Origin of the sequence: Clavibacter californiensis (assembly GCF_021952865.1) — a bacterium.
GTDB classification, from domain to species: domain Bacteria; phylum Actinomycetota; class Actinomycetes; order Actinomycetales; family Microbacteriaceae; genus Clavibacter; species Clavibacter californiensis.
In genome coordinates, this window is sequence record NZ_CP040792.1 from 387475 (window position 1) to 1284798 (window position 897324).

At 73.4% G+C, this 897324-nt stretch carries 851 protein-coding genes, 9 tRNA genes and 8 pseudogenes (2 of these 868 cut by a window edge); 440 read left to right on the plus strand and 428 right to left on the minus strand.

Annotated elements, in window-relative coordinates; all coding sequences use genetic code 11:
- The 6 genes and pseudogenes from dnaB to FGD68_RS02115 all read right to left on the minus strand — a co-directional run.
- Window positions 1–980, minus strand: the 5' portion of a protein-coding gene (gene dnaB / locus FGD68_RS02090) for a replicative DNA helicase (protein ID WP_012039646.1). It extends 400 nt beyond the left edge of the window; 980 of the gene's 1380 nt are visible here — the first part of the coding sequence; the start codon lies at window positions 978–980; the stop codon falls past the left edge of the window.
- A 455-nt stretch (window positions 981–1435) separates the two neighbouring features.
- Complete coding sequence (gene rplI, locus FGD68_RS02095) at window positions 1436–1888, minus strand: 50S ribosomal protein L9 (RefSeq protein WP_012039647.1); 453 nt, start codon at window positions 1886–1888, stop codon at window positions 1436–1438.
- Between the two features lie 11 nt (window positions 1889–1899).
- Window positions 1900–2163: a 30S ribosomal protein S18 gene (gene rpsR / locus FGD68_RS02100; protein WP_012039648.1), complete on the minus strand. Its 264-nt coding sequence runs from the start codon at window positions 2161–2163 to the stop codon at window positions 1900–1902.
- A 36-nt stretch (window positions 2164–2199) separates the two neighbouring features.
- Window positions 2200–2754: a single-stranded DNA-binding protein gene (locus FGD68_RS02105; protein WP_043583663.1), complete on the minus strand. Its 555-nt coding sequence runs from the start codon at window positions 2752–2754 to the stop codon at window positions 2200–2202.
- Window positions 2755–2856: 102 nt separating this feature from the next.
- Window positions 2857–3201 (minus strand): annotated as a pseudogene (rpsF, locus tag FGD68_RS02110) (30S ribosomal protein S6); the annotation flags it as partial.
- 184 nt (window positions 3202–3385) lie between these two features.
- Entirely contained in the window at window positions 3386–4816 is a 1431-nt protein-coding gene (locus FGD68_RS02115) for a CCA tRNA nucleotidyltransferase (protein WP_119372860.1), read from the minus strand.
- A 93-nt stretch (window positions 4817–4909) separates the two neighbouring features.
- On the opposite strand from FGD68_RS02115, the gene FGD68_RS02120 reads away from it, so the two are divergent.
- The 6 genes from FGD68_RS02120 (at window position 4910) to FGD68_RS02145 (ending at window position 12958) form a co-directional block, all read left to right on the plus strand.
- The gene (locus FGD68_RS02120; RefSeq protein ID WP_237609714.1) at window positions 4910–7207 is read left to right on the plus strand and encodes a DUF6049 family protein; all 2298 of its coding nucleotides are present in this window, start codon (window positions 4910–4912) and stop codon (window positions 7205–7207) included.
- A 36-nt stretch (window positions 7208–7243) separates the two neighbouring features.
- The gene (gene murJ / locus FGD68_RS02125) at window positions 7244–8872 is read left to right on the plus strand and encodes a murein biosynthesis integral membrane protein MurJ (RefSeq protein WP_119372198.1); all 1629 of its coding nucleotides are present in this window, start codon (window positions 7244–7246) and stop codon (window positions 8870–8872) included.
- Window positions 8873–9028: 156 nt separating this feature from the next.
- A complete protein-coding gene (gene trxB / locus FGD68_RS02130) occupies window positions 9029–10066 on the plus strand; it encodes a thioredoxin-disulfide reductase (RefSeq protein ID WP_119372197.1) in 1038 nt (345 codons plus the stop codon).
- Between the two features lie 68 nt (window positions 10067–10134).
- Window positions 10135–10458 carry a thioredoxin gene (gene trxA / locus FGD68_RS02135; RefSeq protein WP_012039655.1) on the plus strand — a complete coding sequence of 108 codons (324 nt, stop codon included), beginning with the start codon at window positions 10135–10137 and terminating at the stop codon, window positions 10456–10458.
- A 168-nt stretch (window positions 10459–10626) separates the two neighbouring features.
- Window positions 10627–11949 carry an aminotransferase-like domain-containing protein gene (locus tag FGD68_RS02140; protein WP_104235768.1) on the plus strand — a complete coding sequence of 441 codons (1323 nt, stop codon included), beginning with the start codon at window positions 10627–10629 and terminating at the stop codon, window positions 11947–11949.
- 43 nt (window positions 11950–11992) lie between these two features.
- Window positions 11993–12958, plus strand: a complete 966-nt coding sequence (locus FGD68_RS02145) for a D-alanine--D-alanine ligase family protein (RefSeq protein WP_119372196.1) — start codon at window positions 11993–11995, stop codon at window positions 12956–12958.
- 52 nt (window positions 12959–13010) lie between these two features.
- On the opposite strand, the gene FGD68_RS02150 is transcribed toward FGD68_RS02145, so the two are convergent.
- From FGD68_RS02150 to rpmH, 9 genes are all read right to left on the minus strand, one after another.
- The gene (locus FGD68_RS02150) at window positions 13011–14000 is read right to left on the minus strand and encodes a ParB/RepB/Spo0J family partition protein (RefSeq protein WP_104235766.1); all 990 of its coding nucleotides are present in this window, start codon (window positions 13998–14000) and stop codon (window positions 13011–13013) included.
- Window positions 14000–14881: a ParA family protein gene (locus FGD68_RS02155; protein ID WP_119372195.1), complete on the minus strand. Its 882-nt coding sequence runs from the start codon at window positions 14879–14881 to the stop codon at window positions 14000–14002. The genes FGD68_RS02150 and FGD68_RS02155 overlap by 1 nt, the downstream gene beginning before the upstream one ends.
- Complete coding sequence (locus tag FGD68_RS02160; RefSeq protein ID WP_182480862.1) at window positions 14874–15035, minus strand: hypothetical protein; 162 nt, start codon at window positions 15033–15035, stop codon at window positions 14874–14876. Before FGD68_RS02160 ends, FGD68_RS02155 begins: the two co-directional genes overlap by 8 nt.
- Entirely contained in the window at window positions 15032–15667 is a 636-nt protein-coding gene (gene rsmG / locus FGD68_RS02165; RefSeq protein ID WP_119372194.1) for a 16S rRNA (guanine(527)-N(7))-methyltransferase RsmG, read from the minus strand. Before rsmG ends, FGD68_RS02160 begins: the two co-directional genes overlap by 4 nt.
- A gap of 539 nt (window positions 15668–16206) precedes the next feature.
- On the minus strand, window positions 16207–16764 hold the full coding sequence (locus FGD68_RS02170; RefSeq protein ID WP_119372193.1) for a Jag family protein: 558 nt from the start codon (window positions 16762–16764) through the stop codon (window positions 16207–16209).
- Window positions 16761–17723, minus strand: a complete 963-nt coding sequence (gene yidC, locus FGD68_RS02175) for a membrane protein insertase YidC (protein ID WP_104235762.1) — start codon at window positions 17721–17723, stop codon at window positions 16761–16763. Before yidC ends, FGD68_RS02170 begins: the two co-directional genes overlap by 4 nt.
- 10 nt (window positions 17724–17733) lie before the next feature.
- Window positions 17734–18045 (minus strand): membrane protein insertion efficiency factor YidD, encoded by a 312-nt coding sequence (gene yidD, locus FGD68_RS02180; RefSeq protein ID WP_119372192.1) that lies wholly within the window; start codon window positions 18043–18045, stop codon window positions 17734–17736.
- Window positions 18042–18383, minus strand: coding sequence for a ribonuclease P protein component (rnpA, locus tag FGD68_RS02185; RefSeq protein WP_119372191.1), 342 nt, complete (start codon window positions 18381–18383; stop codon window positions 18042–18044). The genes yidD and rnpA overlap by 4 nt, the downstream gene beginning before the upstream one ends.
- Window positions 18384–18386: 3 nt before the next feature.
- Window positions 18387–18524 carry a 50S ribosomal protein L34 gene (gene rpmH, locus FGD68_RS02190; RefSeq protein WP_012039665.1) on the minus strand — a complete coding sequence of 46 codons (138 nt, stop codon included), beginning with the start codon at window positions 18522–18524 and terminating at the stop codon, window positions 18387–18389.
- Window positions 18525–19002: 478 nt separating this feature from the next.
- Between rpmH and dnaA the strand changes: the two genes are divergently transcribed.
- From dnaA to FGD68_RS02240, 10 genes are all read left to right on the plus strand, one after another.
- Window positions 19003–20436 (plus strand): chromosomal replication initiator protein DnaA, encoded by a 1434-nt coding sequence (gene dnaA, locus FGD68_RS02195; RefSeq protein ID WP_011931220.1) that lies wholly within the window; start codon window positions 19003–19005, stop codon window positions 20434–20436.
- Between the two features lie 545 nt (window positions 20437–20981).
- Entirely contained in the window at window positions 20982–22133 is a 1152-nt protein-coding gene (gene dnaN, locus FGD68_RS02200; protein WP_119372190.1) for a DNA polymerase III subunit beta, read from the plus strand.
- Window positions 22134–22153: 20 nt separating this feature from the next.
- Window positions 22154–23041 (plus strand): phosphogluconate dehydrogenase (NAD(+)-dependent, decarboxylating), encoded by an 888-nt coding sequence (gene gnd / locus FGD68_RS02205; RefSeq protein ID WP_011931222.1) that lies wholly within the window; start codon window positions 22154–22156, stop codon window positions 23039–23041.
- Between the two features lie 7 nt (window positions 23042–23048).
- The gene (recF, locus tag FGD68_RS02210; protein ID WP_119372189.1) at window positions 23049–24263 is read left to right on the plus strand and encodes a DNA replication/repair protein RecF; all 1215 of its coding nucleotides are present in this window, start codon (window positions 23049–23051) and stop codon (window positions 24261–24263) included.
- Window positions 24260–24772: a DUF721 domain-containing protein gene (locus FGD68_RS02215; RefSeq protein WP_079533820.1), complete on the plus strand. Its 513-nt coding sequence runs from the start codon at window positions 24260–24262 to the stop codon at window positions 24770–24772. Before recF ends, FGD68_RS02215 begins: the two co-directional genes overlap by 4 nt.
- A 189-nt stretch (window positions 24773–24961) precedes the next feature.
- Complete coding sequence (gene gyrB / locus FGD68_RS02220; RefSeq protein WP_119372188.1) at window positions 24962–27007, plus strand: DNA topoisomerase (ATP-hydrolyzing) subunit B; 2046 nt, start codon at window positions 24962–24964, stop codon at window positions 27005–27007.
- An 82-nt stretch (window positions 27008–27089) separates the two neighbouring features.
- Complete coding sequence (gene gyrA, locus FGD68_RS02225) at window positions 27090–29777, plus strand: DNA gyrase subunit A (RefSeq protein ID WP_119372187.1); 2688 nt, start codon at window positions 27090–27092, stop codon at window positions 29775–29777.
- Window positions 29770–30177, plus strand: a complete 408-nt coding sequence (locus tag FGD68_RS02230) for a DUF3566 domain-containing protein (RefSeq protein ID WP_119372186.1) — start codon at window positions 29770–29772, stop codon at window positions 30175–30177. The genes gyrA and FGD68_RS02230 overlap by 8 nt, the downstream gene beginning before the upstream one ends.
- Window positions 30178–30225: 48 nt before the next feature.
- Window positions 30226–30302: transfer RNA gene (locus FGD68_RS02235), tRNA-Ile, on the plus strand.
- A gap of 80 nt (window positions 30303–30382) precedes the next feature.
- Window positions 30383–30455 (plus strand) — tRNA-Ala (locus FGD68_RS02240).
- A 128-nt stretch (window positions 30456–30583) separates the two neighbouring features.
- Here the strand turns inward: FGD68_RS02240 and FGD68_RS02245 are convergent.
- Window positions 30584–31210, minus strand: a complete 627-nt coding sequence (locus FGD68_RS02245) for a hypothetical protein (protein WP_237609715.1) — start codon at window positions 31208–31210, stop codon at window positions 30584–30586.
- Window positions 31211–31331: 121 nt separating this feature from the next.
- On the opposite strand from FGD68_RS02245, the gene FGD68_RS02250 reads away from it, so the two are divergent.
- Together FGD68_RS02250 and FGD68_RS02255 are read left to right on the plus strand one after the other, a co-directional pair.
- Window positions 31332–31871 (plus strand): peptidylprolyl isomerase, encoded by a 540-nt coding sequence (locus FGD68_RS02250; RefSeq protein ID WP_119372184.1) that lies wholly within the window; start codon window positions 31332–31334, stop codon window positions 31869–31871.
- A complete protein-coding gene (locus FGD68_RS02255) occupies window positions 31871–32734 on the plus strand; it encodes a rhomboid family intramembrane serine protease (RefSeq protein ID WP_119372183.1) in 864 nt (287 codons plus the stop codon). The genes FGD68_RS02250 and FGD68_RS02255 overlap by 1 nt, the downstream gene beginning before the upstream one ends.
- A gap of 392 nt (window positions 32735–33126) precedes the next feature.
- Here FGD68_RS02255 and FGD68_RS02260 read toward each other — a convergent pair whose 3' ends face one another.
- Window positions 33127–33366, minus strand: coding sequence for a cell division protein CrgA (locus FGD68_RS02260; protein WP_015488825.1), 240 nt, complete (start codon window positions 33364–33366; stop codon window positions 33127–33129).
- 105 nt (window positions 33367–33471) lie between these two features.
- Here FGD68_RS02260 and FGD68_RS02265 point away from each other — a divergent pair, with 105 nt between their 5' ends.
- Genes FGD68_RS02265 through FGD68_RS02275 form a run of 3 tightly spaced genes read left to right on the plus strand, consistent with a single transcriptional unit; the run spans window position 33472 to window position 35068 of the window.
- Entirely contained in the window at window positions 33472–34272 is an 801-nt protein-coding gene (locus tag FGD68_RS02265) for a class E sortase (RefSeq protein WP_119373413.1), read from the plus strand.
- Between the two features lie 2 nt (window positions 34273–34274).
- Window positions 34275–34433 carry a hypothetical protein gene (locus tag FGD68_RS02270; protein WP_182480944.1) on the plus strand — a complete coding sequence of 53 codons (159 nt, stop codon included), beginning with the start codon at window positions 34275–34277 and terminating at the stop codon, window positions 34431–34433.
- Window positions 34430–35068, plus strand: a complete 639-nt coding sequence (locus FGD68_RS02275) for an anthranilate synthase component II (protein ID WP_119373414.1) — start codon at window positions 34430–34432, stop codon at window positions 35066–35068. The genes FGD68_RS02270 and FGD68_RS02275 overlap by 4 nt, the downstream gene beginning before the upstream one ends.
- Window positions 35069–35226: 158 nt before the next feature.
- Here FGD68_RS02275 and pknB read toward each other — a convergent pair whose 3' ends face one another.
- From pknB to FGD68_RS02310, 7 genes are all read right to left on the minus strand, one after another.
- Window positions 35227–36975, minus strand: coding sequence for a Stk1 family PASTA domain-containing Ser/Thr kinase (gene pknB, locus FGD68_RS02280; RefSeq protein ID WP_119373415.1), 1749 nt, complete (start codon window positions 36973–36975; stop codon window positions 35227–35229).
- A gap of 134 nt (window positions 36976–37109) precedes the next feature.
- The gene (locus FGD68_RS02285; protein ID WP_237609716.1) at window positions 37110–39023 is read right to left on the minus strand and encodes a serine/threonine protein kinase; all 1914 of its coding nucleotides are present in this window, start codon (window positions 39021–39023) and stop codon (window positions 37110–37112) included.
- Complete coding sequence (locus FGD68_RS02290; protein WP_119373213.1) at window positions 39020–40471, minus strand: peptidoglycan D,D-transpeptidase FtsI family protein; 1452 nt, start codon at window positions 40469–40471, stop codon at window positions 39020–39022. The genes FGD68_RS02285 and FGD68_RS02290 overlap by 4 nt, the downstream gene beginning before the upstream one ends.
- Complete coding sequence (locus tag FGD68_RS02295; RefSeq protein WP_119373212.1) at window positions 40468–41865, minus strand: FtsW/RodA/SpoVE family cell cycle protein; 1398 nt, start codon at window positions 41863–41865, stop codon at window positions 40468–40470. The genes FGD68_RS02290 and FGD68_RS02295 overlap by 4 nt, the downstream gene beginning before the upstream one ends.
- Complete coding sequence (locus FGD68_RS02300) at window positions 41858–43120, minus strand: PP2C family protein-serine/threonine phosphatase (RefSeq protein WP_104235744.1); 1263 nt, start codon at window positions 43118–43120, stop codon at window positions 41858–41860. Before FGD68_RS02300 ends, FGD68_RS02295 begins: the two co-directional genes overlap by 8 nt.
- Before the next feature lie 4 nt (window positions 43121–43124).
- The gene (locus FGD68_RS02305) at window positions 43125–43712 is read right to left on the minus strand and encodes an FHA domain-containing protein FhaB/FipA (RefSeq protein WP_104235743.1); all 588 of its coding nucleotides are present in this window, start codon (window positions 43710–43712) and stop codon (window positions 43125–43127) included.
- A complete protein-coding gene (locus tag FGD68_RS02310) occupies window positions 43712–44440 on the minus strand; it encodes an FhaA domain-containing protein (protein WP_237609717.1) in 729 nt (242 codons plus the stop codon). The genes FGD68_RS02305 and FGD68_RS02310 overlap by 1 nt, the downstream gene beginning before the upstream one ends.
- A 199-nt stretch (window positions 44441–44639) precedes the next feature.
- On the opposite strand from FGD68_RS02310, the gene FGD68_RS02315 reads away from it, so the two are divergent.
- Window positions 44640–44726, plus strand: a tRNA-Leu gene (locus FGD68_RS02315).
- 53 nt (window positions 44727–44779) lie between these two features.
- On the opposite strand, the gene FGD68_RS02320 is transcribed toward FGD68_RS02315, so the two are convergent.
- Both FGD68_RS02320 and ykgO read right to left on the minus strand, forming a co-directional pair.
- On the minus strand, window positions 44780–45031 hold the full coding sequence (locus FGD68_RS02320) for a hypothetical protein (RefSeq protein ID WP_182480942.1): 252 nt from the start codon (window positions 45029–45031) through the stop codon (window positions 44780–44782).
- A 26-nt stretch (window positions 45032–45057) separates the two neighbouring features.
- Window positions 45058–45180, minus strand: coding sequence for a type B 50S ribosomal protein L36 (gene ykgO / locus FGD68_RS02325; RefSeq protein WP_011931244.1), 123 nt, complete (start codon window positions 45178–45180; stop codon window positions 45058–45060).
- Between the two features lie 44 nt (window positions 45181–45224).
- Here ykgO and FGD68_RS02330 point away from each other — a divergent pair, with 44 nt between their 5' ends.
- Window positions 45225–46298: a GTP-binding protein gene (locus FGD68_RS02330; RefSeq protein WP_119373373.1), complete on the plus strand. Its 1074-nt coding sequence runs from the start codon at window positions 45225–45227 to the stop codon at window positions 46296–46298.
- Between the two features lie 140 nt (window positions 46299–46438).
- Window positions 46439–48268: a RecQ family ATP-dependent DNA helicase gene (locus tag FGD68_RS02335; protein ID WP_119373374.1), complete on the plus strand. Its 1830-nt coding sequence runs from the start codon at window positions 46439–46441 to the stop codon at window positions 48266–48268.
- A 46-nt stretch (window positions 48269–48314) separates the two neighbouring features.
- On the opposite strand, the gene FGD68_RS02340 is transcribed toward FGD68_RS02335, so the two are convergent.
- Together FGD68_RS02340 and FGD68_RS02345 are read right to left on the minus strand one after the other, a co-directional pair.
- Window positions 48315–49394: a Gfo/Idh/MocA family protein gene (locus FGD68_RS02340; protein WP_237609718.1), complete on the minus strand. Its 1080-nt coding sequence runs from the start codon at window positions 49392–49394 to the stop codon at window positions 48315–48317.
- Window positions 49391–50251: a sugar phosphate isomerase/epimerase family protein gene (locus FGD68_RS02345; RefSeq protein WP_182480985.1), complete on the minus strand. Its 861-nt coding sequence runs from the start codon at window positions 50249–50251 to the stop codon at window positions 49391–49393. Before FGD68_RS02345 ends, FGD68_RS02340 begins: the two co-directional genes overlap by 4 nt.
- Window positions 50252–50450: 199 nt before the next feature.
- On the opposite strand from FGD68_RS02345, the gene FGD68_RS02350 reads away from it, so the two are divergent.
- Complete coding sequence (locus FGD68_RS02350; RefSeq protein WP_237609719.1) at window positions 50451–51947, plus strand: M81 family metallopeptidase; 1497 nt, start codon at window positions 50451–50453, stop codon at window positions 51945–51947.
- A 27-nt stretch (window positions 51948–51974) separates the two neighbouring features.
- Here FGD68_RS02350 and FGD68_RS02355 read toward each other — a convergent pair whose 3' ends face one another.
- From FGD68_RS02355 to FGD68_RS02375, 5 genes are read right to left on the minus strand one after another with little or no spacing between them, the layout of a single operon-like run.
- Window positions 51975–53264, minus strand: coding sequence for an ROK family transcriptional regulator (locus FGD68_RS02355; protein WP_237609720.1), 1290 nt, complete (start codon window positions 53262–53264; stop codon window positions 51975–51977).
- The gene (locus tag FGD68_RS02360; protein ID WP_219818154.1) at window positions 53261–54265 is read right to left on the minus strand and encodes an ROK family protein; all 1005 of its coding nucleotides are present in this window, start codon (window positions 54263–54265) and stop codon (window positions 53261–53263) included. Before FGD68_RS02360 ends, FGD68_RS02355 begins: the two co-directional genes overlap by 4 nt.
- Window positions 54262–55194 carry a carbohydrate ABC transporter permease gene (locus FGD68_RS02365; RefSeq protein ID WP_104235733.1) on the minus strand — a complete coding sequence of 311 codons (933 nt, stop codon included), beginning with the start codon at window positions 55192–55194 and terminating at the stop codon, window positions 54262–54264. Before FGD68_RS02365 ends, FGD68_RS02360 begins: the two co-directional genes overlap by 4 nt.
- Window positions 55191–56153, minus strand: coding sequence for a carbohydrate ABC transporter permease (locus FGD68_RS02370; protein WP_104235732.1), 963 nt, complete (start codon window positions 56151–56153; stop codon window positions 55191–55193). Before FGD68_RS02370 ends, FGD68_RS02365 begins: the two co-directional genes overlap by 4 nt.
- Window positions 56154–56160: 7 nt before the next feature.
- Window positions 56161–57447, minus strand: coding sequence for an extracellular solute-binding protein (locus FGD68_RS02375; RefSeq protein ID WP_119373793.1), 1287 nt, complete (start codon window positions 57445–57447; stop codon window positions 56161–56163).
- A gap of 155 nt (window positions 57448–57602) precedes the next feature.
- Between FGD68_RS02375 and FGD68_RS02380 the strand changes: the two genes are divergently transcribed.
- The gene (locus tag FGD68_RS02380) at window positions 57603–58352 is read left to right on the plus strand and encodes a copper homeostasis protein CutC (protein WP_237609721.1); all 750 of its coding nucleotides are present in this window, start codon (window positions 57603–57605) and stop codon (window positions 58350–58352) included.
- A 32-nt stretch (window positions 58353–58384) separates the two neighbouring features.
- Here the strand turns inward: FGD68_RS02380 and FGD68_RS02385 are convergent, their stop codons facing one another.
- From FGD68_RS02385 to FGD68_RS02395, 3 genes are all read right to left on the minus strand, one after another.
- A complete protein-coding gene (locus FGD68_RS02385; protein ID WP_219818153.1) occupies window positions 58385–58615 on the minus strand; it encodes a CPBP family intramembrane glutamic endopeptidase in 231 nt (76 codons plus the stop codon).
- A gap of 28 nt (window positions 58616–58643) precedes the next feature.
- On the minus strand, window positions 58644–59681 hold the full coding sequence (locus FGD68_RS02390; protein ID WP_237609722.1) for an alpha/beta fold hydrolase: 1038 nt from the start codon (window positions 59679–59681) through the stop codon (window positions 58644–58646).
- Window positions 59682–59776: 95 nt separating this feature from the next.
- Window positions 59777–60166 (minus strand): VOC family protein, encoded by a 390-nt coding sequence (locus tag FGD68_RS02395; protein ID WP_119373504.1) that lies wholly within the window; start codon window positions 60164–60166, stop codon window positions 59777–59779.
- A 236-nt stretch (window positions 60167–60402) separates the two neighbouring features.
- Between FGD68_RS02395 and FGD68_RS02400 the strand changes: the two genes are divergently transcribed.
- From FGD68_RS02400 to FGD68_RS02425, 6 genes are all read left to right on the plus strand, one after another.
- Window positions 60403–61209, plus strand: a complete 807-nt coding sequence (locus tag FGD68_RS02400) for a sugar phosphate isomerase/epimerase family protein (protein ID WP_119373505.1) — start codon at window positions 60403–60405, stop codon at window positions 61207–61209.
- Window positions 61206–62315, plus strand: coding sequence for a Gfo/Idh/MocA family protein (locus tag FGD68_RS02405; RefSeq protein ID WP_119373506.1), 1110 nt, complete (start codon window positions 61206–61208; stop codon window positions 62313–62315). The genes FGD68_RS02400 and FGD68_RS02405 overlap by 4 nt, the downstream gene beginning before the upstream one ends.
- Window positions 62316–62410: 95 nt before the next feature.
- Window positions 62411–63142: an alpha/beta fold hydrolase gene (locus FGD68_RS02410; protein ID WP_237609723.1), complete on the plus strand. Its 732-nt coding sequence runs from the start codon at window positions 62411–62413 to the stop codon at window positions 63140–63142.
- Complete coding sequence (locus FGD68_RS02415) at window positions 63139–63864, plus strand: HEAT repeat domain-containing protein (protein WP_237609724.1); 726 nt, start codon at window positions 63139–63141, stop codon at window positions 63862–63864. The genes FGD68_RS02410 and FGD68_RS02415 overlap by 4 nt, the downstream gene beginning before the upstream one ends.
- Before the next feature lie 22 nt (window positions 63865–63886).
- The gene (locus FGD68_RS02420) at window positions 63887–64879 is read left to right on the plus strand and encodes a MerR family transcriptional regulator (protein ID WP_237609725.1); all 993 of its coding nucleotides are present in this window, start codon (window positions 63887–63889) and stop codon (window positions 64877–64879) included.
- 97 nt (window positions 64880–64976) lie between these two features.
- Window positions 64977–65603, plus strand: a complete 627-nt coding sequence (locus FGD68_RS02425; RefSeq protein WP_259336137.1) for a dienelactone hydrolase family protein — start codon at window positions 64977–64979, stop codon at window positions 65601–65603.
- A 22-nt stretch (window positions 65604–65625) separates the two neighbouring features.
- Here FGD68_RS02425 and FGD68_RS02430 read toward each other — a convergent pair whose 3' ends face one another.
- On the minus strand, window positions 65626–67113 hold the full coding sequence (locus FGD68_RS02430; protein ID WP_237609726.1) for an MFS transporter: 1488 nt from the start codon (window positions 67111–67113) through the stop codon (window positions 65626–65628).
- Window positions 67114–67195: 82 nt separating this feature from the next.
- On the opposite strand from FGD68_RS02430, the gene FGD68_RS02435 reads away from it, so the two are divergent.
- Window positions 67196–67939, plus strand: coding sequence for a TetR/AcrR family transcriptional regulator (locus FGD68_RS02435; RefSeq protein WP_119373830.1), 744 nt, complete (start codon window positions 67196–67198; stop codon window positions 67937–67939).
- A 34-nt stretch (window positions 67940–67973) separates the two neighbouring features.
- Here the strand turns inward: FGD68_RS02435 and FGD68_RS02440 are convergent, their stop codons facing one another.
- From FGD68_RS02440 to FGD68_RS02470, 7 genes are all read right to left on the minus strand, one after another.
- Window positions 67974–68669 (minus strand): TetR/AcrR family transcriptional regulator, encoded by a 696-nt coding sequence (locus FGD68_RS02440; RefSeq protein WP_237609727.1) that lies wholly within the window; start codon window positions 68667–68669, stop codon window positions 67974–67976.
- Between the two features lie 76 nt (window positions 68670–68745).
- The gene (uca, locus tag FGD68_RS02445; protein WP_182480917.1) at window positions 68746–72417 is read right to left on the minus strand and encodes an urea carboxylase; all 3672 of its coding nucleotides are present in this window, start codon (window positions 72415–72417) and stop codon (window positions 68746–68748) included.
- On the minus strand, window positions 72414–73106 hold the full coding sequence (locus FGD68_RS02450; RefSeq protein WP_119373068.1) for an urea amidolyase associated protein UAAP2: 693 nt from the start codon (window positions 73104–73106) through the stop codon (window positions 72414–72416). Before FGD68_RS02450 ends, uca begins: the two co-directional genes overlap by 4 nt.
- Window positions 73103–73945: an urea amidolyase associated protein UAAP1 gene (locus FGD68_RS02455; protein WP_104235712.1), complete on the minus strand. Its 843-nt coding sequence runs from the start codon at window positions 73943–73945 to the stop codon at window positions 73103–73105. Before FGD68_RS02455 ends, FGD68_RS02450 begins: the two co-directional genes overlap by 4 nt.
- The gene (locus FGD68_RS02460) at window positions 73942–75537 is read right to left on the minus strand and encodes an APC family permease (protein WP_119373069.1); all 1596 of its coding nucleotides are present in this window, start codon (window positions 75535–75537) and stop codon (window positions 73942–73944) included. The genes FGD68_RS02455 and FGD68_RS02460 overlap by 4 nt, the downstream gene beginning before the upstream one ends.
- Before the next feature lie 277 nt (window positions 75538–75814).
- Entirely contained in the window at window positions 75815–76603 is a 789-nt protein-coding gene (locus FGD68_RS02465) for a hypothetical protein (RefSeq protein ID WP_237609728.1), read from the minus strand.
- A complete protein-coding gene (locus FGD68_RS02470) occupies window positions 76600–77103 on the minus strand; it encodes an RNA polymerase sigma factor (RefSeq protein ID WP_237609729.1) in 504 nt (167 codons plus the stop codon). The genes FGD68_RS02465 and FGD68_RS02470 overlap by 4 nt, the downstream gene beginning before the upstream one ends.
- A gap of 267 nt (window positions 77104–77370) precedes the next feature.
- On the opposite strand from FGD68_RS02470, the gene FGD68_RS02475 reads away from it, so the two are divergent.
- Window positions 77371–78081, plus strand: coding sequence for a CHRD domain-containing protein (locus FGD68_RS02475; RefSeq protein ID WP_237609730.1), 711 nt, complete (start codon window positions 77371–77373; stop codon window positions 78079–78081).
- Window positions 78082–78086: 5 nt separating this feature from the next.
- Window positions 78087–78755, plus strand: coding sequence for a class F sortase (locus FGD68_RS02480; RefSeq protein WP_119373931.1), 669 nt, complete (start codon window positions 78087–78089; stop codon window positions 78753–78755).
- A gap of 26 nt (window positions 78756–78781) precedes the next feature.
- On the opposite strand, the gene FGD68_RS02485 is transcribed toward FGD68_RS02480, so the two are convergent.
- From FGD68_RS02485 to FGD68_RS02500, 4 genes are all read right to left on the minus strand, one after another.
- Complete coding sequence (locus FGD68_RS02485) at window positions 78782–79048, minus strand: hypothetical protein (protein WP_119372762.1); 267 nt, start codon at window positions 79046–79048, stop codon at window positions 78782–78784.
- Window positions 79049–79050: 2 nt separating this feature from the next.
- Entirely contained in the window at window positions 79051–79314 is a 264-nt protein-coding gene (locus FGD68_RS02490; protein ID WP_181036664.1) for a hypothetical protein, read from the minus strand.
- A gap of 114 nt (window positions 79315–79428) precedes the next feature.
- Window positions 79429–80700: a hypothetical protein gene (locus FGD68_RS02495; protein ID WP_119372761.1), complete on the minus strand. Its 1272-nt coding sequence runs from the start codon at window positions 80698–80700 to the stop codon at window positions 79429–79431.
- 108 nt (window positions 80701–80808) lie between these two features.
- A complete protein-coding gene (locus FGD68_RS02500; RefSeq protein ID WP_147361631.1) occupies window positions 80809–82080 on the minus strand; it encodes a hypothetical protein in 1272 nt (423 codons plus the stop codon).
- A gap of 180 nt (window positions 82081–82260) precedes the next feature.
- Between FGD68_RS02500 and pcp the strand changes: the two genes are divergently transcribed.
- Window positions 82261–82902 (plus strand): pyroglutamyl-peptidase I, encoded by a 642-nt coding sequence (pcp, locus tag FGD68_RS02505; protein WP_104235702.1) that lies wholly within the window; start codon window positions 82261–82263, stop codon window positions 82900–82902.
- A 12-nt stretch (window positions 82903–82914) separates the two neighbouring features.
- Here the strand turns inward: pcp and FGD68_RS02510 are convergent, their stop codons facing one another.
- Window positions 82915–84309: an MFS transporter gene (locus tag FGD68_RS02510; RefSeq protein ID WP_119372759.1), complete on the minus strand. Its 1395-nt coding sequence runs from the start codon at window positions 84307–84309 to the stop codon at window positions 82915–82917.
- A gap of 72 nt (window positions 84310–84381) precedes the next feature.
- On the opposite strand from FGD68_RS02510, the gene FGD68_RS02515 reads away from it, so the two are divergent.
- Window positions 84382–85128, plus strand: a complete 747-nt coding sequence (locus FGD68_RS02515) for a phosphotransferase (protein WP_119372758.1) — start codon at window positions 84382–84384, stop codon at window positions 85126–85128.
- Between the two features lie 4 nt (window positions 85129–85132).
- Here FGD68_RS02515 and FGD68_RS02520 read toward each other — a convergent pair whose 3' ends face one another.
- Together FGD68_RS02520 and FGD68_RS02525 are read right to left on the minus strand one after the other, a co-directional pair.
- Window positions 85133–85534, minus strand: a complete 402-nt coding sequence (locus tag FGD68_RS02520; RefSeq protein ID WP_119372757.1) for an NUDIX hydrolase — start codon at window positions 85532–85534, stop codon at window positions 85133–85135.
- Window positions 85531–86025, minus strand: coding sequence for a MarR family winged helix-turn-helix transcriptional regulator (locus FGD68_RS02525; RefSeq protein WP_104235698.1), 495 nt, complete (start codon window positions 86023–86025; stop codon window positions 85531–85533). The genes FGD68_RS02520 and FGD68_RS02525 overlap by 4 nt, the downstream gene beginning before the upstream one ends.
- 231 nt (window positions 86026–86256) lie before the next feature.
- Between FGD68_RS02525 and FGD68_RS02530 the strand changes: the two genes are divergently transcribed.
- The 3 genes from FGD68_RS02530 (at window position 86257) to FGD68_RS02540 (ending at window position 88916) form a co-directional block, all read left to right on the plus strand.
- A complete protein-coding gene (locus FGD68_RS02530; protein ID WP_119372756.1) occupies window positions 86257–86925 on the plus strand; it encodes a hypothetical protein in 669 nt (222 codons plus the stop codon).
- Between the two features lie 111 nt (window positions 86926–87036).
- Window positions 87037–88068 (plus strand): S26 family signal peptidase, encoded by a 1032-nt coding sequence (locus tag FGD68_RS02535; protein WP_119372755.1) that lies wholly within the window; start codon window positions 87037–87039, stop codon window positions 88066–88068.
- Window positions 88065–88916 (plus strand): LamG domain-containing protein, encoded by an 852-nt coding sequence (locus tag FGD68_RS02540; RefSeq protein ID WP_119372754.1) that lies wholly within the window; start codon window positions 88065–88067, stop codon window positions 88914–88916. The genes FGD68_RS02535 and FGD68_RS02540 overlap by 4 nt, the downstream gene beginning before the upstream one ends.
- A 52-nt stretch (window positions 88917–88968) precedes the next feature.
- On the opposite strand, the gene FGD68_RS02545 is transcribed toward FGD68_RS02540, so the two are convergent.
- From FGD68_RS02545 to FGD68_RS02575, 7 genes are all read right to left on the minus strand, one after another.
- A complete protein-coding gene (locus FGD68_RS02545; protein ID WP_119372753.1) occupies window positions 88969–89952 on the minus strand; it encodes a nuclear transport factor 2 family protein in 984 nt (327 codons plus the stop codon).
- 370 nt (window positions 89953–90322) lie between these two features.
- Window positions 90323–91015 carry a hypothetical protein gene (locus tag FGD68_RS02550; protein ID WP_104234986.1) on the minus strand — a complete coding sequence of 231 codons (693 nt, stop codon included), beginning with the start codon at window positions 91013–91015 and terminating at the stop codon, window positions 90323–90325.
- 166 nt (window positions 91016–91181) lie between these two features.
- Entirely contained in the window at window positions 91182–91763 is a 582-nt protein-coding gene (locus tag FGD68_RS02555) for a CalY family protein (RefSeq protein ID WP_237609731.1), read from the minus strand.
- Window positions 91764–91801: 38 nt separating this feature from the next.
- Complete coding sequence (locus tag FGD68_RS02560) at window positions 91802–92392, minus strand: signal peptidase I (RefSeq protein WP_237609732.1); 591 nt, start codon at window positions 92390–92392, stop codon at window positions 91802–91804.
- Window positions 92389–93186 carry a sortase gene (locus FGD68_RS02565; protein ID WP_119373806.1) on the minus strand — a complete coding sequence of 266 codons (798 nt, stop codon included), beginning with the start codon at window positions 93184–93186 and terminating at the stop codon, window positions 92389–92391. The genes FGD68_RS02560 and FGD68_RS02565 overlap by 4 nt, the downstream gene beginning before the upstream one ends.
- Window positions 93187–93306: 120 nt before the next feature.
- Complete coding sequence (locus FGD68_RS02570; protein WP_119373805.1) at window positions 93307–94014, minus strand: TasA family protein; 708 nt, start codon at window positions 94012–94014, stop codon at window positions 93307–93309.
- Between the two features lie 137 nt (window positions 94015–94151).
- Entirely contained in the window at window positions 94152–97559 is a 3408-nt protein-coding gene (locus FGD68_RS02575; RefSeq protein WP_237609733.1) for a DUF7507 domain-containing protein, read from the minus strand.
- A 405-nt stretch (window positions 97560–97964) separates the two neighbouring features.
- On the opposite strand from FGD68_RS02575, the gene dnaK reads away from it, so the two are divergent.
- The 6 genes from dnaK to FGD68_RS02605 all read left to right on the plus strand — a co-directional run bounded on the left by dnaK (window position 97965) and on the right by FGD68_RS02605 (window position 103801).
- Window positions 97965–99836 (plus strand): molecular chaperone DnaK, encoded by a 1872-nt coding sequence (dnaK, locus tag FGD68_RS02580; protein WP_119373422.1) that lies wholly within the window; start codon window positions 97965–97967, stop codon window positions 99834–99836.
- Window positions 99833–100486 carry a nucleotide exchange factor GrpE gene (locus FGD68_RS02585; protein ID WP_104237370.1) on the plus strand — a complete coding sequence of 218 codons (654 nt, stop codon included), beginning with the start codon at window positions 99833–99835 and terminating at the stop codon, window positions 100484–100486. The genes dnaK and FGD68_RS02585 overlap by 4 nt, the downstream gene beginning before the upstream one ends.
- A gap of 120 nt (window positions 100487–100606) precedes the next feature.
- Window positions 100607–101623 (plus strand): DnaJ C-terminal domain-containing protein, encoded by a 1017-nt coding sequence (locus tag FGD68_RS02590; protein WP_119373421.1) that lies wholly within the window; start codon window positions 100607–100609, stop codon window positions 101621–101623.
- A 19-nt stretch (window positions 101624–101642) separates the two neighbouring features.
- Window positions 101643–102098 carry a heat shock protein transcriptional repressor HspR gene (locus FGD68_RS02595; protein WP_182480946.1) on the plus strand — a complete coding sequence of 152 codons (456 nt, stop codon included), beginning with the start codon at window positions 101643–101645 and terminating at the stop codon, window positions 102096–102098.
- Entirely contained in the window at window positions 102095–103309 is a 1215-nt protein-coding gene (locus tag FGD68_RS02600) for a class I SAM-dependent methyltransferase (RefSeq protein WP_237609734.1), read from the plus strand. The genes FGD68_RS02595 and FGD68_RS02600 overlap by 4 nt, the downstream gene beginning before the upstream one ends.
- A 51-nt stretch (window positions 103310–103360) precedes the next feature.
- Window positions 103361–103801 (plus strand): DUF1905 domain-containing protein, encoded by a 441-nt coding sequence (locus tag FGD68_RS02605; protein ID WP_119373360.1) that lies wholly within the window; start codon window positions 103361–103363, stop codon window positions 103799–103801.
- Between the two features lie 27 nt (window positions 103802–103828).
- On the opposite strand, the gene FGD68_RS02610 is transcribed toward FGD68_RS02605, so the two are convergent.
- The 7 genes from FGD68_RS02610 to FGD68_RS02635 all read right to left on the minus strand — a co-directional run bounded on the left by FGD68_RS02610 (window position 103829) and on the right by FGD68_RS02635 (window position 108034).
- On the minus strand, window positions 103829–104065 hold the full coding sequence (locus FGD68_RS02610; protein WP_182480940.1) for a helix-turn-helix domain-containing protein: 237 nt from the start codon (window positions 104063–104065) through the stop codon (window positions 103829–103831).
- Window positions 104065–104703 carry a hypothetical protein gene (locus FGD68_RS02615; protein ID WP_119373358.1) on the minus strand — a complete coding sequence of 213 codons (639 nt, stop codon included), beginning with the start codon at window positions 104701–104703 and terminating at the stop codon, window positions 104065–104067. Before FGD68_RS02615 ends, FGD68_RS02610 begins: the two co-directional genes overlap by 1 nt.
- Before the next feature lie 79 nt (window positions 104704–104782).
- Window positions 104783–105202 carry a BLUF domain-containing protein gene (locus FGD68_RS02620; RefSeq protein WP_119373357.1) on the minus strand — a complete coding sequence of 140 codons (420 nt, stop codon included), beginning with the start codon at window positions 105200–105202 and terminating at the stop codon, window positions 104783–104785.
- 415 nt (window positions 105203–105617) lie between these two features.
- On the minus strand, window positions 105618–106346 hold the full coding sequence (locus FGD68_RS02625) for a 2'-5' RNA ligase family protein (protein ID WP_119373356.1): 729 nt from the start codon (window positions 106344–106346) through the stop codon (window positions 105618–105620).
- A 179-nt stretch (window positions 106347–106525) separates the two neighbouring features.
- A complete protein-coding gene (locus FGD68_RS02630) occupies window positions 106526–107554 on the minus strand; it encodes a LacI family DNA-binding transcriptional regulator (protein ID WP_237609735.1) in 1029 nt (342 codons plus the stop codon).
- Entirely contained in the window at window positions 107551–107673 is a 123-nt protein-coding gene (locus FGD68_RS15485; protein WP_262914783.1) for a hypothetical protein, read from the minus strand. The genes FGD68_RS02630 and FGD68_RS15485 overlap by 4 nt, the downstream gene beginning before the upstream one ends.
- A gap of 40 nt (window positions 107674–107713) precedes the next feature.
- Complete coding sequence (locus tag FGD68_RS02635) at window positions 107714–108034, minus strand: hypothetical protein (RefSeq protein WP_237609736.1); 321 nt, start codon at window positions 108032–108034, stop codon at window positions 107714–107716.
- A gap of 207 nt (window positions 108035–108241) precedes the next feature.
- On the opposite strand from FGD68_RS02635, the gene FGD68_RS02640 reads away from it, so the two are divergent.
- From FGD68_RS02640 to FGD68_RS02685, 10 genes are all read left to right on the plus strand, one after another.
- Window positions 108242–109279 carry an amidohydrolase family protein gene (locus FGD68_RS02640; RefSeq protein ID WP_237609737.1) on the plus strand — a complete coding sequence of 346 codons (1038 nt, stop codon included), beginning with the start codon at window positions 108242–108244 and terminating at the stop codon, window positions 109277–109279.
- A gap of 69 nt (window positions 109280–109348) precedes the next feature.
- On the plus strand, window positions 109349–110251 hold the full coding sequence (locus FGD68_RS02645; RefSeq protein ID WP_104236682.1) for an ABC transporter ATP-binding protein: 903 nt from the start codon (window positions 109349–109351) through the stop codon (window positions 110249–110251).
- Window positions 110248–111237: an iron-siderophore ABC transporter substrate-binding protein gene (locus tag FGD68_RS02650; protein WP_119373683.1), complete on the plus strand. Its 990-nt coding sequence runs from the start codon at window positions 110248–110250 to the stop codon at window positions 111235–111237. The genes FGD68_RS02645 and FGD68_RS02650 overlap by 4 nt, the downstream gene beginning before the upstream one ends.
- 14 nt (window positions 111238–111251) lie before the next feature.
- The gene (locus FGD68_RS02655; RefSeq protein ID WP_237609738.1) at window positions 111252–113408 is read left to right on the plus strand and encodes an iron ABC transporter permease; all 2157 of its coding nucleotides are present in this window, start codon (window positions 111252–111254) and stop codon (window positions 113406–113408) included.
- 90 nt (window positions 113409–113498) lie between these two features.
- Window positions 113499–115052, plus strand: a complete 1554-nt coding sequence (locus tag FGD68_RS02660; protein ID WP_119373399.1) for a sensor histidine kinase — start codon at window positions 113499–113501, stop codon at window positions 115050–115052.
- 14 nt (window positions 115053–115066) lie between these two features.
- On the plus strand, window positions 115067–115729 hold the full coding sequence (locus tag FGD68_RS02665) for a response regulator transcription factor (protein WP_119373397.1): 663 nt from the start codon (window positions 115067–115069) through the stop codon (window positions 115727–115729).
- Window positions 115726–115923, plus strand: a complete 198-nt coding sequence (locus FGD68_RS02670; RefSeq protein ID WP_146079913.1) for a hypothetical protein — start codon at window positions 115726–115728, stop codon at window positions 115921–115923. Before FGD68_RS02665 ends, FGD68_RS02670 begins: the two co-directional genes overlap by 4 nt.
- Window positions 115924–116067: 144 nt before the next feature.
- Entirely contained in the window at window positions 116068–116604 is a 537-nt protein-coding gene (locus FGD68_RS02675) for a DUF2231 domain-containing protein (protein ID WP_237609739.1), read from the plus strand.
- Window positions 116601–117332 (plus strand): VIT1/CCC1 transporter family protein, encoded by a 732-nt coding sequence (locus FGD68_RS02680; RefSeq protein ID WP_119373850.1) that lies wholly within the window; start codon window positions 116601–116603, stop codon window positions 117330–117332. Before FGD68_RS02675 ends, FGD68_RS02680 begins: the two co-directional genes overlap by 4 nt.
- 41 nt (window positions 117333–117373) lie before the next feature.
- A complete protein-coding gene (locus FGD68_RS02685; RefSeq protein WP_119373851.1) occupies window positions 117374–117778 on the plus strand; it encodes a tautomerase family protein in 405 nt (134 codons plus the stop codon).
- Window positions 117779–117790: 12 nt separating this feature from the next.
- On the opposite strand, the gene FGD68_RS02690 is transcribed toward FGD68_RS02685, so the two are convergent.
- From FGD68_RS02690 to FGD68_RS02700, 3 genes are read right to left on the minus strand one after another with little or no spacing between them, the layout of a single operon-like run.
- The gene (locus FGD68_RS02690) at window positions 117791–118495 is read right to left on the minus strand and encodes an FAD:protein FMN transferase (RefSeq protein ID WP_237609740.1); all 705 of its coding nucleotides are present in this window, start codon (window positions 118493–118495) and stop codon (window positions 117791–117793) included.
- A 41-nt stretch (window positions 118496–118536) separates the two neighbouring features.
- On the minus strand, window positions 118537–119013 hold the full coding sequence (locus tag FGD68_RS02695) for an FMN-binding protein (protein ID WP_119373894.1): 477 nt from the start codon (window positions 119011–119013) through the stop codon (window positions 118537–118539).
- Window positions 119010–120431 carry a ferredoxin reductase family protein gene (locus FGD68_RS02700; RefSeq protein WP_237609741.1) on the minus strand — a complete coding sequence of 474 codons (1422 nt, stop codon included), beginning with the start codon at window positions 120429–120431 and terminating at the stop codon, window positions 119010–119012. The genes FGD68_RS02695 and FGD68_RS02700 overlap by 4 nt, the downstream gene beginning before the upstream one ends.
- A gap of 232 nt (window positions 120432–120663) precedes the next feature.
- On the opposite strand from FGD68_RS02700, the gene FGD68_RS02705 reads away from it, so the two are divergent.
- Complete coding sequence (locus FGD68_RS02705) at window positions 120664–121449, plus strand: COG4705 family protein (protein WP_119372398.1); 786 nt, start codon at window positions 120664–120666, stop codon at window positions 121447–121449.
- On the opposite strand, the gene FGD68_RS02710 is transcribed toward FGD68_RS02705, so the two are convergent.
- The 12 genes and pseudogenes from FGD68_RS02710 to FGD68_RS02760 all read right to left on the minus strand — a co-directional run bounded on the left by FGD68_RS02710 (window position 121406) and on the right by FGD68_RS02760 (window position 130161).
- On the minus strand, window positions 121406–122032 hold the full coding sequence (locus FGD68_RS02710) for a DedA family protein (RefSeq protein WP_119372397.1): 627 nt from the start codon (window positions 122030–122032) through the stop codon (window positions 121406–121408). The two genes, FGD68_RS02705 and FGD68_RS02710, sit on opposite strands and share 44 nt — an antisense overlap.
- On the minus strand, window positions 122029–123186 hold the full coding sequence (locus tag FGD68_RS02715; RefSeq protein WP_119372396.1) for a sensor histidine kinase: 1158 nt from the start codon (window positions 123184–123186) through the stop codon (window positions 122029–122031). The genes FGD68_RS02710 and FGD68_RS02715 overlap by 4 nt, the downstream gene beginning before the upstream one ends.
- A complete protein-coding gene (locus FGD68_RS02720; protein ID WP_119372395.1) occupies window positions 123183–123863 on the minus strand; it encodes a response regulator transcription factor in 681 nt (226 codons plus the stop codon). Before FGD68_RS02720 ends, FGD68_RS02715 begins: the two co-directional genes overlap by 4 nt.
- Before the next feature lie 344 nt (window positions 123864–124207).
- The gene (locus FGD68_RS02725) at window positions 124208–124474 is read right to left on the minus strand and encodes an ANTAR domain-containing protein (RefSeq protein ID WP_182480877.1); all 267 of its coding nucleotides are present in this window, start codon (window positions 124472–124474) and stop codon (window positions 124208–124210) included.
- A 14-nt stretch (window positions 124475–124488) separates the two neighbouring features.
- Window positions 124489–124956, minus strand: a pseudogene (locus FGD68_RS15575) (GAF domain-containing protein); the annotation flags it as partial.
- 40 nt (window positions 124957–124996) lie between these two features.
- Window positions 124997–125767: a GAF and ANTAR domain-containing protein gene (locus FGD68_RS02730; protein ID WP_119372393.1), complete on the minus strand. Its 771-nt coding sequence runs from the start codon at window positions 125765–125767 to the stop codon at window positions 124997–124999.
- Window positions 125764–126183, minus strand: coding sequence for an ANTAR domain-containing protein (locus FGD68_RS15490; RefSeq protein WP_119372392.1), 420 nt, complete (start codon window positions 126181–126183; stop codon window positions 125764–125766). The genes FGD68_RS02730 and FGD68_RS15490 overlap by 4 nt, the downstream gene beginning before the upstream one ends.
- A complete protein-coding gene (locus FGD68_RS02740) occupies window positions 126072–126338 on the minus strand; it encodes a hypothetical protein (protein ID WP_119372400.1) in 267 nt (88 codons plus the stop codon). Before FGD68_RS02740 ends, FGD68_RS15490 begins: the two co-directional genes overlap by 112 nt.
- Window positions 126339–126535: 197 nt before the next feature.
- Window positions 126536–126778, minus strand: a complete 243-nt coding sequence (locus FGD68_RS02745) for a DUF7882 family protein (RefSeq protein WP_315850984.1) — start codon at window positions 126776–126778, stop codon at window positions 126536–126538.
- A gap of 436 nt (window positions 126779–127214) precedes the next feature.
- A complete protein-coding gene (locus tag FGD68_RS02750; RefSeq protein WP_119372391.1) occupies window positions 127215–127559 on the minus strand; it encodes a hypothetical protein in 345 nt (114 codons plus the stop codon).
- 316 nt (window positions 127560–127875) lie between these two features.
- Complete coding sequence (locus FGD68_RS02755; protein ID WP_119372389.1) at window positions 127876–128394, minus strand: GNAT family N-acetyltransferase; 519 nt, start codon at window positions 128392–128394, stop codon at window positions 127876–127878.
- A gap of 72 nt (window positions 128395–128466) precedes the next feature.
- The gene (locus FGD68_RS02760) at window positions 128467–130161 is read right to left on the minus strand and encodes a ribonuclease J (RefSeq protein ID WP_051629155.1); all 1695 of its coding nucleotides are present in this window, start codon (window positions 130159–130161) and stop codon (window positions 128467–128469) included.
- 496 nt (window positions 130162–130657) lie between these two features.
- Between FGD68_RS02760 and FGD68_RS02765 the strand changes: the two genes are divergently transcribed.
- The 7 genes from FGD68_RS02765 (at window position 130658) to FGD68_RS02795 (ending at window position 140242) form a co-directional block, all read left to right on the plus strand.
- Window positions 130658–132190 (plus strand): SulP family inorganic anion transporter, encoded by a 1533-nt coding sequence (locus FGD68_RS02765; protein WP_119372388.1) that lies wholly within the window; start codon window positions 130658–130660, stop codon window positions 132188–132190.
- Window positions 132191–132267: 77 nt separating this feature from the next.
- On the plus strand, window positions 132268–133647 hold the full coding sequence (locus FGD68_RS02770; RefSeq protein WP_119372387.1) for an NAD-dependent succinate-semialdehyde dehydrogenase: 1380 nt from the start codon (window positions 132268–132270) through the stop codon (window positions 133645–133647).
- 121 nt (window positions 133648–133768) lie between these two features.
- Entirely contained in the window at window positions 133769–134998 is a 1230-nt protein-coding gene (locus FGD68_RS02775; protein ID WP_237609743.1) for a MalY/PatB family protein, read from the plus strand.
- Window positions 134995–136182 (plus strand): cobalamin-independent methionine synthase II family protein, encoded by a 1188-nt coding sequence (locus FGD68_RS02780; protein WP_104236700.1) that lies wholly within the window; start codon window positions 134995–134997, stop codon window positions 136180–136182. Before FGD68_RS02775 ends, FGD68_RS02780 begins: the two co-directional genes overlap by 4 nt.
- A 2-nt stretch (window positions 136183–136184) precedes the next feature.
- Window positions 136185–137555 (plus strand): O-acetylhomoserine aminocarboxypropyltransferase/cysteine synthase family protein, encoded by a 1371-nt coding sequence (locus FGD68_RS02785; protein ID WP_119372386.1) that lies wholly within the window; start codon window positions 136185–136187, stop codon window positions 137553–137555.
- 2 nt (window positions 137556–137557) lie between these two features.
- Entirely contained in the window at window positions 137558–138865 is a 1308-nt protein-coding gene (locus FGD68_RS02790; protein WP_119372385.1) for an LLM class flavin-dependent oxidoreductase, read from the plus strand.
- Between the two features lie 54 nt (window positions 138866–138919).
- Window positions 138920–140242, plus strand: coding sequence for a Fic family protein (locus FGD68_RS02795; RefSeq protein WP_237609744.1), 1323 nt, complete (start codon window positions 138920–138922; stop codon window positions 140240–140242).
- A gap of 28 nt (window positions 140243–140270) precedes the next feature.
- On the opposite strand, the gene FGD68_RS02800 is transcribed toward FGD68_RS02795, so the two are convergent.
- Window positions 140271–140936: a TetR/AcrR family transcriptional regulator gene (locus FGD68_RS02800; RefSeq protein ID WP_237609745.1), complete on the minus strand. Its 666-nt coding sequence runs from the start codon at window positions 140934–140936 to the stop codon at window positions 140271–140273.
- Window positions 140937–141094: 158 nt separating this feature from the next.
- On the opposite strand from FGD68_RS02800, the gene FGD68_RS02805 reads away from it, so the two are divergent.
- From FGD68_RS02805 to FGD68_RS02820, 4 genes are all read left to right on the plus strand, one after another.
- Complete coding sequence (locus FGD68_RS02805; protein ID WP_182480964.1) at window positions 141095–142633, plus strand: DHA2 family efflux MFS transporter permease subunit; 1539 nt, start codon at window positions 141095–141097, stop codon at window positions 142631–142633.
- 84 nt (window positions 142634–142717) lie between these two features.
- Window positions 142718–143572, plus strand: a complete 855-nt coding sequence (locus FGD68_RS02810) for an alpha/beta fold hydrolase (protein WP_119373570.1) — start codon at window positions 142718–142720, stop codon at window positions 143570–143572.
- Window positions 143565–144149, plus strand: coding sequence for a TetR/AcrR family transcriptional regulator (locus FGD68_RS02815; protein WP_237609746.1), 585 nt, complete (start codon window positions 143565–143567; stop codon window positions 144147–144149). Before FGD68_RS02810 ends, FGD68_RS02815 begins: the two co-directional genes overlap by 8 nt.
- Window positions 144146–144553 (plus strand): hypothetical protein, encoded by a 408-nt coding sequence (locus FGD68_RS02820; RefSeq protein ID WP_237609747.1) that lies wholly within the window; start codon window positions 144146–144148, stop codon window positions 144551–144553. The genes FGD68_RS02815 and FGD68_RS02820 overlap by 4 nt, the downstream gene beginning before the upstream one ends.
- On the opposite strand, the gene FGD68_RS02825 is transcribed toward FGD68_RS02820, so the two are convergent.
- Complete coding sequence (locus tag FGD68_RS02825; protein WP_119373696.1) at window positions 144550–144954, minus strand: hypothetical protein; 405 nt, start codon at window positions 144952–144954, stop codon at window positions 144550–144552. The genes FGD68_RS02820 and FGD68_RS02825 overlap by 4 nt on opposite strands.
- 1 nt (window position 144955) lies before the next feature.
- Complete coding sequence (locus FGD68_RS02830; protein WP_237609748.1) at window positions 144956–145588, minus strand: TetR/AcrR family transcriptional regulator; 633 nt, start codon at window positions 145586–145588, stop codon at window positions 144956–144958.
- 226 nt (window positions 145589–145814) lie between these two features.
- On the opposite strand from FGD68_RS02830, the gene FGD68_RS02835 reads away from it, so the two are divergent.
- The 8 genes from FGD68_RS02835 (at window position 145815) to FGD68_RS02870 (ending at window position 155756) form a co-directional block, all read left to right on the plus strand.
- Complete coding sequence (locus tag FGD68_RS02835) at window positions 145815–146903, plus strand: Gfo/Idh/MocA family protein (RefSeq protein ID WP_119373698.1); 1089 nt, start codon at window positions 145815–145817, stop codon at window positions 146901–146903.
- Window positions 146900–147712: a hypothetical protein gene (locus FGD68_RS02840; RefSeq protein ID WP_104236709.1), complete on the plus strand. Its 813-nt coding sequence runs from the start codon at window positions 146900–146902 to the stop codon at window positions 147710–147712. The genes FGD68_RS02835 and FGD68_RS02840 overlap by 4 nt, the downstream gene beginning before the upstream one ends.
- A gap of 54 nt (window positions 147713–147766) precedes the next feature.
- Window positions 147767–149089 carry an ABC transporter substrate-binding protein gene (locus tag FGD68_RS02845; protein ID WP_104236710.1) on the plus strand — a complete coding sequence of 441 codons (1323 nt, stop codon included), beginning with the start codon at window positions 147767–147769 and terminating at the stop codon, window positions 149087–149089.
- Between the two features lie 42 nt (window positions 149090–149131).
- A complete protein-coding gene (locus tag FGD68_RS02850; protein ID WP_104236711.1) occupies window positions 149132–150127 on the plus strand; it encodes a carbohydrate ABC transporter permease in 996 nt (331 codons plus the stop codon).
- Complete coding sequence (locus tag FGD68_RS02855; protein ID WP_119372593.1) at window positions 150124–151005, plus strand: carbohydrate ABC transporter permease; 882 nt, start codon at window positions 150124–150126, stop codon at window positions 151003–151005. Before FGD68_RS02850 ends, FGD68_RS02855 begins: the two co-directional genes overlap by 4 nt.
- Before the next feature lie 270 nt (window positions 151006–151275).
- Complete coding sequence (locus FGD68_RS02860; protein WP_119372598.1) at window positions 151276–152286, plus strand: putative oxygenase MesX; 1011 nt, start codon at window positions 151276–151278, stop codon at window positions 152284–152286.
- Window positions 152283–153335, plus strand: a complete 1053-nt coding sequence (locus FGD68_RS02865; RefSeq protein ID WP_119372599.1) for a methionine synthase — start codon at window positions 152283–152285, stop codon at window positions 153333–153335. Before FGD68_RS02860 ends, FGD68_RS02865 begins: the two co-directional genes overlap by 4 nt.
- A gap of 54 nt (window positions 153336–153389) precedes the next feature.
- A complete protein-coding gene (locus FGD68_RS02870; RefSeq protein ID WP_119372594.1) occupies window positions 153390–155756 on the plus strand; it encodes an ATP-binding cassette domain-containing protein in 2367 nt (788 codons plus the stop codon).
- Between the two features lie 30 nt (window positions 155757–155786).
- Here FGD68_RS02870 and FGD68_RS02875 read toward each other — a convergent pair whose 3' ends face one another.
- The 4 genes from FGD68_RS02875 to FGD68_RS02890 all read right to left on the minus strand — a co-directional run bounded on the left by FGD68_RS02875 (window position 155787) and on the right by FGD68_RS02890 (window position 162677).
- The gene (locus FGD68_RS02875) at window positions 155787–157631 is read right to left on the minus strand and encodes a glycoside hydrolase family 2 protein (protein ID WP_119372595.1); all 1845 of its coding nucleotides are present in this window, start codon (window positions 157629–157631) and stop codon (window positions 155787–155789) included.
- Window positions 157632–157729: 98 nt separating this feature from the next.
- The gene (locus FGD68_RS02880) at window positions 157730–158917 is read right to left on the minus strand and encodes a Gfo/Idh/MocA family protein (protein WP_119372596.1); all 1188 of its coding nucleotides are present in this window, start codon (window positions 158915–158917) and stop codon (window positions 157730–157732) included.
- Between the two features lie 160 nt (window positions 158918–159077).
- Window positions 159078–159893, minus strand: coding sequence for a DUF2510 domain-containing protein (locus FGD68_RS02885; RefSeq protein WP_119372597.1), 816 nt, complete (start codon window positions 159891–159893; stop codon window positions 159078–159080).
- Between the two features lie 156 nt (window positions 159894–160049).
- A complete protein-coding gene (locus FGD68_RS02890; protein ID WP_237609749.1) occupies window positions 160050–162677 on the minus strand; it encodes an MMPL family transporter in 2628 nt (875 codons plus the stop codon).
- A 67-nt stretch (window positions 162678–162744) separates the two neighbouring features.
- Here FGD68_RS02890 and FGD68_RS02895 point away from each other — a divergent pair, with 67 nt between their 5' ends.
- Window positions 162745–163329 (plus strand): TetR/AcrR family transcriptional regulator, encoded by a 585-nt coding sequence (locus FGD68_RS02895; protein ID WP_237609750.1) that lies wholly within the window; start codon window positions 162745–162747, stop codon window positions 163327–163329.
- 12 nt (window positions 163330–163341) lie between these two features.
- Here FGD68_RS02895 and FGD68_RS02900 read toward each other — a convergent pair whose 3' ends face one another.
- A complete protein-coding gene (locus tag FGD68_RS02900; RefSeq protein WP_119372892.1) occupies window positions 163342–164199 on the minus strand; it encodes a 3-hydroxyacyl-CoA dehydrogenase in 858 nt (285 codons plus the stop codon).
- A 190-nt stretch (window positions 164200–164389) separates the two neighbouring features.
- On the opposite strand from FGD68_RS02900, the gene FGD68_RS02905 reads away from it, so the two are divergent.
- From FGD68_RS02905 to arfB, 3 genes are read left to right on the plus strand one after another with little or no spacing between them, the layout of a single operon-like run.
- The gene (locus FGD68_RS02905; protein ID WP_119372891.1) at window positions 164390–165247 is read left to right on the plus strand and encodes a phosphatase PAP2 family protein; all 858 of its coding nucleotides are present in this window, start codon (window positions 164390–164392) and stop codon (window positions 165245–165247) included.
- A 28-nt stretch (window positions 165248–165275) separates the two neighbouring features.
- A complete protein-coding gene (locus FGD68_RS02910) occupies window positions 165276–165515 on the plus strand; it encodes a hypothetical protein (RefSeq protein WP_119372890.1) in 240 nt (79 codons plus the stop codon).
- A gap of 37 nt (window positions 165516–165552) precedes the next feature.
- Window positions 165553–165975, plus strand: coding sequence for an alternative ribosome rescue aminoacyl-tRNA hydrolase ArfB (arfB, locus tag FGD68_RS02915; RefSeq protein ID WP_119372889.1), 423 nt, complete (start codon window positions 165553–165555; stop codon window positions 165973–165975).
- Window positions 165976–166002: 27 nt separating this feature from the next.
- On the opposite strand, the gene FGD68_RS02920 is transcribed toward arfB, so the two are convergent.
- Complete coding sequence (locus tag FGD68_RS02920; RefSeq protein ID WP_119372888.1) at window positions 166003–167052, minus strand: LLM class flavin-dependent oxidoreductase; 1050 nt, start codon at window positions 167050–167052, stop codon at window positions 166003–166005.
- Between the two features lie 126 nt (window positions 167053–167178).
- On the opposite strand from FGD68_RS02920, the gene FGD68_RS02925 reads away from it, so the two are divergent.
- Window positions 167179–167520: a DUF2200 domain-containing protein gene (locus FGD68_RS02925; RefSeq protein WP_119372887.1), complete on the plus strand. Its 342-nt coding sequence runs from the start codon at window positions 167179–167181 to the stop codon at window positions 167518–167520.
- A 13-nt stretch (window positions 167521–167533) separates the two neighbouring features.
- Here the strand turns inward: FGD68_RS02925 and FGD68_RS02930 are convergent, their stop codons facing one another.
- The 4 genes from FGD68_RS02930 to FGD68_RS02945 are packed head-to-tail and all read right to left on the minus strand — an operon-like array spanning window position 167534 to window position 168918.
- Window positions 167534–167794 carry a Txe/YoeB family addiction module toxin gene (locus FGD68_RS02930; RefSeq protein ID WP_119372886.1) on the minus strand — a complete coding sequence of 87 codons (261 nt, stop codon included), beginning with the start codon at window positions 167792–167794 and terminating at the stop codon, window positions 167534–167536.
- Window positions 167791–168042, minus strand: coding sequence for a type II toxin-antitoxin system Phd/YefM family antitoxin (locus FGD68_RS02935; RefSeq protein ID WP_086527408.1), 252 nt, complete (start codon window positions 168040–168042; stop codon window positions 167791–167793). The genes FGD68_RS02930 and FGD68_RS02935 overlap by 4 nt, the downstream gene beginning before the upstream one ends.
- A gap of 49 nt (window positions 168043–168091) precedes the next feature.
- A complete protein-coding gene (locus FGD68_RS02940; RefSeq protein WP_119372894.1) occupies window positions 168092–168343 on the minus strand; it encodes a DUF2283 domain-containing protein in 252 nt (83 codons plus the stop codon).
- Window positions 168343–168918, minus strand: a complete 576-nt coding sequence (locus FGD68_RS02945) for a TetR/AcrR family transcriptional regulator (RefSeq protein ID WP_119372885.1) — start codon at window positions 168916–168918, stop codon at window positions 168343–168345. The genes FGD68_RS02940 and FGD68_RS02945 overlap by 1 nt, the downstream gene beginning before the upstream one ends.
- A gap of 97 nt (window positions 168919–169015) precedes the next feature.
- Here FGD68_RS02945 and FGD68_RS02950 point away from each other — a divergent pair, with 97 nt between their 5' ends.
- Genes FGD68_RS02950 through FGD68_RS02960 form a run of 3 tightly spaced genes read left to right on the plus strand, consistent with a single transcriptional unit; the run spans window position 169016 to window position 171112 of the window.
- Complete coding sequence (locus FGD68_RS02950; protein ID WP_119372884.1) at window positions 169016–170155, plus strand: zinc-binding alcohol dehydrogenase family protein; 1140 nt, start codon at window positions 169016–169018, stop codon at window positions 170153–170155.
- 33 nt (window positions 170156–170188) lie between these two features.
- On the plus strand, window positions 170189–170488 hold the full coding sequence (locus FGD68_RS02955) for a rhodanese-like domain-containing protein (RefSeq protein ID WP_119372883.1): 300 nt from the start codon (window positions 170189–170191) through the stop codon (window positions 170486–170488).
- A 39-nt stretch (window positions 170489–170527) separates the two neighbouring features.
- Window positions 170528–171112 carry a YdeI/OmpD-associated family protein gene (locus FGD68_RS02960; RefSeq protein ID WP_119372882.1) on the plus strand — a complete coding sequence of 195 codons (585 nt, stop codon included), beginning with the start codon at window positions 170528–170530 and terminating at the stop codon, window positions 171110–171112.
- A 12-nt stretch (window positions 171113–171124) separates the two neighbouring features.
- Here the strand turns inward: FGD68_RS02960 and FGD68_RS02965 are convergent, their stop codons facing one another.
- From FGD68_RS02965 to FGD68_RS02975, 3 genes are all read right to left on the minus strand, one after another.
- Window positions 171125–171709: a GNAT family N-acetyltransferase gene (locus tag FGD68_RS02965; protein WP_119372881.1), complete on the minus strand. Its 585-nt coding sequence runs from the start codon at window positions 171707–171709 to the stop codon at window positions 171125–171127.
- A 195-nt stretch (window positions 171710–171904) separates the two neighbouring features.
- Entirely contained in the window at window positions 171905–172624 is a 720-nt protein-coding gene (locus FGD68_RS02970) for a hypothetical protein (RefSeq protein ID WP_119373904.1), read from the minus strand.
- Between the two features lie 132 nt (window positions 172625–172756).
- Window positions 172757–173419 carry an HAD-IA family hydrolase gene (locus tag FGD68_RS02975; protein WP_237609751.1) on the minus strand — a complete coding sequence of 221 codons (663 nt, stop codon included), beginning with the start codon at window positions 173417–173419 and terminating at the stop codon, window positions 172757–172759.
- A gap of 95 nt (window positions 173420–173514) precedes the next feature.
- Between FGD68_RS02975 and FGD68_RS02980 the strand changes: the two genes are divergently transcribed.
- The 3 genes from FGD68_RS02980 (at window position 173515) to FGD68_RS02990 (ending at window position 175194) form a co-directional block, all read left to right on the plus strand.
- Window positions 173515–173760, plus strand: coding sequence for a hypothetical protein (locus tag FGD68_RS02980; protein WP_119373791.1), 246 nt, complete (start codon window positions 173515–173517; stop codon window positions 173758–173760).
- Window positions 173753–173947 carry a hypothetical protein gene (locus FGD68_RS02985; protein ID WP_119373790.1) on the plus strand — a complete coding sequence of 65 codons (195 nt, stop codon included), beginning with the start codon at window positions 173753–173755 and terminating at the stop codon, window positions 173945–173947. Before FGD68_RS02980 ends, FGD68_RS02985 begins: the two co-directional genes overlap by 8 nt.
- 101 nt (window positions 173948–174048) lie before the next feature.
- On the plus strand, window positions 174049–175194 hold the full coding sequence (locus FGD68_RS02990; protein ID WP_237609752.1) for an FAD-dependent oxidoreductase: 1146 nt from the start codon (window positions 174049–174051) through the stop codon (window positions 175192–175194).
- A gap of 42 nt (window positions 175195–175236) precedes the next feature.
- On the opposite strand, the gene FGD68_RS02995 is transcribed toward FGD68_RS02990, so the two are convergent.
- The 3 genes from FGD68_RS02995 to FGD68_RS03005 all read right to left on the minus strand — a co-directional run bounded on the left by FGD68_RS02995 (window position 175237) and on the right by FGD68_RS03005 (window position 177316).
- On the minus strand, window positions 175237–175923 hold the full coding sequence (locus FGD68_RS02995; protein WP_237609753.1) for a coiled-coil domain-containing protein: 687 nt from the start codon (window positions 175921–175923) through the stop codon (window positions 175237–175239).
- A 133-nt stretch (window positions 175924–176056) separates the two neighbouring features.
- Window positions 176057–177016 (minus strand): acetylxylan esterase, encoded by a 960-nt coding sequence (locus tag FGD68_RS03000; RefSeq protein WP_119372537.1) that lies wholly within the window; start codon window positions 177014–177016, stop codon window positions 176057–176059.
- 108 nt (window positions 177017–177124) lie between these two features.
- Complete coding sequence (locus FGD68_RS03005) at window positions 177125–177316, minus strand: hypothetical protein (protein ID WP_237609754.1); 192 nt, start codon at window positions 177314–177316, stop codon at window positions 177125–177127.
- On the opposite strand from FGD68_RS03005, the gene FGD68_RS03010 reads away from it, so the two are divergent.
- The gene (locus tag FGD68_RS03010) at window positions 177256–177693 is read left to right on the plus strand and encodes a helix-turn-helix transcriptional regulator (RefSeq protein ID WP_237610025.1); all 438 of its coding nucleotides are present in this window, start codon (window positions 177256–177258) and stop codon (window positions 177691–177693) included. The genes FGD68_RS03005 and FGD68_RS03010 overlap by 61 nt on opposite strands.
- A 19-nt stretch (window positions 177694–177712) precedes the next feature.
- Here the strand turns inward: FGD68_RS03010 and FGD68_RS03015 are convergent, their stop codons facing one another.
- The 4 genes from FGD68_RS03015 to FGD68_RS03030 form a co-directional block, all read right to left on the minus strand.
- Complete coding sequence (locus FGD68_RS03015; protein WP_119372536.1) at window positions 177713–179701, minus strand: APC family permease; 1989 nt, start codon at window positions 179699–179701, stop codon at window positions 177713–177715.
- A 222-nt stretch (window positions 179702–179923) separates the two neighbouring features.
- Window positions 179924–180151, minus strand: coding sequence for a hypothetical protein (locus FGD68_RS03020; RefSeq protein ID WP_119372535.1), 228 nt, complete (start codon window positions 180149–180151; stop codon window positions 179924–179926).
- Window positions 180152–180367: 216 nt separating this feature from the next.
- On the minus strand, window positions 180368–180838 hold the full coding sequence (locus FGD68_RS03025) for a GNAT family N-acetyltransferase (RefSeq protein WP_119372534.1): 471 nt from the start codon (window positions 180836–180838) through the stop codon (window positions 180368–180370).
- Window positions 180839–180873: 35 nt separating this feature from the next.
- Complete coding sequence (locus FGD68_RS03030; protein ID WP_119372533.1) at window positions 180874–181533, minus strand: HAD family hydrolase; 660 nt, start codon at window positions 181531–181533, stop codon at window positions 180874–180876.
- 203 nt (window positions 181534–181736) lie between these two features.
- Between FGD68_RS03030 and FGD68_RS03035 the strand changes: the two genes are divergently transcribed.
- Window positions 181737–182567, plus strand: a complete 831-nt coding sequence (locus tag FGD68_RS03035; protein WP_119372532.1) for an oxidoreductase — start codon at window positions 181737–181739, stop codon at window positions 182565–182567.
- Here the strand turns inward: FGD68_RS03035 and FGD68_RS03040 are convergent.
- The 8 genes from FGD68_RS03040 to FGD68_RS03075 form a co-directional block, all read right to left on the minus strand.
- Window positions 182564–182995, minus strand: a complete 432-nt coding sequence (locus FGD68_RS03040) for a VOC family protein (protein ID WP_119372531.1) — start codon at window positions 182993–182995, stop codon at window positions 182564–182566. The two genes, FGD68_RS03035 and FGD68_RS03040, sit on opposite strands and share 4 nt — an antisense overlap.
- 410 nt (window positions 182996–183405) lie before the next feature.
- The gene (locus FGD68_RS03045) at window positions 183406–184083 is read right to left on the minus strand and encodes a GntR family transcriptional regulator (protein ID WP_104236741.1); all 678 of its coding nucleotides are present in this window, start codon (window positions 184081–184083) and stop codon (window positions 183406–183408) included.
- Between the two features lie 39 nt (window positions 184084–184122).
- Window positions 184123–184836 (minus strand): aspartate/glutamate racemase family protein, encoded by a 714-nt coding sequence (locus tag FGD68_RS03050; protein ID WP_119372530.1) that lies wholly within the window; start codon window positions 184834–184836, stop codon window positions 184123–184125.
- Window positions 184836–185834 (minus strand): ornithine cyclodeaminase family protein, encoded by a 999-nt coding sequence (locus tag FGD68_RS03055; RefSeq protein ID WP_104236743.1) that lies wholly within the window; start codon window positions 185832–185834, stop codon window positions 184836–184838. Before FGD68_RS03055 ends, FGD68_RS03050 begins: the two co-directional genes overlap by 1 nt.
- A complete protein-coding gene (locus tag FGD68_RS03060) occupies window positions 185834–186733 on the minus strand; it encodes an ABC transporter substrate-binding protein (protein WP_119372529.1) in 900 nt (299 codons plus the stop codon). Before FGD68_RS03060 ends, FGD68_RS03055 begins: the two co-directional genes overlap by 1 nt.
- Before the next feature lie 61 nt (window positions 186734–186794).
- A complete protein-coding gene (locus FGD68_RS03065) occupies window positions 186795–188222 on the minus strand; it encodes an MFS transporter (RefSeq protein WP_237609755.1) in 1428 nt (475 codons plus the stop codon).
- A 223-nt stretch (window positions 188223–188445) separates the two neighbouring features.
- Window positions 188446–189084, minus strand: a complete 639-nt coding sequence (locus tag FGD68_RS03070; RefSeq protein WP_119372528.1) for a methylated-DNA--[protein]-cysteine S-methyltransferase — start codon at window positions 189082–189084, stop codon at window positions 188446–188448.
- The gene (locus FGD68_RS03075) at window positions 189081–189641 is read right to left on the minus strand and encodes an RNA polymerase sigma factor (RefSeq protein ID WP_219818175.1); all 561 of its coding nucleotides are present in this window, start codon (window positions 189639–189641) and stop codon (window positions 189081–189083) included. Before FGD68_RS03075 ends, FGD68_RS03070 begins: the two co-directional genes overlap by 4 nt.
- Window positions 189642–189966: 325 nt before the next feature.
- Between FGD68_RS03075 and FGD68_RS03080 the strand changes: the two genes are divergently transcribed.
- From FGD68_RS03080 to FGD68_RS03115, 8 genes are all read left to right on the plus strand, one after another.
- Window positions 189967–190704 (plus strand): response regulator transcription factor, encoded by a 738-nt coding sequence (locus FGD68_RS03080; RefSeq protein WP_119372527.1) that lies wholly within the window; start codon window positions 189967–189969, stop codon window positions 190702–190704.
- Window positions 190705–190972: 268 nt separating this feature from the next.
- Window positions 190973–192262, plus strand: coding sequence for an LPXTG cell wall anchor domain-containing protein (locus FGD68_RS03085; protein WP_104236747.1), 1290 nt, complete (start codon window positions 190973–190975; stop codon window positions 192260–192262).
- A gap of 173 nt (window positions 192263–192435) precedes the next feature.
- A complete protein-coding gene (locus tag FGD68_RS03090) occupies window positions 192436–193650 on the plus strand; it encodes a Gfo/Idh/MocA family protein (RefSeq protein WP_182480976.1) in 1215 nt (404 codons plus the stop codon).
- Window positions 193651–193801: 151 nt separating this feature from the next.
- Window positions 193802–194371 (plus strand): matrixin family metalloprotease, encoded by a 570-nt coding sequence (locus tag FGD68_RS03095; RefSeq protein WP_119373664.1) that lies wholly within the window; start codon window positions 193802–193804, stop codon window positions 194369–194371.
- 11 nt (window positions 194372–194382) lie between these two features.
- Complete coding sequence (locus tag FGD68_RS03100) at window positions 194383–195063, plus strand: hypothetical protein (protein WP_147361741.1); 681 nt, start codon at window positions 194383–194385, stop codon at window positions 195061–195063.
- 87 nt (window positions 195064–195150) lie between these two features.
- Entirely contained in the window at window positions 195151–195831 is a 681-nt protein-coding gene (locus FGD68_RS03105; RefSeq protein WP_237609756.1) for a hypothetical protein, read from the plus strand.
- Between the two features lie 161 nt (window positions 195832–195992).
- Window positions 195993–196730, plus strand: a complete 738-nt coding sequence (locus FGD68_RS03110) for a YcnI family protein (protein ID WP_119373740.1) — start codon at window positions 195993–195995, stop codon at window positions 196728–196730.
- Window positions 196727–198178, plus strand: a complete 1452-nt coding sequence (locus FGD68_RS03115; protein ID WP_119373739.1) for a PepSY-associated TM helix domain-containing protein — start codon at window positions 196727–196729, stop codon at window positions 198176–198178. The genes FGD68_RS03110 and FGD68_RS03115 overlap by 4 nt, the downstream gene beginning before the upstream one ends.
- Window positions 198179–198217: 39 nt before the next feature.
- Here FGD68_RS03115 and FGD68_RS03120 read toward each other — a convergent pair whose 3' ends face one another.
- From FGD68_RS03120 to FGD68_RS03135, 4 genes are all read right to left on the minus strand, one after another.
- On the minus strand, window positions 198218–199231 hold the full coding sequence (locus FGD68_RS03120; protein WP_237609757.1) for a LacI family DNA-binding transcriptional regulator: 1014 nt from the start codon (window positions 199229–199231) through the stop codon (window positions 198218–198220).
- Between the two features lie 62 nt (window positions 199232–199293).
- Window positions 199294–200016 (minus strand): Pr6Pr family membrane protein, encoded by a 723-nt coding sequence (locus FGD68_RS03125; RefSeq protein WP_119373854.1) that lies wholly within the window; start codon window positions 200014–200016, stop codon window positions 199294–199296.
- A 47-nt stretch (window positions 200017–200063) separates the two neighbouring features.
- Complete coding sequence (locus FGD68_RS03130; protein ID WP_237609758.1) at window positions 200064–201263, minus strand: glycosyltransferase family 4 protein; 1200 nt, start codon at window positions 201261–201263, stop codon at window positions 200064–200066.
- A 114-nt stretch (window positions 201264–201377) separates the two neighbouring features.
- The gene (locus tag FGD68_RS03135) at window positions 201378–201629 is read right to left on the minus strand and encodes a DUF4287 domain-containing protein (RefSeq protein ID WP_104236754.1); all 252 of its coding nucleotides are present in this window, start codon (window positions 201627–201629) and stop codon (window positions 201378–201380) included.
- Between the two features lie 98 nt (window positions 201630–201727).
- Here FGD68_RS03135 and FGD68_RS03140 point away from each other — a divergent pair.
- Window positions 201728–202990 (plus strand): annotated as a pseudogene (locus FGD68_RS03140) (BCCT family transporter); the annotation flags it as partial.
- Window positions 202991–203011: 21 nt separating this feature from the next.
- Here FGD68_RS03140 and FGD68_RS03145 read toward each other — a convergent pair.
- Entirely contained in the window at window positions 203012–203260 is a 249-nt protein-coding gene (locus FGD68_RS03145) for an MFS transporter (protein ID WP_317207888.1), read from the minus strand.
- Window positions 203261–203321: 61 nt separating this feature from the next.
- Window positions 203322–203915 (minus strand): YdcF family protein, encoded by a 594-nt coding sequence (locus FGD68_RS03150; RefSeq protein WP_182480948.1) that lies wholly within the window; start codon window positions 203913–203915, stop codon window positions 203322–203324.
- A gap of 180 nt (window positions 203916–204095) precedes the next feature.
- On the opposite strand from FGD68_RS03150, the gene FGD68_RS03155 reads away from it, so the two are divergent.
- The 5 genes from FGD68_RS03155 to FGD68_RS03175 are packed head-to-tail and all read left to right on the plus strand — an operon-like array spanning window position 204096 to window position 206696.
- Complete coding sequence (locus tag FGD68_RS03155; protein ID WP_119373424.1) at window positions 204096–204635, plus strand: fluoride efflux transporter FluC; 540 nt, start codon at window positions 204096–204098, stop codon at window positions 204633–204635.
- The gene (locus tag FGD68_RS03160; RefSeq protein WP_119373423.1) at window positions 204632–205012 is read left to right on the plus strand and encodes a fluoride efflux transporter FluC; all 381 of its coding nucleotides are present in this window, start codon (window positions 204632–204634) and stop codon (window positions 205010–205012) included. Before FGD68_RS03155 ends, FGD68_RS03160 begins: the two co-directional genes overlap by 4 nt.
- The gene (locus FGD68_RS03165; protein WP_104236507.1) at window positions 205009–205491 is read left to right on the plus strand and encodes a GNAT family N-acetyltransferase; all 483 of its coding nucleotides are present in this window, start codon (window positions 205009–205011) and stop codon (window positions 205489–205491) included. Before FGD68_RS03160 ends, FGD68_RS03165 begins: the two co-directional genes overlap by 4 nt.
- Entirely contained in the window at window positions 205488–206099 is a 612-nt protein-coding gene (locus FGD68_RS03170) for a class I SAM-dependent methyltransferase (protein WP_237609759.1), read from the plus strand. The genes FGD68_RS03165 and FGD68_RS03170 overlap by 4 nt, the downstream gene beginning before the upstream one ends.
- Before the next feature lie 9 nt (window positions 206100–206108).
- The gene (locus FGD68_RS03175; protein WP_237609760.1) at window positions 206109–206696 is read left to right on the plus strand and encodes an NUDIX hydrolase; all 588 of its coding nucleotides are present in this window, start codon (window positions 206109–206111) and stop codon (window positions 206694–206696) included.
- 9 nt (window positions 206697–206705) lie between these two features.
- Here FGD68_RS03175 and FGD68_RS03180 read toward each other — a convergent pair whose 3' ends face one another.
- Complete coding sequence (locus FGD68_RS03180; RefSeq protein WP_237609761.1) at window positions 206706–207713, minus strand: D-alanine--D-alanine ligase family protein; 1008 nt, start codon at window positions 207711–207713, stop codon at window positions 206706–206708.
- Between the two features lie 223 nt (window positions 207714–207936).
- Between FGD68_RS03180 and FGD68_RS03185 the strand changes: the two genes are divergently transcribed.
- Window positions 207937–208470: a hypothetical protein gene (locus tag FGD68_RS03185; RefSeq protein WP_119373772.1), complete on the plus strand. Its 534-nt coding sequence runs from the start codon at window positions 207937–207939 to the stop codon at window positions 208468–208470.
- An 83-nt stretch (window positions 208471–208553) separates the two neighbouring features.
- Here the strand turns inward: FGD68_RS03185 and FGD68_RS03190 are convergent, their stop codons facing one another.
- Window positions 208554–209105, minus strand: coding sequence for a dihydrofolate reductase family protein (locus FGD68_RS03190; protein WP_119373771.1), 552 nt, complete (start codon window positions 209103–209105; stop codon window positions 208554–208556).
- A gap of 395 nt (window positions 209106–209500) precedes the next feature.
- Here FGD68_RS03190 and FGD68_RS03195 point away from each other — a divergent pair, with 395 nt between their 5' ends.
- The 6 genes from FGD68_RS03195 to FGD68_RS03220 all read left to right on the plus strand — a co-directional run bounded on the left by FGD68_RS03195 (window position 209501) and on the right by FGD68_RS03220 (window position 214559).
- On the plus strand, window positions 209501–210016 hold the full coding sequence (locus FGD68_RS03195) for a hypothetical protein (protein ID WP_237609762.1): 516 nt from the start codon (window positions 209501–209503) through the stop codon (window positions 210014–210016).
- Window positions 210017–210271: 255 nt separating this feature from the next.
- Complete coding sequence (locus tag FGD68_RS03200) at window positions 210272–211042, plus strand: ThuA domain-containing protein (RefSeq protein ID WP_104236514.1); 771 nt, start codon at window positions 210272–210274, stop codon at window positions 211040–211042.
- A complete protein-coding gene (locus tag FGD68_RS03205) occupies window positions 211039–212268 on the plus strand; it encodes a Gfo/Idh/MocA family protein (protein ID WP_237609763.1) in 1230 nt (409 codons plus the stop codon). Before FGD68_RS03200 ends, FGD68_RS03205 begins: the two co-directional genes overlap by 4 nt.
- 20 nt (window positions 212269–212288) lie before the next feature.
- Window positions 212289–213578 (plus strand): ROK family transcriptional regulator, encoded by a 1290-nt coding sequence (locus tag FGD68_RS03210; protein WP_237609764.1) that lies wholly within the window; start codon window positions 212289–212291, stop codon window positions 213576–213578.
- On the plus strand, window positions 213575–214231 hold the full coding sequence (locus FGD68_RS03215) for an HAD family hydrolase (protein ID WP_119373722.1): 657 nt from the start codon (window positions 213575–213577) through the stop codon (window positions 214229–214231). Before FGD68_RS03210 ends, FGD68_RS03215 begins: the two co-directional genes overlap by 4 nt.
- A gap of 67 nt (window positions 214232–214298) precedes the next feature.
- On the plus strand, window positions 214299–214559 hold the full coding sequence (locus FGD68_RS03220) for a hypothetical protein (protein WP_147361755.1): 261 nt from the start codon (window positions 214299–214301) through the stop codon (window positions 214557–214559).
- On the opposite strand, the gene FGD68_RS03225 is transcribed toward FGD68_RS03220, so the two are convergent.
- Window positions 214546–215556, minus strand: a complete 1011-nt coding sequence (locus FGD68_RS03225; RefSeq protein ID WP_237609765.1) for a hypothetical protein — start codon at window positions 215554–215556, stop codon at window positions 214546–214548. The genes FGD68_RS03220 and FGD68_RS03225 overlap by 14 nt on opposite strands.
- A gap of 183 nt (window positions 215557–215739) precedes the next feature.
- Between FGD68_RS03225 and aroQ the strand changes: the two genes are divergently transcribed.
- Window positions 215740–216330: a gamma subclass chorismate mutase AroQ gene (gene aroQ / locus FGD68_RS03230; protein ID WP_119373233.1), complete on the plus strand. Its 591-nt coding sequence runs from the start codon at window positions 215740–215742 to the stop codon at window positions 216328–216330.
- A gap of 110 nt (window positions 216331–216440) precedes the next feature.
- Here the strand turns inward: aroQ and FGD68_RS03235 are convergent, their stop codons facing one another.
- The 3 genes from FGD68_RS03235 to FGD68_RS03245 form a co-directional block, all read right to left on the minus strand.
- Window positions 216441–216779: a YnfA family protein gene (locus tag FGD68_RS03235; protein WP_119373229.1), complete on the minus strand. Its 339-nt coding sequence runs from the start codon at window positions 216777–216779 to the stop codon at window positions 216441–216443.
- Window positions 216780–216837: 58 nt separating this feature from the next.
- Entirely contained in the window at window positions 216838–217329 is a 492-nt protein-coding gene (locus FGD68_RS03240; RefSeq protein WP_119373230.1) for an FBP domain-containing protein, read from the minus strand.
- A 258-nt stretch (window positions 217330–217587) separates the two neighbouring features.
- Window positions 217588–218388, minus strand: coding sequence for a GNAT family N-acetyltransferase (locus FGD68_RS03245; RefSeq protein ID WP_119373234.1), 801 nt, complete (start codon window positions 218386–218388; stop codon window positions 217588–217590).
- A 113-nt stretch (window positions 218389–218501) separates the two neighbouring features.
- On the opposite strand from FGD68_RS03245, the gene FGD68_RS03250 reads away from it, so the two are divergent.
- Complete coding sequence (locus FGD68_RS03250) at window positions 218502–219110, plus strand: P-loop NTPase family protein (protein WP_119373231.1); 609 nt, start codon at window positions 218502–218504, stop codon at window positions 219108–219110.
- Here the strand turns inward: FGD68_RS03250 and FGD68_RS03255 are convergent.
- The 3 genes from FGD68_RS03255 to FGD68_RS03265 form a co-directional block, all read right to left on the minus strand.
- On the minus strand, window positions 219077–219646 hold the full coding sequence (locus tag FGD68_RS03255) for a hypothetical protein (RefSeq protein WP_119373232.1): 570 nt from the start codon (window positions 219644–219646) through the stop codon (window positions 219077–219079). The two genes, FGD68_RS03250 and FGD68_RS03255, sit on opposite strands and share 34 nt — an antisense overlap.
- A gap of 17 nt (window positions 219647–219663) precedes the next feature.
- Complete coding sequence (locus FGD68_RS03260; protein ID WP_237609766.1) at window positions 219664–219954, minus strand: hypothetical protein; 291 nt, start codon at window positions 219952–219954, stop codon at window positions 219664–219666.
- Between the two features lie 75 nt (window positions 219955–220029).
- Complete coding sequence (locus FGD68_RS03265) at window positions 220030–220722, minus strand: YceI family protein (RefSeq protein ID WP_104236522.1); 693 nt, start codon at window positions 220720–220722, stop codon at window positions 220030–220032.
- 192 nt (window positions 220723–220914) lie between these two features.
- Between FGD68_RS03265 and FGD68_RS03270 the strand changes: the two genes are divergently transcribed.
- From FGD68_RS03270 to FGD68_RS03290, 5 genes are all read left to right on the plus strand, one after another.
- Entirely contained in the window at window positions 220915–221421 is a 507-nt protein-coding gene (locus tag FGD68_RS03270) for a sigma-70 family RNA polymerase sigma factor (RefSeq protein ID WP_104236523.1), read from the plus strand.
- Window positions 221418–222218: an anti-sigma factor family protein gene (locus FGD68_RS03275; protein ID WP_237609767.1), complete on the plus strand. Its 801-nt coding sequence runs from the start codon at window positions 221418–221420 to the stop codon at window positions 222216–222218. The genes FGD68_RS03270 and FGD68_RS03275 overlap by 4 nt, the downstream gene beginning before the upstream one ends.
- Before the next feature lie 53 nt (window positions 222219–222271).
- The gene (locus tag FGD68_RS03280) at window positions 222272–222847 is read left to right on the plus strand and encodes a helix-turn-helix domain-containing protein (RefSeq protein WP_104236525.1); all 576 of its coding nucleotides are present in this window, start codon (window positions 222272–222274) and stop codon (window positions 222845–222847) included.
- A gap of 6 nt (window positions 222848–222853) precedes the next feature.
- Window positions 222854–223414: a DUF6036 family nucleotidyltransferase gene (locus tag FGD68_RS03285; protein ID WP_237610026.1), complete on the plus strand. Its 561-nt coding sequence runs from the start codon at window positions 222854–222856 to the stop codon at window positions 223412–223414.
- A 103-nt stretch (window positions 223415–223517) separates the two neighbouring features.
- Window positions 223518–224906, plus strand: coding sequence for an MFS transporter (locus tag FGD68_RS03290; protein ID WP_119373634.1), 1389 nt, complete (start codon window positions 223518–223520; stop codon window positions 224904–224906).
- On the opposite strand, the gene FGD68_RS03295 is transcribed toward FGD68_RS03290, so the two are convergent.
- Genes FGD68_RS03295 through FGD68_RS03310 form a run of 4 tightly spaced genes read right to left on the minus strand, consistent with a single transcriptional unit; the run spans window position 224903 to window position 227086 of the window.
- On the minus strand, window positions 224903–225139 hold the full coding sequence (locus FGD68_RS03295; RefSeq protein ID WP_094114773.1) for a hypothetical protein: 237 nt from the start codon (window positions 225137–225139) through the stop codon (window positions 224903–224905). The two genes, FGD68_RS03290 and FGD68_RS03295, sit on opposite strands and share 4 nt — an antisense overlap.
- Window positions 225140–225143: 4 nt before the next feature.
- The gene (locus FGD68_RS03300; RefSeq protein WP_119373019.1) at window positions 225144–225671 is read right to left on the minus strand and encodes a tetratricopeptide repeat protein; all 528 of its coding nucleotides are present in this window, start codon (window positions 225669–225671) and stop codon (window positions 225144–225146) included.
- Window positions 225672–225695: 24 nt separating this feature from the next.
- On the minus strand, window positions 225696–226043 hold the full coding sequence (locus tag FGD68_RS03305; RefSeq protein WP_119373018.1) for a hypothetical protein: 348 nt from the start codon (window positions 226041–226043) through the stop codon (window positions 225696–225698).
- 32 nt (window positions 226044–226075) lie between these two features.
- On the minus strand, window positions 226076–227086 hold the full coding sequence (locus FGD68_RS03310) for a LacI family DNA-binding transcriptional regulator (RefSeq protein WP_119373017.1): 1011 nt from the start codon (window positions 227084–227086) through the stop codon (window positions 226076–226078).
- Between the two features lie 225 nt (window positions 227087–227311).
- Between FGD68_RS03310 and FGD68_RS03315 the strand changes: the two genes are divergently transcribed.
- The 4 genes from FGD68_RS03315 to FGD68_RS03330 all read left to right on the plus strand — a co-directional run bounded on the left by FGD68_RS03315 (window position 227312) and on the right by FGD68_RS03330 (window position 232920).
- Window positions 227312–228604 carry an extracellular solute-binding protein gene (locus FGD68_RS03315; protein ID WP_104236531.1) on the plus strand — a complete coding sequence of 431 codons (1293 nt, stop codon included), beginning with the start codon at window positions 227312–227314 and terminating at the stop codon, window positions 228602–228604.
- A 10-nt stretch (window positions 228605–228614) separates the two neighbouring features.
- Window positions 228615–229640, plus strand: coding sequence for a carbohydrate ABC transporter permease (locus FGD68_RS03320; protein ID WP_104236532.1), 1026 nt, complete (start codon window positions 228615–228617; stop codon window positions 229638–229640).
- Complete coding sequence (locus FGD68_RS03325) at window positions 229637–230542, plus strand: carbohydrate ABC transporter permease (RefSeq protein WP_119373016.1); 906 nt, start codon at window positions 229637–229639, stop codon at window positions 230540–230542. The genes FGD68_RS03320 and FGD68_RS03325 overlap by 4 nt, the downstream gene beginning before the upstream one ends.
- 77 nt (window positions 230543–230619) lie before the next feature.
- On the plus strand, window positions 230620–232920 hold the full coding sequence (locus FGD68_RS03330; RefSeq protein ID WP_390610976.1) for a beta-xylosidase/alpha-l-arabinosidase: 2301 nt from the start codon (window positions 230620–230622) through the stop codon (window positions 232918–232920).
- 82 nt (window positions 232921–233002) lie between these two features.
- On the opposite strand, the gene FGD68_RS03335 is transcribed toward FGD68_RS03330, so the two are convergent.
- The gene (locus FGD68_RS03335) at window positions 233003–233860 is read right to left on the minus strand and encodes a helix-turn-helix transcriptional regulator (RefSeq protein WP_119373864.1); all 858 of its coding nucleotides are present in this window, start codon (window positions 233858–233860) and stop codon (window positions 233003–233005) included.
- 101 nt (window positions 233861–233961) lie between these two features.
- Here FGD68_RS03335 and FGD68_RS03340 point away from each other — a divergent pair, with 101 nt between their 5' ends.
- The gene (locus FGD68_RS03340) at window positions 233962–234642 is read left to right on the plus strand and encodes an SDR family NAD(P)-dependent oxidoreductase (protein ID WP_317207890.1); all 681 of its coding nucleotides are present in this window, start codon (window positions 233962–233964) and stop codon (window positions 234640–234642) included.
- A gap of 37 nt (window positions 234643–234679) precedes the next feature.
- On the opposite strand, the gene FGD68_RS03345 is transcribed toward FGD68_RS03340, so the two are convergent.
- Genes FGD68_RS03345 through FGD68_RS03355 form a run of 3 tightly spaced genes read right to left on the minus strand, consistent with a single transcriptional unit; the run spans window position 234680 to window position 237771 of the window.
- Complete coding sequence (locus tag FGD68_RS03345) at window positions 234680–236098, minus strand: MSMEG_0567/sll0787 family protein (RefSeq protein ID WP_237609768.1); 1419 nt, start codon at window positions 236096–236098, stop codon at window positions 234680–234682.
- Window positions 236099–236101: 3 nt separating this feature from the next.
- Window positions 236102–237229: an MSMEG_0568 family radical SAM protein gene (locus FGD68_RS03350; RefSeq protein WP_119373574.1), complete on the minus strand. Its 1128-nt coding sequence runs from the start codon at window positions 237227–237229 to the stop codon at window positions 236102–236104.
- Window positions 237230–237240: 11 nt separating this feature from the next.
- Window positions 237241–237771 carry an MSMEG_0572/Sll0783 family nitrogen starvation response protein gene (locus tag FGD68_RS03355; RefSeq protein ID WP_104236538.1) on the minus strand — a complete coding sequence of 177 codons (531 nt, stop codon included), beginning with the start codon at window positions 237769–237771 and terminating at the stop codon, window positions 237241–237243.
- A gap of 279 nt (window positions 237772–238050) precedes the next feature.
- Here FGD68_RS03355 and FGD68_RS03360 point away from each other — a divergent pair, with 279 nt between their 5' ends.
- The 8 genes from FGD68_RS03360 (at window position 238051) to FGD68_RS03395 (ending at window position 244932) form a co-directional block, all read left to right on the plus strand.
- Entirely contained in the window at window positions 238051–238968 is a 918-nt protein-coding gene (locus tag FGD68_RS03360; RefSeq protein ID WP_119373573.1) for a carbon-nitrogen hydrolase family protein, read from the plus strand.
- A gap of 1 nt (window position 238969) precedes the next feature.
- The gene (locus tag FGD68_RS03365; protein ID WP_237610027.1) at window positions 238970–239311 is read left to right on the plus strand and encodes an MSMEG_0570 family nitrogen starvation response protein; all 342 of its coding nucleotides are present in this window, start codon (window positions 238970–238972) and stop codon (window positions 239309–239311) included.
- On the plus strand, window positions 239308–240660 hold the full coding sequence (locus tag FGD68_RS03370; protein WP_237609769.1) for an MSMEG_0569 family flavin-dependent oxidoreductase: 1353 nt from the start codon (window positions 239308–239310) through the stop codon (window positions 240658–240660). The genes FGD68_RS03365 and FGD68_RS03370 overlap by 4 nt, the downstream gene beginning before the upstream one ends.
- Before the next feature lie 9 nt (window positions 240661–240669).
- Window positions 240670–241530: a carbon-nitrogen hydrolase family protein gene (locus FGD68_RS03375; protein ID WP_104236541.1), complete on the plus strand. Its 861-nt coding sequence runs from the start codon at window positions 240670–240672 to the stop codon at window positions 241528–241530.
- 49 nt (window positions 241531–241579) lie between these two features.
- Complete coding sequence (locus FGD68_RS03380; protein WP_237609770.1) at window positions 241580–242746, plus strand: MSMEG_0565 family glycosyltransferase; 1167 nt, start codon at window positions 241580–241582, stop codon at window positions 242744–242746.
- Window positions 242703–244175 carry an AMP-binding protein gene (locus FGD68_RS03385; RefSeq protein ID WP_237609771.1) on the plus strand — a complete coding sequence of 491 codons (1473 nt, stop codon included), beginning with the start codon at window positions 242703–242705 and terminating at the stop codon, window positions 244173–244175. The genes FGD68_RS03380 and FGD68_RS03385 overlap by 44 nt, the downstream gene beginning before the upstream one ends.
- 68 nt (window positions 244176–244243) lie before the next feature.
- Entirely contained in the window at window positions 244244–244531 is a 288-nt protein-coding gene (locus FGD68_RS03390; RefSeq protein ID WP_182480879.1) for a GNAT family N-acetyltransferase, read from the plus strand.
- 2 nt (window positions 244532–244533) lie between these two features.
- Window positions 244534–244932 (plus strand): SRPBCC family protein, encoded by a 399-nt coding sequence (locus tag FGD68_RS03395; RefSeq protein ID WP_119372473.1) that lies wholly within the window; start codon window positions 244534–244536, stop codon window positions 244930–244932.
- 40 nt (window positions 244933–244972) lie between these two features.
- On the opposite strand, the gene uraD is transcribed toward FGD68_RS03395, so the two are convergent.
- The 9 genes from uraD to FGD68_RS03440 form a co-directional block, all read right to left on the minus strand.
- A complete protein-coding gene (gene uraD / locus FGD68_RS03400) occupies window positions 244973–245518 on the minus strand; it encodes a 2-oxo-4-hydroxy-4-carboxy-5-ureidoimidazoline decarboxylase (RefSeq protein ID WP_259336072.1) in 546 nt (181 codons plus the stop codon).
- Entirely contained in the window at window positions 245491–246408 is a 918-nt protein-coding gene (pucL, locus tag FGD68_RS03405) for a factor-independent urate hydroxylase (RefSeq protein ID WP_119372474.1), read from the minus strand. Before pucL ends, uraD begins: the two co-directional genes overlap by 28 nt.
- Before the next feature lie 2 nt (window positions 246409–246410).
- Window positions 246411–246752 carry a hydroxyisourate hydrolase gene (uraH, locus tag FGD68_RS03410; protein ID WP_237609772.1) on the minus strand — a complete coding sequence of 114 codons (342 nt, stop codon included), beginning with the start codon at window positions 246750–246752 and terminating at the stop codon, window positions 246411–246413.
- A gap of 372 nt (window positions 246753–247124) precedes the next feature.
- Window positions 247125–247958, minus strand: a complete 834-nt coding sequence (locus FGD68_RS03415; protein WP_119372475.1) for a MurR/RpiR family transcriptional regulator — start codon at window positions 247956–247958, stop codon at window positions 247125–247127.
- Window positions 247955–249205 carry an allantoate amidohydrolase gene (locus FGD68_RS03420; protein ID WP_119372476.1) on the minus strand — a complete coding sequence of 417 codons (1251 nt, stop codon included), beginning with the start codon at window positions 249203–249205 and terminating at the stop codon, window positions 247955–247957. Before FGD68_RS03420 ends, FGD68_RS03415 begins: the two co-directional genes overlap by 4 nt.
- Window positions 249202–250452 carry a pyridoxal-phosphate-dependent aminotransferase family protein gene (locus FGD68_RS03425; protein ID WP_182480880.1) on the minus strand — a complete coding sequence of 417 codons (1251 nt, stop codon included), beginning with the start codon at window positions 250450–250452 and terminating at the stop codon, window positions 249202–249204. Before FGD68_RS03425 ends, FGD68_RS03420 begins: the two co-directional genes overlap by 4 nt.
- Before the next feature lie 40 nt (window positions 250453–250492).
- Window positions 250493–252013 (minus strand): AtzH-like domain-containing protein, encoded by a 1521-nt coding sequence (locus FGD68_RS03430; RefSeq protein ID WP_119372478.1) that lies wholly within the window; start codon window positions 252011–252013, stop codon window positions 250493–250495.
- Between the two features lie 27 nt (window positions 252014–252040).
- Window positions 252041–253351 carry an allantoinase AllB gene (gene allB / locus FGD68_RS03435; RefSeq protein WP_119372479.1) on the minus strand — a complete coding sequence of 437 codons (1311 nt, stop codon included), beginning with the start codon at window positions 253349–253351 and terminating at the stop codon, window positions 252041–252043.
- A gap of 17 nt (window positions 253352–253368) precedes the next feature.
- The gene (locus tag FGD68_RS03440; RefSeq protein WP_119372480.1) at window positions 253369–254742 is read right to left on the minus strand and encodes a nucleobase:cation symporter-2 family protein; all 1374 of its coding nucleotides are present in this window, start codon (window positions 254740–254742) and stop codon (window positions 253369–253371) included.
- 117 nt (window positions 254743–254859) lie between these two features.
- Here FGD68_RS03440 and FGD68_RS03445 point away from each other — a divergent pair, with 117 nt between their 5' ends.
- Window positions 254860–255342 carry a GNAT family N-acetyltransferase gene (locus FGD68_RS03445; RefSeq protein ID WP_237609773.1) on the plus strand — a complete coding sequence of 161 codons (483 nt, stop codon included), beginning with the start codon at window positions 254860–254862 and terminating at the stop codon, window positions 255340–255342.
- On the opposite strand, the gene FGD68_RS03450 is transcribed toward FGD68_RS03445, so the two are convergent.
- Window positions 255308–255604, minus strand: coding sequence for a hypothetical protein (locus FGD68_RS03450; protein ID WP_119372481.1), 297 nt, complete (start codon window positions 255602–255604; stop codon window positions 255308–255310). The two genes, FGD68_RS03445 and FGD68_RS03450, sit on opposite strands and share 35 nt — an antisense overlap.
- 94 nt (window positions 255605–255698) lie before the next feature.
- Between FGD68_RS03450 and FGD68_RS03455 the strand changes: the two genes are divergently transcribed.
- Window positions 255699–256598, plus strand: coding sequence for a serine hydrolase domain-containing protein (locus tag FGD68_RS03455; protein ID WP_119372482.1), 900 nt, complete (start codon window positions 255699–255701; stop codon window positions 256596–256598).
- 22 nt (window positions 256599–256620) lie between these two features.
- On the opposite strand, the gene FGD68_RS03460 is transcribed toward FGD68_RS03455, so the two are convergent.
- The gene (locus FGD68_RS03460; protein ID WP_119372483.1) at window positions 256621–257040 is read right to left on the minus strand and encodes a rhodanese-like domain-containing protein; all 420 of its coding nucleotides are present in this window, start codon (window positions 257038–257040) and stop codon (window positions 256621–256623) included.
- Between the two features lie 94 nt (window positions 257041–257134).
- On the opposite strand from FGD68_RS03460, the gene FGD68_RS03465 reads away from it, so the two are divergent.
- Both FGD68_RS03465 and FGD68_RS03470 read left to right on the plus strand, forming a co-directional pair.
- On the plus strand, window positions 257135–257593 hold the full coding sequence (locus FGD68_RS03465; protein WP_104236555.1) for an Lrp/AsnC family transcriptional regulator: 459 nt from the start codon (window positions 257135–257137) through the stop codon (window positions 257591–257593).
- Between the two features lie 68 nt (window positions 257594–257661).
- Complete coding sequence (locus tag FGD68_RS03470; RefSeq protein WP_119372484.1) at window positions 257662–258900, plus strand: ATP-binding protein; 1239 nt, start codon at window positions 257662–257664, stop codon at window positions 258898–258900.
- A 209-nt stretch (window positions 258901–259109) separates the two neighbouring features.
- Here the strand turns inward: FGD68_RS03470 and FGD68_RS03475 are convergent, their stop codons facing one another.
- A complete protein-coding gene (locus FGD68_RS03475; protein ID WP_219818163.1) occupies window positions 259110–260135 on the minus strand; it encodes a LacI family DNA-binding transcriptional regulator in 1026 nt (341 codons plus the stop codon).
- Window positions 260136–260295: 160 nt separating this feature from the next.
- On the opposite strand from FGD68_RS03475, the gene FGD68_RS03480 reads away from it, so the two are divergent.
- The 5 genes from FGD68_RS03480 to arfA (FGD68_RS03500) all read left to right on the plus strand — a co-directional run bounded on the left by FGD68_RS03480 (window position 260296) and on the right by arfA (FGD68_RS03500) (window position 267244).
- Window positions 260296–261552: a sugar ABC transporter substrate-binding protein gene (locus FGD68_RS03480; protein WP_237609774.1), complete on the plus strand. Its 1257-nt coding sequence runs from the start codon at window positions 260296–260298 to the stop codon at window positions 261550–261552.
- Window positions 261553–261557: 5 nt separating this feature from the next.
- A complete protein-coding gene (locus tag FGD68_RS03485) occupies window positions 261558–262556 on the plus strand; it encodes a carbohydrate ABC transporter permease (RefSeq protein WP_237609775.1) in 999 nt (332 codons plus the stop codon).
- A 161-nt stretch (window positions 262557–262717) separates the two neighbouring features.
- Complete coding sequence (locus FGD68_RS03490; protein WP_104236589.1) at window positions 262718–263479, plus strand: carbohydrate ABC transporter permease; 762 nt, start codon at window positions 262718–262720, stop codon at window positions 263477–263479.
- Between the two features lie 62 nt (window positions 263480–263541).
- Window positions 263542–265533 (plus strand): glycoside hydrolase family 127 protein, encoded by a 1992-nt coding sequence (locus tag FGD68_RS03495; RefSeq protein ID WP_119373264.1) that lies wholly within the window; start codon window positions 263542–263544, stop codon window positions 265531–265533.
- A 187-nt stretch (window positions 265534–265720) separates the two neighbouring features.
- Window positions 265721–267244, plus strand: a complete 1524-nt coding sequence (arfA, locus tag FGD68_RS03500; RefSeq protein ID WP_119373265.1) for an arabinosylfuranosidase ArfA — start codon at window positions 265721–265723, stop codon at window positions 267242–267244.
- 302 nt (window positions 267245–267546) lie between these two features.
- Here the strand turns inward: arfA (FGD68_RS03500) and FGD68_RS03505 are convergent, their stop codons facing one another.
- A complete protein-coding gene (locus FGD68_RS03505) occupies window positions 267547–267924 on the minus strand; it encodes an Lsr2 dimerization domain-containing protein (protein ID WP_237609776.1) in 378 nt (125 codons plus the stop codon).
- Between the two features lie 99 nt (window positions 267925–268023).
- Between FGD68_RS03505 and FGD68_RS03510 the strand changes: the two genes are divergently transcribed.
- The 4 genes from FGD68_RS03510 (at window position 268024) to FGD68_RS03525 (ending at window position 273774) form a co-directional block, all read left to right on the plus strand.
- A complete protein-coding gene (locus FGD68_RS03510; RefSeq protein WP_237609777.1) occupies window positions 268024–269097 on the plus strand; it encodes a GTP-binding protein in 1074 nt (357 codons plus the stop codon).
- A 150-nt stretch (window positions 269098–269247) separates the two neighbouring features.
- On the plus strand, window positions 269248–270432 hold the full coding sequence (locus tag FGD68_RS03515) for a glycosyltransferase (protein WP_119373684.1): 1185 nt from the start codon (window positions 269248–269250) through the stop codon (window positions 270430–270432).
- Window positions 270433–270512: 80 nt separating this feature from the next.
- Window positions 270513–271517: an NAD(P)/FAD-dependent oxidoreductase gene (locus FGD68_RS03520; RefSeq protein ID WP_237609778.1), complete on the plus strand. Its 1005-nt coding sequence runs from the start codon at window positions 270513–270515 to the stop codon at window positions 271515–271517.
- A 64-nt stretch (window positions 271518–271581) separates the two neighbouring features.
- Complete coding sequence (locus tag FGD68_RS03525; protein WP_119373635.1) at window positions 271582–273774, plus strand: ATP-dependent Clp protease ATP-binding subunit; 2193 nt, start codon at window positions 271582–271584, stop codon at window positions 273772–273774.
- A 70-nt stretch (window positions 273775–273844) separates the two neighbouring features.
- Here the strand turns inward: FGD68_RS03525 and FGD68_RS03530 are convergent, their stop codons facing one another.
- Window positions 273845–276028, minus strand: coding sequence for an alpha-galactosidase (locus FGD68_RS03530; protein WP_237609779.1), 2184 nt, complete (start codon window positions 276026–276028; stop codon window positions 273845–273847).
- Window positions 276029–276112: 84 nt separating this feature from the next.
- Window positions 276113–276463, minus strand: coding sequence for a hypothetical protein (locus tag FGD68_RS03535; RefSeq protein WP_104236568.1), 351 nt, complete (start codon window positions 276461–276463; stop codon window positions 276113–276115).
- 116 nt (window positions 276464–276579) lie between these two features.
- Here FGD68_RS03535 and FGD68_RS03540 point away from each other — a divergent pair, with 116 nt between their 5' ends.
- From FGD68_RS03540 to FGD68_RS03550, 3 genes are read left to right on the plus strand one after another with little or no spacing between them, the layout of a single operon-like run.
- A complete protein-coding gene (locus FGD68_RS03540; protein ID WP_119373549.1) occupies window positions 276580–277584 on the plus strand; it encodes an aldo/keto reductase in 1005 nt (334 codons plus the stop codon).
- Window positions 277585–277591: 7 nt separating this feature from the next.
- Window positions 277592–278806 carry a dipeptidase gene (locus FGD68_RS03545; protein ID WP_237609780.1) on the plus strand — a complete coding sequence of 405 codons (1215 nt, stop codon included), beginning with the start codon at window positions 277592–277594 and terminating at the stop codon, window positions 278804–278806.
- Window positions 278803–279684 (plus strand): GNAT family N-acetyltransferase, encoded by an 882-nt coding sequence (locus tag FGD68_RS03550; RefSeq protein ID WP_237609781.1) that lies wholly within the window; start codon window positions 278803–278805, stop codon window positions 279682–279684. The genes FGD68_RS03545 and FGD68_RS03550 overlap by 4 nt, the downstream gene beginning before the upstream one ends.
- Here the strand turns inward: FGD68_RS03550 and FGD68_RS03555 are convergent.
- From FGD68_RS03555 to FGD68_RS03590, 8 genes are all read right to left on the minus strand, one after another.
- Entirely contained in the window at window positions 279618–281360 is a 1743-nt protein-coding gene (locus tag FGD68_RS03555) for an ATP-binding cassette domain-containing protein (RefSeq protein ID WP_237609782.1), read from the minus strand. The genes FGD68_RS03550 and FGD68_RS03555 overlap by 67 nt on opposite strands.
- Window positions 281360–283180 (minus strand): ABC transporter ATP-binding protein, encoded by a 1821-nt coding sequence (locus tag FGD68_RS03560; protein WP_237609783.1) that lies wholly within the window; start codon window positions 283178–283180, stop codon window positions 281360–281362. Before FGD68_RS03560 ends, FGD68_RS03555 begins: the two co-directional genes overlap by 1 nt.
- On the minus strand, window positions 283177–283920 hold the full coding sequence (locus tag FGD68_RS03565; protein WP_237609784.1) for a class I SAM-dependent methyltransferase: 744 nt from the start codon (window positions 283918–283920) through the stop codon (window positions 283177–283179). Before FGD68_RS03565 ends, FGD68_RS03560 begins: the two co-directional genes overlap by 4 nt.
- Window positions 283917–284735, minus strand: a complete 819-nt coding sequence (locus tag FGD68_RS03570; RefSeq protein ID WP_237609785.1) for a thioesterase II family protein — start codon at window positions 284733–284735, stop codon at window positions 283917–283919. Before FGD68_RS03570 ends, FGD68_RS03565 begins: the two co-directional genes overlap by 4 nt.
- 97 nt (window positions 284736–284832) lie before the next feature.
- Window positions 284833–286752 carry a Gfo/Idh/MocA family oxidoreductase gene (locus FGD68_RS03575; protein WP_237609786.1) on the minus strand — a complete coding sequence of 640 codons (1920 nt, stop codon included), beginning with the start codon at window positions 286750–286752 and terminating at the stop codon, window positions 284833–284835.
- Window positions 286749–287894: a saccharopine dehydrogenase NADP-binding domain-containing protein gene (locus FGD68_RS03580; RefSeq protein WP_237609787.1), complete on the minus strand. Its 1146-nt coding sequence runs from the start codon at window positions 287892–287894 to the stop codon at window positions 286749–286751. Before FGD68_RS03580 ends, FGD68_RS03575 begins: the two co-directional genes overlap by 4 nt.
- On the minus strand, window positions 287891–293452 hold the full coding sequence (locus FGD68_RS03585; RefSeq protein ID WP_237609788.1) for a non-ribosomal peptide synthetase: 5562 nt from the start codon (window positions 293450–293452) through the stop codon (window positions 287891–287893). Before FGD68_RS03585 ends, FGD68_RS03580 begins: the two co-directional genes overlap by 4 nt.
- Entirely contained in the window at window positions 293449–300243 is a 6795-nt protein-coding gene (locus FGD68_RS03590) for a non-ribosomal peptide synthetase (protein ID WP_237609789.1), read from the minus strand. The genes FGD68_RS03585 and FGD68_RS03590 overlap by 4 nt, the downstream gene beginning before the upstream one ends.
- A gap of 100 nt (window positions 300244–300343) precedes the next feature.
- On the opposite strand from FGD68_RS03590, the gene FGD68_RS03595 reads away from it, so the two are divergent.
- Genes FGD68_RS03595 through FGD68_RS03605 form a run of 3 tightly spaced genes read left to right on the plus strand, consistent with a single transcriptional unit; the run spans window position 300344 to window position 304218 of the window.
- Complete coding sequence (locus FGD68_RS03595; RefSeq protein ID WP_237609790.1) at window positions 300344–302077, plus strand: (2,3-dihydroxybenzoyl)adenylate synthase; 1734 nt, start codon at window positions 300344–300346, stop codon at window positions 302075–302077.
- Entirely contained in the window at window positions 302070–302771 is a 702-nt protein-coding gene (locus FGD68_RS03600) for a 4'-phosphopantetheinyl transferase family protein (protein ID WP_237609791.1), read from the plus strand. The genes FGD68_RS03595 and FGD68_RS03600 overlap by 8 nt, the downstream gene beginning before the upstream one ends.
- A gap of 10 nt (window positions 302772–302781) precedes the next feature.
- Window positions 302782–304218, plus strand: a complete 1437-nt coding sequence (locus FGD68_RS03605; protein WP_237609792.1) for a salicylate synthase — start codon at window positions 302782–302784, stop codon at window positions 304216–304218.
- Window positions 304219–304227: 9 nt separating this feature from the next.
- Here FGD68_RS03605 and FGD68_RS03610 read toward each other — a convergent pair whose 3' ends face one another.
- From FGD68_RS03610 to FGD68_RS03670, 13 genes are all read right to left on the minus strand, one after another.
- The gene (locus FGD68_RS03610) at window positions 304228–306039 is read right to left on the minus strand and encodes a DUF2207 domain-containing protein (RefSeq protein ID WP_119373341.1); all 1812 of its coding nucleotides are present in this window, start codon (window positions 306037–306039) and stop codon (window positions 304228–304230) included.
- Complete coding sequence (locus FGD68_RS03615) at window positions 306032–306421, minus strand: hypothetical protein (RefSeq protein ID WP_119373342.1); 390 nt, start codon at window positions 306419–306421, stop codon at window positions 306032–306034. The genes FGD68_RS03610 and FGD68_RS03615 overlap by 8 nt, the downstream gene beginning before the upstream one ends.
- A gap of 36 nt (window positions 306422–306457) precedes the next feature.
- Complete coding sequence (locus FGD68_RS03620; protein ID WP_237609793.1) at window positions 306458–307867, minus strand: serine hydrolase; 1410 nt, start codon at window positions 307865–307867, stop codon at window positions 306458–306460.
- Window positions 307868–307960: 93 nt separating this feature from the next.
- Complete coding sequence (locus FGD68_RS03625) at window positions 307961–309241, minus strand: glycoside hydrolase domain-containing protein (protein WP_119373343.1); 1281 nt, start codon at window positions 309239–309241, stop codon at window positions 307961–307963.
- Window positions 309242–309479: 238 nt separating this feature from the next.
- On the minus strand, window positions 309480–309941 hold the full coding sequence (locus tag FGD68_RS03630) for a phage holin family protein (protein WP_237609794.1): 462 nt from the start codon (window positions 309939–309941) through the stop codon (window positions 309480–309482).
- 88 nt (window positions 309942–310029) lie between these two features.
- Window positions 310030–310635 carry a hypothetical protein gene (locus tag FGD68_RS03635; protein ID WP_104236945.1) on the minus strand — a complete coding sequence of 202 codons (606 nt, stop codon included), beginning with the start codon at window positions 310633–310635 and terminating at the stop codon, window positions 310030–310032.
- On the minus strand, window positions 310632–311210 hold the full coding sequence (locus tag FGD68_RS03640) for a hypothetical protein (protein ID WP_104236944.1): 579 nt from the start codon (window positions 311208–311210) through the stop codon (window positions 310632–310634). The genes FGD68_RS03635 and FGD68_RS03640 overlap by 4 nt, the downstream gene beginning before the upstream one ends.
- The gene (locus tag FGD68_RS03645) at window positions 311207–311581 is read right to left on the minus strand and encodes a hypothetical protein (RefSeq protein WP_104236943.1); all 375 of its coding nucleotides are present in this window, start codon (window positions 311579–311581) and stop codon (window positions 311207–311209) included. The genes FGD68_RS03640 and FGD68_RS03645 overlap by 4 nt, the downstream gene beginning before the upstream one ends.
- The gene (locus FGD68_RS03650; RefSeq protein WP_063070479.1) at window positions 311578–311766 is read right to left on the minus strand and encodes a DUF2273 domain-containing protein; all 189 of its coding nucleotides are present in this window, start codon (window positions 311764–311766) and stop codon (window positions 311578–311580) included. The genes FGD68_RS03645 and FGD68_RS03650 overlap by 4 nt, the downstream gene beginning before the upstream one ends.
- Window positions 311763–312200: an Asp23/Gls24 family envelope stress response protein gene (locus FGD68_RS03655; protein WP_104236942.1), complete on the minus strand. Its 438-nt coding sequence runs from the start codon at window positions 312198–312200 to the stop codon at window positions 311763–311765. The genes FGD68_RS03650 and FGD68_RS03655 overlap by 4 nt, the downstream gene beginning before the upstream one ends.
- A gap of 209 nt (window positions 312201–312409) precedes the next feature.
- Entirely contained in the window at window positions 312410–313603 is a 1194-nt protein-coding gene (locus tag FGD68_RS03660) for a helix-turn-helix transcriptional regulator (RefSeq protein WP_119372684.1), read from the minus strand.
- A 161-nt stretch (window positions 313604–313764) separates the two neighbouring features.
- Window positions 313765–314706 carry a ferritin-like domain-containing protein gene (locus FGD68_RS03665; RefSeq protein ID WP_104236940.1) on the minus strand — a complete coding sequence of 314 codons (942 nt, stop codon included), beginning with the start codon at window positions 314704–314706 and terminating at the stop codon, window positions 313765–313767.
- 227 nt (window positions 314707–314933) lie between these two features.
- Complete coding sequence (locus FGD68_RS03670; RefSeq protein ID WP_119372683.1) at window positions 314934–315476, minus strand: hypothetical protein; 543 nt, start codon at window positions 315474–315476, stop codon at window positions 314934–314936.
- Window positions 315477–315730: 254 nt separating this feature from the next.
- On the opposite strand from FGD68_RS03670, the gene FGD68_RS03675 reads away from it, so the two are divergent.
- Window positions 315731–316123: a hypothetical protein gene (locus FGD68_RS03675; protein ID WP_119372682.1), complete on the plus strand. Its 393-nt coding sequence runs from the start codon at window positions 315731–315733 to the stop codon at window positions 316121–316123.
- Between the two features lie 98 nt (window positions 316124–316221).
- On the opposite strand, the gene FGD68_RS03680 is transcribed toward FGD68_RS03675, so the two are convergent.
- The 3 genes from FGD68_RS03680 to FGD68_RS03690 all read right to left on the minus strand — a co-directional run bounded on the left by FGD68_RS03680 (window position 316222) and on the right by FGD68_RS03690 (window position 321561).
- A complete protein-coding gene (locus FGD68_RS03680) occupies window positions 316222–319407 on the minus strand; it encodes an alpha-mannosidase (protein ID WP_119372681.1) in 3186 nt (1061 codons plus the stop codon).
- 67 nt (window positions 319408–319474) lie between these two features.
- Window positions 319475–320818: a 6-phospho-beta-glucosidase gene (locus tag FGD68_RS03685; protein ID WP_119372680.1), complete on the minus strand. Its 1344-nt coding sequence runs from the start codon at window positions 320816–320818 to the stop codon at window positions 319475–319477.
- Window positions 320815–321561, minus strand: a complete 747-nt coding sequence (locus tag FGD68_RS03690) for a DeoR/GlpR family DNA-binding transcription regulator (RefSeq protein WP_237609795.1) — start codon at window positions 321559–321561, stop codon at window positions 320815–320817. Before FGD68_RS03690 ends, FGD68_RS03685 begins: the two co-directional genes overlap by 4 nt.
- 206 nt (window positions 321562–321767) lie before the next feature.
- Between FGD68_RS03690 and FGD68_RS03695 the strand changes: the two genes are divergently transcribed.
- The 16 genes from FGD68_RS03695 to FGD68_RS03770 all read left to right on the plus strand — a co-directional run bounded on the left by FGD68_RS03695 (window position 321768) and on the right by FGD68_RS03770 (window position 340598).
- Complete coding sequence (locus FGD68_RS03695; protein WP_237609796.1) at window positions 321768–322805, plus strand: carbohydrate kinase family protein; 1038 nt, start codon at window positions 321768–321770, stop codon at window positions 322803–322805.
- Between the two features lie 76 nt (window positions 322806–322881).
- Entirely contained in the window at window positions 322882–324168 is a 1287-nt protein-coding gene (locus FGD68_RS03700; RefSeq protein WP_119373836.1) for an ABC transporter substrate-binding protein, read from the plus strand.
- Window positions 324165–325199 (plus strand): carbohydrate ABC transporter permease, encoded by a 1035-nt coding sequence (locus FGD68_RS03705; RefSeq protein ID WP_394803976.1) that lies wholly within the window; start codon window positions 324165–324167, stop codon window positions 325197–325199. The genes FGD68_RS03700 and FGD68_RS03705 overlap by 4 nt, the downstream gene beginning before the upstream one ends.
- On the plus strand, window positions 325196–326119 hold the full coding sequence (locus FGD68_RS03710; RefSeq protein ID WP_043585709.1) for a carbohydrate ABC transporter permease: 924 nt from the start codon (window positions 325196–325198) through the stop codon (window positions 326117–326119). The genes FGD68_RS03705 and FGD68_RS03710 overlap by 4 nt, the downstream gene beginning before the upstream one ends.
- Complete coding sequence (locus tag FGD68_RS03715) at window positions 326116–326880, plus strand: glucosamine-6-phosphate deaminase (RefSeq protein WP_104236930.1); 765 nt, start codon at window positions 326116–326118, stop codon at window positions 326878–326880. The genes FGD68_RS03710 and FGD68_RS03715 overlap by 4 nt, the downstream gene beginning before the upstream one ends.
- 177 nt (window positions 326881–327057) lie before the next feature.
- Window positions 327058–330048: a glycoside hydrolase family 2 TIM barrel-domain containing protein gene (locus FGD68_RS03720; RefSeq protein WP_237609798.1), complete on the plus strand. Its 2991-nt coding sequence runs from the start codon at window positions 327058–327060 to the stop codon at window positions 330046–330048.
- 121 nt (window positions 330049–330169) lie between these two features.
- Window positions 330170–330742, plus strand: a complete 573-nt coding sequence (locus FGD68_RS03725; RefSeq protein ID WP_104236928.1) for an NADPH-dependent FMN reductase — start codon at window positions 330170–330172, stop codon at window positions 330740–330742.
- 162 nt (window positions 330743–330904) lie between these two features.
- The gene (locus FGD68_RS03730; protein WP_237609799.1) at window positions 330905–331954 is read left to right on the plus strand and encodes a LacI family DNA-binding transcriptional regulator; all 1050 of its coding nucleotides are present in this window, start codon (window positions 330905–330907) and stop codon (window positions 331952–331954) included.
- Window positions 331955–332164: 210 nt separating this feature from the next.
- Entirely contained in the window at window positions 332165–333379 is a 1215-nt protein-coding gene (locus tag FGD68_RS03735; RefSeq protein WP_182480907.1) for a sugar ABC transporter substrate-binding protein, read from the plus strand.
- Window positions 333376–334335 carry a carbohydrate ABC transporter permease gene (locus FGD68_RS03740; protein ID WP_181036734.1) on the plus strand — a complete coding sequence of 320 codons (960 nt, stop codon included), beginning with the start codon at window positions 333376–333378 and terminating at the stop codon, window positions 334333–334335. Before FGD68_RS03735 ends, FGD68_RS03740 begins: the two co-directional genes overlap by 4 nt.
- The gene (locus tag FGD68_RS03745) at window positions 334332–335162 is read left to right on the plus strand and encodes a carbohydrate ABC transporter permease (protein WP_043585697.1); all 831 of its coding nucleotides are present in this window, start codon (window positions 334332–334334) and stop codon (window positions 335160–335162) included. Before FGD68_RS03740 ends, FGD68_RS03745 begins: the two co-directional genes overlap by 4 nt.
- 74 nt (window positions 335163–335236) lie before the next feature.
- Entirely contained in the window at window positions 335237–337285 is a 2049-nt protein-coding gene (locus FGD68_RS03750) for a glycoside hydrolase family 31 protein (protein WP_119372907.1), read from the plus strand.
- 147 nt (window positions 337286–337432) lie between these two features.
- Entirely contained in the window at window positions 337433–337600 is a 168-nt protein-coding gene (locus FGD68_RS03755) for a hypothetical protein (protein ID WP_182480908.1), read from the plus strand.
- Window positions 337601–337708: 108 nt separating this feature from the next.
- A complete protein-coding gene (locus FGD68_RS03760) occupies window positions 337709–338758 on the plus strand; it encodes an ABC transporter substrate-binding protein (RefSeq protein WP_119372908.1) in 1050 nt (349 codons plus the stop codon).
- Window positions 338731–339831, plus strand: a complete 1101-nt coding sequence (locus FGD68_RS03765) for a FecCD family ABC transporter permease (protein WP_390610933.1) — start codon at window positions 338731–338733, stop codon at window positions 339829–339831. The genes FGD68_RS03760 and FGD68_RS03765 overlap by 28 nt, the downstream gene beginning before the upstream one ends.
- Window positions 339828–340598, plus strand: a complete 771-nt coding sequence (locus tag FGD68_RS03770; RefSeq protein ID WP_119372909.1) for an ABC transporter ATP-binding protein — start codon at window positions 339828–339830, stop codon at window positions 340596–340598. Before FGD68_RS03765 ends, FGD68_RS03770 begins: the two co-directional genes overlap by 4 nt.
- On the opposite strand, the gene FGD68_RS03775 is transcribed toward FGD68_RS03770, so the two are convergent.
- Both FGD68_RS03775 and FGD68_RS03780 read right to left on the minus strand, forming a co-directional pair.
- Window positions 340595–341680, minus strand: a complete 1086-nt coding sequence (locus tag FGD68_RS03775; protein WP_237609800.1) for a LacI family DNA-binding transcriptional regulator — start codon at window positions 341678–341680, stop codon at window positions 340595–340597. The genes FGD68_RS03770 and FGD68_RS03775 overlap by 4 nt on opposite strands.
- Before the next feature lie 53 nt (window positions 341681–341733).
- A complete protein-coding gene (locus tag FGD68_RS03780; protein WP_104236921.1) occupies window positions 341734–342996 on the minus strand; it encodes a Gfo/Idh/MocA family protein in 1263 nt (420 codons plus the stop codon).
- A 284-nt stretch (window positions 342997–343280) separates the two neighbouring features.
- On the opposite strand from FGD68_RS03780, the gene FGD68_RS03785 reads away from it, so the two are divergent.
- The 8 genes from FGD68_RS03785 (at window position 343281) to FGD68_RS03820 (ending at window position 351950) form a co-directional block, all read left to right on the plus strand.
- Window positions 343281–344537 carry an ABC transporter substrate-binding protein gene (locus FGD68_RS03785; RefSeq protein WP_119372838.1) on the plus strand — a complete coding sequence of 419 codons (1257 nt, stop codon included), beginning with the start codon at window positions 343281–343283 and terminating at the stop codon, window positions 344535–344537.
- Between the two features lie 6 nt (window positions 344538–344543).
- The gene (locus tag FGD68_RS03790) at window positions 344544–345488 is read left to right on the plus strand and encodes a carbohydrate ABC transporter permease (RefSeq protein ID WP_220452710.1); all 945 of its coding nucleotides are present in this window, start codon (window positions 344544–344546) and stop codon (window positions 345486–345488) included.
- 1 nt (window position 345489) lies between these two features.
- On the plus strand, window positions 345490–346425 hold the full coding sequence (locus FGD68_RS03795; protein WP_220452709.1) for a carbohydrate ABC transporter permease: 936 nt from the start codon (window positions 345490–345492) through the stop codon (window positions 346423–346425).
- A gap of 85 nt (window positions 346426–346510) precedes the next feature.
- A complete protein-coding gene (locus FGD68_RS03800; RefSeq protein ID WP_119372837.1) occupies window positions 346511–347311 on the plus strand; it encodes an NAD-dependent epimerase/dehydratase family protein in 801 nt (266 codons plus the stop codon).
- A 156-nt stretch (window positions 347312–347467) separates the two neighbouring features.
- Window positions 347468–348439, plus strand: coding sequence for a phosphate/phosphite/phosphonate ABC transporter substrate-binding protein (locus FGD68_RS03805; RefSeq protein WP_119372836.1), 972 nt, complete (start codon window positions 347468–347470; stop codon window positions 348437–348439).
- A 21-nt stretch (window positions 348440–348460) separates the two neighbouring features.
- Complete coding sequence (gene phnC, locus FGD68_RS03810) at window positions 348461–349315, plus strand: phosphonate ABC transporter ATP-binding protein (RefSeq protein WP_119372835.1); 855 nt, start codon at window positions 348461–348463, stop codon at window positions 349313–349315.
- Entirely contained in the window at window positions 349312–351060 is a 1749-nt protein-coding gene (locus tag FGD68_RS03815) for a PhnE/PtxC family ABC transporter permease (protein ID WP_119372834.1), read from the plus strand. Before phnC ends, FGD68_RS03815 begins: the two co-directional genes overlap by 4 nt.
- Window positions 351057–351950: an oxidoreductase gene (locus FGD68_RS03820; RefSeq protein ID WP_237609801.1), complete on the plus strand. Its 894-nt coding sequence runs from the start codon at window positions 351057–351059 to the stop codon at window positions 351948–351950. The genes FGD68_RS03815 and FGD68_RS03820 overlap by 4 nt, the downstream gene beginning before the upstream one ends.
- Before the next feature lie 15 nt (window positions 351951–351965).
- On the opposite strand, the gene FGD68_RS03825 is transcribed toward FGD68_RS03820, so the two are convergent.
- From FGD68_RS03825 to phnG, 10 genes are read right to left on the minus strand one after another with little or no spacing between them, the layout of a single operon-like run.
- A complete protein-coding gene (locus FGD68_RS03825) occupies window positions 351966–352583 on the minus strand; it encodes a DapH/DapD/GlmU-related protein (RefSeq protein WP_119373827.1) in 618 nt (205 codons plus the stop codon).
- Window positions 352580–353335 (minus strand): phosphonate metabolism protein/1,5-bisphosphokinase (PRPP-forming) PhnN, encoded by a 756-nt coding sequence (gene phnN, locus FGD68_RS03830; protein WP_237609802.1) that lies wholly within the window; start codon window positions 353333–353335, stop codon window positions 352580–352582. Before phnN ends, FGD68_RS03825 begins: the two co-directional genes overlap by 4 nt.
- Window positions 353332–354513: an alpha-D-ribose 1-methylphosphonate 5-triphosphate diphosphatase gene (locus FGD68_RS03835; protein WP_237609803.1), complete on the minus strand. Its 1182-nt coding sequence runs from the start codon at window positions 354511–354513 to the stop codon at window positions 353332–353334. The genes phnN and FGD68_RS03835 overlap by 4 nt, the downstream gene beginning before the upstream one ends.
- The gene (locus FGD68_RS03840) at window positions 354510–355319 is read right to left on the minus strand and encodes a DUF1045 domain-containing protein (RefSeq protein WP_119373727.1); all 810 of its coding nucleotides are present in this window, start codon (window positions 355317–355319) and stop codon (window positions 354510–354512) included. Before FGD68_RS03840 ends, FGD68_RS03835 begins: the two co-directional genes overlap by 4 nt.
- Window positions 355316–356062, minus strand: coding sequence for a phosphonate C-P lyase system protein PhnL (gene phnL / locus FGD68_RS03845; RefSeq protein WP_237609804.1), 747 nt, complete (start codon window positions 356060–356062; stop codon window positions 355316–355318). The genes FGD68_RS03840 and phnL overlap by 4 nt, the downstream gene beginning before the upstream one ends.
- Window positions 356063–356070: 8 nt before the next feature.
- Window positions 356071–356853, minus strand: coding sequence for a phosphonate C-P lyase system protein PhnK (gene phnK, locus FGD68_RS03850; protein WP_119373597.1), 783 nt, complete (start codon window positions 356851–356853; stop codon window positions 356071–356073).
- Window positions 356850–357719 (minus strand): alpha-D-ribose 1-methylphosphonate 5-phosphate C-P-lyase PhnJ, encoded by an 870-nt coding sequence (locus tag FGD68_RS03855; protein ID WP_104236908.1) that lies wholly within the window; start codon window positions 357717–357719, stop codon window positions 356850–356852. Before FGD68_RS03855 ends, phnK begins: the two co-directional genes overlap by 4 nt.
- A complete protein-coding gene (locus tag FGD68_RS03860) occupies window positions 357716–358855 on the minus strand; it encodes a carbon-phosphorus lyase complex subunit PhnI (RefSeq protein ID WP_119373596.1) in 1140 nt (379 codons plus the stop codon). The genes FGD68_RS03855 and FGD68_RS03860 overlap by 4 nt, the downstream gene beginning before the upstream one ends.
- Complete coding sequence (gene phnH, locus FGD68_RS03865; protein ID WP_237609805.1) at window positions 358855–359487, minus strand: phosphonate C-P lyase system protein PhnH; 633 nt, start codon at window positions 359485–359487, stop codon at window positions 358855–358857. The genes FGD68_RS03860 and phnH overlap by 1 nt, the downstream gene beginning before the upstream one ends.
- Complete coding sequence (gene phnG / locus FGD68_RS03870) at window positions 359484–359975, minus strand: phosphonate C-P lyase system protein PhnG (RefSeq protein WP_119372157.1); 492 nt, start codon at window positions 359973–359975, stop codon at window positions 359484–359486. The genes phnH and phnG overlap by 4 nt, the downstream gene beginning before the upstream one ends.
- Before the next feature lie 206 nt (window positions 359976–360181).
- On the opposite strand from phnG, the gene phnF reads away from it, so the two are divergent.
- From phnF to FGD68_RS03890, 4 genes are all read left to right on the plus strand, one after another.
- Window positions 360182–360919 carry a phosphonate metabolism transcriptional regulator PhnF gene (gene phnF, locus FGD68_RS03875; protein ID WP_104236904.1) on the plus strand — a complete coding sequence of 246 codons (738 nt, stop codon included), beginning with the start codon at window positions 360182–360184 and terminating at the stop codon, window positions 360917–360919.
- A gap of 41 nt (window positions 360920–360960) precedes the next feature.
- Complete coding sequence (locus FGD68_RS03880; RefSeq protein WP_237609806.1) at window positions 360961–362235, plus strand: MFS transporter; 1275 nt, start codon at window positions 360961–360963, stop codon at window positions 362233–362235.
- Between the two features lie 104 nt (window positions 362236–362339).
- Window positions 362340–365072, plus strand: a complete 2733-nt coding sequence (locus tag FGD68_RS03885) for a phosphoenolpyruvate carboxylase (RefSeq protein WP_119372155.1) — start codon at window positions 362340–362342, stop codon at window positions 365070–365072.
- A gap of 483 nt (window positions 365073–365555) precedes the next feature.
- Complete coding sequence (locus tag FGD68_RS03890) at window positions 365556–365879, plus strand: LysR substrate-binding domain-containing protein (protein ID WP_237610030.1); 324 nt, start codon at window positions 365556–365558, stop codon at window positions 365877–365879.
- Here FGD68_RS03890 and FGD68_RS15495 read toward each other — a convergent pair.
- The 6 genes from FGD68_RS15495 to FGD68_RS03920 form a co-directional block, all read right to left on the minus strand.
- A complete protein-coding gene (locus FGD68_RS15495) occupies window positions 365864–366178 on the minus strand; it encodes a hypothetical protein (RefSeq protein WP_119372153.1) in 315 nt (104 codons plus the stop codon). The genes FGD68_RS03890 and FGD68_RS15495 overlap by 16 nt on opposite strands.
- Before the next feature lie 268 nt (window positions 366179–366446).
- Window positions 366447–369140: a LamG-like jellyroll fold domain-containing protein gene (locus tag FGD68_RS03900; RefSeq protein WP_119372151.1), complete on the minus strand. Its 2694-nt coding sequence runs from the start codon at window positions 369138–369140 to the stop codon at window positions 366447–366449.
- A 146-nt stretch (window positions 369141–369286) separates the two neighbouring features.
- Window positions 369287–372565: a family 43 glycosylhydrolase gene (locus tag FGD68_RS03905; RefSeq protein ID WP_182480860.1), complete on the minus strand. Its 3279-nt coding sequence runs from the start codon at window positions 372563–372565 to the stop codon at window positions 369287–369289.
- A 313-nt stretch (window positions 372566–372878) separates the two neighbouring features.
- Entirely contained in the window at window positions 372879–374108 is a 1230-nt protein-coding gene (locus FGD68_RS03910) for an MFS transporter (RefSeq protein WP_119372149.1), read from the minus strand.
- A 168-nt stretch (window positions 374109–374276) separates the two neighbouring features.
- Entirely contained in the window at window positions 374277–374831 is a 555-nt protein-coding gene (locus FGD68_RS03915) for a MarR family winged helix-turn-helix transcriptional regulator (RefSeq protein WP_147361589.1), read from the minus strand.
- Window positions 374832–374960: 129 nt separating this feature from the next.
- Entirely contained in the window at window positions 374961–375512 is a 552-nt protein-coding gene (locus FGD68_RS03920) for a hypothetical protein (protein ID WP_237609807.1), read from the minus strand.
- 815 nt (window positions 375513–376327) lie between these two features.
- Here FGD68_RS03920 and FGD68_RS03925 point away from each other — a divergent pair.
- The 3 genes from FGD68_RS03925 (at window position 376328) to FGD68_RS03935 (ending at window position 383282) form a co-directional block, all read left to right on the plus strand.
- Entirely contained in the window at window positions 376328–379273 is a 2946-nt protein-coding gene (locus FGD68_RS03925; protein ID WP_119372146.1) for an immunoglobulin-like domain-containing protein, read from the plus strand.
- Between the two features lie 224 nt (window positions 379274–379497).
- Window positions 379498–382986, plus strand: a complete 3489-nt coding sequence (locus FGD68_RS03930) for a family 43 glycosylhydrolase (protein WP_237609808.1) — start codon at window positions 379498–379500, stop codon at window positions 382984–382986.
- 104 nt (window positions 382987–383090) lie between these two features.
- The gene (locus FGD68_RS03935) at window positions 383091–383282 is read left to right on the plus strand and encodes a hypothetical protein (protein ID WP_119372144.1); all 192 of its coding nucleotides are present in this window, start codon (window positions 383091–383093) and stop codon (window positions 383280–383282) included.
- Window positions 383283–383791: 509 nt separating this feature from the next.
- Here the strand turns inward: FGD68_RS03935 and FGD68_RS03940 are convergent.
- From FGD68_RS03940 to FGD68_RS04000, 13 genes and pseudogenes are all read right to left on the minus strand, one after another.
- Window positions 383792–384847 (minus strand): WxL protein peptidoglycan domain-containing protein, encoded by a 1056-nt coding sequence (locus FGD68_RS03940; protein ID WP_182480859.1) that lies wholly within the window; start codon window positions 384845–384847, stop codon window positions 383792–383794.
- A gap of 134 nt (window positions 384848–384981) precedes the next feature.
- Complete coding sequence (locus tag FGD68_RS03945) at window positions 384982–385608, minus strand: hypothetical protein (protein ID WP_104235825.1); 627 nt, start codon at window positions 385606–385608, stop codon at window positions 384982–384984.
- Window positions 385609–385678: 70 nt separating this feature from the next.
- On the minus strand, window positions 385679–388129 hold the full coding sequence (locus tag FGD68_RS03950) for a family 43 glycosylhydrolase (RefSeq protein WP_220452690.1): 2451 nt from the start codon (window positions 388127–388129) through the stop codon (window positions 385679–385681).
- 202 nt (window positions 388130–388331) lie between these two features.
- Window positions 388332–389369, minus strand: coding sequence for an ABC transporter permease subunit (locus FGD68_RS03955; RefSeq protein WP_104235826.1), 1038 nt, complete (start codon window positions 389367–389369; stop codon window positions 388332–388334).
- Window positions 389366–390442: an ABC transporter permease gene (locus tag FGD68_RS03960; RefSeq protein ID WP_119372141.1), complete on the minus strand. Its 1077-nt coding sequence runs from the start codon at window positions 390440–390442 to the stop codon at window positions 389366–389368. Before FGD68_RS03960 ends, FGD68_RS03955 begins: the two co-directional genes overlap by 4 nt.
- Window positions 390439–392013 carry a sugar ABC transporter ATP-binding protein gene (locus FGD68_RS03965; RefSeq protein ID WP_119372140.1) on the minus strand — a complete coding sequence of 525 codons (1575 nt, stop codon included), beginning with the start codon at window positions 392011–392013 and terminating at the stop codon, window positions 390439–390441. The genes FGD68_RS03960 and FGD68_RS03965 overlap by 4 nt, the downstream gene beginning before the upstream one ends.
- 136 nt (window positions 392014–392149) lie before the next feature.
- Complete coding sequence (locus FGD68_RS03970) at window positions 392150–393148, minus strand: ABC transporter substrate-binding protein (protein WP_181036671.1); 999 nt, start codon at window positions 393146–393148, stop codon at window positions 392150–392152.
- A 180-nt stretch (window positions 393149–393328) separates the two neighbouring features.
- Window positions 393329–394843, minus strand: coding sequence for a sugar ABC transporter ATP-binding protein (locus FGD68_RS03975; RefSeq protein ID WP_317207891.1), 1515 nt, complete (start codon window positions 394841–394843; stop codon window positions 393329–393331).
- A gap of 150 nt (window positions 394844–394993) precedes the next feature.
- Window positions 394994–396004 (minus strand): LacI family DNA-binding transcriptional regulator, encoded by a 1011-nt coding sequence (locus tag FGD68_RS03980; RefSeq protein WP_237609809.1) that lies wholly within the window; start codon window positions 396002–396004, stop codon window positions 394994–394996.
- 240 nt (window positions 396005–396244) lie between these two features.
- Window positions 396245–397114 carry a hypothetical protein gene (locus tag FGD68_RS03985; protein ID WP_147361588.1) on the minus strand — a complete coding sequence of 290 codons (870 nt, stop codon included), beginning with the start codon at window positions 397112–397114 and terminating at the stop codon, window positions 396245–396247.
- A gap of 244 nt (window positions 397115–397358) precedes the next feature.
- The gene (locus FGD68_RS03990; protein ID WP_119372136.1) at window positions 397359–401309 is read right to left on the minus strand and encodes a LamG-like jellyroll fold domain-containing protein; all 3951 of its coding nucleotides are present in this window, start codon (window positions 401307–401309) and stop codon (window positions 397359–397361) included.
- Window positions 401310–401515: 206 nt separating this feature from the next.
- The gene (locus tag FGD68_RS03995; RefSeq protein ID WP_119372135.1) at window positions 401516–402526 is read right to left on the minus strand and encodes a LacI family DNA-binding transcriptional regulator; all 1011 of its coding nucleotides are present in this window, start codon (window positions 402524–402526) and stop codon (window positions 401516–401518) included.
- A gap of 1251 nt (window positions 402527–403777) precedes the next feature.
- Window positions 403778–405913, minus strand: a pseudogene (locus FGD68_RS04000) (heavy metal translocating P-type ATPase); the annotation flags it as partial.
- 202 nt (window positions 405914–406115) lie between these two features.
- Between FGD68_RS04000 and FGD68_RS04005 the strand changes: the two are divergent.
- The 3 genes from FGD68_RS04005 to FGD68_RS04015 all read left to right on the plus strand — a co-directional run bounded on the left by FGD68_RS04005 (window position 406116) and on the right by FGD68_RS04015 (window position 408307).
- Window positions 406116–406595 carry a hypothetical protein gene (locus FGD68_RS04005; RefSeq protein WP_119372133.1) on the plus strand — a complete coding sequence of 160 codons (480 nt, stop codon included), beginning with the start codon at window positions 406116–406118 and terminating at the stop codon, window positions 406593–406595.
- Between the two features lie 97 nt (window positions 406596–406692).
- The gene (locus FGD68_RS04010; RefSeq protein ID WP_119372132.1) at window positions 406693–407280 is read left to right on the plus strand and encodes a DUF305 domain-containing protein; all 588 of its coding nucleotides are present in this window, start codon (window positions 406693–406695) and stop codon (window positions 407278–407280) included.
- A gap of 259 nt (window positions 407281–407539) precedes the next feature.
- Window positions 407540–408307 (plus strand): M23 family metallopeptidase, encoded by a 768-nt coding sequence (locus tag FGD68_RS04015; protein WP_119372131.1) that lies wholly within the window; start codon window positions 407540–407542, stop codon window positions 408305–408307.
- A 180-nt stretch (window positions 408308–408487) separates the two neighbouring features.
- Here the strand turns inward: FGD68_RS04015 and FGD68_RS04020 are convergent, their stop codons facing one another.
- The 3 genes from FGD68_RS04020 to FGD68_RS04030 form a co-directional block, all read right to left on the minus strand.
- Window positions 408488–409579, minus strand: a complete 1092-nt coding sequence (locus tag FGD68_RS04020) for a threonine aldolase family protein (protein ID WP_119372130.1) — start codon at window positions 409577–409579, stop codon at window positions 408488–408490.
- Between the two features lie 55 nt (window positions 409580–409634).
- Complete coding sequence (locus FGD68_RS04025) at window positions 409635–410291, minus strand: NUDIX domain-containing protein (RefSeq protein ID WP_119372129.1); 657 nt, start codon at window positions 410289–410291, stop codon at window positions 409635–409637.
- A 70-nt stretch (window positions 410292–410361) separates the two neighbouring features.
- Window positions 410362–411633 carry an NAD(P)/FAD-dependent oxidoreductase gene (locus FGD68_RS04030; protein WP_119372128.1) on the minus strand — a complete coding sequence of 424 codons (1272 nt, stop codon included), beginning with the start codon at window positions 411631–411633 and terminating at the stop codon, window positions 410362–410364.
- Window positions 411634–411914: 281 nt separating this feature from the next.
- On the opposite strand from FGD68_RS04030, the gene FGD68_RS04035 reads away from it, so the two are divergent.
- The 3 genes from FGD68_RS04035 to FGD68_RS04045 all read left to right on the plus strand — a co-directional run bounded on the left by FGD68_RS04035 (window position 411915) and on the right by FGD68_RS04045 (window position 414507).
- On the plus strand, window positions 411915–412361 hold the full coding sequence (locus tag FGD68_RS04035; protein WP_104235839.1) for an Asp23/Gls24 family envelope stress response protein: 447 nt from the start codon (window positions 411915–411917) through the stop codon (window positions 412359–412361).
- A gap of 222 nt (window positions 412362–412583) precedes the next feature.
- On the plus strand, window positions 412584–413402 hold the full coding sequence (aqpZ, locus tag FGD68_RS04040) for an aquaporin Z (protein ID WP_119372127.1): 819 nt from the start codon (window positions 412584–412586) through the stop codon (window positions 413400–413402).
- 91 nt (window positions 413403–413493) lie between these two features.
- Entirely contained in the window at window positions 413494–414507 is a 1014-nt protein-coding gene (locus tag FGD68_RS04045) for an Asp23/Gls24 family envelope stress response protein (protein ID WP_119372126.1), read from the plus strand.
- Window positions 414508–414531: 24 nt separating this feature from the next.
- Here FGD68_RS04045 and FGD68_RS04050 read toward each other — a convergent pair whose 3' ends face one another.
- The 5 genes from FGD68_RS04050 to FGD68_RS04070 all read right to left on the minus strand — a co-directional run bounded on the left by FGD68_RS04050 (window position 414532) and on the right by FGD68_RS04070 (window position 418206).
- Entirely contained in the window at window positions 414532–415104 is a 573-nt protein-coding gene (locus tag FGD68_RS04050; RefSeq protein ID WP_119372125.1) for a septum formation family protein, read from the minus strand.
- 91 nt (window positions 415105–415195) lie between these two features.
- Complete coding sequence (locus tag FGD68_RS04055; protein ID WP_119372124.1) at window positions 415196–415648, minus strand: DUF805 domain-containing protein; 453 nt, start codon at window positions 415646–415648, stop codon at window positions 415196–415198.
- 82 nt (window positions 415649–415730) lie between these two features.
- On the minus strand, window positions 415731–416198 hold the full coding sequence (locus FGD68_RS04060) for a hypothetical protein (protein ID WP_119372123.1): 468 nt from the start codon (window positions 416196–416198) through the stop codon (window positions 415731–415733).
- A complete protein-coding gene (locus FGD68_RS04065; protein ID WP_119372122.1) occupies window positions 416195–417328 on the minus strand; it encodes an ABC transporter permease in 1134 nt (377 codons plus the stop codon). The genes FGD68_RS04060 and FGD68_RS04065 overlap by 4 nt, the downstream gene beginning before the upstream one ends.
- Window positions 417325–418206 (minus strand): ABC transporter ATP-binding protein, encoded by an 882-nt coding sequence (locus tag FGD68_RS04070; RefSeq protein ID WP_104235846.1) that lies wholly within the window; start codon window positions 418204–418206, stop codon window positions 417325–417327. Before FGD68_RS04070 ends, FGD68_RS04065 begins: the two co-directional genes overlap by 4 nt.
- A 213-nt stretch (window positions 418207–418419) precedes the next feature.
- On the opposite strand from FGD68_RS04070, the gene FGD68_RS04075 reads away from it, so the two are divergent.
- Window positions 418420–418860: a hypothetical protein gene (locus tag FGD68_RS04075; protein WP_237609810.1), complete on the plus strand. Its 441-nt coding sequence runs from the start codon at window positions 418420–418422 to the stop codon at window positions 418858–418860.
- Here the strand turns inward: FGD68_RS04075 and FGD68_RS04080 are convergent.
- Together FGD68_RS04080 and FGD68_RS04085 are read right to left on the minus strand one after the other, a co-directional pair.
- Window positions 418851–419741 (minus strand): SMP-30/gluconolactonase/LRE family protein, encoded by an 891-nt coding sequence (locus FGD68_RS04080; protein ID WP_237609811.1) that lies wholly within the window; start codon window positions 419739–419741, stop codon window positions 418851–418853. The two genes, FGD68_RS04075 and FGD68_RS04080, sit on opposite strands and share 10 nt — an antisense overlap.
- Entirely contained in the window at window positions 419738–420532 is a 795-nt protein-coding gene (locus tag FGD68_RS04085; protein WP_119373604.1) for an SDR family NAD(P)-dependent oxidoreductase, read from the minus strand. Before FGD68_RS04085 ends, FGD68_RS04080 begins: the two co-directional genes overlap by 4 nt.
- Before the next feature lie 52 nt (window positions 420533–420584).
- On the opposite strand from FGD68_RS04085, the gene FGD68_RS04090 reads away from it, so the two are divergent.
- Complete coding sequence (locus FGD68_RS04090) at window positions 420585–421367, plus strand: SDR family oxidoreductase (RefSeq protein ID WP_119373603.1); 783 nt, start codon at window positions 420585–420587, stop codon at window positions 421365–421367.
- Window positions 421368–421397: 30 nt separating this feature from the next.
- Here the strand turns inward: FGD68_RS04090 and FGD68_RS04095 are convergent, their stop codons facing one another.
- The 3 genes from FGD68_RS04095 to FGD68_RS04105 form a co-directional block, all read right to left on the minus strand.
- Complete coding sequence (locus tag FGD68_RS04095; protein WP_119373602.1) at window positions 421398–421709, minus strand: hypothetical protein; 312 nt, start codon at window positions 421707–421709, stop codon at window positions 421398–421400.
- Window positions 421710–421774: 65 nt separating this feature from the next.
- Window positions 421775–422506, minus strand: coding sequence for a response regulator (locus FGD68_RS04100; protein WP_119373601.1), 732 nt, complete (start codon window positions 422504–422506; stop codon window positions 421775–421777).
- Window positions 422503–423930, minus strand: a complete 1428-nt coding sequence (locus FGD68_RS04105) for a sensor histidine kinase (protein WP_237609812.1) — start codon at window positions 423928–423930, stop codon at window positions 422503–422505. Before FGD68_RS04105 ends, FGD68_RS04100 begins: the two co-directional genes overlap by 4 nt.
- A gap of 306 nt (window positions 423931–424236) precedes the next feature.
- Between FGD68_RS04105 and FGD68_RS04110 the strand changes: the two genes are divergently transcribed.
- Together FGD68_RS04110 and FGD68_RS04115 are read left to right on the plus strand one after the other, a co-directional pair.
- Window positions 424237–425841: an MFS transporter gene (locus FGD68_RS04110; RefSeq protein ID WP_237609813.1), complete on the plus strand. Its 1605-nt coding sequence runs from the start codon at window positions 424237–424239 to the stop codon at window positions 425839–425841.
- A 134-nt stretch (window positions 425842–425975) separates the two neighbouring features.
- Window positions 425976–426380, plus strand: coding sequence for a VOC family protein (locus FGD68_RS04115; protein WP_119373753.1), 405 nt, complete (start codon window positions 425976–425978; stop codon window positions 426378–426380).
- Here the strand turns inward: FGD68_RS04115 and FGD68_RS04120 are convergent.
- Window positions 426377–427228 (minus strand): alpha/beta fold hydrolase, encoded by an 852-nt coding sequence (locus FGD68_RS04120; protein ID WP_237609814.1) that lies wholly within the window; start codon window positions 427226–427228, stop codon window positions 426377–426379. The genes FGD68_RS04115 and FGD68_RS04120 overlap by 4 nt on opposite strands.
- Before the next feature lie 86 nt (window positions 427229–427314).
- On the opposite strand from FGD68_RS04120, the gene FGD68_RS04125 reads away from it, so the two are divergent.
- Window positions 427315–428016 carry a hypothetical protein gene (locus FGD68_RS04125; protein ID WP_119372290.1) on the plus strand — a complete coding sequence of 234 codons (702 nt, stop codon included), beginning with the start codon at window positions 427315–427317 and terminating at the stop codon, window positions 428014–428016.
- A 25-nt stretch (window positions 428017–428041) separates the two neighbouring features.
- Here FGD68_RS04125 and FGD68_RS04130 read toward each other — a convergent pair whose 3' ends face one another.
- Window positions 428042–428755 (minus strand): SDR family oxidoreductase, encoded by a 714-nt coding sequence (locus tag FGD68_RS04130; RefSeq protein ID WP_119372289.1) that lies wholly within the window; start codon window positions 428753–428755, stop codon window positions 428042–428044.
- 72 nt (window positions 428756–428827) lie between these two features.
- On the opposite strand from FGD68_RS04130, the gene FGD68_RS04135 reads away from it, so the two are divergent.
- The 3 genes from FGD68_RS04135 (at window position 428828) to FGD68_RS04145 (ending at window position 430867) form a co-directional block, all read left to right on the plus strand.
- On the plus strand, window positions 428828–429316 hold the full coding sequence (locus tag FGD68_RS04135; RefSeq protein WP_390610622.1) for a MerR family transcriptional regulator: 489 nt from the start codon (window positions 428828–428830) through the stop codon (window positions 429314–429316).
- A gap of 319 nt (window positions 429317–429635) precedes the next feature.
- A complete protein-coding gene (locus FGD68_RS04140; RefSeq protein ID WP_146079880.1) occupies window positions 429636–430589 on the plus strand; it encodes a hypothetical protein in 954 nt (317 codons plus the stop codon).
- The gene (locus FGD68_RS04145) at window positions 430586–430867 is read left to right on the plus strand and encodes a hypothetical protein (RefSeq protein WP_104235860.1); all 282 of its coding nucleotides are present in this window, start codon (window positions 430586–430588) and stop codon (window positions 430865–430867) included. The genes FGD68_RS04140 and FGD68_RS04145 overlap by 4 nt, the downstream gene beginning before the upstream one ends.
- Before the next feature lie 52 nt (window positions 430868–430919).
- Here the strand turns inward: FGD68_RS04145 and FGD68_RS04150 are convergent, their stop codons facing one another.
- Window positions 430920–431282 carry a hypothetical protein gene (locus FGD68_RS04150; protein ID WP_104235861.1) on the minus strand — a complete coding sequence of 121 codons (363 nt, stop codon included), beginning with the start codon at window positions 431280–431282 and terminating at the stop codon, window positions 430920–430922.
- Between the two features lie 89 nt (window positions 431283–431371).
- Here FGD68_RS04150 and FGD68_RS04155 point away from each other — a divergent pair, with 89 nt between their 5' ends.
- The 4 genes from FGD68_RS04155 to FGD68_RS04170 all read left to right on the plus strand — a co-directional run bounded on the left by FGD68_RS04155 (window position 431372) and on the right by FGD68_RS04170 (window position 433364).
- Window positions 431372–431902 carry a MarR family winged helix-turn-helix transcriptional regulator gene (locus FGD68_RS04155; protein ID WP_119372288.1) on the plus strand — a complete coding sequence of 177 codons (531 nt, stop codon included), beginning with the start codon at window positions 431372–431374 and terminating at the stop codon, window positions 431900–431902.
- A 63-nt stretch (window positions 431903–431965) separates the two neighbouring features.
- A complete protein-coding gene (locus tag FGD68_RS04160) occupies window positions 431966–432388 on the plus strand; it encodes an organic hydroperoxide resistance protein (RefSeq protein WP_119372287.1) in 423 nt (140 codons plus the stop codon).
- Complete coding sequence (locus FGD68_RS04165) at window positions 432388–432795, plus strand: DoxX family protein (RefSeq protein WP_119372286.1); 408 nt, start codon at window positions 432388–432390, stop codon at window positions 432793–432795. Before FGD68_RS04160 ends, FGD68_RS04165 begins: the two co-directional genes overlap by 1 nt.
- A 137-nt stretch (window positions 432796–432932) precedes the next feature.
- Complete coding sequence (locus tag FGD68_RS04170) at window positions 432933–433364, plus strand: VOC family protein (RefSeq protein ID WP_119372285.1); 432 nt, start codon at window positions 432933–432935, stop codon at window positions 433362–433364.
- Window positions 433365–433374: 10 nt separating this feature from the next.
- Here the strand turns inward: FGD68_RS04170 and FGD68_RS04175 are convergent, their stop codons facing one another.
- The 7 genes from FGD68_RS04175 to FGD68_RS04205 form a co-directional block, all read right to left on the minus strand.
- Complete coding sequence (locus FGD68_RS04175) at window positions 433375–434526, minus strand: epoxide hydrolase family protein (RefSeq protein ID WP_119372284.1); 1152 nt, start codon at window positions 434524–434526, stop codon at window positions 433375–433377.
- Between the two features lie 63 nt (window positions 434527–434589).
- On the minus strand, window positions 434590–435648 hold the full coding sequence (locus tag FGD68_RS04180) for an ABC transporter permease (protein WP_104235867.1): 1059 nt from the start codon (window positions 435646–435648) through the stop codon (window positions 434590–434592).
- Window positions 435645–436721, minus strand: a complete 1077-nt coding sequence (locus tag FGD68_RS04185) for an ABC transporter permease (RefSeq protein ID WP_104235868.1) — start codon at window positions 436719–436721, stop codon at window positions 435645–435647. The genes FGD68_RS04180 and FGD68_RS04185 overlap by 4 nt, the downstream gene beginning before the upstream one ends.
- A complete protein-coding gene (locus FGD68_RS04190) occupies window positions 436718–438325 on the minus strand; it encodes a sugar ABC transporter ATP-binding protein (protein ID WP_104235869.1) in 1608 nt (535 codons plus the stop codon). The genes FGD68_RS04185 and FGD68_RS04190 overlap by 4 nt, the downstream gene beginning before the upstream one ends.
- Window positions 438326–438439: 114 nt before the next feature.
- A complete protein-coding gene (locus FGD68_RS04195; protein ID WP_104235870.1) occupies window positions 438440–439444 on the minus strand; it encodes an ABC transporter substrate-binding protein in 1005 nt (334 codons plus the stop codon).
- Window positions 439445–439593: 149 nt separating this feature from the next.
- The gene (locus FGD68_RS04200; protein WP_119372283.1) at window positions 439594–441252 is read right to left on the minus strand and encodes a sugar ABC transporter ATP-binding protein; all 1659 of its coding nucleotides are present in this window, start codon (window positions 441250–441252) and stop codon (window positions 439594–439596) included.
- A 123-nt stretch (window positions 441253–441375) separates the two neighbouring features.
- Window positions 441376–442398 (minus strand): LacI family DNA-binding transcriptional regulator, encoded by a 1023-nt coding sequence (locus FGD68_RS04205; RefSeq protein WP_104235872.1) that lies wholly within the window; start codon window positions 442396–442398, stop codon window positions 441376–441378.
- Between the two features lie 232 nt (window positions 442399–442630).
- Between FGD68_RS04205 and FGD68_RS04210 the strand changes: the two genes are divergently transcribed.
- On the plus strand, window positions 442631–445069 hold the full coding sequence (locus FGD68_RS04210; RefSeq protein ID WP_119372282.1) for a phosphoketolase family protein: 2439 nt from the start codon (window positions 442631–442633) through the stop codon (window positions 445067–445069).
- Window positions 445070–445119: 50 nt separating this feature from the next.
- Here the strand turns inward: FGD68_RS04210 and FGD68_RS04215 are convergent, their stop codons facing one another.
- Window positions 445120–445509 carry a VOC family protein gene (locus FGD68_RS04215; protein ID WP_119372281.1) on the minus strand — a complete coding sequence of 130 codons (390 nt, stop codon included), beginning with the start codon at window positions 445507–445509 and terminating at the stop codon, window positions 445120–445122.
- A gap of 137 nt (window positions 445510–445646) precedes the next feature.
- Window positions 445647–448760, minus strand: coding sequence for a carboxypeptidase regulatory-like domain-containing protein (locus FGD68_RS04220; protein ID WP_119372280.1), 3114 nt, complete (start codon window positions 448758–448760; stop codon window positions 445647–445649).
- Between the two features lie 257 nt (window positions 448761–449017).
- On the opposite strand from FGD68_RS04220, the gene FGD68_RS04225 reads away from it, so the two are divergent.
- Window positions 449018–450967: a sialate O-acetylesterase gene (locus FGD68_RS04225; protein ID WP_104235876.1), complete on the plus strand. Its 1950-nt coding sequence runs from the start codon at window positions 449018–449020 to the stop codon at window positions 450965–450967.
- Between the two features lie 191 nt (window positions 450968–451158).
- Window positions 451159–451821, plus strand: a complete 663-nt coding sequence (locus FGD68_RS04230; protein WP_119373885.1) for a pentapeptide repeat-containing protein — start codon at window positions 451159–451161, stop codon at window positions 451819–451821.
- 4 nt (window positions 451822–451825) lie between these two features.
- Here FGD68_RS04230 and FGD68_RS04235 read toward each other — a convergent pair whose 3' ends face one another.
- From FGD68_RS04235 to FGD68_RS04245, 3 genes are read right to left on the minus strand one after another with little or no spacing between them, the layout of a single operon-like run.
- Window positions 451826–452347, minus strand: a complete 522-nt coding sequence (locus FGD68_RS04235; RefSeq protein WP_237609815.1) for a GNAT family N-acetyltransferase — start codon at window positions 452345–452347, stop codon at window positions 451826–451828.
- 32 nt (window positions 452348–452379) lie between these two features.
- Complete coding sequence (locus tag FGD68_RS04240; protein ID WP_237609816.1) at window positions 452380–453177, minus strand: alpha/beta hydrolase; 798 nt, start codon at window positions 453175–453177, stop codon at window positions 452380–452382.
- Window positions 453177–453707 carry a phenolic acid decarboxylase gene (locus FGD68_RS04245; RefSeq protein WP_104293511.1) on the minus strand — a complete coding sequence of 177 codons (531 nt, stop codon included), beginning with the start codon at window positions 453705–453707 and terminating at the stop codon, window positions 453177–453179. Before FGD68_RS04245 ends, FGD68_RS04240 begins: the two co-directional genes overlap by 1 nt.
- Window positions 453708–453769: 62 nt before the next feature.
- On the opposite strand from FGD68_RS04245, the gene FGD68_RS04250 reads away from it, so the two are divergent.
- From FGD68_RS04250 to FGD68_RS04260, 3 genes are all read left to right on the plus strand, one after another.
- The gene (locus FGD68_RS04250; RefSeq protein ID WP_104235881.1) at window positions 453770–454270 is read left to right on the plus strand and encodes a MarR family winged helix-turn-helix transcriptional regulator; all 501 of its coding nucleotides are present in this window, start codon (window positions 453770–453772) and stop codon (window positions 454268–454270) included.
- A gap of 130 nt (window positions 454271–454400) precedes the next feature.
- Window positions 454401–454979 carry a hypothetical protein gene (locus FGD68_RS04255; RefSeq protein ID WP_104235882.1) on the plus strand — a complete coding sequence of 193 codons (579 nt, stop codon included), beginning with the start codon at window positions 454401–454403 and terminating at the stop codon, window positions 454977–454979.
- Between the two features lie 64 nt (window positions 454980–455043).
- Window positions 455044–455649, plus strand: coding sequence for a hypothetical protein (locus tag FGD68_RS04260; protein ID WP_147361626.1), 606 nt, complete (start codon window positions 455044–455046; stop codon window positions 455647–455649).
- A 104-nt stretch (window positions 455650–455753) separates the two neighbouring features.
- On the opposite strand, the gene FGD68_RS04265 is transcribed toward FGD68_RS04260, so the two are convergent.
- Window positions 455754–456350 carry a MarR family winged helix-turn-helix transcriptional regulator gene (locus FGD68_RS04265; protein WP_119372715.1) on the minus strand — a complete coding sequence of 199 codons (597 nt, stop codon included), beginning with the start codon at window positions 456348–456350 and terminating at the stop codon, window positions 455754–455756.
- Window positions 456347–458032 (minus strand): DHA2 family efflux MFS transporter permease subunit, encoded by a 1686-nt coding sequence (locus tag FGD68_RS04270; protein ID WP_119372716.1) that lies wholly within the window; start codon window positions 458030–458032, stop codon window positions 456347–456349. The genes FGD68_RS04265 and FGD68_RS04270 overlap by 4 nt, the downstream gene beginning before the upstream one ends.
- A gap of 249 nt (window positions 458033–458281) precedes the next feature.
- Between FGD68_RS04270 and FGD68_RS04275 the strand changes: the two genes are divergently transcribed.
- The gene (locus tag FGD68_RS04275; RefSeq protein ID WP_119372717.1) at window positions 458282–458641 is read left to right on the plus strand and encodes a VOC family protein; all 360 of its coding nucleotides are present in this window, start codon (window positions 458282–458284) and stop codon (window positions 458639–458641) included.
- Window positions 458642–458654: 13 nt separating this feature from the next.
- Here FGD68_RS04275 and FGD68_RS04280 read toward each other — a convergent pair whose 3' ends face one another.
- The 6 genes from FGD68_RS04280 to FGD68_RS04305 all read right to left on the minus strand — a co-directional run bounded on the left by FGD68_RS04280 (window position 458655) and on the right by FGD68_RS04305 (window position 463250).
- Window positions 458655–458960: a DUF1905 domain-containing protein gene (locus FGD68_RS04280; protein ID WP_119372718.1), complete on the minus strand. Its 306-nt coding sequence runs from the start codon at window positions 458958–458960 to the stop codon at window positions 458655–458657.
- 20 nt (window positions 458961–458980) lie between these two features.
- Window positions 458981–459499, minus strand: coding sequence for a zeta toxin family protein (locus FGD68_RS04285; RefSeq protein WP_119372719.1), 519 nt, complete (start codon window positions 459497–459499; stop codon window positions 458981–458983).
- A 6-nt stretch (window positions 459500–459505) separates the two neighbouring features.
- Window positions 459506–460408: a hypothetical protein gene (locus FGD68_RS04290; protein ID WP_104235927.1), complete on the minus strand. Its 903-nt coding sequence runs from the start codon at window positions 460406–460408 to the stop codon at window positions 459506–459508.
- A gap of 90 nt (window positions 460409–460498) precedes the next feature.
- Window positions 460499–461128 (minus strand): SDR family oxidoreductase, encoded by a 630-nt coding sequence (locus FGD68_RS04295; RefSeq protein WP_119372720.1) that lies wholly within the window; start codon window positions 461126–461128, stop codon window positions 460499–460501.
- Complete coding sequence (locus FGD68_RS04300) at window positions 461125–462546, minus strand: DUF6421 family protein (protein WP_119372723.1); 1422 nt, start codon at window positions 462544–462546, stop codon at window positions 461125–461127. Before FGD68_RS04300 ends, FGD68_RS04295 begins: the two co-directional genes overlap by 4 nt.
- Before the next feature lie 137 nt (window positions 462547–462683).
- Window positions 462684–463250, minus strand: coding sequence for a GNAT family N-acetyltransferase (locus FGD68_RS04305; protein ID WP_119372721.1), 567 nt, complete (start codon window positions 463248–463250; stop codon window positions 462684–462686).
- 128 nt (window positions 463251–463378) lie between these two features.
- Between FGD68_RS04305 and FGD68_RS04310 the strand changes: the two genes are divergently transcribed.
- The 3 genes from FGD68_RS04310 to FGD68_RS04320 are packed head-to-tail and all read left to right on the plus strand — an operon-like array spanning window position 463379 to window position 465632.
- A complete protein-coding gene (locus FGD68_RS04310) occupies window positions 463379–464596 on the plus strand; it encodes an inorganic phosphate transporter (protein WP_119372722.1) in 1218 nt (405 codons plus the stop codon).
- 11 nt (window positions 464597–464607) lie between these two features.
- The gene (locus tag FGD68_RS04315) at window positions 464608–464919 is read left to right on the plus strand and encodes a hypothetical protein (protein WP_104235890.1); all 312 of its coding nucleotides are present in this window, start codon (window positions 464608–464610) and stop codon (window positions 464917–464919) included.
- 2 nt (window positions 464920–464921) lie between these two features.
- A complete protein-coding gene (locus FGD68_RS04320; RefSeq protein WP_237609817.1) occupies window positions 464922–465632 on the plus strand; it encodes a DUF3349 domain-containing protein in 711 nt (236 codons plus the stop codon).
- Window positions 465633–466007: 375 nt separating this feature from the next.
- On the opposite strand, the gene FGD68_RS04325 is transcribed toward FGD68_RS04320, so the two are convergent.
- Window positions 466008–467495 carry a carboxylesterase/lipase family protein gene (locus FGD68_RS04325; RefSeq protein WP_119373442.1) on the minus strand — a complete coding sequence of 496 codons (1488 nt, stop codon included), beginning with the start codon at window positions 467493–467495 and terminating at the stop codon, window positions 466008–466010.
- A 222-nt stretch (window positions 467496–467717) separates the two neighbouring features.
- Here FGD68_RS04325 and FGD68_RS04330 point away from each other — a divergent pair, with 222 nt between their 5' ends.
- The 3 genes from FGD68_RS04330 to FGD68_RS04340 all read left to right on the plus strand — a co-directional run bounded on the left by FGD68_RS04330 (window position 467718) and on the right by FGD68_RS04340 (window position 470631).
- On the plus strand, window positions 467718–468335 hold the full coding sequence (locus FGD68_RS04330) for a TetR/AcrR family transcriptional regulator (protein WP_237609818.1): 618 nt from the start codon (window positions 467718–467720) through the stop codon (window positions 468333–468335).
- The gene (locus FGD68_RS04335; RefSeq protein ID WP_237609819.1) at window positions 468332–470032 is read left to right on the plus strand and encodes an MDR family MFS transporter; all 1701 of its coding nucleotides are present in this window, start codon (window positions 468332–468334) and stop codon (window positions 470030–470032) included. The genes FGD68_RS04330 and FGD68_RS04335 overlap by 4 nt, the downstream gene beginning before the upstream one ends.
- Before the next feature lie 155 nt (window positions 470033–470187).
- Window positions 470188–470631 carry an SRPBCC family protein gene (locus tag FGD68_RS04340; protein ID WP_237609820.1) on the plus strand — a complete coding sequence of 148 codons (444 nt, stop codon included), beginning with the start codon at window positions 470188–470190 and terminating at the stop codon, window positions 470629–470631.
- Here FGD68_RS04340 and FGD68_RS04345 read toward each other — a convergent pair.
- Window positions 470628–472295 carry a histidine-type phosphatase gene (locus tag FGD68_RS04345; RefSeq protein ID WP_237609821.1) on the minus strand — a complete coding sequence of 556 codons (1668 nt, stop codon included), beginning with the start codon at window positions 472293–472295 and terminating at the stop codon, window positions 470628–470630. The two genes, FGD68_RS04340 and FGD68_RS04345, sit on opposite strands and share 4 nt — an antisense overlap.
- Window positions 472296–472490: 195 nt before the next feature.
- Here FGD68_RS04345 and FGD68_RS04350 point away from each other — a divergent pair, with 195 nt between their 5' ends.
- Window positions 472491–473420, plus strand: a complete 930-nt coding sequence (locus FGD68_RS04350; protein WP_119372270.1) for an AEC family transporter — start codon at window positions 472491–472493, stop codon at window positions 473418–473420.
- Window positions 473421–473447: 27 nt separating this feature from the next.
- On the opposite strand, the gene FGD68_RS04355 is transcribed toward FGD68_RS04350, so the two are convergent.
- Complete coding sequence (locus tag FGD68_RS04355; RefSeq protein ID WP_167332595.1) at window positions 473448–473606, minus strand: hypothetical protein; 159 nt, start codon at window positions 473604–473606, stop codon at window positions 473448–473450.
- A 129-nt stretch (window positions 473607–473735) separates the two neighbouring features.
- Window positions 473736–474428: a DJ-1/PfpI family protein gene (locus FGD68_RS04360; protein WP_119372271.1), complete on the minus strand. Its 693-nt coding sequence runs from the start codon at window positions 474426–474428 to the stop codon at window positions 473736–473738.
- A 259-nt stretch (window positions 474429–474687) separates the two neighbouring features.
- Here FGD68_RS04360 and FGD68_RS04365 point away from each other — a divergent pair, with 259 nt between their 5' ends.
- Complete coding sequence (locus FGD68_RS04365; protein WP_119372273.1) at window positions 474688–476148, plus strand: MFS transporter; 1461 nt, start codon at window positions 474688–474690, stop codon at window positions 476146–476148.
- Between the two features lie 92 nt (window positions 476149–476240).
- On the opposite strand, the gene FGD68_RS04370 is transcribed toward FGD68_RS04365, so the two are convergent.
- On the minus strand, window positions 476241–476861 hold the full coding sequence (locus FGD68_RS04370; protein ID WP_119372274.1) for a cysteine hydrolase family protein: 621 nt from the start codon (window positions 476859–476861) through the stop codon (window positions 476241–476243).
- Window positions 476862–477182: 321 nt separating this feature from the next.
- Between FGD68_RS04370 and FGD68_RS15615 the strand changes: the two genes are divergently transcribed.
- The 3 genes from FGD68_RS15615 to FGD68_RS04385 all read left to right on the plus strand — a co-directional run bounded on the left by FGD68_RS15615 (window position 477183) and on the right by FGD68_RS04385 (window position 482573).
- A complete protein-coding gene (locus FGD68_RS15615) occupies window positions 477183–477458 on the plus strand; it encodes a hypothetical protein (RefSeq protein ID WP_237609822.1) in 276 nt (91 codons plus the stop codon).
- Window positions 477437–478342 (plus strand): MFS transporter, encoded by a 906-nt coding sequence (locus FGD68_RS15620; protein WP_237609823.1) that lies wholly within the window; start codon window positions 477437–477439, stop codon window positions 478340–478342. The genes FGD68_RS15615 and FGD68_RS15620 overlap by 22 nt, the downstream gene beginning before the upstream one ends.
- A gap of 82 nt (window positions 478343–478424) precedes the next feature.
- A complete protein-coding gene (locus FGD68_RS04385; protein WP_119372275.1) occupies window positions 478425–482573 on the plus strand; it encodes a beta-L-arabinofuranosidase domain-containing protein in 4149 nt (1382 codons plus the stop codon).
- Between the two features lie 453 nt (window positions 482574–483026).
- Here the strand turns inward: FGD68_RS04385 and FGD68_RS04390 are convergent, their stop codons facing one another.
- Complete coding sequence (locus tag FGD68_RS04390) at window positions 483027–484067, minus strand: LacI family DNA-binding transcriptional regulator (protein ID WP_315850982.1); 1041 nt, start codon at window positions 484065–484067, stop codon at window positions 483027–483029.
- A gap of 13 nt (window positions 484068–484080) precedes the next feature.
- Window positions 484081–485607, minus strand: a complete 1527-nt coding sequence (gene arfA / locus FGD68_RS04395; RefSeq protein ID WP_119372279.1) for an arabinosylfuranosidase ArfA — start codon at window positions 485605–485607, stop codon at window positions 484081–484083.
- A gap of 198 nt (window positions 485608–485805) precedes the next feature.
- Between arfA (FGD68_RS04395) and FGD68_RS04400 the strand changes: the two genes are divergently transcribed.
- From FGD68_RS04400 to FGD68_RS04420, 5 genes are all read left to right on the plus strand, one after another.
- Complete coding sequence (locus FGD68_RS04400) at window positions 485806–487068, plus strand: sugar ABC transporter substrate-binding protein (protein ID WP_182480871.1); 1263 nt, start codon at window positions 485806–485808, stop codon at window positions 487066–487068.
- A gap of 28 nt (window positions 487069–487096) precedes the next feature.
- The gene (locus tag FGD68_RS04405; RefSeq protein ID WP_147361594.1) at window positions 487097–487996 is read left to right on the plus strand and encodes a carbohydrate ABC transporter permease; all 900 of its coding nucleotides are present in this window, start codon (window positions 487097–487099) and stop codon (window positions 487994–487996) included.
- On the plus strand, window positions 487996–488871 hold the full coding sequence (locus FGD68_RS04410) for a carbohydrate ABC transporter permease (RefSeq protein ID WP_104235906.1): 876 nt from the start codon (window positions 487996–487998) through the stop codon (window positions 488869–488871). Before FGD68_RS04405 ends, FGD68_RS04410 begins: the two co-directional genes overlap by 1 nt.
- A gap of 46 nt (window positions 488872–488917) precedes the next feature.
- Window positions 488918–490837, plus strand: coding sequence for a glycoside hydrolase family 127 protein (locus tag FGD68_RS04415; protein ID WP_119372277.1), 1920 nt, complete (start codon window positions 488918–488920; stop codon window positions 490835–490837).
- A 92-nt stretch (window positions 490838–490929) separates the two neighbouring features.
- Window positions 490930–494817, plus strand: a complete 3888-nt coding sequence (locus tag FGD68_RS04420; RefSeq protein ID WP_147361595.1) for a DUF5695 domain-containing protein — start codon at window positions 490930–490932, stop codon at window positions 494815–494817.
- Window positions 494818–495079: 262 nt separating this feature from the next.
- Here FGD68_RS04420 and FGD68_RS04425 read toward each other — a convergent pair whose 3' ends face one another.
- Window positions 495080–495346, minus strand: coding sequence for a hypothetical protein (locus FGD68_RS04425; protein ID WP_237609825.1), 267 nt, complete (start codon window positions 495344–495346; stop codon window positions 495080–495082).
- A gap of 90 nt (window positions 495347–495436) precedes the next feature.
- Complete coding sequence (locus FGD68_RS04430; RefSeq protein WP_237609826.1) at window positions 495437–496396, minus strand: NAD-dependent epimerase/dehydratase family protein; 960 nt, start codon at window positions 496394–496396, stop codon at window positions 495437–495439.
- Between the two features lie 106 nt (window positions 496397–496502).
- Here FGD68_RS04430 and FGD68_RS15500 point away from each other — a divergent pair, with 106 nt between their 5' ends.
- Window positions 496503–496634: a cytidine/deoxycytidylate deaminase family protein gene (locus FGD68_RS15500; RefSeq protein WP_259336165.1), complete on the plus strand. Its 132-nt coding sequence runs from the start codon at window positions 496503–496505 to the stop codon at window positions 496632–496634.
- A gap of 175 nt (window positions 496635–496809) precedes the next feature.
- On the opposite strand, the gene FGD68_RS04435 is transcribed toward FGD68_RS15500, so the two are convergent.
- The 3 genes and pseudogenes from FGD68_RS04435 to FGD68_RS15545 all read right to left on the minus strand — a co-directional run.
- Window positions 496810–497535 carry a hypothetical protein gene (locus FGD68_RS04435; RefSeq protein ID WP_237609827.1) on the minus strand — a complete coding sequence of 242 codons (726 nt, stop codon included), beginning with the start codon at window positions 497533–497535 and terminating at the stop codon, window positions 496810–496812.
- Window positions 497536–497567: 32 nt separating this feature from the next.
- Entirely contained in the window at window positions 497568–498452 is an 885-nt protein-coding gene (locus FGD68_RS04440; protein WP_119373238.1) for an endo alpha-1,4 polygalactosaminidase, read from the minus strand.
- 193 nt (window positions 498453–498645) lie between these two features.
- Window positions 498646–498891 (minus strand): annotated as a pseudogene (locus FGD68_RS15545) (ASCH domain-containing protein); the annotation flags it as partial.
- Window positions 498892–499001: 110 nt separating this feature from the next.
- Here FGD68_RS15545 and FGD68_RS04450 point away from each other — a divergent pair.
- Complete coding sequence (locus FGD68_RS04450) at window positions 499002–499910, plus strand: SDR family oxidoreductase (RefSeq protein ID WP_119373239.1); 909 nt, start codon at window positions 499002–499004, stop codon at window positions 499908–499910.
- A gap of 39 nt (window positions 499911–499949) precedes the next feature.
- Here FGD68_RS04450 and FGD68_RS04455 read toward each other — a convergent pair whose 3' ends face one another.
- Entirely contained in the window at window positions 499950–500525 is a 576-nt protein-coding gene (locus tag FGD68_RS04455; protein WP_104235914.1) for an MOSC domain-containing protein, read from the minus strand.
- Window positions 500526–500702: 177 nt separating this feature from the next.
- On the opposite strand from FGD68_RS04455, the gene FGD68_RS04460 reads away from it, so the two are divergent.
- Both FGD68_RS04460 and FGD68_RS04465 read left to right on the plus strand, forming a co-directional pair.
- Window positions 500703–502334 (plus strand): sensor histidine kinase, encoded by a 1632-nt coding sequence (locus FGD68_RS04460; RefSeq protein ID WP_237609828.1) that lies wholly within the window; start codon window positions 500703–500705, stop codon window positions 502332–502334.
- Window positions 502335–502567: 233 nt separating this feature from the next.
- The gene (locus tag FGD68_RS04465) at window positions 502568–503251 is read left to right on the plus strand and encodes an Hpt domain-containing protein (RefSeq protein WP_237609829.1); all 684 of its coding nucleotides are present in this window, start codon (window positions 502568–502570) and stop codon (window positions 503249–503251) included.
- Between the two features lie 190 nt (window positions 503252–503441).
- Here the strand turns inward: FGD68_RS04465 and FGD68_RS04470 are convergent, their stop codons facing one another.
- From FGD68_RS04470 to FGD68_RS04495, 6 genes are all read right to left on the minus strand, one after another.
- Entirely contained in the window at window positions 503442–504299 is an 858-nt protein-coding gene (locus FGD68_RS04470; RefSeq protein ID WP_104235917.1) for a response regulator transcription factor, read from the minus strand.
- Between the two features lie 128 nt (window positions 504300–504427).
- Window positions 504428–505039: a hypothetical protein gene (locus FGD68_RS04475; RefSeq protein ID WP_237609830.1), complete on the minus strand. Its 612-nt coding sequence runs from the start codon at window positions 505037–505039 to the stop codon at window positions 504428–504430.
- 88 nt (window positions 505040–505127) lie between these two features.
- Window positions 505128–505964: an exodeoxyribonuclease III gene (locus FGD68_RS04480; RefSeq protein WP_104235919.1), complete on the minus strand. Its 837-nt coding sequence runs from the start codon at window positions 505962–505964 to the stop codon at window positions 505128–505130.
- A gap of 68 nt (window positions 505965–506032) precedes the next feature.
- Window positions 506033–506431 (minus strand): hypothetical protein, encoded by a 399-nt coding sequence (locus FGD68_RS04485; protein ID WP_237609831.1) that lies wholly within the window; start codon window positions 506429–506431, stop codon window positions 506033–506035.
- The gene (locus FGD68_RS04490) at window positions 506415–507065 is read right to left on the minus strand and encodes an Asp23/Gls24 family envelope stress response protein (protein WP_119373537.1); all 651 of its coding nucleotides are present in this window, start codon (window positions 507063–507065) and stop codon (window positions 506415–506417) included. The genes FGD68_RS04485 and FGD68_RS04490 overlap by 17 nt, the downstream gene beginning before the upstream one ends.
- Window positions 507062–507616, minus strand: coding sequence for an RNA polymerase sigma factor (locus FGD68_RS04495; RefSeq protein WP_104235921.1), 555 nt, complete (start codon window positions 507614–507616; stop codon window positions 507062–507064). Before FGD68_RS04495 ends, FGD68_RS04490 begins: the two co-directional genes overlap by 4 nt.
- Before the next feature lie 131 nt (window positions 507617–507747).
- On the opposite strand from FGD68_RS04495, the gene FGD68_RS04500 reads away from it, so the two are divergent.
- The 4 genes from FGD68_RS04500 (at window position 507748) to FGD68_RS15505 (ending at window position 512061) form a co-directional block, all read left to right on the plus strand.
- Window positions 507748–508221, plus strand: coding sequence for an Asp23/Gls24 family envelope stress response protein (locus tag FGD68_RS04500; RefSeq protein ID WP_119373534.1), 474 nt, complete (start codon window positions 507748–507750; stop codon window positions 508219–508221).
- 112 nt (window positions 508222–508333) lie between these two features.
- Window positions 508334–509269 (plus strand): NAD(P)-dependent oxidoreductase, encoded by a 936-nt coding sequence (locus tag FGD68_RS04505; RefSeq protein WP_237609832.1) that lies wholly within the window; start codon window positions 508334–508336, stop codon window positions 509267–509269.
- Window positions 509270–509335: 66 nt separating this feature from the next.
- Window positions 509336–509890 carry an orotate phosphoribosyltransferase gene (gene pyrE, locus FGD68_RS04510; RefSeq protein ID WP_086505898.1) on the plus strand — a complete coding sequence of 185 codons (555 nt, stop codon included), beginning with the start codon at window positions 509336–509338 and terminating at the stop codon, window positions 509888–509890.
- Window positions 509890–512061: a septum formation family protein gene (locus tag FGD68_RS15505; RefSeq protein ID WP_262914784.1), complete on the plus strand. Its 2172-nt coding sequence runs from the start codon at window positions 509890–509892 to the stop codon at window positions 512059–512061. Before pyrE ends, FGD68_RS15505 begins: the two co-directional genes overlap by 1 nt.
- Window positions 512062–512076: 15 nt before the next feature.
- Here FGD68_RS15505 and FGD68_RS04520 read toward each other — a convergent pair whose 3' ends face one another.
- Entirely contained in the window at window positions 512077–512874 is a 798-nt protein-coding gene (locus FGD68_RS04520) for an HAD-IIA family hydrolase (protein ID WP_119373362.1), read from the minus strand.
- 127 nt (window positions 512875–513001) lie between these two features.
- Between FGD68_RS04520 and FGD68_RS04525 the strand changes: the two genes are divergently transcribed.
- Window positions 513002–513907, plus strand: a complete 906-nt coding sequence (locus tag FGD68_RS04525) for a metallophosphoesterase (RefSeq protein WP_119373363.1) — start codon at window positions 513002–513004, stop codon at window positions 513905–513907.
- A 73-nt stretch (window positions 513908–513980) separates the two neighbouring features.
- Here the strand turns inward: FGD68_RS04525 and FGD68_RS04530 are convergent, their stop codons facing one another.
- A complete protein-coding gene (locus FGD68_RS04530) occupies window positions 513981–514151 on the minus strand; it encodes a CsbD family protein (protein WP_104237414.1) in 171 nt (56 codons plus the stop codon).
- Window positions 514152–514335: 184 nt separating this feature from the next.
- Here FGD68_RS04530 and FGD68_RS04535 point away from each other — a divergent pair, with 184 nt between their 5' ends.
- The gene (locus FGD68_RS04535; RefSeq protein WP_119373364.1) at window positions 514336–514755 is read left to right on the plus strand and encodes a PLD nuclease N-terminal domain-containing protein; all 420 of its coding nucleotides are present in this window, start codon (window positions 514336–514338) and stop codon (window positions 514753–514755) included.
- Between the two features lie 88 nt (window positions 514756–514843).
- Window positions 514844–517033, plus strand: coding sequence for a RecQ family ATP-dependent DNA helicase (locus FGD68_RS04540; protein ID WP_237609833.1), 2190 nt, complete (start codon window positions 514844–514846; stop codon window positions 517031–517033).
- A gap of 19 nt (window positions 517034–517052) precedes the next feature.
- Here the strand turns inward: FGD68_RS04540 and FGD68_RS04545 are convergent, their stop codons facing one another.
- Window positions 517053–518189, minus strand: a complete 1137-nt coding sequence (locus FGD68_RS04545; protein ID WP_237609834.1) for a DNA-methyltransferase — start codon at window positions 518187–518189, stop codon at window positions 517053–517055.
- A gap of 146 nt (window positions 518190–518335) precedes the next feature.
- Here FGD68_RS04545 and FGD68_RS04550 point away from each other — a divergent pair, with 146 nt between their 5' ends.
- Entirely contained in the window at window positions 518336–519688 is a 1353-nt protein-coding gene (locus FGD68_RS04550; RefSeq protein ID WP_237610038.1) for a DUF4190 domain-containing protein, read from the plus strand.
- A gap of 98 nt (window positions 519689–519786) precedes the next feature.
- Entirely contained in the window at window positions 519787–521031 is a 1245-nt protein-coding gene (locus FGD68_RS04555) for a kynureninase (RefSeq protein ID WP_119373544.1), read from the plus strand.
- A 33-nt stretch (window positions 521032–521064) separates the two neighbouring features.
- On the opposite strand, the gene FGD68_RS04560 is transcribed toward FGD68_RS04555, so the two are convergent.
- Window positions 521065–522159 (minus strand): Gfo/Idh/MocA family oxidoreductase, encoded by a 1095-nt coding sequence (locus tag FGD68_RS04560; RefSeq protein ID WP_119373545.1) that lies wholly within the window; start codon window positions 522157–522159, stop codon window positions 521065–521067.
- A gap of 210 nt (window positions 522160–522369) precedes the next feature.
- Between FGD68_RS04560 and FGD68_RS04565 the strand changes: the two genes are divergently transcribed.
- The 7 genes from FGD68_RS04565 to FGD68_RS04595 all read left to right on the plus strand — a co-directional run bounded on the left by FGD68_RS04565 (window position 522370) and on the right by FGD68_RS04595 (window position 530735).
- On the plus strand, window positions 522370–524604 hold the full coding sequence (locus FGD68_RS04565) for a glycosyltransferase (protein WP_237609835.1): 2235 nt from the start codon (window positions 522370–522372) through the stop codon (window positions 524602–524604).
- Window positions 524601–525926, plus strand: coding sequence for a nucleotide disphospho-sugar-binding domain-containing protein (locus FGD68_RS04570; protein ID WP_104237313.1), 1326 nt, complete (start codon window positions 524601–524603; stop codon window positions 525924–525926). The genes FGD68_RS04565 and FGD68_RS04570 overlap by 4 nt, the downstream gene beginning before the upstream one ends.
- Before the next feature lie 128 nt (window positions 525927–526054).
- The gene (locus FGD68_RS04575; RefSeq protein WP_012297729.1) at window positions 526055–526228 is read left to right on the plus strand and encodes a hypothetical protein; all 174 of its coding nucleotides are present in this window, start codon (window positions 526055–526057) and stop codon (window positions 526226–526228) included.
- 66 nt (window positions 526229–526294) lie between these two features.
- Window positions 526295–527983, plus strand: coding sequence for a circularly permuted type 2 ATP-grasp protein (locus tag FGD68_RS04580; protein WP_104237314.1), 1689 nt, complete (start codon window positions 526295–526297; stop codon window positions 527981–527983).
- A gap of 5 nt (window positions 527984–527988) precedes the next feature.
- Entirely contained in the window at window positions 527989–528918 is a 930-nt protein-coding gene (locus FGD68_RS04585) for an alpha-E domain-containing protein (protein ID WP_119373039.1), read from the plus strand.
- Entirely contained in the window at window positions 528915–529760 is an 846-nt protein-coding gene (locus FGD68_RS04590; RefSeq protein ID WP_104237315.1) for a transglutaminase family protein, read from the plus strand. Before FGD68_RS04585 ends, FGD68_RS04590 begins: the two co-directional genes overlap by 4 nt.
- Before the next feature lie 72 nt (window positions 529761–529832).
- Entirely contained in the window at window positions 529833–530735 is a 903-nt protein-coding gene (locus FGD68_RS04595; protein WP_119373037.1) for an alpha/beta fold hydrolase, read from the plus strand.
- 53 nt (window positions 530736–530788) lie between these two features.
- Here the strand turns inward: FGD68_RS04595 and FGD68_RS04600 are convergent, their stop codons facing one another.
- Complete coding sequence (locus FGD68_RS04600) at window positions 530789–531478, minus strand: hypothetical protein (RefSeq protein WP_119373038.1); 690 nt, start codon at window positions 531476–531478, stop codon at window positions 530789–530791.
- A 654-nt stretch (window positions 531479–532132) separates the two neighbouring features.
- Here FGD68_RS04600 and FGD68_RS04605 point away from each other — a divergent pair.
- Window positions 532133–532633 (plus strand): GNAT family N-acetyltransferase, encoded by a 501-nt coding sequence (locus FGD68_RS04605; RefSeq protein ID WP_119373953.1) that lies wholly within the window; start codon window positions 532133–532135, stop codon window positions 532631–532633.
- Window positions 532634–532696: 63 nt separating this feature from the next.
- On the opposite strand, the gene FGD68_RS04610 is transcribed toward FGD68_RS04605, so the two are convergent.
- From FGD68_RS04610 to FGD68_RS04620, 3 genes are all read right to left on the minus strand, one after another.
- The gene (locus tag FGD68_RS04610) at window positions 532697–535591 is read right to left on the minus strand and encodes an LPXTG cell wall anchor domain-containing protein (RefSeq protein WP_237609836.1); all 2895 of its coding nucleotides are present in this window, start codon (window positions 535589–535591) and stop codon (window positions 532697–532699) included.
- An 8-nt stretch (window positions 535592–535599) separates the two neighbouring features.
- Window positions 535600–537624 (minus strand): S53 family peptidase, encoded by a 2025-nt coding sequence (locus FGD68_RS04615; RefSeq protein WP_237609837.1) that lies wholly within the window; start codon window positions 537622–537624, stop codon window positions 535600–535602.
- Window positions 537625–537800: 176 nt separating this feature from the next.
- Window positions 537801–538505 carry a polysaccharide deacetylase family protein gene (locus FGD68_RS04620; RefSeq protein WP_119373804.1) on the minus strand — a complete coding sequence of 235 codons (705 nt, stop codon included), beginning with the start codon at window positions 538503–538505 and terminating at the stop codon, window positions 537801–537803.
- A 238-nt stretch (window positions 538506–538743) separates the two neighbouring features.
- Between FGD68_RS04620 and FGD68_RS04625 the strand changes: the two genes are divergently transcribed.
- Complete coding sequence (locus tag FGD68_RS04625; RefSeq protein ID WP_119373803.1) at window positions 538744–539475, plus strand: helix-turn-helix domain-containing protein; 732 nt, start codon at window positions 538744–538746, stop codon at window positions 539473–539475.
- Window positions 539476–539546: 71 nt separating this feature from the next.
- Here FGD68_RS04625 and FGD68_RS04630 read toward each other — a convergent pair whose 3' ends face one another.
- From FGD68_RS04630 to FGD68_RS04640, 3 genes are all read right to left on the minus strand, one after another.
- Window positions 539547–541724 (minus strand): phosphocholine-specific phospholipase C, encoded by a 2178-nt coding sequence (locus FGD68_RS04630; protein WP_119372298.1) that lies wholly within the window; start codon window positions 541722–541724, stop codon window positions 539547–539549.
- A 757-nt stretch (window positions 541725–542481) separates the two neighbouring features.
- Window positions 542482–543114: an alpha-ketoglutarate-dependent dioxygenase AlkB gene (locus tag FGD68_RS04635; protein ID WP_119372299.1), complete on the minus strand. Its 633-nt coding sequence runs from the start codon at window positions 543112–543114 to the stop codon at window positions 542482–542484.
- Between the two features lie 64 nt (window positions 543115–543178).
- Window positions 543179–543859, minus strand: coding sequence for a Pr6Pr family membrane protein (locus FGD68_RS04640; RefSeq protein ID WP_119372300.1), 681 nt, complete (start codon window positions 543857–543859; stop codon window positions 543179–543181).
- 79 nt (window positions 543860–543938) lie between these two features.
- On the opposite strand from FGD68_RS04640, the gene FGD68_RS04645 reads away from it, so the two are divergent.
- Window positions 543939–544988, plus strand: coding sequence for a lipoate--protein ligase family protein (locus FGD68_RS04645; RefSeq protein ID WP_104235684.1), 1050 nt, complete (start codon window positions 543939–543941; stop codon window positions 544986–544988).
- Between the two features lie 260 nt (window positions 544989–545248).
- On the opposite strand, the gene FGD68_RS04650 is transcribed toward FGD68_RS04645, so the two are convergent.
- Window positions 545249–545533, minus strand: a complete 285-nt coding sequence (locus tag FGD68_RS04650; protein ID WP_104235683.1) for a GNAT family N-acetyltransferase — start codon at window positions 545531–545533, stop codon at window positions 545249–545251.
- 105 nt (window positions 545534–545638) lie between these two features.
- On the opposite strand from FGD68_RS04650, the gene FGD68_RS04655 reads away from it, so the two are divergent.
- Window positions 545639–546535 carry an amidase domain-containing protein gene (locus FGD68_RS04655; RefSeq protein ID WP_104235682.1) on the plus strand — a complete coding sequence of 299 codons (897 nt, stop codon included), beginning with the start codon at window positions 545639–545641 and terminating at the stop codon, window positions 546533–546535.
- Here FGD68_RS04655 and FGD68_RS04660 read toward each other — a convergent pair.
- Together FGD68_RS04660 and pgm are read right to left on the minus strand one after the other, a co-directional pair.
- On the minus strand, window positions 546532–547029 hold the full coding sequence (locus tag FGD68_RS04660) for a ribosomal maturation YjgA family protein (protein ID WP_182480872.1): 498 nt from the start codon (window positions 547027–547029) through the stop codon (window positions 546532–546534). The two genes, FGD68_RS04655 and FGD68_RS04660, sit on opposite strands and share 4 nt — an antisense overlap.
- Window positions 547030–547093: 64 nt before the next feature.
- Window positions 547094–548734, minus strand: a complete 1641-nt coding sequence (gene pgm / locus FGD68_RS04665; protein WP_119372301.1) for a phosphoglucomutase (alpha-D-glucose-1,6-bisphosphate-dependent) — start codon at window positions 548732–548734, stop codon at window positions 547094–547096.
- A 49-nt stretch (window positions 548735–548783) separates the two neighbouring features.
- Here pgm and pheA point away from each other — a divergent pair, with 49 nt between their 5' ends.
- The 10 genes from pheA to FGD68_RS04715 all read left to right on the plus strand — a co-directional run bounded on the left by pheA (window position 548784) and on the right by FGD68_RS04715 (window position 557903).
- Window positions 548784–549740, plus strand: a complete 957-nt coding sequence (pheA, locus tag FGD68_RS04670; RefSeq protein WP_119372302.1) for a prephenate dehydratase — start codon at window positions 548784–548786, stop codon at window positions 549738–549740.
- Between the two features lie 76 nt (window positions 549741–549816).
- Window positions 549817–551097 carry a serine--tRNA ligase gene (gene serS / locus FGD68_RS04675; RefSeq protein WP_119372303.1) on the plus strand — a complete coding sequence of 427 codons (1281 nt, stop codon included), beginning with the start codon at window positions 549817–549819 and terminating at the stop codon, window positions 551095–551097.
- On the plus strand, window positions 551094–551915 hold the full coding sequence (locus FGD68_RS04680) for an HAD family hydrolase (protein WP_104235678.1): 822 nt from the start codon (window positions 551094–551096) through the stop codon (window positions 551913–551915). Before serS ends, FGD68_RS04680 begins: the two co-directional genes overlap by 4 nt.
- Window positions 551916–552085: 170 nt before the next feature.
- Window positions 552086–552170 (plus strand) — tRNA-Ser (locus FGD68_RS04685).
- Between the two features lie 16 nt (window positions 552171–552186).
- On the plus strand, window positions 552187–553446 hold the full coding sequence (locus FGD68_RS04690; protein WP_104235677.1) for an LCP family protein: 1260 nt from the start codon (window positions 552187–552189) through the stop codon (window positions 553444–553446).
- 420 nt (window positions 553447–553866) lie between these two features.
- Window positions 553867–553958 (plus strand) — tRNA-Ser (locus FGD68_RS04695).
- 454 nt (window positions 553959–554412) lie between these two features.
- Window positions 554413–555483: a LacI family DNA-binding transcriptional regulator gene (locus tag FGD68_RS04700; RefSeq protein ID WP_104235676.1), complete on the plus strand. Its 1071-nt coding sequence runs from the start codon at window positions 554413–554415 to the stop codon at window positions 555481–555483.
- A gap of 170 nt (window positions 555484–555653) precedes the next feature.
- Complete coding sequence (locus FGD68_RS04705) at window positions 555654–556352, plus strand: ThuA domain-containing protein (RefSeq protein ID WP_119372304.1); 699 nt, start codon at window positions 555654–555656, stop codon at window positions 556350–556352.
- Between the two features lie 17 nt (window positions 556353–556369).
- On the plus strand, window positions 556370–557446 hold the full coding sequence (locus FGD68_RS04710; protein ID WP_119372305.1) for a Gfo/Idh/MocA family protein: 1077 nt from the start codon (window positions 556370–556372) through the stop codon (window positions 557444–557446).
- 91 nt (window positions 557447–557537) lie between these two features.
- Entirely contained in the window at window positions 557538–557903 is a 366-nt protein-coding gene (locus FGD68_RS04715) for a hypothetical protein (RefSeq protein ID WP_119372306.1), read from the plus strand.
- A gap of 33 nt (window positions 557904–557936) precedes the next feature.
- Here FGD68_RS04715 and FGD68_RS04720 read toward each other — a convergent pair whose 3' ends face one another.
- Entirely contained in the window at window positions 557937–559298 is a 1362-nt protein-coding gene (locus tag FGD68_RS04720) for an alpha-amylase family protein (protein WP_119372307.1), read from the minus strand.
- A gap of 190 nt (window positions 559299–559488) precedes the next feature.
- On the opposite strand from FGD68_RS04720, the gene FGD68_RS04725 reads away from it, so the two are divergent.
- Window positions 559489–559561, plus strand: a tRNA-Arg gene (locus tag FGD68_RS04725).
- A gap of 100 nt (window positions 559562–559661) precedes the next feature.
- Here the strand turns inward: FGD68_RS04725 and FGD68_RS04730 are convergent.
- From FGD68_RS04730 to FGD68_RS04740, 3 genes are read right to left on the minus strand one after another with little or no spacing between them, the layout of a single operon-like run.
- Window positions 559662–559928 carry a helix-turn-helix domain-containing protein gene (locus tag FGD68_RS04730; protein WP_390610639.1) on the minus strand — a complete coding sequence of 89 codons (267 nt, stop codon included), beginning with the start codon at window positions 559926–559928 and terminating at the stop codon, window positions 559662–559664.
- Window positions 559925–561004, minus strand: coding sequence for a hypothetical protein (locus FGD68_RS04735; RefSeq protein ID WP_119372308.1), 1080 nt, complete (start codon window positions 561002–561004; stop codon window positions 559925–559927). The genes FGD68_RS04730 and FGD68_RS04735 overlap by 4 nt, the downstream gene beginning before the upstream one ends.
- The gene (locus FGD68_RS04740) at window positions 561001–561417 is read right to left on the minus strand and encodes a PadR family transcriptional regulator (protein ID WP_104235671.1); all 417 of its coding nucleotides are present in this window, start codon (window positions 561415–561417) and stop codon (window positions 561001–561003) included. Before FGD68_RS04740 ends, FGD68_RS04735 begins: the two co-directional genes overlap by 4 nt.
- Window positions 561418–561556: 139 nt before the next feature.
- Between FGD68_RS04740 and FGD68_RS04745 the strand changes: the two genes are divergently transcribed.
- From FGD68_RS04745 to FGD68_RS04770, 6 genes are all read left to right on the plus strand, one after another.
- A complete protein-coding gene (locus FGD68_RS04745) occupies window positions 561557–561877 on the plus strand; it encodes a DUF6412 domain-containing protein (protein ID WP_237609838.1) in 321 nt (106 codons plus the stop codon).
- A 103-nt stretch (window positions 561878–561980) separates the two neighbouring features.
- On the plus strand, window positions 561981–562748 hold the full coding sequence (locus tag FGD68_RS04750) for a YidC/Oxa1 family membrane protein insertase (RefSeq protein ID WP_237609839.1): 768 nt from the start codon (window positions 561981–561983) through the stop codon (window positions 562746–562748).
- Window positions 562749–562812: 64 nt separating this feature from the next.
- The gene (locus FGD68_RS04755) at window positions 562813–563721 is read left to right on the plus strand and encodes an alanyl-tRNA editing protein (protein ID WP_119373821.1); all 909 of its coding nucleotides are present in this window, start codon (window positions 562813–562815) and stop codon (window positions 563719–563721) included.
- A gap of 124 nt (window positions 563722–563845) precedes the next feature.
- Complete coding sequence (locus tag FGD68_RS04760; protein ID WP_237609840.1) at window positions 563846–564376, plus strand: hydophilic protein; 531 nt, start codon at window positions 563846–563848, stop codon at window positions 564374–564376.
- Window positions 564377–564393: 17 nt separating this feature from the next.
- Entirely contained in the window at window positions 564394–565428 is a 1035-nt protein-coding gene (locus FGD68_RS04765) for an aldo/keto reductase (RefSeq protein ID WP_119373145.1), read from the plus strand.
- 88 nt (window positions 565429–565516) lie between these two features.
- Window positions 565517–566284: a lysophospholipid acyltransferase family protein gene (locus tag FGD68_RS04770; protein ID WP_119373144.1), complete on the plus strand. Its 768-nt coding sequence runs from the start codon at window positions 565517–565519 to the stop codon at window positions 566282–566284.
- Window positions 566285–566573: 289 nt separating this feature from the next.
- Here FGD68_RS04770 and panD read toward each other — a convergent pair whose 3' ends face one another.
- Window positions 566574–566990 (minus strand): aspartate 1-decarboxylase, encoded by a 417-nt coding sequence (gene panD, locus FGD68_RS04775; protein ID WP_079533642.1) that lies wholly within the window; start codon window positions 566988–566990, stop codon window positions 566574–566576.
- Window positions 566991–567222: 232 nt separating this feature from the next.
- Between panD and FGD68_RS04780 the strand changes: the two genes are divergently transcribed.
- The gene (locus tag FGD68_RS04780) at window positions 567223–568314 is read left to right on the plus strand and encodes a YihY/virulence factor BrkB family protein (protein WP_119373143.1); all 1092 of its coding nucleotides are present in this window, start codon (window positions 567223–567225) and stop codon (window positions 568312–568314) included.
- 40 nt (window positions 568315–568354) lie between these two features.
- On the opposite strand, the gene FGD68_RS04785 is transcribed toward FGD68_RS04780, so the two are convergent.
- On the minus strand, window positions 568355–569881 hold the full coding sequence (locus FGD68_RS04785; RefSeq protein WP_119373142.1) for a cryptochrome/photolyase family protein: 1527 nt from the start codon (window positions 569879–569881) through the stop codon (window positions 568355–568357).
- Window positions 569882–570027: 146 nt separating this feature from the next.
- Here FGD68_RS04785 and FGD68_RS04790 point away from each other — a divergent pair, with 146 nt between their 5' ends.
- Window positions 570028–571410 carry a glycosyltransferase family 2 protein gene (locus FGD68_RS04790; protein WP_237609841.1) on the plus strand — a complete coding sequence of 461 codons (1383 nt, stop codon included), beginning with the start codon at window positions 570028–570030 and terminating at the stop codon, window positions 571408–571410.
- On the opposite strand, the gene FGD68_RS04795 is transcribed toward FGD68_RS04790, so the two are convergent.
- The 3 genes from FGD68_RS04795 to upp all read right to left on the minus strand — a co-directional run bounded on the left by FGD68_RS04795 (window position 571407) and on the right by upp (window position 573999).
- The gene (locus tag FGD68_RS04795; protein ID WP_237609842.1) at window positions 571407–571850 is read right to left on the minus strand and encodes a MarR family winged helix-turn-helix transcriptional regulator; all 444 of its coding nucleotides are present in this window, start codon (window positions 571848–571850) and stop codon (window positions 571407–571409) included. The genes FGD68_RS04790 and FGD68_RS04795 overlap by 4 nt on opposite strands.
- 321 nt (window positions 571851–572171) lie before the next feature.
- Window positions 572172–572966 carry a winged helix-turn-helix domain-containing protein gene (locus tag FGD68_RS04800; RefSeq protein ID WP_104235662.1) on the minus strand — a complete coding sequence of 265 codons (795 nt, stop codon included), beginning with the start codon at window positions 572964–572966 and terminating at the stop codon, window positions 572172–572174.
- Window positions 572967–573360: 394 nt separating this feature from the next.
- On the minus strand, window positions 573361–573999 hold the full coding sequence (gene upp / locus FGD68_RS04805; protein WP_011931758.1) for a uracil phosphoribosyltransferase: 639 nt from the start codon (window positions 573997–573999) through the stop codon (window positions 573361–573363).
- 68 nt (window positions 574000–574067) lie between these two features.
- On the opposite strand from upp, the gene FGD68_RS04810 reads away from it, so the two are divergent.
- The gene (locus FGD68_RS04810) at window positions 574068–574508 is read left to right on the plus strand and encodes a nucleoside deaminase (protein ID WP_182480911.1); all 441 of its coding nucleotides are present in this window, start codon (window positions 574068–574070) and stop codon (window positions 574506–574508) included.
- 104 nt (window positions 574509–574612) lie between these two features.
- Here the strand turns inward: FGD68_RS04810 and FGD68_RS04815 are convergent, their stop codons facing one another.
- Window positions 574613–574867, minus strand: a complete 255-nt coding sequence (locus FGD68_RS04815) for a hypothetical protein (protein ID WP_119372935.1) — start codon at window positions 574865–574867, stop codon at window positions 574613–574615.
- A 168-nt stretch (window positions 574868–575035) separates the two neighbouring features.
- Window positions 575036–575953, minus strand: a complete 918-nt coding sequence (locus FGD68_RS04820) for a cation diffusion facilitator family transporter (protein ID WP_119372936.1) — start codon at window positions 575951–575953, stop codon at window positions 575036–575038.
- Between the two features lie 131 nt (window positions 575954–576084).
- Here FGD68_RS04820 and proC point away from each other — a divergent pair, with 131 nt between their 5' ends.
- On the plus strand, window positions 576085–576960 hold the full coding sequence (gene proC, locus FGD68_RS04825; RefSeq protein ID WP_104235658.1) for a pyrroline-5-carboxylate reductase: 876 nt from the start codon (window positions 576085–576087) through the stop codon (window positions 576958–576960).
- Between the two features lie 28 nt (window positions 576961–576988).
- Here proC and FGD68_RS04830 read toward each other — a convergent pair whose 3' ends face one another.
- Both FGD68_RS04830 and FGD68_RS04835 read right to left on the minus strand, forming a co-directional pair.
- A complete protein-coding gene (locus FGD68_RS04830; protein ID WP_104235657.1) occupies window positions 576989–577657 on the minus strand; it encodes a potassium channel family protein in 669 nt (222 codons plus the stop codon).
- Between the two features lie 62 nt (window positions 577658–577719).
- On the minus strand, window positions 577720–579144 hold the full coding sequence (locus FGD68_RS04835; protein WP_104235656.1) for a TrkH family potassium uptake protein: 1425 nt from the start codon (window positions 579142–579144) through the stop codon (window positions 577720–577722).
- Window positions 579145–579223: 79 nt separating this feature from the next.
- Between FGD68_RS04835 and FGD68_RS04840 the strand changes: the two genes are divergently transcribed.
- The 3 genes from FGD68_RS04840 to FGD68_RS04850 all read left to right on the plus strand — a co-directional run bounded on the left by FGD68_RS04840 (window position 579224) and on the right by FGD68_RS04850 (window position 580302).
- Window positions 579224–579769 (plus strand): ArsR/SmtB family transcription factor, encoded by a 546-nt coding sequence (locus FGD68_RS04840; RefSeq protein WP_104235655.1) that lies wholly within the window; start codon window positions 579224–579226, stop codon window positions 579767–579769.
- A gap of 122 nt (window positions 579770–579891) precedes the next feature.
- Complete coding sequence (locus FGD68_RS04845; protein WP_011931768.1) at window positions 579892–580131, plus strand: helix-turn-helix domain-containing protein; 240 nt, start codon at window positions 579892–579894, stop codon at window positions 580129–580131.
- A gap of 72 nt (window positions 580132–580203) precedes the next feature.
- Entirely contained in the window at window positions 580204–580302 is a 99-nt protein-coding gene (locus tag FGD68_RS04850; protein ID WP_003792170.1) for a 30S ribosomal protein bS22, read from the plus strand.
- 127 nt (window positions 580303–580429) lie between these two features.
- Here the strand turns inward: FGD68_RS04850 and FGD68_RS04855 are convergent, their stop codons facing one another.
- The gene (locus tag FGD68_RS04855; RefSeq protein ID WP_237609843.1) at window positions 580430–581182 is read right to left on the minus strand and encodes an HAD family hydrolase; all 753 of its coding nucleotides are present in this window, start codon (window positions 581180–581182) and stop codon (window positions 580430–580432) included.
- A 77-nt stretch (window positions 581183–581259) separates the two neighbouring features.
- On the opposite strand from FGD68_RS04855, the gene FGD68_RS04860 reads away from it, so the two are divergent.
- The 6 genes from FGD68_RS04860 to FGD68_RS04885 all read left to right on the plus strand — a co-directional run bounded on the left by FGD68_RS04860 (window position 581260) and on the right by FGD68_RS04885 (window position 586467).
- Complete coding sequence (locus FGD68_RS04860; RefSeq protein ID WP_104235653.1) at window positions 581260–581523, plus strand: glutaredoxin family protein; 264 nt, start codon at window positions 581260–581262, stop codon at window positions 581521–581523.
- Between the two features lie 37 nt (window positions 581524–581560).
- Window positions 581561–581863, plus strand: coding sequence for a Dabb family protein (locus FGD68_RS04865; protein WP_104235652.1), 303 nt, complete (start codon window positions 581561–581563; stop codon window positions 581861–581863).
- Between the two features lie 76 nt (window positions 581864–581939).
- Entirely contained in the window at window positions 581940–582956 is a 1017-nt protein-coding gene (locus FGD68_RS04870; protein ID WP_237609844.1) for a LacI family DNA-binding transcriptional regulator, read from the plus strand.
- Between the two features lie 111 nt (window positions 582957–583067).
- Window positions 583068–584381, plus strand: a complete 1314-nt coding sequence (locus tag FGD68_RS04875; RefSeq protein ID WP_119373406.1) for an MFS transporter — start codon at window positions 583068–583070, stop codon at window positions 584379–584381.
- Window positions 584378–585229 carry an alpha/beta hydrolase family protein gene (locus tag FGD68_RS04880; RefSeq protein WP_237609845.1) on the plus strand — a complete coding sequence of 284 codons (852 nt, stop codon included), beginning with the start codon at window positions 584378–584380 and terminating at the stop codon, window positions 585227–585229. Before FGD68_RS04875 ends, FGD68_RS04880 begins: the two co-directional genes overlap by 4 nt.
- The gene (locus FGD68_RS04885; protein WP_119373407.1) at window positions 585226–586467 is read left to right on the plus strand and encodes a GDSL-type esterase/lipase family protein; all 1242 of its coding nucleotides are present in this window, start codon (window positions 585226–585228) and stop codon (window positions 586465–586467) included. Before FGD68_RS04880 ends, FGD68_RS04885 begins: the two co-directional genes overlap by 4 nt.
- Here the strand turns inward: FGD68_RS04885 and FGD68_RS04890 are convergent.
- The 6 genes from FGD68_RS04890 to aspS form a co-directional block, all read right to left on the minus strand.
- Window positions 586464–587105, minus strand: a complete 642-nt coding sequence (locus FGD68_RS04890) for a DUF6518 family protein (protein ID WP_119373409.1) — start codon at window positions 587103–587105, stop codon at window positions 586464–586466. The two genes, FGD68_RS04885 and FGD68_RS04890, sit on opposite strands and share 4 nt — an antisense overlap.
- A 79-nt stretch (window positions 587106–587184) precedes the next feature.
- Window positions 587185–587400 (minus strand): hypothetical protein, encoded by a 216-nt coding sequence (locus FGD68_RS04895; protein ID WP_104235648.1) that lies wholly within the window; start codon window positions 587398–587400, stop codon window positions 587185–587187.
- A 77-nt stretch (window positions 587401–587477) separates the two neighbouring features.
- On the minus strand, window positions 587478–587810 hold the full coding sequence (locus FGD68_RS04900; protein ID WP_104235647.1) for a DUF7882 family protein: 333 nt from the start codon (window positions 587808–587810) through the stop codon (window positions 587478–587480).
- A gap of 185 nt (window positions 587811–587995) precedes the next feature.
- Window positions 587996–588526 (minus strand): AAA family ATPase, encoded by a 531-nt coding sequence (locus FGD68_RS04905; protein ID WP_119373332.1) that lies wholly within the window; start codon window positions 588524–588526, stop codon window positions 587996–587998.
- Window positions 588519–589754 carry an LCP family protein gene (locus tag FGD68_RS04910; protein WP_119373333.1) on the minus strand — a complete coding sequence of 412 codons (1236 nt, stop codon included), beginning with the start codon at window positions 589752–589754 and terminating at the stop codon, window positions 588519–588521. Before FGD68_RS04910 ends, FGD68_RS04905 begins: the two co-directional genes overlap by 8 nt.
- A gap of 186 nt (window positions 589755–589940) precedes the next feature.
- The gene (gene aspS, locus FGD68_RS04915; RefSeq protein ID WP_119373334.1) at window positions 589941–591251 is read right to left on the minus strand and encodes an aspartate--tRNA(Asn) ligase; all 1311 of its coding nucleotides are present in this window, start codon (window positions 591249–591251) and stop codon (window positions 589941–589943) included.
- A gap of 112 nt (window positions 591252–591363) precedes the next feature.
- Here aspS and FGD68_RS04920 point away from each other — a divergent pair, with 112 nt between their 5' ends.
- The 3 genes from FGD68_RS04920 to FGD68_RS04930 are packed head-to-tail and all read left to right on the plus strand — an operon-like array spanning window position 591364 to window position 593707.
- On the plus strand, window positions 591364–592176 hold the full coding sequence (locus FGD68_RS04920) for a LamB/YcsF family protein (RefSeq protein WP_119373335.1): 813 nt from the start codon (window positions 591364–591366) through the stop codon (window positions 592174–592176).
- Window positions 592173–592793, plus strand: coding sequence for a 5-oxoprolinase subunit B family protein (locus FGD68_RS04925; protein ID WP_119373336.1), 621 nt, complete (start codon window positions 592173–592175; stop codon window positions 592791–592793). The genes FGD68_RS04920 and FGD68_RS04925 overlap by 4 nt, the downstream gene beginning before the upstream one ends.
- Entirely contained in the window at window positions 592790–593707 is a 918-nt protein-coding gene (locus tag FGD68_RS04930) for a 5-oxoprolinase subunit C family protein (RefSeq protein WP_237609846.1), read from the plus strand. Before FGD68_RS04925 ends, FGD68_RS04930 begins: the two co-directional genes overlap by 4 nt.
- A gap of 52 nt (window positions 593708–593759) precedes the next feature.
- Here the strand turns inward: FGD68_RS04930 and FGD68_RS04935 are convergent, their stop codons facing one another.
- From FGD68_RS04935 to FGD68_RS04950, 4 genes are all read right to left on the minus strand, one after another.
- Window positions 593760–594599 carry a DUF2510 domain-containing protein gene (locus tag FGD68_RS04935; RefSeq protein ID WP_119372875.1) on the minus strand — a complete coding sequence of 280 codons (840 nt, stop codon included), beginning with the start codon at window positions 594597–594599 and terminating at the stop codon, window positions 593760–593762.
- Between the two features lie 118 nt (window positions 594600–594717).
- Entirely contained in the window at window positions 594718–597207 is a 2490-nt protein-coding gene (locus FGD68_RS04940; RefSeq protein WP_119372876.1) for an excinuclease ABC subunit UvrA, read from the minus strand.
- A gap of 109 nt (window positions 597208–597316) precedes the next feature.
- A complete protein-coding gene (locus FGD68_RS04945; RefSeq protein ID WP_119372877.1) occupies window positions 597317–597529 on the minus strand; it encodes a hypothetical protein in 213 nt (70 codons plus the stop codon).
- Window positions 597530–597760: 231 nt separating this feature from the next.
- Entirely contained in the window at window positions 597761–598804 is a 1044-nt protein-coding gene (locus tag FGD68_RS04950; RefSeq protein ID WP_043585288.1) for a sigma-70 family RNA polymerase sigma factor, read from the minus strand.
- Window positions 598805–599119: 315 nt separating this feature from the next.
- On the opposite strand from FGD68_RS04950, the gene FGD68_RS04955 reads away from it, so the two are divergent.
- The 5 genes from FGD68_RS04955 to ccsB are packed head-to-tail and all read left to right on the plus strand — an operon-like array spanning window position 599120 to window position 603765.
- The gene (locus FGD68_RS04955) at window positions 599120–599764 is read left to right on the plus strand and encodes a histidine phosphatase family protein (RefSeq protein ID WP_119372878.1); all 645 of its coding nucleotides are present in this window, start codon (window positions 599120–599122) and stop codon (window positions 599762–599764) included.
- The gene (locus FGD68_RS04960; protein WP_119372880.1) at window positions 599764–600372 is read left to right on the plus strand and encodes a TlpA family protein disulfide reductase; all 609 of its coding nucleotides are present in this window, start codon (window positions 599764–599766) and stop codon (window positions 600370–600372) included. Before FGD68_RS04955 ends, FGD68_RS04960 begins: the two co-directional genes overlap by 1 nt.
- Window positions 600373–601113: a cytochrome c biogenesis CcdA family protein gene (locus FGD68_RS04965; protein ID WP_119372879.1), complete on the plus strand. Its 741-nt coding sequence runs from the start codon at window positions 600373–600375 to the stop codon at window positions 601111–601113. It begins immediately after the preceding gene.
- The gene (gene resB, locus FGD68_RS04970; RefSeq protein ID WP_237609847.1) at window positions 601097–602743 is read left to right on the plus strand and encodes a cytochrome c biogenesis protein ResB; all 1647 of its coding nucleotides are present in this window, start codon (window positions 601097–601099) and stop codon (window positions 602741–602743) included. The genes FGD68_RS04965 and resB overlap by 17 nt, the downstream gene beginning before the upstream one ends.
- Entirely contained in the window at window positions 602740–603765 is a 1026-nt protein-coding gene (gene ccsB, locus FGD68_RS04975) for a c-type cytochrome biogenesis protein CcsB (protein ID WP_394803988.1), read from the plus strand. Before resB ends, ccsB begins: the two co-directional genes overlap by 4 nt.
- A gap of 30 nt (window positions 603766–603795) precedes the next feature.
- On the opposite strand, the gene FGD68_RS04980 is transcribed toward ccsB, so the two are convergent.
- Window positions 603796–604779, minus strand: a complete 984-nt coding sequence (locus FGD68_RS04980; RefSeq protein WP_119373648.1) for an o-succinylbenzoate synthase — start codon at window positions 604777–604779, stop codon at window positions 603796–603798.
- A 54-nt stretch (window positions 604780–604833) separates the two neighbouring features.
- Between FGD68_RS04980 and FGD68_RS04985 the strand changes: the two genes are divergently transcribed.
- Both FGD68_RS04985 and FGD68_RS04990 read left to right on the plus strand, forming a co-directional pair.
- Window positions 604834–605745: a 1,4-dihydroxy-2-naphthoyl-CoA synthase gene (locus tag FGD68_RS04985; protein ID WP_104235631.1), complete on the plus strand. Its 912-nt coding sequence runs from the start codon at window positions 604834–604836 to the stop codon at window positions 605743–605745.
- Window positions 605746–605764: 19 nt separating this feature from the next.
- Window positions 605765–606949: an AMP-binding protein gene (locus FGD68_RS04990; RefSeq protein WP_237609848.1), complete on the plus strand. Its 1185-nt coding sequence runs from the start codon at window positions 605765–605767 to the stop codon at window positions 606947–606949.
- A gap of 93 nt (window positions 606950–607042) precedes the next feature.
- Here FGD68_RS04990 and FGD68_RS04995 read toward each other — a convergent pair whose 3' ends face one another.
- Window positions 607043–607216: a CsbD family protein gene (locus FGD68_RS04995; RefSeq protein ID WP_015489305.1), complete on the minus strand. Its 174-nt coding sequence runs from the start codon at window positions 607214–607216 to the stop codon at window positions 607043–607045.
- 132 nt (window positions 607217–607348) lie between these two features.
- Here FGD68_RS04995 and FGD68_RS05000 point away from each other — a divergent pair, with 132 nt between their 5' ends.
- A complete protein-coding gene (locus FGD68_RS05000; RefSeq protein WP_237609849.1) occupies window positions 607349–607669 on the plus strand; it encodes a hypothetical protein in 321 nt (106 codons plus the stop codon).
- Here the strand turns inward: FGD68_RS05000 and FGD68_RS05005 are convergent.
- From FGD68_RS05005 to FGD68_RS05020, 4 genes are read right to left on the minus strand one after another with little or no spacing between them, the layout of a single operon-like run.
- The gene (locus tag FGD68_RS05005) at window positions 607659–608204 is read right to left on the minus strand and encodes an NUDIX hydrolase (protein ID WP_220452741.1); all 546 of its coding nucleotides are present in this window, start codon (window positions 608202–608204) and stop codon (window positions 607659–607661) included. The two genes, FGD68_RS05000 and FGD68_RS05005, sit on opposite strands and share 11 nt — an antisense overlap.
- A gap of 9 nt (window positions 608205–608213) precedes the next feature.
- Window positions 608214–608819: a GNAT family N-acetyltransferase gene (locus FGD68_RS05010; protein ID WP_237609850.1), complete on the minus strand. Its 606-nt coding sequence runs from the start codon at window positions 608817–608819 to the stop codon at window positions 608214–608216.
- 13 nt (window positions 608820–608832) lie between these two features.
- Window positions 608833–609468, minus strand: coding sequence for a GNAT family N-acetyltransferase (locus FGD68_RS05015; RefSeq protein WP_237609851.1), 636 nt, complete (start codon window positions 609466–609468; stop codon window positions 608833–608835).
- The gene (locus FGD68_RS05020; protein WP_119373490.1) at window positions 609465–610784 is read right to left on the minus strand and encodes a glutamyl-tRNA reductase; all 1320 of its coding nucleotides are present in this window, start codon (window positions 610782–610784) and stop codon (window positions 609465–609467) included. Before FGD68_RS05020 ends, FGD68_RS05015 begins: the two co-directional genes overlap by 4 nt.
- A gap of 104 nt (window positions 610785–610888) precedes the next feature.
- Between FGD68_RS05020 and hemE the strand changes: the two genes are divergently transcribed.
- From hemE to hemL, 13 genes are all read left to right on the plus strand, one after another.
- Window positions 610889–612016: a uroporphyrinogen decarboxylase gene (gene hemE, locus FGD68_RS05025; RefSeq protein ID WP_104235625.1), complete on the plus strand. Its 1128-nt coding sequence runs from the start codon at window positions 610889–610891 to the stop codon at window positions 612014–612016.
- Entirely contained in the window at window positions 612009–613448 is a 1440-nt protein-coding gene (hemG, locus tag FGD68_RS05030) for a protoporphyrinogen oxidase (RefSeq protein ID WP_237609852.1), read from the plus strand. The genes hemE and hemG overlap by 8 nt, the downstream gene beginning before the upstream one ends.
- 127 nt (window positions 613449–613575) lie before the next feature.
- Window positions 613576–613917 (plus strand): hypothetical protein, encoded by a 342-nt coding sequence (locus FGD68_RS05035; protein ID WP_012300075.1) that lies wholly within the window; start codon window positions 613576–613578, stop codon window positions 613915–613917.
- Between the two features lie 32 nt (window positions 613918–613949).
- A complete protein-coding gene (locus FGD68_RS05040) occupies window positions 613950–614366 on the plus strand; it encodes a phage holin family protein (RefSeq protein WP_043585261.1) in 417 nt (138 codons plus the stop codon).
- Complete coding sequence (locus tag FGD68_RS05045) at window positions 614356–614631, plus strand: DUF3618 domain-containing protein (RefSeq protein WP_086521062.1); 276 nt, start codon at window positions 614356–614358, stop codon at window positions 614629–614631. Before FGD68_RS05040 ends, FGD68_RS05045 begins: the two co-directional genes overlap by 11 nt.
- 39 nt (window positions 614632–614670) lie before the next feature.
- Window positions 614671–616290, plus strand: a complete 1620-nt coding sequence (mptB, locus tag FGD68_RS05050; protein WP_237609853.1) for a polyprenol phosphomannose-dependent alpha 1,6 mannosyltransferase MptB — start codon at window positions 614671–614673, stop codon at window positions 616288–616290.
- Window positions 616291–616458: 168 nt separating this feature from the next.
- The gene (locus tag FGD68_RS05055; protein ID WP_104235621.1) at window positions 616459–617022 is read left to right on the plus strand and encodes a TIGR03086 family metal-binding protein; all 564 of its coding nucleotides are present in this window, start codon (window positions 616459–616461) and stop codon (window positions 617020–617022) included.
- A gap of 70 nt (window positions 617023–617092) precedes the next feature.
- Window positions 617093–617863: a hydrogen peroxide-dependent heme synthase gene (gene hemQ, locus FGD68_RS05060; protein WP_237609854.1), complete on the plus strand. Its 771-nt coding sequence runs from the start codon at window positions 617093–617095 to the stop codon at window positions 617861–617863.
- Complete coding sequence (locus tag FGD68_RS05065; protein WP_104235620.1) at window positions 617863–619119, plus strand: ferrochelatase; 1257 nt, start codon at window positions 617863–617865, stop codon at window positions 619117–619119. Before hemQ ends, FGD68_RS05065 begins: the two co-directional genes overlap by 1 nt.
- A complete protein-coding gene (hemC, locus tag FGD68_RS05070) occupies window positions 619116–620102 on the plus strand; it encodes a hydroxymethylbilane synthase (protein ID WP_104235619.1) in 987 nt (328 codons plus the stop codon). Before FGD68_RS05065 ends, hemC begins: the two co-directional genes overlap by 4 nt.
- Window positions 620099–620938, plus strand: coding sequence for a uroporphyrinogen-III synthase (locus tag FGD68_RS05075; protein WP_104235618.1), 840 nt, complete (start codon window positions 620099–620101; stop codon window positions 620936–620938). Before hemC ends, FGD68_RS05075 begins: the two co-directional genes overlap by 4 nt.
- On the plus strand, window positions 620935–621915 hold the full coding sequence (gene hemB, locus FGD68_RS05080) for a porphobilinogen synthase (protein WP_119373035.1): 981 nt from the start codon (window positions 620935–620937) through the stop codon (window positions 621913–621915). The genes FGD68_RS05075 and hemB overlap by 4 nt, the downstream gene beginning before the upstream one ends.
- A gap of 83 nt (window positions 621916–621998) precedes the next feature.
- Entirely contained in the window at window positions 621999–623366 is a 1368-nt protein-coding gene (gene hemL, locus FGD68_RS05085) for a glutamate-1-semialdehyde 2,1-aminomutase (RefSeq protein WP_119373034.1), read from the plus strand.
- A 74-nt stretch (window positions 623367–623440) separates the two neighbouring features.
- Here hemL and FGD68_RS05090 read toward each other — a convergent pair whose 3' ends face one another.
- The 5 genes from FGD68_RS05090 to FGD68_RS05110 form a co-directional block, all read right to left on the minus strand.
- Window positions 623441–624262, minus strand: coding sequence for a DNA/RNA non-specific endonuclease (locus FGD68_RS05090; RefSeq protein ID WP_237609855.1), 822 nt, complete (start codon window positions 624260–624262; stop codon window positions 623441–623443).
- An 82-nt stretch (window positions 624263–624344) separates the two neighbouring features.
- Window positions 624345–625004 (minus strand): biliverdin-producing heme oxygenase, encoded by a 660-nt coding sequence (locus tag FGD68_RS05095; protein ID WP_119373773.1) that lies wholly within the window; start codon window positions 625002–625004, stop codon window positions 624345–624347.
- Between the two features lie 99 nt (window positions 625005–625103).
- Window positions 625104–625496, minus strand: coding sequence for a DUF1304 domain-containing protein (locus FGD68_RS05100; protein ID WP_104235613.1), 393 nt, complete (start codon window positions 625494–625496; stop codon window positions 625104–625106).
- Between the two features lie 84 nt (window positions 625497–625580).
- Window positions 625581–626606 (minus strand): acrylyl-CoA reductase family protein, encoded by a 1026-nt coding sequence (locus tag FGD68_RS05105; RefSeq protein ID WP_237609856.1) that lies wholly within the window; start codon window positions 626604–626606, stop codon window positions 625581–625583.
- A gap of 32 nt (window positions 626607–626638) precedes the next feature.
- Window positions 626639–627664 (minus strand): 6-phosphofructokinase, encoded by a 1026-nt coding sequence (locus tag FGD68_RS05110; protein ID WP_104235611.1) that lies wholly within the window; start codon window positions 627662–627664, stop codon window positions 626639–626641.
- 38 nt (window positions 627665–627702) lie between these two features.
- Here FGD68_RS05110 and FGD68_RS05115 point away from each other — a divergent pair, with 38 nt between their 5' ends.
- Window positions 627703–628410, plus strand: coding sequence for a nucleoside/nucleotide kinase family protein (locus FGD68_RS05115; RefSeq protein WP_119373104.1), 708 nt, complete (start codon window positions 627703–627705; stop codon window positions 628408–628410).
- 10 nt (window positions 628411–628420) lie between these two features.
- On the opposite strand, the gene FGD68_RS05120 is transcribed toward FGD68_RS05115, so the two are convergent.
- The gene (locus FGD68_RS05120) at window positions 628421–628921 is read right to left on the minus strand and encodes a pyridoxamine 5'-phosphate oxidase family protein (RefSeq protein ID WP_119373103.1); all 501 of its coding nucleotides are present in this window, start codon (window positions 628919–628921) and stop codon (window positions 628421–628423) included.
- Window positions 628922–628986: 65 nt separating this feature from the next.
- Between FGD68_RS05120 and FGD68_RS05125 the strand changes: the two genes are divergently transcribed.
- Complete coding sequence (locus FGD68_RS05125; protein WP_119373102.1) at window positions 628987–629952, plus strand: DNA-3-methyladenine glycosylase family protein; 966 nt, start codon at window positions 628987–628989, stop codon at window positions 629950–629952.
- Window positions 629953–629979: 27 nt separating this feature from the next.
- Here FGD68_RS05125 and FGD68_RS05130 read toward each other — a convergent pair whose 3' ends face one another.
- On the minus strand, window positions 629980–630780 hold the full coding sequence (locus tag FGD68_RS05130; RefSeq protein ID WP_119373101.1) for a DsbA family protein: 801 nt from the start codon (window positions 630778–630780) through the stop codon (window positions 629980–629982).
- Between the two features lie 75 nt (window positions 630781–630855).
- Between FGD68_RS05130 and FGD68_RS05135 the strand changes: the two genes are divergently transcribed.
- From FGD68_RS05135 to FGD68_RS05145, 3 genes are all read left to right on the plus strand, one after another.
- Window positions 630856–631809: an aldose 1-epimerase family protein gene (locus FGD68_RS05135; protein ID WP_104235606.1), complete on the plus strand. Its 954-nt coding sequence runs from the start codon at window positions 630856–630858 to the stop codon at window positions 631807–631809.
- 97 nt (window positions 631810–631906) lie between these two features.
- The gene (locus FGD68_RS05140; protein WP_119373100.1) at window positions 631907–632356 is read left to right on the plus strand and encodes a VOC family protein; all 450 of its coding nucleotides are present in this window, start codon (window positions 631907–631909) and stop codon (window positions 632354–632356) included.
- Window positions 632357–632459: 103 nt separating this feature from the next.
- The gene (locus tag FGD68_RS05145) at window positions 632460–632921 is read left to right on the plus strand and encodes a MarR family winged helix-turn-helix transcriptional regulator (RefSeq protein ID WP_104235604.1); all 462 of its coding nucleotides are present in this window, start codon (window positions 632460–632462) and stop codon (window positions 632919–632921) included.
- 21 nt (window positions 632922–632942) lie between these two features.
- Here the strand turns inward: FGD68_RS05145 and FGD68_RS05150 are convergent, their stop codons facing one another.
- Window positions 632943–633689 (minus strand): hypothetical protein, encoded by a 747-nt coding sequence (locus tag FGD68_RS05150; protein WP_237609857.1) that lies wholly within the window; start codon window positions 633687–633689, stop codon window positions 632943–632945.
- Between the two features lie 92 nt (window positions 633690–633781).
- Window positions 633782–634891, minus strand: a complete 1110-nt coding sequence (locus tag FGD68_RS05155) for a glycoside hydrolase family 32 protein (RefSeq protein WP_237609858.1) — start codon at window positions 634889–634891, stop codon at window positions 633782–633784.
- Here FGD68_RS05155 and FGD68_RS05160 point away from each other — a divergent pair.
- From FGD68_RS05160 to FGD68_RS05175, 4 genes are all read left to right on the plus strand, one after another.
- Window positions 634887–635864, plus strand: coding sequence for a glycoside hydrolase family 68 protein (locus FGD68_RS05160; RefSeq protein WP_237610033.1), 978 nt, complete (start codon window positions 634887–634889; stop codon window positions 635862–635864). The genes FGD68_RS05155 and FGD68_RS05160 overlap by 5 nt on opposite strands.
- An 83-nt stretch (window positions 635865–635947) precedes the next feature.
- Entirely contained in the window at window positions 635948–636601 is a 654-nt protein-coding gene (locus FGD68_RS05165) for a hypothetical protein (protein ID WP_237609859.1), read from the plus strand.
- A 168-nt stretch (window positions 636602–636769) separates the two neighbouring features.
- Window positions 636770–637534, plus strand: a complete 765-nt coding sequence (locus FGD68_RS05170; RefSeq protein ID WP_237609860.1) for a YcnI family copper-binding membrane protein — start codon at window positions 636770–636772, stop codon at window positions 637532–637534.
- A complete protein-coding gene (locus FGD68_RS05175; protein WP_237609861.1) occupies window positions 637531–638355 on the plus strand; it encodes a copper resistance CopC family protein in 825 nt (274 codons plus the stop codon). Before FGD68_RS05170 ends, FGD68_RS05175 begins: the two co-directional genes overlap by 4 nt.
- 77 nt (window positions 638356–638432) lie before the next feature.
- Here the strand turns inward: FGD68_RS05175 and FGD68_RS05180 are convergent, their stop codons facing one another.
- Entirely contained in the window at window positions 638433–639335 is a 903-nt protein-coding gene (locus tag FGD68_RS05180) for a LysR family transcriptional regulator (protein ID WP_043585217.1), read from the minus strand.
- A gap of 172 nt (window positions 639336–639507) precedes the next feature.
- Here FGD68_RS05180 and FGD68_RS05185 point away from each other — a divergent pair, with 172 nt between their 5' ends.
- From FGD68_RS05185 to FGD68_RS05200, 4 genes are all read left to right on the plus strand, one after another.
- Window positions 639508–643158, plus strand: a complete 3651-nt coding sequence (locus FGD68_RS05185; protein ID WP_119373237.1) for a proline dehydrogenase family protein — start codon at window positions 639508–639510, stop codon at window positions 643156–643158.
- Complete coding sequence (locus FGD68_RS05190; RefSeq protein WP_119373236.1) at window positions 643159–643617, plus strand: GNAT family N-acetyltransferase; 459 nt, start codon at window positions 643159–643161, stop codon at window positions 643615–643617.
- Between the two features lie 62 nt (window positions 643618–643679).
- Window positions 643680–644357, plus strand: coding sequence for a DUF6584 family protein (locus FGD68_RS05195; RefSeq protein WP_119373235.1), 678 nt, complete (start codon window positions 643680–643682; stop codon window positions 644355–644357).
- Window positions 644354–644926 (plus strand): 4'-phosphopantetheinyl transferase family protein, encoded by a 573-nt coding sequence (locus FGD68_RS05200; RefSeq protein WP_237609862.1) that lies wholly within the window; start codon window positions 644354–644356, stop codon window positions 644924–644926. Before FGD68_RS05195 ends, FGD68_RS05200 begins: the two co-directional genes overlap by 4 nt.
- A 27-nt stretch (window positions 644927–644953) precedes the next feature.
- Here the strand turns inward: FGD68_RS05200 and FGD68_RS05205 are convergent, their stop codons facing one another.
- The 3 genes from FGD68_RS05205 to FGD68_RS05215 form a co-directional block, all read right to left on the minus strand.
- Window positions 644954–646267: a M1 family metallopeptidase gene (locus tag FGD68_RS05205; protein WP_119373632.1), complete on the minus strand. Its 1314-nt coding sequence runs from the start codon at window positions 646265–646267 to the stop codon at window positions 644954–644956.
- Window positions 646264–650403 carry a Pls/PosA family non-ribosomal peptide synthetase gene (locus tag FGD68_RS05210; RefSeq protein WP_237609863.1) on the minus strand — a complete coding sequence of 1380 codons (4140 nt, stop codon included), beginning with the start codon at window positions 650401–650403 and terminating at the stop codon, window positions 646264–646266. Before FGD68_RS05210 ends, FGD68_RS05205 begins: the two co-directional genes overlap by 4 nt.
- 104 nt (window positions 650404–650507) lie before the next feature.
- Window positions 650508–650876 (minus strand): GntR family transcriptional regulator, encoded by a 369-nt coding sequence (locus tag FGD68_RS05215; protein ID WP_237609864.1) that lies wholly within the window; start codon window positions 650874–650876, stop codon window positions 650508–650510.
- 124 nt (window positions 650877–651000) lie between these two features.
- On the opposite strand from FGD68_RS05215, the gene FGD68_RS05220 reads away from it, so the two are divergent.
- The gene (locus FGD68_RS05220; protein ID WP_104235593.1) at window positions 651001–651372 is read left to right on the plus strand and encodes a hypothetical protein; all 372 of its coding nucleotides are present in this window, start codon (window positions 651001–651003) and stop codon (window positions 651370–651372) included.
- 18 nt (window positions 651373–651390) lie between these two features.
- On the opposite strand, the gene FGD68_RS05225 is transcribed toward FGD68_RS05220, so the two are convergent.
- Window positions 651391–651828 carry an Lrp/AsnC family transcriptional regulator gene (locus FGD68_RS05225; RefSeq protein ID WP_011931848.1) on the minus strand — a complete coding sequence of 146 codons (438 nt, stop codon included), beginning with the start codon at window positions 651826–651828 and terminating at the stop codon, window positions 651391–651393.
- Between the two features lie 183 nt (window positions 651829–652011).
- Between FGD68_RS05225 and ddaH the strand changes: the two genes are divergently transcribed.
- Both ddaH and rocD read left to right on the plus strand, forming a co-directional pair.
- Complete coding sequence (gene ddaH / locus FGD68_RS05230; protein ID WP_119373565.1) at window positions 652012–652854, plus strand: dimethylargininase; 843 nt, start codon at window positions 652012–652014, stop codon at window positions 652852–652854.
- A 20-nt stretch (window positions 652855–652874) separates the two neighbouring features.
- A complete protein-coding gene (gene rocD, locus FGD68_RS05235; RefSeq protein ID WP_104235591.1) occupies window positions 652875–654119 on the plus strand; it encodes an ornithine--oxo-acid transaminase in 1245 nt (414 codons plus the stop codon).
- A gap of 38 nt (window positions 654120–654157) precedes the next feature.
- Here the strand turns inward: rocD and FGD68_RS05240 are convergent, their stop codons facing one another.
- Genes FGD68_RS05240 through FGD68_RS05255 form a run of 4 tightly spaced genes read right to left on the minus strand, consistent with a single transcriptional unit; the run spans window position 654158 to window position 657697 of the window.
- Complete coding sequence (locus FGD68_RS05240; RefSeq protein ID WP_237609865.1) at window positions 654158–655171, minus strand: EamA family transporter; 1014 nt, start codon at window positions 655169–655171, stop codon at window positions 654158–654160.
- Entirely contained in the window at window positions 655168–656052 is an 885-nt protein-coding gene (locus FGD68_RS05245; protein WP_119373840.1) for an NAD-dependent epimerase/dehydratase family protein, read from the minus strand. The genes FGD68_RS05240 and FGD68_RS05245 overlap by 4 nt, the downstream gene beginning before the upstream one ends.
- Window positions 656049–656465: a hypothetical protein gene (locus FGD68_RS05250; protein WP_182480994.1), complete on the minus strand. Its 417-nt coding sequence runs from the start codon at window positions 656463–656465 to the stop codon at window positions 656049–656051. The genes FGD68_RS05245 and FGD68_RS05250 overlap by 4 nt, the downstream gene beginning before the upstream one ends.
- Complete coding sequence (locus FGD68_RS05255) at window positions 656462–657697, minus strand: benzoate/H(+) symporter BenE family transporter (RefSeq protein WP_237609866.1); 1236 nt, start codon at window positions 657695–657697, stop codon at window positions 656462–656464. Before FGD68_RS05255 ends, FGD68_RS05250 begins: the two co-directional genes overlap by 4 nt.
- 251 nt (window positions 657698–657948) lie before the next feature.
- Here FGD68_RS05255 and FGD68_RS05260 point away from each other — a divergent pair, with 251 nt between their 5' ends.
- The 5 genes from FGD68_RS05260 (at window position 657949) to FGD68_RS05280 (ending at window position 662414) form a co-directional block, all read left to right on the plus strand.
- Complete coding sequence (locus FGD68_RS05260; protein ID WP_104235586.1) at window positions 657949–659217, plus strand: M23 family metallopeptidase; 1269 nt, start codon at window positions 657949–657951, stop codon at window positions 659215–659217.
- A 315-nt stretch (window positions 659218–659532) separates the two neighbouring features.
- On the plus strand, window positions 659533–659988 hold the full coding sequence (locus FGD68_RS05265; protein ID WP_104235584.1) for an SRPBCC family protein: 456 nt from the start codon (window positions 659533–659535) through the stop codon (window positions 659986–659988).
- A gap of 2 nt (window positions 659989–659990) precedes the next feature.
- On the plus strand, window positions 659991–660227 hold the full coding sequence (locus tag FGD68_RS05270) for a hypothetical protein (RefSeq protein ID WP_011931861.1): 237 nt from the start codon (window positions 659991–659993) through the stop codon (window positions 660225–660227).
- Between the two features lie 133 nt (window positions 660228–660360).
- A complete protein-coding gene (locus tag FGD68_RS05275) occupies window positions 660361–661140 on the plus strand; it encodes an RDD family protein (RefSeq protein WP_119373198.1) in 780 nt (259 codons plus the stop codon).
- 200 nt (window positions 661141–661340) lie between these two features.
- Complete coding sequence (locus FGD68_RS05280) at window positions 661341–662414, plus strand: alkene reductase (RefSeq protein WP_119373197.1); 1074 nt, start codon at window positions 661341–661343, stop codon at window positions 662412–662414.
- 64 nt (window positions 662415–662478) lie between these two features.
- Here the strand turns inward: FGD68_RS05280 and FGD68_RS05285 are convergent, their stop codons facing one another.
- Window positions 662479–662844, minus strand: a complete 366-nt coding sequence (locus tag FGD68_RS05285; RefSeq protein WP_104235580.1) for a TIGR02611 family protein — start codon at window positions 662842–662844, stop codon at window positions 662479–662481.
- Between the two features lie 104 nt (window positions 662845–662948).
- Window positions 662949–663548, minus strand: a complete 600-nt coding sequence (locus FGD68_RS05290) for a TetR family transcriptional regulator (protein WP_104235579.1) — start codon at window positions 663546–663548, stop codon at window positions 662949–662951.
- A 60-nt stretch (window positions 663549–663608) separates the two neighbouring features.
- Between FGD68_RS05290 and FGD68_RS05295 the strand changes: the two genes are divergently transcribed.
- Entirely contained in the window at window positions 663609–665192 is a 1584-nt protein-coding gene (locus FGD68_RS05295) for an MFS transporter (protein WP_119373591.1), read from the plus strand.
- A gap of 69 nt (window positions 665193–665261) precedes the next feature.
- Here the strand turns inward: FGD68_RS05295 and FGD68_RS05300 are convergent, their stop codons facing one another.
- The 5 genes from FGD68_RS05300 to FGD68_RS05320 all read right to left on the minus strand — a co-directional run bounded on the left by FGD68_RS05300 (window position 665262) and on the right by FGD68_RS05320 (window position 669252).
- Window positions 665262–666281 carry an LLM class flavin-dependent oxidoreductase gene (locus FGD68_RS05300; protein WP_119373590.1) on the minus strand — a complete coding sequence of 340 codons (1020 nt, stop codon included), beginning with the start codon at window positions 666279–666281 and terminating at the stop codon, window positions 665262–665264.
- Window positions 666282–666365: 84 nt separating this feature from the next.
- Window positions 666366–667421 carry an LLM class flavin-dependent oxidoreductase gene (locus FGD68_RS05305; RefSeq protein WP_237609867.1) on the minus strand — a complete coding sequence of 352 codons (1056 nt, stop codon included), beginning with the start codon at window positions 667419–667421 and terminating at the stop codon, window positions 666366–666368.
- Between the two features lie 46 nt (window positions 667422–667467).
- Window positions 667468–667779 carry a transcriptional regulator gene (locus tag FGD68_RS05310; protein WP_104235575.1) on the minus strand — a complete coding sequence of 104 codons (312 nt, stop codon included), beginning with the start codon at window positions 667777–667779 and terminating at the stop codon, window positions 667468–667470.
- Window positions 667772–668230 carry a hypothetical protein gene (locus FGD68_RS05315; protein WP_119372988.1) on the minus strand — a complete coding sequence of 153 codons (459 nt, stop codon included), beginning with the start codon at window positions 668228–668230 and terminating at the stop codon, window positions 667772–667774. The genes FGD68_RS05310 and FGD68_RS05315 overlap by 8 nt, the downstream gene beginning before the upstream one ends.
- A 56-nt stretch (window positions 668231–668286) precedes the next feature.
- Window positions 668287–669252, minus strand: coding sequence for a quinone oxidoreductase family protein (locus tag FGD68_RS05320; protein ID WP_119372987.1), 966 nt, complete (start codon window positions 669250–669252; stop codon window positions 668287–668289).
- A 120-nt stretch (window positions 669253–669372) separates the two neighbouring features.
- On the opposite strand from FGD68_RS05320, the gene cysK reads away from it, so the two are divergent.
- From cysK to FGD68_RS05340, 4 genes are read left to right on the plus strand one after another with little or no spacing between them, the layout of a single operon-like run.
- Entirely contained in the window at window positions 669373–670311 is a 939-nt protein-coding gene (gene cysK, locus FGD68_RS05325) for a cysteine synthase A (RefSeq protein ID WP_119372986.1), read from the plus strand.
- Between the two features lie 2 nt (window positions 670312–670313).
- Window positions 670314–670898: a serine O-acetyltransferase EpsC gene (epsC, locus tag FGD68_RS05330; protein WP_119372985.1), complete on the plus strand. Its 585-nt coding sequence runs from the start codon at window positions 670314–670316 to the stop codon at window positions 670896–670898.
- Window positions 670898–671557 carry a TrmH family RNA methyltransferase gene (locus FGD68_RS05335; protein ID WP_119372984.1) on the plus strand — a complete coding sequence of 220 codons (660 nt, stop codon included), beginning with the start codon at window positions 670898–670900 and terminating at the stop codon, window positions 671555–671557. The genes epsC and FGD68_RS05335 overlap by 1 nt, the downstream gene beginning before the upstream one ends.
- 35 nt (window positions 671558–671592) lie before the next feature.
- Window positions 671593–672153, plus strand: a complete 561-nt coding sequence (locus FGD68_RS05340) for a GrpB family protein (protein ID WP_119372983.1) — start codon at window positions 671593–671595, stop codon at window positions 672151–672153.
- Here the strand turns inward: FGD68_RS05340 and FGD68_RS05345 are convergent.
- The 3 genes from FGD68_RS05345 to FGD68_RS05355 form a co-directional block, all read right to left on the minus strand.
- Window positions 672150–672551, minus strand: a complete 402-nt coding sequence (locus tag FGD68_RS05345; protein ID WP_119372989.1) for a hypothetical protein — start codon at window positions 672549–672551, stop codon at window positions 672150–672152. The genes FGD68_RS05340 and FGD68_RS05345 overlap by 4 nt on opposite strands.
- Window positions 672552–673075: 524 nt before the next feature.
- A complete protein-coding gene (locus tag FGD68_RS05350) occupies window positions 673076–673375 on the minus strand; it encodes a YrhK family protein (RefSeq protein ID WP_119372982.1) in 300 nt (99 codons plus the stop codon).
- Window positions 673376–673457: 82 nt separating this feature from the next.
- Window positions 673458–674459, minus strand: a complete 1002-nt coding sequence (locus FGD68_RS05355) for an adenosine deaminase (protein ID WP_119372981.1) — start codon at window positions 674457–674459, stop codon at window positions 673458–673460.
- A 66-nt stretch (window positions 674460–674525) separates the two neighbouring features.
- On the opposite strand from FGD68_RS05355, the gene FGD68_RS05360 reads away from it, so the two are divergent.
- Window positions 674526–674789 carry a hypothetical protein gene (locus tag FGD68_RS05360; protein WP_119372980.1) on the plus strand — a complete coding sequence of 88 codons (264 nt, stop codon included), beginning with the start codon at window positions 674526–674528 and terminating at the stop codon, window positions 674787–674789.
- 49 nt (window positions 674790–674838) lie between these two features.
- Entirely contained in the window at window positions 674839–675282 is a 444-nt protein-coding gene (locus FGD68_RS05365) for a bleomycin resistance protein (RefSeq protein WP_119372979.1), read from the plus strand.
- Here FGD68_RS05365 and FGD68_RS05370 read toward each other — a convergent pair.
- Genes FGD68_RS05370 through FGD68_RS05380 form a run of 3 tightly spaced genes read right to left on the minus strand, consistent with a single transcriptional unit; the run spans window position 675279 to window position 676425 of the window.
- Window positions 675279–675929: a histidine phosphatase family protein gene (locus FGD68_RS05370; RefSeq protein WP_119373546.1), complete on the minus strand. Its 651-nt coding sequence runs from the start codon at window positions 675927–675929 to the stop codon at window positions 675279–675281. The two genes, FGD68_RS05365 and FGD68_RS05370, sit on opposite strands and share 4 nt — an antisense overlap.
- Window positions 675920–676288 carry a hypothetical protein gene (locus FGD68_RS05375; RefSeq protein WP_119373547.1) on the minus strand — a complete coding sequence of 123 codons (369 nt, stop codon included), beginning with the start codon at window positions 676286–676288 and terminating at the stop codon, window positions 675920–675922. The genes FGD68_RS05370 and FGD68_RS05375 overlap by 10 nt, the downstream gene beginning before the upstream one ends.
- A complete protein-coding gene (locus tag FGD68_RS05380; RefSeq protein ID WP_182480961.1) occupies window positions 676285–676425 on the minus strand; it encodes a hypothetical protein in 141 nt (46 codons plus the stop codon). The genes FGD68_RS05375 and FGD68_RS05380 overlap by 4 nt, the downstream gene beginning before the upstream one ends.
- Window positions 676426–676572: 147 nt before the next feature.
- Between FGD68_RS05380 and FGD68_RS05385 the strand changes: the two genes are divergently transcribed.
- A complete protein-coding gene (locus FGD68_RS05385) occupies window positions 676573–677028 on the plus strand; it encodes a hypothetical protein (RefSeq protein ID WP_182480962.1) in 456 nt (151 codons plus the stop codon).
- Between the two features lie 30 nt (window positions 677029–677058).
- On the opposite strand, the gene FGD68_RS05390 is transcribed toward FGD68_RS05385, so the two are convergent.
- Entirely contained in the window at window positions 677059–678105 is a 1047-nt protein-coding gene (locus FGD68_RS05390) for an NAD(P)-dependent alcohol dehydrogenase (protein ID WP_119373548.1), read from the minus strand.
- 153 nt (window positions 678106–678258) lie between these two features.
- Here FGD68_RS05390 and FGD68_RS05395 point away from each other — a divergent pair, with 153 nt between their 5' ends.
- A complete protein-coding gene (locus tag FGD68_RS05395; RefSeq protein WP_237609868.1) occupies window positions 678259–679644 on the plus strand; it encodes a carboxylesterase family protein in 1386 nt (461 codons plus the stop codon).
- A 38-nt stretch (window positions 679645–679682) separates the two neighbouring features.
- On the opposite strand, the gene soxR is transcribed toward FGD68_RS05395, so the two are convergent.
- Window positions 679683–680153, minus strand: coding sequence for a redox-sensitive transcriptional activator SoxR (gene soxR, locus FGD68_RS05400; protein WP_119373575.1), 471 nt, complete (start codon window positions 680151–680153; stop codon window positions 679683–679685).
- 106 nt (window positions 680154–680259) lie between these two features.
- Here soxR and fdxA point away from each other — a divergent pair, with 106 nt between their 5' ends.
- Together fdxA and FGD68_RS05410 are read left to right on the plus strand one after the other, a co-directional pair.
- Window positions 680260–680586, plus strand: a complete 327-nt coding sequence (fdxA, locus tag FGD68_RS05405; RefSeq protein WP_011931885.1) for a ferredoxin — start codon at window positions 680260–680262, stop codon at window positions 680584–680586.
- Window positions 680583–681077 (plus strand): flavin reductase family protein, encoded by a 495-nt coding sequence (locus FGD68_RS05410; RefSeq protein WP_119373576.1) that lies wholly within the window; start codon window positions 680583–680585, stop codon window positions 681075–681077. Before fdxA ends, FGD68_RS05410 begins: the two co-directional genes overlap by 4 nt.
- A 22-nt stretch (window positions 681078–681099) precedes the next feature.
- Here the strand turns inward: FGD68_RS05410 and FGD68_RS05415 are convergent, their stop codons facing one another.
- The 3 genes from FGD68_RS05415 to FGD68_RS05425 all read right to left on the minus strand — a co-directional run bounded on the left by FGD68_RS05415 (window position 681100) and on the right by FGD68_RS05425 (window position 683842).
- A complete protein-coding gene (locus FGD68_RS05415) occupies window positions 681100–683028 on the minus strand; it encodes a LamG-like jellyroll fold domain-containing protein (protein WP_237609869.1) in 1929 nt (642 codons plus the stop codon).
- A gap of 98 nt (window positions 683029–683126) precedes the next feature.
- Complete coding sequence (locus FGD68_RS05420) at window positions 683127–683465, minus strand: hypothetical protein (protein ID WP_119373769.1); 339 nt, start codon at window positions 683463–683465, stop codon at window positions 683127–683129.
- Window positions 683462–683842 (minus strand): VOC family protein, encoded by a 381-nt coding sequence (locus FGD68_RS05425; RefSeq protein WP_119373768.1) that lies wholly within the window; start codon window positions 683840–683842, stop codon window positions 683462–683464. Before FGD68_RS05425 ends, FGD68_RS05420 begins: the two co-directional genes overlap by 4 nt.
- 35 nt (window positions 683843–683877) lie before the next feature.
- Between FGD68_RS05425 and FGD68_RS05430 the strand changes: the two genes are divergently transcribed.
- Genes FGD68_RS05430 through FGD68_RS05440 form a run of 3 tightly spaced genes read left to right on the plus strand, consistent with a single transcriptional unit; the run spans window position 683878 to window position 685060 of the window.
- The gene (locus tag FGD68_RS05430) at window positions 683878–684141 is read left to right on the plus strand and encodes a hypothetical protein (protein ID WP_119373767.1); all 264 of its coding nucleotides are present in this window, start codon (window positions 683878–683880) and stop codon (window positions 684139–684141) included.
- Between the two features lie 14 nt (window positions 684142–684155).
- The gene (locus FGD68_RS05435) at window positions 684156–684776 is read left to right on the plus strand and encodes an HD domain-containing protein (RefSeq protein WP_220452731.1); all 621 of its coding nucleotides are present in this window, start codon (window positions 684156–684158) and stop codon (window positions 684774–684776) included.
- Window positions 684773–685060 (plus strand): hypothetical protein, encoded by a 288-nt coding sequence (locus tag FGD68_RS05440; protein ID WP_104235550.1) that lies wholly within the window; start codon window positions 684773–684775, stop codon window positions 685058–685060. The genes FGD68_RS05435 and FGD68_RS05440 overlap by 4 nt, the downstream gene beginning before the upstream one ends.
- Before the next feature lie 20 nt (window positions 685061–685080).
- Here FGD68_RS05440 and FGD68_RS05445 read toward each other — a convergent pair whose 3' ends face one another.
- From FGD68_RS05445 to FGD68_RS05460, 4 genes are all read right to left on the minus strand, one after another.
- Window positions 685081–687186: a YhgE/Pip family protein gene (locus FGD68_RS05445; protein WP_237609870.1), complete on the minus strand. Its 2106-nt coding sequence runs from the start codon at window positions 687184–687186 to the stop codon at window positions 685081–685083.
- Window positions 687183–687851, minus strand: a complete 669-nt coding sequence (locus FGD68_RS05450; protein ID WP_119373764.1) for a hypothetical protein — start codon at window positions 687849–687851, stop codon at window positions 687183–687185. The genes FGD68_RS05445 and FGD68_RS05450 overlap by 4 nt, the downstream gene beginning before the upstream one ends.
- Window positions 687848–688528 (minus strand): TetR/AcrR family transcriptional regulator, encoded by a 681-nt coding sequence (locus FGD68_RS05455; RefSeq protein WP_237609871.1) that lies wholly within the window; start codon window positions 688526–688528, stop codon window positions 687848–687850. Before FGD68_RS05455 ends, FGD68_RS05450 begins: the two co-directional genes overlap by 4 nt.
- Before the next feature lie 81 nt (window positions 688529–688609).
- Complete coding sequence (locus tag FGD68_RS05460; RefSeq protein ID WP_237609872.1) at window positions 688610–689893, minus strand: AraC family transcriptional regulator; 1284 nt, start codon at window positions 689891–689893, stop codon at window positions 688610–688612.
- 341 nt (window positions 689894–690234) lie between these two features.
- Between FGD68_RS05460 and FGD68_RS05465 the strand changes: the two genes are divergently transcribed.
- Window positions 690235–690438, plus strand: a complete 204-nt coding sequence (locus tag FGD68_RS05465; protein WP_011931895.1) for a hypothetical protein — start codon at window positions 690235–690237, stop codon at window positions 690436–690438.
- Between the two features lie 42 nt (window positions 690439–690480).
- Here the strand turns inward: FGD68_RS05465 and FGD68_RS05470 are convergent, their stop codons facing one another.
- The 4 genes from FGD68_RS05470 to FGD68_RS05485 all read right to left on the minus strand — a co-directional run bounded on the left by FGD68_RS05470 (window position 690481) and on the right by FGD68_RS05485 (window position 696282).
- Entirely contained in the window at window positions 690481–693519 is a 3039-nt protein-coding gene (locus FGD68_RS05470) for an AAA family ATPase (protein WP_237609873.1), read from the minus strand.
- Window positions 693519–694685 (minus strand): exonuclease SbcCD subunit D, encoded by a 1167-nt coding sequence (locus FGD68_RS05475; protein ID WP_119373709.1) that lies wholly within the window; start codon window positions 694683–694685, stop codon window positions 693519–693521. The genes FGD68_RS05470 and FGD68_RS05475 overlap by 1 nt, the downstream gene beginning before the upstream one ends.
- A gap of 68 nt (window positions 694686–694753) precedes the next feature.
- Complete coding sequence (locus FGD68_RS05480; RefSeq protein ID WP_237609874.1) at window positions 694754–695359, minus strand: hypothetical protein; 606 nt, start codon at window positions 695357–695359, stop codon at window positions 694754–694756.
- A 107-nt stretch (window positions 695360–695466) separates the two neighbouring features.
- Window positions 695467–696282 (minus strand): SDR family oxidoreductase, encoded by an 816-nt coding sequence (locus tag FGD68_RS05485; RefSeq protein WP_182480916.1) that lies wholly within the window; start codon window positions 696280–696282, stop codon window positions 695467–695469.
- A 155-nt stretch (window positions 696283–696437) separates the two neighbouring features.
- Between FGD68_RS05485 and FGD68_RS05490 the strand changes: the two genes are divergently transcribed.
- From FGD68_RS05490 to FGD68_RS15510, 3 genes are all read left to right on the plus strand, one after another.
- On the plus strand, window positions 696438–696914 hold the full coding sequence (locus FGD68_RS05490; RefSeq protein WP_045526788.1) for a DUF3151 domain-containing protein: 477 nt from the start codon (window positions 696438–696440) through the stop codon (window positions 696912–696914).
- Between the two features lie 73 nt (window positions 696915–696987).
- Window positions 696988–698277, plus strand: coding sequence for an adenylosuccinate synthase (locus tag FGD68_RS05495; protein WP_119373040.1), 1290 nt, complete (start codon window positions 696988–696990; stop codon window positions 698275–698277).
- Between the two features lie 92 nt (window positions 698278–698369).
- A complete protein-coding gene (locus FGD68_RS15510; protein WP_258061419.1) occupies window positions 698370–698498 on the plus strand; it encodes a hypothetical protein in 129 nt (42 codons plus the stop codon).
- A 22-nt stretch (window positions 698499–698520) separates the two neighbouring features.
- Here the strand turns inward: FGD68_RS15510 and FGD68_RS05500 are convergent, their stop codons facing one another.
- The gene (locus FGD68_RS05500; protein WP_104235540.1) at window positions 698521–698883 is read right to left on the minus strand and encodes a hypothetical protein; all 363 of its coding nucleotides are present in this window, start codon (window positions 698881–698883) and stop codon (window positions 698521–698523) included.
- Window positions 698884–698969: 86 nt separating this feature from the next.
- On the minus strand, window positions 698970–699416 hold the full coding sequence (locus FGD68_RS05505; protein WP_119373041.1) for a MarR family winged helix-turn-helix transcriptional regulator: 447 nt from the start codon (window positions 699414–699416) through the stop codon (window positions 698970–698972).
- Between the two features lie 61 nt (window positions 699417–699477).
- On the opposite strand from FGD68_RS05505, the gene FGD68_RS05510 reads away from it, so the two are divergent.
- Window positions 699478–699846 carry a VOC family protein gene (locus FGD68_RS05510; RefSeq protein ID WP_104235538.1) on the plus strand — a complete coding sequence of 123 codons (369 nt, stop codon included), beginning with the start codon at window positions 699478–699480 and terminating at the stop codon, window positions 699844–699846.
- Between the two features lie 6 nt (window positions 699847–699852).
- Here FGD68_RS05510 and FGD68_RS05515 read toward each other — a convergent pair whose 3' ends face one another.
- Entirely contained in the window at window positions 699853–700386 is a 534-nt protein-coding gene (locus tag FGD68_RS05515) for an AAA family ATPase (RefSeq protein WP_119373042.1), read from the minus strand.
- Between FGD68_RS05515 and FGD68_RS05520 the strand changes: the two genes are divergently transcribed.
- On the plus strand, window positions 700385–700969 hold the full coding sequence (locus FGD68_RS05520) for a BLUF domain-containing protein (RefSeq protein ID WP_237609875.1): 585 nt from the start codon (window positions 700385–700387) through the stop codon (window positions 700967–700969). The two genes, FGD68_RS05515 and FGD68_RS05520, sit on opposite strands and share 2 nt — an antisense overlap.
- 36 nt (window positions 700970–701005) lie before the next feature.
- On the opposite strand, the gene FGD68_RS05525 is transcribed toward FGD68_RS05520, so the two are convergent.
- The 5 genes from FGD68_RS05525 to FGD68_RS05545 form a co-directional block, all read right to left on the minus strand.
- Window positions 701006–701392 carry a nuclear transport factor 2 family protein gene (locus FGD68_RS05525; RefSeq protein ID WP_119373044.1) on the minus strand — a complete coding sequence of 129 codons (387 nt, stop codon included), beginning with the start codon at window positions 701390–701392 and terminating at the stop codon, window positions 701006–701008.
- A gap of 43 nt (window positions 701393–701435) precedes the next feature.
- Complete coding sequence (locus FGD68_RS05530) at window positions 701436–702374, minus strand: alpha/beta fold hydrolase (RefSeq protein WP_119373045.1); 939 nt, start codon at window positions 702372–702374, stop codon at window positions 701436–701438.
- Between the two features lie 41 nt (window positions 702375–702415).
- Entirely contained in the window at window positions 702416–703891 is a 1476-nt protein-coding gene (locus FGD68_RS05535; RefSeq protein ID WP_237609876.1) for a sensor histidine kinase, read from the minus strand.
- The gene (locus tag FGD68_RS05540) at window positions 703888–704556 is read right to left on the minus strand and encodes a response regulator transcription factor (RefSeq protein ID WP_119373824.1); all 669 of its coding nucleotides are present in this window, start codon (window positions 704554–704556) and stop codon (window positions 703888–703890) included. The genes FGD68_RS05535 and FGD68_RS05540 overlap by 4 nt, the downstream gene beginning before the upstream one ends.
- 74 nt (window positions 704557–704630) lie before the next feature.
- Window positions 704631–705482: a hypothetical protein gene (locus FGD68_RS05545; protein WP_237609877.1), complete on the minus strand. Its 852-nt coding sequence runs from the start codon at window positions 705480–705482 to the stop codon at window positions 704631–704633.
- Between the two features lie 84 nt (window positions 705483–705566).
- On the opposite strand from FGD68_RS05545, the gene FGD68_RS05550 reads away from it, so the two are divergent.
- A complete protein-coding gene (locus tag FGD68_RS05550) occupies window positions 705567–706208 on the plus strand; it encodes a GNAT family N-acetyltransferase (protein ID WP_237609878.1) in 642 nt (213 codons plus the stop codon).
- 24 nt (window positions 706209–706232) lie between these two features.
- Here FGD68_RS05550 and FGD68_RS05555 read toward each other — a convergent pair whose 3' ends face one another.
- Both FGD68_RS05555 and FGD68_RS05560 read right to left on the minus strand, forming a co-directional pair.
- The gene (locus tag FGD68_RS05555; protein ID WP_119373762.1) at window positions 706233–706598 is read right to left on the minus strand and encodes a hypothetical protein; all 366 of its coding nucleotides are present in this window, start codon (window positions 706596–706598) and stop codon (window positions 706233–706235) included.
- Window positions 706599–706967: 369 nt separating this feature from the next.
- Window positions 706968–707468, minus strand: coding sequence for a hypothetical protein (locus tag FGD68_RS05560; RefSeq protein WP_119373761.1), 501 nt, complete (start codon window positions 707466–707468; stop codon window positions 706968–706970).
- Between the two features lie 293 nt (window positions 707469–707761).
- On the opposite strand from FGD68_RS05560, the gene FGD68_RS05565 reads away from it, so the two are divergent.
- The 4 genes from FGD68_RS05565 to FGD68_RS05580 all read left to right on the plus strand — a co-directional run bounded on the left by FGD68_RS05565 (window position 707762) and on the right by FGD68_RS05580 (window position 709553).
- Window positions 707762–708067, plus strand: a complete 306-nt coding sequence (locus tag FGD68_RS05565; protein ID WP_237609879.1) for a hypothetical protein — start codon at window positions 707762–707764, stop codon at window positions 708065–708067.
- Window positions 708064–708456 carry a VOC family protein gene (locus FGD68_RS05570; RefSeq protein WP_119373964.1) on the plus strand — a complete coding sequence of 131 codons (393 nt, stop codon included), beginning with the start codon at window positions 708064–708066 and terminating at the stop codon, window positions 708454–708456. Before FGD68_RS05565 ends, FGD68_RS05570 begins: the two co-directional genes overlap by 4 nt.
- A 211-nt stretch (window positions 708457–708667) precedes the next feature.
- On the plus strand, window positions 708668–709087 hold the full coding sequence (locus FGD68_RS05575; RefSeq protein ID WP_011931929.1) for an organic hydroperoxide resistance protein: 420 nt from the start codon (window positions 708668–708670) through the stop codon (window positions 709085–709087).
- A gap of 82 nt (window positions 709088–709169) precedes the next feature.
- Entirely contained in the window at window positions 709170–709553 is a 384-nt protein-coding gene (locus FGD68_RS05580; protein WP_045526811.1) for a chorismate mutase, read from the plus strand.
- A gap of 64 nt (window positions 709554–709617) precedes the next feature.
- On the opposite strand, the gene FGD68_RS05585 is transcribed toward FGD68_RS05580, so the two are convergent.
- From FGD68_RS05585 to FGD68_RS05640, 12 genes are all read right to left on the minus strand, one after another.
- Window positions 709618–710601, minus strand: a complete 984-nt coding sequence (locus FGD68_RS05585) for an ATP-grasp domain-containing protein (protein ID WP_119373030.1) — start codon at window positions 710599–710601, stop codon at window positions 709618–709620.
- Between the two features lie 52 nt (window positions 710602–710653).
- Window positions 710654–711475: an endonuclease/exonuclease/phosphatase family protein gene (locus FGD68_RS05590; protein ID WP_237609880.1), complete on the minus strand. Its 822-nt coding sequence runs from the start codon at window positions 711473–711475 to the stop codon at window positions 710654–710656.
- Window positions 711476–711542: 67 nt separating this feature from the next.
- Complete coding sequence (locus FGD68_RS05595) at window positions 711543–712133, minus strand: YdcF family protein (RefSeq protein ID WP_119373032.1); 591 nt, start codon at window positions 712131–712133, stop codon at window positions 711543–711545.
- A gap of 161 nt (window positions 712134–712294) precedes the next feature.
- Window positions 712295–714172 (minus strand): DUF4012 domain-containing protein, encoded by a 1878-nt coding sequence (locus tag FGD68_RS05600; protein ID WP_237609881.1) that lies wholly within the window; start codon window positions 714170–714172, stop codon window positions 712295–712297.
- Window positions 714169–715881: an O-antigen polymerase gene (locus FGD68_RS05605; protein WP_104237019.1), complete on the minus strand. Its 1713-nt coding sequence runs from the start codon at window positions 715879–715881 to the stop codon at window positions 714169–714171. Before FGD68_RS05605 ends, FGD68_RS05600 begins: the two co-directional genes overlap by 4 nt.
- Window positions 715860–716909: a polysaccharide pyruvyl transferase family protein gene (locus FGD68_RS05610; protein WP_237609882.1), complete on the minus strand. Its 1050-nt coding sequence runs from the start codon at window positions 716907–716909 to the stop codon at window positions 715860–715862. Before FGD68_RS05610 ends, FGD68_RS05605 begins: the two co-directional genes overlap by 22 nt.
- Entirely contained in the window at window positions 716906–718096 is a 1191-nt protein-coding gene (locus FGD68_RS05615) for a polysaccharide transporter (protein ID WP_119372326.1), read from the minus strand. The genes FGD68_RS05610 and FGD68_RS05615 overlap by 4 nt, the downstream gene beginning before the upstream one ends.
- Window positions 718093–719142: a glycosyltransferase family 4 protein gene (locus FGD68_RS05620; protein WP_119372325.1), complete on the minus strand. Its 1050-nt coding sequence runs from the start codon at window positions 719140–719142 to the stop codon at window positions 718093–718095. The genes FGD68_RS05615 and FGD68_RS05620 overlap by 4 nt, the downstream gene beginning before the upstream one ends.
- Window positions 719139–720269: a glycosyltransferase gene (locus FGD68_RS05625; protein WP_119372324.1), complete on the minus strand. Its 1131-nt coding sequence runs from the start codon at window positions 720267–720269 to the stop codon at window positions 719139–719141. Before FGD68_RS05625 ends, FGD68_RS05620 begins: the two co-directional genes overlap by 4 nt.
- Entirely contained in the window at window positions 720269–721744 is a 1476-nt protein-coding gene (locus FGD68_RS05630; RefSeq protein ID WP_104237024.1) for a sugar transferase, read from the minus strand. The genes FGD68_RS05625 and FGD68_RS05630 overlap by 1 nt, the downstream gene beginning before the upstream one ends.
- Before the next feature lie 90 nt (window positions 721745–721834).
- Entirely contained in the window at window positions 721835–722554 is a 720-nt protein-coding gene (locus FGD68_RS05635) for an arsenate reductase/protein-tyrosine-phosphatase family protein (RefSeq protein WP_119372323.1), read from the minus strand.
- A 9-nt stretch (window positions 722555–722563) separates the two neighbouring features.
- On the minus strand, window positions 722564–724024 hold the full coding sequence (locus tag FGD68_RS05640; RefSeq protein WP_394803993.1) for a polysaccharide biosynthesis tyrosine autokinase: 1461 nt from the start codon (window positions 724022–724024) through the stop codon (window positions 722564–722566).
- Between the two features lie 167 nt (window positions 724025–724191).
- Between FGD68_RS05640 and FGD68_RS15585 the strand changes: the two are divergent.
- Together FGD68_RS15585 and FGD68_RS15590 are read left to right on the plus strand one after the other, a co-directional pair.
- Window positions 724192–724716 (plus strand): annotated as a pseudogene (locus tag FGD68_RS15585) (acyltransferase family protein); the annotation flags it as partial.
- A complete protein-coding gene (locus FGD68_RS15590; protein ID WP_390610649.1) occupies window positions 724605–726476 on the plus strand; it encodes an acyltransferase family protein in 1872 nt (623 codons plus the stop codon). The pseudogene FGD68_RS15585 and the gene FGD68_RS15590, both read left to right, overlap by 112 nt.
- Window positions 726477–726779: 303 nt before the next feature.
- On the opposite strand, the gene FGD68_RS05655 is transcribed toward FGD68_RS15590, so the two are convergent.
- The 8 genes and pseudogenes from FGD68_RS05655 to FGD68_RS05690 all read right to left on the minus strand — a co-directional run bounded on the left by FGD68_RS05655 (window position 726780) and on the right by FGD68_RS05690 (window position 735173).
- Window positions 726780–727817, minus strand: a complete 1038-nt coding sequence (locus FGD68_RS05655) for an acyltransferase family protein (protein ID WP_119372321.1) — start codon at window positions 727815–727817, stop codon at window positions 726780–726782.
- Between the two features lie 91 nt (window positions 727818–727908).
- Complete coding sequence (locus FGD68_RS05660) at window positions 727909–728619, minus strand: SGNH/GDSL hydrolase family protein (RefSeq protein ID WP_104237029.1); 711 nt, start codon at window positions 728617–728619, stop codon at window positions 727909–727911.
- A gap of 200 nt (window positions 728620–728819) precedes the next feature.
- Window positions 728820–729872, minus strand: a complete 1053-nt coding sequence (locus FGD68_RS05665; RefSeq protein WP_119372320.1) for an endonuclease/exonuclease/phosphatase family protein — start codon at window positions 729870–729872, stop codon at window positions 728820–728822.
- A gap of 249 nt (window positions 729873–730121) precedes the next feature.
- Window positions 730122–730919: a dienelactone hydrolase family protein gene (locus FGD68_RS05670; RefSeq protein ID WP_237609885.1), complete on the minus strand. Its 798-nt coding sequence runs from the start codon at window positions 730917–730919 to the stop codon at window positions 730122–730124.
- A 2-nt stretch (window positions 730920–730921) separates the two neighbouring features.
- On the minus strand, window positions 730922–733285 hold the full coding sequence (purL, locus tag FGD68_RS05675) for a phosphoribosylformylglycinamidine synthase subunit PurL (RefSeq protein ID WP_119372318.1): 2364 nt from the start codon (window positions 733283–733285) through the stop codon (window positions 730922–730924).
- Entirely contained in the window at window positions 733282–733977 is a 696-nt protein-coding gene (gene purQ, locus FGD68_RS05680; RefSeq protein ID WP_119372317.1) for a phosphoribosylformylglycinamidine synthase subunit PurQ, read from the minus strand. The genes purL and purQ overlap by 4 nt, the downstream gene beginning before the upstream one ends.
- A gap of 152 nt (window positions 733978–734129) precedes the next feature.
- Window positions 734130–734369 (minus strand): annotated as a pseudogene (gene purS / locus FGD68_RS15550) (phosphoribosylformylglycinamidine synthase subunit PurS); the annotation flags it as partial.
- Between the two features lie 120 nt (window positions 734370–734489).
- Window positions 734490–735173, minus strand: coding sequence for a DUF2848 domain-containing protein (locus FGD68_RS05690; protein ID WP_119372316.1), 684 nt, complete (start codon window positions 735171–735173; stop codon window positions 734490–734492).
- 163 nt (window positions 735174–735336) lie between these two features.
- Here FGD68_RS05690 and FGD68_RS05695 point away from each other — a divergent pair, with 163 nt between their 5' ends.
- Window positions 735337–736734: an MFS transporter gene (locus tag FGD68_RS05695; RefSeq protein ID WP_104237035.1), complete on the plus strand. Its 1398-nt coding sequence runs from the start codon at window positions 735337–735339 to the stop codon at window positions 736732–736734.
- 148 nt (window positions 736735–736882) lie between these two features.
- On the opposite strand, the gene FGD68_RS05700 is transcribed toward FGD68_RS05695, so the two are convergent.
- Window positions 736883–737092 (minus strand): three-helix bundle dimerization domain-containing protein, encoded by a 210-nt coding sequence (locus FGD68_RS05700; RefSeq protein WP_119372315.1) that lies wholly within the window; start codon window positions 737090–737092, stop codon window positions 736883–736885.
- Between the two features lie 116 nt (window positions 737093–737208).
- Entirely contained in the window at window positions 737209–737883 is a 675-nt protein-coding gene (locus FGD68_RS05705; RefSeq protein WP_119372314.1) for a GntR family transcriptional regulator, read from the minus strand.
- Between the two features lie 28 nt (window positions 737884–737911).
- Between FGD68_RS05705 and FGD68_RS05710 the strand changes: the two genes are divergently transcribed.
- Entirely contained in the window at window positions 737912–738751 is an 840-nt protein-coding gene (locus FGD68_RS05710; protein WP_237609886.1) for a carbon-nitrogen hydrolase family protein, read from the plus strand.
- Between the two features lie 71 nt (window positions 738752–738822).
- Here FGD68_RS05710 and FGD68_RS05715 read toward each other — a convergent pair whose 3' ends face one another.
- Window positions 738823–739812 carry an aldo/keto reductase gene (locus FGD68_RS05715; protein ID WP_119373154.1) on the minus strand — a complete coding sequence of 330 codons (990 nt, stop codon included), beginning with the start codon at window positions 739810–739812 and terminating at the stop codon, window positions 738823–738825.
- Between the two features lie 125 nt (window positions 739813–739937).
- Between FGD68_RS05715 and FGD68_RS05720 the strand changes: the two genes are divergently transcribed.
- Window positions 739938–740423 (plus strand): Fur family transcriptional regulator, encoded by a 486-nt coding sequence (locus tag FGD68_RS05720; protein ID WP_119373153.1) that lies wholly within the window; start codon window positions 739938–739940, stop codon window positions 740421–740423.
- A gap of 77 nt (window positions 740424–740500) precedes the next feature.
- Window positions 740501–742030, plus strand: a complete 1530-nt coding sequence (locus FGD68_RS05725; protein WP_119373152.1) for a catalase — start codon at window positions 740501–740503, stop codon at window positions 742028–742030.
- Window positions 742031–742098: 68 nt separating this feature from the next.
- Here the strand turns inward: FGD68_RS05725 and FGD68_RS05730 are convergent, their stop codons facing one another.
- From FGD68_RS05730 to FGD68_RS05740, 3 genes are all read right to left on the minus strand, one after another.
- A complete protein-coding gene (locus FGD68_RS05730) occupies window positions 742099–742860 on the minus strand; it encodes a hypothetical protein (protein WP_119373151.1) in 762 nt (253 codons plus the stop codon).
- Between the two features lie 67 nt (window positions 742861–742927).
- The gene (locus FGD68_RS05735) at window positions 742928–743440 is read right to left on the minus strand and encodes a GNAT family N-acetyltransferase (RefSeq protein ID WP_390611045.1); all 513 of its coding nucleotides are present in this window, start codon (window positions 743438–743440) and stop codon (window positions 742928–742930) included.
- A 5-nt stretch (window positions 743441–743445) separates the two neighbouring features.
- On the minus strand, window positions 743446–744021 hold the full coding sequence (locus tag FGD68_RS05740) for a GNAT family N-acetyltransferase (protein WP_237609887.1): 576 nt from the start codon (window positions 744019–744021) through the stop codon (window positions 743446–743448).
- 87 nt (window positions 744022–744108) lie between these two features.
- Here FGD68_RS05740 and FGD68_RS05745 point away from each other — a divergent pair, with 87 nt between their 5' ends.
- The 3 genes from FGD68_RS05745 to FGD68_RS05755 are packed head-to-tail and all read left to right on the plus strand — an operon-like array spanning window position 744109 to window position 746794.
- Window positions 744109–745266 carry an AI-2E family transporter gene (locus FGD68_RS05745; RefSeq protein WP_119373149.1) on the plus strand — a complete coding sequence of 386 codons (1158 nt, stop codon included), beginning with the start codon at window positions 744109–744111 and terminating at the stop codon, window positions 745264–745266.
- Window positions 745263–746063 (plus strand): DUF1206 domain-containing protein, encoded by an 801-nt coding sequence (locus tag FGD68_RS05750; RefSeq protein ID WP_104237049.1) that lies wholly within the window; start codon window positions 745263–745265, stop codon window positions 746061–746063. The genes FGD68_RS05745 and FGD68_RS05750 overlap by 4 nt, the downstream gene beginning before the upstream one ends.
- On the plus strand, window positions 746060–746794 hold the full coding sequence (locus tag FGD68_RS05755; RefSeq protein ID WP_119373618.1) for a PhzF family phenazine biosynthesis protein: 735 nt from the start codon (window positions 746060–746062) through the stop codon (window positions 746792–746794). The genes FGD68_RS05750 and FGD68_RS05755 overlap by 4 nt, the downstream gene beginning before the upstream one ends.
- 26 nt (window positions 746795–746820) lie before the next feature.
- Here FGD68_RS05755 and FGD68_RS05760 read toward each other — a convergent pair whose 3' ends face one another.
- Both FGD68_RS05760 and FGD68_RS05765 read right to left on the minus strand, forming a co-directional pair.
- On the minus strand, window positions 746821–748134 hold the full coding sequence (locus tag FGD68_RS05760; protein ID WP_104237051.1) for a hemolysin family protein: 1314 nt from the start codon (window positions 748132–748134) through the stop codon (window positions 746821–746823).
- The gene (locus tag FGD68_RS05765; RefSeq protein ID WP_237609888.1) at window positions 748131–748289 is read right to left on the minus strand and encodes a hypothetical protein; all 159 of its coding nucleotides are present in this window, start codon (window positions 748287–748289) and stop codon (window positions 748131–748133) included. The genes FGD68_RS05760 and FGD68_RS05765 overlap by 4 nt, the downstream gene beginning before the upstream one ends.
- 76 nt (window positions 748290–748365) lie before the next feature.
- Between FGD68_RS05765 and FGD68_RS05770 the strand changes: the two genes are divergently transcribed.
- On the plus strand, window positions 748366–748788 hold the full coding sequence (locus FGD68_RS05770; RefSeq protein ID WP_237609889.1) for a hypothetical protein: 423 nt from the start codon (window positions 748366–748368) through the stop codon (window positions 748786–748788).
- Between the two features lie 25 nt (window positions 748789–748813).
- Here the strand turns inward: FGD68_RS05770 and FGD68_RS05775 are convergent, their stop codons facing one another.
- From FGD68_RS05775 to FGD68_RS05790, 4 genes are all read right to left on the minus strand, one after another.
- The gene (locus FGD68_RS05775; RefSeq protein ID WP_119373646.1) at window positions 748814–749620 is read right to left on the minus strand and encodes a DsbA family protein; all 807 of its coding nucleotides are present in this window, start codon (window positions 749618–749620) and stop codon (window positions 748814–748816) included.
- Between the two features lie 118 nt (window positions 749621–749738).
- A complete protein-coding gene (locus FGD68_RS05780; RefSeq protein WP_237609890.1) occupies window positions 749739–751847 on the minus strand; it encodes a cytochrome c oxidase assembly protein in 2109 nt (702 codons plus the stop codon).
- A 159-nt stretch (window positions 751848–752006) separates the two neighbouring features.
- Complete coding sequence (locus FGD68_RS05785) at window positions 752007–752645, minus strand: hypothetical protein (protein ID WP_119373917.1); 639 nt, start codon at window positions 752643–752645, stop codon at window positions 752007–752009.
- Between the two features lie 160 nt (window positions 752646–752805).
- Window positions 752806–752943 carry a hypothetical protein gene (locus FGD68_RS05790; RefSeq protein ID WP_237609891.1) on the minus strand — a complete coding sequence of 46 codons (138 nt, stop codon included), beginning with the start codon at window positions 752941–752943 and terminating at the stop codon, window positions 752806–752808.
- Window positions 752944–752980: 37 nt separating this feature from the next.
- Here FGD68_RS05790 and FGD68_RS05795 point away from each other — a divergent pair, with 37 nt between their 5' ends.
- Complete coding sequence (locus FGD68_RS05795) at window positions 752981–753436, plus strand: MarR family winged helix-turn-helix transcriptional regulator (RefSeq protein WP_237609892.1); 456 nt, start codon at window positions 752981–752983, stop codon at window positions 753434–753436.
- An 18-nt stretch (window positions 753437–753454) separates the two neighbouring features.
- Here FGD68_RS05795 and FGD68_RS05800 read toward each other — a convergent pair whose 3' ends face one another.
- Window positions 753455–754252 (minus strand): glycosyltransferase, encoded by a 798-nt coding sequence (locus FGD68_RS05800; RefSeq protein ID WP_237609893.1) that lies wholly within the window; start codon window positions 754250–754252, stop codon window positions 753455–753457.
- Entirely contained in the window at window positions 754249–756879 is a 2631-nt protein-coding gene (locus FGD68_RS05805; RefSeq protein WP_237609894.1) for a PIG-L family deacetylase, read from the minus strand. The genes FGD68_RS05800 and FGD68_RS05805 overlap by 4 nt, the downstream gene beginning before the upstream one ends.
- Before the next feature lie 216 nt (window positions 756880–757095).
- On the opposite strand from FGD68_RS05805, the gene FGD68_RS05810 reads away from it, so the two are divergent.
- Complete coding sequence (locus tag FGD68_RS05810; protein ID WP_119373674.1) at window positions 757096–757314, plus strand: hypothetical protein; 219 nt, start codon at window positions 757096–757098, stop codon at window positions 757312–757314.
- 95 nt (window positions 757315–757409) lie between these two features.
- Here FGD68_RS05810 and FGD68_RS05815 read toward each other — a convergent pair whose 3' ends face one another.
- Window positions 757410–758330, minus strand: a complete 921-nt coding sequence (locus FGD68_RS05815; protein ID WP_119373673.1) for a phosphoribosylaminoimidazolesuccinocarboxamide synthase — start codon at window positions 758328–758330, stop codon at window positions 757410–757412.
- Entirely contained in the window at window positions 758327–759577 is a 1251-nt protein-coding gene (purD, locus tag FGD68_RS05820) for a phosphoribosylamine--glycine ligase (protein ID WP_104236837.1), read from the minus strand. Before purD ends, FGD68_RS05815 begins: the two co-directional genes overlap by 4 nt.
- A gap of 375 nt (window positions 759578–759952) precedes the next feature.
- Between purD and FGD68_RS05825 the strand changes: the two genes are divergently transcribed.
- The gene (locus tag FGD68_RS05825) at window positions 759953–760333 is read left to right on the plus strand and encodes a sterol carrier family protein (RefSeq protein WP_104236838.1); all 381 of its coding nucleotides are present in this window, start codon (window positions 759953–759955) and stop codon (window positions 760331–760333) included.
- Between the two features lie 59 nt (window positions 760334–760392).
- Window positions 760393–760701, plus strand: coding sequence for a hypothetical protein (locus FGD68_RS05830; RefSeq protein WP_119373274.1), 309 nt, complete (start codon window positions 760393–760395; stop codon window positions 760699–760701).
- A 24-nt stretch (window positions 760702–760725) separates the two neighbouring features.
- On the opposite strand, the gene purF is transcribed toward FGD68_RS05830, so the two are convergent.
- A complete protein-coding gene (gene purF, locus FGD68_RS05835) occupies window positions 760726–762186 on the minus strand; it encodes an amidophosphoribosyltransferase (protein ID WP_104236839.1) in 1461 nt (486 codons plus the stop codon).
- 89 nt (window positions 762187–762275) lie between these two features.
- On the opposite strand from purF, the gene purM reads away from it, so the two are divergent.
- On the plus strand, window positions 762276–763385 hold the full coding sequence (gene purM, locus FGD68_RS05840) for a phosphoribosylformylglycinamidine cyclo-ligase (RefSeq protein ID WP_119373275.1): 1110 nt from the start codon (window positions 762276–762278) through the stop codon (window positions 763383–763385).
- A gap of 142 nt (window positions 763386–763527) precedes the next feature.
- Here purM and FGD68_RS05845 read toward each other — a convergent pair whose 3' ends face one another.
- Window positions 763528–763737 (minus strand): DUF3073 domain-containing protein, encoded by a 210-nt coding sequence (locus FGD68_RS05845; protein WP_012037444.1) that lies wholly within the window; start codon window positions 763735–763737, stop codon window positions 763528–763530.
- A gap of 209 nt (window positions 763738–763946) precedes the next feature.
- On the opposite strand from FGD68_RS05845, the gene FGD68_RS05850 reads away from it, so the two are divergent.
- Window positions 763947–765077 carry an FAD-dependent oxidoreductase gene (locus FGD68_RS05850; protein ID WP_119373276.1) on the plus strand — a complete coding sequence of 377 codons (1131 nt, stop codon included), beginning with the start codon at window positions 763947–763949 and terminating at the stop codon, window positions 765075–765077.
- 321 nt (window positions 765078–765398) lie between these two features.
- Here FGD68_RS05850 and FGD68_RS05855 read toward each other — a convergent pair whose 3' ends face one another.
- Entirely contained in the window at window positions 765399–767459 is a 2061-nt protein-coding gene (locus FGD68_RS05855) for an APC family permease (protein ID WP_104236842.1), read from the minus strand.
- Window positions 767460–767547: 88 nt separating this feature from the next.
- Complete coding sequence (yczE, locus tag FGD68_RS05860) at window positions 767548–768213, minus strand: membrane protein YczE (RefSeq protein ID WP_237609895.1); 666 nt, start codon at window positions 768211–768213, stop codon at window positions 767548–767550.
- Window positions 768214–768276: 63 nt separating this feature from the next.
- Between yczE and yczR the strand changes: the two genes are divergently transcribed.
- The 3 genes from yczR to FGD68_RS05875 all read left to right on the plus strand — a co-directional run bounded on the left by yczR (window position 768277) and on the right by FGD68_RS05875 (window position 773131).
- Window positions 768277–769740 carry a MocR-like transcription factor YczR gene (yczR, locus tag FGD68_RS05865; protein ID WP_237609896.1) on the plus strand — a complete coding sequence of 488 codons (1464 nt, stop codon included), beginning with the start codon at window positions 768277–768279 and terminating at the stop codon, window positions 769738–769740.
- Window positions 769741–769854: 114 nt separating this feature from the next.
- Complete coding sequence (gene glgX, locus FGD68_RS05870; RefSeq protein ID WP_119373617.1) at window positions 769855–771936, plus strand: glycogen debranching protein GlgX; 2082 nt, start codon at window positions 769855–769857, stop codon at window positions 771934–771936.
- Window positions 771937–772063: 127 nt separating this feature from the next.
- A complete protein-coding gene (locus FGD68_RS05875) occupies window positions 772064–773131 on the plus strand; it encodes an FUSC family protein (protein WP_119373243.1) in 1068 nt (355 codons plus the stop codon).
- On the opposite strand, the gene FGD68_RS05880 is transcribed toward FGD68_RS05875, so the two are convergent.
- Together FGD68_RS05880 and FGD68_RS05885 are read right to left on the minus strand one after the other, a co-directional pair.
- Window positions 773128–773526, minus strand: coding sequence for a hypothetical protein (locus FGD68_RS05880; protein ID WP_104236847.1), 399 nt, complete (start codon window positions 773524–773526; stop codon window positions 773128–773130). The two genes, FGD68_RS05875 and FGD68_RS05880, sit on opposite strands and share 4 nt — an antisense overlap.
- A 17-nt stretch (window positions 773527–773543) precedes the next feature.
- A complete protein-coding gene (locus FGD68_RS05885; RefSeq protein WP_119373242.1) occupies window positions 773544–773942 on the minus strand; it encodes a DUF2256 and DUF3253 domain-containing protein in 399 nt (132 codons plus the stop codon).
- Window positions 773943–774130: 188 nt separating this feature from the next.
- On the opposite strand from FGD68_RS05885, the gene FGD68_RS05890 reads away from it, so the two are divergent.
- The 11 genes from FGD68_RS05890 (at window position 774131) to FGD68_RS05940 (ending at window position 789659) form a co-directional block, all read left to right on the plus strand.
- Window positions 774131–777397 carry an efflux RND transporter permease subunit gene (locus tag FGD68_RS05890; RefSeq protein ID WP_119373244.1) on the plus strand — a complete coding sequence of 1089 codons (3267 nt, stop codon included), beginning with the start codon at window positions 774131–774133 and terminating at the stop codon, window positions 777395–777397.
- Between the two features lie 320 nt (window positions 777398–777717).
- Entirely contained in the window at window positions 777718–779946 is a 2229-nt protein-coding gene (locus tag FGD68_RS05895; protein ID WP_237609897.1) for a DEAD/DEAH box helicase, read from the plus strand.
- A 97-nt stretch (window positions 779947–780043) separates the two neighbouring features.
- On the plus strand, window positions 780044–780574 hold the full coding sequence (locus tag FGD68_RS05900) for a GNAT family N-acetyltransferase (RefSeq protein ID WP_237609898.1): 531 nt from the start codon (window positions 780044–780046) through the stop codon (window positions 780572–780574).
- A 37-nt stretch (window positions 780575–780611) separates the two neighbouring features.
- Window positions 780612–781103, plus strand: a complete 492-nt coding sequence (locus tag FGD68_RS05905) for a GNAT family N-acetyltransferase (protein ID WP_119373484.1) — start codon at window positions 780612–780614, stop codon at window positions 781101–781103.
- A gap of 101 nt (window positions 781104–781204) precedes the next feature.
- A complete protein-coding gene (gene iolC / locus FGD68_RS05910; protein ID WP_119373485.1) occupies window positions 781205–782182 on the plus strand; it encodes a 5-dehydro-2-deoxygluconokinase in 978 nt (325 codons plus the stop codon).
- Complete coding sequence (locus FGD68_RS05915) at window positions 782179–783120, plus strand: Cgl0159 family (beta/alpha)8-fold protein (protein WP_237609899.1); 942 nt, start codon at window positions 782179–782181, stop codon at window positions 783118–783120. Before iolC ends, FGD68_RS05915 begins: the two co-directional genes overlap by 4 nt.
- Window positions 783121–783184: 64 nt before the next feature.
- Window positions 783185–784690, plus strand: a complete 1506-nt coding sequence (locus tag FGD68_RS05920) for a CoA-acylating methylmalonate-semialdehyde dehydrogenase (protein WP_119373445.1) — start codon at window positions 783185–783187, stop codon at window positions 784688–784690.
- A gap of 60 nt (window positions 784691–784750) precedes the next feature.
- Window positions 784751–785707, plus strand: coding sequence for a 5-deoxy-glucuronate isomerase (gene iolB, locus FGD68_RS05925; protein WP_119373446.1), 957 nt, complete (start codon window positions 784751–784753; stop codon window positions 785705–785707).
- Window positions 785704–787620: a 3D-(3,5/4)-trihydroxycyclohexane-1,2-dione acylhydrolase (decyclizing) gene (iolD, locus tag FGD68_RS05930; protein WP_237609900.1), complete on the plus strand. Its 1917-nt coding sequence runs from the start codon at window positions 785704–785706 to the stop codon at window positions 787618–787620. Before iolB ends, iolD begins: the two co-directional genes overlap by 4 nt.
- A gap of 98 nt (window positions 787621–787718) precedes the next feature.
- A complete protein-coding gene (locus FGD68_RS05935; protein WP_119373431.1) occupies window positions 787719–788681 on the plus strand; it encodes a sugar phosphate isomerase/epimerase family protein in 963 nt (320 codons plus the stop codon).
- 12 nt (window positions 788682–788693) lie between these two features.
- Complete coding sequence (locus FGD68_RS05940) at window positions 788694–789659, plus strand: 3-hydroxyacyl-CoA dehydrogenase family protein (RefSeq protein WP_119373430.1); 966 nt, start codon at window positions 788694–788696, stop codon at window positions 789657–789659.
- Between the two features lie 34 nt (window positions 789660–789693).
- Here FGD68_RS05940 and FGD68_RS05945 read toward each other — a convergent pair whose 3' ends face one another.
- From FGD68_RS05945 to FGD68_RS06015, 15 genes are all read right to left on the minus strand, one after another.
- Window positions 789694–790377, minus strand: coding sequence for a DUF4166 domain-containing protein (locus tag FGD68_RS05945; protein WP_119373429.1), 684 nt, complete (start codon window positions 790375–790377; stop codon window positions 789694–789696).
- Window positions 790374–791006: an SRPBCC family protein gene (locus FGD68_RS05950; protein ID WP_182480950.1), complete on the minus strand. Its 633-nt coding sequence runs from the start codon at window positions 791004–791006 to the stop codon at window positions 790374–790376. The genes FGD68_RS05945 and FGD68_RS05950 overlap by 4 nt, the downstream gene beginning before the upstream one ends.
- A 74-nt stretch (window positions 791007–791080) precedes the next feature.
- Window positions 791081–791440, minus strand: coding sequence for a hypothetical protein (locus FGD68_RS05955; protein WP_119373428.1), 360 nt, complete (start codon window positions 791438–791440; stop codon window positions 791081–791083).
- A gap of 45 nt (window positions 791441–791485) precedes the next feature.
- Window positions 791486–791854, minus strand: coding sequence for a hypothetical protein (locus FGD68_RS05960; protein ID WP_237609901.1), 369 nt, complete (start codon window positions 791852–791854; stop codon window positions 791486–791488).
- A gap of 86 nt (window positions 791855–791940) precedes the next feature.
- Window positions 791941–792666 (minus strand): GntR family transcriptional regulator, encoded by a 726-nt coding sequence (locus FGD68_RS05965; RefSeq protein ID WP_237609902.1) that lies wholly within the window; start codon window positions 792664–792666, stop codon window positions 791941–791943.
- 15 nt (window positions 792667–792681) lie between these two features.
- Complete coding sequence (locus FGD68_RS05970; RefSeq protein ID WP_390611166.1) at window positions 792682–793488, minus strand: triose-phosphate isomerase family protein; 807 nt, start codon at window positions 793486–793488, stop codon at window positions 792682–792684.
- 4 nt (window positions 793489–793492) lie between these two features.
- The gene (locus tag FGD68_RS05975) at window positions 793493–793954 is read right to left on the minus strand and encodes a ribose-5-phosphate isomerase (RefSeq protein ID WP_104236861.1); all 462 of its coding nucleotides are present in this window, start codon (window positions 793952–793954) and stop codon (window positions 793493–793495) included.
- A 40-nt stretch (window positions 793955–793994) separates the two neighbouring features.
- Window positions 793995–795731 carry a dihydroxyacetone kinase family protein gene (locus FGD68_RS05980; RefSeq protein WP_237609903.1) on the minus strand — a complete coding sequence of 579 codons (1737 nt, stop codon included), beginning with the start codon at window positions 795729–795731 and terminating at the stop codon, window positions 793995–793997.
- Window positions 795732–795812: 81 nt separating this feature from the next.
- Window positions 795813–796406 carry a GNAT family N-acetyltransferase gene (locus tag FGD68_RS05985; protein WP_119372815.1) on the minus strand — a complete coding sequence of 198 codons (594 nt, stop codon included), beginning with the start codon at window positions 796404–796406 and terminating at the stop codon, window positions 795813–795815.
- A gap of 55 nt (window positions 796407–796461) precedes the next feature.
- Window positions 796462–797223 carry a GntR family transcriptional regulator gene (locus tag FGD68_RS05990; RefSeq protein WP_104236863.1) on the minus strand — a complete coding sequence of 254 codons (762 nt, stop codon included), beginning with the start codon at window positions 797221–797223 and terminating at the stop codon, window positions 796462–796464.
- A 53-nt stretch (window positions 797224–797276) separates the two neighbouring features.
- Window positions 797277–798206, minus strand: a complete 930-nt coding sequence (locus FGD68_RS05995) for an ATP-binding cassette domain-containing protein (protein WP_119372816.1) — start codon at window positions 798204–798206, stop codon at window positions 797277–797279.
- Entirely contained in the window at window positions 798203–799246 is a 1044-nt protein-coding gene (locus tag FGD68_RS06000; RefSeq protein ID WP_119372817.1) for an ABC transporter permease, read from the minus strand. The genes FGD68_RS05995 and FGD68_RS06000 overlap by 4 nt, the downstream gene beginning before the upstream one ends.
- Window positions 799247–799356: 110 nt before the next feature.
- Window positions 799357–800334, minus strand: a complete 978-nt coding sequence (locus FGD68_RS06005) for a sugar ABC transporter substrate-binding protein (RefSeq protein ID WP_119372818.1) — start codon at window positions 800332–800334, stop codon at window positions 799357–799359.
- A 262-nt stretch (window positions 800335–800596) separates the two neighbouring features.
- Complete coding sequence (gene iolG / locus FGD68_RS06010) at window positions 800597–801604, minus strand: inositol 2-dehydrogenase (RefSeq protein WP_119372819.1); 1008 nt, start codon at window positions 801602–801604, stop codon at window positions 800597–800599.
- A gap of 59 nt (window positions 801605–801663) precedes the next feature.
- Complete coding sequence (locus FGD68_RS06015; protein ID WP_119372820.1) at window positions 801664–802581, minus strand: sugar phosphate isomerase/epimerase family protein; 918 nt, start codon at window positions 802579–802581, stop codon at window positions 801664–801666.
- A gap of 306 nt (window positions 802582–802887) precedes the next feature.
- Here FGD68_RS06015 and FGD68_RS06020 point away from each other — a divergent pair, with 306 nt between their 5' ends.
- The 20 genes and pseudogenes from FGD68_RS06020 to FGD68_RS06110 all read left to right on the plus strand — a co-directional run bounded on the left by FGD68_RS06020 (window position 802888) and on the right by FGD68_RS06110 (window position 828281).
- Window positions 802888–805029 carry an ExeM/NucH family extracellular endonuclease gene (locus FGD68_RS06020; RefSeq protein WP_119372821.1) on the plus strand — a complete coding sequence of 714 codons (2142 nt, stop codon included), beginning with the start codon at window positions 802888–802890 and terminating at the stop codon, window positions 805027–805029.
- Between the two features lie 85 nt (window positions 805030–805114).
- Entirely contained in the window at window positions 805115–805516 is a 402-nt protein-coding gene (gene trxA, locus FGD68_RS06025; protein WP_012037481.1) for a thioredoxin, read from the plus strand.
- Between the two features lie 111 nt (window positions 805517–805627).
- The gene (recQ, locus tag FGD68_RS06030) at window positions 805628–807511 is read left to right on the plus strand and encodes a DNA helicase RecQ (protein ID WP_119372734.1); all 1884 of its coding nucleotides are present in this window, start codon (window positions 805628–805630) and stop codon (window positions 807509–807511) included.
- Between the two features lie 401 nt (window positions 807512–807912).
- Window positions 807913–809919, plus strand: coding sequence for a glycoside hydrolase family 127 protein (locus FGD68_RS06035; protein WP_119372735.1), 2007 nt, complete (start codon window positions 807913–807915; stop codon window positions 809917–809919).
- A gap of 149 nt (window positions 809920–810068) precedes the next feature.
- Window positions 810069–811751, plus strand: coding sequence for an ABC transporter substrate-binding protein (locus FGD68_RS06040; protein WP_104236872.1), 1683 nt, complete (start codon window positions 810069–810071; stop codon window positions 811749–811751).
- A gap of 3 nt (window positions 811752–811754) precedes the next feature.
- The gene (locus tag FGD68_RS06045) at window positions 811755–812717 is read left to right on the plus strand and encodes an ABC transporter permease (protein ID WP_104236873.1); all 963 of its coding nucleotides are present in this window, start codon (window positions 811755–811757) and stop codon (window positions 812715–812717) included.
- Window positions 812714–813706: an ABC transporter permease gene (locus FGD68_RS06050; protein WP_119372736.1), complete on the plus strand. Its 993-nt coding sequence runs from the start codon at window positions 812714–812716 to the stop codon at window positions 813704–813706. Before FGD68_RS06045 ends, FGD68_RS06050 begins: the two co-directional genes overlap by 4 nt.
- A 110-nt stretch (window positions 813707–813816) precedes the next feature.
- Window positions 813817–814302: pseudogene (locus FGD68_RS15625) on the plus strand (ATP-binding cassette domain-containing protein); the annotation flags it as partial.
- 123 nt (window positions 814303–814425) lie between these two features.
- Window positions 814426–814569: an ABC transporter ATP-binding protein gene (locus FGD68_RS15630; RefSeq protein ID WP_449508591.1), complete on the plus strand. Its 144-nt coding sequence runs from the start codon at window positions 814426–814428 to the stop codon at window positions 814567–814569.
- Window positions 814566–815504: an ATP-binding cassette domain-containing protein gene (locus FGD68_RS06060; protein WP_104236876.1), complete on the plus strand. Its 939-nt coding sequence runs from the start codon at window positions 814566–814568 to the stop codon at window positions 815502–815504. The genes FGD68_RS15630 and FGD68_RS06060 overlap by 4 nt, the downstream gene beginning before the upstream one ends.
- Window positions 815501–816808 carry an alpha/beta fold hydrolase gene (locus FGD68_RS06065; protein WP_119372738.1) on the plus strand — a complete coding sequence of 436 codons (1308 nt, stop codon included), beginning with the start codon at window positions 815501–815503 and terminating at the stop codon, window positions 816806–816808. The genes FGD68_RS06060 and FGD68_RS06065 overlap by 4 nt, the downstream gene beginning before the upstream one ends.
- Entirely contained in the window at window positions 816805–818301 is a 1497-nt protein-coding gene (locus tag FGD68_RS06070) for an aminopeptidase P family protein (protein WP_237609904.1), read from the plus strand. Before FGD68_RS06065 ends, FGD68_RS06070 begins: the two co-directional genes overlap by 4 nt.
- 17 nt (window positions 818302–818318) lie before the next feature.
- Window positions 818319–819032: a GntR family transcriptional regulator gene (locus tag FGD68_RS06075; protein ID WP_104236879.1), complete on the plus strand. Its 714-nt coding sequence runs from the start codon at window positions 818319–818321 to the stop codon at window positions 819030–819032.
- Window positions 819033–819144: 112 nt separating this feature from the next.
- Entirely contained in the window at window positions 819145–820374 is a 1230-nt protein-coding gene (locus FGD68_RS06080; RefSeq protein ID WP_237609905.1) for an NAD(P)/FAD-dependent oxidoreductase, read from the plus strand.
- Entirely contained in the window at window positions 820371–820709 is a 339-nt protein-coding gene (locus FGD68_RS06085; protein WP_012037493.1) for a (2Fe-2S)-binding protein, read from the plus strand. Before FGD68_RS06080 ends, FGD68_RS06085 begins: the two co-directional genes overlap by 4 nt.
- Complete coding sequence (locus FGD68_RS06090; RefSeq protein ID WP_237609906.1) at window positions 820706–822397, plus strand: NAD(P)/FAD-dependent oxidoreductase; 1692 nt, start codon at window positions 820706–820708, stop codon at window positions 822395–822397. Before FGD68_RS06085 ends, FGD68_RS06090 begins: the two co-directional genes overlap by 4 nt.
- Window positions 822394–823311, plus strand: coding sequence for a dihydrodipicolinate synthase family protein (locus FGD68_RS06095; RefSeq protein WP_104236882.1), 918 nt, complete (start codon window positions 822394–822396; stop codon window positions 823309–823311). Before FGD68_RS06090 ends, FGD68_RS06095 begins: the two co-directional genes overlap by 4 nt.
- Window positions 823312–823318: 7 nt before the next feature.
- The gene (locus tag FGD68_RS06100; RefSeq protein WP_104236883.1) at window positions 823319–824320 is read left to right on the plus strand and encodes a proline racemase family protein; all 1002 of its coding nucleotides are present in this window, start codon (window positions 823319–823321) and stop codon (window positions 824318–824320) included.
- Between the two features lie 26 nt (window positions 824321–824346).
- Window positions 824347–825858 (plus strand): aldehyde dehydrogenase family protein, encoded by a 1512-nt coding sequence (locus tag FGD68_RS06105; RefSeq protein ID WP_237609907.1) that lies wholly within the window; start codon window positions 824347–824349, stop codon window positions 825856–825858.
- 191 nt (window positions 825859–826049) lie between these two features.
- The gene (locus tag FGD68_RS06110; protein WP_119373350.1) at window positions 826050–828281 is read left to right on the plus strand and encodes an acyl-CoA dehydrogenase family protein; all 2232 of its coding nucleotides are present in this window, start codon (window positions 826050–826052) and stop codon (window positions 828279–828281) included.
- Window positions 828282–828293: 12 nt separating this feature from the next.
- On the opposite strand, the gene FGD68_RS06115 is transcribed toward FGD68_RS06110, so the two are convergent.
- Both FGD68_RS06115 and FGD68_RS06120 read right to left on the minus strand, forming a co-directional pair.
- Window positions 828294–828905: a DUF1349 domain-containing protein gene (locus tag FGD68_RS06115; protein ID WP_104236886.1), complete on the minus strand. Its 612-nt coding sequence runs from the start codon at window positions 828903–828905 to the stop codon at window positions 828294–828296.
- 168 nt (window positions 828906–829073) lie between these two features.
- Complete coding sequence (locus FGD68_RS06120; RefSeq protein ID WP_237609908.1) at window positions 829074–829769, minus strand: SGNH/GDSL hydrolase family protein; 696 nt, start codon at window positions 829767–829769, stop codon at window positions 829074–829076.
- 273 nt (window positions 829770–830042) lie between these two features.
- On the opposite strand from FGD68_RS06120, the gene pip reads away from it, so the two are divergent.
- A complete protein-coding gene (gene pip, locus FGD68_RS06125) occupies window positions 830043–831011 on the plus strand; it encodes a prolyl aminopeptidase (protein WP_119373352.1) in 969 nt (322 codons plus the stop codon).
- Window positions 831012–831075: 64 nt separating this feature from the next.
- Here pip and FGD68_RS06130 read toward each other — a convergent pair whose 3' ends face one another.
- Window positions 831076–831573, minus strand: coding sequence for an adenylyltransferase/cytidyltransferase family protein (locus tag FGD68_RS06130; protein ID WP_237609909.1), 498 nt, complete (start codon window positions 831571–831573; stop codon window positions 831076–831078).
- 373 nt (window positions 831574–831946) lie between these two features.
- Between FGD68_RS06130 and FGD68_RS06135 the strand changes: the two genes are divergently transcribed.
- The 9 genes from FGD68_RS06135 to FGD68_RS06185 all read left to right on the plus strand — a co-directional run bounded on the left by FGD68_RS06135 (window position 831947) and on the right by FGD68_RS06185 (window position 851702).
- Window positions 831947–834583, plus strand: coding sequence for a right-handed parallel beta-helix repeat-containing protein (locus FGD68_RS06135; RefSeq protein WP_119373605.1), 2637 nt, complete (start codon window positions 831947–831949; stop codon window positions 834581–834583).
- Window positions 834584–834892: 309 nt separating this feature from the next.
- Window positions 834893–837481, plus strand: coding sequence for a right-handed parallel beta-helix repeat-containing protein (locus tag FGD68_RS06140; protein WP_237609910.1), 2589 nt, complete (start codon window positions 834893–834895; stop codon window positions 837479–837481).
- Window positions 837482–837819: 338 nt separating this feature from the next.
- A complete protein-coding gene (locus tag FGD68_RS06145) occupies window positions 837820–839364 on the plus strand; it encodes a sugar transferase (RefSeq protein WP_119373252.1) in 1545 nt (514 codons plus the stop codon).
- A gap of 2 nt (window positions 839365–839366) precedes the next feature.
- Entirely contained in the window at window positions 839367–840599 is a 1233-nt protein-coding gene (locus FGD68_RS06150; RefSeq protein ID WP_119373253.1) for a DUF1972 domain-containing protein, read from the plus strand.
- The gene (locus tag FGD68_RS06155) at window positions 840596–841417 is read left to right on the plus strand and encodes a CDP-alcohol phosphatidyltransferase family protein (protein ID WP_119373254.1); all 822 of its coding nucleotides are present in this window, start codon (window positions 840596–840598) and stop codon (window positions 841415–841417) included. The genes FGD68_RS06150 and FGD68_RS06155 overlap by 4 nt, the downstream gene beginning before the upstream one ends.
- Window positions 841414–842655, plus strand: a complete 1242-nt coding sequence (locus FGD68_RS06160) for a glycosyltransferase (protein ID WP_237609911.1) — start codon at window positions 841414–841416, stop codon at window positions 842653–842655. The genes FGD68_RS06155 and FGD68_RS06160 overlap by 4 nt, the downstream gene beginning before the upstream one ends.
- Before the next feature lie 50 nt (window positions 842656–842705).
- Entirely contained in the window at window positions 842706–848594 is a 5889-nt protein-coding gene (locus tag FGD68_RS15555) for a PKD domain-containing protein (protein ID WP_119372858.1), read from the plus strand.
- Window positions 848595–848757: 163 nt separating this feature from the next.
- The gene (locus FGD68_RS06180) at window positions 848758–850116 is read left to right on the plus strand and encodes a hypothetical protein (RefSeq protein WP_104237382.1); all 1359 of its coding nucleotides are present in this window, start codon (window positions 848758–848760) and stop codon (window positions 850114–850116) included.
- On the plus strand, window positions 850113–851702 hold the full coding sequence (locus FGD68_RS06185) for a polysaccharide biosynthesis tyrosine autokinase (protein WP_237609912.1): 1590 nt from the start codon (window positions 850113–850115) through the stop codon (window positions 851700–851702). The genes FGD68_RS06180 and FGD68_RS06185 overlap by 4 nt, the downstream gene beginning before the upstream one ends.
- Before the next feature lie 67 nt (window positions 851703–851769).
- Here FGD68_RS06185 and FGD68_RS06190 read toward each other — a convergent pair whose 3' ends face one another.
- Both FGD68_RS06190 and FGD68_RS06195 read right to left on the minus strand, forming a co-directional pair.
- Window positions 851770–852417, minus strand: coding sequence for a hypothetical protein (locus FGD68_RS06190; RefSeq protein WP_104237381.1), 648 nt, complete (start codon window positions 852415–852417; stop codon window positions 851770–851772).
- A gap of 190 nt (window positions 852418–852607) precedes the next feature.
- Entirely contained in the window at window positions 852608–854539 is a 1932-nt protein-coding gene (locus tag FGD68_RS06195) for a glycosyltransferase family 2 protein (RefSeq protein ID WP_237609913.1), read from the minus strand.
- 146 nt (window positions 854540–854685) lie between these two features.
- Between FGD68_RS06195 and FGD68_RS06200 the strand changes: the two genes are divergently transcribed.
- From FGD68_RS06200 to FGD68_RS06210, 3 genes are all read left to right on the plus strand, one after another.
- Window positions 854686–855735 (plus strand): glycosyltransferase family protein, encoded by a 1050-nt coding sequence (locus FGD68_RS06200; RefSeq protein ID WP_237609914.1) that lies wholly within the window; start codon window positions 854686–854688, stop codon window positions 855733–855735.
- Window positions 855736–855900: 165 nt separating this feature from the next.
- Window positions 855901–857520, plus strand: coding sequence for a lipopolysaccharide biosynthesis protein (locus FGD68_RS06205; RefSeq protein ID WP_237609915.1), 1620 nt, complete (start codon window positions 855901–855903; stop codon window positions 857518–857520).
- A gap of 139 nt (window positions 857521–857659) precedes the next feature.
- Window positions 857660–858703 carry an NAD-dependent epimerase/dehydratase family protein gene (locus FGD68_RS06210; RefSeq protein WP_237609916.1) on the plus strand — a complete coding sequence of 348 codons (1044 nt, stop codon included), beginning with the start codon at window positions 857660–857662 and terminating at the stop codon, window positions 858701–858703.
- A gap of 27 nt (window positions 858704–858730) precedes the next feature.
- Here FGD68_RS06210 and FGD68_RS06215 read toward each other — a convergent pair whose 3' ends face one another.
- Entirely contained in the window at window positions 858731–859549 is an 819-nt protein-coding gene (locus FGD68_RS06215) for a TspO/MBR family protein (RefSeq protein ID WP_237609917.1), read from the minus strand.
- An 81-nt stretch (window positions 859550–859630) separates the two neighbouring features.
- On the opposite strand from FGD68_RS06215, the gene FGD68_RS06220 reads away from it, so the two are divergent.
- Together FGD68_RS06220 and FGD68_RS06225 are read left to right on the plus strand one after the other, a co-directional pair.
- Window positions 859631–860089 (plus strand): MarR family winged helix-turn-helix transcriptional regulator, encoded by a 459-nt coding sequence (locus FGD68_RS06220; protein ID WP_119373020.1) that lies wholly within the window; start codon window positions 859631–859633, stop codon window positions 860087–860089.
- Window positions 860086–860826: a YqjF family protein gene (locus tag FGD68_RS06225; protein ID WP_119373021.1), complete on the plus strand. Its 741-nt coding sequence runs from the start codon at window positions 860086–860088 to the stop codon at window positions 860824–860826. Before FGD68_RS06220 ends, FGD68_RS06225 begins: the two co-directional genes overlap by 4 nt.
- A gap of 9 nt (window positions 860827–860835) precedes the next feature.
- On the opposite strand, the gene FGD68_RS06230 is transcribed toward FGD68_RS06225, so the two are convergent.
- Together FGD68_RS06230 and FGD68_RS06235 are read right to left on the minus strand one after the other, a co-directional pair.
- On the minus strand, window positions 860836–861129 hold the full coding sequence (locus tag FGD68_RS06230; RefSeq protein ID WP_119373022.1) for a hypothetical protein: 294 nt from the start codon (window positions 861127–861129) through the stop codon (window positions 860836–860838).
- 77 nt (window positions 861130–861206) lie between these two features.
- A complete protein-coding gene (locus tag FGD68_RS06235) occupies window positions 861207–863042 on the minus strand; it encodes a glycoside hydrolase family 15 protein (RefSeq protein ID WP_119373023.1) in 1836 nt (611 codons plus the stop codon).
- 269 nt (window positions 863043–863311) lie between these two features.
- Here FGD68_RS06235 and FGD68_RS06240 point away from each other — a divergent pair, with 269 nt between their 5' ends.
- Window positions 863312–863845: an O-acetyl-ADP-ribose deacetylase gene (locus FGD68_RS06240; RefSeq protein WP_119373024.1), complete on the plus strand. Its 534-nt coding sequence runs from the start codon at window positions 863312–863314 to the stop codon at window positions 863843–863845.
- Window positions 863846–863923: 78 nt separating this feature from the next.
- Here FGD68_RS06240 and FGD68_RS06245 read toward each other — a convergent pair.
- The 3 genes from FGD68_RS06245 to FGD68_RS06255 all read right to left on the minus strand — a co-directional run bounded on the left by FGD68_RS06245 (window position 863924) and on the right by FGD68_RS06255 (window position 864255).
- Window positions 863924–863996 (minus strand) — tRNA-Phe (locus tag FGD68_RS06245).
- Window positions 863997–864065: 69 nt separating this feature from the next.
- Window positions 864066–864142: transfer RNA gene (locus FGD68_RS06250), tRNA-Asp, on the minus strand.
- Between the two features lie 37 nt (window positions 864143–864179).
- Window positions 864180–864255, minus strand: a tRNA-Glu gene (locus FGD68_RS06255).
- A gap of 425 nt (window positions 864256–864680) precedes the next feature.
- Between FGD68_RS06255 and FGD68_RS06260 the strand changes: the two genes are divergently transcribed.
- Window positions 864681–865976: a peptidoglycan DD-metalloendopeptidase family protein gene (locus FGD68_RS06260; protein WP_119373026.1), complete on the plus strand. Its 1296-nt coding sequence runs from the start codon at window positions 864681–864683 to the stop codon at window positions 865974–865976.
- A 13-nt stretch (window positions 865977–865989) separates the two neighbouring features.
- The gene (locus FGD68_RS06265; protein ID WP_237609918.1) at window positions 865990–867366 is read left to right on the plus strand and encodes a C40 family peptidase; all 1377 of its coding nucleotides are present in this window, start codon (window positions 865990–865992) and stop codon (window positions 867364–867366) included.
- Between the two features lie 109 nt (window positions 867367–867475).
- Here FGD68_RS06265 and FGD68_RS06270 read toward each other — a convergent pair whose 3' ends face one another.
- Complete coding sequence (locus FGD68_RS06270) at window positions 867476–868003, minus strand: inorganic diphosphatase (protein WP_012037526.1); 528 nt, start codon at window positions 868001–868003, stop codon at window positions 867476–867478.
- 54 nt (window positions 868004–868057) lie between these two features.
- Here FGD68_RS06270 and tilS point away from each other — a divergent pair, with 54 nt between their 5' ends.
- From tilS to rplL, 21 genes are all read left to right on the plus strand, one after another.
- On the plus strand, window positions 868058–869083 hold the full coding sequence (gene tilS / locus FGD68_RS06275; protein ID WP_119373155.1) for a tRNA lysidine(34) synthetase TilS: 1026 nt from the start codon (window positions 868058–868060) through the stop codon (window positions 869081–869083).
- Window position 869084: 1 nt separating this feature from the next.
- A complete protein-coding gene (hpt, locus tag FGD68_RS06280) occupies window positions 869085–869636 on the plus strand; it encodes a hypoxanthine phosphoribosyltransferase (RefSeq protein WP_119373156.1) in 552 nt (183 codons plus the stop codon).
- A 157-nt stretch (window positions 869637–869793) separates the two neighbouring features.
- Window positions 869794–871794 (plus strand): ATP-dependent zinc metalloprotease FtsH, encoded by a 2001-nt coding sequence (gene ftsH / locus FGD68_RS06285; protein ID WP_012037529.1) that lies wholly within the window; start codon window positions 869794–869796, stop codon window positions 871792–871794.
- Between the two features lie 4 nt (window positions 871795–871798).
- Window positions 871799–872383, plus strand: coding sequence for a GTP cyclohydrolase I (gene folE / locus FGD68_RS06290; protein ID WP_119373157.1), 585 nt, complete (start codon window positions 871799–871801; stop codon window positions 872381–872383).
- Entirely contained in the window at window positions 872380–873249 is an 870-nt protein-coding gene (gene folP / locus FGD68_RS06295; protein ID WP_220452714.1) for a dihydropteroate synthase, read from the plus strand. The genes folE and folP overlap by 4 nt, the downstream gene beginning before the upstream one ends.
- Before the next feature lie 4 nt (window positions 873250–873253).
- Entirely contained in the window at window positions 873254–873964 is a 711-nt protein-coding gene (locus tag FGD68_RS06300) for a DUF3592 domain-containing protein (RefSeq protein ID WP_237609919.1), read from the plus strand.
- Complete coding sequence (folK, locus tag FGD68_RS06305; RefSeq protein WP_237609920.1) at window positions 873958–874932, plus strand: 2-amino-4-hydroxy-6-hydroxymethyldihydropteridine diphosphokinase; 975 nt, start codon at window positions 873958–873960, stop codon at window positions 874930–874932. Before FGD68_RS06300 ends, folK begins: the two co-directional genes overlap by 7 nt.
- The gene (locus FGD68_RS06310) at window positions 874929–875411 is read left to right on the plus strand and encodes a DUF3180 domain-containing protein (RefSeq protein WP_119373677.1); all 483 of its coding nucleotides are present in this window, start codon (window positions 874929–874931) and stop codon (window positions 875409–875411) included. Before folK ends, FGD68_RS06310 begins: the two co-directional genes overlap by 4 nt.
- 26 nt (window positions 875412–875437) lie before the next feature.
- Window positions 875438–875926 carry a PH domain-containing protein gene (locus tag FGD68_RS06315; protein WP_119373676.1) on the plus strand — a complete coding sequence of 163 codons (489 nt, stop codon included), beginning with the start codon at window positions 875438–875440 and terminating at the stop codon, window positions 875924–875926.
- Window positions 875923–877746, plus strand: coding sequence for a PH domain-containing protein (locus FGD68_RS06320; protein WP_237609921.1), 1824 nt, complete (start codon window positions 875923–875925; stop codon window positions 877744–877746). Before FGD68_RS06315 ends, FGD68_RS06320 begins: the two co-directional genes overlap by 4 nt.
- A complete protein-coding gene (locus tag FGD68_RS06325; RefSeq protein ID WP_237609922.1) occupies window positions 877743–878504 on the plus strand; it encodes a Rossmann-like and DUF2520 domain-containing protein in 762 nt (253 codons plus the stop codon). The genes FGD68_RS06320 and FGD68_RS06325 overlap by 4 nt, the downstream gene beginning before the upstream one ends.
- A 42-nt stretch (window positions 878505–878546) precedes the next feature.
- Window positions 878547–879425, plus strand: a complete 879-nt coding sequence (gene panC / locus FGD68_RS06330) for a pantoate--beta-alanine ligase (protein WP_119373560.1) — start codon at window positions 878547–878549, stop codon at window positions 879423–879425.
- A gap of 112 nt (window positions 879426–879537) precedes the next feature.
- The gene (gene lysS / locus FGD68_RS06335) at window positions 879538–881079 is read left to right on the plus strand and encodes a lysine--tRNA ligase (protein WP_119373561.1); all 1542 of its coding nucleotides are present in this window, start codon (window positions 879538–879540) and stop codon (window positions 881077–881079) included.
- A 6-nt stretch (window positions 881080–881085) separates the two neighbouring features.
- Window positions 881086–881211 carry a hypothetical protein gene (locus tag FGD68_RS15515; RefSeq protein ID WP_012037540.1) on the plus strand — a complete coding sequence of 42 codons (126 nt, stop codon included), beginning with the start codon at window positions 881086–881088 and terminating at the stop codon, window positions 881209–881211.
- A gap of 21 nt (window positions 881212–881232) precedes the next feature.
- Window positions 881233–881415: a hypothetical protein gene (locus FGD68_RS06340; RefSeq protein WP_012037541.1), complete on the plus strand. Its 183-nt coding sequence runs from the start codon at window positions 881233–881235 to the stop codon at window positions 881413–881415.
- 174 nt (window positions 881416–881589) lie between these two features.
- Complete coding sequence (locus FGD68_RS06345; protein WP_104236135.1) at window positions 881590–884100, plus strand: ATP-dependent Clp protease ATP-binding subunit; 2511 nt, start codon at window positions 881590–881592, stop codon at window positions 884098–884100.
- Between the two features lie 167 nt (window positions 884101–884267).
- Complete coding sequence (locus FGD68_RS06350) at window positions 884268–885155, plus strand: NAD-dependent epimerase/dehydratase family protein (protein ID WP_119372791.1); 888 nt, start codon at window positions 884268–884270, stop codon at window positions 885153–885155.
- The gene (locus FGD68_RS06355) at window positions 885152–886129 is read left to right on the plus strand and encodes an aldo/keto reductase (RefSeq protein ID WP_119372792.1); all 978 of its coding nucleotides are present in this window, start codon (window positions 885152–885154) and stop codon (window positions 886127–886129) included. The genes FGD68_RS06350 and FGD68_RS06355 overlap by 4 nt, the downstream gene beginning before the upstream one ends.
- Window positions 886130–886242: 113 nt before the next feature.
- Window positions 886243–887742, plus strand: coding sequence for an MFS transporter (locus tag FGD68_RS06360; RefSeq protein ID WP_237609923.1), 1500 nt, complete (start codon window positions 886243–886245; stop codon window positions 887740–887742).
- A gap of 304 nt (window positions 887743–888046) precedes the next feature.
- A complete protein-coding gene (rplJ, locus tag FGD68_RS06365) occupies window positions 888047–888562 on the plus strand; it encodes a 50S ribosomal protein L10 (protein WP_012037545.1) in 516 nt (171 codons plus the stop codon).
- 74 nt (window positions 888563–888636) lie between these two features.
- Window positions 888637–889020 (plus strand): 50S ribosomal protein L7/L12, encoded by a 384-nt coding sequence (gene rplL, locus FGD68_RS06370; protein WP_104236138.1) that lies wholly within the window; start codon window positions 888637–888639, stop codon window positions 889018–889020.
- A 20-nt stretch (window positions 889021–889040) separates the two neighbouring features.
- On the opposite strand, the gene FGD68_RS06375 is transcribed toward rplL, so the two are convergent.
- Window positions 889041–890750 (minus strand): LuxR family transcriptional regulator, encoded by a 1710-nt coding sequence (locus tag FGD68_RS06375; protein ID WP_119372793.1) that lies wholly within the window; start codon window positions 890748–890750, stop codon window positions 889041–889043.
- Between the two features lie 170 nt (window positions 890751–890920).
- On the opposite strand from FGD68_RS06375, the gene FGD68_RS06380 reads away from it, so the two are divergent.
- Entirely contained in the window at window positions 890921–891370 is a 450-nt protein-coding gene (locus tag FGD68_RS06380) for a MarR family winged helix-turn-helix transcriptional regulator (RefSeq protein WP_104236140.1), read from the plus strand.
- 68 nt (window positions 891371–891438) lie between these two features.
- Window positions 891439–892671, plus strand: coding sequence for an MFS transporter (locus FGD68_RS06385; RefSeq protein WP_119372794.1), 1233 nt, complete (start codon window positions 891439–891441; stop codon window positions 892669–892671).
- Between the two features lie 42 nt (window positions 892672–892713).
- Here the strand turns inward: FGD68_RS06385 and FGD68_RS06390 are convergent, their stop codons facing one another.
- Window positions 892714–893733: a LacI family DNA-binding transcriptional regulator gene (locus FGD68_RS06390; protein WP_104236142.1), complete on the minus strand. Its 1020-nt coding sequence runs from the start codon at window positions 893731–893733 to the stop codon at window positions 892714–892716.
- A gap of 312 nt (window positions 893734–894045) precedes the next feature.
- Between FGD68_RS06390 and FGD68_RS06395 the strand changes: the two genes are divergently transcribed.
- The 3 genes from FGD68_RS06395 to FGD68_RS06405 form a co-directional block, all read left to right on the plus strand.
- Window positions 894046–895410 carry an ABC transporter substrate-binding protein gene (locus FGD68_RS06395; RefSeq protein WP_119372763.1) on the plus strand — a complete coding sequence of 455 codons (1365 nt, stop codon included), beginning with the start codon at window positions 894046–894048 and terminating at the stop codon, window positions 895408–895410.
- Between the two features lie 150 nt (window positions 895411–895560).
- Window positions 895561–896532 (plus strand): carbohydrate ABC transporter permease, encoded by a 972-nt coding sequence (locus FGD68_RS06400; RefSeq protein ID WP_104236144.1) that lies wholly within the window; start codon window positions 895561–895563, stop codon window positions 896530–896532.
- Window positions 896529–897324, plus strand: partial view of a carbohydrate ABC transporter permease gene (locus FGD68_RS06405; protein WP_104236145.1) — the 5' portion only. 194 nt of this gene lie beyond the right edge of the window; 796 of the gene's 990 nt are visible here — the first part of the coding sequence; its start codon is at window positions 896529–896531; its stop codon lies beyond the right edge, outside the window. Before FGD68_RS06400 ends, FGD68_RS06405 begins: the two co-directional genes overlap by 4 nt.

Here is an 897324-nt window from a genome sequence, read left to right on the forward strand (position 1 = left end):
ACCTTCTGCTTGAGCCGACGGCACTTCGCGCGGATCTCGACGAGCGTCATGTTGGGGCTGTCGTCGATGTAGAGGGGCGCGTCGTTGATGCGGCCTCGGGTCTGCGCGATGGTCGTCCAGTCCCGCGCGTCCACGGTGCCCTTGCGCATGCTCTGGAGCGGCACGGACGCCTCGGCGGACAGCAGGCGCATCGCGATCTCGCTGCGCCCCATCTCGAGGCTGAAGAAGATCGACGGCATGTCGTACTTGATGCTCGCCGCGCGCGCGAAGTCGAGCGCCAACGTCGACTTGCCGAGCGCGGGGCGCGCGGCGACGATGATGAGCTGGCCGGGGTGCAGGCCGTTGGTGAGCGCGTCGAGGTCGGCGAAGCCCGTGGGCACGCCGGTCATCTGGCCGTCCTTGCCCTTGGCCGCCTCGATCTCGTCGATGGCGACCGTGACCGCGTCCGTGAGCGGCACGTAGTCCTCCGCCTCGACACCGCCCGTGACGCCGTAGATCTCCGCCTGCGCGTTGTTCACGAGGTCGACGACCTCGCCCTCGCTGGCGTAGCCCATCTGCACGATGCGGGTGCCAGCCTCGACCAGGCGCCGCAGCACCGCCTTCTCGGCGACGATGGACGCGTAGAAGCCGGCATTGGCTGCCGTGGGGACGACGCTCGTGAGCGTGTGGAGGTAGTCGGCGCCGCCCGCACGGCTCAGCTCGCCGAGCTTGGTGAGCTCGTCGGTGACCGCGATGACGTCCGTGGGCTCACCGTGCGAGTACAGCGACAGGATCGCGTCGAAGATGATCTCGTGCTTGGGGATGTAGAAGTCGATCGCCCGCACCTGCTCGACCGCGTCGGCCACGGCGTCCTTGCTGAGGAGCATGCCGCCGATGGCGCTCTGCTCGGCGAGGAGGTCGTGCGGCGGCGTGCGCTCGTGGCCGGCGCGCTTGTCGCGCTCGTCCCGTTCGCCGGCGAGACCCAGATGGGCGATGGACACGTGCGGCTCCCCTCGGTCGGCTGGGCGGATGCGCCCGCACGACCGTTCTAGCTCGGACCTCCGACACCGCTCAGACGACGTCGGCCGGACCGCTGACGGGTCCTCCGCGACCCGTTCGACGGGCGCTGCCCCACGATATGGATGCGGTCCCACCAGGACCAAATGCCCCTGTGGACGAGACTGTGGAGAAAGTGGGCGAAACGCCGGGGATCGTGTGGACTACCTGGGGACAAGCCTGTGCACTAATGAGTTTTTTCCGGCCTGAATCCTGGTCTGACCAGGACCGCAGTTCTCCCCCACCAGTGTGGGAAAACTAGTCTGCACCAGGGCTTGAGAGTTCGTCTGCTGCGGCCTGGCCTGTGGATGGGAGTGGGGATCCAGAGGCCTCTGACCGGCTGGTTAACCGCCGATGGCGGTGGGCTCCATGAGCCCACCGCCATCGATCTCGTGCTGCGTCACTTCGCGGCGACGACCTGCAGGCTGATCGTGGCGACGATGTCGTCACGGAGCCGGATCGTGGCCTCGTGGTTCCCCGTGGCCTTGATGGCGTTGGGGATCTCGATCTTGCGCTTGTCGACCTGGCCGATGCCCGACTCCTCGACCGCCTTGGCGATGTCGGACGTCTTGACGGAGCCGAAGAGGCGCCCGCCCTGGCCGGCCTTGACGGTGAGCTTGACGATCTTGGCCTCGAGGCGGCTCTTGAGGTCCTGCGCCTCCTCGATGGTCGCGTGCTCGCGAGCGGCACGCGCTGCCTTGATCTGCTCGATCTGCTTCTCGCCGCCGCGGCTCCAGATGACCGCGAAGCCCTGGGGCACGAGGTAGTTGCGGGAGAACCCGTTCTTGACCTCGACGACGTCTCCGGGGGAACCGAGGCCGGAGACCTCGGTCGTGAGGATCACTTTCGACATTCCATTACCCCTTAACGGCCAGAGCCGGCGTAGGGGAGAAGTGCCATCTCGCGCGCGTTCTTGACTGCGCGCGCGATGAGGCGCTGCTCCTGCACCGAGACACCGGTGATGCGACGAGCGCGGATCTTTCCCCGCTCGGAGATGAACTTGCGGAGGGTGGCGACATCCTTGTAGTCGATGACGCCGACGCGGATGGACTTCGCCGGGGCGGCGTTCTTGCCGCCCTTGGCTCCGCGGAGAGGCTTGCGGCGGTCGCCGCTGCTCTTTCCAGCCATGATTCTTCCTGTCTTTCGTACGTAGTGCGACGAGCCCTAGAAGGGCGTCTCGTCGTTGAAGTTGCCGGGGTTGGACCAGCCGCCGTCGCCGCCACCGGAGTTGCCGCCCGAGCTCGCGGGGGTGCCCCACGGCTCCTCGGCCACCTGCTGCTGCTGGGGCTGTCCGCCGCCGAACTGGCCACGGCCACCGCCGCCGGAGTTGCCCCCGCCGCCGTTGCCGCCGCCGCCGGCCGCGCGCGTGACCTGAGCGGTCGCGTAGCGGAGCGAGGGGCCGATCTCGTCGACCTCGAGCTCGATGGAGGTGCGCTTCTCGCCCTCCTTCGTCTCGTACGACCGCTGCTTGAGGCGGCCGGTCGCGACGACACGCGAGCCCTTGGTGAGCGAGGACGCCACGTGCTCGGCGAACTCGCGCCACACGCTCGCACGGAGGAAGAGGGCGTCGCCGTCCTTCCAGTCGTTGCTCGCGCGGTCGAAGGACCTCGGCGTGGAGGCGATGGTGAAGTTGGCTACCGCCAGCCCGTTCTGCGTGTACCGCAGCTCCGGATCACTGGTGAGGTTGCCCACGACCGTGATGATGGTTTCGCCGGCCATCGACTACTCCCCGGTCTTCTCGCTGGAAGCAGCCTGGGCTGCCGGCTTGCCGGGCGTCGCCGGAGCGGCGTCCGTGGCGGGCGCCTGGGGCGCGGCGTCTGCGGCCTTGGACGTGGCGGCTGCCTTGCGGGCGGCCTTCTCGTCGGCGAGCTTGCGAGCGGACGCGACCATGGCCATGGCCTCCTCGGCACGCAGCACCTTGGTGCGCATGACGGCCTCGGACAGACCCAGCTGGCGGTCGAGCTCCTGCGTGGCCTCGCTCGTGGCGGTGAGCTGGACGACGGCGTAGATGCCCTCGTTCTTCTTGTTGATCTCGTACGCCAGTCGACGACGGCCCCAGACGTCGACGTTGTCGACGGTGCCACCGCTGGTGCGGATGACGTTGAGGAACTTGTCGAGACTGGGAGCGACGGTGCGCTCATCGATCTCGGGATCCAGGATCACCATGAGTTCGTACTGATGCGTCACTAACCCACCTCCTTCGGACTTGAACGGTCGCAGACGATCTGCGACAGGAGGGTATGTGCATCTGTCCGCGCGGGGCAGGGGAATCCCGTTGCCGGGCGGACAACCTCGCAAGACTACCGGATGGGGAGGAGTCGCACCAGGCCGCGGGAGGCGGCGGCGCGGATCAGCCCTGCTCGGCCGCCCACCACGCGACGAGGCGGCGCTCGGCCTCCTCCTCGGGGAGCGGGCCCTCGTCGAGCCGCAGCTCGAGCAGGAAGCGGTAGGCCCGGCCCACGACCGGGCCCGGCGGCACGTCGAGTATCCGCATGATCGCCTCGCCGTCGAGGTCCGGACGGACGGCCGCCATCTCCTCCTGCTCGGCGAGCTCGGCGATGCGGGCCTCGAGGTCGTCGTAGGCGAAGCCGAGGCGGTCGGCCTTGCGACGGTTCTGCGTGGTGACGTCCGCGCGCGTGAGCATGTGCAGGCGCTCGAGCTCGGGGCCGGCGTCGCGCACGTAGCGGCGGACGGCAGAGTCGGTCCAGCCGCCCTCCGTGTAGCCGAAGAAGCGGAGGTGCAGCTCGATGAGGCGCGCGACCGACGCGATCGTGTCGTTGTCGAAGCGGAGCGCGCGGAGCCGGCGCTTGGCCATCTTGGATCCGACGACGTCGTGGTGGTGGAAGGTGACGACGCCGCCGGGCTCGAGCCGGCGCGTGGACGGCTTGCCGATGTCGTGGAGGAGCGCGGCGAGACGGAGGACGAGATCCGGAGCCTCGCCCGGGTGGCGGGAGCGCTCGTGGTCGATGGCCTGGTCGAGCACCTGGAGGGAGTGCTGGTAGACGTCCTTGTGACGGTGGTGCTCGTCGGCCTCGAGCTTCATCGCGGGGAGCTCGGGGAGCACGTGGTCCGCGAGGCCGCCCTCGACGAGCAGGTCGAGCCCGGCGCGCGGCTCGGGGGTGCGCAGCAGCTTGGAGAGCTCATCGCTCACGCGCTCGACGGAGATGTCGAGGATCCGCGGGGCCATGTCGCGGATGGCGGCGAGCGCGGCGTCGTCGAGGCGGAAGCCGAGCTGCGAGGCGAAGCGGACGGCGCGCATCATGCGGAGCGGGTCGTCGCCGAACGAGACCTCGGGGGCCACGGGGGTGCGGAGCACCTGGGCGAGGAGGTCGTCGATGCCGCCGGACGGATCCACCAGCACCACCTGCGGCAGGCGCACGGCGAGCGCGTTCACCGTGAAGTCGCGGCGCACGAGGTCCTCCTCGAGCGAGGAGCCGAACTCGACCTCGGGCTTCCGGGAGACGCCGTCGTACTGGTCGGTGCGGTAGGTCGTGATCTCGACCTGCTCCCCCTTCACGCGCGCGCCGATGGTGCCGAAGGCACGGCCGATGTCCCAGTGGGCGTCGGCGACGGGCTTCACGATCTCGAGGATGCGATCCGGTCGCGCGTCGGTCGTGAGGTCGAGGTCGGTCGCGGCGCGGCCGAGGAAGGCGTCGCGCACGGGGCCGCCGACGAGGGCGAGCTCGTGGCCCGCCTCGTGGAAGGCGCGCGCGAGCACGGCGACCGGGGGCGATGCGGCCAGCTCGCGGAGACGCTCGAGGGCCTGTGCGACGCTGTGCATGGTCGGACAGTCTACGGCGGGGCGACGACGGGCTTCCGGCGTCCACGGCGAGCGCACATGGGCCGCGCGGGGCCAGCCATTTAGAATCGGCAGATGCACGCCGCGCCTCGACACGACGCCGGCCCCACCCGCACGGACAGAGCCCTCCGGCTGATCCGGCGATCCGCTCGACGCACGATCTCCACCCTCGTGTGCGTCGCGGTCGCCGCCGGGACGCTCGCCGCCGGGACGGTCGCGGGTCCGTCGACCCCGGCGCGCGCGGCCACCGACGGCGTGACCCTCACCGTCACGCCCGCGGCCGAGGGGATCCTGACCCCCGGCCAGGACCTCGCCGTCACCGTGTCAGTCGTCAACGCGACGGAGGCCGCGGTGCCGGCCGGGCGCATCGACCTCGACCTCAACCGCACCGTCCTCGACACCCGCACCAAGATCGACGGCTGGCTCGACACGGCGTCCACCGACCAGAACTCGCGCACCGGCCCGCGCATCGGCCGCGCCGACACCCCGGAGGTGCCCGCGGGCGGCACGGTCGACGTGGCCATCACGGTGCCCTCGGCGACCGTGGCGCTTCAGGGCAGCCGTGGCGGGTTCGGGCCGCGCGGGCTCACGGCGGAGCTCGACGCCGGCGGCGCGGACGTCGCGACGGGCCGCGGTGCGGTCGTCTGGAGCCCCGGCGCGGATCCGGCGCCCACGCCGGTCGCGGCCGTCATGCCGCTCACCGTCCCGCCGAGCGCGTCGGACTTCGTCGACGCCGAGGCCCTCGCGACCTACACGGCGGCGGGCGGCACGCTCACGCGTCAGCTCGACGCGGTCTACGGCCGCCCCGTCGCGGTGGGCATCGACCCGCGGATCATCGCGTCCATCCGCATCCTCGGCGCCGACGCCCCCGCATCCGCCGTCGAGTGGCTGCAGCGCCTCCGCGAGATCCCGAACGAGACCTTCGCGCTGGCCTGGGCGGACGCCGACGTCGCCGTGCAGGCGCAGGCCGGAGCCGCGACGCTCCTCGCGCCCACCGACGCCTCCTACGCCGTGCGCACGAGCCGGTTCGCGGCGCCGGGCTCGACCCCCGCACCCTCCCCGAGCTCGACGCCCAGCGAGACCCCCACGGCCACGGAATCCCCCGCAGCCAGCGGCACGCGCGGCGGATCCGCCATCGCCGGAGCCGCGACCGCCGCTCCTGCCGAGACGCCCTCCCCCTCCTCCAGTCCCGAGCCGAGCCCCACGCCGTCGGCGCCTGCGCTGGCCCCCGCCCCGACCCTCGCCGACCTGACGGCCTGGGACTACACGATCTCCGGCGTCTCCTGGCCGGCCGCGGGCACCGTGACCTCGGGCGACCTCGGGGTGCTCACCGCCAGCGGCACGACCACGGCGATCCTCGATAGCGGTGACGTGCAGTCCACCGGTTCCGCATCCGTCGCCGCGACCGGGACGATCGGCGACACGACCGTGCTCGTGACCGACGCCCGCGTCTCCGCCCTCGTCGACCGTGCGCTCTCCGCCGAGACCGACGAGGCCTTCGGGATCGCGCTGGCACAGCTCTCCGCGACCCTCGCGGCCGACGCGCGCGCGGCCGACGGCCACGTGGTCGTCGCCGGCCTCGAGCGCGGCTGGGCAGCCTCAGGCGGGCGGCTGGGTCAGCTGCTCGACGCGATCCAGGGGCTCCCCTTCAGCGATACCGCGCAGCTGGGCGCCGCCTTCGCCACCGCGCCCGTGCCTCTCCAGGTCGTGGATCACCCGGAGGACGCCACGCGGGTCCAGCGCGTCGCCGACGCGATGTCGCTCGAGGCGCAGGTCGCCGCGTTCGCCAAGGCGGTCGAGCGCCCGGAGCTCATCACCGGGCAGCAGCGGATGCTGCTCCTCGCCACGCTCGCGAACCGCTGGCGCGACGACCCGGATGGACTGGTGACCGTCCAGGACGGTTACACCGCGCAGGCCGACGCGCTGCTGGGCTCCGTCGCCATCACCACCCGCCAGAACACCGTCATCAGCGACACGACGAGCCTCCTCATCAACGTGAGCAACGAGCTCGACCAGCCCGTCACGGTGCGGCTGTCGATCATCGCCGGCAGCGGCCGGATCCGCGTCGACGACTCCGCGCTGGTCACGGTCCCCGCCCACGGCAGCGCGTCGGCCCGCCCGCCCATCACCTCGATCTCCAACGGCGACGTCGTGGTCACGGCGCGGCTCACCACCGAGGACGGCTCCGTGCAGATCGGCGAGAGCGCGCCTGTCGAGCTGTTCATCCGGGCCGGGTTCGAGGCCATCGTCACGGCGCTGTTCGTCGCCGCCGTCGCGCTCCTGTTCGGCTTCGGCCTGTTCCGCAGCATCCGCAAGCGCCGCCGCGCCCGCGCCCGGCAGCTCGCCGGCCTGCCCGAGGAGATCGATGACTGACCGGATCGCGCCGCCCGCCCTCGGATCGGACGCGGCATGACCGCCGCCCCCGCCCCGCGTGGAGGCATCGGCCGCGCGTCCGCCCTGCTCGCCTCGGGCACGTTCGTCTCTCGGATCCTCGGCTTCGTCAAGGCGATCGTGCTGCTGCAGACCATCGGCGCGACCCTCGGCAGCTCCAACGCGTTCTCCAACGCGAACCAGCTGCCGAACAACATCTACGTGATCATCGCGGGCGGCGTCCTCAACGCCGTCCTCGTGCCGCAGGTCGTGCGCGCCGCCAAGCACGCCGACGGCGGCGCCGGCTACATCAACAAGCTCGTCACCATCGCGATCGTCGTGCTCGGCGGGGTCACGATCCTCGCGACAGTGGGCGCTCCCGTCGTCTCGCGCCTCTACGCCGCCACCCTGCCGCCGGACGTCTTCGCGCTCGTCGTCGCGTTCGCATACTGGTGCCTGCCGCAGATCCTCTTCTATGGGCTCTACGCCGTGCTCGGCGAGGTGCTGAACGCGCGGGGATCCTTCGGGCCCTTCACGTGGGCGCCCGTCCTCAACAACGTGGTCGCCATCGCCGGCCTCCTCGTCTTCCAGGCCATGTTCGGCTCCGGCAGCCGCCCTGTCGACGACTGGAGCCTCGACAAGATCGTCGTCCTCGCCGGATCCGCGACCCTCGGCGTCGTCGCGCAGGCGCTCATCCTCTTCGTGTTCTGGCGCCGCGTGGGCCTGCGCTTCCGGTTCGACTTCGCGTGGCGGGGCGTGGGCCTCGGCACCGCCGGCCGCCTCGCCGGCTGGACGTTCGGCATGCTCGTCGTGACGCAGCTCGCCGGCATCGCGCAGTCGAACGTGGCGAACATCGCGGCCACCTCGGACAGCCCGTCGAGCACGATCCTGCTCAATGCGTGGCTGTTCTTCATGCTGCCGCACTCGATCTTCGCGGTCTCCATCGCCACCGCCTACTTCACGCGCATGAGCACGCACGCGGGCGAGGGCGACCACGACAGCATGCGCGCGGACCTCTCCTCGGCCGTGCGGCTCGTCGCGCTCATGACGGTGCTCTCCACCGCGCTCATCGCCGTGCTCGCCGGACCGGTGGCGCGCGTGATGGTGTCGGGCGACATCGGCGAGGTCCGCGGCTACGGCATCGTCCTCATCGCCTTCATCCTCGGCCTGCCGGCGTTCAGCACCCTCTTCGTCCTGCAGCGCGCCTTCTACGCCCTCTCGGACACGCGCACGCCGTTCCTCATCCAGTGCGCCCAGGTCGTGCTGTTCATCGCGGGAGCCCTCGTCATCTCCCAGCAGCCGGTCGAGCTGATCGGCGTGGGGCTCGCCGTGCTGCAGACCGTCACGGTCAGCGGGCAGGCAGTGATCGCCGCCGTGCTCCTGCGCCGACGCATCGGCAGGATCGACGGACGCCGAATCCTCCGCAGCGCCGTCCGCTTCGTCGTCGCCGCGGTGCCGACAACGCTCGTCGGCATCGCGCTCCTCGCCCTCGTCTCGGGCGGCGCCTTCGAGGGTGTGGGCGTCGCGTCGAAGGGGCAGGCGCTCCTCGTCGGGATCCCCCTGGCCGCCGTCATGACGGCCGTCTACCTCGCCGCGCTGGCCGCCATGCGCTCCTCCGAGCTGCAGCAGCTCGCGGGCCCCGGGATGCGCCGCATCCGCCGCCGCTGACCCCGCGCGCCGCCACCGGCTCGACCGGCCCCGAGGCCTGTCCGCGCACGCGCCCCCGCCCGGTGGAGCCGCAGGAATAGCCGCTACCGTGGGTCTGTTGCAGAGGTGAGCGGGCGCCGGCGAGGCGCCCCGCCGAGCAGTGGAGGAGAAGCCGTCGTGCGTCAGATCATCATCATCGGTTCGGGTCCGGCCGGGTACACGGCCGCCATCTACGCCGCGCGCGCCAACCTCACGCCCCTCCTCATCGCGAGCTCGGTCGAGGCCGGCGGCGAGCTCATGAACACCACCGAGGTGGAGAACTACCCCGGCTTCACCGATGGCATCCAGGGCCCCGATCTGATGATGGCGATGCAGGCGCAGGCCGAGCGCTTCGGCACCGAGGTCGTGCTCGACGACGTCACGTCGGTCGAGCTGCAGGGCGACGTCAAGCGCGTCACCCTCGGCAACGGCGACGTGCACGAGGCCCTCGCGGTCATCGCCGCCACCGGATCCGCGTACCGCAAGCTGGGGCTCCCCGCGGAGGACCGCTTCAGCGGCCACGGCGTCTCCTGGTGCGCGACGTGCGACGGCTTCTTCTTCCGCCAGAAGACCATCGCGGTCGTCGGCGGCGGCGACAGCGCGATGGAGGAGGCCACCTTCCTCACGCGCTTCGCGGAGAAGGTCTACGTGATCCACCGCAAGGACACCCTGCGCGCCTCGAAGATCATGCAGGACCGCGCGTTCGAGAACCCGAAGATCGAGTTCGTCTGGAACGCGCAGGTGGTCGACATCACGGGCGGCGAGAAGGTCGACGGCGTGTTGCTCGAGGACACCGTGACCGGCGAGCGGCGCCCGCTCGCGCTCGACGGCCTCTTCATCGCCATCGGCAACGACCCGCGCACGCACCTCTTCCACCAGCAGCTCGAGCTCACCACCGAGGGCACCATCGCCGTCGACGGCCGCTCCTCGCGCACGAACCTGCCGGGCGTGTTCGCGGCTGGCGACGTGATCGACCCGACGTACCGCCAGGCCGTCACGGCCGCCGCCTCCGGCACGGTCGCGGCCCTCGACGCGGAGCACTTCCTCGCATCGCTGCCTGACACCCTGCTCGACACCGCATCCGACGGACCGGACGGCCCCGCGGGCCACGGCGCGCCGGCAGCCGGCAGCGCGGTGGATCCCGACGGCGAGCTCGTCGGCGCCGACCACCAGTAGCCGAACCCCTCATCACTACCCGATCCGGCAGCCGCTCGGATCCACGCGAACCACACGAAGGAGAACCCATGTCCCACTCCCGCGACGTCACCGACGCCAGCTTCCAGGCCGACGTCCTCGACGCCGAGAAGACCGTCATCGTCGACTTCTGGGCGCCCTGGTGCGGCCCGTGCAAGGCCGTCTCCCCCGTCCTCGACCAGATCGCCGCCGAGAACCCCGGCATCGAGCTCGTCAAGATCGACGTGGACGACAACCCCGAGATCGCGATGAAGTACAAGATCACGTCGATCCCGGCCATGAAGGTCTTCCAGAAGGGCGAGGTCGTCAAGACCGTCATCGGCGCCAAGCCGAAGCCGGCCCTCGAGCAGGAGTTCGCCGACTTCCTCAAGTAACCGTCGCTCGCGCCGGACAGGCGGCGAGGACAACCGGAGGGTCCGGCACCGCGAGGTGCCGGACCCTCCGTCGTCCCGCCGACACCGTCGCCGGCCAGGGCGCTGCCCGGAGGATCGCGGGCCGCCGCCCGTTAGGCTGGACGGCAATCGGACAGTGAGAGACGTGACGTGACACCTGCAGGCAGCCCCCGCGAATCCGCGGGCACCAACCTCGACCCCTGGTTCCCCCACTACGCGGAGAGGACCTCCGGCCTCAGCGCCTCCGAGGTCCGCGCCCTCTTCGCCGTGGCCAGCCGACCCGAGGTCGTCTCGCTCGCCGGCGGCATGCCGTTCGTCTCCGCCCTCCCCCAGGAGCTCATCGTCACGGCGATGGAGAAGGTCATGCGCGAGCGCGGCCCCGTTGCGCTCCAGTATGGCGGCGGCCAAGGGACACCGGAGCTCCGCGAGGACATCCTCGAGATCATGGCCCTCGAGGGCATCCGCGGCAGCGTCGACGACATCGTCACCACCACGGGCTCGCAGCAAGCCCTCGACCTCGTCACGAAGCTCTTCATCGACCCGGGCGACGTGATCCTCGCCGAGGCCCCCAGCTACGTGGGCGCGATCGGCGTCTTCCGCAGCTACCAGGCGGTCGTCGAGCACGTGGTCATGGACGACGACGGCCTCGTCCCCGAGGCGCTGCGCGAGGCCATCGCCAGGATCCGCGGCGAGGGACGCACCATCAAGTTCCTCTACACCGTCCCCAACTTCCACAACCCGGCCGGGGTCACCATGTCGGCGGCCCGCCGTCCGGAGATCCTCGAGATCTGCCGTTCGAACGACATCCTCGTGCTGGAGGACAACCCCTACGGTCTCCTCTGGTTCGACCGACCGGCGCCGGACGCCATGCGCAGCCTCGACGACGAGGGGGTCATCTACCTGGGCTCCTTCTCCAAGACCCTCGCCCCCGGTTTCCGCGTCGGCTGGGCGCTCGCGCCGCACGCCATCCGCGAGAAGCTCATCCTCGCCCAGGAGTCGGCGGTCCTCTCCCCCAGCTCCTTCAGCCAGCTGATCATCTCGGAGTACCTCCACGCCTCCGACTGGAAGGGACAGATCGACACCTTCCGCGGCGTGTACCGGGAGCGGCGCGACGCCACGCTGTCCGCCCTCCACGAGCACCTGCCGAGCCTGACCTGGACGGTCCCGAACGGCGGCTTCTACGTCTGGCTGAAGCTCCCCGAGCAGCTCGACTCCAAGCAGATGCTCCCCCGAGCCGTCACGGCCCTCGTCGCCTACACGCCCGGCACCGCGTTCTACGCCGACGGCCGCGGACGCGACGCCATCCGCCTGTCGTTCTGCTACCCGACGCCCGAGCGCATCCGCGAGGGCATCCGCCGCATGGCGGGGGTCATCGACGACGAGCTGGATCTGCTCACCACGTTCTCCGGCACGGGTGCGCTGACGTCACGCCCCACGACGTCCGTCGTCACGCCGCCGCCGGACCTCGACTGACAACCCGCGTCCACGAACACCGACCGCAACCGGATCGAGCATCATGACCGCACACGAGCCTCTCTCCGTCCTCGTCCTCGCGGGCGGGATCTCCCATGAGCGTGACGTGTCGCTCCGCAGCGGTCGCCGCGTGGCCGATGCCCTGCGCGCGGCCGGTGTCCAGGCGTCCCTCCGCGATCCCGACGCCACCCTCCTCGACTTCCTCCGGGAAACCCCTCCCGCCGTCGTCTGGCCGGTCCTCCACGGGGCCAGCGGCGAGGACGGCGCGCTCCTCGGGCTGCTCGAGCTCGCGGGCGTCCCCTACGTCGGATCCTCAGCACGATCCGCACGGCTCGCATGGGACAAGCCGACCGCGAAGGCGATCGCCGAGTCAGCGGGCATCCGCACGCCGCGATCCGTGACCCTGCCCAAGGACACGTTCCGCGAGCTCGGCGCGGCTGCCGTCCTGCGCCTCGTCACCGAGGCCGTGCCCGCCCCGTACGCCGTCAAGCCGGCCCGCGGCGGCTCGGCACAGGGGGTCACGATCGTCACCGATCCGGGCTCCCTGCCGCGGGCGATGGTGGACGCCTACACATACGGGGACGTCGCCCTCATCGAGCAGCTCGTCGAGGGCACCGAGGTCGCGATCGGCGTCCTCGACACCGGCGCCGGCCCCGAGGCGCTGCCCGCGACCGAGATCGTGCCCACATCCGGCGTGTACGGCTACGAGGCGCGCTACAACGCGGGTCTGACGCGCTTCTTCACTCCCGCGCGCATCTCCTCCGAGGCGAACGCGGCAGCATCGGCGGCCGCCATCGGGATCCACCGCGCTCTCGGCATCGGGCAGATGTCACGAGTGGACATCATCATCGACGCCGCGGGCGAGCCCTGGTTCATCGAGGTCAACGTCATCCCCGGTCTCACCGAGACGTCGTTGCTCCCGCAGGGGCTCGCCGCTGCCGGGGTCGAAGTGGGCGATCTCTACCGCCGCCTCGCCGAGGCTGCGCGGGCAGCCTCTTCCGCCCCCTGACGCCTCCAACGCGTGGAAGGGAGGCGGCCCTTCCCGGTCGCCTCCCTTCCCGTCAGTTGGCGTCCGCGTCCGGGACGCCCATCTCCTGGGCGATGCGCGTCAGATCCCCCACCGTCGCGAAGTCGATGACGATCTGGCCCTTCTGGGCTGACATGGTCACGCGCACGCTCGTGTTGAGGTGGTCCCCTATGCGCTGGGCCGTGTCGTCCAGATGCGCGTTGCGCGCCGAGCTGGCGGACTTGCGCGGCTTGCTGATCCGTTGTCCCCGTTGGGCGGCAGCCTCAGCCGCCCTCACGGAGAGATCCTCGTTGACGATCTTCTCGGCGAGGTGCCGCATGGCGTCCTCGTCTCCGGACGACAGGATCGCGCGCGCATGCCCCGCAGACAGGACGCCGGCCGCGACGCGATGCTGCACGTCCTCGGGTAGACGGAGCAGGCGGATCGTGTTGGTGATCTGCGGCCGCGACCGTCCGAGGCGCTGCGCGAGCTCGTCCTGGGTGATGGCGAAGTCGGCCAACAGCTGCTGGTAGGCGCTGGCCTCCTCGAGGGGATTCAGCTCCGACCGGTGCAGGTTCTCCAGCAGTGCGTCCCGCAGCATGGACTCGTCGGCGGTGTCCTTGATGACGGCCGGGATGGTGTCCAGTCCGAGCTCCTTGGTGGCCCGGAGACGACGCTCCCCCATCACGAGCTCATAGCGGGCGCGGCCGTCCGCGTCGGCGCCGAGCGGGCGCACCACGATCGGCTGGAGCACCCCGTACTCCCGGATCGAGACCATGAGCTCCTGGAGCTCGTCCTGGCGGAAGTCAGTGCGCGGCTGCTGCGCGTTCGGGGTGATGTCCGCGGGATCGAGGTTGGCCAGGCGCGCCCCGGGGACAGCGACGAGCTCCGGCTCGCCCCGTCCCTGCGATTCACCTTGCACACCGCTCGGCGCACCCGCACCGATGCTGTCCGGGAAGAAGACGTCGACGGGCCTGCTGCGCTCATCGGATGTGGGGATGAGCGCGCCGATGCCGCGACCCAGGCCGGTTCTCTTGGTTGCCATTATGTCCGGGCTCCTCGGTGTGCGATCTCGGCTGCTGCCTCCAAGTAGGAGAGAGCGCCAGGTGAGTTGGGGTCGTAGCTGATGACGCTCTGGCCGTAGCTGGGTGCCTCGCTGATGCGGACGGACCGTGGGATGAGCGTCGTGAGGGTCTGCTGAGGGAAGTGCTCACGCACTTCAGCCGCGACCTGTTGAGCGAGGTTCGTACGCCCGTCGTACATGGTCAGCAGGATGGTGGACATCGCCAGCTCGGGGTTCAGGTGCTGCGCGATCAGCTCGATGTTCGAGAGCAGCTGGCTGAGGCCCTCGAGTGCGTAGTACTCGCACTGGATGGGGATCAGCACCTCTCTGGCGGCGCTGAACGCGTTGATCGTGAGCAGCCCGAGTGACGGCGGGCAGTCGATCAGGACGTAGTCGAAGTCGCGCCCGCTGTCCGATGCCAAGAAGGCGTCGAGGGCATTCCGAAGCCGACGTTCACGGTGAGGGAGGTTCACGAGCTCGATCTCAGCTCCTGCGAGATGGATCGTCGCCGGCACGCAGAAGAGAGTGTCGAATTCTGGGCTGGGCTGTACGACCTTCTCTATGGCGACATCATTGACGAGCACGTCATACACGCTCATGAGGTCGCTTGATCGGTCTGCACCGAGCGCTGTCGATGCGTTCCCCTGCGGATCCAGGTCGATGACCAGCGTGCGCGAGCCAGCCTTCGCGAGTGCAGCGGCGAGGTTCACGGTTGACGTGGTCTTCCCGACCCCGCCCTTCTGGTTGGCGATCGTGAAGACCCGAGTGCGTGTCGGGCGTGGGAGAACGAGACCCGCGAGGGCTTTCCGTCGTCGACTCGTCTCGGAGAGTTCGCGAGCGATAGGACTCAGGTCTTCATCCATGGATTGCTCCCGATCGGTCGAAGTTGGCGATGGGTGCACCGTGCGTCTTGTCATGTTTCACGTGGAACATCTGGCCCTCATCATCGCGGCTCGGGCCGTATAATCCGGCATTGATCAGGTCTTCTTCCTTGGAGTGACAGGTATCGTCACTCATGCGACTCGCGCTCGGATCACTCGCGTGACCTCATCGACTTGTCCCGAGCCGAGCGTCAGCACCTCGACATCCTCCAGGTGGTACTTGCGAATGGCCTTGTGGGCAGCCTCGACCTCGCGCTCCGCGTTGGACCCCTTCATCAGCACGAGCTCTCCCCCGGTCTTCACGAGAGGCACAGTGAGGGGGATCAGCTTCGCGAACGCACTCACGGCCCGTGCTGTCACCTGATCGAGACTGAACTCCTGAGCCACTTCCTCCGCGCGAGCTCGTCGAACACGTACATTGTCGAGGGCCAGATGTGCCACCTGCTCTTCGAGCCAGACGACGCGGCGCTCCATGGGCTCGATGAGGACGAACTCCACGTCTGGTCGTGCGATAGCGAGCACCAGCCCAGGCAGCCCCGCGCCGGTTCCGACATCACCGACGAGTCCAGGGCGTAGAAGCGGCGCGACCAGCACGGAGTTGATGACGTGTCGAGACCAGAGTCGCGGGGGCTCGAGGGGCCCGATGAGCCCGAGCTCCTCTCCGCGCCGACCGAGCTGAGCGACGAATTCGCGCGCCACGTCCAGGCGGTCTCCGAACATCGATTTCGCCACCGTCGGCTCCGACTCGATGATGATCTGATCAGGCATCGCGTATCCATCCTGTGTTCGGTGGCTGTGTCAGCTCGACCATGTCGGCGGCCGCGTCGGCATCGAGCGGTCGCATCGAGTGTGTAGGCGTGTCCTGCGAGTTTAGCGTTCGCGCATGTCGCGCGACGACCGGATCAGTCCGGTCCCCGAGCTGGCATCCGAGACGCGGACTTCCCAGGCATGTTTCACGTGAAACCGCACCGCTCTGCAGATGGTGGTCTCACTCCCCGTGGGTACGCGCGCAGATCGGGACTCGTCCTACCCAGAGGCGGCCTACGTTTCACGTGAAACACGCATCGACATCCAGGGGGCAAGTCGATGAGCCGGGTTCACATCCCACGCCTGGCAATCGAAGCGACGATCATCTGACCGGACCAACCTGCAGCCTCGCCTCGCGACGATCACATCGTCACGTCCCCCGTGTCCCGATGGCCGATTGATGACACGACTGTGCTAATTAAACACCGATGCATGGATAGCGTGGGACAGCGAAGAGGCCCGATCCGTCGGACCGGGCCTCTTCATTCACGCCGCGGTTTTCACGACTTCGTGATCACCGTATGACGGTCGCGCCCCTCACCCTCGGACTCCGAGGTGTAACCCCGCTCGGCCACGATGTCGTGCACGAGCTTCCGCTCATACGACGACATGGGCGGCAGGGAGGCAGTCGCCGATCCGGCGGCGATCCGCTCGATGGCACGGTCGACGAGCTGGGCGAGCTCGACCTGACGCGCGTCTCGAGAGCCGCCGACGTCGAGGATCAGACGGCTGAACACGCCCGTCTTGTTCTGGACCGCGAGTCGGGTCAGCTCCTGGAGCGCCGTCACGGTCTCCGGATTCGACAGCAGGCGCAGGTCCTGGGAATCCGCCGCGTCGACGGAGACGTATGCACGCCCACCGCGCTGATCGATGTCGATGTCACCGTCCAGGTCGCAGATGTCGAGGAGCTCCTCGATGTAATCAGCCGCTATGTCGCCCTCGTCGACGGCATCAGCGCCGCCATCGACCGCGATTTTCTCGGGCTCGGATGCCTCCGACACACCGTCGACGCCACCTGCATCGGGCACGACCACAGCCTCGCTCTCCACGTCGGTCATCGGCTCTTGGATCCCGCCTGCTTCTTGGCACGGTTCTTGCTCACCGGCTGCTGACGCTGTGCCGGCTTGCGCTCCTCCACGACGATGGTCGACGACTCCGACGTCGGCTCAGGGGCGACCAGCTTGCCCTTGCGCGCCAGTCGGGCCTCACGGGCACGCGCCGCCTCACTACCGGGAGTCGGCATGTTGCGGATGACGAGGAACTGCTGTCCCATCGTCCAGAAGTTCGAGACCAGCCAGTAGAACATCACGCCGAGGGGGAACGCTATGCCGGACACGGCGAACACCAGCGGCAGGATGTAGAGCAGGATGCGCTGCTGCTTGAACATCGGGCTGGCCTTCGTCTCCTCGGACATGTTCTTCGCCATGATCTGCAGCTGCGTGATGAACTGCGAAGCGCTCATGAGGATGACCATCGTGGTCGCGATGACGATCACGGTGACGTTGCCGTTGGCCGTGGAGATGGCCGACTGGAGGGGAGCGCCGAGGAACGACGACTCACCGAAAGAACGCGAGAGCTGCTCGTTCAGGAGACCGATGCCCGGGAGCTCCTCCACCGCCGCACGATGGAGCACGGAGTAGAGCGAGAAGAAGATCGGCATCTGCAGGAGCAGGGGGAGGCAGCTGCTCAGCGGGTTGGTGCCGGTGTCCTTGTACAGGGCCATGGTCTCGCGGGACATGGCCTCGCGGGAGAACTGGTCGCGCTTGCCCTTGTACTTGTCCTGGATCTTCTTCAGCTGCGGCGCGACCTCCATCATGCGGCGCTGGTTCTTGATCTGCCGGACGAAGATCGGGATGAGCGCAGCACGGACCACGAGCACGAGACCCACGATCGAGAGCACCCAGGTGGCGCCGTTGTCGGGGTCCAGCCCGAGGGTGGTCCACAGCGTGTGGAAGCCGACCAGGATGAGTTCGATGACCCACTTGATCGGCCACAGGATCGTTCCGAGGAAGTCCATGAGGTGGTCGTTAGCCCTTTCCGTGGCTGGGTGCGACGACGAATCCGAGCCTCGTACGCCGGTAATGCTGGACCCGACGAGCGGGGACGTCGTCGATGCCGCCTTCCGCCCAGGGGTGGCACCGGCACACCCGCCACGCGGCGAGGGCGCCTCCGTGGACGAGCCCGTGCTCCTGCACAGCCTCGAGGCCGTAGGCCGAGCACGACGGGTAGTACCTGCACACGTCCCCGTACAGAGGGGATACGACGCGCCGATAGAGGCCGATCACGGCGATGGCCGCGTTCCGGGGCACCAGGACGACGGAGGTCAGTACCCTCTTCATATCGTCCTCACGACCCGCGTCACGGCTGACGCGATCTCCTCCTGCAGGGTATCCCACGGGGTCTGCTCCATGCCTGGCAGTACGCGGATCACGATGGAGGTGCCCGTGGGGACCGTGCGGAGCACATCGGCCGACACGGCCTTGAGGCGCCTGCGGACGAGGTTGCGGGTGACGGCGTTGCCGACCTTCTTCGAGACGATGAACCCGAAGCGGGTGGGCGAGTCCTGGGGGCCGGCCAGCGCGGACACGACCGCGGTCCCCGTGGTCGTCCGGCGTCCTCGCCTGACGATGGTGCGGTAGTCCGCACCGCTCGTCACGCGATTCCGCCGAGCGAGCACGTGCTACGCGGAGAGCTCGGTGCGTCCCTTGCCACGACGGGCGGCGAGGATGGCACGGCCGGCACGGGTGCGCATGCGGAGGCGGAAGCCGTGCTTCTTGGCCTTCTTGCGGTTGTTCGGCTGGAAGGTGCGCTTGCTCACGGTGAGTCTCCACTCAGGTTGGTCCACGGGGCCGACGAGTGCGGCTGGGAAGATGGGGCAGCCTCGAGGGGCTGGGTCAACTGCCTAAATCTACGGGCCGGGCGGGCTGCGGTCAAACCCGGGAGCCGGATCGTGATTATCCACACAGATCGGCCATCGGCCGGTATCGACATGCCGCCGTCGATAGGGTCGATTTGTCCTGATCTCCGACAGTGGCTACCGTGTGGCGTGGCCGCGACGCGTCGGGGATCGCCCGCGCGGTGCTGACGGCCCGTTCGCACACAGGGTGGATAACCCTGTGAGTAACTATGCTGTCCGCGGTCGCGGTACCCGGACGGTCCGCACCCTCGGAGCCTCCGGGGACGGACGCCGCACGCACGACCGCGACGCCCTTCCAGCGTCGACAGCAGTCCGTGCACCGCGTGGCGGCCCCGGCATCAGCCGCGGGACCGAGCCTGGTGACGGCAGATGGGGAAACATGTCCGACCGCTCCGACCCGACGCACGCGATCTGGCAGAAGGTGCTCGCCGCCCTCACCGCGGACGATCGGATCACCCCGCAGCTGCACGGCTTCATCAGCCTCGTGGAGCCCAAGGGCGTCATGACCGGCACCCTGTACCTCGAGGTCCCCAACGACCTCACCCGCGGGATGCTCGAGCAGCGCATCCGCGTCCCGCTCCTGAACGCCATCGGCTCGCTCGACGAGGCCGCGGGCGTCAGCAACTTCGCCATCGTGGTCAACCCCGAGATCGCGCAGGACGCCTTCGCCCAGCATCCCGAGCCGGCCGCTGAGCAGCCCTACATCGAGACGCCGACCATCACGGCGCCCACGGACAACCCGGGGCTGCCTGCCTCGCCGTCTCGCGGCGACTCGCGTCTCAACCCGAAGTACGGCTTCGACACCTTCGTCATCGGCGGGTCCAACCGGTTCGCCCACGCCGCGGCAGTCGCCGTCGCGGAGGCGCCGGCCAAGGCCTACAACCCTCTCTTCATCTACGGAGACTCCGGGCTCGGCAAGACCCACCTGCTGCACGCGATCGGCCACTACGCCATCAGCCTCTACCCCGGCATCCGCGTGCGGTACGTGAGCTCCGAGGAGTTCACCAACGACTTCATCAACTCGATCGCGAACAACCGGTCCTCGCTGTTCCAGTCGCGCTACCGGGACAACGACATCCTGCTGATCGACGACATCCAGTTCCTCCAGGGCAAGGACTCCACGCAGGAGGCCTTCTTCCACACCTTCAACACGCTGCACGACCACAACAAGCAGGTGGTGATCACGAGCGACCTGCCGCCGAAGCACCTCACGGGCTTCGAGGACCGCATGCGCTCCCGCTTCGAGTGGGGCCTCATCACCGACGTGCAGGCGCCCGACCTCGAGACGCGCATCGCGATCCTCAGGAAGAAGGCGCAGAGCGAGAAGCTGCAGGTGCCGGACGACATCCTCGAGTACATGGCCACCAAGGTCACGTCGAACATCCGCGAGCTCGAGGGCACGCTGATCCGCGTGACGGCGTTCGCGAGCCTCAACAAGACGCCCGTCGACCTCGCGCTCGTGCAGACGGTCCTGAAGGACCTGATCACGCTGGACGAGGACAACGTCATCGCTCCGGTCGACATCATCAACCACACCGCTGCCTACTTCAAGCTCACCGTCGATGACCTCTACGGCTCGTCCCGGTCCCAGGCCGTGGCCACGGCACGCCAGATCGCCATGTACCTGTGCCGCGAGCTGACCAACCTCTCGCTGCCCAAGATCGGTCAGCTGTTCGGCAACCGGGACCACACGACGGTCATGTACGCCAACAAGAAGATCACCGAGCTCATGAAGGAGCGCCGCTCCATCTACAACCAGGTGACGGAGCTCACGAGCCGGATCAAGCAGAACCACCGCTACGGCAAGATGTGACGCCGTCTGCACGCGCCTCAGCGGCGCGGGCAGTGGACGAGGCAGGAGAAGGGGTCGGACCACGAGGTCCGGCCCCTTCTGCGCGTCCGGGCGACAGCAGCAGCCCGACGCCGACCGGCCCGGCGACGACGGCTGGCACGCTCTGGAGGACTGCTCCGTGGGAGGGGCAGAGCCTCACAAGGGCTGGATCCGCCGTTCCCCACAGTGTGCACAGAGTGTGGATAACTGTGGAGAACCGCCGGAGCCGATGTGGGTTCACGGACGCCGCCTGTGGAACCGACATCGTCGCGCCGGTGGCATCCCGCCGAGTCCCCAGGCCGCTCCACACCCGTCCCACAACTTCCAGACGTGTAGTTCCCGCTCGATGACGGGGACTCCGGGAGTTGTCCACAGATTCCACAGCGGTTAAGACTATTGATCCTTAAACCCTTCATTGGATGTCGCCCAAGAACCTCAGGGTGTGGAGGGATCGACGGTCGTGGGGTCCCCCGTCGGCACGGCTAGCATTGACCGACAAATCTTCCGCTCATCGAGGGGTCCACAACGTGAAGTTCCAAGTCAACAGGGACGTCTTCAGCGAGGCGGTGTCCTTCGCCGTCAAGCTCCTCCCGCAGCGCACGACCCTCCCGATCCTGAGCGGGGTGCTCATCGAGGCGACCGAGGACGGACTGACGCTGTCGTCGTTCGACTACGAGGTCTCCGCACGCACGCAGATCCAGGCGGACATCGATGAGCCCGGCCGCGTGCTGGTCTCCGGCCGTCTGCTCGCCGACATCGCGAACCGCCTCCCGAACGCCCCGGTGCGGTTCACCACCGAGGACTCCAAGATCACGGTCTCGTGCGGATCAGCGCACTTCACGCTGCTGAGCATGCCCGTCGAGGAGTACCCGACCCTGCCGCAGATCTCAGAGCAGTCCGGCCTCCTGCCGGCCGAGCAGTTCGCCGCCGCGGTCTCGCAGGTCGCCGTCGCGGCGTCACGCGACGACGTGACGCCCGTGATCACCGGCGTCCAGCTCGAGGTGGGGGAGATGAGCCTCGGCTTGATCGCCACGGACCGCTACCGCGTGGCCGTGCGCGAGATCGACTGGGACGGCGGCGACTCCACGACCGACGCCACCACCCGCACCGCCCTGGTGCCCGCCCGCACCCTGCAGGAGATCGGCAAGACCTTCGGTCACAGCGGCACCATCTCGGTCGCCATCACCGACACCGACGACCGCCAGCTCATCGCGTTCAGCGCAGACAGGAAGACCGTCACGTCGCTGCTGATCCGCGGCAACTTCCCGCCGGTCAAGCGCCTCTTCCCCGAGACGGTCGACAACTACGCGGTCATCAACACGGCCGACCTCATCGAGGCGACGCGGCGCGTCCAGCTCGTGCTGGAGCGAGAGGCGGCCCTCCGGTTCACCTTCACGATCGACGGCCTCACCCTCGAGGCCATCGGATCCGAGCACGCGCAGGCATCGGAGAGCATCGACGCCCTCCTGACGGGCGTCGACACCGTGGTGTCGCTGAAGCCCCAGTTCCTGCTGGACGGCCTCGGCGCCGTCCACTCCGAGTTCGTCCGGCTCTCGTTCACGAAGACGGACAACCCCAACAAGCCCGGCCCCGTGCTCATCACGAGCCAGTCCTCCAAGGACCAGGCCGGCGCTGACAACTACCGGTACCTGCTGCAGCCGAACCTGCTGCTCCGCTAGACCGCGATCAAGGAGAGAACATGCACATCGGACTCGTTGGACTCGGCAAGATGGGTGCCCGCATGCGCGCGCGCCTCGAGGCGAACGGCATCGAGGTGACCGGCTACGACACGAACCCCGACGTCTCTGACGTGGCCACGCTCGACGACCTCGCCGCCGCGCTGCCCACCCCGCGCCTCGTCTGGGTCATGGTCCCGGCCGGCAAGGTCACCCAGAACGTCGTGGGCGACCTCGCCCGCATCCTGGAGCCGGGCGACCTCGTGATCGACGGCGGCAACTCCAAGTTCACCGACGACTTCGCGCATGCGGGACTGCTCGCGGAGAAGGGGATCGACTTCGTCGACGCCGGCGTCTCGGGCGGCGTGTGGGGCCTCGAGAACGGATACGGCCTCATGGTCGGCGGTCCGGTCGAGCAGGTCCAGCGGGCGATGCCCGTGTTCGACGCGCTGCGTCCCGAGGGACCCCGCGAGGAGGGCTTCGTCCACGTCGGCGACTCCGGCGCGGGGCACTACGCGAAGATGGTCCACAACGGCATCGAGTACGCGATGATGCAGTCGTTCGCCGAGGGCTACGAGCTCCTCGCGGCGCGCAAGGACATCATCAAGGACGTCACCGGCACGTTCGAGGCGTGGCAGCGGGGCACGGTCGTCCGCTCCTGGCTGCTCGAGCTCCTGGTCAAGGCGCTCAAGGAGGACCCGGGCTTCGAGGACATCGAGGGCTTCGTGCAGGACTCGGGCGAGGGCCGGTGGACCATCGAGGAGGCGCTCGACAACGCCGTCCCGATGCCCGCCATCAGCGCGTCGATCTTCGCGCGTTTCTCCTCCCGCCAGGAGGACTCCCCGGCCATGAAGGCCGTCGCGGCGCTGCGCAACCAGTTCGGCGGCCACTCGGTGCAGAAGAAGTCCTGACCACCGGATGATCGTCCGTCACCTCTTCCTGGGTGACTTCCGCAACTACACTCGCGCGGACGTCGCGCTCCTGCCCGGTGCCACCCTCTTCGTGGGGAGCAACGGGCAGGGCAAGACGAACCTGGTGGAGGCGCTGGGCTTCCTGAGCACGCTCGGGTCGCACCGCGTCTCCACCGACCAGGCCCTCATCCGGCAGGGTGCCGAATCCGCGGTGATCCGGGCGCTGCTGCAGCATGCGGGCCGAGAGCTCCGGGTCGAGGTGCAGATCAACCGGTCCTCGGCCAATCGCGCGCAGGTCAACAGCACGCCGACCAAGCCGCGCGAGCTGCCGCGGTACTTCTCGAGCGTGCTGTTCGCGCCCGAGGACCTGGCCCTCGTGCGCGGGGATCCGTCGGGGCGTCGCCGGCTGCTCGACCAGCTGCTCGTGCTGCGCACGCCGCGGCTCGCTGGCGTGCTGTCGGACTACGACCGGGCGTTGAAGCAGCGCAACACGCTGCTGAAGTCGGCGCGGGCGCGCGGGATGAAGGCCGACCAGCTGGGGACGCTCGACATCTGGGACGAGCGGCTCGTCGCGATCGGATCGCAGATCATCGCAGCGCGCGGCGCCCTGGTCGAGGCGCTGCAGCCGGAGCTGGCGCGCGCGTACCTTGCCGTGGCGGGATCCGACCACGGGCCCTCCGCGAGTCCGGAGCTGAGCATCCTCGCGGATGACCCGGGTGAGGATGACGTCGCGGACGAGACGGGCGGGCGCGATGGCGGCCGCTTCACGCGGACCGAGAACGTCGTGCCGGTCTTCGCCGCGGCCATCGCGCGGATGCGACCACGCGAGCTCGAGCGGGGCCTGACCCTGGTCGGCCCGCATCGGGACGACGTGCTGTTCCGGCTCAACGGGTTACCCGCGAAGGGCTATGCCAGCCACGGGGAGTCGTGGTCGTTCGCCCTCGCGTTGAAGCTCGCCTCGGCGGAGCTGCTGCGACGCGACTCGCAGACGGGGGATCCCGTGCTGATCCTCGACGACGTGTTCGCCGAGCTCGACCAGGCCAGACGCGGGCGGCTGGCGGAGGCCGTCACCGGCTTCGAGCAGGTGCTGATCACCGCGGCCGTGTTCGAGGACGTGCCCGCGCACCTGGCGGCGAACGCCGTGCACATCCGGGCCGGGGAGATCGTGGACGCTCCGGCGCCTGCATCGGCATCCGACGCCGAGGATGGGGGAGCGGCATGATCCCCCGCGCACCTGACGGCGGTCCGATGCCCGAGTCGGAGGCGGTGGCGGTCTACCGCCGGTTCCGCAAGGTGTTCGGCGACGCGTCCGTCCGCTCGCCGTCGGCGCGGAAGCGCCGCGAGCAGAAGGCCGGCAGCTCGCCGTTCCAACCCGGACGGGATCCCGACTCGCTCGGGAACGTGATGGACTCGCTCACCTCGCGGATGGGCTGGACGTCATCGCTGTCGCAGGCCGAGCTCATGGCCGCGTGGACGACCATCGCCGGCGAGGAGACGGCCGTGCACTCGTCCCCCGTCGGGATCGAGGACGGCCTCCTCACCGTCGAGTGCGAGTCGACGGCGTGGGCCACTCAGCTGCGGTTGATGCGCGTGGAGATCACGACGCGCATCGCCGAGCGCTTCCCCGACGCGGGCATCCGGTCGATCCGCTTCCAGGGGCCGAACGCCCCGTCCTGGAAAAAGGGTCCCAGGTCGATCCCAGGGCGGGGCCCGCGCGATACCTACGGCTAGGGAGGCGAATCAGGTCACCCCCGTCGCGAAAGCGCCTCAGCGGGCCGGATAGAGAGGTGCGGAGCCTACTACTGCGATAGAATGAGGGGTCGCCCGCAGTCCAGGGACGACGGTCCCCGGATCATCCCGTGATCCGCGCGCGTCCGCCGTCGGGCAGGGGCGCGTCGACGCGGCAGGAGCCACCACTTCATGACATCGGATGCCACACAGGACCTCCCCGACGACTCCACCCCCGACGAGGTGGAGGTCGAGGAGACGCACAACGACTCCGACCACATCACCCGCCAGCAGGTCAGCAACGACTACGGCGCCAACGAGATCCAGGTGCTCGAGGGCCTCGAGGCCGTGCGGAAGCGCCCCGGCATGTACATCGGATCCACCGGCCCGCGCGGTCTGCACCACCTGGTGAGCGAGATCGTCGACAACTCCGTCGACGAGGCCCTCGCCGGGTTCGCCAGCGACATCCAGATCACCATGCGCAAGGACGGCGGCATCCGCGTCGTCGACGACGGTCGCGGTATCCCGGTCGACATCCACCCGATCGAGGGCATCTCGACGGTCGAGCTCGTCCTCACCAAGCTGCACGCTGGCGGCAAGTTCGGCGGCGGCGGATACGCGGTGTCCGGCGGCCTGCACGGTGTCGGCAGCTCCGTGGTGAACGCGCTGTCCGAGCGCCTCGACGTCGAGGTGCGCCGCCAGGGCGCCGTATGGCGCCAGAGCTTCACCATCGGCGTGCCGGACGCACCGCTCCAGAAGGGCGAGGGATCCACCGAGACCGGCACCACGATCACCTTCTGGCCGAGCCGCGAGATCTTCGAGACCGTCGAGTTCGACTACGACACCCTCCGCGCGCGCTTCCAGCAGATGGCGTTCCTCAACAAGGGCCTCGCCCTCACGCTGCACGACGAGCGCGAGGTGGACGGCGCCGAGCACCGCACCGAGAAGTTCCTCTACGAGCGGGGCCTCGTCGACTACGTGGAGCACCTCGTGAAGGCGAAGAAGACCGAGGTCGTCAACGCCGACGTCATCGCCTTCGAGTCCGAGGACACGGTCAAGAAGATCAGCCTCGAGGTCGCGATGCAGTGGACCACCTCCTACACGGAGAGCGTCCACACCTACGCGAACACCATCAACACGCACGAGGGCGGCACGCACGAGGAGGGGTTCCGCGCGGCGCTCACCACGCTCGTCAACCGCTACGCGCGCGAGAACAAGCTGCTCCGCGAGAAGGACGAGAACCTCACGGGCGACGACGTCCGCGAGGGCCTCACCGCCGTCATCTCGGTGAAGCTCGGCGAACCGCAGTTCGAGGGCCAGACCAAGACCAAGCTCGGCAACACCGAGGCCAAGGCCTACGTCCAGCGCATCGTCGGACAGCAGCTGGGGGACTGGCTGGAGAAGAACCCCGCGCAGGCGAAGGACATCATCCGCAAGGGGATGCAGGCCTCGCAGGCCCGTCTCGCCGCCCGCAAGGCGCGCGAGCAGACCCGGCGCAAGGGCCTGCTCGAGTCGGGCGGCATGCCCGGCAAGCTCAAGGACTGCCAGAGCAAGGACCCGGCGCTCAGCGAGGTGTTCCTCGTCGAGGGCGACTCGGCCGGCGGATCCGCGGTGCAGGGGCGCAACCCCACCACGCAGGCGATCCTGCCGCTGCGGGGCAAGATCCTCAACGTCGAGAAGGCCCGGCTCGACCGCGCGCTGCAGAACAACGAGGTGCAGTCGATGATCACCGCGTTCGGCGCGGGCATCGGCGAGGACTTCAACGCCGAGAAGGTCAGGTACCACAAGATCGTGCTCATGGCCGACGCGGACGTCGACGGCCAGCACATCACGACCCTGCTGCTCACCCTGCTGTTCCGCTACATGCGGCCCCTCATCGAGCTCGGCTACGTCTACCTGGCGCAGCCGCCGCTGTACCGGCTCAAGTGGTCGAACGCGGAGCACCAGTACGTCTACACGGATGCCGAGCGCGATGCCCTGCTGGTGCACGGGCAGGCCAACGGCAAGAAGATGCCGAAGGACAACGGCATCCAGCGCTACAAGGGCCTCGGCGAGATGGACTACAAGGAGCTGTGGGAGACCACCATGGATCCGGCGACCCGCACGCTCATGCAGGTCACGCTCGACGACGCCGCGGGTGCCGACGAGGTGTTCTCGACGCTGATGGGCGAGGACGTCGAGTCCCGCCGGAGCTTCATCCAGCGCAACGCCAAGGACGTCAGGTTCCTCGACATCTGATCGACCGGGCGGCGGCATGGCCAGATGCCGACCGCCGCCCCATGCCGACCCCACGATCCACCGACCTCTGAACGGGACCTCCATGGCCGACGACAACACTCCGGACGACGAGCAGGGCACGGGGGCGACCCCGGACGACGAGCAGGCCTCGTCGACCGGCGACGCCCTGCCCCAGGAGGGCGTGACGCCGGCGTCATCGGCCGCCGCCTCGTCCGACTCGCTGCCCGGAGCGATCGTCGACCCCGACGCCACCGTGGTCGTCACGCACGACCGCATCGAGCAGGTCGACCTCCAGCTCGAGATGCAGCGCTCGTTCCTCGACTACGCGATGAGCGTCATCGTGCAGCGCGCGCTCCCCGAGGTGCGCGACGGCCTCAAGCCCGTGCACCGTCGCGTGATCTACGCCATGTACGACGGCGGCTACCGCCCCGACCGCTCCTTCTTCAAGTCGGCCCGCGTGGTCGGCGAGGTCATGGGGCAGTTCCACCCGCACGGCGACTCGTCCATCTACGACGCGCTGGTGCGCCTCGTCCAGCCGTGGAGCCTGCGCTACCCGCTCGCGCTCGGTCAGGGCAACTTCGGCTCCGCCGGCAACGACGGCGCCGCCGCCCCGCGGTACACCGAGACCAAGATGGCGCCGCTCGCCATGGAGATGGTCCGGGACATCACCGAGGACACGGTCGACTTCCAGGACAACTACGACGGGCGCACGCTCGAGCCGAAGATCCTCCCGTCGCGCTTCCCGAACCTGCTGGTCAACGGATCCGTCGGCATCGCGGTCGGCATGGCCACCAACATCCCGCCGCACAACCTCCGCGAGGTCGCGTCCGGCGCGCAGTGGCTGCTCGCCCACCCCGACGCGAACCGGGAGGAGCTCCTCGAGGCGCTCCTCGAGCGGATCAAGGGACCCGACTTCCCGACGGGCGCCCAGGTGCTCGGCACCAAGGGCATCCTCGAGGCGTACCGCACGGGCCGCGGATCCATCACGATGCGCGCGGTCGTCGCGGTCGAGGAGATCCAGGGCCGCGTGTGCCTCGTCGTCACCGAGCTGCCCTACCAGGTGAACCCCGACAACCTCGCGATCAAGATCGCCGAGCTCGTGAAGGACGGCAAGCTCGGCGGCGTCGCCGACATCCGCGACGAGACCTCGGGTCGCACCGGCCAGCGCCTCGTCATCGTGCTGAAGCGCGACGCGGTCGCGAAGGTCGTGCTGAACAACCTCTACAAGCACACGCAGCTGCAGGAGAACTTCGGCGCGAACATGCTGGCGATCGTCGACGGGATCCCCCGCACGCTCGCGCTCGACGGCTTCATCTCCGCGTGGGTCGACCACCAGATCGACGTCATCGTCCGCCGCACGCAGTACCGGCTCAACGAGGCCGAGGCCCGTGCCCACATCCTGCGCGGCTACCTCAAGGCGCTCGACGCGCTCGACGAGGTCATCGCGCTCATCCGCCGCTCGGAGACGGTCGAGGTCGCGCGCAGCGGGCTGATGAGGCTGCTCGACATCGACGAGCTGCAGGCCAACGCCATCCTCGAGATGCAGCTCCGACGCCTCGCCGCGCTCGAGCGCCAGAAGATCCAGGACCAGGCGGCCGAGCTCGAGCAGCGCATCGCCGAGTACAAGCACATCCTGGCGACGCCCACCGTGCAGCGCGAGATCATCAGCACCGAGCTGCAGGAGATCACCGACAAGTACGGCGACGACCGGCGCACGGAGATCATGCTCGGCTTCGACGGCGACATGAGCATGGAGGACCTCATCCCCGAGGAGGAGATGGTGGTCACGGTCACGCGCGGCGGGTACATCAAGCGCACGCGCATCGACAACTACCGCAGCCAGCACCGTGGCGGCAAGGGCGTCCGCGGCGCGCAGCTCCGGGCGGACGACGTGGTCGAGCACTTCTTCGTCACGACCACGCACCACTGGCTCCTCTTCCTCACGGACAAGGGCCGCGTCTACCGCGCCAAGGCGTACGAGCTGCAGGAGGCCGGCCGCGACGCCAAGGGCCAGCACGTGGCGAACCTGCTCGCCATGCAGCCGGACGAGGAGATCCAGCAGGTCCTCGACATCCGCGACTACCAGGTGGCGCAGTACCTCGTGCTCGCCACCCGCGACGGCCTGATGAAGAAGACGGCCCTCACGGAGTACGACACGAACCGCACCGGCGGCATCATCGCGATCAACCTCCGCGACGGCGACGCCCTCGTCTCGGCGCTCCTCGTGGACGAGGACGACGACCTGCTCCTCGTGTCCCGCAAGGGCATGTCGCTGCGATTCTCCGCCGACAACCAGGCGCTCCGTCCGATGGGTCGATCCACGTCCGGCGTGAAGGGCATGACGTTCCGCGGGGACGACACGCTGCTCAGCGCATCCGTGGTCGGCGAGCAGGGATACGTGTTCGTCGTCACCGAGGGCGGCTTCGCGAAGCGCACCGCCGCGGACCAGTACCGCGTGCAGAACCGCGGCGGCATGGGCATCAAGGTGGCCAAGCTGCAGGACGCGCGAGGCGACCTGGCCGGCGCGCTCATCGTGGGCGAGGAGGACGAGATCCTCGTCGTGCTCGCCAGCGGCAAGGTGGTACGGTCTGTCGTGGCCGAGGTCCCGGCTAAGGGCCGCGACACCATGGGTGTCGTGTTCGCCCGGTTCGCGGACGACGACAGGATCATCTCACTGGCCAAGAACTCCGAACGCAACCTGGTGGTCCCCGAAGGTGCGCCCGACGCGTCCGACGGTACCGCTGCTGGAAAGGGAACACCTGATGAGTAGTGTCGCCGAGAAGCTCGCGAAGAAGTCGTCGCGGGCCACCACCACCAAGCAGGTTCGTCTCAAGCTCGTCTACGTCGACTTCTGGTCGGCGCTGAAGCTCGCGTTCCTCTTCTCCGTGGTGCTCGGCATCGTCACCGTCGTCGCGACGTTCCTCATCTACGTCGTGCTGCAGACCACGAACGTGTTCGGCACGGTCGACCAGCTGTTCCAGGAGGTGTCCGGATCCGCGGACTTCTCCCTCCAGGATGTCTTCGGCCTGGGCCAGGTGCTCGGCTTCGCGATCGTCGTCGCCGTGCTCAACATCGTCGTCGGCACCGTGCTCGGCGCCGTGGCCGCGCTGCTCTACAACCTGAGCGTGCGCATCACGGGCGGCGTCCTCGTCGGCTTCACCAACGCGTAGCCGATTGGGAGAAACGGGCAGGCGTACGGTAACGTGTACCTGCCCGATGGGGATATAGCTCAGTTGGTTAGAGCGCTTCACTGATAATGAAGAGGTCCCAGGTTCAAATCCTGGTATCCCCACCAACACCCCCGGATGCGCATGATCCGGGGGCATGGCGGGAAGCGAGTCGGTAGATCGCACGGCGATCCGAGGCTCGCCGATCGGGGTCATAGCTCAATTGGTAGAGCGCCTGCTTTGCAAGCAGGAGGTCCGGGGTTCGATTCCCCGTGACTCCACATCTCGCCCGTCACCGGGCGCCTTCCACTCCTCGCGCTCCGCTCGCGCCCGGTCGAACGACGAAGGCCCGGGCACCTCTCGGTGTCCGGGCCTTCTGCGGATCGCACCTGCGACCGAGGAGCCGTGATCAGCTCGCGGGCTGGTCCTTCGCGATCGCGTCGACGGCCTCGGGCTCGTCGTCGGCGATCCACAGGTCGTCGTCCGCGCGGAACGTCTGGTACAGCGCGTAGCCGACGCCGCCGACCACGACGACGCCGAGCGCGATGAGGGCGACACCGCCGAAGCCGAGGCCCTTCTTCGCGGGAGCGACCTGCGGGACGTATCGACCCACGTAGGAGCGGCCGTTGTCGACGTAGTGCTTGCCGAACTCCTGCGCCTTGGAGGAGACCTTGCCGGCCTTCTTGACCGCGTCCTTCACCTGCTTGCTGTTGCGGATGCCCTCGGTGGCGGCGACCGCGGATCCGGCTGCACCGGCGACGGCAGGGAGGACCGTGTGGGTGAAGCCCTTGTAGGCGGAGTCGGCCGCGGTGCGCACTCGCTCGGCGCCAGCCTCGTAGCCGGGACGGATGTGGTCGTCGACGCCGCGCTTGACGGCGGGGACGACGTGCTGGTCGGACAGCTTGCGGGCGGTGTGCGCGGCCTCGGCCACGACGACGTTGGCCCGGTCGAGGACCTCGCGCTGCTCCTTGAGGACGGCGGCCGCGTGGGTGCGGAGCTTCGCCAACTCCTTCTTGTTCTTGCGTGACAGACCCAAGGGGACCTCCATCGGTGTGATTTCGCCAGGATCTTCAGTCTGGCACGGGTGCCTCTGCGGGCAAACACGACGGACCCTGTGCGTCCCCCGAGTCCCAGCTCCGCCATGAGACCATTGCTCCATGTCTGCGCACACTCACGTCGCCACCATGACGACCAACCACGGCACCATCGTCCTCAACCTCTTCGGGTCCCACGCGCCCCAGACCGTCGAGAACTTCGTCGGCCTCGCCACGGGCGAGAAGGAGTGGACCCACCCCCAGACCGGCAAGAAGTCGACCGACCCGCTCTACGACGGCGTCGTCTTCCACCGCATCATCAAGGACTTCATGCTCCAGGGCGGCGACCCGCTCGGCCAGGGCACCGGCGGACCGGGCTACCAGTTCGACGACGAGATCAGCCGCGACCTCGACTTCTCCATGCCCTACATCCTCGCCATGGCCAACGCCGGCACGCAGGGCGGTCGCGGCACGAACGGCTCGCAGTTCTTCATCACCACGGCGCCCACCACCTGGCTCCAGGGCAAGCACACGATCTTCGGCGAGGTCGCCGACGAGGCGTCCAAGAAGGTCGTCGACGCGCTCAACGCGGTCCCGACCGACGGCCGCGACCGTCCCCGCGAGGACGTCGTGATCGAGAGCGTCACCGTCGAGAAGGTCTGATGACCGACTCACCCCGTACGGCGGCCGACCGCTGCTACCGGCACCCCGACCGGCAGAGCTTCGTGCTGTGCCAGCGATGCGGGCGGACCATCTGCCCCGAGTGCCAGACGCCGGCCGCCGTCGGGGTGATCTGCCCCGAGGACATGAAGGAGCAGCGTCGCACCGCTCCCCGTTCCCGGGCGTCCTTCGTCACGCGGATGACGCGGAGCTCCGCGCCCGTCGTGACGTACGGGATCATGGCGGTCTGCGCCGTCGTCTGGATCCTGCAGGTGCTGCCCGTCGTCGGCGCATACGTGACCACGTCGCTGTGGTTCGCCCCCGTCTACGGCAGCGTCGCCTCCGGCGCCTACGAACCGTGGCGCATGCTCACGAGCGCCTTCACGCACTCGCCCGACAGCATCCTCCACATCGTCTTCAACATGCTGTCGGTATTCGTCTTCGGCCGCGTCCTCGAGCCCATGCTCGGCCGCGCCCGCTTCCTCGGCCTCTTCCTGATCTCGGCGCTCGGCGGATCCCTGGCCGTCGAGGTCATCGGTTCCGCCATGGGCGAGCCGCTGCAAGCCGTCGTCGGCGCCTCCGGCGCGATCTTCGGGCTGATGGGCGGCTACTTCGTGCTCGCCCGCAAGCTGGGCGGCAACGTGGGTCCTCTCCTCGGCATCATCGTGATCAACCTGCTGCTCGGCTTCGTCGTGCAGGGTGTCTCCTGGCAGGCCCACGTCGGCGGCCTGGTGACGGGAGCGCTCGTGGCGCTCGTCCTCCTGCGGACGCGGGACGCCCGCCAGCGGGGTGCTCAGATCGGCACCCTGGCGGGCCTCGCGGTGGCCATCGTCGTCGCGGCCGCCGTGTTCCCCGTCGCCGTCTGATCGATCCCGTCGTGCGCGCCGTCCTGGATGGGGCGGCGCGTTCGTCGTTCCCGCCGTCAGCGGATCCTCATGCCCGCGGGCAGCAGCCGGGTTATCCACAGGCCAGTCCACAGTGGGGATAGTTACACGCGTGTGATTAGCGGCCGAGGGGGGCCGGACTCCGACAATACGGTGCGATGTCGAATCCGAGCGGATCGCGACGCTCGTGGGCTTCCACGGGTAACCCGTCGTGCTGGCGGGATCCGATTGTGCGCCCGGCGCGGTTCTCCACATGTGTGGACGGTTGTGCACAGGACCTCTGTGGACAACGTGGGGCCCCGGGGCACCCGGCGCCGGATGCAGAAGAGCCCGTCACCAGCGGATGGTGACGGGCTCTCGTGATCGCGCTGGGGTCAGCGCCACCTGGTGGTCATGAGGAAGCCGACCAGGATGAGGCCGAATCCGATGAGGATGTTGCCGACGCCGAGGTCGGGGATGGGGAATGCGTTGAGGCTGACGTAGTACACGATGAGCCACGCGAGCCCGACGAGCATGAACCCGAACATGATGGGCTTGAACCACACGGGGTTCGGGGCGTCCTCATCGCGCACGCGTTCCTGGCGGGAGGGTCTCGTCGTCTTGTCGCGGGCCATGCGGTGATTCTAGCTGTACCCTCCTCCACCGGGCCGGGAGGATGCCCGGCTCCACGGGGCGCCGGTGGCGGCGTCCCGCACATCCCGGCCACCTACAATCGGCACATGAGCGCTCAGGAACCCGCCCCCTCTCGCCGCGCGGCGCGGCGACGCGGCCGGCGGGGCGATGCGCTCCTCGGCACGGTCGGCGTCCTCGGCGAGCTCCTCCTCACGGCCGGCGTCCTCATCATGCTGTTCCTGGGGTGGCAGCTGTGGTTCAACGACATCGTCGTCAGCAGCGGCCAGCGCGACCAGGCGCTGGAGAACAGCCGGAGCTGGGCCACGGCCGCGCCGGACGCGGCGGCCTCTCCCGACCCGGCCGCCACGCCCGCGGCACCGGGGGATCCCGTCATCACCACCGCGCCCACATCGGACGCCACCGACTTCGGCAACATCTACATCCCGCGCTTCGGAGCCGACTACGTGGTGCCGGTCGCGACGGGCGTCGGGCTCGGCAACGTGCTGAACCTCGGCAAGATCGGGCACTACCGCGAGACGCAGATGCCCGGCCAGGTGGGCAACTTCGCCGTCGCCGCCCACCGCACCACCTACGGCAAGCCCTTCAACCAGATCACGGATCTGCGGGTGGGGGATGCCATCGTCGTGGAGACGCAGGACGGCTGGTACACCTACCGCTTCCGTACACTCGAGTACGTGAAGCCCACCGGAGTCGACGTGCTCGACGAGGTGCCCCAGGCGCCGGACGCGCAGCCAGGGGACCGCATCCTCACGATGACGAGCTGCAACCCGCTCTTCTCGGCCGCGGAGCGCGTGGTCGCGTACAGCGTCTTCGAGTCCTGGCAGCCGCGCTCGGATGCGACCACGCCCGCGGCGCTGGCCGGCACGTCGTTCGCGAAGGCGGGCTGAGCGTGTACGCGGCCTTCTGGCGTGTGCTGCCCGGCCCGGTGTGGCTCCGACTGCTCATCGTCGTCGTGCTGCTCGCGGCCGTCCTCTTCTCCCTCGTCACCTGGGTCTTCCCCTGGGTCGACTCCATCGTCAACACCCAGGAAGTCACGGTGCATCAGTGACACGCGTCCTCGTCATCGACAACTACGACAGCTTCGTCTACACGCTCAACGGGTACCTGCAGCAGCTGGGTGCCGAGACCGTGGTGATGCGCAACGACGACCACGCCGATGCCGACATGGCCGGGGTCATCTCCGAGTACGACGCGGTGCTCGTGTCGCCGGGGCCGGGGAAGCCCTCCGAAGCCGGCGTCTCCATCCACACGGTGACTGCGGCGCTCGCGTCCGGGACTCCGCTGCTCGGGGTCTGCCTCGGGCACCAGGCGATCGCGGAGGCGTTCGGCGCCACCGTGACCAACGCTGAGGAGCTCATGCACGGCAAGACCTCGCTCGTGACGCATGACGACGGGGAGTTCTACCTCGGCGTGCCGCAGCCGTTCACGGCCACGCGCTACCACTCGCTCGCGGTGGTCGACGGCACGGTCCCGTCCGACCTGGTGGTCACATCGCGGACCGAGGGCGGGGTGATCATGGGCCTGCGTCACGAGGCTGCGCCCATCGTCGGCGTGCAGTTCCACCCGGAGTCGGTCCTGACCGAGGGCGGCTACCGCATGCTCGGCAACTGGCTGGAGGGCGCCGGGCTCATCGGGGCTCGCGACACCGCATCGCGGCTGTCGCCGCTTGTCCGCGTGGCCTGAGCCGTCCGGCGGGTACGCCGCTCAGCCGCTGACGCCGGGTGCCCGCGCTCCTGGCTGGCGCTCTCGTCGACCGAGCTGGCGAGTGCCGAGCGGTGGGCGACGCCGCGGCGCCCGACCGGGGTCGGGCTGCGTGATGCGCGGTGTGTCGGGTGCGCGGGTCAGCCGCGCGCGGGATCCGGGCTCGGTGTGCCCGTGGTGGGCGCCGGCGTGCTGCGGACCGCGCCCGTGCAGTACGTGAGGGCCACCGTCGAGCGCTGGGCGACGTCACCGGGAGCGACCGACTGCTGGCTCACCGGGGATCCGTCTGCTCGGCCGCAGGACGGGTCGCGACGGGTGGTGACGACGAGATCCGACGCCTCGAGCAGCTTCTGCGCGTCCACGAGCGGCTGGCCGAGCACGTCCGGCAGGGTGACCTTGCCGTTGGACAGGATGAGCTTGACCGCGGAGCCCTGGTCGACCTGCTGGGAGGATGCCGGCTCCGTCTGCATGACCACGCCGTCCGGGACCGTCGGCGACGACTGGCGGACCACCTCGCCCACCTTGAGCCCCGCCGCCTCGAGGGTGGCGGTGGCGGTGCCCTCGTCCATGTTCATGACGTTCGGGACCTGGACCTCCGGCGGGCCGGAGGAGACGAACACGTCGATCTCGGTCTTGGCGGCGACGTTCTCGCCCGGGTCCGGGTTGGTGCGCAGCACGATGCCCTCCGCCACCGATGTGCTGGCCTCCTCGCGTTCGAGGGGGACGAGGTCGGCCTCCTCGAGGGCCGCGGCCGCGCTCGCGTAGGTCGAGCCCGTGACGTCGGGGACGGTGGGGCTGATGTCGGGCGGCGCGATGTTGCTGAGGCTGGTGACCCAGATGACGACGGCGATGAGGATCACGACGACCACGGTGACGCCCGCCCAGATCCACGGGACCGGCGGGCGGCTCTGGGTTCGGACGGTGCGGTCGTCGTCGACGCCGAGCTGACGGAGCGCCTGCTGGGAGGAGGAGGGGCCGGCGGGGGCTCCGAAGAGCGTGGCACCCACGTCGTTGGTCGGCGCCTCGCGGGGAGCGAGCGTGCCCGCCGCGGCGCGATCGAGATCGGTGCGGAAGTCGCCCGCAGTCTGGAACCGCGCGTAGCGGTCCTTCGCCATGGCGTGCAGGACGACCTGGTCGAGCTGGGGGGAGACGGTGTCCTGCACGGTGCTCGGCGCGACGGGCGTCTCGCTGACGTGCTGGTACGCGACGGCGACAGCCGTGTCGGCGCGGAACGGCGCCTGGCCGGTGAGCATCTCGAAGAGGACGACGCCGGCGGAGTAGAGGTCGGTGCGCGCATCCACCGACTCGCCCTTGGCCTGCTCGGGGGAGAAGTAGCGGGCGGTGCCGAGGATGGCGGTGGTCTGCGCGATGGTGGCCGAGGTGTCGGACACCGCTCGCGCGATGCCGAAGTCCATGACCTTCACCTGGCCCGTGGGCGTGACCATGATGTTGCCGGGCTTGATGTCGCGGTGGACGACGCCCGCGCGGTGCGAGTACTCGAGGGCGGTGAGCACCTGGCCCATGACGCGGACGGCCTCGTCCGGGTCGAGCGGGCCGTCGGTGATGACGTCCTTGAGGAGGCGTCCCTCGACCCGCTCCATGACGATGAATGGGACCGTGTGCGACGCGCCGTCCTGGTCGGTGATGACGTCCTCGCCTGCGTCGAAGACCCGCACGATGGTGGGGTGCGACATGCGCGCGGCCGCCTGGGCCTCTTGGCGGAAGCGGCTGCGGAAGGCGGGATCCTCGGCGAGGCCGCGGCGGAGCACCTTCACGGCGACCCGGCGACCGAGACGGGAGTCGACGCCCTCGAAGACGTCGGCCATGCCCCCGCGACCCAGCAGCGCCCCGACCTCGTAGCGGCCGCCCAGCACACGCGTGTCGGTCACGGACTGCCTCTCGTCGGGATCGGGAATCGAACGGGGATGAGCTTACCGGGGGTCCGCTGGGGATCCGGGCGGCACCGCGACGCACGGACGGGGGCGGGCGGCGTGCCGCCGCCCGCCCCCTCGGTCGGGCCCGGTCAGGGGTTCCTGTGGGAGCTGGACACGAGCGAGCGCTCGTCCGAGCGACCCGGTGCGGGCGTCGGCGCCATGCCGGTGGTGCCGCCGTTGCCGCCGCCCGTGCCGCCCGTCCCACCCGTCCCACCGCCTGTGCCGCCGCCGCCCGTGCCGGTGCCGCCGGGGGCGGCCTCGACGGTGACGGTCACGGTGCTGCTGTACGGCGACTCGTTGGTGCCGCAGATGGCGAGGTACTTGACGGTGAACGTGCCCGGGTTGGTGCCCACCTTGATCTCGCCCGACGTGGTCTGCGCGTTCGTCGGGTTCGTGCTGCCGCCCCAGGTGCCGGTGGCGCCCTGCGAGACGGAGTCCGCCTGGACCTGGTACCCGTTGAGCGTCTGGCCGGCGGGGCAGGAGTAGGCGGGCCAGGAGATGTCCACCGTCTGACCGGCGCGCACGTCCGTCGGGGTGACCGTGGGCGTGCCGGGCGCTGCGGTGGGCAGCGTGGGCGGGCCGTAGGCCGTGATCTGGATCGTGGCGCCCTTCGCGACGGTGCCGGTGGGGGTGATCGCGGTGACGCGACCCTCCTCCTCGCCGGACGGCGCGGCGCTGCCCGTGACGACGGTGACCTTGAGGCCGAGGGCGGTGAGCTCCGCCGTGACCGTCTTCTGGTCGCGGCCGACGTAGTCGTCCCGGTTCACATCCACCGTGCTCGCCGTGGGGGACGGCGTGGGCGACGGCGTGGGCGACGGGCTCGGCGACGGGGATGCGCTCGTCTCGGTGGCCGCCGGGGTCGGAGCGCCGGAGTCCCGGCTGCCGAAGTAGGCGAGGAGGCCGGCGATGATGGCGCCGACCACGAGCAGGGCGACGACCACGAAGATCCAGATGGCGCGCTTGCGGGCGCGCGGCTCCTCGGGCTCCTCGTCGTCCGCGTCGTCGAGGAGGAAGGGGTCGGCTGCGCCGGCGCGCGGCGCGGACGAGGCCAGGACCGTTGTCGCGCCCGTGTCGGCGGCGCGGCGGCCGGACGGCATGAGCTGCGTGGCCTGCGTGGGCGTGCCCGGATCCGCCAGTGCGGCGGCACCCGCGACGGCCGCGACCGCGATCGTCGCGGTGGCGACGTCGCCCCGGCGGAGCGCCTGCGCGGCGCGAGCGAGGTGCGCGGCGCTCTGCGGTCGGTCGGCCGGCTTCTTCGCGATGCACGACATCACGAGGTTGCGCACGGGCTCGGCGACGGTGACCGGCAGCTCGGGCGGCAGCTCGTTGATCTGGGCCATGGCGATGGCGACCTGCGACTCGCCCGTGAAGGGGCGGCGGCCGGCCAGGCACTCGTACGCGACGATGCCCATCGAGTAGACGTCGGTCGACGGGGACGCCGGGTGCCCGCTCGCCTGCTCGGGGGAGAGGTACTGGACGGTGCCCATGACCTGGCCCGTGGCGGTGAGCGGCACCTGGTCGGCGATGCGCGCGATGCCGAAGTCGGTGATCTTCACGCGGCCGTCGGGGGTGATGAGCAGGTTGCCCGGCTTGATGTCGCGGTGGACGAGCCCGGCCTGGTGCGCGGCGTGGAGTGCCAGCGCGGTCTGGGCGATGATGTCGAGCACCTTGTCGGTGGACAGCACGCGCTCGCGCTCGAGGATGGTGGAGAGCGCCTCGCCGGGCACCAGCTCCATCACGAGGAAGGCGCTGCCGTCCTCCTCGCCGTAGTCGAAGACGTTGGCGATGCCCTCGTGGTTGACGAGCGCGGCGTGGCGCGCCTCGGCGCGGAAGCGCTCGAGGAACCCGGGGTCGCCGAGGTACTCGTCCTTGAGGATCTTGATCGCGACCTTGCGCCCGATGACGAGGTCGGTGGCCTCCCAGACCTCGCCCATGCCGCCGATGGCGATGCGATCGCCCAGCTGGTAACGCCCTCCGAAGGTCAGTCCGCTCGTGGGTCTCATCTGTCCAGCACCGCCTCAATCACTTTCTTCGCCACGGGGGCGGCGAGGGTGTTCCCCGAGCCCGATCGTCCTCGTCCGCCGCCGTCCTCGACCAGGACCGCGACCGCCACCTGCGGGTCCGCCGCCGGCGCGAAGCCGGTGAACCACAGCGTGTACGGGTCGTCGCTGCCGTTCTGGGCGGTGCCCGTCTTGCCGGCCACGTCGACGCCACTGATTCTCGCATTCGACGCGACGCCGCTCTGGACGTCGTCGATCATCATCCGGGTCATGGTGTCGGCGGTCTCCTTCGAGATCGGGTCGGCGAAGCGGCTGGGGGAGAAGCCGGAGAGCTCGCTCAGGTCGGGGTTGAGGACGCTGTCGACGACGGACGGCTTCATGACCTCGCCGCCGTTCGCGATCCCGGCGGTGACCATGGCGGTCTGCAGCGGGGTGGCGCGCACGTCGAGCTGCCCGAACGCGGACTGCGCGGTCTGGGCATCGTCGAGGTCGGGGGAGAAGACGCTCTTCGCGCTCGCCATGGGCACGTCGATCGACTTGCCGTAGCCGAACGCCTCGGCCATCTTCGCGATCCGCTCGGAGCCGAGCGCGATGCCGAGCTGCGCGAACGGGATGTTGCAGCTGAGGCGCAGCGCGGTCGCGATGCTGACCTCGGCCTCGGGGCCGCACGCGCCCTCGCCGGCGTTGGTGATGACCGTGCCGGTGCCGGGGAGCGTGAACGTCGGCGGGTTGGGGAGCAGCGAGTCGGGGGTGTACTGGCCGGACTCGATGGCGGCGGCTGCGGTGATGAGCTTGAACGTGGATCCGGGCGGGTTGAGGCTGTTCACCGCGCGGTTGATGAGCGGGTTGGACTCGTCCGCGAGGAGCGACGAGTAGCTCTGCTGCACGGCCTCGCGATCGTGCGAGGCCAGGGTGTTCGGGTCGTAGCCGGGCTTCGACACCATCGCGAGGATGCGGCCGGTCTTCGGCTCGATCGCGACCACGGAGCCCTGCAGCGGCCCGAGCGCGTCGTACGCCGCCTGCTGCACCTTCGGGTCGATGGTGAGCTCGACCGACGCGCCCTTCGGGTCCTGCCCGGTGAAGGTGCGCGTGAGGCTGTCGAAGAACTGCGTGCCGCTCGTGCCGCTGAGGACGTCGTTCATGGAGTCCTCCAGGCCGGTGGATCCCTGGCCGAGCGTGTAGTAGCCGGTGACCGCGCTGTAGAGGTCGGGCTGCGCATAGGTGCGGAGGAACTTGTAGCGGTCGTCGACCGGGACCGAGGAGGCGATGGGGGTGCCGTCGACGAGGATCGAGCCGCGCTCGGCCGAGTAGCTGGCGATGATGGTGCGGCTGTTGCGCGGATCCGCCTGCAGCGTGGGCGCGGAGATGACCTGGATGACCGACGCCGCGACGAACAGGGCCACGAACATGGCCAGGACGAACACGGAGACCCGCTTGAGCTCGCGGTTCACGACTCGACCACCAATCGGGGCTGGTTGCGGACGGTGTCGGAGAGGCGGAGGAGCAGGGCCGCGATGATCCAGTTGGCCAGCAGCGAGGATCCGCCCGCCGCCATGAACGGCGTCGTCAGGCCCGTGAGCGGGATGACGCGGGTGACGCCGCCGATGACGATGAAGACCTGCAGCGCGATGACGAACGACAGGCCGATGCCGAGCAGCTTGCCGAAGTCGTCCTGGCCCGCGAACCCGATGCGGAAGCCCCGGGAGACGAGCAGCAGGTAGAGCGCGAGGATCGCGAAGACGCCCGTGAGGCCGAGCTCCTCGCCGAGGCTCGCGAGGATGAAGTCGCTGTTGGCGAGCGGCGTGAGGTTGGGCATCCCCTCGCCGAGCCCGCGCCCGAACAGGCCCCCGTCCGCCATGCCGAACAGGCCCGTGACCAGCTGGTAGCTGCCGCCGTTCGCGCCGTACACCGCGGGGTCGAACGGGTTCAGCCACGCGTCGACGCGGCCGCCGACGTAGCCGAGGGTGCTCGCGCCGTACGCGCCGCCGAGGAACAGGACGAGGCCGAGCACGACCCAGCCGATGCGGCCGGTGCTCACATAGGTCATGACGATGAAGAGGCCGAAGTAGAGCAGCGACGTGCCGAGGTCGCGCTGGAAGACGAGCACGCTCATCGACACGGCCCAGACCAGGAGGATCGGGCCGAGGTCGCGGATGCGCGGGAAGCGCATCCCGAGGACCTTGACGCCCACCATCGACAGGCTGTCGCGGGCGGTGACGAGGTAGCCGGCGAAGAAGATCGCCAGGCAGATCTTCGCGATCTCGCCGGGCTGGAACGAGAAGCCGCCGATGTGGATCCAGACGCGGGCGCCGTTGATGTTCTGGCCGAGGACAGGGAGCATCGGCAGGAGCAGCAGGATCAGGCCGACGAACATGGCGATGTAGCGGTAGCGCTGCAGCACGCGGTGGTTCTTCAGCAGCACGATGACCGCGAGGCCGCAGACGATGGCGAGGCCCGACCAGACGATCTGCCGCACGGCCACGCTGTCCCAGCCGGACAGCCCCGCGGCGAGGTCGAGCCGGTAGATCGCGGCGATCCCGAGGCCGTTGAGCACGGTCGCGATGGGGAGGATGAACGGATCCGCGTCGGGTGCGAGCCAGCGCAGCGCCACGTGCATGCCGAGCACGAGGACCGCGAGGCCGGTGGCGGGGATGAAGAAGCTCTGGTCGAACGCGCCGAGCACGCCGAGCTGCACGAGGTACAGGGCGCCGCCGTTGATGACGGAGGCGAGCACGACCAGCGCGAGCTCGAGGTTCCTGAGGCGTCGGGGCACGTGGAGCCGCGGCACCTTGGGCGCGCGCTCGCGGGGGCGCGCCGGCGCGTCCGCCACGCCCGCGCTAGCCACCCGCGGCCTCCTGCAGCCGGTTGACGATCTCCTCGGCGCCCGCGAGCGAGTCGGCGTTGATGGTCTGCTCCACCTGCTGGCGGTAGAAGGGCTGGAGGTCGTCGACCTGCACCTCGGTGCGCGCGTAGACGTGCGAGAGCTCGATCGGGCCGATGGTCTGCTGCACGCCGTTGTAGACCGCGACGACGCCGTCGGACTCGCCCACGTAGTAGCGGGACTGCGTCCAGCGGTAGCCGAGGACGCACGCGAGGACGAGGCCCGCGAGGATCAGCGCGACGCCCACCAGCCACGTGACGCGGCGGCGGAGGGCGCGGCGCTTGTCCTCCGCGATGAGGGCCTCGAGGTACTGGTCCGACTCCGGCTCGAACTGCGCGTCGCGCGCGGCCGTGGTGGCGCGCAGCGGGTGCAGCAGCAGCGACGGGATGCGGACGGCGCGCTTCGCGGGCTCGTCGCCGAACGCGAGGGGCTGCGACGCGGATCCCACGACGACCGGCTCCGGCGCGGGGCGGGATGCGGCGGTCTCGTCGTCCTCGTCGAGCACGTCGACGACCACGACGGTGACGTTGTCGGGGGCGCCGTGGTCGAGCGACTCCTTCACGAGCGCGTCGGCGACGGTGTCGGGCGTGCCTGCGGTCGCGAGGATCTCGGTGATCCGCTCCTCGGAGACGTAGCTGCTGAGGCCGTCCGAGCAGAGCAGCCAGCGGTCGCCCGTGTGCGTGTCGAGCACCTGGGTGTCGACCTCGGGCGCCGCGTCGACGTCGCCGAGCACGCGCATCAGGACGGAGCGGCGGGGGTGGACGAGCGCCTCCTCCGGCGTGATGCGACCGCTGTCGACGAGGCGCTGCACGAAGGTGTGGTCGGCGGAGATCTGGCTGAGCTCGCCGCGGCGGAAGAGGTAGATGCGCGAGTCGCCGATGTGGGCGATGGCGACGTGGCGGCCGACGCGGGCGAGCGCGCTGACGGTGGTGCCCATCCCGGTGAGCTCGGAGTGCTCGAACACGGTCTCGGCGAGGAGCTGGTTGGCTGCGACGAGGCCCGCCTGCAGCGCGAACTCGGCGTCGTGTGCGGAGGCGTACGGCTTGTCGGCCTCGATGATCCGCGTGAGGGCGACCGCGGAGGCGACATCGCCGCCCGCGTGCCCGCCCATGCCGTCGGCGACGACGAAGAGGTCCCGCCCCGCGTAGCCCGAGTCCTGGTTGTTCGACCGGACCTTGCCCACGTGGGAGACGGCAGCGGCCTGCGTCACTGTCGCCACTCCGCTACCGCCTGAGCTCGAAGCTGGTCGCGCCGATGCGGATCGGCGTGTCGAGCGGCACCTGCGTCGGCACGCTCACGCGCTTGCCGTCGAGGAAGGTGCCGTTGGTCGAGTCGAGGTCCTGGATCATCCACTCGTCGTTCCAGAGCAGCAGGCGCGCGTGGTGGGTGGACGTGTAGTCGTCGCGGATCACGAGGCCCGACTCGCTCGAGCGGCCGATGGTGAGCGGCTCTGTGCCGAGCGGGATCTCGGTGCCGGCCTTGGCGCCCGACGTGATCACGAGGTGGCGGGCGGTGGAGGTGGTGGCCTTGGCGCGGGACGGGACGGCGCCGGAGTTGGCGCCGGACGGCATCGACGAGATGGGCGGCGGCTGCAGCCCGGGCTGCGGGGACCTCGGCGGCGCGGCGGCGGCCGCCGAGGCGTACGGGGACTGCGGGAACGGGGATCCGCCCGCCGAGCCCGTCTCCTCGCGGAGCTTCCGCACGCGCTGGCCGAACAGGTCGGAGCGCAGCGCGTAGACGATGCCGAAGATGAACAGCCACAGCACCGCGAGGAACGCGAGGCGGAGGACGAGGAGGGTCAGCTCGGTCATTACGCTCCCCAGAACCCGTCGTCGTGGCGCTGTCCCCGGGTGCCGCGTCCGCCGCGCTCCTCGGTGGCCTGCGGCACGACGCGGAAGGTGATGGCGGTGCGGCCGATGCGGATGACGGACTCGGGCGGGAGCGGCGCCTTGGTGACGGGCGCGCCGTTCAGCTCGGAGCCGTTCGTGGAGCCGAGGTCGCGGACCTGGGCGCGGGATCCGTCCCACGCGATCTCGACGTGGCGGCGCGAGGTGCCGGGATCGTCGACCGTGATGTCGGCGTCGCTGCCGCGGCCGATGACCGTGCGGCCCACGGGGAGCGGGTGGCGGGTGCCGGCGACGTCGACCACGGGCATCCACGTGACGCTGCCCTCGGCGGTGCGGCTGTCGATCTCGAGCACGCCCTCGGAGATGGCGTCGTCCTCCCGGAAGCCGACCTGCACCACGCCGGCGAACTGGTAGCCCTGCGATGCGGCGTGCTTCTCGACCGCCTGGCGCAGCTGGTCGGTGAGGGTGGTGCCGATGCCCGCCATGCGCTCGGCGTCGGGCCGCGAGACGCGGAGCGTGAAGGAGTTGGGCACGAGGATGAGGTCGCGGTCGACGACGGCGGCGTGGGTGTCGAGCTCGCGACGCAGCTGCGCGGCGATCTCCACGGGCTGCAGTCCGGACTTGAAGGTCTTCACGAAGGCGCCGTTGACGGCGCGCTCGAGGCCCTTCTCGAAGTTGTCCAGGATTCCCACGTGTGATCCGTCCTCGCGCGGTCCTTCCGCGGATGAATAGGGAGATCGTAGCCAACTCGCGAGGCGCCGCCCTGGATACCGGCCACGTGGCGGGTGCGCGACGGCCGCTCGCGGGGCCGTCCGGCGGGCCGGGGAGGCGCCCGTCCGGCCTGGCCGCGGCGCGGGATCGGCCTCGGGGCGTGATAATGTCGTCCAGTTGGCGCGAGTGGCGGAATTGGTAGACGCGCACGGTTCAGGTCCGTGTGTCCGTGAGGACGTGGGGGTTCAAGTCCCCCCTCGCGCACCAGCAGAGCAGAAGGCCCCGGAGGGATCCGGGGCCTTCTCGCATGTCGGGGCGGGTCAGCGGCCGGCAGTCGAGGAGGCGGCCGTGGCCGGCTCGGCCTCGCTCGCGGGCTCCGGGCCCGGCCAGATGGTCCACGCGATCGCCCAGAGCGTGCAGATGCCGAGGAGCACCGTGAGGTGGGCGATCCAGTCCTCGAGCGCCCGGGTGCGCGCGGCGTCGCCGACGAACGCGATGGCGGCGAGCAGCAGGGCGCAGGCGATCGCGTAGGCGACGACCGTGAGGATCCAGAGCCGCCACTCGTGGCGCACCCTGGCGCGGCCGGCCGAGCGGCGGATCAGCCCTGCCGCGCCTTGTTCCGCGGGTTCTGCTTGTTGATGACGAAGACGCGGCCGCGGCGGCGCACGACCTGCGCGCCGGGGAGCTTCTTCAGGGCTTTGATCGAGTTGCGCACCTTCATGGGGATGGTCCTTTCACGAGAACGGTTCTCAATAGACTAGCGCCATGCCCGCTCGCGACCACCTCCCGCTTCCCGTGTACCCGCAGCCGCCGTCGGGTGTCGTCCTCGTGGTGGGCGAGGGATCCGGCCTGCGCTCCGTGCTGCGGGACACCGTCGACGACGTCGCCGGGACGCTGCTCGTGCTGCCGCCCGAGGAGGCGGATCCGGTCGAGCCCATCGCGCGGTTCCTCGACGACCTCGCGGAGCGCAGGCCGGGCGTCGAGGCCGTGGTGGGGATCCCCGCGACCGCCGACGCGCGCGCGACCGGCATGCAGCTCGACCTGCTGCTGCGCCGCGAGCACGAGCTGCAGCGGGCGTTCGGCGGGGCGGGATCCGGCTTCGGGCTCCGCCACGTCGTCTCGGTCGTGCCCGCCGACCGGCTCCAGGCGATCGCCTTCGGCCGGATCGAGGACGCGTTCGACGAGGCGGAGACGCTCGCCGACCTCGTCGAGTACGCGACCGTCGTGGTGCTGACCGGCATGGCGCGCGTGCCGCTGGAGTCGCGCGGCACGCTGCTCGCTCTGGTGCGTCGGCTCGCGCCGCGGGCCGCCGTGCTCGACGCGCGCCGGCCCCTCGCGCTCGACCGGCTGCCGCGCTGGGGCGACGTGGCGGGGCTCGCGGCGTCGGCGGGGTGGATGCGCGAGCTCACGGCGGCGGGCGTCGCGTCCCGTCCCGCCGACATCGACCGGCTGGACGGGCCCGTGGGATCCGTCGTCGTGAGCGAACCGCGACCGCTGCACCCCGAGCGGCTCGCGCTCGCCGTGGAGGAGGAGCTGCGGCCCGACCGCGCGGGCCTCGTGCTGCGGTCCAAGGGCTTCGTGTCGCTCGCGTCGCGGCCGGGCGAGGTGGGCGGGTGGTCGAGCGTGGGATCCATGCTGACGCTCCAGCCGACCGGGATCGACCCGTGGCAGGAAGGCGCGCCGCACGGCACGGAGATCGTGTTCTTCGGCGTGGGGCTGCGGCCGGCCGTGCTGCGGCGGGCGATCGGCCGGGCCGTGCTGACGGGGGAGGAGCTCGCGGCGGGGCCGGCTGCCTGGGTCGGGTACGCGGATCCGTTCCCCCGGGTGGATGCGGGCTGACGGCGCCGCGCGGCCGGCGTCTGCTCCCGGGGCGGCGGCGGTGTCTGTGCGGCGCGCCCGGAGATCCGCGACCGTGACGGCCAGCCGAGAGCGGATCCGCGCGCCTGGTCACTGCTCGACGCCCGGCGTTCAGTGGGGAGGTGAAGCAGAACCGCACCGCGGCGGGCACGACCCGCACCACCCGCATGACCCGCACGACGAACCGCACAGCGCAGGACCGCACGGCCGACGATCGCGCCCCTGACGACCGGCCCGCCGCCGAGGATCCGGCCATCGTCCCGGAGCCCGCGCCGGGCCCCGAGCCCGAGGACGCGCTCCGCGTCGCCCGCGAGTCCTTCGGCTGGGACGAGCTGCACGACGGCCAGGTGCGCACGATCGGCCCGCTCGTCCGCGGCCGCGACGCGCTCGTCGTGATGCCCACGGGCTACGGCAAGTCGGCGATCTACCAGGTCGCCACCGTGCTGATGGACGGCCTCACCGTCGTCGTCTCGCCGCTCATCGCGCTGCAGGCCGACCAGGTGCAGAACCTCGAGGACGCGCCCGCCGCGCCGCCCGCGCGCGTGATCAACAGCACGATCCGCGGGGCGGCGCTCGAGGAGGCCTGGGCGACCGTGGAGGAGCCGGGCGCGCGGATCGTGTTCCTCACGCCCGAGCAGCTGGCCCGCGACGCGGTCGTCGACCGGCTCGTGGCGCGCGGGGTGTCGCTCGTGGTGATCGACGAGGCGCACTGCGTCGCGTCGTGGGGCCACGACTTCCGGCCCGACTACCTGGGGCTCGGCGGCGTGATCGACGCGCTCGGGCACCCGCCCACCGTCGCGATGACGGCGACCGGATCCACCCCCATCCGCACCGAGATCGAGGAGCGGCTGGGCCTCCGCGACCCGTTCGTGCTGTCATCCGGCTTCGATCGGCCGAACATCCGCCTCGAGGTGCGGCGGCACACCGAGGAGGCCGAGAAGCGGCGCGCGATCGTCGCGCACGTGATGGGGCAGACCCAGCCGGGCCTCGTCTACGTCGCGACGCGCAAGGACGCCGAGGACTACGCCGACGAGATCCGCGCGGCCGGCCTCCGGGTCGACGCCTACCACGCGGGCCTGCCGGCCGCCGAGCGCGAGCGCGTGCAGACCGCGTTTCACGAGGACGACGTGGACGTGGTGGTCGCGACGAGCGCGTTCGGCATGGGCATCGACAAGCCGACCGTGCGGTACGTGATCCACGCGGCGCCGCCCGAGTCGGTGGACGCGTACTACCAGGAGGTCGGGCGCGCGGGCCGCGACGGGGAGCCGGCGGTCGGGATCCTGCACTACCGCGCCGAGGACCTCGGCCTCCGCCGCTTCTTCGCGGCGCGCACGCCCCGGCCGGCGAGCCTCCGCGAAGTGTACGCGGCGGTCGCGGTGGCGGGCGTCGACGGACCCGTGCGGCCCGCGGCGGTCGCCGAGCGCGCGGGCATGTCGGCGCGCACGGTCGGCGGCGTGCTCAACCTGCTCGTCGACGCGGGCGTGCTCGGATCCGACCGCGACGGCGCCTTCGTGCGTGAGGAGCTGGATCCGCGCGAGGCAGCCGCCCGGGGCAAGCACGTCGCTCAGGAGCGCGAGCGCATCGAGGTCTCGCGGCTGGACATGATGCGCGGCTACGCCGAGACGCCGCAGTGCCGCCGCCAGTACCTGCTCGGCTACTTCGGCGAGGAGTCGCCGGAGAGATGCGGCAACTGCGACGCGTGCGACCGGCTAGACGCGGAGGACGCGCACGAGGAGGCGATGGGGACCGGGGCCGACGCGCCCGCGGACGCGCCCGCGGCCGTCGCCGACGACCCGTTCTCGCCGCAGTCCGCCGTCACCCACGCGGAGTGGGGCCCCGGCACCGTGATGAGCGCGGAGGACGACCGCATCACCGTCTTCTTCGAGAGCGAGGGGTACCGCGTGCTGTCGCGGAGGCTCGTGGCGGAGGGGCGGCTGCTGCAGCCGGCGTGAGGAGCGGGGTCCGGACGCCGGACGCCGGGCCCCGCCGCCTGGCGCCTCAGTCCAGCCGCACCTCGCGCCCGCTGGCGGCCGACGCGTAGACGGCCTCGAGGATCCGCGCCAGGTGCAGCCCGTGCGCGGCCGGCGCGACCGACGGGATCTCGCCGCGCACCGTGCGCACGAACGTGTCGATCTCCACCTGGAAGCCCTCGTCGAGGTCGAAGCTGAGCGCGTCGATGTTCGGCGCGATCTCCACCACGGTGTCGTGGAGCTCGGTCGTGATCCGCAGCTCCGGTTCCAGCGTCGCCCCGCCGCGCTCGCCGAACACCTCGAACGACTGGCTGTCGCGGCCGTGCAGCGAGTACGAGGTCTCGATGGAGAGCACGGCGCCGTCGGCGAAGCGCACGAGCGCGCCCGCGAGGTCCTCCACGGGGTCGTCGGACGGCGTCTGGTCGGCGCTGAGGTAGCGCGTGAGCCCGCGGATGTTGCCGCGGCTGCCCAGCCGGTGGAACGTGAACCCGGTCACGGCGACGGGCTCCGGGAAGCCCATGAGCCAGAGCGCCATGTCGAGGAAGTGCACGCCGAGGTCGATGAGCGGGCCGCCGCCCGAGACGGAGCGGTTCGAGAACCAGCCGCCCGGATCCCCGGCCTGCCGGAGGAACACCGCCCGCGCGTAGTAGATGGGTCCGAGGTCGCCCGCGTCGGCGAAGCGCTTGAGGGTGACCGCGTTCGAGGAGTGACGGCGCACGTAGCCGACCTGCACGGATCCGGCGCTCGCCGCCTCCGCCCGCACGATGGCCTCGGCCTCGGCGACCGTCACGGCCATGGGCTTCTCGAGGAGGACGCTCTTGCCGGCCCCGAGCGCCGCTATCGCGACCTCAGCGTGGGTGTCGTTGCGCGTGCAGACGCTGACGGCGTCGATGGACGGATCCGCGACGAACGCGCGGAAGTCGGTGGACACGAGCGCGGCCCCGTGCAGGGCGGCGCGGGCGGCCGCGCGCTCGCCGTCGATGTCGCAGATCCCCGCGACCACCACGCCGGGGTTCCGGGCGTAGGCGGCGAGGTGCAGGCCCGCGATGGTGCCGGCGCCGACGACGCCGACGCGGACGGGAGCGGGGGAGGCGGCGGGCGCGCTCATCGGATCGCCGCCGCCGCGAGGCGCTGCGCGGCGGCGAGGCCCTGGGTGAAGCCCGTCATCGGGTCCTCGAGCCCCTCGAACTCGATCGACACCGGCCCGTCGAAGCCGGACGCGGCGACGAGCGCGAGCAGCTCGCCGAGCGGCAGGTCGCCCGCGCCGACGACGGCGCCGCGGATCCCGCGCCCGCCGAGGGTCGTCATCCACGTGTCGTCCGGCGGCACGTCGCGCACGTCGAAGTCCTTGAGGTGCACGACCGCGGCGTGCGGGAGGAGGCGAGGCACGGCGGCGAGCGGGTCCTCGTCGACGCAGAGGGAGTTGCCCACGTCGAGCGTGACGCGGAAGGCCGGCCGATCGACGGCCTCGACGAGGCGCAGGATCCGGTCGCTCGCGTTCATGCTCATGCCGTGGTTCTCGATGGTGGTGGCGATGCCGAGCGTCGCGGCGTGGTCGGCGAGGTCGCGGCACACGGGCACGATCGTGGTCATCGCGCGCTCGAACGCGTCGTCGTCGGCCTCGCGCCAGGGCCAGGCGAACACGTCGTGGCGGAGCAGCGGGATCCCGAGCTCGTGCGCCACGCCCAGGTGCGCGTGCAGCCGGGCGACCTGCGCGTCGAGGTCCGGGTCGAGGAGGTCGGCGCCGACCGCGTAGTTGGCGAGCTCGACGCCGCGCGCGTCGGCGCGGGCGCGGATCGCGGCCACCAGCCCCGGGTCGTCGACGAGCTCGCTGCCGAGCCCGGCGATCGAGATCTCCAGGTGGCTGGCGTCGGAGTCGGCGACCAGGTCGACGACGTCGGGCACGGTCAGGGCGCCCGATTCGAGGGCCGGGGCGAACGTGTACGAGCTGACGCCTAAGCGCATGGGCGGCCTTCCTTCCGCGGCCGCCGGGCGGTCGGCCGTGCCCCCACGGTAGGCACGGGCGCGGGCGGCGGCGTTCCTGCACGACCGGTTTAACGGAGACGTAACGACGGGCCGGCCGGCGGCGTCTCGAGGGTCCATATGGTGAGGGGGACCCGGCAGGAGGGCGGCGACCGCGGCCCGCGCCGGAGGATGAGGACCCATGCCGCACCGTCCCCGGATCGTCTCGCTCGGCATGTCGCTCGAGGCCAGCGTGTACTCGCCGGCCGTGACGCGCATCGACCAGTTCGTGCGCACCGAGGGCGACGCCTACCTCGCCGGGCGCCCGTTCCTCGCGGCCGGCCAGCCGCTGCGCGAGCGCGCGGACTGGACGGCGCTGCCGCACTTCCGCGCCATCCCGGGCGGCCCCGTGCCGGCGGACGACCACCGCGCGATCCTCGACGACATGCTGGGCGCCCTGGAGCGCACGCTCGCGGAGGGCGGGAGAGTCGACGGCGTGCTCCTCGACGTGCACGGCGCCATGAGCGTGATCGGCACGGACGACCCCGAGGGCGCGCTCGCCGCGAGGATCCGCGAGCTCGTCGGCCCCGACGCGCTCATCTCGGCGACCATGGACCTGCACGGCAACGTGACGCCGCTGCTCGCGCGCGCGGTCGACCTGATCACCTGCTACCGCCTGGCGCCGCACGAGGACGCCCTCGAGACGGTCGAACGGGCCGTGCGGAACCTCGTCGACCGGCTCACGGGGCCGCGCCGCGACGAGCCGGTCGCGACCGCGTGGGTGCCCGTCCCGATCCTGCTGCCGGGGGAGAAGACGAGCACGCGCGACGAGCCGGCCAAGGGGCTGTACGGGCGGATCCCTGGGATCACGGCGCGCGACGGCGTGATCGACGCCGGGATCTGGATCGGCTACGCGTGGGCGGACGAGCCGCGCAACCACGCGGCCGTGGTCGTGACCGGCGACGATCCCGCGGTCGTGGCGGCGTCCGCCGAGGAGCTCGCCGCGGAGCTCTGGCGCGTGCGGGACGACTTCGCGTTCGTCGCGCCGGTCGGCACGCTCGACGCGTGCCTCGATGCCGCGATCGCGAGCGACGCGCGGCCCTTCCTCATCAGCGACTCGGGTGACAACCCCACGGCGGGCGGCGCGGGCGACGCCACGGGCACGCTGCGGGCGCTCGTCGCGCGGCCGGAGATCGCGTCGGGTGCCGTGCAGGCGGTGTACGCGTCGATCCCGGATCCGGGGGCGATCGCGGCGTGCGTGGCGGCCGGGGTCGGCGGCGCGGTCGAGATCCGTGCGGGCGCGCTCGTCGACGACACGGTCGCGCCGCCGGCGGAGCTGCGCGGGACGGTGGAGCACATCGCGCACGGGGATCCGGCCGCGGACGTCGAGGCGGTCGTGCGCGTGGGCGGGCTCCGCGTGATCCTCACCGCCCGCCGGAAGCCGTACCACCTGGAGGGCGACTTCACCCGGAACGGCATCGACGCACGCGCGGCCGACGTCGTCGTGGTGAAGATCGGCTACCTCGAGCCCGAGCTGCACGCGATGGCGGCCGACTGGATGATGGCGCTCACGCCCGGCGGGGTCGACCAGGACCTCGCGCGGCTGCCGCACCACCGCATCATCCGGCCGATGGTGCCGTTCGACGAGGTGACGCAGACCCCCGATCTCTCCGCGCGGATGCTGACGCGCGCGCGCTGAGGGGCGGGCGGCCCGGCGCGCGGCCGCTCAGTACAGCCGCGCGAGCGCCTTCCGCAGGCAGAGCTGGCCGATGCCGAGCACGCCCGCGTCCACCCCGGCCTCGCTCTGCTGGATGCGGATCGACGTGGTCGCGAGCGGGTGGCAGCTCTCGTAGAGCTGCGAGCGGACCGCCGCGACGAACGGCTCGACCGTGGAGAGCATCCCGCCGATCACCACCACCTCGGGGTTGAAGAAGTTGACGACGGCCGCGAGGGTGTCGCCCACCGTGCGGCCGACCTGGCGCAGCCGCGTGGTGGCGCGCGGATCCCCGTCGTGCGCGAGCCGCACCACCTCCGGCAGGTCGCGCACGGGAGCGCCCGCGGCCCGGAGCCCCGCGACGATGCCGGTGGCGCCCACGATCGTCTCGAGGCAGCCGGTGTTGCCGCAGTTGCACGGCATCCCGACCGCGGCGGCGACCCGCACGTGCGCGATGTCGCCCGCCAGCGCGGTCGCGCCGCGGTACACGTGCCCGTTGATGACGATCCCGCAGCCGACCGACGCGCCCGCCTTGAGGAACAGCAGGCTGCCGACGCGCACGCGTGCTCCCGCCGCCCGGCGGTCGAGGGTGGCGTGCTCGCCGAGGCCCATCATGTTGGCGTCGTTGTCGACCACGGCGACGGCGTCGAACTCCGCCTCCAGCCACCCGACGACGTCGAACCGGTGCCAGCCCGGCATCGACGCGGGCGACTCGACCATGCCGCGGGCGGTGTCCACCGGCCCGGGCAGGCACATGCCGACGCCGCGGACCACCGGATCCCCGGAGGCGGCGACGAGCGCGTGCAGGGCCTCGGCGACCAGCGCGAGCACGCCGTCCGGGCCCGTGCCGATGTCGATCGGGATGGTGCGCGCGTCGACGATGGTGCCGGACATGCCGAGCAGCGCCAGCCGCGCGTGGCTGCGGCCGAGGTCGGCGGCGAGCATCACGCCGGCGTCGTCGCGGAGGTGCAGCACGCGGGGGCGGCGGCCGCCCGTGGGGTCGCCGGACCCGCGCTCCTCGACGAGGCCGGCGCGCAGCAGCTGCGTGATCTTCCCGGTGATGGTCGAGGGCGGCAGGCCGAGCGTGCGGGCGAGGTCGGCGCGGTTCGTGGCCGAGCCGGTGGCGATCATGTAGAGCAGCGCCGACGCGGTCTCGCCGGCGATCTCGCTGTCGGGGGTCGCGCGCCGGATCCGCGGGGGCGGCGGCAGGCGGGATCCGCCGAGGAGGCGCTCGGGGACGCGTCCGGCGGGCGGGCCGAGCGCACCCGGCGCGCCCAGCGGGCCCTTCGGCGGCGCGGTCACGCGGGTGCGTCCCGGCCGACCGCGGTGCCCGCGAGGTCCGCGGCGCCCGCGTCCGCCGGCAGCTGCCCCGCGATGAGCGCCGACGCGATGACGCCGGCCTGCCCGCCGAAGCGCGCCGCGACCACGAGCGGGCGCCGCTGGAAGGTGAGGAGCCCGTCGAGCCGCTCGCGCAGCGGCCCGAGCAGCTGCTCGCCGGCGCGCGACAGGCCGCCAGCCACGACCACGACCTCGGGGGAGAGGATCGCCGTCAGCTGCGCGAAGGCGAGCGCGAGCGCGTCGATGCACGCGTCCACCACCTGCTGCGCGGCCGGATCCCCGTCGGCCGCCGCGGCGAACACGCGGGCCGCGCCGCCCTCGGTCGTCGTGCCGCCGGTGGCGCGCGCATACGCGTCGGCGACGCCCTTCGCGGAGGCCACGGTCTCCAGGCACCCGGATCCGCCGCACGCGCAGCGGACGCCCGCCGTGGATCCGACGGGCGTGGTGCGCATGTGCCCGATCTCGGCGCCCCGGCCGCCCGCGGTGTAGAGCCGGCCGTCGACGAAGACGGCCGCGCCGATCCCCGTGCCGATGCTCACCACGACCGCGTCGCGGGCCCCGCGCGCGGCGCCCATCCCGAACTCGGCCACCCCCGCGCCGCGCGCGTCGTTGCCGAACGCGACCGGCAGCCCGGTGGCGTCCGCCAGCAGGTCGCGCATGGGCACGTCGCGGAGGCCCACGTGCTCGGCGAGCACGACCACGCCGCGGTCATCGTCGACCACGCCGGCCACGTGCACGCCCACCGCGGCGGGGGCGGCGGCCGGGTGGTCGCGGGCGGCGTCCGAGACGGCGGAGGCGAGCGCGGCGACGAGCGCCGCGGCGTCGTGCCGGGGCGTGGGCACGGAGCGCGCCTCGACGACCTCGCCCCGGGCGTCCACCACGGCGATCTTGATGTCGGTGCCGCCGATGTCGAACGCGATGACGGGCCGCGGCACCCGCAGCTCCAGCCGCGGGTGGGCCGTCACTTGACCGCGCCCGCGGTGAGGCCCGTCGCCATGCGCTTCTGCACGATGAGGAAGAGGACCACCACGGGGAGCGCCATGAGCGTCGATCCTGCCATGATGCCGCCCCAGTCGGTCTCCTGCATCTGGCCCCGGAAGCCCTGCAGCCAGAGCGGCAGCGTGCGGCTGTCGTCGGCGGAGAGCGTCACGAGCGCGAGCGTGAACTCGTTCCACGCGGCCAGGAAGCTGAAGATGCTGGAGGCGACGAGCCCGGATCCGAGCAGCGGCAGCGTCACCCGGCGGAACGCGCCGACGCGGCTGCAGCCGTCGAGCATGGCGGCCTCCTCGAGCTCCACGGGGATCCCGTCGACGAAGCCCTTCAGCACCCAGATCGTGAACGGCACGTTGGCCGCGAGGTACAGGATGCTCAGGCCGAGCACCGAGTTGAGCAGGCCCCAGCCGTCGAGCATGCGGTACTGCGAGATGAAGAGCGCCTCGGCGGGGATCATCTGGATCACGAGCACGGCCACGATCATCGACGTGCGCCCGCGGAAGCGGAACCGGCTGAGCGCGAACGCCGCGACGACGCCGAACGCGAGCGACCCCGCCACCACGACCAGCGCGATGAGCGTGCTCATCCGGAGCGCCGACCAGAAGCGGGCGTCGCCCAGCACGCGCGCGAAGTGCTCCGTCGTGCCGCCGACGGGGAACCACGTGGGCGTGCGCGACGACAGCTGCTCGGGCGTGAGGAATGCCGCGTCGACCATCCAGTAGACCGGGAAGAGCCAGACGAGGCCGAACGCGACGGCGACGACGTCGAGCGCGATCCGGCCGGGCGAGCGGCGGCGGCGGGCGCGGGGCGCGCGTCCGGTCGGGGCGGTGGGCGGTGCGGCGGTCGACGACCCGGCGGGCGCGGCGGTCCCGATCGGCGTGCGGGCGATGGTGGCGGTCATCGGGCGTCCCCCTCGGTCAGCAGCGCGCGGATGTAGCGCCAGGTGAGCAGCAGGCTGACCGCGAGCATGATCATGGCGGCCGCCGAGGCGACGCCGTAGTTCCCGCCGGAGAGCCCGATCTGGTAGACGAAGGTGCCGAGCACGTTGGTCTGGTCGGTGATGCCGCTGCTCTGCTGGAGGATGTGGATCTGCGTGAACACCCGCAGGTCCCAGATCACCTGCAGCAGGCTCACGAGCAGGAGCACGGGGGCGACGGACGGCGCCACGATGTGCAGGAAGCGCTGCCGGGCGTCGGCGCCGTCGAGCTGGGCCGCCTCCATCATCGACTCGTCGAGCTGCGTCACGGAGGCGTAGACCATGAAGACCACGAGCGGCACGCTCATCCACGTGATGAGGAGGCCCGCGACCACGAAGAACGTCACCGGGTCCGAGAGCCAGTTGTAGCCGACCATGCCGTCGGCGCCGAGCAGCCCGAGGGTCCAGCCGACGACGCCGCTGCGCGGGTCGAACAGCAGCTGGAACACCTGCAGCGAGCTGAGCACGGGCATCGCCCACGCCACGAGCATCACGATCTGCACGCCCACCGCGATGGACCGGCGCACCTGCGTGAGCAGCATCGCGCCGGCCGTGCCGATGACCACGGTCGCCGCGGCGCACGCGAGGCAGAAGCCCACAGACCGTCCGAGCGACGCCCAGAACGCCGGGTCGCCGAGCACCTGCGCGTAGTTGGCGATCCCCACCATCTCCGGCGCCTGCCCGAACTGCTGGGCCAGACCGAACCGCTGGAACGACATGATCACCTGGCGCGCCAGCGGGTAGCCGAGGCCGACCGCGACGATCGCGATGGCCGGCAGGACGAGCGCCCACGCGAGCCGGCGCTCGGCCCGCGGGCTCCGCGGCGCCTCGAGGGCCGGCGCGGGCGACGGCGTCGAGGTGGACGTGCTGAGGACGGCGCTCACGGGCGGATCACGCCTGGCCGAGCAGGCTCGTGAGCTTGGCGTCGGCGGCGGACGCGAGGGCGACGGGATCGCCGCCGGCCGCGATCGCGACGTAGAAGTCGTCGATGACCCGCGCGCCCTCGACGAGCGCCCAGTTCTGCGCGGCGGGCGTGCCGACCGAGTTGCGCACGGCCTCCGTGGTGAGGGTCGCGAGCTCGTCGGTGCCGAGCGCGCCGGCGTAGTCGAGGTTGCCGGGGACCCAGCCGCCCTGGGTGGCGAAGTACTCCTGGAAGGGCTGGGAGAAGATCAGCTTCATGACCTCCTTGGCGAGGTCCTGGTTCTTGGAGCGGGCGGAGATCGCGACGTTGGATCCGCCTGCGAACGGGTGCCCGACGTCGCCGCCCGCGGCGGCCGGGAAGCCGAAGTAGCCGACGTCGCCGGCGTCCACCAGGGCCTTGTCGATGTTGTCGAGCTGCCAGTTGAACCCGAAGAACATCGCGGTCTCGCCGGAGTTGAACGGCACCCACGGCATGTCGGAGACCTCGCTGTCGGTCACGGTGCCCGCGGTGGATCCCGTCTTCCAGAGCTCCTGCAGCGTCTGGAACGCCTTCTGGCTCTCGGGGCTGGAGAGCGAGCCCTTCCAGGTGTCGCCGTCCTGCTCGGCGAGGCGTCCGCCCTCGGTGAACTGCCACGCGAGGGCGGACTGCCACGAGATGCCGGGGAGGTAGAGGCCCGAGAACCCGGGGTCGCCCGCGTGCGCGGCCTGCAGCTTCGCGGCCGCGGCCGTGAGCTCCTCGACGGTCGTGGGGACGGCGACGCCCGCCTGGGCGAACATGTCCTTGCGGTAGAAGAACAGGCGGCTGCCGGCGTAGAACGGGGCTGCGTACATCTGCCCGTCGTGGGAGCCGAGCTCCACGAGCGACTGCGTGAGGCTGGATCCGCCCAGCTCCTCCTTCATGTCCTCGAGGCTCGTGAGCGCCCCGACCGCGCAGAACGTGGGGGCCTGCGTGTTGCCGAGCTCGACGATGTCGGGGGTGGAGTCGGCGCTCGCGAGCGAGGTCTGGAGCTTCGACACGATGCCGTCCCACACCTGCAGCTCGATCGTGAGCGTGGATCCGGGGTGCTGCTCCTCGAACGTCTTCTTCAGCCAGTCGCGCGCCTCCTGGGAGACCGAGTCGGTCACCATCCAGACGCGGAGGTCGGCGGTGGCGGGGCCGCCCCCGCCGCTGGATCCGGAGGCGCAGGCGGCGAGGAGGGCGCTGAGCCCGAAGGCCCCTCCGAGGCCGATGGCGGTGCGGCGGGTGATGTCGGCCATGACGTGTCTCCTGGGGTCGCGGTGCGGGAGCGGGTGGACCCATCGTGCGAGCGCCAGGGCCCGCGCAGGCACGCGCCGTGTTAAATCGCGCCTGCATAAACATGTTCTTCATCTGCGGCGCCGCCGGATCCGGGCGCCCGTGCTTCCATGGGCCCATGACGCGACCGGCCGACCCGTCCCGTGCCCGCCGCGTGGCGGTCGAGATCGCCGTGCAGGACGCGGCCTCCGCGCGCACCGCTCGCGACGCCGGCGCCGACCGCGTCGAGCTGTGCTCCGCGCTCGCCGCGACGGGCGGCGTGACCTCGAGCATCGGGCTCGTGGAGGCCGTGGTCGCCGTCGGGCTGCCCGTGCACGTGCTGATCCGGCCGCGGCCCGGCGGGTTCGTGCACGACGCCGGGGAGCGCGCCGTCATGCTGCGCGACGTGCGGGCGGCGCTCGGCGCGGGGGCCGCGGGCATCGTCTCCGGGGGGCTCACCGAGGACGGCCGCGTGGACGCGGACCTCCTCGCCCGGCTCGTCGACGCGGCGGGCGATGCCGTGTTCACCTTCCACCGCGCGATCGACGCGGTCGACGACCGGCCGGCCGGGCTCGACGCGCTCCTCGCCGCGGGCGCCGGCCGCGTGCTCACGTCCGGCGGCGCGGACCGGGCGGGCGACGGGGTGCCGGCGCTCGCGGAGCTGGTGGCGCGCGCCGACGGGCGGATCGAGATCCAGGCCGGAGGGGGAGTGACGGTCGACGCGATCCCGGCGCTCGTCCGCGCGGGCGTCGACGCGATCCACCTCTCGGCCCGGCGGCGCGTGGCTGCCGCGCGCGTGGGGCCGGGCGGCGGCGAGGCGGCGCACGACGTGACCGACTGCGGGATCGTCGCGGCGGCGGTGGCCGCGGTGCGGGCTGCAGCCGGGTGACGCGTGTCGGACCGGCCGGGCGGGCGGCTGGCTCAGCCCGCGAGCAGCCCGGCGCCGAGGTTCGCCGCCGCGTGCGTGAGAGCGCCCGGCACCACGTTCCTCGAGCGGTCGCGGAGCCATCCGAGCATCAGCGCGGCCAGGGACTGCACCGGCGGGATCGGCCAGATCGCCGCGTCCACGAGGAGCAGCGGCAGGTGCGGGATCAGGAAGACGAGCGCCTGCACGAGGTTCCCGCGAGCGAACCCGAGCCGTCGGACGAGCACGCCGCCGTTGAGGCCGCGGGACGGCCTGTCAGCCGCGCCCGGTCGTCCGACGGCGCGCGCCCCGGCGCCGGGCCCGCTCGGCCGCATCCGCCATCGCCTCCGCGTGCGCGGTCTTGGCGCGGCCGATCGCGTCGTCGTCGTCGCGGCGGATCGCGATGCCCTCGGCCACCTGCGCGCGCAGTGCCCGGATCGAGTCCCGGAACGTGGGGGCGAAGTGCGCCTGCTCCCCGTCCCGCTCCTCCTCGCCCACCGGGAACCGCCGCAGCTCCGCCGACGCGTCCTCGGTCGACGAGCCCTCGGCCGGCGGCCGCTCGAGGTGGGCCAGGCAGAGGCGGGCGACCTCGTCGGCGTGGTCGTGCATCACCGAGTGCGCGGCGCCCGGGATCTCCCACAGCCGCGCGCGCGGCAGCAGCCGCCCCATCTCCTCCACCCACGCGCGCGGGACGACGGCGTCGTGCTCGCCGCGGATCACGAGGGCGCTGGCACGGATGTCGGGCAGGCGCGCCTCGATCCGGAACGACATCATCCGCGGGAGCACCCGGAGGAACCAGCGCACGCCGCAGACGAGGTAGGCGCGGATGGCGAGCACCTGGATCCGGCGGGGTTCGTGCAGCGACGACCGCAGGAACCGCACGGCGGCCACCGGCACGGAGCGCGCGGCCGGATCCACCACCGGGCTGATCATGACGAGCGTGCTGATCCCGGGGCGCCTCGCCGCGAGATCCGCCACCATCTGCGTGCCCATGGAGTGGCCGACGAGCACCGGGTCGTCGAGGCCTAGCTCGTCGATCGCGGCGCCCACGAGGTCGGCGTACTCGCGGATCGCGAGCGCCCGCCCGGGGTGGCGCACGCCCGCGAACCCCGGCAGGTCGAGGGCGTGCACGGTGCCGTGCCCGTCGAGGCGCGGCGCGAGGCGCTCGAAGTAGTCGGAGCTCACGCCGATGCCGGGCACGAGCACGAACGCGCGGCCGTCGGGGCTGCCGAGGGTGCTGATCCGCACGGTGAGGCCGCGGTGCACGAGGCGCGTGACGCGGACGGTCGTGGCGGGGCGGCCGTGCTCGGTCATGCGGTGCCTCCTGCGGCGGACGGGTCGTCGGGTGCGATCCGCGAGGCGTCCACGCTAGGGCACGGCGCCTGCGGCCCAGCCGATCCCGCACGCGGCTACGTCCCCGCGTCCCCGCCCGACACGCACAGGCAGAACGGGTGCCCCGCCGGATCCGCGTACACGTCGAAGCGGTCGGCCGCCGTCGGGTCCGCCGCGGGCTGGAGCAGGCGGCCGCCGAGGGCGAGCACGCGCTCGCGGCCCTCGGCGAGGTCGTCGACATAGAAGTCGAGGTGGATCTGCTGCTGCTGGCGCGGGCCATCGCCCGGCCACACGGGCGGCACGAAGTCGGGCGCGAGCTGGATCCCGATCCTCCACTCGCCGTCGACGCGGACGCTGTGCCAGTCGTCCTCCGCGTGCACCTCGCCGTCGAGGAGCCCGGCCCAGAAGGCGCTCTCCGCGGCCAGGTCAGGTGCGTCGAGCACCACGATCGCCTGCCGGATCCTCATGCGCTGTCCTTCTCTCGTCGTCGAGCGGGTGCTGTCAGCCTGGCACCGGCGTCCGACACCGACCAGGATCCGCGGCCCGCGCCCCTGGGATCCGGACCCCGACCACCGGTAGGTTTGACACCACGGCGCGTCTCGCGCCGGAACACCCTGCGGGCATCGTGGCTCAGCCGTCGTACGCGACGGCGGGAGCGTGCGGTGGCCGTCGGGCCACCAGTCACCTCCTGAAAGGAGCGACCATGACCGCCCCCTCCGTCCAGCTCTACACGGTCCGCGACGCTGTCTCCGCGGACCTGCAGGGCGCCGTCGCCCGCGTCGCCGAGATCGGCTACGCGCAGGTCGAGCCGTACGCGTTCGTCGAGCGCGCCGACGAGTTCGCCGCCGCGTTCGCCGCGTCCGGCGTGACCGCGCCCTCCGGTCACGCGCCCGTCATCGACGGCGACGACGACCAGGCCGCCCGCACCTTCGACGCCGCCGCGAAGCTCGGGATCCAGACGGTCATCGACCCCTTCATCCCCTCCGAGCGCTGGCAGACCGCCGACGACGCGCACAGGATCGCCGACCGCGTCAACGAGCTGCAGGTGCAGGCCGCCGCGCGCGGCCTCGCCTTCGGGTACCACAACCACCAGTGGGAGTTCGCGAACAAGGTCGACGGCCGGCCGATCTACGAGCTCTTCGTCGAGCGCCTCGACGCCGACGTCGTGCTCGAGCTCGACGCGTTCTGGTCGACCGTCGGCGGCATGGACACCCCCGCGCTCCTCCGCCAGCTCGGCGACCGCGTGCAGTTCCTGCACGTGAAGGACGGCAAGATCTCCGACGCGATCGCCAAGGTGCTGCCGAGCGCCGAGTCCGCGCTGGTCGTGCCGCCGGAGCTCGCGCAGGCCTTCAAGATGCAGGAGCCCGCGGGCCAGGGCGACGTCGACGTCGCCGCCGTGCTCGCGGCAGCTCCCCACGCGCTGCGCGTCGTCGAGTTCGACGACTACGCGGGCGACGTCTTCGACGGCATCGCGGCGTCCCTCGCCTGGCTGCAGGAGAACGACAAGTGACCGGCGGCACCGGCCGCGTCGGCGTCGGCGTGATCGGCGCGGGCGTCATCTCGGGCACGTATCTCGAGAACATGACGGCGATGCCGGACCTCGAGGTCCTGTTCGTCGCCGACATCGACCTCGACCGCGCCCGCTCGCGCGCCGAGGAGCACGGCGTGCCGAACCACGGCACCGTCGAGGAGCTCCTCGCCATGGACGAGATCGAGATCGTCGTGAACCTCACGCTGCCCGCCACGCACGCGGAGGTGGGCCGGCGGATCGTCGCGGCCGGCAAGCACGTGTGGAGCGAGAAGCCGCTGGCGCTGGATCACGAGTCCGGCCAGGACCTGCTCGAGGCGGCACGCGCGGCCGGCGTGCAGGTCGCGTGCGCGCCCGACACCGTGCTCGGCGCGGGGATCCAGTCGGCCATGCGCGCCATCGCCCGCGGCGACATCGGCGAGCCGCTCACGGCGACGACGCTCTTCCACGTGCCCGGCCCCGACGCCTGGCACCCGAACCCCGAGTTCCTGTTCGCGCACGGCGCCGGACCCCTGTTCGACATGGGCCCGTACTACGTCACCACGCTCGTGCACGCGTTCGGCGCGGCGGAGACGGTGAGCGCGGTCTCCTCGACCTCGCGCACCACGCGCACCATCGGCAGCGGACCCCGCGCGGGCACCGACTTCCCGGTGGAGGTGCCGACGCACCACGCGGCGCTCATCTCGTTCGCGGGCGGGCAGTCGGCGCAGTCGACGTTCAGCTTCCAGAACGCGCTGCCGCGCATGGGCTTCGTCGAGATCTCGGGCAGCGAGGGCACCATCGTGCTCCCCGACCCGAACACCTTCGAGGGCGACAGCCAGCTGTGGCGCTTCGGGCAGCAGGAGCCGGAGACGCTGACGGCGGCTGGATCCACGTACGGCCGCGGCTCCGGCGTGCTGGACCTCGCGCGCAGCATCCGCGGCGGCGACCCGGTGCGCGCATCCGGCGAGGTCGCGGCGCACGTGCTCGACGTGCTGCTCGCGATCCGCGACGCGGCCGACAGCCGCGAGGTCGTGAAGGTCGCGTCGAGCGTCGCGAAGCCGACGCCGCTCGCCGAGGACTGGGACCCGGCGGCGGCGACGCTGTAGCGCGGCACCCGCTCGGACCGACGGCCCCGCATCCGGTGACGGATGCGGGCCGTCCCGCGCTCGGCACCCGACGGCACGCGGGGGAGACTGGACCCATGCAGCTGCACCGCGTCACCACCGGATCCGGCGCGCGCCACGTCGGCCTCGTGCACGGCCTCGGCGCGGACGGCGCGACGTGGGCGCCCGTCGTGGAGAGGCTCGTCGCGACCGGCCGGTTCACCGTCACGACAGTCGACCTCCGCGGGCACGGGGAGAGCGACCGTGTTGGCTCCTACGGCATCGAGGAGATGGCCGACGACGTGGTGGCGTCGGTGCCGCGCGGGCTCGACGCGGTCGTCGGGCACTCCCTCGGCGGATCCGTGCTGGTGCGCGCCGTCGCCCGCCTCGAGCCCGCGCGCGCCATCTACCTCGACCCCGGGTTCCGGCTCGCGCTGCCGACCACGGGGATCCGCGGCCGCCTGTTCTGGGCGGCGCCGCTCGTGGGGCTCGCCGCCGCGCAGATCCCGCGGGCCCGCGCCGCCGCTCGTGTGCGCGCCGCCTACCCGGCCGCCGTCCGCGCATCGCTCGACGCCGCGCAGGCGCGCTTCGACCGCGGCATGGCGGTCGGCGTCTTCCGCGACGTGGCCTTCCACCCGCTCGCGGTGAGCGCGCCCGCCGTGCCGTCCACGATCGTGCTGTCCGACGACGCGCCCTCGGTGCTGCCCGCTGCGTGCGCGGCGGATCTCGAACGGCACGGGTGGGACGTCCGCCGGCTGCCGGGGATCCACCACGACATGCAGCTCGAGGACCCCGACCGGGTGCTCGCCGCGATCGAGGACGTGCTGTGACGGACGCGCCGCGCGAACCCCAGCCCTCCGACCGCCCCGCCGACGCCGAGATCGCCGCCCGGCTGGCCGCCGCCCTCCGCGCGCCCGGCGCGTCCTCCCGGCTGCAGGCCGCGCTCACCGCGGGCACCCGGCCGGATCCCGCGCTCGTCGAGGGCCTCATCCACCGCTGCCGCGTCGAGCCCGACCTGAACGTGCGGGAGATGCTCACGTGGGCGCTGATCCGCCACGACCCCGAGCAGACGATCCCGGCGCTCATCGCCGAGCTGGCGTCGCCCATCCCGCAGGCGCGCAGCCAGGCGCTGCACACGCTCTCCAAGATCGGCGACCGGCGCGCGCTGCCCGCGATCACGCCCGCGCTGCTGCGGGATCCGGACGACCACGTCGCGCGCACCGCATGGCGCACGGCGTCGGGCCTCGTCGACGGCGACCGGGATCCGTCCGGCGCGCGCTGGCTGTCGCAGCAGCTCGCGTCGCAGCTCGGCCGCGGCGACCGCGACACCCAGGCGAGCCTCGCGCGGGCCTTCGCGAGCGTCGGCCGGGCGGCGCTGCCGGTGCTCGAGCGGTCGCGGCGCGCGGCGGACGCCCGGGTGCGGATCCACGCGCTCGCCGTGATCGCGCAGCTCGCCGACCCGGAGCTCCGCTTCGACGACGCGATGGACGAGGCCCGCCGCACCTCCTTCGGCGCGCACCTCGCCCGGCGGCCGGGCTTGCACCTCCCGTAGCGTCATGTGATCGGGTGGTCCCATGACCCACCCCGCCGAGACCCACCCGACCGAGGGCGACCCCGTCGTGACCGACTCCCCGATCCCCATGCCGACCCCGCCCCGCCGGGTCCGGATCGGCGACGCCGCCGCGTTCGTCGGCGTCACGCCGCGGACCATCCGCCACTACCACCAGATCGGCCTGATCCCCGAGCCCGAGCGCGGCACCGACGACCGCCGTCGGTACGGGTACGCCGACATGGTGCGGCTGATGTGGATCCGGCGCATGGCCGACGCCGGGATCGCCCTCGAGGACATCCGCGCCGCCTTCGCCGACCCGGAGTCGGGGGAGGGTGCCGCTGCCGCCACGGCTCCCGCTGCCGCTCCCGCCGAGGACGACGACGTCGCCGACGTCCTCGGTCGGCTCGAGGCGACCCTCGCGGCCCAGGAGGCGGAGCTGCGGCGACAGCGGGACGCCGTGCGTCGGCTGCGCGCCCGGGGCAGCCGGCTGGGCCTCCTCTCCGACCTCGTCGCCCGCCGCCTCGAGGGCCTGCCCGAGGGATCCCTCCGCCAGCCCGACCTCGACGCCCTGCTGGTCATGGAGCGCAGCCTCGGCACGCTCGTCGCGGCGCTCAACGCCACCCGGTACATCGCCATCGCCACCCTGCCGGGACTGCGCGAGGCGTCCGACCGGGTCGACGCCGCCGAGGAGGCGCTCGACGACACGGTCGCCGTCGACGACCCCCGCGTGGCGGAGGTCGCGGCCGGGCGGCGCGCGTTAGAGGAGGCGCTGCAGGCGGCGATCGACGCGTCCGACCTCCCGCGGCAGGACGAGGAGCTCGTCGCCGCCTGGGACGAGCTGCACCCCGACGGCGATGAGGACGAGGAGGGGACCCGGGGCGGCTCCGGCCGGCCCGCATGGTCCCTGAGCGCGATGGACGCCTTCGCGAGGATGCCCTACGACTTCTCCCCGGCCCGCCTCCGCTCCATGGAGCTGGCCATGGACTTCGTGGTGTGGGGGCCGCCCGCGCGGTGAGCGGCATCGGCGTCGCGGATCCCGGCGTCCGGGCCGATCGAACAGCGGAGCCGCGGAGTAGGTTCGCGGCACGGCGCCCCGCGACGGGAGCGCCCGGATCCGCGCCCGTGCGCGGCCGACGAGAGGCGCGCCCATGGCCGAGATCGTGCTGTTCCACCACGTGCAGGGCGCGACCCCCGGGGTCCACGCCTTCGCCGACGCGCTCCGGGACGGCGGGCACACCGTGCACGTCCCCGACCTGTTCGACGGCGCGCTGCCCGAGTCCATCGAGGCGGGCCTCGCGCTGATGGCGGGCCTCGCCGACCACGTCGTCGCCGAGCGCACCGCGCGCGCCCTCGACGGGCTGCCCGCCGAGCTGGTGTACGCCGGCTTCTCGTGGGGCGGGTCCATCGCCCAGCGCCTCGCGCAGACCCGGCGAGGTGCCCGCGGCGCGCTCCTCTACGAGTCGTTCGTGTCGCTCAGCGCGGAGTGGTCCTTCGGGCCATGGCCGGCGGGGCTCCCGGTGCAGGTGCACGGCATGGCGCGGGATCCGTTCTTCGCGGGCGAGGGCGACCTCGACGCGGCCCGCGAGCTGGTCGCCGAGGTCGGCCCGGAGCTCGCCGAGGTCTTCGTCTACGACGGCGACGCGCACCTGTTCACGGACGCGTCGCTGCCGTCGTCGGATCCGGTCGCCACGGCCCTCGTGCTCGAGCGGTCGCTCGAGCTGCTGGCGCGCCTCGGCTGATCCGCCCGGGCCCCGCGACCGCTCACGCGGCGAAGCGCGCGGCCTCGTCGGACGGGGTCGGCTCCTCCGTCGCGCGCGAATCCGTGAGCGACAGCGCGCCGACCGTCGTGATCACGCCCGTGAGCACGGCGACGACGAGGTAGGCGGTCCGCTCGCCCGCGAAGAAGGAGTGGATCAGGTCGGCGCTCCACGCGCCCGCGGGGAGCGCGGTGGTGACGAGCGCCGCGATGAGCGTCCCGACGACCGCCGTGCCGAGGCTGGTGCCGAGCTCCTGCGCGGTGTCGTTGAGGGCGGCGCCGATCGAGGTGCGGTTCGCGGGCATCGACTCGACCAGGGCGACCGCGCAGATGGTCATGATCGTCCGCAGCCCGACGGTGAACACGATCATCGTCGCCATGATGGCGAGGTAGCCGTGCTCGACCGCCCAGGCCAGGCCGAGCAGCCCGCCCACCAGGAAGCCGGTTCCGACGAGGCAGGCCATGCGGTGGCCGAGGCGCGTGGCGAACCGCTCGGCGATCGGGCTCGCGGCGATCATCGTGACGATGATGGGCAGGTTCGCGAGGCCGGCCCGCATCGGGCTCCAGCCGTACGCGTACTGGAAGTGCAGGATCAGCCCGAACAGGATGCTCGCGAACGCGACCGACGCCCCGAGCTGCGTGAGCGCCGCGCCGCGGACGGGTCCCGCGCGGAAGATCGCGAGGTCGATCATCGGCGCGGCCGCGCGGCGCTCGCGGAGGACGAAGCCCGCGACCGCCGCGACGGCGCCGAGCGCGCAGGCGAGGGTGACGGGCGCGAGCCAGCCGCGCTCCACGCCGCTCGTGAGCGTGTAGCAGCCGAGCCCGATCGCGGCGACGGTGAGCACGGTGCCGGGGAGGTCGAGGCGCTCGGAGGTGAGGTCCTCACGGCGGTCGGCGGGGACGCCGGCGCGCACGCCGATCCACACCAGCAGCGCCAGGGGCGCGTTGACGGCGAGCAGCCACTGCCAGCTGACGGCGCCGAGGATCGAGCCGCCGAGGAGCGGGCCGAGGACGAAGCCGGACATGCCGACGACCATGACGATGGTGATCGAGCGCATGCGCAGCTTGTCGTCGTCGAACAGGCGGAAGATCAGCGACATCGTGACGGGCGCCATGGCCGCCGCCGCCGCTCCGAGCGCCGCGCGAAGGGCGATGAGCTGGCCGATGTCGGTGACGAGGACGACGGCGACGCTGATGAGGCCGAAGGCCGCGAGGCCGATCAGCAGGACGCGGCGGCGGCCGAACCGGTCGGCGGCGGATCCCGCGGTCAGCAGCAGGCCACCGAAGGTGAGCGAGTAGGCGCCCGTCACCCACTGGAGACCCGTCGTGCCGCTGTCCAGCGCTCGTCCGATCGTGGGCAGCGCGATCGACAGCAGCGTGTTGTCGACCATCTCGACGAAGAAGGCCAGGCAGAGCGCGGCGAGCGGGAGGGCTGCGGCTCGGAGGGAGGCGTAGCCGCGGGGTGGCGCGGAGGTGATCGTGGGGGTGCTCATCGGGGTCCTCTTCCTATCGAACGCCGCACGAGTATCGGACGACGTTCGATATTATGGAACGGCGTTCGGTAAGGTGCAAGGCATGGCCTCGAATGGATCCCCGAAGAAGGAGAGCACCCCCACGCCGCCCGCCCGCGCCCGAGGCCGTCAGCGGGCGTCGCACTCGCTCGACACCGTGCTGGCGGAGGCCATCGCGATCCTCGACGAGTCGGGGGAGAGGGCATTGACCTTCCGGGCTCTCGCAGCACGGCTCGGCGGCGGCGTGGCGAGCATCTACTGGTACGTCGCGAGCCGCGACGAGCTGCTCGAGAAGGTGACCGAGGAGGTGATGGGCCGGGTCCTCGCGGAGACCGAGCCGCTGACCCGCGGATCCGACCCGGTCGACAACGTGCGCGCCGTCGCGCTCGCGCTCTTCGACGAGCTCGTGCGCCGGCCCTGGTTCGGGCAGTACATGCTCCGGAACAACGGGCTGCAGCCCAACTCGATGATGATGTACGAGCGCATCGGCCAGCAGCTGCTCCGGCTCGACCTCACGTCCCGGCAGCGGTTCCACGCGGTGTCGTCCATCGTCAGCTACGTCGTCGGGGTCGCGGCCGACCTCGCGGAGCCGCCGCCGCAGGAGTTCCTGGAGAGCGGGCTGGACCGGGAGGGGTTCCTGGGGACGCTCGCCGACCGCTGGCGGGAGCTCGATCCCGAGGAGTACCCGTTCGCGCACGACGCCGCGGGCGAGATGGCGACGCACGACGACCTCGACGTCTTCCGCTCCGGGCTCGACCTGCTGCTGGCCGGGGTGCGCCAGCAGGCGGGGCTGCCGCCGGCGGCGTGACCCGGGTCGTGATCGGCGTCGCCGAGGGCGCGGGCTAGAGCGCGGGCGCCGCCGCCAGCAGCTCCTCGGCGTCGCGACGCGCCACCGCGATCTCCGCCGTCGCCAGCCCGCACGCCCGCAGGCACGTGGCCGCGATGGCGTCGCGGTCGGCGTCACCCGGCTCGCCGCGGCGGCGCAGCTGGATCACGAGCTCGGCCAGCTGGATCAGCACGGCCCCCAGCGCATCCGGCCCGATGGCCGCCCGGACGTCGGCGCTCGCCGCCGCCGTGCCGATTCGCCCGTACGCGTCCTGCAGCTCCCGGCGCTGCTGGCGGAAGCCGTCGTAGCGCTCGCCCTGCACCTCCGGCAGCAGGTAGAGCGTGCCGATGTTGTGCGGGGTGTCGGCGAGCGTGCGGAAGTCGACCATCACGAGCGCGTGCAGGGCGGCGGCCGCGGTGGCGCGGTCGGGCACGAGGTCCTCGATGCCGCGCACCACGTCGAGGCTGGGGCGCACGGAGCGCGTGAGCAGCTCGACGAGCAGGTCGTCCTTGCCGGCGAAGTGGTAGTAGAGGGACGCCTGCCTGATCCCGACCCGTTCGGCGATCGCCCGCGTGGACGTGCCGCTCAGCCCGTGCTCCGCGAAGAGCGCTGCGGCGGCGTCGAGGATCTGCTCGCGCGGGCTCAGGGGGGATCCGGCGTCGGGCACCGCGCGGGGGCGACCGACGCGGGCCGGCTTGTCGTCCTTGGCCATCCGGCCATCCTCGCAGGTGAGGATCACGGGGCGACCCGCGTGGCCAGCCGGCGCGCGACGCGGAGCGCGGCGCGGATCACGACGCGGCGCCGATCACCGCGAGCACCTGCCCGGGCGCGACCTGCTCCCCGGGCCGGATGTGCACGTCGAGCACCCGCCCCGCGACCGGGGCGCCGACGACGGACTCCATCTTCATGGCCTCCACCGCGAGCACGGCGTCGCCGACGCCGACGAGGTCCCCCGGGCGCACGTCCACGCGCCAGACGGTCGAGGTGAACGGCGCCGTGACCGCCGTCGCGCCCGGCGGGATCGGCACGGTCGCGGCCTCGACGACGGGCGGCTCGTCGCGCACGTCGAACTCGCCCGACAGACGCCAGCGCGCCTTCTCCTCCTCGAACGCGCGGGTCTGCGTGTCGCGGAAGTCGCGGATCGACGCGTCGTTCGCGGCGAGGAACGCGTGGTGGTCGGCGATGGAGAACTCGCCGTCCTCCGTCTCGTAGTGCCCGCGTCCGGCGTCCGTCTCGGCGCGCAGCTCCAGCAGCTCCTCGGCGCCGACCGGGTACCACTCGATGCGGTCGAAGAAGCGCAGCGCCCACGGGTCCTCCTGGAAGAGGCCGCCGCGGCGGAAGCGGTTCCAGATCTGCACCGTGCGGCCGACGAACTGGTAGCCGCCCGGCCCCTCCATCCCGTAGATGCAGAGGTACGCGCCGCCGATGCCGACCGAGTTCTCCGCGGTCCAGGTGCGCGCCGGGTTGTACTTCGTGGTCACCAGGCGGTGGCGCGGATCCAGCGGCGTGGCCACGGGCGCGCCGAGGTACACGTCGCCGAGGCCGAGCACGAGGTAGCTGGCGTCGAAGACCGTGCGGAAGACGTCGTCGACCGAGTCGAGGCCGTTGATCCGGCGGATGAACTCGATGTTCCACGGCGTCCACGGCGCGTCGTCGCGGACGCCGGCCATGTAGCGCTCGATCGCGAGGCGCGTCGCCGGATCGTCCCAGGACAGCGGGAGCCGCACCTTCCGCGACGGCACGACGAGCTGCCCGGTGGGCGGGATCTCGTCCTCCAGCTCCTGCATCAGGCGCGTGACGGCCGTGGCCTTCAGCATGCGCGCGTCGGTGCGGACCTGGAGCGAGCGGATCCCCGGCGTCACCTCGAGCACGCCGGCTGGCATGTGCTCCTGCAGCCGGGTCATGAGCGCGTGCACGCGCATGCGCAGCGCGATGTCGAGGGTCATGTCGCCGTACTCGACGAGCACGTTGTCGTCGCCGTCGCGGCGGTAGGCGACACCCGGGCGCGCGTCGGTCGGCTCGAGCCGGCCGATCACGCCGTCGTCGCCATCGCCGCCCGCGCGGATCACCTGGAGCGAGGCGCGCGCGTCCACGAGCGACGCCGCCGCGGCCTCCGTCACGGGCACGAACCGCACCGTGTCGCCGGGCCGCAGCTGGCCGAGCTTCCACAGCTCGCCGCTCGCCACGACCGCCGGGCACACGAAGCCGCCGAGGGACGGTCCGTCGGGCCCGAGGATGATCGGGGTGTCGCCCGTGAAGTCGATCGCGCCGACCGCGTACGGGGTGTCGTGGATGTTCGACGGGTGCAGCCCCGCCTCGCCGCCGTCCTCGCGCGCCCAGGCGGGTCGCGGGCCGATGAGCCGGATCCCCGTGCGTGCCGAGTTGTGGTGCACGCCGTAGTCGGTGGCGTAGAGCACGTCGATGTCGGCGCGCGTGAAGAAGTCGGGCGCCGCGTGCGGGCCCTCGGTGACGCCGATCTCCCACGTGGAGGTGAGCGCGGGCCGGCGGTGCGCGGGGGTCGGGCCGCCGATGATCCCGAGGCGCGCGCCCGCGGGGAACGCGGGGTGCGCGGCATCGGAGTCGGGGGATCCGGGCCGCAGCACGTCGCCCGCGAGCAGCGCGCGGCCAGCGTGGCCGCCGAAGCGGCCGAGCGTGAAGGTGGACGCGGATCCCAGGTACGCGGGCACGTCGATCCCGCCGCGGACGGCCAGGAACAGGCGGAGCCCGGGCCCGTCGGCGCGGCCGATCGCGAGCGTCTGCCCGGCGGCGACCTCGAGCGGCTCCCACATCGGGGCTGCGTCGCCGTCGATCGTGACCGGCGCGGGCGCTCCCGTCACAGCGACCACGGACGCGGTCGAGAAGCGCAGCACGGGTCCGTCGACCGTGATCTCGAGCCCCGGCGCGCCCTCCGGGTTGCCGACGGCGAGGTTCGCCTCCGCGAGCGAGACGGGATCGAAGGGGCCGCTCGGTGGCACGCCCACCTGCCAGTACCCGAGCCGGCCGGGGAGGTCCTGCACGGTGGTCATGGTGCCGGGGGAGACCACGTCGATGCGCGGCGCCGGGTCGTCCGTCTCGTCGAGCGTGGACGTGGAGTGCGTGGCGGTGCGCAGCTCGATGTCGTCGGTGAGCGCCCGGAGCAGGCCGATGTTCGTCACGATCCCGTCGATCCGGGAGCCGTCGAGCGCCTCGCCCAGGAGGTCGAGCGCGTCGTCGCGGGTCTCGCCCGTCGCGATGACCTTCGCGAGCAGCGGGTCGTAGGATGCGGAGACCTCGAGGCCGGTCTCGATCCAGCCGTCGACGCGGATCCCGGGCCCGGCCGGCAGCACGGCCTGCGTCACGAGGCCGCTCGACGGCAGCGATCCCTTGGCCGGGTCCTCCGCGTAGACGCGGGCCTCGACGGCGTGGCCCTCCGGGATCCACTCCCGCGTGAAGAGGTCGTCGGGGAGCCCGGCGGCGCCGTCGCGGGCGAGACGCAGCATGAGCTCCACGAGGTCGACGCCGTGCACCTCCTCGGTGACGGGATGCTCGACCTGCAGGCGCGTGTTCACCTCGAGGAACGCCGCCTCCTCGCGCACCGGGTCGTAGACGAACTCGACCGTGCCGGCGCTGCGGTAGGAGACCGACTCCGCGAGCGCGCGGGCCGAGTCGTGCAGCTGCGCGCGCACGCGGTCGGGCAGCGCGGGGGCGGGCGCCTCCTCGATCACCTTCTGGTTGCGGCGCTGGAGGGAGCAGTCGCGGTCGCCGATCACGGCCACGCGCCCCTCGCCGTCGCCCACGAGCTGCACCTCCACGTGCCGCGCCGGGCGCACGAGCCGCTCGAGGAAGATGCCGGTGGATCCGAACGCCGACTCCGCGAGCCGCGTCACCCGCCCGAACGCCTCCCGCACCTCGTCGGCCGTCGCGCACGCCTGCATGCCGATGCCGCCCCCGCCGCCCGTGGCCTTGAGCATCACGGGCAGGCCGATGCGCTCGGCCTCCGCGACGGCCTCGTCGGCGTCCGCGAGGAGCCCGGTCCCGGCGAGCAGGGGCACGCCCGCCGCCTCGGCCAGCTCGCGCGCGGTGTGCTTGGCGCCGAACGCGAGGATCTGGTCGGCGGTCGGCCCGACGAAGCGGATCCCCGCCTCCTCGCAGACGTGCGCGAACTCGAGGTTCTCGCTGAGGAACCCGTAGCCGGGGTGGATGAGGCCGGCGCCGGTCGCGCGCGCCGCCTCGATGATCGCGTCGATGCGCAGGTACGACTCGCGCGGCGCCGCCGGGCCCAGCCGCACGGCCTCGTCGGCCTCGCGCACGTGGGGCGCTGCCCGGTCGGCGTCGGAGAAGACCGCGACCGTGCGCATCCCCATGGCCTTCGCGGTGCGGATCACGCGGCAGGCGATCTCGCCGCGGTTGGCGACGAGGACGGTGTCGAGGTCGAGCGCGCGGCGCTCGCCGGCGGCGGCGGCGCTCACGAGCGCGCTCACGGCTGCACCACGATCATCCGCAGCGGAGTGCAGCTGAAGTCGTTGCACGGGTTGTTCATCTGCGGGCAGTTGGACACGATCACCAGCACGTCACGCTCGGCGCGCAACGCGACCCGCTTCCCGGGCGCGCTGAGGCCGTCGACGATCCCGAGGGATCCGTCCTCCTCCACGGGCACGTTCATGAACCAGTTGATGTTCGACACGATGTCGCGCGCGCCCAGCCCGTGCCGCGACGCCTCGGTCAGGAAGTTCTCGCGGCAGCCGTGCTGGTACGCGGTGTGGTGCCCGTAGCGGAGCGTGTTCGACTCCTTCGAGCACGCGCCGCCGAGGGTGTCCTGGCGGTCGATCTCGTTGCCGACCACGGTCATCAGCGGCCGCCCCTCGCTCGACATGAGCACGGTGCCGGTGCGGATGTAGGCGTTGCCCTGCGCCACGAGGGTGTCGGGGACGCTGTAGCACTCGTCCGGATCCACGGCGTCGTAGACCAGGCAGTCGGCGGACTGGTTGCCGCCCACGTCCACGATCGTGAGCACCTCGCCGGCGCGCACGACGGCGGACCAGGGCGCGAGCGGCGCGACGCGGTCGTCGCGCACGACGGTGCCCACCACGAGCGACGAGCCCCAGTCGAGCACCGCATCGGGCGCGTGCACGGCGCCGGTCGGGACGGGGGATGCCACGGTCCGGGTCATCGGGTTCCTCTCGCTTCGCAGTGGTCGATCGAGTTCAGGTAGGCGCGCGTCAGCTCGGGTGTCGCGTGGAAGCGCGCGTCGGCGGGGCCGGTGGGGGAGCCGCGCCAGGCGTGGATCCGCAGCGGGCCGACGACGTGGTCGGGCCGCGGATCCAGCGGATGCGGCACGTTCGCGAGCAGCACGAGGAGCGGCATCTCGGCCACGAGCGTCACGTGCGTGCCGGGCCCAGCGGATCCTGTGGGCCGCAGCGCGCCGTCCTCCTCCACCCGCACGCCCTGGAAGAGGGAGACGCCGGGCGGCAGGTCGCGCCGGGTGAGGCCGTGCTTCGCGGCGGCCTTCACGAGCAGCGACCGGCCGCTCGGCGTGGGGCCCTCTGGCGCGGATCCGCCGTAGCGCCGGTCGTTGAGCGCGTCGGTCGAGGTGCCGCAGAGGGCGTCGTGGTGGCCCGAGGTGTCCTCGACGATGCTCGCGAGGATCCGGCCGTCCCCGCTCAGCAGCGGGGAGCCCTCGCCGAGGTACGCCTGCCACGGGATCTTGACGGTGTCGGCGACGTTCAGCCGCTCCCACGGGGCCTCCGCGTCGTAGAGCACGAGGTGCGCGCACGCGTCGCCCGTGGGGTCGTCGAGGCGGAGGCGGGATCCGCGCGCCAGCACCCGGTGCGCGTACCCGCCGGGCGCCACGGTCTCGGCCCAGGTGAGCTCCTCCGCCGCGACGCCCTCGGGCCGGAACGGGGACGAGGACGCAGGCACGTACGGCATCCACTCGCTCCGGCGGTCGGCCTGCGCGCGGGCGTCCGCGCGGGAGGCGGTGACGCTGTCGGTCGTGCGCAGGTCCCTCATCGGATGGACGCCCCCGCGGGCTCGACCACCGGGATCGTCGCCGTGGTCGGCACCTCCGTGAGCTGGATGGGCCCGTCGGAGCGGTGCCGCCACGCGTGGTAGCCCCATCCGACCAGCAGCGTCGCGCCGATGAAGAGGAGCGCGCTGTACTGCAGCCACCAGGACTCGCCCGTGAGGTCGTAGATCTCGGGGCGCGGCCAGATCAGGTTCACGGCCATGCCCGCCTGGAAGAGCACGGCGACGGCGTTGATCGGGATCCCCCAGCGGCCGAGCGTGAACAGCGGCTTGCCGTCCTCGTCGACGCCGCCGGCCGGGAAGCGGCCGCGGATCCGGGCGACCAGCAGCGGGCCGGTGACGCCGAGGTAGGCGAGGTACAGCATCGCGATACAGAGGCTCGAGAGCGCCGTGAAGATCGCCGACTGCCCGGCGTTGACCGCGAGCGCGAGCACCGCGCCGACCCCGACCACGACGGAGGTGAGCACCGGCGTGCCCGTGCGCGGCGACACGCGCGCGAGCTGGCGGTGGAACGGCAGCGCCTTCTCGCGTGCCATCGAGTAGATCATCCGGGTGCCCGAGGTCTGCACGGCGAGCGTGCACGCGAACACCGCCACGGCGACCGCGCAGAGCAGCAGTCGGCCGCCGACCTCGCCGGCGACCGAGGTGATCACCCAGGCGAGGCCCTGCGTGGCGAGCTGCCCGTCGGTGAGGCTCGGTGCCGCGACGAGCGCGCCCACGATGAGCAGCGCCCCGCCGAGTCCGGAGACCGTGAGCGCCCGGATGATCGTCTTGGGCGTCGTCTTCCGGGGGCTGTGGGTCTCCTCGGCGAGCTCGCCCGCGGAGTCGAAGCCGACCATCACGTAGGCGGCCATGAGGGACGAGGCGAGGAAGGCCCACACATAGGGCTCCTCGCTCGCGGATCCCGCGGTCGTGAACACCACCTCGGGTCCGCGCTTCGGCAGCAGGAACAGCACGGCGACGAGCGCGACGACGCCCACCATCTCGATGGCGACGCCCGCGGTCGTGACCCGCGCCATGAGCCGCACGCTGAGGATGTTCACGACCGTCGTGATGGCCAGCATGATGATCCCGAGCAGCACCGCGTTCGCGGAGCCCGTGGGGGAGGCGACGGACGGATCCGCGTCCGGCCCGCCCACGATCTGGAACCCGGCCCAGATGGACGGCAGCACGGCCTGCACGGCGATGGCCGCGACGGCGACCGTGAGGATCTGGCCGACGATCATCGTCCAGCCGGTGAACCAGCCGAACGTGGTGCCCGCCAACCTGCTCGACCACTGGAAGATCGCGCCCGAGATGGGCCACGACGCGGCGAGCTGCGCGAAGTTCAGCGCCACGAGCAGCTGGCCCACGAACACGATCGGCCAGGCCCAGAAGAAGGCGGCGCCCCCCAGCCCGAAGCCGAGGCCGAAGAGCTGGAACACGGTCGTGAGGATCGAGACGAAGGAGAACCCGGCCGCGAAGGAGGAGAACGGACCCACACCGCGATGCAGCTCCTGGGCGTAGCCGGGCGGGACGACGGGGGCGGGGGCCGTGGTGGGTGCCGCGGCCGATGAGGGGAGGTTCGGGGTGCTCAATGTTCTGGCCTCTCACGAGGGCGCGGTGGAGCAGGTGCGCCGGAGATCCGGTTGCCCGGTCGGAGTATCTATCGAGCGATAGGTATTTCCGTCCAGTGTGGTTCTGCCCGGTATCGCCGCCGTTTCCCTCGTGTTACCGGCGTGTATCTTCTCCGGCGCGACGGATCCCGTGCCCGGCGGGGCCCGCCCGGGTGCCCGTCCGCCGGCCCGGTGCTCCTCCGGATCGGCTCCCGGGGGTGGGCGGCGGCGTCGCGGGTCGCCGGGAGGTGCGGTCGCGTCAGGCGCTGACCGGCGGCAGCTCCGCCACGGCGACGCGGTCGCCCGCGGCGTCGCGGATCTCGACGGACGCGGCATCCTGGCGCAGCACGTCGGCGTTGAGGCGGCAGTCGATGCGCACGGCGGATCCGAGCATCGTGCCGGAGGGGTGCTCGCCCCCCGCGGCGTCGACGACGACCACGGAGTAGCTGTCGCCGACCGTCAGGCCGTCGACCGTGAGCAGCGTCTCCGTGCCCCAGGTGTGCGCGACGACCTCGCCCTCCACATCGACGCCCGCGGGCGCGCCCGCGAAGGACACGCCCTCGACGGCACCGAGCGTGCCGGCCGGTCCGGTCGCGACGTCGGCGCGCGGGGTCGCGAGGAACGCCCCGCCTGCCGCGCCGATGGCGAGGCAGGCTGCGGCGCCCGCGATCAGGAGCGCGACGCGGCGGGGGCGGGATCCACGGCGCGCGCGGTGCGCGTCGAGGTCTGCGGGCCGGTCCTCCGGCGTCGTCGTCGGGGTCGCCGCCGTGGGCTCGGCCTCGCCGCGCCCGTCCGCGATCAGGCCGACCCGGCGAGCCAGCTCGTCGCTGGGCTCCGCCTCCTGCCAGGCGCCGACGCCGCGGATCGCTGACGGCAGCCCGCCGAGGAGCGCGAGCTCCTCGTCGATCGTCGGGTCGGCCGCGCGCATCGCATCCAGCTCCGCCGTCTCGGCGGGGGAGAGGTCGTCGGCGAGGGCAGCGGCGATGAGCTCGCCGCGGCGGTCCTCGGGCTCGAGCCCGTGCGGATCGGGTGTGCGGTCGTCGGTCATGCGGGATCCACTTCGTCGAGATGCGTGCGGAGGGCGCGGAGCGCGTGGAAGACGCGCGTGCGCAGGGTGGCGACGGGCACACCCGTGGCCGTGGAGAGCTCCTGGTAGCTGAGCCCGGTGAGATGCACCGCGACGACGGCCTCGCGGTGCGCGTCGCTCAGGCGCGCGAGGCCCTCGACGAGACGCAGCCGGTCGAGCGGATCCGCATCCCGCGTCGCCTGCTCGGGCGCCTCGTCCTCGGCCACGATGCGCGGCGTGCGGGCCCGGGCGCGGTGCACGTCGAGGATCACCCGGCGCTCGATCGCGAACAGCCAGGTGCGCGCGCTGCCGCGCTCGCCGTCGAAGGAGTCCCGGGCGCGCCAGGCGCGGAGGAACGTCTCCTGCACGCAGTCCTCGGCGAGGCCGCGATCCTGCAGGGCGTTGACCGCGAAGCCGAGCAGCGCACCGCCGTGCTCCGCGAACGCCTCGTGCACGTCGAAGCCGGGCGGGGACGCGCTCATCGTGCTCCGCTCGGGTGCAGGGGTCGGACGCGTCAGGACGAGCGCCATCGTGATCCCCTCAGCCTAGGCGGCGGGTGCGCGCCCTCACCGGGGGATACGTCGGCGGGGGGCCCGGCGTTCATCCGTCGGGTGGGGAGGGACCGCGGATCGCCGCGACACGTGTCCCCGATCGATCTCGGTGACCGATGAACGCCCGCCGCCTCCCGTGCGTATGCCCTGTCAGAAGCGGTGCCCACTCGGGTGCCCCACCACGAGAGGCTGCACGCGATGACGCACACGAGACTCGTCCGGAACATGACCATCGGGGGCGCCGCCGCGGCCGCCCTCACCCTCCTCGCCGCGACGCCCGCGTCCGCCGAGACCACCGTCCCCGAGCCCGACCGCTTCACGAGCGCGTTCACCGTGATGGCCACGCCCGACCAGGTGCTCAACGCCGACGGCGTCGCGACCCCCGGCGAGCCCGGCGCCACCGGCCGCTTCGACCTCCGCCTCGACTCCGCGTCGAACACCATCTGCTACGACATCACCCTCACGGGCGTCACCGGCGACTACCAGAGCCCGGCGAAGACGGCCACGCACATCCACCAGGCCGCCGTCGGCAAGGCCGGCCCGCCCCGCATCGCCTTCCCCAACCCGGTGGACGCCGGCAACGGCACCCGCACCAGCTCCGGCTGCATGCAGGGCCCCTTCACCACCGGGATCATGAACGCGCAGAACGAGGACACGGGCACGGGCTTCACGGTCGCGCAGATCGAGGCCGACCCGGCCTCGTTCGCGGCCGACACCCACACCGCGCCGTTCACGGCCGGTGCCGTGCGCGGCCAGCTGACCCAGGTGCCGGTCGGCGGCGTCGACACGGGCGCCGGCGGATCCGCGACCACGACCTCGGCCCTCCCGCTCGTCGCGGGCGGCGGTGCCGTCGCGCTCGCCGCGGCCGGCGTCGTCCTGATGCGCCGCCGCCTGGCGCAGGAGTCCTGATCCCCGTGCACCGCAGCCCGGCTGGCGCGTCGCCCGCGCGGCACGCCCGCCGGGCCGTGGTGCTCGCGGCCGCGCTGATCCCGCTGGTCGCGCTCGCGGGCTGCGCTCCCGCGGAGCTCGAGGCGGCTCCTGCCGTCCCACCCGCGGCGGTCTCCGCCGAGCCGTCCGCGCCACCGACCGCCGCGCCGAGCGTCCGTCCCACGACCTCCCCCACGGTCGTGCAGGGTCTCGGCGCGGTCCCCACGAGCGTCGCCATCCCCGCCATCGACCTCGACCAGCCGCTCATCGACCTCGGGATCGCATCCGACGGCCGCATGGAGGTGCCCGTCGACTTCGACGACGTCGGCTGGTTCACGGGCGGCGGGCGTCCCGGCGGGCGCGGACCCACCGTGATCGCCGCGCACGTCGACTCGCGCGTGGGACCCGCCGCGTTCAGCCGGCTCGCCGAGCTCGGCGTGGGCGACGAGGTCACCGTGCAGCACGTCGACGGCGGATCCACGCGCTACGCCGTGACCGAGGTCGCCGACTTCGCCAAGGCCGACTTCCCGACCGCGCGCGTGTTCGGCGCGCAGCCCACCGACCAGCTGCGCCTCATCACCTGCGGCGGGATCTTCGACCGGAGCGTCGGCCACTACGAGGACAACCGCGTCGTGTTCGCGGAGCCCGTGGCCTGATCGGCGCGGCGCGGCGCGTGCGCGCGTCAGGCGGCCGGATCCTCGGGATCCACGCCGCCGGTGTCCGGCAGCCCCGCGCGCAGCCGCGCCGTGCGCTCGCGCACCAGCTCGAGCCGGGCCTCGTCGAGCGCGGCGGATGCGGCGAGCGTGCGGCGACCGCCGAACGCGACCCGCACCAGCACGACGAGCAGGACCGCGCCGAGCGCCACCAGCGCGACGGCGACGACCAGGACGATCGACCACCCGATGTCGTATGCGGTGGGCAGCAGGATGCTGTCGGTGGTGTCGCCCACGCTCAGGCCGCCGGTCCTACGGGACCGGCGCCCGGGGCGTAGGGCCCGCTCGCCGCGTCCCCGTCGTCGGCCTGGAGCCGGGCGGTCTGCTCGCGGATGAGCTCGAGGCGCGCCTCCTGCAGCTCGGTCGTGACGAGCAGCGTGCGCCGCGCGACGATCGCGAGCCGGATGAGCACCACGGTCGCGACGACCGAGAGGGCCACGAGCGCGAGGATCACGAGGATGTAGAGGGCGATGCCGATGCTGGCGCCGGAGGAGGAGATCATCCCCCGAAGCTATAGGCCGGGAGCGCTCCCCGGCGAGGGCCCTCCCGCACGGGGTCGGACGCCGACGGGCCCGGCCCCGTGGAGGAGCCGGGCCCGTCGCGGGTCGGATGCGGGTCAGCGCACCGTGACGCCTGCGCTCGCGCGCGCCTGGTTGTCGTACAGGTAGATGACGCCGCTGACCACGACGGTCACGGTGTGCCCGCGGTCCGCCTCCGTCAGCGTGTAGGTCTTCGCGGTCGCTCCGGTGATGGCCTTCCCGTCGCGCTTCCACTGGTAGCCGAGCTCGAGCGACGACGGCTTCCAGATGCCGGGCTGGGCGCTCAGCGTGCGGCCGACGACCGGGTTGCCGGTGATGCGCGGCGTGCCCGCGGTGATGACGGGCGCGGCGACCTTCTTCGTCTGCCCCGACGTGCGGGTCACGGGGACGTAGCCGTCGCGGGATCCGCGCACGGACACCGTGAGGCGGTGCCCGGCGTCGTATGCGTCGACCGTGCGGGTGGCGCCGGTCGCGCCGGGGATCCGCTCGCCGTCGCGGAACCACTGGTACTCGAGCGTCACGGGCGCGGGCTGCCAGAGGCCGGTGCGCACGGTGAGGGTGGATCCGTACTCGACCGTCCCCAGGATCTGGGGCTGCGGAGCGGACGTGAGGGCCTGCGCGCCCGGCGCGCTCGCCGTGTCGCCCTCGATGTGCACGTAGCGCCAGGCGTCCGGGATCGGGCCGAAGGTCAGGTCGAAGGCCACGCGCTTGCCGTAGCCCGGGGTGACGGTGACGGATCCGGTGCCGCCCGCGTCCACGAGCGCGCCGCCGTCGATCTGGTAGAAGATGTCGCTCTCCTCGGGCGTGAAGCCGTTGAGGGCCGCGCGCACGTCCCAGCGGAACGTGACGGACGGGCCGTCCACGACCACCTCGGGCGTGTACTCGTCGGGGCCGCCGACCGACCGGACCTTCGTGGGCGCGGATGCCGTGCCGGTGACGGCGACGCCGTCCACGGTCCCGGCGACGCGCACGCTGATGAGGTGCTCGCCGGGGGAGGCCGGGATGAAGACCTCGTCCTCGTCGCCGGAGACGCTGCCGGTCCCGTCCGAGAGCCAGGGGCCCACGCCGTCGAGCTGGTACTCGTAGCGCAGCCCGGTGTTGTCGTCGATGCCGCCGAGGTCCACCGAGATCACGCCGTGGAAGTTCGCGTCGGCGCCGTAGTCGAAGCCGTAGCCGCGCACGGTGGGCGCGGCGATGACGATCGCGGCTGCCTCGGTCGTCGAGTCGGCGGCGGGTGCGGGGGCGTCGGCCGCCTGCGCGGGCCCGACGCCCGCGAACGCGGTGCCCGCGGCGACCACGAGGCCGAGCGCGGTGAGGGGGAGCCGTCGTCCCCGTGTGGTGCGGATCATGTGCGTTCCTTCTCTCCGGGGCTCCGGCGCCCCCGTCGATCCTCCCGACGGGTGCCCGCGAGCGCATGACCCCAGTCCGGGCCCCCACGGCGTGATGGAGGCGACCGTCTACGCGACCCGGTGGCCGGCGCTCACCGCGTCCCGGCCGACGCCGCCGAGGGGCGTGTACGCGCCCGTCACGCGCACGCTCAGCAGTCGCCCGCGGTCTGCCTCGGTGATCGCGTAGGTGCTCGCGGTCGCGCCGGGGATGGGGCGGCCGTCGCGGAGCCAGGCGTACGTGAACGCCACGGGTCCGGGGCGCCAGGATCCCGTCCGCGCGGTCACGGTGCGCCCGACGGCGGCCACGCCGGTCACGAACGGGGAGCCGACCGTGATGACCGGCTGCGGCACGCGCGGCGTCGGCGCGGAGGTGCGCGTCGTGGACAGGTAGCCGTCGCGGGCTCCGCGCACCGACACGGTGATCCGCGCGCCGATCTGGTCGGAGGAGAGGGCGAACGTACCGCCGGTCGCGCCGAAGATCGGCCGTCCGTCGGCGTACCACTGGTACGTGAGGCGCACCGGGGCCGGCTGCCACAGCCCGGTCCGCACCGCGAGCGTGGCGCCCACCGACGAGCGCCCGATGATCGCGGGCGGCGGCGTGGAGGTGAGGGGCGCCGATCCGGGCGCGCTCCCCGTGGTGCCGATCGCCCGTGCGTTCGCCCACAGGTCGGGCACGACGCCGTACGTGAGCTCGAGCGCGACCGACGCGTCGTACCCGGCGTCGACGGTCACGGATCCCACTGCGTCCGCGAAGACGAAGTCGCCGCTCCGGTCGAGCTCGTAGAAGATCTGGCTGTCCTCGGGCAGGTTGCCGTTGAGGGCCTCGCGCACGTCCCAGCTGAAGGTGACGCGGGTGCCGTCCACGAGCACCTGCGGCGTGTACGGCCGGGAGAAGCCGCTCGACCGCACCGGCTCGCGGGTGGTCGCCGCGCCGACGACCGGCACGCCGCCGATCGTGCCGGCGATCCGGATGCTGAAGAGGTGCGCTCCCGCGGTCGCGGGCACGACGAGCGGACCCCCGGTGGTCCGGACGGACGGGGTTCCCTCGGTGAGCCAGGGACCCGCGCCATCGAGCTGGTACTCGTACCGGAGGCCCGAGGCGTCGGCGATGCCACTGAGGTCCGGTGTGACGAAGCCGTCGATGGTGGGCTCGATCTCCGTGCCGTAGCCGGAGAACTCCGTCGTGGGCGCCGGGATCGTCACGGCGGCCTGCGTCGACGCATCACCCGCCGGCTTCCCCTGGGCGCCCGCGGGCGCGACGCCGGTGAGCGAGAGACCGGCCACGAGCGCGAGGCTGGTGGCGACGGCCGCGAGAGGGCGTCTGCTGGCAGTGCGGATCATCGTCGAACCGTCCATCCTCGGGCTCCATCGCCCGATGGTGCGCATCCTCGTCCTGTCGGGCGCCTGGCGCATCCCCCCGTTCGGGCCCACGGCGCCGCGAGGCGTAGCGTGGATCCCGCCCACCCGACTCGTCAGCCCGTCGGACGCACGCCCACCACGATCCGCACCAGGAGCCCCGCCATGCCCACCGTCCTCCTCACCGGTTTCGAGCCCTTCGACGGCGACACCAGCAACCCGTCGTGGACCGCCGTCCAGGAGGTCCGCGACCGCTGGGACGGCGACGCCGAGATCCAGGTGCGGCAGCTGCCCGTCGACTTCGCGAAGGTCGATGACGCGCTGCGGGCCGCGCTCGCCGAGGTGGACCCCGACGTCGTGATCTCCGTCGGCCTCGCCGGCGGCATCGAGACGCTCGAGGTGGAGCGCGTCGCGATCAACGTCGACGACGCCCGCATCCCGGACAACACGGGGTTCCAGCCCATCGACGAGCCGGTCGTCGACGGCGGCCCCGCGGCCTACTTCAGCACCCTGCCGATCAAGGCGGCGGTCCAGGCCGTGCGCACGAAGGGGATCCCCGCGGTCGTCTCGCAGACCGCCGGCACCTACACCTGCAACCACGTCTTCTACCTGCTGATGCACGAGCTGCGCGACCGTCCGGGGACCCGCGGCGGCTTCGTCCACATCCCGTACTCCACGGAGGAGGCGATCGGCACCGACCGCCCCTACATGCGCATGGAGCAGCTCGCGACGGCGCTCACGGCCGTGGTGCGCGCGACGCTCGCGAACGCGACGGACGTGAAGGTGGGCGGCGGGTCGCTCGACTGATCCGCCGCGGCGTCACGCCGCCCGCGCGTCCGTCCCGCGCACCCGCGTCATGAGCAGCAGCCCCGCGAGCAGCACGATCACGATGCCGATGATCCCGAAGCGCGTGTCGCCCGTGATGGCCACCGCGATGCCGAACAGGCCGGGCGCCAGGAACGAGACCGCGCGGCCCGTGGTCGTGTAGAGCCCGAACATCTCGCCCTCGTGGCCGGCCGGGGAGATGCGCGCGAGGAACGTCCGGCTCGACGACTGCACGGGTCCCACGAACAGGCAGAGGAACAGGCCCGTCGCCCAGAAGCCCGCCTTGGCGTCGCCGACCGCGAGCACCGTGGATCCGCCGAGGATGAGGCAGACGAGCGAGACGAGGATGACGGGCTTCGCGCCGAACCGGTCGTCGAACCAGCCGGCCGCGAACGTGCCGATGCCGGCGACCACGTTCGCCGCGACGCCGAAGAGCAGCACCTCGGTGGTCGTGAACCCGAAGACCTGCGCCGCGATGATGGCCCCGAACGTGAACACGGCCGCGAGCCCGTCGCGGAACACGGCGCTCGCGACGAGGAACACGATGACGCGCGGCGACTCCCGGTAGAGCTCCGCGATCCGGCGGAACAGCGCGCCGTAGGACGCGAGGATGCCCTCCCGCTTCCGCCCCGGCGCGGCGGGGATCTCGGGCACGCCCACCAGCACGGGGATCGAGAACACGGCGCACCAGATGGCGGCCACGAGGATCGCGACGCGCACGTCGAGCGCGCCGCCCGCCGCCCCCGAGGGCAGGCCGAGGAGCCCGGATGCGCCGGGCGTCCCGAAGTCGAAGAGGAAGAGGCCGAGCAGCAGCGCGAGCAGCACGATCCCGCCGACGTAGCCCATGCCCCAGCCGAGGCCGGACACACGGCCGACCGTGCGCGGCGTGCTCACCTGCACGAGCATCGCGTTGTAGTTCACGCTCGCGAACTCGAAGAACACGTTGCCGGTCGCGAGCAGCACGGCGCCCAGCCACAGGTAGGAGGGCACGGGCTCGACGAACACCATGCCGAGCATCGCGAGCACGACGATGCCCGTGTTGATCCCGAGCCAGAGGCGGCGCCGCCCTGACCCGTCCGAGCGCTGCCCGAGCACGGGCGCGAGCACCGCGATGAGGAGGCCCGCGAGGGTGAGCGCGAGCGAGATGACGCCGGAGGTGTCGGCCTTCGCGGCCACGAGCGCCGGGTTCCGCGCGTCGTCGCCGGCGGCCGCGACGATCGCGGGATCCACGAACAGGCTGCTCGCGAGGTACGTGCTGAAGACGAAGGTGGTGACCACCGCGTTGAAGGCCGCGGACCCCCAGTCCCACAGCGCCCACGCGGCGACCCGTCGGCGGGGCGGTGCGGCGGGATCGGGCTCGGCGACGGCGGCGGGCGCGGTGGTGCTCATGGTCGCAACCTAGTCGGTGGACGTGTCGCGGCAGGGTCGCCGGGCGCGCGACCCCGCCCCTACGCTGGCCCGATGGACGGACCCCTCGAAGGCGGCAACATGAACCGCGTCGAGCGTGAGGGCGACACCGTCACCCGCGACGCCGGCCCGTGGACCCCGACCGTGCACCGCTGGCTCCGGCACCTCGCGCTCGCGGGCGTCGACGGCATCCCCGAGCCGCTCGGCATCGAGGGCGGCCGCGAGCGGCTGGCGTTCATGCACGGCGACGTGCCCGTCTACCCGCTGCCGCGCTGGATCTGGGCTGACGACGTGCTCGTGCAGGCCGGCCGCCGCCTGCGCGAGCTGCACGACGCGAGCATCGGCTTCGCGCTCGACGGCGCGGTCTGGCAGTCGGTCGCCAAGGTGCCGAGCGAGGTGATCTGCCACAACGACTTCGCGCCGCACAACCTCGTCTTCGAAGACGGTCGGCTCACGGGCGTGATCGACATGGACATGGCCTCGCCCGGACCGCGCATCTGGGACATCGCGTACCTCGCGACGCGCGCGGTGCCGCTGTCCGGCTCCGCGCAGGACGGCGCGCCCGGCATGGACCACGCCCGCCGCCGCGTCGCGCTGCTCCTCGACGCGTACGGATCCGACGCCACCTGGGCCGACGTCCTCCGCATCGCGATCCTGCGCCTGCACGACCTCGCCGGCATCTCGATCGAGAAGGCCGACGAGCTGGGCAAGCCGCATCTCCGCGACGAGGCCGCCCACTACTCGGCCGACGTCGCGTTCCTCCGCGGGATCCTCGACGCCGAGCGCGCGCACCCGGCGTGACGGCTCAGCCCCGCGCGATCCGCCCCGCGACCTCCCGCAGCACGTCCGCGTCCTCGTAGGCCAGCTCCATCCCGACCGCGTCGCCCACCGGGAACCACGCGACGCGCTGCCCCTCCGTGAGCCGGATGTCCTCCGCCGCCACGTCGAGCCGCGCCGTGAACGTGTGCTCGATCCCGTAGGAGCGCGTGCGCGTCATGAGGTGCGCGACCTCGGCCGGCGGGATCCGCGCCCCCAGCTCCTCCTCGACCTCCCGCACGATGCACGCGAGCGGCGTCTCGCCCGGCTCGAGCATGCCGCCGGGGATCGCCCACATGCCGGGGAAGGGGATGGTCGGGATGTCGTCGCGCAGCTGAAGCAGGATCCGCCCGGCCGCGTCGACGAGCACGACCTGGCAGCCCTCGCTCACGCGGGCGCGCCCGCATCCGGCCCGTCGATGGTGTGCGCGGTCATGGCGATCGCGGCGCGCGCGATGTCCTCGGCCGTCTCCTCGGTGCCGAGCGCGGGGGAGGCCCGGAGCGCCACGGCGGCCGCCTCCCGGTAGTCGGCCTCCATGCGGGCGAGCGTCTTCCGTCCGGCGTCGGTGAGCTCGAGGAAGACGCTGCGGCGGTCCTTCGGGTTGGGCACGCGGTCGAGGTGCCCGGCGCCGACCAGCCGGTCGATCACGGCGGTCACCGCGCCCGTGCCCATCGAGATCTCGACGGCCAGGTGCTTGGGCGTCATGCGGTGCAGGTCGCCGACCACGCTGATCACGGTCAGGTCGGTCACGTTCACGCCGATGTCCTGCGCGATGCGCGTGCGCAGGTGGCGCTGCGCGGTCTCGATCATGTGCAGCGCGTTCGCGAGGGACTCCACGGCCGCGGCGTCGTCGCGGCGAAGGGCGGTTCTCTGCGGGCTCATCTCGGGTGTCCCTGTGTCGGCGGATCCGGGCGGGATCCGTGGGCGGTCCAGCGACTGTAACGCGCCGTCGCGGCCGCGATCCCCTCGACGAACGACTGCCCCCCGCAGTGGGGGGATTGCGCGGAATCCAAGTAGCTGTATCTTCGAGTTACTTGCAAAGCGAGTCACCGAGCTTCTTCTCCTGAGGGGCTCACCCAGCCCCTTCCTCTCCTACAGACCCGGAGTCAGACCATGTCGCACCACATCGCCCCCGCCGTCAAGACCAAGCGCGTCCGCTTCGCCCCCCTCGCCATCGCGACCGGCGTCGCCGCCGCCGTCCTCCTCTCCGTCTCGATGTCCGGCACGCTGTCGGGCTTCGTCGCCTCGATCACCAACGACACCAACACGGCGGCCTCCGGCTCGCTCGTCATGCAGGAGTCGCAGGCCGGCGCCAACGGCGCCCCGACCGTCACCTGCCTCAGCACGAGCGCCACGTCCGGCGTCGACTCCAACGCCGCCACCTGCTCCACCATCAACAAGTTCGGCGGCTCGACCACGATGATCCCCGGCCAGACGGTCACGAGCGTCGTGAACATCAAGAACGTCGGCACCTCCAAGGCCTCGACCTTCACGCTGACCCCCGGCGCGGCCTGCACGCAGACCAAGAACGGCACCGTCAACGGCTCGGCCACCGACTTCTGCGCCAAGCTCAACGTCGTCATCACCGCGGCCGGCAGCGCGACCCCGGTCTACTCGGGCACCGCGGCGGCCCTCGCCGGATCCTCCGCCAAGACGCTGACCGCCCTCGCCGCCAACGGCAGCACCGACTTCACCTTCGCCGTCACGCTCGACGCCTCCGCCGGCAACACGTACCAGGGCCTCGGCGCCTCGCTGCCCCTCACCTGGACCTTCGCCGCCTAGCCCCCGCCAGCCCACCCAGCTGGATCCCCCCCCGCCAGCCCACCCAGCTGGATCCCCCCCCGCGGGGCCGCCGAGAGGCGGCCCCGCACCCCTTGACCCGGGAGGTGCCCCATGACCGACATCCAGGACCGCTCGCCCGCCCCCACGGCCGGCACCGCTCCGATCGACGCCCTCGAGCTGGAGGCGGCGCTCGCCCTGGACCTGGACCTCGAGCTCGACCTCCTCGCCGAGGAGCTCCTCCTCGACCCGGCCGCCCCGGTGCTCCCCGCACCCGGCCTCCCCGTGCGCGGCGCGACCCGACGCGCCGCGCGCACCTCCCGCACGATCCGCCGCCGCACCGTCCTGATGTGGGCCGCCACCGTCCTCCTCACGGCCCTCGTCGCGGTGACGCTCCTCTTCCAGGCGTCCGGCGGCCGCTGGTTCGTCGTGCAGACCCCGTCGATGGGCACCACTGCCCCCGTCGGCACGCTGCTGCTCACGACCCCCGTCCTCCTCGAGGACCTTCACGTCGGCGACGTCGTCAGCTTCCACCCCTCCACCACGCCGGACGAGACCTACACGCACCGCGTCATCGCGGTCGACGCCGACGGGATCACCACCCGGGGCGACATCAACGGCGCCGTGGATCCGTGGAAGACCGACCAGGCCCACCTCGTCGGCGAGGCCACGACGATCCTCCCCGGCTTCGGCTGGCTCGCGAAGGGAGTGCCGCTGCTGCTCGCCGGCCTCGTCATCGTGATGGTCCTCACCCGCCCCATCGGCTCGCCGACGCACCGCGCCTCCATGCGCATGCTCGGCGGCGCGCTCGTCGCCGCGCTCACGGTCTTCCTGCTCAAGCCCTTCGTCGGCCTCGTCGTGCTCGACGCGGCGACCCGCGGCAGCGACGTGGAGGCGACGGTCGTCTCGACCGGCATGCTCCCCATCCGCATCGCGGCCGAGGGCGGCACCCACACGACGCTCGCGGCCGGCCAGGTCGGCACGATCACCGCGCCCGCGGCCGAGGCGGGCCGCTTCCACGACGTGACGTCCACGCTCGACCTGCCGCTCTGGGGCTGGATCCTCTTCTTCGGCCTCTGCGCGCTCCCCCTCCTCTGGACCCTCGCGGTCGGACTCCCCGCCGAGCGCGAGGAGCGCCGCGCATGACCGTCGCCTCCCGCCTCGCCGCGATCGCCGCGTCCGTCTCCGCGGTCGCCCTCGGCGCCGTCCTCCTCCTCGCGCCCGGGACGAACGGCGCGTACACCGCCGCCATCACGAACACGAACAACACGGCCGCGTCGTCCGCCGCGTACTTCACCTGCACGAGCGCGCTCGCAGCCGACCGGGCCGACGCGCTCTTCGCCTACGCGTTCACGGAGGCCGCCGGTTCCACGCGCGCCACGGACAGCGACTCGGGTGCGTACCCCGGCACCTACCGCGGCACCATGCGCACCACGACCACCTCCCCGCAGGCGTGCCCGCGCGACTCGGGCTCGTCATACCTCCTCGACGGCTTCTCGAGCCAGGTGACCAACGCCCTGCAGCAGAACTCGCCGGGCGAGTTCTCGACCGAGCTGTGGTTCAAGACCACTGTCAGGGGCGGGAAGCTCATCGGCTTCGGCGACAGCCAGGCCGGCCTGTCGAGCTCGTACGACCGCCACACGTACATCAACACCGCGGGCCAGCTCGTGTTCGGCACCTACACGCCGGCTACCGGGATCATGACCGTCACGAGCCCCGGCACCGTGACGGACGGTGCCTGGCACCACGTCGTCTCGACGATGTCGCCCACCGCGGGCATGACCCTGTGGCTCGACGGGGTGGCCGTCGCGGCGAACCCGTCCTACCGCACCGCGGAGGGCACGAGGGGCTGGTGGCGCATCGGCTACGACAACCTCGACACGTGGCCGGGCGCCGGCAACCGCTTCTTCGCGGGCAGCATGCGCTTCGCGGCCGTGTACTCCGTGGCCCTCACCGGCCAGCAGGTGCGGAACCACTACAACGCCGGCCGCTGACGCGACGACGGGACGGTCGCGTGACCGTCCCGTCGTCCGTGCGTGCTCCGGATCAGCTCGCGGGCACCACGTCCCAGTGCTCGCGGATGAGGTCGCCGTCGACCCGGAAGATGTCGGCGGCGAGGAACGGGTCGTCCGCCTTCGCGCCGACCGGCTGCGAGAAGGTCCAGACGAGGTCGTCGTCGGCGATCGAGATCACCGACTGCTGCGCCGGGAACTGCGCGCCCCCGGAGAAGAAGGCCTTGAGCGCCGCCGTGCCGTTCGCGGCGACCGTGTTGTGCTGCAGGTACGCCGGGTCGAACGAGCGGTCGAGCACGCTCGCGTCGTGATCCCGGAAGAGCGTGTCGTAGGCGCCCACGGCCAGCTGCCGGTTCGCCTCCTCCTGCTGCTCGGTCAGCTCGGGCGCGTCGGCCTCGCCCTGGTAGAGGTCGCTGAACATCGTGTTCGTGTTGCCGCTCGCGGGCGTGCCCTGCGGGATCGGCTGGTCGAACGTCCAACGCGCGGTGACCTTGCCGTCCGCGAGGCGGAAGAGGTCGACCGCGGCCTCGCCGGTGCGCTCGTCGTCGGGGTTCGACGCGACCTGCCAGTGCACGGCCACGAGGTCTCCGTCGGCGGCGATGTGCTTGATCACGGCGTGCGCGCCGGGCACCCGCTGGTGCGCCGTGGCGAACTCGTCGAGCACGCCGCTCGGGCCGGCCTTCGCCCCGACGCCGTTCGCGGTCGAGTCGGGGGCGACGGCTGCCAGCACGGCGGCCTGCGCGCCGGCGGAGGCGGGATCCGGGAACGCGTCCGTGAACAGCGTCGAGATGATGGTCGCGTTCCGGTCCTCCGTGTCCGAGTCGGCGCGGTCTGCCGTGGTGCCGCCGTCGCCCGCCGAGCCGGGGGCGGCGGTGGCGACGGCGGTGGTCGCGTCGGGGGTGGTGTCTGAGGCGGCCGAGGCCGCGCCGGGAGCGGAGCATCCGGCCAGGACGACCACTCCGGCGAGGGCGGCGGTGCCGCGGGCGAGCAGGGAGACGGGGATTCGTTGAACGCTCATGCACGTACGATGCGACCCGCGGCTGTGAGCCTCCGATGTGCATGGATGCGGCGCTCGCGCGCGTCTCCTGCTATGTCACGCGCGGGTGCGTCATCCGGTGACGACCATGCGGGGCGGCCCGCCCGCCCTATCGTCCCTCCGTTCCGAAGCCCATGCGCCGGGTCCGAGTCGCCTGGCAGGGGCCTCCTCGTTGCGCATGCGAGGGGGCTTCCCTGCGTCCGGGGCCGGGATGCTCCCGCGTGCGCGCCGCCCCGGCCGCCGTCGCCGTCGCCGTCGCCGTCGCCGGCTCCCGGGCGCACGACGAACGGCCCGGCGTCGTGGGCCGGGCCGTTCGTGGTGGTGCTGTGCCGGGGTCGAGCCCGGGTGGGTGCTACTTGGTGTTGACGGTGATCTTGGCGATGCCGACGACGAGCTGGTCGGTGACCGCGGTCGTGCCGAACGTGCTGTTCAGGAGGCTGGCGGCGTCGGGGCTGACCTTGACCGTGGTGCCCTCGAGGACGGCGTTGTCGCCCTCCATGGCGAGGGGCTTCAGGGTCGTGCCGTCGAGGTTGAAGATGTAGACGTCCTTCATGACCTCGCCGTCGCCGACCTGGACCGAGCCCGTGAGGCGGCTGGTGCCGGGGTCGATGACGAAGTCGGTGAGCTTCACGACGGTGGAGCCGGCGGTGAGGCTGATGCCGGAGCCGGAGTGGTCGATCTCGCCCTGGACGTAGGGGCGGTAGGACTGCTCGGGGTCGAAGTACTTCACGTTGCCGCCGGTGATGGGGAACGCGAGGGTGCCGGTGGCGCCGTCGAGGGTCGCGGTGCCGATGACGCCGGGGGTCAGGCCCAGGGTCGTGAGGGCGCCGGTGAAGCCGGAGTCGAGGGTGACCTGGGTGTCGACGCCGGTCAGGGTCGGGATCGTCGCGAGCGGCGTGGGGTTGGCCTCGGTCGTCGCGGTCGCGGCGGGTGTGGAGGAGGTCGAGGACGAGGGGGTCTCGGCGGGGGTCGAGCAGGCCGCGAGGCCGACGACGAGGAAGCCCGCGGTGGCGAGGCCGAAGACGGACTTGGTGAGGTTGCGCATGATGGATCCTTCTCATTTCAGGGCGGCCGACGTGGTCGCCGGTTGGAGTCGGATGGTGCTTCGGTGCCCGTCGCCGGGCCGATGGGTCCCGTGATGCTTTCGTGACCCTGGGCGTCTGATCCGCGGCCGTCGCGGCCGTCGCGGCGCCGAGCGCGAGCCGCGAGGGTCAGCGCTGGATGCCCGGGCGCTGGTTGCCGTCGACCCGGAGGGTCACGGATCCGGTGGCGCCCTGCCCGGTGGTCGGCGCGGAGGCGGCCAGCCGCACCGTGAGGCGCAGGTGATCCCGGCCGCCGGCCGCGAGGGCAGGGGATCCGGGCAGCGCGACGCGTCCGATGGCGGGCCGGTCGGCCACCACCGAGGTGATCGTGCCCGAGCAGGTGGCGGTGCCGGGCGCGCCGGTCCACGCGACCGTGCAGCGGTCGAACGCCACCTGGAGGCCGTCGGACGTGCTCGCGACGGCCGTGCCGCTGAGCGTGACCATGAGCTCGGACACCGTGACGGTGCCGGTGTTCGCCAGGTCCACGAGCCGCACCTGGGATTCGCCCGGCCGGAGCCCCACGACCGGGACGGTCAGCTGGTCCGCGCCGCCCCCGCCCCAGTCGAGCTCCACGGCGCCGGCCGTGACCGACGCGGTCGTGGCGGCCCGATCGCTGAAGACGGCGTACGCGGCGCCGGCGCCCGAGAGCGCGAGGGCGACGGCCATCGCCGGGACGAGCAGCGGGCGCAGGCGCGCGCCCGGTTCGCGCACGTGGCGTCCCCGGCCTCCGCGATGGCGGGCACCGCCGCTCATGCGCCCCCGCCGTCCACGGGGATGGCGGGTGCCGGTCGGCGCCAGACGATGCTGAGCGCCCAGGCCGTGACGCCCGTGCCGGCCACGGCGAAGGCGATGAGCCGGAGGGTGGGGTCGCCCATCCACACGAACGGCCAGCCCAGCACGGGCACGACGGCGCTGCGGCGCCACACGGCGTCGTCGCCGATGGTGACGATCCAGGGGTCGCCCGCCGGGTTGTTGTCGCCCTTGGTCTGGATGGCGAGGCGGTCCGCTGACCAGTCCTGGAGCTGATCCGCGTCGTCGGGGCCGAACACGCGCGTCACGCGGTGGATCACCCGGACGCGCGGGCCGAGCGGGGCCGTGAAGACGACCACGTCGCCGACCGCGACGTCCGCCCGCGGCGCCGGCTCCGTGATCGCCAGCGAGCCGACGGGCATGCCGGGCGCCATCGAGTTCGAGAGCACGGGCACGAAGCGCGTGATGCCGAGCGCGGAGAGGGCGACCACGCCGACGACGGCGAGCACCAGGCCGACGGTCGCGATCCCGCCCAGGACGCCGAGCGCGCGCCGGAGGGGGCCGCGACGGGCGCCCCACCGGCGGGTCACGAGGCGGCCTCGCCGTCGGAGCGGTCCCGGCGCGCAGCCAGGAAGAGGATCCCGCCGCCGAGGAGGGCGAGCAGGGCCCCCGCGAGCGCGGCGAAGACATCGCGTCCCGTGACGGGGAGGAGGTCGCGGGGGACGTGGCCGGACGCGGTCGTGGATCCGCCGCACGGCGCGACGGGGGAGCCGGCCCCCGACCCGGGGACGGGGACCGCGCCGGCGTCGTCGGCGAGCGCGAAGCTCACCCGCAGCATGCCGGATGCGCGCTCCATGGCGTTGTCCGCCTCGGCGGGGAAGCGGATGCGCACGAGGATCCCGACGGTCTCGCCGGGCGCGAGGGGAGCTGTGGTGTCGACGTGGCCGAGCGTCGCGGCGGGGCCGGAGCCGAGGCGGTCGAGGGAGCCGGGGCAGCTCATCCAGGCGGGCGCGGGGTCGAAGCCGCCGTCGCAGAGGCGCACGTCGAGCTGGACGCCGCTCCGCGGATCGCCCGTCAGGACCATCGACCGCATGGCGTCGAGGCGCACGGTGAGCGGGCTCCCGTCGCCGGAGACGTTGGTGACGTCGGCGGCCCAGTCGATGGTGTCGCCGGGGGCGAGCCCGGAGAGCGGGATGTCGGGGTCCGTCCGCTCGACCACCTCGAGGGTGCCGTCGGCCGGGGCGAGAGGGGGCGTGACGTCCCACGGGGACGCCGGGGCGGCGGGCGGCGCGGCGGCGGCGGGGGATCCGGATGCCGGCGACGCGGTGGCGAGGGCGAGGCAGAGCGCGACGGTGCCGGTGCCGGTGCCGGTGCGTGCGCGCATGGTCGGGTCCTCGGGTGATGCGGTGCTGGGTGATGCTGGGCGGGTGATGCGGTGCTGGGTGGTGCGGGGACGTGCGGGCCGATCGGGCCCCGGCGCGTGCCGGGGCCCGATCGGACCCGGTCAGCGCTGCAGGCCGCCGCGCTGGATCGCGGCCGCCGTGAAGGTGAGCTGCGCGGACGCGTTCTCGTAGTCGCTGTCGGCGCCGGTCGGCAGCTGCAGCACCATCAGCGTGTTGAGCGTCACGTCGGCCGTGTCGCTCGGGAACGTGCCGTCGGCCGTGGGCGTGAGGCCGAAGGCCGCCGGCGTGAGCGTGGTGGAGTTGCCCGCGCCCGTGATGGAGGCGAGCGTGCCGCTGCCCGTCGTCTGCGTCGTCCCGCCGCACGTGTACGGACCCGCCGGCGTGGTCGTCGGGCCGGCCGTCCAGGTGCCGCCGACGCAGGTCAGCAGGCTGTAGGTGAGCCCGTCCGTGCCCGTGACGATCGACTCGCCCGCGCCGGGGACGTTCGGGTCGTCCGTCCCGACCGTCTGGCCGGTCACGGCGTACGACAGCTGGATCGACTGCACCAGGTTGCCGTCGTTCGTGGCGTTCGGCAGCTCGATCAGGATCGGGCGCTGCACGGTGTCGCCCGGCGCGATGTCCGCGACGGTGTAGCTGCCGGTCGCGGCGATGTCGAGCTGGCCCGCGTCGACGCCGAGCGTCGTCGAGGCCGAGTCGGTGAAGATGGCGAACGCCCCGCCGGCGAGGGCCCCGCCTCCCGCGATGATCGCGACGGTGGCGACGATCTTCTTCCAGGGGCGGCGCGTCTCGGCTGCTGTGGTGGTGCTCATGGTGGTGCTTCCTCTCGATGGGTCGTGCGATGCGATGCGTGCGGTGGTGCGGTGGGTGGTGCGGTGCTGTCGGCGGATCTGGTCGGATGGCCCGGTGCCGGGCGGCGGATGCGGCCTGGGGGGTCGTGGCGCGGGCATCAGCAGCCCACCGCGGAGACGGTCGCCGGCTGGGCGACGGCGAGGGAGGGCGCGCTCGGGATGCCGACCCAGCGCTGCAGGTCGGGCCGGACGCGCCACTGGTAGGAGCGGGACTCGCCGAGACGGTCGTCCGAGAACGACGTCACGGTGCCGTCGAGGCGGGCGACGGTGATCCAGGCGCCGGGCGTCGTTCCCGCGACGCGCCGCTCGACGAGCTGGTCGGTGGCGCCCGGGACCGCGGTCCAGGCGAGCGCCGTGACCGGGCGGCCGGCGACGCAGCCGGCGATCGCGCCGGTGACGGTCGTCGAGCTCGTCCAGGTGCCGGTGGAGGCGCCGAGGCTGGCGTCGTCCCGGTGCGTGAAGCCGCGGGGCACGAGCGGGGCGGGATCCAGGAACACCGTGATGGTGGAGGACGCGGCGATCCCGGTGCCGGGCGCCGCCGGACGGTCGGTGATCGCGTAGGCGACGACGGAGGATCCCGGCGTCCCCGTGGCCGGCGGCTGGTAGGTGCACAGAACGGCCGTGCAGCCGAAGGACCCGGGCAGCGCGGCGGGCGGGGTGGCGCCGGTGATGGCGAGGGAGTCGCCGTCGACGTCGGTGTCGTTCGCGCGCGGGTCGATGGTCACGGCCGGCCCGCCGATCGTCGCCACCAGCCGGTCGGCCCGGGCGACGGCGGGGCGGTTGACGGCCGTGACCGTGATCGTGACCCGCACGTTCCACGTGCCCACGCCGCTCTGCAGCGCGTAGTCGAAGACGTCGACGCCCGTGAAGCCCTCGGCGGACCGGTAGGTGCACTTGCCGCGATCCGTGCCGCTCGCGACGCACGTGGCGCTGCCGGCCGTCGGCGACGCCGGCACGGGACCCGCGGCGCCGCCGACGAGGGCGGGCGTCGCCGAGAGCTGCGCTCGGCTGAGGGTCGCGCCCGTCGCGGCGCGTCCGTCGTTGGCGAGCACGTCGATCACCACGGGCACACCCTGCGGCGTCGTCGCGGCGTCGGGCAGCGGGTCGGCGACGGCGAGGACGGTCGCCGTCGCGGTGCCGCTGACCTGCCCGGTCGGCGCGGTCGCGGTCGCCGTCGCGGTGTTGACGATGGATCCGGCCGCCACGTCCGCGGTCGTGGCCGTGTACGTGGCGGTCGCCGTGACGACCTGGCCGGGCGCGAGCGTGCCCGCGGTCCCGGGCCACGTGTAGGCGAGCGCGGAGACGCCGGTGCGCGGATCCGCGATGGAGACGCTCGTGAGCGTCGTCGACCCGGTGTTCTGCAGCCGGAACGCGTACGTGACGACGCCGCCCGCCGCCGGCACGTTGCCGGGCGTCGCGGTCTTCGTGAAGGCGAGGGTCGCCGTGCGGTCGAGGGTCAGCGTGCGGGTTGCTGTGGCCTGCGCCTGGGTGCCGCCCGAGCTCGCGCCGCGCACGGTCGCGGTGTTCGCGATCTGCCCCGCGTCGACGTCGGCCTGCCGCACCGTGTAGCTCGCCGTCGCCGTGGCGGTGGCGCCTGCGGCGAGGGTCCCGGCCGTGCCCGGCCACGTGTACGTCACGGCCGACAGCCCGGGCAGCGGGTCCGTGAGCGCCACCCCGGTCAGCGGCACCGTGCCGGTGTTCGTGATGGAGAAGGCGTACGCGACCGTCGAGCCGGCCTTCGATCCGCCCGTGAGCGTCGCGCCCTTGGTGAGCGTGAGGGCCGCGGATGCGTTGACGGGCGTGCTCGTCGACGAGCTCGCGGTCGGGGCGGGCACGTTGGCGAAGGTCTGGCCGGAGACGGTGGCGGTGTTCACGATCGGCGTCGCGGCGTTCACGTCGGCCTGCGTCACGGTGTACGCCGTGGAGGTGAAGGTCTGCGAGGCGCCGGGCGCGAGGGTCACGGAGGCGGGGCTGATCCCGGTGACGCGCGGATCCGCGACCGCCACCTGCCGCAGCGACACGTTCCCGGCGTTGCGCGCGACGAACGAGTAGGCGATCCGCTCGCCGACGTCCGCCTTGCCGTTGCCGTTGGAGTCGGTGAGCGCGCCCGTCTTCGTGAGCGCGAGCGCGGGGGCGGGGGCCGCGATCGGCACCGTGACGGAGCTCGTGTTGCTCGTCACGCCCGCGAGCAGCGTGTTGACGCCGGTCGCGGTCGCGGTGTTCGTGAGCGTGGCGTTCACGGCCTCCGCGGGCGTCACGACGTGGATCCCCGTGCAGGTGATGGATCTGCCGCCGATGAACAGGCCAAGCCCGAGCAGGCCGCCCGGGCAGGAGACCGACGAGACCAGGGGATCGTTCACGGCGAGGTTCGAGAGCGTGAGCCCGCCGGTGTTGGTCAACACGAACTGGTAGCGGATCTCCTGCCCCTCGCCGTAGGCCGCCAGCTGCGCGGTCGACCGGTCGATCTGCTTCACGAGGGTGAGGGTCGTGAGGTTGTCGAGGCTCGAGACGCTCACCTCGCGGATCAGGTGCGTGTCCCTGAACGTGCCCGTGGAGGCGAGGTAGCCGAACTTGTAGGAGGAGGGGGCGGGGGTCGTCATCGTGTACTGCAGGACCTGCGTGAGGGAGGCGGTGGATGCGCCGGCCGCCGCGCCCATGTAGACGGTGACGACGGGGAGCCGCGCCGACGAGACCGTGATGCGGATGGTCCGGCCGAGGTCCGTGGTGGGGGTGCTCAGGGTGGTGGTCGCGCGCAGGCTCGTCGCGGGCGAGACGCCCGTCAGGTAGCAGTAGCCCGCGAGGCCCGTGCCGGGTCCGCGCAGCGCGATCGCGTTCGGACGCTGGCCGACGCCGGCGCTCGGGGTGGTGCAGCCCGTGCCGCGGCCCTCGGTGGGGCTCGAGAAGTTGCCGAACGCGTCGAGGCCGACGCCGAGGTAGCCGCCCGCGACGCCGGCCGCGGTCGTGGTCTGGGCGTAGCCGAGGCCTCCGCCGGACGGGCCCGCTGCGGTGAGCGGCACGGATCCGTCGGTGAGGAAGAACCCGATGCCGTCGGCGCCGCCGGAGGAGGTGCCGTACTGGTACTGGTCGAACTTGACGTCGAGGCCGCCCGTGGCGGGGATCGCGTTGTCGTAGACCACGCCGCCGACCGCGTCGGCGCGGTTGTCGGTGAGCTGGAGGGCCCCCGGGTTCGCGCTCGCGGGCAGCGACTGGTCCCTGCTCGAGCACACGCCGATGGTCGACCCGCTCGTCGGGGCGGAGGTGGCGCGGGTGAGGCACGCGCTGCCGAGCGGCTTCCACGCGGCGTCCGCCACGGTCGTCCCGCTGAACGACTCGGCGACCAGCTGCGACGCGGCGGTCGCGGTCTGCGTGGGCAGGGTCACGAGGAGGGCGGCGGCGGCGACGGCGGCGGCGGCGAGCGCGGCCAGGCGGCGGATCCCGGGGCGGGAGCGCGCGCCGGACGCGACCGGACCCGGTGCGGCGGCATGGCGCGCACGCGTACCCACCACTTCGACCACTCCCTGGAGACCACGTCCTCGTCAAGGGCGTCCCGAGGCCCCCCGGCCTCGCGTCGGCAACGCTAAATCAGCAGGTCGACCCGGGAAAAGAGACCCAGTAGCGATCTAGGTGAACCAGTAGCCCCCGTCTCGGTCCTCCGGCCCCCCGGCCGGGGCACACCGCCTCCGCGGGAGCGGTCCGCCACCCGCGGATCCTGTGAGTTGAGCCGACATCGCTCAACTCCTGCGGCCGCGACTTGACGCTCGCCGACGTCCGGGTAGAGTTGAGTCATCGCGGCTCAAGTAGCACGCCGCTGACGAAGCGGCACCGCGAGACAGACTCCGCGGGACACCCGCGTCACCACACGAAGCGACCCCCGTGATCCGGGCGCCGCGGCAACAGAAGGAGAACACCCCATGGCTCGTGCAGTAGGAATCGACCTGGGTACCACCAACTCGGTGGTCTCGGTCCTGGAGGGCGGAGAGCCCACCGTCATCGCCAACGCCGAGGGCGCGCGGACCACGCCGTCCGTCGTCGCGTTCACCAAGGACGGCGAGGTGCTGGTCGGCGAGACCGCCAAGCGCCAGAACGTCACCAACGTCGACCGCACTATCTCGTCGGTCAAGCGCCACATGGGCACCGACTGGACCGTCGGCATCGACGACAGGAAGTACACGTCGCAGGAGCTGTCGGCCCGCATCCTCGGCAAGCTCAAGCGCGACGCCGAGCAGTACCTGGGCGACTCGGTCACCGACGCGGTCATCACCGTCCCCGCGTACTTCAACGACGCCGAGCGCCAGGCCACGAAGGAGGCCGGCGAGATCGCGGGCCTCAACGTGCTCCGCATCATCAACGAGCCCACCGCGGCCGCCCTCGCCTACGGCCTCGACCGGGGCAAGGAGGACGAGCTCATCCTCGTCTTCGACCTCGGTGGCGGCACGTTCGACGTCTCCCTCCTCGAGGTGGGCAAGGACGACGACTTCAGCACCATCCAGGTCCGCTCCACCGCGGGCGACAACCGCCTCGGCGGCGACGACTGGGACCAGCGCATCGTCGACCACCTCGTCAAGCGCTTCAAGGAGTCGACGGGCGTCGACGTCTCGAACGACAAGATCGCCAAGCAGCGCCTCAAGGAGGCCGCTGAGCAGGCGAAGAAGGAGCTCAGCTCCTCCACCAGCACCTCGATCCAGCTCCCGTACCTCTCCCTCACGGAGAACGGCCCGGCCAACCTCGACGAGACGCTGACCCGCGCCAAGTTCGAGGAGCTCACGAACGACCTGCTCGAGCGCACCCGCAAGCCCTTCGAGGACGTCATCCGCGAGGCCGGCGTCTCGGTCGGCGACGTGGCCCACGTGGTCCTCGTCGGCGGATCCACCCGCATGCCCGCCGTGGTCGACCTCGTGAAGAAGCTCACGGGCGGCAAGGAGCCCAACAAGGGCGTCAACCCGGACGAGGTCGTCGCCGTCGGCGCCGCGCTCCAGGCCGGCGTGCTGAAGGGCGAGCGCAAGGACGTCCTCCTCATCGACGTCACCCCCCTGAGCCTCGGCATCGAGACCAAGGGCGGCATCATGACCAAGCTCATCGAGCGCAACACGGCCATCCCGACCAAGCGCAGCGAGACCTTCACCACGGCGGACGACAACCAGCCGTCCGTCGCGATCCAGGTCTTCCAGGGCGAGCGCGAGTTCACCCGCGACAACAAGAACCTCGGCACCTTCGAGCTCACCGGCATCGCGCCGGCGCCCCGCGGGATCCCGCAGGTCGAGGTCACCTTCGACATCGACGCCAACGGCATCGTGCACGTGTCCGCCAAGGACAAGGGCACCGGCAAGGAGCAGTCGATGACCATCACGGGCGGATCCTCGCTCGCGAAGGAGGACATCGAGCGCATGGTGCGCGAGGCCGAGGAGCACGCGGCGGAGGACAAGACGCGCCGCGAGCAGGCCGAGGTCCGCAACAACGCGGAGCAGCTCGCCTACTCGATCGACAAGCTCATCAAGGAGAACGACGACAAGCTGCCCGAGGACGTCAAGTCCGAGGTCCAGGGCGACGTCGACGGCCTGAAGAGCGCCCTCGCCGGCGACGACGAGGCCGCGGTCAAGACCGCGTTCGACAAGCTGTCCGCGAGCCAGACCAAGCTCGGCGAGGCCATCTACGCGCAGGGCCAGCAGGAGCAGGCCGCGGGCGAGACCCCCGAGGGCGCGCCCGAGGCGAAGAAGGACGACGAGGACATCGTCGACGCCGAGGTCGTGGACGAGGACGACGAGGACAAGAAGACCGACCGATGACCGAGGACACCGCGAACGGCGAGGGCCGCGTGCCCGAGGACGAGGGAGCCGAGCAGTCGGTCCCCGCGTCCTCGGACGGACCTGACGCCACGGCGGACGAGGCGGCCGACCAGGCCTCCGTCCCCGGCGAGGACGGCGCGTTCGTCGAGGCCGAGGGCCCCGACGTCGAGACGACCGACGCCATGGACGAGGAGCTGCAGGACCTCATCGAGCAGACCCGGGCGGAGCCCGTCGAGGGCGACTCGGAGCACCTCGCGGACCTGAAGCGCGTCACCGCCGAGTACGCCAACTACCGCAAGCGCACCGAGGCCAACCGCGAGATCGAGCGCCAGCGCGCGGTCGGCGACGTGGTCAAGGGCATCCTCCCGGTGCTCGACGACCTCGACCGCGCCGAGAAGCACGGCGACCTCGCGGAGGGCGGACCGCTCACCGCGATCGTCGCCAAGCTGCGGACGAACGTGGAGCGCATCGGGCTGGTCAAGGTGGGCGCCGTCGGCGACGCCTTCGACCCGCAGGTGCACGAGGCGATCTTCCAGAAGCCGAACCCCGAGGTCCAGGTGGACACCGTGGCGGACGTCGTCGAGAGTGGCTACTACATCGGCGAGACGCTGCTGCGGGCCGCGAAGGTCGTCGTCGACAAGCCGGAGTAGCGCCATCAACCGCAGCATCGATCCGGCTGCACCCACCCCGGTCCGGGCGTCCGCACGCGCGGGCGCCCGGACCGGGGTGTGCGGCCCCCACCACGAGACGAAGAAGAAGGGAGGCGTCTGATGGCCAGCCAGGACTGGTTCGACAAGGACTTCTACAAGGTCCTCGGAGTGTCCAAGGACGTCTCGGAGGCCGACCTCAAGAAGGCCTACCGCAAGCTCGCGCGGCAGTACCACCCGGACAGCAACCCGGATCCGTCGGCCGAGGCGCGCTTCAAGGAGATCAGCGAGGCGCACGCCGTGCTGGCCGACAAGGAGCAGCGCCGCGAGTACGACCAGATGCGGGCCATGGGATCCGGCGCGCGCTTCACCGCACCGGGTGCCGGCGGCGGACAGGCGGGTGGGTTCGAGGACGTGTTCGGCGGCATGTTCGGCCAGCAGGCCGGCGGCCGCGGGCGGCGCACGGCCGGGTTCGGTTCCGGCCAGCCGCAGTACAGCCAGGGCGGGTTCGAGGACATCCTCGGCGGCATGTTCGGCAACGGCGGCTTCGGCCAGTCGACCGGCGGCTACCGGGGCTATGGCGCGCCCACCAAGGGCCGCGACGTCACCGCGACCACCACGATCGACTTCCTCACCGCGGTGCAGGGCGACGTCGTGCGCCTGCAGGACTCCGACGGCCGGCCCCTCACGGTGCGCGTGCCGGCCGGGGTCTCCGACGGGCAGAAGATCCGCCTCGCCGGGAAGGGCGAGCCGTCGGGCGACGGCGGCGCGTCGGGGGACATCATCCTCACGGTCCACGTGCGATCGCACCCTGTGTTCGAGCGCGACGGGCTGAACCTCCGGGTCAACGTCCCCGTCACCTTCCCCGAGGCCGCGCTCGGCGCGACCATCGAGGTGCCCACGCTCGGCGGCGACCCGGTGCGGCTGAAGGTCGCGCCCGGCACGTCCAGCGGGAAGGTGCTGCGCGTCAAGGGCCGCGGCGTCACGACCCCGAAGGGCACGGGCGACCTGCTCGCGCGCATCGAGGTCGCGGTGCCGTCGCGCCTCACCGACGCCCAGCGCGTGGCGCTCGACGCGTTCGCCAGCTCGGGCCCGGGCGAGGACCCGCGCCGCGAGCTCATCGAGCGGGCCAGGAGCTGACGTGGATCCCCGCGACACGATGGACGAGGACGCCCCCGTCTTCGTGATCTCCGTGGCGGCCGAGCTGTCGGGCATGCACCCGCAGACGCTCCGGCAGTACGACCGCCTCGGACTCGTGTCGCCCACCCGCACCGCCGGGCGGAGCCGCCGCTACTCGATGCGCGACATCGTGCAGCTGCGGGAGGTCGCCCGGCTGGGCGGGGAGGGCGTGAGCCTGGAGGGCATCGCGCGGATCCTCGAGCTCGAGAACCAGGTGACGGAGCTCCGCGGCCGCGTGCGCCAGCTGGAGTCGGCGCTCGCCGACGAGCTGCTGTCGCGGCCCGGCCGCCGCGTGTTCGCGGCACGCGGCGACGGCGACGTGGTGTCGCTGCGCGCGGGCGTGCGTCCGTCCCGGCCCACCGAGGTCGTGCTGTACCGGGCGGCGCTCGCCATGCCCGGCGACGACCGCGACGGCTCCGGGCGCGACGCGCGGTGAGCGACGCTCGCGACTCCGCATCCGCCGCCGACGACCTGCTCGACCTCGGCGCGCTCCGCCGCCGCCCGGACGTCGAGGCCGAGAACCTCTTCGCCGTGGACGCCGCCGACCGGTTGCTCCTCGACGAGCTGGTCGCGCTGCTCGCCGCCGCGGCCGACGCGGGCCGCCCGGTGCGGCCCGAGGAGCTCGTCGTGATCGGCGACCAGTACGGCGCCCTCGCGCTGGGCGCTGCCGCCGCGCTGCGTCGAGCGGGGGCGCCGGATCCCGTGCGCATCCGCGTGCACCAGGACGCCCTCGCCTCCGAGACCGCGCTCCGCCTCAACGCGGAGCTGATCGGCGAGACCGCCGAGATCGCCCACCACGGGCTGGACGACGCGCTCGCCGCGGACGCCCGCGTTGTCATCGCGCGCCTGCCCCGCAGCCTCGACGCCCTCGACGAGTGGGCCGGTGTGGTCGCGCGCGCCGCCGCCGACGACGTGACCGTGCTCGCCGGCGGCCGCGTCAAGCACATGACCCCCGCGATGACCGACGTGCTCCGCCGCCGCTTCGGCGAGGTGCACGCCACACTCGCGCGGCAGAAGTCGCGGATCCTCGTCGCGCGCGAGCCGCTCTCCGCGACCGACGCCGCCGACGCCTACCCCCGCCACGAGTCGCACCCCGACCTCGGCCTCGAGGTGCGCGCGCACGGCGCCGCGTTCGCGGGCGCCCGCATCGACATCGGAACGCGCTTCCTCCTCTCCTTCCTGCCCGACCTGCCCGCTGGCGCGACGACCGCCGTCGACCTCGGCTGCGGCACGGGCGTCATCGCGTCGGCCGTCGCGCTCGCCCGGCCGGACCTCCGCGTGATCGCGACCGACCAGTCGTGGGCGGCCGTCGACTCGGCGCGCGCGACCGTCGCCGCCAACGGGCTCGCGGACCGGGTGACCGTGGTGCGCGACGACGCCGGATCCACCGTCCCCGACGGATCCGCCGACCTCGTGCTCCTGAACCCGCCGTTCCACACGGGCGCCACCGTGCACGCGGGCCTCGCGCCGCGCCTGTTCGCCGCCGCGGCCCGCATGCTCCGCCCCGGCGGCGAGCTCTGGACGGTCTACAACAGCCCGCTCGGCTACCGGCCGCAGCTCACGCGCATCGTCGGCCCCACGCGCGAGGCGGGTCGGAACGCGAAGTTCACGGTCGCCGTCTCGACGAAGCCCGAGTCGCGGGCCTAGCCTCGGATCCACCGTGGCCGCCCGAGTCGCGCCGCTCGCCGAGGAGCCCGCATGCCCACCTTCCGCACCCGCGTCATGCAGGCCCGCGTCAACGCGACCGGGCTGCCCGTGCCGCCGGAGGCGCTCGACGAGCTGGGTGCCGGGAAGCGGCCCGCGGTCGTCGTCACCGTCGCGGGCTACACGTACCGCACGAGCGTCGGCGCGATGGGCGGACAGCACCTCATCCCGCTGAGCGCCGCGCATCGCGCCGCGTCGGGGGTCGCCGCCGACGACGAGGTCGAGGTGACCATCGAGCTCGACGCGCAGCCCCGCGAGGCCGTGATCCCGGACGAGGTCGCCGCCGCCTTCGCCGCGGAGCCCGCCCTGGCTGACGCGTTCGGCGTGCTCTCGTCGAGCAGGCAGCGCGCCCTCGTGGATCCGATCGCCGAGGCGAAGACCGCCGAGACCCGCGCGCGTCGCGTCGAGAAGGCGCTCGACGCGTTGCGCGCCTGACCCCACCGCACGCGCGGGTCGCGCGCGTCAGGCCGCCGGCGGATCCAGCACCAGCAGGTCGCCGATCTCGCACTCCAGCGCGCGGCAGACCGCGACGAGGGTCGAGTAGCGGATCGCGCGGGCGCGGTCGTTCTTCAGGATCGACAGGTTGACCTGGCTCACGCCGACGATCGCGCTCAGCCGCGTGAGCGTCATGCCGCGCGCCGCGAGCAGCTCGTCGAGGCGGCAGTGGACGCCGGTGGGGCCCTCGTCGTCCGCGCCCATCAGACCAGGCCGCGGGTGTCGCGCTGCAGGGTCTCGCCGTGCTCGACCACGAGGCCGACGATCATCAGCGCGAAGCCGAGCGCGATGGTCGACGCGTCGACCTCCGCGACGACGGGCCAGAAGCCGTCGAGCCCGTCAGCGGGGTCGTTGAGCGCGTCCCCGACCATCCAGGCCACGCCCGTGCGCGCGGCGAGCGCGAGCAGCGCCGCGATCATCACGGTGCCGCCCGCGAGCGTGACCACGAGGCTGAGGCGGCGGGCGAGCGGATCCGGCCGGAGCAGCCGGCGGGCGAGGATCGCGACCGTGCCTGCGAGCGCGATGCCCACGGCGGCGTCCAGCGCGATGCGGACGACGTGCAGCGCGACGATGCCGCCCGGCAGCTCGCCCACCGCGACCTCGGCGGTGCGGTACGCGCCCGAGCGGAGGTCGGCGGGACCGGCGTCGGCCTCGGCGGGAAGGGATCCGCGCATCTCGAGCGACGTGCTCACCACGCCGGTCCGCACGGTCTCGACCGCGCTCACGACGGCCGCCGCGGTCACCGCCAGCAGCACGAGCACGGCGATCGCGAGGGCCGCCCAGAGAATGCCGCGCGTGACGCGCGCGGACGACCCGGTGCCGGCGAGGGGTGTGCGTGCCATGGGCGTCCTATCGATCATCGTTACAACGAATGTCGATATGGTGGCACGCGGTCGGGCCCGGTGTCCAGGCCCGCGGGGATCACGCCGGGTGCGTTCGAAACCACTCCAGCAGCCAGCGGGCGCGGGACGGCGCGTCCGGACGCGCCGCGGCGGACGCCGGGCGGTCGAGGAAGTCGTCGTAGCCGCGGAGCTGGCGGAGGGTCGCGTCGTCGACCGTGCGGAAGCCCATCGACCAGGCGGGGAACTGCCGGGCGGGGATCTCCTCGTCGAGCAGCAGCCGCACGTCGGTGTGCCGCTCATCGGCCTCGATGGCGGCGAACACCGACTCGACGGCGTCGTGCGGGCCCTCGAGCACCTGCATGAACGTGCCGTCACGGTGCAGCAGCAGGCCCGTGAGGCCGGCCTGCTCGTTGTTGCGGATGCACTGGCCGAGGAGCTCGCCCAGCTCGTCGTCGGTCATCTGCCGTGTGGCCGTGCTCGTGTAGACGGTCGTCCGCATGGTGCCCCCTGGTGCTGTCCCCCCATCCTCGCGCGTCGCGGGCGTGCACCGTGCACCGGATGCGCGCGCGGCGCGGGGCGGACATCACGGCGGCCGGGGATCCGCCGGGGTTCTGTCGTCCGGACGGACGACAAGAGCCCGGCGCGTCCACGGGGACGGCGCGCGCCGGGCTCCTGCTGCTGCCGCGTCCGTTCGGGTCGGGTCGCGGAGGGATCTGATGAGCTGCCCCGCTCGGCGGGGGGACGCGTCGGGGCGCTCCTCGGGTATCCATTCGCACGGCGGCATCGGGGGAATCCGCTGTACGAAGAGGACTCTATGTCCCCTGTCCTCGCTTTGGGGGACAAGTCGTGCACGAATCGCGGGTGATCCGAGGGTGAGGGGAGGGTGAGAGTTCCCGTCCACCGCGGATCCGGGGTCAGTGCGAGCCGCCGCCGAGCGTCCAGGTGCGCACGTGCTCCCAGGTGAGGGTGTTCCACCAGCGGCCGGACCAGTCCGGGCTCGCGGTGCGGTACATGACGACCGTGTCGCCGACGAAGCCGGTCGGCACGGGCTCGTCGAGCTCGCGGATGAAGGCGCCGACCTCGTCGTGCAGGTCGGGGCGGACGAGGAGGTCGTGCGAGGCGAGCGAGAGGTGCGCCCGGAAGCGCGCGGGGTCGAACGAGTGGTGCTCGGGGGAGTCCATGGGACGCCGGAACGGGGCCGCGACGCGGTCGATGTCCGCCGCGAGCGCGAGCAGCTCGGCGTTCTGGCTGCCGTCCGGCAGGCCGTCCACGTCGTAGACGAAGCCGAAGCCGTGCTCGCGGACGCCTGCGTTGTGCACGGGGAACGCGGGGCGGTCGGCGAGGAGCTCGGTGACCGCCTCGATCACCCGCGCCTCGTCGTGCCCGAACGGCTGGCTCCCGATGAGCGTCGCGTGCGGGGGGAAGGCGCCGGCGGACACGAGGCCGTACTGCGCGCGGATCTGGTCGGTGACGACGGTCACGGCCCGGCAGGTGCGCGCGTCGGGGCGGAGGAAGATCCCGTAGCGGTAGGGGTCGCTGTCGTCGCGGGGGAGCAGCGACGGGCGCACCTCGACCCGGCTGGCCGACGCGGGCGCGGTGTCGGGGGCGGCGAGCGCGTGTGCGGTGTGGTCGTCGTGGTCCATGGGGATCCTCCAGGCGTCGAGCGAGCGCAGGGAACGTTCCCTACGTGGCGACGTCGATGGTCCCACAGCGCGGATCGGCGAGGGCGGCCGCGGGGTGAACGGCGGGTGGACGCACGGTGCGCGGTGCGCGGGGGCGGTGCCTGAACGGCGCTCGCGCGACGAGCGTCGCACGACGTGCGTCAGGCGCGGAGGAGCGCGGCCGTGCGGCCCGGGATCAGCTCGCCGTCGACCGCGGTGTGGCGGGTGCCCGTGACGGTGCCGTCGATGCGGTCGACCACGGCGTCGACGGCGAGGGCGCCGATGACGGGGATGGGCTGGCGCCACGTGGTGAAGTCGAGGAGCGCGCTCGTGAAGGGCGGCAGGCCGTCGTAGCCGGTGATGGAGACGCTGTCGGGGGCGGTGATGCCGCGGCGGCCGAGGCCGTCGAGGATCGCGAGGGCCCACCCGTCGCTCGGGGTCATGATCGCGGTGACGCCGCCCGCGTCGACGATCGCCTGCGCGATGCCGTCCGCCCCCTCGATGTGCCCGCCCCGGTGCTCCTCCCCGCGCACGTGCACGGCGTCGAGGCCGAGCTCGCGGAGGCGGTCGAGCATCGCGAGGGTGCGTGCGGACATCGTGAGGGAGATGGCGGGCGGGAGCGTGAGGACGGCGACGCGGCGGTGGCCGAGCGACGCCACGTGGTCGGCGAGACCGCGGCCGCCCGCCGTCTCGTCGCAGTAGACGCTGCTGAGCGACGCGTCCACCTCGGGGCGGCCGGCGACGACCGTGGGGATCCGGAGTGCGGACGGCAGGATGTCCGCGACCGGGAGCGCGCCGCTGCACACGATGAGCCCCTCGACCTGCAGCGAGACGAGCGTCTCGAGGGCCTTGCGCTCCTCCATCACGTCGAACGCGCCGAAGCCCGTCGCCGTGACGACCCGGTACCCGCGCTCCGACGCCCGCTGCTGCAGCGCCGTGAGCAGGTGCCCGTAGAAGGGCGTGGACGCGTCGCGGACCAGGACGCCGAGCGTGTGGGTGCGGTGCGCCGACATCCCGCGCGCGTGGGCGTTGGCGACGTAGCCGAGCGCGGCCGCGGCGTCGCGGACCGTCTGCTGGGTGGCGGGGGCGACGCCGGGCGCGCCGGAGAGGGCGCGCGAGACGACGGACTTGGAGACCCCCGCGCGCGCGGCGACGTCGTGGATGGTGGGGGCTGCGCCGGGGCGGCTCATGCGCGGATCCGCGGGGCGAGCTGCGCGGGGAGCGCGGCGGCGGGGACGGGGATCGGCGCGGGGAGCGCGGCGGCGGGGACGGGGATCGGCGCGGGGTGCGCGGCGGCGGCGGGGGGCACGGGTCCACGGTAGCGATGCGGGGGCGCCGCGGGTGGCAGGTCAGGGGCGGTGCGGCGATGGACCGATGGCGGGCGGCGGATCCGCGACGGGCGCGGGATGCGCTCCTGCCGCGGGCTCCTGGACGGGCGGCAGGGGGAGGCCGGCCGCGCTGGCGCCGAGGCGGTGGAGGATCGCGCGGTACGCCTGGCGGAGCGGGCCGGCCGATCGCGGCGCGTGGGTCCCGCCGACGTCCCCGGCGGACGTCGCGCGTCGGATCGCGCGGAGCGGGTCGTCGTCGGCCGGATCCCCGGGCCACACGTCGTGCAGCGCGCGGAGCCGCTCCTGCAGGAGGTCGTCGTCGCGGTCGGGGCTGCTCAGCACGCGCGGGCTCCCGAGGGCGTGCGGCGCCGACGGCCGGGGTGCGCCGGGCGGACGCCGGGCGGCGTGCGCGGGTGCGGGGCGTGCGGCATGGGACCTCGTGCTGCGGCTCGGACGGGAGGGGCACGAGGCTACGGGCCGCGCGGATCCGGCGGGGCGGCTCCTGCACACGCCGCGTCGCGCTAGGTTCGGCGGGACCCGGGGAGGCGCATGGACCACGACGCCGTCGATGCCGCGCGCGACGCCCGCGGGGGCGTGTGGCGCGTGCGGGAGCTGCGGCTCGAGCGGATCCACCGGGACGTGGCCGTGCGGATCGCCGGCGGTCGCGTGACGCTCGCCGACCCCGCAGAGGAGGTGCTCGGGCGGCTCGACCTGGCGATCAGCGACGGCGTGGTCGACCGGCACGTGCACCTCGGGCTCGTGGATCGCGCGGCGCTCGCCGCATCGCCCGTCACGGCCGTGGTCGACCTCGGGTGGGATCCAGCGGAGATCGCCCGCATCGCGGCCCGTCCGCCGGAGGGCGTGGCCGTCCGCTACGCGGGTCCGTTCCACACCGCCCTGGGCGGTTACCCGTCGGATCGGGCGTGGGCGCCGGCAGCCGCGGTGCGCGAGGTGGCGCGCGCGGAGGACGCGGCGGCGGCCGTCGCGGAGGCGAGGGCTGGCGGATCCGGCGCGGTGAAGGTCGTGCTGCACGACGGCGGACCGCTCCTCGCCGACGACGTGCTGGCCGCGCTCGTCGACGCCGCGCATGCCGCCGGCCTTCCCGCGGCCGTGCACGCGGAGGGCCAGGGGCAGGCGGCGCGCGCGCTCCGGGCGGGCGCCGACGTGCTCGTGCACGTGCCGTGGACCGAGCGGCTCGACGACGCCACGCTGCGGGAGTCCGTGGCGCGCGACGTGCTCTGGATCTCGACCCTGGCGATCCACGACGGCGCCGACCTCGCGACGGCCCTCGAGAACGCCCGGCGCCACGTCGCGGTCGGCGGCCGGATCGCGTACGGCACCGACCTCGGCAACGGCGACCTCCCCGTGGGCCTGAACGCGCGGGAGGTCGAGCTGCTCGGCGAGGTCGGGCTGCGGGGCCCGGCGCTGCTCGAGGCCGTGCTGGGCAGCGCGCCCGGCGTCATCGCGCACGCGCTGGCGAGCGCGGAGCCGCTGCCGTCGTCCGCCGACGCCACCGCAGGGGAGCTGGTCTCGTGGCTGCGCGGGGCGCACCGGCTGGGCGCGGCCGACCTGCCACGGCGGGGTTGAGCGGCCGACCGCACCCTCCCGCGACGCCGGGTTGTCGGCCCACATGAGGTTAGGCTAACCTCACCTACCGTGACCTCCCCCGCCTCGACCTCCCCGATCGCGCGCGCCGCGGACCCGGATCCGGCGCCGGCGTCACCCGCCGCATCCGCCCTCGAGGCCCGCGACATCACGGTCGCGTACGGCGACACGGAGGTCGTGCACGGTGCAGGGCTCGAGATCCGACCGGGCTGCGTCACCGCGCTCGTCGGGCCGAACGGCAGCGGGAAGTCGACGCTGCTGCGCACGATGGCCAGGCTCCAGGCGGCGCGCTCCGGGTCGCTCGTGCTGCGCGAGGAAGGCGCGGAGGCGGGCGAGTCCGACGCCCTCGACCTCTCCCTCCGCCGCTTCGCCCGCCGCGTCGCCCTCCTCACGCAGGGCCGGCCGACGCCCGGCGGCCTGAGCGTCCGCGACGTCGTCGAGTTCGGCCGCTACCCGCACCGCGGCCGCTTCGGCGGGGCGGATCCCGAGGGCAGGGCGGCGGTGGACCGCGCGCTCGACCTCACGGGCCTCGTCGCCCTCGCCGACCGGGGCGTCGACCAGCTCTCCGGCGGCCAGCTCCAGCGCGTGTGGCTCGCGAGCTGCCTCGCGCAGGAGACGGGCGTGCTGCTCCTCGACGAGCCGACCACGTACCTCGACCTCCGCTACCAGGTCGAGCTCCTCGACCTGGTGCGCGACCTCGCCGACGACGCATCGATCGCCGTCGGCGTCGTCCTCCACGACCTCGATCAGGCCGCCGCGCTCGCCGACACCGTCGCGCTGCTCTCCGACGGCCGGATCGTCAAGACCGGCACCCCATCCGAGGTGCTGACCCCCGACCTCCTCACCGAGGTCTACGGCATCCCCGTCGAGGTCCACGCGGACCCGACGACGGGCAGCCTGCGCACCCGCGCGGTCGCCCGCCACCACCACAGGAACGAGAGGCTCCACCCGTGATCACGAGACGACGAACCCTGGCGATGACCGCCCTCGCCGCCGCGACAGCGCTCACGCTGACCGCGTGCGGCACCACCGAGGAGGCGTCCACCGGCGCCGGGGCGACGCCGGCCGGCGAGCAGATCACGCTGACCGACGGCACCGGCGCGGAGGTCACGCTGGACGGGCCCGCGACCAAGGTCGTCGGCACCGAGTGGAACGTCGTGGAGAACCTCGTGTCGCTGGGCGTGGATCCCGTGGGCGTCGCGGACGTGGCCGGCTACAGCGCCTGGTCGTCCGCCGTCCCGCTCGTGAACGAGCCCGCCGACATCGGCACGCGCGGCGAGCCGAGCGTGGAGACCATCGCGTCGCTCGCGCCCGACCTCATCGTCGCGACCACCGACCTGCCGGCCGACGCGATCACGCAGCTGAAGGCCATCGCGCCCGTGCTTCAGGTGAACTCGGCCGACGGCAGCAAGCAGATCCAGCAGAGCGAGGACAACCTCGAGCTCATCGCGAAGGCGACGGGCACCGCGGACAAGGCGACCGAGGTCATCGGCGCATACGACCAGGCCGTCGCGGATGCCAAGGCGAAGCTCGACGCCGCCGGGCTCGCGGGCTCGAGGTTCCTGTTCGCGGACGCGTACGTGGACGCCGGCGCCGTCACCATCCGCCCGTTCGGGACGGGCTCGCTGATCGGCGACGTCACGACCGAGCTCGGCCTCGAGAACGCGTGGACGGGCGAGGTCGACCCCGCTTACGGCCTCGGATCCACCGACGTCGAGGGCCTCACGACCGTCGGCGACGTGCAGTTCCTCTACAACTCGAACTCCACGCAGGGCGACGACCCGTTCGCCTCCACGCTCGCGGGCAACGCCGTGTGGCAGTCGCTCCCGTTCGTGACCGCGGGCGACGTGCACCGCATGCCCGACGGCATCTGGGCGTTCGGCGGCCCGGCGTCGATGACGGCGTACGCGAAGGCCGTGTCCGACCTGCTGGCCGGCTGACCCGCACCCTCCCGATGACCGCTCCCGTCCGCACCGCGCCCCCGTCGGCCGACGCGCCTCCCGTGTCCCCCGCGGCGGCGGCGATCCCGGATCCCGCCCCGTCGTTGGCCGCGGTCACGCGCGCCGACGGGGCCGGTCGGATCCCGGTGCGGGCGGTCGCGGTCGTCGCCCTCCTCGCGCTGGTCGTGGCGGTGCTCGCGGTGATCGACGTCACCCAGGGCACCGCCGCCGTCGGCCCGCGCGAGGTGTGGCAGGCGCTCACCGGGCGGGCGACGCCGGGCGACGCGTCCGTCGTGGTCGCGTCGCGGCTGCCGCGCATGGCCGCGGGGATCCTCGTGGGCCTCGCCCTCGGCGCGGCCGGCGCCGCCCTGCAGACCGTGAGCCGCAACGTGCTCGCCTCGCCCGACACCCTCGCCGTGAACGCGGGCGCGCACGCGGCGCTGGCGGTCGCGGCGGTCACCGGGCTCACGCTGCCGGCGCTCGCGGGCGCGGGCGTCGCCTTCGTGGGCGGGCTGGTCGCGGCGGCGGTCGTGCTCGCGGTCTCGGGCCTCGGATCCGGCACCGTGCGCCTCGTGCTCGCGGGCAGCGCGCTCGCGCTCGGCCTCGGATCCGTCACCAGCGCGCTCCTCCTCCTCTTCCCGCAGCAGACCAGCGGCCTCTACCGCTGGGGCCAGGGCGGCATCGGCCAGAACGGCTTCGACGCCGTCGCGCAGATGGCGCCCGTGGTGGTGCTCGCGCTCGGGATCCTGCTGCTCATCACGCGCCGACTCGACGCGCTCGGGCTCGGCGACGACGCCGCCCGGAGCCTCGGCGTCCACGTACGGGCGACCCGCGTGATCGCCGTGATCGCCTCGGTGCTGCTCGCCGCGGCGGCCGTGACGGTCGCCGGGCCCATCGGCTTCGTCGGCCTGTACGCGCCCGCGTTCGTGCGGCCGCTGCGGCGGCTCGTGCCGGGCGTCCGGCGCTCGTGGGTCTTCATCCCCGTCGCCGGGCTCATGGGCGCGGCCGTCGTGCTGCTCGCCGACGTGCTGCTGCGCGCGGTCGTCGGCGCCGAGGCGTCGGTCGCCGTGCCGACCGGGCTCGTCACCTCCCTCATCGGCGCGGTCGTGCTCGTGGTCCTCGCCGTGCGCACCCGCGACAGCGCCACGCCCGCGCCCACCGAGCGCCACGGCGTGATCACCCGCCGTCGTGCCGCGCTCGTGGTCGGCGCACTGGTCGCCGTGCTCGTCGGGCTGCTGATCGCCTCCGTGCTCCTCGGCGACGCGAAGCTGCTCCTCGGCGACGTCGTCAACGGGATCCGCGGCACCGCCGGCCCCGTCGTCAGCTACGTGCTCGACACCCGCGTGCCGCGCGTGCTCGCCGCCGTGCTGGCGGGTGCGGCGCTCGCGCTCGCGGGCGTGCTCGTGCAGGCCGTGACCCGGAATCCGCTGGCGGATCCCGCGATCCTCGGCGTCTCGGGCGGCGCGGGGCTCGGCGCCGTGCTGTTCGTGACGACCGCGCCGCTCGCGTCCGGATGGGGCATCGCGGGCGCGGCCGGGCTCGGCGCGCTCGCGGCCGCGGCCGTCGTCTTCGGGCTCGCGGCGCGCGGCGGCTTCCCGCAGAACCGCCTCGTGCTCATCGGCGTCGGCGTCTCGGCGGGCACGGCGGCGGCCATCAGCATGATCATCGTGCTCACCGACCCGTTCAACGGCGCGAAGGCGCTCACGTGGCTGTCCGGATCCACCTACGGGCGCGGGTTCGACGACGCCCTGCCCGTGCTCGTCGCCCTCGTGCTCGCGGTGGCGGTCGCGGCGCCGCGGCACCGGATGCTGGATCTCGTCACCCTCGACGACGACACCCCGCGCCTCCTCGGCGTCTCGCTCGTCCGCTCGCGCCTGCTCGCGCTCTCGGTCGCGGTCGTCCTCACGGCGACCGCGGTCGCGGCGGTGGGCGTGATCGGCTTCGTCGGCCTGGTCGCGCCGCACGCGGCCCGCGCGCTCGTCGGATCCCGCCACGCGCGCGTCGTGCCCGTCGCGATCCTGCTGGGCGCCGCCCTCGTGACCCTCGCCGACCTGCTCGGCCGCACCGTGATCGCCCCGGGCCAGCTCGGCGCCGGCCTCGTGACCGCGCTGGTCGGCACGCCGTACTTCGTGTGGCTGCTGTGGCGCGGGCGGGCGTCCCGCGGGCGGTAGGGGCACGTGCCGCGGGGGTGGGGCTGACCCCACCTCGATCCGGGAGCGAGCAGGATGGGCGACGTGCCCATCGCTCGCGAGGCTGGGAACATGAACACCACACCATCCGCGACCGAGGCCGAATCGACGCCCGTGCCACCCGAAGAGCTCTTCCCGGAAGCCGCCGACGCGTCCGACGCCGGCGGCCCTCCGTCCGATGCCGCGGGCGGGAGCGAGGACGTGGATCCGGACGACGCCCCCGCTCCCCGCGATCGCCGCCGCTCCTTCTACTCCTCCGCCTGGCGGCGCTTCCCCCGCGACATCGGATACCTGCTCCTGACCGCGGCGCTGTGCGCCACGGTCTACCTCGCGCTCCCCAACATCGTCTTCGGCCTGATCGACCAGCTCCTCTGGTCGGCGACCGGCCTGTTCGCGGCGCTCGCGCTCTCCGTCGTGCTCTTCGGGGCGCTGTTCGCGGCGCGGGGGCTCGGCGCCGTCGAGCGCGTGCGGATCGGGTGGGCCGAGCCCCGGCCGATCCGCCCGGTCGACTGGACGCCCCGGTGGCAGCAGAACCGGGCCACGCGGATCCTCTCGGCCGTCGCGAATCCGCACTACTGGCTGCACCTGCTGCACGCGGTCGTCGTCTACCCGCTCGTGGCCCTCGTCACGCTCGGCGCGGGCGCCGTCCTGCTCGCCGGGTTCCTCGGGCCCATCGCGGGCGTCTTCGCCCTGATGGCGCTCGACTGGCGCATCGACCCCTACCTCACGGAGCGGGGCTTCGACGCGGGGCGTACCGAGGCCCTCGCGGTCGCGATCGGCGTGGTGGCGATGATCCTGTCCGTCGTGCTGCTCCCGCTCTGGGCGCGTGGCGCCGTGCTCGCCCACTACTGGACCGACCACGCGCTCCTCGGCGGCTTCCGGTCCGACGCCCTCGAGCGCCGCGTCCAGGGTCTCGAGCAGTCCCGCGCCGGCGCGGTGACGGCCGAGGGGCAGACGCTGCGCCAGATCGAGCGCGACCTGCATGACGGTCCGCAGCAGCGCCTCGTGCGGCTCCGCATGGACCTCGCGGCCGCCGAGCGCGCGCTGGAGACGGATCCGGAGCGCGCTCGGACGCTCATCGCCGAGGCCTCCGAGCACGCGCACGACACCCTCGAGGAGCTGCGCGCGCTGTCCCGCGGGTTCGCCCCGCCGATCCTCCTCGACCGCGGGCTGGTCGCCGCCCTCGAGGCCCTCGCGTCCCGGGCGACCGTCCCCGTCGCGCTCGATGTGCACCTGCCCGAGAAGCTGGTGCTCCCGACCGAGGTCGAGCGCAACGTCTACTTCACGGTCAGCGAGCTCCTCACCAACGTCGCGAAGCACTCCGAGGCGACCCGGGCGGACGTGACGCTCGTGCTGATGCGCGACTTCGACGAGACCCGGGTGCTCGTGGCCCGCGTCAACGACGACGGCCGGGGCGGCGCGTCCGTGCAGGAGGGCCACGGCCTCCAGGGGCTCGTCGGACGGATCGGCGCGCTCGACGGCGACGTGAGCATCTCCAGCCCGCAGGGCGGACCCACGCGCATCACCGCGCGCGTGCCGCTCCTCACGCTCAACGGCGTGCCGACCGACGGGTCGGGCACCGGCGCGGGCGGATCGCCGGCCGCCTCGCCCGACCCCACCGCGTGACTACGCTCGGGGCCATGGACGACGGCCCGGTTGCAGCGCGCATCCGGGCCGTCGTGGTCGATGACGCCGTGCTCCTCCGCGAGGGGCTCGCGCGGGTGCTGGTCGAGGCCGGGATCGACGTCGTCGCCCAGCACGCGGACGCCGCCGGCTTCCTCGCGGCGCTGGCCGACGACGCCCCCGACGTCGTGGTGATGGACGTCCGCATGCCGCCGACGTACACCGACGAGGGGATCCGCGCCACGGTGGAGGCCAGGCGGCGCGTGCCGGGTATCGGCGTGCTGCTCCTCTCCCAGTACGTCGAGGCCGCCTACGCCGAGGAGGTCTTCCGCAGCGGCACGGCCGGCATCGGCTACCTGCTCAAGGACCGGGTGACCCGGCTCGAGGAGATCGACGACGCCGTGCGCCGCATCGCGTCCGGCGGCACCGTGCTCGACCCGGAGGTGGTGACGCAGCTCATGGCCCGACGACGCGATCCGCTCAGCGCACTGACCCCGCGCGAGCGCGAGGTGCTCGGCCTCATGGCCGAGGGCCGGACCAACGCGGCGATCGCGCGGGCCCTGGTGATCGGCACGGGCGCGATCGAGAAGCACGTGACGAGCATCTTCGTGAAGCTCGGCCTGGAGGACACGGGCGAGGACCACCGGCGGGTCCTCGCCGTGCTCGCCTACCTGGGGTGACGCCCGGGGCGATCCGCCCTGCTCGTCGTCCCCGCCCGTGGAGCGAAGTCGAGGCCGGGCGTCGTGCCCCGGTGGTCGAGGAGGCGCGGCGTGACGTCGGCGGACGTCAGCGGGCGTCGATCGGCTGCGGCCTCGGGATCCTCGTCGTGCTCAGCCTCTGGACCTCCGGGCTCTCCTGGATGCTGCCGGGCTGATCCGGCGCCGGGCCGGGCGCGAGCTGGGGAACCCGCCGCGCACGCTGTGATCGCTCTCAGCGACCGTGCGATCGAGCGCGCCCCGGCCACCATGGGGGTGGTGCGCATCGCGCCGACCCGAGACCCACCTGAGGAGAGCACCGCATGTCCTGGCAGATCGGCGGCTTGCCGCTGCACCCCCTCATCGTCCACTTCGTGGTCGTGGCGTTCCCCACGGCCGCGCTGCTCATCCTCGTGTCGGCGGTGTGGCCGGCCTTCGCGCGGCGGCTCGGGATCATCACCCCGCTGGTCGCCCTCGCCTCGCTCGTCGCGGTGCCGCTCGCGACCTCGTCCGGCGAGCGGCTCGAGGGGCAGGTCGGCGGGGGCGCGGTCCTCGAGGCCCACACGCAGCTGGGCGACACGCTCCTCCCGTGGGCGGTGGCCGTGTTCGTCGTCGCGACGGCGCAGTGGCTGTGGATCCACCGGCTCGCCGCCCACGGGTCCGGCCGCGCCGGACGCCGCATCGCCCGCTCGCGCCGCATCGCCGTCACGGCCGTGCTGGCGGTCGCCGTGGCCGTCTCCTCGGTCGGCGCGATGGTCACGACCGTGCGCGTCGGCGAGTCGGGCGCGCGCGCCGTGTGGTCGGACTCGGGCGCGGGCGGCGGGGACGGCGCGGGCGGCGGGGACGGCGACGACGGATGAGCGCCGACGCGACCCCGCTCCCCACCCACCCCGACGAGCCCCACACCGGCAGCATCGCCGGGCGCCTGAACTGGCTGCGCGCCGGCGTGCTCGGCGCGAACGACGGCATCGTCTCCGTCGCGGCCATCGTCGTCGGCGTCGCCGGCGCGACCACCTCGACGGGCGCGATCGCCACGGCGGGCATCGCGGGACTCGTCGGCGGCGCGATCTCGATGGCCCTCGGCGAGTACGTGTCCGTCAGCAGCCAGAGCGACAGCCAGCGCGCGCTCATCGCGAAGGAGCGCGCCGAGCTGGCCGCGGATCCCGAGGCCGAGCTCGAGGAGCTCACCGCCCTGTGGCGCGCCCAGGGCCTCTCCGACGAGACCGCGGCCCGCGTGGCGGAGGAGCTGACCGCGCGCGACCCGCTCGCCGCGCACCTCTCCGCCGAGCTGCACATCGACGAGGACGAGGTCGCGAGCCCGTGGCAGGCGGCGCTGTCCTCCGCGGTCGCGTTCCTCGCCGGCGCGATCCTCCCGCTGCTCGCGATCCTGCTGCCGCCCGCCGGGATCCGCGTGCCCGTCACCTTCGCGGTCGTGCTCGTCGCGCTGGCCGGGACCGGCGCCCTCGGCGCCCGGCTCGGCGGCGGCCCGGTCGGTCGTGCGACACTCCGGGTGGTCGTCGGCGGCGCCGTCGCGCTCGCCGCCACCTTCGCCATCGGCAGCCTCCTCGGCACCGGCGGCGTGGCCTGACCCACCACCGACACCACCCCCATCCACGGAACGGATCCGACATGCCCCTCATCCGCATCGACCTGGTCGCCGGCCGACCCGAGCACCAGATCACCGCCATCGGCGACACCCTCATGCGCACGCTCGTGGACGTCTACGGCCTGCCGGAGCGCGACCGCTTCCAGATCGTCACCGAGCACGCTCCGGGCAGGCTCACCGCCCTCGACGTCGGGCTCGGCATCGAGCGCTCCGAGCAGGTCGTGATCATCCAGATCTTCACGCAGGCCGGACGCAGCACCGAGGAGAAGCAGGAGTTCTTCCGGACCCTGGCGGCCGCCCTCGCCGAGGTCGGCGTGGCGGGCGAGGACCTCGTCGTCGGCTTCGTCGAGAACACCGCCGCCGACTGGTCCTTCGGCTTCGGCCGCGCGCAGTACGTGACGGGGGAGCTGCAGAAGCCCGGCAGCTGATCCGCGGAGCCGTCAACCGATCAGCAGCCGGATCCGGTCGGTGACGAGCAGCGCGCCATCGACGTCCACCGTGAGGGCGTCCACGTCGAAGCGCGCGATGGCCGCGTCGAGGCCGACGCGGCCTCCCGCGAGGATCGCCGTCGCGAGCACGTCGGCCGTGACGATGTCGTCGGCCAGCACGCTCACCTGCGCGAAGGCGGCCTCGCCCGGAACCGGCGGCCGGCGCCACACGTGCTCGCCGCGCTCCGCCGTGCCCGAGGTGGCGACGGCGCGGCGCCCGCCCGCGAGGGGCAGCGCGCAGAGCAGCGCGCGGCGGTCCGCCGGGTCGACGACGCCGATCCGCCACGCGCCGCCGGAGTCGTCGGTCCCGGATCCGAGGACGTCGCCGCCGACCGTGAGCAGCCAGTCGCCGTCGCCGAGGAGATCCGCCGCCTCGGCCATGGCGCGCGCCTTGACCGTGCCGGACAGGTCGACGACGCCGTCCGGGCGGTGGGGCGTGAAGGCGCCGTCGGTGGCCGCGCGCCAGCCCAGCGCGTCGGCGTACGCGTCGCGCATCCGCGGGCTGGACGCGGGGAGGGCCAGCTCGCCGCGGGCGATGCGCGACGCCTCCGAGTCGGGGCGGTAGAGGCTGAACCGGGCGTCCGCGTCGGCGAACACCGCCTGCGCGGCGGCGATCGGCGCGTCGGGCGCGGCGCGGAGGCTCACGGTCGTGCCCATCACGTCGAAGGTGCGGACGACGGTCCGCCCGGCCCGGCCCTTCACAGCCCGGCCTGGTCGACCGCGGACTGCAGCGAGGTCAGGTACCCCTCGCTCGTGTAGGTCGCTCCGCTGACGGACTGGACGTCGGCGGACTGCGCGGCCAGGACCTCCTGCCGGAGGATCGGCGCGGCCCGGTTCGAGATCGCGACCGAGCGGCCGTCGTGGTCGGTGAGGCGCAGGGCGGTGACGTCGGTGATCCGACCGTCGGCGACGGTGATCCGCACCTGCACCTGGCCGTACCGGGTGCTCGCCGATGCGCCGGTGAACGTGCCGCCGGCCGCGGTCGTCGCGGGGACGGTCGTGGACGGGGTCGCGCCGGTCGACGGGGTCGCCGTCGAGGACGTGCCGGCGGAGGACGCGGCGGCGGCGTCGGATGCGGGAGGCGTCGTGGTGACCCCCACCGTGCCGATCTGCCAGCCGGCGACCAGCACGGCGGTGGAGGCGAGGACGCTCGCGGCGGCGGCTCGTGCCCTCACCGGTCGAACCTCTCCACGTGGATCCGCTCCTCCGGCAGGCCCGCGGCCCGGGCGTCGCGGACGACGAGCTCGGCCCACGCCGTCGGACCGCAGACGAACAGGTCGGACTCGAGCAGGTGGGGCAGCGCGGTGGTGATCGTCACGCCGCGGGCGGCGGACTCCGCCGACAGCCACGTGGCCGCTCCCGCGGGACGCGGCCCGACCATGCCGGCGAGCGTCCCGCCGCCGCGGCGCACCAGCGCGTCCGTCTCGGCCCACAGGTAGGTCTGCGTCTGGTCCGTCGCGCGCAGGAGGACGGTCGCCTCGCCGGGCCGCAGCCCGCCGTGCTCCAGCAGCGCCCGCGCGGGGGTCACGCCGATGCCGGCCGCGACGATCGCGAGACGGGGAGCGATGCGGACGACGTCCGTGAAGATCCCGTACGGGCCCTCGAGCGACACCGCCGTCCCGGGCCGGAGGCGCGCGAGCCCCGCGGTCCCGGACCCCAGCGCGCGGACGGTGATCCGCGCCGCCGTGTCGGTGGGCACCGCTGAGAAGGAGATCGGGTGCGCGTGCCACCAGGTGCCGCGGCTCCAGAACCGCCAGATCGCGTACTGCCCGCCGACGACGCCGAGGCGGGTGAGGTCGCGGCCGCGGAGGTGGAGGGAGGAGACCCCGGGTGCGATGACCTCGACGGCGTCGACGCGCATGCGGTGGCGCAGCGTCGCGACGACGGGGACGAGGATCCGGAACCAGGCGACGGCGCCGAAGGCCAGCACGTAGAGGGCGATCCAGTAGACGCGCTGCGGGGTGCTCTCGGCCAGCACCTGCCCGGCGGACAGCTGATGCGGCACGGCCACGAGCACGGCCGCGTAGCTGAGCAGGTGGATGAGGTGCCACGCCTCGTAGGGGAAGCGGCGCCGCACGGCGACCAGCGACGTGACCACCACGAGCACGAGCAGCGCGCTGCCGAGGAGCGCGAGCAGCAGGTCGCCGCCGGAGTACAGCGAGAGCGCCTCCTGCCATATGGTGACGCCGTCGGCGAGGGCGTAGCCGACCGTCAGCAGGGCACCGTGGGCGAGGATCAGGTAGAGCGCGGGCTTGCCGAGGCGCCGGTGCAGGGCCATCGCGGTGTCGAGTCCGACGGTGCGGTCGATCCACGGGATGCGGGCGGCCAGCACGATCATCAGCAGGATCAGGTCCGTGCCGACGAGGCCCGCGAGGATGCCCGCCGCGGTGACCGCTGAGCCGACGTCGGTGACGGCGGCCGCTCCGCCCGCGGAGAGGTACAGCGCGACGGCGGCGGCGACCGACACCCCGCACGCGGTGACGAGCAGGTCGGCGGCCCGGAGCCTGCGCCGGTGCGCGCGTGCGCGGTCGACGGGCGTCGGCGCGGGCGCGCTCGTCGTCGGCGGGGCGGGGGGCCGGTGCGTGGCGGTCACGGTCGTGTCTCTCGATGGGGTCCTCTGCGTCGAGGGGATCCCCTCGGTGCGGGAACACGATCGCGGTCGTGCCTATGAGCCGGCGATGGACGGCCCTCCCCCCGCCCGTGATCCGCCGTGCGCGGGATGAGAAGAGGCACAGGTACGCGTCCGCGGCGGCGGATGTGCGGACCCTCAACGATCCCCACGCCCGCCCCAGCCGTCGCCGTCCCCGGCCGTCCACGATCGGAGGATGACGCACCTCGCGACCCGGACGCCCGCCCGCTACGCCGCCTCGACCGTCCCCGCGGCCACCGGCCTGTTCTGGATCCTCAAGGTGCTCACCACCGGGATGGGCGAGACCGCGTCCGACTTCCTCGCGACCGCGTTCGACCCGGTGATCGTGGTCGGGGCGACCGGCCTCGCGTTCCTCGGGGCGCTGGCCCTGCAGTTCCGCGTGGGCCGATACGTGCCCGTCGTCTACTGGCTGTCGGTGCTGCTCGTCAGCGTGTTCGGGACCATGGTCGCCGACGTGCTGCACGTGGTCGTCGGGGTGCCGTACGCGGTGGCGACGGCGGCGTTCGCGCTGGCCCTCGCCGCGGTGTTCGTCGCCTGGTGGCGGGTGGAGGGCACGTTGTCGATCCACGCGATCACGACTCCCCGCCGGGCCCTCCTCTACTGGCTGGCCGTCTCGGGGACGTTCGCGCTCGGCACGGCGGCGGGCGACCTCACGGCGTCGACGCTCGGTCTCGGGTACCTGCCGTCGGCGATCCTCTTCGCGATCGTCATCGCGGTGCCCGCGGCCGCGTACCGCCTCGGCCGGCTCGGGCCGGTGTCGGCGTTCTGGTGCGCGTACGTGGTCACGCGTCCGCTCGGGGCGTCGATCTGCGACTGGCTCGCCGACCCGGCCGCGAAGCGCGGTCTCGGCCTCGGCACGGGCCCGGTGACGCTCGCGGCCCTTGCGCTGTTCCTGGTGCTCGTGGCGGTCGCGGCGCTCAGGCGTCGGGGTGGGCGCGCCGCCGCTGTCGCCAGTACGTGAGGGCGATGCCGCCCACGCTGATCACCACGATCCCGATGAGCACGACGTCGATGTACTCCCCCACGAAGTCGGCGACGCCGGGGATCCGGCCGAGGAGGAAGCCGAGCAGGATGATCGCCGTCGACCACACGGCCGCGCCGAGCGCGTTGAACCCGACGAAGTGCGCGTACCGCATCCTCCCGACGCCGGCCGCGACGGGCGCGAACGTCCGGACCACGGGCACGAACCGGGCGACGGTGACGGCCCAGCCGCCGAAGCGGTCGAAGAACCCTTGCGTGCGGGCCACGCTCGCGCGGCTGAAGAGTCCGCTGTCCTTGCGTTCGAAGATCCGCGGCCCGGTGCTGCGACCGATGACGAAGCCCAGCTGGTCGCCGAGGAACGCGGCGACGGCGACGAGGAGGATCACCACCGGCACGGGCAGCCCGATGACGCCGGTCGAGACGAACACGCCCGTGAAGAACAGGAGCGTGTCCCCGGGCAGGAAGAACCCGATCAGCAGGCCCGTCTCCACGAACGCGATGAGGCAGACGAGCGCGACGGCCCAGGGACCGGCGCCGTCGAGCAGGGCTTGGGGGTCGATCATGGGCGGTCCTCACGGGTTCGGGTCGGGGGCAGGTGCATCTCCGCGGCGAGGCCGTGCGGGGACAGGTCGCGGAGGCGCAGGGTGCCGCCGGCGGCGCGGGTGAGGCCGTCGACGATGGCGAGGCCGAGTCCGGCGCCGCCCGACCCGCTGCGCGCCGCGTCCGGGCGGGTGAACCGCTGGGTGGCCACCTGGTGGAACCCCTCCGGCATGCCCGGGCCGTCGTCGACGACCGAGACGTGCAGGCCGTCGGCGTCCTCGGCGAGCGTCGCGACGATCGCGCCGCCGTCCGGGGTGGCCCGCACGGCGTTGCCGAGGAGGTTGTCGAGGATCCTGCCGAGGTCGGCCGAGGCGATCCCGTAGCGCGCCGGGGTCGCGCCGGGGATCCGGTCGGCGGTCGGCGGGAGATGGAACTCGATGGCGAGGTCGCGCGACCGGGCGACCATGCGCGCCCGGTCGACGGCGTCGGCGAGCTCCTCCCGCAGGGCGTCGGCGTCGGCGCTGCCCGCCGACGCGCCCGCGTCGATCCGGGAGAGGAGCAGCAGGCCGTCGGTGAGCTCCTGGAGCCGGTCGACGGACCGGCGGGCGTCCACGATGTCGGCGTGCAGCGCATCCGGGTCGCCGCGCACCCGGTCGCTGAGCTCGAGCCGCGTGCGGAGCGCCGCCAGCGGGGTGCGGAGCTCGTGGCTGGCGTCCGCGACGAGCTGGCGCTCGCGCTCGGCGGACTCGCGCAGATCCGCGATGAGCGCGTTGAGGGTGGAGGCGAGGCCGGACAGCTCGTCGTCCGCGGGGCTCACGGGGAGCAGCTCCGACGATCGCCCGCGTCGCAGCCGGTCGGCCGTGGCGCGCATCCGCCCGACCGGTCGCAGCGCCAGGCCCACGAGCACCCACGAGGTCGCGGCGAAGCCGACCACGAGCACGACCATCGCGACCAGGAGCGTCGCGCTGATGCCGTGGACGACCTGCTCCTCCGTGGCCCGGCTCTCCTCGATCGCCGTCGCCGACGCCCGGCGGCGGACGAGCTCCAGGGTGGAGGCATCGAGGACGTGGTCGAGCTGCGTGCGCACCACGACCGCGACGACGCCGAAGAACGCCACCGCGATGGCGAGGCTCCCGAGGGTGATGCGGACGCGGACGCCGAGCCGGCGCCACCTCACGTCGTCGGCCCCAGCCGGTACCCCACGCCGCGGCGCGTGACGATCTCCGCCGTCGCCCCGCTCGCGAGCAGCTTGCGGCGCACGTAGCTCACGTACTGCTCGGCGATGTTGTGCGCGACGAAGTCCGTCGATCCCCACACCTCGCGGAGGATCGCGTCCCGCGACACGAACCCGCCCGCGCGCGCCGCGAGCACCCGCAGCACCGCGAACTCCTTCGGGCTGAGCGGGAGGGCGGTCGGGCCGACGGTGGCCGCGCGCGCCAGGAGATCCACCCGCAGGTCGCCCACGAGGATCGGCGCGCGCTGGCTCGTGCGCTCGCGTCGGAGCATCGCCCGCAGCCGCGCCGACAGCTCCTCGAAGTGGAAGGGCTTGGCGAGGTAGTCGTCCGCACCGGCGTCCAGGCCGAACACGCGGTCCTCGAGGGCGTCGCGGGCCGTGAGCATGATCACCGGGAGTGCGCGTCCCGCGGAGCGGAGATGGCGGCAGAGCTCGAAGCCGCTCATGCCGGGGAGCATGACGTCGAGGATCGCGGCGGAGTGCTCGCGCTCGCGGGAGGCGGTCAGGGCGTCGAGGCCGTTCGTGAAGAGGTCGACGTCGTAGCCGTCGCCCGTGAGGCCGCGCACGAGGAGGGCGCCCATCTCGACGTCGTCCTCGACGACCATCACCGACTCCCGCATCCCGGACCTCCACCGCCATGCTGGCACCCGCGTGCGCGGCGACGGCGGTCCCGGGACGTCGATGTGCGCGATCTCAGCGTCGCCGCGCGGATCCGGAGCCGCCGGTCAGCGTCCCGTACGACGCCTCCACGACGCCTCCACGCGGCCGGGCGGACCTCCGACCCGGGCGCGGCCCCACCCGGTCCCTACCGCCCGGGGAAGGGGACGAGACGATCGGGGCGCGTGCTGCATCAGCGTCGATGCAGGGCGTGCCGACCACCGCGCCACCGGCGCCCGAGGAGGAGGACCCGCATGACCGCCGTCGAGGACGGGAACACCGACCAGGTCACGCGCCGGTCGGTCGATCATCCTGCCCGGCCATCCCCATCCGGGTCCACGACCTCCGCTGCCACGTCGCGGAGCGGCGTGCTGGTGCTGCGTGCTCGGTGCCGGAGGACGGCGAAGGCCCGGTCCATCGAGATCCCCATGCGCTGTGAGAGGGCGCCCTTGGCCTGCTCGATGACGATGCGGCTGTCGAGCGCGCGCTCGAGCTGATCGGCGAGGGTGTGGCTGAGGTCGAGGGCGTGCTGCTGCAGGATGCTGAGGGTCGCCGCGTCGGCGAGCGTCTGCACGAGCGCCGCTCGCGGTCCGAGAGGGCGCCGGGTTCCGGCGTGAACAGGCACAGCGACCCGATGGTGCGGCCGCGGAGGCGCATGGGGGTCGCGTGCACGGCACGGAAGCCGCGGTCCTTCGCGATGGGCGTGAAGCCGGGCCAGACGTCGAGCTTCTGATCCAGGTCGGCGACCTCGACGGGCTCGCCGCTGTGCACGCAGTCCAGGCACGGTCCCTCGGAGGTGCCGAGCTGCGCCTCCTCGACGTCCTCGGCGCGCTCGCTCGTGGAGGCCGCGACGTGCAGGAGGCCGGTGCTGTCTGCGAGCACGATGCCGCCCTCGGTCGCGGAGGTGTGGGTGACGCACGCCTCGACGACGTCGTTGAGGGTCTGCAGGATGTCCGCGGTACCGAGGCTGGCCGCCAAGGCGATGAAGACGTCGCGGAGATCGGGCTCGTGCATGCTCACTCCTCGACGGCAGTCGCCTGGAGCGACGGCGGTCATGCGCGAGGTGAGGGAGATGCCGGCCGCGGCCGCCGCCTGCTCAGGAGCGCGGGCCGTGCTCGTCGTCCGCGGCGACCCGGGGCTCCTCGCGGGAGGGGCCGAGGTCCAGGGAGCGGTCGATGACCTGCCGCGCGACGTCGCTGATGCGCAGCGAGTTGCTGCGGGCGTGGTGGCGGAGGAGCGCGAAGGCGTCGTCGACGCTGATGGTGTTGGTGAACGAGAGGAAGCCCTTGGGCTGTTCGATGACGACGCGGGATTCGAGGGCGTTCTCGAGTTGGGCCTGCACGATGTCGTGCTCCTGGAACAGACGGTGGTGGAGGATGCCGAGCGTGGTCATGTCGCAGAGGGCACGTGCGGCGAGGAGGTCGGCGGCGTCCAGGGCCCCTGCGGTGGAACCGAAGAGGTTCAGCGTCCCGAGGACCACGTCGTGGTTGCGCAGCGGTATGGCGTGCACGGAGGCGTAGCCGAGGCGAGCGGCGGCGTCGCTGAACGGCCGCCATCGCGTGACGGCGGTGGAGATGTCGGGCACGACGACGAGCTGGCCGGTGTGGAAGCAGTCGAAGCACGGGCCCGCGTGCGCGTCGATCTGCAGCATCTCCATGAGCCGCGCGTCCTCGTCCGTCGACGCCAGGAGCTCCAGTTCGCCGTGCTTGTCGCTGAGCAGGAGGCCGGCTGCGGTGACGTCGAAGAGGTCCTGACTGGCGTCGACCAGCAGCTGCGCGACGTCGATGACGTCGTAGTCCTCGACGAGGGTGTCGGCCATCGTGCCGATCGCGGCCAGGAGACGCGTCTCGCGGGGCTGGTCCGTCATGTCCGCTCCCGAGCCGTGATGCCGTCGCTCTCCCGCGTGAAGTGGAGCCGTCCGGTGAGGAGGTCGTCGGCGATCTCCAGCATGGAGCGGTGCGTCGCGAAGGCGTGGCCCTGGATGAGCAGGTACGCGTCCTTCGCGGGGAGCCCGAGCTGGGCGATCACGATGCCCGTGGCCTGGTGGATGGTGCGGCGGGAGAACGGTCGTGTCGTCGCGCTCTCGTCGCTCTGGGTGGCGCTGCGGATGAGGTGGCGCCCGATGATGTCGCTGAAGGCCTGCGCCTGCCCCGAGGTCCGCTCCTCGAGCGTCAGAGGTCGGATAGCTCCGCGTCGGAGGCGTCGACGGGGACCTCCCGTGCGACTCCCGTGGGGATCGCGGCGGCGAGGATCCGGACGGCATCGGCCGCGGACACCGTCCACGTGGTCGTGACGGAGATGCGGGCGACGTCCTCGGAGGACGTGCCGGTCCCGGCGAAGTCGACGTGCACGTCGCGCGTCTCCTCGCTGATGGCGGTGGTGGCGCGTACGCCCTCGAGGATGAGGTCGTCGTCGTAGGGCAGGTTGGTGATGGCCACGGTGGTGTTCCTGTCGAGGAGGGGGGCAGCGGAGGCCGCCGCGTCGACGGATCCGGCGCGGAAGTCGGGAGGCGCGTCGCACCGCGGAGCGGGTGACGGCCGGGACCAGGACACGAGGGACGCGCCAAGGCGTCAGTGCACGCCGGGCTCCGTCTCTGCGATCAGGTGCAGTCCGGCGGACGTGTTGGCGACCTGCATCAGAGCCTCCACCCATGCCGCGTTGATCGCCGGGGGCCGGCCCCGCTGAACGCGAACAGGATAGGGATCTCCGGGGAGATCCATGCGGTCCGGCGCCCGGCGCCCTCGGACGCGGGATTCTTCCAGGAGAAGGCGAAGCCCTCGCGGCGCCGGAGCTTGTCGATCATCACGATCTGCAGATGGGCCAGGGCCCGGTCGTCGATCTCGGTGCGGACCGAGGTGTTGTAGGTGAACTGCCCCATGACTGGCTCCTTCGTGACGTCACCCGCGGAAGGGGGTTCCCGTGGGGCGGCCCTCGGAGCACCAGCGGAGCCGCCGACTTCGCAGTCCGATCCGCGTGCGCGATGAGGACGTGATCCGCGACCGGTGTCCAGAGGGCATTCCGCCGGGTTCCCGGTGACGCTGGGCGCGGACGAGGAGACGCCCAGGACGACGCGGGGGAGGCGCCGTCCCGGGCGAGATCCCGCACCGTCTTCGGGTCCGGTGCATGGTGACGCAGCTCGACGGCCTCGACGGGGTGTCGGCCACGGGCGAGCGTCCTGGGATCGAATGGTCCGGGAAGACCGTTCTGCGTGCCACTGTAGGGAGCTTCGGGAATCCGCACGAAGAGCGACGGGGGCCTTGACATCCGCCGCGAGCAGTCGGCGAGTGACCTCCCCGTCGACATGCGTCGCGGGTTCAGATGTCGGCGAGACCCCCGAGGTCATGGGGGGCGTCGTCCTCCCCGGCGTAGGGGCTCACCGACTCCGGGTGCTGCATGCGCTGGAGGTCCGCCCGGATGGCGTCGACCGTCGCGTCGTTGTCGGGTTCGGTGATGGTGCTCGTCGTGGTCTCGGCCATGAACGGGGCGCCGGCGCCGAGGAGGAACGTCGCGTCCACCTCGTCCCCGTCCGAGCTGATGGCGTGGACCGTCACGGACTCCCCGCGCCCTCGTGAGGACAGGGCGGCGGCGTACTCGAGGAGGGCATCGGCAGTGGCGTCGCCCACGAGGAGGGACTTCTCGGCATAGGTGATGTGCTTCATGCCTCCACGCTAGGAACGTCCCCCGCAGCCGCCGAGGGCCTTGACAGGTCGGGCCGCTCCCGCTGCCGATGCCGATGCCGATGCGCAGCGACGCCCGCGGTCGTGGCTCACGGGATGAGGTGTGGGAGGAGGTCGGCGACATGCTGCAGATCCGCGGAGCGCATGCCGGGATCCGCGTCCGCCGGGGCGCGGTGCACCCTGGCGGCTCTCGCGGTCTCGATGGAGGCGAGCAGGTCCACGCCCCCGGGCCCCGGCACGCAGGCCGCACGGGATGTCCGGCACTCCTCCATCAGCGCGGTCCACGGCGGGGATCCCCTCAGCTCAGCTCGCGCCCCATCTGGATCCGCCGTCCGAGCCGGTCGAGGCCGAGCCGAGCCTCCGTCGCCACGAGCGCCCGATGGAACGGCGTCGCGGGCTGCTCTTCCGCGAACCCCATGCGCGCGTAGGAGGGCGCGTTCCACGGCACGTCCGCGAAGGTGCGCAGCGTGATCCGGCGATGTCCGCGCCGCCGGGCCTCGCCGGCGGCCGCCTCGACGAGGGCGCGCCCGTGGCCGCGGCGGCCGTGCTCCGATGGCACCGAGACCTGTTCGAGGTGCGCGAGGCCGTCGACCTCGAGGACGTGCGCGAAGCCGACGAGCCCGGCGCTGCCGTCGTCTGCGTCGGGATCCTCGGCCACCAGCAGGAACCCCGGCTCCGCGGCGCGCGACGCCCCGGTCGGCGCGGGCGGCCAGTCCTCAGGGCCCAGCAGGTCGACGAGCAGGCGGTCGGCGTCGTCCTCGATCCGCTGCAGCGCCTCGAGGTCGCGGGCGGCGGCGAGGCGGATCCGGGTGGGCACCCTGCATCGTACGAGGGGCGCGGGCCGGGCCTCAGCCCCGCACGCGCCCCCGTCGCGTCTCCGCGGTTCGAGCTAGTCCGCGTCCACCACGATCACCGTGACCACCGGCGTGCGGCGGTGGCGGCGCTGGAGCCAGCGCTGCAGGCCGTCGCTCATGGCGCGCTCGGCGGCGACGCCGTCGAGGTGGCGCTTGGCGGCCGCGTTTTTCAGGGCGGTGCTGATGGCGGCCTCGGCCTCGGGGATCCAGCCGTCGTGCTCCACGAAGCCGCGCGTGATGAGCTCGGCCGGGTGGATGAGCTTCTGCTCCTTCTCGTCGAAGATGCCGAGCACGGTGATCTGCCCCTCGGCGGCGAGCGTGCGGCGCTCCTCGAGCGCCTCCTCGGTCGCGACGCCGATGGTCATTCCGTCGACGAAGACGTAGGGCGCGGGCACGCGGCCGGAGATCGACGCGCGGCCGTTGACCAGGTCGACGCTCACGCCGTCCTCGATGACGAGCGCGTTCTTCACGCCCGTGCTCTCGGCCAGGGCGGCGTTGGCGACGAGGTGGCGCCACTCGCCGTGCACGGGCAGCACGTTGCGGGGCTTGACGAGGTTGTAGCAGTAGACGAGCTCGCCGGCGCTGGCGTGGCCGGAGACGTGCACCTTCGCGTTGCCCTTGTGCACGACGTCGGCACCCCAGCGGATCAGGCCGTTGATCACGCCGTAGATGGCGTTCTCGTTGCCGGGGATGAGCGAGCTGGCCAGGAGGATCGTGTCGCCCTCGCCCACCTCGATGATGTGCTCGCGACGCGCCATGCGGCTGAGCGCCGCCATCGGCTCGCCCTGCGAACCCGTGCAGATGAGCGTGACCTTGTCGTCCGGCAGCTTGTTCAGCGCCTTGAGGTCGATGACGAGGCCCTTGGGGATGCGCAGGTAGCCGAGGTCGGAGGCGATCTTCATGTTCCGCACCATCGAGCGGCCCACGAACGAGACCTTGCGGCCGTACTGCTCGGCCGAGTCGAGCACCTGCTGGATGCGGTGCACGTGGCTCGCGAAGCTGGAGACGACGATGCGCTTGGGCGCCGTGCGGAACACCTTCTCGATGGCGGGCGTGAGGTCCTTCTCGGCGGTCGTGAAGCCGGGCACCTCCGCGTTGGTCGAGTCGGTGAGGAACAGGTCCACGCCCTCCTCGCCGAGGCGTGCGAACGCGCCGAGGTCGGTGAGGCGGCGGTCCATCGGGAACTGGTCCATCTTGAAGTCGCCCGTGTGCAGGACCATGCCGGCGCCGGTGCGGATCGCGACGGCGAGGCCGTCGGGGATGGAGTGGTTCACGGCGACGAACTCGAGGTCGAACTTGCCCGCGGTGATGCGGTCGCCCTCCTTCACCTGGCGGGTGACGGGCTTGATCTTGTGCTCCTCGAGCTTCGCGCTGATGAACGCGAGCGTGAGGCGGGATCCGATGACGGGGATGTCGGGCCGCTCCTGCAGGAGGTACGGGACGCCGCCGATGTGGTCCTCGTGGCCGTGCGTGAGGACGATGCCCGTGATCTTGTCGAGGCGCCCACGCAGGGTGCTGAAGTCGGGGAGGATCACGTTGATGCCGGGCTGGCTCTCCTCGGGGAAGAGGACGCCGCAGTCGACGATGAGCAGCTCGCCCTCGTACTCGAACAGCGTCATGTTGCGGCCGACGTCGCCCAGACCGCCGAGGGGCGTGACCCGCAGGCCGCCGCGGGGCAGGCGCCCGGGCTTGGCGATGTCGAGGGCGTGGGCGTGGGACGTGGGAGGCATGGTGCCTTTCTGGTCAGGTCGTGCGGGTGATGCCGAGGTGCGCGGATCGTGCTCGCGCGGTTCGTGCGTGGAGACGGTGCCTCCGGTGATGTCAGGGGCCGTCCGGGAGGACGGGTGGTGCGGCGCCGGGTCGCGGACGACGGGGGCGATGCGCGTCGTGCGGATGCCGTATCGCGCCCGGTCGGATCAGGGACCAGCCGGTGTGGGCTGAGGTCCGTGTCGCGATGGCGAGCGGCGGCGCGCGATGCGCGGTCAGGGTCGAGTCTCCCATGCCCGGGACGCGGAGTCCGCCCGGGCGCTCCGCGAGCCCGCTCCGGGCCCGCTCCGGGAGCCGAGGTGACGCCAACCCTCCCTTCACGTTAGGGTTGGTCGCAGGAGCCCGCTCCGATCCCCTTCCCCTCCCGGCCGCCCGAACGGCGGCCCATCACCCGCGCGACGACGCGCCATCGACCTCATCAGAGCGGGCCCGGAGCCCGCGACAGAACGGAGCCCCTCCATGGCCTCAGGAACAGCCACCCCGACCGCCGTCGCGCCGACCGCGCGACACCCCAGCCCCACCGTCCTCCAGGCGCTGCGGAGCCCGCGCCTCCTCAGCCGCGAGGTGCTCGCGGGCCTCGTGGTCGCGCTCGCGCTCATCCCCGAGGCGATCTCGTTCTCGATCATCGCGGGCGTGGATCCGCGCGTCGGCCTCTTCTCCTCGTTCGTGATGGCCGTCGCCATCGCGTTCCTCGGCGGCCGGCCCGCCATGATCACCGCGGCCACGGGCGCCGTCGCGCTCGTCGTGGCGCCGGTCGTCCGCGACCACGGCCTCGACTACCTCATCGCCACCGTCATCCTCGGCGGGATCCTGCAGATCGTCCTCGGCCTGCTCGGGGTCGCGAAGCTCATGCGCTTCATCCCGCGCTCGGTGATGGTCGGGTTCGTCAACGCGCTCGCGATCCTCATCTTCTCCGCGCAGATCCCGAACCTCGTGGGCGTGCCGTGGCTCGTCTACCCGCTGGTCGCGGTGGGGATCGCGATCATCGTGGTGATGCCGCGGATCACCAAGGTCGTCCCGGCGCCGCTCGTCGCCATCGTCGTGGTCACGGCCGCGGTGGTCGTCACGGCGCTCGCCGTGCCGACCGTGGGCGACGAGGGCGCGCTGCCGGACAGCCTGCCGACCCTCTTCATCCCGGACGTGCCGCTCACGTTCGACACGCTGCGGATCATCGCGCCGTACGCGCTGGCGCTCGCGCTCGTCGGGATCCTCGAGTCGCTCATGACCGCGAAGCTCGTCGACGACATCACCGACACCCCCTCGCGCAAGACCCGCGAGACGCTCGGCCAGGGCGGCGCGAACATCCTCTCGGGCCTCTTCGGCGGCATGGGCGGCTGCGCGATGATCGGCCAGACGATGATCAACGTGAAGGCATCCGGTGCCCGCACCCGCATCTCCACGTTCCTCGCGGGCGTCTTCCTGCTGATCCTCGTGGTGGGCCTCGGCGACGTCGTCGCGATCATCCCGATGGCCGCGCTCGTGGCAGTGATGATCATGGTCTCGGTCGGCACGTTCGACTGGCACAGCATCCGGCCGTCGACGCTGCGCCGCATGCCCGTGGGGGAGACGCTCGTCATGGTGCTCACCGTGATCGTCGTCGTGCTCACCGACAACCTCGCCATCGGCGTCATCGTCGGCGTCATCGCCGCGATGATCGTGTTCGCCCGCCGGGTCGCGCACTTCGCCACCGTCGAGCGCACCGTGCGGGTGGACGCCGACGGCGTCGAGACCGCGCACTACGCCGTGATCGGCGAGCTGTTCTTCGCCTCCAGCAACGACCTCACGACGCAGTTCGACTACGCGGGCGACCCGGAGCGCGTCGTCATCGACATGAGCGGATCCCACGTGTGGGACGCCTCGACCGTCGCGGCCCTCGACGCCATCACGTACAAGTACGAGCGCCACGGCACGCGGGCCGTCATCAGCGGGATGAACGCCTCGTCCGCCGCGATGCACGGACGCCTCGCGGGGGAGCTCGGCGCAGGTCACTGACCGGGGTCGTCCGCCGGGGCCGCTCGATATCGTGGGCCCACCCGCGTGACCCGCGCGGCGTTCGAGGAGGAGCCCCCATGAGCAGCTACGCCGTCACCGATCCGACCACCGGCGAGACCGTCGCCGAGCATCCCGAGATCACCGACCAGGAGCTGCAGGAGGCGATCGCCGCCGCCGAGGGCGCGTACCGCGGCTGGTCGCGCCGCACCACGATCGCCGAGCGCGCCGCCCTCGTCGCGCGCGTCGCCGAGCTGCACGTGGAGCGCCGCGACGAGCTCGCCCGGATCATCGTGCGCGAGATGGGCAAGCCGCTCGACCAGGCGCTCGGCGAGGTCGACTTCGCCGCCGACATCCTCGGCTACTACGCGCGGAACGCCGAGGAGTTCCTCGCCGACGAGGCCATCGAGCTCGCCGACGGCACCGGATCCGCGTTCGTGCGCCGCTCGGGCCTCGGCGTGCTGCTGGGGATCATGCCGTGGAACTTCCCCTACTACCAGGTGGCCCGGTTCGCGGCGCCGGCCATCGTCACGGGCAACACGATCCTGCTCAAGCACGCGCCGCAGTGCCCGGAGTCGGCCGAGGCGATCCAGCGCATGTACCGCGAGGCGGCCGCCGAGCTCGGCGCCGACGCGGGCGTGTACGTGAGCGTGCTCGCCACGAACGCGCAGATCGAGGGCGTCATCGCCGACCCGCGCGTGCAGGGCGTCTCCGTCACGGGATCCGAGCGGGCGGGCGCCGCCGTCGCGGAGATCGCCGGCCGGCACCTGAAGAAGGTCGTGCTGGAGCTCGGCGGATCCGACCCCTTCATCCTGCTGTCGACCGACGACCTCGACGCGGCCGTCATCGACGCCGTCAACGCGCGTCTCGACAACAACGGCCAGTCCTGCAACGGCGCCAAGCGCTTCCTCGTGATCGACCACCTCTACGACGACTTCGCCGCGCGCTTCACGGCGCAGCTCACGGCGGCCCAGCCCGCGGATCCGATGGCCGACGGCACCCTGCTCGGCCCGCTCTCCTCGCGCGCCGCGACCGAGCGGCTCACCGAGCAGCTGTCCCGCGCGGTGGACCAGGGCGCGACCGTGCTCGCGAGCGGCGAGCCTGTCGGCAACCTCTTCCCGCCTGCCGTGCTCGCCGGCGTGACCCCCGACATGGACGCCTACCGCGAGGAGTTCTTCGGCCCCGTCGCCGCGCTCTACCGCGTCTCCTCCGAGGAGGAGGCGGTCGCGCTCGCCAACGACACCCCCTTCGGCCTCGGCTCGTACGTCTACACGACGGACCCGGAGCAGGCGCTGCGGGTCGCCGACGGCATCGACGCGGGCATGGTCTGGGTCAACCTCGTGCTCGGCGACGCCGCCGAGCTGCCCTTCGGCGGCGTGAAGCGCTCGGGCTCGGGCAGGGAGCTCGGCCGCCACGCGGTCGACGAGTTCGCGAACCGGAAGCTCATCCGCATCGCATGAGCGGCGGGGGCGGCATCGCGCTCGGCGTCGTCGGGATCCTCGCCCCCGGCGCCGTCCCACGTCGGGGCCCGTGTCCTCGTGTGACGCGGGCGCTCGCCACGGCGGGGGGAAGCCCGGCACCATGGCCGCCATGGTGGAGGTCACGACGGCGCCGATCGACGAGATCCGCGGCCAGCGCACGAGCATCAAGTGGACGCGGTTCCCCGCGGACGTGCTGCCCCTGTTCGTGGCCGAGATGGACTACGCGATCGCCGAGCCCGTCGTCGAGGAGCTGGTGCGCCGGGTGCGCGCGTCCGACGTCGGCTACCTCGACGGGCCCGGCCCGCTGGCGCCCGCCTTCGCGCGGTTCGCCCGCGAGCGCTGGGGCTGGACCGTCGACGAGTCCCGGGTGCGCATCGCCACCGACGTGAGCGTCGGCATCGTCGAGACGCTGCGGCTCGCGGTGCCGCGGGGCGGACGCGTGGTCGTTACGCCGCCCGTGTACCCGCCGTTCTTCGAGCTGGTGGAGGAGGCGGGCGCGCGCGTCGAGGAGGTGCCGCTGCTCGTCGCGGACGGCCGCGCGTCCCTCGACCTCGCGGGGCTCGAGCGCGCGTTCGCGTCCGGGGTCGACGCGTTCCTGCTCTGCAACCCGCACAACCCGTTGGGGCTCGTGCACGACGCGGTGACCCTCGCGGCCGTCGCGCGGCTCGCCGCCCGCCACGACGTGCTCGTCATCAGCGATGAGGTGCACGCGCCGCTCACGCTGCCGGGGGCGACCTTCACGCCGTTCGCGCCGCTGGCCGAGGCGCTCGGCGCCAGCTCCGTGTGCGTCACGTCGGCGAGCAAGGGCTGGAACCTCGCGGGCGCCAAGTGCTCGCTCGTCATCGCGGGGGATCCGCGCACCCACGCCCTGCTCGACGGCCTCGTCGAGGAGGTGGCCTGTCGCACGAGCATCCTCGGGCTGCACGCGAACGTCGTCGCGTTCTCCTGTACCGACTGGCTCGACGATGCCATCGCCCGAATCGTCGCGAACGACCGCCTCCTCGCCTCCCTCCTCGCCGAGCACCTGCCCGGCGTCGTCCACCACCGCCCCTCCGCCGGCTACCTCGCCTGGCTCGACCTCCGCCCGCTCGGCCTCGGCGCCGATCCCGCCGCGGTGCTGCTCGAGCGGGCTCGAGTCGCCCTCAACGCCGGCCACTGCTACGGCACCGGAGGCGCCGGCCACGCCCGCCTCAACCTCGCCTGCGATCCCGACGTGCTGCGGGAGGCCGTGCGGCGGATCGCGGCCGCCGTCGGATCCAGGCGAACCCCCGCCCGCGTCCCCGCCTGCGTCCCCACCCACGTCGCCATCCACCGAGGAGCACCCGCATGACCGACCGCATCCTGACCACGCACGCCGGCAGCCTCCCGCGTACGCCCGAGCTGACCCGGCTGCTCGTCGCCCGCGACCAGCGGCGCGCGTTCGACCAGGACGAGCTGGCGGAGGTCACCGCGTCCGCCGTCGCCGACACCGTGCGCCGGCAGCTCGAGACCGGGCTCGACATCGTGAACGACGGCGAGGTGCCGCGCGTCGGCTTCTCGACCTACGTGCTCGAGCGCATCGACGGGTTCGGCGGCGCCGGTCACCGGAAGCCCACGCTCGACTCGATCAAGTTCCCCGAGTACGCCGCGTTCCAGGCGAAGCAGATCGTCGAGGGGGCGGATGTGGCGCGGGTCTGGGATCCGCCGGTCGCCCAGGGCCTGCTCGAGTACGACCCCGCGCTCGCCGGGATCACGGAGGACCTCGACGGGTTCGACCGCGAGCTCGCCGTGCAGGCCGGCCGCGGCCTCGCGCCCGCCGGCACGTTCTTCTCCGCGGCGACTCCGGGGATCGTGTCGACGACGCTGCTGCTCGACGCCGCGAACCCGCACTACGGCGACGACCGCGCCTACGTCTTCGCGCTCGCCGACCAGCTGAAGCTCGAGTACGACGCCATCGTCGCGCGCGGCCACACGCTGCAGCTCGACGCGCCCGACCTCGCGATGGAGCGGGTGATCCAGTTCGGCGACGCCACCCTCGAGGAGTTCCTCGCCGCGGTCGACCTGCACGTGGACGCGCTCAACCACGCGATCCGCGACATCCCGCGCGAGAGGGTGCGCCTGCACGTGTGCTGGGGCAACTGGCAGGGCCCGCACCAGGACGACGTGCCCGTCGACGTGCTGCTCCCGCACCTGTACCGGGCGAACGTGGGCGCGTTCAGCATCCCGCTCGGCAACCCCGCGCATCAGCACGAGGCGCCGTCGTTCCGCGCGCACCCGCTGCCGGAGGGCGCGGTGCTCATCCCGGGCGTGGTGGATGTGACCACCAACTACCTGGAGCACCCGCAGGTGATCGCCAACCGGATCCTTGAGGTCGTCGACGCCGTGGGCGACCCGACCCGCGTGATCGCCGGCACCGACTGCGGCCTCTCGACCTTCGCGAGCTACGAGTTCGTCGCCACCGACGTGGCGTGGGCGAAGCTCGGCGCGCTCGTCGAGGGCGCGGCCATCGCCTCGCGTCGGGCGTTCGGCGCGTGAGCGTGCTCGACGGGATCCGCGCCGCCGCGACGCGCGAGGACGCCGCCGCCCCGGACGCCGCGGCCCGGGCGACCGCCGGCTTCACCACGCGCCAGGTGCACGCCGGATCCGCGATCGACGGCGACCACGGCGCCCGCGTCTCGCCCGTGCACCTCAGCGCCGGCTTCGTCTTCGACAGCTTCGCCGAGGCCCGCGACCGGTTCGCCGGCGTCGATGAGGGCTACCTCTACACGCGCAACGGCAACCCGACCACCGACGAGGTCGAGAAGCGGCTCGCCGAGCTCGAGGGCGGCACCGAGGCGATCCTCCTCGCGAGCGGCCAGGCGGCGACCACCACCGCGCTGCTCGCGATCCTGCAGGCCGGCGACCGGATCCTCTCCTCGAGCAGCATCTACGAGGGCAACCGCGGCCTGTTCCGCCAGAACCTCGGCCGGCTCGGCATCGGCGTCGACTTCGTGGACGACCACCGCGACCTCGACGAGTGGGCCAGCCGGATCACGCCGGAGACGCGCGTGCTGTTCGGCGAGCCCATCCCGAACCCCAAGAACGACCTGCTCGACCTCGCGGGGATCGCCGATGTCGCGCACCGCCACGGCCTGCCGTTCGTGGTCGACGACACGCTCGCCACGCCCTACCTGCTGCGGCCGATCGAGCACGGCGCCGACGTCGTCGTGCACTCCACGAGCAAGTTCCTCGCGGGCCACGGCTCGGTGCTCGGCGGCGTGGTGGTCGACGGCGGATCCTTCGACTGGGCCGCCCGTCCCGACCTCTTCCCGCACCTGAACCAGCCCGAGCGGTCCTTCGGCGGCGCGAGCTGGGCCGACCGCTTCGGCCGCGGCGCGTTCGTCGCGTACGCCCGCGAGATCGTCGCGTCCCGCTTCGGCCCGACGCCCGCGCCGTTCAGCTCGTTCCTGCTGCGGCAGGGGATCGAGACGCTGTCCCTGCGCGTCGAGCGCCACTCGGCCAACGCGCTCGCGGTGGCGCGCTTCCTGGAGGCGCGGCCCGAGGTGTCGTCGGTCGACTACTCGGGGCTGGAGTCGAGTCCGTCCCACGAGCTGGCGCTGAGGTACCTGCCCGACGGCCAGGGCTCCGTGTTCTCGTTCACGCTCGCGGGCGGCGAGCCGGCGGCCGAGGCGTTCACCGACGCGGTGCGGCTGTTCAGCCGGATGACCCACCTCGGCGACGTGCGCTCGCTCGTGCTGCACCCGGCGTCCACCACGCACGCCGGCCGTACGCCCGAGGAGCGCGACGCCGCGGGGATCTGGCCGGGGCTCCTCCGCGTGTCCATCGGCATCGAGGACATCGCCGACATCCTGCGCGACCTCGAGCGCGGCCTCGATGCCGTGCGCGCCCTGCCGGCGATCGGATCCTGACGGTGGCCCGCCGCCAGCACCTCGGCTGGTTCCTGTCCCGCGGCTTCGGCCCGCAGGGCTGGGGCCACCCGTACCGGGAGTGGAACCACGACTGGACCCGGCCCGACCTCTACCAGCAGTCCGCGCGCGAGCTGGAGCAGGCCGGGTTCGAGCTCATCGTGATGGAGGACGCCGTCTCCCTCGGCTCGCCCGAGACGCTCGACCTCCGCGTGCGCGGCGCGTACGGCGGCCCCAAGCACGACCCGCTGCTGCTCGCGCCGTGGCTCTTCGCGGCGACCTCGCGCATCGGTCTGGTGCCCACGATCAACGCCGGGATCACGCCGCCGTACCTCGCGGCCCGGCAGGCGCAGACGCTGCAGCACCTGAGCGCGGGCCGGTTCGGGATCAACCTCGTCACCGACGTCGGCAGCGCCCGGCACGTGGGCCTCGCACCGCTCCCGCACGACGGCGCGTACGACCGAGCCGACGAGTGGATGGAGGTGGTCCGCCGCCTCTGGCACAGCTGGGACGGCGGCGCGCTCGTCGAGGATCCGGCCACCGACCGCTTCGCCGACGGATCCCGGCTCGACGCCTTCCAGCACCGCGGCGCGCACTTCTCGGTCGACGGGCCGCTCAACGCCGTGCCCTCCGCGTTCGGCGACCCCGTGATCGTCTCGCCCGGAGGATCCCCGCGCGGCCTCTCCTTCGCCGGCACCCAGTCCGACGTGCAGCTCGGCCTCGCGCCCCTCGAGCCCGCGAAGCTCCTCGCCTACCGCGCGAAGGTGCTCGACGCGGCGGCCGCGCACGGGCGCGGGCCGGGCGACATCCGCATCCTCTTCGTCGTGAAGCCCGAGATCGTGCCGAGCGAGGAGGAGGCCCGTCGGGTCGTGGATGCGTCCCGCCACCCGGCCGACGAGCAGCTGCGGGCGATCGCGCTCGGCTGGTCGAGCGACCTCGAGACCGACCTCACCCGCCTCGACCTCGACCGCCCGGTGGACCGCGGCGTCTTCGGCGAGCATGTCTCGCACGGCACCATCGCGGGCCTCTACGGCGGCACCGAGGATGCGCCGCTCCGCGAGCTGCTCACCCGCAAGGCGCGCAAGGGGCTGGTGTCCGAGCGTGCCGGCTTCGTCGGCACGGCCGAGGCGTTCGCCGACTTCGTCGAGGAGCTGGGCGACGACGCGGACAACGACGGCCTGCTCCTCTCGGGCGACCTGCACCCGGTCACGCTGCACCGCATGCTCGACGACCTCGTGCCGGTGCTCCGCCGCCGCGGGATCCTCCGCGACGAGCTGGCGCCGGGCGGCCTGCGGGCGAACCTCTTCGGGTGAGGCGGTAGGCGCACATCGCGTCGGCCATCAATACCTTTATTAGTACTAAAGTTAATGATCAAGCTGAGGGGTGCCGGAGAGGAGCTGCACATGTCGTACGTGGAGCTCGTCTGGGATCCGCAGGACTCGGCTCACCTCAGCCGCCGTGATCGCGCGCGGGGCGTCTATCGGGCGTTCGTGCCCGAGGAGCTCCCCACTTCCCTCCCGCAGCTCGGGCGCGAAGCGGAGGATGCCGCGACCGACGCCCTCGCGGTGCTGGCGAGAGCCGACGAACGGATCCGACGCCGAGCCGGCTACCTCAATCACCTGCTCATCCGGTCCGAGAGCATCTCCTCGTCCTGGATCGAGGGCAACCGCGTGACTCCGAAGCGACTCGCGATCGCCGAGCTCCTGCAGCAGGGGACGCGGGTCGCCCTCGACGTCATCGCGAACGTGCGGGCCACCGAGGACGCGATCGACACCTTGGCGGATCGTGAGCGCCGAATCACCGTCCTGGACTTCGAGGCGCTCCAGCACGTCATCGAGCCCTCGCTCGCCGAGGGGATCCGGACGGAGCAGAACTGGGTCGGGGGATCCGGCTGGTCCCCGCTCCGGGCGGACTTCGTGCCGCCGCCGGAGGGCGAGGTCCGTCGGCTCCTCGAGGATCTCGCCCGCTTCTGCACGGACACGGAGGGCAACCCGGTCGTGCGGGCTGCCATCGCGCACGCCCAGTTCGAGACGATCCACCCCTTCATCGACGGGAACGGGCGCACGGGTCGCGCGCTCATCCACACGGTCCTGCGGCGGGGTGACGCGGTGCGCGACATCCTGATCCCCATCTCGACGGTCCTGTCTGCGGACGCGGACGCCTACATCGCGGGGCTCACGGCCTTCCGGGCGGGCCGTGTCGACGAATGGGTGCGCGCCTTCGCGGAGGCTGCCGAGCTGGCCGCTGGCACGGCCGTGCGCCTGGCGAAGGACGTCGCCCGGCTCGACCAGGAGAGCGTGGAGCGTCTCGTGGAGCATCGGCGTCAACAGGGGCTGGCGCCCGCGCGGCCTCGGGCGGACGCGGTCGTCCTGCGCATCCTCGATCGGCTGGCTACCGATCCGGTCCTCACGGAGGAGAGCGCCGCGCGCACCCACGGGGTGTCGCGGGTGGCCGCGCACCGGGCGCTGACCCAGCTGGCCGACGCGGGTGTCCTCGCGCGCAACAAGGATCAGAAGGGGCGCCTCGTCTGCTGGACGGCGGATCGCCATCTCGCGCTCGTGGCCCTCAGCGAGCGGAGCAACAGGGTCGGCGGCGGGGACACGACCGCGAGGCGACCCCGCCAGGGTCCGCCGGCTCCCGAGGCGTCCGCGGTCGGGCACCTCCGGGGAACGGACCGCTCGGAGGGCTGAAGGGCGCCGCGAGGGAGGGGACCGCGCCTCAGGCCGCGCCCGTGCCCGCGATGTCGCGCAGCCGGCGGCGCACCGCCGCGTAGGAGGCGACCAGGGTCGCGTCGAGGCCGGCCGTGCGCGCATCCGCCCACTCGTCGAAGGCCGCGCGCACGGCGACGCCCGCGAGCTCCGTCACGAGCCGCGCCTCCTGCGCCGTGATGCGGCCGCCGAACGCCGTCGTGATCCGCTCGGCCAGCTCCCACGAGCGCGTCGCGTCGAGCGAGACCGCGGTGGACCGCAGCTGCGGCTCGTCGGCCATGAGCCGTCGCACGCGCAGCTGCTGGTGGGCGATGGCGGAGCGGTCGCCGTCGAGGCTCGCGAGCACGCGCTCGTACACGGCCTCGAGCTGGGGGAGCGGCGCGGATCCACGGTCGACGTCGGCGAGCCAGGCGTCGAGCGGCGCGTCGAACACGGGGTGCAGCGTGAGGACCGACTCCTCCTTGCTCGGGAAGTAGCGGAAGCACGTGCGGTCGGAGACGCCCGCGGCCTGCGCGATGTCGTGGATGGTGGTGGCCGCCATGCCGCGCTGCTCGAAGAGCGCGAGCGCCGCCTCGCTGATCTCGGTGGTCGTCGCCATGCGCCGCCGCTCGCGGAGGCCGGCGCCCGCTGGCGCCAGGGCCTCGCCGGGGTCCGTGCTCGTGCCCACCGCGCTCATCCCGTCACCTCCGTCCCTCCGCGTGCGCCGTCCGGCCGCACCTGTCGTCGACGCCAATTGTGTCATAGACTGCCACTCGGTCCGAGTCTGACATCCGGACCTCCCCGGCCTCGCACCGTCGCGCGCGCCCCGCCATCCACTCCCGGAGAACGCATCCCATGAGCACGCCGCCCATCGCCGAGACCGCACGCGACGAGACCCCGCCCTCCGCCGGGCACGCGGAGGCCGACCGCGCCGCGAGCGCGGGCGCCGCGACCGGCGATGATGAGCGCCTGCCCGCCGGCGCCCCGCTCGTCATCGGCCTGCTGGTCGTCGCGGCCTTCGTCGTGATCCTCAACGAGACGATCATGAGCGTCGCCCTGCCGAGCCTCATGGCCGACCTCGACATCACCACCGCCACCGCGCAGTGGCTCACCACCGGCTTCATGCTCACGATGGCCGTCGTGATCCCCGCGACCGGCTTCATCCTGCAGCGCTTCACCACGCGCCAGGTGTTCGGCGCGGCCATGACGCTGTTCTCGCTCGGCACGCTGGTCGCGGCGACCGCGCCCGGGTTCGGCGTGCTGCTCATCGGCCGCATCGTGCAGGCCAGCGGCACGGCGATCATGATGCCGCTGCTGTTCACGACCGTCCTCAACCTGGTGCCCGCCGCGCGCCGCGGCCGCCTCATGGGCATCATCTCCATCGTCATCGCGGTCGCCCCGGCGATCGGCCCGACGGTCTCCGGCCTCATCCTCAGCTCGCTGTCGTGGCGCTGGATGTTCTGGATCGTGCTGCCCATCGCGCTCGTGGCGCTCACGCTCGGCCTCTGGAAGATCACGAACCTCACCACCCCGCGGAAGCTGCCGTTCGACATCCTCTCCGTCGTGCTCTCCACGCTCGCGTTCGGCGGCCTGATCTTCGGCCTCTCGAGCCTGGGCGAGTCGGCCGAGGGCGACGCGCCCCTGCCGCTGTGGATCCCCATCACCGTCGGCGTGCTCGCGCTCGCCGCGTTCATCACCCGCCAGATCTCGCTGCAGCGCCAGGATCGCGCGCTCATGGACCTGCGCACCTTCCGCAGCCGCCCGTTCGTGGTCGCGATCATCATGGTGAGCGTCAGCATGATGGCGCTGTTCGGCAGCCTCATCGTCCTGCCGCTCTACCTGCAGAACGTGCTGCAGCTCGGCACGCTCGAGACCGGCCTGCTGCTGCTCCCCGGCGGCGCGCTGATGGCGATCCTGTCGCCCATCGTCGGCCGCCTGTTCGACCGCGTCGGGCCGCGCCCGCTCGTGATCCCCGGCGCCGTCGTCGTCAGCATCGCCCTCTGGGGCATGACCACGATGCTGCACGAGGGCACGTCCATCGGCTGGGTCATCGCGGTGCACCTGGTGCTCAACGCCGGGCTGGCGTTCATGTTCACGCCGCTGCTCACGTCTGCCCTCGGATCCCTGCCGCCGCGCCTCTACTCGCACGGCAGCGCGACCGTCTCCACGATGCAGCAGCTCGCGGGCGCCGCCGGCACCGCGCTCTTCGTCACGGTGCTCACGACCACGACGGTCGCGGGCCTCGCCGACGGCCAGTCGGAGGTCACGGCCACCGCGGCCGGCGTGCAGGCGGCCTTCATGATCGGCGGCTTCATCTCGCTCGCCGCGATCGTCGCGTCGTTCTTCGTGCGTCGCCCGGCGGAGCCGCTGCCGGAGGGCGTGGCGGCGCACTAGGCCGCTCCCAGCCCGACGCGCTTCCCCTCGACAGCTAATGGTGTTAGCTTGTAGCTACACCAATTAGCTGCCCGGGAGGACACGATGAGCGACACCCTCTCCATCGGCGCGGAGACCCTCGCCTACGACCTGGTCGGCGACGGCCCGCTCGTCGTGCTCGCCCACGGCATGGGCGACAGCCGCCGCTCCTACCGCTTCCTCGTGCCGGGGCTCGTGGCCGCCGGGTACCGGGTGGCGAACGTGGACATCCGCGGCTGCGGCGAGTCCAGCACCGGCTGGACCGGCTACAGCCGCACCGACATCGCGGGTGACCTCGTCGCCCTGGTGCGGCACCTCGGCGGCCCGGCCGTCGTCGTCGGCCAGTCCATCAGCGGCGGCGCGGCCACCATCGCGGCGGCCGACGCCCCCGACGTCATCTCCGGCGTCGTCGAGCTGGCGCCCTTCACCCGCGCCCAGTCCGCGGACCTCGGCGGCCTGGTCCGCGCGAAGGCCCACCGGGCGGCGACCGTGCAGCTCGCCCGCGTCCTCCTCGCCGGCAGCCTCGCCGGGTGGATGAAGTACCTCGACCTCGCGTTCCCCACCACGCCCGCCGACTGGGCTGCCGAGAGCGCCCGCATCCGCACGACCCTCGAGCGACCGGAGCGCATGGCCGTGCTGCGGGCGATGGCGAAGACGAGCCCGGCGGACGCGGGCGCACGGCTCGCCGACGTGCGGTGCCCCGTGCTCGTGGTCGAGGGCGGCGCGGATCCCGACTGGGCCGACCCGCGCGCCGAGGGCGAGCGGATCCTCGCCGATCTCCCCGACGGCCTCGGCGAGCTCGCGGTGATCGACGGCGCCGGGCACTACCCGCACACCGAGACGCCGGATCGGGTGCTGGCCCTCGTGCTGCCGTTCCTCGGCCGCACGCTCGCCGCGACGACGCCGGGCGCCCGTGCCTAGGGCCGGGCTCGATCCCGCGACGGTCACCGAGGCGGGCGCCGCGCTCGCGGACGAGATCGGCCTCGCGGGCCTCAGCATGGGCGCCGTCGCCGAGCGGCTGGGCGTCAAGACCCCGTCGCTCTACAAGCACGTCGCCTCCCTCGCCGACCTCCAGCACCGGATCGCCGTGCTCGCCACCGTCGAGGCGGGCGACGCGATGCGCGACGCGACGCAGGGCAGATCCGGCGAGGAGGCGCTGACCGGCGCGGCGCACGCGCTGCGCGACTACGTGACCGCGCACCCGGGGCGCTACGCGGCGACGGTCGGCGCGCGGTCGACGGGCGACGGCGATCCGCTGGATCCGGCGCGCGCCCGAGCCCTCGACGCCCTCTCCGCCGTGCTGCACGGCTACCGGCTCGGCGAGGCCGACCGGATCCACGCGCTCCGGATGCTGCGGAGCGTGCTGCACGGCTTCGCGACCCTGGAGGTCGCCGACGACTTCCAGATGGCGACCGACATCGACGTGAGCTTCGGCTGGATCGTCGCGTTCCTCGACGGCGGCCTGCGGGCGACGGCCGGCGGCGGGCGCGCGTCGTGAGCGGCGTGCGCTCGCGGGCGGTCCCGGCGGCGCGGCCCGGCACGCGGCCGCCCGGGCACGACACGCTCGCCGGCGGCCTGCGCTTCCTCGCCGAGCTCATCGCGTGGGTCGCGACCCCGTGGGCGCTCTGGCCGCACTCGATCCCGCTGGCCGTCGGTGCCGTCGTCCTGCTGATCGCCCTGCCGGCCGTCGTCAGCACCCCCGGCGACCGGCCCGGCGGCGACGGCCCGGTCGCGGCGCCCGGCATCGTGACGATCCTGCTCGTGCTGCTGCAGCTGGTCGCGGGGTCGCTGGCGGCGTGGGCGATCTGGCCGACGTGGATCGCCGTGGCCGTCACGGCGCTGTGCGTCGCGGTGGTGGTCGCCGAGCAGCCGCGCTGGCGGGCGCTGACGCGGCGGGGCTAGCGCGCCACGTCCTCCGGGCGACGCCACCGCTGGAGGAGCGTCGGCGCCGTGGCCAGCACCAGGATCGCGAACAGGGTCTGGTCCACCACGCCCCACGGGGCGATCCCGCCGACCGTCGCGAGGATGGTCCAGTTGACCGCGATGTCCACGAGGATCACCGCTATGCCGAGCGCCACCCCGGCGCGACGCCGGAGGGCCAGCAGCGCGATGACGAGCGGATCCAGCACCGTGAGCGAGACCCAGAAGGCGCGGAGCGCGGCGGGGAACCCCGCGTAGACGTCCATCCCGCCGACCGCCAGGTCGACGACGTGGGTCGCGGTGCCGATGCCGAAGCCCGCGATCCAGAGGGCGCGGATCACCCGCGAGGCGCGCTCGGGATCCCGGCGGCGCGCGTCGCCCACGTCAGTCCCAGCTCGCCGAGCCGGGTGCGACCGCCGCCCGCGCCCCGCCGCGCCAGCGCGCGATCGACTGCTCCACGTACTCGCCCACGAGGGCGGGCAGGTCCATGCGGGGATTGTGGATCCACTGGATCTCGAGCCCGTCGAGGATCGCGAGGAAGCACGCGGCCTCGTAGTCGAGCGTCGCGTCGTCCATCGGCGGCACCTGCTCCAGGGCGACGGCCTCGGCGATGCGGCCGCGGATCTGCGCGATGGTCCGCGCGTACCGGGAGCGCATGTACTCGTGCGCGGGGTGGGTCGCGTCGCTCGTCTCGGTGGCGAACGTCAGGTACAGCTCGAGGAAGCCGCGGTGCTCCACGTGGTAGCGCATCAGGTCGACGAAGGCGCGCAGCGCGGGCAGGCCCGGGGCGGCCTCGGAGACGAACGGCTGCTGCCGGTCCCACTGCCGCAGCACCTCCGTCAGCAGCTCCTCCTTCCGGAAGTAGCGGAGCACGGCCGCGGGGGACACGCCGACCTCGTCGGCGATCTCCTTGATCGTGGCGGCGCCGTAGCCGCGGACGCCGAACACGCGGACGGCTGCCGCGACGATCTCCGCGCGCCGTCGGACGCCCGTCGAGTAGAGCCCGCGGGACGCCATCCCAGCGCCCGCGACCGTTTCCGTGGCCGCGCTCTCATCCGCATCAGCGCGCGGAAAGTTTTCCATCGGGCCGTCGGATCCCCGGCGTCCCGGGGCGGCGCTCGTCGACTTGGTCACGATGTAGATCCTTCCCCTTGTGCCTCCGTGAAGCCGGACGTACAGTGACGCAACCGTAAACGACGAGTCAGTTTTCGTCGTGCGGATCATTGCTAGGGACGAGGGCGTCGTGGGCGAAGAGGTGTTCGGTGTGGGCCTTGTCGGGGCCGGGCCGGTCGGGCAGGCCATCCACCTGCCGACCCTGGCGCGCATGGCGGACCGGTTCCGGGTCGTCCACGTGATGGACGTCGACGCGGACGTCGCCGAGCGGGTCGCCGCCCGGGCCGGTGCCCGGCACTCGACCGACGCGGACGCGCTCATCCAGGACCCGGCCGTCGACGTCGTCGTCATCGGCAGCCCGAACCGCTTCCACGCCGAGCAGGTCGTCGCCGCGTGCCGCGCCGGGAAGCGCGCCGTGCTGTGCGAGAAGCCGCTCGCCGTCTCCGCCGAGGAGGGGCGCGCCATCGCCCGCGCGTCCGCCGAGCACGGCGTGCCGGTCATCGTCGGGACCATGCACGCGTTCGACCCGGCGTGGATCGCCGCGGTCGCCGCCTGGGACGCCTCCGGCCGCGCGCCGCACACCGTCCGCATCTCAGCCGTGATCCCGCCGAACCCCGACTCCGAGGACTCCGCCACCGAGATCGTCGGCCGCCCCGCACCCCGTGTCGCGGGCGAGCCGGACCTCGAGGCGCAGGCGCTGGCGGTCACCGGCGGCGTGCTCGGCCTCGCGATCCACGACCTCCCGCTCGCGCGCCGCCTCCTGCCAGACGCCCGCCCGCGCGTCCTCAGCGCGCGCGCCCTCCGGCCGTGGGGCTACGAGATCGTCGCGATGGTGGGCGAGAGCGTGCTGGAGATCCACGGCATCGGCGGTGCATCGTGGGATCCCGAGTGGACGCTCGACGCCGTCGCGCGCGACCGCTCCCTCCACCTCGACTTCTCGCTCTCCTACGTGCACGCCGGATCCAGCACCGCCACCCTCACGGACACCCACGGCACCACCGGCTGGGGCCCCTACCCGGACAACGGCTACGTCGGCGAGTGGGAGCACGTGCACGACGTGATCACGGGCCGGGCCGCGCCGGTGCCGATGGAGGCGCAGCTCGCCGACCTCGACCTCGCGACCGACATCGCGGAGCAGAGCGCCGCGATCATCCGCTCGGGCGGCGCCGTCCCCGCGGCGACGACCGTCGACGCACCCCGGACGGAGGTCGCGGCATGACCGCCCTGACACTCCGCATCGACGCCGGCGGCTCGGCGACCCACGCGCACGCGGCCGTCGCCACCCTCGCCTCCCTGCCCGAGTCCTTCCGCCGCACCGACGACGCGGGCGACGTGGTCGTGGTCGCCGGCGGCGCGGGCTGGGCCGGCCGCGCGACGGCAGCCGCCCGATCCGGCGCACGCGCCCTCCTCGTGCTCGACCCCGGTCCCGCAGCCGACGCCGAGCTCGCGGATCTGGCCGAGGCCGGCGTCCCCGTGGTGCTCGACGTGCCGTGGCGGCACGACGAGGCCGTGCGCCGGGTCGCGCCGCGGATCCACCGCCTCGCCGCCCCGGGCGCGCTGTTCGAGGCGCGCGCCACCGTGGCGTCGACCGACGACCTCGCGGGCTCCGGCCGCGCGCTCGCCCTCACCGCGCAGGTGCTCGTCGGATCCCCGCTGACGGAGCTCGCGCCCCTCGCGGAGACGCCCGACCACCTCATGCTCTCCGGCAGCACCGCGTCCGGGGTGCACGTGATCGTCAGCGCGGTCGTCACGGCCCACGCCCACGGGTGCGCGACCTTCCGGCTCGTCGTCGGCGACCGCGCCGCGCACGTCACCCTCCCCGCGCCCGGCACGGCAGCACCCGGACGCGCGAGCGTCACGGACGCCGCCGGCCGCGAGGACCTCCCCGTCGTCTTCGAGTCCGGCCACCGCACCGCGATGCGCCTGGCCCGCGACGCCGCCCACGGCCGATGCGCGCCCGACGACGTCGCCGACCTCCGCGCCCTCCTCGCCGCCGCGCCCGCGCTCGCCGCCGACGCGCGCCCCTAGACCCAGCCCCTTCCCTTCCACCACACACAGCACCAACGGACAACGGAGTCAGAAATGCCACAGCAGTCATCCAGCGCCTTCGGCAACGGCCTCACCCGACGATCCCTCCTGAGCGCGGGCGTCGGCGCCGCGGCGGTCGGCCTCCTCGCCGCATGCAGCGGCGGCGGCGGAGGCGCGAGCGGCGCCGCCGGCGACCTCAAGTTCTGGAACATGCCCTGGGGGGCGCCCGCCTTCCTCACGGAGGACAAGGCGATCTCCGCCGCGTACAAGCCCGCGAGCGGGTTCGGCAAGGTCAGCTACCAGCAGGTCCAGTGGGCCAACTTCACGCAGACCTTCTCGACCGCGGTCGCCGCCAACAACGGCCCCGCCGTGAGCTCGGGCGGTGGCACGACGGCGTTCCTCTTCGAGTCGCAGGGCAAGATCGCCTACGCCGACGACCTCATCGAGACGTGGAAGGGCAACGGGATCTACGACGACTTCCTCCCCGGCCTCGTCGACACCCTGAAGACGGCCAACGGCTACGCGGCCGTCCCGTACAACCTCGACATGCGCATGTACTGGTACCGCAAGGACCTGCTCGAGAAGGCTGGCGCCGACGTGCCGACCGACTGGGACTCCTACGAGGCCGCGTGCGCCGCCCTCAAGAAGATCGGCGTCTACGGCTACGGCACCCGCTCGGGCGCCGGCGCCTTCACCGGCTTCCACCAGATCGTCGCCCACATGATCAACAACGGCGGCGGCCTGTTCGACCCCGACCAGAACCCCGACGTCGTGACGGACAAGAACATCGAGGCCGTCGAGTGGGTGCTCGGCATGGTGAAGAACGGCTACGTGGATCCCCGCAGCGCCACCTACACCTCCGACAACGCGTACCAGCAGATGGACGCCGGCACCTTCGGCATGTTCTGGGACGGCGCGGGAGCCACGGCGAACGTGACGCCCGAGACGGCGGCGCAGATGGTGGTGGGCGACCCGCTCGTGGGCCCCGGCGGCGAGAAGGGCGCGCTCTACTTCCCGAACAACATCATGATGTACAAGTCGACGCCCAGCCAGGAGAACAGCGAGGCGTTCCTCACGTACTACTACCAGAACATGAAGTCGCTCTGGACGAAGCAGACGGGCATCGGCCTGCCGCCGCTGAAGTCCATCGCCGACGAGGCGTACGCGGACGACCCGAACACCACGAAGATCCTCAACGACTGGCAGCCCATCTCGAAGACCTGGGGTGCTCCGGGCTCGAACACGGTGTTCCAGAACGTGACCAAGGTCGACGGCACGCAGCCGACGATCTCGTTCGCGCAGGCCGTCCTCGGCGGCACGGTCACGGCGAAGGCCTCCCTCGAGACCCTGCAGAAGGAGCTGGAGGCGGGCGCGTGACCCGCGTCGTCCCTGCGGCCCTGACGTGGACGGGGTGATCTGATGGCCGTCGACACCCGCGACACCCGCGTCGCGGACAAGATCGGGCTGGCCCGCCGCGGTGTCGGAGTGGCCGGCCCCGGCCGGCCGCCGAGCGCGCCGCGGAAGGGCCGCGGGAAGACGCCGCTCGGCCGGGCGGGGAAGACGCTGGCGCTGTTCGCGCTGCCGTCCCTCCTCCTGCTCGTGCTGCTCAACGTCTACCCGGTCGTCTACTCGTTCCTGCAGTCCCTGCAGAAGGGCACGCCGTCGACGCTGCCGTGGGAGACGCCGTTCGTCGGGTTCGAGAACTACGCGAACGTGCTCACCTCGGAGTCGTTCCGCAACGCGACCACGTTCACGATCGTGTTCACGGTCGTGGGCGTGTTCGGGTCGTGGATCGTGGGGCTCGCGCTCGCGCTGCTGCTGCGCACCCGGATCCCCGGCAACGGGTTCTTCAAGGTGCTGCTGCTCCTGCCGTGGATCGTCCCGGTGGTCGTCTCGGCGACCTCGTGGAACTGGCTCGTGGCGACGCCGCAGAGCCCGGTGCCGATCATCCTGGAGAGGCTCGGGTTCCCCGACGCGAACTTCCTCGGCGACCCCGTGCTGGCGCAGGTCGTGGTCTGCGTCTTCAAGGTGTGGATCAGCTTCCCGTTCATGCTGATGATGATGTCCTCGGCGCTCGCGTCGGTGGACACCAACGTCTACGAGGCGGCGAAGATGGACGGCGCGAACGCCTGGCAGGCGTTCCGCGGCGTGACCCTCCCGATCATCTCCCGCACCACGTACATCAGCTGGGTGCTGATGACGATCTTCTGCGTCAACGACTTCCCGACGATCTTCCTGCTCACGCAGGGCGGTCCCGTGAACGCGACGACGTCGCTGATCGTGCTGGCATATCAGCAGGCCTTCCAGAACCTGCAGACCGGCCCGGCGACCGCGGTGGCCTTCATGATGACGGCCGTGCTCGTCATCGTGTCGACGCTGCTGTACCGGCAGATCAAGAAGGCGGACATCGAATGAGCCAGGCACTCGCCGTCGGCGGAGCCACCTCGGCGACCGTCGGCGACGTCAAGCGCACGTCGGCGAAGGAGCGGGAGCAGAAGGGCCAGTGGTGGCGCTTCCTGCTCATCGCGGTCATCACGCTCGTGGTGATCACGCCCATCCTCGCGGTGCTGTTCCTCTCCACGCAGCCGGGGCAGAACTCGACGGCCACGGGATTCACGCTGGAGAACTTCCAGCGCGTGCTCGGCGGCACCGACGTGATGATCTGGCTCGGCAACAGCCTGATCGTCGCGCTCGTGACCGTGCTCGTCTCGGTCGTGATCGCCGCGCCGGCCGGGTACGTGCTCAGCCGCTCGCGGTCGAAGCTCGTCTCCGGGTACTCGCTCGTGCTGTTCGTGGTGCAGGCCCTGCCGGTGGTGACCGCGGCGATCCCGCTGTTCATCACGTTCTCGGCCATGGGCCTCATCAACACGCTCCAGGGCGTGGCGATCATCTACATCGGGTCGACCATGTCGGTCGCGATCTGGATGATGGCGGCGTACATCGACTCCATCCCGATCACCCTGGAGGAGGCGGCCTGGATGGACGGCGCGAGCGTGTTCAGCGGCTTCGTCCACGTGGTGCTGCGGAACTCCCTGCCGGGGATCCTCTCGACCGCGATCTTCTCGTTCCTGCTGGCCTGGAACGACTACCTGATCGCGCTCCTGTTCCTGCAGGACTTCACGAAGTACACCCTCCCCATCGGCCTCAACACGTTCTTCCAGCAGAACGCGGCCGACTGGGGCTCGGTGATGGCGGTCGCGGTCATCATGATGCTGCCGCCCGTGCTGATCTTCGCCCTGCTGAACAAGTACTTCAGCGTCGGCGGGATCGGCGGGTCGCTCGCCGGGAGGTGAGGCGGCCGGCCGCTGTGCGGCCGGCGCGCGGGTGGGACCGCGCCCACGACGAGAGCCCGCCCTCGCGGATCCGATCCGGATCCCGGGGGCGGGCTCTCGTCATGCGCGGTGGCCGCCGCGGTCACACTCCGTCACGTCCCGACGTGCACGCCTCCCGAGATGGCAGGCTCCCGAGCACCCGGACAGGAGCACCACGTGACGATCACCGCACCCACGACCGCCGCCGCCGCGCGCCCGCTCCGTCCCGTCCCTCCCACGGAATGGCCGCTCATGACGGACGACCTCACGTTCACCACGACCACCACCCCCTTCGACGAGGACTACACGCCGGCCGAGAGCTCGCGGGTCACCACGAACTTCGCGAACCTGGCCCGGGGGGAGCGTCGCCGGGAGAACCTCCGCGACGCCCTGGCGATGATCGACGCCCGGTTCAACGGGCTCGCGCGCGCCGCCGACGCCGCCGCCGGGGACCGGGACCGAGACCGGGACCGCTACACCGTGGGCCTCGACATCGTCTCCGTGGGGCTGCGCTTCGCCGACGGGGGCGACGAGGACTTCCCGCTGCTGGAGATGCTGAAGACCCGCATCATCGACCGCCGGACCGGGCGATGTCACCCGGGGATCCTGGGGAACAACCTCTCGTCCTACATCCGCGACCACGACTTCAGCGTGCTGCTGCCCTCGCTCGCCGGGTCGCAGGCCGGATCCGCCCTCCCCGACGACTTCGGCGCCCTGCACGGGGCGCTCTTCCGGCACTTTCGCGAGTCCGCCGCGTACGCGGAGCACTCGGCGACGCCGCCCGTCGTCTGCATCAGCGTGTCGACGAGCAGGACGTACCGCCGGACGGGGCTGCACCACCCGGTCCTCGGCGTCGAGTACGCGCAGGACGAGCCCTCGCTGACCGACCGCTACTTCGCGAGGATGGGCCTGCGGGCCCGCTTCTTCATGCCGGCCGGCAGCGCCGCGCCCCTCGCCTTCTACTCCTGCGGCGATCTGCTGCGGGACCACACGGACCTGCAGCTCATCGGCACCATCAGCACGATGGAGACGTTCCAGCGGATCTACCGGCCCGAGATCTACGGCGCGCGGACGGCCGCCGCCGACGTCTACCGCCCGGACCTGACGGCCGAGGACCACGTGCGTCCCCCCATCGCCTACGACCGCGAGGAGCGGGGGCGGCTCGCGGTCGAGCAGGGCAGGTACGCGGAGGAGCACCTCATGGCGCCGCACGGGGACCGCCTGCGGCGATGGGCCGCCGCGCGGGTCGGGGCGAGCCGATGACCGCCCGCGCATCCCGGGGGACGACCCGGCTCCTGCCCACCTCGCCCGTCGGCAGCCTGCCCAAGCCGTCGTGGCTCGCGCAGCCCGAGACCCTGTGGTCCCCGTGGCGGCTGGAGGGCGATGCCCTGGCCGAGGGCAAGCAGGACGCCCTGCGCGCCGCCGTCCACGAGCAGCACCAGCGGGGCATCGACGTCGTCAGCGACGGCGAGCAGACCCGCCAGCACTTCGTCACGACGTTCATCGAGGGCCTCTCCGGCGTCGACTTCGAGCGGCGGGAGACCGTGCGGATCCGCGACCGGTACGACGCGAGCGTGCCGACCGTCGTCGGCGCCGTCGGCCTCGAGGAGCCGGTGTTCGCCGCCGACGCCCGGTTCCTGCGCCAGCAGACCGACCAGCCGATCAAGTGGGCTCTGCCGGGGCCGATGACCATGATCGACACCCTCGCCGACCGTCACTACGGGAGCCGGGAGGAGCTGGCGTGGGAGTTCGCCGCCATCCTCAACGAGGAGGCGAGGGCCCTCGAGGCGGCGGGTGTCGACGTGGTCCAGTTCGACGAGCCCGCCTTCAACGTGTTCTTCGACGACGTGCGGGACTGGGGCGTCGCCGCCCTGGAGCGGGCGGTCGAGGGGCTGCGCGTGGAGACCGCGGTGCACATCTGCTACGGCTACGGGATCACGGCGAACACCGACTGGAAGGCGACGCTCGGATCGGAGTGGCGGCAGTACGAGGAGTCGTTCCCGCTCCTCGCCCGGTCCACGCTCGACATCGTCTCGCTGGAGTGCCGGAACTCGCACGTGCCGCTGGAGCTGCTCGAGCTCGTCCGCGGGAAGAAGGTCATGCTCGGCGCCATCGACGTGGCGAGCGCGGCGATCGAGACCCCGGAGGAGGTCGCCGGCACTCTCCGCCGGGCCCTGCGGCACGTCGACGCTGAGCTGCTCATCCCGAGCACCAACTGCGGGATGGCCCCATTGGCCCGGCCCGTCGCGCTGGGCAAGCTGAGCGCGCTGAGCGCGGGAGCGGCCCTCGTCCGCGAGGAGCTGGGGTCCTAGGCTGAGCCGCGCGTCCCGCACGCTGGAGTGCGCGGCGTCGACCCGAGGAGCACCATGAGCGCCGCACAGCACCCCGCCGACCGGCACGACCTCATCCGCGTGCGGGGTGCCCGCGAGAACAACCTCAAGGACGTCTCCCTCGACATCCCTAAGCGGCGCCTCACGGTGTTCACGGGCGTCTCGGGATCGGGCAAGTCGTCGCTCGTGTTCGGCACGATCGCGGCGGAGTCCAAGCGCATGATCGACGAGACGTATCCGGCCTTCGTGCAGGGCTTCATGCCCTCCCTCGTGCGGCCGGAGGTGGACCGCCTCGAGGGCCTCACGACGGCGATCATCGTCGACCAGGAGCGCCTGGGCGCGAACCCCCGCTCGACGGTCGGCACAGCGACCGACGTGAACGCCATGCTGCGCATCCTCTTCTCGCGCCTGGGCGACCCGCACATCGGCTCGGCCAACGCGTTCTCCTTCAACGTGCCCAGCGTGCGCGTGCAGGGGTCGATGACGGTCGAGAGGGGCGCCGCGACCCAGGCGGTCGCGCAGGACCACACGATGCTCGGCGGCATGTGCCCGCGCTGCGAGGGGCTCGGCCGCGTCAACGACATCGACCTGACGCAGATCCTCGACGACTCGCGGTCGCTGCTCGAGGGCGCGATCACCGTCCCGGGCTACACGGCCGACGGCTGGATGGTGAAGATCTTCGCCGCCTCCGGGTTCGTGCCCGGCGACGTGCCCATCCGCGACCTCACCGACGAGCAACGGCGCGACTTCCTCTACAAGGAGCCGACCAAGGTCAAGGTCGACTCGATGAACATGACCTACGAGGGTCTCGTGCCGCGGATCCAGAAGTCGATCCTGTCGAAGGACCGGGAGTCGATGCAGCCGCACATCCGCGCGTTCGTCGACCGGGCGGTGACGTTCCAGCGCTGCCCCGACTGCGACGGCACGCGCCTGGCGGCGCCCGCGCGGTCATCGGTGGTGGCGGGGATGTCGATCGCGGACGCCTGCAGCGTGCAGATCTCCGACCTCGCCGCCTGGGTGCGCGGGATCGACGAGCCGACGGTCGCGCCCCTCGTGCAGTCGCTCGCGCAGACGCTCGACTCGTTCGTGTCCATCGGCCTCGGGTACCTGTCGCTCGACCGGTCCTCGGGCTCGCTCAGCGGGGGCGAGGCGCAGCGCACCAAGCTCATCCGGCATCTCGGCTCGGCGCTCACCGACGTCACGTACGTCTTCGACGAGCCGACCATCGGCCTGCACCCGCACGACATCCAGCGCATGAACGACCTGCTGCTGCAGCTGCGCGACAAGGGCAACACGGTGCTGGTGGTCGAGCACAAGCCGGAGACGATCGCGATCGCCGACCACGTCGTCGACCTGGGGCCGCGCGCGGGCTCGCACGGCGGGGAGATCCGGTTCGAGGGCACGGTCGAGGCGCTGCGCGCCAGCGGCACCCTCACGGGTCGGCACCTCGACGACCGGGCGGCGCTGAAGGACGCGGTGCGCGAGCGGACGGGCGTGCTCGAGGTGCGCGGCGCGTCGACCCACAACCTCCAGGACGTGGACGTCGACATCCCGCTGGGCGTGCTCACGGTGGTGACGGGCGTCGCCGGCTCCGGCAAGTCGTCGCTCATCCACGGCTCGGTCGCCGGGCGCGACGGCGTCGTGTCCATCGACCAGACGGCGATCCGAGGCTCCCGGCGCTCCAACCCCGCCACGTACACCGGGCTGCTCGAGCCCGTCCGGAAGGCCTTCGCGAAGGCCAACGGGGTGAAGCCCGCGCTGTTCAGCGCGAACTCCGCCGGCGCGTGCCCCACGTGCAACGGCGCGGGCGTGATCTTCACCGACCTCGGGCCCATGTCGACCGTGTCGACGACCTGCGAGGACTGCGGCGGCAAGCGCTTCATGGCCTCCGTGCTCGAGTACACGCTCGGAGGCAAGGACATCAGCGAGGTGCTCGCGCTGCCCATCGCCGAGGCGCACGCGTACTTCGCGGACGGCGAGGCGAGGACCCCGGCGGCGGTGGCGATCCTCGCGCGCCTGGAGGACGTGGGACTCGGGTACGTGACGCTCGGGCAGCCGCTCACGACCCTGTCGGGCGGTGAGCGGCAGCGTCTGAAGCTGGCCGTGCAGATGGCCGAGAAGCAGGGCGGCGTGTACGTGCTGGACGAGCCGACGACCGGTCTGCACCTCGCCGACGTCGCGCAGCTGCTGGGCCTCCTGGACCGCCTCGTCGGTTCGGGCAAGACGGTCATCGTCATCGAGCACCACCAGGCCGTGATGGCGCATGCCGACTGGATCATCGACGTGGGACCCGGCGCCGGCCACGACGGCGGCACGATCGTGTTCGAGGGCACGCCCGCCGAGCTCGTCGCGGCGCGCTCGACGATCACGGGGGAGCACCTGGCGGCCTACGTCGGCGGGTGACCGGGCGCGCAGAGGCGTCCCGCGAGCAGGTCAGGCGTCGTCGCGCTCCTCGTACGCCGCCCGCTGCTCCTGCACCTCGCGGATGCGCGCGATGTCGAACTTCGGGCGGCGGTGGAAGTCGTAGATGCCGTTCTGCTCCTGGAACGTGTCGGTCAGCTGCGTGAAGCAGTAGCCGAACATGAGCGGATCCTCGAGCAGCACCTCGGTGAGGCCGCGGAACCGGGCGTGCCACTCCTCGACGCTCGCGACGCGCTCGCCGTAGCCCCACGAGACGGCGCGCGCAGGGTCGCTCGCGTCGGCCTGCGGGCGGTCGATCTCGTCGGGGTTCCACCAGATGCCGCCGTACTCGGAGACGAAGAAGGGCTGGCCCGCGTAGGGCACGGAGATCGCGCGGCCGTCGAGGTCGTTGACGAACGGGCGGCCCTCGGCGAGGCCCGCCTGCTCGCGGCGGAAGGCGTCCGGGTCCTGCTCGTAGGAGTGGGAGTCGTAGACGTCGGAGGCGCGCACGCGGTGCGAGTAGCCGGAGGCGTCGAGGACGGGGCGGCTCGGATCCGCCGCCTTCGTGGCGAGGTACATGCCGGCGGTCACGTCGTCGAGCTGGGTGATGCGGTCGTGGATCGCCTGGTACGTCTCGTTCAGCGGGCACCAGCCGACGATCGACGGGTGCGAGCGGTCGCGCGTGACCGCCTCGATCCACTGGGTGATGAACGACGCCGTGGGCTGCTGCGCGTCCTTGCCGAGGCCGCCGCCCGCGCCCCAGTCGCCGAACTCGCCCCAGACGAGGTAGCCGAGCCGGTCGGCGTGGAAGAGGAAGCGCTCCTCGAACACCTTCTGGTGCAGGCGCGCGCCGTTGAACCCTGCGGCCATCGACAGCTCGATGTCGCGGATGAGCGCCGCGTCGTCGGGCGAGGTCATGAGCGTGTCGGGCCAGTAGCCCTGGTCGAGCACGAGCCGCTGGAAGACGCGGCGGCCGTTGAGGAGCACGTCGCGGCCGTCGATCGCGATGGAGCGGAGGCCGCCGTAGGAGGCGACCTCGTCGACCACGCGGTCGTCGGCGCCCGACTCGTCGACGAGCCGCAGCGTGATGTCGTAGAGGTGCGGGTCCTCGGGCGACCAGAGGCGCACGCGATCCTCGGGGATGCGGAGCGTGACGCGCGCGCCCATGTCTCCCGCGGGGATCCGCGCCCGCGTGATCTCGCCGGCCGCGTCGGCGAGCACGGCCTCTAACGCGAGGCCGGCCGTGCGGTGCGAGAGCTCGGGGGTGACGGTGAAGGAGGAGTCGGCGCGCTGCGGCTCGATGTGCGCCGAGCGGATGTGGGCCTCGGGCACGGGCTCCAGCCACACCGTCTGCCAGATCCCGGTGGTGCGCGTGTAGAAGCAGGACGTGTTCTCGAACCAGGTCGCCTGCTTGCCGCGGGCCTGCGGCTCGTCGCGCGTGTCGCGGGCGCGGACCACGATGGTCAGCTCCTCCTCGTCGGCCCGCACGCCGAGGTCGGCCGTGAACGACGTGAAGCCGCCGCGGTGCCGGGCGACCTCCTCGCCGTTCGCCCACACGGTGGCGTCGTGGTCGACGGCGCCGAAGTGGAGGAGGACGCGGCGGCCGCTCCAGCCCGCGGGGATCCGCACGGTGCGGCGGTACCAGGCCGCCGTGAGGAAGTCGACGTCGCCGATGCCCGACGCGGTGGACTCCGGCGCGAACGGTACGAGGATCTCCTCCGCCAGATCCTGCTCGAGCAGCCCGCGCTCGAGGCCGCTGTCGCCGCGGTCGCGCTCGAACTGCCACGGGCCGTTGAGGTTCAGCCAGTCGGGGCGCGTGGACTGCGGGCGCGGGTGCTCGGGCTTGGGGATGGAGGGGGTCGCGGTGCTGTCGCTCATGATCGGGCTTCCTTCTGTCGAGACGGAGGGGAGGTGCGGTCGATGCCAGCCTGCCGCGGCGGGATGGGACGGCGCCGGACGGGAGGCGGGCGCGTCGGTCAGCGGGCGTCGCGCGGGGTGGTCGGAGCGGGCAGGGCGGCGGGTGCGGATCCCCACGCCGGGGTGCGGATGCCGTCCGCCGCGCTCGTCCAGGAGCGCAGCAGGTCGGCGACGTCGGGGCTCCGCTCGTCGGCGATGGCCTGGGCCAGGGCGTCCTCCAGCAGGTCGGCGATGACGACGCGCTCGCCGCCCCGCTCGCTGCTGCGGATCGCACCCTCCACCATGGCGAGGCTGAGCACGTTGTGCCGCACCTCCGTCGGCGGGGTGGTGCCGGCGCGGAGCGATCCGACGAACTCCTCGAGCGACGCGGCGATGCCCTCGGGGTGCTCGGGCACGTCGAACCGGCCGCCCGGCACGTCGAGCCCGACGACGTCGTCGCCGTCCCAGCGCGCGGCGCCGCGCTCGCCGTACGCACGCCAGTCGGCGTTCCACGAGGTGGGCATGCCGGGCGTGCAGCGGCTGCCGACGTACGCGAAGCGCGCGCCGGACGCGAGCTCGAAGTCGGCGGTCGCGGCGGCGTCGCCCGCGAACCAGCTCCACGGCGGGTTCCACGAGCTGCAGCGCACCGCCACGGGCTCCTCGCCCGTCGCGTACCGGAGCTGGTCGAAGTGGTGGATGGACATGTCGACGAGCAGCGGGTGCGCCATCTGCTCGCGGAAGCCGGGCTCGTGGTCCTCGTGCAGGAACTGCGCGTGCACGACCGCGACCTGCCCGACCTGCCCGACCGCCTCGCGGAACGCCGTGAGGCGGGTGAAGTAGCGGCGCGACTGGCTGACCATGAGGAGGCCGCCGGTGATGTCCGCGAGCGCGACCTGGCGCAGCGCCTCCGCGACGGTCGGCGCGAGCGGCTTCTCGCACAGCACGGGGAGGCCCGCGCGGAGCGCCTGCTCGTTCACGACGCGATGCGCCTGCGGGACGGTGACGTTCACCACGGCCCGTGCGCCGGAGCGCGCGGCGACCTCGGCGACGGACGCGCCCACGGCGATCCCTTCCAGCCCGGCCTCGCGCACGGCGGACTCCGCGAGCTGCACGTCGAGGTCGACGACCCCCACGAGCGCGGCGTGCGGGGAGTCGGCGAGCATGCGGATCCACAGCGCGCCCATGACGCCGGCGCCCACCACGACGACGGGCAGGCGGTCGGATGCGGGTGCGTCAGCGGCTCCCGGTCGGCGATCGGACGTGGTCATGGTGCTCGCCTCCCGGGCGCGACGTCGAGCCCGCTCCGACGATACCGGGAGGCGGATCAGTCGCGCGGGGCCGCCGCCGTCTCCGCCTGGATGGTGGACGCCGTGGGCGGGGCCGCGTGCGCGCCGTGCCCGCCGTCCGCCGGGAGGCCGGCCTCCGACGTCAGAGTCCCAGGAGCTTCCGCTTCGCCGCCGCGAACTCCTCGTCGTCGAGGACGCCCTCCGCGCGCAGATCGGCGAGCTTGCGGATCTCCGCCACGAGGTCGGGAGCAGCCGTGGTCGCGGCCGGTTCTGGTGCCGTGATCGCGACCGGGGTCGCCGCGGGCGCGACGGCGGGCGCGCTCGCTGCCGCGGCGAACCCGCTGATCACGGGCGTGTTGCCCGAGTAGTGCATCTCCGTCTGCACCCGCTGGGTCTTGCTCATCACGTCGTACTCGGCCCGGGCGCGCTTCGCGTCGCGCACGACCCTGTTGATGGTCTCGGCGCCGTTGCGGAAGTCGGCGATGTCGGAGAGGACCACCCGTTCGCTCCCGGTGATGCGGTGCGCGGTCAGGACGATGTCGCCGAGCCCGCGTGCCTTCTGCGTCATCGTCTGCGACACGTCGACGTCGACGATCTCGTGGGTCGCGATCTGCTGGCCCTTCAGTGACAGCGCGCCGCTCTCGAAGTAGAGGATCTCGCTCGTCAGGCGGTACCGCCCGCCGCTCAACCCGGACAGCCTCTGCCCGCGGGCCGCCCAGAGCGTGCCCTCTGGCAGCACCTCGGCCGCGGCCGCATCGGCGGCGCGGGCGTCGGCTGCGGTCCGGAGGACTCCGGAGGCACGCGTGGTCGTCGACACGTTCGTCGTGACCGGGGTCGCCTGAGCGGCGACGACGACCGTGGGGTTGGCGGCGGGGTCATGGAAGTGGTCGGTCCACTGCCCGCCGTCCCACCACCGCAGCCGGCCCGAGCCGTCGTCGTACCAACCTGGGTCTGCCATGTTCGGCTCCTCGATGACGGGGTGGACCGGATCGTCGCCTCGGGGTGAGCGCGTGTCCGGCCGCCATCGACGATCCTAGGTTTCCTGACGGGACCGCCCATGACCCCAGTTCGTGGCGATGCCCGTCGTCGTCCAGCACGTCCGGGCCGTGCCTGGTCAGTCGCGCGGGGCCGCCGCCGTCTCCGCCTGGATGGTGGATGCCGTGGGTGGGGCCGCGTGCGCGCCGTGCCCGCCGTCCGCCGGGAGGCCGGCCGGGAGATCCGGCGCCGGCGCCGACGCCGACGCGTGCGGGTGCGTGCGCTCGAGCGCCGCGCCCTCGATGTCGACGTCCGGCAGGATCCGGTCGAGCCAGCGCGGCAGCCACCAGGCCGAGCGGCCGAGCAGGTGCATGAGCGCGGGCATCAGCAGCATCCGCACCACGAAGGCGTCGAGCAGCACGCCGAACGCGAGGCCGAAGCCGATCGACCGGATGATCGTCGACTCGGAGAAGACGAACCCGCCGAACACCGAGACCATGATCAGCGCCGCCGCGGTGACGACCGCGCGGCCGGCCCGGAACCCCTGCACCACCGCGAGCCGCGCCTCGGCGCCGTGCACGTACGCCTCCCGCATGCCGCTGGCGAGGAACAGCTGGTAGTCCATGGCGAGGCCGAACAGGATCCCGACGAGGATCACCGGCAGGAAGCTCAGGATCGGTCCGCTGCTCTCCAGTCCGATGAGGCTCGCGCCCCAGCCGAACTGGAACACGGCGACGATGAGGCCGTAGGTCGCGAACAGCGACAGCACGAACCCGCCCGTCGCGATCAGCGGCAGGAGGATCGAGCGGAACACCACGATCAGGATCAGCAGCGACAGCCCGACGACCACGAGCAGGTAGAGCGGCAGCACCGCGGCCAGCGCCTCGGAGATGTCGATGTTCGTGGCGGCCTGCCCGGCGACGCCGAGCGTGATCCCGCCGTCGAGCTCGGGCAGCGCGCGGATGTCCTGCACGAGCTCCTCGGTGGATGCGCTGTTCGGGCCCTCCTGCGGGAGCACCTGGAACGCGAGCACCGTCCCGTCGTCGGTGTTGGCGACGGGGGCGACGGCGACCACGTCGTCGAGGTCGTGCAGGGCCTGCGCGACCTCGACCTGCGTCGCGAGGAGATCGCCCTCGCCGACGCCCGCGGGTACGTCGGCGACCACGAGCAGCGGGCCGTTGGCGCCCTCGCCGAACTCGTCGGCGACCGTCGTGAACGCGCGCTGGCTGGTGGATCCGGCCGGCTCGCTGGATCCGTCGGGCAGGCCGAGCCGCATCGACAGGCTCGGGATCGCGATCACGAGCAGGGCGACGACCGTGCCGAGCACCGTGAGCACGGCGCGCGCGTTCGACATGGGCTTCAAGGCCGTCGCGGCCTCCTGCGGGCGGGCGGGGTCGGCGGCCGCTGCGCGCGCACGGTCCCGCTTCCGCAGCACGCGCGTCCCGGCGAGGCCGAGCACCGCGGGCGTGAGCGTGATGGCGACGAGCACCGCGACGAGCACGCAGACCGCGCCGACCGTGCCCATCAGGGCGAGGAACGGCACGCCCGTGATGTTGAGGGCGAGGAGCGCGACGATCACCGTGGATCCCGCGAACACGACCGCCGTGCCCGACGTGCCGTTCGCGAGCCCGATCGACTCACGCACGCCGGTGCCCGCGAGCATCTGCTTCCGATGCCGGTTGACGATGAAGAGGGAGTAGTCGATGCCGACCGCGAGGCCGAGCATCACGCCCAGCACCGGGGTCACCGACGCCATGTCGACGACGCCGGAGAAGGCGAGCGACGCGGTGACGCCGACGCCCACGCCGACCACCGCCGTGACGATGGGGAGCGACGCGGCGATGACCGTGCCGAGCATCACGATGAGCACGATGGCCGCGAACACGAGGCCGACCACCTCGCCGATGCCGAAGATCTCCGGCACGCCCTGCGCCAGGTCGGTCGCGAAGTCGACGCTCGTGCCGTCGACGGGGGAGTCCTGGAAGTGCGCGATCGCGGCCTCCTTGGTCTCCTCGGAGAGCTCGAGGCGCGGATCCGTGAAGGAGACGTTGACGATGGCCGTCGAGCCGTCCGCGGAGACGACGCCGATTCCGTCCGTGAGGCCGAGGAGCGTGCGGCCGAGCTCGGCCTGCTCGGCGCCCGACTCGAGCTGCGTGCGATTGGTGTCGACGGTGGCCTGCTGCTGCTGGAGGGCCTGGGTCTGCGCATCGAGCTGGGCCTGCTGCGCGTCGAGCGCGGCGATCTGCGCGGCGGGCGCGCCCGCGGCCTCGGCCTGCTGGCGCGCGGCGGTGAGCTGCTGCTGGCCCGCGTCGAGCTGCGCCTTCCCAGCGTCGAGCTGCTGCTGCGCGGCGTCGAGCTGCGTGCGGCCCGCGGTGACCTGCTCCTCGCCGCTCGTGAGCTGCGCGGCCTGGTCGGCGCGCTGCTGGGTGACCGCGAAGGGATCCACAACGCGCGCGACGCCCGGGAGGTCGCCCGCGCTCGTGGCCAGGGCCGAGATTTCGGCCTTCTGCTCGTCGGTGAAGGCGGAGCCGTCGGTGGTGCGGTAGACGACCGTGCCGGTGCCGCCCGCGGTGTCGGGGAGCGTCTGCGCGAGCTCGTCGGTGACCGCGCCGGACGCCGTGCCGGGGATGTCGAAGCTGTTGCCGAGGGCGCCGGCGAACGCGAGGAACGAGCCCACGCCGATGCCGAGGATCACCACCCACGAGACGATCACGAGCCACGCGCGACGCGCGGCCATCGAACCGAGCCGGTACAGCACTGACGCCATGTCATCTCCCTCAGACGCTTCGACGATACGCTACGTCTCGTCTAGTTTCTGCGGCTAGCCTGTGCAGGTGAACGAGCACCGAACCGGACGGGTCCGCAGCGAAGCGGCCCGCGAGGCCATCCTCGGCGCGACCGTGCGCCTCATCCACGCCGTCGGCTACGACCACCTCACGATCGAGGGCGTCGCCAAGGAGGCTGGCGTCGGCAAGCAGACGATCTACCGGTGGTGGCCGTCCCGCGGCGCGCTCATCGCCGAGTGCATGACCGAGGGCCGCCTGATGCCGGTGGAGTTCGCCGTCCCCGACACGGGCGACCTCCTCGCCGACATCGAGCGCTGGCTCACCGGCGTGCTCGCCGTGCTCGACGCGCCCACCGGCGGCCCGCTCGTGCGCTCGCTCGTCGCGGCCGCCGCCGAGGATGCGGCCGTGGGCGACACCCTGAGCGCGAGCCTCGGCGTCGACCGCGACCTCTCCGAGCGCCTGGCCTCGGGGATCCGCGCGGGCCAGCTCCCCGCCGACGCGCCCGTCGACGAGCTCGGCCAGGCGATCCTCGGCGTCATCGTGCTGCGCGTGCTCGGCCGCAAGGGCGACCACGCGGAGAGCGTGACGCGGCTGGTGCGGTTCGTGCTGGGGGGTGGCGGGGCGGCGGGCTGACCAGAGCCCGCATCACCCGTACGCGTAGAACCCCTCGCCGGACTCCACGCCGAGCTTGCCCTTGTCGAGGTACTCGCTCTTGAGGTGCGCCGCCCACGCCTGGGCGCCCGGCTCGTCGCTCGCGGCGGAGACCGCGTAGGCGGTGCGGAGGCCGACGACGTCGTAGATCTGGAACGGACCGAGCGGCGCACCGGTCGCGATGCGCCAGGTGGTGTCGACCGTCTTCGGATCCGCGACGCCCGTCAGCACCAGGCCCGCGGCCGCCTCGAGCAGCGGCACGAGGAGGGAGTTGAGCACGTAGCCGGGCTGCTCCTTCTTCAGCGGGATCGGGACCATGCCGATCTCCTCCGCGAACGCGACCACCCGGTCGAACACCTCGGGCGACGTGCGCCCGGTGCCCATGATCTCGGCCGTGTTCTGCACCCACACGTGGTTCGCGAAGTGCAGCGCGAGGAAGCGGTCGGGGCGGCCGGTGGATTCGGCGATGTCGCTCGGGAGGAGCGTCGACGAGTTGGTGGCGAAGACCGTGCGCTCGGGGGCGGCGTCGGCGATGCGGCGGTAGACGTCCTGCTTGAGGTCGAGGGACTCGGGGACGGCCTCGATCACGAGGTCGGCGTCGGCGACGGAGGCGGCGAGGTCGTTCGTCAGCTGGATGCCGGCCGCCGCGGCGGTCGCGGACTCCCGGGTCTCCTCGCCGGACTCGGAGACGTACTGCGCGACGATCGCATCGAGCCGCCCGCGCGCGGCCTCGAGCGCGGCATCGTCCACGTCGTAGCTGATGACGGTCTTGCCGTGGTTCGCGGCCTGGAACGCGATCTGCGCGCCGAGCACCCCGGCTCCGAGGACGGTGACGTTCGCGAATGCGGGCATGGGGGACTCCTTCTGTGGACGCGGCGGCGGGCGGTTCCCGCGGCTGGCGTCCTCGCCACCGAACCACCGGGCGGAGCGGGCGGAGGATCCCGTGCGGCGAGCGGACATCCGGCGACCGTCAGCCCGGCTCATCCCCGGCCGGCACTCGGTAGCGTCGAGGAGCGGATCCCTCCGCCGAGCAGGAGGACCCATGAGCGAGACCCCGAGGCGCAGGCCCCTCGAACCCCTCGACCCCGCCGACCAGGGCGTCGCGGGCGAGCTGCGCCGCGACCGCTTCCTCGGCGACCGCGACCTCACGCGCTGGGTGACGCCGGTCGGCCGGATCCTCGCCCGCGTCGTGGAGCGGATCATGCGGGCGCTCGGCCCGTACGCGGCGCTCGTGATCACGCTGCTGGTCGGTCTCGTGCTCGCGTTCGGCCTCGCCGCGATCGCCGCGCAGGTCTACGACAACGTGACCGACGCCGACGGGGTCGCCGGCCTCGACAAGCCGCTCCTCGCCTTCATGATCGGCATCCGCACGCCGTGGCTCAACGACGCCGCGACCGCGTACACGGACGTCGCGGGCGTCGTGGTCATGCCGATCATCGCGGTGGTGACGATGCTGTTCCTCGCCATCCGGCGGCGCTCGTGGACCCCGGTCATCCTCGTGCTCGCGGCCGGCGGCGGATCCCTCCTGCTCACCGTCGCCGGCAAGGACATCATCGACCGCGCCCGCCCCGACCTCGCCGACGCGGTGCCGCCGTACGAGACCTCGCCGTCGTTCCCGAGCGGCCACACGCAAAACGCGGTCGCGATCGCCGGGATCCTCGCCTACCTGCTCCTCCTGCGCCAGCACCGCCGCGCGACCCGCGTGCTCTCGATCACGGTGGCCGTGGTCTTCGCCGTCACCATCGGCGCCACCCGCGTGTATCTCGGCCACCACTGGTTCACGGATGTGCTGGCCGCCTTCTTCCTCGGCGGCGCGTGGCTGGCGCTGGTGATCACGGCGCATCGGCTGTACCTGACGGCCCGCCGGCCGGAGCCTGTGGAGGCGGGGCCCGTCGGCTGATCCGTCCGGGGTGTGTCACGGTGGAGACATGGACGACAGGCGCGACTTCGAGCACGACTCCGCGGCACACCAGCGTCTGACGGGTGAGCCGTCGGCTCGTCAGATCCTCGTGCTGATCGCGGTGACCGCGTTCATGTCCGCGTCCGCCCTGGCCTTCGTCGAGCTCGAGTTCGTGATGCGGATCGTCGTGATGGTGGTCGTGATGCTGGTGCTCATGCTGATCGGCCGGGTCGTCATCCGCCGCAGCAACCTCCGCCGGCACCGCTAGCGCGCGCGCCAGGGTCGCTCCGTGCAACCCTTGCCGCATGGATCTCGAGGTCGGCCCCGCGCTGACCATCCCCGCGGCTGAGCTGCGGTGGCGGTTCTCGCGGTCGTCCGGGCCCGGCGGGCAGCACGTCAACACGTCGGACAGCCGGGTGCAGCTCACGTGGAGCCCGGCCGAGTCCCTGGTGCTGACCGATCAGCAGCGGGAGAGGATCCTCGACCGGCTCGGCCGACGCCTGGTCGCCGGGACCATCACGGTGGCGGTCTCCGAGCAGCGGTCGCAGCTGCGGAATCGGGTGGCCGCGCTCGACGCTCTCCGCGAGATCGTGGAGGATGCGCTCGCGCCCGACGCCGCCCCGCGACGACCGACCCGGCCCACGAAGGGCTCGCAGCGTCGCCGCCTCGCGGCCAAGACGCAGCGCTCCGCCACGAAGCAGCAGCGCAAGCGGCCGACCGGCGACTGAGCGCGCTGGTGGACGGGCGTCAGCGGATCAGGCGGACGCCCCCACGGACACATCGGCCCGGTCCCACCCCAGCGCCTCGCCGATCTGCTTGATCGCCGCGAGCGAGCGCAGGTTGAAGTCGACGCCGAGCTGGTTGGGGATCGTGACGAGGAGGGTGTCCGCCGCGGCGATCGCCTGGTCGGCACCGAGCTCCTCGATGAGGCGCTCGGGGGTGCCGATGTAGGAGCGGCCGAAGCGCCACTTCTCGCCGCCGACCTGGCCGACCTGGTCCTTGCCCTCGATCTGCGAGCGGACGCCGAAGTAAGCTTCCGACTCGTCGTCGATGATCGGGATGATGCTGCGGCTGACGCTCACGCGCGGCTCCCACGCGTGCCCGGCGGCGGCCCAGCCGTCGCGGAACAGCTGGATCTGCTCGGCCTGGAGCACGTCGAGCGGCACGCCGGTGTCCTCCGAGAGGAGCGTCGACGACATGAGGTTCATGCCCTGCTCGGCCGCCCATTGGCCGGTCGCGCGCGTGCCGGCGCCCCACCAGATCCGCTCGCGCAGGCCAGGCGACTGCGGCGTGATCGCGACGCCGCCCGCGATGATGCCGCGCTGCGGGGCCGCGGTCGCGAGCTCCTCGCCCTCGAGCGCGCGGAGGAAGAGGTCGGTGTGGCGGCGGGCCATGTCGGCGTCGGTCTCGCCGTCGCGGGGCACGTAGCCGAACGACTCGTAGCCGGCCTCGACCTGCTCGGGCGATCCGCGGCTGATGCCGAGCTGCACCCGGCGGTTGGAGATGAGGTCGGTCATGGCCGCCTCCTCCGCCATGTAGAGGGGGTTCTCGTAGCGCATGTCGACGACGCCGGTGCCGATCTCGATCCGGCTGGTGCGGCTCGCGATGGCGGCCAGCAGCGGGAACGGCGACGCCTGCTGCGGCGCGAAGTGGTGCACGCGGAAGTACGCGCCGTCGATGCCGATCTCCTCCGCCGCGACGGCGAGGTCGATCGACTGGAGGAGCGAGTCCTGAGCGGTGCGCACGCGGGATCCGCGCACGTCCTGCCAGTGGTTGAACGACAGGAAGCCGATCTTCGTGGCCATGGGGCGCTCCTCGGTGCTCGACGGCGACGGATCCGGGTGGATGCGTCTGCATGGAGTCGAACCGCCGCGGGGCGCTGGCCTATTCCCGGCCTCGACCCCGCGGCCTCATCGGCCTACGCTCCGACCATGCACCGCATCTTCACGACGCCGTTCGCCGTGGTCTACCCGCTCTACGTGAAGAAGGTCGAGCGCAAGGGGCACACGCAGGCGGAGGTCGACCAGGTGATCACCTGGCTCACCGGCTTCGACGCCGTGGAGCTCCAGCACCACCTCGAGGCGGAGACCACCTTCGAGGACTTCTTCGCGGCCGCCCGCCTCACCCCGCTCGCCGACGAGGTGCGCGGCGTGATCTGCGGCGTCCGCATCGAGGAGATCGACGATCCGCTGATGAAGCAGGTGCGGATCCTCGACAAGCTCGTCGACGAGATCGCCCGCGGCCGCCCGATGGCGAAGGTGCTGCGCGGATGAGGGTCGCTCGTGGTCAGTAGTGGTCGCGCGCTTGCAGGATCACGATGTGCTCGTCGGTGACCAGATAGACCAGGCGATTCGCCTCGTCGATGCGCCGTGACCACGCGCCCGAGAGGATGTGCTTGAGGGGCTCGGGCTTGCCCGGTCCCGCGAACGGGTCGCGCATCACGTCCCGGATCAGCGCGTTGATCCGCTTGAGCGTCTTGCGATCCTGGCTCTGCCAGTAGGTGCAGTCCTTCCAGCCGTCGGCGTCGAAGGCGAGCTGTCGGCTCACTCCTCGATCAGCTCGTGCGTCTCGAACTCGCCTCGGCGTGCCCGCTCGAGCGCGCCCAGCAGCCGCTGCGCACCCTTGGCGTTCCGGAGCAGGTAGGCCGTCTCCGTGATCGCGTCGAAGTCGTCCTTCGAGATCAAGACGGCGTTGCCGTGCTTCGAGACGACCTCCACGGGAGAGTGGTCGTCGTTGACCTGCTGGATGAGTCCGAACAGGTTCCGACGAGCGTCGGATGCGGTGATGGCGGACATGACGGGACCCCTTGATCTGGTACCGGAAAGCGTACCACTTGCGAGTCGATCAGGAGGAGGCGACTTCGGCTTCTGAGGCGATGCGCACGGCATCCGCCAGCACCGAGGACGGCAGCACGGCGCTCGCGTGCAGCACCTCGATCCCGAGCAGGCGACCGTCGGCGTCGAAGTCGAGGGCGACCTCGCCGCGCTCGCCGGGCGTCGCGATCGAGTGGATCGTCGTGGCCGCGTGACCGTCGCCGAGGGGGTCGGCCAGCGCGATGTACGCGGCGTCCGCGACCGCGTCGTAGGTCACGCGCATCACGCGCCCTCTCCCATCACCCGACGGAACGCGTCGAGCGTCTCGCGCAGCACCTCGGCGAGGTCGCTCGTGCCGTCGCCGTCGGAGAGCCAGCGGCCGATGGAGACGCCGAAGACCGTCGCGGTGGCGTGCGCGACGAGCACGGCGGTGAGCGGATCCGCCCCGCGCTCCACGAAGCCCGCGCGCACGGCCTCCTGCATCGCCGCCACCTTTCGCATCTCGCGCTCCTGCAGCCCGGCGTCGTCGCCGATGATGCGCTTGCGGGCGAGCAGGGTGTCGCGCCCCTCCGCGAACTGCGAGGCGACGACCTCCGGGAAGCCGTCCTCGACGACCTGGAGCGGGGATCGGTCGGCGGGCGCGGCGCGGATGATGCGCGTGACGAGCGCCGGCAGCTCGTCCTCCTCGGCGAAGAGCACCTCGCGCTTGTCGGCGAAGTGACGGAAGAAGGTGCGGGTGGTGAGGCCGGCGCGGGCGGTGATCTGGGGCACGGTCGTCTCCGCGAAGCCCTGGGTGCGGAACAGCTCGAGGGCGGCGCCGGCCAGGCGCTCGCGCGTGTCGGGCTGCCATCTGCTCATGCATCGATCCTAGGTGATGACACGGCGTGCCATGGCTGTGTATGGTGATGACACGCGATGTCATCGGGCAGCGCGATCCTCAGATCGGAGATCCGCCGTGCCCACCGAAACCGCCGCCTGGCTCGCCTCGTCCGCCGCCGACCTCACCGTCGGATCCGCGCCGCGCACCGCACCCCGCGAGGGCGAGGTCGCCATCCGCGTGCGCGCCGTCGCCATCAACCCGCTCGACACCATGAAGCAGCACATGGGCGACCTCATGTACCGCTGGCTCCCGCACCCCGCGGTGCTCGGCGAGGACGTCGCGGGCGTCGTCGAGGTGGTCGGCCCCGGTGTCACGCGCTTCGCCGTCGGCGACCGGGTCGTCGCGTACGCGGTCGGCATGGAGAAGGGGCGGCGGCACCAGGCGGAGGGCGGGTTCCAGACGCGCGCCATCGTCCGCACCGTCCTCGCGTCGCCGATCCCGGACGCGATGCGCTTCGAGGACGCCGCCGTCCTCCCGCTCGGCATCTCGACCGCCGCGTCGGCGCTGTTCGGCGCCGGCCAGCTCGGCCTGCGCATGCCCCACGCCACCACGCCGCCGACGGGGGAGACGGTGGTGGTGTGGGGCGGATCCACCAGCGTCGGCCTGAACGCGATCCAGCTCGCGGTCGCGGCCGGGTACGACGTCGTCACGACCGCCTCGCCGCGCAACCACGAGCTCGTGCGCTCGCTCGGTGCGAGCCGCGCCTTCGACTACCGGAGCCCGACGGCCGTGCGGGACATCACGCGGCACCTGGCCGGCCGACCCGTGGCGGGCGTGCTCGCGATCGGCACCGGATCCGGCGGCCCGGCCGTCGACATCGCCATCGCGATGGGCGCCACCCGGGTCAGCATGGCGAGCCCGCCGGTGTCGTTCGAGACGCTGCCGCGCGGTGGCCGGGTGGGTCTGCCGCTGGTGCGCCTCGGGATCCGCATGGGCACCGCCACCCCGGCCCTGATCCTGCGGGCGCGCGTCCGCGGCATCCGAGCGACCTTCATCTGGGGCAGCGCCCTCATGCACGACGAGGTCGGCCCGATGCTCTGGGAGCGCTTCCTGCCGGCCGCGCTGGCCGAGCGCCGCTACGTCGCGGCGCCGGCGGCCGAGGTGGTCGGCACCGGGCTCGAGGCGATCCAGCCCGCGATGGACCGCCTCCGCCAGGGCGTCTCGGCGCGGAAGCTGGTGGTCACGCTGGGCGACCGGCATGACCTGCGCGGCTAGCGTGGAGAGCATCACCTACCGAGGAGCACCCGCATGAGCCGCATCACCGTCGACCAGCTCGCCGCCCTGCATTCGCCCGTCCTCATCGACGTGCGCGAGCCCGACGAGTACGCCGCGGGCCACGCGCCCGGCGCCGTCAACCTGCCCATGTCGCAGCTCGAGGCGCGCGTCGACGAGGTGCCGACCGACGCGCCCGTGCACGTGATCTGCCAGTCCGGCGGTCGCAGCGCTCGGGTGACCGAGGCGCTCGCGGCCCGGGGCGTCGACGCGGTCGACGTCGAGGGCGGCACGAGCGCCTGGATCTCCGCCGGGCACCCCGTCGACCGCGCCTGAGCCTGGCGGCGTCCGCCGTCGCGTCCGTACGATCGGGGCATGCCCGCCGCCGCGCACGAGGTCCTGACCGTCCCCGACCGGGCCGCGTGGCGCGACTGGCTCGACGCGCACGAGGAGGCGTCCGACGGCGTGTGGCTGGTGCTCGCGAAGAAGGGCACGACGGATCCGACGTCGCTCACCTACGCCGAGGCCCTCGACGAGGCGCTGTGCAGCGGGTGGATCGACGGGCAGACCGCGAGCATCGACGAGCGGATCTTCCGCCGCCGATTCACCCCGCGGCGGAAGGCGTCGCTGTGGTCGGAGCGGAACATCGGGCTGGTCGCGACGCTCACCGCGGAGGGCCGGATGCGTCCGGCCGGGATCCGCGAGGTGGAGCGCGCGCAGGCCGACGGCCGGTGGGAGCGCGCCTACGCGGGCCAGGCGTCAGCCGCCGAGCCCGAGGATCTGACGGCCGCGCTCGCCGCATCGCCCGCCGCGGCCGCGACCTTCGCGACGCTGTCCAAGGTCAACCGCTACGCCGTGATCCACCGGGTGTCGACGGCGCCGAACGCGACCGTCCGTGCGAACCGGCTCGCGAAGCTCGTCGCGATGCTCGAGCGCGGGGAGACGCCGCACCCGCAGTGACGAGGCGGCGGATCAGGTCGCGGCGGCGGACCAGTCGCGCGCCAGCACCGACATGACGACCTCGTCGTGGAACGCGCCGTCGTGGAAGACGTTCTCGCGCAGCACGCCCTCCTCGACGAAGCCGACCTTGCGGTAGGTCGCCCGGGCCCGGGCGTTGTACGCGAAGACGTGCAGCTCGATCCGGTTCAGACCCATCTCGCGGAAGCCGTAGTCGACGAGCGTGCGCACGGCGTCGGTGCCGTAGCCGGAGCCCGTGTGCTCGGAGCCGATCATCACCGTGAGCGTGGCCGCGCGGTTCAGGAGTCCCGCGCCGTAGAGCGTGACGTGGCCGACGAGGCGGCCGGAGATCCGGTCGGTGACGCAGAAGGCGACATCGCCCGCCGCATCCTTCGCGCTCCACTTCCGGAACATCTCGGCGACGTCGCCCTCGGGCCGCGGCCGCACCGTGAGCTGCTGCAGGACCGCCCACTCCGGATCGCGCCACCACCGCACGAGGTCGGGCAGGTCGGCGTCCTCGAGCGCGCGCAGCCGGATCCGCTCGCCCTGCAGGATCCCCGCGCCGTACCGCTGCGGGTCGCCCGCGTCCGTCCATGCCATGCGGACATCGTGCCACCCGGGCCGCCGACCGCGCGCCGTGCTCGCACGCGCCGCGGCCGCCGCGGGCCCTGGCACGCGGGAGGCCCGGGCGGGGAGATCGACCCGCCCGGGCCTTCGTGGTGCTGTCCGCTGTCGTCGGGAACGGCGTCGTCGCCGCGCCGTGGCCTGTGGATCAGCGCGTCGACCGAGTGAGCGCTACTGCTCGCAGTGCGAGTTCCAGGTGTCGGGGAGCTTGATGTAGATGCCCTTGCTGCACGGGGCGTGGCCCGTGCTGACCGCGACGATCGTGGCGGCCATGAACCCACCGACGGTTGCGCAGGCCACGGGGATGAGCGCGAAGAAGGAGCAGACGGCAGCGGCGGCCACGGCGGCGCCGGCCCCGATGAGACCACGGAGCCAGTCGTGGTTGATGTACAGCGTGTACCAGTGGACGAGGTGGTTGTACCAGTGCTTGGACTCCGTGATCGAGCCGCCGCTGGTGGCTGAGGCCGAGATGTCGTCCGAGGTCGGCGAGGCGTGGAGCTCGGCCTTCATGCTCTCCAGGGAGGCGGCCATCTTGGGGTCCGACGCGGCAGCGGCGCGGAGGCTCGCGGTCTGCGCGTCGGCTGCGGCGGTCTGCTCGGGCGACAGGCCCATCCAGTTGTCGATGTGCTGACCGTTCACCTCGATGCCGGTCTTCGCCGCGTGGACGACGTCGGCCTCGGTGATCCTGCCCGACGTGACGTCGTCGAGCAGGTGCCCGCTCTCGATCGAGTGGCCGACTCGGGCCTCGGGGGAGTGGGGATCGCCGGTCGCGAACGCTCCGCTGCCGGGAGCGGCGACGACGAGTCCGACGGCGGCGACGGCGCCGATGGCGACCGCGGTGAAGATGGAGCGGGTGGAGCGGGTGGTGCGGGTCCGGCGCATGCTGGACATGCGGTTCCTCTCTCTCGGGGAGCGGCGTACATCGCCACCCTCGGAACCTAGGGCGCACCGGGGCCCCCGTATGGGGGCCATGGTGTCCAGCTGGCCAACGTCAGACGAACGACTGACGAGAACGCTCGATCCTCAGTCGGCGGTGCCGAGCGTCAGCGTCAGGACCCCGTCGCGCACCTCGACCGTCGTGCCGCGGTGGTCGCGCACGCGGGGGAGGCCGACGGTGGTCTCGCTCTCGTGGTCGCCGACCACGACTACGCGCATGCCCGCGGCGAGGCCCGCGCGGATGCCGGCCTCGGCGTCCTCGTAGACGATCGCGTCCGCGGGATCCACGCCCAGGCGCGACGCCGCCAGCAGGTAGCCGTCCGGGTGCGGCTTGCCGTTCTCCACGTCCTCGGCGGTGACGAGCAGGTCGGGCACGCGGACGCCGGCGCCGATGAGGCGGGCGCGCGCCAGCTCGCGGCCCGCGCTCGTGACCAGGGCGTGGGATCCGGCGGGCAGCGCGGCCACGAGGTCGCGGGCGCCGGGGATCTCGACCGTCGCGGGGCTGCCGTCGAGCTCGAGCCGATCGAGCTCGGCGAGGAGGGCGGGCACGTCGCTGCCGGCGGGCGCGAACCGGGCGATGCTGTCGGCGGCGCGCACGCCGTGGATCCGGCGCAGGAGGTCGGCCGGGTCGTGGCCGAAGCGCACGGCGAGCATCGTCCAGATCTCCTCCACGAGCGCGGTCGAGTCGACGAGCGTCCCGTCCATGTCGAGGAGGAGCGCGCGGGCGGTGAGCGTGACGGGTGCGGTCATGCATCCATCCTCCCGGACGGGTGGCAGCTGGACACGCCCCGGTCGGCCACGATGGAGGGGACGCCGCGATCCCACGCTGCGCGGGCGGAGTCGGCATGGGCGCGGGTGACACGGACGAGGTCGAGGCCGGGAAGATCCGGACGCTCACGGGCATCGCGGCCTTCACCCTGATGCTGGGGATGCTGATCGTGGGGCTCGTGCCGGATCTGTCGACCGAGGGCGGCCGGGCCGGGGGCACCCCCGCGTGGTTCGGCGGGGGCCTCTTCGCGGTGCCCGGCCTCGCGGGCCTCGGCTGGGCCGCTGTCCGAGCGATCCGACTGCGGAGGCGATCCCGTGGCTGACGTGCTGGCGGTGGTGCTCAAGATCGTGATCATCGTGTGCCTGATCGGCAGCGGGGTCTCCTCGTTCCGCACCGTGAACCACACCTCGCGGACGAACGAGCCCGCACCCCTGTCGATGTCCCGGACCGGAGCCGTGTGCGGCGCGATCGGGATCGTCGCGGTGATCGCGCAGTTCGTCACCGACTGACCCGACGGCTCGGAGTCCTGCCACGGTCCTCCACAAGCCGCACCGCTTACGGCTGCCGCCGGGCCCGGCCGCCCGCCGCGGTCCGCCCGTAGCCTGGGCGCATGGCGAGGACCACCGGGCGCGGGCGCGCAGCGCACCACGTGGTCATCGGCGCCGGGCTCGCCGGGGCGGCCACCGCGTGGCAGCTGGCCAGCCGCGGGCACGAGGTCACGGTGCTGGAGCGCGACCGGCCGGCGAGCATGCTCGGCAGCTCGCACGGATCCGCGCGCATCCTCCGCTACGCCTACGACGACCCCTTCTACGTGCGGCTGATGCGCGACGCCCGCGTGCTCTGGGATCGGCTCGAGCGCACCACGGGCGCGCACCTCGTGACCCCGACCGGATCCGTCGACTCCGGGCTGGTGCGCCGCCCCGCCGAGCTCGCGCGCGTGCTCGAGCGCGTCGGCATCGAGCACGAGCTGATGACCGCGCGCGAGGCCGAGGAGCGCTGGCCCGAGATGTCCTTCGACTCCGACGTGCTGTTCCACCCCGCCGCGGGCGTCGTCGACGCCGAGACCGCGGTGCGCACGATGCTCGACCTCGCCGTCGGGCATGGGGCCGTCGTGCACGAGGGCTGGGAGGTCGCGTCCGTCGAGCGGGTCGGCGCGGGCTTCGCCGTGGTCTCGGATGACGGTCGCCGCGTCGAGGGCGACAGCGTCATCGTGGGCGCAGGGGCGTGGCTTCCCGAGCTGCTCGGTGGCGCGCTGCCGCTGCCGCGTGCCGCGCTCGACCGCATCCCGCCGCTGCGCGTGCGGCAGGAGCAGGTGTTCCACTTCGCGTACATGGACGGGCCGCCCGCCCGTGCTGTGCCGACCTCCATCCACATGGACGAGCGCATGCAGGTCTACGCGCTGCCCGGCGGCCGCGACGTGGACGGCCGCGGCCACAAGGTCGCCGAGTTCGACGGCGGGCGCGTGATCCCGTCGGCCGCGCACCAGGACGGCGTCGTGGATCCGGCCAACCGCGCCCGCGTCGTCGACTGGGTGCGCCGGAACCTGCCGGGCGTCGAGCCCGTGCCGTACGCGGAGGCGACCTGCCTGTTCACGAGCACGCCCACCGAGGACTTCGTGATCGACCGGGTCGACGGGATCACGATCGTCTCGCCCTGCTCCGGCCACGGCGCCAAGTTCGCGCCGCTGATCGGCAGCCTCGCGGCGGATGCGGCGACCGGCGAGCGCGTCGAGCCGCGGTTCGCGCTCGCGCCCTGAGCGGGGATCCGTCGGGCCGCTGACGCGGGGAGCCGCCGGGCGTCAGACCGTCTGCGCGCGCCCGCGGCCGCCGGTGCGCACGCGGGTACGGCCCGGCTCCCGCGGTGCCGCGCGCTCGGCCGCCCGCTCCCGATCCGCCGCCAGCCGCGCCAGCTCGGCGCGCAGCTCGTCGACGCGGTCGTCGCGCCCCTCCTCGGGGAACGCGCCCGGCAGCAGCTGCGGGGCGAGGCGCGCGCGCACGATCTGCTCGAGCGCCGAGTCGCGCGCGATGACCAGCACCTCGCGGAGCGCCTCAGGGTCGCGCGACAGGGCGCCGAGCCGTGCGACGATCTCCTCCGCGATCTCGGCGCGCAGCCGGAGCCCCGGCACGTCGCCCTCGCGGTAGTCGTCGGGCCGGCGTCCCTTGCCGTCGCGCAGCGCCGCGCGGTCGCGGGCCATGCGCAGCCGCTCGGCCTCGCCTCGCTTCTCGCCGATGAGCTCGGCCAGCTCGCCGCGGAGCGCCTCGATGAGCGACTCCTCGTCGTACGGGCGGCGCTCCCGGAGCGTGCGCAGGATGATCCGGTTGACCATCTGGATCCGCAGCGCGACGCCCACGAGCAGCAGCGCCTCCTCGACGAGCACCTCCTTCTGCGCCGGATCCGCGGCGACGCGGGCGGCCACGGACGGCGGAGGAGCGCCCGGCTTGGAGGGCTTGGAGGGCTTCGCGGGGCGGATGCGGGGCCGGGGCATGACGTCCTCCCGGTCCGCTCGCTCCACCGGCGAGGTGATCCCAGATTACGCGGAACGGCCGACGTCGGGGCGGGCCGCGCCCCCATCCCCGTGCCCATCCGCGGGCGTCACCGGTGGTCGGTGCCGGCCGCCGTCAGCCCATCGTGCGCCGCAGGAACGCGAGCGTGCCGAGCTCGTCGTCGATGCCGCCGCCGTCGTGGCCGTTGTACTCCCACTCGACGATCTCCTTCTCGCCGGCGTAGGAGTTGAAGGCGCCGTAGACGGTGGAGGGCGGGCAGGTCGCGTCCATGAGGCCGACCGAGAAGCGGGCGGGTGCGGTCGCGCGGCTCGAGAACGCGACGCCGTCGAAGTACCGCAGCACGGCGTGCACGTCCTCGCCGCGGCCCCGGTGCGTCTTCAGGTAGTCGACGACCTCGTGGTACGGGTACGCGTCGGTGATGTGCGTGGCGCGCTCGATGTCGCAGAGGAACGGCACGTACGCGGAGACCGCGGCGACGTCGTCGCGCAGGCCGGCGACCGCGATGGCCATGCCGCCGCCCTGGCTGCCGCCCTGCACGGCGATGCGCGACGGATCCACGACGTCGAGCGACCGCGCCACGTCGACCGCGCGCACCGCGTCGGTGAAGAGGCGGCGGTAGTAGTAGGTCTCCCGGGAGGCGATGCCGCGGGTCATGAAGCCGGGGATCGCGGGTCCGGCCTCGCCGTGGTCGGCGGTGTCGCCCGCGCTCCAGTACGAGCCCTGGCCGCGGGTGTCCATCTGCAGGTGGGCGAAGCCGGCGGCCGCGTAGATCAGCGTCTCCTCGGCGCGACCACGGCCGCCGCCGTAGCCGACGTACGAGACGACGGTGGGCAGCGGGCCGGTCGCGCCCGCGGGGGTGCGGAGCCAGGCGCGCACGTCGGTGCCGCCGGATCCCGCGAAGGTCACGTCCTGCACGTCGACGAGCGCGAGGTCGGTGTCGACCGGCGCGAGCCGGACGTCGAGGTCGTGCTGCGCGGCCTCGGCGAGGGTGTCGGCCCAGAACGCGTCGAAGTCCTCGGGGTCGACGTGGCTGCTGACGTGCGCGCGGGCGGCGTCGACGGGTTCGATGAGCATGGATCCTCCGGGCGTTCGGCGTTCGGCGTTCGGCGTTCGGCGTTCGGCGTTGGGCGGGTCGGCGTCCGCGTGCCGTCGGGCCGCGTCGCCTCGATCATCATGCCCCGGTCAGCGGAAGAGCGGCTCCCCGGCGGCGGGATCGGCGAGCTCGTGGTCGAGGAAGGTCCAGATCCACTCGAGCGCCCGCGCGCGGTCGAGGCCGGGCGCCTTCTGCGAGAGCTGCGTCGGTCCGCGACCGGCTGACCCTCCGCTTCGGCCGCGTCGGCGAGGAGGAGGGGCCGCCCCGGCGCGTCGAGCCACACGCGATCGTCGCCCGGCGCGCGCGGTGGTACCTCGTGGCGTGGGACCTCGACCGCGACGACTGGCGCACCTTCCGGCTCGACCGGATGCTGCCGCGCACGCCCACCGGCCCGAGGTTCGCGCCGCGGGAGCTGCCCGCGGCGGACGCGCGGACGTTCCTCGCGGCCCGTGCGAAGGGATCCGCCGCGGAGGACCGCTGGCCCTGCACGGGCGAGGTTGTCGTCGAGCTGCTCGCCCGCGAGGTCGCCCCGTGGATCGGCGACGGCGCGATGGAGGGGGTGTCGGCGACGTCGACGCGGATCACCGTCGCCTCGTGGTCGCGGACCGGGGTCCTGGCCGCGCGGCTCCGCTCCGCGCAGGAGCCGCCGCGCGCCTGACGGCACCGCCGCGCGTCCCTCAGCTCACATGCACATCCGGCCGCCGCGACCGCACAGGCTCCGCCCGCCGCAGCACCTCGCGCGTGACCGGGGCGACCTCGCCGGTGCCCGTCACGAGGAAGCGGAGGAGGTTGCCGACCGGCGACCCCTCCGTCCACTCGAAGTAGACGCCGGGCTTCACGCCCGTGAGGTCGCGCACGGCGAGGAGCACCGCGGCGATCGTGTTGGGGACGTTGCCGCTCGTCACCTGGAGCACGCGGAAGCCGCAGCGCACGATGCCGCGCACCACGAGGTCCTCCTCGAACTCCGAGGAGTCGCCCGGGGTCACCTCGAGGAAGATCACGGGGGCCCGGGCCGGGATCCCGCTGTCGCGCCGCTCGTCGCTCGCCTTGCGGCGGTACTCCGCGATCTGCTCCTCCTCGGTCAGCGCCTCGTCGGGCTCGTCCGGCTCGTGGGCGATGATGCTCACCGCGCCGTAGTCCTCGGCGTCCTCGGTGACGAAGGCGCGCGCCCGCTCGTCCATCGTGAGCGAGGTCGCGCGGAGCTGGAACGAGCGCTGCACGCGGCTGACGATCGAGACCACGAGGATCCCGAGGATGAACAGCGCGGCGATCCGCACGCCGTCCGGCCGCTCGATCACGTTGACGACCGTCGTGTACGCGAACACCGTCGCGATCACCGCGAAGCCGATGGTGCGCTTGCGCTGCCCGGCCTTCCTCGCCGACAGCGTCACCGCGACCGACGCCGAGGTGATGAGCACGAGCACGCCCGTCGCGTAGGCGCCGGCCTGCGCATCGACGTCGGCCTGGAACACGAGCGTCACGATCACGGCGATGGCCGTGAAGACGAGCACGAGCGGGCGCACGGCCGCGGCCCAGTGCGGCGCCATGCCGTAGCGCGGCAGGTAGCGCGGCACGATGTTGAGCAGCCCGGCCATCGCGGAGGCGCCCGCGAACCAGAGGATGCAGATCGTGCTGATGTCGTAGAGCGTGCCGAAGCCGTCGCCGAGGAACTGGTGCGCGAGGTACGCGAGCGCGCGGCCGCTGGCCTTGCCGCCGTCCTGGAACTCGGCCTGCGGGATCAGCAGGGTCGTCACGAAGCTCGACGTGATGAGGAACGCGCTCATGATGAGCGCGGCCACCGTGAGCAGGCGCTTCGTGCCGTGGATCCGCGCCCGCGGCACCCCGTCGGCGTCGTCCTCGCCGCGCACCTGCGGCATCACGGCGACGCCCGTCTCGAACCCGGAGAGGCCGAGCGCGAGCTTCGGGAACACGATGAGCGCGATGCCCACCATCACGAGCGGGTTGCCGTGCTGCGCCGTGAGCGCCGCCCACCAGTCGTCGATGACGACGAGGTCGCCGGCCACGTGGAAGAGGGAGACGACGATCACGATGGCGTTGAGCGTGAGGAAGACGCCCACCAGCACGACCGCGATGGAGATCGCCTCCCTGAACCCGCGCAGGAACACGAACGCGAGCGCGGCCAGCAGCACGAGCGTCAGCAGCACCTCGTTGCCCTGGAACCAGTCCGGCGCGAACGGGTTCTCGACGGCGTGCGCGGTCGCATCCGCCGCCGACAGCGTGATGGTGATGAGGAAGTCGGTCGCCGCGAACCCGAGCAGCACGAGCACGAAGAGCTTGCCGCCCCACCAGGGGAGGAGGCGTTCGAGCATGGCGATGGATCCCTCGCCGCGGGGGCTCTCGCGCGCCACCCGCCGGTAGACGGGGAGCGCGCCGAGCAGCGTCAGGAGGATGAGGACGAGCGTCGCGAGCGGCGACAGCAGCCCCGCCGCGACGGCCGCGATGGCCGGCTGGTAGCCGAGGGTGGAGAAGTAGTCGACGCCCGTGAGGCACATGACGCGCCACCACGAGTGCGTCTTCTCGACGGTCTCGGCATGCGGGCCGGGGTGGGAGCCGGACGCGCCGGGCAGTCCGTCGAGGAGCCACGCGGTGATCCCGGCGCGGGCGCGGCGCTGCTCGGGCGCGCGCAGCAGCTTCGGCGCGCTCACGACCGGGCCGCCGAGGTGGCGGAGCGGAGCGGGGACGTCATCTGACCGTGATCCGGGCAGTGCACGGGGGATCCTCCTGAGGCGGCGCCGGGACCCCGTCTCGCGGATGCGACGGTCGGGCCCGGCATCATCGTCGGCCCATCGTGCCACTTCCGGGCGGGAGTCGGGTGGGCGCGCAGGGTGCGGTCATGCGGGGGGCGGTTCGCGGATGACGCGGAGAGGTCAGGAGCGCGGCGGCACGGGATCGAACTGGCCGTCGACGAGCACGAAGCGGCGCTCCTGGTCGGCGCCGGGATCCGTGTCGGGCACGCTGATCCACTCCTCCATGTGGATGGAGAGCAGGCGGAAGGCCGTGGTCCGCGGGCTGGCGTGCCGCCAGGGGCCGTGGCCGTTCCGACCGAGGACGGTGATCGCGCGGCTGACGGATCCGCGCGGGAGGTCCCAGCGCACGGCGGGCTGGCCGTCGGCGCGGCCTTCCAGGATGACCGACGCGATGGTGAAGCGGGCAATCGCCGAACGGCAGGTCCTCCTGTCGCAGGTGCTCGAGGAACAGGCGGCGGTCGTCGTCGGTGTCCATGGGTCGATCCTCGCGGGTACGCGCCCGCGCCGCGTCCGCCGCCGTCGAACGGCCTACTGCCGGCAGCCGCTGCGGCATGGCGCCGTCGTTCAGGGGAGCTGGATGAGGGGGCGGACGAGGATGAGGGTCGGCCCTGCCCAGTCCAGCCCCGTGTGCTCCTCGAGCGGCAGGAATCCCATTCGGCGGTAGAACTCGCGCGTCTGCGCGTACGGCTCGTGCTCGAACGACGGGCCGACCGTGTGCACCGAGAGGAGCGCGCATCCGCTCGTCGCGAGAGAGCCGGCCGCGTGCTCCACGAGGAGCCGGCCGACGCCTCGCCCCCGTGCGTCCGGCGCGACCGCGATGAGGTGCAGCTCCGCGGCCTCGGGGAAGTGCCGGCGGACGAGGGCGACGCCGATGACGCTCGTGCCATCGGTCGCCAGGAGGCTGTCGTAGTCGTCGCTCTCGGAGGCTGCCACGTAGCCCTCGATCGCTTCGGGGTCGCCGAACCAGTCCGGCAGGTCCTGCAGGATGCGGCGGACGTCGGTGCCGCTTCGCCCGCGTGCGACTTCGAGGCTCATGCGGCCATCGTCGCAGCAGGGCGGGTCCGGGGTGCTCAGCGGGGGACGCCTCGCCGGAGCACACGGTCCCGCACTTTGCTCAACACGTCGTCCGGCCTGCTCGCCGCGAGGTCGGGCGTCCACATCTCCGGCCACGGCCTGTCGTGACTCACCCAGGCGGTCGAGAGACCCGCGGCGCGAGCGCCAGCCATGTCGGCCGTGACATGGTCGCCGACCATCCACGCGAAGCCGTCGTCGGGTACAGCGGCCCGGGCGGCGTCGAAGATCCGCGCGTCGGGTTTCCTGGCACCCAGCTCTCCGGAGATGACGCTTGCGGCCACCACGCGGTCGAGCCCGGTGCGTCGCAGTTTCATGCGCTGCTGCTCGGACTCGCCGTTCGTCACCACGACGAGCGAGACGCCGGCGCGGGCCATGCGCTCCAGCTCGTCGACCACCCCCGGGTAGCACTCGATGACGTCCACGGGCTCGTAGAGCAGCCGTTCCACGATGGCGTCCGTCGAACAGGGCGGGGTGAGCCTCTCCTGGATCACCTGCGCCAGTTCCCGTCGCGGCGTGTACCCGCTCCTGTCGGCGTCGACGAGCCATCGCACGTCGCTCTCATCGCCGCCCCACTCGACGACCGCCGTGGCAGCCCACGAGGAGAAGGCTGCGTCCCTGTCGACGAGGGTGTTGTCGAGGTCCAGGAAGACGGGCATGGATGCAGGGTACGAGGGGAGCGCATGAGCGGTGGTTCATGAACCGCGGGATCCAGTTGGAGCGCCAGGCCGATGTCCGACCACCGGTCGGGATGCGCGCGCGTCTGGACACGGCCGCGCCGCACCGATGCGCCTAGCCTCGACAGGAGCCGCGCCGCACCGCCGCCGCCGCCCACCCGTATCCACGAGGAAGAGGAACGCGCATGACGACCTGGCTGATCACGGGATGCTCCACCGGACTCGGGCGCGCCTTCGCCGTCGAGGCTCTGGAGCGCGGGCACGACGTCGTCGTCACGGCGCGCGACGCCGCGGACGTGCAGGACCTCGCCGAGCGCTTCCCCGAGCACGCCCTCGCGCTCGACCTCGACGTCACCGACCCGGCGCAGGTGTCGCTCGCGGTCGACGAGGCCACGGCGCGATTCGGCGGCGTCGACGTGCTCGTCAACAACTCGGGCTACGGCTACCGCGCCGCCGTCGAGGAGGGCGACGACGCGGACGTCGCGCGCCTGTTCGACACCCAGTTCCACGGCAGCGTCCGCATGATCAAGGCGGTGCTGCCCGGCATGCGCGAGCGCCGCAGCGGCACCATCGTGAACCTCTCGTCCATCGGCGCCGCGCGCACGGGTGCCGGATCCGGCTACTACGGCGCAGTCAAGGCCGCCATCGAGCAGATGACCATGGCCCTGCGCACCGAGCTGGAGCCGCTCGGGATCGTCGCGACCGTGGTGGCGCCCGGGTCCTTCCGCACCGACTTCTCCGGCCGCTCGCTCACGCAGTCGGCCACCGTCATCGACGACTACGCCGAGACCGCCGGCAAGCGCCGCAAGGAGAACGACACCACCGACGGCACGCAGCCCAACGATCCCGCGCTCGGCGCGAAGGTGCTCGTGGACGCGGTCGAGCAGGGCGCTCCCTTCTACCTGCTGCTCGGCGGCGATGCCGTCGAGATCGTCACGGGGGCCCTCGACGACCTGCGCGCCGACGTCGACGCGTGGGCGGACCGCAGCCGGTCGACGGCGTACGACGCGAGCTAGACGGAGCCCGGCGGGGCGACGAACACGCAGAACGGGTGCCCGGCCGGATCCCGCAGCACGTAGAGGGGCTCATCGGGATCCGTCGACCGGTCCTGCAGCACGGTCGCGCCGAGCTCCTCGGCGTGTCCGCGGTGCCGCTCGAGCTGCGCGGTGGAGCTGACGGTGAGGTCCAGGTGCAGCATCTGCGGCGGCGAGCCGGTGGGCCAGCTCGGCGCCGGCATGCCGGGCGCCTCCTGGAAGGCCAGCCGACGCGTGCCGTGGTCGTCGACCAGCACCAGCCAGTCCGCGTCCGGCCCGGACGCCTCGGGCTCGTCGCCCGGCCGGTAGCGGAGCCCCAGGGGCTCCCGGTAGAACTCGGCCAGGAGCCGGGGATCGGGCGCGTCGAGGACGGTCTGCAGCAGGTGCGGGTGGTCGGCGGGATCGGTCATGGTCCCGTCCTACTCCTCGGGTGTCACCTCGTCCCGGCGCGTCGACGCCCGGAGCACCCGCACGAGGACGGGGGCCGGGCATCGCGGACGTGACGCCGAGCGACGCGTTCGTGCACGAGGAGCATTCGTCCCCCGTGAGCGGGAGCGGCCGTCAGCACAGCGGGCCTCGGCGACGCGACCGGACGGCAGGCTCCGCCAGGAGCACGACGGCGTCCATGACCATCCGCAGCGGGCCGAGGAGTCGCACGTCTCCGCGCATGAGCATGATCACGACGGCGATCCCGAAGGGCACGGCGAGCCCGGCGTTGGCCCGCGCTCTGCGTCTCCGCCGGAGGCGAGCCCGGCCGGATCCGCCCTCGAGCTCCCGAGGCGTCGTCTCCGCCGGGAGCCCGCCGATGTCGCCGCGGGCCCTACGGGGCAGACGGGGCGGACGGGGGTGCGGATCGGATCATGGCGAGCGACGGCGCCCGGCCCTTCTCGATGTGCGTGAAGGCGATGGACTCGGCGAGGCGGTCGTTGCCGGCCCGGATGGCGTCGAGGAGGCCGTGGTGCTCCTCGGACTGCTGTCGCTGGTCCCGCTCGCTCGTCAGGTAGAAGAGCCAGGTCATGCGCCCCGTGACGGCACGCATGAGCGCGGAGAGCAGATCGCTGTCCGCGACCGCCACGATCGCCTCGTGCACGACGGTGGAGGTCTCGGCGATCTCGAGCCAGTCCTCGCTGTCGAGGGCGCGGTGCTCGGCGTCGATCGCGGCGAGGAGCGGTCGCAGGGAGGCACCGTCCGCCACGCGCTGCGCGGCGAGCCGTGCGGCGAGCGTCTCGAGGCTGAGGCGCACGTCGAACAGCTCCACGACGTCGGCGACGCTCCATTCGGCGACCCGGGTGGAGCGACGGGGGAGCATCCGGACGAAGCCCTCGTTCGCCAGCCGGGGCACCGCCTCCCGTACGGGGAGGCGCGAGACGTGCAGCTCGGCGGCGAGGCTGGCCTCGACGAGTCGGGACCCCTGCGGGTAGCGGCCGAGGATGATCTGCCGACGCAGGGTGCGGTACGTCTGGCTCGCCAGCGACTCCTCGGGGGTGTCGAGGGTCATGGGGCCTCCCTTTCGATGCGGCCCGACCATTCAACACGCTCAGCCCGCGGGCCAGCTCCGTCGCTTGGGCAGCGGACGTGCGTAGCTGTCGGCCCGGCTCGTGCTGAGCCCCTGTCGCACGAGCAGCTCCACGAGGGAGGCCGCGGCGGCCACGCCGTCGACGACCGGCACCGGGAGGCGCGCGCCGACGTGCTCCTCCAGCCCGGCCATCCCCGCGCAGCCGAGGCAGATGACCTCCGCTCCGCGCGCGATGGCGCGTTCCCCGGCGGCCACGAACGCGTCCACCGTGGCGACCGGGTCGTCCTCGAGCTGGAGGACCCCCAGGCCGGTGTCCTCGATGGCGGCGCAGTGGGCGAGCAGCCCGGCCGTCAGGAGGCTGTCCTCGATCTGGCCCGCGGCCCGGCGGACCGTGGTCACGACGCCGAAGCGGCGGCCGAGCATCATCGCCACGTGCGCCGACGCCTCCGTGATGTCGACCACGGGCACGTCGAGGAGCTCGCGGGCGCCCTCCCGGCCGTGCTCGCCGAAGCCGGCCATCACCACGCCGTCGATGCCTGGCGGCAGGCGCTCGAGCGCGTGCAGCACAGCGGCCGCGCTGAGGAAGCTGTCGTACCAGCCCTCGGCAGAGGCGACGCCCCAGGTCGGCGTCACGGGGACGATCTCCGTCCCCGGACCCACGGCGAGATGGGCCCGGGATGCGGCGGTCTCGGTCATGGACTCCGTGGTGTTGCAGTTCACGACGGCGATGCGCATCAGGCACCCACCGCGGCGACGGCGCCGGCCGCGAGACGGAGGTCGTCCCCGACGCCGCGCGCGCGGGCGAGGTCGATCACGGCCGCCGCGACGGCGAGGTCCTGCGCGCCGAGGCCCACGGAGTCGAACACCGTGATCTCGTCGCGCCGGATCCGGCCCGGCGCCGCACCGACGACGACGGCACCGAGCTCGCGGAGGTCGGCGGACGCGTCGAGGGCGCCCTCCGCGATGGCGCGCAGCAGATCGCCCGACTTGGCACGCGCGGTCTCCGCGCCGTCGACCACCAGCGTGCCCCTCGTCATCGCCGCCGCGTCGAGCTCGCGGTGGGTGGGGCGCGGGCGGGCGCCGACCGCGTTGACGTGCATGCCGGGTCGCAGCCATGCGCCGCGGACGAGGGGATTCACCGACGGCGTGAGCGTGCACAGCACGTCGCAGGCCTCGACGACGGCGCGGGGATCGGGGGCCACGGCGACGGGCACGTCGACCCCCTCCCGGAAGCGGGCCACGGTCGCGGCCGACCGGGACCAGACGACCACCTCCTCCAGGCCGGTCGCGGCGCACACGGCGCGCACGTGCTCCTCGGCGAGCGGGCCGGCGCCGATCAGCCCGAGGACGCGGCTCTCCGGCCGCGCGAGGAGGCGGGTCGCGAGAGCGGAGGAGGCGGCGGTGCGCAGCCGGGTGATGAGCGCGCCGTCCAGCACGGCGACGCACTCGCCCGTCGCGAGGGATGACACGAGGATCGTCGACCGCTGCGTCGGCAACCCGAGGGCGGCGTTGCCGGGCAAGTCGGCCATGAGCTTGACCGCCGCCAGGCCGAGCCGGTCCGAGCGCGCGGCCATCGGCAGGATGAGCCCGTCGTCCGTCCCGGAGAGCGCGACGGGAGCCGGCTGCTCCATCGCGCCGGAGCCGAGGTCCGCGAAGATCCGCTCGACGACGCCGAGCACGTCGACGTCCTCGAGCAGTGGGCCGATCGCGTCGTAGGACAGCGCCAGCGGCATCAGCGCGCGCCCACCGCGGCGGCGCCGGTCATCTCGGCGAGCGCCGGGGCGCGCGACACGAGCCCGGCGTCGGCGAGGATGCGCATCCACCGGTCGGATGCGGCCTCGTCGATGACGGTGGTGTCCCACACGCCGCCCGCGGCCATCTCGGCGACGGCCTCCCGGAGGAGGGCGGGGTCGCGATCCGGCCAGCGGGCAGCCAGCACGGCGTCGATCTCCGCCGACGCCTCGCCCGCGGTGATGCGCTGCATCGCCGCCTCGATGCCGTCGATGAAGCGGGCTGCGCGGTCCGCGAGCTCGTCGACGCGATCGGCGCGGGCATAGTAGACGCTGTTCGGCATGACGCCGCCCGCCTCGAGGTGCTGGAACACCACCTGGCCGCCGCCGGAGGCGACGAGCTCCTTGGCCGAGAGCAGGTCGAGCACGATGGCGTCGCCGAGGCCGGAGCGGTAGAGCTCGAGCATCATCGCGGTGGAGAGGTCGCGGACCCAGCGGGTCGCGGCGACGTCGAGCCCGGCTTCGCGGATCAGCCCGGCCGTGAATTCGAACGGGGCGCTGCCGCCCGCCCCGGGTGCCAGCACCACCTTGTCGGCGAGCTGGTCGAGCTCGATCGGACCCGCCGCGTCGCGGGACACGATCGTCATCGGGAAGCGGTGGTTGAGCTGCCCGAGGACGGTGAGGCGACGGTCGGATCCGGCGTACATGCCCGGCACCCAGAGACCGCCGAGCGCGAGGTCCGCCACGCCCGAGTCGAGGTCGTCCAGCACGCCCGTCCAGGGGTCCCTCGCCGTGGCGGTAACCGAGAGCCCACGGTCGGCGAAGAGCCCTCCGACGTCGGCGACGTACTCCGGGAGGTAGTTCAGGCCGTTGGCCGTTGCGGTGATGTTCAGGGTGTCCATGCGGTACTCCTCGTGGTGATGGGTGGATGGAGAGGGGAGGGAGGCGTCAGCCGAACGGCGGTCAGCGAGCGGCGGCGGCGAGGGCCTTCTCGTTGACGTCCTCGAGGGTGCGTCCCCGGGTCTCGGGGGCGAACCGGGAGGCGACGACCAGCACGGCGTACATCACCGCAGCCAGCCCGAACACGCCGGCGAAGGCGAACGAGCCGTAGAGGGCGACGGCGAGGAACGGCATGACCGCGCCGGCGATGTTCCCGATGCCGTTGACGATGGAGGCACCGGAGGCGCGGATGGCCGTGGGGAACACCTCGGCGGTCCAGGTGGCGAGCGTGGTGTTCGTGACCATCGTGAAGTACTGGAACATCGCGCCGAGCAGGAGGATCGCGGTGGTGCCGTCGCCGAACGCCGCGAAGGCGAGGGCCGTCAGGCAGCCCAGCACGCCCGCGGTGCCCACCGCGGTGCGTCGGCCGATCCGGCCGGCGACGAGGGCGGCGGTCGTGGCGCCGAGCAGCGATCCGACGTTCATGATCATCGTGTACAGCAGGCTCTCCGACACCGTGTACCCCCGCTCGACCAGCAGCGTGGGCATCAGGAAGTTGAGCGTCACCTGGGATCCGAACGCCATCCAGGAGGCGACGCCGAGGGCGGCCGTCCGGCGGATCACGGCACGGCTGAATACCTGGGCGGGGGAGGCGGAGACGAGCACGGGCGAAAGGTCCTCCGGGCGCAGCTCGACGGGCGGACGTGCGTCCGTCGGGCGGAGCGTGTCGGACGCCAGCACGGCGAGGGAGCGGTTGGCCTCGTCGACGCGGCCGCGGGAGAGGAGCCAGCGCGGCGTCTCCGGCAGGCGGCGACGGTAGAAGACGACGAGCAGGGCGGGGACGGCGAGGATCACGAACGACCAGCGCCACACCGCGTCGGGTCCGCCCAGCGGGGTCTCGAGGGGTCCGAGCAGGAGGAGGAAGAGGCCGTAGGAGAGGAAGTTGCCGAGTCCGCCCGCGCCGACGTTGATGGCGCCGATGGCCGTGCCGCGGAAGCGCGTGGAGACCATCTCCGACAGCATCACGATGCCGATCATGAACTCGCCGCCGATGCCGATGCCGACGATGAGCCGGCTCACCAGAAGGATCTCGTAGTTGACGGCGACGGCGCTGATCAGGCCGCCGAGCGTGTAGATGAGCAGGTTCAGGCTGAGCGAGAAGCGGCGGCCGTAGCGGTCCGCGAGGTAGCCGGCGAGCAGACGCCCGATGAGGCCGCCGATGACGGTGGCGGTGTTGATCGTCGTGAGCTGGATGTCGCCGATCTGCAGCGTCTGCTTGATGTGGGTCGCCATGGCACCCACCGAGTTCTGCTCGAGGGTGTTGAAGAACTCCCCGGCGAGGATGAGCAGGAACACCCAGAACTGGGCGCGGGTGAAGCCGATCGAGTCGAGGACGGAGGCCACGGAGCGGTCGGGGACGGGTGGGGCGGTGGTGCGGGATGCAGTGGTCACGAAGGGCTCCCAGCGGAAGGTGGAGGCGGCGGCTCGTCGAGGGGCCGCCGGGTGGTCACCTACTTTGTATCCCGGATGCCATTTCGATCAGGTTTCCGTCGTGCTAAGAGTAGCAGCATCGCCTTTCGTTCCGGGCCCTACTCTCCTCCGCCCGAGTCGTCGCGGCAAACTTTGTATACGAATTGTCATCTTCGGGCTTCTCTCCGCGTCGGCGTCCAGCGGCTCAGCGGCGCCCCTCCAGCTCCAGCAGCGTCGTCTTCGCCGCGAGCCCGCCGATGTAGCCGCCGAGGGTGCCGTCGGAGCGGAGTACGCGGTGGCAGGGGATCACGACGGGCAGCGGGTTCGTCGAGCACGCCGTGCCGACCGCACGGGTGGCGGCCGGGCTGCCCGCGGTCTCGGCGACCTCGCGGTAGGTGCGGGTGGATCCGTAGGGGATCTCCGGGAGCAGCCGCTGCACCCGGTCGCGGAAGCCGGTCGACAGGCGGCGGTCGAGCGGCAGGTCGAAGGTGCGGCGGCGGCCGGCGAAGTACTCGTCGAGCTCGCGGGCGGCCTGATCGAGGCGCTTCGGGGCGCGGAGGATCCGCGGGCCGAGCCGCCGGGCGAGGTCGCCGAGCACGGTGTCGTGGTCCTCGCGGGAGTAGGCGACGCGGATCAGGCCGTGCTCGGTGGCGGCGAGCAGCAGCGGGCCGACGGGGGAGTCGATCGTGGTGAAGCCCACGTCGAGCGCGCCGTCGGCCTCGGCTCGGTCGGCGAGGCGGAGGCGGAGGGCGTCGAGGGCGGGGCCGGTCGGGTCGGCGCGGTCGAGCGCGTCGGCGTCGAGGAAGGCGGCGTCGAGGTCCGCGGCGGCGTCGGGATCGGTCACGGTCGTCCTCCTCGTGCGGATGCGGATGCGGATGCGCGTGCGGGTGCGGTGGCGGGTGCGGGTGATGGCTCGCGCGGGGCGGAGGGCGGATCCGCCCCCATCGTCCGCCGCAGGCTCGCGACCCCGTCCGCCGCCGCGCGCCGCACGGCCTCCGGCGTCCCGCCGACGATCGCCGCGACCTCCGCGTGCGGCAGCCCGCCGAGGTACCGGTACGCGACCGCGAGCCGCTGCCGCTCGGGCAGGGCCGTGACGGCGCGCCAGAGGTCGGGGTCGCGGGATCCGGGCACGCCCAGATCGGAGACCCGCTCGGGCACCTCGTCGACGGGGATGGCACGGCGGCCGCGGGCACGGATCGCGTCCAGGGCCTTGCGGTGCGCGATGGTGACGAGCCAGGCGCGCACGTCGGCGCGCGGTCCGAGCCGCGGGTACGCCACGAGCGCCGACAGGAACGTCTCCGACCACGCGTCCTCGGCGTCCTCGTGCCCGCCGAGCACCGCCCGGCACACGCGGAGCACCACGGCGCCGTGCTCGGTCACGACCCTGTCGAACGGCTGCATCATCTCCACACCGGGTAGACGCCGGGGCGGGGTGATCCGTGAGGCCGGCGTGCGGATCAGTCTCGCGGATCCCGTGGCCGGCGCGACAGCCCACCGCGTCGCACCGTCCGCCTGCGGACGCGCCGTGCGCCTCCTCCCTGTCTCCGATGCTCCGCCCGTGCGCGCCGTAGGGACTACCAGTGACGGTCCCCGGGGATGACGACCTCGGGGCCGCCGGTCGCGAGGATGGATGCGCGGCCAACCCCCGGCCGCGCGCTCCGCGAGGAGCATCCGCCGCCGGCCCGTCCCCCCGGGCCGGCGGCGCACACGACGGAAGAGGATCCGCATGGGCAGCACGCTGAGCTCCGCCGCACGCGACGACGAGCAGGCGGTGCCCGGTGACGCACCCCGCGTGCTCCGCGTCTTCGTGGTCGACGAGGAGGCGCCCATCACGCAGCTGCTGTCGCTCGCGCTGCGGATGGAGGGCTGGGACGTGCGCGTCTTCGCCACCGGCCGCGCCGCGATCGACGCCGCCGTCGAGGCCGCGCCCGACGCGATCCTGCTCGACATGACGCTGCCCGACGTCTCCGGCGTGGAGGTCGTCGGCGAGCTGCGCCGCGCGGGTGTCGCCAGCCCCGTCCTGTTCCTCACCGGCCGCGACTCGCTCGAGGACCGGCTCGCGGCCTTCGGCGCGGGCGCAGACGACTACGTCACCAAGCCGTTCGGCCTCGAGGAGGTCGTCGAGACCCTGCGCGTGCTCTTCCGCCGTCGCGGCCTCGCACCGGCGACGATCACCGCGGGCGACCTCGTGCTCGACCCGGCCACGGGCGAGGCGTGGCTCGCGGGCGTGCCGCTGGAACTGGATCCGATGGACCTCGTCGTCGTGCGGGCGCTCGCCGAGGAGCCGACGCGCCGCCTGTCCCGCCGGGAGCTCGTGCACCGGCTGACGGACGCGGGCTGGGACCTCGTCGCCCCGCACGCGCTCCTCGACCTGCCGTCCGTGACCGGCCGCCGCGCGGGTCGCGACCAGGTCGCGCTGCTCGCCGTCGCGGGCGACGACCTCGTGCTCGCGCCCGCCGTCTGACGTCGGGAGCCCCTGCGCCAGGCCGCCGCGTCCACCCCAGTCCGAGGGCCGATGCGGCGAGTCACCCCCGCAACTCCGGGGATCACGAGTCACACGCGTCACACTGCGCAAACGAATTCCCCAGGTGGGTAGCGGATATCCCTACAGTCGGGAGCGGGGAGCCGAACCTCCCCGACGCGTCCTCGAGACACCCGAGCGCGTCCCCTCCACCGCACGATCGCGGCACAGCAATGGCGCGCACGAGCGGTCCTGCACCACTGGAGCTGTCATGACCCGTCCCACCCCCGCCGCCGGTCGCGGCAGGTCGTTCCGCCGCGCGGCCGCCGGCGCCTGCCTCTCGGCCTCCCTCGTGATCCTGCCCCTCGCGATGGCGCCCGCCGCCCATGCCGAGACCGCCCCCGTCGGATCCGCGCCCGTCGCCGTCGAGACGCCGGCCGTCGAGGCCCCCGCGGTCGAGACCCCGGCCGCGACGCCGACGCCCGCCGTCGAGGCGCCCGCCGCCGACGCGACGCCGACCCCTGCGCCCACCGAGACCGCCGACGAGACGGCCCCCGTCGCCGACGCCCCGGTCGAGACCACGCCGACCCCGGCCGTCCCGACCACCCCCGGCGCGCCGACGACCGGCCTCCCGACGCTCGAGCCGACCGTGCCCGTCGTCGAGCTGCCCTTCACCTGGACCACGCCCGACCGCGGCGTCGCCCTCCCGATCAACGAGGCCGTGCCCTTCGCCGGCACCGGCACCGCGGGCAGCATCGTCACCGCGAGCTACTTCAACGCCGTGGGCGTCAAGTCGATCGCCGGCATCGGCATCGTCGGCGAGGACGGCACGTACGCGTTCCCCGCGAGCTTCACCGAGCTGCTGCAGGACTCGAAGACCGCGAGCGTCACGCTGACGCAGGTCGGCCTCGACCTCACCGTCAAGGGCGAGATCCGCGGCCTGGTGCGCTTCGCCGAGGCGCCCGTCGGCCCGTTCGTCCGCGCCGAGGCGTCGTTCTCGACCATCTCGCCGATCTCCGTCGCCCAGGCCACGAGCCTCCTCGGCGGCCTCAAGGTCAACGCCACCGGGTACCTCCGTTACGAGGCCGTCGAGGTCACGGTCACCGCGCCCGACGGCCGCGTGATCCAGCTCAGCGACGCCAACAGCGGCGTGGGCGTCAGCACCCGCTCGCTCAAGGACCTCGTGCGCGCCGACGTCGACGGCACCTTCGCGCAGCCGATCATCCTGTTCGGCGACATCCAGCCGGGCACCTACCGGGTGTCCGTCGCGGGCCTCGAGTCGGGCCTCACGCAGGGCGGCACGGTCGAGCTGACCGGCGAGGACGCGGGCGGACCGGTCGTCCCGGGCGTCCCGACCCCGACGCCGACCGCGCCGTCGATCGACCCCGCGGGCACCGCACCGAAGCCGATCACCAAGCCGGCCGCGCACCACGACGACACCCTGCCCGTCACGGGCACGGACGGCGCCGCGGCCCTCGGCCTCGGCGGCCTCGGCGCGCTGATGGCCCTGGCCGGCGCGGGCACGCTCGTCGCCCGCCGCCGCATGCGCTCCGCGGAGTAGCGGCGCGGCACGACCCGCACCACGCACGACCGGCGGCCGGATCCCCAGGGTCCGGCCGTCGTCGCGTCCGCGCCCCGCCTTGTCCCGCCCCGCGGCCTGCACGTAGATTTGACGTGACCCGCAACGAATCACCCGCACGCGGATCCGCACCCCGTATGAGACGAAGGAGTCCCATGTCCGACACGCAGTCCGCAGCGACGCCCACGGAGACCGGAGGCGCCCTCGGCGTCGCGATGATCGGGCACGGGTTCATGGGCGCCGCGCACTCCCAGGCCTGGCGCGTCGCGCCCGCGTTCTTCGACCTGCCGCTCGCGCCGCGCATGGTGTCCGTCGTCGGCCGCGACCGGGCGCGCACGCAGGAGTCCGCGGACCGCTGGGGCTGGGATCGCGCCGAGACCGACTGGCGCGCCGCCATCGAGCGCGACGACATCGACGTGGTCGACATCTGCTCGCCCGGCAGCACGCATGTCGAGATCGCCGTCGCGGCGCTCGAGGCGGGCAAGCACGTGCTGTGCGAGAAGCCGCTCGCCAACACCGTGGAGGAGGCCGAGATCATGGCGGCGGCCGCGGAGAAGGCCGCCGCGAAGGGGATCCGCGCGATGGTCGGCTTCAGCTACCGCCGCGTGCCCTCGATCACGTTCGCGCGCGACCTCGTCGCACAGGGCGCGATCGGGGAGCTCCGCCAGGTGCGCGCGCTCTACCTGCAGGACTGGCTGACCGACGCCGAGGGCCCCATGACCTGGCGCCTCGACAAGGAGGCGGCGGGATCCGGCGCGCTCGGCGACATCGGCGCGCACATCGTCGACGCGGTGCAGTTCATCACCGGCGAGCGGCTCGATGCGGTGAGCGGCCTGCTGCGGACGTTCGTCGAGGAGCGCCCGCTCCTCGCGGAGACGCGCGGCCTCGGCGGCGTCGCGTCGAGCGAGCGCGGCCGGGTCACCGTCGACGACGCGGCCTACTTCACCGGGAAGCTCGCGGGCGGCGCGCTCGCCAGCTTCGAGGCGACCCGCATGGCCACCGGCCGCAAGAACGCGCTGCGACTGGAGTTCAGCGGATCCGACGGCGCCATCTCCTTCGACCTCGAGCGCCTCAACGAGATCGAGCTGTACGACGCGACCGCGCCCGCCGACCGGCTGGGCTTCCGGCGGATCCTCGTCACCGAGCCCGAGCACCCCTACGCGGCCGCGTGGTGGCCCACCGGCCACGGCCTCGGCTACGAGCACGCGTTCACCCACCAGGTGCGCGACCTCGTGCACGACATCGCCGCGGGACGCGATCCGCAGCCATCGTTCGCCGACGGCCTCCGGGTGCAGCGCGTGCTCGACGCCGTGGAGCGCAGCTCGGCCGACGGCAGCGCGTGGGTGCAGGTGGATCCCGCCGGAGCCTGAGCCCGGCGGCGGCGGCCACCGCTGACGGGGACGCGGGGATCGCCTGGGAGGAACGCGAGCGGCGAGGAGCGGGAGCCCCCTACCTTCAGCGCGCGGGGACGCACGGGCGGGACCGCCGGGATGCACCCGCTCCACCACTCCCGGAGGTCCCATGAGATCACCCGTCCGCGCCCGCCGACGCTCCCGCATCCCCCTGGCCGCCACGGCCGGCCTCGCTGCGGCGGCCGCGCTCGCCGTCGCCGTCGCCGCGCCGGCCGAGGCGTTCAACCACGAGGGGCCGCACTGGCCCACCGCGCGGCTCACGGTCGACACGTCCGAGGTACCGGGCGGGCGCTTCCACGACGCGCTCACCGACGCGGCCGCCGAGTACACCGCGCTCACGCACGTGTCGATGTCCACCGAGGACGCGGTCGGCTCGCCGTGGAGCGCGCAGGTCATCGACGCCGGGGACGACGGCTACGAGGGCTACTCCCACTGGCGCTACGACGGCGATCACCTCACCACGTCGGCCGACATGCACCTCAACACCGCGTACCTCGACGACTCGCTGCCGGAGGACGAGCTCAAGGTGGTGTGGGAGCACGAGTCGGGGCACGTGCTGGGGATCGCGCACGTCACCGGCATCGACCACGTCATGTACCCCTTCGCCTCCCAGGCCTACGACGACGGGGTCACCGGCCTCACCGACGACGAGGTCGCCGGGATCGACTCCCTCTACTGATGGGCACGCAGATGCACGCACGTACGAGCACCATCCACCTCGCCGCCGTCGCCCTCGGGGTCAGCGCGCTCCTGCTGACCGGCTGCAGCGCCGGCACGGCGGAGGCCCCCGTGACCGCGTCGACGACCGACGGGACCCCGATGGCCGACGGCATGCCCATGGCCGACGGCATGTCGATGCCGCCGGGGCCGGGATCGCACACCCACGGGTCGCGCCACACGCACTACGACTCGCTCGCCGCGCTCGCGGCGGACAGCGTCGAGATCGTCACGGGCACCGTCGTCGCGCAGCGCGAGGTGACGGACCTCGGGCCGACCGCGCCGGCCACCGTCTCGACGGTGCGGGTGACGGCCGTCCCGAAGGCCGCCGGTGGCGTCGCGGTCGGCGGCACGGTCGACGTGCGGCAGATCGGCACGGCCGCTCGGCCGGGTCCCGCCGTCATGATGCAGGCGGGATCCACGTACCTCCTCTACCTGCGGCCGTCGCGCCTGCCGGGCGAGGCGGCGTCCCAGTCCTTCGTGACGGGCGGATCCGCCGGGCTCTTCGCGGCTCCTGACCCGACGCGACCGGAGGCGCAGACCGACTCGGACGCCGCGGCCGGGCCGTCGCAGCCGGGGACGTTCCTCCGGCTCGACGACGAGGCGGGCGACACCCTGCCCGAGCGGGTCGCGGCCGACGGCGCCCTCGGCTGACCCGCGGTGCCGTGCCGCCGGCGCCCGGCGGCGCGGCCGCGTCGTGACGCTCGCGTACCCTGGCCAGGACGACCGGGAGGCGGACGGGTGCACGCACGGCAGGAGCGGATGCGGCGCGCCGCGTTGTCCGCGCTGGTCTGCACGCTCGTCACGGCGACCGCGCACGCGGCGGCCGGCGGCGGCATCCCGCATCCGCTCGTGCTCGGCCTCGCGCTCGTCGCGGGCGTCGCCCTCTGCTTCGCGCTCGGCGGCCGCCGCGTCACGATCGCCCACCTCGTGCCCGCCATCGGCGCCACGCAGGGCGTGCTGCACACGGCGTTCACGTTCGGCGGATCCGGCATGACGGCGGGCGGGGGCATGGCGGCGGGATCCGGTCCCGCCGGCCACAGCCACGCGCACGCTGCCGCGGAGGCCGCCCGCGCGCTCGCCGACCCGGGCGCCATGGCCATGCCGGCGCACCACGACGGCGCCATGCTCCTCGCCCACGTCATCGCCGGCCTGATCAGCGTCTGCTCGCTGCGCGCCGGGGCCGACGCCGTCCGCCGCGTCGTCCGGGCGCTCGCCGTGCGCGTGGGCGGCGCGATCGCCGGAGCCGTCGGCGCGCTGGTCGCGGCCGCCGTCGCCGTGGCCGCCGCGCTCGCCGAGCCCGCGGTCGCGCCCCGGCCCGGGCGCCTCGCCGCCGACGTGCGACCGGCGCGCGCCGTCTCCTTGCTCGCCGCGCGGATCCGGGGTCGTCGCGGCCCGCCGCTGGGCGTGCTCGCCGCCTGATCCGCGCCCGCCGCGTCCCTCGAGGATCCGGGCGCGCTCCGCGCCGCGCACCCGACGTCGACCATCCGAGCCCCGTGCGCCGGTGATCGTCGCCGCGATGCCGCGCGCTCCCGCACACCCGGATCCGCACGGCCCCGCCCGTGCCCCACCGAAGGACCACCATGCCCCGCACCACCCGCCTGACCGCCTCCGTCCGACCGCCGGGGCGCCGCCGCGCACTCGCCGCGACCGGCGCCGCGCTCGGCCTCGGCCTCGGCCTCGCCCTGTCCGCGCCGCTCGCCGCCTCCGCGCACGTCGAGGTCGACGCATCCTCCACCGCCCCCGCCACCCTCAGCGTCCTGACCTTCGCGGTCGGTCACGGCTGCGAGGGATCCGCCACCACCGCCCTCGCGATCCGCTTCCCCGCCGACGTGCAGGCCGTGAAGCCGACCCTCGCGCCCGGCTGGTCGGTCGCCGAGCAGGAGGCGGCGGACGGCACGACCGTCACCTACACGGCCGACACCCCGCTGCCCGACTCCCTGCGCGCGACCGTGCAGGTCGAGGCGCTGCTGCCCGTCGACGGCGCGGCCGGGGATGTCGTGACGTTCCCGACGCTGCAGACCTGCGTCGCCGGATCCACCGACTGGGCCGAGACGCCCGCCGCGGGCACCGAGCCCGACCACCCGGCACCGGCGATCACGCTGACCGACGCCGCGAGCGGCAGCGGCAGCGGCAGCGGCATGGCCGGCATGGGCTCGACCTCGGCGACTGGCACAGAGGCCGCCGCGGGCTCCACCGCCGTCGCGGCGGTCGACCAGGTCGCCCGCCTCCTCGGCCTCGGCGCCCTCGTGGTGGGCGTCGTCGCCGTGATGCTCCTCACCATCGGCATGCGCCGCCCGCAGCAGGGCGGCCGACGATGACCGCCGTGGACGACCGCGCGGCCGAGGCGACGACGCCGGTCGCGCCCGCCCCCGCGATCACCCGCCCGCAGCGCGGCTGGTTCCTCCCGCTTCTGCTGCGCCTGCACTTCCTGGCGGGGATCCTCGTGGGCCCGTTCATCCTCACCGCGGCCCTGAGCGGCGCGGCCTACGCGCTCGCGCCGACCGCCGAGCAGGTCGTCTACGCCCACGAGCTGCACGCGCCCGCGACCGCGACGACCGTGCCGCTCGCGCAGCAGGTCGAGGCCGCGGAGGCCGTGGTCGGCGGATCCGGCACGCTCGTCGCCGTCCGCCCCGCCCCCGCGCCGGGCGACACGACGCGCGTCATGTTCACGGGCGACGGCCTCATCCCGAGCCAGACCCGGGCGATCTTCGTGGATCCGGCGGACGCGTCCATCCGCGGCGACCTCCCCGTGTACGGCACGAGCGGCGCCCTGCCGCTGCGCACGGCGATCAGCCACTTCCACCGGACGCTCGGCCTCGGCGACCCCGGCCGCCTCTACAGCGAGCTCGCCGCGAGCTGGCTCGGCATCGTGACGCTCGCGGGCCTCGGCCTGTGGGTCGCGCGCTGGCGTCGGTCGCCACGGAAGCGCGACCTCGTGCGGCCGGACGGGAAGGCCACGGGCTACCGGCGGATCCTGTCCTGGCACGCGTCGACGGGCGTGTGGCTGGTCGCGGGCGCGCTGTTCCTGTCAGCCACGGGCATCACGTGGTCGCAGTTCGGCGGGCAGAACGTGACCGACCTGCGGGCCGCGCTCAGCTGGCAGACGCCGACCCTCACGACCGCGCTCCCGGGCGCGGGTACGGGCGCGGTCTCCGCGGCGGATCCGCATGCCGGCCACCACGCGTCCGCGGCGCCCACAACGACGCCCGCCGTGGATCCCGCGACCTTCGACCAGGTCCTCCGCGTCGCGCAGGGCGTCAACGTGGACACGGGCCTGGTGGAGATCAAGCCCCCCTCGGATGCCGGCCAGGCGTGGACCGTGAGCGAGATCCAGCGCAGCTTCCCGACCGAGGTCGACCAGGTGGCCGTCGACGGCAGCACCCTCCAGGTGGTGGGTCGCACCGACTTCGCCGACTACCCGTTCCCCGCGAAGCTCGCGCGCTGGGGGATCGACACGCACCAGGGATCCATGTTCGGGCTCCCGAACCAGCTGCTCCTCGCGGTGACCGCGCTCGGCATCGCCGCGATGGTGGTGTCCGGCTACCTGATGTGGTGGAAGCGACGGCCGGGCGTCGCGCGCCCGGGCCGGCCCGCTCCGTCGGGCGCGCTCGTGCGGGCGCCATGGTGGGGGATCGCGGCGGTCGTCGCCGTCGGGCTCGTGGTGGGCCTGTTCCTGCCGCTGGTCGGGATCCCGGTGGTCGGCTTCGTGCTGCTCGACGCGCTCATGACCGCGGCGCGCGTGCACCGGGCGGGCGCCCCCGCCTGACCCGGCACGCCGACCGGCGTCGGTCCGGTCGCCCGCGACTCAGCGGGCGGCCGGCGCCGGGCCGGTCGACGCCGCCACGTGCAGCCGGCACGGCAGGAGCGCGTGCGGCAGATCCGTGGCCGTGCCGTCGAGCCGCGCGAGCAGCATCTCGACGGCGAGCCGGCCGAGCTCCGGGCCTGGCGCGTCCATGGTGCTGAGTGCGGGCTCGACGAGCGCGCCCACCTCGGTGGACGACGCGAGCGACAGGATCGACACGTCGTCCGGCACGCGACGTCCGGCCGCGTCGAGCCCCGAGATGAGGCCGCGCGCCGCCTGGTCGTTGAGCAGCATGATCGCTGTGATCCCCGGATCCGCCGCCAGCAGCTCGCCCGCCGCCGCATGCCCGCCCACCGGGGTCGGCGCGCACCGGGCCACCGCGCCGCCGAGCCCGCGCGCCGCCGTCTCCTGCAGGAACGCCCGCTCGGTGCGCGTCGTCGGCCCGTACCCCCGCAGCGGCCCGCCCTCGAGGTCCTCCACCACGAGCCCGAAGCGGCGGTGGCCGAGGGCCTGCAGATGGTCGATCCCGTCGGCGACGGTGTGCTCGAAGTCCATGTCGACGAACGGCAGGTCGTGCATGTCCGCGGTGCGCCCGATGGAGACGAACGGCACGTCGAGCGCGGCCAGCTCGCTGATGCGCGAGTCGTCCATGCGCACCTCCATCACGATGACGCCGTCGACGAGACGGCCGCTCACCAGGTCGGACACGTCGTCGGGCGACGTGCCCGTGGGCCAGAGCACGAGGTGGTACCCGAGCTCGGACGCGCGCGTGGCGGCGCTCATGAAGATCTCGAGGGCGATGCGGCTGAGGCGCTGCACGTCGGCGGGGAACAGCAGCGCGACGATCCGGGTGCGCTTGCTCGCGAGCGCGCGCGCCACGACGTTGTTGCGGTAGCCGAGCTCCTGCATCGCCTGGGTGACGGCGCGGCGCGTGGGCTCGGAGACGGGCTTGGTGCCGTTGACGACGAAGGAGACCGTGGCGATCGAGACCCCCGCGCGCGCGGCGACCTCTCGCATGGTCGGGATGGCGGCTCCTCGGGTTCGGGCGGCGCCGGGCGGGCGATCGGCCGGGCGAGTGCTCAGCGTATAGCGGGCGTCGCGCGGCGGTGCGGGTCGGTCGGGGCGCGGAACCGCGAGACGAGGATGAGCGCGCCGGCGATCGCGCAGACGGCGAGCGTGAGGCCGACCACGTACGCGGCGACGGTGCCGTAGCCGCCGGGCGACGAGTCCGGGTTCAGGAACCCGTACGGGTAGTAGGTGGCGGTGCGGAAGACCTCGTCGCCGGTGAACGGGCCGCGGGCGAGCGTGACGAGGATCCACGCGAGCGGGAACGCGATGACGCGGCCGATGGCGCCCGCGCGGAGCGGCCGACGGTCGGGCGCGAGGATCCAGTCGAGCAGCACGATCAGGGGCACGGCGACGTGCACGATCTGGTCGGCCCAGTCGAGCTTCAGCGGCTCCGGCTGGGGCTGCCCGCGCAGCAGCAGGTTCCAGACGATGCCCGTGATGACGAGGTAGACGGTGGACGCGAGGCGCAGCGTGACCCAGCCGACCCCCGGATCCGCCACCCGGCCCAGCGCCAAGCGCACGCCGCCGACGACCAGCACGACCGCGCCGAGCAGGTTCGCGTCGACGGTGAAGAACAGGGCGAAGTCGAGCGACTTCCCGGCTATGCCGGTGATGCCGAGGTCCTGCCAGTAGGCGTGGTTCACGTGGTACTGGGCGATGACGCCGACGACGGCGGCGATCGCGGTGGCTATGCGGACGACGGAGAGGAGGATGCGCACGGATGAGGTTCCCACGACCTCACCGCCGCCGCCGACGGCCCCCGGTCGCGCGGTCGTGCGGCTCACGCCGGGGCGGATCCGCGTCGGGCGCCGGTCACGCGACGGCAGGCCTCCTCGACGCCGCGGGCGTGCGCGGCGGGGGCGACCTCGGCCGCGAGGTGCCTGGCCTCGCGGGCGGGGCCGTCGAGCGGGCGCCGATCGGCGGCCAGCCGGAGGATCGACGCGGCCAGCCCCTCCGCGTCCGTGTCATCGGCGAGCAGGGCCGCCCCGCCGAACTCCGCGGCGAGGACGGGGTCGCTGACGAGCGCCGGGCGCCCCTCCGCGAAGGCCTCCAAGGCGACCATCGGCTGGTTGTCGTAGCCGAGCGAGGTGATCACGGCCGCGTGCGCCCCGCGGAGGAGCGCGGTCACCGTGGCGGTCGACACGCGGCCGTGCACGGTGACGCCGGGCGGGACGGCACCGCGCGGTCGGCCTCCGGCGAGGTCGAGGTGCACGGCGTCCGGCCCGGACAGCTCGGCGATCAGCGCCATCGCCTCGAGCATCACGTCGAGGCGCTTCTCGGGCGCGAACCGCGCCGCCCAGACGAGCCGCAGCGCGCCGCTCGCGGGGAGCTCGGCGGACGCCCCGCGCGCGGTGCATCTCGTGTTCGAGAGCACCTCGACGGCGGGCAGGCCCGCGCGGCGCAGCGCGACGGCCTGGTGCGCGGAGGGCGAGAGCACGAGGTCGGCCTCGCGGCTGACGGCGAGGGTCATGCCGCGGAGGGCGCTGTCGAGGCGGCGCGGGGCCAGCTGCACCCGCGGATCCGGCAGCCCGGTCATCGCGCGGTGGACGGCCGTGACGGCGGGCGCGAGGAACCCGCCCCACGCCGGGCCGCGCAGGAAGAAGGTGTGGACGGTGTGCAGCGTCGGGATCCCCCGCTCGCGCCCGAGCCGCAGGGCGGTGGCCGCCAGCCCGTGCTCGGAGTGCGTGAGGACGAGGTCGGTGCCCGACCGGTCCATCAGCGCGCCGAGGTCCCGGCGGGTGGCGGCGTCGGCGCGGATCACCGGCAGGCCGAGGAGGGGCACGGGCAGGGTGGGCGCGACGTCGTGCAGGGCGACGCCCGTTCCGTGCAGCTCGCGTACGGCGGTCGCGTCGGGTGCCGCGACGGTGACCGCGTGGCCCGCGCGCGCGAGCGCGAGCGCCTGCTGGACGACGGCCGTCTGGGCCCCACCGAGGTAGGAGAAGGCGTAGTCCATCACGAGGAGGGGGCGGAGGGTGTCCATCGCGGCTGACGCTAACCGTCCGGGCGCGTCGCGCGCTGGGGGCTGGGGAGACGAGGCCGGCTCGGGATGATCCGCGCGCGCCGACGCTCGATGGGGTAGGTCAGGCGCCGCGCATCAGGCGGAGCGCGCCGCCCTCACGAACGCGACGACCGCGTTCGCATGGCCGTGCCCGAGGCCGTGCTCGGCCTTCAGCCAGGCGACCACCTGCATGTGCGGCTCGGCGTCGAGGCGCGCGTCGGCGAGGTCGATCCAGTGCTGGACAGGCTGGCCGTAGGTCGTCTCGATGCTCGGGAAGTAGGAGGCGGGCCCCTTCGCCTTCTGCCCGTCGGGCGGCGGGGGCGGGGCGGCGATGCCGTGCGGGCTCATGCTGCGACCGTACCCGCGGCTCCTGGCGCGGACCAGGGGCGCGGACCCGGGGTGCGCGGCGTCTTCCGCGGAGCGCACGGGCGCTCCCGTTGGTGCCCGGTCCGGCCAGCGGGGCGATCTACGTCGTGCTCGGCCTCGCGCTCGCGTACGCGATCCACCGCCGCGGGCGTCCGGTCTCCATCCGCTGGGCGCTCGAGCCGCTCCTCGGCAAGCGCGTGCGCGGCGGATGGGGCAACGTCATCGACATCATCGCGCTCGTCGGCACGCTGTTCGGCGTCGCGACCTCCCTCGGACTCGGCGTGATCCAGATCGGCGCCGGCCTCGAGAGCGCGGGCCTCGCCGAGAGCAGCACCGTGAGCCAGATCGCGATCATCGGCGTGATCACCGCGGTCACGATCGTCTCGCTCGTCACGGGCGTGACCAAGGGCATGAAGATCCTCTCGAACTTCAACCTCGCGCTCGCGGCGGCGCTGCTCCTCTTCGTGCTGATCGTCGGCCCGACCCAGCTCCTGCTGCGCGACTTCGTGCAGTCCATCGGCGCGTACCTGCAGAACGTCGTCGGCCTCTCCTTCAACGTCACCGCCCAGCAGGGCGCGGCCGGCGAGGCCTGGCAGGGCTCCTGGACCACCTTCTACTGGGGCTGGTGGATGTCGTGGGCTCCCTTCGTGAGCATCTTCATCGCCCGCATCTCGAAGGGCCGCACCGTGCGGCAGTTCGTCTCCGGGGTCCTGCTCGTGCCGACGGCGCTGACCTTCCTGTGGTTCGCGGTGCTCGGCGGCGCGGCCATCCACCAGCAGACGGACGGCGCGGGCGGGCTCGTCGGCGCGGACGGCTCGGTCGACATCGAGGGCTCCCTGTTCGCCCTGCTCGGCGGCTTGCCGGCGGGGACCGTGCTCACGTTCGGCGCGATCCTCCTCATCGGGGTCTTCTTCGTCACGTCGTCGGACTCCGGCTCGCTCGTCATGGCGATGATCGCGTCCGGCGGCGACATCGAGCCGAGGAACTGGCTCCGGGTGTTCTTCGCGGTCCTCGCGGCCCTCCTGGCGATCGCGCTGTTGCTCACCGGCGGCCTGGACGCGCTGAAGACCGCGGCGATCACGACGGCGCTGCCGTTCAGCGTCGTGCTGCTCCTCTCCCGCTGGTCGACGATGATCGCCTTCACCCGGGAGCGCCGCGCCTACGACAAGGCCGAGCGCGATCTGCTGCTCGACCGGATCGGCGTGCACTACGGGCTCGAGGTGGAGGCGCCGTCCGAGCGCGGACTCGTCGTGCCGTGGCGGGCGCTGAAGCGGAAGGTGCGCGGGGCGGACTCTCCGAGCGCCCCGCCGGCGACGGACATGGAGCCGCCCACGACGGCCTGACCACCCTGCTCTCCGCCCTCGTCAGGGGGAGGCCGTCCCCGTCCGCGGGTGGCCTCGGGGCGTCGAGCCCGCTCGCCCGGACCCGGTGGCGGCGATGAGCGCGCAGACGAGCATCGTCCACGGCTGCGCCACGGAGAACGGGAACAGGGACGCGGTCGCGACGAGGGACGCGGAGGCGATCACGAGCGGCTTCCGACGGCCGAGCCGGTCGGACAGGGGTCCGGAGACGGCCCCGAAGAACAGCGAGGTGACGAGCGGGATCGTCGCCATGAGCCGGAGCATCGCGCGCAGGACCATGCGGAGGAACGGCCGACGCGCGATCCGCCGGGCGCTACGCGAGGCCGAGGCGCTTCAGCAGGAGCACGACGAGCACGGTCGGCTTCATCCACGGCACCTCGCCCACGCGGTACTCCTCGGCCCGCGCGAGGCGTCCGGCGAGGTCGGGACGCAGCTCCCGGAGGTAGGGGCGGGCCTTCGCGGCGTGCACCGAGTCGGAGACGATGCGGATGGTGTCGGCGTCCTCGAGGAACGGGATCGCGTTGGCGATGTTCTCGCGCGTGCTGGTGCTCCTGTCCTCGAGGACGAGCGGGCCCCGGTAGCCGAGCTCGTCGCGGGCGTACCTGGCGAGGATCCGCGCCTCGGGCTCGGTGCCCATCACCGATCCGCCGCACAGGATGAGGGTGCTCGAGGTGGCACGTGGATCCATCGAGCGCAGGCCCGCCCGGACCCGGTACCGGTTGATGGCGTTGGCGCGCGGACCGCGGTTGCCGTAGCCCAGCACCACGATCGCCTCGCGGCCGACCTCGGTGCCCGGTCGGCGGGGGTCGAGCCCGCGCGTGCTGGCCAGGCGGTGCGCGACCTCGCTGGCGACGAAGGCGACCGCGGCGGAGGCCCCGATCGCGACGAGCAGGGGGCGGGTCCGCATCCGCCCAGGCTACGCGCCGGGCCACGCCCGACCCTCGTGGTTCAATGGTCCCGCCTCCCACGGGAGGTGCCTCCCACGGGAGGCACGGCGGTGGGGCTCGCCGTACCCGAACCTCGACACCCTCGTCGACGACAGTCCCTGTCTCACGGCACCGCCATGCCATCCGAGATGGGAGACCGCATGACCGACCACCCGCAGCCCGACCACGGCGCACCCCGCGACAGCGCGCCCCTCTACGACGAGCCGCTCGACAGCGACATCGAGGTGGACGACGACCCGGGCCGCCCGGTCCACCTCCGCTGGTCGTCCCTCGGCCTCGTGGCGCTCGGCGGTGCCGTCGGCACGGGCATCCGCGAGGCGCTCGCGCTCACGTGGCCCGCGCCCGCCGGGGGCATCCCCGTGACCATCCTCCTGATCAACGTGGTCGGCGCCTTCGTGCTCGGCGCCCTGCTGGAGTCGCTCGCCCGCCGCGGGCCGGACGAGGGCCGACGCCGCGCGATCCGCCTGCTGGTGGGCACGGGCGTGCTCGGCGGCTTCACCACCTACAGCTCGCTCGCCACCGACGCGGCGTCGCTCGCCGGATCCGCGCTCGGCCTCGCGTTCGCGTACGCGGGGCTCTCGCTCGTGGTCGGAGCCGCGGCGTCCGTCGCCGGGGTCGCCGCGGGTGCCGCGATCCACCGCCGCGCCGCGGCCGGCCGCGCGACGGGGGCGGCGTCGTGACCGGCCCGCTCGTGTTCGCGCTCATCTGCGTGGCCGGCGGCGTCGGAGCCGCCCTCCGTCTGCTCCTCGACGGCGCCATCCGCGGCCGCCTCGGCGCCGCGTACCCGTGGGGCACCACGGTCATCAACGTCACCGGATCCCTCGGGCTCGGCCTCCTCACGGGCGCCGCCGCGCAGTCGGGCCTCCCGCACGACCTCCTCCTCATCCTCGGCGGCGGCCTGATGGGCGGATACACGACCTTCAGCACCGCGAGCCTCGAGACGGTGCGGCTCGCCCAAGCGGGCCGGGTCGGCGCGGCGCTCGCGAACGGCGTCGGGATGCTCGTCGTCTGCATCGTGGCGGCAGGCCTCGGGATCGTGGTGGGCGGGGCGCTGTGACGGCCCTCGCGCCCGTGGGCCCCGCGGACGTCGAGGCGCTGCACGCGTTCCTCGCGGCGGCGGACCTCACGGTCACCGGGCTCGACGACCCGGGTGTGCGGCTCTGGTCCCAGCGCGACGCCGACGGGCGGATCACCGGCAGCACCGGGTTCGAGCTGAGCGCGGACGGGCGGCACGCGCTGATCCGCAGCGTCGCGGTGGATCCCGCCCTCCGGTCCGCGGGCCTCGGCTCGACGCTCGCCCGGCACGCGCTCGCCGAGGCTGCGGCCGCCGGTGCCGGGCGCGCATGGCTGTTCTCGCGGAGGTCCGGTCCGTTCTGGCGGGGCCTCGGCTTCCAGGAGGCCGATCGCGACGCGCTCGCCGCCGCGCTCCCCGACGCCCGCCAGGTCGTCGCGTTCGGCGCGAGCGGGCAGCTGGCGCGCGAGGTCGCGTGGTCGCGGCCGCTCGGGGCGGCGGAGGATCAGGAGCGCCACGCATGACGGGCCCGGTCGGCGACGCCTACGCCGCGCGCGCCGCCGAGTACGCGGAGCGCCTCGGCACCCTCGATGCGGTGCACCCCGCTGATCTCGCGCTCGTCACGACGTGGGCCGACGGGATCGCGGGCCCGGTGCTCGACGCCGGCTGCGGGCCCGGGCACTGGACCGCCCACCTCGCCTGCCGCGGCCTCGACGCGCGCGGCGTGGACCTCGTGCCCGCCTTCGTCGCGCATGCCGGCGCCGCGCATCCGGGCCTCCCGTTCGAGGTCGGCGACCTGGATGCGCTCGACGCCCCTGACGCCGCGTTCGGCGGTGTGCTGGCCTGGTACTCGCTCATCCACCACGCGCCCGACCGCGTCGCCGTGCCGCTCGCCGAGCTCGCACGCGTCGTCCGGCCGGGCGGCGGCCTGCTCCTCGGCGCGTTCGCCGGCACGGCCACCGAGCCGTTCGACCACGCCGTGACGCGCGCGTGGCGCTGGGAGCCGGATGAGCTGGCCGCGCGGATCAGCGCCGCGGGCTTCGAGGTGGATGAGCTGCACACGCGCACGTCGTCGGCGCAGCGACCGCACCTCGCGGTCGTCGCGCGCCGCCCCGCGGACTCCCCGGCCTAGGCTCGCCGGATGAGCAGCGCGGAACCGCATCCCGACCCCGAGCTCGTCTGGGCCACGACCGGCCGCCGCGACCTGCACCGCGGCCGCGTCGTCCTCGTCGAGCACGACGTCCTGCTGCCCGACGGGTCCGCGTCGCGCTACGAGGTCGACGAGAGCGTGCCGTTCGCGGTCGCGACGCTCGTCGTCGACGGTGACTCCGTGATCCTCTCGCGCCAGTACCGGCACCCGCTCGGCCGGTGGATCCTCGACCTCCCCGGCGGCGCGGGCGACACCTCCGAGCAGCCCGCCGAGGCCGCCCGCCGCGAGCTCGAGGAGGAGCTCGGCCTGGTCGCGCCCGACCTCCACCACTTGCGGACCTATGCCGTGAACCCCGGCCGCGCGTCCTGGCTCGTGCACGTCTTCGCCTGCACGACCCCGACCACGGCGGGCACGGCCGACCGCTCCGACCCGTCCGAGCAGGTGCGCCTCGTCCGCATGCCCGTCGCGGAGCTCGACGCGCTCATCGCGGCGGGCGGCATCGAGGACCCGACCCTGCTGATCGCCCGCGCGGCCGCCGCCGAGCAGGGGCTGCTGCCGCCCGTGGCGCCGGCGCGGTAGCCCGACCGGTCAGCCCGCGCGCCCACCCAGGGCGATCCGCGCGATCCGCTCGCACAGCTCCCCGTACCCGACGCCGACGGCCGCCGCCGACTGCGGCAGGAGGCTCGTCGCGGTGAGGCCGGGCAGGCTGTTGGCCTCGATGATCCAGAGGGCGCCCGCGTCGTCGAGGCGGAAGTCGGAGCGGCTGTACCCGGCGAGCCGGAGGATCCGGTGGGCGGCCGACGCCGCCGCGCGCGCCTCCTCCGCGACCGCGTCGGGCAGCTCGGCGGGGAACGTCTCCGCGATCGCGCCCGCCTGGTACTTCGCGGCGTAGGTGAACGCCTCGTCCACGGGCACGCCGATCTCACCGACCGCGAGCGCCTCGCCGTCGAGCACGCCGACCGTCAGCTCGCGACCGCGCACGAACCGCTCGACCATCACGGTCCCGTGCCGGCGCGCCAGTTCGAGCGCGGCGGGCAGCTCCGCGGCCGCGCGCACGACGGAGAGGCCGACGGTGGATCCCTGCCCGGTCGGCTTCACGACCACCGGGAATCCGAGGGCCGGCTCGACCGCATCCGGCTCCGGGTCGATCAGCCAGTCGGGCGTCCGCACGCCGCCGGCGCGCAGCAGCGTCTTGGCGACGTCCTTGTCCATCGCGAGCGCGCTGCCGAGGGAGCCGGAGCCCGTGAACGGGATGCCCGCGAGCTCGAGGAGCGCCTGCAGGCGGCCGTCCTCGCCGGATCCGCCGTGCAGCGCGAGGAACACCAGGTCGCTGTCGCGGAGGTCGGCCGGCAGGCGCAGCACGGCGCCGGACCCGCCCGCGCTCGCGGTGGCCAGCTCCGCGGACGTCGGCGGGCGGAGGCCGACGTCGGAGGTGAGGATCCGCGACTCGGCGGCGGCGTCCAGCGCCCCGTGCGCGGTGTCGACCGCGACCACCTCGTGCCCGAGCGCCCGGAGCGCCGGGACGACCTGCGCGGCGCTCGCGATGGAGACGTCGCGCTCCTCGCTCTCGCCGCCGAAGAGCACAGAGATCCGCATCCCGCGACCCTATCGGCGGCCGGGCCGTCCTCGTCGAAGCCCGGGCCCGGGCTCGGTGGTGCGCCCCGCAGCGCTGCCGCGTCGGCGACGTGTCCGACCTCCGATGCGCCACCTATCCCCTCTTCACCAGACGTTCGTCTGGCAGACCGATGCGGGCGCGGTCGCGGCCCTACCGTCGTCCCGCGGGTCGCCGCCCGCATCCCCCACCCGATCGGAGAACCCCGTGCACGCTCGCACCACCGCTCCTCGTCCGCGCCGCACCCGCGTCGCCCTGGCCGCCCTCGTCATCGCGGGCTCCGCGCTCGTCGGCGTCGGCACCGCCCCCGCCGCGCAGGCGTCCGCCGTCGCCGTCGCCGCACCGGCTTCCGCGACCACGGTCGACTACGGGACCGCATCCGCCGCGCCCGCCGGTGATCCGTCTGCATCCGCCTGGCAGCCCGACCGCGTCACCCTGCACCTGGAGACGCAGATGTTCCGTCGCGGGTTCGTGGTCACCTCCGTCCTCCTCCAGGGGCCGAGCCCGGAGAACGGACGACCGGGCTGGTCGCGCTGCGTCGACCTGCCGCAGTCGGGCCTGGACCGGTGGGTCGGGCTCGACGTGCGCGTGTACCGCGGCGACTACCGGGCGACGGCGTACAACGACTTCGCCTGCTCGCGCGAGTCCGCGTACGTCGGCTCGATCGGCTACATCGACACCCGTGTCTTCCACAACTGGGCCGTGTACACGTCGCGCACCCCGAAGCCGACGCTGCACTAGCCGCACGCCGTGCTCGCGCGACGCCCCCGATGCCGCATCGGGGGCGTCGCGCGCGTCCGACCGGTGCCCGCGAGGCGAGCTGATCAGCCGGCGGCGCGCAGCCCGTAGGTCAGCAGCGCGTTGCCCGCGCTCGTGATCTCGGAGCGCCTCAGCTCCAGCCGCGTCACCGGATCGCTCGGCTCGAACAGGCGGCGGCCGGCGCCCGCGACGACGGGGTGGATCATCAGGGTCAGCTCGTCGAGCACCCCCGCGAACAGCAGCTGGCGCACGAGGGAGATGCTCGCGAAGACGCCGATGTCGCCGCCGTCCGTGCGCTTCAGGTCCGCGAGCGCCTGCACGACGTCGCCCTCGATGAGGGTCGCGTTCCAGTCGAGCGCACCGGTGAGGGTCCGCGACGCGACGAGCTTCTCGATCGGGTTGATGAAGGAGCCGAACGGGTCGTCCGCGGGCGCCGCCGGCCAGTACGAGGACCACTCCTCGTAGCCGTGCCGCCCCAGCACGGCGGTGGTCACCGTCTCCATCAGGCGGGTCATGCCGGCTCCGAGCTCGGCGTCGAAGCTGTCGAACTGGAACAGGTTCGGCGCCTGCACGACGCCGTCGACGGACGTGAACAGGCCTGCGGTGAGTCGTCGCACGGGCTCCTCCTCGAGCTCTCGGGTGTGATCGCCATGATCCGCGCTGTCGTGCGCGCCGTCTACGGGTGCGTCGAGCGCATCTTCGGATACGGGCGCAGCGCAGGTCCGCTGCCGGCGATCGGCCGGCACCCGGTATCCCGCCTGAGCACCACGGCGCCGCCGAGGGTGAGGTGCGCGAGGGCCACCGCGGGATCGCCCACGGCATGCCCTGCGCCATCGACGCCCCCGGCATCCGTCGGGGCCGTCGATGGTGCGGACCGCGGACCGCGGGCTTCCCTCGTGCGCGGCTCCTCGCGCCCGCCTCCGGTGCGGGGAGCGACGCGCTCGCGACCCGCGCGCCGTGCCCTAGCCTCTGGCGATCCACCTCGTCTCTCCCTGGGAAAGGACCGCGCCCGATGCACCTCCTCCACCCGCGAACACCCCGCCGACGCGCTCGACATCTCCTCGTCCCCCTCGCCCTCGGCCTGGCCCTCGTGGCCGGCACGGTGGTCGCGCCCGCCCCGCACGCGACCGCGGCGACGCCCGCGCACGTGACGATGCCCGCGCCGGCGATGACGGACGCGCAGGCGATGACGCCCGCGCAGGTGACGACGCCCGCGGATGCCGTCCGGAGCGACGGGCGGGCCGATCCCGACGACGCGCAGTTCCTCGATCTCATCTGGACCAAGAAGGGCCCGGGCATCGGATCCGTCCTGCTCACGGCGGGAAAGCACTTCGCGAAGTGCGTCGAGGTCACCGGCTCCGCGCTCTTCACCGTGACGACGGGGACGTACCGCATCACGTCCTACTTCGGCAGCGGCTGCCGGCCCGGGCGGGCCTACCCCCGGAGCGCGGGCCTCCTGCCGGCCACCGGGACGTACACCGTGTTCTACGTGAGCGCCACCGCACCGCCTGCGCCCATCGCGGTCTAGCCGGCCCCTGAGTCGTCCGCGCGGGAACCCCGACGCCCCCGATGCCGCATCGGGGGCGTCGTCCGCGTCCGGGTCCGGGCGCCCGCGTCCGCGCCGTACGGCACGCGGGTCCGGCCGCGGACGCACCTCCGGTTAACCGCTTTACACGAGAGCGGATCCGGTGTTAGCGTCGCCGCCGACGCCTCCCGCCGACGCCTCCCGCCGACGCCTCCCGCCGCCTCCGACACCCGCACCACCCCCATCAGAAGGACGACCATGACCGACACCGCATCCCCGCTCCGCGTCACCGTCTGGGGCGAGAACCGCCACGAGCAGATCGAGCAGCACGTCCGCGACCGCTACCCGACCGGGATGCACGGCGCCGTCGCCGAGGGCGTGCAGGAGAACCTGCCCGACGCGCACATCGAGATCGCAACCATGGACCAGCCGGAGCACGGCCTCACCGAGGAGCTCCTCGCCCGCACCGACGTCCTCACCTGGTGGGGCCACGCGGCCCACGCCGAGGTGGACGACGAGATCGTCGCGCGCGTGCACCGCCATGTGCTCGACGGGATGGGCCTCATCGTGCTGCACTCCGGGCACTGGTCGAAGATCTTCACGAAGCTGATGGGCACCACGTGCACCCTCCGCTGGCGCAGCGAGCACGACCGCGAGCTGGTGTGGACCGTGAACCCGCAGCACCCCATCACGCGCGGCGTGCCGAACCCGATCGTCATCGACGAGCAGGAGATGTACGGCGAGTACTTCGACGTGCCCACGCCCGACGAGCTCGTCTTCATCTCGGGCTTCACGGGCGGCGAGGTGTTCCGCAGCGGCATGACCTACCGCCGCGGCTTCGGCCGGATCTTCTTCTTCTCGCCCGGCGACCAGGACTTCCCCGTGTACCACCACGAGGACGTCCGCCGCGTGATCGCGAACGCGTGCGAGTGGGCGCGGCCCGACCGCCGCGAGACGCCCACGCTCCTGCGCTACGAGCTCGGCGAGTACTTCGACGGCAACGACTACGCCGGGGCGCTCGAGCGATGACGTCCGGGGACGAGAGCACGAGCCCGGCGCACCGGATCGTCGCGCCCGCCGACGGCGCGCGCCTGCGGGTCGTGCAGGTCGGCGCGGGCGGCATGGGACGGCAGTGGCTGCAGACCGTCGCGGAGGATCCCGACGTCGAGCTCGTGGGCGTCGTCGACCTCGACGCGGAGGCGGCGCGGGCGGGCGCATCCGCGCACGGGGCCACGGCCGATGCGTCCACCGACCTCGGCGAGCTCATCGCGCGCGTGCGGCCGGATGCGGTGATCGACGTCACCATCCCGCGCGCGCACCACCCCGTCACCACGCAGGCGCTGTTCGCGGGGATCCCCGTGCTCGGCGAGAAGCCCGTCGCGCTCACGGTCGCCGAGGGGCTGTCGCTCGCGGCGGCCGCGGAGATCACGGGCGAGCTGTTCATGGTCAGCCAGTCGCGCCGGTACAACGACCACCTCGTCGCCCTCAAGCGGCGGGCGGCCGACCTCGGCGGCGTCGGCATCGTCACGACCGAGTTCTTCAAGGCCCCGCGCTTCGGCGGGTTCCGCGAGGAGATGGACGACGTGCTGCTGCTCGACATGGCCGTGCACCAGTTCGACGCCGTGCGGTACCTGCTCGACGCGGATCCCGTGAGCGTCTACTGCGAGTCGTACAACCCCGCGTGGAGCTGGTACCGCGGCGACGCCGGTGCCACCGCGGTATTCGCGTTCGAGGGCGGCGTGCGGTACGTCTACACGGGCAGCTGGTGCAGCCCGGGGGCGGAGACGTCGTGGAACGGATCCTGGCGGGTGAGCGGCGCGCACGGCACCGCGCTCTGGGACGGCGACCACGACCCGACGAGCGAGATCCCGGAGGCACCCGGCGGCCCGCCCGCGGAGCCCGCGGCTGCCGAGTCGGTGGGCGTGGAGATCGCCGGATCCCTGCGCGCCTTCGTGCGCGCGCTCCGCACGGGCGAGCGCCCGCACGGCGAGGTGCACGGCAACGTGATGAGCCTCGCGATGGTCGAGGCCGCCATCGAGTCCAAGGGCACGGGTCGGCGGCTCGCGATCGACGACGTGCTCGAGCGGGCGCACGCGACCGCGCTCGCCGACGAGCGGCGCGACGACGTGCGCGCCCGGCTCGAGGCGTGGCGCGAGCGGGGCGTGCGGGAGGCGCTCCAGGGGCCGCCGGCGACCGCTGGCCGCGCGGGCCCCGAGGGCGTCGCGGCCGTCGCCCGCCCGGCCGCCGCCGGGTAGCCTCGTCGGGTGGGGATCCAGTGACCGGGCACGAGGCGGGCGACGCCGCGCGCGCGCCCGAGCCGTCCGCCCCGGTCGGGGATCCCGCCCGGCCCGCGCGCGCCGTGCCGCTCGCGCCGGATCCGCGGTCCCGCGATTTCCCGCCCGCCGGTGACGCCCGCTCCCGCGGCACCACGCCCGACCACGTCCGCCGCTCCAACCTCGCGACCGTGCTGCAGATCGTGCACGAGACCGGCCCTGCGTCCCGTTCCGAGCTGACGCGCGCGACCGGTCTCAACCGCTCCACCATCGCCGCGCTCGTGGGCGAGCTGCAGGAGCTCGGCCTCGTCGTGGAGTCGGAGCCGCCCGGCACCAACCGCGTCGGCCGGCCGAGCCCCATCGTCTCGGCGGATCCGCGCGTGGTCGTCTTCGCGGTCAACCCCGAGATCGACGCCGTCACGGTCGGCCTGGTCGGCCTCGACGGCGTGGTGCAGGAGCGGATCCGCCGCGACACCGACGGCGTGCCCACGGCCGCGCAGGCCGCCGAGCTCGCGAGCACGATCATCGCGGAGCTGCGGGCCGACCTCCGCGCGACCCGACCGGACGCGCGCGTCCTCGGCATCGGCGTCGCCGTCCCGGGCCTCGTCCGCTTCGACGGCGGACTCGTGCGCCTCGCGCCGCACCTCGGCTGGGTCGACGAGCCGTTCGCGGCCCTCCTCGCCGAGGCCACCGGCCTGCCGGCGCTCGCCGCCAACGACGCGAGCCTCGCGGCCGTCGCCGAGGGGCGCTTCGGATCCGGCCGCGACGTCGACGACCTCGTCTACCTCAACGGCGGCGCGTCGGGCGTCGGCGGCGGCGTGCTCATCGGCCGGCGACCGTTCGGCGGCGCGGAGGGCTACGGCGGCGAGCTCGGCCACACGCTCGTCGACTCCGGCGGCGAGCTCTGCCACTGCGGCGCGGTCGGCTGCCTCGAGACCACGGTCGGCCAGGACGCGCTGCTCGAGGTCACTGGCCTCCCGCGCGCCCGCGCCGACGAGCTGGGCGAGGTGCTCGCGGCTGCGCTCGAGGCGGGGGATCCGGCGGTCACCCGCGAGGTCGAGCGGCAGATCGACAACCTGGCCGTCGCGCTCCGCAACGTGGTCAACATCTTCAACCCGTCGCTCGTCGTGCTCGGCGGGTTCCTCGGGTCGCTGCACGCGGCGGATCCCGACCGGATCCTCGCCCGCGCCACCGCCCAGGCGCTCCCCGGAGCGCGCGAGGCCCTGCGGATCCGCCGCGCGGCCCTCGGCCCCGACCGGCTGATGATCGGCGCGGAGCGCACGACGGCGTGAGCGCGCCGATCGACCTCGTGATCCTCGACTGCGACGGCGTGCTCGTCGACAGCGAGGTGCTCGCCGTCGAGGTCGACAAGCGCGTGCTCGCCGAGCTCGGCTGGGACGTCACGACGGAGGAGATCGTCGAGCGCTTCGTCGGGAAGTCGCACGCGACGTTCACGGCGGAGGTCGCCGCGCACCTCGGCTGCGACCTCGCCGACGACTGGGACGCGCCCTACGAGCACTGGTACGCGGATGCCTTCGCGTCGCACCTGCGCCCGGTCGACGGGATCACGGAGGCGCTCGACGCCATCGCCCCGCCGACGTGCGTGGCGTCCAGCGGCGGCCACCCGAAGATCCGCGCCAACCTCGCGCGCACGGGTCTGCTCCCGCGCTTCGACGGGCGGATCTCGAGCGCCACGGAGGTCGCGCACGGCAAGCCGGCGCCCGACCTCTTCCTCCTCGCGGCGTCGCGGATGGGCGTGGATCCCGCGCGCTGCGTCGTCGTCGAGGACAGCCCGTACGGCGTGCAGGGCGCGCTCGCCGCGGGCATGCGCGCGCTGGGCTACGCGGGCGGGCTGACGCCGGCCGGCCGACTGCGCGATGCCGGCGCCACCGTCTTCGACGACATGCGGGACCTCCCGCGGCTGCTGCGCGGGCTCGCGGCCTGACCCGGCAACCGCCCGCACCGCGATCGGGGGTGCGACAGGAGCCCGCGCGGGCCGTAGCGTCGTCCGCATGAGGGCATCCCGGCGAGCGATGTGGACCGCGGCAGCGGTGGCCCTGCTCGTCGTCGGCGCGCTCGCGATCGGCGTCTGGTCGGGCAGCTGCGTCGACTGCGCGGCCTTCCCCGGGGAGTGCACGTCCGAGCCGGCCCTCGGCTGGCCCGGCGCGATCCTCGTGGCCGTCGTCTGCGCGGCCTGCGCGGCCATGTGCGTCCGCCGCGCGGCGCGTCGAGGCGTCGCCTGCGACGGCGACGAGCCCGTCATCCCGCGCTGACCGCCCGGCGGCGCCGCACGCCGCGCACGACGGGCGCGCCGATGATCCCGACGACCACCGCCACCGCGAGCTGCCCGAGCACGCCGCCCTCGCCGCGGAGCACCGCGCCGCCGACCATGCCGCCGGCGTCGAGGAGCTCGAGCGGGTAGCGGAGCAGGACGCGGTTGCCGAGGGCGTAGGTGACGCCGACCACGACGGCCGTCCCGACCCAGAGGAGCAGCACGGCAACGATGGATCCGACGATCCGGCCGACCGAGCGCAGCCCGGTGAGCGCGATGGCGACTCCGAGCACGACGGGCGGCACCCACGAGATCACCGGCAGGATCGCGTACGCCGTGTCGCTCAGCATCCCGGTGGCCCCGCGCGCGACGAGCCCGCCGAGCCAGCCGCCGAGCAGCACGATCGGGACGGCCGACGCGGCGACGGCGAGACCGGCGGGCGCGTGGGCGATGAGCGCCGCGACGATGCCCGCGAGCAGCACCATCGCCGCGGTGCCCGCGACGAACGCCACGAGGTAGACCTGCGCCTCGCTGATGGAGGCGCCCGTGCGGTCGACCGCGCCGGAGACGTCGTCCATGCCGAGCCCGTCGGCCGTCACCGTCGCGGTCTGCACGAGCGCGACGACCTGCACGAGGAGCAGCCCGGCGACCACCAGCCAGGATCCGCGCCGCGGGAGCCGCGAGCGGAGCGCGCGTGCGGCGGCGCCCGCGATGCCGCCGCCCACGAGGATCACCCCGGCCAGCAGCCCCGCCGTGTACTGGTTGAACGGCAGCAGCGCGATGGGCATGTCGGCCGCGGACGTCACGTCCTCCGCCCACAGGTTCTGCAGCGGCAGGCGCAGGCCGGAGAGGATCCACGGGAGCAGCCCGAGCACGGCGGCCGCGACGCCCACGGCCAGGCCGAGGAGCGCGCCGCGGATCCCGGGGATCGCGCGGGAGGCCCGCGGGTCGGGGCCGGCGGCGGGCGCGGGCGCGGGCGCGGTGTCGGGCGTGGTCATCCGCCCACGCTATCGACGGGCTCGCAGAGGCCGCGCGCCCCCGATCGGGCCGGCCTGTGCACTCCGGCGCCCGCCCGGGCGCGTCGTCTGCCTATGCTCGCGGCGCCCGACCGACCGACCCGATCGCCCGACCCGATCGCCGCGCCCGACCCCCTCCGCCCGCTCCTGAAGAACGGATCCGCCATGCCCCGCCGCGCCCTGCTCACCACGTCCGCGTTCGCCGTCACCCTCGCCGCGCTCCTCGGCGCCGCCGCGCCCGCCCAGGCGTGCCCGCGCGACCCGGCGGAGCAGCAGGCGGTCACCGCGGTCGCGTCCGCCGCGCTCGACCGCCTCGAGATCGCCGACGACGTGGCCGCGTCGAAGTACCTGTCGGGCAAGGCCGTGGCGGATCCCGCGCGCGAGCAGGCCGTCGTCGACGCCACCATCGCCGCCGCGAAGGCCGATGGGGTCGACCCGGTCGCCGCCGAGCGCATCATGCGGGCACAGATCACGGCGAGCAAGCAGGTGCAGTACGCGCTCATCGCCTTCTGGCACGCGAACCCCGCGCAGGCGCCGACGACCGCGCCCGACCTCACCACGAGCGTCCGCCCGCGCATCAACGCGGTGGATGCACGCCTCGTCCCGGCCGTCGGCGCCGCGTCCGCCGCCCTCGCCGACCCGGCGTGCGGCCACCTCGTGAAGGACGCCCGCGGCCAGCTCGGCCAGGGCCTCGACGACGCGCACCGCAAGGCCTTCCGCACGGCCCTCGCGACCGTCTGCACGCCGGAGTCCTGAGCCGGCCCACCGACCCGGTCGGGCCAGCTGCCCCGACGCGCTGACCCGGCCGACCCACACGCGCGCGTCCGCCCTCCGGGGTGGACGCGCGCATCTGCGCGTCTTCCGCGTCAGGCGCCCTGCCCGCGCGGGGCGAACATGATCACGGCGACGCCGAGCAGGCAGACGACGGCGCCGATCACGTCCCACCGGTCGGGCCGGTAGCCGTCCACGACGGCGCCCCAGACGAGCGAGCCCGCGACGAACACGCCGCCGTAGGCCGCGAGGATCCGCCCGAACGACGCGTCCGCCTGCAGCGTCGCGATGAAGCCGTACGCACCGAGCGCCATGACGCCGAGCCCGGCCCACCACCACGGCCTCCCCTCGCGCACCGCCTGCCAGACGAGCCAGGCGCCGCCGATCTCGGCGACCGCGGCGAGGGCGAACAGGATCACGGTGCGCAGCAGCATGCTCCGAGCATGGCGGACGCGGGCGCGCGGGTCAGCGGGTCAGCCCCTCACGCGGTCATCACGCGGTCGACGCGATGTCCGCCGCGAACGCCGCCACCCGGTTCCGCAGGTCGTCGATGAGCTGGGCCGTCGCCGCCGCGGGGTCGAAGCCGAGGTACGGGATCGGCCGGGGCTTCCGCACGTTGGCGCTGCACTCGAAGTCGGTGCAGACGAGCGTGCCGACGGTGTTGCCGTTGCGGCCGGCGGCGCCCGCCCGGCGCGCGCCGTAGAAGACGACGGGGTTCGGCAGGCGCACGTCCTGGCACCACGTGCACTGGGCGCGGGATCGCGGCGCGGTGGCGGACTGCTGCAGCAGCACGCCGATCAGCTCGTCGCCCACGGGGGCGACGACGATGCCGCGCTGCGGCGCCTTGGGGTCGCGCCAGCCGAGGAAGTCGAGGCGGTCCCACGCCAGGTCGGCGAAGCCCTCGGGGAGGTGGATGTCGCGCCGCTCGCGCTGCGAGGCGTTGACGAGCGAGGCGCGGATGTCGGATTCGGTCAGGGGGAGCATGTGGTGCCCTTCGTGCGGGGTCGCGGGCGTGCCGCGGGAACGGGTGTCGAGAATGGCGGCCGGATCCTCGTGGATCGACGGCGCACCGGGTGCGGCCGGCCCTCGCGGGGCGCGGCGGCGGATCCGGTGGCTACCTGGTGCCGACGGACGTGCCGCCGACGACCTCCCCACGCCCCGAGGGCGCCGCGCTGCTCGTGTTGCTCACGCGGCAACGGTACCTCGCGTGAGGGAATCGCTCACGTGCCGGCTCGCCGAGCGTCAGCGCGACCAGGCGTACGGCGTGGTCGTCGAGCAGGCGATGAGGCCGGAGCGCTCGAGGATCGGGCGGGAGAAGTCGGTCGAGTCGCTGTGCATCAGGGTGCGGCCGGCCGCGAGCGCCGAGCGCGCGCGGGCCGCGGTGAGCGCGCGGTAGATGCCGCGGCCGCGCCACTCCGGCAGGGTCGCGCCGCCCCAGAGGCCGGCGAAGTCGGATCCCGCGACGGGCTCGAGCCGGCCCGCCGAGACGATCCGCCCGTCGGCCTCGGCGACCCAGAGCTCCATGCCGTCGTCGAGCCGGAGGCGGCGGAGGATCGCGTCGGCATGATCCGCGGACACCGCGTCGCCGAAGACCTCGTCCTGCATGGCGCTCATCGCCCGCACCTCGGCCTCCGCGGTGACGCGCCGGAGCGTCACGCCCGCGGGCAGCGGCACGTCGACCGCGAGCGCGCGGGTCTCGCCCAGCATGATCGACTCGCGCTCCTCCGGCACGAACCCGTTCGCGCGGAGGATCCCGTCGAGCCCGGGCGCGCGGTCGTGTCCGCGGGTCTTCCACTCCACGGTCGTGATCGCGGGGTCGTCGCGGTAGCGCGCGAGCGCGGCGGGGACGAGCTCGCGCAGGCCGGCCTCGTCGAGGCCGCCGAGGTCGGCGTACGTGACGAAGCCGCGCCGGCCGGGGAAGACGACGAGCCGCAGCGGGCCGAGCAGCCGCACGTCGAGCGCGCTCGGCGTCTCGGCGTCGGCGCGGAGCTGGGCGTCGTAGGCGGCGAGGAGGGCGGCGGCGGATCCGGCGGCGGGGGTCACGCAGTTCACCGTATGGGCTCCACGCCGCGGGGAGCGCCCGTACGGGCTCCGCTCGGGGAAGGAGCGGGGGCGGATCCCCGCGCTGCGGCGGCCGTCCGCCCTAGGATCGCGGGATGCTCGGACCCGTCGACCGCCTCGATCCACCCGCCCGGCGCGTCCTCATCGGCGCGGCGTCCGGGGCAGGGAAGACCACGCTGGCCCGGCGCATCCAGGCCCGCACCGGCCTGCCGCACACCGAGATCGACGCCCTCTTCCACGGGCCCGACTGGAGCGAGCTGCCCACCTTCCGCGACGACGTCGAGGCGTTCTCATCGCGCGACGCGTGGGTCACCGAGTGGCAGTACACGACGCAGCTCGGGGATCTCCTGCCGTCGCGCGCCGACACCCTCGTGTGGCTCGACCTGTCCGTCGCGGTGCAGATGGGGCGGCTGATCCGCCGCACCGTGGTCCGCCGCCGGAGCCGCGAGCCGCTCTGGCACGGCAACGTCGAGCCGCCGCTGTGGACCGTCCTCACCGACCCCGACCACATCGTCCGGTGGGGATGGAAGGGGCGCGCAAAGGCGCGGAAGCGCGTGGTGCTGGCCGCCGTCAAGCACCCCCACCTGCGGATCGTGCGGCTGCGTTCGCCCCGCGAGGTCGACATGTGGCTGCGCGGGCTGCCGGGCGCGGGTCAGCCGCCGCAGCGGGATCAGCCGCCGGTGCCGCCGTCCGCCTCCGGGTAGAGGTCGCTGCACCAGAGCCCCGCCGGGTCGAGGTCGTCCATGGTCAGTGGTCGGAACGATTCGAGACGCGGGGCGTCGGAGACCATGTCGGACCCGTTCACGGCCGACCAGATCGTGCCCGCGAAGTCCGGCCGGGTCGGATCCTGGTCCGTCGCCCAGAGCGCCACGAACTGCTCCGGCTGCACGCCGTCCTCGACCGGCGGAACCACCATCCCCGCCAGCGTCCAGACCTCCTCGTCGGGGTCCCAGACGGTCTCGAGGCCGTCGAGCTGCAGGTCCGGGTAGGGCCCCGGATCCGCCGCGATGCTCGCGTTGACGGCCGCGAGCGCGGCGGGCGAGGCGTCGCCGCATTCCGTGACGAGGCTCTCGGGGGTGCGTGTCGGCGTCGGCGTCGCCGTGGAGGTCGGCAGGATGATCGGCGGCTCCTCCTGCGCGAGCCCGCCGCCCGCCCCGCCGGGCGCCGCGCACCCGCTCATCGTGAGGACGGCGGCGGCGCAGAGGCCGGCCCAGGGGACGGTGGTGCGAGGTGCGCGCATGCCCCGACGATAGGGGGTCATGCGGCTCGGCTGGCGGGCTCGCGGCGATGCGCGCCCGGACTGGGGTGATCCACGGCGGCAGCGCCGTCCCGTGCCGGGCGCCGCCCCTCCGTCACCAGCACCGCCGCCATGCCCGCACCGCGGAGCACGAACCCCGCGAGCGTGACCGGCGTGATCCGCTCGCCCATCAGGAGCGCGCCCGCCGCCGTGGTCGTCGGCGCGACGAGGAACAGCAGTGCGTCGAGAGCGGTGATCCAGGACGCCGGATCCGCGGGCGGCGCCCCCGCCCGCGACCGCGCCCCGAGCACGACGAAGGGGTGGGGGAGCGACCCGGATGCGCTCCCCCTCCCCTCGGCCGTGCGGCCCGATGGCCGCGCAGACGCCTACTTGGTCGGCGTGGCCTTCACCAGGAACTCCACCGTGCCCTGGTCCTCGACGCTCACGAAGCCGAGGCTCGGGGCCTGGACGCCGTAGTCCGAGAAGGTGACGGGGATGGATCCGCTCACCTGCACGCCGTCGCCCGAGAGCGCGGCCTGCAGCGGCACGGTGACAGTCTGCGTCACGCCGTGCATGGTCAGCTCGCCGGTCGCCTGGACGGTGGCGACCTGGCCGTCGGCGGGCACGGCCGCGTCGACCGGCTGGGTCAGGGTGAAGGTCGCGTCGGGGTACTTGGAGACCTCCATCGCGGTGCCGCGGAAGTACTCGTCGCGGGGGGCCGCGTCGGTGGCGATGCTCGCGACGTCGACCTTCACGGTGGCGGCCGACAGGGTGGATCCGTCGACCGTGATGCTGCCGGTCACGTCCTCGGTCTTGCCGACGACCGTCACGTCGGTGCCGTTGAGCACCTCGGCGACGCGGTATCCGGCGGTGCTGCCGGTGCCGATCTGCCACTCGCCGGACAGGTCGCTCGTGTCGAGCGAGGAGTCGGCGGGGGCGGCCGAGACGGACGGGGCGGCCGCGGGGGCGCCGACGATCACGTCGCGGTAGAAGGCGGGGCCGAACGCGGCGGCGCTGACACCGAGCACGACCACCACGGCCGCGCTCGTGCCGAGGATGATCTTGGTCTTCTTCTGCATGGGGGTCTCCTGATCCGGATGGTGCTCATCTGATCGCCGCGAGAGGCTGCGTCGACATCAGGGACGACGGACCAGCCGCGGAGAACGTTCACGGGCTCAGGGTCCTGCCAGGTTCGCGGATCCCCCTGAGATGATTCCCGCGAGCGGTGAACCATCCGGCCGTCCATCTCGTCGTGGAGGGAGGAGGCACGGATGACCACGGAGAGCACGGCCCGGATGCGGGCGCTGCACGATGCGCACGCGCCTGCGCTGCAGCGGTACGCGCTGCGGCTCACGGGGGATCCGGCGCTCGCCGAGGACGTCGTGCAGGAGGCGCTGCTGCGGGCCTGGCGCTCGCCGGCGATCCTCGCGGAGGACGACGAGTCGGCTCGCCGCTGGCTCTTCACCGTCGTGCGCAACCTGGTGATCGACGACCGGCGCAGCGCCTGGCGCGGCCGCGAGACGCCGACCGACGTGCTGCCGGAGGATCCCGTCGCGGACGCCTCCGACGCCATCATCGACCGCCTGCTCGTGGCCGAGGCGCTCGTCTCGCTCTCCGCCGAGCACCGCCGCGCGGTCGTCAGCTGCTACCACCTCGGCCGGTCCGTCGCGGAGACCGCGGAGCGCGAGGGCGTCCCGCCCGGCACCATCAAGTCCCGCCTCCACTACGCGCTCAAGGCGCTCCGGCTCGCCCTGCAGGAACGAGGAGTCACCCGATGAACGACCGCGCCGACGACATCCACGAGTGGGATGCCGCGTACGTGCTCGGCGGCCTGAGCGCCACCGATCGCGCGCTCTTCGAGGCCCACCTCGAGGGGTGCGACGCGTGCATGCGCTCCCTCGCCGAGCTCTCCGGCCTGCCCGGCGTGCTGCGGATGCTGCCCGTCGAGGAGGCGATCGTGCTGATGGACGAGCCCGAGGGTCCCGCCGTTCCGCAGCCGGTCGCGCCAGCGCAGGTCGCGCCAGCGCAGGACGCGCCTGGCCACCGGGTGCCGCGCCGGGGCCGTCGCCCCCTCTCGGGTGCCGCGCGCCCGCGGCTGTCCCGTCGCACCGGCAGGTGGCTGCTCGCCGCCGCCGCCGTCGTGCTCCTCGTCGGCGGCGCGGGCCTCGGCTCCGCGCTCCGCGCCGGCGTGAGCGTGCCCGTCGCGGATCCGACCCCCGCCGTCTCGTCGCCCGCCCAGGATCCGACCTCCGACACCGGCCTGCCCGCCGACGCCGTCAGCATGCGCTCCGAGCTCGACGACAGCGTCACGGCGCAGCTCGCCGTGACGGCCAAGCCGTGGGGCACGCGCTTCGACTGGAGCTGCGCGTACGCGGGCGGCAGCGCGGGCAAGGGCGCCTACGACCTCGTCGCGATCGCCGACGACGGCACCCGCACGATCGTCGCCACGTGGGGCGCCGGCCAGGCCGAGGCGACCCAGCTCACGGCGACGTCGGCCCTCCCGATCGACCGCATCCGCGAGGTGCAGATCACCCCATCCGACTCCGACGTGGTGCTGGCGAGTAGGGATCTCTAGAGAGTGGGCCGCCGGTCCTTGATAGCATCGGCGCTATCACTAAGGAGGCGGTCATGACCATCGGGCAGGTGATCCACGGAGCGCGGCGCGCGAGCGGCCTCTCGCAACGCGAGCTGAGCAGCATCTCGGGCGTCGCGCAGTCGACCGTCTCGGAGGTGGAGTCCGGACACCGAGTTCCGAGCGTCACGACCGTCGAGCGGCTCCTGCGTTCCACCGGCCACCAGCTCGTCGCCATCCCCACGCGTCGGTCGGATGCCGCCGCCGCCGCCGAGGGCATCGCCCGCAGCCTCTCCTCGCGGCGGGGCGACCACGCCGTGCGTCACTTCATCCAGCTCGCCGACGATCTCGCGGCAGAGCACGGGAGCGTGCGATTCGTCCTCGCGATCGCGGAGCCGGCGCCCACGGGTGCGCAGCACTGGGACGCGGCCATCGCCGCCCTGGTCGAGCACCGGCTCGAGGAGGAGGGGCTTCCCGTGCCCGCGTGGGTCGCTTCCGATGAGCGACGCCTCGCAGACGAGTGGACCTTCGGCTCCGGACGCTACGCCATCCCCGTGGATCGCGACCGTGTTCCGGAGGCCTTCCTCCGCCACGGTGTTCTCCTGGACGCCGACACCCTGGTGAGCGTCTAGATGGCCATGTTCGATAGGGACGACCTCGAGTCGGCGCTGGGCGAGCTCGCTGCGCTCCTCGTCGAGCGCGGGACGACCGGGAACATGCAGATCTTCGGGGGCGCGGCGTTGACGCTCGGGCTCTTCGACCGTGGCACCACTGCCGACATCGACGCGCGAGTGCGCTTCGACGCGGACATCACGGATCTGATGCAGCTCATCGCGGACAGACGCGGCTGGCAGCGCGATTGGCTCAACGACGCAGGTAGGGGGTTCCTCCCGCTGTACGGCCGCGAAGTCGACTGGGAGACGATCTTCGACCGGGACGGCGTGGCGATCCAGCTGGCGTCGGCCGAGGCCCTCCTGGCGATGAAGCTCAATGCGAACCGCCCTGGACGTGACGACGAGGACATCGCGCAGCTGATGGCCATCTGCGGCGTCTCGTCGTCGGGTGGCGCTGAGGAGGTGTTCGAGGCGTACTACCCGGGCGAGTGCCTGACCGGGAGGGCGGTGCGCATGGTGGAGGGCATCCTCGAGGGCGGGTTGCCGGAACGCGCTGCGCGCCCGCCCGCACCTCGCCTGGATTGATGAGTCGGCGGTCCCAGCCGACCGCATCAGCCCTGGCGCGCCGCACGCGCCGCGCCGTAACCTGGCGTCCCACACCTGAGGAAAAGCGAGCGGCGAGGATCCGATGAGCGACCCGGCAGCGCAGGCAGACGTGCCCGACGTGCCCGACGTGCCCGCGATGAGCGACGCCGACGCGGCCGTCGTCGCCGCCCGCTGGAAGCGCAACGCGACCCTCTTCCTCAGCGGCCAGACGGTCTCGCTGTTCGGCTCGATGCTCGTCCAGTACGCGGTCATGTGGTACGTCACGTTCGAGACCCGCTCGGGCCTCGCGGTCGCGCTCTACGCGGTCTGCGCGTTCCTGCCGCAGGGCATCGTCTCGATCTTCGGCGGCACCCTCGCCGACCGCATGAACCGCCGCGTGCTCGTCATCGCGTCCGACAGCACCATCGCCATCGTCACGCTCGCCCTCGCGCTGCTCATGATGAACGGGGTCACCGACCTCTGGATCATCCTGCTCGCGGTCGCCGTGCGCTCCGTCGGCGCCGGGTTCCAGACACCCGCGGTGCAGGCGATGATCCCGCAGATCGTGCCGCCCGAGCAGCTGCTGCGGATCAACGGCATCTTCGGCACCATCCAGTCGGCGATGGCCCTGCTCGCGCCGGCCGCCGCGGGCGCGATCTTCGCGGCCTACGGGCTCGTGCCGCTGTTCTTCGTCGACGCGATCACGGCCGCGATCGGCATCGCGTTCCTGCTCTCGGTCGCGGTGCCGACGCTCGCGTCCATCGCCGACAAGACGTCGACGTACCGCGAGGACCTCGTCGAGGGGATCCGCTACATCGGCGGCAACCCGGTCGTGCGCTGGCTGCTGGTGGTCTTCGCGATCATCTTCCTGCTCACGGTGGCGCCGTCGTTCATCACGCCGCTGCTCGTGGCCCGCACCTACGGCACCGAGGTCTGGATGGTGACCGTGCTCGAGATCGCCTTCAGCGTCGGCATGCTCGGCGGCGGCGCGCTCGTGTCGACGCTGTTCGCGAAGTCCGACCGCATGACGCTGATCCTCGTGAGCTGCTTCGGCTTCGCGATCTTCACCGCGGGCCTCGGCCTCAGCCCCAACCTCTGGGTCTTCTACGGCTTCATGTTCGCGATCGGCCTGTTCGTACCGCTGTTCTCGGCGCCGTTCATGACGCTCGTGCAGGAGACCGTCGCGCCCGAGATGCACGGCCGCGTCTTCAGCTACGTCGGCATCGTGATGGCGCTCGCGACCCCGATCGGCGCGGTCGCGTTCGGGCCGCTCGCCGACGTCTTCAGCGTCCAGACGCTGCTCGTCGCGGCCGGGATCATCACGGTCGTCGTCATCTCGGTGGCGATCTCCCTCCCGTCCGGCCGGGCCGCGATCCGGATCGCCCGGGAGAAGAAGGCGGAGGCGGACGCGGCGGACGCCGATCCCGACGGCGCCCCCGCGGCGTCCGGCGCGACCCCGGTCGACCCGGCGCGCGCGACGCCCGGCTCCTAGCCGGCCGCGGGGTCGCGGGGCGGGGCGTCGGGGCCGGCGGCCTCCGCGTCGTCCGCGTGCGCGGCCGCGTCCCGCGCCATGTCCGCCCTCTGGGTGCGGCGCGCGAGGACGATCACCACGGCCAGGAGCACGAGCGCCACCACGCCCAGCACGATGTGTCCGGTGCGCAGCAGCGCGAGCCCGCCGAGCAGCAGCACGGGCAGGGCGAGGAGGTAGGGGAGTCGGGCGTCCACGCGTTCAGCCTGGCAGGTCGGATCGTGCGTCGCTGCCGTCGTCGCTGTCGCTGGCGCGCTCCGCGAGCTCGTCCGCGTAGGCCGCGACCGCCCGGCCGTACGCCGGCAGCGTGGGCGCGAGCCGTCGGAGCGCGACGGCCAGCGCCTCCGTCGGGCGTCCCGCGTCGTGCAGCGCGAGCGCGAGGAACGCGTCGCGTCCCGTCGCGTGCTCGTCGTCGGGCAGCGCCTCCAGGAGGTCGACCGCTTCCGTGGCCTCGCCGACGTTCCGCAGGGAGCTCGCGAGCTGGATCACCGCGAGCGGCCGGTGCTCCGGATCCAGCCCGCCGTCGAGCGCCCGCCGGTACAGCGGCACGGCCTCCGCCTCGCGGCCCACGAGGTCATGCGCGCACGCCAGCTCGAAGAGCGCCCGCGGTTCCCCGGCCGGGCGTTCCGAGACCAGCTCCCGCATCGCGGCGACGGTCTCGTCCGCGCGTTCGTCGTCGGCGGCCGCCCAGAAGGCGGCGACCCGTACGTCCCAGTCGTCGTGGTCCATGGACCCAGCCTGTCAGGCGGGGAGTCAGTCTCCGAGCGCGGCGCTCGAGGGTCGATCCTCGCCGCTCGCCGATGGCGCGGCCCGTCCCGCCTTGTCCGCCGTGGGCTTCCGCGACGACCGCATCACGTTCCTCACGCCCCAGACCACGTACCCCACGATCACCAGGGCGATCCAGATGCCGCGGATCGGACCGGCAGGGAGGAAGACCGCCACCACCATGAGCGGGATCACCGCGTAGAACTTCACGATCGCGTTCTGGTTCTGGAAGTCCTCCTGGTCCCGTATCTCCGTCGGCGTGAGCCGCCGCATCCACGCCGGCCTCGTGCCCTTCTGATCGTCGCGCGGCGCGGCCCGGTCGTCGTCGTCTCCCATCTCTCGAGCGTGCCAGGTCGGCGGCCCGTCGGTCAGCGGCCGCGCGGCGGCGGCGGCCCCGTCGTCGCCCGGCGCACGAGGCGCGTCGGCAGCTGCACGTGCATCGCCTCGGGCCCGGTGCCGGACATCAGCGACATGAGGAGATCGACCGCGGTCGTGCCGAGGCGCTGCATGGGCTGGCGGATCGTGGTCAGCGGCGGCGTCATCTGCGACGCCTCCGGGATGTCGTCGAAGCCGATGACGGAGAGGTCCTCGGGCACGCGCATTCCGAGCTCGGCGGCCACCTGCAGGATCGCGATGCCCGAGAGGTCGTTGGCGGCGAAGATCGCGGTCGGCGGGTCCGGCATCGCCAGCAGGGCGCGCGCCGGCTCCCGCGCGGCCGCGGTGAGGAAGAGGCCCGACCGCACGAGCGCCGGGTCGAACGCGATGCCGGCGTCCTGCAGGGCGCGGCGGTAGCCGGCCTCACGCAGGCTCGCCGAGCGGAGGTCGGGGCGGCCGGCCAGGAACCCGATCCGCCGGTGGCCGAGCTCGAGGAGGTGCCGCGTCGCCTGGAGCGCGCCGCCGAGGCTGTCGGACTCGACGCTCGGCAGGTCGGCGGGCCCGGTGTGCGGGTCGATGGAGACGACGGGGATCTCCGTCTGGGCGGTCACGACCGTGGGCGTCACCATGATCGCGCCGTCGATGAGGGTGCCGCTCAGCCGGCTCAGCGACCGGCGCTCCCACCCCGTGTTGTCGACGGGACGGGAGCCGCTGTATGCCAGGAGGTCGTACTGCGAATTCCGCAGGGCCGCGCCCACGCCCTTCAGGATCTCCGCGCTGAACGGCTCGAAGCCCGCCACCAGCACGCCGATCACGCCCGTGCGGTGGGAGCGCATGCTGCTCGCCACGAGGCTCGACTCGTAGCCGAGGCGCTCGACGACCTCCATCACGCGGCGCGACGTCTCGGCCGAGATCCCGTAGCGCCCGTTCACCGCCTTGGACACGGTGGACACCGAGACGCCGGCGGCAGCGGCGACGTCGTGGATGGTGGCGCGGCGGGGCATGGATTGGACCCTACGCCCGGAGAAAAGGATTTCGAAAACGTTTGACGAAGATCGGAGCGCGACCGAGACTGGCCCGACCGGCCCCCGTCACGACGAAGCGACGAAGCGACGACGCGACAGAGGGCCCGGACCGAGTCGCACCCCACAGCACCAGGCACGCGGCTCGCGCACGTCCACCCCCGACACCCACCAGGGTGCGCTCAAAGAAGAGACAGGTAGAACGACATGAAGGCACGGAAGATCCTCACGGGATCCGCGGCCCTGCTCGTGGGGGCCCTCGCCCTCGCCGGCTGCAGCGGCAGCGGTTCCGGCAACGGCGACGACGGCGGCCCCGTCGAGATGACGCTGTGGCACAACTCCACCACCGGCCCGGGCAAGGCGTTCTGGGACAAGACGACCGCGGACTTCAACGCCGCGAACCCCGGCGTCACCGTCACGCCCACGTCGATCCAGAACGAGGACCTCGACGGCAAGCTCCAGACCGCGCTCAACTCGGGCGACGCGCCGGACATCTTCCTGCAGCGCGGCGGCGGCAAGCTCGCCGCGACGGTCGCCGCGGGACAGGTCATGGACATCACGGACGGCATCTCCGCCGACGCGAAGGCCGGGATCGCGCAGAGCGCGTTCGACGCGAACTCGATCGACGGCAAGGCGTACGCCATGCCCGTCGCCGTGCTCCCCAGCGGCATCTTCTACAGCCAGGACCTCTTCACGGCGGCCGGCATCACGGAGACGCCGAAGACCATGGACGAGCTGGACGCGGCCGTCGACAAGCTCAAGGCCACGGGCGTCGCCCCCATCGCGCTCGGCGCGAAGGACGCGTGGCCCGCCGCGCACTGGTACTTCAACTTCGCGCTCCGCGAGTGCAGCTCCGCCACGCTCGAGAAGGCCGCCACGGACAAGGACTTCAGCGACGACTGCTGGATCAAGGCGGGCCAGGACGTCGAGGACCTCGTGGGCACGAACCCCTTCAACGACGGCTTCCTCACCACCGCGGCGCAGCAGGGCGCCGGCTCCTCGGCCGGCCTCATCGCCAACAAGAAGGCGGCCATGGAGCTCATGGGCGCCTGGGACCCGGGAGTCATCGCGGGCCTGACGCCGGACACGAAGCCGCTGGCCGACCTGTCCTGGTTCCCCTTCCCGGAGATCTCCGGCGGCGCGGGTGAGCCCGGCTCCATCATGGGCGGCATCGACGGGTACTCCTGCTCCGCGCAGGCCCCGAAGGCGTGCGTCGACTTCCTCAACTACATCGGCACCGCCGACGTGCAGAAGGAGTACTACGCGGCCTTCAACGCCCCGCCCGTGAACACCGAGGCGCAGACCGCGGTCACCGAGCCGTACCTGAAGGAGATCATCGCGGCGTACAACGACGCCCCCTACGTCTCCCAGTGGCTCGACACCGTCTACGGCCTGAACGTCGGCAACGCGATGAACGTCGGCGTGGTCGACCTCATGGCGGGCGACGGCAGCCCGGAGAAGCTCATCCAGACCGTCGGCGACGCGGCCAAGAAGGCCTAGGCGATCCGACATGGCTATCCGCGAGAGCTCGCTCGACGAGCAGCGTCCCGCGGCTGATCCTGCACACCCCGAGGGCGGCGTCGTGACGACGCCGCCCTCGGCGGTGCGTGCGCGACGCCGCGGCCTCGGCTGGTCCGGTCGCCTCGAGGTCCTGATCCTCGTCGGCCCGGCCCTCCTCTTCTTCCTGGGCTTCGTCATCTACCCCGTGGTGATGGCGGCCTACTACGGCTTCTTCAGCTGGCAGGGCTTCGGCCCGCCCACGGTGTTCGTGGGCTTCCGGAACTACATCACGATCCTCCAGGACCCCACGTTCCACGAGGCGCTGATGCACAACGCCGTCATCGTGATCCTGTCGCTCGTGCTCCAGGGCCCGGTCGCGATCCTCGTGGCGCTCCTGCTCAACCGGAAGCTGCGCGGCCAGTCGATCATCCGCGTGCTGATCTTCGTGCCGTACGTGATCTCCGAGGTCGTCGTCGGCACCGGCTGGAGCCTCATGCTCCAGGGCTCCGGCGCGCTCAACGGCTTCCTCGCGAACATCGGCCTGGCCGACCTCCAGCAGGACTGGCTCGCCAACCCCGACATCGCGATCTGGTCGCTCATGACGATCATCACCTGGAAGTACATCGGCTTCGCGGTGATCCTCTTCCTCGCCGGCCTCCAGGGGATCCCCGAGGAGCTGTCCGAGGCGGCCGCCATCGACGGCGCGTCGTACTGGCAGATCCAGCGGCGCATCACGCTGCCGCTGCTCGCGCCGACGCTGCGCATCTGGGCGTTCCTGTCGATCATCGGCTCGCTGCAGCTGTTCGACCTCGTCTACATCATCTGGGGCCAGTACATCTCGGCCACCGCGGGGACCTCGACCATGGCCACGTACCTCGTGGCGAACGGACGCGGATCCGGCAACTACGGGTACGGCAATGCCGTCGCCGTGGTGCTCTTCCTCATCTCCCTGGTCGTCGCGCTCGTCTACCAGCGCTTCATCCTCAACCGCGACACCGCCGGCGCCCTCACGGGTGCGGGAAGGAAGAAGAAGTGACCGCCGTCACCGCGGCTCCGCGCAACGCGGACCTGGATCCCACCTACTCGGCGAAGACGCCGAAGCCCAAGCGGGCGAAGACGCCCGGACAGGGCAAAAACCCCATCCCGTACCTCGTCGCGGTCGTGCTGATCGCCCTGATGCTGACGCCGGTGGCGTACATCATCCTGGGCGGGTTCCGCACGAACGCGCAGATCACGACCGACCCGGCGGGCTTCCCGTCGCCGTTCCAGATCCAGAACTACGTCGACGTGCTCGGGGGCTCGATGTTCTGGCGGCAGGTGGGCAACTCGCTCATCGCGGCCATCGGCACCACGGTCGGCGCGGTCGTCCTCGGCCTCATGGCGAGCTACGTGCTGGCCAGGTACACGTTCTTCGGCCGGGGAGCGCTCTACGCGCTCTTCGCGTCCGGGCTCATGTTCCCCATCACGGTGGCGATCACGCCGCTCTACATCGTGATCCGCTCGCTCGGCCTCACGAACTCGCTGCCGGGGATCATCCTCCCGCAGATCGCGTTCGCGCTCCCGACGACGATCATCATCCTGGTGCCGTTCCTGCGGGCCATCCCGGACGAGATCCAGGAGGCCGCGTTCATCGACGGGTGCAGCCGCATCGGGTTCTTCTTCCGCATGGTCGTGCGGCTGTCGATGCCGGGCGTCATCACGGTGGGCATCCTCGCGTTCATCGGCAGCTGGAACAGCTACCTGCTGCCGCTGTTCCTCCTGAGCGACGCGTCGATCTACACGCTGCCCCTCGGCGTGCAGTCGTTCTCGTCGCAGTACTCGGTGGACACGGCCAAGGTGCTCGCGTTCACGTCGCTGTCGATGATCCCGGCGCTGATCTTCTTCTCGATCTTCGAGCGCCGCATCGTCGGCGGCCTCACCGGCGCGGTGAAGGGGTGACCGGGGCGGAGGCCCCCGTGCCCGGCGCCGTGGAGCTCCCCGAGGTGTCGGAGCGCGTGCGCGAGCTGCACGCGCGCATGACCCTCGAGGAGAAGCTGGCGCAGATCGTCGGCTACTGGGTCGACCAGGGCGGCGAGGTCGTCGCTCCCATGCAGGGCGAGATGGCCACGACCGGCAAGTACGAGGAGGCGACCGAGCACGGCCTCGGGCACCTCACCCGCGTGTACGGCACGCGACCGGTGGATCCGGTCGAGCGCGCCTCCTGGCTGTGGGCCGAGCAGCGGCGGCTGCGGACGGAGACGCGGCTCGGGATCCCGGCGCTCGTGCACGAGGAGTGCCTCACCGGGCTCGCCGCGTGGCAGGCCGCGACCTTCCCCACGCCGCTCGCGTGGGGCGCGTCCTTCGACCCGGGTCTCGTGGAGGAGATGGCCGCGCTCATCGGCAGATCCATGCGCGAGCTCGGCGTGCACCAGGGCCTTGCGCCCGTGCTCGACGTGATCCGCGACGCCCGCTGGGGCCGCGTCGACGAGTGCATCGCGGAGGACCCGTACGTGGTCGGCACCATCGGCACCGCGTACGTCCGCGGGCTGCAGTCCGCCGGGATCCACGCGACGCTCAAGCACTTCGTCGGCTACTCGGTCTCGCAGTCCGGACGCAACCACGCGCCCGCGCACGTGGGCCCGCGCTTCGTGGAGGACGTGCTGCTGCCGCCCTTCGAGATGGCGGTGCTCGACGGCGGGGTGCGGTCGGTCATGAACTCGTACGCGGAGATCGACGGCGCGCCCGTCGGCGCCACCCCCGAGTACCTGACCGACGTGCTCCGCGGCCGCTGGGGCTTCGACGGCGTCGTGGTCTCCGACTACTTCTCGGTCGCGTTCCTCCAGGTGATGCACGCCGTCGCGGGCGACCGTGGCGAGGCGGCCGAGTCGGCGCTCGCCGCGGGCATCGACGTGGAGCTGCCCACCGGCGACGCGTACCTCGCGCCGCTGGCCGAGCGGATCCGCGCCGGGCTCGCCGACGAGTCGCTCGTCGACCGCGCGGTGCTCCGCGTGCTCGCCGAGAAGGAGGAGCTGGGGCTGCTCGACGCGACGTTCGAGGATCCGCCCACGTCGATCGATCTCGACACCCCCGCCCACCGGGACGTCGCGCGCCGGCTCGCGGAGGAGTCGATCGTGCTGCTCGCCAACGACGGCACCTTGCCGCTCGCCGACGACGGCACCCTGCCGCTCGCCGGCGCCGGCAGGACCGCTCCCGGCCGCATCGCGCTCATCGGCCCCAACGCCGACAGCGCCGAGGCGCTCATGGGCTGCTACTCGTTCGCGAACCACGTGCTCGCGCACCACCCGGGCACGCCGCTCGGGTTCGCGATCCCGACCGTCGCGGAGGCGCTCCGGGCGGAGCTGCCGGACAGCGAGCTCGTGGTCGTCGCGGGCGCCGAGGTCGGGGGCGACGACCGCTCCGGCTTCGACGCAGCGGTCGAGGCGGCACGCGGATCCGACCTCGCGGTCGTGGTCGTCGGCGACCGGGCGGGCCTGTTCGGCCGCGGCACGGTCGGCGAGGGCAACGACGTCGAGAGCCTCGAGCTGCCCGGAGTGCAGCGCGAGCTGGTCGAGGCCGTGCGCGCCACCGGGACGCCCGTGGTCGTGGTGCTGCTCACCGGTCGGCCGTACGCGGTGGCATGGGCTCTCGAAGGCGATGCGGCTCCGGCGGCCGTGCTCCAGGCGTTCTTCCCGGGCGAGGAGGGCGGATCCGCGATCGCGGGCGTCCTCTCCGGCCGGGTGTCGCCGTCGGGCCGCCTGCCCGTCTCGCTCCCGCGGTCCGCGGGCGCGCAGCCGTTCTCGTACCTGCACCCGATCCTGGGCGGCCCGAGCGAGGTGACGAGCGCGGATCCCACGCCCGTCCTCCCGTTCGGGTACGGCCTGTCGTACACGACGTTCGCGCGGAGCGACCTCCGGGTCGAGACGGCCGAGGTGGCGGCGGGGGAGGCGTTCACCGCGACCGTCGAGGTCCGCAACACGGGCGACCGCGACGGCACCGACGTCGTCCAGCTCTACGCGCGCGACGTGCAGGGCAGCGTCACGCGGCCCGTGGCGCAGCTGCTCGGCTACCTGCGGCTGGATCTGGCGGCCGGCGAGTCCGTGCGCGTCACGTTCCGGGTGCCCACCACGCGCCTCGCCCTCACCGACCTGCGGTACCGCCGCGTGGTCGAGCCGGGCGCGGTGGAGCTGTGGGTCGGTCCGTCGAGCGCCGTGAAGGAGACGGAGGCCGCGATCGCGATCATCGGATCCGCGTGCCACGTCACCATCGCGGACGAGCGGTACGTGGGCACGTCGGTCGAGCGCGTCGGCGTCGCCGAGCGGGTGCTCGCGCCGAGCTGATCCCCATCACGACGGAGCCCCGGCGCCGCGTCCTCGCGACGCCGCGGCCGGGGCTCCGGCGCGGGGGCAGTCGACGCGTGGCTCAGGCCCCCGCGACCTCCACCGGCGCCGTCGTCAGCGCCTGCAGGCCCGTGACGCGGAGGAGATCCAGCCGCGCCTCGTCCGTGCTGCCGGGCTCCGCCGTGTAGACGACGATGCGGAGGTCGCTGCCCGGCACCGAGAGGGTGTCGCAGTCGATCGTGATGGGGCCGACCGGCGTGCTCGTGACGGTCTTCCGACTCGACCGGTGCTCGGCGACGCGCCCCTCGCTCCAGCGGCGTTCGAACTCGGGCACCTCCGCACGCAGTCGGGCGACGAGGCGGGCGAGCGCGCGATCCGCGGGGTAGCGGCCGACCGCGGTGCGCAGATCCGCCGCGAGGTCGCGCGCGAACTCCTCCTCGTGCACGGCGTCGAAGTCGGTGCCCGCGTGGCCTCGCGTGAAGTAGGTCCAGACGAGATTGCGGTCCCAGCCGGTGCGCGTCGACGGATCGCCGTTGAGCGCGGCCCACAGCGGGTTCCAGAGCAGCATGTCGTGCGTCGCCGTGAACACCGCGATGGGCACGTCGCCGAGCCGGTCGACGATCCGGTGCACGCCCGGGGTGATGTGCCGCGGCACCTCTCCGCGTCCGGGTGGGGCGACGCCCGCGACCCGGTGCAGGTGGTCGCGCTCGTCCTCGGTGAGGCGGAGCGCGCGGGCGAGCGCGCCGAGCATCTGCGGCGACGGGTTCACCGACCGGCCCTGCTCGAGCCGCACGACGTAGTCGACGCTCACGCCCGCGAGCGCGGCGAGCTCCTCGCGGCGGAGGCCCGCGGTGCGGCGGTGGGAGCCCGCGGGCAGGCCCACGTCGGCCGGCTGCACGCGCTCGCGCCAGGAGCGGAGGACGCTCGCGAATTCGGTCATGCCCCCATCCTCCGCGTCGGCGGGCGGATCAGCCTGGTACCGCCGGTCCTCCCGTCGACCGGTGCCTGGGCGATGCGGCTGCCGGGGCGCACGCTCGACCCATGACCACGACACTGATCACCGGATCCAACCGGGGCCTCGGCCTCGAGACCGCCCGCCGCCTCGTCGAGGCCGGCCACACCGTGCACGCCGGCATGCGCGACACCGCCGACGGCGACGCCGCCCGCGCCGTGGGCGCCCACCCCGTGCAGCTCGACGTCGACGACCAGGCGAGCGTCGACCGCGCCATCGCCTCGCTGCCCGAGCTCGACGTGCTCGTCAACAACGCCGGGATCCTCGGCGGCGCACAGGGCGTCGACGACCTCACGCCCGAGGCGATGACGGCCGTGCTGCAGACGAACGTCGTCGCCGTGGTGCGCGTGACGCAGGCGGCCCTCCCGCTGCTGCGCGCATCCGCGGCTCCCGTGATCGTCAACGTGGCGTCGGGCGTCGGCTGGCCGCGCGCCCTCCGCGGCGAGGACACCGACGAGCGCCACGTGATGACCGTGCCGTACGCGACCTCGAAGGCCGCCCTCATCACCGCGACCGTGCAGTACGCCAAGAACCTGCCGGGCTTCCGCATCAACGCCACCGACCCCGGGTACACCGCGACCGACTTCAACGGCAACAGCGGACACCAGACGGTGACCGAGGGCACGGACGCGACCGTCGCGATGGCGCTCGTCGGACCCGACGGGCCGACCGGCGAGTTCCACAGCCGGCACGGGCGCATCGAGTACTGAGGCCCGGGCAGGGGCGCTGGCGCGCGCCGCGCCCGGCTCAGGCCGCGCCGAGGCCCGTGACGCCCGCCGCGACCGCGGGCGTCACGACGCCGTCGGGCCAGCGCAGGCCCACCCCGGGCTCGGCGGTCAGTCGTCCGATCGCCGCGGTCGTCGCGTGCGGCGACGCCATGCGCGAGGCGCCCGGGGCGTCCGCGGTCAGCATCCCGAAGCCGGGGAAGCAGGTGAGCCAGTCGCCCATCGCGACGTCGGCGGATCCGGGGACGGGCACGTCCGCCACGTCGACCACGGCGCCCGTGCCGCTCGCCTCCGCGAGCATGCCGGCGGTGCCGACGATCCCGGCCATGCTCACGTCCTTCGCGGCGGCCGGGCGGGCGCGCGCGACGGTCGCGGCGAGGTCGCGGAGCTCCGCGGGGGAGCGCCCCTCGGTCGAGTTCCACTGCGCTCCGCGGTGGCCGGATCGCCAGGATCCGGACAGGTCGACCGTGAGGCTCAGGGCTTGGCCGGCGGACGCACCGCCCCCGGGGACCGGATGGGCGGTCCTGCCGAGGGCGGTGACGCTGAGGGCGGCGGGCACGCCGAGCTGCGTGTGCCCGCCGAGGATCGGGATGCCCCAGGCCGCGGCGCCCCGGCGGACGCCGGCCATCACGCGGCGGACGGACGCGGCGTCGCGGCCCGCCACGGAGTCGAGCAGGCCGACGGGGGTCGCGCCCATCGCGCTGAGGTCGTTGACGTTGACGAGCACGCCGCACCAGCCGGCCCACTCGGGATCCCGCTCCACCATGGAGGGGAGGATCGCGTCGCACGCGGCGATCACGTCGGTGCCGGGCACGGGGGCGCCGTCGTCGCCCACCCAGCCGGGGCCGCCGAGCGCGGCGCCGAGCGCGGCGGATCCGTCCGGCGCCCCGGGCTCGAGCACCGCGGCGAGGTGCGCCTTGGTCGCGTCGACGAGCCGCTGGATCCGGCCGACGGGCCAGCGCATGGTGACGTGGTCGACGCCGCCGACGACCGCGGTGCCAGTGGGGATCCAGCCCAGCCGCCGGAAGAGCACGGCGCTCCGCGACTGCACGGTCGCGTCGAAGCGCAGCACGCCGGCCTGCTCCGCGTGCACCGCCGCGGCCCGCACGAGCGCCGAGCCGACGCCCCGGATCCCGCGCGCGCCCGGCGCGACGACCAGCCGCGACCCCGTCCACCAGCCGATGTCCCGCGCGCCGACGGGCGCGAGCCGCACGCCGCCGACGACCCCGCCCGCGGCGCGCGCCACCAGCACGACCGTGCGCGGATCCTCGTCGAGCGCGTCGAGGTCGGTGTCCGCGAAGATCCCCTGCTCCTCGACGAACGCGTCGTGCCGTAGGCGCCGGTACGCGTCGAGGTCGCGCCCATCGGCCTCGGACACGAGGAACGCCGGCGCCGACCGGACGACCGGCGGGCCCATGAGGGCGGGGACGTCGAGGAGCACGGATCAGCCCCCGGCGGTCTGCAGGGCGGAGCAGGCGCCGCAGGCCGCGCAGCCCGCCTTCTGATCGGCGCCGCGCATCCCGGCGGCCTGCAGCGCGCGCGAGACGCGGAACGTGACGTCGCGGAGCACGGATCCCTCGGGCGCGGGCACGTGGTCGACGTCCGTCGCGAGCGTCCCGCGCAGCGGCCGGAACGGCACGATGAACGGGTAGACGCCCATCCCGATGAGCTCCTGGGCGCCGGCGACCATCTCGTCCGGATCCTCGCCGAGCCCCACCAGCAGGTAGGTGGACACCTGATTGCGGCCGAAGACCCGCACTGCCTCCCGCCACGCTGCGCGGTACTCGTCCATCGAGACGCGGGACTTGCCCGGCATCCAGCGGCGGCGCACGTCGTCGTCCATCGACTCCACGTGGATCCCGATGGAGCGCGCCCCGGCCTCGTACAGGTCGGTGATGGTCGACAGCTGCGCGGGCGGCTCGCACTGCACCTGGATCATGAGGCCGGGGACGGCCGCCTTGACCGCCCGGACGCAGCGCGCGAGGTGGGTGGCCCCGCGGTCGCGTCCGTTGCTCGTGCCCGTGGTCATGACCATCTGCTCGACGCCGTCGAGCCGCCAGGCCGCCTCGGCGACCTCCGCGAGCATGGCCGGGGTCTTGACCGCGATGGTGCTGCCCGAGGCGAGGCTCTCCTCGATCGAGCAGAATCGGCAGCGCTCCGACTCGTCGTACCGCACGCACGTCTGGACCACCGTGGTGGCCAGCACCTTGGCGCCGTGCAGCCGCGCGATCTTCTCGTAGGAGACGCCGTCGGCGGTCTCGAGGTCGTAGAACCGGGGCCGGTCGACCGCGTCCACCTCGTAGCCGGTGTCCTCGCCGTCGAGCAGCAGCTTGCCGTCGTCGACGAGGTACGGGCTCTCCGGGTCGGCCGGCACCGCGGACTGGAGCCCGCGGAACATCACGTGCCCGTCGTCGCTCGGCCCGGCGCCGCCCTCGCGGTGCACGGGCGCGGCGACGCGGATCCCGCGGATGGCGATGTCGACCCGCGTGGTGAGCGCGGCGGCGTCCGCATCCTCACCCGCGTCCGCCTGCCGGGCGCGGGTCGGCGTCGTCGTCCTTCTGGTGACGGTCATGCCGGCACCGGTCAGACCATGTACGTGCTGTTGATGATGGCGCCCTTGCGGGCGTAGTGGATCACCGCGTCCTGCACGTCGAGCGGGTGCGCGGGGATCACGCCCGCGATGAGGTCCTCCTCGCGTGCGCCGTGCAGCGCCAGGCCGAAGCGGCAGCAGAAGACGGTGCCGCCCTCGGCGATGAAGGTCTCGAGCGCGTTGTTGATGTTGTTCTCGCCGGGGAACCCGTCGGCGCCCGTCGTGGGGAAGCCGCGGTTGGCGATGGCGTTCAGGGATCCGGGCCCGTAGAAGTACAGGACGCTCGTGAACCCCTTGCGGAGCGCGCGCGTGGCCTGCAGCACGGCGACGAAGCTCACCGACGACTCGTGCGCGATGCCGTGCACGAGCTGGAAGTAGTACTCGTCCTTCGAGGCGGTGTAGTCGGGGAAGATCTTCGTAGACCCGTAGAGGCTGCTGCCCTTCGGGAGCGAGGGGTGCGCGATCTCCTCGCGCGACCTCTCGATGTTGTCGAGGATCTGCTGGTCGATGTCGGCGTCGGTCATGGTGCTCTCCTTGGGCGATCGGATGCGGCGGGTTCGGGGTCTGGCACGAGTCTTCGGCCGTGCTGTTGCGAGTGGATTACGGCGATGATTCCGTTTGTTTCCCCGCCTCGGCTTGCGGAGCCGGATATGCCGGTGAAGAACGCATTCGGGCCATTCGACCGGCGCGCGCGAAACGAGAAGTTGTTCCGTCCGAAACCAAGCCGAAACAGGGCGTGGCCTTGACTGGGCCCCACGCGCAGGATCCTGCGCCCACCGCACCGACCCCCTTCAGGAGGCACGATGTCGACGACCGTCGCCGCCGTCTCGGCGAACTTCACCCGGGACCTCGACCAGAACTACGCCCTCATCGCGAGCCTGATCGCCGAGGCCCGCGAGAACGGCGTGGAGCTCATCGCGTTCCCGGAGGCCGCGATCGGCGGGTACCTCTCCTCGCTCGGCAACCACGGCGACACCCTCAGGACCACGACCCGTTCGCTCCCGCCCGCCATCCGCCTCGACGGGCCGGAGATCCGGCGCGTGCAGGAGATCGCCGGCGACATGATCGTCTGCATCGGCTTCTGCGAGCTCGATGACGACGGCGAGACCCGGTACAACGCGGCCGCGTGCCTCGACGGATCCCGCGTGTACGGCTCGTACCGCAAGGTGCACCAGCCGCTCGGCGAGGCCATGTCGTACTCGGCGGGCGACGTCTACGAGGCGTTCGACACCCCCGTCGGCCGCGTGGGACTCCAGATCTGCTACGACAAGGCGTTCCCCGAGGCGGCGCGCTCGCTCGCGATGGACGGCGCCGAGATCATCGTGAGCATGTCGGCCTGGCCGGTCGCGCGCACGGCGACCGCCGAGGACCTCCAGCAGGATCGCTGGACCTACCGGTTCAACCTCTTCGACTCCGCGCGGGCGCTCGACAACCAGGTGTTCTGGATCGCCTCGAACCAGGCTGGGTCGTTCGGCTCGCTGCGCTACGTCGGCAACGCCAAGGTCGTGGATCCCGGCGGCAACGTGCTCGCGACGACGCTGCTCGACGCGGGGCTGGCCATCGCGGAGATCGACGTGGAGGGCACGTTCCGGGCGATGCGCGGCGGCATGTTCCACCTGCGCGACCGGCGGCCCGACGCGTACCGGACCGGCGAGGGCGTCCCCGCCGATGGCCTCTCCGCCGCCGGCCTGCCCGCCGAGGAGGCGCTGGCCCGTGCCTGAGATGACCTTCCGGGTGCGCTGGCCCGACGGATCCGAGGCCGACTGCTACTCGCCGAGCCTCGTGATGCACGACCACCTCGCCGCCGGATCCGCGTACCCGCTCGACGACTTCGTGCGCCGGTCCACCGAGGCGCTGCGCGTCGCGAGCGAGCGGGTGCGGGCGCGGCACGGGTTCGCGTGCACGTCCGCGATGCAGCAGGAGGAGGAGATCCTCCGGGCGGCCGCGGGCTTCGACGGCGGGACCGTGGCGGTGCTGCGCATGGAGCCGCCGCTGCCGGATCCGGCGACGACGGCGACGACCGCGACCGCGACGACCGTGACCGCGACGGGGGCCCACGCGTGACCCGGGCGACCCGCGTCGTCGACGGGGCGCGCGTGCCCGTCGCCGTGGTGGGCGGCGGCCAGGCCGGGCTCTCGATCAGCTGGCACCTCACGCGGCGCGGCGTCGAGCACGTGGTGCTCGAGCGCGACCGCGTCGGGCACGACTGGGCCGACCGCCGCTGGGACGCCTTCACCCTCGTCACGCCCAACTGGCAGTGCCGGCTCCCCGGGTACGCGTACGCGGGCGACGACCCCGACGGCTTCATGACGCGCGACGAGGTGCTCGCGTGGATCCGCGGCTACGCCGACTCCTTCGACGCGCCCGTGGTCGAGGGAGTGCTGGTCACCCGGCTGCGGGACGCCGCCGCGGGCGGCTTCGAGGTCGTCACCGACCAGGGCACGATCGTCGCGGAGCAGGTCGTCATCGCGACGGGCGGCTACCACCGGCCCGTGCTCCCGGCCGCTGCCGCGCGGATCCCCGACGGCATCCGGCAGGTGCACTCCGCCGACTACCGCTCGCCCGACGCGCTCCCCGACGGGGCCGTGCTCGTGGTGGGATCCGGCCAGTCCGGCGCGCAGATCGCGGAGGACCTCCACCTCGCGGGCCGCCAGGTGCACCTCGCCCTCGGATCCGCGCCCCGCTGCGCCCGCCGGTACCGCGGCCGCGACTGCATCGCCTGGCTCGAGGACATGGGCGTGTACGACATCCCCGTGACCGCGCACGTCGGCGGGCTCACCAAGCGCGAGTCGACCAACCACTACATGACCGGGCGCGGCGGCGGGCGCGACATCGACCTGCGCGCCTTCGCCCGCGAGGGGATGCGCCTGCACGGGCGGCTCGCCGGCGCGGAGGGCACGCGGCTCGCCTTCACGCCCACCGTCGGGGCGTCGCTCGACCACGCCGACTCGGTGATGGAGTCGATCAAGGACGACATCGACCGGCACATCGCGCGCGCCGGCGTCGACGCGCCGACCGAGCCGCGGTACGTGCCCGTCTGGCGGCCCGAGCGCGAGGAGACCGGGCTCGACCTGGCCGAGGCCGGGATCACGAGCATCGTGTGGGCCGCCGGCTACCGGTCCGACTACTCGTGGGTGCAGGTGGGCGCGTTCGACGGATCCGGGCACCCGATGCACCAGCGCGGATCCAGCGCCGTCGCCGGCCTGCACTTCCTTGGCCTGCCGTGGCTGCACACGTGGGGCTCGGGGCGCTTCGCCGCCATCGCGCGCGACGCCGAGCACCTCGCGGACCGCATCGAGGAGCGTTCGGGGGACCGCGCGGCGGACCGGACGCCCGCCGGGGCCATGGACAGCACGGCGGAGCGGGCGACGCAGCACGCCGGCGCCGGGGTGGGGGCGGCCTGGTCCGGCTAGCCTGTCGCCATGGCCGAGATCACGATGGGGGCGGTCGCGGCGCACTTCGGGCGCGACGTCGAGCGGACGCTCGCCAAGCTCCCCGGCATGATCGACCAGGCCCGCGAGCGCGGCGTCGACCTGCTGGTGCTCCCGGACGCGACCATCGGCGGCTACCTGCTCGACATGGAGCACCCGGGGCCGGACGCGCTGCCGCCCGCCGTGGAGCTGGACGGCCCGGAGGTGCGGGCCGTGACCGAGATGGCCGGCGACATGACGGTGTGCTTCGGGGTGGCGGAGCGCGCGCTCGAGGGAGGCGAGGAGATCCGGTACAACAGCGCCGTCTGCGTGCAGGGCGGCCGGGTGCTCGGCACGCACCGCAAGGTGCACCTGCCGCTCGGCGAGTCGGAGGCGTACCGGGCCGGATCCGCGTTCGCCGCGTTCGACACCCCAGTGGGACGCGTCGGCATGATGATCGACTTCGACAAGACCTTCCCGGAGTCGGCGCGCACGCTCGCGCTCGACGGCGCCGAGATCCTCGCGTGCCTGAGCGCGTGGCCGGCCAGTGTCACGGACCGCTCCGACCGGCTCCGCAACGACCGGCAGGCGCACCTCTTCGACCTCTACGACTGCTCGCGCGCGGCCGAGAACCAGCTCTACCTCGTGTCGTCGAACCAGACCGGGGTGCTCGGCGGCCTGCGGTTCCTGGGGCAGGCGAAGGTCGTGGATCCCGCCGGCGAGATCGTCGCGAAGACGTGGGCGAAGGGCGGCCTGGCCGTCACGACCGCGGATGCGTCGTCGGACATCGCGCGCGCCCGACGCACGATGCACCACCTGCGCGACCGGGTGCCGGCGGCCTACGCGCCGACGTTCGCGCCCGCCGTCGGCTGACCCGCCGACCCCCGACCCGCCGCCCGCCGACCCACCCGAGGAGCGCCCCGTGCGGATCGCCCTGCTGACCTACTCCACCAAGCCGCGCGGCGGGGTGGTGCACACGCTCGCCCTCGCGGAGGCGCTCGCCCGGCGCGGGCACGACGTCGACGTCTGGACCTTGGGGCGCGGCGGCGACCGCGCGTTCTTCCGCGAGGTCGACCCGGCCGTGCGGATCCGCGTGGTGCCGTTCGCCGCGCGTGACGACGAGACGGTGGGCGAGCGCATCGTCCGCTCGATCGTGACCATGCGCGAGGCCTTCGCCGCCGCGCGCCAGGCCGAGGCGTACGGCGTCGTGCACGCGCAGGACTGCATCTCGGCGAACGCGGCCGGGCCCTGCATCCGCACGATCCACCACCTCGACGAGTTCACGACGCCGGAGCTCGTGCGCTGCCACGACGCCGCCGTGCGCGAGCCGATCGCTCGGCTGTGCGTGTCCGCCGCCGTCGCCGCGGAGGTCGAGGAGGGCTGGGGCCTCGTGCCCACGGTGATCTCGAACGGCGTCGACGGCGCGCGCTTCCGGGCGGCCGCGGGGCCCGCGGGCGCCGCGGGCCGCGACCGGATCCGCGCCGCGCTGCGCGAGCACAGCGTGGACGGCGATTACGTGCTCGCGCTGGGCGGCATCGAGCCGCGGAAGGGCAGCGTCGACCTGCTCGAGGCGTTCGCGCTGCTGCGCGCGTCGCGGCCCGGGCTCCGCCTCGTGTTCGGCGGCGGCGAGACGCTGTTCGACTACCGGGCGTACCGCGAGGCGTTCGACGCGCGCGCGGCCGAGCTGGGGATCCGGCCGGTGATCCTCGGCGTCATCGACGACCCCGACGTCCCGCCGCTCGTCGCCGCGGCCGGCGCGCTCGCGTTCCTCTCCACGAAGGAGGGCTTCGGCCTCGCCGCGATGGAGGCGCTCGCCGCGGGCGTGCCCGTGGTCGCGCGCGACCTGCCCGTGCTGCGCGAGGTGTTCGGGTCGTCCGTGCTGTTCGCGACGGATCCCGCGGGCGCGGCCGACGCCATCGCCGCGGCACTCGACGGGCGCGCGCCCGACCCGGCCGAGGGCCGCGCGCTCGCCGGGTCCCACGACTGGGACGACGTCGCCCGTCGGCACGAGGCGTTCTACCGGGCGACGGGGACGGAGGGGGATCGTGGCCAGGCAGTCCATCTCGCGGATCATCTCGGGTCTCGCTGACGCGGATCCCGACCGCGTCGTCGTGCGCGACGACGCCGGGGCGCTCAGCGCGCGCGAGCTCGACCGGGCGTCGAACCGGCTGGCGCGCGCCTACCTGGCGCTCGGCGTCGAGCAGGACGACCGGGTCGCGATCGCGCTGCCGAACACCCGCGAGATGGTCGTGGTCTGCGCCGCCGTGTGGAAGGCCGGCGCGACGCCGCAGCCGATGTCGACCGGCCTCTCCGCCGAGGAGCGCGCGCACGTCGAGGACCTCGCCCGGCCCGCGCTCGTGGTCGGCGCCGAGTCCACCCGGAACGGCGTCCCGTCCGTGCCCGTCGGCTGGTCGTCGTCCGCCTGCCCCGACGACGGATCGCCGCCCGACGACGGACCGCTGCCCGACGCCTGGGCGCGCAGCTGGAAGGCGCCGACCTCGTCGGGATCCACCGGCCGCCCCAAGGTCGTGGCGACGACGGCTCCCGCGCTGCTGGATCCCACGCTCCCCGTGGCACCGTACCTCCCGCTCGACCAGGTGCAGCTGGTCTCGGCGCCGCTCACCCACTCGGCCGCGTTCACCTACGCGTTCCGGGGCCTCATGACGGGCCATGCGCTCGTGCTCCTGCCGCGCTTCGACGAGCGGCGGGTGCTGGCCGCGATCGCCGAGCACCGGATCACGTGGGCGCTGCTGGTGCCGACGATGCTGCACCGCCTGCTCCGCCTCCCCGACGACGAGCGGCGGGCGGCCGACCTGTCGAGCCTCCGCACGGTGCTGCACCTGGGCGCGCCGTGCCCGCCCGGCGTGAAGCGCGCGACCATGGACTGGATCGGGCCCGAGCGGCTCGTGGAGGTGTACGCGGGGAGCGAGTCGAACGGGATCCTCACCATCCGCGGCGACGAGTGGCTGCGGCACCCGGGCAGCGTCGGCCGGCCCGCGGCGGGCACCGCGGTGTCGATCCGCTCGGCGGAGGGACGGGAGCTGCCCGCGGGCGAGGTCGGCCGGATCTGGATGCGCCGCGACGGCGGGCCGGCGTACGCGTACGTGGGCGCCGGATCCGCCCGCACGCCAGACGGCTGGGACACGCTCGGCGACCTCGGGCGCGTCGACGCGGACGGGTACGTGTTCGTGCTCGACCGCGCCGACGACGTGATCCTGCGCGGCGGCGTGAACGTGCACCCCGCCGAGGTCGAGCGCGTGCTGGAGCAGCACCCGGACGTGCGCGGCGCGGTCGCGTTCGGCGTGCCCGACGACGACCTCGGCCAGCGCGTCGAGGCCGTGGTCGACGTGGCGGACGCGGAGGTCGACCCCGCCGACCTGCTCGCGTGGGCCCGCGCCCGGCTCGACGCGGAGCGCCGTCCGGCCGCCGTGCGCCTCACCCGGACGCCCGTGCGGGACGACGCCGGCAAGACGCGGCGGCGGGCGTACGCGCGGGCGGCGGTCGACGCGAGGGGCTGAGGAGCGCGGCCCGGTGCCTGCACCCGGGATCCGGCGTCCACCCGCGACGGCCGCCGGCACGACACCGCGTGGCTGCACCACTGGCTGGCGGGATCCAGCCGGGGACGCGGCCTGGCCACCCGGGCGCTGGCGGGCGCCGCCGCGGGGCCTTCGCCGACGGCCACTTCCGCCTCGAGCTCGGGTACCGCGTGGACAACCCGGCGTCCTGCCGGGTCGCGACGCGCGCCGACTTCATCGCCGAGGGGACCGAGGGGGCCGAGCTCCGCTACGGCGACGCGCGCTTCGCCGTGGAGACGCACGCGCGGTTGGCGACGGATCCGGCTCCCGACGTCGTGCCGCTCCCGGGTAGCGTCTAACCGTGACCTGGCCCGCGCTGCACATCACCCGTTCCGTCGACGCCGACGTGGCATCCGTGGTGGCCGTCGCGGGGGATCCAGCACGGCTGCCCGAGTGGGCGGCGGGCGTCAGCTCGGGGATCCGGCTCGAGGGCGGCCGCTGGCTGTCGGAGTCGCCGATGGGCCCGATCGAGTTCGCGTTCGCGGGCCCGCGCGAGCTCGGGATCCTCGACCACGACGTGACGCTCCCCGACGGCACCGTCGTCCGCAACCCGCTGCGGGTCCTCCCCAACGACGACGGCAGCGAGGTCGTCTTCACGCTCTTCCGTCGGCCGGGCGTCTCCGACGTCGCCTTCGCGGAGGACGTCGCGCTCGTCTCGGACGACCTCGACCGCCTCGCGGCGCTGGTCGCCCGCGGCTGATCCGCGCACGCTCGTCCGCCCGCCCTGGGGGTCGGCGGCGTCAGCGCCCGAACGTGCGCTCGATGCGCAGGAGGGCGATGTCGCGGAGGGCTGCCCGCACCTCGACCTGCTCATCAGCGACGCCGTTCTCCGATCGTCGCTGCAGCTCGAGGAGGATCTCGGGGGCGGAGCGTCCTGCGGCGCGGATGAGGAACACCCACCCGAACCGCTCCTCGTACGCGACGTTGCCTGCCCGGATCGCAGCCGTGGTGTCGGCATCCGAGCGCGCGGACGCGGCCTGCTCGAACGCCGATGACGACGCAGCGCGGCTCGTCTCCGCCGCTCGCTGCCCGATGCGGGGGTGCTCCGACAGAGCCGCCATCACCTCGGGCCACGTCCACGCATCCGCTGCGGCGCTCGCCGCCCCGCTCAGCTCCGCCACGGAGCCGTAGGGGCGCCCCGCGGCGAGGGTGGACGCCCAGGAGGGGATCGCCGCCCACTCCAGCGCGAGCTCCTGCGCGGCGAGAGGGGGCATGGCGAGGAACTCGTGCCATCGTGCGCCGTCGACGACCACGGCGTTCACAGGAACCCGGGGACGGACACCCATGCACCAGGTGCTGCCGGCTCGCCGTCCCGCACGACCGAGCCGTTGATCAGGCCGTAGGGGCGGTCCGCGGCGAAGAGGACCTCGTTGTCGTTCGTGAGGCCGAAGGGCGCGAGATCGACCGGGAAGTGGTGGTTGTTCGGCATCGCGAGCCTCACCTCCGCGAGCTCCGGGCAGGCTTCGAGGACGGCTCGCCCCATCGCGAAGAGCGTCTGCTGCAATGCGAGGGAATGCACGGTGGCGAAGGCCTCGAGCAGGGCCGCGACGGCTCGGCCGTGAACATCGTCGAAGTCCGCCGTGTCCGCCGCGGCTTCCGCGTAGCGCCATCGCGCGGTGACATCCGTCGCGAGGACGCGGTCCGCGGTCTCCCCGAGCGTCGTGTGCTCCGTGCGCGGGAACCCGTGGAACTCGCTGCCGGCGGACTTGAGGACGGTCAGGTCCGTCACGCCGCCGAGCACGTGCACGGTCGCGGCGTCCCTCTGCACGACGCTGGTGCGGGTTCCTCCGCCGGTCCGCACGAACGAGTGGTCGTGGGGTGCACCGTCCGCGGTGATCCGCGACCAGCCGTACTGCTCAGCGGAGAGCGTGCAGCCGTCGAACTGCGGGAAGGCGTCCATGAAGTGGGAGGCGAGGGTGAGGAGGAACCTCTCGGGGCTGCGCACGCCGAACCTCTTCGCGAACGCGTAGATGGTGTTCTTCTGGGAGTCGGTCGCGTGGACGAGCGAGTTGTCCCCGCTGTAATAGGACTCGTCGAGTGCCGCGCCGCGCATCTGCGTCGTCACGTTGAGGTCCTCGATGGCGTGCTGCGACGTGTCGCGGGTGACGCGCACGAGTCGGACCTCGGCCTTGCCGTACTGATGGGTTCCGAGGACGAAACCGGGAGGATGGGGCACGGTCAGCTCCCTCGATAGGTGGAGTAGGCGAACGGGCTCAGCAGCAGGGGCACGTGGTAGTGCGATGCAGCCCCGTCCGGGACCGCGAACGCCACGGTGATGTGCGGGAAGAAGTGCGCCGTGGCCGTCGACGCGAAGTACGCGCCGGTGTCGAACGTCAGCGTGTGGATGCCGGCGGAGAGCGCCTCGGCGAATGCGACGCGGCCGTCGCCGTCGGTCGTGGCCGAGCCGATGCGGTCGCCGGTGTCCGCGCGAGCGAGATCCACGCGGAGGCCCCGGACGGGCTCGCCTCGGCTGGTGTCGAGGACGTGCGTCGACAGCGTCGTGGGCATGGCCGCGGTCACGGTGTCATCCCGAGGTGATGGTGGTGGGAGAGGGCGAGCGCACGGCTCGTGGTGGTGGTCATGTCGGTCCTGACGATCGCGCGAGAAGGGGCTGCGGATGCAGCGGGCGACCGGTCGAGCGCCGGTCGGAGGCAGCGTCCCGCTCAGGGACGGACCGGGGGTTGCCTTCCGTGCGCGATCGCCCCGCGGTTCCAGGCGGTGCGAGCGACGGACGTGGACGTACCCGACATCGTCGGCTCCCTCCGGTGTGCGGCGATCGTTCCTGTGATCGACCGTACGAGGCGGATGTTTCCCCCTTGTTGCCGGCGTGTTGAGGGTGGTCGCGGCGCACCGGCCCCGGAACGGGAGCGCCGGCGCCGTCGCCTGCGCCGCCTACGGTCTGGCGAGCTCGTCCAGCGCGTCGTAGGTGGTCGCGATGGCCGCGATCCGGTCCCGACCCGTCCGACCTGAGGCGTCGTAGACGTCGTTCGCGATCGCGGCGATCACGGCGAACATCGCCGCGAGCGAGTCGAACGCCGACGGCGAGTCCACGGGGCAGAGGATCGTCGTGGCGGCGGGCGCGGCGAGCACGGCTGCCGTCGGGTCGCCGAGCACGACGACGTCGGCTCCCGACGCGACGCAGCGCTCGACCAGCCGGTCGACCCCCGCAGCGTGTCGGCGCACGGAGACGATGACGACCACGTCACGCCGGTCGAGGTCGGCGACCTCCTCTCCCAGGCGTTGCCCGGGCGCGGGGACGATGCGCACATCCGGTCGCACCTGGAGGAGCTGCGCCCGGAGCTGGAGCGCGACCGGGTGCGCTCCGCGTTCGCCGAACAGCATCACCCTGCGGGCGCGCACGATCCGGCGGGCGAGGCGCGAGCGATCCGCGCGCGCGAGGGACGCGAACGCCGCGTGGAGGTTTCGGGATTCGACTGCGCGCTGGTCGACGTGAGCGGCATCCTCCGCCACCCACGGCATCCCGCTGCCCCGGGCGGCCATGAGCTCCCGCCGCACGTCGGCAGCGTCCTGGAACCCGAGGGAGCGCACCAGCCGCGAGACGGTGGCCTTCGACGTCCCGGACTCGGCGGCGAGGTGCGCGGAGGTCCCGACGAGCAGGAGCTCCGGGTCGTGGCGGACCATCGCGGCGACTCGGCGCTCGGCGGGCGAGAGCCGATCCCAGACGGCGTCGATGCGCTCGCGCACGTCGGGCTGCGCCGCCGTCATGACGCGCTCCGTCCCAGATGGGCGATCGCTTCCACGAGCGCATCCAGCCCGAGCGCGATGTCGCCCTCGGAGACGAACTCGTCCGGGTGGTGGCTGATGCCGTCCGGGTTGCGGAGGAACAGCATCGCGACGTCGGTGATGCGCCCGAGCGACATGGCGTCGTGGCCTGCGCGCGAGAACAGCTCCATCGGCTGCGCCTGTCCGGTGGCGACGATGCCGGCGCGGACGGCGGCCATCAGGCGCGGCGAGCAGGGCACGGTGGGAGCGCGATGCACCTCCGTAGGGGTCACGCTCACCCCACGGCGCTCCCCGATGCCGGCGAACGCCGTGGCGATCTCGTCCCAGACGCGGTCGCGTCCGTCGTCGGACTCCGCACGCAGGTCGACGGAGAACCACGCGTGGCCCGGCACGACGTTCACCGCGCCCGGTGCGATGGTCATCGTGCCGACGGTGCCGACCGCGCCGAGGTGGTGCGAGCTGCGGCAGATCCGCTCGACGGCCAGTGCCGCCTCGGCTGCGGCGAGCAGGGCGTCGTGTCGCCGCTCGTACGGGGTGCCACCGGCGTGCCTGGCCTCCCCGACCGCCTCGACCGTGAACCGTCGGGCGCCGGCGACGCTCGTGACGACGCCGAGCGCCTGGCCCGCGTCGTCCAGGAAGGGCCCCTGCTCGATGTGCGCCTCGAGGTACCCGACGAGTCGGGCCGGGTCGATCGCGGCGTCGCCGACGCGGGCGGGGTCGAGCCCGAAGTCCGTGAACGCCTGCCGCAGCGAGATCCCGTCGGCGTCGGCGAGATCCCACCAGGCGTCGTCCCACACCCCGGCGACCGCCGAGGACCCGAGGAGCGCCTTGCCGAACCGGGTGCCCTCCTCGTCGGAGAAGGCGATGACCTGGATGCCGAACGGCAGCGGCCCCTGGCCCGTCAGCCGGGCGACCGCCGCGACCCCCATGAGCACGCCGACGATTCCGTCGTAGGGCCCGGCGTCCACGACGGTGTCGAGGTGCGACCCGACGAGCAGCACGGGGGCGTCGTCCGTCGCGCCGGGGACGCTGCCGTGCAGGTTGCCGGCGTCGTCCTGCCACGTGGTCATCCCGGCGTCCTGCATCCACCGCGCGACCATCGTGTTCACGCGCGCGTGCTCGGGCGACAGGTGCACGCGGGTGATGCTCCCGGGCGTCGAGGTCACGGCGGCGAGCTCGCCGCACCATCCGACGATCGTCGCGGCGTCCGGTACGGCGGCGGCCGTCACGACACCACCGCCGAGGACGCCGGGGCTGCCGCGGTCGGGGCCGCGTACGCGTCGAGCGCCGCGTCGACGCCGCCGCCCTGCGGCACGGGGAACCCGCCCCGACGCAGCACCTGCTCGAGCGCGGACAGCGTCGTCACGACGGCGTCCTTGCGGGCGTTGTAGCCCATCGTCCCGATGCGCCAGACCCGCCCGCGCAGGGGCCCGAACGAGGTCCCGATCTCGATGCCGTGGTCCGCGAGCATGGCCCCGCGCACGGCGTCCCCGTCGACGACGTCCGGGATCCGCACCGCGACGACGTTGTGCATCTTGTGCGCCACGTCCCCGAAGACCTGCAGCCCGAGCTCCTGCACGCCGGTCAGCATCGCGCGGCCGGCGAGCTCGTGCCGGGCGACGACGGCGTCGCGGCCTTCCTCGAGCAGGATCCGGGCGCACTCGTGGGCGGCGTAGAGCATCGACGCGGCCTCGGTGTGGTGGTTCAGCCGGCGGGGTCCCCAGTAGTCGAGGATCATCGCCAGGTCGAGGTAGTTCGATCGGATCGGCTCGTCGAGGACCTCGTCGCCCGGCTCGCGGATGCCCGCCTCGACGCTGCGCCGCCCGTCGAGCACGGCCGTGGCGCGCGGCGACAGCGTCACGGGAGCGCTGCCCGACGGCCCGCCGAGGCACTTCTGCAGCCCGACGCTGACGGCGTCGATGCCCCACGCGTCCACCTCGAGCGGGTTGCCGCCGATGGATGCGGTGGCGTCGGTGTAGAGCAGCACGCCGTGTCGCTCGCAGATCGCGCCGAGCTCGTCGAGCGGCTGGTTCATCGTCGTGGAGGTGTCGCCCTGGACGACCGCCAGCACCTTCGGCCTCGTCGCCACGATCGCGTCCTCGATCGCGGAGGTCGGGAACACCTGCCCCCATGCGGTCTCGATCGTGTGGACCTCGGCCCCGGCCCGCCCGGCGATCTCGGCGAGCAGGTGGCCGAACCGCCCGAACACGGGCACGAGGACGCGGTCCCCCGGCGCCAGCAGCGACACGAGGACCGCCTCGATCCCGGCCCGGGAGGTGCCGTCGACGAGCGCCGTGGCCACGTTCGCGGTGCCGAACACCTGCCGGTACAGCCTCTGGGTGTCGTTCATCGTCGACGTCATCCACGGGTCGTACTGGCCGACCAGCGGCGTCGAGAGCGCGCGCAGCACGCGCGGGTCGGCGTCGATCGGCCCCGGGCCCATGAGGAGTCGAGCGGGCGGGTTCACTGGCAGCATCGGGATCTCCGTTCCGATCATGAGGATAATGGAACGCCTGTTACGACAGCGTCCCGGCGAGCGCGACGATCGCGCGGTCGGACCCGGCCGGTCCGATCAGGCAGACGCCGACGGGTGCGTCCGCGACCCGCAGGAACGGCGCGCTGACCGCCGGCAGCCCGCCGATGCCGGCGACGGCCGTCATCCGCAGCGTCGCCAGCCGGGTGCGCTGGACCACGTCCCCGGTGGCCTTCCGGAGCGGTGCGGGTCCCGGCACGGTCGGGAGGGCCAGCACGCCGGGGCCGATCGCCTCGCGGACGCGGGTGCGCAGGCGGTCGAGCCGCTCCCGCGCGCGCGCCTCGTGCTCCGCGGTGATCGTGGCCGCTGCCGCGAACCGCGCGGCCACGTCGTCCCCGAGGGCGCCGGGGTGCGCGTCGACCCAGGGTCCGTGGTTGCGCCAGGCCTCGGCGGCCTGGACGATCCGGAGGGTCTCGGCCAGTTCGTCCGGCGGCGGCAGGTCGATCCGGCGGACGGGCCGACGGGTCGCCGCCAGCCATCCCCGGAACGCCTCGGCGGTCGCGGGTTCGACGACGTCGAGCAGGGCGTCGCAGACGAGGAGCGTGCCGTCGTCCACGTCGACGTCCGCGTCTGCGCCCGGGCGGATGGAGGCGCCGGCCGCCGCCGCGAGCACGGACGCCGACCGGGCGATCCACCCGACGGTGTCGAACGACTGCGCCAGGGGCACGAGCCCGTCGCGCGGGACGCTGCCGTGGGTCGTCCGGAGGCCCCAGAGGCCCTGGTAGCTCGACGGCACGCGGAGGCTCCCCGCGGTGTCGGTGCCGAGACCGAGGTCCGCCTGCCCGAGCGCGACCGCGGACGCCGAGCCCGAGGACGACCCGCCGCCGATCCGGGTCGGGGCGGCGCCGTTGGGCGGCGACCCGAAGTGCGCGTTCCGACCCGCGAGCGAATAGGCGAACTCGTCGGTGCGGGCGATCCCGGTGACGTCGGCCCCCGCGTCGAGGAGCACCTGCACGGCCGGGGCGGTGACCGTCGACACCGACGCCGATCGCTCCCAGGTCGGGTTGCCCGCGCCGACGACGTGCCCGCGGACCGCGTAGAGGTCCTTGACGGCGACGCGGATCCCGGTGAGCGGCCCATTCGGGGCGCCGTGTACGAGCGGGTCGCCGACGACGCGCCACACCGTCCGGGCGAACGCCGTCGGTCTGCCGGTCACGTGCGCCGCGCGGATCCGCCAGGTCGCGTCGGTGCGGCACCAGAGCTGCGTCTGGAGTCCCCGGCCACCGTCGACGAAGACCGACTCCCCGACCACCAGGGCGCTGTCCGGGGTCAGCCGCCGGATGTCGACGGACGCGATGGTCCGGCGTGCGACGCCGCCGCGCCCGGAGCGGAACGCGCGGATCGCGTCATGCCCGCGGAGCAGCCCGGCGTCATCGCCGCGCAGGGTGCCCTCGCCGGTTTCGAACAGCGCGTCGAGCGCGGTGGTGTCGTCGCTCATCAGGGCGTCCTCGTAGGCGGTGAACGCCCGCTCGAGCCCCTCGGGCCAGCTCCCGTGCAGGATCATGCGTCGACCGCCGCACGGGGTCGCGCGTCAGCCACGGGCGACCAGCTCCCCGGCCAGTGAGGTGGCGGTGACCGGCTCGCCGCGCAGCCAGGTCCCGGTGACCCGGCCACGGGCCTCCAGGCCGGCGAACGCGGAGACCGGGTTGCGGTGCGCCAGTCCGGCCACCTCGATGACCTCGGTGGCGGACGGGTCGAACACGGTGAGGTGGGCGAGCGCTCCGGGCGCGATGCGACCGCGGTCGGCGAAGCCGGCGAGCGCTGCGGGGCCGGTCGTGAACCAGGGCACGACGTCCTCGAGGGACATGCCGCGGCGCATCGCCTCGGTCCACACGGCGCGGAAGCCGACCTGCAGGCCCGCGATGCCGCCCCACGCCAGGCCCCAGTCGTCGGTCTTCAGGTCGGCGGTCGACGGCGAGTGGTCCGACACGACCATGTCGATCGTGCCGTCGAGGAGCCCGTGCCAGAGCGCGTCGCGGTTGGCGTCGTCGCGGATCGGCGGGCAGCACTTGAACTCGGTCGCGCCGTCGGGGATGGTCGATGCCTCGAACGCCAGGTAGTGCGGGCAGGTCTCGACCGTGATCCGCACGCCGTCGTCCTTCGCCGCTCGGATCATGGGCAGCGCTCCGGCGTCGGAGAGGTGCAGCACGTGCGCCCGGGCCCCGGTCGCGCGCGCGCCCTCGATCACCTGCGCGATCGCGGACCCCTCGGCTGCGGCAGGGCGGGTCGCGAGGAAGTCCGCGTAGCGGCCGCCGAGGGCACCGTGGTCGACGAGGTGCGCGGGGTCCTCGGCGTGCACGATGAGCAGCGCGTCGATGTCGGCGACCTCCTGGAGCGCGGCGCGGAGCTGATCGGGTCCGAGGTGCGGGAACTCGTCCACGCCCGACGGCGCCGTGAAGCACTTGAACCCGAACACGCCCTGCGCGTGCAGCGCGTCGAGCGAGCCGAGGCTGTCCGGCACGGCGCCGCCCCAGAACCCCACGTCGACGGCCAGCCGGCCCGCGGCGCTGGCGCGCTTGACGGCCAGGGCGTCGACGGTCGTCGTGGCCGGGATCGAGTTGAGCGGCATGTCGATGATGGTCGTGACGCCGCCGAGCGCCGCAGCGCGGGTGGCGGACGCGAAGCCCTCCCACTCCGTGCGCCCCGGCTCGTTGACGTGCACGTGCGTGTCGACCAGCCCGGGCAGCAGGACGTGGCCACCGCCGATGACGTGCACGTCGGCATCGATGCCCAGGGGAGCGTCGAGGGGAAGGACCTCGTCGATGCGTCCCTCGACGACGGTGACGGTCGCCGGGCGCAGCGCCCCGTCGACCCAGGCTCGGGCGCATCGGAAGGCGAGCACCGCCGGTCGTGGTGCCGTCACGGCTGGTCGGCGTCCGTCATCGCGACGCCACCGGGGAGGTCCGCGGGCCCGGCGGCCTTCCCGGTGCCGAGCAGCAGGTTGAGCAGGATCGCGGCGACCGCGCCGGCCGAGATGCCCGAGTCGAACACGAGCGTGAACCACGTCGGGAACGCCGCGTAGATCGACGGCGCGACGGTCGGCAGCAGCGCGATCCCGAGCGGCAGGGCCACGACGAGCACGTTCCGGTTGTCGAACCTGACCCGCGACAGGGTGCGGATGCCGCTCGCCGCGACCATCCCGAACAGCGCGACGCCGGCACCGCCGAGGACCGCGTGCGGCACCGCCTCGACCACCGCAGCGACCTTGGGCACGAGGCCGAGCACGACGAGGATCCCGCCCGCAGCCGTCGCGACGTACCGGGAACGCACCCCCGAGAGCGCCACGAGTCCGACGTTCTGCGCGAACGCCGTGTACGGGAACGTGTTGAAGACCCCGCCGACGACGGTGCCGAGGCCGTCCGCCCGGAGGCCGTCCGCGAGCGTCCGGTTCGAGACCGGCCGATCGACGATCTCGCCGACGGCCACCATGTCGCCCGTGGTCTCGGTCATGATCACGAGCCCGACGACGAGCATCGACACGATCGACGCGAGGTCGAACGTCGGCAGCCCGAAGTGGAACGGCGTGACGACCGCGAACCACGGCGCCTGGCCGATGCCGGACCCGTCGACCATCCCCGGCACGAACAGCGCCACGAGGGTGCCGATGAGGAGGCCGGCGAGGACCGAGACCCGGGCGAGCCCCCGGGGTGCGAAGCGCTCGACCAGCACGATGGCGAGGAGCACGCCGGCGGCGAACGCGACGTCGGTGGGGCGGGCGGCGCCGTCCTCCCCGCCCTCGGTGATCCACCCGGCTGCCACGCTCATGAGCGACAGCCCGATGATGAGGATGACCGTCCCGGTGACGATCGGCGGGAACAGCCGGATGAGCTGCGAGAACCACGGCGCGACGACGACCATGAAGATCCCGCAGGCGATCGTCGCCCCGTACACGGCGGTGATGCCGTGCTCGGTCCCGATCGCGATCATCGGTCCGACCGCCGCGAAGGTGACACCCTGCACGAGCGGCAGACGGACGCCGAAGCGCCAGAAGCCGACGGACTGCACGATGGTGGCGAGGCCGGCGACGAACAGGTCGGCGCTGATCAGGAACGCCAGGTCGGCGCTGTCGAAGCCGAGCGCACCGCCGACGATGAGCGGGACGGCGATCGCGCCCGCGTACATCGCGAGGACATGCTGCAGCCCGAGGGGCAGGAGCCGGGCGAGCGGCGGGACGGTGTCGACCCCGTCGCCGGTGCTGGTGTCGGCTGTTCGTCGGCGCGATGCTGTGCTCATGTCCGGACGCTAACCGCCCACTGTTTCCCCGGCGTTTCGGTCGGGAGTCCGGTCGCGAACGAGCGTGCCGTCCGGTGGCGTCTGGGAACGACCGTCTCGGGCGACGGCGTCGCAGAGGTGCACGCGATCCTCTCCGACCCCGCCGTCTGGACCCACTACCCGACGCTGCGCGTGACCGATCCTGCGCAGACCGACCGCTTCCTCCGCACGCGGACCGAGGGCTGGGAGCGCGACGGCCTCGGCACGTGGATCGTGCGCGAGCGGGACGCCCACGCGGTCGTGGGGTTCGGCGGCTGCCACGTGGCGCACGACGCCTTCTGGAACCTCGGCTACCGCTTCTCGCCGGCCGTGCACGGCCGCGGCTTCGCGACCGAGATGGCGTCGCGGGCGATCGCGCGGGCACGCATCCTCCGCCCGGAGCTGCCCGTCGTCGCGTACCTCGTCGCGCACAACCGCGCCTCGGCGGCCGTGGCGGAGAAGGTGGGACTGACGCTCGTGCACCGCGGGCCGGATCCGGGCAACCCCGACCCCGACGTGCTGCGCCTCGTCTACGCCGACCGCGCCCTCACCGACGCGCAGCGGGACGCGACGATGCGCTGAGTCCGTCCACGACCGGCGCGCGACGGGCTCGCCACGCCCCGACCTCCGCCACGAGGATCCGCGTCCCGGCCAGCAGCACGAGCGCGACAGCCGTCAGCACGATGAGCGGCGGCAGCAGGAAGCCCAGCGCGATCAGCGGGTGCTCCATGCCGAGCGCGGGCCAGCCCATGTCCTCCCAGCGGTCGGCGAGCAGCAGAAGCACCGCGAGGGCGACGAGCTCCGCGGCCAGGAACCCGATGGTGATGCGCGTCGCCAGCCTCATGCCGTCCCCTGCCGTGTGCCGAGCCGCCACCCTCGCACGGTTCCCCCGGCCGGGGAAGGGGCGTGCCCCCGCCTGGCCGCGCCACACTGGATCCATGAGCACCGCCGACGACGCCCTCGCCCGCCTCGTCGAGGGCATCGACCGCGAGCGGCTCGGCGCGTACGGCGTCGTCGTGCGGATCGGCGCCGACGAGGCCGCGCACCGCTGGCGCAGCGACGACCGCGAGAACCTCTACTCGGTGTCCAAGGGCGTCTGCGCGCTGGCGGTCGGCATCGCGGTGGACGCGGGGATCCTCTCGCTCGACACCCGCGTGCCCGAGCTGCTCCCCGACATCGAGCTCGGGGCGGGCGTCGCCGAGGTCACCGTCGAGCACCTCCTCACCATGACCAGCGGCATCGACTTCGCCTGGTTCGGCGACGAGCCCGTGCCCAGCCCGGACCTCGCGCAGGCCATGCTCGCGCTCCCGACGCGCGGCCCCGGCACCGTCTTCCGCTACAGCGACGCGAGCCCCTACGTCGCCATGCGGATGCTCGCCGCGGCCGTCGGCGACGTGCGCGACTGGCTCCTCCCGCGCCTCTTCGATCCGCTCGGCATCGAGAACCCGCAGTGGCACCGCTGCCCGCTCGGCTTCGTCGTGGGCGGCAGCGGCCTGGAGCTCCGCACCGGCGAGCTCGCCCGCATCGGCCGGCTGCTCCGCGACCGCGGCGCGTGGGAGGGCCGGCAGCTCGTGAGCGCGGAGTGGGTCGACCGGATGCACGGATCCTGGGTCGACACCGGCGCCGATCCTGCCGCGCCCTTCGCCCGCTACGGCCTCGCGACCTGGGACGGCCCCGGCGACGCCTGGCGCCTCGACGGCCGCTACGGCCAGTACGTGCTGGTCGACGGATCCCGCGACGCGGTCGTCACCATCACGGCCCACGAGGAGGAGCGCGACCACCGGCTCGCGGAGCTGGCCGCGGCGGCCGTCGCGGAGACCGCTCCCGTCGTCGGCTGACCAGCTGGCCGCCGCCGCACCGTCAGCCGACCGGCGCCGTCAGCGGATCCGGCTCCCGCCGCGTCCGCCCCGCGTCGCCGACCACCGCGAACCCCTCGCGCGCCCAGTACTCGAAGCCTCCGATCAGCTCCTGCACGCGCGTGTAGCCGAGCGTCGCGAGGGTGAGGGCCGCGCGCGTGCTGCCGTTGCAGCCGGGGCCCCAGCAGTGGACGACGACCCGCGCGTCCCGGTCGGGGAGCTCGGCGGCGGCTCGCGCGGCGATCTCCGCGCCGGGGATGTGGACGGCACCCGGGATCCGCCCCTGCGCCCACGAGGCGTCCGAGCGCACGTCGACCACGAGCGGCGCGGCGCCGCTCGCGCGGTCGGCGGCGAGGTCGGCGGGGTCGGTCTCGTAGGTCAGCTTGGCGGCGAAGAAGTCGATCGCGGAGAGGCTCGTGTGCATGCCTCCATCGAAGCCGCCGGGCACCGGGGCGGGGAAGGGCCGTCGCGCGGCATCGGGGCCGTCGCGCCGCGGATCGCCCGGTAGGTTCGGCCGCATGCCGACGAATCCGCCGCTGACCCTCGACGTCACCGACCACGCGATCATCGCCGAGCTCCAGGGCGACGGCCGGATGAGCGTCGCGCAGCTCGGCCGCGCCGTCTCGCTCTCCGCGAGCGCCACCGCCGAGCGCGTGCGTCGCCTCACCGAGGCGGGCATCATCACCGGCTACTCGATCACGGTGGATCCCGAGGCCCTCGGCTGGGCCGTCACCGCCTTCGTGCGCCTCGCGTACCCGTCGGGCGACTACCGGCCGTTCCACGCGCTGGTCGCCGAGATGCCGGAGATCGTCGAGGCGCACCACGTCACCGGCGCCGACTGCTTCATCATCAAGGTCCACGCCCGGTCGATGCGCGACCTCGAGCGCATCACGGGCCGCCTCGCCGCCCTCGGCGGGATCACGACCCACGTCGTGTACTCGAGCCCGGTGCCGGGGCGTCATGTCGGGCCGGCCTGATCCGCGCCGCGGCTCGGCCGTTTTTGGTAACATTACCAAGTTGCGTGTCGCTTGGTAACATTACCGACATGCGCGATGCGACCGGCAATCCCTTCAGCCCCGGCTCGGACACCGTCCCCGAGATATGGGCCGGCCGCACCGAGCAGCTCGGCGACTGGCGGGACGTGGTCCGGCCTCGGCTCCTCCGCGGGCTCCCCGAGCGCGGGCGCACCGTGCTCGGGGAGCCCGGGCTCGGCAAGTCCTCGCTCGTGCGGCGCATCGCGCAGACCGCTGCGCGCGACGGGGACTGGGTCACGCCGCAGCTCCGCATCCCTCTCGGTGCCGATCCGCTCAAGCCGGTCGCCGCTGCCGTGCTGGATCTCGCGCGCTCCGCCGGCCTCCCCTCGGCGCGCGAGAGGCGCATCGCGGAGGCGATCGCCCGGGTGGAGGCGGTCGCAGCGGCCGGGCTCTCGCTGACCCTGCGCGGATCCGAGCAGAGCGGCCCGGAGCCCTACACGTCGCTGACCGCGCTGCTCGTCGAGGTCGGCCGCGCGGCGATGCGGAAGGGCCGGGTCGCCCTGGTCCACGTCGACGAGGTGCAGAACATCACGGACGAGCGGGCGCTCTCGCAGCTGCTGATCGCCCTCGGCGACGCCATCACGCACGAGGAGGAGGTCGCGATCCCCGGTGGTGCGCACGTGCGCCGGTCCCTGCCGATCGCGGTGTACCTCACGGGCCTGCCGGACTTCGAGGACCGGGCGGGCGCGCACAAGGGCGCGACGTTCGCACGCCGCTTCCGCACCACCGTCCTGACCGCGATCGACGACGAGGACATCCGGGCGGCGCTGCAGGACTTCGTCATGCCGGGCTGGGAGGTCGCGGACGGCTCGGGTCGCGCCCGTCGCATCCGCATGGACCAGGACGCCGCGGCTGCGATCGTCGACCTGTGCCGCGGGGAGCCGTTCCTCTTCCAGCTGGCGGGGGAGCGCGCCTGGTACGCCGGATCGGGGATGACGATCACCCGCGACGAGGTCCGCGCGGGCTGGCGGGGCGCGGAGCGCGAGGCGGCGGCGCACGTGGAGCGGATCCTCGAGCGGCTGCCCCCGCGGGAGCGCGCCTTCGTGGAGGCCATGGCCGCGCTGCCCGCCGAGGAGCGCACGCTCACCCGCATCGCGAAGGAGATGGGCCGCTCGAGGGCCGCGGAGGTCGGCACCACGGCGCAGCGCCTGGACACCGTGCGCGGCATCATCGACCGTGGGACGTCCTACGGCTTCCGGCATCGCGCGATCGAGGCGCACCTCACCAGCTCGTGGCCGCGGGTGGGATGAGGCGGCCGCGCGTCCCGGCGCGTCGTCAGCCGGTGAGCCAGCCGCTGATCACCACCACCTCCGCCGCAATCTCCGCGACGTCCCGACCGTCGGTCGCCACGCGGTGCACCGCATCCGCCGCCCCCGCCCCCGCGACACCTCCGCCGCCACCGTTGTCTTGCCGACGCCCGAGCGGCCGCCGAGGAACAGGGCCCGGGTGACGATGGGCGTCACGCGCCGGTGGACGCCCGCGCCACGACGCGCACGGGCTCGGCCGACACCCCGGGGACGGTCTCGCCGTCGATCATGTCGACCAGCCGCTGCGCCGCGGCCCTGCCGAGGTGCTCGAGCTCCATGGCGACGCTCGAGAGCGGCGGGCGAGCCTCGCGGACGAGCAGGTCCCAGTCGTCGAAGCCGATGACGGCGACGTCCCCCGGCACGTCGCGGCCCTCGTCGCGCAGGGTGTCGAGCACGCCGCGCGCGATGTGGTCGCTGCCGCCGATGATCGCGTCGACCGGATCCCCGCCGCGCACCAGGAGGCGCGCGCAGTCCCTGCCCCAGGCCTCGCCCCACTGGCCGTAGAGCGAGGATCCGCCGACCGGCTCGAGCCCGTGCGCGGCGAGCGCGCCCATCACGCCCTCGGCCCGGTCGCGCGCCGCGGCGTACGACGACTCGCCGTTGACGAGCGCGATCCGCGTGCGCCCCTGCGCGATGAGGTGCTCGGCGGCGAGGCGCCCCGCCATCACGTTGTCGGGCGTGAACGAGACGTCGCCCTCGCCGGTGGACGGCGCGTAGACGTACACGACGGGCACGCCCGCCATGACCGGCGCCGGCGGCCGCGGGTTGGTCGTGCGGCCCACGATGAGCAGGCCGTCGACCCGGCGGGTGAGCAGCGACTGCAGGTGCATCTGCTCGCGCAGGGCGTCGTCGCGGGCGTCGGCCAGCAGGACGGAGAGCGACCCCTTGCCGAAGGCGTCCTCCGCGCCGAGCAGGATCGGCAGCACGAAGCGGTTGTCGAGATCGCTCGTGACCATGCCGATGGTGCCGGTGCGCGACGAGTTGAGCGCCTGCGCGAAGAAGTTCGGTGTGAAGGACAGCGCGGCCGCGGCCTCCTCGACCCGGCGACGCGTCGTGTCGCGCACCTGCGCCCGGCCGTTGAGCGCCTTCGAGGCGGTGGCCACGCTCACGCCGGCGGCCCGGGCGACGTCGGCCAGGGTCACGGCGCCCGCGCCCGGTCTCGATCCGTCGATGGTCACGGTGACGAAATTAGTTCATCCCGGCCTTGACAAGCAAAAGGAGGGCGACGTAGCTTCCTACCGAAACCGGTTTCGGTTTGCAGTCCTCGAGGAGGAGGCGGCGGCGCGATGCGCGCGGTCCCCCGGGAGGCCTGCCCTGCAGCATCCCGAGAGGACAACCGTGAACTCCTTCCCCCGCACCACGCGCACGGCCGTCGCGGCCGGCGCGCTCGTCGCCGGCCTCGCCCTGGCCGGCTGCTCCACCGGAGGCGGCGCAGCCTCCGACGGATCCGCCGCCAGCGGCACCTACACCTTCTGGGACCCGTACCCCCAGTTCGACGCCTCCTCCGACTGGACGAAGCTCGTCGAGCAGTGCGGCACGGAGGCCGGCGTCACCGTCGAGCGCACCGGCTACGACACGTCCGACCTCACGAGCAAGGCGCTCCTCGCCGGCCAGCAGGGCAACTCGCCCGACCTCCTGCTCGTCGACAACCCCGTCGTCTCGACGCTCGCCGAGGGCGGCCTGCTCACGACGACCGAGGAGACCGGCGCCGACGTGTCCGGCTTCGAGGAGAACATCCTCGCGGCCGGCCAGCTCGGTAGCGACACCTTCGGTGTCCCCATCGGCGCCAACACCCTGGCGCTCTACTACAACAAGACGGTGCTGGCGAAGGCGGGGGTGGATCCCGCCACCATCACCAACTGGGCGTCGCTCACCGCGGCGCTCGAGAAGGTCACGGCGTCCGGCGGCAAGGGCATCACGTTCTCGGCCATCGGCACGGAGGAGGGCAGCTTCCAGTTCCTGCCGTACTTCTGGGGGTCCGGAGCCGACCTCACCGACATCTCCTCCGACGACGCCGTCTCGGCGCTCACCCTCTGGACCGACTGGGTGAAGGAGGGCCTCGCGCCGAACAGCGTCATCGGCAACACGCAGACCACGTCGTGGCAGGAGTTCCTCACCGGCGAGTACGCGTTCGGCGAGAACGGCACCTGGCAGCTGCAGGGGGTGAAGGACTCCGGGATCGACTACGGGATCCTCTCCATCCCGGGGCGCGACGGCGGCTCCGCCCCCGCGCCCACCGGCGGCGAGTTCCTGACGGTGCCCGTGCAGCGGGACCAGGCGCGCTACGACGTCTCGAAGCGGATCCAGGCCTGCCTCACGAGCACCGACAACCTCGTCGCCACCGACACGACGCTGTCCTACGTCGCCCCGACCGCGGAGGCGCAGCAGGCGCAGGTGGCGACGGACCCGGACCTCGAGCCGTGGGTGACCGCGGTCGGCGAGGCCAAGGGCCGGACGAGCGACGACCTCGGCACGAAGTACCCGCGCATCTCCGAGCAGCTCTGGAAGGCCGTGCAGAACAGCCTCAGCGGGGCGGCCAGCCCGCAGGACGCGCTCGACGAGGCCCAGAAGGCCGCCGAGTCGGCGAACGGCTGACCCGGATGAGCGCCCACACCATCGACCGCCGCGACGCGGCGCCCTCGGGGCGGGTCCGCGACGTCGCGGACCCGCCCCGCCGGGGCCGCGACGCGCGCCGGCCCGACGGCCGACGGCCCCGCCGCGTGGGGCCCCGGCAGCTCACGGCGTGGGCGTTCCTCGTCCCCGTCGTCGTCTACCTCGCGGTCTTCTACGCGTACCCGCTCATCCGGAACGTCGACCTGTCCGTGCGCGATTACACGGTGCGCTCCTTCCTCGACGGATCGGCGCCGTTCATCGGCCTCGACAACTTCGCGCGCGTCGTCCAGAGCCCGACCTTCGGCCCGGCGCTCGCGAACACGCTCACCTTCACGCTCGTCTCCATCGCCTTCCAGTTCACGATCGGCATGGCGCTCGCGGTCTTCTTCTTCCAGAGGTTCCGGCTCTCGGCGACGCTGCGGGCGCTGTTCCTCGTGCCGTGGCTCCTGCCGCTCATCGTGAGCGCGTCGACCTGGTCGTGGATGCTCAACAGCGAGAGCGGCATCGTCAACGCGGTCATCCGCGCGCTCGGCGGCGGTCAGGTCAACTGGCTCACGTCGCCGCAGTGGGCGCTCGCCTCGGTCATCGTCGCGAACATCTGGATCGGGATCCCCTTCAACCTCGTGATCCTCTACAGCGGCCTGCAGAACATCCCCGGCGAGCTCTACGAGGCGGCGTCGCTCGACGGCGCGACCTCGTGGCAGCGCTTCCGGCGGATCACGTTCCCGCTGCTCGCGCCGGTGTCGGCGATCACGATCCTGCTGGGCCTCGTCTACACGCTGAAGGTGTTCGACATCATCTGGATCATGACCCGCGGCGGCCCCGGGGATACCTCGACGACCTTCGCCATCTGGTCCTACCAGCTCGGCTTCGGCTCGACGCTGCCGACCTTCGGGCCGGCCGCCGCGGTCGGCAACCTCCTCATCGTCATGGCCCTCGTCTGCGGCCTCGTCTACCTGCGCGTGCAGAGGAAGCAGGAGAGCTGATGTCCGCCGCCGCTCCCGCCCGGCCGTCCGGATCCACCGGGTCCCCGCCCCCCGATCGCCGCCCGTCTCCCGCCATCTCCGCCGAGCGCACCGCGCAGATCCGCCGGAAGGGCCGCCGCAGCACCGCCACGACCGTCGTCGGCGTGCTCTTGACCGCCGTGATGCTCTTCCCCGTCTACTGGATGGTGAACGTCTCGCTGACGCCGACGGACCGGATGCGGCAGAGCCCGCCGCAGCTGTTCCCCTCGACGCCGACCCTCGACGGCTACGCGGCCGTGGTGCGCGACCAGCTCCCGTACCTCGGCACGAGCCTGGTGGTCGGCCTCGGCACCGTGATCGTGACCATCGCGCTCTCGGCGCCGGCCGCCTACTCGCTCGCCAAGCTGCGGCCCGTCGGCGGGGGAGCGCTCGGCTTCGTGATGATCGTGGCCCAGATGATCCCGCAGGTGATCATGGCGATGGGCTTCTACGCGATCTACCTCAACGCCGGGATCCTGAACCAGTGGTGGGGCCTGATCATCGCCGACAGCACGCTCGCCGTGCCCTTCGGCGTGCTCATCTTCACCGCCTTCATGCGCGGGATCCCGGACGAGCTGCTGTCCGCGGCCGAGCTCGACGGCGCCGGCACCTGGCGCACGTTCGTCTCGATCGTGCTGCCCGTGAGCCGCAACTCCGTCGTGACCGTCGGCCTCTTCGCCTTCCTGTGGGCGTGGTCGGACTTCGTCTTCTCGTCCACCCTCAACAGCGGCGGCACGGCGCAGACCATCACGCTCGGCATCTACCGCTACATCGGCAACAACAACCAGGAGTGGAACTCGATCATGGCCACCGCCGTCGTCGCCTCCATCCCCGCGACCGTCCTGCTGGTCGTGGCGCAGCGCTACGTGGCCGCGGGCGTGACCGCCGGCGCCGTCAAGGACTGACGCATGTCCGCCGCCCGGCGCCGCCCGACCCGCATCCCCACCACCCTCCGAGGAGACCACCCGTGACCACCACCTCCACCGCCGACCCGTCCGCCTCCGCCTCCCGGGACGGGCATCCCGACCGCCCCGGTGGGCCCGTCGCGCCGTCGCGGTCGCGGCTGACCCCGCTCGACGCGTCCGAGATCCGCCTCGTCGACGGCTTCTGGGCCGAGCGGCAGCGGCTCAACGCCGACGTGATCCTCCGCCACTGCGAGGAGTGGATGGAGCGGATCGGCTGGACCTCGAACCTCGACCGCTCGGCGTCGGGGGAGGAGGGGTGGGAGCACGCGGGCATCGAGTTCGTCGACTCGGAGATCCACAAGCTGCTCGAGGGCATGGCGTGGGAGCTGGGCCGGCCCGTCGACGCCGCGGACGGCGCGGGCACGGCCGCGCACGTGGACCTGGCCGACCGGTTCGCGCGGCTCGTGTCGCGCGTGGCGGCCGCGCAGGATCCCGACGGCTACCTCCACACGTCGTTCGGCCGCCCGTGGCAGCGCCCCCGCTACTCCGACCTCGAGTGGGGCCACGAGCTGTACTCGATGGGGCACCTGATCCAGGCGGGCGTCGCGGCGCACCGCACGGGCGCGTCGGACGAGCTCGTCGGCGTGGTCCGTCGCGTCGCCGACCACCTCTGGGAGACGTTCGGGCCCGAGGGCCGGGTCGCCGTGTGCGGGCACCCCGAGGTGGAGGTCGCGCTCGTGGAGCTCGGCCGCGCGCTGGAGGAGCCGCGGTACGTGGAGCTCGCGCGCCTGTTCGTCGAGCGGCGCGGGCACGGGCTCCTCGGGCCGATCGAGTACGGCGCCGAGTACTTCCAGGACGACGTGCCCGTGCGGGACGCCGACGTGCTCCGCGGCCATGCGGTGCGCGCGCTCTACCTCGCGGCCGGCGCCCTCGACGTCGCCGTCGAGACGGGGGACGCGGGGCTCGCCGACGCCGTTCGCCGCCAGTGGGAGGAGACCGTCCGCACCCGCACGTACGTGACGGGCGGCATGGGATCCCACCACCAGGACGAGGCGTTCGGCGCGGACTTCGAGCTGCCGCCGGACCGCGCCTACGCGGAGACCTGCGCGGGCATCGCCTCGAACATGCTGTCGTGGCGGCTGCTCCTGCAGGAGGACGACCCTCGCTACGCCGACCTCATCGAGCGCACCCTGCTCAACACCGTGCTCGCCTCCCCCCGGGAGGACGGCCGCGCCTTCTTCTACACGAACACGCTGCACCAGCGGACCCCCGGCGTCGCGCCCGACGAGGACGTGGTCAACGCGCGCGCACTCGCGAGCCTCCGGGCGCCGTGGTTCGAGGTGTCGTGCTGCCCCACGAACGTCGCCCGGACGCTCGCGAGCATGGAGCTGACCTTCGCGACGCGCTCGGCGGAGGGCGTGCAGATCCACCAGCTCGGCTCCTACGACGTCGACACGACGCTCGACGACGGCACGCGCGTCGCCCTGTCGGTGCGCAGCGGCTACCCGTACGCCGGCGACGTGGCCGTCACGTTCCGCGAGGACACGGACCGCGAGGTCGAGCTCGCCGTGCGCATCCCCGCGTGGGCCCGCACCGCGACGGTCACCGAGCCGGGCGGCTCCCCCGTCGAGGTCCGCGGACGGCGGACGGTCGTGCGGCGTCGCTTCCGCGCGGGGGACACGGTGGCCGTGGAGCTGCCGGTGACCGCACGGTTCGTGGCGCCGGATCCGCGCATCGACGCGGTCCGCGGCCAGGTCGCGGTCGAGCGCGGGCCGCTCGTGCTCGCGCTGGAGTCGGTCGATCTGTCCTCCGGCGAGGTGGGCGACGTGGTCGTCGACACGGCGACGCCGCCGGAACGGACCGGGCGCGGCGCGCGGGTGCGGCTCTCCCGCGCGATCGCGGATCCGGCCGCCTGGCCCTACGCGGAGGCCGACAGGCGCGCCGACCGCGTCGAGGACCTCGGCCTCGTCGACCTCGTGCCGTACGCCTCCTGGGCGAACCGCGGCCCGTCGACCATGCGGGTCTGGATCCCCGCCGCCCCCGACGGCCGCTGATCCGTCCCCCTGCGACGCGGGCACCGCGGCCTCCCCGGCCGCGGTGCCCGCGTCGCGTTGACACCTCCCCCGCGCCCCCGGGAGAATGGGGTGACGTTGCTCTTACAACGTTGTAATGGCATCAGATCCCGCCGGCGACCGCTCGGCGTCGATCGGCCCCGTTCCCGATGAAGTGAAGGACCACTCCATGACCGACGCCTCCACGTCGCCCGACGCCCGCATCGCGATCGACCGCACCGCGGTCGTCGCCCCCGTGAACCGCCGCACGTTCGGCTCCTTCGTTGAGCACCTCGGCCGCTGCGTCTACGACGGGATCTACGAGCCCGGCCACCCCACCGCGAACGCCGACGGCTTCCGCGGCGACGTCGTCGACCTCGTCAAGGAGCTCGGCACGAGCACCATCCGCTACCCCGGCGGCAACTTCGTCTCCGGCTACCGCTGGGAGGACGGCGTCGGCCCCCGCGAGGACCGCCCGAAGCGCCTCGACCTCGCCTGGCACTCGCTCGAGACCAACGAGGTCGGCCTCGACGAGTTCGCGCGCTGGTGCGAGCTCACCGGCAGCGAGCTGATGATGGCCGTGAACCTCGGCACGCGCGGCGTGCTCGAGGCCCTCGACATCCTCGAGTACTCCAACCACCCGGGCGGCACCGCCCTCTCCGACCAGCGCATCGCCAACGGATCCCCCGAGCCCCACAACGTGAGGATGTGGTGCCTCGGCAACGAGATGGACGGCGACTGGCAGGTCGGCAACATGACCGCCGAGGACTACGGCACGCTCGCCGGCCGCACCGCCCGCGCCATGAAGATGGTCGACCCGACCCTCGAGCTCGTCGCGTGCGGCAGCAGCGGATCCGGCATGCCGACCTTCGGCGAGTGGGAGCGGACCGTGCTGGAGAAGACCTACGACTCGGTCGACTTCATCTCCGCCCACGCCTACTACCAGGAGCGCAAGGGCGACCTCGGCAGCTTCCTCGCCTCGTCGCTCGACATGGAGTACTTCATCCGCACGGTCGTCGCGTCCGCCGACCAGGTCAAGTACCGCCGCAAGAGCGACAAGACCATCAACATCTCCTTCGACGAGTGGAACGTCTGGTACCTCGACGAGCACCAGGAGTCCGGCGTCATCACGGAGGGCTGGCCCTACGCGCCGCACCTGCTCGAGGACGTCTACTCGGTGGCGGACGCGGTCGTGCTGGGCAACCTCATGATCACGCTGCTCAAGCACAGCGACCGTGTCACGTCTGCCAGCCTCGCGCAGCTCGTGAACGTGATCGCGCCGATCATGACGGAGACCGGCGGCGGCGCCTGGCGCCAGACCACCTTCTTCCCGTTCTCGGTCACGAGCCGGCTCGCGCAGGGCGAGGTGCTGAAGCCGCGGATCGACGTGGGCACGTACGAGACCGAGGTGCACGGCACCGCGCCGCTCGTCGACTCCGTCGCGACCTTCGACGAGGCCACCGGCCGAGCCGCGGTCTTCCTCGTGAACCGCAGCCTGTCCGACGCGCTCACGATCGAGGTCGACGTCGCCGGGCTCGCGGTCTCCGAGGTGCTCGAGGCCGTGGGGATCCACGACGAGGACGCCTACGCGAAGAACACCTTCGAGGACCGCGAGCGCGTGGGCCTGACGCCGAACGCGTCGGCGTCGCTCGCCGCCGGCACCCTCACGATCACGCTGCCGCCCGTGTCGTGGACGGCCGTGTCGCTCGGCTAGTCGCACCCGCCCCGCGCATCCGCGCCACCACGCGCCCGTCGCGCCGCATCCGCGGCCGGCGGGCGTCGTGCGTCGGCCGTCGTGCGTCTCGCGGAGCGCCGAGAGGGAACCCGGCCCCCTCAGGGGGCCGGGCCCACCGGCGAGTCCTTCCCGGGACCCGAGCCGACGGTCACCACGCCTGATCACGAAGCAGCCGTGATGCTGCGGCAGACGCCAGTCCGCCGACCGCGGATCCGGTGCGGGCGCCGAGCGCCTCGCCTCGGAGTCGTGCTGGTGCCGGGTGTCCGCGCCGAGGGTGCGGCTCAGCGCCCGTCGCGGCTCCGGTAGATCGTCATGAGCGTCGCCGAGATGCGGCCGCCCGGGCCGAGTCGATGGCCGTTCGCCTCGAGCCAGGCGCGGGCGGCGGCGCGCTCGCCCGTCGGGGCGGCGGCGGCGGTCATGCCGCTGGCGGGGCGGGCCGGTTCGTCGCGGATCGGCGTGATCGTCACGGTCGTGCGGCGCCCGGCGGCGACGTACGGCGCGAGCGCGGCGCGGAGGGCGCGCGCGCCGGCGGGGTCGAGGTCGATCTCGTGCACGACGCCGTCGAGCCCGAAGCGCACCGCCTCGGTGGCGGTGGGTGTCGCGCCGCCTGTCGCGTCGTCACGCTCGTCCTCGCCGCGCGGATCCACGTCGTCGCTCATGCCGTCTCCTCGCGCTCTCGATCCCCTCCGGCAGCCTAGGTCTCCGCGGCGACATCGCCCGCGGCGTAGATGAGAACGATTCTCTTCTAGGCTGGGCGGATGGATCCCCACCGGAACGCCCGCCCGCCCGTCGTCCGCGGCGGGCTGGCCGTCATGCTCGTCTCCGCGAGCGGACTCGAGGCCGCATCGCGCGTCGCCGCGGCGGCGGTCGACGCACCCGCGTCGGCCCCGCCCGCCGTGGTCGAGGCACCGGGCGGCGACAGCGGCGACCTCGGCGCGGACATCGCCGACGGCCTCATCGCGGACGCCGACGACGGGCGCACCGGGCTCGCGGTCGTCGCGCTCGATCCGGCGGCCGATCCGCTCGAGGTCGCGCTCGTGCTGGAGCACGTCGTCGAGGCGCGGCACCCCGGATCCACGCACATCGGCATCCTCGACGTGGTCGCGGTCTCCTCCGTCGCCGAGATCCGCGACCTGCTGCTCGAGCCAGGAGACGCCGACGCGACGCCGTTCGACGCGGCCGAGCGGCTGGCCGCGCGGCTCGAGTGCGCGAGCGTCGTGGTGCTCGACGACCTGGATCCCGAACGCCCCGCCCCCGACGCCCGCCGTACCGTCGCCCTGCTCGCGCACCTGGCCCCTGACGCCCGCGTCGTCGCCACGGCCGACCGTGGCTCGCTCGTGCCGGCGCCCCTCCGCATCGGACGGCAGCGGGCCAGGCGGCTCGCCGCGGGCATGGGCTGGCAGGTCGCGCTCGCGGGTGAAGCCGCCCCGACGGCCGCCGACGGGATGGGCGTGCATGTCTTCCGCGATCCGCGCCCGTTCCACCCCGGCCGCCTGCACACCGCCGTCGCGCACGACCTGGTGCCCGGGCCGGTCGGCCGGATCGTCCGCTCGCGCGGCCTGGTGCGCCTCGCGACCCGGCCCGCGACCGTCGGATCGTGGGCGACCGCGGGCGACGTGCTGAGCCTCGACCCGACCGGCATGCGCAGCTGGGACGCTGACTCGCCCGCCGGGCAGGAGATCGCGTTCGTCGGCGAGCACCTCGACGGCGGACTGCTCGACCGGATCCTCGGCGCCTGCCTCCTCGACGCGGCCGAGCTGGTCGCGGGGCCTGCCGAGTGGCACGGCTACGCGGACCCCTTCCCCGTGTGGGACACCGAGCACCGGCACTGAGCAGGAGAGCGGGCGGGCGGGCGTGGCGCCTGGGGAGGGCCGCGGCCGGGTGTGGGCGGCGCATGGGATGGTCGACGCTCCCGCGTGGCGGCGGCGGCGAGTCCCCCGGCCCGCGCTCCCGCCCGCCTCCGAAGGAGAGTCGACGCCCCGATGCCCGCGACCGAGGCGCCCCTGCGCATCCTCTTCTCCTTCGCCCGCGGGCGCGGCCACCTCGGCCCGATGCTGCCGCTCGCGCACGCGGCCAGGGTCGCCGGCCACGAGACCGCCCTCTGCGGCGCGCGGTCGGTGGTCCGCGACCAGACCGGCTTCGACCACCTCCACGCGCGCGAGGTGTCGACGATGCCGTCGACGGCCGACGCCACCTGGCGGGAGGGTGGGACCGGGATCCTCACGCCCGTCACCTCCTCCGGCCTGCTGGCGAACGTCGCGCCGTACTTCCTCGGCGACAGCGCCCGCGAGGCGCGCGACGCCGTCGTCGGGATCACCACCGCATGGGCGGCGGACGTCGTGGTCTGCGACGGGCAGGACTTCGGGGCGATGATCGCGGCGGAGGTCGTCGGCATCCCGTGCGTCGTCGTCGAGGTGTTCGCGACCGCGCCCGACGCCTGGCTCGAACGGCTCCGCGAGCCGATGCGGGCGTTCCGGGCGGAGGCTGGCCTGGAGCCCGATCCGGAGCTGCGCGGGGCGCACGGCGCCCTCACGGTGGTGCCGTTCCCACCCGCGCTCCGCGGCGATCGCGCACCGCGGGGCCCGATGACGCGCATGCGCCCCGAGGCGCCGCAGCCGGGGAGCGACCACCCCGCCATCGCCTGGCTCGCGGCGGGCGACGAGGAGCACCGCGTCTACGCGACGCTCGGCACCGTCTTCAACCGCGCGTCCGGCGACCTGCTCCCGCGGATCATCGCCGCGCTCGAGTCGCTCCCGGTGCGCGCGCTGGTCACCACCGGGCCCGAGATCGACCCCGCGGGGTTCCCGACCGGCAGCCCGCGCGTCCGCGTCGAGCGGTACGTGCCGCAGGACGGAGCGCTCGCCGTGTCCGACCTCGTCGTGACGCACGGCGGATCCGGCACCATGACGCAGGCGCTCTCCCACGGCGTGCCCCTGCTCGTGCTCCCGCTCGGCGCCGACCATCTGCCGAACGGCGAGCGCGTCCGGGGCCTGGGGGCCGGCGCGATGCTCGACGCCCGGGCCACGTCGGCGGAGCTCGCGGCGGCCATCGGCGACGCGGTCGCGGAACCGGCCCTCCGTGACGGCGCCGCCGTGGTGGCTGCGGAGATGCGCGCGTTGCCGTCACCCGCCGAGGTCGTCCGGCGCATCGAGGCGCTCGCGCGCTGAGGTGGCGGTCTCGGAGCGCTCGTCTTGCGCATCCCGCAAGGGATCATGCGCCGAGCGACGGCGGCGGCGAGAGTGACTCCATGGACATCACGCAGCGCATCGAAGGTCAGCAGGAGTGGGACGCGGTCGTCATCGGGGGCGGCCTGGCGGGGTCGAGCGCGGCGCTCATGCTCGCGCGGGCCCGTCGGAGCGTGCTGGTCGTCGACGCGGGCCAGCCCCGCAACGCCGTCGCCGCGCACATGCACGGCGTGCTCGGCCACGACGGGAAGCCGCCGCGGCAGCTCGTCGCCGAGGGGCGACGCGAGATCGAGGGCTACGGCGGCGTCGTGGTCGACGGGCGCGTCGAGGTGGTCGCGGCGCTCGATGACCCCGCCGGCCCGCGCTTCCGCGTGACGATCGACGGCGGCGCCGAGGTCGCCGCCCGCCGCGTGGTCCTCGCGACCGGCCTCGCCGACGTCCTCCCCGAGCTGCCCGGCCTCGCCGCGCACTGGGGCGCGGGCGTCGTCGTCTGCCCGTACTGCGACGGCTACGAGGTGCGCGACCGCCGCATCGGCGTGCTCGCGACCGGACCCGGCAGCCTCCACCACGTGCAGATGCTGCGCCAGTGGTCGCCAGACGTCACGTTCCTCGTGGCGGGCGGGACGGCGGACGGCGCGCCTCTCGCGATCGACGCCGCGACCCGCGCCGGGATCGACGCCCGCGGGATCCGCGTGGAGGAGGCGGCGGTCGTGCGCGTGCTCGGCGACCGCGGTGCGCTGGAGGGCGTGGAGCTCGCCGACGGACGGAGGGTCCCGCTCGACTCGCTCTTCGCCATGCCGGGCGTCGCCCCGCGGGACGCCATCGCCCGCGCGCTCGGCGCCGCGACCGAGGACACGCCCTGGGGGCCGTTCGTCGCGGTGGACCCGATGGGCCGGACGAGCGTCCCCGGCCTCCTCGTCGCGGGCAACGCGTCCAGCGCCTCGGCGAACGTGCCTGTGGCGATGGCCGCGGGCACCATGGCGGGCGCGATGGCGAACGCCGACCTGGTCACCGAGGACGTGGCGATCGCGATGGCGGCGATGCCGGCGGCGGCCGTCGCCCGGTAGCGCTGAGTCGAATCCCGAAGTAAACTTGAGTCCGCACGACTCAAGTACGACCGAAGGGAACGCAGTGGCCAACATGCAGGGCGCACCCGCCACCGACGAGAACGCGAAGACCGCGCTCGAGCAGTACGGGGTGAACCTGACCGAGATCGCGAAGAGCGGCAAGCTCGACCCGGTCATCGGACGCGACGCGGAGATCCGGCGCATCAGCCAGGTGCTCACGCGGCGCACCAAGAACAACCCGGTGCTCATCGGCGAGCCCGGCGTCGGCAAGACCGCCGTGGTCGAGGGCCTCGCCCAGCGCATCGTCGCGGGCGACGTGGCCGACTCGCTCAAGGGCAAGCAGCTCGTGTCGCTGGATCTCGCGGCGCTCGTCGCGGGCGCCAAGTACCGCGGCGAGTTCGAGGAGCGGCTGAAGGCGGTGCTCAAGGAGATCGACGACGCCGACGGCGAGATCATCACCTTCGTCGACGAGCTGCACACGCTCATGGGCGCGGGAGGCGGCGAGGGATCCGTGGCCGCGTCCAACATGCTGAAGCCCATGCTCGCGCGCGGCGAGCTCCGCCTCATCGGCGCCACCACCCTCGACGAGTACCGCCAGTACATCGAGAAGGACGCCGCGCTCGAGCGCCGGTTCCAGCAGGTGTACGTCGGCGAGCCGAGCGTCGAGGACACGGTCGCGATCCTCCGCGGGCTCAAGGGCAGGTACGAGGCGCACCACCAGGTGCCCATCACGGACGCGGCGCTCGTCGCGGCCGCGTCCCTCTCGAACCGTTACATCCCGGCTCGCCAGCTCCCGGACAAGGCCATCGACCTCATCGACGAGGCCGCGTCGCGCCTGCGGATGGAGATCGACTCGTCGCCGGTGGAGATCGACGAGCTGCGGCGCGCGGTCGACCGCATGCGGCTCGAGGAGCTCGCGCTCAAGCGCGAGAAGGACGAGGCGTCGAAGGCGCGGCTGGCGAAGCTGCGCGAGGACGTCGCCGCGCGCGAGCAGACCCTCGGCGAGCTGCAGCGGCGCTGGGAGGCGGAGCGCGCGAGCGTCAACCGCGTCGGCAAGCTGAAGGACGAGCTGAACGAGCTGCGGATCCGCGCCGAGCGGGCCCAGCGCGAGGGGAACCTCGAGAAGGCGTCGCGGCTGCTGTACGGCGAGATCCCGGTGATCGAGCGGGAGGTCGCGCAGGCCGAGGCCGCCGAGTCGGTGCCGTCGGCCGAGGACCGCATGGTGAACGAGCAGGTGACGGCCGAGGACGTGGCGGCGGTCGTCGCGGCATGGACGGGGATCCCCGTCGGCCGGCTGCTCCAGGGCGAGACCGAGAAGCTGCTGCACCTCGAGCAGGAGCTCGGCAAGCGCCTCATCGGCCAGAAGCCGGCCGTGCGGGCCGTCGCCGACGCGGTGCGCCGCACGCGCGCCGGCATCTCGGATCCCGACCGGCCCACGGGCTCCTTCCTCTTCCTCGGCCCCACCGGCGTCGGCAAGACGGAGCTCGCGAAGGCCCTCGCCGAGTTCCTGTTCGACGACGAGAAGGCGATGGTGCGCATCGACATGAGCGAGTACGGCGAGAAGTTCGCCGTCTCGCGCCTGGTGGGCGCGCCTCCCGGGTACGTCGGCTACGAGCAGGGCGGCCAGCTCACCGAGGCCGTGCGCCGCCGCCCGTACTCGGTGGTGCTGCTCGACGAGGTCGAGAAGGCGCACCCCGAGGTGTTCGACGTCCTGCTCCAGGTGCTCGACGACGGACGGCTCACCGACGGCCAGGGCCGCACGGTCGACTTCCGCAACGTGATCCTCGTGCTCACCAGCAACCTCGGCTCGCAGTTCATCAGCGACGCCACGCTGCCGCTCGACCAGCGCGAGCAGGCCGTGCAGCAGCTCGTGCGCCAGACGTTCAAGCCGGAGTTCGTGAACCGGCTCGACGACATCGTGGTGTTCCAGACGCTGTCGATGGACGACCTCGCGCAGATCGTCGAGCTCTACATCGACCGGCTCGGCGTGCGGCTCTCGGACCGCCGGCTCTCTCTCGGCGTCACGCCGGATGCGCGCCGCTGGCTCGCCGAGCGCGGCCACGACCCGCTGTACGGCGCCCGGCCGCTGCGCCGGCTCATGCAGCGCGAGATCGACGACCGCCTCGCGCGCGAGCTGCTCGCGGGCGACATCCGCGACGGCGACGCCGTGCGGGTCGACCTCGCGCCCGACGGCGAGGGCCTCACGGTCAGCCGCGCGTGGAGCGACGAGCCGGAGGACGCGGCGCCAGGAGCCTGATCCCCGTGCGGCCCGCCGCGCGCTCGATGGCGGGTGCTCGCGGCGGGCCGTCGTCATGTCCGCCGCCGGATCAGACCGCGGTGACCCGCAGGATCGCGATCGACTCGGGCAGCATCAGCGGCGCGTGCAGACCCGACGCGGCGAGCGCGCGGCCCGTCAGCTCGACGCCGTCCCACCAGGCCGGCGCCGCGAAGCCGGGCTCGGGGGTGCCGACGCGCACGGGCTCCACGCGGTAGCGGCGCTCGGGATCCAGGCCAGGCAGCAGGAAGCGGCCGCGCGGGGAGACCTCGGAGCGGCCGATCGACGCGAGGAAGAACAGCGCGGAGCCGGCGTCCTCCGCGACCGCGCCGTAGACGAGCAGGGTCGGGTCGCTCTCGTCCGCGCGGACGACCGTGCCCGTGTGCATCAGCGCGCGCTCCTCCTTGTAGAGGGCGATCCACGCCGCCAGGTCCGCGTCCTCCTCGTCGGTGGCCTGCGCGAGGTCCCACTCGATGCCGAGGTGGCCGTAGAGCGCCGAGCCCGCGCGGAACGCGAGCCGGTGCGCGCGGCCCGTGGTGTGGCTGACGCGCGACGCGATGTGGGAGCCCATCAGCTCCGGCGGGAGGAGCTGCATGGTCCAGCGCATCATCGTCTGCCGGTCGAGCGGGTCGATGCAGTCGGAGACCCAGACGCGGTCGGTGCGCTCGAGCACGCCGAGGTCGACGCGGGATCCGCCGGACGAGCACGACTCGATCTCGAGGCCGGGGAAGCGCGCCTTCAGCTCGTCCATGAGGCGGTACGCGGCGAGCGTCTGCAGGTGCACTCCGGCCTCGCCGCGCGGCGCGATGCCGGCATCCACCAGGTCGCGGTTGTGGTCCCACTTGATGTAGGCGATGTCGTTCTCGGACAGGATCGCGGTCATCCGCTCGAGCACGTGGTCGTACGCCTCGGGGATCGCGAGGTCGAGCACCTGCTGGTCGCGGGCGCGCACGGGGAGGCGGCCGCCCGTGGCCATGATCCACTCGGGGTGGGCGCGCGCCAGATCGCTGTCCTCGTTGACCATCTCGGGCTCGAACCAGATGCCGAACTCCATGCCGAGTCCCGTGACGTGGTCGATGATCGGGCCGAGGCCGTCCGGCCAGACGTCCTCGTCGACGTACCAGTCGCCGAGGCCGGCGTGGTCGTCGCGGCGGTGGCGGAACCAGCCGTCGTCGAGCACGTAGCGCTCGACGCCGAGGGCCGCGGCGCGATCCGCCAGGTCCGTCAGGCGCGCGAGGTCGTGGTCGAAGTAGACGGCCTCCCACACGTTGATCGTCATGGGCCGGTCGCGGCGCGGGTGCGTGTCCCGCGCGCGCAGGTGGCGGTGGAAGCGGGCGGCCTGGTCGTCGAGGCCGTCGCCGTACGCGGCGTAGACCCACGGGCTCGCGTACGCCTCGCCCTGCGCGAGGCGCACCTCGCCGGGCAGCAGCAGCTCGCCGCCGCCTATCACCTGGCGGCCGGTGGACAGGCGCTCGGCGTAGTGGCGGTGGTTGCCGCTGAAGGCGACGTGGACGCCGCGGACCTCGCCCTGCCGGAAGCCGAAGCCCGGCGTGCCGACGGAGAGGAGCGTCGCGGCGTCGGGGCCGGTGCGGCCCTTGCGGCCCTCGCGCTCGTGGATCCCGACCACGAGCTCGCGGCGCTGCGGCGTGCGCTCGAGGCCCCAGCGTCCGGCGAAGTCGAGGATCTCGCGGGCCTCGGCCGGCAGGGGCAGCGCGAGCGTGACGCCGCCGACGGAGTAGGTCGTGGCGCCGAGGTTCGTGACCTCCGCGCGCGTGCGGACGAGGCCGGACGGCAGCAGCTCGACGTCGAGCGCGAGGCCGAGGCCCGCGACCTCGTCGACGGCGTCGACGTGCACGAGCGCGGCGCCGGCGGACGCGGATCCGGGGCGGCCGTCGATGCCGGCGGGGAGCGGATCGCCGTCGACGGTGGCGGACGTGACGCGGAACAGCGGCGACCAGTCGGCGCCGTCGCGGTGGCCCTCGAGGCCGGGCTTGCCGGTCCACGACGTGTGGGCCTCGGGGAGGATCGCGAGGCGGATGGGGTCGTCGGCGACGCTGCCCGCGATCGGCTCGACGGCCGCGAGCACCAGGGTCGCGAGGTCATCCCCGGTCGTGTCGCCGAGGTCGGCGCCCCAGTGCACGACGGCCGGCAGGCGGCCCTCCGTGAGGTCGAGGAACAGGGAGACGCCGGACGCCCGGAGGTGGAGGAGGGCGGAGGGGGCGGCGGTGTCGGGCATGGGGGCTCCTCGCGTCGATGCGGGTGGGATGCCTCCATCCTCCCGGGTCCGCGGGGGTGCGGGCGCCGGGCGGCGGGCGTGCCGTCAGTCGAGGTCCTCGAGCCCGGGGACGGACATGCCGTCCTGTCGATCGGCGCTCACGCTCGTGCCCGACTGCGACCGGCGGGCACGGACGGAGATCGCGCGGATCCGCTCGACGGCCTCCGGGTCGCGCAGCTCGTCCTCCGAGGGGCCGGCCGGCTCGACCACGATCTGGCTGGCCGGGCCGATGAGGATCGCGACCTCGCCCACGCCGCCCTCGGGCAGCCAGACGGGCACCGTCACGGTCGCCGCCGCCATGCCCTCCCGGGCGAGCGCCTGCGCGCACTCGACGACGGCCCGGGCGATGTCGTCGCCCGTCAAGTAGCGCCCCTCGGCGTAGCGGATGGTGTGCACGATCTCAGTGAAGGCCCTCCGCCGCCGCCCGCCTAGGGGGTTGTCGCGGGCGGACAGCCGGAGGAGGGTCCGCCGTGCGCGCCGGGCCGGCCGCGCGCCCTCGGTACGCTCGGCGGATGACCTACGTCGCTCATCCCGATCGCTACTCGTCCATGCCGTACCGCCGCTCCGGCCGCTCGGGCCTCAAGCTCCCCGAGCTGTCCCTCGGCCTCTGGCACAACTTCGGCACCGCCCGCCCGATCGACACCCAGCGCGCCATCGTCCGTCGCGCGTTCGACCTCGGCATCACGCACTTCGACCTCGCCAACAACTACGGCCCGCCTCCCGGCAGCGCCGAGACCGCGTTCGGCCGGATCCTCGCCGAGGACCTCCGCCCGTACCGCGACGAGATCGTCATCTCCTCCAAGGCGGGCTACCTCATGTGGGACGGCCCCTACGGCGAGTGGGGATCCCGCAAGTCGATGCTCGCGTCACTCGATCAGAGCCTCGGGCGCATGGGCCTCGAGTACGTCGACGTCTTCTACTCGCACCGGCCGGATCCGGAGACGCCCATCGAGGAGACCATGGGCGCGCTCGCGACCGCGGTGCACCAGGGCAAGGCGCTCTATGCCGGGATCAGCAACTACTCGCCCGAGCAGACCGAGCGCGCGGTGGCGGCGCTCGCCGAGCACAAGGTGCCGCTGACCATCCACCAGCCGAGCTACTCCATGTTCAACCGGCACGTCGAGGGCGGGCTGCTGCCCGTGCTCGAGGAGACGGGATCCGGCTGCATCGTGTTCTCGCCGCTCGCGCAGGGGCTGCTCACCGACCGCTACCTGTCGGGATCCATCCCCGCGGACTCGCGCGCCGCGACCAGCGGGTTCCTCGACGAGTCCGCGGTCTCGTCGGTCTACCTGGAGCGGGCGCGCGGCCTGCAGGCCGTCGCCGAGGGGCGCGGGCAGACGCTGGCGCAGCTCGCGCTGTCGTGGGTGCTGCGGCACCCGGGGATCACGAGCGCGCTCATCGGCGCGTCGAGCGTGGAGCAGCTGGAGCAGAACGTGGCCGCGGCCGGCGCTCCCGCGCTGACGGACGACGAGCTCGCGGCCATCGAGCCGTTCGCGGTCGACGGCACCGGACGCTGATCCGCGGATGACGGACGCACCCGCACCCGCCGCCTCGCCCGCGCTCGCCGACCGCGTCGCGCGGCTGCTCGACGCGCAGGGGATCGTCGACGGCCACGACGACCTCGCCTGGGCGCTCCGCGAGCGCGCGGTGCGGGAGTGCGGGCCGAGCGCATCCGTCGCCGACGACGTGATCGCGCGCCTCGCCGTGGAGGACGCCGTGCCCGGGCTGCACACCGACCTGCCGCGCCTGGCGCGCGGCCGGGTGGCGGCGCAGTTCTGGTCGGTGTGGGTGCCGGACCTGCCGGGCATCGATCCCGTGCGCTCGACCATCGAGCAGATCGACGTGGTGCGCCGCCTCGTCGCCGCGCACCCGGACCGGCTCGCGCTCGCCGTGACCGCGGACGACGTCGAGCGCGTCGTCGCGTCCGGACGCATCGCGTCGCTGATGGGCATGGAGGGCGGCCACTCGATCGGCGGATCCCTCGGCGCGCTGCGGACCATGCGCGCGCTCGGCGTCCGGTACATGACGCTCACGCACAACGCGAACGTGGCGTGGGCCGACTCGGCGACCGACGCGCCCGTGCACCACGGGCTGAGCCCGGCGGGCGAGCGCGTGGTGGCCGAGATGGAGAGGATCGGCATGCTCATCGACCTCTCGCACGTGTCGGCCGACGCGATGCGGCACGCGCTGCGGATCGCCCGGCGGCCCGTGCTGTTCAGCCATTCGGGGGCGCGCGCCGCGTGCGACGTGCCGCGGAACGTGCCCGACGACGTGCTCGCCGCGCTGCCGGGGAACGGCGGCGTCTGCATGGCCACGTTCGTGCCGCAGTTCGTGTCGCCCGCGGTCGCGGAGTGGCACGACGAGACGCTCGCGCTGGCCGTGGCGGAGGGCGTGGATCCGCGCGACCACGAGGGCGTGCAGGCCGTCGCCGCGCGTCGGCCCGGGGAGCGGCCGCGCGCGACGCTGGCGGACGTGGTGCGGCACGTGGAGCGGATCCGCGAGGTCGCCGGGCCGCGGCACGTGGGCCTCGGCGGCGACTACGACGGCATCGACCGCACGCCCGACGGGCTCGAGGACGTGTCGCGCTACCCGGCGCTGATCGCCGCGCTCGCCGAGCGCGGCTGGTCGGACGACGACCTCCGCGCGCTCGCGGGCGGCAACGCGCTGCGCGTGCTCCGGGCGGCCGACGCGGACGACGAGGTGTCGCGCGGGGCGGCGGACGCGGGGGAGCTGGCGTGAGCGCGGGCGCGGCCGGCGCATCCGGCGCACCGGCCGCACCCGCCGCGTCGGCCGCCGCCGTGGCCGCGCGGGACCCGCGCGCCGCGGCCGCCCTGCTCGACGGACTCGCGGACCGGGGCTGGCCGGCCGAGCACCGCGAGCGGCACGCGGGCTGGATCCTCCGCGCGGCCGGCGGCGTGACGAAGCGCGCGAACTCGGCGCTGCCGGTCGGCCCCGTCGCCGATCCGGAGGCCGCGCTGGACGCGGTCGAGGCGTTCGCGCGCGTCCACGGCATCGACGCGTGCGTGCAGGTGTCGCCCGCGACCGAGCCGGCCGACCTGCCTGCCCGGCTCGCGGCGCGCGGCTACGTCGCCGAGGCGCGCACGCTCGTGCTGGTGGCCGACGCGACAGCCGCGGCGGAGCGCCTCGCGGACGCGGCACCCGCGGATCCCGCGCTCCGCGTCACGGTCGCGGACGCCCCCGACGAGGCTTGGCTCGACGCCTGGTGGAGCGTCGACGGGCGCGGGGGATCCGCGGAGCTCGACGTCGCGCGCCGGATCCTCGAGCGCGGCCCGTCCTCCTACGCCGCCGTGCGCGACGGCGACCGCGTGCTCGCCACCGCGCGCCTCGCGCTCGTCGGGGGCTGGGGCGGGCTCTTCGCCGTCGCGACGCGCCCCGAGGCCCGGCGCCGGGGCCTGTCGCGGGCGGCCATGGGCGCGGCGGTCCGCGCGGGCGTGGAGCGGGGGATCACGGGCCTCTGGCTGCAGGTCGTGGCCGAGAACGACGGCGCCCGGGCCCTGTACGACGGGCTCGGCTTCCAGCCGGCGTCGCGCTACGAGTACTGGGCCCGCACCCGCCAGCCGTCCGACGCGACCAGGTCGTCGAGGAACCCGGCGTAGACGCCCGGCTCGGCGGCGAGCGCGTCGTGCGTGCCGCGCTGCACGAGGCGGCCGCCGTCGAGCACGAGGATCTCGTCGGCGCTCCGCACCGTGTCGAGCCGGTGGGCGATCACGAGCAGGGTCCGGCGCCCGCGGAGGAGCCGGATCGCCTCGGCCACGGCCGCGGCGCTCTCCGCGTCGAGCGCCGCCGTGGCCTCGTCGAGCACGACGACGGGCGTGTCCGCGAGGAGCACCCGGGCGATGGACACGCGCTGCCGCTGGCCGCCGGACAGCTGACGGCCGCCCTCGCCCACGGGCGTGTCGAGGTCGAGGCCGTCGCCGAGCGGGAGGCCGGCGAGGCGGAGCGCGTCGGCGACGGCGGCGTCGTCCGCGTCCGGATCCGCGAGGCGCACGTTGTCGCCGAGCGTCCCCGCGAGCAGGTGGACGTGCTGGAAGACGGTCGACACCGAGGTCGCCACGTCGGCCAGCGCTATGTCGCGCACGTCGACGCCGCCGATGCGCACGGCCCCGCCGGTCACGTCGGCGTCGCGGGCGAGGAGCCGGGCGACGGTGGTCTTGCCGGATCCGGACGGGCCCACGAGCGCGGTCATGCGGCCGGCCTGCAGCGTCGCGTCGAGGCCGGAGACGGCCTCCGCGCGGGATCCCGGGTAGGAGAAGGACACGCCGTCGAGCTCCACGTCGGCGCCGACGGGCACGCGGCTCATGCCGGGCGGCCGCTCGGGGATGGGGGCGGCGTCGAGGATCCCGGCCACGGCCCCGAGGTCGCGCCGCGCCGCGCGCACGCCGACCGCCAGCTCCGCGCCCTGCCCCACGAGGTCCGCGGCGTGGAAGACGAGCACGAGCGTCGCGACCGTGCGGCCGGCGTCGAGGGGGCCGCCGCCGACGCGGGCGACCGCGAGGGCGAGGGCCGCCACGAGCACGACGCGCAGCACGCCGCCGAACGCCACCAGCCCCGCGACGGTGCGGCCGATGAGCGCGCGGGACGCGGCGCGGTGCCGCACGAGGATCGCGTCGACGAGGCCCGCGTCGCGCCCGGTGCGCCCGTGTGCCCGCAGCACGTGCTGCGCCTGGGCGAACTCCACGACGCGCTCGCCGATCCCCGTGTCGGCCGCGGCGCGCGCGGCGTCGGCGCGCGCCGCGATCCGGCCGCCGACGCGGAGCGCCAGCACCAGGACGGGCGCGAGGGCGAGCAGGGCGACGCCGAGCGGGGGATCCCCCACCAGGAGCGCGACCGTGATCACGGCGGGCACCACGGTCGCGGTGATGAGCGGCCGCAGCAGGTAGGCGGGCACCCCCATCGACGTGAGCACGCTGCCGCCCGCGGCCGCCGTCAGCTCCGCCCGGTGGGCGGCGTCGAACCAGGCCAGCGGGAGGCGCACCACGTGGTCGCCGATGCGGTGGTGCAGCGCGTTCGCCGCCCGGACGCCCGCGCCGAACGCGGCCGCCTGCGCCCGCGCCTGCACGGCCAGGTGCGCGGCGGCGAGGAGCAGGAACAGGGCGATCCACGGCCACGCGGACGACGGATCCGGGCCGAAGAGGCGCTCCAGCACCGGCACGAGGGCCACCACCGCCGCGCCGTGGAGGACGGAGGCCGCGACCATGCGCGCCACGACCGGGCGCAGCTCGCGTTCCCCGTCGGGTCCCAGCGTCCGTCGGACGTCGTCGATCGCGCGCATCAGCGGTCCTCCCCGGAGGCGTCGGTGGTCGTTGTCGTGCTCGTGGTGGTCGTCGGCGCGCTCGCGCGGAGGAGCCGCGCGTACAGGCCGTCCCGGGCGAGGAGCTCCGCGTGGGTGCCCTGCTCCGCGACGCGACCCTGATCCATCACGACGATGCGGTGGGCGTGCTCCACCGTCTCCAGCCGGTGCGCGACGACCAGCACGGTCCGGTCGCGCGTGGCGGAGGCGAGGGCGCGCTGCATGCGCCGGGCCGTGCTCGGGTCGGCGTGCGCCATCGGCTCGTCGAGCACGAGCACCGGGCAGTCGGCGACGAGCGCGCGGGCGAGGGCGACGCGCTGGGCCTCGCCGCCGGAGAGGCCGCCGCGCGGATCCAGCACGGTGTCGTAGCCGTCCGGGAGCGCCTCGATGACGTCGTCGACCTGCGCGATCCGGGCGGCGGCGCGCACCTCGTCGAGCGGGGCGTCGGGGCGCCCCAGCCGGAGGTTCTCGAGGGCGGTGTCGCGCAGCAGCACCGTGTCCTGCAGCACGCAGCCCACCTGCGCGTGCCAGGCGGCGGGCGTCGCGTCGCGCACGTCCACGCCGCCGAGCTCCAGGGTGCCCCGGGTAGGCAGGCGCAGGCGGGCGACGAGGGCCGCGAGCGTGGACTTGCCGGAGCCGGACGGGCCGACGACCGCGGTGACGGATCCAGGCTCCAGGTCGAGGTCCACGTCCCGGAGCGCGTCGCGCTCGCCGTCGTAGGAGAAGCAGACTCCGCGGAGCACGAGGCCCGGCCCGCGTCGGGCGTCGGGTTCGCGCGGGTCGGCGACGTCCGGCTCGACGGGTGCGCGCAGCACCTCGTCGACGGCCGTCGCGGCGTCCACCGCGCCCCGGATGGCCTGCGCGCGCGGGCCGATGGCACCCACCGGGGCCGCCATCGCGGGCGCCAGGAGGAGGAACGGCGCGAGGTCGGCGGCGGGCAGCGCGCCGGCCGCGACCATCGCCCCGCCCACCGGCACGACGAGCACGAGCACGCCGATCGGGGAGACGGTCAGCCAGGACGCGGTCGTGGCCGCGGTCGTGCGCGCGACCCAGGCGCCGAAGAACGCGGCGAACGCGTCGACCGCCTGCAGGTAGCGGGTGTGCGCGCGGCCAGGCCGGCCGAAGGACCGGACCACCTGGATCCCGTCGGCGAACTCCACCACGCTGCCCGCGATCTCGGCCGACGCGCGCCCGTACTCCGCCATGGACGACATGGCGCCCGACATCGCCCGCGCGAACAGGACGACGCCGGCGACGAGCGGCAGGAGGCACACGAGCGCGAGCGGCACGTCGAGCGCGAGCAGGTAGACGAGCGACGCGACGGTGACGACCACCAGGCGCGTGACGTCGAGCAGCGTGTGCGCGACGAGCGCGTGCAGCGCGGCCACGTCCTGCTGCACGGCCTGGCGCACCCGGCCGGCGTCGTGGTCGTCGAACCAGGCGAGCGGCACCCGGCCGAGCCGCGCGACGATCCGGCGCCGGAGGTCGAGCTGCAGGTCGGCATCCGCGAGGTGGGTCAGCGTGTCCGCGGCGGCGGAGAGCAGGAGGCCCGCGAGGCCCGCGGCGGCGGCGACCGCGACGGCGCCCCACGCCGGGGGACCGCCGGGGTCGGCGACCGCGGACCGGCCGATCTCGGCGACCGCCACCACGGCGGCGAGCCCGCTCGCGGAGGCGACGGCCTGCACCAGCACGGCCGCGGCCAGCCGGCCGCGGACCGCCCGGACGGAATCGGCCACGGTCGCGGGCGGCTCGGTCGCGTGGGAGGTGCCGGCTGCGTCCGTCGCGTCCGTCGCGTCCGTCACCGGCGGAGCACCGCGACCTCGGTCGCCGCGTCCTCGGCCCCGCCGCGGAGCACGGTCCACGACCGGCCCGCCTCGCGTGCCAACATCGCCTGGTCCAGGCTGTGCCATTCGTATCCTCCTCGGACCTCGCGCACCGTCCGCTCGCCGTCGAGCACGAGCCAGCGCGTGGTGAAGCGGGTGGCGCCGTCGCGGCCGGGCTCGGCCGTGGTCCACCACTCGTAGGTCTGGGTGCCGATGCGCTCGCGCAGGAGGCGGGTCGGCGGGAGCGAGCGCGCGCTCGTCCCCATGAGGTCGACGACGACCACGCCGCCGGGGACCAGGCGCTCGAGGCAGCGGCGCCAGAGGTCGGCGCGGTCGTCGCTTCCGAGATGGCCGGCGACGCCGATGAGCACGACCGCGCGGATCCGGTCGGGCAGCGTCAGCTCCTGCGCCGTCTCGGGGCGGATGGTGACCCGACGGCGGAGCGCGGGATCCTCGTGCACGCGGCTGCGCAGGACGGCGCGCATGACGGGGGAGGGCTCCGCGGCGAGGATCGGCGCGCCGGGGACGAGGTCGGCGAGCAGGCGCGTGACGCGGCCGGTGCCCGCGCCGAGCTCGACGACGGTCCCGGGGTCGGCGGCGCCCGCCGGGACGCCCGCCAGCGCCTCGGCGAGCACGCCCGCGAGCGCCTCCGTGTGGCGCCGGGCCACGAGGTCGTAGAACTCCGCGCCCGGCGAGTAGTCCTCGAGATCGAGCGTCACGGGAACATCGACTCCGCCGCGGCGGGGAAGGCGAGCGCCGGATCCAGCAGCGAGACGATCGCCTCCACCACCTCGGCCGGCCGCTCGGCCAGGTAGAAGTGGCCGCCGCGGAACACCCGGAGGCCGTCGGCGGTCTCCGGCCCGGTGGCGGAGCCGTCGTCGACGCCCAGGCGGTGCCACGCCTCGGCCTCCGGGGGACTGAGCTCGGGATCCGCGTCGCCGCTGAACACGCTCACCGGGCAGCCCGGTCCGGGCCCCGGTGCGGTGCGGTGCGTCTCCACGAGCCGGTAGTCGTCGCGCAGGCAGGCGAGCACGGTGCGCCGCATGTCGTCGTCGGCGAGGAGCGCGGGCGCCGTCCCGCCGTGCCGCTCGAGGTCGGCGAGGAGCACGTCGTCGTCCTGCCTGTGCAGGGTGCCGCCCCACCGCACGGTCGGCGCGCGGCGTCCCGACACCACCAGCCGGACGGCGGGGCGGCCGCGCGCGGCGAGGACGCGCGCGGTCTCGTAGGCGACCAGGGCGCCCATGCTGTGCCCGAAGAGCACGACGGGCAGGCGGTCAGGCAGGGCGTCGACGGCCGCCGCGACGTCGGCGGCGAGCGCGTCGAGATCGGGGCTGACGGGGTCGCCGTAGCGGTCCGCGCGGCCCGGGTACTGCACCGCGACGACCTCGACGCCCCGCGGCGCGAACGGGGCCCACCCGCGGTAGGCCGACGCCGCGCCGCCGGCGTGCGGCAGGCAGAGGAGGCGGATGCGGGCGTCGGGCGCCGGGGCGACGCGCCGCAGCCAGCCGCCCTCGGCGCGCGGGGTCTCGATCATGGTGCGGCTCCTCGCAGCGGTGGGCGGTCGGGAGGAGCGTAGCCCTTATTGAGAACCATGCGCGATAAGCGGGCCTCGCGGTGTGGAAGGGGGCGCGTCACGTCGGCGGATCCGCCTCCCGCGGCACGAGCACGCCGAGCGGCAGCGACGCTCCCGCGGCGGCGGGAAGGCGCACGAGGTCCATGCCGGCCTCGCGCGCGATCGCCTCCAAGCCCACCGGATCCCAGGAGTACGCGTCGTGCACCTCGCGCTCTCGGCCGTCGGGCGCGACGCTGCGCCAGCGGGTGCGGAGCGCGAGGAGGCCCTCGGGCGCGGGATCCGCCCGGAACCACCACTCGACCTCGTCGTCGCCCACGTGCGTGCGCGCGAGCCGCGACTCGGGCACGCGCGTCCCGGGCTCGAGCCCCATCGTCTCGACGACGACGACCCCGCCCGGCAGCAGCCGCTCGGCGATGCGCGGCCAGAGGCGGGCGCGCTGGCTCGCGTCGAGGTGGCCGAGCACACCGCAGAGGAGCACCGCGGAGAGGCGGTCGGGCAGCTCGAGGTCGGGCGCGGATCCGGCGGTCACGGTCACGCGCTCCTGGAGGCCGGGGGCGTCGAGGATCCGCGCGGTGAGCACGGCCCGCAGCGGCTCGGACGGCTCGGCGGCCACCACGAGCGCCTCGGGATGGGAGCGCGCGACGGCCCGCGCGATGACGCCCGTCCCCGCGCCGATGTCGAGCACGGGCGCTGCGGAGAGGTCACGGCCGTCGAGGATGCGGCACACCGCGGTGGCCGTGAGCTCGGCGTGCGTGGCGGCGGCCAGGTCGAAGAGCTCGGCCGCGGGTCCGTAGGGGTCGGCCGGCGTCGGTCCGGGGGACGCGAGCTCGCCCGCGGAGCCCGGGCCCGTGGACGCGGGGGCAGGCTCCGCCGCGGGCAGGATCGCCGCGGCCGTCACGCGCGGCGGCTCGCCCGGCCGGATGCTCCGCGGCGGGCCGAGCCGCCGGGTGAGGTCGACCCACGCGCGCGCCATGGTGATGTCGGCCTGCGCGTGGCGGAGGGCGTCGCCGTCGCCCGCGCGGATCTCCGCCACGAGCTGCGCGAGCGCGTGCGCCACCGCATCCGGCCACACGTCGTCGAACAGGTCGCCCGCGCTCGGCGCGGGCGCGTCCGGCCAGGAGGAGAGCCGCGGCATCGCGCGCCGTGCGGGATCCCCGTCGAGGTCGAGCCGGCCGGCCGCGTCGCGCCGGGTGTGCAGCGCCGGGCTCCAGGTGACGGGCCCGTGCACGTCCGCGAGGGACAGCACGCCCGCCTCGGACGCGAGCGCGATGCGCGGCCAGAGCAGCGCGTGGTTGTCGCGGTCCGCGGGGTGCAGCTCGTGGTGCACGCGCAGCGAGAGGGCGATGCCGCCGACCACGCCCTCGATCGCCGTGAGCGGCGACGCGCGCGTCTCGAGCGCGGTCAGCTCGCGCGGGCGCTCGACGGGATCCGCGAACGCCCACGGCCGGAGCCCGCCGACCGCCAGGCCGAGGACGTCGACGAGCGGCTGCAGCAGGTGGACGGGACCCGCCGCGTCCACGTGCACGAGCGGGCTCCTGGCCCGCAGCCGCTCCGCCGACGCGAGGAAGCCGCGGGTCGCGCGCACGTGCCGGTAGTGCGTCGAGAGGCGGTAGCGCACGCCGGCCCTCCGCGCCACACGGGCGGCGGCGGTGATCTCGTCGGGGTGCGCCGGGTGCTCCTGGAGCACGTGGATCCCCCGGGCGAGCAGCGCCAGCACGAGGTCGGATCCGGGCCCGCCCTGCACGGCGGAGCCGACGGCCACCGAGGCCACGTCGACGTCGTCCGGCAGGTCGGCGACGTCGGTCCAGAGCGGCACGCCGTGCGCGGCGGCGACGGCGCGGGACGCGTCGCCGCCGCGGGCGAGGATCCCGGCGAGCCGGAGCCCGGGCACGGCGCCGACGGCCCGGAGGTGGATGCGGCCGAAGCCGGTGCCGCAGACGACGACGCGCAGCGGGGGGTCGTCGACGTCGCCCGTCACAGGTCCTCCTCCACCATCTCGCCCGCGTCGCCGGCATCGTCGATGCGGGTGACGGTGCTCGCGCCCGACGCGGTGACGAGGTCGAGGACGCGCTGCGGATCCAGCACGTCGTGCGCGAAGCCGACCCCGGGTGCCACGGCGCCCGCGCGGATCTCCTGCACGGTGATGGCCGCCAGGTGGCCGGCGAGCACGTAGCTGTCGTCGCTGTGCAGCACGATCGCGCGCTCGACGGGTGCGCCGTCGGCCGCGGTGCCGTGCACGGAGACGGCCAGCACGTGGAACGGCCGCGTGCCGGCCAGGTCGAGGTCGCCCGCGCGGATGAGCGCATCGGCGGCCGCCGACGCGCCGTCCTCGCCCGCGAGGAGCGCGGGCAGGCGGTTGAGGGCGTCGCGCACGGCGGGGCCCGGGTGCACGTTCCACCACGCGGCCTCCGCGAAGCCCGCGCTGCGGGCGATCCGCTCGGTCTCCGCCGACAGGTACGGCTGCAGGGCGACCCGGCCCGCGAAGAACGGCGCCGTCGCGTCCTCCTCCGCGCGGAGCGCCCGCTCGACGCGCCGACCGCCGGACCACGCGGCGAGCGGGGTGCCGTACGCGGTGGATCCGGGGCCGCCGGCCGCGAGCGACAGCGGCACGTCGAGCGCGACCCCGGGCGAGCACGCCTCGACCCCGCCGACCCAGCCGCGCAGCCGCAGCGGACCGCGGAGCCCCTCGGCCGCGAGCCGCGGCAGGAGGCCCGAGAGGCCGGGGACGACGCCCGTCGAGACGACCGCCCGGCGGCCGTCGCGGACGGCGGCGTCGGCCAGGCCGCGCGCGACGAGGCCCGCGCGCACGGGCTCCTCGCCGCAGACGTCCACGTAGTCGGCGTCCGCCTCGAGGGCGGCCGCCGCGATCCGGTCGCCGAACGCGAAGGCCGGCGCGGCGCAGTGCACCACCACGTCGGCGCCGCGGCAGAAGCGGGCGAGGGCGTCGTCGTCCATCAGGTCGACGGTCACGGTCTCGACCGGGCCGCCCGCCTCCTCGGCGAGCGCGCGGAGCGGCGCCTCGCGACGCCCGCCGAGCCGGAGCGGCTCGTCGGTCAGGGCGCGGAGGGCGAGCACCGCGGGTCGCCCGACGGCGCCGGACGCGCCGATGACCGCGATCACGCGATCACCGCCCCGCCGGTGACGCGCGTGAGGATCGACAGCACGCGCGGCGCGTGCTCGACCGACAGGCAGTCGTAGTGGTCGCCGGGGATGTCGACGATGTCGAGCTCGCCGAGCGCGAGCTCCTCCCAGTAGTCGGTGACGGCCTCCCTGCTGCCCGGGAACGGGTACGCGCCGCTGTGCCGGAGGAACGTGATGTCGCCCGCGTAGGGATCCGGCCGGTAGCGCGTGATCGCGAACACGCTCTGTCGGAAGGTGCGGAAGAAGCGCGTCATCTGCTCCGGGGTGTAGCTGCCGGACGCGGGCGGCACCACCTCGCACATGCGGGCGATGCGGGCCCGGCGCGGGATGCGCGACAGGTCGAGGAAGGCCCGGCCGATGTCCGCGAACTCGCCGTCGAGCGACGCGTAGCCGTCGACGGGCATGACCCCGGGGGTCCGCTCGAGGATGCGCGCGCCCGCCGCGGCGATGCGCCACGGGTCGGCGGGGAAGCCGAGGTCGACGGGGTCGATGCCGATCATCATCGCGAAGGAGTACTCGGACACCATCTCGTCGTCGAGCCGGAACGCGGGGCTGTGGCTGCTGATCGCGGTGAACGACGCCACGTCGGCGCCCGCCTCGGTGAGCGCGCGCGCCACCTCCGTGGCGACCAGGCCGCCGAGGCAGTAGCCGACGACGTGGAAGGTGCGGATCCCCGTGGCGAGGAGCTCGCGGGCGTACTCCGCGGCGATCCGGTCGATGAGCCCGTGCGGGTCGGCGTCGAGGAAGGCGTCGAGGTCGGGGACCTCCACGCCGTACAGCGAGCCGGTGCCGCGGGACCTCCGGCGGATCTCGGTCATCAGCGCGCGGTACGGCATGATCGTGCCGATCCCGGCGTGGACGAGCACCGTGGCGGGCCCCCGGCCGGATCCCGAGAGCAGGCTCACGGCCGGCGTCGCGGGCGCGTCCCGCTCGCCCGCGGCGCCCTGCCCGGCCTGGCGCACGTAGCCGGCGAGCCCGGCGATGGTGGGCCGGCGGAGCATGTGGCGGAGCACCACGTCCCACTCGAGGTCGACGACCTCGGGGAGCTGCTCCCGCATCCGGCCGACGAGGCGCGCGACGAGGAGCGAGTCGCCGCCGAGCGCGAAGAAGTCGTCGTCCCGGCCGATGCCGGGGCGACCGAGCAGCTCCGCCCACAGCTCCTGGAGGCGGCGCTCGACGTCGTCGCGGGGCGCGTCGGATCCGGCGGCGACCGTCGCCTGGGGCGCCCGGTCCTCCGCGAGCCGGGCGAGCGCTGCCCGGTCGACCTTGCCGTTCGCGGTGATCGGCATCGCGTCGAGCACCTGCCAGCGGCGCGGCACCATGTACTCCGGCAGGCGGTCGGCGGTGTGACGGCGGAGGGACGCGGCCCGGAGCGGCGCGCGGTCGGTCTTCACCTGCGCGAGCAGGAGGTGCTGGCCGAGCCCGGAGAGCGGATCCGCGTCGGCGGGCACCTGCTCGATCCCCCGGGCGCCGAGGTCGCCGAGCATCGTGCGCCACGCGGCGGCCTCGAAGAGCAGGGCGTCGTCGGCGAGCCGCGCGTCCGCGGGTCCGCCGGAACGCACCTCCATGAAGTCGGTGGCGATCATGAGCGGCGGGTTGTCCTCGCGCGTGCTCTCGATCACGGCGAGGTGGCCGTGCGGGGCGAGGAGCCCGCGCAGGCGGCGGAGCGCGGCGGGCACGTCGGGCACGCCGTGCAGGCCGTTGGAGCAGATCACGACGTCGTAGGAGTTCGGGCGCTGCCCCTGCGGCAGCGGATCGGCGGCGGGATCGAACGCCTGGAACCGCACGCCGGGCCGGTCGGGGTGGCGCTCGCGCGCCTCGCCGACGTGGAACATCGAGGGGTCGGTGAACACGTACTCGACGGCGCGGCCCGCGAGCGCGGGGATGAGCTGGTCGGCCGCGCCGCCCACGCCGCCGCGCACCTCGAGGATCCGGAGCGGCTCGTCCACGCCGTGCCCGCGTGCCTCGTGCCGGTCGGCGAGCGCGACGACGGCGGCCGTGAGCGCGGCGGTCAGCAGCCGCACGCCGAGGTTGTCGCGGTACGCCGCGCCGATCGCGTCGCTCGGGGCGCCCGGGTAGAGCAGCTCCGCGATGTCGAGGTCGCCGCTCACGAGGTCCGCGAGCGCGAGGCTCGACGCCTGCACGTGCCGGAGCAGCTCGGCGCTCCAGCGGATCTCCCGCTCGGCCTCCTCCACCCGGGCCCAGGCGCGGGCGACCCGCTCCGGATCCGCGGAGAGCGCGCCCCGGTAGCGCCCGTCGGCGTCGCGCGCGATGCGCCCGCGCCGCTCGAGCGCGCCGAGCCAGCGGCGCACGACGACGCGGTGGGCGTCGCTCGCGCGGAGGAGGCCCGCGACCTCGTCCGCGCTGACGGGCGCGGCGTCGTCGACGAGCGCGCCCGCCGCGGCGAGCGTGCGCTCGATGACGCGGAGCGCGTGCTCGTCGAAGCCGGCCAGGAACGCGCCGAGGGCGTCCGTGTCCACGTCCGCCGCGGCGACCGCGAGCGCGGCGCGCGCGGCGTCGCCGGGGGCGGGGTCCTCCGGGGCCTCGACGGGCGCGATCCGCTCGGGCTGCACGATCCCGACCAGGTGCCGGCCCGCGGCCCCCTCGGCCACCTGCACGGCGCAGTCGGCGACGCCCGGGTGGGCGAGCACCGCGGCCTGGATCTCCGCCAGCTCGATGCGGTAGCCGCGGATCTTCACCTGCGCGTCCTTCCGCCCGAGCAGCTCGATGCTGCCGTCGGGCAGGTAGCGCCCGATGTCGCCCGTGCGGTACTCGCGGTCGCCCGTGGCGGGATCCACCCCGAACCGCGCGCGCGTGCGCTCCGCGTCGCCGAGGTACCCGAGCGCCACGCCCGCGCCGCGGATGAGGATCTCGCCGGGCACGCCCTCGGGACGGTCGCGCCCGAGGTGGTCGACGACCGCCAGCCGCTGGCCGCGCAGGGGCGTGCCGTACGGGATGCTCGGCCGCAGCCGGTCGACCTCGCCGATGACGTGGTGCACCGACCAGATGGCGGCCTCGGTCGCGCCGCCGAGGCTCACGACCGTCAGCTCGGGGTGGCCGGCGCGCATGGCGTCGGGGAGGGTCACGGGGATCCAGTCGCCCGAGAGCAGCGCGAGCCGCAGCGTGCTCGGGCCGTCGTCGCCCGTCGGCCCGCCGGTCGCGGCGACCGCATCGCGGTAGTCCTGCAGCATGCGCGCCTGCGCGGGCACGGAGTTCCAGAGGGTGACGCGGTGGCGGGCGATGAGGGCGGCCCAGTGCGACGGGTCGTCGCGCCGCCGCGGATCCGGCAGCACCATGGCGCCGCCCGCGCCGAGCACGCCGAGCACGTCGAACACCGACAGGTCGAAGCCGAGGCCGGCGAGGGCGAGCACGCGGTCGTCGGGGCCGACGCCGAAGCGCTCGCGGACGTCGACGAGCGTGTTGTGCGCGGCGTGGTGGGAGAGGATCGCGCCCTTGGGGGTGCCCGTGGACCCGGACGTGTAGATGACGTACGCGGGGTCGGCCGGATCCACGCCGTCGCGCCCGGCGTCCGGGGTGGGCCGGGTGGCGGCGGGCTCGAGCGCGTCGACCGCGATCCGCTCGACGCCCGTGGGCCAGTCGGCGGGAGCGCCCACCAGGGCCCGCGGGGTGAGCACCTGGCGGATGCCGGCGTCGGCGAGCACGGTGTCGCGGCGGATCCGCGGCTGGGCCACGTCCACTGGCACGTAGGCGCCGCCCGCGAGGAGCACGCCGACGACGGCGACGACCTGCTCCCAGCCGCGCTCGGCGACGATCGCGACCCGGTCGCCCGGGCGGTGCCCGGTGGAGCGGAGGCGCTCGGCGACGGCGGCCGCGCGCCGCACGAGCTCGTCGTGGGTGAGCGTGCGGTCGGGGGCGATGACGGCGGGCGCGTCCGGCGTCGCGTCCGCTGCCGCGAGGAGCGGCTCGTGCACGAGCGCGGGCGCGACCGGGTCCCCGGTGTCGCCCACCCGGATCCGCCGCTCGCGCTGGTCGGCGGGCATCTCGACGGCGCACGGCCGGTGCCAGGCGGCGGGGTCGTCGGCGAGGGCGCGCACCGCGCGGAGGAAGGCGCCGAACGCCGCGTCGGCCACGCCGTCGGCGAGCACGCCCTCCCGGACGTCCCAGCTGAGCTGGAGCCCGTCGGGCACGCGCAGGGCCTGGCAGTCGATCCAGACCTGCGGCGTGCGCGTGACGGCCGCGGTGATCCGCCCGCCGTCGCCCGTGGGCGCGCTCGCGGCGTCCCCGGCGAGGGCGCTCGTGAAGACCACGGGGGCGAGCGCCACGTCGCGGGCGTCGCCGCCGCGCCTGCGGGTGAGCTCGGCGAGCAGCTCGGTGCCGCCGCAGAGCGGGTGCGCGAGGTCCTCGAGCAGGCGGGAGGAGAGCGCGCGCATCCGCTCCACGGCGGGCACGCCCTCGGTGAGGTCGACCTCGAGCAGCTCCACGGACGTGAAGTCGCCCACCACGCGGTCGGCGGCAGCGGGCAGGCCGCCGCGGTCGGAGACGGGCACGTTGAGCACGAAGCGCGGGCTGCGGCTCCACCGGCCCACGGTCTCGGCGTACGCGGCGAGGAGGGCGCTCGTGGGGGTCACGCCCGCGTCGGCGGCGGCCCGGTCGAGGCGCCGGGCGGCGGCGGGATCCAGCACGGCGGACAGCCGGCGGAACCTCGCGGGGGCGGCCATCGGGTCGTGGTCCGCGAGCGGCAGCTCCGGCGCGGGCGGCAGGTCGTCGAGGCGCCGCCACCAGTAGGAGCGGTCGCGCTCGTACGCGGCCGACGCCGTGAGGGCGCGACGGGCCAGCACGCAGTCGCGGAAGCCGGGCCCCTCGGACGCGTCGGGCAGCTCCGTGGACGGGTCGGCCACGAGCGCGCGCAGCTGGTCGAGCACGAGCTGCAGGCTCGCGTGGTCGAGCACGAGCAGGTCGACGGCCAGGTGCAGGCGGACGGCGTCGTCGGCGCGGGTCACGATGGCGCGCACGCGCGGCCAGCCCGGGTCGCGGCCCGTGCCCTGCGCGAGGTCCGCGCGCACGGCGTCGAGCCGGTGCCCGATCGAGGCCGGGCCGAGGCCGCGGAGGTCGTCGACCGGCACCACGACGGGCCCGGGGTCGGCGAGGACGCGCTGCGAGCCGTCGGGGTGGACCTCGGCGCGCAGCATGCCGTGGTGCTCGACCAGGCGGATCCACGCGTCGACGATGCGCGCGGGGTCGGTGGACGCCGGCCACGACAGGTCGAGGTCGGCGCTGCAGGCGACGCCGCCGTAGGGGTACGCGTCGGTGCGGCCGAGGAGGTAGGCGGTCTGCACGGGGGTGAGCGGGAACGGCAGGTGGGCGGCGGCCGGGTCGGCGGCGGCCCGCGGGGCGCCCGGGCCTGTCGCGTCCTGCCGCTCGAGGATCGTGAGCACGTCGTCGCGGTGCCGGCGGATGAGCTCGCGCCGGTCGTCGTCGATCACGCCGCGCGGCCCGCGGAACCGGATCCGCCCGTCCTCCGCCCAGAGCCGGACGCCGCGGGAGGTGAGGTCGTCGATGAGCTGTTCAGCGTTCACAGGTCTCCGCTTTCGAAGAGGTCGGCGCCGGCGGTGGCCGGCGGTCGGGCGGGTGCGTCCGCGGAGGTCGCGGAGGCGGGGCTGGAGGGCGCGGGCGCGGCGAGGAGGCGGTCGATGCAGGCGGCGTACGCCCGCACGGTCGGCTCCTCGAGGAAGCGGCGGACGCCCGCGTCGACGCCGAAGCGGCGCTGGGCGGCGGTCACGAGCCGGAGCATGGCGAGGCTGTCGCCGCCCGCCGCGAAGAAGGCGACGTCGGGGGCGGGCGGGGCGCCGAGGATCCCGGCCCACAGCTCGGCGAGGGCGGCCTCGGTGGCGGTCGCGGCGTCGGGCAGCGCCGGATCCGGATCCGCGCCAGCGCCGGCGCCGGCGCCCGCATCCGCGTCCGCGTCCGCCTCCGCGAGCGCGCGGGCGAGCGCCGGCGCGTCCACCTTGCCGTTCGCGGTCAGCGGCCACGCGTCGACGAGGTGGACGCGGTGCGGCACCGCGTACGCGGGCAGCCGGTCGGCGGCCGTCGCGGTCGCCGCGGCCAGCACGGCGGCCCCGTCGTGCCCGTCGTCCGGCTCGACGGCCGCGTGCAGGCGGCGGCGACCGCCCGGCCCGTCGACCACGACCGCGATCGCGCGCCGGACCCCGGGAGCGGCCGCGTGGGCGGCCTCGATCTCGCCGAGCTCCATCCGGTGCCCGCCGAGCTTCACCTGCCGGTCCGCGCGGCCGAGGATCTCGAGGATCCCGCCCGGCCGGTACCTGCCCGTGTCGCCCGTGCGGTACCAGCGTCCGCCGTCGAGCTCGACGAACGCGGCCGCCGTGCGCGCCGGGTCGCCGCGGTAGCCGCGGGCGAGGCCGCGTCCGCCGATGACGAGCTCGCCCGGCACCCAGTCGGGGCAGTCCCGGCCGGACGCGTCGAGCACCCGGAGCGCCTGGTCGGGCAGCGGTCGTCCGTAGGGCGCGGACTGCCAGCCCTCCAGCGGGCCGTCGACCTCCCAGGCGTTCGACCAGATGGCCGCCTCGGTCGCGCCGCCCAGGGCGACGAGCCGCGTGCCGGGGCCGGCCGCGCGGATCAGGCGCCCGTGCAGGTCGGTGCCCACGCGGTCGCCGGAGACGAGCGCCGCCCGCAGCGTGCCGAGCATCCCGGGCCGGTCGTCGGCCGCGACCAGGAGCATGTCGAGCAGCATCGGCACCGTGTCCCACAGCGTCACGCCGTGCTCGTGCACCAGGTCGAGCCAGCGCGGGGCGTCGCGCTCCTCGCCCTCCTCGGGGAGCACGAGCGCGCCGCCCGCGCCGAGCACGCCCAGCACGTCGAACACGGAGAGGTCGAAGTCGAGCGCGGACAGGGCGAGGATCCGGTCGCGGGCGCCGAGGTCGAGCATCCGGCCCACGGCGTCGACCGTGGACCACGCCGCGTCGTGCGTGATCTCGACCCCCTTGGGCTCGCCCGTCGACCCCGAGGTGTGGATGACGTAGGCGAGCGCGGATGCGGGAGGGCGCACCGGCTCGGCGAGCGGCTCCTCGGCGGCGGCGTCGGCCGGGCGGAGGAGGGCGGGCGCGCCCGGCTCGTCGCCGCCCGCCGCGGCCGGGTCGTGGGCGATGACCAGGCGGATGCCGCCCGCCCGGTGGACGGCGCGCCGCCGCACGGGAGGCTGCGCGATGCCGACGGGCGCGTACGCGGCGCCCGCGGAGAGGATCCCGATGACCGCCGCCGCCTGGTCCGTGCCGCGCGGGAGCGTGACGCCGACGAGGTCTCCCGGGCCGATGCCGCGGCGCCGGAGCGCCGCGGCGATCCGGAGGGCGCGGTCGGCGAGCTGGCCGTGCGTCACGACGCGCGGCGACGCGCCCGTCCCCGTGAGGAGCGCGGGGGCGTCGGGCGTCCGGAGCGCGGCCTCGTGCACGCCGTCGTGCAGGAGCCGGCCGGGTCGGGGGCCGGCGGGCGCCGCGGTGCGGGCGCGCGCCTGGTCGGCCGGGGGATCCACGGGGAGCGGCGCGTCCCAGTCGCCGGTGGCGAGGTGCGCGAGCGTCGCCGCGTACGCGCCGGACAGCGCGTCGACGAGGCCGGGCGGGAACGCGGCGTCGCGCGCGTCCACGTCGATCCGCAGCCCGCCGTGGTCCTCCAGCACCTGGACGTCGATGAGCACCTGGGGGGACTGGGACACGCCGTGGATCCGCTCGCCGAAGGAGCCCGAGACGTCGGCCGAGACGCCGTCGCCCACGCCGATCGCGCTCGTGAACACGACGGGCACCGGCGCCACGGCCGTGCCCTGCAGGCGCGCCCGCTCCCGGAGGATCCAGGACGCGGGCGCATCGCGGTGGTCGAGGTCGCCGGCGAGGCGCTCCTGGAGCCCGCGGGCCGCCTCCCCCGCGGAGTCCGCTGCGCGGTGGTCGAGCAGGGTCAGCCCGGTGAAGTCGCCGACGAGGCGCGGCATCTCGGGGTGCACGTCGCGCCGGTCGAAGAGCGTCAGCGTCATGGTGAGGTCGCGCTGCCCGGTCCAGCGGGAGAGCACGTGGCCGTACGCGGTCGCGAGCATGCTCGTGGGGGTGAGCCCGGCCGCGCGGCAGCGGTCGCGGAACGCGGTCCACCACGCGGCGTCGAAGCGGTGCGTGCGGCGCGTGAAGCGCGGCGCCGGATCCGGGTCCGCGAGCGGCAGCCGCGGGGCGTCGGGCATGTCGGCGAGCCGCGCGCGCCAGTGCTCCTCGTCGACGCGCCGCCGCTCCGGGTCCGGCCGGGTCTGGAGCACGCAGTCGCGGAAGGTCAGCTCGGCGGGGGCGGGCGGGAGCGCAAGCCCGCGCATGAGCAGGTCGAGCTCGGTGTACAGGATCATGATCGACAGCGCGTCGACCACGGCGTAGTCGACGCCGATCGTGAGGCGCGTGCGGATCCCGCCCCGGCCGTCGGGGTAGCGCAGCGCGTCGACGTCGAACAGCGGCCACGCGGCGAGGTCGTGCACCCGGTGCGACGTGCGCTCCCGGAACCCCGCGAGGGCGGCGTCCACCGCGTCCGGATCCGCGTCCGCCGGCACGTCGCGCACGTCGACGCGCACGGGCGGCACCTCCTCGAGCACGCGCTGGGTGCCGTCGGGGTGGATCACCGTGCGCAGCGTCGGGTGCCGGCGGACGAGCTCGTCGAACGCGGCGGCGAGCCGGTCGAGGTCCTGGCCCTGGCCGTCGAACTCGGTGTGGTGGTACGTACCCACGCCGCCGAGCGGGATGCGCGGATCGCGGCCCACCGCGTACGCGCGCTGCACGTCGGTGAGCGGGAACGGGTCGTGGGCGTGCGCGGGGTCGGGCACGATCCGGGCGCGGGCGTCCGCCGGCTCCGGCGCGGTGAGGTGCAGCGTCGCCGCGAAGTCGGCGAGCACCGGGTGCCGGAAGAGCGCGGCGACGCTCGCGTCCGCTGCGCCCGCCTCGCGCAGGGCGGCGACGCTGCGGGTGGCCTGGAGGGAGTCGCCGCCCGCGGCGAAGAAGGAGCGGCCGCGCCCGCACGGGACGCCGAGCAGCTCGCTCCACACGCGCTCGACGAGCCGCTCCTCGGGTGACCGCGGCGCGTCGTCCGGGGCCGGGGCCGGGGCGGAGGCGGGCCGCTCGGCGAGCTCCGCGCGGATCCCGGCCCGGTCGACCTTGCCGTTGGGCGTGAGCGGCAGCTCGGCCCGCACGACCACGCGCGCGCAGTCCATCGACGGCGGCAGCAGGGCGCGCGCGTGGGCCGCGACGTCGTCGGGCGCGACGACGCGGCCGGCCTCGGGCACCACCATCGCGGCGAGCGCGCCCGCGACGGCGACCACGACGGCGCGCCGCACGCCCGGGAAGGAGGCCAGCGCGGCCTCGACCTCGCCGGGTTCGACGCGGTGCCCGCGGATCTTCAGCTGGTGGTCCGCGCGCCCGAGGAACTCGAGCACGGGACGCCCGGCGCCGTCGCGCCGGTACCGGGCACGGTCGCCCGAGCGGTACCAGCGCTCGCCGTCCCGCACCGGGAAGCGGGCGGCGGTGAGATCGGGATCGCCGCGGTAGCCCCTGGCCAGCGCGTGCCCGCCCACGAGCAGCTCGCCTGGCACGCCGTCGGGACGGTCGCGGCCGCGCTCGTCCACGACCCGGAGGCGCACGCCGGGCAGCGGCTCGCCCCAGGGGAGGCCGCGCGCGGTCGTCGACGTGCCCGCGGGGACCCGGGCGCCCGCCTCGTGCACGGTGGAGTGGATGGTCGCCTCGGTCATCCCGCCGAGCGCGAGCAGCCGCGCGGTGGGCGCGCACGCGGCCAGGCGGCCCGGCAGGTCCGGCCCGACGACGTCGCCGCCGAGCAGCACGAGCCGCAGGGGCAGCGGCCCGCCGGCGGTCGCGGCGAGCAGCATGTCGAGGAGCGCGGGCACGGTGTTCCAGACCGTGACGCGGTGCGCGCGCACGATCTCCCGCCAGCGGTCGGCGTCGCGGCGCTCGTGCTCGGCGGGCACGACGACCGCGCCGCCCACCGAGAGCACCGCGAACAGGTCGTAGACGGCGAGGTCGAAGTCGAGCGCGGAGAGCGCGATGGCGCGGTCGTCCGGGCCGACGGGGGCGACGCGCGCGAGCGACCGGATGGTGGCGACGGCAGCCCGGTGGGCGACCTCGACGCCCTTCGGCCGGCCCGTGGATCCCGACGTGAACAGGAGGTAGGCGGGGGCGTCGGGATCCACCGCGACGGGATCCGCCCGCGGCTCCGCGTGCCGGGCGTCGCCCAGCGCGACCACGGGCGGCCCGTCCGCCCCGAGGCCGGCCGCGATCCCCTCGACCAGCCCGTCGTCGGCGAGGACCGCGTCGATCCCCCGCTCGAGGACCAGCGCCCGGCGCGCGGGCGGCTGGTCCGGCCCGACGGGCGCGTAGCAGGCGCCGGCGAGCAGCACCCCGAGCACGGCGGCCACGCGATCCGGCCCGGTCGGCGCGGTGATCGCCACGGTCGCGCCGGGGCCGACGCCCCGGTCGCGCAGCAGCCCGGCGACCCGCCGCGCGTGGTCGGCCAGGTCGCCGTAGGCGAGCGCGCGGCCGTCGGACCCGATCACCGCCGGCCGGCCAGGATCCGCCGCCGCGCGCGCGAGGAACGCCGCGTGCAGCAGGTCGTCGCCCGCGTCGGGCGCGTCGGGCGCGGGCCGCTCGCGCGCGAGGCGCGCCCGCACGTCCTCCACGGCCGGGACCGCGAGCGCCGGCAGGTCCCAGGCGCCGGGCCGGTCGTGCACGAGACCGTCCACGAGCCGCCGGTACGCCGCGAACGCGGCCTCCATGGGGGCGGCCTCGAGGATGTCGACCCGCACGTCCCAGTTGAGCAGCAGGCCGCCATCGAGCTCGGTGACCTGCGCGTCGAGCCAGACCTGCGGGCCCTGGGAGATGATCCAGACCGGCTCCCCGAGCGCGCGGCGGATGGACGCGTCGTACAGCTCGCCCAGGCCGATGGCGCTCGTGTAGACGACCGGCGCCAGCACGGGGCTCCCGCCCTCGCGGCGCGCCAGGTCGCGGAGCACGTCGACCCCGCCGTAGCCCGCGTGGGCGACGGCGTCGCGCACGCCCTGCTGGATCCGCCGCGCGTCGTCCCGGAACGACCGCTCCTCCCGCAGGTCGACGTCGAGGAGGATCGAGGTGCTGAACTCGCCGACGAGCAGCTCCAGCCCCTCCTCGTCGCCGCGGTCGAGCACGGGCAGGTTGAGGAGGAAGCGGCCGTCGGCCGACCAGGCGGCCACGACCTCGGCGAAGGCCGTCGCGAGCACCGCGGCGACCGTCAACCCGCGGGCGCGGGAGGCGGCCTCGAGCAGGCGGAGCCCCTCCGCGTCCACGCGGTGGTGCAGCCGGCGCGAGCGCGGCGACGCGTCGGCCCGCTCGGCGTCGTCGCGGACGGGGAGCGCGGGGCCCGCCGGGAGGTCGGGCACGCGCTCGCGCCACCAGCGCGCGTCGGCCGAGGTGCGGGACGCCGCGGCCCGCGCGGCCCGGGCGGCCAGCTCCGCGCGCACGTCGCGGTGGATGGCGGGGAGGGGCCGCTCGGGCTCCTCCACCAGATCGCGGAGGTCGGCGAGGAGCACGCGGAGGCTGATGGCGTCGCCCGCGAGCATGTCGAGGTCGACGTGCAGTCGGCTGCGGCCGCCCGGCAGGAGGGTCAGGTCGACGCGGAGCACCTCGCCGCGCTCGACGGCCATGCGGCGGTGCGTGCCCTCGTCGCGCATCCGCGCGAGGCGCTCGTCGACGGCGTCGCCGTCCCACGCGCGGAGGTCGTGGACCCGCAGCCGCGCGGCGGGCGGCTCCTCGTCGGCGGGCAGCGGCTGCTGCGTCCCGTCGTCCCGGAAGCGCATCCGGAGCGACGCGTGCCGGGCGACCAGGGCGGCGAGGGCCGCGTGCATCCGCTCGGGATCGAGCTCCGCCCCGTCGAGCTCGACGAAGAAGTGCGCGGCGACCGAACCGGACGGCTGGCTGGGCTGCCGGCCGAGCCAGTACGCGTGCTGCAGCGGGGTGAGCGGCGAGGGCGACGCGGGATCGAGGGCGGGGGCGGGGGTGCGCCCTGCGGGATCCGCGGGGGGCGCGCTCCCGTCCGCGGCGGCGTCGTCCGCGGCGGCGTCGCCCAGCACGCGCGTCCACGCGCGGATCGTCGGGTCGGCCGCGAGCCGGGAGAAGTCGGCCGCGAGGCCGTCGCGTCGCCAGCGTCCCGCGAGGCGGATGAGCGCGGTGGACTCGAGCCCCAGGTCCACGAGGTCGTCGTCGATGCCCACCTCGGCGGGGTCGAGGCGCAGGGCCCGCGCCACCTGGTCGCGGAGGAGCGCCACGGGAGGGACGGAGGGGATCCGCTCGGTCATGTGCACGCTCCTCGGACTCGCATTGTTGAGAACCGTTATCATATGGCTCGCTGACGCGCCGGGACGAGATCCGTCCACGGCATGAGGAGGACGCCGACGGATGCACGAGCGCGAGAGCGGAGAGCAGCCGGACCACGGGGCCGCAGGCGGATCCGCGGACTGGGCCGACGCGATGGCCCGGGCCGCCCGGGCAGCGGGGCGCGAGCCGGATGCGCGGCTCGACGGCATCCTGCGCCGGAGCGCCGCACGCGTGCCCGACCGCACGGCCCTCGTCGGGGGCGGCGGGCGCTGGACCCATGCGGAGCTCGACGCCGAGGTCGACCTCGCCGCGCGCGGCCTCCGTCGGGCGGGCGTCCGGCCCGGCGACCGGATCCTCCTGCAGCTCGCCGACGGCGCCGCCTTCGTCATCGCCTGGTGCGCGCTCGTGCGCGCCGGCGCCGTGCCCGTGCACGCCATGCCGGCCCACCGGCTGATGGAGCTCGCGCATCTCGCGGTCGGCAGCGGCGCGCGCGGCATGGTCGTCGCGGAGCGCGTCGGCCGCGAGGACGGCGGGGAGCTCGCGGCCGGGGTGCGCGCGGCCTGCCCCGGGCTCGACCTCGTGATCGTGCACGGCGCCCGACGCGGCGACGGCGGGCTCACGTGGGAGGAGGTCCGCGACCGGGGCCGTGCGGAGGATCCCGCCGGCGCACCCGGACCGGGCCTCGACCCGGTCGCGCCCGACGGCGCCCCCCGCCTCGCCCTCCTCTTGCACTCGGGCGGCACCACGGGCCTGCCCAAGCTCATCCCGCGCCATCACGCGGAGTACTCCTACAACGCGTGGGCGGCGGCGCGCGCCGCGGGCGTCGGTCCCGGCTCGGTGCTGCTGGCCGTGCTGCCCCTGGCCTTCAACTTCACCCTCGCGTGCCCGGGCGTGCTCGGCGTGCTGGACGCGGGTGGCACCGTCGTCATCGCGCCCGACCCGGATCCCGCGACGGCCTTCGCGCTCGTCGCCCGCGAGCGCGTGACCCACGTGGCCCTCACCCCCACGCTGGCGCGCGCGTGGATCGACGAGGCCGCGCACACGACCGCCGACCTCTCGAGCCTCCGCGTCGTCCAGGTCGGCGGCGCCCGGCTCGACGACGCGACGGCGCGCGCCCTCGAGCCCGCGCTCGGCGCCACGCTCCAGCAGGTCTACGGGATGGCCGAGGGGCTCGTCTGCACGACCGCCCTCGACGATCCGCCCGAGCTGCGCTGGGGCACGCAGGGCCGCCCGACCAGCCCCGACGACCTGGTCCGGCTGCGAGCCGCCGACGGATCCCTCGCGGCCGACGGCGACGAGGGCGAGCTGGAGACGCGCGGGCCGTGCACGCTCCGCGGGTACCACGCGGCCCCCGACGCGGACGCGACGGCCTTCACGTCGGACGGCTTCTACCGCACGGGCGACATCGTGCGGCGACTCCCGTCGGGGCACCTCGTCGTCACGGGACGCGCGAAGGACCAGGTCAACCGCGGGGGCGAGAAGTACGCGGCCGCGGAGATCGAGCGCTACCTGCTGGCCATGCCGTCCGTGCGCGAGGCCGCGGTGGTGCCGGTGCCGGATCCCGACCTGGGGGAGCGCGCGGTCGCGGTCATCGCCTGCGCGGGGCCCGCTCCGGATCGCCGCCAGGTCGTCGCGCACCTCCGCGCGCTCGGGGTGGCGGCGTACAAGCACCCGGACCGGGTGGTCGCGCTGCGCGCGCTGCCGCTCACCGCGGTGGGCAAGATCGACAAGGCCCGGATCGCCGCGCTGCTGGCCGCGGACGCGGATGCGGACGCGGACGCGCAGCCCCATGCCGACGGCGGCCCCCGTGCTTGACGCGATCCTCCCCGCCGGGGCCGTGCTGGCGGAGGAGCGCGGTCCCGCCCGCGAGCACGACCTGCATCCGGCCGAGGCGGGTGCCGTCGCCCGCGCGGTGCCCTCGCGTCGGCGCGAGTTCGCGGCGACCCGGGCCTGCGCCCGCAGCGCGCTCGCCGCCCTCCGCGCCCGCGCCGGGGAGGCCGCCGTCGCGGCCCCCGGATCCCCCCTCGTCGCGATCCCGAAGGGCCAGGGCGGCGACCCCGTCTGGCCCCGCGGCGTCATCGGCAGCCTCACGCACTGCGCGGGCTACCGGGCCGCCGTCGTGGCGGGCGCGGACGCGCTGCGCACCATCGGGATCGACGCCGAGCCGCACGCACCGCTGCCCCGGGAGGCCCGGGACGTCGTCGGGCTGGCGGGCGAGCTCGATCCGCGTCCGCCGCTCGGCGTCGACGTTCACGCGGACTGCGTGCTGTTCAGCGCCAAGGAGTCGGTGGGCAAGGCGCACTACGCCCGGTACCGCGAGTGGCTCGGCTTCGCGGACCTCCACGTGACGCTCCATCCCGGAGGCGCGTTCACCGCCCGCCGGTGCAAGCCCGGCCCCGTCCCGTTCCCCGCCTACCGCGGCAGCTGGCGCGTCACGGAGGGTCTCGTCCTCACGTGCGCGTGGCTCGCCGTCCCCCGCATCCCGTCCGCCGTCCCCCGCCTCGCCTGAAGGAGCCCCCATGCCCGCAGCCCCCGTGACCCGCGTAGCCGAGCTGCGGATCACCCGCGACCCGCTCGGCGCCGTCGCCGACCTCGCGCGGGCCTTCCGCCACGAGCCGCACGTGATGCTCGAGGAGGCCGGGCGGTTCTCCTGCGCGATCGGCGCGTGGGCCGAGGTCGTGGTCGACCGGCGGGTCGTGCGCCTGCGCGTCGCGGGCGAGGACGACGTGGTCGTGCCGTGGCGGGAGCAGCCCCTGCGCGTGGTGGACCGGCTGCTCGAGGGCCTCGGCCCCGGCCGCGGGCGCGCCTACGGCACCGCGTCCTTCGAGCTGGCGCGCGCGCACGCGGGTCTCCCGGTCGCCGCCGACGCGGGGGAGCTCCTGCACGTGATCCTGCCGCGCACGGAGGTGACCGTCGCGGACGGCCTCGCGACCGTCCGCTCGGGCGACGCGCGGGAGGCGGCGGCGGTCGCCCGGATCCTCGGTGCCGCCGAGCCCGCCGCCGAGCCCGCGTCCGGCCCCACCGCCCTCGCGCCCGCGCCCGCGCGCCCCGGCGTCCCGGATCCCGAGGAGGGTCGCGCGCGCTACCTGGCGGCGGTCGCGTCGGGCATCGCCGCCATCCACGCGGGGGAGCTCCAGAAGGTCGTCCTGTCCCGCCGCGTGCCCGTCGCGGGCGAGGTGGACCTGCCCGCCACCTTCGTGCGCGGACGCCGGGCCAACACGCCCGCCCGCTCCTACCTGCTGGGCCTCGGCGGGGTCGAGGCGGTGGGCTTCAGCCCCGAGATCGTCGTGGCGGTGGATGCGCGGGGCACCGTGCGCACCCAGCCGCTCGCCGGCACGCGGGCCCTCGTCGCCGACCCCGTCGAGTCGCGGCGGCTGCGCGAGGAGCTCCTGTCGGACGCGAAGGAGATCCACGAGCACGCCATCTCGGTGAAGCTCGCGGTGGAGGAGATGGCGCCCGTGTGCCGCCCGGGCAGCGTGCGCGTCGAGGAGTTCATGGTGGTGGAGGAGCGCGGCACCGTGCAGCACCTGGCCTCCCGGGTGGCGGGCGAGCTCGTCGACGGCCTCACATGCTGGGACGCGCTGGCCGCGCTGTTCCCGGCCGTCACCGCATCGGGCGTCCCCAAGCGCGCCGCGTTCGACCTCATCCGCCGGCTGGAGGGGCACGACCGCGGGCTCTACGCCGGCGCGGTCCTCCGCATCGACGCGGACGGCGCCCTCGACGCGGCCCTGGTGCTGCGGACGCTGTTCCGGCGCGACGGCACGACGTGGCTGCAGGCCGGCGCGGGCGTCGTCGGGGCGTCCCGTCCGACGCGCGAGCTGGAGGAGACGCGCGAGAAGCTGGCGAGCATCGCCGACCACGTCGTGCGCGCCCGCGAACCGGGCGCCGGAGCGCAGGCCGCGGACGAGGCCGGCACCGGCTCCCGCGCCCCGCGGGGAGCCGCCGCCGGCCGGTGACGGCGCGGCTCAGACCCCGCCGCCCCCGCCGCCTCCACCGCCGCCGCCGGAGGTCGTGCCTCCCGTGGATCCGCCGCTCGAGCTCGAGCCGGAGTACGTGCCGTGCATGCTCGACGACACCGAGCCGAGGCTCGAGGCGAACGCGGCGGGCGCGAACGGCGTCTGCCCCGCGTACCAGCCCGGCCGGTCCCGCGCGTGCTCGTAGCGTCGGCCGAGCTCGTCGGCCCACTCCTCCTCCTGGCCGGACATCGCGGCGTACGGCAGCAGCTCCTCGGTCAGGCGCAGCACGTCGCGGTCGTCGCGGGGGAGGTCCCGCCGCTCGGCGCCCTCGGGCGACTGCAGCATGCGGATCCGGTCGGCCTCGGCCAGCCGGATGAACTCGCGGAGCCCCGCGAGGTGGTCGCGGAGGGCCACGCCGCGCTCGGTGAGCGGGTGCTTCACCAGCGCGAGGATCGTCACCGCCGTCGCGAGCACGCCCGCGACGAGGAACGCGATCACGACCGGCCCGCCGTACGCGTCCACCAGCGACAGCACCGCGAAGACGATCGCGGCGACCATGCCGAGCGACGCGGCGACCAGCAGCAGGACGATGGGCCCTACCGGCAGCGGCTTCCGGAGGCCGTCGGCGACCGTGCGCTTCGTCACGGCGGCCATCAGCCTCTGGATCCGCGCGGCCGCCTTCGCATCGGTGCGCGCCAGGTCCTTCACGGCGCCCGCGCCCGCGCCGTCGCCGAAGACCGCGTCGAGGAACGCCCGCTCGTCGGGGTCGGTGACGCGCGACGGATCCACGAGCTCCAGCGAGAACGTCGGCTTCTTCCGGCCGCCGTCCCGCTCCACGATCCGCACCGCCCCGCGCACCGCGAGGTCGAGCACGAGCGCGGTGGTCGCGCGCGCCGCGTTCCCCGAGATCACGGAGGAGACCAGCACGCCGACGCCCTCCGGCGGTTCGTACTGGGCGACGATCGTCCCGCGGCCGGGCGCGTCGGACAGGCGGCGGCGTCGCAGCACGAGGGCACCCGCGGCGGCGGCCAGAGCCAGCAGCGCGCCCGCCAGCGACAGGCTCGGCCAGGGCGCGGCGAGGAACGACGAGTCGCGCGGCGTGAACGTCCCGGGCTCGAACCCGATGCTGAAGGTGAGGTTCTCGCGCGGGCCGATGCCCTCCGCGACGGCCGTGAAGCCGGCATCCGTGCGGGTGATCTCGGCGGGCCCGTCCACGCCCTCGGGACCTGCCGCGGCATCCGCGCCGCCCGTGAGCCGCGGGAGGAGCTCCGGCGCGATCTCGACGGTCGCCGTCACCCGCCCGAACGGCTGCGCCCAGCCGAGCCCGTTGACGTCCCAGTAGAACTCGTCGGCCGCCGTGTCCGCGTACGTGCGGGTCACGTCGTGCTGCTCGTACTCGATGACGTAGGTCTGCTCGCCGCGCACGTACGCGTCGTCGGCGATGGTCAGCACGAGCGCGCCGTCATCCGTCTCGGACTCGTAGGCGCGCGGATTCCCGGCGCCGTCGGTGACGGACAGCACGCGGAGCCCGGTCGGGTGGCCGTCGTAGTCGCGCACGAGCTCGCGGCGGATCCCGCGGTTCTGGTCCCGGTCGGGGAACTCGGCCACGAGCGTCTCGGTCGTACGGAGGACCGAGCGGCCGTCCGCGTCCGCCGACAGTCGGTAGACGGCGTCGAAGGAGCGGAACGAGAAGTCGTCCACGTCGGCGTGCGCCGGGGCGGCGAGGCCGAGCGGGATCGCGAGCGCGGTGAGCAGCGCGGCGACGACGGCGAGGCGGATCCGGGCGGCGCGGCCGGCGCGGATCCCCGCGCGCTCACGCACCGGTAGCCCCCGTGCCCGAGCCCGGCCCCGGATCCGCGTCGACCAGCCGCCACTCGGCGACGAAGTCGCGGACGCTCCGGGTCTCGAGGTCGAGCCGCACGCGCTGCAGCAGCCGGTCCGCTTCGTCGAGGTCGCCAGCGTCCGTGCGCATGACCTCCCGGCCCGTGTCGATCCGGCGGACGACGAGCTGCGCCTCCCCGCCGAGACCGCCGAGGTCCCCGCCCAGGCCCACGGCGGTGAGCGCGACGGTGGCGATCGCGCGCACCGCCCGTCGCACGGGCCGACGCGGGCCGGCGTCCAGCAGCGCCTCGAGGACCTCGGCGGCGACGTCCTCGTCCCGACCGCCCGCGTCGTCCCGGCCGCATGCGTCAGCGCTCGTCATCGTGCTCCCCTCGCGCGGCCCCCGCCGCACTCGGAGTCAACCACGGGATCCGCCCGTCAGCAGGGCAGCGGCGTCGGCCGCCAGACCCGAGTAGGCGGACTGCCGCTCGAGGTCGGCCGCGTCCCGCGCGGCGGCCTGCACCACCACGGTCCACGCGTCGTCGCCGTCCTCCACGAGGTACGCGAGCGCGAGCGTCCCCACCGAGCTGCCGCCCTTGAACGCGACGCGGTCGAAGCGCTCCGGCTCGGGCAGGCCCGGGTTCGCCGCGAGGATCCCGCGCACGGGCTCCCCGGCGGGCGTCGCCGCCAGCTCGGCGAGGCGCACGTGCGCGCGGGCGATGTCGTCGGGCGTCGCGAACCAGTCGGCGCCCTCGGTCCACACGACGTCCGTGACCGCGGTGACGGGCACGTCGACGACGCCGCCCGGAAGCGCGTCGAGGAGCGCTCGCCGCTCGGCCGCGTCGCCGTCGGCCCACGCGTCCCGGAGCGCGCCGTCGTCCTGCCAGCCGATGCGGAACAGGTCGCGCGTGCTCATGAGCGGCACGTTCCGCGGCGGATCCGAGTGGCCGAGGTCCGCGAGCGCCGCCTCGACGGCCTCCCGCCCGACGGCCTGGATGAGCATGTCGGTGGCCGTGTTGTCGCTGATCGCGATCATCTTCTCCGCGGTCTCGCGCACGCTGACGACGGTGCCGGTGGGGGCGTCCTGCAGCTCGCCGGAGGGCAGGCTGCGCACGTCGTCGGTCACGGTGAGCGGGTCGTCCCAGCCGATGCGGCCCTCCTCGACCGCCTGCACGAGCGCACCGAGCACGTAGAGCTTCACGATGGATCCGATGGGCCGCGCCTCGGTCGCGGCGACGCCGTCGGGCAGCACCTCGAGGATCCGCTCGCCCAGCTCCCCGTCGGAGACGCGCGTGACCGTGAGCGACACGTCGCCGCCGAGCGCCGCGGCCTGCTCCTCCAGCTCCGCCCAGCTGGTGGCGGGCTCGCGGTCGCCCTCGGGCTCGCCGAAGAACAGGCCCTCGATGAGCCCGGCGTCATCGACGGAGACCTGCATGTCGAAGGTGCCGGCCTCCACGCTCGCGATGGTGGTCGTCGACTGCTGGCCCTGCTCCTCGTGCGCGGTCGCGGTCCACGGGCGGCCCGCGCGCACCTGCTCGAGCACGGCCGCGATCTCCTCCGCCGAGGCCGCGTCGAGCATCACCTGCGCGAGGCGCTCGCCGGTCTCCTGCACGGGAACCGCGTCATCGGAGTCCACCGTGTCGAGCAGCCACTGCGCCTGCTGGCCGACGGGCGAAGCAGGCAGGACCACGGGCTCGCCGACAGGCGCGGACGTCGCGGGATCGGCGGGCGAGGCCGCGCACCCGGTCGTCAGGGCGGTCACGGCGGCGATCGCGAGGGCGATCGCGGTGTGCGTGGGACGGGGCGGTCGGAGCGGTGACGCGGGCATGCGTCCATCCGACAGGAACGGGGCCGCACGGGCGTCCCCCAGGAGGGGGAATCGTCCGGGCGGCCCCGTGGGTCGCGTCGTACCCGGGTCTGATCAGCCCCGCGGCTCGATCCGGCTCTGGCCGACGTCGCGGCCGGAGACGACGTTCGTGTCGATGCCGATCGCCCCGTCGCCCGTGCCGACCGTGTGCTCGAGGATCTGGTCGAACGCCCAGTTCCCCGGGATCTTGACGCCGAGGTTCGCGCCCCAGCCGGTGGGCATGTCGGCCACGAAGCTGAGCTCGGTGAGGTGCGCGTCGGCGAGGGTGCCGCAGACGCGGCGTCCGCCGTACACGCCCACGCGGTAGGCGCTGCCGCGGCGCTCCAGCTCCGCGTGGATCCCGCGGAAGTACGGCTCGAGGTACGTCTCGACCTCATCGCCCGTCGCGTCGAAGTCGACCGCGTAGTAGATGGGCGTGCCCGGCAGGAAGCCGAGGCGGCGGGCCGCGTCGTCGGCGCGGCCGGCCGCGCGCACCCCGAGGTCGTACGAGAAGTACGTGGTGTCGGTGCCGCCCTCCTGGAAGATCGGGAACACCTTGAGGCCGCCCGCGAAGATCGCGTCGAGCTCGCCGTCCACGATGCGCTTCGCCAGCGCGTCCGGCCGGTCGGAGTCGGTGAGGTAGCGGCCGACGATCGTGCAGCCGGCGTCCTTCAGGGTCCTGGCGCGCTCGGCGGTGATGACGGTGATGCCGTCGGCCGCGTCGCCCGGTCGCGTCGGGTCGCCGTTGCTCGCGAGGAGCGCTGCCCACGTGCGGTGGTCGCCGCGACCGGTCTCGGGGAGCGCCATCGAGCGCTGGAACTGGGAGATCCGCACGCCCTGCTCGGCGGAGAAGGTGCCGTCGACCGGCCCGTCCCACGTGCTCATGACCACGAGCGACGCCTGGAGCAGGTGCACGAGGTAGCCGGTGGTGTCGGCGGATCCCACGGTGAGGGTCGCCTGCTCCTGCAGCGTCGTGCGGGTGAGCGGGCCCATCACGCCGTTGGCGGTAGCCTCGTCGATGCCCATCTCCAGCTGGAGCGCGTGGATGAGGGCCGTGTGGGAGTCGCCCGTCCACACGCCGTCGGTGGTGACGGCGGGGAAGCCGGCGCGGGCGCCGTAGCGCGCGACGAGCTGCCTCTGGATGTCGCGGACGACCGGGCGGCCGTTCGACGCGAGCGGGACCTCGGGGATCGGGGTCGCGGGGGTGGTGGCCTCGTCGGCGTGCGCGGGACCCGCGGCGACCAGGGCGACGGGGACGGCGGCGAGTGCGCCGCCCAGGACGGAGCGTCGGGAGAGGACGGAGCGTCGGGAGAGGACGGAGCGTCGGGAGTGGTCGGAGCGTCGGGACTGGTTCATCGGTGTGCCTCCCATGCCGGGCCACCGAGCAGACCGCCCGCGCGGCGGGCGACGAGTCCGGGGGGACGGCGGTCTGCGATTGTCCGACGGCCTGATGGCGACGCGTGGTGCCGCCGGGCCGAGCGGGCGTGAACGGTCACCGTACGCGAGGCCGGTGCGCGAAGCCGCCCGGCGTCCACAGGGGGAGCCGGGCGGCGGGGCGGGCCGTGCCGTCCGATGCCGGGCGGCGCGGCGCGCGTCAGCCGGCGGAGGGCGCCGATGCCGCGGGGCCGGTCGGCCCGTCGGATCCTCCGTCGCCCGCGCCCCGGTCGCCCGGGCGCATGCGGTCGCGCGCGTGGTGCAGCGTGTCCGACGGCACGGGCGGCACGCCGCGGGACAGCCGCGCGATGCCGACCCGCACGACGACCGCGGTCGCGATCCCGAACAGCGCCAGCGTGATGAGCGTCGCCGCCCACAGCGGCAGCGCGAGCAGCAGGAGCGCCACGATCACCGCGGCGAGGAGTCCCAGCGAGACGAGCGCGAGCGCGACGCCCGCGCCGAGCATGATGGCGCCCGAACGGGCGGACCGGGCGCGCTCGCCGATCTCGCGCTTGGCGGAGTCGATCTCGGCGCGCACCGCGCGGAGCAGGGGGTCGATGGCCTTCTGGGCGAAGGATCCGCCCAGCCAGCCGCCGCGGGAGGAGCTGTCGTCGTCGGTCATGGTGCGTCTCTTCTCTCGTGCAGGGTGGCAGACGACCGCCCCGGTGCGGATCGCGACGGGATCCGTGCCGGGGCGGCCGCGGGATGGATCAGGCCAGGCGGGTCTCGCTCGACATGCTCGAGCGGAGGCCGCCGGTGATCTGGATGAGGACCGGCACCTCGGTGCCGAGCACCGCGTCGAGCCGGGTCACGGCCTCGTCGACCGTGCGGCGGACCGCGACGGGCGAGACGCCGCGGCGGGCGACAGCGGTGACGCGCAGGGTGGTGGCGTGCGCCACCTCGAACGCGGTGACGTCGACGGAGACGATCGCGGAGTCGTCGCGCAGCGCGTCCCCGAGCAGCTGCTCGGCGACCTTCGCGTCGATGACGACGGATCCGCCGGTGGGGGTGGACGCGTCGCGCCCGCCCTCGAGCCGGACGAGCGTGCCGGTGCGTCCGTGCCCCTGGCGGAGCGCGAACCAGGCGAGGACCACGATGAGGACGAGCGCCACGAGGGCGACGACCCAGAGGATCCACGGCTGCCCGCCGGAGAGCGCGTCCCCGACCGGCTGCTTCGCGTCGGACGCGGCGCCGGAGACCGTGGACTGCACACCGGGCAGCAGGCTGCCCGCGCCGAGCGCGACGCCCGCCGCGATCAGGACGAGCCCGACCACGATGACGAGGAGGCGGTTGAGCGCCCTGTTCGTGCTGGTCATGAGCCCACCTTCCCGTCCTTCGCGAGCGTCACCTTGGCGGTGAGCTTCGGCGTGTAGTCGTACCCGTCGAGCTCGGCGCGGACGGCCTGCTCGATGGTGGCCTTGTCCGGCGTGTAGCCCGTGGAGGGGGTCAGTCGGACGAGCACCTGGCGCTTCGAGACCGAGACGTCGACCTGGTCCGGCGACACCTCGCCCGCGTAGCTGGCGGTGAGGGCTACGGAGCGGGCGATGACCCGGTCGTCGACGACGGCCGCGGTGCGGCCGAGGCTCCCGCCCCGACGGCCGCGGCTGCCGGGCGAGATCCCCACGATGACGAGGATCAGGCCGACGATCGCGACAACGACGCCGATCGCGACGAGCGCGCCGGCCGGGGCCGATGCGGCGTCCAGGGTGGCCGACGCGAGGTCGGCGGGCGCCAGGAGCAGCGGCGCGGTGCCGACGGCCGCGAGGACCGACTCGGTGCCGAGCCAGGCGAGCACGAGGATCAGCAGCACGGCGAGCGTGATGGCGATCCCGGCGCGCGACGAGTGCGTCTCCCGCCGCACGAGGCGGCGGTAGGTGCTGTCGGTGCTCATGAGACCCTCCTGCGTTCCTGGATGCGCGCGCCCGTGATCCGGAGGTCGACCCGGCCCACGGTGGATCCCGTGAGGCCGAGCACGCGCTCGCGGACCTGGGTCTGCGCTGCGGTGAGGCGCTCCACCAGCGACCCCTCGCGGACCGGGCGGTCCGAGAGGGCGGGGACGCGGATGGGGGTGCGCGCCTCGACGGTGAGCTTGCCGCCGGCGTCCGTCAGCGTGACGGAGACGTCGCCGGCCGGCACCTCGAGGGCGTCCGCCGTGACGGCGGACACCACCCGGCGCACCGCGCGCGACGTGATCGTGGTGCGGCCGCGGGTCGCCTGCGACGCGGTGCCGGGCGTCCCGGGGGCCGCGATCGCGGAGCTCACGACGACCGGCGCCCGCGGAGGGCGTCGGCGAGGCCGCGGACGTCCAGCTTGCCCTCGAGGACGCGGCCGACGCCGAAGCCCACGGCCATGAAGATCAGGACGAGGAGGAAGCCGCCGAAGCCGAAGGCGAGCCCGGAGAGCGCGAGGACCGCGCCGACGAGGAGGCCCGTGGTCGTGGGGGTCACTGGACGCGCTTCTCGGCCGCGTCGTCGTCGGACGACTTGTCGTTGGGGAGGTTCACGTCGGTGATCGTGACGTTGACCTCGGTGACCTCCATGCCGACGACCTGGTCGATGGCGTCGGTGATGGCGGAGCGCACGTCGTCGGCGACCTGCTGCAGGTCGACCGGGTACTCGGCGATGAGCGTGACGTCGACGGCGACCTGGGTCTCGCCGACCTCGACGGAGATGCCCTGGCCGCGGTCCTGCTGGCCGATGACGTTGCGGATCGCGCCGACGGCACGGGCCGCGCCGTTGCCGAGGTCGTGGACGCCGGGGACCTGGCGGGCCGCGATGCCGGCGACCTTCTCGATGACGCCGTCGGCGATGGTGTTCTTGCCGCCGGTGGTCCCGGTGCCGGTGACGCCGGTGGACGCGGACGTGGGGGTGATGCTCGACATGGTGTCTCTCTCTCGTGGTGGTCGGACGGTGGTGGTGGTGCTGCTGCTGCACGGCGCGGATCCGAGGATGCCCCGCGATCCCGCCTCGTCATTCAGACGCATGGGCCGGGTGGTTCGGCACGCGGTTCAGGTGACTCCCAGGGAGCACGATCACCGCTTCGCCTGTCGGACACCGATCGGGGCGGGAGCGGACACCGCGCCGACGATTGTCAGCCGCGGAGCGTCGCGCTCGGCAGCTCGCCGAAGCGCTCCGCGTAGGACGCGGCGAAGCGGCCGAGGTGGCCGAAGCCCCACTGCTCTGCGACCGCCCGCACGGTGGTCGTGGTGGGCGACGCGTCGCGCAGCTCGGCGTGCACGCGGTCGAGCCGGATCCCGCGGAGCAGCGCGCTCGGGGTCGTGTCCTCGTGGCGTCGCACGGCGAGCTGGAGCACGCGCGTGCTGATCCCCGCGGCCCGGGCCGCGTCCGCCGGCGTGATGGGCCGGTCGGCGTGGTGGTGCAGGTACTCGATGGCGGCGCGGACGGCGCTCATGCGCGGCGCCCGCATCTCCGCGCTGAACGGCACGTCGTGCCACGGGAACAGCTGGAGGGTGGCGCGGGCGATGAGCAGGCCGGCCTGCATCCGCAGCAGCGGGCTCGACGTGGCGTCCTGCAGCACGGGGCTGGCCTCGCCGACCGCGTGGCGCCATGCGGCGGTCTGCTCGGGCGACGGCGGGCGGGTGTGGTCGAAGACGAGGGGACGCGAGCGGCCCTCGTGCAGCTCCGCGGCGGTCTCCTCGAGGAAGGTCGCGTCGATGTGCACGAGGTTCTGCACGGCCGGCTCCGAGCGGAAGCTGAACGACCGGCCGGAGGGCAGGAGGAAGGGACGGGATCCGCTCGAGCGCACCTCGTGCGAGCCGACGTCGACCGCGCCCGACCCCTCGCGCCACCAGGCGACGACGTAGTCGGGCAGCACGGGGATCCGGCCCCAGTGCTCGGCCGGGAACACCGACGAGCGGAGCGTCACGTTCTCGTCGCCGACGAACGAGTACCGGTACGAGAAGTCGCCCGGTCCCTTCGCGGCGCGGAACTCGGTCCCGGGGAAGAGGGCGGCGTAGCGCGCGATGGCCTCGTCGACGTCCGTGCCGGCCATGTGGCCGCGGCGGAGTGCGGGCGCGGGGGCCTCGGCGGCCCAGTCGGCGAGGTCGGCGGTCCGCTCGTCGGAGCGCGCGCCGCCCTCGTGGGGCGCGATGGTGTCGACGGTCGCGACGCCGTCCTGCGGGTGCGTCTGGGGTCCGGGACGTCCCGGCGTCGCGTGCACGGCGTCGTCGCCTGCCCGACCGTCGTCCGACGCGGACAGGGCGTGGACAGCGTGCAGGGGGGAAGCGGGGCGGCGGCGCCCGTCGGGCGCGGTGGCGGTGCTCATTCATCCTCCGTCCTGCGCGACCGGGATCAGATCGCGTGTCATGGAGTGGACGTTCCCGGCGGCGCGTTCGTCACGCTTCTCCCGGTGGTCCCGCCTCCACCGGTCGGGCCGGATGCGGCCGGCCGGGACGCCCAGACGGCGTCCCGGCCGGCGCGCTCCCGTCAGTTCGCGGCGCTCGTGGTGATGCTGCCGTTGATGCCGGCCGGGTAGAACCCGCCGCGGTTCACGGCCTTGCTGTTCAGGTACACGATGTTGAGCACCTGGCCGGTCGTCCGGCTGAACGCGATGCTGTTCGCGTCCGTGGGCACGAGGTTCGCGCCGCCCGAGACCGTGATGCCCTGGTCGAGGTCGGTGCGCCCGTCGAGCGAGTCGCGCGCGTTCGAGATGGCGTTGGCGGGTGCCGCGAGGCCGCGGGCGAACAGCTGCGAGCGGATGATGCCCGCGTGGTACGCCTCGACCGCGAGGATGCCGGCGGCCGCCTCGAGGTAGGTCTTGTTCGTGATGAGGGGCGCGGCGCCCTTGTACGCCGTCACTCCGACGTCCTCGAAGATGAACGAGGCCAGCAGGAAGTTCTCCTGGTTGGCGAACGCGTCGAAGGTCTGGGTGCCGCTGATGAGGCCGGCGGCGCGGGCCGCGGAGGTGAACGCGGCGTCCAGGTTGATCGCGGGACGCGCGACCCGGGCGGAGCCGAGCGCGGCGCGCAGGAACTTGACGTGCGCCTTCTCGTCCTGCGCGATCTCGTACGCGTACTGGCGGATCGCGTAGTCCTGGAACTGGACCGCGCGGCCGCCCGTCACGGCGCCCAGGGTGCCGACGCCCGTGGTGTCGTTCGGGACGAGGCCGTTGCCGGTCACGGCGCGGAGGTAGAACTCGGCCTCGAGGTACTCGAGGTTGAGCGCGAAGTTGAGGACGGCGGCGTCCGTGACGGCGCCCGCATCGGCCTCGGCCTGGGCGTCGGCGGCCTGGGCCCCGGTCGCGGGGATGAGGGCAGCGGCGCCGACGCCGAGACCCGCGACGCCCGCGGCGCTGAAGAAACGACGGCGATCCAGGGGCGACTGCGCGCTCCGGTCGATGGCCTGGGTGATGAACTTCCTGTCGAACATGGCACGCTCCGAGGAGGTCGACGGTGCGCATGGCTCGTCCATGGGCATCCGCGGTGCTCACGATCCGCCGCTCTCGCGTCGTGCACAATGCCTTTGCCCCCGCCAGACGCTGGGATCCGGCCTGCCGGCTACCGGTATGCGGAGCCAGGCCCCGCGTCCGGGGGTGGCGCCCGACAGCACGACGGCGGAGCGCCCGTGAGCACCCCGCCGTCGTCCGTGCGTCGCGACTAGCTGCGGAAGCGGTCGACCCAGCCGGCGATCGGGCGCTGCTGCTCGCCCTGCTGCGCGGCGAGGATCACGAGCACCGCCGTGAGCGCGGGGATCGCCCACTGCAGCGCCTTCTGCTGCTTCTGTGCGCTGGCCAGCTCGTCCGAGACGCCGGTGCCGGGCTCGGTCGTGCCCCGAGGTGCCTCGTCCGCGTGCTTGGCCATGCGTCCGCCGACGAGGGCCGAGTACAGCGTCGTGCCGGCGGCCGCGATGGTCAGGACGGCCTTGACCTTCGTGTTGGTGCGGGCCTCGCCCTGGGCGGCGAGGCGGCCCTTGTTCGCGTAGATCAGACCGAGCCCGCCGACCGCGTGGGCGCCGAGGGCGGCGAGCTGCACGGGCGCCCACTTCGCCCAGCCGATGGAGGAGAGGCGCAGGCGCTCCTGCGGCTGCTTCGCGGCGGCCGCGGCGCCGTTGAGGCCGACGGCGCCCATGAGGGATCCGCCGAACCAGGCCGCGAGGCCGAGGTCGTGCATGCTCCTGATGACGGTGTTGCGTTCTGACATGGTGCTTCTCCCGAGTCGTCTCTCCGAGACCGCCAGCGGGGCGGCCGGTGCGTGTGCTGTGGACGCTACGCCCGGCATCGAGCAGTGTGCAGGGTTCGGCCGATGCCCAGGGGAGCGCATCCGGAGGGGACCGGCCATGGACGTCAACGGATGCTGGGAGTCGTCGCCCGCGGCCTTGGCGCTCTCCCTCCCGCCCGGTTGGCTGGACGCTAGCCCGTCGCGCGGCGGGCCGACGACACGAGGGGACGGCTGCCATGGGCAAGGCCTGGATGGTGATGGTCGCGGCGGTGCTCGGCGGCCACGGATTCGTGGGGCTCTTCATCGAGGGGTCGCACATGCTGGGGGTGCTCAACGTCGACTTCCTCCTCGACGCCCTCTACCTGCTGAGCGCGGTCGCCCTGCTCGTCGCCGGCACCCGGCAGCTCGGCCCCGGCGCGATCCGCGCGACGCTCGCGGCGTTCGGCGGCCTGTACACGCTCATGGGCGTGCTGAGCCTGCTCGATCCCCGGCTCGGCGGCCTCGCGCCCACCGGCTTCACGATCGTCGACGACTTCCTCTTCTTCGGGATCGGCCTCTCCGGCCTCGCGCTCGCGCTCACGCCCAGCTCGGCAGAGCCGCTCACCACGGGCGGCAAGCCGCTCAACTAGCGCGACCGCGACCGCGACCGCGACCGCGACCGCACGACGAACAGGGCGCGACCCGGCACCTGCCGGATCGCGCCCTCGTCGCGTGAGCGGATCGCGCGTCAGGTCCGGTGGATCCGCACCGTGATCACCTGGAACGCCCGCAGCACGAGCCGCACGCCGCGGCCGTCGGCCTCGGGATCGAACGCGATCGAACGCGGGAAGCCCGCGCCGAGCGGGCGCTCCAGCACGTCGACCTCGGTGAAGCGGTCGGCGGCGAGGTGCGCCTCGAGCCGGGTGGCGGCGCGCGCGCCCGTGGACTCGTAGAGCCGCACGATCACGTCGCCCGAGCCGTCGTCCGCGAGCTTGAGCGCCTCGATCCGGACCGTGCCGCCGTGCACGGAGACGAGGCCAGCGGCGGTGGGCAACGAGGACGGGACGACCTCGGCGGACGCGGGCGCGGATCCGACCGCGGCCGGCGCCGCCTCGGCCGTCTCACCGGGCCGCACGACGCGCACGGGCAGGTTCTGCTCGAGCCCGGCGTCCACCGCGCCCTCGATGCCGACGCCCGGCACGAGCGCGTACTCGAACCGGTGGTGGCCGATGTCCTGCACCGGGTCGGGGGAGCGGGCCGCCCGGACCAGGCTGATCCGCAGCTCCGTCTCGACCTCGCCCGTCGCGCCGACCGAGCGCGTGATGTCGTGCCCGTAGCTGCCCGCGTTGGTGAGCGCGACGCCGTAGCCGGGCTCCTCGACGTGCACGAAGCGGTGCGCCATGACCTCGAAGCGCGCCTCGTCCCACGACGTGTTCGTGTGCGTGGGCCGGCGGACGTGCCCGAACTGGATCTCCGCGCTGTGGTGCTGCGCGTGGATCGTGAGCGGGAAGGTCACCTTGAGGAGCTTCTCGTCCTCGAGCCAGTCGAGTTCGGCCGTGGCGTGGATCCGCGCGTCGTCGGCGTGCAGCGACACCCGCTGCACGACGCGCGAGCGCCCGAACTGGCGGACCACCTCGACGGTCGCGCGGAGCTCCGAGTCCTCGACGAGCTCGACCGACGCCGCCTCGACGAGATCGGTGCGGCTCGCGCGGTAGTGCGCGTCCACGTCCCAGGCGTCCCACGCCGTGGGGATGTCCTCGTGGAGCTGGAGCAGGTTCGCGGCGCGGCCGGCGGGCACGAGCTCGCGGTCGGCGTGCCGCAGGTCGACGATCGAGGTGATGAGGCCGCGAGCGTCGAGCGTGACGCGCAGCAGCCCGTTGTCGAGGACGGTGCCGCCGTCGGCGCGCGTCGTGGCGACCGGCGAGACGGGCTCCACCGCGACGAGCGGCGCGATCCCGCTGCCCGGCACCGCGACGAGCGCGAGCGCGGATCCGTCGGCCGCCTCCACGAGCGCCGTGCGCGCGTGGCCGGTCGAGTTCACCGCGAACGCGCCGGATCCGTCGCCCTCGCCGTCCGCGACCGCCTGCGCCGTGACCCGCGCGATGGCGTCGGCCACGAGCGCGTCGAGCTCGGCGAGGCTGCGGGCGTAGTCCTCCTCGTTCTCCCGGTGCACCCAGGTGATGGAGGAGCCGGGGAGGATGTCGTGGAACTGCTGCAGCAGCGTCTGCTTCCAGAGCCGGTCGAGCGCCTGGTACGGGTAGTCGGCGCCCGTGCGGACGGTCGCGATGGTCCACCACAGCTCGGCCTCGCGCAGGCGGTGCTCGGCCTGGCGGTTGCCGCGCTTCTCGCGGGCGTGCGACGTGAACGTGCCGCGGTGCAGCTCGAGGTACAGCTCGCCGACCCAGACGGGCGCGTCCGGGTACTCGGCCTCGGCCTTGCGGAAGAACTCGTCCGGGTGCTCCACGATGACCTTCGGCGACCCCTCGAGGTCGGCCGTGCGGCGCTGGCGCTCCATCATGTCGCGCGTGGGCCCGCCCCCGCCGTCGCCGTAGCCGAAGGGCGCGAGCGACATGGTCGCGCGGCCCTTCTCGCGGAACTGCCGGACGGCGTGGTGCGTCTCCTCCGCCTCGAGCGTGGAGTTGTAGGTGTCGATGGGCGGGAAGTGCGTGAAGATCCGCGACCCGTCGATGCCCTCCCAGAAGAAGGTGTGGTGCGGGAACGTGTTGGTCTGGTTCCAGGAGAGCTTCTGCGTGAGGAACCAGTCGAGGCCCGCCAGCTTCGCGATCTGCGGGAACGACGCCGTGTAGCCGAACGAGTCGGGCAGCCACATGCCGTGGGTCTCGACGCCGAGCTCCTCCTGGAAGAAGCGCATGCCGTGGGTGAGCTGGCGGATCATCGCCTCGCCGCCCGGCAGGTTGCCGTCGGGCTCGATCCACATGGATCCGACCGGGTACCAGGTGCCCGCGGCGATGGCCTCCTTGATCCCCTCGAACACCGTCGGGTAGTTCTCCTTCACCCAGACGTACTGCTGCGCCTGCGAGCACGCGAAGCGGAAGTCGGGGTACTGCTCGGCGAGCCGGAGCACGTTGGAGAAGGTGCGCGCGGTCTTGCGCTTGGTCTCGCGGATGGGCCAGAGCCAGGCGCTGTCGATGTGGGCGTGGCCGACGCCGCTCAGCGTGTGCGCGCTCGGGACGGCGGGACGCGAGAGCACGTCGGCGAGCTCGGCGCGGGCGGCGGCCGCGGTGCCGACGATGTCGTCCATCGCGAGCACGTCGAGCGCGCGCTCGATGGCGCGGAGCACCTCGTGGCGGCGGGGCTCGGTCTCGGGCAGCTCCATCAGCAGCTGGTACAGCACCTCGACGTCGAAGCGGAGCGCCCACACCTCGGGCTCGAACACGGCGAGCTCGGCCTGGCGGAAGCGGTAGATGGGCTCGGCGGGCGCGGTGGCCTTGTCGCCGTACGGGGTCGGCACGAACTCGTTCACCAGGATGTCCGGGTTGCCGGCCGCCTCCACGAGGAAGCGCACCTGCTCGCCGCCCGCGGCCTCGTCGGCGAGGCGCACGTAGGTGTTGCGCGGGTGGATCCCCTTGACAGGCACCCCGTCCATCGTGTGCACGAGGCACTCGGCCTGGTTGCCCGGCCAGTCGCCGATGAACCCGGGGTCGATGAGCAGCTCGACCGTGCGGCCGGCCCACTCGGCGGGGACCTCGCCGGTCACCTCGAACCACCACGTGGACCAGGCGCGGCCCCACGGCTCGCCGAGCGCGAAGGGCGCGTACTCCTGCCGCATCGCCTCGGCGACGGGCACGGGCTCGTCGGGCGCCATCCACGCGCGGAGCGTCACGGGCGTCTTCGCCGAGTACACGGCGGGGGTGATCCGCTCGTCGAGCGCGCGGAGGATCCGCTCCTGGACGAGCTTCTGGTTCTGGTGCATGGGGTGTCCTTCGGGAGGTCGGGATGCAGGCAGTCGGGCGGTCGCGCCGGGCCGGGAGGGCCGCGCGTCAGCGGAGGTAGGAGAGCGCCGGGAACGCGTGCATCGCGTCCTCCAGCAGGCAGCGCGCGACCGTGACGGAGTCGACGAGCGGGTGGTGGGCGAGGGCGCGGACGGCCGCGGCGCGGGAACCGCCGACGCCGGCCTCGATGGTCTGCCGCTCCACGTACTTCGCGTTGGTCACGAGGCCCACGCCGAAGTCGGGCAGCTCCGTGCCCGCGACCGGATGCGCGCCCGACGCGTCGACCACGCACGGCACCTCGACCACGGCGTCCGCGTCGAGCGCCGCGAGGGTGCCGCGGTTGCGCACGTTGAGGATCAGCCGCGCGCTCTGGTCGTACGCGATGCCGCGCATGAGCGCGATCGCGACGTCCTCGTAGCCGCCGGAGACGAGGTCGTCCTCGTCGCGGTCGCCCATGCCGGCCGACTGCCGGTTCGTGGCCATGTAGGTGGTCTCGCGGTCGAGCCGCGTGCGCTCCCACAGCGCGAGCGCGGACACGTCGTGCCGGTGCTCGAGCTGCTCGTAGAAGCGGCCCTGCTGCTCCACGAGGAAGCCGCCGCGGGTCTGCGCGGCGAGCTGGTCGGCGTGCAGCACCTCGCGGCGGAAGTAGTAGTAGTGCAGGTACTCGTTCGGCACGGCGCCGAGCTCGGTGACCCACTCGGCGCCGAAGAGGCGCCCCTCCTCGAACGTGCCGATGAGGTCGGGACGCGCCATGAGGTCCGGCAGCACGTCGCGGCCGTCCACCCGCAGGCCGCGCAGCCAGCCGAGGTGGTTGAGGCCCGCGTAGTCGATGACCACGTCGTCGCCCTGCACGCCGAGCGCGCCGAGCACGCGGCGGGCGAGGCCGATGGGGGAGTCGCAGATCCCGATGACGCGGTCGCCGAGCACGCGCGACATGGCCTCGGTGACGACGCCCGCCGGGTTCGTGAAGTTGATGACCCAGGCGTCGGGGGCCCGCACGCGGATCCGCTCGGCCAGGTCCATGACGACCGGCAGCGTCCGCAGCGCGTAGGAGATGCCGCCATAGCCGACGGTCTCCTGGCCGATGACGCCGTGCGCCATGCCGAGCCGCTCGTCGCACGAGCGCCCGGCCATGCCGCCCACGCGGATCGCCGAGAAGACGAACGCGGCGCCCGCGAGCGCCTCGTCGAGGTCGGTGTGCAGCGTGATCACGGGGGCGTCCGCGTAGGACGCCGCCTGCTCGGCGAGCACGCGCGCGACGGCCGTCAGGCGCACCTCGTCGGTGTCGTAGAGGGCCACGTGGTCGACGCGGCCGGCCTCGTGGTCGCGCAGCAGCGCCGAGTAGACGAGCGGGACGCGGAAGCCGCCCCCGCCCAGGATCGTGAGCCTCATGCGACGGTCACCGACACTCCCTTGTCCGCGAGGCCCTGCGACACCCGCTCGTGCGGGGCGGCCTCGGTGATCAGCTGCGTCAACGACGCGGTGGGGGCGACACGGCCGGCGCCGGTGCCCGGGAACTTGGAGGAGTCGGCGAGCACCGTGACCCGGTCGCTCATCTCGGCCATCGCGCGCTTGATGGGCACCTGGGCCATCGTCGTGTCGCGCAGGTCGCCGTTGTCGGCGATGCCGCTCACGCCTACGAACGCGTGGTCGGCGTGCAGCATCCGCAGGCTCTCGGCGGTGAGCGGGCCGGACACCGAGCGGTAGACCGGATCCCAGTCGCCCGGCAGCAGGATGAGCCGCACCGACCGGTCGTCGCGCAACACGTCGAACGCGGCGACGTTGGCGGTGATCACCGTGACGGCCCGCCCGCGCAGCTGCTCGGCGAGGTGCAGCGTGGTGGTGCCGATGTCGAGCACGACCGACTGGCCGTCCTGGATCTGCGCCGCCGCCGCCCGCGCGATGCGCTCCTTGGCCTCGCGGTTGACCTGCTCGACCTCGGCGAAGGGCGCGTCGACCTCCACGAGCACGGCGCCGCCGTGGGTGCGCCGGAGCGCGCCCTGCTCGTCAAGGCGGGCCAGGTCGCGGCGGATGGTCGCGTCGCTCGTGCCGGCGGCCTCGGCGAGCTCGGCGACCGTGGCGCTGCGGGTGGCGCGCAACCGGTCGAGGATCACGAACTCTCGGGCGTCTCTCATGAAGTGAACATTAGCGCGCAGTTTCAGTCAGAAACAATCTCGTAATGGGCAAGGTCTTCCATCCATGTGCTCACATGGGCTAGAAACGTCACTACCGGTCGGCGGGCACCCGTCGACCTCGTCCCGCTGGCAGCGTCGCCGTCGGCGGACCCGCACCGCTCGCCGCCGAGGCAGCGTCGCGGCCCACCCGAAGGAATGAGGTCCTCGTGCCCGCAGCCACGCGTACCGACCAGGCTCCCGCCGACCAGCAGCCCGCCGACCGCACCCCCGCCGGGCTGCTCGTCGTCGGGCAGCTCTTCGCGGACGTCGTGTTCGGCGAGCTGCCGGGCGGACCGCGGCCGGGCCACGAGATCTGGACGTCGTCGTTCGGGCACGGCCCCGGCGGCATCGCGAACTTCGCGGTCGCCGGCGCGCGCCTCGGGGTGCCGACCGCCGTCGCCGCGGCCGTGGGCACGGATCCCTTCTCCCTCCTGGTGCGCGCCGCGCTCGCCGCCGAGGGCGTGACGCTCGACCACCTCGTGACCCTCGACGACTGGTCGCTGCCCGTCACCGCGTCGCTGGGCTACGACGACGACCGCGCGCTCGTCACGGGCGGCGTGCCCTGCCCGCTCGACTCCGACGAGCTCGTGCCCGGGGAGGTGCCGGCCGCCGCCGCGGCGCTCGTGCACCTGGATCCGCACCGCAGCATCTGGATCGGGCGTGCCGCCGCCGCGGGCACCGACGTCTACGCCGACGTCGGCTGGGACCCGTCCGAGCGCTGGGACCCCGCCATCCTCGACCAGCTCGACGACTGCCACGCCTTCATCCCCAACGAGCTCGAGGCCGCGGCGTACACGGGCACCGGCTCGGCCGTGCAGGCCGCCCGGGCGCTCGCCGCGCGCGTGCCGCTCAGCGTCGTGACGTCCGGATCCCGCGGCGTCGTCGCCGTCGACGCGGCCCGCGGCGAGGAGGTCGTGCGGCCCCCGCTCGCCGTCCGCGCGATCGACGCGACCGGCGCGGGCGACGTGTTCGGCGCGGCGCTCGCCGCATCGGCCCGGGCGCCGTGGACGCTGACCCAGCGCGTCGACTTCGCCTGCCTCGTCGCGGGGATCACGGTCACGCGTCCCGGCGGCGCCTCCGGGGCCCCGCGGCTCGACGAGCTCGTGCCCTGGCTGCGCGCGCATCCCGAGGCCGCCGAGCCCGGCCGCTACGACTACCTCGCCGACGCCCTCGACCATCCCGACGGCGCCCGCCTCCTCGCCTGACACGGGCCGCCGAGCGCGGCCCACCCCTCCGACACCCGCTCCCGACACCCTGATCCCCACCGAATCGAGAACCACCATGTCCCTGCCCCCCACCCGCCGCTCCCGCGCCCGGCGCATCGTCGTCGGCGTCGCGACCCTCGCGCTCCTCGCGCCGGTCCTCGCCTCCTGCTCGTCGTCGTCGGGATCCTCGGCGGGCGGCCAGCTCGACCTGTGGATCTGGCCGGACGGCCTCAGCCAGACGGTGCTCGACAAGGTGCCGGCCGAGGTGCCCGGCACGACGCTCAACGTGTCCACCATCGGCGGCGACTTCAAGCAGAAGCTCGTCACCACCTTCACGGGCCGCTCGGGCCTCCCGTCCATCACGGGCGTCAAGGGCGAGGACATGCCGTACTTCCTCAGCGAGGACGGGCTCTTCGAGGACCTCGACGAGCTGGGCGCGAAGGACGTCACCGACCAGTACCCGGCGTGGAAGCTCAAGGAGGCGACCACCAAGGACGGCCAGCTCATCGGCCTCCCCATCGACATCGGCCCCACCGCCCTCTACTACCGTGCGGACGTGTTCCAGAAGGCCGGCCTGCCGAGCGATCCCGCCGACGTGGCGAAGGCCACCGCCACCTGGGACGACTACTTCGCGTTCGGCAAGAAGCTCAAGGCCGCGACCGGCGGCGCGATCTTCGTGGACGCCTCCGACGTGTTCACCAAGTCGATCGGCCAGGGCACCACGCGCTTCGTCGATGCCGACGGGGACTTCACCGGGGACAGCGACGAGATCAAGGCCGCGTGGGACCGCGCGGTGCTCGCGTACCAGGACGGCCTGACCGCGAACGTCACCGACGGCAGCCCGGACTGGGCGTCCGCCATCAGCAACGGATCCCTCCCCGCGCTCCTCGGCGCCTCCTGGTATCAGGCCGACCTCAAGAGCGCGACCGCGGACACCTCGGGCGACTGGCGCGTGGCGCCCATGCCCGGCGGACCCGCGAACATCGGCGGCTCGTTCCTCTCCATCCCCGCCGGCACCAAGGACCCGCAGGCGGCCTTCGCCGTGATCAAGGACGTGCTGAGCGAGGACAACCAGGTCACCGCGGACGCCGACAAGGGCATCTTCCCGTCGGCCACCGCCGCCTACGACTCCCCGGAGCTGCAGAAGGGCGACGAATTCTTCGGCGGCCAGTCGACCGTCGGGATCTTCGCCGACGCCGCCGCCACGATGCCCACCGCATACACGAGCCCCTACGACAACCAGGTGCAGGCCGCGTTCGTCACCGAGCTGCAGAACGTGACCTCGCTCGGCAAGGATCCGGACCAGGCCTGGACCGACGCCGTCGCCGCCGGCGAGGCCGCCCTGAAGACCGCGAAGCAGTGATCCCCGTCGCCGTCCGCCCGGGAGGGCGCCCACCCGCGCCATCCCGGGCGGGCGCGGGTCCCTCGGGCTCCGCGCCGTCCCGGGCGGGTGCGGGCACCCGCGGGCTCCGCCGCACGTGGCCGTACTACGTCGCGATCGCTCCGTTCTTCGTGCTGTTCGCGATCTTCGGCCTCTTCCCGGCGCTCTACTCGCTCGTGCTCTCGTTCCAGGACTGGAACGGGCTCGGCACGGCCGAGTGGGTGGGCCTCGCGAACTTCCAGGCGCTCGCGGCCGACGGCACGTTCTGGCTGTCGATCAAGAACACGCTCGTCATCTTCGCGCTGTCGACGTTCCCGATGATGGCGATCGCCGTGGTCGTCGCGGCCATGCTCAACTCGGCGAAGCGGCTCAGCACCTTCTACAAGATCAGCTACTTCGTGCCGAACGTCACGAGCGTGGTCGCGATGGCGGTGCTCTTCGGATCCATCTTCGGCGACAGCTTCGGGCTCGTGAACGCGGGCCTCCGCGCGATCGGGCTCGACGGGGTGGCGTGGCTCTCGACGCCGTGGGCGATCCAGGTGACCATCGCGATCCTCATCACGTACCAGTGGACCGGCTACAACGCGATCATCTTCCTCGCGGGCATGCAGGCCATCGGCACCGAGGTCTACGAGGCCGCCAAGCTCGACGGCGCGGGCGCCATCCGCACCTTCTGGTCGGTGACGCTGCCGCTGCTGCGCCCCACGATCCTCTTCGTGCTCGTGGTCTCGACCATCACGGGCCTGCAGAGCTTCACCGAGGCGCAGGTGCTCACGGCCTCCTCCAGCACGACGAACCCGAACTCGGGCGGCGCGGGCCAGGCCGGCCTCACGACCGTCCTGTACTTCTACCAGCAGGCCTTCAACTACAACCGCTTCGGCTACGGCGCCGCCATCGCGTGGGGCGTGTTCCTGCTCGTGGTGATCTTCTCCATCATCAGCTTCCGGCTCGGGTCGGAGAAGAAGGAGAAGGCCGTGCGCGCGCCCGGCACGAGGAAGGGGCACCGCGCATGAGCGCCACCGTCCACGCCGCGGGATCCGCCGCGGCCCGGGTCGCCGACCAGGCATCAGGGCGGCCGCGCGCCGAGCGCACCGGCCGGCCCGCGGGTCGTCGCCAGCTGCCGCCCGGCCGGGTGATCCTGCACGGGATCCTGTTCGCCGGATCCATCGTCAGCCTCTTCCCGCTGTACTGGCTCGTCGTGATGGCGAGCAACACCACGAGCGACATCTACAAGTCGCCGCCCGTGCTCGTGCCGGGGCCGTACCTGTGGGACAACATCCAGGCCGTGTTCCGCACGATCGACTTCGGCGGATCGCTCATGAACACCGTGATCGTGGCGGTGTCCGTCACGGTGCTCGTGCTGTTCTTCGACTCGATCGCCGCATTCACGTTCGCGAAGTACGAGTTCCCCGGGCGGCGTGCGCTGTTCGCGCTGCTGCTGGTGACCTTCATGCTCCCGGCGCAGCTGTCGGTGATCCCGCAGTTCGTCACGATGATCAACCTCGGCTGGGTCGGCCAGCTGCAGGCGCTCATCGTGCCGGCGGCGGCGAACGCGTTCGGCATCTTCTGGCTGAGGCAGTTCATCATCTCGAGCGTGCCGGACGAGCTCATCGACGCGGCCCGCATCGACGGCGCCGGGTTCTTCCGGCAGTACCTCACGGTGTGCCTGCCGCTCATCCGGCCCGGCCTCGGGTTCCTCGGGATCTTCACGTTCATCGCCGCCTGGAACGACTACCTCTGGCCGCTCATCGTGCTGAACGACCCGGGCACGCTGACGCTGCAGGTGGCGATGAGCCAGCTGAACAGCGCCCACGGCAAGGACTACGGCATGGTCATGGCCGGCGCGCTGCTCGCGGTGATCCCGCTCATCGTCGTGTTCCTCATCGGCGCGAAGCAGTTCATCGGCGACATCGCGAAGGGCGCGCTGAAGTGACGGCGGCGTCGACGCGGCCGCCGCGGATCGTTGCCGTGGACGACCAGGCGGCCCTCGGCGACGCCGCGGCCGACGTGGTGCAGGCGTTCCTCGGCGAGGACCCGTCCGGCGTGCTGGGGGTCGCGACCGGATCCAGCCCGGAGCCGCTCTACGCCGAGCTCGACCGGCGGCACCGGGAGCGCGGCCTCGTCACCGACGGCCTCTCGCTCGTGGCGCTCGACGAGTACGTGGGTCTCCCGGCCGGGCACCCGCAGACGTACCTCGCGTTCGTGCTCGCGCGCATCGCCGAGCCGCTCGGCGTGCCGGGCGCGCGCGTGATCGTGCCGGACGGCACGGCGGCCGACCCGCGCGAGGCGGCGCTCGAGCACGAGCGGCGGATCCGGCGGCTCGGCGGCGCGGGCCTGCAGATCGTGGGCATCGGCGCCAACGGGCACCTCGGCTTCAACGAGCCGGGCTCGCCGTTCGACGGGGTCAGCCGCGTGGTGCGCCTCGCGGAGGGCACGCGACGCGACAACGCGCGGTACTTCGGCGGGGATCCCCGCCGCGTGCCGACGCACGCCATCACGCAGGGCATCGCGACGATCATGACGGCCGGGCGGATCCTGCTGGTCGCCTCGGGCGCGCGGAAGGCCGACGCGCTCGCGGCGGCGCTCGCCGGACCGGTCACGGAGGACGTGCCCGCCTCGATCCTGCAGCGGCACCAACGCGTGACCGTCGTCGCCGACCGGGCCGCGCTCGCGGGGCTCGTGGCGCTCGCCTGACCCGCCCCGCCCCGCACCGCACCGCTCCGCACCGCAACGCACCGCACGGCACCGCTCCGCACCGCACCGCACCGCTCCGCACCGCAACGCAACGCACGGCACCGCTCCGCTCCGTACCGGCCGCTCCGCACCCGCCGCCCCACGCGCCTCGGCGCACCGACCTGCACGGGAGACCGCATGTCCCACCTCGACGACGTCGCCCCCGGATCCGCCTCGCGGCTCGAGCCGCGCGCCCGGTTCGCGACCGACGCGCCCGTCCACTCCCTCGACGGCGGCTGGCGGTTCCGCCTGCTGCCGGAGGCGCCGGTCGACGCCGCCGGCCGCGCACCCGAGGTCGCGGATCCGGCGCTCGACGACGCCGCGCTCGACGCGGCCGGCTGGACCACGCTGCCCGTCCCGTCGCACTGGGTGCTGCACGGCCACGGATCGCCCGCGTACACGAACCTGCAGTACCCCTTCCCCATCGACCCGCCGCACGCGCCCGACGCGAACCCGACCGGCGAGCACCGGCGGACCTTCGAGCTGCCGGACTCGTTCGCGTACGCCGAGCGCGTGCTGCTGCGCACCGACGGGATCGAGGGGCTCGCGACCTTCTGGGTCAACGGCGTCGAGGCGGGCTGGACCATAGGCAGCCGCCTCGCGACCGAGCTCGACGTGACGGAGCTGCTCGTGCCCGGCGAGAACGTGCTCGGGATCCGCGTGCACCAGTGGTCCGCCGCCTCCTACCTCGAGGACCAGGACCAGTGGTGGCTGCCCGGGATCTTCCGCCCGGTCGAGCTGCTCGCGCGGCCCGCCGGCGCGCTCGACGACGTGCGGGTGCGGGCCGACCGCGACCCGGCCGACGGATCCGGCCGCCTCGACGTGCAGGTGGACGGCGCGTTCCCCGTGGTGGTGCGCGTGCCCGAGCTGGGGATCCACGCGACCTGGGAGACCTCGGCCGACGTCGCGCCCGTCTCCATCCCCGCCGTCGACGCGTGGAGCGCCGAGCGGCCGCGCCTGTACGACGCGACCGTGTCGTCGCCCGGGGAGACCGCGTCGCTGCGCATCGGGTTCCGCACGGTGCGCATCGACGGCGACGCGCTGCTCGTCGACGGCCGCCGCCTCACCTTCCGCGGCGTCAACCGGCACGAGTCGCACCCCGAGCGCGGCCGCGTGTTCGACGAGGCCGAGGCGCGCGCCGACCTCGAGCTGATGAAGCGGAGCGGCGTGAACGCGATCCGCACCTCCCACTACCCGCCGCATCCGCGCCTCCTCGACATCGCCGACGAGCTCGGCTTCTGGGTCGTGCTCGAGTGCGACCTCGAGACGCACGGCTTCTGGGACGTCGAGTGGCGGGACAACCCGTCCGACGACCCGCGCTGGCGCGACGCCTACCTCGACCGCATCGCGCGCACCGTCGGCCGCGACCGCAACCACCCGTCGATCGTGATGTGGTCGCTCGGGAACGAGTCCGGCACCGGGCGCAACATCGCGGCCATGTCGGCGTGGGTGCGGCGCGGGGATCCCACCCGGCCCGTGCACTACGAGGGCGACCTCACGGGCGAGCACACCGACGTGTACTCGCGCATGTACCCGACGCTGGAGGAGATCGACTCGGTGTGCGGCACGCCCGTCGCGAGCATCCACGAGACCAAGGGCGCGACCGGCGCGAAGCAGCGCGCGAAGCCGTTCATCCTGTGCGAGTACGGGCACGCGATGGGCAACGGGCCCGGATCCCTCGCCGACTACGAGGACGCGATCGACCGCTGGCCGCGCCTGCACGGCGGCTTCGTATGGGAGTGGCGCGACCACGGGCTGCTCACGCGCACCGCCGACGGCCGCCCCTTCCACGCGTACGGCGGCGACTTCGGCGAGCCCGTGCACGACGGCCCGTTCGTGATGGACGGCCTGCTGCTCTCCGACGGCACGCCCACGCCGGGCCTCGCGGAGCTCGCGGCGGTCATCGCGCCCGTGCGCGTGCGGGTCGCGGCCGACGGATCCGGCGTGCGGGTCGAGAACCGGCGGCACAGCGCATCCACCGACGACGTCGACCTGGTGTGGATCCTCGCCCACGACGGCAGGTCCGTCGCCCGCGGGATCCTCGAGCACGCGCCCCTGGCCGCCGGTGATGCGGCGACGATCCCGTTGCCCGCCGAGGCGCGCGCCGCCGGCCACGCCGAGGAGGCGCACGTGACCGTGCAGGTGGTCACGCGCCACGACGCGCCGTGGGCCGAGGCGGGGCACGTGGTGTCGTCGCACCAGGCGCTCGTGCGCGACCGGCCCGCACCCCGGCCCCGGCCCGCCGGACGCTGGCGTGGCGACGCCCTCGGCGTCGGCACCTTCGACGCGCGCGGCGACCTCGTCGCGTGGAACGGCGTGCCCGTGCGCGGCCCGCGGCTGGAGCTGTGGCGCGCGCCCACCGAGAACGACCGCGGTGCCGGCCAGGGATCCTACGAGCTGGCCGAGCCCGAGCTCACCCGCGGCCGCGGCGCAGAGGAGACCCCGCCGTCGGCCGACCGCTGGCGCGAGCGCGGCCTGCACCGGCTCACCCACCGTCTCCTCGGCACGAGCCGCACCGACGACCGCCTCGAGACGCGGATGCGCGTGCAGGCCGCGCACTCGGGCGCGGGCGTCGACGTCGCGTTCCGCTGGACCGCGACCGACCGCGGCCTGCTGCTCGCGACCGAGGTCGTGCCCTTCGGCCCGTGGGACTGCACGTGGCCCCGGGTCGGCGTCCGCATCGACCTCCCGGCCGCGCTCGCCGAGCATCCCGTCGCCTGGCACGGCACGGGGCCGGGGGAGTCGTACGCCGACAGCCGAACGGCCTCGCGCGTGGGCCGCTTCGCGTCGAGCGTCGACGGCCTCGCGGTCGCCTACGCCCGTCCGCAGGAGACGGGCCACCGGCCGGAGCTGCGCTCGCTGGTGATCGGCGACGGGTCCGCGACGCCGCTGACCGTGACGCCCGTGCCCGACGGATCCGGACACCGCGCGGGCTTCCAGCTCTCGCGCTGGACGCCGCAGCAGATGACCGACGTCGGCCACCCGCACGAGCTGCCGGCCTCGGACGGCCTGCATCTCTTCCTCGACGACGCCCAGCACGGCCTCGGATCCCGCGCGTGCGGCCCCGACGTGCTGCCGCGCCATGCGCTCTGGCCGTCGCTGCGCACGTGGCAGGTGCTGCTGGGGTGAGGCGGCGCCGGTCGTGCTGTCCGGGATCCGCGGGGGCTCCGCGCACCCGGGCGACGCCCATCCGCCGGCGCTAGGCTCCATGCGCGCGCATGGAACTGATCCGTGCGAGAAGGAGCACCCCATGAGCACCACCTACCGCGTCGGCTACCTCGTCGGCAGCCTGTCGTCCACCTCCATCAACCGGGCCCTGTCGCTCGCGCTCGAGCGCCTCGGCGCCCAGGCCGACCTCGAGCTCACCGAGATCCCCATCGCGCCGCTGCCCTTCTACAGCGCGGACATGGACGGGGACTACCCCGAGGTCGCGAACGCGTTCAAGGCGCAGATCGCCGACGTCGACGCCGTCATGATCGTCACGCCCGAGTACAACCGCTCGGTGCCCGGCGTCCTCAAGAACGCGCTCGACTTCGCGAGCCGCCCCTACGGCGAGAACGCGTTCCAGGGCAAGCCCAGCGCGGTCATCGGCACGTCCATCGGCGCGGTCGGCACGGCCGTCGCGCAGCAGCACCTGCGCAGCATCCTGTCGTTCCTCGCGTCGCCCGAGCTCTCGCAGCCCGAGGCGTACATCCAGACCACCGAGGGCCTCATCTCGCCCGAGGGCGAGATCTCGAACGCCGGCACCGAGGAGTTCCTCGTCGGCTGGCTGCAGGCGTTCCACGCGCACATCGAGAAGAACCTGCAGGCCGTCTCCGCGTAGCGGGCGGCGCGCGACGCGAGGGGCCCGGGCGGATCGTCCGGGCCCCTCGTCGTGCGCGGCCCTCGGCGGCGGGCGGGCGCCCCGGCGAGGTCGGCCGAGCGGATCGAGGCGCTCGTCGCCCGCTGGCCGAGCGCGCCCGCGCATGCTGGGTACCCTGAGCGCATGGTGACCATCCGCGACGTCGCTGCCGACGCGGGCGTCGCGCGCAGCACGGTCTCCTACGTCCTCTCGGGCAAGAAGAAGCTGCCCGACGCCACCCGCGAGCGCGTGCTCGCGAGCGTCAGCAAGCTCGGCTACCGGCCGGATCCCGCCGCCCGCGCGCTCGCGCTCCGGCGCACCAACATCCTCGGGTTCCTCGCCTCCATCGACCCGGCGTCGCGCGAGTCCGACATCGAGGTCTTCATGCGCTTCGTGCGGGCCGGGATGTACGAGGCCAACACGCGCGGGTTCGACCTGCTCATCATGGGCAAGGGCGAGGACGAGCTGCGCGGGGACGTGCTGGCGGACGCGCTCGTGGTGATGGACATCCGCGACGACGACCCCCGGATCCCCGTGCTCCAGGCCATCGGCCTCCCCACCGTCCTCGTCGGGCATCCGGGCCGCTCGTCCGCGTTCAGCGCGGTGGACCTCGACTTCGAGGAGGCCGGCCGCGTCGCCGTCGACCACCTGGTCGCGCTCGGGCACCGGGGGATCGCGCTGCTCGGGTCGGGCGCGCCCGCCGCCCGGACGGAGATGGGCTTCGCCGTGCGCTTCCGCCGCGGCTTCACCGAGCGATGCGCGCACCACGGCATCCGGGGCGCGGTCGTCCCCACCGAGGGCGGCGGCGACGACGCGGCCGAGCGCTGGCTCGACGCGGCCCGCGCTGCCCTGCCCGACGCGAGCGCGATCGTCGCCCACACGCCCGGCGAGCTCGAGCCGATCGCGGCGGCGCTCCGAGCGCGCGGCATCCGGATCCCCCGGGACTGCTCCCTCATCACGGTCGCGCCCGAGGTGGTCATGCGCCAGGCCGCGCTGCCGCTGACCGTGATCGACCTGCCCGGCGACGAGATGGTGCGCCGCGCCACCGGCCTCGCGGTCGACGAGCTCGCGGGCACGGCCGAGCCCGGCGTCCTCGAGCTGCTGCCCGCGGTGCTGGTCGAGCTCGGATCCACCGGGCCGCACGTGCCCGGCGCGAGCGGATCCGCGTTCCGCCCCGCTGGCGCCTCCGCCTGAGCCGCGGCCCGGCACCCGCGCGTCGCGGCGCACCGACTCCCGACTCCCGATCATCACGATCGGAGAACCGGTTCGCCGAAAGTGTTGAACCGGTTCTCCAAACCGCCTAGGCTCGCCGCGAAGCCGCCGTGACGGGCCGCTCCTCCCGGCACCGCCGCCGTGGGCGGAGACGGCTCCCGGCGCACCGGTACGTATTCAGAGAGGAATACCGTGATCAACACGCGCACCCGCGCCGCCCTGACGGCCACCGTCGTCGTCACCGCAGGCCTGGCCCTCACCGGCTGCTCCACGGGGGGAGGCGGCTCGTCGGATGCGAACTCGCTCACCCTCTGGGACAGCTTCACCCAGTACGACGCGTCGTCGCCGTACGGGAAGCTCATCAGCGGCTGCGAGACCAGCACCGGCATCACCATCGACCGCACGCAGAACCCGGACAACGAGACCAAGTTCCTGCAGGCTGCCTCGTCGAAGACCACGCCGAACCTCATCGTGCTCGACAACCCGGCCATCGCCCGCTTCGCCGACACGGGCCTCCTCGTCGCCAACGACGAGTCGGGCCTCGACACCTCGAAGGTGCTGCCGAACGTGCTGGCCGCCGGTCAGCTGGACGGGAAGACCTACGGATCCTCGATCGGCGCGAACACCCTCGCGCTGTTCTACGACAAGGCCAAGCTCGCGGCCGCCGGCGTGCAGCCGCCCACCGACTGGGCGAGCCTCCAGGACGCCGCCGCGAAGACCACGCAGGGCGACGTGAAGGGCCTCGGCTTCTCCGCGATCGGCACCGAGGAGGGCACCTTCCAGTTCCTGCCCTTCTTCTGGGGAGCCGGCGCCGACCTGTCCGACATCTCCTCGCCCGCCGCCGTGCGCGCGCTCACGCTCTGGACCGACATGGTGAAGGACGGGCAGGCGTCGAGCGCCAACGTCAACGCCAACCAGCAGGACATCCGCGACCAGTTCCTCGCCGGGAAGCTCGCGATGATGGTCAACGGCACGTGGCAGCTCTCCGCCCTCGACCAGGCGGGCATCGACTACGGCGTCGTGCCGCTCCCCGCGGAGGACGGCGGCGCCGCGCCCAGCCCCCTCGGCGGCGAGTTCGTCGAGGTCGTCGTGAGCGACAAGACGAAGCAGGACGCCGCGGCGAAGTTCGCGCAGTGCATGATCGACCCCGCCAACCTGGCCGACTGGACCGCCGGGCAGTCGTACATCTCCCCGTATGCCGACGCGGCCGCCCAGCAGGCGTCCACGGATCCGGAGCTCGTGCCGTGGGTCGACGCCGTCTCGGTCGCGCAGGGCCGCACCGCCGACCTCGGCATCGCCTACCCGGACACCTCGAAGGCGCTGTACCAGGCCATCCAGGAGGCGTTGACCGGCAGCAAGACGCCGCAGGCCGCGCTCGACGACGCCGCGGCGAGCCTCAAGAAGTGAGCGGCCGCGTGATCGACCGCCCCCTCGCCCCCACCCGGGGCGCGGGGGCGGCGGGCCCGGCCGAGGAGCGGCCCCCGCGCCGCCGGCCGTACCGGACGGTGAGCATCGTCGCCGCGATCGGGTTCATGGCCCCGGTCGTCGCGTTCCTCGCGATCTTCTTCGTCTACCCGATCATCCGCGGCTTCCTGCTGAGCCTCCAGGAGTACGGGCCGCGCGCGTTCGTGACGGGCGAGGCGCCCTACGTGGGCTTCCAGAACTACGTGACGATCCTCAGCGACAGCCTCTTCGCCACCATCGCGTGGCACACGGTCGTCTTCACGGTGGTCTCGCTCGCCGGGCAGTTCGCCATCGGCCTCGCGCTCGCCGTGTTCTTCACGCGCCGGTTCCCGCTGTCGACGACGTTCCGGTCGCTCATCCTGCTGCCGTGGCTGCTGCCGCTCATCGTCTCGGCGACGGCCTGGCGGTGGATGTTCGACCAGCAGTTCGGCATCATCAACTCGGTGCTCGGCACGCCGATCGGCTGGCTGAGCGACCCGTCGGTGTCGCTGTGGTCGGTGATCATCGCCAACATCTGGCTCGGGATCCCGTTCAACATGATCCTGCTCTACGGCGGCCTGCAGGGCATCCCCGAGAACCTCTACGAGGCCGCCGCGCTCGACGGCGCCGGCCGCTGGCGCACCTTCCGCAGCATCACCTGGCCGCTGCTGCGCCCCGTCACCGCGGTGACGCTGCTGCTCGGCCTCGTCTACACGATCAAGGTCTTCGACGTGATCTGGATCCTCACCAAGGGCGGCCCCGCCAACAGCTCCCACACCCTCAGCACGTGGGCCTACGAGAAGTCGTTCACCGACCTCGACTTCGGCGTCGGCGCCGCGGCCGGGGAGATCCTCGTGGTCGTCGCCCTCGTCTTCGGCCTCATCTACGTCCGGGCCCAGCGCAAGGAGGCGCAGTCGTGAACACCGTCGACACCCCCGTCCGCCGGTGGACGAACGCCGCCATCGGCCTCGTCATCTGCGCGGTCCTGCTGTTCCCCCTCTACTGGATGCTCAACGTCTCGCTGACGAAGCCCCAGGACCTCATCTCGAGCACGCCGAGCCTGTTCCCCGCGGATCCCACGCTCGACGGGTACGCGCAGGCCATCTCGACGCAGCTGCCGAACCTGGTCACGAGCCTGGTCATCTCGATCGGCTGCGTGATCCTCACCCTCCTCATCTCGCTCCCCGCGGCCTACGCCATGGCGAAGTTCCGGGTGCGGGGCACGGGCGCGGTGATGTTCGTGTTCCTGCTCGCGCAGATGATCCCGGGCATCGTGCTCGTGACCGCCCTGTTCGCGATCTACAACGCGCTCGGGCTGCTCAACACGTACCCCGGGCTGATCCTCGCCGACGCCACTGCGTCCGTCCCGTTCGCGGTCATCGTGCTGCGCGCCTTCATGCTCGGGATCCCCGACGAGCTGCTCGAGGCCGCCCGCATCGACGGCGCCTCGAGCTGGCGCGCGTTCGTCTCGATCGTCGTGCCGCTCAGCCGGAACGCCATCGTCACGGCCGCGCTGTTCTCGTTCCTGTTCGCCTGGGCGGACTTCCTCAACGCGAACTCGCTCACCTCGGGCAACAGCATCGTGCCGTTCACGCTCGGGCTGTACCGCTACATCGGGTCCACGACGACGAACTGGAACGGGATCATGGCGACCGCCGTCATCGCATCCATCCCCGCCGCCGTCCTGCTGGTCGTCGCGCAGCGGTTCGTCGCCGCGGGCGTCACCGCCGGGGCCGTGAAGGACTGAGCGGGGCGCGCCCGGCGCCGCACCCGGGCACGACGACACGACACGACGCACCACGACACCGAGGACGAGCACGCATGATCGACGACGACCAGCACTTCACGACCGACGGGACGCGCCTCGTCTGGCGCGGCGACGGGGAGACCCTCGTCGTGGAGCCGTGGGGGCCCGACAGCCTCCGCGTGCGCTCCCGGATCATGGCGCCCGTGGCGGACGCCGACTGGGCGCTGCTGCCGCAGCCCGCGGCCGACCCGCGCATCGAGGTCGACGGCCCGACGGCCCGGATCACGAACGGCGGCATCACGGCCGTGCTCGTCTCCGAGTCCTCCTACGGCTACCAGACGGGGTACGAGGAGAACCGCTGCCACGTGACGTTCCTCGACCGGCACGGCGAGGTGCTGCTCGAGGAGATCGGCACGGGCGGCGCCCTGCACCTCCGGGCGCGCGAGCAGCGGCCGCACCTCGGCGGCGACTTCCGCATCACGGCGTCGTTCGCGACCGGGCCGGACGAGCGGCTGTACGGCATGGGCCTGTACCAGCAGGACATCCTCGACCTCGCCGGATCCACCTTCGAGCTCGCGCACCGCAACTCGCAGGCGAGCGTTCCGTTCGTGATGTCGAGCCGCGGCTACGGGTTCCTCTGGCACGACCCGGCGATCGGCCGCGCGACCTTCGCGGCGAACCGCATCGAGTGGACGGCGGAGACGAGCGAGCAGCTCGACTACTGGATCACCGCGGGCGACACCCCGGCCGACATCAGCCGCGCGTACGCCCGGGCCACCGGATCCGCGCCCATGATGCCCGAGCACGGCCTCGGCTTCTGGCAGTGCCGGCTGCGCTACTGGAACCAGGAGCAGCTGCTCGAGGTGGCGCGCGAGCACACCAGGCGCGGGCTGCCGATGGACGTGATCGTCGCCGACTTCTTCCACTGGCCGAAGATGGGCGACCTCCGCTTCGAGGAGGAGTTCTGGCCGGATCCGACCGCCATGGTCGAGGAGCTGCGCGGCATGGGCATCGAGCTGATGGTCTCCATCTGGCCGCAGGTGTCGCTCGAGAGCGAGAACTACGCGCGCATGAAGAAGGAGAACCTCCTCGTGCGCAGCGAGCGGGGGATCGACGTGCAGATGCAGTTCGAGGGGCCGAGCGCCTTCGTCGACGTGACCAACCCGGACGCGCGCCGGTACCTCTGGGAGACGGCGCAGCGGGGCTACGGCGCGCACGGGATCCGCTTGTTCTGGCTCGACGAGGCGGAGCCCGAGTACGGCGTCTACGACTACGACAACTACCGGTACCACGCGGGCCCCAACGTGCGGGTCGGCAACGTGTACCCGCAGATGTTCTCCCGCGCGATGCACGAGGGTCGGATCCAGGCGGGGCAGGAGCCGGGCGTCGACCTGGTCCGCGCGGCGTGGGCGGGCAGCCAGCGCTACGGCGCGCTCGTGTGGTCGGGCGACATCCACTCCACGTTCGAGGCGCTCGCGCGGCAGGTGACCGCGGGGATCCACATGGGCGTCGCCGGCATCCCCTGGTTCACGACCGACATCGGCGGGTTCGCGGGCGCCCGCACGGACGACCCGGCGTTCCACGAGCTGCTCGTGCGCTGGTTCCAGTTCGGCGCCTTCTCGCCCGTGATGCGGCTGCACGGCGACCGCGGGCCGAGCGTGGAGGTGCGCGCGGCGGACGGGTCGCGCCGGGCTCCGAGCGGATCCGGCAACGAGCTCTGGAGCTTCGGCGAGGAGGTCTACGGGATCCTCGCCGGCTACGTGCACCTGCGCGAGCGGATGCGGCCGTACCTCCGCGCCGTGATGCGCGAGGCCCACGAGGACGGCCAGCCCGTGATGCGCGGCATGTTCCACGTCTTCCCGGACGACGCGGAGTGCTGGTCGCTCGGCGACCAGTACATGCTCGGCGCCGACGTGCTCATCGCGCCCGTGCTCGAGGCGGGTGCGCGGTCGCGGAGCGTGCACCTGCCGGAGGGGACGTCGTGGATCGAGGCGTCGACGGGCGCGCGGCACGCGGGCGGCCAGCGGGTGGTCGCGGACGCGCCGCTGCACGTGATCCCCGTGTTCGTGCGCGAGGGCGCGGCGGTGGAGGTGCGGCTGCCGGAGGGCGGCGCGGTCGCCTGACGCGCGGCCGTCCGCGGGGTCGGCGACGGCCTTCCGCCGGGCGACGGGGCCGGATAGGGTGCCGGTGGTCGCCGGGCGGGCGCCCACGAGCAGCCGCCGGTGCGAACCGTCGCCCGGATCGTGTCGCAGATCAGGAGGAGCACGGACATGGACCGCAAGCCCGTCCCGACCTGGATCGCCGTCCTCGTCCTCGGCGTCTGCGAGGTCATCTGCTTCGCGCTCGTCGGATCCGAGTGGTCGCTCGCGCTCTTCGCCGTCCTCACGCTGGGCATCGCCGTGGTCTACCGCGTCGTGTCCCGGCGGCCGCGGCGGTAGGCCGACCGGGCGCGGAGGCGGGTCGAGCCACCCAGTGAGGTAAGGCTATGCTTACCTGCGGCCCGGGCTCCCCGCCGGGCCGACGCCGGCCTCGACCCCAGGAGACCCATGCCCCGCGCCCTCGCCCGCCTCACCGCCACCGCCGTGACGGGCCTCGTGCTCGTCGCCCTCACCGGGTGCGGCGCCTCCGAGGAGGTGCCGGCCGCATCCGTCGCCGATGCCGGGGAGGGGGCGACGGCCTACCCGCTGACGCTCTCGAACTGCGGCCACGACGTGACGATCGACCAGGCGCCGCAGCGCGTGGTGTCGCTCGACCAGGACTCCACGGAGATCCTGCTGTCGCTCGGCCTGCAGGACCGCATGGTCGGCACGGCGTCGTGGACGGATCCCGTGCTCGACTCGCTCGCCGACGCGAACGCGAAGGTGCCGCGCCTCGCCGACAACGCGCCCACCTACGAGGTGCTCCTGAACGCGGATCCGGACTTCGTCACCGCCTCCTTCGGCCGCCACTACGGCACCGGCGGCGTCGTCACGCGCGACCGGCTCGCCGAGACGGGGATCCCCTCCTACCTCTCTCCCACCGACTGCGACTCCGACGTCAGCATCAACGGCGGCGGCAAGCGCACGACCGCGCTCACGGTCGACGCGCTGTACCAGGAGATCCGCGAGATGGCCGAGGTGTTCGACGTGCAGGACCGCGGCGAGGCGCTCGTCTCCTCGCTCCAGCAGCGCGCGGCCGCGGCCACCGACGGCATGGACCTCGGCGGCGCCAAGGTCATGTACTGGTTCGCGGACACGAAGACGCCGTACATGGGCGGGGGATTCGGCGCCACCGCGCTCCTGTCGCGCCAGGCCGGCCTCACCGACACCTTCCCCGAGGTGCGCGACGACTTCATCGCCACCGGGTGGGAGACCGTGGTCGACCGCGACCCGGACATCCTGGTGCTCGGCGACCTCCAGCGGAACCGCTTCCCCGGCGACAAGCTGCAGGACAAGATCGACTTCCTCACGAGCGATCCGCTGACGCGCGACCTCACGGCCGTGAAGGAGGACCGGATGGTGGCGCTGCACGGCGCCGAGCTGAACCCGTCGATCCGGTTCGTGGACGGGCTCGAGAAGATCCGGGCCTGGTGGGACGCGCGCGGGGACCGGCTCTGAGCGCGGCGGCCCCGCGGGCGCCGTTCGCCGCGGTCGCCCGGCGGGTCATGGGGCTCCCGCACGCGCTCCGCGTCGTGGTGCTCCTCTCGCTCGGCATCGTCGCGCTCGCGCTCTCGGTGGGCGTCGCCGTGACCCTCGGCCCGGCGGACGTGTCGCTCGTGAACGTGCGCGACATCCTGCTCAACCACGCCGGGCTCGCGAGCATCCCGGTGCGGGTCTCCGAGGACGCGATCGTCTGGCAGGAGCGCCTCCCGAGGGCGCTCGTCGCGGCCGCATGCGGCGCGGGACTCGGCCTCTGCGGCGTCGTGCTCCAGTCGCTGCTGCGGAACCCGCTCGCGGATCCGTTCGTGCTCGGCGTCTCGTCCGGCGCCTCCACGGGCGCGGTGCTCATCGGCGTGCTGGGCCTCGGCGGCGGCGCGATCGGCATGTCGGGCGGCGCCTTCATCGGCGCGCTCGTGGCCTTCGGGTTCGTGCTCCTGCTCGCGCGGTTCTCCTCGGCGGGCACGGCCGGCGTGATCCTCGCGGGCGTCGCCGGCACGCAGCTGTTCTCCGCGCTCACCTCGCTCGTCGTGTTCGCGTTCGCCGACTCCGACGAGACGCGCGGCATCACGTTCTGGCTCCTCGGATCCCTCGAGGGCATGCGCTGGGACGAGGTCGGGCTCAGCGTCTCCGTGGTCGCGGTCGGCGCGGTCGTCTGCCTGGCCTACGCCCGCTCGCTCGACGCCTTCGCGTTCGGGGAGGAGGTGGCGTCGTCGCTCGGGATCCACGTGGTCCGCACCCGCACGATCCTCCTTGTGGTCACCGCCCTCCTCACCGCCACGCTCGTGAGCATCGCGGGCGCCATCGGATTCGTCGGCCTGGTGCTCCCGCATGCCGCGCGCCTGCTGTTCGGCCAGCGGCACGCGCGCGTCGTGCCCGCCACGATCGTGCTCGGCGCCGTCTTCATGGTGTGGGTCGATGCCGTCTCCCGGCTCGCGTTCGCGCCCACGCCGCTGCCCGTGGGCGTCGGCACGGCGCTCGTCGGCGTGCCCGTCTTCATGCTGCTGCTGATGCGGAACCGGGGGCGCGCATGACGCTCGAGGCGCGGGCGGTCAGCTGGTCGCGGGGCGGGCGGATCGTCGTGGACGACGTCACGCTGGAGCCGGCGCCCGGATCCACCGTGGGGCTCCTCGGGCCGAACGGGTCGGGCAAGTCGTCGCTGCTCAAGCTGCTGCAGGGCGCCGCGTCGCCCGACTCCGGCCGCGTGACGCTCGACGGCGCCGACCTCGCGGGGCTCCGGCGCCGCGACGTCGCCCGCCGGGTCGCGACCGTCACCCAGCACGGGGAGACCGAGGTCGACATCGTGGTGCGCGATGTCGTGCGCCTCGGCCGCACGCCGTACCGCACGCTCCTCGGCGGCGACACGGCGGAGGATGCGGCGGCCATCGACCGCGCCATCGCGCACGTGGGCCTCGAGGCGAAGGCCGACCGCGCCTGGCGCACGCTGTCCGGCGGCGAGCGGCAGCGGGCCCACATCGCGCGCGCCCTCGCGCAGGAGCCGCGCGAGCTGCTCCTCGACGAGCCGACCAACCACCTCGACATCCGCCACCAGCTGGAGCTGCTCGCGCTCGTGCGCGACCTGCCGGTGACCACGGTGATCGCGCTGCACGACCTCAACCTCGCGGCGATGTTCTGCGACGCCGTGCTCGTGCTGCGCGAGGGGCGCGTGGTCGCGGGCGGGCATCCGCGCGAGGTGATCACGCCGGAGCTCATCGCCGACGTCTACGGGGTGCGCGCGGTCGTGTCGCACGACGAGGCGGTCGGATGCTCGCGGGTGCTGTTCGACGCGGCGCCGCTCTAGCGGGAGGCGGGCGCGGTCGTCGCCGTCCCCTCGGCCGGCGCCGCGCACCCGCACGACCGGCCGATCACGAGCGTCGGCGTGAACGACGCGTGGTGCGGTGCCCGCTCGGTATCCGGGGTGATGAGGCGCGCCACGGCCTCCTCGGCCATCTCCTCCACCGGCTGCCGCACGACCGTGAGCCGCGGCGCCGCGTACTCCGCCTCGTCGGTGCCGTCGAAGGACAGCACGGCGACGTCCTCGGGGACGCGCAGCCCGAGCTCGCCGAGCGCGCGGAGGGCGCCGATCGCCTGCATGTCCGAGCTCGCGAAGAGCGCGGTGGGGCGGTCGGATCCGCCGAAGAGCCGGAGCGCGCCGCGGTAGCCGCCCTCGCGCGTGAACGGCTCGCGGGCGAGCGGGCCGTCGGGCAGGCCCGCCGCGCGGGTGGCGTCCTGCCAGCCCCACTCGCGCGCCTCCACCTCGCCGCCGCCGATGATGAGGCCGATCCGGGCGTGCCCGTGCCCGATGAGGTGCTCGACCCCGAGGCGCGCGCCCGCGCGGGCATCGACGCCCACGGTCTCGACGCCGTCCTTCGCCGCGAACGTGTTGAGCAGCACCACGGGCATGCCGAGCGTCGGCAGGTCGACGACCGCGCTGCCGTGCTGCACGGTGCTGATGATGATGCCGTCGACCTGCCGCGCGGTCAGCGAGCGGATCAGCGTGCGCTCCATCTCCGGATCGCCCTCGCTGTTGACGAGGAGCACCGCGTGGCCGCGCCGGGCCGCGCACTGCTCCACCGCGATGGCGAGCTCCGCGAAGAGCGGGTTCGCGATCTCGGGCACGACGAGGCCGAGCATCTGCGTGCTGCCGGTGCGGAGCGCGCGGGCGCTCGCGTTCGGGCGGTAGCCGAGCACGCGGATCGCGTCGCGCACGCGCTCGGCGGTCGCCTCCGCGACGGGCCGGGGCCCGCTGTTGACGACGTAGCTGACGACCGCGGTGGAGACGCCGGCGTACCGGGCGACGTCGGATCGGGTGACCTGGCCGCGGGGGAGGGATCCGCCGCGCGGGCGGGACCCGTCGCGCGGGAGGGGGGCGGAGGTCGCCATGCGCCTCGCTCCTCCCTGCCCGACCGGGTCCCGGCGACCCGACGTCGCGCCGGTCAGCGGGATCCTGCAGCGATCCTATCCGCGGAGCCGGCCGGTGCCGCGGCCGGTGCCGTGGCCGGCAGGTCGGCCGGGGCGTCGCCGAAGTCGCGCACGTCGAGCCGCTCGCCGCCCTGCAGCGCCGAGCGGTGGGCGACGATGCCGGGCATCGTGTACCGCGCGGCGACCCAGGCGTTGACGGGCGGCAGGGTGCGGTCGAGCACCGCGCGCACGAAGTCGTCCACGAGGAAGTGGTGGCTGCCCTCGTGGCCGCTCGGGACGCCGTGGAAGACCTCGGGCAGGCGGTCCTTGTCGTGCACGGGCGCGTATCCGGAGACGAACGCCTCGCGGAGCTCCGGCGCCACGTGCGCGAGCGACGGGTCGTCGAGCGGCATGCTCGGCTGCGTCGTGAGCTCCTCGGAGATGTCGGTCACGTCCCGCTTGTCCTGCCAGACGCTCACCGTGGCGATCTGCTCGAGGCTCGCCTCCGTGCCGAAGTAGCGGAAGCGCGACTCCCGGATCTGCGATGGGTAGCCCACGCGGCGCATCTCGTTGATCCGCATCACGCCGCCGTTGTCGAGCTCGAACAGGGCGGTCGCGTTCGAGAAGTCGTTGTCGAACTGGCTGACCTCGCGGTCGAAGACGCCGTCGCCGCGGTCGTCGCGCACGCCGATGCAGCTCACGCTGACGGCGTGGCCCGGGATCGCGCCGAGGACGCCGCCGATCGAGTGCGTCGGGTAGTGCATGGGCGGGTAGCTGGCCGTGCGCTTCCAGTCCTCGCCGCCGCTGTACTGGTACGCGGCGTAGAAGCCGAGGTCCATGTCGTGGACGTAGTCGCCCTCGGCGTAGAAGATCCGGCCGAACGCGCCCTCGGCGACCTTCTTCCTGGCGAAGACCGTGGCCGGGTTGTAGTAGCTCGTCTCGCCCATCATGTAGGTGAGGCCGGTCTCGCGGACGGCCTCGATGATCTCGGCGATCTCCTCCTCGGACACGGCCATGGGCACGGCCGAGTAGACGTGCTTGCCGGCGCGGAGGGCGCGGACGACGAGCGGACCGTGGGTCCAGCGCTGCGTGAAGAGCGCGACGGCGTCGACGTCGGTCTCGAGGAGCGCGTCGAACGAGTCGACCGCGCCGTCGAGCCCCTCGCGGGCGACGAGCTCCTCCGCGCGCTCGGGGAGCAGGTCCGTGACGAGCACCCGTCCGACGTCGGGGTGGATCTTGAAGAGTGCGGCGAACTGGCCGGCGAACTGTCCGGCGCCGACGATCCCGAGGGAGAGCATGTGCGGCCTTTCGATGGTGAGCGTCGTCGCTCAGCGGGTGGGGCAGCGTCGTCGCGACGAGGCCCGGGCATCGTCGTCGGCGCTGTGTCGGGAAGTCTGGCACGGGCTATCTACTCGTGACAACCCGCTCACCCTGCCCGGATGGCGGCTCCGTGGCGGCGCATCGCGAAACCTTGCCATGGCATAGCTACACGTGTAGATTCGCGCCCACCGACCGGCGTCGCCGCGGCTCACCGACGAGCCGCATCCCGAGCGCCCCGGTCAGCAGCCACGAAGGGCCGACGATGAAGTCACGAATCCTGCGCACCGGCGCACTCCTCACCACGGTGGTCGCCTCGGCGGCCCTCCTCACCGGATGCGCGGGCGGCGCCGGCTCCGACGGCGCGATCCAGATGCAGACCGGCTTCGCCCAGGGCACCGACCAGCTGAAGACGCTCACCGAGCTGACCGACGCGTACGAGCAGCAGAACCCGGACGTGAAGATCGACCTGATCCCGTCGAGCACGCAGTACGAGCAGGACCTCAAGGTGAAGCTCGCCTCCCGCGACGTGCCCGACATCTGGATGACCCACGGCTGGTCGCGCGACCGCTACGCCCAGTTCCTCGCGCCGCTGCAGGACGAGCCGTGGGCCGCGAAGGTGAACCCGCAGCTCGACGCCGCCATGCGCGACGAGTCGGGCGCGATCTACGCGCTGCCCGTCGACACCGACATCGCCGGGATCCTCTACAACGCCGACGTGCTCCGCGACGCGGGCGTCGACCCGGCCTCGCTCACCACGTGGGACGCGTTCGACGCGGCGGCCGCGAAGATCCACGCGAAGGGCACGACCGTGGTGCAGGTGAGCGGCAAGGCCAACGGCCCGGCGGGCAACCTCGTCGACTGGATCGCCCCCGGCCAGTACACCGACGCGCAGCTCGAGGGCCTCTCCGACGGCACGTTCGACGACGGCGCCTACACGAAGGTGCTCGACATGATCGCGGGCTGGGTCGACGCCGGCTACGTGAATCCCGACTACTCCTCCGCCACGCAGGACGACATGTCGAAGGCGCTCGGCGCCGGCCAGGCGGCGTTCGTCTTCCAGCAGAACTCGGTCGCGAACAACGCGCTCCGCACCTCGCCCGACGCGTCGCTCGGCTTCATGCCCGTGCCGAGCTCGACCGGCGAGCCGTACCTCATCGGCGGCGAGATGAACGCGTTCGGCGTCTCGAAGACCAGCCCGCACCTCGCCCAGGCGAAGGCGTTCCTCTCCTACCTGGCCGAGCCCGTGAACGACGCCGAGCTCGCGGCGGCGGGCGGATCCGCGCCCGGGCTCACCGACGCCGCCAGCGACCTCGGCCCGCTCCAGGGCAGCTACGACGCCTGGGTCACCCAGGCGAAGACGCCGCTCGTGCCGTACTTCGACCGCGTGCACCTGCCCAACGGCATGTGGAACACGCTCGTGACCACCACCGACTCCGTCATCACGGGCCAGTCCGACGTGACGAAGGCCGTGGCGCAGGTGGAGCAGGACTTCACGAGCCTCCACGGCCAGGGGAAGTAGCTCCCCGTGGCGACCACCCCCGTCGTGCCGCCGCTCGGGCGTCGGCGAGCCGCGGGCCCGGTGCGCAGGCGCCGGGTCGGCGGATCCGCCACCCGTCCTGGCATCAACCTCATGTACCTGCCCGCGGTCGTGCTGCTCGGCGCGTTCACCGCCTACCCGCTCGTGCGCGGCGTGATGCTCTCGTTCCAGAACTGGGACGGCTACTCGCCGACCATGACCTTCACGGGCCTCGACAACTACGCACGGCTCCTCACGGACGAGGTGTTCCGGAGCTCGCTCCTCAACACGTTCGTGTACGGGTTCGGATCCACGATCGTGCAGCAGCTGCTGGGCCTCGGGCTGGCGCTCGCGCTCGACCAGGCGATCCGCGGGCGCATGGCGATGCGCGCGATCATCTACCTGCCCGTGCTCGTCTCGCCCGTGATCATGGGCACGATGTACTACCTGCTCTTCCAGTACAACGAGGGCACGCTCAACGACGTGGTCATCGCGTTCGGCGGCGAGCGGCAGGCCTGGCTCGCCGACGCGGGCACCTCGGTCGCCATCGTCGTGCTCGTGAACTCGCTGCAGTTCGCGGGGATCTCGATGATCATCTACCTGGCCGGCCTGCAGTCGATCCCCGCCATGTACCACGAGGCCGCGATGCTCGACGGCGCGGGCGGGTGGAAGCGGTTCGTGCACGTGACGCTGCCGCTGCTGCAGCCCGCGTTCGCGACGAGCATCGTGCTCAACCTCATCGGCGGGCTCAAGCTCTTCGACGTGATCCAGGTGCTCACGGGCGGCGGGCCCGGCTACTCCACCAACTCGGTGTCGACCCTCATCGGCAAGGCGTACTTCGACAACCAGAGCGCGGGCTACGCGTCCGCGATGGGCGTCGCCCTGTTCGCCGTGATCGTCGTCTTCACGCTGGTGCTCAACACCCTCCTCAACCGCCGCCGACTGGAGGCATGACATGACCGCCCTCGACACCACCCGGCCGGACGCCCCGGCACGGGTCCCCGACCCGGAGGACGCGGCGGAGGCGCCGCGTGACGCCGACCGCCCCCGCACGGCCGGCAGCCGCACCCCGCGCCAGCGCCTCGCGATGATCGCGCTCGGCACGGCCCTCGCGCTCATGTGCGCGGTGCAGCTGCTGCCGTTCTGGATCGCCCTCACCACGGCCCTGCGCGCGCCGGGCGACCCCGCTGCCCAGCTCGCGCTCCCGCTCGACCGGCTGACCGGCGACGCGTTCGTCACGGCGGCCCGCGACGGCGGCATCCTCCGCGCCATCGGCAACAGCGCCATCGTGACGGTCGCGGCCACCGCCATCACGTGCGTGCTGGGGGCGCTCGCCGCGTACCCGCTCGCCCGCCGCGCGACGCGGCTCAACAAGCTGGTGTTCGCGTGCATCGTGGCGCTGATCATGGTGCCGCCGCTCAGCATCCTCGTGCCGCTGTACTCGTTCCTCACGCAGCTCGGCGCGACGAACACGTACTGGGGCGTGATCCTCGTGATGGTGACCACGCAGCTGCCGCTGGCGATCTTCCTCTACAGCGCGTTCATCCGGTCGATCCCGGAGTCGCTCGAGGAGGCGGCCGCGCTCGACGGCGCCTCGACGCTGCAGGTGTTCCTGCGGGTGGTGCTGCCGCTGCTGAAGCCCGTGACGGCGACCGTGGTGATCCTCACGAGCGTCGCCGTGTGGAACGAGTTCGCGCTCTCGGGGTACCTGCTCACCGACCCGGCCGTGCGGACCATCGCGCCCGCCATCGCCGCGTTCTTCGGGCAGCAGAGCAGCGACCTCGGGGCGGCCGCCGCGGCCTCGCTCATGGCCGTGGTGCCCGTGCTCGTGGCGTACCTCTTCCTCCAGCGGTTCTTCATCAAGGGGATGGTGGCCGGCGCCGAGAAATGACGCCGGCCTCGGCGCGCGGCCGTCCTCCCGGCAGGATGGGAGGACGGCCGACTCGGGCCGGGCGTCGACGACGAGGGGATCCGCCATGGCCACCATCACGATCACGGGCGGATCAGGGCGCATCGCCACGAGCATCCGCCCCCTCCTCCTCGCGGCCGGGCACGAGCTGCGGCTGCTCGACGTGGTGGCGCCGCCGACGCCGCTCGCGCCGGGGGAGACCTCGGCCGTGGTCGACACGACCGACGTGGACGCGTGCACGGAGGCGTTCCGCGGATCCGACCTCGTGGTGCACCTCGCGGCCCACGCGGCCGAGCGGCCGTGGGAGGCCATCCAGGCCGTGAACAACGACGGCGCGCACGCCGTGCACGAGGCGGTCGTGCGGGCGGGGGTGCCGCGGATCCTCGCGGCCAGCTCCATCCACGCGGTCGGCTTCCTGCCCGCGACCGAGGCCGCGCGCGAGGAGGTGCCGGCGCCCCGCCCCGACACCTTCTACGGCCTCAGCAAGGTGCTGCTCGAGGGCCTCGGCAGCCTCTACGCCGACCGGCACGGGCACGTCGTGGTGAGCGTGCGGATCATGACCGCCGAGCCCGAGCCGTCCGCCGCCCGCAGCATCTCCACCTGGCTCTCCGCGGCCGACGCGGTGCGGCTCGTGGAGGCCGTGCTGCGGTGGGATGAGCCCGGCCACCGGATCGTCTGGGGCGTCTCCCGCAACACCCGCCGCTGGGTCTCGCTCGCGGCCGGGGAGGCGATCGGCTACCACCCCGAGGACGACGCCGAGGTCTTCGCGCACCGCTTCCCGGAGCTCGGCGCGGACACGTCGCCGCCGGCGGGCGTGCTGCTCGGCTCGATCTTCACGGAGGTCGAGCTGGGCTCCGACATGGGGTGAGTCGGGCCGCCGAGGACGGAGATGTCTGCTCTTCCGGACAAGTTCACGGATCCGCCACCTGACCACCACGGCGGTTCCATCCCGCGTTCCTAGCTTCGAGATCGACCCGCGCATCCCCCCTCACCGCTCGCGGGTACCGACTCGAGAGGCACGTCCATGTCCCTGTCCCCCCGCACCCGCATCGGAGCCCTCGCGGCCTCCGCGCTCGTCGCCGCCCTCGCGCTCTCCGGCTGCTCCGCCGGCGGCTCCGGCGCGTCGGCGGCATCCGCCGACACCTCGGGCACCTGGGCCAAGTCCGAGGGCACCCTCGTCTTCGGCGCCACGCCCGACCAGGCCGGCTCCGACTCGAACAACAAGCCGCTCGAGGACTACATCGCCAAGGAGACAGGGCTCAAGGTCGAGTACTACCCCACGGCGGACTACACCGCGCTCATCGCGGCCGCCGTCGCCGGCAAGATCGACATGATGAGCTCGGGCGCCCTGCAGTACGTCATGGCATCGAACAAGGGCGCCGAGATCGAGCCCGTCGCCGCAGCCCTCACCTCGAAGGACGTCACCGACCCCGGCTACTACTCCGAGGCGATCGTGCCGAAGGGGTCCACGATCACCGACCTCGCGGGTGCCAAGGGCAAGACCGTCTGCTTCGTCGACCCGAACTCGACCTCCGGCTTCCTCTTCGGCCTGTACCAGCTGCAGAAGGCCGGCATCGACGTCACGAGCACGGGCGCCGACGCCAACGGCAACCCGCAGTTCGCGGACTTCACGCCGTACTTCGCGGGCGCGCACGACAAGTCGGCGCAGGCCGTGGCGTCGGGCCAGTGCGACGTCGGGTTCGCCGAGGACTCGATCGTCGAGCCCGCCGTGGCGGCCGGCCAGCTCACCTCGATCGGCAAGGAGTACGTGCCCGGCGGCCCGCTCTCCATCTCCTCGACCCTGCCGGCCGACGTCAAGGGGAAGCTCACCACGGCGCTCCAGGGCGCGACGCTCGACGCGATCACGGCCTCCGGCGTCCCGCTGACCGACGGCTTCACGAAGGGCTACTTCGGCGCCCAGCCGGAGGACGTCTCCTACTACGCGGGCATCGCCGACCTCTGCGACTCCATCGCCGCCGCCAAGTGCGCGAAGTGACCCGGACGGACTGATCCGACCATGACCGGCACCACGACCTCCCCGCTCGTCTCCGTCTCCGCGGTCACCAAGGACTTCGGCAGCACGCGGGCGCTCCGCGACGTCGACCTCACCGTCGAGCGCGGGGAGGTCGTGGTGCTCCTCGGCCTGTCCGGCTCGGGCAAGTCGACCCTCCTCCGGCACCTGGACGGCCTCGAGCTGCCGACCTCGGGCAGCGTCCGCGTCTTCGACCAGGACGTCGCATCCCTCGGCCAGCAGGACCTGCGCGCCCTCCGCGGTCGGGTCGCGATGATCTTCCAGCAGTTCGAGCTCGTGCCCTCGCTGACGGTGCTCGAGAACGTGCTCACCGGCGCGCTCGGCCGGCTCCGCGGCCCGCGCCTCGGCATCTGGACCTACCCCCGCGCGGCGCGCACCGAGGCGCTGACGCACCTCGACCGCGTGGGCCTGCTCGAGAAGGCCTACGAGCGGGCCGACCAGCTCTCCGGCGGCCAGCAGCAGCGCGTCGCGATCGCGCGGGCGCTCATGCAGCGGCCCGAGATCCTGCTCGCCGACGAGCCCGTCGCGAGCCTCGACCCCGAGTCCAGCGAGCAGGTGATGCGCCTCATCCGCGAGATCGCCGCCGACGACGGCCTCACGGTGGTGTGCAGCCTGCACCAGGTGGACCTCGCGCTCGGCTGGGGTGACCGCATCGTCGGGCTCCGGCACGGCGAGGTCGTGCTCGACACCCCCACGCGCGGCATCGGCAAGGCCCAGGTGATGGAGATCTACGGCCGCGTGGCGTCGACGACGTCCGCGCTCACAGCCATCGCGACCGAGCTCGGCGACGTGCTGCCGCTCGGCGAGCACGCGGACGTGCGCGCGGACGGCACCCGGTGACCGCGGTCGCCGAGCGCCCCGGGGAGGCCCCGCCCGGCGTCCGCCCCGGCGTCGACGAGCGCGCGCCGCGTCGGCAGCCCGACCGGCAGAAGGCGCTCGCGCTGGTCGTCGTCCTCGCCATGGTCGCCTTCGCGGTCCACGCGCTGACGACGCTCGACTTCACCTGGTCGAACGTCCTCCGCAGCGTCGGCAACGCCGCGAAGGTGTTCTCGCGCATGGACCCGATCAGCTTCCCGGCGCCCGGCGACCTCGCGTACCTGATCGGGCTCACGCTCGGGATCGTCGTGCTCGGCACGCTCGCGGCCGCGCTCGTCTCCGTGCCCGTCGCCTACGCGTCGGCGCGCAACACCACCCCGGCGCCGTGGCTGCGCGGCCTCGGCCGCACGATCGGCGTGGTGACGCGCGCGGTCCCCGACGTGGTGCTCGCCCTCGCGTTCGCGCTCGCCTTCGCCCTCGGGAGCCCGCTGCCCGGCATCCTCGCCATCGGGATCCACTCGATCGGCATGATCTCGAAGCTCTTCGCCGACGCCATCGAGCAGGTCGACGAGGGGCCGCAGCGCGCGATCCGCACCACGGGCGGCACGCGCGCGCAGGAGTTCTGGGCGGGCGTCTTCCCGCAGGTGCTGCCGTCGTGGATCGCGACGGTGCTGCACCGCTTCGACATCAACCTCCGCGGCTCCGCGATCCTCGGCTACGCCGGCGTGGGCGGGCTCGGCTACGCGATGAAGGTCGCGTTCGGCCAGTTCCCGGAGGGCTACGGCCGCGGGATCGGCATCGCGATCGTCATCTTCGCGCTGTGCGTGCTGCTGGAGGTCGTGTCGTCGTCCATCCGCCGCAGCGCGCTCGGGGTGCGGCCGGCCGGACGCGGCCTGGGCGACCGGATCGTGCGGCGCCTCACGCGGGATCGCGCCCTGCCCGACAGGGCCGGCAGCGCCGGCACCGCACGCGCCGTGACCGTCGAGTCGATGCAGCGGCGGCCGTGGACGCCCGACCGGGTGCGCACCGTCGCGTGGTCGGCGCTCGCCGTGGTCGTCGTCGTGGGCGGCTACCTCATGGCCGACATCGACCTCGACCAGATCACATGGGAGTACGTCGGCCCCACCTTCCAGAGCTTCTGGCCGCCGAGCACCGGGTCGCACACGTTCGGCGAGTTCGCCGAGGCGCTGCTGGTGACGATCCAGGTGGCGTTCGCCGCGGCGCTGCTGTCGATCGTGCTCGCGCTCGTCGTCGGGTCCCTCGCCGCGCGCAACGTCGCGCCGAGCCCCGCCGTGCGCAACGCCGCGCGCACCGTGCTCGTCGTCTTCCGCGGGGTGCCCGAGCTGGTGCTCGCGATCCTGCTGATCATGATCACCGGGCTCGGCAACCAGGCGGGCGTCGTGGCGCTCGCGTTCGGCGGCGTCGGCCTCCTCGGCAAGCTCATCGCCGACTCCTTCGAGGAGGTGGGCGCCGGACCCGAGCGCGCCCTCACCGCCGTCGGCGCGACCCGTGGGCAGCGCTTCCTGTCGGCCACCTGGCCGCAGGGGCTGCCGTCGCTCGTCGGCAACTCGCTCTACCTCGTGGACACGAACATCCGGGCGGCCACGATCCTCGGCATCGTCGGCGGCAGCGGGATCGGGTTCCACCTGACGAACGCCTCCTCCGTGATGACGCTGCACGGGCAGGTCACCACGCTCGTCGCGATGGTCTTCGTGAGCGTGCTCGCGGTCGAGGCGCTCGCCGCCTGGCTCCGCCGCGTGTTCCGGTGACGGCGGACCGGCCCGCCGTCGCCGTCGTCGGGCCGGGCGCGATCGGCACGTCCGTCGCCGCGGCGCTGCACGAGGCGGGGGTGCCCGTCGTCCTCTGCGGGCGCACGCCGCGCGACCGGCTCGTGCTGGTCGCCGGCGACGCGACCGTCGTGGTCCCCGGTCCCGTGCGGACGGATCCGGCGGGGATCAGCGCGCCCGTCGACCTGGTGCTCCTCGCGGTGAAGGCCACGCAGGTCGAGGCCGCGGCACCGTGGCTCGCCGCCCTGTGCCACGCGGGCACCGTGGTCGTGGTCCTGCAGAACGGGATCGAGCAGGTGGGGGATGTCACGCCGCACGTACCGGGCTGCCCGGTCGTGCCCGCTGTGGTCTGGTTCCCCGCGGAGGCGCGGGGCGACGGATCGGTGCTCCTCCGCGGCGACCCGTGCATCACGCTGCCCGACGTGCCGGCGTCGCGCGTCGCCGTGGACGCGCTCGCCGGCGGACGGTGCCGGGTCGAGCTCGCGGCCGACTTCCGGACGGTCGCCTGGCGGAAGCTCGTGCAGAACGCGGTGGCGGGGATCATGGCCGCCACCGGCCGGCGGGCCGGCGTGTTCCGGCGGGACGACGTGGCGGGGCTCGCCCGGACCTACGCGCGCGAGTGCCTCGGGGTGGCGCGCGCGGAGGGCGCCGTCCTCGACGACGGGGTGGCCGACCGGATCGTGGACGACTTCGCCGCGGCCCCCGCCGAGCAGGGCACCTCGATCCTCGCCGACCGGGAGGCGGGCCGGCCGCTCGAGTGGGAGGCGCGCAACGGCGTGATCCTGCGCCGGGCCCGGGCGCATGGCCTGCCCACGCCGATCGGCGACGTCCTCGTGCCGCTGCTGGCGGCGTCGAGCGACGGCCCCGGCTGACCCGCCGGTCGCGCGTCAGCCCTCGTACCGCTCCAGGAACGCCTCGGTCGGCAGCGCGCGGAAGTCGTCCAGGCGCGCGCGGAGGGTCGCGTGATCCCAGTCCCACCACGCGAGCCGGCGCAGGCGCTCGGCGATCTCGCGCGGCTGGCGGAAGCGGATCACGGTGGCGGGGACGCCCGCGACTATCGCGTAGTCCGGCACGTCGCGCGTGACGACGGCGCCGGACGCGACGACCGCGCCGTCCCCGACGCGCACGCCCGGCTTGATCATGGCGCTGTGCCCGATCCAGGTGTCGTGCCCGATGGAGGTGCGGCGGGAGCGGCGGTGCGCGAAGAACTCCGCGTCGTCGTCGACGTCGTCCCAGTACATGGTGCTGCGGTACATGAAGTGGTGCAGCGTCGCCCGATCGAGCGGGTGGTCGGTGGCGCCGATCCGCACGGCGCTCGCGATGTTCGAGAAGCGGCCCACGTCGGTGTGCGCGAAGTCGCACAGGCGGTCGCAGTAGCTGTAGTCGCCGATCACGGTGTCGAGCAGGCGCGTGCCCGCGCCGATCTGCGTCCAGCGGCCGAGCTCGCTGCCGGCCATGACGACGTCGGGGGCGATCAGGGGCTCCTCGGTGAGCTTCGTGGTCATGGGGTCTCCGTCCGTCCGCGGGGCGCGGGGTCGATGGGGTGGGGGAGCGGGGAGGCGGCCGGCGCCGAGGCTGTCGGTGCCGATCCGGCCGGTGCCGATGCTGTCGGTGTAGATCCGGCAGGTGCCGATCCGGCCAGGGCGGACGCGCGGGCCGCCCGGATGGCGTGGAGCAGCGCCTCGCCGCCCTCGGCGACCGTGCCGTGGTTCCGCACCTCGTGGTCGGCCACCCGGTCGGGCGCCGGATCCTGGCGGGCGAGCCGCCGGGCGATGTCGTCGGCGGCCTCTCGTCCGCGCTCGCGGAGCCGGGCGGCCCGCACGTCGTCGGATACCGTGATCCGCACCACGACCAGCCGGGCGTAGCGCGCCTGGAGCACGTCGAGCATGCTGCGGGAGACGTTCGCGACCACGGCCGCGCCGGCGCGGATGGCGTCGTCGGTCGTGGCGGGGATCCCGTAGGAGAGGCCGTGCGCGTGCCAGGTCACGGCATAGTCGCCGCGCGCGGCCGCCGCGGCGAACTCCTCGTCGCCGACGGCGTCGAAGTCCTCGCCGGGCCCGGGCGGCCGGGTGATGGCGCGGCGGGGGAAGTGCGCGTCCGGTCCGCTGCGCGCGCGGGCGGCGCCGAGCAGCGCGTCCTTGCCGACCCCGCTCGCGCCGACGACGGCGACGAACGGGCCGGGGCCGAGGGGGACGGGAGCCGGAGCGGCGGGAGCGGGAGCGGCCGGCGCGGCGCCGGCAGAGACGGCGTCGCTCACGACACCCGCGCTCCCCGGAGGTGCACGCCGCGGACGACGGGCACGGTGCGGCCGCCGGGGTGGCGCTCGCTCGCGGGCACGACGTGGCGGTGCACGCGCACGAGGTCCGCGCGCGCGCCCACGCGGATCGACCCGCGGTCGTCGAGCCCGACGGCCCGCGCCGGGTCGCCGCTGACGAGTCGCACCCCGCGCGTGAGGGGCAGGATCCCGTCGGCGTCGAGCTGCACGATCGCCTGCAGCGGGCTCGCGGGGACGTAGTCGGAGGAGAGCACGTCGAGCAGCCCCAGCGCGAGCAGCTCGGCGGCCGCGACGTTGCCCGACTGGCTGCCGCCGCGCACGATGTTCGGCGCGCCCATGACGATCAGCTGCCCGTGCTCGCGGGCGGCGCGCGCGGCGACCTCGGTCGTCGGGAACTCGGAGATGCGCACCCCGAGCGCCGCGGACTCCTCGACGTGCGCGACGGTGGCGTCGTCGTGGGCCGCGAGCGTCACCCCGCGCGCGGTGGCGAGCTCGGCGATGGCGATGCGGTTGGGCGTCGAGTGCTCCGCTGCGACGGCCTGCAGCTCCTCCATGAGGGCGCCGATCCCCGCCTGGGACACGCGTCCGCGGCCCACCATGTAGCGCGAGAACGCCTCGACGTCCGCGTACTGGCGCTGCCCGGGCGTGTGGTCCATGAGCGAGGCCAGGCGGACGGACGCGATGCGGTCGAACTCGCGGAACTCGGCGGCCGTGTCCGGCGCCGCGACCTCGCAGCGCAGGTGGATGAGGTGCTCCGCGCGCAGCAGCCCGGCGGCCACGGCGTGCTCGATGGCCTCCGCGAGCGAGAGCGACAGCGTGGTGGCGTCGTCCCGGCCCTCGAGGGTGCCGATGCGGATCGCGTCGAAGACCGTGGTGACGCCGGCGCCGCTCAGCTGCGCGTCGTGCGCGAGGACGGCGGGGATCGGATCCCAGCGCGTGCCCGGCCGGGGCTGCGCGTGCGACTCGAGGTGGTCGGTGTGCAGCTCGACGAGGCCGGGGATCAGGAGGTCGCCGTCGAGGTCGTCGCCGGTGCCGCCGACCTCGCCCGCGGTGCCGGGGGAGATGTCGGCGACGAGGCCGTCGCGGATCAGGACGGATCCGTGCAGCACCTCGTCGTCGAGGACGATGCGGGCGTTGCGCAGGACGGTCTCGCGGCTCATCGGGGTCCTTCGGTTTCGAGCGCCGGGGCGGCGCGGGGGTGGGGCGTGGTGTCGGGGTCGTGCGAGGTGTCCTCGAGGGCGGCGCGGGGGAGGAGCGGGGTGCGGAGCGGGTGGACGGAGTGGAGGCGGAAGGCGGCGCCGGGGGCGTCCTCGATCACGACGGCGAGCGCGTCGACGGCGACCGGGCGGTCCGTCCCGTCCGCGAACCAGGCGGCGAGGGCGGCCTCGGCGCGGGGGCGCGCGGCGGTGGGGATCCGGTCGGTGAGGGTCAGGTGGAAGCGGAACCCGTCGAGCACGTGCGGGTAGCCCCACGTCGCGAGGAGCTCGCGCTGGCGCGGGCTGAGGGAGGCGGGGTCCCGGCGTGCGGTCTCCGCGTCGGTCGGGGGAGCGCGGAACGCGTCGAGGCCCATGACGACGTCCGCGGCGAGCGCGTCCAGCGCCGGGACCGGCCCCGTCGGCACGAGCGCGAGGAAGCCGCCGAGCGAGGCGACCCGGAGGCCGGGCAGCGCGACGGGATCGCGGGCGCCCGCGAGCTCGGCGACCGCGGCCTCGAGCCCGGCGATGTCGTGCCCGTCGGCGAGGCGGAAGGGCGCCTTGAGCGTCCCGTGGAAGCCGTAGCGCCGGGCGTCGACCGTGATCGCGTCGACCTCTGCGCGCGTCCAGCCCACGGGCGCGCCGGGGGCGGGTGCCGCGGATCCGCCGACGACGGACCGCCCGAGCCACGCCTCGGCGCGCTCCCGCAGCAGGATCCCGACGGGGTCGTCCGAGCCGACGCCGGGGATGGCGTAGACCGCGACGCGGGTCATCGGGCGGCCACCGCGACGGCCGGTACGAACGCCTCCACGTCCACGGCCCGGTCGGCGACCGCGGCCCGCACCTCGGCGTCGTGGAAGATCCCGAGCATGCCGACGCCGGCGGCGCGCTTCTCGGCGATCAGCTCGACCACCACGTCGCGGTTCCGGGCGTCGAGCGACGCGGTCGGCTCGTCGAGGAGGAGGAGCGGCAGCTCCGGCAGGAACCCGCGCGCGACGTTCACGCGCTGCTGCTCGCCGCCCGAGAAGGTCGCGGGCGGCAGCGACCACAGCCGCTCCGGGATCGACAGCCGCGTGAGGATGCGCGCGGCCCGGTCGCGCGCGTCCTCCGCGTCGACCCCGCGCTCGACGAGCGGCTCGGCCACCACGTCGAGCGTGCCGACGCGCGGGACGCAGCGGAGGAACTGGCTCACGTAGCCGACCGCGTCGCGGCGGGCCGCGAGCACGGCGCGCGGCGGGGCGGTCGCCATGTCGACGTCGCCGCCCGGAGCGTGCACCACGATGCGGCCGCGGTCGGCGAGGTAGTTGCCGTAGACGAGCTTCAGGACCGTGGACTTCCCGGCCCCGGAGGCGCCGCCGAGGACGACCGCCTCGGCGCGGCCGACGACGAAGGAGAGGCCGTCGAGGACGGCGAGCCGCTGGCCGCCCTGCAGGTGCATCGTGAAGGTCTTGCCCACCCCGTCGACGGTCAGGATCGGGGCTGGCGCGGGCGCGGGTCCGGGGGTGCTTCCGGTCATGGGGCGGATCATCCTTGCAGGATCGAGGAGACGAGCAGCTGGGTGTAGGCGGCCTGCGGGTCGTCGAGGACCCGGTCGGTGAGGCCGGACTCGATGACGCGGCCGTCCTTCATCACGAGCGTGCGGTGCGAGATGAGGCGGGCGACGGCGAGGTCGTGGGTGACGATCACGACCGCGAGGCCGAGCTCCGCCACCAGGCCGCGGATGAGGTCGAGCAGGCGCGCCTGCACGGAGACGTCGAGGCCGCTCGTGGGCTCGTCCATGAAGACGAGCCGCGGCGAGACGACGAGGTTCCGGGCGATCTGCAGCCGCTGCCGCATGCCGCCGGAGAACGTCGTCGGGTGGTCGTCGATGCGGTCGACCGGGATCTCCACGTGCCGCAGCCACTCGGCCGCCGTCTCGCGGATCCGCCCGTAGTGCCGCCACCCGTTCGTCATGAGCGGCTCGCCGACGTTGCCGCCCGCGCTCACGTGCATGCGCAGGCCGTCGGCGGGATCCTGGTGCACGAAGCCCCACTCGCTCCGCCACAGCCGGCGCACCGCGCTCTCGGACAGGTCCGCGAGCTCCACGACCTCGCCGTCGGCCAGCCGGTAGCGGATGCTGCCCGCGCTGAGCGCGAGCCGCTGGGACAGGGTGCCGAGCAGGGTCGACTTCCCGGATCCCGACTCGCCCACGACCGCGAGCACCTCGCCCGGGTACAGGTCGAGGTCGACGTCGCGGCAGCCGTAGCGGTCGCCGTAGCGGTGGGCGGCCCCGCGGACCTCGAGCAGCGGTCGGTCGTCGTCGCTCATGCGCGCGCCTCCTCGTCGTGGGCGCGAGCGGCCTCGACCGTGCGCTCGCAGTGGTCGGTGTCGGAGCAGACGTGCATGGACGCGCCCCGGTCGTCGGTGATGACCTCGTCGAGGTACACGCCCGTGGATCCGCAGATCGTGCACGGGTCCTCGAAGGACTGCGGCTCGAACGGGTGGTCCTCGAAGCCGAGGCTCTCCACGCTCGTGTACGGCGGCACCGCGTAGATCCGCTTCTCGCGACCGGCGCCGAACAGCTGCAGCGCCGGGCTCATGTGCATCTTCGGGTTGTCGAAGCTCGGGACGGGGGACGGCGCCATGAGGTACCGGCCGGCGACCATCACGGGGTAGTCGTACGTCTTCGCGACGTGCCCGAAGCGCGCGATGTCCTCGTAGAGCTTCACGTACATCAGCCCGTACTCCTCGAGCGCGTGCAGGCGCCGGGTCTCCGTCTCGCGGGGCTCGAGGAAGCGCAGCGGCTCCGGCATGGGCACCTGGTAGACGATGACCTGGCCCTCGGCGAGCGGCGTCTCGGGGATCCGGTGCCGGGTCTGGATCACGGTGGCCTCGTCGGTGCGCGTGGTGGTCGCGACGCCGGCGACGGAGGCGAAGAACTGCCGGATGGAGACGGCGTTCGTGGTGTCGTCCGCGCCCTGGTCGATGACCTTCAGGACGTCGTCCTCGCCGATCACGGCCGCCGTGACCTGCACGCCGCCCGTGCCCCAGCCGCGCGGCATGGGCACCTCGCGGCTCGCGAACGGCACCTGGAATCCGGGGATCGCGACGGCCTTGAGGAGCGCGCGGCGGATCATGCGCTTGGTCTGCTCGTCGAGGTAGCCGAGGTTGTAGCCGATGAGGGAGGCGCTCATGCGCGGGCCCCCGCCCCGGCGGGGACGCCCGTCGATGCATCGTCGACGGGTGCTTCCTCGGCGGCGGGCGCCTCCTGCCGCTCGCGCCACTCGCGGGCCAGCCGGCGCACGAGCACGAGCTCGGCCTGGAAGTCCACGTAGTGCGGCAGCTTGAGGTGCTCGACGAACCCGGTCGCCTGCACGTTGTCGCAGTGGCTGATCACGAACTCCTCGTCCTGCGCGGGGGCGGTCACGCGCTCGCCGAGCTCGTCGGCCCGGAGCGCCCGGTCGACGAGCGCCATCGACATCGCCTTGCGCTCGCTGCGCCCGAAGGCGAGGCCGTAGCCGCGGGTGAACTGGGCGGGCCGGTCGGCGCTGCCCGTGAACTGGTTGACCATCTGGCACTCGGTGACCTCGATCCGCCCGAGCGGCACCGCGAAGCCGAGCTCGGGCGCGTCGATCTCCACCTCGACCTCGCCCACGCGGATCTCGCCCGCGAACGGGTGCGTCGTGCCGAAGCCGCGCTGCGTGGAGTAGCCGAGGCCGAGGAGGAAGCCCTCGTCGCCGCGGGCGAGGGCCTGCAGGCGCTCGGCGCGCGTCATCGGGTAGACGGTGGGCTCGCGCGTGATGTCCGCGGGCTCCTCGTCGTCCTGGCCGGGGTGCGAGTCGGGCTCGATGAGCGCGCTGTGGCCGAGGAGGTCGGCCACGCGCGGCATGGTGGCGCCCGCGTCGGCCGAGCGCGAGGTCACCGCGGCGGGCTCGGCGTCGGTGAAGAGGCGGTGCGTGTAGTCGAAGGTCGCGCCGAGCTGCTGGCCGCCCGGCAGGTCCTTGAACGTCGCCGAGACGCGGCGCTGCGGCGGGAGCCCGGCGGTGTCGACCGGCAGCGTGCACCCGAAGCGCGGGAGCGTCGTGCGGTAGGAGCGCAGCAGCGTGACGGCCTCCAGCACGTCGCCCTGCGCCTGGATGAGGGCCCGCGCGGCGAGCTCCGGGTCGTGCAGCGACCCCTCGGTCATCACGCGGGAGACGAGGACGCCGAGCTGGCCGGCGACCTGGCCGGCCTCGATCCGCGAGGATCCGGGGGCGCCCCGGCCCTCGGCGGCGAGCAGGGCGTGCGCGGCGGCGATCGCCTTCTCCCCGCCCTTGACGGCGACGTACATCAGGCCTCCGATCGGGGGTCGGCCGCCCGGAGGCGGGTGGTGCGTGGCAGAGCGGAGACGGATCCCGCGTCGACGAGCAGGAGGTCGACGCCGCGCGGGAAGCGCTCGCCGTTGGCCCGCCAGGCGTCGATGAGGGCGTCGTCCGCCCAGGGGGCGTCGGCGATCGCGTGCCCGTCGATGCCGGGGCCCTCGGCCCGGATCCGCAGGGTGCCGGCGGCGTCGCGCACGTCGAGGAGCGCGGTCGCGGAGCGGTGCGGCTCCTCGTCGGTGCCGGCGGCGAGCTCCGCGAGCGGCGGGAGCGACGCCGGGTCGGCGAGCACGAAGTCCGCGTCCGCGGCCGCGGTGACGAGGCGCACGCCCGTGTGGAAGGTGAGCCAGGAGGTGACCTCCCGGTCGGCCGCGCGACGCGGGTCGAGCCACAGCGCCGACTCCTCGTCGAGCACGGTGAGGGCGACGGCGCCGAGGCCCGGGCCGAGACCGGCGGGCGCCTCGGCGGGGCCCGTGAGCGGCTGGATCCGCGTCGGGTGCGCGAGCGCGTCGAGGAGCGCGCGGAACGCGGCCTGCGCGCCGCGCGTCGCGTCCGGGAAGCCGGGGGCGGGGATGCCGGGCGCGCGGCCCGTCGCCGCAGTCACCCGTTCTCCCGGGCGACCGTGAAGAAGTCCACGAGCGTGCTGCGCGCCTCGGCGGCGCGGACGTCGTCGGCCGCGGCGCGTGCGCGCTCCAGCGGCGCCACGACCTCGGCGACCACGCGGTCGTGCAGGCCGGCGTCGAGGAGCATCCCGTCGAAGAGGGCGGCGAGGCGTGCGTGCTCGAGGTCGGATCCGAGGACGTACGAGCTGCCGAGGGCGTCGGCCGCCATGGCGGGTCCGTGGAGGCGGAGGGTGGCGCGCGTCACGGTGGCCTCTCCGAGGTTGAAGCGCGCGCCGCCGGCGTCGACGCGGCCGCGCACCATGACGAGCCCGGCCTCCGGACCCCGGATGTGCTGCACCTCGGGCTTGGGCTCCCATGCGGTCCACGCGGCGTCGAGCGCGCCGACGTCGGCCGCGGAGAGGACGCGCATCCAGCGCTGCCGGGCGGCGACGTCCCCCCGTCCGGTGCTGCTGGTCGTGGTCGTCGTCATGGCCGCGATCCCTCCAAGTTGTCTGCTGATCTAGATAAGTCGAACCTAGCGGTCGACGGCACGCCGGAACCCGCCCGCGCGCGACGAGTCGGACGCGAGCAGGTGAACAGGTGGGGAACGCGGGCGGCGGCCGGGCGGGCGGTGGGCGCCGGATCCGCGACCGCGACCGGATCCGGCGCGCGACCGCCCGGTAGGGTCGACGGGACATGGCGACGCAGAGCAGATCCACGAGCGGGTACTCCGCCTGGCGGCTCATCGCGGAGGAGCTGCGCGCCGAGATCCTGCAGGGCACCGTCCCGGCCGGGACGAAGCTCTCGTCGGAGAGCGAGCTCGCCGAGCGCTTCGAGGTCCACCGCCACACCGTGCGCCAGGCCGTCGCGGCGCTCGCGACGGACGGGCTCGTCGTCTCGCGGCGCGGCAGCGGCACGTTCGTGACCGCGCACGACGTCATCGTCCACCGCATCGGCCTGCGGACGCGGCTCAGCGACAGCCTCGCCGGCCGCGGATCCGCGTCCACGGGCGAGCTGCTCGAGTGGGCGATCGGGGATCCGCCCGCCGACGTCGCCGAGCGCCTCGCCCTCGCCGGCCGCCCCGCCCTCCGCCTCGAGACGCTGCGGCTCGTCGACGGCCGGCCCGTGGTGCGCGGCACGTCGTGGCTCGTGGAGGAGCTCGTGCCCGGGATCGTCGAGCGCTACGGACCCGACGGGTCGATGACGAACGCCCTGCGCGCCGTCGGCGTCGACGACTACCTGCGCTCCGCGACCACCGTCACCGGGCGCCTCGCGACGGCCGCCGAGTCCGTGGAGCTGCAGCTGCCCTCGGGCGCGGTCGTGCTCGTGGTCCGCGCGCTCAACACGCTGCCCGACGGCACGCCGCTCCTCCTCAACGTGACGCGCTTCGCCGCCGACCGCGTGGAGCTCGACGTGGAGCACGGCCGGGCCTGAGCGCGCGGGGGCGCTCACCACGCAGCGCGTATCCTCAACGCATGCGCGGTTTTCGTCGTGGCGGATCCGCGAGCACCCTCGAGCCCGGCGACGGCTCGATGCCCGACACCCGCGGCCCCGCACGTGCACCGCGCGCGAAGCTCCCGCGCGACGTGGTCGTCCTCGGCGTCATCGCCTTCTTCGTGATGGTCGGCTTCGGCGTGGTCGTGCCCGTGCTGCCCGTCTACGCCGAGAGCTTCGGGGTCGGCAGCTTCGAGGTCGGTGCGGTGATCTCCGCGTTCGCGCTCATGCGCTTCGTGATGAGCCCGTTCGTCGCCCGCCTCATCGACTGGAGCGGGGAGCGCACGGTGCTCGCGGTCGGCATCGGGATCGTCGCGGTCTCCTCCGGCCTCGCGGGCCTGGCGCAGGACTACGTGCAGCTCCTCCTCCTCCGAGGCGCGGGCGGCATCGGGTCGGCGATGTTCTCGGTGGCCGCGATGACGCTGCTGCTCGGCTCCACGGATCCGACCCGCCGCGCCCGCGCGATCGGCTTCTACCAGGGCGGCTTCCTCATCGGCGGCATGGCGGGGCCCGCGCTCGGCGCCCTGCTCGCGCAGATCTCTCTCACCGCACCCTTCTTCTTCTATGCGGCCACGCTCGCGGTCGCGAGCGTCATCGGGCTGCTGCTCCTCCGGCCGCGCACGCGCGAGGCCCAGGCGACCGGCGCCGACGAGGTCGTGATCCCGTTCGGCCGCGTGCTCCGCGACCCGCGCTACCGGGCCGCGCTGCTGGCGAACCTCGGCAACGGGTGGGCGTCGATGGGCGTCCGCAGCGCGCTGATCCCGCTGCTCGTCGTGGCCGTGATCGGCGCGGAACCCTCGGCCACCGGCATCGCGTTCGCGTGCGCGGCCGTGGTGCAGGCGCTCGCGCTCGCGCCGGCGGCGCGTTTCGTGGACACGGTCGGTCGCCGACCCGCGATCGTCGGCGCGTACGGGGTCGCCGGGCTGCTCATGATCGCCATCCCCTTCGCGCCCGACATGGTCGTGCTCACCGTGCTGCTCTGCGTGTACGGCGCGGCGGCCTCGTTCATGGGCACGGCGCCGGCGGCCGCGGTCGGCGACGCCGCGGGCGCCCGCAGCGGACGGCCCGTCGCGGTGTTCTCGATGGTCTCGGACCTCGGCGCGATCGTCGGCCCGCTCGTCGCCGGCTTCCTCGCCGACGCGTTCTCCTACCCGGTCGCCTTCGCGACGGGCGCGGTGCTGCTGCTCGCGGCCTCCGCGTACGCGCTGCTGCGGATGCCGCGGGACGAGCGCGTGGCGGCACCCGCCGCGAGCTGATCCGGTCGCCCGGCACGCCCTGCACAGCCGGATCCGTAGCCGGTGCGCGCGTCCCCGGACGTCATGCGCAGGATCCGCCGCGCGCTTTCCGTATCCTCGACACCGTGACGACTCCCCCGAAGAAGCCGCTTCCCCTCGAGCACGACTCCACCCGCGACGGTACGCGCGACGCCGTCGAACCGGCGCTCCGCGCCGACGTCAGCCACCTCGGCGGCCTCCTCGGCCAGGTGCTCCGCGAGTCCGGCGGCCAGGACCTGCTGGACGACGTCGAGCGGCTCCGCGAGCTCGTCATCGACGCATACGAGAGCGCGCGCGACGCCTCCATCGACGACGCCGAGCGGCTCGTCGCCACCTTCACGCCCGAGCGCGCCGAGCAGGTCGCCCGCGCGTTCACCTGCTACTTCCACCTGGCGAACCTCGCCGAGGAGCACCACCGCGTGCGCGTCCTCCGCGAGCGCGAGGCGGCCGCGGGCTTCGTGCCCGACTCCATCCCGGACGCCGTCGGCAGGCTCACCGAGGAGCTCGGCCGCGATGAGGCCATGCGCCGCCTCGGCGAGATGCGGTTCCACCCGGTGCTCACGGCGCACCCCACCGAGGCGCGTCGGCGGGCGGTGGCCACGGGGATCCGCCGCATCGGCGACCTGCTCACCGAGCGCGACGGCGCCATGGCAGGCACCCTCACCGGCCAGGACGTCGACCGGCGGCTGCTCGAGGAGATCGACGGCCTGTGGCGCACCTCGCCGCTGCGCACCACCCGGCCCACGCCGCTCGACGAGGTGCGCACGGCCATGGGCGTCTTCGACCAGACGCTGTTCGAGGTCGTGCCGCGCGTCTACCGCCTGCTCGACGACTGGCTGCTCGGCGACGAGGCCGGCGTGCGCGACGCGGTCGCGCCCGCGTTCTTCCGGCTCGGCAACTGGATCGCCGCGGATCGCGACGGCAACCCGTACGTCACCGCCGCGGTCACCGAGGAGGCCGCGGGCATCGCCAGCGAGCACATCCTCCTCGGGCTCGAGCGCGTCGCCCTCCGCGTCGGCCGCTCTCTCACGCTCGGCGACGCCGACACCCCGCCGAGCCCCGAGCTGCGGGAGCTCGCCGCCGCGCAGGACGCGCTCGCGCCGCACCTCACCGCGCGCATCGGCACGCGCGCCCCCGCCGAGCTGCACCGCCGCGTGCTGCTCGTCATCGCCGGCCGCCTCGCCGCCACGCGCGAGCGCCACGACGACCCGATCGCCTACCCGTCGGCCGCCGAGCTGCTGGCCGACCTCCGCGTGCTGCAGGCCTCGCTCCGCAGCGCAGGCGCGCACCGCATCGCGGGCGGCGAGCTGCAGGGCCTCGTCTGGCAGGCCGAGACGTTCGGCTTCCACCTCGCCGAGATGGAGGTGCGGCAGCACTCGCAGGTGCATCGCGAGGCGCTCCGCGAGGTGCTGGCCGTGGCCGATGCCGACGCGTCCGGCGACCAGGCGCCCGAGCTCGCGCCCATGACCGTCGAGGTGCTCGACGTGTTCCGCACGCTCGCCCGCCTGCAGGAGCGGCACGGCGTCGCGCCGTTCTCCCGCTTCATCGTCTCGTTCACGCAATCCGCCGACGACATCCGCACGGTGCACGAGCTGGCCGCGCTCGCTCTCGGCTCCGCGGAGGAGGCGCCCGTCCTCGACGTGATCCCGCTCTTCGAGACGTTCGCGGACCTCGACGCGAGCACCGAGATCCTCGACGGCATGATCCGCCTGCCCCAGGTCGAGGCCCGCCTCGCCGCCACGGGCCGGAAGCTCGAGGTCATGCTCGGCTACTCCGACTCGTCGAAGGACGTCGGGCCGGTGTCGGCGACCTTCGCGCTGTTCGACGCGCAGGCGCGCATCGCCGCGTGGGCGCGCGAGAACGACATCGAGCTCACGCTCTTCCACGGCCGCGGCGGCGCGCTGGGCCGGGGCGGCGGGCCTGCCGACCGCGCCGTGCGGGCCCAGCCGCCGGGATCCGTCGACGGACGCTTCAAGCTCACCGAGCAGGGCGAGGTGATCTTCGCCCACTACGGCGACAAGCGCATCGCCGCCCGCCACATCGAGCAGATGGCCGCCGCGACCCTGCTGGCGTCCGCGCCCTCGAACGAGGAGCGCAACGCGGTCGCCGCCGAGGGATCCGCGGAGATGGTCCGGACGATGGACGAGGCCTCCCGCGCCCGCTTCTTCGAGCTCGTGAAGGCGCCCGGCTTCGCGCCGTGGTTCGCGCAGGTCACGCCGATGGAGGAGATCGGGCTGCTGGCGCTCGGATCCCGGCCCGCCCGCCGAGGCCTCTCGGTCGAGTCGCTCGAGGACCTCCGGGCGATCCCGTGGGTGTTCGCGTGGACGCAGGCGCGCATCAACCTCACCGGCTGGTTCGGCCTCGGCTCGGCGCTGGCCGCCGTCGGCGACGAGGCCGTGCTCCGGAAGGCCTACGAGGAGTGGCCGCTGTTCACCTCGATGATCGACAACGTCGAGATGTCGCTCGCCAAGACCGACGGCCGCCTCGCCGAGCGCTACCTCGCGCTCGGCGACCGACCGGATCTCGCGGCGCTCGTCACCGAGGAGATGGAGCTCACGCGCGAGTGGGTGCGGAAGGCCACCGGTCGCGACGAGATCCTCGAGGGCCGGCCGGTGCTGCGTCGCGCGGTCCGCCTCCGCAGTCCGTACGTCGACGCGCTCTCGCTCCTGCAGCTCCGCGCCCTCCGCGCGCTGCGCACGGCGGCTACCGACGCGCCCGGCCAGGGCGTTCCCGGTCAGGCCGACCCGACGGATCCGGACCACCGCCTCCTGCTCCTCACGGTCAACGGCATCGCGGCGGGGCTGCAGAACACGGGGTGATCCCGGGCACGGGCGCTGGGCTCGCATCCCCGGGGACGCGCATCCGATCTGAGCGCTCGAGAGTTCTCCGGGGGCGCTCATGCCGCCTGTGGCGGTGCCAGCAGGGTGCCGCGGATGACGGATCCGTGGGATGTGAGGGCGTCGACGGGGCCGGCGCATCGGTCTGCGCGGGGATGCCGTCGAGCAGCGCGATGTCTCGGGCCCTCACGCGAAGGTGCGCGCGACGGATCATCGCTCTCGCTGACGCCGCCTGCCGCGCGGATGCTCTGCCAGCGATCTCCTCGCCTCGTTGAACGTTCGCGACCGCTGTGTCGTGTCCTCGGTGGGACCACCTCGGTTCCCGCGCTAAAGGAGGCATCATGCTCAAGCGAATCGCGACCACTGTGACGACTGCGGCGTTCGCCGCCGTCCTTCTCGCCGGATGCTCGACGACGGCCGGCTCGACTGCCTCGTCGGAAGCGCCGGCCGGCGACGGCTCTGCTCCTGAGGGAAGAAGGCTCCGGCACTCGCGCGACCCTCGCCGCATGGCTCAGGGAGGCCGGCGTGGACATGTCGGTTCCGGCCGCGGTGCTGGAGACCACGAGCATCATCCGGGCGAACGCGCAGGCCGGCATCGCACCGGCGGTGATGAGCCTCCGCACGGTCGCCGCCGACATCGACGCTGGATCGCTGGTGCGGGTCCCGCTCTCCGGGCCGCCACTCGCCCGGCCGTTGCGGGCGATCTGGTCGGGGGAGCCCCAGCCGGCTGGTTCTGCTCTCCTGCGCGTCGCCCACGAGGTGGCCGGTCGGGGTCAGCGCAGCCCGTAGGGCGGCTCCGGATCGTCCTCCGCGATCTCGGTGGGCCGGTCGTGCTTCGCGACGCGTTCTCCGCGGGCGGGGGCGCCGGATGTGACCTGTCCGGTTCCGCCGCCGACGACGAGGTCCGCGATGGACGTGTCGGTGATCTCGCGGGACAGGTGCGACGCCGAGCGCGTCGGGGACGCTCGGAGGTTCCGTGGACTGCTTCGGGGCACGCGGAGAGCGGGATCGCCCCGCGCCACGTGCCCCTCGCGGTGTGCCGTGCGCGCGTCCCCTGACGGGCAGGCCGGGGAGGTCCGTCGTGACATCACGTGCAGACAGCTCACGTGCACGACGGCGCCTCGTCCCCTGAGCCTCCCCCGCGCTCCGGTATCGGATGCGGGAGCATGGCGATGTCCGTGTGGAGCAGCTGACGCCGTCCGGGGGAGAGCCCGACGAGCTCCGTGACCCGCTCAGGCCTGTCCGGGGTCGCTCGCGCCCGACCGATGCAGCCGGGCGACGCGAGGCGCTCCACGACCGGCGTCATGGTGCCCCGCGTCAGCGCCAGCAGCTGCCCGGACTCCGTCACCGCCCGCGTCACCCACAGGCGCGAGCGGGGTACGCGGCCGTCAGCCGGGCGCCGGCGGCCGTCGCGGTGAGCGAACCGGCCGCGACGGCGGTGGCGCGCGTCGTGAAGGCGTGCGTGGCGTTCCCCGCGGGAGCCGCCGTCAGCGTCGGCGAGGAGCCCCACGCCGAGCCGATCACGACCGACAGCGGCGAGGTGCCGGTGTTCCGCACCACGCCGGTCACGACGACCTTGCCCGCCACGCACCGTGTCGAGGCCGTGAGCGAGGCCGTCGCCGCGGTGACGACGGTCGCGGTCACCTTCACGGCCGTCGAGCTGGAGAGCACTCGACCCGACGCGTCGTAGGCAGTCGACCCGCCTGCCCCGATCCACTGGTCGTCGTTCGCGCCGACAGTGCGCACGACCCCGGTGACGGGGTAGCGGCCGGGCGCCGTGCCCACCGACGAGGTGTCCCAGGTGATGGGCTGCGAAGCGGTGCCGCGTCCGTAGGCGAGCACGACATCGGTGCGCGCGGGGAGGGAGCTGACGGATCCGACCTCGCCGAAGTCGGACCGCACGGCGGATGCCGCGTCCGCGGCGCGCACCTCGGCGTACTGGCCGGCGGTGAGCGAGACGATTCCACCGTGCTTGGTCGACGGCGCGAGCGAGAAGCCCGGGTCGACCAGTTGCGTCCAGCCGGCGTCGAGGTCGTTCGTGACCATCGGGCGGTAGCCGGCGGCGGGGATGACGTCGACGTAGAGGTACCAGCGATCGGCGCCGTGGTCCTTGAACACCGCCGGCCCCTCCACACCGCTCGGATTCCCCCCGGACCAGACGGCGCCGATCCGATCCTGCAGCTGCGTCCACTTGGTCGCCGGGAGCCACCACTGCGTCGCCGTCGTCGACTCCATGTAGATGCCGCGGCCGGTGCCGTTGTCCTTCGAGATGCGGTAGGTCGTCCCGCCGTCCTGGATCATCGTCGTGTCGATCACGTCGGCTCCGGTGTCGATGAACGTGCCGCCGTAGGAGTAGGTGGCCTGCGTGAAGTCGGTGGTCGCGCCCCACAGCACCCGGGACGCGCCCGAGCCCGGTGCGTGCCCGGCGTCCGGGTAGACGGTCGAGGACCAGTAGACGACGAACGCGCCCTTGCCCGCGCCGGCGTAGTCGGGCACCCAGGTCGCCTCGGGAGCCCACATCATGCCGGCCTCGAGGGTCTTCTTCCCGGCGGCGTCGAGCGCCACGTCGAACTGGCGCACGTCGCTCCAGGACACCAGGTCGGTCGACTCCCAGACGTTCATCTTGGTGCTGCCCTGGGTGGTCCAGTAGCACCAGGTGGTGCAGGAGCCCGTGCCGCGGTCGCCGCCGAAGACCCGCAGGTCGGTGGCGATGATGTAGTACTTCTTCGTCTGCGGGTTGTAGGTGAGGTACGGGTCGCGGACGCCGGTCGTCCCGAGGTCGGACGCGAGGATGGCCTTGCCGCCGTTCAGCGGATCCCACTTCTCGGGGTCGTCGCCGCGGGAGACGTCGAGGTAGATCTTCTCGGCGTAGCCCTGAGCGTCCTCGACGAAGTGCACCATCATGTAGCCGTACGGGGTGTCGACGCCGACCTGCGGCTCGACGGTGACCGCGACCTGGCGCGACTGCGCGACGCCCCGGATCGACGCGGTCGCCGTGAGCGTGGAGGTCCGCGCCGCCTGACCGGCGGCCGGGCGATCGGCCGTGAGCGTGCGGCCGTCGGCGGCGATGCGCAGCGTCGGGTCGCTCGAGGCCCAGGTGACGGCTCCGCCGTAGTCGGGGAGGTTCGTCGTCGCGTCGTCGACGGTCACGGCCGCGACCCCGGACAGCACGGCGGAGGTCGCCGCCGTGAAGGACGATGCGTGCAGCTTCGCGTCGACGTTCGACACGGCCGCGACCTCGTCCCCGGTGAGCGCGCGGTCGTAGACGCGGAACGTCGACACCTCGCCCGCGTAGAAGGGGTCGGGATACGGTGCCCGGCCGATGGTGTTCAGCGACTGGTCGGCCACCGACGACGGCCGGAGGGCGGTCGGAGCGGAGGCGACGCGCGCGCCGTCGACGAAGAACGAGATGGTCCCCGCGCCGGCGTCGATCACCGAGGTGAGGCTGTACCAGCGGTCGGCGGAGATCCCGGAGGCGCTGCGGGCGTTGTTCTCGCCGTTCCCGCCCGTGGTGGTGATCGCGGTGCGCACCTTGTCGCGCACGGAGGCGAACCAGTACTGCGAGGTGCTGTCGCTGCCGATGTTCCAGAGGAAGTGGAAGGTGTCCAGCATCGACGCGTTCGCGCGGGTCTCGATCGTCACCGTCCCGGACGTCTTCCCGGTCAGCAGGTCGTCGGGCAGCTCGACCCACGGTGCGGCGCTGGACTTCGCGCCGCCCGTGAGACGCAGCGACGTCCCCGTCCAGAGAGCGTCGCTCCCGTTCACGACGCGGGCGGCACCCACGGCGCCACCGGCGGCGTTCGGCACCGACGTGCCGCTCGCCTGCGTGAAGCGGTAGTCGGCGAGGAGACCCGAGGTCGGGACGACGGGCTCCGCGGCCGTGGCCACGGCGGGGGCGACGAGCCCCGAGGCCAGCACCGCCCCGAGGCCGATCGCGGCGACCGCGGCCCGCAGCGGGGATCGACGGATGGGGTGGCTGGCCGGTTCAGGCCGCATCGCGCGCCGGCGTGCACCGGAGAGAGCGGTGCTCCACCGCGGGGAGATTCTCATGGGAGGTCCTTCGTGTGCGAGGCGAGACGACGGCGCTGCCGGCCGTGATCCGTCGGGGGTCGATGTCGGGGGGGGGGGGAGGAGGACGGGTGGACGGGGTGCGGGGCGGACCTTCCGGTCAGCCCCGCACCTCGTCAGCCTCAGCCTCAGCCGCAGCGAGCGGCGGGATAGGCGGTGGTGACCGGCGTGCTGACGGTCCCCGCCACCGCAGTGCCGGACAGCGTTCCCGCGGTGATCGCCGTCGCCCGCGTGGTGATCGCCAGGGTGGCGGTCTTCTGCGCCCCGATGCTCTGCGTGCGCTCACCCCACGGCGTCGCCCAGGTGACGACCGTGGCTGCCCCGGTGTTCTTGGTGACGATCGTGACGACGGCCTTGCCCGAGACGCACCGCGACGTGGCGGTGGAGGTCACGGCCGAGGTAGCCGCACGGACGACGACCGTGGCGGTGACGGTCCGGTTCGCGGGCGCCACCTCCTGGTCCTTCGTCAGCGACAGGTCGAGCGTGCCGTTGGCGCGGACGTTGACCGCCTTGAACCAGGTGTTGCGGTCGGAGTCGAAGAGCCCGCCGGCGCCCTGCGGGTCCGTCGCCGTGTGCGGGTCCGGGTAGGGGCGGGCGTGGTACGCGAGCACCAGGTTCCCCGACTCGTCCTTGGCGAACGAGTTGTGGCCCGTGCCCGCCTGCTTCTTCGTGTAGTACGCGGTCTCGTCCGCCCCGATCCGCCCGGTGGACGTGTCGTTCGTGTCGAGCACCGGGAAGGCGGTCTGCTTCCAGCTGGCCGGGTCCTGGAGGTCCGCGTTCGCGGTCGTCGTGAGGAGCCCGAGGCTGTAGTACTTGTCGACCGTGCCGCCGGAGTAGGTGATCGAGATCGCATCACCCTGCTGCACCATGAAGGGCGCCTCGACGATGCCCTGGTCGGCTCCCTCGGAGGTGTCGCTGGGCGTGGGAGACCGCTTGCCGCTCTCCCAGGGCTGGGACTCGCTGTAGACCCGGGTCAGCTGGCCGTCGACGAGCGGGACGGTGCCCTTCGGGCCCATCTTGGCCTTGCCGATCAGGATCTGGCCCCCGTTGGGCATGATCCAGTAGCCCTGCTGGGCTCCGGCCTCCGTGCGCTCGAAGTAGCTGACGTCGAACGCGGCGCCGTCGAGGACGACGGGCTCGCCCCAATTGGACTGGTCGAGGAAGCCGCCGGCGGCGATCGACGCGTCCGTGCCCGTGTAGGGGATCATGACGGTGTTGTCGCACCAGCCGCCCACGGGGGCGTAGCCCTTGTTCATGCCGGCGACGATCCACCAGGTGCCGTTGATCTTGTGGAACTCCTGCGCCCAGATGTACCCGCCCCAGCCGTAGAAGGTGTTCGGGTACTGCGCCTGCTTGCCGGGTGTGCCCTTGTCGGGATCGATGACGATCTGCTCCGGCGCGTCCTGCAGCCCTGCGAGGGTCGTGGCGCGCTTGAGGCCGATCTTGCGGTAGCTCGAGCTCTCCTCGATCGGTCCGGTGGAGGGCTGGCCGTAGTGCGACCCGGTCAGGTAGTAGTAGCCGTCGTCGGGGTTCAAGAAGACGAACGGATCGGCGCGGGCGTCGCTGACCATCTCCTCGGGGTCCTGCTGGACGGTCCCGGAGACCTGGTACGTGCCCGGCTTGCTGGTGTCGACGCCGGAGAGGTCGTCCTGCCAGTCGACGTTCAGGCTCTTCTTCGACCCGTCGTTGTAGGTGAGGGAGGCCTGCTTCGGGAGGGCGGCGGCGACACCGCCGGCTCCGGCGCCCTGGGCGACGGAGGCGTCGATCTTCTCGACGCCCGTGTTCCGGAGGTCGACGTAGTTCTTGTAGAAGGTGTCGAACTCGGTGGTGGACAGCGCGAGATCGCTCGCCTGGTCCTGCGTGGCCCAGGACGGGAGTCCCGCGCCCTGGACGCCGAGGGATCGGACGTCGGCCTTCGACGTGACGCCGAGCGCGGTGCTCGTGGTCAGGTCCGCGAGGACCGTCACGCGACCCTCGCCGGTGAGCAGATCGGTCCAGAAGACCTTGTACTTCTGGCTGGTGGCGTCGAACACGATCCGCGGGTCGCTCACGACCGAGCCGGGGGCGATCCGCACGGCCCGCTGCTGGGTGAAGGTGCGTCCCTCGGGGGAGGTCCACACGTAGATGGAGTCGGTCGCGTTGTTCTGGGAGGAGACGGCGCCGAGAGCGCCGTTCGCGAAGCGGAAGAGGCCGGGGGATCCCACCTGGGCGTTCGGTCGCGCGCCCTGGTCGCCGTCGTTGCCGACGTACAGGATCGCCTGGGCGCGGTTCAACGGCTCCCAGGTGGTGCTGCCCGCGGGCAGCGCGGCGGCGTACAGGGCGTCCGCCCGGCGGTCGTCCTGGTACGCCAGCGGGTCGTCCTTCGTCCCGTCGGTGGTCGTCACCGTCTTGACGTACGTGGCGATCCGGCCGCCGGCGGCGGCGATGCGGCTGTCCCACCGGTACGTCTGGGCAGAGCCCTCGACGGTGGCGGTGAGCGTGACGGCCGCCGTCCCGGTGCCGAGCCCGGTGGTGTCCACCGCCCCGTTCGCCTGCACGCGGCTCGCGCCGGCGCCCGTGGCTGCCCATGTCACCTGCTTGCCGAGGACGCGCGAGGGGAGGTCGCCGAGCACGGTGGACGGGACTGCGAGGGCGGCTCCGACGTCGGAGGGCAGGGCCGTGGCCTCCGCGCCGAGCTCCGTGCCGGAGAGCGCCCGGTCGTAGATGCGCAGGTTGTCGACCAGGCCGGAGAAGTACTCGCCGCCACCCCAGTTCGCCTTGCCCACCTGCAGGACGCCGCCGGAGGATCCGAGGATCTGGGTCAGCGGGATCCCGGATGCGTTGACGGCGACCGGCTTCCTGTCGACGAAGAGCCGCGTCGTCGTCGCGGTGACCACCAGGTCCACGTGCTTCCACTCCGCGTTCGCCGCGGGGGCGTCCAGGTTGCCGGAGGTGTTGCGACCGGTGGCGTTGTCGTACCGCTCGACGGTGACCCCGGATGTGCGGTCGAGCACGCCGAGATAGTGCTCCTGGGCGTACTCCTGACGCGTGGCGGAGCGCGCCGCGAAGACCGTCCACCCGGCGTTCGCCGCCGAGTCGGGCTTGCTGTCGTACGAGATCGTCACACTCTGACGGCCGGCCAGCACGGCCTTGCCGTCGGTGGCGGTGAGGTCGAGCCACGACGAGGGGGAGATGCGCGCTGCCGTCCCCTGGCCCGTCTTGCCGGGGACGAGGTCCGGGGCACCGACGACGGAGGCACGCGTCGTGCGATCGACGAACGCCCCGCCGGTGGGGGCGGCGTCGAAGGTGAAGTCGGCGAGGAGGCTCTGCTCGGGCGACGGGACCGTGTCGGCCGCCGACGCGGCGACCACGGGCACGGCGCACGAGACCAGCAGCGCGATCGACGCCACGCCGGCCACGACGGGCACGCGCATGGTCCTCGGTTCGAGCCTCTTCGGTAGGGGGGACGTCGACATTGACGGTTCCTCTCCGGATTCACCCATGAACCCGACGCGGGGGAGCGGAGGCGCGAGCGCGCATCGCGAGTCGAGTGGGAGAGGACGTGAGGCCTCATCGACACGCTGAACGTAGTGCAGATTGTTCACGGTAACAAGAGCGTTGGTCGCTCAGTGCTCCTCGCTCCCCTGGCCCTCTCCTCGCCCGTGCCACCGGATGCAGGGCGGCCGGCGCCGTCGTCGTCGTCGTGCACCTCCTCGTCTCAGCGAGCTCCTCGCGGCGGTGCTACGCGGCGAGCTGCGCGCGGAAGCGCCGCCGGATGACCGCCGCCGTGACGAGACCTGCGGCGGTCACCCCCGCGGTGGTGAGGAAGACGGCGCTGGTGCCTGCGGTGCTGCCGATCGCGCCCGCGAGGATCGGGCCGGCGACCTGCCCGACGTACTGCGCGGACACGTTGTACCCCAGCACCAGCCCGACGCTCGTGTCGGGGAGGAGCCGCCGGATGGTCGCGACGACGCTCGGTGTGATCCCGCCCAGGGCGACGCCGGTGAGGAACCGCAGGATCGCGAACGTGACGAGGTCCGTCGCGAGCGCCTGCACCGCGAGGAGGAGCGTCGCGGCGACGAGGCTCACCACGAGGACCTGCATGTGCCCGATCCGGTCGGCCAGGCGTCCGAGGTTCGGGCCGGAGAGGATCGTGCCGAGCGCCGTGAGCGAGAAGACCACCGCGGACGAGATCGCCAGGCCGTCGGTGGAGCCGGTGAGGCTCTGGACGTGGGAGGCGATGATCGGCTCCACGGAGATCGTCGCGAACGTGAGCAGCGTCGACAGGCTCAGCAGGGCGAGGATCGCCAGCTTGTGCGGCACGGCGGCCCAGGACCCCGCTCGCCGCGAGCCGGCGCGTGCGGTGCCGTCCCGGGGGACCTCCCGGAGGAACACGCTGGTGCCGATGAAGGCGATGAAGATCAGTCCGCCCGTCGCCAGGAACGCGCCCTGCACGCCGATGGACTGCGCGAGGGTCCCCCCGATCAGCGGGCCGGCGATCGTGCCGGCCATGATCGCGGACGAGAGGACGCCGATGGCCCAGGCCGAGCGCTCCTTCGGGGTCTGGGCGGCCACGAGGATCGTCGATCCCGACGCGTAGCCGCCGAGGAGCCCGACGAGCAGGCGCAGCAGCACGAGCTGGGTCACGTCCTGGGCCAGTCCGATCAGGGACATGGCGATGGCCATGCCGAGGCTCGCGCGGATCAGCATGGGCTTCCGTCCGAACCGGTCACCGAGGTAGCCCCACAGCGGGGCCGTCAGCGCCGCGGTCAGGAACGTCGCCGCGTAGGCGATGCCGGACCAGAGGGTGGCCTCACGCGGGTCGTCGACGCCGAGGTCCCGGACGTAGAGGGGGAGGATCGGCAGGATCAACGTCATGCCGATGATCGTCGTGAACGAGCCGAGCGCGCACACGAGGAGGTTGCGGCGCCAGACGCGCGAGGCAGCAGGCGGTGGGGATGGATGGGTCATGAGCGGCTCCGTACGAGGGGGATCTGCGAAGGCAGCACGACCACCGCGACGGGGGCGCCTACCTGCTCAGGACCCGTCGCGGCGGAGAAGGAGCTGCCGCATGACCATGACGAGCTCACGATAGGGCACGGCCTCCGAGGGGCGGGGCCCATGCGACGTCGGGTGTCGTCAGCGGACAGCACCCTCGGACGGGCCGGGGCCGGGGCCGGGGCCGGGGCCGCGGTCTCCGGAGGCCAGGTCCTCGGACCGTCGCAGGTGCTCGATGCAGGCGATGAGATGCCGGGCGGAATCCGCACCCAGGCGCGGGCGCTCGTGGAGCGCCCGGCGCACCAGATCGACCCGTGCGCGGCCGATCCGATCCAGCATGTCGCGCCCCGCGGTCCCCAGGGTGAGGACGGAGTCGCCGTCGGCAGCGGCCTCGGTCACGTAGCCCTGGCGGATGAGCGACGCCAATCCCGGCGAGACCGCGGCGCGGGATGTGCGGCAGTCCCGCCCGAGATCCGTCCGCGTGACCCTTCCCGCACGGGCGATCGTCCGGAGGAGCAGGATCTGCAGCCCGGTCAGGGGCTCCCACCACGGAGTGGCCGACATGTGGAAGTCCTCAGCAAGCAGCATGACCGCGTCGATGAGGCGAGCGAGCGTCTCGTCGGACAGGTCGTCGGCGTACACGGCCGGCGTCGGCGGCGTCGACCCGTCGGCGGCGGGCCCGTGATCGGTCGTCATGGGCGTCCTCTCGTTCATCTGCGCCGCGATCGGCGGCGCCCCCGCCTCCCGCGAGCGGGCAGGCCCGGGTGTCGCCGATCGACGACGCCTCCGGTCTCGACGTGATCGAGTCGGAGGGGTCGGGTCGGACTAGAGCCCGTCGGCGAGCATGGCCTCCACCACGTCGACGTGACGGGTGAACGCGGCGTCGGAGAACTCGCTCGAGTAGTTCAGGCCGTAGGGCCACATGTGCGAGCCGCCGCAGGAGAGCCGCGCGCCGGACCCGTCGTACGACTGCACGAGCGCCGTCGCGGTCGGCCCGTTCCAGACGCCGCCGACGCAGTGCGCCGACCAGCCGCCGCTGAGGCCGACGCCGATGGTGTGCGAGATCTCGTGAAGGGCCGTGCCCTCGACCATGTAGCTGCGGTTCGACCCGAAGCGCAGGTCGCCGTTCGTGCTGCCCTCCGCCGTCGGGACGCCGGGTGCGTAGGAGACCTCGATCACCTTCGTGATGTCGGACTCGGCGTTGTACCGGGCGACGGCCTGGTCCATGGCGGCGGTGATGCGCGCATAGGCGTCCTGCTCGTCGGCGGTGGGATTCGCGGAGCGGACGAGGGTGTAGGTGATCTCCCCTTCGGCGGCCTGCGCGGGGAGCGCTCCGCCGAGGGTGGTGGCCGCCACGGCGGCGGCGATGAGGGTCATTGTGCGGAGGGAGTGTCGAGTGCGTCGTTGCATGCTGTTCTCCGATTCTTCGTCGTCGATGACGTCCCGGTGGATCCACCGGCTGGTTGTTCACGTTAACACTCTCGTTGGGGGAGATGCCAGGCGTCGCCGGAGGGACGCGGACGAGCGCTAGGAATACCGGACGAGAAGGCGGCCGACGCGCGTGCGCGGCGGTCCGGATGCAACGCCTGTGCGCCTCGCCGGGCGGGAGGTCGAGATCCGGCCGGGCGCTCTCGGACTCGGACGCTGGGCCACGTCGAGCACCCCGGCCAGGGACGTCGGGCAGGGGACCCGACTCCCTCGTGGGGAGATGGGGGAGCCGGTCGCGCGATCCGTGGCACGCGCACGTGTCCGGATCACGCCCGGACGACCACCACTGTTGTTCACGGTAACAAACATGGCTACAGTGACCGGCAGTGGTCGAGCGGGACACCGTCCCGTGCGAGACACCCCGATCTACCGGTTCGACGAAGAACCTGAGAGGACCGTCGATGACGACGATGCCGCACCTTCCCCCCGCCGATCGCTGCGCCCGCCCACCCGGACTCCATCGCGGCTAGCCCCGCCATCCGGCTGTCGCGCACGGGCTCCCGCTCGACTGCAGGGCGCACGGCCAGACGCCGCGACTCCCGCATCGGGTCCGCCACCGCGGTGATCGCCGCCGCCGCCGCCAGTCGGCGCCCGCGCCGCCCTGATCAGCGGAGCCCTTCCCCACCCGCACCCGCCGTCGACCCGTCGACCGGCGTGCGCCTCGACTCCCCTCCACCGCCATCCACCATGAAGAAGGAACCTCCATGTCACGAACCCTCCGGCAGGAGCGCACCCGGCGCTCACGCCTCCCTCGAGCGGGCGCCGCGCTGACGATCGCCGCCGTGTCCCTCGGCGGCGTGCTCGGCCCCATCGGCGCCGCCGGCGCGGCCGAGACCGTCCCCGCGCCCGCGCTGCAGTACTCGTTCGACGCCATCGACGCGACCCTCGGCAACGGTGCCGTGATCGCCGACGCGGCGCCGGGCAACCACCCCGGCACCCTCGTCAACGCCGGCGCGACCAGCGTCGCCGGCCCCTCCGGAGCTCCCGGCGATCGCGCGCTCTCGCTCCCGGGCGGATCCAGCACGTCCGCCGCCCCGCACGTCCGCATCGCGCCCGGGCTCATCCCCGCCGGCACGCAGGACGTGACGATGTCCGCCTGGCTCCGCTGGAGCGGCGCCCCCGACTGCACCTGGCCCTTCACCCTCGGCTCGAGCGTCGACTCCCACGTCCTCGCCACCACGAAGTGCGGACCCGCCGGGTTCGGCGCGATCAAGAACGGCTCCGAGGTGCGCGGCGCCGGCAACACGCCGGTCGCCACGGACCGCTGGGTGCACATGGCGGTCGTGGTCAAGGGCGGCCAGTCCGTCTCCACCTACTTCGACGGCGCTCTCGTCGGCCAGGGCAACACCTCCTCCACCGCCGCGTCCGCGATCGGCACCTCCACCTTCTCGGGCTTCCTCGGCAAGTCGTTCTACGGCGCGGACGCCTACTGGGCAGGAGCCATCGACGACATGGAGGTCTGGACCTCGGCGCTGACCGCCGGCCAGGTGCAGCAGAGCGCCGCCGGCGTGCACTCCGTGCTCGCGGGCAAGGACGCCACCATCTCGCTCGGTGACACCTCCTCCGTCACCGCGGACCTGACCCTGCCCACGACCGGTGCCAACGGCTCCGCGATCACCTGGGCATCGAGCGCCCCGGGCACCGTCAGCACCACCGGCATCGTGACCCGGCCCGCCGCGGGCAACCCGGACGCCGTCGTCACGCTGACCCCCACGGCCGTCCACGGCGGCACCTCCGTCGTCGGCCGGGCCACCACCGTCACCGTCCCGGCCTACGCCGCGGGCCAGACGGCCGAGTCCGAGCTCGCCCGGACCGTGGCCGACGCCGTCAGCGCCGACCCCGCACTCGCCGGACCGGTGCGCGGCAGCCTCACCCTGCCCGCGACCGGAGCCGACGTCGCCGCCACGGCCTCGCGGCCCGGCAGCTCGAGCGCCGTCATCACCTGGACCTCCTCGAACGAGGCCGTCATCTCCTCCGCCGACAAGGGCACCGCGCCGAACGTCGTCGTCAAGGGTGCGGTCACGCGACCGGCAGCCGACACGAGCGTCACGCTCACGGCGACGGTGACCGTCCCCGGCACGGCGGCCGTCGTGCGGCAGCTGACCCGCACCGTCCCGGCGGCGGCCCCCGTCGCCGCGAGCGACCTCGACGCGTACATGTTCGCCTACTTCACGGGCGACAGCGTCGAGGGCGAGAAGATCCGCTTCGCGACCTCCGACGGCAACGACTCGCTGAACTGGAAGACCCTCAACGACGCGCAGCCGATCCTCACCTCGACCCTCGGCACGAAGGGCCTGCGCGACCCGTTCATCCTCCGTTCCAAGGAGGGCGACCGCTTCTTCCTGATGGCCACCGACCTCTCCGTCGGCACCACCGGCTTCGGCGGATCGACCAACCGCGGCAGCCGCCACCTCGAGATCTGGGAGTCCACCGACCTCGTGAACTGGGGCCAGCAGCGCCACATCGAGGTCAACCTGCCCAACGCGGGCATGACCTGGGCGCCCGAGGCCAGCTACGACCCCACCATCGACGCCTACGTCGTCTACTGGACCTCGGCCCTGTTCACCGACAGCACGCGCAACGTCGAGGACGGCAACGGACCGCAGATCCTCACCTCCATCACCCGCGACTTCCGCGACTTCACCACCCCCGAGGTCTGGTTCAAGGCCGCTGACGTCCCCTCGCTCAACAAGAGCAACGGGCTCATCGACGCCACCATGCTGAAGGACGGCGACACCTACTACCGGTTCACGAAGGGCACGCAGACCACCGGCTGCCCCTCACCCGACATCATCGGACAGAAGTCGACGAACCTGCGCGCCACCACCGCCTCCGGAGCCTGGAGCCTGATCGACACCTGCATCGGCCGCGACGCCGGGACGCCGGAGGTCGAGGGCCCCGAGATCTTCAAGGCCAACGAGGGCGACCGGGCGGGGTACAAGTACTTCCTCTGGACCGACAACTACGGCGGACGCGGCTACATCCCGCTCGGCACCAACTCGCTCGAGGGCGACATCAAGTGGACGATCCCCGGCAGCTTCTCGCTGCCGGCCTCGCCCCGCCACGGATCCGTCATCTCCATCACCGCGAAGGAGCGCGACGCGCTCGCGGCGAAGTGGAACCCGTCGCTCCTGGTCACCTCGATCGACGCGGTCGCCCGCACCGTGCCGGCCGGATCGACCACCGTCGACCTGCCCGCCACCGTGGGCGCGTCGTTCAAGGACGGGCACCGCGAGACGGTCGCCGTGACGTGGGAGACCCCCGACCTGAGCTCGCTCAAGAAGGCCGGCGACACCGTCCAGGTCCGCGGCCAGCTCGCCAACTCGGCGGCGACCCCGGCGATCACGACCGTCACGGCGACGGCTCCTCCCGGACCCGCCGTCCAGGCCTCGGCCTCCAGCCGATGCGTCGCCAGCAAGGTCACGGTGACGGGCACCGCCACCAACGCCAGCGACACGACCGTCGAGCTCACGGTGACCTCGCCGTGGGGGAGCAAGACGTTCACGGGCGTCGCCCCCGGCAAGACCGTCACCGCGGCGTTCAGCACCCGCGCCGTCTCCATCGGCGCCGGCGAGCTGAGCGTCACGTCGAAGGCCGCCTCCGGCTCCCGGACGGTGACCGCGCCGTACGCGGCGATCGCCTGCCGCTAGACCGGGATCCGGGAGGGGACCTGATCCCCCTCCCGGATCTCATCCACCCCGGAGCCTGAGGCTCCCACCCCGCGGGGAGCACGGACCGCACGGCCCGTGCTCCCCGCCCCACCCCTGACGGAAGTTGACGAACGATGCGGTTCCGACGCACGACGGCCCTCATGGTCGCCGCGACACTGACAGCGGGGGGTGCTGCGCTCAGCAGCGCGCCCGCTCAGGCCGCGGTGCCCAGCCCGATCCTCTCCTACGACTTCGCCTCGACCGCCGCAGCGGGATCCGCCGTCGCCGCGGGGACGGGCTTCACCGACTCCGTCGCCGGCCGGTCCGCCACGGTCCGCGGTACCGGCGCCACCACGGTCGCCGGCCCGCGCGGCGGTACCGACCGCGCGCTCCGCCTCCCGGGAGGCGCGGCAGGGAGCTCCGCCGCGTTCGCCGAGATCGCGCCGGGCCTCACCTCGGCCTCGACCACCGACATCACGATGTCGGCCTGGCTGCGCTGGGACGGCGGTCAGAGCTGCAGCTGGGCGTACTCGCTCGGACAGTCGACCGAGCGGTACCTCTTCACCACGCCGGAGTGCGGCGGGAACCTCATCGGCGCCGTGAAGAACGGCTCCGAGCAGCGCGCGGCGGACACCGGTCCGGCGGCATCCGGTCGATGGAGCCACGTCGCCGTCGTGCTCCGCAGCGGCGTCAGCGTGTCGACCTACGTCGACGGCCGGCTCGCGCAGACGACCCCGACCTCCGCCACCGGCGCGGCCACCATCGGCACCGCGACCTTCTCCGGCCTGCTGGGCAAGTCGCTCTTCGGACCCGACCCCCTCTTCGCCGGCGCTCTGGATGACGTGCACGTGTATCCCGCGGCGCTCTCGCAGGACCAGGTGCGCGAGGACGCGGCCCCCGCGGCCTCCGTCATCGCGGCGTCGGACGCCGCGGCGGCGACCATCTCGGTGACCGAGCCCGTCACGGGTGACATCGCCCTCCCCACGCGCGGCGCGGGCGGCTCGGTCCTCACGTGGACGAGCAGCGACCCGTCGGTGATCGGCACCGACGGGACCGTGCGCCGCCCGGCACCCGGATCCGCGAACGCCACCGTGCGCCTGACGCCGACAGCGACCTTCGCCGGAGCCAGCGCCACCGGCACCGTGCGCTCGGTGACCGTCGCCGCGGACACGGAGGCCGACGCGACCGCGCGCCTGCGCACGGCCCTCGTCGTCCCCCTGACCGTCGCATCCGGCACCGCGCTGCCCACCGTCGCCGGGTACACGGTGTCGTGGAGCGCCGACGGCTCCGACCTGTCCGGCGGACGCCTCGTCAACGACACGGCGACCGACCGGGCGCTCGCGGTCACCGCGACCGTCAAGGTCGGCGCCACCACGCTGACGAAGACGTTCCGCACCACGATCCTCAGCGCCAGCACGGCCAAGACCGTCGTCGCCTACACCCGCACGCCCACCGGCGAGCTCAAGGCCAACCAGGACACGGTCGCCCGCAGCATGCACCTGGCCCTGGGCGCGTCCGCCGGCACGGCGACCGCGCTGGCAGGCAACAACGGCGTCCTCTACGCCGACGGCGTCTTCGTCGGGACCGACAAGGTGGAGAACCGCGCCATCGCCGCGCCGTCGCTGTTCACCTTCGCCGACGGGACCGTCGGCGTGCTCGCCACCCGCGTCCGGGACAACGGCGCCCCCGACGGCACCGAGGCCTCGAGCGCGCTCGTGTTCAAGGCCACCGACGCCACCGCGACGGACTTCACCGAGCTCGGCCTGATCGACCTCGGCACCACCGGAGGCGTCGTCTCGCCCCGCGCGGTGTACGACACCGACCAGAAGCGCTACCTGGTCTCGTGGACGGACGCGGCCGGAGCCGCGAAGTACACGACCGTCACGGATCTCGCCCGCACCGAGCTCCGCGCCCAGCCCTTCTGGCCGAAGGACGGCGGCCGCAGGAGCGTCGTCGTGACCGACGGGAACCGCGGCGCGGTCCTCGGCGGGAGCCCCGCCACTGTCGCGGGCCCCGACCTCTCCGGATTCGCCGGGCGGGTCGCCGACGCCCTCCCGGGCGGCGCGCTGACGGTCTCGGCCTCGACGGCCGACGCGCTGACGAAGGCGTTCGGCCGCACGGTCAACACCGGCTCGTTGGTCGCTCCGCAGACGATCGACCAGGGGGGCACCGCCGCCCTGTCCGGCGTGAAGGCCCGGCTGTCCTACGCCGACGGGTCGACCGGCAGCCTCGGCGTCGACTGGAACGCGCAGCAGCTCGCCGACCTCGCCACCAAGGGGCCGGGCACGTACGACCTCTCCGGCACCGTCCGCCAGCGGCAGTACGCCGAGCCGTTCGCGTACAACCGCGCCGACCCGACCATCTACCGGTACGAGCGCGGCGGCAAGACGCAGTACCTCTTCACCGCGACCGACGACACGGCCAACGACAACGTCGCCTCCCAGCACCTCCCGATCCGGGTGGCGGACTCCATCGCCCAGCTCAGCGACGACGCCGGCGGCCGCGGCCGCGAGGTCGACCTGCTCAACCGCACGACGCGGAAGGACCGCACCGCCGAGGGCAGGGTGATCGCGGGCTGCTACTGGGCCCCCGAGATCCACGAGATCGGCGGCAAGCTCTCCATCCTGTTCGCCCCGTGCTTCAACCCCGACGACGACCAGTCGAACCAGGGCGGCGCGTGGTTCACCGTGCAGGCGCACATCATGCAGCTGCGCGACGGCGGCGACCCCGCGAACCCCGCGGACTGGTCGGCGCCCCGCGCGGTGGTGAAGAGCGACTCGAGCCCGCTCGGCCGCAGCGGCACGGGACGCAACATCAGCCTCGACATGACCTACTTCGAGTCCGGCGGGACCGCGTACTACGCGTGGTCACAGCGGTACCTCGACGGCGGCATCAGCGATCCCGCGACCTGGATCGCCAAGGTGGACCCGGCGAACCCCACTCGCGTGATCGGCGAGCCCACCCCGATCGTCGTCCCCTCGCTGACGTTCGAGGACCATCTCGCCGAGGGCGCGTTCGCCATCCAGCGCGACGGGCGGATCACCCTCGTGTACTCCAGCAGCGGCGTCAGCCCGAAGTACATCGTGGGCGGAGCCTGGGCCGCGGAGGGGAGCGACCTGACCGACATCGCGAGCTGGACCAAGTACGACGCTGCGCTGCTGTCGAGCGTCCCCATGCCCGACGGCGTCGTCGACTACCGCACCTACGAGCAGGGGCCCGGCCACGGCGCCGTCACGCAGGACGAGGACGGCAACGACGTGTACGTGTACCACACGTGGGGCAACGGGGTCGGCGGGGACGGACGCGACACCCGGCTGATCCGCATCCACTACGCCGCCGACGGCCGACCGGTGTTCGACGTCACCCCCGACGAGGAGGTCGCGCCGGCCTTCCGGTCCGTCACGACCAAGGTGACCGTCCGATCGAACGTGACCGTCTCCTCGGCTGCCTCGACGCGGTGCGTCAGCGGCAAGGTCGTGCTGAGCACCGTGGTGAAGAACGAGGGACCCGCTGCGATCGACGTCACCACCGAGACCGCCTACGGCACGAAGACCGTGAGGGCTGTCGCTCCCGGAGCGTCGGCGACGACCGCCACCACCACGCGGGCGGTCTCCATCGCGGCAGGGACGGTCGCGGTCACCGCATCGACCGCGGGAAGCACGACGAGCACCGTGCAGCAGAGCGCCGGCTACGCCGCGCGCAGCTGCCGCTGACCGGGGAGGGAGCAGGCCATCGACAGGCCTGCTCCCTCTCCGGCTCGACCCGCACCACCGCCGCCGAGGACGCCGGTCCCACCGACACGATGAGGAGCCTGGACATGCACCCCCACCACGCCGTCACCGCCGCGCTCGCCTGCGGACTCCTGACCGCCGCCGTCGTGCTCGCGCCGACGTGCGCCGACCAGGACGACCACGGTCAGGATGCGGTCGACCGCATCCTCGACGCGATGGACGTCGGGGGCGACCACGACGTCCTGCTGATCAACGGCAACGCGTTCCCTCTCCTGTAGACGGCCCTTCGAGGCCGCCGTGCTGACCGGGTCGGTCCTCGCGCCGCGGGGATGCGCACGGCGCCGTGATCCGTGATCCGCGGTCCGCGATCCGTGAGCCGTGATCCGCGATCCCTGATCCGCGGTCCGATGGGCCGTCCGATGGGCCGTCCGACAGAACGTTTCCGCCACCCGCTCGCCTACCGTGTCCGGCGAGGACCGCCGTGGACGGGCGGACAGGCCGCGTGCGCTCCCGGGGCAGTGCGGGACTAGGACGGAGCGGGAGGATCACCGCCCGGTGGGCGTCGACCGTCCGACCGTCTCCTGTACCCCGCATCACCCGCGATGCCCCGCCCGCGACGTCACACGACGACCGGCATCACGGGTCCGGCGCATGCGGCACGCAGGATCGAGGCCCGCGCGGCTGGCGGCAGCAGGGCATCGACGGGGCCGGCCCGAAGGCGCATCCCGGCGATGCCCGACCGTCGAGGGCAGGGGGAGACGACCCATGGGGGAGGTCGCCGAGCGCGTCAGACGGAGGCGGCGGCGCTTCCGTCATCCGGGCGGCCGCTCCCCGCGGCCTCGCGCCGTCCCTCCTCCTTGGCCTGCTGCACGAGCGCGACGACACGGCGGCGCGAGCGCGAGCGGCCGACGAGGACGGCGGCGAGGATGAGCGCGACGCCGAGCAGGACGAGCAGCTGCGCCCAGGGGATGGCGACGACCGTCGTCGACGCGGTGACCGGGTCCACGGAAGCGGGCTCCGCTCCATCGAGCGCGACGACCGTCGGCGTGACCGTCAGGTCGGCCCCGACCAGGAACAGCGGCCAGACCCCGTCCAGGGGGATCGACACCGCGCGGCGATCGCCCGGCAGGAGCTCCTGCTGAGCGGCGTCCCCGGCGACGATGGGGGCCGAGGCGCCCTGTGCCGACGCGGTCCCGCCGACCAGCAGGCGCACGTTGCCGGTGTTGACGACCTCGGCGTCGAGGGTGACCGAGCCGGGTCGGAAGGGATTCCACGAGGGGTGGTACTCGGAGCGCGCGCTCTCGATGGCGACGCCCGGGGTGACATCACCGGTCACGCGCGTCATCACGCGGAAGCCGATGCGGCTCTCGACGCCGACGGAGGCGCCGGAGGCGTCGGCGCCGGCGGAGATCAGGGAGGCCGCGATGCCCGCGGCGTGGTCGCCGGGTTCGGCGTCCTCGGGGACGGTGACGGTGAAGGGGACGATGGCGGTGGCGCCCGGCTCCACGGTCACGGACTCGGGAGCCGAGATCCACGTGCCGGCATCGACGGACGGGGTGTCCGAGGGGAGCATGTTGAAGCGGCCCGTGTCGGTGAAGTAGCCGTCGGCGGCGTCGACGCGGAAGGTCACGGTCTGGTCGCTGAGATTGCGGACGGCCGCCTCCTCGTCCGCGGTCGCGCCGGGCGCGAGGTCGAGCTCGATCCAGGACCGTTCGTCGGGGGCGCCGTCCGTCGCCGGACTCACGGCCCACGTGACGTCCTCGGCCGCGCTGGCCGGGGGCGCGGCGCCCAACGTGAGCCCCGCGGCCACGAGGGCGACCATCGAGCGCCCGAACACCGTCATGCGGCCCTCGGAACGGGGGGAGCGTCGTCGACCGGTCATGGGCACCTCGGGGTCTCGCGGAGGGAAGGGGGAAGCGGCCGGGCACAGGGGGGCGTGCCCGGCCGCGGCTGGGGTGAGGTCGTGCGTCGGGAACGCTACTCGAAGAGCGAGAGCGTGATGGTGGAGCTGTAGTCGCCGGCGTCCACGGTGGCGGGGGTCTTCAGGGTGAGCCCGGCGTTCGCGGTCCAGGAACCCTCTCCTGCGATGGCGGCGGAGTCGTCGGTGATCGCCAGGAGCTCCTGGTCGACGAGGCCGACGCCGTCCGGGCCGCCGTCGATGGCGGTGTCCACGACGTCACCCTCGGCGACGAGGCCGCTGTCGCCTCCATCGATGAGGTTCGGGGCCCAGCCGAGGTTCTCGGCGCCGATCGTGCTCTGGCCGTCGGTCGACACGAAGTCGCTCGCGCTGCCGAGGACGTACCAGCCGGCACCCGCGGGGATGTCGGCGGGATCGCGCGTGTCGGTGACCGTCACGGTCGGCAGGGTGCCGGTGAACTGGCGGACGGCGGCGGTGGAGCCGTCCTCCGTCAGCGCTGCGGACGAGCCGGCGACCGACATGGAGAGGGCGCCGCCACCGGCGAGCGGGGCGATCCCGACGGTGACGTCGACGTCGTTGGTGTCGACCTGGGACTCGGCGGCGACCGCTGTCCCGGCGACGCCGAGGAGCAGGAGCCCTCCGGCGACGCCTGCGGCTCCGCGGGTGAGGAAGGAGCGGGTGTTCATTTCGGGTGTTCTCCGTTCTGCGCCGGCAGCATCGCCGACTCGTTGTGGTGGTGAGGGGTGGAACCTGGGATCAGCCGCAGCTGGCGGCGGGATAGGGGGCGACGGTGGTCGCGGTCGCGGGCTTCCCCGAGACGAAGGCCGTCGCGGATGCGCTCGCCGAGCCGCCGGCGATGCTCGCCTCACGGGTGGTGAACGCGTGCACGGCGCTCTTGCCGGCGGCGATCTCCGCGATCGACTTCGTGCCGTAGGCCGTGCTGATGGCCGCCTTCACGGGGAAGGGGTTCGGGTTGGTGACGGTGACCGACAGGACCACCCGGCCCTGCACGCAGCGCGTGCTGCTCGAGGCGGTGACGGTGATGGGGGAGGCGGCGGCCTCGGCGATCGGGCCGACCTGCGCGGACTGGGTGGATGGCGACCACTGCGGCTTCGCAGCAGTGACCGCGACCGACACGATCGTCCCCTTGTCGGAGGCCGTGAGCGTGTAGGTCGAGGCGGTCGCGCCGGGGATCGCCGTGCCCGCGCGCTTCCACTGGTAGGCGGTGGCGGTCCAGGGCGAGGAGGCGACCGCGGTGAGCGTGCTGCCCACCGTCGCCGTGCCGGTGATCGACGCCGCGAGCGGCGCGGAATCCTGCACCCGCTGCGGGCTCACCCCCTGCAGCGTGGGCTTCACCTTCTCCATGAGCCCGGTCGTGGGGGAGAACGTGACCCGGTCGAGCGTCGTCTCACGGTGGGTGCCGTCGCCGCCGGCGAAGGCGAAGCGGTGGTACGCGATGTACCAGTCGTCGGTGCCCGGGACGTTGATGATCGAGTTGTGGCCGGTGGCGAGGATGCCCTGGCTGGGGTCCTTCTCCAGGACCACGCCCCGGTAGGTCCACGGTCCGCCGATGCTCGTCGCGGTGGCGTAGCCGATGCGGTAGTTCTCGGAGCCGGTGTCGTCGATGGAGTAGGTCAGGTGGTAGAGCCCGTCGCGCACGTTCACGAAGGCGCCCTCGCGGAAGTCGGTGAGGCCGTCGATCCGCTTGATCGTGCCGGACTTGACCGAGAGCATGTCGTCCGACAGCTCGGCGTACAGGGGCACGCCGTTGCCCCAGAAGAGGTACGACTTCCCTGTCGCCGGATCGGTGAACGCGGCCGGGTCGATGGCCTGACCGGAGTTCACGGACTCGCCGTTGGTGATCATGGCCGTCGGCTGCGCGGTGAACGGCCCTGTCGGGCTGTCGGCGACCGCGACGCCGATCGTCTTGCGGTTGAGCGCGGCGTTCTGGCCGGAGAAGTAGAAGTAGTACTTCCCGCCCTTCTCGATGATGGTCGGCGCCCAGGCGTTGCCGACGGCCCAGGGGACGTTGCCGTTCGCGCCGTCGAGGGTGATGATGGGTTGGCTCGAGCGGGTCCAGTCGACGAGGTCCTTCGACGACCAGACGAAGAACTGGTTGCCGCCCCACCCGGGGAGGCCGTCGGTGGTCGCGTAGAGGTAGTAGGTGTCGCCGAAGACTGCGATGTTGGGGTCGGCGTACAGGCCCGGGATGGAGGGGCTGTTCATCGTGATCGCCTTCAGCGTCCAGGTGGTCGTCGGCCCGCCGTCCGAGGGCGTCAGCACGACCGTCTTCGGGCTGGACAGGTCCCGGACCGTCCCGGATGCCGGGTTGGCGGTGACCCCCGCCGCGGTCGTGAAGGTCGGGGTCAGCGAGGTCAGCGGCACCCCGGGCTTCACCGGGAAGGTGACCACGTGGTTGACGGAGTCGATGATCGGCGCCGTCTTGAGGACGTCCCCGGAGAGCGTGGCGTCCGCCAGGATCGTCGTGTTGCCGGAGGCGGCGAGCACCTCGGTCGAGGTGAGCGCCCGGTCGTAGATGGCGAATTCGCGGATCTGGCCGCGGAAGCGGTTGTCGGCGTCGTAGTTCGAGCGGCCGATGTAGTTGGCCGTCGTACGGCCGCCGCCGATGTCCTTCGGGTCGATGGTCACGGTGGAGCTGCCCACCTTCACGCCGTCGAGGTAGATGGTGGCCGTCGTGCCGGCCAGCGTGTAGGTGAGGTGCGCCCAGGTTCCGCGCGGCACGGCCCTGCCCTGCGACACCGTCTGCTCCGACCGGTAGTCGCCGGTCGTGATGCTGGTGCGGTAGCCGTCACCCGAGGTGAAGAGGTATCCGTTCCCCGCACCAGAGGTGGTGTTGCCGAGGCCGTAGATGAAGTACGGCGTGGCCTGGGCGGGATCGATCCAGACGTCGGCCTCGACCGTGATGTCGGTGATGCCGGCGAGCAGGTCGTCGGGGAGGTCCACGTAGTCGTCGACGCCGTCGAGGCGCAGGGCGCCGTCCTGCCGCGTGGCGCCGCCGACGATCTGCCCGTCGCGGCCGTTGCCGCTGCTGTCGACGACGGATGTCCCGGAGCCCGAAGCGAAGTCGTAGCGCAGGATCGCGCCTGCGGGATCGCCCGGCGCGGCGGACGCCGCCGATGCGACGAACAGGGGAGCTGTGAGGGCGACGGCTGTCGCGAGGACGAGCGGACGCAGGAAGGGCTTCATCGCACTTGCTCCTAGTTCGGCATCATTGCAGAGGAGAGCTGACGGGACATCAACGATGTTCACGGTAACACCAAGTTGGGGCGGGCGCGATAGCCAGTGTCGGCAGACTCCTACTGGGATCGCGCGGGGATCCGCAGGACGTCCGACGCCCCCTCCCCGCGCGTGCGGTCGAGGGGGCGTCGTCGAGCGGGACCGTGCCGGATCAGGTCTTGCTGCGGGCCATCACCGCGCGCTGCAGGAGCACGAACACCAGCAGGATCCCGCCGGTGATGATGGTGGTCGCCTCGGGCGGGATGCCGCCGTCACGGGTGATCAGCACGTTCATCAGGCCGAGCACCATCGCTCCCACGACGGAGCCGAGGACGAAGCCGACGCCGCCGGTGAGCAGGGTGCCGCCGATGACGGTCGCCGCGATCGCGTCGAGCTCCCATCCGGTGCCGGTGATGTTCTGCGCGCTGCCGAGGCGAGCGGTGTAGACGACGCCGGCGAGACCGGCGAGCGTGCCGCTGATCACGTAGATGAGCAGCTTCGCGCGGAGGACCGGCAGGCCCATCAGCGCGGACGACTGCTCGGAGCCGCCCATCGCGTAGACCGTGCGCCCGATCCGGGTGCGGTGCAGCACGAAGAACGCCACGGCCACGACCACCACCGCGATGATCACGCCGGGGCTGATGACGAAGTCGTTGACCTTCGGTCCGTCGATCAGCTTGATCGGCGCCGCCAGCGCGAGCACCGGCGAGTCGTCGGCGAGGCGCTCCGGCACTGTGCTCAGCATCGAGGCGAGCCCCCGAGCCAGGAACATCATCGCCAGCGTCGCGATGAACGGCTGCACGTTGAAGTACTGGATCAGGATGCCCGACACCAAGCCGAACGCGGAGCCGATGAGGACCATGAGGAGGAGGACGACCCAGGGGTTCCAGCCGGCGTTGATCAGGAGCACGCCGCTGACGCTGCTGAAGGCGATGACGGCACCGACGGACAGGTCGATCCCGCCGGTCAGGATCACGAAGGTGAGCCCCACCGCGAGGATGATCAGGTGCGCGTTGTTGACCAGGAGGTTCGACAGCGTGCTGGCCTGCAGGATGCGGCCGTAGGCCGCCTCGCCGTAGAGGAGCATGCCGACGAAGATGACGAGGGCCGCCACGGTCGGCAGCTTCTCGCGGTGCTGGCTGAGGTAGGACCGGACGGTGGTGCGCTCGGGGGCCGCCTGCGGGGCGGGTCGGGTCAGCAGGGCGCTCATGCGGGGATCGACTCTTTCTGCGGGGCGCGACGACGCGCTTCGCGGCGGTGGGAGAAGGCGGAGCGGACGCGCTCGGACTGCAGGAGGCAGAGGGCGACGATCACGATCGCCTTGAAGGCCGGCGTCGCGGAGGAGGAGACGCCGAGGAAGACCACGGTCTTGTCGAGGGTCGCGATCAGGATCGCTCCGACCGCGGCTCCGGCGATGTTGAACTTGCCGCCCGCGAGCGAGGTGCCGCCGATGACGACGGCGAGGATCGCGTCGAGCTCGAGCTGGTACCCGGTGCGGGAGGTGTCGACGGTCATGACGCTCGCGGTGGCGAAGACCCCCGCCACTCCGGCGAGGATGCCGCTGCTGATGTAGGCGGTGAGCAGCAGCGCTCGGCGGTTGAGGCCCGCGAGGCGGGCGGCCTTGGCGTCCATGCCGATGGCCTCGAGCATCAGACCGAGCGCGCTCCGGCGGACCAGGAGCCCGACCGCGATGACGATCGCGATGGCGAGGAGGAACACGACCGGGAGGCCGAAGACGTAGCCGTTGGCCAGCCAGCGGAAGGGCTCGTTGGTGGCGGCCGTGTTCTGGCCCCCGGTGATCACCTTCGCGAGGCCTCGACCGGCGAGCATCACGACGAGCGTGCTGATGAAGGGCTGGAGGCCGACCACCGAGACCAGGATGCCGTTGATGGCGCCGAGGACGGCGCTGATGAGCAGGGCCAGGCCCAACGCGCCGGCCGCGGCCCCGAGCGAGTCGGGGGCGCCGGCGGCGTTCAGGAACTCCATCGACACGGCGCCGGCGACCACCATGATCGAGCCGACCGAGAGGTCGATGCCGCCGGTCGCGATGACGAGGCACATGCCGACCGCGATCATCAGGATCGGTGCCGCCGCCCGGGCGATGTCGATCAGGTTGCCGACGAAGTAGCCCGTGCTCGGACTCGTCGAGATCGCGAGGTACCCCGGGTCCTTCGCGACGTTGACCAGGAGGAGGAGGAGGATCGCGACGGCGCCCCCGAACCACTGCCTGCGGACGAGGCCGGTCAGGAGCGAGGGCCTGTTCGTCCGGGTGTCGGTGCTCATGATGATGCCTCCTGCATGGTGCCCTCGAGGACGACGACGTCCTCGTCGACGACTCCCTCTGCTGCGATGGTGTTGACGATCGACTCCGGCGTCACCGCGGAGTCGTTGAGGATCTGCGCGATCACACGGTGGTCCTTGAGCACGATGATGCGGTCGCTGAGGCGGACCACCTCGTCGAGCTCGGAGGAGATGAAGACGACGGCGACGCCCTCACCGGCGAGAGCGACGATCTTCTCCTGGATCTCCGCCTTGGCGCCGACGTCGATGCCGCGCGTGGGCTCGTCCAGGATGAGGATCTCCGGCTTGGTGGCCAGCCAGCGGCCGAGGAGGACCTTCTGCTGGTTCCCGCCGGAGAGCTTGCTGATCGGGCGATCGGGATCGGCGGGGCGGACGTTGAGCTCGACCAGGTACTTGTCGACGATCTCGTCCTTCTCCTTCTTGGAGAGGGGTCGGGCCCAGCCGCGCTTGGCCTGGACCGCGAGGATGAGGTTCTCCCGGACCGAGAGGTCCCGGATGATGCCCTCGTCTCGGCGGTTCTCGCTCGCGAAGGCGATCTTGTGCGCGAGTCCGGCGGTCGGGGTCGGCACGTCGACCTTCTTGCCGTGCAGGGTGATGTCACCCGTCTCGGGCTTGTCGACGCCGTAGATCAGGCGCGCGAGCTCGGTGCGGCCCGAGCCGAGGAGCCCGGCGAACCCGACGACCTCCCCGCGATGCAGGGTGAGGTCGGTGGGTTCGATCGAGCCCTTCCGTCCCAGGCCCTTCGCCGAGTAGAGCGGTGCGTCCGAGTAGAGGTGGTCGCTGCCCTCGCGCTCGGCGTCGAGGGAGCGCAGCGCCGCGATGTCCTTGCCGATCATCTTGGAGATGAGCGAGGTGCGGTCGAGCTCGGCGGTGAGGTACTCGCCGATGTACTTCCCGTTGCGCAGCACCGTGAGACGGTCGCTGATCGCGTAGACCTGGTCGAGGAAGTGCGACACGAACAGGATCGCGACACCCTCCGACCGAAGCCGCCGGATGACGACGAAGAGGTTCTCCACCTCGTTCGCGTCCAGGCTCGAGGTCGGCTCGTCGAGGATCAGGACCTTCGACTCGCTCACCGTCGAGCGGCTGATCGCGACGAGCTGCTGCATGGCGATCGAGAGGGTCGAAAGGGAGTGGCGGGTGTTGAGGTGGTCCAGCCCGAGCTTGGCGAGGGCGACCTCGGCCGCCGCGTGCGTGGCCTTCCAGTCGATGCCGAACCGGCCGCGGACCTCGTAGCCGAGCATCACGTTCTCCCCGATGGAGAGGTTCGAGACGAGGTTGACCTCCTGGTAGACGGTGGAGATGCCGGCGGCCTGTGCGTCAGCGGTGCCGGTGAGGCGTCGCGGCGAGCCGCCGATGACGATCTCGCCGCTGTCGATGCGGTAGACACCGGTCAGGGCCTTGATGAGGGTCGACTTGCCGGCGCCGTTCTCGCCCATGAGCGTGTGGACCTCCCCCGGGAAGAGGCGGAAGTCGACGCCGTCGAGCGCCTTGACGCCGGGGAAGCTGATCGAGATGTTCTTCATCTTGACGATCGGAGGTGAGGCGATCATGTCGCGTCCTTCCGTTGTGGAGCAGAGCGGACCGGAGCGGACACGCCGATGGAGCGGATCGCGCGGGGCCAGGAGGTGATCCGGACCCCGCGCGATCCGCGGGAGGGGTGGTGCACTGGGGTCGTGCGGTCGGGCCCTAGAACTTGCGGTCGGGCAGGACCTCGGCGGCGACCTCGGGCGAGTCGAAGGTCTCGCTCGGCACGACGATCGAGGAGTCGACCTTCTCGCCGGCGAGCGTCTTCTTGACGGCGTCGAGGGCGGTGTCCCCGAACAGCGGGTTGTACTCGGCGACGAAGTTCAGCTGGCCGGCGGCGAGTGCCTTCAGCGCGCTGGAGGTGCCGTCGATGGTGGCGATCTTGACGTCCTTGCCGGGGGTCAGGCCGGCCTCCTGGACGGCCTGGATGGCGCCGAGGCCCATCTCGTCGTTCTGCGCGAAGACGAGCTGCACGTCGTTGTTGTTCGACTTGAGGACGGTCTCGAAGACGCTCTTGGCCTCCTCGGTCGACCAGTTGGCGGTCTGGGCACCGAGCTTCGTGAACTTGGAATCGGCGCCGATGACGTCGTTCCAGCCCTCGTTGCGCTCGTTGACGACCGAGACGCCCGCGGGTCCCTCGAGCGTGAAGTAGTTCCCGCCGTCGGGGAAGGCGGACTCGGCCCAGTCCGCGACGCTGGTGCTCACCGCGATGTTGTCGGGCGCGATGCGCGTGGTGTAGAGGTCGGTGTCGTCCGGCTCGATGCCGCGGTCGATCAGGATGACCGGGATCTCGGCCTCCTTGGCGCGCTGCAGGGAGTCCTCCCAGCCCGAACCCTCCGTGGCGGAGAGCAGGATGATGTCCACTCCCTCGTCCACGAACGAGGTGAAGGAGTCGATCTGGGACTTCTGGTCGCCGTTGGTGGCCGGCGCGTACTTGAGGTCGTAACCGGCCGCCTTGGTGAAGGTGTCCTCGATGTTGCCCTCGTTCGCCTGGCGCCATGCGCCCTCAGGGCCGACGGCGACGAATCCGATGGTCGTCAGGTCGCCGTCCCCGCCTCCGCCTGCGCCGGAGTCGCCTGCGGAGCAGCCCGCGAGGCCCAACGCCATCGCTCCGAGGGCTGTGAAGACCAGGACCTTGCTGAAGTGCCTCTTCGTGAGCATGTGTCTCCTCCTTGAGACCGCGGGCGCGACGAATCGCGCCCGGGATGGGGTTCGGCCCGGCGATCCTGTAACAGGGGGCGTCCGGGCACGAGGGATGTGGTTGCTGTGCAGTCAGGCGCGAGGGGGTCGCGTCGTGTTGGGAATGTTACCGTGAACATTCCGAGGAACGCAATGCGTTCTTCACCATGGATCTTCCGCGTCCTCGTCGAGGTCGGGATCGGCGTCCGCCGCGATCATCTCGACGACCGTGTCGACCGTCAGCCACGGGCCATTGCTCACCTCGCCGATCTTCTCGCGGTCCTTGAACACGACGATGCGGTCGCTCAGGCGGACGACCTCCTCGAGCTCCGACGAGATGTAGACGACAGCGATGCCCTCCTTCGCGAGCTGCGAGATGCGGGCCTGGATGTCGACCTTCGCGGCCATGTCGATCCCACGGCCCGGCTCGTCCAGCACGAGCACACGCGGCCGGGTCGCGAGGCAACGCGCGAGGACCACCTTCTGCTGGTTGCCGCCCGAGAGGGACCTGACCGGGATGTCCGGGTCGGCCGGCCGGATGTCGAGCATGTCGATGTACATGCTGACCAGGTCGTCGCTCTCGGCGGACGAGAGCGGGTGGGCCCATCCGCGGCGGGCCTGGACGCCGAGCACGATGTTCTCCCGGAGCGACAGATCGCCGATGATCCCGTCCCGGTGACGGTCCTCGCTCACGTGCGCGATCCGGTTGCGGAGACCGGCGATCGGTCCGATCAACGGCGTCGGCTCTCCGTCGATGAATATGCGGCCCGAGTCGGAGCGTTCCACCCCGCTCAGGAGCGAGGCCAGCTCCGTGCGACCTGACCCTCGCAAGCCGGCGAAGCCGACGATCTCGCCTCGGTGCAGCTCCAGGTCGGTCGGGGCGACGGCTCCGCGGCGGCCGAGGGCCACGGCTTGGTAGAACGGGGGGCCGACGGGCTGTCGGCGATGTTCGCGACGGTCGGAGCCGATCCTGCGGAGCGCGTCGATGTCCTTCCCGATCATCTTGGCGATCAGCTCGGCCCGGTCCATCGATCGCGCGGGGTACTCGCCGACCGTGCTGCCGTCCCGCAGCACCGTGATGCGGTCGCTCAAGGTGAGGACCTGCTCGAGGAAGTGCGACACGAAGAGGATCGCCACGCCTCCGTCCCGCAGCTTCCGCAGCACGACGAAGAGCCGGGCGACGTCGCCGGCGTCCAGGCTCGACGTCGGCTCGTCGAGCAGGAGGACGCGGGGCCGGTCGACCATGGCGCGGCTGATCGCCACGAGCTGGCGGAGCGCGGGGGAGAGCGACCGGAGGGGGAGTCGGGGATCGAGATCGCCGAGGCCCAGCTCGCTGAGCATCTCGGCCGCGCGCTGGTGGGTTCGCGACCAGGAGATGCCGAACCCGCCGCGGAGCTCGTGTCCGAGCATCATGTTCTCGCCGATGCTGAGGTTGTCCGTGAGGCGCTCGTCCTGGAACACCGCCGAGATGCCGGCCGATCTCGCGTCCGCGGGTCCGGAGAATGCGCGCTCGACCCCGTCGATCGCGATCACGCCGGCGTGGGGACGGTGGACGCCGGTGAGCGTCTTGATGAGCGTCGACTTGCCCGCGCCGTTCCCGCCCAGGAGCCCGTGGATCTCCCCGGGTACGAGGCGCAGGTGCGCCCCCGACAGGGCGGGACCGGATTCGAAGTCCACCCGGATCCCGACCATCTCGACGATGGGATGGGGGTATCGCGGAGTCGTCCTCGACTGCGTGGCCACGTGCCGTCCTCCGGTCGTGCGCGGCGCGGCATCGGGGCGCCGCGCGGGGTGCCGATGCTACGCGACGGGGGAGCTCACGGCCCCCTAGGCGGAGCCCCCGCGTGGTGGCGCGGTCGATTCCCGGACAATCAGATGCGTCGCGATGCGGGTGCGCTGCGGGATCTCGTCGCCGCGTATCCGTGCGTGGATCACCTCGGCGACCGCCGTCCCCAGCTTGTCGAAGTCCTGCCGGATCGTCGTCAGCGGCGGGAGCATGTGGCGCGCGGTCGGCAGGTCGTCGAAGCCGATGATGCTGACGTCCTGGGGGACGCGGATGCCCCGTTCGACGAGTCCGTGGATCACGCCGAGGGCCATCTCGTCGCTGGCGACGACCATCGCGGTGAAGTCCGGGACGGTGGTCAGGCTGGAGGCGAAGTCGTAGCCGGAGTCGGAGGTCCAGTCGCCGATCACGATCGGGCGCTCCCGCATGCCCCAGGACTTCGCCCGCGAGTGGAACGCGCGTTCACGGGAACGGGCATCGAGCCAGTCGAGTGGACCGGACATGTGCAGGACGTCGCGATGCCCCAGCGACGCCAGATGGTCGACGGCCTCGACCATGCCCGCCTGCTGATCCACCGAGACCGTGAGGAAGGTCGGGTCCTTCTCCGACTTCACCACGAGCGTCGGGATGCCGATGTCGATGGTGCGCAGGGCTGCGACCGACGAGGAGCGCGGCGCGATCACGCAGAGGGCGTCGATCCCGAGGCCGGTCAGGTGCTCGATGGCGTCGAGCGGGGTCATGTCCCGGTCGTTGTGCACGGCGACCGATGTGACGGAATAGCCCTTCTCGCGCGCGGCCCGCTCGATCGCACGCAGCGTGCTGGACGGGCCGAACTCCGCACCGCTCTCGACCATCACGCCGATGCGCTGCGTGCGTCGGGTGACGAGCGACCGGGCCGCGACGTTGGGGCGGTAGTTCAGCTCGTCGACCGCCTGGAGCACCCTCTGCCGCGTCGAGTCCTTGATGTTGGGGTGCCCGTTCAAGACGCGCGAGACGGTCATGTGCGAGACGCCCGCGATGGCGGCGACCTGCTTGAGGCCCGGGCGACCAGCCACCACCACGACCCCCTCCGCTCTCCGGGCGAGCGCACCGCAGACGAGCGAGCGAGCGGGCGGGCGAGGAGCGCGCTCCGCCCACCTCCTAGAGCATAGCCAGGCGTCTGCGCGGCAGCTGCGGAGCCGCCCCCACCCCGCCGCGCCCTCCCGATGCTCGCCGGCATCGGCGTCCGCCCGCACTCGATCTCGGCCGCCTCCCCTCGGAGGCGGCCACCACATCCCGAAGGCCCAGGTGAGGCCTCAGCTCGCCTCCCGGCTCGTCGACTCGGGGAGCAGGAACCGTACCTCCCAGTCGTCGAGCGGCAGGCCGGAGGAGGAGATGCGCTCCCGGATCGCGGCCTGCTCCCGCTCCGGCGCGACGATCTGGACCGTGGCGACGCCGTCGATCCGAGACGCCCCGTCGTCCGCCCATAAGGCGGCGACGTCGTGCTCCTCGACGAGGTCGCGGAGCAGGGTCGCGTACCGGTCGTGGTCGCCGGGATCGGCGGTCATGCCGAGCGTCGCCGCACTGATCTCGACGGGCACGTCGTCGGGGAGCCCGGCGGCTTCCCGGAGATCGTCCGCGCGGGCGACGAGCGGGAGCAGGGAGAGGAGCCCGTCCGGCTCCTCCTCGGTCTGGACGAGCGTGAACTGACCGCGATCCCCGATCATCGGCTGGATGTCCATGCCGGGGACCGTCTCGCCGATCGCGTCGGTCAGCCGTTCGATGTCGTATCCGAAGTCGATGCAGGTGGGCGAGGAGGCAGTCCGAGACGGCAGCGTCCCGGCGGTGTGCGCGGAGACGGAGGCCCCCTCATCGGTGGCGATCCGCACCGACCACGAGACCGTGCCCTGGTACTCCGTCGTGCATGTCGCGTCGAGGAGCTCGGAGAGGCCCTCCGGATCGACGTCCAGGTCGATGCGCGACATCGCGTCGGAGAAGGTGGGCGCTTCGACCCACCGTTCGGAATCGCGGACCTCCACGCCGGGCAGGTCGGCCATCCGCGTGGTCAGGTGGTCGAAGCCCGCATCCCGTCGCTCGAAGTGCGTCTCGTCGATGCTCCACCCGACGATGATCAGCGCGCCCGAGAGGACGCCGACTCCGAGGAGCCCGAGGACGGTGGTTCTCATCCATCTCGCCATGCTCGAGGATCCCACCAGGCGTCCGCGGGACGCCAGAGCTGCCCATGGACGGCGGGAGAACATTCGGTTGTCGAGCCGCGACGCCACAGCGACCGCACTGAGCGCCATCTCCTGCGTCTCGCCGGCGTCAGGCCATGCGATGGCGAGGCCGGCGTCGGGTGTCGAGTCCTCCATGAGACGGCACGGGTGGGGTGGTGAACACGTTCGTGGTCACCACCCCACCCGTGAGGGGTCAGCGGCAGGCGGTCGCGGCGTAGCCGGGCTTCGCGGCTCCTGTCGTCTGGCCGTCGCTCCCGGTCGCGCTCACGTCGAGCGAGCCCGCGGTGATGGACTTGCTGTCCGTCGTGAAGGCACTGCTGACCGTCTTGCCGCGAGGGACGGACGGGTGGGTGACACGCCCCCACGGGGACTCGACGGTGATGTCCGCGGTCGCACCGGTCGTGTTGGTCACACGTCCGGTGACAGTGACCTTGCCCGCGGCGCAACGCGCGACCGCTGATGACAGCACGGTCGCCGCCGTCGGCGAGGCCACGAACGGGGTGATCGTGATCTTGTCGAGGTTCGGCGCGTACTGCGACGTGAGCAGCACGCCGGGGAACGTGTCGGAGAGGTACGTCTTCCCATCGAAACCCGGGAGCTCCTTGGACGTGATCGAGATGACGTTCGCTCCCTTCTTGAGGGTCACCGGGACGGTCAGCTCCCACAGCTGGTTCTGGTGGAACGTGTGCGGGAAGAGGACCTTCTGCGTCGCACCGTTGATGGTGACGTCGGCGTGGCGGGCGAGGGGATCCGGGTTGTAGTGCGTCGCGGGGGACTGCTCCTCGTTGGAGTAGCGGAACGTCAGTGCGTAGGTTCCGTCCGCTTTCGCCTGGATGTCGGGGAACGTGACCGAGGAGTCGCCGGAGCGACCGCCGCCGATGCTCCCGACGGCCTTGCCGCCGGATGCGAGCGACAGGTCACGCACGACCGCGGGCCCTTCGATGGTGGCGGCTTCCGCTTCATAGGAGGTGGACGCCTGCGCGCCGACAGCGGAGCCGATGACGACGCGGTCGACGCGGAGCGATCCGCCCGTGCCGATGACCTCGATCTTGTTGACGCCGCCGGAGAGGAACACCTGCTTCGTGGTGCTCTTGCCGACCGTGCCCACATCGACGCCGTTCACGTGGAGCTTCCCCGTGCCCCCGCCGAGCGTGTCGACGGTGAGAGACGACGGCGCGTCCTCGCTGCTGTACGCCCACATGACGCTGGCGGCTCCTGCCTTGAGCTTCACGGTCCCGGATCCCGATGCTCCTGCGCGGGTGTAGTCGGTCTGCGCGCCCGTGGTCAACGATCCGAGCTCGGCCTCGTAGATGGTCGAGCCCGCGGTGGTGCTGGGCAGTGACAGCTCGATCTTGTCGACGATGCCGTCACCGATGGTGCCCGCGGTCCCGGCGAGGTTCTTCGCCGAGAGGCTGATGGTGTGGGTGCCGGCGGTGAGTCGCACCTTCGTGTCCACGTGGTCCCAGACGACGAACTTGTACGCGAGCGGCAGGTAGATCTCCTGCTCTGCCGCACCGTCGACGGTGAGGAAGGTGTTGATGGGCCCCTGGGTGGCGTTGGCCGCGAAAGTGTTCTGCGACCCGCCGAAGACGCTGAGGTCGTACTCGCCGTCCTTCGGGACCGTGACCTGGAAGTCCGTCTTCAGGTCCCCACCCGTGCGGAAGCCGCCGATGTCGCGGCCGCCGGACGTGTAGAACCCGCCGACGTTGCTGGGGGAGCCCTCGGGGCCGTTGAGGAAGCGCTGGCCGGTGAAGGCGGCGTCCTCGGCCTCGTACTTCTCTCGGAACTGCACAGGCGAGGAGGACGGGGAGGTCGCCTTGGCGCCGGGGGTCAGGATGACCTCGTAGGCGGAGTCGATGTCCAGCGCCGGGAGGGATCCGCCGAAGTCCAGTGCGATGGCTCCGTCGACGACCTTCGCGTCGAACTCCTTGACGGTCTCCGGTTCACGGGAGTCGCCCACCTGTCCGGTCCAACGGATCTCGTTGACCTTGACGTGCACCTTCGAGCCGAAGGTCTTCGTGGGGATGCGGTCGAAGAAGACGGAATGCTGGCCCTCGGAGCCCCCGAACAGCGCGCGCGCCTGCTTCTTCTCCGTGTCGAGAGTGGAGACGCCCTGAAGCGTGTAGCTCTCTCCGGGTTTCGGCGGCGTGACGGCGACGGTCTTGCCGCTCATCTGCGCGTACGAGTTGAGCAGCCACCACTGGCCGTTGGCACGGTTCGCCTGGACGGCGGAGTCGCTGAGGTTGCCGTCGATGTTCCAGTAGGCGATGTCGCCGTCGACCTTCTTGTCCTCGATGGCGCTGATCCACTGGATCATCTGACCGGGAACGGAGGTGTGGTAGTTGAAGGCGTACTCGTTGAGGTTGATCGGCAGGTGCTTGCCGGCGAAGCGCGTGCCGGTGAACAGCTCGTCCTCCCACTCGCGGTACCGGTCGACGTTCTTGCGGATCTCGCCGGGCGCGCTGAGCTCGTGCCAGGTCATCACCTCGGGAAGGGTGCCGGCCTCGATGGTGTGGGTCATGAAGCCCCGCACCTGGTCGTAGAGGACGCTGGTGTTCGGCCCCGCGATGCGCGCGTCGGGCATCTTGCCCTTGATCAGCGCGTGGGCGCGGTCCCAGGCGGAGAAGAAGTCCGTCGGGTCGTCCAGCCAGCTGACACCGTCATAGCTCCACTCGCCGGTGCCGAACATGTTGCCCTCAGGCTCGTTGAAGGGGACGAAGACGATGTTGTCCTGGTACTCCTTCGGCATCTGGAGCACCTGGTCGACCTGGGTGCCGATCTTCCCGAGGAAGTCGTCGAGCTTCGCCTCCGGGGTGTCTCCCGGCCACTGGTACGGGAATCCGCGGTAGATGTCGGTCATGTAGATGTACGTGTCGCCGTCGGAGGCGTCGGTGACGGCCTTCGCGACGTCGAGGGCGTCCGCTCCCGGGTGCTGGGGGCCGTCCTGGGCCTTGGTCGAGACGGTGCGCAGGTCGATGCCCTCGAGCAGGTTCTTCGAGGGGAGGCCCTGCCCGTACACACCGTAGAGGGTGCCGGAGGCGCCGCCCATGAAGTCCCCGGTGGTCGTGCCGAGGTCGATGGTGAGCTCGCCCGGCAGGCGGACGGTGACGGTGGCGGTGACCGGGGTGCCGGTCTCGGTCGCCTCGCCGCGCACCGTGAAGGAGCCGCGCTTCGCGTACGCGGAGGCGGGGATCTCGTCCCAGGTCACGGCGATGGGTCGGGTGACGCCGTCGGAGTAGAGCGCGGGGACGCCCGGGAGCTCGGGTGCTGTCCCGATCGCGGTCGTCACCGCCACCTCGGTCGGGGTGACCTCGGTGACGGTCGGTACGAGATCGCCGGCGAGTCCGCGGACCTGCGCTGCGGAGAGGGCTTGGTCGTAGACCCGGAAGTCGTCGATGGCGCCGTCGTAGTAGGGGTGCACGTCCCAGAGCGCCCGGCCGATGTTGCCGCTCTTCGATGCGGATGCGGAGTAGAGCTGGGCTGCCAGGTCGACCGAGGCGGGTGCCGTGGCGACCTGCAGGCCGTTGACGTACAGGACGATGTCCGTGCCGTCCATGGTCGCGGTGACGTTGACCCACTGGTCCTTCTGCAGCGGGCCCGTGCTGGAGGCGCCGGTCTCCCCGCCCTCACGGAGCTGCTTGATGATCGCGCGGGCAGCGCCGTCGCCGTCGCGGAACGACGGCGCGAACGCGGAGGCTGCGTCGGGGCTGATGCCGAGGCACCAGAGCCACTGGAACCCGCCGGTCCCCGACCACTGCGTCCACGCGGAGACGGTGGTCTGCGTCACGCCGTCGAAGAGGCCGTTGGGGACGGTGATGTACGGCGCGGTCGATGAGTCCGCCGCTCCGCCGGGGAGGTCGATGGCGCGTGTTCCGGCCTTGCGGCCCGGGACGAACGACGCTCCGGCGCTGTTGACGACCGTCCCGTCGAGGCTGCTGGGGGAGAGGTCGGTGACGGTGTCACCGGGGGTCTGGCCCTCTTCGAAGTCGTACTGCAGCACCAGCGCGTCTGCGGGGATGGTCGCATCGACTGCGGCGGTGGCCGGGTCGCCGGGGAGGGCGACGACGAGGGCGGCGATGGTCGCCGCGCTCAGTGTGAGGGCGAGCGGACGAGTGCCGCGTCGCCGGGGGGACGTCTTTGTCACCTGGGATCCCTTTCTGCGAGGAAGACCGGTGGTCGACTGGATGGTCGGCGCAGGGGCGGCTGTAGGTTCCGCATCGAACCGGTTCGACGACCATAGGTTCGTTCACGGCCAGGACGCAAGGGCAGCACCGGATCCGGGGCGGGATCGACCGCCGCAGCCGTCCTCGGTCGAGGCATGGATGAGGTGTGAGCGACGAGCGGCGATGTCTATCGCGGGAGGACGCTTCCTCGGTCGACCAGCCGGGCTTCCAGGAGCGTGACGCTCGGCTGTGCAGGGGATCGGGGATCGGCGATGCGATCGACGAGCAGGTCGACGACTCGCGCCGCGAGCTCCGCCGGCCCGGTCTCGATGTAGCTGTAGGGGACGGAGAAGTCGCGCGCGAACCCGGCGGAGTGCAGGGTGATGACCGACAGGTCCCGGGGGACCGACACGCCGCGTCTGCCGAGGATGCCGGGCAGCATCGCCGCCGTCCGGTCGCTGTGCACGATCAGAGCGGTCGTGTCGGGTTCCTCGTCCAGGAGCGCGGCGACCATCGGCTCGATGCTCTCGGCGGTCGTCTCCGCATGGCGCACGCGCAGGTCCATGCCGAGGCTCCCTGCTGCCGCGAGTGCCGTGTCGCGGAAGCGCCATCCGTAGGTCCCGCCTCGCTCGAACACGTGTCGCGGGGGCACGATCATGGCGACCGCGTCATGTCCGAGTCCGCGCAGGTGCTCGAGCGTGACCGTCGCGGCTTCCGCGAAGTCGAGGTCGAAGACGTCGATGCCGGTCGGGTCCTGCGGCAGTCCGATCACCACCCCGGGCTGGCGGCCTCGGCGGAGGATCGGAAGGCGGTCGTCGTCCGTGGAGACGCTGAGCAGGATCACCCCGTCGACCATGCCGGCGCTCATCACCCGGGCGAGAGCCGAGGCGCCGTCGCGCTCGGTGACCATCAGGATGTCGTAGCCCAGCAGACGCGCCCGTGCGGTGACGGGGAGGACGTACTCCATCATCGCCGGCGCGAACTCGTCCGGGTCGAAGTGGACCAGCAGCCCCAGCACCATCGTCCGTTGGGTGGCCAGGGCGCGCGCTCCCGCGTTGACCGTGAAGTCCAGCGAGCGGATCGCGTCCTGGATGCGCTGCTGCGTCTCCAGCGAGATCGCGCGCTTGCCGGACAGCGCGTAGGAGACGGTGCTGCGCGAGACGCCGGCGGCTCTCGCCACATCGCCGATGGTGGCCACCGCGTCTCCTCATGAACCCGCTCGGGAGCCGGACCCCCGGCATGGTCGCCCGGATCCGTCGCGTCATGCCGTGCACGCCAGGGGGCCCGGGTGTCGTGGACCCACGACACCCGGCGCCCACGTGGCTGACGAAGCAGTCCGGGCGTGCACACGGTACCTCACCGTCAGCGGATGGGTCCTCGGCCCTGCCGCTCACGAGCGACGACCCTGCGCGCCACGGCGATCTCCGAGCGCACGGGCACGGGGCGCGGACCGTCACGAAGACGCTCGCGGTCGCGGACAGCGCCAGCTCCTTGAGGACGGCGAGCGTGCTTGCGCTTCCCCGAGGATCGTCCGGGTAGGGATCTCCACCTGGACGCGTCGGGCAGCCCACGACTCGCGACGCACCAGGGGTCCGACAAGGCGCTCGTGTTCTCAGCCGGCGAGAGGCGCAGTCGGACCATCGGGCCCGTCGGCAACGAACTCCAGCGACACGAGGTGGAGCTGCGCCCGGGACACGACGGCGGTGACGACTCGTCCGCCACCCACAGGCGCGCCGACAGCCACGACGAACTCGTTGCTGTCGATCGTCAGTCCTCCTGTGGCGACCTCGCCATCGACCACGACCGCCGCAGGCCGGGCGTCTTCGCGGTCGACCAGCGGCACCCACGGATGCTCGGTGAAGTCACCGAGACCCGACTCCTCCCGGAAGACGTCGTGCAGGACGTAGTCCGCGTGCAAGGCGAGCAGCCCCGCGACATCCAACGCGTCGGCAGTGGACACCCCTGACGGCGGACAGTGCGTCTGCACCGCTTCCCAGAGCTGCGGGAACCGGCCGCGGTCCCGCATCCACACCATCCATTCCGGCAGGTCATCCGGTACCGCTTCGTTCTGCATGCGGCGCAGATCGTCATCGAGCGGCCGGAGGTCAGCCGGGTCCCCGAGGTCGTCCGGGTTCCGCAGCACGGTGTAGGACCGCGACAGCGTGACAGGCTGCATGACTTGCACCCCGGCGACTGTCCGCTGGGATGTCTGGAGGCCGCTGATGCCCCAGTCCTCCAGATGCCGTTGCGGCACCAGGCCCGCCGCCGACACCCCGAGCTCGCGCGCCTGATCGCGCCATGAGGCCCTCGGGTCCGGTCGGTCCGTGCTTGCTCGCCCCGTGAAATCCATGAGGCACCCTCGCACGGGCTCCTGCGCGGGCCCGGCAGACGCCCGTTCGCGAGGCCACGGCGGCGTCCGGTGAGGGATCCCCCATCGAGACGGCTCAGTGCGCGTGGTTCGCAGGTCCAGGCGGCGGAGCAGCTGCGCGTTGAGGGCGACGACGATGGTCGATGCGCTCATCAGCAGTGCCCCGATGGACATGGGCATCACGAACCCGATCGGCGCGAGGACCCCGGCAGCGAGGGGGACGGAGATGAGGTTGTAGCCGGCGGCCCACCAGAGGTTCTGCGTCATCTTCCGGTAGCTCGCGCTGGAGAGCTCCATCACGGCCAGCACGGAGCGCGGGTCGTCGGAGGCGAGGATCACGCCGGCGGACGCGATGGCCACATCGGTGCCGGCACCGATCGCGATGCCGACGTCGGCTTGAGCCAGGGCTGGGGCGTCGTTCACGCCGTCGCCGACCATCGCGACCTTCCGGCCCTCATCTTGGAGCTCGCGGACCTTCGCGGCCTTGTCCTCCGGGCGCACCCCCGCGAAGACCCGGTCGACGCCGAGCTCGTCACCGACCGTGTGCGCGACGGCTTCGGCATCGCCGGTGATCATGACCACCTCCACGCCAGCGGCATGCAGGGCGTGGATGGCGTCCCGAGATTCCTCGCGTACTTCATCCGAGAGGGCGATCGCGCCGATCACGTCCCCGTCCTGGAGGACGTGGAGGATGATCCGGCCTTCATGCACCCACTGCTTCGTTCCATCCATCGGGGTCGTGTGGTGCGTGTCGAGCATGGCGGGGCCGCCGACGCTGACCGTTGCGGCGTCTACCTGTGCGGTGACGCCGACCGCGGTGGACGCCTGGAACTCCCGTGCCCGTGGGACGGCGAGCTCGCGCCGGGCAGCGGCGGCCACGATGGCGCGCGCGAGCGGGTGCTCGCTGTCCGCTTCGACGGCGGCCGCGACGGCGAGGACGCCGTCCGCGTCACGTCGGTCGGTGCTGAGCACGTCCACGACGGTGGGCTCGCCCTTGGTGAGGGTGCCGGTCTTGTCGAACAGGACGGTGTCCACGGTGCGCATCGTCTCCAGCGCCAGGCGGTCCTTGATCAGGATCCCGGCCTTCGCGGCGCGCTCGGTGGCGATGGACACCACCAGCGGGATCGCGAGACCGAGCGCGTGCGGGCAGGCGATGACGAGGACGGTGACGGTGCGGATCACCGCGTCTTCTGGCCGGCCGAGCAGCGTCCAGGCGATCGCGGTGAGGATCCCGGCGCTGAGGGCGAACCAGAACAACCATCCGGCGGCGGTGTCGGCGAGACGTTGCGCGCGCGAGGTGGAGCTCTGCGCCTCGGTGACGAGGCGCTGGATGCCCGCCAGTGCGGTGTCGTCACCGATCGCGGTGACCTGGACCCGGATCGGGGTGTCGGTCGCGACGGTGCCGGCGACTACCCGGGCACCCGGGCCTCGAGACACCGGCTGCGACTCACCGGTGATCATCGACTCATCCACATCGGCCGTCCCCTGCGCGATCGTGCCATCAGCAGGGACGCGCCCGCCGGGACGGACGATGACGACGTCCCCCATGCGGAGCTCGGCCGGTGAGATCGTCACGACGTCATCGCCGTCGACGCGTTCAGCCTCGTCCGGAAGCAATGCCGCGAGGGACTCCAGCGCGGAGGAGGTCTGCGCGAGGGAACGCATCTCGATCCAGTGCCCCAGCAGCATGATCACGAGCAGCAGCGCCAGCTCCCACCAGAAGTCGAGCTCGTGATCCAGCAGCCCGAGGCTCGCCCCCCACGAGGCGAGGAACGCGATGGTGATCGCCAGCGCGATCAGCAGCATCATCCCCGGACGACGACTCTTCAACTCGCTGACGGCACCCGTGAGGAAGGGCCGCCCACCCCACGCGTACATCAGCGTCCCGAGGACGGGAGAGACCCACCCGAGAGCGGCGACGTCGGGGAGCGTGTAGCCGAGGATCGTGGCGAACATCCCGCTCGCGCCCACGACCGGGGCCGCGAGGATCAGCATGATCCAGAACAACCGCCGGAAGCGGGCGACGTGGTCTCCGTGGCCGCCGTGACCTGCGTGCCCGCCGTGGTCAGCGTGTTCGTGGTCGCCCGCGCTCATCCGGTCGTGGCTGCCGGACCCAGCGTCATCACTCGCGCCATGTAGTCGCTCGTGCGTGTCCGCCGGTGCGCCGTGGACGTGCTGTGCGTGCTGCGCGGAGGTGGAGAGGCGTCGATCGTTCATGGATCCGAACGTCTACCCCATAGGGGTATATGCATACCCCTGTGGGGTATCCATTGCGGTGGGGCGGGTCGCTGGTGCTGCGGAGCGGAGCGTGGTCCGGTGCTAGCCGATAGGCGCGTGTGAAGTGCGAACAGGTGTGCGGTGTTCACGTCACGATCGGGTAACGTACGCCGAGTATCAGCGGCAGCGGAGAGGAGCCCAGGTGATCCCGGTGTCCTCCTCGACCCTGTCGCATCGGGCGTTCGGCGCCTCTGTCGCCGGTGTCCTCCTCCGTCTGCTGGCTCTGGTCGCGGTCGTGGTGGGACTGGTCGTGATGACCCCTGCCGCACAGGGCTGGGGCGAGTCGACCGGCAGCGACCACACGCACGCCGCCGGCGACCTGCATGCCCATGGGACCGGTCATGGGGTGGGCGACAGGCGCCCCGCCGTCGATGTCCCATCCTCCGTCGTCGCCGATGCGCTCGGTGCGGCCGCGCTGCCCGACCTCGCCCTTCTCCCGGCCACGGCTGCGTCCGCGATCGCTCTGCTCCTGGCGGCGGTCGGCATGGTCGTGGCCCGTGCGCTGTGGCGGGACGCGACCCTCGGCGTCCTCCCCGCCCTCGTGCTCCGACGCATGGTCCGCCCGCCGGCCCGGCTGCCCTCGCCTCCGTCGCCAGCTGCTCTGTCCGTCTTCCGCATCTGATCCGTCCTGCATCGACCCATGACCTGGGCTGATCCACCGCGCCCAGCGCGGTGATGATCGTGCCCTGCCATACCTCTGCAGGAACAGGACCAACCCCATGACGAAGAAGACCACGACGATCACCGCCGGCCTGGTGCTCACGGCCGCGCTCACGCTGACCGGCTGCGCGACGAATGATGCCGGGACCACCCCCGAGACGAGCTCGTCGGCATTCGCGGACAGCTCGACCAGCGCGCAGACGAACGATGCCGACCTCGCGTTCGTGCAGATGATGGCCCCGCACCACGAGCAGGCCATCGAGATGAGCGACTCCCTGCTCGAGAAGACCGGCATCCGACCCGAGGTCACCTCACTGGCTACCGGGATCAAGGACGCACAGGTCCCGGAGATCGAGCAGCTGGACGCGTGGGCTGAGCAGTGGGGCGTCGAGGAGATGTCGGGCATGGACCACGACATGGACGGCATGATGTCCGACTCCGACATGCAGGAGCTCGACGGCGCCGAGGGCACCCAAGCCGAGGAGGTGTTCCTGAACCAGATGATCGAGCACCACACCGGTGCGATCGAGATGGCGCAGACCGAGATCGACGACGGCCAGAACCCCGACGCGATCGCCATGGCCGAGGACATCGTCCGCACGCAGGAGGACGAGATCTCCCGCATGCGCACCCTCCTCGGCTCCTGACCCTCTCCCTTCACTCCTCTCCCACTTCCGCATTCCGCAGCGTGGGCGGCGATCCCGTGATGCCGCCCTGCCTGCGTGCCCCCATGAAAGGCACCAATTGCCCAACGCCACACCCCCGGCGCCCCTCGCGCGTGGGCGACGTTCCCGCGTCATCCCGCCGACCCGCACGACCACCCGCCGCAGCACCTTCGAGCACGCTGACCCGGTGCCCGCCGGCCGGACACTGACCTGGCAGCAGGAAGCGCGGCGGCGGGCGCGCATGATCCAGGCCACGGCGGCGCCCACCACCGCCCACACCCGGCGGAGCGGCGCGAACCCGTGGAAGACCGCGATCGGCGCGATGCTCGCCGCCGGCGCGATCGCCGTCACCTACGGCCTCCCTGCGTACGCCGTCCCCGACGACATCGCCGGCGGCGCCGTGGCCGTGCACGACCCCGCCACGGGCGAGATCCAGACGCTGCAGGTCGACGGCGCCGACTACACCGTCACCAGCGAAGAGGCCTTCTCCGTCACCCTGCCGCCCCCGCCCCCGCCGCCCGTGGTTCCCGTGCAGGCGCTCAGCACGACCGCCGGTGCCGGCGCGGCCCTGGCCGCCGTTCCCGCAGGCACCGATGTGCGCTGGCCCATCCCGTCGTCGCTGCGCATCTCCAGCCCCTTCGGACCGCGCGCATCGCCCTGCTCCGGGTGCTCCTCCAACCACCAGGGTCTGGACTTCGACCCCGGCAGCGGGGCCGCCATCCAGGCCATCGCGCCAGGAGTCGTCCGCCAGGTCGTCAGCTCGAACACGGGCCTGGGCGTGCACGTGGTCATCGAGCACGACATCGACGGGACCCGCATCAGCAGCACGTACGCCCACATGCGGTTCGGCTCCGTGCCGCTGCGTGCGGGACAGGTCGTCGAGGCCGGGACGCCGGTGGGTCGGGTCGGGACCACCGGTGCCAGCACGGGACCACACCTGCACTTCGAGCTCGCCTACGGCTCCAAGCGCATCGACCCGTACGAGTGGCTCATGACGCACGTCCGGTGACCGCGCTCGGGTGGGCCCGCGCGATGGAGCGAGCCCATCCACGCCGGCTGTCGTCCTCGCCTCGACGACACGGAGCGACGCACCTCACACGGTCGCGTCGCCGCCAAGCGAGCGTCCGGATGGGGATCCCCATCCGGCCGCGACGATGAGCCTCCGCGGCTTCGACGATGCCGCGGGAGGCTACGCCGCCCCGACCTCCCGGCGGATCGCCGCGGCGAAGCGGTCGATGTCGTCCTCGGTGGTGTCGAACGAGCACATCCAGCGCACCTCGCGGCGGGCCGGGTCCCAGTCGTAGAAGCGGAACTCGCCGCGGAGGCGGTCGGCGACGCCCTCGGGGAGGATCGCGAACAGGCCGTTCGCCTGCGTCTCCTGCGTGAACTCGACGCCGTCGACGCCGTCGAGCGCCGCCCGGAGGCGCGCGGCCATGCCGTTCGCGTGGCGCGCGGAGCGGAGGTAGAGCGGCACCCCGTCGACCTCGGATCCGAGCAGCGCCAGCAGCTGCGCGCTCACGAACCGCATCTTCGAGGCGAGCTGCATGTTGAGCTTGCGGAGGTAGGTGAGCCCCTCGGACGCCTCGGGATCGAGGACCACGATCGCCTCGCCGTAGAGCAGGCCGTTCTTGGTGCCGCCGAAGCTGACGACGTCGACGCCCGCGTCCGACGTGAAGGCGCGGAACGGCGCGTCGAGCGTGGCCGCGGCGTTCGAGAGGCGGGCGCCGTCCATGTGCAGGCGCATGCCGCGCTCGTGTGCGTGGTCGGCGATCGCCCGCACCTCGGCCGGCGTGTAGACGGTGCCCAGCTCGGTGGTCTGCGTGATGCTCACGGCGAGCGGCTGCGCGCGGTGCTCGTCGCCCCAGCCCCACGCCTCGCGGTCGATGAGCTCGGGAGTGAGCTTGCCGTCCTCGGTGGGCACCTGCAGGAGCTTGATGCCGCCCACGCGCTCGGGGGCGCCGCCCTCGTCGGTGTTGATGTGCGCGGTGGTCGCGCACACCACGGCGCCCCAGCGCGGCAGCATCGAGAGGAGGCCCGTGACGTTCGCGCCCGTGCCGTTGAACACGGGGAACGCCTCGGCGCCGCGGCCGAAGTGCTCGCCCACGACCTCCTGCAGGCGTGCCGTGTACGCGTCGCCGCCGTACGCGACCTGGTGCCCTCCGTTCGCGGCTGCGATGGCCTCGAGGACCTCGGGGTGGATCCCGGAGTAGTTGTCGGAGGCGAAGCCGCGGGCGGCGGTGTCGTGGAGGCGGAGGGAGGAGGCGGCGGTGGCGTCGGTCACCCGTCCATCCTCGCCTACGGCCCGGTCCGCCCGTGCCCGTCCGCCTGCGCTGCGCCTAGGCCGGGAACCCGTGCAGCGCCACGTGCTGGAGCAGGATCACCGTCTTGCCGTCGGCGATGCGGCCGTCGGCGACCATCGCGAGGGCCTCGTCCAGCGTGACCTCGATCCGCTCGATGTCCTCGCCCTCCTCGGCCACGCCGCCGCCCGCGCCCACGACGTCGGCCGGCGTGTACGACGCGAGGTAGTGGTGCACGCGCTCGGTGACGGATCCGGGGCTCATGAACAGGTCGAACAGGTGCGTGAGCGCGACGATCTCGACGCCGAGCTCCTCGCGGGCCTCGCGGCGGATGGCGTCCTCCGGGGAGTCCTCGTCGAGGAGGCCGGCCGCTGCCTCGATCAGCCTGCCGTCGGGATGGCCGTTGACGTAGGCGGGGTAGCGGAACTGGCGGGTGAGGAGGATCCGGTGCGTGTCAGCCGCGTACAGGAGCACGGTCGCGCCGTCGCCCCGGTCGTAGGTCTCGCGCTGCTGCTCCTGCCAGGACCCGTCGCGCAGGCGCAGGTCGAGCGTCGTCCGGCGGAGCACGTGCCAGCCGTCGGAGGTGACCTCGACGCGCCTGACGACCACGTCGGGGTTGCGGTCGAGGTCGGTGCCGCGGAGGTGGAGGCCGGTGCGGCCGCGGGAGTCGGGGGCGGTCTCACCGGGGCGCGTCATGGATCCATCCTCGCGGTGCGTGTGGCGGTCGCGCGTCCGCCCGATGGCGGATCCGCGGGGCGGACGCGGATCAGGCGCGGCCCTGCAGGATCAGGTTCCAGTACACCCACGGCAGCACGTAGCGGTCGGCGAGGAACGTGATGCGGCGCTCCTTGGCGAGGCCCTTCCACCCGGGGATCGTGGGCTTCGGGCGGTAGCGGTCGTCGAACTCGGCGAAGACCACGGTCGAGCGCGAGACGACGAACGGGCACACCGAGTACCCGTCGTACGTCTGCGGCAGCGGCTTCCCCTTCCGCGCCGCGACGAGGTTCTTCGCGACCGTCGTGGTCTGCTGACGGAGCGCGCCGCCGGACTTCGAGTTGGTGGTGGCCGCCGCGTCGCCGAGCGCCCACACGTCGGGGTAGCGCGGGTGGCGGAGGGTCAGCGGATCCACCTCGACGAACCCGCCCGCGTCGCCGGGCGCCGCGAGGCCCGTGCCGGCGAGCCAGTCGGGCGCGGACTGCGGCGGGACCGCGTGCAGCACGTCGTAGGCGATGGTCTCGCGCTCGGCGACGCCTGCGTCGTCGGCGTGAGCGGCGTGATCCGGCCCGAGGAGGGCGCGGGCACGGTCGTCGCCGGCGATCTCCACGGTGCGGGCGTCCGGATCCACGCCCACGAGCTCGCGCCCGTACCGCACCTCGATGCCGTACTCGGCGACCTTGCGCTCGAGCTCGGCGTCGACGAGCGGCATGCCGAACATGGTCGGCGTGGGCACGACCAGCACCACGCGGATGTCGTCGAGCACGCCGATGGCGCGCCAGTGGTCGCACGCGAGGTACATCGGCTTCTGCGCCGCGCCCGAGCACGTGCCGGGACCGTCGGGCTGCGTGAAGACGACCGTGCCGGCGCGCACGTCCCGAAGCACGCGCGAGGCCTTGGCCGCGAAGTGGTGCTCGTAGTTGGAGATGCCGACGGGCGAGTCCATCGCCTCGGCGAGGCCGGGCACGCGGTCCCAGTCCTTCTGGATGCCGGGGCACACGATGAGGTCGCCGTAGGAGAGGCGAGTGCCGGATTCGAGGGCGACCGTCTTCGCGACCGGGTCGATGCCGGCGACGCGGTCCCGGATCCATGTGACGCCCCTCGGCGTGACGGATCCCTGCGGCCGGGTGGCCTGCGACGCCCGCGCGGTGCCGCCCGCCACGTGCGAGAACATCGGCTGGTAGTAGTGCGTGTCGCGCGGCTCGATGACCGCGACGTCGTCGACGCCGTACCGCCGGAGCCGACCCGCGACCGAGAGGCCGGCGTTCCCCCCGCCGATGACGAGGACGTCGTGGTGCGGGGTCGTGCCGGGGGCATCGGTCATGGGCTCAACCTAGGCCGGGTGCGCGGCATGCGTCCGGCTGCCCGGTGACGCGCGCGGCGGGATCCGGGCTCGCGCCCTGGCCGGGCTCGTGCCCTGGCCGGAATGCGCACGGCGCGCGCCGCCCGGTGGCCGCCCAGCGAAGCCCGGCCGCTGCCGCCTGGAGGAACGCTGGACGTCTGGGACGACCCGGGCGCCTCCGCCGTCTCCTTGACGTGCCGGTCATCCAGCCGGCACCGCGATCCCGCATCCGGGATCGCGCCGTTGAGCATCAGGAGCACCACATGACCGACGTCACCCCCGCCACCGCCTCCAGCCGCGCCGCCGCCAAGCACACCCCCGCCGGCTCCGCCTCGGGCAAGAACACGATCGCCGACGGCGTCGTGGAGAAGGTCGCCGGCATCGCGGCCCGCCAGGTCCCCGGCGTGCACGACCTCGGCAACGGCGCGGCCCGGGCCGTCGGCGCGATCCGCAACGTCATCGGCCAGCAGGACCGCGGCCAGGGCATCTCCGTCGAGGTCGGCGAGAAGCAGGTCGCCGCGGACATCGTCGTGGTCGCCGAGTACCCCGTCGCGCTGCAGGACCTGGCCGACCGGATCCGCGAGTCCGTCACCGACGCGATCTCGCAGGTCGTCGGCATGGACGTCGCCGAGGTCAACGTCACCGTCTCCGACGTGCACATCCCGTCGGACGACAAGGACGAGGACGACTCCACGCGCCGCGTCCAGTAGCACCGCCCGCTGACGGGACCGGGCACGCCCCGGTCCCGTCGCCGTGCGCAGGCCGCACCCGAGACGGCCCGCGCCACCCGCAGCGCACAGCGCCCAGCACGAGGCGCCCGACACCGAGCACGCAGCACCCTCCGGAGCATCCCCCGCACCGACGGGAGCGCCATCCGACGCTCCCACCCCGCATCCACCCGCGCTCCACGTTCCCGACAGAGGACCCGACCGATGAGCAAGTCGACCGCCACGACGAAGGCACCCCGCGACACCCCGGCCCAGGGCCGCGGCCAGAAGGCCGCATCCGCCGGCGACCGCCCGTCCGCCGCCGCCCGCTGGGGCGCGGAGGCGTTCGGCACGTTCCTCCTCGTGTTCGGCGGCGTCGGCACGGCGCTCTACGCGTCCGCCTTCCCCGACGTCGGCAACGCCACGGGCGTCGGCTTCCTCGGCGTCGCGCTCGCGTTCGGCCTCACGGTCATGGCGGGCGTCGCCGCGGTCGGCGGTATCTCCGGCGGCCACTTCAACCCCGCCGTCAGCGTCGGACTCGCATTTGCGCGCCGCATCGGCTGGCGAGAGGTGCCCGGCTACGTGGTCGCGCAGCTCGTCGGCGGGATCCTCGGATCCAGCGCCCTCGCGCTCATCGCCTCCGACGGCCCCGCCGGCTACCTCGCGTCGAAGCAGGACGCGGGCTTCGCGTCCAACGGCTTCGGCGGCGCATCGCCCGGCGGCTTCGGCCTCGGGGCCGTGCTGCTCGTCGAGGTGATCCTCACCGCCGTCTTCGTGACCGTGATCCTCGCCGTCACCGGCCAGAAGGCGTACGCGGCCGTGGCGCCCATCGTCATCGGGCTCACGCTCACCCTGATCCATCTCATCAGCATCCCGGTCAGCAACACGTCCGTGAACCCGGCCCGCTCCATCGCGGCCGCGATCTACGGCGGGCCCGTCGCGCTCGGCCAGGTGTGGGCGTTCATCGTCGCGCCGCTGGTCGGCGCCGCGATCGCCGGCCTCGCGCACCGCGCGCTGGCCCGCGCCGCCGACGTCCCGGCCTGATCCGCCCCCCCTGCCGCCGCGTCCCGCCCGGCGCAGCGGCGGGCACCCGCACCCATCCCGCACCGCACCGCACGACCGAAGGAGCACCGCCGTGAACGACGCCGCACCCGCCATCCGTCCCATCGACCTGACCGGCATCGACGCCGCGCACCCGGAGGGGGAGACGACCGCGCACCGGGTGGGCGTCGCCGCGGCCGAGACCGCCGCGGGCGTCACCGGCGTCCACCACCTCGGCGGCACGGCCGCGCGGGCGCTCGACGCGGCGTCCCGGGCGATCCGCGGCACGAGCACCGGCCCCGGCGTCACGGTCTCCGAGGAGGCCGGCGGCACCGTGATCGACATCGACCTCGTGGTCGAGTACCCGACGCCCGTGCAGGACGTCGTCGACGAGACGCGCGAGCAGGTCGCCCGTGCGGCCCGCCAGATCGCGCCCGGAGCGGTGCGTGTGAACATCCGCGTGATCGACGTGCACGGTCCGTTCGACGACGAGCAGTCGCCCGCGGGGGCCGCGCTGGAGAGGGCGAAGGACGCCGGTTCCGACGCGCTCGAGAAGGCGAAGGACGCCGGTTCCGACGCGCTGGACAAGGCCAAGGCGGCCGGATCCGAGGGTCTCGAGAAGGCCAAGGCGGCCGGGTCCGAGGGTCTCGAGAAGGCCAAGGCCGCCGGGTCCGAGGCCGCCGACCGTGCCCGCGAGGCCGGGGACCGCATCCAGGACGCGTCCGCTGACGCCGCCGCCCGCGCGCAGGACGCCGGATCGCGCGCCGCCGACGCAGCGAAGGGGATCGGTGCGGAGGCGGCCGACCGCGCGAAAGCCGCGGGCGCCGTGCTCGCCGACTCCGCGAAGGCGGACGTCGAGGAGACCCGGGAGGCGGCTGAGCAGCGCGACGCCGACGATGCGTCCGCCGACGACGCGGCTGACTTCGACACGTACGCCGCGCCCACCGGATCCGCCCCCGAGGTCACGGTGGTCGTCGACGGTCACGGCGACGGCACGACACGCGTCGAGGTCGACGGCCCCGCCACGGTGGAGGTCCAGGGCGACCGCGTCGAGGTCGACGGCGCCGCCGCGACCCGCGACGACGACGAGGCCGCCGACCGCTCCTAGCGGTCGGCAGGCCGGGGCGCGCCGCTACCGCCCGATGCCCGCGAGCGAGCCGGCGGTCGTGCCCGCGGGATCGCCGATGATGCAGTCCACGGTGCGGTCACCCGTGCTCCAGCTGTCGCCGGTCGGCTTGTGCCCCTGGAAGTCGTAGATCGAGTCCTGGTGGTCGAAGCCGATGAAGGGCCCGAACGCGGAACCGCACAGGTCGTCGGCCTGCGCGTCCACGGCGTCGTCGCCGGGGAAGTCACCGCCCGTCAGGGTGGGAGCTGCGTACACCTCGAAGTCGTGCGGGTCGGAGCACGGCACCGTGCTCACGTCGTCCACCTCGTGCGAATGCGCCGAGTGGTCGTCGCTCGCGGGGTGCGCATCGGCCGCGTCCTGCTCGATCACGGCGGCCGACGCTGCGTCGTCGAGGCAGTCGCCCTGGCGCAGCGTCAAGACGTCCGTCGTGCCGCCGGCCGTGATGGATCCGTCGTCGTCGCGCGTCTCGGCGTGCGGCACGAGGTCGGCGAGCTGCTGCAGCGTGCACCCGCTGAGCGCGGCGGCGAGGAGGACGGCCGCGAACGCGGAGGGCAGGATGCGGCGGGCGGCGACGGCCATGGGGGGTCCTCGGGTTCGGGGAGCGGATCGGGCTCACCGAAGCGTCGCCGCTCGGCTGCGCGCGCGAGTTCCGCGCGAGGGATCCGCGGCGTCAGTCGAACCGCGCGCCGCCCGGCCGCGACCGACCAGCGGTCATGACCACGTAGACGATCAGCCCGAGGACCGGGATGAACGTGATGAAGATCCACGTGCCGCTGCGGTCGACGTCGTGCAGCCGCCGCCATGAGACGGCCAGCGCCGGGATGAAGACCGCCAGCTGGAGCACGGCGAGCACGGCGCTCCAGGAGTCGACGATGGCCAGCTCGTCGAGGAGACCGAGACCCCCGAGCGGCTCCCGGCGGTCGGCGTTCACGCTGCTCAGGGTCTGGAGGGCGGACGTGCCGACGACGCTCGTGAGGATCCACCACCAGAACTCGCTCCGGCTGGCGCGGCCGCGGAAGGTCGCGTACTTGAGGAAGAACCTCCGCATCGCCTCCTGCCAGGACGCGCCGTACAGCGGCAGCTCGAGGTGCGTGCGGGATCCGGGCGGCGTCGCGTCGGTCATGCGTCGACCGTACGCGGGCCCGGCCGCATCCGCGGGGGAGCGGACGCGGCCGGGCGGTCGAGGGCGCGGGGTCGGGGCGCGATCACACCACCGAGAGCCCCAGCACCGCGAGCGCCCCGAACGCGATGCCCCAGACGGCGATCGCGATCGTCTCCCAGATCAGCACCGCGCGCGGGCGGGCCCCGAAGGAGACCATCGCGGCCGACGTGAAGTGCGTGGGCACCAGGAGCGGGCCGAGGAGGCTGACGCCCGGCACGCCGTAGCGGTCGAACGTGCGGCGGATCTTGGCGCGCCTCGGCGTCTCCTCCTTCGCGCTGTCGCGCGTGAGCCGTGAGCGCGTGCGCGACGCGACCAGCACGATCATCGCCACGACGGCGACGTTCCCGACCACCGCCGCGAGCACCGCGATCGCGACGTGCTGGCCGCTGATCACGCCGACCACGGCGGCGAACTCGACCTCGAGGAACGGGATCATCGCGGTGACCATGACCCCGAACCAGCGGAGCAGCTCCGGCAGCCCGTTCGTGAAGTCCTGCAGCGCGTCGATCATGCCTTCAGCGCCTCACGCAGCTTCACGCGGGATCCGGTGCGGAGCAGCGAGTTGCTGTAGATCCGGGATCCGAGGGCCACGACCACGGCGGTCGTCGCGATGAGCACGGCGAGAGACACGAGCGGCTCCCACCACTGGGCCTCGCCGAGGAACAGCCGCATCGGCATCCCGACCGGGGCGGAGAACGGGATGTACGACATGACCGTCATCACCACGGGGTTGTCGTTGAAGAAGATGACCGCGAAGTACGGGATCATCACGAGGTACGTGACCGGGGCCGTGACGGCTCCCACGTCCTCCTGGCGGGAGACGAGCGAGGCCGCGGCCGCGAAGAGCGACGCGAGCAGCACGAACCCGAAGAGGAAGAACACGACGAACCAGATCACCGCGGGGCCGACGATCGCGAGCAGCGCGGTCTGCTCGGTCACGAGGAGGCCGACGCCCGTCATGAGGGCGATGAGCGCGATCTGCGCGAACGCCAGGATGCTGTTGCCCAGCACCTTGCCGGCGAGCAGCGCGCGCACGGGGATGGTCGACATGAGCAGCTCGACCACGCGGGTCTGCTTCTCCTCGACCACGCTCTGGGCGATGATCTGCCCGAACGTCAGCGCCGAGATGAAGAACACGACGCCGAACGCGAGCGCCACGATGTAGGCGATGGCGGGATTCGTGGTCGGCTCGTCGAGGAGCTCGACGCGCGGGGTGTCCGTGAGTGCGCTGACGACTCCGTCGGGGGCGGAGGTGTCGCCGATCACGAGCACGGCGCCGTCGGAGTCGGCCTGCGTGTCGGGGACGACCGCGGCCTCCACGTCGCCGTCGCGCACCATCGCCTGCGCGTCCTCGACGCTGTCGGCGGGCACGCCCTCGAGCGACTCGGCGCCGGACACGGCCTGCTGGGCGGAACCGACGACGGCGACGCGCGTCGGGTCGCTGCCGCCGCCGGGACCGCCGTTCGCGGTGAGGAAGCCGCTCACGATGATGGAGGCGAGGATCCCGACCAGCAGGATCCCCGTGCTGATGAGGAACGACTTGCTGCGCAGGCGCATGCGCACCTCGCGGCCCGTCACGAGCATCGTGGACTGGGCGAACGTCGGGGCCGTGCCCCGTCGGGTGGTGCTGGTGGTGCTCACTGGACGACCTCCTGGAAGATCTCGCTGAGGGTGGGGCGGCGGCGGGTGAACCCGGTGACGGATCCGCGGGAGACGGCCTCGGCGAGCACGCGCTGGCGCGCCTCCTCGTCGGCCTCGAAGAGCACGTAGCCGCCGTCGAACTCGACGACCTCGACGCCGGGCACGTCGCGCACCCAGCCGCCGTCGCCCGAGATCTGCAGCTCCGTGAGGGGGCGGCTGTGCTGGTCGCGCAGCTCCTCGCGGTCGCCCGATGCGCGGATCCGGCCCTCAGCGATGACGACGACGTCGTCGCAGAGGCGCTCCACGATGTCGAGCTGGTGCGAGGAGAAGAGCACGGGCACGCCCTGCGCGGCCCGCTCGGTGAGGACGCCGAGCACGGTCTCGACCGCGATCGGGTCGAGGCCCGAGAACGGCTCGTCGAGCACGAGCACCTCGGGGTCGTGCACGAGGCTCGCGGCGATCTGCGCCCGCTGCTGGTTGCCGAGCGACAGCGACTCGATGGGGTCGTTCCGGCGCTCGCCGAGGCTGAGCCGCTCGAGCAGCCGCTCGGTGCTCGCGGTGGCGTCGGCGGCGCTCATGCCGTGCAGGCGGCCGAGGTAGACGATCTGCTCCTGCAGCTTCATCTTCGGGTAGAGGCCGCGCTCCTCGGGCATGTAGCCGAAGGTGCGGCGGCTGGAGGTGCCGAGGTCGCTCCCGTTCAGCGAGACGGTGCCGGAGTCGGCGGTGAGCACGCCGAGCATGATCCGCATGGTGGTGGTCTTGCCGGCGCCGTTGCCGCCGACGAAGCCGGTCAGCCTCCCCGGCTTCACGGTGAAGGACACGTCGTCGAGGACCTTGCGGTCCCCGAACGATCGCGTGACGTTCTGGACTTCGAGCACGAATGGCCTCCTCGGTGGGCGTCGGTGATCCGTGCTGCTCACGCTAGGTGCGGGGGCGCGCGGGGGAGTCCGCCGTGAGGGGGAACCGGGTGGGGGAACCGGGTGGGGGATGGGTCGCGCGCCGCGGCGACGGGGCGCGGATGGGGCGCGGTCGCGGCGGATGGGGGCGCGGCCGGCGGTGATCCGCGGCCCGGTCCCTCCTAGGGTCGGGGCATGCGCTTCCCCACCCTCGTCCAGGCCGTCGCCGACGGAGCCTCCGCGGCGGGATGCGTGCTCTTCGCGCTGATCGCCACGGGCGTCGGCACCGCGCCGCTCGCGATCGGCGGTCTCGCGCTGCTGGGGCTGTCCGCGATCGTGCGGGTCGTCGCGATCGTGTGGGCGCGGCGCCGGCTCGCGCTCGTCGGCCGGGGTCGTGGCGCGTGGCCCCGGTGGATCCACGCCCTCTGGATCGTGCAGTGCCTCGCCTTCGTCGCGGGGCTGGTGCTCGCGCACTCGTCCGTCGGGGCTGTCGCGACCGCGGCGATCGTCGGCGTCGGCGTGGGGGTCACCTCGGCCGCGCTCGCGGGAGGGGCCGCCCGTCGCGCCGGGCGCGGATCCGGCGTCGACAGCGGCACGGGCTTCGTCGACTCCGCCGCCGTCACCGCCTACGCGTAGGCGCTGGCGGCCGGCCCGGTGACGCCCGGCCGCACCGCGAACAGCATCCCCGCGCGCGGATGGCGGGCCGAGTCCTCGGCCGAGTAGCCCTCCTGCGAGGTCGTGATCACGAGGATGTCGCGGTCGGGCCCGACGAACGCGCAGCTCGAGACCTGGGGTGCGTCGACCCGCACGGATCCCACGTGCTCGCCGGTCGAGGAGTAGCGGCGCACCTCGCCGCCGCCCCAGAGCGCGACCCAGAGGAAGCCCTCGTCGTCGACGCACATGCCGTCGGGGTGGCCGTCGGCGGGGTCGATCTCGACCACCACCTCGGGATCCGCGAGGCCGCCCTCCTCCGTGACCCGGAAGCGCTGCACCCGCTGCGTGGTCGTGTCGATGTAGAGCATCTCGGCGCCGTCGGCGGAGAACGCGGTGCCGTTGGAGATGGTGACGCCCTCGAGCACGGTCGTCGCGACGCCCCGGTCGAGGAGGTACAGCGCGCCGGCGCCGGGCGTCTTGTCGAACGCCATGGACCCGGCCCAGAGGCGACCGCGCGGATCCACTTCGCCGTCGTTCATGCGGCGCCGGATGCCGTCGGCCGGGAGCACGTCCGCCATGGGGACCAGCTCGCCGTCCGCCGTCAGGCGGACGAAGCCGTCGCGCGCGGCGAGCACGTGGCCGCCGTCCGCGTGGCGGACCACCGCGCCGAGCGGACCGTCGACGTGCGTCTCGGTGACGGGCCCGACCGCGAGCGTGACCGGGTCGAACGTCGCCTCGCGCAGGATGCCCGCGTACTGGTCGGCCCAGAGCAGGGTGCCGCGCGCGGTGTCCCAGAGCGGCGCCTCGGCGTGCTCGGAGCGGACGGTGTCGAGCGGCTGCGCCTCCCAGGTCGTGACGGTCATCGCGCGCCGTCCCGCGGCCCGCGCTCCGGGGCGCACTCGCCCTCGTACGCGCGCTGCGGCATCTGCGTCGCGAGCTTGCCGCCGCTGACATCGACGAGCGTGCCCGTGATGTACCCGGCGCGGTCGCTCGCGAGGAACACGAGGAGGTCGGCGACGTCGTCGGGCCGCTCCCACCGGCGGATGCTGAGGGTGTCGAGCAGCCGGTCCTGCGCGGGCTCCGGCATCTCGGCGAAGCCGTTCATGGCGGTGGGGATCATGCCGGGCGCGTACGCGTTGACGGTGATGCCCCATGGCCCGAGCTCGCTCGCGAGCACGCGCGTGAACTGCACGACCGCGGCCTTCGACGCGCCGTACGCGGCCGCTCCGACGCTCGGGATGACGGCCGCGAACGACGCCGCGTTGATGATGCGCCCGCCTCCCGCCGCCTTCATGGCCGGGATGACGGCCTGCGAGAGCAGGAACACCCCGCCGACGTTCACGTCGAACGCGGCCTGGAAGCGCGCGGGCTCGAGCGTCTCGACGGATCCCTCCACGTTGATCCCGGCGTTGTTCACGAGCACGTCGACGCGACCGGCGGCCTCGACCACCTGCGCGATCGCCGCCTGCACGGAGGCCTGGTCGGTGACATCGGCGACGATCGCGGTGATCCCCTCCGGCAGCGCGTCGCGGAAGCGGAGGTCGAGCCCGAAGACCCGGCACCCCTCGGCCAGGAAGCGCTCGGCGATGGCGCGGCCGATGCCCTGGGCGGCACCGGAGACGACGACGACCCTGTCGTTGAGATCGATGAGCATGCGTGTTCCCCTCGGTCCTAATAGCGTTTCCCTCAACGTAGGGGAGACCGCCATGTCCGGAGCACGGATGCACGACCAGCACGACGACCACGACCTCGATGCGCGTGGGGAGGGAGCGGCGAGTCCGCGGACGCTGTGGATCAGCGGTGCGGGGTCCGGCGTCGGCCGCGCGACCGCGGTGGCCGCGGCCCGCGACGGCTGGGACCTCGTGCTCTCGGGCCGCCGCCGGGAGGCGCTCGAGGAGACGCGCGCTCTCGTCGACGACCTCGGATCCACCGCCGTCGTCGCGCCGCTCGACGTGACCGACGACGACGCGCTCGCCGCTGTGGTCGCGGGCCTCGACCGGCTCGACGGGATCGTCGTGGCGGCCGGCCTCAACGCCCCGCGGCGCTCGTGGGCCGAGCAGGAGACCGCCGACTTCGACCGCATCGTCGCGACCAACCTCACCGGCCCGGCGCACCAGGTCGCCGCCGCCCTCCCGCTGCTGCGGGTGTCCGGCGGCACGGTCGTGCTCGTCTCCTCGTACGCCGCGTGGACCCACTCGCCGGGCGCGGGCGTCGCCTACAGCGCCTCGAAGACGGCGCTCGGGGCGCTCGTGCGCGACCTCAACGCGCAGGAGGCGGGCAGCGGGATCCGCGCCACGCACCTCTGCCCCGGCACCATCGACAGCGAGTTCCTCGCGCTCCGGCCCACCGTCCCCGACGCGGCCGAGCGCGCCGCGATGCTCACGCCCGACGACGTGGCCCGGGCCGCGATGTTCGTGCTGGCGTCGCCGCGGCACGTGCGGATCGACGAGCTCGTGCTCTCCCCGATGTCGCAGCGCGGCGGGTTCTAGTCCGGCCCGACCTGCGAGGGGCGGTGGCGGTCAGTCGCCGCCGCCGCCTCCACCATCTCCGCCACCGCCACCGCCACCGCTGTCGCCTCCGCCGCCGTGGGCACCGCCGTCACCGCCGTCACCGCTGTGCCCGCCATCACCATGACCGCCGCCGTGCCCGTCGGCCATGTGCCCGCTCCACGCGTCGGTCGGGACGTACATGCCGCCGCCGTCGTCCCGTGTGCTGCCTCGGCGGTTCCGCGGGCCTCGCCGGTCCCGCGACGTCCCGAAGCCCATCAGCCCGGCGACGAGGACCAGCACGAGGAACACGGCGTAGCCGAGGAGGAACGGCGGGGAATCCATGGCGCCACCCTAGGTGCGGCGCGACCCGCATGGCGATGGGTGGCATGCGCGTGCGCCGGCGGCGATCAGCTCGCCCCCGGCACCACGATCCCGCGCTCGTACGCGAACACGACGGCCTGCACGCGGTCCCGCACGCCGAGCTTGAGCAGGAGGCGGGACACGTGCGTCTTCACGGTGGCCTCGCCGAGGTAGAGGCGCTCGGCGATCTCGGCGTTGGCGAGCCCCTCGGCGAGGAGGCGCAGCACCTCGAGCTCGCGATCGGTGAGGGTGGCGACGCGCGGGTCGGTCGGGATCGTGGGGATCGGCGCGGTGGAGGCGGCGTCGGCGGATCCGCGGCCGAAGCGCTCGATGACCCGGCGCGTGACGTCGGGCGAGAGCAGGGCGTCGCCGCGCGCGATCACGTGCACGGCCTCCACGAGCGACTCCGGCGACGCGCTCTTCAGCACGAACCCGCTCGCGCCCGCATCCAGCGCGGTGAAGAGGTAGTCCTCGCGGTCGAACGTGGTGAGCATGAGGACGCTCGCGGTGATCTCCGGGTCGGCGACGATGCGGCGCGTGGCCTCGAGGCCGTCGACGCGCGGCATCTGCACGTCCATGCAGATCACGTCGGGCGAGAGCGCGGCGGCGAGGCGCACGCCCTCCTCGCCGTCGGCGGCCTCGCCGACCACCTCGATGCCGTCCTCGCTCTCGAGGATCACGCGGATGCCGGCGCGCACGAGCGCCTGGTCGTCGACGAGGAGGACGCGGACGGACGCGGGCGCGGCGGGTCCGGTCGGGTCGGTCGGCTCTGTGCTCATGCGCGGGTCTCCTCGGGGGTCGGGGCGGGGATCGACGCGTCGACCGGGACGGGCATCGGCGCCGGCGGCGCGACCGGCGCCCGCCCCGTGGGCACCGAGGCGCGCACGAGGTAGCCGCCGCGCGCCTTCGGGCCGATCTCGATGGATCCGCCCACCGCCGCCACGCGCTCCCGCATGCCGCGCTGGCCGAGCCCCCCCGGCCCGTTCCGCACAGGGCCCGCGGCCGCCGACGCCGCGGCTCCCGCGGGTCCGCCGTCGCTGACCTCCACCTCGACGCGGTCGTCGAGGTAGCGGAGCCGGAGGTCGACGCGGGCGCCCGTGCCCGCGTGCTTGCGCACGTTCGTGAGCGACTCCTGCGCGACCCGGTAGACGATGAGGTCGACCGTGGGCGTGAGCGGCCGCGGGGTGCCGATGACGTCGTACGCGACCGCGAGGCCCGCACCGCACGCCTCCGCCACGAGCTCGTGCAGCTGGTCGACGCCGCGGGTGGACGCCGTGCGGGTCTGGTCGTCGGCGGCGCCGTCGTGCCCGGTGGATCCCGTGCCGTCATCCTCCTGCCGCAGCGCGACGAGCATGCGGTGCAGCTCCTCGATGGCGCTGCGCGCGTTGTCCTCCACGATGCCGAGCGAGGCCGCGGCCTTGTCGGCGTCGCGCCCGAGGACCCGGCGGGCCGCACCCGCGTGCACGCCCATCACCGAGACGTGGTGCGCGACGACGTCGTGCAGCTCCCGGGCGATGCGCACCCGCTCGATCGTGACCGCCTGCTCCGCCACCCGCTCGCGCTCGGTCGCCAGCTCGGCCGTGCGCGTCTCGAGCGCGCAGCGGTCGCGCGCCGACGCCCACGCGCGGTCGCCGAAGTACCAGGCCCCGCCGAAGTAGAGGAGGTTCGTGATGATGGAGATGAGGCCCGCGGCCACGGGGGCGGGGATCCAGGCGTCGGCGGGCGCCTTCTCGAACGTCGACCCGGCGAGCGAGTAGAACCCCGAGGTCTGCAGCAGCGAGCTGAAGAGCCACGCGAACATGCCCACCACGATGATGCCGCGCGTGATGTTCGCCCGCATCCGGTTCCGGCCCCAGGCGCCGAGCGAGTACATGGCGATGAACATGGCGATGTTCGAGAACAGCACCTCCGGCACGAACTGGTCCGCGCCGACGACGAACGTGACGCCGAGCACGAGGGTCACGGCCTCGGGCTGGAGGCGGCGGAACGCCAGAGGGGCGGTCATGAGCAGGATCCAGGCGGCGATGATCCACATCGCCGGCCGCGAGGGGAACATGCCGAGCGCGTAGTACTGCATGACGCTGAAGGTGGTGAGCACCAGCATCACCGCGGCGAGCATCGCGTCGAACCGCAGCCCCGCGCGGTCGGGCCGGGGCCGCACCCAGAAGCGGTCGACGCTGTCGGGGGCGGATGCGGCGCTCATGCGCCCACGGTATCGACGCGGCCCCGCGCACCGCATCCGCCGGATGACGGAACGCCCGCCGATGACGGGAGGCTGTGGCCGGACACCGGGATAGGCCGCATGGGTCAACCGGTGCCAGACTGGCCCGACGGGCGCATCCGCCCGGCCGTCTCTCCCGCACCGCCGCGGATCCTCCTCCGTGCACGCCGTCCGCCCGCACGAGAGGCGCCCGACCCCCGTCCCGCGCCCTCGTCGCCCGCTCTCGCGCTCGCCGGCCGGATCCGCTCGCACCACCGCCGACGCCCGCGCCGGCACGAAAGGACCCCCATGTCCGACACCACCGCATCCGCCCGCCCGGCGGCCGGGGGCACCGGCGCGTCCGGGACGCCCGGCGCCGGCCGGCCCGCCGCCCCCGTCGTCTCCCGCCGCGCATGGCAGACGCTCATCGTGCTGCTCGCCGGCATGTTCATCGCGCTGCTCGACACGACCATCGTGAACGTGGCGCTGCCCACCATCCGCACGAGCCTCGAGGCCTCCGAGTCGACGCTGAGCTGGATCATCTCCGGCTACGCGCTCGCGTTCGGCCTCGCGCTCATCCCGGCCGGCCGCCTCGGCGACCGCTACGGGCACAAGTGGGTGTTCGTGACCGGCATCGCGCTCTTCACGCTCGCCAGCCTCGCGTGCGGTGTGGCTCAGGACGACCTCCAGCTCGTGATCTCGCGCGTGGTGCAGGGGCTCGCCGGCGGCCTGTTCGTGCCCGCGGTGACCGCATTCATCCAGCTGCTGTTCCCGCCGCAGGCGCGCGGCAAGGCGTTCGCCATCATGGGCGCCGTCATCGGCGTCTCCTCCGCGCTCGGCCCGATCGTGGGCGGCCTGATCATCCAGGCGGCGGGGGAGGAGTCGGGCTGGCGCCTGGTCTTCTTCGTGAACCTGCCCGTCGGCGTCGCCACCGTGATCGCCGCCATCTTCCTGCTCCCCAGCCGCCGCGTGGCGGAGGAGGTCGCGCGCGACGTGCGGGCCCAGTCCGGCCAGCGCGCGGGCGCCCAGCAGGGCGGATCCGCCCCCGCGAAGGCCGCGGCACCCGCGGCCTCGGGCGTCGACCTCGTCGGCATCCTGCTCGTGAGCGCCGGCCTCGTCGCGCTGCTCGTGCCGCTCATCGACGGCCAGGACCAGGGCTGGCCGCTCTGGACCTACCTCTCCCTCGCGGGAGGCGTCGTGCTCCTGGCGCTCTTCGGCGCGTGGGAGGTCATGCAGACGAAGCGCTCGAAGGGCGTCCTCGTGCCGCCGCGCCTGTTCACGCACCCGGCCTTCACCGGCGGCGTGATCCTCGCGATGGTCTACTTCGCGGCCTTCACGAGCATCTTCTTCACCGTCTCGATCCTGTGGCAGTCGGGCCTCGGCAACTCGGCGCTCGAGTCGGGCCTCGTCTCGATCCCGTTCGCGATCGGCAGCATCGTCGGCTCCTCGCAGAGCAACCGCCTCACGAACCGCCTCGGCCGCACCGTGCTCGTGATCGGCACCGCGCTCGTGAGCGTCGGCCTCATCTGGCTGTGGCTCGTGCTGCTGAACACCGCGGCCGAGGATCTGACCAGCTGGATGCTCCTCGTCCCGCTGCTGCTCGCGGGCATCGGCAACGGCCTGTTCATCGCCCCGAACGCGCAGTTCATCGTCGCGACGGTCGACCCCTCCGAGGCGGGCGCGGCATCCGGCGTGATCGGCACCGTGCAGCGCGTCGGCTCGGCGGTGGGCATCGCGGTGATCGGAAGCGTGCTGTTCGCGGGCGTCGCGGGCGCCGGGATCCAGGGCCCGCAGATGGTGCCGCAGGCGTTCACCGACGCGTCGGCCTCGGCCATGGGCGTCAGCGCGATCTTCGCGGTCGTCGCCTTCGCGCTCGTGTTCGCCCTGCCGCGGCGGGTGTCGCGCGGGCACTGATCCGCGCCGCTCCACCCGCTCCACCTCTCGCCGATCCGGATCCGTCCGGGTCGGCGAGAGCCGTCGGGAGGCCCGGCAGGCCGGCGCGCGCACGGCTCTCGACAACGGGCCCCGCACGCGCGAGGGTCGTCCGCATGAGCATCTTCCTCACCTGCCCTGTCGCGGACGTCGAGCGCGCGGCCGCCTTCTACGTCGCTCTCGGCTGGACCCGGATCGACGCCATGTCCGGTCCGCGCAATGCCTGCTTCGCGATCGCGCCCGACCAGTTCGTCATGCTCGCCAGCCGCGAGATGTACGCGAGCGTCGGCGGCGTCGAGGAGCTCGTCGGCGGCCCCGACACGCCCTCGAAGGTGAACGTCTCGTTCGACCTCGACAGCCGCGCGGCCGTGGACGCGCTCGTCGAGCGGGCCCGCGCGGCCGGCGGCCGCATCGGCGACACCGACGAGCACCTCGCGATGTACCAGCGCCAGTTCGACGACCTCGACGGGTACCACTACTCGCCGTTCTGGATGGACCCGGGCGCGGACGCGGACGCCTAGCCGGCCGCGTGGATCCGCTCGCGCAGCCGCCCGAGCGCCTCCGCGGCGCCGTGCAGCACCGCGATGTGGCCGTCGCCCGGGCGGATCACGAGCTCGGCGCCCGGCACGCGGTCGGCGAGCCAGCGCGCGTGGGCGACCGGTGCGATCCGGTCGGCGTCGCCGTGCAGCAGGATCACCGGGGTGCGGACCGCCGCCAGGTCGACGCCCCAGTCGGCGACGAGCGCCAGGTCGTCGTCGACCATGCCGCCGGGACCGGCGTCCAGCCCGTGAGCCGCGACCCCGTTCAGCCAGGCCCAATCGGTCTCCAGCGCGCGGAGGTCGCCGTCGGTGAACATCGCCGGGTCGAACGTCGACGCCGCCAGCTCCTCCTCGAGCGCCTCTCGCCCCGCCACCGCGGCCCGCAGCTCGCGTTCCCCGCCCGCGTGCATCCCGGCGAACCAGTCGAGTCCCTCCGCCTCGACGGGCGCGAGGGCGGCCCCGCACAGCGCGCCGAGCACGCGGTCCGGGAGGGCAGCCGCTGCGGCCAGGGCGAGCACCGCGCCGCTCGAGTGCCCGAGCACGGCGAACCGGTCGATCCCGAGGGCGTCGGCGACGGCCGCGTCGTCGGAGGCCGCGTCGGCGACGGTCCGGCCCGGGTGCCGGGTGGACCCGCCGTACCCCGGCCGGTCGTACGACACCCACCGGATCCCGCGGCCCTCGGGCGCCTCGACGAGCGGCGCGGGCGGCGGCCCGACGTTCGGGGTGCCGTGGTGGTAGACGACCACGAGGTCGGCGCCGTCGCCGGATCCTGTGTCGTAGCAGTGCAGCGTGCGGCCGTCGGGGAGCCGCAGATCCGTCTCGGTGAGCATGGGCCGAGCGTAGGTGCGCGTGCGCCCGGCGGACAGGGGCGGCCGGGAGCCGGGACGCGCGCGCCGCACGGTGACAGGATCGGCGCATGGACGAGGCGCAGCGCAGCGAGCTCCGGGAGCTGCGCCGTCGCGCGTACGCACCCGCCCCTGATCTCGACGGGGCCGAGCTCGACCGGCTGCGGGAGCTCGAGGCGCGACAGGGCGGAGCGGCTGACACAGCGTCGCACCTGGCGGGCGCTGCCTCGCCCGTCGCTCCGCCCGCGGCCCACCCCGTGGCTCCCGCCCCCGCGGATCCCGCCCTCGACGAGCGCGACGCCGACGATGACGGCGCCCCCGCATCCCGCGCGCCCGCATCCCGCCGCCGCACCGCGATCCTCTGGGCCGCGTCCGTCCTCGTCGCGGTCGGCGGGACCGTCGCGCTCACCTCCGGCCTCGCGTCGATGACGGGCCGCGACGTCGGCACCGTCGCGCTGGATCCCGACCGGCCCGTGCCCGACCGGTGGGACGACTTGTACCAGGACGTCGCGACGGGCGTAGGCGAGTTCCACGGCCTCACGGTGATCGGCCTGGAGAACCCCGAGGACGACCAGGCGTGCGTCACGGTCGTCGCCCCGCGCTTCGCCCGCGGCGCGAACCCGATCGGCGGATGCGCGGCCGGGTCGTTCCCGGCCCGCGGCGTGCTCACGGTCACGGGCGACATGCCGGCCGAGCTCCGCGACGAGTTCCCCGAGGGCACGGCGCTCGAGTTCGTGCTCGAGGACGGATCCGTGCGGGTCACGTCGGGCTGACGGCGGCGGCGTCCGGCCGCGGGGATCAGCCGAGGATCGCGCGCATCCTCTCGTAGAACGCTGCCGGGTCACCGCTCAGCGAGTCCTTGACCATGCGGCTCCAGTCGTCCACGACCACCTCGACGGATCCCGCGGCCACGCTGTCGAGTGACGCGCGGGCCACGTCGCGCGGGGCGATCATCGGCCCGTCGTAGCCGGCCATGATGTCGGTGTCCGCCGCGCCGAGGTGCACGCCCTGCACGAGCGTGCCCTGCCCGGCGAGCTCCAGCCGCACCGCGTTCGTCATGTTCCACTCGGCCGCCTTCGCCGCCGCGTAGCCGCCGTTGGCGGGGGTCGAGAACCACGACAGCGCCGAGAGGATGTTGACGATCGCGCCGCCGCCGTTGGCCGCGAGCACGGGCGCCAAGGCGCGGATCACGCCGAGCGTCCCGTAGAAGTGCGTGTCCATCTCGCGGCGGATCTCCGCCATGTCGCCCGTGATAAGCGCCGCGCCCGTCGAGATGCCGGCGTTGTTGACGACGAGGGTCACGTCGGAGGCAACCTCGGCCGCGGCGGTCACCGACGCGGGGTCGGCGAGGTCGAGGCGCAGCACCTCGACGCCGGGGATGTCGATCGCCTCGGGTCGGCGCGCGGTCGCGTAGACCTTGCGGGCGCCGCGCGCGAGCAGCTCCTCGACGAAGGTGCGGCCGATGCCGCGGTTGGCGCCGGTGACGAGGGCGACCTGATCCTGGATGTCCATGCGTGCTCTTCCTCCTGCCGCCCGCGTCGTTCGCGGGGTGCGGCGCGGCCTACGCTAGGAGTTGACGTCGACGTGAAGGGCAAGTCCGCCCGACGGATCGACAGGATCACCACCACCATCAGCACGAGGGAAGAGGGCGGCATGCTGCGGATCGGCGACGTGGCGGGACGCGCGGGCGTGAGCACGCGGGCGCTCCGGTACTACGAGGAGCAGGGCCTCCTGCCCGCCGAGCGCACCGCGAGCGGCCAGCGCGTCTACCCGGAGGCGGCGGTCGAGCGCGTGCAGCTCATCCAGCGGCTGTATGCGGCGGGGTTGCCGAGCCGCACGATCCTCCAGCTGCTGCCGAGCGTCGACACCGGCGTCGCGGCGCCCGAGTCGCTCGCGCTCCTGCGCTCCGAGCGCGACCGGATCACCGCGGCCATCGCCGAGCTCGAGCGCGCCCGCGCGGAGCTGGAGCGCGTGATCGAGGTCTGCCTGCACCCGACGCCGGAGCACTGCCCGGCGCTGCGCGAGGGCGGGGCGGCGTACGCGGGGGCGCGCAAGGAGAGCGTCGCGGCCTGAGCCGCACCGACTGCTCTCGGCCAGGACAGCCGGCACCCGACGATCAGGGCTTGGCCCGACCGAGGATCCAGCCTCGGCGACCGTGCGCCTCCAGTGACCGGACCGACCGCGATAATCGACCATGGAAGCGGGTCTGCGGATTCGAGATAGAACCTTATTCACTCATCGGCCCGAGCGCAAGTCGGCAAAGGAAACGACTTGCCGCCCAACCAACCGCCCCGAGACGCTCATGGAATCGACATGGGGTCGTTCAAGGGGGAATCTCATGTACAAGAGATCACTCCGTACCGCTCTAGGGGGAGCGCTCACGCTCACTCTGGTGGCATCAGGTGCGGGAATCGCATCGGCTGAGTCTCAGCGAGATCTGGAAATCGGGACGCTGGCAGCTGAATCGGTGCCGGTAGGGGTCGCGGATCCCGGCGCAGCAGTTCAGCCGACGATCGTCGCCGATGGAAGCTTGATCTCGGGGAGTGGGGCGAATGTCCACATACCGTCGAACAGCGAATCCGACATCGTCGTCTCCGTGCCTGGTGAGCAGGACGTGACCGGGCTGACGATCAGTCTCCCGTCCAACGCCACGGGAGCGTCTTCGCTGCAGAGCGGTTCGTCATCGTCCGTCTTCGAGGGCGGATCCGCCTCGACTGTCATCCACGGTTTCGAGGACGGGCTCAGGCTGAGCACCGTCATCGAGGATGCTTCGGGTCCGAGTTCGTATGACTACGGCCTGCCCCAGGAGGTGGCGCCTGTGATCCAGCCGGATGGATCTGTGCTCCTCAGGTCCGAGTTCACCGGCGGCGATCTCGAGAGCGGCGAGAGCGTCGTCATCGAGTACGGACATGTTGACCCTGCGTGGGCGGTGGACGCGAACGGCGCGCCCGTGAAGACGGAGTACGAAGTCCGTGATGGTTTGCTTCGCCAGAACGTGCAGGTCGATGCTTCGACGGCGTTCCCGGTCGTCGCCGATCCGACCTTCTGGTGGGGCTGGAACGCGTTCATCCCCAACTCCGTGCACCAGAAGGTCTTTAAGGCTCTAGCCGTCGGGGCGGCTGCCACTACCATCGCCAACATCTTCGTCAGCTACATCCCGAATCCGTACGTGCAGCTCGCGGTCCGCCTCGCTGCGGCCCTGGCCATCGCGGGTACGGCTCTGTGGAATGCATGCAATTTCAACGGACGTGGCGTGATCGTCGGTCAATCGTGGCTCGCGGGCGCGATACCGCCCGGCCTCGGGACGACCTTTATTAGATTGGGTTTCTTCTGTCTTCCTCAGTGATCATCGCTCTGTCGAACGTCATCCTCATCTCGGGGGTGGCGTTCGGCAGGGCTGATTCGCGGCCGTGGATATCGCGACTCGCTCGCGTCGGCGTCGTGCTTGCTCTGGTCGTCCTCGGTCTCCATCTTCTCGAGGGCGTCTGGCGACTCGACCAAGGCGTCATCGCCGTGTCGCTCCTTCTTTCTGTGGCCTTCGACGCCGTCGTCCTCGTAGCCTTCTCGGCCGAGCAGTTCACGAAGCACGGGACCGCAGAGCGTCAAGACCGGCCGAACGAGTGAGAACTGCGGACGAGCGGCGGGATGCTGTGAGAACTGCCGCGGGCGACGTCCGCTACGGCCGCTCGTCCACCACGCCCACGAACCGGCTGCCGATCCCGTCCACCTCGCGGCGTGCCAGGCCCAGCGCGGGCTCGGGGAGCTCGTCGGGGGAGTGCCGCTCGCAGGACAGGTAGGAGAACTCCGGCCACCACTTCTTCGGGCGCACGGCCTCGGTGAAGCCGCACACCTCGCACGTCAGCTGCACCCAGACGGGCCGCTTGCCGGTCGCGTTGGCGCGGGACTGCGCGAGCCAGGCGGGCGGATCCGCATCCATCGCGGCGATCTCGGACTCGGGTACGCGCCCCGGGATGCCGTGGCGCGTGGCCATCTCCAGCGGGATGCCCAGCCGCAGCGCGGCCTCTCGTCTCGTGATCATGTCGCTCCAGGGTACTTGGGCTGCGTGTGTCCGCTGGGCATCGGCCGAGATGAATTGCGCACAACCTTGTTCCGTGGCAGGGTCGACGCATGACCGATCGCGAGCCCTGCGCCCCCGCCGATGAGACCGCGCCGCCCGCGCGCATCGCCGACGAGCTTGTGTGCTTCTCGCTCTACACGGCGTCGCGGTCGACCACGCAGGCGTACCGCGCGCTCCTCGCGCCGTGGGGCCTCACCTACCCGCAGTACCTCGTGCTGGTGCTGCTCTGGTCGGGCGACGACCGCACGGTCACCGAGCTCGGACAGCAGCTCGACCTCGACTCGGGCACGCTCTCGCCGCTGCTCGCGCGGATGGAGGAGGCCGGCTTCATCGCCCGCCGCCGGATCTCCGCGGACCAGCGCGTCGTCACGGTCTCGCTCGCCGAGCGCGGGCGCACCGTGCGGGCCGAGCTCGCGCACGTGCCCGCGGCGATCATCCGCGGCATGGGCCTCGACCTCGACCGCGCGCGCCAGCTGCTGGCCACCCTCCACCTGCTCACCGCGGGCATGCAGGACGCGACGGCCGAGGCGCTCGCGCACCCCGCGACGCGGCCCGCCGACGCGTCGGCCCGCACCCCCTGATCCGCACCATCCACCCCTCATCGAATCCGGCTGCCACGAGCGGCCACGAACGGAAGGAACCACATGGACGCCCTCTACACCGCGGAGGCCCTCGCCACGGGAGCCGGCCGCGACGGCCGCGTCGCCGTCAGCGACAGCGACCTCGCGCTCGACCTTTCCATCCCCAAGGAGATGGGCGGATCCGGCGAGGGCGCGAACCCCGAGCAGCTCTTCGCCGCCGGCTACGCCGCGTGCTTCCACTCCGCGCTGCAGGGCGTCGCCCGCGCGCGCAAGGTGAAGATCGCCGACTCGAGCGTGGGCAGCCGCGTGAGCATCGGATCCAACGGCCAGGGCGGCTACCAGCTCGCCGTGCACCTCGAGGTCGTGATCCCCGGGGTCGAGCACGACCTCGCGCAGGAGCTCGCCGACCAGGCCCACCAGGTCTGCCCCTACTCGAACGCGACCCGCGGCAACATCGAGGTCACCGTCACGGTCTCGGACGACTGATGGCCGGCCTCACCCGCAGGTCCTTCCCGCGCACGGCCGCCCGCGTCGTGCTCGGCTCGTTCCTAGCGTTCGCCGGCGTCTCGCACCTCACGGTGGCGCGCGAGGAGTTCCGCGCGCAGGTCCCGAAGTCGCTGCCGGTGCCCGAGGACGTGACCGTCATCGGATCCGGCGTGGCTGAGATCACGCTCGGCTCGGCCCTGCTGTTCGCGCGCTCGCGCCGCGGCCTCGCGGGCTGGGCGGCCGCCGCGTTCTTCACGGCGATCTTCCCGGGCAACATCGCCCAGTACGTCCACAGGCGCGACGCGTTCGGCCTCGACACCGACGCCAAGCGCTTCCGCCGCCTGTTCTTCCAGCCGGTGCTCATCGGGCTCGCGCTCTGGTCGACGGGAGCGCTCACGAAGCGCTGACCCGCCGCACGCACGACGACGGCCATCGGATCCCGGAGGGGGACCGGTGGCCGTCCGTCTTGACGGGGCCGGTCGCACGTCGCCAGCATGGGCGGATCCGCACCATCCGCGGTCCCTGCGTCTCGAAGGAGAGACCGATGCCCATGATCTTCGTCAACCTGCCCGTCACCGACCTGCCGCGCGCGACCGCGTTCTACGAGGCCGTGGGCTGCACCGTGAACCCGGACTTCAGCGATGAGAATGCGGCGTGCCTCGTCGTGGAGGCCGACCGCAGCGCCTTCATGCTCCTGACCCGCGACTTCTTCCAGTCGTTCCTCGAGGTGCCGGTGGGCGATCCGTCCGCGAGCGCCGCCGCGATCACCGCGGTGATGCTCGACAGCCGCACCGACGTCGACGCGCGCGCGACCGCGGGGCTCGCGGCCGGCGGATCCGAGGCGCGGCCCGCCGTCGACCTCGGCTTCATGTACCAGCGGCAGCTCCGCGATCCGGACGGCAACGTGATCGAGCTGGGGCACATGGGGCCCATCCCGGAGGGCGGCGTGCCGCACCTGGGGGATGCCGGCGCTTGACCGGCGGCCCCTACCGCAGCATCCGCAGGAACGCCGCGATGTCGTCCGCCAGCAGCCCCGGCTCCTCGTGCGGCGCGAAGTGGCCGCCGCGCGGCATGGCCGTGTACCGGACGACGTCGTAGGTGCGCTCGGCCCAGCTCCGCGGCGGATGCACGAGGTCGTGCGGGAAGACGGCGACCGCGGTCGGCACCCGCACGCGCCCCACAGGCGCGGTGCGTCCGGAGCCGTACGCGAAGTACGGGCGGAGCGACGTGCCGATGGATCCGGTGAACCAGTAGAGGGAGGCCAGCGTCAGCAGGTGGTCGTCGCTGAAGGCCCGGGAGACGTCGCCGCCGCAGTCGCTCCACGCACGGTGCTTCTCGAGGATCCACGACAGCAGGCCCACGGGCGAGTCCTGCAGCGCGGGCGCGAGGGTCAGCGGACGCGTCTGCTGCTGGTGCTCGTAGCCGCCCTCGGCCGACTCCCATGCGCGCACCTCCTCCATGTGCGCGCGCTCCTCGTCCGTGAGCGTCGCCTCGTCGAGGTCGCGAGGTGCGGCGACCGCCATCAGGTGGATCCCCGCCACCGCCTCCGGGTGGGCCTCCGCCAGCCGCGACGTGATCCCGGCACCGAGGTCGCCGCCGTGCGCCGTGTACCGCGCGAAGCCCAGCTCCTGGGTCATCAGCCGGTGCCAGAGCTCGTGCGTCCGCTCGTCGATCCGCGGACGCTGCGGCGAGAACGGGAAGCCGGGCAGTGCGGGCACGATCACGGTGACCGCGTCGGCTGGATCGCCGCCGTACCGCGACGGCTGCGACAGCCGCTCGGCGAGCGGGACCATCTCCAGTGCAGAGCTCGGCCAGCCGTTCGTGAGCACGATCGGGAGCCTGCCAGCGCGATCCGCCTGCTCCGCGCGATCCGCCTGCTCCGCCTCGAAGCGGAGGTAGGAGATCGCCGTGCCGTCGAGGTCGGCGACCGTCCACGGCAGGGCTCGGATCTCCCGCTCGCGCGCCCGCCAATCGAACCCGTCGACCCAGACGGCCGCGAGGCGGCGGAGCGTCACCTGGTCCGTGCCGCCCTCCCACGGCTCGACCGGCCACTCCGGCACCCAGCGCGTGCGGCGGATCCGGTCGCGCAGGTCGTCGAGGTCGGCGTCTGTGACGTGCAGGGGGAGGGAGTGGGTCACGGGGGTCCTGGCGTGGCGGGCGGGCGCGGTCCCCTCATGGTCCCGCGTCCGCCGCCTCGGCGGCTAGGTCCGCCGCCGCCTCGCCATCACCGCGCGCTGCAGCAGCACGAAGACCAGGAGGATCCCGCCGGTGATGATGGTGGTCGCCTCGGGCGGGATGCCGCCGTCACGCGTGATGAGCACGTTCATGAGGCCCAGCACGAGGGCGCCGACGACCGAGCCGAGCACGAAGCCGACACCGCCGGTGAGGAGGGTGCCGCCGATCACGGTCGCGGCGATCGCGTCGAGCTCCCAGCCGATGCCGGTGATGTTCTGCGCGCTGCCGAGGCGGGCCGTGTAGATGACGGAGGCGAGACCGGCGAGCGTGCCGCTGATCACGTAGACGGCGAGCTTGGTACGTCGCACGGGCAGGCCCATGAGCGCGGCCGACTGCTCGGATCCGCCCGTCGCGTACACGGTGCGGCCGAGGCGCGTGCGGTGCAGGACGAAGAACGCGACGGCCACTACGACGAGCGCGATGAGCACGCCGGGTGTCGTGACGAAGTCGTTCACCTTCGGGCCGTCGATGACCTTCATGTTCGTGGCGAGCGACCGGATCGGCGACGCGTCGTCGAGGCGCTCGGGCACGGTGCTGAGGATGGAGGCGAGCCCGCGGCCGAGGAACATCATCGCGAGCGTCGCGATGAACGGCTGCACGTCGAAGAACTGGATCAGCACGCCCGAGACCACGCCGGAGGCCGTGCCGATGAGGATCATCAGCACCATCACGACCCAGGGGTTCCAGCCGGCGTTCGCGAGCAGGACGCCCGCGACGCTGCTGACGGCGACGATCGCGCCGACGGATAGGTCGATGCCGCCCGTGAGGATCACGAAGGTGAGGCCCACCGCGAGCACGATGACGTGCGCGTTGTTGATGAGGAGGTTCGACAGCGTCGCGGCCTGCAGGATGCGGCCGTACGCGATCTCGCCGTAGGCCAGCATCGCGAGCAGGATCACCAGGGCGGCGACCGTCGGCAGCGAGTCGAGGCGGAGGCGCATCCGTCGGCGCGGCGGCCGGGATGCGGTGCCCCTGCCCGGTGCGGGTGTCGGGGTCAGGGGCGGCTGGATCGTCGTGGCGCTCATGCGGGCACGGCCTCCTTCTCGGTCGGCACGGGGGTGGGCGCCGTCGGGCGGCGCCTCGTGAACAGCGCGCGGACGCGCCGGGACTGCAGGAGCACGATCGCGACGATCACGATCGCCTTGAAGGCGGGCGTGGCCGAGGACGAGACGCCGAGGAACACGACCGTCTTGTCGAGGGTCGCGATGAGGAGCGCGCCGACGGCGGCCCCGAGCAGGTGGAACTTGCCGCCGGCGAGCGAGGTGCCGCCGATGACCACCGCGAGGATCGCGTCGAGCTCCAGCTGGTAGCCGGTGCGGGAGACGTCGACCGTCATGACGCTGGCGGTGGCGAAGATCCCGGCGACTCCCGCGAGCAGGCCGCTCGCGATGTACGCGGTGAACAGGAGCGCGCGTCGGTCGAGGCCGGCGAGGCGCGCGGCCTGCGGGTCCATGCCGATCGCCTCGATCATGAGCCCGAGGGCGCTGCGCCGCACGAGGACGGCGACGCCGATCGTGATGAGCACGGCCAGCAGGAACACCACCGGCAGCCCCACGAGGTAGCCGTTCGCGACCCAGCGGAACGGCTCGTTGGACGCGGCCGTGTTCTGCCCGGCCGTGATGACCTTCGCGAGCCCGCGGCCGGCGAGCATGATCACGAGGGTGCTGATGAACGGCTGCAGCCCCACGACGGAGACGAGCATGCCGTTCACGGCCCCGAGGATCCCGGCGATGAGGAGCGCGAGGCCCATCGCGCCGAGGGCGACGCCGAGCGAGTCGGATCCGGCGGCCTTCAGGAACTCCATCGACACGGCGCCGGCGACCACCATGATCGAGCCGACGCTGAGGTCGATGCCGCCGGTCGCGATGACGAGGCACATGCCCACGGCGATCATGAGGACAGGCGCCGCGGCGCGGAGGATGTCGACGAGGTTGCCGACGAGGTTGCCCGTGTCCGGGTTCACCGACAGGGCGAGGTAGCCGGGGTCCTTGGCGACGTTCACGGCCAGCAGCAGGATGATCGCCACCGAACCCCAGAACCAGGGCCGGTGCAGCAGGTCGGCGAACGGGCGGGCGGTCGCGGTCTTGGTGCCGCTCATCGGCGGGCCTCCTCGGCGGATGCGGATGCGGATGCGGATGCGGGGTCGCGGGCGGGGTCCGGCACGGCGTCGAGGTCGACGACGGACATCCCCTCCTCGGCGATGGTGGTCACGATGGACTCGGCCGTCACGTCCGGCCCGGCCTCGAGCTCGGCGATCTTGCGGTGGTCCTTGAGCACGACGATGCGGTCGCTGAGGCGCACCACCTCCTCGAGCTCCGAGGAGATGAAGACGACGGCGACGCCCGTGTCGGCGAGGGCCGCGACCTGCTCCTGGATCTCGGCCTTCGCGCCCACGTCGATCCCGCGGGTCGGCTCGTCGAGGATGAGCAGCTCCGGCTCGGTCGCGAGCCACCGCCCGAGCAGCACCTTCTGCTGGTTGCCGCCCGACAGGTTCCGGATGGGGCGGTCGGGGTCGGCCGGGCGCACGTTGAGCTCGGTCAGGTACTTGGAGACGATGCGGTCCTTCTCCTTGGCCGACAGCGGCCGGGCCCAGCCGCGCTTCGCCTGCACGGCGAGCACCAGGTTCTCCCGCACGCTGAGGTCGCGGATGATGCCCTCGTCGCGGCGGTTCTCGCTGGAGAACGCGATGCGGCGCTTCAGCGCCTTGGCGGGGGAGGTGATGGCGACGGATGCGCCGTCCATGGTGACGGATCCCGAGTCGGGCCGGTCGACGCCGTAGAGGAGGCGCGCGAGCTCGGTGCGGCCGGAGCCGAGGAGGCCGGCGAGGCCCACGACCTCGCCGCGGCGCAGCTCGATGTCGGTCGCGTCGAGCGACCCCTTCCGGCCGAGGCCGGTGGCGCGGTAGACGGGCTCGCCGTCGGCGACCCGACGGCTGGCGCGCTCGCGGTCGAGGGAGCGGAGAGCCTGCAGGTCCTTGCCGATCATCTGGGCGATGAGGCCGGCCCGGTCGATGTCGCGGGTGAGGTGCTCGCCGACGCGCTTGCCGTTGCGGAGCACGGTGAGGCGGTCGCTGATCGCGAAGACCTGGTCGAGGAAGTGGGAGACGAAGAGGATGGCGACGCCCTCGTCGCGGAGGCGGCGCATCACGCGGAAGAGGCCCTCGACCTCATCGGCGTCGAGGCTGGAGGTGGGCTCGTCGAGGATGAGCACCTTCGCGTCGATGACGGTGGCGCGGCTGATCGCGACGAGCTGCTGCAGCGCGAGGCTGAGCGAGGAGAGGGGGGTGCGCGGATCCAGGTGGCCGAGCCCCACGCGGGCCAGCACCTCGGAGGCGGCCGCGTGCGTGCCCTTCCAGTCGATGCCGAACCGGCCGCGGCGCTCGTGGCCGAGCATGACGTTCTCGCCGATGGTGAGGTTCCCGCAGAGGTTGACCTCCTGGTAGACCGTGGAGATGCCCGCGGCCTGCGCGTCGGCGGTGCCGGAGAGGCGGCGCTCGGTGCCGTCGACGACGACCGTGCCGGAGTCGATCCCGTAGACGCCCGTGAGCGCCTTGATCAACGTCGACTTGCCGGCGCCGTTCTCGCCCATGAGCGTGTGGACCTCGCCGGGGAAGAGGCGGAGGTCGACCCCGTCGAGCGCCTTGACGCCCGGGAAGGAGATGGTGATGCCCCGCATCTCGACGATGGGGATGGGTGCCTGCATGGCGCGTGCTCCTTGTCTGCCGGGCGCCGGCTGCGCGCGGCAGCGGGGCTCTCGACGGGCGGGGGCGGCGGGGCGGGTGATCCGCCCCGCCGCCGTGTGTTCCGTGCGGGCGGGTTAGAACTTCCGGTCGGGCAGCGCGGAGGCGGCCTTCTCGGGCGAGTCGAACGTGTCCGACGGGACGACGATCGAGGACTCGACGCTCTCGCCGGCGAGCAGCGACTTGACGGCCGTGAGGGCGGTGTCGCCGAACAGCGGGTTGTACTCGGCGACGAAGCTGAGCTGGCCGTCGGCCAGGGCCTGCAGCGCGCTCTTGGTGCCGTCGATGGTCGCGATCTTCACGTCCTTGCCGGGCGTGAGGCCCGCCTCCTGGACGGCCTGGACGGCGCCGAGGCCCATCTCGTCGTTCTGCGCGAAGACCATCTGCACGTCGTTGTTGTTCGACTTGAGCACGGTCTCGAAGACGCTCTTGGCCTCCTCGGTCGACCAGTTGGCGGTCTGCGCGCCGATCTTCGTGAAGGCGGTGTCGGCGCCGATGACGTCGTTCCAGCCCTCGTTGCGCTCGTTGACGACCGAGACGCCCGCGGGTCCCTCGAGCGTGAAGTACTTGCCGCCCTCGGGCAGCGCGGTCTTCGCCCAGTCGGCGACCGACTCGCTCACGGCGATGTTGTCGGGCGCGATGCGGGTCGCGTAGAGCGAGGTGTCGTCCGGCTCGATGCCGCGGTCGATGAGGACCACGGGGATCTCGGCCTCCTTGGCGCGCTCGAGCGAGTCCTCCCAGCCGGAGCCCTCGGTGGCCGAGAGCAGGATCACGTCGACGCCCTCGTCGACGAACGACGTGAACGCGTCGATCTGCGACTTCTGGTCGTTGTTGGTGGCCGGCGCGTACTTGAGGTCGAACCCGGCCTCCTTCGTGAAGGTGTCCTGGATGTTCTTCTCGTTGGCCTGGCGCCAGGCGCCCTCGGGGCCGACGGCGACGAACCCGACGGTGGTGGTCTCGCCGCCGCTGTCGGCCGCGCCGCCCGCGGTGTCTCCGGTGCCCGAGTTGCTCGAGCAGGCCGCGAGTCCGAGGGCGATGGCCCCGGCTGCGGCGATTGTGGCGATGCGCCTCTTCGTGAACATGTATCTCCTCCTTGAGATGTCGGGACTACTGCGTCCCGTTCCGGTCCTCGGGGACCGGCCGTGCTGCGGTTGCGCGGGGTGCTGCCGCGTGCTCGGGATGTTACCGGTAACAGTCCTTGCCGCACAAGGCCTGTCTCACCGAGGACACCTCAGGGGCGCAACGTCGGCAGCGGGAAGTCCGCCTCGTCGTCCTCGTCGGCGGGCGCCGCGATCAGCTCGACGAGCGTGTCGACCGTCACGCCCGGCCCGTTGGCCAGCTCGCCGATCTTCTCCCGGTCCTTGAGCACGACGATCCGGTCGCTCACGCGCACGAGCTCATCGAACGCGCTCGAGATGAACACCACGGCGACGCCCTCGAGCGCGAGCTGCGCGATGTGCGCCTGGATGTCGACCTTCGCGCGGATGTCGACGCCGCGGGTCGGCTCGTCGAGGATCAGCACGCGCGGCCGGATCGCGAGCCAGCGCGCGAGCAGCACCTTCTGCTGGTTGCCGCCGGAGAGCTGGCCGGCGGGCGTCGCGGGATCCGCCGGCGTGATGCCGAAGTGCTCGATGTGCCGCTCGACGAGGTCCTCGCGCTCGGCCTTGGAGAGCGGATGCGCCCAGCCGCGCAGCGCCTGCAGCGCGAGCACGATGTTCTCGCGCACGCTCAGCTCGCCGATGAGTCCCTCGGCGCCGCGGTCCTCGGCGGAGAGGGCCACGCGGTTCCGCAGCGCGTCGGCCGGCCGGTCGATCACGATGTCGCGCCCGCCGAGCGTCACCACGCCGCCGTCGGCCCGGTCGGCGCCCGCGAGCAGGCGCGCGAGCTCGGTGCGGCCGGATCCGCGGAGGCCCGCGATGCCCACCACCTCGCCCGGGTGCAGCTCGAGGTCCACCGGCCGCAGCATCCCGCGCCGGCTGACGCCCGCGGCGCGGTACAGCGGGGGCCCGACGGGATCCACGCGGTGCGCCCGCCGCTGCGAGCCGATGCGCGTGAGGTGCGCCACGTCCGAGCCGATCATGCGCGCGATCAGCTCGGCCCGGTCGATCTCGTGCGGCAGGTGGTCGCTCACCTTCACGCCGCCGCGGAGCACGGTCATCCGGTCGCTGAGGGCCAGCACCTGCTCGAGGAAGTGGGAGACGAACAGGATCGCGACGCCCTGGTCACGGAGGCGGCGGATCACCTGGAACAGGCGCGCCACGTCGTCGGCGTCGAGGCTGGAGGTGGGCTCGTCGAGCACCAGCACGCGCGGCCGGTCGACCATGGCGCGGGCGATGGAGACGAGCTGGCGGCTGGCGGGGGAGAGGTCGGAGAGGCGGTCGCGCGGATCCAGGTCCGCGAGGCCGAGCTCGGCGAGCATCGCGGCCGCACGCGCGTGGGTGGCGCGCCAGGAGATGCCGAGGCGGCCGTGCGCCTCGTGGCCGAGCATCACGTTCTCGCCGACGCTGAGGTTCTCGACGAGGTGCGACTCCTGGAACGCGGCCTGGATCCCGAGGGCGCGCGCGTCCGCCGGCCCGCCGAGCCGCACGGGCTCGCCGTCGACGAGGATCTCACCCGACCGGATCCGATGCACGCCGAGCAGCGCCTTGATGAGCGTGGACTTGCCTGCGCCGTTCTCGCCGAGCAGCGCGTGCACCTCGCCGGGGTGGAGGTCGAGGTCGACGCCGTCGAGCGCGACGCCGTTCGGGAACGCGACGGTGATGCCGCGCATGCGCACGGTGGGACCGGTCGGGGACGAGCCCCGCGCGGAGCGGCCGGGCGCGGGCGCGGGCACGGTCGGGGCCGTCGTGCCGGTCGGGCGGCTCGTGGGCGATCCCCATGCGTGACGCACCTGCTGCTCCTCGGTCTCCGGGCCGTCGTGGCCGCGCGCCGGGTGGTGCCGGCTGGCTCGACTGTAGCGGCCGGGATCGGCCCCGGCGAGGGGCGGGGGCGCCGGAACCCCCTGGTGTCGGATTCAGTCCACGTGGCGGGCGGCGGCGCTGGAGTCGCGCACGATGAGCTCGGCCGGGATCCGCGTCGCCTGCGGGATCTCGCGCCCCTCGATCGCGGCGATGAGCACGTCGACCACGAGCGATCCGAGCGCCGGGAAGTCCTGCCGGACGGTCGTGAGCGGCGGGAGGAAGTGGCGCGAGACGGGCAGGTCGTCGAAGCCGACGACGCTGAGGTCCTCCGGCACGCGGATCCCGCGGTCGTGCAGCCCGTGGATCACGCCGAGCGCCATCTCGTCGTTCGCCACGAAGACCGCCGTGTACTCCGGCACCGCGGTGAGCCTCTTCGCGAAGTCGTAGCCGAAGTCGCTCGACCAGTCGCCGATCACGATGGGCCGCTCGCGCATGCCCCACGCCCGGGTGCGCGCGTGGAAGGCGCGCTCGCGGGCGCGCGCGTCGAGCCAGTCGAGCGGGCCCGAGACGTGCAGCACGTCGCGGTGGCCGAGGCTCGCGAGGTGGTCGACCGCGAGGCGCGTGCCCGCGGACTGGTCGACCGAGACCGTGAGGAACGCCGGATCCTTCTCGGCCTTCACCACGAGCGTCGGCAGCCCGGTCGTGATGGTGCGGAGCACGGCGACGGACGACGAGCGCGGCGCGACCACGCACAGCGCGTCGATGCCCTGGCTGGTCAGGTGGCGCACGGCCTCCTCGGGCGTCGCGTCCTCGTCGTCGCGCAGGGCGAACGACGCGACCGAGTAGCCGCCGTCGCGCGCCGACCGCTCGATGGCCCGCAGGATGCTCGACGGCCCGAACTCCACGGCGCTCTCGATGAGCACGCCGATGCGCAGCGCCTGCTGCGTGACGAGCTGCCGGGCCGCGCTGTTCGGCCGGAAGTCGAGCTCCGCCACGACCTCGAGCACGCGCTGCCGGGTCGACTCCTTCACCTGCGGGTGCCCGTTGAGCACGCGCGACACCGTCATGTGCGAGACCCCCGCGCGCTCCGCGACCTCGCGGAGCCCGAGCCGCTCGCCGCCGCTCCTGATGCTCACCCGTGCTCCATCCGGCATCCTCCGAGGCGGCGACGGACGTCGCGCCCGCCGGGTCGCGGGCTGGTCGGATCCCCATTGCTGGGCACACCCTACCGGGGCGGATCCGCGCGGGGCCGGGTGCGATGACCGCCGGGCACTCGCTCGACCCGTCCGACGAGCCCGCCCCCTGCGAGCCCGCTGACCGGATCGTGCGACCCCGGGACACCCGCCACCCGCCGCCGTAGGCTGATGCATGGCCTCCGACACCGCACCCCGAGACCCCGCCGCGCCCCTGTACCTCGACGTCGTCGACGGCTGGTGGCGCGCCGCCAACTACCTCTCCGTCGGCCAGATCTACCTGCTCGACGACCCGCTGCTGGAGCGCCCGCTCACGCGCGACGACATCAAGCCGCGACTCCTCGGGCACTGGGGCACGACCCCGCTGCTGAACTTCGTCTACGCGCACCTCAACCGGGCGATCATCGAGCGCGACCTCGACATGATCTACATCGCCGGCCCCGGCCACGGCGGCCCCGGCATGGTCGCGAACGCCTACCTCGACGGCACGTACTCGGAGCTGTTCTCGGCGGCGACGCCCGACCGCGACGGGCTGCGGCACCTGTTCCGCCAGTTCTCGTTCCCCGGCGGCGTGCCGTCGCACGCGGCGCCGGAGACGCCCGGATCCATCAACGAGGGCGGCGAGCTCGGCTACTCGCTCGTGCACGCCTACGGTGCGGCGCTCGACAACCCCGACCTCGTGGTCTCCTGCGTGATCGGCGACGGCGAGGCGGAGACCGCGACGCTCGCCTCCAGCTGGCACCTGAACAAGTTCCTCGACCCGGAGTCGGACGGCGCCGTGCTGCCGATCCTCAATCTCAACGGCTGGAAGATCGCGAACCCGACGGTGCTCGCGCGCATCCCCGAGGAGGAGCTGCTCGCGCTCTTCACCGGTCACGGCTACTCCCCGCGGATCGTCTCGGGCGGCTTCGACGGCGAGGACCACGCGGCTGTGCACGAGCGGTTCGCGCTGGCGCTGGGCGAGGCGCTCGACGACATCAGCCGGATCCAGCTCGCGGCCCGCACGGGCGGCAGCGAGGAGCGGCCGGCCTGGCCGATGCTGATCCTCCGCACGCCCAAGGGCTGGACGGGACCGCGCGAGGTCGACGGCAAGCAGGTCGAGGGCACGTGGCGCGCGCACCAGGTGCCGCTCTCCGGCGTGCGCGACGACCCGGACCACCTGCGCCAGCTGCAGGAGTGGCTCGAGAGCTACCGCCCGCACGAGCTCTTCGACCGCGACGGACGCCTGACGCCCGCGCTCCAGCCGAACCGGCCCGAGGGCGACCGGCGCATGAGCGCGAACCCGCACGCGAACGGCGGCCTGCTCCGGCGCGACCTCCGGCTGCCGCCGCTCGAGGTGAACGCGATCGACCTGAGCGACGGCCGCGGCGTCATCGCCGAGCCGACCCGCGTGCTCGGCGGCTGGCTGCGCGACGTGATCGCCCGCAACCCGCTCGACTTCCGGATCTTCGGCCCCGACGAGACCGCCAGCAACCGGCTCGACGACGTGTACGAGGTCACCGCGAAGGCGTGGCAGGGCGAGGTGCTGCCGGTGGACGAGCACCTGGCGCACGAGGGCCGGGTCATCGAGATCCTCAACGAGAACATCACGCAGGGACTGCTCGAGGCGTACCTGCTCACCGGCCGGCACGGGCTCTTCACCTCGTACGAGGCCTTCATCCACGTCGTCGACTCGATGTTCAACCAGTACGCGAAGTGGCTCGAGTCGAGCTCGAAGGTGGAGTGGCGGCGGCCGGTCGCGTCGTTCACGTATCTGCTGTCGTCACACGTGTGGCGGCAGGATCACAACGGGTTCTCGCACCAGGACCCCGGCTTCCTCGACCACGTCGTGAACAAGCGGGCCGAGATCGTGCGCGTCTACCTGCCGTTCGACGCGAACTCGCTGCTCGTGACGATGGACCACTGCCTCCGCGGCACGGACCTGATCAACGTCGTGATCGCCGGCAAGCAGCCGACCGCGAGCCTGCTGTCGCTCGAGGAGGCCCGGGCGCACGGCGCACGCGGCGTGGGCGTGTGGGAGTGGGCGGGCACCGAGGTGCCGGGGCTCGAGCCCGACGTGGTGGTCGCGTGCGCGGGCGACATCCCGACGGTGGAGGCGATGGCGGCGGTGCAGATCCTCAAGCGGGAGATCCCGCAGCTGCGCGTGCGCTTCGTCAACGTGGTCGACCTGATGCGGCTGCAGGACTCGACGCAGCACCCGCACGGCCTGGACGACGGATCCTTCGACGCGCTGTTCACGCGTGACAAGCCCGTCGTGTTCGCGTTCCACGGCTACCCGTCGCTCATCCACCGCCTCACGTACAAGCGGCACAACCACGAGAACATGCACGTGCGCGGCTTCGTGGAGCAGGGCGGCACGACCACGCCGTTCGACATGCTGATGCTCAACGACCTCGACCGGTTCCGGCTCGTGATGGACGTGATCCGCCGCGTGCCGCACCTCGAGACCACCTACGCGGCGCTGTCGCAGCGCATGGACGACGAGCGCATCGCGCACCGGGTGCACACGCGCCAGTTCGGCGAGGACATGGACGACGTGTCGGGCGCGGAGGGGCTGCCGTTCGCGGATCCGTCGCGGCAGACGGCGATCGACACGGGGGACGACAACGCGTAGGGGGGGCGCGTCCCCGCTGGCCGGACCGCCCTCCACCGGTCGGACCGCCGTCAGCCGGCGGGGGTGGCGTCCGCAGTCGGCGTGGCGACCTGGCCGGCCGGCCCGTGGTCGAACAGGCCGATCGCGTTGCCCTCGCTGTCGCGCACGTAGGCCCAGCGGTCGGTCTCGTTGAGCATCTGGATCCCGCCCATCGCGGATCCGCCGTGCGCCTCGACCTCGGCGACCGTCTCCTCGATGGAGTCCACGGTGATCACGATGGTGGGGTGCGGCACGTCCGCGCGCCGGTGGAGGTCGCCGTTGATCCCGTCGTCCGAGCCGGTGAGGATCATGCCCGCGTCCTCCCCCCACGGCTCGTAGCGGAAGCCGAAGACGGCGTAGTAGAACGCGCTCGCGCGCGCCATGTCGTCGGCGGGGATCTCGAAGTGCTCGACAGCGGCCATGCGCCATGATCCTGCGGCTGGGGAAAACCCGTCAAGGGGTCGGAGCGGATGCGGTGGCGGCGGCGGCGACCACGACGACGGCGCCGCCACCTCCGAGGAGGTCGCGGCGCCGTGGACGATGCGGGGCGGGGCGGGGATCAGCGGACGAGCTGCGCCCCCGCCGGAGCGACCCGCGTGACCGCCTTCGCGACGATGGAGATGGAGTCCCCGGCGCGCACGACGATCTCGGACTTGTCGGCGTACGTCCCGCCGTTCCACCAGTAGGCCTTCTTCTCGGTCCCGCGGTGATATGTCACGGCGACCTGGTAGGTGCCCGGTGCGATGTCCTTGATGAAGGCGGCGGCGCCGTACCAGGAGTACTCGGAGTACTTGACGACCCCGCCCTGGTACAGGTTCACGATGGTGTAGTCGCTGTCCCAGCCCGCGGCGGCGAGGCCGGTGACCGTCGTGGTGACGGAGGGGCTGATCGCGAGCTGCGCGTACACGCTCGACATCTGCGTGCCGCGCGTCGCGCGGTAGACCGATGCGGTGGCGAGGGTCCCGGTACCGCCGACCCACTGCGAGGCGAGCGCGGGGGCGGAGTAGCGGGTCGCAGACACGTACGCGTAGTAGTCGCCCGGGACGATCCCCGTCATCTCGAAGTTGCCCGAGGCGTCCGTCTGCACGTTGCGCGCGCTGTACGGCGTGGATCCCTCGACAGCGGACGAGGTCGGCACGAGGTAGACGGTCGCGTTCGCGACCGAGGCGTAGCTGGAGTCGTAGATCCAACCGGTGACCCGGGCACCGGCATCGAGCACGGTGTTGATCCCGAGCACCGTCTGGCTCCAGTTCGCGACCGTCACGACCGTCGCGGAGCCCTCATCGTCAGCGTCGCCGTACCACTCACCGGTCAGGCCCGAGGGATTGGGCGACGGAGCCGAGTACTGCACCTTGTACGCACCGGGCTGGATGTCTCGCACGGTGAAGCGCCCGAAGTAGTCCGTGTAGGCGCTTCCGCCGTACCAGTCTTCCTCGGTCGCGCCCGTCACGGTGACGAGGGCGTTCTCCACCGGAGAGCCATCGGCGGCGGTGACCGTGCCGCTGACCGTGGCCGCGCGCTTCACGACCATGTCGATGCGGACCGTGCCGTCGGCCTGGACGGCGAACGTCTGAGCCGCGCGGTAATCCCGTGTCGGACCGAGGTACTGCTCGATGTACTCACCGGCGACCTCCACATAGGCCCGCAGCGAGTACTCGCCCGGCCGCAGGTCGGTGATGCTGAACGAGCCACCGGTGAACTGCGTGCCCGCCTTGTCCCAGCCGTAGTCGGGGTCGGTCACCTCGATGTAGCCATCGGTGATGAGGTTCTCCGGGCTGACCGAGCCGAGGTAGACGCTGCCCGTCACCGTGGCGTTCCACGGCTGCTGCGGGAGCTGCACGTTCTCCGCGACGACCGCCGCGGTCCTCGCGCTCGTGCGAGCGGTCGTGGAGAAGCCGGACGCGGTGCCGACGGCGGTCGCTGTGATGCGCTTGCCGACCTCAGCAGCCGTGACCACGTACTCATTCGCGGTCGCCCCGGGGATCTTCACATCGTTCGCGTACCAGACGTACGTGAAGGTCGGCTTCGGCGTCCAGAGGCCGGGCACGATGCGCAGCGTGTAGCCGACCTTCGCATCACCGACGATGACCGGCTGCGTCGACGCGATCGCCGGCTTGCCGACCGCGGCGGTCGCGACGCTCGTCTTGCTCGTCGTGACGTAGCCCGCCAGCTTCGCGGTGATCGTCACCGTGATCGTCTTGCCGAGGTCGGCGGTGCCCACCGTGTAGGTCGAGCCGGTGGCGCCGGTGATCGCGGTGGTGCCCACGGTCCACTGGTACGTGAAGGCCGGGGTCGGGGTCCAGGATCCGGTCGCCGCGGTGAGGACGCCGCCGACCGATGCGGAGCCGGTGACGGTCGGCGCAGACGCGACCGTGAAGGCCTTGGCGGCCGGCGCGGCGATGACCGCGGCCGAGCCGGCGCTCGTCTTCGACGCCGACGTGTAGCCCGAGAGCGTGCCCGTCACGGTGACGGTGATGCGCTTGCCGACGTCCGCCGCGACGGGGACGTACGTGGAGGCGGTCGCGCCGCTGATGGCCACGTTCGAGGCGAACCAGCGGTACGTGAACGTCGTCGGCACGGGTGCCCAGGTCCCCGGCGCCGCGGTCAGGGTGGCGCCGACCTGGGCGGTGCCGACGATGGTGGGCGTCGGCACGGTCGTGAAGGTCGACGGGCTCGTGACGGGCGCCGCGACGACCGCGGCCGAGGCCGCGCTCGTCTTCGAGGCCGACGTGTAGCCCGAGCGGGAACCCGTGACGGTGACGGTGATCCGCTTGCCGAGGTCCGCGGCGACGGGCGCGTAGGTCGACGCGGTCGCGCCGGAGACGGCCACGTTCGCCACGAACCAGCGGTACGAGAACGTCGTCGGCACGGGTGCCCAGGTGCCGGGCGCGGCCGTCAGGGTCGAGCCCACCTGGGCCGTCCCGCTGATGGTGGGCGTCGGCACGGTCGTGAACGTCGACGGCGTGGTGACGGGCGCGGCCACGACGGCAGCGCTCGCGGCGCTGGTCTTCGCCGCGGTCGTGTAGCCCGAACGGCTGCCGGTGACGGTGACCGTGATGCGCTTGCCGACGTCGGCGGCGACGGGCGTGTAGGTCGAGGCGGTCGCACCGGTGACGGCGACGTTCGCCACGAACCAGCGGTAGGCGAAGGTCGTGGGCACAGGCGCCCACGTGCCGGTGGCCGCGGTGAGCGGCGTGCCGACCTTCGGGGTCCCGGTGATCGTCGGCGTCGGCACAGTGGTGAAGGCGACGGGTGAGGGCGCGGCCGCGACCGTCGCAGTCGCGGCGCTCGACTTGGCGAGAGACGTGTAGCCGGCCTTGTTCGCGGTAACGGTCAGCGTGATCTTCTTGCCCAGGTCCGCCGCGACGAGCGTGTACGCGGATCCCGTGGCGCCCGAGATGGCGACCCCGTTGCTCCACCACTTGAAGGTGAACGAGTCGGGCTGCGGCGCCCAGGTGCCGGTGACGGCGAAGAGGGTGGAGCCGACCTGCGCGGTGCCCGTGATGGACGGCTGGGGCGCGGTGGTGAAGGTGACGGCGGCGGTGCCGACGGCGGTGGTGGAGGCGGCGGGCGCGTCGGCGGCGACGGCGCTGGTGGCCATGCCCGCCTGTGCGGAGGCCACGAGGGCGAGGGAGAGGAGGCCGACGAGGGCGCGTCGGCGTGCGGTTGTCATGGTGCTCCTGGATCCGGGGGTCGCTTCGGGTGCGACCGTCGGCCATGCTTACAGGCATCTCGCAGGTGGTGTCGTGTACCCAGTTCGGGCTCCTGCCCGGCAATGACCCCCGGACCGGCCGTTCGGGGGGGGGGGCGACACTGTTTTCCTCACTACGGTAAACATGGGTCGCCGCATACCCGATGCGGCCCTCCCGAGGAGCGCATGTGCTCATCCCCGCTCGACGTCCCCCTACTCCCACGCCCGGATCCGGTCCCGTGCTGTCCGCGCGTCCGCGCCGGCTGCTGCTGACGGGCTCGGCGCTCGCCGCCGCCCTGGTCCTGTCCCTCGCCGTGCCCCCTGTCTTCGGGGATCCGGCCTCCGCGGCGACCCCTGCCCCGGCCGGTGGATCCGCATCCTCCGCGCTCGCGCCACGGGCCGCCGCCGCCTTCACCGTCGCGCCGACGCCGACCGTGACCGGGACGGCGACCGTGGGCCAGACGCTGACGGCGATACCCGGCACCTGGAAGCCCCTCGGCGCCGTCGCCTACCAGTGGTTCGCCGCGGGCCAGCCGGTCGCGAAGGCCACGAGCGCGAGGCTGGTCCTCACCGCCGCCGAGGCCGGGCGCCCCATCACGGTGCGGGTGACGATGACCAAGGCCGGCTACGAGCCCACCTCGCGCACCAGCGCCGCCACCGCCGCGGTCGCGCCCGCGGCCTTCCGCCCCGCCACGCCGACCATCTCGGGGACCGCGGCCGTGGGCGCGACGCTCACCGCGCGGCCGGGCAGCTGGACCCCCGTCGGCACGTACTCCTACGCCTGGTGGCGGAACGGCCTGCTCATCCCCGGGGCGACGGTCGCCACGCTGAAGCTCACGTCCGCCGACGCGGGCACGCGGATCACCGTCACCGTCACCGCGACGAAGACCGGCTACGCCACGGTCGCGAAGACGAGCGCCGCCACCGCCGTCGTGAACGGGTCCGCCGTCCCGCCGGCGCCGCAGCCCACGCCGACGACGGCCCCCACGGCCGCCCCGGTCCCGCAGCCCACCGTGGCCCCCACCCCGGCACCCGCGGCGCCCACGTTCCTCGTGTCATCGGCGCCCACGATCGCCGGCGAGCTCCACGTGGGCGCCACCGTCCGGGCGGTCACGGGCACCTGGACCCCCGCTCCCACGGCCTACGCGTACCGCTGGTACGTGGACGGCGTGTGGGACCCGTCCCGCACCGCTCCCACCTACACGATCGGACGCGACGCGCTGGGCACGCGCCTGACCCTCACGGTCACGGCGTCCGCCCCGGGCATCCGCTCCCTGGCACGGTCCACCGCCGGCCCCTCCGGCGCCGTCACCTGGAGCACCGCGGGCGCGTCCGACGGCAAGGGCTCCGACGTGGTGGCCATCCTCGGCCAGTCCAACGCCCAGGGCGCCGGGCTGCACTTCGATCCCGTGGCCGACGCCGGGCGCCCGGGGCTCGACCAGCTGGTCGGCAACGGCCCGCTCATCGGCACGGTCATCCCGGCGTCGCACAGCCTGCTGCACGTGGACACCTGGAAGGACCCCGCCGGCGGACCCCTCGTCGGCCCGGGCATGGAGCTCGGGCGGCGGCTGCTCGAGGGCGTCGCGCCCGGTCGCCGCGTCCTCCTCGTCCCCGCGGCGAAGGGATCCACCTCGCTCACCAAGGTGAAGGGGGAGAAGTACACGTGGGATCCGAGCCCGGACGCGGGATCCGCCGAGGCCGGCCTCGTGAACCTCTACGACAACGCGCGCACCCAGATCGACCGCGCCCTCGCGGACGAGGACAACCGGCTCGTCGCCGTGATCTGGATCCAGGGCGAGACCGACTCGGGCGTGCTGCGTGACGCCGCGAACGCGACGGAGCGCGCGGCGGTCGAGGGGCGCTACCGCAGCCGCCTGCTGGAGCTGGTGGACGGGATCGGCGACCGCTACGGCCACGCGCCCTTCCTCATCGGCGGCATGGTGCCGGAGTGGGTGCGCGGCGATCGCACGGACGGCGTCGTCGGCCCCCATCCCGACGCGGTGTACCGCCGGACCATCCAGGCGGCGCACGAGTGGGTGGCGGTGCAGAACCCGGAGGCCGTGTTCGTGGACGGCGTGCGCGGGCACGGCCAGGACGCCCACCTGCACTACGACGCCACGGGGGCGCGGCTCATGGGCGACGAGTTCTACGACGAGCTGGTGGCGCTGGGCGCGGCCGGGCGTCCCTGATCTGAGCCGCACCGGCGTCGCCGCCGGCCGGCCGAGGTCGGCCGGCCGGTACGGGCCGCCCCGCCGCAGGTGCGCGGCCAGCCCTTCGCGACCGGCGTCCGCGGGGGTCTCCCGTACGGTGGAGCGCGGCCCGCCGACGGCGGTCGCCGCCCGTGCAGCGCACGGATCCGCCCCACCACCCGGAGGCCCGCATGGCCGCATCCACCCGCATCCTCCCGCCCCGGATCAGCGACCCCCGGCTCGAGGGCCTGGGCGACGGCGACCCGTCCGACCTCGACGCGCACGCGTCCTTCGAGCGCCTGAGGTTCGCCGACGCCGACCTCTCGGACGCCGACCTCGTCGACATCGGCTTCGAGGAGTGCGCGCTCGAGCGGATCCGCCTGCACGAGGCCGACCTCACCGCCGCCAGCCTCGTGGACGTGCTCGCCTCCCGCCTCGACGCGCCCGTGCTGAAGGCGCCCCGGATCCGGATGCGCGACGTGCGCCTCGAGGGCTCGCGCGTCGGATCCGCCGAGCTCTACGACGCGACGCTCTCCTCGGTGCACATCACCGACTGCCGCCTCGGCTTCGTGAACCTGCGCGGCTCGAAGATCACCGACCTGCTCATCACCGACTGCGCCATCGAGGAGCTGGACCTCCGCGGCACCGCCGGCATGCGCATCGCCTTCGCCCGCACCACCATCGGCACGCTCGACCTCGCCGACTCGTCGCTCACGCACCTCGATCTCCGCGGCGCCGAGATCATGGACCTCGACACCCCCGACGGACTCCGCGGCGCCGTCCTCGACTCGACCCAGCTGATGGCGCTCGGCCCGGTCTTCGCACGGCACTTCCGTGTGCGCGTCGAGGACTGAGCGGCTACGCGGGTGGCGGGATCCGCAGCTTGAACCCCACGTGCGAGCGCGCGTACCCGAGGCGCTCGTAGAAGCGGTGGGCGTCGACGCGGGCCGCGTCGGAGGTGAGCTGCACGAGCGCGGCGCCGAGGGCGGGCGCGGCGATGTCGGCGACCCAGCGCATCATCGCGCCGCCGATGCCGGACGAGCGCAGGTCGCTCCGCACGCGCACCGCCTCGACCTGGAGGCGGGAGCTGCCGCGCCGGGCCATGCCAGGGATCACCGTGAGCTGCAGCGTGCCGACGACCGCGCCGCCCGCGTCCGTCGCGACGAGCAGGTCGTTCGCGGGATCGGCGACGATGCGCGCGAGGGCGTCGCGGTAGAGGTCCGCGTCGGCGGGATCCGCGCGGTCGCCGCGCGAGGCGCTCACCGCGTCGTCGGCGAGCAGCTCCATGAGCGGCGCGAGGTCGGCGGGGTCCGCGCGGCGCAGCTGCACGCCGGGGACGCGTGCCGCGAGCGGGACGGGGAGGACGAGGGGTGCGAGCACGCCCCCATCCTCCCCTCCGCGCGTCAGCCCGGCTAGGCCGCCGCCGCGCCGCCGGCCGCCCGCGCGACGTGCGCGAGCAGCCGCTCGACCAGCATCCGGCGCAGCTCCACCGACGACCAGCCGTGATCTGCGCCCTCCACCGCCGTGAAGGTCGCGCCCGGCATCAGCTCGCCGTAGCGCGCGCCGTAGGCGACCGGCACGACCTGGTCGGCCGTGCCGTGCAGCACGTCCACCGGACCGGCGTACGCGGTGACGGGACCGTAGACGTCGACGCCCGCGAGCACCTCGTCCACGAACGCCATCCCGAGGCCCATGCCGCCGAGGTCGACGAGGCCCCGCTCGCGCGCCACGGCGAGCGGCAGGTGCATGACGCGTCCGTGCAGGGTGATGTCGTCCACCACCACGCCGGCCGGAGACCACAGCGTGAGGCTCGCCACCAGCTCGGGCGCCCGCGCGGCGGCCAACGCGGACTCCACGGCGCCGAGGCTGTGGGCGACCACGTGCACGGGTCCGCCCGCGTCCCGCGCGAGGGCACGGATCATCGCGGTCACCTGGCCGACCTCGTCGAGGAGTCGCACGTCGGCGAAGTCGCCGTCGCTCACGCCGTGGCCGAGCCGGTCGTAGGCGCGGGCCGCCGTGCCGGACGCGGCCAGCGCGCGGGCGACCTGCACCCACAGGCCGTGGCCGCCCGTGCCCGAGTCGCTGAACCCGTGCACGAGCAGCGCGGCGGGGGCGCCGGGTCGCACGGCGCCGTGCTCCCAGCCGCGGAGGGTGCGCCCGCCGTGGTCGAGCTCGAGCGGGGCGACGCGCGGCGCCGGGGTCGCGGCCATCAGTTGCGCCGGTCGGCGAACCCGGCCGGGAGGTCGCCGGGCGCCGTGTCGACGACGGTCTCGTCGTCCGCGCCGACGAACTCGTCGAGCGTGATGTGCGCGAACTCCGGCACGACGTAGATCGGGTACGTGGGGCCGGCGTCGCGGTGCGCGCGCATCTGGTCGAGGTGGTCGTTCTGGAAGAGCACGGTCTTGGATCCGTCCTCCTCCACCCAGCGCGGGAAGAAGATCGTGCCGTGCAGCACGCGCGCGGCCGGGATGATGTTCACGACGACGCTCGTGCCCGTGGGCTCGTTCCACGAGACCTTGAAGACGCCGTCGGCGAGGGCGACGAGGTCGACCGTCTGGTCCTTCACCCAGCGGCCGCCGACCATGCCCGAGTGGATGCGGTAGTCGATGGTCGTGGCGTTCTTCACGTACATCTCGTACTGCCAGCCGTTGGCGTACGTGTAGATGAGACGGTGTCCGACGAGGGGGCTGAGGTCCTGAGCGGGCACGGGGTGCTCGACGCTCGTGGTGATCGTTGTCATGCGCGCATCCTGACACCGGAATGCGTTTGTCACAAGCGCATCTGGCTGGGTATCCTCGGTGCATGCCCTCCGACCCGACCGCCGCCGAGCTGCGGGTCGTCGCCCGGCGACTGGGCTCGGAGGTGGGACCCTTCCGCCGCCGCCTCATGAACGCGTCGCGGAGCGCGGCGGACCTGCCGGACCTGCCGGACGCGCAGGTCGAAGTGCTCCGCCGCCTGGAGGCGATCGGCTGGGCCACGCCCACCCTGCTCGGTCGCGCGCTCGGGCTCGCGCGCTCCACCGTCAGCAACCTCATCCTCGCGATGGAGCGCGACGGCCTCGTCGATCGGCGCCTCGCGAAGGGCGACGGCCGCAGCACCGAGGTGGGCCTCACGGATCACGCGCGGGATCTGCTGCGCACCTTCGACCGCTCGGCCGAGGCCGTGCTCGTGGGCGCCCTCCGCCGTCTCACGCCCGACGAGCGCCACGCCATCGCCCGCGCGCTCCCGGCCCTCGAGGCCCTGCACGCAGCGATAGGGGGCGAGCCCCGGCGCACCGAGGCTGCCGACAAGCCCCACCCATGACCTCTGGGTCCGGGCCCTGCTCGGGACGTCGAGTCCTGGTCGCTCATGGCCCCTGTGGATGGATCGCCATCATGTGCGCGTGGAGGCAGATGATGGCGGCCTTCCCGCAACTTGATCAAAGGAGATCAACATGCACATGCAATCCCGTCCGCGCACCGCCGCCGTCGTGATGGCGCTGGGCGCAATCGTCGCATCGACGTCCATCGCACTCCCCGCCCACGCCGCCACCGAAGACGCTGGCCCAGCTGCGGCCGTCACCAGCTCATCTGCTCCGATGTCCTTCCGAGGCTACGACACGTCTGTGGCCGAGGCGCACGGCTATCGCATCGTGACCGACGCGCATGGACGTCAGACGAGCGTGCCGGTGTCCGCGGAAGCCAAGAGCGAGGTCGTGCTTGACAACGCCCTTCCCGGCGACTGTGGCTCGTCCTTCGTGACCGCGGCCAAGCTGTCCAACGACACGCTGGCCGTCAATACCGGATACGACGTCCCGTTCCCGGTGGCGGAGAAGACCTGGCGGGTCAATGCCGTGTCGGTGTTCTCATCTCATACATTCCCGTGGGATGGACCGAGCGCCGGCGCCTGGTCTGCTCAGGCCGCTGCGACGCTCGTGGGTCCAGGTGTCGCCGTCGTCCCGCTCACCGCGCACGTCGTGGGTGATGACGGAACGGTCTGCTACTCGGCCGGCCCGACCGCGGCGTTCGGATGAGTACCCATGCCGCCTTCGTTGGAGACCCGACGGTAGGCACTCCCCGCCTGGAGGGGAGTGCGTCGTGCTGAAGGAAGAAGCGTCCTCGTCCGCGCATGCATCGAAACCGTCGACCCTCATCAATGATGACGGCTTGATGAAGCTCATGCATATCCGCGACTTGCATGCCCTCGCGGACACCGGCATCCCGCCGTCGCGCTGGCCCGCCACGCCCACTGCCCGACTCGATGGCGATGCGATCCCCGAGGCCGGAGAGCACGTGCGACGTCACTGGCTGGAGGCGATCACCTGGCATGCGGGAGGAGGAGCTAGAAGGCAAGCGACCTTGGTCGCCGCGGATACGGGAGACGTCGCGTCCGTCCGTGACGTGATCGCTCCCCCGTGGGATCGGGACGTCGCGGCCCTCCTTGACCTCGATCGCTACACGGAGTGGTTCTTGGCTCTCCCAGCGGCACCTCACGGCCTCGTACCGCCTGAAAGCGAATCCTCGCGGGTGGCCGCGACGGCAGCAGCGAGACGCGGCCTCGTCGTCATGGTCGTCCTTCCATTGCGTGAACCGCACGCGTCGCAGATCGGGGACGACTGCCTGCTTCTCTCATGGGGTGTCTACTCGGACGAGAGGCAGCGGATGCAGGCGCTGGATGGGTTCGCTCGCGGAGTGGCCGAGTAGGGGAACGCCCAGAAGCGCGGCCGGACGCGACGACGCGCCGCCGGTCGGGGAGCGCATCCCCATCCGACGGCGCGTCGTGATCCTCTGAGCCGCCCGGCCCGGTGTCAGGCCGCGTGCACGGATGCGCGCGGCGCATCCGGCGCGACACCGGCTTCTGCGTCTGCGTCGCAGGAGGGCTGGCCGGTCGCTATGTCCGGACCGGCGACGGCGTTCAGCCGCGCGAGGTACCCGGCGAACGCGTCGAGGTCGTCGCGCGTCCACTCGCCGAGGCCGCGGATCAGGCGGCTGCCGCCCTGGGCGTCGTCCACCTCGATCCCCGCGCGGCCCGCCGGGGTGAGCGCGAGCACGCGAACCCGGCCGTCCTGCGCGTCGGCGCCGACCTCCACGAGCCCCAGCTCCTGGAGCTGGCGGAGCTGCCGGCTGACCACGCTGCGGTCGACCCCGAGCTGGTCGGCGACGGCGCTCGCGTGGGCCGCGCCGCAGCGGCGGATCACGCGGAGCATCTTGTAGCCGATGGGCGGGAGCTCCGGGTGGATCCGCGCGGCGGCCTCCCGGGTCGTGGCCCGGATGCGCGCGGCGAGGGCGGTCATCTGCTCCTCCACCTCGGCGATGCCCGCGGCCACCGCATCCGGGATCCCCTCGGCGACGCCCGGGATGTCCCCCGCTGCGTCGCCCACGGGGGAGCGGTCGACGTCGCTCATCGGCGGGCGTCGACCCCGGCGTCCTCGGCCTCGGGCAGCCGGATCGACCCGGTCGGGTTCGCCTCGCCGGCGGGGGTGAGCGCCACGGCACCGGCGGATGCGCCGATCAGGGCGTCCTCGGCGTCGGTGCGGTGCACCTCGCGGGCGTCGGGCGACGCGGCCTTGTCGCTCTTCAGCTGCACGGCGTTCTTGCTGCCGAGCTGCGCGTTGGGCAGGAAGATCACCGCGATGAGCGACACGATCGCGAGCGGCACGCTGTAGAGGAAGACGTCGCCGATGCCCACGCCGTACGCGCTCTCGACCACGACGCGGACGGCCGGGCTGAGCTGCGAGACCTGCGGGATGACGCCGGAGCCGAGGGCCTGCGCGGCCGCGGCCTGGTCGGCCGGGGCGAGCTTCGTGATCCCCGCGGTGATCTCCGACGCGATGATCGTGCCGAGGATCGAGCCGAGGACCGAGACGCCGACGGTGCCGCCGAGGCTGCGGAAGAACGTGACGGCGCTCGTGGCGACGCCGAGGTTCTTGACCTCGATGGCGTTCTGCACGACGAGGACGAGATTCTGCATGAGCATGCCGAGGCCCGCGCCGAGCACGAACATGTAGATGCCCACGAGCACGAAGTCGGTGTCGTAGCGGAGCGTGGACAGCAGCGAGGTGCCGGCGACGATGAGCACGGCGCCCGAGATCATGATCGCCTTCCACTTGCCGCGGCGGCTGATCAGGTTGCCGAACACGGTCGAGGAGATGAGCAGGCCCGCCATGAGCGGGATGGTGAGCAGGCCCGACTGGGTGGGCGTGGCGCCGCGGGACAGCTGCATGTACTGCGCGAGGAACACCGACGTGCCGAACAGGGAGATGCCGACCGCGAGGCTCGCGAGCACCGACAGGGTGAAGGTGCGGTTGCGGAACATGGTGAGCGGGATGATCGGCTCGGCGACCCGGAGCTCGGTGACGACCGCGGCGATCAGCAGCACGATGGCGCCGCCGGCCATGAGGTACGACGTCATCGACGCCCACTCGAACTGCTTGCCGGCCTGCGACACCCAGATGAGCAGGAGCGAGACGCCGCTGGCGATGAACACCGCGCCGAGGTAGTCGACGTGCACCTTGCGCTTCGGGTGCGCGGGGAGGTGGAGGGTGACCTGCAGCAGGATGATCGCGATGATCGCGATCGGCAGCGCGATGAAGAAGTTCCAGCGCCAGCCGAACGCGTCGGTCACGACGCCGCCGAGGAGCGGGCCGCCGACGGTGCCGACGGCCATGACGGCGCCGAAGAGACCGGCGTAGCGACCGCGGTCACGCGGGCTGATGATGTCGGCCATGATGATCTGGCTCAGCGCCGCGAGTCCGCCGGCGCCGAGGCCCTGGAGCACGCGGAAGACGATGAGCGTCTCGGTGTTCTGAGAGAAGCCGGCGAGCGCGGATCCCAGCACGAAGGTGCCGAGGGCGAGCTGGATGAGCAGCTTGCGGTTGAAGAGGTCGGCGAACTTGCCCCAGAGCGGCGTGCTCACGGTGGTGGCGAGCAGGGTCGCGGTGACGACCCAGGTGTAGCCGGACTGGTCGCCCTTGAGGTCGCTGATGATGATCGGCAGCGAGGTCGAGACGACGGTGCCGGCGAGGATCGAGACGAACATGCCGAGCAGGAGGCCCGAGAGGGACTCCAGGACCTGGCGCTTCGACATGGATCCGTCGGCCGAGACGGTGCGGCGAGGGGCTTTAGCGGATTGCGCGGTGGCCGGGTGGTGCTGGGACATGATCCTCCGGGTAGTTGACTGCAAGCAACCATATGCCGATGGTGGATTGTTGTCAACCATCTCCGCTGGCCGTGGATCCGCTGCCGGGGCCGGGGCCGAGGCCGACGCCGCGTGCGTCGGAGTGGACCGGGAGGGAGCGCCGGTCGACCGACCGGCCTCGATGCGAGGAGGGACCCCATGGCCGATTCGGTGGCGACGGTCCGGCTACCCGTCAAGGACATGACGCGAGCGATGGCGTCCTACCGCGACACGCTCGGTCTCACGATCACGAGCGAGGACGCGGACTGGAGCGAGATCGACGCGGACGGCCTGATGATCGGGCTCGACGCGCGCGAGGAGGCGGGCGGCTCGTCGCGCGGCGGGGCGGTCATCTCGTCCACGCCCGACGGCTCCATCGAGGACGAGCTCGAGCGGATCAAGGCGCGCGGCGCCGAGATCACGGGCGAGATCAGCGACCACGAGTGGGGCCGCATCCTCCCGTTCCAGGACAGCGAGGGCAACGACCTGCAGCTGTGCACGCCGCCGACCGGAGGCTAGTCGCGCAGCCCGCTCACGGCAGCGGCTCGAGGTCGACGTGCACGTCGTCGCCGACCGCGAGGCCGTGGGCGTCGCGGATCGCCCGCTTGACCGGGAGGATCCACGTGCCGTCGCCCTGCGGGAACACGGAGGTGCGCCAGGTCGTGGTGCCGACGCGGACGCGGACGGGGACGGATCCCCAGCCGCGGCGGCCCGCCTCGCCCAGTTCGTGGAGCATCGGGCTGAGGTCGGTGGGCAGGCTCACGAAGGTCCAGAGCGCGCGCCGTGCCTCCCAGGCCCACAGGGGCGCGGTGAAGCCGAGGGGGAGGTCGTCGGTCACCCCTCGACCCTAGGGCGCGCTCACCAACCGGCGCGGTCCGCGATGAGCTCGGCGACCTCGGCGGGGGTGCGGGACGTGGTGTCGATCGCGAGGCCGCCGAGGCCCGCGGCGTCGATGATCGCTGCGAGCTCGGGGGCGCGGGCGCGGTGCCAGGCGAGGGCCGCGGCGTCGTCGTCGTGGCGGGCGTCGAGGCGCGCGAGGACGGCGTCGGGATCTGCGGACAGCCGGACGACCAACGGGTCGCGGGACTCGAGCGCCGCGGCGCAGCGCGGCAGGTCGAGCGCGTCCTCGACGACGGCCGCGACCACCACCACGCGCGCCCCGGCCTCCCGGTAGTTGCGGGAGAGGTCCCCGAGGTTGCGGAGCGCCAGCTCCAGCTGGAACGGATCCTCGGCCGGCGCCGGGTGGAGGAGGCGCACGTCGTCCGCGTCGACCAGCGCGTGCGACAGGCCGCGGGCGCCCAGGAGCGTGCCGAGCGCGTGCATCGTCGTGGTCTTGCCTGCGCCGACCGTGCCGGTGAGGATCACGGCGTCCGTCATCGCACCTCAGCTGCCGCCGGTCACGAGGTGGCACTCGAGCTCGTCCGCGGACGCGGCGACGATCTCGAAGGAGGCGGCGCCCGCGCGGATCGTCACCGTCGACATGCCGACCCAGCGCGTGTGCGGCTCGGCGGTGGTGCTGGAGATGGCGTGGCGGAGGATCCGGAGGCGGTCGATCGAGAGCGTCGCGGTGCGGCGGCGGAGGACCTGGTCGCGGCGGGTGAGGAGCAGCAGCTCGCGCGGGGAGCACGCCGCCACCGCGCCCGCGAGGCTCATCGGCCGGAGCCGCTGCAGCGCGCCCATGAGTCCGTCGGCGGTGGGCACGAGCGGCGTGCGCGGGCGCGACGACAGGTAGCGGAGCTGCGGATCGCGCGCGGCCAGGTCCCAGTACGCCGCCGCGACGCCGGCCTCGTCCTGCCCGACGTCGATGCGCGGCGTCGCCCGTGCGGTCTGCTTCGGGCAGGAGCTCGGCACCCCGGCGGACTCGCCCGCGAGCGTCATCAGCAGCTCGGTCAGCTCCACGACCACGTCGGCGGATGCGCCGTTGAACGGGATCCGCAGGGCCTGGCCGTCGGCCGTGTGCACCGTGAGCAGGCCGTCGAGCAGGTCGACGCGGTCGCGCACGGCCACGAGGCCGGCGAAGGGGATGCGTCGGGCGGTGTACGCGGAGCCGTCGCGCGAGAGCACCTCCAGCTCGCGGTCGCCGACGACGAGGAGGTGGTCGTACAGGTCCATGGTCGGGTCGGTGTCGCGGCGCGGGATGTCGCGCGGGACCTTGAGCACCAGGCGGGCGGCGAACGGGTCGACGCCGTGCGGTCGGTACAGGCGGGGGACCTCGTCGAGGGTGCGGACGGTGTCGATCCACGGGCCGAAGGCGTCGTGCTCGGCGGTTCTTGCGGCTGGCGTCACCACGTGAACGTATACCGCGCGTCGGCGCCCACGGGAGCGGGGACCGTGCCCCATCCGGGGCGATCTCCGTGTGCTAGGGGAGCGGCCGCGTCAGCTCTCGATCAGGTCCCGCTCGGGCGGCACGGAGGTCCACAGCCCCACGACCCGCCGCGCGAGCGCCCGCTCGAGGCCGCCGAGCGCCTTGACCACGAAGATCGTGGTCCGGGCGGGGGATCCGGCCTTGGAGAAGCCGCGGTCGACCGCGCGCACCCACGTCTCCGCGGCGATCTTCGCGGTCGAGTAGTTGGCGCCGCCCGGGTACGGACGCTGCACGGCGGTGGAGGAGACGATGGCGAGACGGCCGGCCTCGGACGCCTGCAGGTCGGCGTCGAAGGCGCGCGTCGTGTTGCGCAGCGTGGTCACGAGCCGCTCGTGCAGGAAGTCCCAGTCGTCGTCGGTCTGGCCCTCGAGGCCGTTGCCGCCGCGCCAGCCGCCGACCAGGTGGATCAGCCCGTCGACGCCGCCGAGCTCGGCGCGGATCCGGCCGGCCAGGTCCACGACGGCCGCGTGGTCGGCGAGGTCGCACACCTCGCGCCGGGACGCATCGACGTCGTCGAGCCGCCCGGCGTCCGTGCCGACCGCGACGACGCGCGCGCCCGCCGCCGTCAACTCGGCGCAGACGGCGCGTCCGGCGGTGCTCGACGCGCCGGCGACCACGACCACGCGGCCGTCGACGCTCACGCGGCCTCCCCCGTGATCCCGGCGGTGGATCCGATGACGTCGCGCATCTTCTTCTCCAGCGCCTCGAAGAACATGCTGAGCGGGAACTCGTCGTCGAGCACGAGGTCCGTCAGGCCCTTCGGCGGCCCGTCGAGCGGCAGCGCGCCGGGTCCCTTCGCCCACGTGGACGCGGGGTGCGGCGTGACCGTCTCCGTCACCATCGCGTACGCGGCCAGCCAGTGCGCGGTCTTGGGCCGGTCGATGGAGCGCCAGTAGAGGTCGTTCACGCGGTCGGCGAGGGCCACGACCACGTCGGCGACGTCGTCCCAGTCGATCGTGAGGCGCGTGTCGGTCCAGTGCAGCACGTGGTGCTGGTGCAGCCACGCGAACAGCAGCTGGCCGCCGAGGCCGTCGTAGTTGCGCACGCGGGATCCGGTGATGGCGAAGCGGAAGATCCGGTCGAAGATCACGGCGTGCTGCACCATGCCGGCGCGCTCGAGCAGCGCGTCGTCGGCGTCGGTGCGCTCGGCGGGATCCACCGCTGCGAGCCGGCGCTGGATCGCGACGGCCTCGCGGAACGCCGTGAGGTCGCAGCGCAGCTCCTCGATCGAGTAGAGGAAGAACGGCATCCGCTGCTTGATCATGAACGGATCGAACGGCAGGTCGCCGCGCATGTGCGTGCGGTCGTGGATGAGGTCCCACATCACGAAGGTCTCCTCCGCGAGCCGCTGGTCCTCCAGCAGGCGCCGGGCGTCGTCCGGCAGCTCGAGCTTCGTGACCTCGGCGGCGTGGCGCACCACGCGGCGGAAGCGCGCGGCCTCGCGGTCGGCGAAGATCGCACCCCAGGTGAAGGTCGGGATCTCGCGCATCGCGACGGTCTCGGGGAACAGCACGGCCGAGTTGGTGTCGTAGCCGGGCGTGAAGTCGACGAAGCGGATGGGGACGAACAGCGCGTTGCCGTAGTCGCCCGCCTCCAGCTCGGCGACGAACTCCGGCCAGACGACCTCGATGAGCACGGCCTCGACGAGCCTGGACGCGCTGCCGTTCTGCGTGGTCATCGGGAAGACGACGAGGTGCCGGATCCCGTCCACCCGGTCGCGCTGCGGCTGGAACGCGTTCAGGGAGTCGAGGAAGTCCGGCACGCCGAGCCCGGCGTCGACCCATCGCGCGAAGTCCACGTCGAGCGCCGCGAGGTAGGCGGCGTCGTGCGGGAAGAGCGGGGCGAGCGCGCGGGCGGAGTCGCGGATGGTCTGGATCAGCCGCCCGGCCTCCGCATGGTGCGCCGTGTCGGGGACCGAACCGTCCTTCACCTGCATCGGCTGGAGCGCCACGGCGGCGTCCTTGAGGGCGAGCCAGGCGGGGGAGGAGGCGACGGAGCGCACGTCCTCCACGACCTCGGGCTCGCCGATGACGGCTGCGGTGGGTGCGGCGCTGGACATGGATCGACCTCCGATCGTGCGGGTGGCGTGCGGTGCCTCCACCGTATCCGCGGGATCGGCGCCGGATCGTGTCCCGTGTGCCGGATCCGCGCGTGGATCGGCGCGGCCGCGCAGCATCCGTGCGCGAACGGCGAGGCCTACGCCTCGTCGTCCGCCGGGACGGGCGTCGTCGTCCCCGTCTCGTGGTCGCGCCGCAGCACCGCGTAGCCGACGGACGCGCGCGGTTCGCCGCCCGCGACGGGCCAGCCGTCGCGGTAGTGCGCCTCCTTCACGAAGCCCGCGCGCACGAGCACGCGGCGCATCGGCAGGTTGTCGTCGCGCGTCTGCGCCTCGAAGCGCGTCACGTGCGGGTACGAGCCGAACACGTGCGCGGTCAGCGCGCGCACCACCGTCGCGCCGAGCCCGCGACCGCGCGCGGCCTCCGCGAGCCGCAGGTCGAACAGCACGCCGGGATCCTCGAGGTCGTCCAGCACGACGAGGCCCACGCGGCCGGATCCCGCGACCTCGATCCAGAGGGCGGCGTGCTCGGGGCCGTCGAAGTCGCCGGCGGAGATGCGCGCCTCGACGTCCTCGGCCGTCGGCGCCGGCCGCACGTGGAACGGGAACGCGTTCGAGGTGAGGAACTCGCGGAGCGCGTCGCGGTCGCGCTCGACGTCGACGGGGACCAGCGCGACGGCCGGGGATGCGGGCGGGGTGTCGGGCATGGGGGTCCTCCGGGTCGGTTCGAGCGACGGCGGCCGGGGCCGGCTCATCCACAGCCGCGGGTGAACAGCGGGTGAACCCGACGGTCCCCCGTAGAGGGGACACGCGTGCAGGGCGCAGGATCATCGCCGTGGATCCATTCATTCTCCTCGTGCTCGTCGTCATCACGGCGCTCGCCTTCGACTTCACCAACGGCTTCCATGACACGGCGAACGCGATGGCCACGTCCATCGCCACCGGCGCGCTGAAGCCCAAGGTGGCCGTCACGCTCTCCGCCGTGCTCAACCTGGTCGGCGCGTTCCTCAGCATCGAGGTCGCGCTCACGGTCACGAACGCGGTCGTCAAGATCCAGGACAAGTCGGGCGCCCCCGACCCGGCGCTGCTGCAGGGCGGCGGATCCGCGCTGCTGCTCATCGTGCTCGCCGGCCTCATCGGCGGCATCGTCTGGAACCTGCTCACCTGGCTGCTCGGCCTCCCGTCGAGCTCCTCGCACGCGCTGTTCGGCGGCCTCATCGGCTCGACGCTCGCGGGCCTCGGCCTCAACGGCGTGAACTGGGCGGGCGACGGATCCAAGCTCGACGGCGTCGTGGGCAAGGTGATCCTGCCGGCGCTCATGTCGCCGATCCTCGCCGGGGCGGTGGCCGCCGTCGGCACATGGCTCGTGTTCCGGATCGTCGGCAACCTCGCCGGGCGCGGCCTCGACCGCACCTTCCGCATCGGCCAGATCGGCAGCGCCTCGCTCGTCTCGCTCGCGCACGGCACGAACGACGCGCAGAAGACCATGGGCGTCATCACGCTCGCGCTCATCGCGGCGGGCGGCTGGACCGACACCGAGTCCGTGCCCTTCTGGGTGAAGATCAGCTGCGCGCTCGCCATCTCGCTCGGCACCTACATCGGCGGCTGGCGGATCATCCGCACGGTCGGCAAGGGCCTCGTCGAGATCGACACGCACCAGGGCATGGCGGCCGAGAGCTCGTCGGCCGCGGTCATCCTCGCCTCCAGCCACCTCGGCTTCGCGCTCTCCACCACGCACGTCGCCACCGGCTCCATCCTCGGCTCCGGCGTCGGCCGCCCCGGCGCGCAGGTGCGCTGGCGCGTGGCGCTGCGCATGGTCGTGGCATGGATCATCACCCTCCCGGCCGCCGCCCTCGTCGGCGCGATCATGTGGTGGCTCGGCCACCTCATCGGCGGTGCGGCCGGCGGCATCGCGATGACGCTCGTGCTCGTCGCCGTGTCCATCACCGTCTACGTCCGCTCGCGCAAGGACGACGTCGGCGCGCACAACGTCAACGACGAGTGGTCCGACGAGAAGACCGCCCGCCCCGCAGCCCAGCCCGCCGACGTCTGAAGGACCCCGCCATGCTCCCCCTCTTCCTCTCCGCGGTCGGCCAGGTCGCCCTCGTCGCCCTCCTCCTCGGCGCGGGCCTGCCCGCCCTCTTCGCCCTCGGCGTGCGGTCCTTCGCGCTCGCCAGCCCCGACACCAGCGGCCGCGTCGCCGGATCCGACTCCGCGCGCCGCCTGCCGCCCGTCGTCCTCCAGGTGGCCGGCGCCCTCTGCTACGCGGTCGTCGTCCTCGCCGTCATCGCGGGCCTCACGCTCATCATCGCGACGGGCCTCGGCCAGTCGGTGAGCTTCGAGCACGTCATCCCGACCTTCACCTCGAAGGGCTGACCGTGACCGACAGCGCATCCGAGGGCGACGGGCCGGACGACGGCGCGACGGGCGTCGTCGCGCCCGACCGCCCCGACCGTGGCATCGTCCAGCGCGTCGTCGGCTGGCTGCGCGCGGGCTACCCGTCCGGCGTGCCGGACCAGGACTACGTGCCGCTGCTCGGGATCCTCCGCCGCAGCCTCACCGCCGAGGAGCTCGAGCAGGTGGTCGACCAGCTCGTCGACGACGCGGTCGCGGCCGAAGCCGCCGGCGAGGAGATGGGCAGGAGCCAGCTCCGCGAGCGCGTCGAGGCGATGCTGCTCGGCCCGGCGATGCCCGAGGACCTGGTGCGCGTCTCGGCGCGGCTGGCGGCCGCGGGCTGGCCGCTCGGATCCCCGGAGGACCTGCACGAGCCGGACGCCGCCGACGCGCGCGCGACCGAGCGCACGGGCCTCGTCTCCCGCATCGTCGCGTGGCTGCGCGCGGGCTACCCGGCCGGCCTGCCCGAGCAGGACTTCGTGCCGCTGCTCGCGCTGCTCCGTCGCCGCCTCAGCGACGAGGAGGTGCGGGAGGTGAGCGCGCGGCTCGCATCCGAGGGCGGGCTGCCCGCCAGCCGCCTCGACGTCGCCTCGGCCATCGCGGGCGTCACCTCCGAGATGCCGTCGGACGCCGACATCGAGCGCGTGCGCGCCTACCTCGAGTCCCACGGCTGGCCGGAGGGCTTCCGCATCTGATCGGGGCCCGCCCTCAGGAGCTCGCCCCCTTCGGCTCGCGGCGATCGAGGGCTGGCACCGCAGCTGATCCACGGTCGGCTATCGGTCGGTGCGCTGATGCGGGTGCGATGACGTGCCGTGGCCGACTCCCCCGAGGGCGACTCCGCGACGGGTCGCCCCGTGCGCATCTTCGTCACCCTCACGCGGACGCGCACCGTGCAGACGGCCGTGGAGATCGGCCGCCGGTCGGGCCTGCCGAGCACCACGGCGCACCGCATCGTGAGCGAGCGGGTGGACGCGGGACTGCTCGAGCGCGACGACGAGCGCCGTCTCCACCGGCCGTCGCCGTCCCCGTCCGCGACGGGTCGGGACGGGCCTCCCGGTGCCCGCCCGCTGCTAGGGGTACCCGACGAAGCCCTCCCACGCGGCGCGACGCGGCCCGTGGGGATCGTCGACGATCGTCCGCTCGCGCGTGTAGACCTGCGTCGCGCGCCTGTCCGCGTCGTAGAGCGGCCACTCCGGGCCGGGGCCGCTCCCGTGCGCGAAGGACACGAGGTCCGCGCGGAGGGCGCCGGCGACGTCGGCATCGGATCGCGAGGCGCCGATGGCCTTCTCGATGCAGTCGAGCTGTCCGAACAGCAGGGCGATGTCGGATCCGTGCGTCACGCCGAAGCCGAGCAGGGACATGAGCCGCGGGCCCCTGTCGAGGCGGAACATCCGGGTCGGGGCGTAGCGGCTGTGCGCCTCGGCGACGGCGACGGCCGGGTGCCAGAAGGCCGCGTCGCCGCCGATCCGCGCCTCGTCGACCCGCCCCCGGGAGGAGTACGCCCCGCGGACGCGGTCGAGCGTCCCCGCGGGCGACGCGGCGAACAGCCTCTCGAGCTCATCCCGGGACGACGCGAGCTCGCCCTTCATGGCCTTCTGGAAGACCGTGTGCTCGTCGTGGCAGGTGCCGATCATGAGGGGCAGTCGGAGCGCGCGCCCGCCGCGATACGCGTCGATCGGCGCTTCGGGGAGCAGATCGCCGTCGACGACGTAGCTCATGCTGATGGTGCCCGTGGTCTCCTCACGCGTCTGCCGGTCGAACGTCCTGGCGGCCGTGATGAGCGACCTCGCCGGCACGCGTCGGATCTCCGACACGTCGTCGCCGTCGAGCCCGAGCACGCGGAGGTAGCGGGCCGTCCAGTCCTGCACCCGTTCCCGCGAGTAGGCGTGGAAGGCCGGCGCGCTCGCGGACACCGCGCGGGCGAACAGCCCGGAGGCGGCGGGAGAGGCCAGGAGCGTCGTGACGGCCAGGGCCCCGGCGGACTGCCCGTAGATGGTGACGTTCTCCGGATCGCCCCCGAACGCGGCGATGTTCGACCGGATCCAGCGGAGAGCGGCCATCTGGTCCCGGAGGGCGAGGTTCGAGTCGTGGTCGCCGCCTCCGCTGCGCCCGGCGAGGTCGAGGAAGCCGAGCACCCCGACCCGGAAGTTGAAGGTCACCGCGATGACGTCGGAGTCGCCGATGAGCCGTTCCCCCGGATAGAGCGAGGACCTGCCGCTCCGGTTCCCGCCGCCGTAGATGAAGACGATGACCGGACGCGGGCCAGGCCGCCCCGTCTGCGCGGCGACGTTGACGGTCAGGCAGTCCTCGCTGACCGTCGGCTCACCGGGCACCTGGCGGCTCGAGCGGCCGAGGGGCGTCTCCCAGGGCCCTGGCCCGAACTCGGCGGCCGCCCGGGTCCCCTCCCACGGCTCGGCGGGGGCCGGTGCACGGAACCGGCGCGGACCCACCGGGGCGGCGGCGTAGGGGATGCCGCGCCAGTGCTCGACGTCGCCCTCGACGACGCCCTGGACCCAGCCGTCCGCGGTCCGCACGGGCTGTCCGGGATCTCGTTCCATGCGTCACTCGCTCTCTGTCGATCTCGCATCGACGTGTTCACCGGTCGGATGGCCGGATGCCGCCGTTCGGGTCGTATCCCGTGCGCGGAGGCGGGTGACCGTGAGCCACGCGCCTCGCGTCGAACGGGAACCCGCGAGGAGCCCATCTTGCACTCCGCGCCTGAAAGTGCAAACATGCACTCCATGGAAGATGGTGCAACAGGACTGCGGGAGCGCCGCCGGGTGGAGACATCGGCGCGACTGACGACGCTGGCGCGCCGCCTCACCGCGGAGCGCGGCCTCGCCGGCTTCACCGTCGAGGAGGTCTGCGACGAGGCCGGCGTCTCCCGCCGCACCTTCTTCAACTACTTCGCCTCCAAGGAGGACGCGCTCTTCGGACGCTCCTCGCGCGTCGAGACCCAGGACCTCGAGGACGCGTTCGTCGCGGCCGGCGACCCCGCGGATCCCGCGCTCTCGCCGTCGCTGCTCGACGACTTCGCGGACCTGTGCCTCGAGCGCTGGGCCCGCCTCGACACCGACGGCACCTCGATGCAGGACATGCACGCGGCCTTCCGCCGCGAGCCCGGCCTCCTCGTGCGCGCCCTCGAGGCCGCCATCGAGGACGAGGCGAAGGACGTGCTCCTCGTCGAGCGCCGCGAGGGGGTGCCGCCCGGCGACCTCCGCGCGGCCGTCCTCGTCCAGACCATGGGCGCGCTCGGCCGGGCGAGCGCGCGCGAGTTCCTCGCCCCCGGCAACACCGATCCCATCCAGCTCATCATGCGGCGGCGCCTCGACGCCCTCCGCGAGATCGCCCATCCCACCACCACCGTGACCACCCGCCAGCCTGAACGGACCCCATGACCGCCACCGCCCCCGCGCCCCTCCTGCTCACGCAGCGGCGCATCTGGATCATCTTCTCGGCCCTCATCGCCGGCATGCTCCTGTCGAGCCTCGACCAGACCATCGTCTCCACCGCGATGCCGACCATCGTCGGCGAGCTCGGCGGCGTCGACCACCAGGTCTGGATCACCACCGCGTACCTGCTGGCCACCACGATCGTCATGCCCATCTACGGCAAGTTCGGCGACGTGCTCGGCCGACGCAACCTCTTCCTCGCGGCCATCGCGATCTTCACGCTCGCCTCCGTGGGCTGCGCGTTCGCGGGCGACTTCTGGACGTTCGTGGTGTTCCGCGCCGCGCAGGGCCTCGGCGGCGGCGGGCTCATGATCCTGTCGCAGTCGATCATCGCCGACATCGTGCCGGCCAACCAGCGCGGCAAGTACCTCGGCCCGCTCGGCGGCATCTTCGGCCTCTCGGCCGTCGGCGGCCCGCTCCTCGGCGGCTTCTTCGTCGACCACCTCACCTGGCAGTGGGCGTTCTACATCAACATCCCGGTCGGGATCGCGGCCTTCGTCGTGGCGTTCATCGCGCTGACGCTGCCGAGCAAGAAGGTGACCAAGCGGATCGACGTGGCCGGCGTCGTGCTGCTGTCCATCGCCACGACGTGCCTCATCTTCTTCACCGACTTCGGCGGCGACAAGGCCTACGGCTGGGGCTCGCTCCTCACCTGGGCGTGGGGCCTCGGGCTCGTGGTCGCGGCGTCGCTGTTCGTCTTCACGGAGTCGCGGGCGGACGACCCGGTGATCCCGCTGAGCCTCTTCCGGAACCCCGTATTCGTGAACGCCACGGCCATCGGCCTCGCGCTCGGCATCGGGATGTTCGCGGCCATCGGCTTCGTGCCGACGTTCCTGCAGATGTCCACCGGCACCTCCGCCGCGGTCTCGGGGCTCCTGCTCCTGCCGATGATGGTGGGCCTCATCGGCATGTCGATCACGTCGGGCATCCTCATCAGCCGCACCGGGAAGTACCGGATCTTCCCCATCGTCGGCACGCTCCTCACGATGCTCGCGCTCGTGCTGATGACCTCCCTCACCGCCCAGACGCCGGTGTGGCTGATCTGCGTGTTCCTCTTCATCTTCGGGCTGGGCCTCGGCCTCATCATGCAGGTGGTGGTGCTCGTGGTGCAGAACGCGGTGCCCGCCGCCCAGATCGGCACCGCGACCAGCACGAACAACTACTTCCGCGAGGTGGGCGCCGCGCTCGGCACGGCCGTGTTCGGCACGCTGTTCACGACGCGCCTCACCGAGAACCTCACGACCGTGTTCGCCGGGGCGGGCGCAGCGCCGGGCGATGCGGCGGCCTCCGCCAGCAGCATCGACCCGCAGACGCTGAACGCGCTGCCGGACGCGGTGCGCGACGGGATCGTCGACGCGTACGCCGACGCCCTGGCGCCGGTGTTCTGGTACCTCGTGCCGTTCATCGCGATCGCCTTCGTGCTCTCGCTCGTGCTCAAGCAGATCCCGCTGTCGGACGTCGCCGGGCTCGTCGCCCGCGGCGAGGCCGTCGGCGGCGAGGAGGCCGAGCGGCTCGAGGCGGAGCAGCGCGCGGGCGGCCGCGCCGGCGCGAGCGCGGCGCAGGCGACCGGACCGGACGCGGCCGACGACGCGTCGCGGATCGCGGTGCCGTCGAGCGACGCCCGCGACGGATCCGGGAGCTGACCCGGGCATCCGGTCGGCGCACGACCCGTTGACAACGCGGTCCCCGGCTGGTCGGATCGCGGCAGGGCCGCCGTGTCCATCGCGGAGGCGGCGGCCCTTCCGCGTCCGGCGCCGCCGCAGCGGGACCCGTCCGCCCCACGTCATCGGAGGTCGCCGTGAGCGAGCCCATCGTCATCACCCGCACGTTCGCGGCCCCACGCGAGCGCGTCTTCGACGCGTGGATCACGCCGGCCGACTTCTCCGCGTGGTTCGGCACCGCCGCGGTCGACGTGCCGCGCGACACGCTGCGCATGGACGTGCGCGTCGGCGGCGCGTGGAGCGAGGTGATGCGCCTGCCCGACGGGAACGCCATCGACTGGGCGGGGGAGTACGTCGAGCTCGACCGGCCGTCGCGCATCGCGATGACGATGACCGACCGGCCCGCCGAGCCCGCGGGCGAGCCGCTCACGGTCGACATCGAGGAGGTCGCGGGCGGCGCGACGCGCATGACCATGATGCAGCGCGCGGGCGAGTTCTCCGACGAGCAGCGCGCGATGACGATCCAGGGCTGGAGCGCCTTCTTCGACGTGATGGAGGGGCTGGTCGCGCCGAGCGCCTAGCGCGTGCGGCCGGGGCGGTCCTGCCGCGGCCGCCGCACCACGCCGACCGCGGTGATCCCCGCCGCGCCGAGCGCGAACGCGAGGACGGCCAGGAACGGCAGCTCGTCGGCCGTCATGCCCGTGGCGGCGAGGGTGTCGCCCCGGGCCGCGGACGCGTCGGCGGCGGCGAGCTCGGCGGGCGAGCCGGGGAGCGCGCCGGGGTCGGACGCCCCGGGCGAGGTCGTGCCCGGATCCGCCGCGGCAGCGCCCGTGAGGCAGCGGCGCACCTCTGCAGTGTTGTAGAACAGCGAGCCCGGGGCGATGGGCGTGCAGCCGGCGCGGAACGGGATCGCCTTCTCGTCGTACAGCATGCGCACGATGGCGCGGCCGCCCGCGTCGCGGAAGACGTCCCACTGCACGTTCGCGGCCATGGGCGTGACCGTCTCGCCGCGCCAGGCGTTGGTCGCGTACGTGTACGGGGCCTCGGGCGTGACCTGCTGCGTCGAGCCGGGCAGGCCGATCAGGGCGGCGAACGGGATGATCGTCTCGGCGTGCGCGAAGCGGAACGTCGCGGCGGTGGCGGATCCGGCGAGGCGCGCGTCCATCGAGTCGAGGAAGTCGTCGAGCAGCGGCGTCGCCATCCGGTAGGTGATGTCGCTGCCCTGGAACGCCGGGCCCTTCGAGTAGAAGTCCTCCGCGTCGAGCAGGTAGGCGAACCACTCCGTGTCCGCGTCGTCGCCGGCGAAGTAGCGGTCGAAGTCGACGCTGACCTCCTCCGTCATGTCGGGCGCGATGATGTAGAGGTTGTAGAGCATCATCGCGGCGTCGAGCTCGTCGTCGACGTGGGTGCCGCCGTCGCCGCCGTCGACGAAGTGGTACTGCCCGGCCGCGAGGCGATCGACGAAGGCGGCCGTGTAGATGCGCTCGAGCAGGCCGCGCGCGGCCTCGTGGCTGCGGGGCTGGGCGTGGATCGCATCCACCGCGGCGGTCACGACGGGGCCGTCCTCGTAGGCCTGGTAGGCGGCGTTCGCGGCGGACTTGTGGAAGTAGAGGGTGTCGGGATCCTTCTGGATGTCCTTCGGCAGGTGCGAGGCGAGGAGCGGATCCGCGCGCTTCAGCCCCTCCGCGAACGCCTTGCCCGACGCGGTGGCGCGCGCCTCGCCGGAGCTCTCGAGCGCGACGGTGTCGGATCCCGCGTCGATCCCTGCGAACAGCGACGGCAGCCGCTCGACGACGCGCGAGCCGATGCCGCGGTGCTGGTCGGCGCCTTGGCCGGTGAGGTTGCCGTAGCCGAGCCTCTCGTTCGCGGCCGTGAGCTTCGCCACCTCCGGGCCGAGGGTCTGGCCGAGCGTCGTGAGCGCGCCCTCGGAGCGGGCCTGCTCCCACACCTGCGTGGTGAGCGAGTCGTACTTGAAGCTCGACAGGGCGCGGGATCCGTGGCGCGCGACCGACTCCGTGTAGACGGGCGCGAACCCGGCGGGCGCGGGCGCGAGGTCGGCCGCGGTGCCCTGCGGCCGGTAGGGGGTCTTGCTGCTGTAGTACGTGCGGTCGGCGGTGCCGGTGGCGGATCCGGTGCCGGTGCCGGTCGCGGCGAGCGCCGGGAGGGCGGATCCGCCGGCGGCGATCCCGAGGGCCAGCGCGAGCGTGACGGAGGCGGACAGGCGGCGGCGTGTGCGGAGGCGCATGGGTTCCTGGCGGAGCGGGCGCGGCGCGGGAGGCGCGGCGGCGGGTGCGGGTCGGTCGCGGGCGCGACGCGGCCGACGCTAGGCGGATCGCGTGACGCGGCGGTGTCCCGGCGCTGAACGGGCGGGGCGGCTGCCGGCGTCGGGACGGGCCCGGCCCCGCCCGTAGGGTGGGAGGACGCGGGCGAGGGGAGCCGGATGATCGGGGTGCTGACCGGGTTCGCCATCATCGGCTTCATCATCGCCGTGGGCTACGGCGTCGGCCGATCCGGGATCGCGGGTCCCGGCGCGCAGCACTCCCTCAACCGTGTGGCGTTCTTCGTCGCGACGCCCGCGCTGCTGTTCACGGTGCTCGCGAAGGCCGACCTGCACGTCGTGTTCTCGGCGTTCCTGCTCACGTCGGCGAGCGCGGTGGCCGTCGCCGCGGTCCTCTACCTGGTCGTGGCGCGGATCCTCTTCCGCCGGCCGGTCGCCGAGACCACCATCGGCGCCGCCTCGGCGAGCTACGTCAACGCCAACAACATCGGCCTGCCGGTCGCGATCTACGTGCTCGGCGACGCGCAGCTCGTGGCGCCCGTGCTGCTGCTCCAGCTGCTGGTGCTGGCGCCGACCACGCTGACGGTCCTCGACATCTCGAGCCGCGGATCCGCATCGGTGGTCGGGATCCTCACGCAGCCGCTGCGCAACCCGATGATCATCGCGTCGATTCTCGGCATCCTCGTCGCGATCACCGGGCTCCAGGTGCCCGACGCGATCTACGAGCCCTTCCGGCTGATCGGCGGGGCGGCGATCCCGATCGTGCTGATGGCGTTCGGCATGTCGCTCGTGGGGCGGAAGCCGCTCGCGCCCGGATCCGGCCGCGGAGAGATCATCGTGGCCTCGGTGATCAAGACGGTGGTCATGCCGCTCGCCGCGTTCCTGCTCGCGCGCTTCGCGTTCCACCTCGACGCGCCGCAGACCTTCGCGGCGACCGTGATCGCGGGATTGCCGACGGCGCAGAACATCTTCAACTTCGCGTCGCGCTACGAGCGCGGCGTGGTGCTGGCGCGTGACACCGTGCTCATCACGACGATCGCCTCGATCCCGGTGCTGCTGGTGATCGCGGCGCTGCTCGCCCCCGGGACCTAGCGGGCGCCAGATCCCGTGGGCGTCGACCTAGCGGCGGCGCGTCGGCGTCGCCCGCTGGGCGGCGCGCTTCTGCGAGCGCTTGGCCATCTGCGCCTTGCCCTTCGCCATGGCGGCCTTGCCCTGCCGGCTGCGCAGGAACTTCCGGATCACGGGGACGGCGACGAACAGGAAACGGATCAGCGGCATGGTGCTCCTCGGGGGATCTGCGCGGATCGGTGGATCCCCGCTCATCGACCCTGCCAGGTCCGGGCGCGCGCGACCGGGTCGGGAGCGGATGCGGCGGGGAACGGCCAGGCGGGCGCAGCGGCCAGGCGGTCAGCGGGCGTCGACCAGCCGCTCGCCCGCGCGGGCGACGAGCGGCGCGCGCTCACGCCGGGCGTGGGACATCGCCTCCTCGACCTGGGCCGGATCGGCTTCGGGGCGCGAGGGGTGCCCCGCGTCGAACGGCGGCTGCGGGTCGTACTCGAGGGCCAGCTGGATCGCGCGGGCCTCCGCGTCGTCGGCGATCTCCGCCGCGAGGACGAGCGCCGCGTCGATGCCGCTCGTCACGCCGCCGCCCGTGATCAGCCGGCCGTCCCGGACGACGCGCTCGGCCACGGGGATCGCGCCCAGCAGCTCGAGCAGCGGATGCGAGGCCCAGTGCGTCGTGGCGCGGCGTCCGCGGAGGAGCCCCGCGGCGCCGAGGGCGAACGCCCCGGTGCAGACTCCGAGCACGTGCCGGGCGCCCGCCGCCTGCCGCTCGATGAACGCGACGGCCTCGGCGTCGGCCATGAGGTCGAACGCCCCGCGGCCTCCCGGGACGAGCAGCACGTCGGCCTGCGGCGCGTCGTCGAACGAGGTGGTGGGCAGGAGCGCGAAGCCGCTGTCCGTCTGCACGGGCTCGACCCGGTGCCAGGCGAGATCCACGACCGCGCCGGGGAGCCGGGACAGCACCTGCACCGGACCGGTGAGGTCGAGCTGGGTCACATGGGGGAAGACGAGCGAGACGATGCGCAGGGGTGCGGTCATCCCCCGATGATCGCGGATGCGCGCGGCGGAGGTCGGCGTGGCATGCCGGCGCGTGCGGGCCGGGTGCGCTTCTCGGGTCCATTACGCATAGCTGGGGAAGTCGTCCCGCCCGCGTGCGGCGACCGCGCGACCCGAGCTACGGTCTCCGTCTGGCCGACTCTGATCGGTGCGGTCGACCTGGCGCATAGGCGTCGTCGGTCCGAGGCTGAAAACCTCCGGCATCCCCATCGAAGCCCGGAGATCCTCCATGTCCTCTTCCATGCCCTCGCGGAATGCCTCCAGCGCATCCGCCTCTCCCCAGCGCTGGTGGGCGCTGGTCGTCCTCGCGCTCACCCAGCTCGTGGTGGTGCTCGACGGCACCATCGTCAACATCGCCCTGCCGCAGGCCCAGCAGGAGCTCGGCCTCAGCGACGTCGAGCGCCAGTGGGTCGTCACCGCGTACGCGCTCGCGTTCGGGGCCCTGCTGCTGCTCGGTGGCCGGGTCGCCGACTACTGGGGCCGCAAGCGCACCTTCATGGTGGGCATGATCGGCTTCGGCATCGCCTCCGTCATCGGCGGCCTGGCCCAGAACGGCACCGAGCTGATCGTCGCGCGCGGCCTCCAGGGCGTGTTCGCGGCCCTGCTCGCACCCGCCGCCCTCGCGCTGCTGACCGTGACCTTCCCGAGCGGGCGCGAGCGGAACACCGCCTTCGCGGTCTTCGGCACGGTCGCGGGTGCCGGCGCCGCCGTCGGCCTCGTCCTCGGCGGCGTGCTGACCGAGTTCGCCGACTGGCGGTGGTGCCTGCTCGTCAACGTGTTCTTCGTCATCGTCGGGGTCATCGGCGGCGCCGTCCTGGTCACCGAGAGCAAGGCCGAAGGCGACAACCGCTACGACATCCTCGGTGCCGTCACCGTGACACTCGGCCTCGGCTCGCTCGTGTACGGGTTCACCCTCGCCGAGCACGGCTGGGGCCAGATCGACACGATCGGCTTCCTCGCCCTGGGTGCCGGCCTGCTGGCACTCTTCGTCCTGATCGAGAGCCGTGTCGCCCAGCCCCTGCTCCCGTTGCGCGTGGTCACCGACCCGGTCCGAGGAGGAGCGTTCCTCATCCAGGCCATCGTGGGCAGCGTGCTGATCGGAGCCATGCTGTACGTCGCGTTCCACCTGCAGATCGTGCTCGGCATGGATCCGCTGCCGGCAGGACTCGCCACGCTCCCCATGACGCTGATGATCATGCTCATGGCGCCCGTCGCGACGAAGCTGCTCTCCTCCGCGGGGCCGCGCCCCATGATGATCGGCGGGCCGCTGATCTCCGCCGCCGGCCTCGCCTACCTCAGCCGCATCACGGTCGACGGCTCCTACTTCGTGCAGGTGATGCCGGCGCTGATCGTCCTGGGCGTCGGCATGGCGTTCATCTTCGTCCCGCTGCAGAACCTCGCCCTCACCGGCGTGGAGCCGCAGGACGCCGGCGCCGCATCGGCGATGTTGAACTCCGCCCTGCAGATCGGCGGATCGATCGGCCTGTCGGTGTTCACCGCCCTGTACGCCTCCACGGTCGACCGCTACGACGGCGGTGGATCGGAGCTCGACGCCTTCACGAGCGGCTACTCGGTGGCCTTCCTCGCGGCGGCCATCGGACTGGTGCTGGCTTCGATCATCGCGGCCGTGTTCATCCGCGGCTCGAAGTCGGACCTGCTTCCCCAGGGTGCGGACGCGGAGGCCGCGGTACCGGTGCACTGATCCTGAGCGCATGACGGAGACGGCCTCCCGCACCATCTCGGTGCCGGAGGCCGTCTCTACGTTCGTGGCTATGTGGCCAGAGTGACTAGCAGTCAGTCGGCGGCGGACGCTCCGGCGGCGGCGAGCACTCCCTCGCCGGTGATGCGGGACATCGCCTCCCGCCAGGGCAGGACGGTCGCGAAGGCCGCGCCCATGATGGCCAGCGATGCCTCGTGCTGACCGGGCGCGCCGGCGACGCAGTCCGAGGCGACGTACATGTCGAAGTCGCGCATGTATCCCGACCGCACCGTCGACTCCACGCAGATCGAGGTGACCGTCCCCGTGACGAGGACATTTGTGGCGCCGAGCGTCCGCAGCACCTGCTCCAGCGGGGTGTTCAGGAAGGCGTCGTAGCGGTTCTTGTCGATGACCGCCTCGCCCTCCGCTGGCGTCAGGTCCGCGTGGACGTCCGCGTCCCAACTGCCGCGCTCGAGCAGCTCGAAGTTCGGCGGGAGGAAGCCCTCCATCCGCATCGGGAGGTCGACCATCCCGGGGCGGAAGACGCTGCGGGTGTAGATGACCGGGATCCTCGCGGCGCGCGCGGCCGCGATGGCCTGTGCGTTCGCGGCGATGACCGAGTCGACGTCGGGTATCCCCATGCCGAGGCGGGGGAGTGACCCGTCGGGGTGGATGAAGCCGTTCTGCATGTCGATGACGAGCAGTGCGCTGGACATTCCGTCTCCTTGCTGAGCAGGTGTGACGCGGCCGGCATCGTGCGGACCGCGCGGCCGTGGTCGGCCTGCGACCCGGCGCGTTAGACCCACGAAGCCGATGCAGGAGATCGAGGGTGCCTCCCCGCTGGGGCTGCGGTGCAGCCGGCGGGCGCCCTCGCCGAGGACTAGCCCAGTCCATCAGGTCCGCGGGTCGGATCCGTATCGGGTGTGTTTCGGGTATGTGAATCGACGGCCTGGCTTTATGCGTGCTGCCGTCCGCAGCAGCCGTCCCGACCAGCCCTGCGCGGCGTAACTGTATGTTTTGTACGGTAATCATCACGGATGACGAAGGCGCACGCACACGCATCTTCTCTGACAGGAGCTGGCCGGCGGTGGGCGGTGCTGGCGACCGTCGCGGCTGGGCTGCTCCTGATCACTCTGGACAACTCGATCCCGTACACGGCGCTTCCGACGTTGGTGACGGAGCTCGGAGCGGACAGCTCGGAGAGCCTCTGGATCGTCAACGCCTACCCGGTCGTGATGGCGGGACTGCTCCTCGGTGCCGGCACGCTGGGGACCGTGTCGGCCACCGGCGGATGTTCCTCATCGGCCTGGTGATCTTCGGGGTCGCGTCGCTGGCGGCCGCCTTCGCGCCGACGCCCGGGATCCTGATCGCGGCACGCGCCATCCTCGCGGTCGGTGCCGCGTCGATGATGCCCGCGACGCTCGCGCTGATCCGTCTGACGTTCGAGGACGAGCGGGAGCGCAGCATCGGCATCGGCGTGTGGGGGAGCACCGCGGTCGTCGGCAGCGCTCTCGGCCCCATCGTCAGCGGCCTGCTGCTCTCGCGATTTCCATGGGGGTCGGTGTTCCTCATCAACGTGCCCGTCGGGATCGCGGCGATCATCGCCACCGTGGTCCTGGCCCCGCACAACGACGCCGATGCGTCGAAGAAGTGGGACCTGCTGTCGTCCGTGCTGGCATTGGTCGCGCTCGTCGGCATGGTCCTCGCGATCAAGGAGATCGCGAAGGGCGGCTCCGTTCCCGTCATCGCACTCGCCCTCGCCGGTGCGGTCATCGGCGGAACCCTGTTCGTCCGGCGGCAGCTGGTGCTGCCCTACCCGCTCCTGGTGTTCGGGATCTTCCGCAATCCCGCGTTCCTGGCGGGGACCCTCGCAGCAGGATTCTCGATGTTCACGACCGCCGGCGTGCAGCTCGTCACGACTCAGCGATTCCAGCTGGTCGCGGGCTTCACCCCCCTGGAGGCGGGATTCCTGGTGGTCGCGGTCGCCGTCGCCAGTGGTCATCCCCTGGTCGAGGTCCGTAGGCCCGTAGGGAGGCTTGCGCCGGTGGAGGCGCGGAGATCGAACTCGGCCTCGAGTCACTGGAGGTCGAGCGCGAAGTTGAGGACGGCGAGGTCGGTCGCTTGGCTCGCGTCGGCCTCGGCTCGCGCCTCTGCAGACGGCAGTCACGGCAGATGCCTTCCTGCCGCGTGTTGTTAACGGTAACATCCGGCTCATGCACATTCGCGGTGTGCCTAGAGCGGCCCCGGGACGGTGAACTCAATGATGAGAGGCGCCACTGATGACGACAAGACGACCTACACCGATGGCAGTTGCGGTGGTGATGGCGCTCACCGCAGGACTTCTGTCGGTCGGCGCGCCGGCGAACGCCGCGCCGAATACCTCGCTTGACGGGAGGAAGGCGCTTGAGCTGTCCTTTGACGGGTCCCTCAACGACACCAGCGGCCGCAGCACTCCCACCAGCATGCAGAAGGGCGCGGCGGCATACGCGGCTGGCATCTCGGGTCAGGCCTTCGCATTCGACGGCTCCAACGCCGTAAGTCTCGGCACCTCTGCATCCCTCCAGCCCGCCGACCTGACCGTCTCGTTCTGGTTCAACCCGAGCGTCGCGATGACCGGCGAGCAGGTCTTCACATGGAATAAGACGGCGTACAACTCCGAGGGGTGGTACCTCACCTCGGAGGGCGATGGCACGCCGCTCGCGCTATCGATCGGACCCTCGAGCAGTCAGCCATACAAGGTCGCAGTCGAGTCCTCTCGCGCCTCCTTCTTCCCGACGAACACCTGGACCCACGTCGTCGCCACTTATGACAAGGCCACCAAGCAGGTCGCGTTCTACCGCAACGGCGTGAAGCAGAGCTCGGCGGTCAAGACCGCTCCCTCCGCCGCAGCCTCGGGCATCCTCGGCTCCGAGGCCACGTCGACCAAGACCATCGGCTTCAACGGTCCGCAGTACAACGGCGCGCACCTCCGAGGACTCCTCGACGAATACGTTCTCTACGACGGTGTCGCGACCACGACCGACGTCGTGTCCCTCACCAAGGCAGGGAACCCCTCCTTCGACGCGGCCGCAGTGGCGAAGAGCGACCTCGACGCGGCCGCGGTGCCGTCGAGTACCGTCCTGGACTTCCCGGTGCCGACAACCGGAGCCAAGGGTTCCACGATCGGATGGACCTCATCCGACCCCGACCGGATCGCGATCGACGGCGGCAACGCGGTCGTCACCCCTCCCACCGGCACCACCCCCACCTCCGTGACCCTCACCGGCTCAGCGAGCTACGGCGGCAGCGCGCCGGTGGCACGGACCTTCACCGTGCAGGTCCTCCCTGAGGGCCTCGAGAGCTCGATCTACCTGATCGAAGCCGGGCTGGCCGACGTCGACGTCGAGGACCCTTACCTGGAGAACGGTGAGAAGCAGACTGTCGAGTACCTGCTCAGTCTGGATCCCGAGCGCTTCCTGCACTCCTTCTACGAAGAGGCCGGCCTCGCTCCCACGACGTCGGCCGGCTACGGCGGGTGGGAGCGCGACACCAACGTCCGCTTCCAGGGCCACTTCTTCGGCCACTTCATCTCCGCGCTCTCGCAGGCGTCCGCCACGGCAGAGGACCCGACCACGAAGGCTGCGCTCCTCTCCAAGCTCACTGCTTCCGTCAACGGCCTGAAGAAGGTCCAGGATGCCTATGCACTGAAGGATCCGACCAACGCAGGGTACGTCTCGCCGTTCCCCGTCTCCTACCTCCCCTCTGGAGCCGACGGACTGCTCGTGCCGTTCTACAACCTGCACAAGGTGCTCGCGGGTCTGCTCGACGCGCAGAAGTACGCGCCCCGTGAGGTGTCCGCCACGGCCCTCTCCGTCGCCGACGGTTTCGGTACCTGGATCCGCAACTGGGGTGGCCGCCAGGCCGACCCGACGCTGCTCCTGCGCACCGAGTACGGCGGAATGAACGAGGCGCTCTACAAGCTCTTCGAGATCACGGAGAAGCCCGAGCACAAGCGCGCAGCCGAGTACTTCGACGAGAAAGCCCTCCTTGAGCGTCTGGCGAACAATGAGGACGTGCTCAATGGCCTGCACGCGAACACGACGATCCCCAAGCTGATCGGCGCGCTCAAGCGCTACACGGTCTTCACGGACAACCCCACCCTCTATGCCACGCTGACAGACGGCGAGAAGGCGGACCTCGGGATGTACCGCCGCGCCGCGGAGAACTTCTTCCGCATGGTGGACGAGACGCACACCTATGCCAACGGCGGGAACAGCGAGTCCGAGCACTTCCACGCCGCGGGCACGCTCTACGAGTACGCGACGAGCGGTCGGACCAGCGGCTACGGCGAGAACTCGACGTCCGAGGGCTGCAACATCTACAACATGCTCAAGCTCGCCAGAGGGCTGTTCGAGGTGACGAAGGACGTGAAGTACGCCGACTTCTACGAGGACGCCTACATCAACGGAATCCTCGCCTCACAGAACCCCGACACCGGCATGGTCACCTACTTCCAGCCGCAGACCGCCGGCTACGCCAAGGTCTTCGGCAAGGAGCAAGACGAGTTCTGGTGCGACCACGGATCAGGCATCGAGAGCTTCACCAAGCTCGGCGACTCGATCTACTTCGAAGGCGAGCGCACGGTCTACGTGAATCTCTTCCGGTCATCGGTGCTCAAGTCGCCGGCGGCGAACATGAAGCTCACGCAGACGGCCGACATACCCAACTCCGACACGGCGAGCTACACGATCGCGGCTCTCGACGGGGGCGCGGTCGCCGACGGCACGACGGTGCGCCTGCGCATCCCGTCATGGGTCGACGGAACTCCGACCCTCACGGTCAACGGCGCTGCACGCAGCATCGCCTCCCTCACTGAGGGCGGTTACGTCGTCGTCCCGGTCGCCGCGGGAGACACCCTCTCCTGGAAGCTCCCGGCGAAGGTGACCGTCTCGGCCGAGACCGAGAACGCGAACTTCGCAGCCTTCAAGTACGGGCCTGTACTGCTCGCGACCGAGCTGAACCGGAACAACGTCGAGGCGTCCTACCCCGCTGGCGTGCTCGTCCAGATGAGCGTCGCCGACAAGTCGGTGAACTCGAGCGTGACCGTCGCCGACGCGGCCGCCTGGAAATCCGGGATCCGCGACAACATGGTGCGACTGCCCAACGGCACCAACAACAACGGGGCGCAGACGATCCGGTTCGGCATGAAGAACGTCGACACCGCCTCGGCAGCCCGCGTCTTCGAGCCCTACTACAGCCTCCACGACGCGCGTTACGCGACGTACCTCACGTTGATCGCTCCCGACTCCCCGGAAGCGCAGGCTCTGATCCTCAAGGAGAAGCAGCAGCTGCGCACCGACGAGACGACGATCGACTCGCTGACCTCGTTCGACAACAACAACAGCGAGGCCGACAAGAACTACAAGTCCAACAGATCCAGTGTGGGCACCTGGCAGGGAGAGGGCTACCGTGACGGGGAGCGTTCCCCGGAGGCCTACTTCCAGTACGACATGATCGTCGACCCGACGCTGGCGAAGAACTACCTTGGCGTCCGCTACTACGGCGGGGATGCGGGGCGCACCTTCGATGTCTACCTCAACGACGTGAAGCTCAAGACCGAGGTGGTCTCGGGTGCGGCCGGATCGACGAAGTGGTACATCCAGTACGACGAGATCCCGAAGGCGGTCCTCGACGGGATCGTCGCGAAGGACAGCTACAAGCGCGACCAGGCCGGGAACTACGTGCTCGATGCGAAGGGCCAGAAGGTACCGGTCGTGACCGTGCGCTTCCAGGGGAACGGCACCACGAGCAACGTCGGCGGTGTCTTCGGGGTCTACACCTCCGAGTCCACCTCGTTCGGGACGAACGCCGAGCTCACGAAGCTGACATCGGATGTCGGGACCCTCGCGCCAGCCTTGGCAACGGGTGTGCGGGACCACACCCTCACAGTTCCGACCTCGACCACGAGTGTCTCGCTCGACATCGATCCGGCGGTCGCGAGCGGACTGGTCCGCGTCGATGGCGTGCTGATCGACGATGCCGAACGCAGGACCGTGCGCCTGGCGACGACGGGATCCACGACCGTCATGATCACCTCCTCCGCCCAGGACCACACGACCACGGCGACGTACAAGCTGCTGATAGTGAAGGAGAGCGCGCCAGCCCTGGCGACCAAGGCGTCGACTTCGTCTCGTTGCGTCTCTGGCAAGGTCGTCCTGACCGTGACAGCACGCAATGATGCAATGGTCCCGACGGACCTGACCATCGGCTCGCCGTTCGGCTCGAAGGCCTTCGCGAGCGTGGTTCCAGGCAAGACCGTGACCCACGCCTACACGACACGCGCAACGTCTATACCCGCGGGCACTGCGACGGTCACTGCGACGGCGACAGTGAACGGTGCGCCCGTCACCACGGCTACGACAACCAGTTACACGGCACGCAGCTGCTGAGCGCACAGCGCTGACGACGGCGGCCACCGGGGGATCCCCGGCGGCCGTCGTTCGTCGGACCAACGCTGTCGGTCGATGAGTGGGTCCGGAAGTTCCCTCTGCCCTCCTACCTGCGCTGCGCGACGGCCATAGCTCGTAACGGCGGCGAGAGGTGGGCAGCGGCGTGGTGGGGGAGTGCCGAGGCGTAGACATGCAACGAAGTGCCTTAGCGGATGTGGGAGGAGGTTCGCACGGATCCTGCGGGTCTGAACGACTACTAGATCTACCAACCTGACCTGCATATGGAGGTGCTGTTCTCCCACACGGGTCCGTTCGCGACGTCACTCGACCCGTCGCCGCGCTGGATCAACGTGCCGGAGGTACGGGTAAGTGGGTGTGGCAAGCCGAGCGGAGGGCGCTGGAGGATGGGTCCTCGAGCGTGGAGTAGTTGGTGGCTGACGCACGTGCGTGTGCCTACGCGCTGCGACGGGAGATGAGCGAGTGCTCGACGACGATCTCGCTCGGGTGCGTCGGTGGGCCGTTTCTGATGCGTTGGGCGAGGAGGTCGACTGCCGTCTTGGCGATCTGGCGGCTGCCGGGATCGATCGTGGTGAGGGCGGGTATCGCGTACGCGGCGGCGGTGACGTTGTCGAAGCCGACAACTGCGATGTCCTCCGGTACGCGGATGCCGCGGACGTGCAATGCGTGAAGTGCTCCGAAGGCCAGGGTGTCGTTGAAGCAGAAGACAGCGTCCAGAGGGACTCGGGAGTCGAGCAGCTGGGTCATCGCGACGGCACCGTCGGCTTGGTGCCACTCTGTGGCGACCGCGACGAGGGCGGGGTCGAACGGGATCGCGTTCGCCTTGAGGGCGCCGCGGTACCCGTCCAAGCGGAGTGCAGCGGCGCTGACGGATCCGCCGGCCGGGTTGCTGCCGATCGCGGCGATGCGCCGGTGTTGGCGGTCGATCAGGTACTGCGTGGCAGTGGCCGCGGCGGCGGTGTTCGCCATGGTCACGTGATCGACCGGGCCGTCGAAGATCCTGTCGCCCAGGAGAACGAGTGGTCGGTCGCCGACGAGTACTTTCTCGTCTCCGGGGCCGAGGGCGTGGGGCTGGAAGATCAGTCCGTCGGACAGTTGACGGCTGGAGCCGGAGAGGACGGCGATCTCGGCGTCCCGGCGCGCTCCGGTCTGCTGGATGATCACGGTCCAGCCGTGCCGCTCGGCCTCCGACATGATGCCCGTCGCGAGCTGGCCGAAGTACTCGATTGCGAGATCCGGGATCGCGAGGGTGATGAGCCCGGTCTGGCCGGTCCGTAGTCCGCGGGCGGAGACGTTGAGCTGGTACCCGAGATCGCGGACCGCCTTGAGGACGAGATCGCGGGTCTCGGGTCTGACGTTGGCGTTACCGCTGAGCACGTTGGAGACCGTGCGAGCGGTGACACCGGAGGCAGCGCCAACATCGGCCATGGTCACCGGGCGAGTTCGTGACCGCGGCATCGGCATCACCCCTCCCATGAGCGTTTCCCGATCATCCCACGTCGACGGTCGGCGAGAGGCGCACGATCACCCAGGCGATGGCGGGGATCTGGAACGAGAGGACGCCGTCGGACAACGCGACGGCGAGGAGCTGCGGAGTGACGGTATGGGGGAGCTCCGCCGAGTTCGTCGCGAACGGGTTCTCGTGTCGGAGGATCAGCGCCTCCGTCACGGTGAGGGCGGGGAACGCGGTGAGGTCGACCGTGGTCGCCGTGACGCCGTCGGTCGCGCGGTTGACGATCATCAGGTCGAGGGATCCGTCGACGTGCGCCGCTGCCGCGAAGGCGAGGATGGGAGCGGAGTCCTCGTTCTCTCCCATTCTGTCCGCCTCGACGACGGTCCGGAGCGCGGTTGCGCCGGCGGAGCGCCGTGCCTGGGCGAACGGCCAGAAGGTGCTCTGCCGCCAAGCGGGGCCGTCCGGCTCGGTCATGATCGGACCAATGACGTTCACCAGCTGAGCCATGCTCGCCGCACGGACGATATCCGCTCTGTTGATCATGCTGATGAGCATGTCGCCCACGACGACGGCGTCCGCTGCCGTGTAGCGGTCCTCGAGGAGCCGGGGCGCCTCCTCCCACTCGAGCCCTCTGGTGACGCGCTCGTCGTGTGCGACGAAGTCCCACACGTTCCACTCGTCGAAGGAGATGGCGATCGGACGCTCTGATCGCGTCTGTGCTCGCACCTGTCCGATCGTGTCTGCGATGGCGGATATGAAGCGGTCCATCGCGACGCCGGAGGCGAGGAACGCGGGAAGGTCGCCGTCGTAGCGGAAGTACTGGTGGCACGACACGAAGTCGACGTGCTCGATCGTGTGCAGCAGCACCTCCTGCTCCCAGGCTCCGAAGGTGGCCATCCGATCGTTCGAGCTGCCGCAGACGATCAGTTCGAGGTCGGGGTCGAGTGCGCGCATGGCAGCGGCGGTCCGGGCGGCGAGACGCCCGTACTCGCCGGCGCTCAGGTGGCCGATCTGCCACGGCCCGTCCATCTCGTTGCCGATGCACCAGAGACGGATGCCGTGCGCCTCGTCGGCGCCGTTCGCGCGCCGCTCGTTCGAGAGAGTGGTGCCGCCGGGGTGGTTCGCGTACTCCAGCAGGTGCAGGGCCGAGCGGATTCCATCGGTCCCGAGGTTGAGCGCCATCATCGGCTCAACGCGCGCCGCCCGGCACCAGCGGACGAACTCGTCGATCCCGAAGCGGTTCGGCTCGACGGTGTGCCAGGCCGGATCGAGCCGGACGGGACGGTCCTCGACCGGGCCGATGCCGTCGCGCCAGTCGTAAGCCGAGACGAAATTACCGCCCGGGTAGCGGACGGTCGTGACCCCGAGCTCCTCGACGAGCGCGAGGACATCGGTGCGGAATCCCTCGGCGTCGGCACTCTCGTGCGAAGGATCGAGCAGGCCGCCGTACACGCCCCGGCCCAAGTGCTCCACGAACGATCCGAAGAGCCGCGGATCGATCGTCCCGACCGTGAAGGCGGGGTGCACGACGCCGTGCGCATGGTGGACGGGGTGCGTGGTCATGGCCATTCCGTTTCATCGATGAACTGGTGCGGCCAGTATGCACGCTCGACCGCCACACCGCGATACGACGGAGAAGACATTGAGTGTTGACGAGGCTGGCTCAGCGGCTTTACTATCCGACAGCGGTCCTCGATTTCATCGATGAAATGCCTGCGACAGGTGGCCGAGTCAACGAAGACAGTGAAAGCGAGGCACGTCGTGAGGCGTCACAGCACCCGGATCAGCATCGTCGCAGCGGCCACAGCCGCCACTGCGGCCCTCCTCCTCAGCGGCTGCACGCCGTCGTCCGCAGGAGGCGCCTCGGCCGGGAACGGCGGCGACACCCTGACCGTCTGGCACTACTACTCCGTCGACGGCCAGACTGCCGGACTCGAGGAGCTCGCATCGGACTTCGAGTCGACGCACGAGGGGGTTGCAGTCGAGAACGTCTACGTTCCGTTCGACCAGCTGACGAACAAGCTCGTGCAGGCCGCGGGAACGGGCACCGGCCCCGATGTGGTCGTCTACAACGCCGCCGACACGTACACCCTCACCGAAGCGAAGGCCATCGAGCCGATGAATGAGTGGTGGGACCAGTACGCCGACGCCGGGCAGTTCCCCGACGCCGTCGTGCAGAAGGTCGGCGACGACGTCATGGGCGTGCAGGGCTTCGTGAACCTGATCGGCCTCTGGTACAACCAGGACATCCTCACCGAGCTGGGTGTCGACGCTCCCACCACGTTCGAGGAGCTCGAGGCGGATCTCGCCTTGGCTACGGCCGCCGGGAAGGACGGCATCACGCTGACCGGTAAGGCAAACTCCGAGGGCGAGTGGCAAGCGTTCCCGTGGCTCTCGCGTGCCGGGTGGGACTACGCCGCACCCGAGCAGCAGCCTCTGCAGGACGCGTTCGCGATGGTGCAGGACTGGACCTCGAAGGGCTACCTGACCAAGGAGGCGGCGACGTGGGACCAGACGGTCCCCTTCCAGCAGTTTGCCGCGGGGAACACGGCCTTCGCCGTCAACGGCAACTGGCAGATCACCTCGGCCGAGAAGGACGCCGCGTTCGAGTACGGGGTCGTGCCGATCCCCGTCGGTGACGGCGGCTCGGTCTACCTGGGCGGTGAGGTGCAGAACGTGGGCGCCTTCTCCGAGAACAAGGCGCTCGCACAGGAGTACCTCGAGCAGGAGTTCTTCTCGAAGCAGGGGCAGCTGACGCTGCTCGACGCCTTCGGCTCGATCCCCGCCCGTGCCGACGCGGCCGCCGACGAAAAGGTCGGCAGCGACCCGATCCTCTCCCAGTTCGCGGCGATCCTCCAGGACGACGGCCACACCTCGCCCGACCCGGCGATCCCGTCCGAGAACGTCGCAAAGGTGCTGCAGACCGTCGGTGAGTCCTGGAGCGCGGCGGTCGCCGGTAGCGGGAGCCCCGAGCAGCTCTCGAACGACTTGATGACGACCCTGACGCCGCTGCTCCAGCAGTAGCAGATCCTGACAAGAGAACGGAGCGACCGTGAGCAGCACCTCGACCACGACCCGGAGACGATCCGGCGTCGGCGGTGGCAGATTGGGCTTTGCCGCACCCGGAGGGGTGCTGCTCGCGGCGCTGTCGCTCTACCCCATCTACCTGCTGACGAGGATGAGCGTCAGCGAGGTCAGCTCCGGAACTCTCAACGGGGACTGGCCGTTCGTCGGAGTCCAGAACTTCCTCGCGCTGCTCCAGGGCTCCGACCTCGGCGGCGCCACGCTGCGCACCGGGGCCTTCGTGGTCCTGGTCACGGTTGTCGGGATCGTCGGAGGACTCGGAGCGGCGATCGCCCTACGGTCCTCCCGTCCGGGCAGTGCCTTCCTCCTGGGGATGATGGTCTTCATCTGGGCCATGCCGCCCGTAGTGAACGGCAGCATCTGGAAGTTCCTCCTCGCCGATCAGGGTCTGGTCAATACGCTCGTCCGGGCGACCGGCCTCTCGGCGGAGGGCGTCCCCTTCCTCTACGACGCGAGATTCGCGCTGCTCTCGGTCGCGATCGTGAATGCCTGGGCTGTCATCCCCTTCAACGCGCTGGTCTTCCGGTCGGCTCTGCTTGGCATCGACCCCGAGATCCTCGAGGCGGCCTCGGTCGACGGAGCGAGCCGCTGGCAGGAGATCCGGAGCATCCTCATCCCTGCAGCGCGGCCGACCGCCGTCATCCTGGCGATCCTGACCGTCGTCTACGCCTTCCGCAGCTTTGACTTCATCTACGTGATGACCGCCGGCGGCCCCGGAGACGCGACGTCCACGCTGCCCTACCTCAGCTACTCCCAGGCCTTCGTCCAGCACGACTACGGACTGGGATCCGCGACGGGCATCATCGCCCTCGTCATCGTGGCGGTCCTCGCCGTCGTCTACGTCCGATCGACCAGGAGCGAGTCCTGATGAGCACCCTCACCGCCCCCCTGACCCGTCTGCGAGGCGGCGCTGCGACCCGCGTCGCGCGACCGTCCCGCACCCGCGAGCCAGTCGCCCTCACCGCCCGCATGGTGCTCTACGTCCTGTACGGGCTGCCCCTTGTCTGGATCGTGCTCACCTCCGTCAAGCGCCAAGGCGACGTGGTCGGCGGAGCGATCTTCTCGGCTCCCTCCTTCGACGCGTATGCGGACGTGCTCGCGAACCCCGCCCTCGCGACGGCGCTCGCGCAGTCGGCGCAGATCGCCCTCGGGACCACTGCACTAGTGCTCGCGCTCGGCGTCCCGTTCGCCTACGCGCTGCGCCGTGTCGACGGCGTCGTGTCCGGTCTCGTCCTCGGGCTGCTGATCTTTCTGCAGATGGTGCCGCAGACGGCGAGCATCATCCCCCTGTTCGCGATCTTCAGCAGGCTTGGTCTGCTGGACACCACCGCGGGTCTCATCCTCGCGAATACGGCGATGCTGCTGCCGTGGGCCGTGCTGCTGCTGCGACCGTTCTTCGCCGCTGTGCCCGACGCCATCGAGGAGGCGGCCTCCATCGACGGGGCCGGTCGGCTGCGCATCTTCTTCGCCGTCGTCGTCCCGATCGTCCGAAACGGCATGGCGACGGTCGGCTCCCTGATCTTCCTTGTCGCTTGGGGCGAGTTCCTCTTCGCGATCAACCTCTTCCTCTCTCCGATCAACTACCCGATCAGCGCTCTCATCGCGCAGCAGACGTCGGGGTACGGGATCGACTGGCCCGGGCTGATGGCTCTCGCGGTCATCTCCTCGCTGCCGCTGCTGGTCGTCTACGTGCTGTCATTCCGACTGCTGCGTGAGGGCCTCGCCGTCGGCAGCGTCAAGTAGCCGCCCACCTCCCTCTCCTCCCACGCCGCTGTTGAAGGAATCCGTCATGCCCTCCTCCCAAGCTCTGCCCGTCGACCCGACCGCTGGAACCCTGACACCCCTCGCCATCGATCAGGTCCAGCTGGACCCGGAGGGGTTCTGGGGACGCAGGGTCGCCGTCAACGCGACCGCCACCTTCGAGCACAACCTCGGCTGGCTGGAGCGCGCCGGATGGCTACGCAACTTCGACCTTGCCGTCGGGGGCGGACTCGCCGAAGGCCGTCGCGGACGCGAGTTCGCCGACTCCGAGGTCTACAAGACCCTTGAAGGGCTCTGTTGGCACACCGCCGGACGTCAGGACCCGGAGACCGAGTCGCTCATCCGCGGTCTCACCGCCCGCATCGTGAGCGCGCAGGAAAGCGACGGCTACCTCGGCACCCGCTTCGGCCGGCACGGTCAGGCCGAGCGTTATAGCGACCTCGAGTGGGGCCACGAGCTGTACAACGCCGGACACCTCCTCCAGGCCGCGGTCGCGCGACTGCGCACCCACGGTGAGGACGAGTTCACGCAGGCTGCGCGCCGTCTCGCGGACCACATCTGCTCGGAGTTCGGGGCGAACGGCCGCCAGACAGTCTGCGGACATCCGGAAATCGAGGTGGGGCTCATCGAGTTCGCCCGCGCAACGGGGGAGGGACGCTACCTCGAGCAGGCCCGCCTGTTCCTGAACCGACGCGGCCACCAGAGCCTGGAAGACATCGAGTTCGGACGCGCCTACTTCCAGGACGACGTCCCGATCCGCGAGGCGGAGGTCCTGCGCGGACACGCGGTGCGCGCCCTCTACCTCACGTCCGCGGTGGTCGACGTCGCCGTGGACACTGACGACGCCGAGCTGCTCGCGATCGTCGAGCGGCAGTGGGAGGCCACAGTCGCACGCCGCACCTACATCACCGGTGGAATGGGCTCGCATCACCAGGACGAGGCATTCGGCGCCGACTTCGAGCTGCCCAACGACCGCGCGTACTGCGAGACCTGCGCCGGTGTCGGCTCGATCATGCTCTCGTGGCGGCTGCTGCTCGCTACCGGTCGCCCGCGCTACGCGGACCTGATCGAGCGCACTCTGTACAACATCATCGCCACCGCTGTCTCCGAGGACGGCCGCTCCTTCTTCTACGCGAACACCCTCCACCGGCGCGAGCCGGGCGCCGCGTCCTCTCCGGATGAGCAGTCCAAGCGCGCGGACTCCAGTCAGCGAGCGGCGTGGTTCGACGTCGCCTGCTGCCCCAACAACCTCGCCCGCACCTTCGCCACGCTGTCCGGCTACCTCGCTAGCACGGACGCGAAGGGTGTGCAGCTGCACCAGTATGCGTCCGCCACGATCTTCGCTGCTCTTCTCCAGGGAAACGTCTCGCTCGAGGTCTCCAGCGACCTGCCGGAGCGGGGGAGAGTCACCGTCACCGTCACGCGCACACCCGCCGAGCCGTGGACTCTGACGCTGCGGATCCCGACCTGGGCGACGAACGCGAACATCGTCGTCGTCTCCGCCGACGGGGAAGCTGCCGAGACGCCGACCGGACCATTTCACGGCACGGTCCACCTCGAACGGCGTTTCCGCGTCGGCGACCGGATCGAACTCCACCTCCCCTTCGAACCCGTCATCGTGCAGCCCGACGAGAGGATCGATGCCACCCGCGGCACCGTCGCCGTCCAGCACGGACCGGACATCCTCTGCCTTGAATCCGTCGACCTCCCCGCCGGGGCCCACGTCGACGACATCGCCTTGGACGCCCGAGCGGTCCCGATCGCACGAGGTGGGCGGGTGACCCTCGCCGGCAGCATCGCCGAACGCGACGAGCAAGAATGGCCCTTCTCCACACTCCCTCGAACCCCGCACCGGCGGCCGCTGACCGTGGCGCTCTCCCCGTACCGGTCATGGGGATCCCGAGGTCCCGTGTCGATGCGCATCTGGCTTGCCGTGAACCACTCCTGATTCCCGGGCCAGGTCCTGCCTTCGGGTGGACCCTCGCTCCTCCGCGGCGGCCACCGGTCACCGTATCCGCACTTCGATGAAGAAGGCAGAACATGTCCCTCACCTCACGCAGAGCCTCCCGGCTGCTCGCGGCACTCACGATCAGCGTAATCGCCGCAGCAGGATCGGTGGTGGTCGGCCAGACCGCCGACGCCGCCACCAGCTACCCCTACAGGCTCGCCTCCGACAAGATCCGCGCGAGCTTCGCCGCGGACGGATCGATGCAGTCGCTCAAGATCGTCGGCGACCTGCACGACACCGAATACCTGATGAACCCGGACAGCGCTCCGGAGCAGGCCTCCGAGACCAACAGCAAGTACCGCCAGTGGTTCGGGAACCTGATGTTCTCTTACGCGAACGGCACGGGAGCAGTGTCGAGTACCGGTGTCGGCGCGAACCCCTGGAAGACCGCGTGGACCTCCCAGTCGGCCGACGGCCGCACCGTCTCGGCGACGTCGAGCAGTGTGACGGTCACCCACCAGAACTCCACCAACGCGGAAGGCGTCAAGGGCTTCACCGTCACCGAGACGTACTCCCTCGCCGCTGACGGGTCCCTGGTCTGGAAGCAGGACGTCAAGAACACCGCTGCCACGCAGCTCGTCATCGGCGACTGGGGTGTCCCCGTCCCCGGCAACGAGCTGTGGAAGCAGGGCGACTCGATCTACGAGACCCGCGTCCTCACGCACTCCTATGTGGGCAAGAACGGCTCCTACGTCACTCTCGAGCGTCCCAGCGGCCAGGGCCCGTTCATCGCCATGACCGCCGACACCGCATCCGGCTCCGGATTCGAGTATCAGGACCGCTGGCGCACCGAGGAAGTCGGTAATACCTCCTGGGCCTGGAACTCGGCGAACGAGAGCTCGAACATCAAGGGCCTCAACATCTACTACCCGCACTCCACCGCGATCCAGAAGACCAACCGCGGCTACATCGGCTCCAGCAGTGTCGCCATCGCGCCCGGCGCGACGAAGAGCTACACCTACCGCATCGGCAAGGTCGATGACGACGCGGCACTCAAGCAGACGATGTTCGATCGAGGGCTGCTCGACACCACGGTGGTCCCCGGCCTCATCGTGCCCATCGACCGTCGCGCAGAGATGGCGTTCAGGATCAAAGGCACCATCACGTCGGTCACCGCGCGCAACCGCAACGACCTCAAAGGGGCAGCGCCCACGAACCCCGTCGTGACGTTCTCCCGGAGCAACGGCGACTACCGGATCTACGGGATGACCTTCGACCGCACGCAGCTGGGCGCCAACGACGTCACCGTCTCGTACACGGACCAGACCGGCGCCGCACGGCAATCCGTCCTCCAGTTCTCCGTGATCGACAGTGTCGCGGGGCTCCTCGACACGCACGCGAAGTTCATGGTCGAGAAGACCCAGTGGAAGCCGTCCGACGGGCTCCCAACAACCGACATCCGCAACTACACCTTCGACGACTGGATGATGAACGCCCCCGACGGCAGCCTCGCCACCGCGACGAACGCCCCTCAGGGCCGCCGCAACGAATACGCCGGCTACTACGGGCTCGGCGACGACTGGGGACTCCCGCACGGCCAGTTCCTCGCGGAGAAGCTCGTCGCCCTGCCCGACACCACCCAGATCAAGGCCCTCGACGACTACCTCCAGAAGGCCGTCTGGGAGAACCTGATGGGCAACACCTCGCCCACCGCCGCACCGAAGTACACCGTCTACGACTTCTGGGAGCAGGGGAAGCCCGGCAGTCTGAACACCACACCCGGCTATCGCGGCTACGCCTACCCGCACGTCTACAACACGTTCTTCGGCATGTACAACATCGCCAAGCAGAACCCCTCAGCCATCACCTACGCCCACCCCGCGCAGTGGTACCTGACGACGGCCTATGGGATCTTCAAGGAGCTCTACGAGGGACCCGTCGCCTACAACTGGGAGACCGGACTCATGGGCGAGCTCTCGACCCCCGATCTCATCGCCGCACTGCGCGCCGAGGGACTGGACATGCAGGCCAACGACATCGAAGCGAAGATGGCGATCAAGTACGCCAACTTCTCCTCCAACGCCTACCCCTACGGATCCGAGTACAGCTACGACAACACGGGGGAGGAAGCGGTCTACACCCTCGCCAAGCTGAACGTGAACGACGACAAGGCGAACGCACTGCGCGTCATGCGCGACATCGTCGCCAAGACGGAAGCCGCCCGCGGCCGCATGCCTGTCTGGTACTGGTACTCCGACCCCACCACCATCACGGGCGAGAACTGGTGGCAGTTCCAGTACAGCGCCTCCCTTGCCGGCTACACGATGGACGACTACATCAACCACACCTCGGCCCTCGAGACCGGAACCACGGCCATCACCGCCGCGCGCCGCGCCGAGCTGCAGCGTCTGAACTACGCCGGAAAGGTGGCAGGACTGGCGACCATCAACTCCGGCCAGATCAGCAACGCGCCGGCCAACATCGGAGCTGCATCGTGGTCCTACCAGGCCGAGCGCGGCAACCTCGGCACCCTCGGGGTCGGCGGAGGCCCGAACGTCAAGCTGAACAACGGCTGGCGCGGCATGACCGGCGAGAGCGATCTCGGACTGTGGGGCACCCTGCAGACCCTCAGCGCCGACGTCGTCACCGACGACCCGATCTTCGGAGTCGTCGGATACGGAGCGGACGTCTCGCGGGATGCCTACTCCACCACCGTCATCCCGAAGGACGGCCTGCAGCGCCGCCTCAACCTGGTCACTCAGCAGCTGTCGGTCGATCTTGAAAACGACGCCTACTCGCAGGCGATCGTCGGCTCGAACAGCGCCGACCTGCGCCTGGATATGCTCAACCGCACCGGCACTGCACACTCCGGCATCGCCGAAGTCAGCGGGCTCGCCCAGGGCAGCTACGCGGTCATCGTGAACGGCGTACGCCAGCGCACCGTGAACGTCTACCGCCCCGCGTCCCTCGCAGGAACGCTTCCCGCTCCGATTCGCGTACCGTTCGATGCGCCCGCGGGCAGCACGTACATCGTCCACCTGGTCTCGACCGCCCCAGGCGCGAATGCGGCGCCGACCGTCAATGCCGGTCCGGACCAGACCGGGCTGTCCCTCGGACTCGATCCGATCCAGCTCAGCGGATCCGCCTCCGACGACGGACTCGGTTCGCCGAACGGAACCCTGACGACGCAGTGGAGCGTGCAGTCCGCCCCTGCCGGTGCGACCGCAACCTTTGCATCGCCGACAGCTCGCCGGACGTCTTCGTCGGTGAGTGCCGCCGGCACCTACGTGTTCGCACTCCGGGCCGGCGACGGTGCCCTCGCAAGCACTGACACGGTGTCCGTGACCGTTCAAGCGCTGCAGCCGCTCCCCGCCGACTGGGTGACCTACACCTTCGGGTCATCATCGAATGACACTGTGCCGGACAGCTCCGGCAACGGCAACGCGCTCGCACTCAAAGGGGCCGCGGCGACCGCCACCGACGGCACGGCGGGCGTGCTGCGGCTGAATGGAAGCGACGGCGCGTACGCCCAGCTGCCAGCGGACATCCTGTCGCGCTCAAAGGACCTGACCATCTCCATGAGGGTGAAGGTCGACTCGATCTCAACCTTCGGCCGGCTGTTCGACTTCGGCAGCAGCACCCAGAAGTACGTGTTCCTCACGCCGAAGTCGACTGACGGGAAGCTCGGGCTCGCCCTGACGACCTCCGGTAATGGAGCGGAGACACGGATCCCGACGAACTTCACGATGAACGCTGGGCAGTGGACCGACATCAAGGTGACGTTCAAGGCGAACGCGAACGGCACGACGACGGGAACGATCTTCGCCAATGGAGTGCAGGTCGGGCAGAACACCGCCATGCCGATCGCTCCGAAGGACCTCGGCCGCACCAGCGGCAACTACCTCGGCAAGTCGCAGTTCCCCGACCCGTACCTCGCTGGCAGCTTCGACAGCTTCGAGATCGACGGAGTCGTGCGCTAGCCGCACCCGAAGGACCAGCGCTCAACCGGTCGTCGCCCCTCCTCGCGGGGCGACGACCGCTTCGGCGTTTCTTCCCGCGGACCGCCTCTGCGCGTCAGCCCCCAGCCCCGCTGGTGCCACCATGCCGAGACGGTGCATGTGGAGGACCACCGGCTCTCCGCCTGTGACGGCGGCATCGAGCGCAACGCGTGACAGCAGACCTCCTCCGGATCAGAGGAACGCCGCGAATATCCTCGACCGAGGCCGGCTAGGTACTGGTCGCTCAGTCGTGGCAGCGTCGTGAGTGCAGCGGAACGGGGCACCTCCTCGTGAGCAGACGGACACGACCGAGCCCGCGCAGGAGCAGGGTGCGCAGCGTCCGGATCCCGTCGGGGAGCCACTTCGCGGTCTCCGCCGCCGACCGCTCGCGCGCACCCTCCGCCGGCCACAGGCCCGCCTCGACCTGGCGGGCCGCGTAGTCCTCGTCGGCGGCGGCCATCATCTCGGCGAACTCGGACGGGGTCATGGGGCGCACGGTCACGGAGGGCATGCAGCGCATGGTCGCAGGGGCGGGCGCGCCCGCGGCCGGGCTGTCCACGTCAGTCGCCGCGGCGGCGTTCCCCGGGAGCCGAGGCGAGCGTCAGCCGCGCGGGCGCAGCCCGTCGCGGATCCACGCGACCTCGGCGCGCAGCAGCTCGGCGCCCGGGCCGACGGGGGCGTGGTCGAGCTCGAGGGACGCGCGCGTGTCGAGCACGATCGGGTGCGCCGCGGCCCACGGGTGCGCGCCGCCGTCGACGCCGGCCTCGAGCGGGACGATGCGTCCGCGCCAGCCGAGCTCGTCGGCGATGACGGCGACGATCTCGGCGGCCGTCAGCGGATCCGGGTCGGCGGCGTTGAGGATCCGCGCGCCCGGCACGTCCGCGACCCGCGCGATGAGCGCCGCCGCGTTCGCCGCCGCGGTGAGGTGGTCGACGGACGCGCCGCGGTCGGCGAGCTCGATCGTCTCCGCGCCCGCGAGCATCCGCTCGGCGATGGCGCGCGTGCGGGCGTTCCTCGCCCACCGGCCGTGCACCTTGGACGGGCGGATCACGGTGACCGGCAGTCCGCCGTCGAGCGCCGCCCGCTCCACGGCGACCTTCGAGGGCGCGTATCCCTCGCGCGTGAACGGATCGGTGCCGTCGGCGGCGGGCGGCAGGGTCGCGTTGTCCTCGGGGATCGGCACGGGGAAGCGCGGCGGCTCGTCGCCGTTGATGTGGCGTCCAGCGTCGTCGACGTACACGGCGCGCGAGGACGCGACGACGACGGATCCGCTCGCCCGCATCACCGGCAGCAGCGCCTGGACGTCGGCCGCCGTGAACGCGACGAGGTCGACGAGCAGGTCGACGCCGTCGCTGGTCAGCCGCTCGATGCCGCGGGCGTCGGCGCGGTGGAGCGGGTGGAAGCGCACGCCGAGGTCCTGGAGCTCGGCGGGCATGAGGTCGGGATCGCGACCCGTCACGTCCACCGACCACCCTTCTCGGGCCAGCCGCTCGGCCGTCGCGCCGCCGATGGCTCCGGTGCCGCCGAGGACGAGGGCGCGACGCGAGGGGGAGGAGAGCACGGTCGTCGAGCATAGGGGCCCGCGCGGCCGCGTCGGCGTGGCGATGGCGGCGGTGGGCGACGGGGGTCGCGGGAGCGCCCCACCGTGCGGCCGGTGCCGCCAGGTGATGCTGGACCTCCAGCCCGGCATCCGCGTGGCCGTGCCCGGTGCGGATGGACCGGAGATGGTCGCGATCGGCGAGCTGCTGCCTGTCGCGTACGTGATGCCCGACGCGCAGGCGACCGCGAGCGTGCGATGAGCACGTGTGCCGCGATGGCGGCGGATGGTGGAGAGCTCCGGAAATCGAACCAGACGAGGCACCCCGATAGGTGCGCTCCCCGAACGGATGACAACCTAGCGGATCCGCCTGGGCTGCCGCACGTCGGCCGTCGCGCTGGGGACGCCGAGGTCGCGACGCGAGTGGGGAGGGGGCGTCAGGCGCCGACGGTCCGCACCCGGACCGTCTCGCCGTCGTCCTCCAGCTCGAACGTCAGCGTGGTGCCCAGGGGGAACGCGTCGCGGAGCTCCTGCGGCTGGTCGGCCGTGACGACGAGCGCGGTGCGCGCGGGGACGGCGCCGGTCGCGCAGCCCTCGGGGCCCTCGACCGAGCCGTCCTGCTTCGCGGGGCCCGCCACCAGGCAGACCACCTCCTTACCTGTCATCGACTCGACCCTCGGCACGCGTCCGACCGAGATGCCGTGGAACGGCGCGAAGAGCGAGCCGGGGGCGATGGATCCCGTGTCCACCGAGAGGTAGGTCGCGTTGTCCGGCACCGGCGGCGGCTCGAGCGCGAGCATCGCGACGGTGCCGCGCTCGTCGCCGAGCCACCAGGCGGTGCCACCCGCGGCGGCGACCGCGACGATCACGAGGGAGGCGGCCCAGGTGGCGGCGAGACGCGGGCGGAGGCGGGTGCGCGCCCGTGTCCGCCGTGCCGCGGGTCGGTCGCCGCGCGGATGCCCGGCGGCCGGGGCTGCGGCGGCCGACGGGCCGGCCGAGCCGTCGTCCCGCGGGTCCACCGCAGCGACGCCCGGGCGCACCGTGTCCCGCCCCTCGAGCTCGCGCAGCCGCGCGAGCGAGGCGGCATCGCGCGGGTCGCGATCGGGCCCGAACACGCGCCGGCGCAGCTCCGCGATCTCCGCGCGCCGGTCGTCGTCGTCCATCCCCGCATCGTGTCATGGGCGGGCGATCCCGCTCAGCAGGCCGCGTACGCGTATCCGTCCGCGCTCGCGGGCACGAGGTCGCGGTCGCGCACGATGGCGCGGGGAGCGGGATCCAGCGCCAGGATCCGCGCGCACACCTCGTCGGCCGTGCCGCGCAGGTCGTCGGTGTACTCGACGTCGAGCACGTGCGGCCCGTAGACCGCCGTGTGGTCGGCGCACTCCTTCCAGCGGTCGCACTCCTCGGCGATGGCGAAGTCGAAGCCGGCCTCGTCGCGGCCGGGGGAGCCGATGTCGGTGGTGTTCTTCTGCGCGACGGCGAGGCCCCGGCTGTGCGCGTGATCCACGAGCAGCGTGGCGAGTGCCAGCGCGTCGTCCGCGTCGAGGGCGCCCTCGGACCGGTTCCACGAGTCGAGGTTGTCGAACTCGACGGCCTGGAAGCCGGCGTCGGCGCAGCGGTCGACCGTGGTCGCCTGCCGCGCCGCGACGGCCGTGCGCTTCGCGGCGGTCGAGGTGTCGAGGATGGACTCGTCGTCCCAGTTCGGATCCACCAGCGGGCCGTCGTCGCCCTGCACCAGCAGGTCGTCGGGCCAGGTCTCGCCTGGCTGGGTCTGGAAGCCGTTGACGTAGCAGATGCCGTACGCGCCCGCCGCGGGCTCGTCGGTGCTGTCGCGGACGACGATGCCCGCGCCCGCCGGCTCCGGCGAGGCACCGCCGAGCTGGTAGTCGAAGCCCGTGCCCACGGGCGGGAGGGTGATGCCCGCGGTGGTCTCCGCCGCGAGCACGCCGGTCGTCGCCGCGTCGGCCGCGTCGGCGGAGGCGCTGGTCGGCGCGGACGCCGGGCGCGGATCCGCCGCCGCGCAGCCGGAGAGGGCGACGAGGGCGGCGGTCGCGACGGCGGCGGAGAGGAGGCGGCGCATCACCCGACCCTAGGCGGGTAGATCCGCCGCGCCCACCACCCGGAAGCGCTCCAGCACGACCTCGGTGTCGTCGTCGAGGCGGAACCCGTCGGGGAGCTCGGCCACGACCTCCGGCGACGTCCAGAACCCCTCGTGCCCGGCGCCACTCGGCGACGGTCGTGAAGCCATCGCCCTCGTCCAGCGCGTGCGCGAGCGGCGCGTCGGCCAGCCGCGCGATCTCCACGGCCGTCGTCTCGATCACGAGCACCGGCTCACCGGCGGAGTCGATGACGGTGCCTCGGGATCCGACGACCGGCAGCTCCTCGCCGTCGGCCGCGTACCCGATCAGCAGCGAGCTGGTGGAGGTCTTCTCGCCGGACACGATCGCCGCGACGAGCTGATCGCGTTGCGGCCCCGGGAACGCGAACTCGACGAGCGGGAGGTCGGGCTGGGCGGTCATGCCCCGATCGCAGAGCGGCGCCGTCAACCCCCTCCACCCCACCGGACGCCGCGCGCCCGCCGGGCCAGGCTGGATGCGACCCCACGACCCTGAGAAGGAAGGCGCATCCCATGAGCGAGATCCGCAACGGCGGCAACCAGTACGAGATCCAGGACCCGATCGCGCAGTACCCGTCGCCGCCGTTCCCGCAGCAGGAGCAGACGGGCCCCGGCGACGAGCTGGAGTTCGAGCCGACGCCCGACCACGGTCAGGGCAGCTACGTCGGCTTCGGCCGCCTGAAGGGCCGCAAGGTGCTCATCACCGGCGCCGACTCCGGCATCGGCAAGGCGGTCGCGATCGCGTTCGCGCGCGAGGGCGCCGACATCGCGCTCAACTTCCTCGACGATGAGCTCGAGGACGCGCGCGACACCGCATCCACCATCGAGGCGGACGGACGCACCGCCGCGCTCGTGCCCGGCGACATCTCCGACGAGACCGCGTGCCAGGACATCGTCCAGGCGTCCGTCGCGGCGCTCGGCGGCATCGACTGCCTGGTGATGGTCGCCGGCTACCAGCGCAACGAGGACGACATCCTCGACCTCGACTCCGAGCAGCTCGATCGCACCATGAAGACCAACGTCTACTCGCTGTTCTGGCTGAGCAAGGCCGTGATCCCGCACCTGCCCAAGGGCGGCAGCATCATCACGACGAGCTCGTCGCAGGCATACCAGCCGAGCCCCGACAAGATCGACTACGCCGTGTCGAAGGGCGCGATCCGGAACTTCACGCAGGGGCTCGCGCAGCAGCTCGCGCCGAAGGGGATCCGCGTCAACTCGGTCGCGCCCGGCCCGTTCTGGACCGTGCTGCAGCCCGTCGGCCAGTCGGCCTCGGACGTGGAGGAGTTCGGATCCCAGTCGGTCTACGGCCGCCCGGGCCAGCCGGCCGAGATCGCGGCGACGTACGTGTTCCTCGCCAGCCAGGAGTCGAGCTTCACGAGCGGCGAGACGATCGCGGTGACGGGCGGCACGCCCGTCCACTGACCGGATGCGCGGGATCCGCGTCCGAGGCGGCGGGGCGCGTCAGAACAGGCGCGCCCCGCCGGCCCCGTCCTCGTCCCCATCGCCGAGCGGCCGCTCGGTGCGGAGCACGGCCGGGCCGACCGTGAGGATCCCGTCGCCGAGCGGCTCGCAGCGCACCCCGCCGCGGCCGCGGAGCGCGCGGAAGGCGCCGGGGGCGAGCATCACGTCCATCCACGCGCACGGGTTCGCCGGGCGGTGGCCCTGGAACTCGACCGGCCCGTGACCCGAGTCGATGCTGAAGCGCATGCCGCGCAGCCGGTCCACGTCCGCGCCGCGCAGCAGCACGTTGCGGCGCGTGTCGACGGGATCCAGCCCCGCCTCGACGCCGAGCTCCTGCGCCACGCGCTCCACGGACTCGACGGCCATCACCGTGACCGCCGCCGTGCGGTGCGCGCGCTGGGCGAAGTAGCGGTCGCCGACGATCCCGAGCCCCGCGCGCACGCGCACCGAGTCCCGCGACGGCGGCTCGCCCGGCTCGTCCCGCGGACCGTCGGACGGGCGTCCCTCCAGCCGGTGCACCGGCGAGGCGACGAGGAACGCGATCTCCACGCGGTGCTCGTGCGGGAGGTCGTCCATCCGGGAATCGTACGGGCTCATACCACGGGGTACGTCAGCCCGGGGCAGTCGCTCCACTCGTGGCTATCATCGATGAGCGGGACGGTGTGACCGCATCCGGGGGGTCACGTGGGCGAGCTTGCTCCCTCCGACGTGCGGCGCGATTCTGTGACCCGCGCGCAGGCCGTGCTCCGCAGCATGAGTCTCTCGAAGCCGCTGCACGCGCAGCTGCCCTTCATCCTGAGCCTGGCCGTGGTCGGTCTCGCCGCGAGCACGGGCGACCTCGCCTCCGTCGCGGGTCCCCGGTTCGTGCTGGGCGCGGTGATCGCCGTGCTGGTCACGATCGCCGCGGCCGTCGTCCCGTGGGACCGCATCGACTCCGAGTGGGTCGCCATGCTGCCCATGCTCGACTTCGCGGCGCTCGCCCTCTGCCACGACGCGATCGCCGACCAGGTGCCGTCGACCTCGTTGCTCATCGTCTTCCCCGTCATCTGGCTCGCCTACGCGTTCGCGTTGCACGTGCTCTGGCTCGGCGCCCTCGGCACGGGGGCGGTGCTGGCGCTGCCGTACCTCCGCACGGGGAGGCTGCCGGAGGGCACGGTCGACTGGTCGCACCTCGTCGTCCTCCCCGTCGTGATGCTCCTCGTGGCCGTCGCCGTCAACCTCCTCGCGCAGCAGCTGTTCCGCCAGCACACGCGCCTCGAGGAGATCCAGCGCGAGCTGACGGGCACGCTCGGCGACCTGCGGGAGCGCAACTCGATCATCGACGGCGTGCTCGACGCGATCGACGACACGGTCATCGTGCTCGACGTGACGGGCCGCCCCATGCTGCACAACCGCGCGGCCGGCGAGCTCATGGCGCTCGCCGACCCCGTGGATCCGGACGACCCGATGCTCGGCCGCCTCGTCTACGAGGAGGACCGCGTGACGGTCGTGCCGCCCGAGCGCCAGCTCGTCGCCCGGGCCCGCGCCGGCGAGATCGTCGGGCGGGAGGTGCACTGGATCGGCGACGGCGGGGCGCAGAAGGCCGTGCTGTCCTCGCTGTCCCCGCTCGTGGACGACTCGGGCCGGATCTTCGGCACGGTCGTCGTCAGCACCGACGTCACGGCGCTCGCGCTCGCCGTCACCGAGCGCGAGGACTTCGTCGCGAGCGTCTCGCACGAGCTGAAGACGCCGCTGACCTCGATCCTCGGCTACGTCGAGCTCATCGCCGACGACCTCGAGGAGGACGACCTCGACGACCGGATCACCGCCGCCCGCCTCGCGATCGTCGAGCGCAACGCGCAGCGCCTCCTCGGCCTCATCGGCGACCTCCTCACGGAGGCGCAGCACAAGCTCGCCGTCAACCGCAACCTCGTCGACGTCGGTGAGATCGTCGAGAACGCGCTCGACGTGATCCGTCCCCACGCGCAGGCGAGCGGCGTCACCCTGATCGAGCCGGACTACGAGGAGCTGGTCGCGGAGGTCGACGCCGTGCGCATCGGCCAGGTGCTCGACAACCTGCTCAGCAACGCGGTGAAGTACACGCCGGAGGGCGGCACGGTCATCACGGAGGTGGGGATCGACGGCGACCACTTCCGCCTGTGCGTGACCGACGACGGCGTGGGCATGTCGGCGGAGGACACGTCGCAGCTGTTCACGCGCTTCTTCCGCACCAACTCCGCGCGCGCGAGCACGGTCGCGGGCGTGGGGCTCGGCCTCAGCATCACGCGCTCGATCGTGGAGGCGCACGACGGCTCCATCGAGGTGGAGAGCGCCGTCGGGAGGGGCACCACCATGCGGGTGCGGCTGCCCCTCCGCATAGGGCCTGCCACATCGCCGCAGACTTGAGCTGATCTTGTCCCCACCTTGATCCGATCCGGCATGCGGCGGTGTCAGGCTCGAGCAACGGCGGGGCCACCCGTCCGACACGAGCGATCGAAGGACCGGATGATCCCCCACGACCACCCCGCGAGCGGCACCCGAGCCGCGCGCACCGGGTGCCGTACCGGGTCAACGGATGCGCGGCCGGTACCCGACGGCGGCCTCCCCGGTCCTTCCGATCGTCTCGTCGGCGGCCGAGCGTGAGCGCCCGAGCCGCCCGTGTCCCGCAGCTCCCCCCGCTCCTCGACGTCCGCGTCCTGGAGCAGCTGCTGGTCGAGCTGTCGGACGGGCCCGGCCCCGCCCGTCTGTCCGTCGTCCCCGCGACGGACGCCCCCGCTCCGCCCCTCGGTGTTCCCGCACCGGAGGGCGTGACCCCGCCGCGCGGCCACCCCGAGCCGCGCCGCGGGACCCCGTCGTCCGGATCCCCCCGTCCGGACGACCGCCTCGCGACCCGTGGTGCCCCCGCACCCGGTCGCGGGCAGGCGCCGGCCGGATCCCCCCGTCCGGTCGGCGCCCTCACCTCCGCCCCTGCCGCCTCGGAGCCGACGTGCCCCGGAGCGCTCACCGACGGGCAGCACGCCTGCGTCGACTTCCTGCGCTTCTTCGTCGACCTGTGGCCGAGCCGCTGGGAGCGCCTCGACGTCGCCGTCCGCGCCGCCGACCGCCCGGCCGCGCTCGACGCGTGCCTGAGCGTGAAGAGCTCGGCGGCGATGGTGGGAGCGCTCCTGCTCAGCGACGTCGCGGCGCACCTCGAGCGGGCCATCCGCGCCGCCGACCACGCCCGTGCCGCGGCCATGCTGCCGGAGCTCGGCGAGGTGGGCGAGCGGAGCATGGACGCGATGCGCTCGTGGATCCGCGCGGAGGCGGGACACCCGCCCGACTAGACCCGTGCGCGAGGCCGACCCGACGGCCGACGCGCACGCCCGACCGGCTCCCGCGACAGGCCGGTCGGAGGAACGGAGCGGGATCCCACCCGAGGGGACCCCGATCCACGGCGCAGCTGCCGCGGGACCCACCGGTCCCGCGGCAGCCACCCAGCCACCCGATGGCCGTCGCAGAGCGGCGCCCGGCGCCTCAGCCGCGCGGCGGCGCGAGCCGGTAGCCGACGCCGCGCACCGTCTGGATCCACCGCGCCTCGCGCGGGTCGTCGTGCAGCTTCCGGCGCAGGTTGCCGAGGTGCACCTCGACCGCGCGCTCCTCCGGCTCGGTGGATGAGGCGACGGCGTAGGAGCCGCTGCGGATGTCGCGCACGAGGTCGCCCTTGGTGCGCACGCGTCCGCCGCTCGCGAGGATGGACGCGAGCAGGTCGAACTCGGTGCGCGTGAGGTCGACGGGCTCGCCGTCGACCGTGACGTGGCGGGTGCCCTCGTCGAGCTCGAGGCCGTTGTGGCGGAGGACGTCGGCGTCGTCCGGCGCGGCCTCGGTCGGCATCGCGGGCGAGACGACGTCCGTGGTGGCGAAGGCGGCGGGCTGCACCGGCTCGTCCGCGTCGGCGGCCGTGCCCGGGGCGTCGGCCGCGGCCGGGATCCCCGCGGCAGGCGTCGCCGTGACGTCCCCGCCGCCGCGCGGTCGGCGCATCATCGCCGAGATGCGGGCGCGGAGCTCGCGCGGGCGGAACGGCTTCACGATGTAGTCGTCGGCGCCGGCTTCGAGCCCGAGGAGGGTGTCGACCTCCTCGCCCTGCGCCGTGAGCATCACGATGTAGGCGTCGCTCACGAGGCGGATGCGGCGCGCGGCCTCGAAGCCGTCGAAGTCGGGCAGGCCCACGTCGAGCGTGATGACGTCGGGGGAGACCTCCTCGGCCAGCCGCACGCCATCGGTCGCGGTGCCGGCGGAGTGCACCTCGAAGCCGCCCTGGCGCAGGACCACCTCGAGCAGCTGGCGGATGTCGCCGTCGTCCTCGATGACCAGAGCCACACGTCCGCTGTCCACTACCGCCCCCTCGCATGCCGCATGCGCGGCCGTACCCCGGATCCGCGTCAGGCGCGCGGGACCTCCCACGCTAGCGGACCGCCGCACCCCCGCCTCCGCGGCGGCGCGCGGCCGGGTCGACGCGCGGATCAGGTGATGGGGGAGGAGCCGGGCACCGCGACGAGCACGAGCACGGCGCCGAGGATGTACGCCGCGAGCGACGCCCCCACGCCGATGAGGAGCACCAGCCAGGGCCTCGTGCGCCCGCGGATCATGCCGACGAGCGCGACGATGGCGGCGATGCCCGTGAGGAACAGCGGGCCCGCGACGGCGATGCCGTAGCCGATCGTGAAGAGCGAGTCGCGGCAGACGTAGGTGTCCACGTCGCACGCGTCGGTGACGAAGATGAGGCCGAGACCCATGGCGGCGATGCTGCCGCCCACGACCGCGGCGACGAGCATCGAGACGAGCGTGGTGACGAGGATCCGGCGGTCGATCCGGCGGATCCAGCGCGGCACCCAGTCGGGGCCGGCGGGATCGTCGTCGCGGGCGGCGGAGCGGGCGGCGGCACGGGCGTCCGGGCGGGCGGGTTCGCCGGTCTCGGCGCGGTCGTCCGCGCGGCCGCGGCCGCGCGGCAGCGTCGGCAGGGTGATCTTCGGGACCTCCGGCAGGCGCCGGCGGCGGGCCGGCGGGGCGGCGGACCGGCGCCCGCGGGAGGCGCGGCGGCCGCGCTCCGGGGTCGCGTCGTCGTCGGGGGTCACGGCACGAGACTACGGGGCGCGTCCCGCCGGGCCGGAATCGGCGGGGTCGGCGGGAGGGCGAGCGGCCATGGCGGCGCGGGGCGGATGGTCAGAAGATCATCGGCCGGTCGTCGTCGAGCTCGGTCTCGACGTCGAGGTCCACGGCCACCGGCACGTGGTCGCTCGGCCCGTCGCCCTTGCGCTCGTCACGGTGGATCCGGGGCGCGTCCACGAGCTCGGCGAACCGGTCGTTCCCGAGGATGAAGTCGATCCGCATGCCCTCGTCCCGCGGGAACCGCAGCTGCTGGTAGTCCCAGTACGTGTAGCCCTCGGGGATCGACGGCCGCACGACGTCCGCGAGCCCGGCGTCGAGAAAGGCGGCGAACGCGGCGCGCTCCGGCTCTGACGTGTGCGTCTTGCCCTCGAAGAGCGCGGGATCCCAGACGTCGGTGTCCAGCGGCGCCACGTTCCAGTCGCCCATGAGCGCGAGCGGGATGGCGGGATCCGCGGCGAGCCAGGCGCGCGTGTCGGCGGCCAGCGCCTGGAGCCACTCGAGCTTGTAGGAGTAGTGCGGGTCGTCGAGGGCGCGGCCGTTGGGCACGTACAGGCTCCAGAGGCGGACGCCCGCGACGGTCGCGCCCATCGCGCGGGCCTCGAGCGGCGACTGCCCGGAGGCGTCGGGCTTGCCGAAGCGCGGCATCCCCTCGAAGGTCGTCACGACGTCCTCGAGCGGCAGCCGGCTCGCGATCGCGACGCCGTTCCACTGGCTGAGGCCGTGCACGGCGACCTCGTATCCGGCCTCCTCGAACGCCGCCATGGGGAACTGCTCGGGCTTGCACTTGATCTCCTGCATGGCCAGCACGTCGACGTCCTCGCGCACGAGCCAGTCGACGACGCGGCCCACGCGGGTGCGGATGGAGTTGACGTTCCAGGTGGCGACGCGCATGCGTACACGGTACCGGGAGCGGGCGGCGCGGCCGGTCGCGCGCGGGACCGGCGCAGGGCCGTGGCCGGTCAGCCGATGCTGCCGACGCGCACCGTGACGGCCGCGCGCGCGGCGGCCTCGGGCCCCACCGATTCGGCGAGGCTCGCGCGGATCGCGTCGACCGCGGCGCGCGCGGTGCCGCTCGCGCGGCCCGACGCGTCCACCGCGATGGACGCCTCGACGAGCACGGTGCCCTCGCCGGTCTCGACGGTGACGAGCTGCTCGACGGCCGTGGAGGATCCGGCCACGACGCCCTCGACCACCTGCTGGGCGGCGAGCAGGATCGGGGAGCGCGGCGCGTAGACGTCGGCCACGCCCGCGACGCCGCGGAGGACGGCGGTCAGGTCGCGCGACAGGTCGGCGGGCGCGGGGAGCGGCACGGGGACGGGCGCGGGCATGGCGGCCGATGCGTCATCGTCGAGGGTCATCTCCGGCCTCCTCCTGCACGGGACGCGCCTGCACGTCCACCACGGTCACGTCGATCGCCTCGACGCGCAGCTCGGTGTGCCGGAGCAGGGCCGCGTGCACCCGCTCCCGCACGCGCTGCGCGATCTCGGGCAGCGGCTCCCCCCACACGACGCTCAGGGTGAGCGCCACCCGCACGGGCATGCCTGCGCGCGTGACGTCGCCGTCGAGCGTGCAGCGGCCGACGAGGACGCCCGGCACCTCGTCGCCGGCCTGCCGCACCAGGGTGCGCACGGCGCCCTCGGTGAGCGCGAGGCGCACGGCCGGATCCGGGTGGGAGAGCGGGATGTCGCGGCCGGCGCGCGACTCGCGGCTGATGTGGGCGAGCACGCCGCGGAAGAAGTCGTCCCCGGGTGCCTCCTGCTCCTCGGCCTCGACCTGCACGAGCTCGCGGCCGAGGTCGCGCATGTGCTCGAGGGCGCGGAGCGCGTTGCGGATCTCGGGGTCGTCCTCGTAGGCGGCGATGCGCGGCGTGCGCCCGCGGTCGAGGTAGTCCGCGAGGGCGGCCATGTCGAGGGGCGCGCCGTCGGTGTCGAGCGCGGGTGCGGGATCCACGGGCAGGCGCTCCCCGGGATCGCCCGGTCCGGTGCCGCTCATCGCCATTCCTCCATGCTCGTCATCACGGTGGTGCGCGCCCGGGACAGCCGGCCGCGCACGGTCGAGGGCGTCGAGCCGAGCTTCTCGGCGATCTCCTCGTACGAGAAGCCTCCCACCTCGCGCAGCATCCACACCTCGCGCTGCTCGCGAGGCAGCGCGTCGAGGACAGCCGCCAGCGCGCGCATCTGCGACGACGTCTCCGCGTCGCGCTCGGGGGACGTGAGCCGGTCGGCGATCTCGATGTCGTCTATGTCGTCGGCGGGGCGGCGGGCGCGGATCCTGTCGATGGACTTCCGGCTGACGATCTGCAGGAGCCAGCTCTTGACGCGGTCGGGCTTCTCGAGCGTCGGCAGGCGGTCCCATGCGGTGATGAGGGCCTCCTGCACGGCGTCGTCGGCGTCGGCGCGGGATCCGGTGAGCCGGATCGCGAACGCGCGCATGTAGGGGGTGTGCCGGCGGACCAGCACCTCGAAGGCCCGGGCGTCGCCGTCGGCCGCGCGCTCGGCGAGGATGCCGTCGCCCGCGTCCTGCAACGAGGAGGAGAGGGCCATGCCGTACCTCCGTGTGCGCTGGGAGACGAGGCGGATCCGGGAGCGATCCGTGACGGACCCTGCCGTCCGTGCGTCTCATCCATGATTATCACAGCAGCGCCCGGCGACCGGGCATCCACGAGGAGGAACCGATGAGCGACCAGAACCCCAGCACTCCCGCCGACGTCGTACGCGTCTCGCCCGCGAGCACCGGCGCCAGCACCGGGATCACGGGGAGCGTCCTCGCGGAGGGCGACACCGTCGTCACCGACGCCGTCATCGCCAAGGTCGCGGGCCTCGCCGTCCGCGACATCCCGGGCGTGCACGCGCTGGGCGGCGGCGCCGCTCGCGTCATCGGCCAGCTCCGCGACCGCATCGGCCAGACCGACCTCACGCAGGGGATCGCCGTCGACGCCCAGGAGGCGGGCGTCGCGTTCGAGGTGACCCTCGTCGCCGAGTACGGCGTGCCGCTCCAGGACATCGCGGCCGGCGTGCGCGCGGCCATCTCCGACGCGGTGACCGAGCTCGTCGGCCGCCAGGTGACGCGCGTCGACGTCACTGTCGCCGACATCGTGCTGCCCGGCGAGGGCTCCGACGACGACCTGTCCGCGGCGCCCGCCGTCTGACCCATCCCGCAGCGCCCGACGGGCCGCCTGTCCTCGCGACGGGCGGCCCGCCGCCGTGTCCGGGCGGCGTCGCGTCTGCGGACCTCGCAGATCGCGGGCGTACCGTCGGGGCATGACCGACGACACCGCTGCCGCGCCCGCATCCACCCCCGCATCCGACGGGCAGCCCCGCGTGGCGCTCCTCGGCACCGGCGTCATGGGGTCCGGCATGAGCCGCTCGATCCTCCGCGCGGGCCTGCCGCTCGCCGTCTGGAACCGCAGCGCCGACAAGGCCGCGCCCCTCGCCGACGCCGGCGCGACCGTCGCCCAGACCGCCGCCGACGCGGTGCGCGACGCCGACGTCGTGGTCGTGATGCTGTTCGACGCGGATGCCGTGCTCGAGGTCCTCGCCGAGGTCGCGCCCGCGCTCCGCCCCGACGCCGTCGTGCTCCAGTCCTCCACCGTCGGCGTCGAGGGCACCCGGCGGATCGCCGCGCTCGCCGCCGAGCACGGCGTCCGCTTCGTCGACGCGCCCGTCCTCGGCACGCGCGGTCCGGCCGAGCAGGGCCTCCTCGTGCACCTCGTCTCCGGATCCGCGGCCGACATCGCCGTCGCCCGCCCCGTCCTCGAGGCGACCGGCTCGCGCACCGTGGTCGCGGGGACGGACGCGGGACCGGGATCCGCCCTCAAGCTCGCGTGCAACGCGTGGATCGCCTCCATCACCGCCGCCACCGGCCAGTCGCTCGGCCTCGCGCGCCTGCTCGGCGTCGAGCCGGGCCTCTTCCTCGACGCGATCGCGGGCGGCGCGGCCGACACGCCGTACGCGCACCTCAAGGGCGGAGCGATGCTGTCCGGCGAGCTCGCGCCGTCGTTCGCGCTCGACGGCCTGCTCAAGGACGTGACGCTGATGCTCGCCGCGCTCGACGGCGCCGACGCGCACGACTTCGACACCGCGATGCTCGAGGCGCTCCGCGAGACGTACGCGGAGGCGTCTGCGGCCGGCCACGGCGGCGACGACGTGGCCGCGGTGGGCACGGTCTTCGGGCTGCCGACCGGGCCCGACGCCTGATCCGGTCGGCGTCCCGCCCGCCCGTCGCACCGGCCCACGCCGTTCCCCGCCCGTAGGATCGGCTGCGTGACGACCTCCGACGCCCGCCAGCAGCTCATCGCCCACATCAAGGAGGACGCCGTCTTCCACGGCGACTTCACCCTGACGAGCGGCAAGAAGGCCACCTACTACGTCGACCTCCGCCGCGTGAGCCTCGACCACCGCGTCGCGCCGCTCATCGGGCAGGTCATGCTCGACCTCATCGCGGACGTGCCCGATGTGGCGGCGGTCGGCGGGCTGACGATGGGCGCGGATCCCATCGCCGCCGCGATCCTGCACCAGGGCGCCGCGGTCGGCCGCGGCTACGACGCCTTCGTCGTGCGCAAGGAGCCCAAGGACCACGGCCGCGGCCGCCAGGTCGAGGGCCCTGACCTGAAGGGCAAGCGCGTCATCGTCGTCGAGGACACCTCCACCACCGGCGGATCCCCGCTGAAGGCCATCGAGGCGCTCGAGAAGGTGGGCGCGGAGATCGCCGCGGTCGCCGTCGTGGTCGACCGCTCGACCGACGCACGTGAGGTGATCGAGGCCGCGGGGCACCGCTACCTGTACGCGATCGGCCTCGAGGACCTGGGGCTGGCCTAGTGAGCGGGGCGCCCGGCGGCGGCACCGGATCCGGTCGCGACGACGACGACCCGTTCGCGGTCCGTCCGGCCACCGACGCCGACCGCGAGAGGCCCGCCCAGCCGCTCGCGCCCATCGGCTGGGGTCGCCCGGCCGGCCGCGAGCCCGTGCCCGCGGAGCAGGACGCCGCCGAGCAGGACGCCGCCGGGCAGACCGAGGGCGGCGTGGATCCCGCTCCCGCCGACGCGCCGCAGCCCCCGGACGCCGACATCCTCGCGGGCATCGTCCCGCGCGACCCGACCGAGGACGACGAGCGCGTCGCCCCGCTCGACCAGGTGGACGCGGACCAGGACGCCCATGATCTCGACGCCGCCCTCGACGCGCCGGCGCCCGAGCCCCGCATCGCGGACGCCCCGGTCGACGCGGGCGACGTGGAGTTCCCCGGCGAGCCCGACCCCGGGTACGTGCCCGCCCCCGCGGCAGACGGAACGGGCGAGGTGCTGTCCGGCGAGGTCGAGACCGATCCCGCGCCGGTCGACGACGCGCCCGCCGAGCTGGTGCTCGAGCCGGTCGACGACGCGCAGGATGACGCGGCCCCGCCGGTCGTGCCCGCGGACGCGCCGGTCGTCGACGCCGAGCTCGTCGAGGATCCCGCCGTGCAGGCAGCCCCCGACGACGACCCGGTCCAGCTGACGCCGCTCCGGGACGACCGGATGGACGAGGACGCGGAGGTCGTCGACGATCCCGCGGACGATGCCGCGCATGAGGTCGAGCCGCAGGCGCTCGGCGGGGACGTCGACGCGTCCGCCGGCGCCGGCGCCGGTGCCGAGCGCGACGACGAGGATGCGGCTCCTGCGCCGCTCGCCCCCGCGGCCGCCGCGGCGCGTGCCGCCGCGATGGCGTGGGCATCCGGATCCGCGCCCGCTGCTGCGCCTGCCGCTGCTGCTGCCGCTCACGCCGAGCCTGCCGACGCCCCGCCGACCGCGGATCGCCCAGAGGCCGCACCCGAGCCGGAGGACGCACCCGAGCCGGAGGCCGCACCCGAGCCGGAGGCGGTGCCCGAGCCGGAGGCGGTGCCCGAGCCGGAGGCGGCCGTCCTGTCCTCGCCGGTCGTCGAGTCGTCGGACGCCGACCGCGCGCCCGAGCACGGTGCCGAGCCGCGGGACGAGGTCGCCCCGACCGCTCGCGTCCCCGATCCCGCCCCCAGCTCCTTCGCACCGCCGGACGCCTCCGCCGCCGAACCCGTCGACGCGATCTCCCTGCTCTTCGGCGACGTCGAGGCGGATCCCACGAACGAGCGCGCCGACGCCGACGCCGACGTGGAAGCCGACGCCGAGGACCGGCCCACGGCCCCCGAGGACGCGGACGACCGCACGCGGATCCTCCCCGCCTCCACCTCCGCCCCTGCCGCTGCCGCGCCGCGCCCCGACCGCGACGCCCCCACCGTCGCCGTCCCGGCCGCCTCCCCGCGTCCCGATCCGGCCCCGCGTCCCGCCCCGGTGCCCCCACCGTACGCGGCTCCGCCCGCACCCCGGGCGCCGGCGCCGCGCGCCCCCGTCCTCGACACGGCCCGGATCCCCGCGCCCGCCGCCGCACCACCGCGCGGACCCCGCGGCCCGCGTCGCACCGGCCTCTGGGTCGGCGGCGCGATCCTCCTGGTGCTGCTCCTCGTCGGCCTCTTCTACCTGGGCCAGCGGCTCGGATCCACCGCCGCACCCGATGCGGCCCCCGTCGCCACGCCGACGGCCGAGGCCACGCCGACCCCGTCGCCCACCCCGACCGATCCCGTGCAGGGCCCGGCCGCGGCAGGCGTCCAGGCGTGGGACGCGCTCCTCGGCGGCGAGTGCATCGACCCGTACACGACGCCGTGGGAGGAGGAGTTCACGGTCGTCGACTGCGGCTCCGAGCACCACGCGCAGATGGTCGCCCGCGTCGCCCTGCCGCAGACCGGAGACACGTTCCCCGGCGAGGAGGCCGTGCGCGACTCCGCCGACGAGCTCTGCATCGCCGACACCGTGATCGACTACGCGGCGGCTCGCGCCTACTCCGACGTGCAGTACCAGTCGGCGTACCCCATCACGCAGGACGAGTGGACGGCCGGCGACCGCGACGCCTACTGCTTCGTCTCGCGCGCCGGCGGCGGCACCTTCACGGGCAGCATCGGCGTCCCGCAGCCGCCCGTCGTGCCCTAGCCGCCTGCGGCCTGATCAGAGCTCGGACTCGACGGGCTCCGGATCCAGCAGCTCGGTGACGCCCGACAGCACCTCGTCGGGCCGGAACGGGTAGCGCTCGATCTCGGCCCGGTCGCTGATGCCCGTGAGCACGAGCACCGTGTGGAGCCCCGCCTCGATGCCCGCGATGATGTCGGTGTCCATGCGGTCGCCGATCATGCCGGTGCTCTCGGAGTGCGCGCCGATCTTGTTGAGCGCCGAGCGGAACATCATCGGGTTCGGCTTGCCCACGATGTACGGCTCCTTGCCCGTGGCCTTCGAGATGAGCGCGAGCACCGCGCCCGTCGCGGGCAGCACGCCCTCCGCGCTCGGTCCGGTCGCGTCGGGGTTCGTCGCGATGTAGCGCGCGCCGCCGTTGATGAGGCGGATCGCCCGCGTGATCGCCTCGAACGAGTAGTTGCGCGTCTCGCCGATGACCACGAAGTCGGGCTTCGTGTCGGTCATGATGAAGCCCGCCTCGTGCAGCGCGGTCGTGAGGCCTGCCTCGCCGATGACGAACGCGCATCCGCCGGGCATCTGCTGCTCGAGGAACGCGGCGGTCGCGAGCGCGGAGGTCCAGATCGACTCCTCGGGCACGTGCAGGCCGGACGCGCGGAGCCGGGCCGAGAGGTCGCGCGGCGTGAAGATGCTGTTGTTGGTGAGCACGAGGAAGGGCTTGCCCTGGTCCTGCCACTGCTGGATGAGGGCCGCCGCGCCGGGCAGGGCCTGGTTCTCGTGCACCAGCACGCCGTCCATGTCGGTGAGCCAGCAGTCCATCTCGTCGCGCGTCGCCATGGGGTTCCCTCTCGTCGTGGGACGAGGCTACCGCCGGGGATGCGCGGCCGTCGGTCCCGCGGGCGGCGTCACCCGATGTCCGCCCGCCGTCCCCCGCTGTGTCGGCCCGTCCCCGTAGGGTCGGCGCATGCACGCACTGCCTCCCGGATCCCTGCGCCTCGTCCACCTCAGCGACACCCACCTCCTCCGCGACGGCGGCCTGCACCAGGGCGTCGTCGACACGGGCGCTGCCCTCGAGCGCGTCCTCGTCGAGGCCGACCGCGTCCCGCACGTCCGGCTCCTCGTCGGCTCGGGCGACTTCTCGGAGGACGGCACCGCCGAGTCGTACGCGCTCCTGAGCGAGCGGCTCGTGCCGTGGACCTCGTCGCGCGGCGCCGCGCTCGTGCTCACGCCCGGCAACCACGACGTGCGCTCCGCCTTCCGGCTCGTGCTCGGCGACGGACACGGCGCTCCCGGCACCGACGACGGACGCGATCCCGCGGCCGTGCCGCCCATCGACGGCGTCACGATCGTGGACGGCTGGCGCATCGCGACCCTCGACACCTCCGTGCCCGGCAAGGGCTACGGCGCCCTCCGCGAGCAGCAGCTCGACGGGCTCCGCGAGCTGCTCGCGACCCCGGCTGAGCACGGCACCGTGCTCGTGCTGCACCACCCGCCGGTGCCCGCGCCCACGACGCTGCACGAGTCGCTCGCGCTGCAGGGCCCGGAGCGGCTGGCCGAGATCGTGCGCGGCAGCGACGTGCGGGTGATCCTCTCGGGGCACTACCACCACCACATCGTCGGGTCGCTGGCGGGCGTGCCCGTGCTGGTAGCGCCCGGAGTCGCGAACGAGACGGACGTGGCGGCGGAGGTCGGCACGGAGCGCATCGTGCGCGGATCCGGGTTCCTCGTGGTCGACGTCGACCCGGCGGGCGTCGTCACGTCGGTCGTGGTGCGGGCGCACGCGGAGGACGACGGCGACGAGGTCGCGCTCCTCGACGCGGAGCTGGTGCAGCGGATCATCGCGGACTCGGGGGCTCCCGCCCTGCCGTGACGACCGGGCCCGGGCATGAGGAGAGGCGGCGACCCCACGGGTCGCCGCCTCTCCTGGCGCTGCTGGTCCGGCTCTACTTGAAGACGTCCTTGACGTTCTCGCCGGCCTTCTTGGCGGACGCCGCGGCCTGGTCCTTCTGGCCCTCGGCCTTGAGGCTCTCGTCGCCCTTGTGCTCGCCGAGCGCCTCCTTGGCCTTGCCCGCGATGTCCTGAGCAGCGTTCTTGATCTTGTCGTCGAGACCCATGATCTCCTCCTCACTGAGGCCACCGGGTGCGGCCCACGACTGGACTGTAGGACGGAGCGCTCCTGAACACCTGACAGATGGGAGGTGCGTGTCCACTGAGCGAAACGCCGCCGCCCTGCACCCTCCGCGACGTCCGTGCAAGGGACTTCCGCCGGGCCCCGCGCCGCCCCTAGGCTCCCTGACCGTGATCCTCTTCGGGCTGCTCCCCCTCCTCGTGACCGTGTGCGCGCTCGTCGACGTCATCACCCGCCCGGACGACCAGGTCAAGCACCTGCCGAAGCTCGTCTGGATCCTGCTCATCGTCTTCCTGCCGCTCATCGGCAGCATCGTGTGGTTCTGCGTCGGCCACGACTGGGACGCGCGGCGCGAGCCCGTCGGCCCGCCGGACCGGAGCGCGGCCTACGAGCGCGCGGCAGCCGCGGACGACCTGCGCGTGCGGAGCACCGAGCAGCAGCTCGCCGACCTCGAGGAGGAGGAGCGGCACTACTCGGCGCTCGCGCGGATGAAGCAGCTCCAGGCCGAGCAGGCGGTGCGGGCCGCCCGGGCCGCGGGACCGGCGCGGGCGCCACGGGCCATCGAGCCGGGATCCACCCCCGAGCGGTAGTCCCTCCTCAGGTCGCGGGCCGCCGCGCCCTCCCTCCGTGGGGCCGCCGCGGGACGGCGGGGTCGGGGGCGGATGGGAGCATGGCCGCATGCCCGACACCGCGACGCCACCCTCCTCCGCTGAGTCCTCCGCCGCTCCGACCTCCGACCTCCGGTCCGCCGCCCGCGAGCACCTGTCCCGGCTCGTCGGCGTCGCGGGCGCCGACTTCCACGACGGGCAGTTCGAGGCCATCGAGGCCCTCGTGCAGGACCGCTCCCGCGCCCTCGTCGTGCAGCGCACCGGATGGGGCAAGTCGGCCGTCTACTTCGTCGCCACCCTGCTCCTCCGCCAGCAGGGCCTCGGCCCCACGCTCCTCGTCTCCCCGCTCCTCGCGCTCATGCGCGACCAGGTCGCCGCGGCCCGGCGTGCCGGCGTGCGCGCGGTCGCCATGAACTCGAGCAACGCCCACGAGTGGGACGACCTGCTGCGCGCGCTCGACGCCGACGAGGTCGACCTGCTCCTCGTGTCGCCCGAGCGCCTGAACAACCCGCGCTTCCGCGACGAGCAGCTGCCCGCGCTCCGGGCGCGGCTCGGCCTGCTCGTGGTCGACGAGGCGCACTGCATCTCCGACTGGGGCCACGACTTCCGGCCCGACTACCGGCGCCTCCGCGACCTCATCTCCTCCGTCGACGAGCGCGTGCCCGTGCTCGCCACCACCGCCACCGCGAACTCGCGCGTGGTGGCCGACGTCGAGGAGCAGCTGAGCGTCGGATCCGCCGGCGCGGGCGTCGTCGAGGCCGACCGCGTGCCCGTGGTCACCATCCGCGGACCGCTCGCCCGGCGCTCGCTACGGCTCGGCGTGCTGCGGCTCGAGAACAGCCGCGACCGGCTCGGCTGGCTCCTCAGCCACCTCGACGAGCTGCCCGGCAGCGGCATCATCTACGCGCTCACCGTCTCCGCCGCGCAGGACACCGCGCGGCTGCTGCGCGACGCCGGCCACGCGGTCAAGGCGTACACGGGGCGCGACGATCCGGCCGACCGCGAGCAGGCGGAGGGCGAGCTGCAGCGCAACGAGGTCAAGGCGCTCGTCGCCACCAGCGCGCTCGGCATGGGCTTCGACAAGCCCGACCTCGGCTTCGTCGTGCACCTCGGGGCCCCGTCGTCGCCCGTCTCCTACTACCAGCAGGTCGGGCGCGCGGGGCGCGGGTCCGCCGACGCGGACGTGCTGCTCCTGCCCGGCCGCGAGGATCCGGACATCTGGCAGTACTTCGCCACGGCCTCCATGCCGGACGAGCAGCAGGCGGCATCCGTCATCAAGGCGCTCGGCGACAGCGACCGGCCGCTGTCCGTGCCCGCGCTCGAGTCGCGGGTCTCGCTCTCGCGCAGCCGGCTCGACCTCCTGCTCAAGGTGCTCGACGTCGACGGGGCCGTGCGGCGGAACACCTCGGGCTGGTCGGCCACGGGCGTCCCGTGGGTCTACGACCGCGCCAGGTACGAGCAGGTCGCCGCGGCGCGCGTGCGCGAGCAGCAGGCGATGCTCGACTACGAGACCACGCTCGGCTGCCGGATGGAGTTCCTCCAGCGTCAGCTCGACGACGACACCGCGGCCCCGTGCGGGCGCTGCGATCGGTGCGCGGGTGCGTGGTACCCGTCGTCGCTCGACCAGCGGGCGTCGGCCACGGCATCGCAGGCGCTCGACAGGGTCGGGCTGCCGATCGAGCCGCGGCTGCGCTGGCCCACGGGCGCGTCGACCGTCGGCGTGCCGCTCAGCGGCGCGATCGCGGCGAACGAGCAGGTGGACGAGGGCCGGGCGCTCGCGCGCCTCACCGACCTCGGCTGGGGCGGCCGCCTCCGCACCGTCTTCGCGGCCGGCGCGGAGGACGCGCCGGTCGACGACGCGCTCGTCGCGGCATGCGTCCGCGTGCTCGCCGAGTGGGGCTGGGCCGAGCGTCCGCGTGCCGTCGTGCACGTGCCGTCGGCGAGCCGGCCGCAGCTCGTCGGCAGCCTCGCCCAGCGCATCGCCGAGGTCGGGCGGCTGCCGTTCCTGGGATCGCTCGACCTCGTGGATCCGGGCGCGCCCGGCGCCGCGCGCGGCAACAGCGTCTACCGGCTGGGGCGGGTGCACCCGCGGTTCCAGGTGCCCGCGCACCTCGCGGACGACCTCGCGGCGGATCCGCGTCCCGTCCTCCTCGTGGACGACCTGGTCGACACGCGGTGGACGCTCACGGTCGCCGGCCGTCTGCTGCGGAAGGCGGGGGCCACGCGCGTGCTGCCGTTCGCGCTCGCGCAGCAGGGGTAGCCGGGCGGGCGATCGCGGATCAGTCGGCGACCGGATCCGGCTCCGGCTCCGTCTCCGGCTCGACGAAGACGGTGCCCCCGCCCGCGAGACGCGCGCGCATCACCTCGATGGCCTGCGGGTTCTCGTCCACCAGCACGAAGCGGCGGCCGAGCTCGCGGGCCGCTGCGCCCGTGGTGCCGGATCCCGCGAAGAAGTCGAGCACCCAGTCGCCGGGCCGGCTCGACGCCTGCACGATGCGGCGCAGCACGCCGAGCGGCTTCTGCGTCGCGTAGCCCGTCTTCTCGCGGCCGGTGGGGGAGACGATCGTGTGCCACCAGACGTCCGTCGGCAGCTTGCCGCGCTCGCGCTTCTCCGGGGTCACGAGGCCCGGCGCCATGTACGGCTCGCGGTCCACGCCCTCGGAGTCGAAGCGGTAGCGGACGGGGTCCTTCACGTAGACGAGGATCGTGTCGTGTTTCGCCGGCCAGCGGCGGCGCGACTTCGCGCCGTAGTCGTACGCCCACACGATCTCGTTGAGGAACGAGCGGCGGCCGAAGAGCGCATCGAGCACGACCTTCGCGTAGTGCACCTCGCGGTAGTCGAGGTGGAGGTAGAGGGTGCCCGTGGGATCCAGGAGGCGCCACGCCTCGATGAGGCGCGGCTCGAGGAAGTCCCAGTAGTCGGCGAACGAGTCGTCGAATCCGTAGAGCATTCCCTTCACGGAGTCGTAGCTGCGGCCATGGAAGCCGAGGCGCGCCCCCGGCGGGCGGACCCGCTCGGGCGTCGCGGTGCTCGCGGGGGCGAGGGCGACGGGGGTGGCGGGCTCCGCGGCGGCGCCGGGTGCGGCGTCGGGGGCAGGGGCGAACGAGGTGTCGGGTGCGGCGTCGGGTGCGTGTGGCACGGCGGCGTCGAGCGTGGTGGCCGGAACGACCTCGGCCTCGGCGTCCGTGGCCGGATCGTCGGCTGCCTCGGACTCGGCGTCCGCGTCGGGATCGGCGGCCGGATCCGGCGTGCGGGTCACGGTGAGGTTCTGCCGCTCCTGCGTGCGGCCGGTGTTGAACGGCGGATCCAGGTAGATGAGCTGGAAGGCGCCGTCGGGGAGCGCGCGGACGGCCTCGAGGTTCTCCGCGTGGATCACGAGGTCGGGGCCGTCGGGGGTCCACGCGGGCTGGGGCACGCCCCGAGGTTAACGGACCTCCGCGGACGCGCGGCGCGCGCCGGGACGGGACGGACGGCTGCGCCCGCGGTGCACGACGCCCCCATTACGGGGCGGTTCGCGCACGGCCCTGCCGCGCGGGTGGCGCCCTCCGCTATGAACGTCACATGAGCGATGACCGCGACCCCGGCCGGACCGACGGATCCCACCCCGACGAGCCGCGGGGCGAGGATCCGGCAGCCGGCGGCCCGGCCACCGGCGGCCCGGCCACCGGCGGCCCGGCCACCGGCGGCCCGGCCACCGGCGGTCCGGCCACCGACGGCTCGGCCCAGGGGGACGGATCCGCGGTGGGTGCCGTGGCGGATCCCGTCAGCCCCTACGGTCCGCCCGCCGTCCCGGCCGCGGCCGAGCCCGCCGCCGCGGGCGAGCCTGCCGCCGCAGCCGAGCCCGCCGCGGCGGCGGCGGAGCCTCAGCCCATGCCTGAGCCCGCCGACGTGCCCGAGCCCGCGGACGCGCCCGAGCCCGCGGACGCGCCCGCCCATCCCGCGCCGCCCCTGCCGCCGGTCGGATACGACGCCGGCGCGGGATCCGCCGGCCTCGGCGCCGGCTCCGGCGCCGCCCCGGGGCTCGCAGCGCCCGGCCCCTCCTACGCGCCGCCGGTCGGCGCCCCGCCCGCCGCCCCCGCGCCGCCCTACGTCTCCGGCCCACCGCCCCGCCCCCGCGGCGGCAAGGGCCTCGCCATCGCGGCGCTGGTCGTGGGCATCGCCGCGGTACTGGGCGCCTTCATCCCGTTCCTCAACTACGTCACGGCCATTCCCGCCCTGGTCGCGGCGGTGCTCGGCATCGTCTCGCTCGCCCGGCGGATGGACGGCAAGCCGCTGGCGCTGACGGGCCTCATCCTCGGCGCCGTCGGCTTCGTCCTCAGCATCGTGCTGGCGCTGGTCTACACGTTCGCGTTCGTGGGCTCGGTCACCGAGGCCCTGGAGACCGCGGGCCCCGGATCCGATACCGGCTTCGCCAGCCCCGAGCCGACCTCCGGCGAAGGCGACGACGACGCGACGGCCCAGCCCGGCACGAGCCCCGACGACCCGCTGCCGATCGGCACCCCGGTCACGGGCGAGGGCATCGACGGGCCGGAGTGGCAGGTCACGCTGGGCACGCCGATCCTCGACGCCACGGCAGCGGTCCTCGCGGCGGATCCGTCCAACGAACCGCCCGCGGCCGGCATGCAGTACGCGGTCGTCCCGGTCACCGCGACGTACCTCGGGTCGAGCACGGGGGATCCGCTGTCCGAGCTGGCCGTGGGGTTCCTCGCCCCCGACGGCACGCAGTACTCGGCCGCCGACAGCTTCGCGCAGGCGCCGGCGCCCGCGTTCACGGATGCCTACGAGATGCTCGAGCCGCAGGGCACCGCGAGCGGGAACGTCGTCGTCGAGATCCCCATCGACGGCGCCGCCGACGGCCTCTGGGCCACGGCGCCGGGGATGATCGCGGACGCGTACTACTTCCGGGCCGGCTAGCCGGCCACCGGCTGGCCCGGATGCCGCCCGCGCGCGACCGGGGCCTCGTCGGCGCGCGGGATCGCGGCGGCCTCCTGCGCGGAACGTAGGCTGCGGACGTGACACCCGACGCGCGCGGCACCGACGCCCCCTCCCGCCCCATCCCGTCAGCCGCCGAGCTCGACGCCCGCGATCCGCTCGCGCGCTTCCGCGACCTGTTCGTGCAGGCCGACGACGTGGTCGCCTACCTCGACGGCAACTCGCTCGGCCGGCCGACCCTCGCGAGCGTCGACCGCGTGGCCGACTTCGTGCGCGACCAGTGGGGCGGACGCCTCATCCGCGGCTGGGATGAGGACTGGCTCGCGATGCCGACGCGCATCGGCGACGACCTCGGCCGTGTCACCCTCGGGGCGGCGGCCGGCCAGACGTTCATCGGCGACTCGACCACGGTGATCCTCTACAAGCTCGTGCGCGCCGCCGTCCGCGCGCGGCCAGGCCGCGACGAGCTCGTGATCGACACCGACAACTTCCCGACCGACCGCTTCGTGCTCGAGGGCGTCGCGGAGGAGTGCGGCATGACGATCCGGTGGATCGACGTCGCGCCCGACGCCGGGGTCACGCCGGAGCTCGTCGCGGAGGCGGTGGGGGAGCGGACCGCGCTCGTCGTGCTCAGCCAGGTCGCCTACCGCTCGGGGTTCCTCGCGGACGTGCCGGGGATCACGCGCATCGTGCACGACGCCGGCGCGCTCGTGCTCTGGGACACCTGCCACTCGGTCGGCGTCGTGCCGACCGAGCTCGACGCGTGGGGCGTCGACCTCGCGGTCGGCTGCAGCTACAAGTACCTCGACGGCGGCCCCGGTGCGCCCGCGCACGGCTACGTGCGGGGCGATCTGCAGGCCGAGCTGCGGCAGCCGATCCAGGGCTGGATGGGCGCGCAGGACGTCTTCGCGATGGGGCCGGAGTACGTGCCGGCCGACGGGATCCGCCGCTTCCTCAGCGGCACGCCGCCCATCGTCGGCATGCTCGCGATGCAGGACATGATCGCGCTGATCGAGGAAGCGGGCATGGAGGCGATCCGCGCCAAGTCGCTCGCCCTCACCGGCTTCGCGCTCGACCTCGTCGACCGCGACCTCGTGCCGCTCGGCGCCCGCGTCGCGAGCCCGCGCGAGGAGGACCGCCGCGGCAGCCACGTGAGCGTCGACCACCCGCGGTTCCGCGAGATCGTCGGTGCCCTGTGGGCGGAGGGCGTGATCCCCGACTTCCGCGCCCCGTCCGGCCTCCGCCTCGGGCTCAGCCCGCTGACGACGTCGTTCCGCGAGGTCGAGGTCGGCGTCGAGGCGATCCGGCGCCACCTGGCGGGCTGATCCGCCCCGCCGCGCCCGAGCCGGGAGAGCGCGTCAGTCCGCCCACGCTCGCCGCGTGCTGCGGACCGGCTTCCCCGTGTCCGCGGCCTCGTGCATGAGCAGCGCGAGGTGGTGGTCCTGCGACGCCTCCGCGAGCGAGTTCGTGGACGGGCCGCCTGCCGCGTGCGCGTGCATCTCGACGAGGCACTGCGCGATCGCGATCTCGTCGTCCGCGAGCCGCCCGGGCGCGAAGGGGTTCTCGTAGACCCACTCGGATCCGAGCAGCAGGCCGCGCAGGTGGTGGCCCTCGAGGTTGCCGCCCTGCCCGGTCTCCACCCGCGTGATGTCCGCCCACGTGGGCGTCGTCGCGTCGAGCAGCCAGCTGACGTGCTCGTCGACGATCTCGCCGCGCTCGCCGCGGACGAGGAGCCGGTTGCGGCGGATCCAGGAGAAGTACTGCCGGTCGGAGAAGTCGTAGACGCCGAGGCGATCGCCGAAGTCGAAGCGCGCGGTGGTCTGCGCGGCCGTCACGACCTCCTCGCGCACGGGATCCCCGTCGCGGTCGGGCCCGGCGACGATCGGCGACGAGAAGCGGGCGGCCGTGATGGTCGCGTCCTCGAAGCCGATGCCGAGGGCCCGGCGCATCACGCGGACGCCGTGGTAGTCGTGGCACTGCGCGACGGTCGCCTGGCTGATCCGCCCGAGCCGGCCGCCGGCCGCGATCGCGAGCTGCGCGGCGAGCAGCGGCGAGAGCGGGTACTGCTCGGCCACCTCGATCCTGGCGCCCTGCCTCACGAGCGCGTCGAGCCGCTCGAGGTCAGCGACGGTCGCGCCGGGCGGCGTCTCGGTGAGCACGGCCACGCCGCGGTCGACGAGGTCGGCGATCACGTCGGGCGCGGCGGATCTGGGTACGGAGACGACCGCGAACGACGGCGCCTCCGCGGCGAGCAGCTCGGCCGCGGTGCGGAAGGTGCGGATCCCCCACTCCTCCTCGAGCGCGCGGCCGGTGTCGGCGCTGCGGGTCACGAGCCCGGTGACGGCGAAGCGCTCCGGGAGGGCGCGCGCGATGCGCAGGAAGAAGGCGCTGCGCCAGCCGCTCCCCACGATGCCGAAGCGGATCTGCGGGGCGGGCGGCGCGGCGTGGGGCATGGCGGCCAGCGTACGCGCGGGGTCGCGCGGGGTCGCGCGGGCCTCCCGCCGGGCGGCGTCCGGGCCGGCATCTCGGGCGCCCGGCTGGGTTCTCGCAGCAGACTGGGGAATACTCGCGAGGGCCGGGTGGCTGTCCCGGGGGCTCACGCTCCCGCGTGATGCGCCTCGCGGCTCCGCGTAGAGGAGCACGACCCGAGAAGGGGCACGAGCATGGGGATCCAGACGAGCCTCGACCAGGTCGCGGAGGCCGCGCGCATCCTCGACGTGATGCAGGAGGCCGACGAGCTCACGGTCGCCGCCAGTCGCGACGGCGGCGGACGCGCGGTGCGCCTGCTCGCACGGGCCGCCGCGGATCCCGCCGACCAGCTCACCGCCGTCGCCGCCATCCACGCGCTCGCCCAGGTCTTCGACGAGGCCGCCGACCTCGCGCTCGTCGCGCTCCTCGACCACGACACCCGGTGGATCCGCGAGCACGCCGCCTGGGCCTTCGGCACCCGCCTGCCGCGCTTCGACGCGGTCTCCGGCCTCGTCGCGATGGTCGTCGAGGGCGGCTTCCCCGGCATGCTCGCCCAGCGCACCCTGCAGCAGTGGGCCGGGTCGACGCCCGACCACGTCGCGCTGGCGCTCGAGAACGCCCTGCTCGGCGTGCAGGGCGACGGCCCCCGCTCGCGCCTCGTGGAGACCGTGGGCCTCGTGCCCGGCCGGATCCCCGAGCGCGTGCTCCTCCGCATCGCCCCCGCCGCCTCCGAGGGCCCGCTCACCCGGTCCGCCGCGGTCGCCGCGCTGGGCGACCGGCCCGCGGGCGAGGCGATCGCGACCCTCGTGGCCGACATCGCGCGCGGCGACGACGAGGTGGCCGCGGTCGCGCGACTGGCCGTGCTCGACATCGCGCGGCAGCACGGCGACCACCCGGCACCCCAGGAGCGGCCCGGCCTCACCGTCGTCCAGCTCTTCCTGCACGCCGACATCGACGCCGGCCTCACGCACGTGGGCGCGGGCGACAACGGCGGCATCGCGACGCTGCTCGTGCGCCTCGGCGACGCGCTCGTGGATCCGGCGGGCACGGCCGGGCACGCCCCCGCGGCGCACGACATGACCTCGACGACGGTCCCCGACCGCCCGGTCGACCGCGTCATCACGCTCTCCCGCGGCACACCCGACCAGGCCCTCGCCTCCCTCGCCCGCGTCACCGCGGGCGACGACGGTCACGTCTTCGCGCACATCCCGATGCTCGGCGGCCCGCGCTCGCTGCCCGAGGCGTGGCCGCACCGCGTCGAGGCCGAGCGGGGGATCCGCCGCGTGCTGCGCGCCGCCGGCCGCGTCGACGCCGTGCACCTCCGCATGGCCGACGTGGGCACGCTCGCCGCCTCCACGGTCGCGCGCGAGCTCGGCATCCCCGTCGTCTTCACGGTCGCGCCGGATCCGCACGGCGTGGTCGACGCGCTCGACCGGTCCGGCGCGCTCACCCGCGACCGCTTCGGCAGCGTCGACGAGCGCGAGCACTACTGGTTCCGCGTCCGGCTCGTGCAGCGCCTGGCCGCCGACGCCGCGCACACCGTCCTCTTCCCGCGTCCCGAGCTGAAGCGCGACATGCGCCGGCTCGTCGGCATCGACGTGGATGCGCACCCCGAGCGCCACAGCGTCGTCGCCGAGGGCATCGACGTGGCCGCCATCGAGCGCTCCCGCGACGACGCGATGCTCGGCGCCGACGCGGACGGATCCCCGGCCCGCGCCTTCGTCGAGCTCGACGACCTGCTCGCCGGCCTCCCCGAGGAGCGCCGCGGCCTGCCGCTCGTCATCTCGGTCGGCCGCCTCGCCCGCGTCAAGGGCATGGCATCGCTCGCGCACGTCTGGGCGGCGGATCCCGCGCTCCGGTCCCGCGCGAACCTCCTCATCGTGGGCGGCGACCTCGACGCGCCGAGCTCCGAGGAGCGCGAGCAGCTCGCGCGGATCCTCGACGCGGTCCCCGGTGCCGACGGCCCCGCCGACGCGGCCCGCCACGGCCTGCTCCTCGCCGGCCACCGCGGCAACGACACCGTCACGCGCTGGCTCGCCGCCGTCCGCTACGGCCGCCCCGGGCTCACCGCGCCGGGCGGCGCGTACGCGTGCGCGAGCATCAAGGAGGAGTTCGGCGTCGCGCTCCTCGAGGCCATGTCGATGGGCCTGCCCGTCGTCGCGCCCGCGTCCGGCGGACCCGCGACCTACGTGGAGGACGGCGTGACGGGCCTCCTCGTCGACACGGCGGATCCCACGGCGCTCGGCACCGGCATCGCCCGCGCCCTGGACATCGCGGCCGGCCCCGATGCCGACGCCGCCGCCGATCGCGCGCGCGACATGGTCGCCCGCACCTTCACCATCCAGGCCATGGCGGGCACCCTGTCCCGCGTCTACCGCGACGTCGCCGCAGCCGACGACCGAACCCTCTGGGAGCTCAGCGCCTCATGACCCTGCTCGTCATCAGCCCGGACTACGCGTCCCATCTCTTCCCCCTCATCACGCTCGCGTCGGCCTGGCAGCAGGCCGGCGAGCGCGTGGTCGTGGCGACCGGATCCGCGACCGCCGGCATCGTCGAAGCCTCCGGCTTCGAGCGGGTCGACCTCCGCCTCGGCCGCGGATCCAACCCCGGCACCATCAAGGCCGAGGACCAGCCGACCGGCGAGGACGACGCCCTCCGCGGCTTCTTCGCCGCCACGCGCCGCGGCATGGTCGAGACCCTGCGCTTCCAGGCCGAGGCGCGCAGCGACGACCTGCTGTGGGAGCCGGTGGAGACCGCGCGCGCCGTGCAGCGGATCCTCGACGAGGTGCGCCCCGACCAGGTGATCGTCGACCACCTCGCCTTCAGCGCCCGCCTCGCGCTCCTCGCCTCGGGCACCCGTCACGCGGACGTCGTCCTCGGCCACCCGAGCGCGCTGCCCGTGGGCGACGAGGTCTACGGCTTCCCGCCCGCCTGGCCCGCCGCCTTCGAGCCCGAGGAGGAGGACCTCGACGAGCTGCACGCGCTGTGCGAGCGCGTCCGCGACCGCTTCACCGCGCAGTGGAACGACGCCCTCGCGATCCTCGCGCCGTCGATGCGCCCGAGCCGCGACGCGTTCGCGGAGGCCGGCGACGTGCTCCTGCTCAACTACCCCGAGGAGCTGCACGACCCCGACCGCTCCGAGCTCCTGCCGCCGCACGCGTTCATCGGCTCGGCCGTCCGTCGCGAGGCACCCGAGGCCGAGGTGCGGGACTGGATCGACGCGGGCGGCGACCCCATCGTCTACGTGTCGCTCGGCAGCTTCCTCTCCGTGCGCGGCGACGTGCTCGCGCGCATCGCGGCGGCCCTCCGCGACCTCGACGTGCGCGTGGCGCTCGCGACCGGATCCACCGACCGGGCCGAGCTCGGCGACATCCCGTCGGACTGGCTCGTCCGCCCGTTCCTCCCGCAGGTGACGCTGCTCGCCCACGCCGACCTCGCGGTCACGCACGGCGGCAACAACTCCGTCACCGAGGCGGCGACCGCGGGCGTCCCGATGCTCGTGCTGCCGCTCTCGACCGACCAGTTCGCGGGGGCCGCGGCCCTCGAGGACGCGGGGCTCGGGATCGCGCTCGCCCCGAACGTCGCCACCGTCACCGAGCTGCGGCAGGCGGCCAAGCTCCTGCTCAACCCGTCGGGTGCGCAGCGCGCCGGCCTCGATGCCATCGCGGCGTCGCTCACGCGGTCGCCCGGTCCGCAGCGCGCGTACCAGGCGCTGGCCGGCGGGATCCGCCCGGAGCAGGCCGCGCGCTGAGCCGCTCGCCGGTTCCGGTCCTCCGGCCGGGCGACGCCCGTCCCGCGATCTCGTAGACTAGTGGGTGACCGCGTCCGCGCCCCGGCGCGACGGTCGCCCACAGTCTCGGAAATGGATCAGGTGCCCTCGTGAACATCGTCGCTTTCATCATCGCGTTCGCCCTCTTCCTGGGCGGCATGGCGCTGTTCGCGTTCGCGTTCTACATCGAGGGCTTCGAGCTGCTGAGCTTCTTCGCCGGCATCCTGCTCGTCTCGGCGTCCATCGCCATCCCCGCGCACATCCTCAAGCGCACCGACGCCTGATCCGCGTCGCCTCCGCCCGCCGCGTCCGGTAACAAACCGGACACACGGCCCGGCTACGCTCCGGGCATGGGTGATCTGTTCGAGGGATACGGCACGCTCGCGGCCGCACGCCGCGCCTCCGGTGGCGCGATGCCGTTCGACGAGATGTTCCGGGATCCGCCCGCCGCCGGGGAGCCCGCCGTCGCGCGGGCGGCCTACCGCGAGATCCACGCGGCCCTCTCCCGCATGACCAAGGAGGAGCTGAAGGACCGCACCGACGCGCTCGCCACCAGCTACCTCGCGCAGGGCGTCACCTTCGACTTCGCGGGCGAGGAGCGGCCGTTCCCGCTCGACGCCGTGCCGCGCGTCATCGAGCAGGCCGAGTGGAGCCGGCTCGAGAAGGGCGTCGCGCAGCGGGTCCGGGCGCTCGAGGCGTTCCTCGCCGACGTGTACGGGCCGCAGCGCGCGATCCGCGACGGCGTGATCCCCGCCCGCCTGATCAGCTCGTCCAGCCACTTCCACCGCCAGGCCGCCGGCATCGACCCGGCCAACGGCGTCCGCATCCAGGTCTCCGGCATCGACCTCGTCCGCGACGAGGCCGGCGAGATGCGCGTGCTCGAGGACAACGTGCGCGTCCCGTCCGGCGTCAGCTACGTCATCTCCAACCGCCGCGTCATGGCGCAGACGCTCCCGGAGCTCTTCGTCTCGATGCGCGTGCGCCCCGTCGGCGACTACCCGAACAAGCTCCTGCAGGCCCTCCGCGCGAGCGCGCCCGACGGCGTCGAGGACCCGAACGTCGTCGTCCTCACGCCCGGCGTCTACAACAGCGCCTACTTCGAGCACACGCTGCTCGCGCGGCTCATGGGCGTCGAGCTCGTCGAGGGCCGCGACCTGTTCTGCTCCGGCGGCCGCGTCTGGATGCGCACCACGGGCGGCCCCATGCGCGTCGACGTCATCTACCGCCGCGTCGACGACGAGTTCCTGGATCCGCTGCAGTTCCGCGCCGACTCCATGCTCGGCTCGCCCGGCCTCATGCTCGCGGCCCGCCTCGGCAACGTCACGATCGCGAACGCGGTGGGCAACGGCGTCGCCGACGACAAGCTCGTCTACACGTACCTGCCCGACCTCATCCGCTACTACCTGGCGGAGGACGCGATCATCCCGAACGTCGACACCTGGCGCCTCGAGGAGCCGGACTCGCTCGAGGAGGTGCTCGACCGGCTGCCGGAGCTGGTCGTGAAGCCCGTCGACGGATCCGGCGGCAAGGGCCTCGTGGTCGGCCCCGCCGCCAGCGCGGGCGAGCTCGCCGAGCTGCGCGCGCGGCTGCTCAAGGACCCGCGGGGCTGGATCGCGCAGCCCGTCGTGCAGCTCTCCACCATCCCCACGCTCGTCGAGGACGGGATGCGCCCGCGGCACGCCGACCTCCGCCCCTTCGCCGTGAACGACGGCCGCGACATCTGGGTGCTGCCCGGCGGGCTCACGCGCGTCGCGCTCCCCGAGGGCCAGCTCGTGGTGAACAGCAGCCAGGGCGGCGGATCCAAGGACACCTGGGTCGTGGGCGACGGCGGCTTCCCCGCGGCGACCCGCGAGCGCAGCGTGCAGACCCTCGTGGCCGACCAGGCCGCGGTCACCACGTCCATCCCGATCATCCAGAACGGGGAGAAGGCGCCCGACCAGTCGCCGCACGACCGGCCGCGCAACCGCGACCAGCACGAGCAGCAGCAGCAGGCCGCGGCGCCCGCCGGGCCCGACATCACGACCGAGGGGGACCGCTGATGCCCATGCTGTCGCGCATCGCCGAGTCGCTCTTCTGGATCGGCCGCTACATCGAGCGGTCGGACGGCACCGCACGCATCCTCGACGTGCACCTGCAACTGCTCCTGGAGGATCCGTGGATCGACGAGGACACCGCCTGCCGCTCGCTCCTCAGCGTGATGGGCAGCGACGTGCCCTCCGAGGACGTGCTCGGGCGGGACGACGTGCTCGCGCTCCTCGCGGTGGACCGCACGCAGCCCGCCTCCATCGCCTACTCGCTCGGCGCCGCGCGGGAGAACGCCCGACGCGCCCGCGAGATCGTCTCGTCGGAGCTCTGGGAGTGCCTCAACACGACGCGCGCCCGCATGCCGCGGAAGATCGCCAACGACCGCGTGCACGAGTTCTTCGGCTGGGTGCGCGAGCGCTCGGCGCTCGCGGTCGGACTCGTCGAGTCGGGCACGAGCCGCGACGAGGCGTGGCAGTTCTTCACGCTCGGCCGATCCATCGAGCGCGCCGACATGACGGCCCGCCTCCTCGCGACCCGCGCCCTCACCGAGGCCAGCGGCCCGTCGTGGACCACGATCCTCCGCTCCTGCGGCGCCTACGAGGCGTACCTCCGCACGTACCGCGGCGTGCCGAGCGCACGCAACGCGGCCGAGTTCCTGCTGCTCGACCGGTTGTTCCCGCGATCGATCACGCACTCGATCCGCCGCGCCGAGCAGTGCCTGCACGACATCGAGCCGCGCACCGACCGCCTCGGGGTGTCCGACCAGGCGCAGCGGCTGCTCGGGCAGATCCGGAGCGAGCTGGAGTACCGGCCCATCCAGGAGGTCCTCGACGACCTCCCGCGCTTCATGGACGCCGTGCAGGAGGCGACATCCGCCACCAGCGAGGCCGTCCGCCAGCGCTACTTCCCCACCAACGCGGCACCCAGCTGGGTCGGAGAGAACTCGTGAACCGCCTGCGCATCACCCACCGGACCGGCTTCCACTACGAGGGCGAGGTGACGGCGTCGTACAACGAGGCGCGCATGCTGCCCGTCTCGAGCGAGAACCAGTTCGTCCTGTACTCGAACCTCGACATCCAGCCGAAGCCGGGGCACCACACCTACGTCGACTACTTCGGCACGCGGGTGTCCTCGTTCGAGATCCTCAGCCCGCACCGGTCGCTCGAGCTCACGGCGACGAGCCTCGTCGAGGTCCGGCCGCGCACGCACGAGCCGCACCAGCTCGGCTGGGACGACCTCGCGGTCGAGGTGGAGCGGGCCACCGAGCACGTGGAGCAGGTCGCGCAGACCGTGCGCACCGAGCCGCACGAGGAGGTCCGCGCGCTCGCGGAGGAGATCGCGGGCGGCGCGGGCACGCCGTGCGAGGCGGCCGCGGAGATCGCCCGCGCCATCGGCGAGAAGGTCGAGTACATGGCCGGCGTCACGAGCGTGCAGTCGACCGCGCGCGAGGCGTGGGAGCAGGGGCGCGGCGTCTGCCAGGACATCACGCACATCGTCATCGGGGCGCTCCGGCACGTCGGGATCCCCGCGCGCTACGTCAGCGGCTACCTGCACCCGAGGCCGAACGCGGCCGTCGGCGAGACCGTCACGGGCGAGTCGCACGCGTGGGTCGAGTGGTTCTGCGGCGAGTGGCGCGGCTGGGATCCCACGAACCTCATCGACATCGGCGACCGGCACGTGCTCGTCGGCCGCGGCCGCGACTACCGCGACGTCGCGCCCCTGCGCGGCATCTACGCGGGGCCGTTCCGGTCGAAGCTGTTCGTGCGGGTCGAGATCACGCGGGAGTCCTGATCCGGCGGGAGTCCTGACCGCGCGCGCCTCACGATCGGGGCTGGCGGGCGGACGCGCGCCTAGTCTGGGTCCATGCCCGACGACGAGCGCTCCACCGGCGGAGCCGACCACCGCACCATCGTGGACGCGGAGGGCGTGACCCTCCACTACTACGTATGGGAGGCGGAGCGCCCACGGGCCGTCGTGCACATCGCGCACGGCGTCGGCGAGCACGCGCTGCGCTACATCCGGCTGGCGCACGAGCTCAACGCGGCCGGGTACACGGTCGCGGCCGACGACCATCGCGGCCACGGCGCCTCGGGGCTCGGGCACCTCGGCATCGGCGTCCTGGGGCCGAGGCGCCACCTCGCGGCGCTCGACGGGATCCAGCTGGTCAGCGAGCAGCTCCGGCGCGAGCACCCCGACCTCCCGCTCGTGCTCCTCGGCCACAGCTGGGGCGCGCTCCTCGCCCAGCGCATCGTCGCGCGGGCGTCGCATCTGTACGCGGGGCTCGTGCTGAGCGGGGCGTCGCTCGCGATGCCCGGCGTGATCAACACGGGCGACCTCAACAAGCGCTGGCGGTCTCCGGCGGCGTCCGGCTTCGAGTGGCTGTCGCGGGATCCGGAGGCGCAGCGCGCGTTCGGCGCCGACGACCGCAACTTCGACGTCAACGCGCTGAAGCCGTACCGGATGCGCGACTCCGTGCAGATCATGGGCCGCCCGCCCCGGAAGCTCGCGACCGACCTGCCCGTGCTCATCCAGGGCGGCGAGGAGGACTCGCTCGGCGGCCGCCGGGGGATGCAGCTGCTCGCGCGCGACTACAACCGGCGCTCGCGCCTCAGCGACGTGCTGCTCATCGTGTACCCGGGCGCCAGGCACGAGATCTACAACGAGACCAACCGCGACGAGGTGATCGCGGATCTGCGCAGCTGGCTGGGGTCGCGCATCTCGCCGACGGGGGCCGTGGCCGGGACACCGGGGGATCCGCGGGGATGACGCACGCCGCCCTCCGACCCAGGGGACGGAGGGCGGCGCATCGGGTCAGCGGACTACCTGGGCCGGCTCTCCCAGTAGTCCGGCAGGTGGAGCCAGAATCCCTTCTCCGCCCACCGGCTGTTCAGGAGCCAGGTGGTGAACGCCGTCCCGGCGGCGCCGATGAAGGCGCACGCGATCGCCCCGGCGACCGCGCAGAGCGCGCCCACCTCGAGCGAGGCCGCCGACGCGAAGATGATCTTCGCCACGGTGGGCGAGATGCTGAGGACGATGGACGGATGGGTGATGTGGTGCCAGAAGGAGCGCCAGCTGTCCGACGCGACGAGCGGATCCGAAGGGGAGGCCGCCGTGGCGCTCGCGCCGGAGGACGCATCGAGCGCGACGGCACCGCGTCCCGGCACGGTCGCCACGAGACGACCGGATGCATCGGCAACGACCGCGATCGTCTCGACTGACTGTTCGGGGCGGCTGAGCCGCAGCTCCGCCACCTGCTCCGTGGTCTCCCGCACGAGCTGCGCGCGCTCCGCCGCGCGGGCAGCGGGCGAGAGTCCGCGGGCTGCCCCGGAGGCGACCTCCGCGGCGTCGGCGAGCTGGTCGACGGTGATGCGCCCGGAGCGGATGTCGTCCTCTGCGGTGCCGGCTCGGACGGACGCCGCGAGCGCGGGTGGGATCGTGGGTCCGGCGGTGGCGGCCGACCCCGTCGTGTGGCTCGCGGCCTGCGCGGGCGTGACCCCTGTGGCCGTCACACCGACCGAGGTGATGGCGATGAGGGTGAGGAGGAGCGTGCTCCTCCACCGGCCAGGGAGTCTCGCCGGGCGATGAGCGGGTCGTGCGTGCGATCGGGTAGGCATCTTTGCCTCCAGTGTTCGGGTGTGCATGGTTGGGACGGGGATCCGGTCCTCCACGGGCGTGCTGCGACACGTCACTGTGTCCGAGCCGGGTAGATGGTTCGAGCGCACGGTACGACGTCGAGTCAGACGGTCGTCTGACTCGTGCACAGGTACAGGCACAGGCACGCGGGACGCGGGTTCGCGGCGACGTGCTGGAGCCACCCGCTCGGATCCCGGGACGGGAAGAGGCCGTGGGCGGATCAGGATCCGTGATGGCCGCGTCGGCGGAGACCGGCGGTGGGCCGCGCGCACCGGCTGCGGGGCGCGGTGACGACTGACGTCACCGGCCCCCACCCACCTGCTCGCCCGCGTCCTGTCGGCCTCCGCGGGCACCGCATCCCGTTACCCTCAGCTCAGGGGTGGGACGGAGCTGCGGATGGATCGGCGACAGGCGGGCGTGCACCGCCCGCGACGGGCGATCGCGGAGGCCGCCGGCTGCCGGTTCGGGGCCCACGGCCACGCCGGCACGTCGTGCTCGCGCGTGGTCGCGGCCGACGGCGAGGCGGCGCGATGACGGACGCGCTGCCCGATGCGGCGCTCCGCCCGGCGCGCGCCGACGACCTCTCGTTCCTCGAGGACATGCTGGTGGCGTCGATGGACTGGCGCGACGACGGGTCGATGACACGCGAGCGCATGCTCGCGACGCCGGAGCTCGCGCACTACGTGGCCGGCTGGCCGCGCGCGGGCGACGTGGGCGTCGTCGCGGAGGTCGCCGGGGATCCGGTCGGCGCGGCGTGGGCCCGCCTCTTCGCCGATGACGACCGCGGCTACGGCTTCGTCGCCGCCGACATCCCCGAGCTCGGCATGGCGCTCGTGCCGTCGGCGCGCGGCCGGGGCCTGGGGCGGCGGATGCTCGTGGCGCTCGTGGCTGCGGTGCGCGCATCCGGCGCGCCGGCCGTGAGCCTCAGCGTGGAGGACGGGAACGACCGCGCCCGCGCGCTCTACGAGTCGCTCGGCTTCGTGGCCGTGGGGCGCGAGGGCGGATCCGACGTGCTGCTGCTCCGCGGGTGACGCACGCCGCCCTCCGGCCCGCGGGATGCGGGACGGAGGGCGGCGGCGGTGCGGTGCGCCCGGTCAGGGGCGCGCTGGGCGGCCCGTCCGCGCGCGTCGGCGGCGTCGGGCCTCGAGCGCGCCCGCGGATCCGACGATCAGCAGCAGGGCCGCGAGGGCGAGCGCCGACGCGGGTGAGGATCCCGTGCGCGGCAGCGAGCCGCGGAGGCTCGCGATCGCGCTCCCGCCCGAGGTGCCGGCCGGGCTCGATCCGTCGGCGGACAGGGCGCCGGGGGAGGCCGCCCCGCCCGTGCCGGCCGGCGACGACGCGGTTCCGCTGGACGAGGGCCCGCCGGGCGTCGTGCCGGTGCCACCCGGGTCCGCCGCCACCGCGGCCGTCGTGACCACGCCCGCGGACACGTCCGCGTCGAGCCCGGAGGCGTCGACAAGGTGCAGGCCGGTGACCGTGCGGGACGCGCCCGCGGTCACGTCCTCGGCGAGCACCGCGGATCCGCCGTCGGGCAGCGCGAACCGCGTGCCCGGCGCGATGTCGCCGGCCGCGAGCGGGGTGCCCGCGACGCTGCCGCCGTCGCTCGTGACGCGCGCCGTGCCGTCGGCGACCTCGACCCGGAGGCCCTGGATCCGGACGGCCAGTCGGCTGCCCGGGTACAGCGATACGTCGTCGAGGGCGGCGCTGCCGGACGCCGCGCTCGAGGTGAGGCGGACGCCGGTGGCGCGGATCTGGCCCGCGCCGCCGTCCCCGGCGATGGTGCCGGCATCGGTCGCGGCGGCCGGCGCTGCGGTCGACGCGGCGGCGGCGTCGGACGCGGCCACCGCGCGCGGGGTGCCGAGCGTGTCCGGCGCGAGCGCGGACGGCGGGGCCGCGGACGGCGAGGCCGCGGACGGCGAGGCCGCGGACGGCGAGGCCGCGGACGGCGAGGCCGCGGACGGCGAGGCCGCGGTCGTGCCGGCCGGGCCCGCCTCGTCGGCCGGCCGCGCCACGGGCGTCGCCGCGACCGCGCTCGGCCCGGTCGCCCGGATCCCGTACGCCGACCATCCCGCAGGCGCGGAGTCCGGCACGATCGGGACGGGCGTCGGCGACGGATCCGGCGCGGGCGTCGTCGAGCCGCCCGCCGCCACGGTCACGACGCCCAGCCGCACCTCGGGGTGGCGGCCGGTGAGGTCGCGGTAGTGCAGCGCGGTGAGCGTCACCGTGCCGTCCGCGGCGACCGTCCGCTCGCCGAAGCGCACCTCGACGCGCGGGGTGCCCTGCTCGTCGACGCCCGTGTAGAGGTCGGTCGTGGTGTCGATCCACACGCCGTTCACGAACACCGCGTTCCCCGCGTCAGCGAAGGACACGGTCATGGCGCCGGCGGCGGAGACGGCCGCGTGCAGGCCGGCGACCCGGAGGGCGGGCCAGCGGTAGTCGGCGAGCGGATCCGTCGAGGCGCCCGGCACCTGACGGAACGCGCCCACGTCGACGGTCGCGGTGCCCGCGGCGTCGCCCGTGCCGAGGTCGACGGCGACGGCCGACGCGGTGTCGGGATCCGTCCCCGTGCCGGCCACGGCGTCGGCCGACGCGTGCGGCGCGGCGACGGTCGCGGCCGGCTGCGGCGCGACGAGCACCGTGCCGTCGGCCGCGGTGACCCCGACGCCGTACGCGCCCACGACCTGCCCGGCCGCGGGCGGCACGACGACCGTGCCGAGACGCACGTCCGGGTGCGCGCCCGTGAGGTCGCGGTAGTGCACGGCGGTGACCGTGACGGTGCCGTCGGCCGCCGTCTCGTGCTCGCCGAACGCGACGGTGACGCGGGGTGCGCCCTGCTCGTCGACGCCCGTGTAGAGGTCGGTCGTGGCGTCGATCCAGCGGCCGTCCACGAAGACCGCGCTGCCGGGATCCGCGAACTCGGTCGAAACGGCGCCCGCGGGCGTGATCGTGGCGGTGAGGCCGTAGACCCGGAACGCCGTCCAGCGGTACTCGGCGAGCGGGTCGGCGGTGGATCCCGGCAGCTGCTCGAACGAGCCGACACCGACCGTGGTCGTGCCGTCCGCGCCGGTCTCGACGCGGACGGACGCGGCGTGCTCCGGGGATCCGTCCGACGCGGTGAGGGAATCGGCGGTGGCGGAGCGGTCGAGGCCGTCGACGCGCGGCTGCCCGTCGATCACGCGCGTGCCGTCGGGAGACGTGACGGTGACGCCCGTCGCGACGCGGCCGGATGCGGGGGCCGGCGCGGGATCCGGCGCGGGGGTCGGGCCGGGGGCCGTCGTCGGATCCGGGTCCGGCGCGGGCGTCGGCGAGGACGCGGCCGACGGCGTCGGCACCGGTACGGCGGCGGCCGCCGCGCACGTCACGGATCCGGCGCGCACACGCCAGATCTCCGACGCCCCGGCCTCCGCCTCCACGTCGATGCCGACGGTGGTGGCGGATCCGTCGTCGCCCGTCGCGGTGGACCCCACGATGACGCGGGTCGCGCCGTAGACCGACTCCGGCAGGTCGCGCGACCAGCCCGGCGTCGCGTTCGCGTCCGCGGTCACGTCCACGCCGCCGATGGTGAGCCGGTCGACGTGCACGGCGGGCGTGCCACCCGGCGTGCACGACACGGCGAGGCCCGAGAAGACGATCGCCGGCCGGTCGCGGAGCGTGAGCTCGCCGGTCGCGATGGCGCTGGACGCGCCCGTCGGACCCGCGGTCGAGGAGAGGCCGGTCGTCCGCGTGGTGTTCAGCTTCAACACGTCGCCGGTGGACGCGGCGGTGCGCGTCACCGCGGCGCCCGCGGACCACTCGGCCAGGGGCGTCGGCGCGGTGAGCGTGTCGCCGTCGATGTCGATGATCTCCACGCCGGACGCGCGCGCGAGCGCGACGTCGGCCGCGTGCGCCGCGAGGGGCGCGAGCCCGCCGAGCGCGAGGAGCGTCGCGAGGGCGACGGCGCCGGTCGCGCCGACGAGGCCGAGGGATCCGCGCGAGGAGGATCCGCGCATCGCCCGGCTCATCGTCCCGCCTCCGCGCCGAGGCCCTCGATGAACGCTCGGCCCGCGGGCACGCCGGCCCCGGTCACGTCGTCCCAGCCGGGGCCGGAGCGGAGCCCCTGCCTCCCCGTGTCCCAGAGGAAGAGCGTCTCGGGCCACAGCGCTCCTGCCGACGGGCCCTTCGGGGACCACGTCGCGGCGGAGGCGGGCTGCACGTCGCGCAGCGCGCCCGTGCCCATCAGCGCGTAGAGCGCGGGGCTCGCGAGCCCGAAGCGCCGGCCGGTGACGGCCTTGGAGATCGCGACCATGGACGCGACCATCGGCGTCGCGAGGCTCGTGCCGCCGTGCGCCGCGTACCGGGTGCTGCCCTTGTGCGGGCCGTACGTGATGAAGCCCGTGTCCGGATCCCCGAGCGACGCCACGTCCGGCAGCAGCCGCCCGGTGCCCGCGACCGCGAGCCGGTCAGCCTGCCAGGTGGGGCGCGCGTACTCCGCGGACTGACCGCCGCCCGCGCCGAACGCGAAGCCCGGCGGGATCAGCGCGCCGTTGCGCGCGAAGCGCGTCTCGGTCTCCCAGCCCGCCTCGACGGCGATGGATCCGTCCTGGGCGAGGCCGGTGCTCGTCGCGCCGACCGCGGTGACGTACGGGCTCGACGCGGGCGACGCCACGGTCGCGTTCCCGCCGTGGTCGCCGACGCCGCTGTAGTCGCCGTCGTTGCCCGTGGACGCGAAGACCGACACGTCGCGTGACGCCGCCTCCACGAGCACGCGGTTCAGCAGCTCGCGGTCGTCCGCCGTGTCGAGGCCCTCCATCGCGCCGAAGGACAGGCTGATCACGTCGGGCCCGTCCTCGGCGGCGTCGAGGATCCGCGTGTAGAGGCTCGTGCTCGTGCAGTCGTCCGCGCCCCAGTAGGAGACGGCCGCGTCGGGCGCCATCGCGTGGACCGCCTGCACGTCGAGGTGCTGCTCGTCGGTCCATGCGGTGGGTCCGCCGCAGATGCCGGTGCGCGGCGAGGCGGACGGGTGGTCGCGGTACTGGCCGGCCGTGAAGGCGGGTTCGCCGACCGCGCGGGAGTAGGTGTCGGTGTCCGCCCGGGTGTCCGGGTCGTCGTAGGCGGCGACGATCGCGATGGTGGCGCCTGCTCCGCGGTCCTCGGCGGGCACGTCGTCGACGCGCCGCAGCTGCGCCGGGCCGTAGCCGCACAGCGAGTTCGAGCGGTGGGCCACGTCGACGGACGCAGGCCACGCGTCGGTGAGGCGCTGGCCCCACCAGGCCGCGCACGTGCCGTCGTCGGCGGAGGAGGCGGGGGATCCGCCGGTCGCCTGCCCGGGGATCGGCGCGGGGACGGGGTCCGTGGCGTCGGGCGCCTGCGCATCGCCGGCGGCCCGCGCATCGCCCGCCTGCGCCGCGTCCGGCTCCGTGTCCGACGGCATGAGCACGTCGCCCTGCACGGTGCCGGCGACGCCGCGCACGGCGTCCAGGGCGGCGGGCACGGCGAGGGTCCGCTCCGGGGCGACGACCTCCCGGCCGGCGACGCGGAACCGGGCGAACCCGGTGTCGAATGCGTGCGACGCGAGCGCCAGCGTGCCGGAGACGGGCAGCGCGGACACATCGTCGCGCGCGTCGCCCACGTCGAGGCCGCTGTCGCGCAGCCAGGCGGCGACGGCCGGCGCGGCGTCGGGGCGGGCCGGATCCAGCAGCACCGTGAGCGCGACCGTCGCGTCCGCGGGTGCGTCGCCGACCCGGACGGCGGAGGTGCCGGCGGGCCACGACGGGGCAGACCCGTCGATCGCGCGGAGCCCGGCGGCGACGCGCGCGGCGGTCGGGTCGCCGCCGGCGGTGGCGGACTCGGATCCGGTGCCCGCGAGCGCGCTCGCGACGAGCGCCGCGACGGCGACGAGGGCGACGGCGCCCGTGCCGAGGGCGACGGATCGCGCGCGCGACGACGGGCGCCGGACGAGGGCGCGGATCCGGCCCTCCGTCGGCGGGCGCGCGGCGGGCCCTCGGGCCTCGACGGGTGGGAGGGACGAGGGGTGTGAGGGCATGCGGGATCCGTATTCGATTCAGGGGGGAGTGCGCGAGGGCGCGTGCGGATGCTATCCCTGAATGAGAACGGTTCTCACCACCTGTGGAGGGTGGGCGGCCTCGTCGGCATGCGACGAGGCGGCGGGCTGGAGATCCAGCCCGCCGCCCCGTCCCGGTCAGGAGACCGGATCGGGTGTCATCCGCCGCAGTGCGACTTCCAGACCTTCGGGAAGTCGAAGTAGTAGCCCTGGCCGCAGGTCCAGCTCTTGATGAACTCGCCGAGGCCGCCCACGACGACGCCCAGCGCGAGGCAGGAGAGCTTGCTCAGGTCGAGCGTGATGCACATGGTGCCGATGTAGACGGCCACGCCCACCGTGATGGCCGTCTTGATGATGTAGCCGGGGATGTGCCACTCGTGGTTGCTCCAGAACCACTTCGATTCGGTGATGGTGCCCGCGCTGCCCTGCGCGACGACGTCCGCCTTGGTGACCGCTCGGCCGTCCTTCGAGTCGAGCGTCTGCTGGATCGCCGCGTTCTCCACCGCGTTCGCGTGGGAGGAGGCGGTGTTCTGGATCTCCGCGCGGATCTCGGCGGCGGCCTGCGCGTGGCTCTCGCCCTTCGCGGCCCACGCGGGGATGTGCTGGCCGGCGACGACGGTGCCTTCGGTCGCGACGGTGGCGAGCTGGTCGGCGGTGATCTTGCCGCTCTTCACGTCGTGCTCGAACGTGCCGTTGAGGAGGGAGGACGCCACGACCGACTGGTCGAGGTGGGCGGGGGCGGCCTGGGCGGCGTCGCCGGCGCCCATCCCGAAGAGGGCGACCGCGGTGACGGTCGCGGCGGCCGCGAGCAGGCGGACGGAGCGGCGGGAGGGGGCCGGGACCGTGGGTGATGCGAGGGACATGACTGGCCTTCCGTATCGAGGGGCGACCATCGCCCCGCGAGCACGGTAGGGGCGCGATGCCCCCGTTCCGGGGTCGAACGGGTACCTCCGCATGAACGACGCATGTCCGTCAGTCGCTCGTCTGACGAAGGCCTCCCGACATGGCCGCCGCTCCGTCCGTTCATCCCGGCGTGGGACTCCCGTCGATCGGGACGGGTAGTCTTCCTCGACTCCCGGACGGGGAAGGAACAGGAGCGACATGAACCAGCGGCAGGCGGCGGTGTCCCGGGCACGGCGCGAGATCATGGAGGCGGCGGGCGCGCAGTTCGCGGCCCACGGCTACGAGGGCACGTCGTTCTCGCGCGTGGCCGAGGCGATGGGCAAGCCCAAGTCCGCCATCGGGTACCACCTCTTCGCATCCAAGGAGAGCCTCGCGGGCGCGGTGGTCGAGGCCCAGGAGGACCGCTGGCTCCGCATCGAGGCGGCGCTCGACCGGCCGGGGTCGCTGCACGAGCTCATCGTCTTCCTCCTCACGGGTGCCAGCACCGTGGAGGTCTGCCCCGTCGCCGCGGGTGCCATCCGGCTCCTGCAGGACATGCCCCGGCTCGGCCTCGCCGTCGAGCGCCGCTTCGACGTGTGGGGGTTCACCCGGAAGCACCTGGAGGCGGAGCTCGCGGTCCGGGACATCCGCGCCCCCGATCTCGACGCCGTCGTCGACATCCTGCTGAGCGCGACCTTCGGCGTGCTCTCCTACCGCTCACCGCGGCTGGCCGAGCCCGACTCCGCGGAGCGCCTGCGCAGCCTCTGGATCCCGCTCCTGGTCGGCATCGGGATCGACGACGCGGACGCCGTCGTGCGCGCCGCCCGGCCACTCGACCTGGAGCTCGTGGAGGCCGGGCGCCCGGACGCCTCCGAGGCGCTCGACGGCTCGGCGCGCGGCCCGAAGGACGCTGACGCCGCCACCGCGGAGGACAGCCGCGCCCGCGCCTGACCCGCCCCGCGCACGACGACGCCGGCCGGACCCCCACGGGGCCGGCCGGGGTCGTCGTCCGATCGGAGCCGCTACTCCACGCGACCCGCGTACCGGTACCGGAACCCGGCCCCGTCGGTGACCACCACGTCGTAGTAGCCCCACTCGTCCACCGGCCAGTTCACCGTCGTGCTGCGTCCGGGCTTCACCGTCTCGTGGCGCTCGCGCGTGATGAAGTCGTTGGCCGTCAGCGTGTAGTGCACCGAGGGCGTCCCGTCGTTCGCGAGCGTGAGCCGCAGCACGCCCTTGCCGCCGGGGATCGTCTCGGCCGAGACCCGCGGGACGGGCACGTCGGTCGTCCCCGCCGCGATCACGGTGCCGGCGAAGCGGCGCAGGAACCGGTCGGGCCCGTAGAGGCTGAAGTCGTACGCGCCCTCGTGCGCCGAGCTCTCCCACGTGTAGGCCGCCTTCCTGCGCGGCGCCACGGTGAAGGGCGTCGATGCGAACGGCAGCGCGATGTTGGGGAACACCTGGTGCGAGACGCCCTGCTTGCCCTGGTTGCGCATCGTCAGCGTCACTCGGCCGCTCGCGCGGTCGACGGCCACGTCGGCGTCCTGCCGGTAGGGGAGCGGGCGGTGGCGCATGCTGCCCGCCTCCTGCTCGGGCATCCGCTGCGCGCCCACGGCGGGCTCCTGCACGGGCGGCTTCGCCATGTCGGCGTCGGCGGCCGCGACGAGTGCCTGCGTCGCGCTCATCGGCAGCACCTCGTCGGCGGACGGGATGGAGAAGTCCGGGTGCGCGAAGTCGAAGCACGAGGTGAGGTCGCCGGAGATCGCGCGGCGCCAGGCGGAGATGTTCGGCTCGTGCACGCCCGTCCACGTCTCGAGGAACCGGATCACGGAGGTGTGGTCGAACACCTGCGAGTCGACCCAGCCGCCGCGGCTCCACGGCGAGACGACCGTCATCGGGACGCGCGTGCCGTAGCCGACGGGCAGGCCGTCGACGTACTCGTCGGCCGTCCCGGGCTCGGCGAGCGGCGGCAGCTGGTGGTCGAAGTAGCCGTCGTTCTCGTCGTAGTTCAGCAGCAGCACGGTGCTCGCCCACGTGTCCGGGTTGCTCATGAGCGCCTGGATCACGGCGTTCGTGTAGTGCGCGCCGTAGTCCGGGCTGGCCTTGGGATGCTCGCTCCACCCGTACGGGGCCACGACGTACGACACGGCCGGCAGCGTGTTCGCCGCGGCGTCCTTCCCGAACTCCTCGAGCAGGTGCGTGACGTCGAGGCCCTTGCCCGAGTCCGGCTTCCACCCGTCGTGCAGGCCGCCGTCGAGCGCGAGCTGACGAGTCCGGGGATCCGAGGACGCGAGCGCCTCGTGGTACTGGTGGAACAGCCACAGCGGGTTGTCGCCGTAGTCGCCCACGTAGGGGTGCGTGCCGTCGTCGCCGACCTCGTCGTTGGCGTACGTCTTCCACGTGACCCCTGCCTCCCGGAGGCGCTCGGGGTACGTCGTCCACGCGAAGACGGGCGCATAGTCGTCGGGGTTGTCGATGGCGGGGCCGCCGGCCTTCCCGCGGGCGTCGATCGTGCCGGTCCACTGGAACAGGCGGTTCGGGGTCGTCGGGCCGATGAGCGAGCAGTGGTAGTGGTCGGCGATCGTGAACGCTGAGGCCAGGGCGTGGTGGAAGGGGAGGTCGTCCTTCGTGAAGTAGCCCATGGTCTGCTCGCTCTTCGCGACGACCCAGTTGTCCCACGCGCCCTTGTTCCAGGCCTGGTGCCCGCCCTTCCAGGAGTGGTCGAGGCCGCCGGCGCCCTGCGCGTTGAAGCGGGACGAGTCGAGCGGGAAGGGCAGCATGTGCCCGCCGTCGGGACGGCTCGAGTCGGGCTGGGCGAACACCGACCCGCCGCCGGGGTACTCCACGGCCTGCTTGTCGCTGAAGCCGCGGACGCCCGGCAGCGTGCCGAAGTAGTGGTCGAACGAGCGGTTCTCCTGCATGAGGATCACGACGTGCTCCACGTCCTCGATCGAGCGGGTGAGGTTCCGGCGCGCGGCGGCGGTCGCGGCGGTGGCGCTCGCGGTGCCGGAGCCGGCGGCGGATCCCGCGGCGACGCCCGCCATGATCGCGGCCGCGCCGCCCATCAGGACCGTGCGGCGGCTGATGCCGGGGCGGACGGCGCCGCGGTACTGGCGCGAGGGGTCGAGCGGGGGCGCGGCGTCGACGCCGGCCGCGAGGTCGACGTCCGGGGCGTGCCCTTCGGGCTTGGAGGTGCTCACGGTGGCTGTCCTTCTTCCTGTCGTGCCTGGCGTCGCGCGCAGGCGGTGACCCGACGCTCGGGGAGGGCCCGGGCGCGGCGGGGGATGCGGGTTCGATGGAGCGTGGCGGTGCGGATCCCGGGCGCCGGGGATGGCGGTACCGCCCGGGCGCCGGCACGACCGGGGATGACGACCAGGTGCGGATCGCGCGGGGACGACGCCGTGCCAGGCGCGAGTATGCGGCCGCCGTCGGAACAGCGCGTCACCTGGCGTGACGCGGGTGGGAACGATCCCTGAACAGGCAGGGGCGTCGCCCGCGCTCCCCGGAGCGCGGGCGACGCGGCTACTCGACGCGGCCGGCGGCGCCGCTCGTGAGGAGGGTGCGGCGGCTCACGCCGGGGCGGATCCCGCCGCGGTAGGGGTGCGGGGGATCCAGGGGCGGCGTCGGTGCCGGTGCTCCCCGGCGTGGTCGTCGGGGCGCTGGTCGGGGTGGGAGGTGCTCACGGGGCGATGTCCTCCTTCCACGCGCGGTCGCGTGACGGCGGGCGCGCGGACGGGATCACGGTGCGGGCGACGCGTCCCGGGCACGTGACGGGGAGGGATGCGGCGGAGAGGGTGGTGCGGCGAGCGTGGTGCGGAGATGCGTCGCGGGGAGGGCGGCGACGGGGCATCGCTGTCGTCGGCGAGCATGCGCGCCGAGGGGGAACGGCGCGTCACCTCCGGTCATCGCCCGGGGAGCCCCCCTGAACCGGGGGTGGAGCGGCTCGGGCCTCGCGCGTCAGGCGGGCCAGACCGGCCGGAACTGGATGCTGATGCGCGGCCCGACGGCCTTCTGCGTCTTGAGGATGGCGTGCTCGTGCGTGCGCTGCGCGCTGCCGCCCATGACGACGAGGTCGCCGTGCCCGAGCGGGAACCGCCGCACCTCGCCGCCGCCCTTCGGCCGCAGCGACAGCGTGCGCGCCGCGCCCACCGAGACGATGGCGACCATGGTGTCGCGGTCGATGGCGCGCCCCACGCGGTCGCCGTGCCACGCGACGCTGTCGTTGCCCGTGCGGTAGAAGCACAGCCCCGCGGTCTCGAGCACCTGCCCGGGCGGGCGGCCGTAGTGCTCGTTCAGCGCGTCGCGCGCCTCGACGAGCACGGGCGCGGGCAGGGGCGCGCGCGGGCCGAACCACGACAGGAGGCGCGGCACCTCCACGGTGCGGCCGTGCATGAGCCGCGTGTCCGCGGTCCACTCCACGTCCTCCACGAGGCGCTCGAACAGCGCGTCGGAGTCGCTGACCCAGCCGGGCCGGATGTCGAGCCACGCACCCTGCCCCAGGTCTAGCCGCTCGACCTCCGCGCCGAGCGCGCCGAGGCCGGGATCCGCCTGGAGGTCGTCGAAGAGGGAGGCCTGGAATGCGATGCTCATGCCGCGAGCTTAGCCCGGATGTTCGAACGCATGTTCGAACGACGACCGGCTGGGGAGGGCCCGATCAGGCCGCAGGAGCGCGGGGCGCGCGACGGCCGGCCCACGTCAGGAGGAGCGTCAGTCCGCAGATCAGCGCCGCGATGACGAGCACCCAGACCGCGACCGTCCCGTATCCGCCGCCGCCCGTCGCGGGATCCAGGAAGGGGTACGGGTAGTACGTCGCCGCCCCCGTCACCTGGTTGCCCGTGAACGGCCCGCGCGCGAGCGTGACGGCGACCCACACGAGCGGGAAGACCACGACGCGGCCGACCGCGCCGTAGCCGAGCGCCCGGCGGTCGGGCGCGAGCAGCCAGTCGGCGAGCACGAGCAGCGGCACGGCCACGTGCAGCACCTCGTTCGACCACGGGAGGTTGCCGCCGGGGATCGTCGGCAGGCCGCGCAGCAGCAGGTTGTAGACGATGCCGGTCGTGACCATGTACGTGGTCGCCGCCAGCCGGAGCGTCGTCCAGCCGCGTCCGGGCGCGGGCGCCCGCCCCAGCAGCCGCACCGCGCCGACCGCCATCACGGCGGCCGCCAGCAGGTTCGACTCGATCGTGAAGTACATGAGGAAGTCGACCGTCTTGCCCCAGATGCCCTCGACCCCGATGCTCCGCCAGTACGAGGAGCTCACGACGTACTGGCTCGCGACGGCGACCAGCACGGTCAGGGCGGTGAGGAGGCGGATGGCAGCCCAGGTGATGCGCACGCTCCACCGTCCCACATCGCCACAGGCGGCGGTGATCCGGGATCCGTGCGCGGCCGATGGCGCGGCCTAGGCTGGGTGGATGCATGGTGAGTACAAGGTCCCCGGCGGCAAGCTCGTCGTGGTCGACCTGGACGTGACCGACGGGCGCATCTCCGGCTTCCGCCTGGCGGGCGACTTCTTCCTCGAGCCGGACGACGCGCTCGAGGCCATCGACGGCGCGGTGAACGGACTCCCGGAGGACAGCGACGCCAACGCGATCGCCGCCGCCATCCGTCGCGCGCTCCCGCCGCAGGCCGTGCTCCTCGGCTTCTCGCCCGAGGCCGTCGCCGTGGCGATCCGACGCTCGCTCGCCCGCGCCACGAACTGGGGCGACTACGAGTGGGAGGTCATCCACGACCGCGCCTACCGGCCCGTCGAGCAGATGGCGCTCGACCAGGTGCTCGCCGAGGAGGTCGGCGCCGGTCGCCGGAACCCCACGCTGCGCATCTGGGAGTGGGAGCAGCCGGCCGTCGTGATCGGCAGCTTCCAGTCGCTCCGCAACGAGGTCGACGCCGAGCAGGCCGCGGCCCACGGCTTCGACGTCGTGCGCCGCGTCTCGGGCGGAGGCGCCATGTACATGGAGGCCGGCGCGGTCATCACCTACTCGATCTACGCGCCCGTCGACCTCGTGCAGGGCATGACCTTCGCGGACTCCTACGCCTACCTCGACGAGTGGGTCATCACCGCGCTCCGCTCGCTGGGCATCGACGCGTCATACCAGCCGCTCAACGACATCACGAGCCCCACCGGCAAGATCGGCGGCGCCGCGCAGAAGCGCCTGGGTGCGGGCGCCGTGCTGCACCACGTCACCATGAGCTACGACATGGACGGCGAGAAGATGGTGCAGGTGCTCCGCATCGGCCGCGAGAAGATCAGCGACAAGGGCATCACGAGTGCCGCCAAGCGCGTGGATCCGCTGCGCAGCCAGACCGGCATGAGCCGCGCCGAGATCATCGACCGCATGAAGGCCACCTTCACGGGCCTCTACGGCGGGAAGCCCGGCGAGGTCACGCCCGAGGAGTGGGCGAAGACCCGCCAGCTCGTGGAGGACAAGTTCTCGACGCCGGAGTGGCTGACGCGCGTCCCCTGAACAGGGGACTGTCCGCCTGGCGAAGCCCGGATGTCCGCTCCATGTCGGGCCTGTCCGCCCGGCGACGGGCCCGGCGCCCACCCGGATCCGCACGCCTAGAGTCACCTCGTCGTCCTTGCGGCCCCGCGGGGCCGAGCGGCGACCGCGGTCCGCCCGAACCTCTTCAGGGGGCTCCGCTCGCGACCGCGGCCGACGGGGGGAGACCCGTCGGGGGGAGCGGACTCGCGAGGCGCAGGCGTGCGCCTCGCGAGCGCTCCCGCTCAGCCCCGCTCGAGCAGCTCCCGGTAGTCGGGATGCTCGTCGATCCACTCCGCGACGAACGGGCACGCGGCCACGACCGTCCGGGATCCGCCGCGCACGTCGTCGAGCGCCGCCCGCACCAGCTCCCCGCCGAGGCCGCCGCGCCGCTTCGCGGGGTCGACCTCCGTGTGGGTGAAGACGATGCGGTCGCCCTGGATCAGGTAGTCCGCGAAGCCCGCGCGCTCGCCGTCGAGCCACAGCGTGTAGCGCGAGCTGTCGGGGTCGTGGGTCACGTCGACGCTCATCCCGCCACACTAGGCGCGGTGTCGCGCGGAGTCGATCCGCAGGGGCCGGGGTTACCCTGAGGGGGTCCGGCATCCCGGGCGCATCCCCGTACCCGGAGGCAGCACGTGATCGCCGACATCCGCCGCCGCAGCATCCTCGCCGCCGCGCTCGCGGTCCCCGTGACCGCCGTCCTCGCCGCCTGCACGCGCCAGGAGCCGGCACCGCGCGCGACCCTCGGGGCCGGCGCCGACGGTCAGCCCGCCGCGTCCGGATCCTCGCCCGCCGTCTCCTCCGTCGAGCCTGCGACGCTCTCGGTGTCGGGCGGCCAGACCGTCACGCTCACGGGCGCCGGCCTCTCCGGCGCCACCGCGGTCATGTTCGCGGGCACTGCGGGCACCGACCTGCAGGTCGCGGGCGACGGGACCGTCACGGTCGTGGCGCCCCGCTCGACCGACTACGAGGACCGCTCCGCCGACATCCAGGTCATGGCCGGAGACGCCCCGCTCACCACGGCGACCGCCGCGTACGCCGCGCAGACGCCCGTCGACAAGCAGCTCCAGTACGCGCTCGCCCACTGGGACGCCTACAACCTCGAGGAGTACGGGAACTTCAACCCCTCCGGCGGCGACTGCGTCAACTTCGTGAGCCAGTCGCTCATCCAGCGCGGATGGCAGATGACGAACGAGTGGCACAACCGCGGCGGCGGGTCCGACTGGACGTACGCGTGGATCCACGTGCCCACCTTCGACAAGTGGCTCGCGGCCAACGCGTCCACGCTCGGCGTGAAGCGCCTCGAGCTCGCCGACCGCGACCAGCTGAAGGTCGGCGACATCGTCATCTTCGACTGGAACCGCAACTCCTCGCCCGACCACACGCAGATCGTCTCGGCCATCGAGCCGAAGGACGGCGGGAACGTCGTGAAGATGGTCGGCCACAACCTCGACAACGACTACCGCGACCTCGACGCGACCATCACCACGGAGCACCCGGGCGCCGAGGTCCACTTCTGGAGCGTGGCCTAGCCCACGTCCCCGAGGCCGCGGCCCGCGCGCAGCAGGCGGTCGACCAGGAGCACCAGCAGCACGCCGAGCGCGTAGGCCGCGAGGTCGACGGGGTCGTATCCGGTGCCGAGCAGCAGGCGGCACAGCGGCACGTGCAGCGCCCAGAGCGCGGGCCAGCCGGTGATCTGCAGCAGCTCGATCCCCGTGCACCACACGAGCACGGCGGCGCCGTGCACGACGGTGTCGACGCGCGGCAGGACCGCGATCAGCGCGAGGTGGAAGGCCGCGGCGTAGAAGATGTCGGGCCAGAGCCCGCGGCCGTCGCTGTGGGTGACCGCCATGCCCGCGACCACGACGGCGAGCAGGCCCGCGAGGGCGATGACGCGGCGGCGCGCCTGCCCGTCGGGGAGGCGCACGTCACGGGAGACGACCGGGGCCGCGCCGACCGGAACGTCGGCGGTGTGCATCGACGGCTCGTCCCACACGAACGCGTCCACATCCCCGGAATGGCGCATGCACCCAGCGTAAGCACCTCGGATGCGAACGCGCCCAGGGCGTGACCGGATCCGAGACCTCCTGTCACGCGTCGAGCGCCGCGTCCACGATCCGCTTGGCCTCCGCCTGCACCGCGTGCAGGTGGTCGATGCCCACGAACGACTCGGCGTAGATCTTGTAGACGTCCTCGGTGCCGCTCGGGCGCGCCGCGAACCAGGCGTTCTCGGTGACGACCTTGACGCCGCCGACGGCAGCGCCGTTGCCGGGCGCGCTGCTGAGCTTGGCGGTGATCGGGTCGCCGGCGACCTCGGTGGCCGTGATCGCGTCGCCGTCGAGCTTCCCGAGCGTCGCCTTCTGCGCCTTGGTCGCGGCGGCGTCGACGCGCTCGTACACCGGGTCGCCGAAGCGCTCGGTGAGCTCGCGGTAGAGGACGCTCGGGGTCTTCCCCGTGACCGCGAGGATCTCCGCGGCGAGGAGCGCCAGCAGGATCCCGTCCTTGTCCGTGGTCCAGACCGTGCCGTCCATGCGGAGGAAGCTCGCGCCGGCGGACTCCTCGCCGCCGAAGCCCACGGATCCGTCGATGAGGCCGGGCACGAACCACTTGAAGCCCACCGGCACCTCCCAGAGGCGGCGGCCGAGCGACTCGGCGACCCGGTCGATCACGCTCGAGGACACGAGCGTCTTGCCGATCGCGGCGTCCGCGCGCCAGTTCGGGCGGTGCGCGTAGAGGTAGTCGATCGCGACCGCGAGGTAGTGGTTCGGGTTCATGAGCCCGGCGTCGGGAGTGACGATGCCGTGGCGGTCGGCGTCGGCGTCGTTGCCCGTGAGGATGTCGAAGTCGTCCTTGCGCGCCAGCACGCTCGCCATGGCGGAGGAGGACGACGGGTCCATGCGGATCTTCCCGTCCCAGTCGAGCGTCATGAACGACCAGGCGGGATCCACCTCGGGGTTCACGACCTCGAGGTCGAGGCCGTGGCGCTCGCCGATCGCGGCCCAGTACTCGACCGAGGCGCCGCCGAGCGGGTCGGCGCCGATGCGGACGCCCGCCTTCCGGATGGCCGCCATGTCGATGATGGAGCCGAGGTCGTCCACGTAGTGGCCGAGGAAGTCGTAGCCCTCGACCCGCGCGCGCGCCTCCTCGAGCGGGACGCGCTTCACGTCGACGAGGCCGGCCGCGATGATCGCGTTGGCGCGCGCCGCGATCCAGCCGGTGGCGTCGGAGTCCGCGGGGCCGCCGTGCGGCGGGTTGTACTTGAAGCCGCCGTCCGCGGGCGGGTTGTGGCTGGGGGTCACGACGATGCCGTCGGCCACGTCGTCCTCCCCGTGGGCGTCGTCGCGGTTCCAGCGGAGGATCGCGTGCGAGAGGGCGGGCGTGGGGCACCAGGAGTCGCGGGAGTCGGCGAGCACACGGACGCCGTTGGCGACGAGCACCTCGAGCGCGGTGTCCTCGGCGGGCTTCGAGAGCCCGTGGGTGTCGCGGCCGATGAAGAGGGGACCGGTGATGCCCTGCTCGGCCCGGTACTCCACGATCGCCTGCGTGATCGCGAGGATGTGGTCCTCGTTGAACGCGGTCTTCAGCGAGCTGCCGCGGTGGCCGCTCGTGCCGAACGCCACCTTCTGCTCCGGGTCCTCCACGTCGGGGTGGAGCTCGTGGTACGCCCGGATCAGCTCGTCGATGTCGATGAGGTCGGACGGGAGGGCGGCGGTGCCTGCGCGGTCATGCATGGGTCCATCCTGGCACCGGCACCGGCCGATTCCCATCTAGGGTGCAGGCATGGCCGAGACCCCACGACCCGACGAGACGTACAGCTACCTCGGGCCGTCGGGCACCTTCACGGAGGCAGCGCTCAAGCAGGTGGAGGCGGCCCGCGGGCGCACGTGGCGTGCGGTGAACAACGCCTCGGAGGCGCTCGCCGACGTCGTGTCCGGCACCTCGGTCGCCGCCATGATCGCCATCGAGAACTCGATCGAGGGCGGGGTGACGGCCACGCAGGACGCGCTCGCGAACATCCCCGGCCTCCGGATCCTCAGCGAGCACCTCGTGCCGGTGTCCTTCGACCTCGTGGTGCGGCCGGGCACGGCGCTCGCCGACGTGCGCACCATCGCCGCGCATCCGGTCGCCTACGGCCAGTGCCGCCGGTTCCTCGAGCGCGAGCTGCCCACGCACGGGCACGTGCCCGCCTCCTCGAACGTCGCCGCGGCCCTGTCGCTGCTGGAGGATGGCATCGCGGACGCCGCCATCGCGCCCCCGCAGATCACGGAGAGCCACCCGCTCGAGGCCGTCGCCCGCGGCATCGGAGACAACCCGAACGCCGTCACGCGCTTCGTGCTCGTCGGCCGCGCGACCACGCTGCCGCCGCGCACCGGCGCCGACAAGACGAGCCTCATCGTCGAGCTCCCGGACGACCGCGCAGGATCCCTGCTCGACCTCCTCGAGCAGTTCGCGACCCGCGGGGTGAACCTCGCGCTCATCCAGTCGCGGCCCATCGGCGACGAGCTCGGGCGCTACCGCTTCGTCATCGACGCCGAGGGGCACGTGCACGACGAGCGCGTGGCCGACGCCCTGCTCGGGATCCGCCGCTTCAGCCCGCGCGTCACCTTCCTCGGCTCCTACCCGCGGGCCGACGGCACTCCCAGCACCTACCGCGCGCGGTACGAGGACGACGTCTTCCTCGAGGCGCGCGACTGGCTGCGCGGCATCGTCTCGGCCGAGCCCGGCGCCGGCGCCTGACGCACCGCTGCCTGACGCGTCGTCGACGCGGGCCTCACGCCCGGACGCGCGCGACCCGCTTCGTTAGAGTGACGGGGTGATCGATCCGCAGACCCTCCGCGACCATCCCGACCTCGTCATCGCCTCGCAGGAGCTGCGCGGAGCCTCCGTGGAGGTGGTCGACCAGGCGGTCGCCGCGGACTCCGAGCGCCGCCGGGCGGTCACCGAGTTCGAGGGCCTGCGCGCCGAGCAGAACGCGCACGGCAAGCTCGTCGCGAAGGCCGACAAGGCCGACAAGCCGCGCCTCATCGCGGAGGTGCAGGAGCTCAAGGCCCGCGTCACCGCCGCGCAGGAGCGCGCGCAGGAGGCCGAGGCCGCGCTCGACGAGGTCATGCGGCGGATCCCCAACATCGTCATCGAAGGCGTCCCCGCCGGCGGCGAGGACGACTGGGCGCTCCTCCGCGAGGTCGGCGAGAAGGCGTCGTTCGACTTCGAGCCCCGCGACCACCTGGAGATCGGCGAGATCCTCGACGCCATCGACATGGGCCGCGGCGCCAAGGTCTCCGGCGCCCGCTTCCACTTCCTGAAGGGCGTCGGGGCCCGCCTCGAGATCGCCCTGATGAACTTCGGCCTCGCCCGCGCGCTCGAGGCCGGCCTCGTGCCGCTCATCACGCCCACGCTCGTGAAGCCCGAGATCATGGCCGGCACCGGCTTCCTCGGCGCCCACGCCGACGAGGTCTACCACCTCGACGACGACGACCTCTACCTCACGGGCACGAGCGAGGTGGCGCTCGCCGGGTACCACGCCGACGAGATCCTCGATCTGGCCGCGGGCCCGATCCGCTACGCCGGCTGGTCGACCTGCTACCGCAAGGAGGCGGGCTCCTACGGCAAGGACACCCGCGGCATCATCCGCGTGCACCAGTTCCAGAAGCTCGAGATGTTCTCGTACGTCGACCCGGCCGACGCCGAGGCGGAGCACGAGCGCCTCCTCGCCATGCAGGAGCGCATGATGCAGGACCTCGGCCTCTCCTACCGCGTCATCGACACGGCGGCGGGCGACCTGGGATCCAGCGCCGCCCGCAAGTACGACGTCGAGGCGTGGATCCCCACCCAGGGCGCCTACCGCGAGCTCACCTCCACCTCGAACTGCACCACCTTCCAGGCGCGTCGCCTCGGCACGCGCTTCCGCGGCGAGGACGGCCGCACCTCGCCCGTCGCCACGCTCAACGGCACGCTGGCGACCACGCGCTGGATCGTCGCGATCCTCGAGACCCACCAGCAGGCCGACGGATCCGTGCGCGTGCCCGAGGCGCTGCGCCCGTACCTCGGCGGCCTCGAGGTGCTGGAGCCCGCCGCGGCGAAGGCGGCCCGATGACCCCGCGGGTGCCCGACGCCGACCGCCTCCTCATCGCCCTCGACATCGACGGCACCCTCCTCGGCGAGGACGGCTCGCTCGACGAGTCTGTCATCCGCGAGGTGCGGCGGATGGAGGAGATCGGCCACCTGGTCATGCCCTCCACCGGCCGCTCGGTCGCCGACACCCTGCCGATCGTCGACCGCCTTGGGATCCACCCGCGGTACATGGTGTGCTCCAACGGCGCGATCGTGCTCGAGCGCGACGCGGACGCCCCCACCGGGTACAGCCGCCGCATCGTCGAGACCTTCGACCCCGCCGACGTGCTGCAGCGGATCCGCCCGCACCTCGCGAGCGGCCGCTACGCCGTCGAGGACGAGGAGGGCGTCTACCTGTACTCCGGCGGGGACTTCCCGGACGGCGCGCTCGAGGCCAACGGACGCCACGTCGAGTTCGAGGAGCTGCTGCACGTGCCCGCGACGCGCGTCGTCGTCATCTCGCCCGGCCACGACCTGGAGGACTTCCAGGACGTCGTCGAGCGCATGGGCCTCCACCGCGTGAGCTACTCCATCGGCTGGACCGCCTGGCTCGACATCGCGCCGGACGGCGTGAACAAGGCCACGGCGATGGAGCGCGTGCGCGAGCTGCACGACATCGCCCGCACGCACGTGATCGCCATGGGCGACGGGCGCAACGACATCGAGATGCTCGAGTGGGCCGGCGAGCACGGCCGCGGCATCGCGATGGGCCAGGCGCCCGCCGAGGTCATCGCGGTCGCGACCGAGGTCACGGGTCCCATCGCCGAGAACGGCGCCGCGGCGGTCCTCGCCCGCCTCTGACACCCGGCGGCGTCCGATTCCCCCATGGGGAGATTTCAGCCGCTTCTGATCCCGCGCGTGCGAGAGTGGCGCATCCCGCGCGGTCACCCGGCCGCACCACCGCGGGCCGACCGGCCACCGGTAGGATCCTGTTCGATCGCACGTCGCCCGCCACGCGGGAGCGCGCATCGGGAGGGCTGTCCGAGCGGCCGATGGAGCCAGTCTTGAAAACTGGTGGGCAGAGATGTCTCGTGGGTTCGAATCCCACGCCCTCCGCCCGGAGAGGATCCGCATGAGCGACGCGCCCCTGCGCCCCCGGCGAACCGCCACGACTCCCGTCATCGCCCGCCACGGACGGCTCGGGCGGCCGAGCGCGGCGCGCACGGTCGCCAAGGGCGTCGCCATGGGCGTCGCGGTCCTGCTCGTCAGCGGTCTCTCCGTCGTCACCATCGCGGCCTGGGACCTGAACAGGTCCGTCCAGGCGAACACCGTCGACATCAGCGACGGCACCGAGCAGACCACGGTCGGCGTCGGCGCGCTCGACGGCGGCTTCAACGTGCTCCTCGCGGGATCCGACACCCGCCAGGGCCAGGGCGACGGCTACGGCAAGACCGACGGCGCTCTCAACGACGTCAACATGGTGCTGCACGTCTCCGCCGACCACTCGCAGGCCAGCGTGGTCAGCCTGCCGCGCGACATGGTCGTGCCCATCCCCGCGTGCGCGCGCAGCGATGGATCCGGCACCGCGCCCGCCCAGTCGGCCGCGCCGCTCAACACGGCGCTCTCCGACGGCGGCCTGCCGTGCGTCGCGAAGACCGTCGCGCAGTTCACCGGGCTCGACATCCCCTACGCGGCGCTCATCGAGTTCAACGGCGTCATCGAGATGTCCAACGCGGTCGGCGGCGTGCCCGTGTGCCTCGCGAGCCCGCTCAAGGACAAGCGCACCGACCTCGATCTCCCCGCGGGCGTGACGCCGTTGCAGGGCAAGCAGGCGCTGCAGTTCCTCCGCACCCGCCACGCGGTCGGCGACGGCAGCGACCTGGCCCGCATCAGCAACCAGCAGGTCTTCCTCTCGGCGCTCGTGCGCACCATGAAGCAGTCGAGCACGCTGTCGGATCCCACGCGCGTCTACGGCCTGGCCAAGGCGGCGGTGGACAACATGCAGCGCTCCACCTCGCTCGACTATCAGACCATGGCGTCCATGGCGCTGGCTCTCAAGGACATCCCGCTCGACCAGGTGCACTTCCTGCAGTACCCCGGCACCACGGCGGGCACCGGCGTCTACGCCGGCAAGGTCCAGCCGCTGAAGACGGACGGCGACCAGCTGATGCAGCTGCTCAAGACGGACGCCCCGTTCGAGGTGAAGGCCGGCAACACCGGCCTCGGCGCGGTCGCGGAGCAGCCCGCCGCGTCGACCCCTGCGCCGTCGGCGAGCGCTCCCGCGGCGGGAGGCGGATCCCAGCCGGCCACGTCCGCGCCCACGGTGCTGCCCGACGCCGTGACGGGCACGGATGCGGGGACGGTCACCTGCTCGAAGGGCTTCAAGGGGTGAGCCCGATCGGGCGGCCGGCCGGGGAGCGCCGCGCGCCCGAGGAGGGCGACGGGGCCCCGCCGCACACCCTATGCAGCGAGGACCCGTCTATCTCGTTCAGCTTTCGACCCGAATCCTCCGCCGGACGAGAATCTCGTGTTCTCGCCCACGGGGGGCTCGCGACGTCGTCGCGTGCGTGAGGGTGAGCGGCGCCGGTTCGGGGGATCCGGGACCGCGGCCACGTGGGCGAGCGGGACATCTCTGGGCTGACACATCGACACGCGGGGGGTAAGCCGGTCGGGTCCGGCACACGCGTCGTCACAGACACTACGTGTCCGTCGAATGGGGGACAACCGCACCGCACCCCCCGTTCGGGCCCGCGCCCAGGTGGGCGGGGATGTGACCAGGCCGCCGCGTCCGGTACAGTGGACGCGTACGTCTGGAGACGTCGCATAGTTCGGCCTAGTGCACCACCCTGCTAAGGTGGAGTACCCGTATGGGTACCGTGGGTTCAAATCCCACCGTCTCCGCCATCCCGCCTCCTCGGCGGACCTCGCGTCGAGATCCTCACCCGCGCACCCGATCGAATCCGGTGGCGATGCCTGTCCATCAGGCGCTCGTCGTCGCGTACCGGGGCGAGGGGCCGTCATCGCCCGGCCGTCGCGGTCGTCTGCGTGTCCGTCGCCGTCGCCTGCCTCGTGACCGCGACCGAGGCGGGCCATGCGGCACCCGACGGGACCACCGCGGCCGCCGGTCTCTCCGGTCTTCCGCTCTTCGTCGGCTTCCACGAGGGCGGTCGGACCGGCGTCCACTGGGGGGGCTGGTCGTGTTCGTCGCCCTCCCCGTGGCGGCCGTCGTCGCGGCCCTCGTCGTCGGCCGGATGCGGCGCGCGACGCGGCGCTGACCGTCGACCGGTCGGCGGGCGCGACCCGTCGGCGGCATGGGCGCGCCCGGTCGCCGCCCTCGCGTCGGCCTAGCATCACCCCCATGAGCGACACCTTTCCCGACACGACGCGGCTGCCGGCCCCCGAGCACGGCTCCGGCACCACCCTCGGCCTCATCGCGCGCGAGGCGAACGTGTCGATCGGCACCGTCAGCAAGGTCCTCAACGGGCGCAAGGGCATCTCGCCCGCCACCCGCGCGCGCGTCGAGGAGCTCATGGAGCTGCACGGCTACAGCAGGCGCGGGGCCGAGCGGCCGCACGGCGCGCTGATCGAGATCGTGCTGGAGGTCGTCGACACCGGGTTCTCCGTCGACCTGCTGCGCGGCGTCTCCGCCGTCGCGCGCGAGCACTCCCTGAGCGTCATCGTCACGGAGCAGGGACGCGACACCGCGCTCGGCAGCGACTGGATGGCGGGCGTCATGCAGCGCCGGCCGATGGGCCTCGTGCTCGTGTTCTCCGACCTCGCGCCCGCCCAGAAGCGGCAGCTGCGCAGCCGCGGCATCCCGTTCGTGGTGGTGGACCCCGCGGGGTCGCCGGCCGCGGACGTGCCGGCCGTCGGATCCACCAACTGGGAGGGCGGGCACGCCGCGGGGGAGCACCTGCTGGGGCTCGGGCACCGGCGGATCGGCGCGATCAGCGGCCCGCCGCACCGGCTCTACTCGCGGGCGCGCATGTCGGGATTCCGCAGCGCCCTCGAGGCGGCCGGATCGGACGTGTCGCTCGTCGAGGTCGAGGGCGACTTCGGGCGGACCGCCGGGCAGCGCGCGGGCGGCGAGCTGCTCGACCGTGCCGAGCGGCCGACAGCGATCTTCGCGGGCAACGACGAGCAGGCGCTCGGGCTGTACGAAGCCGCGCGCGAGCGCGGTATCCGGATCCCCGACGACCTGTCCGTGCTCGGCTACGACGACCTCCCGTTCGCCCGCATCGTGTCGCCGGCGCTGAGCACCATCCGGCAGCCCGTGCGCGAGATGGCGGAGGCCGCGGCGCGCATGGTGCTCCGGATCCGCGAGGGCCGGAGCGAGGAGCCCACCCGGCTCGACCTCGCGACGGCGCTCGTGGTCCGTGCGAGCACTGCCGCGCCCACGGTGGCCGACGCGGTGTCGTCGCCCGAGTGAAACCTTTCCGATCGACGGCGCCCTCCTTGCCCCGCCCGACCAGGGGTGCGTAGCGTTCGAGGCGCGCGCCGCATCCACCCGACGCGCCCGACGAAGGAGTCGCCCGTGTCGCAGATCCCCCGCCCGACCAGCCGCCCGCACCGCGGTCGCCCGACCCGCACGGCCCGCTCGTGACCGCCGACCGGAAGGCGCTCGTCGTCCGCGGCGGCTGGGACGGACACATGCCCGTGGAGACCACGGGCCTGTTCATCCCGTTCCTCGAGGCGAACGGATTCGAGGTCCGCGTCGAGGAGGGCTCGGCCGTCTACGCCGACGCCGACGTCATGGCGGACACCGACCTCATCGTGCAGGCCAACACCATGACCACGATCGAGCCCGAGGAGATGGCCGGCCTGTACGCCGCCGTCGTCGCGGGCACCGGCATGGCCGGCTGGCACGGCGGCATCGCCGACTCGTACCGCAACACGGCCGACTACCTGCACATGATCGGTGGCCAGTTCGCCCACCACGCGGGCAAGGACCCGGCCGAGCGCACGGGCGAGCAGTCCGACAACTACATCCCCTACACGGTCGAGATGACCGAGCTCGGGCGCACCCACGAGATCACGCAGGGCATCGCGGACTTCGACCTCGTCACCGAGCAGTACTGGGTCCTCAGCGACGAGTACAACGATGTGCTCGCCACCACGACGCAGACCGTGCGTCCGTGGGATCCGTGGCACCGGCCGGTGACCGCGCCCGCCATCTGGACCCGCCAGTGGGGCGAGGGCCGCATCTTCGTCTCCGCCCCCGGCCACCGCATCGAGGTCGTCGAGGACCCGAACGTCCGCACCATCATCGAGAGGGGCCTCCTGTGGGCAGCACGTTGACGCACGACGAGGACGCCATGACCCTCGGGATCATCGGGGTCGGGAAGATCAGCGAGCAGTACTTCGCCGCGTTCGAGACCCTGCCGGGCGTGCGGCTCGTCGCCGTCGCCGACCTCGACCTCGACCGCGCGCGCACGGTGGCCGAGGCGCAGGGTGTGGACGCGCTGAGCGTAGACGACCTCATCGCAGACCCCCGCATCGACACGGTGCTGAACCTCACGATCCCCGCCGCCCACGCCGAGGTCGACCTCCGCGTGCTCGAGGCGGGCAAGCACGTGTACGGCGAGAAGCCGCTCGCGCTCAGCCCCGCGGAGGCCGAGCCGATCCTCCGGCTCGCCGAGGAGAAGGGCCTGCGCGTCGGATCCGCGCCCGACACCGTGCTGGGCACCGGGATCCAGACGGCCCGCGCCGTGCTCGACGCGGGCACGATCGGGAAGCCCGTCGCCGCGAACGCCTTCTGGGGTGCGCCCGGGCACGAGCTCTGGCACCCCGCCCCGGCCTTCTACTACCAGCCGGGCGCTGGCCCGCTCTTCGACATGGGGCCGTACTACCTGACGGCGCTCGTGACGCTGCTCGGACCGATCACGCGCGTGCAGGGTGCGTCGTTGCGCTCCGACCGCGTACGGTCGGCCGCCTCCGACCCGGATTCGCGCGAGATCCCCGTGACCGTCGACACCCACGTGAGCGCCGTGCTCACGCACGCGTCGGGCGCGGTCTCGACCGTCACGATGAGCTTCGACGTCTGGGCCACGCGGATCCCGAACATCGAGGTGTACGGCACCGCCGGCACGCTCTCGGTGCCCGACCCGAACCACTTCTCCGGGCCCGTGCAGGTCGCGACGTCCGCCGACCGCGAGTGGACGGACGTCGAGCCGAGCGCCGGCTTCGTCGACGCGGGCCGCGGCTGCGGCCTCGCGGAGATGGCCGACGCGATCCGTCGCGGGGTCCCTCACCGCGCGTCCGGCGAGCTCGCGTTCCACGTGCTCGAGGTCATGGACGCGATCCTCGACCCCGGCGCGACGGGCGAGATCCGGAGCACCGTGGGGCGTCCGGAGGCCGTCCCGCTGGGGCAGCCGGGACGCTCGGGGGACTGATCGGAGGGCGTCCGCGAACAGGTAGTGGGCAGCCTTCCACAACCCCGCCATCGGATCGTTCCTGGGAGCCGTGGACTACTAGCCTGACGCCGTGACCCGCCACTTCTCGCAGTTCCTCTTCGCGCCGTACGGCGACGGGAAGGGGCTGCGCGCGGTGGAGCCGGATGCGTCCGACGAGCAGCTCATCGGCGCCGAGGCCTGCGACGCGGATGCGGACGACGAGCCGCGGGAACGGGAGGCGGACGTCACCGACCCCTCGGTCTGGCCTCCGCTGACAGCCGTCGAGTGGCCGCTCACGCACCGGCCGTTCGACGACGACGAGCCGGAGATCGCGGACGGGCACTTCGCCCCCGCGGACGAGGACCCGGACGCCGAGGCGCAGGAGGAGGCGGCGGCGCACGCCGCCCGGGCCGCGCTCCTCGCCGAGGTCTACGGCTGGCCGCACCGCGCCATCTGACCCGACCGGGTGCGGTTCGCGGTCCTGCTCCGGCTACGCGCCGGCCAGCACCGCCCAGGAGTGCCCGGGGACGCGTCCGTCGCCGGCGACGTCGCCCGCCTCGCGACCGTCCGCCGAGCCCCCGATCTCCACGGGCTCGTCCCCGATGTTGAGCACGAGACGCAGCGCGTCCGGCGAGCCGGGTGCCACGCCGCCGGCCGTGCCCGTGCCCGTGCCCGACGGCCGCAGGGTGATGGTGAGCGCGGTGTTGGTGAGGCCGGACGTCTCCATCCGCGCGTCGACCAGCCAGGCGTGCCGCCGGCGGAGGCCGACGAGCTCCTGGTGCAGGCTGCGGATCCGGACGGCGTGCTCGTCGTCGTGCAGGTCGTCGGGCGAGGCCGGGTATTCGGGGCGCACGGCGTCGTCGCCGCCCGCGCGGTCCTCCTTCACCCCGGTGAGGCCCCGCTCGTCGCCCGCGTAGATCGAGGGGATGCCGGGGAGGAGCAGCAGGAGGGCGATCGCGTGGCCGAGGTGGCGCGGATCCACCGCCGACGCGATGCGCGTCACGTCGTGGTTGCCGATGAAGGTCTGCGGCGTGAAGGACGGCAGCAGCTCCGCGTGCCGGGTGAGCGTCCAGTCGAGCTCGAACAGGTTCCCCTCCGCGATGGAGTTGCGGATGGACTTCCACAGCTCGTAGGCGGTGATCGAGTCGATGGTCGACTCCGCCTGGTAGCCGACGTAGTCGCCGTGGATCATCTCTCCGACGAACCACGCGTCGGGGTGCCGCTCGCGGACGCGGGGGAGGACCGCGGCCCAGAACGACGCGGGGACGGCGTAGGCGGCGTCGAGGCGCCAGCCGGAGATGCCGCGGTCGAGCCAGTGGATCATCACCTCGGCGACGTGCGCGCGCACGGCCTCCGAGTCGTGGTCGAGCGTGACGAGCGCGCCGTGGCCCTCGAAGCCGACGGGCTCGCCGGCGTCGTCCCAGCGGAACCAGGACGCGGCCTCGGATCCGGGGCCGTCGGCGAGCGCCTGCGCGAAGCGCGGATGGCTGCGGCCGACGTGGTTGAAGACGCCGTCGAGGAGCACCCTCACGCCGCGCGCGGTGGCGTCGGCGAGGAGGGCGTCGAGGTCGGCGTCGTCGCCGAGGCGCGGGTCGAGCGTCATGTGGTCGCGCGTGTCGTATCCGTGGGTCTCCGAGTCGAAGACCGGGCCGAGCAGCAGGCCGTTGGCGCCGAGGTCGACGAGGTACGGGAGCCAGGCGCGCAGGCGGTCGATGCGGTGGGCGGGCGGCGCATCGGGACGCGCGGGGGATCCGCCGTCGGGTCCGGCGAGGTCGTCGCGGGTCTGCGGCGCGCCCGTGAAGCCGAGCGGGTAGACGTGCCACCAGACGACGTGATCGGTCCAGGATGCCAAGGGTCGCTCCTCGCGGTTCGGGTCGATCAAGACTAATGAGCGGGCGTCGGGGCGGCCGTCGGCCGGGCCCCGCCGGACAGCGGGAGGGGCGCGGCGGGCGGTCGACGGCGTGGATTCGCGGGGCGGCCCCGCAGCATGTAGTCTGTGTCCCGGCCTGATCGCCGCTCGCGGAGATCATCGCCGCAGGACTGCGCCCGTAGCTCAACGGATAGAGCATCTGACTACGGATCAGAAGGTTGGGGGTTCGAATCCCTCCGGGCGCACAGCACCTCCGGGTGCATCTCTCTGGTTGAGACAGAATGCCGAACGGCCCGCCACTGGCGGGCCGTTCGCGTCTCCGGGGCGGTGTCTGGATCCGGCCCCTCAGCGCGTCGTCGCGAGCGGCTCCACCACGCGGTTCTCGTAGGCCCAGATGGTGGCGTGCAGGCGGTCGCGCACGCCGAGCTTGTCGAGCGTGCGGCTGACGTGGGTCTTCACGGTGGTCGGCGCGAGGAACAGCCGGCCGGCGATCTCCGCGTTCGACAGGCCGCGCGCCACGAGCACGAGGATCTCCCGCTCGCGCGCCGTCAGCCGGGCGAGGTCCGCGTCCATCCGGTGCGCTGCGTGGCCGTGGTCGACGAGGGCGCTCACGGCGTCGGCTCCGGGGTGGCGGTGGGCGACGGCGTGCCCTCCTCCTCCTGAGCGGATCCGGGCGTCGCGGTCGCGGACGGGGTCGGCGTGGAGGTCGAGCCCTTCAGTGCGGGCAGCGGCAGCGCCTTCGCGAACGGAGGCCGGCCGGACCCCATCTCCTCGACGCTCAGGTGCCCCATCCGCCCGGCGTCGCGGAGCGAGAGCGGGAAGGCGTTCCACGCTCCGGTGCTCGGCTCGAGCGGTTCGCCCGTGGTGGGGTCCACCTCCGCGAGCGCGGGCGGCACCACGGTCAGCGGCTCCCCGTCCTGGTCGAAGAGCTGCACGCGGTCGAGGAGGTTCCCCTCGGCGTCGTACGCGAAGACGTTGCTGATGCGCTTGCCGTCGAGGGTGAGCTCCTGCGGCACGGAGGGGCTGCTCGAGGAGGGCGCGTACTCGACGCGGGCGTTCTGCCCGGAGCGGTCGATGGCGAGCGGGATCAGCATGACCAGCGAGAACGCGGTGGCGACGCTCACTGCCGTGCGCAGGGTGCGCATGGGGCGCGTCGGCACCCACCGGTCCCTGCCCCACTGGACGCTGACCGCGAGGAGCGCGAGCAGGAGCAGCCAGCGCACGGTCCCGTACGGCAGCAGCATGAAGTAGCTGTAGATGCCGAGGAACGCGGCGAGCACGACCAGCACCAACTGGTACCCCGCCCACGCCCGCAGCAGCCACCACACCGGACGGAAGACGATCAGCAGGTCGAGGATCGCGGAGAGCTCGCGGTGCGCGCGGATCCGCGAGTGCAGCTCCTCGAGGCGCTCGCGGACCGTGTCCTTGAGCTGCGCCAGCGGCGAGGTCCCGGCCGTCGCGACCGCCCGCTCCGGAAGGCCGGCCGAGCTGCGCAGCTCGTCGGCGTAGCGCACCGGATCGCCGAGCTGGATGGCGCCGTCGTGATCCGCGGCCTCCTCCTGCAGGTCGGCCTCGAGGCCGCCGGTGAGGTCGTCGACGTCCTCGGGATCGAGGTCCACGAGCCGGGCGCGCACGGCGGCCGCGAAGGCCCGGATGCGGGTGTCGAGCGTGGGACCTGCGGTGTTCACGGCTTCTCTCCGATCGTGCGGACGTTCACGGATGCGGGCACGGGGCCCTCGCCGGTGCTGCCGGCCTTCCGGGTGCGGTGGGTCGGTGCGGGGGACGGCTCGCCGAGGAGTCCGCTCATCGCCGTGGCGAACGCCGCCCAGGTGGCGCGCTGCCCGGCGAGCAGCTCGCGGCCCTCCGGGTTGATCGCGTAGTACTTCCGGTGCGGTCCGCCCTCGGACGGCACCACGTAGCTCGACAGGGCGCCGGCCGCGTAGAGGCGGCGGAGCGTGCCGTAGACGGAGGCGTCGCCCACGTCGCCGAGTCCGGCGTCGCGCAGGCGCCGGACGATGTCGTAGCCGTACCCGTCGTCGTGCTGCACCACGGCGAGCACCGCGGTGTCGAGCGCGCCCTTGAGGAGCTGCGTGGTGTCCATCAGTCGGTCTCTCTCATGCGTCGCACAGTATCACGCAGTGCGCGGTACCTCGGAGTGCCGTGCAGGGTGGCGCGCCGTGTAGTCGTGAGCGGGCCCGCCGACCCTCGTGCTCGCGCCGGACCCGGTGCTACCGTCGGGCATGCCCATCTTCCTGGAGGCCCTCGGCCGCGTACTCGCCCTCGTGGGCGACGTCGTTCTGGGCGGCGCGGGCGTCACGCCCGCGATCCTCCTCGCGGCCCTCCTCGGTGCCGCCTCCGTGGCCGCCGCGATCGCACTCGTGCGCATCGCCGCCGCGCGCGGGCTCATCGGATCCGCCGCGCCGCCGCTCGGCCCGGACGAGGACGTCGACCTCCCGGTGCTCGTCTCCTCGAGCGACCCGGACGCGGACGGGCACGAGCGCTCCCGGGCACCGGGCCGCCGGATGCAGGTCGTCGTGCCTGCGCCGCTCCCGGCCGCCTGACCGCGACCAGCAGGGGTCCGCCGCCGCCGCGCGGCACGGACCCGGCGCGCGCCCGCATGCGACGACCAGACGGACCCCCTCCGCTCTCGTCGCAAGGAACCCCGTGGACCCCACATCGATCGCCCCCGTCCGAGCCGTGCTCGACGGACTGTCCCAGCTCGTCGTCGGCCTCGCCGACCTGATCCAGCCGCTCGCCGGCGCCTCCGTGACCGGCGTGGCCGTCATCCTCCTGACCCTCGGCGTGCGGGCCCTGCTCGTGCCCGTCGGCGTCGCGCAGGTGCGCGCCGAGATCCAGCGCCGCCGGATCGCCCCCGCGCTCGCCGAGCTCCGGCGCCGTCATGCCGGGAAGCCCGAGCAGCTGTCCCGCGCGACGCAGGAGCTGTACGCGCGCGAGGGCGCGTCGCCGCTCGCCGGCTGCCTGCCGACGCTCGCGCAGGCGCCCGTGCTCGCCGCCGTCTACGCCCTGTTCGCCCACGCGCGGATCGGCGGCGAGGCCAACGCGCTGCTGGCGGCGCCCTTCGCGGGGATCCCGCTGGGGTCGAGCGCGCTCTCGGCGGCAGCCATGGGCGTCACCCCGCTCGTCGTCGCGGTCGTCGTGCTCGGGCTGCTCTCCGTGGTGATCGAGGTCCGCCGCCGCGCCGACCTCCGGTTCCAGGGACCGCCCGCACCCGTCGACCCGGCGCTCCCCGGCATGGCGGGAATGACCGTGATGATGCGGGTGCTGCCGTTCGTCACGGTCGTCTTCGCCGGGATCGCCCCGCTCGCCGCGGCCCTGTACCTGCTGTCGAGCGCCGTGTGGACGCTCCTCGAGCGCGCGACGCTGCGGCGCCTGCTCGGCCGGGTGCCCTCCCGCGGGACGGCGCCCGCATGATCCACCGGCCCGGGACGGCGCACCCCGTCTGCGAGGATCGAGGCACACCGAGCCGGGAGCCGCCATGACCTCCACCCCCGCGGGCGCCGTCGCCCTGCCGCCCACGCGCGTGACCTACCCGGCGGGATCCGTCGCCTCCGAGGGCCAGGTGCTCCGCGTCGACGACCTCGCCGACGGCACGCGCGCCGTCGTGCTCGACGCGACCGCGTGCCACCCGGTCGACGCGGCCTGGCCCGACCAGCCCGCCGACCGCGCTGTGCTGCGCGTGCGCGGCGCCGGGATCGAGGTGCTCGACTGCGTCGTCGGCGCGGCGTCGACGGATCCCGCGGAGGACGCGACGCTCCACGTCGGCGCGGACGTCCCGGTCAAGAAGGGCGCGGACGGCTGGTCGTTCGTCGCCGTCCACGTCGTGCCGGGCGACGCCGACGTCCGCGCGGGCGACGCCGTCGAGGTCCTGGTGGATCCCGAGCACCGTCGCGCCCTGAGCGCCGGCCACACGGGCTGCCATCTCGCCTCGCTCGCCCTCGATCGCGCGCTGGCCGAGGCCTGGACCAAGGACGTGCCGACGGACGCGCTCGGCGCCCCCGGGTTCGACGCGCTCGCGATCGCCACCTCGCGCATCGGACCGTGGTCGTCCGTCGACACCTACCGCCTCGGCAAGTCGCTCCGGAAGAAGGGCTTCGTGCCTGCCGCCCTCGTCGAGCGCCTCGACGAGGTGCGCGACGCGGTGGACGCCACGCTCGCCGGCTGGGTGGCCTCGGGCGCCGCCGCGCGGATCGAGCGCGAGGGCGACCTGCTCACCTCGCGCCGCTCCTGGGTCTGCGAGCTGCCGGGCGGCACCGCGCGGATCCCCTGCGGCGGCACGCACCTCACGGGCCTCGACGAGCTCGCGTCCATCACGATCGACCTCGAGGTCGAGGAGGCCGACGGCGCCGTCGTGGTGCGGATGCGGACCACCTGCGTCCCGTCCTGACACCCCTGGGCGGGGGACTCCGGTATCCCCGCACCTCCCGCGTCGGGTAGCGTGGACAGGCGCCGTCCGGCCGACCGGCATCCTCGGTCCGGCGACGGCGCGGCGATGGAAAGTGGTATCGAACGTGGCAGCAACCCCCGCGACGAAGTGCTCGGTCTGCGGCAAGGCGAACCCCGTCGGCATGGCCACGGGCAACATCCTCGACCATGGACGGAACCACGAGCGCTGCCCGGGTTCGGGCAAGCCGCCGGCCGTGTCGACCAAGCCCGCCTCGGCGGCCGCGAAGTCGGGCACCGCCCCGTCCCGGAAGCCCGCGAGCGACGCCGCGAAGCGCGAGCCCAGCCGCAAGACCACGCCGGCCAAGGCCGCCGGCCCCACCCGCGGCGTCACCGTGCGCCGCGTCGAGGTCGACACCGAGCGCCTGCGCCTGCGCGAGGAGAAGCTCGAGCGGATCCGCGTGCAGCGCGAGGAGGCGGCCCGCCGTCGACTCGGCGACTACATCGTGCCGCTCGACGCGGACGGCCAGGAGGCCCCCGAGGCCGACATCACGCTGGAGACCATGGACGACGAGGAGCAGGCCACGGTCGAGCCCGGTGCATCGACCGAGTCCGACGTCGCGAGCGCCGACGCCGCCGAGGGCCGACCCTCCGCCTAGCGCGTAGCGTGGCGCTCATGACAGAGCAGTCCACCGACCAGCCCACCACGTACCTCGGCCGCACCGGCGTGGAGGTCTCGCGCCTCTGCCTCGGCACCATGATGTTCGGCGCATGGGGCGAGACCGACCACGAGAAGTCCATCCGCGTGATCCACCGCGCCATCGACGCCGGGATCACCTTCATCGACACCGCCGACATCTACGCGTACGGCGAGTCGGAGGAGATCGTCGGCAAGGCGATCGCGCAGTCCGGCCGCCGCGACGACCTCGTCCTCGCCACGAAGTTCTTCAACGGGATGAAGCCCGATGCCAACTTCCGCGGCGGATCGCGCCGCTGGATCATGCGCGCCGTCGAGGACTCGCTGCGCCGCCTCGGCACCGACCACATCGACCTGTACCAGATGCACCGGCCGGACGAGCACACGGACATCGAGGAGACCCTCGGCGCCCTCACCGACCTCGTCACGCAGGGCAAGGTGCGCTACATCGGCTCGTCCACCTTCCAGCCGAGCCAGGTCGTCGAGGCCCAGTGGGTCGCACGCGAGCGCGGCACCGCGAGGTTCGTCACGGAGCAGCCGCCGTACTCGATGCTCACGCGCGGCATCGAGGCGGACCTGCTCCCCACCACCCAGCGCCACGGCATGGGCACGCTCGTCTGGAGCCCGCTCGCAGGCGGCTGGCTCTCCGGCAAGTACCGCAAGGGCCAGGACATCCCGAAGACGCACCGCAACGACCGCGACCCGTCGCGCTACGACCCGGCCGACCCGAAGTTCGCGGCCGCCGACCAGCTGGGCGCCCTCGCCGACGAGCTCGGCGTGCCGCTCGTGCACCTCGCGCTCGCCTTCGTGCTGCGTCACCCCGCGGTGTCCAGCGCGATCATCGGCCCGCGCACCATGGAGCAGCTCGAGTCGCAGCTCGACGCGGCGAACCTGGAGCTCGACGCCGCGACGCTCGACCGCATCGACGAGATCGTGCCGCCCGGCCTCAACGTGAACCCGGCCGACACCGGCTTCTCGAACTACTGGCTGGACCCCGCGAAGCGCCGGCGCTGACCCGTCCCGCGCGATCCCGGAGCCGGCGGGCGATCCGCTGACCGTCGGCTCCCGGCGCCCGCCGATCCCGCCCCCGTAGGGTCGGAGCATGAGCCGCCGCACCCGCGAGCCCGTCTACGGGACCGCCGTGATCCTGGGGCGCGCGCTCTTCGGGTCCCTCCGCCTCCGGCTCGTGGCCGAGGGCCGCGACCGCATCCCGGACACCGGCGGCGCGGTCATCGCGATGACCCACTTCGGCTATCTCGAGTTCGCGCTCGTCGAGTGGGCGACCTGGCTGCACCACCGCCGGCGGATCCGCTTCCTGGCGAAGAAGGGCGCGTTCGACCAGCCCGGCGTCGGCTGGGTGCTGCGCCGCATGCGCCACATCAGCGTCGACATGACCGCGGGCGGCGCCGCCTACGCGGACGCCGTCACGGCCTTGCGCGCGGGCGAGCTGATCGGCGTCTTCCCCGAGGCGGGCGTCAGCGCGTCCTTCCGCGTGCGCGAGCTGAAGACGGGGGCCGCGCGGCTGGCGGCCGAGGCGAGCGTGCCGATCGTGCCCGTCGCCGTGTGGGGCGGGCACCGGCTGCTCACCAAGAACCGCCATATCCGGATGCGCGACCGCATCGGCGTGCCGGTGCACATGCGCGTGGGGGAGCGGATCCCCGTGGCGCCCGACGCGGATCCGCGCGCGGTCACCGACGACCTGCGCATCGAGTTGCAGCGGCTGGTCGACGACCTGCAGGCCGCGTACCCGGTCGGCGGCCGCGGCGCGTGGTGGCAGCCGCGGCACCTGGGGGGAACGGCGCCGACGCCCGAGGAGGCGGCGGCGGCCGACGCCGAGCGCGACGCACGGCGCCGCGCGGAGGGGCGCTGACGGGAGATCGTCGACCGGCGGATCCGCCGGGGGAATGAGATCGGCCCGGACCTTCGAGGCCCGGGCCGATCTGCGCACGTGAACGTCTGTTACCCGCAGACGAACCGGCTGGTGCGGTACCGCTCACCCGAAGAGCCGTACCGGATGCCTCAACGGTAGCCGCGCATCCTGGTGATCCCCCGGCGCGGGCCGGAATGTACCCCGTTTTGGGGGAGAGCGCCTGTGTCCGTCGTTTGGGGGACCCAGTACAGTTGCGCGTCTCTCGGCGGGCTCGCTCGGAGCCGCGCGATCAGACCGGCTCGGCCAGCGGGGAGCGCTCGAGGCCGGGCGCGGGCGGGGCGGTGGGGTCGGCGTCCACGGCGCGGATCCGGTTGCCGGCATCCACGTGCACCACGCGGGGCTCGAGCGCGCGGGCCTCCTCGGTGGTCATCTGCCCGTAGGCGATGAGGATCACCACGTCGCCGACGTCCACCAGGTGCGCGGCCGCGCCGTTGATCCCGAGCACGCCGCTGCCCCGCTCGCCCGCGATCGTGTAGGTGTCGAGCCGGGCGCCGTTGGTGACGTCGACGATGCTGACGCGCTCGCCCACGAGGATGTCGGCGGCGTCGAGCAGGTCGCGGTCGACCGTGACGGAGCCCACGTAGTGCAGGTCGGCGTGCGTCACCGTGGCGCGGTGGATCTTCGCGGTCATCATGGTGCGCAGCATGCGTGCTCCTCGGCGGGCGGGTCCGTGCGCGCGGAGGCGGAGCACGACGATCGCGCAGGCGATCACGAGAGGCCAACGCGCGGCGGCCCGCGGATGTTCCGACGGGTGCCGGATCCTCGGTGCGCGAGGCCCCCGGGCGAGTGTACGAGACGCGGGCGGGCTATGCGCTCCCGCCGGGGCAGGCCACTCTGGGGAGACGGGGACCCGACCCGCAGACCGCACGGAGGCACCAGTGGCACGACGAGACACGGCCGGCACGATCGAGGACCGCCCCGACGAGGACGACGCGCGCAAGCCCGACTCCCCGACCGACATCGAGAAGCCCTCCTGGAAGTACGTGCTCCGGAAGACGATGCGCGAGTTCAGCTCGGACCAGTGCACCGACATCGCGGCGTCGCTCACCTACTACGCGGTCCTGTCGCTGTTCCCGGCGCTCATCGCGATCATCTCGCTGCTCGGGGTGTTCGGGCAGGGGAAGTCGACCGTGACGGCTGTCCTGGACCTGCTGCGCGGCTTCGCGCCGAAGGACGCCCTCGCGCTCATCGAGCCGATCCTCACCGGCTTCGTCGAGTCCCCCGCTGCCGGCTTCGCCCTCGTCTCCGGCATCGTGCTCGCGATCTGGTCGGCCTCCGGGTACGTCGGCGCCTTCACCCGGGCGATGAACCGCATCTACGAGATCCCCGAGGGTCGCCCGTTCCTCAAGCTCAAGCCCATGCAGCTCGCCGTCACGGTCATCGGCATCGTGATCCTGCTGATCTGCGGGCTCATCATCGCGATCTCCGGCCCCGTCACCGACGCCATCGGCGCCGCGCTCGGCCTGGGGCAGACGGTGCAGATCGTGTGGTCCATCGCGAAGTGGCCGGTGCTGGCCGTCGCGATCGTGCTGCTCATCGCGATCCTCTACTACGCGACCCCGAACGCGAAGCAGCCGAAGTTCCGCTGGATGAGCATGGGCGCCGCCATCGCGCTCGTCGTGCTCGTCGTCGCGAGCGTCGGCTTCGCCTTCTACGTGACGAACTTCTCCAGCTACGCGAAGAGCTACGGCGCGCTCGCGGGCGTCGTGGTGTTCCTGCTCTGGCTCTGGATCGCGAACCTCGCGCTGCTGTTCGGTGCCGAGTTCGACGCGGAGCTCGAGCGCGGCCGCCAGCTCCAGGCAGGCATCGCCGCCGAGGAGACGCTGCAGCTGCCGCCGCGCGACACCGTCGTGAGCGACAAGAAGGACGCCGCGGAGCGCGAGGACGTGAAGCGGGGGCGTGGGATCCGCGAACGCCACGACCGCGCCGAGCGCCTCGGTCACGGCGACGACGCGGACGACGGCGCCTGATCCGTCTGGCGGGCCCGCGCGTCGCGCGCGGGCCCGCGCGTCACCGGTCCTTGATCTCGTCGTAGGCCGCCAGGGCCCGCTGCCGGGACTCCTTCAGGTCGACGATCGGCGCCGGGTACGCCGCGAGCCCGCCGTCAGCCGAGTCCTCCGCGCCGTCCTCCGCGCTCGCGACGAGGTCGCCCGTCGCCTTCCACGGCTCGTGCACCACGTCCCGCGGTGCGTGCGCCAGCTCGGGCACGTACGAGCGGATGTACTCGCCCGACGGGTCGAACTTCTGCCCCTGCAGCACCGGGTTGAAGACGCGGAAGTAGGGGGCGGCGTCGGCGCCGGATCCCGCGACCCACTGCCAGCTCGCCGCGTTGTTCGCGGCGTCCGCGTCGACGAGCGTGTCCCAGAACCACTGCTCGCCGTGGCGCCAGTCGATCAGCAGGTTCTTGATGAGGAACGAGGCCACGACCATCCGCACGCGGTTGTGCAGGTGCCCGTCCTTCCAGAGCGCGCGCATGCCCGCGTCGACGAGCGGCACCCCCGTCTCGCCCCGCTGCCACGCGCCGAGGGTCTCATCGGTCGGTTCGTCCCACGGGAACGCATCGAAGCGCGGCACGAAGTTGCGGGTGGCGAGATCCGGCTGGTGGTAGAGCAGGTGGTAGCTGAACTCGCGCCAGCCCAGCTCGGAGAGGAACTTGGTGGCGTTGACCTCGTCCCCGCCCACCTTCCTGCCGCGCGTGCGCTGGATCCGGTGCCACACCTGGAACGGGCTCACCTCGCCCCAGCGCAGGTACGCCGACAGCCGCGACGTGGTCGTCGCCGCGGGCTCGTCACGCTGAGCGGCGTAGTCCTCGAGCTCGTGGTGGACGAAGTCCTCGAGGCGCTGGAGGCCGGCCGCCTCGCCGGGATCGCACGCCTCGCGGAGGCCGGCCGCCCAGTCGGGCTTCGTCGGCAGCAGGCCCCAGCCGTCGAGGTCGTCCGAGCGGGGTGCCTGTCGCAGCGCGTCGAGCTCCTTCGGCGCGGGCAGCGGCTTCCGCGGCTCCTCCCGCTCCTGCGCGGCCTTCCAGAACGGGGTGTACACGCGGAACGGCTCGCCCTGCTTGTTCGTCACCGTCCACGGCTCGACGAGCAGCGATCCCTGGAAGCTGCGGACGTCGAGACCCCGGTCGCCGAGGTCCTTCTTGATGCCGGTGTCGACCGCGATCTCCGCGCCCCCGTAGCGCCGGTTCCACAGCACCGCGCCGGCGCCGACCTCGCGCACGAGCGCGTCGACGACGTCGGCGGCCTTCCCCCGGCGCAGCACGAGCGGCGAGCCGAGCTCCCGCAGCGACTCCCCGAGGCGCGACAGGCTCATGTGCAGCCACCAGCGCGCGGCGCCGCCGAGCGGCCGGATCCCGTCGCTCTCCTCGTCGAGCACGTAGAGCACGACGACGGGCTCGCCCCGCTCGACCGCCGCGTGCAGCGCGGGATTGTCGGCCACGCGGAGGTCGTCGCGCAGCCAGACGATGCTGGGGCCGTGCGCCTCCTCGGCGCCCTCCCTGTCCGTGGATCCGTGGTCGGGGGCGTCGTCGTCGCTCATGGATCGAGCCTAGGACGGCGCCACGTGGGCGACCGGAGCGAGGTCGCTTCGCGCACGGCGCCCGGCGGCACGTAATATCGCACATGGCAGTGCGCGTCCGTCCGGGTCCGACCGCCCACCCGAGACCCGCCGTCGTCGAGAGCCCCATGGACAATCAGAGCACGCCCCTGCCCCCGCCCGAGCACCCCGGGCGTTCGTCGCGCGACGCCGTCGCGGCGGTCGTGGTGGCGGGCGAAGCGGGCTCCACCATCGCGGCCACGCTGACGTCGATCCTCGGTCAGACCCTGCCCCCGGCGCGCGTGGTCGTCGTGGTCGCCGGCAGCCGCGACGACACCTTCGCCGTGGCGCGGACCTTCAACGGACGCCACGCGCATGCTCTCGCCGGCACGGGTCCCGCTGCCACGACGGTCACGGTCATCGACCGCGGCCCGCGCGAGAGCTCGCTGCGGTCCGTGTACGGCTTCGCCCTCCGGCTGGTCGGCGACGCGGGGCGCGTCCTCCTCGTCGCGCCCGACGCCGAGCTGAAGCCCGACGTGCTCGAGCTCCTCGTCGCCGCCCTCGAGCGTGATCCGGGTGCCCGCTCGGTGTCCGCCAGCCTCGATCCGCGCCCGAGCGGATCCCACGGCCCCCTCGCGGGTGCGCTCCGGCTCCTGCAGCGCCACTGGGCCATGGGCGCCGTCGAGACCGGCGCCGACCTCGGCCTCACCGGCCCGGTCCCGCTCGCTCCGGCCACGCTCCTGCGGCTCCCCGCGGCTGACGTGTCGTCCTCGTCGGCCGCCTCGCCGGAGGGGATCCTCACGGATCTCCTGGCCGGGGACGACCGCTCGGCCCTCGTCCCCGGCGCGCGCGCCCGGGTCGACACCGCCGTCACCTGGGGGATCATGCGCGAGCGACGCGACCGGTGGGGCGCGCACGTCACCCGGCTCGCGCGCGGCGGCTCGCCCGCCGACGTCGGCGACCGGCGTCGCGCCCGCCTGGCGTCCCTCCGCATCGGCGTCGGGCCCGTCCTCCGGATCGTGGCCTACGGCCTGGTGGCGCTGTACCTGGCCGCCGCGGGGATGCAGGGGATGCTGGAGCCCGCGTGGTGGTGGGCCGTCCCCGTCGTGGTGCGGCTGCCCCTGCACATCCGCACCCTCCGCCGGATCCGCGAGCGCACCGCCGCCGACGTCCTCTTCGGCGCGACGTTCCTGCCGCTCGAGGCAGCCGAGGCGGCGTACGGCGTCTCCCGGATCCGCGACGGCCTGCACCGGCTCGCTCACCGCGGCCGCCGCCGCGGGGGCGGGGCGGCCGAGGCGGTGCCGCCCTTCTCCCGGGTGGACGCCGTCGCCGCCGCAGCGGTGGCCCTGGTCGTCGTCGGCGTGCTCGTCGTCGCCGAGGTCGGTGGCCCCGCAGCGGCTGGCCTCACCACGATGGTCGGCTGGGCTGCGTGCGTCGTGACCGCCGCCGACCTCGTGATGGCGCTGCTGCGTCTGCTCGTCGCCCACGGCGGGCCGTTCGCCCGTCCGAGCGCGAGTGGATCCGCGGCCTAGGCCTCGGCGACGCTCCCGCGCAGCTTGTCGGTGAGCGCGCGCAGCGTGTTCAGCTCGTCGACCGTGAGCGCCCCGCCCACGGTCGAGGCGATGGACTCCATGTGCACGCGCGCGACCGCGCGGAAGGCCGCGTCGCCGGCATCGGTGAGCCGCACGATCGTGGCCCGCCCGTCGCTCTCGTCGCCGCACTTCACGACGAGGCCCCGCGCGACGAGGCGGTCGATGAGGCGGCTCACGCTGGGCTGCGTGAGGAGGACGTGCTGGTTGAGCTCGCGCAGGCGGAGGCGGCCCTCGGGCTGGCGGGAGATGTTGAACAGCACGTCGTACTCGTTGAACGAGAGGTCGCGGCTGGGGAACTCGGCGGTGAGGCGGCGCATGACGCTGACCTGCGCCCGGAAGAGCGACTCCCAGGCCCGCACGGCGTCCGCTGTCTCGCCCACCAGGCCTCCTCGTCCGGTGCGCAACGCGATGACGGTCGGGCGCACTCTGTGGTGGCGAGTCTACTGAGCGGTGCCGCGGGCAACGGCCGCGCCGGAACGGCGCCGGACATGACTGAGGGCCGACCCCAGAGGCATGGGGCCGGCCCTCTCCCTTGCACCAGGAGTGTCCTGCAATCACATTCCGTCTCCACCGCCACAGCAAACGATGGGGACGAGAAGACTGTATAACGATCCCGTAACGCCGCGCTACCTAGAACCGGTCCGATGTGCTGGGAGATCGCCGACAGCCCCGCAAGGACCATCTGAGCGACCGCGGCCGCCTCAGAACAGGTCGGGCGACTGCGTGCTGGCGTGGTGGACGGCGACGTCCGCGTGCCGGTCGAACCGGTACCCGGCGCCCCGCACCGTGCGGACGATCTCCTCGTAGCGGCCGAGCTTGGAGCGCAGCCGGCGGACGTGCACGTCGATGGTGCGCTCGTTCGGCACGTCGTCACCGTCCGCGGCGGACCACAGCGAGGCGATGATCTCGGATCGCTCGATGGTGCGTCCCTCGCGGAGCACCAGGTACTGCAGGAGCTCGAACTCCTTGTAGGTGAGCGGGGCGGTCTCGCCGTCGAGCACGACGCGCTTGCGGGACAGGTCGACCGTCACGCCGCCGTCGACGCGGACGTCGTCCTCGGGCTGCTCGCGGTGCTGGGCCACGGCCGCCGGATCCTGCAGGGCGAGCCTGACCACGTCGATGTCGCGGCCGCCCGCGCCCTCGGGGGCGAGGGCGACGGCGGCGTGGGTCTCGACGCCGGGGGCGAGCTCCGACGCCAGGCGCTTGAGTGCGGCGACGACGGTGCCGAGGTCGGTGCCCGCGGAGGCGGCCTTCAGCTCGTCGAGTCCGACGTAGATGGCGAAGCCGCGTGCCTCGGTGCCCTCGGGTACGGCACGGAGGCGGGCCGGGCGTGCGGGAGCGGCGGTCGGAGCCGGAGCGGTGGAGGTCGTGGCCGGAGCCGGGACGGCCTGCGGCCGGCGGAGCGGCGGGGCCAGGGGCGCAGCGGACCGGAGCGCGGGTGCGGCGGGGACGGATCGGAGGGAGGTGCGGGCGGGGTCGATGGTCGCGAGCGACATGGCGGAGTCCTTGTGATGATGCGGGTGCGGCGCAGCTGGAGTGCGCGGGACCTCAGGGGAGTGCGAGACGCCTCAGTGGGCGGATGCGCCGGTGAAGGCGGGGAGGGTCGGCGACGGATGCGTCGCGGGACCGCTCAGGCGAAGGCGGCGGGTCAGGCCGACATTCGACAGCACATCGCGACACGACCGGGCATCATCATGCCGGCGACTCCCGAGGCCTCGGCGGAGGTCAGGACGTGCGCGTTCAGGTTCATGGGGAGAGCTTGCACGGATCCGTGCGTCCGTGTCAACAGGAGGAGCCGGAATCGTGCGGGACGCGCAGGAATCGTGCGTGAGCGGACAGCGGCGCCCGCCCCCCGAGGGGAGCGGGCGCCGGAGAGCGCGAGGCGACGGATCAGTGCGCAGCGGTGCCGTACAGGCGGTCGCCCGCGTCGCCGAGGCCCGGGATGATGTAGCCCACCTCGTCGAGCCTCTCGTCGAGCGCGCCCAGCACGATGGTGACCTCGCGGCCCGCGGTCGCCTCCTCGACGGCCTTGAGGCCCTCGGGCGCGGCGATGAGGCAGATGCACGTGACGTCGACGGCGCCGCGGTCGAAGAGGTACTCGATGGCGGCGATGAGGGATCCGCCCGTCGCGAGCATGGGGTCCACGACGAAGCACTGGCGATTGGAGAGGTCGGTGGGGAGGCGCTCCGCGTAGATGTCGGGCTGGAGCGTCTCCTCGTTGCGCACCATGCCGAGGAAGCCGACCTCGGCGCTGGGCATGAGGCGCATCAGGCCGTCGAGCATGCCGAGGCCCGCGCGGAGGATGGGGACAACGAGCGGCTTCGGGTCGCTGAGGGTGAGGCCCTCGGCGGGCGCGACCGGGGTCTGCACCGTGATGGTCTCGACCCGGACGTCGCGCGTGGCCTCGTAGGCGAGGAGCGTGACGAGCTCATCGGCCAGGCTGCGGAACACGGGGGAGGGGGTGGTGCGGTCCCGCAGCGCCGTCAGCTTGTGCGTGATGAGCGGGTGGTCGGCTACGTGGACTCGCATAGGCTCCATTCAATCAGCAAGGGGGATCGCGATTGGACCTCCACGTGCCCGGCGACGTCGATCGCTGGATGGCCGTGGCGCTCGACGAGGCCCGGGCCTGCGCGGCCACCGGCGACGTGCCCGTGGGCGCGGTCGTGGTGGACGCATCCGGTGTCGTCATCGGGCGCGGGCGGAACCTCCGCGAGGCGCGGCAGGATCCCACCGCGCACGCCGAGGTGGAGGCGCTCCGCGAGGCCGCGACGACCACTGGCGAACGGCACCTCGTGGGCACGACGCTCGTCGTCACGCTGGAGCCGTGCGTGATGTGCGCGGGTGCGATCCTCGCGGCGCGCGTGCCGCGCGTGGTCTTCGGCGCGTGGGACGGGAAGGCGGGCGCGGCCGGATCCCTCTACGACGTGCTGCGCGACCGGCGGCTGCCGCATCGCGCGGAGGTGTTCGCGGGCGTGCGGGCGGCCGAGTGCGCGGAGCTCCTCGACGGCTTCTTCGCGGAGCGTCGCGCCGGCGCGTGATCGTCGACGCCTGATTCGCCGTCCGGGACGGCCCCGTCGCCACCAGCCCGTCGCCAGGCAGGCACGCTCGGCGGCGACCGGGGCGTCGCGCGCCGGCTACCGGATCAGCCCTGGCACTTGGTGCACCCAGGGCCCTGGTGCGGCGGGTGCGGGTTCCGTCCCCCGCTGCGTCCGTTCGTCGAGTGCGTGCTCCTGCGCTCCTGCGCCGTGATGTGCGCGTCGGAGGTGGCGGTGGTGGCCTGCGAGACGGAGGCGGTCGCAGGGTCGTGCCGGGTCTCGGCCTGGGCGGCGGAGTCCGCCGTGAGGAGCAGCCCCAGGGCGAGGGCGGTGGCTGCTGCGGCCTTCATGGCGTGCGTCATCGGTGTTCTCCTCGAGCGGTCGTCGTGCGTCGAGCGGGCGCTCGGGCATCGGATCCGGCCGGATCTCCAGGAGCCGTCCGCCCGACATCGTCGCACCGTGCGGCGGGGCGGCGCGCGAGGCGCCCACACCGTGCGGCGACGCTCACGGACCGGCGTGACCGGCGGGGATCAGCGCGTCGCGACCCGCACGTCGGGCTCGAGGTAGATGACGCGGGCGACCGGCACGGCCTCGCGCACGCGGCGCTCGATCGCATCGATCCCCGCGGCCACGTCGCCGAGCGAGCTGGTCGCGGGCATGGCGATCTTGGCGGCGACGAGCAGCTCGTCCGGGCCGAGGTACAGCGTCTTCATGTGGATGATCGACTCGGCCTCGTGGCCCGCGGTGATGGCCGCGCGGATGGCCGCGAGATCCGGCTTCGAGGCGCCCTCGCCGACCAGGAGGCTGCTCATCTCGACCCCGAGGACCACCGCGACCGCCACCAGCAGCACGCCGATGAGCAGGGTGCCGATGCCGTCGTAGATGCCGTTCCCGGTGAGGATCGACGCGACGACGCCGAGGAGCGCGAACACGAGCCCGGAGAGCGCGGCCGTGTCCTCGAGCAGCAGCACGGGGAGCTCTGGGCTCTTGGCGCGGCGCACGAACTGCACCCACGTCTGGTCCCCCCGGAGCGGGTTCGACTCCTTGATGGCCGTGCGGAGCGAGAACGACTCGAGGGCGATCGCGATCAGGAGCACGACGATCGGCAGCCACGGCACGTCGAGCGGCTCGGGGTGCTCGATCTTGTGGATGCCCTCGTACAGCGAGTACACGCCGCCGACCGAGAACAGGATGATCGAGACGATGAAGGCGTAGACGTAGCGGACGCGGCCGTAGCCGAACGGGTGCTCGTCGTCCGCGAGGCGCTTCGCGCGCTTGCCGCCGACGAGCAGCAGGATCTGGTTGCCCGAGTCCGCGAGCGAGTGGACGCCCTCGGCGAGCATCGACGAGGATCCGGAGAAGAACGCCGCGATGAACTTGGTGATCGCGATGCCGACGTTGGCGGCGAGGGCGGCGAAGATCGCCTTGCTGCCGTGCGATTCGCTCAAGGCGGGACCTCCTCGACCGGCGAGGCGGCTCGGGCCGCCCGGGCGCGCGTGCCCCGGTCGCCTCAGCCTAGCCACGCGCCGGGGGTGGCCGACGACCCGGTCGTGCGACGCCCGGTCTCTAGGATCGGGGCATGCCCGACGCCTCCCGCCCCGCCCCGTCCGCCCCCGCCGAGGTCGTCCGCCTCCCCTCGCTCGCGATGCTCGGCACCGGATCCATGAACGGCGCGATCCTCGGCGGACTGCTGCAGCCGGGCGTCGAGGTCGACGGCGACGTGCGCGTGACCACCCGCTCGGCCGCCAGCGCGGCGGCGCTCGGCGAGCGGGACGGCGTCACCGCGTCGAGCGTCGAGGAGGACGCCGACGCCAACAGGCGCGCGGTCCGCGGCGCGCGCGTCGTGGTCGTGGGCGTGAAGCCCCACATGGTGCCCGACCTGCTGCGCGAGATCGCGGACGACCTGGATCCCGGCGCGCTCGTGATCAGCGTGGCGGCCGGCGTCACGATCGCGACCTTCGAGTCGCTGCTGCCCGCGCACGTGGCCGTGCTGCGCTCGATGCCGAACACGCCGTCGCTCGTCGGCCGCGGGGTCACGGGGCTCGCCGCGGGCAGTCGCTCGAGCCTCGAGGACCTGGCGCTCGCCCGCGCGGTGTTCGCCACGGTCGGCGACGTCGTGGAGGTGCCGGAGGCAAGGATCGACGCGCTCAGCACGATCTCCGGATCCGGCCCCGCCTACGTCTTCCTCCTGATCGAGGAGCTGACCCGCACGGCCGAGGCCAAGGGGTTCACTGCCGAGGAGGCGCGCGTGCTCGTGCAGGGGACCTTCCGCGGCGCGGTCGAGCTGCTGGCCGCGTCGGACGCGGAGCCCGCCGAGCTGCGCCGCCGGGTCACGAGCCCCAAGGGCACGACCGAGCGGGCCGTACAGGTGCTGCAGGCGGCGGATCTGTCGGGGCTCTTCGACCGCGCGACCGACGCCGCGCTCGCCCGGGCCCGCGAGCTCGCGGCCGGCTGAGCCCTCCGCACCCGCCCGAGGCCGCGGATCAGGACAGCGAGGCGAACCGCTCGATGTCGGCCGAGGTGCCGGACACGATGATGAGGTCGTGGTTCGAGACGACGGTGTCGGCCGTCGCGTAGGTGAACGGCTTGCCTGGCGTCTTCACGCCGACCACCGTGATCCGGTAGCGCCGCCGCACCGACGACTCCGCGAGCGCCATGCCGCGGATGGGCTTCGGCGGGTACATCTTCGCGAGGACGAAGTCGTCGTCGAACTCGATGAAGTCGAGCATCCGGCCGGACACGAGGTGCGCCACGCGCTCGCCCGCCTCCGCCTCCGGGTAGATGACGTGGTTCGCGCCGATGCGCTCGAGGATCTTGCCGTGCGACTGGCTGATGGCCTTGGCCCAGATCTGCGGGATCTTGAGGTCGACCAGGTTCGCCGTGATGAGCACGCTCGCCTCGATGGACGACCCGACGGCGACGACCGCGATGGAGAAGTCCTTGGCGCCGAGCTGCTGCAGCGCCTCGATGTTGCGCGCGTCGGCCTGCACGGCGTGCGTGACGCGGTCGGACCACTTCTGCACGAGGCCCTCGCTCGCGTCGATCGCGAGCACCTCCCGGTCGAGGCGCGCGAGCTGCCCGGCGGTCGCGGCGCCGAAGCGGCCGAGCCCGATGACGAGCACGGGGGCGTTGTGGGGGATGCGTTCGCCCATGAGGGGCCTCTCTCCTGCGGTGGATGCGGTGAAGGACGGATGCGGATGCGGCGCCGGCCGGCTCAGCCGACGATCGGCCGCTCCTCGGAGCGCTGGAAGAGCTGCCGTCGGGTGCTCGCGGCGAGCGCGGCGGCGAGGGTCACGGTGCCGACGCGCCCCAGGAACATGGTGGCCGCGAGCACGTACTTGGCGGGATCCGACGCCTCGGCCGTGAACCCGGTGCTGAGCCCGGAGGTGGCGAAGGCGCTGATGGCGTCGAAGAGCACGTAGTCGAGGCGCTCGCCGGAGATCTGCAGCAGCACGATGCTGCTGAGCGCCACGGTGGTCGCGCCCCAGAGCACGATGCTCACCGCGAGGCGGAGCACGTCGCTCGGGATGCGGCGCTCGAACGCCTCCATGGACTCGCTGCCGCGGGCCTCCGCGAAGGCCGCGAGGAACAGGATCGCGAGGGTCGTGACCTTGATGCCGCCCGCCGTGGACGCGGATCCGCCGCCGATGAACATGAGCATGTCCGTGACCAGCAGGCTCGCGTTCCCGAAGTCGCCCATGTCGAGCGTGGAGAAGCCGCCGGAGCGCGTCATCACGGAGAGGAACAGCGCCTGGAAGCCGTGCTGCACCGGATCCATGAGCGCGAACGTCTTCTTGTTGTCCCACTCGAGCACGACGTAGGCGAGCGTGCCCAGCACGATGAGGATGAGCGACGTCCAGAGCGTGAGCTTGACGTGCACGGAGAAGCGCCGCGGCTTCCTCCAGCCGCGGTACACGGCGTAGATGACGGGGAAGCCGATGCTGCCGAGGAAGACGCCGATCATGAGCAGGCTGAGGAACCAGTAGTCCTGGTGGTACAGCTCGAAGCCCGCCTCGCTGAAGACGAAGCCCGTGTTCGTGAACGCCATGAGCGAGTAGTAGAAGGAGTCGAGGGCGGCCTGGCCCACGGGGATCCCCTCCAGCAGGATCCGCGGGAACAGCAGCGCCGCGATGGACAGCTCGATGACGAGGGCGCTGATCGCGACCGTGAGCAGCAGCGTGCCGATCTCGCCGAGCTTCACCGCCTGGCCCTCGGCGACGGGGCCGTGGTGGATCCGCAGCGGGTTGCTGTCGCTGGCGGCCATGAGCCGGGCCTTGAGGCCGAGGCGGCGCGAGACGATGAGCCCCATGATCGACGCGAGCGTCAGCACGCCGATCCCGCCGATCTGCACGCCGAGCGCGATGAAGGCATGGCCGAGCGGGGTCCAGTACGTCGCCATGTCGACGGTCGCGAGGCCCGTGACGCAGATGGCGGACACGGCCGTGAACAGCGCGTCGGCGAACGGCGCGTTGTCGCCGGTGGACGTCATGCCGGGGAGCATGAGGATCGTCGTGAGCGTCAGGACGAGCGCCGCGAAGATGAGGATCGCGAAGCGCGCCGGCGTCGAGTGCGCGAAGTAGTCGAGGAAGTCGCGGATGCGCCCGAGGAGGGGACGCCCGTGATCCGGCCTGACGCGCATGGTCCCCTGTCCGCTTCGGAAGGCCGCCTGGCCCGGATCGCCATGGTACTGCGAGCGCGGGACGGAATACCCTTCGGGGATGGCTGACATCTTCGACGTCGTGGCGGATCCGACGCGACGCGACCTCCTCCGCGTGCTGCTCGACCGACGCGCGGTGCCCGAGGCGCCCACCGGCGAGATCAGCGTCTCGGAGCTCGTGCAGACGCTCGGGATCAGCCAGCCGACGGTGTCCAAGCACCTGCGCGTCCTGCGCGACAGCGGCCTCGTCTCCGTGCGGGAGGAGGGGCAGCACCGCTACTACCGGCTGGAGCCCGCGCCGCTCGAGGTGCTGGATGCCTGGGTCGCGCCCTTCGTCGACGACGGCCGGGGCGACGCAGCCTCCGACGGCGGGCTCGCGGATCCGGACACGGGGCTGCTCGGCGCCGGCCTGTCGGCCGACCCCGAGAGGGACGACGACGATCCGGCCGGCCACCCGTTCGCCGCGTCCCTCGGCCGGATCTGGGCCGACACCCGGTACCAGGCGGCTGCCGCCGTGCACGACGCCACGCGCGTCGCCGGCTCGGCTGGCCAGGCGTCGCTCGGCCGGCTGCGCGCGCGGAAGCAGGGGAACTCGCGGGACGCGTGATGCAGGATGTGACACGATGGACACGCGTCCATCCGGACCCCTAGAATCGCGCACCAGCGCCCGCATCGCGGGTGCTACGAGGTCCGTGAGCCGGTCACGCAGAACGAGGAGTCGATCCGCCCATGTCGCGTGACCTGTCCGACGTCCGATTCCTCACGGTGGCCGAGGTGGCCGAGATGATGCGCGTCTCCAAGATGACCGTCTACCGCCTCGTGCACTCGGGCGACCTGCCCGCCATCCGCTTCGGCCGCTCGTTCCGCGTCCCCGAGTCCGCCGTGCTCGCCGCGATCGATCCGTCGAACGCGCTGCCCGGCCAGCCCGGAGAGGCGTCGCGTCACTCCGGCATGTCGGATGTCGGCTAGACTCCTCTGAGGCTATTTTCCGCGGGTCACCAGAGTCCGCGTGTTCCGTCCGGCAACAGATGAGGTGCCCCTATGGGTTCAGTGATCAAGAAGCGTCGCAAGCGCATGGCGAAGAAGAAGCACCGCAAGCTGCTTCGCAAGACGCGCCACCAGCGTCGCAACAAGAAGTAGAGCGGACGCGTCCACGAGGGCGCAGCACGTGATGGAGAGGACGCCGCCCCGGTGACGGGGTGGCGTCCTCTTCGTTCGCGCGGGGCGTGCCCGGCCCGCGGGTGTCGGGCGCGGGGCGCCCTGCGGATCAGCTCCCGGCGGATCCGTCGGCCTGCGCGGCCTCGCGGCGCACGCGCCTGCGGGCGTCGCGGATGCTCTGGCGCCGGAGCCGCATCGACGGCCAGCCGGATCCGCGCGCGTGGGCCGCGAGCGCCTGGTCCGGGTTCACGACCACCGGGTGCCCGACCAGCGAGAGCAGCGGGATGTCGTGGCGCGAGTCGGAGTACGCCCAGCACTCGGCGGCGTCCGCGCCCGTCCGCGCGAGGAGACCCCGTGCCGCCGCGGCCTTGTGCGCGCCGTGCAGGAACTCGCCATCGAGGCGTCCCGTGTACGCGCCGTCGCGCACCTCCAGCGCGCTGCCCAGCGCGCCCGTGAGGCCGAGCCGGCGGGCGATCACGTCGGCCAGGAACGACGGCGACGCCGTGACCAGCCACACCTGATGGCCCTTCGCCAGGTGCTCCCGCGCGAGGCCGAGCGTCTCCGGCCAGACCATCGGCGCGGTGTGCCGCTCGTAGATGTCATCGGCCAGCTTGGCCATGTCGGCCACCGTGACGCCGGTCACGACCTCGAGGCCGCGGGCGCGCGCCGACGCGAGGTGGCGGTCGTTCTCGCCGCGCGCCTTGAAGCGCGCGTGCTTCCATCCGGAGCCGACGATGTCGCGCACCGTGAGGAGGCCCGCCGCGCGGAGCCCGCGCACGAGGTGGAACACGCTCGCGCCGTGGATCAGGGTGTTGTCCACGTCGAAGAACGCGAGGATCGGGGTGCCCGCCTGCTCGACCATGATCGGGTCAGCGTAGGCGACGCTCCTGGGGCCGGATCCCGGCCAGGGCGGCGCGAGGCCTCGCCTACGCTGGGCGGATGAGCGCAACGGTCCTCACCCTCGTCGGCAAGCCCGGCTGCCACCTCTGCGACGACGCACGCGAGGTCGTGACGCGGGTGCTCGGCGGACTCGACGCGGCGCGCGCCGGCGAGGTGACGCTCGAGGAGCGCAGCATCCTCGACGACCGGGCGCTCGCCGACCGGTTCGCCGAGGAGATCCCGGTGCTCCTCATCGACGGGCGCGTGCACAACTACTGGCGCATCGACGCCGACCGGCTCCGCGCCGCGCTCGACGCGCGCTGAGCCCGGCGGCGGTCGGGGCCACGGATAGGGTCGTCCCATGACCCTCCGCCACGTCGTCTCCTGGAAGCTCGCCGACCGCGATCCCGCCGCCCTCGACCGCGACGCCGCCCGCATCACCGAGGCGCTCGGCACGCTGCCCGGCCTCGTGCCCGGCATCCGCTCGTTCCAGCTGGGGCGCGACGTGGTCGGATCCGCGCGCAGCCACGACGTCGTGCTCATCGCCGACTTCGACGACCGCGCCGCGCTCGACGCGTACGACGTGCACCCGGAGCACCAGCGCGTCGCCGCCTTCGTGCGGAGCCTCGTCGGATCCGCGGCGTCGGTCGACTTCGAGGTCTGACGTCAGCGGCGACGACCGCGCGCCCCGCGGAGCCGCGGCCGCACCCGCGCCCCGGCGGCGGGTGACGCTCGCGCAGGTGGCGGAGCACGCAGGGGTCTCTCGCTCCGCGGTGTCCTTCGCGCTCACCGGGCGGACGGACCAGCGGCTCTCGACGGAGACGATCGCGCGGATCCGGCGTGCGGCCGAGGAGCTCGGCTACCGCCCGAACATGACGGCCAGGACCCTGCGCACCGGCCGCTCGGGCACCGTCGCGCTCGTCTCGGACTTCGTCAGCAGCACCTCGCACGCGAACTCGATGGTGCGCGGCGCGCTCGACGCGCTGCGCGAGCGCGACACGATCCTCTTCACCGTGGACACGCAGGGCGACGCGCGGCAGGAGGAGCAGCTGCTCGAGAGCCTGCTCGGGCGCACCATCGACGGGGTGCTCTACGCGTCGATGTTCACGCGTGTCGTGCGGACCCCGGCGCTGCTCGACCAGGTGCCGCACGTCCTGCTCAACTGCGTGCCCGAGGAGGGCGTCGCGCACGCGGTGGTGCCGGACGAGGAGGCCGCGGGAGCCGACGCCGCCCGGGCGCTCCTCGACCTCGGGCACCTCGACCGGATCTGGTTCGTCGGCAGCCTCCCCGACGGCGTCACCGGCGGACCCGCCTGGCGCGGCTGGGCGCCGGTCGCGCTCGCCGAGCGGCTGGCCGGCGTCCGACGCACGCTCGCCGCCGCGGGGGTCGAACTGGCCGGCGCGCAGGCGGTGGCGCGCGACTGGGACACGGACGACGGGCGCGAGGCCGTCGCCCGGCTGCTCGCGACAGGCGCCCGCCCGACCGCGCTGATCTGCGCGAACGACGCCGTGGCCGCGGGGGCCTACCAGGCGCTGCACCGCGCGGGCCTCCGCGTGCCGGAGGACGTCTCGGTCGTCGCGTTCGACGGGAGCGCGATCAGCCGCGCGCTGGATCCGCCGCTCGCCTCCGTCGCGCTGCCCCAGCTCGAGCTCGGCCGCCTCGCCGTCGAGCTGCTCTTCGACCGCGCCGCGGAGCCGGCCGTGCACCGCGTGCCGATGGCGCTGATCGCGGGCGGGTCGATCGGCCCGGTGCGCTGAGGCTTCTCGGAAGACACGGTGACACGGCGCGCTAGATCGTTGTAGCATCCTGTCCGCGCATCCGGTGCCCGACCGGGTCGCGATCTCACGACGCATACGAAGGAGTATGGGATGACTGCTGTCGATGGGGCCCGCACGGCCCCGAACGCCTGGTGGGTGGGCTTCGTGTGCGGCATGGCGACGTTCGTCGACGCCGCCGCCACGACGGGCGTGGGCATCGCGCTCGTGCTCTTCCTCGCGCCGCCCTCGGGAGGGCCCGGCCTGTCGGGTCCCGAGGTCGGATACCTCACCGCCGTGCTCACCGCGGGAGTCGCGGCTGGCTCGCTCCTCGGCGGCTGGGCCGGCGACCGGTTCGGCCGGCGCCGCGTCTTCCTCGTCACGATGACGCTGATCGTCATCGGATCCGCCACGCCGTTCCTCGGCGTCTCGTTCGCGGCGCTGCTGCCCGGGATCGCGCTCATCGGCCTCGGCGTCGGCGCGGATCTGCCGGTGGCGCTCGCCACCATCTCGGAGGCGGCGACCGCCCGGAACCGCGGGAAGATCCTCGTGTTCTCGAACCTGCTGGGCGGCTTCGGGATCCTGCTGGCCGTCGTCATCGGGATCGCCTTCGGCCAGGCGGGCCCCACCGGCGGGCACGTGATGTTCGGCGCGTTCGGCGTCGTCGGCCTCCTCGTGCTGCTCATGCGCGCGACCATCCCCGAGTCGGCGTCCTGGCTCGTCGCCCGGGCCGAGCGGGCGGACGGCGCGCGCACGGTGCGGGCGCAGCGCGGGCGGATCCGCGACCTCGGCCGGCCCGCCTACCGCCGGCCGTTCGTGACCCTGCTCGTCTACTACACGCTCGCCTCGCTCGCGATCAGCGTGGCGGGGAGCTTCGGCACGTACGTCGCCGTGAGCGTCGCCGGCATCCGGGTCGACGAGTACCAGTCGTGGACGATCCTCGCGATGCCGGCCGCCGTCCTCGGCGCGCTGTGGTTCATGTCGGTCGCGGACACGCGGTTCCGCATGCCGTACTTCGTGATCGGATCCGTGGTCGTGGTGGCGTCGAACCTCATCCCGGTCGTCCTGGGGTTCAGCCTGCCGACGCTCGTGGTGTCGGTGGTGCTGTCGACCTTCGCGGGCGCCTTCTGCTTCGAGACGATCATGAAGGTCTGGACGCAGGAGTCGTTCCCGACCCTCATCCGGTCGACCGCGCAGGGCACCGTGTACGGGGTGGCGCGCTTCGCGACGGCGGGGCTCAACGCCGTGACGCCCGCGCTCCTCGCGCTGAACCCGCAGGGGGTGTACGTCGGGGTGTCCGTGGTCGCGGCGGCGGGGTTCCTGGTCGGCTGGATCGGGTTCCGCCGGGCGACCGGGACCGCCTTCGACGTGGAGGACGAGCAGGTGCCGGCGACCGCGTCGGTGCGGACCGTGGAGGCAGCGGCGTGAGCGACACGGGCAGCGGCACCGGCGGGTCGAGGACCATGCGGATCCGGCCGTTCGAGGCGCGCGTGCGCGGGCTGACGCTCCGGGGATCGCAGCACCTCGCGGAGGGTCCCGGCCCGCGACCCACCGCGATCCTGATGCACGGCTTCGGCGGCTCGCGCGTCGAGACGACGGGCGTGTTCGTGGCCCTCGCCCGGCGGCTCGCGGCGGCGGGGGTCGGCGTCGTCGCCTACGACCGCGCCGGCCACGGCGAGAGCGACGGCGAGTTCCTCGACACGACCGTCACGGGCGACGTCGCCGACGCCCGGCAGGTGCTCGACGCCGTCCGCGCGCTGCCCGAGGTGGACGCGGGCGACGTGCACCTCGTCGGCATGAGCCTCGGCGCGGTCGTGGCCTCGGTGGTCGCCGCGGAGGAGAGCCGCGCGGCCGAGGGCGGGGCGGGGTCGGGGATCCGGTCGGTCGCGATGTGGTCGACGGCGGCCGTGTTCGTCGACGACATCCGCGCGGGCACGATCCAGGGCCGCTCGCTCGCGTCGCTCGACGCCGACGGCTGGTTCGACTTCGCCGGGCAGCGGATGGGGCCGGCGATGCGCGACGACGCGCTCGGCTTCGACCCGTACGCGCGGGCGGCCGGCTACCGGGGTCCCGCGCTGCTGCTGCACGGCACGGACGACTTCGTGCCCGTCGACTACGCCAGGCGGTACCTCGAGCCGGAGGCGCTCGGCGAGCGCGCCGAGCTGGTGGTGGTGGAGGGCGCGGATCACGGCTGGGCGCAGCTGCCGCAGCGCGACGAGGTGATCGAGCGGACGGTCGCCTTCGTGCGGACGCACGCGAGGGGCGGGGAGGCGTGAGCGGGATCGGCGCGTCCGCGCGCGACGGCGCGGTCGTCGAGCTCGACGGCGGGTCCGTCCGCGTCCACGGGCACCTGGGGCTGATGGCGGTGCCGGGCGGCGTGCGACCCATCCGGCTGCCCGAGGCCAGGTGGCGCGACTTCCCGCCGGCGGGCGAGCTGCTGCGGGCGCAGGTGTCGACGGCGGCCGGGGTGCGGATCCGGTTCACGACCCGGGCAGACGAGGTGCGGCTGCGCGTGCGCTGCACGCGCATCCACTTCGACGAGCTGCCGGGGCCCCGCAACACGTTCGTCGCCGAGGTCGACGGCGTGGACCTGCCTCCGGTCGCCTCGCCCGTGGACGTCGTGCGCCGGGTCTCGTCGTCGGGCGACACGGCGGAGGAGACGGCGGTCGGGTCCGGGGATGCGTCCGTCGTCGTGCTCCGCGGGCTCGGGCGCGGGCCGTCGACCGTGACCGCATGGCTGCCGCAGGGCATGGTCGTCGACCTCGTCGGCATCGCCGCCGACGCGCCCGTCCGGGCCGCGGAGCCGCTCGGGCTGCCGCGCTGGATGCACCACGGCAGCTCCATCAGCCACTGCGTCGAGGCGCCCGATCCGACCGGCGCGTGGCCCGTCGTCGCTGCCCGCGCGACGGGCCTCGACCTCGTGGACCTGGGCTTCGGCGGCCAGTGCATGCTCGACCCGTTCGTCGCGGACGCCATCGCCGCGGAGCCCGCCGACGTGATCTCGCTGAGCGTCGGCATCAACATCGTGGGCGCGCGGTCGATGGACCAGCGCACCTTCGTGCCCGCGCTGCACGGCTTCCTCGACCGGGTGCGGCGCGGCCACCCGGACACCCCGATCGTGCTCGCGTCGTCGATCCTCTGGCCGGGCAGCGAGCAGGTGCCCGGGCCGCCCGGCGTGGAGTTCCGGGACGACGGATCCGTGCGCTGCTTCGCGGCGGGCGACCCCGCCGACGTGCCGCGCGGGGCGCTCACGCTCGCGGAGTCGCGCCGGCACGTGGAGCACGTCGCGCGTGTGCGGCAGGACGCGGGCGAGCAGATCGCGCACCTCGACGGCCTGGAGCTCTACGGGCTAGACGACGTGGCGCGGTTCACGCTGCCGGACGGGCTGCATCCGGACGCGGAGCTCTACGCGGAGATGGGCGGGCGCTGGGTGGCACGGGTCTTCGCGGACGGCGGGCTGGTGCCGAGGGCGGGGCTCGGCGGCGGCGGGCGGCCAGCGGCGGGTCGCCCCTAGCCGCGCACCGGAGCCGGCGACGCGTCCACCTGCGTCCGCCGACAGTGCAGCGCCGCCGCGGCGAGGAAGCCGACCGCGAGGACGATCTCGAGGGTCCAGTACACCGGGCTCGTGCTGGCGGCGACGACCGTGAGGCCGTAGATCCCCTCGGCGATGAGCACGGCGCTGAGCACCGCGACGCCGGCGATCGTCCATCGGCGCGACGCGTGCCGCACGAGGCCGGCCGCGAGGCCGATGACCGGGCCGGCGACCAGGCCGATCGGGATCCACATGGACGAGAAGGGGTCCGCGAGGAAGTACCCGCGCCACAGGCTGACGACGCCGTACGCCTCCACCATCGCGACGAAGGAGATCGCGCCGAGCACGGCGCCGAGGAGCGGGCGCGCGCGGGAGAGCCACACGGCGACGAAGGCGAGCATGCTCCAGCCGCCGGCCGAGTTGGCGAGCGAGCCCATCCACTCCGGGAGGAAGCCCTGCGCGGGGCTGGTGAGGCCACCCACGACGAGGCTGAAGACGAGGACGACGACCGTGGCGCGCAGCCCGGCCCGCAGGATCGCACGCGCGGGCCGCCGCGAGGACGAGGGGTAAGGGCGGGCGGCGACGGCGGTGCGGTCGGCGGACGCGTCGGGTCGGGTCATGGCCTCACCCTCGCAGCGGTTGGGGGCCGGGTCGTCGGCCGAGCGGCCCATCCGCGTACGCACGGGGATGCAGAAGAGGTCAGCCGCGCAGCCGGGCCCCGTCGAGGATCCGCACGGCCGCGTCGGCAGGGACGGTCCACGTGATGGTCGCCGTCACGCGCGCGACGCTGTCGTCGGAGACGCTGGTGCTCGCGAAGTCGATCTGCACGTCGCGCACCTCCCGGCTGAGGACGGTCGCGGACTCGGCGGCGGCGATGATCGCGTCGTCGTCGTAGGGCAGGTTCGTGAGGGCCATGGGCGTCCTTGGGGTGCGGGGCGGGCGTGGTCGGAGGGGCGCGGACGCGGACGCGCGGAGCGTCCCGGCGCGCGGCGTCAGTCGGCGGGCGGCTCGGCGTGCGTGGCCGTGCCGGGCGGCGGCTCCGGCACGAGGTGCAGCCCGGATCCGGTGTTCGCGCTGTCCATGAGCAGGTCCACCCAGGCGGGGTTGATGGCGGGCGGGCGGCTGCCCGAGAACCGGAAGTGCAGCGGGAGCTCGGGGGCGACCCACACGGTGCTGCGCCCGTCGCCCTCGGACGCCGGGTACTTCCACGAGAACGCGAAGCTCTCCCGGCGGCGGAGCTTGTTCAGCATGACGATCTGCAGGTGCGCGAGCGCGCGGTCGTCGATGGTGGTGCGGGTGGTGCTGTCGAAGATCAGCTGGCCCACGCCTGCCCTCCTCCGTGTCCCGTCCTGGTGCCGGTCGAGGGCCAGGATCATCCGGATCCCTCGGCCTCGACGACTCGGCGACCCGCGGGTGAGGGCATCGAGTGGTGGTCAAGACATTACGGCACCAGAGGAATAGCTGACCCGGGGGCGGAGAACCCGTCGCGCGGTGGATCACCCGGGGACGCCTACCGGGTGCGCGCGTCGAGCGCGGCCCGCGCCACCTGCCGCGGGGTGCGGTCGTCGGTCGCGATCACGGCCAGGTGGAGGTCGGCCTCCCGCAGTCGCGCGGCCAGGTCCGCGTGCCGGGCCAGGTGCCAGTGGCGCGCGGCCCGACGGTCGTCGTCGTACCGGGAGCGCAGGCGTGCCTCGACGACGGCGGGCGACGCGGTGAGGAGCACGCACCGCACGTCGATCCCGAGGGCATCGCGGTAGCGGTCGAGGTCGGCGCGCTCGGCGACCACACCGCTGACCACGAGCTGCCGCGGACCCGCCTCCTGGAAGAGCGCCCACGTGGCGGCCATGGCGCGCGCCTCGATGACGACGTTCTCCGGATCCCACGACGCGGGCGGCCACGACCGGTGGAACCAGTCGACGTCCATCAGGCTGAACGGCCGCCCGGCCTCGGCGAGGAGGTCGCCGATGTGGTCGAGCACGGCGCTCTTGCCGACGCCGTAGGTGCCGTTGAGGAGGAGGGCGGGTGGGCTCGCGTCAGCCATTGGAGCAGGTCTGCTCCGATGCCGTCTGCCCGGTGACGCCCTCGGGGAGCACGGCCGGGGCCGACGGATCCGCGGAGGGCGCGGCGCCCGCGTCGGGTGCCGGCGTGGTCGGCACTCCGGCCGCGGGCTCCGGCGCCGCGACGCCCTGGCCGGTGCTCCCCGGCGCGAGGGTGAAGTCGGCGTCGGCTGCGACGAGGCGGATCATCTCGTCGCCCTTCGCGACGTCCTGCGCCACCCGCCCGCTCTCCAGCCGGGTGCTCGGGTACTGCACGAACGTGAACCGGTCGAGGGGGATGTCCTTGACCGTGAGGGCCAGCGACGCGATCGCGGCTGGGCTGTCGAGCGAGGTCGACAGCACCATGTTGTCGATCGCGGCGCGCGCGATCCCGTAGACCTTGGCCGGGTTCGTCAGCGTGTCCGTCGATGTGATGGTGCGGAGCAGGGCGCTGAGGAACACCTGCTGATTGCTGATGCGGGAGATGTCGCTCTGGTCGCCCACCCCGTAACGGGTGCGGAGGAACTGGACGGCTTCGCGCCCCTGGAGCGGGTGGATCCCGGGCTGCAGGTCGAGGTCCGTCTTGCGGTCGCGCAGGCGGTTGGCGATGCAGACCGGTACCCCGCCCACCGCGTTCGACATCTCGACGACCCCGTTGAACTGGATCAGGCCGCCGTACGGCACCTCGAGGCCCGTGATGGCCTCGACGGCCCGCACGACGCAGGGCAGTCCGCCGCGCTTGAGGGCCACGTTGATCAGCACGCCCGAGGACGCGGGCTCCTCTGAGCCGTCCGGACGGCTGCAGGCGGGCATGTCGACGAGCATGTCGCGCGGGAAGGAGACGACGGTCGCGCGCGTGTGGTCCTCGCTGATGTGCATCAACATCGTGACGTCGTTGAGGTTGCCGGTGTTCACGGTGGGATCGGTGCCGTAGCCGTCGCCTTGGCCCTCGCGGGTGTCGCCGCCGACCAGCAGGATGTTGGCACCCCCGTCGATCGCGCCGATGGAGGGCGGCGCTGCCTTCCCGTCCCCGATGTCCACGGCGTTCGCCTGCACGGTGCGCGCCAGGTCCCAGGCGGCGAACGCGGCGACGGATCCGGTGCTCGCGATCACCACGGCCGTCACCGCGGCCATGGCCTTCACCGCGGTGCGCACGGCGCTGGGCCTCCGCAGCCGGCCGTGCCGGGCGATGCCGGGCGTGAGGCGCCGGTCGGGTCGCGTCTCGTCGGACATGCGGGCTCCTCGGCATGGGGCTGGTGCCGTCCGGGTCGGATCGGCGGTGCCTGCCACGCTACGGACGTGGCGGCGCGAGCGGTTCCCCCGAGCGATGTAGATCCGCACCCCAGAACCGGGGCCGCCGACGCGGGACGGCCCGACCCCCTGCGCGGGGATCGGGCCGTCCGGTGAAGCGAGCGGGACCTACGGGGCGAGGCGGTTCGGCCCGCGGAACAGGTACGTGACCTCGCGCAGGTTCGACTGGTGCAGCAGCAGCATCAGCACGCGGTTGAGGCCCATGCCGAAGCCGCCGTGCGGGGGCACGCCGTACCGGAAGAAGTCGAGGTACGAACCGAGCTCCTCGGGGTCGAGGCCCTTCTCGCGGGCCTGCGCCTCGAGCACGTCGACGCGGTGCTCGCGCTGCGCTCCGGTGGTGATCTCGACGCCGTTCCAGATGAGGTCGTAGCTGTTCGTGATCGTCGGGTCCTCGGCGTTGCGCATGTGGTAGAACGGCCGGATCGTCGACGGGTAGTCGGTGAGGAACACGAACTCGTGGCCGAACTCCTCCATGACGTGCGCCGCGATCTGGCGCTCGCCCTCGGGGTCGAGGTCGTCGTCGGCGCGGTCGATCACGTGGCCGCGCTTCGCGACGATGTCCTTGGCCTCGAGCAGGGGGATCCGCGGGAACGGGATGCTCGGCACGGTCACCTCCACGTCGAACAGCTCGCGGATCTCGTCGCCGTGCTTCTCCTTCACCGCGGTGAGCGCGGCGACGATGAGCTCCTCCTGGAGGCGGGCGACGTCCTCGTGGCTCTCGATCCAGCTGATCTCCGCGTCCACCGAGGTGAACTCGGTCGCGTGGCGCGAGGTGAAGGACGGGTCGGCGCGGAACGCCGGGCCGACCTCGAACATCTTGCCGAAGCCGGCGGACTGCGCCATCTGCTTGAAGAACTGCGGGCTCTGCGCGAGGTACGCGACGCCGTCGAAGTAGTCGACCTTGAACAGCTCGGCGTTCGACTCGGAGGGCGTAGCCATGAGCTTGGGCGAGAAGACCTCGATGAAGTCGTGCTCGACCCAGTAGGTGCGCAGCGCGTGGACCAGCGTGGTCTGCACGCGGAAGATGAGCGCGTTGCGAGGGGCGCGCAGGTCGATGAAGCGCCAGTCGAGGCGCTTGTCGATGGAGGAGTCGGCGGCGATGGGCGTCTCGGGGATGGCCGCGGCCGCGACCTCGATGCCGGACAGGCCGATCTCCAGCCCGCCGAGCTTCACGCGCTCGTCGTGCTTGAGCGTGCCCGTCGCGGTGAGGAAGGTGCCGGCCGCGAGGCCGGAGATGGTGTCCGCCGTCGCGTCCTCGTCGCCCTGGCGCTTGTAGGTGAGCTGCACCGCGCCCGACTCGTCGCGGAGGATGACGAACTGGATCTTCTTCTGATCCCGGACGGTCTCGACCCAGCCGGAGACGGCCACGTCCCCGTCGTCGAGGGCGGCCAGGTTCTTGATGAGAGTTCGGGTGGTCACGGTCGTCGAGTCTATCCGCGCCGCTGTCGGACCGGTCGCCCCGCGGGCCGCCTAGCCTGGTGGGGACGGCCCCGCGGCGAGCGGTGGCCGCGCCCGGTGCAGGGGAGACGCCATGCAGATCGACCTCAACAGCGACCTGGCCGAGTCCTTCGGCCGGTGGACCCTCGGCGACGACGACGCGATGCTCGACGTCGTCTCGAGCGCCAACGTGGCGTGCGGCTTCCACGCGGGGGATCCGCTCGTCATGCTGCACGCGCTCGAGCGCGCGGCCAGGAACGGCGTGGCCGTCGGCGCGCACGTCGCGTACCGCGACCTCGCGGGCTTCGGCCGCCGCGACCTCGACGCCTCGCCCGCCGAGCTCACGGGCGACGTGCTCTACCAGCTGGCGGCGATCAGCGGCATGGCCCGCACGGTCGGCGCGCGGGTCTCCTACATCAAGCCGCACGGCGCCCTCTACAACCGCATCGCCCACGATCCCGTTCAGGCGCAGGCCGTGGTGGACGCGGTCGTGGCGCTGGAGCCGACGCTCCCCGTGCTCGGGCTGCCGGGCTCCGAGATCCTCCGGCTGGCCGCGGCGGCGGGACTGCCCACGCGCGTCGAGGCGTTCACCGACCGCGCCTACACGCCCGAGGGCGCGCTCGTGTCGCGGCGGCAGGAGGGCGCGGTGATCCACGACCCGACCGAGGTGGCGGCCCGCTCCGTCCGCATGGCAACGGAGGGCACGGTCGTCGCGATCGATGGATCCGTCGTGCGGCTCGACCCCGACTCCCTCTGCCTGCACAGCGACACCCCCGGCGCCGTGGGGCTGGCGCGCGCGGTGCGCGACGCGCTCGAGGCGGCGGGCGTGGAGATCAGGCCGGTGCCGGATGCGGCTCCCTCGTCGGAGCACCGCGCCCTCCCGGCCCGCGACCGGCGCGCCCTGTGACCCTCCGGCTCCTGCCGTGCGGCGACGCCGCCGTCATGCTCGACCTCGACTCCCTCGACGAGGTCCTGCGCCTGCAGCCCGTGCTCGACGCGACCCGGCCCCGCGGCGTCGTCGACATCGTGCCGGGCGCGCGCAGCATCCTCGTCACGCTGGATCCGCGCGTGCTGCCGCTCGCCGCCGCTCGCTCCTGGGCGCTCGCCGCCCGACCCGCCGACGAGGCCGGCTCCCGGGGTGGCGCGCCCGTCGAGATCGACGTGGTCTACGACGGCGAGGACCTGGCCGACGTCGCCGGGCTCCTCGGCATCGGGATCCGCGAGGTGGTCGAGCGGCACACGTCCGGCACATGGACGGTCGCGTTCGGCGGCTTCGCGCCCGGCTTCGGCTACCTCGCGGGCGTCCCCGGCCTCGAGGTGCCGCGCCGCACGTCGCCGCGCCCGCGCGTCCCGGCCGGCGCCGTCGCGCTCGCGGGCGAGTTCAGCGGGATCTACCCGCGCGTCTCGCCGGGCGGCTGGCAGCTCATCGGCACGACGCGGGCGGTGCTGTGGGATCCGGAGCGCGAGCCGGCGGCGCTCCTGCAGCCCGGATCCGCCGTGCGCTTCCGTGAGGTCGACGCGTGAGCGACGCGGCCGCCCCTCGCCGCGGTCGCCGGGCCGTGGCGACCTCAGCGGCCGGCCTCGTGGTCGAGCGCACCGGCCCGCTCATGCTCGTCCAGGACGCGGGCCGGCCCGGCCACGGCGGCATCGGCGTCTCGCCGTCCGGCGCCCTGGATCAACGCGCCCTCGCCGACGCGAACCTCCTCGTCGGCAACGACCCGGGCACGGCGGGCCTCGAGATCGTGCTAGGCGGCGCGGTGCTCCGCGCGACGGCCGCCGTGTGGGTCGCCGTGACGGGCGCGGTCGGACCGCTCGTGCGCACGGCGGGCCGGGGGTCGCGGCCCGCGCCGTACGCCGCGGCCGTGCTGCTCGACGCCGGCGACGCGCTCGAGATCGGCGCGGCCGTCGCCGGGATCCGCTGGTACGTCGCGGTGCGCGGCGGGATCGACGTCGCGCCCGTGCTCGGCTCGCGCGCCACCGACCTGCTCTCCCGCGTGGGACCCGCGCCCGTGGCGGTCGGCGACGTGCTGCCCGTCGGATCCGCGCGCGCCCGGCCCGTGCCGCCCGTCGACTCGCTCGCCGTGTCCGCGCCCGCGGACGGCGAGGTGCTCCTCCGTGCGACGCCCGGACCGCGCCTCGACTGGTTCGTCGACGGATCCTGGGCCTCGCTCCTCGACCGCGCGTGGGAGGTGACCGCCGAGGCCGACCGCGTGGGCGTCCGCCTCGACGGCGAGCCGCTCGAGCGGCGGATCCCCGGCGAGCTCCCCAGCGAGGGCGTCGTCACGGGCGCGCTCCAGGTGCCGCCGTCGGGCCGGCCGATCCTGTTCCTCGCCGACCACCCGATGACGGGCGGCTACCCGGTGATCGGCGTGGTCGCGCGCGACGACGTCCGCCTGGCGGCGCAGCTGCGCCCCGGCCAGCGCATCCGCTTCGTGTGAGCGGACGCGCCGAACGGGGCGCGGGACGTGCGGCAGGCCGGCCGCACGTGGATCAGAAGCCGCGGGTGCCGTACATCTGCATCGTCGTGGAGAAGGCCTCGACGAACTTGACGATGGAGATGAAGGCGACGATGACGTTGAGCCCGGCCCAGAGCCAGATCGGCGACAGCGCGTTCGCGGGCGCGCCCTCGATGCGGCGTCGGACGATGATCGACCGCCCGATCAGGTAGACCCCGCCCACGACGGGGATGAACGCCCACGCCCAGTGGAAGGGCTTGGCGATGCCGCGGCGCGTGAGGTCGCGCCAGTCGACGAACGCGAGCGCCACGGATCCGCCCCATACGAGGAACTGGACGAGGCTGCTGAGCGCCGAGGCGACCAGGGCGTCGGTGCGCGGCCCGCGCGGGCTCATCTCGAGCGCGCCCCGGTAGTCCATGTTCAGCGCGAGGAGGACGTAGACCACCGGCAGCGCCGCCAGCACCCAGATGGCCCACGTGAACGGCTGCGTGGACGCGGGCACCTTCGGCGGCGGGGTCGGCGCGGAGTACGGCTGCTGCGCGTACGCGCCCTGCGCGTAGGGCTGCTGCGCATACGGCTGCTGCGCGTAGGGCTGCTGGGCGTCCTGCTGTCCGGGGGTCTGCTGGCCGTAGGTCGGCGGCACCGTAGCGGAGGCGGCCGGCGCCTCCGGCGCGACGTGGCCGGAGACCGGGGCGGCGGCGGGCTCGGCCGGCGCCGGTGCCGGCGACGGCGCCGACGCCGGCGCCGCGGCCGGGGGCGCGTCCGTCAGGTGGTCGGTCCAGCGCGTGCCGTCCCACCAGCGCAGGCGGTCGGATCCCGCGGGGTCCGCGTACCAGCCCGCGGGCGTGGAGGGTGTTCCGGTCGAGTCAGTCACGAGGTGCTCCTAGGAAGAGGTGCGGGATGCCGAAGGGCGTCGGACGCGACGGGGCGCGGACGCTGGTGGTCAGACTACCCACGTCGCGCTGGGCCCGTCCCGTCCCGGGCGACCGGCTTCAGGACGCGTCGAGCCGCCGCGCGAGGTACGGCGCCGTGCGGCTGCCGACGGTGTCGGCGACCTCGCGCGGGGTGCCCTGCGCCACGATCCGCCCGCCCTGGTCGCCGCCGGACGGGCCCAGGTCGATCACCCGGTCGGCGTCCGCCACCACGTCCATCTCGTGCTCCACCACGACGACCGTGTTGCCCGCGTCCACGAGCCCCTGGAGCTGGCGGAGGAGGAGCACGACGTCCGCCGGGTGGAGCCCGGTGGTCGGCTCGTCCAGCAGGTAGAGGGTGTGGCCGCGCGGCGCCCGCTGCAGCTCGGTGGCCAGCTTGATCCGCTGCGCCTCGCCGCCCGACAGCTCGGTCGCCGGCTGGCCGAGCCGGAGGTACCCGAGCCCCACGTCGCGCAGGGTCGCGAGGGCGCGCGCCGCGAGCGGCACGTCCTGGAGGAAGCCGTGGGCCTCGTCCACCGTCATGCCGAGCACGTCCGCGATGGATCGCCCGTGGTACTCGATCTCGAGCGTCCCGGGCTCGTACCGCGCGCCGTGGCACGTGGGGCACGGCCCGTATGAGCCCGGGAGGAACAGGAGCTCGACGGTCACGGATCCCTCGCCCTGGCAGGTCTCGCACCGCCCGCCCGCGACGTTGAAGGAGAACCGGCCGGCGCCGTAGCCGCGGGCGCGCGCCTCGTCGGTGGCGGCGTACGTGCGCCGGACGGCGTCGAAGAGCCCGGTGTAGGTCGCGAGCGTCGAGCGCGGCGTGCGGCCGATGGGGCGCTGGTCCACGGACACGAGCCGGTCCACCGCCTCGGCGCCCTCCACCCGGGCGATGCGGGCCGGTCCGGATGAGTCGTCGAGCTCGTCCGCCTCGTCCGCCTGCTCGACCACCACGCGGTCGGGCGCGAGCGAGGCCCGCAGCAGGTCCGGCAGCACGCGGCTCACGAGCGTCGACTTGCCGGATCCGGAGACGCCCGTCACGGCGACCATGACGCCGAGCGGGATCTCCACGTCGAGGTCCACGAGGTTGTGCAGCGTCACGCCCGTCGCCCGGATGCGCCCGGTCGGCGTCCGCGGCGTGCGCTCCGCCCGGGCCGGTGCGAGGTCGGGGAAGAGGTGCGGCCGCGTCGCCGAGGCCTCCACCTCGCGGAGCCCGTCGACGGGACCGCTGTAGACGACGGATCCGCCCGCCTGCCCCGCACCCGGGCCCACGTCCACGATCCAGTCGGACCGCCGCACGACGTCCATGTCGTGCTCCACCACGAAGACGGAGTTGCCCGAGTCGCGCAGCTGCTCGAGCACCTCGAGCAGCGGCTCGGCGTCGGCCGGATGCAGTCCTGCCGACGGCTCGTCGAGCACGTAGACCACGCCGAAGAGCCCGGACCGCAGCTGCGTCGCGAGGCGGAGCCGCTGCATCTCGCCCGGGGAGAGCGTGGTCGTGACGCGACCGAGGCTGAGGTAGCCGAGCCCGAGGTCCACCAGCACGGCGAGGCGCGCGACGAGGTCGGTCGTGATGGTGACGGCCACGTCGCCCATGCCGTCCGTCGGCGCGATGGCCGTCGCGAGGTCCGCGAGCGTCAGCGCGTTGAGCTCCTGGACGCTGCGGCCCGCGAAGGTCACGGCCAGCGCCTCGGGCGTGAGCCCGCTGCCGCCGCACCGCTCGCACGTGCCCGAGACCATGTGCGCGAGCGCCGCCTCGCGGAGGCGCGGGCTCGCGGAGTCGGCGAGCGTGTGCAGCACGTAGGAGCGCGCGCTCCAGAACCGCCCGTTGTAGGGCTTCGCCACGCGGTCGCGCTGCGGCGTGATCTGCACCACGGGCTGCTCCTCGGTGAAGAGGATCCAGTCCCGCGCCTCCTCCGGCAGCTCCCGCCACGGCACGTCCACGTCGTGCCCGAGCGCGATGACGATGTCGCGCAGGTTCTTGCCCTGCCAGGCGCCGGGCCATGCGGCGATGGCGCCGTCGCGGATCGACAGCGACGGATCCGGCACGAGCGACGCCTCGGTCACGGTGTGCGCGACGCCGAGGCCGTGGCACACCGGGCAGGCGCCCGCGGCGGTGTTGGGCGAGAACGCGTCGGAGTCCAGCCGGCCCTGGCCCGCGGGGTAGGTCCCGGCCCGGGACATCAGCATCCGCAGCGAGTTGGAGAGCGTCGTCACGGTGCCGACCGTCGAGCGCGTGCTCGGCGCTCCACGGCGCTGCTGCAGCGCGACGGCGGGTGGCAGCCCGGTGATGCTCTCGACGTGCGGCGTCTGCTCCTGCCGGATCAGCCGCCTGGCGTACGGCGCGACCGACTCGAAGAACCGGCGCTGGGCCTCGGCGTAGACGGTGCCGAACGCGAGCGACGACTTGCCCGATCCCGAGACGCCCGTGAAGGCGACGATCCGGTCGCGCGGGATGTCGACGTCCACGTCGCGCAGCGTGTTCTCGGACGCACCCCGCACGCGGACGAAGCCGTCGGCGCGGTCGTCGGGGGTGGAGGCGTTCGGGCGGTTCTCGGGGGAAGGCATCTGCTCGACCCTAGGCCTGCGCGCGCGGCATGGTCGATCCGGTGCGTGCGCACCCGCGCGGTGCTAGGGGTCACGGGTGGGCGGGCACGCAGCCCGCCCGTGGGCCGGATCAGCCGAGCGCACCGCGCGCCTCCTGGAATGTGGGGAAGTCCCCGACGTCGCGGCCGAGGCGGTCGGTGACGTGGAAGCCCGCGCCCCACCTCTCCTCGGAGAGTCCGGCGAACTCGTCGCCGCGTCGGGCGACCCAGAGCCCCGCCGCGACCGGGGACCAGCTGATCCTGGGGATGTCGGTCTGACCGGGTGCGGTCTGCGTGAGAGCCATCGCTCCTCCTTCTCCGCGGCTCGTCATCGAGCCGCGTGCTGTCGCCGGGACGTGGATGCGCGTCCGGCGTCTGTCGATCGGTGGACCTCGACTGTATGCGCACTAACGACTAGTGGGCACTCTTCCGGGCGCATCCGCAGGATCGCGGGCGCGGTCGGGCATCCTGGGCCGCCCGGGCGCGACGGAGGGCCGCCCGCGCACGGCGGACGGCCCTCTCCTCGTGCGGCAGGATCAGCCGCGGATGTACGTCTCCAGCTCCGGGATGCGGAGCTTCGCGAGCACCTTCTTCTCGATCTGGCGCACGCGCTCGCGCGTCACGCCGAGCTGCTGGCTCACGAAGGCGAGCGAGCGGGGCTCGAGGCCGGCCAGCCCGAAGCGCATGCGCACGACCTCGGCGTCGCGCTCGGCGAGCCCGTCGATGAGGCGCGTGACGTGCGCCGCCATGAGCTGCTGCGTCACCACGTCGATGGGCTGCGTCACGTCCGCGTCCTCGATGAGGTCGGCCATCTCGGTGTCGCCGTCGCCGCCGCTGCCGCCCACGAGGACCTGCAGCGACATGGGCTCCTGCGCGCGGTCGAGCAGGTAGCGCACCTTGGTGACGGGCGTGTCCGACTCGCGTGCGATCTCCTCCATGGAGGGGTCGCGGCCGAGCTCCACCGCGAGCTCGCGCTGCACCGCGTTGATCCGGTTGATGTGCTCGACCGTGTGCACGGGGATCCGGATGGTGCGGCTCGTGTCGGCCATGCCGCGGGTGATGGACTGCTTGATCCACCACGACGCGTAGGTCGAGAACTTGAAGCCGGCCTGGTAGTCGAACTTCTCGACGGCGCGGACGAGGCCCATGTTCCCCTCCTGGATGAGGTCCAGGAACGGCAGGCCGCGACCCGTGTAGCGCTTGGCGATGCTGACGACGAGCCGCAGGTTGGCGTTGACGAGGTGCTGCTTCGCGCGCATCCCGTCCTGGGCGAGCGTCTGGTACTCGCGACGCTCGGCGGGCGTGAGGTCGGTGCGGGTGTCGAGGACCTCCTGCGACAGGACGCCCACCTCGATGCGACGGGCGACGCTCACCTCCAGCTCGGCGGTGAGCAGCGGCACGCGTCCGATCTGGCGCAGGTAGTCCTTGACGGCGTCGGTGCTGGCGCCCGGGGTGACGAGCGAGGGCTCGGGGAGGTCGGAATCCGCGTACGGATCGACGGGGCTGACGGACTCGACCTGGTCGAGCGCGGTGTCGGTGGTGGTGTCTGCGGCCGTGGGCCGGGTCGGTGTCATCGTCATGGTGCCCGTTCCTTCCGTGCCGTCGCGGACGGCATCGTCATGCGGGCCCGCGTCCGTTCGACGGGGGTCTCTGCGAGGTCCCGTGCTCCACGGGGCTCTCACCCGGGGCCGGATCACGACCCCGAGCGCCTAACTTAGCGCGCGATTCCTTTGGGGCCCAAACGTTCGTATACGCACGTAACATCCGGTCGGCACCGGTCCCGAGAGGCCGGCCCCCACCGGTGTACCCAATCGTATTGGGGACGAATGATTAGCGCAGGGGGTTGCGCCCGATCCTCGGCGGTTGTACATCTCCTCGCCACCTACAATTGACGGGTGGTCGCCTCACGAATCCATCTCATCCGTCACGGCGAGGTGCACAACCCGCACGGGGTCCTCTACGGACGGATCCCGGGGTACGGCCTCTCGGAGCTCGGCCACCGCATGGCGGACGCCGCGGCGCGGGCGCTCGAGGAGGAGGGCGCTCCCGTCAACCGCGTCATCGCCTCCCCGCTGCAGCGCGCGCAGGAGTCCGCCGCTCCGTGGGCCGAGCGCTTCGCCCTCGAGGTCGCCACCGACGAGCGCGTCATCGAGCCCACCAACCGCTTCGAGGGATCCAAGTTCCCCTCGCCCGCGCGCATCGCGCGCTCGCCGCGCCTCTGGCCGCTGGTCGTCGACCCGGTGAAGCCCAGCTGGGGCGAGTCCTACCGCTCCATCGCCGCGCGCATGGCGGAGGCCGTGAAGGCCGCGTACCGCTCCGTGCCGGACGGCGACGTCGTCATCGTCAGCCACCAGCTGCCCATCTGGATGGTCCACCTCTCCCTCGCGGGCGAGCGCCTCTTCCACGATCCCCGCCAGCGTCGCTGCGCCCTGTCGAGCATCACGACGGTGGAGCGCGTCGGGGACCGCTTCGTCGAGACGGGCTACATCGACGCGGCCGCGGGGCTCGCCGCCGACGCCGTCGACCAGGGGGCGGTGTGATGCCCGGCGTCAGCCGTCGCAGCATCCTGGCGGCCGCCGCCTCCGCCGTGCTCGGTGCCGTCGCGCTCTCGGGCTGCACCGAGGATCCGCTCGCCGCCGAGTTCAGGGCAGGCGACAGCAAGAGGTACATCGCGGGCGACGGCACGTTCACCGAGATCCCGCTCGCGGAGCGCGCGGAGCCCGTCGACTTCTCCGGCACGCTGTCGGACGGCACGGAGATCACCTCCGCCGACTACCGCGGATCCGTGACGGTCCTCAACTTCTGGTACGCCGAGTGCCCGCCCTGCCGCCTCGAGGCCAAGGACCTGCAGGCCGCGAGCCAGGAGCACGCGGCGGACGGCGTGAAGTTCCTCGGTGTCAACACCCGCGACCAGCGCCCCAACGTCGACTCCTTCGACAAGACGTACGGCATCACGTACCCGTCCGTCCTCGACGTCGAGGACACCTCCATGCAGCTGGCCTTCGCCGGCACCATCGCGCCGAACGCCGTGCCCGCCACCATCATCCTCGACCGCCAGGGCCGCGTGGCGTCCCGCGTGCTCGGGCAGATCGACCCCGGCGTGCTCCGCACGCTGGTGAAGGACACCGTCGCCGAGGCGGCGGGGTAGGTGGACCAGATCCAGAGCGCCCTCTCCGGCCAGCTCCTCGTCGCGGTGCCGCTCGCGCTGCTCGCGGGCCTGGTCTCGTTCGCGTCGCCCTGCGTGCTGCCGCTGGTGCCGGGCTACCTCGGGTACATCGGCGGCATGGCGGAGGCCAAGGGCGGATCCGCGACGCGTCGCCGGCTGCTCCTCGGGACGGCGTTGTTCGTGCTCGGCTTCTCCGCGGTCTTCATCATCACGACGCTCGTCTCCGCCACGGCCGGCTTCTGGCTCATGCGCTGGCAGGACGTCGTCACGCGGATCCTCGGGGTCGTCCTCATCGTGATGGGCCTCGTCTTCACGGGCCGGCTCGGGTTCCTGCAGCGGCAGGTGAAGAGCTCGTGGCGCCCCGCGACCGGGCTCGCGGGCGCTCCGCTGCTCGGGATCGTCTTCGGCATCGGCTGGGCGCCGTGCATCGGCCCGACGCTCGCGGTCGTCATCTCCATGAGCCTCACCTCGGCCGACGCGGGCCGCGGCGTGCTGCTCGGCGTCGCCTACTGCATCGGGCTCGGCGTGCCGTTCCTCCTCGTGGCCCTCGGCCTCGGATGGATGACGCGCACCGTCGGGTTCCTCCGCCGCCACATCCGCACTGTCAACCTCGTCGGGGGAGCGCTGCTCGTCATCACCGGCGTGCTCATGGTCTCCGGGCTCTGGTCGGCGTGGATGCTCCAGCTCCAGGGGGTGATCGCCTCGTATGTCCCGGCCATCTGACCACGTCGACTCCCCGCGGCAGGCGCCGCGCGAGGGTGCGCCCATCACGCAGCCGAAGCTCGGCTTCCTCGGCACGCTGCGCTGGTTCTGGCGGCAGCTCACGAGCATGCGCACGGCGCTGTTCCTGCTGCTGCTGCTCGCGTTCGCGGCGATCCCCGGATCCCTCGTGCCGCAGCGCAGCTCCGACCCGAACGGCGTCACGCAGTTCCGTGCCGACAACCCGGACCTCTATCCGGTCCTCGACAAGCTCCAGGTGTTCGACACCTACAGCTCGGTGTGGTTCTCCTCCATCTACCTGCTGCTGTTCATCAGCCTCATCGGCTGCGTCGTGCCGCGCGCCAAGCACCACTTCGACGCGCTCCGCCAGGCGCCACCCACGACGCCAGCCCGGCTCTCCCGCCTCGCCGGGTACACGACGCGGACCACCACCGCGGATCCGGTCGACGCCATCCGCCAGGCCCGCGCGCTGCTCAAGCGCCAGCGGTACCGCACGGTCCTCGTCGACGACGCGTCGGCCGCGGGCGGCGTGCTCTCGGTCTCGGCCGAGCGCGGCTACCTGCGCGAGACCGGCAACCTCGTCTTCCACTCCGCGCTCGTCGGGATCCTCATCACCGTCGGCATCGGCGGCGGCTTCGGCTACTCCGGGCAGAAGGTGCTCGTGGAGGGCCAGTCGTTCGTCAACACGCTCTCCACCTTCGACTCGTTCAACCCGGGCCGCTTCTTCGACGACTCGTCGCTCACCCCGTACCGGGTCAAGCTCAACGCGCTGCACGTGCAGTACGAGCAGCAGAACCCGAACGCCATCGGCCAGCCGCTCGACTTCACGGCCGACGTGACGGCCGACGTGCCGGGCGGCCAGCCGCAGGAGCGCGAGGTCAAGGTCAACGACCCGCTCGCCATCGGCGGCACCGACATGTACCTCCTCGGCAACGGCTACGCGCCGCACGTGACGGTGCGGGATCCCGCGGGCACCGTCGTCTACAGCGCCGACGTGCCGTTCCTCCCGCAGGATGCGAAGCTCACCTCGCTCGGCGTGGTCAAGGTCCCGGACGGCCTCCGCGAGCAGGTCGGCATGCTCGGCTTCTTCTACCCGACGCAGGGCGCGGAGAAGGCGCCGTTCTTCTCCTCCTACCCGGACCTCGACAACCCGCTGCTGACGCTCAACGTCTACACGGGCGACCTCGGGATCGACGGCGGCGTGCCCACCTCGGTGTACACGCTCGACACGGGGAACCTGACGCAGCTCACCGGCGGCAAGACCGGCGTCCAGTCCATCGAGCTCGCCCCCGGCCAGACGGTGGACCTGCCCGACGGCCTCGGCAGCGTGAGCCTCGACTCCGTGCCGCGCTTCGTCTCGTTCGACGTGCACCACGACCCCACGCAGCGCTGGGTGCTGCTGTTCGCGATCCTCGTGCTCGGCGGCCTGCTCACGTCCCTCTTCGTGCCACGCCGGCGCGTGTGGGTCAAGGCGGTGCCGCAGGCCGACGGATCGACGACCCTCGAGTACGCGGGGCTCGCCCGCGGCGAGGACCCCACGCTGGAGGCCGCCGTCGCGGCCCTGGCGGACAAGCACGTGGCCGGCCTCTCGCCGGGCGCGGTGTCAGATGCAGAAGTTAGGCTCCACTCGTGAACACGGCCATGCTCGACGACGTCTCCCTCATCGCGCTCCTCGTCGCGATGGGGCTCTACGCGGCCGCGTTCATCGCGTTCGCCCTCGACCTCGCGCGGCGGTCCGCGCTCGTGGCGGACGCGGCCACCGCCGCGGCACGCCAGCCCTCCGCGGTCGGCGCCACCGCCGCTCGCCGTGGCGGCACCGCCACCCTCGAGCGCGAGCCCGCGTCGTCGGGTCGCGACGGCGTCGCCTCCGGTCCGGACGCGCCCGTCTCCGCCGGCCGCTCGGTCAGCCTCAACGTGGCCATGGTGCTGCTCGTCGTCGGGTTCGTCGCGCACGCCGTCGCGACCGTGCTCCGTGGCCTGGCCGCCTCGCGCGTGCCGTGGGCCAACATGTACGAGTTCGCCATGACGGGCACGCTGCTCATCCTCAGCGTCTACCTCATCGTGCTCACGCGCCGCGACCTGCGCTTCCTCGGCACCTTCGTCACCGGGCTCATCCTCATCCTCCTGGGCGTCGCCGTCGTGCAGTACCGCGTCGAGGTGGCGCCGCTGCCGCCGTCGCTGCAGTCGTACTGGCTCGTGATCCACGTCTTCGTCGCGGCGCTCGGCACGGGCTTCTTCGCGCTCGCCTTCGCGCTGTCCGGCGTGCAGCTGCTGCAGTTCCGCCGGGAGTCGCTCGCCGCCGACGCGCAGGCCGCGAAGATGCGCTTCCTCGCGACGCTGCCCGACTCCGTCACGCTCGAGTCGATGGCCTACCGCCTCAACATCGTGGGCTTCATCTTCTGGACCTTCACGCTCATGGCCGGTGCCATCTGGGCCGAGCGCGCGTGGGGACGCTACTGGGGGTGGGACACCAAGGAGGTCTGGACCTTCATCATCTGGGTGCTCTACGCCGGGTACATCCACGCTCGGGCCACGCGCGGCTGGCGCGGGTCGCGCTCGGCGTGGCTGGCCATCATCGGGTTCTCGGCCGTCATGTTCAACTTCGGCGTCGTGAACGTGTTCTTCAAGGGGCTGCACACCTACAGCGGGCTGTAGGCCGCGCTCGGCCTGCTCGCGTCCGCCGCCTCAGGCGCGGGAGAGCACGTCGTGCGTGCGGCGGATCCGGTCGAGCCACCACTCGCGGCGGTCGGCGTCAGCGGAGTGGGCGTCGAGGAGCCGCGCGTCGGGCGTGACGCGGCGCACGGGGATCCGGCCGTCGACGGGCTCGAGCGGCTCGGCCACGACGTCCTCGACGAAGAGCGAGACCGTGCCGAGGCCGCAGTCGTGCGGCAGCTCGGGGATCGCGGCGGCGAGGTGCGCGGCCATCGAGATGCCGACGCTCGTGTCGAGCGCGCTCGAGACCACGACGGGCAGGCCCGCCTCCTGCGTGATCCGCAGCGCGCGATGGATCCCGCCGAGCGGCTGCGCCTTGATCACCAGCAGGTCGGCGGCTCCTGCTCGCGCGACCCGCAGCGGGTCCTCGGCCTTGCGCACGCTCTCGTCGGCGGCGATCGGCACGCCGAGGTGGCGGATCCGCACGCGCAGCTCGGCGAGCTCTTCCACGCTCGCGCAGGGCTGCTCCACGTATTCGAGGTCGTGCCCGGCGAGGGCGTGGATCGCGTGCTCGGCCTCGTCGACGTTCCAGGCCGCGTTCGCGTCGATCCGCACCCGGCCCTCGGGACCGAGGAGACGGCGGACCTCGGCGACGCGCGCCACGTCGTCCGCGAGCGTCGTGCCGCGCTCGGCGACCTTGACCTTCGCGGTGCGGCAGCCGGGGAACCGGGCCAGCACCTCGGCGACGCGAGCGGCCTCGACCGCCGGGATCGTCGCGTTCACGATCACGTGGTCGCGGCGCGGCGCGGGCGGATCCGTCCAGCCGAAGTCGATCGCGGCCGCGAGCCAGGACGCGGACTCCACGTCGTCGTACTCGACGAACGGCGAGAACTCCGTCCAGCCGAGCGGGCCCTGGAAGAGCGCGGCCTCGCGCACGTCGAGGCCGCGGAAGCGCGTGCGGAGCGGGAGGGCGACGACGCGGGCGGTGGCGAGGAGGTCGTCGAGGGCGGGGAGCATGGATCCAGCCTCGCACCCGCGGGCGCCCGCCGGGGCGCCGCCTAGGCTGGACGCATGGTGAAGCAGGTCTCCGACATCCACGATCCCACCCGCTGGCGCGACGTCCCCCTCGCGGAGGGCTTCACCGACATCACGTACCACCACGACCTCACCGGCCGCATCGCGCGCATCGCGTTCGACCGGCCCGAGGTGCGCAACGCCTTCCGCCCGCGCACGGTCGACGAGCTGTACCAGGCGCTCGACGACGCACGGCAGGATCCGCGCATCGGCGTGGTGCTCCTCACCGGCAACGGCCCGAGCCCGAAGGACGGCGGCTGGGCGTTCTGCAGCGGCGGCGACCAGCGGATCCGCGGGCGCGACGGCTACAAGTACGCGGAGGGCGAGACCGCGGAGGGCGTCGACCCGGCGCGCGCCGGCCGGCTCCACATCCTCGAGGTGCAGCGCCTCATCCGCTTCATGCCCAAGGTCGTCATCGCGGTCGTCCCCGGCTGGGCCGCGGGCGGCGGGCACTCCCTGCACGTCGTGTGCGACCTCACGATCGCCTCGGCCGAGCACGGTCGCTTCAAGCAGACCGACGCGGACGTCGGCTCGTTCGACGGCGGGTACGGATCCGCGTACTTCGCCCGCCAGGTCGGCCAGAAGTCCGCGCGCGAGGTGTTCTTCCTGGCCGAGGAGCACAGCGCCCAGCGCATGTACGAGATGGGCGCCGTGAACCGCGTCGTGCCGCACGCCGAGCTCGAGGCGACCGCGTTGGACTGGGCCGAGACCATCCTCGGGAAGTCGCCCACCGCGATCCGCATGCTCAAGTACGCCTTCAACGCGGTCGACGACGGCATGGTCGGCCAGCAGGTGTTCGCGGGGGAGGCAACGCGCCTCGCTTACGGGACCGACGAGGCCGTCGAGGGGCGCGACTCCTTCCTCGAGAAGCGCGCGCCCGACTGGTCGCCGTTCCCGTGGCAGTTCTGATCGGCGCGGTCCCGCTCCCGTGAGGCGCCTCGAACGGCTGGCCGATTCCGGGGCCGACGTCCTGCCGCTCCTCCGCGCGGCGCTCGCGGGCGACGGCCCGGCCCTGCTCGCGCGGCCGGTGGACGCTCCCGTCGTCGCCGGCGATCCGCCGCCGCCCGCCGAGGTCGAGCGCCGCGTCGCGCTCGTGGTCGAGACGTCGGGCACCACCTCCCGGCCCAAGCGCGTCGCGCTGTCGTCGGACGCGCTGCTGGCGAGCGCCGCCGCGTCGCAGGCGGCGCTCGGGCCGCCCGGGCAGTGGATCCTCGCGCTCCCCACCCACTACATCGCCGGACTCCAGGTGCTCGTGCGCTCGATCGCCGCGGGTACGACGCCCGCGGTCCTCGCGCCCGGCAGCTTCGACCCGCGCGCGTTCGCGGAGCTGGCCGGGTCGATGGACGCGCGCGTCGCCCGCTACACCTCGCTCGTGCCGACGCAGCTGCACCGGCTCGTGGAGGCGGCGGAGGGCGGCGCGGTCGATCACGCCCGCGGGATCCGCGACGCGGTCCGACGCCTCGAGGCGATCCTCGTCGGTGGCCAGGCCACGCCCCCGCACCTGGTCGACCGCGCGGCCGCGCTGGGGTGGCGCGTGGTGCGCACCTACGGATCCAGCGAGACCGCGGGCGGCTGCGTGTACGACGGCGTGCCGGTCGCGACGGCCGAGGTCGCGGTCGTCGACGGCCAGGTCGAGCTCGCCGGCCCGATGCTCGCGGAGGGCTACCTCGGCGACCCGGGAGCGACCGACGCGGCGTTCGGCGAGCACGACGGCCGCCGCTGGTACCGCACGGGCGACGGCGGCGAGCTCGTCGACGGCGTGCTGCGGATCACCGGGCGGCTCGACGACGTCGTGATCTCCGGGGGCGAGAAGCTGCGGCTCGCCGCGGTGGAGGAGGCCGTGCGGTCGCTCGCCGCGTGGGAGCCGCGCCTCGGCGAGGCCGTCGCGGTGCCCGGCGAGCACGCGGGCTGGGGGCAGCGGCCGGTCGTCTTCGTGCCGGGACCCGTGGATCCGGAGCTCGCCGAGCGCGTGCGCCGCGAGCTCGCCACGCGTCTCGGCCGCGTCGCGGGATCCGCCGTCGTCCGCGGCATCGACGCCATGCCGACGCTGCCGTCCGGCAAGCCCGACCGCCGGGCCCTCCGGGCGCTGGCCGACGCGGCTCCGGTCGCCTGAGCTGCCGCGCCTCCCGCCCGCGGACATGACGAAGGGCCGGATGCTCGGCACCCGGCCCCTCGCCTCTCGGGACGGACGTCCCTCGTAGGAGTCCTACTTCTTGAAGACGTCCTTCACGTTCTCGCCGGCCTGCTTGGCGCTTGCCCCGGCCTGCTTCGCTTCGCCCTCGGCGACCTTGCTGTCGTCGCCGGTCAGCTTCCCGAAGGCCTCCTCGGCCTTCCCCGCGAGCTTCTCGCCGGTGTTCTGGGCCTTGTCATCCGCACTCATATGCGCTCCTTCGTTCGGTGGATGGGACGCCTTCGACGCTACGCCCGCGCGCGTCCGGCGTCACCCCCTCCCACCGGACGCACGGGAGGGGGCGGCCCGGGGTACCCCCGCCGCGCGTGGGAGGATGGGCCCATGGCCACCCGCACGCCCGACGCCCGCGCCAAGGGCCTGCTGTCCTGGCTGATCCTCGCGGTCGGGCTCGTCATCGCCGCCTTCACCGTCGCGATCCTCGTGGCCGCCGTGCAGGTCGACGGCGTCGGCGAGGTGACCGGCACGCTCGTCGCGGGCGGCATCGCGACAGTGGTGGCCGCCGTCGCGTTCGTCGACCAGCGCCGCAAGGTCCGCGCGACGCGAGCGGCCGAGCTGGCCGCCGGATCCCGCGTGCCCGGCGACGACGCCGCCGTGGCCCCGGCCGACGCCGCGAGCCCCGGGGACGACGCCGTCAGTCGATGAGCCGGAGCGCCACGAGGCGCTCCAGCGCGGCCTGGCCGGCGGGCGGGCAGCGGTCCGCGTCCGCGGATCCGACGAGCTCGACCTCCGCCACCTCGCCCGACGGCACCGGCTCCTGGCGCGTGCCCTCCCGCGGCTCCGCGCGGTAGACCGTCATGCTCACGAGGCGTCCCGCGTGCACGCCGTGCGCGTCGGCCAGGACGGTGAAGAGGTCCTCGATCGTGGCGGGGTCGATGTCGAGCCCCACCTCCTCGGCGGCCTCGCGCACGAGCGCCTGCCGCGCGCCCTCCCCGGGCTCGATCTTGCCGCCGGGCAGGTAGAGCACGTCGTGCCCCGCGACGCGCACCATCAGCACGCGGCGGTCGCGGATGAGGGCGAGCGCGGCCACGCGCAGCGGGCGCTCGTCGGGGCCGCGACGCCGGGCCGCGTCCGCGGGCCCGTCGAAGCCGAGCCCGTCCAGCTCGTCGAGGTCGTCGTCATCGTCGTCGTCGATGTCCGGGACGACGGGGCGTCCTGCAGGGTCGGGGGTCGATGTCACGCGGTCCTCCTACAGGCCGTCGAGGCTCGTGCGAGCCGCCCACTCCACGTCGAGCAGGGCGACGACAACGGTATCGGCCCACGCTCCGCCGACCCATCGGTCGTGCACGAGGAGCCCCTCGCGCCGCATTCCGAGGCGCTCGGCCAGCCCGAGCGCGGTCGCGTCCGCGGCGTCGACCCGGCACGCGACGCGGTGCACGCCCACCTCCGCGAAGGCGAGCTCGAGGATCCGGTCCGCCGCCTCCGCCGCGAGGCCGGCGCCCCGCACGTCCTCGTGCAGGACCACGCCGAGCTCCGCCTGCCGGGCACCGGGAGCGCGCAGCAGCAGGTGCACCTCGCCGACCACGCGCGACCACCGCTGGCCCTGGGCGGGCAGCTCGATCGCGAGGGCGAGCCGGTCGCCCACCTCCGCCAGCCGGGTCCAGCCGAGGCGGTCGGCGAGCATGCGTCCGGGGTCGGATGCGGATCCGGCGAGGTGCCGCCGCGCGCCCGGGGACGCCGCGTAGGCCTCGATCGCGACCACGTCGTCCGGCGCGAACGGCCGTAGCACGAGCCGGGCCGTGCGGACGGGACCGCGCACCTCGACCGGGTCGAGCGCGGGCAGGTCGCCGTCCACGGGGATCCGCCGGTCAGGTGGCGGCGGGCGTCGTCGCCCACTCGTCGGCCAGCACGGCGTAGTAGAGGCTGTCGACCCACTCGCCCTTCACGAGGTGCTCCTCGCGGAAGTGACCCTCGCGGCGCATGCCGAGGCGCTCGGCCATGCGGGCGGACGACAAGTTGCGGGCGTCGAGCTGCGCGAGGACGCGGTGGGCGCCGGCGCGCTGGAAGGCGATGTCGAGCATGGCGCGGCTGGCCTCGGTGGCGTAGCCGCGGCCGGCGAAGTCCGGGTTCATGACCCAGCCGATCTCGAGCTGGCGCGAGGCCGCGTTGCGGAGGAGGAGGGACACGTCGCCGACGACGCGGCCGGATCCCGCGCGCGGGTTGAGGCTCGACTCGTCCGGCAGCTCGACGGCGAGCCCGAGGAAGTCGTTCGACTGCTCGAGCCGGATCTTCCGGCGGCGGGCGGCGAGGTGGCGCTTCGACGCCTCGCGGTCGCGGAGCGGCCAGAACATGTACTCGACCACGTCGGGTCGGCGCTGGATGTCGGCGTAGTCGTCGAGGTCGTCGGCCGTGTAGGGCCGGATCACCAGGCGCTCGGTGCGCACGGGCTCCGTCATCCTGAGCGGCGCGTCGAGGCGCGGGCCGCGGAGGATGCGGGGCCTCACGACGCCTGGCCCGCTTCGGCCGTGCGCGGGAGCGCGACGGCGACGGGGGAGGACACCGCGGCGGGCATCTCCACGTCCAGGCCGAAGAGCGCCTGGACGGCGTCCACGACGCGGGCGCCCTCGCCCTGGCGCGCGAGCTCGCGGGCGCGGACGGAGGGCTGGTGGACGAGGACGCTCACGAGGTGCCGGAGCGCCTTCTCGGTGGCGTCGGAGGAGTCGCCGCGCTTGCGCACGCGCTCCAGCTCGCCCTCGAGCACGTCGAAGATGTGCGAGCGGAGCGCCACGACGGCGGGGGCCACCTCGTCCTCGGCGCTGGCGGCGCGGAACTCGGCGGCCGCGGTGCTGACGATCTCGCGCGCGTCGTCCGTGGCGGTGAGGTCGCGCAGCGGCGCGTGCAGGCTGATGGTCTCGAGGTCGAGGAGCTCGACGCCCTCGACCGTGACGACGTCCGGATCCACGTTGCGGGGGAGGCCGAGGTCGATGACGAGGCGGCGGCGCCCGTCGCCCGACACCGCGGCGGCGCCCTGCATGTGGTGCGCGGCGAGCACGGCGGTGGGCGCGGTGCTGCAGGTGACGACCATGTCGGACGCGGCGAGCGCCCGGAGGAGGTCGCGGCCCTCGACGGCGGGGATCCCGTGCGGGCCCGCGAACTTCTGCGCGCGGCCCGAGGGGGAGTAGACGTGCACGTCGACGACGCCGCGGTCGCGGAGAGCGGCGAGGCTCGCGCCCGCGTACGCGCCCGTCCCGACGAGGAGGACGCGAGTGGCCGACCAGTCGGCGATGCGGCTCTCGGCGAGGTCCAGCGCGAGGCGGACCATGGACCGTCCGGCGCTCTGCAGGCCCGTGCGGGTCTTGACGCCGCGCGACGTGTTGGACGCGGTCTGGAAGAGGCGCTCGAGGCCGGTGCTCGTGGTGCCGCCGATGCGAGCGCCCTCGAGCGCCCGGCGGACCTGGCCCGCGATCTCGCCCTCGCCGACGACGACGGACTCGAGGCCAGAGGACACGGCGAAGAGGTGCTCCGCGACCGCGTCGCCGCACTTGACGTCGACGCTGCCGCGGACGTCGTCCCGGGCGATGCCGCTGGCGTCGCTGACCACGTCGACGGTGGCCTCCACGGCCAGCGCGCGGGCAGCGGTGAGGGGCTCCTCCACGTCGAGGTAGGCCTCGAAGCGGTTGCAGGTGGCGAGGACGACGGCCCCCGCGATGAAGTCGTTCTGCTCCATGAGCGCGCCGGCGACGGAGGGTGCGGCCACGGACAGCTTCTCGAGGACCTCGAAGCTGGCGTTGTGATGACTCGCCGTCAGACATATGAGCACGCTCCATGGTAAGCCTCCCCGCCGTGTGCTCCGGGTCGGTGAGGGCACCCTGACTACGCGCGGCCGGCCTTCCCAGCCGAGCGGGCGCGCAGGCGGGGGATGCGATGATCTCCTCCGTGATCACGCCCATCTCCTCCGCCGCCTCCGCTCCCTCGTCCGACGTCGTCCCGCTCCCCGCGGAGCATCCGCTCAACATGCGCACCGCGTCGTCGCTCCTCGTCGAGGCGTACCGCGGCCATCGCGGTGAGCGCGCCCCCGTGTGGTTCATGCGCCAGGCCGGCCGGTCGCTGCCCGAGTACCGCGAGCTGCGCGTGGGCACGCGCATGCTCGACGCGTGCCTCGATCCGGAGATGGCCAGCGAGATCACGCTGCAGCCGGTGCGCCGCCACCACGTGGACGCGGGCATCTTCTTCAGCGACATCGTCATCCCGCTGAAGCTCGCGGGCGTGGGCGTCGACATCGTCGCGGGTCGCGGACCGGTGCTGGAGAAGCCCGTGCGCACCGCGGCCGACGTCGCCGCGCTCCCGTCGCTGGATCCGGCCGCCCTCGAGCCCATCCGCCAGGCGGTCGCGCGCACGGTCGCCGAGCTGGGCGACACCCCGCTCATCGGCTTCGCGGGCGCGCCGTTCACGCTCGCCGCGTACCTCGTGGAGGGCGGACCGAGCAAGGACCACATCGCGGCGCGAGGCCTCATGCACGCGGATCCCGACGCCTGGGACGCGCTCATGCGCTGGTGCGCCGAGATCACGGGCGTCTTCCTGCACGCGCAGGTCATGGCCGGCGCCTCCGCCGCGCAGCTCTTCGACTCGTGGGCCGGCGGCCTCTCGCTCGCCGACTACACGCAGCGCGTCGCCCCGGCGTCCTCCCTCGCGCTCGACCACGTGCGCACGATCACCGCCGCGGACGGCCGCACGGTGCCGCTCGTCCACTTCGGCGTCGGCACGGGCGAGCTGCTCGGCGCGATGCACGACGTCGGCGTCGACGCGGTGGGCGTCGACTGGCGCATCCCGCTCGACGAGGCCTCGCGCCGGCTCGGCGGATCCGTGCCCGTCCAGGGCAACGTCGACCCGGCGCTCCTCGCCGCCCCGTGGCCCATCCTCGAGGCGCACGTCCGCGACGTGCTCGAGCGCGGTAAGGCGGCACCCGCCCACGTCCTCAACCTCGGCCACGGCGTCCCGCCCGAGACCGACCCGACCGTGCTCACCCGCATCGTGGACCTCGTCCGTGAGTAGCGATCCTCGCCAGGCGGCCGGCGAGGTCGACCCGACCGACGTCGTCGTGATCGGCGGCGGCGTGGGCGGCCTCATCGCCGCCCGCGCCTGCGCCCTCGCTGGGAAGCGCGTGATCCTCGTGGAGGCGTCGCCCGCGCTCGGCGGCACCGTCGGATCCCACGTGGTCGACGGCCTCCGCCTCGACAGCGGCGCCGAGAGCTTCGCCACCCGCCGCGGCACCGTGGCCACGTTCCTGGGCGAGCTGGGCCTCGCCGACCTGATCGTGCAGCCGAACCCGGACGGCGCGTGGGTGCAGCTCGCCGAGCGCGCCATCCAGCTGCCGCGCACGGGACTGCTCGGGATCCCCGCGCACCCGTTCGACGCGACCATCGCCACCGCGATCGGCCGGGCCGGCGTCGCCCGCGCCAAGGCCGACCTCCTCCTCCCCGCCGCCGTCGGCGCGAAGGAGCGCACGCTCGGCGGCCTCGTCCGCGCCCGCATGGGCGGCCGCGTGGTCGACCGGCTGGTCGCCCCCATCGTCTCCGGCGTGCACAGCGCCCACCCCGACGAGGTCGACGCCGACGCCGTCGCGCCCGGCCTCCGCGCCGGGCTCGCCGAGCAGGGGTCGCTCGGGCGCGCGGTCGCGTCCATGCGCGCGGCGTCCCCCGCGGGATCCGCCGTCAGCGGCATCGTGGGCGGCGTGCACCTGCTGGTCGACGCGCTGGTCGCCGAGCTCGCGCGCCTCGGCGTCGACGTGCGCACGTCGCTCGCGGTCGAGTCGGTGCACCGGCACCGCTCCCACGAGGGTGCGGCTGCGTACGACGACTGGCACGTCGAGCTCGCCGACGGCCGGGGCGTCGACGCTGCGGGTGTCATCCTGGCGATCCCCGCGGCGGGGCTCATCCGCCTCTTCTCCGGACTCGCGCCGCCCGCCGTCACGGAGGGCTGGCCCGCGCCGTCCTCCGTCGAGCTGGTCACGCTCGTCGTTCGCGCGCCCGAGCTCGACGCCGCTCCGCGCGGCACCGGCGTGCTGGTCGCGGCCGACGCCCCGGGGATCCGGGCCAAGGCCCTCACGCACGCCACCGCCAAGTGGCCGTGGCTGAAGGAGCAGGCGGGCGACCGCCACGTGCTCCGCCTCTCCTACGGGCGCGCGGGCGGCGACGACGACACCGCAGGCGTCGCCGACGACGAGCTCACCGCGATCGCCGTGCACGACGCGTCGGCGCTGCTCGGGGTCGACCTCGCCGGCCGCGTCACCGGGTCCGCCCGCGTGCGCTGGACCAACGCCCTCCCGTTCGCCGCCTCCGGCCACCGCGAGCGCGTGCAGGCCGTGCGCGACGAGGCGGCCGAGCACCCGGGGCTCGAGATCACCGGGTCCGCCGTCGCGGGCACCGGGCTCGCCTCCGTGGTGGCCGACGCGCAGGCCGCGGCGGCGCGCCTCCTGGCCCGCTGATGGGCGATCGCGGCCCCGCGTGGCCGGGCACCGACCGCCCAGCGGCCGCCGACCACGCGTCCACGCCGGAGGGATACGCTGGACCGACGTGTGCTGCACGTGCCCCCTCAACGATCGGAGATCTCCCATGAAAGGCAAGCTTCTCTTCGTCGCCGGAGCCGGTGTCGGCTACGTCCTCGGCGCCCGCGCCGGTCGCAAGCGCTACGAGCAGATCCGCACGAACGCCAAGAAGGTCTGGGACGACCCGAAGGTCCAGCGCCAGGTCGACAACGCGGCCGGCTTCGTGAAGGACCACACCCCCGACGTCGCGCACGCGGTCGTCGGCGGCGCCAAGAAGGTCGTCGGCACCGTCACCGGCGGCAAGAAGGACTCCGCGAGTGGCTCCACCCCCTCGAGCGCCTCGGGCACGCACTACCCGACCATGGACCCCGCATCGCCCGAGCCGAACGGCTCCGGCACCTCCCGCTGACCCGCAAGCCCATCCCCAGGAGGGAAACCCGCATGACGGATCAGGATCTCAATCCGAAGAGCAAGCGCTCGCTCGTCCGGCTCGTCGCCGACCTGCCGACGCTCATCGTCCAGCTGATCAAGGACGAGATCGAGTCGTTCAAGAACGAGCTCGTCTCCAAGCTCAAGCACGCGGGGATCGGTGCCGGCTTCCTCGTCGTGGCGCTGTTCTTCGCGCTCATCGCGTTCCTGGTGCTCGTCGCCGCCGCGATCCTCGGCCTGTCCGAGGCGTTCTCGCCGTGGCTCTCCGCGCTCATCGTCGCGGGCGTCTTCCTCCTCATCACGGTGGTGCTGGCGTTGCTCGGCATCCGCTGGATCAAGAAGGGCGTCCCGCCGACGCCCGAGGAGACGGTCGACAGCCTCAAGGAGGACGTCGACGCGGTGAAGGGGACCGGCAAGTATGACCACTGACCGCCCCCGCCCCACGGGACCCCGGTCCCGCACCGAGCTGAAGCTCGACATCCAGCACACGCGCGAGGAGATCTCCGCGACGCTCGACGCGCTCGAGGCCAAGCTGAACGTCCGCCGCCGGGCGCAGGACGGCATCGCCGACCTGCGCCGCCGCATCCGCCGCACGGCCGACGAGGACCCGCTGCTCCTCGTGGCCGTCGGGGTGGGCGCGGTCGTCGTGGTCGGCGGCGTGGTCTGGGCCGTGGCCCGCGCCGCGCGTCGCTGACCCGCAGGTCGAGCTTCCGTCATGGCCGAGGGGGAGTCCGTGCGTCCACGCCGCCGCGAGGCACGTGATCCCGGATCCCTCGGGGCGCATCCGCTGCTGCTGCCCGGGATCATCGGGCTCGTCGGCTCGCTGCTCCTCCTCGCGGCCTCGTTCGTCGTCGGCCACGCGCCGGCCGAGTCGGAGCTGTCCCGCACCCCGGTGATCGGCGCCCTCCGCGTCTCGCCCCTCGGGACGAGCGTCGGGTCCGTCGCGGTCGTGGTGGGCGGGCTCATGCTCACGGCCGCGTGGCTCCTCCTCGGCGCGCTGCTCCCGCGGCTGGGCCAGGCGGGCCTGCGTGCCACCCTGCGGCTCGCGGTCATCTGGACGGCCCCGCTCCTGGTGAGCGCGCCGCTGTTCAGCCGCGACATCTACTCGTACATCGCCCAGGGCCGCGTGCTCGGCGCCGGCCTCTCGCCGTACGAGCACGGGCCCGCCGTGCTTCCCGACTGGCGGAGCACGGGCGTCGACCCGCTGTGGGCCCACAACCCCGCGCCCTACGGCCCGCTGTTCCTCGCGATCGAGCGCGTCGTCGGCGGGATCGACGACGCCCTCGGCGTCGAGGTCGCGGTCCTCGCGGCGCGCGGCGTCGCCGTCGTCGGCGTCGTCCTGATGGTCGCGTGCGGCCTCCGCATCGCCCGCCGACGCCGGATCGACCCCGTCCGCACCGCGTGGTTCCTCGCCGCCAGCCCGCTCGTCAGCTTCAACTTCGTGGTGGCCGCGCACAACGACGCGCTGATGATGGGCCTGCTGGTCGCCGGCCTCCTCGCCGCCATCGACTCGCGGCCCGTGCTCGGCGTCCTGCTCGTGACGTGCGCGGTGGCGGTCAAGCCCATCGCGCTCGTCGCCCTGCCCATCATCGCGATCGTGCACGCGGAGATGCGCGCCCGACGCGTGGACGACCGAGCGCCCGAGGGCGTGGCCGTCGACGGGTCGGCCGGCGGGGTCGTCGGCCTCCGTCCGCCCACGCGCGACCCGCGGGTCTGGGCGGCGTGGACCGCGTCCGGCTTCGCCGCCATGGGCCTCCTCGCACTCGGCGGCGAGCTGCTCGGCGTCGGCCTCGGCTGGATCTCCGCGCTGTCGAGCCCCGTCTCCGTCGTCTCGTGGTTCATGCCATTCGGCGTGGCCGCGGGCGCGTTCGGCCCGCTGGTCGATGCGCTCGGCGGGCCGGGGGACGCCGTCGAGGGCGGCATCAAGACCGCGGGCATCCTGCTCGGCTTCGCGGGCGCCGCCTGGTGCATCCTCACGACCCGCACGCTCTCCGGCGAGGCCCGCCTCGCGCTCGCGTTCGCGTGCATCGTCGCGATGTCGCCCGTCGTCTACCCTTGGTACGGCCTGTGGGTGCTCGTGATCCTCGCCGTCGTCGGCATCGCGGACGGCGCGGCCATGGCGCTCGCGGTCTCGGCGACCGTGTTCCTCGTCGGCGTCAACCTGCTGGAGCCCATGGCCGTCGTGCACTCCGTCGCGTCCGGCTGGCCGCGCCTGCTGGTCGTCGTCATGACGGTCGTGGGGGTCCTCGGGATCCTCGCGCCGGGGCTGCAGGGGCTCGCGGGCACGGATCCGTTCCGCGCCCTCCGCGCGCCGCGGCACCACTTCTCGGCCGCGCGGCAGCCCCCGGCCTGATCCGCGCCGCGGCACCTCCTCCCGCGCGCCGCGGCACCACTTCTCGGCCGCCCGGCAGCCGCGGGCCTGAACCGCGCCGCGGCACCTCCTCCCGCGCGCCGCGGCGCGCGGGAATGCGCGCGAGGGCCGCCGACGTTCCCCGAGCACACCACCGACGGGAGCTCGACCATGGACACCGACCTCGACTGGCACGACCTGATCCGCCGGGCCCACGGCGGCTTCGCCGACCGCCTCGCCGCCGTCACCGACTGGACGGCGCCCACGCCCGACGTCGAGTGGGACGTCCGCGAGCTCGTGGCGCACGTCATCGAGGAGCAGCAGTGGGTGCCGCTCCTCCTCGCCGGCCACACCGTGCAGACCGGCCAGCCGCTCATCCGCGACCTCGACGACGACCTCGTGGCCGAGTGGGGCCGCTACTCCCGCGAGGCGCTCGCGGCGTGGGAGGGCGTCGACCCGGAGCGTCCCGTCCTGCTGTCGAGCGACCGCGTGCCCGCCCGGGAGTACCTGCGCGAGCAGCTGTCCGACGTCGTGATCCACGGCTGGGACCTCGCGCGCGCGGTCGGCGCCGACGAGCGCATCGACGACGAGCTGGTGCGCGCCACGTGGACGGTGTTCGCCCCGCAGAAGGACACGCTCGAGGCCAGCGGGCTGTTCGCGTCGCCCGTGCCGGTCGCCGAGGACGCGCCGTTGCAGGTGCGGCTGCTCGCGCTCACGGGCCGCGACGCCCGGTAGCCCGCGGATGATCTGACGGCGGCCCGTCCGATGCAGGGGCAGGGTCCCCGCGAGACGTACCATGGGGATCATGAGCATCCCGGCTGCCGAGTCGGCGGCATCTCAGGTCCCCCCGATCGAGTCCCCCGGAGAGGCCCGTCCTGACGACGGGTCAACCCCCGAGGCATCCCCCAGCGGCTACGCCCTCTGGGCCGTCCTCCGCCGCGATCCCGCCCGCCCCGACGACCTCGACGGTCGCGAGGTCCCCGGGGCCGTCGACGAGCTCGACGGCATCGTCCACATCGTGGAGGCGGAGGGCGTCACCGTCCGCGGCTTCTACGACGTCTCGGGCATGCGCGCGGACGCCGACCTCATGGTCTGGATCCACGGCCCGCAGATGGAGACCCTCCAGTGGGCCTTCCGCGAGATCCGCCGCGCGCGCCTCATCCGCGCGCTCATCCCGTCGTGGAGCGCCGCGGGCGTCCACCGCGACGCCGAGTTCAACCGCAGCCACGTGCCCGGCTTCCTCCGGGGCGAGGAGCCGCGCGACTGGCTCTGCGTCTACCCCTTCGTCCGCTCCTACGAGTGGTACCTGCTGCCGCCCGAGGAGCGCGGGCGCATGCTCGCCCAGCACGGTCGCCAGGGCGCGGCCTTCCGCAGCGTCATCGCCAACACGGTCTCGTCGTTCGGCCTCGGCGACTACGAGTGGATCCTCCCCCTCGAGTCGAACGAGCTCGTCGACCTGGTCGACATGATGCGCGACCTGCGCAACACGGACGCGCGCCGTCATGTGCGCGAGGAGGTCCCGTTCTACACGGGCCGCCGCATCACCACCGCCGAGCTCGTGGAGGTCCTCCAGTAATGGCCGCAGTGAACCTGGGTCGCAAGCCCGCCCCCGCCACCGACGCCCCGCGCGCGCCCGGCGCCCTCGTCTCCGCCGCGAGCGAGGCCGCGAAGATGGGCCCCGCACACGTCGAGGAGCCCGTCGCGTACGACGCGATCCTGCTCGCGTCCTTCGGCGGCCCCGAGGGCCAGGACGACGTCATCCCGTTCCTCCGCAACGTCACCGCCGGTCGCGGGATCCCGGAGGAGCGCCTCGAGGAGGTCGCCCACCACTACCGCGCCTTCGGCGGCATCAGCCCCATCAACGAGCAGAACCGCGAGCTGAAGGCCGCCCTCGAGGCGCGCCTCGCCGAGCGCGGCATCGACCTGCCCGTGCTGTGGGGCAACCGCAACTGGGGCCCGTACCTCAACGACGCGCTGCGCGAGGCCGAGGAGAAGGGCTACCGCCAGCTCATCGCCGTCGCCACGAGCGCGTACAGCTCGTACTCCTCCTGCCGCCAGTACCGCGAGGACTTCGCGGATGCACTGGAGGACACGCAGCTGCAGGGCGTCGTCCGGATCGACAAGGTGCGCCAGTTCTTCGACCACCCCGGCTTCGTCACGCCGTTCATCGAGGGCACGCGCGACGGGATCCGCGACGTGATCGCCCACTTCGAGCAGGCCGAGGGCGAGGCGCCGATCGACCTGTCGACGGACGTCGAGATCCTCTTCTCCACGCACTCCATCCCGTCGTCGGACGCCGCGAAGTCCGGACCCGCCGAGCGCGGATTCGACGAGGACGGCGCGTACGCAGCGCAGCACCTGGCCGTCGCCGAGGTCGTGATGCACGAGGTCACGAAGGAGCTCGGCATCGACCAGGACGTGCCGTGGCAGCTCGTCTACCAGTCGCGCTCCGGCCCGCCCTCGATGCCGTGGCTCGAGCCCGACGTGAACGACGCCATCGGCGAGCTGCCCGCGCAGGGCCGTCGCGCCGTCGTGATCGTGCCGCTCGGCTTCGTGAGCGACCACATGGAGGTCAAGTGGGACCTCGACAACGAGGCCACCGAGTCCGCAGCCGAGAACGGGCTCTACTCGGTGCGCGTGCCCACGCCGGGCGTGCACGCCGCGTACGTCGACGGCCTCATCGACCTGGTGCTCGAGCGCCGCGACGGCATGAAGGCGGCCGACCGTCCCCACATGACCGACCTCGGACCCTGGTACGACGTGTGCCGCACGGGCTGCTGCGAGAACGTGCGGCTGGGCTTCAAGCCCGCCGTCTCCGGGCTGGCACCGTGACGGACGGTCCCACGACGTCGGCTCCGACGACGACGCTCCGCATCGGGACCAGGGGGAGCGCGCTCGCCCTGGCCCAGACGCGGGCGATCGCCGCGGAGATCACCGACGCGTCGGGACTCGAGGTCGAGCTCGTGCCCGTGACCACGCACGGCGACACGTCGCGCGAGTCCCTGTCGAGCCTCGGCGGCACGGGCGTGTTCGCCAGCGCGCTCCGGGAGTCGCTGCTCCGCGGCGAGTGCGACCTCGTGGTGCACTCGCTCAAGGACCTGCCGACCACGCCGTACGCGGGCCTCACCGTGGCGTCCGTGCCGGCGCGCGAGGATCCGCGCGACGTGCTCTGCGCGCGCGACGGACTCACCCTCGCGACCCTGCCGCGCGGCGCCCGCGTCGGCACCGGATCCCCGCGCCGCCGCGCGCAGATCCTCGCCGAGCGCCCGGACCTCGACGTGGTCGACATCCGCGGCAACATCGACACGCGCCTCTCCCGCGTGACCGCGGGCGACCTCGATGCCGTCGTGCTCGCCGCCGCGGGCCTCGAGCGCATCGGCCGCATCGACGCCGCCACCGAGCACCTCGAGCTCGACCGCTGGCCCACCGCGCCCGGCCAGGGCGCGCTGGCGCTGGAGATCCGCACGGAGGACGCCGAGACGCACTCGGTCGTCGGCCGCGCAGTCGAGGCCGTCGACGACCCGTTCACGCACGCCGCCGTCCTCGCGGAGCGCGGCGTGCTCGCCGCGCTCGAGGCCGGCTGCGCGGCGCCCATCGGCGCCTGGGCGACCGTCACGAGCGCCCGCCTCGCCCTCACCGCCGTGGTCTACCGGCCCGACGGCACGCAGCGCATGGCCGCGAGCCACGAGCTCGACACGGCGGGGCTCGACCTCGCGCAGCTGGGCGCATCCGCCTCCGCGCTCTCGGGGCCCGTGTCCCGCGAGCTCCTCGACGCCGGAGCGGCCGATCTCGCGCCGCTGGGAGGGACCCGATGACCTCGACAGACCAGAAGCCCCTGAAGGGCTGGCGCGTCCTCGTGCCCCGCGGCGGACCGTGGGGCGACGGGGTCGCCTACGACCTCCGCGCGCAGGGCGCCACGCCCGTCGTCGCGCCCATGATCAACTTCGCCGCCACGCAGGACGCGCAGGCGCTGGATTCGGCGCTCGCCGACCTGGCCGCGGGATCCTTCGACTGGCTCACCGTGACGAGCGCCACCACGGTCGACGTGCTCGCCTCGCACCGCGCCGTCGTGCCCGAGGGCACGCGCATCGCGGCCGTCGGCGAGACCACGGCCGCCGCGCTCGTCGCCGCCGGCTACACCGTCGACTTCGTGCCCTCCATCGACTCGTCGGCCACCGCGCTCCTCGAGGAGTGGACGGAGATGGCCGCCGGATCCCCGCGGCGCCGCGTGCTCACGCTCCGGTCCGAGATCGCGAAGCCCACGCTCACCGACGGCCTCATCGCGCGCGGCCACGACGTGCGCTCGGTCGTCGCGTACCGCACGGTCGGCGTGCCCGTCAGCGACCGCATCCGCCAGGACGTCTCCTCCGGCCGCGTCCGCGCGATCCTCGTCACCTCGGGCAGCGTCGCGGAGCAGGTGCACGAGCAGCTGGGTGACGTGCCCGACGGCGTCCTCATCGCCTGCATCGGCCCGCGCACCGCGAAGGACGCCCGCCGCTCCGGCGTGCGCGTGGACGTGGTCGCGTCGGAGCGCTCCGCCGCGTCGCTCATCCAGTCCCTGGTCGAGATCGCCCGCCACGAGGAGCCGCGTCCCGACACCGCGGGGCTGACCGGCCTCGCCGACCTCCTCGATCGGAGCAGCACCGAATGACCTCCCCCTACTACCGCCCGCGCCGCCTCCGCACCACGCCGGCGATGCGCCGGCTCACCGCCGAGACGCGCCTGCACGCCGCCGACCTGGTGCTGCCGATGTTCGTGCGCGAGGGCCTCACGGAGGCGTCGCCCATCACGTCGATGCCCGGCGTCTCCCAGCACTCGCTCGACAGCCTGCGACGCGCGCTCGTCGAGGCGGCCGAGGCGGGCATCGGCGGCGTGATGCTGTTCGGCGTCCCCGAGGTGCACGACGCCGAGGGCTCCGGCGCGAGCGACCCCGACGGCATCCTCAACGTCGCCACGCGCGTCGCGGTCGAGGAGGTCGGCGACGCCCTCGTCGTGCAGACCGACCTCTGCCTCGACGAGTTCACGGACCACGGCCACTGCGGCGTGCTCGACGCGCACGGCGTAGTCGACAACGACCGCACCCTCGACCGCTACCGCGCCATGGGCCTCGCCCAGGCCGAGGCGGGATCCCACCTGATCGGCCTCAGCGGCATGATGGACGGCCAGGTCGGCGCCGTCCGCGAGGCCCTCGACGACGCCGGTCACCACGACGTCGCGATCCTCGCCTACGCAGCCAAGTACGCGAGCGCGTTCTACGGCCCCTTCCGCGAGGCCGTCGACTCCCAGCTGAAGGGCGACCGCCGCACGTACCAGATGGACAACGGCAACCGCCGCGAGGCCCTGCGCGAGGTGGAGCTCGACATCGAGGAGGGCGCCGACATCGTCATGGTGAAGCCCGCCATGAGCTACCTCGACATCCTCGCCGACGTCGCCGCGACGAGCAGCGTCCCCGTCTGGGCGTACCAGGTCTCCGGCGAGCACGCGATGATCGAGGCCGCCGCGCGGAACGGCTGGATCGACCGGGAGCGCGCCATCGACGAGAGCGTCCTCGGCATCAAGCGGGCCGGCGCCGACGCGATCCTCACCTACTGGGCCGTCGAGCTCGCCGAGCGTCTCGCCCGGCGCTGAGCCGCCCCACCTCCCTCCTCCTCGCCGGACGCGTCCGGCCCACCTTCCGGGCGGATCCCCGCCCGGCACCGAAGGACATCACCGTGACCCACTCCCAGGACCTCTTCGACCGCGCCCGCGACGTCATCCCCGGGGGAGTGAACTCGCCCGTCCGCGCGTTCGGCTCCGTCGGCGGCACCCCGCGCATGATGGTGAAGGCGGCCGGCCCCTACGTGACCGACGCCGACGGCGTCGAGTACGTCGACCTCGTCAACTCGTGGGGCCCCGCGATCCTCGGCCACGCCCGTCCCGAGGTCGTGCGGGCCGTGCAGGACGCCGCCGCCCTCGGCCTCGGCTTCGGCGCGACGACGCCCGCGGAGACGGAGCTCGCCGAGCTCGTCACCGAGCGCGTGCGGGTCGCGGGCGTCGCCGGATCGCCGGACCGTCGCCCCATCGAGAAGCTCCGCCTCGTGTCCACGGGCACCGAGGCCACCATGACCGCGATCCGCCTGGCGCGCGGGTTCACCGGCCGCGACCTGCTCGTGAAGTTCGCCGGCCACTACCACGGCCACTCCGACAGCCTCCTCGCCGAGGCGGGCTCGGGAGTCGCGACGCTCGCGCTGCCCGGCTCCGCGGGGATCCCCGAGGCCATCGCCGCGCAGACCATCGTCGTGCCCTACAACGACCTCGGCGCCGTGCGGGCCGTGTTCGCCGAGCACGGGCCGCGCATCGCCGCCGTGATCACCGAGGCCGCCGCCGCGAACATGGGCGTCGTGCCGCCGCTGCCCGGCTTCACCGCCGAGCTCGCGCGCATCGCCCACGAGAACGGATCCCTCCTCATCTCCGACGAGGTCCTCACGGGCTTCCGCGTGCACCCGGCCGGCTACTGGGGCCTCGACAACGCGGGGCTCGCAGCCGACCACCCCGACGCCTGGACCCCCGATCTCGTCACGTACGGCAAGGTCATCGGCGGCGGGCTCCCCGTCGCCGCGCTCGGCGGCCGGGCCGATGTGATGGACCATCTCGCGCCCCTCGGCCCCGTCTACCAGGCGGGCACGCTCTCGGGGAACCCGGTCGCGGTCGCGGCGGGCCTCACGACCCTCCGCCTCGCCGACGACGGCGTCTACCGCGCGCTCGACATCGCCGCCGACATCCTGATCTACGCGGTCGAGCTCGCCTTCGACCGCGCCGGCCTCGCCTACTCGGTGCAGCGCGCGGGCAGCCTCTTCAGCTTCACGTTCGGCACGCCGCCCGAGCACGGGATCACCGACTACGCCACGGTGCAGGCGCAGGAGACCTGGCGCTACCCGGCCTTCTTCCACTCCATGCTCGACCAGGGCGTGAGCCTGCCGCCGTCGGTCTTCGAGGCGTGGTTCGTGTCGGCCGCCATGGACGAGGCGTCGCTCGACCGCGTGATCCGCGCCCTCCCGGCTGCCGCCCGCGCCGCCGCCGCGGCGACCCCGCCGGCGTAGCCCCCTGGCGAACGGGGGAACGGGAACGGGCCCGGCCGATCGGTCGGGCCCGTCGTCGTGCCGGGTACTGCGCGTCAGAGCGTGATCGCCGCGAACCGCTCCAGCTCGACCCAGCCGTCGCGACCGTCCGCGGGCGTGCCGGGCCGCGCGGTCGCGGGCACGCCGAGCCGGTCGGCCGCGGCGAGCTGCGCCACGTCGTACCCCGTCAGCGCACCGATCTCCGAGACCGCCACCTGGTAGGTGCGGTAGGGCCCGAGCTCGGGCGCGTCCGCGGCCGCCGACTGCCGGTCGAGGTCGCCGAGCTCCGGCGCCTGGTCGAGGAGGTAGGCGGTGGCCGCGAGCTCGTCCCCGGAGGCCCAGGCCGCGATCTTCCAGAACATGAGCGGGATCCGCACGCCGCGGTAGACCGGGTCGTCGTCCGAGGACACCGGACCGGTGAACACCGTCATGCGCCGGTCGCCGAGGTCGGCGTTGCCGAGCACGTAGTCCTCGAGGCCGAGCCACAGCTCCTTGGACTGGTTGAACTCCGCCGCCTGCGGGGCCGCGTTCGTATAGGCGAAGGTGTCGGCGCTGGCGCGGGCCGCTTCCGCGATGTCGCCCCACACCGGATCCCGTCGCCGCACGAGGTGCCCGCGGTCGATGTCGTTGCGGGCGTACAGCTCGGGGCCGCACTGCTGGTCGGCCGGGAGGCGCGGATCCAGGTGCCAGTCGTCGGAGCGCTCCACGTCCACGAGGCGCGCACCGTCGATGTTCACGGCCGTGAGGGCGGCGAGGCGCCGGTCCGTGTCCATGAGGACCGTGAAGTGCAGGTAGTCGAGCCGCACGGGCTGGGCGTCGGCCGGAGGATCCGGCAGCGGGAGGGCGATGGGCAGGAAGTCGAGGTCGTAGCCGTCCATGCCCGGAGCCTATGCCCGGCCTCGGACGCTCGACCGGGGGCCGGGTGGACGCGCGGCGGACGGCGGACGACGGGAGGTCGGCTCAGGCCAGGCGGAGGGGAGCCGTGGCGCGCCCGCGCGCGAGCTCGGCGAACACGTCGGTGGTGAGCCGGTACGCGTTCTCGACCTCGGCGACGACGCGGGCGCGCTCGTCGTCGTCCCACGGCGCCTGATCGAGCGCCTCGCGGTAGGTGCTGCAGAACCGTCGGGGCTCGGCGATCTCCGCGAACAGGTACAGGCCCACGCCGTTCGTCTCGAAGCCGAACTGGCGCTGCAGGAGCGAGCGGAGCAGTCGCCCGCCGGAGAGGTCGCCGAGGTAGCGCGTGTAGTGGTGCGCGACGAAGCCGCCGACCCAGACCGAGGCGACCTGCTCGATCCGCTCGACGTACGCCGCGGTGCTCGCGAGCGGCCGCACGACCTCGCGCCAGTCCGGCCCGACGAGGTAGTCGAGGTCGGCCTCGATGGCGGGCAGGCGCGTGAGGCGGGGGCTGATGAAGCGCGCGGCCACGGGATCCGCCGCCATGCGCCCGGTCGCCTGCTCGATGGCGCGGTAGACGAAGTAGTGCTGGGCGACGAGCGCGACGTAGTCGTCGCGGCAGCCGCGGCCCGTGACGAGCGCGGTCATGAACTCGTCCGCGTCCTGCGCCTCGGCACGTGGCCGTGCCCGGTCGCGGATGGCCTCGGTGAGGGGGACGACGTTCATGATGTAGGTGAGCCTAACCTCATCTGCGTCTCGCGCGGAAGAGGACGGCGGGCAGGATCGCGACGCTCCGGCCCGCGGTCGCGCGGTTGCGGCTGCGGCTCAGGAGGCGGCGGCGAAGAAGACGAGGCCGAGCAGCGGCGGCACGCCCTGGATCAGGGCGGGGACGAGGTACTTCTTGCCCGTGCTGGCGATGATGATCGACGCCAGCACCATGCACGCGGTCGTGAACAGCACGAGCGTGAGGCCGGCGGGCACGTTGCCGACGAAGTAGAGGATCAGCCCGAGGCCTGCGCCGAGCGCGAGGAAGAGGTTGTAGAAGCCCTGGTTGTAGGCCCACGGCTTGATGATGAGGGCCTTCTCCTGGTCGGCCACGCCGAAGCGCTTCCAGGCGAACGGCTTCTCGAACCAGACGCTCTCCAGGAGGAAGAAGAACACGTGCAGCAGCGCCGCGAGTCCGACGAAGATGGTGCCGGTGGCGGCGACTGCGGTCATGATCCCTCACTCCGGCGGCACGGTGCCGCACGGGGCCCAGGGTAGCGCGGCCGGGGATCGCGGCGGCGCCGGGAGCGGCGGGTGCTAGGCGCGGACGTCCACCACGACGCGGCCGCTCGACCCGCCCGCGAGGATCCGCTCGCCCGCGGCGATCGCGCCGTCGAGCGGCACGGTGGTGGTGATCGTGTCGAGGAGCGCGGGATCGAGGTCGCTGGCGAGCCGGACCCACGCCTCCTCGCGCAGCGCGGCCGGCGCCTCGACGGAGTTGATGCCCGCGAGCGTGACGGCCCGGAGGATGAACGGGAGCACGGTGCCCGGGAGGTCGGGGCCCTGCGCCAGTCCCGCCGCCGTGACGACGCCGCCCCAGCGGGTCTGCGCGAGCACGTTGACGAGGGTCGCGCTGCCGACGCTGTCGACCGCACCCGCCCAGCGGATGCGCTGCAGCGGCTTCCCCGGCTCGCCGAGCTCGGAGCGGTCGATCACGTCGGCGGCGCCGAGCGCGCGCAGCCGGTCGCCGAGCTCGTCGACGCGGCCGGTCGAGGCGACCACGCGGTGGCCGAGGCGCGCGAGGAGCGCGACGGCGACGGATCCGACCCCGCCGCCCGCGCCCGTGACGAGCACGTCGCCGGATCCGGGCTCCACGCCGCCGCGCTCGAGCGCGAGCACCGAGAGCATCGCCGTGAAGCCGGCGGTGCCGACGGCGGCCGCGCGCGCGGCGGAGAACCCGGCGGGCACGCGCACGAGCGACGCGGCCGGCACGCGCACGCGCTCGGCAAGCCCGCCGTCGCGGCTCTCGCCCAGGCCCGCGCCGTTGAGGACGACCAGGTCGCCGGGGCTGAAGGCGTCGGATCCGCTCCCGGCGACCGTGCCCACCGCGTCGATGCCGGCGACGAGCGGGCTGGTGCGCGCGATGCCGGGCCGCCCGCCGAGGAGCATGCCGTCCTTGTAGTTGACGCTGGAGTAGAGGACGTCGAGCGCGACCTCGCCGTCGCCGGGTCCGTCGGGGCCGCCCGTCGCCCGCTCGTCGGGGAGGTCGCGCAGCGCGACCTCGATGCCTGTGGTGCCGTCGTCGGCGACGGTCTGCTCGGCCACGAGCGCGCGGTACGTCATGCCGTCACGCTACGCCCGGGGTCGGGCGCGACCTAGCCGAAGAGGATCGCGGCCTCGTCGTAGCGGTGCTGCGGCACGGTCTTGAGGCGGCCGAGCGCCTCCTCGAACCCCACGTGCACGATGTCGGTGCCGCGGAGCGCGACCATGCGGCCCCAGTGGCCGTCGCGCACGCTGTCGACCGCGGCGAGGCCGAGGCGCGTCGCGAGCACGCGGTCGTAGGACGACGGGGTGCCGCCGCGCTGGATGTGGCCGAGGGTCGTCGCGCGGGTCTCGATGCCCGTGCGCTCCTCGATGATCGGGGCGAGCTGCTCGCCGATGCCGCCGAGCCGCGGGCGGCCGAAGGCGTCGAGGCCGCGCTCGCCGTGCGCGTCCGACGCGTGCTCGGGGACGAAGCCCTCCGCGACGACGACGAGCGGCGCGCGCCCGCGGTCGTAGGCCGAGCGGACCCAGCCGATGATCTCGTCCATGCTCGTCTTCTGCTCGGGGATGAGGATCGCGTGCGCGCCCGCGGCCATGCCGGAGTGCAGCGCGATCCAGCCCACGTGCCGGCCCATGACCTCGGCCACCATGCAGCGGCTGTGCGAGTCGCCCGTGGTGCGGAGGCGGTCCATGGCGTCGGTCGCGATCTGCACCGCGGTGTCGAAGCCGAACGTGTAGTCGGTGGCGTCGAGGTCGTTGTCGACGGTCTTGGGGACGCCGACGATCTTGAGGCCCGCGTCCGTCAGCCGCTTGGCCGCCGCGAGCGTTCCCTCGCCGCCGATGGCGAGGATCGCGTCGATGCCGAGGCGGTCGAGGTTCTCCTGGATCCGCTCCACGCCGCCGTCGCCCTCGAACGGGTTCGTTCGGCTGGTGCCGAGGATCGTGCCGCCCTGCTTGCCGATGCCCTGGATGTCGCGGCGCGCGAGCGGCATGACGTCGCCGTCGACGACGCCCCGCCAGCCGTCGCGGAAGCCCACGAACTCCTGCTTGTGGATGGTCGTTCCCTTGAGCACCGCCCCGCGGATGACCGCGTTGAGTCCGGGGCAGTCTCCGCCTGAGGTGAGGATTCCGATGCGCACACGTCCATCATGGGGCACGGGTCCGCGAGACTGGCCGGATGGACTCCGGACCCGACCGCCGACCGCACCCCGCATCGCCCGCGACGGACGACCTCGACGCCCTCGCGCGCCGCGCCATGGGCCTCGTGCGCGACGGCCGTCGGGCGATCCTCGCCATCGCGGGCAGCCCCGGCGCCGGCAAGACGACCCTCGCGCGGGCGCTCGTGGCGCGTGTCGACGCGATGGCGGGCGACGGCACCGCGGCCTGCGTGCCCATGGACGGCTTCCACCTCGCCAACGCGACGCTCGACCGGCTGGGCCGCCACGACCGCAAGGGCGCGATCGACACGTTCGACGGCTGGGGCGTGCTCGCCCTGGTGCGGCGCCTCCGCGTCGAGACGGACCACGTCGTCTACGCGCCGTCCTTCGACCGGGCCGTCGACGAGGGCGTCGCGGGCGCCGTGGCGGTGGATCCCGGCATCCGGCTCGTGGTGCTGGAGGGCAACTACCTGCTGGTCGACGAGGATCCGTGGGGGCAGCTCGCCGCGGAGCTCGACGAGGCGTGGTTCTGCGCGACGCCGGGCGACGAGCGCTTCGCCCGGCTGGTGGACCGGCACAAGGCCGGCGGACGCGCGCCGAGCGCGGCAGAGGCCTGGGCCCGCGAGGTGGACGGCGCGAACGCCGCGCTCATCGAGGCGACCCGCGGCCGTGCCGACCTCGTGGTGGACGGCACGGCCGCGGGCGTGCCGGACGCGATCTCCGGCTAGCGCACGCGGGTCAGAGCTCGACGGTGCCGTGCTCCCCGACGTCCTTCGGACGCTCGCCCGTGATCGCGGCCTTGGCGTACTTGATGAGCGCGATCGGCTTCGGGGTGTCCTGGTACCAGTACTCGGCGGCGTCGGCGTGCACGCGGATCAGCGCGACCGTCGGGTCGTCCTTCCCGCCCTCGAACCAGGCCTCGGCGCCGGCCGACCACAGCTCGTCGATGCGCGCGCGGTCGCGCGTGATCTCCGCGGTGCCCGCGATCGAGAGGAACCCGTCGCCCGACTGCAGCGACACGTTGACCTGGTCGTTCGCGCGGATCTCGGCGGTCTTGTCGCTCGGATCCTGGGTGAAGAACCAGAGGTCGCCGTCGAAGTCGCGCTCCTGGCTGGCGAGCGGGCGGCTGACTAGCTGCCCGCGGGCGTTGACGGTGGTGAGCAGCGCGATCCGGGCGCTCTTCACGAGCTCGGCGACGCGCTCGCGGTCGTCCTGGTGGTCGTTCGTCGTGTCGGTCATGCGGCCGACGCTACGCGCGCCCGGCGCGTCCGAGGAGGGTCGGCGGCCGTGCGTACCCTGAGTGGATGGACCAGGGCGGCGCGGCGGTGACGGCCCCCGACGCGCGCACGACGTACCTGCCCGACCGCGAGGTGGACCTCCGGCTCGTGCTCCGCCCGCTGTTCCGCGGCGTCGTGGATCCGACCTGCCGCTGGGATCCGGCCCCGCCCGGATCCCGCCGCGCCGGCGTCTGGCGCACCGCCCGCACGCCGCTCGGCGACGCGTCGCTCCGGCTGGATCCGCGCGCGGACGGCGGCGTCGACGCCCGCGCCTGGGGCCCCGGAGCCGAGTGGGTGATCGCCGGCGTGCCGGAGCTGCTGGGCGAGGGCGACGACTGGTCCGACCTCGACGTCTCCGCGCATCCGCTGCTCCGCGACGCGCACCGCCGCCTGCCCGCGCTGCGCCTCATGCGCACCAACCACGTCTTCGAGGCGATGGCCTCGGCGGTGCTCGAGCAGAAGGTCACCGGGCTCGAGGCCAGGCGGGCGTGGCGGCAGCTGATCCTCGCGCACGGCGACCCCGCGCCCGGGCCGGTGCCGGCGGGCATGCGCGTGCTGCCGTCGCCCGAGCGCTGGCGCCTCATCCCGTCGTGGGAGTGGCACCGCGCGGGCGTGGATCCGAAGCGGTCGCGCACGCTGATCGCGGTCGCGACCTCGGCTGCGGGCCTCGAGCGCACGCTCGCGCTCGGGCGGGGGAGCGAGGAGATCACGCGGCGGCTGCGCTCGATCCCGGGCGTGGGGATCTGGACGGCGGCGGAGACCACGCAGCGCGCCCACGGGGATCCGGACTCGGTGAGCGTCGGCGACTACCACGTGCACGACATGGTCGGGTGGGCGCTCGCCGGCCACGCGGTCGACGACGACGGGATGCTCGAGCTGCTGGCGCCGTGGCGGGGCCAGCGTCAGCGGGTGATGCGGCTCATCGAGGCGAGCGGGTTCCGGAAGCCCCGGTTCGGCCCGCGCATGACGGTGCAGGACCACCGCGCGCACTGAGCGTCGCCGCGGTCCTGCGTCCGCGGATCAGCTGTCGGCCGCGATGCCGTCGGGCAGCTGCGCGCCGGCCTTCGTGAGCGCGTCCACGAGGTCCTGGCCGGCGACGGTCGTGATGATGTCGCCCTGGATGCGCAGCGTCGGGGTGCCGGTGACGCCCGCCGAGGTCGCGTCGGAGGTGTTGCTCGTGATCCACGACGAGTACTTGCCCTCGGCCACGCACGTGCGCGCCGCATCGGCCGTGACGCCCTGCGTGGTGAGCCAGGTGACGAAGTCGGCGTGGGTCCACGAGTCGGTGATGGTGGAGTGGTTGTCGAACAGCGCCGAGTGCACGGCCGGCCACTTGTCGGGCTCCTCGGCGAGGACGCACGCGGCGGCGCTGCCCGCGACCACGCCGTACTTCGTGACGATCTGGATGGGGTGGTAGACGATGCGCACCTGGTCCGTGGCGGCGATCCGGTCGAGCAGCGGGCCGGTCTCGGCCTCGTACTGCGCGCAGTGGGGGCACGAGTAGTCCTCGTACACGTCCATGGTGACGGGGGCGTCGGCCGCGCCCACGCTGACGCCGGTGGGCTCGGTCGCGATGCGCACCTGGTCGCCCGTGGACATCGGCGCCGTGGTGTCCTGCACGGGGCCCGCGGCGCTCGCCGCCCGGGACTGGCCCATGAGGTAGACGCCGCCGGCGATGGCCGCGATGACGATGACGAGGCCGCCCGCGACGGAGAACTGGGCGATGAGGCGGCGGCGCTTGCGGCGCCGGTCGTCGAGGGCCCTCTCGATGCGTGCCTTCTCGCGGATAGCGCGTGCCTTCTCGTTCTCATGCCGGACCATGGCGACGATCCTAGGGATCGGCATGTCCGTGCCCCTGGGAGGCGCCACAGCCCTGCGTATGGATAGGCTCGGGGAGTGCCCGACGACGTGACGTACGTACCCCGCCTCCCCACCGGCCAGCAGCACGAGCTCACCGCGGAGGTCGACGGGCGCTCCCAGCGCATCGTGATCGCCGAGGTCGGCGCCGCGCTCCGCGTCTTGCAGGTCGACGGCACGGACCTCGTGCAGTCCTACCCGGACCACGCGCGGCCTCCCTTCTGCAGCGGCATCGTGCTCGCGCCCTGGCCCAACCGGATCCGCGACGGCATCTGGGAGCAGGACGGCGTCACGCACCAGCTCGACATCACCGAGGTGGACCGCGAGAACGCGATCCACGGCCTCCTCGAGAACGCGCCCTACCGCCTCGCGGAGCGCGACGACGTCTCCGTGACGCTCGCCGCCGACGTCCACCCGCAGCGCGGCTACCCGTTCGCCCTCGAGACGACCGTGCGCTACGAGCTCACGGGGAACGGCGTCCGCGTCACGCACGGGATCCGCAACGTCGGCTCCGCGGACGCGCCCGTCGCCGTCGGCACGCACCCCTTCCTGCGCGTCGGCGACGTGCCCACCGAGGACCTCGAGGTCGTCATCGACGCGCCCACCCACATCGAGGTGGATCCCGTGCGCCTCAACCCCACGGGCGTCCAGACCCCGGTCGACGGCACCCGCTACGACCTGCGCGAGGGCGTCCGCGTGCGCGACGCCCAGCTCGACGACGCGTGGGCCGACGCCCGCGTGGTCGACGGCGTCACCCGCCACGGCGTCCAGGCGCCCGACGGCCGCCGCACCGAGATCTGGGCCGACGGCGAGTTCACCTACTGGCAGGTCTTCGTCACGCCGTGGTACCCGGTCGCCGACGGACACGTGTGGGCCGTCGCGGTCGAGCCGATGACAGCGCCGGCCGACGCGTTCAACTCGGGCGACGGCCTCATCACGCTCGCGCCCGGATCCGAGTGGTCCGGCACCTGGGGCATCGACCTCCACGACTGAGCCCGGCGGTGATGGTCGTCTGGACGCCGGCTGGGAGCTGTGGTCGGAAACCGAAGCGACCCGGGACGCCCGGCGCGGATCGTCCTAGCGTCGGACCATGACCGACACCAGCGCGACCACAGCTCTCGACTCCATCACCGGCGTGCACCACGTGCGCATCTCCGTCACCGACCTGGCCCGATCGCGCGCCTTCTACGAGGGCGTGCTGGGCCTCTCGCCCGCCGTGGAGAGCGAGGGCGACCCCAGCGACCCCGCCGTGCTCGCGGATCCCGCCCAGTACTTCGGCGGCGTCATCTACGGCGTCGGCTCGCAGCTGTTCGGCCTCCGCCCGATCGCGGACAACGACGCCGCGTTCGACCCCGCGACCCGCGGCCTCGACCACGTGAGCCTCCAGGTCGGGTCGCGCGACGACCTCGTGCGCGCGGCCGCGCTGTTCGAGGAGCGCGGCGTCGCCCACGGCGAGGTCATCGACTTCCCCACGGGCATGTCGATCCTCTCCGTGCAGGACCCGGACGACATCAACGTCGAGCTCGTCGTCGCGGGCTGATCCGCGACCCCGCCGGCGGCGCGCACGAGCGCGCCGCCGCCGTCCGCCTGCGTAGCATCTCCCCTGGTGCCGAGCAGGGCACGACCCGGTCGAGGAGGACGCGATGACGATGACGGACCCCCTGGCGCTCGAGAGCCAGGTCTGCTTCCAGGCGGTGGTCGCCGCCCGCACCGTGGTGGCCGTCTACCGGCCGATCCTCGAGCCGCTCGGGCTGACGCACACGCAGTACCTCGTGATGCTCGCGCTGTGGGAGCGCGACGACCGCTCGGTGTCGGACCTCGGATCCACCCTGCAGCTGGAACCCGCCACGCTGACGCCGCTGCTCAAGCGCCTGCAGGCCGCCGGCTTCGTCGACCGGGCCAGGAGCGCCGCGGACGAGCGCGTCGTCGTGGTCTCCCTCACGGACGCCGGCCGCGAGCTCCGCGGCCGAGCGGTCGACGTGCCCGCGCAGGCGGCCGCGCGCACCGGCATGACCGTCGCCGAGCTCGAGGCGCTCCGCGACGCGCTCGACGACGTGGTGGGCCGGCTCACCGCAGCGCTCGCGGACGGCGGGGCCGCCGCCTGATCGGACCCGCCCGGTGCTCCGTCAGTCCCCGGTCGCCGGCCCCTCGCGGGTGAAGGTGAGGACGTCGCCGAACGACGCGAGGAGCTCGGCCTCCGCGTTCGCCGGCGCGGCGGGATCGATGGACACGCTGACGCGGTCGGCGATCGTGTCGACACCCCATCCGGTGAGCCAGCCCGCCCGTCCCATGGGCGTGGACTCCAGGGCCTCCGCGATGTCCATGAGCTGCTGCTCCGTGCGCTCCGCGGTCGTGATGCGCAGCGGGTCCTCGCCGGCGATGTCGGCGATCCGCTGCCGCACGTCCGCGCCGACCTCGCCGACGATCGCGACGACCATGACCTGCGGCTCGGCGACCGGGTTCTCGACCCACACGCCGCCGGAGGCGCCGAGAGGGGTGAGGATCGCGCGCATCTCCTCGAGCTTCGGCGCGAGCGTCTCCTGGCGCGCGAACTCGGCGGCCTCGGCCGGCGTGAGGCGGAGCCCGGTCCAGTCGCTCTCCACGGAGTCGGCCGCGGCCGCGACCTGCTCCACGTAGGGGCGGTCGGAGCGCAGGGCGAAGATCCGGCGCTGCGCGACCTGCTGATCGATCTCGCTGGGCTCGGCGGCGGGGGTCGCGGCGGCGGCGGTCGGCGCGTCGGCGGCGGCCTCCTGGACCGCCGGACGCTCCTCCGGCCGCATGGCTGTGGCGACGGCGAGGGTGCCCGTCGCGACGACGGCGGCCGCCGCGACGACGATGACGGCACGGGTCCGACGCGTGGGCGTGCGGGTCATGGCGGGCGACCTCTCCGCGGAGGGCGCGTCCGCAGGTCGATCCTCCCGCGCGGTCACGCCCGCGGGCAAGGGCGTCGGGATGGCCTGTGCGCTCAGCGGCCGCCGTCGAACGGCGCCCAGCTCGCGTCGGTCACGCGCGTCGTGCCGTCCACGCCCTCCACGGAGAGGCCGGCGCCGTCGAGCGTGCCGACCGTCGCGGTCGTGAGGACGGCCGCGTCGCCGTCGACGAAGGCCTCCAGCGTGCGGTCGTCGAGGACGAGGTCGAGCGTGACCGGGTCCCCGGCCGCCGTGTCCGCGAGCGGCGCGGTCGCGGGCCGGTCGTAGGCGTCCGGCATGGTCCCGTCCGGGTCGTCGTCGCGCACGACGAACGCCTGCCGCCTGGCGGCGTCGTAGCCGACCGTGACGGTGCCGCCCTCGGGGGAGGCGAGCCGCACGCGGGCCTCGCGCGCGGGATCCGCGGGGTCGGGCGTGAGCGTGAGGCGGAGGCGCGAGGGGCCGCGTGGCGCGTCGGCGAGCGGGGTCGCGGCGTCGATCCGCGCGTCCGGGATGGCCCGGGCATCGCCCTCGCGCGCCGCCAGCGCATCGAGGGGAGCCGAGCGCAGGGCCCAGCCGGCGCCGTCGGGTACCAGCCGCAGCTCCCGCACCAGCGACTGGCCGCCGCCCGCGCCGCCGTCGCGCAGCGGCAGGCGCCCCGCGTAGGCCCAGCTGCTCGTCCAGCTCATCGCGTAGCGGCGGGTGGGGGCCGCGCCGTCGGCCGGATCCGCCCAGGTGACCCCCGCGTAGAGGTCGGGGCCCTGGTCGAGCCAGCGCGGGGCGTCGTCGTCGGTCGTGAAGCGCTCGCCGTCGAGGTCGCCGACCCAGTACGCGTAGCCCGTGCCGCGGCCCCGGGCGGCGCCGTCCGCGCCGACGCCGAGGACCCAGCGGACGCGGCCGGGATCGTCCGCGCTCGCGATGGGGAAGACGTCGGGTGTCTCCATCGTGCCGAGGTCGTCGCGCGCGAAGTCGGAGCGGTAGGTCCAGTGGATGAGGTCGGGCGACGTGTAGAAGCCGACGCGCCCGCTCTCCGCGAGCGCCATGCTCCACCGCCCGTGCGCGCCGTCCCACACCACCTTCGGGTCGCGGAAGTCGGGGCCGCCCGGGGGGATCCTCCCCGACCAGTCGTTCACGCAGCAGGCCGAGTGGTCGGGATCCGCGCGGATCATGGCCTACGGAACGGTCAAGCTGTTCTTCACCGACGTGGCCTTCTACCGCGATGCGAAGGGGCAGGACGTGAAGCCGGCCGACCCGGTCATCTCGCTGAGCCAGGGGCGCATCGAGAAGACGGACGGCGCGGTGAAGGTGGCCGGCTTCGAGACGGTGACCCCGCTCCTGCGGCCCGACGGGCAGAGGTACCAGACGAACGAGCAGAACTGGTCCACCAGCTTCCGCGACCCGTTCACGTTCACTGATCCCGACCACCCGGGCAAGACGTACATGGTGTTCGAGGCCGACGTCGCCGGGAAGCGCGGCGAGCAGGAGTGCGACGAGACCGACCTCGGCTACCGGAAGGGCGACCCCGCGGCGGAGGACCCGAAGGAGGTGACCGCGAGAGGCGCGAACTACCAGATGGCGTCCATCGGCCTGGCGGTCGCGGATGACGCGGACCTCACGAAGTGGCACTTCCTGGATCCGCTGCTCGAGTCGGCCTGCGTCACCGACCAGACCGAGCGGCCCGAGGTGATGATCGAGAACGGCAAGCACTACCTGTTCACGATCAGCCACCGCTCGACGTTCGCGAAGGGCATGGACGGCCCCGAGGGCGTCTACGGCTTCCTGGGGAACGGCCTGCGCAGCGACTACAAGCCCATGAACGGCGGATCCGGCCTCGTGCTCGGCAACCCGACCGACCTGGACTACGCGGGCGGCACCGCGTACGCGCCCGACCACAACCAGACTCCGGGCGCGTTCCAGGCGTACTCGAGCTACATCCTCCCGGGCGGGCTGGTGGAGTCGTTCATCGACGCCGTCGGCACGAAGGAGTCCTTCCGCCGCGGCGGGACGCTCGGGCCGACGGTGCGGCTCGAGTTCGACGGCGACACGTCGAAGCTCGACAGGGGCTACGGCGAGGGCGGGCTCGGCGGGTACGCCGACATCCCGACGACCCGGGTCTTCGACCCGGCGCACCCGCCGCAGTAGGGCGAGGAGCGGCGAGGCGCGGCGGCGGCGGTCATCCCGTCGTCGCCGCGTCCTCCCGGGCCGCTGATCTACACTCGCTGTCGATGCCCGCCCCGTCCCCGACCCCGATCCCGCCGCGCGTCCAGCGCGTGATCCGGGGGCTCGCCGCATCCACCACCGCCACGTTCGTGGCCGCCCTCTTCCACGAGGCCGGCGGCGGGGCCGCCCCGTCGTGGGCCGTCGTGGCGTTCGGGCTCGCGCTCGCGTCGCTCGCGGCCATCGCGCTCGCCGGCACGCGCACGTCGCTGTGGCGCCTCGTCGCCGCGGTGGGCGTCAGCCAGCTGCTCTTCCACGGCCTGTTCACCGCGGCGGGCGACGTGACCGGCCAGGCCGTCGCGGCGGATCCGCACGCGGGCATGGGGCACGGCGCGTCACCTGTCGCGCTCCCGGGCCTCGACGGCGCGACCGGCGGATCCGGCGCGCTCGACCCCGGCATGCTGCTCTCGCACAGCGCGGCCCTCATCGTCACCGTGCTCGCGCTGCGGCACGGCGAGGCGGCCATCCGCGCGCTCGTCGGCGCCTCCGCGGTCCGCGTCGTGCGCGCCCTCGCGATCCCGTTCCTCCGGCCAGAGGGACGGCGCGACACCGCGCTCGCCCGGGCCGTCCGCGCTCCGCTGGCGCTGCGCGACCTCTGCGTCCGGCTCGGGCGCCTGCGTCACCGCGGCCCGCCGCGCCCGCGCGCCCTCGCCGCAGCCTGACGCGCCGGCCGGATCCCGCGACCCGCGGATCCTCCGCCCACCGCGCGAGCCCGCTCGCGCCGCGGACGCGATGCCCCGCATCGCCCGCCCCTCTCCTCCCTCACCGGACGCCGGCACCGCCGCGTCCGCTCCCGGGGCCGCTCCGCGCGGCCCGGAACAGGACATGCCATGACCCGCTCATCCACCCCCGCCCCCCGCCGCCGGATCCTCCGCTCGGCCACCGCGCTCGTCGGCGGCGTCGCGCTCGCCGTCGCCGTGCCGCTCGCGGCCTCCGCGCACGTGCGCGTCTCGCCCGACCAGGCGGCCGCCGGCAGCTACAGCACGCTGACCTTCAAGGTCCCGACGGAGTCCGCGACCGCGACGACCAGGAGCGTCACGGTCGACCTGCCGAAGGACGCCCCCTTCTCGAGCCTCTCCACCGAGCCCGTGCCCGGCTGGACCGCCAAGGTCACGACCGAGAAGCTCGGCACCCCCGTGAAGACGGACGACGCGACCATCACGGACGCGCCCGTCGAGGTCACCTGGACCGCCGACGACGGCGTGGGCATCAAGGCAGGCGAGTTCCAGCGCTTCACCGTCTCGGTCGGACCGGTGCCCGACACCGGCAGCATCATGCTCCCCGCGCACCAGGCCTACTCGGACGGATCCGTCGTCGACTGGGACCAGGCCACCCCCGCCTCCGGCGAGGAGCCGGAGCACCCCGCGCCCACGCTCTACGTGGACGACGCCCCGCCCGCCGACTCCATGAGCGCGATGACGACCACCGCGGCGCCCGACGCGACCGTCACGACGGCGGCGTCCGACACGAGCGCCACGAGCAGCGCGGTCGCGGTGGGTCTCGGCGTCGGCGGACTCGCCCTCGGCGCGGTGGCCCTCGTGGTCGCGGTCTTCGCGCTCACCCGCGTGCGCCGCGAGGGCGGCGGCCAGGCGTGACGCCCGGAGACCGGATCCCGGCCCGCACCGGCAGGCGCCCGCTCCGGCGGCTCGCCGCGGCGGTCGCCGGCGCCGCGCTCGCGACCGGGGCGCTCGCGTTCGCCGGGCTCGCGCAGGGGAGCGGTCCCGACGGGGCGCTGTCGGCGTCGGCGCACAACTACCTCGTGTCGAGCTCGCCCGCGGCCGGATCCACGATCGACGCTCCGCCGTCGGAGTTCACGCTGACCTTCAACGACGTGATCCTCGACCTCGCCGCGGCGGGCGGGGGCGGCGGCGACGCGTCGAGCGGGTCCGCGGCCGCAGGCGGCTCGTCCGTGGTGCAGGTGACGGGACCCGACGGCCAGGGCACGCACTTCGAGACCGGCTGCGCGACGGACTCCGGACGCACGGTCTCGGTGCCGGTCGCGCTCGGTGGATCCGGGCAGTACACGGTCACGTGGCGCGTGGTCTCCGCGGACGGGCATCCGGTCTCCGACTCGATCGCTTTCACTTACCAGGCGCCCGCGGGCGCGACGGCATCGGCGGGCACGCCCGACGGGCCGGGGTGCGCGGCGGCGCAGGAGGGGGCGGCCGGATCCGGCGCGACCTCGTCGGGCGGCACCGGGTCGTCCGCCGCGGATCCGGGCACCGCGGCAGGCCAGGAGCAGGGCGTCGCGCCCTACCTCGGCGTCATCGTCGGCGTGGGCATCGGGATCGTCGTGCTCGCGGCGGCCGCGGTCGTGCTCATCGTGGTGACCGGGCGGCGGAAGCCCGCCGCGGCCGCCGCGACGGGCGAGGCCGATGGCGACGCCCCGCGCGAGGGCGGCCCACCCGTCGCCTGACCGCACGCGCCCCGCGACGACGGGCCCGGATCCGCGCGGATCCGGGCCCGTCGTCGTCGTCGGCACGCGCAGGCGGCTCAGCCCGCGCCCGGCCCCATCACCTCGACGGCGCGTGCGAGGGCATCGCGGCAGGCGCGGATCCCCGGCCGGTCGAGGCTGCCCACGCGCGACGACGTGAACACCGTGCGCCGGGGCGACCCCGGCAGGCCGATGAGCCGCACGTCGGGCTCGCGGCCGGCCCACACGAGGTCCGGCAGCACGGACGCCGCGTGCCCGCCGCGCACGAGGTCGATGTGCGCCTGCAGGTCGGCCGTCACGTACCGCACGTCCGGCTCGAAGCCCGCGACCCGGCACACCTGCTCGGCGAAGTGGCGGGACGCCGTGCCCGCTGGCTCCATCACCCACGGCAGGCGGCGCGCGTCGGAGATGGAGCGCACGTCGTCGCGGCCGGGCGGGAGGCCGAGGCGGAGCGGATCCACGCACAGCTCCTCGCGGTCGAGGTCGGCCGGCCGCGGTGCGGCGTGCGCCGGGTACTGCTCGGCGATGACGAGGTCGTGGTCGCGCGCCCACACGTCGTGCAGGCCCGACTCGGGCTCGCGCATGGTGATCTCGACCCGGAGGTCCGGGTAGTCGTCGCGGAGGATCGTCAGCGCGGGCGGCACGAGCGCGAGCAGCGCCGACTGGAACGCCGCCACGCGGATGGTGCCGGACACGTTCGCGAGCGACGCGTTCACCTCCGTCTCGGCGCGCTCGAGGCGCTCGAGCAGGGCCGTGGTGTGCTCGACGAGGATCTCGGCCTGCGGCGTGAGCACCACCCGCCGGCCGACCCGGCGCAGGAGCGGGACGCCGGCCTCGCGCTCCAGCTGCGCGAGCTGCTGCGACACCGACGACGGGCTGAACGACAGCGCGTCGGCGACCGCGCCGATCGTGCCGCGCAGCTTGAGCTCGCGCAGGAGCCGCAGCCGTCGCATCTCGAGCACTCGCGCCTCCTCGGGATCTCAGGCGAGCGTGGAATCATCGGCAGGACCGCACGATGATCATCGGAAACGTTCAGCGCATCCGATGAGAGCATGGTCGCACACTGGGAGGACGCGCCCGCAGCGCGGCCGACGCCGGGGCAGAGCGCCCGACCCGAGACGAAGAGGTTCCCGCATGACCGCCGAGACCGCATCCGCCCCCGAGACCGCCGCGATCCCGACGGTCGATGGCACCGCCGCAGCACCCGACCGCGAGGCGCTCGCCGACCGGTCCGTCGCCCTCGTGCGCACCTGGCTCGCGGAGGCGGCGCAGCACCCCGCGGATCCCTCCGCCGAGCGCCTCGCGGGCGTCCTCAAGGATGAGAACGGCCTCGACTTCACCATCGGCTTCGTCGACCGCGTCGTCCGTCCCGAGGACCTGCCTGTCGCCGGCAACAGCCTCGCCGCGCTCACCGCCAAGACCCCCGGCTTCCTGCCCTGGTACATGCAGGGCGCGATCCGGGCGGGCGGCATCCTCGGCCCCGTCCTCCCGCAGGTCGTCGTCCCGGTGGCGCGCCGCGTGCTGCGCGAGATGGTCGGGCACCTCATCGTCGACGCGACGAGCGAGAAGCTCGGCCCGGCCATCGCCAAGCTGCGCGAGGGCGGATCCCGCCTCAACCTCAACCTGCTCGGCGAGGCCGTGCTCGGCGAGAAGGAGGCCGCGCGCCGCCTCGCGGGCACGCGCGAGCTGCTCGCGCGTGACGACGTGGACTACGTCTCCATCAAGGTGTCGAGCGTCGTCTCGCAGCTGTCGATGTGGGCGTTCGACGAGGCCGTCGAGAAGGTCGTCGAGCGCCTGACCCCCCTGTACGAGCTGGCCGCGAAGGCCGCTGCGCCGAAGTTCATCAACCTCGACATGGAGGAGTACAAGGACCTCGACCTCACGATCGAGGTGTTCACGCGCGTGCTCGACCAGCCGCAGCTCAAGGACCTCGAGGCCGGCATCGTGCTGCAGGCGTACCTGCCCGACGCGCTCGCCGGGCTCCAGCGGCTCACGGCGTGGGCGCAGGAGCGGCGCGCGGCGGGCGGGGCGCCCATCAAGGTCCGCATCGTCAAGGGCGCGAACCTGGCGATGGAGCAGGTCGACGGCCGGATGCACGACTGGGCGGTCGCCACCTGGGCCACGAAGGAGCAGACCGACACGCACTACAAGCGGATGCTCGAGCACGCGCTCACCCCCGCCGCGGCCGACGCCGTGAAGATCGGGGTCGCCGGCCACAACCTCTTCGACGTCGCGTACGCGTGGCTGCTCGCGGAGGAGCGCGGCGTGACCGACCGGATCGAGTTCGAGATGCTGCTCGGCATGGCGACCGGCCAGGCCGAGGCCGTGAAGCGCACGGTCGGCGGGCTCCTGCTCTACACGCCCGTCGTGCACCCGACCGAGTTCGACGTGGCGATCTCGTACCTCATCCGCCGCCTGGAGGAGAACGCGAGCCAGGAGAACTTCATGTCGGCGGTGTTCGAGCTGAGCACGTCGAGCGAGCTGTTCGCGCGGGAGGAGTCGCGGTTCCGGGCGTCGCTCCAGGGAGTGGACGACACGATCCCGGCGCCGAACCGCACACAGGACCGCCGCTTCCCGCCGGAGCTCGACGACGTGGATCCGCTCGCCGAGCCCGAGACGCCGGAGGAGCCCGAGGAGGAGGTCGACCCGCAGCTCACGAGCGTGGTGCAGGGCTTCACCCGCGGCTCGCTGCTGACGCCCGACGCGCTCGTGGACCCCGACGCCTCCGCGACGCCGTTCCACAACGCGGCCGACACGGATCCGGCGCTGCCGACGAACCGCGCCTGGGGCCGCGAGATCCTGTCCCGCGTCGAGGCCTCGCAGCTGGGCGTCGCGACCATCGAGGCCGCGCGCATCGACTCCACCGGGCAGCTGGACGACATCATCGACGGCGTCCGCACGGCCGCCGCGTCCTGGGGCGCCCGCCCCGGCGAGCAGCGCGCGGCGCTCCTGCACCGCGTCGGCGTCGCGATCGAGCGCAACCGCGCGCGCCTCATCGAGGTGATGGCGTCGGAGACCGGCAAGACCATCGCCGAGGCCGACCCCGAGGTCAGCGAGGCCGTGGACTTCGCGCACTACTACGCCGAGCGCGCCCGCGACCTCGACCGCGTGCAGGGCGCCCGCTTCGTGCCGTCGCGCGTCACCGTCGTGGCGCCGCCGTGGAACTTCCCCGTCGCGATCCCCGCGGGCAGCATGCTCGCGGCCCTCGCCTCCGGCAGCGGCGTGGTCGTCAAGCCCGCCGGCCAGGCCCGCCGATCCGGCGCCGTGCTCGTCGAGGCGCTCCGCGAGGCCGGAGTGCCGCGCGAGCTGCTCGCGCTCGTCGACGCGGGCGAGGCCGAGTTCGGCGAGCACCTCATCTCCCACCCGGCGGTCGACCGCGTGATCCTCACGGGCGGCTACGAGACCGCCGAGGTCTTCCGCTCCTGGCGCTCGGACCTCCCGCTCCTCGCGGAGACCAGCGGCAAGAACGCCATCATCGTCACGCCCAGCGCCGACCTCGACCTTGCCGCGGCCGACGTCGTGAAGAGCGCGTTCGGCCACGCCGGCCAGAAGTGCTCGGCGGCGAGCCTCGTGATCCTCGTGGGCTCGGTCGGCAGGTCCCGCCGGTTCCTCACGCAGCTCGTCGACGCGGTGTCGTCGCTGCGCGTGGGCTATCCCTCGGATCCCACCACGCAGATGGGCCCGATCATCGAGCCGGCCGCCGGCAAGCTGAAGCACGCGCTCACGCAGCTCGGCGTCGGCGAGAAGTGGCTCGTGGAGCCGGAGGCGAAGGACGAGACCGGGCGCCTCTGGTCGCCGGGCGTCCGCGATGGCGTGAAGCCGGGGTCGTACTTCCACCTCACCGAGTTCTTCGGGCCCGTGCTCGGCGTGATGCGCGCGCGCACCCTCGAGGAGGCCATCCGCTTCCAGAACGCCATCCCCTACGGCCTCACCGCGGGCCTGCACAGCCTCGACGCGCGCGAGCTCGAGCAGTGGCTCGAGACCGTGGAGGCGGGCAACCTCTACGTGAACCGCGGGATCACCGGCGCGATCGTGCAGCGCCAGCCGTTCGGCGGCTGGAAGCGCTCCTCGGTCGGATCCGGCACCAAGGCCGGCGGCCCGAACTACCTCATGGGACTCGGCTCCTGGGTCGCCGACGCCGGCCGGCACTCGAGCTCCCTGCACCTCCGCGGCCTGTCGCCGCGGGTCACGGAGCTCATCGAGTCGGCGCAGCCCGCGATCCGCTACGAGGACTTCGACCTCGTCCGCCGCTCTGCGCTGAGCGACGCGGTCGCGTGGCACGACGAGTTCGGCCAGGTGAAGGACCCGAGCGGCCTCGGCGTCGAGCGGAACCTGTTCCGCTACCGGCCGCTGCCCGTCACGGTGCGGCTCACGGAGTCGGGCGCGCTCGCGGACCTGCTGCGCGTGCTCGCGGCAGGACGCCTCGCGCGGGCCGAGATGCACGTGTCGGTGCCCGGGATCCTGCCGGCCGGCCTCGGCCAGGTGCTCGAGGACCTGCCGAGCGTGCACGTGACCATCGAGACGGACGATGCGTGGCTCGCCCAGGTCGCCGCCGACGGGATCGCGACGGAGCGCGTGCGGCTCGTCGCCGCCCGCGACTCGCGGCTCGTGGAGGCGCGGGCCCTGTCCGACGCGCTCCGCGGCACACCCGACGTGGCCGTCTTCGCCGACGAGATCACCGCGGCAGGCCGCGTCGAGATGCTCACGTTCCTGCGCGAGCAGGCGATCAGCATCACGGCCCACCGCTTCGGCAACCCGGACGCCTGGAGCGAGGCGGTCATCTAGGTGACCGCGATCGAGGTCCGTGCGCTCCAGGCCTCGGAGGTCGGGCGGCTCGAGCAGGGGGAGCCGTCCGGCCGCGGGTTCGCGCGCGCCATCTGGGAGCTGCAGGAGGCGGGCGGATCCACGCTGCTCGTCGCGTGGGACGGCAGCCGTCCCGTGGGCGCCGGCCAGCTCGACCTCCGCGGCGACGTGCCGGAGCTGCGGAACCTGAGGGTGGATGCGGCGGAGCGGGGTCGCGGGATCGGCACGGCGATCGTGCGGGCGGCCGAGGAGCGGATCGCCCCCGGCCGGCTCACCGTCGGGGTCGGCCTCGACAACCCGCGTGCCCGAGCTCTGTACGAGCGGCTCGGCTACCACGGCACGGGGGAGATGACGACGACCACGTACGCGTACGTCGACGACGCGGGCGTCACCCGGCAGGCCACGGAGACGGACGAGCGGTTGGCACGCGACCTGGGCTGAGCGCCGTGTCCCGCACACCGAGGGCGGATGCGGTCGCATCCGCCGCCTGCCACGATGAGCGGATGGACGAGGCCGGGGCGATCGCGCGCGCCGAGGCGATGCGGGATGCGGGTGAGCGCGCGAGGGGGATCCAGTCGCTGCGGACGCGCGTGGAGCGGAACCCGACCGAGCTCGAGGCCCGGCGGATCCTCGCGGAGTGGTACCGCGACGACGGTACGCACGACCAGGCCGGCCGGTGGGGCATCGTGCTCCCCGGCTGGACCACCACCTACGAGCGCGACCGCACCGCACGGCTCTTCGCGGCCTCGTACCCGGTCGGCGGCGACGTGCTCGCCTTCCTGCACCTCCCTGCCGGGCCGATCCCGGAGGATGCGCGGCTGCTGGCGGCGCGGATCCCGGTGCAGCGGGAGCTGCTGTCCCGCCGGGCGGATCCGCCGACGCCGGGCCAGCTGCCCGGACCCCCGGGCCCGCTGGACGGCTACGCCCTGGTCGTCGGGATCGTCGCCGTCGTGCTCCTCCTCGTCGACATCGCGGTGACGGTGGTCGGGGCGCTCCTCGGCGCGTCGACCAGCGGCTTCACGCGCTGGGTCACGGCGGGCGTGCTCGTGCTCGCGGTCGCCGCGGTCCTGCTGGCGTGGGTGAACGCTCGGCGGACACCGGCCCGGCCGGCCGCGCAGGACGTGGACGAGGGCGTGCTCCCCGCGGACCCGCCGGGCACTGGCAACCCCAGCGGATCATGACGCACATCGTCGTCGCGCGCGTCGCCGTGGACGCGTCCGCCGCCCGCCCCGCCCGCACCGCCGTCGGCCGGGACGCGCTGCGGTCGATCGCCGCGGAGCTCGTGGGCGCGCATCCCGCCGACGTCACCGTCCGGGCCCGCTGCGCGACCTGCGGCGGGCCCCACGGGCGGCCGGTGCTCGGCGGATCCCGCGCGCTCGACGCCCTGCACGCGAGCGTCGCGCACGCGGGCGCCGCGGTGGTCGTCGCGGTCAGCGCGGGCGGGCCGGTCGGGATCGACGCCGAGCCGCGCGGACGGGAGGCGCCGCCCGGGACGACGCTCGAGGAGTGGGTGCGGATCGAGGCCGTGCTGAAGGCCGACGGCCGCGGCCTGCGCATCGACCCGTCGCGCGTCCGCTTCGCGGACGACGCCCACGGGTCCGTCGCGTGGATCGACGGCGAGCCCGCGCGCTATCGCGTGGCTGACGTGGAGCTCGGAAGCGATCTGGTCACGGCCCTGGCCCAGCGCGGGACCAGGCCGAGAGGAGACTCGATCAGCGCCATCGTCGTTGTGCATCGGCCCGAAGCATAGGGACGATTCGCCAGCGGAGGTCGGCCGTCAGCGCCGCCCCACCCGCGGCAGCGCCGGCAGCGGCGCGTCCGCGAGCCACGCGCGCAGCAGCGCGCCGGCGTCGCCTGCCGCGCCCACGAGGTCGGCCGTGGTGCGCGGCGCCGTCCACGCCGGATCCGTCCAGCGCAGCAGCAGCTGCCGCCACGCCGTGTCACCGAGCGTCAGCCGCAGCGCGTGCACCGCGAGGGCGCCGCGCTTGTAGACGACGTCGTCGAACATCGACTCCGGCCCGGGATCGCCGATGCCCATCTGCGTGCCGTAGCGGTCGAGGCGCGCGTGGTGCTGGCGTGCGAGCGTGTCCGCGGTGGGCCCGCCGGACTCCTCCGACCACAGCCACTCGGCGTAGCAGGCGAAGCCCTCGTTGAGCCAGATGTGCTGCCACGACGCGAGGCCCACGGAGTTGCCGAACCACTGGTGCGCGAGCTCGTGGGCGACGAGCCGCTCGGATCCGCCCGTGCCGTCGGCGTGGTTCGCGCCGAGCACGGCCATCGCCTGCGCCTCGAGCGGGATCTCCAGCTCGTCGTCCGTGACCACCACGCGGTACTCGCCGAACGGGTACGGCCCGAACAGGGTCTCGAAGAACGCCATCATGCGGGGCACCGGCGCGAGGTCGTGCAGCACGCGGGCCTCGCGCGGCTTCGGGTACGCGAACACGGCCTCGGTGGATCCGGCGGGCACGCGCCGCTCGGCGTAGCGGCCGATCTGCACGGTCGCGAGGTACGGCGCGGTGGACGCGTCCTGCTCGTAGGTCCAGGTGGCGCGGCCCGAGCGCTCGAGCCGGGAGACGAGCCGGCCGCTCGCGACCACGGAGTAGTCGACCTCGCACGCGACGCGGATCCGGAACGGGGCCCGCACATCCGGCCGGTCGTTGCAGGGGAACCAGGTCGACGCACCGCTCGGCTGCGACGCCACGAGCACGCCGTCGCCGAGCTCCTCCCAGCCGAGCTCGCCCCAGACGGTGCGGCGGGGGCCGGGCTCGCCGGAGTAGGCCACGTCTACCGTGAAGGACGCGCCTGCGGGGATCGGCGTGGCCGGGGTGACGACGAGCCGCCCGCCGCGCTGCACGTGCCGGGTCTCGCGGCGGCCGTCGACGCGCACGTCCGAGGCGCGGAGGCCCGTGAGGTCGAGCTCGAACCGGGGGAGGTCCTCGCGGGCGGTGGCGCTGATCACGGCGCGCGCCTTCAGCCGGTTGCGCGCCACGCGGTAGTCGAGGTCGAGGTCGTACCGCTCCACGGAGTAGGCGGTGGAGCCGACCTCGGGGGTGTATCCGTCGCCGGACGAGGGACCTGCCGCGGCCCTCACCGGCGACCGGCGGGCGCGGGAGCGGGAGCGGCGGAGTCGGCGGAGGCCGGGGAGCCGGCGGCGGGCGCGGCCGCGGCGGGCAGGTAGCGTCCCGTCTTCACCTCGCGCCACGGGCCGATCGGGTTGCCGCTCCAGCGGCTGGCCTCGGGCACGAGCTCCCCGCGCATCACGAGGCTCGCGGGGCCCACGGTGGCCTGCGGGCCGATGCGCGCCGCGGGGAGGATGACGCTGTGCGGCCCGAGGGTCGCACCGGCGTCGAGGGTGACGGTGTCCATGCTCATGATCCGATCATGGAACAGATGCGTCTGCACGACACATCCGCGGTTGACAGTGGACGCGTCGCCGAGGGTCACCAGGTCCGCCTCGGGCAGCCAGTGCGAGTCGCACCACACGCCGGATCCGATGCGCGCGCCGAGGCTCCGCAGCCACCAGACGAGCGCGGGCGTTCCCGCCGCCGACGACGCGAACCAGGGCGCCGCGACCATCTCGGTGAACACGTCCGACACCTCGCTGCGCCACACGAACGACGACCACAGCGGGTGCTCCTCGGCGCGGATGCGGCCGATGAGGATCCACTTGGCCGCCGTCGAGATGCCCGCCGCGACCGCGCCGGCGACCAGCAGCACCACACCGCCGAGCAGGAACGCGACGAACGGGCCCCATGCCCCGGTCAGCGCGGCGAGCGTCACGAGGACAGCGAGGCCGATGGCGCAGGTGACGAGGACGGGCACGACGCGCAGCAGCTCCCAGAGGATCCGCGCGACGCGCAGGCGGGTCGGCGGCCGGAACGTGCGCGAGTCGTCGGCGGCGGCGACCGTGCGCCGGAGTCGCACGGGCGGGGAGCCGAGCCAGGAGGATCCGGCCTTCGACTTCGTGGGCGCCGCCGAGAGCACGGCGACGAGGCCGTCCTTAGGCACCCTGTGGCCGGGCCCCGCCATGCCGGAGTTGCCGAGGAACGCGCGCTGGCCGATCTCGGCGCGGGCGACGCGCATCCACCCGCCGCCGAGCTCGTAGCCGGCGACGAGCGTGTCGTCGGCGAGGAAGGCGCCGTCGCGGATGGTGGTCATGGCGGGGATGAGCAGCACGGTCGACGCCTCGACGTCCTTGCCCACGCGGGCGCCGAGGAGGCGCAGCCACACGGGCGTGAAGAGGCCGGCGTAGAGCGGGAAGAGCACGGTGCGCGCGAGGTCGAGCAGGCGCTCGGTGGTCCACAGCTGCCAGCCGACGCGGCTGCGCACCGCGTGGATGCCCTCGGTGACGCCGAGGCCGAGGAGGCGCACGGATCCGACGACGAGCAGCGCGAGCACGAGGCCGGTCATGAGCACCGCGGGCACGAGCACGCCGAGGCCGCGCCACCACACGTCGCCGAGGTCGGCGGATCCGCGGATGGAGGCCGCGAGGATCCCGCCGCCCGCGACGAAGCCGACCACCGGCACGAGCGCGGTCGCGACGGAGGCGGCGCCGTACGCCGCGACCCAGCGCGTGTTGCGCGGCGGCCGGTGGTCGGGCCACCAGACCCGGGCCTTGCCCTCGCGCGCGGCGGGGGATCCGGCCCAGCGCTGGCCCGACGGCACCCGGCCGAACACGGCCGAGCCCGGCGCGATCTCCGCGCCCTTGCCGATGCGCGTGCCCGGCAGGAGCGTCGAGCGGGTGCCGACCGTGGAGCCCGCGCCGATGCGGACCGCGCCGACGCGCACGGTGTCGCCGTCGATCCAGTACCCGGAGAGGTCCACCTCGGGCTCGACGGACGCGCCGCGGCCGACGCGGAGCATGCCCGTCACGGGCGGCAGCGTGTGCAGGTCGACGTCGTCGGCGATGCGCGCGCCGAGCGCCCGGGCGTAGTACGTGATCCACGGCGCGCCCGCGAGCCCGACCGCGCCGATCTGCTGCGCGATCTGCTCGGCCAGCCAGATCCGCAGGTGCCAGCGGCCGCCGCGCGGGTGGTCGCCGGGCTCGAGCCCGCGGAGGAGCAGGCGCGCGGCGACCGCGGAGATCGCCATGCGGCCGAACGGCGTCGCGAAGAGGAGCAGGCCCGGGATGAGCAGCCCGAGCGGCACGGACGGCAGAGCGTCGAACCCGCCGAGCGGGCGCAGCAGCGCGCTCGCGGTGAGGAGCAGCGCGAGCCAGCGGAGGCTCTGCAGGGCGAGGAGGGGCGCGCCGAGGAGGGTCTGGATCCACTGGGTGCGACGCGGCGTGGGCGTCACGTCGACGCGCGGCCCGCTGCGCTCCGCCCGCGGCGCGCGACCGGCGATGGCGGCGTGCATCGCGCCGAGGCGCGGGTGGGCGTAGACGTCGGCGACCGTGAACTCGGGGTCGATGGTGCGGATCCGGGCCACGAGCTGCGCGGCCGACAGGGATCCGCCGCCGAGGTCGAAGAAGTTGGCGTCGGCGCTCGCGACGGGCGTGCCGAGCGCGGCCGACCACATCTCGGCGAGGGGGCGCAGCTCGGCGTCGAGGTCGGCGCCGTCGTCGCCCGCGGCGCCCGGGAGCGGCCACGGGAGCGCGGCCTTGTCGACCTTGCCGGACGTGCGCGTCGGCAACGACTCGACCACGCCGATGAGCGGCACGAGCGCGGCCGGCAGCGCGACACGGAGGCGCTGCACGGCGTCCTCGCGGGAGAAGGTCGCGGGATCCCGGGGCACGAGGTAGCCGACGAGCACCTGGTTGCCCGCACCCGTGGTCTGCACGGCGACGGCCGCGCCCTGCACGTCGTCGAGCGCCTGCAGCGCGGCCTCGATCTCGCCCAGCTCGATGCGGCGGCCGCCGACCTTCACCTGGTCGTCGGCGCGGCCCTGGAACACGAGACCCTCGGCCTCGAAGCGCACGAGGTCGCCCGAGCGGTAGGCGCGGTCCCAGCCGAGCGCGGGGAACGGGGCGTACTTCTCGGCGTCCTTGGCCGGATCCAGGTAGCGGGCCAGCCCGACGCCGCCGATGATCAGCTCGCCCACGCCGCCCTCGGGGACGCGCGCGCCCTCGGGATCGACGACCGCGAGGTCCCAGCCGTCGAGCGGCAGGCCGATGCGCACCGGGCCGGGGCCGCCGAGCGGTGCGGCGCACGCGACGACGGTCGCCTCGGTGGGGCCGTACGTGTTCCAGACCTCGCGCCCGTCGGTCGCGAGCCGCTGGCCGAGCTCGGGCGGGCAGGCCTCGCCGCCGAAGATGAGCAGCCGCACGTTCTCGAGCGACTCCGCGGGCCACAGCGCCGCGAGCGTCGGGACGGTGGAGACGATCGTCACGCCGTGCGTGGTGAGCCAGGGCCCGAGGTCCATGCCGCTGCGGACAAGGCTGCGCGGCGCGGGCACGAGGCACGCGCCGTGGCGCCAGGCGAGCCACATCTCCTCGCAGCTGGCGTCGAACGCGACCGAGAGGCCGGCGAGCACGCGGTCGCCGGGGCCGATCGGCTCCTCCTGCAGGAAGAGGCGCGCCTCCGCATCGACGAAGGCCGCGGCCGAGCGGTGCGAGACCGCGACGCCCTTGGGCGTGCCGGTGGATCCCGAGGTGAAGATGATCCACGCGTCGTCCTCCGGCGCGGGCGGCGCCACGAGCGGCAGCGCGGAGGTGGAGGCGTGCGCGGCGGCGGCGGGGAGGATGCGGAGGGCCTCGGCCGCCGCGGCGTCGGCGTCGGCGTCGCCGGCCGACCCGGTGCCCGCCGCCTGCGGCATGTACTCGCCCGTGCCGGTCACGACGCCCGCGACGCGCGCCTCGCCGAACACGAGCCGCGCGCGCTCCTCGGGGTCGTCGGCGTCCACCGGCACGTAGGCGGCGCCGGCCGCGAGCACGCCGAGCACGGTGACGTAGAGGTCGCGGGATCCCGACGGCATGCGGATCCCGACCCGGTCGCCCTTGCCGACGCCCGCGTCCCGCAGCGACGCGGCGACCTGCACCACGCGCGCCATGAGCTCGCGGTAGCTGAGCGCGCCGTCGCCGTCCTCGATGGCGGACGCGTCGGGGTGCGCGGCGACCGTCGCGCGGAGCACCTCGACGAGCGTGCGCGGGGGAGTGACGGCGTCGGCCCGATCCAGCACGTGCTGGGCGTCGTCGGCGTGGGCCCGGGCGGTGCCGGTGGACACGGCGGGAGCGCTCGCGCGAGGGGCGTCGTCGTGCGGCGTCGCCGCCTCCGGGGAGGACTCGGGCATGTGGTCTCCGTTCGGATCGTGCGGCGTGTGCACTGTCGGGCCTCCAGGTGAACGGGAGGTGGATTCGCCGCGACCTGGCGTCGCCGCCCCGCCCGACGGCCCCGTCATCCGGCCGCGAGCGCCTCGTCGAGCAGGCGGCGGGCCTCGGAGTCCGCGACGCCGAGCCGTCCCGCGAGCTGCGCGTACGCGACGGCCGCCGCCCGCAGCGCGGCGGGCACGTCGTCCTGCGCGGCGACGAAGGACCCGGCGCGGCCGCGCGTCTCGATCACGCCGTCCGCCTCGAGCTCCTTGTACGCGCGTGCCACCGTGTTGACGGCGACGCCCGTCTGCTCCGCGAGCGCCCGCACCGTCGGCAGCCGCGCGCCGACCGGCAGCTCGCCGTCCGACGCCCGACGCGCGACCTCCGCGCGGAGCTGCTCGAAGGGCGGGGTGCCGGAGCCCGGGTCGATGCGGTAGCCGAGCGCGGGATCCATGCGCCGAGGCTAGCGATCCGCGGAGCGACGGCAGACGCGACATGCACGGCGGCGCGCGCTGCCGGGGCCCGCGGCGGGGGCAGGATGGGAGGGCGGCGCATCGGCCGCCGACGGGAGGATCCGCATGTCCGAGCTCGAGCTGATCACGATGTGGTCGCGCGCCCGCAAGCAGATGATCACGAGCCAGCTGGGCCCGATCTTCCTGCTCACGTCCACGGTGGTCCTGCTCCGCACGGGCCTCGCCGACGCCGACCTCGGCACGCGACTCGCGGCCGCGCTCATCCTGCTCGCGACGGGCGCGCTCGGATCCGCCGTCCAGTTCTCCGTCAACTCGCAGGCCATCGCGATCGCCCGCGACCTCCGCGACGCCGGCGCGACCTCGCACGCGGCCCGCATGGTCATCGCCGCCGAGGGCATCACGAATCTGATCCGCTACGCGATCCCCGCGCTCTTCGTGGTCATCTACGTCGTGATCCTGGTGGCGCTGTTCGCCTGACCCGGCGGTGCCCCGGCGCTACTCCAGCGTCCGGTTCACCAGACGCGAGAGCACGATCGCGCTGCGCGTGTGGTCGACGTTCGGGGCGAGGCGCACCTTCTCGAGGGCGTCCTCGAGGCTCGGGATGTCGCGGGAGCGGATCCGCACGATCGCGTCCGCGTCGCCCGTGACGGTGCCGGCGTCGACGACCTCGGGCACGCCCTGCAGGATCCGCCGCAGCTCGTCGGGCGCCACCGTCCCGCGGCAGAACAGCTCCACGTAGGCCTCGGTGCTGAGGCCGTCGACGGCCGGGTCGACCTGGATCGTGAAGCCGCGGATCACGCCGTCGGCCACCAGCCGGTCGACCCGCCGCTTCACCGCGCTGGCCGAGAGGCCCACCGTCCCACCGATGTCGCCGTAGCCGGCGCGTCCGTTCTGGCGGAGGAGGTCGATGATCCGGTGGTCCAGGTTGTCCATGGTCCGAGCCTATGGCGGGATCGTGCGTGGGACGGTGCCCCCACGCGCGGAATCCGCGCCGCACCCTCTCGAACGGGCGCGATGCGCCTGCCAGGCTGTCCGGAAGGCGTCCCCTCGGGGCTCTGGGACATCGTCCGCCTCCACGACCGCGCCACCCGGCGCGCCGCACGAAGCAGGAGCACCATGCCCTCCACCCTCTCCCGAACCGCGGACACGTCCGGCGGCCGCACGCCCGTCGCGAAGCGCGTGCTCATGTGCCGGCCCGACCACTTCGACGTGGTCTACAAGATCAACCCGTGGATGGATCCCGCCGTCCCGACCGACACGTCGCTCGCGGTGCGCCAGTGGCAGACCCTCTACGACACCTACGTGGGCCTCGGCTTCCAGGTCGACCTCATCGACGGGATCGCCGGGCTGCCCGACATGGTCTACGCGGCCAACGGCGGCTTCACGCTCGACGGCATCGCGTACGGCGCCGCCTTCCAGCACCCCGAGCGCCAGCCCGAGGGCCCCGCGTACATGGACTGGTTCCGCGAGGCGGGCTTCGACGTGCGCGTGCCCGAGCAGGTCAACGAGGGCGAGGGAGACATCCTCCTCGTCGGCGACACGATCCTCGCGGGCACCGGCTTCCGCAGCGACAGCACCAGCCACGCCGAGGTGGCCCGGATCTTCGACCGCGAGGTCGTGACCCTGCGCCTCGTGAACCCGTCGTTCTACCACCTGGACACCGCGATCGCCGTGCTCGACGACACCAACATCGCCTACCTGCCGAGCGCGTTCGACGCCGACAGCCTCGACGAGATCGAGCGCCGCTTCCCCGACGCCGTCGAGGTCAGCGAGCAGGACGCCTCGATCCTCGGCCTCAACTCCTACAGCGACGGGTTCAACGTCGTCATCGCGGAGAAGGCCGTCGGCTTCGAGGCGTCGCTGCGCGAGCGCGGGTACAACCCCATCGGCGTCGACCTGTCCGAGCTGCTGCTCGGCGGCGGCGGCGTGAAGTGCTGCACGCTCGAGCTGCGACAGTGACGATCAGGACGGATGAGGACATGACCGACACCATCGACCGCCCCGCCGCATCCGACGCCGGCGCCCTCGCGATCCACGCCGAGGAGGCGCACGCCGCGCACAACTACCACCCGCTCCCCGTCGTGGTCGCGTCCGGCGAGGGCGCGTGGGTCACCGACCTCGACGGCCGGCGCCTCCTCGACTGCCTCGCCGCGTACTCGGCCGTGAACTTCGGGCACTCGCACCCGGAGCTCGTGCGGGTCGCGACCGAGCAGCTCGGGCGGATCACGCTCACGAGCCGCGCGTTCCACAACGACAAGCTGGGCCCGTTCGTCACGGCGCTCGCCGAGCTCGCCGGCAAGGACATGGTCCTGCCGATGAACACGGGCGCCGAGGCCGTGGAGTCCGGGATCAAGGTCGCGCGCGCCTGGGGCTACCGCGTGAAGGGCGTGGCAGCGGGCCGGGCGAAGATCATCGTGATGGCGGGCAACTTCCACGGCCGCACCACCACCATCGTGAGCTTCAGCGACGACGAGGAGGCGCGCGCCGACTTCGGGCCGTTCACGCCCGGCTTCGTCACCGTGCCGTACGGCGACGCCGCGGCGCTCGAGGCCGCGATCGACGCGGACACCGTCGCGGTGCTCGTGGAGCCGATCCAGGGCGAGGCCGGCATCGTCGTGCCGCCCGCGGGCTACCTCGCCGACGTGCGGCGGATCTGCACGCGCGAGCGGGTGCTGATGATCGCGGACGAGATCCAGTCGGGCCTCGGCCGCACGGGCGCGACCTTCGAGTGCGACAACTCCGACGTCGTGCCCGACCTGTACCTGCTCGGCAAGGCGCTCGGCGGCGGCATCGTGCCCGTCTCGGCCGTGGTCGGCGACGCGGACGTGCTCGGCGTGATCCAGCCGGGGCAGCACGGATCCACGTTCGGCGGCAACCCGCTCGCCGCGGCCGTGGGCCACGCGGTCGTCGACATGCTCGCGACGGGCGAGCCGCAGGAGCGCGCGCGTCGCCTCGGGGCCGTACTGCACGCCCGGCTGGCGGATCTGGTGGGCCACGGCGTCCTCGAGGTGCGCGGCCGCGGGCTGTGGGCCGGCATCGACATCGACCCGGCGCTCGCCACGGGCCGCGCGGTCTGCGAGCGGCTGGCCGAGCGCGGCGTGCTCGCGAAGGACACGCACGGCTCGACGATCCGGCTCGCGCCGCCCATCGTGGTGGAGGAGGAGGACCTCGTCTGGGCCGTCGGCCAGCTCGCCGAGGTGCTGACGGAGCTCGGGGCGCGCTGACCCCGACACCGCGCTGACCCGGTCCGCGCCCGGCCGCCCTACGACGCGGCCGGGCGCGTCCGCGTCCGGGGGCCGCGCGGTCGGCGCCGCGCCGCGGGACCCGCGGGCGCGCGCGTCGCGATGGCCACGCCCGCCGCGACGCACACGACCACGATCGCGCCGAGCTGGATCGGCGACAGCGACTCCCGCAGCACGATCACGCCGAGGATCGCCGCGACGACCGGGCTGAGGCTCGTCAGCACGGCGAAGAGGCGCGGGGTGATGCGGCGGAGGATCACGGTGTCGAGCGAGTACGGCACGGCGGACGACAGCAGGCCGATCGCCACGAGGAGGCCGAGGATCCGCCCGTCGATCGCGGCGACGTCGAGCGTGAGGAGCGCCCACGGCACCAGGACGACGAGGCTCACGATGCTGGCCACGGCGATCCCCTGGAAGCCCGGCAGCCGCTCGGCGACCCGGCGCGTGAAGACGATGTAGCCGGCCCAGGTGACCGCCGCGGTGGCGCCGCAGACCAGGCCGAACGGGTCGATCCGGCCCTCGAGCCCGGTGAGCACGACGACGCCCGCGGCCGCCACGAGCGCGCACGCGGCGTCGAGCAGGCGGCGCGAGGCGAGCAGCGCGATCGACAGCGGGCCGAGGAACTCGATGGTCGCGGCGATGCCGAGTCCCAGGCGGTCGACGGCCGCGTAGTACGAGAGGTTCATCAGCGAGAGCGCGAGGCCGAGCATCACGGCGGGCACGAGCTGCGCGCGCGTCATCCGGTGGATCCGCGGCCGCGCCACCGGCAGCACGAGCGCCGCCATCATCACCTGCCGTGCGGCGACCACCAGGACGGGGCCGACGGCGGGGATCACGAGCCCGGCGAGCGAGGACCCGTAGCTGACGCTCACGATCGTGCCGACCTGCAGGGCGGCGCCCGCGGCGGTGCTGCGGGCGCTCGGGTCATCGGCCGCCGCGATCCCTCCCGGATCCCCGGCGACGGCGCCCTCCAGCGCGGCGGGCGTCGAGCCCGACGGGGGAGCGGGCTCGCCGTCCGAACCGGCCGTGCTCATCGCGGCAGCGCGTTCCCGTCCGCGTCGAGGTGGTCGCGCCAGCTGCGCGTCGGCTCCCAGCCGAGGAGCCGGCGGGCCTTCGCGGTCGAGATGCCCGAGGAGTCGACCCGCTCGATCGCCCGCAGCTCGATCGCGTCGCCGTAGTGGCGCGTGAGCTCGGCGACGAAGTCGTGCCCGCCCGCGTTGTCCGCGGCCGCGATGTAGAACACCTCGTGGCCGGGCAGGTCGGAGGCGACAGACAGCACGATCGCGTCGGCCAGGTCGTCCGCGTCGATGTAGCTCCAGAGGTTCGCCGTGAGCACGGACGCGTCGCGCACCTGCGCGCCGAGGTTCGACGCGTAGTTGTCCTCGTTGTGCACGGTGCTCGGGCGGAGCGAGATCACGCGGATGTCGGAGCGGCGCACGGCCGCGTCCATCAGCTGCTCGCCGAAGGCCTTGGAGAGCGCGTACGGATCCTGCGGGCGGAGCGGGTGCTCCTCGTCGACGGGCGCGTAGTCGGGCAGGAAGGGCCGCTCCGGGAAGAAGTTGCCGACGATGCTCTCGCTCGAGATGTTGACGAAGCGCGGCACGCCGAAGCGCACGGCGGCCTCGATCATGTTGAAGGTCGACATGAGGTTGGTCTGCAGCACGACGTGCGCGGGGTTGCCGGTGGGCTGCGGGATGGCGGCGACATGCACGACGGCGTCCATGCCGGCGACGAGCGCGAACGCGGATCCGGCGTCGGTGAGGTCGGCCATGACGTACCGGCCCGGCACCACGACGCCCGCGTCGAAGACGGGACGGACGAGGTCGACGCCCGTGACGTCGTGCCCGGCGGCGACGAGCGCCTCGACGGCGGCGCGCCCGACCTTGCCGCGGGATCCGGTGACGAGGACCTTCACGCGCCGACCCCCGCCTGGCCCTCGGGCGCCTTCATCACGACGGGGACGAACGGGTCGTCATCGAGCCGCTCGGCGAACCACGTCTCGTCGACGTAGCCCTCCGACCAGAGCTTCAGCGGCGTCGCGACCGTGGGCGTGAACAGCTCCCACCGGGTCCAGAGGCGCGCCTCCTCGGTCATCATGCGGCCGACCTCGCGGGTCCACCGGACGACGACGTGGTCGACGGGCAGCAGGCGCTCGAAGGCGGCCTGCGCCTCGGCCAGGCGGGCGGACCTCGTGCCGTCGCCCGAGACCTGCTCGGCGCTCAGCGCCAGGACCAGCGTCCAGGTCGTGCTCTGCAGCTCGGGGTCGCGGGGCGCGACGGCGGCGTCGGCTCCGGCTCCGGGCGATGCGGGGGTGGTGTCGTGGCTCATGCGGCGTCGCGCTCCTCGTGTCGATCGAGTCTGCCACGCGGCATCGCGCGCGTCCGGAGCGCGAGGTGCACCAGGACGCCGGCCACGAGCGCGCAGAACGCGGCGCCGAGCCCGCCGACCGTGATCCCGGACGCCGCCACCACGAACGTCGCGATCGCGGGCAGGTGCGCCCCCGGCTCCCGCATGGCGGACGCCAGGCTCGACGCGAGCGACGGCGCGAGCGCGAGCCCGGCGGCGGCCGCCACGACGCCCGCCGGACCCGCGACGATCACGGCCGCGAGCGCAGCCGACGCCAGCCCGAGCACGAGGTTGGTCCACCCGGCCGCGCTGGCGGCGCGCCACCGCTCGTCCGGATCCGGATGCGCGGAAGGTGCCGCGGAGAGCGCGGCCGACAGGGCGGCGAGGTTCACGGCGTGCCCGCCGAACGGCGCGCTCACGAGCGTGGCCGCCGCGGTCGTCGTCATCGCCGCGCGCCACGGCGTCTCGTAGCCGAAGCTCGCGAGCACCGCGACGCCCGGCAGGTTCTGCGACGCCATGGTCACGACGAACAGGGGGATCCCGAGCGCGACCGCCGCCGCCATCGTGAAGACGGGTGCCGTCAGCTCGATCCGGGGCACGAGGTGGGCGAGGTCGAGCGACGCTCCGGGTGCGGGCCCCGCCACCGCGAGCGAGATCCCGACCACCACGAGCGCGGCGGCCAGCGCGGTCGGGGCCGCCCAGCGCGGGGCGAGGCGGGCGGCGGCGAGCCAGGCGAGGATCACGGGGAGCACGACGAGCGGGGAGGCGACCGCCGCCGTCACGGTCGCGACGCAGAGGGGGAGGAGGACGCCCGCGAGCATCGCGGCGGCCACGCTCGCCGGGATCAGGCGCACGAGCCGGCCGAGCAGCGGCCAGAGCGCGGTCGCGAGCACGAGGATCCCGCAGACGAGGAACGCCCCCACCGCGGCCGCCCAGCCGCCCTCGACCGCGCCGGATCCGATGAGCAGCGCCGCTCCGGGCGTCGACCAGGAGAGCGTGATCGGACGCCGGAAGCGGTGCGCGAGGAGCACGGTGCCGAGCCCCTGCGTGACGCACAGCGCGAGCAGCCCGGACGCGGCCTGGGACGGCGACGCACCCACAGCGGTGAGGCCGGTCAGCACCACGGCCGACGTGCCGGCGAACCCGACGACGGCGGTGGCGATCCCGGCTCCGCGCGTCTGCGCCCGGCCGCCGGGCGACTCGATGACCGTCATGCGCGCTCCCGACCGGACGCCGGTCGCCCTGCCGCCCGATCCTAGGGTCGGCTCCGCGCCCGTCCGCCATCGCCGAGCGGATCTCCTCACATGCAGAAATAGAAGGGGATGGTGATGTTCGCCCTCATCTCGGCTACCGTCGGAAGATCCGCGCTCCACCGACCTCGACGAGGCCCGCCATCTCCCGCACCGCACGTACCTCCCGCCCCGCCGAACGGCGCCCGCGGAACGCGACCGCGCCGCGCCTCCGAGTGGCCGCGACCCTCGCCGCATCCGCCCTCCTGCTCGGCCTCGGCATCCCGTCCGCCCAGGCCGCGGAGGAGTACCCCACCTGGTCCGAGGTGCAGGCGGCGCGTTCGAGCGAGCAGGCCACCGCCGACCAGGTCACGCGCATCACCTCCCTCATCTCGGGCCTCTCCGCCGAGGTCGAGGCCGCCACGGCCCTCGCCCTCCAGCGCGCCGACGAGCACGCCGCCGCGGTGGATGCGCTCGACGAGGCCACCGGCGAGCTCCAGGCCCTCGAGTCCAAGGCCGAGAGGGCGCAGGCCGACGCGGACGACGCGAAGCGCCAGGTCGGCCAGCTCGTCGCCCAGCTCGCCCGCAGCGGCGGAGGCGGCGACGTCTCCCTCCGCCTCTTCACGAGCGGCGGCGAGGACGCCGACGCCCTCCTCGCCCGCATGGGCACGGCGACCAAGCTCGCCGACCGGCAGGACACCGCGTTCACCGCCGCCGTCACGTCGGCCCGCACGGCCGCGTCGCTCGGCAAGCAGGCGTCCGTCGCGAAGGAGGCGCTCGCCGTCCTCGCCGCCGACGCCGAGGCCAAGCTGCAGGAGGCGTCCGCGGCGCAGGCCCGCGCGGATCAGGCGCTCGCCGAGCAGGAGGCCCGCAGCTCGGAGCTCCAGGCGCAGCTCACCACGCTCCGCGACTCCCGCATCTCCGTCGAGGAGGGCTTCGCGATCGGCGAGCGGAAGCGCCAGGAGGAGGCGGCCGCGGAGGCCCGCCGCCAGGCCGATGCCCGCGCGGCCGCCGCAGCAGCTGCCGCCGCCGCGAACGCGGCGGCGCGTCCCCCGGCCAACGCACCCCGCCCGCCGTCGTCGGGCGGCCAGCCGTCCGCATCCGGCTGGACCATGCCCATCCGCAGCTACGGCTCGTACCAGTCCTACGGGATGCGCCTGCACCCGATCCTCGGCTACTGGCGCCTGCACGCGGGCGACGACTTCGGCGCGGGCTGCGGCACGCCCATCTACGCGACGGCGGCCGGCACGGTGCAGTTCGCCGGCGGATCCAGCGGCTTCGGCAATGCGATCACCCTGAACCACGGCGGCGGCGTCACGAGCGTGTACGGCCACATGTACTCGTACGGCGTGATGGTCCGGACGGGCCAGAGCGTGCAGGCGGGCCAGCAGATCGGCGCGGTCGGCAGCGCGGGTCTCAGCACCGGCTGCCACCTCCACTTCGAGATCCGGCAGGGCGGCGTCGCGACCTCGCCCATGCCCTTCCTCCGCAACCGCGGCGTCTGACCCGCCCGCAGGTCGTCGCCGTCCCGTTCCCCGGCGACCGGGTCGTGGACCTCGGCGATCCGGATGCCGCACAGGCCTCCCGCGTGTACGCGTCGTGGTCGCGCGCCTGCGTCCAGCAGCTCCTCGGATCCTCCCGCGCCGCCGAGGCGTGACCGGCGCTTGAACGTTGCCTGTGCATTCCTCGGGTGCCGGATACCCGGTGGGGCCCCGGCGTAGCGTCGAACACGTGCCCGCGCCGGTGTCCACATCGACGCCCGGGCTCCCGGGTCGCACGGCGACCCGACCCCACGCACCGAATCCGAACGAGGAGAAGCAATGCCCCGAGTAATCGAGACCGTCGACGTCAACGTCCCCGTCAGCACCGCCTACAACCAGTGGACCCAGTTCGAGTCGTTCCCGAACTTCCTCAGCTACGTGGAGTCGATCACGCAGGTCACCGACACGCTCACCGAGTGGAAGGTCAAGATCGGCGGCATCGAGCGCACGTTCGAGGCCAACATCACCGAGCAGCACCCCGACGAGCGCGTCGCCTGGAACTCCACGGGCGGCGACGAGGACCACGCCGGCGTCGTCACGTTCCACAAGCTCAGCGACACCGAGACCCGCGTCACCGTCCAGCTGGACTGGGAGGCGAAGGGCCTCGTCGAGAAGGTCGGCGCGGCGATCGGCGTGGACGACCACGTCATCAAGGCCGACCTCAAGAACTTCAAGGAGTTCATCGAGAAGCGCGGCACCGAGGACGGCGCCTGGCGCGGGGACGTGAAGGCCTGATCATGGACACGTCCGAGATCGTCTGGAACCAGGAGGCGCGCGACAAGATCCTCACGGACAGCGACCGCGTGCTCCAGGAGGCCGTGCTCACCGCGGCGAAGGAGCTCGAGGGCGAGGACTGGGAGACCGTGTACCAGCGCCTGTTCGAGCAGCTCAAGGGCCGGTTCATCGACTTCGAGCCGGGGCCGGACCTCCGCAAGTACGCCGAGGCCGTCTCCCGCGGGGAGATCCAGGGCTGACGCCAGCGTCACCAGCACGACCGGGAGGGCCCGGCATCCGCGAGGGTGCCGGGCCCTCGTCGCGTCCCGGTTCCCTCACCCGCCGGATACGCTGGATCCGCGTCGCGGGGGCGCAGCGACCACGGGAGACGCGATGAGCGACGGGCACGACGAACTTCGGCCGGACGCGGCGCAGGGCGACGCACGAGCGGAGGACGCGGCGCGAGCCGCGGGCGACGCGGAGGCCGGGCCCGCGTACGCGTACGCGCCGTCGGATGCGGCGTACCCCGCGTACCCGGCGGGCTCCTACCCGGGCGCCGCCTACGCCGGCGGCCCCTACCCCGGCGCGGTCCCGCCGCCCGGGTACGGGATGGTCCTCCTGCCGCACGCCCATCGCCCCCTCCCGGCGCACATCGACCCCGCCTGGCGGCTCGCGGGCGTCGGACGTCGGGCGGCCGGGCGGATCCTCGACCAGGTCGTCTTCGGGTTCGTCGGCGGGCTCTCGGCGGGAGCGTGGATCGTCCCGCTGCAGGGCATGGCCCGACAGCGCATCGAGGACCTGCAGCTGTTCGGCGAGGCGGCCGACGACGTGATGGACATCTACTTCGGCGGCGCCATGCTGGCCATCCTGATCAGCATCGTGGCCTACCTCCTCATCGCCACGTGGTGGCTCGGGTGGAAGGGCACGACGCCCGGCAAGGCCATGGTCGGGATCCGCGTCCAGCGCTTCTCGGAGCCCGGCATGCTCGGCTTCGGCCGCGCGCTGCTGCGCGGCGTGGTGCAGAACGCGTTCGTGCTCGGCTGGCTGTTCACGATCTGGCTGCCGTATGCGTCCGTCGGCTGGGACTCCCGCCACCTCCTCCGCGGCTGGCACGACCTCGCGGCCGACGACGTCGTGCTCGCGCGGCGCACGGAGGCCGTCGCCTCGTACTGACGAGTCGCGTCCCCCGCGGGACGCGCCCGGGGCGTGGGGAGCCTGACGAGGGCCTGGGAGAAGGGGCGCTCGCGGAATGCCGTCCCGGGGCGTCCGGGTTGCCCGAGGGCGGTCCGCTAGGACCGCTGGCCCCCGCGGCCCTCCCCGACGTGATCCGTCGCGGCGCGCGGAGGCCACCTGCGAGACGAAGGATCCCTCACGTGAAGCTGTTCTCCCCCGTCGCCCTCGGCACCCTCGAGCTCCCCAACCGCGTCGCCATGGCGCCGCTGACCCGCATGCGCTCCGACGAGCACGGCGTGCCCGGCGAAATCGTCGTCGAGTACTACCGCCAGCGCGCGTCCACCGGCCTCATCGTCTCCGAGGGCGTGTTCACGAGCGAGCGCAGCAAGGCGTACCCGGGCCAGCCCGGCATCGTCACGGACGAGCAGATCGCCGGCTGGCGTCGGGTCACCGACGCGGTGCACGAGGCCGGCGGCCGCATCGTCATGCAGCTCATGCACGGCGGCCGCGTCTCGCACGAGGAGATCACGGGCGGCCTGCCGCTGCTCGCGCCGAGCGCCATCGCGATCCAGGGCGAGGTGCACACGCCCACCGGGAAGGCGCCGTACCCCGTGCCGAGCGAGCCGGAGACCGACGAGGTCCCGCTCATCGTCGACGAGCTGACGGTCGCCGCGCGCAACGCGGTCGACGCCGGGTTCGACGGCGTCGAGATCCACTCCGCCAACGGCTACCTGCTGCACGAGTTCCTCTCGCCCGTCTCGAACGTCCGCACGGACGCCTACGGCGGATCGCCCGAGAACCGCGCGAAGCTCGGCATCGACGTGGCGCACGCGGTCTCCCGCGAGATCGGCGCCGAGCGCGTCGGCATCCGCATCTCGCCGTCGCACAACATCCAGGACGTGCTCGAGGAGGACGCCGAGGAGACGCGCGCCACCTACGAGGCGCTGCTGTCCGGCATCGCGCCGCTCGGCCTGGCCTACGTGAGCATCCTGCACGCCGAGCCCGCGGGCGAGCTCGTCCAGGGCCTCCGGAAGACGTTCGGCGGCCCGCTCATGATCAACAGCGGCTTCGGCGTGCAGACCGAGCGCGGCGAGGCGATCCAGCTGGTCGAGGAGGGCACGGCCGACGTCGTGGCCGTCGGCCGCATGGTCATCGCCAACCCCGACCTCGTCGAGCGCTGGGAGCAGGGGCTCGAGACGAACGAGCCGAACCCGGCCACGTTCTACGGCCCCGGCGCCGAGGGCTACACGGACTACCCGGCGCTCGCGAGCTGATCCACGCCCGATGACGTGACGAGAGCGGCCGCCCCGATGGGCGGTCGCTCTCGTCGTCGGCGGGTCAGCGGGTGGAGCGGGTGGTGCGGGCCGCGCGACGCTCGGCGCGGGAGGCGCGCCAGCGGCGCCACGCGTCCCAGAAACGGTGCAGCTGGCGCTTGAGGAACACGTTCACGCGGTGGGCCGCGGGGAACTCGGTGCCGAGCACGGCGATCCCGAGGAAGACGATGAGCCAGCCGGGTCCGGGCAGCGGGATGAGCACGATGCCGACGAGGACGATGGCGACGCCGAGGAGCCCCACCAGGATCCGGTAGAGCCAGCGGGCCTTGGGGTGCAGCTCGATCCAGGCCCGGCATCGGCGCAGGAACCGACGGAGCGGATGCGCGTGGCTGGAGCCCGCCTCGTACTCGCGGGTCAGTGTGTCGGACATGGGTTCACGCTACGGGCGGGGCCTGGGAAGCGTCTCCCTCATCCGGGGAATCCGCAGGATGGCGTGACGACCAGGGGTCGGGCGCCGTCGTCGGCGGCGGAGCGTCAGCGCGCCGCCGGCGCCGTGATCCGACGGGCCGCCTCCACGACGGCCGCGCGGTCCGCGGCGCGCGCCCGGGGCGAGTCCGCGTGCATCGCCGGGTAGGGCGACTGCACCCACGCCTGCGCGAGCGCGAACAGCATCGTGAGGAGGCGCTGCGGATCCCACGACGGGTCGATGTGGCCCTCCTCCTGCCCGCGGCGGATGGCCTGCACCTTGGCCGACGGCGACGTCGCGCTGTGCGGCACGTCGAGCTCCAGGCCGTCGAGCCGCGCCCACGCGAGCATGCGGCGGTGCTGCGGGTGCTCGTAGGCGTGGTCGAAGAGCTGGCCGACGAAGCCGGGGAGGTCGGCGGGATCCAGCGTCACGGCGGAGAAGAACTCGACGCCGTTGAGCCTCAGCACCGCGTGGAACAGCGACTCCTTGTCGGTGAAGTGCGCGTACAGCCGCTCCTTGCTCGCGCGGCCCGAGCGGGCGATGCGGTCGACGCGCGCGCCCGCCAGCCCGTGGGCGGCGAACTCCTCGCGCGCGGCCAGGAGGATGCGGTGCCGGACGTCGTCCTGCTTCTCGTCGGTGGATCGGGCGGACCCCGTCGTCTCTGCCATGTGAACAGCGTATGTCAAACGAACCGGTTCGTTTGACTCCGTCCACCACGCCGCCCTAGATTGGACCGTCCTCGCCCGCCATGGCGCCGCACGACCATCCAGGAGCACCAGATCTCGCACGCACGCACCCCTGAGAACGCACCGCCGTCCACGTCATCCGCGTCGCTCGCCGGCCCCGCCGCGCCCACCGGCCCTGCCGCTCCGGCCGCGCCGTCCGCCCGCAGCAAGTGGATCCTCCTCGCCGTCGTCGCCCTCGCCCAGCTCATGGTCGTCCTCGACGGCACCATCGTGAACATCGCCCTGCCCGCCGCCCAGCGCGACCTCGGGATGACCGACGCCGACCGCACCTGGGTCGTCACCGTCTACGCGCTCGCGTTCGGCTCGCTCCTCCTGCTCGGCGGCCGCATCGCCGACTACTGGGGCCGCAAGCGCTCCTTCCTCCTCGGCATGGTCGGCTTCGCGGCGGCCAGCGCGCTCGGCGGGTTCGCCGTCTCGAGCGAGATGCTCCTCATCGCGCGCGGCCTCCAGGGCGTCTTCGCGGCGCTCCTCGCGCCCGCCGCGCTCGCGCTCCTGTCGGTGACGTTCCCGTCCGGCCCCGACCGCGTCAAGGCGTTCGCGGTCTACGGCACCATCGCCGGATCCGGCGCGGCCGTCGGCCTGCTGCTCGGCGGCGTGCTCACCGAGTACCTCAGCTGGCACTGGTGCCTGCTCGTCAACGTGCCCATCGCCATCGTCGCGATCGTCGCCGGCGTCCCGCTCGTGAAGGAGAGCCGCGCCGACGGCGACCGCAGCTACGACGTGCCCGGCGCGCTGCTCGTCACGCTCGGACTCGCATCCATCGTCTACGGCTTCTCCCGCGCGGAGAACGGCTGGGGCGAGCCCGACACCATCGGCTTCCTCGCGCTCGGCGTCGGGATCATGGTCGCCTTCGTGTGGTGGGAGTCGCGGGCGCGCAACCCGCTGCTGCCGCTCCGCGTGGTGGCCGACCGCACCCGCGGCGGCGCGTACCTCACCTCGGTGATGGTGGGCGCGGCGCTCCTCGGCGGGCTGCTCTACCTCACGCTGCACTTCCAGATCGTGCTCGGCATGCCGCCGCTGGTCTCGGGCCTCGCGTCGCTGCCGATGGCGGCGACCATCATGCTCACGGCGCCGCAGGTCGCGCGGCTCCTGCCGCGGGTCGGCCCGCGCGTCCTCATGACCATCGGCCCGCTCCTCGCGGCCGCGGGGCTGCTGTGGTTCAGCCGCATCACGGTCGACGGCGCCTATGTCGTGCAGGTGCTGCCCGGCCAGATCCTCCTCGGCATCGGGCTCGCGTTCGTGTTCGTGCCCATGCAGAACGTCGCGCTCTCCGGGATCGAGCCGCGCGACGCGGGCGTCGCGGGCGCGGCGCTCACGGGCACGCAGCAGATCGGCGGATCCATCGGCACGGCCGTCTTCACCGCCCTGTTCGCCTCGGCGGTCACCGCCTCCGTCACCGACGGCGTCGCGAACCCGCTGCAGCAGCAGGTCGACGGGTACCACGTGGTGTTCCTCGCGGCGGCGATCGGCGTGGCGCTCGCGTCGCCCATCGCGTTCTCGATGGTGCGCGTGCCGCTCTCGCGCTTCCGCGAGGGCGCGTCGACCGAGGCCGTCGGCATGCACTGATCCCGTCCTGGATCACGACGACGCCCCTCCCGCAGCTCGCGGGAGGGGCGTCGTCGTGCGTGCGCCGGGTCAGGCGGCGGGCGACCAGCCGAGCGCCGGGCCGAGGCGCTCGGCGATGTCGGTGAGGATCTGCTCGAGGTCGGCCTCCCCGAAGGTGAAGGGCAGCGCGAACGCGACCTCGTCGACCGCCTGGAACGCGGGGTCGGCGTGCAGGGTCGCGGCGATCTCCTCGGACGTGCCCACGAGGTCCGCCGCGAAGAGCATCCTCCGCGGCCCCATCGGCACGCCGACGCGGTGGGCCCGGGAGGCGGCGTACGCCTCGTAGCGGGCGACCTGCTCGGGCGTCGCGCGGTCGGTGGGGATCACGACGAGGCCCTGCGAGACGCGCGCCGCGGCGCCCGCCGGATGGGCGGCGCGGTAGGCGTCGATCTGGGCCCGCTGGTTCGCGCCGAAGTCGTTCCCCAGCTCGCCCTGGATCACGCTGGAGGTGAGCAGGTGGAAGCCGTTCTCGCCCGCCCACACCGCGGACCGCGTGCTCGCGGCTCCGTACCAGATCCGCTCGGCGAGCCCGGCGGCGTGCGGCTGCACGGTGGATGCGTACTCCTCCTGGCCCTCGCGCGCGACGGCGTCGCTGACCGTGTCGCCGCGCACCAGGTCGCGGAAGCGGAGGAGGCGGTCGTAGCCGAGGTCCTCGAGGTCGGCGGTCGCGGGGTAGATCGCGTCGCGGTACGTCTCGAAGCGCATGGGCGTGCCCACCGAGAAGCCGGGCTGCACGCGGCCGCCCGTGAGGAGGTCCACCGTCGCGAGGTCCTCGGCGAGGCGGAACGGGTTCTCCGCGCCGATGGGCGTGACTGCCGTGCCGAGCTGGATGCGGCTGGTGCGCTGCGAGGCGGCGGCCATGACGGCGACGGGGGAGGAGATCCCGTGCTGGAGGTGGCGGTGCCGCAGCCACGCACTGTCGAAGCCCAGCTGCTCGCCGCGCTCGATGACGCGGAGCGTGGTCTCGTGGCCGGCCCTGGGATCCGCCGGGTCGAAGGTGCCGATGGTGAGGAAGCCGAGGCGGGAGAGCGGGGTACCGGATTCGGGCATGGATCGAGGGTAGGCGGCCGGCGATGCGGGTGGCGAGCGGAGTCCGCAGCCGGCGGTCGTCGGGTCGTCGGCTGCGGCGGGGGATCAGGCGGTCGCGGGCGACCAGCCGAGCGCCGGGCCGAGGCGCTCCGCGACGTCGGTGAGGATCCGCGCGAGGTCGCCCGCGGGCAGCCCGGCCGGGAGCGCGATCGCGAGCTCGTCGGCGGCCTGCACGGCGCGATCCGCGAGGAGCGCGGCGGCGATCTCGTCGGAGGGGCCCACGAGGTCCGGCGCGCGGACCATGCTCGACGCGGCCCGCGGATCCTCCGACTGGTCGGCCCGGGCGGCCCGCTCGGCGCGCGTCGCGGCGTCGGCCGCGTACCTGGCGCGCTGCTCGGCCGTGGCGCCGTCGGTGGGCACGACGACGAGCGCCAGCGTGACGTGCGCGGCGGCCGGGTCCGGATGCGCGGCGCGGTAGGCGTCGATGAGGCCGCGCTGGTCGGCCGCGAAGCCGCCGCCGCGGGATCCGCGCTCGGTCACGTCCGACGCGAGCAGGCGGAATCCGTGCTCACCCGCCCAGGCCGCCGTGCGGAGCGTCGCCGCGCCGTAGCCGAGGCGGTCGGCGAGCCCGGGCGACGCCGGCTGCACGGTGGGGGTGAGGGCCTCGTCGTCGTCTGGATCCGCGTCATGCTCCTCCGCTCCCGGCACCCGGCCGCCGCGCAGCAGCTCGCGGAAGCGCAGCAGCCGTGCGCGGCCCGGCTCCTCGAGCTCGGCGGTGAGCGGATGCACCGCCCGGTCGACGGCCGCGACGCGCTTCGGGCTGCCGACCGAGAGGCCGGGGCGGAGGCGTCCGCCGGAGAGGAGGTCGACGGTCGCGAGATCCTCGGCGAGCCGCAGCGGGTTCTCCGCGCGGACGGGGATCGACGCCGTGCCGAGCTCGATGCGCCGCGCGCGCTGCGACGCGGCGGCGAGCATGGCGACGGGGGAGGAGACGGCGTTCCTGAGGTGGTCGGGCCGGAGCCACGCGGTGTCGAGCCCGAGCGCGTCGCCGAGCTCGACGAGCCGGAGCGCGTCCTCGATGCCGGTCGCGGGGTCGGCCGGATCCAACGGGCCGGTGGTGAGGAAGCCGAGGCGCGTCAGCGCGGAACCGGGTGCGGGCATGGCTCGAGGGTAGGCGGTGCGGGTGCGAGAGGGCCGAGCCGCTCGGTCACGCGCCGGCGTCGGCCCCGGCGATCTCCGTCAGCGCGGCCACGTGACCGTCGAACGCCCGGTGCCCCGATGCGGTGAGCGACAGCCAGGTGAGCTGTCGTCGGTCGCTGCGCCCAGCCGACGAGGCCTTGCGCGATGCCACGTAGCCGCTGTCCGTGAGCGCCTTCAGGTGCTTGGAGAGGCTCGCGTCCGCGACGCCGAGGGTGTCGCGGAGCACCGTGAAGTCGATCTGGTCGACGCGGCGGAGGATCCCGCAGATGCGGAGACGGACGGGTGCGTGGATCAGCTCGTCGAAGGCGGCCTCAGCCACGGCGGGCGATCTCCCGCACCGCCGCGCGGAAGGCGAGCGTCGCGAGCCAGGTGACGAGGCCCGCCGCGGCCAGCGCGGTGATCGCCACGCCCCAGCCGATCCCCAGGGCCACGAGGCCGAGCGAGATCGAGAAGAGCACGAGGCAGGCGACGACGGCGGCGCTGACGAGCAGCACGGCCCTTGCCCCGACCCGCCGGAATCGGATGCCCGTGCGCCTGCGGATGAGGACCAGGAGGACCACCGCCGCCGCGACCGCGACCCACGACGTGGTCGGCGGTTCGTAGTCGGCGCCGGGGGAGAGGGTCGCGGCCTGGGCGACCCAGGCGAGGGCGATGGCGCCGAAGCCCGCGAGGTGCCATCGCGGCTCGGGGATGCGGGCCGCGAGCGTCTCCCGGTCGGTGCGGAGGCCGTCGAGGGCGGCGGCCGCGTCAGCTGCTCGATCGTTTTCCATGAGGGAAAGCTACATGTCGCTTTCCCTCATGGCAAGTGATCTGACCGGATCCGCGCTCAGGGGATGAGCACGACCGACCCCGTCGTGCGCCGAGCCTCGAGGTCCTCGTGCGCGCGGGCCGCGTCGGCGAGCGGGTAGGTCGCGCCGACGCGCACGTCGAGGGATCCGTCGAGCACGCCCGCGAACAGCTCGCCCGCGCGCCACCGCCGCTCCTCCGCGTCGAGCAGGAAGTGGGCGAGCGTGGGGCGCGTGACCGAGAGGGACCCGCCCGAGTTGAGGCGCTGCAGGTCGAACGGCGGCACCTGCCCGCTCGCGCCGCCGAAGAGCACGAGCGTGCCGCGGATGCGCAGGGAGGCGAGCGAGCCGTCGAACGTGTCGCGGCCCACCCCGTCGTAGACGACGTCGACGCCGCGGCCGCCCGTCAGCTCGCGGACGCGCACCGGCACGTCGTCGTAGCCGAGCACGTGCGTCGCGCCGGCCCCGCGCGAGAGGGCGGCCTTCTCCTCGGTCGAGACCGTGGTGATCACCTCGACGCCGCGATCCACGAGCAGCTGCGTGAGGAGCAGCCCGACGCCGCCGGCGCCCGCGTGCACGAGCGCGCGGTCCCCGGGGCCGGCCGGGTACGAGCTCGTCGCGAGGTAGTGCGCGGTGAGGCCCTGGAGCGGGAGCGCGGCGGCGACCTCCATGTCGACGCCGTCGGGTACAGGCAGCAGCGTCTCGGCGCGGACGAGCGCGTGCTGCGCGTATGTGCCTGATGCCTCGGCGGTCGCGACGCGGTCGCCCACGTGCACGCCGGCGACGCCGTCGCCGAGCGCCTCGATGACGCCCGCCGCCTCCGATCCCGGGACGTACGGGTGCGCCATCGGGTAGACGCCGCTGCGCCGGTACGTGTCGATGAAGTTGACGCCCGCGGCGTGCACGCGGATCCGCACCTCGCCGGGCCCGGGATCCGGCACCGGCCCGTCCGTCATGGTCATGACCTCGGGGCCGCCGGCCCCCTCCACCTCGATGCGCGCGCTCATGGGTCCAGCCTGCCGGAATTCCCCCGCGTCACACGCGGTTGGCCTCCCATAGGCTCGACGACGAGCAGGTGCGCGCGGCTCGGCCCCGCACCGAACCGGATCACGACGAAGGTGGAACCCATGGCAGGTCGCGTCTACGACGACATCACCCAGCTGGTCGGCGGCACGCCGCTCGTCCGGCTCAACCGGCTCACCGAGGGGCTCGACGCGACCGTCCTCGTGAAGCTCGAGTCGCACAACCCCGCGTCCAGCGTGAAGGACCGCATCGGCGTCGCCATCATCGACGCGGCCGAGGCGTCGGGCCAGCTGAAGCCCGGCGGCACCATCGTCGAGGGCACGAGCGGCAACACCGGCATCGCGCTCGCCATGGTCGGCGCGGCGCGCGGCTACACGGTCATCCTCACGATGCCCGAGTCGATGAGCATCGAGCGCCGGCTGGTGCTGCGGGCGTACGGCGCGCAGATCGTCCTCACGCCCGGGCCCGAGGGCATGCGCGGCGCCGTCGAGCGCGCGCAGCAGATCGTCGCGGAGACGCCGAACGCCATCTGGGCGCAGCAGTTCGCGAACGCCGCCAACCCGCAGAAGCACCGCGAGACCACGGCCGAGGAGGTCTGGGCGGACACCGACGGCGGCGTCGACGTGTTCATCGCGGGCGTCGGCACGGGCGGCACCATCACGGGCGTCGGCCAGGTGCTCAAGGAGCGCAAGCCCGACGTGCGGATCGTCGCGGTCGAGCCGCTCGACTCGCCCATCCTCAACGGCGGCAAGCCCGGCCCGCACAAGATCCAGGGCATCGGCGCGAACTTCGTGCCCGAGATCCTCGACCGGGAGGTCTACGACGAGGTCGTCGACGTCTCCCTGGAGGACTCGATCCGCGTCTCGCGCGCGCTCGCGACCGACGAGGGGATCCTCTGCGGCATCTCGTCGGGATCCATCGTGTGGGCCGCGCTCGAGATCGCGAAGCGGCCGGAGAGCAAGGGCAAGACCATCGTGGCGATCGTGTGCGACTACGGCGAGCGGTACCTCTCGACCGTGCTGTTCGACGACCTGCGCGACTAGGCGTGGGGATCGTCGCCCGGGTCATCGAGGACCTCCGCACCGCCCGCGCGCATGATCCGGCCGCGCGCGGGTACCTGGAGATGGTGCTCGGCTACCCGGGCCTGCACGCCGTGTGGCTGCACCGGGTGTCGCACGCGCTGTGGCGGGGGCGTCTGCGCTTGGCGGCTCGGCTGCTCGCGCAGGCGGGGCGGACGCTGACCGGGGTGGAGATCCACCCGGGCGCGCGCATCGGCCGGCGGCTGTTCATCGACCACGGGATGGGCGTCGTCATCGGCGCGACGGCCGAGGTGGGCGACGACGTGCTGATGTACCACGGCGTCACGCTCGGCGGGAAGAGCCTCGTGCACGGCAAGCGGCACCCGACGGTGGGCGACGGCGTCACCATCGGCGCGGGCGCGAAGCTGCTCGGGCCCATCACGGTCGGCGCGGGCAGTGTCATCGGCGCCAATGCCGTGGTCGTGAAGGACGCGCCCGCGGGATCCGTGCTCACCGGCATCCCCGCGGTCGAGACCGGGAAGCGGGCCGGGCACGCACCGGACGCGCACGTGGATCCCGCCTTCTTCGTGGATCCCGGGATCTACATCTGATGCCCACGGGACCGGAGGGCGTCGAGGCGGCACCGACCGTCGAGCACAGCACGCACGGCGTCGGACCCTGGCCCGGCGGCCCCGAGGCGTGGCCCGACGAGCCGCACCTGGATCCCGAGCTGCTGGAGCGCGGGGACACCCGCAACGTCATCGACCGATATCGCTACTGGCGCATGGACGCGATCGTCGCCGACCTCGACCAGCACCGTCACCCGTTCCACGTGGCGATCGAGAACTGGCAGCACGACATGAACATCGGGTCGATCGTGCGGAGCGCCAACGCGTTCGCGGCCGACACGGTGCACATCGTCGGCCGGCGACGCTGGAACAAGCGCGGCGCGATGGTCACCGACCGGTACCAGCACGTCGTGCACCACGCGACCATCGCCGACCTCGTGGAGTGGGCGCGCGGCGAGGGCCTGCCGATCATCGCGATCGACAACGTCGACGGATCCGTGCTGCTCGAGACGACGCGCCTCCCGGAGCGCTGCGTGCTCGTATTCGGGCAGGAGGGCCCGGGCCTCAGCGACGAGGCGGTCGCGGCGGCGGACATGACCGTCGCCATCTCGCAGTTCGGATCCACCCGCTCCATCAACGCGTCGGCGGCGGCCGCGGTCGTGATGCACGCGTGGGTGATGCAGCACGTGTCGTTCGGCTGACGGGCGGCGCCTCCCCCTGGCAGGATGTCCCGGTGATGGACGACCGCGACCGCCGCCGACCCGATGTGACCGCCGTGGAGATCGTGGGCGGGCGCACGCCGCTCACGGTCGGATTGCAGGCGCACGACCCCGCCTGGTCGGATGCCTACCGCGAGCACCGGGAGCGGATCACCGCGGCGCTGGGCGACGACGCGCTCGCCGTCGAGCACATCGGCTCCACGTCCGTCCCGGGCCTCGCGGCGAAGCCCATCGTCGACATCGTGGTCGTCGTGGCGGACATCACGGCCGAGGAGGACCATGTCGAGCGGCTCGTCGCCGCGGGTTACGACCTGCGCGTCCGCGAGCCGGGGCATCGCCTCGTGAGGACGCCCGCGCGGGACGTCCACGTGCACGTCTACGAGCACGGTGATCCCGCCGTGGAGGCGTACCTGCTGTTCCGCGACCGGCTGCGCGCGGATCCGGTCGACCGCGAGCTCTACGAGCGCACGAAGCGGGAGCTCATGACCCGGCGGTGGGAGTCGATGGACGCGTACGCGGATGCGAAGACCGAGGTGATCCAGGGGATCCTGGCCCGGGCGCTGGCGGCGGCTCGCTAGCCGAACGGCCACTCCTCGTGCGTGTGCGGCACCGCGACCACCTGCACGTCGTCCTCGTAGGTGATGCGGCCGGGCGTCTGGGTGCGCAGCTCGTGCCAGGGGACGTCGTGCCGGTCGAGGAGGTCGAGGTACTCGCGCGTGACGCGGAGCAGGTCGGCGGATCCGACGCGGAACCAGGAGCGCGCCCGCGGGTTGAGCGTGCGGTCGTAGCAGTCGGGGATCACCGTGGACGGATCCGCGTACGCCGCGTTCATGTGCGCGTTGGAGGCCGCGATCCAGGCCATCTCCTCCTCGGACAGGCGGCCCTCGTCCCGCAGCCCGTTCGCCAGGGCGAAGACGCCGGGGAAGGTGCCGTGGCGGTTGGGGGCGGCGCTCTGGAAGCGCACGAGGTCGGGCATCACGCGAGGGTAGCCCCGTGCGTGCGGCGCGGGGTGGCGATGCCCCCAGGCTCGCGCGGGTCAGCGGGCTCCGTCCGCCGTCGGGACGTGGCCGCGCACCCGCAGCGGGCGGCGCGCTAGCGGAGGGGCCCGTCGTCGACCGTGTGCGGCACCGCGATGACCTGCACGTCGTCCTCGTAGACGATGCGGCCAGGCGTCCGGGTGCGCAGCTCGTGCCAGGGGCGTCGTGCCGGTCGAGCAGCGTGAGGTGGTCGCCCGTGAAGGACAGGTGGTCTACGGCGTCGGCGAGGAACCCGGTGCGGGCGCCGGGGTTCCGCACGAGGTCGTAGCACTCGGGGTCGACGGAGCGCGGATCCGCGAAGGACTCGGCAGCCCGCGCGTCGGCGGCGTCCATCCACTCGCCCGCCTTCGCGGAGAGCATGCCGCTCAGGCGCAGCCCGTTCGCCAGCGCGAAGGCGCCGGGGAAGGTGCCGGGGCGGGTGGGCGTGCCGGTCGTCGACTGAGCGCGAGTCGGGCGGGGAGCCTCAGAAGTCGCGTCCCGTGTCACCGGGCGCAGGGGATCCCAGCCGGGTCAGGTGCACGCGGCGGCGCAGCCGGATGAGCGGACGGATCATCAGCTGGACGCTGCCGATCAGGAACAGCCACGTCCCCGCCGTGGTGGTCGACTCGGAGAAGAAGAGGACGCTGCCGACCACGAACCACGCGGCCACCATGATGTCGTTGACGATGCTCGCGACCTCGTACTTGCGACGTATGACGAGCTCCTCGTGCCCGATCGTGAACGACAGGGAGCGGCTGTCGTCGGGATCCTCGTGCGGTGTCATGCTCTGATCCGATCGTGGACGCGGCGCCGGGCGTCCTGTCGCGACGGACCCCGGGCGTCGGATGGCGGCACGGCGCTCCGCCTCACAGCGCCGAGGCGCGCCACGCGTCGACCGCGGCGAGCAGCTCGGCCCGGCGGTCGTCCGGCATGAACGACGCCTCGAACGAGTTGCGCGCGAGGAGCGCCAGCGCATCGTCGTCGAACCCGTGCGCCTGGCGGAGCTGCCGGAGGTTCTCGCCCAGGTAGCCGCCGAAGTACGCGGGGTCGTCGCTGTTCACGGTCGCGAGCACGCCGCGGGAGAGGAGCTCGGGGAGCGCGTGCTCGTCGAGCGACTCGTTGACGCCGAGGCGCACGTTCGAGAGCGGGCAGACGGTCAGCGGGATACGGTCGGCGACGAGCCGGTCGACGAGGGCGGGATCCTCGAGGCAGCGCACCCCGTGATCCACCCGCTCCACGTGCAGCAGGTCGAGCGCCTCGTGGATGTAGGCGGGCGGCCCCTCCTCGCCCGCGTGCGCGACCGCGTGCAGTCCGAGCTCGCGGGCGCGCGCGAAGACCTCGACGAACAGCGACGGCGGGTAGCCGACCTCGGCCGAGTCGAGCCCGACGGCGAGCAGCTCGTGGGCGCGGCCGGCGACGGACTCGAGGGTCGCCATCGCCTCGTCCACCGGACGGTCGCGGAGGAAGCTGAGGATCAGGCCGCCCGAGATGCCGTGGCGCACGCGCGCGTCGCGGAGGGCGTCGAGCAGGCCGTCGACCACGTCGTCGACGGGGACGCCGCGGGTCGTGTGCGCCTGCGGGTCGAACGACATCTCGACGTGCCGGATCCCGTCGGCCGCCGCCCGCTCGAGGTACGCGGCGGCGAGGTCGTGGAAGTCGCGGCGGGTGCGGAGGACGGCGGTGCACGCGTAGTAGAGGTCGAGGAACGACTGCAGGTCGGTGAAGGCGTAGCGCGAGCGGAGGTCCTCGATGCCGTCGTACGGCAGCTCGACGCCGTTGCGCTCGGCGAGCTCGAACACCAGCTCCGGCTCGAGGGTCCCCTCGACGTGCAGGTGCAGCTCGGCGGTGGGCGGGAGCGTGGAGATCATCCGTCCACGGTATCGGGCGTGCGCGGGGCGGGTGCCGGGTGCCGGACGCATCCGTAGGCTCGGGGGATGGAGGCGTTCGAGGTCACGGTGCTGGGAGAGCGGTGGCGGATCTCGGAGCGCGAGCCGCGGGGCGCGACCGCGACGTACGACCTCGCTTGGCTGAACGGGCCGTCGGATGGCACGTACGGGTTCACGGTCGGCGGAGCGCCGCGCACGCCGGAGCAGCTGATCGCGGAGGCGACCGCGTTCGTGGAGGGCTTCTCGGAGCCGGGCGGCATCGGCGGGGACTTCCCGGGCTTCGTCCCCGCCCGCTTCCGCGACGCAGGGTGACGCCGGTCGGCGCCGCTCCGGCCCGCGACCCGTCTGCGAGCATGGCCGCATGGATTCCGACGCCGAGCCCGACCTGGTCCCCGAGCTGCTGGTCACCGACCTCGCCACGAGCCTCGCGTTCTGGTGCGATCTCTGCGGCTTCCAGGTTCGGTACGACCGCCCGGACGAGGGCTTCGCCTACATCGCGCGCAGCGGGGCCCACCTCATGCTCGAGCAGGCCGGCATCATCCGGAACTGGGTCACGGGCCCGCTGGAGCGGCCGTTCGGGCGCGGGATCAACTTCCAGATCGCCGTCGCGGACGCCGATGTCGTGGCGGAGGCGCTCGCCGCGGCGGGCGTCGCCCTCTTCCTCGAGCCGGAGACCACCTGGTACCGGATCGGCGACGAGGAGACGGGCGTGCGCCAGTTCCTCGTGCAGGATCCCGACGGATACCTGGTGCGGTTCCAGTCGTCGATCGGGCGGCGGCCGGCGGCGGCGCCCGAGCCCGCCTAGGCCGTCGGCTCGCCCGTCGGGCCGGACGGGGCGTCGTCGCCCACGCCGCTCGCGGGCTCGCCCTCCCAGGACTCGAGGGTCCAGTCGAGGCCGGATCCCTCGAGCACCACGACGCCCGTGTTCTCCAGTGCGTGGTCGGCGACGAAGGCGGCGTCGAGGCCGCGGGCCCGGATCCCCGCCCAGCAGCGGATGGCCGCGCCGTGGCTGACGAACGCGACCGTGTCATGGCCCGAGTCCTCCGCCTCCGCGACGACGGCGTCGAAGCGCTCTGCGAACCCGCGCCCCGTCTCCCCGGCCGCCAGGCGCAGCTCGTCCTCGCCGGCGACCCACCGGATCATCGTGTCCAGGTACTCCTCGACCGCATCCCGATCGCCGCGCATCTCCAGCCCGCCGGCGCCGATCTCCCGGAGCCCGGCGCGCTCGACGGGCGTGAGGTCGAGTGCGTGCGCGAGCGGCGCGGCCGTCTCGTGGGTGCGCCGCATGGTGGACACGTAGAGCGCGCCGATCGCCTCGCCGCGCAGGGTCTCCGGCAGCCGCGCCGCCTGCGCTCGCCCGAGGTCCGTGAGCCCGGGGCCGGGGATGCGGGTGTCGAGGACGCCCGCCACGTTGGAGCTGGTCTGGCCGTGGCGGATGAGGATCAGGCGCATGGCCCGACGGTATCGCGGGGCGCTCCGGGCGACGGGGGACCCTCGGCCAGCTCCGGCAGGAGCTCGAGCACCGCCGGGTGCAGCTGGGGGCGCCTCGGCGCGGGGAGCAGCGCGACGACGGGCTCGTAGGTCATGAGGAAGGCCTGGAAGTCCAGGACGCCGAACAGCGCGAGGTCGTGGTCGTCGAGCGGCTCGCCGCGATGCAGCCGGATCAGGGACTCGCGGGCGCCCAGCGATCCCACGAGGAGGCCCAGATTGACGGCCCCGTCCTCGTCACCCGCGACCCACTTCCGCGGCGGGTTGTCCCACGGCCCCGGGTTGACGATTGTCCGGCCCCCGCCTCCGTCGTCGCGCGTCATGCGGGCGTCCCCGGATCCTCGTCGGCCGTCGCTGCGCCCTCCATCGCCCGGAGCCGCTTCAGCTCCGCCGACGGCCAGAAGGCGATCCAGGCGATGGACGCGATCGCGGCGCCCATGATCATCGAGGGGATGTCCATGGGTTCGACGCTACCGACGCCTCGCACGCGGTCGGGTCCGTCGCACGGGGGACGGACCCGAGGGCCGTGGGCGCGTGGCGGGACCGAGACCGGGACCGCGACCGGGACCGGGACCGGGACCGGGCCCGCGACCGCTGCGGTGCCGGGATGCCCGCCGCCGCGACCCGCCCCCGCCTCCTCTACGTCAGCGACCTGGGCTACCAGGCGAAGGGCCGCCGCTGCTGCGACGAGGACATCGACCTGTCCGCCCGCCTCGGCGCGGACTTCGACGTCGCCATCTGCCACCCGCCGGCGTCCGTGGCCCTCATGGACCGGTTCGACGTGGTCGTGGTCCGCAACAGCGGGCCGGTGATCCACGACATGGCCGGATACGAGGCGTTCCGGACTGCGGCACGGGAGAGCGGCGTCCCGGTCTTCACCTACCTCCGCGGCAAGGCCGACCAGGTCGGCGAGCAGCACCTGCTCGACCTCTTCGCCGCGGGACATCCGGTGATCCCCACCGTCGACGACCTCGTGCACCTCGACCGGCTCCCTCCGGTGGACACCTTCGTGGTGAAGCCGCGGTTCGGCCCCGGACGCGGAAGGGCCCCGCGGATCCGATGATCCGCGGGGCCCTTCGACGTGATCCGCTGCTTACGCGAACGTCTTCGCGTCGATGACGAAGCGGTAGCGCACGTCCGACTTGAGGACGCGCTCGTAGGCCTCGTTGATCTGCTCGGCCGAGATGAGCTCGGTCTCGGGCACGATGCCGTGCTCGGCGCAGAAGTCGAGCATCTCCTGCGTCTCGGCGATGCCGCCGATCATGGATCCGGCCCAGCTGCGGCGCGCGGGGATGAGCGCGAACGCGGGGATCTCGAGCGGCTCCGACGGGGCGCCGACGTTCACGAGGGTGCCGTCGATCGCGAGCAGGCCGATGTACTTGCTCATGTCGAGCTTCGCGGAGACCGTGTTGATGATCAGGTCGAACGAGCTGGCGAGCTCCTCGAACGTGGAGTCGTCGCTCGTCGCGAAGTAGCGGTCGGCGCCGAGACGCAGGCCGTCCTCCTTCTTGGAGAGCGTCTGCGAGAGCACGGTGACCTCGGCGCCCATGGCGTGCGCGATCTTCACGGCCATGTGGCCGAGGCCGCCCATGCCGACCACCGCGACGCGCGTGCCGGGGCCCGCGTTCCAGTGGCGCAGCGGCGAGTAGGTGGTGATGCCGGCGCAGAGCAGCGGCGCGACCTTCTCGATGTCGAGGGACTCGGGGACGCGGAGCACGAAGTCCTCGTCGACGACGACGGCCTCGGAGTAGCCGCCCTGCGTGATGGTGCCGTCGGCCGGGTCGGTGCCGCCGTAGGTCTGGATGTTGCCCTTCAGGCAGTACTGCTCCTGGCCGGCCTTGCACTGCTCGCACTCCTTGCAGGAGTTGACCATGCAGCCGACGCCGACGAGGTCGCCGACCTTGTGCTTCGAGACCTCGGAGCCGACCTCGGTGACGCGGCCGACGATCTCGTGGCCGACGACCTGCGGGTAGGCGATGGGGCCCCACTCGCCGCGGACGGTGTGGATGTCGGAGTGGCAGACGCCCGAGTAGGCGATGTCGATGGAGACGTCCTTCGGGCCGACGTCGCGGCGCTCGATGGTGGTCTTGGTGATGGGATCGCTGGCGGACGTGGCCGCGTAGGCGTTGACGGTGCGCATGGGTTCTCCTTGTGCTGTCCGGTGGGGGAGGGGAGGGATCGGGTCGATCCGGCCGCGCCCTCTTCGGATGCGGTACCCCTCGACGGTACGCCTGCGGGGGCGGATCACCGAAACGGCGGAGGCTCGTGCGCCGCCGGCGGATAGCGTGGGCGGATGCCCGAACCCGACCTCACGGCCCCGACGCGCACGCGATCCGGGGAGGTCGCCGGGCTGCGCGACGGCGACGTGATCCGGTACCTGGGGATCCCCTACGCGACGGCAGGCCGGGGCGCGCCGCCGATGCCCGCGACGCCCTCGACGGGATCCAGCGGGTCGCCCGCGGTGCTGGCGGCCGTGCATCCCGCTCCCGCGTGCCCGCAGCCGTCGTCGCGGATCCTCGACACGCTCATGCAGGGCGCCCTCGACGGCGTCGCGCGCTCGGAGGACTGCCAGCGGCTCTCGATCACGCTGCCCGCCGACCGGGTGCCCGGCGAGACGCTGCCCGTGATCGCGTGGTTCCACGGCGGCGGCTACACGACGGGCGCGGGCGACCTCGCGATCCACGACCCGCGGGCGCTCGTCGTGGAGCAGCGCGTGATCGTCGTGGCCGTGACCGCGCGGCTCGGGTACCTCGGGTTCGGCGGCGGCGGATCCGGTCGCCGCACGGACGGCGCCCCGCCCGCGAACCTCGGCCTCCTCGACCAGCTCGAGGCGCTGCGCTGGATCCGCGACTCGATCGCCGCGTTCGGCGGCGACCCGGGATCCGTCACCGCGATGGGCCAGTCGGCCGGCGGCGACGCGATCCTGCACCTCATGATCAGCGACGGCGCGCGCGGGCTCTTCCGGCGGGCGATCGTGCAGAGCCCGCCGGCGGGGATCACGGGCGGGCGTGAGCGCATGTTCCGGGCGATGGCGCGCGTGACGCGGTCGCTCCCGGACGATGCGCCGCTGGCCGAGGTGATGCGGCGGCAGGCGCGGGCCGAGCGCGCGTCGTGGGCGTCGGGGATCCGCGCCGGCCTGCCCTGGGGCCCGCGCTACGGCCACGCCCCCCTGCCCGCCGAGGCCGACCGCGACGCCGCCTGGCGGGTCGTCGCCCCGGAGGTCGACCTGCTCATCGGCACGACGCGCGACGAGATCGCGATGTACCTGCCCGCGCTGCCGGTGATCGCGTCGCTGCTGGATGTGCCGGTCGTCGGCAGGGCGCTCCGCCGCATGATGATGCGCGCGGTCGTCCGGCCCCTCACGCGCCGTGTCTACACGCGTCCCGTGCGCGCGTTCGCCGCGCGGCATCGCGCGGCGGGCGGCCGGGCCGTGCGCTACGTCCTGTGCGCGGCGCCCGCGTCGAGCCCGATCGGCGCAGGCCACACGTCCGACGTCCCGCTGATCCTCGGCACGCGTGAGGCGTGGACCCGCATGCGGTTGGTGCCGCCGGAGGCGTGGTCCGAGGTCGCCGCGCGCGGCCGCGCGGTGCGCCGCGTGTGGGCCGACTTCGCGCGCACGGGCGAGGTCGCGGCGGATGCAGACGCGCGCGCCTGCGGCATGCGGTTCGACCGCGGCTGATGGCCGGACGATCCGCTGCACCCGCCGCATCCTGCGGCTCAGTCCACTTGCACCCGCACCGGCCCCGCGCCGCGGTCGCCCAGCGCGTCGTCGGGGTTGAGCAGCCCGCACGCCCTCATCGAGAGGCAGCCGCAGCCGATGCAGCCCGTGAGCTCGCGCTCCAGGCGCTCGATGCTGCGGCGCCGCTCCTCGAGCAGGCGCTTCCAGCGGCGGGATGCGCGCTGCCAGTCGGCGTGGCTCGGCGGGCGGTCGAGCGGCACGTCGTCGAAGGTCGACTGCACGTCGGCGAGCGGGATCCCGAGGCGCTTGGCCACCGTGATCAACGACACGCGCCGGAGCATGTGCCGCGCGTACCGGCGCTGGTTGCCCGCGGTGCGCTCGGCGGCGATGAGCCCGAGGTCCTCGTAGAAGCGGAGGGCGGATGCGGCGACGCCCGTGCGGCGGGTCATCTCGCCGACCGTGAGCAGCTCGCCGGGCGCGTGCCGTGGCCCTGCCTGCGCATCCGCCACGACGTCTCCTCCCGATTGACCTCAAGGGTACGTGAGGTTCTAACGTGGACACCATGCGCATGACCCGCCCCGCCGTCACGACGGCCCCCACCCGTGGAGACGCTCTGTGACCTACGTGATCGCCCTGCCGTGCGTCGACGTCAAGGACCGCGCCTGCATCGACGAGTGCCCGGTCGACTGCATCTACGAGGGCGAGCGGAGCCTCTACATCCACCCGGACGAGTGCGTGGACTGCGGTGCGTGCGAGCCGGTCTGCCCGGTCGAGGCGATCTACTACGAGGACGACCTGCCCGAGAAGTGGTCCGACTACTACACCGCCAACGTCGAGTTCTTCGCGGAGATGGGATCGCCCGGCGGCGCCGTCAAGGTCGGCACCGTCGCGTACGACCACCCGGTGGTGGCCGCCGTCCCGCGCCAGGGCGAGCAGGCGTGAGCGTCGACCCCGACCTCTTCAAGGCAGCTTTCCGAGGTCACCCGGCCGGTGTCGCGCTCATCTCCGCGCGCACCACGGACGGGCCGTCGGGCCTCACGGCGTCGAGCGTGGCGTCGCTCTCGGTGGATCCGCCCGCCCTGTCGTTCTCGGTGACGCGCGCCACGGGATCCGCCGGCGCGATCCTCTCCGCCGACAGCTACGTCGTGCACCTGCTCGCGGGGCAGCACGCCGCGCTCGCCCGCGCGTTCGCTGTCTCCGGGTCCCTGCGGTTCACCGAGGAGCAGGGCTTCCAGGAGCTGCCGACCGGGGAGCCGCTGCTCGCCGACGCGCGCGCCGCACTGCGCTGCCGCACGCTGCAGACCGTGCCGGTCGGCGGATCCGTGCTGGTCGTCGCCGAGGTCCTCGACGTGATCCTCGGCGAGCCCGCCCCGCCGCTCGTCTACCGCGACCGCCGCTTCCACCTGCTCGAGGACGACCACCCGGAGCTCTGACGCCGGACGGCCTCGGCGTGCGTCACGCGATCATGAACTCCGACGGCTTGAGCGCCCGCTCCACGATCCGCACGTCGCCGATCGACGCCGGGAGCACGTGGTCGAGCTTGCCGCCGTAGAGGTTCGCGCCGAGGAGCCACGAGGTCGCGGGCGACGCCGCCGCCAGCCCGCGGTTCGTCGTCGACGGGTTCCGCACCACCGGGCAGCCGTCGACGTACATCGTCGTGTGCTGGCTGTCGTTGACGACCGCCACGTGCCACCACCGCGCCGCCGGCAGCTCGTGCGACCAGTTGGTGAGGGATCCCTGCTGCGTCGTCGGGTAGACGCACCACTGGATCTCGCGGCTGCCCGAGACGCTGAGGGTCGCGGCCGGCTCGTCGGGGTCGCCCGCGTCGCCAGGCGTCTTGCCGGCGTCCTCGGCCGAGGCGGCGCGGGAGAGGATCGCGCTGAAGCCGTCGGCGTCGCCGTCGAAGTCGGCCGGGATGCGGACGAACGCCTCGAGCGTGTAGCCCTGGCGGAAGGTCGCGGCGTCGAGCGGGGCGCCGTCGACTGTGCGCAGGTGGTCGCCGCTCTTCCTGCCGCCCGTGAGCGTGAGGCTGCCGAAGCCCGGCTGGTCGTCGTGGTGCGCGGAGGCGAAGCGGAGGGATCCGGGTGCCGCACCCGCGCGGTTCGCCACCACCAGGTCGTTGCCGCGGCCGGACGCGTCCCGGATGCGCGTGGTCGTGCCGAGCGCGGATCCGTCCGCCTGCCCGTCGAACCGCCAGTACGCGACCGTGCCGGGCACGAGCATCTGCGCGGCGGGCCGGGCGGTCCGCACCGGGACGGGAGCGAAGCCCGCGAAGCGCTGCTCGAAGTCGACGCTGACCGTGAACCGATCGACGTCGCCGGACAGGGCCGCCTCCTCGTCCGCGAGCTCGTTGCCCGTCCCGAGGCCGCCGCCGAGGATGAACGGCGAGAGGGTCTCGACGTCGATCGCGTTCCGCTCGAGGTCCACGTGGTAGAGCCGGATCATCGCGGCGCCGCCGTAGTAGCGGTCCTGGTAGTTCACGAGGTGCAGGTCCACGTCGTGGCCCGCGCGGTTCTCCTTCGTGGTGCGGCCGGGCTTCCAGTAGTGCCCGTTGAGGGTGAGGAAGATCTGGTCGTGCTGGCTGATGAAGGAGTCCCAGAGGCCCTGGCCGTAGTCGTCGAGCACGGCGGATCCGTCGGGCGTCGAGTCGACGATGTCGTGCGCCGTGAGGATCACCGGCAGCGTCGGGTGCGCCGCCAGCACGCCGCGCGCCCACTCGACGCCGCGGGCGCTGGTGCGCCAGTCGAGCGCGAGGACGAGCCAGTCGCGGCCGCCCGCCGTGAAGGTGTGGAACGAGTTGTAGCCGTCGGGGCTGGATCCGCGGTAGCTCGGCGACTTCGTGAAGCGCTTCGGCCCGAACGCGTCGAGGTAGGGCGTGCGGCCGCGCTGGTCGTCGGTGGATCCGTCGACGTCGTGGTTGCCGGCGAGCACGCTCCACGCGGCGCCGGCCTTGTCGAGGAGCGTGAACTGCGCGCTGGCCGCCTGGATCTCCTTCTCCGCGCCGTTCTGGGTCACGTCGCCGAGGTGCGCGAGGAAGACGATGTTGTGGCGGTCGCGCTCGGCGAGCACGTAGCGCAGCGACGCCTCGAGCGGCTCGGGATGGATCGACGCCCCGTCGAAGAGGTACTGCGTGTCCGGCAGCACGGCGATCGTGAAGCGGGGCGACGTGGTGTCGGGCTTCCAGCGGGCGCCGGATCCCTGCTGCGCGGCGGGCGCCTTCACGGCGCTGGCGCCGACCGCGTCGTCGGATGCGGTCGCGGCCACCGCGGGCAGCGCCCCGCCGAGGCCGGCCACGCCGAGCGCGCCTGCCGCGCCGCTCGTGATGAGGAAGCCGCGTCGGGAGAGCGCGGAGGAGGAGGGAGGCGTCGTCGGGTCCTGGGTCACGGGGGACGACCGTAGGCGCGACGGGTGAACGCGACGCGGCACCGCGGTGGACGGCCGGCGGCGGGGGCTGGGGCGTCGCGGGCCGAGGCCGCGGCCGGTCAGGGCCCGGAGACGACCAGAACCGCCCCGAGCAGCGCGGGCACCGCGCCCAGCGCCGCGAACGCGCCCGCGAGGAGCAGCGCGACGTCCGGCCGGGCCGAACGGTCGTCGCGCCGGGCGGATCCGACGAGCAGCCGCGTCGCGAGCGCGACCGCCACGATGCCGCCGAGCGGGATCAGCGCGAGCGGCAGGAGGCGCCCGCCCGCGGATCCCCACGCCGGGAGGAACGCGATCGGCACCGCGCACGCTGCCACCGCGAGGGCGACGACGGCGACGACGCGCAGCCGGCGGACGCGGCGCTCGGGATCCCCCGACCGGGCGGGCGTACGCGCGGTCACGAGGCCGGCGGCTGGATCAGGTCCCACGGCGCGCCGTACGGGTCGTCGAAGACCGCGACGGTGCCGTACGGCTCGTGACGCGGCTCCTCTCGGAAGACGACGCCGTGCGCGAGCATCCGCGCGTGCTGGGCGGCGAAGTCGTCGGTCTCGAGGAAGAACGCGACGTCGTCGCCGGCCTGGTTGCCCACGCGGTCGGCGTCGTCGCTGAGCGCGAGGACGAAGCCGGCGCCCGGGCCCGCGGGTCCCACCACCACGCGGCGCCATCCGGCCGCGCTCGTCTCGTCCTGCCGCACGACGAAGCCCAGCGCGTCGACGAAGAACGCGAGCGCCTCGTCGTGGTCGCGGACGAGGTAGGTGACGTCCTTCAGCCGGATCATGCGAGAACCGTATCGCCCACCCCTACGGTGGATCCGTGACCCGTTCCCTGCGTCTCCTGCTCGTCGTCGCGACGCTCGCCGTGGTGGCCGGAGCCGTGACCCTCGGCGTCGGCCTGCTGCAGCCCGCCGCCTCCGGCTGGTTCGCGTACGCGCCGCTGTCCGGCGAGTCGTTCGTCCCGACGGGCGTGCACCTGGTCTCGTCGGCGGCGCTCGTGTCCGCCGCCGTGCTCGCCGTCGGCGTCGTCGCCCTCGCGCTCTGGTGGGGGATCCGGATCGGCCGCCGCCGCGACGACGCGTGACCGGGATCCGCCCCGTGTCACAGTGGTCCATGCGCATCGCCGACTTCCCCGTGCCCGACACGGCCGCAGCCCGCGGGGCCCTCGAGCTCGCCACCGCCTACCAGTCCGCCGCGATCACGGCGCACGCGCTCCGCTCGTGGCTCTGGGCCGAGGCGTTCGCGGTGGTCGAGGGCCTGGCGGACGTGGACCACGAGATCCTCTACGTCTCGGCCGTGCTGCACGACATCGGCACGGTCACGGAGTTCGACGCCCACGCCGTCTCGTACGAGCACGCGGGCGGGCACGTCGGTGTCGCGCTCACGGCCGGGGCCGGCTGGCCCGCCGCGAGACGGCAGCGCGTGCTCGACGCGATCGTGCGGCACAACTGGCCGTCGGTGGATCCGGAGCTCGACGTCGAGGGGCACCTCCTGGAGGTCGCGACCGGACTCGACATCTCCGGCGCCCGCGCCGACGCGCTACCGGAGGAGTACCTGCGGGAGGTGCTCGCCGTGCATCCGCGCGGCGACCTCGCCGCCGAGTTCGGCGCCTGCGTCGTCGACCAGGCGGAGCGGAAGCCCCACACGGCCGCCCGGCGCCTCGTCGACGGCGGCGTGATCGCGAAGCTGGCGGCGAACCCGCTCGAGGCGCTCCGATGAGCCGCGCCGGGATGCGCGTGCTGCTCGCCGTGGCGGTGCTCGCGACCGCGGGCGGGGCGGTCGCGCTCGCCGTGGCGCTTGCGGAGCCCGTCGTCGTCACCTCGTTCGGGGCCGTCGGCCCCGGGAACCCGTTCCGCGGATCCGGCGTGCACTTCCTCACGACCACCGCGGTCGTGGGCGCGGTGGTGCTCGTCGCGGGTCTGGCGGGCCTGGCGCTCGCGCTCGGGATCCGGCTGGGCGGGCGCGCCCGTCGCGACGATCGACCCCCGCGCGCCGACCGCTGAGGGCAGCCGGCGCGCCCGGGTCAGCCGATGAGCGACGGCCGCAGGTCCCGCAGCGTGCGGTGCGACGTGATGCGGATCGCCCCGGCCAGCGCCACCGCGAGCCCCGCGACCAGCCACAGCGCGAGCACGCCGGCGTCCTGCGCCGCCTGGCCGAGGTCGCCGCCGTACATGAGCTGCCGCAGCGCATCCACCGCGAAGCTCATCGGCAGCACGTGGTGCAGCGCGGCGAGCGGGCCGGGCAGGGTCTGCCAGGGGAACGTGCCGCCGGCGGTGACGAGCTGCACGACCATGAGCACGAGCCCGAGGAACTGGCCGACGCTGCCGAGCAGCACGTTGAGCGCCAGGATGATGGCCGCGAACGTGATCGACGCGAGCACCATCGTCCCGTACATGGCGAGCGGGTGGGCGATGTGGAAGCCGAGCGCGCCGGCCACGATCGCGTAGAGGCCCGCCATCTGCACGACGCCGAGGAGCGCGGGCGTGAGCCAGCCGGCCAGCGTGATCCTGAGCGGCGCCCTGCGGGCCGTGATCGCCCGGCGCGACAGCGGCTTCACGATGAGGAAGAGGGCGTAGATCCCGATCCACGCCGCGAGGCTGATGAAGAACGGCGCGAGCCCGGCGCCGTACTCGCCGGCCTGCGTCACGGCGTCCTGGCGGAGCGCCACCGGGTCGCCGATCGTGTCGGCCTGGGCGGCCCGCTGCGCGTCCGTGGAGGCGGGGATCTGGTCGAGGCCCGAGTCGAGGCCGTCGCGCAGCTTCGTCGTGCCGTCCTGCAGCGTGCCGAGCCCGGTCGCGAGCTGGGTGGCGCTGTCGGCAGCGGAGTGCGCGCCCGTGGCGAGGGTCGCGCTGCCGTCGGCGGCCTGCGCGATGCCGTCGGCGAGGGGCGGGGAGGCCTTCGCGAGCGCGTCCGCGCCCGTCGCGACCTGCGAGCTGCCGGACGCGAGCGTGCCGGCGCCCTGGGCGAGGGCGGCGGATCCCGTCTGGAGCTTCCCGGCGCCGTCGGCGACCTGGGCGCTGCCCTGGGCGACCTGCTCGCTGCCGGTCGCGAGCTGCTGCAGCTGCGCGTCGAGCCCGTCGGTCTTCGTGGCGGCGCCCGTGATGTCGGTGCCGAGCACGTCGAGCTTCGCGAGGGCGGCGTCGATGTCGGCCTGCGGGATCCCGGCGTCCACCATCCGCTGCTGGATGGCCGCGCGGATCGCCGGCACGCGCCCGGCGAGCTGGTCGACGCCCGTGGTGGCGGCGGATCCGAGCGCGGCGAGCTGCGTGTTGCCGTCGGCCACCTTCCGCGCACCCGCCGCGGTCTGCTGCGCCCCTGGCGTGAGCGCGGCGGCGCCGGTCGAGAGGTCGTCCGCGCCGGAGGAGAGCGTGGCCGCACCCGACGCGACCTGGTCGGCACCCGTCGCGAGCTCCTGCGTCTGCGCGGGCAGCTGCGCGGTCCCCGTGCGGAGCTGGCCGAGGCCGGAGGAGAGCGTGTCGGCGCCGGTCGCGAGCTTCCCGCTCCCGTCGGCCAGCGCGTCGGCGCCGGAGCGGGCGGAGGCGGTGCCGTCGACGAGCTGCTGCGCGCCGGAGGCCGCGTCGCCGAGGCTGGAGCGCACGTCCGCGAGGCCGAGCAGGAGCTTGCCCGCGGCCTCGGTGCCGACGCGCGAGGCGACCGACTTCGTGATCCGCGCGCCCGCCTGCTGCGCGATGGTGGTGGCGAGGTAGCTGTTGGCGTCGTCGGTGGCCATGACCACGCGGGCCTGCTGCGGATCCGTGCCCGAGGACGACGCGAGCGCCGCCGAGAAGCCGGCCGGGATCGTGAGCGTGAAGTCGTATGTGCCGTCCTCGAGGCCCGTTCGGGCCTCGGCGGAGGAGACCTCGTGCCAGTCGAATGAGGCGTCGTCGAGCACGTCCTTCGCGACGTCGGTGCCGTAGTCGACCGGCTTCCCGTCGACGGTGGCGCCCTGGTCGGCCACGACGAGCGCGGCGGGGACCTTGTCGAGGCTGCTGTACGGGTCCTGGTTCGCCCAGAGGTACAGCCCGCCGTAGAGGACGGGCACCAGCACGAGCGCGACGAGCGCGATCTTGGACATGGTGGTGGCGGTGAGGCGCGTCAGCTCGGCGCGCACCAGGGGGATCAGTCTCATCGGGTCTGCGTTCCGTCGTTCGAGGGAGTGGGTTCGGGAGCGGCGCCGGATCCGGCGTCCGCGGGCAGCGCCGCGATCGCCTCGGCTGCGGCCTCGCTCGTCACGACGAGGACGCCGGTGCCTGTGCGGGCGAGGTCGCGGAGGACGCGCATCCACTCGGCCACCGCACCGCCGTGCCGCTCGGGCGAGGTGACGACGACGGCCTCGACGCCGTCGCGCGAGGCGGCGAGGGTGGTGAGGAGGCGGATGCGGGCGACCGCGGGGACTGCAGAGAAGGGCGCGCGGGCGAGGTCGGCGAGGCCCTGATCGTCGAGGATCACGCCGACCTCGTGCCGGCCGGATCGGTGCCCGGCGAGCGCGAGCTCCTCGGCGACCACCGCGCGGAGCGTGACGTCGTCGGCGGGCTCGTTGATCCGCGGGGTGTCGACGAGCGCGACCCGCTCGGCGATGCGCAGGGCGACGCCGGCCGAGTCGTCGCCGTCGAGGGCGATGGATCCGCCGTCGATCCGCATGCGGCCGGACGCGACGAGGGAGAGGACGGTGGGGCGCAGCTCGGTCTCGGCGATCGCGATCACGGGATCCGGGCCGCCGTACGAGAGCGAGATCGCGGGCAGGGCGGGCGCGGGACCGTCGCCGACGCGCGCGTCGGTCAGCGTGACGATCACGACGCGGCCTCCGTGCGGGCGGCCGCGGCGGATGCGGCGACGTGGGGCGTGCACTCGCGGAGCTCCGGGGTGGCGGCGATGAGCTCGCCCGATGCGCGCCAGTCGAGGCCGCAGAGGGCGAGCGAGGTGAGGATCACGAGCGAGTGTCCCTCCGCGCGGCCGATGTCGCTGCGGGTCGCCTCGTCGAGCACCGCGAGCGCGCCGCCCTCGATGAGGCGCGCGAGCGTCTGCGCCGGGATGTCGCCGCGCAGCTCGCCGGCCGCGATGCCGCGCGCGACGACGCGCAGGAGCTCGGCGCGCAGCGGCGCGAGCTCGGCGCCGACCTCGCGCGCCAGCGGTCCGCGTACCGCCACCCGCGCCATCACGCGCACCTGCTCGACCTCGGCCCAGAGCCGGGCGCCGATGAGGGCGACGTGGATCCGGCTGTCGTCGTGCGTGAACCCGGCCAGCGCCTCGACCACGCGCCGGGCGCCGCGCTGCAGCACCTCGCGCACCAGGTCGTCGCGCGTGGCGAAGTGCCCGTAGACGGCGCGGCGGCTGAGGCCGGCGGCGGCGGCGATGGTCTCGAGGGAGGCGTCCGGGTCGCGGTCGAGCGCGACCACGGCCGCGTCGACGAGGGCCTGGCGGTTCGTCGCGGCGTCCTTGCGGGGCGCGCGTGCGGAGGCGGAGGAGGTCATGCGACCAGGCTAGCTATCCTGCACACGCGTGTGCAACTTAGTGCGGCGAGCTCCCAGCTCGCGACGGCCCCGGCGCCCGGATCAGCTCCGCAGGGTCTCGCTCGGCAGCTCGCCGAACACGCCCGCGTAGGACGCCGCGAACCGGCCGAGGTGCGCGAAGCCCCACTGCTCGGCGACGCTGCGGACGGTCGTGGTGCTGGGCGTCGCGTCCAGGAGCTGCGCGCGCACCCGGCGCAGGCGGATGCCGCGCAGGTACTCGGTGGGCGTCTGGTCGTGGTGGCGGCGGAGGGCGAGCTGGAGCACGCGCGTGGAGATCCCGGCGGCGGCCGCGGCCTCGGCCGGCGTGATGGGCAGGTGCGCGTTGTGGTGCAGGTACTCCACGGCCACGCGGATGTGCGCCATGCGCGGCGTGCGCAGCTCGGCGGGCATCTCCACGTCGTCCCAGGGGAAGAGGCGCAGGGTGGCGCGGGCGAGCGACAGGTCCGCCTCGAGGCGGAGGAGGGGGGAGGCGTCGGGATCGGTGATGATCGGGGCCGCGGCCGCGATCGCCTGCCGCCAGATCGCGGCCGTCTCGGCGGTCGGCACGCTGCGGTGCTCGAAGAGGAGCGGGCGCGACGGGCCGTGGTGGAACTCGGTCGCCGTCTGCTCGAGGAAGCCGGCGTCGAGGTGGACGCAGTTCTGCCGGGTGGAGGTCGCCTGGTACTGGAACGGTCGGCTGGTGGGGAGCAGGAACGGGAGCTGGCCGCGGGAGCTGACGGCCCGGGATCCGCGGTCGACCGTGATCTGCCCCTCGAGGAACCAGGTGACCACGTGCTCCGGGAGCTGGCCGCTCTCGGCCCACTGCGTGCCGCCGATGCGCGAGGTGCGGAGGGTGACGCGCTCGCTGCCGAGGATCGCGTAGTGGTAGGAGAACGACTTCGTGCGGCGGTCGGGGGCGAAGCGGATCCCCTCGAGGATCGCGCCGAAGCGCGCGGTGGCCTCGTCCACGTCGGATCCGGCCAGGACGGCGCGGAGGAACGGCTCGGACGAGGCGTCGGCGGGAGAGGCAGCGGGGGCGGACCCGGCGTCGACGGGAGCGGCGGGGGCCTCGGGCGCGGCATCGGCGGACATGCCGGTCACGGCCGCGTCGGGCCCCGCGACGAGGGAGTGCGATCCGGTGCCCGGCGACGCGCTGTCGGGGGTGGCCGCGACGGCGGCGGACGCGGGCGCGGTGGGCGACGGCGCGAGGACCGGCGACGGCGTGAGGAGCGATGCGGCGTCCGACGCGGCGGTCGGCGACGCGGTGAGCGCGGACTCGACGGGCGCGGCGTCGTCGTGCGTCGGGAGCGGGCGGCGCGAGGTGTCCCTCGTTCCGATGGGGGGCATCGTGGTCGTCATGATTCCTGGTGTCTCTGGGCGTCGGTCGTCTCCGCCCTCCGGGACATCATGCATCGTGCACTCGAGGTCGGGAGCCTCCGGTGGACCGGAGGGCGATGGTCATTCGGCACGGCCGCGTCAGGGAGCGGGTCGTCGCTCCGCGGCTATCCGCTGAGCGAACACGCGTCCCCCGGACGCTTGCGACCGCGCGGGCGGACGCGTCCCGGCGCGCGCCCCGGCGACGCACCGGCCGCGCCCCGCGCACGCACCGGATCCGCACGGCCGGGCCGCCTAGGCTCGGGTGTCGTGGCCGGCTTCCCCGCCGCATCCGCACTCCCGAGAGGCGCCGCATGACGAGCGACCGGTCCCTGGCCTTCATCCTGCTGCGCTCGTGCCTCGTGATGGTCGCGCTCGGCGTCGTCACCGTGCAGACCGGGGGCGGGCTGGGCGTCGTGGGCGTCGTCGCGTTCGTGCTCGCCGCGGGGCTCGGCGGCGGCGCCACCTTCTACTGGCGCCGGCACCTGGCGGCCAAGCGGCGCGACCCCTTCAGCTGACGCGCCGGCCGTCCAGCTGACGCGATCCGGGCGCGCGGCCCGTCACGCCGGGTCGGCGACCGTGGAGGTGAGGGTGGACGACCCGTCCGCCCGCCGGCGCACCTCGATCCGGTCGGCCACGCGCTGCTTCAGCTCCTCCACGTGGCTGACGATGCCGACGGTGCGGCCGCCCGAGGACAATCGCCCGAGCTCGGACATGACGGCGTCGAGGGTCTCGGGATCCAGCGTGCCGAAGCCCTCGTCGACGAACAGCGTGCCGAGCTGGAGCCCGCCCGCCTCCGCCTGCACCACGTCCGCCAGGCCGAGCGCGAGCGCGAGCGACGCGTAGAACGTCTCGCCGCCGGAGAAGCTCGCGGGCTCGCGCACGCGGTCGACGACGTGGTCGCGGATCTGCAGGGCGAGGCCCGTCTTCCTCGACCTGCTCGTCGCCTCCCGCTCCTCGCTCACCTCCAGCTCGTAGCGGCCGCTCGACATGATCCTGAGGCGCGCGTTGGCGGCCTGCACCACGTCCTCGAAGCGGCGGAGCAGCACGTAGGTGCCGAGCGTCGTGCCGCGCGTGTTCTCGGGGGTGATGGCGTTCGCGACCTCGGCCATGCGGATGGCGGCGCGCGCCTGGTCGCCCGCGCGGGCGCTCTCGCGGCGGGCGGCGTCGTGCCGGGCGAGGGCGGAGGCGCTGCGGTCTGCGCGGTCGCGCGCGCGGGCGGCGCGCTCGGCGCTGGCGCGGGCCGCGGCCTGGGCGGCGTCGAGGGCGGCGCGGGCGGCGTCGGGATCCGGATCCTCGGCGCCCGTGAGCGACGCGACCTCGGGATCCACGAGCCCCTCCGCCACGACCGCCTGCTCCTGATCGTGGGCGGCGACCCGCCGGGCGGACGCCTCGAGCTCCGCCGGCGGGAGGGCGGCGGCCCGCGCCTCCTCCTCGGTCGCGAATGACCGGTCCGCGAGCGCCTCGGCGAGCTCGGCGGCGCGGGCGGCGGCCTCGGCGGCCGTGCGCTCGCGAGCGGTGCGGAGGGCGATGAGGCGGTCGACGAGGGCGCGTTCCGCGGCGCGGTCGGTGACGAGGGCGGCGACGCGGGGGACGGGCGCGGTGCCGTCGTTGTCGTTGTCGTTGTCGTTGTCGGTGTCGGCCCCGTCCGCGTCCCGCTGCGCGAGTGCCGCGCGCACGGCCGCCTCGTCCTCCGTCAGGAGCTCGCGCGCCCGGATCACCCGCTCGCGCAGACCCGAGAGCGCGGCGCGGGCGTCGTCGCGGCGGGTGCGGATCCGCTCGGTCTCCGCGTCGTGCGCGACGACAGCGGCCTCCGCAGCTCGCAGCGCGCCGCCCGCCGCCTCGGCCCCCGCGAGACGCGCGGCGCGGGCGGCGACCTCGGCGTCGGCGGTCTCGGCAGTGATCCCGTCGAGCGCCGCCGCGGCCACCTCGTGCCGCGCCGTCTCCGCCGAGAGCGCCGCCACCGCGTCACCCTGCGCCGCCTCCGCCCGGGCGCGCGCCTCCGCGGCTCGCTCGATCTCGTCGTCGTCCGGATGCCCCTGCGCGCTCGGCGCGGGATGCGGGTGGTCGACCGCGCCGCACACCGGGCACGGGACGCCGTCCTCCAGCTCCGCGGCCAGCTCGCCCGCGAGCCCCCGGATCTTCCGCTGCCGCAGCTCCGCCTCGTGGCGCACGGCGGTCGTCGCGGCGGCCGAGCGCGCGTCGAGGGCATCCCGGGCCGCGTGGATCCGCGCCTCCAGCCCCTCGAGCTCGGCCACGCGACGCCGGGTCGCCTCCGCCTCGGCGAGCGCCGCGCGCGCCCGGTCGACGCCGCCGGCAGCAGCAGCCGCGGCGTCCCGGGCCTCGACCAGCGGGATCCGCCCGGCCGGCCGCTCCGCGAGCGCCGCCTCCGCCGCGTCCGCCTCCGCCTCGCGCGCCGCGACCGCGTCCCCGGCGGCCCGCACATCGGCGCGACGCCGGGGCAGCCCGCGCTCGCGCGCCTCCGCGTCGGCCAGCGTCGCCAGCTCGGCCACGAGCGCATCGCGCCGCTCAGCGAGCGCCGAGGCGGTCGCGCTCGCGAGGGCGGGCCGCTCCGCCCGGCACGCCGCGCGGGCGTCGTCGTCGGCGACCTCGGCCGCGGTCCGCGCCGCATCCGCCCGGTCGCGCGCCGCCAGCTGGCCCGCGACCGACGCCGCCCGCCGCGCCTCCTCGACGCGCCGCGCCAGCCCGGCGATCTCCTCGGCCGCCTCGCGCACGGCCCCCTCGCGCGCGATCAGCGCCCGCCGCCTGTCGAGCGCGCGCGTCACCCGCTCCGCGTCGGCGAGCGCGGTCGCCGCATCCTGGCGCGCTCCCTCGTCCTCCGTGCGCGCCGCCTCCGCCGCGTCCGCCAGCTCGGCCAGCAGCCGCACGGTGTCGCGGGCGTCGGCGATCTCCAGCGCATCCACCCGCGTCGCCTCGCGCAACCCCGTGAGCGCCTCGGCGACCTTCGCGTCGGCGGCGTCGGTGCGCGCCTTCGCGGCCTTGCGCATCTCGCCGAGCTGCGCGGCGGTCCGTTCGTACACGGCCGTGCCGAAGAGCGACTGCAGCACGAGCCGCCGCTGCTCGCCCGTGGAGCGCAGGAACTCCGCGAACTCGCCCTGAGGCAGCACGACCGTCTGCACGAACTGCGCGCGCGTGAGGCCCACGATCCGCGCGACCTCCGTGCCGACCTCCTGCGTGGTGGTGCCGATCACCTCGCCCGCGTCGGCGTCCGGCGACGACAGCCGCGCGAGCGTCGCGGAGGCGTTCTGGTTCGTGGTGCCCGTGCCGCGTGCCTTCGGGCGCTGGTGCTGCGGGCTGCGGCGCACGCGGTGGATCCCCGCGGCCGTCTCGAACACGAGCTCCACGTACGGCTCCACGCCGGGGGCCGCGTGGTGGCTGTGCAGCCGGTCTCGGCTCGAGCCCTCGCTCGCGAGCGACCCGTAGAGCGCGAACACGACGGCGTCGATGAGCGTCGACTTGCCGGATCCCGTGGGCCCCTCCAGCAGGAACAGCCCCGAGCGTCCGAGCTCCGCGAAGTCGATGACGTGCTCGCCGGCGAACGGCCCGATCGCCTGGAGGGTGAGCCGGTGCAGCTCCATCAGGCGCTCCGGTCCGCGGCGAGGGCGTGCTCGTACGCCTGGCGGAGCACGAGCGCCTCGGCCTCGGTGGGCGGCGCGCCGGTCGCGTACGCGACGAAGTCGGCAGCGACATCGAGCGGATCCGTCGACGCGTCGACCACGCGCGACCGCACGCCCTCGACCCGCCCCTCGGGCTCGTGCAGCACGACGAGCGCGTGCGGCAGCGCCTCCCGTACGCGCGCCACCAGGTGCGCCGGGTGCACGGGATCCGTCACGTGCACGCGCAGCCACGCGTCCGCGAGGTCGGCGTGCCGACCGTCGACGATCTCGGCGAGCGTCCCCGTGACCTCCGCCAGCCGTCTTGGCACCGGCGCCGGGATCAGCTCGACCGTCGTGGATCCGTCGGCCGCCAGCTCCACGAGCGCGCTCGACTTCCGCTGCAGCCGCTCCCCGAAGGAGAACGCGAGCGGCGAGCCGGAGTATCGGATGACGGGCCGCGCCGATCCCGCGGCCCGCACCTCCTGCGCGCCGTGCAGGTGCCCGAGCGCCACGTAGTCCGCGCCCCGGAACACCGACGCCGGCACCTGGTCGAACCCGCCCACGCGGATGTCCCGTTCGCTCTCGCTGGGCGCAGCACCCGTGACGAACGCGTGCGCGACGACGACCACGCGCGCGTCGGGCCGGGCGGCGGCGTCCGCGCGCACCCGATCCATCGCGGCTCCCAGCACGGCCTCGTGCGAGCGCGGGAGAGGGGGCGACCCGGGCGCGGCGAGCGTCGCGCGCACGGCATCCGGATCCAGGTACGGCACCCCGTAGAACGCGACCGGTCCGCCGATGTCCTCCACCACGACGGGCTGATCCAGCGTCTCGGCCGACGCCAGGATGTGGAGCCCGTCCCGCAGCAGCGCCGACGCGAACCCGAGCCGCGCGGCCGAGTCGTGGTTGCCGGGCGTGACGATGACGGTCGCGAGCGCGCTCAGCCGCGCGAGCGCGTCCCCGAGCAGCCGCACGCTGGGCACGCCAGGTACGGCGCGGTCGTAGACGTCGCCCGCGACGAGCACGACGTCGACCTCCCGCTCGCGCACGACATCGACGAGGTGGTCGAGGAACGCCGCCTGATGCGCGTGCAGGTCCTCGCCGTGGAGGGTGCGTCCGAGGTGCCAGTCGCTCGTGTGGAGGATGCGCACGCGGGTCCTTCCGTGGGGCTGCCGGCGGTGCCCGTCACGCTACCGGAGGGGGCCGACACGGCCGGGGCTCACGGCTGCGGAGTCGGGAAGGAGGTGTCGGGGATGACGGGCTCGCTGTGCGTGTCGCACGCGCGCGTGTCGCACTCGTGGATCGACAGGTGGTCCCGTCCGGAGAAGAGGACGACCATGGACCTGTTCGTCACGTGCTCGCGCGCTTCGCGCGCGGAGGAGAGGGGCGACAGATCGGGTCGAGCATCCTCACGGACCGCGGTGCCGCCGACATGTTCGGACAGCCTGTCGGTGTCCGAACGGGAGAGGTCCTGCTCCGAGAGGGTCGCCGACGCCGGCTCGCTGGTGCTGCAACCCGCCTGCGTCATCGCGGCCTCCGTGTCCTGGATGGCGGCTCGCGCCGTCTCCCGGCTGGGCAGCGGGCAGGCGGCCTCCGCGGTCACGTCGCACTCGTGGTCCCGGGCACGGTGATCCGGGAAGATCTGCCCCTCCGGGCCGTCGCCGCCCACCCCGCATCCGGCCGCCACCCGTAGCCCGGCCCGCGTGAGGCCTGGCGGGGTGACGGCGGCGGTCACCAGCTCGGTGGCGTGCGGCAGGTTCCCCGCGCCGAGCTCCGGCGAGACCGGCACGCCGGACGGCGCGCAGCCGGCGAGGCCGAGGAGCACCGCCGCGGTGACGAGGCCCGAGCGGAGCGGACCGGTGCGGGCCGTGTCGGCTCTCCTCGCGGCGGGTCCGGTCCGGCCGCCGGGGACTGTCCCTGTGCCGTCAGCCCTTACTTCCCGTGCGCCGCGACCGACACGTCCTCCCACTCGCGCCAGGTCTCCAGGCGCTGCGCGTAGTCCTTCTCCGCGATCGCGAGCGGGCCGTCGCCGAGGAAGATCCGCAGCGGCGGCTCCTCCGCGTCGACGATCGCGAGGATCGCGTCGCGCGTCGCCGTCGGGTCGCCCGGCGTCGTCTTCTTGTAGCCCTCGGCCCGGCGCTGCCGCATGCCGTCGTAGGCCGCGATCGGCTCGCTCCGCTTGGCAGACGCATCCGCCCAGTCGGTGCTGTAGCCGGCGGGCTCCACGAGCGTCACGTGGATCCCGAACTCGGCCACCTCGAGCGCCAGCGACTGGCTGAGGCCCTCGAGCGCCCACTTCGACGCGTGGTAGATGCCGGTGTTCGTGAACGCGCTGATCCCGCCGATGCTCGACACCTGCACGATGTGCCCGGATCCCTGCGCCCGCATGATCGCGACCGCAGCCTGCGTGATCCACAGCGCGCCGAACACGTTGGTCTCGAACTGGCCGCGCGCCTCGTCCTCGGTGATCTCCTCGATCGCCCCGAACTGGCCGAAGCCCGCGTTGTTGACCACGACGTCGAGCGAGCCGAAGCGCTCCGCCGCCTGCTGCACGGCGGCGATGCCGGCGTCGCGGTCGGTGACGTCGAGCCGGATGGGGAGCACGGCGTCGCCGTGCCGCTCGACGAGCGCGTCGAGGGTGGACGTGTCGCGGGCGGTCGCGGCGACGCGGTCGCCGCGCTCCAGCGCAGCCTCCGCCCACTCGCGGCCGAAGCCCTTGGATGCGCCGGTGATGAACCAGGTGGTCATGGCGATGTCCTCTCGTCGGTACCCCTCACCCAACGCCTGGGGCCGGAACCCCATGCCCCGCATCCGCGATCCCCTTCCCAGGCGTCGCTCGACGGACAACCCGATCGGATCCGCTCGCCCGGGGGACCCGCAGAGCCGCCTTGGTAGGATCGAGTGTGACTGGAGAGAACCTGCTCGGCGTGCCCGAGACGCGCCTGGCCGACGAGCCCGAGGTCGCTGCCCGCATCCAGGATGCCGACGGCCACCACGACACCCTCGGCGCCATCGCGGCCGACCACCCGCAGTCGTCGCTCGTCTGGGCGCTGCTCGCCGACTCCGCGTACGTGCAGGGCGACCGCATCGCCTCCTACGCCTTCGCGCGGGTGGGCTACCACCGCGGCCTCGACTCGCTGCGGAAGTCCGGCTGGAAGGGCCAGGGCCCCGTGCCGTGGAGCCACGAGCCCAACCGCGGTGTCCTCCGCTCCCTCTACGCGCTCCGCCGCGCGGCCGCCGCCATCGGCGAGGAGGACGAGGTCTCGCGCCTCAGCGCCTTCCTGCGCGACGCGGATCCCACGGCCGCCGGCCACATCGAGGCCGCCACCGCCGGGGCGCTCCCGCCCACGGAGGCCATCGTCATCCGCGGCCAGGACTGATCCACCGCTCCGCCCGCACCACCGCACGCCACCCGATCCACCCCGACCGACCCGCCCCGACGAGGAGTGAGCCATGCCCGCAGTAGTGATCATCGGAGCCCAGTGGGGTGACGAGGGCAAGGGACGGGCGACCGACCTCCTCGGCAGCCGCGTCGACTACGTCGTCAAGTTCAACGGCGGCAACAACGCCGGCCACACGGTCGTCGTCGGCGACGAGAAGTACGCGCTGCACCTGCTGCCGTCCGGCATCCTCACGCCGGGCGTCGTTCCCGTCATCGGCAACGGCGTCGTCGTCGACATCGAGGTGCTGTTCCACGAGCTCGATGCGCTGGCCGCCCGCGGCGTCGACGTCTCCAAGCTCCGCGTGAGCGCCAACGCGCACGTCATCACGCACTACCACCGCACCATCGACAAGGTCACGGAGCGCTTCCTCGGCAAGCGCCAGATCGGCACCACCGGACGCGGCATCGGGCCCACGTACGCGGACAAGATCAACCGCGTCGGCATCCGGATCCAGGACCTCTTCGACGAGAACATCCTGCGCCAGAAGGTGGAGGCGGCCCTCGACGCCAAGAACCACATGCTCGTCAAGATCTACAACCGCCGCGCCATCTCGGCCGAGGAGATCGTCGAGAGCCTGCTCTCCTACGTGGAGCGCCTGCGCCCCATGGTGTGCGACGCGTCGCTCGAGCTGAACGCCGCGCTCGATGAGGGCAAGACGGTCCTGTTCGAGGCCGGCCAGGCCACCATGCTCGACATCGACCACGGCACGTACCCGTTCGTCACGTCCTCGAGCGCCACGTCCGGCGGCGCGGCCACGGGCTCGGGCGTCGCGCCGAACCGCCTCGAGCGGATCATCGCGGTCGTCAAGGCGTACACGACCCGCGTCGGAGCCGGTCCGTTCCCCACGGAGCTGAACGACGAGTCGGGCGAGTACCTGCGCGCCAAGGGCTTCGAGTTCGGCACCACCACCGGCCGCCCGCGCCGCTGCGGCTGGTACGACGCGCCCATCGCGCGCTACACGGCCCGCATCAACGGCGTCACCGACTTCGTGCTCACCAAGCTCGACGTGCTCTCCGGCCTCGCGACCATCCCGGTGTGCGTCGCCTACGACGTCGACGGCGTGCGCCACGACGAGGTGCCCGTCTCGCAGTCGGACTTCCACCACGCGACCCCCATCTACGAGGAGTTCCCGGGCTGGCAGGAGGACATCACGGCCTGCCGCCGCTTCGAGGACCTGCCGAAGAACGCGCAGGACTACGTGACGGCCATCGAGCGCATGAGCGGCGCCCGCATCTCCGCCATCGGCGTGGGTCCGGAGCGCGAGCAGGTCGTCGTGCTGCACGACCTCCTCGAGGCCTGACCCTGATCCACGACGGCTGGGCCGACGACGCCCGCCTCGGCACGGACGCGTCGGACCTCGCGCGCTTCCTCAGCCGGGCGGACGCCCGCACGATGAATCGCGAGCGCCTCCAGGCGGATCTCGACATGGGCCAGGAGCAGTACGTGGCGGCCTGGCGCGAGCTGCACCGCTTCGGCTACGTGTCGTCGGCGGAGCTGCGGCGGCTCGTCGTCGACCGGTAGGGCAGGTCCGGAGGGCGGCACGCTACCGCTGGAGCGGATCCGCGGGGCGGAGCAGGTGCTCGTCCACCGGGAAGGGCACGGTGTACGACAGCTGCGTCGCGGTCGTCTCGCCCCACTCGTCCTTCGTCACCCGGATCTCCTCGGGCGACACCTCGGCGATCCGCACGCGCAGCCACGAACCGTCCTCGAGCCTCAGCTCGTGCGGGTCGGCGAGGTAGCCCAGGCCGAGCGCATCGAGGGTCTCCTCGGCGACCAGCCAGTCCACGACGCCTGTCCGGTGGCGTCCGAGGAGGTCGATGGCGACGAACCCCTCGCCGACCGGCTCCATCCAGCCCAGGAGCTCGCGGTCGTCGGATCTCCGGTGCTCGATCCAGTCAGGTCCCATGCTGCGAGGCTAGCCGCGCCCGCGTCAGGATCGCCGTCGCCTGACCGCGGTCGGAGTGCGGCTCGCCGCGGGACGCATCCACTTCCCTAGTGAGCGCGCAAGGAGTGCACCATGCCGCGGAGGATCCGCGTGGCCGCCTCGCGGTCGGCGTCGCCGAGGTCGCCGAGCATCCGCAGCTCCACCGCGCGCACGGCCGCACTCGCCGTCGACAGCTGCCGGCGGCCCGCCGCGGTGAGACGCGTCGGCTGCACCCGGCCGACCGCCTCCTCCGCCGGGCGCGTGACGATCCCGTCGCGCTCGAGGGTCTGCAGCAGCACGTTCATCGACTGGCGCGTCACGAAGGCGCCGCGGGCGAGGTCGGAGTTCGAGGATCCCGGGCGCTGGGCGAGGAGCTCCAGGCAGGAGTAGTGCGTGATCGTCATGCCGAGAGGTCGGAGCGCCTCCTCCATGGCGGCGCGGAGCGCGCTCGCGGCCTCCTTGAGCAGGTAGCCGAGCGAGGTCGGGAGGTCGATGCCGTCGGCGCCTTGACTCATGTCAGCAGTCTGACATATGCTCCTCCATGTCAGGCATCTGACATGACACACAGGAGGCACCATGCCCGTCACCGGCCCCGACTTCGTCTCGCTCCAGGTCACCGACCTCGACGCCTCGCGGGAGTTCTACGAGCGGTTCCTCGGCCTCGTCCGGTCGCCCGCCGGACCCCCGCACGCGGTCGTCTTCACCACGACGCCCATCGCCTTCGCGCTCCGCGAGGTGGTGGCCGGAACCGACATCGCGGGCACCCCGCAGCCCGGCATCGGCGCGGCCATGTGGCTGCATGCGACCGACGTGCAGGCGATCCACGACGCGCTCGTCGCCGACGGGCACCGCATCGTGACCGCGCCGTTCGACGGCCCGTTCGGACGCACGTTCGCGTTCGCGGACCCGGACGGCTACCACGTGACGCTGCACGACAAGGCCTGACGAGGGTCAGCGGGGCGTGGCCCCGAGCACCGCTCCCGCGATCCGATCGGCCGCCTCGGCCGGCGTGATGCGGGACGTGTCGACCACCTCCGCATCCGCGTGCAGCCACGTGCGCGCCGCCTCCGCGTAGGGCTCGACGCGGGAGAAGCGGAAGGCGGAAGGGCCGAGGTCCGGGTCGCGCTGGATGCGATCGCGGAGCGTGTCCGTGTCCGCGTGCAGCACGAAGTGGCGGATCGGGATGCCGTGCGCGGCGAGCCCCGCGCTGATCTCGCGCCAGTACGCCTCGACGAGCACCGTCATCGGCATCACGAGCGTGCCGCCCGTGTACTCGAGCACGCGGTGGGCCGTCTCGACGACGAGCGGCCGCCACGGGGTCCAGTGCTGGAAGTCGTCCAGCTGGGGGAGCGGCGGCCGGATGTCCATGAGCACCTCGCCGACCTTCTCGGCGTCGAGGAGCCGGCTGTCGGGGACCCGCTCCTGCACGAGCCGCGCCGTCGTCGTCTTGCCCACCCCGTGCGTCCCGTTCAGCCAGATGATCATGGCCGGAAGCTATCGCGGGCGTCGCGCCGACGGCATCGGCCGGGCGATGGATCCCGGGTCGCCCTGGTCGCAGCCGCGCCGGAGGACCAGGCTGGACGAGCGGCGGGATCCGGTCCCGCCCGAGGACGCGCCCCCGAGCGCGCGGAAGGACACCATGCTCTGCATCGTCTACTCCAGCACGGCCGAGCGGTCCTTCGACGACATCGACCTCGCCCAGCTCCTCGCGCAGAGCCGCGCGACCAACGAGGCCCACGGGCTCACCGGCCTGCTCGTGCACCGGCAGGGGCGCTTCCTCCAGCTGATCGAGGGCGAGGACGCCGACGTCCGGGAGCGCATGGCCGCGATCCTCGCCGACGACCGCCACGGTCGCATCGCCACGCTGATGGAGGAGCACATCACCGAGCGGCAGTTCCCCGACTGGACGATGGGGATGGCGAAGTACGACGCCCGCGTGGCCGAGCGGATCCCCGGCTACCGCGACACCTTCGACGACCTGCAGGGCGAGCGTCCGGACGACGCCATCCGGCCCGCGCTCCTCGAGCTGATCCGCTGGTTCCAGGAGGACACGGGCCGGCTGTCCTGACGCGCGCGCTCTACCGGCTGTCGGGGATCCGCTTCATCACGGCGCGGGCCGAGCGGCGCGCTGCCGGTCGAAGGCGGCACGGATCGGCGCCGTGTCGTAGACGATGTGCAGCTGCGCGATGCGGCCCTGGTCGTCGAGCTCGGCGACGTCCACGACCGTGAAGGGCGCGGGATCCCCGTTCGCCAGCATCCACGCAAAGTCGAACCAGAACGCGATGGTCGGTGTGCCCTCGTCGTCGCCGTGCATCACGCGCCGCAGGGTGAGCCGCGATGCGGAGGTGTCGGCGAACAGCTCGGGGTAGAAGTCCGTGGCGGGGAGGGTGCCGTAGAGCGGCGAGTGGACGATGCCGCCCGGCGCGAAGAGGGCGATCGCCGCCCCCGCGTCGGCCGTCTCGAGGGCGCGGAGGTATCGGGTGACCAGCATGGGCGCGAAGGTACCAGAGGGCGGTAGGCGGGCCGCTGGGCGATCAGGCGTCGGGCGCCGCGCCCCGCCAGAAGTCCGCGAGGAGGTCCGCGCTCGCCTCCGGCTGGTCGACCTGGGCCGAGTGGCCCGCGTCGGCGACGACCTCGTAGCGGGCGCCCGCGCGTGCGGCCATGTCGCGCTGCCAGTCCTGGGGCCAGGCGTCGTCGGCGTCGCCGTGGGAGACGAGCACGGGGATCCCGGTCGCGCGGAGCTCGTCGACGCGGTCGGTCTGCGCCTGCATGATCTCCAGCGCGCCGAGCAGCTGCGCCGACGCCGTGCCGAAGAGGCGCGTGCGGAACCACGCCACCTCGGGGTCGTCGCCGTCGAGCTGCTCGGGCAGGAACCACAGCGGCCAGAGCCCGGCGCTGCCCGACGCGCGGAGGGCGGCGATCTGCTCGGAGCGCTCGCCGCGGCTGCGGGGGCCCGAGTTCCAGTGCGTGTAGCTGGCGAAGCGGCCGGGGTCGCGGATCACGGCCTGCATGCCGACGACGCCGCCGAAGCTGTGGCCGAGGAGGTGCACGGGGCCGAGGGGTGCGATGGGCGCGGCGCCGGTCGCGACGTGACGTCCGCCGGATCCACCGCGACCGGCGAGCGCGTCCACCACGTGATGCACGTCCTGGCCGAGGGTCTCGAGCTCGTAGCCCGAGGCGTCGACAGGCGGCTCGGCCTGGCCGGGGCCGGTGGATCCCCACTGCCCGCGTTGCGAGAACGCCACCACCGTGAAGCCGCGGTCGGCGAGGGGGCCGAGGACGGGGAAGAAGTCCTCCTTCGACCCCGTGAAGCCCGGCACGAGCAGCGCGAGGGGCGCTGTCGCCGGATCCCCCGTGCGGGCGGGCACGTGGACGGCCGACAGCCGCGCCGCCGGGACCTCGATGGTGAGGTCCTCCGCGTCCTCGGGCCGGTGGTCGGACAGGGTGCGCGGGGCGCGGGCGTCGTTGCTCATTCCGTCAGCGTAGGCCGGGGGTGACCAGGCGGCTGGTCGCCTCAGCCCGCGTCCACCACCGGCAGCGTCAGCAGGAAGCGGGCGCCGGCGCCAGGATCCCCGGGCAGGCACACGAGGTCGCCACCCTGGGCGCGGGCGAGCGCGCGGGCGATGGGGAGGCCGAGACCTGCGCCGCCGGCGTGGCGGTCGCGGCCGTCGTCGAGGCGCACGAGGCGGTCGAAGATCCGCTCGCGGTCGGCGTCGGGGACGCCGGGGCCGTCGTCGACGACCGTGATGCGCACGGATCCGTCGTCGTCCGTCTCCGCCTCCACGCGCACCTCGGCCGCCGCGTATCGGGCCGCGTTCTGCAGGAGGTTGTCGAGGATCTGGGCGAGCCGGTGGGGATCCGCGCGCACCGCCGGGGGAGCCCCGCGGACGTCGGCGATGACGTGCGTGCCGGGCGTGCGCGCCTGCTGCTGGGCCACCGCCTGCTCGACCACGGGCGGCACGGCGACCGGCCGGCCCTCGACCGAGAGGCCCTCGTCGAGGCGCGCCATCGTCAGCATGTCGTCGACCAGGCGGCCCGCGCGGATCGCCTCGCGCACCACGTTCACGGACAGCCGCTCGCGCTCCTCGTCGCTCGGGTCGGCGCGGACGAGCGCGTCGGCGGACGCGCGGATCCCGGCGACGGGCGTCCGCAGCTCGTGTGCCGCGTCCCCCACGAAGGCGCGCATGCGGGCCTCCGCCGCGAGCGCCTGGTGCTCGGCGTGCTCGAGGTCGTCGAGCATCTCGTCGAACGCGGTCGCGGTGCGGCCGAGCTCCGTGCCGGGCCGGGTGGGGCGGAGGCGGCGGCCGCGGTCGCCGCGGCCGATGGAGCGCGCGACGCCCGTCATGTCCTCGAGCGGCTGCAGCGTCCGGCGCACCACGACGACCAGCGCGACCGCCGCGAGCAGGAGGAACCCGACGGAGGCGACCGCGAGGATCCCGCGGAGGGTGGCGAGGGTGTCGTCCACGGATCCGGTGCCCGCGGACAGCTCGAGCACCGTGCCGTCGCTGAGGTCGGAGCGGAGGGTGATGGAGTCGGCCGACGAGCTGACCGAGCTCGAGGCGACGGTCACCGCGTCGGCGGCCGGCGTCGCGGGGGTGCTGACGGACCCGGACCCGGGTGCCTCCCCCAGCGGATCCGGGCCGGGCAGCGTGCCGCCGAGCGGATCGCGACCCGGTCGCACCGAGACCGCGCCGCCGTCCGGGCTCGTGATCTGCACGGCCACGCCCTGCGCGCTGAGCCGCTCGGCCAGCGCGTCGTCGTCGAGGACGCCCACGAGCGCGGCGGCGGCGGACGCGCGGTCGGCCAGGCGATCCTGGATCTGCTGTCGCAGCTGCGCCCCGAGGATCGCCTGCACCGTGAGCGACAGCGCCACGAGCAGCACCGCGAGGAGCGCGAGCACCGCGAGGACCGTGCGCGTGCGGAGGGATCCGGTGCGCAGCGGGCCGTCCGGCGCGGCGGCGGGAGCGCGGCCACGGATGCGCGACCTCACGCCTCCACCCGGTAGCCGAGCCCGCGGACGGTGTGCAGGAGTCGCGGCCCCCGCGCCTCCATCTTCTTGCGCAGCGCGCTGATGTGGACCTCGACGAGGTTCGGGTCGGCCTGGTCGTACCCCCACACCTGCGTGAGCAGCTGCGTCTTGGAGAGCGTGCGGCCGCGGTGCGCCGCGAGGTATGCGAGCAGCTGGAACTCGATCGAGGTCAGCTCGAGCTGCTCGCCGCCGCGCCTCGCGAGGCCGGAGTCGGGATCCACGAGCAGGTCGCCGATCTCCACCACGGACGCGAGCCGACCGCGCCGCCGGAGCACAGCGCCGACGCGGGCCACCAGCTCCGCGAGCGCGAACGGCTTGACGATGTAGTCGTCGACGCCCTGGCCGAAGCCGCGCAGGCGGTCCTCGACGGCGTCGCGGGCGGTGAGCATGATGACGCTCGCGTCGCTCCAGCGGCGGATCCGCTCGGCCAGCTGGATGCCGCTCGGGCCGGGCAGCATCCAGTCGAGCACCACGAGGTCGGGCAGGAAGCCCTTGACCTCCTCCTCGAGCTCGACGCCGGACGCGAGGCCGCGGACGACGAAGCGCTCGGCGGTGAGGGTGGAGACGACGGCGGCGCGGATGGCCTCGTCGTCCTCGACCACGAGGACGCGTGCGGGAGGGAGCATGTGCCGACTGTAGGAGCCGCGGATGGGCGCTCCCGGCCGCATGTCCGCTCGGGGCGCGGAACTTAAGGAGGACTTCAGATCCGCTGCCGAACCTGGATCCACGACCGCAGGCGCACCCCGCGCCGCGGCGGACACGGAAGGACCACCATGGACGACACCATCACCGTCTTCGAGAAGGGGCCGGGCGGGCGGAAGCCCGGCGCGCCGACCCCGGCGTCGCGGAAGCGCCGCACGGGCATCGCCGTCGGCATCGCGGGAGCCTCGATCGGCCTCGTCGCGCTGTTCTCCTCGGCGGCGTTCGCCGACGGGAACGGCGGCGACACGAGCGGCCAGGCCGGATCCGGGAGCGGCACCTCCGCGACCTGCCCCGCCCCGCCCGCGCTGCCCGACGGCACGACGCCGCCGGCGCCCGTGACGCGGCCCGACGGATCCACGCCGCCGGCCCCGCCGACGAACGCGGACGGCACGCCGGCGACGCCGCCCACGCCTCCGACGCCGCCGAAGGACGCGGACGGATCCACGGCCACGGTGCCTGCGCCCCCGACGAACGCGGACGGCACGCCCGCGACGCCTCCGACGCCGCCCACCCCGCCCACCCCGCCGACGAACGCGGACGGGACCCCGGCGACGTCGCCCACCCCGCCCACGAACGCGGACGGCACGCCCGCGACGCCGCCCACCCCGCCCACGAACGCGGACGGCACGCCCGCGACGCCGCCCACCCCGCCGACGAACGCGGACGGGACCCCGGCGATGCCGCCCGCGCCGCCCGCCGACGGCTGCGCGCCGCCCGCCCCGCCCGTCGGCGCCGACGGCAAGGCGCCGACCCCGCCCGCCGGTCCCGCGGCTCCCGCCACGACGCCCGGGTCCTCCAAGGGCTCGACGTCGGGCGGCGCTCCCGCGACGACGCCCGCGCCGACGTCCACGTCCGGCAGCTAGACCGGATCCACCGCCCGGCCGGGACCCGCGACCACAGCGGGCCCCGGCCGCGCGTCTGCCACCATGGCCGGGTGACCGCCACCGTCCCCGCGCCCGCCCCGCTCGTCGGCACCCACGTCCGGCTCGACCCGCTCACGCCGGATCACCTCCCGGCCCTCCGCGTCGCCATCGCCCACCCGGCCGTGTTCGCGGGCGGCTTCGGCGGCGGGTCGGCCGGCCTCCGCACCGACCCGGCGGAGTTCGACGCGTGGGCCCGCGGCTACTTCCGCTGGCACGACCTGCCGTGCGCCGTGATCCTCGTCGGCGGCCCGCACGACGGCGAGCTCGTCGGCACCACGAGCCTCACTGAGCTCGACACGCGCCGCGAGCGCGCGCACCTCGGCTGGACCGCGTACGACCCGCGCGTCTGGGGCACGGTCGTCAACGCGGAGGCCAAGCGCCTCCTGCTCGGCCTCGCGTTCGACGCGGGCTTCGGGCGCGTCAAGCTGCAGGCCGACGCCCGCAACGCGCACTCCCGCGGCGCCATCCTCAAGCTCGGCGCCACCTTCGAGGGCGTGTGCCGCCGCGATCAGCTCCGCGCCGACGGCACCTGGCGCGACGCCGCGATCCACTCGATCCTCGCCGACGAGTGGCCCGCCGTCCGCGCCGGGCTCGACGCGCGCATCGCCGCGCACGAGGGACGACCAGTCCTGTTCCGGACGCCCGCGACCTGAGCGCGTGCCATCCGGCGGGACGAGTCAGCCGGCGGACGGATCCGCGTCGCCGGCCTCGACGGGGTAGTGGAACTGCATGCCGACGGAGTCGATGCTGCCGGTCCACACCATGTCCCGGCCGACGCGGTGCAGCGGGGGAGCGGTCGAGTCGATGACGTCGGCGAGGCCGAGCTCCGCGATCCAGTCCTCGATGATCTCCCGTCGCGCCGGGCGCGAGTAGGCGTCGGCGCTGCCGATGAAGTGCACGAAGTCCGCGTCGCCGAGCTCCCACGCCAGCGGGCGGAGTCCGCGCTGCTGCCCTTCGGCGTTCCAGGCGATCGCGACCATGAGCTCGATGTCCGCGCGTCGCATCGAGCGGCGGCCGAGCGGGATGGGGGACTGCGCGGCCATGGGCGTCTCCTGGATCGTCGTACGTCGGCGGGCGGGCACGTGCGCGAGATGATCCGGCGCCCGCCGTGCGGGCCGAGCGGAGAGGCGGAGATGGGGCCTTCACCGAGCCCGAGCCCGACGAACGCGCGACCGCGCGTCGGGCCCTGCTCCCAGGCGCCCGGATCGGGCGGACACCTGGCGTGATCGCTGTCGCATCGCCGGACCGTCGCGTTCCGGCAGTGCCACACGACGTCCCCAGCGACGGGTAATCATTCGGGACTGGTGCGAACGTGGTCCCTCGGGTGAGGGAATACCAGGGTCCGTGTCACATTGGGCCCCGGATCCGCCCGGCGGCTCCACGAGAGCTCTCCGCCGTGCCGGCAGGAGGTGCTAGGCGGCGTCCGGCGACGCTTCGACCGCCGCCGTCGCCGAGGCACAGGCCACAGGCGGGGCGGCATCCTCGTCGTCCGCCTCCTCGCCGGGGTGGATCCGCGTGACCCGGAGCGAGTGCACGTTCAGCCGGGCGCCTGCGGGGCCCTCGGCCACGCGGATCACGCCGGGTCCCCGGCGCATCTGCACGTCGATGGACAGCGTCCGCCGGGTGGCTCCCTCCGGGAGCGGCGGGTAGCTCACGGTGCGGGTCTGCGCGCGGTCGAGGGCGAAGCCGAGGGCGAGCGGGGTGGATCCGCAGTGGTCGTACGTGACGGCGACGGAGTGCCGGCCGTCGTGCTCGGCGACGACGGCGAAGTCGAGGTAGCTGCGGCTGTCGGGATCGGCGTCCTCGGGCGGCAGCGGTGCGCTGGCGTGGACGCGCGAGGACTGGACGCGCGAGGCGTCGGCGGCGGGGTAGCAGCGGGCGTGGGCGATGGAGTGCCTCCGGGCGGTGCACATCGGTGTGTCGGGACGCAGCGTCGGGAGCGGCCGGGAAACCGTGCCCGGTCCTGCGGGTGCGGCGCGTCGGGCCGGTGTCGGCGGCGGTGGCGCGTGCATCGTGGACCATCTCGCGCACGTGACGAGAGGGGACGTCGATCGGCGCGTCGTTCGGCCCCGACGATGCGGGGCGACGGGCTCACCATACGGCGTCCGGGCGCGGGCCGCGCGGGCCGCGCCCCCGACTCCGCGCACCCTCGCGCGCGGCCGCGTCCCCCGCACGGCGGACGCGGTCGCGGCATCCCCTCCGTACCGTGGAGGGACGACGCGACGACGGGAGACGCACGATGCAGAGCAGGTGGGCGGCCGCGATCCTCGGCGACCGGGAGGATCCGCGCGCACGGCTGCACGCGATCTTCGGCGGGCCGGCCGCCACGAGCGGGCAGCCGCCGGCCGCCGCCCTCGAGTGGGCGGAGCGGGCGCTCGCGGAGGCCGACCCGGCGCACGAGGCCGACGTCGTCGCAGCGACCCGGACGCTGCGCCGGGCCGAGCGGCGGCTCGCGCTCCGGCCCGCCGTCTTCCTCGCGGAGCACGCCATCGCGCGCCGCGGTCCCGCGTGACGGCCCGCGGATCCCTCCACCACGTCGAGCTGCAGGTGCGCGACCTCGACTCCGCGCTCGCCTCCTGGGGCTGGATCCTCGGCGAGCTCGGCTACGCGGAGGACGTCAGCTGGGCCGACGGCCGGAGCCTGCGCCTCGGCGACGCCTACCTCGTGATCGCCCGGGCTCCGCTCGACGCCCCGCACGACAGGCGCGCCGCGGGCCTCAGCCACCTCGCGTTCCACGCGGGATCGGCCGCCGACGTCGACCGCATCTGGGCCGAGGCGCCCGACCACGGCTGGGCGCGCCTCTACGCGGACCGCCACCCGTTCGCGGGCGGGCCCGACCACCGTGCCGCGTTCCTCGAGGACGCCGAGCGCTTCAAGATCGAGCTCGTCGGGGACGCGTAGCCGGCCGGCCGCCCGGCCGCCCGGCCGCCGCGGGCCTCCGCGGGCTCGCCGTCGGGTCCGGTCGCGCGCGCCCCCCCCCCACGACGCGCCCGGGCCGCTCGCGGACCGCACGACGGCGTCCCGCCGCGTTCGCCCGCGATCCACCGTCCGTGCCGCGAACGTGCACGTGCCGCGACGAGTGCTCCCAGGCTCGTCGTGGTCTGATGGATCCATGGAACCCATCTACACCGCTATCGCGCACGCCTCCGGCGGAGGACGCGACGGACACGTCCGCAGCGAAGACGACCGCATCGACTTCGACACCCGTCCCCCCAAGGAGATGGGCGGCTCGGGCGAGGGCACGAACCCCGAGCAGCTCTTCGCCGCCGGGTACAGCGCCTGCTTCCTCGGCGCCACCCACCTCGTCGGCAAGAACGCCGGCGTCGACACGAAGGACGCGGGCGTCTCCGCCAGCGTCTCCATCGGCGACAACGGCCAGGGCGGCTTCGGCCTCGCGGTCGAGCTCGACGTCTACCTCCCGAACGTGGCGCCCGAGCGCCGCCAGGAGATCGCGGACGCGGCCCACCAGGTCTGCCCGTACTCCAACGCCACGCGCGGCAACATCGACGTGAAGGTCACCATCGTCGACTGATCCACCCGCACGACACGAGGCGGGCGTCCCCATCGGGGACGCCCGCCTCCGTCGTCCAGGCGCGGATGGGTAGGGTCATCGCATGCCTGAGAACACCGGCCCCGCAGGGGCGCCCCTCGACGACGACGCCCGTGCCGCCCTCGAGGAGCTGGGGGAGATCCGCGGGAGCATCGACAACATCGACGCCGCCCTCGTGCACCTGCTCGCCGAGCGCTTCAAGTTCACGCAGTCGGTCGGCCGGCTGAAGGCCGCGCACGGGCTGCCCGCGGCGGATCCCGAGCGCGAGCGCCGCCAGATCCTCCGCCTCCGCGCGCTCGCCGAGGAGTCGCGGCTCGACCCGGCCTTCGCGGAGAAGTTCCTGAACTTCATCGTCGCGGAGGTCATCCACCACCACACGCGCATCGCCGAGGACCAGGGCGCCGCCACCTCCGCGGTCGCGCCCGAGGACGGCGGCCCGGCGGCCTGATCCGTCAGGCCGCGGAGTCCCAGTCCTCCGGGGCTCAGCCCTGCGGGGCTGACCGCTCCGGGGCTCAGCCCTCCGGGTACGCCTCCCGCAGCACGCGCTCGAGGAGCTCCGCCACCGCGCCCGGTCCCGACGCCGGCGCGACCGCCTCGACGCCCGCGTTGTAGTTCGTGTTCGTGTTCACGTCGTAGGTCACGAGCCTGCCGTCGGCCGTCTCGATGAACTCGATGCCGGCCACCTCGATCCCGAGCCCGGCGAGGAACGCGACGTACCGCTCCACGAGCGGGTGCTCCGCGGTGATGTCCTCCCGCAGCGAGAAGATCGTGTCGCCCGGCTGCTGCGCGATGGTCGCGCCGGGCGGCATCACGAGCGCGCTGGTGGTCGGGTCGATCGCGCACGCGTCCGCGGGGCACAGCTGGTACCCGCCGCGCGCGGTGTCGGCCTGGATCGCGTAGACGAAGCGCCCGCCGACGATCTCGACGCGCGTCACCCTCGGGGTCGCGGCCTCCAGGAACTCCTGCAGCAGCGTGATCCCGTCCTGCGGCTCCTCGAAGTCCGGCCCCTCCACGTAGGCGGCCAGCTCCTCGACGCTGTCGAACCGGCGGACGCCGAGGCCCTTGCCGCCCTGGTTGTGCTTGGTGATGAACGGCGTCGGCAGTCCGCGCGCCGCCTCGACGATGCGGTGGCTGCCGATGACGGCGCGCGTGCGCGGCACCTCGATCCCGGCGGCGCGCAACGCCGTCAGCTGGTCGACCTTGCTCACCTCGAGCTCGATGGTGCGGCGGCCGTTGACCGTGCGGCGGCCGTGCGCCTCCAGCCACGACATGAGGGCGCGCGTGTAGTCCTTGGAGAGCGCGTGGTCGCGCGTGTGGGCGGAGGCGCTGATCCGCGACCAGAAGATCCCCTCGGGCGGCGCCTCGTCGATCTCGAGCACGCCGTCGGTGAGGAGCCACTCCTCGTAGGGCACGCCGCGCGCGTCGAGCGCTGCGGCGAACGGGCCGAACCACTCGGGGTTCTCGTGGATGGCGTATACCTTCGGCGCGGTGGTCATCCCCCCAGGCTACGAGGCCGGGGAGGCCGCGCCGGACGCGTGACGGACGGCGTCAGCTCACGCGCACGAGCGCCTGCACCGGCAGGTGGTCGCTCATCATGCGGCCGCGCCAGGCGAAGTCGTTGACCGCGGCGGCGCGGACGTCCACGCGGTCGCTCACGAGGATCCAGTCGATGCGCGGGCCGTCGACGACCGGCGGCCGGTAGTCGGGGAACGTGCCGAAGGCGGGCGTCGCCTGGCGCGCGGTGTCGAGCCAGGAGTCGCGGAGACCGGCCCGGCGGGTGAGGGCGTCGTAGGGGAACGAGTCGACGGGTGCGTTGAAGTCGCCCATGAGCACGAGCGGCAGCCCCGCGAAGCGCGTGCGCACGAGCTCGGCGATGGCCTCGGCGGCGCGGTCGCGGGCCTCGGCCACGTCGTGGTCGAGGTGCGTGTCGAGCACGACGAGCGGATGGCCGGTGGCCTCGTCCTGGAAGCGCGCCCAGGTGAGGATCCGCGGCATGGGGTTGCCCCACGTCATGCTGCCGATCACGTCGGGGGTGTCGGAGAGCCACATCACGTCGTGCTCGAGGAGGGTGAGGCGGGACGCCTGGTAGAAGATCGCGCCGTGCTCGCCGTGGCTCCCGCCCTCGCGGCCCTGCCCGATCATGCGGTAGGACGGCGGGAGGGCCTTCTCGATCGCCTGGATCTGCGGCCACAGCGCCTCCTGCACGCCGAGCACCGTGGGCCGCTCCTGCTGCAGGAAGCGCGTCAGCACCTCCTGGCGCTCGGGCCAGTGGTCGGCCTCGCCCTCGCGGGTGCCGTGCCAGGGCATGCGCACGTTGAGCGTGATCAGGTGGATGTCGTCGCCGGTCGTCGGGCCGATCGCGGGGGTCATGACGACCATTCAACCCCGTGCGGCTGACCGCCTGGCCACGCAGGGTCGATCGCGCCGGGGGCCGGCGTCAGCAGCCCGGCGTGACGAGCGCCTTGACGAAGGCGCCGGTCTGGTACGTGTACTGCGAGACCCACTGGCGGAGGCTGAAGTCCACCGGGTCCTCGACCACCATGAGGTCGCCCGTGAAGCAGCGCGAGAAGATCAGCTGCGTGCGCGTGACGTGCGGGGTCCAGGTGATGACGATGGCGCTCGTCCAGCCGTTCTCCTCGGACTTCTCCTTGAGGTAGCGCGCCTCGCCCTGCGTCGTGAACGGCGACGGGGTGTCGCACGTGACGGCGTAGGGGAACTCGCCGTTGCAGGCCGCGAGCTCGCCTGCCGACTGCGGGCCGGTGGCCGGCACCGAGAAGACGACCGTGTCGGAGTAGCCCTCGTCCACCAGCTTCGCCGCGAGGTCGCGGCGCGTGGGGTTGGGCGGGCCGATGACGTAGATCACGTCGGCCTTGTCGGGCTGGCTCGCCGGAGGGAAGACGAAGAGCGGGATGCCGGCCAGGAGCCAGGCGAGCAGGAGCACGAGGAGCGCCAGGAGGGTGCGCACGATCCAGCGACGGACGCGGTGCGCCCGGCGGGGCGTCGTGGTGGTGGTGGTGCTGGGTGTCAACGTGTGCTCTCGGCCTGGAGGATCCGCGGGGGCGGCGTGCGGGCGGGCGTGCGGGGGCGGTGCGGTCCCCCGGCGGCTCGTCGAGCCTACGGGGAGCGCGTGACGGTCGCGAAGCCCCCATCCGGGGCGGGCGGCGCGGCGTCGTGGCGGCGGGCGGCGGATCAGCCGCCCGTGGAGCAGGGGACCTGGGTGATCTCGGACTCGAGCGGGCGCACGAGCGGCGTGTGGCGGACCTCGAGCGGTCCCTGGTCGTCGGACGTCGGCATGGTGAACGTGACGTCGACGGTCTTCGTGTCCTGCGGCGCGAGCTCGGTGCGGATGCGGATCATGCCGCGCCCCATGTCGGTGCCGCGCGCCTCCTCCGTGGTGAGGTCGGCGTCGGTCTTCCAGCCGGTGACGGTGGATCCGACGGGGCCGTACACGAGCAGGTCGTCGAACTGGCGGCCCTTGGCCTTGCCGTCGAGGCCCGTGACGTAGCGCGGCAGGCTCGTCGCGGCGTCTACCGGCGCGATGCTCGTCATGTCGACGGACACCGTGTACGTGGTGGTGTCGCCGCAGGTCTCCGCCTGGATGCGGGATCCGGAGCGCAGGTAGTAGCTCATCTTGGATCCGGAGCCGATGTCGTTGAAGTACAGGCCGATCGCGGTCTGGTCGGTGTTGTCGTCCGGCAGCGCGCCGCTCAGCGGCCCGCCCTCGATGAGCGTCTGCTCCTCGGGGACCGTGCTCCACATCAGCAGGCGGCGCTCGTCGATGGCCCGGTCGATCGCGGTGACCAGCGGGACGACGGGCGGGGTGTCGGTGACGAGCTTCGCGAAGATCGTGCTGGCCGCGCTCGCGAAGTAGCGGTCCTGAGCGAGGTAGTCGGGGTACTGGCTGTAGACGGCGCCGAGGAGGGTGGGCACCGCGTTCTCCGCGGTCAGCTGGTCGCCCGTGGCGAGCGTGATCGGCCCGGTCGCCTCCAGCAGGTAGCTGAGCGCGATCGGGTCGAACGACAGCACTCCGTCGACCCGGTCGCCGATGTTGGCCTCCCAGTACGACTTGGCGAGGGCGCCCGACGTGGGGAAGTCGGGGAACATCGTGATGTTCTGCTCGAACCGGTCCGAGCGCGGCTCGATGAGGCGCACGGTCTCGTCGGGCACGTCGCCCTGGCGCACGTTCCGCGGGAAGTCGTTGCTCGACGCCTGCTTCGCGATCCGCACGGTGCCGTCCTCGACGGTCAGCAGCACGAGCGCGGCCGGGTTGCCGCCGGTGGATCTGACCTCCGCGTTGTTCTGGAACATCAGCAGGTAGTTGCGCGCGCCGTCGGCCCCGAGGAGGTCGGGGAGGACCCCGGTGACCTCGCGGAAGGTGCTCGCGGTGTCCTCGGTGCTCGTGAGCGTGTCGTCCATGCGGTCGACGTCGTCGGCCACCTGCGCCCAGAGGCTGTCGCGGTCGATGGTGTCGAGCTCGGCGCGGGCGCCCGCGAGGCCGTCGCTCGCGGTCTGCACGGTCTGCCCGAGCGAACGGATCCCGTCGAGGTCGATGCGGCCGAGCACGGGCGTGAACGCCGAGAGGGAGACCTCGGTGGCGGGCGTGACGACGTCGGTCGCGAGCCGATCGCTCGTGGAGGCGAGCACGCGGGCGGCGTGGAGGTTCGGGCCGACGAAGGGGATCCACTCGTAGGCGCCGAGCACGCCGTCGTCCGCGGCCTCGGCGGCCTTCGCGGTGTGGTCGCGGAGCTCGGCGGCGCCGGTCTTCGCGGTGTCGATGTCGCCCGCGAGGAGCGCGGTCTGCACCTGGTCGGAGAGCGGGAGCGCGTCGCGGAGCTCGGACTGGACGGTGTCGACGCGGGGCAGGATCAGCGCGGCCGAGACGGCGGTGCCGATCACGAGGACGCCGATCACGCCGACCGGGATCCAGAGGCGCTTGCGCTTCCACAGGGGCCGGCGGGTGGCGTCGCGCTCCGTGCGGTCGGCGCGGCGGCGGCTGCGGCGGCCGGTCGAGCCGTCGGATCCGTCCGAGCCGTCGGCCGGGGGCAGGATGTCGTCGATGCCGCTCACCGGTCGGGCGTCCAGTTCCCGACCGGCTTTCCGGCCGGGAAGGCGCGGCCGTTGCCGATCGCGGGACGGGCGTCAGCGGACACCGGGGCGGATCCGCCGACGGCACCGAGGCCGGCGACCCCCGCGCCGATGAGCGCCTGCTCGCGGACGGCTGCGGGCGCGGTCTCGTCGGGCAGGGGCACGGGCGCGCTGACGGGGCCGGTGACCTGCTTGCGGGTGGAGGAGATCCAGAAGAACACGAGGAGGATCACGAGCGACGCGATGCTCGTCGACATGCCCTGGTACGCGTCGCCGCGGATCAGGGAGAAGAGGTACGGCGTGACGACGACCGCGATGGCCGCGCCGAGGAGCCCGCGGCGGCGCATGCGGGCGCGGATGAAGAGGCCGGCCACGAGGCCGAGGAGCGCGCCGACGGCGACGACCCCGGGGATCCCGAAGTTCGCGAACGCCTCGCCGATGGCCGACAGGCTCGTCTCGACGCGGTTGACGCCGTAGAACCGGGGCACGTACGTGGACGTGAACCACGTGTTGCCGCCGCCGAAGGGCTTGTCCTCCCACAGCCCGCGCGGGACGAACCAGGCCGGCACCGCGGCGTACGTGGCGCCCCACTGGTAGACGAAGTCCGGCAGCGACGCGACCTCGTTGAGGCGGATGAGCACGTCGAAGGGCCGCGTCTCGATGCCGCTGGTGAGCCGGTCGAGGAGGACGCCGAGCGGGTCCTGCGTCAGGCGGTCGAGCGAGCGGCCGTTGTCGAACGTGGACTCGCGGATGACGATCGAGTAGACCATCGCGACCACGGCCGTGACACCGCCGATGAGGGCGATGGTGCGGAAGCGGAAGGGCTTCGGGCCGATCTGCTTGAGGATCAGGAACGGCAGGAAGACGCCGATGATGAGCGGGCCGCGGCCGCCGGCGGATCCGGCGCAGACCACGAGCACCAGGACGGCGACCAGGTTGACCCAGTTCCAGCCCTCGAGGCCCTTCTGCCGGCGCGCGAGCACGTTGTAGACGATCGCGATCTGCACGGGGATGTAGGAGAGGCCGATGAACGACTTGCCGGAGAGGAAGTCGCTCCGGTTGGCGAGGCCCGTCGTGTACGCCTGGATGCCGCCGGAGGAGAGCACCAGGTACACGAGGAGCCCGAGGGCCACGACCGAGGAGATGACCACGAGCGCCTGCGCCACCGACGTGTTGAACACGCGCTGCCAGCGCACCTGCGTGTCGGGGTCGACGACGGCGGGGCCGCCGGCGATGGCGTTGTCCTCCAGGGCCTTCGCGTCCTCGCCGCCGCGCTTGATGCGACGGGCCTCGCGGGCCACCGAGTAGTAGTAGACGACGAAGAACGCCGAGAAGAAGATCAGCGCCTCGATGAGCGCGGAGCTCGCCGCGAGCTGCAGCGTGGGGGAGAAGAAGCGCGTGTCGGCGATGGCGCCGGGGCTCGTCTCCATGCTGTTGGCGACGGTGAGCGGGCGCAGCACGAACAGGAGCAGTCCCGTGAACGCGACGATGCCGCCGGGGGTGATCGGGTCCCCGTTGGAGACCGTCTCCTTCACGAGCACGCCGACGAGCAGGATCGCGAGCACCGCGATCATGAACGGGTAGGAGAGCTCGTTGCCGAGCAGGGCCACGCCGCCGAGGGCGGCGAGGACGGTGAGCACCACGGCGGCCGCGAAGACCGCCGGGGTCGCTAGGCGGTACGTCGGACCCATGTGGTCATCTCCTCGAAAGCCGCGTCCAGGCGGGCGGTGGCGGCGACGAGAGCCGCCGCGGTGGTGGATGCGGCGTCGGCGTGGGCCGGCGCTGCGATGGCGGTGCGGACCGCCCGGTCGAACGTGGGCTCCGTGCTCGTGCCGAACTCGTTCGTGAACGCCCCGACCTTGGTGGCGCCACCGACGGCGACGACGGGCGTCGTCAGCATCGTACCGAGGTACATGGCGTGCATGCGAGAGGCGATGACGACCTCGCGATCGGCCATGAGCTCGGCCGCGCGGCGCCAGCCGTGGTCGCCGGGCTCGGTCGTGAGCCGGGCGCGGACATCGGGGGACAGGGCGCCGGCGTCGGAGTCGTCGCCCTGGTCCATCGACACGAAGACCACCTCGCCGAAGCGCTCCTCGAGGGCCCGCACGTGCGCGAGGGTGACGTCGGGGGAGTGCTTCGCGTTGAGGGCGACCACCGCGCCGCTGCGGCGGTCGGCGGGCGCGGCCATCCGGGCGAGCTCGGGGGCGGCGAAGAGGCTGACGTCGGCGGCGACCTCGACGGGGAGCTTCGAGTACCCCGCGGCGCGGCCGGCGGAGTCGGGGTCGCGGGTCCAGACGCGGGCGCCGTCGAGGCCCGCTCGGAGGGCGAGGCGCGCGCGGCGGCGCGTGACGGGATCCGCGCCCACGCCGAACACGGCGAGCGGCGTGCGTCCGGTGCGCGCGATGAGCCCCGTGACGGCCATGAGGCGGGGGAGGCCCGCGAACGGGCGACCGGGCTGGTCGTCGGCGAGGAGCGTGCCGCCGCCGACGACGACCGCGTCGACCTGGCGCACGATGTCGGCGAGCGCGCGCACGCCGGAGACGCGGGCACGCTCCTCGGTGGAGTCGACGCGCGCGGTCTGCCCGAAGTCGGCGATCACGGTCTCGTGGCCCGCCCGGCGGAGGCGCTCGGAGAGCGCGTCGGTGAGGAAGGCGTCCCCGAGGTTCTGCGGATGGCCGGACGCGAGGGTGCGGTCGGCGGAGACGATGAGGGTCCTCATGCGTCCTCCTTCCTGACGGTGCGGTGGCGGTAGCGGATGAGGAGCGCGGCGATGGCGGCGCTCAGGACGAGCTCCGCGACGAGCGTGACGCCGGCGAGGAGGGCGGGGCCAGCCGTGAGCGCGGCGACGAGCGTGAGGACCACGGCGACGACGCCCGTGACGATGGTCGCGGTGAGCCGCACGCGCACGAGGCCGGATCCCATCGCGTACGCCATGAGCGCGTAGTTGCCGAACTTGGGGGCGACGGAGAGGAGGATCACGAGGAAGATCACCTGGTCGAACGCGTCGCCGCCGAAGACCTGCTCGACGGGCTCGCGGATCAGCGCGAGGATCCCGGCGAGCACCAGGCCGCCGAGCGCGAACCGCCACCAGTAGTCGCGCGCGGGCCGGCCGGCGGCGCGGATCCGCGGGATCAGCTGCTGCGAGAGCGTCGCGGGCAGGACCTCGAGCGGCTGCACGATGCGGTAGGCGAGCGCGAGCGGCACGACGGCGTCGGCCCCGAGGATCGCCGTGCCGAGCACGAGAGGCGCCTGCGAGTAGAGCGCGCTGAGGGATCCCGAGAGGCCGAACTCGAGGATCTGCGGGAACACGCGCACGGGCTCGTCGCTGGTCGTCGCGAGGTCGCGGCGGACGGCGATCCAGGTGCCGGCGGTGACGATCAGCGACACCACGGGGAACGCGAGCAGCACGAGGATCTCGGGCACGACGAGCGCGATCACGAGCGGCACGGCCTTCAGCACCACGAGCGCGAGGTCCGGGAACGCGTAGGAGGCGTCGCGGCGGCCGACGAGCAGGGGCGCGCGGATCGTGCGGGTGAGCGAGTCGAGCACCTGGCTGACGCCGAGCGCGACGAGCAGCAGCACGGCCTCGCCGGGCATGGACGAGGCGGCGGCGACGGTGATCAGCACCGCGACGGCGGCGCCCAGCGACCCGAGCCCTGCGTGGAACGCGACGGCGCGCGCGTGCACGCTCCGGGTGAGGCGCGTGCGCGGCAGCGAGAGCAGGAAGTTCGCGGCGCCCGAGTCGGTGATGATCGCGAACGAGCTGAGCAGCGCGAACCCGGTGACGAGGGCGCTCTGCGCCGACCCCTCCGACAGGCGCGTGAGGACCACGAGCAGCACCAGCTGGAGCACGCGCGTGAGCCCTGCGGCTCCCGTGGGGAGCAGCAGCCCGATCCGCCTGATCATCGCGTCCCGATGCTCTGGTAGGCGTCGTGGACGGTCTGCGCGGAGGTCCGCCAGTCGAAGCGGCAGGTGACGGCGCGGCGGATGCGCGCGGCCTCCTCCTCCTCGAGCGGGTCGGCGGCCGCGAGCTGGGCGAGCGCCTGGGTGATGGCGGACGTGTCCGCGGGCGAGAAGTACGTGGCGTCGTCCCCGCAGATCCAGTGGAAGACGTCGATGTCGGAGACGGCGAGCCGTGCGCCCGCGACCATCGCCTCGACGAGCGGCAGGCCGAAGCCCTCCGCGAGGCTCGGGAAGACCACGCCGCGCGATGCCGCGTAGAGCACGGCGAGCTCGTCGTCGGTCACGTAGCCGGCCAGCTTGATGTCGTCCGACTCAGCCATGTCGACGTCGCCGAACACGGCGCTCTTCGCGCCGACCAGCACGAGCGGCGCCTGGGCGCGGGTCTCCGCGGGCAGATCGAGGTACGCCTCGGTGAGGCGCTTCAGGTTCTTGCGCGGATCCATGCTGCCGACCGCGAGCAGGTACCCGCCGTCGGTCACGCTGAACCGCTCGAGCACGCGGGCGCGCTCGTCGGCGCCGCGCGGCTCGCCGAACACGGGGCTCGGCGCGTTGGGCGCGACCACGACGGGCGCGCTGGACAGCCCGAGCTCGCGCACCTGCTCGGCGACGGGCTCGCTCACGGTGACGATGACCCGCGCGTCGCGCAGGTTCGCGCGCAGCAGCGGCACGTGGGTCACGACGTACTCGCGGCTGTACCACTCGGGGTTGGTGAGCACGAAGAGGTCGTGCACGACCACGATGTGGCGGCGGTGCACGAGCGGCGCGCGGCTCGTGAGCGACAGGAGCACGTCCTGGCGCGTGATCCACGGCAAGGTCGTCTGCACCCAGAGCCAGCTGCGCGCGCCGGACGACGCGATGCCCTCCGACGGCGTCGCGCGGGTCACGCCGCGCTTGCCCTCGAGCGCGCGGGCGATCTCCGTCGCGTAGCGCTGCTGGCCGGTGACCCGCTGCCCCGCGTAGGCCTCGTTGACGACGAGCCGGCGCATCATGCGGCCGCCCCGTCGAGGCGCGCGCCGTCGTGGCGGACCCACGAGGCGATGCTGCGCTCGAACACGGACGCGTCGAAGTCGGCGGAGCGGCGGACGCTGTCGGCGGGATCCAGCGCGGCGGCGCGCGCCACGGCGTCGGCGAGGCCGGCGCCCTCCCAGTCGTGCACGTGCACTCCCGTGACGCCGTCGACGACGCTCTCGGTCGCGCCGCCCACGTCGCTCACGAGCACGCGGGCGCCTGCGGCCATCGCCTCGACGGGCATGATCCCGAAGTCCTCGACCGCGGGGAACACGTACGCGAGCGAGCGCTGGTACAGCGTGTACAGCAGGGCGTCCGAGGGCCGCGGGACGATCGTGACGGGCACGCGCGCGGCGTCGGCCTGCGCCCGCAGCTCCTCGGCGAGCGGGCCGGATCCGGCGAGCACCACGGGCACGTCGGCGGCCTCGCCGGCGCGGATCACGAGGTCCAGCCGCTTGTACGGCACGAAGCGGCTGGCGCCCAGCAGGAAGCGGTCGGGCAGCGACGCGGCGAGCTCGGCGTCGGATCCGGTCAGCTCGCCCTCCCAGGATGCGGTGTCGCGGATCGCGGTCGCGTCGACGGGCGGGTGGATCACGCGCGCGTCCACGTCCCACGCCTTGCGGATGCGCGCCCGCACGAACGCGCTGTTCGCGGCGAACTCGGCATGCGACGCCTGCGCCCGGCGCCGGTCGAGCGCGCGGAGCGGGGGAGCGGCGGCCTTCACGAGCAGGTTGGCGCCGCGCTGGTCGAGGTCGGGCGTCCAGAGGTAGCGCGCCGGGCTGTGCACGTAGACGTGCTGGCGGGTCGCGCGATCCCCGTGGCCGAGGTGGTGCGCGAACAGGTGCGAGCTCGACAGGGTCCACTCGTACGCGTCGAGGTCGAGCGAGCTCCACGTGAGCGGCATGAACGGCAGGGCCAGCGGCTTGCGCCTGCGCAGCGGCGTGCGGGCGATCCAGCTCTCCCGCACCGGGCGGTCGCCGAAGCGGCCCGGGTCGTCGTTCCAGAGCGTGAAGAGGTCGGCGTCGGGGAAGGCGTGCGCGAAGGCGTCGAACACCTTCTCGGATCCGCCGGACTTCTCGATCCACTCCTGGACCAGCAGCCCGCCCATCAGACGGCCCCGTCCGCGCCGAAGACGGCCTTGAACGTGCGCGCCAGGATGATGATGTCGCCCGTGAGCGACCAGTTCTCCACGTAGTAGAGGTCGAGGCGGATGGCGTCCTCCCACGAGAGCGAGGAGCGGCCGGAGACCTGCCACAGGCCCGACATGCCGGGCTTGATGAGGAGGCGGCGGCGCGCGGCGCTGTCGTACAGCGCGACCTCGCCCTCGCGCTGCGGGCGCGGGCCGATGAGGCTCATGGATCCGAGCAGCACGTTGAGGAACTGCGGCAGCTCGTCGAGCGAGTAGCGGCGGAGGACGCCGCCCACCTTCGTGATGCGCGGGTCGTCCGTCACCTTGAACAGCGGGGTGTCGGCCGTGCCCTGCTGCTCCAGCAGCGCGAACAGCTCCGCGTCGGCGTTCATGCGCATCGACCGGAACTTCAGCATGTGGAACGGCTCGCCGTTGAGGCCGATGCGCTCCTGCTTGTAGAAGACGTCGCCCTTGCTCGTGGCCTTGATGAGGATCGCGAGGATCAGGAACACCGGGCTCAGCACGATGAGCGTGATGCCGGAGACGACGATGTCGAACAGGCGCTTGGAGAGCAGCTTGCGGCCCTCGAAGCGCGGCGTCTCCACGTGGATCAGGGGGAGGCCGGCGACAGGGCGGGTGTGGATGCGCGGGCCGCCGATGTCGGTGAGGCCGGGCGCCATGACGAGGTGGTGGCGGCCGGGCTCGAGCGACCAGCTGAGCTCGCGGATCCGCTCGGGCGGCAGCTCGTCGCTCGACGTGAGCACGAGCGTGTCGGCGCCGAGGCGCTCCAGCTCCACGAGCGCGTCGTCCGCGTTGCCGACCACGGGCACGTCGAGGCCGGGCAGGCGCGAGGGCCGGGCGTCGCCCGTGAGGCACGCGCCCACCACGCGGTAGCCGGCCTTGGGGGCGCGGGCGAGGGTCGTGGCGGTGTGGGTGGTGCTCTCCAGGGATCCGACCAGGAGGATCAGCGAGGAGAACTCGCCGCGGCGGCGCTGGGCCGAGAGCCACACCCGCCAGAGCGCGCGGGACAGCAGCAGGAGCACGAGCCCGAGCGGCAGGCCCGTGACGATGTAGCCGCGCGCCAGGTCGATCTTCACGAGGAAGGCGACGATGGCGATGATCCCGAAGAGCCGCAGCGTCGCGTCCGCGACCTGCTTGTACTCCGCCGTGCCCGTGCCGACGATGCGGTAGTCCCGCGTGCTGTAGACCGTGAGCACGAACAGCCACGCGAGGATCAGCACGACCGAGACCATCGTGTAGGTCACGGCCACGCCCCGGGCGTTGCCGCCGAGGTCGACCGTGCCTGCCGTCGTGCCGAACCACAGGAACTGCACGCCGAAGGTCGTGAGGATGATGACGATCGCGTCGCTCAGCGCCAGGCGCCGGGCGTAGACGACCCGCCAGCGCGAACCCTCCTGGGCCTCGTCCGTGCGTCGTGTCTGTTGCGTGTCCACTGGTCCCCCGGGGCAGGCGGCTCCGCGCGGGAGCCGGTGGTGTGTGATGGAGCGGCGTGTGCTCGCGTGTGCGGTGGCGGGCTGGTCGGGTCAGCCCCGGATGCGGGGCGCGTCTGTCCGGGTCACTGCCCGCACCGACTCGAGGATCGACTCGATGGCGCCCCCCGCCTGCTCGCCCGAGGCGTCGTAGGTGGCCTGCGACCGGCGGTAGGGGTCGACCACGTCGTAGTCGTCCTCCTGCGCCGGCGGCAGGGTCACGCCGCGCTGGGCTGCCACGAGCGGGATGAGCGCCCGCAGCTGCTCCGGCACGTCGCCGTCGCAGGCGATGTGCTTCTCGTCCCCTGACACCTCGACGAGGTGCTCGAAGAGCGCGGCGAACTCGCGGATGGTGAAGGTGAAGCGGTTGGCGCGGGGCACCGCGCGCACGACGGCGCTGCGGTGCTCGCGCGCCATGGTGAGCACCAGGTCGACGCCCTGGATGATCCCGGGCGTGAGGAACCTCGCCTGGTGCTCGCTCGGATCCCCGCCGTAGCGGACGGACAGCTCGGCCGCCTGCTCCGGCATGCGCTGCCCCTCGGCCGCGATCGTGCCGGCGCTGGAGAAGCGCACGACCGAGTCGGCCTCGGCGGCGTGGCCTCCGAAGATCGCCCGCACCCGGGCCCGGAGGACCTGCTCGGCGAGGGCGGAGCGGCAGATGTTGCCCGAGCAGACGAACAGGACGCGGAACGAGCCGTCGTCGACGCCCTCGATGGATGCGTCGCCGAGGGCCGCGCGTGCGGCCCTGCGGCTCGTGGGGGGGAGTTCCGACATGGAGGGGAGCTACGCCTTGATCTTCTCGATGGGCGCCTTGGTCTTCTGGCCGTCCTCGTCCTCCGTGTACCCGTACCCGTAGCCGTAGTGGCCGTAGCCGTACGCGTCCGGGCCCTTGGTCGGGAGCATGGTGATCACGAGGCCGAGCACGTCCGCGCCCACGTTGGTGAGGTTGGCGATGGCGCTCTTCAGCTGCGTGCGGTGCGTGCGGCCCGCCGCGACGACGACGATCGCGCCGCCGGCGTTCTTCGACAGGATCGCCGCGTCGGTGACGGGGAGCAGCGGCGGGGCGTCGATGAGCACCACGTCGTAGCGCGCCTCGAGGTCCTGCAGCAGGCGGGCCATGCCCTGCGAGCCGAGCAGCTCGGACGGGTTCGGCGGGATCTGGCCCGCGGGGAGGATCGAGAGCATGCCCGAGCCCCAGGGCTGGATGACGTCCTCGATCTCGGCGCGGCCGATGAGGATGTCGGTGAGGCCCACGGCGCCCTCGAGGCCCATGTAGGAGGCCAGGCGCGGACGGCGGAGGTCGGCGTCGATGAGGACGACCTTGATGCCAGAGTCGGCCAGCGCCAGCGCGAGGTTCGAGCTGGTGGTCGACTTGCCCTCGCCCTGGATGGAGGAGGTGATGACGAAGCTGCGCGAGCGGCCGCCGAACTCGAGGAACTGGAGGTTCGTGCGGAGGCTTCGGAAGGACTCGGCGCGGGGGCTCCGCGGGTCGTCCTGGACGATGAGGGGACGCTCGGTCGCCTTCGGGTCGTACGCGATGCCGCCGAGGATCGGCTTGGTCGTGACCAGCTCCACGTCGCGCTCGCCGCGGATGCGGTTGTCGAGCGTCTCGCGGAGGAGGCTGACGCCCACGCCGATGAGGAGGCCGATGAGCGCGCCCACGATGATGTTGACGGGCAGGTTCGGCGACGACGGCGACTCGGGGATCTCCGCCTGCTCGAGCTGCGTGATCTGCACCTGCGGCGTGCCCTCGATGGTCTCGGGCACGAGCGTGCCGACGACGGCCTTGAGGCTCTCGCCGATGGCGTCCGCGAGCGTCGCGGCGTCCTGGCGGGACTGGTCCTTGACCGTGATGTCGATGATCGTGGTGTCGAGCGGCGCGGAGGCGCGGACCGACTCGGCCAGCTCGCGCGACGTGACGTCGAGCCCGAACTGGTCGATGACGGGCTGGAGCACGGCGCGGGTCGTGACGACGTCCGCGTAGCTCTTCACCGCCTGGGTGATGAAGTTGTTGCCCTGCTGCAGGTCCTGCACGTTGGAGGAGCTGCTCTGGGCGACGTACATCTTGGTCGACGCCTCGTACTCGGGGGTCTGGAGGAGCGAGAACGCCGCCGCGGCGCCCACCCCGACCAAGAGCGTCAGGATGATGAGCACCGCGCCCCTACGCAGCATCCGAATGAAGTCACGGAGCGCCATAACTAAGAACCCTTCCCCAAAAAGCACACAGGCGCGGAGTGTCCGCATACGTGGGATATCCACAGCCTCGGCTGTCTATCATCACACAGCTCAGGAGTGGTGCTAGCAGCCCGGGACGCCCCCGTCCGGGGCATGGTAGGCCCCGTGACGCCCTGTTAGGGTCGCTCAGACAGCAGTGCTGCACGGCGGTACACGAGTGAGTAGGGACCTGGGCCATGAGCTCGCAGACATTTCGCCGGGGCACGCCCGCGCTCCCGGATCCTTCGGAGCTCCGCTCCGCACCGGACGACAAGAACCCACCATCTGAGGGGGATTCGCCGACTGTGAACCGCGGCTTCCGCCCGGACGTCGAGGGCCTGCGCGCCCTCGCGGTGGTCGCCGTCATCGTCGACCACCTCTTCGACTGGCCCTCCGGCGGCTTCGTGGGCGTCGACGTCTTCTTCGTCATCAGCGGCTTCCTCATCACGGGCCTGCTGCTCAAGGAGTACGAGCGCACCAAGACGATCTCGTTCCTCGACTTCTACAAGCGCCGCGTCCGCCGCATCATGCCGGCCGCGCTGCTCGTGCTCGTGGTCTCGACGGCGGCATCGTTCCTCGTCTTCAACGTGGTGCGCGCCCAGGCCAGCCTGTGGGACGCGATCTGGTCGGCCCTCTTCGTCTCCAACTGGCACTTCGCGAGCGCCGGCACCGACTACTTCGCGTCCGACGGCCCCATCTCGCCGTTCCGCCACTACTGGTCGCTCTCGGTCGAGGAGCAGTTCTACCTCGTCTGGCCCGTGCTGATCTTCCTGGTGATCACGTTCGCCCGCCGCCGCACCCCCAAGAACCGGGTCAAGCGCGCGCGCGCCTCTTCACGCAGACGATCGGCATCACGGTCGGCGTCCTCATCGTCGCGTCGCTCGCATGGGGCTTCTACGAGACCTCGGCCCGCCCGACCGTCGCGTACTTCTCCACGTTCTCCCGCGCCTGGGAGCTCGGCATCGGCGCGCTCCTCGCGATCTTCGCCGCGCGGCTCGCCACGCTGCCCGCCGCGATCCGCCCGGCGCTCGGCTACGTCGGCCTCGCCGGGATCATCGCCTCCTTCTTCCTCGTCTCCGGCGACGACGCGTTCCCGGTGCCCTTCGGGCTGCTGCCGGTCGTCTCGACCGCGCTCGTCATCGCGTCGGGCATCGGCGGGGTCTCGAAGGCCATGGTGCCGATCACGAACCCGGTCACCACCTACATCGGCCGGCTGTCGTTCTCGCTGTACCTCTGGCACTTCCCGGCGATCATCCTGCTGGCGTCGCTGCTCGGCACCGGCACCCTCGAGTACTACGGAGCCGCGATCGGCGCGACCCTCGTGCTCGCCATCGCCTCGTTCCACCTCGTCGAGGACCCGATCCGCCGCTCCAGCTGGCTCGACCCGAAGAAGGCCGGCCGCCGGTCCTCCGCTGCGCAGCTGAAGATGACCGTCGCGGCGCTCTCCGTCGTCGCGGTCGCCGTGGTGGGCGTCGTCGCCGTGGCCGTCGTCCGCGACGAGCCCAGCGGGCAGAGCCAGCTCGGCAGCGGCCAGAACGGCACGGGTGGCACCGCGACCCCGCCACCGGCCACGGGCAACGCCCTCGCGACCCGCTCGGAGCAGGTCACCGCCGCGCTCGCCACGGACGCGTGGCCGGCCCTGGATCCCGCCGTCGAGTCGTTCGGCGACTTCGGCCGCGACGTCATCGCGACCGAGTGGGCGAAGGACGGCTGCCTCGGCGCCGACCTGGCCAAGGAGAAGGACGCGATCAAGAACACCGAGCACTGCGTGTACGGCAACGCGGCCGCGGGTCCGGAGAAGACCGCGGTCATCTTCGGCGACTCGCTGGCGATCAGCTACGCGCCCATGCTCCGCACGAGCCTCGGCGACGACTGGAAGGTGCGCGTGCTCACGATGGCGCGCTGCCCCGCGTCCACCGTCACGAGCACGGACACCGACGGCTCCGAGTACACGGAGTGCACGGACTTCCGCAACTGGGCGCTCGGCGAGATGAACGCCACGAAGCCCGCGCTCATCCTGATGAGCGAGGCCGTCGACAACTCCTACCTGTCGAGCAAGGCCACGGGCGGCGCCGCCGACCGCGAGTGGCAGGCCGGCGCGCTCACCACGATGAACTCGCTGAAGACCGCGGCGTCCAACGTGATCGTCCTGTCCCGCCCGCCGGCAGCCACGGCCCTCGTGGAGTGCAAGACGCCGACGAGCTCGCCGAACGACTGCCAGTCCACGGTGTCGCCCTCGTTCATCAGCCACGCGCGCACCATGGAGGCGGCGGCGACCGAGGTCGGCGCACCGGTCCAGTTCATCAACACGCAGGGCTGGTTCTGCAGCCAGGGCACGTGCCCGGCGTTCGTGAACGGGATCCCCGTGCGCGGCGACACGTCGCACCTCACGGCCCGCCAGTCGCAGGACCTCGCGCCGATCATGGCGGACATCCTGGCGCCGCTCGGAATCGGCGCTGCGCCGGCTCCGGCCGCCGGCTGACCCGCCCGCACCACCGCACGCCACGACGGGCGCTCCTCCTCCGGGAGGGGCGCCCGTCGTCGTGCGCCCGGCGGCGCGGACGTCCGCGCGGTAGGCGCGCACGAGCGCTGCGCGACGGGAGCGTGACCTGCCCCGCGCGGAGGTGACGCGCACCGACGGGTCCAGCGCTCATCGCTCGGTCGTGGACCACGCCCTGAGCACGATGGGCCACCGTGCGGCGGTTCCGGGCTCGCCTGCGGGCCCGCGCACGCCGCCAGCGCTCTGGACGCGGTCAGCGCGCCCTGGGGAGCGCGGCTCCGAGCGTCAGCCCCGCGGCGCCTTCGCGGCCGCCGAGCGGCTCGTGAGGCGGCGTGCGACGCCGATGAACGGCACCTCCACGAACCGGTGCACGAGCCACGAGACGACGAGCGTGACGGCGATGGCCGCGGCGACCCGCACGATCCCCTCGGGCACGTCGACGGCGCGCACCACGCGGTAGGCGAGCGGGTGCAGGAGGTACGCGGCGTAGGAGACCGCGCCGAGCCAGATCAGCACGCGCGAGTGGGTCGCCCGGCGCGACGCGTAGAACGCGAAGAACAGGCCGAGGCCGAGCAGGAACGACACGGCGTAGTCGAACGGCGGCCACGCCGCGTCCTGCCCGCCGTTGAGGTACGTGAACAGCGGCACGCCCACGACGCCCGCGACGAGGAGGCCGCGCCATGCGGTGGATCCGTCGCGGTCGCGCAGGTGGATCGCGTGCCCGAGCGATGCCGTGTAGAGCAGCAGCGGCAGCGTCCAGGGCAGCTCGCGCTCGAGCACCCGGCCCGCGATGGCCGCGGCGACGAAGCCGGCGAGCCAGACGTAGCCCATGGCGACGCTGCGGTCGAGGCGGCCGATGAGCTTCGCGACGAGGGACTGGCCGTAGAAGATCAGCTCGATGCCGAGGGTCCATGCCGTCGGCACGATCGTGTAGATGCCCACGGCGCCCTGCACCATGAGCACGTTCGCCATGATCACGAGGGGCCCGCCGAGCTCGCCGTCGCCCGTGGTCCCGATCCACAGCATCATGAGGCCGAGCACGAGCCAGTAGAGCGGGAAGAGCCGGTAGAGGCGACGCACGAGGAAGGTGCGGGTGTCCTGGCGCTGGAGGCTGAGGGGGATGACGTAGCCGCTGACGAGGAAGAACGCGACGACGCCCACGCGCCCCGCGTCGATCCACTGGCGGCTGAAGTCCTCGAACGCCGGGTACTCCGCGGCGATGAGGTGCTGCAGCACCACGATGAAGGACGCGACGCCGCGGACCGCCTCGAGGAACTCGATCTTCCGACCGGTCTCGCTCTTCACTGTCACGGTGCTGGTCACGCGGGCTCTCCTCTGGTGCGGGCGCGACGCTCCCGAGGCACCGCTTCGACCCTAACCGCCGGGCTGCGCGCGGGAAGGTGGGGGGATGCCCCTACTTCTGGGCGCTCTCGTCGAGGACCTCGGTGCGCACGAACTTGCGCACCTCGGCACCCATCAGCTTGTAGCCCGTCATGTTGGTGTGGATCCCGTCGCGGAAGAACTCGGTCCGCCACTTCATGTCCTTGTTCGTCAGGTTCACCCACGGGTTGAAGAAGTGGTACCCCTGCGCGTCGGCGAACTGCTCGAGGTGCGCGTTGACCTCGGGCGGCGTCTCGGGCGAGGCGTTCTGCGGCGGGATCCCGAGGATCACCGTCTCCTTGGGCGCGAGCTTCTCGACCGTCTGGATGATGTCGGCGTCGAGCTGCGTGTCCGGCACGCCCGCGATGCGGTTGTTCGTGCCGATCATGATGAGCGCCACGTCGACGTCCTCGACGGTGGGCGTGTTGGCCGCCATGACGGTGCTCGTCGCGCCGTCGGTGCCCCAGCCGCCCGCGAAGGTCAGCGGGTCGCCCACGACGTAGTCGACGTACGCCATGCCCTGGTCGATGCCCTGGGGCAGCGTGCCGACGAAGCCGTTCGTGTTCGAGTCGCCCATGACGACGATGCGGACCATGTCCTCGGGCGCCGTCGTGGCGGACGCCTCGGGGGTGGGTTCGCCCTCGGTCGCGGTCGGGGCGGGCTGCGGGCCGCTGGTGCACCCGGCGAGCAGGAGGACGGCGGCGAGGGCGCCGAGAGCGCCCCGGGCCATGCGACGTGCGGGCATAGGTGTTCATCCGATCGTGGAGGGGTCCGCGGCAGCGGCGAGCCGGTGACCCCGTCAGCCGCTGCGATCACGGGGCCGCTCGGAAACCATTGTGACATGCGGTTTCCATCGTCCCGGTGGCGGCGTGGCGCGCCGCCGATCCCCGGAGGGCGTGATCGGCCCCCCGGCCGGCAGGCGGCCGGGCCTCGGATCGGCGCGGGTCAGGCGGTGTGGGCGAGGCGCACGAGCGCCTGTACGGCGGCGTGATCCGAGGGAGAACGGCCCTCGAACGTGTACGGGTTGATGGCCGAGTCGACCACCTCGACGCCGCGGCCCGCGAGGATCCAGTCGATGCGCTCGCCCTCGGGGACCGGGTCGCCGTACGCCGTGAACGTGCCGATCCCGGGGGTCGCGTGGTGCGCGGCCGTGGTCCAGGTGTCGGCGAGGCCGGCGTCGCGCGTGAGGATGTCGTACGCCGCCGACTCCTCGGCCGGCGCGTTGAAGTCGCCCGTGACGACGACGGGCGCGCCGGACGCGACCTCCTGCAGCCGCTCGGTGATGAGGTCGGCGCTCTTCACGCGCGCGAGCTCGGACTCGTGGTCGAGGTGGGTGTTGAGGTGCACGAACTCCGCGCCGCTGCGGCGGTCGCGGAAGCGCGCCCACGTGGCGATGCGGGTGGTGCTGCAGCCCCAGGAGCGGGATCCGATGAGCTCGGGCAGGTCGGACAGCCAGAACTGGTCCCACGCGACGACGTCGAGGCGCCGCTCGTCGTAGAAGATCGCGCTGTACTCGCCGCCGGATCCGCCGTCGCGGCCGTAGCCGAGCATGCGGTGATGGGGGAGCGCCCGGGCGATGGCGGGCAGCTGGGCCGAGAGGGCCTCCTGCACGCCCAGGACGGTCGGCTGCTCGAGCTGGAGGAAGCGGGCGAGCACGGGCTCCCGGTCGGCCCAGTGGTCGGGATCGCCGGGCTCGGTGGAGGAGCGGGCCAGGCGGATGTTGCAGGTCATGACGTGCACGAGGTCGCCCTCGGCCGAGCCGATGGTCGCCTGCTGGGGCGGGGCGGTAGCGGTCTGCGCCGCTGCCGCCTGACGAGACGGAGGGGGGTCGGCCTCCGCGGTGCCGTCCGGGCCGTCCGTCGTGGTGGTCGTCTCGTCCGCACGCGGGCGCTCGAGGAGCGCCGTGCCGGAACCGCGGGTGGGCCGCCCGACGCCGGGATCGGAGGATCCGGCACCGTCGAACAGGTCGCGTCGGCTGAATCCGCCGCTGGCCATCATGGAGATCTCCTCGGGTCGCACGTGTCTCGCATGATCAGCCTGCGCGACGTGACCCCCGCGGGGACCAACGGCGCGTGGCGGATGCGTGAACTGCACGGACAGGTCTACGCGAGGGGTGCGGGGATGGCAACCCGAGGGCGGCGTGTCGGCCCTCCCCGGATGGATCCGCCAGCCGGCGCATGGCCCGCTGGCAGACGAGCGCCCCGACGGCGGATGCCGACGGGGCGCGGTGCGACGCAGGAGGGGCGGTCAGCCCAGGTGCTCCGCGAGGAAGTCCGTGAGCGCCCGCCACGAGCGGCGCTCGGCGCGGTCCTGGTACTGCGCGCCGTGATCCGGGGAGTCGACGCCCGGCACGGAGAACGCGTGCATGGCGCCGCTGTAGGTGACGACCTGCCAGTCGATCGCGGGACGCGTGCGCATCTCGTCCTGGAACGCGGCGACCTTCTCATCGGGGACCATCGGGTCGTCCGCGCCCGTGAGGACGAGGATCGCGGCCTTCACGTCCGCGACGTCGGCGGGCTCGTGCACCACCAGGGCACCGTGCAGCGAGATCGCGGCCTTGATGTCGGCGCCCGCGCGGGCGACCTCGAGTGATGCGCTGCCGCCGAAGCAGTAGCCCATGACGGCGATGCGCGACGGGTCGACGTCGGGCTCCCCCGCGAGGCGGTCGATGCCGGCCTGCACGCGGGCGCGCATGAGCGGGAGGTCGGCGTAGTAGGCGCCCGCCACCTCCGCGGCGTCCTCGGGGCCGGGGCGCACGTCGCGGCCGTAGACGTCGGCGGCGAACGCGACGTAGCCGAGGCGCGCGAGCATGTCGATCCGGGCGGCCACGTGCCCGCCGACGCCGAACCAGTCGTGGATGACGAGCACGGCCGGGCGGCGTCCGCTCTGCGCGGCGTCGCGGGCGAGCAGGCCCTCGAGCTCGGTGCCCTCGTGGTCGTACAGGACCGGGCCCATCCGGATGTCGGCGCCCGCGGGCAGCGGCACGCGCTCGGTGAGCTCCGCGAGGGACGGCGACCAGACGGGGGTCGAAGCGGGGTCGGTCATGCTCATGCCTCCAGGGCGGTGCCGAAGCGGGCGGGGAGCGTGGCGCGGTGGATCCCGCGCAGCTCGTCCACGGACAGGGTGAAGAGACCCTGCAGCTCGAGGCCGGGTGCCTGCGCGTCCGTGACGCCGATGCGGAGCACCGGGTAGCCGCGGCCCTCGCAGAGGCCCTGGAACTTGACGTCGTCCTCGCGGGGCACCGTGACGAGCATGCGGCCGGTGGACTCCGAGAAGAGCGCGGTCGCCTGGTCGACGCCGTCGCGCTGGACGATGCCGTCGAGCCACACGCGGGCGCCGACGCCGAAGCGCATCACGGCCTCCGCGAGCGCCTGGCCGAGGCCGCCGTCCGAGAGGTCGTGCGCACTCGCGATGAGCGACTGCGTGGCGCCGGCCGCGATGAGCGACGCGAGGTCCTTCTCGGCCGCGAGGTCGACCACGGGCGGGACGCCGCCGAGGTGGTCGTGCACGGTGCCGGCCCAGGCGGATCCGTCGAGCTCCTCGCGCGTGACGCCGAGCAGGTAGATGTTGTCGCCCTCGTCCTGCCAGCCGGAGGGGATGCGGCGCGCGACGTCGTCGATCACGCCGAGCACGCCGACGACGGGCGTCGGGTGGATGGCCTGCGTGCCGGTCTGGTTGTAGAGGGAGACGTTCCCGCCCGTGACCGGGATCTCGAGCTCGAGGCAGCCGTCCGCGAGGCCCTCGACCGTGCGGCTGAACTGCCACATGACCTCGGGGTCCTCGGGGCTGCCGAAGTTGAGGCAGTCGCTCACGGCGACGGGCGTGGCGCCGGACGCGGCGACGTTGCGGTACGCCTCCGCGAGGGCGAGCTGCGCGCCCGCGTACGGGTCGAGCTGGCAGAAGCGGCCGTTCGCGTCGGTCGCGACCGAGAAGCCGAGGCCGCTCTCCTCGTCGACGCGGACCATGCCGGCGTCGTCGGGGAACGACAGGGCCGTGTTCCCCATCACGTAGCGGTCGTACTGGTCGGTGATCCACGAGGCGTCGGCGAGGTTCGGGCTGCCGAGCAGCTGCAGGAACTGGTCCTTGATCTCGTCGGGCGCGGTGGGCCGGGCGAGGCGCGACGCGGAGTCGGCCTGGAGGGCGTCGATCCACGTGGGGTACGAGACGGGCCGGTCGTAGACGGGGCCGTCCACCGCGACCGTGCGCGGCTCGACGTCGACGATGCGCTCGCCGTGGTGGTCGATGACGAGGCGGCCGGTGTCGGTGACCTCGCCCAGCACGCTCGTCTCGACGTCCCACTTGCGGACGACCTCGAGGAAGCCCTCGAGCTTCTCCGGCTGCACGACCGCCATCATGCGCTCCTGGCTCTCCGACATGAGGATCTCCTCGGCCGTGAGCGACGGGTCGCGCAGCAGCACCTCCTCGAGCCGGATGTGCATGCCGCCGTCGCCGTTCGAGGCGAGCTCGCTCGTGGCGCAGGAGATGCCGGCGGCGCCGAGGTCCTGGATCCCCTCGACGAGGTCCTTGGCGAACAGCTCGAGGCAGCACTCGATGAGCACCTTCTCGGCGAACGGGTCGCCGACCTGCACCGCGGGGCGCTTCGTGGGGCCGCCGTCGGCGAACGTGTCGCTCGCGAGGATGGACGCGCCGCCTATGCCGTCGCCGCCCGTGCGGGCGCCGAAGAGCACGACCTTGTTGCCGACGCCGCGGGCGTTGGCGAGGTGGAGGTCCTCGTGGCGGAGGACGCCGACCGCGAGCGCGTTGACGAGCGGGTTGCCCTGGTACACGCGGTCGAAGTAGGTCTCGCCGCCGATGTTCGGCAGGCCGAGGCAGTTGCCGTAGAAGCTGATGCCCGCGACCACGCCGTGCACGACGCGCGCGGTGTCCGGGTCGTCGATGTCGCCGAAGCGCAGCGCGTCCATGACGGCGACGGGGCGGGCGCCCATCGAGATGATGTCGCGGACGATGCCGCCGACGCCCGTGGCCGCGCCCTGGAACGGCTCGATGTAGGAGGGGTGGTTGTGGCTCTCGATCTTGAAGGTGACGGCCCAGCCCTCGCCCACGTCGACGACGCCCGCGTTCTCGCCCATGCCGACCATGAGGTCCTTCTTCATGGACTCGGAGACCTTCTGGCCGAACTGGCGCAGGTACTTCTTCGAGGACTTGTAGGAGCAGTGCTCGCTCCACATGACCGAGTACATGGCGAGCTCGCCGCTGGTGGGGCGGCGGCCGAGGATCTCGCGGATCTTGAGGTACTCGCCCTCGGTGAGCCCGAGCGCCGCGTAAGGCTGCTCCTTCTCGGGGGTGCGCTCGGCCATCTCGACGGTGTCGGCGACGTGGCGGCGGATGCTGCGTCCCTCTCCCGCGGGGGTCTCGGCGGGGACGGATGCGGGATCGGGGTGGACGCTCACTGCGCGAGGACTCCTTCGAGGACGGACGTGAAGAGACGGAGGCCGTCGACACCGGAGCGCATCGCGGCCGGGGTGTCCGGTCCGAAGCCCTCCTCGACGGCGTGCTCCGGGTGGGGCATGAGGCCGACGACGTTGCCGCGGGCGTTGGTGATCCCCGCGATGTCGCGCAGGGATCCGTTCGGGTTGCCGCCCAGGTAGCGGAAGGCCACGCGGCCCTCGCCCTCGAGGCGGTCGAGCGTGTCGGCGTCGGCGATGAAGCCGCCCTCGCCGTTCTTCAGCGGGATGGTGATCTCCTCGCCCTCGCTGAACGCGTTCGTCCACGCGGTGCCGGTGGCCTCGACGCGGAGGCGCTGGTCCTTGCAGACGAAGTTCCCGGCCTCGTTGCGGATCAGCCCGCCGGGCAGCAGGTGCGCCTCGGTGAGCATCTGGAAGCCGTTGCAGATGCCGAGCACGGGGACGCCGCGCTCGGCGGCGTCCACCACCTCGCGCATGATCGGCGCGAACGCGGCGATGGCGCCCGCGCGCAGGTAGTCGCCGTAGCTGAAGCCGCCGGGGAGCACGATCGCGTCGACGCCCTGGAGGTCGTGGTCGCCGTGCCAGAGCGCGACCGGGGTGGCGCCCGCGAGGCGGACGGCGCGCTGCGCGTCGCGGTCGTCGAGGGATCCCGGGAAGGTGATGACCCCGACGCGCATCAGCGCTGCTCCGCCGCGGCGGAACCGTGGGGGAGCGGGTGCGCGGCGGCGTTCGTCTCCGCCGTGCCGCCCTCGGCGACCGTGTGGTCGTCGGTGACGTTGCCGGTGGCCATGTCGGCCTCGGCGCTGATGCCGAAGCCGTCGAGCCCGGCGACGTGGACGCTGATGACGTCCTCGATGACGGAGTTGGAGAGCATGTCCGCGGCGAGCGACTGGACGTCGGCGAGCAGCGCGTCGTCCACCTCGCCCTCGACGGTGAGCTCGAAGCGCTTCCCGATGCGGACGCCGGTGAAGCGGTCCTTGCCGAGGCGGGCCAGGGCGCCGGCCACGGCCTTCCCCTGGGGGTCGAGCAGCTCGGCCTTGGGCATCACTTCGACGACGATCGTGGGCACGATGGGACTCCGGATTCCTGGAGGCGGGTGGATGCGCTCAGCGTACCGGACGGCCGCGGCCCGCCGGGCGGGTCCGGCGGGCCGGGTGCGGGTCCGTCGCGGGATGGGCGTGGGAGGGGATCAGCCGATCGCCTCGGGGAGCAGCTCCACGCGGTAGGCGGCGTCGATGGTCTCGCCCGTGGCGGGATCCTCGAGCTGGACGCGCCAGCGCGACGCGAACTGGTCGACGCCGGGCACCATCGCGACGGTGCCCGAGATGAGCACCGTGCCGGGGACCCGGAGGCCGCGCCGCTCGAGCACCTCGAGCCAGTGGTCGGGCGTGAGGAGCGCGGCCAGCGTGGAGTCCTGGATGAGCTCCTCCGCGCCCTCCTCGCCGACCCAGCCGCGCAAGCGGATCGCGTCGAGGCGGCCGCGCACGTCGGCGAGGCGCCAGGCCTTGCGTCCCAGCACGTCGGGTCCGGCGTTCTTGCTCCACGCGACGCCGTGCACCTCGAGCGCGCGGTCGGTGTGGTCGCACGCGACCGTGAGGAGCACGTCGTCGTCCGTGATCACGAGGGCCCACTCGGCCTCGCCCGAGGTGCGGCCGTGCTGCGCGGGCACCGTGTCGGCCTGCGACGCGAGGTACGGCGCGACGGGGTAGAGCGCGGGCGTGGTCTCCGGCCCGGGCACGCCGAGCTCGGCCAGCTCGTCGATGTGCGCCTGGACCTCGGCCTGGTCGCGGCCCGCGTAGCCGGCGTTGAGGAGCGACACGACCTCGACGCTCGGGGTGGATCCGTCGGGCAGCTGGAAGCGCAGGGTGGTCATCGATCCTCCGGTGGTGTTTCGAGCGTGTGAAGAGATGCGGATCCGGGTGCCCGACCCTGGTGCCGGGGTTCCGGTATGCCTACTGTATACAACACACCGACCGGACGCCGGGCGGGATCCGATCGCCGGATCCGCCGCCCGGCTCCCTCACCCGAGGAGCCCCATGGCCGACGACCCCACCGCCTCCCCGGCGACGACCGCGCCCGCATCCGGCGCGACCGCGGCGCCCGCCGCGACCGAGAAGCCGACCCGCCGCGAGCTCGTCAAGGCGTTCACCGCGAGCCTCACCGGCACCTCGCTCGAGTGGTACGACTTCGCCGTCTACTCGGCGGCCAGCGCCGTCGTGTTCCCCGTCGTCTTCTTCCCGACGTCGGATCCGTACACCGCGACGATCCTCGCGTTCTCCACCTACGCGGTCGGCTACGTCTCGCGTCCGGTCGGCGGGTTCGTCTTCGGGCGGCTGGGCGACAAGATCGGCCGCAAGCCCGTCCTCGTGCTCACGCTGCTGCTCATCGGCATCGCGACGTTCCTCATCGGCGTGCTGCCGGGCTACGCGTCCATCGGGCTCGCGGCGCCGATCATCCTGGTGCTCCTCCGCTTCGCGCAGGGCGTGGGGGTCGGCGGCGAGTGGGGCGGCGCGGTGCTGCTCTCGAGCGAGTTCGGGGATCCACGGAGGCGCGGCTTCTGGTCGTCGGCCGCGCAGGTCGGGCCGCCCGCGGGCAACCTGCTCGCCAACGGCGCGCTCGCACTGCTCACGGTGCTGCTCACCGAGGAGGAATTCCTCGACTGGGGCTGGCGCGTCGCCTTCCTCCTCTCGGCGCTGCTCGTGGCGTTCGGCCTCTGGATCCGACTGAAGCTCGAGGACACCCCCGTGTTCAAGGCGCTGCAGGAGCGCGGCGACCGGCCGAGCGCGCCCGTGTCCGAGGTGTTCCGCACCCAGCTGCGGCCGCTCGTCGCCGCGATCCTCTCCCGCGTCGGACCCGACGTCCTCTACGCCCTCTTCACGGTCTTCACGCTCACCTACGGCGTGAACTCGCTCGGCTTCGAGCGCAGCCAGGTGCTCGTGGCGGTGCTCGTCGGATCCGCCGTGCAGCTGTTCACCATCCCGTTCGCGGGCGCCGTGAGCGACCGGATCAACCGGCGGGCGCTGTACGCGGCCGCCGCGGTGGGCGCGGCCGTCTGGGCGTACGTGTTCTTCGCCATCACCGACGGCTCGTCGACCTTCGTGCTCGGCGTGGGCATCGTGCTGGGCCTGTTCTTCCACTCCTTCATGTACGGGCCGCAGGCGGCGTACATCATCGAGCAGTTCTCGCCCCGGCTCCGCTACACGGGCGCCTCGCTCGCGTACACGATCGCCGGCGTGATCGGCGGGGCCATCGCGCCGCTGATGTTCACGATCATCTACGAGGAGACCGGCAGCTGGGTCGGCATCGCGCTGTACCTCACGGCTGCTGTCGTGCTCACGCTCGTGGGCCTCGCGATGGGCCGCGACTCGGACGTCTCCGAGGACGAGGAGTACGTGCGCACGGGCGCCGAGGGCGTGATGGCGGCGCGCGTCTGACGCCCTCCGCGACCCGCCGACGCCCGGATCCCCGCAGCGGGTGTCCGGGCGTCGGCGCGTCCGAGGGGAGGGGCGGTCCGGGATCGCCGGCCCTCAGCCGGCGTCGCGGCGCCGCGCTGGCTCCGCGTGGCAGGATCGCGCGCCGGGATCACTCGGCTCTGTGCTGGGCCTTCATGCGCTTCCGCGCAGCGCGCACGGTGAGCACGGAGAGGTAGTCCTGCACGGTCGCATCCCGGAGCGTCGCCAGCTCCTCCTCCACCACCGTGCGGAGCTCCTCCTCCGGGCGATCGGGGAACTTCGCCCGCAGCTGCTCGGTGGAGTCGCGGACGATCTGGTCGTAGTCGACGTCGGTTGTCATGGTCGCATCATCCCCCACCGGGGTGGGCGCCCCGTGACCCGGGCCCCGAGAGCGGCGCGGGCGCGTACGGGACCGCGTCGACGAGCTGCTGCGGGCCCCGACCCGAGGGAACCGCGTCAGGTGCGCAGCAGCACGTCGAGCGTGACGGCGAGGTGCCGGTCGATCGCGTCGCGTGCCGCCTCGGCGTCGCCTTCGGCCAGCGCGTCGACGATGCCGGCGTGCTCCTCGCACACGCGGTCCTGCCGATCCGTGGCGCGGTAGAGCGCCTCGACGCCGACGAGGATCTGCCGGGCGCGGAGCTTCGCGTACGTGCGGCTCATGAGCTCGCTGCCCGCGGCGTCGACGAGGAGCTGGTGGAAGCGGCGGTCGTGCTCGATGAACTGCCGCCCGCTCTCGCGCGGCGGCTTCGCGACCATGGCGCGCTGCTGCTCGAGCACCTCGCGCATCGCGTCGAGCGGGGTGCGGTCGTGCTCCACGGCGCTCGTGGCCGCGTGCCGCTCGAGCACCCCGCGCAGCTCCATCAGCTCGGCGATCTGGCGGCCGGTGATCACGGGGATCCGCGCGCCGCGCTTGGGGATCATCTCCACCAGGTCGTCGGCGGCGAGCAGCAGCAGGGCCTCGCGGACGGGCGTGCGGGAGACGCCGATCCGCTCCGCCAGCTCCTGCTCGTTGAGGAACGCGCCCTGCTGGTCCGGGTCGGTGAGGACGTGCGCGTGGAGGAACTCGTAGGCCCGCTCGCGGCCGGAGAGGGCGCTCGCCGAGGTGCCTGGATCGCCCGCCCGTTCTCGCATACGCTATGTATACATCACGAGGAGGACCATGGAGATCGCGCTCGCACAGATCATCAGCTCGCCGGATCCCGCGGAGAACCTCGCACGCATCACCGCGTTCGCGGAGGACGCCGCGCGGCAGGGCGCTGAGCTCGTGGTGTTCCCGGAGGCGGCGCAGCGCGCGTTCGGCAACCCGCTGCCCGAGATCGCGGAGCCGCTCGACGGGCCGTGGGCCTCGGGCGTGCGCGCGGTCGCCGACCGGCTCGGCATCGTGATCGTCGTGGGCATGTTCACGCCCGGCGCCGACGGCCGCGTGCGCAACACGCTCCTGGTCGCGCGGCCCGCGGGCGCGGCCGACGCGGGCGCCGACTCCTACGACAAGATCCACCTCTTCGACGCGTTCGGCTTCCGTGAGTCCGACGCCGTCGACCCGGGCGAGAGCGTCGCCGTGATCGAGGTCGGCGGCACCCGTGCCTCGCTCGCGACCTGCTACGACGTGCGCTTCCCCGCCCTCTTCCTCGCGGGCGCCGACCGCGGCGCCGCCGTCAGCATCGTGTGCGCGAGCTGGGGTGCCGGACCCGGCAAGGCCGACCAGTGGGATCTGCTGCTCCGCGCCCGCGCGCTCGACTCCACGACCTTCGTGGTCGCGGTCGGCCAGGGCGACCCGGCGACGCTGCCGGCCGGATCCCGCGGCCACGACCCCGCGAGCGGCGCGCCCACGGGCATCGGCCGCAGCGCCGTCGTCTCCCCGCTCGGCGAGGTGCTGCACCGCCTCGGCGGCGAGGAGGAGCTGCTCGTCGTGGACGTGGATCCGACGGCCGTCGAGGCCGCGCGCGGCACGCTGCCCGTGCTCGCGAACCGTCGCCGGGGGCTCGAGCAGGCGGTCTGACCCGCATCGACCGCGGACACGATGCGGGCCAGGCCGCCGAGGCGACCGGGCCCGCATCCCATGCGACGGGATCAGCGCCCGACGGGACCCATGTCCGCGTACCGGTCGCCGACCGGGGTCGGCAGCGAGGACAGGCGCGCGAGCTGGTCGGCGGAGAGCGTCACGGCGTCGGCCGCCACGTTCTCGTCGAGGCGCGTCACGCGCTTGGTGCCGGGGATCACGGCGATGTCGTCGCCCTGCGCGAGGATCCACGCGAGCGCGACCTGCGCGGGCGTCGCGTCGAGCTCGCCCGCGACGTCCTTGACGGCGTCGACGATGCGCATGTTCTGCGCGAAGGCCTCCTCCGCGAAGCGCGGCGACGACGAGCGGTAGTCGGCCTCGGACAGGTCGGCGACGCTCGAGATCGCGCCGGTGAGGAAGCCTCGGCCGAGCGGCGAGTACGCGACCAGGCCGATGCCCAGCTCGCGCAGCACCTCGAGCACGCCGGCCTCCGGGTCGCGGGTCCAGATGGAGTACTCGCTCTGCAGCACCGAGATGGGATGCACGGCGTGCGCGCGGCGGATGGTGTCGGGCCCGGCCTCGGAGAGCCCCAGGTGCAGGACCTTGCCCTCCTCGACGAGCTCCTTCATCGCGCCGACGGTCTCCTCGATCGGCACGGCCGGGTCGACGCGGTGCTGGTAGAGGACGTCGATGCGGTCGGTCCCGAGGCGCTGCAGCGAGGCTTCGACGGCGATGCGGATGCCCGCGGGCGTGCTGTCCATGCCGCGCTCGTAGTCCTCGGCGTCCTTGCCCGGCGCGTGCTTCAGCAGGCCGAACTTGGTGGCGATCACGACGTCGTCGCGGCGGTCCTTCAACGCGGATCCGACCAGGCGCTCGTTGGTGAACGGCCCATACGCCTCTGCCGTGTCGAAGAGCGTGACGCCCTGGTCGACGGCGCGGTGGAGGGTGCGGATCGACTCCGCCTCGTCCTGGCCGTGGCCGTCGTAGAACGCGCTCATGCCCATGCAGCCGAGGCCGATGCGGCCGACGTCGAGGCCCGTGCCGGTGTGGATGTGCTTCATGCGGTGCTCCGTTCTCCTGCGGCCGGATGGGCCGCCCGTCGAGCCTAGGCACGTTCCCGGCCGCGGCGCGCCGCGTTCACGCGTTGTTTTGAATGGGTCAAGGGAACTGTGCTTGACTCGGGCGCATGCCCACCGACCACGCGCACCACCACGTGCCGTCCCTCGACGCCGACGCCCTGCGCGTCGCGCTGCGGGAGGCCGGCCTGCGCGTGACCCGGCCGCGCGTGGCCGTCCTCACGGCCGTCGACGCGGCACCGCACTCGGACGCCGACGAGGTGCTCCGCGCGGTGAAGGGCGAGCTGCCCGGCACGAGCATCCAGGCGGTCTACGGCGTGCTCGGCGCGCTCGCGGCCGCGGGGCTCGTGCGCCGCATCGAGCCCGCGGGATCATCCGCGCGCTACGAGCGCCGGACGGGCGACAATCACCATCACCTCGTCTGCACAGGTTGCAGGACGATCGTCGACGTGGATTGCGCGGTGGGGGAGTCCCCCTGCCTCACGCCGTCCGACTCGGCGGGGTTCCTCGTGGCGAGCGCCGAGGTGACGTACTGGGGCCTGTGCCCCGCCTGCCGGACCGCATCCGCGGATCCCGGTTCCACCGTCGCGACCTGACCGTCGCCACCGGCCCGCCCCTCGGCCGACCACCCGAGCCAGCACATCCCCGTTCCACCGCTGACAGGAGAAACACCATGACCGACCAGAAGTTCACGACCACCGACTCCGGCGCCCCGGTCGCCAGCGACGAGCACTCGCTCTCCGTCGGCCCCGACGGCGCCATCCCGCTGCACGACCACTACCTCGTCGAGAAGCTCGCGCAGTTCAACCGCGAGCGCATCCCGGAGCGCGTCGTCCACGCCAAGGGCGGCGGGGCGTTCGGCACCTTCCGCGTCACGGGCGACGTGAGCGCGTACACCCGCGCCTCCCTCTTCCAGCCCGGCGCCGAGGTCGAGATGCTCGCGCGCTTCTCCACCGTCGCCGGCGAGCAGGGCAGCCCCGACACGTGGCGCGACCCCCGCGGATTCGCGCTGAAGTTCTACACGGACGAGGGCAACTACGACCTCGTCGGCAACAACACCCCCGTCTTCTTCATCCGCGACGGGATCAAGTTCCCCGACTTCATCCGCTCGCAGAAGCGCCTGCCGGGCTCGCACCTCCGCGACCACGACATGCAGTGGGACTTCTGGACGCTCTCGCCCGAGTCCGCCCACCAGGTCACGTGGCTCATGGGCGACCGCGGCCTGCCGAGCTCGTGGCGCCACATGGACGGCTTCGGCTCGCACACCTACCAGTGGATCAACGCGGCCGGCGAGCGCTTCTGGGTGAAGTACCACTTCAAGACCCAGCAGGGCATCGAGATCCTGAAGCAGGAGCAGGCCGACCAGATCGCCGGCGAGGACGCCGACTTCCACATCCGCGACCTCACCGAGGCCATCGACCGCGGCGACTACCCGGAGTGGAAGCTCGAGGTGCAGATCATGCCCTACGAGGAGGCGAAGTCGTACCGGTTCAACCCGTTCGACCTCACCAAGGTCTGGTCGCAGAAGGACTACCCGCGCATCGAGGTCGGCACCATGACCCTGAACCGCAACCCGGAGAACTACTTCGCGCAGATCGAGCAGGCCGCGTTCGCGCCCTCGAACTTCGTCCCCGGGATCCAGACCAGCCCCGACAAGATGCTCCTCGCGCGCATCTTCAGCTACGCCGACGCGCACCGCTACCGCGTGGGCACGAACCACGCGCAGCTGCCGGTGAACGCGCCGAAGTCGCCCGTGCACAGCTACTCCAAGGACGGCCAGGGGCGCTACACGTTCCAGGACGCCGGCACGCCCGTCTACGCGCCCAACTCGCACGGCGGCGCGCACGCCGACCCGGCTCGCGCCGCGGAGAGCGCCGGCTGGGAGCAGGACGGCGAGCTCGTCCGCGCGGCCGCCACGCTGCACGCGGAGGACGACGACTTCGTCCAGGCCCGGATGCTCGTCAACGAGTCGATGGACGACGCCCAGCGCGAGCGCCTCGTCGGCAACATCGTCGGCCACGTGAGCAAGGTCACCACGGCCGAGCTCCGCGCCCGCGTCATCCAGTACTGGACGAACGTGGACGGCTGGCTCGGCGCGGCCGTCGCCGCGGGCCTGCCGCCGCTCGCCGGCGACGCGCCCGTCGCCGAGGCCACCCCCGGCCCGACGCGCGACGCCGAGGAGGTCGGTGTCGGGGCTCGCTGAGGCGCGGTGATCCGCTGATCGAACGACACGACGCCCGTCCCCTGACGCAGGGGGCGGGCGTCGTCGCGTCATCCGCGCGTAGGGACGGCGCGCGGTTCCGCGAAGCCCGCGTCGAGCAGGGGGCGCGAGCCGAGCGGCTCATCGAGCGCCAGAGTGAACGGCGTCGAGTCGTTGCCCTGGCAGTCCTGAGCGCCCGGGAACGGACGTACGCCCAGGGTGACCACCACCTGGTCCACGTCCTGCCGGAGATCGACGACCTCGATGCGGCCCTCCGCTGTCCGCCCGGAAGCGCATCCCCGTTCCGTCACGAGGAGCTCGATGTCCCGTGAGGCCGGATCCGGTGTCGACGCGAGCGCGACATCGGGGACCTCCAGGTCGCCGAGGTCCACCTGGAGGGCGCACGCGCTCCGCTGGGACACGAACCACTCCGGCCCGCCGCCCGCCATGGAGGCCGCCCGCATGACCACCGCCACCTCGCTGCCGGCCGCGGTCTCCGGGCTGCCGGGGTCCTCGAGGCCGGGCGCGTCGCGGAACAGGGCTATCAGCTCGGCGGACTCATGTGCGAGCGCCCACCCCTCGTCGGGCAGCAGCCCGAGACCGCGGCCGTCGTCCCACGTGGCGACCTCGAAGGCGCGGCGCGTCTCCGCGCGCGTCTCCGCGAGGGGCACGCGCGCCGCAAGCGCCTCGGCCGGGATCGCGACCCCGCCGCAGAGGTATCCGGTCGGCGCTGCCGCGGACGATCGGTCCGAGGGCGTCGCGGCCGAGGAGCAGCCGGCGAGCAGGAGCACGACGACGGTCGCAGCGGCGATGGTAGTTCGTCGGGTCGACATCCTGGCTCCTCGGCGCCGTCGGCGTCGGCGCCCGCAGCTCCTGGCCAGCTTGGCCTGCGCCGGCCCGTCACGCCAGCGGCAGCTCCATCTCCAGGTCCTTCTGCGTGCGGTCCAGCGCGTACGGCACGCTGCGACCCGTGAGGACGAAGCCGCGGCGCTCGTAGTAGGCGCGGGCGCGCGGGTTGTCCTCGTGGACCTCGAGGCGGACGGCCTGCGCGTTGGGGCGGTCGCGGGCCCAGGCGATGATGGCGTCGAGGAGCAGGTCGGTGACGCCCGCGGCGCGACCGCGGGCCGACGGCGTGATGTAGACGCTCACGAGCATCACGCGCGTGGGATCCGCGGCGACGAACGCGTTCATGGCGCCGAGCCAGCGGCCGGTCGCGCGTTCCACGGCGACGTACGCGGTGCTCCCGGGCTGGTTCGCGCGCCGCGTGCGCGCCTGCCAGTCGGAGTCGGGCCGGCCGAGCGCGCTCTCGAGCGTCTCGAGGTAGGCGAGCGGGGTGTCCTCGAGCATCTCGAGGCGGAGGGCCCGGTACTCGCGCCAGTCCTCGGCGCGGAGGCGGTGGATCACGGCGTCCATCGCGGTCAGACCAGCTGCCCGTTGACGTGGAGGTCGCCCGCGGGGAGGGCGTCGGCGGGCGCGGTGACCGGCAGCATCATCCAGCCGTGGTCCTGGTGCACGACGCCGGCGGCGCCGAGGAGGGTGAAGCCGTTGTAGTGGCCGGTGCGGTCGTCGAGCGGGAGCCAGCCGTGGCGCGCGTAGTAGCCGGACGTCGACTCGCCCGTCTCGAGGACGCCGAACGGGACGGCGAGACGAGCCAGCGCGTCGCGGATCCCGTCGGCGAGCAGCGTGCCGAGGCCCTGCCCCTGCCGGCCGGGGTGCACGGCGACCATGCCGGTGGATCCGACGAGCACATCGTCCGCCGGGTCGCCCTGGCCGTCGCCCACCTCCACGAACATGCGGCGGATCCCCGCGTGCGCCACGAGCTCGTCGCCGTCGTGCACGAGGATCCGCAGCTCGGGCTGCGCGCCGGCCCAGCTGCGTGCGCCCGTGTAGCCCGCGGCGAAGTCGGGGAAGGCCAGGGCCAGGAGCGCCGCGATGCGCTCGTGGTCGGCGACGTCGAGCGCGCCCTCGCGGACGACGGTGAGGCGGGGTCCCATGGGTCGAGGGTATCGGCCGGTCACGCGCGTGTCCGGGGCCGGACCGCGGCCCGGTCGCGCGGCCCGCCCGCCCGTAGGGTGGAGCGCATGACCACCCCGCAGTCCGTCTGGCAGGACAAGCTCGGCCGCCTCTCCATCCGCTGCGTGCAGATCCTGGCGGTCCTCGTGGTCGCCACCGCGATCGTGTACGCCGCCATCTCGCTCAAGCTCGTCGTGATCCCGGTGATCATCGCGCTGATCCTCGCCTGCGCGGTGCGCCCGATGGTGCTCTGGATGGAGCGCCGCGGCATGCCCGACGCGCTCGCCGCGGTCATCGCGCTCCTCACCGGCCTCGTGCTCTTCGGCGGCGCCATCACGGCCGTCGTCTTCGGCGTGCAGAGCCAGTGGCCGACGCTCGTGAAGGCGACGAGCGAGGGCGTCGACCAGCTGCAGTCCTTCATCGAGGAGGGCGGGCTGCCCATCGACACCGCGCAGATCGACTCGCTCCGGGGGCAGGCGGTCGACTTCCTCACCAGCAGCCAGTTCGGATCCGGCGCCATCGCGGGCGTCTCGGCCGCGGCCGAGGTCGTCACGGGCGCGGTGCTCGGGCTCGTCGTGTTCTTCTACTTCGTCAAGGACGGGCCGCGCATCTGGGCCTTCCTCATCCGCCCGTTCCGCGGTCGCGGCCGGAAGCGCGCCGTGCGCGTCGGCCACGAGGGCGCCAAGGTGCTCGGCGGATACATCCGCGGCACGGCGACCGTCGCGCTCGTCGACACCGTGTTCATCGGGGCGGGCCTGCTCATCCTCGGCGTGCCGCTCGCGCTGCCGCTGTCGCTCGTGGTGTTCATCGGCGCGTTCGTGCCGATCGTCGGCGCGACGGTCGCGGGGATCCTCGCGGCGCTCGTCGCGCTCGTGACGAACGACCTGGGCACGGCCATCTGGGTCGTCGCCATCGTGATCCTCGTGAACCAGCTCGAGGGGAACCTGCTGCAGCCCGTCGTGCTCGGCAACGCGCTCAAGCTGCACGGCCTGGTCGTGCTGCTTGCCCTGACCGCCGGCACGATCCTCGGCGGCATCATCGGCGCGATCCTCTCGGTGCCGCTCACGGCCGTCGCCTGGACCGCGTGGAAGATCATCATGGAGCCGGACGAGGAGGAGCCGGAGCCCCCGGCACCCGCGCCGCTCGAACCCGTGAAGAAGGCGGCGCGCGGCCTCACCGCGAGGCTCACGGGCCGCCCCGCCACCGCCACCCGCGCCGAGCGATGAGCGCGACCGGCGCCGCGGCGGGCCTCCAGCGCTCGCCGGGCTTCGCGGTCGCGGCGCGCCTCGGGCACGCGGTCAACGGCCTGCTGCACCTGCTGATCGGCGTGGTCGCGTTCCGCCTGGCGACCGGCGGCGGGGGCGGCGAGGCCGACCAGTCCGGCGCGCTCGGCTCCATCGCGGGATCGCCCGGCGGCCGCGTGCTGCTGTGGGTCGTCGTGGTCGGGCTCGTCGGGCTCGGCCTCTGGCAGCTCGTCGAGACCGTCCTCGCGCGCGGCGAGGACGCGAAGCGCACCTGGGCGGCGCGCGCCAAGGAGCTCGGCAAGGCCGTCGCCTACCTCGCGATCGCGGCCACGGCGCTGCGCTTCGCGACCGGTGGATCCAGCGACTCCTCCGAGCAGACCCAGTCGCTGAGCGCGCGGCTCCTCGCGGCGCCGGGCGGCGTCGTGCTGCTCGTGATCGTGGGCCTCGCCGTCGTGGCGGTCGGCGTCTACTTCGGGTTCAAGGGCGCGACGAAGCGCTTCCGCGACGACCTGGCCGTGCCGTCCGGGTCGCTGGGGCGCGGGATCACCGCGCTCGGCGTCGCCGGGTACGTCGCCAAGGGCGTCGCGCTCGTCGCGGTCGGCGTGCTCTTCGTCGTCGGCGCGGTGACGGCCGATCCGAGCCGCGCGACGGGCCTCGACGGCGCGCTCCAGTCGCTCGCGGGGCTGCCCGCGGGCGTCGCCGTGCTCGCGATCACGGGGCTCGGCCTCATCGCCTACGGCCTGTACTGCGGCGCCCGCGCGCGCTACGCGAAGCTGTGACGGAGCGTCGGGTCGTCGCGCTCGACGGCGTGCGGCCCGACGAGGTGCACGTGGTGCGGGTGTTCGCCGACGCGGACGGCGCGCACGGCAACGAGCTCGGGATCGTGCTCGCGTCGGCGCGCACCGACGGCCGGGAGCCGGCGATCGCGCGGGCGCTCGGCTTCAGCGAGACGGTGTTCGTCGACGCGGTGGACGCGCCGGGCGCGGATCCGCGAGGGGCGTCGATCCGCATCCTCACCCCCGCGCGCGAGCTGCCCTTCGCCGGGCACCCGACCGTCGGCACCGCCTGGTGGCTGGCGTCGCGCGGCGTGCCGGTCGACCACCTGCGCGTGCCCGCCGGGATAGTGCGCGTCACCCGCGTCGGCGACGAGGTGCGCGTGACCGCCGATCCCGAATGGGGCCCGGAGTTCACGTGGCAGCAGCACCCGACGGCCGATGCGCTCCGCGGCCTCGACGCCGACGCCGTGGCCCCTGCGGTCGACCACCTCTACGCCTGGACCTGGACGGACGAGGCCGCGGGGGAGGTGCGGGCGCGCATGTTCGCGCCCGCGCTCGGCGTCGTCGAGGACGAGGCGACCGGATCCGCGGCCCTCCGGCTCACGGCGCGCCTCGGCCGCGACCTCCGCATCACGCAGGGCCGTGGCAGCGTGCTCGTGACGCGCCTCCGCGACGACGGCCGCGCCGAGGTCGGGGGCCGCACGGTGCCGGACCGCGTGATCCCGCTGCCCTGACCCGCGCCGCCCGCCGCCCGCCTTCGCTACGCGGTCGCGGCGTCCGCGTCCTCCGTCGCCGGGTCCTCGCGCGGCACGACGAGGATCTCGGAGATCCGCCGCCGGTCGAGCGCCGTGACCTGGAGGGTCACGCCGTCGACCTCGACCGAGTCGCCGACCTGCGCGAGCCGGCCGAGGTTCTCGATGACGAAGCCCGCGACCGTGTCCGACGCGGAGTCGGGGAGCTTGACGCCCGTCGCCTCCTCGAAGTCCTGGAAGTTGAGGCGGCCGTCGATCGTGCCGCCGTCCTCCGCGAGGTCGCGCGCGGCGGAATCCGTGTCGTACTCGTCGAAGATCTCGCCGACGACCTCCTCCACGAGGTCCTCGAGCGTGACGATGCCGTCGGTGCCGCCGTACTCGTCCACGATCACGGCGATCTGGTGGCCCTCGGCGCGCATCATCGTGAGCGTCGGCAGCACGCGCGCGGTCGCCGGCAGGTAGGGGATCGGCCGCAGGATCTCGGAGACGGGCCGTTCGGGGTCCGCCGCGATCGCCTGGTACAGGTCGCGCACGTGCACGAAGCCGATGACGTCGTCGATGGTCTTGTCGACCACCGGGTAGCGCGAGTACGGCCGGTCCTGCACGTCGATCCCCGCCTCGCGGACCGTGCCGGTGCCGTCGAGCGCGGCGATCTCGGGCCGCGGCTTCATCACCTCGCTGAGCTGGCGGTGGCGGAGGGAGAGCACGTCGTCGAGGATCCGGCGCTCGTCGTCGGGGAGGCCCTCGTGGCTGGAGACGATGTCGCGGAGCTCCTCCTCGCTCATCTCCTCGCCGGTCTTGTGCGGGTCGCCGCCGAGGAGGCGCACGACCACGTTCGTCGAGACGGAGAGCAGCCAGATCACCGGGCGCATGAGGTTCGCGAAGCCGTTGAGCACGGGCGCGACGCCGTACGCGAAGCCCGCGTTGCGCTGGATCGCCAGGCGCTTGGGCGCGAGCTCGCCGAGCACGAGCGACAGGTAGGCGATCATCAGCGTGAGCAGGAGCGTCGCGATCGTGGACGCGAGGCCGGACTCCAGGCCCCACGACTCGAGCAGCGGGACGACCGACGGCGCGATCGACGAGGCGCCGTACGCGGCCGATGCGAAGCCGGCGACGGTCACGCCGATCTGCACCGCGGCCAGGAAGGTGTTGGGGTTCCGGGCGAGCGCGGCGACCTTCTCGCCGCGGCGGCCGCGGGCGGCGAGGGCGTTGAGCTGGCCCTCGCGGAGGGTGACGAGCGCCATCTCGGTGGCGGCGAACACGCCGCCGACGAGGACGAACACCACGACCAGGACGATGTTGAGGACGAGGTCGCCGTTCACGAGCGGGGGCCGGTCGGGCGGGTGCCGGTCGAGCGGGCGCCGGTCGGGCGGGCGGCCGTGAGGCGGGTGGCGCGGAGTGTGCGGAGCGTGCCCGGGGTCGTCCGGGCGCCGGGACTGTGGCTGTCGGGAGCGGGCTCCCGCGCGGTTCTGTGCATGGATCGAGGGTAGTGGAGCAGGTGGGGAAATAGCCCGGGCCGTCGTCCGGCGACAGCCGTGCCCTACGGTCGGGGCATGGATCAGACAATGCTCGACGGGTCGTGGCTGGGCAGCTCCGGGTGGGTCACGCTCGCCCTCGTGAACGCCGGGCTCGCGGAGCAGAAGGGCCGCTCCCGGTGGAACTGGTTCCTCGTCTCGATCGTCCTCGGCCCGATCGCGACGTTCTTCATCGTGACGTGGGAGCGGGTGCCCGCGCGGCCCGTCGCGACACCGGGAGAGGGCCCGACGAACGGACTCCTCGCCGTGGGGATCGGGCTGGCTGCGCTGGCTGTGGTCAGCGGCGTGGTCGCGACGATCGGCGGGGACACCGGGATGTGGATCCTCGCGGCCGCGCTCGCGGTCGTCGCAGCGGTCTCCCTGGTCCTGCACGTGCTCGCGCACCGGCGCTGGGCAGCGGCGCAGGCCGGGTCGCGGGCGGCGGCTGTCCCCGAGGACTGACCGCCGCCCGCGGTCCCGCGTCGGATCAGCCGGCCGTGAAGCCGCTCGGCAGCTGCGCGCCTGCCTTCGTCACGGCGTCGACGAGGTCCTGGCCGCCGACCGTCGTGATCGTCTCCCCGCCGATGCGGAGGGTGGGCGTGCCGGTCACGCCCGACTGCTGCGCCGCGTCGGTGTTCGCCGTGATCCAGTCGACGTACGCCCCCTTCTGCGTGCAGGAGAGGGCATCCGGATCCGTGACGCCCCGGCCCTGGAGCCACGTGGAGAAGTCCTTCCCCGTCCACGAGTCGGTCGCGGCGGAGTGGTTGGCGAAGAGCGCCGAGTGCACGCCGGGCCAGGCCGACGGATCGTGCGCGAGCACGCAGGCGGCCGCGCTGCCGGCGACGCGGCCGTAGTTCGTCACGATCTGGATGGGGTGGTACACCACGGCCACCTGCCCGCTGCCCGCGAGCCGGTCGAGCAGCGCGCCGTTCTCGGCCTCGTACTCCTGGCAGTGCGGGCACGAGTAGTCCTCGTAGACATCGAGGGTGACGGGAGCGTCCGCGGCGCCCACGCGCACGCTGTCGGGTCCCGTCGTCACCTGCGCCTGGTCGCCCGAGCCGAGGGCGACGGTCGCGTCGGCCGTGGGCGGCTGGGCTCCGGCGCTCGCCTGGTCGCGGAGAAGGATCGCGCCGCCGGCGATCGCCGCGATGAGGATCACGACGACCCCGGCGACGCCGAGCTGGGTCAGCAGGCGCCGGCGCTTCCGCTTCGCCTCCTCGATGCGCCTCTGCGCGTTGGCCTTCTCTCGGATCTCCCGGGTGCGGTCGCGGTCGGCTGCGGTCTTCTTGCTCATCGGTCCTTCTCTCGTGTGCGGGGTGAGGCGGTGCGGGGTCCGGTCGTGCGGGGTCCGGCCGTGCGGTGCGGATGCGGGGGATGGTCGGCCGGGGAGGGCGCGGGATGCGGGGCGCGCGTCATGCGGTCGGCTCCGCGCCGCGATCGTGCCGGTCGATGGCCTGCAGGTTCGCGTTGTAGGCGCGCAGCTCCGCGTCGTCGTCGCGGAGGGCGGCGCGGTCGTAGCGCCGGGCGGCGCGCGTCTCGGACGTCGACCACTGCCGCACCACCATGAGCGCCACGAGGACGACGGGTAGCTCGCCCGCGCCCCACGCGATCCCACCGCCCGCGGCCTGGTCCGCGAGCAGCTGCGCGTCCGTCTGTATGCCGAGCTGGTGCCAGAAGTCGATCGCGAGGATCGACGTGCCCGACATGATCGACAGCCCGAAGAACGCGTGGAACGCCATCGTCGCGAGCAGGATGATGAGGCGGATCGGGTACGGCGGACGGCGCGGCCCGGGATCCACCCCGATCAGCACGAAGAAGAACAGGTAGCCGCTGATGAGGAAGTGCACGCACATCAGCAGGTGCCCCTGGTGGGTCTGCAGCGACCACTCGAACCAGCCGGTCCAGTAGAACGCGACCAGGCTGCCGGCGAAGACGCCGGCGGCGACGACCGGGTGCGTCACGAGCGCCGAGTAGCGGGAGTGCGTGGCGGCGAGCACCCACTCGCGGACGCCGCGGCTGCCGTCGCGCCGCGCCGGGACGGTGCGGAGCAGGAGCAGCACGGGGGCGCCGAGCACGAGCAGCGGCGGCACGTACATCATCAGCAGCATGTGCTGGATCATGTGCGTGCTGAAGTGCACGGCGCCGTAGACGCCGGGCCCGCCGCTGGTCGCGTACACGAGGAGGGCGCAGCCGGCGAGCCACGGCACCGTGCGGGCGGGCGACCACGCGTCGCCGCGGACCCGCAGCCGACGCACGGCCACGAGGTACAGGCCGGCGAGCACGACGGCCCCGGCGAGGAAGAGGTGGTCGGGATGGAACGCGGTCAGCATCCGCCCGGTCGTCACCGGGTCGGGGAACGTGAACCCGATGAGCGAGGCGCGCGGATCCACGTCGGCGACGGAGGTCTGCGGGACCGGCGGCGCGCTCCGGCTGAGCGCCACGGACACGCCCATCGCGACGGACATGGCCACGACCTCGCCGACCGCGAGCCGGAGGAACGCGGTGCGGCGGGTCGCGTCGCGGACGAGGCCCGGGATCAGGATGCGGCGGTGGGCCCAGCCCGCGAGGCCGAGCCCCAGGAGCAGCGCCGTCTTGAGGAGCAGCAGCACGCCGTACGGGGTGGTCACCAGGTCGAGCGGCCCGCCCAGGCGGAGCGACGCGTTGATGATCCCGGAGAGCGCGACCGCGACGAACGCCCACCCGGCGAGCGTCGAGTAGCGACGGACGACCGCGGGCAGCGCGCCGCGCACGTGCCGCTGGAGGAGGATCACGGCCACGAGCCCGCCGGCCCAGACCGTGACGCCGATGAGGTGGATCCCGAGGCTGTTCACCGCGTTCGCATGCTCGTAGGTGCCCGCCGCGTGGCCGGAGAGCGAGAGCGGGAGGAGCGCCAGCAGGGCCGCTCCCGCGGCGATCCCGATCCCCGTGACGCGCTGGGTCCACATCGTGACGCCCAGCACCACGGCGATGCACGCCAGCGACGCGACGAGCGTCTGCCCGAGCTCCAGCCGGGTCGCGAAGTAGGCGAACTGACCGCGGAAGGTGGGCGACGTGAGGGGCACGCCGATCACGTTCGCGCCCGAGAGGGCGAGCACGGCGATGCCGGCGGCCAGCCACACGGCGGCGGCGCGCGACGCCCAGCGCGTGGCCTTCCACTGCGCGAGGCTCGCCATGCCCGGCCGCTTCGCCTGCCCCGGGAGGGCGAAGGCCGCGACCACGAGCAGGCCGATGGTGATCGCGGCGGCGGCGTCGTGGATCACTCGCGCGATGGGCAGGCCGTACCGGACGACGTCGCCGGGGTCGACCAGCAGGGTCGTCGTGGTGGCACCCGTGAACAGGGCGCTGAGGAGCATCACCGCGACGGCGAGCGGCAGGCACAGCCAGAGGAGCGCCGATCGTCCCGAGACGCGCGGCAACCGCAGCTGGGCGGTGCGCGTCTCGAACGCGATGTCGTCGAGGCCGTCGGGCGCGGCGGCCCGCGGAGTGGCGGCGGCGGTGGGCAGGGGGGAGTTCGGGGGCACGGGGATCCGTCCGTGAGGCGCGCCGGTGGGCGCGGGCGGGGCCGGTCGCGTGATCGCGGCACGGCGGAGGCGCGTCGGGCGACGCGGGAAGCCGCGCGACCGCCTCGGGCGGACGCGCGAGAGCCGGGCGCGAGGGGCTCGCGCCCGGACGGGCTCGGATCAGGCGGAGGCGGGCGGACCGCGGCGCGGCATCGACGACAGCGCGACGCCCGTGTCCGGCAGGCCCGGGTGCCAGGCCGCCGGCACCCGGTGGCGGAGCTCGACGGAGGGGGAGGCGAGGAGCGCCACCGCGTGCAGCACCACGACGAGGGCGGTGCGGGCGAGCGCGACGAGGTCCCAGAAGGCGCGCTCGCCGAAGCGGAGGGCGACGCAGGTGACGGCGGCGGCGAGGACGTGGGCCGCCCACATGCCGGGGCCGTGGTGCATCCCGCCCATCGCGGCGGTCTCGGTGCCGCCTCCCGCGACCGTCGTGACGACGTGGCCGCCCATGCCGTGGTGCCCGCCGATCATCCGGGTGCTCGCGCTCGTCGCGGCGCCGACGGAGAAGAGGAGGTGGAACGCCCCCTGGCTGAACGCGACGGCGATCGCGAGCCGCAGGACGGAGATGGTGCGTCCGGCGAGGAACGTGCTGACCGGGAGGGCGAAGGCCGCGGCGACGACGACGCCGACGACGCCCGGAGCCTCGCCGCCACCGGCCATGTGGGAGACCGCGGCGACGAGGATCGCGACGCCGGACGTGACGACGCCCCGCGCGACGCGCACGCCGCGCGTGCCCATCACCTCGGTCCCGCGCTCCATCGCCGTCGAGCCTACGCGGTGCATGCTGCGGGACCGCGGTCGAGTCGCATCGGGCCGGTGCCGGACAGCGACGTAGATCGCGGGCCGGGTGACGGGGCGGACGAAGCCGATTGGGTCGACGAGGAGCCTCTCGGCGCGGGGGCGCGATGCCGGCTCGCCGCTAGCGGTCGCCAACCGGCGGTGTGCCGCCGGGGCCGCCCGAGCCGGCGCCGGGCGCGGATCCCGCCGTCGGCGTCGTCGCGGTGTCGACGCGCGCCGTCAGCGCGACGCGGTAGCCGGACGTCGCGTCGCCGGTCACCTGGCCGAGCTGCGCGGTCCCGGGGGACCGCTCCGACGTGCTCGAGCGGCTCCGGGACTACACGACCGCGTTCTACGAGTCGGTGCGGCAGCTGGCCGCGGCGGTCGGGCTGCCGATGACGGACACGACGGCGCTCGCCGAGGTGATCTGGGCGGAGACCGCCGGTCGCGCGCTGTCCCCGGCCCGCCTGTCGGAGAAGCTCCACCTGACCTCGGGGGCGACGACCGCGCTCATCAACCGGCTCGAGGGCGGCGGCCACCTCGAGCGGAGCCGGGAGAGCGCCGACCGGCGGGTGGTCACGCTGCGGCCGACCGCCGCGTCCCGGGCGCGCGTGATGGACGTGCTGCAGGGCGCGCAGGCCGACGTCGACCGGGCCCTCGACGGGTTCACCGCCGAGCAGCTCCGCACGGCGGCCGCCGTCGTGCGGGCGGTCGCGGACGGGACCGCGGCGGGCACCCGCACCATGACGGGCGATGGCGCGACGCGGAGCTGAGCGGGGACGGTCGTCCGGTCAGCCCGCCGGCACGCAGGGGCTGTCGCAGCCCGCGGCACGCTGGCGCTCCATCTCCCGCTCGCGCGCCCGCTCCAGCAGCGATACGTGCAGGTAGCCCGCGTACCCGCCGGGGGTGCGCCCCTCGCGGCGGCTCGACGTGAGCACCTCACCGGCCGCCGACGCCGTGATCCGCGCGTCGAGCGCCCGGAGCCTGCCCACCAGGTCGACGTCCTCGTGCTCCGCGACGGCCGGGAAGCCGCCGGCCGCGGCGTAGGCGTCCGCGCGCACGCCGAGGTTCGCGCCGTGCACGTGCCCGTTGGCGTGGCCGGCGACTCGGGTCGCGCGCCAGGCGGCGACCTGATCCGGGCTGAGGTCCTCCAGCTCGGGGCGGACGGTGCCGACGACCACGTCGGCCCCCGCGTCCGCGAGCTCGAGCTGGCTCGTGATCCACGCGGGCGGCACCGCGGAGTCGGCGTCGGTGCACGCGATCCAGTGCTCGGCGTCGTCGCCGTCCCAGCCCGCGCGGGCCGCGTCGACGCCCTGGGCGCGCGCGGCGCCCACGCGCCCGGCGGCGCTCTCGATGACCTCGACGCCCGCGGCGCGCGCCACCTCGGCGGTGCGGTCCCTGCAGTCGTCGGCCACGAGGATCACGCGCACTCGCACCCCGTCCGCCCGTGCGCGGGCCGCGGCGACCTCGACCGACGCGAGGCAGCGGCCGACCAGCGCCTCCTCGTCGCGCGCCGGGATGACGACCGTGACCGCGCGGATCCGCGGGGCCGGCTCGACCCCGGCCGCCGCGGCCGATCCGCTCGTCACCGCAGCCCCGTGCGCACGGCGACCGAGCGCGGATCCGCCGACAGCACCTCGAGCAGGAAGTCGTCCTCCTCGTGCCGCGCCAGCACGTGCAGCCCGGGGACGGCGGCGAGCCGCGCGTGCACCTCGTCGCCCGTGCGCCGGAAGTCGCCCTCCGGGTGCCGCCAGTGGCAGGCGACCAGCGTGCCGGTGGCGCCGAGGGCGCCGGGCAGGGCCGCGAGCACGCGGTCGAACGCGGCGTCGTCGAGGTAGTAGCCGACCTCGCTCATCACGACGAGGTCGAACTGGCCGGCCGGCCAGTCGGCGCCCATGTCGCGCACCTCGAGGCGCACGTGCGGGGCGTCGGCGAGGCGCACGCGCGCCCGCTCGACCGCGGTCGGCGCGACGTCCACGGCCAGCAGCTCGTCCACGCGCTCGGCGAGACCGGCCGTCGTCACGCCGATGGAGCAGCCGATCTCGAGCGCCCGGCGGTACCGCTCGTCGGGCAGCGCCGCCAGGGTGGCGAGGCGCTTGCGGCGCTCGTACCAGCGGGTCGTGACGCGCCACGGATCCTCGGCCCGGGCGTACGCGGCGTCGAAGCGCTCGGCGGCGGAGGGCGTCGCGGTCGCGTCGTCGGACACGATCAGCACCTCGCGGTCGCGGTCGGCGTGCCGGAGGAACCCGGGCTGCAGCACGGCCGCGTCCTCGGGGGCGTCGGACAGCGGATCCACCTGGCTGGCGTGCGCACGGATCGCGGCCCGCTTGGCCTCCCGCACGCGCGCGTCGAGCGGCAGCGCGCGCATCTGGGCCCACGGGACGCGCGGGTCGTCGGGCGTCGCCCAGTGCCACATCCACACCGGGTACTCCACGAGCCGGATCCCGCGCCCGGCGGGCAGCGCGCCCACCAGCTCGGCGACGACCTCGCCCGTGACGCGGTGGTCCCGGTGCCCGTCGCCGCGCCACGGTGCCGCGACCCAGGTGCCCGGCGCGGCGTCGGCGAGGAGCGCGGCGAGGTCGTCGCGCACGGCGTCGCGGCGCTCGCGGATCCCGCCGTCGGGGTGCCCGAGGAGCACGAGCCGGGCGGCGGGCGCGACCTCGTCGAGGGCGGCGCGGGCCTCGTCGCGGCGGAGGGCGACGAGCTCGTCGGGTGTGCGCGTGGGGGATCCGGGGTGCGAGGCGGCGCCGTCCGTCACGATCGCGAGGGTCACCGGCACGCCGCGCGCGGCCGCGGTCGCCATCAGCCCCGCGGCGCCGATCGACTCGTCGTCGGCGTGCGCGGAGACCACGAGAAGCCCGGCCATCCCCGTGAGGTCGGGCGCGTCGAGCGCGTCCCAGCGCGGATCCGCGTCCCAGGCGCCCGCGTCGGTGCCGGGCTCGCGCGCGTCGAACGCGACGCTCATCGCGGGCGTCGCGTCGGTCCCGGTCGCCGGACCGGCTGCCGTGGCCGTGGCGGTGTCCGTCGTCGTCGCCGTCGTCGTCGCCTCCGCGTCCGCATCCGAGGCCCGCCGCCGCGCCACCTCCGCGAGCGCCCCGCCGAGGGACGCGTCGTCGCGCTCCGCGTGGTGCTGCCGCACGTACAGCCCGAGGTCGGCCACGCGCTTGGCGTGATCCGCGTCCTGCGCGAGCGGCGCCGGCCCGAGCGCGTGCGCCGCATGGGTCAGGGTCTCGTCCACCGCGCGGGCGACGACGGCGCGCACCCGCTTCGCGAGCAGCCGCCCCTCCTCGCCCGAAGCGAGCCCGCGGTCGACCAGCCCGGCGGCCTCGGCGAGGGACGCGCGCGCGCCGTCGAGCGCCGCGTCCACGGCCCCCAGGTGCATGAGCAGCAGTCGGTCGGCGCCCTCGCGGGACGCGGCCCGGAGCAGCGTGCGCGCCAGCCCGACCGCGCCGCCGTACCAGCAGGCCGCGACCTGGATCCCGCCCCAGTGGAACCCGGGCCGCTCGAGGTACCAGCCGGGCGCGCCCACGCGTCGCGCCGGCACGTCGCGCATGCGCAGCGGCCCGCTCGGCACCTCCACGAGCCCGCGGGCGACCCACGCGCCGGGCACGACCTCGACCCCGGGCTGTCGGAGGTCCACCGCGAAGAGGCCGCGCGAGCCGTCATCGTCCGCGGCGGTGATGAGGGCGTGCGTCAGCGAGCCGGCGAGCGAGCACCACGGCTTCGTGCCGGACAGGCGCACCGCGTCCGGCCCGTCGGCGTCCGCCACGGCCGTCAGCGGATCCCCGCCGCCCTCGGCCGCGAACACGCCCCAGGTGCGCGCCGCGGCGTCGCCCGCGTGCGTAGCGTCGCCCGTGGCGCCGTCCTCGCCCGCGGCGTCCCGCTCCTGATCGAGGATCGCGAGCGCGTCCAGGTGCGGCTCGACCGTCCGCGCGATGCCGAGGTCGGCCGCGGCGAGCGTCGCGAGCGCCTCCCAGAGATCCGCCGTGCGGCCCGCACCCGGCCGCGCGCCGGCGTCGCCGAGCGCGACCGCGAGCGCCAGAGCCCGCTCAGTCGTCCACGCCGGCCCCGGGGGCGTCTCCGCGAGCGCCGCGCGCACGAGCGCGACGGCGGGTCCCGGCCGGTCATCGCCCGGCGGCACCGCGCCGGATGCGAGGCGGACGCGCGCGGGGACCTCCGCGTCGAGGGGGTGGGCGGGCTGGGGGCCGGATGTCACGGGGTGGGGCGCCGAATCGTCGAGGGATGAGCCGGGCGGGGCCCGGTCGTCCTTCGAACCTACAAGCGTCCGAGTCCGGCTGCCGGCGGGCGGCGCGACACCGCGATCGTGTGGCATCCTGGCCGCCTCGGATCCCCCGGCCACGTGGGTGTGGGACCCTGACGGCAGGGCCGGGGCGCGATCCGCACCGCCCACGCACGACAGAGGGGATCCACCATGGACCAGCACACCGACCCGCGCGCCGACGAGACCTCGAGCGCGGGGCAGGCCGACCAGCCCACGCCCGAGGCGGTCGAGGAGTTCGAGCGCCTCGCCGTCCTGAGGATGGGCGGCCAGGACATCGAGGGGGCCATCGACGAGCTGCCCGACGAGGACGCCCGCGAGGTGGCGGAGGTCGCCATCGATCGCGTCGTCCGCGGATACGAGCACCTGTAGCCGGATCCGCTGTGGTCCTGGCACCGCTGACGCAGCGCGCCGGGACACGGCACGGCCCGCCCCGGGAGCAGGCGGAGCCGGTGGAGCGGGCGCCCCTAGCGCCCGGTCAGCCGCGCGATGAGCTCCCGGTACCGCTCCGCCGTCCGCTCCACGATCTCCTGCGGCAGCACGGGCGGCGTCCCGGTGCGATCCCAGTTCGCCGCCAGCCAGTCGCGCACGATCTGCTTGTCGAAGCTGTCCGTGCGGTTGCCCGTCGCGTACGCCTCCGCGTCCCAGTACCTCGACGAGTCGCTCGTGAGCACCTCGTCCGCGAGCGTGGTGACGCCCGTGCGCGGGTCGATGCCGAACTCGAACTTGGTGTCCGCGAGGATCACGCCGCGCTCCTCCGCGATGGCCGACGCGCGGCGGTACACGTCGAGCGACAGGTCGCGGAGACGCGCCGCCTCCTCGTGCCCCACGAGCTCCTCGGTGCGCGCGAACGTGATGTTCTCGTCGTGCTCGCCCTGCGGCGCCTTCCACGCGGGCGTGTAGATCGGTTCGGGGAGGCGATCGCCCTGCGCGAGGCCGGCCGGCAGCGGGATCCCGCACACCGTGCCGTGCTGCCGGTACTCCTCCCAGCCGGATCCCGCGAGGTAGCCGCGCACGACGCACTCGATGGGCAGCATCTCGAGCACGCGGCAGAGCATGGCGCGCCCGTGCACCTGCTCCGGGATGCCGATGCGGTCGAGGGTGGCGCCATCGACGAGGTGGTTCGGGACGTCGAGCCGGTCGAACCACCACAGGCTGAGCTGGGTGAGCAGCTCGCCCTTGCCGGGGATCCCGGGCTCGAGAGCGAAGTCGTAGGCGCTCACGCGGTCGGTCGCGACGACCAGCACGTGGGGCTCGCCTTCGAGCGAGCGGTCCTCCGTGTCGTCGATCGCGGGGCTGAACAGCTCGCGGACCTTGCCCGAGTACGCGTGCTCCCAGCCCGGGAGGTCCCAGTCGGCGGCGTGGCCGGCGGGCGTCCCGGCGCTCATCGGATGACCTGCGCGGCGATGTCCGTGCGGTGCTGCGACCCGTCGAGCGACAACCTGCCGACGGCCTCGTAGACGCGCGATCGCGCCTCCACGAACGACGCGCCGGTCGCGACCACGCTGAGCACGCGCCCGCCCGTGGCGACGAGCCCCGCCTCCGACTCCGCGGTGGCGGCGTGCGCGATGCTCACGCCCTCGACGCGCTCCGCCTCCTCCACGCCCTCGATGACGCGCCCCGTCCGGGGCGCCTCCGGGTAGCCCTCGCTCGCGATCACCACGGTGACCGCGACGTCGTCGGAGAACTCCGGCCGCGCGACCCCGCCGAGCTCGCCCGACGCGGCCGCGAGCAGCAGCTGCGAGAGCGGCGTGACGAGGCGGGGCAGCACGACCTGCGTCTCCGGGTCCCCGAAGCGCGCGTTGAACTCGATGACCCGGATCCCGTCCGCGGTGAGGATGAGCCCGCAGTAGAGCAGCCCGATGAACGGCGTCTGCTCCTCCGCGAGCTTCCGCACGGTGGGCAGCGCGATGGTGTCGATGACCTCGTCGACGAAGCCCGCAGGCAGCCACGGCAGCGGCGAGTACGCGCCCATGCCGCCCGTGTTCGGTCCGGCGTCGCCGTCGCCCAGGCGCTTGTAGTCCTGCGCGGGGGAGAGGGGGACCACGTCGTGCCCGTCGGAGAGGAGGAAGAGCGACACCTCCTGCCCGGCGAGGAACTCCTCCACGAGCACCGTGCCCTGGCCGAGGTAGTGGCGGGCGTGCTCGAGGGCGAGCGTGCGGTCGGCGGTGACCAGCACGCCCTTGCCGGCGGCGAGGCCGTCGGCCTTGATGACGTAGGGGGCGCCGTACTCGTCGAGCGCGGCCTCGACCTCGTCGACGGTGCCGGCCTGGGCGGCGCGGCCCGTGGGCACGCCCGCCTCCTCCATGATGCGCTTGGCGAAGGTCTTCGAGCCCTCGAGCGCGGCGGCGGCGCGGCCCGGCCCGAAGACCGGGATGCCTCGCGTGCGGAGCGCGTCCGCGACCCCGGCGACGAGAGGCGCCTCCGGCCCCACGACGACCAGCTCGAAGCCCTCCGCGAGCGCGTGCTCGGCCACGACGACCGGGTCGTCGATGTCCATCTTCACCACGGGCACGGCGCGCGCTATCCCCGCGTTGCCGGGCGCCGCGACGATCTCGTGGCCCGCATCCTCCCGGAGCAGGGCCGTGACGATGGCGTGCTCGCGCGCACCGGAACCGAGTACCAGGATCTTCACGCCCCCACCCTATCGACGCCGACCCCGCCGCCCCGGGCCCCTGGGGGCGCCGGCGGGCGCGCCGCAGCCGCGCGACGGGAGAGGGGCGGAGGGCGGGAGGCCGACCCGCCGCGGGTACGGCACGGGTCGGCTCCCTGCCCTCTCCGGCGTTCTTCGGGTCCGCCGGCGGGCGCATCGTCCCTGTCCTCCCGTGGCCGGGGAGGCCAGGGGAGGGAGGACGTCCTGCCGTGCCGAGCGGGTCGTGTCACCGCCGGGCACTTCCATACACGGTAATGGATGTCCCCCAAAGTGCGGACACGCGGCGACGCCCCATTACGAGGGGCACGGCGATGCCGGCCGGGCTGCCCGACCTCACCGCTCTGGCATCCTGGGAAGATGGCCAAGGCGCGCATCCATCCCACCGTCGGACAGCCCGCCGTGCGGGCCGCGCTCGCCCAGGGCGCCGACGCCGATCGGGAGACGCGGGCCACCGCGGTCCGCTTCCTGCTGCAGTCGCTTGCGGATCTCGCACCCGGCGGCACCGTCGAGGTGCGCGTCCCGCCGTTCGGCGCCGTCCAGTGCATCGAGGGCCCGGGCCACACGCGCGGCACGCCCCCGAACGTCATCGAGACCGATCCCGCCACGTGGATCGCGCTCGCCACGGGCGGCTCGACCTGGGACGCGGGCGTCGAGGCGGGCGCCGTGCGCGCGTCCGGGCTCCGCGCCGACCTCCGGGGCCTCCTCCCCGTGCCGTGGGAGCTCCCGGCCGATCGCTGAGCGCCCGCCGGCGCGTCCGCGGTTCGTCGGGCGTCGGCGGCGCGGGGGATGATGGACGCATGACCGACGCCCGACCCCAGCCCGACGACGAGCGCCGCACCGAGGTCCTCGTGCGGCGGTCCCCCCGCTACTTCCGCTTCATGGGCGTCGGCGCGGTGCTCGGGATCATCGTGGCGATGGTCCTCACGCTCACGTTCCCGCCGAACCCGGAGTTCTCCGAGGCCCAGGTGCTCGCGTTCCTGGCGCTGTTCGCGGTCGTCCTCTTCGGCGGGTTGGCCGCGCTCCTCGCGCTGGCGCTCGACCGCGCGGCCTCGCGCCGATCCCACGTCCTCACGGCCGAGCGCGAGCGGGGCGAGCCGGGCGCCTGATCCGGCACCCGGCGATCGCGCGGATCAGCTGAGCTGCGTGCGCTCCAGCCAGGACAGGTACTCCGGCGTCACGTTGCCGGTGATGTACTCGCCCGTGAAGCAGCTCATCTCGAGGTCCTCCACGCCGGTGGATCCCTCGAGGATCGCGTCGCGCATGTCCGCGACCTCCTGGTAGATGAGGTGGTCGGCGCCGAGTTCCTGCGCGATCTCCGGGATCTTCCGCCCGTGGGCGATGAGCTCCTGCCGCGACGGCATGTTGATCCCGTACACGTGCGGGTAGCGCACCGGCGGCGCGGCCGACGTGAACGTCACCTTGTTGGCGCCGGCCTGGCGCGCCATGGTCACGATCTCGCGGCTCGTCGTGCCGCGGACGATGGAGTCGTCGACGATGAGGATGTTCTTGCCCTTGAACTCCGAGCTCATCGCGTTGAGCTTCTGCCGCACCGACTTCTTGCGCTGCGCCTGCCCCGGCATGATGAAGGTCCGGCCGACGTAGCGGTTCTTGTAGAAGCCCTCGCGGTACTCGATGCCGAGCGTCTGCGCGACCTGCATGGCCGACGGCCGGGCCGAGTCGGGGATGGGCATGACCACGTCGATGTCGCCCGCCGGGCTGTGCTCCGCGATGGTCGCCGCCAGCCGGTTGCCCATGCGCAGGCGCGAGTCGTAGACGCCGATGCCGGACATGACCGAGTCGGGCCGCGCGAGGTACACGAACTCGAAGGCGCAAGGGATGAGGCGCGGCGCCGGGTGGCACTGGCGCGCGTGCATCTCGCCGTCCATGGTGATGAACACGGCCTCGCCGGGCCGGACGTCGCGCACGATCTCGTAGCCGAGCGACTCCATCACGAGCGACTCGCTCGCCACGACCCACTCCATGCGGCCGCCCTCGAGCTCGCGGCGGCCGAGCGTGAGCGGGCGGATCCCGAACGGGTCGCGGAACGCGAGCATGCCGTGCCCGGCGATCATCGCGATGGACGCGTACGAGCCCTGGACGCGCTCGTGCACGCGCTCGACGGCCGTGAAGACCTGGTCGGGATCCAGCGCCAGGCCGGACACCTGCGACTGCAGCTCGTGCGCGAGGACGTTGACGAGCAGCTCGGTGTCGGAGCTCGTGTTGGTGTGGCGGCGATCCACGTGGAAGAGCTCCTGCGCCAGCTCCCGCGTGTTGGTGAGGTTGCCGTTGTGCACCAGCACGATGCCGTAGGGCGCGTTCACGTAGAACGGCTGCGCCTCGTCCTCGTCGGCTGCGCTGCCGCGGGTCGCGTAGCGCACGTGGCCGAGGCCCATCGTGCCGAGGAGCGACCGCATGTCGCGCGTGCGGAAGGCCTCGCGGACCTGTCCGCTGAGCTTCTTCACGTGGAAGGTGTTGCCCTCCGCCGTGGCGATGCCGGTGGAGTCCTGACCGCGGTGCTGCAGGAGCAGGAGGCTGTCGTAGACGAGTTGGTTGACGGGTTCGGACGATACGACGCCGACGATGCCGCACATGCTTCGGCTGACTCCTGAAGAGTAGAAGAGGTGGGGGAGCGGCCAGTCTCCCACACGGGAGCGACGCGCCCGGCCGCTACCCTGTACGCGTGACCACCAAGAGCTCGTATGCAGAGGCCGGCGTCGACACGGAGGCCGGCGATCTCGCGGTCCAGCTGATGAAGGAGGCCGTGTCCCGCACGCACGGCCCCGAGGTCATCGGCGGGTTCGGCGGATTCGCGGGGCTGTTCGACGTGAGCGCCCTCACCCGCTTCCGCCACCCGCTCCTCGCGACCTCCACGGACGGCGTCGGCACCAAGGTCGCCATCGCGCAGGCCATCGACAAGCACGACACCATCGGCCAGGACCTCGTGGGCATGGTCGTCGACGACATCGTCGTGGTCGGCGCGCGCCCCCTCTTCATGACCGACTACATCGCGTGCGGCAAGGTCGTGCCCGCGCGCATCGCCGACATCGTCGCTGGCATCGCCCGCGCCTGCTCCGACACCGGCACCGCCCTCGTCGGCGGCGAGACGGCCGAGCACCCGGGGCTCCTCGGGCCGGACGACTACGACGTCGCGGGCGCCGCGGTCGGCGCGGTCGAGGCCGACTCCGTGCTCGGATCCGAGCGGGTGCGCGACGGCGACGTGGTGCTGGCGCTCGCGTCCAGCGGCCTGCACAGCAACGGCTTCTCGCTCGTCCGCCACATCCTCAGCGTCGCAGGCATCGGGTTCGGCGACACGTCGGCCGAGCTCGGCGGCCTGGTCGGCGAGGTCCTCCTCGAGCCGACGCGCCTCTACACGACGCCGCTGCTCGACGTCCTCGCGCAGCCGGAGCTCGGCCCTGCCGTGCACTCCATCAGCCACGTCACCGGCGGCGGCATCGCGGCGAACCTCGCGCGCGTCCTGCCCCGAGGGTCCTTCAGCGAGCTCGAGCGCTCCACCTGGTCGCCGCCCGCGGTCTTCCGTGCGCTCGCCGGCATCGCGGGCTCGACGCTCGAGAGCGCGGAGGGCACCTGGAACCTCGGCATCGGGATGATCGCGGTGGTCGACGCCGCGGCTGCGGACGGCATCGCGCGCGCGCTCACCGCCGCGGGCATCCCGACGTGGGAGGCCGGCCGCGTGACGATCGGCGACGCCCCCGCGGGCGCCGGATTCGAGCAGGGCGCCAAGGGCGTCGACGGCGGGGCCGTGCGCCTCACCGGCCGCTACCGCGACTGATCCGCGTCACGTCCGGCGCATCAGCCCGCGACCCGGCGCTCGGCGCCGGGCGCCGGTGCGCGCATGACACGCGGGCGCACATGAGGAGACCCGCCTCACGAGGAGGCGGGTCCATGCTCATCCGACCGGGGCCGGCGACGGATCAGGCGCGCTTCTGCTCGTCGCCCGGGACGTAGGCGTCCGGCTCGTCCGCGTACTCGTCCCACTTGGCGGCCTCGGCCGCGTACTGCTCGTCGACCGCCCCGTGGGTGGTCAGCTCGCGCTCCAGCTGCGTGTAGTCCACATTGGGACTGAACGACTTCAGCTCTCGCGCGATCTTGGTGTGCTTAGCTTTTTGACGGCCGCGCCCCATGCGAGACCCCCTCACGACTCAGGCCCCGACGGGCGGTGACAACGCTGGAATCAGCGGACAGGGATTGGAGAAAACCTAGGGGCTACCCTAACATGTGGCCCTTGTCGTCCCGGGCGTGTCCTCCCCGTCCGAGGAGCGTGCACGGGCATCGTACGACCTCGATCCGTGCTGGCCATGCGCCGGGGAGCGGCCGCTAGCCTGGTCGTCCCATGACCTCCCAGCCGGCAGAGACCCAGGTCGTGGTCATCGGTGCCGGACAGGCCGGACTCTCCGTCGCGTACCACCTGCAGCGGCTCGGCCTCCGCATGGGCGAGGACGCCGTCGTGCTCGACCGCGGGCCCACGACCGGCGGCGCCTGGCAGCACCGGTGGGCGGCCCTCCGCCTGGGATCCGCGCACCGCGTGGCCGACCTCCCCGGCATGTCCGAGCTCGGCATCTCGTTCGCGACGGCCGATCGGCGCCTGCCCGCGCGCGACGTCGTGCGCGACCACTACGCACGCTACGAGCGGCACTTCGACCTTCGGGTCGAACGCCCGGTGGAGGTGCGGGCTGTGCTCGACGCGGACGTGCCGCCTCCCGTCGCGTCGCGCCGCCGCGCCGCCCACCCCTCCGACTCCGCCCGCCCGCTCCTCGTGCGCGCCACGGACGGCGACCGAGTCGCGCGGTTCGTCGTCAACGCCACGGGCACGTGGGGCGCGCCGTTCATCCCCTCGTATCCGGGGCTCGCGACGTTCCGCGGGCGGCAGCTGCACACGTCCGGCTACCGGGCGGCCGCCGACCTGCGGGGGCTCCGCGTGCTCGTCGTGGGCGGCGGCACGTCCGCCATCGGCTTCCTCCTCGAGCTGGAGGGGGTGGCCGCGCGCACCATGTGGTCGACCCGGCGTCCCGTCGACTTCCTCGAGGCGGGCGAGCTCGACGTCGAGGCCGCGGTGCGCGCGGTGGACCTCCAGGACCGGGCCGCGCGCGCCGGGGAGGCCCTGCCGAGCATCGTCAGCGGCACGGGGGTGCCGCGCACGCGGCGCATCGCCGCGGGGATCCGTCGCGGGCTGCTCGACAGCCGTGGGCCCATCGCGCGCTTCGAGGAGTACGCCGTCGTCTGGGCGGACGGCGAGCGGGACCAGGTCGACGCCGTGATCTGGGCGACCGGCTTCCGGCCCGAGATCCGGCACCTGGCGCCGCTCGGCCTCCGGGAGAAGGAGGGCGGCGTGCGCGTCGAGTCCGGGGTGTCCGCACGGGATCCGCGGGTGTTCCTCGTCGGCTACGGACCGCAGGCGTCCACCATCGGCGCGAACCGCGCGGGTCGTCGCGTGGCCAGGCAGGTCCTCGCGGCCCTCGGCTGAGCCGCGGCGTCGCCGCGCGGAGGGCATCCGCCGAGGAGGGGTCGTGGGGGCCGGCGCCGTCCGCGGGAACTCGCGGCGGGGCCCCCACGTCGGTCCGGATCTCACGGGTCGGTCCGGACGTGTTCCGACCGGCACCGGGTGCGCCGACGCTGGGGCACCCCGCCATCCGGTCGACCTGCACGAGCTCTCGGGGGAAGACCTCGTGCATCGACGAGCCTACAGTCGTGTCCTCCTTTTCGAGGACACGGGACGCGGGACGAGGCCGCGCGCATCGGACGTCGCGTGGCGCGGGTCCGGGGTCACGCGGACGTGCGGCCGGACCTACGGCGTCCGGCGTCCGCTGGTGTGCTTGACGGGCGTGGTCGGCGGCGGGCCGGACCGGCGGACGGCGGGGCGCACGGGCTCGCCGCGGCGATCCTGCCCGGGCACCGGCCGGGACCGACGGCCGTAGATGAGCTCCGACGAGTCGAGCAGCCACGGCACGAGCGCCAGCGTGACGCCGTGCACGAGGAGCAGCTTCTGGCGGATCCGCCTGGCCTTGTGGTTGTGCAGCAGCGTCTCCCACCAGTGGCCGACGATGTAGACGGGCGTGTAGACCGTGATGATCTCGCTGCCGTGCTCCGCGCGACGGGACTTCAGGTACTTGATGAGCGGGAAGCTGATGTCGCGGTAGGGCGAGGCGACGATGCGCAGCGGCATCTCGATCTCCATCTCGACCCACTGCCGCTCGAGGAGCTTGGTCGCCTCGTCGTCGACGGAGACGTGCACGGCCTCGATGCTGTCGTGGTTCGCGGCGATGGCGTAGTCGAGGGCCTTGAGGACCGGCTTCTGCATCCGGCCGACGAGCACGACGGCGTGGTCGCCCGTGGAGCCGAAGACGGTGACGGGGTCGACCTCGATCTCCCTCTCGACGTCGCGGTAGTAGCGGTTGACGCCGAGCATGAGGAGGAACAGCACCGGCATGATCGCGAAGACGAGCCAGGCGCCGTGCGTGAACTTGGTGATGGTGACGACGATGAGGACGAGCGCGGTGAGCAGCGCGCCGAACGCGTTGATGGCGAGCCCGCGGATCACCTCGCCGCGGTTCGCGCAGCCCTCGCGGAGCATGCGGGTCCAGTGCACGACCATGCCCGTCTGCCCGAGCGTGAACGAGACGAAGACGCCGATGATGTAGAGCTGGATGAGCTGCGTGAGGTTGGCCTGGTACACGACGAGGATGAGCGTCGCGCCGAGCGCCAGGAGCAGCATGCCGTTGCTGTAGACGAGGCGGTCGCCGCGCGTCAGCAGCGACTTGGGCGCGTACGCGTCCTTCGCGAGCACGGAGCCGAGGAGCGGGAAGCCGTTGAACGCGGTGTTGGCCGCGAGGAGGAGCACAGCCGCGGTGGTCGCCTGCAGCAGGTAGAACATCACGCTGCCGTTGCCGAAGGTGGCGCCCGCGACCTGGGCCATGAGGCTCTTCTGCGGCTCCGTGGCGCAGCCGGCCCAGCCGATGAGGTCGCACGGCTTCTCGCCGTAGTGGACCTGGGCGATGAGGGCGAGGGTCGTGAGGCCCACGAACAGCACGATGGCGGTGCCGCCCATGATCACCAGGGTGGCCTGCGCGTTCTTGACCTTGGGCGTGCGGAACGCCGGCACGCCGTTCGAGATGGCCTCGACGCCGGTGAGCGCGGAGCAGCCGCTCGAGAACGCGCGCAGCAGCAGGAGGATGAAGGCGACCTGCGACAGGCTCGGCGTCTCGACCGTGTAGGCGGCGGACTCGGCGACGGGCGGGTCGCCGAGGGCCGTGCGGACGAGGCCGACGACGATCATGAGGCCGACGCTCGCGATGAAGAGGTACGTGGGCACCGCGAAGGCCTTGCTCGACTCGCGCACGCCGCGGAGGTTCACGGCCGCGAGGAGCGCCACGAAGAAGACCGCGATCTCGACGCGGAACGGGGCGATCTCCGGGATCGCGCTGATGATGTTGTCGACGCCCGAGGCCACCGACACCGCCACCGTGAGGATGTAGTCGACGAGGAGCGCGGACGCGACGACGAGGCCGGCCTTCTCGCCGAGGTTCTTGTGCGCCACCTCGTAGTCGCCGCCGCCCGACGGGTACGCCTTGATGAGCTGGCGGTAGCTGAGCACCACGACGACCAGGAGGATCACGACGCAGGCCGCGACCCAGGGCGCGAAGCTCAGGAACGCGAGGCCACCGAGGGTGAGGATGAGCAGCAGCTCCTGCGGCGCGTAGGCGACCGAGCTGAGCGGGTCGCTCGCGAAGATGGGGAGCGCGAGGTGCTTGGGGAGCAGCTGGCCCTCGAGCTTGTCGCTGGCGAGCTTCTCGCCGATGAGCAGCCGTTTGGCGGGACTGCTCTCGGGAGCCTGGGGGTCCGGTGTCACGAGCGGCCACGATACATGGCGACGCGCCCGGGACGCGACGGCGCTGGGTGTGGCCCGTGACCCCGCTGGATCCCCGTCGCCCCGCGGACTACCCGACCGTCGCGACCGGGCCGGTGGGGACGGCGCCGGCGGGGTCGTCCGGGGTGGCGCCGCGCGCGCGGCGGCGGGGTGCGCGGGCGGGCACGGGGAGGTCGAAGAGGGGAAGGGTGCGCTGGACGACGGGGCCGATCAGCAGCGCGAACGCGAGCGTCCCGACCCCCACGTTCCCGCCGAGCGCCCAGCCGATCGCGAGCACGACCAGCTCGATGCCGACGCGCACGCGCCACACCGGCCAGCCCGTGCGGCGGTGGATCCCGGTCATGAGGCCGTCGCGCGGGCCGGGGCCGAAGTGCGCGCCGATGTAGAGGCCCGTCGCGACGCCGAGGAGCACCAGGCCGGTGGCGAAGAGCGGGATGCGGATCCAGAGGCTGTCGACGGCCGGCACCACGGCGAGCGCGACCTGCGCGCTGTAGCCGACGAAGACGACGTTGAGGACGGTGCCCCAGCCGGGACGCTGGCGGATGGGGATCCAGAGCAGCAGCACGAGCGCGCCGATGATGTTGGTGGCGACGCCGAACGGGATGCCGGTCCTCAGCCCGAGGCCCTGGCTGAGCACGTCCCAGGGGGAGACGCCGATGGTGGCCTGGAGCATCATGCCGATGGCGAAGCCGTAGAGGAAGATGCCGATGGCGAACTGGACTGAGCGACGGAGCATGGGGGAGATCCAATCGCGCCCGGGGGTTGCGGGACAAGATGCCAATCGACAGGCTGTGGCCTCATGACCCTCGCTGCATCCGCTCCCTCCGCCGTGCTCGGCCCGACCGCCCTCACGGCGCTGCTGGGGGAGTGGGCGCGACCCGGGAGCCCGGCGTACCAGGCGCTCGCGGACGGGATCCGGCACCTCGTGCTCGATGGGCGCGTGCCCGTGGGGGCCCGGCTGCCGGCGGAACGCGAGCTCGCCGCCGCTCTCGGGCTCAGCCGCACCACCGTCGCGGCGGCGTACGCGGCGCTGCGCGGGACCGGCCACCTGGCGAGCCGCCGCGGCTCGGGCAGCGTGACGCGGATCCCCAGGAGCCCCCTCCGCGCGGAGGGCGGCGGCCGCGAGGTCGCGGACATGAGCCGCGCGGCGGTCCCCGCGGCGCCCGCGCTCTCCGACGCCGCGATGCGCGCCGCCGCCCGGCTGCCCGCGCACCTCGAGGGGCACGGCTACGACGTCGACGGGCTGCCGGAGCTCCGCGAGGCCATCGCCGCCCGCTACCGCGCGCGCGGCCTCCCGACCGAGGCCGACGACGTCATGGTGACCGTCGGCGCGCAGCACGCGATCGGCCTCCTCGCCGCCGTGCTCGTGCACCGCGGCGACCGCGCGCTCGTCGAGCAGCCGAGCTACCCCCACGCGATCCAGGCGCTGCGCGACTCCGGCGCGCGGCTCGTCGGGGCGGGCGTCGGCGCCGACGGCTGGGACGAGGACGTGCTCGAGCAGACGATCCGCCGCACCCGGCCCGCGCTGGCCTACCTCATGCCCGACTTCCACAACCCGACGGGACGCACGATGCCCGAGGACCAGCGCGCGCGGATCGTGGCGCTCGCCGAGGCGCACGGAGTCACCGTGATCGCCGACGAGACCACGGCCGAGCTCGACATCGACCGGGCGACCGTGCATCCGCCGCTCGCCGTGCACGGGTCGCCGGGCGCGGTCGTGCTCGTCGGGTCGGTGGGCAAGACGGTGTGGGGTGGGCTGCGGGTCGGGTGGATCCGCGCCGGCCGGCCGCTCCTGCGCGACCTCGCCCGGGCGCGCTCGGCTCGCGACCTCGGCACGCCCGTTCTCGAGCAGCTGGTGGTGGCCGAGGTGCTGGGCGGCATGGACGGGATCCTCGCCGAGCGCGGCGCGCGCCTGCGCGAGACGCGCGACCACGTCGAGGCCGAGCTCGCGCGGCGCTTCCCCGGCTGGGAGGTCCCGCACGTCGACGGCGGGCTCGCGGTGTGGGTCGGGATCGGCGCTCCCGTGAGCACGGAGCTCGCGCTGGCCGCCCGGTCGCGGGGGCTCGCGATCACGGGCGGGAGCCGGTTCGGGCACGACGGCGCGTTCGAGCGGTTCCTGCGGATCCCCATCACGGCGACGCCGGCCGCCACCGACCGGGCGCTCGACATCCTCGAGGACGCCTGGCGCGGCATCGCGCCCGACGCCGGCCGGATCGACGCCGGCCGGGAGCACGACGTCGTGGACCGGTCGGTCCTGGTCTAGGGCGGGCGCGCGCTGGGGGCGCCCGGTGTCCGCGGGGCGCCGGACACCGGACGGCCGCCTGGGGATTGCCCTTAGTGCACGAAGGAGTTGGGCGGGCGCGAGCATACTGAACCGGTGACCATCGACCTGCCTCCCGTCAGCCGTTCCTACATCAGCCGCCCCTACCCGCTCGGCGCGACCGTCGTCGCCCGCGATGGAGGGCTGCCCAGCGGCCTCAACGTCGCCGTGTACTCCGAGACCGCCGAGGCGGTGGAGGTGTGCGTCTTCGACCATGACGGCACCGAGTCCCGCACCCGCCTCTCCGAGCGCACCGGCCACGTGTTCCACGGCCTCGTCGAGGGCGCGGGCATCGGCACCCGCTACGGCCTCCGCGTCCACGGCGAGTGGGACCCCGCCCGCGGCCTCCGCCACAACCCCGCCAAGCTCCTGCTCGACCCCTACGCCATCGCGATCGAGGGCCACCCCACCTGGGGCGAGGAGGTCTTCGCGCACACCTTCGCGGATCCCTCCGCCATCAACGACATCGACTCCGCCGCCTCGATGCCCCGCTCCGTCGTGGCCGACCGCCGCTTCGACTGGGAGGACGACGAGGCCCCGCGCACCCCGCTCGACGAGACTGTCGTCTACGAGGTCCACGTGAAGGGCTTCACGCAGCAGCTCGAGTCGGTGCCCGAGGAGATCCGCGGCACCTACGCCGGCCTCGCGCACCCCAGCGCCATCGAGTACCTCACCGACCTCGGCGTCACGAGCGTCGAGCTGCTGCCCGTGCACCACTTCATGCAGGACTCGCACCTCGAGGAGAAGGGCCTCCGCAACTACTGGGGCTACAACTCCATCGGCTTCCTCGCGCCGAACTCCGACTACAGCTCCGCGGGCGACGGCGGCCAGCAGGTCGCCGAGTTCAAGGAGATGGTGAAGGCGCTGCACGCCGCCGGCCTCGAGGTCATCCTCGACGTGGTCTACAACCACACGGCCGAGGGCAACCACATGGGTCCGTCGCTGTCGCTCAAGGGCATCGACAACGCGTCCTACTACCGGCTCGTGGAGGGCGACGAGGCGTCGTACTTCGACACCACCGGCACCGGCAACAGCCTCAACGTCGGCCACCCGGCCGCGCTCGCGCTGATCATGGACTCGCTCCGCTACTGGGTCGAGGAGATGCACGTCGACGGCTTCCGCTTCGACCTCGCCACGACGCTCACGCGCCAGGACGGCGACGCGGAGCTGCACAGCGCGTTCCTCACCCTCGTCCACCAGGACCCGGTGCTCGCGCCCGTGAAGATGATCGCCGAGCCGTGGGACACCGCCGGCTACCAGGTCGGCGGCTTCCCCGCCGACTGGTCCGAGTGGAACGGCAAGTTCCGCGACGACGTGCGCGACTTCTGGCACAGCGGGCAGAACGTGCTCGGCGCGCTGGCCCAGCGGATCACCGGCAGCCCGGACGTGTACGAGTCCGGCCGCCGCTCCCCGCTGTGCAGCGTGAACTTCATCACGGCGCACGACGGCTTCACGCTCGCGGACCTCACCTCGTACGACGAGAAGCACAACGAGGCCAACGGCGAGGACAACAACGACGGCGAGAGCGACAACCGCTCCTCGAACGCCGGCGTCGAGGGGCCGACGGACGACCCCGAGATCAACGCGATCCGCGACCGCCAGCGCCGCAACATGCTCGGCACGCTGCTGCTGTCGTCGGGCGTCCCCATGGTGCTCGGCGGCGACGAGATCGCGCGCACGCAGGGCGGCAACAACAACGCGTACTGCCAGGACGACGAGATCTCGTGGTTCGACTGGGCGAACGCGGACCGCGAGCTGCAGGAGTTCACGCGCAAGCTGATCCGCCTGCGCCGCGGCAACCGGGCGCTGCGTCCCATCTGGTTCCGCGGCGACGACGTCGAGGGCCAGGAGGAGGCCGTGCGCTTCATCCGGGCCGACGGCGCCACGCTGAACCCGGAGGACTGGACGGACCCGAACGCCTTCAGCATCGGCGTCATCATGAAGGGAAAGGACAGCGACGCGTTCTTCGTCGCGTTCAACGCGGCCGAGGGTCCGGTCGAGTTCCAGCTGCCCGAGGGTCTCGGCGTCTCATGGCACCTGGCGATCTCGTCGGACTCCGAGCAGAACGTGACGGAGGACGCGACGAGCATCCTCACGCGCGATCGCTCCTTCACGGTGCTGCGGGCCGCGCGCTCCTAGCCGCACCCGCACGACCGGCCGACGCGCCCCCGGGAGACCGGGGGCGCGTCGCCGCGTCCGGGGTCGGCGCCGGGCGGGCGTACCGTGGGGACGCCCCGTCTCCGCACCCGGGGAGATCGGACCCCGTGTGACCTCATCGCCCGCCCCGCGGCCGCCGTCGACCCGGACGCTCGACCTCGAGGCCGCGATGCGGGCGAGCGTCGGCCTCCTCGTGCCGCTGGTGGTGCTGCTCGCGATCGACCGCCTCGACCTCGCGCTCTACGCGTCGTTCGGCGCCTTCACCGGGCTCTACGGGCGGAACGAGCGGTACCGGCTGCGACTCGCGAGCGTCGGCGCCGGGGCCGCCATGATGCTCGTCGCGATCTCGACGGGCGTGCTGCTCTCGCTCGACGACGCGCCGCTCGGGCTCGAGGCGGTGGGGCTCGCGATCGTGCTGGGCGGGGCGTCGCTCGTGTCGACGGCGATGAGCCTGGTGCCGCCGCATCCGCTGTTCCCGGTGTTCGGGCTCGTGGTGTGCGCGGCCGTGCCGGTCGATGCCGCGCAGGCGCGCGACGCGCTCGTGACGGCGGTCGCGGCGATCCTCTTCTCCGCCGGCGTCTGCATGTCCGGGTGGCTGCTCCGACGCTGGACGCCCGACGCGCACGCGCACCGGTTCCGCGCGCTGCCGCGGATCCCCGTGCGCGACGCCGCCGTGCACCGCGACCCCGCCGCGTGGACCGCCGTGGTCGCGAACGTCGTCGGCGCGCTCGTGGCGGGCGCGATCGCCGTGGCGCTCGGGCTCGGGCACCACTACTGGGCGGTCGTGACGCTCGTCGCGGTGCTGCCCGTGGTGCGCGGCCCGCTGTCGTTCACGCGCGTGGCGCACCGGGTGCTCGGGACGCTGGCCGGGTCGGCGGTGGCCGCGGGGATCCTCGCGCTGCACCTGCCGGCGCCGGCTGTGATCGCCGTCGCCGTCGCGTGCCAGTTCGCGGCCGAGCTCGCGGTCGGGAAGCACTACGGAGTGGCGCTCGTCTTCATCACGCCGCTCGCGCTCGTGATGGGCGGCCTCGGTCGCACGCTGCCCGTGCTGCCGCTCGTGGCGGACCGGGTGGTCGACACGGTCGTCGGCGCCGCGGTGGGCGTGGTCGTGATCCTCGTGCTGCGCGCTCTGGCGGCGCGGCGTCAGCGGCCGGCGGCAGCGGCCGGACGGGCCTAGGGCAGGACCGTGGTGCTCCAGCCGTAGATGCGGCCGTTCGCGCCGAAGACGTTCCAGCCGTCGGCGCAGGTGACCGTCGCGGGGTCGATCTCCGGCGGCCACCAGGTGTCCTGGATGGTGGTCATCTGCAGGTCGGTGCAGCCGCCGGGCGCGGGCGCGGGCGTCGCGGTCTGGACGGCGACGATGCTGCCGGCCTTCGCCTCGGACTTGGTGCGGATGAGCGTGCCGTCCGCCGGGATCCACGTCGGCATCGCCGTGCCGAGGGCGGTCTGGGCGTCCGCCGTGGTCGCGTAGATCTCCGTGGTGGGCGACGTGAACTGCGCGCTGGCCCCGCATCCGGACAGGAGCGCCGCGCTCGCGACGGCGGCCAGGACGGTGAGGGTCGGTCGATGCATCCCCCTAGTGTGCCTCGTCAGCGGCGGCGGCGGATCCGGATGGGCCCCTTGGCCGTGGAGGGGTCGACGACCGAGCCCTTCTGGGTGATCTCCACCTCGCCCGCATCGACGAGCCTCCGGGCCGCGCGGCGGGCGGGCTCCATGAGCTCGCGCCAGTCGTCGGGCGACTCCGCGCGCGCGGCCTCCGACGGGCAGATGGTGGCGCCGCCGGCGCGGTGCGCGAGGAGGTCGAGGATCCGCCGCTCGAGCCGCTCGTCGACGTCGCTGACGCCGCGCCGCCGGCACGCGTCGCTGCAGTAGCGCACCTCGTACCAGTCGCGCTCCCACTTCCTCCGCCACTCGATGGTGCGGCCGCACGAGGCGCAGGTCTTGGGCTCGGGGACGCGCTCCTTCGTGCTCGATGCCCGGTGCGCCATCCCTCCAGCATGCTCCGCGGAGAGGGGCGTCGGCTGGATGCGGTGATCCGGTGCTGAAAACCCGGCGCGAGCGGGGATTTCCCGACGCCGGGTGCGATACTTCCCCCACGGGGCGGGTTCCCGGTGCGGGCGATCAGCGGTCCGAGCGACCGCCGCACCCGCGGCCCGCGTCCCACAAGGAGCACCCCCTGCATCTCCTCTCCGTCTTCAGCCTCCGCAACCGGGCACTGATCGCGCTCATCACGATCGTCATCGGGGTGTTCGGCGGCATCGCGCTCACGACGCTCAAGCAGGAGCTCATCCCCTCGGTGTCGTTCCCGCAGCTCGCGGTCGTCACGGCCTACCCGGGCGCGTCGCCCGCGGTCGTGGACACGGACGTGTCGACGCCCATCGAGCGCGCGATCCAGGCGGTCCCTGGCCTGGAGTCCTCCACCGCGACCTCGCGCACCGACTCCTCCGTCATCTCCGCATCGTTCACCTACGGCACCGACCTCGCGACGGCCGAGCAGAAGATCGACCAGGCCATCAACCGGATCCGCACCACGTTGCCCGACGGGATCGACCCCGTCGTGATCGCGGGCAGCATCGACGACCTGCCGGTGATCCAGATCGCGGTCACGAGCGACCTCAGCCCGCAGGACCTCACGGCCGCGCTCGAGCGCTCGACCCTGGGCGACATCCGCAAGCTCGCGGGCGTGCGCGACGCGAGCCTCCTGGGGACGGTCGGGCAGCGCGTGGTCATCACGCCGGATCCCGCCGAGGTGCAGGCCGCCGGCCTCACGAACCAGGCGATCCGCGACGCGCTCGACGCGAACGGCTCGCTCCTGCCCGCGGGATCCGTGACGGAGGACGGCACCACGCTGTCGGTGCAGTCGGGGACGCGCCTCGGATCCACCCAGGATCTCGCCTCGCTGCCGCTGCTGGGTGCGGCGGGCGGTCGCGCGCTCACGATCGGCGACGTCGCCACCGTGGAGCTCGGCCAGGATCCGACCACCGGCATCTCGCGCGTCGACGGACAGCCGTCCCTCACCATCGCGGTGACGAAGACGCCCGCGGGCAACACCGTCGACGTCTCGCACCTCGTCACCCAGCTCCTGCCGCAGCTGTCGGAGGATCTGGGCAGCAACACGAAGTTCACGGTCGTGTTCGACCAGGCGCCGTTCATCGAGCAGTCGATCTCGAGCCTCACCACCGAGGGCCTGCTCGGCCTCGTGTTCGCCGTGCTCGTGATCCTCGTGTTCCTGATGTCGATCCGGTCGACCATCGTGACCGCGATCTCCATCCCCGCATCGGTGCTCATCACCTTCATCGGGATGCTCGCCTCGGGCTACACGCTCAACATCATCACGCTCGGCGCGCTGACGATCGCGGTCGGGCGCGTGGTGGACGACTCGATCGTGGTGATCGAGAACATCAAGCGGCACCTCTCCTTCACGCCCGACCGGCTCGACGCGATCCGCGCGGCCGTGCGCGAGGTCGCGGGCGCGGTCACGGCGTCGACCGCCACGACCGTCGCGGTGTTCCTGCCGATCGCGCTCGTGGGCGACATCACGGGCGAGCTGTTCCGGCCGTTCGCGCTGACCGTGACCATCGCGCTCGCCGCGTCGCTGTTCGTCGCGCTGACGATCGTGCCGGTGCTCGCGTACTGGTTCCTGCGGCCCGAGTGCGAGTCACGTCGGGCGCGGAGGAAGGCGGCCGCCGCGGAGGCCGCGGCGACCACGCGCACGGGAGCGCATGCCGCCGTCCGTGGATCCGTCGACGACCGCGGGCGATCGGGCCGGCGGGCCCGCGGATCGCACGCCGCCGACGGCCAGAGCGAGGTCCAGAGCGGCGGCGAGGGCATCGGCGCGCCCACGCGCCTCCAGCGCGGCTACCGGCCGATCCTCGCGTGGACGCTGAAGCACTCGGCCGTCACGCTGATCCTCGCGATCCTCGTGCTCGGCGGCACGGTCGCGCTCATCCCGAGCATGAAGACCAACTTCCTCGGCGACAGCGGCCAGAACACGCTGACCGTGTCGCAGGAGCTGCCGAGCGACACCAGCCTCGAGGCGCAGGACACCGCGGCCACGAAGGTGGAGCAGGCGCTCATCGGCGTGCAGGGCGTCGACACCGTGCAGACCTCGATCGGCTCGGACAGCACCTCGCTCACCTCGGCCTTCGGGGGCGGAGGCGGGATCACGTTCGCGCTCACCACCGACGCGGACGCCGACCAGGACGCCATCCGGGAGCGCGTGCGCACCGCGGTCGACGGCCTCACCGACGTGGGCGACGTGTCGCTCGCGGCGGCGTCGGGCGGCTTCTCCTCGAGCGACATCACCGTGGAGATCACCGCCAACGACTCCGACGACCTCAAGACCTCGGCGGACGCTGTCCTCGCGGCCGTCAAGGACATCCCGTCCATCGAGCAGGCCACGAGCAACCTCTCCGAGACGCAGCCGTACATCGCCGTGACCGTGGACCGGGCCAAGGCCGCCGCGGCCGGGCTCAGCGAGCAGGCCGTGGGCGGCATCGTCACGGCGAGCCGACTGCCTGCCGCGGTCGGGCAGGTCGTGATCGACGAGAAGACGCTGTCCATCTACATCCAGGACCCGGACGCCGCGCAGAGCCTGCAGGCGCTGCGCGACTTCCGGATCCCCACCGCGCGCGGGTTCGTGCCGCTCAGCGACCTCGCGACCGTCGAGATCGCGGACGGACCCGCGACCGTCACGACCACGGGCGGCTTCCGCAGCGCGACCGTGAGCGCGACGCCCGGCAGCGACGACGTGGGCTTCGCCTCGTCGGAGGTGTCGCAGGCCGTCGCGGGCGTGCAGCTGCCGGCCGGCGCGCAGGCGTCGCTCGGCGGCGTCGCGTCGCAGCAGTCCGACGCGTTCGGGCAGCTCGGGCTCGCGGTGCTCGCGGCGATCCTGATCGTCTACATCATCATGGTGGCGACGTTCCGCAGCCTCATCCAGCCGCTCGTGCTCCTCGTCTCGGTGCCGTTCGCGGCGACCGGCGCGGTGCTGCTGCAGGTGGTCACGGGGATCCCGCTGGGCGTCGCGTCGATCATCGGCCTGCTGATGCTCGTGGGCATCGTCGTGACCAACGCGATCGTGCTCATCGACCTCGTGAACCAGTACCGGACGCGCGGCATGGCGCTCCGGGAGGCGATCCTGCAGGGTGCAGGGCGACGGCTCCGCCCCATCCTCATGACGGCGCTCGCGACGATCTTCGCGCTGCTGCCGCTCGCGATCGGGCTCACCGGGCACGGCGGGTTCATCTCGCAGCCGCTCGCGATCGTGGTGATCGGCGGCCTGCTCTCGTCGACCGTGTTGACCCTGCTGGTGCTGCCGTCGCTGTACTCGCTCGTCGAGCGGGCGGGTCTCCGGATCCGGGCGCGGGGAGACCGGAAGCGGGCCGAGCGCGGGCTGCCGGCCGGCGGATCCGCGGCCACGACCGAGTCCGGAACCGCGAGCTGATCCTCCCCTCACGACCCCGCCCGGGGGCGCCACGCGGCGCGCCCGGGCGGAGCGCTGCCCTGGTGCCCGGGGCGTGCGTCCGGTAGTGTTCTCCAGTCGGCTCTTGACACCGCTACCGGACCATCCATCCGGGCGGATGGATTTGTCAGTCAGGTGGGCCGGTTTCCCCCTCTCGTTCCGCAGAGGGGTACGTCACGCGATGACACGGCCCCCGGTCGACGACTGCCCGGGTTGAGAGCAGCTCTGCGCACCCTGATCCTGTAGCGCGCTGCTTCGCACATGCGCATTGTCATGCATCCGAGCAGAACGAGGACTCCCTCATGCCCTACAACAACGACTCCCCGCGCGGCGCCAAGCGCGCCCCCGCGGGATCCCGCAGCCCGAACCACCGCGGCTACAACTCCGATCCGGCGCCCAAGAAGCAGCGCTGGAACGCCGACGAGCGTGCCCAGCGCTCCGGCCAGGACGACCGCCCCCAGCGCGGCGGCGCAGCCCGTCCCGCGCGCGGCGGCGACCGCCCCAACTGGGAGCCCCGCGCCGAGCGCCCCGCCGGCCGCGGCGAGCGTCCCGCGTACGGCGACCGCCCCAACCGCGCCAACGCGCGCCCCGAGCGCGGCGGCGACGCCCGTCCGCAGCGCGGCGAGCGCCCCTCCTACGGCGCCGGCAATGACCGCGGCCAGCGCAGCGAGCGCCCCTCGTACGGTGCCGAGCGCGGCCAGCGCTCCGAGCGTCCGTCCTACGGCAACTCGCGTCCCGACCGCGGCGGCGAGCGCTCCGAGCGTCCGTCCTACAACGATCGCGCGCCGCGCAACGACCGTCCGTCCTACGGGAACGACCGGCCGCAGCGGTCGGAGCGTCCGGCCTACAACGACCGGAACGAGCGCCCCTCGTACGGCGATCGTGCCCAGCGTTCCGAGCGCCCGTCCTACGGTGACCGCGCGCAGCGTTCCGAGCGTCCCGCGTACAACGACCGCCCGGCTCGCACCGAGCGTCCGTCGTACAGCGACTCCCGCCCGGCGCGCACCGAGCGCCCCTCCTACGGCGACCGCGCCGAGCGCTCTGAGCGTCCCGCGTACAACGACCGCCCGGCCCGTACCGAGCGTCCCTCGTACAACGACCGTCCGGCCCGTACCGAGCGTCCCTCGTACAACGACCGTCCGGCCCGTACCGAGCGTCCCTCGTACAACGATCGTCCGGCCCGCAGCGAGCGTCCCTCCTACGGCGACCGCCCCCAGCGGAGCGAGCGCCCGTCCTACGACGACGCCCGTCCCAAGCGCGACAGCGACTTCTACCCGAGCAAGGAGGGCGCCCCGCGCCACGCGCCGTCCGAGGACGTCGTGCTCGAGCGCCTCGAGGCCCAGGCCACCACGGCCAAGGACGTCGACGGCGTGACCTTCGCGGCCCTCGGCCTCGGCCAGAACATCGTCCGCGTGCTCGAGGAGCTGGGCGCGGCGAGCCCGTTCCCGATCCAGGCCGCCACGATCCCGGACGTGCTCGCGGGTCGCGACGTGCTCGGCCGCGGCCGCACCGGATCCGGCAAGACCATCGCGTTCGGCGCGCCCCTCGTGGAGCGCCTGCTGGAGAACGACGGCGCGAAGAACCGCAAGATGGGCCGCAAGCCCCGCGCGCTGATCCTCGCCCCGACGCGCGAGCTCGCCATGCAGATCGACCGCACGGTGCAGCCCATCGCCCGCTCGGTGGGCCTGTTCACCACCACGATCTTCGGCGGCGTGCCGCAGTTCAAGCAGGTGGGTGCGCTGCAGCGCGGCGTCGACATCCTCATCGCGACCCCCGGCCGCCTCGAGGACCTCATCGACCAGGGCCGCCTCGACCTGTCGGAGATCGTCGTCACCGTCCTCGACGAGGCCGACCACATGTGCGACCTGGGCTTCCTCGAGCCCGTGCAGCGGATCCTCCGCCAGGTGAAGAAGGACGGCCAGCGCCTGCTCTTCTCCGCCACGCTCGACAAGGGCGTCGCGACGCTCGTCAACGAGTTCCTGCCGTCGCCCAGCGTCCACGAGGTCGCGGGCGAGGACCAGGCGTCGTCGACCATCGACCACCGCGTGCTCCTCATCGAGCAGCGCGACAAGGCCGCGATCATCGAGCAGCTCAGCTCGGGCGAGGGCAAGACGCTGATCTTCGCCCGCACCCGCGCGTTCGCCGAGCAGCTCGCCGACCAGCTCGAGGACGCCGGCATCCCGGCCACGTCGCTGCACGGCGACCTCAACCAGGCGCGCCGCACGCGCAACCTGCAGCTCCTCACGAGCGGCAAGGTCCGCGTGCTCGTGGCGACCGACGTGGCCGCCCGCGGCATCCACGTGGACGACATCGGGCTGGTCATCCAGGCCGACGCGCCCGACGAGTACAAGAGCTACCTCCACCGCGCCGGCCGCACGGGCCGCGCGGGCAAGCAGGGCACCGTCGTGACGCTGATCACGAAGGCCCGCCGCCGTCGCATGGACGACCTCCTGGGTCGCGCCGAGATCAAGGCGACTACGGTCATGGCCGCCGCAGGGGACCGCGTCATCGCGGACCTCGCGCGCGTCTAGCTCTCACGCACGACCACGACGGCCGTCCCATCCCCCAGCGGGGTGGGGCGGCCGTCGTCGTGCATGGGTGCTCCCGCGGTCTGGCATCCTCGATGCCGTGCCCGACCGGATCCGCCTGCTGACGCCCGACGACGCCCCCGCGCTGTCCGGGCTGCGCCTGCGCAGCCGCGCGTTCCTCGCGCCGTGGGAGCCGATCCGGCAGCCCGACCACGACACCCCCGCGGGTCAGCGCGCCGACGTCGAGGCGGCGCTCGCGCAGCACGCGCGCGGGCAGGGCGTGCCGCTCGCGATCCTCGACGACGACGGATCCGTGGCCGGGCGGATCAACCTGAACGGCATCGTCCGCGGCGCGTTCGAGTCGTGCGCGATGGGGTACTGGCTCGCGGCGGATCGCACCGGCCGTGGGCTCGCGACCTCCGCAGTTGAGGCCGCGGTCACCCTCGCGTTCGGCGAGCTGGGGCTGCACCGGGTGGAGGCCGGCACGCTCCTGCACAACGCCGCATCGCAGGCCGTGCTCGCGCGCTGCGGGTTCACGCGCTACGGGCTCGCCCCGCGCTACCTCCGCATCGCGGGGGAGTGGCAGGACCACGTGCTCTTCCAGCGGCTGGCGGACGACGCGCCCGTCTGACCGCGCCTCGGCAGAGCCGCCGGATAGCCTCGACCGCATGCAGATCCGCCCCGCCACGGACGCCGACTGGCCCCTGATCCACCCCTTCTACCGGGCGATCGTCGACGCCGGCCGCGCCTACGCGCTCCCGGCCGGGCAGTCGCTCGAGGAGGCGCGGCCGTACTGGATGGCCCAGGCGCCGGCCCGCACCTTCGTGGCGGTGGACGAGGACGGCACCGTGCTCGGATCCGCCAAGGCCGGACCCAACCGCCCGGGGCGCGGCGCGCACGTCGCCACCGGGTCGTTCCTCGTGGATCCGGCGCACGGCGGCCGCGGCGTGGGTCGCGCGCTCGGCGAGCACGTGATCGCGTGGGCGCGCGCGGAGGGCTACCGGGCGATCCAGTTCAACGCCGTCGTGGAGACGAACCACGCGGCCGTGCACCTGTGGCGGTCGCTCGGCTTCCGGATCATCGGCACCGTCCCCGCTGCCTTCGACCACGCGGACCACGGGCTCGTCGGCCTGCACGTGATGCACCTGCCGCTCGACTGAGCGGACCGGATCCGGCGTGCGGACCATGTGCACATGTCAGAACATAGGCTACGTTGGAGGGGCACCAGAACCGCCCCCGCCGAAGAGAAAGCAGCGCCGACATGAGCTCTGCCGAGAACGCAGCCCCTGCCCCGACGCCGATCCACGATGTGATCACGATCGGCCGCGTCGGCGTCGACCTCTACCCGCTCCAGGACGGCGTGGGCCTCGAGGACGTCGAGACCTTCGGCAAGTACCTCGGCGGGAGCGCGGCGAACGTCGCCGTCGCGGCGGCCCGGCACGGCAGATCCGCCGCCCTGATCTCGCGCACGGGCGACGACCCGTTCGGCCGCTACGTCACGCGCGAGCTCGAGCGCCTCGGCGTCTCCGCGGAGTTCGTGACGCCCGTCGACGACCTGCCCACGCCCGTCACCTTCTGCGAGATCTTCCCGCCCGACGACTTCCCGCTCTACTTCTACCGCCGGCCGAAGGCGCCCGACCTCTGCATCGAGGCCGACGCGCTCGACCGGGCGGCGATCCAGGGCGCGCGCGTCTACTGGTCCACCGTCACGGGCCTCAGCGAGGAGCCGAGCCGATCCGCGCATCACGCCGCGTGGGCCGCCCGCGCGCGCCGGCCGCTCACGGTGCTCGACCTCGACTACCGGCCGATGTTCTGGTCGTCCCCCGCGGACGCGACCCGTGAGGTCGGCCGCGCGCTGGAGCACGTGACCGTCGCCGTCGGCAACCGCGAGGAGTGCGAGATCGCGGTGGGGGAGACGGATCCGCTCCGGGCCGCCGACGCTCTGCTCGACCGCGGCGTCGAGCTCACGATCGTCAAGCAGGGCCCGAAGGGCGTGCTCGCCAAGACGCGCGACGAGACCGTGGAGGTGCCGCCGTACGCGGTCGAGGTCGTCAACGGGCTCGGCGCGGGCGACGGCTTCGGCGGCGCGCTCGTGCACGGGCTGCTCGCCGGGTGGGACCTCGAGCGGATCCTGCGCTTCGCCAACGTCGCGGGCGCCATCGTCGCCTCCCGCCGCGAGTGCTCCACCGCCATGCCCACCACGGCGGAGGTCGACGCCGTGCTGGAGGGGAACCGGTGACCGCGGTCGACGCGACCCGGGCGCCCGCCGAGGCGCTGCGTGCGGGCGATCTGCCGGGTGCGCTCCAGGCCCTCCGCGACCTGCGCGCCATGGATCCCGACGCCGTCGCCCGCGCGCTCGCCGGCCGCGTCCGCCGCCCGCTCATCCGCGACGACGGCCGCCTGCTCATCGTCGCCGCCGACCACCCCGCCCGCGGCGCGCTCGGCGTCGGCGACGACCCCATGGCGCTCGCCGACCGGGACGAGCTGCTCGCCGGCCTCGCCACCGCCCTCACGCGCGACGGCGTCGACGGCGTGCTCGGCACCCCGGACATCGTCGACGACCTCGCGCTCCTCGGCCTCCTCGACGACAAGGTGGTCGTCGGATCCATGAACCGCGGCGGCCTGCGCGGCGCCGTCTTCGAGATGGACGACCGCTTCACGGCCTACGACGTCGCGGGCATCGTGCGCGACGGCCTCGACTTCGCGAAGACACTCGTGCGCGTGAACCTCGGCGACGCCGGCACGGCCGCGACGCTCGAGGCGAACGCGCGCGCGGTCGACGCCGCCGTGCGCGCCGGCCTGCCGATCATGCTCGAGCCGTTCATGAGCGCGTGGCAGGAGGGCCGGATCGTCAACGACCTCACGCCCGACGCCGTCATCACCTCCATCGCCGTCGCGTCGGGCCTCGGCTCGTCGTCCGCGCGCACCTGGATGAAGCTGCCCGTCGTCGACGACATGGCCCGCGTCATGGCCGCGACCACGCTGCCCACGCTGCTGCTCGGCGGGGACCCGCAGGGCGCGAGCGAGGACACCTGGGCCGGCTGGGAGCACGCGCTCGACCTCCCCGGCGTCCGCGGCCTGGTCGTCGGCCGCACGCTGATCCACCCGGCCGACGGCGACGTCGCGCGCGCGGTCGACCAGGCCGTCGGCCTCGTCCACGGCCGCGCCCGCCCCTGACCCCCGAAGACCGACCAGACCCGACCCAGATCCGACCCGCCACCCGCCACCGCCTGAGGACACCATGACCGACACCGCCCCGCTCCCCGTCGTCCCGCACTGGATCGACGGCGCCCGCTCGCCCTCGACCTCCGGCCGCACCGCCCCCGTCTACGACCCGGCCCGCGGCGTCGTCACGAAGGAGGTCGCCCTGGCGGACGCCACGGAGATCGAGCGCGCGATCGCCTCGGCCCACGCCGCGTTCCCGGCGTGGCGCGACCTCTCGCTCGCCAAGCGGCAGGCGATCCTGTTCCGCTTCCGCGAGCTGCTCGAGGCCGAGAAGGGCGAGCTCGCGGAGATCATCACGTCGGAGCACGGCAAGGTCGTGAGCGACGCGCTCGGCGAGATCACCCGCGGGCAGGAGGTCGTGGAGTTCGCGACCGGCCTCGCGCACCACCTCAAGGGCGAGTACTCGGAGCAGGTGTCCACGGGCGTCGACGTGTACTCGACGAAGCAGCCGCTCGGCGTCGTCGGGATCATCTCGCCGTTCAACTTCCCGGCGATGGTGCCGATGTGGTTCTTCCCGATCGCGATCGCGGCCGGCAACACGGTGATCCTGAAGCCGAGCGAGAAGGACCCGAGCGCCGCCATCTGGATCGCCGCGCTGTGGAAGCGCGCGGGCCTGCCCGACGGTGTCTTCACCGTGCTGAACGGCGACAAGGAGGCGGTGGACGGGCTGCTCACGCACCCGGACGTGCGCGCGATCTCGTTCGTCGGATCGACGCCCATCGCGCGGTACGTCTACGAGACGGGCACGAAGCACGGCAAGCGCGTGCAGGCCCTCGGCGGGGCCAAGAACCACATGCTCGTGCTGCCGGACGCCGACCTCGACCTCGTCGCCGACTCGGCCGTCAACGCGGGCTTCGGCTCGGCGGGCGAGCGCTGCATGGCGATCTCCGTCGTCGTCGCGGTCGAGCCCGTCGCGGACGCGCTCATCGAGCGGATCACGTCGCGCATGTCGTCCCTCCGGGTCGGCGACGGCCGCCGCGGCTGCGACATGGGGCCGCTCGTGACCGAGGCGCACCGCGACAAGGTGGCCTCCTACATCGCCATCGCCGAGGAGGACGGCGCGCGCGTCGTCGTCGACGGCCGCGGCATCGAGGTCGACGGCGAGCGGGACGGCTTCTGGCTCGGCCCGACCCTCATCGACGAGCTGCCCACCAGCTCGCGCGCCTACACGGAGGAGATCTTCGGACCCGTGCTCGGCGTCGTCCGCGTCCGCTCGTACGAGGAGGGTGTCGCGCTCATCAACCAGGGCGCGTTCGGCAACGGCACCGCGATCTTCACGAACGACGGCGGGGCCGCGCGCCGCTTCCAGAACGAGGTGCAGGTCGGCATGATCGGGATCAACGTCCCCATCCCCGTGCCCGTCGCCACGTTCTCGTTCGGCGGCTGGCGCTCCAGCCTGTTCGGCGACACCAAGGCCCACGGCGCGGAGGGCGTGCGGTTCTTCACCCAGCAGAAGGCGATCACCAGCCGCTGGCTCGACCCGTCGCACGGTGGCGTCGACCTGGGCTTCCCGCAGAACTGATCCGCACCCACCCACCCCGCCCGGCCGACCGGGCACCCGACGACGACGACGGAGACGCGCATGACGACGAACGAGTGGCTGCACCCCCGCGGGAGCCTCGGGCGGGACGGCTGGGAGACCGTGGTCGACGGATCCATCCCCGGCTGGCAGCACACGGGCCTCCGCGTCGCCGTGCTCGCCGACGGCGAGGAGCTCGCGCTGCCCGCCTCGGGCGTCGAGCGCATGGTGGTGCCGCTCGCGGGATCCTTCGCCGTGCGGCACCGGGAGGCCGACGGCGAGGAGCGCGTGACCGACCTCGCGGGCCGCGCGTCGGTCTTCGCGGGACCCACGGACGTGCTCTACCTGTCGTGCGATGCGAGCGCGGTGCTCACCGGATCCGGCCGCGTGGCCGTCGCCGAGTCGCCCGCGACCCGGCCCGTGCCGAGCCGCCGGATCGCCCGCGACGACGTGCCCGTCGAGCTGCGCGGCGCCGGCCGGTCGAGCCGCCAGGTGCACAACTTCGGCACGCCAGGCACCCCCGGATCCCTCGACGCGGAGCGCCTCATCGTCTGCGAGGTGCTGACGCCGGCCGAGAACTGGTCGAGCTACCCGGCGCACAAGCACGACGAGGAGAAGCCGGGGGAGGAGTCGGAGCTGGAGGAGATCTACTACTTCGAGACCGCCGTCGGTCGCGGGCTGGACGCGCCCGCCGACGCGGATCCGTTCGGCCTCTTCCACACGTCGTCGTCGCCCGCGGGCGAGATCGCCATCGACGCCGTGGTGCGCACGGGCGACGTCGCGCTCGTGCCGTTCGGCTACCACGGGCCCGCGGTCGCGGCGCCCGGCTACGACCTCTACTACCTCAACGTCATGGCGGGCCCGGGCGCCGACCGCGCCTGGCTCATCAGCGACCACCCCGCGCACGGCTGGATCCGCGGCACGTGGGCCGGGCAGGAGATCGACCCGCGCCTGCCGTTCGCCCCCGACGCCGCCGCGGCGCACGTCCCCGACCCCGACCAGGAAGCCGCGTCCCGATGACCGAGCCCACCACCCGCATGACCGTCAGCCAGGCGCTCGTCGCGTTCCTCGCGAACCAGTGGACGGTCGACGGCGACCACCGCGAGCGCACCATCCCGGGCGTCTTCGGGATCTTCGGCCACGGCAACGTCGCCGGGATCGGCCAGGCGCTCATGCAGGCCAACGCGCAGGATCCGGACCTCATGCCGTACCACCAGGCCCGCAACGAGCAGGCGATGGTGCACCAGTCCGTCGGCTTCGCCCGCATGCACCGCCGCCTCGCCACCTACGCGAGCGCCGCCTCGGTCGGGCCGGGTGCCGCGAACATGCTCACGGGCGCGGCCCTCGCGACGGCCAACCGGCTGCCGGCGCTGCTCCTGCCGAGCGACACCTTCGCGACGCGGGTGTCGGATCCGGTGCTGCAGCAGCTCGAGCACCCGCACGACTCAGGGATCAGCGTCAACGACGCGTTCCGCCCGCTCTCGCGCTTCTTCGACCGCGTGCAGCGGCCGGAGCAGCTGTACTCGATCGCGCTCGCGGCCATGCGCGTGCTCACCGACCCGGCCGAGACGGGTGCCGTGACCATCGCGCTGCCCGAGGACGTGCAGGCGGAGGCGCTCGACGTGCCGCTCGCGTTCCTCGCGCCGCGCGAGTGGCATCTGCGCCGGCCGCTGCCGGAGCGCGGGCCGCTGGCGCGCGCCGTCCAAGCGATCCGCGACGCCCGCACGCCGTTCATCATCGCGGGCGGCGGCGTCATCTACTCCGCGGCCGAGCTGGCGCTGCTGCGCTTCGCCGAGGCCACGGGCATCCCGGTCGGCACCACGCAGGCCGGCGGCGGATCCCTCGCCTGGGACCACCCCCAGTACGTCGGCGGCATCGGCGCCACCGGATCCACCGCCGCGAACCGCCTCGCCGCCGAGGCCGACGTGGTGATCGGCATCGGCACGCGCTACTCCGACTTCACCACCGCGAGCCGCACGGCGTTCCAGCGCCCCGACGTGACCTTCGTCAACGTCAACGTCGCCGCCTTCGACGCGTACAAGCACGGCACGCAGCTGCCCGTGGTCGCCGACGCGCGCGAGACCCTCGAGGCGCTGATCGAGGCGCTCGCCGGCACGCGCGTCGACGCCGCGTACGCCGACCGCATCGCCCGCGAGAAGCGCGAGTGGGACGCCGCCGTCGACCGCGCGCTCGCCCCCACGGGCGGCGCGCTGCCCGGCCAGCCCGAGATCATCGGCGCGGTCCAGGCCGCGAGCGACCCGCGCGACGTCGTCGTGCAGGCGGCCGGATCTCTGCCCGGCGACCTCCACAAGCTGTGGCGCGTCCGCGACGCGCTCGGGTACCACGTGGAGTACGCGTTCTCGTGCATGGGCTACGAGATCCCCGGCGGCCTCGGCGTCAAGCGCGGCGCGGAAGCGCTCGGCGACGACCGCGACGTGATCGTCATGGTCGGCGACGGCTCGTACCTCATGCTGCACACGGAGCTCGTGACCGCCGTGGCCGAGGGGATCAAGATCATCGTCGTCGTGATCCAGAACCACGGCTACGCCTCGATCGGCCACCTCTCCGAGACGGTCGGCACCGAGCGCTTCGGCACGCGCTACCAGGCGCTGGATGCGGTGACCCGCAACTTCGAGGGCCGGGAGCCGCTGCCCGTCGACCTCGCGGCGAATGCCCGCAGCTACGGTGTCGACGTGATCGAGATCGCGCCCGGCCCCGACGCGACGACGGCGCTCGGCGACGCCGTGCGGCGTGCGAAGGCGTCCGACCGCACCACGGTGATCCACGTCGAGAGCGACCCGCTCGTCTACGGTCCCGACGGCGAGGGCTGGTGGGACGTGCCGGTCCCCGGCGTCTCCGAGATGCCGTCCACGCAGGCCGCGCACGCCGAGTACGTGGAGCGGAAGAGGGCGCAGCGGCCGCTGCTCGGCTGACGAGGGACGGGTGCCGGATCGACCCGGGCGTCCAGATGCTATTTCCTATAGGATCTGGATCCCGGGCATCCGGGACCCGACGACCGCGATGGAGCAGCATGCCGGAGAACCCCGCGACCCACCCCGCCCCCGCGTTCACCGCCGCGGACTGGCCCATCGCCACCTGCCTCCACTCGTTCGCGACGGTCGGCCGCGACGGCACCGCCCTCCACGACGCGGACGCCGCCGTCTGGGATCGCATGTTCGCCGACATCGCCCGCGAGGGCTTCAGCCTCGCCGAGCTCGCCGACAGCCATGTCCGCCCCGCCGACCTCGAGCCTTCCCGCCGCGACGAGCTCGTCTCCATCGCGCGGGACCACGGCGTCGGCATCCCCTCGGTGCACCTGCAGCGGCAGAGCGTGATCATGCCCGGGCACGAGGAGCGCAACCTCGCCTACGCGCACCGCACCATCGACGCGATCGCCGAGATGGGCATGGAGGTCTTCTCGACCGGCCTGCACCAGCCGTTCAGCGAGGCGCAGCGGAAGGCGCTGTGGTTCTGGACCGCCGAGGGCCCGAAGGACCCCGACGATCCCGAGGTGTGGGACGCCGCCGTCACGCGCCTCCGCGAGCTCGGCCGGCACGCCGCCCAGCTCGGCCTGCGCATGGCGCTCGAGATGTACGAGGACACCTACCTCGGCACGGCCGACAGCGCCGTGCGGCTCGTGGAGGAGATCGGCCTCGACAACGTGGGCCTCAACCCCGACGTCGCGAACCTCATCCGCCTGCACCGCCCGGTCGAGAGCTGGCGCGAGCTGTACGCGAAGACGCTGCCGTACGCCAACTACTGGCACGTGAAGAACTACATGCGCGACGAGGCGGCCGACGGCAGCTGGGCGTCCAGCGTGCCCACGACCATGAAGGCCGGCCTCATCGACTACCGGCAGGTGATCCGCGACGCGGTCGAGCTCGGCTTCGACGGGATCATCCTCACCGAGCAGTACGGCGGCGACAGCCTCGGCGTCTGCGCGGAGAACCGCGACTACATCCGCACGCTGCTGCCGCAGACGCGCGACGAATAGGAAGAGGGCACCATGACCGACCAGAACAGCACCGCACGCAGCATCGCCATCGTCGGATCCGGGTACATGGGCGGCGGCATCGCGCAGGTGCTCGCGCTCGCGGGCGCGACGGTGCGCATCGCCGACATCTCGGAGGAGATCGCCGTCGCGAACCACGCGCGCCTGCTGGAGGAGGCGGCGAGGTTCGTCGCCGACGGGCTGTTCCCTTCAGACGCCGTGGAGCGGATCCACGCGGCCGTGACCCCCGCCGCGTCCATCGAGGAGGCCGTCGCCGACGCCGACTTCATCGAGGAGGCCGTGCCCGAGAAGCTCGAGATCAAGCACGCGACGCTGCGGCGGATCTCGGCGGCGGCCCGTCCCGATGCGGTCATCGGATCCAACACCTCCACCATCCTCATCGGCTCGCTCGCCGAGGCCGTCACGAATCCCGAGCGGTTCCTCGGCGTGCACTTCTCGAACCCGGCGCCGTTCATCCCGGGCGTCGAGCTGATCCCGCACTCGGGCACCGACGAGCGGGCGGTCGCCATGGCCGAGGAGATCGTTGCGGCCACGGGCAAGGAGACCGCGCGCGTCACGGACTCCACGGGCTTCGTGCTCAACCGCCTGCAGTACGCGCTCTTCCACGAGGCGACGCAGATCGTGGAGGAGGGCATCGCGACCCCCGAGGACATCGACACGATCGTCCGCACGACCTTCGGCTTCCGCCTGCCGGTCTTCGGCCCGTTCGCGATCGCCGACATGGCCGGCCTCGACGTCTACGCCTTCTGCTACGCGTCGCTGCAGACCCGCTGGCCCGAGCGCTTCGCGACCCCGGCGTCGCTCCAGGCGCACGTCGACGCGGGCGAGTACGGCACCAAGACCGGATCCGGCTACCTCGACGTGCCCGCCGAGCGCACCGCGGCGCTCGTCGCATACCGCAACAAGGCGTACGTGGCGATCAAGGAGCTGATGGACGAGCTGGGGCCGGCGCCCATCTAGGCCCGGCCAGGCGGCGCGCCCGCGGTCCCCGGCGTCAGATGCGGCGCTCGGTGCGGACGGGCTTGAGCCGCGCGGGGGCGTCGGCCGCCGGGATCCAGGTGCAGGTGAACGTGCCGGAGTAGCCGAACAGGAAGCCGAAGCGGTCGTTGCGCACCTCGAGGTCGACCCGGAACGCCTGGTCCTCCTCGGACCAGCGCTCGTGCAGCTCGGCCCGGCCGCTGAGGAGCATCGGGAAGCGGAACGAGACGGGTCCCTCGTGGAAGCGCTGCGCGTCGGAGCGGAGCACGAGGCCGCCTCGGTCGTCCACCTCCAGGTCGAGGTCCACCGCCAGGTGCTGGTGCGTGCCGAGGTAGTCGAGCACGCGTCCCTGGTCGAGCACCATGGTCGCGTCGAAGCGCACCGGGCGCCCGCCGGCCCGACGCCGGGGGACCTCATAGGACCGGACGAAGGTCACGGTCTCGCGGCCGAGGGCGTCCCGGTAGGGGTAGTTCTCGATCACGAAGGGCACGTCGCGGCCGACGTCGGGCACGAGGATGTTGCGCAGCCGGCCGAACTGCAGGAACGGGACCGTCCACCAGGGCCCGCGGCGGATCTCCGACATGACGCCCGTGCCGATGCAGGCCTCGCCCGCGTCGAGGCCCACGCCGAAGCGGCGCTGCATCATCGGGTGCAGGCGCGCGAAGTCGGCGCCGAGGGCCTCCTCGAAGATCGACGTCATCGGATCCGCGCCTCCGGCTCGGGCAGGTCGGCCAGCGTGTGCGGGGCGGCGCGCAGGTGGTCGGCGTCGCGGCGACCGCCTGCCGGCGCGCGTCGGCACCGGCCCGCGCGCGGGCGGTGGACGTGCCAGAGGGCGACCACGTGGAGGAGCGTCCAGCGCTCCGGGGCCACGCCCGTCTCGAGCCAGATGCGGAGCCGGTCGAAGCTCCACGCGGTCGCCCAGCCGAGCATCGGCCGGACGACGAGGTCGAGCGGTCCCCAGCCGGGGTCGTAGTCGTAGCCGGTGATGAAGCGCGTGCGCCCGTCCGGCAGCGGCACGTAGCGCCAGTAGCCGCGGCCGGCCCGGATGGGGGAGAGGCGGTCGTCGGTCGCGAAGCGCAGGGCGGACGTGCGGGTGCCGTCGCGTCCCCGGCGGTCGCCGATGCTGATCCCCGTGCCGTGGACGTCGTGCACGGGCGTCCGACGCACGTAGGCGAAGCGCACCGCGCCGGTCGCGTCGGGGGCGGCGGGGGTGATGGAGGAGAAGCGCACGTCCCAGCGCACGTGCTCGGCCGGATCCTGCGTGGCCGCCCAGACGCGCTCGACGTCGGCGGCGATGGTGGTCTCGACGAAGATCTGCCGGCGCGTCACCGCGGGTGCCGATGGGCGGGGGCGGCGGATGCGGGTGCAGGTGCGATGTGGTGCGGGTGGGTCACGATCGCAGGCTACGGCAGGCCGCGCGGCCGGCGCGCCCCTCGTGCGGGCGCCACGCGGATCCGGTTTCGGGGGATGTACGGGCGCGCGTCCGGCAGGAAGAGGTGGCCGCCCGTCAGCACCAAGGCGACGACGAGTCCGACTGCCGAGGCGAGCGCCACGATCCCCAGGGCCAGCGTCCCGCGACGCCGTGAGCTGCCCGGGGCGGCGTGCGCGATGCCCCGGAGCAGCGCCCAGCCCACCAGGTGCGCGAAGCCGATCACGACGTGAGCGACGACGAGGAACGTGGGGCCGCCCGAGACGCCCGCGTAGGCGTCGTCATCCTTGCGCGCGAACTCGATGGAGCCCCACGCGACCGTCAGGGCCGGCACGCCGAGCGCGGCCGCCAGCCAGTGGACGGCGTGCCACCCGGGGGACTACCAGCCGCGGGTCTCCTCCTCGGCCGGCGCGCGCGGATCCGCCGCGCTCGACGGCAGCACGAGCAGCGCGGATGCGGCGGCGAGCGCGCCGAAGCCGGCGATCGCGGGCAGGATCCGCCAGCCGACCACCTGCAGCGCGGTCCCGAGGACGGCGGCGACGCCCGCGGCACCGGCGGCTGCCATCGCGCCGCGCCGACGCGGACGGGGCGAGCCGCGGCGCACCGCCTGCCCGGGGACGCCGAACGCGATCGCCGCGACCGCGCTCGAGGCGATGACGCCCACGGGGGCCGCGAGGGCGGAGACGGACGACGTGGTCGCCCCGCTGATGCCCGCCACGTCGAGCGCCGCGAGGTGGACCAAGACCACGGCGCAGGCGGATCCGCCGACCACGACGAGCGCGACGGTGGTGAGGACGCTACCCCCGCGTCGAGCGGTCGTCGGAGGCGCGCCGCCTATCCTTCCGTCGCGTCCGGGTCCGCGTCGCGCCGGGACCGCTCGCGCACGCGCTCGATGTGCGCGCGCATCGCGGCAGCCGCGGCCTCCGGACCCTCGGCGACCGCGTCGATGATCGCGCGGTGCTCGTGCACGGCGTCGTCCGCGTCGTGCACGCCCGTGCGGAGGTTCTGCCGCATGCGGTGGACGCGCGTGGAGATCGCCTCGGACATGTCGAGGAGGAACGCGTTGCCCGTCGCCTCGAAGATGCGGTGGTGGAAGTCCCAGTCCACGACGAAGTACTCGCGGATGAGACCGACCGGCATCTCGGCGCCGTGCGCCGCCGCGCGGATCCGCCGGGTCGTCTCCTCGTGCGCGGCGAGGGCCTCCTCGAGCGCGGGCACGAGGCGCGCCGGATCCGCGGCCGCGAGAGCCGTCGCCCCGCCCTCGAGCACGAGGCGCGCGTCGAACAGCGCCTCCAGCTGCTCGCCGGCGATGGGCGGCGCGACCCGGTAGCCCTTGTGCGCCTCGCGCGCGACGAGCCCGGTGCGCTCCAGCTGCACGAGCGCCTCGCGCACGGGCGTGGGGGAGACGTGGAGGTCGCGGGCGATCTGGTCGATGGCGAGGCGGGAGCCGGGCTCCATCGCGGATCCCATGAGCATGTCGAGCACGAGGTCGTAGACGCGGTCGCGGAGCCCCTGCCGCGCGGGCATGGAGGTCGCGTCGAGTGGGAGGCCGGAGGTCACCAGGACAGTCTGCCGTCACCGGGAGGCGTCGGGCGCCGGCCGGGCCGCGCGCGCGTGCACCTCGTCGAGGATGGACGCGACCGCCCGCGGGTCGTGCGCGAACCGGCCGAGGAACAGGCCGTCGACGTCGTCGCCGATGCGGGTGAGGAGGCCGGGCCCGGCGCTGCCGCCGTAGATGACCGCGGATCCGGGATGCGCGTCGAGCGCCCGCACGTGCGCCCGCAGCTCGCGGCAGACCCCGCCGATGTGCGCGTCGGAGGCGGGCTCCGCCGCGCCGATCGCCCACTGCGGCTCGTAGGCGACGACGACCCGGCCGCCGTTCCCGCCAGCCGCCGCCAGGGCGAGCGCATCGTCGAGCTGCCGGGTGCACTCCCGGGCGGCGTCGGCCGGATCCTGCCGCACCTCCTCGCCGAGGCAGAGGATCGGCACGAGCCCCGCCCGCAGCGCGGCGTCGGCCTTCCGCCGCACGACCTCGTCCGTCTCGCCGAAGAGCCGCCGCCGTTCCGCGTGGCCGACCTCGACGAAGGCGCCACCGAGCTCCCGGAGCTGCCCGCCGGACACCTCGCCCGTGAACGCGCCCGCGTCCTCGGTCGCGAGGTCCTGCGCGCCCACGGCCGCGAGCCCGTCGAGGATCCCGACCGCGGCCGGCACCGAGAGGTAGGACGGCAGCACGACGACCTCCGCCTCGCCGCCCGTCGTCGCCGGATGGGCGCGCGCGATCGCTGCCACGGCCGCGCACCACGCGACCGTCTCCGCGTGCCCGAGGTACATCTTCAGGCTCACGCCGATCACGACCGGCGACACGGCCGGCTGCGCGGGCACGGCCCTACTTCGCCTCGTACGCGCGGATCTCATCCACCTTGTCGTTCGAGGGGCTCGACGTGTCGAACTCGTACGCCAGCCACTCGCGCACGTTGCGCCGCGCGAGCTCGACGCCGACGACCCGCTGGCCCATGCACAGCACCTGCGCGTCGTTGGAGAGCACGCTCCGCTCCACCGAGAAGCCGTCGTGCGCGGTGACGGCGCGGACGCCGGCCACCTTGTTCGCCGCGATGGCCATGCCGAGGCCCGTGCCGCAGATCAGCACGGCGCGGTCGGCCTCGCCGCGCGCGACCATCTCGGCCGCCGTCGTCGCGACGGTCGGGTAGTTGGTGTGGCCGTCGGCGTCGACGCCCACGTCCACCACCGAGGCGACGAGGCCGCTCGCCTCGAGGTCGGCCTTGATCGCCTCCTTGTGGTCGTATCCCGCGTCGTCCGCGCCGACGACGATGCGCCAGGTCCTGGTCATCCGGTCCTCCTCATGGTGCTGCTGCTGCTGTCGATGGATCTCATCGGTCGGCGAGCGTGCGCCCGACGGCCGCGGTGATGAGCGCGAGCGAGATCGCGCCCGGGTCGGCGGTGCCGACGGAGCGGTCGCCATGGGAGCGGGCGCGTCCGATGCCGGGCTTCATCGCGGCGGTCGCGTCAGCGGCCTCCTGCGCGGCGTCGCTCGCGGCGGCCCACGCGTCGGCGAGCGATGCGCCCGATCCGACCCGCTCGGCGAGCACGTCGGCGAACGGCACGAGCGCGTCGACCATCGTCTTGTCGCCGAGCGACGCCTTGCCGTGGCCCATGACGGCGTCGCGGGCGGCGCCCACGCCCGCGGCGACGGACGCGGCGGTGACGGGATCCGCGTCCTCGTCGGCGAGCGCGTCGCCGACGGCCTGGAGGACGAGCCCCCACAGCGCGCCCGAGGTGCCGCCGCCCTTGTCCGACCACGCGTCGCCCGCGAGCCGGAGCGCGGTGCGCGCGCCGGCGCCCTGCGCGACCGCCGCGGTCGCGCGCTCGGAGGCGGCGCGGGATCCGCGCAGCATGCCGATGCCGTGGTCGCCGTCGCCCGCGACCGCGTCGAGGCGGCCCAGCTCGTCGGCGTGCTCGGCGACGACCGCGCGCGCGGCGTCGAGCGCGGCGGCGATGCGCCCGGCCGCCGCCTGCGACGCCTCGGTGGCGTCCGGGATCGCGGCGTCGACCTCGTCGTCCTCGCGCGCGTCGACCTGCTGCAGCGCGGATCCGTCGAACGCGCCGCTGCGGAACGCCGGCGTGTCCGCGGGCGCGGTCCACAGCCGCTCGAGCTCGTCGTCGAGCCAGAACAGCGTGAGGGAGGCGCCCGCCATGTCGAAGCTGGTGCAGAACTCGCCGACCTGCGGATCCACGAGCGTGACGCCCGCCTCCTCGAGCAGGTCCGCGACGCGCGTGAACACGACGAACAGCTCCTCGGTCTTCACCGACCCGAGGCCGTTGAGCACGGGCACGACGCGGGCGCCGCGCACCTCCACCCCCTCCGGGACCTCCGCCTCGGCGAGCAGGTGCGTCACGAACAGCTCGGCCAGCCCGTCGGCGGACGGGACGTCGGTCTCGTCGATGCCGGGCTCGCCGTGGATCCCGAGCCCGATCGCCATGCGGCCCTCCGGCACCGAGAACAGCGGCTCGTCCGCGCCCGGCAGCGTGCAGCCGGTGAAGGCGACGCCCATGGAGCGGGTGCGCGCGTTGGCGAGCCGGGCGACGCGCTCGGTGTCGTCGAGGTCGTAGCCCGCGGCGGATGCGGCGCCCGCCGCCTTGAACACGGTGAGGTCGCCCGCGATCCCGCGGCGCTTGGCCTGCTCGTCGGGCGATGCGCTGAAGATGTCGTCGGTCACGACGACGGTGCGGCAATCGATGCCGTCGCCCCGCACGCGCTCCTGCGCGTCGTCGAAGTGCAGCACGTCGCCGGCGTAGTTGCCGTAGAGGAGGAGCGCGCCTCGGCCCTGCTCGCTCGAGCGGATCACCGACTCGACCTGGTGCGCGGAGGGAGACGCGAAGAGATTGCCCATCGCGGCGCCGTGCGCGAGGCCCGGGCCGACGAGCCCGCCGAACGCGGGGTAGTGGCCGGAGCCTCCGCCGATGACGACCGCCACCTCGGGCTCGGCCGCGCGGGTGGAGCGGGAGACCCCGCCGTGCACGCGCCGGACCCACCGGCCGTTGGCGCGGACGAAGCCGTCGGTCATGTCGTCCGCGAAGTCAGCGGGGTCGTTCCAGAGCCGGGTCATCCGTGTGTCCTCCTCATCGAGCACGTGAGGAGATCCTATAGGATATTGGATCCCGTGGGGCGGGTCGCGGGGACCCGCAGCTCAGCCGCGCGCCGCCCACTCCTCGGCGAGCAGCGCGTAGCCGACCCCGTCGATCCAGCCGAGGTCCCGGTGCAGCGAGTCGGCGACCGCGTACGACTCCCGCCGCATGCCCACGCGCTCGGCCAGCCGGAGCGACGGCGCGTTGTCGGCGAAGGCGTTCGCGACGACTCGGCGGACGCCGAGCCCCTCGAACGCGATCCGCAGCGCCTCCCGCACCGCCTCGGTCGCGAGGCCGCGTCCGCCGACGGCCGGATCCAGGGTCCAGCCGAGCTCCGCCTGCGTGCCGGCGGCGAGGTGCGCGACCTCGCGCTGCGCCCACGCGTCCTCGACCCGCACCATCACGTCGCCGACGACCCGGCCTTCGAGCTCGAGCACGAGCTGGTCGCGGAGCATGGCCCCGCTCCCCGCGATCCACGCGGCCTCGTCGACGGGCCTGGACGTGACCCAGCGGGTGACCTCGTCGCGCCGCCGGTACGCCCACATGGCAGCCGCGTCGGCCGGGGCCATGCGGCGGAGGAGGAGCCGCTCGGTGCGCACCGGCCACGCGATGCGGTCGAGCGGGGCGGCGGCGGTCGCCTCGTCGTCGGGGGTCATCTGCCCATCGTGCCAGCGCCCGCACGCGACGACGGCCGCGCGGTCGGCCCCGCGCCTACCGGTCGACGAGCGTGATCTCGAACGAGTACAGGTCGGGCCGGTAGCAGTGCTGCCCGTGCTCCACGGCGCGACCCGAGCTGTCGAACGCCGTGCGGGACATCGTGAGCACGGCGCCGCCGCGCGGCAGGTCGAGGAGGCGGGCCTCGGAGGCGGTGCCGGCGCGGGCGCCGATGCGCTGCTTGGCGACCCGCATGATCACGCCGCGGCCGCGCAGCAGCTGGTAGAGCCCGTGGGTGGCGAGCTCCTCCGGGTCCAGGTCCACGAACGGCTCCGGCAACACGTTGTCGAGGATCGCGAGCGGCACGCCGTCGGCCGACCGCAGCCGGGTGAGGTGCAGCACGGGGCTGCCGACCTCGACGCCGAGCGCCTCGGCGGTCTTGTCGTCGGCCTCGCCGCGTGACGACGAGAGCATCCGGGTGGCCGGCGCCTGGCCCTGCCGCTCGAGGTCCTCGTAGAGGCTCGTGAGCTCGACGTTGCGGGTGACCCGTCCGTGCACGACCTGCGTGCCGATGCCGCGGCGGCGCACGAGCAGGCCCTTGTCGACGAGGTCCTGGATCGCCCGGCGGATGGTCGGGCGCGAGAGCCCGAGCCTGTTGCCGAGCGCGATCTCGTTCTCGAGCCGGGCGCCCGCGGGCAGCGTCCCGTCGTGGATCGCCGTCTCCAGCAGGTTCGCGACCTGGTAGTAGAGGGGCACCGGGCCCGAGCGGTCGAGCGCGAGGAACAGGTCGGGCGGCAGGATCTGCTCCGGTTGGCTCACGTCGATCGCTCCCTCGTAGGTCAGGTCAACGCCTCATCCTGGCATGCGGTGGTTCAGCGGCCGGACGCCGGCTCGGCTCCCTCCGCGCCCGGGTCCTGGCCCGGATCGCGCGCGAGCTCGTGCGCCAGCGAGTCCAGCTCCGCGCCGCCGGCCATGAGGCTCGTCAGCTCGCCCAGCGTGATCTCGTCCTTCTCGAACGTGCCGAGGCTGGATCCGCGGTTCAGCAGGAGGAACCGGTCGCCCACCGGGAACGCGTGGTGCGGGTTGTGCGTGATGAAGACCACGCCGAGCCCGCGGTCGCGCGAGCGCGCGATGTACCGCAGCACGACGCCGGACTGCTTGACGCCGAGCGCTGCGGTCGGCTCGTCGAGGATCAGCACGCGCGCGCCGAAGTGCACGGCCCGGGCGATGGCGACGCACTGGCGCTCGCCGCCGGAGAGCGTGCCGATGGGCTGGTCGACGTCGCGCAGGTCGATGCCCATCTGCGCGAGCTGCTCGTGCGTGACGGCCTTCATGGCGGCCACGTCGAGGCGGCGGAACGGCCCCGTGCCCTTCGTGATCTCGGAGCCGAGGAAGAAGTTCCGCCACACCGGCATGAGCGGCACGACCGCGAGGTCCTGGTAGACGGTCGCGATGCCGGCCTGGAGCGCGGCGCGCGGGGAGCCGAGCGTCACGGGCTCGCCGTCGAGCAGCATCGTGCCCTCGCTCGGCGCGTGCACGCCCGCGAGCATCTTGATGAAGGTCGACTTGCCTGCGCCGTTGTCGCCGAGCACGCACGTGACCTCGCCGGCGGCGACCACGGTCGAGACGCCCGTGAGCGCGTTGACGGCGCCGTAGCTCTTGCCGATGTCGCGGACCTCGAGGATGGTCGTGCCGGCGGGCGGCAGCGGGGGAGTGGGGCGTCCGCCGGCCTCCTCGGCGGCGCCGGGGACGGCGCGCGCGAGGGGCTCGGAGGCGGCGCTCGGGCTCGTCTCGGTCGTCATCGTCCGCCTCCCGCCCGAGTCCGCACCAGGTTGTTGAGGAGCACCGCCGCGAGGAGCATCCCGCCGAGGATCGTGCGCAGCCAGTTCGTGTCCCACTGGGCGAACGTGATGCCCTGGAAGACCATGCCGTAGATCAGCGCGCCGAGCGCCGCGCCGATGGCGGAGCCGAAGCCGCCCGTGAGCAGGCACCCGCCGACGACCGCGCAGATGATGTAGATGAACTCCTGGCCGACGCCTGTGTTCGCCTGCACCGTGGAGGTGCGGAACAGGGAGATCATGCCGACCAGCCAGGCCGCGCCCGCCGTGCCCATGAAGAGCCCGACCTTGGTCCTGAAGACCGGGACGCCCACCTGGCGGGCGGAGTCCTTGGCGCCGCCGACCGCGAAGATCCAGTTGCCGGCGCGGGTGCGCAGCAGGATCCAGGTGGCGACCGCCGCGACCAGGAACCACCACAGCACCGAGACGTAGAAGTTGCCGCCGCCGATCGCGAGCGACGAGCCGAAGATCGGCTGGATGGCGTCGTAAGAGGGCACCTTCGTCATGCCCTGGATGGCGACCTGGCCGGTGATCAGCTTCGTGACCGCGAGGTCGACGCCCGCGAGCGCGAAGAACGTGCCGAGCGTGACGATGAAGCTCGGCAGGCCCGTCTTCATCACGAGGAAGCCGTTGAGCGCGCCGACCGCGAGGGCGGCGGCGAGGGAGACGAGCACCGCGACCCAGATGCTGAGCCCGTAGTGCGACGTGAGGATGCCGACCACGAGGGCCGAGAAGCCCGTCATCACGCCGGCGGAGAGGTCGAACTCGCCGCCGATCATGAGCATCGCGACGGCGACCGCCATGATCCCGAAGGTCGAGGCCGACTCGAGCCACACGCCCGCGCCGGCGAGGGTGAGGAACTGCGGCGTGTAGAGGGAGAAGAACACCAGCACGGCGAGGGCGGCCACGAGGGCGCCGATCTCCGGCCGGGCGAGGATCTTGCGGATCGGCCTGTTCTCGAGGCGCGGCCTCGTGGCGATCGTCACGATGTCCGTCGTGGTCAACGCGTGCTCCTTCGGTGGGCGTCGGGCGGTGCGATGGGGTGCGGTGCGGTGCGGATGGGGAAGCGGGGAGGCGCCGGGCCGGGCGCTTCGGGCGCGCCCGGCCCGACCGCCTAGCGGGTGCCGTTCTTCGCGAACTCGGCGACCTGCGCCGCGTTGTCCTTCGTCACGAACGCGGGTCCGGAGTAGACGGGCTGGCCGCCGCCGATGACGTTCCCGTTGGTGGCGTAGAGGTCGAGCGCGGTGATCCCGAGGAAGCCCTGCACGTAGGGCTGCTGGTCGACCGCGAACAGGATCTTGTCGGACTCGACCGCGCTGACGACGTCCTCCGAGAGGTCGAACGTGCCGATCCTCGCCGAGCTCCCCGACTCCTCGACCGCGCCGACCGCGTCGAGCGCGTACTGGCCGCCGAGCGTGAGCACGCCGTCGATGGACGGATCCGCCTGCAGCTTCGACTTGATGGTCGCCTTCACGTCGGCGTCGTTCGTGCCGTCCACCTGCAGGTTCGCCATCTGGCCGGAGAAGGCGCCCGCCGCGGAGGAGCAGCGCTCCTCGAGGCCGACGTTGCCGGCCTCCTGGATCACGCAGAGCGCGTTCGTGAGGCCCGCCTCGCCGAGGCGCTTGCCGACGGCCTCGCCCGCGACCGTCTCGCTCTGACCGATGTGGGTCAGAGCGCCGAACTCGGCCGAGCGCTCGATCCCGGAGTTGATGGTGACGACGGGGATGCCCGCGGCCACGGCCTTCTCGACGCTGTCCTTCACGCCGTCGGGATTCGCCATCGAGACGACGATGCCGTCCACCTTCTGCGCGACCGCGTTGTCGATGAGCTGGGACTGCTTGGCGGGATCCGGGTCCGCGTTGTAGGTGACGGTGGCACCGTACTGGCCGCCGGCCTTCTCGGCGCCCGACTTCACGCGGTCCCAGAACGCGTCGCCCGGGCCGGAGTGCGTGACCACCGCGAACGTGAGGTCGCCGCCGCCGCCGTTCGCACCCGCGGTGGGAGCGGCTTCCTGGCCGGTGCCCGCGCACGAGGTGAGGAGGAACGCGGCGGCGACCGCGAGGCCGAGGGGGGCGAGGGATCTGCTCTTCATCGAATGCTCCTTGTCGGGCGGACGCCCGCGCGGGGGTCCTGGACGTCGTCGTCGGGGCGATCTTCGTCCCGCCCGACGTGGTTTGTCAACACATGCTGACAAGACGGATCCATGTCGTGACCCGCCGTCGTCCTGCCGGCGGAGCCGAACGATCCGACCCTCAAGTGTGCCGCCTGCTCCGGTCTCCCGCGCGCGAGAAGACGCCCGACCGCGGCGGGCGCGGTCTGGCGGGTGGGCGCGGGGGCGCGTGCGTGCGCAGGGCTCAGAGCGAGACGGGCACCGCCACGCGCTCCACGGCCGAGCGCTGCGCCGCGTCCGCGAGCACGAGCGCCGCGCGGCCGTCCTGGAAGGTCGGGCTGTCGGAGGCCTCGCCGCGGGCCAGGCGGATGAAGGCGCGCAGCTCCGCGACGTACGCGGCGGCGTAGCGCTCCAGGAAGAAGTCCTGGTACGGCGGCTTGCCCTCGACGCTCGTGGCGGTCGAGACGCTGACGAGGCTCGTGAGGGCGTTCGAGACCTGCAGGGATCCGCGCGAGCCGAACGCCTCGATCCGCTGGTCGTAGCCGACGGCGCTGTGCCGGGAGTTGGTGATGACCACGAGCGCGCCCGTGGAGGCCCGGAGCGTCACGACCGCGGTGTCGAAGTCGCCGTGCTCGCGGGCGCCGGGGTCGAACGTGGTGGACCCGGTCGCCTGCACCTCGACGATGTCGGGCAGGAACGCGCGCGCCATGTCGAGGTCGTGGATGGTCATGTCGCGGAAGATCCCGCCCGAGACCGCCACGTACGCGGCGGGCGGCGCGGCCGGGTCGCGGCTGATGATCGACAGCTGCTCGAGCGCGCCGATCTCGCCCGAGGCCACGCGGGCCCGCGCCTCCGCGAACGCCGGGTCGAAGCGGCGGTTGAAGCCGAGCGCCACGGGCACGCCGGACGACAGCACGCGGGGGAGGAGCGCATCCACCCGCGCGATGTCGAGGTCGATGGGCTTCTCGCAGAGCACGGGCAGGCCGGCGTCGATCGCGGCGGCGATGAGGTCGACGTGCGTGGGCGTGGGCGAGGCGATGAGGACCGCGTCGATCCCGCCCGACGCCATCATCTCGGCCGCGTCCTCGGTGACGCGGCCGCCGAGGCGGGCGGAGAGGGTGCGGGCGCCGTCGACGAAGGGGTCGCAGATCCAGGCCAGCTCGGCGTCGGGATCCGCGGCGATGTTCGCGGCGTGGACCTGGCCGATGCGGCCGGTGCCGATCAGGCCGAAGCGCAGGGGGGTCGTGGTCATGTCGTGGGTCCTCGTGTGTCGTGGTGGTGGTGCCGGTGCGCGGCGGGTCGCATGCCGGGTCAGGCCCAGGTGCGGAGGGCCTCGCGGTTGACGCGTTGGTCATCCGTGCGCTCGGCGCGGAAGCGGCGGATGTCGGCGTCGGGCGCGTTGAGCACGTCCTGCTCCACGACCACCCAGCCGTCGTAGCCCTGCGCCTCGATCGCGGTCATCACGCTCGCGAGGTCGACGTCGCCGCGGCCGAACGCCGCGAACGCCCCGGAGGACCAGACCTCGCGCATGCCGCCGCCGGCCGCGAGCACCCGGCGGAGCTCGGCGCCGTCGACGTCCTTGAGGTGCAGGTGGGTGATCCGGGCGCCCCAGCGGGAGATCGCCGCGAGCGGGTCGCCGCCCGCGATCACGAGGTGGCCGGTGTCGAGCGTGAGCCCCACGTCGACCTGGTCGAGGAAGCGGTCGATCTCCGCGGGCGATTCCACGAACGTGCCTGCGTGGTGGTGGAAGGTCGGCTCGAAGCCCGCGGCGCGCGTGATCTCCGCGGCGCGCTCGGTGTTGCGGACGAGGCGCGACCACGCGGCGTCGTCGAGCGGGTCGGCCTCGGCGCCGCGGCCGGGGGCGGCGGCGCGGGTCGCGGATCCGGCGTCGGCGAGCGTCGGCAGCGGCAGGCGCGCGGGCCCGGCCTCGGTCGCCTCCTGGAAGACGCGCAGCGACGCCTGGAGCTCCGGCAGGGAGGCCGCGAACGCGTCGTCGTCGGAGAGGGGGAGCTGGATCCAGCCGCCCGCGAGCTCGAGGCCCGCGCCCGCGAGCCGGTCGCGCAGCTCGCGGCCGCGGCCGAGGTAGCCGACGGGCCCGAGGTCGATCCCCGCGTATCCCGTCTCGGCCAGCGCCTCGACCATGTCATCGGGGGTCACGACCTCGGCGCCCTCGGGCGTCAGCTCGAACACGCCGAAGCTCACGGGCGCGCCGGCGACGGTGGCCCTCACGCGACGGACCCCGCCGGCCGGCGCGGACGGGCCGTCGCGGCGGCGCGGGATGCGGGGGTGGTGCGGGTCTGGATCATGCGGCGTCGCACTGCTCCTCGGGCCGTCGAGCGGATGTTTGTCCTGACGATAGTACGTGGCGGCGGTCCCGCGCCATCGTGGTCGACCCCTCCTCCCGGCGCGCCGCGACGATCGCGTGACGAGCCGGTGACCATCCGGTGGCGGCCCTCCGCCCGCGGCCACGCCCGGCCTACGCTCGACGGGTGATCCCCCACGTGGGGGAACCGCGACGCCGAGGGGGACGACGCCATGACCGAGACCGAGACCGACACCGCACCCGCATCCCGGGAGCGCCGATCCGGCCCGGCCCGCCGCGCCGCCCGCCCGCTCGCCGTCGCGACCGCCCTGGCGCTCGGCCTCTCCGCGCTCGTCGCGTCGCCCGCCGAGGCCGCGACCGTCGCCATCGCCGACGTGCAGGGCACCGGCAGCGCGACCCCGTTCGCCGGCCGCGTCGTCACGGTCGAGGGCGTCGTCACCGCCGACTACCGCGGGGCGAGCGGGTATGCGGGCATCGTGATCCAGACCGCGGGCTCGGGCGGCACGACCGACCGGACGCCGAGCGCCTCCGACGGGATCTTCGTCTACCTCGCGAGCGCCGACCCGGCCGTCGCGATCGGCGACCTCGTCCGCGTGACGGGCACCGCATCCGAGCGCCAGGGCCAGACCCAGCTCGCCGCGACGGCGACCGACCTCGTGCAGGCCGGCGTCGGCGTGCCCGCCGCCACGCCGCTTCCCGACACGCTCCGCGGCGCCGACCGCGAATCGCTCGAGAGCATGCTCGTGACGCCGACGGGCGACTACCGCGTCGGATCCGCGCACCAGCTCGACACCTTCGGCACGCTCTGGCTGAGCGCCGGCGCCGACCTGCCCGTCAAGGCCACCGACGTCGTGCGGCCGGGTGCCGAGGCCGACCGGATCGCCGCCGACAACCGCGCGCGCCGGCTCCTGCTCGACGACGGCTACAACATCCAGCTCACGAACGCGGCCTATCCCGCGGGCGCGACGCAGCCCTACTACTCGGCCGACCGCGTGGTCCGCAACGGCGACGTCCCGGTCTTCCCGGCCACGCCGTACGTGCTCGCCTTCGGCTTCGACGACTGGCGCCTCCAGCCCACGACGCCGCTCACGTCGCTCGACTCGGCCGGCCGCGTGCCGACCTTCACGAGCGGCAACCCGCGTCCCGCGTCGTCGCCCGAGGTGGGGGGCGACGTCCGCATCGCCGGGTTCAACGTCCTCAACTACTTCACGACGCTCGGCGAGCGCGGCGCCGCCACCGCGGAGGAGTTCCAGAAGCAGCGCGCCAAGATCGTCACGGCCATCACCGGCCTCGACGCGCAGGTCGTGACGCTGATGGAGATCGAGAACTCGACGCGCTTCGGCGAGCCGGCGGACACCGCGACCGCCGACCTCGTGCGCGGGCTGAACGACGCCGCGGGGAAGCCCGTGTGGGACTACGTGCGCACGCCCGCCGCGCTGCAGTCGACGCCCACCGACGAGATCCAGAACGCGATCATCTACCGCACGGACGCGGTGACGCCCGTGGGCCAGGCGGCCACGCAGATCGACGAGACGGTCTGGGGCAACGCGCGCGAGCCGATCGCGCAGTCCTTCCGCGGCGGCGACCGGACCTTCACGGTCGTCGCGAACCACCTCAAGTCGAAGTCCGGATCCGGCACGCAGCCCGCCGACGGCCAGGGCTTCTTCAACGCCGACAGGGTCGCGCAGGCGAAGGCCGTGGCGCGCTTCGCGGGCGAGCTGGAGGCGTCGAGCGGATCCGACCTCGTCTACCTCCTCGGCGACTTCAACGCCTACTCGGAGGAGGACCCGATCCAGGTCCTCCGCGACGCCGGCTTCGTCGACCTCGTGGCCGCGAAGGCGCCCGGCGAGCGCACGTACTCGTTCGACGGCGAGGTCGGATCCCTCGACCACGTGCTCGCCACCCGAGCGGGCGCAGCTGCGGTCACGGGCGTCGGGGTCTGGGACGTCAACGCGCCGGAGTGGGCGGCGCGCGAGTACGGCGGGGCCGCGACGGACGGATCCAGCGCCTTCCGCTCGAGCGACCACGACCCCGTGGAGGTCGGCCTCGACACGATGCGCGACGCGTCGACCCTCACCGGGTACGCCGACCGCCTGCTCGTCCGCAGCGGTCAGGCCGTGAAGTACTCCGTGAAGCTCGCGGCCGGCGCGACGGCACCGACCGGCCGCGTGCAGATCCTCGACCGGGGCCGCGCGATCGCCACCGTCGACGTCACGGCGGCCGACGCGGGCCGCGCGACCGTCGCGCTGCCGAAGCTCTCCCGCGGGATCCACCTGATCACCGCGAGCTACGCGGGCGACGACCAGGCCACGGGGTCTAGCACCGTCTGGCCGTCGATCGTCCTCGTCTGGTAGCCGCCCACCGCACGCGGAATGCGCGGGCCGTGCGCCCGGTTGCACCCCGAGACCGCACGAACCGAGCACGAGAAGAGGACGCACCATGGCCACCACCGAGCTGACCGCCGAGAACTTCGAGAGCATCGTCGACTCCAACGGCATCGTCGTCGTCGACTTCTGGGCCGACTGGTGCGGCCCCTGCAAGCAGTTCGCACCCGTGTTCGACAAGTCGAGCGAGAAGCACGCCGACATCGTCCACGGCAAGGTCGACACCGAGGCGCAGCAGTTCCTCGCGCAGCAGGCGAACATCTCCGCCATCCCGACGCTGATGATCTTCAAGGACCAGACGCTCATATTCAGCCAGGCGGGCGCGCTGCCCGCCCCGGCGCTCGAGTCGCTCATCGAGGAGGTGCGCGCCGTCGACGTCGCCGCCCTCAAGGAGCAGGCCGCCGCCGAGGCCGCGCAGGCCACGCCGGGCGCGAGCGCCGACCCGACCGCGATCTGACCGGCGCCTGATCCGCGCCGGCGGCCCCTCCCCATCCGGGAGGGGCCGTCCGCGTCCCCACGACCCGCACCGCCGCCGTCCGCCGAGCACGCCCCGGATACGATTGCCCCGATGACCTCCACCCCTCCCGCACCCGCCGGATCCGCCGCGTCCGGCACCGCCCTGGCCCCCGCCCTCGAGCGCCTCGGCACGGTCTTCGGGTACGACGCCTTCCGCGGCGACCAGCAGGAGATCGTGGAGCACGTCATCGGCGGCGGCGACGCGCTGGTGCTCATGCCCACGGGTGGCGGCAAGTCGCTCTGCTACCAGATCCCGAGCCTCGTGCGCGAGGGCACGGGCGTCGTCATCTCGCCGCTCATCGCGCTCATGCAGGACCAGGTCGACGCCCTGCGCGCCGTCGGCGTCCGGGCCGCGTTCCTCAACTCCACGCAGGACCTCGAGACCAGCCGCGAGGTGGAGCGCGCCCTGCTCGACGGCGACCTCGACCTGCTCTACCTCGCGCCCGAGCGCCTCATCCTCGACCGGATGGGCCGGCTCCTCGACGAGGCGCGCATCGCGCTGTTCGCCATCGACGAGGCGCACTGCGTCTCCCAGTGGGGCCACGACTTCCGCAAGGACTACCTCGCGCTGTCGATGCTGCAGGAGCGCTGGCCGGAGGTGCCGCGCATCGCCCTCACCGCGACGGCCAACGAGGCCACGCACGCCGACATCACGGCGCGCCTCGGCCTGCAGGACGCGCGCCACTTCGTCTCCTCATTCGACCGGCCGAACATCCGCTACCGCATCGTGCCCAAGGCCGAGCCGCGCAAGCAGCTTGTCGACCTCATCAAGAACGAGCACGCGGGCGACGCCGGCATCGTCTACTGCCTGAGCCGCAAGACCGTCGAGCAGACGGCCGAGGCGCTGAACAAGCAGGGCATCACCGCGCTGCCGTACCACGCGGGCCTCGACGCCGCCGTCCGCCAGCGCAACCAGGCGCGCTTCCTCCGCGAGGACGGCATCGTGATGTGCGCCACCATCGCGTTCGGCATGGGCATCGACAAGCCCGACGTGCGCTTCGTCGCCCACATCGACCTGCCGAAGTCCATCGAGGGCTACTACCAGGAGACGGGCCGCGCGGGCCGCGACGGCCTGCCCTCCACCGCATGGCTCGCGTACGGCCTGCAGGACGTCGTGCAGCAGCGCCGCATGATCGACCAGTCCGAGGGCGACGCGCAGCACCGACGTCGGCTCTCGCAGCACCTCGACGCGATGCTCGCGCTGTGCGAGACCGTCGGCTGCCGCCGCGTGCAGCTCCTCCGCTACTTCGGCGAGGAGACCGGTCCCTGCGGCAACTGCGACACGTGCCTCGAGCCCGTCGAGACGTGGGATGCCACGGTGCCGTCGCAGAAGCTGCTGTCCACGATCGTCCGGCTGCAGCGCGAACGGAACCAGCGCTTCGGCGCGGCGCACCTCATCGACATCCTGCTCGGCAACGAGACCGACCGCGTCCGCCAGCAGGGCCACGACCAGCTGGCCACGTTCGGCATCGGCGGCGAGCTCACCGACGTGCAGTGGCGCGGCGTCGTCCGCCAGCTCCTCGCCCAGGGCCTCCTCGGCGTGAGCGACGACGGCTACGGCACCCTCGTCATCACCGCGGGCAGCGGCGACGTGCTCAGCGGTTCCCGGCAGGTGCCCATGCGCCAGGAGCCCGAGCGCATCGTGCGCGGACGCGGCACCCGCACCACCCGGGCGAAGGGCGGCCAGGTGGTCGACCTCCCCGAGGAGGCGCAGGGCCTGTTCGAGGCGCTCCGGGCCTGGCGCTCGGAGCAGGCGAAGGAGCAGGGTGTGCCCGCCTACGTCGTGTTCGCCGACGTCACCCTGCGCGAGGTCGCGACCGTGCGGCCGCAGGATCTGGGGCAGCTCGCCGGCATCACGGGCGTCGGGCAGAAGAAGCTCGACACGTACGGCGAGGGGCTGCTCGCGGTCGTCGCCGGATCCGCAGCGGCCGGATAGAGCGCCCTCCGAGCAGGGCGTCCGCGACCCGGGACGCCGTCCGGCCGGAGCGGCGGCGGGGGAGAGGGACCCGGTCCCGAGCCTCGAGGGCTGCGGGACCGAGCCGCGCACACGGCCGACTTTTACCCGAAGACCGGCCCGGCGCTGGCGGGACAGCTCACCCGAAGAGCTGTCGCCGTTGCCCACGATCGTACTGGTCCGGCCGCGCGCCCTCCGCGGGCTGTGGGGAGCGGCCGGGGCGTGGTAGCGGATGCGCCCGACGACGGCCGCGCCATCGGGGCCGCATGTAAACAGCGTGTAACGGGAGGCCGCAAACGCTTCATCGGGATTGCCAACACCGCATGGCGTATTTGTAATATGTCACCTACCACCGGCTGCCCGAGGCCGGACGAGGGAGCGCCATGGCAGTGACCGGAGCAGATGCGGATGCTATCCGCGCGGGCGCACGCCGCGCCGCCGTCCTCCCCAGCACCGGATCCCGGCGCCCGCTGGGCACTGACGCCGTCACCCTCGAGGGCGGCCTGCTCGCCGCATGGCAGGAGCGCAACCGGGCCCGCACCATCCCCCACGCCATCGCCTCCATGGCCGCGGCCGGCAACCTCGACGACCTCCGCGCGGCGGTCGACGGGCCGGGCGAGCGGCCCGTCCCGCGGTACCCGTTCCTCGACACCGACGTCTACAAGACCCTCGAGGGCGTCGCCTACGAGGTCGGCCGGGGCACCGCGACAGCGGAGATGCGGGCCTTCGTGGACGAGGCGACGGACGTGCTCGAGCGGGTGCAGGCGGCGGACGGCTACATCGGCTCCTTCGTGCAGCGGCCCGGATCCGACCGCGAGCCCTGGTCCGACCTCGCGTGGGGCCACGAGCTCTACAACCTCGGCCACCTGATCCAGGCCGCGGTCGCCGACTCCCGCCAGGGCGGCGACGGGCGCCTCCTCGCCGTGGCCCGCCGCTTCGCCGACGCCGCTGTCCGCGAGTTCGGCCCGGGCGCTCGCGCCGAGGTCTGTGGCCATCCCGAGGTCGAGATGGCGCTCGTCGAGCTGCACCGCGAGACGGGGGAGCGCTCCTACCTCGACCTCGCCTCCGCGTTCGTCGACCGGCGCGGGCACGGCACGGTGGCGACGCGGATCTTCCCGGCCGAGTACTTCCAGGACGCGCACCTCTTCCGCGAGATGCCCGCCGTCACGGGCCACGCCGTCCGCATGGCGTACCTCGCCGCGGGCGCCACGGACGTGGCGACGGAGACGGGCGACGCGGATCTGCTCGCCGCATCCGTCCGCCTGTTCGACGACGCCGTGCGCACCCGCCTCTACGTGACGGGCGGGCTCGGCAGCCGCCACTCGGACGAGGCCATCGGCGACGCGTACGAGCTGCCGAGCGAGCGCTCCTACAGCGAGACCTGCGCGGCCATCGCCGTGATGCAGTGGGCCTGGCGCCTCTTCCTCGCGACCGGCGAGCCCCGCTTCCTCGACACGCACGAGACCGTGCTCTTCAACGCCTACGCCGTGGGGCTCTCCGCCGACGGCACGGGCTTCTTCTACGACAACCCGCTCCAGCGCCGGCCCGACCACCACGCGCAGTCCGGCGCCGAGACCGAGGGCGAGCTGATGCGCCGCCCGTGGTTCACCTGCCCGTGCTGCCCGCCGAACATCGTCCGCTGGATGAGCGAGCTGCAGGACCACGTCGCCGTCCAGGACGGCGACGACCTCGTGATTGCCCACCCGGCTGCCTGCGTGATCCGCACCGACGCGATCGACGTGCGCGTGACGACCGACTACCCGTGGGACGGCGCCGTGCGCGTGGAGGTGCTGCGCGCATCCGGCGCGGAGAGCGGCATCGTCATCCGCCGCCCCGGCTGGTGCCGCTCCGCGACCGCGGTCATCCACGGGGTCGACGGATCCACCGCCGAGGTGGACGCGGCGGCCGGCGACCGCTGGATCCGCGCCACCCGCGCCTGGGTCGCCGGCGACGCGCTCGTGGTCGACCTGGACATGCCGGTGCGCGCCCTCGGATCCCACCCGCACCTCGACGCCACCCGCGGGACCCTCGCGGTGGCGCGCGGACCGATCGTGTTCGCCATCGAGCAGGAGGACGCCGGCGCACCCGTCGACGACCTGCTCCTCGACCCGCGCGAACTGGCGCAGGCACGGACCGTGCCGCTCCCGCTCGCCGCGCCGTGGGGCCCGACGTCGGTCGCCGCCGATCCCGCGTCGGGCGTCGCGCTCGCCGTGCGGCTCCGCCGCGCGCTGCCCGCTCCGGACGAGCTCTACCCCGAGGTCGTCCCCGGCACCACCGCACCCGCCGCGTCGGCCGACCCCGTCGACGCCGTGCTCGTGCCGTACGCCCTCTGGGGCAACCGGTCGCCCGCCGCCATGCGGGTCTGGATCCGCGCCGCCGACACCGGCTGACGCTCCCGCCCGCGCGCTGCTCCCGGGATCCACCCGATCCGGGGCGGTCGCGCGCACCTCCTCTTCCTCCTCTTCCCTTCCATCGCACGACCCCGTCCGTCATTCCCCACCCGGTGCGCCCCGGCCGCCATCCACGAAACGAGAGTCCGATGAACAGACGAATCACCGCAGTCGGGCTGGCCCTCGCCGCCAGCCTCGCCCTCACGTCCTGCGCCGGCGCCGGAGGCGGCGCCGCGGCAGGCGGCGTCACCGGCCCCGCCGACACCGGCGGCACCATGCAGGTCCTCGCCAGCACCGACTTCTCGCATCTGGATCCGACGATGGGCTACGACACCGGCGTCGCGGACCTCTACCGGCTCATCTACCGCACGCTCACGACCGCGTCCGGCAAGGACGGCGCGACCATCGCGCCCGACCTCGCGACCGACACCGGCACGCCGAACGCGGACGCGACGGTCTGGACCTTCACGCTCAAGGACGGACTCAAGTTCGAGGACGGCTCTCCCATCACGAGCGAGTCCGTCAAGTTCGGCGTCGAGCGCTCCTTCGACCCCGCGCTCGCGATCGGCACGCCGTACACGCGCCTGTACCTCGCCGGCGGCGACACCTACAAGGGCCCGTACGAGTCGGGCGACCTGTCCTCCATCGAGACGCCGGACGAGAAGACCATCGTCTTCCACCTCAACCGCTCCGTGCCGGAGTTCGCGAGCGTCGCGGCCCAGAGCACCTTCACCCCGTTCCCGGTCGACAAGGACAGGGTGACGGTCACGAGCATGGACCAGCAGCCCATCGCCTCCGGTCCGTACCGGGTCACCGCGCGCACGGCAGGGTCCTCCCTCACCCTCGAGCGCAACCCCGAGTGGGACCAGACGACCGACGACGTGCGCACCGCCAAGCCCGACAAGTGGCAGTTCACGGTCGGCCTCGACCCGGCGACCATCGACGAGCGCATGCTCGCCGGCCAGGGCGATGACAAGAACGCGATCGCGTACACGATCACGGCCGCGAGCGTCTCCCGCATCCAGACCCCGCAGATCAAGGCGCGGACGGTGAGCGGCGACCAGGCGTGCACCACGTACCTCGGACTGAACACGACCAAGCCGCACCTCGACGACGTCCGGGTCCGGCAGGCGATCTCCTACGCGATCGACAAGAAGTCGCTCGCCGACGTCGCCGGCGGGCCGTCCGTCGCCGAGCCGGCCTCCACGATGCTCACCCCGTCGATCCCGGGCCACAAGGACTTCGACCTCTACCCGAGCACCGACAGCGCGGGCGACGTCGACAAGGCGAAGTCCCTCCTCGCCGAGGCGGGCCTCGCCGACGGCTTCACGATGACGCTGGACGTGCGCAACCTGCCGGCGTCCCAGAAGCAGGCCGAGGCGCTGCAGCAGTCGCTCGCGAAGGTCGGCATCACGCTCGAGCTGAACATCATCGACACCTCGACCTACTACGAGACCATCGGCACGACGTCGCAGCAGCACGACGCCGCCGTCACGGGCTGGTGCCCGGACTGGCTGTCGGCCAGCACCGTCCTGCCGACCCTGTTCGACGGACGCCAGATCAGCGAGAAGGGCAACAACAACATCGCGCAGCTCAACGACCCGGCCGTCAACGCGAAGATCGACGAGGTCTCCGCGATGACCGACCTCGACGCCGCGAAGACCGCGTGGGGCGACCTGGACGAGCAGATCCAGCAGCTGGCGCCGACCGTGCCGCTGCTGTTCGCGCAGTCGGTGCTCGTCGTGGGGGAGAACGTGCGGAACGCGTACTCGAGCCCCCTCTACGCGGGCGGGATCGACTACGCCACCATCGGCCTCCACACGGGGAAGTAGGCGGTGACCGCCACCCTGCAGGGCGCCTCGGCGCCCGACTCGGCCCCCGCCTACCCGACGGGACGGCCGCCGGCCGTCACGCCGACGAAGCGCGTGGTCGCGGCCCTCCGGTCGAAGCCGTCCGTGATCCTCAGCACCGCGTTCGTGGTGATCGTCCTGGTGCTCGCGATCTTCGCGCCGCTCCTGTCCGGGATCACCGGCTGGGGCCCCACGACCTTCGACGCCGACGCCGTGGATCCCGTCCTCGGCGGCCTGCCCATCGGCCCGTTCGGCGGTGTCAGCGCCTCGCACTGGTTCGGCGTCGAGCCGCAGAACGGCCGTGACCTGTTCGCCCGCATCGCGTACGGCGCCCGGGTGTCCCTGCTCATCGCGGTCTCCGCCACGGTCGTCACCACGGCGATCGGCGTGGTCGCGGGCATGGTCGCCGGCTACTTCGGCGGAATCGTCGACCAGGTCGTGTCCCGGGTCATGGACTTCCTCATGGCCTTCCCGGCGCTGATCTTCATGATCGCGATCCTGTCGGCCCTGCCCGCGGGCAACCGCCCGGCGCTGCTCGTCCTGGTGCTCAGCGTCTTCGGCTGGCCGTACACGGCGCGCATCGTGCGCGGCCAGACCATGACGATCCGCACGCGCGACTTCGTGGAGGCCGCCCGGGCATCCGGCGCCTCCTCCATGGGCGTGATCTTCCGGGAGGTGCTGCCCAACCTGCGCGGCACGGTCATCGTGCTGGCCACGCTCGCGGTGCCGAGCTACATCGGCACCGAGGCGAGCCTGTCGTTCCTCGGCGTGGGCGTGCTGCCGCCGACGCCGTCGTGGGGCCAGATGATCGCCGACTCGGTGACCTGGTACACGGTGGATCCCGCGTACTTCGTCGTGCCGGGTTCGTTCCTCTTCCTCACGGTGCTGGCGTTCACGGTCTTCGGCGACCACCTCCGCACCGCGCTCGAGCAGGGGGAGGCGGCATGATCGGCTACCTCGTCCGCCGTGCCGGAGCCGCGCTGATCGTGCTCGCGCTCATCAGCCTGTTCACCTACATGATCTTCTTCCTGCTCCAGCCGGACCCCGCCGTCACCATCTGCGGCAAGACCTGCACGCCGGACAAGATCGACTCCATCCGCCAGCTCCTCGGCCTCGACCGGCCGTTCTGGGCGCAGTACGGCGACTTCATCACGGGCATCTTCACCGGTCGCACCTACGGGGACGGCCCGACCGCGATCCAGTGCTCCGCGCCCTGCCTGGGCTTCAGCTTCCAGACGCAGCAGCCCGTGCTCGACCTGATGCTGTCCCGCCTCCCCGTGAGCGTCACGATCGCGGTCGGCGCGGCCGTCCTCTGGGTCGTGTTCGGCGTCGCCGGCGGCCTCGTCAGCGCCATCCGGCAGGGCAGCGTGTGGGACCGGACCGCGATGGCGGCGGCGCTCACCGGGATCAGCGTCCCGATCACCTTCGCGGCGCTGCTCCTGCAGTACGTGCTCGTGGTGCAGCTGCAGATCCTGCCGTTCCCGCAGTCCGTCGCGTTCTCCGACGACCCCGTCCTGTGGTTCGAGTCCTACCTCATGCCGTGGCTGGTGCTCGCGCTCGGCTACGCGGCGATCTACGCGCGCATCGTGAGGGCGAACGTGATCGACACGCTGCAGGAGGACTACCTGCGGACCGCGCGCGCCAAGGGCCTGTCGGCGGCGCTCGTGATCCGCCGCCACGCCCTCCGCCCGTCGCTCACGCCCGTCGTGACGCTGTTCGGCATGGACTTCGCCGGGCTGCTCGGCGGAGCCGTGATCACCGAGAGCGTCTTCGGCCTCAACGGCGTCGGCAAGCTCGCCGCCGACTCCATCGCCAAGAACGACCAGCCCGTCATCATGGGCGTCACGCTCCTCGCCGCCACCTTCGTGGTCGTCGGGAACGTGGTCGTCGACGTGCTCTACACCGTGCTCGACCCCCGAGTGAGGATCACCTCGTGACCGCCACCGCACCGCACCGCCCGCCCGCCCGCGCCGTCCCCGGGACGCCGCTCCTCGAGGTCGACCACCTCACCATCGCGTTCCCCACCTCCCGGGGGCCGGTGGAGGTGGTGAAGGACCTCTCCTTCCGGGTGGAGCCGGACAGCACCCTCGGCATCGTGGGGGAGTCGGGCTCCGGGAAGTCGATGACCTCGCTCGCCGTGATGGGCCTCGTGCCGCGCGGCGGGAAGGTCACCGGGTCCATCAAGCTGGCGGGCGAGGAGCTCGTCGGCCGGAGCGACAAGGAGCTGCGGGCCATGCGCGGCGATCGCATGGCGATGGTCTTCCAGGATCCGCTCTCCTCGCTCAACCCCTACTACACGGTGGGGCTGCAGATCGAGGAGGCCTACCGGTCGCATCGCTCCGGATCCCGGAAGGCCGTGCGGTCCACCGTGGTCGCGGCGCTCGACCGGGTCGGGATCAAGGAGGCCGCGACCCGCGTCGACCACTACCCGCACCAGTTCTCGGGCGGCATGCGGCAGCGCATCATGATCGCGATGGCGCTGTGCCTCGAGCCCGAGCTGCTCATCGCCGACGAGCCGACCACCGCGCTCGACGTGACGGTGCAGGCGCAGATCCTCGACCTCATGCGCTCCATCCGCGCGGAGACGGGGATGGGGATGCTCGTCATCACCCACGACCTCGCCGTCGTGTCCTCCCTCGCCGACGAGGTGCTCGTCATGCAGGGTGGGCACCGCGTCGAGAGCGGCACCACCGAGCGCGTGTTCACCGCGCCGGAGGATCCGTACACGCACGCCCTGCTCGAGGCGATCCCCCGCATCGACGCCGCCTACGACCGCCAGACGACGGGATCCGCCTCATGAGCCCCCACGACGCCTCCGCGCCCGCATCCGCCCCGACCGCGCCCGCCGCGGCGACGCCCGAGCCGTTCCTCTCCGCGCGCGACCTCACCAAGGAGTACGTGACGCGCGGCGGTCGCGGGCTCCGGCCGCCGGTGCGCCGCTTCCTCGCGGTCGACGGCGTGAGCCTCGACGTGCCGACCGGGCAGACGCTCTCCATCGTGGGGGAGTCCGGATCCGGCAAGTCGACGACCGCGCGGATCATCGCGCACCTGCTCGACCCGACCTCCGGCACGTTCGCGCTCAAGGGCGAGGACATGACGCACGCGAAGGGCGCCGCGCTCCGCGAGTTCCGGCGGCAGGTGCAGGTGGTGTTCCAGGATCCGGCGTCGTCGCTCAACCCGCGGCACACGGTGGAGCAGATCATCAGCGCGCCCCTGCGGTACCAGGGCATCACGACGCCCGGCGGCCACGGGCAGCTCGTGCGCGACCTGCTCGACCGCGTGGGGTTGAACCCGGATCACGCGCAGCGCTACCCCGCGCAGTTCTCGGGTGGGCAGTGCCAGCGCATCGGGATCGCCCGGGCGCTCGCCGTGAGCCCGGGCCTCATCGTGTGCGACGAGGCGGTCTCCGCGCTCGACGTGACGGTGCAGGCGCGCGTCATCGCCCTGCTCCGCGACCTCCAGCGCGAGCGCGGGCTCAGCTACGTCTTCATCGCGCACGACCTCGCGGTCGTGCGGCAGCTCTCCGACCGCGTCGCCGTGATGAGCTCGGGGAAGGTCGTGGAGGAGGGGACGCGCGACGACGTGTTCGAGCGGCCACAGCACCCGTACACGCGCTCGCTGCTCGACGCCGTGCCGCGGATCGACCCGGAGTGGGATCGCAAGCGCCAGGTCGCGCGCGCCGCCGCCGGCCTCGACACCACGGCGATCGAGACGGCCGGCGGGTCGGCCGCGTGATCGTCGGATCCGCGACCGTCCCCGGCGTCCACGTCACCGACCACGAGATCGAGGTCCCACTCGACTGGGCCGCGGCGCGCGCCGGCGAGCCCACCGCGACGATCACGGTGTTCGCCCGCGAGCTCGTCGCGCCCGACCGCCGCGGCGACGACCTGCCCGCGCTCCTCTACCTCCAGGGCGGCCCGGGCGGGAAGTCGCCGCGCGTGCTCGACGACGGCGGGTGGATCGGCCACGCCCTCCGCACGCACCGCGTCGTTCTCCTCGACCAGCGCGGCACCGGGCGGAGCACGCCCGTGACGGCGCGCACGATGATCCGGTTCGGCGACGACCACGCCGCCGCGGCCCGGTACCTCGCGCTGTTCCGCGCCGACGCGATCGTGCAGGACGCCGAGGCGCTGCGGCAGCACCTCGAGGGCGGGCGCCGCTGGTCGACTCTCGGCCAGAGCTACGGCGGGTTCCTCACCCTCACTTACCTGTCGCTCGCGCCGGAGGCGCTGTCGGCCTGCTACGTGACGGGCGGCCTCGCCTCCCTCGACCCCGACGCCGAGGAGGTCTACCGCCGGACCTACCCGCGCACGGTCCGGAAGAACGCCGGCTACCACGCGCGCTACCCGGGCGACGTGGCGATCCTGTCCCGCCTCGCGGACCGGCTCCAGGTCGGCGACGTGACCCTGCCCGACGGCGACGTCCTCACCGTGAAGCGCCTGCAGACGATCGGCATCGACCTCGGCATGGCGCCGGGGCGCGAGCGGATCCACGCGCTGCTCGACGAGGCCCTCGACGACCGCGGCGAGCCCACCGACGTGCTGCTCGCCGAGGCGATGCGCCTCACCTCCTACGCGGCGAACCCGCTGTTCGCGGCGATGCAGGAGAGCATCTACGCGTCCGGCACCCGGCCGGCCACCGCGTGGGCCGCCGAGCGGGAGCGCGGCAGGCACCCGGCGTTCGCGCCGACCGCCCGGCCGCTGCTGCTCACCGGCGAGATGATGTACCCCTGGATGTTCGAGGAGATCCGCCTGCTGCGCCCGTTCCGCGGCGCGGTGGAGGAGATGGCCCGCCGCGACGACTGGCCGGAGCTCTACGACCCGGCCCGCCTCGCTGCCAACGAGGTGCCGCTCGCCGCCGCGATCTACCACGACGACATGTACGTGGACGCGGGCCTGCAGCAGGACACGGTCGCGCGCGTGGGGAACGCCCGCGCGTGGATCACGAACGAGCACGAGCACGACGGCCTCGGAGCGCCCGGCGTGCTCGGGCGGCTGATGGACACGATCGCCCGCGATGGAGGAGGCCTGCCCCGATGACCGACACGACCCACGACACGACGCCCGCCACGACGCCCGCCACGACGCCCGCCACTGACCCCGGCGCGCCGCGCGTCCCCTTCGCTCCCGAGGAGCGCCGCCCGCCGCGCCTCGCGGAGCTGCCCGCCTTCCAGGACCTCATGGCGGGCGGCTGGATCACCCCGGACCGCACGCCGACCACCGTGCCCGGTGCCGTCGAGGCGGCCGCCGCGCACCGCGCCCGGTTGAGCGACGCTATGCCCGGCGTCACCCTCGCGGTGGTGAGCGGGTACGCGCCGACGCGCAACGACGACTGCCGATACGCGTTCCGCGCCGACAGCGACTTCGTGTGGCTCACGGGCGTGCAGATCGAGGGCGCGGTGCTCGTGATGCACGCGGTGTCGGGAGGCCACGACGCCGTGCTGCACGTGCCCGCGCCCGCGCACCCGGGGGATCCGCGCTTCTACTCCGACGCCGACCACGGCGAGCTCTGGGTCGGCCCCGCGCCCGCGCACGCCGACTGGCAGCGGGTGCTCGGGATCCCCGTGCGCGATCCCGACCGCATCGCGCCCGACCTCGCCGGCGTCCGCGACGTCCGCCGCGCGGGCGCCGTCACCGGCGTGCCGGCCTCGCTCGCCGACGTGCCCCGCGACCCGGCGCTCGTGGCGGCGCTCGGCGAGCTGCGCGTGATCAAGGACGCGTGGGAGATCGAGGAGCTGCGGCGCGCGGTCGACGACACCGTCGAGGGCTTCGCCGAGGTCGTGCGCGCGATCCCGCGGGCGCGCGCGCACGGCGGGGAGCGGTGGCTGCAGGGCACGTTCGATCGGCACGCGCGGACGGTCGGCAACGGCCCCGGCTACGCCACCATCGTGGGCGGCGGCGGGCACGCGACGACGCTGCACTGGGTGCGCTGCGACGGCCCGCTCCGCGACGGCGAGCTCGTGCTGCTCGACATGGGCGTGGAGGCGCGCAGCCTCTACACGGCCGACGTCACCCGCACGATCCCCGTCGACGGCACGTTCACCCCCGAGCAGCGGCTCGTTCACGACATCGTGGAGCGCAGCCACCGCGCGGGCCTCGAGGCCGTCGCGCCCGGTCGGCCGCTCGTCGACTTCCACCACGCGTCCATGGAGGTCATCGCCCAGGGCCTGCACGACCTGGGGATCCTGCCGGTCTCGGTCGACGAGGCGCTCTCGCCCGCCGGGCAGCACCACCGGCGCTGGCTGGTGTGCGGGATCGGCCACCACCTCGGGCTCGACGTGCACGACTGCTCGGGCGCCGGGGTCGCGGGCTACGACCGCGCGGTCGAGCCGGGCATGGTGCTGACCGTGGAGCCCGGCCTCTACTTCGCGCCGGACGACGGGATGGTACCGCCGGAGCTGCGGGGCATCGGGGTGCGGATCGAAGACGATATCGTGGTGACGCAGACGGGGTCCGACGTGCTGTCGGACGCGCTGCCGATCGACGCCCAGGGCCTGGAGTCCTGGATGCGGGAGCAGCGGTCCCCGTCCTGACACAGAGGAGGACCCGCGTGAGCCTCTCCGCACTGCGTCCCGCACCCCCGCGCGAGAGCCTGCGCGAGCACGTGCACCAGGCCCTGTCCGCGGCCATCGTCTCGGGCGAGCTGGAGCCGGGCACGCTCATCACCGTGCCCACGCTCGCCGTGCGCTTCGACGTCTCGGCCACGCCCGTCCGCGAGGCGGTGCTCGAGCTCGAGAAGCGCGGCTTCGTGGAGACGGTCCGCAACAAGGGCTTCCGCGTCACCGCGGTGAGCGACGAGGAGCTCGGCCACCTGGTGCAGGTGCGCCAGCTCCTCGAGGCGCCGGCCATGGAGCGGCTCGCCGGGCACCTGCCCGAGGGCGCGCTGCCCGGCCTCGAGGCGCTCGCCGACCGCATCGAGCAGGGCGCGCGCGAGGGCGACCTCCGCGCGTACCTCGAGGCCGACCAGGAGCTGCACCTCACCCTCACGCGCATGCTCGGCAACCCCGTGCTCACGGCGTCCATCGCCGACCTCCGCTCGCGCACCCGCCTCGTCGGACTCGCGTCGATGAAGGAGAGCAGCCTCCTCGACGCCTCGGCGGCCGAGCACCACGAGCTGCTGCGGGCGCTGGTCGCCGGCGACGGATCCGGGGCGCACGAGCTGATGGTGCGGCACATCCGGCATGCCTCCGGCTGGTGGGCGGGGCGCGGCGAGGACGAGCCCGCGGGGGATGCAGATGCCTCCCGGGCCGAAGACGACGCCTGATCCGTCCGGCGCCGCCCCGCTTCCCCTCGGCGACGATGTGTGACATATTACTGTCACCGCCGTTCGCCACCCGCCTCCCCGAGGCGCATCCACCCGTGAGAGCAGGGACACCATGACGCGTCACGTGGTCGTCGTCGGCGGGGGCATCGTCGGGGCCGCGTGCGCCCGGTCGCTCGCCCGGGCCGGGATCCGCGTCACGGTCGTCGAACGCGCCGCCGTCGCGTCCGGCACGAGCGCGCAGGGCGAGGGCAACATCCTCGTCTCCGACAAGGGCCCGGGCGCCGAGCTCGAGCTCGCGCAGCTGGCCGCCCGCCGCTGGCCCGAGGTGGCCGCGGAGCTCGCGGACGAGCTGGGCGACGCGCTGCCCTCCATCGAGTACGAGCCCAAGGGCGGGCTCGTCGTCACGACCACCGACGAGGGCGCGGATCCGCTCCTCGCCTTCGCCGCCACCCAGCGCTCCGCGGGCGTCGACGCCGTGCCCGTCGACCGGCGCCGGGCGCTCGAGCTCGAGCCGTGGCTGAACCCCGCGATCACCGCGGCCGTGCACTACCCCGAGGACGCGCAGGTGCAACCCGCGATCGCGACCGAGGCGCTCGCCGCGTCGGCCCGGCGCGCGGGCGCGGTCGTGCGCACCGGGGTCGAGGTCATCGGGCCGCTGCTCGACGCCGACGGCGCGCTCCGCGGCGTGCGGACGAGCGCGGGCGACATCCCCGCGGACGACGTGCTGATCGCGGCGGGACCGTGGTCGGGCGGGGTGGCGCGGGCCCTCGGCGTCGAGCTGCCCGTGCTGCCGCGCCGCGGCGTCGTGCTCGTGACCACGCGCATGCCGTACCGCATCCACCACAAGGTCTACGACGGCGACTACGTGGGAGCGGTCGGATCCGGCGACGGGGCGCTGCAGACCTCGGGCGTCGTGGAGTCGACGCCGTCGGGCACGGTGCTCATCGGATCCAGCCGCGAGCGCGTGGGCTTCGACGCGTCGCTGCGCGTGGCCGTGCTCGAGGAGCTCGCCGCGAAGGCCGTGCGGCTCTTCCCCTTCCTCGTCGAGGCGAATGCGATGCGCTCCTACGGCGGCTTCCGCCCGTACCTGCCCGACCACCTGCCTGTCGTCGGGCCGGATCCGCGACTGCCCGGCCTCTGGCACGCGAGCGGCCACGAGGGCGCGGGGATCGGCCTGTCGGTCGCGACTGCGGACCTCATCGTGGCGCAGATGACGGGTGTCGCGACCCCGCTCGACGTGGAGCCCTTCTCCGTCGCGCGCGCGTCGCTCGGGCTGCTGATGCCCGGTGCCGCCGCGCCCGGCGTCGCGCTGCCGACCGACGCGGCCGGAGCGCGCGCATGACGCCGCGGCGCGTGGACCCGGCGCGCGACCCGATCCGCCCGGAGCCGGCCGCAGCCGTCCGCTTCACCGTGGACGGGGATCCCGTCGAGGGCGTCAGCGGCCAGACCATCGCGGGCGCGCTGCTCGCCTCCGGCACGCTCGCCTGGCGGACGACCGCGAGCGCAGGCCGGCCCCGCGGCGTCTTCTGCGGGATCGGCGTGTGCTTCGACTGCACCGTGACCGTGAACGGGCTGCCGGACGTCCGTGCCTGCCAGCGCCGCGCGGTCGAGGGCGACGTGGTCGAGACCGGGCCGGGCGCGACCGTGCCCGACGCGCGCGCGGGGGAGGCGTCGTGAGCGGCGCGGACGAACGGCGGCACGTCGTCGTGATCGGCGCGGGACCGGCTGGGCTGGCCGCCGCGGTCGCCGCCCGCGGTCGCGGGGCGCGCGTCACGCTGCTCGACGCGTCCGACGAGCTCGGCGGGCAGTACTGGCGGCACCTGCCGGCGACGCGGCCCGCCGCGCGCGAGCGGATCCTGCACCACGGCTGGGACGCGTTCACGGCGCTCCGCGGGCGGCTCGCGGCCGACGCCGGCTGCGAGATCGTGACCGGCGCGCAGGTGTGGGCGATCGAGCGGCCGGAGCCGGACGCGACAGCGCCCGATGACGCGCCCGCCACCGCAGACGTGCCCGCGCCCGCCGCCGTCGTGCACGTCCTCGTCGGCCAGGTCGACGGATCCGGCCGCGAGCTCCTGACCCTCCGCCCGGACGCGCTCGTGCTCGCCACCGGCGCGCACGACCGCACGTTGCCCTTCCCCGGCTGGGACCTGCCCGGCGTCTTCACCGCGGGCGCCGCGCAGGCCCTCGCGAAGGGCGAGCGCGTGCGCGTAGGCGACCGCGTGATCGTCGCGGGCGCCGGCCCCTTCCTCCTGCCCGTCGCCGTCTCGCTCGTGCAGGCGGGGGCGCGCGTCGTCGGGATCCACGAGGCCGCACGCGTGCCCGGGCTCGCCCGCGGGTGGCTGCGCAGTCCGCTCGGGCTCGCCCGCGCGCCGCACAAGGCCGCCGAGCTCGCCGGGTACGTCTCCGTGCTGGCGCGCGAGCGCATCGGCTACTCCACCGGCAGCGCGGTGGTCGCGGCGCACGGCACCGACCGCGTCGAGGCCGTCACCGTGCAGCGACTCGACGCCTCGTGGGCGCCGATCCCGGGCACCGAGCGGCGGATCGAGGTGGACGCCGTGTGCGTCGGCCACGGGTTCACGCCCCGGCTCGAGCTGCCGATCGCCGCGGGCTGCCGCATCGGCGCCGACCGCTTCGTCGAGGTCGACGCGTCCCAGGGCGCCGGGCCGGCTGGCGTGTTCGCGGCCGGGGAGATCACCGGCATCGGGGGAGTGGACCAGGCGCTCGCGGAGGGCGAGGTCGCGGGGCACTGCGCCGCGGGCGGATCCCCGTCCGACACCGCCGTCGCCCCGGCGGTCCGCCGCCGGGCCGTCGCGCACGACGTGGCCGGCCGCATCGAGGCCGCGCACGGCATCCGCCCGGGCTGGACCGGCTGGCTCCGCGACGACACGCTCGCGTGCCGCTGCGAGGAGGTGCCCGTGGGTCGGATCCGTGCGACCGCCCGCGCCGCGCGCTCCACCGACCTCCGCTCCATGAAGCTCGCCACCCGCGCCGGCCTCGGCACCTGCCAGGGCCGCGTCTGCGGGCGCACCGTCGAGCAGCTGCTCGCGGCGGAGGCGCCGGCGTGCGGATCCGCGCCTGCCGGATCCGCGCCTGCCGGATCCGCGCCCGCCGCGGTCGCCCCGGCCGTGCCCGGCCCCGGATCCGACCGCCGCCCCATCGCCTCGCCCGTGCGCCTCGGCGAGCTCGCCGCCGCCTACGAGCGCCGCGACGCCGGACCCCCGTCCCTCGCCGCGGCCGCACCCGGCGTCGACGGACCGCCCGCCCGCGTCGCGGATCCGCCGCCCGCCGCCGACCCGCCGCGCGAACCCGCGCCCCCGACCACCCCAGCACCTCCCCGCACCACCGACCGGAAGGACACCCCTTGACCGCACCCGCCCTGGACCTCGGAGGCGTCGTCGTCGCCACCACGCTGCCGTTCCGCGAGGACGCGTCGGCCCCCGCCGGCCTCGCCGTCGACTACGACGCGTACGCCGCCCACTGCGACTGGCTCATGTCGAACGGCTGCCGCGGCGTCGGCCCGAACGGATCGCTCGGCGAGTACTCCTCGCTCACCGACGAGGAGCGCCGCAAGGTCGTGCAGGTCGCGGTCGAGACCGTCGGCGACCGCGGGATCGTCGTGGCCGGCGTGCACGGCGTCGGCTGGCACCAGGCGAGGAAGTGGGCCGAGATCGCGGCCGAGGACGGCGCCGACGGCGTGCTGCTCCTGCCGCCCACCATCTACCGGGCGAGCGACGACGAGGTCGTCGAGCACTACGCGCGCGTCGACGAGGTGGGCCTGCCGATCATGGCCTACAACAACCCGTTCGACACCAAGGTCGACCTCACGCCGCAGCTCCTCCAGCGCCTGGACGCGCTCGAGAACGTCGTGGCGATCAAGGAGTTCTCGGGCGACATCCGGCGCGTGACGGAGATCCAGGACCTCACGGGCCTCGACGTGATCGCGGGCGCCGACGACCTGCTGCTCGAGTCGCTCATCATGGGCGCCGTCGGCTGGTTCGCGGGCTACCCGAACGCGTTCCCGCGCGAGGCCGTCGAGCTGTACGGGCTGGCGACGAGCGGCCGCATCGACGAGGCGAAGGAGCTGTACGAGCACCTCGTGCCCGTGTTCCGCTGGGACTCGCGCACCGAGTTCGTGCAGGCCATCAAGCTGTCGATCGACGTGGCAGGCGAGAGCACGGGCGGCCCCACGCGTCCGCCGCGCGCGCCGCTGCCCGCCGCCATCGCGGAGCAGGTCACGCGCGACACGCGCCGCGCGCTCGACCACCTCGCCGGGCGATGATCGAGGGATGAGGTCCTCCCGCGTCTTCCACGCCGTCGACTCGCACACGGAGGGCATGCCGACCCGCGTCGTCACGAGCGGCTTCGGCGTGATCCCCGGCTCCACCATGAACGAGCGCCGCCTGCACCTGATCGAGCACCTGGACCACCTGCGGCTCCTGCTCATGACGGAGCCGCGCGGGCACGCGGCGATGAGCGGCGCGATCCTGCAGCCGCCCACGCGCGACGACTGCGACTGGGGCGTCCTCTACATAGAGGTGTCCGGCTGCCTGCCGATGTGCGGCCACGGCACCATCGGCGTCGCGACCGTGCTGGTGGAGACCGGGCTCGTCGAGGTGCAGGAGCCGGTCACCACGATCCGGCTCGACACCCCGGCGGGGCTCGTGATCGCGCGCGTCGACGTGGAGGACGGGCGGGCCGCGTCCGTCACGATCGAGAACGTCCCGTCCTACGTGGAGCGGCTGGACGCCTCCATCGACGTGCCGGGCTACGGCACGGTCCCGTACAGCCTGGCGTTCGGCGGCAACTTCTATGCGGTCGTCGAGCTCGACGCGCTGGGGCTGCCGTTCGACCGGGAGCGGCAGCAGGAGATCCTCCAGGCGGGGCTCGCGATCATGGGGGCCGTCAACGACCAGGACGCGCCCTCGCATCCGGAGATCTCCGGGGTCGACCACTGCCACCACGTGGAATTCCTGGCGCCCGGATCGGACGCCAGGCTCTCGCGGCACGCCATGGCGATCCACCCCGGGTGGTTCGACCGCTCGCCGTGCGGCACCGGCACGTCCGCGCGCATGGCCGAGCTGTGGGCGCGCGGCGAGCTCGCGGTCGGCGACGAGTTCGTGAACGAGTCCTTCATCGGCAGCCGCTTCACCGGCCGGATCCTGCGGGAGACGACCGTCGCCGGCCGGCCCGCCATCGTCCCCGCCATCACCGGGCGCGCGTGGATCACCGGCATGGGACAGTACCTGCTGGATCCCACCGACCCGTTCCCGAGCGGCTTCCGGTTCTGAACCCGACGTCCCCACCGAGGAGAGACATGACCCCGCATGAGACCGGCACGACCACCGACCCGACCGTGGATCCCGCCGTCGCCGCGACCGTCGACGCCGTCGCCGCGCGCGCCGCCGAGGCCGCCGCGCCGCTCGCCGCCCTGGCGCCCGCCGACCGTGCCCGCGCGCTCGACGCCGTCGCCGACGCGCTCGAGGCGATCCGTCCCGAGCTGCTGCCCGTCGCCGAGCGGGAGACCGCGCTCGCGCCCGGCCGCCTCGCCGGGGAGCTGACGCGCACGACCGTGCAGCTGCGGATCCTCGCGGCAGCCACCCGCGACGGCCGCTACCTCGACGCCCGCATCGACCACGCGGATGCCGACGCGGCACCCGCCCCGCGCCCCGACATCCGCCGCTACCTCGTGCCCGTCGGCCCGGTGCTGAACTTCGCGGCGTCGAACTTCCCGTTCGCGTTCTCCGTCGCGGGCGGCGACACCGCGTCGGCGCTCGCGGTCGGCTGCCCGGTGGTCGTGAAGGCGCACCCGGGCCACCCGGAGCTGTCGCGCCGGGTCGCCGCGGCCGCGTCCGCCGCGCTCGTCGCGGCGGGGCTGCCTGATGGCGCACTCCAGCTCGTCGAGGGCGAGGAGGCGGGGCTCGCCATGCTGCGCGACCCGCGGATCCGCGCCGCCACCTTCACGGGATCGCTCCGCGCCGGCCGCTTCCTGGCCGACGTCGCCGCCGCCCGCCCCGACCCGATCCCGTTCTTCGGCGAGCTCGGCAGCGTCAACCCCGTCGTCATCACCGAGCGCGCCGCCGCCGAGCGCGGCGAGGACATCGCCGCGGCCCTCGTGGCGAGCGCCGCCGGATCCGCCGGGCAGCTCTGCACCGCGCCCGGCATCGTGCTCATCCCCGCGGGCCACGGCCTCGACGCCGTGCTCGCGGAGGAGGCCGGCGCCGTCGCGCCGCACGGGATGCTCAACGAGAGGATCGCCGAGGGCTACGCCGGAGGCCGCGCCGCCGCCATCGCGGTCGACGGCGTCCGACTCGTCGCGGAGGGCCGCGCGCCCGCGGGCGACGACGGATCCGTGACCCCCACCATCGCCGCCGTCGCGCTCGCCGACTTCGAGGCCGCCCAGGACGTGCTGCGCCACGAGGTCTTCGGGCCGTTCGCGCTCCTCGTCGAGTACCCCGCGGGCACCGACCTCGCCGACCTCGCTGCCCGCACGTTCCAGGGCGAGCTGACCGCGAGCGTCCACCTCGGCACCGAGGAGGCCGACGCGGCCGCGGCCGAGCTGATCCGCGTGCTGGCCGCGCGTGCCGGCCGCGTGCTCGTCGACGCCTGGCCCACGGGCGTCTCCGTCACCGACGCGCAGCAGCATGGCGGACCCTGGCCCTCCACCACGCTCGACCGCGGCACGAGCGTCGGCACCGCGTCGCTCGACCGGCTGCTCCGCGGCGTCGCGTTCCAGGGCGTCCCCGACGCGCTGCTGCCGGAGCCGCTGCGCACCGCGAACCCGTGGGGCGTGCCCCAGCGGGTGAGCGCGCGCGGCGCCCGCGCCTGACCCGCGGCGCCCGCGCCGCCGCCGATCGGGCCGCCGGACCACCCCGCCGCTGAGGGTTCCCACAACCCGCGACCGCCTGCCGCGGGACCGCGTTGGAGGCCCGCGACGTGTTTTTCGGCAGGTGGAGGATCCGTGCATAGCGTGGCCGGTGCCGGCAGGGATGCCGGCGCAGGCGACGGCACGGAGGATCCATGGTCGACACGGCGGCACGAGGACGCACCACCCGCGGCACGAGGGGACGAGGCCCCGCCGTGGGCCCGCAGGACGGCGCACGCCACGGGGGCTCGGCCCCCGAGGGCGCGCTCCGCGAGGCGGGCGTCCCGGTCGCGGGGGATGTCGACGCCGAGGTCGCGCGCGATCTCGACCGCACCGACGGCACGGCGGACACGGGGACCGGTCCGCGCGTCGACGTGGAGGCGCTCGGGCGCGTCCTCCTCGGCCGCTGGGCGGACGTCCGCCGCTCGTCGCGCGAGCTGACCAGCCGTCCCGAGCTGCACAGGGTCGAGGGGCTCGACATGCACCAGCACCGGGCGCGCGTCACCGAGCAGCTGAGGATCCTGGTCGAGCACGGGGGCGTGCACCGGGCGTTCCCGAAGATCGTCGGCGGCCTCGAGGACCACGGCGGCAACATCGCGGGCTTCGAGGAGCTCGTGGCGGCGGATCCGTCGCTCCAGATCAAGGCCGGCGTGCAGTGGGGCCTGTTCGGCTCCGCGGTGATGCACCTCGGCACCGAACGCCACCACCGCGAGCTGCTGCCCGGCATCATGACGCTCGAGACGCCCGGCGCGTTCGCGATGACCGAGACCGGGCACGGCTCCGACGTCGCGAGCATCGGCACGACCGCGACCTACGACCCCGCGACGGGTGAGTTCGACCTCCACACCCCGTTCCGCGCGGCGTGGAAGGACTACCTCGGCAACGCGGCCGTCGACGGTCGTGCCGCGACGGTGTTCGCGCAGCTCGTGACCCAGGGCGTCAACCACGGCGTGCACTGCTTCTTCGTGCCGCTCCGCGACGAGACCGGCGCGTTCCTGCCGGGCGTCGGCGGCGAGGACGACGGCCTCAAGGGCGGCCTCAACGGGATCGACAACGGCCGGCTCCACTTCGACCACGTGCGCGTGCCGCGCGCGAACCTCCTCAACCGCTACGGCGACGTCGCCGAGGACGGCACCTACACGTCCGAGATCGCGAGCCCCGGCCGCCGCTTCTTCACGATGCTCGGCACGCTCGTGCAGGGCCGCGTCTCGCTCGACGGCGCGGCGACCAGCGCCGCCAAGATCGCGCTGCAGATCGCGATCACGTACGGCAACCAGCGCCGCCAGTTCGTCGCGGGCGGCACCGACGAGGAGGTGCTGCTCGACTACCAGCGCCACCAGCGCCGGCTGATCCCGCGGATCGCCACCACCTACGCCGCGTCCTTCGCGCACGAGAAGCTGCTCGTCCAGTTCGACTCGGTGTTCTCCGGGAAGACCGACACCGACCAGGACCGGCAGGACCTCGAGACCCTCGCCGCCGCGTTCAAGCCCCTCAGCACGTGGCACGCGCTCGACACCATCCAGGAGGCGCGCGAGGCGTGCGGCGGCCAGGGCTTCCTCGCGGAGAACCGGCTCGTCGGGCTCCGCGCGGACCTCGACGTGTACGCGACCTTCGAGGGCGACAACACCGTGCTCCTGCAGCTCGTCGCGAAGCGCCTGCTCACCGACGTGAACCGCCGGTTCGCGAAGGCCGACTTCGGGGTGCTCGCGCGCTACGCCGTGGAGCAGGCCGCGGATCGGACGCTGCGCTCCACGGGCCTGCGCACGCTCGGGCAGGCGCTCGCGGACCGCGGATCCACCGCCCGCTCCGTCGGCCAGCTCCGCGAGCCGGACACCCAGCGCGCGCTCCTGACGGGCCGGGTCGAGACCATGGTCGGCGAGATCGCGACCGCGCTCCGCGCCACCCGCAAGATGCCGCCGGCCGAGGCCGCGGCGCTCTTCAACCGGCACCAGGACGCGCTCATCGAGGCGGCCCGCGCGCACGCGCAGCTGCTGCAGTGGGAGGCGTTCACCGAGGCGCTGGATCCCGCGTCGGAGACCGGCCGCGCGATGGACGACGGCACGCGCCGCATCCTCACCTGGACCCGCGACCTGTTCGGCCTCCGCCTCATCGAGGACGACCTGGCCTGGTACCTGATCCACGGCCGCATCAGCTCCGCGCGCGCCCGCGCCGTCACGGCCTACGTCGACCGGCTCGTCGCCCGCCTGCGCCCGCACGCGCAGGACCTCGTCGACTCCTTCGGCTACACCAAGGCCCACGTCCGCGCGGCCGTGGCGTCGGGCGAGGAGCGGGACCGCCAGGACGAGGCCCGCGCGCACCGCGACGCCCGGATCGCCGACGGCTCAGCACCCCGCATGGAGAAGAGCGGCACGAAGAAGGGGCGGTAGCGCGGGGCGGGCCTACGCGTGCAGCGCCTGGTCCGCCGGGCCCGTGCGCCATGACGCGAAGCGGGTCGTGAAGTCCGCGCGCGTCGGCGCGCAGCAGAAGGGGCCCGCGGTGACGGCGGCGTCGGGATCCAGCGGGGCGACCCGCACGAGACGCCACGGCTCCTCGTCGACCCGGGCGCGCACGGTGAGGGCGTCGCCGGAGCGGCTGGCGCGGATCGTCACGAGTCGGCCCGACCAGCCCGGGACCGGCGCGAGCGACCAGTCCGAGACGCCGTGCGTGACGACCGCGCCGAGGCCGTCCTCGCCGTCGCTGCGCTCGACGCCCGCCTTGATCCACGTCTCCGCGTCGACCCGCACGAACACCCCGGCCTGGTCGAACTGCTCGGCGAGCTCGAGCCGGAACGCGACCTCCACGGCCGAGTCCTGCGCCAGCGGCGCGACGAGCGCGTGCTCGGTGTCGTGCACGAAGCCGTAGGACGTGATCCGCCACGCGTCGCTGCCCTCGCGGGCGGTCACGTCCATGCCGTCGTCATGGATGCGCACTGCCTCCGGCTCGGTGGTCCAGGTGCCGCGGGACCAGGGGACGTCGACGAGGGCGGAGTCGGACGCGGGGGAGTCGGTCATGGGACGAGGCTAGGGCCGCGCGCGGATCGTCACACCCCGAGCACGAGACGGATGCCGGTGGCGATCTCGCCCATCGCGTGAAGGGGGAGACGGCCGACGGGGTGAGGCTCACCGGTCATGCCGCCCTGCCGCCCAGCCCCTCTTACGAGTGGCCCGCGGTCATGCCCGTCAGTCGGCCACCGGCCGCGGATCGCCCAGGAACGGCATGATCGCCTCGGCCCAGTAGGCGTGCAGCATGCGGTAGGAGAAGCGGTCGCGCACGAGCAGGCGCCTGCCGGAGATGTCGGGGTAGGGCGCGTGGCTCACGCCGTGCTCCGGGTCGTGGAGGCGGGTGGTCGCCCGGTTCAATCGGGAGATCTGAGCCTGGAGGAGCTTCCGACCGACCATCGGACTCGGCTGGAACCGGTCCATGGGCGGGATGCCCGTGACGACGATGCGGCACCCGTCGCCGGCCTGCCCGCGGACGGTGCGGACGATGACGGTGAGCCGGTCGATCCACTCCTCCACGGAGGTCGCGACGAGCACGTCGGGGATGCCGAGCGCCACCACGGCGAGGTCGAGGGGTGCGGGGGCCCGGCCGGCGATGACGGCGGCGGCCTTGCGCGCCGTCATGTCGTACGCCGCGATGCTCTCCCACTCCACGCCCCGGCCCGTCTGCGCCGCGCGCCGGGCCGCGATCTGCGCGGGCATGGCCATCCCGGCGAGCAGCACGCCGTACCCGGCGACGCCGATGTCGCCGATGAACAGGACGCGCTCGGGATCCGGCCCCGGGGCCGTGGAGACGTCGTCGTGCTGCGGGAAGATCCCGGCCTCCATCTCGCGCATGTAGAGGAGGAGGTACAGCCGCAGGGAGGGCCGCGCCACGGCGGCCACGGCGCCGCGGGTCAGCGGCGTCAGGGGCCGGAGCGCGGCACGGGCGACGGCCCGCGGAGAGGGTCGCCTCGGGGGCAGGGCGGGCAAATGGGTCCTCGTCTCCAGGCGGGGAAGCGGCCGGGTCCCTCACAGGGTATGCGGAGCCGGCCGCAGCGCCCACCGCGACCCGCGGATCCACGCCCTCGTCTGCGGCGCCCGGACAGCGCGGTCCGGCCGCCCGTCGTCGCCCCGCGGACCCGCGTCGCCCGCCCGTAGGCTCGTCGCATGCAGAGCCTCTTCCCCGAGATCGACCCGCACGACACCGGCATGCTCGACGTGGGGGACGGCCAGCTCCTCTACTGGGAGGTCTCGGGGAACCCGGACGGGATCCCCGTCGTCTTCCTGCACGGCGGCCCCGGCGGCGGCACGAGCCCGACGCACCGGCGCCTCTTCGACCCGGCCAGGTACCGCATCGTGCTCGTCGACCAGCGGGGCTGCGGCCGGAGCGCGCCGCACGTCTCCGAGCCGTCGGCCGATCTCTCCGTCAACACCACGTGGCACCTCGTGGCCGACCTCGAGCGGCTGCGCGAGCACCTCGGGGTCGAGCGCTGGCTGGTGTTCGGCGGATCCTGGGGCTCGACCCTCGCGCTCGCCTACGCCGAGACGCACCCGGCCCGCGTGACCGGCCTCATCCTGCGCGGCATATTCACCCTCCGCGCGACCGAGCTCGACTGGTTCTACGAGGGGCCGGCCGGCATGGTCTACCCCGACGGCTGGGAGGCGTTCACGGCGCCCGTCCCCGGGGTGGAGCGCGGCGGGATCATCGCGGCGTACGCGCGGCTGCTCGCGGATCCCGACCCCGAGGTGCACGGGCCTGCCGCGGTCGCGTGGTCCACGTGGGAGGCCTCGGGCATCACGCTGCTGCCGAAGCCCGAGGTCGTTGCGCGCTTCGCGGAGCCGACGTACGCGCTCGCGTTCGCGCGCATCGAGAACCACTACTTCATGCACGGCGGCTGGATGGAGGACGGCCAGCTGATCCGCGACGCGCACCTGCTGGCCGGCATCCCGACCGAGATCGTCCAGGGCCGCTACGACATGTGCACGCCGGCTGTCACCGCGTGGGACCTCCACCGGGCGCTGCCCGACGCCCGCTTCACGATGGTGCCCGACGCCGGGCACGCGTTCGACGAGCCGGGGATCCTCGACGCGCTCATCGAGGCGACGGAGCGCGCGGCGGACCGGCTGGCGGGCTGACCGGGCATCGGCTCGCGGGCATGGGCTCGCGGGAAGCGGCGCGGCGGGGAGCGGCCGGGGGCGGCTAGCGGCTGACCAGCGCGGGGGATCCGTGCCCGGCCGGCTGCGCGAGCGTCGCGGCGGGTGCCGCGGCCGGCGCGCCCGTGCCGCTCAGGATGTCGAGCGCGCGTCGCAGCCGGGTGCTCGAGGTGTGCATCGTGTACGGGAAGTACACGACCTCCACGCCGACGGCCGCGAACTCCGCCTCGAGGCGCTCGCCCTTCGGGGTGCCGCGCCAGTCGTCGCCCTTGAAGAAGACGTCGAAGCCGACCTCGCGCCAGGTGTCGAGCTTGTCCGGCAGCGTCTCCGCGCGGGCCTGGTCGACGTAGCTGATGTGGCTCACGATCTCCAGGCGCTCGGCGAGCGGCACCACGGGCGTGATGCCCTTGGTGAGCTCGAGCATCTCGTCGGAGACGACGCCTGCGATGAGGTGGTCGCACCGGCTCTTGGCGTGCTTGAGGATGTTGAGGTGCCCGACGTGGAAGAGGTCGAAGGCACCGGCGGCGTAGCCGATTCGGGTCATGGCACACGTGTCTCGGGTCGTCCGCCGTCCGGGCGCGGGAACGCGCGGAGGCGGGATCGGGTGCAGCCCGGTGCGGGTACGCCGGGCGGAGGGCCTGCTCCGCGACGCGGGTACGACGGCCGACCTGGGTGGGGACGGCGGGGAGCGGGTGGACCTCCGGCGATCTTACGGGCGACCCGTCCGGCCGCGGAAGCGGGATACCCGAACGGGGGGCATCCCGGTGATCCCGGGGGCGCGCCCCCGTCGCGGCGGCCATGACCTCCGTTCGGGGGACACAACAGGCTGTTGCTGGGTTACATTCGACCAACCCCACCCGTCTGGTGGGCATTCATCAGCCCTGCTGACGGATCGATCCGACCGAGGACCCGCCCGCATGCGCCACCGCACACCATCCACCCGATCCACACCCCGCCGCGCCGCCCGGCACGTCGCACCCGCACCGGCACCCGCACCACGATCCGCACGCGGCCGCCACCTGCTCGCGCTCGCCGCCGCGATCGGCCTGGCGGTCTCCGCCGCCCTCATCGCCCCGCAGACCGCGGGAGCGGTGACCGGCCAGGACCTCACCGCCGGCAGCCCCGTCTTCTCCGACTCCTTCACCCGCAGCGCGACCGGCGGATGGGGCGCCGCCGACGGCGCCGCCGCGTACTCCTACGACGGCGTCTCGCCGTTCCGCGCCAACGGCGGGCAGGGCGTCATCGACCTCTCCCGCGCCGGCACCGCCGCGTCGGCCGGCGTCCCTGTGGCGGCCCCCGTCGACAGCGAGACCACCGTGCGCGTGATGATCCCCCGCGTCCCCGCGCAGGGCAACGGCGTCTACGTGGGACTCCAGCAGCGCGTCACGGGCTCCTCGTACTACCAGTCGAGCGTGCGGGTCGACAGCGCGGGCGACGCCCGGCTCTCGGTCGTGCGCGTCAACGGATCCACCGCGTCGCAGGCCACCGTGGTCGGCGACACGGTCGTCGCCCGGGGCATCGTGCCCGGCCGCGTGGTGAACATCCAGTCGCGCGTCTCCGGCTCGACCGCGGTCGCGATCGACGCCCGCGCCTGGATGGACGGCCAGGCCGTCCCCGCCTGGCAGGCCGCCGCCGTCGACACGAGCGCGTCGCGCGTCGCGTCGGGCACGGGCACGCGCCTGTGGTCGTACCTCTCGAAGTCCTCCGGACCGCAGGCCGTCGCGTTCGACGACGTGGCGGTCCGCCCGCTCACGGCGTCGACCACGGCACCCGCCCCGACCCCCACCCCCGCGCCGACGACCCCTGCGCCCGCACCGGCACCCGCGCCCGGCACCAGCACCGGCTCCTCCGACGCCGAGCAGGGCGTCGCCCTCGGCGACGCGCGCACGGGCTCCGGCTCCGCTCCCGTCGGATCCACCTCCTACGCGGTCCCTTCCGATGCGGTGTTCGTCGCGCCGACCGGCTCGAACGGCGGCTCCGGCTCGAAGTCGTCCCCCTACGCCACCATCCAGAAGGCCGTCGACGCCGCCCCCGCCGGGCGCACCGTCGTCGTCCGCGCCGGCACGTACCACGAGTCGGTCGTGATGCCGCAGGGCAAGGCCCTCACGCTGCAGTCGTACCCGGGCGAGAAGGTGTGGCTCGACGGGAGCCGCCAGGTCTCCTCCTGGACGGCCTCGGGATCCACCCGCTACGCGAGCGGCTGGACCGTCGCGTTCGACGCGAGCCCCACCTACACGCGCGGCAAGCCCGACGGCACCGCGACCGGCTGGCAGTTCGTGAACCCGTCGTACCCGATGGCCGCCCACCCCGACCAGGTGTGGATCGGGCAGACCGCCCAGAAGCAGGTCGCGTCACGCGACAAGCTCGTCGCCGGCACGTTCTTCGTCGACACCGCGGCGGACCGCCTCTACATCGGCTCCGACCCCGGCAGCCAGACCGTGCGCTCGAGCGACCTCGTGCAGGCGCTGAGCGTCCGCGGCGACGGCAGCACGGTGCGCGGCATCGGGATCCGCCGCTTCGCGCCCTCGGTGCCGGACCTCGGCGCGGTCGTCGTGCAGGCCCGGGACGTCACGGTCGAGAACCTCGTGATCACCGACAACGCCACCACGGGCATCTCCATCACGGCGACCGGCGCGAAGGCCACAGCGCTCACCGTGGCCCGCAACGGCATGCTCGGGATGCACGCGAACTACGCCGACGGGCTGCGCGCCTCGCGGCTGCTGGTGACCGACAACAACACCGAGCGCTTCAACCGGGCGCCCGTCTCCGGCGGGTTCAAGATCACCCGCAGCCGCGACGTGGACGTGAAGGACAGCGCGTTCCTGCGCAACGCGGGCAACGGCCTGTGGTTCGACGAGTCCGTCTACGACGCGGTCGTCGCCGGGAACGACGTGATGGACAACACCGGATCCGGCGTCGCGTTCGAGCTGTCGGCCACCATCTCGATCGTGGACAACGTCGTGGCCCGGAACGACGAGGAGGGCGTCTGGATCGACGACACCGGCCACGTGGACATCTGGAACAACACGTTCGTCGCGAACGACCGGGACATCGACATCTCGCAGGGCACCCGCCGCGCGTCCGACCTCTCCACGCCCGGGCACGACCCGCGCCAGAAGCTGCCGGATCCCACCGTGACGTGGGTGGTGACCGACATCGACATCGCGAACAACGTGATGCAGGGATCCACGGGCAACGCCCTGCTCGCGGTCGAGGACCACTCGCACCAGCGCTCGGCCGGCCAGATGGGCATCACGACCTCCGGCAACGTGTACCAGCGCGAGGCGGGGAACCGCCCCGGGTGGGCCGTCATCTGGTCGCGGGGCGCCGGGGACCCCGCCGTCTACGGATCCGTGCAGGAGTTCAGCGCGGCGACCGGCAACGACCGCACCGCCCTCGCGATCGACGGCCGCCCCGTCGTGGGCTCCGGCTTCCGGCTCACCGACGAGGTGCGCCGCGTGGAGACGCAGGTGGCCGTGCCGCTCGTCGGTGCGATCGCCGGCCTCCTCGGCTGGCTGACCGGTGCCCGCGAGCTCGGGGCCGACGTGGGCTGATCCCCGCGCGCACGACAGGACGGGCCGATCCCCTCGGGGGCCGGCCCGTCCGTCGTCCGCCCGGCGTCCCCGAGCGGGGGCGCCGGGCGCCGGTACCGGCGCCGGTACTGCCGCCGGTACCGCCGCGGGTGGAGGGAAGGCGGCGTCAGGGCGTGAATCAGTGCGCCGTCGCGGCGGATGAGTAGCACTACTGGCTCCGGAGCCGCGACCGGCGAGCGGCCGCGACGGAACCTGGGATGGCACCCACGAGCCCGTCTGAGGACGGGCATCCACCGCCATCCGCCGTCTCGCGAACGCAAGGACCGTCCCATGAACGGTACGTCCCGCTCCACCCGCTCCATCCGCCCGACCGTCCGCCCCCGGCACGCGATCGCGCTCGCGGTCGCCGCCGGGCTCGTCCTGCCCGCCGCGCTCGCCGCCGCCGATCCCTCCGCCGCGGCGGGCGGCCAGGACCTGGTCGCGGGCGCCCCGGTCTTCTCGGACGCCTTCACGCGCAGCGCGACCGGCGGCTGGGGCACGGCCCCCGGATCCGCGGCGTACGTCTATGACCAGCCGTCGGTCTTCCGGGTCAACGGGACGCAGGGTGTCGTCGACCTGCCGCGCTCCGGTGCCTCCGTCTCCGCGACGCTGCCGGCCGCGGTGTCCGCCGACGCGGAGGCGACGATGAAGGTGATGCTGCCGCGGATCCCGGCCGCGGGCGGCGGCGTCTACGCAGGGCTGCAGCAGCGGGTGACGGGCTCGTCGTACTACCAGACGAGCGTCCGCGTCGATCCGGCGGGGGACGCGCGGCTGTCCATCGTGCGGGTGAGCGGATCCACGGCCGCGCAGACCACGGTCGTGGGCGACGTCGTGGTGGCGCGTGGCGTGGTGCCGGGGAAGGTGCTCAACGTGCAGTCGCGGGTGTCGGGCTCGTCCCCGGTCGCCGTCGACGCCCGGGTCTGGCCGCTGGGCGCAGCCGTGCCCGCCTGGCAGGCGTCCGCGGTCGACTCCAGCGCCGCCCGTCTCGTCTCCGGATCCGCTACCCGCGTCTGGTCGTACCTCTCCTCGTCGTCGCCCACGCAGGCCCTCGCGTTCGACGACGTGACGGTCCGTCCGCTGACGACGGCGGCATCGCCCACGCCCACCCCGACGCCGACGCCGACGCCCACGCCGACGCCGACCCCGACCGCGCCCGCGCCGACCTCGTCCGACCCGGAGCAGGCGGTGCCGCGCGGTGACGCGCGCCCCGGGACGGGATCCGGCGCCGCCGCGGTCGGCACCACGACCTACCCGGCGCCCATCGACGGCATCTACGTGTCGCCCGCCGGCTCGAACGCGGGCGCGGGCACGAAGGCGTCCCCGTACGCGAGCATCCAGAAGGCCGTCGATGCCGCTCCGTCGGGGCGCACGATCGTCGTCCGCGCCGGCACCTACCTCGAGACCGTCGTGATGCCCGCCGGCAAGGCGCTCACGCTGCAGTCGTACCCGGGCGAGGCGGTCTGGCTCGACGGGAGCCGGACGCTCTCCTCGTGGACCGCGTCCGGATCCACCCGCTACGCCGCCGGCTGGGACGTCACCTTCGACGCGAGCCCCACCTACACGCGCGGCGCGCCCGACGGCACGCAGGAGGGCTGGGCGTTCGTGGACCCGGCGCGCCCGATGGCCGCGCATCCCGACCAGGTCTGGATCGGCCAGTCCGCCCAGCGGCAGGTCGCGTCGCTCGCGCAGGTGACCGCGGGCACGTTCTTCGTGGACACCGCCGCTGACCGCCTCCACCTCGGCTCGGATCCGGGCAGCCAGACCGTGCGCGCCAGCGATCGCGTCAGCGCCCTCGCCGTCCGTGGCGACGGCAGCACCGTGCGGGGCATCGGCGTGCGCCGGTACGCGCCGTCCGTGCCCGACATGGGCGCGGTCGTCGTCACCGGCCGGAACGTGACCATCGCCGACGTCGCGATCACCGACAACGCGACCACGGGCCTCTCGGTCCAGGCGACCGACACGACCCTCCGGGCGGTGACCTCGGCGCGCAACGGCATGCTCGGGATCCACGCCAACTACGCCGACCGGCTCCGCGCGTCGCAGCTGCTCGTCGCGGACGACAACACCGAGGGCTTCAACCGGGCGCCCGTCTCGGGCGGGTTCAAGATCACCCGCAGCCGCGACGTGGACGTGACCGACAGCGCGTTCCTCCGCAGCGCGGGCAACGGCCTCTGGTTCGACGAGTCCGTCCACGACGCGACGGTGGCGGGCAACGACGTGCTCGCGAACACGGGCGGCGGGGTGGTGTTCGAGCTCTCCGCGCAGCTCGCCTTCGTCGACAACGTCGTCGCGGGCAACGGCGCCGCGGGCCTCTGGATCGACGACTCCGGGCACGCGCAGGTCTGGGCCAACACCTTCTCCGGCAACAGGCGCGACGTCGACATCGCGCAGGGCACCCGGCGTGCGGCGAACCTCGGCGACGCCGGCCACGATCCGCGGCAGCAGCTGCCCGACCCCACGGTCACGTGGATCGTCACCGACATCACCGTCGCCGACAACGTGATGCAGGGCAGCACCGGCAACGCGCTGCTCGCGGTGGAGGACCACTCGCACGAGCGCTCCGCCACGCAGATGGGGATCACGACCGCGGGCAACGTCTACCAGCGCGACGTCGCCTCGAGCCCCAGGTGGGCGATCGTGTGGGCCCGCGGTCCCGGCGATCCCGCCGTCCACGACACGGTCGGGGCGTTCACCGCGGCCACGGGGAACGATCAGACGAGCCTCGACGTCGTGGGGCGGAGGGTGCTCGGATCCGACGGGCGGCTCACGAGCGAGATCCAGGCGCAGCAGGCGGCGGTCGCCGTCCCGGTGCCCGACGCGGTCGCGGCCCTGCGCCGGGTGGCTACGGGCGCCCGCGTGCTGGGGGCGTCGACCGGCTGACGGGGAGGCGCACCGGGCGTCCGTCCCCCGAAGGGGGACGGGCGACGGGGCACAGGGAGCGTTTAGCATTGCCACCGTCACCACCCGCTGTTCACCCGTCGTACCCGCGATGGACGCTCCCGGACGAGGCCCACCCAGCCCGTCCGACCCGGAGCCGTGGACCTGACGAGGTCTTCCCGGACCGCGTCGCACACCGCATCACCCACCTGTAACCCGAAACGCAGGCAGACACCGATGAACCCGTCATCGGCGCAGGACCGTACCCGCCGTACGCGCCCGAACGCGCCCACCCGCCCCCACTACACCCCGCGACCCCTCGACGCGCTGCCCGGCACGCGATGAGCACCACGAGGAACCGTCCCGCGACCCGGGGCGCACGCACCCGCCTGCGCACCGATCGCCGCTCGGCGCACCGCCCGATCATCGGATCCGGCGTCTCGCCCGCCGCCCCCGCCGTGCCCTCGGGCCGCCGTTGGGCCCGCGACTACCGCACCCGCCTCATCGCCAGCGACTGGACGATCATCATCGCCACCGTCCTCGTCGCCCAGCTCACGCGCTTCGGCACGGGGGAGGCGGCGGTCGAGGCCGGCTCGACGCAGCTCGACTACCGCGTCGTCTCGGTGGTCGTCGTGGCCGCGTGGATCGCCGTCCTCGGCGCCTTCCGCACCCGCGACGCCCGCATCGTGGGCGTCGGCGTCTCCGAGTACAAGCGGGTCGTCAACGCGTCGGCCATCACGTTCGGCGCGCTCGCGATCGGCTTCCTGCTCCTCAAGGTCGACATCGCCCGCGGCTACGTCGTCATCGCGTTCCCGCTCGGCGTCGTCGCGCTGCTGCTGGCCCGGTGGACCTGGCGCCAGTGGCTCATCCGCCGCCGGCTCCAGGGCGCGCACCTCTCCCGCGTCGTCGTCGTGGGCGCCCGGGCCGACGTGGAGGACGTGGCCGCGCAGATCCTGCTGCGTCCCGCCTCCGGCTACGCGGTCGTCGGCGTCGCGATCGACGAGCACCTCGACGGCCTCGAGGTCGCCGGGCGCACGATCCCCGTGGTCTCCGACCTCGGATCCGTCGCCGCGGCCGCCGCCCGCACCGCCGCCGACGCCGTCATCGTCGCCAGCCAGCCGCGCGCCGGCAGCAACGCCGTCCGCACGCTCGGCTGGGAGCTCGAGGGCTCGTCGATCGAGCTCGTGCTCGCGTCGCGCCTCACGGACGTCGCCGGCCCGCGGATCCACTTCCGCCCGGTCGAGGGCCTCCCGCTCATCCACGTGGAGATCCCGCAGTTCGAGGGCGGCAAGCACGTGATGAAGCGGGCCCTCGACATCGCCGTGGCGGGCGTCGCGCTCGTGATCCTCGCGCCCGTGATGCTCGTGCTCGCGGTCGTCGTGCGCGTCGACAGCCCCGGCGGCGCCATCTTCCGCCAGGAGCGCGTGGGCAAGAGCGGCCAGGAGTTCCACATGCTGAAGTTCCGCTCGATGCGGGTGACCGCCGAGTCGGAGCTCGCGGCCCTGACGGCGGCCAACGAGGGATCCGGCCCGCTGTTCAAGATGCGGAAGGACCCCCGCGTCACCCGCGTGGGCGCCGTCCTCCGCCGCTACTCGCTCGACGAGCTCCCGCAGCTGTGGAACATCCTCGTCGGCGACATGAGCCTGGTGGGCCCGCGCCCGCCGCTGCGCCGCGAGGTGCAGGGCTACGAGAGCCACGTGCACCGCCGTCTGTTCATCAAGCCGGGCCTCACCGGCATGTGGCAGGTGAACGGCCGGAGCGACCTGAGCTGGGACGAGAGCGTCCGGCTCGACCTGTACTACGTCGAGAACTGGTCCCTGACCGGCGACGTCATGATCATGTGGCGCACCTTCCGTGTGCTCACCCGACCCGTGGGGGCCTACTAACAATGTCTGCTATCGAACCGCGTCGACTCCGCATCGCCATGGTCGGGACCCGGGGGGTCCCCGCCGCGTACGGCGGATTCGAGACCGCCATCGAGGAGATCGGGCAGCGCCTCGCCGCCCGCGGCCACGACGTCACCGTCTACTGCCGTTCCGCGAACCGCGCACGCCCGCGCACCCACCTCGGCATGACGCTCGTGCACCTGCCCGCGCTCAAGACCAAGTCGATCGAGACGCTCAGCCACACCGCGCTGTCCGCGATCCATCTGGCCCTCGGCAAGCGCCAGGACGCGGCCTTCGTGTTCAACGCCGCCAACGCGCCGTTCGTCCCCCTCATCCGCTCGCGCGGCACGGCCACGGCCGTGCACGTGGACGGCCTCGAGTGGAAGCGCGGCAAGTGGGGCCGCATGGGGAAGAACTACTACCGGATCGCCGAGCAGATGGCCGTGAAGAACGCCGACGCGCTCATCTCCGACGCCCAGGGCATCGCGGACTACTACGACCACGAGTTCGGGATCCCCACGGAGCTGCTCACCTACGGCGCCAACATCCTGCGCGACCCCGCGAGCGACCGCCTCGCCGAGCTCGGCCTCGAGCCCGGCCAGTACCACCTCGTCGTCGCGCGCTTCGAGCCGGAGAACCACGTCGACGTCATCGTCGACGGGTACACCGCCTCGAAGGCGACCCTGCCGCTCGTCGTCGTCGGATCCGCGCCGTACTCCGCCGCGTACACCGACCGCATCGAGCAGGTCGCCACCGCCGACCCGCGCATCCAGCGCCTCGGCGGGGTGTGGGACCAGGAGCAGCTCGACCAGCTCTACGCCCACGCGCTCACCTACGTCCACGGCCACTCGGTCGGCGGCACCAACCCGTCGCTGCTGCGCGCCATGGGCGCCGCGACCGCGACGCTCGCCAACGACAACGTGTTCAACCGCGACGTGCTCGGCGAGGACGGCCGCTTCTGGTCGGACGCCGCCGGCGTCGCCGCGCTCGTCGAGGGCGCCGAGGCGAACGCGGACGAGGCCGTCGCGATCGGCCGCCGCCTGCAGGAGCGCGCCGAGGAGACCTACGACTGGGACGCCATCGCCGACGGCTACGAGGAGCTCGCCGCCCGCATGACCCGCGGCTACTCGACGCACGGCATGAGCCGCGGCGTCCGCTCGGCCACCCGCTGGGAGCCGGAGCTGCGCGCCAGCGACGCGAGCCGGACGTCCTTCCTCCTCGAGGAGAGCCGATGACCGCCGCGACCGGCACCACGGCGCCCGCGCGCGACGAGTCGTACGCCGACGTCGTCCGCCGCCTGGCGAGCGCCCAGAAGAAGGCCGCCCGCGGCGCGCCCGCCTACTCGATCCGCGTCAACCGCCCGGCCGGCCGCCTGCTCGCCGCGTGGGCGTACCGCCGGGGGCTGACGCCGAACCAGGTGACCGCGATCAGCGCCGCCTTCACGTTCACCGGGATCGCCCTGATCGCGCTCGTGCAGCCCGCCGCCTGGCTCGGCATCGCCGTGTGGTTGCTGCTCGCCGTCGGCTACGCGTTCGACTCGGCCGACGGCCAGGTCGCGCGCCTCCGCGGCGGCGGCTCGCTGTCGGGGGAGTGGCTCGACCACGTCGTCGACTGCATCAAGATCTCGTCGCTGCACCTCGCGGTGCTCGTGTCGATGTTCCGCTGGCCCGCCACGGACTCCGACGCGTGGCTGCTCGTGCCCGTCGTCTACGCGATCGTCGCGGCCGCGAGCTTCTTCGCGATGATCCTCAACGACCAGCTGAAGCGCGTGCACCAGGTCACGGGCGCCTCCGCCCCCGAGGCGGGCCGCTCGACGCTGCTGCGCTCGCTGCTCGTGATCCCCACCGACTACGGCTTCCTCTGCATCGTGTTCGCGCTGCTCGGCGCCCCCGTCGTCTTCCTCGCGGTCTACGCCCTGATGATGGTGGCGAACGCCGGGCACCTCGCTCTCGCGTCGGTCAAGTGGTTCCGCGACATGGGCGCGCTCGACGCGCGTCGTGCCGAGGCGGCGTCCGCGTCGTCCGGCGCCGGATCCGCGCGGGTGACCGCGTGACCGCGTCCACCGGCACGGAGCACGCGCTCGCCGGGGCCGTCGAGGAGGGCGCGGACCTCCGCGGCCGCACGATCCTCGTCGCGCACCCGAGCGCCGAGCTCTACGGATCCGACCGCGTGCTGCTCGAGAGCGTCGCGGGCCTCGTGTCCGCCGGCGCCCGCACCGTCGTGACCCTGCCCTCCGACGGCCCGCTCGTCGCCGCTCTCACGGGCGTCGGCGCGACCGTGCACCGCACGCCCACGCCCGTGCTGCGGAAGTCGATGCTGCGCCCCCGCGGCTTCGCGGCCCTCGTCGGCCAGTCCGCCCGCGGCCTGTCCGCGGGGCTCGGCCTCGTGCGCCGCACGCGCCCGGACGCCGTGTACGTCAACACCGTCACCATCCCGCTGTGGATCCTCGTCGGCCGCCTCGCCGGCCGCCCGGTCCTCGCCCACGTGCACGAGGCCGAGGGATCCGCGTCGCGCGTCGTCGGCACCGCGCTCGCCCTGCCGCTCGCGCTCGCCACGAGCGTCGTCGCGAACAGCCGCTACAGCGTCGACGTGCTCGGCCGTGCCCTCCCGCGGGTCGCGCACCGCGCCGAGGTCGTCTACAACGGCGTGCCCGGCCCCGCCGAGGTCGCGCCGGCGCGCGAGGCGCTCGACGGGGGCCTCCGGGTCCTCTACGTCGGCCGGCTGTCCGACCGCAAGGGCGTGGACGTCGCCGTCGAGGCGATCGTCGAGCTCCGCGACCGCGGCGTCCCGGCGACCCTCGACATCGTGGGCGCCGTCTTCCCCGGCTACGAGGAATACGAGGAGCAGCTGCGCACCACGATCCGCGTGCTCGGCCTCGACGACCTGGTCACGATGCACGGCTTCCACGCCGACGTGACGCCGTTCCTCGCCGCCGCCGACGCGTGCGTCGTCCCCTCCCGGGTGGACGAGCCGTTCGGCAACACGGCCGTCGAGGCACTGCTGGCCGCGCGGCCCGTGGTGGTCAGCGACACCTCCGGCCTCCGCGAGGCCGCCGGCGGGTACGAGTCGGCGCAGCTGGTGCCGCCCTCGGACCCGGCCGCCCTCGCGGACGCCCTCCAGGACATCCGGACGGACTGGGACGCGTACCGCGCCCGGGCCGCTCGCGATCGCTTCCGCGCCGAGCACCGGCACGGACCCGAGCTCTACCGGCAGCGCATCGCGCGGTCGGTGGGCGCGATGCTCAGCGCCACCCAGCGCCGCGGCAGCCCCCGACCGGCCAGCGCACGTTGACCACCGGCACCTCCCTCACCCGCTCCTCCCTCACCCGAAGCAAGGACACAATGAGCATCCTCTCCTCCGCGGGACGTCGCATGGCCGCGATGACCGCGGCCGCCGCGGTCATCCTCTCCGCGGTCGTCATCGCGCAGCCCGCGATGGCCGACTCCGCGCCGGTCGACCCGACCGACCCGAAGACGCCCGTCACGGTCACCGCAGACCCGCTGCCCACGACCCAGATCGACGGCGTCGCCTGGTCCCAGGTCGTCGTCGGCAACACGGTCTACGTCGCCGGCAAGTTCCAGAACGCGCGCCCCGCGGGCGCCGCGGCCGGCACGAACCTCACGCCCCGCAGCAACCTGCTCGCGTACGACATCCGCACGGGCGCGCTCATCACGTCCTTCGCGCCGAAGCTCAACGCGCAGGCCCTCTCGGTCACCGCGTCGCCCGACGGCTCGCGCATCTACGTGGTCGGCGACTTCACCGACATCGACGGCCAGGGCTACTACCGCGCGGCGGCGTTCAGCACCGCGACGGGCAAGATCGTCCCCGGGTTCCGCCCCATCATGGGCAGCCAGACCCGCACGGTGAGCGCCTCGAACGACACCGTGTACCTCGGCGGGACCTTCCAGAGCGTCAACGGCGCCGCTCGGAAGTACCTCGCCGCGGTGTCCGCGACCGACGGCAGCACGAAGCCGTTCGTCGCGGATGCGGACACCGTCGTGGACGCGCTCACCCTCACGAAGGACGCGTCCAAGCTCATCGTCGGCGGCCGCTTCACGCAGCTGTCCGGCACGCCGACCTACGGGCTCGGCGCGGTGGATCCCGCCACGGGCGCCGCGCTCCCGTGGGCCGCGAACCAGCAGGTGAAGAACGCCGGCACCGAGTCCTCGATCACGAGCCTCTACGCGACCGACGACCGCGTCTACGGATCCGGCTACACGTTCGGCAACGGCGGCAACCTCGAGGGCGCCTTCTCGGCCGACCCCAACACGGGCGTCGTGAACTGGGTCGAGGACTGCCACGGTGACACGTACTCGGTCTTCGCGACGAGCAAGGTCGCGTACGTCGCGGGCCACCCGCACTACTGCGGCAACATCGGCGGCTTCCCGCAGACCGAGCCCTGGACCTTCCAGCACAGCCTCGCCTTCTCGAAGACCACCACGGGCACGGCCACGGCCGACCCGTACGGCTACCACAACTGGGCCGGCACGCCGTCCCCGTCGCTGCTCAACTGGTTCCCCAAGTACGTCACCGGCTCCTTCACGGGCCAGGGCCAGGCGGCCTGGAGCGTCAACGGCAACGAGGACTACATCGTCGTCGGCGGCGAGTTCCCGTTCGTGAACACCACCGCGCAGCAGGGCCTCGTCCGCTACGCCATGGCCAAGGACGCCCCGAACAAGGTCGGCCCGAACGGCAACGACCAGCTCGTCCCCAAGACGATCTCGTACACGAAGGGCGAGGCCCGCGTCTCGTGGCAGGCCACCTTCGACCGCGACAACTCGCGCCTCACCTACAAGGTGATCCGCGACGGCAAGACGGCGACGCCCGTCTACCAGGTCACGCAGGACTCCACCTTCTGGCAGCGGCCGTCGATGGGCTTCATCGACAAGGGCCTCGCACCCGGCAGCTCGCACACGTACAAGGTCGTCGTCACGGACTCGGCGGGCAACTCCGTCGACCGCAACGCCGCCGCTCCCGTGGTCATCACCGACCAGTCGGGCAGCGACGCGTACGCCACGAGCGTGAAGGACGACGGCGCGACCGCGTACTACCCGCTCGACGAGAAGGACGGCACCGCCGGGCTCGACCACGTCGCGTTCGAGGACCTCCGCGTGGACAACGCGACGCGCGGCGCCGCAGGCCCCATCGACGGATCCACCGCCACCACCTTCTCCGGCCAGGACGGGTCGTTCGCGGTCACGCCGCAGGCGGTGAAGGCGCCGGACACGTTCAGCGTCGAGTCGTGGGTCAAGACGACCTCCACGAACGGCGGCAAGGTCGTCGGCTTCGGCGGCAGCAGCACGGGCACGTCGGGCAACTACGACCGCATGGTCTACCTCGACAACGACGGCCGGATCCTCTTCGGCGTCTACACGGGCCAGACCCAGACGCTGAGCTCGACCCCCGGGTTCAACGACGGGAAGTGGCACCAGATCGTCGCCACGATGAGCTCCGCCGGCATGAAGCTGTTCGTCGACGGCAAGCTCGCCGGCCAGCGTGCGGACACGACCATCGGCCAGGACTACGTGGGCTACTGGCGCGTCGGCGGCGACAACCTCGGCGGCTGGCCCAACCAGCCCCGGAGCTACTACCTCGCCGGCGACATCGCGCAGGTCGCGGTCTACCCGACCGCCCTCACGCGCGCCGACGTGGTCGACCACCTGGTCGCCTCCGGCCGCACCTCGCCGATCCCCGCCGCTCCCTCGGACGCGTACGGCAAGGCCGTCTACGCGGCCGACCCGTCGTCCTACTGGCGCCTCGACGACGCCGACGGCTCGACGACCCTGAAGGACGCCGGCCAGAACGACGTCGGCGCCAACGTCGGACGCAACGTGCGCTTCGGCCAGGCGGGCGCCCTCACCGGCCCGGTCGGGCAGGCGGCGGCGTTCTCCGACAGCATCGCGGTGAGCCAGCAGCGGATCTCCAACCCGCTGACGTACTCGCTCGAGATGTGGTTCCAGACGACCACCACGCGCGGCGGCAAGCTGATCGGCTTCGGCGACAACGCCGATCCGTTCAACTTCTCCGGCAACTACGACCGTCACGTCTACATGCAGGACGACGGACGCCTGCAGTTCGGCGTCTGGACCGGCCAGAGCAACCTCGCCACCTCCGACCGCGCGTACAACGACGGCCAGTGGCACCACATGGTCGCGTCGCAGGGATCCGACGGCCTGAAGCTCTACGTGGACGGCGACCTCGTCGGCCAGAACGGCCAGACGCAGGCGCAGTCCTACGACGGCTACTGGCGCATCGGCGGCGACAACACGTGGGGCTCCTCCAGCGGCACCTTCGAGGGCCGCATGGACGAGGTCGCGGTCTACCCGACCGTGCTCACGCCCACCGCCGTCGCGACGCACTACTCGCTCGGGACCAGCGGCCGCGTGCCGAACCAGGCCCCGAAGGCCGCGTTCACGCAGCGGGCGGACTTCCTGGCCGCGTCGTTCGACGCGTCCGGGTCCACCGACGCCGACGGCACGGTCACGGGCTACGCCTGGGACTTCGGCGACGGCGTCCAGGCGGCCGGCGCGCAGCAGGCGCACACGTACGCCCAGGCCGGCGCCTACACGGTGACGCTCACGGTGACGGACGACCGCGGCACGACGAACCGCACGCAGCAGCAGGTCACGGTGCAGGCGGCCCCCGCCAACGTCGCGCCGACCGCCGTGGTGACCGCCACCGCGACGGACCTCACCGCGAAGCTCGACGGATCCGCCTCCACGGACGCCGACGGCACCGTCGCCTCCTACGCGTGGGACTTCGGCGACGGCAGCACGGGCACCGGCCCGACGCCGACGCACGCCTACGCCGCGGGCGGCACCTACACGGTGGCGCTGACGGTCACGGACGACAAGGGCCTCACGGGCACCGCGTCCACGCAGGTCACGGTCGTGGCGCCCCCCGTGAACCGGGAGCCCACCGCGGTGATCGCCTCGACCACGACCGACCTGGTCGCGAACCTCGACGGACGCGCCTCCTCCGACCCGGACGGCACCATCGCGTCCTGGGCGTGGGAGTTCGGCGACGGGACGACCGGGACAGGGGCCTCCATCGCCCACCCGTACGCGACGGCCGGCACGTACGCGGTCGCGCTGACGGTGACGGACGACAAGGGCGCGACCGGTCGCACGACCGCGAGCGTCACGGTCACCGCCCCGCCCGTGAACCAGGCGCCCGTCGCCCGCTTCACGAGCACCGCGGCGAACCTCGTCGCCTCGCTCGACGCCTCCGCGTCGACCGACCCCGACGGCACCGTGGCGTCCTACGCCTGGACCTTCGGCGACGGGACCACCGGCACGGGCCGCACCACGACCCACGCCTACGCGGCCGCCGGCACCTTCGCGGTGTCGCTCACGGTCACGGACGACAAGGGCCTCGCCACGACGACCACCTCGCAGGTGACCGTCCAGGCGCCCGCGTCGAACGTGCTCGCGCAGGACTCGTTCGGCCGCACGGTCGCGACGGGCTGGGGCACCGCCGAGCTCGGCGGCGCCTGGCGCGTCACGGGCGGCACGAACATCGTCAAGGTGCAGGACGGCACGGGCCAGGTCGTCTCGCCGAAGGGCGAGACCCGCACGATGACCCTCGACGCGGTGTCCACCACGTCGTCGGACGTCAGCGCGACCCTCTCGCTCGACTCCGTCCCCACGGGCGGCGGCTCCTACACGCGGGTCACCTCCCGTCAGGTCGGCTCCGCCTTCTACCAGACGCAGGTCTGGATCAAGGCGACCGGGCAGATCCAGCTGGTGCAGTCGGAGGGGGCGTCGACCATCGGGTCGTACATCCTCCCCGGCACCACGTACCAGGCCGGCCAGCAGCTCCGCGTCCGCGTCCTGACGACCGGCACCTCGCCGACCACCGTCAAGGCGAAGGTGTGGGTCGCCGGTCAGGCCGAGCCCGCCGCCTGGCAGACGAGCGTCACCAGCTCGACCGCCGCGCTGCAGGCCGCCGGCTCCGTCGCGATCCAGACCTACCTCTCGGGGTCGGCGACGGCGCCCGTCACGACGCGGATCGACGACCTCGTCGTCGCCCGCGACGGCCAGGCACCCGCCCCGGCGAACCAGGCTCCGACGGCGGCGTTCACGTCGACGGCGAAGGACCTGACGGCCTCGTTCGACGGATCCACCTCCGCCGACGCGGACGGCACGGTCGCCTCGTACGCCTGGGCGTTCGGGGACGGCACGACGGGCACCGGGAAGACGGTCGACCACGCCTACGCGAAGGCCGGCACGTACACGGCGTCGCTCACGGTGACGGATGACAAGGGCCTCGTCTCGGCGAAGAAGGACGGCACGGTCACGGTGACCGCACCGGTCGTCACGCCGGCGAACCAGGCTCCGACGGCGGCGTTCACGTCGACGGCGAAGGACCTGACGGCCTCGTTCGACGGATCCACCTCCGCCGACGCGGACGGCACGGTCGCCTCGTACGCCTGGGCGTTCGGGGACGGCACGACGGGCACCGGGAAGACGGTCGACCACGCCTACGCGAAGGCCGGCACGTACACGGCGTCGCTCACGGTGACGGATGACAAGGGCCTCGTCTCGGCGAAGAAGGACGGCACGGTCACGGTGACCGCCCCGGTCGTCACGCCGCCCGCCGCCGGGATCCTCGCCCAGGACACCTTCACCCGCACCGCGGCCAACGGCTGGGGCACGGCGGAGACCGGGGGCGCCTGGCGCATCACGGGCAACGCCTCCATCCTCAAGGTGGCGGACGGGCGCGCGCAGGTGACGAGCCCCGCCGGCGAGACCCGCACCGCGAGCCTCGACGCCGTGAGCACCACCACCTCGGACGCGCAGGTCTCCTTCGCGCTCGACAAGGTGCCCACGGGCGGCGGCGCCTACGTGCGGATCAACTCCCGCCAGGTCGGCACGTCGTACTACCAGACGCAGGTCTGGGTGCGGTCGACCGGGCAGGTCATGATCGTGCAGTCCGAGAACGGCACCAACCTGAAGTCGGTGGTCGTTCCGAACCTCACGTACACGGCCGGGCAGCAGCTGCGGGTCCGCGTGCAGGTCACGGGCACGTCGCCCACCACGATGAACGCGAAGGTCTGGCCCGTCGGCCAGGCCGAGCCGACCGCGTGGCAGTCGACGACCACCGGGACCCTGGCCGCCCTGCAGACCGCGGGCACGTTCGGGATCCAGTCGTACCTGTCGAGCTCGGCAGCGGGACCCGTCGCGTTCACCCTCGACGACCTGCTGGTGACGGACGGCACCGCCCGGTGATCTGACGCGAGACGACGACGCCCCGGCATGCGGGTCCCCACGGACCTGCACGCCGGGGCGTCGCACTGACATGATCTACAGGGCCGTTCCACGGCCGGGGGAATGAAGGAGGGGGACACATGGCGGCATCGCGCCTGCGTGCGCTCCCGGGGGAGGGGGCGCGATGACGAGCCTGCTCGCCGGATCCGGCCTCCAGACCCTGCTCGTCCTGGGCATCGCGCTCGCGGGCGGGGGACTCCTCCTGCTCGTCCTGCGTCGCCTGCCGCGGACGGCCGTCGCCCTCTGGCTCGTCGTGCTCTCCTTCGTCCCCGTCTGGTCGGGGGTGCCGCTCGGCGGCTACTACCTGCCGCCGTCCACGGTCGCGGCCGTCCTCGTGATCCTCGCGATCGTGCCCGTGACCGGCTTCCGGGTGTCACCGCTGGACGCGTTCGTGGTGCTGATGGGTGCGGCCGGGCTCGCCGGCGTCGTCGTCGGCGGGAGCGCGGGCATCGGCATGTCCACGCTCGTGACCTTCCTCACCTACGCGCTGCCCGGGTACCTGCTCGGGCGCCTCGCGGCGCACCGCATCGGCATGGCGTCGCTCGAGCGCATCGTCGCCGTGGTCTTCACGATCGTCGCCGCCCTCGCGATCGTGGAGTTCGCCACCGGCTGGAACCCGTTCGTGCTCCTGCCCGGCAACGCGGGGCTCCGCGAGACGTGGGCCTCGCTGCAGGGTCGCGGCGGCATCCTCCGGGCCGAGGGCGCCTACGGCCACTCGATCGCGCTCGGATCGGCGCTCGCCATCGCGATACCGCTGACCCTGGCGTCGCGCTTCCGGCTCCCCGTCCGCCTGGTCATGACGTCCGTCATGCTGCTCGCCGCGGTCCTCACGTTCAGCCGCGTCGGCATGCTCGGGGCGGTCCTTGGCCTCGCGCTGTCGATCGTGTTCCTCCGCGACGCCATCTCGCTCCGCGTGCGTGCCACGGTCACCGCGGGCGTCGTCGTGGTCGCGGCCGCCGTCGCCCCCTTCGTGCAGGCCGTGTTCGACGATGCCGGCACGGAGGCGAGTAACAGCTCCGACTACCGCGGCGACCTCTACAGCCTCGTCCCGGGGATGGGGATCCTCGGCACGACCCCCGACGCGCACCGCGGCAGCGACGGCCGCGTGTTCTACGGGCCGTTCCGCTCCATCGACAGCCAGCTGGTGCTCACGGGCCTCACCTTCGGCCTGCTGGTCGCGGGCGCGGTGCTCGTCGCCCTCGCGGTCGGCGTGTGGCTCGTGCTGCGCGGCCACGCGACGGCGGCCACCATCGCGCTCGTCGCGCAGATCCCCGCGCTCGCCTCGGTTGCGCTCATCACGCAGTACGCGACGCTCGTGTGGTTCCTCGCGGGGGTGGCGGCGACGAGCCAGATCCTCCGCCGGGACGCGCCTCCCGCCCCACCGCCCGATCCCCTCGACCGGGCCCACGGCGCCGAACACATCCTGGACACCACCCGCACCACCGCCCCGCCGCTCCTATCCGAGAGAACCCCCTCACGATGACGCTCCACGAGTTCACCGCCCTGCTCCGCCGACTCTGGTACGTCGTGGTCGCCGCGACGCTCGCGGGTGGGGCGGTCGCGTTCGGCCTGTCCCAGCTCGCGACGCCCGTGTTCACCGCGCAGTCGCGGCTGTACTTCTCGCTGAGCAGCGGATCCAGCGCGAGCGACCTCAACCAGGGCGCCACCTACACGCAGAGCCAGATGCTGTCCTTCGGCGAGCTCGCCGAGTCGCCGGCCGTGCTGGAGCCCGTCATCGCGCGCCTGGGCCTCGACTCCACGCCGCAGGAGCTCGCGCGCTCGGTGACGGTGACCACGCCGCAGAACACCGTGATCATGGAGATCAGCGTCACGGAGCCGTCGCCCGCACAGGCCGCCGACATCGCCAACGCCGTGGCCACGAGCCTGCGCGACACGGCGGAGGCGTACGCGCCGACGGGGGCGGAGGGCTCGCCCACCGTCTCCGTGCGCGTGATCCAGGAGGCTCCCGAGCCCGAGTTCCAGTCCGCGCCGAACGGCCGCACCAACACGCTCGCCGGCCTCCTCCTCGGGCTCCTCGCGGGGCTCCTCGGCCTCGCGCTCGTGCGCCTGCTCGACACGCGCGTCCGCTCCGCCGAGACCGTGGCGCACCTGACGACCGCGCCGCTGCTCGGGTCGCTCGAGCGCGAGCGCGGCGTCACGGGCCTCGCGATGGCGGTCCGGCCTCTGTCGACCGCGGCCGAGGGCTTCCGCCAGCTGAAGGCGAACCTGCGGTTCGTGCTCCTCGGCGACCGGTCGTCGAGCATCGTCGTGACCTCGTCGATCCCCGGCGAGGGGAAGTCCACGGTCGCCGCGAACCTGGCGCTGTCGCTCAGCGAGGGCGGGCGCCGCGTGCTGCTCGTCGACGCCGACCTCCGCCGTCCCGTGGTCGCGCAGTACCTCGGGCTCGAGGGCGACGCGGGCCTCACGACCGTGCTCGTCGGCCAGGCGCTCCTCGAGGACGTCGTGCAGCCGTGGGGCGACGGCACGCTGCACGTGCTGACCAGCGGCGAGATCCCGCCGAACCCGAGCGAGCTTCTCGCGTCCTCGCGCATGGAGTACCTCGTGACGCAGGCGAAGGCGGCCTACGACGTCATCGTGATCGACACCGCGCCGCTCATCGCCGTCGCCGACGCCGCGTTCGTGGCGCGCATGACGGACGGCGCGATCGTGGTCGCCGACCAGACGCGCGTGCACCGCGGCCAGCTGTCCGAGGCGCTCGACGCGGTCGAGAAGTCGGGCGGATCCGTGCTGGGCGTCGTGCTCAACAAGGTGCGTCCCACGAAGGACAAGCGCGCGTACTACCGCGCGGAGGTCGAGCTGACGGGTCGCGCCGCGCGCGCCGCCGACAAGGCGGCGGCGGGCAAGGCGACCGCGGACGAGGCGACGGCGGACGAGGCGACGGCGGACGAGGCGGCCGCGGACGAGGCGACGGCGGGCAAGGCGATCGCGGACGAGGCGATCGCGGACGAGGCGGCCGCGGACGAGGCGACGGCGGACGAGGCGACGGCGGACGAGGCGACGGCGGACGAGGCGACGCCGGAGGCGTCGGAGCCCTCCGACCGGAGCTGATCGCGGGCACGACGACGCGGGGCGCGGCCGGTGGTCCGGCCGCGCCCCGCTTCGTCGTGCGCCCGCGCTACTGGAAGACGACCACCGGCGAGCCGGCGTCGCGCGCCACGACCACGCTGATCGCGTCGGCGGACGCCGCAGGGACGCTGAACACGTAGTCGCCGGTCGCGGACGCGCCGGGCTCGAGGGAGCCGCGGATCACGGTGTCGGAGTCGGCGGGCGTCGCGGGCGTGCGGTCCGCGCCGTAGAAGACGTTGACGGCCACGCTGTCGACCGCGACGGCCTCGCCCGTGACGTTCACGAGCTCGAGCCGCACGTCGAGCGCGTCGCCGCTCAGCTCGCCCACGCGGCCGCCGTCGGTGCTCGTCGGCGTGACGGAGACGATGCGGGCCTGGATCGAGCCGGGGAACGTCGCGGTCGCGTCGAGGCCGACGGTGGTCGCGACCTCCTGGCCGAGCGCCCGGGTGTCGCCGTCGGGGAGCGGGGCGGGGGCCTCGGTGGCGCCCGCGGTGGGCGCGACCTCCGACCAGTCCTTCGTGTCGGCGGCGGACGCGGGGGAGTCGGATCCGGATCCGCTCGCCACGACCGTGCCGACCACGGCGGCGACGGCGAGGACGGACGCGGCGCCGATGACGGCGACGGTGGTGGTGCGGCTGCGGCGACGGCGCTCGCGGCGCGGACGCAGGTCGGACGTGGTGCTCTCGGGTGCGGGCATGGCCTTCTTCGCTCGTCGGGTACGGCGGAAGACGGGCCCGACGACCAGGGCGGGTCGGCGGCGCGGGGCGGGCGGACGATGGGTGGTCGTCCGACGCAGGGTTCCGGGTCTTCTGCCCTCGCATCGTACGTCCGGCGCCGCCCGGCGACGAGCCCCCCGTCCAGGGGAGGGTCGCGTCGGGCGGATCCGGTCAGTCGCGCCGCGCGTACTCCTGGTACGACCAGCCGAACGCGCCGGCCACCATGCCGGCGCCGCGCGCGAGCGTGCGCGTGCCCTTCGCGCGGTGCGCGACGCTGCCCGTGACGGCGCCCACGGCGATCCGTCCGGTGCCGCCGAGCGCCCGCACGGCGCCGCGCGCGGTCGCCCCGGCCCGGATCCGCGCGCGTGCCACGGGCGAGGCCGGCGCGAGCGCGACCGACGTGAGGCTCCACGAGTTCCCGCTGCTGAAGGCGCGGAGCACGACCCAGCGGCGCGTCGTCCGGGCGCGCGGCACGACGTCGACGACGCCCGCCTCGGCGCACCAGGTGAGCAGCCCGCCGGACGCGACGAGCTGGCGGGTGAAGAGCGTGTCCTCGCCGCCCTGCGTGCCGAGGTCCACGTCGAAGCGCAAGTCCGCCGCGCGCACGGCGCGGACGTCGAGCAGGAGGTTGTTGGTCGCGGCGACCTCGAGCCGCGTGCCGGTCGCGGGGCGGCGGCGCGTGAAGAAGCCGCCGGCGCGCACCCACGCGTCGGGCTCGACCTCGTACTCGCTGCGCACCGGTCCGGCCACGCCCGCGCTGCCCGTCGCGTGCCGGGCGCGGACGAGGGCGGCGAGCCAGCCGGGATCCGGCCGCTCGTCGTCGTCGAGGAAGACGAGGAGGTCGGCGTCGCCCGCGGCGTCGAGCGCCCGGTTGCGGGCGGCGGAGATGCCGGGCGTCGGCTCGTGCACGTAGGCGATCGGGACGGGGGAGTCCGCTGCCGCGTCCTCCACCGCCGCGCCCGCGCCGCCCGCCGGGTCGTTGTCGACGACGACGATCCGCACGGAGCGGGGGAGCGCGGGGTCGGCCTCGGCCGCCTCCCGCAGCCCGGCCGCCTGCGCGGCGACGAGCGGGAGCACGGCGCGGATGTCGTCGGGGCGCCGGTAGGTGAGGATCGCGATCGCGAGCGAGGATGCGGGGACGACCGGGCGGGCGGGCCGCGCCGTCGGCGCGGGGGAGGGCACCGCGCGCCAGCCCCCGGAGAGCCGGTAGCCGTCGACGATACCGCGGACGGCCGCCGACACGGGTGCCACCGGGTGCGCGAACTGCCGCCGCCCGCCCTGCAGCAGCACCTCGTAGGCGATGACCGGCGTCAGCCGCCGCCAGCGGCGGAGCGTCGGGGCGTCGAGGTGCCTGGCCCCGTAGAGGAGCCGGTTCCGGATGTTGTGGTAGTAGTACGTGGCCGACTTGGCCTGCCCCGCGCTCGCGTGGCCGGCGCTCTGCGTGCCGCCCTCGGCGTGCACGGCCACGGCGTCGTCCACGACGCGCAGCCGTCCGCCCGCCTCCACGACCTTGCGCGAGAGGTCGACGTCCTCCCAGTAGAGGAAGTAGTCGTCCGAGAAGCCGCCGACGCGCGTCCACAGCTCGTCGGTCACGAGCAGGCACGCGCCCGTGAGCCACGGCTCGACCTCGAGTCCGGGGTGCTGGGCGCGGCGGGCGGCGCCGCGGATCCGGCCGTCGGCGAGGTAGAGGTCGGAGCCGCGGAACCACGTGCTGCCGTCCGGCCGGAGGATGGTCGGGGCCGCGAGCGTGAGCGGATCCGCCGCGACGACGCCACGCAGCACGGCGAGCTGGTCGGGGGCGATGGTCGCGTCGGGGTTCAGCAGCAGGAACTCGCGCGCGCCCAGGCCGCGCGCCGCGTCGACCCCGATGTTCATGCCGGTGCCGAAGCCCGTGTTGCCGTCCGGGTACACGCCGTGCACGCGCGTGGACGGGTGCGCCGCCAGCTCCCGCACGTGCGCGCGCTCCGCGTCGGTCGTGCGGTTGTCGACGACCACGAGCAGCGCGTCGTCGAGGTGCTCGATCAGCGGCAGCACGTTCTCGCGCACGAGGTCGGCGGATCCGTAGTTGACGACCACGACGGCGAGGAGGGCGGGGCGGGGCATGCGGGTCCCATCGGTCGGGCGGGCGGCGGGCGGCGCCGGCCGGGCCGCCCCGGGTGCGGGCGGGTGGTGGCATAGTCTATTTCCTCGACCGATGACGCCGTGGCCGTGCCCGACGAGCCGCTGCCGGTCATCCCGCCAGGAGCGCCATGACCGTCCCCTCCCGTCCGCCCGGCCGCGACCTCGTCGTCCTCCAGTCGTCGCAGGCGCCCCGCCCCACGACGAACCCGTACATCGTGATGCTCGGCCGCGCGCTCGCGGCCACCCCCGGCGTCCGCCCGCTGCACTTCAGCTGGCGCGCCGCGCTGCTCGGCCGCTACGACGTCTTCCACGTGCACTGGCCCGAGATCCTCGTCGACGGGCACAGCCCGCTGAAGAAGGCGGTCCGCCAGGCGTTCACCGTCGCGCTCCTCGCGAAGCTGGCGCTCGGGCGGATCCCGATCGTCCGCACCGTGCACAACCTCGAGCGGCCGACGGGCATCAGCCGCCGCGAGACGCTGCTCCTCGCGCTCATGGAGCGGATGACGACGCTGCGGGTGCGCGTCAACCCGATCACGGAGATTCCCGCCCACCAGCCGGTCGCCACGATCCTGCACGGCCACTACCGCGACTGGTTCCGCGACGAGCCGCGCGCCGACGTCGTGCCCGGCCGCCTCGGCTACGTCGGCCTCGTCCGCCGGTACAAGGGCGTCGAGCAGCTCGTCGCGGCGTTCCGCGGCGCGGGCGACGCGGGCGCGGACCTGTCGCTCCGCATCGGCGGCAACCCGTCCTCCGAGGAGCTCGCCGGGACGATCCGCGCGCTCGCCGCGGGCGACGACCGGATCCGCCTCGACCTGCGCTTCCAGTCCGACGCCGAGCTCGTCGACATCGTCACCTCCTCCGAGCTCGTCGTGCTCCCGTACCGGTTCATGCACAACTCCGGCGGCGCGCTCGCGGCCCTCTCGCTCGACCGGCCGGTGCTCGTGCCCGACAACGCCGTGAACCGCGCGCTCGCCGAGGAGGTCGGCCCGGGCTGGATCCACCTGTTCGACGGCGACCTCACCCCCGAGGAGCTGCTCCGCGCGACCGAGGCCGTCCGCACGGGAGCGCGCGCGGCGTCGCCCGACCTCGCCGACCGCGACTGGGACCGGGCGGGCACGGCGCACGCGTCCGCGTACCGGCGCGCGCTCCGCATCCGCCGCGGCGTCGAGCGGGGCTGAGCCGCGCCACCCGTTCTGGGGCTGGCTCCGCGCGCCCTCCCGGCTAGCATCGGATAGGGCCCGCATACCCGGCGGTCCTCCCGACACCGAGCTCGCGGTGATCCGGCTGTCACCCGCAGCCGACCCGATCGCCACCCCCTCCTCGACCCGACGACGGAAGCCCACATGCCATCCGCCCTGCCCGGCGACCCCTCCGCCGCGCCAGCGCCCGCGCCCGAGACGCCGCCCGCCGCGACGCAGGGTCTCGGCGCGCGCGCGGCCCGCGGCGCGATCGTCACGATCGGCGCGCAGCTCGTCCGGATCCTCATCCAGGTCGCGTCCGTCGTCGTCCTCGCCCGCCTGCTCACGCCCACCGACTACGGCCTGCTCGCGATGGTGCTCGCCATCATCGGCGTCGGCGAGATCTTCCGCGACTTCGGCCTGTCCAACGCGGCCATCCAGGCGCGCGACCTCAGCCGCGGCCAGCGCGACAACCTCTGGTGGATCAACGCCGGCATCGGCCTCGTGCTCGCCGCGCTCGTCTTCTGCGCCGCCTGGCCGCTCGCGGCGGTCTTCGGCCACGACGAGCTGATCCCCATCGCGCATGCCCTCAGCCTCACCTTCGTCTTCAACGGCCTCGCGACGCAGTACCGCGCGAGCCTCACCCGCAGCCTCCGCTTCCGCGCGCTCGCGACAGCCGACGTCACGGCTCCCGCGGTGGCCCTCCTCGTCGCCATCGGCGGCGCGCTCCTCGGCTGGGGCTACTGGGCGCTCGTCGCGCAGCAGCTCACGCAGACGCTCGTGCTGCTGGCGCTCGCGGTCGGCTTCGCCCGCTGGATCCCGCGCCTCCCGAGCCGCGGCGAGCCCATGGGCCCGCTGCTGCGCTTCGGCTGGAACATGGTCTCGAGCCAGATGGTTGGCTACGTCAGCAACAACATCGACACGTTCCTCGTGGGCCTTCGCTTCGGCGCCGGCTCGCTCGGCATCTACAACCGCGCGTTCCAGCTGCTGATGACGCCGCTCGCGCAGATCCGCAGCCCCCTCACCACGGTCGCGATCCCCGTGCTCTCGCGCCTCGCCGACGAGCAGCGCCGCTTCGCCGACTACGTCGCGCGCGGCCAGCTCGCCCTCGGCTACACGCTCGGCGCGGGCCTCGGCCTCGTCGCGGCCACCGCCGTGCCGATCACCGCGGTGTTCCTCGGGCCGCAGTGGGACAGCGTCGCGCCGATCCTCCGGCTCCTCGCCATCGCCGGGATCTTCGACACGCTCGCCTTCGTCGGCTACTGGGTCTACGTCTCGCGCGGCCTGACGGGCGACCTGTTCCGGTTCTCGCTGCTGAGCGCGGTGATCAAGGTCAGCTGCATCCTCGTCGGATCCACCGGCGGCATCGTCGGCATCGCCGCCGGGTACGCCGCGGCACCCGCCATCTGTTGGCCGATCTCGCTCTGGTGGCTGTCGCGGAAGGCTCCCATCCCCACGCGCCGGCTGTACATGGGCGCCCTCCGGATCATCGGCGTCGTGGGCACCGTGAGCGTCGCGACGGGCGCGCTCCTCGCCATGGTCGACACCGGATCCGCCGTGCTCCAGCTCCTCGCGGGCGTCGGCACGACCGCGGTGCTCTACGTGCTCGCCGTCGCGCTCGTCCCGCCCGTCCGACGGGATGTGCGCGGGGTGCTCGACCTCGCGCGCGTGCTGCCGCGGGCCCGCCGCGGCGCCGCGCCCGCCGCCGTCCCGGGATCCGACCCGGAGGCGTCTCCCGCCGATGCGGTCGCCGACTCGCCGGCCGACGCCCGCGTCCCGTCCTAGCCCCTGCGCGACGGGCGTCCGCGCCCCCCGAGGTCCGCAACCTTTCCCCCTCCACCCCGGGCGGCGCGGGGCCGGCGCGGGCGTAGCGTGCACGCAGGGCGCGGATCCACCGGCGCCCCCTTCGATGACGAGGACCCTTGTGACCCCAGGCGCCGCCACCCTGTCCGTGCTCTACCTCGGCGGGACGGGCACCATCAGCTCCGCCTGCGTCCGGGCCTCCGTCGCCGCCGGGATGGACGTCACGGTCGTCAACCGCGGCGCCGACTCCCGGGGCCGCGGCACGCCCGAGGGGGTGACGAGCCGCGTCGCCGACGTGACGGATCCGGTCGCGCTGCTCGCCGCGATCGGCGACCGCGCGTTCGACGCGGTCGTCGACTTCCTGTCCTTCGACGCCGCGGGCGCCGACGGCCGCGTCGAGCTCTTCGCCGGCCGCACCCGCCAGTTCGTCGCCATCAGCTCGGCGTCGATCTACCGGAAGCCCGCGCTCCAGACGCCCATCACCGAGTCGACGCTCCGCGCCAACCCGTTCCTCTCCTACGCGCGCGACAAGATCGCCATGGAGGACGCCTTCGTCCGCCACCACCGAGAGAGCGGCTTCCCGGTCGTCATCGTGCGCCCGTCGCACACCTACGACGAGGCGAGCCCGCCGCTGGCGGGCGACTGGACGGTCGTCGACCGCATCGCGCGCGGCGACGAGGTCGTGGTCCCGGGCGACGGCACCTCGCTCTGGACGCTCACGCACGCGGACGACTTCGCGGTCGGCCTCGTCGGGATCCTCGGCGACGAGCGGGCGGTCGGCGAGGCGCTGCACATCACGAGCGACGACGTCTCGACGTGGGACCGGATCCACCACCTCGTCGCCGACGCGCTCGGCGTCGAGGCGCGGCTGGTGCACGTGCCCGCCGAGCAGTTCCCGGTCGTCGAGCCCGACTGGGGCTGGTCGGAGCTCGTGCTGGGCGACCTCTCGCACAGCGCCGTCTTCGACACGACCCGGATCCGCCGGCTCGTGCCCGCGTTCCAGCCGCGGATCCCGTTCCACCTCGCCGTCCGCGGCATCGTCGCCTGGCGGGCGGCCCACCCCGAGCTCACGCGGCCGGACGCGGACATCGACCGCCGGATCCAGCGGCTCGTCGACGCGAAGCACGCCGCCGACGCCGCGTACCGGGCGGCCGCGGCGGGCTGACCCGCGGCGGCCGTGCTGATCGAGGCGCTAGCGGGCGGCGACCGCGGGACGCGCGGCGACCCGTCCGGCCCACCCGGCGCGGACGCGAGCGACGAGCGTCACGACGACGACCGCGGCGGCCGCCACGACCGCGGCCACGGCGGCCGGCGTCGAGAGCAGCTCGCCCGTGAGGCGTCCGACGGCGACCCACGCGAGGCCCCAGGCGATGGCCGCGGAGGGCGCCAGGCGCCCGCCGTCGCGGAGCGCGAGCAGCACGCCGACGACGCCGGCGACCGCGAGCAGCGCGACCGCCCAGGCGTCGCGCCCCGTCGTGCCCGGCTGGAAGCCCGACGCCGTGAGGATCGAGGTGACGTTCGCGATGGTCGCGACGCTCACCCAGCCGAGGTACAGGCCCATGGTGCCGTCGAGCACGACGCCCTCGACGAGGTTCCGGGGCCGGGTCGCCATGAGCGCGCGGAAGACCCACATCAGCGTCACGAGCAGCGCGACGATGACCACGCCGCTCAGCACGAGGAAGCCCGCCTGCGCGCTGAGGATCCAGGCGGCGTTGAGCACGAGGGTCACGGCGACGGGGTAGCCGACCCGGCGCTGGCGCTCGTCGGCGCGCTGCGCGGGGAGCGCCTGCCAGATCGTGTACGCGACGAGGCCGAGGTAGATCACGCTCCAGATCGAGAACGCGGGGCCGTCCGGCGCGACGGGCGTGTAGCTCGCGCTGAGGGCGCCGCTCGACGCGTTCTGGATGCTCTGGTCGCTGAACGCGCCCGACCCGAAGGCGGAGCCGATGACGGCGAACGCCATGCTCGAGATGACGACGATCTGGCGGACGATGTCCTTCACGGTGCCCATGCGGCCTGCTCCTCTACGATGGGAAAGTCAGCAGGCGGATAGTAAGCCTGCTGACGATCACTGTAGCAGGAGGTGTCGCCCATGGCCGGAGGGATGTCCGCCGAGGACGAGCTCGGCAGCTGGCCCACGGGTCGGCTGCTGTCCACGGCCGCGCGCGCGGTCGAGCACGCGTGGTCCGAGGCGCTCGCCACCCTCGGCGTCACGCACGCGGGGCTCATCGCGCTGCACCTGCTGCGCGACGGGCCGCTCAGCCAGATCCAGCTCGCCCGCTCCGCGCACGTCGAGACGCAGACCATGTCGCGCACGCTCGAGCGGCTGGAGCGGGAGGGCCTCGTGTCCCGCGCCCCGGATCCCGCCGACCGCCGCCGCCACGTCGTCGCCCGCACCGACGCAGGCGCCGAGGCGTGGGAGCGCGCGCAGGCGCTCGAGCAGGACGTCGTCCCCGAGCTCGCCCGCTCGGAGGAGATGCGCCGGGGCCTCATCGACGTGATCCGCGCGGCCGGCCGCCCGGCCCCCGCCGCCGCGGAGCGCGGCCGATGAGCCGCCCCGCCGATCCCGTCTCCGCCGCCGCGCCCGACCTCCCCGGCCGCGCCGTCATCCGCCAGGTCTGGAGCGACCTCGCGTTCGTGCACTGGCGCGTGGATCCCGCCCTCGTCGCGCCGCTCCTGCCGCCGGGCACGCGCCCCGACGTCCACGACGGATCCAGCTGGGTCGGCCTCATCCCCTTCGTCCTGTCCCGCAGCGCCTTCCCGCCGCTGCCCGCCGTGCCGTGGGCCGGCACGTTCGCCGAGCTCAACGTGCGCCTCTACAGCGTGGGCGACGACGGCCGCCGCGGCGTGGTCTTCCGCTCGCTCGAGGCCGCGAAGCTCCTGCCGACGATCGGCGCGCGTGTCGGCCTCGGCCTGCCGTACATGTGGGCGTCGATGACGCACGAGGAGCACGACGGCGTCGTCACCTACACGTCCCGCCGACACACGGGCACCCGCCCGTCGTCGCGCATCTCCGTCCGCCCGCTCGGCGAGGAGGTGGAGGGGGATCCGCTCGCCGACTTCCTCACCGCGCGCTGGGGCATGCACGTGGCCCGCGGCGGCGTCACGCGCTACTGGCCGAACACGCACGACGCGTGGACCCTCCAGCGCGCGGAGCTCGTCGACCTCGAGGACGAGCTGGTCGCGGCAGCGGGCCTCCCGGGGATCGTCGACCGCGCGCCCGACTCCGTGCTGTTCTCCCGCGGCGTCCGCACGGAGTTCGCCGGACCGCTCCGCCCGCGCGCGTAGTCCACGGCGCTAGTCCAGGGGCACCGTCGTGGAGGTGAAGGAGCCCGACACGCTCGCCGTCGCGATGGAGATGGCCGCCACCGCGATCAAGGTGACGACGATGACGGCGACCGCCGCCCAGAGCACGACGGCCTCCTGCTTCGAGGGCCTCCGGGTCAGCCGATGCACCGAGGCCACGAGGACCGCCAGCTGCGCGACGAGCGACCACGCTGACCCCAGCAGGAACACGCAGGAAATGACCGCCGCCGCCAGCAGCCACCAGTGGACGGAGGTCCTCCGGGACTGATCGCTCGTGGTCGTCATGGAGTCCGACGATGCCGATCGAGTCCGTCGCCCTGCTCGGGCCCGGCGCCCTGCTCGGGCCCGGCGCCGGTGAACGCCTACCGCTTCGCGCGCGGCGTCCGCGTCGACCGCGTCCGTCCGTGCGACAGCTCGTCGATCGTGAGCGCCGCGCTCACGAGCGCGAGGTGGCTGAGCCCCTGCGGCAGGTTCCCGAGGAACGCGTGGCCGTCGGCGTCGATCATCTCGGAGTACAGTCCGACGTCGTTGCCGAGGTCGACCAGCTGGTCCATGAGCTCGCGCGCCTCGTCCATCCGGCCGACGCACGCGAGCGCGCCCGCCATCCAGAACCCGCATGCGGTGAACGTGCCCTCCTCCTCCGGCATCCCGGAGTAGCGGTACAGCAGCGGCCCACGGCCGAGCTCGGAGCGGAGCGCGTCGAGCGTGCGGGACATGCGCTCGCCGCGGTCGAAGCCGGAGATCGAGTGCAGCAGGATGCTCGCGTCGAGCCGCTGGCTGCCCGGGTGCATGACGTAGGCGCCGCGCCCCTCGTCCCAGCACTCCTCCTCGACCCACGTGCGGATCCGGTCACGCTCGGCACGCCACCTGTCGGGGTCGCCGGGGATCTGGCCCACCTCGGCGAGCTCGACGGCGCAGTCGAGCGCCTGCCAGCACCCGAGCTTCGAGGTCGTGTAGTGCTGCTCGTCCTCGAGCTCCCACATGCCGGCGTCGCGCTTCTGCCACGTGTCGCAGGTGCGGTCGGCGAAGGTCGCGAGCAGGCGGCCGGTGTCGGCATCGAGCACGTTGCCGTCGCGGACGTACGTGCGCACCACGTCGAACAGGTCGCCGAAGACGCCGAGCTGGAGCTGGGACTGCGCGTCGTTGCCGTCGACCACGGGGCCGACCCCGCGCCAGCCCGGCACCTCGGGGTTCGAGCTGCCCTCGGGCACGGCGCCCTTGAGCGAGTAGAAGACGTGGAGGTCGGGGCCGTTGTCGCGGATGGTGCGGAGCATCCACGACACCGCCGCGTGCGTCTCCTCGCGGAGGCCGAACTTCACGAGCGCGTTCACCGTGTAGGCGAGGTCGCGCACCCAGGCGAAGCGGTAGTCCCAGTTCTTGCCGCCGCCCATCCGCTCGGGCAGCGAGGTCGTCGCGGCCGCGGCGATGGATCCGGTGGGCGCGTGCACGAGCAGCTTGAGCGCGAGGGCGCTGCGCTGCACTGCCTCGGCCCACTCGCCCTCGTAGCGGAACTCGGCGCTCCAGCCCTCCCAGTTGCGGATGGTGCGGTCGATGCCCTCGTCCACGATCGCCGGGTTCGGGATCCGCACGGGCTCCCGCTCGGTCCCGACCAGCGTGATGACGTGACGCGACCCCTCCGTCGTCGTGAACGCGCCGGACACCGACTGCGTGCCGGGCTCGGCGGGCCCGTGGTCGAGGCCGACGACCGCGAGCGTCACGCCGTCCACACGGATCACGGGCCCGTTGTGCGTCGACTGCACCCACGGCGACGACGTGCCGAGCGCCGTGCCGGGGGCGACGAGCCAGCTCATGGCGACCTCGCCGGTCAGCCCGTCGATCCGCCGCCCCAGCTCCGACCACGGCAGCCGCCCGGCGACGCCGGTGACCAGCGCGTCGGTCACGCGCACGCTGCCGGACGCCGTGGTGAACGTGGTGGTGAGCACGTTGGTGCCGGGGACGTAGGCGCGCGTCACCTCGAAGTCCTCGTCGGGCCGCAGTGTGATCCGGCCGCCGTGCGGGGCGTCGAGGATCGCGGCGAACGCGGGCGGCGTGTGCAGGTCGGGCAGCGGGAGCCAGTCGATGTCGCCGTCCTCCGCGATGAGCGCGACGGTGCGCCCGTCCCCGATGGCGGCGTAGCTGCGGAGCGCGACGTAGCCGTCGATGCGCTCGGGTGCGGGGCGGGATGCGGGGGTGGCCATGGGACTCCTGTCGACGCCGGCAGGAGGGCACCGACCCCTCCAGTATCCCCGGGTCGCCCCCGCGCGACCGGGTCGCGGTCCCGCCGCGGACGCGGCGATCGGCTCGGGATCCCGCTACCGGCCGCCGCGACGAGCCGTCCCATCCGTTCTTCCCCGGGTTCCGAATGGTGCTGATGGGCCCGGAGCCAACCCGAACGGTTCCGGTCGCCGCTCGCCGGACAGCGTCGTCTCCGCGGGTCGCCCCTCCCGATCCGGGCCAGACTCCACCCATGACCCTGATCGAGGCCGTGCGCGGCGACATCACCCGGCAGGACGTGGACGCGGTCGTGAACGCGGCGAACTCGTCGCTCCTCGGCGGCGGGGGAGTGGACGGCGCGATCCACCGGGCGGCCGGCCCCGAGCTCCTCGCCGCCTGCCGACGCATCCGCGAGGACGAGCTGCCCGACGGCCTGCGCGCGGGCGACGCGATCGCGACGCCCGGCTTCGGGCTGCCGGCGCGCCACGTCATCCACACGGTCGGCCCGGTCTGGTCGTCATCCGACGACCGCACCGCTGTGCTCGCGAGCGCCTACCGCCGGTCGATAGAGGTGGCGGCGGAGGCTGCGATCCGCAGCATCGCCTTCCCCGCCATCTCGGCGGGCGTCTACGGCTGGCCGGTCGACGACGCGGCGCGCGTGGCGGTGTCCACGGTGCGCGAGGCGATCGCCGACGGAGCGGGCGACGGGATCGAGCTGGTGCGCTTCGTGCTGTTCTCCGACGAGGTGCTCGCGGAGTTCGAGGCGGCGCTCGCGTCCGACGCCTGAGCCGGATCGGAGCGGCGCGACGCGAGCCGGGGAAGACGAACGCCGGCCCTGCCGTCGAGGACGGGGACCGGCGTGATGTGCCTGGACGCGGCGTCGATCCGCGGACCTTTCGATTTTCAGTCGAACGCTCTACCAACTGAGCTACCCAGGCGAGCGGGCGACTTGCGAGAAGACGCCCACATCGGACAGAAGCCCTCTCGTGAGAGAGGGCTCATATCCGTGGCGACCCTGACGGGACTTGAACCCGCGACCTCCGCCGTGACAGGGCGGCACGCTAACCAGCTGCGCTACAGGGCCTTGCTTGTCGATCACATTGCTTGTCGATCACATTGCCTGGTGACCCCAACGGGATTCGAACCCGTGTTAACGCCGTGAAAGGGCGCCGTCCTAGGCCACTAAACGATGGGGCCGCTCGCCCTGGTCTCCCAGGTCTCGCAGCAACCGACACGTCAGCATAACCGCACTCCGGGCAAGGACTCAAATCGGCCGTCCCCATGCGCCGCCTCGCCCCGCGGGCATGCGGATCGAGCGGCGTGTCGCCTCCTCATGCGCGGGCTCGGCAGCGGGCTGCGGGCGCCCGTCCTGGCCTCCTGCCAGGTTCACGACACGGCCAGCGCGCTGCCGCGATGTGCCCCTTCCGCGGGGTTAGCCTTCGCTCGACCCTCCCGGGGAGGGGATCCCCGTGGTGGATCCCCGCGTCGGCGCGCTGTGCGCCGCCGGACCCCGTTGCTACTGTGAGAGCCGGTGAAGGCGTGACGGATGTCATCCGCGCTCCCCGCCGGCCCTGCAGGGAGGCGCAGCCGGCCAGCCGGGCGACACGATGATCGGGATCACCATGCACCATGACCTCCTCCGGAGCGCGCGAGCCACGGGCGCCCGACGTCCGCGCCCGCGCGGCCGCCGCGGCCTCCAGGCCGTCGTCGCCATCGTCGCCGTCCTCCTCACCGGCTCGATCGCCGCTCCCGCCCACGCCGACACCTTCGCCTCCTGGGACGACGTGCAGAAGGCGCGCGGTGACGAGCAGGCGCAGCAGGCGCTCGTGCAGCGGATCAACGACGAGATCGCCTCCCTCCAGCAGAAGGTCGCCGACGCGCAGGCCCTCGTGGTCCAGCGCGGTGACGAGCACGACAAGGCCCAGCAGGACGCCGACAACAAGCACGCCGAGACCGTCCTGCTCCAGGAGAAGGTCGACGCGGCCGCCGCGAAGGCCACGAAGTCCCAGGAGCAGGCTGCCGGCCTCGCCAAGCAGCTGATGCGCTCCGGCGGCCAGAACCTCTCCGGCACCCTCCTCCTCAGTGAGGGCGACGGCACCGACGACCTCCTCGACAAGCTCGGCACCATGAGCAAGGTCGCCGAGAAGTCCGACCAGATCTACGCCATCGCGCTCCAGGACCGCAACGCCGCCAAGTCCCTCAGCGACCAGGCCCAGGTGGCGCTCACGGAGCTCGACGCGTTGAACGCGAAGGCCGAGCAGCTCCTCGAGGAGGCCGCCCAGGCGCAGATGGACCTCGAGCAGGCGCTCGAGGACCAGAGCGCGCAGAAGGCCGACGCCGACGCGAAGCTCTCCGTCATCACGGAGAACCGCGAGGCCACCGAGGACGACTACCAGGCGGGCGTCCGCAAGCGCCAGGCGGACGCGGACGCGCTCGCCGCGAGCCAGGGCGCCTCGGGCGGCGGGGTGTCGACCGGCGCCATCAGCGCATCCGGCTGGACCGCGCCGCTTCTCGGAGCCAGCACGAGCAGCCCCTTCGGGTACCGGATCCACCCGATCTACCACACCAAGATCATGCACGCGGGCGAGGACCTCGTCCGCGGCTACAGCTGCGGCGAGACCCAGTACGCGGCGCACTCGGGCACCGTGGCCTTCGCGGGTCGCAACGGCGGGTACGGCAACTACATCCGCATCGACCACGGCGGCGGCGTCTCCTCGGCCTACGGGCACATCGTGGACGGCGGAACCCTCGTCCGCACCGGCCAGCAGGTCGTCGCGGGCCAGCCCATCGCCTACACGGGGACCACGGGCGGATCGACCGGCTGCCACCTCCACTTCGAGATCCGCATCAACGGGAACGCCGTCGACCCGGTGGCGTTCATGCACGGCCAGGGCGTCACCATCAGCAGCACGCATTGACATGAGGAACGACATGACACACCTCCGCCCGACCACGGTCGTCATCTCCACGATCGCCGTGGGCGTGATCGCGGTGTCCAGCGGCGTCGCCGCCCAGACCGCGTTCGCCGCGACCGACTACCCCTCGTGGGCCGACGTGCAGGCAGCCAAGGCGGACCAGGCGCAGACGCAGGCGGCCATCGACCGCGTGACCCAGCTCGTGACGGGGCTGCAGGATTCCGCGGACCAGGCCAACACAGCCGCCATGGTCGCGGGCGAGAAGTACGCCGAGGCGCAGGCCGCGCGCGACGCCCAGGCTGACAAGCTCGCGCGGCTGGAGAAGAAGGCGGACGAGGCGCAGGCCACCGCCCTCACCAGCCGGATGCGGGCCGGCCTCCTCGCGAGCCACCTCGCGCGGGCCGGCGGCCAGGACATCACCGCGAGCCTCTTCGCCTCCGACGGCGACGACGCGGAGGAGCTGCTGCGCTCCCTCGGCACCATGTCGAAGCTCTCCGAGAGCACGCAGACCGTGTACCAGCAGGCCCTCGCGGACCGCAACAGCGCTGCGTCGCTGAGCGACCAGGCGCAGGTCGCCAAGGACGAGCTCGCGCGCCTCGCGGACGAGGCGCAGAAGTCGCTCGACGAGGCGAACGCGGCCGCAGCGACGGCTCAGGCGGCGGTGGCCGAGCAGACGCGCAACAGCGACCAGCTCATCGCGCAGCTGGCGCTCCTCAAGGACTCGACCTCGGAGATCGAGGCGCAGTACATCCAGAGCATCACGCAGCCGCCGATCCCCGCGGCCGCCGGGGCGGCGCCGTCCGGCGGCGGTTCCTCGTCAGACGGTGGTTCCCCATCGGGCGGCGCCGCATCGGGCGGCGGGTCCTCCACCGGTGGCGGGTCCTCGTCCGGTGGCGGCGGATCCTCCAGCGCCCCGGCTCCCGCTCCCGCGCAGCCCGCGCCGGCCCCGGCGCCGCAGCAGCCCTCGCGTCCGGCTCCGGCCCCCGCGCCCGCACCGGCGCCGGCTCCCGCCCCGTCCGGCAACGCCGCGCAGGTCGCGATCTCGTTCGCCAAGGCGCAGCTCGGCGAGCCGTACGTCTTCGGCGGCGAGGGCAACGGCTGGGACTGCTCGGGCCTCGTGATGATGGCCTACCGCGCGGCCGGCATCGACGTCGGAGGCCACTCCGTGAGCAGCCAGTACAACAAGATGCAGGCCCAGGGCCGGCTCGTCCCGTTCTCGCAGCGGCAGGCGGGCGACATCGTGTTCTGGAAGAACGGCAGCGGGTTCTACCACGACGCCCTCTCGCTGGGCGGGAACACCATCATCGCGGCGCCGAAGCCCGGCGACGTGGTGAAGATCCAGAGCCTCTGGGGCGGCAGTGACCTCATGCCCTACGTCGGCCGACCCGGCTGATCCCCATCCGGCCGATCCCGGCCCGGACGCGACGACGCCCGCCTCACCGCATCTGCTGCGGGGGCGGGCGTCGTCGTGTCAGCCGCGCGGGCTCAGGGGATGACGCGGATCAGGCGTCCTCGTCCGGCTCGCCGCCGTGGCCGTGGCCGTCGCCCTCGGCCTGGAGCTTCTCGAAGCCCGCCTGCACGATGCGCTCGGCCTCGGCTGCGTCTCCCCACCCCTCCGTCTTGACCCACTTGCCGGGCTCGAGGTCCTTGTAGTGCTCGAAGAAGTGCTCGATCTCGTTGCGCGTCTGCTGCGGCACGTCGTCGATGTCCTGGATGTGCGCCCAGCGCGGGTCCTTGGCGGGGACGCCGATGACCTTGGAGTCGATGCCGGCCTCGTCGCTCATGTTGAACACGCCGACCGGGCGGATGGAGACGCCGACGCCGGGGAAGACCGGGTACTCGAGGAGCACGAGCACGTCGACGGGGTCGCCGTCGAGGCCCAGCGTGTTCTCGAAGTAGCCGTAGTCGGTGGGGTAGACGAACGACGTGAAGAGCACCCGGTCCAGGTACACGCGACCTGTCTCGTGGTCGACCTCGTACTTGTTGCGGGACCCCTTGGGGATTTCGACGACGACGTCGTAGCTGGCCATGCGCGTGCTCCTCGTGGTTCTGACGTGGGCGGATTGCTGCCATAACGTTAGTGGATGCCCTCTGAGCGCCCCCGTCTCACCCCCGCCGTCGCGGACCTCAGGCGGGCGGTCCGCGAGACGCTCGCCGGCCTCGACCCGTCCTCGTCCGGACCCGTCCTCGTCGCCCTCTCCGGCGGCGCCGACTCGCTCGCCCTCGCCGCGGCCGCCGCCTTCGAGGGTCCCCGCGCGGGCGTCGCCCTGGGTGCCGTCGTCATCGACCACGGGCTGCAGGACGGATCCGCGGCCGTCGCCGAACGGGCTGCCGACGCCGCGCGCGCCCTCGGCCTCGCTCCGGTCGTCGTGACGCTCGTGCGGGTGGACAGGAGCCCATCCGGTCCCGAGGCCGCCGCCCGGGCCGCCCGCTACGCCGCGTTCGACGACGCGCTCCGGGAGACCGGATCCCGCGCGCTGCTCCTCGCCCACACCCTCGACGACCAGGCGGAGACCGTCCTGCTCGGGCTCGCCCGGGGATCCGGCGCCGCGAGCCTGCACGGCATGGCCGCGTCGACGGCCGCGCGCGCGGCCGACGCCGTGTACCTGCGGCCGCTGCTCGGGATCCGCGCGGCCGTCACCCGCGCCGCGTGCGCCGACCAGGGCCTCGACCCCTGGCAGGACCCGCACAACGCGGATCCCGCCTACGCCCGCGTGCGCGTCCGCCACGACGTCCTGCCGCTGCTCGAGCGCGAGCTCGGCCCCGGGATCGCGGAGGCCCTCGCCCGCACGGCCGACCAGCTGCGCGAGGACGACGACGCGCTCGAGCACTTCGCCGCCGAGATGATCGAGGAGATCGCCGACCACGCCGAGGCCGGCATCTCCCTCGAGGTCGCCTCGCTCCTGGCCGCGCCGCCCGCGCTGCGACACCGGCTGATCCGCCTCGCCGCGCGCGAGGAGTTCGCGGCGCATCTGTCGCGGACGCACGTCCTGGAGGTCGCGCGGCTCGTCACCGACTGGCACGGGCAGGGGCCCGTCGACCTGCCGGGCGTTAGGGTCGTACGCAAGGACGGGCTCATCGTCCTCAGCGCCAGGACGACGGAAGAGTGACATGAGATCCATCGACATCGCCGACGACCTGACCGAGGTCCTCCACACCGAGGAGGAGATCCACGGCCGCATCGCCGAGATGTGCCGCGAGATCGAGCGCGACAACCCGGGGGAGGAGCTGCTCCTCGTGGGCGTGCTCAAGGGCGCGGTCATGGTCATGGCCGACCTCGCGCGCGAGCTCGAGCTGCCGATCCACATGGACTGGATGGCGGTCAGCTCCTACGGCTCCGGCACCAAGTCGAGCGGCGTCGTCCGCATCCTCAAGGACCTCGACGCCGACCTCACCGGCCGTCGCGTGCTCATCGTCGAGGACATCATCGACTCCGGCCTCACGCTCTCCTGGCTGCTGGCCAACCTGCGCTCGCGCGGGGCCGCGAGCGTCGAGGTGTGCGCCCTCCTGCGCAAGCCCGAGGCCGCGAAGATCGCGGTCGACGTGAAGTACGTGGGCTTCGAGATCCCGGACGACTTCGTGGTCGGCTACGGCCTCGACTTCGCCGAGCGCTACCGCAACCTCCGCGACGTGGCGATCCTCGCGCCGCACGTCTACAGCTGAGGCGCCCCGCTCCTCTTGCCCGCCTCCATGCCGGCGCACGTTCGGCTGGCGGCGAACACCGCGGCCACGCTCAGACGGCCGCTTGTATCCTCGAGACATCTCGTCGCCGTACGGCGCGGCACGGGCAGAAAGGTGTCGGGCCCGCGCCCCTACGCTCATGAACTTCAAGAAACTCCTTCGCAGCCCGATCCTCATCGTCGTCCTCGCCATCGTCGTGGTGTCCGTGGGCTTCAGCCTCATCACCGGATCCGGCTACAAGACCATCACCACGCAGCACGGCCTCGAGCTGATCCAGGACGGCAAGGTCGCCTCCGCCAAGATCATCGACGGCGAGCAGCGGGTCGACCTCACGCTCGCGAGCGCCGACGGCGACAACGGCACCATGGTGCAGTTCAACTACGTCGCGCAGCGCGGCGGCGAGATCGTGTCCGCCATCACGACCGCGAACCCCGCCGAGGGCTTCGACGACCAGGTGCCGCAGCCGAGCTGGCTGCTGTCGGCGTTCAGCATCCTGCTGCCGCTGCTGCTCATCGGCTTCTTCATCTGGATCATGTTCTCCGGCATGCAGGGCGGCGGGAACCGCGTCATGCAGTTCGGCAAGTCGAAGGCGAAGCTCGCCTCCAAGGACTCCCCGAAGGTGACGTTCGCCGACGTGGCCGGGTCGGACGAGGCCATCGAGGAGCTCGAGGAGATCAAGGACTTCCTCAAGGAGCCCGCCAAGTTCCAGGCCGTCGGTGCCCGGATCCCCAAGGGCGTGCTGCTCTACGGCCCTCCCGGCACCGGCAAGACCCTGCTCGCGCGTGCCGTCGCGGGCGAGGCGGGCGTGCCCTTCTACTCGATCTCCGGATCCGACTTCGTCGAGATGTTCGTGGGCGTCGGCGCGAGCCGCGTGCGCGACCTCTTCGAGCAGGCCAAGCAGAACGCGCCGGCCATCATCTTCGTCGACGAGATCGACGCGGTCGGCCGCCACCGCGGCGCCGGCGTCGGCGGCGGCAACGACGAGCGCGAGCAGACCCTGAACCAGCTCCTGGTGGAGATGGACGGCTTCGACGTCAAGACCAACGTCATCCTCATCGCGGCCACCAACCGGCCCGACGTGCTCGACCCCGCGCTCCTGCGTCCCGGCCGCTTCGACCGCCAGATCGGCGTCGACGCCCCCGACCTGCAGGGCCGCAAGCAGATCCTCGAGGTGCACGGGCGCGGCAAGCCGCTCGCCGCGGGCGTCGACCTCGAGGTCCTCGCGCGGAAGACCCCGGGGTTCACGGGCGCCGACCTCGCGAACGTCCTCAACGAGGCCGCGCTCCTCACGGCGCGCTCGAACGCGCAGCTCATCGACGACCGCGCGCTCGACGAGGCCGTCGACCGCGTGATGGCCGGGCCCCAGCGCCGCAGCCGCATCATGCGCGACCACGAGAAGCTCATCACCGCGTACCACGAGGGCGGCCACGCGCTCGCGGCGGCGGCCATGAACAACACGGATCCCGTGACCAAGGTCACGATCCTGCCGCGCGGCCGCGCCCTCGGCTACACGATGGTGCTCCCGCTCGAGGACAAGTACTCCGTCACCCGCAACGAGCTGCTCGACCAGCTCGCGTACGCCATGGGCGGCCGCGTCGCGGAGGAGATCGTCTTCCACGACCCCACCACGGGCGCGTCGAACGACATCGAGAAGGCCACGTCGACCGCGCGTCGCATGGTCACCGAGTACGGCATGAGCGCCAAGGTCGGATCGGTGAAGCTCGGCTCCAGCTCCGGCGAGCCGTTCCTCGGGCGCGACCTCGGCGGCAGCCGCGACTACTCGGAGGACATGGCCCTGACGGTCGACGCCGAGGTGCGCGCGCTCCTCGACGGCGCGCACGACGAGGCGTGGCAGGTCATCAACGACAACCGCGACGTGCTCGACCGCCTGGCCACCGAGCTCCTCGAGAAGGAGACGCTCGACCACGACCAGCTCGCGGCGATCTTCGCGGACGTGAAGAAGCTGCCGCCGCGCCCGCAGTGGCTCTCGAGCGACAAGCGCCCGCTGTCCGACCTGCCCCCCGTGGCCATGCCGCAGAAGGCGCCCATCGACCAGGGCGTCGTCGACGGTGCGGTCGACTCGGAGCCGCCGGCCGGCAAGCCGAAGCGCTCGCCCTTCCCGCGCCCCGCGACGGCCTGATCCGGTGGGCGTCGACCGGGCGCGCATCGAGGCGGCCGTGGCCGAGCTGATCCTTGCCATCGGCGAGGATCCGGGCCGGGAGGGCCTCGCGACCACCCCGGCGCGGGTGGCCGAGGCGTACGGCGAGTTCTTCTCGGGGGTCGGGACGGATCCGGTCCGGCACCTGCGCGAGACGTTCCCGCTGCCGGAGACGGACGCGGCGCCGCAGCCCGTGATCGTGACGGGCATCGCGTTCCGCTCCATCTGCGAGCACCACCTGCTGCCGTTCACGGGGGTCGCGCACCTGGCGTACGTGCCGGGGGATCGGATCGTCGGCCTCGGCCGCCTGCCGCGCGTGGTCGACGACCTCGCGTCGCGACCGCAGATGCAGGAACGGCTGGGCGAGCAGATCGCCGAGGCGCTCGAGCACGGGTTGGGGGCGCGCGGCGTGGCCGTGATCCTCGACGCGACGCACGGCTGCGTCACCGCCCGGGGCACGCGGCAGGCCGGCAGCACGACCATCACCATCGCGGCGCGCGGAACACTCGCCGAGCCCGCGGCACGCGCCGAGGTCCTCGCGCTGCTCCCCACCTCGGCCGGCCGGGCGTGATCGTGGCCGCGCCGCGCACGCTCGTCATGGGGATCCTCAACGCGACCCCCGACTCCTTCAGCGACGGCGGCCGGCACCTCGCCCTCGACGACGCGCTCGCGCAGGCCCGGCGGATGGTCGCCGCGGGTGCCGACCTCGTGGACGTGGGCGGGGAGTCGACCCGCCCGGGCGCCCAGCGCGTGGACGCCGACGAGGAGCTCCGGCGCGTGCTGCCCGTGGTCCGGGAGCTCGCCGCGGAGGGGATCGTCGTGAGCGTCGACACCATGCGCGCCGCGACCGCGGAGGCCTGCATCGGCGCGGGGGCGCGTGTCGTCAACGACGTCTCCGGGGGCCTCGCAGATCAGGGCATGGCCGCGGTGGTCGCCGGCACCGACGTGGACTACGTGGCGATGCACTGGCGGGGTCACAGCGACACGATGACCGAGCGCGCGACCTACGCCGACACGGTCTCCGAGGTGCGCGACGAGCTGCTCGCGCGGGTCGCCGCCCTCGTCGCCGCGGGGCTGGATCCCGCCCGCATCGCCATCGACCCCGGCCTCGGCTTCGCCAAGGACGCGGCGCACGACTGGCATCTCCTCGGCTCCCTCGACGCGTTCACCGGCCTCGGCCACCGCGTGCTCGTGGGCGCCTCCCGCAAGCGCTTCCTCGGCCGGCTGCTCCCGGAGGGCGCGGGCGTCGCGGAGCGCGACGTGCCGACCGCGGTCGTCAGCGCCCTGTCCGCGCGCTCCGGGGCGTGGGCCGTGCGCGTGCACGACGTCGCCTCCACCCGCGCCGCGCTCGCGGTCGAGGCCGCGTGGGCGCGCGGCCGTGCCGAGGCGCTCGACGCCGGATCCGCCGGGCCGTCCTCCGCCGGTCTGTCAGAGTAGGAGCATGAGCGCCGTGAGCCAGGACCGTGTCGTCGTCGCCCCGCAGGCGGTGCTCGTCCGCACCGCGGTCGCCGCGCTCGTCGCGTCCGTGATCCTGGGCGTCGGCCTGACCGTCCCGGCCGACCTCGCCGCCGACTCGGGTGCCGCGATCGTCGTGGGGAAGGTCGTCGCCATCGTGCTGGGCCTGATCGGCTCGCTCGGCAGCGCCTACGCGTCCGTCGTGCTGCTGTCTCCCGTGCTCACCACCGTCGGCGCCCTGCTCTGGCCGACCGCCGTGGTGCTGCTCGGCACGCCGCTCGGCATCGTGTGCGCCCTCGCCTTCGCGCCGGTCGCCCCCGAGGGCGACGCGTCGGACCCCGTGCTGGCGCTGGTCGCCGCCGTGCTCGCGGTCCTCGGGATCGCCGCCGCGGTCGCCTGCGCCGTCGTCCAGCGCCGTGTCGCGCGCCTCGCCGCCAACGCCCGCCGCGTGACCGAGACCGGCCGCCGCACCGCCGCGATCGTCACGGCCGTCCAGCGCCTCGACGGATCCGGCGACGCCGTCCGCGCGCGCCTCACGGTCGCCTTCACCGACGGCGACGGCCGCGACCACCACGTCACGCGCACGGTCACCACGGCCGACCGCCTGCTCCCGGCCGTCGGCGGCAAGCTGCCGCTCTGGTACGACCCGGCCGCCCCGGGCGACCTCCCGTCCATCGTCGTGGGCCGCTCATGGTGACCAGGCTCCCGACCGACCGCATCCTCCTCACCGGCCTGCGCGTGCACGCCCACCACGGCGTCTTCGCCGAGGAGCGCCGCGACGGCCAGCCGTTCGTGATCGACCTCGAGGTCGCCATCGACCTCGCGCCGGCCGGCGGCAGCGACGAGCTCGACCGCACGCTGCACTACGGCGAGCTGGCCGACGAGGTCGCCGCGGCGGCCGAGCGCGATCCCGTCGACCTCATCGAGACGCTCGCCGAGCGCATCGCCGGCGTCGTGCTCGCGCATCCCGTCGCCCGGTGGGTGCGCGTCACCGTGCACAAGCCGGACGCGCCGATCGCGGTGCCGTTCGACGACGTGGCGGTCGTCATCGAGCGGGCGTCCGCGCAGCCCGCTCCGGGCGAGACCGTGCGCGCCGTCGTGGCCGTGGGATCCAACCTCGGCGACCGGCGCGCGACCATCGAGCGCGCGCTGGCCCTGGTCGACGAGGTGCCCGGCCTCCGCGTCGTGCGCTCCTCGGATCTCGTGGAGTCCGTCGCCGTGACGCCCGAGGGGGAGGACGCGACGAAGCCCGGCTACCTCAACGGCGTCGCGCTGGTCGACTCCGCGCTCGGTCCGCACGCGCTGCTCGACGCGCTGGCCGGGATCGAGCGTGACCTCGGCCGCGTCCGCGCCGAGCGCTGGGGCGACCGCACGATCGACCTCGACGTCATCTCCTACGGCGAGGCGCGGATCCACGACGAGCGCCTCACGCTGCCCCACCCGCGCGCCGCCGAGCGCGCCTTCGTGCTCGGGCCGTGGCTGCAGGCGGATCCCGACGCCGAGCTGCCCGGCCGCGGCCGCGTCGACGCGCTGCTCGCCGCGCTCGAGCCCGCGCCCGCTGCCGCACCCGCGCCCGCTGCCGCACCCGCACCCGCACCCGCACCCGCTGCCGCACCCGCACCCGCTGCCGCACCCGCGCCCGCTGCCGCGGAGACCCGCGCATGACCCGCACGCGCTCCACCACCCTCATCGCCCTCCTCATCGCGGGCGCGGCCGTCGGCTGGTTCGCCGAGAACGCGCTCCTCATGAGCGGACGCGCGCTCCTCATCCCGCCGCTCACGCTCGGCGCGACCCTCCTGATCGTCGGGATAGTGCTGCTCGCGCTGGCCCGCCCCATCCGCCGCTCGACGCTCGGGCGCACCCCGGGACGCGTCGACCCGTTCCGCGCGACGCGCGTCGTGCTGCTCGCCAAGGCGTCGGCGCTCGCGGGCGCGCTGCTCACCGGGATCACCGGCGGGGTGCTGGCCTTCGTGCTGGCCCGGCCCGTCCTGCCCGGCGCGTCCTCCGTCGGGCTCGCGGTGGCCGGTACGGTGGGAGCCGTCGTCCTCCTCGTCGCCGGGCTGGTCGCCGAGCACTGGTGCACGGTCCCGCCCGACGACCGGGACGACTCGCGCCCCGGGGATCCGGCGCGCGAGCCCTCGTAGGACCCCGCACCACCCGGAGGAGCACCGTGACCCCGAACGTCGACCCGCACGGCGTCTCGTGGCGCCGCGTCTCCCCGCGCCTCATCGGCGTCGAGCTGGTGGGCGGCGTGATCACCGCCCTCGTGCTCGGCGGCATCGCGGCCTTCCTCTTCGCGGTCGACGCGCCCGGCTGGCTGCCGATCGTGCTCGGCGCCGCCGCGCTCGTCGAGCTGGTCGTGACGCTCGTGATCGTCCCCCGCCGCGTCCGCGCCATGGGGTACCAGCTGCGCGAGGACGACCTCGTCTTCCGCCGCGGCATCATGTGGACGCGCGTCGTCGCGGTGCCGTACGGCCGGATGCAGCTCGTCGACATCACGCGCGGCCCCGTCGGCCGTGCGCTCGGCCTCGCCGACCTTAAGCTCGTGACCGCGGCGGCCGCGGCGAGCATCCAGATCCCCGGGCTCACGAACGCCGACGCCGAGGAGCTCCGCGACCGGCTGGTCGCCCTCGCCGAGACGCGCCGGGCCGGGCTGTGAGCGACCCGACGCCCGAGGACCAGGCCGCCGGCCCGCGTGACTCCGCGCCCGACGGCGCGTCACCCGCCACGGCAGCCGGGCCCGTCCCCGCCGCAGAGGCCCGGATCGCGGAGGAGCTCACCGACGGCGACTGGCACCGCCTCCACCCGGCCACCCCCGTCCTCCGCGGCGGGGTCCTCTTCATCGTCGCGATCGGCTTCCTCGTCTCGTCCCTGCGCGAGCAGCTCGTGGAGCAGTTCGTGCCCGGCCAGCGACGCGACGGCGAGCAGGACCTCATCCCGATGCTCGTGGAGAGCGGGAGCCTCATCTGGGTGATCCTCGCCCTCCTCGCGTTCACCCTCCTCGCGGTCGGCATCTCCTACCTCTCGTGGCGCATGCACACGTTCCGCGTCACGGAGGAGACCGTCGAGGTGCGCAGCGGGATCCTCTCGCGCACGAACCGACGGGCGAGGCTCGATCGGATCCAGGGCGTCAACATCGTGCGCCCGCTCATCGCTCGGCTCATCGGCGCGGCCAAGCTCGAGATCCAGGTCGCGGGCAACGACGCCAACCTGCCGCTGCAGTACCTCCGCTCGCGCGACGCCGACGCCTTCCGGCTCCGCGTGCTGCGGCTCGCGTCCGGCGCGCGGGCGGAGGCGGCGGGATCCGCGCCCGCCGCTCCCGGCGCTCCCGCCCGCGGCTTCGTCGGCTCGCGGGTCGACGACTTCCTCGCGCCCGAGCTCGACCCGGACGCGGCCCCGCCGCAGTCGGTCGTCCGCATCCCCATCCCGCGCCTCGTCGGCGCCGTGCTGCTCTCGGCGCCCACGGTGGTCCTGGTGCTGTTCGTCGCGGTTGGGATCCCGCTCATCGTCCGGTTCGAGGCCTGGTACCTGCTCGTGCCGCTGCTGCCGACGCTCCTCGGTTCCGCCGGCTTCTTCGTGCGCCGGATCACGCGCTCGCTCCGCTACAGCGTCGCCGGCACGCCCGACGGGGTCCGCGTCGGTTTCGGCCTGCTGTCGACGAGCAACGACACCATCCCGCCCGGCCGGATCCACGCGGTCGAGGTCGTGCAGCCGCTGCTCTGGCGCGCCGCCGGCTGGTGGGAGATCCGCATCACGCGCGCCTCCCACTCCTCGTCGCCGGGCGCCGCCGGACAGCAGAACACGTCGATCCTCCCCGTCGGCGACCGCAGGGACGTCGACCGCGTGCTCGGCCTCGTCCTGCCCGACCTCGTGGGCGACCAGGCGCTCGCCCTCGTCGCCGTGGGCATGACCGGCCGCGGCGGCGTCGACGACGGCTTCACCACGTCGCCGCGCCGGGCCTGGATCCTCAAGCCCTTCTCCTGGCGCCGCACCGGCTTCGCGGTCGACGCGTCGGCGTTCCTCGTCCGCCGCGGCGTGATCTGGCGCCGCCTCGTGATCGTGCCGCACGCGCGGACGCAGGGGGTCGACCTCACGCAGGGCCCCATCGACCGCCGGCTCGACCTCGTCTCGGTGCGCGCCGCCACCGTCGCCGGACCCGTGGACACGCGGCTCGGCGCCATCGACCGCGCCACCGGGATGGAGCTGTCGACCCGGCTGGTCGTGGCGGCCGTCGCATCGGCCCGGTCCGACACGTCCGCGCACTGGGGCGCCGAGGCCGCGAGCTGGCCGGCGCCGGGATCCGCGCCCGCCGCCGCCGCACCTGCGCCCGCCGGACCCCCCGACCCCGGCCCCGCCGCACCCGCCGACCCCGGCCCCGCCGCACCCGCACTGCCCGACCCCACCCCCGACGCCGCCTGGCCGCCGCCGCCGGCCACCGACGCCCCACGCCACCGCTCCGCCCCCGAGGACCCCGCATGACCGTCCCGTCCCAGCGCTCCGGCCGTCTCGGCGTCGGCATCGTCGGCGCGGGTCGCGTCGGCCCGGTCATCGGCGCCGCCCTCGCGGGCGCCGGCCACGCGATCACCGGCATCTCCGCGGTCTCGGCCGCCAGCCGCGAGCGCGCGGAGGCGATGCTGCCCGGGGTCCCGGTCCTCGAGATCCCCGACCTGATCGAGCGGAGCGAGCTCGTGATCCTCGCCGTCCCCGACGCCGAGCTCCCCGGCCTCGTCGCGGGACTCGCCACGACGGGCGCGTGGCAGGCGGGCCAGCTCGTCGTGCACACGTCGGCGGCGCACGGGATCCAGGTGCTCGCGCCCGCGTTCGCGTCCGGCATCATCCCGCTCGCCATCCACCCGGCGATGTCGTTCACCGGCACGAGCATGGACCTCAGCCGCATGGTCGACAGCTGGTTCGCCGTCACCGCGCCCGCGCCCGTCCTCCCCATCGCGCAGGTGCTCGTCGTCGAGATGGGCGGCGAGCCCGTCGTCGTGGAGGAGCGGGACCGCGCGGCGTACGCCGAGGCCATCGCCACCGCGACAACCTTCTCCACCGCGATCGTCGACCAGGCCGCCGGCCTCCTCGCGGGCATCGGCGTGGAGGAGCCCGGCCGCGTGCTCGGCCCGCTGATCCGCTCGGCCGTCGATGACGCGCTCCGTCGCTCCTCCCCGGCGGGCGGCGCGCGCCTCACGTCCGGCGACGTCCCGCTGCCGGCGGACGAGGGCCCCGACGCGCACTAACCTTGTGCGTCCGCGTCCCGCAGCACCGAGGAGCCCGAAGCCATGACGATCCCCGCGCCCACCGTCGTCACCGGCATCGCCGAGCTGCGTGCCCGCGTCCGCGACCACCGGGCCGCCCGCACCGCGGCGGGGGAGGCGCCCGTCGTCGTGCTCGTCCCCACCATGGGCGCGCTGCACGAGGGCCACCTGGCGCACGCCCGCCGCGCCCGCGAGCTCGGATCCCTCGTGGTCGTGTCGATCTTCGTCAACCCGCTGCAGTTCGGCGCGGGCGAGGACCTCGACGCCTACCCGCGCACGCTCGACGCCGACGTGGCCGCGCTCGCGGAGACCGGCGTCGACCTGGTCTTCGCGCCGTCCGCGGCCGAGATGTACCCGGACGGGCCCGCGCGCGTCCGCGTCACCGGCGGATCCGTCGCCCTCACGCTCGAGGGCCGCTCCCGCCCCGGCCACTTCGACGGCATGCTCACCGTCGTGGCGAAGCTCCTCCATATCGTGACGCCCGACGTCGCCACCTTCGGCCGCAAGGACGCGCAGCAGCTGCACCTCGTCCGCCGCATGGTGCGCGACCTCGACCTGCCCGTCCGCATCGAGGACCTGGAGACGGTGCGCGAGCCCGACGGCCTCGCCCTCTCCAGCCGCAACCGCTACCTCGACGACCGCGAGCGCCGCGCCGCCCGCGTCATCCCCGCCGCGCTCGAGGCCGCGCAGAGCGCCGGGGACCGCGGCATCGACGCCGTCATCGCCGCCGCCCAGTCCGTGGTGATGGGGGAGCCCGCGGTGGCCCTCGACCACTTCCAGATCGTGGATCCGACCACCTTCGAGTCCGTGGACGACGGCTTCACGGGCGTCGCGCTCGCCGTCATCGCGGCCCGCGTCGGCAGCACGCGCCTCATCGACAACGCGACCGTCGTCATCGCCTGACGCCGCGGACATCCGATCCGCGGGCGTGCCCGGGCCCTGCCCGCACCTGCGAGAATCGACGGGAGGCCGCTCGGCCGCCGAGAACCCACGACCCGCGAGGATCCGCCCGCACATGACCGACAGCCCCGGAACGCCCGCGTCGCCCGAGACCGCCCCCGCTCCCGCCGTGGAGGGATCCGCCGAGGACGTCGCCGAGCAGAAGGCCGTGCGCCTCGCCAAGCGCGCCCGCCTCAACGCCCAGGGCGGCCCCGGCGAGGGCGCGTACCCCGTGCAGGTCCCGGTCACCACGACCATCCCCGCGGTCCGCGCCGAGTACGGCCACCTCGAGCCCGGCCAGGAGACCGACCACGTGGTCGGCATCGCCGGCCGCGTCGTGCACTTCCGCAACACCGGCAAGCTCTGCTTCGCCACGCTCCAGGCGGGCGACGGCACGCGCATCCAGGCCATGATCTCGCTGGCCGAGGTCGGCGAGGAGGCGCTCGCCGCGTGGAAGGAGCTCGTCGACCTCGGCGACCACGTCTTCGTCGCCGGCCGCGTCATCGCGAGCCGCAAGGGCGAGCTGTCGATCATGGCCACCGAGTGGCGCATCGCCTCGAAGGCCCTGCTGCCCTTGCCGAACCTCCATTCCGAGCTCTCGGACGAGACCCGCGTCCGCAGCCGGTACCTCGACCTGATCGTGCGCGACCAGGCCCGCAAGAACGTCCTCGACCGCGCGAAGGTCAACGCCTCCATGCGCGAGACGTTCCGCCAGCGCGGCTACGTCGAGGTCGAGACCCCCATGCTGCAGGTGATGCACGGCGGCGCGTCCGCCCGCCCGTTCGTCACGCACTCCAACGCCTTCGACACCGAGATGTACCTCCGCATCGCGCCCGAGCTGTACCTCAAGCGCGCGGTCGTCGGCGGCATCGACCGCGTCTTCGAGATCAACCGCAACTTCCGCAACGAGGGCGCGGACTCGACGCACAGCCCCGAGTTCGCGATGCTCGAGGCGTACGAGGCCTACGGCGACTACACCTCCATCGCCGAGCTCACGCAGACGCTCGTGCAGGACGCGGCCATGGCCGTCGCCGGCAGCCACGTCGTCACGTGGGCCGACGGCACCGAGTACGACCTCGGAGGCGAGTGGGACCGCATCTCCATGTACGGCTCGCTGAGCGAGGCCGCGGGCGTCGACATCACGCCCGCCACCACCGTCGACGAGCTCCAGGCGATCGCCGACCGCGAGGGCGTCGTCGTGCCGCTGAGCACGCACGGCAAGCTCGTCGAGGAGCTCTGGGAGCACTTCGTCAAGGGCGGCCTCGAGCGCCCCACCTTCGTCCTCGACTTCCCCGTCGAGACCTCCCCGCTCACGCGCGCGCACCGCTCCATCGAGGGCGTCGTCGAGAAATGGGACCTCTACATCCGCGGCTTCGAGCTGGCGACCGGCTACTCCGAGCTCGTGGATCCCGTCGTGCAGCGCGAGCGCTTCGTCGACCAGGCGCGCCAGTCGGCGCGCGGCGACGACGAGGCCATGCCGCTCGACGAGGAGTTCCTCCGTGCCCTCGAGCACGGCATGCCGCCCTCGGGCGGCATGGGCATGGGGGTCGACCGGCTCCTCATGGCCATCACCGGTCTCGGCATCCGCGAGACCATCCTGTTCCCCCTAGTGAAGTAGGCGACCATGCCATTAGGCCCCGACGGCTCGAACCCGAAGAAGCCCACCACCGCGCGTTACGCCCTCTGGATCATCGTGGGCGGCATCGCCGTCGTCATGATCGGCCAGGGCGTCTACGGCATCCTCACCTAGAGCGCGGCGTATCCTTGCCGCATGGATGATTTCTGGGCGAGCGCGATCTGGTCGATCCTCCCCACCCTCGGCGTGGGCCTGATCTTCTGGTTCATCATGCGAGCGGTCATCCAGGCGGACAAGCAGGAGCGCAAGGCCTACGCCGCCATCGAGGCGAAGGAGCGCGCCCGCATGGGCGTCCCCGCGCCCGACGCGGACCGCTAGCGCCGACCGCCGGCGCCGACCGCCGACCCCGGCGCGCCCTCGCCGCGGACCCCGATCCGCCGCCTCGCGCATCGCGTCACGCCCACGGCGAACAGGGGCATGCACTCTCGGGACCCGTCGTTACTCTCTACATATCGGCGCCGGCCCCCTGCCCCGGTGCCCAGGGAGATACAGATGTTCGAGAGATTCACCGACCGCGCTCGTCGCGTCGTCGTCCTGGCCCAAGAAGAGGCCAAGATGCTCAACCACAACTACATCGGGACCGAGCACATCCTGCTCGGCCTCATCCACGAGGGCGAAGGCGTGGCCGCCAAGGCCCTGGAGTCGCTCGGCATCTCCCTCGATGCCGTCCGCGAACAGGTCCAGGACATCATCGGCCAGGGCCAGCAGCAGCCCACGGGACACATCCCGTTCACGCCGCGCGCGAAGAAGGTCCTGGAGCTGTCGCTCCGCGAGGCCCTCCAGCTCGGCCACAACTACATCGGCACCGAGCACATCCTCCTCGGCCTGATCCGCGAGGGCGAGGGCGTCGCCGCGCAGGTGCTCGTCAAGCTCGGCGCCGACCTCAACCGCGTGCGCCAGCAGGTCATCCAGCTCCTGTCCGGCTACCAGGGCAAGGAGGCGGTCGCCGTCGGCGGCGAGACGCAGCAGAGCCAGCAGGCGGGCTCCACGGTCCTCGACCAGTTCGGGCGCAACCTCACGCAGGCCGCGCGCGACGGCAAGCTCGACCCCGTCATCGGGCGCGAGAAGGAGATCGAGCGCGTGATGCAGATCCTGTCGCGCCGTTCCAAGAACAACCCCGTCCTCATCGGCGAGCCCGGCGTCGGCAAGACCGCCGTCGTCGAGGGCCTGGCGCAGGCCATCGTCAAGGGCGACGTCCCGGAGACGCTGAAGGACAAGCAGCTCTACACGCTCGACCTCGGCTCGCTCATCGCCGGATCCCGCTACCGCGGCGACTTCGAGGAGCGCCTCAAGAAGGTCACCAAGGAGATCCGCACGCGCGGCGACATCATCACCTTCATCGACGAGATCCACACGCTCGTCGGCGCGGGTGCCGCCGAGGGCGCGATCGACGCGGCGAGCATCCTCAAGCCGCTCCTCGCGCGCGGCGAGCTGCAGACCATCGGCGCCACCACGCTCGACGAGTACCGCAAGCACTTCGAGAAGGACGCGGCCCTCGAGCGCCGCTTCCAGCCCATCCAGGTGCAGGAGCCCTCGCTGCCCCACACCATCAACATCCTCAAGGGCCTGCGCGACCGGTACGAGGCGTTCCACAAGGTGTCCATCACCGATGGCGCCATCGTGTCGGCGGCGAACCTCGCCGACCGCTACATCGCGGACCGCTTCCTCCCGGACAAGGCCATCGACCTGATCGACGAGGCCGGCGCCCGCCTGCGCCTCTCGATCCTGTCGGCGCCGCCGGAGCTGCGCGAGTTCGACGAGCGCATCTCCACGGTCCGCGTGGCCAAGGAGACCGCCATCGAGGACCAGGACTTCGAGAAGGCCGCGAGCCTGCGCGACGAGGAGAAGAACCTCCTCGGCGAGCGCCTCCGCCTCGAGAAGCAGTGGCGCTCGGGCGACGTCCGCACCACCGCCGAGGTCGACGAGGGCCTGATCGCCGAGGTGCTGGCGCAGGCCACGGGCATCCCGGTGTTCAAGCTCACGGAGGAGGAGTCCTCGCGCCTCGTCTTCATGGAGAAGGCCCTGCACCAGAGGGTCATCGGCCAGGAGGAGGCCATCTCGGCCCTGTCCAAGACCATCCGCCGCACGCGCGCCGGGCTCAAGGACCCGCGTCGTCCCTCGGGATCGTTCATCTTCGCCGGCCCCACGGGCGTCGGCAAGACGGAGCTCGCGAAGGCCCTGGCGGAGTTCCTGTTCGACGACGAGGACGCCCTCATCTCGCTCGACATGAGCGAGTACGGCGAGAAGCACACCGTGAGCCGCCTCTTCGGCGCCCCTCCCGGGTTCGTCGGCTTCGAGGAGGGCGGCCAGCTCACCGAGAAGGTGCGCCGCAAGCCGTTCTCCGTCGTGCTCTTCGACGAGATCGAGAAGGCCCACCCGGACATCTTCAACTCGCTACTCCAGATCCTGGAGGAGGGGCGCCTGACGGATGGTCAGGGCCGCGTGGTCGACTTCAAGAACACGGTCATCATCATGACCACCAACCTCGGCACCAAGGACATCACGGGTGCCCCGGTCGGGTTCCAAGTCGAGAACAACGCCGCGAACTCCTACGAGCGCATGAAGGGCAAGGTCAGCGAGGAGCTGAAGAAGAACTTCAAGCCCGAGTTCCTCAACCGCGTGGACGACACCATCGTCTTCCCGCAGCTGTCGAAGCCCGAGCTGCTCCAGATCGTGGACCTGTTCGTCAAGCGCCTGTCGGACCGCATGATGGACCGCGATCTGACGATCACGCTCGAGACCGCCGCGAAGGAGCGCCTCATCGAGGTCGGCTTCGACCCGTCGCTCGGCGCCCGGCCCCTGCGCCGCGCCGTGCAGCACGAGATCGAGGACCGTCTCTCCGAGCGGATCCTGCAGGGCGAGCTCAACGCGGGCGACCACGTGCACGTCGACTACGTGGACGGCCAGTTCACGTTCGTCACGACGCAGCGCGAGGGCATCTCGGTCGCGGCCGGCATCGGCACCGGGACCGGGACGCCGGACCTCGCCATCACGAGCGAGTAGCGGTCGAGCTCAGCACGACACCGACGGCCCGTCGTCCCCGAGAGGGGCGGCGGGCCGTCGCCGTGCCAGCGGGCTGCTGCGGGTGTCCTCCATGTGGCTGTCGCCTCCCCGGGCCGCAGGCCAGGATGGGATGCGGGCGGAACCGCCCACGAAGGAGATGCTCGCTGATGAGAATTGCCGTCACCGGAGGCTCGGGGAAGCTCGGCCGCCACGTAGTGGCCGACCTGCGCGCCCACGGACACGAAGTCACCAACATCGACCAGGTGGGGGAGCGCGGATCCGGCTACGTCCGCGTCGACACCACCGACTACGGGCAGGTGATCGACGCCCTCTTCGGCGTCCAGGACCTGCACGAAGGCTTCGACGCCGTCGTGCACCTCGCCGCCATCCCGGCCCCCGCGATCCTGAGCGACGTGGCCACGTTCCACAACAACATGCTCACGAGCTTCAACGTCTTCCAGGCCGCGCGGCGGGCGGGCATCACGAAGATCGTCTACGCGTCCAGCGAGACCGTGCTCGGCCTCCCGTTCGACGTCCCGCCGCCGTACATCCCGGTCGACGAGGAGTACCCGGCCCAGCCGAACAGCACCTACTCGCTCGTCAAGCACCTCGAGGAGCAGATGGCGATCGAGCTGTGCCGTTGGGATCCCGAGCTCCAGGTCACCGCGCTCCGCTTCTCCAACGTCATGGACGTCGACGACTACGAGGAGTTCCCCGGCTTCGACGACGACGTGCTCGCGCGCAAGTGGAACCTGTGGGGCTACATCGACGGCCGTGACGGCGCGCAGGCGGTCCGCAAGGCGCTCGAGCACGACGGGACCGGATTCGACCGCTTCATCGTCGCGAACGCCGACACCGTGATGAGCCGCTCCAGCGCCGGGCTCGCGGCCGAGGTCTTCCCCGGCGTCGAGGTCACCAAGGAGCTGGGCGAGCACGAGACGCTGCTGTCCATCGACAAGGCCCGCCGGATCCTCGGCTACGAGCCCGAGCACACCTGGCGCGACCACGCCCCGGCCACCACCGGCGACGACCCGGTCGCGGGGCACCCGTCGTGAGGTACGTGAAGCTGGGCAGCACGGGCACCGAGGTCTCGGCCATCGCGCTCGGCTGCATGAGCTACGGCGAGCCGACGCGCGGCAACCACGCGTGGACGCTCTCGGAGGAGGACTCGATCCCGCTCATCCGCCGCGCGGTCGAGCTCGGGATCACGTTCTTCGACACCGCGAACGTGTACTCGGACGGCTCGAGCGAGGAGATCACGGGTCGCGCGCTGAAGGCCATGACGAAGCGGGAGGAGATCGTGGTCGCCACCAAGGTGCACGGCGCCATGGGGGAGGGACCGAACTCGCGCGGGCTGTCGCGGAAGCACATCATGTGGCAGATCGACGAGAGCCTCCGGCGGCTCGGGACGGACTACGTGGACCTCTACCAGATCCACCGCTTCGACCCGGCGACGCCGCTCGAGGAGACGCTCGAGGCGCTCGACGACATCGTGCGCGCCGGCAAGGTGCGCTACCTCGGCGCCTCGTCGATGGACGCGTGGCGGTTCTCGAAGGCGCTGCACCTGCAGCGGGCCCGTGGCTGGGCGCGCTTCGTCACGATGCAGGACCACTACAACCTCGTGAACCGCGAGGAGGAGCGCGAGATGCTGCCCCTCTGCGCGGACGAGGGCGTGGGATCCCTGCCGTGGAGCCCGCTCGCCCGCGGTCGCCTCACGCGCGACTGGGACGCGACGACCGACCGGAGCGAGACGGACGAGTTCGGGAAGACGCTCTACGCGGCCCAGGAGGACTCGGATCGCCGGGTCGCGGCCGCGGTCGCCGAGGTGGCCGGGGCCCGCGGGGTGCCCCGCGCGCAGGTCGCGCTGGCCTGGGTGTCGCGGAACCCCGTCGTCACCGCGCCCATCGTGGGCGGGACGAAGGTCGCGCACATCGAGGACGCGGTCGCGTCGCTGGACCTCGAGCTCACGGCCGACGAGGTGTCCCTGCTCGAGGAGCACTACGTGCCCCACGCGGTCGTCGGGTACTGAGAAGCTGTCCGGGCGGTCCGCGAGGGCAGCCCGGACCGCCTCCCGCCGCCCCTGGGCGTCCCGCGCCGCCGGGAGTAGCGTCACCGTCACACCACGACGGCGAGGGGATCGACATGACCGGCGACGGGCTCTCCACCATCCGGACCGACATCCCCGCCCGGATGGACCGGCTTCCCTGGGCACGGTGGCACTGGCTCATCGTGGTGGGGCTCGGCACCGTCTGGATCCTCGACGGGCTCGAGGTCACGATCATCGGCGCCATCGGCAGCCGGTTGACCGACCCGGAGGCGGGACTCGGCCTCTCGCCCTCGGACATCGGCCTCGCCGCCGCGATCTACGTCGCCGGCGCGTGCGTGGGCTCGCTCTTCTTCGGCTACCTCACCGACCGCTTCGGGCGGAAGAAGCTGTTCATCGCCACGCTCGGCCTGTACCTGCTCGCCACGGTCGCCACGGCATTCTCGTTCAATCCCGTGTTCTTCTTCGTGTGCCGCTTCTTCACAGGCGCCGGCATCGGCGGCGAGTACGCGGCCATCAACTCCGCCATCGACGAGCTGATCCCCGCGCGGCGCCGCGGCATGGTCGACCTCGCCATCAACGGCTCGTACTGGCTGGGCGCCGCCTTCGGCGCCGTCATATCGGTGCTGCTGCTCAACGAGTCCTTCCTCGCCGCCGACGTCGGCTGGCGCGTGGCCTTCGGGCTCGGCGCCGTCCTCGGCGTGGTGATCCTGCTGGTGCGCCGGAACGTCCCCGAGTCCCCGCGCTGGATGTTCATCCACGGGAAGGACGAGGAGGCGGAGCGCCTCGTGCGGGAGATCGAGTCCACCATCGAGGAGGAGACCGGCTCGCGCCTCGACCCGACGGACCCGGACGCGGACTTCCTGGAGATCCGCCAGCGCCGGAGCATCGGCTTCGGCGAGATCGCACGGGTCGCCGTCACGCGGTACCCGAAGCGGTTCGTCCTCGGGCTGTCGCTGTTCACCGGCCAGGCGTTCCTCTACAACGCCGTCTTCTTCACGTACTCGCTCGTGCTCAGCCAGCTGCTCGACGTGCCCGACGACGTCGTCCCGTGGGCGCTCGTCCCGATCGCGCTCGGCAACTTCGCCGGGCCGCTGACCCTCGGCCGCCTCTTCGACAGCGTCGGCCGGAAGGTCATGATCTCGATCTCCTACATCGGATCGGGCGTGCTCCTCGTCGTGACGGCGCTCCTGTTCCGGGCGGAGGTGCTGGACCCCGTCTCCCTGACGGCGTGCTGGGTCGTCGTCTTCTTCCTGGCGTCGTGCGGCGCGAGCGCCGCCTACCTCACGGTGAGCGAGATCTTCCCCATGGAGACGCGGGCCATGGCCATCGCCTTCTTCTACGCGCTCGGCACGGGCCTCGGCGGGATCGTCGGTCCGCTCCTGTTCGGACGGCTGGTGGAGGACAGCGTCGGCGCGGTCGCGAACGGCTACCTGATCGGCGCGGGGCTGATGATCGGCGCCGGACTCGTCGAGGTCGCCCTCGGCGTCGAGGCGGCCGGACGTTCACTGGAGGACATCGCGGCACCGCTCAGTGCCACGGAGGAGGGCGGGAGCGGCCGGGCGCCGTCCGACGCCGGGCGATCGGGGCGGGCCTGACCCCTGCGGCCCGAACCGCGTCCTCGGCCCGAGTTGCGCGGGAGCCGCCGACCCCCTACTCTGAACGAAGCCACAGACCGCTGGTCGTCGGCGTGCCTCCCAGAGGGGATGCGCCGGACGAAGGTTCACTCAGGTGAAGGCCCGCGCAGGTGATCGAAGCACGATGCAGCGCATGCCCTGAGGGCCTGCGCGACACTCCCGCTCCGGCCTCCTGTGCCGGAGCGTTTCTCATGTGTGCAGCCGGGGGCTGCCAGCACCTCGCACCGCTTCCGCGGTGTCGGGGAACCACGTGATAAGGAGTGCCATGGCGAACAAGGAAGCCTCGGTCGCCGAGCTCGCGGAGAAGTTCCGCAGCTCGAACGCCGTACTGCTCACCGAGTACCGCGGTCTCACCGTTGCCCAGCTCAAGCAGCTGCGGAAGAGCATCAGTGCAGACGCGACCTACGCCGTGGTGAAGAACACGCTGACCAAGATCGCGGCGAACCAGGCGGGGATCTCGTCGTTCGACGACGAGCTCGTCGGCCCGTCCGCGATCGCGTTCGTGCACGGCGACACCGTCGCCGTCGCGAAGGCGCTGCGCACCTTCACCAAGGCCAACCCTCTTCTCGTCGTGAAGGGCGGTTACTTCGACGGCAACCCCCTGACGGCGGACGAGGTGAACAAGCTCGCCGACCTCGAGTCGCGGGAGGTGCTGCTGGGCAAGCTCGCCGGCGCCTTCAAGGCCTCGCTCTTCGGCGCGGCGTACCTGTTCAACGCACCGCTCTCGCAGGCCGTACGCACCGTCGAGGCGCTGCGCGAGAAGCAGGAATCGGCTCAGTAGCACCCCTCGGGTCCCATCCCCGGGGCGCGATGCACTGATCCACGAGACACCACACCAACCCAAGGAGATACACAATGGCAAAGCTCTCTAACGACGAGCTCATCGAGGCCTTCAAGGAGCTCACGCTCATCGAGCTCAGCGACTTCGTCAAGAAGTTCGAGGAGGTCTTCGAGGTCACCGCCGCGGCCCCCGTCGCCGCTGCCGCCGCCGCCGGCGCCGCTGCCCCCGCCGAGGAGGTCGAGGAGAAGACCGCGTTCGACGTCATCCTCGAGGCCGCCGGCGACAAGAAGATCCAGGTCATCAAGGAGGTGCGCGCCCTCACCAGCCTCGGCCTCGGTGAGGCGAAGGCCCTCGTTGACGGAGCCCCCAAGGCCGTCCTGGAGGGCGCCAACAAGGAGGCCGCCGACAAGGCGAAGGCCCAGCTCGAGGCCGCGGGCGCGACGGTCACCGTCAAGTAGCTCGCAGCACAGCACAGCGCTCAGGGCGCCGATCCCCCCTCAGGGGGTCGGCGCCCTGCGTCGTCCCCGGCGGCGATCGGCGGGACGCCGGGACGCCACGGCGTGGGTAAGGCGGTGGCGTCCGGGCGCAGGTCGTGCCCCAGCGCTCGCGCCCGGTCGACGGCCTCGGCGCGCGACGACGCGTCGAGCTTCCGATAGGCGCTGCGCACGTGCGACTTCACCGTGTTCGGCGAGATGAAGAGGCGACCCGCGATCTGCGCGACGGTCAGCCGCTCCGCGAGGCACGCGACGATGACGCGCTCGCGCTCGGTCAGCGTCTCGATGCGCACCGGCTCGGCGACGCCGCGGTCGGCGCGCACGCCCTCCAGCATGCGTCGCACGTCGGCCGGCTGCTCGCGCTCCAGCGCCCGGTCGAGCAGCGCCGACGACGCGGCCGCCGGGAACACCGCGAACGGCCGGAGGATCCCGGTCGTCGTCGCGTACCGCGCCGCCCGGTCGTAGGCGTGGTCGCTGCGGGCCTGGTCGCCGAGCCCGCTGTGCGCGGCGGCGACGACGAGCAGCACGTCGGCGAGGGTGCGCCCCGAGTGCGCGTCGCCGAGCGCGAGGCAGTCGGCCATCTCCGTGAGGGCCCCCTGGTGGTCGTCGGCGAGCACGCGCAGCCGGCCGGCGACCATGGCCGGGCACGTGGAGTGGTGCTCGGTCGGCGCGAGGGTCCGGACGAGGTCCCACGCGGCGCCGGTCTGGCCCAGGTGCGCGAGCAGGGATGCCCGCAGCGAGTCGGCCATGATCGGCACGGGACCGTGCTCCTGCCACGCCGTACCGAGGTTGTGCAGGCGGCGCAGATGCTCGAGCGCCTCCAGGCGGAGGCCGTGGATGGCGGCGACCGTCGCCTCGGCGTAGCGGCCGAGCAGCTCCCAGTCGGTGCCCGTGCAGGCGGGTCGGAGGTCGTCGAGGTGCGTACGGGCGTCGTCCCGGCGGGTCGCGTCGACGGCGATGAGCGTGGCCGCGATCTCCGCCGGGGCGCGGAAGCCGCTCCGCGCGAGCTCCGGCCCGGAGCCCGCATCCGCGAGCAGGGCGCGCGCGCGGTCCACGAGCTCCCGCGCCTCGTCGAGCTCGCCCAGGCAGTAGGCGACGTACGCCAGGGCACCGCAGCACTCGAGCCGGTCGGCGCGCACGAGGTGGCGCTCCGCGAGCCCCTGCGCGATGCGCAGCTCGTCGCGCGCGGAGGTGAACGCGCCGACGTGGACGAGCACCAGGCCGCCCTGGAGCGCGACCGCGGCTTGCAGGCTGATCCGCACGCTCAGGGGCATGTCGCGCTCCGTGTCGAGGAGCTCGCGCGCCTCCGCGAGCGATGCCCGGGCCTCCGTGAGCCGCCCGACCCGCCGGTCTCCCGCGGCTCGGTGCACGAGGACGGCGGCGCGCACGAGCGGGGCGGGTGGCGGGTCGGCGGTGAGCAGAAGGTCGACGGCCGAGCGGTAGGGGAGCGACGCCCGCCGGTCGTGCGCCGAGGTGCCGCGATAGGAGGCGGCGAGCCCGGCGACGAGCCAGGCGTCGTCCTCCCAGGCGGACGCGGCCACGCGGTCGTAGAGCGCGCGGATGCGATGCGGGTGCAGATCGACGTGGTGCGGCCAGGCCGCGGCGATGGCCTGCGCCGCCGCGGTCGCGTCCCCGCGCGCGAGGGCCTCGTCCACGTCGCGCTGCAGGTCGTCGACGGTCGGGCTGTCGGCCATCGCACCTCCTCGCGCCGCCCGGAGCGCCCCGGCCGGGATGGCTCCACGCTAGGCCGCTCGCGGTCGCCGCACGCGAGCCGGGCCGTGCGCGTATCCGCTCCCTGCCCCCCAGCTCGGGGGCCGCGCGTACCCCGGTCGACATATCCATAGCTGAGCTATATGATTGGCCCATGACCGATCCCGACCTTCGCGCCCTCCTCGGCGACCTGGTGACCGCCGGGCACCGGCTCACCCGCCTCGCCGCGCACGAGGTCGGCGGCACGAGCTCGCCCGCCGTCTGGCGCACCCTCTCGGTGCTCGTGACGTGGCCGGGCGGGATGCGCCTCGGCGTGCTCGCCGAGCGGAGCCGCGTCTCGCAGCCCACGACCACCAAGATCGTGCGCTCGCTCGTCGGGCAGGGCTGGATCGCGCAGGTGGCCGACCCGTCCGATGCGCGCGCGACCCTGCTCGAGATCACCCCGGCCGGCCGCGCCGCGCTCGACGACTGGCGCGACCGCCTCGCCACCGCGCTCGTGCCGCGCTTCGCCGACCTCCCGGCCGCCGACGTGGCCGCGCTCGCGCGCGCCGTCGAGGTGGTCCTGGCGCGAGTCGACGGCGCTCACGTGCCTCCGGGCGACTGACCGCCGGCACCGCACGACCCATCCGCACCCATCCATCCGCACCGATCCCAGGAGGCGACACCGCACCCGTGTCCACCCAGCCGCATGCGTCGTTCCGCGACATCTTCCGCCAGCCCCGCTCCGTCTTCGCCGTCGCCTTCGCGTGCGTCATCGCGTTCATGGGCATCGGGCTCGTCGACCCGATCCTCCCCGCCATCGCCTCGAGCCTCGACGCCACCGCCACCGAGACCGAGCTCCTGTTCACGAGCTACCTGCTCGTCACCGGCCTCGCCATGCTCATCACCAGCTGGATCTCCAGCCGCATCGGCGCCAAGCGCACCCTCCTCATCGGGCTGGCGATCATCGTGGTCTTCGCCGCTGCGGCCGGGCTCTCTCAGGACGTGGAGCAGGTCATCGGCTTCCGCGCCGGCTGGGGGCTCGGCAACGCGCTCTTCATCTCCACGGCCCTCGCGACCATCGTCGGATCCGCGTCCGGCGGCACCGCGTCCGCGATCATGCTCTACGAGGCGGCGCTCGGCCTCGGCATCGCGGTCGGCCCGCTGCTCGGCGGCCTCCTCGGCAGCTGGAGCTGGCGGGGCCCGTTCTTCGGCACGGCGACGCTCATGGCGGTCGGCTTCGTCGCGATCCTCGCCCTCCTCGGCAAGGACGACGCGCCCCGCGCGCCCATGCGCCTCTCGGCTCCGCTGCGCGCGCTCCGCACCCCGGCCCTCGCGGTGCTCGCCGCGGCCGCGCTGTTCTACAACATCGGCTTCTTCGTGCTGCTCGCCTACACCCCGTTCCCGCTGGGCTTCGACGCCATCGGCCTCGGACTCACGTTCTTCGGCTGGGGAGTCGGGCTCGCGATCACGTCGGTGCTCGTGGCGCCGCTCCTCACCCGGCGGATGGCGCGCACCTCCGTCCTCCGGCTCGTGCTCCCGCTGCTCGCCGTCGACCTCGCTGCCGCCGGGCTCGTGGTCCGCTCCTCGATCGGCCTGGTGGTCTGCGTGATCGTCGGCGGGCTCCTCCTCGGTGTCCTCAACACCGTGCTCACCGAGTGCGTGATGGAGGCCACGGACCACCCGCGCAGCGTCGCGTCCTCCGCGTACTCGTCCGTGCGGTTCCTCGGCGGCGCCATCGCCCCGCCCGCGGCGACCGAGCTCGCGGAGCTCTTCTCGGACGCGACGCCGTACTACGCCGCAGCCGGATCCGTCCTCGTCGCCCTCGTGATCGTGGTGGCCGGCCACCGGTGGCTGCGCCGCGTCGACGAGGCGCCGGTCGATGCCCTGGACGAGGCGCAGGCCGTCACCGCCGGCGACGCCTGACGCACGGCCCGCGCATCCCGCCGCCCCCGATCCCGCCCGCCCTCACGGCGCAGGCGGGGCCGGGGGCGCTGTCGTGCTGGTGCGCGCTTGGAAGTCGACGGGCACCGTCACGGTGCGATCCGCGGCGCCCTCCGCCGCGAGCCCCTCGAACACCAGGCCCACGGCGGCCCGCCCCTGCAGCCGCGGGTGCTGCTCGACCGTCGTGAGCCCGAACAGCGGCGCGAGCGCGTGCCCGTCGATACCGGCGACCGAGAGCTCCGCGGGAACGGCGATGCCCAGCTGCCGGGCCGCGAGGATCGTCCCGATGGCGATCTCGTCGGATGCGGCGAAGATCGCCGTCGGCCGCGTGCGCGGATCGGCGAGCAGCGCCATGGCCGAGCGGAAGCCGCCGTCGATCGTGAACTCGGCCGTGGCGAACCGCGCCTCGAGCCCGCGCGGATCCGCGTCGATCGCGGCCCGGTAGCCCGCGAGCCGCTTCGCGTGCACGAAGAACGCCATCTGCGCGTGCAGGTCGCCGCCGAGGTGCACGACGCGCGCGTGCCCGAGGCTCAGGAGGTGCTCGGTGGCCAGGCGCGCCGCGGCCTCGTCGTCGATGCTCAGGGTGCTCATGCCCTCGACCGGCCCGCCGATCCCGACGAGCGGCTTGTCGAGCGCGCGCAGCCGCACGACCTCCGCGGGCGTGAGCGCGACGCTCACGGCGATGACCGCGTCCACGCGCTTCCGCACCAGGAAGTACTCGAAGACCTTCCGGCGCTGCTCGGGATCAGCGGTGAGGCGGTACAGCGTGAGGTCGTGGTCGGCCTCGATGAGCGCCTCCTCGATCCCCTCGAGCAGCTCCGCGAAGAACCAGCGGTTGATGAAGGGCATGACGACGCCCACGTTCTTCGACCGGCCGGTGACGAGGCTCGACGCGTTCGAGGAGACGACGTAGCCGATCTGCGCCGCGGCCTCGGAGACGCGGGCGCGCGTCGCGGGGGAGACGTAGCCGCGGCCGCTGAGCGCGCGCGAGGCGGTGGCCTTGGAGACCCCGGCGAGCCGGGCGACGTCGGCGATGGCGCTCATCGCGCTCCCTCCATCGGGACCCGCGGCGCCTCGTCGCGCCGGACGCGCGCACTGGAAGCGGTTCCAGGATGCGCGGGGGCCGAGTCCGATGATGGACCATCCGCGGCGCGCGCGCCCACGCCGACGCCACGAGGTAGACCGTTTCGTTACCTGAGCGACCTTGCCGTCACCTGCGAGCTCCCCTACGTTGACCTGTGGAACCGGTTCCCCATATGGCGAAAAGGTTTTCAGGCGACGGCGCCTCACCCGCCGACGCGCGCATGACAGGACGGCGGGGCAGACCCGCATCCACTCGATGAAGAGGAGACGCACATGGGCCACGCCCTATTCCGACGTCGCTTCGCGGCACCCCTCGCAGCGGTCGGCATCGCCGGCCTCGCGCTCACGGGCTGCACGGGCGACATCGCGGCCGAGGACGCCGCGGACACCGACTGCTCGCCGTACTCGTCGTACGGCACGTTCGACGGCAGCCCCGAGGTCAGCATCGGCGGCACCATCCAGGACGACGAGGCCGACCGCCTCGTCGAGTCGTGGAAGGACTTCGAGACCTGCACGGGCATCACCGTGAACTACCAGGGCACCAAGGAGTTCGAGGCGCAGATCGCGGTGCTCGCCGAGGGCCAGTCGGCACCCGACATCGGCATCATCCCGCAGCCGGGCCTCTTCAACGTGCTCGCCACGAAGGGCTTCCTGCAGCCCGCCCCCGCGGCGGTCGAGGAGAACGTCGACAAGAACTGGTCCACCGACTGGAAGGGCTACGGCACCGTCGACGGCACCTTCTACGGCGCGCCGCTGATGGCGAGCGTCAAGGGCTACGTCTGGTACTCGCCGGCGGAGTTCGAGGAGAAGGGCTACGAGATCCCCAAGTCCACCGCCCAGCTCATGGACCTCACCAAGAAGATCGCCGCCGAGGGCGACCACAAGCCCTGGTGCGTCGGCATCGGCTCCGGCGACGCCACCGGCTGGCCGGGCACCGACTGGGTCGAGAGCTTCGTCATCCGCCAGGCCGGCGCCGAGACCTACGACAAGTGGGTCACGCACCAGATCCCGTTCAACGACCCGGCCATCGTGCAGGCGTTCGACGCGGTCGGGGACATCATCAAGAACCCGGACTACGTCAACGGCGGCCTGGGCGACGTCTCGTCGATCATCTCCACGGAGTTCGGCGACGCCGGCCTCCCGATCCTGGACGGCGAGTGCTCGCTGCACCACCAGGCCTCGTTCTACGAGGGCTTCTGGAAGAAGGCCGACGGCACCGACGCCAAGGTCTCGCCCGACGGCGACGTCTACGCGTTCCTCCTGCCGCCCACGAACGAGGGCGACGCGACGAGCGTCACCGGCGGCGGCGAGCTCGTCGGCGCATTCAAGACGAGCGACGAGATCACCGCGGTGCTCTCCTACCTCTCGAGCGACACCTGGGCGAACAACCGCGTGAGCCTCGGGGGCGTCATCAGCGCGAACAAGGGGCTCGACCCCGCGAACGCGTCGAGCGACATCCTGAAGCAGAGCATCGAGATCCTGCAGGACCCGAACGCGACGTTCCGCTTCGACGGCTCGGACCTCATGCCCGGCGCGGTCGGCACCGACTCCTTCTGGAAGGGGATCGTCGGCTGGCTGAGCGGCGACTCGACCCAGAAGACGGTCGACGCCATCGAGTCGAGCTGGCCCGCGTCCTGATCGACGCCGGCTGATCGACGCCGGCTGATCCACCGTCGGCCCTGATCGGGCCGGCACCGGCTCCCGCACCCGTGCGGGGCCATGCGGGGCCGCCGCGCACGCGCGGCGGCCCCGCTCCCACATACCTCCGACCCGAAGGGCGAGACGTCCATGACGACCGCTGATCTGATCGGCAAGATCCTCCAGGTGGTGGTGGCGCTCGCCGTCTTCGCCGTGGTGATCGGGCTGATCCTCTTCCTCATCGACAAGGCGCCGAAGCGCGGCAAGGACTGGGTCCAGCTCGGCGCGTTCGTGCTCCCCGCCCTGATCCTGCTGGCCGTCGGCCTCATCTACCCGGCGTTCCGCACGACCCTCCTCGCCTTCCGCGACAACTCGGGGGAGTGGGCCGGGTTCGACAACTTCGTCTGGATGTTCACCCAGCCGTCTGCGCTCCGCACGCTGCTCAACACGGTGATCTGGGTGATCTTCGTGCCGCTGCTGTCGACGGCCATCGGCCTCGCCTATGCCGTCTTCATCGACAAGTCGCGCGGCGAGAAGTACTTCAAGGCCCTCGTCTTCATGCCGATGGCCATCTCGTTCGTCGGCGCCGGCATCATCTGGCGCTTCGTCTACGACTACAAGTCGGGCGACAACGCGCAGATCGGCCTGCTCAACCAGATCCTCGTCTGGCTCGGCCAGGAGCCCGTGCAGTGGCTGCAGACGTCGCCCATCAACACGGCGCTGCTCATCATCGTGATGATCTGGATCCAGACCGGCTTCGCCATGGTCGTGCTCTCCGCGAGCATCAAGGGCGTGCCGACCGAGCAGATCGAGGCCGCCCAGCTCGACGGCACCAACGCCTGGCAGCGCTTCACGAACGTGACGCTGCCCGGGATCCGCGGGTCGCTCGTCGTGGTGGTCACCACCATCTCCATCGCGACGCTCAAGGTGTTCGACATCGTCCGCACCATGACCGCGGGCAACTTCGACACGAGCGTCATCGCCAACGAGATGTACACGCAGGCGTTCCGCGCGGGCGAGCAGGGCCGCGGCTCGGCGCTCGCGATCGTGCTGTTCCTGATGGTGCTGCCGATCGTCATCTACAACGTCCGCGTCATGAGCAAGCAGAAGGAGATCCGATGAGCGTCGCACCCGCCGACCTGCCCGTCGCGGACCGCGGGACGCGCCGCGGCACCATCGAGCAGGCCGCCAGCGTCGGGGCGAAGAGCCGCCGCGTCAAGAACCGGCTCACGTCACGCCGCGCCACGGTCGCCGCGCTCGTCATCGCGGTGCTCTGGACGCTGCCGACCTTCGGCCTGTTCGTCTCGTCGTTCCGCCCGGCCGGCCTCATCCAGACCACGGGCTGGTGGACGATCTTCCAGAACCCGGGCTTCACGCTCGACAACTACCAGGACGTGCTGCTCTCCACCTCGCAGTCGTCGCCGCAGCTGGGCTCCTACTTCGTGAACTCGCTCGCCATCGCGATCCCGGCGACGCTGTTCCCGCTCGTCATCGCGTCGATGGCGGCGTACGCGTTCGCGTGGATCAAGTTCAAGGGCTCGAACTTCCTGTTCGTGCTGATCTTCGCGCTGCAGATCGTGCCGCTGCAGATGGCGCTCATCCCGCTGCTGCAGATGTTCACGCGGACCCTGCGCCCGCTGCAGGAGGCCGTGCACAGCGTGATCCCGCTCATCCCCGACCAGGGCTACCTGCCGGTGTGGGTGGCGCACACGATCTTCGCGCTGCCGCTCGCGATCTTCCTGCTGCACAACTTCATCTCGGAGATCCCGGGCGAGGTCATCGAGGCGGCGCGCGTCGACGGCGCGAGCCACGGCCAGGTGTTCTTCCGCATCGTGCTGCCGCTGGCCCTCCCGGCCATCGCGTCGTTCGCGATCTTCCAGTTCCTCTGGGTCTGGAACGACCTGCTGGTGGCGC

Excerpts from the sequence above, each read along its gene's own strand:
- FGD68_RS03220 (WP_147361755.1), top strand. The coding sequence starts at position 214,299 with ATGAGGGCATCCCGGCGAGCGATGTGGACCGCGGCAGCGGTGGCCCTG.
- FGD68_RS05225 (WP_011931848.1), bottom strand. The coding sequence starts at position 651,828 with ATGGACAACCTGGACCACCGGATCATCGACCTCCTCCGCCAGAACGGA.
- FGD68_RS03670 (WP_119372683.1), bottom strand. The coding sequence starts at position 315,476 with ATGTCAGAACGCAACACCGTCATCAGGAGCATGCACGACCTCGGCCTC.
- FGD68_RS02690 (WP_237609740.1), bottom strand. The coding sequence starts at position 118,495 with ATGGGCACGACCGTGAGCCTCCGCGCCGCGCCCGACGCGCCGATCGCC.
- FGD68_RS02945 (WP_119372885.1), bottom strand. The coding sequence starts at position 168,918 with ATGAGCAGATGGCAGCCCGACACGCGCGAGCGCCTGGCCGGCGCCGCC.
- FGD68_RS05770 (WP_237609889.1), top strand. The coding sequence starts at position 748,366 with ATGGATCAGACAATGCTCGACGGGTCGTGGCTGGGCAGCTCCGGGTGG.
- FGD68_RS02255 (WP_119372183.1), top strand. The coding sequence starts at position 31,871 with ATGACCGACTCACCCCGTACGGCGGCCGACCGCTGCTACCGGCACCCC.
- FGD68_RS05145 (WP_104235604.1), top strand. The coding sequence starts at position 632,460 with ATGACGATGACGGACCCCCTGGCGCTCGAGAGCCAGGTCTGCTTCCAG.
- FGD68_RS06220 (WP_119373020.1), top strand. The coding sequence starts at position 859,631 with ATGGCCGGAGGGATGTCCGCCGAGGACGAGCTCGGCAGCTGGCCCACG.
- FGD68_RS03690 (WP_237609795.1), bottom strand. The coding sequence starts at position 321,561 with ATGAGAGACGCCCGAGAGTTCGTGATCCTCGACCGGTTGCGCGCCACC.
- FGD68_RS04255 (WP_104235882.1), top strand. The coding sequence starts at position 454,401 with ATGCACATGCAATCCCGTCCGCGCACCGCCGCCGTCGTGATGGCGCTG.
- FGD68_RS05275 (WP_119373198.1), top strand. The coding sequence starts at position 660,361 with ATGAGCGACGGGCACGACGAACTTCGGCCGGACGCGGCGCAGGGCGAC.
- FGD68_RS05165 (WP_237609859.1), top strand. The coding sequence starts at position 635,948 with ATGCCCGCCCCGTCCCCGACCCCGATCCCGCCGCGCGTCCAGCGCGTG.
- FGD68_RS04210 (WP_119372282.1), top strand. The coding sequence starts at position 442,631 with ATGGCCTCCGACACCGCACCCCGAGACCCCGCCGCGCCCCTGTACCTC.
- FGD68_RS05530 (WP_119373045.1), bottom strand. The coding sequence starts at position 702,374 with ATGAGCAACGACGCCCGCGCCCCGCGCACCCTGTCCGACCACCGGCCC.
- FGD68_RS05945 (WP_119373429.1), bottom strand. The coding sequence starts at position 790,377 with ATGACGTCGATCTTCGAGGAGGCCCTCGGCGCCGACTTCGCGCGCCTG.
- FGD68_RS05140 (WP_119373100.1), top strand. The coding sequence starts at position 631,907 with ATGACCGACACCAGCGCGACCACAGCTCTCGACTCCATCACCGGCGTG.
- FGD68_RS04250 (WP_104235881.1), top strand. The coding sequence starts at position 453,770 with ATGCCCTCCGACCCGACCGCCGCCGAGCTGCGGGTCGTCGCCCGGCGA.
- FGD68_RS05455 (WP_237609871.1), bottom strand. The coding sequence starts at position 688,528 with ATGACCTCCTCCGCCTCCGCACGCGCGCCCCGCAAGGACGCCGCGACG.
- FGD68_RS03785 (WP_119372838.1), top strand. The coding sequence starts at position 343,281 with ATGAAGTCACGAATCCTGCGCACCGGCGCACTCCTCACCACGGTGGTC.
- FGD68_RS05350 (WP_119372982.1), bottom strand. The coding sequence starts at position 673,375 with ATGACACCGCACGAGGATCCCGACGACAGCCGCTCCCTGTCGTTCACG.
- FGD68_RS05785 (WP_119373917.1), bottom strand. The coding sequence starts at position 752,645 with ATGGAGCGCGGGACCGAGGTGATGGGCACGCGCGGCGTGCGCGTCGCG.
- FGD68_RS02680 (WP_119373850.1), top strand. The coding sequence starts at position 116,601 with ATGAGCGCCGACGCGACCCCGCTCCCCACCCACCCCGACGAGCCCCAC.
- FGD68_RS05385 (WP_182480962.1), top strand. The coding sequence starts at position 676,573 with ATGCCCGCCGCCGCGACCCGCCCCCGCCTCCTCTACGTCAGCGACCTG.
- FGD68_RS02340 (WP_237609718.1), bottom strand. The coding sequence starts at position 49,394 with ATGAGCGCGCCCGCCGCCTCCCCCGCTCCCGTCCGCGTCGGCGTCGTC.
- FGD68_RS02750 (WP_119372391.1), bottom strand. The coding sequence starts at position 127,559 with ATGAAGCACATCACCTATGCCGAGAAGTCCCTCCTCGTGGGCGACGCC.
- FGD68_RS02925 (WP_119372887.1), top strand. The coding sequence starts at position 167,179 with ATGCACCGCATCTTCACGACGCCGTTCGCCGTGGTCTACCCGCTCTAC.
- FGD68_RS02595 (WP_182480946.1), top strand. The coding sequence starts at position 101,643 with ATGGACGAGGACGCCCCCGTCTTCGTGATCTCCGTGGCGGCCGAGCTG.
- FGD68_RS03055 (WP_104236743.1), bottom strand. The coding sequence starts at position 185,834 with ATGCCGCTGGCGCTGTCCTACGACGCGATCGGCCCACTGCTCGAGGAC.
- FGD68_RS02230 (WP_119372186.1), top strand. The coding sequence starts at position 29,770 with ATGAGTAGTGTCGCCGAGAAGCTCGCGAAGAAGTCGTCGCGGGCCACC.
- FGD68_RS04060 (WP_119372123.1), bottom strand. The coding sequence starts at position 416,198 with ATGATCGACGCGCTGCAGGACTTCACGAACGGGCTGCCGGAGCTGCTC.
- FGD68_RS02610 (WP_182480940.1), bottom strand. The coding sequence starts at position 104,065 with ATGGGCGCGGACGACGAGGGCCCCACCGGCGTCCACTGCCGCCTCGAC.
- ftsH (WP_012037529.1), top strand. The coding sequence starts at position 869,794 with ATGAACTTCAAGAAACTCCTTCGCAGCCCGATCCTCATCGTCGTCCTC.
- FGD68_RS03595 (WP_237609790.1), top strand. The coding sequence starts at position 300,344 with ATGCACGAGCGCGAGAGCGGAGAGCAGCCGGACCACGGGGCCGCAGGC.
- FGD68_RS04035 (WP_104235839.1), top strand. The coding sequence starts at position 411,915 with ATGACCGACGTCACCCCCGCCACCGCCTCCAGCCGCGCCGCCGCCAAG.
- FGD68_RS05250 (WP_182480994.1), bottom strand. The coding sequence starts at position 656,465 with ATGAGCCACGACACCACCCCCGCATCGCCCGGAGCCGGAGCCGACGCC.
- FGD68_RS05185 (WP_119373237.1), top strand. The coding sequence starts at position 639,508 with ATGACCGCCGAGACCGCATCCGCCCCCGAGACCGCCGCGATCCCGACG.
- FGD68_RS03255 (WP_119373232.1), bottom strand. The coding sequence starts at position 219,646 with ATGCGCGCACCTCGCACCACCGTCCCCTGGGCCGGCCTCTGCGCCGCC.
- FGD68_RS02545 (WP_119372753.1), bottom strand. The coding sequence starts at position 89,952 with ATGAGCGTTCAACGAATCCCCGTCTCCCTGCTCGCCCGCGGCACCGCC.
- FGD68_RS03625 (WP_119373343.1), bottom strand. The coding sequence starts at position 309,241 with ATGAACCAGTCCCGACGCTCCGACCACTCCCGACGCTCCGTCCTCTCC.
- FGD68_RS02880 (WP_119372596.1), bottom strand. The coding sequence starts at position 158,917 with ATGACCACGTCCGATCGCCGACCGGGAGCCGCTGACGCACCCGCATCC.
- FGD68_RS06145 (WP_119373252.1), top strand. The coding sequence starts at position 837,820 with ATGAGCACCACGAGGAACCGTCCCGCGACCCGGGGCGCACGCACCCGC.
- FGD68_RS03515 (WP_119373684.1), top strand. The coding sequence starts at position 269,248 with ATGCCCGCGACCGAGGCGCCCCTGCGCATCCTCTTCTCCTTCGCCCGC.
- FGD68_RS05340 (WP_119372983.1), top strand. The coding sequence starts at position 671,593 with ATGGACGACCGCGACCGCCGCCGACCCGATGTGACCGCCGTGGAGATC.
- FGD68_RS04130 (WP_119372289.1), bottom strand. The coding sequence starts at position 428,755 with ATGGACATCCAGGATCAGGTCGCCCTCGTCACCGGCGCCAACCGCGGC.
- FGD68_RS06270 (WP_012037526.1), bottom strand. The coding sequence starts at position 868,003 with ATGGCCAGCTACGACGTCGTCGTCGAAATCCCCAAGGGGTCCCGCAAC.
- FGD68_RS02365 (WP_104235733.1), bottom strand. The coding sequence starts at position 55,194 with ATGACCGCCACCATCGCCCGCACGCCGATCGGGACCGCCGCGCCCGCC.
- gnd (WP_011931222.1), top strand. The coding sequence starts at position 22,154 with ATGCACATCGGACTCGTTGGACTCGGCAAGATGGGTGCCCGCATGCGC.
- FGD68_RS05885 (WP_119373242.1), bottom strand. The coding sequence starts at position 773,942 with ATGGCGCACCGGGCATCGAGCACGAAGGAGCGCGTCCCCGAGCCCAAG.
- FGD68_RS15620 (WP_237609823.1), top strand. The coding sequence starts at position 477,437 with ATGTTCCTCATCGGCCTGGTGATCTTCGGGGTCGCGTCGCTGGCGGCC.
- FGD68_RS05305 (WP_237609867.1), bottom strand. The coding sequence starts at position 667,421 with ATGCCCGCACCCGGTTCCGCGCTGACGCGCCTCGGCTTCCTCACCACC.
- FGD68_RS04100 (WP_119373601.1), bottom strand. The coding sequence starts at position 422,506 with ATGAGCACAGAGCCGACCGACCCGACCGGACCCGCCGCGCCCGCGTCC.
- FGD68_RS02160 (WP_182480862.1), bottom strand. The coding sequence starts at position 15,035 with ATGAGTGACGATACCTGTCACTCCAAGGAAGAAGACCTGATCAATGCC.
- iolD (WP_237609900.1), top strand. The coding sequence starts at position 785,704 with ATGACCGAGCCCACCACCCGCATGACCGTCAGCCAGGCGCTCGTCGCG.
- FGD68_RS02885 (WP_119372597.1), bottom strand. The coding sequence starts at position 159,893 with ATGGCAGACCCAGGTTGGTACGACGACGGCTCGGGCCGGCTGCGGTGG.
- FGD68_RS04335 (WP_237609819.1), top strand. The coding sequence starts at position 468,332 with ATGACCGCCACCGCCCCCGCGCCCCTCCTGCTCACGCAGCGGCGCATC.
- FGD68_RS02685 (WP_119373851.1), top strand. The coding sequence starts at position 117,374 with ATGCCCCTCATCCGCATCGACCTGGTCGCCGGCCGACCCGAGCACCAG.
- FGD68_RS03590 (WP_237609789.1), bottom strand. The coding sequence starts at position 300,243 with ATGACCGAGCGGATCCCCTCCGTCCCTCCCGTGGCGCTCCTCCGCGAC.
- FGD68_RS03300 (WP_119373019.1), bottom strand. The coding sequence starts at position 225,671 with ATGGACCACGACGACTGGGACGTACGGGTCGCCGCCTTCTGGGCGGCC.
- FGD68_RS05985 (WP_119372815.1), bottom strand. The coding sequence starts at position 796,406 with ATGACCCCCGACGACGAGGCGACCGCCGCCGCCCCGCTCGACCGCATC.
- FGD68_RS03280 (WP_104236525.1), top strand. The coding sequence starts at position 222,272 with ATGACCATCGGGCAGGTGATCCACGGAGCGCGGCGCGCGAGCGGCCTC.
- FGD68_RS03835 (WP_237609803.1), bottom strand. The coding sequence starts at position 354,513 with ATGAGCCGCGAGACCGTCCTGCGCAACGCCCGCATCGTCCTCGACGAC.
- FGD68_RS04095 (WP_119373602.1), bottom strand. The coding sequence starts at position 421,709 with ATGGATTCCCCGCCGTTCCTCCTCGGCTACGCCGTGTTCCTCGTGCTG.
- FGD68_RS05830 (WP_119373274.1), top strand. The coding sequence starts at position 760,393 with ATGACCGACGCCCGACCCCAGCCCGACGACGAGCGCCGCACCGAGGTC.
- FGD68_RS04985 (WP_104235631.1), top strand. The coding sequence starts at position 604,834 with ATGGTGAAGCAGGTCTCCGACATCCACGATCCCACCCGCTGGCGCGAC.
- FGD68_RS02145 (WP_119372196.1), top strand. The coding sequence starts at position 11,993 with ATGACCGCACACGAGCCTCTCTCCGTCCTCGTCCTCGCGGGCGGGATC.
- FGD68_RS04625 (WP_119373803.1), top strand. The coding sequence starts at position 538,744 with ATGAACCAGCGGCAGGCGGCGGTGTCCCGGGCACGGCGCGAGATCATG.
- FGD68_RS05705 (WP_119372314.1), bottom strand. The coding sequence starts at position 737,883 with ATGCGAGAACGGGCGGGCGATCCAGGCACCTCGGCGAGCGCCCTCTCC.
- FGD68_RS04075 (WP_237609810.1), top strand. The coding sequence starts at position 418,420 with ATGCGCTTCCCCACCCTCGTCCAGGCCGTCGCCGACGGAGCCTCCGCG.
- FGD68_RS05560 (WP_119373761.1), bottom strand. The coding sequence starts at position 707,468 with ATGTGCACCGCCCGGAGGCACTCCATCGCCCACGCCCGCTGCTACCCC.
- cysK (WP_119372986.1), top strand. The coding sequence starts at position 669,373 with ATGGCAGGTCGCGTCTACGACGACATCACCCAGCTGGTCGGCGGCACG.
- FGD68_RS02720 (WP_119372395.1), bottom strand. The coding sequence starts at position 123,863 with ATGCGGGAGTCGGTGATGGTCGTCGAGGACGACGTCGAGATGGGCGCC.
- FGD68_RS05640 (WP_394803993.1), bottom strand. The coding sequence starts at position 724,024 with ATGCGGACACTCCGCGCCTGTGTGCTTTTTGGGGAAGGGTTCTTAGTT.
- FGD68_RS02455 (WP_104235712.1), bottom strand. The coding sequence starts at position 73,945 with ATGAGGGACCTGCGCACGACCGACAGCGTCACCGCCTCCCGCGCGGAC.
- FGD68_RS05690 (WP_119372316.1), bottom strand. The coding sequence starts at position 735,173 with ATGACCACCCTGCGCTTCCAGCTGCCCGACGGATCCACCCCGAGCGTC.
- FGD68_RS05170 (WP_237609860.1), top strand. The coding sequence starts at position 636,770 with ATGACCCGCTCATCCACCCCCGCCCCCCGCCGCCGGATCCTCCGCTCG.
- FGD68_RS02495 (WP_119372761.1), bottom strand. The coding sequence starts at position 80,700 with ATGATCCGCACCACACGGGGACGACGGCTCCCCCTCACCGCGCTCGGC.
- FGD68_RS04850 (WP_003792170.1), top strand. The coding sequence starts at position 580,204 with ATGGGTTCAGTGATCAAGAAGCGTCGCAAGCGCATGGCGAAGAAGAAG.
- FGD68_RS03275 (WP_237609767.1), top strand. The coding sequence starts at position 221,418 with ATGAACGACCGCGCCGACGACATCCACGAGTGGGATGCCGCGTACGTG.
- FGD68_RS03050 (WP_119372530.1), bottom strand. The coding sequence starts at position 184,836 with ATGCGCATCGCCGTCGTGAACTGCAACACCACGGAGTCCATGACCGAG.
- FGD68_RS02120 (WP_237609714.1), top strand. The coding sequence starts at position 4,910 with ATGCACGCCGCGCCTCGACACGACGCCGGCCCCACCCGCACGGACAGA.
- FGD68_RS04490 (WP_119373537.1), bottom strand. The coding sequence starts at position 507,065 with ATGAGCGGCACCGGACCGGGCGATCCCGGGGAGCGCCTGCCCGTGGAT.
- FGD68_RS05515 (WP_119373042.1), bottom strand. The coding sequence starts at position 700,386 with ATGATCATCTGGCTGAACGGGACGCACGGGGTGGGCAAGACGACGACG.
- FGD68_RS04025 (WP_119372129.1), bottom strand. The coding sequence starts at position 410,291 with ATGACGCGCCCCGGTGAGACCGCCCCCGACTCCCGCGGCCGCACCGGC.
- FGD68_RS04525 (WP_119373363.1), top strand. The coding sequence starts at position 513,002 with ATGCACGCACTGCCTCCCGGATCCCTGCGCCTCGTCCACCTCAGCGAC.
- FGD68_RS02105 (WP_043583663.1), bottom strand. The coding sequence starts at position 2,754 with ATGGCCGGCGAAACCATCATCACGGTCGTGGGCAACCTCACCAGTGAT.
- FGD68_RS03320 (WP_104236532.1), top strand. The coding sequence starts at position 228,615 with ATGGCTATCCGCGAGAGCTCGCTCGACGAGCAGCGTCCCGCGGCTGAT.
- FGD68_RS06190 (WP_104237381.1), bottom strand. The coding sequence starts at position 852,417 with ATGCCCGCACCCGAGAGCACCACGTCCGACCTGCGTCCGCGCCGCGAG.
- FGD68_RS04110 (WP_237609813.1), top strand. The coding sequence starts at position 424,237 with ATGTCCGACACCACCGCATCCGCCCGCCCGGCGGCCGGGGGCACCGGC.
- FGD68_RS05520 (WP_237609875.1), top strand. The coding sequence starts at position 700,385 with ATGGCCGGAAGCTATCGCGGGCGTCGCGCCGACGGCATCGGCCGGGCG.
- FGD68_RS04660 (WP_182480872.1), bottom strand. The coding sequence starts at position 547,029 with ATGCGCCATTCCGGGGATGTGGACGCGTTCGTGTGGGACGAGCCGTCG.
- FGD68_RS02660 (WP_119373399.1), top strand. The coding sequence starts at position 113,499 with ATGAACACCACACCATCCGCGACCGAGGCCGAATCGACGCCCGTGCCA.
- FGD68_RS04170 (WP_119372285.1), top strand. The coding sequence starts at position 432,933 with ATGCCCATGATCTTCGTCAACCTGCCCGTCACCGACCTGCCGCGCGCG.
- pgm (WP_119372301.1), bottom strand. The coding sequence starts at position 548,734 with ATGCATGACCGCGCAGGCACCGCCGCCCTCCCGTCCGACCTCATCGAC.
- FGD68_RS03605 (WP_237609792.1), top strand. The coding sequence starts at position 302,782 with ATGCCCGCAGCCCCCGTGACCCGCGTAGCCGAGCTGCGGATCACCCGC.
- FGD68_RS05075 (WP_104235618.1), top strand. The coding sequence starts at position 620,099 with ATGACCTCGACAGACCAGAAGCCCCTGAAGGGCTGGCGCGTCCTCGTG.
- FGD68_RS05065 (WP_104235620.1), top strand. The coding sequence starts at position 617,863 with ATGGCCGCAGTGAACCTGGGTCGCAAGCCCGCCCCCGCCACCGACGCC.
- FGD68_RS02430 (WP_237609726.1), bottom strand. The coding sequence starts at position 67,113 with ATGAGCACCCCCACGATCACCTCCGCGCCACCCCGCGGCTACGCCTCC.
- FGD68_RS02890 (WP_237609749.1), bottom strand. The coding sequence starts at position 162,677 with ATGGCGTCAGTGCTGTACCGGCTCGGTTCGATGGCCGCGCGTCGCGCG.
- phnG (WP_119372157.1), bottom strand. The coding sequence starts at position 359,975 with ATGACGACGACCACGACCAGCAGCACCGGACGGGGGGACGTCGCCGCC.
- FGD68_RS03920 (WP_237609807.1), bottom strand. The coding sequence starts at position 375,512 with ATGACCCTCATCGCCGCCGCCGTGGCGGCCACCACCCTCGGCGGAGCG.
- FGD68_RS05700 (WP_119372315.1), bottom strand. The coding sequence starts at position 737,092 with ATGACAACCGACGTCGACTACGACCAGATCGTCCGCGACTCCACCGAG.
- FGD68_RS02675 (WP_237609739.1), top strand. The coding sequence starts at position 116,068 with ATGTCCTGGCAGATCGGCGGCTTGCCGCTGCACCCCCTCATCGTCCAC.
- FGD68_RS15630 (WP_449508591.1), top strand. The coding sequence starts at position 814,426 with ATGCAGGGTGGGCACCGCGTCGAGAGCGGCACCACCGAGCGCGTGTTC.
- FGD68_RS03635 (WP_104236945.1), bottom strand. The coding sequence starts at position 310,635 with ATGACCAGCACGAACAGGGCGCTCAACCGCCTCCTCGTCATCGTGGTC.
- FGD68_RS02860 (WP_119372598.1), top strand. The coding sequence starts at position 151,276 with ATGACGGACGACCTCACGTTCACCACGACCACCACCCCCTTCGACGAG.
- FGD68_RS05045 (WP_086521062.1), top strand. The coding sequence starts at position 614,356 with ATGACCACTGACCGCCCCCGCCCCACGGGACCCCGGTCCCGCACCGAG.
- FGD68_RS05620 (WP_119372325.1), bottom strand. The coding sequence starts at position 719,142 with ATGATGCGCCGGCTCGTCGTCAACGAGGCCTACGCGGGGCAGCGGGTC.
- FGD68_RS05710 (WP_237609886.1), top strand. The coding sequence starts at position 737,912 with ATGGAGATCGCGCTCGCACAGATCATCAGCTCGCCGGATCCCGCGGAG.
- FGD68_RS15510 (WP_258061419.1), top strand. The coding sequence starts at position 698,370 with ATGAATCGCGAGCGCCTCCAGGCGGATCTCGACATGGGCCAGGAGCAG.
- iolC (WP_119373485.1), top strand. The coding sequence starts at position 781,205 with ATGAGCTCTGCCGAGAACGCAGCCCCTGCCCCGACGCCGATCCACGAT.
- FGD68_RS05365 (WP_119372979.1), top strand. The coding sequence starts at position 674,839 with ATGGATTCCGACGCCGAGCCCGACCTGGTCCCCGAGCTGCTGGTCACC.
- FGD68_RS02490 (WP_181036664.1), bottom strand. The coding sequence starts at position 79,314 with ATGATCTCCTCCTCCGGCGCCAGCATCGGCATCGCCCTCTACATCCTC.
- FGD68_RS05525 (WP_119373044.1), bottom strand. The coding sequence starts at position 701,392 with ATGCTGGTCACCCGATACCTCCGCGCCCTCGAGACGGCCGACGCGGGG.
- FGD68_RS02215 (WP_079533820.1), top strand. The coding sequence starts at position 24,260 with ATGATCCCCCGCGCACCTGACGGCGGTCCGATGCCCGAGTCGGAGGCG.
- FGD68_RS02515 (WP_119372758.1), top strand. The coding sequence starts at position 84,382 with ATGGACGGACCCCTCGAAGGCGGCAACATGAACCGCGTCGAGCGTGAG.
- FGD68_RS04690 (WP_104235677.1), top strand. The coding sequence starts at position 552,187 with ATGAGCGACGCGCCCCTGCGCCCCCGGCGAACCGCCACGACTCCCGTC.
- FGD68_RS03120 (WP_237609757.1), bottom strand. The coding sequence starts at position 199,231 with ATGCGAGAGGTCGCCGCGCGCGCGGGGGTCTCGATCGCCACGGTCTCC.
- FGD68_RS03530 (WP_237609779.1), bottom strand. The coding sequence starts at position 276,028 with ATGCCCGACACCGCCGCCCCCTCCGCCCTCCTCCACCTCCGGGCGTCC.
- FGD68_RS02565 (WP_119373806.1), bottom strand. The coding sequence starts at position 93,186 with ATGCGCGCACGCACCGGCACCGGCACCGGCACCGTCGCGCTCTGCCTC.
- FGD68_RS04265 (WP_119372715.1), bottom strand. The coding sequence starts at position 456,350 with ATGAGCGACGTCGACCGCTCCCCCGTGGGCGACGCAGCGGGGGACATC.
- FGD68_RS04015 (WP_119372131.1), top strand. The coding sequence starts at position 407,540 with ATGATCCAGGCCACGGCGGCGCCCACCACCGCCCACACCCGGCGGAGC.
- FGD68_RS02940 (WP_119372894.1), bottom strand. The coding sequence starts at position 168,343 with ATGCGCGTGACCTACGACGCGGTCGCGGACGCCGCGTACATCGCGCTG.
- FGD68_RS03725 (WP_104236928.1), top strand. The coding sequence starts at position 330,170 with ATGAGCACCACCTACCGCGTCGGCTACCTCGTCGGCAGCCTGTCGTCC.
- FGD68_RS05810 (WP_119373674.1), top strand. The coding sequence starts at position 757,096 with ATGGACCAGCACACCGACCCGCGCGCCGACGAGACCTCGAGCGCGGGG.
- FGD68_RS02285 (WP_237609716.1), bottom strand. The coding sequence starts at position 39,023 with ATGAGACCCACGAGCGGACTGACCTTCGGAGGGCGTTACCAGCTGGGC.
- FGD68_RS02115 (WP_119372860.1), bottom strand. The coding sequence starts at position 4,816 with ATGCACAGCGTCGCACAGGCCCTCGAGCGTCTCCGCGAGCTGGCCGCA.
- FGD68_RS02845 (WP_104236710.1), top strand. The coding sequence starts at position 147,767 with ATGCCACAGCAGTCATCCAGCGCCTTCGGCAACGGCCTCACCCGACGA.
- FGD68_RS04635 (WP_119372299.1), bottom strand. The coding sequence starts at position 543,114 with ATGAGCATCGCATTCCAGGCCTCCCTCTTCGACGACCTCCAGGCGGAT.
- FGD68_RS05660 (WP_104237029.1), bottom strand. The coding sequence starts at position 728,619 with ATGCCCGCACGTCGCATGGCCCGGGGCGCTCTCGGCGCCCTCGCCGCC.
- hemB (WP_119373035.1), top strand. The coding sequence starts at position 620,935 with ATGACCTCCCCCTACTACCGCCCGCGCCGCCTCCGCACCACGCCGGCG.
- yczR (WP_237609896.1), top strand. The coding sequence starts at position 768,277 with ATGACCCTCGCTGCATCCGCTCCCTCCGCCGTGCTCGGCCCGACCGCC.
- FGD68_RS02990 (WP_237609752.1), top strand. The coding sequence starts at position 174,049 with ATGGCGAGGACCACCGGGCGCGGGCGCGCAGCGCACCACGTGGTCATC.
- FGD68_RS04420 (WP_147361595.1), top strand. The coding sequence starts at position 490,930 with ATGTCCCTCACCTCACGCAGAGCCTCCCGGCTGCTCGCGGCACTCACG.
- FGD68_RS03710 (WP_043585709.1), top strand. The coding sequence starts at position 325,196 with ATGAGCGCCACCGTCCACGCCGCGGGATCCGCCGCGGCCCGGGTCGCC.
- FGD68_RS02965 (WP_119372881.1), bottom strand. The coding sequence starts at position 171,709 with ATGGCATGGACGGACGCGGGCGACCCGCAGCGGTACGGCGCGGGGATC.
- pip (WP_119373352.1), top strand. The coding sequence starts at position 830,043 with ATGCAGAGCCTCTTCCCCGAGATCGACCCGCACGACACCGGCATGCTC.
- FGD68_RS03145 (WP_317207888.1), bottom strand. The coding sequence starts at position 203,260 with ATGGCGACGATCCCGCTCGTCACCTCGCTGTTCTTCGGGGCCGTCTCC.
- FGD68_RS05975 (WP_104236861.1), bottom strand. The coding sequence starts at position 793,954 with ATGACCAGGACCTGGCGCATCGTCGTCGGCGCGGACGACGCGGGATAC.
- FGD68_RS04385 (WP_119372275.1), top strand. The coding sequence starts at position 478,425 with ATGACGACAAGACGACCTACACCGATGGCAGTTGCGGTGGTGATGGCG.
- FGD68_RS02730 (WP_119372393.1), bottom strand. The coding sequence starts at position 125,767 with ATGACGGACCAGCCCCGCGAGACGCGTCTCCTGGCCGCGATCGGCACG.
- ddaH (WP_119373565.1), top strand. The coding sequence starts at position 652,012 with ATGCCCTCCACCCTCTCCCGAACCGCGGACACGTCCGGCGGCCGCACG.
- murJ (WP_119372198.1), top strand. The coding sequence starts at position 7,244 with ATGACCGCCGCCCCCGCCCCGCGTGGAGGCATCGGCCGCGCGTCCGCC.
- dnaA (WP_011931220.1), top strand. The coding sequence starts at position 19,003 with ATGTCCGACCGCTCCGACCCGACGCACGCGATCTGGCAGAAGGTGCTC.
- FGD68_RS05995 (WP_119372816.1), bottom strand. The coding sequence starts at position 798,206 with ATGACGACCGAGACGAGCCCGAGCGCCGCCTCCGAGCCCCTCGCGCGC.
- pcp (WP_104235702.1), top strand. The coding sequence starts at position 82,261 with ATGCCCACCGTCCTCCTCACCGGTTTCGAGCCCTTCGACGGCGACACC.
- FGD68_RS03305 (WP_119373018.1), bottom strand. The coding sequence starts at position 226,043 with ATGGGAGACGACGACGACCGGGCCGCGCCGCGCGACGATCAGAAGGGC.
- FGD68_RS06340 (WP_012037541.1), top strand. The coding sequence starts at position 881,233 with ATGGATGATTTCTGGGCGAGCGCGATCTGGTCGATCCTCCCCACCCTC.
- FGD68_RS02875 (WP_119372595.1), bottom strand. The coding sequence starts at position 157,631 with ATGAGCGACAGCACCGCGACCCCCTCCATCCCCAAGCCCGAGCACCCG.
- FGD68_RS06310 (WP_119373677.1), top strand. The coding sequence starts at position 874,929 with ATGACCCGCACGCGCTCCACCACCCTCATCGCCCTCCTCATCGCGGGC.
- yczE (WP_237609895.1), bottom strand. The coding sequence starts at position 768,213 with ATGCTCCGTCGCTCAGTCCAGTTCGCCATCGGCATCTTCCTCTACGGC.
- FGD68_RS04620 (WP_119373804.1), bottom strand. The coding sequence starts at position 538,505 with ATGTCCCTCGCATCACCCACGGTCCCGGCCCCCTCCCGCCGCTCCGTC.
- FGD68_RS05390 (WP_119373548.1), bottom strand. The coding sequence starts at position 678,105 with ATGCGCACCGTCAACGCCTACGCGGCCACGTCCGCCAGCGATCCCATC.
- FGD68_RS03545 (WP_237609780.1), top strand. The coding sequence starts at position 277,592 with ATGACGGACGCACCCGCACCCGCCGCCTCGCCCGCGCTCGCCGACCGC.
- FGD68_RS06085 (WP_012037493.1), top strand. The coding sequence starts at position 820,371 with ATGACGCCGCGGCGCGTGGACCCGGCGCGCGACCCGATCCGCCCGGAG.
- FGD68_RS04890 (WP_119373409.1), bottom strand. The coding sequence starts at position 587,105 with ATGACCCGACCCGACGCGTCCGCCGACCGCACCGCCGTCGCCGCCCGC.
- FGD68_RS03555 (WP_237609782.1), bottom strand. The coding sequence starts at position 281,360 with ATGCGCGCGATCGACGACGTCCGACGGACGCTGGGACCCGACGGGGAA.
- FGD68_RS05775 (WP_119373646.1), bottom strand. The coding sequence starts at position 749,620 with ATGAGCAAGAAGACCGCAGCCGACCGCGACCGCACCCGGGAGATCCGA.
- FGD68_RS02450 (WP_119373068.1), bottom strand. The coding sequence starts at position 73,106 with ATGACCCGGACCGTGGCATCCCCCGTCCCGACCGGCGCCGTGCACGCG.
- FGD68_RS02855 (WP_119372593.1), top strand. The coding sequence starts at position 150,124 with ATGAGCCAGGCACTCGCCGTCGGCGGAGCCACCTCGGCGACCGTCGGC.
- FGD68_RS03335 (WP_119373864.1), bottom strand. The coding sequence starts at position 233,860 with ATGACCGAATTCGCGAGCGTCCTCCGCTCCTGGCGCGAGCGCGTGCAG.
- hemE (WP_104235625.1), top strand. The coding sequence starts at position 610,889 with ATGATCTCCTCCGTGATCACGCCCATCTCCTCCGCCGCCTCCGCTCCC.
- FGD68_RS03415 (WP_119372475.1), bottom strand. The coding sequence starts at position 247,958 with ATGACGGCGGCGCAGCCCGACGTGCGCGAGCGCATCGACGCCGTCTGG.
- FGD68_RS06155 (WP_119373254.1), top strand. The coding sequence starts at position 840,596 with ATGACCGCCGCGACCGGCACCACGGCGCCCGCGCGCGACGAGTCGTAC.
- FGD68_RS03265 (WP_104236522.1), bottom strand. The coding sequence starts at position 220,722 with ATGCAGAAGAAGACCAAGATCATCCTCGGCACGAGCGCGGCCGTGGTG.
- FGD68_RS05580 (WP_045526811.1), top strand. The coding sequence starts at position 709,170 with ATGCCTGAGAACACCGGCCCCGCAGGGGCGCCCCTCGACGACGACGCC.
- FGD68_RS05265 (WP_104235584.1), top strand. The coding sequence starts at position 659,533 with ATGCCCCGAGTAATCGAGACCGTCGACGTCAACGTCCCCGTCAGCACC.
- FGD68_RS03080 (WP_119372527.1), top strand. The coding sequence starts at position 189,967 with ATGGGCAGCACGCTGAGCTCCGCCGCACGCGACGACGAGCAGGCGGTG.
- FGD68_RS04895 (WP_104235648.1), bottom strand. The coding sequence starts at position 587,400 with ATGGCCCTCACGAACCTGCCCTACGACGACGACGCGATCATCGCCGCC.
- FGD68_RS04865 (WP_104235652.1), top strand. The coding sequence starts at position 581,561 with ATGACCCTCCGCCACGTCGTCTCCTGGAAGCTCGCCGACCGCGATCCC.
- FGD68_RS04755 (WP_119373821.1), top strand. The coding sequence starts at position 562,813 with ATGACCTCCACCCCCGCGGGCGCCGTCGCCCTGCCGCCCACGCGCGTG.
- FGD68_RS05105 (WP_237609856.1), bottom strand. The coding sequence starts at position 626,606 with ATGACGTACCGCGCGCTCGTGGCCGAGCAGACCGTCGCCGACGACGGC.
- FGD68_RS03680 (WP_119372681.1), bottom strand. The coding sequence starts at position 319,407 with ATGCACCAGAACCAGAAGCTCGTCCAGGAGCGGATCCTCCGCGCGCTC.
- FGD68_RS02305 (WP_104235743.1), bottom strand. The coding sequence starts at position 43,712 with ATGACCGAGCTGACCCTCCTCGTCCTCCGCCTCGCGTTCCTCGCGGTG.
- FGD68_RS02155 (WP_119372195.1), bottom strand. The coding sequence starts at position 14,881 with ATGGATGAAGACCTGAGTCCTATCGCTCGCGAACTCTCCGAGACGAGT.
- FGD68_RS03155 (WP_119373424.1), top strand. The coding sequence starts at position 204,096 with ATGACCGACCACCCGCAGCCCGACCACGGCGCACCCCGCGACAGCGCG.
- rplI (WP_012039647.1), bottom strand. The coding sequence starts at position 1,888 with ATGTCGAAAGTGATCCTCACGACCGAGGTCTCCGGCCTCGGTTCCCCC.
- FGD68_RS04770 (WP_119373144.1), top strand. The coding sequence starts at position 565,517 with ATGAGCCGCCGCACCCGCGAGCCCGTCTACGGGACCGCCGTGATCCTG.
- FGD68_RS03225 (WP_237609765.1), bottom strand. The coding sequence starts at position 215,556 with ATGACCACGCCCGACACCGCGCCCGCGCCCGCGCCCGCCGCCGGCCCC.
- FGD68_RS05210 (WP_237609863.1), bottom strand. The coding sequence starts at position 650,403 with ATGCCCGAGTCCTCCCCGGAGGCGGCGACGCCGCACGACGACGCCCCT.
- FGD68_RS04300 (WP_119372723.1), bottom strand. The coding sequence starts at position 462,546 with ATGTCCAGCGCCGCACCCACCGCAGCCGTCATCGGCGAGCCCGAGGTC.
- FGD68_RS03755 (WP_182480908.1), top strand. The coding sequence starts at position 337,433 with ATGGACCGCAAGCCCGTCCCGACCTGGATCGCCGTCCTCGTCCTCGGC.
- FGD68_RS04680 (WP_104235678.1), top strand. The coding sequence starts at position 551,094 with ATGACCCCGCGGGTGCCCGACGCCGACCGCCTCCTCATCGCCCTCGAC.
- FGD68_RS04950 (WP_043585288.1), bottom strand. The coding sequence starts at position 598,804 with ATGACGATGACACCGACCCGGCCCACGGCCGCAGACACCACCACCGAC.
- FGD68_RS03965 (WP_119372140.1), bottom strand. The coding sequence starts at position 392,013 with ATGATCGCCTCACCTCCGATCGTCAAGATGAAGAACATCTCGATCAGC.
- FGD68_RS02345 (WP_182480985.1), bottom strand. The coding sequence starts at position 50,251 with ATGCGCTTAGGCGTCAGCTCGTACACGTTCGCCCCGGCCCTCGAATCG.
- FGD68_RS04190 (WP_104235869.1), bottom strand. The coding sequence starts at position 438,325 with ATGCAGGCACCCATCCCCATCGTCGAGATGCGGGGCATCACCATCTCC.
- FGD68_RS04785 (WP_119373142.1), bottom strand. The coding sequence starts at position 569,881 with ATGAGCGACGACGACGCCCCCGACCACGGATCCACGGACAGGGAGGGC.
- FGD68_RS03570 (WP_237609785.1), bottom strand. The coding sequence starts at position 284,735 with ATGATCGAGACCCCGCGCGCCGAGGGCGGCTGGCTGCGGCGCGTCGCC.
- FGD68_RS05425 (WP_119373768.1), bottom strand. The coding sequence starts at position 683,842 with ATGATCCGGCTGAAGGACGTCACCTACCTCGTCCGCGACCACGACGAG.
- ykgO (WP_011931244.1), bottom strand. The coding sequence starts at position 45,180 with ATGAAGGTGCGCAACTCGATCAAAGCCCTGAAGAAGCTCCCCGGCGCG.
- FGD68_RS02250 (WP_119372184.1), top strand. The coding sequence starts at position 31,332 with ATGTCTGCGCACACTCACGTCGCCACCATGACGACCAACCACGGCACC.
- FGD68_RS05200 (WP_237609862.1), top strand. The coding sequence starts at position 644,354 with ATGACGCACATCGTCGTCGCGCGCGTCGCCGTGGACGCGTCCGCCGCC.
- FGD68_RS05585 (WP_119373030.1), bottom strand. The coding sequence starts at position 710,601 with ATGACCACCGCGCCGAAGGTATACGCCATCCACGAGAACCCCGAGTGG.
- FGD68_RS02420 (WP_237609725.1), top strand. The coding sequence starts at position 63,887 with ATGACCCACCCCGCCGAGACCCACCCGACCGAGGGCGACCCCGTCGTG.
- phnC (WP_119372835.1), top strand. The coding sequence starts at position 348,461 with ATGACCGGCACCACGACCTCCCCGCTCGTCTCCGTCTCCGCGGTCACC.
- FGD68_RS04610 (WP_237609836.1), bottom strand. The coding sequence starts at position 535,591 with ATGCGCGGATCCTCCTCGCGCGGATCCCTCGGCCTCGTCGGCGCGACC.
- FGD68_RS03290 (WP_119373634.1), top strand. The coding sequence starts at position 223,518 with ATGAGCGACCCGGCAGCGCAGGCAGACGTGCCCGACGTGCCCGACGTG.
- FGD68_RS05255 (WP_237609866.1), bottom strand. The coding sequence starts at position 657,697 with ATGACGGTCATCGAGTCGCCCGGCGGCCGGGCGCAGACGCGCGGAGCC.
- recQ (WP_119372734.1), top strand. The coding sequence starts at position 805,628 with ATGACCTCCACCCCTCCCGCACCCGCCGGATCCGCCGCGTCCGGCACC.
- FGD68_RS06040 (WP_104236872.1), top strand. The coding sequence starts at position 810,069 with ATGAACAGACGAATCACCGCAGTCGGGCTGGCCCTCGCCGCCAGCCTC.
- FGD68_RS04150 (WP_104235861.1), bottom strand. The coding sequence starts at position 431,282 with ATGATCACGAGACGAGAGGCCGCGCTGCGGCTGGGCATCCCGCTGGAG.
- FGD68_RS03195 (WP_237609762.1), top strand. The coding sequence starts at position 209,501 with ATGCACCTCCTCCACCCGCGAACACCCCGCCGACGCGCTCGACATCTC.
- purQ (WP_119372317.1), bottom strand. The coding sequence starts at position 733,977 with ATGCGCGTCGGGGTCATCACCTTCCCGGGATCCCTCGACGACCGCGAC.
- FGD68_RS04245 (WP_104293511.1), bottom strand. The coding sequence starts at position 453,707 with ATGACAACGATCACCACGAGCGTCGAGCACCCCGTGCCCGCTCAGGAC.
- lysS (WP_119373561.1), top strand. The coding sequence starts at position 879,538 with ATGACCGACAGCCCCGGAACGCCCGCGTCGCCCGAGACCGCCCCCGCT.
- FGD68_RS05300 (WP_119373590.1), bottom strand. The coding sequence starts at position 666,281 with ATGCCCGAATCCGGTACCCCGCTCTCCCGCCTCGGCTTCCTCACCATC.
- FGD68_RS04425 (WP_237609825.1), bottom strand. The coding sequence starts at position 495,346 with ATGCCCTCCGTGACCGTGCGCCCCATGACCCCGTCCGAGTTCGCCGAG.
- FGD68_RS03985 (WP_147361588.1), bottom strand. The coding sequence starts at position 397,114 with ATGAGAACCACCGTCCTCGGGCTCCTCGGAGTCGGCGTCCTCTCGGGC.
- FGD68_RS03095 (WP_119373664.1), top strand. The coding sequence starts at position 193,802 with ATGAGATCACCCGTCCGCGCCCGCCGACGCTCCCGCATCCCCCTGGCC.
- FGD68_RS03915 (WP_147361589.1), bottom strand. The coding sequence starts at position 374,831 with ATGACGACCGATCACGGGCCCGCCGCCGACGGGTCGACGCCGCCGACG.
- FGD68_RS03520 (WP_237609778.1), top strand. The coding sequence starts at position 270,513 with ATGGACATCACGCAGCGCATCGAAGGTCAGCAGGAGTGGGACGCGGTC.
- FGD68_RS06135 (WP_119373605.1), top strand. The coding sequence starts at position 831,947 with ATGCGCCACCGCACACCATCCACCCGATCCACACCCCGCCGCGCCGCC.
- FGD68_RS04215 (WP_119372281.1), bottom strand. The coding sequence starts at position 445,509 with ATGGCCGCTGTCGAGCACTTCGAGATCCCCGCCGACGACATGGCGCGC.
- FGD68_RS02765 (WP_119372388.1), top strand. The coding sequence starts at position 130,658 with ATGGCCTCAGGAACAGCCACCCCGACCGCCGTCGCGCCGACCGCGCGA.
- FGD68_RS03110 (WP_119373740.1), top strand. The coding sequence starts at position 195,993 with ATGCCCCGCACCACCCGCCTGACCGCCTCCGTCCGACCGCCGGGGCGC.
- FGD68_RS03175 (WP_237609760.1), top strand. The coding sequence starts at position 206,109 with ATGAGCAGCGCGGAACCGCATCCCGACCCCGAGCTCGTCTGGGCCACG.
- FGD68_RS02865 (WP_119372599.1), top strand. The coding sequence starts at position 152,283 with ATGACCGCCCGCGCATCCCGGGGGACGACCCGGCTCCTGCCCACCTCG.
- FGD68_RS02780 (WP_104236700.1), top strand. The coding sequence starts at position 134,995 with ATGACCGACCGCATCCTGACCACGCACGCCGGCAGCCTCCCGCGTACG.
- FGD68_RS06215 (WP_237609917.1), bottom strand. The coding sequence starts at position 859,549 with ATGGGCACCGTGAAGGACATCGTCCGCCAGATCGTCGTCATCTCGAGC.
- FGD68_RS05055 (WP_104235621.1), top strand. The coding sequence starts at position 616,459 with ATGGACACCGACCTCGACTGGCACGACCTGATCCGCCGGGCCCACGGC.
- FGD68_RS06005 (WP_119372818.1), bottom strand. The coding sequence starts at position 800,334 with ATGAAGAGCAGATCCCTCGCCCCCCTCGGCCTCGCGGTCGCCGCCGCG.
- FGD68_RS04830 (WP_104235657.1), bottom strand. The coding sequence starts at position 577,657 with ATGGGCGAACGCATCCCCCACAACGCCCCCGTGCTCGTCATCGGGCTC.
- FGD68_RS05980 (WP_237609903.1), bottom strand. The coding sequence starts at position 795,731 with ATGACCCGGCTCTGGAACGACCCCGCTGACTTCGCGGACGACATGACC.
- FGD68_RS05320 (WP_119372987.1), bottom strand. The coding sequence starts at position 669,252 with ATGAGCGCGCGCATCGAGGTGGAGGGGGCCGGCGGCCCCGAGGTCATG.
- FGD68_RS03130 (WP_237609758.1), bottom strand. The coding sequence starts at position 201,263 with ATGGACACCCTCCGCCCCCTCCTCGTGATGGACTACGCCTTCTCCTAC.
- FGD68_RS03315 (WP_104236531.1), top strand. The coding sequence starts at position 227,312 with ATGAAGGCACGGAAGATCCTCACGGGATCCGCGGCCCTGCTCGTGGGG.
- FGD68_RS05735 (WP_390611045.1), bottom strand. The coding sequence starts at position 743,440 with ATGGACGCCGTGATCCACCGCCTCCGCGCCGAGGACTGGCGCGAGTAC.
- FGD68_RS02795 (WP_237609744.1), top strand. The coding sequence starts at position 138,920 with ATGATCAAGCTGAGGGGTGCCGGAGAGGAGCTGCACATGTCGTACGTG.
- FGD68_RS03660 (WP_119372684.1), bottom strand. The coding sequence starts at position 313,603 with ATGAGCACCGCCACCGCGCCCGACGGGCGCCGCCGCCCCGCTTCCCCC.
- FGD68_RS06395 (WP_119372763.1), top strand. The coding sequence starts at position 894,046 with ATGGGCCACGCCCTATTCCGACGTCGCTTCGCGGCACCCCTCGCAGCG.
- FGD68_RS04435 (WP_237609827.1), bottom strand. The coding sequence starts at position 497,535 with ATGGACGACGACGACCGGCGCGCGGAGATCGCGGAGCTGCGCCGGCGC.
- FGD68_RS06260 (WP_119373026.1), top strand. The coding sequence starts at position 864,681 with ATGCACCATGACCTCCTCCGGAGCGCGCGAGCCACGGGCGCCCGACGT.
- arfA (WP_119372279.1), bottom strand. The coding sequence starts at position 485,607 with ATGACCACGCACCCCGTCCACCATGCGCACGGCGTCGTGCACCCCGCC.
- FGD68_RS03375 (WP_104236541.1), top strand. The coding sequence starts at position 240,670 with ATGGCCGAGATCACGATGGGGGCGGTCGCGGCGCACTTCGGGCGCGAC.
- FGD68_RS03655 (WP_104236942.1), bottom strand. The coding sequence starts at position 312,200 with ATGTCGAGCATCACCCCCACGTCCGCGTCCACCGGCGTCACCGGCACC.
- FGD68_RS06150 (WP_119373253.1), top strand. The coding sequence starts at position 839,367 with ATGTCTGCTATCGAACCGCGTCGACTCCGCATCGCCATGGTCGGGACC.
- FGD68_RS02935 (WP_086527408.1), bottom strand. The coding sequence starts at position 168,042 with ATGTCCGCCATCACCGCATCCGACGCTCGTCGGAACCTGTTCGGACTC.
- FGD68_RS06035 (WP_119372735.1), top strand. The coding sequence starts at position 807,913 with ATGGCAGTGACCGGAGCAGATGCGGATGCTATCCGCGCGGGCGCACGC.
- FGD68_RS06115 (WP_104236886.1), bottom strand. The coding sequence starts at position 828,905 with ATGACCGACTCCCCCGCGTCCGACTCCGCCCTCGTCGACGTCCCCTGG.
- FGD68_RS03285 (WP_237610026.1), top strand. The coding sequence starts at position 222,854 with ATGTTCGATAGGGACGACCTCGAGTCGGCGCTGGGCGAGCTCGCTGCG.
- FGD68_RS05730 (WP_119373151.1), bottom strand. The coding sequence starts at position 742,860 with ATGTCGACCCGACGAACTACCATCGCCGCTGCGACCGTCGTCGTGCTC.
- FGD68_RS04580 (WP_104237314.1), top strand. The coding sequence starts at position 526,295 with ATGGGTGATCTGTTCGAGGGATACGGCACGCTCGCGGCCGCACGCCGC.
- FGD68_RS04860 (WP_104235653.1), top strand. The coding sequence starts at position 581,260 with ATGAGCGCAACGGTCCTCACCCTCGTCGGCAAGCCCGGCTGCCACCTC.
- FGD68_RS03970 (WP_181036671.1), bottom strand. The coding sequence starts at position 393,148 with ATGCTCACGAAGAGGCACTTCAGCAAGGTCCTGGTCTTCACAGCCCTC.
- panC (WP_119373560.1), top strand. The coding sequence starts at position 878,547 with ATGACGATCCCCGCGCCCACCGTCGTCACCGGCATCGCCGAGCTGCGT.
- FGD68_RS05500 (WP_104235540.1), bottom strand. The coding sequence starts at position 698,883 with ATGGGACCTGACTGGATCGAGCACCGGAGATCCGACGACCGCGAGCTC.
- FGD68_RS04180 (WP_104235867.1), bottom strand. The coding sequence starts at position 435,648 with ATGAGCGCCACGACGATCCAGCCGCCCCTGACCCCGACACCCGCACCG.
- FGD68_RS05375 (WP_119373547.1), bottom strand. The coding sequence starts at position 676,288 with ATGACGCGCGACGACGGAGGCGGGGGCCGGACAATCGTCAACCCGGGG.
- FGD68_RS02850 (WP_104236711.1), top strand. The coding sequence starts at position 149,132 with ATGGCCGTCGACACCCGCGACACCCGCGTCGCGGACAAGATCGGGCTG.
- FGD68_RS02805 (WP_182480964.1), top strand. The coding sequence starts at position 141,095 with ATGAGCACGCCGCCCATCGCCGAGACCGCACGCGACGAGACCCCGCCC.
- FGD68_RS05740 (WP_237609887.1), bottom strand. The coding sequence starts at position 744,021 with ATGGGACCCCGCCTCACCGTCGTCCGCGAGGGCGCGCTCGACGTCGCC.
- FGD68_RS03430 (WP_119372478.1), bottom strand. The coding sequence starts at position 252,013 with ATGATCCTGCACGGGAGCTGGCCCGAGGGGCTCGAGCGGGCGTTCACC.
- FGD68_RS03510 (WP_237609777.1), top strand. The coding sequence starts at position 268,024 with ATGGATCCCCACCGGAACGCCCGCCCGCCCGTCGTCCGCGGCGGGCTG.
- FGD68_RS03450 (WP_119372481.1), bottom strand. The coding sequence starts at position 255,604 with ATGAGGCTGGCGACGCGCATCACCATCGGGTTCCTGGCCGCGGAGCTC.
- FGD68_RS05765 (WP_237609888.1), bottom strand. The coding sequence starts at position 748,289 with ATGCACAGAACCGCGCGGGAGCCCGCTCCCGACAGCCACAGTCCCGGC.
- FGD68_RS03470 (WP_119372484.1), top strand. The coding sequence starts at position 257,662 with ATGCGCGATGCGACCGGCAATCCCTTCAGCCCCGGCTCGGACACCGTC.
- FGD68_RS06100 (WP_104236883.1), top strand. The coding sequence starts at position 823,319 with ATGAGGTCCTCCCGCGTCTTCCACGCCGTCGACTCGCACACGGAGGGC.
- FGD68_RS05905 (WP_119373484.1), top strand. The coding sequence starts at position 780,612 with ATGCAGATCCGCCCCGCCACGGACGCCGACTGGCCCCTGATCCACCCC.
- FGD68_RS04030 (WP_119372128.1), bottom strand. The coding sequence starts at position 411,633 with ATGACCGATGCCCCCGGCACGACCCCGCACCACGACGTCCTCGTCATC.
- FGD68_RS03960 (WP_119372141.1), bottom strand. The coding sequence starts at position 390,442 with ATGAGCACCGACACCCGGACGAACAGGCCCTCGCTCCTGACCGGCCTC.
- FGD68_RS04740 (WP_104235671.1), bottom strand. The coding sequence starts at position 561,417 with ATGGACACCACGCAGCTCCTCAAGGGCGCGCTCGACACCGCGGTGCTC.
- FGD68_RS05120 (WP_119373103.1), bottom strand. The coding sequence starts at position 628,921 with ATGACCGACACGACGAACGACCACCAGGACGACCGCGAGCGCGTCGCC.
- upp (WP_011931758.1), bottom strand. The coding sequence starts at position 573,999 with ATGCGAGTCCACGTAGCCGACCACCCGCTCATCACGCACAAGCTGACG.
- FGD68_RS03805 (WP_119372836.1), top strand. The coding sequence starts at position 347,468 with ATGTCCCTGTCCCCCCGCACCCGCATCGGAGCCCTCGCGGCCTCCGCG.
- FGD68_RS03360 (WP_119373573.1), top strand. The coding sequence starts at position 238,051 with ATGTCGACGACCGTCGCCGCCGTCTCGGCGAACTTCACCCGGGACCTC.
- FGD68_RS04125 (WP_119372290.1), top strand. The coding sequence starts at position 427,315 with ATGGACGAGGCGCAGCGCAGCGAGCTCCGGGAGCTGCGCCGTCGCGCG.
- FGD68_RS04410 (WP_104235906.1), top strand. The coding sequence starts at position 487,996 with ATGAGCACCCTCACCGCCCCCCTGACCCGTCTGCGAGGCGGCGCTGCG.
- FGD68_RS02585 (WP_104237370.1), top strand. The coding sequence starts at position 99,833 with ATGACCGAGGACACCGCGAACGGCGAGGGCCGCGTGCCCGAGGACGAG.
- FGD68_RS05100 (WP_104235613.1), bottom strand. The coding sequence starts at position 625,496 with ATGACCGCAGTCGCCGCCACCGGCACCATCTTCGTCGGACTCGCGGCG.
- FGD68_RS03615 (WP_119373342.1), bottom strand. The coding sequence starts at position 306,421 with ATGACGAGCGCTGACGCATGCGGCCGGGACGACGCGGGCGGTCGGGAC.
- FGD68_RS04485 (WP_237609831.1), bottom strand. The coding sequence starts at position 506,431 with ATGACCCTCGACGATGACGCATCGGCCGCCATGCCCGCGCCCGTCCCC.
- FGD68_RS03460 (WP_119372483.1), bottom strand. The coding sequence starts at position 257,040 with ATGCACACGAGCCTCTCCGCGATCGACTTCTTCGCCGCCAAGCTGACC.
- FGD68_RS15615 (WP_237609822.1), top strand. The coding sequence starts at position 477,183 with ATGACGAAGGCGCACGCACACGCATCTTCTCTGACAGGAGCTGGCCGG.
- FGD68_RS05090 (WP_237609855.1), bottom strand. The coding sequence starts at position 624,262 with ATGGACGGCTACGACCTCGACTTCCTGCCCATCGCCCTCCCGCTGCCG.
- FGD68_RS02570 (WP_119373805.1), bottom strand. The coding sequence starts at position 94,014 with ATGAGCACCACCACAGCAGCCGAGACGCGCCGCCCCTGGAAGAAGATC.
- FGD68_RS05360 (WP_119372980.1), top strand. The coding sequence starts at position 674,526 with ATGGAGGCGTTCGAGGTCACGGTGCTGGGAGAGCGGTGGCGGATCTCG.
- FGD68_RS03940 (WP_182480859.1), bottom strand. The coding sequence starts at position 384,847 with ATGACGGTGTTCGGGCGCTCGATGGTCGCCCTCGTGGCCGCGGGGCTC.
- FGD68_RS05095 (WP_119373773.1), bottom strand. The coding sequence starts at position 625,004 with ATGAACGTCGTCCCCCTCACCGAGGCCATCCGCGACCGGGCACGGCCA.
- FGD68_RS04285 (WP_119372719.1), bottom strand. The coding sequence starts at position 459,499 with ATGACGGACGCCGTGATCCTCACCGGCACGGTCGGCGCAGGCAAGACC.
- FGD68_RS05315 (WP_119372988.1), bottom strand. The coding sequence starts at position 668,230 with ATGGAAAACGATCGAGCAGCTGACGCGGCCGCCGCCCTCGACGGCCTC.
- FGD68_RS02870 (WP_119372594.1), top strand. The coding sequence starts at position 153,390 with ATGAGCGCCGCACAGCACCCCGCCGACCGGCACGACCTCATCCGCGTG.
- FGD68_RS05895 (WP_237609897.1), top strand. The coding sequence starts at position 777,718 with ATGCCCTACAACAACGACTCCCCGCGCGGCGCCAAGCGCGCCCCCGCG.
- FGD68_RS02910 (WP_119372890.1), top strand. The coding sequence starts at position 165,276 with ATGGACGACAGGCGCGACTTCGAGCACGACTCCGCGGCACACCAGCGT.
- FGD68_RS04160 (WP_119372287.1), top strand. The coding sequence starts at position 431,966 with ATGGACGCCCTCTACACCGCGGAGGCCCTCGCCACGGGAGCCGGCCGC.
- FGD68_RS06230 (WP_119373022.1), bottom strand. The coding sequence starts at position 861,129 with ATGACGACCACGAGCGATCAGTCCCGGAGGACCTCCGTCCACTGGTGG.
- rsmG (WP_119372194.1), bottom strand. The coding sequence starts at position 15,667 with ATGCCTGATCAGATCATCATCGAGTCGGAGCCGACGGTGGCGAAATCG.
- FGD68_RS03115 (WP_119373739.1), top strand. The coding sequence starts at position 196,727 with ATGACCGCCGTGGACGACCGCGCGGCCGAGGCGACGACGCCGGTCGCG.
- FGD68_RS03075 (WP_219818175.1), bottom strand. The coding sequence starts at position 189,641 with ATGCAGCCGTTCGACAGGGTCGTGACCGAGCACGGCGCCGTGGTGCTC.
- FGD68_RS03250 (WP_119373231.1), top strand. The coding sequence starts at position 218,502 with ATGCTCGGACCCGTCGACCGCCTCGATCCACCCGCCCGGCGCGTCCTC.
- FGD68_RS03240 (WP_119373230.1), bottom strand. The coding sequence starts at position 217,329 with ATGCTCCCCCTGACCGAATCCGACATCCGCGCCTCGCTCGTCAACGCC.
- FGD68_RS04595 (WP_119373037.1), top strand. The coding sequence starts at position 529,833 with ATGCCCGACGACGAGCGCTCCACCGGCGGAGCCGACCACCGCACCATC.
- FGD68_RS03950 (WP_220452690.1), bottom strand. The coding sequence starts at position 388,129 with ATGAAGCCCTTCCTGCGTCCGCTCGTCCTCGCGACAGCCGTCGCCCTC.
- rplJ (WP_012037545.1), top strand. The coding sequence starts at position 888,047 with ATGGCGAACAAGGAAGCCTCGGTCGCCGAGCTCGCGGAGAAGTTCCGC.
- FGD68_RS03205 (WP_237609763.1), top strand. The coding sequence starts at position 211,039 with ATGACGTCCGGGGACGAGAGCACGAGCCCGGCGCACCGGATCGTCGCG.
- FGD68_RS02380 (WP_237609721.1), top strand. The coding sequence starts at position 57,603 with ATGACGCGACCGGCCGACCCGTCCCGTGCCCGCCGCGTGGCGGTCGAG.
- FGD68_RS05240 (WP_237609865.1), bottom strand. The coding sequence starts at position 655,171 with ATGAGCACGGCCGGTTCGGACGGCGAGCCCGCTCCCCCGTCGGGCTCG.
- FGD68_RS03270 (WP_104236523.1), top strand. The coding sequence starts at position 220,915 with ATGACCACGGAGAGCACGGCCCGGATGCGGGCGCTGCACGATGCGCAC.
- FGD68_RS06070 (WP_237609904.1), top strand. The coding sequence starts at position 816,805 with ATGACCGACACGACCCACGACACGACGCCCGCCACGACGCCCGCCACG.
- FGD68_RS03760 (WP_119372908.1), top strand. The coding sequence starts at position 337,709 with ATGCCCCGCGCCCTCGCCCGCCTCACCGCCACCGCCGTGACGGGCCTC.
- FGD68_RS05040 (WP_043585261.1), top strand. The coding sequence starts at position 613,950 with ATGACGGATCAGGATCTCAATCCGAAGAGCAAGCGCTCGCTCGTCCGG.
- FGD68_RS05745 (WP_119373149.1), top strand. The coding sequence starts at position 744,109 with ATGACCACCCCGCAGTCCGTCTGGCAGGACAAGCTCGGCCGCCTCTCC.
- FGD68_RS06180 (WP_104237382.1), top strand. The coding sequence starts at position 848,758 with ATGACGAGCCTGCTCGCCGGATCCGGCCTCCAGACCCTGCTCGTCCTG.
- FGD68_RS05590 (WP_237609880.1), bottom strand. The coding sequence starts at position 711,475 with ATGACCCCCGCGATCGGCCCGACGACCGGCGACGACATCCACCTGATC.
- FGD68_RS06205 (WP_237609915.1), top strand. The coding sequence starts at position 855,901 with ATGCCATCCGCCCTGCCCGGCGACCCCTCCGCCGCGCCAGCGCCCGCG.
- FGD68_RS03025 (WP_119372534.1), bottom strand. The coding sequence starts at position 180,838 with ATGAGCCTCGAAGTCGCACGCGGGCGAAGCGGCACCGACGTCCGCCGC.
- FGD68_RS04480 (WP_104235919.1), bottom strand. The coding sequence starts at position 505,964 with ATGCGCGTCGCCACCTGGAACGTCAACTCCATCCGCACCCGCGTGGGC.
- FGD68_RS04905 (WP_119373332.1), bottom strand. The coding sequence starts at position 588,526 with ATGGCTGACGCGAGCCCACCCGCCCTCCTCCTCAACGGCACCTACGGC.
- FGD68_RS02760 (WP_051629155.1), bottom strand. The coding sequence starts at position 130,161 with ATGCCTCCCACGTCCCACGCCCACGCCCTCGACATCGCCAAGCCCGGG.
- FGD68_RS06235 (WP_119373023.1), bottom strand. The coding sequence starts at position 863,042 with ATGGCCACCCCCGCATCCCGCCCCGCACCCGAGCGCATCGACGGCTAC.
- FGD68_RS02775 (WP_237609743.1), top strand. The coding sequence starts at position 133,769 with ATGGCCGCCATGGTGGAGGTCACGACGGCGCCGATCGACGAGATCCGC.
- FGD68_RS05720 (WP_119373153.1), top strand. The coding sequence starts at position 739,938 with ATGCCCACCGACCACGCGCACCACCACGTGCCGTCCCTCGACGCCGAC.
- FGD68_RS02400 (WP_119373505.1), top strand. The coding sequence starts at position 60,403 with ATGACCGCCCCCTCCGTCCAGCTCTACACGGTCCGCGACGCTGTCTCC.
- FGD68_RS03620 (WP_237609793.1), bottom strand. The coding sequence starts at position 307,867 with ATGCCCGCGTCACCGCTCCGACCGCCCCGTCCCACGCACACCGCGATC.
- FGD68_RS05635 (WP_119372323.1), bottom strand. The coding sequence starts at position 722,554 with ATGTCGGAACTCCCCCCCACGAGCCGCAGGGCCGCACGCGCGGCCCTC.
- FGD68_RS02770 (WP_119372387.1), top strand. The coding sequence starts at position 132,268 with ATGAGCAGCTACGCCGTCACCGATCCGACCACCGGCGAGACCGTCGCC.
- FGD68_RS03795 (WP_220452709.1), top strand. The coding sequence starts at position 345,490 with ATGACCGCCCTCGACACCACCCGGCCGGACGCCCCGGCACGGGTCCCC.
- FGD68_RS02955 (WP_119372883.1), top strand. The coding sequence starts at position 170,189 with ATGAGCCGCATCACCGTCGACCAGCTCGCCGCCCTGCATTCGCCCGTC.
- FGD68_RS02840 (WP_104236709.1), top strand. The coding sequence starts at position 146,900 with ATGACCGCCCTGACACTCCGCATCGACGCCGGCGGCTCGGCGACCCAC.
- FGD68_RS03455 (WP_119372482.1), top strand. The coding sequence starts at position 255,699 with ATGAGCACCGCCGACGACGCCCTCGCCCGCCTCGTCGAGGGCATCGAC.
- FGD68_RS06345 (WP_104236135.1), top strand. The coding sequence starts at position 881,590 with ATGTTCGAGAGATTCACCGACCGCGCTCGTCGCGTCGTCGTCCTGGCC.
- FGD68_RS03505 (WP_237609776.1), bottom strand. The coding sequence starts at position 267,924 with ATGAGCGACGACGTGGATCCGCGCGGCGAGGACGAGCGTGACGACGCG.
- FGD68_RS03675 (WP_119372682.1), top strand. The coding sequence starts at position 315,731 with ATGGGCAAGGCCTGGATGGTGATGGTCGCGGCGGTGCTCGGCGGCCAC.
- FGD68_RS04050 (WP_119372125.1), bottom strand. The coding sequence starts at position 415,104 with ATGGCCGTCGCCGCCCGCCGCATCCTGCCCTCCGCGTTCGCGGCCGTC.
- FGD68_RS02900 (WP_119372892.1), bottom strand. The coding sequence starts at position 164,199 with ATGCCCGCATTCGCGAACGTCACCGTCCTCGGAGCCGGGGTGCTCGGC.
- FGD68_RS03100 (WP_147361741.1), top strand. The coding sequence starts at position 194,383 with ATGCACGCACGTACGAGCACCATCCACCTCGCCGCCGTCGCCCTCGGG.
- FGD68_RS04155 (WP_119372288.1), top strand. The coding sequence starts at position 431,372 with ATGACCGATCGCGAGCCCTGCGCCCCCGCCGATGAGACCGCGCCGCCC.
- FGD68_RS05850 (WP_119373276.1), top strand. The coding sequence starts at position 763,947 with ATGACCTCCCAGCCGGCAGAGACCCAGGTCGTGGTCATCGGTGCCGGA.
- FGD68_RS06105 (WP_237609907.1), top strand. The coding sequence starts at position 824,347 with ATGACCCCGCATGAGACCGGCACGACCACCGACCCGACCGTGGATCCC.
- FGD68_RS02395 (WP_119373504.1), bottom strand. The coding sequence starts at position 60,166 with ATGAGGATCCGGCAGGCGATCGTGGTGCTCGACGCACCTGACCTGGCC.
- FGD68_RS04810 (WP_182480911.1), top strand. The coding sequence starts at position 574,068 with ATGGCCGTGGCGCTCGACGAGGCCCGGGCCTGCGCGGCCACCGGCGAC.
- FGD68_RS04185 (WP_104235868.1), bottom strand. The coding sequence starts at position 436,721 with ATGAGCGGCACCAAGACCGCGACCGCCCGCCCGTTCGCCGACCTGCTG.
- FGD68_RS06390 (WP_104236142.1), bottom strand. The coding sequence starts at position 893,733 with ATGAGCGCCATCGCCGACGTCGCCCGGCTCGCCGGGGTCTCCAAGGCC.
- FGD68_RS03030 (WP_119372533.1), bottom strand. The coding sequence starts at position 181,533 with ATGCCCGTCTTCCTGGACCTCGACAACACCCTCGTCGACAGGGACGCA.
- yidC (WP_104235762.1), bottom strand. The coding sequence starts at position 17,723 with ATGGACTTCCTCGGAACGATCCTGTGGCCGATCAAGTGGGTCATCGAA.
- FGD68_RS02500 (WP_147361631.1), bottom strand. The coding sequence starts at position 82,080 with ATGATCCGCACTGCCAGCAGACGCCCTCTCGCGGCCGTCGCCACCAGC.
- FGD68_RS03085 (WP_104236747.1), top strand. The coding sequence starts at position 190,973 with ATGACCCGTCCCACCCCCGCCGCCGGTCGCGGCAGGTCGTTCCGCCGC.
- FGD68_RS04560 (WP_119373545.1), bottom strand. The coding sequence starts at position 522,159 with ATGCCCCACGCCGCGCCGCCCGCCCCGCAGATCCGCTTCGGCATCGTG.
- proC (WP_104235658.1), top strand. The coding sequence starts at position 576,085 with ATGCCCGACGCCTCCCGCCCCGCCCCGTCCGCCCCCGCCGAGGTCGTC.
- FGD68_RS04355 (WP_167332595.1), bottom strand. The coding sequence starts at position 473,606 with ATGCCGCTGATCCGTTTCCTGTTCGTCGCCGTCCCCGTGATCCGGAAG.
- FGD68_RS06325 (WP_237609922.1), top strand. The coding sequence starts at position 877,743 with ATGACCGTCCCGTCCCAGCGCTCCGGCCGTCTCGGCGTCGGCATCGTC.
- FGD68_RS05470 (WP_237609873.1), bottom strand. The coding sequence starts at position 693,519 with ATGGAGCTGCACCGGCTCACCCTCCAGGCGATCGGGCCGTTCGCCGGC.
- FGD68_RS06080 (WP_237609905.1), top strand. The coding sequence starts at position 819,145 with ATGACGCGTCACGTGGTCGTCGTCGGCGGGGGCATCGTCGGGGCCGCG.
- FGD68_RS02470 (WP_237609729.1), bottom strand. The coding sequence starts at position 77,103 with ATGAGCGCGTCCCCGCCCGGCTTCGACGTGCACGAGGCGTTCGCGGAG.
- FGD68_RS05725 (WP_119373152.1), top strand. The coding sequence starts at position 740,501 with ATGACCGACCAGAAGTTCACGACCACCGACTCCGGCGCCCCGGTCGCC.
- FGD68_RS02330 (WP_119373373.1), top strand. The coding sequence starts at position 45,225 with ATGCCCGCTCGCGACCACCTCCCGCTTCCCGTGTACCCGCAGCCGCCG.
- FGD68_RS05465 (WP_011931895.1), top strand. The coding sequence starts at position 690,235 with ATGACGAGCGACCGGTCCCTGGCCTTCATCCTGCTGCGCTCGTGCCTC.
- FGD68_RS05155 (WP_237609858.1), bottom strand. The coding sequence starts at position 634,891 with ATGATCCGCGCGGATCCCGACCACTCGGCCTGCTGCGTGAACGACTGG.
- FGD68_RS03630 (WP_237609794.1), bottom strand. The coding sequence starts at position 309,941 with ATGACCGACGACGACAGCTCCTCCCGCGGCGGCTGGCTGGGCGGATCC.
- FGD68_RS04275 (WP_119372717.1), top strand. The coding sequence starts at position 458,282 with ATGGCCGATTCGGTGGCGACGGTCCGGCTACCCGTCAAGGACATGACG.
- FGD68_RS05555 (WP_119373762.1), bottom strand. The coding sequence starts at position 706,598 with ATGGCCGCGCAGTCCCCCATCCCGCTCGGCCGCCGCTCGATGCGACGC.
- FGD68_RS05940 (WP_119373430.1), top strand. The coding sequence starts at position 788,694 with ATGACCGACCAGAACAGCACCGCACGCAGCATCGCCATCGTCGGATCC.
- FGD68_RS05665 (WP_119372320.1), bottom strand. The coding sequence starts at position 729,872 with ATGATGGCCAGCGGCGGATTCAGCCGACGCGACCTGTTCGACGGTGCC.
- FGD68_RS03440 (WP_119372480.1), bottom strand. The coding sequence starts at position 254,742 with ATGAGCACAGCATCGCGCCGACGAACAGCCGACACCAGCACCGGCGAC.
- FGD68_RS04700 (WP_104235676.1), top strand. The coding sequence starts at position 554,413 with ATGAGCGACACCTTTCCCGACACGACGCGGCTGCCGGCCCCCGAGCAC.
- FGD68_RS04650 (WP_104235683.1), bottom strand. The coding sequence starts at position 545,533 with ATGAGCGTCGACGTGACCCACGACCCCGACAGCTCGCGCTACACGCTG.
- FGD68_RS03775 (WP_237609800.1), bottom strand. The coding sequence starts at position 341,680 with ATGGCGACCTCCGCCCCCCTCCCGCGCGACGGGTCCCGCCCGCGCGGC.
- FGD68_RS02590 (WP_119373421.1), top strand. The coding sequence starts at position 100,607 with ATGGCCAGCCAGGACTGGTTCGACAAGGACTTCTACAAGGTCCTCGGA.
- FGD68_RS05815 (WP_119373673.1), bottom strand. The coding sequence starts at position 758,330 with ATGAGCGCCGGGACGCCCGCCGGCCACGCCGCCGACTGGGACCTCCCG.
- FGD68_RS04530 (WP_104237414.1), bottom strand. The coding sequence starts at position 514,151 with ATGGGTCTCGACGACAAGATCAAGAACGCTGCTCAGGACATCGCGGGC.
- FGD68_RS04230 (WP_119373885.1), top strand. The coding sequence starts at position 451,159 with ATGGCCGCATCCACCCGCATCCTCCCGCCCCGGATCAGCGACCCCCGG.
- FGD68_RS04960 (WP_119372880.1), top strand. The coding sequence starts at position 599,764 with ATGCCCGGCGTCAGCCGTCGCAGCATCCTGGCGGCCGCCGCCTCCGCC.
- FGD68_RS06300 (WP_237609919.1), top strand. The coding sequence starts at position 873,254 with ATGAGCGCCGTGAGCCAGGACCGTGTCGTCGTCGCCCCGCAGGCGGTG.
- FGD68_RS02605 (WP_119373360.1), top strand. The coding sequence starts at position 103,361 with ATGCCCACCTTCCGCACCCGCGTCATGCAGGCCCGCGTCAACGCGACC.
- FGD68_RS03060 (WP_119372529.1), bottom strand. The coding sequence starts at position 186,733 with ATGGACACCCTGAACATCACCGCAACGGCCAACGGCCTGAACTACCTC.
- FGD68_RS02540 (WP_119372754.1), top strand. The coding sequence starts at position 88,065 with ATGACCGTCGCCTCCCGCCTCGCCGCGATCGCCGCGTCCGTCTCCGCG.
- FGD68_RS04790 (WP_237609841.1), top strand. The coding sequence starts at position 570,028 with ATGGACAATCAGAGCACGCCCCTGCCCCCGCCCGAGCACCCCGGGCGT.
- rplL (WP_104236138.1), top strand. The coding sequence starts at position 888,637 with ATGGCAAAGCTCTCTAACGACGAGCTCATCGAGGCCTTCAAGGAGCTC.
- phnL (WP_237609804.1), bottom strand. The coding sequence starts at position 356,062 with ATGACCGGAAGCACCCCCGGACCCGCGCCCGCGCCAGCCCCGATCCTG.
- FGD68_RS04995 (WP_015489305.1), bottom strand. The coding sequence starts at position 607,216 with ATGAGTGCGGATGACAAGGCCCAGAACACCGGCGAGAAGCTCGCGGGG.
- FGD68_RS05540 (WP_119373824.1), bottom strand. The coding sequence starts at position 704,556 with ATGCTCCCTCCCGCACGCGTCCTCGTGGTCGAGGACGACGAGGCCATC.
- FGD68_RS04365 (WP_119372273.1), top strand. The coding sequence starts at position 474,688 with ATGCCCTCGCGGAATGCCTCCAGCGCATCCGCCTCTCCCCAGCGCTGG.
- FGD68_RS06200 (WP_237609914.1), top strand. The coding sequence starts at position 854,686 with ATGACCGTCCCCTCCCGTCCGCCCGGCCGCGACCTCGTCGTCCTCCAG.
- FGD68_RS02150 (WP_104235766.1), bottom strand. The coding sequence starts at position 14,000 with ATGGCAACCAAGAGAACCGGCCTGGGTCGCGGCATCGGCGCGCTCATC.
- FGD68_RS06375 (WP_119372793.1), bottom strand. The coding sequence starts at position 890,750 with ATGGCCGACAGCCCGACCGTCGACGACCTGCAGCGCGACGTGGACGAG.
- FGD68_RS06380 (WP_104236140.1), top strand. The coding sequence starts at position 890,921 with ATGACCGATCCCGACCTTCGCGCCCTCCTCGGCGACCTGGTGACCGCC.
- FGD68_RS03200 (WP_104236514.1), top strand. The coding sequence starts at position 210,272 with ATGACCGACACCGCATCCCCGCTCCGCGTCACCGTCTGGGGCGAGAAC.
- FGD68_RS04390 (WP_315850982.1), bottom strand. The coding sequence starts at position 484,067 with ATGGGAGGGGTGATGCCGATGCCGCGGTCACGAACTCGCCCGGTGACC.
- FGD68_RS03855 (WP_104236908.1), bottom strand. The coding sequence starts at position 357,719 with ATGAGCGCCTCCCTCATCGGCTACAACCTCGGCTACCTCGACGAGCAG.
- hpt (WP_119373156.1), top strand. The coding sequence starts at position 869,085 with ATGAGATCCATCGACATCGCCGACGACCTGACCGAGGTCCTCCACACC.
- FGD68_RS04105 (WP_237609812.1), bottom strand. The coding sequence starts at position 423,930 with ATGAGCGCCGCATCCGCCCCCGACAGCGTCGACCGCTTCTGGGTGCGG.
- FGD68_RS04585 (WP_119373039.1), top strand. The coding sequence starts at position 527,989 with ATGCTGTCGCGCATCGCCGAGTCGCTCTTCTGGATCGGCCGCTACATC.
- FGD68_RS02625 (WP_119373356.1), bottom strand. The coding sequence starts at position 106,346 with ATGGACCACGACGACCACACCGCACACGCGCTCGCCGCCCCCGACACC.
- FGD68_RS05510 (WP_104235538.1), top strand. The coding sequence starts at position 699,478 with ATGCCCGTCACCGGCCCCGACTTCGTCTCGCTCCAGGTCACCGACCTC.
- FGD68_RS03750 (WP_119372907.1), top strand. The coding sequence starts at position 335,237 with ATGATCGACGACGACCAGCACTTCACGACCGACGGGACGCGCCTCGTC.
- FGD68_RS03955 (WP_104235826.1), bottom strand. The coding sequence starts at position 389,369 with ATGAGCGCCCTGCTGACCCGACCCGCCCCGCAGGCGGCCCCCGAGCGC.
- FGD68_RS05880 (WP_104236847.1), bottom strand. The coding sequence starts at position 773,526 with ATGCATCGACCGACCCTCACCGTCCTGGCCGCCGTCGCGAGCGCGGCG.
- FGD68_RS06350 (WP_119372791.1), top strand. The coding sequence starts at position 884,268 with ATGAGAATTGCCGTCACCGGAGGCTCGGGGAAGCTCGGCCGCCACGTA.
- FGD68_RS04370 (WP_119372274.1), bottom strand. The coding sequence starts at position 476,861 with ATGTCCAGCGCACTGCTCGTCATCGACATGCAGAACGGCTTCATCCAC.
- FGD68_RS03035 (WP_119372532.1), top strand. The coding sequence starts at position 181,737 with ATGACGACCTGGCTGATCACGGGATGCTCCACCGGACTCGGGCGCGCC.
- FGD68_RS03840 (WP_119373727.1), bottom strand. The coding sequence starts at position 355,319 with ATGACCCGCGTCGCGGTCTACGCCATCCCCGGCGTCGGCTCGGACGAC.
- FGD68_RS04840 (WP_104235655.1), top strand. The coding sequence starts at position 579,224 with ATGGCTGACATCTTCGACGTCGTGGCGGATCCGACGCGACGCGACCTC.
- FGD68_RS05845 (WP_012037444.1), bottom strand. The coding sequence starts at position 763,737 with ATGGGGCGCGGCCGTCAAAAAGCTAAGCACACCAAGATCGCGCGAGAG.
- FGD68_RS03330 (WP_390610976.1), top strand. The coding sequence starts at position 230,620 with ATGACCCTCGAGGAGAAGCTGGCGCAGATCGTCGGCTACTGGGTCGAC.
- FGD68_RS05035 (WP_012300075.1), top strand. The coding sequence starts at position 613,576 with ATGAAAGGCAAGCTTCTCTTCGTCGCCGGAGCCGGTGTCGGCTACGTC.
- FGD68_RS05575 (WP_011931929.1), top strand. The coding sequence starts at position 708,668 with ATGGAACCCATCTACACCGCTATCGCGCACGCCTCCGGCGGAGGACGC.
- folK (WP_237609920.1), top strand. The coding sequence starts at position 873,958 with ATGGTGACCAGGCTCCCGACCGACCGCATCCTCCTCACCGGCCTGCGC.
- FGD68_RS05460 (WP_237609872.1), bottom strand. The coding sequence starts at position 689,893 with ATGCCCCCCATCGGAACGAGGGACACCTCGCGCCGCCCGCTCCCGACG.
- trxA (WP_012039655.1), top strand. The coding sequence starts at position 10,135 with ATGTCCCACTCCCGCGACGTCACCGACGCCAGCTTCCAGGCCGACGTC.
- FGD68_RS04220 (WP_119372280.1), bottom strand. The coding sequence starts at position 448,760 with ATGACAACCGCACGCCGACGCGCCCTCGTCGGCCTCCTCTCCCTCGCC.
- FGD68_RS02170 (WP_119372193.1), bottom strand. The coding sequence starts at position 16,764 with ATGACCGACGTGGAGAGCGAGGCTGTGGTCGTGCCCGATGCAGGTGGC.
- FGD68_RS05000 (WP_237609849.1), top strand. The coding sequence starts at position 607,349 with ATGGCCACCCGCACGCCCGACGCCCGCGCCAAGGGCCTGCTGTCCTGG.
- FGD68_RS03720 (WP_237609798.1), top strand. The coding sequence starts at position 327,058 with ATGTCCCACCTCGACGACGTCGCCCCCGGATCCGCCTCGCGGCTCGAG.
- FGD68_RS05355 (WP_119372981.1), bottom strand. The coding sequence starts at position 674,459 with ATGATCTCCACGCTCCCGCCCACCGCCGAGCTGCACCTGCACGTCGAG.
- FGD68_RS03170 (WP_237609759.1), top strand. The coding sequence starts at position 205,488 with ATGACGGGCCCGGTCGGCGACGCCTACGCCGCGCGCGCCGCCGAGTAC.
- FGD68_RS02615 (WP_119373358.1), bottom strand. The coding sequence starts at position 104,703 with ATGGCACGCACACCCCTCGCCGGCACCGGGTCGTCCGCGCGCGTCACG.
- uraD (WP_259336072.1), bottom strand. The coding sequence starts at position 245,518 with ATGGGTGTCCGTCCCCGGGTTCCTGTGAACGCCGTGGTCGTCGACGGC.
- FGD68_RS04450 (WP_119373239.1), top strand. The coding sequence starts at position 499,002 with ATGAGCGAGATCCGCAACGGCGGCAACCAGTACGAGATCCAGGACCCG.
- arfA (WP_119373265.1), top strand. The coding sequence starts at position 265,721 with ATGACCGACGCCTCCACGTCGCCCGACGCCCGCATCGCGATCGACCGC.
- FGD68_RS03900 (WP_119372151.1), bottom strand. The coding sequence starts at position 369,140 with ATGAGAATCTCCCCGCGGTGGAGCACCGCTCTCTCCGGTGCACGCCGG.
- FGD68_RS04010 (WP_119372132.1), top strand. The coding sequence starts at position 406,693 with ATGACGAAGAAGACCACGACGATCACCGCCGGCCTGGTGCTCACGGCC.
- FGD68_RS04745 (WP_237609838.1), top strand. The coding sequence starts at position 561,557 with ATGCCCATCTTCCTGGAGGCCCTCGGCCGCGTACTCGCCCTCGTGGGC.
- FGD68_RS05485 (WP_182480916.1), bottom strand. The coding sequence starts at position 696,282 with ATGACCACCTGGTTCATCACCGGCGCATCCAAGGGCTTCGGCCGCGAG.
- FGD68_RS02375 (WP_119373793.1), bottom strand. The coding sequence starts at position 57,447 with ATGGCCGACATCACCCGCCGCACCGCCATCGGCCTCGGAGGGGCCTTC.
- FGD68_RS05115 (WP_119373104.1), top strand. The coding sequence starts at position 627,703 with ATGGACTCCGGACCCGACCGCCGACCGCACCCCGCATCGCCCGCGACG.
- FGD68_RS02350 (WP_237609719.1), top strand. The coding sequence starts at position 50,451 with ATGCCGCACCGTCCCCGGATCGTCTCGCTCGGCATGTCGCTCGAGGCC.
- recF (WP_119372189.1), top strand. The coding sequence starts at position 23,049 with ATGATCGTCCGTCACCTCTTCCTGGGTGACTTCCGCAACTACACTCGC.
- FGD68_RS05610 (WP_237609882.1), bottom strand. The coding sequence starts at position 716,909 with ATGAGGACCCTCATCGTCTCCGCCGACCGCACCCTCGCGTCCGGCCAT.
- FGD68_RS06060 (WP_104236876.1), top strand. The coding sequence starts at position 814,566 with ATGAGCCCCCACGACGCCTCCGCGCCCGCATCCGCCCCGACCGCGCCC.
- FGD68_RS02810 (WP_119373570.1), top strand. The coding sequence starts at position 142,718 with ATGAGCGACACCCTCTCCATCGGCGCGGAGACCCTCGCCTACGACCTG.
- FGD68_RS05150 (WP_237609857.1), bottom strand. The coding sequence starts at position 633,689 with ATGACCCGCACGCCCACGCGTCGGACCCGTGCCGTCATCGTCGTCGCG.
- FGD68_RS05370 (WP_119373546.1), bottom strand. The coding sequence starts at position 675,929 with ATGCGCCTGATCCTCATCCGCCACGGCCAGACCAGCTCCAACGTGGCG.
- FGD68_RS04165 (WP_119372286.1), top strand. The coding sequence starts at position 432,388 with ATGGCCGGCCTCACCCGCAGGTCCTTCCCGCGCACGGCCGCCCGCGTC.
- FGD68_RS05290 (WP_104235579.1), bottom strand. The coding sequence starts at position 663,548 with ATGGCAGAGACGACGGGGTCCGCCCGATCCACCGACGAGAAGCAGGAC.
- FGD68_RS02410 (WP_237609723.1), top strand. The coding sequence starts at position 62,411 with ATGCAGCTGCACCGCGTCACCACCGGATCCGGCGCGCGCCACGTCGGC.
- FGD68_RS04360 (WP_119372271.1), bottom strand. The coding sequence starts at position 474,428 with ATGACCGCACCCCTGCGCATCGTCTCGCTCGTCTTCCCCCATGTGACC.
- FGD68_RS04605 (WP_119373953.1), top strand. The coding sequence starts at position 532,133 with ATGACGGACGCGCTGCCCGATGCGGCGCTCCGCCCGGCGCGCGCCGAC.
- FGD68_RS04520 (WP_119373362.1), bottom strand. The coding sequence starts at position 512,874 with ATGGCGACGCGCGACGAGATGGACTGCTGGCTCACCGACATGGACGGC.
- FGD68_RS02440 (WP_237609727.1), bottom strand. The coding sequence starts at position 68,669 with ATGGCCAAGGACGACAAGCCGGCCCGCGTCGGTCGCCCCCGCGCGGTG.
- FGD68_RS05270 (WP_011931861.1), top strand. The coding sequence starts at position 659,991 with ATGGACACGTCCGAGATCGTCTGGAACCAGGAGGCGCGCGACAAGATC.
- FGD68_RS05345 (WP_119372989.1), bottom strand. The coding sequence starts at position 672,551 with ATGCCCGACCTCGTGCGCTTCCAGAGCGCCGCCCCCAACCGCCACGGC.
- FGD68_RS03355 (WP_104236538.1), bottom strand. The coding sequence starts at position 237,771 with ATGACCGACGCCGACATCGACCAGCAGATCCTCGACAACATCGAGAGG.
- FGD68_RS03825 (WP_119373827.1), bottom strand. The coding sequence starts at position 352,583 with ATGACCACGAAGCTCACCGAGGAGCCCCTGATCGCCCCCGACGTCGTC.
- FGD68_RS04240 (WP_237609816.1), bottom strand. The coding sequence starts at position 453,177 with ATGGCCGCGACCCCGGCGCCGCGCGTCGCCCCGCTCGAGCTCGACCAC.
- FGD68_RS04710 (WP_119372305.1), top strand. The coding sequence starts at position 556,370 with ATGACCCTCGGGATCATCGGGGTCGGGAAGATCAGCGAGCAGTACTTC.
- FGD68_RS02975 (WP_237609751.1), bottom strand. The coding sequence starts at position 173,419 with ATGACCGCACCCGTCACGCTCACCGCCCGCGCGCTCCTCCTCGACATG.
- arfB (WP_119372889.1), top strand. The coding sequence starts at position 165,553 with ATGGATCTCGAGGTCGGCCCCGCGCTGACCATCCCCGCGGCTGAGCTG.
- FGD68_RS02655 (WP_237609738.1), top strand. The coding sequence starts at position 111,252 with ATGACCGCTCCCGTCCGCACCGCGCCCCCGTCGGCCGACGCGCCTCCC.
- FGD68_RS02905 (WP_119372891.1), top strand. The coding sequence starts at position 164,390 with ATGAGCGAGACCCCGAGGCGCAGGCCCCTCGAACCCCTCGACCCCGCC.
- FGD68_RS02800 (WP_237609745.1), bottom strand. The coding sequence starts at position 140,936 with ATGAGCGCGGTGGGCACGAGCACGGACCCCGGCGAGGCCCTGGCGCCA.
- FGD68_RS02475 (WP_237609730.1), top strand. The coding sequence starts at position 77,371 with ATGACGCACACGAGACTCGTCCGGAACATGACCATCGGGGGCGCCGCC.
- FGD68_RS04080 (WP_237609811.1), bottom strand. The coding sequence starts at position 419,741 with ATGACCGTCACGACCTGGGAGGCGCAGCCGCTCGACACCGTCCGCTCC.
- FGD68_RS04615 (WP_237609837.1), bottom strand. The coding sequence starts at position 537,624 with ATGCCCTCACACCCCTCGTCCCTCCCACCCGTCGAGGCCCGAGGGCCC.
- phnK (WP_119373597.1), bottom strand. The coding sequence starts at position 356,853 with ATGAGCGACGACGACCGACCGCTGCTCGAGGTCCGCGGGGCCGCCCAC.
- FGD68_RS02920 (WP_119372888.1), bottom strand. The coding sequence starts at position 167,052 with ATGGCCACGAAGATCGGCTTCCTGTCGTTCAACCACTGGCAGGACGTG.
- FGD68_RS04940 (WP_119372876.1), bottom strand. The coding sequence starts at position 597,207 with ATGCCTTCCCCCGAGAACCGCCCGAACGCCTCCACCCCCGACGACCGC.
- purF (WP_104236839.1), bottom strand. The coding sequence starts at position 762,186 with ATGTGCGGCATCGTCGGCGTCGTATCGTCCGAACCCGTCAACCAACTC.
- FGD68_RS02710 (WP_119372397.1), bottom strand. The coding sequence starts at position 122,032 with ATGATCGACCCCCAAGCCCTGCTCGACGGCGCCGGTCCCTGGGCCGTC.
- FGD68_RS03665 (WP_104236940.1), bottom strand. The coding sequence starts at position 314,706 with ATGTTCGACAGGAAGTTCATCACCCAGGCCATCGACCGGAGCGCGCAG.
- FGD68_RS02995 (WP_237609753.1), bottom strand. The coding sequence starts at position 175,923 with ATGCCCCGGCCCCGCATCCGCCCCGCGAAGCCCTCCAAGCCCTCCAAG.
- FGD68_RS05750 (WP_104237049.1), top strand. The coding sequence starts at position 745,263 with ATGAGCGCGACCGGCGCCGCGGCGGGCCTCCAGCGCTCGCCGGGCTTC.
- FGD68_RS02705 (WP_119372398.1), top strand. The coding sequence starts at position 120,664 with ATGACGCACCTCGCGACCCGGACGCCCGCCCGCTACGCCGCCTCGACC.
- FGD68_RS05380 (WP_182480961.1), bottom strand. The coding sequence starts at position 676,425 with ATGGACATCCCCTCGATGATCATGGGCGCCGCGATCGCGTCCATCGCC.
- FGD68_RS05215 (WP_237609864.1), bottom strand. The coding sequence starts at position 650,876 with ATGGATCCCGCGCTCGGCTACCGCATCGACCCGGGCTCCGGCACCCCG.
- FGD68_RS02260 (WP_015488825.1), bottom strand. The coding sequence starts at position 33,366 with ATGGCCCGCGACAAGACGACGAGACCCTCCCGCCAGGAACGCGTGCGC.
- FGD68_RS04855 (WP_237609843.1), bottom strand. The coding sequence starts at position 581,182 with ATGGTCGAGCAGGCGGGCACCCCGATCCTCGCGTTCTTCGACGTGGAC.
- FGD68_RS03640 (WP_104236944.1), bottom strand. The coding sequence starts at position 311,210 with ATGAGCACCGACAGCACCTACCGCCGCCTCGTGCGGCGGGAGACGCAC.
- FGD68_RS03340 (WP_317207890.1), top strand. The coding sequence starts at position 233,962 with ATGACCACGACACTGATCACCGGATCCAACCGGGGCCTCGGCCTCGAG.
- aroQ (WP_119373233.1), top strand. The coding sequence starts at position 215,740 with ATGCCCCGCCGCGCCCTGCTCACCACGTCCGCGTTCGCCGTCACCCTC.
- iolG (WP_119372819.1), bottom strand. The coding sequence starts at position 801,604 with ATGACCACGACCCCCCTGCGCTTCGGCCTGATCGGCACCGGCCGCATC.
- FGD68_RS02745 (WP_315850984.1), bottom strand. The coding sequence starts at position 126,778 with ATGGGGCAGTTCACCTACAACACCTCGGTCCGCACCGAGATCGACGAC.
- hemQ (WP_237609854.1), top strand. The coding sequence starts at position 617,093 with ATGAGCATCCCGGCTGCCGAGTCGGCGGCATCTCAGGTCCCCCCGATC.
- FGD68_RS03485 (WP_237609775.1), top strand. The coding sequence starts at position 261,558 with ATGAGCGCCCACACCATCGACCGCCGCGACGCGGCGCCCTCGGGGCGG.
- gyrA (WP_119372187.1), top strand. The coding sequence starts at position 27,090 with ATGGCCGACGACAACACTCCGGACGACGAGCAGGGCACGGGGGCGACC.
- resB (WP_237609847.1), top strand. The coding sequence starts at position 601,097 with ATGTCCCGGCCATCTGACCACGTCGACTCCCCGCGGCAGGCGCCGCGC.
- FGD68_RS05715 (WP_119373154.1), bottom strand. The coding sequence starts at position 739,812 with ATGAAGCACATCCACACCGGCACGGGCCTCGACGTCGGCCGCATCGGC.
- FGD68_RS04350 (WP_119372270.1), top strand. The coding sequence starts at position 472,491 with ATGATCGGGGTGCTGACCGGGTTCGCCATCATCGGCTTCATCATCGCC.
- rpsR (WP_012039648.1), bottom strand. The coding sequence starts at position 2,163 with ATGGCTGGAAAGAGCAGCGGCGACCGCCGCAAGCCTCTCCGCGGAGCC.
- FGD68_RS03465 (WP_104236555.1), top strand. The coding sequence starts at position 257,135 with ATGCCGACGAATCCGCCGCTGACCCTCGACGTCACCGACCACGCGATC.
- FGD68_RS03800 (WP_119372837.1), top strand. The coding sequence starts at position 346,511 with ATGGCCACCATCACGATCACGGGCGGATCAGGGCGCATCGCCACGAGC.
- FGD68_RS06240 (WP_119373024.1), top strand. The coding sequence starts at position 863,312 with ATGACCCTGATCGAGGCCGTGCGCGGCGACATCACCCGGCAGGACGTG.
- FGD68_RS06050 (WP_119372736.1), top strand. The coding sequence starts at position 812,714 with ATGATCGGCTACCTCGTCCGCCGTGCCGGAGCCGCGCTGATCGTGCTC.
- FGD68_RS03090 (WP_182480976.1), top strand. The coding sequence starts at position 192,436 with ATGTCCGACACGCAGTCCGCAGCGACGCCCACGGAGACCGGAGGCGCC.
- FGD68_RS04550 (WP_237610038.1), top strand. The coding sequence starts at position 518,336 with ATGAGCGATGACCGCGACCCCGGCCGGACCGACGGATCCCACCCCGAC.
- FGD68_RS03425 (WP_182480880.1), bottom strand. The coding sequence starts at position 250,452 with ATGCTGCCAGTGAACCCGCCCGCTCGACTCCTCATGGGCCCGGGGCCG.
- FGD68_RS03780 (WP_104236921.1), bottom strand. The coding sequence starts at position 342,996 with ATGCTCTCCCTCGGGATCGTCGGCGCCGGACAGTTCGCCGGCCAGTTC.
- FGD68_RS04195 (WP_104235870.1), bottom strand. The coding sequence starts at position 439,444 with ATGTTCACGAAGAGGCGCATCGCCACAATCGCCGCAGCCGGGGCCATC.
- FGD68_RS04645 (WP_104235684.1), top strand. The coding sequence starts at position 543,939 with ATGCATGGTGAGTACAAGGTCCCCGGCGGCAAGCTCGTCGTGGTCGAC.
- aqpZ (WP_119372127.1), top strand. The coding sequence starts at position 412,584 with ATGAGCAAGTCGACCGCCACGACGAAGGCACCCCGCGACACCCCGGCC.
- tilS (WP_119373155.1), top strand. The coding sequence starts at position 868,058 with ATGCCCTCTGAGCGCCCCCGTCTCACCCCCGCCGTCGCGGACCTCAGG.
- dnaK (WP_119373422.1), top strand. The coding sequence starts at position 97,965 with ATGGCTCGTGCAGTAGGAATCGACCTGGGTACCACCAACTCGGTGGTC.
- FGD68_RS06265 (WP_237609918.1), top strand. The coding sequence starts at position 865,990 with ATGACACACCTCCGCCCGACCACGGTCGTCATCTCCACGATCGCCGTG.
- FGD68_RS04325 (WP_119373442.1), bottom strand. The coding sequence starts at position 467,495 with ATGGAACGAGATCCCGGACAGCCCGTGCGGACCGCGGACGGCTGGGTC.
- FGD68_RS06130 (WP_237609909.1), bottom strand. The coding sequence starts at position 831,573 with ATGACCCGAATCGGCTACGCCGCCGGTGCCTTCGACCTCTTCCACGTC.
- FGD68_RS04440 (WP_119373238.1), bottom strand. The coding sequence starts at position 498,452 with ATGCGCCGCCTCCTCTCCGCCGCCGTCGCGACCGCCGCCCTCGTCGCC.
- FGD68_RS04815 (WP_119372935.1), bottom strand. The coding sequence starts at position 574,867 with ATGACGCACGCCATGAAGGCCGCAGCAGCCACCGCCCTCGCCCTGGGG.
- FGD68_RS05285 (WP_104235580.1), bottom strand. The coding sequence starts at position 662,844 with ATGTCCGACACACTGACCCGCGAGTACGAGGCGGGCTCCAGCCACGCG.
- FGD68_RS04570 (WP_104237313.1), top strand. The coding sequence starts at position 524,601 with ATGACCCTGCTCGTCATCAGCCCGGACTACGCGTCCCATCTCTTCCCC.
- FGD68_RS05505 (WP_119373041.1), bottom strand. The coding sequence starts at position 699,416 with ATGAGTCAAGGCGCCGACGGCATCGACCTCCCGACCTCGCTCGGCTAC.
- FGD68_RS04980 (WP_119373648.1), bottom strand. The coding sequence starts at position 604,779 with ATGCTCCCCGCCCTCGACGACCTCCTCGCCACCGCCCGCGTCGTCGCC.
- FGD68_RS02465 (WP_237609728.1), bottom strand. The coding sequence starts at position 76,603 with ATGACCGACGACCGCACACCCGATCCGCACGGGCTCGAGCCCGAGGAC.
- FGD68_RS06400 (WP_104236144.1), top strand. The coding sequence starts at position 895,561 with ATGACGACCGCTGATCTGATCGGCAAGATCCTCCAGGTGGTGGTGGCG.
- FGD68_RS05935 (WP_119373431.1), top strand. The coding sequence starts at position 787,719 with ATGCCGGAGAACCCCGCGACCCACCCCGCCCCCGCGTTCACCGCCGCG.
- FGD68_RS05440 (WP_104235550.1), top strand. The coding sequence starts at position 684,773 with ATGAGCCGCGCCGGGATGCGCGTGCTGCTCGCCGTGGCGGTGCTCGCG.
- pheA (WP_119372302.1), top strand. The coding sequence starts at position 548,784 with ATGGCCGAGACCCCACGACCCGACGAGACGTACAGCTACCTCGGGCCG.
- FGD68_RS15495 (WP_119372153.1), bottom strand. The coding sequence starts at position 366,178 with ATGTCACGACGGACCTCCCCGGCCTGCCCGTCAGGGGACGCGCGCACG.
- FGD68_RS04315 (WP_104235890.1), top strand. The coding sequence starts at position 464,608 with ATGCTCCCCCTCTTCCTCTCCGCGGTCGGCCAGGTCGCCCTCGTCGCC.
- FGD68_RS04460 (WP_237609828.1), top strand. The coding sequence starts at position 500,703 with ATGAGTCTCTCGAAGCCGCTGCACGCGCAGCTGCCCTTCATCCTGAGC.
- FGD68_RS02970 (WP_119373904.1), bottom strand. The coding sequence starts at position 172,624 with ATGTCCAGCATGCGCCGGACCCGCACCACCCGCTCCACCCGCTCCATC.
- FGD68_RS03365 (WP_237610027.1), top strand. The coding sequence starts at position 238,970 with ATGACCTTCCGGGTGCGCTGGCCCGACGGATCCGAGGCCGACTGCTAC.
- FGD68_RS04305 (WP_119372721.1), bottom strand. The coding sequence starts at position 463,250 with ATGCCCGACACCCCGCCCGCATCCCCGGCCGTCGCGCTGGTCCCCGTC.
- panD (WP_079533642.1), bottom strand. The coding sequence starts at position 566,990 with ATGCTGCGCACCATGATGACCGCGAAGATCCACCGCGCCACGGTGACG.
- FGD68_RS02535 (WP_119372755.1), top strand. The coding sequence starts at position 87,037 with ATGACCGACATCCAGGACCGCTCGCCCGCCCCCACGGCCGGCACCGCT.
- FGD68_RS05615 (WP_119372326.1), bottom strand. The coding sequence starts at position 718,096 with ATGATCAGGCGGATCGGGCTGCTGCTCCCCACGGGAGCCGCAGGGCTC.
- FGD68_RS04345 (WP_237609821.1), bottom strand. The coding sequence starts at position 472,295 with ATGCGCCTCCGCACACGCCGCCGCCTGTCCGCCTCCGTCACGCTCGCG.
- FGD68_RS04505 (WP_237609832.1), top strand. The coding sequence starts at position 508,334 with ATGACCGACGACACCGCTGCCGCGCCCGCATCCACCCCCGCATCCGAC.
- FGD68_RS03860 (WP_119373596.1), bottom strand. The coding sequence starts at position 358,855 with ATGTACGTCGCCGTCAAGGGCGGGGAGAAGGCGATCGCCGCCGCGCAC.
- FGD68_RS02435 (WP_119373830.1), top strand. The coding sequence starts at position 67,196 with ATGGCCTCGAATGGATCCCCGAAGAAGGAGAGCACCCCCACGCCGCCC.
- FGD68_RS03925 (WP_119372146.1), top strand. The coding sequence starts at position 376,328 with ATGTCACGAACCCTCCGGCAGGAGCGCACCCGGCGCTCACGCCTCCCT.
- FGD68_RS04765 (WP_119373145.1), top strand. The coding sequence starts at position 564,394 with ATGACAGAGCAGTCCACCGACCAGCCCACCACGTACCTCGGCCGCACC.
- FGD68_RS02960 (WP_119372882.1), top strand. The coding sequence starts at position 170,528 with ATGCCCGCCGCCGCGCACGAGGTCCTGACCGTCCCCGACCGGGCCGCG.
- FGD68_RS06110 (WP_119373350.1), top strand. The coding sequence starts at position 826,050 with ATGGTCGACACGGCGGCACGAGGACGCACCACCCGCGGCACGAGGGGA.
- FGD68_RS05625 (WP_119372324.1), bottom strand. The coding sequence starts at position 720,269 with ATGGGCGGGCTGCTGGTCCAGGAGTGGATCGAGAAGTCCGGCGGATCC.
- FGD68_RS04495 (WP_104235921.1), bottom strand. The coding sequence starts at position 507,616 with ATGGCCCTCTCCTCCTCGTTGCAGGACGCGGGCGACGGCATCCTCGCC.
- FGD68_RS02525 (WP_104235698.1), bottom strand. The coding sequence starts at position 86,025 with ATGAGCCCGCAGAGAACCGCCCTTCGCCGCGACGACGCCGCGGCCGTG.
- FGD68_RS04270 (WP_119372716.1), bottom strand. The coding sequence starts at position 458,032 with ATGTCGAAGCGCCAGGTCCTGGAGTCCCTCTCGGGCCTCCTGCTCGGC.
- FGD68_RS06185 (WP_237609912.1), top strand. The coding sequence starts at position 850,113 with ATGACGCTCCACGAGTTCACCGCCCTGCTCCGCCGACTCTGGTACGTC.
- FGD68_RS04415 (WP_119372277.1), top strand. The coding sequence starts at position 488,918 with ATGCCCTCCTCCCAAGCTCTGCCCGTCGACCCGACCGCTGGAACCCTG.
- FGD68_RS04090 (WP_119373603.1), top strand. The coding sequence starts at position 420,585 with ATGTCCGGAGCACGGATGCACGACCAGCACGACGACCACGACCTCGAT.
- FGD68_RS02530 (WP_119372756.1), top strand. The coding sequence starts at position 86,257 with ATGTCGCACCACATCGCCCCCGCCGTCAAGACCAAGCGCGTCCGCTTC.
- FGD68_RS06140 (WP_237609910.1), top strand. The coding sequence starts at position 834,893 with ATGAACGGTACGTCCCGCTCCACCCGCTCCATCCGCCCGACCGTCCGC.
- iolB (WP_119373446.1), top strand. The coding sequence starts at position 784,751 with ATGACGACGAACGAGTGGCTGCACCCCCGCGGGAGCCTCGGGCGGGAC.
- FGD68_RS03685 (WP_119372680.1), bottom strand. The coding sequence starts at position 320,818 with ATGAGGCTCACGATCCTGGGCGGGGGCGGCTTCCGCGTCCCGCTCGTC.
- FGD68_RS05605 (WP_104237019.1), bottom strand. The coding sequence starts at position 715,881 with ATGGGTCCGACGTACCGCCTAGCGACCCCGGCGGTCTTCGCGGCCGCC.
- FGD68_RS04945 (WP_119372877.1), bottom strand. The coding sequence starts at position 597,529 with ATGGCTCTCACGCAGACCGCACCCGGTCAGACCGACATCCCCAGGATC.
- gyrB (WP_119372188.1), top strand. The coding sequence starts at position 24,962 with ATGACATCGGATGCCACACAGGACCTCCCCGACGACTCCACCCCCGAC.
- FGD68_RS04910 (WP_119373333.1), bottom strand. The coding sequence starts at position 589,754 with ATGTCCGACGAGACGCGACCCGACCGGCGCCTCACGCCCGGCATCGCC.
- FGD68_RS15500 (WP_259336165.1), top strand. The coding sequence starts at position 496,503 with ATGCTGGACCTCCAGCCCGGCATCCGCGTGGCCGTGCCCGGTGCGGAT.
- FGD68_RS03490 (WP_104236589.1), top strand. The coding sequence starts at position 262,718 with ATGCTCTTCCCCGTCTACTGGATGGTGAACGTCTCGCTGACGCCGACG.
- FGD68_RS02390 (WP_237609722.1), bottom strand. The coding sequence starts at position 59,681 with ATGACCGAGCACGGCCGCCCCGCCACGACCGTCCGCGTCACGCGCCTC.
- FGD68_RS03180 (WP_237609761.1), bottom strand. The coding sequence starts at position 207,713 with ATGCGGATCTCTGTGCTCTTCGGCGGCGAGAGCGAGGAGCGCGACGTC.
- FGD68_RS04565 (WP_237609835.1), top strand. The coding sequence starts at position 522,370 with ATGGGGATCCAGACGAGCCTCGACCAGGTCGCGGAGGCCGCGCGCATC.
- FGD68_RS04500 (WP_119373534.1), top strand. The coding sequence starts at position 507,748 with ATGAGCGACCAGAACCCCAGCACTCCCGCCGACGTCGTACGCGTCTCG.
- FGD68_RS05695 (WP_104237035.1), top strand. The coding sequence starts at position 735,337 with ATGGCCGACGACCCCACCGCCTCCCCGGCGACGACCGCGCCCGCATCC.
- FGD68_RS03540 (WP_119373549.1), top strand. The coding sequence starts at position 276,580 with ATGACCTACGTCGCTCATCCCGATCGCTACTCGTCCATGCCGTACCGC.
- FGD68_RS03350 (WP_119373574.1), bottom strand. The coding sequence starts at position 237,229 with ATGACCGTCACCAGAAGGACGACGACGCCGACCCGCGCCCGGCAGGCG.
- FGD68_RS03235 (WP_119373229.1), bottom strand. The coding sequence starts at position 216,779 with ATGCTGCTGCGCACCGTGATCCTGTTCGCCCTCGCCGCGGTCGCCGAG.
- FGD68_RS02550 (WP_104234986.1), bottom strand. The coding sequence starts at position 91,015 with ATGCGCAACCTCACCAAGTCCGTCTTCGGCCTCGCCACCGCGGGCTTC.
- FGD68_RS04835 (WP_104235656.1), bottom strand. The coding sequence starts at position 579,144 with ATGCGCGTCAGGCCGGATCACGGGCGTCCCCTCCTCGGGCGCATCCGC.
- FGD68_RS05495 (WP_119373040.1), top strand. The coding sequence starts at position 696,988 with ATGCCCGCAGTAGTGATCATCGGAGCCCAGTGGGGTGACGAGGGCAAG.
- FGD68_RS03770 (WP_119372909.1), top strand. The coding sequence starts at position 339,828 with ATGACGCTCGAGGCGCGGGCGGTCAGCTGGTCGCGGGGCGGGCGGATC.
- FGD68_RS05130 (WP_119373101.1), bottom strand. The coding sequence starts at position 630,780 with ATGGTCCGGCATGAGAACGAGAAGGCACGCGCTATCCGCGAGAAGGCA.
- FGD68_RS03150 (WP_182480948.1), bottom strand. The coding sequence starts at position 203,915 with ATGCGGACCCGCCCCCTGCTCGTCGCGATCGGGGCCTCCGCCGCGGTC.
- FGD68_RS05335 (WP_119372984.1), top strand. The coding sequence starts at position 670,898 with ATGCCCACGGGACCGGAGGGCGTCGAGGCGGCACCGACCGTCGAGCAC.
- FGD68_RS05445 (WP_237609870.1), bottom strand. The coding sequence starts at position 687,186 with ATGAGACTGATCCCCCTGGTGCGCGCCGAGCTGACGCGCCTCACCGCC.
- yidD (WP_119372192.1), bottom strand. The coding sequence starts at position 18,045 with ATGAAGAGGGTACTGACCTCCGTCGTCCTGGTGCCCCGGAACGCGGCC.
- FGD68_RS03880 (WP_237609806.1), top strand. The coding sequence starts at position 360,961 with ATGCGCGGTTTTCGTCGTGGCGGATCCGCGAGCACCCTCGAGCCCGGC.
- FGD68_RS04085 (WP_119373604.1), bottom strand. The coding sequence starts at position 420,532 with ATGCTCATCGATCTCAACGACAGGGTCGTCGTCGTCTCCGGTGCCGCC.
- FGD68_RS04055 (WP_119372124.1), bottom strand. The coding sequence starts at position 415,648 with ATGACCGACGCGACGCCGCCCGGATCCCGCACGCACCTCGAGCTGCCG.
- trxA (WP_012037481.1), top strand. The coding sequence starts at position 805,115 with ATGGCCACCACCGAGCTGACCGCCGAGAACTTCGAGAGCATCGTCGAC.
- phnF (WP_104236904.1), top strand. The coding sequence starts at position 360,182 with ATGGCGACGCAGAGCAGATCCACGAGCGGGTACTCCGCCTGGCGGCTC.
- FGD68_RS03135 (WP_104236754.1), bottom strand. The coding sequence starts at position 201,629 with ATGAGCCCGCACGGCATCGCCGCCCCGCCCCCGCCGCCCGACGGGCAG.
- FGD68_RS05220 (WP_104235593.1), top strand. The coding sequence starts at position 651,001 with ATGTCCGAGCTCGAGCTGATCACGATGTGGTCGCGCGCCCGCAAGCAG.
- FGD68_RS03045 (WP_104236741.1), bottom strand. The coding sequence starts at position 184,083 with ATGACCCTCGACACCCCCGAGGAGTCGCTGGCGAGCCAGACGTACCGC.
- FGD68_RS03310 (WP_119373017.1), bottom strand. The coding sequence starts at position 227,086 with ATGCCCCGCCGCGCCACCATCCACGACGTCGCCGCTGCCGCCGGCGTC.
- FGD68_RS03945 (WP_104235825.1), bottom strand. The coding sequence starts at position 385,608 with ATGAACACCCGCTCCTTCCTCACCCGCGGAGCCGCAGGCGTCGCCGGA.
- FGD68_RS02620 (WP_119373357.1), bottom strand. The coding sequence starts at position 105,202 with ATGCGGACGACCGTCTACACGAGCACGGCCACACGGCAGATGACCGAC.
- FGD68_RS03910 (WP_119372149.1), bottom strand. The coding sequence starts at position 374,108 with ATGACCCATCCATCCCCACCGCCTGCTGCCTCGCGCGTCTGGCGCCGC.
- FGD68_RS06195 (WP_237609913.1), bottom strand. The coding sequence starts at position 854,539 with ATGCCCCGCCCCGCCCTCCTCGCCGTCGTGGTCGTCAACTACGGATCC.
- FGD68_RS15515 (WP_012037540.1), top strand. The coding sequence starts at position 881,086 with ATGCCATTAGGCCCCGACGGCTCGAACCCGAAGAAGCCCACCACCGCG.
- FGD68_RS06225 (WP_119373021.1), top strand. The coding sequence starts at position 860,086 with ATGAGCCGCCCCGCCGATCCCGTCTCCGCCGCCGCGCCCGACCTCCCC.
- FGD68_RS04115 (WP_119373753.1), top strand. The coding sequence starts at position 425,976 with ATGAGCATCTTCCTCACCTGCCCTGTCGCGGACGTCGAGCGCGCGGCC.
- FGD68_RS03000 (WP_119372537.1), bottom strand. The coding sequence starts at position 177,016 with ATGCTCATCGAACCCGTCGACGCCGCCCGCGCGCACGTCAGCAGCCAC.
- FGD68_RS05195 (WP_119373235.1), top strand. The coding sequence starts at position 643,680 with ATGGACGAGGCCGGGGCGATCGCGCGCGCCGAGGCGATGCGGGATGCG.
- FGD68_RS04920 (WP_119373335.1), top strand. The coding sequence starts at position 591,364 with ATGCAGATCGACCTCAACAGCGACCTGGCCGAGTCCTTCGGCCGGTGG.
- rocD (WP_104235591.1), top strand. The coding sequence starts at position 652,875 with ATGACCGACACCATCGACCGCCCCGCCGCATCCGACGCCGGCGCCCTC.
- FGD68_RS02640 (WP_237609737.1), top strand. The coding sequence starts at position 108,242 with ATGGACCACGACGCCGTCGATGCCGCGCGCGACGCCCGCGGGGGCGTG.
- FGD68_RS05920 (WP_119373445.1), top strand. The coding sequence starts at position 783,185 with ATGACCGACACCGCCCCGCTCCCCGTCGTCCCGCACTGGATCGACGGC.
- FGD68_RS02630 (WP_237609735.1), bottom strand. The coding sequence starts at position 107,554 with ATGAGCCGCCCCGGCGCAGCCCCCACCATCCACGACGTCGCCGCGCGC.
- FGD68_RS03040 (WP_119372531.1), bottom strand. The coding sequence starts at position 182,995 with ATGACCGATCCCGCCGACCACCCGCACCTGCTGCAGACCGTCCTCGAC.
- FGD68_RS04455 (WP_104235914.1), bottom strand. The coding sequence starts at position 500,525 with ATGGACGACCTCCCGCACGAGCACCGCGTGGAGATCGCGTTCCTCGTC.
- FGD68_RS03935 (WP_119372144.1), top strand. The coding sequence starts at position 383,091 with ATGCACCCCCACCACGCCGTCACCGCCGCGCTCGCCTGCGGACTCCTG.
- FGD68_RS02265 (WP_119373413.1), top strand. The coding sequence starts at position 33,472 with ATGAGCGCTCAGGAACCCGCCCCCTCTCGCCGCGCGGCGCGGCGACGC.
- FGD68_RS15555 (WP_119372858.1), top strand. The coding sequence starts at position 842,706 with ATGAGCATCCTCTCCTCCGCGGGACGTCGCATGGCCGCGATGACCGCG.
- FGD68_RS03730 (WP_237609799.1), top strand. The coding sequence starts at position 330,905 with ATGGTGACCATCCGCGACGTCGCTGCCGACGCGGGCGTCGCGCGCAGC.
- FGD68_RS06020 (WP_119372821.1), top strand. The coding sequence starts at position 802,888 with ATGACCGAGACCGAGACCGACACCGCACCCGCATCCCGGGAGCGCCGA.
- FGD68_RS05825 (WP_104236838.1), top strand. The coding sequence starts at position 759,953 with ATGGCCAAGGCGCGCATCCATCCCACCGTCGGACAGCCCGCCGTGCGG.
- FGD68_RS04120 (WP_237609814.1), bottom strand. The coding sequence starts at position 427,228 with ATGCTCACCGAGACGGATCTGCGGCTCCCCGACGGCCGCACGCTGCAC.
- FGD68_RS02980 (WP_119373791.1), top strand. The coding sequence starts at position 173,515 with ATGGGCGCGGGTGACACGGACGAGGTCGAGGCCGGGAAGATCCGGACG.
- FGD68_RS03700 (WP_119373836.1), top strand. The coding sequence starts at position 322,882 with ATGTCCCTGCCCCCCACCCGCCGCTCCCGCGCCCGGCGCATCGTCGTC.
- FGD68_RS02830 (WP_237609748.1), bottom strand. The coding sequence starts at position 145,588 with ATGGCGTCCCGCGGGCTCTACTCGACGGGCGTCCGACGGCGCGCGGAG.
- FGD68_RS04875 (WP_119373406.1), top strand. The coding sequence starts at position 583,068 with ATGACTGCTGTCGATGGGGCCCGCACGGCCCCGAACGCCTGGTGGGTG.
- FGD68_RS04540 (WP_237609833.1), top strand. The coding sequence starts at position 514,844 with ATGCCCGACACCGCGACGCCACCCTCCTCCGCTGAGTCCTCCGCCGCT.
- FGD68_RS05670 (WP_237609885.1), bottom strand. The coding sequence starts at position 730,919 with ATGACCGACCCCGCTTCGACCCCCGTCTGGTCGCCGTCCCTCGCGGAG.
- FGD68_RS04845 (WP_011931768.1), top strand. The coding sequence starts at position 579,892 with ATGTCGCGTGACCTGTCCGACGTCCGATTCCTCACGGTGGCCGAGGTG.
- FGD68_RS04800 (WP_104235662.1), bottom strand. The coding sequence starts at position 572,966 with ATGTCGCTCGCGACCATCGACCCCGCCCGCACCTCCCTCCGATCCGTC.
- FGD68_RS05125 (WP_119373102.1), top strand. The coding sequence starts at position 628,987 with ATGGACCAGGGCGGCGCGGCGGTGACGGCCCCCGACGCGCGCACGACG.
- FGD68_RS05395 (WP_237609868.1), top strand. The coding sequence starts at position 678,259 with ATGCCCGAACCCGACCTCACGGCCCCGACGCGCACGCGATCCGGGGAG.
- FGD68_RS02665 (WP_119373397.1), top strand. The coding sequence starts at position 115,067 with ATGGACGACGGCCCGGTTGCAGCGCGCATCCGGGCCGTCGTGGTCGAT.
- FGD68_RS02510 (WP_119372759.1), bottom strand. The coding sequence starts at position 84,309 with ATGAGCACCACCGCGCCCGCCGCCGTCGCCGAGCCCGATCCCGCCGCA.
- FGD68_RS06360 (WP_237609923.1), top strand. The coding sequence starts at position 886,243 with ATGACCGGCGACGGGCTCTCCACCATCCGGACCGACATCCCCGCCCGG.